This window comes from Nocardioides scoriae, from assembly GCF_900104965.1.
GTDB classification, from domain to species: domain Bacteria; phylum Actinomycetota; class Actinomycetes; order Propionibacteriales; family Nocardioidaceae; genus Marmoricola; species Marmoricola scoriae.
In genome coordinates this window covers 224444-1135184 of sequence record NZ_LT629757.1, presented here as the reverse complement: position 1 = coordinate 1135184, position 910741 = coordinate 224444, and the positions used below count along the sequence as shown (strand labels likewise).

859 protein-coding genes, 14 tRNA genes, 1 other RNA gene, 2 pseudogenes and 5 riboswitches (1 of these 881 only partly in view) are annotated in these 910741 nt (G+C 73.4%); of the genes and pseudogenes, 374 read left to right on the top strand and 502 right to left on the bottom strand.

The window, feature by feature from the left end:
* Positions 1–134: 134 nt before the first annotated feature.
* The 5 genes from BLU55_RS05450 to BLU55_RS05430 all read left to right on the top strand — a co-directional run bounded on the left by BLU55_RS05450 (position 135) and on the right by BLU55_RS05430 (position 7402).
* A complete protein-coding gene (locus BLU55_RS05450; RefSeq protein ID WP_197681108.1) occupies positions 135–1088 on the top strand; it encodes a hydroxymethylglutaryl-CoA lyase in 954 nt (317 codons plus the stop codon).
* Positions 1085–2308: a CaiB/BaiF CoA transferase family protein gene (locus BLU55_RS05445; RefSeq protein ID WP_091726993.1), complete on the top strand. Its 1224-nt coding sequence runs from the start codon at positions 1085–1087 to the stop codon at positions 2306–2308. Before BLU55_RS05450 ends, BLU55_RS05445 begins: the two co-directional genes overlap by 4 nt.
* A complete protein-coding gene (locus tag BLU55_RS05440) occupies positions 2305–4650 on the top strand; it encodes a transketolase-like TK C-terminal-containing protein (protein WP_091726991.1) in 2346 nt (781 codons plus the stop codon). Before BLU55_RS05445 ends, BLU55_RS05440 begins: the two co-directional genes overlap by 4 nt.
* A gap of 113 nt (positions 4651–4763) precedes the next feature.
* The gene (locus tag BLU55_RS05435) at positions 4764–5738 is read left to right on the top strand and encodes an AraC family transcriptional regulator (RefSeq protein ID WP_197681107.1); all 975 of its coding nucleotides are present in this window, start codon (positions 4764–4766) and stop codon (positions 5736–5738) included.
* Positions 5739–5893: 155 nt separating this feature from the next.
* Positions 5894–7402, top strand: a complete 1509-nt coding sequence (locus BLU55_RS05430; protein WP_231917059.1) for an aldehyde dehydrogenase — start codon at positions 5894–5896, stop codon at positions 7400–7402.
* 12 nt (positions 7403–7414) lie between these two features.
* On the opposite strand, the gene BLU55_RS05425 is transcribed toward BLU55_RS05430, so the two are convergent.
* Together BLU55_RS05425 and BLU55_RS05420 are read right to left on the bottom strand one after the other, a co-directional pair.
* Positions 7415–8089, bottom strand: coding sequence for a class I SAM-dependent methyltransferase (locus BLU55_RS05425; protein WP_197681106.1), 675 nt, complete (start codon positions 8087–8089; stop codon positions 7415–7417).
* Positions 8090–8151: 62 nt separating this feature from the next.
* On the bottom strand, positions 8152–9633 hold the full coding sequence (locus BLU55_RS05420) for a glycosyltransferase family 39 protein (protein ID WP_172833871.1): 1482 nt from the start codon (positions 9631–9633) through the stop codon (positions 8152–8154).
* A gap of 205 nt (positions 9634–9838) precedes the next feature.
* On the opposite strand from BLU55_RS05420, the gene BLU55_RS05415 reads away from it, so the two are divergent.
* Positions 9839–10207 (top strand): hypothetical protein, encoded by a 369-nt coding sequence (locus tag BLU55_RS05415; RefSeq protein ID WP_091726985.1) that lies wholly within the window; start codon positions 9839–9841, stop codon positions 10205–10207.
* A 94-nt stretch (positions 10208–10301) separates the two neighbouring features.
* Here the strand turns inward: BLU55_RS05415 and BLU55_RS05410 are convergent, their stop codons facing one another.
* Genes BLU55_RS05410 through BLU55_RS05400 form a run of 3 tightly spaced genes read right to left on the bottom strand, consistent with a single transcriptional unit; the run spans position 10302 to position 12291 of the window.
* Positions 10302–10664 (bottom strand): hypothetical protein, encoded by a 363-nt coding sequence (locus BLU55_RS05410; protein WP_091726981.1) that lies wholly within the window; start codon positions 10662–10664, stop codon positions 10302–10304.
* Positions 10661–12037: a DUF4331 domain-containing protein gene (locus BLU55_RS05405; protein ID WP_091726978.1), complete on the bottom strand. Its 1377-nt coding sequence runs from the start codon at positions 12035–12037 to the stop codon at positions 10661–10663. The genes BLU55_RS05410 and BLU55_RS05405 overlap by 4 nt, the downstream gene beginning before the upstream one ends.
* Positions 12037–12291, bottom strand: coding sequence for a hypothetical protein (locus BLU55_RS05400; RefSeq protein WP_157682743.1), 255 nt, complete (start codon positions 12289–12291; stop codon positions 12037–12039). Before BLU55_RS05400 ends, BLU55_RS05405 begins: the two co-directional genes overlap by 1 nt.
* Before the next feature lie 264 nt (positions 12292–12555).
* Between BLU55_RS05400 and BLU55_RS05395 the strand changes: the two genes are divergently transcribed.
* Entirely contained in the window at positions 12556–13413 is an 858-nt protein-coding gene (locus tag BLU55_RS05395) for a GNAT family N-acetyltransferase (RefSeq protein WP_091726972.1), read from the top strand.
* Here the strand turns inward: BLU55_RS05395 and BLU55_RS05390 are convergent.
* The 12 genes from BLU55_RS05390 to BLU55_RS05335 all read right to left on the bottom strand — a co-directional run bounded on the left by BLU55_RS05390 (position 13388) and on the right by BLU55_RS05335 (position 25285).
* On the bottom strand, positions 13388–13969 hold the full coding sequence (locus tag BLU55_RS05390; protein WP_091726970.1) for a CBS domain-containing protein: 582 nt from the start codon (positions 13967–13969) through the stop codon (positions 13388–13390). The two genes, BLU55_RS05395 and BLU55_RS05390, sit on opposite strands and share 26 nt — an antisense overlap.
* A gap of 184 nt (positions 13970–14153) precedes the next feature.
* Positions 14154–15371: an FAD-binding domain-containing protein gene (locus BLU55_RS05385; protein ID WP_091726967.1), complete on the bottom strand. Its 1218-nt coding sequence runs from the start codon at positions 15369–15371 to the stop codon at positions 14154–14156.
* A 36-nt stretch (positions 15372–15407) separates the two neighbouring features.
* Complete coding sequence (locus tag BLU55_RS05380) at positions 15408–15968, bottom strand: universal stress protein (RefSeq protein WP_091726965.1); 561 nt, start codon at positions 15966–15968, stop codon at positions 15408–15410.
* 32 nt (positions 15969–16000) lie between these two features.
* Positions 16001–17473 carry an MFS transporter gene (locus tag BLU55_RS05375; protein WP_091726962.1) on the bottom strand — a complete coding sequence of 491 codons (1473 nt, stop codon included), beginning with the start codon at positions 17471–17473 and terminating at the stop codon, positions 16001–16003.
* A 94-nt stretch (positions 17474–17567) separates the two neighbouring features.
* Positions 17568–18323 carry a helical backbone metal receptor gene (locus tag BLU55_RS05370; RefSeq protein ID WP_091726959.1) on the bottom strand — a complete coding sequence of 252 codons (756 nt, stop codon included), beginning with the start codon at positions 18321–18323 and terminating at the stop codon, positions 17568–17570.
* The gene (icmF, locus tag BLU55_RS05365) at positions 18320–21556 is read right to left on the bottom strand and encodes a fused isobutyryl-CoA mutase/GTPase IcmF (protein WP_091726957.1); all 3237 of its coding nucleotides are present in this window, start codon (positions 21554–21556) and stop codon (positions 18320–18322) included. The genes BLU55_RS05370 and icmF overlap by 4 nt, the downstream gene beginning before the upstream one ends.
* A 34-nt stretch (positions 21557–21590) precedes the next feature.
* Positions 21591–22130, bottom strand: coding sequence for a MarR family winged helix-turn-helix transcriptional regulator (locus BLU55_RS05360; RefSeq protein ID WP_091726954.1), 540 nt, complete (start codon positions 22128–22130; stop codon positions 21591–21593).
* 22 nt (positions 22131–22152) lie between these two features.
* Positions 22153–22626 carry an arsenate-mycothiol transferase ArsC gene (locus BLU55_RS05355; protein WP_091726950.1) on the bottom strand — a complete coding sequence of 158 codons (474 nt, stop codon included), beginning with the start codon at positions 22624–22626 and terminating at the stop codon, positions 22153–22155.
* A complete protein-coding gene (gene arsB, locus BLU55_RS05350; protein WP_091726947.1) occupies positions 22623–23756 on the bottom strand; it encodes an ACR3 family arsenite efflux transporter in 1134 nt (377 codons plus the stop codon). The genes BLU55_RS05355 and arsB overlap by 4 nt, the downstream gene beginning before the upstream one ends.
* Complete coding sequence (locus BLU55_RS05345) at positions 23753–24139, bottom strand: ArsR/SmtB family transcription factor (protein WP_231917058.1); 387 nt, start codon at positions 24137–24139, stop codon at positions 23753–23755. Before BLU55_RS05345 ends, arsB begins: the two co-directional genes overlap by 4 nt.
* 57 nt (positions 24140–24196) lie before the next feature.
* Positions 24197–24799, bottom strand: coding sequence for a peroxidase-related enzyme (locus BLU55_RS05340; protein WP_091726944.1), 603 nt, complete (start codon positions 24797–24799; stop codon positions 24197–24199).
* 51 nt (positions 24800–24850) lie between these two features.
* Entirely contained in the window at positions 24851–25285 is a 435-nt protein-coding gene (locus BLU55_RS05335; RefSeq protein ID WP_091726941.1) for an SRPBCC family protein, read from the bottom strand.
* 83 nt (positions 25286–25368) lie between these two features.
* On the opposite strand from BLU55_RS05335, the gene BLU55_RS05330 reads away from it, so the two are divergent.
* The 3 genes from BLU55_RS05330 to BLU55_RS05320 all read left to right on the top strand — a co-directional run bounded on the left by BLU55_RS05330 (position 25369) and on the right by BLU55_RS05320 (position 27821).
* On the top strand, positions 25369–25935 hold the full coding sequence (locus tag BLU55_RS05330; protein ID WP_091726938.1) for a TetR/AcrR family transcriptional regulator: 567 nt from the start codon (positions 25369–25371) through the stop codon (positions 25933–25935).
* Positions 25932–26420 (top strand): FBP domain-containing protein, encoded by a 489-nt coding sequence (locus BLU55_RS05325; protein WP_091726935.1) that lies wholly within the window; start codon positions 25932–25934, stop codon positions 26418–26420. The genes BLU55_RS05330 and BLU55_RS05325 overlap by 4 nt, the downstream gene beginning before the upstream one ends.
* 147 nt (positions 26421–26567) lie before the next feature.
* Entirely contained in the window at positions 26568–27821 is a 1254-nt protein-coding gene (locus BLU55_RS05320) for a D-arabinono-1,4-lactone oxidase (RefSeq protein WP_091726933.1), read from the top strand.
* A 24-nt stretch (positions 27822–27845) separates the two neighbouring features.
* Here BLU55_RS05320 and BLU55_RS05315 read toward each other — a convergent pair whose 3' ends face one another.
* Positions 27846–28283: a VOC family protein gene (locus BLU55_RS05315; protein ID WP_091726930.1), complete on the bottom strand. Its 438-nt coding sequence runs from the start codon at positions 28281–28283 to the stop codon at positions 27846–27848.
* 133 nt (positions 28284–28416) lie between these two features.
* Between BLU55_RS05315 and BLU55_RS05310 the strand changes: the two genes are divergently transcribed.
* The 3 genes from BLU55_RS05310 to BLU55_RS05300 all read left to right on the top strand — a co-directional run bounded on the left by BLU55_RS05310 (position 28417) and on the right by BLU55_RS05300 (position 30433).
* Entirely contained in the window at positions 28417–29031 is a 615-nt protein-coding gene (locus BLU55_RS05310; RefSeq protein WP_091733464.1) for a sulfite oxidase-like oxidoreductase, read from the top strand.
* Positions 29032–29041: 10 nt separating this feature from the next.
* On the top strand, positions 29042–29755 hold the full coding sequence (locus BLU55_RS05305) for an FAD-binding oxidoreductase (protein WP_231917057.1): 714 nt from the start codon (positions 29042–29044) through the stop codon (positions 29753–29755).
* A 243-nt stretch (positions 29756–29998) separates the two neighbouring features.
* Positions 29999–30433, top strand: coding sequence for a VOC family protein (locus tag BLU55_RS05300; protein WP_091726927.1), 435 nt, complete (start codon positions 29999–30001; stop codon positions 30431–30433).
* Positions 30434–30459: 26 nt separating this feature from the next.
* On the opposite strand, the gene chrA is transcribed toward BLU55_RS05300, so the two are convergent.
* The 3 genes from chrA to BLU55_RS05285 are packed head-to-tail and all read right to left on the bottom strand — an operon-like array spanning position 30460 to position 33673.
* Positions 30460–31839: a chromate efflux transporter gene (gene chrA, locus BLU55_RS05295; protein ID WP_091726924.1), complete on the bottom strand. Its 1380-nt coding sequence runs from the start codon at positions 31837–31839 to the stop codon at positions 30460–30462.
* Positions 31836–32471: a hypothetical protein gene (locus BLU55_RS05290; RefSeq protein WP_091726922.1), complete on the bottom strand. Its 636-nt coding sequence runs from the start codon at positions 32469–32471 to the stop codon at positions 31836–31838. Before BLU55_RS05290 ends, chrA begins: the two co-directional genes overlap by 4 nt.
* Positions 32472–32485: 14 nt before the next feature.
* Entirely contained in the window at positions 32486–33673 is a 1188-nt protein-coding gene (locus tag BLU55_RS05285) for an MFS transporter (RefSeq protein ID WP_091726919.1), read from the bottom strand.
* Positions 33674–33778: 105 nt separating this feature from the next.
* Between BLU55_RS05285 and BLU55_RS05280 the strand changes: the two genes are divergently transcribed.
* The 4 genes from BLU55_RS05280 to mmsB all read left to right on the top strand — a co-directional run bounded on the left by BLU55_RS05280 (position 33779) and on the right by mmsB (position 40357).
* On the top strand, positions 33779–36010 hold the full coding sequence (locus tag BLU55_RS05280) for a SpoIIE family protein phosphatase (RefSeq protein ID WP_157682742.1): 2232 nt from the start codon (positions 33779–33781) through the stop codon (positions 36008–36010).
* A gap of 296 nt (positions 36011–36306) precedes the next feature.
* Positions 36307–37401: a multiple monosaccharide ABC transporter substrate-binding protein gene (gene chvE, locus BLU55_RS05275; RefSeq protein WP_091726914.1), complete on the top strand. Its 1095-nt coding sequence runs from the start codon at positions 36307–36309 to the stop codon at positions 37399–37401.
* Positions 37402–37502: 101 nt separating this feature from the next.
* On the top strand, positions 37503–39086 hold the full coding sequence (mmsA, locus tag BLU55_RS05270) for a multiple monosaccharide ABC transporter ATP-binding protein (RefSeq protein WP_091726912.1): 1584 nt from the start codon (positions 37503–37505) through the stop codon (positions 39084–39086).
* Complete coding sequence (gene mmsB / locus BLU55_RS05265) at positions 39083–40357, top strand: multiple monosaccharide ABC transporter permease (protein WP_091726907.1); 1275 nt, start codon at positions 39083–39085, stop codon at positions 40355–40357. The genes mmsA and mmsB overlap by 4 nt, the downstream gene beginning before the upstream one ends.
* A 121-nt stretch (positions 40358–40478) precedes the next feature.
* On the opposite strand, the gene BLU55_RS05260 is transcribed toward mmsB, so the two are convergent.
* Positions 40479–41621: an SPL family radical SAM protein gene (locus BLU55_RS05260; protein ID WP_231917056.1), complete on the bottom strand. Its 1143-nt coding sequence runs from the start codon at positions 41619–41621 to the stop codon at positions 40479–40481.
* Positions 41622–41733: 112 nt separating this feature from the next.
* Here BLU55_RS05260 and BLU55_RS05255 point away from each other — a divergent pair, with 112 nt between their 5' ends.
* Together BLU55_RS05255 and BLU55_RS05250 are read left to right on the top strand one after the other, a co-directional pair.
* Positions 41734–43482, top strand: a complete 1749-nt coding sequence (locus tag BLU55_RS05255) for a BCCT family transporter (protein ID WP_197681104.1) — start codon at positions 41734–41736, stop codon at positions 43480–43482.
* Positions 43483–43543: 61 nt separating this feature from the next.
* Positions 43544–44788 carry a PP2C family protein-serine/threonine phosphatase gene (locus BLU55_RS05250; protein WP_157682741.1) on the top strand — a complete coding sequence of 415 codons (1245 nt, stop codon included), beginning with the start codon at positions 43544–43546 and terminating at the stop codon, positions 44786–44788.
* A gap of 63 nt (positions 44789–44851) precedes the next feature.
* On the opposite strand, the gene BLU55_RS05245 is transcribed toward BLU55_RS05250, so the two are convergent.
* Together BLU55_RS05245 and BLU55_RS05240 are read right to left on the bottom strand one after the other, a co-directional pair.
* Positions 44852–46387, bottom strand: a complete 1536-nt coding sequence (locus BLU55_RS05245) for a 4Fe-4S binding protein (RefSeq protein WP_091726902.1) — start codon at positions 46385–46387, stop codon at positions 44852–44854.
* Between the two features lie 7 nt (positions 46388–46394).
* Positions 46395–47315: an AurF N-oxygenase family protein gene (locus tag BLU55_RS05240; protein WP_091726899.1), complete on the bottom strand. Its 921-nt coding sequence runs from the start codon at positions 47313–47315 to the stop codon at positions 46395–46397.
* 108 nt (positions 47316–47423) lie between these two features.
* On the opposite strand from BLU55_RS05240, the gene BLU55_RS05235 reads away from it, so the two are divergent.
* Positions 47424–48119, top strand: coding sequence for a TetR/AcrR family transcriptional regulator (locus tag BLU55_RS05235; protein WP_091726898.1), 696 nt, complete (start codon positions 47424–47426; stop codon positions 48117–48119).
* Positions 48120–48143: 24 nt separating this feature from the next.
* Here the strand turns inward: BLU55_RS05235 and BLU55_RS05230 are convergent, their stop codons facing one another.
* Positions 48144–48845 carry a GNAT family N-acetyltransferase gene (locus BLU55_RS05230; RefSeq protein ID WP_231917055.1) on the bottom strand — a complete coding sequence of 234 codons (702 nt, stop codon included), beginning with the start codon at positions 48843–48845 and terminating at the stop codon, positions 48144–48146.
* Positions 48846–49046: 201 nt separating this feature from the next.
* Here BLU55_RS05230 and BLU55_RS05225 point away from each other — a divergent pair, with 201 nt between their 5' ends.
* From BLU55_RS05225 to aqpZ, 4 genes are all read left to right on the top strand, one after another.
* Positions 49047–50471 carry a sensor histidine kinase gene (locus BLU55_RS05225; RefSeq protein ID WP_157682740.1) on the top strand — a complete coding sequence of 475 codons (1425 nt, stop codon included), beginning with the start codon at positions 49047–49049 and terminating at the stop codon, positions 50469–50471.
* 215 nt (positions 50472–50686) lie between these two features.
* The gene (locus BLU55_RS05220) at positions 50687–51280 is read left to right on the top strand and encodes a hypothetical protein (protein ID WP_091726890.1); all 594 of its coding nucleotides are present in this window, start codon (positions 50687–50689) and stop codon (positions 51278–51280) included.
* 217 nt (positions 51281–51497) lie between these two features.
* Positions 51498–51641 carry a hypothetical protein gene (locus tag BLU55_RS19350; RefSeq protein ID WP_157682739.1) on the top strand — a complete coding sequence of 48 codons (144 nt, stop codon included), beginning with the start codon at positions 51498–51500 and terminating at the stop codon, positions 51639–51641.
* A gap of 61 nt (positions 51642–51702) precedes the next feature.
* Complete coding sequence (gene aqpZ, locus BLU55_RS05215) at positions 51703–52455, top strand: aquaporin Z (RefSeq protein ID WP_091726887.1); 753 nt, start codon at positions 51703–51705, stop codon at positions 52453–52455.
* Positions 52456–52475: 20 nt separating this feature from the next.
* On the opposite strand, the gene BLU55_RS05210 is transcribed toward aqpZ, so the two are convergent.
* Positions 52476–53291: a sigma-70 family RNA polymerase sigma factor gene (locus BLU55_RS05210; RefSeq protein WP_091726885.1), complete on the bottom strand. Its 816-nt coding sequence runs from the start codon at positions 53289–53291 to the stop codon at positions 52476–52478.
* A gap of 202 nt (positions 53292–53493) precedes the next feature.
* Positions 53494–54483, bottom strand: a complete 990-nt coding sequence (locus tag BLU55_RS05205; RefSeq protein ID WP_091726882.1) for an aldo/keto reductase — start codon at positions 54481–54483, stop codon at positions 53494–53496.
* A 265-nt stretch (positions 54484–54748) separates the two neighbouring features.
* Here BLU55_RS05205 and BLU55_RS05200 point away from each other — a divergent pair, with 265 nt between their 5' ends.
* The 7 genes from BLU55_RS05200 (at position 54749) to BLU55_RS05170 (ending at position 63272) form a co-directional block, all read left to right on the top strand.
* Positions 54749–55540, top strand: a complete 792-nt coding sequence (locus BLU55_RS05200) for a (2Fe-2S) ferredoxin domain-containing protein (protein ID WP_091726880.1) — start codon at positions 54749–54751, stop codon at positions 55538–55540.
* A riboswitch (cobalamin riboswitch) is annotated at positions 55538–55669 on the top strand. Its footprint overlaps the gene before it by 3 nt.
* Positions 55670–55705: 36 nt before the next feature.
* A complete protein-coding gene (cobN, locus tag BLU55_RS05195; RefSeq protein WP_197681177.1) occupies positions 55706–59335 on the top strand; it encodes a cobaltochelatase subunit CobN in 3630 nt (1209 codons plus the stop codon).
* Between the two features lie 53 nt (positions 59336–59388).
* On the top strand, positions 59389–60156 hold the full coding sequence (cobF, locus tag BLU55_RS05190; protein WP_091726874.1) for a precorrin-6A synthase (deacetylating): 768 nt from the start codon (positions 59389–59391) through the stop codon (positions 60154–60156).
* The gene (locus tag BLU55_RS05185; RefSeq protein WP_197681103.1) at positions 60153–60500 is read left to right on the top strand and encodes a (2Fe-2S) ferredoxin domain-containing protein; all 348 of its coding nucleotides are present in this window, start codon (positions 60153–60155) and stop codon (positions 60498–60500) included. The genes cobF and BLU55_RS05185 overlap by 4 nt, the downstream gene beginning before the upstream one ends.
* Complete coding sequence (locus BLU55_RS05180) at positions 60497–61978, top strand: cobyric acid synthase (RefSeq protein ID WP_091726871.1); 1482 nt, start codon at positions 60497–60499, stop codon at positions 61976–61978. The genes BLU55_RS05185 and BLU55_RS05180 overlap by 4 nt, the downstream gene beginning before the upstream one ends.
* Positions 61975–62745 (top strand): cobalt-precorrin-6A reductase, encoded by a 771-nt coding sequence (locus BLU55_RS05175; protein ID WP_231917054.1) that lies wholly within the window; start codon positions 61975–61977, stop codon positions 62743–62745. Before BLU55_RS05180 ends, BLU55_RS05175 begins: the two co-directional genes overlap by 4 nt.
* Positions 62742–63272 carry a bifunctional adenosylcobinamide kinase/adenosylcobinamide-phosphate guanylyltransferase gene (locus BLU55_RS05170; protein ID WP_091726869.1) on the top strand — a complete coding sequence of 177 codons (531 nt, stop codon included), beginning with the start codon at positions 62742–62744 and terminating at the stop codon, positions 63270–63272. Before BLU55_RS05175 ends, BLU55_RS05170 begins: the two co-directional genes overlap by 4 nt.
* Positions 63273–63356: 84 nt before the next feature.
* Here the strand turns inward: BLU55_RS05170 and BLU55_RS05165 are convergent, their stop codons facing one another.
* Complete coding sequence (locus BLU55_RS05165) at positions 63357–65915, bottom strand: Ig-like domain repeat protein (protein ID WP_157682738.1); 2559 nt, start codon at positions 65913–65915, stop codon at positions 63357–63359.
* Positions 65916–66055: 140 nt separating this feature from the next.
* Between BLU55_RS05165 and BLU55_RS05160 the strand changes: the two genes are divergently transcribed.
* Entirely contained in the window at positions 66056–66772 is a 717-nt protein-coding gene (locus tag BLU55_RS05160; protein ID WP_157682737.1) for an alpha/beta fold hydrolase, read from the top strand.
* 2 nt (positions 66773–66774) lie between these two features.
* Here the strand turns inward: BLU55_RS05160 and BLU55_RS05155 are convergent, their stop codons facing one another.
* On the bottom strand, positions 66775–67569 hold the full coding sequence (locus BLU55_RS05155) for a DUF1295 domain-containing protein (protein ID WP_091726865.1): 795 nt from the start codon (positions 67567–67569) through the stop codon (positions 66775–66777).
* 83 nt (positions 67570–67652) lie between these two features.
* Between BLU55_RS05155 and BLU55_RS05150 the strand changes: the two genes are divergently transcribed.
* Positions 67653–68357 carry an aminoacyl-tRNA hydrolase gene (locus BLU55_RS05150; RefSeq protein WP_157682736.1) on the top strand — a complete coding sequence of 235 codons (705 nt, stop codon included), beginning with the start codon at positions 67653–67655 and terminating at the stop codon, positions 68355–68357.
* 58 nt (positions 68358–68415) lie between these two features.
* Complete coding sequence (locus BLU55_RS05145; RefSeq protein ID WP_091726859.1) at positions 68416–69369, top strand: hypothetical protein; 954 nt, start codon at positions 68416–68418, stop codon at positions 69367–69369.
* A 39-nt stretch (positions 69370–69408) separates the two neighbouring features.
* Here the strand turns inward: BLU55_RS05145 and BLU55_RS05140 are convergent, their stop codons facing one another.
* The 4 genes from BLU55_RS05140 to BLU55_RS05125 all read right to left on the bottom strand — a co-directional run bounded on the left by BLU55_RS05140 (position 69409) and on the right by BLU55_RS05125 (position 74167).
* Positions 69409–70437, bottom strand: a complete 1029-nt coding sequence (locus BLU55_RS05140) for an LLM class flavin-dependent oxidoreductase (protein ID WP_091726856.1) — start codon at positions 70435–70437, stop codon at positions 69409–69411.
* A 65-nt stretch (positions 70438–70502) separates the two neighbouring features.
* Positions 70503–71180 carry a class I SAM-dependent methyltransferase gene (locus tag BLU55_RS05135; protein WP_091726854.1) on the bottom strand — a complete coding sequence of 226 codons (678 nt, stop codon included), beginning with the start codon at positions 71178–71180 and terminating at the stop codon, positions 70503–70505.
* A 90-nt stretch (positions 71181–71270) separates the two neighbouring features.
* On the bottom strand, positions 71271–73481 hold the full coding sequence (gene helR / locus BLU55_RS05130) for an RNA polymerase recycling motor ATPase HelR (RefSeq protein WP_091726851.1): 2211 nt from the start codon (positions 73479–73481) through the stop codon (positions 71271–71273).
* Positions 73482–73603: 122 nt separating this feature from the next.
* A complete protein-coding gene (locus BLU55_RS05125) occupies positions 73604–74167 on the bottom strand; it encodes a TOPRIM nucleotidyl transferase/hydrolase domain-containing protein (RefSeq protein WP_091726847.1) in 564 nt (187 codons plus the stop codon).
* A 93-nt stretch (positions 74168–74260) separates the two neighbouring features.
* Here BLU55_RS05125 and BLU55_RS05120 point away from each other — a divergent pair, with 93 nt between their 5' ends.
* A complete protein-coding gene (locus BLU55_RS05120; RefSeq protein WP_091726844.1) occupies positions 74261–75523 on the top strand; it encodes an FAD-dependent monooxygenase in 1263 nt (420 codons plus the stop codon).
* Positions 75524–75560: 37 nt separating this feature from the next.
* Entirely contained in the window at positions 75561–76115 is a 555-nt protein-coding gene (locus BLU55_RS05115; protein WP_197681102.1) for a DinB family protein, read from the top strand.
* A gap of 26 nt (positions 76116–76141) precedes the next feature.
* Here BLU55_RS05115 and BLU55_RS05110 read toward each other — a convergent pair whose 3' ends face one another.
* Complete coding sequence (locus BLU55_RS05110) at positions 76142–76684, bottom strand: cysteine hydrolase family protein (RefSeq protein ID WP_091726841.1); 543 nt, start codon at positions 76682–76684, stop codon at positions 76142–76144.
* A gap of 146 nt (positions 76685–76830) precedes the next feature.
* Here BLU55_RS05110 and BLU55_RS05105 point away from each other — a divergent pair, with 146 nt between their 5' ends.
* Positions 76831–77322, top strand: a complete 492-nt coding sequence (locus BLU55_RS05105; protein ID WP_157682735.1) for a hypothetical protein — start codon at positions 76831–76833, stop codon at positions 77320–77322.
* Positions 77323–77338: 16 nt separating this feature from the next.
* Here BLU55_RS05105 and BLU55_RS05100 read toward each other — a convergent pair whose 3' ends face one another.
* Together BLU55_RS05100 and BLU55_RS05095 are read right to left on the bottom strand one after the other, a co-directional pair.
* The gene (locus BLU55_RS05100) at positions 77339–78091 is read right to left on the bottom strand and encodes a DinB family protein (RefSeq protein WP_091726836.1); all 753 of its coding nucleotides are present in this window, start codon (positions 78089–78091) and stop codon (positions 77339–77341) included.
* A 19-nt stretch (positions 78092–78110) separates the two neighbouring features.
* The gene (locus BLU55_RS05095; protein WP_091726833.1) at positions 78111–78440 is read right to left on the bottom strand and encodes an antibiotic biosynthesis monooxygenase family protein; all 330 of its coding nucleotides are present in this window, start codon (positions 78438–78440) and stop codon (positions 78111–78113) included.
* Positions 78441–78551: 111 nt separating this feature from the next.
* On the opposite strand from BLU55_RS05095, the gene arr reads away from it, so the two are divergent.
* Positions 78552–78962 (top strand): NAD(+)--rifampin ADP-ribosyltransferase, encoded by a 411-nt coding sequence (gene arr / locus BLU55_RS05090; protein WP_091726830.1) that lies wholly within the window; start codon positions 78552–78554, stop codon positions 78960–78962.
* Positions 78963–78978: 16 nt separating this feature from the next.
* Here arr and BLU55_RS05085 read toward each other — a convergent pair whose 3' ends face one another.
* The 8 genes from BLU55_RS05085 to BLU55_RS05050 form a co-directional block, all read right to left on the bottom strand.
* On the bottom strand, positions 78979–79656 hold the full coding sequence (locus BLU55_RS05085; RefSeq protein WP_091726828.1) for a DUF899 family protein: 678 nt from the start codon (positions 79654–79656) through the stop codon (positions 78979–78981).
* A gap of 88 nt (positions 79657–79744) precedes the next feature.
* Positions 79745–80725, bottom strand: coding sequence for a cobalamin biosynthesis protein (locus BLU55_RS05080; RefSeq protein WP_091726826.1), 981 nt, complete (start codon positions 80723–80725; stop codon positions 79745–79747).
* Positions 80722–81513, bottom strand: coding sequence for an adenosylcobinamide-GDP ribazoletransferase (locus BLU55_RS05075; protein ID WP_172833870.1), 792 nt, complete (start codon positions 81511–81513; stop codon positions 80722–80724). Before BLU55_RS05075 ends, BLU55_RS05080 begins: the two co-directional genes overlap by 4 nt.
* A gap of 1 nt (position 81514) precedes the next feature.
* Positions 81515–82330, bottom strand: a complete 816-nt coding sequence (locus BLU55_RS05070; RefSeq protein ID WP_091726822.1) for a CbtA family protein — start codon at positions 82328–82330, stop codon at positions 81515–81517.
* An 89-nt stretch (positions 82331–82419) separates the two neighbouring features.
* A complete protein-coding gene (locus tag BLU55_RS05065; protein ID WP_091726818.1) occupies positions 82420–82638 on the bottom strand; it encodes a CbtB domain-containing protein in 219 nt (72 codons plus the stop codon).
* Positions 82639–82798: 160 nt separating this feature from the next.
* Positions 82799–85363, bottom strand: coding sequence for a cobyrinate a,c-diamide synthase (locus tag BLU55_RS05060; protein WP_197681101.1), 2565 nt, complete (start codon positions 85361–85363; stop codon positions 82799–82801).
* Positions 85364–85367: 4 nt separating this feature from the next.
* A complete protein-coding gene (cobO, locus tag BLU55_RS05055; RefSeq protein ID WP_091726815.1) occupies positions 85368–85982 on the bottom strand; it encodes a cob(I)yrinic acid a,c-diamide adenosyltransferase in 615 nt (204 codons plus the stop codon).
* Positions 85982–88162, bottom strand: a complete 2181-nt coding sequence (locus BLU55_RS05050) for a magnesium chelatase subunit D family protein (RefSeq protein WP_091726812.1) — start codon at positions 88160–88162, stop codon at positions 85982–85984. The genes cobO and BLU55_RS05050 overlap by 1 nt, the downstream gene beginning before the upstream one ends.
* A 41-nt stretch (positions 88163–88203) precedes the next feature.
* Positions 88204–88317: riboswitch (cobalamin riboswitch) on the bottom strand.
* A 76-nt stretch (positions 88318–88393) separates the two neighbouring features.
* Between BLU55_RS05050 and cbiE the strand changes: the two genes are divergently transcribed.
* Positions 88394–89662, top strand: a complete 1269-nt coding sequence (gene cbiE, locus BLU55_RS05045; RefSeq protein ID WP_231917053.1) for a precorrin-6y C5,15-methyltransferase (decarboxylating) subunit CbiE — start codon at positions 88394–88396, stop codon at positions 89660–89662.
* The gene (cobM, locus tag BLU55_RS05040) at positions 89659–90426 is read left to right on the top strand and encodes a precorrin-4 C(11)-methyltransferase (RefSeq protein ID WP_091726809.1); all 768 of its coding nucleotides are present in this window, start codon (positions 89659–89661) and stop codon (positions 90424–90426) included. Before cbiE ends, cobM begins: the two co-directional genes overlap by 4 nt.
* Before the next feature lie 132 nt (positions 90427–90558).
* Here the strand turns inward: cobM and BLU55_RS05035 are convergent, their stop codons facing one another.
* Genes BLU55_RS05035 through BLU55_RS05025 form a run of 3 tightly spaced genes read right to left on the bottom strand, consistent with a single transcriptional unit; the run spans position 90559 to position 93688 of the window.
* On the bottom strand, positions 90559–92112 hold the full coding sequence (locus BLU55_RS05035; RefSeq protein ID WP_091726807.1) for a precorrin-2 C(20)-methyltransferase: 1554 nt from the start codon (positions 92110–92112) through the stop codon (positions 90559–90561).
* Positions 92109–92768: a precorrin-8X methylmutase gene (locus BLU55_RS05030; protein ID WP_407938426.1), complete on the bottom strand. Its 660-nt coding sequence runs from the start codon at positions 92766–92768 to the stop codon at positions 92109–92111. Before BLU55_RS05030 ends, BLU55_RS05035 begins: the two co-directional genes overlap by 4 nt.
* 2 nt (positions 92769–92770) lie before the next feature.
* On the bottom strand, positions 92771–93688 hold the full coding sequence (locus BLU55_RS05025; protein ID WP_231917052.1) for a nitrite reductase: 918 nt from the start codon (positions 93686–93688) through the stop codon (positions 92771–92773).
* Between the two features lie 54 nt (positions 93689–93742).
* Positions 93743–93946: riboswitch (cobalamin riboswitch) on the bottom strand.
* Between the two features lie 70 nt (positions 93947–94016).
* On the opposite strand from BLU55_RS05025, the gene bluB reads away from it, so the two are divergent.
* Entirely contained in the window at positions 94017–95735 is a 1719-nt protein-coding gene (gene bluB, locus BLU55_RS05020; RefSeq protein ID WP_091726801.1) for a 5,6-dimethylbenzimidazole synthase, read from the top strand.
* Between the two features lie 115 nt (positions 95736–95850).
* A complete protein-coding gene (locus BLU55_RS05015) occupies positions 95851–98055 on the top strand; it encodes a molybdopterin-containing oxidoreductase family protein (RefSeq protein ID WP_197681100.1) in 2205 nt (734 codons plus the stop codon).
* Here the strand turns inward: BLU55_RS05015 and BLU55_RS05010 are convergent.
* The 6 genes from BLU55_RS05010 to BLU55_RS04985 all read right to left on the bottom strand — a co-directional run bounded on the left by BLU55_RS05010 (position 98052) and on the right by BLU55_RS04985 (position 104926).
* On the bottom strand, positions 98052–99014 hold the full coding sequence (locus BLU55_RS05010) for a helix-turn-helix domain-containing protein (protein ID WP_172833869.1): 963 nt from the start codon (positions 99012–99014) through the stop codon (positions 98052–98054). The genes BLU55_RS05015 and BLU55_RS05010 overlap by 4 nt on opposite strands.
* 211 nt (positions 99015–99225) lie before the next feature.
* The gene (locus BLU55_RS05005; RefSeq protein ID WP_091726795.1) at positions 99226–100164 is read right to left on the bottom strand and encodes a WcbI family polysaccharide biosynthesis putative acetyltransferase; all 939 of its coding nucleotides are present in this window, start codon (positions 100162–100164) and stop codon (positions 99226–99228) included.
* A complete protein-coding gene (locus tag BLU55_RS05000) occupies positions 100161–100961 on the bottom strand; it encodes a GAF and ANTAR domain-containing protein (protein ID WP_197681099.1) in 801 nt (266 codons plus the stop codon). Before BLU55_RS05000 ends, BLU55_RS05005 begins: the two co-directional genes overlap by 4 nt.
* Positions 100962–101187: 226 nt before the next feature.
* Entirely contained in the window at positions 101188–102414 is a 1227-nt protein-coding gene (locus BLU55_RS04995; protein ID WP_091726790.1) for an LLM class flavin-dependent oxidoreductase, read from the bottom strand.
* A complete protein-coding gene (locus BLU55_RS04990) occupies positions 102411–103772 on the bottom strand; it encodes an NtaA/DmoA family FMN-dependent monooxygenase (RefSeq protein WP_091726786.1) in 1362 nt (453 codons plus the stop codon). The genes BLU55_RS04995 and BLU55_RS04990 overlap by 4 nt, the downstream gene beginning before the upstream one ends.
* Positions 103769–104926: an LLM class flavin-dependent oxidoreductase gene (locus BLU55_RS04985; RefSeq protein WP_091726784.1), complete on the bottom strand. Its 1158-nt coding sequence runs from the start codon at positions 104924–104926 to the stop codon at positions 103769–103771. The genes BLU55_RS04990 and BLU55_RS04985 overlap by 4 nt, the downstream gene beginning before the upstream one ends.
* A gap of 132 nt (positions 104927–105058) precedes the next feature.
* Here BLU55_RS04985 and BLU55_RS04980 point away from each other — a divergent pair, with 132 nt between their 5' ends.
* Both BLU55_RS04980 and BLU55_RS04975 read left to right on the top strand, forming a co-directional pair.
* On the top strand, positions 105059–106222 hold the full coding sequence (locus BLU55_RS04980; protein ID WP_091726782.1) for an acyl-CoA dehydrogenase family protein: 1164 nt from the start codon (positions 105059–105061) through the stop codon (positions 106220–106222).
* Positions 106223–106398: 176 nt separating this feature from the next.
* Positions 106399–107184: a COG4705 family protein gene (locus BLU55_RS04975; protein WP_197681098.1), complete on the top strand. Its 786-nt coding sequence runs from the start codon at positions 106399–106401 to the stop codon at positions 107182–107184.
* Between the two features lie 103 nt (positions 107185–107287).
* On the opposite strand, the gene BLU55_RS04970 is transcribed toward BLU55_RS04975, so the two are convergent.
* A complete protein-coding gene (locus BLU55_RS04970) occupies positions 107288–107578 on the bottom strand; it encodes a DUF1330 domain-containing protein (RefSeq protein WP_091726777.1) in 291 nt (96 codons plus the stop codon).
* Between the two features lie 53 nt (positions 107579–107631).
* Here BLU55_RS04970 and BLU55_RS04965 point away from each other — a divergent pair, with 53 nt between their 5' ends.
* Positions 107632–108723: an FUSC family protein gene (locus tag BLU55_RS04965; protein ID WP_091726774.1), complete on the top strand. Its 1092-nt coding sequence runs from the start codon at positions 107632–107634 to the stop codon at positions 108721–108723.
* Here BLU55_RS04965 and BLU55_RS04960 read toward each other — a convergent pair.
* From BLU55_RS04960 to BLU55_RS04930, 7 genes are read right to left on the bottom strand one after another with little or no spacing between them, the layout of a single operon-like run.
* On the bottom strand, positions 108683–109681 hold the full coding sequence (locus tag BLU55_RS04960; RefSeq protein WP_197681097.1) for a Gfo/Idh/MocA family oxidoreductase: 999 nt from the start codon (positions 109679–109681) through the stop codon (positions 108683–108685). The genes BLU55_RS04965 and BLU55_RS04960 overlap by 41 nt on opposite strands.
* A 32-nt stretch (positions 109682–109713) precedes the next feature.
* A complete protein-coding gene (locus BLU55_RS04955; protein ID WP_091726771.1) occupies positions 109714–111213 on the bottom strand; it encodes a CoA-acylating methylmalonate-semialdehyde dehydrogenase in 1500 nt (499 codons plus the stop codon).
* Positions 111210–113177: a 3D-(3,5/4)-trihydroxycyclohexane-1,2-dione acylhydrolase (decyclizing) gene (gene iolD, locus BLU55_RS04950; RefSeq protein ID WP_091726768.1), complete on the bottom strand. Its 1968-nt coding sequence runs from the start codon at positions 113175–113177 to the stop codon at positions 111210–111212. Before iolD ends, BLU55_RS04955 begins: the two co-directional genes overlap by 4 nt.
* Positions 113174–114064, bottom strand: coding sequence for a 5-deoxy-glucuronate isomerase (iolB, locus tag BLU55_RS04945; protein ID WP_091726765.1), 891 nt, complete (start codon positions 114062–114064; stop codon positions 113174–113176). Before iolB ends, iolD begins: the two co-directional genes overlap by 4 nt.
* Positions 114061–114981, bottom strand: a complete 921-nt coding sequence (locus tag BLU55_RS04940; RefSeq protein ID WP_197681096.1) for a Cgl0159 family (beta/alpha)8-fold protein — start codon at positions 114979–114981, stop codon at positions 114061–114063. Before BLU55_RS04940 ends, iolB begins: the two co-directional genes overlap by 4 nt.
* A complete protein-coding gene (gene iolC, locus BLU55_RS04935; protein ID WP_091726762.1) occupies positions 114978–115952 on the bottom strand; it encodes a 5-dehydro-2-deoxygluconokinase in 975 nt (324 codons plus the stop codon). Before iolC ends, BLU55_RS04940 begins: the two co-directional genes overlap by 4 nt.
* Entirely contained in the window at positions 115949–116869 is a 921-nt protein-coding gene (locus tag BLU55_RS04930; RefSeq protein WP_091726758.1) for a TIM barrel protein, read from the bottom strand. The genes iolC and BLU55_RS04930 overlap by 4 nt, the downstream gene beginning before the upstream one ends.
* Positions 116870–117006: 137 nt before the next feature.
* On the opposite strand from BLU55_RS04930, the gene BLU55_RS04925 reads away from it, so the two are divergent.
* The 4 genes from BLU55_RS04925 to BLU55_RS04910 all read left to right on the top strand — a co-directional run bounded on the left by BLU55_RS04925 (position 117007) and on the right by BLU55_RS04910 (position 122034).
* Complete coding sequence (locus BLU55_RS04925; RefSeq protein ID WP_091726756.1) at positions 117007–117747, top strand: GntR family transcriptional regulator; 741 nt, start codon at positions 117007–117009, stop codon at positions 117745–117747.
* Between the two features lie 91 nt (positions 117748–117838).
* Positions 117839–119920, top strand: coding sequence for a PAS domain-containing sensor histidine kinase (locus BLU55_RS04920; RefSeq protein ID WP_091726753.1), 2082 nt, complete (start codon positions 117839–117841; stop codon positions 119918–119920).
* 5 nt (positions 119921–119925) lie between these two features.
* Complete coding sequence (fgd, locus tag BLU55_RS04915) at positions 119926–120930, top strand: glucose-6-phosphate dehydrogenase (coenzyme-F420) (RefSeq protein ID WP_091726751.1); 1005 nt, start codon at positions 119926–119928, stop codon at positions 120928–120930.
* A 240-nt stretch (positions 120931–121170) separates the two neighbouring features.
* The gene (locus BLU55_RS04910) at positions 121171–122034 is read left to right on the top strand and encodes an NAD(P)-dependent oxidoreductase (protein ID WP_091726748.1); all 864 of its coding nucleotides are present in this window, start codon (positions 121171–121173) and stop codon (positions 122032–122034) included.
* 111 nt (positions 122035–122145) lie between these two features.
* Here BLU55_RS04910 and BLU55_RS04905 read toward each other — a convergent pair whose 3' ends face one another.
* Genes BLU55_RS04905 through pcaH form a run of 7 tightly spaced genes read right to left on the bottom strand, consistent with a single transcriptional unit; the run spans position 122146 to position 128471 of the window.
* Entirely contained in the window at positions 122146–122796 is a 651-nt protein-coding gene (locus tag BLU55_RS04905) for a 3-oxoacid CoA-transferase subunit B (RefSeq protein WP_091726746.1), read from the bottom strand.
* Entirely contained in the window at positions 122789–123478 is a 690-nt protein-coding gene (locus tag BLU55_RS04900; RefSeq protein ID WP_231917051.1) for a 3-oxoacid CoA-transferase subunit A, read from the bottom strand. The genes BLU55_RS04905 and BLU55_RS04900 overlap by 8 nt, the downstream gene beginning before the upstream one ends.
* Positions 123475–124671 (bottom strand): thiolase family protein, encoded by a 1197-nt coding sequence (locus tag BLU55_RS04895; RefSeq protein ID WP_091726743.1) that lies wholly within the window; start codon positions 124669–124671, stop codon positions 123475–123477. Before BLU55_RS04895 ends, BLU55_RS04900 begins: the two co-directional genes overlap by 4 nt.
* Positions 124668–125930, bottom strand: a complete 1263-nt coding sequence (gene pcaDC / locus BLU55_RS20175) for a bifunctional 3-oxoadipate enol-lactonase/4-carboxymuconolactone decarboxylase PcaDC (RefSeq protein ID WP_091726740.1) — start codon at positions 125928–125930, stop codon at positions 124668–124670. Before pcaDC ends, BLU55_RS04895 begins: the two co-directional genes overlap by 4 nt.
* Positions 125927–127141, bottom strand: a complete 1215-nt coding sequence (locus BLU55_RS04885) for a lyase family protein (RefSeq protein WP_091726737.1) — start codon at positions 127139–127141, stop codon at positions 125927–125929. The genes pcaDC and BLU55_RS04885 overlap by 4 nt, the downstream gene beginning before the upstream one ends.
* Positions 127138–127710 (bottom strand): protocatechuate 3,4-dioxygenase subunit alpha, encoded by a 573-nt coding sequence (gene pcaG / locus BLU55_RS04880; protein WP_091726735.1) that lies wholly within the window; start codon positions 127708–127710, stop codon positions 127138–127140. The genes BLU55_RS04885 and pcaG overlap by 4 nt, the downstream gene beginning before the upstream one ends.
* The gene (gene pcaH, locus BLU55_RS04875; protein ID WP_091726732.1) at positions 127707–128471 is read right to left on the bottom strand and encodes a protocatechuate 3,4-dioxygenase subunit beta; all 765 of its coding nucleotides are present in this window, start codon (positions 128469–128471) and stop codon (positions 127707–127709) included. The genes pcaG and pcaH overlap by 4 nt, the downstream gene beginning before the upstream one ends.
* 104 nt (positions 128472–128575) lie before the next feature.
* Here pcaH and BLU55_RS04870 point away from each other — a divergent pair, with 104 nt between their 5' ends.
* The 11 genes from BLU55_RS04870 (at position 128576) to ftsR (ending at position 137022) form a co-directional block, all read left to right on the top strand.
* Positions 128576–129847 (top strand): MFS transporter, encoded by a 1272-nt coding sequence (locus tag BLU55_RS04870; RefSeq protein WP_091726730.1) that lies wholly within the window; start codon positions 128576–128578, stop codon positions 129845–129847.
* 51 nt (positions 129848–129898) lie between these two features.
* Positions 129899–130660, top strand: a complete 762-nt coding sequence (locus BLU55_RS04865) for an IclR family transcriptional regulator (protein ID WP_091726727.1) — start codon at positions 129899–129901, stop codon at positions 130658–130660.
* A 62-nt stretch (positions 130661–130722) separates the two neighbouring features.
* Positions 130723–131943 (top strand): 4-hydroxybenzoate 3-monooxygenase, encoded by a 1221-nt coding sequence (locus BLU55_RS04860; RefSeq protein WP_091733432.1) that lies wholly within the window; start codon positions 130723–130725, stop codon positions 131941–131943.
* A 212-nt stretch (positions 131944–132155) separates the two neighbouring features.
* On the top strand, positions 132156–132299 hold the full coding sequence (locus tag BLU55_RS19855) for a hypothetical protein (RefSeq protein WP_231917050.1): 144 nt from the start codon (positions 132156–132158) through the stop codon (positions 132297–132299).
* A gap of 50 nt (positions 132300–132349) precedes the next feature.
* Positions 132350–132976: a CDP-alcohol phosphatidyltransferase family protein gene (locus BLU55_RS19850; protein ID WP_269457939.1), complete on the top strand. Its 627-nt coding sequence runs from the start codon at positions 132350–132352 to the stop codon at positions 132974–132976.
* A complete protein-coding gene (locus BLU55_RS04850; protein ID WP_091726720.1) occupies positions 132976–133899 on the top strand; it encodes a DUF881 domain-containing protein in 924 nt (307 codons plus the stop codon). The genes BLU55_RS19850 and BLU55_RS04850 overlap by 1 nt, the downstream gene beginning before the upstream one ends.
* Positions 133896–134228 carry a small basic family protein gene (locus BLU55_RS04845; RefSeq protein ID WP_091726717.1) on the top strand — a complete coding sequence of 111 codons (333 nt, stop codon included), beginning with the start codon at positions 133896–133898 and terminating at the stop codon, positions 134226–134228. The genes BLU55_RS04850 and BLU55_RS04845 overlap by 4 nt, the downstream gene beginning before the upstream one ends.
* Entirely contained in the window at positions 134221–135000 is a 780-nt protein-coding gene (locus tag BLU55_RS04840) for a DUF881 domain-containing protein (protein ID WP_091726714.1), read from the top strand. The genes BLU55_RS04845 and BLU55_RS04840 overlap by 8 nt, the downstream gene beginning before the upstream one ends.
* 108 nt (positions 135001–135108) lie before the next feature.
* The gene (gene gcvH / locus BLU55_RS04835) at positions 135109–135492 is read left to right on the top strand and encodes a glycine cleavage system protein GcvH (RefSeq protein ID WP_197681095.1); all 384 of its coding nucleotides are present in this window, start codon (positions 135109–135111) and stop codon (positions 135490–135492) included.
* 265 nt (positions 135493–135757) lie between these two features.
* Positions 135758–136297: an FHA domain-containing protein gene (locus BLU55_RS04830; protein ID WP_091726712.1), complete on the top strand. Its 540-nt coding sequence runs from the start codon at positions 135758–135760 to the stop codon at positions 136295–136297.
* A gap of 2 nt (positions 136298–136299) precedes the next feature.
* Complete coding sequence (gene ftsR, locus BLU55_RS04825; protein WP_231917049.1) at positions 136300–137022, top strand: transcriptional regulator FtsR; 723 nt, start codon at positions 136300–136302, stop codon at positions 137020–137022.
* A gap of 21 nt (positions 137023–137043) precedes the next feature.
* On the opposite strand, the gene BLU55_RS04820 is transcribed toward ftsR, so the two are convergent.
* The gene (locus BLU55_RS04820; protein WP_091726705.1) at positions 137044–137370 is read right to left on the bottom strand and encodes a DMT family transporter; all 327 of its coding nucleotides are present in this window, start codon (positions 137368–137370) and stop codon (positions 137044–137046) included.
* Positions 137371–137482: 112 nt separating this feature from the next.
* On the opposite strand from BLU55_RS04820, the gene BLU55_RS04815 reads away from it, so the two are divergent.
* From BLU55_RS04815 to BLU55_RS20000, 6 genes are all read left to right on the top strand, one after another.
* Positions 137483–138055: a TetR/AcrR family transcriptional regulator gene (locus tag BLU55_RS04815; protein WP_197681094.1), complete on the top strand. Its 573-nt coding sequence runs from the start codon at positions 137483–137485 to the stop codon at positions 138053–138055.
* A 4-nt stretch (positions 138056–138059) separates the two neighbouring features.
* Complete coding sequence (locus tag BLU55_RS04810) at positions 138060–138533, top strand: bifunctional nuclease family protein (protein WP_091726702.1); 474 nt, start codon at positions 138060–138062, stop codon at positions 138531–138533.
* A 215-nt stretch (positions 138534–138748) separates the two neighbouring features.
* On the top strand, positions 138749–139378 hold the full coding sequence (locus tag BLU55_RS04805; RefSeq protein ID WP_091726699.1) for a MerR family transcriptional regulator: 630 nt from the start codon (positions 138749–138751) through the stop codon (positions 139376–139378).
* A gap of 92 nt (positions 139379–139470) precedes the next feature.
* Positions 139471–139574, top strand: a riboswitch (glycine riboswitch).
* An 85-nt stretch (positions 139575–139659) separates the two neighbouring features.
* On the top strand, positions 139660–142524 hold the full coding sequence (gene gcvP, locus BLU55_RS04800) for an aminomethyl-transferring glycine dehydrogenase (protein ID WP_091726696.1): 2865 nt from the start codon (positions 139660–139662) through the stop codon (positions 142522–142524).
* Entirely contained in the window at positions 142521–143849 is a 1329-nt protein-coding gene (locus tag BLU55_RS04795; protein ID WP_231917048.1) for a serine hydrolase domain-containing protein, read from the top strand. Before gcvP ends, BLU55_RS04795 begins: the two co-directional genes overlap by 4 nt.
* Positions 143846–144304 carry a DUF3817 domain-containing protein gene (locus BLU55_RS20000; protein ID WP_091726694.1) on the top strand — a complete coding sequence of 153 codons (459 nt, stop codon included), beginning with the start codon at positions 143846–143848 and terminating at the stop codon, positions 144302–144304. The genes BLU55_RS04795 and BLU55_RS20000 overlap by 4 nt, the downstream gene beginning before the upstream one ends.
* A gap of 16 nt (positions 144305–144320) precedes the next feature.
* On the opposite strand, the gene BLU55_RS04785 is transcribed toward BLU55_RS20000, so the two are convergent.
* Genes BLU55_RS04785 through BLU55_RS04765 form a run of 5 tightly spaced genes read right to left on the bottom strand, consistent with a single transcriptional unit; the run spans position 144321 to position 152372 of the window.
* Complete coding sequence (locus BLU55_RS04785; protein WP_172833866.1) at positions 144321–145697, bottom strand: metallopeptidase TldD-related protein; 1377 nt, start codon at positions 145695–145697, stop codon at positions 144321–144323.
* Positions 145697–147220 (bottom strand): TldD/PmbA family protein, encoded by a 1524-nt coding sequence (locus BLU55_RS04780; protein WP_091726691.1) that lies wholly within the window; start codon positions 147218–147220, stop codon positions 145697–145699. The genes BLU55_RS04785 and BLU55_RS04780 overlap by 1 nt, the downstream gene beginning before the upstream one ends.
* Positions 147221–147280: 60 nt before the next feature.
* Complete coding sequence (locus BLU55_RS04775) at positions 147281–150277, bottom strand: AAA family ATPase (protein ID WP_172833865.1); 2997 nt, start codon at positions 150275–150277, stop codon at positions 147281–147283.
* A gap of 7 nt (positions 150278–150284) precedes the next feature.
* Positions 150285–151475, bottom strand: coding sequence for an exonuclease SbcCD subunit D (locus tag BLU55_RS04770; protein WP_091726686.1), 1191 nt, complete (start codon positions 151473–151475; stop codon positions 150285–150287).
* A gap of 60 nt (positions 151476–151535) precedes the next feature.
* Positions 151536–152372 (bottom strand): formate dehydrogenase accessory sulfurtransferase FdhD, encoded by an 837-nt coding sequence (locus BLU55_RS04765; protein WP_231917047.1) that lies wholly within the window; start codon positions 152370–152372, stop codon positions 151536–151538.
* A 122-nt stretch (positions 152373–152494) separates the two neighbouring features.
* Here BLU55_RS04765 and BLU55_RS04760 point away from each other — a divergent pair, with 122 nt between their 5' ends.
* Positions 152495–153319: a hypothetical protein gene (locus BLU55_RS04760; RefSeq protein ID WP_157682733.1), complete on the top strand. Its 825-nt coding sequence runs from the start codon at positions 152495–152497 to the stop codon at positions 153317–153319.
* 46 nt (positions 153320–153365) lie between these two features.
* Here the strand turns inward: BLU55_RS04760 and BLU55_RS04755 are convergent, their stop codons facing one another.
* Positions 153366–154379: an aldo/keto reductase family protein gene (locus BLU55_RS04755; protein ID WP_091726680.1), complete on the bottom strand. Its 1014-nt coding sequence runs from the start codon at positions 154377–154379 to the stop codon at positions 153366–153368.
* A 30-nt stretch (positions 154380–154409) separates the two neighbouring features.
* Entirely contained in the window at positions 154410–155126 is a 717-nt protein-coding gene (locus BLU55_RS04750) for a peptidylprolyl isomerase (protein WP_091726677.1), read from the bottom strand.
* 72 nt (positions 155127–155198) lie between these two features.
* Between BLU55_RS04750 and BLU55_RS04745 the strand changes: the two genes are divergently transcribed.
* Positions 155199–155747 (top strand): GNAT family N-acetyltransferase, encoded by a 549-nt coding sequence (locus BLU55_RS04745; RefSeq protein ID WP_157682732.1) that lies wholly within the window; start codon positions 155199–155201, stop codon positions 155745–155747.
* A gap of 22 nt (positions 155748–155769) precedes the next feature.
* Here BLU55_RS04745 and BLU55_RS04740 read toward each other — a convergent pair whose 3' ends face one another.
* From BLU55_RS04740 to BLU55_RS04725, 4 genes are all read right to left on the bottom strand, one after another.
* Positions 155770–156561 carry an SAM-dependent methyltransferase gene (locus BLU55_RS04740; protein ID WP_091726671.1) on the bottom strand — a complete coding sequence of 264 codons (792 nt, stop codon included), beginning with the start codon at positions 156559–156561 and terminating at the stop codon, positions 155770–155772.
* Positions 156558–157418 carry an SDR family oxidoreductase gene (locus tag BLU55_RS04735; protein WP_091726668.1) on the bottom strand — a complete coding sequence of 287 codons (861 nt, stop codon included), beginning with the start codon at positions 157416–157418 and terminating at the stop codon, positions 156558–156560. The genes BLU55_RS04740 and BLU55_RS04735 overlap by 4 nt, the downstream gene beginning before the upstream one ends.
* Positions 157419–157581: 163 nt before the next feature.
* Positions 157582–159084 (bottom strand): HAMP domain-containing sensor histidine kinase, encoded by a 1503-nt coding sequence (locus tag BLU55_RS04730; RefSeq protein WP_091726666.1) that lies wholly within the window; start codon positions 159082–159084, stop codon positions 157582–157584.
* Positions 159081–159812: a response regulator transcription factor gene (locus BLU55_RS04725; RefSeq protein WP_091726663.1), complete on the bottom strand. Its 732-nt coding sequence runs from the start codon at positions 159810–159812 to the stop codon at positions 159081–159083. The genes BLU55_RS04730 and BLU55_RS04725 overlap by 4 nt, the downstream gene beginning before the upstream one ends.
* Positions 159813–159954: 142 nt before the next feature.
* Between BLU55_RS04725 and BLU55_RS04720 the strand changes: the two genes are divergently transcribed.
* Positions 159955–160233 carry a hypothetical protein gene (locus tag BLU55_RS04720; RefSeq protein WP_091726660.1) on the top strand — a complete coding sequence of 93 codons (279 nt, stop codon included), beginning with the start codon at positions 159955–159957 and terminating at the stop codon, positions 160231–160233.
* 71 nt (positions 160234–160304) lie between these two features.
* Complete coding sequence (locus tag BLU55_RS04715; protein WP_091726658.1) at positions 160305–161207, top strand: hypothetical protein; 903 nt, start codon at positions 160305–160307, stop codon at positions 161205–161207.
* Between the two features lie 95 nt (positions 161208–161302).
* Here BLU55_RS04715 and BLU55_RS04710 read toward each other — a convergent pair whose 3' ends face one another.
* Positions 161303–161668 carry a hypothetical protein gene (locus BLU55_RS04710; protein WP_091726655.1) on the bottom strand — a complete coding sequence of 122 codons (366 nt, stop codon included), beginning with the start codon at positions 161666–161668 and terminating at the stop codon, positions 161303–161305.
* A gap of 54 nt (positions 161669–161722) precedes the next feature.
* On the opposite strand from BLU55_RS04710, the gene BLU55_RS04705 reads away from it, so the two are divergent.
* On the top strand, positions 161723–162121 hold the full coding sequence (locus tag BLU55_RS04705; RefSeq protein ID WP_091726653.1) for a hypothetical protein: 399 nt from the start codon (positions 161723–161725) through the stop codon (positions 162119–162121).
* 24 nt (positions 162122–162145) lie between these two features.
* Here the strand turns inward: BLU55_RS04705 and BLU55_RS04700 are convergent, their stop codons facing one another.
* Positions 162146–162835 (bottom strand): NADPH-dependent F420 reductase, encoded by a 690-nt coding sequence (locus tag BLU55_RS04700; protein WP_091726650.1) that lies wholly within the window; start codon positions 162833–162835, stop codon positions 162146–162148.
* A 261-nt stretch (positions 162836–163096) separates the two neighbouring features.
* On the opposite strand from BLU55_RS04700, the gene BLU55_RS04695 reads away from it, so the two are divergent.
* The 3 genes from BLU55_RS04695 to BLU55_RS04685 all read left to right on the top strand — a co-directional run bounded on the left by BLU55_RS04695 (position 163097) and on the right by BLU55_RS04685 (position 165474).
* Complete coding sequence (locus BLU55_RS04695) at positions 163097–163759, top strand: ANTAR domain-containing protein (protein WP_157682731.1); 663 nt, start codon at positions 163097–163099, stop codon at positions 163757–163759.
* Positions 163760–163882: 123 nt separating this feature from the next.
* Positions 163883–165094, top strand: a complete 1212-nt coding sequence (gene fdhA / locus BLU55_RS04690) for a formaldehyde dehydrogenase, glutathione-independent (protein ID WP_091733418.1) — start codon at positions 163883–163885, stop codon at positions 165092–165094.
* Between the two features lie 50 nt (positions 165095–165144).
* A complete protein-coding gene (locus BLU55_RS04685) occupies positions 165145–165474 on the top strand; it encodes a TraR/DksA family transcriptional regulator (RefSeq protein WP_091726648.1) in 330 nt (109 codons plus the stop codon).
* A 178-nt stretch (positions 165475–165652) separates the two neighbouring features.
* Here the strand turns inward: BLU55_RS04685 and BLU55_RS04680 are convergent, their stop codons facing one another.
* From BLU55_RS04680 to BLU55_RS04670, 3 genes are read right to left on the bottom strand one after another with little or no spacing between them, the layout of a single operon-like run.
* A complete protein-coding gene (locus BLU55_RS04680) occupies positions 165653–166924 on the bottom strand; it encodes a competence/damage-inducible protein A (protein ID WP_091726645.1) in 1272 nt (423 codons plus the stop codon).
* A 9-nt stretch (positions 166925–166933) separates the two neighbouring features.
* Positions 166934–168019, bottom strand: a complete 1086-nt coding sequence (locus BLU55_RS04675; protein ID WP_091726643.1) for a hypothetical protein — start codon at positions 168017–168019, stop codon at positions 166934–166936.
* Positions 168016–168477: an MOSC domain-containing protein gene (locus BLU55_RS04670; protein ID WP_197681093.1), complete on the bottom strand. Its 462-nt coding sequence runs from the start codon at positions 168475–168477 to the stop codon at positions 168016–168018. The genes BLU55_RS04675 and BLU55_RS04670 overlap by 4 nt, the downstream gene beginning before the upstream one ends.
* A 31-nt stretch (positions 168478–168508) precedes the next feature.
* Here BLU55_RS04670 and rraA point away from each other — a divergent pair, with 31 nt between their 5' ends.
* Both rraA and BLU55_RS04660 read left to right on the top strand, forming a co-directional pair.
* Positions 168509–168994, top strand: coding sequence for a ribonuclease E activity regulator RraA (gene rraA / locus BLU55_RS04665; RefSeq protein WP_091726639.1), 486 nt, complete (start codon positions 168509–168511; stop codon positions 168992–168994).
* 8 nt (positions 168995–169002) lie between these two features.
* Positions 169003–169725, top strand: coding sequence for a CDP-alcohol phosphatidyltransferase family protein (locus BLU55_RS04660; RefSeq protein ID WP_091733414.1), 723 nt, complete (start codon positions 169003–169005; stop codon positions 169723–169725).
* Here the strand turns inward: BLU55_RS04660 and BLU55_RS04655 are convergent.
* The 5 genes from BLU55_RS04655 to BLU55_RS04635 are packed head-to-tail and all read right to left on the bottom strand — an operon-like array spanning position 169685 to position 174762.
* The gene (locus tag BLU55_RS04655) at positions 169685–171232 is read right to left on the bottom strand and encodes a phytoene desaturase family protein (RefSeq protein ID WP_091726636.1); all 1548 of its coding nucleotides are present in this window, start codon (positions 171230–171232) and stop codon (positions 169685–169687) included. The genes BLU55_RS04660 and BLU55_RS04655 overlap by 41 nt on opposite strands.
* Positions 171229–172392: a glycosyltransferase gene (locus tag BLU55_RS04650; RefSeq protein WP_197681092.1), complete on the bottom strand. Its 1164-nt coding sequence runs from the start codon at positions 172390–172392 to the stop codon at positions 171229–171231. The genes BLU55_RS04655 and BLU55_RS04650 overlap by 4 nt, the downstream gene beginning before the upstream one ends.
* Positions 172389–173270 (bottom strand): carotenoid biosynthesis protein, encoded by an 882-nt coding sequence (locus BLU55_RS04645; RefSeq protein WP_197681091.1) that lies wholly within the window; start codon positions 173268–173270, stop codon positions 172389–172391. Before BLU55_RS04645 ends, BLU55_RS04650 begins: the two co-directional genes overlap by 4 nt.
* The gene (locus BLU55_RS04640) at positions 173267–173950 is read right to left on the bottom strand and encodes a monooxygenase (RefSeq protein ID WP_091726634.1); all 684 of its coding nucleotides are present in this window, start codon (positions 173948–173950) and stop codon (positions 173267–173269) included. Before BLU55_RS04640 ends, BLU55_RS04645 begins: the two co-directional genes overlap by 4 nt.
* On the bottom strand, positions 173947–174762 hold the full coding sequence (locus BLU55_RS04635; RefSeq protein WP_197681090.1) for a YhjD/YihY/BrkB family envelope integrity protein: 816 nt from the start codon (positions 174760–174762) through the stop codon (positions 173947–173949). The genes BLU55_RS04640 and BLU55_RS04635 overlap by 4 nt, the downstream gene beginning before the upstream one ends.
* A 184-nt stretch (positions 174763–174946) precedes the next feature.
* Between BLU55_RS04635 and BLU55_RS04630 the strand changes: the two genes are divergently transcribed.
* From BLU55_RS04630 to BLU55_RS04605, 6 genes are all read left to right on the top strand, one after another.
* Positions 174947–175489, top strand: coding sequence for a DUF1697 domain-containing protein (locus BLU55_RS04630; protein WP_091726628.1), 543 nt, complete (start codon positions 174947–174949; stop codon positions 175487–175489).
* Between the two features lie 119 nt (positions 175490–175608).
* On the top strand, positions 175609–175926 hold the full coding sequence (locus tag BLU55_RS19345) for a DUF2695 domain-containing protein (RefSeq protein WP_157682730.1): 318 nt from the start codon (positions 175609–175611) through the stop codon (positions 175924–175926).
* Entirely contained in the window at positions 175923–176462 is a 540-nt protein-coding gene (locus BLU55_RS04620; RefSeq protein ID WP_091726625.1) for a DinB family protein, read from the top strand. The genes BLU55_RS19345 and BLU55_RS04620 overlap by 4 nt, the downstream gene beginning before the upstream one ends.
* A gap of 27 nt (positions 176463–176489) precedes the next feature.
* Complete coding sequence (locus BLU55_RS04615) at positions 176490–177458, top strand: DMT family transporter (protein ID WP_091726623.1); 969 nt, start codon at positions 176490–176492, stop codon at positions 177456–177458.
* Entirely contained in the window at positions 177455–178090 is a 636-nt protein-coding gene (locus BLU55_RS04610; protein ID WP_091726620.1) for a GntR family transcriptional regulator, read from the top strand. Before BLU55_RS04615 ends, BLU55_RS04610 begins: the two co-directional genes overlap by 4 nt.
* A complete protein-coding gene (locus BLU55_RS04605; protein ID WP_091726618.1) occupies positions 178087–178755 on the top strand; it encodes a GyrI-like domain-containing protein in 669 nt (222 codons plus the stop codon). Before BLU55_RS04610 ends, BLU55_RS04605 begins: the two co-directional genes overlap by 4 nt.
* Before the next feature lie 304 nt (positions 178756–179059).
* Here BLU55_RS04605 and BLU55_RS04600 read toward each other — a convergent pair whose 3' ends face one another.
* Entirely contained in the window at positions 179060–179485 is a 426-nt protein-coding gene (locus BLU55_RS04600; protein ID WP_091726615.1) for a PaaI family thioesterase, read from the bottom strand.
* A 101-nt stretch (positions 179486–179586) separates the two neighbouring features.
* Here BLU55_RS04600 and BLU55_RS04595 point away from each other — a divergent pair, with 101 nt between their 5' ends.
* Together BLU55_RS04595 and BLU55_RS04590 are read left to right on the top strand one after the other, a co-directional pair.
* Positions 179587–180669, top strand: a complete 1083-nt coding sequence (locus BLU55_RS04595; RefSeq protein WP_231917046.1) for an alpha/beta fold hydrolase — start codon at positions 179587–179589, stop codon at positions 180667–180669.
* A gap of 58 nt (positions 180670–180727) precedes the next feature.
* Complete coding sequence (locus BLU55_RS04590; RefSeq protein ID WP_091726613.1) at positions 180728–181762, top strand: CAP domain-containing protein; 1035 nt, start codon at positions 180728–180730, stop codon at positions 181760–181762.
* 9 nt (positions 181763–181771) lie between these two features.
* Here BLU55_RS04590 and BLU55_RS04585 read toward each other — a convergent pair whose 3' ends face one another.
* The 5 genes from BLU55_RS04585 to BLU55_RS04565 form a co-directional block, all read right to left on the bottom strand.
* Positions 181772–182653 carry an aldo/keto reductase gene (locus BLU55_RS04585; protein ID WP_172833864.1) on the bottom strand — a complete coding sequence of 294 codons (882 nt, stop codon included), beginning with the start codon at positions 182651–182653 and terminating at the stop codon, positions 181772–181774.
* 38 nt (positions 182654–182691) lie between these two features.
* Positions 182692–182982 (bottom strand): YiaA/YiaB family inner membrane protein, encoded by a 291-nt coding sequence (locus BLU55_RS04580; protein ID WP_091726610.1) that lies wholly within the window; start codon positions 182980–182982, stop codon positions 182692–182694.
* Between the two features lie 92 nt (positions 182983–183074).
* The gene (locus tag BLU55_RS04575; protein ID WP_172833863.1) at positions 183075–183464 is read right to left on the bottom strand and encodes a DUF5709 domain-containing protein; all 390 of its coding nucleotides are present in this window, start codon (positions 183462–183464) and stop codon (positions 183075–183077) included.
* A gap of 10 nt (positions 183465–183474) precedes the next feature.
* Entirely contained in the window at positions 183475–185262 is a 1788-nt protein-coding gene (locus BLU55_RS04570) for an alkaline phosphatase D family protein (protein WP_091726605.1), read from the bottom strand.
* Positions 185263–185324: 62 nt separating this feature from the next.
* Positions 185325–186389 carry a TerC family protein gene (locus BLU55_RS04565; RefSeq protein ID WP_091726602.1) on the bottom strand — a complete coding sequence of 355 codons (1065 nt, stop codon included), beginning with the start codon at positions 186387–186389 and terminating at the stop codon, positions 185325–185327.
* Between the two features lie 275 nt (positions 186390–186664).
* Here BLU55_RS04565 and BLU55_RS04560 point away from each other — a divergent pair, with 275 nt between their 5' ends.
* The 5 genes from BLU55_RS04560 (at position 186665) to BLU55_RS04535 (ending at position 193889) form a co-directional block, all read left to right on the top strand.
* On the top strand, positions 186665–188191 hold the full coding sequence (locus tag BLU55_RS04560; RefSeq protein WP_091733402.1) for a helix-turn-helix domain-containing protein: 1527 nt from the start codon (positions 186665–186667) through the stop codon (positions 188189–188191).
* 1138 nt (positions 188192–189329) lie between these two features.
* A complete protein-coding gene (locus BLU55_RS04550) occupies positions 189330–190973 on the top strand; it encodes an ABC-F family ATP-binding cassette domain-containing protein (RefSeq protein WP_091726597.1) in 1644 nt (547 codons plus the stop codon).
* 69 nt (positions 190974–191042) lie between these two features.
* Entirely contained in the window at positions 191043–191855 is an 813-nt protein-coding gene (locus BLU55_RS04545) for a glycerophosphodiester phosphodiesterase (RefSeq protein ID WP_231917045.1), read from the top strand.
* Complete coding sequence (locus BLU55_RS04540; RefSeq protein WP_091726593.1) at positions 191852–193234, top strand: MFS transporter; 1383 nt, start codon at positions 191852–191854, stop codon at positions 193232–193234. Before BLU55_RS04545 ends, BLU55_RS04540 begins: the two co-directional genes overlap by 4 nt.
* 268 nt (positions 193235–193502) lie before the next feature.
* On the top strand, positions 193503–193889 hold the full coding sequence (locus BLU55_RS04535; RefSeq protein WP_091726590.1) for an RNA polymerase-binding protein RbpA: 387 nt from the start codon (positions 193503–193505) through the stop codon (positions 193887–193889).
* 53 nt (positions 193890–193942) lie between these two features.
* On the opposite strand, the gene BLU55_RS04530 is transcribed toward BLU55_RS04535, so the two are convergent.
* From BLU55_RS04530 to kdd, 6 genes are all read right to left on the bottom strand, one after another.
* The gene (locus BLU55_RS04530; protein ID WP_091726586.1) at positions 193943–194503 is read right to left on the bottom strand and encodes an FxsA family protein; all 561 of its coding nucleotides are present in this window, start codon (positions 194501–194503) and stop codon (positions 193943–193945) included.
* A 7-nt stretch (positions 194504–194510) separates the two neighbouring features.
* Entirely contained in the window at positions 194511–195350 is an 840-nt protein-coding gene (locus tag BLU55_RS04525) for a polyprenol monophosphomannose synthase (protein ID WP_091726584.1), read from the bottom strand.
* A gap of 417 nt (positions 195351–195767) precedes the next feature.
* Positions 195768–196193: a 3-aminobutyryl-CoA ammonia lyase gene (gene kal, locus BLU55_RS04520; RefSeq protein ID WP_091726580.1), complete on the bottom strand. Its 426-nt coding sequence runs from the start codon at positions 196191–196193 to the stop codon at positions 195768–195770.
* Entirely contained in the window at positions 196190–196951 is a 762-nt protein-coding gene (gene kamE, locus BLU55_RS04515; RefSeq protein WP_091726578.1) for a lysine 5,6-aminomutase subunit beta, read from the bottom strand. Before kamE ends, kal begins: the two co-directional genes overlap by 4 nt.
* Complete coding sequence (gene kamD, locus BLU55_RS04510; RefSeq protein WP_091726575.1) at positions 196948–198513, bottom strand: lysine 5,6-aminomutase subunit alpha; 1566 nt, start codon at positions 198511–198513, stop codon at positions 196948–196950. The genes kamE and kamD overlap by 4 nt, the downstream gene beginning before the upstream one ends.
* Positions 198513–199577: an L-erythro-3,5-diaminohexanoate dehydrogenase gene (kdd, locus tag BLU55_RS04505; RefSeq protein WP_091726572.1), complete on the bottom strand. Its 1065-nt coding sequence runs from the start codon at positions 199575–199577 to the stop codon at positions 198513–198515. Before kdd ends, kamD begins: the two co-directional genes overlap by 1 nt.
* A 104-nt stretch (positions 199578–199681) precedes the next feature.
* Between kdd and BLU55_RS04500 the strand changes: the two genes are divergently transcribed.
* Both BLU55_RS04500 and BLU55_RS04495 read left to right on the top strand, forming a co-directional pair.
* Positions 199682–201100, top strand: a complete 1419-nt coding sequence (locus BLU55_RS04500) for a KamA family radical SAM protein (protein ID WP_091726568.1) — start codon at positions 199682–199684, stop codon at positions 201098–201100.
* Between the two features lie 82 nt (positions 201101–201182).
* Positions 201183–202184 carry a DNA topoisomerase IB gene (locus BLU55_RS04495; RefSeq protein ID WP_091726565.1) on the top strand — a complete coding sequence of 334 codons (1002 nt, stop codon included), beginning with the start codon at positions 201183–201185 and terminating at the stop codon, positions 202182–202184.
* Between the two features lie 58 nt (positions 202185–202242).
* On the opposite strand, the gene BLU55_RS04490 is transcribed toward BLU55_RS04495, so the two are convergent.
* Entirely contained in the window at positions 202243–204117 is a 1875-nt protein-coding gene (locus BLU55_RS04490) for an NAD(P)/FAD-dependent oxidoreductase (RefSeq protein ID WP_091726562.1), read from the bottom strand.
* A gap of 92 nt (positions 204118–204209) precedes the next feature.
* On the opposite strand from BLU55_RS04490, the gene BLU55_RS04485 reads away from it, so the two are divergent.
* Together BLU55_RS04485 and BLU55_RS04480 are read left to right on the top strand one after the other, a co-directional pair.
* Positions 204210–205487: a GAF domain-containing protein gene (locus BLU55_RS04485; protein ID WP_197681089.1), complete on the top strand. Its 1278-nt coding sequence runs from the start codon at positions 204210–204212 to the stop codon at positions 205485–205487.
* 58 nt (positions 205488–205545) lie between these two features.
* Positions 205546–206034, top strand: coding sequence for a VOC family protein (locus BLU55_RS04480; RefSeq protein ID WP_091726557.1), 489 nt, complete (start codon positions 205546–205548; stop codon positions 206032–206034).
* Positions 206035–206037: 3 nt separating this feature from the next.
* Here the strand turns inward: BLU55_RS04480 and BLU55_RS04475 are convergent, their stop codons facing one another.
* A complete protein-coding gene (locus BLU55_RS04475) occupies positions 206038–206769 on the bottom strand; it encodes a TetR/AcrR family transcriptional regulator (protein ID WP_091726556.1) in 732 nt (243 codons plus the stop codon).
* Between the two features lie 79 nt (positions 206770–206848).
* Here BLU55_RS04475 and BLU55_RS04470 point away from each other — a divergent pair, with 79 nt between their 5' ends.
* The gene (locus BLU55_RS04470; protein ID WP_091726553.1) at positions 206849–207733 is read left to right on the top strand and encodes an NAD(P)H-binding protein; all 885 of its coding nucleotides are present in this window, start codon (positions 206849–206851) and stop codon (positions 207731–207733) included.
* Positions 207734–207740: 7 nt separating this feature from the next.
* Here the strand turns inward: BLU55_RS04470 and BLU55_RS04465 are convergent, their stop codons facing one another.
* A complete protein-coding gene (locus BLU55_RS04465; RefSeq protein ID WP_172833862.1) occupies positions 207741–208178 on the bottom strand; it encodes an Lrp/AsnC family transcriptional regulator in 438 nt (145 codons plus the stop codon).
* Between the two features lie 56 nt (positions 208179–208234).
* Here BLU55_RS04465 and BLU55_RS04460 point away from each other — a divergent pair, with 56 nt between their 5' ends.
* A complete protein-coding gene (locus BLU55_RS04460) occupies positions 208235–209179 on the top strand; it encodes a 5'-3' exonuclease (RefSeq protein WP_407938406.1) in 945 nt (314 codons plus the stop codon).
* Positions 209180–209186: 7 nt separating this feature from the next.
* On the opposite strand, the gene BLU55_RS04455 is transcribed toward BLU55_RS04460, so the two are convergent.
* The gene (locus BLU55_RS04455) at positions 209187–209780 is read right to left on the bottom strand and encodes a helix-turn-helix domain-containing protein (RefSeq protein ID WP_091726548.1); all 594 of its coding nucleotides are present in this window, start codon (positions 209778–209780) and stop codon (positions 209187–209189) included.
* Positions 209781–209868: 88 nt separating this feature from the next.
* On the opposite strand from BLU55_RS04455, the gene BLU55_RS04450 reads away from it, so the two are divergent.
* Entirely contained in the window at positions 209869–210825 is a 957-nt protein-coding gene (locus BLU55_RS04450) for an NAD(P)/FAD-dependent oxidoreductase (RefSeq protein WP_197681088.1), read from the top strand.
* On the opposite strand, the gene BLU55_RS04445 is transcribed toward BLU55_RS04450, so the two are convergent.
* The 15 genes from BLU55_RS04445 to BLU55_RS04375 form a co-directional block, all read right to left on the bottom strand.
* On the bottom strand, positions 210815–213640 hold the full coding sequence (locus tag BLU55_RS04445; protein WP_091726543.1) for a DEAD/DEAH box helicase: 2826 nt from the start codon (positions 213638–213640) through the stop codon (positions 210815–210817). The two genes, BLU55_RS04450 and BLU55_RS04445, sit on opposite strands and share 11 nt — an antisense overlap.
* Entirely contained in the window at positions 213640–214515 is an 876-nt protein-coding gene (locus tag BLU55_RS04440; RefSeq protein ID WP_091726540.1) for a YegS/Rv2252/BmrU family lipid kinase, read from the bottom strand. The genes BLU55_RS04445 and BLU55_RS04440 overlap by 1 nt, the downstream gene beginning before the upstream one ends.
* Positions 214516–214559: 44 nt before the next feature.
* Positions 214560–215399, bottom strand: a complete 840-nt coding sequence (tatC, locus tag BLU55_RS04435; RefSeq protein WP_231917044.1) for a twin-arginine translocase subunit TatC — start codon at positions 215397–215399, stop codon at positions 214560–214562.
* Positions 215400–215415: 16 nt separating this feature from the next.
* On the bottom strand, positions 215416–215721 hold the full coding sequence (tatA, locus tag BLU55_RS04430) for a twin-arginine translocase TatA/TatE family subunit (protein WP_091726537.1): 306 nt from the start codon (positions 215719–215721) through the stop codon (positions 215416–215418).
* A 66-nt stretch (positions 215722–215787) separates the two neighbouring features.
* Positions 215788–216780, bottom strand: a complete 993-nt coding sequence (locus BLU55_RS04425) for a helix-turn-helix transcriptional regulator (protein WP_091733397.1) — start codon at positions 216778–216780, stop codon at positions 215788–215790.
* Positions 216777–217757 carry a helix-turn-helix transcriptional regulator gene (locus BLU55_RS04420; protein WP_091726534.1) on the bottom strand — a complete coding sequence of 327 codons (981 nt, stop codon included), beginning with the start codon at positions 217755–217757 and terminating at the stop codon, positions 216777–216779. Before BLU55_RS04420 ends, BLU55_RS04425 begins: the two co-directional genes overlap by 4 nt.
* An 8-nt stretch (positions 217758–217765) precedes the next feature.
* The gene (locus BLU55_RS04415; protein ID WP_157682729.1) at positions 217766–218725 is read right to left on the bottom strand and encodes an FKBP-type peptidyl-prolyl cis-trans isomerase; all 960 of its coding nucleotides are present in this window, start codon (positions 218723–218725) and stop codon (positions 217766–217768) included.
* A gap of 2 nt (positions 218726–218727) precedes the next feature.
* Positions 218728–220089, bottom strand: a complete 1362-nt coding sequence (gene pafA / locus BLU55_RS04410; protein ID WP_091726529.1) for a Pup--protein ligase — start codon at positions 220087–220089, stop codon at positions 218728–218730.
* Between the two features lie 34 nt (positions 220090–220123).
* The gene (gene prcA, locus BLU55_RS04405; protein ID WP_091726527.1) at positions 220124–220918 is read right to left on the bottom strand and encodes a proteasome subunit alpha; all 795 of its coding nucleotides are present in this window, start codon (positions 220916–220918) and stop codon (positions 220124–220126) included.
* A 67-nt stretch (positions 220919–220985) separates the two neighbouring features.
* A complete protein-coding gene (gene prcB / locus BLU55_RS04400) occupies positions 220986–221816 on the bottom strand; it encodes a proteasome subunit beta (protein WP_091726525.1) in 831 nt (276 codons plus the stop codon).
* 4 nt (positions 221817–221820) lie between these two features.
* Complete coding sequence (locus BLU55_RS04395) at positions 221821–222024, bottom strand: ubiquitin-like protein Pup (protein ID WP_091726524.1); 204 nt, start codon at positions 222022–222024, stop codon at positions 221821–221823.
* A gap of 44 nt (positions 222025–222068) precedes the next feature.
* Entirely contained in the window at positions 222069–223577 is a 1509-nt protein-coding gene (gene dop / locus BLU55_RS04390; RefSeq protein WP_091726522.1) for a depupylase/deamidase Dop, read from the bottom strand.
* Between the two features lie 144 nt (positions 223578–223721).
* Positions 223722–225464 (bottom strand): proteasome ATPase, encoded by a 1743-nt coding sequence (arc, locus tag BLU55_RS04385; protein WP_091733396.1) that lies wholly within the window; start codon positions 225462–225464, stop codon positions 223722–223724.
* A gap of 131 nt (positions 225465–225595) precedes the next feature.
* Positions 225596–226507, bottom strand: coding sequence for a tRNA (adenine-N1)-methyltransferase (locus tag BLU55_RS04380; RefSeq protein ID WP_091733394.1), 912 nt, complete (start codon positions 226505–226507; stop codon positions 225596–225598).
* An 80-nt stretch (positions 226508–226587) separates the two neighbouring features.
* A complete protein-coding gene (locus tag BLU55_RS04375) occupies positions 226588–227766 on the bottom strand; it encodes a site-2 protease family protein (RefSeq protein WP_157682728.1) in 1179 nt (392 codons plus the stop codon).
* A 54-nt stretch (positions 227767–227820) separates the two neighbouring features.
* On the opposite strand from BLU55_RS04375, the gene BLU55_RS04370 reads away from it, so the two are divergent.
* A complete protein-coding gene (locus BLU55_RS04370; RefSeq protein ID WP_091726521.1) occupies positions 227821–228726 on the top strand; it encodes a RecB family exonuclease in 906 nt (301 codons plus the stop codon).
* On the opposite strand, the gene BLU55_RS04365 is transcribed toward BLU55_RS04370, so the two are convergent.
* The gene (locus BLU55_RS04365; protein ID WP_091726519.1) at positions 228707–229369 is read right to left on the bottom strand and encodes an HAD family hydrolase; all 663 of its coding nucleotides are present in this window, start codon (positions 229367–229369) and stop codon (positions 228707–228709) included. The genes BLU55_RS04370 and BLU55_RS04365 overlap by 20 nt on opposite strands.
* A gap of 8 nt (positions 229370–229377) precedes the next feature.
* Positions 229378–233115, bottom strand: coding sequence for a methionine synthase (gene metH, locus BLU55_RS04360; protein ID WP_091726518.1), 3738 nt, complete (start codon positions 233113–233115; stop codon positions 229378–229380).
* A gap of 81 nt (positions 233116–233196) precedes the next feature.
* Here metH and BLU55_RS04355 point away from each other — a divergent pair, with 81 nt between their 5' ends.
* On the top strand, positions 233197–234045 hold the full coding sequence (locus BLU55_RS04355) for a PAC2 family protein (RefSeq protein WP_091726516.1): 849 nt from the start codon (positions 233197–233199) through the stop codon (positions 234043–234045).
* Between the two features lie 343 nt (positions 234046–234388).
* Here the strand turns inward: BLU55_RS04355 and mshC are convergent, their stop codons facing one another.
* The 4 genes from mshC to BLU55_RS04335 are packed head-to-tail and all read right to left on the bottom strand — an operon-like array spanning position 234389 to position 237835.
* Complete coding sequence (gene mshC, locus BLU55_RS04350) at positions 234389–235657, bottom strand: cysteine--1-D-myo-inosityl 2-amino-2-deoxy-alpha-D-glucopyranoside ligase (RefSeq protein ID WP_091726515.1); 1269 nt, start codon at positions 235655–235657, stop codon at positions 234389–234391.
* 34 nt (positions 235658–235691) lie between these two features.
* Entirely contained in the window at positions 235692–236480 is a 789-nt protein-coding gene (locus BLU55_RS04345; RefSeq protein WP_091726513.1) for an SCO1664 family protein, read from the bottom strand.
* Positions 236481–236499: 19 nt separating this feature from the next.
* Entirely contained in the window at positions 236500–237096 is a 597-nt protein-coding gene (locus tag BLU55_RS04340) for a DUF3090 domain-containing protein (protein ID WP_091726511.1), read from the bottom strand.
* A gap of 10 nt (positions 237097–237106) precedes the next feature.
* Positions 237107–237835 carry an MSMEG_4193 family putative phosphomutase gene (locus BLU55_RS04335; protein WP_091726508.1) on the bottom strand — a complete coding sequence of 243 codons (729 nt, stop codon included), beginning with the start codon at positions 237833–237835 and terminating at the stop codon, positions 237107–237109.
* Between the two features lie 31 nt (positions 237836–237866).
* Between BLU55_RS04335 and corA the strand changes: the two genes are divergently transcribed.
* Positions 237867–238847 (top strand): magnesium/cobalt transporter CorA, encoded by a 981-nt coding sequence (corA, locus tag BLU55_RS04330; protein ID WP_091726505.1) that lies wholly within the window; start codon positions 237867–237869, stop codon positions 238845–238847.
* Between the two features lie 12 nt (positions 238848–238859).
* Here the strand turns inward: corA and BLU55_RS04325 are convergent, their stop codons facing one another.
* The gene (locus BLU55_RS04325; RefSeq protein ID WP_091726503.1) at positions 238860–239684 is read right to left on the bottom strand and encodes an undecaprenyl-diphosphate phosphatase; all 825 of its coding nucleotides are present in this window, start codon (positions 239682–239684) and stop codon (positions 238860–238862) included.
* A gap of 92 nt (positions 239685–239776) precedes the next feature.
* Here BLU55_RS04325 and BLU55_RS04320 point away from each other — a divergent pair, with 92 nt between their 5' ends.
* Complete coding sequence (locus tag BLU55_RS04320; protein ID WP_091726500.1) at positions 239777–240739, top strand: aldo/keto reductase; 963 nt, start codon at positions 239777–239779, stop codon at positions 240737–240739.
* On the top strand, positions 240736–240972 hold the full coding sequence (locus BLU55_RS04315) for a DUF5703 family protein (protein ID WP_091726498.1): 237 nt from the start codon (positions 240736–240738) through the stop codon (positions 240970–240972). The genes BLU55_RS04320 and BLU55_RS04315 overlap by 4 nt, the downstream gene beginning before the upstream one ends.
* 60 nt (positions 240973–241032) lie before the next feature.
* Here BLU55_RS04315 and BLU55_RS04310 read toward each other — a convergent pair whose 3' ends face one another.
* The 4 genes from BLU55_RS04310 to BLU55_RS04295 all read right to left on the bottom strand — a co-directional run bounded on the left by BLU55_RS04310 (position 241033) and on the right by BLU55_RS04295 (position 244131).
* Positions 241033–242349: a M20/M25/M40 family metallo-hydrolase gene (locus BLU55_RS04310; RefSeq protein ID WP_091726495.1), complete on the bottom strand. Its 1317-nt coding sequence runs from the start codon at positions 242347–242349 to the stop codon at positions 241033–241035.
* Between the two features lie 59 nt (positions 242350–242408).
* Positions 242409–242774: a hypothetical protein gene (locus BLU55_RS04305; RefSeq protein WP_157682727.1), complete on the bottom strand. Its 366-nt coding sequence runs from the start codon at positions 242772–242774 to the stop codon at positions 242409–242411.
* A 118-nt stretch (positions 242775–242892) separates the two neighbouring features.
* A complete protein-coding gene (locus tag BLU55_RS04300) occupies positions 242893–243198 on the bottom strand; it encodes a hypothetical protein (RefSeq protein WP_091726491.1) in 306 nt (101 codons plus the stop codon).
* 114 nt (positions 243199–243312) lie between these two features.
* Entirely contained in the window at positions 243313–244131 is an 819-nt protein-coding gene (locus BLU55_RS04295) for an SDR family oxidoreductase (RefSeq protein ID WP_091726487.1), read from the bottom strand.
* A gap of 132 nt (positions 244132–244263) precedes the next feature.
* Here BLU55_RS04295 and BLU55_RS04290 point away from each other — a divergent pair, with 132 nt between their 5' ends.
* Complete coding sequence (locus BLU55_RS04290) at positions 244264–245157, top strand: homocysteine S-methyltransferase family protein (RefSeq protein WP_091726484.1); 894 nt, start codon at positions 244264–244266, stop codon at positions 245155–245157.
* Here BLU55_RS04290 and BLU55_RS04285 read toward each other — a convergent pair.
* Both BLU55_RS04285 and BLU55_RS04280 read right to left on the bottom strand, forming a co-directional pair.
* Positions 245154–246401 (bottom strand): MFS transporter, encoded by a 1248-nt coding sequence (locus BLU55_RS04285; protein ID WP_091726482.1) that lies wholly within the window; start codon positions 246399–246401, stop codon positions 245154–245156. The genes BLU55_RS04290 and BLU55_RS04285 overlap by 4 nt on opposite strands.
* Before the next feature lie 224 nt (positions 246402–246625).
* Positions 246626–246994, bottom strand: a complete 369-nt coding sequence (locus tag BLU55_RS04280; RefSeq protein ID WP_091726480.1) for a VOC family protein — start codon at positions 246992–246994, stop codon at positions 246626–246628.
* A 60-nt stretch (positions 246995–247054) separates the two neighbouring features.
* Between BLU55_RS04280 and BLU55_RS04275 the strand changes: the two genes are divergently transcribed.
* Both BLU55_RS04275 and BLU55_RS04270 read left to right on the top strand, forming a co-directional pair.
* Entirely contained in the window at positions 247055–247525 is a 471-nt protein-coding gene (locus BLU55_RS04275; RefSeq protein ID WP_091726477.1) for a MarR family winged helix-turn-helix transcriptional regulator, read from the top strand.
* A gap of 34 nt (positions 247526–247559) precedes the next feature.
* On the top strand, positions 247560–248939 hold the full coding sequence (locus tag BLU55_RS04270) for a sensor histidine kinase (protein WP_091726474.1): 1380 nt from the start codon (positions 247560–247562) through the stop codon (positions 248937–248939).
* Between the two features lie 85 nt (positions 248940–249024).
* Here the strand turns inward: BLU55_RS04270 and BLU55_RS04265 are convergent, their stop codons facing one another.
* Positions 249025–250626: a S8 family serine peptidase gene (locus tag BLU55_RS04265; protein ID WP_157682726.1), complete on the bottom strand. Its 1602-nt coding sequence runs from the start codon at positions 250624–250626 to the stop codon at positions 249025–249027.
* 275 nt (positions 250627–250901) lie between these two features.
* On the opposite strand from BLU55_RS04265, the gene BLU55_RS19340 reads away from it, so the two are divergent.
* Both BLU55_RS19340 and BLU55_RS20110 read left to right on the top strand, forming a co-directional pair.
* Positions 250902–251060 (top strand): hypothetical protein, encoded by a 159-nt coding sequence (locus BLU55_RS19340; protein ID WP_157682725.1) that lies wholly within the window; start codon positions 250902–250904, stop codon positions 251058–251060.
* 760 nt (positions 251061–251820) lie between these two features.
* Entirely contained in the window at positions 251821–252084 is a 264-nt protein-coding gene (locus tag BLU55_RS20110; protein WP_091726469.1) for a hypothetical protein, read from the top strand.
* Positions 252085–252196: 112 nt separating this feature from the next.
* Here BLU55_RS20110 and BLU55_RS04255 read toward each other — a convergent pair whose 3' ends face one another.
* The 4 genes from BLU55_RS04255 to BLU55_RS04240 all read right to left on the bottom strand — a co-directional run bounded on the left by BLU55_RS04255 (position 252197) and on the right by BLU55_RS04240 (position 255893).
* Positions 252197–252574: a hypothetical protein gene (locus tag BLU55_RS04255; RefSeq protein WP_091726467.1), complete on the bottom strand. Its 378-nt coding sequence runs from the start codon at positions 252572–252574 to the stop codon at positions 252197–252199.
* A gap of 457 nt (positions 252575–253031) precedes the next feature.
* Positions 253032–253116: transfer RNA gene (locus BLU55_RS04250), tRNA-Leu, on the bottom strand.
* A gap of 85 nt (positions 253117–253201) precedes the next feature.
* Positions 253202–254344 carry an SGNH/GDSL hydrolase family protein gene (locus BLU55_RS04245; protein ID WP_091726464.1) on the bottom strand — a complete coding sequence of 381 codons (1143 nt, stop codon included), beginning with the start codon at positions 254342–254344 and terminating at the stop codon, positions 253202–253204.
* 100 nt (positions 254345–254444) lie between these two features.
* Positions 254445–255893 (bottom strand): GuaB1 family IMP dehydrogenase-related protein, encoded by a 1449-nt coding sequence (locus BLU55_RS04240; protein WP_091726462.1) that lies wholly within the window; start codon positions 255891–255893, stop codon positions 254445–254447.
* Between the two features lie 75 nt (positions 255894–255968).
* Between BLU55_RS04240 and galK the strand changes: the two genes are divergently transcribed.
* A complete protein-coding gene (galK, locus tag BLU55_RS04235; protein ID WP_091726461.1) occupies positions 255969–257060 on the top strand; it encodes a galactokinase in 1092 nt (363 codons plus the stop codon).
* A 26-nt stretch (positions 257061–257086) separates the two neighbouring features.
* Here the strand turns inward: galK and BLU55_RS04230 are convergent, their stop codons facing one another.
* Genes BLU55_RS04230 through BLU55_RS04215 form a run of 4 tightly spaced genes read right to left on the bottom strand, consistent with a single transcriptional unit; the run spans position 257087 to position 261757 of the window.
* Complete coding sequence (locus tag BLU55_RS04230; RefSeq protein ID WP_231917043.1) at positions 257087–258403, bottom strand: DUF2252 domain-containing protein; 1317 nt, start codon at positions 258401–258403, stop codon at positions 257087–257089.
* Positions 258400–259062 (bottom strand): hypothetical protein, encoded by a 663-nt coding sequence (locus BLU55_RS04225; protein WP_091726459.1) that lies wholly within the window; start codon positions 259060–259062, stop codon positions 258400–258402. The genes BLU55_RS04230 and BLU55_RS04225 overlap by 4 nt, the downstream gene beginning before the upstream one ends.
* A gap of 27 nt (positions 259063–259089) precedes the next feature.
* A complete protein-coding gene (locus BLU55_RS04220; RefSeq protein ID WP_091726458.1) occupies positions 259090–260304 on the bottom strand; it encodes an acyl-CoA dehydrogenase family protein in 1215 nt (404 codons plus the stop codon).
* Positions 260305–260356: 52 nt separating this feature from the next.
* Positions 260357–261757: an acyl-CoA dehydrogenase family protein gene (locus BLU55_RS04215; RefSeq protein WP_091726456.1), complete on the bottom strand. Its 1401-nt coding sequence runs from the start codon at positions 261755–261757 to the stop codon at positions 260357–260359.
* A 77-nt stretch (positions 261758–261834) separates the two neighbouring features.
* Here BLU55_RS04215 and def point away from each other — a divergent pair, with 77 nt between their 5' ends.
* On the top strand, positions 261835–262455 hold the full coding sequence (gene def, locus BLU55_RS04210; protein WP_091726455.1) for a peptide deformylase: 621 nt from the start codon (positions 261835–261837) through the stop codon (positions 262453–262455).
* Here the strand turns inward: def and BLU55_RS04205 are convergent.
* Together BLU55_RS04205 and BLU55_RS04200 are read right to left on the bottom strand one after the other, a co-directional pair.
* A complete protein-coding gene (locus tag BLU55_RS04205; RefSeq protein ID WP_091726454.1) occupies positions 262404–263507 on the bottom strand; it encodes a PAS domain-containing sensor histidine kinase in 1104 nt (367 codons plus the stop codon). The two genes, def and BLU55_RS04205, sit on opposite strands and share 52 nt — an antisense overlap.
* Before the next feature lie 70 nt (positions 263508–263577).
* Positions 263578–264486 carry a LysR family transcriptional regulator gene (locus tag BLU55_RS04200; RefSeq protein ID WP_091726452.1) on the bottom strand — a complete coding sequence of 303 codons (909 nt, stop codon included), beginning with the start codon at positions 264484–264486 and terminating at the stop codon, positions 263578–263580.
* A gap of 84 nt (positions 264487–264570) precedes the next feature.
* Between BLU55_RS04200 and BLU55_RS04195 the strand changes: the two genes are divergently transcribed.
* Positions 264571–265554, top strand: coding sequence for a threonine ammonia-lyase (locus tag BLU55_RS04195; RefSeq protein WP_197681087.1), 984 nt, complete (start codon positions 264571–264573; stop codon positions 265552–265554).
* 1 nt (position 265555) lies between these two features.
* On the opposite strand, the gene BLU55_RS04190 is transcribed toward BLU55_RS04195, so the two are convergent.
* Positions 265556–266359, bottom strand: coding sequence for a TrmH family RNA methyltransferase (locus tag BLU55_RS04190; protein ID WP_091726449.1), 804 nt, complete (start codon positions 266357–266359; stop codon positions 265556–265558).
* Between the two features lies 1 nt (position 266360).
* Complete coding sequence (cobA, locus tag BLU55_RS04185) at positions 266361–267653, bottom strand: uroporphyrinogen-III C-methyltransferase (protein ID WP_231917042.1); 1293 nt, start codon at positions 267651–267653, stop codon at positions 266361–266363.
* A 193-nt stretch (positions 267654–267846) separates the two neighbouring features.
* Here cobA and BLU55_RS04180 point away from each other — a divergent pair, with 193 nt between their 5' ends.
* Complete coding sequence (locus BLU55_RS04180) at positions 267847–269394, top strand: catalase (RefSeq protein WP_091726448.1); 1548 nt, start codon at positions 267847–267849, stop codon at positions 269392–269394.
* A gap of 245 nt (positions 269395–269639) precedes the next feature.
* Here BLU55_RS04180 and BLU55_RS04175 read toward each other — a convergent pair whose 3' ends face one another.
* From BLU55_RS04175 to BLU55_RS04160, 4 genes are read right to left on the bottom strand one after another with little or no spacing between them, the layout of a single operon-like run.
* Positions 269640–270440, bottom strand: a complete 801-nt coding sequence (locus BLU55_RS04175; protein WP_091726445.1) for a sulfite exporter TauE/SafE family protein — start codon at positions 270438–270440, stop codon at positions 269640–269642.
* Positions 270437–271663, bottom strand: coding sequence for an SPFH domain-containing protein (locus BLU55_RS04170; RefSeq protein ID WP_091726442.1), 1227 nt, complete (start codon positions 271661–271663; stop codon positions 270437–270439). Before BLU55_RS04170 ends, BLU55_RS04175 begins: the two co-directional genes overlap by 4 nt.
* A 37-nt stretch (positions 271664–271700) precedes the next feature.
* The gene (locus tag BLU55_RS04165) at positions 271701–272165 is read right to left on the bottom strand and encodes an NfeD family protein (RefSeq protein WP_091726440.1); all 465 of its coding nucleotides are present in this window, start codon (positions 272163–272165) and stop codon (positions 271701–271703) included.
* A 9-nt stretch (positions 272166–272174) separates the two neighbouring features.
* On the bottom strand, positions 272175–272969 hold the full coding sequence (locus tag BLU55_RS04160; protein ID WP_091726437.1) for an ABC transporter ATP-binding protein: 795 nt from the start codon (positions 272967–272969) through the stop codon (positions 272175–272177).
* Positions 272970–273094: 125 nt separating this feature from the next.
* On the opposite strand from BLU55_RS04160, the gene BLU55_RS04155 reads away from it, so the two are divergent.
* The gene (locus tag BLU55_RS04155; protein WP_157682724.1) at positions 273095–273799 is read left to right on the top strand and encodes a hypothetical protein; all 705 of its coding nucleotides are present in this window, start codon (positions 273095–273097) and stop codon (positions 273797–273799) included.
* Between the two features lie 10 nt (positions 273800–273809).
* On the top strand, positions 273810–275039 hold the full coding sequence (serB, locus tag BLU55_RS04150; protein WP_091733388.1) for a phosphoserine phosphatase SerB: 1230 nt from the start codon (positions 273810–273812) through the stop codon (positions 275037–275039).
* Between the two features lie 43 nt (positions 275040–275082).
* On the opposite strand, the gene BLU55_RS04145 is transcribed toward serB, so the two are convergent.
* Positions 275083–275589, bottom strand: coding sequence for a SixA phosphatase family protein (locus BLU55_RS04145; RefSeq protein ID WP_172833860.1), 507 nt, complete (start codon positions 275587–275589; stop codon positions 275083–275085).
* Positions 275590–275671: 82 nt separating this feature from the next.
* Here BLU55_RS04145 and BLU55_RS04140 point away from each other — a divergent pair, with 82 nt between their 5' ends.
* Both BLU55_RS04140 and cphA read left to right on the top strand, forming a co-directional pair.
* On the top strand, positions 275672–276664 hold the full coding sequence (locus tag BLU55_RS04140; RefSeq protein ID WP_091726431.1) for a cyanophycinase: 993 nt from the start codon (positions 275672–275674) through the stop codon (positions 276662–276664).
* Positions 276661–279510 (top strand): cyanophycin synthetase, encoded by a 2850-nt coding sequence (cphA, locus tag BLU55_RS04135; protein WP_231917041.1) that lies wholly within the window; start codon positions 276661–276663, stop codon positions 279508–279510. Before BLU55_RS04140 ends, cphA begins: the two co-directional genes overlap by 4 nt.
* Positions 279511–279582: 72 nt before the next feature.
* On the opposite strand, the gene BLU55_RS19710 is transcribed toward cphA, so the two are convergent.
* The 3 genes from BLU55_RS19710 to BLU55_RS04120 form a co-directional block, all read right to left on the bottom strand.
* Positions 279583–280977 carry an NYN domain-containing protein gene (locus BLU55_RS19710; protein WP_197681085.1) on the bottom strand — a complete coding sequence of 465 codons (1395 nt, stop codon included), beginning with the start codon at positions 280975–280977 and terminating at the stop codon, positions 279583–279585.
* A gap of 112 nt (positions 280978–281089) precedes the next feature.
* Positions 281090–282838 carry a Mur ligase family protein gene (locus BLU55_RS04125; protein WP_231917040.1) on the bottom strand — a complete coding sequence of 583 codons (1749 nt, stop codon included), beginning with the start codon at positions 282836–282838 and terminating at the stop codon, positions 281090–281092.
* A gap of 3 nt (positions 282839–282841) precedes the next feature.
* The gene (locus BLU55_RS04120; protein ID WP_091726428.1) at positions 282842–283054 is read right to left on the bottom strand and encodes a dodecin; all 213 of its coding nucleotides are present in this window, start codon (positions 283052–283054) and stop codon (positions 282842–282844) included.
* Between the two features lie 135 nt (positions 283055–283189).
* Between BLU55_RS04120 and BLU55_RS04115 the strand changes: the two genes are divergently transcribed.
* Both BLU55_RS04115 and BLU55_RS04110 read left to right on the top strand, forming a co-directional pair.
* Positions 283190–283489, top strand: a complete 300-nt coding sequence (locus tag BLU55_RS04115) for a DUF3099 domain-containing protein (protein ID WP_231917039.1) — start codon at positions 283190–283192, stop codon at positions 283487–283489.
* Positions 283486–283695, top strand: coding sequence for an acetone carboxylase (locus BLU55_RS04110; protein WP_091726423.1), 210 nt, complete (start codon positions 283486–283488; stop codon positions 283693–283695). Before BLU55_RS04115 ends, BLU55_RS04110 begins: the two co-directional genes overlap by 4 nt.
* Before the next feature lie 53 nt (positions 283696–283748).
* Here the strand turns inward: BLU55_RS04110 and moaA are convergent, their stop codons facing one another.
* Entirely contained in the window at positions 283749–284768 is a 1020-nt protein-coding gene (gene moaA / locus BLU55_RS04105; RefSeq protein ID WP_091726420.1) for a GTP 3',8-cyclase MoaA, read from the bottom strand.
* Between the two features lie 41 nt (positions 284769–284809).
* On the opposite strand from moaA, the gene BLU55_RS04100 reads away from it, so the two are divergent.
* Entirely contained in the window at positions 284810–285664 is an 855-nt protein-coding gene (locus tag BLU55_RS04100) for an SURF1 family cytochrome oxidase biogenesis protein (protein ID WP_091726417.1), read from the top strand.
* Here the strand turns inward: BLU55_RS04100 and BLU55_RS04095 are convergent.
* The 4 genes from BLU55_RS04095 to BLU55_RS04080 all read right to left on the bottom strand — a co-directional run bounded on the left by BLU55_RS04095 (position 285605) and on the right by BLU55_RS04080 (position 290874).
* Positions 285605–286360 carry an SDR family oxidoreductase gene (locus BLU55_RS04095; protein ID WP_091726414.1) on the bottom strand — a complete coding sequence of 252 codons (756 nt, stop codon included), beginning with the start codon at positions 286358–286360 and terminating at the stop codon, positions 285605–285607. The two genes, BLU55_RS04100 and BLU55_RS04095, sit on opposite strands and share 60 nt — an antisense overlap.
* A gap of 141 nt (positions 286361–286501) precedes the next feature.
* Positions 286502–288388, bottom strand: coding sequence for an ABC transporter ATP-binding protein (locus tag BLU55_RS04090; protein ID WP_091726411.1), 1887 nt, complete (start codon positions 288386–288388; stop codon positions 286502–286504).
* Positions 288389–288433: 45 nt separating this feature from the next.
* Entirely contained in the window at positions 288434–289225 is a 792-nt protein-coding gene (locus BLU55_RS04085) for an enoyl-CoA hydratase/isomerase family protein (RefSeq protein WP_091726408.1), read from the bottom strand.
* 50 nt (positions 289226–289275) lie between these two features.
* A complete protein-coding gene (locus tag BLU55_RS04080) occupies positions 289276–290874 on the bottom strand; it encodes an ABC-F family ATP-binding cassette domain-containing protein (protein ID WP_091726405.1) in 1599 nt (532 codons plus the stop codon).
* Positions 290875–290997: 123 nt separating this feature from the next.
* Between BLU55_RS04080 and ypfJ the strand changes: the two genes are divergently transcribed.
* Both ypfJ and BLU55_RS04070 read left to right on the top strand, forming a co-directional pair.
* Positions 290998–291942 carry a KPN_02809 family neutral zinc metallopeptidase gene (gene ypfJ / locus BLU55_RS04075; RefSeq protein WP_091726403.1) on the top strand — a complete coding sequence of 315 codons (945 nt, stop codon included), beginning with the start codon at positions 290998–291000 and terminating at the stop codon, positions 291940–291942.
* A 146-nt stretch (positions 291943–292088) separates the two neighbouring features.
* On the top strand, positions 292089–292688 hold the full coding sequence (locus BLU55_RS04070; RefSeq protein ID WP_091726400.1) for a biotin transporter BioY: 600 nt from the start codon (positions 292089–292091) through the stop codon (positions 292686–292688).
* 58 nt (positions 292689–292746) lie between these two features.
* Here BLU55_RS04070 and BLU55_RS04065 read toward each other — a convergent pair whose 3' ends face one another.
* From BLU55_RS04065 to BLU55_RS04050, 3 genes are all read right to left on the bottom strand, one after another.
* On the bottom strand, positions 292747–293181 hold the full coding sequence (locus BLU55_RS04065; protein WP_091726398.1) for a DUF6314 family protein: 435 nt from the start codon (positions 293179–293181) through the stop codon (positions 292747–292749).
* A 265-nt stretch (positions 293182–293446) separates the two neighbouring features.
* On the bottom strand, positions 293447–294160 hold the full coding sequence (locus BLU55_RS04055) for a hypothetical protein (RefSeq protein ID WP_157682722.1): 714 nt from the start codon (positions 294158–294160) through the stop codon (positions 293447–293449).
* 79 nt (positions 294161–294239) lie between these two features.
* On the bottom strand, positions 294240–295157 hold the full coding sequence (locus tag BLU55_RS04050; RefSeq protein ID WP_091726387.1) for a phosphotransferase family protein: 918 nt from the start codon (positions 295155–295157) through the stop codon (positions 294240–294242).
* A gap of 80 nt (positions 295158–295237) precedes the next feature.
* Between BLU55_RS04050 and BLU55_RS04045 the strand changes: the two genes are divergently transcribed.
* Both BLU55_RS04045 and BLU55_RS04040 read left to right on the top strand, forming a co-directional pair.
* Entirely contained in the window at positions 295238–295909 is a 672-nt protein-coding gene (locus BLU55_RS04045) for an alpha/beta hydrolase (RefSeq protein ID WP_091726384.1), read from the top strand.
* Positions 295910–296026: 117 nt separating this feature from the next.
* Positions 296027–297409, top strand: a complete 1383-nt coding sequence (locus tag BLU55_RS04040) for an amino acid permease (protein ID WP_091726381.1) — start codon at positions 296027–296029, stop codon at positions 297407–297409.
* A gap of 10 nt (positions 297410–297419) precedes the next feature.
* Here BLU55_RS04040 and BLU55_RS04035 read toward each other — a convergent pair whose 3' ends face one another.
* The 10 genes from BLU55_RS04035 to BLU55_RS03990 form a co-directional block, all read right to left on the bottom strand.
* Positions 297420–298046, bottom strand: a complete 627-nt coding sequence (locus BLU55_RS04035) for an acVLRF1 family peptidyl-tRNA hydrolase (protein ID WP_091726379.1) — start codon at positions 298044–298046, stop codon at positions 297420–297422.
* The gene (locus BLU55_RS04030; protein ID WP_091726376.1) at positions 298043–298753 is read right to left on the bottom strand and encodes a dienelactone hydrolase family protein; all 711 of its coding nucleotides are present in this window, start codon (positions 298751–298753) and stop codon (positions 298043–298045) included. The genes BLU55_RS04035 and BLU55_RS04030 overlap by 4 nt, the downstream gene beginning before the upstream one ends.
* Before the next feature lie 79 nt (positions 298754–298832).
* Positions 298833–299207: a metal-sulfur cluster assembly factor gene (locus BLU55_RS04025; RefSeq protein ID WP_091726374.1), complete on the bottom strand. Its 375-nt coding sequence runs from the start codon at positions 299205–299207 to the stop codon at positions 298833–298835.
* Positions 299204–299686 (bottom strand): Fe-S cluster assembly sulfur transfer protein SufU, encoded by a 483-nt coding sequence (sufU, locus tag BLU55_RS04020; RefSeq protein WP_091733382.1) that lies wholly within the window; start codon positions 299684–299686, stop codon positions 299204–299206. Before sufU ends, BLU55_RS04025 begins: the two co-directional genes overlap by 4 nt.
* 5 nt (positions 299687–299691) lie before the next feature.
* Positions 299692–300948: a cysteine desulfurase gene (locus BLU55_RS04015; protein WP_091726371.1), complete on the bottom strand. Its 1257-nt coding sequence runs from the start codon at positions 300946–300948 to the stop codon at positions 299692–299694.
* A gap of 2 nt (positions 300949–300950) precedes the next feature.
* Complete coding sequence (gene sufC / locus BLU55_RS04010) at positions 300951–301727, bottom strand: Fe-S cluster assembly ATPase SufC (protein ID WP_091726369.1); 777 nt, start codon at positions 301725–301727, stop codon at positions 300951–300953.
* 1 nt (position 301728) lies between these two features.
* Entirely contained in the window at positions 301729–302055 is a 327-nt protein-coding gene (locus tag BLU55_RS04005) for a non-heme iron oxygenase ferredoxin subunit (RefSeq protein WP_091726366.1), read from the bottom strand.
* Complete coding sequence (gene sufD / locus BLU55_RS04000; protein ID WP_231917038.1) at positions 302052–303284, bottom strand: Fe-S cluster assembly protein SufD; 1233 nt, start codon at positions 303282–303284, stop codon at positions 302052–302054. The genes BLU55_RS04005 and sufD overlap by 4 nt, the downstream gene beginning before the upstream one ends.
* Before the next feature lie 112 nt (positions 303285–303396).
* A complete protein-coding gene (sufB, locus tag BLU55_RS03995) occupies positions 303397–304815 on the bottom strand; it encodes a Fe-S cluster assembly protein SufB (protein WP_091726364.1) in 1419 nt (472 codons plus the stop codon).
* On the bottom strand, positions 304812–305564 hold the full coding sequence (locus tag BLU55_RS03990) for a helix-turn-helix transcriptional regulator (protein ID WP_407938405.1): 753 nt from the start codon (positions 305562–305564) through the stop codon (positions 304812–304814). The genes sufB and BLU55_RS03990 overlap by 4 nt, the downstream gene beginning before the upstream one ends.
* A gap of 80 nt (positions 305565–305644) precedes the next feature.
* On the opposite strand from BLU55_RS03990, the gene BLU55_RS03985 reads away from it, so the two are divergent.
* The 5 genes from BLU55_RS03985 to BLU55_RS03965 all read left to right on the top strand — a co-directional run bounded on the left by BLU55_RS03985 (position 305645) and on the right by BLU55_RS03965 (position 309497).
* Entirely contained in the window at positions 305645–306139 is a 495-nt protein-coding gene (locus tag BLU55_RS03985; RefSeq protein ID WP_091726361.1) for a mycothiol transferase, read from the top strand.
* A 44-nt stretch (positions 306140–306183) separates the two neighbouring features.
* The gene (locus tag BLU55_RS03980; RefSeq protein WP_231917037.1) at positions 306184–307119 is read left to right on the top strand and encodes an ABC transporter ATP-binding protein; all 936 of its coding nucleotides are present in this window, start codon (positions 306184–306186) and stop codon (positions 307117–307119) included.
* Entirely contained in the window at positions 307116–307928 is an 813-nt protein-coding gene (locus BLU55_RS03975) for an ABC transporter permease (protein ID WP_231917036.1), read from the top strand. The genes BLU55_RS03980 and BLU55_RS03975 overlap by 4 nt, the downstream gene beginning before the upstream one ends.
* Before the next feature lie 2 nt (positions 307929–307930).
* Entirely contained in the window at positions 307931–308824 is an 894-nt protein-coding gene (locus BLU55_RS03970; RefSeq protein WP_231917035.1) for a COX15/CtaA family protein, read from the top strand.
* A 133-nt stretch (positions 308825–308957) separates the two neighbouring features.
* Positions 308958–309497 carry a hypothetical protein gene (locus tag BLU55_RS03965; protein WP_091726359.1) on the top strand — a complete coding sequence of 180 codons (540 nt, stop codon included), beginning with the start codon at positions 308958–308960 and terminating at the stop codon, positions 309495–309497.
* A gap of 53 nt (positions 309498–309550) precedes the next feature.
* Here BLU55_RS03965 and BLU55_RS03960 read toward each other — a convergent pair whose 3' ends face one another.
* On the bottom strand, positions 309551–310492 hold the full coding sequence (locus tag BLU55_RS03960) for a heme o synthase (RefSeq protein WP_091726356.1): 942 nt from the start codon (positions 310490–310492) through the stop codon (positions 309551–309553).
* A 278-nt stretch (positions 310493–310770) separates the two neighbouring features.
* Between BLU55_RS03960 and tkt the strand changes: the two genes are divergently transcribed.
* The 6 genes from tkt (at position 310771) to pgl (ending at position 318837) form a co-directional block, all read left to right on the top strand.
* A complete protein-coding gene (gene tkt / locus BLU55_RS03955) occupies positions 310771–312801 on the top strand; it encodes a transketolase (protein WP_231917148.1) in 2031 nt (676 codons plus the stop codon).
* A 67-nt stretch (positions 312802–312868) separates the two neighbouring features.
* Positions 312869–313972: a transaldolase gene (tal, locus tag BLU55_RS03950; protein WP_091726351.1), complete on the top strand. Its 1104-nt coding sequence runs from the start codon at positions 312869–312871 to the stop codon at positions 313970–313972.
* Entirely contained in the window at positions 313969–315648 is a 1680-nt protein-coding gene (gene pgi / locus BLU55_RS03945) for a glucose-6-phosphate isomerase (RefSeq protein ID WP_091726349.1), read from the top strand. The genes tal and pgi overlap by 4 nt, the downstream gene beginning before the upstream one ends.
* Positions 315645–317216, top strand: a complete 1572-nt coding sequence (zwf, locus tag BLU55_RS03940) for a glucose-6-phosphate dehydrogenase (protein ID WP_091726346.1) — start codon at positions 315645–315647, stop codon at positions 317214–317216. The genes pgi and zwf overlap by 4 nt, the downstream gene beginning before the upstream one ends.
* On the top strand, positions 317213–318118 hold the full coding sequence (locus BLU55_RS03935) for a glucose-6-phosphate dehydrogenase assembly protein OpcA (protein WP_091726344.1): 906 nt from the start codon (positions 317213–317215) through the stop codon (positions 318116–318118). The genes zwf and BLU55_RS03935 overlap by 4 nt, the downstream gene beginning before the upstream one ends.
* Positions 318118–318837 carry a 6-phosphogluconolactonase gene (gene pgl, locus BLU55_RS03930; RefSeq protein WP_091726341.1) on the top strand — a complete coding sequence of 240 codons (720 nt, stop codon included), beginning with the start codon at positions 318118–318120 and terminating at the stop codon, positions 318835–318837. The genes BLU55_RS03935 and pgl overlap by 1 nt, the downstream gene beginning before the upstream one ends.
* 152 nt (positions 318838–318989) lie before the next feature.
* On the opposite strand, the gene BLU55_RS03925 is transcribed toward pgl, so the two are convergent.
* From BLU55_RS03925 to uvrC, 10 genes are all read right to left on the bottom strand, one after another.
* Positions 318990–319970: a type IV toxin-antitoxin system AbiEi family antitoxin domain-containing protein gene (locus BLU55_RS03925; RefSeq protein ID WP_157682721.1), complete on the bottom strand. Its 981-nt coding sequence runs from the start codon at positions 319968–319970 to the stop codon at positions 318990–318992.
* 265 nt (positions 319971–320235) lie between these two features.
* The gene (locus BLU55_RS03920) at positions 320236–320595 is read right to left on the bottom strand and encodes an RNA polymerase-binding protein RbpA (protein WP_091726336.1); all 360 of its coding nucleotides are present in this window, start codon (positions 320593–320595) and stop codon (positions 320236–320238) included.
* A gap of 27 nt (positions 320596–320622) precedes the next feature.
* Positions 320623–320859 (bottom strand): preprotein translocase subunit SecG, encoded by a 237-nt coding sequence (gene secG / locus BLU55_RS03915; protein ID WP_091726333.1) that lies wholly within the window; start codon positions 320857–320859, stop codon positions 320623–320625.
* Between the two features lie 31 nt (positions 320860–320890).
* A complete protein-coding gene (tpiA, locus tag BLU55_RS03910) occupies positions 320891–321703 on the bottom strand; it encodes a triose-phosphate isomerase (protein ID WP_091726331.1) in 813 nt (270 codons plus the stop codon).
* Positions 321703–322893, bottom strand: a complete 1191-nt coding sequence (locus tag BLU55_RS03905; RefSeq protein ID WP_091726328.1) for a phosphoglycerate kinase — start codon at positions 322891–322893, stop codon at positions 321703–321705. Before BLU55_RS03905 ends, tpiA begins: the two co-directional genes overlap by 1 nt.
* Positions 322893–323888, bottom strand: a complete 996-nt coding sequence (gene gap / locus BLU55_RS03900) for a type I glyceraldehyde-3-phosphate dehydrogenase (protein ID WP_091726324.1) — start codon at positions 323886–323888, stop codon at positions 322893–322895. Before gap ends, BLU55_RS03905 begins: the two co-directional genes overlap by 1 nt.
* Before the next feature lie 150 nt (positions 323889–324038).
* Complete coding sequence (gene whiA / locus BLU55_RS03895; protein ID WP_091726321.1) at positions 324039–325025, bottom strand: DNA-binding protein WhiA; 987 nt, start codon at positions 325023–325025, stop codon at positions 324039–324041.
* 9 nt (positions 325026–325034) lie between these two features.
* Entirely contained in the window at positions 325035–325976 is a 942-nt protein-coding gene (locus tag BLU55_RS03890) for a gluconeogenesis factor YvcK family protein (protein ID WP_197681083.1), read from the bottom strand.
* A 2-nt stretch (positions 325977–325978) separates the two neighbouring features.
* Positions 325979–326887 (bottom strand): RNase adapter RapZ, encoded by a 909-nt coding sequence (gene rapZ, locus BLU55_RS03885; protein ID WP_091726316.1) that lies wholly within the window; start codon positions 326885–326887, stop codon positions 325979–325981.
* Entirely contained in the window at positions 326887–328860 is a 1974-nt protein-coding gene (gene uvrC, locus BLU55_RS03880; RefSeq protein WP_091726313.1) for an excinuclease ABC subunit UvrC, read from the bottom strand. Before uvrC ends, rapZ begins: the two co-directional genes overlap by 1 nt.
* A gap of 95 nt (positions 328861–328955) precedes the next feature.
* Here uvrC and BLU55_RS03875 point away from each other — a divergent pair, with 95 nt between their 5' ends.
* Positions 328956–329378: a universal stress protein gene (locus tag BLU55_RS03875; RefSeq protein WP_091726310.1), complete on the top strand. Its 423-nt coding sequence runs from the start codon at positions 328956–328958 to the stop codon at positions 329376–329378.
* Positions 329379–329390: 12 nt separating this feature from the next.
* On the opposite strand, the gene BLU55_RS03870 is transcribed toward BLU55_RS03875, so the two are convergent.
* A complete protein-coding gene (locus BLU55_RS03870) occupies positions 329391–329879 on the bottom strand; it encodes a Rieske (2Fe-2S) protein (protein WP_091726307.1) in 489 nt (162 codons plus the stop codon).
* 74 nt (positions 329880–329953) lie between these two features.
* Positions 329954–332818 (bottom strand): excinuclease ABC subunit UvrA, encoded by a 2865-nt coding sequence (gene uvrA / locus BLU55_RS03865; protein ID WP_091726305.1) that lies wholly within the window; start codon positions 332816–332818, stop codon positions 329954–329956.
* Between the two features lie 196 nt (positions 332819–333014).
* On the opposite strand from uvrA, the gene BLU55_RS03860 reads away from it, so the two are divergent.
* Positions 333015–333710, top strand: coding sequence for an MBL fold metallo-hydrolase (locus BLU55_RS03860; RefSeq protein ID WP_091726302.1), 696 nt, complete (start codon positions 333015–333017; stop codon positions 333708–333710).
* A gap of 19 nt (positions 333711–333729) precedes the next feature.
* Here BLU55_RS03860 and BLU55_RS03855 read toward each other — a convergent pair whose 3' ends face one another.
* Both BLU55_RS03855 and BLU55_RS03850 read right to left on the bottom strand, forming a co-directional pair.
* Positions 333730–334437, bottom strand: coding sequence for a DUF6885 family protein (locus tag BLU55_RS03855; RefSeq protein ID WP_157682720.1), 708 nt, complete (start codon positions 334435–334437; stop codon positions 333730–333732).
* Positions 334425–335810: a type I glutamate--ammonia ligase gene (locus BLU55_RS03850; protein ID WP_091726297.1), complete on the bottom strand. Its 1386-nt coding sequence runs from the start codon at positions 335808–335810 to the stop codon at positions 334425–334427. Before BLU55_RS03850 ends, BLU55_RS03855 begins: the two co-directional genes overlap by 13 nt.
* A 40-nt stretch (positions 335811–335850) precedes the next feature.
* Here BLU55_RS03850 and BLU55_RS03845 point away from each other — a divergent pair, with 40 nt between their 5' ends.
* The 4 genes from BLU55_RS03845 (at position 335851) to BLU55_RS03830 (ending at position 339925) form a co-directional block, all read left to right on the top strand.
* Complete coding sequence (locus tag BLU55_RS03845; protein WP_157682719.1) at positions 335851–336396, top strand: GNAT family N-acetyltransferase; 546 nt, start codon at positions 335851–335853, stop codon at positions 336394–336396.
* 69 nt (positions 336397–336465) lie between these two features.
* On the top strand, positions 336466–337023 hold the full coding sequence (locus BLU55_RS03840) for a DUF1707 SHOCT-like domain-containing protein (protein WP_091726292.1): 558 nt from the start codon (positions 336466–336468) through the stop codon (positions 337021–337023).
* Positions 337024–337106: 83 nt separating this feature from the next.
* Positions 337107–338672, top strand: a complete 1566-nt coding sequence (locus BLU55_RS03835; protein WP_091726288.1) for an alkaline phosphatase D family protein — start codon at positions 337107–337109, stop codon at positions 338670–338672.
* On the top strand, positions 338669–339925 hold the full coding sequence (locus tag BLU55_RS03830; RefSeq protein ID WP_091726285.1) for an alkaline phosphatase family protein: 1257 nt from the start codon (positions 338669–338671) through the stop codon (positions 339923–339925). Before BLU55_RS03835 ends, BLU55_RS03830 begins: the two co-directional genes overlap by 4 nt.
* 30 nt (positions 339926–339955) lie before the next feature.
* On the opposite strand, the gene BLU55_RS03825 is transcribed toward BLU55_RS03830, so the two are convergent.
* A complete protein-coding gene (locus tag BLU55_RS03825) occupies positions 339956–340990 on the bottom strand; it encodes an LLM class F420-dependent oxidoreductase (RefSeq protein WP_091726282.1) in 1035 nt (344 codons plus the stop codon).
* A gap of 86 nt (positions 340991–341076) precedes the next feature.
* Between BLU55_RS03825 and BLU55_RS03820 the strand changes: the two genes are divergently transcribed.
* Positions 341077–342285 (top strand): NAD(P)/FAD-dependent oxidoreductase, encoded by a 1209-nt coding sequence (locus BLU55_RS03820; RefSeq protein WP_091726280.1) that lies wholly within the window; start codon positions 341077–341079, stop codon positions 342283–342285.
* A gap of 22 nt (positions 342286–342307) precedes the next feature.
* Here the strand turns inward: BLU55_RS03820 and BLU55_RS03815 are convergent, their stop codons facing one another.
* Together BLU55_RS03815 and BLU55_RS03810 are read right to left on the bottom strand one after the other, a co-directional pair.
* The gene (locus BLU55_RS03815; protein ID WP_091726277.1) at positions 342308–343375 is read right to left on the bottom strand and encodes an NAD(P)H-binding protein; all 1068 of its coding nucleotides are present in this window, start codon (positions 343373–343375) and stop codon (positions 342308–342310) included.
* Positions 343375–343839 (bottom strand): SRPBCC family protein, encoded by a 465-nt coding sequence (locus BLU55_RS03810; RefSeq protein WP_091726275.1) that lies wholly within the window; start codon positions 343837–343839, stop codon positions 343375–343377. The genes BLU55_RS03815 and BLU55_RS03810 overlap by 1 nt, the downstream gene beginning before the upstream one ends.
* Positions 343840–343924: 85 nt before the next feature.
* Between BLU55_RS03810 and BLU55_RS03805 the strand changes: the two genes are divergently transcribed.
* The 7 genes from BLU55_RS03805 to gndA all read left to right on the top strand — a co-directional run bounded on the left by BLU55_RS03805 (position 343925) and on the right by gndA (position 350399).
* The gene (locus tag BLU55_RS03805) at positions 343925–344332 is read left to right on the top strand and encodes an SRPBCC family protein (protein ID WP_091726271.1); all 408 of its coding nucleotides are present in this window, start codon (positions 343925–343927) and stop codon (positions 344330–344332) included.
* A gap of 66 nt (positions 344333–344398) precedes the next feature.
* Positions 344399–344587 (top strand): hypothetical protein, encoded by a 189-nt coding sequence (locus BLU55_RS03800; RefSeq protein ID WP_091726269.1) that lies wholly within the window; start codon positions 344399–344401, stop codon positions 344585–344587.
* Positions 344588–344678: 91 nt separating this feature from the next.
* A complete protein-coding gene (locus tag BLU55_RS03795; protein WP_091726265.1) occupies positions 344679–345524 on the top strand; it encodes an ABC transporter permease in 846 nt (281 codons plus the stop codon).
* Positions 345509–346336 (top strand): ABC transporter ATP-binding protein, encoded by an 828-nt coding sequence (locus BLU55_RS03790; RefSeq protein WP_091726260.1) that lies wholly within the window; start codon positions 345509–345511, stop codon positions 346334–346336. The genes BLU55_RS03795 and BLU55_RS03790 overlap by 16 nt, the downstream gene beginning before the upstream one ends.
* The gene (locus BLU55_RS03785; RefSeq protein WP_197681082.1) at positions 346333–347364 is read left to right on the top strand and encodes an ABC transporter substrate-binding protein; all 1032 of its coding nucleotides are present in this window, start codon (positions 346333–346335) and stop codon (positions 347362–347364) included. The genes BLU55_RS03790 and BLU55_RS03785 overlap by 4 nt, the downstream gene beginning before the upstream one ends.
* On the top strand, positions 347361–348497 hold the full coding sequence (locus tag BLU55_RS03780) for an LLM class flavin-dependent oxidoreductase (protein ID WP_091726257.1): 1137 nt from the start codon (positions 347361–347363) through the stop codon (positions 348495–348497). The genes BLU55_RS03785 and BLU55_RS03780 overlap by 4 nt, the downstream gene beginning before the upstream one ends.
* A gap of 444 nt (positions 348498–348941) precedes the next feature.
* Positions 348942–350399 carry an NADP-dependent phosphogluconate dehydrogenase gene (gndA, locus tag BLU55_RS03775; RefSeq protein ID WP_269457938.1) on the top strand — a complete coding sequence of 486 codons (1458 nt, stop codon included), beginning with the start codon at positions 348942–348944 and terminating at the stop codon, positions 350397–350399.
* Positions 350400–350446: 47 nt separating this feature from the next.
* On the opposite strand, the gene BLU55_RS03770 is transcribed toward gndA, so the two are convergent.
* Positions 350447–351076 carry a hypothetical protein gene (locus BLU55_RS03770; protein ID WP_157682718.1) on the bottom strand — a complete coding sequence of 210 codons (630 nt, stop codon included), beginning with the start codon at positions 351074–351076 and terminating at the stop codon, positions 350447–350449.
* Between the two features lie 130 nt (positions 351077–351206).
* Positions 351207–351752 carry a Dps family protein gene (locus BLU55_RS03765; protein WP_172833858.1) on the bottom strand — a complete coding sequence of 182 codons (546 nt, stop codon included), beginning with the start codon at positions 351750–351752 and terminating at the stop codon, positions 351207–351209.
* 182 nt (positions 351753–351934) lie between these two features.
* Here BLU55_RS03765 and BLU55_RS03760 point away from each other — a divergent pair, with 182 nt between their 5' ends.
* A complete protein-coding gene (locus BLU55_RS03760) occupies positions 351935–353023 on the top strand; it encodes an HpcH/HpaI aldolase/citrate lyase family protein (RefSeq protein WP_091726252.1) in 1089 nt (362 codons plus the stop codon).
* Complete coding sequence (locus tag BLU55_RS03755; protein WP_091726249.1) at positions 353023–353898, top strand: HpcH/HpaI aldolase/citrate lyase family protein; 876 nt, start codon at positions 353023–353025, stop codon at positions 353896–353898. The genes BLU55_RS03760 and BLU55_RS03755 overlap by 1 nt, the downstream gene beginning before the upstream one ends.
* Positions 353899–353946: 48 nt before the next feature.
* On the opposite strand, the gene BLU55_RS03750 is transcribed toward BLU55_RS03755, so the two are convergent.
* The 3 genes from BLU55_RS03750 to BLU55_RS03740 all read right to left on the bottom strand — a co-directional run bounded on the left by BLU55_RS03750 (position 353947) and on the right by BLU55_RS03740 (position 356485).
* Complete coding sequence (locus BLU55_RS03750) at positions 353947–354825, bottom strand: type IV toxin-antitoxin system AbiEi family antitoxin domain-containing protein (RefSeq protein WP_091726245.1); 879 nt, start codon at positions 354823–354825, stop codon at positions 353947–353949.
* 95 nt (positions 354826–354920) lie between these two features.
* The gene (locus BLU55_RS03745; protein WP_091726243.1) at positions 354921–355478 is read right to left on the bottom strand and encodes a flavin reductase family protein; all 558 of its coding nucleotides are present in this window, start codon (positions 355476–355478) and stop codon (positions 354921–354923) included.
* On the bottom strand, positions 355475–356485 hold the full coding sequence (locus BLU55_RS03740; RefSeq protein ID WP_091733366.1) for a zinc-binding metallopeptidase family protein: 1011 nt from the start codon (positions 356483–356485) through the stop codon (positions 355475–355477). Before BLU55_RS03740 ends, BLU55_RS03745 begins: the two co-directional genes overlap by 4 nt.
* 71 nt (positions 356486–356556) lie before the next feature.
* Between BLU55_RS03740 and BLU55_RS03735 the strand changes: the two genes are divergently transcribed.
* On the top strand, positions 356557–357288 hold the full coding sequence (locus tag BLU55_RS03735; protein WP_091726239.1) for a dienelactone hydrolase family protein: 732 nt from the start codon (positions 356557–356559) through the stop codon (positions 357286–357288).
* 23 nt (positions 357289–357311) lie between these two features.
* Here the strand turns inward: BLU55_RS03735 and BLU55_RS03730 are convergent, their stop codons facing one another.
* The 3 genes from BLU55_RS03730 to BLU55_RS03720 are packed head-to-tail and all read right to left on the bottom strand — an operon-like array spanning position 357312 to position 360501.
* Complete coding sequence (locus BLU55_RS03730; RefSeq protein ID WP_091733365.1) at positions 357312–358055, bottom strand: glycosyltransferase; 744 nt, start codon at positions 358053–358055, stop codon at positions 357312–357314.
* A complete protein-coding gene (locus BLU55_RS03725; protein WP_091726236.1) occupies positions 358052–359422 on the bottom strand; it encodes a PIG-L family deacetylase in 1371 nt (456 codons plus the stop codon). The genes BLU55_RS03730 and BLU55_RS03725 overlap by 4 nt, the downstream gene beginning before the upstream one ends.
* Complete coding sequence (locus BLU55_RS03720; protein WP_091726233.1) at positions 359416–360501, bottom strand: acyl-CoA dehydrogenase family protein; 1086 nt, start codon at positions 360499–360501, stop codon at positions 359416–359418. The genes BLU55_RS03725 and BLU55_RS03720 overlap by 7 nt, the downstream gene beginning before the upstream one ends.
* Before the next feature lie 130 nt (positions 360502–360631).
* Here BLU55_RS03720 and BLU55_RS03715 point away from each other — a divergent pair, with 130 nt between their 5' ends.
* A complete protein-coding gene (locus BLU55_RS03715) occupies positions 360632–361300 on the top strand; it encodes a helix-turn-helix transcriptional regulator (protein ID WP_091726231.1) in 669 nt (222 codons plus the stop codon).
* Positions 361301–361307: 7 nt separating this feature from the next.
* On the opposite strand, the gene BLU55_RS03710 is transcribed toward BLU55_RS03715, so the two are convergent.
* Genes BLU55_RS03710 through BLU55_RS03650 form a run of 13 tightly spaced genes read right to left on the bottom strand, consistent with a single transcriptional unit; the run spans position 361308 to position 374621 of the window.
* Positions 361308–361760 carry a type II 3-dehydroquinate dehydratase gene (locus tag BLU55_RS03710; RefSeq protein WP_091726228.1) on the bottom strand — a complete coding sequence of 151 codons (453 nt, stop codon included), beginning with the start codon at positions 361758–361760 and terminating at the stop codon, positions 361308–361310.
* Positions 361757–362890, bottom strand: a complete 1134-nt coding sequence (aroB, locus tag BLU55_RS03705) for a 3-dehydroquinate synthase (RefSeq protein ID WP_091726226.1) — start codon at positions 362888–362890, stop codon at positions 361757–361759. Before aroB ends, BLU55_RS03710 begins: the two co-directional genes overlap by 4 nt.
* Complete coding sequence (locus BLU55_RS03700) at positions 362883–363413, bottom strand: shikimate kinase (RefSeq protein ID WP_331713682.1); 531 nt, start codon at positions 363411–363413, stop codon at positions 362883–362885. The genes aroB and BLU55_RS03700 overlap by 8 nt, the downstream gene beginning before the upstream one ends.
* Complete coding sequence (gene aroC, locus BLU55_RS03695; RefSeq protein WP_091726223.1) at positions 363410–364588, bottom strand: chorismate synthase; 1179 nt, start codon at positions 364586–364588, stop codon at positions 363410–363412. Before aroC ends, BLU55_RS03700 begins: the two co-directional genes overlap by 4 nt.
* A gap of 43 nt (positions 364589–364631) precedes the next feature.
* Entirely contained in the window at positions 364632–365399 is a 768-nt protein-coding gene (locus BLU55_RS03690) for an A24 family peptidase (RefSeq protein WP_091726219.1), read from the bottom strand.
* Positions 365400–365409: 10 nt separating this feature from the next.
* The gene (locus BLU55_RS03685) at positions 365410–366276 is read right to left on the bottom strand and encodes a shikimate dehydrogenase (protein ID WP_091726216.1); all 867 of its coding nucleotides are present in this window, start codon (positions 366274–366276) and stop codon (positions 365410–365412) included.
* Positions 366276–367439, bottom strand: coding sequence for an endolytic transglycosylase MltG (gene mltG, locus BLU55_RS03680; protein WP_157682717.1), 1164 nt, complete (start codon positions 367437–367439; stop codon positions 366276–366278). Before mltG ends, BLU55_RS03685 begins: the two co-directional genes overlap by 1 nt.
* 13 nt (positions 367440–367452) lie before the next feature.
* On the bottom strand, positions 367453–367926 hold the full coding sequence (gene ruvX / locus BLU55_RS03675; RefSeq protein ID WP_456237707.1) for a Holliday junction resolvase RuvX: 474 nt from the start codon (positions 367924–367926) through the stop codon (positions 367453–367455).
* A complete protein-coding gene (alaS, locus tag BLU55_RS03670) occupies positions 367923–370598 on the bottom strand; it encodes an alanine--tRNA ligase (RefSeq protein ID WP_091726211.1) in 2676 nt (891 codons plus the stop codon). Before alaS ends, ruvX begins: the two co-directional genes overlap by 4 nt.
* A complete protein-coding gene (locus BLU55_RS03665; protein ID WP_091726208.1) occupies positions 370598–370876 on the bottom strand; it encodes a DUF6167 family protein in 279 nt (92 codons plus the stop codon). Before BLU55_RS03665 ends, alaS begins: the two co-directional genes overlap by 1 nt.
* Positions 370877–370901: 25 nt before the next feature.
* On the bottom strand, positions 370902–371396 hold the full coding sequence (locus BLU55_RS03660) for a hypothetical protein (RefSeq protein WP_091726203.1): 495 nt from the start codon (positions 371394–371396) through the stop codon (positions 370902–370904).
* A gap of 11 nt (positions 371397–371407) precedes the next feature.
* Entirely contained in the window at positions 371408–372808 is a 1401-nt protein-coding gene (locus BLU55_RS03655) for a replication-associated recombination protein A (protein ID WP_091726200.1), read from the bottom strand.
* Positions 372809–372854: 46 nt separating this feature from the next.
* A complete protein-coding gene (locus tag BLU55_RS03650; RefSeq protein ID WP_231917034.1) occupies positions 372855–374621 on the bottom strand; it encodes an ABC transporter ATP-binding protein in 1767 nt (588 codons plus the stop codon).
* A 55-nt stretch (positions 374622–374676) separates the two neighbouring features.
* Between BLU55_RS03650 and BLU55_RS03645 the strand changes: the two genes are divergently transcribed.
* Positions 374677–375216 carry a PH domain-containing protein gene (locus BLU55_RS03645; protein ID WP_157682716.1) on the top strand — a complete coding sequence of 180 codons (540 nt, stop codon included), beginning with the start codon at positions 374677–374679 and terminating at the stop codon, positions 375214–375216.
* A 23-nt stretch (positions 375217–375239) separates the two neighbouring features.
* On the opposite strand, the gene BLU55_RS03640 is transcribed toward BLU55_RS03645, so the two are convergent.
* The 6 genes from BLU55_RS03640 to BLU55_RS03615 all read right to left on the bottom strand — a co-directional run bounded on the left by BLU55_RS03640 (position 375240) and on the right by BLU55_RS03615 (position 383939).
* A complete protein-coding gene (locus BLU55_RS03640; protein ID WP_091726195.1) occupies positions 375240–376304 on the bottom strand; it encodes an ABC transporter permease in 1065 nt (354 codons plus the stop codon).
* A gap of 58 nt (positions 376305–376362) precedes the next feature.
* Positions 376363–377922 carry an ABC transporter permease gene (locus BLU55_RS03635; RefSeq protein ID WP_091726192.1) on the bottom strand — a complete coding sequence of 520 codons (1560 nt, stop codon included), beginning with the start codon at positions 377920–377922 and terminating at the stop codon, positions 376363–376365.
* A gap of 152 nt (positions 377923–378074) precedes the next feature.
* Positions 378075–379913, bottom strand: coding sequence for an ABC transporter family substrate-binding protein (locus BLU55_RS03630; protein WP_197681081.1), 1839 nt, complete (start codon positions 379911–379913; stop codon positions 378075–378077).
* A 147-nt stretch (positions 379914–380060) separates the two neighbouring features.
* Positions 380061–381866 carry an aspartate--tRNA ligase gene (gene aspS, locus BLU55_RS03625; RefSeq protein ID WP_091726186.1) on the bottom strand — a complete coding sequence of 602 codons (1806 nt, stop codon included), beginning with the start codon at positions 381864–381866 and terminating at the stop codon, positions 380061–380063.
* Positions 381863–383215: a histidine--tRNA ligase gene (hisS, locus tag BLU55_RS03620; RefSeq protein WP_091726184.1), complete on the bottom strand. Its 1353-nt coding sequence runs from the start codon at positions 383213–383215 to the stop codon at positions 381863–381865. The genes aspS and hisS overlap by 4 nt, the downstream gene beginning before the upstream one ends.
* 1 nt (position 383216) lies before the next feature.
* Entirely contained in the window at positions 383217–383939 is a 723-nt protein-coding gene (locus BLU55_RS03615; protein ID WP_091726181.1) for an MBL fold metallo-hydrolase, read from the bottom strand.
* A 148-nt stretch (positions 383940–384087) separates the two neighbouring features.
* Between BLU55_RS03615 and BLU55_RS03610 the strand changes: the two genes are divergently transcribed.
* The gene (locus tag BLU55_RS03610) at positions 384088–385383 is read left to right on the top strand and encodes a DUF349 domain-containing protein (RefSeq protein WP_231917033.1); all 1296 of its coding nucleotides are present in this window, start codon (positions 384088–384090) and stop codon (positions 385381–385383) included.
* A 329-nt stretch (positions 385384–385712) separates the two neighbouring features.
* On the opposite strand, the gene BLU55_RS03605 is transcribed toward BLU55_RS03610, so the two are convergent.
* The 12 genes from BLU55_RS03605 to pgsA all read right to left on the bottom strand — a co-directional run bounded on the left by BLU55_RS03605 (position 385713) and on the right by pgsA (position 397939).
* A complete protein-coding gene (locus BLU55_RS03605; protein ID WP_172833857.1) occupies positions 385713–388124 on the bottom strand; it encodes a RelA/SpoT family protein in 2412 nt (803 codons plus the stop codon).
* A 112-nt stretch (positions 388125–388236) separates the two neighbouring features.
* On the bottom strand, positions 388237–388800 hold the full coding sequence (locus BLU55_RS03600; RefSeq protein WP_231917032.1) for an adenine phosphoribosyltransferase: 564 nt from the start codon (positions 388798–388800) through the stop codon (positions 388237–388239).
* Complete coding sequence (secF, locus tag BLU55_RS03595; RefSeq protein ID WP_091726176.1) at positions 388797–390068, bottom strand: protein translocase subunit SecF; 1272 nt, start codon at positions 390066–390068, stop codon at positions 388797–388799. Before secF ends, BLU55_RS03600 begins: the two co-directional genes overlap by 4 nt.
* Entirely contained in the window at positions 390068–391858 is a 1791-nt protein-coding gene (secD, locus tag BLU55_RS03590; protein ID WP_091726174.1) for a protein translocase subunit SecD, read from the bottom strand. The genes secF and secD overlap by 1 nt, the downstream gene beginning before the upstream one ends.
* Before the next feature lie 10 nt (positions 391859–391868).
* The gene (gene yajC / locus BLU55_RS03585) at positions 391869–392189 is read right to left on the bottom strand and encodes a preprotein translocase subunit YajC (RefSeq protein ID WP_157682715.1); all 321 of its coding nucleotides are present in this window, start codon (positions 392187–392189) and stop codon (positions 391869–391871) included.
* A 141-nt stretch (positions 392190–392330) separates the two neighbouring features.
* Positions 392331–393413, bottom strand: coding sequence for a Holliday junction branch migration DNA helicase RuvB (gene ruvB, locus BLU55_RS03580; protein WP_091726169.1), 1083 nt, complete (start codon positions 393411–393413; stop codon positions 392331–392333).
* A 7-nt stretch (positions 393414–393420) separates the two neighbouring features.
* Positions 393421–394032: a Holliday junction branch migration protein RuvA gene (ruvA, locus tag BLU55_RS03575; protein ID WP_091726166.1), complete on the bottom strand. Its 612-nt coding sequence runs from the start codon at positions 394030–394032 to the stop codon at positions 393421–393423.
* Positions 394029–394616 carry a crossover junction endodeoxyribonuclease RuvC gene (ruvC, locus tag BLU55_RS03570; RefSeq protein WP_091726163.1) on the bottom strand — a complete coding sequence of 196 codons (588 nt, stop codon included), beginning with the start codon at positions 394614–394616 and terminating at the stop codon, positions 394029–394031. The genes ruvA and ruvC overlap by 4 nt, the downstream gene beginning before the upstream one ends.
* 109 nt (positions 394617–394725) lie before the next feature.
* The gene (locus BLU55_RS03565) at positions 394726–395490 is read right to left on the bottom strand and encodes a YebC/PmpR family DNA-binding transcriptional regulator (RefSeq protein ID WP_091726160.1); all 765 of its coding nucleotides are present in this window, start codon (positions 395488–395490) and stop codon (positions 394726–394728) included.
* A 34-nt stretch (positions 395491–395524) separates the two neighbouring features.
* Positions 395525–396148: a pyridoxal 5'-phosphate synthase glutaminase subunit PdxT gene (gene pdxT, locus BLU55_RS03560; RefSeq protein WP_091726158.1), complete on the bottom strand. Its 624-nt coding sequence runs from the start codon at positions 396146–396148 to the stop codon at positions 395525–395527.
* A gap of 190 nt (positions 396149–396338) precedes the next feature.
* Positions 396339–397271, bottom strand: a complete 933-nt coding sequence (gene pdxS / locus BLU55_RS03555) for a pyridoxal 5'-phosphate synthase lyase subunit PdxS (RefSeq protein ID WP_091726155.1) — start codon at positions 397269–397271, stop codon at positions 396339–396341.
* 32 nt (positions 397272–397303) lie between these two features.
* A complete protein-coding gene (pgsA, locus tag BLU55_RS03550; RefSeq protein ID WP_091726151.1) occupies positions 397304–397939 on the bottom strand; it encodes a phosphatidylinositol phosphate synthase in 636 nt (211 codons plus the stop codon).
* A gap of 98 nt (positions 397940–398037) precedes the next feature.
* Here pgsA and BLU55_RS19600 point away from each other — a divergent pair, with 98 nt between their 5' ends.
* Positions 398038–398175, top strand: coding sequence for a hypothetical protein (locus BLU55_RS19600; protein ID WP_091726148.1), 138 nt, complete (start codon positions 398038–398040; stop codon positions 398173–398175).
* 16 nt (positions 398176–398191) lie between these two features.
* Here the strand turns inward: BLU55_RS19600 and BLU55_RS03540 are convergent, their stop codons facing one another.
* The 3 genes from BLU55_RS03540 to BLU55_RS03530 all read right to left on the bottom strand — a co-directional run bounded on the left by BLU55_RS03540 (position 398192) and on the right by BLU55_RS03530 (position 400921).
* The gene (locus BLU55_RS03540) at positions 398192–398737 is read right to left on the bottom strand and encodes an HIT family protein (RefSeq protein ID WP_231917031.1); all 546 of its coding nucleotides are present in this window, start codon (positions 398735–398737) and stop codon (positions 398192–398194) included.
* A gap of 2 nt (positions 398738–398739) precedes the next feature.
* Positions 398740–400740, bottom strand: a complete 2001-nt coding sequence (gene thrS, locus BLU55_RS03535; RefSeq protein WP_091726145.1) for a threonine--tRNA ligase — start codon at positions 400738–400740, stop codon at positions 398740–398742.
* A 109-nt stretch (positions 400741–400849) separates the two neighbouring features.
* A tRNA-Val gene (locus BLU55_RS03530) sits at positions 400850–400921 on the bottom strand.
* Between the two features lie 362 nt (positions 400922–401283).
* On the opposite strand from BLU55_RS03530, the gene BLU55_RS03525 reads away from it, so the two are divergent.
* Complete coding sequence (locus tag BLU55_RS03525; RefSeq protein ID WP_157682714.1) at positions 401284–401709, top strand: SsgA family sporulation/cell division regulator; 426 nt, start codon at positions 401284–401286, stop codon at positions 401707–401709.
* A 122-nt stretch (positions 401710–401831) separates the two neighbouring features.
* Here the strand turns inward: BLU55_RS03525 and BLU55_RS03520 are convergent, their stop codons facing one another.
* Positions 401832–402656 (bottom strand): aminotransferase class IV, encoded by an 825-nt coding sequence (locus BLU55_RS03520; protein WP_091726139.1) that lies wholly within the window; start codon positions 402654–402656, stop codon positions 401832–401834.
* Between the two features lie 171 nt (positions 402657–402827).
* Between BLU55_RS03520 and BLU55_RS03515 the strand changes: the two genes are divergently transcribed.
* The 4 genes from BLU55_RS03515 (at position 402828) to BLU55_RS03500 (ending at position 403770) form a co-directional block, all read left to right on the top strand.
* Positions 402828–402900, top strand: a tRNA-Gly gene (locus tag BLU55_RS03515).
* Between the two features lie 38 nt (positions 402901–402938).
* Positions 402939–403009 (top strand) — tRNA-Cys (locus BLU55_RS03510).
* Positions 403010–403027: 18 nt separating this feature from the next.
* Positions 403028–403102: transfer RNA gene (locus tag BLU55_RS03505), tRNA-Val, on the top strand.
* Positions 403103–403563: 461 nt separating this feature from the next.
* The gene (locus BLU55_RS03500; RefSeq protein WP_157682713.1) at positions 403564–403770 is read left to right on the top strand and encodes a hypothetical protein; all 207 of its coding nucleotides are present in this window, start codon (positions 403564–403566) and stop codon (positions 403768–403770) included.
* Here BLU55_RS03500 and BLU55_RS03495 read toward each other — a convergent pair.
* The gene (locus tag BLU55_RS03495; RefSeq protein WP_091726134.1) at positions 403767–404579 is read right to left on the bottom strand and encodes a class I SAM-dependent methyltransferase; all 813 of its coding nucleotides are present in this window, start codon (positions 404577–404579) and stop codon (positions 403767–403769) included. The two genes, BLU55_RS03500 and BLU55_RS03495, sit on opposite strands and share 4 nt — an antisense overlap.
* 261 nt (positions 404580–404840) lie before the next feature.
* On the opposite strand from BLU55_RS03495, the gene BLU55_RS19335 reads away from it, so the two are divergent.
* The 8 genes from BLU55_RS19335 (at position 404841) to BLU55_RS03460 (ending at position 412694) form a co-directional block, all read left to right on the top strand.
* On the top strand, positions 404841–404996 hold the full coding sequence (locus BLU55_RS19335) for a hypothetical protein (RefSeq protein ID WP_157682712.1): 156 nt from the start codon (positions 404841–404843) through the stop codon (positions 404994–404996).
* 203 nt (positions 404997–405199) lie between these two features.
* The gene (locus tag BLU55_RS03490; protein ID WP_456237706.1) at positions 405200–405595 is read left to right on the top strand and encodes a TOBE domain-containing protein; all 396 of its coding nucleotides are present in this window, start codon (positions 405200–405202) and stop codon (positions 405593–405595) included.
* A complete protein-coding gene (gene modA, locus BLU55_RS03485; RefSeq protein WP_091726129.1) occupies positions 405592–406386 on the top strand; it encodes a molybdate ABC transporter substrate-binding protein in 795 nt (264 codons plus the stop codon). The genes BLU55_RS03490 and modA overlap by 4 nt, the downstream gene beginning before the upstream one ends.
* A 19-nt stretch (positions 406387–406405) precedes the next feature.
* Positions 406406–407194, top strand: coding sequence for an ABC transporter permease (locus tag BLU55_RS03480; protein ID WP_091726126.1), 789 nt, complete (start codon positions 406406–406408; stop codon positions 407192–407194).
* Entirely contained in the window at positions 407191–408234 is a 1044-nt protein-coding gene (locus BLU55_RS03475) for a sulfate/molybdate ABC transporter ATP-binding protein (protein WP_091726124.1), read from the top strand. Before BLU55_RS03480 ends, BLU55_RS03475 begins: the two co-directional genes overlap by 4 nt.
* A 145-nt stretch (positions 408235–408379) precedes the next feature.
* Entirely contained in the window at positions 408380–408847 is a 468-nt protein-coding gene (locus BLU55_RS03470) for a hypothetical protein (RefSeq protein ID WP_091726121.1), read from the top strand.
* Between the two features lie 153 nt (positions 408848–409000).
* The gene (locus tag BLU55_RS03465; protein ID WP_091726118.1) at positions 409001–410788 is read left to right on the top strand and encodes a polysaccharide pyruvyl transferase family protein; all 1788 of its coding nucleotides are present in this window, start codon (positions 409001–409003) and stop codon (positions 410786–410788) included.
* Positions 410789–410792: 4 nt separating this feature from the next.
* The gene (locus tag BLU55_RS03460; protein WP_091726115.1) at positions 410793–412694 is read left to right on the top strand and encodes a hypothetical protein; all 1902 of its coding nucleotides are present in this window, start codon (positions 410793–410795) and stop codon (positions 412692–412694) included.
* Between the two features lie 7 nt (positions 412695–412701).
* On the opposite strand, the gene BLU55_RS03455 is transcribed toward BLU55_RS03460, so the two are convergent.
* From BLU55_RS03455 to BLU55_RS03445, 3 genes are all read right to left on the bottom strand, one after another.
* Positions 412702–413697, bottom strand: coding sequence for a glycosyltransferase family 2 protein (locus BLU55_RS03455; RefSeq protein ID WP_231917030.1), 996 nt, complete (start codon positions 413695–413697; stop codon positions 412702–412704).
* 67 nt (positions 413698–413764) lie between these two features.
* Positions 413765–414736 carry a glycosyltransferase family 2 protein gene (locus BLU55_RS03450; protein WP_091726112.1) on the bottom strand — a complete coding sequence of 324 codons (972 nt, stop codon included), beginning with the start codon at positions 414734–414736 and terminating at the stop codon, positions 413765–413767.
* A 120-nt stretch (positions 414737–414856) separates the two neighbouring features.
* Entirely contained in the window at positions 414857–415315 is a 459-nt protein-coding gene (locus BLU55_RS03445; RefSeq protein WP_091726110.1) for an NUDIX domain-containing protein, read from the bottom strand.
* Positions 415316–415377: 62 nt separating this feature from the next.
* Here BLU55_RS03445 and BLU55_RS03440 point away from each other — a divergent pair, with 62 nt between their 5' ends.
* Entirely contained in the window at positions 415378–415731 is a 354-nt protein-coding gene (locus tag BLU55_RS03440; RefSeq protein WP_197681080.1) for a LapA family protein, read from the top strand.
* A gap of 1 nt (position 415732) precedes the next feature.
* Here BLU55_RS03440 and BLU55_RS03435 read toward each other — a convergent pair whose 3' ends face one another.
* From BLU55_RS03435 to BLU55_RS03390, 10 genes are all read right to left on the bottom strand, one after another.
* Positions 415733–416245, bottom strand: coding sequence for a mismatch-specific DNA-glycosylase (locus tag BLU55_RS03435; RefSeq protein WP_091726107.1), 513 nt, complete (start codon positions 416243–416245; stop codon positions 415733–415735).
* A gap of 1 nt (position 416246) precedes the next feature.
* Positions 416247–416519 (bottom strand): hypothetical protein, encoded by a 273-nt coding sequence (locus BLU55_RS03430; RefSeq protein WP_091726103.1) that lies wholly within the window; start codon positions 416517–416519, stop codon positions 416247–416249.
* A gap of 141 nt (positions 416520–416660) precedes the next feature.
* Positions 416661–417653: an NAD(P)/FAD-dependent oxidoreductase gene (locus BLU55_RS03425; protein WP_091726099.1), complete on the bottom strand. Its 993-nt coding sequence runs from the start codon at positions 417651–417653 to the stop codon at positions 416661–416663.
* Positions 417650–418909, bottom strand: coding sequence for an AI-2E family transporter (locus BLU55_RS03420; RefSeq protein ID WP_091726096.1), 1260 nt, complete (start codon positions 418907–418909; stop codon positions 417650–417652). The genes BLU55_RS03425 and BLU55_RS03420 overlap by 4 nt, the downstream gene beginning before the upstream one ends.
* 67 nt (positions 418910–418976) lie before the next feature.
* Positions 418977–419654, bottom strand: a complete 678-nt coding sequence (locus tag BLU55_RS03415) for a maleylpyruvate isomerase family mycothiol-dependent enzyme (protein WP_091726093.1) — start codon at positions 419652–419654, stop codon at positions 418977–418979.
* 4 nt (positions 419655–419658) lie between these two features.
* Entirely contained in the window at positions 419659–420201 is a 543-nt protein-coding gene (locus BLU55_RS03410) for a PGPGW domain-containing protein (RefSeq protein ID WP_197681079.1), read from the bottom strand.
* Positions 420202–420238: 37 nt separating this feature from the next.
* Positions 420239–421324, bottom strand: coding sequence for a potassium channel family protein (locus BLU55_RS03405; RefSeq protein WP_231917029.1), 1086 nt, complete (start codon positions 421322–421324; stop codon positions 420239–420241).
* 6 nt (positions 421325–421330) lie between these two features.
* Complete coding sequence (locus BLU55_RS03400; protein ID WP_091726091.1) at positions 421331–421684, bottom strand: hypothetical protein; 354 nt, start codon at positions 421682–421684, stop codon at positions 421331–421333.
* Between the two features lie 53 nt (positions 421685–421737).
* Positions 421738–422004 carry a hypothetical protein gene (locus BLU55_RS03395; RefSeq protein ID WP_091726088.1) on the bottom strand — a complete coding sequence of 89 codons (267 nt, stop codon included), beginning with the start codon at positions 422002–422004 and terminating at the stop codon, positions 421738–421740.
* Positions 422005–422030: 26 nt separating this feature from the next.
* The gene (locus tag BLU55_RS03390; RefSeq protein WP_231917028.1) at positions 422031–423197 is read right to left on the bottom strand and encodes a YihY/virulence factor BrkB family protein; all 1167 of its coding nucleotides are present in this window, start codon (positions 423195–423197) and stop codon (positions 422031–422033) included.
* Between the two features lie 18 nt (positions 423198–423215).
* Between BLU55_RS03390 and BLU55_RS03385 the strand changes: the two genes are divergently transcribed.
* Together BLU55_RS03385 and BLU55_RS03380 are read left to right on the top strand one after the other, a co-directional pair.
* Complete coding sequence (locus tag BLU55_RS03385; protein ID WP_091726086.1) at positions 423216–424859, top strand: acyl-CoA dehydrogenase family protein; 1644 nt, start codon at positions 423216–423218, stop codon at positions 424857–424859.
* A gap of 201 nt (positions 424860–425060) precedes the next feature.
* On the top strand, positions 425061–425945 hold the full coding sequence (locus tag BLU55_RS03380; protein WP_157682711.1) for a DUF559 domain-containing protein: 885 nt from the start codon (positions 425061–425063) through the stop codon (positions 425943–425945).
* A gap of 48 nt (positions 425946–425993) precedes the next feature.
* Here BLU55_RS03380 and pgm read toward each other — a convergent pair whose 3' ends face one another.
* Positions 425994–427643 (bottom strand): phosphoglucomutase (alpha-D-glucose-1,6-bisphosphate-dependent), encoded by a 1650-nt coding sequence (gene pgm / locus BLU55_RS03375; RefSeq protein WP_091726080.1) that lies wholly within the window; start codon positions 427641–427643, stop codon positions 425994–425996.
* Positions 427640–428890: a glucose-1-phosphate adenylyltransferase gene (glgC, locus tag BLU55_RS03370; protein ID WP_091726078.1), complete on the bottom strand. Its 1251-nt coding sequence runs from the start codon at positions 428888–428890 to the stop codon at positions 427640–427642. The genes pgm and glgC overlap by 4 nt, the downstream gene beginning before the upstream one ends.
* A gap of 53 nt (positions 428891–428943) precedes the next feature.
* Between glgC and glgA the strand changes: the two genes are divergently transcribed.
* Positions 428944–430131, top strand: coding sequence for a glycogen synthase (gene glgA, locus BLU55_RS03365; RefSeq protein ID WP_172833856.1), 1188 nt, complete (start codon positions 428944–428946; stop codon positions 430129–430131).
* Between the two features lie 39 nt (positions 430132–430170).
* Complete coding sequence (locus BLU55_RS03360) at positions 430171–431109, top strand: NADP-dependent oxidoreductase (protein ID WP_091726072.1); 939 nt, start codon at positions 430171–430173, stop codon at positions 431107–431109.
* 18 nt (positions 431110–431127) lie between these two features.
* Here the strand turns inward: BLU55_RS03360 and BLU55_RS03355 are convergent, their stop codons facing one another.
* Entirely contained in the window at positions 431128–431583 is a 456-nt protein-coding gene (locus BLU55_RS03355) for a MarR family winged helix-turn-helix transcriptional regulator (protein WP_091726069.1), read from the bottom strand.
* A gap of 19 nt (positions 431584–431602) precedes the next feature.
* On the opposite strand from BLU55_RS03355, the gene BLU55_RS03350 reads away from it, so the two are divergent.
* A complete protein-coding gene (locus tag BLU55_RS03350) occupies positions 431603–432790 on the top strand; it encodes a phosphotransferase (protein WP_091726066.1) in 1188 nt (395 codons plus the stop codon).
* Here the strand turns inward: BLU55_RS03350 and BLU55_RS03345 are convergent.
* Positions 432787–434139, bottom strand: coding sequence for a cation:dicarboxylate symporter family transporter (locus tag BLU55_RS03345; RefSeq protein ID WP_091726063.1), 1353 nt, complete (start codon positions 434137–434139; stop codon positions 432787–432789). The two genes, BLU55_RS03350 and BLU55_RS03345, sit on opposite strands and share 4 nt — an antisense overlap.
* Before the next feature lie 154 nt (positions 434140–434293).
* Between BLU55_RS03345 and BLU55_RS03340 the strand changes: the two genes are divergently transcribed.
* Both BLU55_RS03340 and BLU55_RS03335 read left to right on the top strand, forming a co-directional pair.
* On the top strand, positions 434294–435889 hold the full coding sequence (locus BLU55_RS03340) for a sensor histidine kinase (RefSeq protein ID WP_091726061.1): 1596 nt from the start codon (positions 434294–434296) through the stop codon (positions 435887–435889).
* Positions 435886–436569 (top strand): response regulator, encoded by a 684-nt coding sequence (locus tag BLU55_RS03335; protein WP_091726058.1) that lies wholly within the window; start codon positions 435886–435888, stop codon positions 436567–436569. The genes BLU55_RS03340 and BLU55_RS03335 overlap by 4 nt, the downstream gene beginning before the upstream one ends.
* 224 nt (positions 436570–436793) lie before the next feature.
* Here BLU55_RS03335 and BLU55_RS03330 read toward each other — a convergent pair whose 3' ends face one another.
* The gene (locus BLU55_RS03330) at positions 436794–438242 is read right to left on the bottom strand and encodes a glycine hydroxymethyltransferase (protein ID WP_091726056.1); all 1449 of its coding nucleotides are present in this window, start codon (positions 438240–438242) and stop codon (positions 436794–436796) included.
* 334 nt (positions 438243–438576) lie between these two features.
* On the opposite strand from BLU55_RS03330, the gene BLU55_RS03325 reads away from it, so the two are divergent.
* The 4 genes from BLU55_RS03325 to BLU55_RS03310 all read left to right on the top strand — a co-directional run bounded on the left by BLU55_RS03325 (position 438577) and on the right by BLU55_RS03310 (position 442106).
* Positions 438577–440328: a nitrite/sulfite reductase gene (locus tag BLU55_RS03325; protein ID WP_091726053.1), complete on the top strand. Its 1752-nt coding sequence runs from the start codon at positions 438577–438579 to the stop codon at positions 440326–440328.
* Entirely contained in the window at positions 440325–440549 is a 225-nt protein-coding gene (locus BLU55_RS03320; RefSeq protein ID WP_091726051.1) for a hypothetical protein, read from the top strand. Before BLU55_RS03325 ends, BLU55_RS03320 begins: the two co-directional genes overlap by 4 nt.
* Entirely contained in the window at positions 440546–441292 is a 747-nt protein-coding gene (locus tag BLU55_RS03315) for a phosphoadenylyl-sulfate reductase (protein ID WP_091726049.1), read from the top strand. The genes BLU55_RS03320 and BLU55_RS03315 overlap by 4 nt, the downstream gene beginning before the upstream one ends.
* A 70-nt stretch (positions 441293–441362) precedes the next feature.
* Positions 441363–442106 carry a sirohydrochlorin chelatase gene (locus tag BLU55_RS03310; protein WP_091726047.1) on the top strand — a complete coding sequence of 248 codons (744 nt, stop codon included), beginning with the start codon at positions 441363–441365 and terminating at the stop codon, positions 442104–442106.
* A 13-nt stretch (positions 442107–442119) separates the two neighbouring features.
* Here BLU55_RS03310 and BLU55_RS03305 read toward each other — a convergent pair whose 3' ends face one another.
* Genes BLU55_RS03305 through BLU55_RS03295 form a run of 3 tightly spaced genes read right to left on the bottom strand, consistent with a single transcriptional unit; the run spans position 442120 to position 444190 of the window.
* The gene (locus tag BLU55_RS03305) at positions 442120–442530 is read right to left on the bottom strand and encodes a DUF3037 domain-containing protein (RefSeq protein WP_091726044.1); all 411 of its coding nucleotides are present in this window, start codon (positions 442528–442530) and stop codon (positions 442120–442122) included.
* Complete coding sequence (locus BLU55_RS03300) at positions 442527–443300, bottom strand: HipA family kinase (RefSeq protein WP_091726041.1); 774 nt, start codon at positions 443298–443300, stop codon at positions 442527–442529. Before BLU55_RS03300 ends, BLU55_RS03305 begins: the two co-directional genes overlap by 4 nt.
* On the bottom strand, positions 443297–444190 hold the full coding sequence (locus BLU55_RS03295) for a PPK2 family polyphosphate kinase (protein WP_091726039.1): 894 nt from the start codon (positions 444188–444190) through the stop codon (positions 443297–443299). The genes BLU55_RS03300 and BLU55_RS03295 overlap by 4 nt, the downstream gene beginning before the upstream one ends.
* Positions 444191–444271: 81 nt before the next feature.
* Between BLU55_RS03295 and BLU55_RS03290 the strand changes: the two genes are divergently transcribed.
* From BLU55_RS03290 to BLU55_RS03280, 3 genes are read left to right on the top strand one after another with little or no spacing between them, the layout of a single operon-like run.
* On the top strand, positions 444272–445381 hold the full coding sequence (locus tag BLU55_RS03290; protein ID WP_091726036.1) for an ATP-dependent DNA ligase: 1110 nt from the start codon (positions 444272–444274) through the stop codon (positions 445379–445381).
* Entirely contained in the window at positions 445378–445950 is a 573-nt protein-coding gene (locus BLU55_RS03285; protein WP_091726033.1) for a hypothetical protein, read from the top strand. Before BLU55_RS03290 ends, BLU55_RS03285 begins: the two co-directional genes overlap by 4 nt.
* Position 445951: 1 nt before the next feature.
* A complete protein-coding gene (locus BLU55_RS03280) occupies positions 445952–446323 on the top strand; it encodes a hypothetical protein (RefSeq protein WP_091726031.1) in 372 nt (123 codons plus the stop codon).
* A gap of 14 nt (positions 446324–446337) precedes the next feature.
* Here BLU55_RS03280 and BLU55_RS03275 read toward each other — a convergent pair whose 3' ends face one another.
* From BLU55_RS03275 to BLU55_RS03260, 4 genes are all read right to left on the bottom strand, one after another.
* On the bottom strand, positions 446338–447414 hold the full coding sequence (locus BLU55_RS03275) for a DNA polymerase domain-containing protein (RefSeq protein WP_091726028.1): 1077 nt from the start codon (positions 447412–447414) through the stop codon (positions 446338–446340).
* A gap of 46 nt (positions 447415–447460) precedes the next feature.
* Positions 447461–447862 carry a hypothetical protein gene (locus BLU55_RS03270; RefSeq protein ID WP_091726025.1) on the bottom strand — a complete coding sequence of 134 codons (402 nt, stop codon included), beginning with the start codon at positions 447860–447862 and terminating at the stop codon, positions 447461–447463.
* Positions 447859–449055, bottom strand: coding sequence for a fatty acid desaturase family protein (locus BLU55_RS03265; RefSeq protein ID WP_091726021.1), 1197 nt, complete (start codon positions 449053–449055; stop codon positions 447859–447861). The genes BLU55_RS03270 and BLU55_RS03265 overlap by 4 nt, the downstream gene beginning before the upstream one ends.
* 62 nt (positions 449056–449117) lie before the next feature.
* A complete protein-coding gene (locus BLU55_RS03260) occupies positions 449118–450227 on the bottom strand; it encodes a ferredoxin reductase (RefSeq protein ID WP_091726019.1) in 1110 nt (369 codons plus the stop codon).
* 131 nt (positions 450228–450358) lie between these two features.
* Between BLU55_RS03260 and msrB the strand changes: the two genes are divergently transcribed.
* Complete coding sequence (gene msrB / locus BLU55_RS03255) at positions 450359–450790, top strand: peptide-methionine (R)-S-oxide reductase MsrB (RefSeq protein ID WP_091726017.1); 432 nt, start codon at positions 450359–450361, stop codon at positions 450788–450790.
* A 72-nt stretch (positions 450791–450862) separates the two neighbouring features.
* On the opposite strand, the gene hemQ is transcribed toward msrB, so the two are convergent.
* Together hemQ and hemG are read right to left on the bottom strand one after the other, a co-directional pair.
* Positions 450863–451558, bottom strand: coding sequence for a hydrogen peroxide-dependent heme synthase (gene hemQ, locus BLU55_RS03250; RefSeq protein WP_091726014.1), 696 nt, complete (start codon positions 451556–451558; stop codon positions 450863–450865).
* Positions 451555–453000, bottom strand: coding sequence for a protoporphyrinogen oxidase (hemG, locus tag BLU55_RS03245; RefSeq protein WP_091733346.1), 1446 nt, complete (start codon positions 452998–453000; stop codon positions 451555–451557). Before hemG ends, hemQ begins: the two co-directional genes overlap by 4 nt.
* Positions 453001–453084: 84 nt before the next feature.
* Here hemG and BLU55_RS03240 point away from each other — a divergent pair, with 84 nt between their 5' ends.
* On the top strand, positions 453085–454014 hold the full coding sequence (locus tag BLU55_RS03240; RefSeq protein ID WP_157682709.1) for a DUF4349 domain-containing protein: 930 nt from the start codon (positions 453085–453087) through the stop codon (positions 454012–454014).
* Positions 454015–454017: 3 nt separating this feature from the next.
* Here the strand turns inward: BLU55_RS03240 and hemE are convergent, their stop codons facing one another.
* Complete coding sequence (gene hemE / locus BLU55_RS03235) at positions 454018–455070, bottom strand: uroporphyrinogen decarboxylase (protein ID WP_091726009.1); 1053 nt, start codon at positions 455068–455070, stop codon at positions 454018–454020.
* Between the two features lie 69 nt (positions 455071–455139).
* Between hemE and BLU55_RS03230 the strand changes: the two genes are divergently transcribed.
* The gene (locus BLU55_RS03230; RefSeq protein WP_091726007.1) at positions 455140–455739 is read left to right on the top strand and encodes a DUF3000 domain-containing protein; all 600 of its coding nucleotides are present in this window, start codon (positions 455140–455142) and stop codon (positions 455737–455739) included.
* Positions 455739–457085, top strand: coding sequence for an HRDC domain-containing protein (locus BLU55_RS03225; RefSeq protein ID WP_091726004.1), 1347 nt, complete (start codon positions 455739–455741; stop codon positions 457083–457085). The genes BLU55_RS03230 and BLU55_RS03225 overlap by 1 nt, the downstream gene beginning before the upstream one ends.
* Positions 457086–457101: 16 nt before the next feature.
* Here BLU55_RS03225 and BLU55_RS03220 read toward each other — a convergent pair whose 3' ends face one another.
* The gene (locus BLU55_RS03220) at positions 457102–458475 is read right to left on the bottom strand and encodes an ABC transporter substrate-binding protein (RefSeq protein WP_157682708.1); all 1374 of its coding nucleotides are present in this window, start codon (positions 458473–458475) and stop codon (positions 457102–457104) included.
* 166 nt (positions 458476–458641) lie between these two features.
* On the opposite strand from BLU55_RS03220, the gene BLU55_RS03215 reads away from it, so the two are divergent.
* The 4 genes and pseudogenes from BLU55_RS03215 (at position 458642) to BLU55_RS19835 (ending at position 461335) form a co-directional block, all read left to right on the top strand.
* Positions 458642–459481 (top strand): hypothetical protein, encoded by an 840-nt coding sequence (locus BLU55_RS03215; RefSeq protein ID WP_091725998.1) that lies wholly within the window; start codon positions 458642–458644, stop codon positions 459479–459481.
* The gene (locus BLU55_RS03210; RefSeq protein WP_091725995.1) at positions 459481–460092 is read left to right on the top strand and encodes a hypothetical protein; all 612 of its coding nucleotides are present in this window, start codon (positions 459481–459483) and stop codon (positions 460090–460092) included. Before BLU55_RS03215 ends, BLU55_RS03210 begins: the two co-directional genes overlap by 1 nt.
* Before the next feature lie 193 nt (positions 460093–460285).
* Positions 460286–460798, top strand: a complete 513-nt coding sequence (locus tag BLU55_RS03205) for a type II toxin-antitoxin system PemK/MazF family toxin (protein ID WP_231917027.1) — start codon at positions 460286–460288, stop codon at positions 460796–460798.
* Between the two features lie 25 nt (positions 460799–460823).
* Positions 460824–461335 (top strand): annotated as a pseudogene (locus BLU55_RS19835) (DUF2243 domain-containing protein).
* A gap of 615 nt (positions 461336–461950) precedes the next feature.
* Here the strand turns inward: BLU55_RS19835 and hrpA are convergent.
* Both hrpA and BLU55_RS03190 read right to left on the bottom strand, forming a co-directional pair.
* The gene (hrpA, locus tag BLU55_RS03195; protein ID WP_091725993.1) at positions 461951–465721 is read right to left on the bottom strand and encodes an ATP-dependent RNA helicase HrpA; all 3771 of its coding nucleotides are present in this window, start codon (positions 465719–465721) and stop codon (positions 461951–461953) included.
* A 61-nt stretch (positions 465722–465782) separates the two neighbouring features.
* On the bottom strand, positions 465783–466304 hold the full coding sequence (locus tag BLU55_RS03190; protein WP_091725990.1) for a hypothetical protein: 522 nt from the start codon (positions 466302–466304) through the stop codon (positions 465783–465785).
* 137 nt (positions 466305–466441) lie between these two features.
* Here BLU55_RS03190 and BLU55_RS03185 point away from each other — a divergent pair, with 137 nt between their 5' ends.
* The 4 genes from BLU55_RS03185 to BLU55_RS03170 all read left to right on the top strand — a co-directional run bounded on the left by BLU55_RS03185 (position 466442) and on the right by BLU55_RS03170 (position 471952).
* On the top strand, positions 466442–467185 hold the full coding sequence (locus BLU55_RS03185) for a response regulator transcription factor (protein WP_091725988.1): 744 nt from the start codon (positions 466442–466444) through the stop codon (positions 467183–467185).
* Positions 467185–468621 (top strand): sensor histidine kinase, encoded by a 1437-nt coding sequence (locus BLU55_RS03180; protein ID WP_091725985.1) that lies wholly within the window; start codon positions 467185–467187, stop codon positions 468619–468621. Before BLU55_RS03185 ends, BLU55_RS03180 begins: the two co-directional genes overlap by 1 nt.
* Positions 468622–468689: 68 nt before the next feature.
* Positions 468690–470714 (top strand): ArnT family glycosyltransferase, encoded by a 2025-nt coding sequence (locus BLU55_RS03175; protein ID WP_091725982.1) that lies wholly within the window; start codon positions 468690–468692, stop codon positions 470712–470714.
* A complete protein-coding gene (locus tag BLU55_RS03170; protein WP_231917024.1) occupies positions 470711–471952 on the top strand; it encodes a bifunctional glycosyltransferase family 2/GtrA family protein in 1242 nt (413 codons plus the stop codon). The genes BLU55_RS03175 and BLU55_RS03170 overlap by 4 nt, the downstream gene beginning before the upstream one ends.
* A 31-nt stretch (positions 471953–471983) precedes the next feature.
* Here the strand turns inward: BLU55_RS03170 and BLU55_RS03165 are convergent, their stop codons facing one another.
* Positions 471984–472592 (bottom strand): TetR/AcrR family transcriptional regulator, encoded by a 609-nt coding sequence (locus tag BLU55_RS03165; RefSeq protein WP_231917023.1) that lies wholly within the window; start codon positions 472590–472592, stop codon positions 471984–471986.
* Between the two features lie 72 nt (positions 472593–472664).
* On the opposite strand from BLU55_RS03165, the gene BLU55_RS03160 reads away from it, so the two are divergent.
* From BLU55_RS03160 to BLU55_RS03145, 4 genes are read left to right on the top strand one after another with little or no spacing between them, the layout of a single operon-like run.
* Positions 472665–474206, top strand: coding sequence for a flavin-containing monooxygenase (locus tag BLU55_RS03160; RefSeq protein ID WP_091725976.1), 1542 nt, complete (start codon positions 472665–472667; stop codon positions 474204–474206).
* Positions 474203–475054, top strand: a complete 852-nt coding sequence (locus BLU55_RS03155; protein WP_091725973.1) for an SDR family NAD(P)-dependent oxidoreductase — start codon at positions 474203–474205, stop codon at positions 475052–475054. The genes BLU55_RS03160 and BLU55_RS03155 overlap by 4 nt, the downstream gene beginning before the upstream one ends.
* Before the next feature lie 54 nt (positions 475055–475108).
* Positions 475109–475654: a DUF402 domain-containing protein gene (locus BLU55_RS03150; RefSeq protein ID WP_091725971.1), complete on the top strand. Its 546-nt coding sequence runs from the start codon at positions 475109–475111 to the stop codon at positions 475652–475654.
* A 4-nt stretch (positions 475655–475658) separates the two neighbouring features.
* Positions 475659–476771, top strand: a complete 1113-nt coding sequence (locus BLU55_RS03145; protein ID WP_091725968.1) for a glutamate--cysteine ligase — start codon at positions 475659–475661, stop codon at positions 476769–476771.
* On the opposite strand, the gene BLU55_RS03140 is transcribed toward BLU55_RS03145, so the two are convergent.
* From BLU55_RS03140 to BLU55_RS03130, 3 genes are read right to left on the bottom strand one after another with little or no spacing between them, the layout of a single operon-like run.
* Entirely contained in the window at positions 476768–477925 is a 1158-nt protein-coding gene (locus BLU55_RS03140) for an FUSC family protein (protein ID WP_231917022.1), read from the bottom strand. The two genes, BLU55_RS03145 and BLU55_RS03140, sit on opposite strands and share 4 nt — an antisense overlap.
* Positions 477926–477949: 24 nt before the next feature.
* Positions 477950–479233 carry a DUF1501 domain-containing protein gene (locus BLU55_RS03135; RefSeq protein ID WP_157682707.1) on the bottom strand — a complete coding sequence of 428 codons (1284 nt, stop codon included), beginning with the start codon at positions 479231–479233 and terminating at the stop codon, positions 477950–477952.
* 38 nt (positions 479234–479271) lie between these two features.
* Positions 479272–480741, bottom strand: coding sequence for a DUF1800 domain-containing protein (locus BLU55_RS03130; protein WP_091725961.1), 1470 nt, complete (start codon positions 480739–480741; stop codon positions 479272–479274).
* A 152-nt stretch (positions 480742–480893) separates the two neighbouring features.
* On the opposite strand from BLU55_RS03130, the gene BLU55_RS03125 reads away from it, so the two are divergent.
* On the top strand, positions 480894–482300 hold the full coding sequence (locus tag BLU55_RS03125) for a WS/DGAT/MGAT family O-acyltransferase (RefSeq protein ID WP_091725958.1): 1407 nt from the start codon (positions 480894–480896) through the stop codon (positions 482298–482300).
* Here the strand turns inward: BLU55_RS03125 and BLU55_RS03120 are convergent.
* The 5 genes from BLU55_RS03120 to BLU55_RS03100 all read right to left on the bottom strand — a co-directional run bounded on the left by BLU55_RS03120 (position 482297) and on the right by BLU55_RS03100 (position 485833).
* Positions 482297–482641 (bottom strand): helix-turn-helix domain-containing protein, encoded by a 345-nt coding sequence (locus BLU55_RS03120; RefSeq protein ID WP_091725955.1) that lies wholly within the window; start codon positions 482639–482641, stop codon positions 482297–482299. The two genes, BLU55_RS03125 and BLU55_RS03120, sit on opposite strands and share 4 nt — an antisense overlap.
* A gap of 70 nt (positions 482642–482711) precedes the next feature.
* The gene (locus BLU55_RS03115; protein ID WP_091733341.1) at positions 482712–483365 is read right to left on the bottom strand and encodes a response regulator; all 654 of its coding nucleotides are present in this window, start codon (positions 483363–483365) and stop codon (positions 482712–482714) included.
* A gap of 55 nt (positions 483366–483420) precedes the next feature.
* The gene (locus BLU55_RS03110; protein WP_091725952.1) at positions 483421–483945 is read right to left on the bottom strand and encodes a flavin reductase family protein; all 525 of its coding nucleotides are present in this window, start codon (positions 483943–483945) and stop codon (positions 483421–483423) included.
* Complete coding sequence (gene macS / locus BLU55_RS03105; RefSeq protein ID WP_231917021.1) at positions 483942–485066, bottom strand: MacS family sensor histidine kinase; 1125 nt, start codon at positions 485064–485066, stop codon at positions 483942–483944. The genes BLU55_RS03110 and macS overlap by 4 nt, the downstream gene beginning before the upstream one ends.
* Before the next feature lie 2 nt (positions 485067–485068).
* The gene (locus tag BLU55_RS03100; RefSeq protein ID WP_231917020.1) at positions 485069–485833 is read right to left on the bottom strand and encodes a lysophospholipid acyltransferase family protein; all 765 of its coding nucleotides are present in this window, start codon (positions 485831–485833) and stop codon (positions 485069–485071) included.
* A 176-nt stretch (positions 485834–486009) separates the two neighbouring features.
* On the opposite strand from BLU55_RS03100, the gene BLU55_RS03095 reads away from it, so the two are divergent.
* Together BLU55_RS03095 and BLU55_RS03090 are read left to right on the top strand one after the other, a co-directional pair.
* Positions 486010–486534: an ICP22 family protein gene (locus BLU55_RS03095; RefSeq protein WP_091725947.1), complete on the top strand. Its 525-nt coding sequence runs from the start codon at positions 486010–486012 to the stop codon at positions 486532–486534.
* A 44-nt stretch (positions 486535–486578) separates the two neighbouring features.
* On the top strand, positions 486579–487835 hold the full coding sequence (locus BLU55_RS03090) for an ornithine cyclodeaminase, nickel-pincer nucleotide-dependent (RefSeq protein WP_091725945.1): 1257 nt from the start codon (positions 486579–486581) through the stop codon (positions 487833–487835).
* A gap of 29 nt (positions 487836–487864) precedes the next feature.
* Here BLU55_RS03090 and BLU55_RS03085 read toward each other — a convergent pair whose 3' ends face one another.
* The 5 genes from BLU55_RS03085 to BLU55_RS03065 are packed head-to-tail and all read right to left on the bottom strand — an operon-like array spanning position 487865 to position 491873.
* Positions 487865–488815 (bottom strand): ROK family protein, encoded by a 951-nt coding sequence (locus tag BLU55_RS03085; RefSeq protein ID WP_091725943.1) that lies wholly within the window; start codon positions 488813–488815, stop codon positions 487865–487867.
* Complete coding sequence (locus tag BLU55_RS03080; protein ID WP_091725939.1) at positions 488815–489768, bottom strand: ROK family glucokinase; 954 nt, start codon at positions 489766–489768, stop codon at positions 488815–488817. The genes BLU55_RS03085 and BLU55_RS03080 overlap by 1 nt, the downstream gene beginning before the upstream one ends.
* A complete protein-coding gene (locus BLU55_RS03075; RefSeq protein ID WP_091725936.1) occupies positions 489765–490220 on the bottom strand; it encodes a hypothetical protein in 456 nt (151 codons plus the stop codon). Before BLU55_RS03075 ends, BLU55_RS03080 begins: the two co-directional genes overlap by 4 nt.
* Positions 490217–491401, bottom strand: a complete 1185-nt coding sequence (locus BLU55_RS03070) for an ArsA family ATPase (RefSeq protein ID WP_091725934.1) — start codon at positions 491399–491401, stop codon at positions 490217–490219. Before BLU55_RS03070 ends, BLU55_RS03075 begins: the two co-directional genes overlap by 4 nt.
* Before the next feature lie 34 nt (positions 491402–491435).
* Positions 491436–491873: an SRPBCC family protein gene (locus BLU55_RS03065; RefSeq protein WP_091725931.1), complete on the bottom strand. Its 438-nt coding sequence runs from the start codon at positions 491871–491873 to the stop codon at positions 491436–491438.
* A gap of 133 nt (positions 491874–492006) precedes the next feature.
* Here BLU55_RS03065 and BLU55_RS03060 point away from each other — a divergent pair, with 133 nt between their 5' ends.
* The 11 genes from BLU55_RS03060 to BLU55_RS19995 all read left to right on the top strand — a co-directional run bounded on the left by BLU55_RS03060 (position 492007) and on the right by BLU55_RS19995 (position 503692).
* The gene (locus tag BLU55_RS03060; RefSeq protein ID WP_091725928.1) at positions 492007–493839 is read left to right on the top strand and encodes an AMP-dependent synthetase/ligase; all 1833 of its coding nucleotides are present in this window, start codon (positions 492007–492009) and stop codon (positions 493837–493839) included.
* Between the two features lie 186 nt (positions 493840–494025).
* Positions 494026–494766: a Flp pilus assembly protein CpaB gene (gene cpaB, locus BLU55_RS03055; RefSeq protein ID WP_091725926.1), complete on the top strand. Its 741-nt coding sequence runs from the start codon at positions 494026–494028 to the stop codon at positions 494764–494766.
* 62 nt (positions 494767–494828) lie between these two features.
* A complete protein-coding gene (locus BLU55_RS03050) occupies positions 494829–496004 on the top strand; it encodes an AAA family ATPase (RefSeq protein WP_091725923.1) in 1176 nt (391 codons plus the stop codon).
* The gene (locus BLU55_RS03045) at positions 496001–497488 is read left to right on the top strand and encodes a CpaF family protein (RefSeq protein WP_091725920.1); all 1488 of its coding nucleotides are present in this window, start codon (positions 496001–496003) and stop codon (positions 497486–497488) included. The genes BLU55_RS03050 and BLU55_RS03045 overlap by 4 nt, the downstream gene beginning before the upstream one ends.
* Positions 497485–499452 carry a type II secretion system F family protein gene (locus tag BLU55_RS03040; protein ID WP_091725918.1) on the top strand — a complete coding sequence of 656 codons (1968 nt, stop codon included), beginning with the start codon at positions 497485–497487 and terminating at the stop codon, positions 499450–499452. The genes BLU55_RS03045 and BLU55_RS03040 overlap by 4 nt, the downstream gene beginning before the upstream one ends.
* On the top strand, positions 499449–500393 hold the full coding sequence (locus BLU55_RS03035; RefSeq protein WP_091725915.1) for a type II secretion system F family protein: 945 nt from the start codon (positions 499449–499451) through the stop codon (positions 500391–500393). Before BLU55_RS03040 ends, BLU55_RS03035 begins: the two co-directional genes overlap by 4 nt.
* Complete coding sequence (locus BLU55_RS03030) at positions 500390–501910, top strand: sensor histidine kinase (RefSeq protein WP_091725911.1); 1521 nt, start codon at positions 500390–500392, stop codon at positions 501908–501910. Before BLU55_RS03035 ends, BLU55_RS03030 begins: the two co-directional genes overlap by 4 nt.
* Positions 501911–501949: 39 nt before the next feature.
* Positions 501950–502588, top strand: a complete 639-nt coding sequence (locus tag BLU55_RS03025; protein WP_091733337.1) for a response regulator transcription factor — start codon at positions 501950–501952, stop codon at positions 502586–502588.
* Positions 502589–502784: 196 nt separating this feature from the next.
* Positions 502785–502994: a Flp family type IVb pilin gene (locus tag BLU55_RS03020; protein WP_091725909.1), complete on the top strand. Its 210-nt coding sequence runs from the start codon at positions 502785–502787 to the stop codon at positions 502992–502994.
* Positions 502995–503017: 23 nt separating this feature from the next.
* Positions 503018–503212: a Flp family type IVb pilin gene (locus BLU55_RS03015; protein WP_157682706.1), complete on the top strand. Its 195-nt coding sequence runs from the start codon at positions 503018–503020 to the stop codon at positions 503210–503212.
* 288 nt (positions 503213–503500) lie between these two features.
* Entirely contained in the window at positions 503501–503692 is a 192-nt protein-coding gene (locus BLU55_RS19995; protein WP_091725901.1) for a Flp family type IVb pilin, read from the top strand.
* Here the strand turns inward: BLU55_RS19995 and BLU55_RS03000 are convergent.
* The 4 genes from BLU55_RS03000 to BLU55_RS02985 form a co-directional block, all read right to left on the bottom strand.
* A complete protein-coding gene (locus BLU55_RS03000) occupies positions 503689–504978 on the bottom strand; it encodes a M48 family metallopeptidase (protein WP_231917019.1) in 1290 nt (429 codons plus the stop codon). The genes BLU55_RS19995 and BLU55_RS03000 overlap by 4 nt on opposite strands.
* A gap of 4 nt (positions 504979–504982) precedes the next feature.
* Entirely contained in the window at positions 504983–506263 is a 1281-nt protein-coding gene (locus BLU55_RS02995) for a hypothetical protein (RefSeq protein ID WP_157682705.1), read from the bottom strand.
* A gap of 16 nt (positions 506264–506279) precedes the next feature.
* The gene (locus BLU55_RS02990; protein ID WP_091725895.1) at positions 506280–507293 is read right to left on the bottom strand and encodes a C40 family peptidase; all 1014 of its coding nucleotides are present in this window, start codon (positions 507291–507293) and stop codon (positions 506280–506282) included.
* Between the two features lie 11 nt (positions 507294–507304).
* Positions 507305–507483: riboswitch (cyclic di-AMP (ydaO/yuaA leader) on the bottom strand.
* 105 nt (positions 507484–507588) lie between these two features.
* Entirely contained in the window at positions 507589–507795 is a 207-nt protein-coding gene (locus BLU55_RS02985; protein ID WP_091725893.1) for a hypothetical protein, read from the bottom strand.
* A 124-nt stretch (positions 507796–507919) separates the two neighbouring features.
* Here BLU55_RS02985 and BLU55_RS02980 point away from each other — a divergent pair, with 124 nt between their 5' ends.
* Genes BLU55_RS02980 through BLU55_RS02970 form a run of 3 tightly spaced genes read left to right on the top strand, consistent with a single transcriptional unit; the run spans position 507920 to position 510934 of the window.
* On the top strand, positions 507920–509677 hold the full coding sequence (locus BLU55_RS02980; protein ID WP_091725890.1) for a DEDD exonuclease domain-containing protein: 1758 nt from the start codon (positions 507920–507922) through the stop codon (positions 509675–509677).
* Positions 509678–509717: 40 nt separating this feature from the next.
* Positions 509718–509996: an Lrp/AsnC family transcriptional regulator gene (locus tag BLU55_RS02975; RefSeq protein ID WP_091725889.1), complete on the top strand. Its 279-nt coding sequence runs from the start codon at positions 509718–509720 to the stop codon at positions 509994–509996.
* Between the two features lie 5 nt (positions 509997–510001).
* A complete protein-coding gene (locus BLU55_RS02970) occupies positions 510002–510934 on the top strand; it encodes a class I SAM-dependent methyltransferase (RefSeq protein WP_091725886.1) in 933 nt (310 codons plus the stop codon).
* Here the strand turns inward: BLU55_RS02970 and BLU55_RS02965 are convergent.
* Together BLU55_RS02965 and BLU55_RS19330 are read right to left on the bottom strand one after the other, a co-directional pair.
* Positions 510887–512167, bottom strand: coding sequence for a hypothetical protein (locus BLU55_RS02965; protein ID WP_091725884.1), 1281 nt, complete (start codon positions 512165–512167; stop codon positions 510887–510889). The two genes, BLU55_RS02970 and BLU55_RS02965, sit on opposite strands and share 48 nt — an antisense overlap.
* Positions 512160–513260: a glycosyltransferase family 4 protein gene (locus BLU55_RS19330; RefSeq protein WP_172833855.1), complete on the bottom strand. Its 1101-nt coding sequence runs from the start codon at positions 513258–513260 to the stop codon at positions 512160–512162. Before BLU55_RS19330 ends, BLU55_RS02965 begins: the two co-directional genes overlap by 8 nt.
* A 118-nt stretch (positions 513261–513378) precedes the next feature.
* On the opposite strand from BLU55_RS19330, the gene BLU55_RS02955 reads away from it, so the two are divergent.
* From BLU55_RS02955 to BLU55_RS02940, 4 genes are read left to right on the top strand one after another with little or no spacing between them, the layout of a single operon-like run.
* Complete coding sequence (locus BLU55_RS02955) at positions 513379–514077, top strand: glycosyltransferase family 2 protein (protein WP_091725881.1); 699 nt, start codon at positions 513379–513381, stop codon at positions 514075–514077.
* Positions 514077–514430: a DUF2304 domain-containing protein gene (locus tag BLU55_RS02950; protein WP_157682703.1), complete on the top strand. Its 354-nt coding sequence runs from the start codon at positions 514077–514079 to the stop codon at positions 514428–514430. Before BLU55_RS02955 ends, BLU55_RS02950 begins: the two co-directional genes overlap by 1 nt.
* Positions 514427–515902, top strand: coding sequence for a DUF2142 domain-containing protein (locus tag BLU55_RS02945; protein WP_091725877.1), 1476 nt, complete (start codon positions 514427–514429; stop codon positions 515900–515902). The genes BLU55_RS02950 and BLU55_RS02945 overlap by 4 nt, the downstream gene beginning before the upstream one ends.
* A complete protein-coding gene (locus BLU55_RS02940) occupies positions 515899–516681 on the top strand; it encodes a glycosyltransferase family 2 protein (RefSeq protein ID WP_091725874.1) in 783 nt (260 codons plus the stop codon). Before BLU55_RS02945 ends, BLU55_RS02940 begins: the two co-directional genes overlap by 4 nt.
* Position 516682: 1 nt before the next feature.
* Here the strand turns inward: BLU55_RS02940 and trpD are convergent, their stop codons facing one another.
* Genes trpD through BLU55_RS02925 form a run of 3 tightly spaced genes read right to left on the bottom strand, consistent with a single transcriptional unit; the run spans position 516683 to position 519067 of the window.
* Positions 516683–517723: an anthranilate phosphoribosyltransferase gene (gene trpD, locus BLU55_RS02935; protein WP_231917018.1), complete on the bottom strand. Its 1041-nt coding sequence runs from the start codon at positions 517721–517723 to the stop codon at positions 516683–516685.
* Positions 517724–517731: 8 nt separating this feature from the next.
* Entirely contained in the window at positions 517732–518172 is a 441-nt protein-coding gene (locus tag BLU55_RS02930) for an Rv3143 family two-component system response regulator (protein WP_407938421.1), read from the bottom strand.
* Between the two features lies 1 nt (position 518173).
* The gene (locus tag BLU55_RS02925; RefSeq protein ID WP_231917017.1) at positions 518174–519067 is read right to left on the bottom strand and encodes a cytochrome c oxidase assembly protein; all 894 of its coding nucleotides are present in this window, start codon (positions 519065–519067) and stop codon (positions 518174–518176) included.
* Between the two features lie 81 nt (positions 519068–519148).
* Between BLU55_RS02925 and ctaE the strand changes: the two genes are divergently transcribed.
* The 4 genes from ctaE to qcrB are packed head-to-tail and all read left to right on the top strand — an operon-like array spanning position 519149 to position 523497.
* The gene (gene ctaE / locus BLU55_RS02920; RefSeq protein ID WP_091725866.1) at positions 519149–519787 is read left to right on the top strand and encodes an aa3-type cytochrome oxidase subunit III; all 639 of its coding nucleotides are present in this window, start codon (positions 519149–519151) and stop codon (positions 519785–519787) included.
* A 40-nt stretch (positions 519788–519827) separates the two neighbouring features.
* Positions 519828–520697 carry a cytochrome bc1 complex diheme cytochrome c subunit gene (gene qcrC, locus BLU55_RS02915; protein WP_456237705.1) on the top strand — a complete coding sequence of 290 codons (870 nt, stop codon included), beginning with the start codon at positions 519828–519830 and terminating at the stop codon, positions 520695–520697.
* A complete protein-coding gene (qcrA, locus tag BLU55_RS02910; protein ID WP_091725863.1) occupies positions 520694–521746 on the top strand; it encodes a cytochrome bc1 complex Rieske iron-sulfur subunit in 1053 nt (350 codons plus the stop codon). The genes qcrC and qcrA overlap by 4 nt, the downstream gene beginning before the upstream one ends.
* A gap of 5 nt (positions 521747–521751) precedes the next feature.
* Positions 521752–523497 (top strand): cytochrome bc1 complex cytochrome b subunit, encoded by a 1746-nt coding sequence (qcrB, locus tag BLU55_RS02905; RefSeq protein ID WP_091725860.1) that lies wholly within the window; start codon positions 521752–521754, stop codon positions 523495–523497.
* Between the two features lie 766 nt (positions 523498–524263).
* Here the strand turns inward: qcrB and BLU55_RS02900 are convergent.
* From BLU55_RS02900 to BLU55_RS02880, 5 genes are all read right to left on the bottom strand, one after another.
* The gene (locus BLU55_RS02900; RefSeq protein ID WP_157682702.1) at positions 524264–525418 is read right to left on the bottom strand and encodes a L,D-transpeptidase; all 1155 of its coding nucleotides are present in this window, start codon (positions 525416–525418) and stop codon (positions 524264–524266) included.
* A gap of 215 nt (positions 525419–525633) precedes the next feature.
* Positions 525634–526029, bottom strand: a complete 396-nt coding sequence (locus BLU55_RS02895; RefSeq protein ID WP_091725854.1) for a cytochrome c oxidase subunit 4 — start codon at positions 526027–526029, stop codon at positions 525634–525636.
* Complete coding sequence (gene ctaD, locus BLU55_RS02890) at positions 526026–527768, bottom strand: aa3-type cytochrome oxidase subunit I (RefSeq protein WP_091725851.1); 1743 nt, start codon at positions 527766–527768, stop codon at positions 526026–526028. Before ctaD ends, BLU55_RS02895 begins: the two co-directional genes overlap by 4 nt.
* Entirely contained in the window at positions 527765–528652 is an 888-nt protein-coding gene (gene ctaC / locus BLU55_RS02885; protein ID WP_231917015.1) for an aa3-type cytochrome oxidase subunit II, read from the bottom strand. Before ctaC ends, ctaD begins: the two co-directional genes overlap by 4 nt.
* A gap of 165 nt (positions 528653–528817) precedes the next feature.
* On the bottom strand, positions 528818–529792 hold the full coding sequence (locus BLU55_RS02880) for a carbohydrate kinase family protein (protein WP_091725847.1): 975 nt from the start codon (positions 529790–529792) through the stop codon (positions 528818–528820).
* Positions 529793–529893: 101 nt separating this feature from the next.
* Here BLU55_RS02880 and BLU55_RS02875 point away from each other — a divergent pair, with 101 nt between their 5' ends.
* The gene (locus BLU55_RS02875) at positions 529894–530133 is read left to right on the top strand and encodes a hypothetical protein (RefSeq protein WP_091725844.1); all 240 of its coding nucleotides are present in this window, start codon (positions 529894–529896) and stop codon (positions 530131–530133) included.
* Positions 530134–530228: 95 nt separating this feature from the next.
* Here BLU55_RS02875 and erpA read toward each other — a convergent pair whose 3' ends face one another.
* The 8 genes from erpA to BLU55_RS02835 form a co-directional block, all read right to left on the bottom strand.
* On the bottom strand, positions 530229–530591 hold the full coding sequence (erpA, locus tag BLU55_RS02870) for an iron-sulfur cluster insertion protein ErpA (RefSeq protein ID WP_091725841.1): 363 nt from the start codon (positions 530589–530591) through the stop codon (positions 530229–530231).
* Between the two features lie 73 nt (positions 530592–530664).
* Complete coding sequence (locus BLU55_RS02865) at positions 530665–531759, bottom strand: glycerate kinase family protein (RefSeq protein WP_091725838.1); 1095 nt, start codon at positions 531757–531759, stop codon at positions 530665–530667.
* Positions 531760–531768: 9 nt separating this feature from the next.
* The gene (locus tag BLU55_RS02860) at positions 531769–533073 is read right to left on the bottom strand and encodes a sensor histidine kinase (protein WP_091725835.1); all 1305 of its coding nucleotides are present in this window, start codon (positions 533071–533073) and stop codon (positions 531769–531771) included.
* Between the two features lie 135 nt (positions 533074–533208).
* The gene (locus BLU55_RS02855) at positions 533209–534420 is read right to left on the bottom strand and encodes a sensor histidine kinase (protein ID WP_157682701.1); all 1212 of its coding nucleotides are present in this window, start codon (positions 534418–534420) and stop codon (positions 533209–533211) included.
* Positions 534421–534476: 56 nt separating this feature from the next.
* Positions 534477–535043 (bottom strand): PspA-associated protein PspAB, encoded by a 567-nt coding sequence (pspAB, locus tag BLU55_RS02850; RefSeq protein ID WP_091725830.1) that lies wholly within the window; start codon positions 535041–535043, stop codon positions 534477–534479.
* Between the two features lie 4 nt (positions 535044–535047).
* Positions 535048–535971 (bottom strand): zinc metalloprotease HtpX, encoded by a 924-nt coding sequence (htpX, locus tag BLU55_RS02845; protein ID WP_091725826.1) that lies wholly within the window; start codon positions 535969–535971, stop codon positions 535048–535050.
* Positions 535972–536009: 38 nt separating this feature from the next.
* The gene (pspAA, locus tag BLU55_RS02840) at positions 536010–536288 is read right to left on the bottom strand and encodes a PspA-associated protein PspAA (protein ID WP_091725823.1); all 279 of its coding nucleotides are present in this window, start codon (positions 536286–536288) and stop codon (positions 536010–536012) included.
* On the bottom strand, positions 536285–537064 hold the full coding sequence (locus tag BLU55_RS02835; protein ID WP_091725820.1) for a PspA/IM30 family protein: 780 nt from the start codon (positions 537062–537064) through the stop codon (positions 536285–536287). Before BLU55_RS02835 ends, pspAA begins: the two co-directional genes overlap by 4 nt.
* A gap of 96 nt (positions 537065–537160) precedes the next feature.
* Here BLU55_RS02835 and BLU55_RS02830 point away from each other — a divergent pair, with 96 nt between their 5' ends.
* Positions 537161–537754, top strand: a complete 594-nt coding sequence (locus BLU55_RS02830) for a DUF3043 domain-containing protein (protein ID WP_091725817.1) — start codon at positions 537161–537163, stop codon at positions 537752–537754.
* A 19-nt stretch (positions 537755–537773) separates the two neighbouring features.
* Here the strand turns inward: BLU55_RS02830 and BLU55_RS02825 are convergent, their stop codons facing one another.
* Together BLU55_RS02825 and gcvT are read right to left on the bottom strand one after the other, a co-directional pair.
* Positions 537774–538025, bottom strand: a complete 252-nt coding sequence (locus BLU55_RS02825) for a hypothetical protein (RefSeq protein WP_231917014.1) — start codon at positions 538023–538025, stop codon at positions 537774–537776.
* Positions 538026–538062: 37 nt separating this feature from the next.
* Entirely contained in the window at positions 538063–539163 is a 1101-nt protein-coding gene (gcvT, locus tag BLU55_RS02820; RefSeq protein ID WP_091725815.1) for a glycine cleavage system aminomethyltransferase GcvT, read from the bottom strand.
* 42 nt (positions 539164–539205) lie between these two features.
* On the opposite strand from gcvT, the gene BLU55_RS02815 reads away from it, so the two are divergent.
* On the top strand, positions 539206–540717 hold the full coding sequence (locus BLU55_RS02815; protein ID WP_091725812.1) for a leucyl aminopeptidase: 1512 nt from the start codon (positions 539206–539208) through the stop codon (positions 540715–540717).
* Here BLU55_RS02815 and BLU55_RS02810 read toward each other — a convergent pair.
* The gene (locus BLU55_RS02810; RefSeq protein ID WP_091725809.1) at positions 540714–541112 is read right to left on the bottom strand and encodes a hypothetical protein; all 399 of its coding nucleotides are present in this window, start codon (positions 541110–541112) and stop codon (positions 540714–540716) included. The genes BLU55_RS02815 and BLU55_RS02810 overlap by 4 nt on opposite strands.
* Positions 541113–541307: 195 nt before the next feature.
* Here BLU55_RS02810 and lpdA (BLU55_RS02805) point away from each other — a divergent pair, with 195 nt between their 5' ends.
* The 3 genes from lpdA (BLU55_RS02805) (at position 541308) to BLU55_RS02795 (ending at position 545919) form a co-directional block, all read left to right on the top strand.
* The gene (lpdA, locus tag BLU55_RS02805) at positions 541308–542663 is read left to right on the top strand and encodes a dihydrolipoyl dehydrogenase (protein ID WP_231917013.1); all 1356 of its coding nucleotides are present in this window, start codon (positions 541308–541310) and stop codon (positions 542661–542663) included.
* A 90-nt stretch (positions 542664–542753) separates the two neighbouring features.
* A complete protein-coding gene (sucB, locus tag BLU55_RS02800; protein ID WP_091725804.1) occupies positions 542754–544586 on the top strand; it encodes a 2-oxoglutarate dehydrogenase, E2 component, dihydrolipoamide succinyltransferase in 1833 nt (610 codons plus the stop codon).
* Between the two features lie 163 nt (positions 544587–544749).
* Positions 544750–545919, top strand: coding sequence for an RtcB family protein (locus BLU55_RS02795; RefSeq protein ID WP_091725801.1), 1170 nt, complete (start codon positions 544750–544752; stop codon positions 545917–545919).
* Between the two features lie 110 nt (positions 545920–546029).
* Here the strand turns inward: BLU55_RS02795 and lpdA (BLU55_RS02790) are convergent, their stop codons facing one another.
* Complete coding sequence (gene lpdA, locus BLU55_RS02790) at positions 546030–547421, bottom strand: dihydrolipoyl dehydrogenase (protein WP_091725798.1); 1392 nt, start codon at positions 547419–547421, stop codon at positions 546030–546032.
* Positions 547422–547519: 98 nt separating this feature from the next.
* Here lpdA (BLU55_RS02790) and BLU55_RS02785 point away from each other — a divergent pair, with 98 nt between their 5' ends.
* Positions 547520–548413, top strand: coding sequence for a TIGR01777 family oxidoreductase (locus tag BLU55_RS02785; RefSeq protein WP_091725795.1), 894 nt, complete (start codon positions 547520–547522; stop codon positions 548411–548413).
* Between the two features lie 13 nt (positions 548414–548426).
* Here the strand turns inward: BLU55_RS02785 and BLU55_RS02780 are convergent, their stop codons facing one another.
* The gene (locus BLU55_RS02780; protein WP_091725792.1) at positions 548427–548951 is read right to left on the bottom strand and encodes a hypothetical protein; all 525 of its coding nucleotides are present in this window, start codon (positions 548949–548951) and stop codon (positions 548427–548429) included.
* 90 nt (positions 548952–549041) lie between these two features.
* On the opposite strand from BLU55_RS02780, the gene lipB reads away from it, so the two are divergent.
* From lipB to BLU55_RS19325, 4 genes are all read left to right on the top strand, one after another.
* A complete protein-coding gene (lipB, locus tag BLU55_RS02775) occupies positions 549042–549779 on the top strand; it encodes a lipoyl(octanoyl) transferase LipB (protein WP_091725789.1) in 738 nt (245 codons plus the stop codon).
* Between the two features lie 70 nt (positions 549780–549849).
* The gene (gene lipA, locus BLU55_RS02770) at positions 549850–550785 is read left to right on the top strand and encodes a lipoyl synthase (protein WP_091725787.1); all 936 of its coding nucleotides are present in this window, start codon (positions 549850–549852) and stop codon (positions 550783–550785) included.
* Positions 550786–550851: 66 nt separating this feature from the next.
* Positions 550852–551580 (top strand): DUF4191 domain-containing protein, encoded by a 729-nt coding sequence (locus BLU55_RS02765; protein ID WP_091725784.1) that lies wholly within the window; start codon positions 550852–550854, stop codon positions 551578–551580.
* A 55-nt stretch (positions 551581–551635) separates the two neighbouring features.
* On the top strand, positions 551636–552232 hold the full coding sequence (locus BLU55_RS19325) for a hypothetical protein (protein WP_157682700.1): 597 nt from the start codon (positions 551636–551638) through the stop codon (positions 552230–552232).
* Here the strand turns inward: BLU55_RS19325 and BLU55_RS02755 are convergent.
* Positions 552117–552503: an RDD family protein gene (locus BLU55_RS02755; RefSeq protein ID WP_091725779.1), complete on the bottom strand. Its 387-nt coding sequence runs from the start codon at positions 552501–552503 to the stop codon at positions 552117–552119. The genes BLU55_RS19325 and BLU55_RS02755 overlap by 116 nt on opposite strands.
* 205 nt (positions 552504–552708) lie before the next feature.
* Here BLU55_RS02755 and glnA point away from each other — a divergent pair, with 205 nt between their 5' ends.
* Positions 552709–554127 carry a type I glutamate--ammonia ligase gene (gene glnA / locus BLU55_RS02750; RefSeq protein WP_091725776.1) on the top strand — a complete coding sequence of 473 codons (1419 nt, stop codon included), beginning with the start codon at positions 552709–552711 and terminating at the stop codon, positions 554125–554127.
* A 693-nt stretch (positions 554128–554820) separates the two neighbouring features.
* On the opposite strand, the gene BLU55_RS02745 is transcribed toward glnA, so the two are convergent.
* From BLU55_RS02745 to BLU55_RS02735, 3 genes are all read right to left on the bottom strand, one after another.
* Complete coding sequence (locus tag BLU55_RS02745) at positions 554821–556557, bottom strand: UvrD-helicase domain-containing protein (protein ID WP_091725774.1); 1737 nt, start codon at positions 556555–556557, stop codon at positions 554821–554823.
* Positions 556554–558293: an ATP-dependent nuclease gene (locus BLU55_RS02740; protein WP_091725771.1), complete on the bottom strand. Its 1740-nt coding sequence runs from the start codon at positions 558291–558293 to the stop codon at positions 556554–556556. The genes BLU55_RS02745 and BLU55_RS02740 overlap by 4 nt, the downstream gene beginning before the upstream one ends.
* A gap of 487 nt (positions 558294–558780) precedes the next feature.
* Positions 558781–560262 (bottom strand): endonuclease NucS domain-containing protein, encoded by a 1482-nt coding sequence (locus BLU55_RS02735; protein ID WP_091725768.1) that lies wholly within the window; start codon positions 560260–560262, stop codon positions 558781–558783.
* 378 nt (positions 560263–560640) lie between these two features.
* Between BLU55_RS02735 and BLU55_RS02730 the strand changes: the two genes are divergently transcribed.
* Positions 560641–561243, top strand: coding sequence for a hypothetical protein (locus BLU55_RS02730; RefSeq protein WP_157682699.1), 603 nt, complete (start codon positions 560641–560643; stop codon positions 561241–561243).
* 310 nt (positions 561244–561553) lie between these two features.
* Here the strand turns inward: BLU55_RS02730 and BLU55_RS02720 are convergent, their stop codons facing one another.
* Both BLU55_RS02720 and BLU55_RS02715 read right to left on the bottom strand, forming a co-directional pair.
* Positions 561554–561835 carry a DUF4287 domain-containing protein gene (locus BLU55_RS02720; protein ID WP_091725759.1) on the bottom strand — a complete coding sequence of 94 codons (282 nt, stop codon included), beginning with the start codon at positions 561833–561835 and terminating at the stop codon, positions 561554–561556.
* Between the two features lie 61 nt (positions 561836–561896).
* Positions 561897–563273, bottom strand: a complete 1377-nt coding sequence (locus tag BLU55_RS02715; RefSeq protein ID WP_091725757.1) for a hypothetical protein — start codon at positions 563271–563273, stop codon at positions 561897–561899.
* A gap of 122 nt (positions 563274–563395) precedes the next feature.
* Between BLU55_RS02715 and BLU55_RS02710 the strand changes: the two genes are divergently transcribed.
* The 5 genes from BLU55_RS02710 (at position 563396) to BLU55_RS02690 (ending at position 570773) form a co-directional block, all read left to right on the top strand.
* Positions 563396–564073, top strand: a complete 678-nt coding sequence (locus BLU55_RS02710) for a hypothetical protein (RefSeq protein ID WP_091725754.1) — start codon at positions 563396–563398, stop codon at positions 564071–564073.
* A 16-nt stretch (positions 564074–564089) separates the two neighbouring features.
* Complete coding sequence (locus tag BLU55_RS02705; RefSeq protein ID WP_231917142.1) at positions 564090–565649, top strand: DNA polymerase Y family protein; 1560 nt, start codon at positions 564090–564092, stop codon at positions 565647–565649.
* A gap of 27 nt (positions 565650–565676) precedes the next feature.
* Positions 565677–569165 (top strand): error-prone DNA polymerase, encoded by a 3489-nt coding sequence (locus tag BLU55_RS02700; RefSeq protein WP_091725749.1) that lies wholly within the window; start codon positions 565677–565679, stop codon positions 569163–569165.
* A gap of 36 nt (positions 569166–569201) precedes the next feature.
* The gene (locus BLU55_RS02695; RefSeq protein ID WP_091725746.1) at positions 569202–570224 is read left to right on the top strand and encodes a 5'-3' exonuclease H3TH domain-containing protein; all 1023 of its coding nucleotides are present in this window, start codon (positions 569202–569204) and stop codon (positions 570222–570224) included.
* A 114-nt stretch (positions 570225–570338) separates the two neighbouring features.
* Positions 570339–570773, top strand: coding sequence for a VOC family protein (locus BLU55_RS02690; protein WP_091725742.1), 435 nt, complete (start codon positions 570339–570341; stop codon positions 570771–570773).
* Between the two features lie 190 nt (positions 570774–570963).
* On the opposite strand, the gene BLU55_RS02685 is transcribed toward BLU55_RS02690, so the two are convergent.
* From BLU55_RS02685 to BLU55_RS02655, 7 genes are all read right to left on the bottom strand, one after another.
* A complete protein-coding gene (locus tag BLU55_RS02685) occupies positions 570964–573141 on the bottom strand; it encodes a glutamine synthetase III family protein (protein ID WP_091725739.1) in 2178 nt (725 codons plus the stop codon).
* Between the two features lie 149 nt (positions 573142–573290).
* Positions 573291–574022, bottom strand: a complete 732-nt coding sequence (locus BLU55_RS02680) for a hypothetical protein (protein WP_091725734.1) — start codon at positions 574020–574022, stop codon at positions 573291–573293.
* A complete protein-coding gene (locus BLU55_RS02675) occupies positions 574019–574690 on the bottom strand; it encodes a SatD family protein (protein WP_091725732.1) in 672 nt (223 codons plus the stop codon). The genes BLU55_RS02680 and BLU55_RS02675 overlap by 4 nt, the downstream gene beginning before the upstream one ends.
* A gap of 49 nt (positions 574691–574739) precedes the next feature.
* Positions 574740–577721 carry a bifunctional [glutamine synthetase] adenylyltransferase/[glutamine synthetase]-adenylyl-L-tyrosine phosphorylase gene (locus tag BLU55_RS02670; protein ID WP_091725729.1) on the bottom strand — a complete coding sequence of 994 codons (2982 nt, stop codon included), beginning with the start codon at positions 577719–577721 and terminating at the stop codon, positions 574740–574742.
* 9 nt (positions 577722–577730) lie between these two features.
* A complete protein-coding gene (locus BLU55_RS02665) occupies positions 577731–578132 on the bottom strand; it encodes an STAS domain-containing protein (RefSeq protein WP_091725726.1) in 402 nt (133 codons plus the stop codon).
* Between the two features lie 87 nt (positions 578133–578219).
* Positions 578220–579557, bottom strand: coding sequence for a glutamine synthetase family protein (locus BLU55_RS02660; RefSeq protein WP_091725724.1), 1338 nt, complete (start codon positions 579555–579557; stop codon positions 578220–578222).
* A gap of 24 nt (positions 579558–579581) precedes the next feature.
* Entirely contained in the window at positions 579582–580010 is a 429-nt protein-coding gene (locus BLU55_RS02655) for a hypothetical protein (protein WP_157682698.1), read from the bottom strand.
* Positions 580011–580110: 100 nt separating this feature from the next.
* Between BLU55_RS02655 and BLU55_RS02650 the strand changes: the two genes are divergently transcribed.
* Both BLU55_RS02650 and BLU55_RS02645 read left to right on the top strand, forming a co-directional pair.
* Positions 580111–580797, top strand: coding sequence for a response regulator transcription factor (locus BLU55_RS02650; protein WP_091725717.1), 687 nt, complete (start codon positions 580111–580113; stop codon positions 580795–580797).
* A gap of 3 nt (positions 580798–580800) precedes the next feature.
* On the top strand, positions 580801–582099 hold the full coding sequence (locus tag BLU55_RS02645; protein ID WP_091725715.1) for a sensor histidine kinase: 1299 nt from the start codon (positions 580801–580803) through the stop codon (positions 582097–582099).
* Positions 582100–582160: 61 nt separating this feature from the next.
* Here BLU55_RS02645 and BLU55_RS02640 read toward each other — a convergent pair whose 3' ends face one another.
* The 4 genes from BLU55_RS02640 to BLU55_RS02625 all read right to left on the bottom strand — a co-directional run bounded on the left by BLU55_RS02640 (position 582161) and on the right by BLU55_RS02625 (position 585929).
* Positions 582161–582538: a hypothetical protein gene (locus BLU55_RS02640; RefSeq protein ID WP_091725713.1), complete on the bottom strand. Its 378-nt coding sequence runs from the start codon at positions 582536–582538 to the stop codon at positions 582161–582163.
* Positions 582539–582636: 98 nt separating this feature from the next.
* The gene (locus tag BLU55_RS02635; protein WP_091725711.1) at positions 582637–583023 is read right to left on the bottom strand and encodes a hypothetical protein; all 387 of its coding nucleotides are present in this window, start codon (positions 583021–583023) and stop codon (positions 582637–582639) included.
* A 101-nt stretch (positions 583024–583124) separates the two neighbouring features.
* Complete coding sequence (locus BLU55_RS02630; protein ID WP_091725708.1) at positions 583125–583877, bottom strand: type 1 glutamine amidotransferase; 753 nt, start codon at positions 583875–583877, stop codon at positions 583125–583127.
* A 3-nt stretch (positions 583878–583880) separates the two neighbouring features.
* A complete protein-coding gene (locus BLU55_RS02625) occupies positions 583881–585929 on the bottom strand; it encodes an NAD(+) synthase (RefSeq protein ID WP_091725706.1) in 2049 nt (682 codons plus the stop codon).
* 82 nt (positions 585930–586011) lie between these two features.
* On the opposite strand from BLU55_RS02625, the gene panB reads away from it, so the two are divergent.
* From panB to BLU55_RS02605, 4 genes are all read left to right on the top strand, one after another.
* The gene (panB, locus tag BLU55_RS02620; RefSeq protein WP_091725703.1) at positions 586012–586884 is read left to right on the top strand and encodes a 3-methyl-2-oxobutanoate hydroxymethyltransferase; all 873 of its coding nucleotides are present in this window, start codon (positions 586012–586014) and stop codon (positions 586882–586884) included.
* A 171-nt stretch (positions 586885–587055) separates the two neighbouring features.
* Positions 587056–588780, top strand: coding sequence for a DUF1800 family protein (locus tag BLU55_RS02615; RefSeq protein ID WP_091725701.1), 1725 nt, complete (start codon positions 587056–587058; stop codon positions 588778–588780).
* Positions 588781–588789: 9 nt separating this feature from the next.
* Complete coding sequence (locus tag BLU55_RS02610; RefSeq protein ID WP_091725698.1) at positions 588790–590082, top strand: DUF1501 domain-containing protein; 1293 nt, start codon at positions 588790–588792, stop codon at positions 590080–590082.
* A gap of 77 nt (positions 590083–590159) precedes the next feature.
* Positions 590160–591317 (top strand): PQQ-dependent sugar dehydrogenase, encoded by a 1158-nt coding sequence (locus BLU55_RS02605; RefSeq protein ID WP_091725696.1) that lies wholly within the window; start codon positions 590160–590162, stop codon positions 591315–591317.
* 242 nt (positions 591318–591559) lie between these two features.
* On the opposite strand, the gene BLU55_RS02600 is transcribed toward BLU55_RS02605, so the two are convergent.
* Complete coding sequence (locus tag BLU55_RS02600; protein ID WP_157682697.1) at positions 591560–591823, bottom strand: hypothetical protein; 264 nt, start codon at positions 591821–591823, stop codon at positions 591560–591562.
* Positions 591824–591924: 101 nt separating this feature from the next.
* Here BLU55_RS02600 and BLU55_RS02595 point away from each other — a divergent pair, with 101 nt between their 5' ends.
* Positions 591925–593298, top strand: a complete 1374-nt coding sequence (locus BLU55_RS02595) for a M15 family metallopeptidase (protein WP_157682696.1) — start codon at positions 591925–591927, stop codon at positions 593296–593298.
* A gap of 39 nt (positions 593299–593337) precedes the next feature.
* On the opposite strand, the gene BLU55_RS02590 is transcribed toward BLU55_RS02595, so the two are convergent.
* On the bottom strand, positions 593338–593523 hold the full coding sequence (locus tag BLU55_RS02590; RefSeq protein ID WP_091725688.1) for a hypothetical protein: 186 nt from the start codon (positions 593521–593523) through the stop codon (positions 593338–593340).
* Positions 593524–593548: 25 nt separating this feature from the next.
* Here BLU55_RS02590 and map point away from each other — a divergent pair, with 25 nt between their 5' ends.
* From map to BLU55_RS19320, 5 genes are all read left to right on the top strand, one after another.
* Entirely contained in the window at positions 593549–594397 is an 849-nt protein-coding gene (gene map / locus BLU55_RS02585; RefSeq protein WP_231917012.1) for a type I methionyl aminopeptidase, read from the top strand.
* Between the two features lie 88 nt (positions 594398–594485).
* Positions 594486–596078, top strand: coding sequence for a circularly permuted type 2 ATP-grasp protein (locus BLU55_RS02580; RefSeq protein ID WP_091725681.1), 1593 nt, complete (start codon positions 594486–594488; stop codon positions 596076–596078).
* Complete coding sequence (locus BLU55_RS02575) at positions 596072–596998, top strand: alpha-E domain-containing protein (protein WP_091725678.1); 927 nt, start codon at positions 596072–596074, stop codon at positions 596996–596998. Before BLU55_RS02580 ends, BLU55_RS02575 begins: the two co-directional genes overlap by 7 nt.
* 67 nt (positions 596999–597065) lie before the next feature.
* Entirely contained in the window at positions 597066–597911 is an 846-nt protein-coding gene (locus BLU55_RS02570; protein ID WP_091725675.1) for a transglutaminase family protein, read from the top strand.
* 110 nt (positions 597912–598021) lie between these two features.
* On the top strand, positions 598022–598801 hold the full coding sequence (locus BLU55_RS19320; RefSeq protein ID WP_157682695.1) for a hypothetical protein: 780 nt from the start codon (positions 598022–598024) through the stop codon (positions 598799–598801).
* A 339-nt stretch (positions 598802–599140) separates the two neighbouring features.
* Here BLU55_RS19320 and BLU55_RS02555 read toward each other — a convergent pair whose 3' ends face one another.
* Positions 599141–600277 carry a DUF3500 domain-containing protein gene (locus BLU55_RS02555; protein ID WP_172833853.1) on the bottom strand — a complete coding sequence of 379 codons (1137 nt, stop codon included), beginning with the start codon at positions 600275–600277 and terminating at the stop codon, positions 599141–599143.
* A gap of 48 nt (positions 600278–600325) precedes the next feature.
* Here BLU55_RS02555 and BLU55_RS02550 point away from each other — a divergent pair, with 48 nt between their 5' ends.
* Genes BLU55_RS02550 through BLU55_RS02540 form a run of 3 tightly spaced genes read left to right on the top strand, consistent with a single transcriptional unit; the run spans position 600326 to position 602091 of the window.
* Positions 600326–600646 carry a putative quinol monooxygenase gene (locus BLU55_RS02550; RefSeq protein WP_172833852.1) on the top strand — a complete coding sequence of 107 codons (321 nt, stop codon included), beginning with the start codon at positions 600326–600328 and terminating at the stop codon, positions 600644–600646.
* A gap of 34 nt (positions 600647–600680) precedes the next feature.
* Positions 600681–601172: a nucleoside deaminase gene (locus tag BLU55_RS02545; RefSeq protein ID WP_091725669.1), complete on the top strand. Its 492-nt coding sequence runs from the start codon at positions 600681–600683 to the stop codon at positions 601170–601172.
* Position 601173: 1 nt separating this feature from the next.
* Positions 601174–602091, top strand: a complete 918-nt coding sequence (locus tag BLU55_RS02540; protein ID WP_091725667.1) for a TIGR03619 family F420-dependent LLM class oxidoreductase — start codon at positions 601174–601176, stop codon at positions 602089–602091.
* Here the strand turns inward: BLU55_RS02540 and BLU55_RS02535 are convergent.
* Positions 602088–603074 carry an LLM class flavin-dependent oxidoreductase gene (locus tag BLU55_RS02535; protein WP_091725665.1) on the bottom strand — a complete coding sequence of 329 codons (987 nt, stop codon included), beginning with the start codon at positions 603072–603074 and terminating at the stop codon, positions 602088–602090. The two genes, BLU55_RS02540 and BLU55_RS02535, sit on opposite strands and share 4 nt — an antisense overlap.
* Before the next feature lie 110 nt (positions 603075–603184).
* A complete protein-coding gene (locus BLU55_RS02530) occupies positions 603185–604717 on the bottom strand; it encodes an AMP-binding protein (protein ID WP_197681077.1) in 1533 nt (510 codons plus the stop codon).
* 123 nt (positions 604718–604840) lie between these two features.
* On the opposite strand from BLU55_RS02530, the gene BLU55_RS02525 reads away from it, so the two are divergent.
* Positions 604841–605269, top strand: a complete 429-nt coding sequence (locus tag BLU55_RS02525; protein WP_157682694.1) for a PNPOx family protein — start codon at positions 604841–604843, stop codon at positions 605267–605269.
* Positions 605270–605295: 26 nt separating this feature from the next.
* Positions 605296–606285, top strand: a complete 990-nt coding sequence (locus BLU55_RS02520) for a catalase family peroxidase (protein WP_091725661.1) — start codon at positions 605296–605298, stop codon at positions 606283–606285.
* Positions 606286–606316: 31 nt separating this feature from the next.
* Here BLU55_RS02520 and rnpB read toward each other — a convergent pair.
* An RNA gene (gene rnpB / locus BLU55_RS02515) (RNase P RNA component class A) lies at positions 606317–606704 on the bottom strand.
* Positions 606705–606840: 136 nt separating this feature from the next.
* Here rnpB and BLU55_RS02510 point away from each other — a divergent pair.
* Entirely contained in the window at positions 606841–608691 is a 1851-nt protein-coding gene (locus BLU55_RS02510) for a sensor histidine kinase (protein ID WP_091725660.1), read from the top strand.
* On the opposite strand, the gene BLU55_RS02505 is transcribed toward BLU55_RS02510, so the two are convergent.
* Positions 608688–610130, bottom strand: a complete 1443-nt coding sequence (locus BLU55_RS02505) for an RNB domain-containing ribonuclease (protein ID WP_231917011.1) — start codon at positions 610128–610130, stop codon at positions 608688–608690. The two genes, BLU55_RS02510 and BLU55_RS02505, sit on opposite strands and share 4 nt — an antisense overlap.
* A gap of 118 nt (positions 610131–610248) precedes the next feature.
* Between BLU55_RS02505 and yaaA the strand changes: the two genes are divergently transcribed.
* Complete coding sequence (gene yaaA / locus BLU55_RS02500; RefSeq protein ID WP_091725654.1) at positions 610249–611028, top strand: peroxide stress protein YaaA; 780 nt, start codon at positions 610249–610251, stop codon at positions 611026–611028.
* Positions 611029–611637: 609 nt separating this feature from the next.
* Here yaaA and BLU55_RS02495 read toward each other — a convergent pair.
* From BLU55_RS02495 to BLU55_RS02445, 10 genes are all read right to left on the bottom strand, one after another.
* Positions 611638–612336, bottom strand: a complete 699-nt coding sequence (locus BLU55_RS02495; RefSeq protein WP_172833832.1) for a histidine phosphatase family protein — start codon at positions 612334–612336, stop codon at positions 611638–611640.
* On the bottom strand, positions 612333–613106 hold the full coding sequence (locus BLU55_RS02490; RefSeq protein WP_091725652.1) for a zinc ribbon domain-containing protein: 774 nt from the start codon (positions 613104–613106) through the stop codon (positions 612333–612335). Before BLU55_RS02490 ends, BLU55_RS02495 begins: the two co-directional genes overlap by 4 nt.
* The gene (locus tag BLU55_RS02485; RefSeq protein ID WP_091725649.1) at positions 613103–613984 is read right to left on the bottom strand and encodes a Nif3-like dinuclear metal center hexameric protein; all 882 of its coding nucleotides are present in this window, start codon (positions 613982–613984) and stop codon (positions 613103–613105) included. Before BLU55_RS02485 ends, BLU55_RS02490 begins: the two co-directional genes overlap by 4 nt.
* Before the next feature lie 32 nt (positions 613985–614016).
* Entirely contained in the window at positions 614017–614532 is a 516-nt protein-coding gene (locus BLU55_RS02480; protein ID WP_091725646.1) for an NUDIX domain-containing protein, read from the bottom strand.
* 4 nt (positions 614533–614536) lie between these two features.
* On the bottom strand, positions 614537–616060 hold the full coding sequence (locus tag BLU55_RS02475) for an AMP-binding protein (RefSeq protein WP_231917010.1): 1524 nt from the start codon (positions 616058–616060) through the stop codon (positions 614537–614539).
* Positions 616061–616437: 377 nt separating this feature from the next.
* A complete protein-coding gene (locus BLU55_RS02465) occupies positions 616438–616773 on the bottom strand; it encodes a hypothetical protein (protein ID WP_157682692.1) in 336 nt (111 codons plus the stop codon).
* Between the two features lie 166 nt (positions 616774–616939).
* A tRNA-Val gene (locus tag BLU55_RS02460) sits at positions 616940–617011 on the bottom strand.
* A gap of 188 nt (positions 617012–617199) precedes the next feature.
* A complete protein-coding gene (locus BLU55_RS02455) occupies positions 617200–617661 on the bottom strand; it encodes a peroxiredoxin (RefSeq protein ID WP_091725636.1) in 462 nt (153 codons plus the stop codon).
* Positions 617662–617716: 55 nt separating this feature from the next.
* Positions 617717–619396 (bottom strand): AMP-binding protein, encoded by a 1680-nt coding sequence (locus BLU55_RS02450; RefSeq protein WP_091725634.1) that lies wholly within the window; start codon positions 619394–619396, stop codon positions 617717–617719.
* Between the two features lie 27 nt (positions 619397–619423).
* The gene (locus BLU55_RS02445) at positions 619424–619840 is read right to left on the bottom strand and encodes a DUF3052 domain-containing protein (protein WP_269457937.1); all 417 of its coding nucleotides are present in this window, start codon (positions 619838–619840) and stop codon (positions 619424–619426) included.
* A 248-nt stretch (positions 619841–620088) separates the two neighbouring features.
* On the opposite strand from BLU55_RS02445, the gene BLU55_RS02440 reads away from it, so the two are divergent.
* From BLU55_RS02440 to aceE, 3 genes are all read left to right on the top strand, one after another.
* Positions 620089–620607, top strand: coding sequence for an NfeD family protein (locus tag BLU55_RS02440; protein WP_157682691.1), 519 nt, complete (start codon positions 620089–620091; stop codon positions 620605–620607).
* Positions 620608–620641: 34 nt separating this feature from the next.
* Positions 620642–622171, top strand: coding sequence for a flotillin family protein (locus BLU55_RS02435; protein WP_197681076.1), 1530 nt, complete (start codon positions 620642–620644; stop codon positions 622169–622171).
* 176 nt (positions 622172–622347) lie between these two features.
* Positions 622348–625095, top strand: coding sequence for a pyruvate dehydrogenase (acetyl-transferring), homodimeric type (gene aceE / locus BLU55_RS02430; RefSeq protein WP_231917139.1), 2748 nt, complete (start codon positions 622348–622350; stop codon positions 625093–625095).
* 223 nt (positions 625096–625318) lie between these two features.
* Here aceE and BLU55_RS02425 read toward each other — a convergent pair whose 3' ends face one another.
* Complete coding sequence (locus BLU55_RS02425; protein WP_091725625.1) at positions 625319–626323, bottom strand: alpha/beta fold hydrolase; 1005 nt, start codon at positions 626321–626323, stop codon at positions 625319–625321.
* A 197-nt stretch (positions 626324–626520) separates the two neighbouring features.
* On the opposite strand from BLU55_RS02425, the gene BLU55_RS02420 reads away from it, so the two are divergent.
* On the top strand, positions 626521–626775 hold the full coding sequence (locus tag BLU55_RS02420; protein WP_157682690.1) for an acyl carrier protein: 255 nt from the start codon (positions 626521–626523) through the stop codon (positions 626773–626775).
* A gap of 33 nt (positions 626776–626808) precedes the next feature.
* On the opposite strand, the gene BLU55_RS02415 is transcribed toward BLU55_RS02420, so the two are convergent.
* Together BLU55_RS02415 and BLU55_RS02410 are read right to left on the bottom strand one after the other, a co-directional pair.
* On the bottom strand, positions 626809–627327 hold the full coding sequence (locus tag BLU55_RS02415; protein ID WP_172833851.1) for a DUF3145 domain-containing protein: 519 nt from the start codon (positions 627325–627327) through the stop codon (positions 626809–626811).
* Positions 627328–627481: 154 nt separating this feature from the next.
* Positions 627482–628294, bottom strand: a complete 813-nt coding sequence (locus BLU55_RS02410; protein ID WP_157682689.1) for a PP2C family protein-serine/threonine phosphatase — start codon at positions 628292–628294, stop codon at positions 627482–627484.
* 114 nt (positions 628295–628408) lie between these two features.
* Here BLU55_RS02410 and BLU55_RS02405 point away from each other — a divergent pair, with 114 nt between their 5' ends.
* Positions 628409–629770 (top strand): hemolysin family protein, encoded by a 1362-nt coding sequence (locus BLU55_RS02405; RefSeq protein ID WP_231917009.1) that lies wholly within the window; start codon positions 628409–628411, stop codon positions 629768–629770.
* Entirely contained in the window at positions 629767–630813 is a 1047-nt protein-coding gene (locus BLU55_RS02400) for a hemolysin family protein (protein WP_091725612.1), read from the top strand. Before BLU55_RS02405 ends, BLU55_RS02400 begins: the two co-directional genes overlap by 4 nt.
* Before the next feature lie 4 nt (positions 630814–630817).
* Here the strand turns inward: BLU55_RS02400 and BLU55_RS02395 are convergent, their stop codons facing one another.
* The 3 genes from BLU55_RS02395 to BLU55_RS02385 form a co-directional block, all read right to left on the bottom strand.
* Positions 630818–632869, bottom strand: coding sequence for an ATP-binding protein (locus BLU55_RS02395; protein ID WP_091725610.1), 2052 nt, complete (start codon positions 632867–632869; stop codon positions 630818–630820).
* On the bottom strand, positions 632866–633942 hold the full coding sequence (locus BLU55_RS02390) for a DNA adenine methylase (RefSeq protein ID WP_091725608.1): 1077 nt from the start codon (positions 633940–633942) through the stop codon (positions 632866–632868). Before BLU55_RS02390 ends, BLU55_RS02395 begins: the two co-directional genes overlap by 4 nt.
* Positions 633943–634029: 87 nt before the next feature.
* Positions 634030–634830: an HAD-IIA family hydrolase gene (locus BLU55_RS02385; RefSeq protein ID WP_091725605.1), complete on the bottom strand. Its 801-nt coding sequence runs from the start codon at positions 634828–634830 to the stop codon at positions 634030–634032.
* 31 nt (positions 634831–634861) lie between these two features.
* Between BLU55_RS02385 and BLU55_RS02380 the strand changes: the two genes are divergently transcribed.
* Positions 634862–635440: a maltose acetyltransferase domain-containing protein gene (locus BLU55_RS02380; protein ID WP_197681075.1), complete on the top strand. Its 579-nt coding sequence runs from the start codon at positions 634862–634864 to the stop codon at positions 635438–635440.
* Between the two features lie 13 nt (positions 635441–635453).
* Positions 635454–637586 (top strand): S9 family peptidase, encoded by a 2133-nt coding sequence (locus tag BLU55_RS02375; protein WP_091725602.1) that lies wholly within the window; start codon positions 635454–635456, stop codon positions 637584–637586.
* 346 nt (positions 637587–637932) lie between these two features.
* Here BLU55_RS02375 and BLU55_RS02370 read toward each other — a convergent pair whose 3' ends face one another.
* Together BLU55_RS02370 and BLU55_RS02365 are read right to left on the bottom strand one after the other, a co-directional pair.
* Entirely contained in the window at positions 637933–638718 is a 786-nt protein-coding gene (locus BLU55_RS02370; RefSeq protein ID WP_091725599.1) for an SDR family oxidoreductase, read from the bottom strand.
* Between the two features lie 24 nt (positions 638719–638742).
* A tRNA-Ile gene (locus tag BLU55_RS02365) sits at positions 638743–638816 on the bottom strand.
* A 166-nt stretch (positions 638817–638982) separates the two neighbouring features.
* On the opposite strand from BLU55_RS02365, the gene BLU55_RS02360 reads away from it, so the two are divergent.
* Together BLU55_RS02360 and BLU55_RS02355 are read left to right on the top strand one after the other, a co-directional pair.
* Positions 638983–639615, top strand: coding sequence for an ANTAR domain-containing protein (locus tag BLU55_RS02360; RefSeq protein ID WP_157682688.1), 633 nt, complete (start codon positions 638983–638985; stop codon positions 639613–639615).
* 120 nt (positions 639616–639735) lie between these two features.
* Complete coding sequence (locus tag BLU55_RS02355) at positions 639736–641523, top strand: histidine kinase N-terminal 7TM domain-containing protein (protein ID WP_091725593.1); 1788 nt, start codon at positions 639736–639738, stop codon at positions 641521–641523.
* Positions 641524–641551: 28 nt separating this feature from the next.
* Here the strand turns inward: BLU55_RS02355 and BLU55_RS02350 are convergent, their stop codons facing one another.
* Entirely contained in the window at positions 641552–643225 is a 1674-nt protein-coding gene (locus BLU55_RS02350; protein ID WP_091725590.1) for a DEAD/DEAH box helicase, read from the bottom strand.
* Between the two features lie 163 nt (positions 643226–643388).
* Between BLU55_RS02350 and BLU55_RS02345 the strand changes: the two genes are divergently transcribed.
* Positions 643389–644132 carry a PIG-L deacetylase family protein gene (locus tag BLU55_RS02345; RefSeq protein WP_091725587.1) on the top strand — a complete coding sequence of 248 codons (744 nt, stop codon included), beginning with the start codon at positions 643389–643391 and terminating at the stop codon, positions 644130–644132.
* Positions 644133–644206: 74 nt separating this feature from the next.
* On the top strand, positions 644207–645760 hold the full coding sequence (locus BLU55_RS02340; RefSeq protein WP_091725583.1) for a SulP family inorganic anion transporter: 1554 nt from the start codon (positions 644207–644209) through the stop codon (positions 645758–645760).
* Between the two features lie 67 nt (positions 645761–645827).
* On the opposite strand, the gene BLU55_RS02335 is transcribed toward BLU55_RS02340, so the two are convergent.
* From BLU55_RS02335 to dnaG, 3 genes are all read right to left on the bottom strand, one after another.
* A tRNA-Asn gene (locus BLU55_RS02335) sits at positions 645828–645900 on the bottom strand.
* A 38-nt stretch (positions 645901–645938) separates the two neighbouring features.
* Positions 645939–646523, bottom strand: coding sequence for a hypothetical protein (locus BLU55_RS02330; RefSeq protein WP_091725580.1), 585 nt, complete (start codon positions 646521–646523; stop codon positions 645939–645941).
* A gap of 7 nt (positions 646524–646530) precedes the next feature.
* Complete coding sequence (gene dnaG / locus BLU55_RS02325; protein ID WP_091725578.1) at positions 646531–648435, bottom strand: DNA primase; 1905 nt, start codon at positions 648433–648435, stop codon at positions 646531–646533.
* A gap of 184 nt (positions 648436–648619) precedes the next feature.
* Between dnaG and BLU55_RS02320 the strand changes: the two genes are divergently transcribed.
* The 5 genes from BLU55_RS02320 to BLU55_RS02300 all read left to right on the top strand — a co-directional run bounded on the left by BLU55_RS02320 (position 648620) and on the right by BLU55_RS02300 (position 653125).
* On the top strand, positions 648620–650905 hold the full coding sequence (locus tag BLU55_RS02320; protein WP_197681074.1) for a PAS domain S-box protein: 2286 nt from the start codon (positions 648620–648622) through the stop codon (positions 650903–650905).
* A 90-nt stretch (positions 650906–650995) separates the two neighbouring features.
* Positions 650996–651424, top strand: a complete 429-nt coding sequence (locus BLU55_RS02315; protein ID WP_091725572.1) for a phage holin family protein — start codon at positions 650996–650998, stop codon at positions 651422–651424.
* On the top strand, positions 651421–651660 hold the full coding sequence (locus BLU55_RS02310) for a DUF3618 domain-containing protein (RefSeq protein WP_091725569.1): 240 nt from the start codon (positions 651421–651423) through the stop codon (positions 651658–651660). The genes BLU55_RS02315 and BLU55_RS02310 overlap by 4 nt, the downstream gene beginning before the upstream one ends.
* A complete protein-coding gene (locus BLU55_RS02305; RefSeq protein WP_091725567.1) occupies positions 651657–652772 on the top strand; it encodes a YihY/virulence factor BrkB family protein in 1116 nt (371 codons plus the stop codon). Before BLU55_RS02310 ends, BLU55_RS02305 begins: the two co-directional genes overlap by 4 nt.
* On the top strand, positions 652769–653125 hold the full coding sequence (locus BLU55_RS02300; protein WP_197681073.1) for a hypothetical protein: 357 nt from the start codon (positions 652769–652771) through the stop codon (positions 653123–653125). The genes BLU55_RS02305 and BLU55_RS02300 overlap by 4 nt, the downstream gene beginning before the upstream one ends.
* Before the next feature lie 87 nt (positions 653126–653212).
* Here BLU55_RS02300 and BLU55_RS02295 read toward each other — a convergent pair whose 3' ends face one another.
* The 14 genes from BLU55_RS02295 to BLU55_RS02230 all read right to left on the bottom strand — a co-directional run bounded on the left by BLU55_RS02295 (position 653213) and on the right by BLU55_RS02230 (position 667260).
* The gene (locus BLU55_RS02295) at positions 653213–654130 is read right to left on the bottom strand and encodes a 2-hydroxyacid dehydrogenase (RefSeq protein ID WP_091725564.1); all 918 of its coding nucleotides are present in this window, start codon (positions 654128–654130) and stop codon (positions 653213–653215) included.
* A gap of 34 nt (positions 654131–654164) precedes the next feature.
* Positions 654165–655445: a deoxyguanosinetriphosphate triphosphohydrolase gene (locus tag BLU55_RS02290; RefSeq protein ID WP_231917008.1), complete on the bottom strand. Its 1281-nt coding sequence runs from the start codon at positions 655443–655445 to the stop codon at positions 654165–654167.
* 32 nt (positions 655446–655477) lie between these two features.
* Positions 655478–656092, bottom strand: a complete 615-nt coding sequence (locus BLU55_RS02285) for a response regulator transcription factor (RefSeq protein WP_091725559.1) — start codon at positions 656090–656092, stop codon at positions 655478–655480.
* On the bottom strand, positions 656089–657270 hold the full coding sequence (locus BLU55_RS02280; RefSeq protein WP_091725556.1) for a sensor histidine kinase: 1182 nt from the start codon (positions 657268–657270) through the stop codon (positions 656089–656091). The genes BLU55_RS02285 and BLU55_RS02280 overlap by 4 nt, the downstream gene beginning before the upstream one ends.
* A 26-nt stretch (positions 657271–657296) precedes the next feature.
* Positions 657297–658088 (bottom strand): ABC transporter permease, encoded by a 792-nt coding sequence (locus tag BLU55_RS02275; protein WP_091725553.1) that lies wholly within the window; start codon positions 658086–658088, stop codon positions 657297–657299.
* The gene (locus BLU55_RS02270; protein ID WP_091725550.1) at positions 658085–659038 is read right to left on the bottom strand and encodes an ABC transporter ATP-binding protein; all 954 of its coding nucleotides are present in this window, start codon (positions 659036–659038) and stop codon (positions 658085–658087) included. The genes BLU55_RS02275 and BLU55_RS02270 overlap by 4 nt, the downstream gene beginning before the upstream one ends.
* A gap of 413 nt (positions 659039–659451) precedes the next feature.
* Entirely contained in the window at positions 659452–660387 is a 936-nt protein-coding gene (gene era, locus BLU55_RS02265) for a GTPase Era (protein ID WP_091725547.1), read from the bottom strand.
* Positions 660384–661139: a siderophore-interacting protein gene (locus BLU55_RS02260; RefSeq protein ID WP_157682687.1), complete on the bottom strand. Its 756-nt coding sequence runs from the start codon at positions 661137–661139 to the stop codon at positions 660384–660386. The genes era and BLU55_RS02260 overlap by 4 nt, the downstream gene beginning before the upstream one ends.
* A 58-nt stretch (positions 661140–661197) precedes the next feature.
* Positions 661198–662517, bottom strand: a complete 1320-nt coding sequence (locus tag BLU55_RS02255) for an SAM-dependent methyltransferase (RefSeq protein WP_091725542.1) — start codon at positions 662515–662517, stop codon at positions 661198–661200.
* Positions 662514–663938, bottom strand: a complete 1425-nt coding sequence (locus BLU55_RS02250) for an FAD-binding oxidoreductase (RefSeq protein WP_231917007.1) — start codon at positions 663936–663938, stop codon at positions 662514–662516. The genes BLU55_RS02255 and BLU55_RS02250 overlap by 4 nt, the downstream gene beginning before the upstream one ends.
* A 123-nt stretch (positions 663939–664061) precedes the next feature.
* A complete protein-coding gene (locus BLU55_RS02245) occupies positions 664062–664409 on the bottom strand; it encodes a cytidine/deoxycytidylate deaminase family protein (RefSeq protein ID WP_091725539.1) in 348 nt (115 codons plus the stop codon).
* A gap of 25 nt (positions 664410–664434) precedes the next feature.
* The gene (locus BLU55_RS02240; RefSeq protein ID WP_091725537.1) at positions 664435–665751 is read right to left on the bottom strand and encodes a hemolysin family protein; all 1317 of its coding nucleotides are present in this window, start codon (positions 665749–665751) and stop codon (positions 664435–664437) included.
* A gap of 10 nt (positions 665752–665761) precedes the next feature.
* The gene (gene ybeY / locus BLU55_RS02235; protein WP_091725534.1) at positions 665762–666250 is read right to left on the bottom strand and encodes an rRNA maturation RNase YbeY; all 489 of its coding nucleotides are present in this window, start codon (positions 666248–666250) and stop codon (positions 665762–665764) included.
* Complete coding sequence (locus BLU55_RS02230) at positions 666247–667260, bottom strand: PhoH family protein (RefSeq protein WP_091725531.1); 1014 nt, start codon at positions 667258–667260, stop codon at positions 666247–666249. Before BLU55_RS02230 ends, ybeY begins: the two co-directional genes overlap by 4 nt.
* Positions 667261–667450: 190 nt before the next feature.
* On the opposite strand from BLU55_RS02230, the gene BLU55_RS02225 reads away from it, so the two are divergent.
* Complete coding sequence (locus BLU55_RS02225) at positions 667451–667933, top strand: response regulator (protein ID WP_157682686.1); 483 nt, start codon at positions 667451–667453, stop codon at positions 667931–667933.
* Between the two features lie 7 nt (positions 667934–667940).
* On the opposite strand, the gene BLU55_RS02220 is transcribed toward BLU55_RS02225, so the two are convergent.
* On the bottom strand, positions 667941–669221 hold the full coding sequence (locus tag BLU55_RS02220; RefSeq protein ID WP_091725526.1) for a hypothetical protein: 1281 nt from the start codon (positions 669219–669221) through the stop codon (positions 667941–667943).
* Positions 669206–669556 carry a histidine triad nucleotide-binding protein gene (locus tag BLU55_RS02215; protein WP_091725524.1) on the bottom strand — a complete coding sequence of 117 codons (351 nt, stop codon included), beginning with the start codon at positions 669554–669556 and terminating at the stop codon, positions 669206–669208. Before BLU55_RS02215 ends, BLU55_RS02220 begins: the two co-directional genes overlap by 16 nt.
* A 104-nt stretch (positions 669557–669660) precedes the next feature.
* On the opposite strand from BLU55_RS02215, the gene BLU55_RS02210 reads away from it, so the two are divergent.
* From BLU55_RS02210 to BLU55_RS19695, 3 genes are all read left to right on the top strand, one after another.
* A complete protein-coding gene (locus tag BLU55_RS02210) occupies positions 669661–670197 on the top strand; it encodes an RNA polymerase sigma factor (RefSeq protein ID WP_091725521.1) in 537 nt (178 codons plus the stop codon).
* Positions 670194–671255 carry a Gmad2 immunoglobulin-like domain-containing protein gene (locus BLU55_RS02205; protein WP_091725518.1) on the top strand — a complete coding sequence of 354 codons (1062 nt, stop codon included), beginning with the start codon at positions 670194–670196 and terminating at the stop codon, positions 671253–671255. Before BLU55_RS02210 ends, BLU55_RS02205 begins: the two co-directional genes overlap by 4 nt.
* A gap of 359 nt (positions 671256–671614) precedes the next feature.
* Positions 671615–671989 carry a hypothetical protein gene (locus tag BLU55_RS19695; protein ID WP_157682685.1) on the top strand — a complete coding sequence of 125 codons (375 nt, stop codon included), beginning with the start codon at positions 671615–671617 and terminating at the stop codon, positions 671987–671989.
* 28 nt (positions 671990–672017) lie between these two features.
* Here BLU55_RS19695 and BLU55_RS02195 read toward each other — a convergent pair whose 3' ends face one another.
* The 3 genes from BLU55_RS02195 to hrcA are packed head-to-tail and all read right to left on the bottom strand — an operon-like array spanning position 672018 to position 674981.
* Positions 672018–672749, bottom strand: a complete 732-nt coding sequence (locus BLU55_RS02195) for a 16S rRNA (uracil(1498)-N(3))-methyltransferase (RefSeq protein WP_091725516.1) — start codon at positions 672747–672749, stop codon at positions 672018–672020.
* A 13-nt stretch (positions 672750–672762) separates the two neighbouring features.
* The gene (gene dnaJ / locus BLU55_RS02190) at positions 672763–673923 is read right to left on the bottom strand and encodes a molecular chaperone DnaJ (RefSeq protein WP_091725513.1); all 1161 of its coding nucleotides are present in this window, start codon (positions 673921–673923) and stop codon (positions 672763–672765) included.
* 35 nt (positions 673924–673958) lie between these two features.
* Complete coding sequence (hrcA, locus tag BLU55_RS02185; protein WP_091725511.1) at positions 673959–674981, bottom strand: heat-inducible transcriptional repressor HrcA; 1023 nt, start codon at positions 674979–674981, stop codon at positions 673959–673961.
* Between the two features lie 93 nt (positions 674982–675074).
* Between hrcA and BLU55_RS02180 the strand changes: the two genes are divergently transcribed.
* Positions 675075–675941 (top strand): MBL fold metallo-hydrolase, encoded by an 867-nt coding sequence (locus tag BLU55_RS02180; RefSeq protein WP_091725508.1) that lies wholly within the window; start codon positions 675075–675077, stop codon positions 675939–675941.
* Here the strand turns inward: BLU55_RS02180 and BLU55_RS02175 are convergent.
* From BLU55_RS02175 to BLU55_RS02160, 5 genes are all read right to left on the bottom strand, one after another.
* Positions 675938–676531, bottom strand: coding sequence for an ArsR/SmtB family transcription factor (locus tag BLU55_RS02175; protein ID WP_091725505.1), 594 nt, complete (start codon positions 676529–676531; stop codon positions 675938–675940). The genes BLU55_RS02180 and BLU55_RS02175 overlap by 4 nt on opposite strands.
* On the bottom strand, positions 676528–676662 hold the full coding sequence (locus BLU55_RS19990; RefSeq protein ID WP_269457936.1) for a hypothetical protein: 135 nt from the start codon (positions 676660–676662) through the stop codon (positions 676528–676530). The genes BLU55_RS02175 and BLU55_RS19990 overlap by 4 nt, the downstream gene beginning before the upstream one ends.
* Before the next feature lie 60 nt (positions 676663–676722).
* Positions 676723–678153 (bottom strand): short-chain fatty acid transporter, encoded by a 1431-nt coding sequence (locus BLU55_RS02170; RefSeq protein WP_091725502.1) that lies wholly within the window; start codon positions 678151–678153, stop codon positions 676723–676725.
* Positions 678154–678219: 66 nt separating this feature from the next.
* Positions 678220–678678: a DUF1707 SHOCT-like domain-containing protein gene (locus BLU55_RS02165; protein WP_091725499.1), complete on the bottom strand. Its 459-nt coding sequence runs from the start codon at positions 678676–678678 to the stop codon at positions 678220–678222.
* A complete protein-coding gene (locus BLU55_RS02160; protein ID WP_231917006.1) occupies positions 678678–679397 on the bottom strand; it encodes a PadR family transcriptional regulator in 720 nt (239 codons plus the stop codon). The genes BLU55_RS02165 and BLU55_RS02160 overlap by 1 nt, the downstream gene beginning before the upstream one ends.
* A 301-nt stretch (positions 679398–679698) precedes the next feature.
* On the opposite strand from BLU55_RS02160, the gene BLU55_RS02155 reads away from it, so the two are divergent.
* A complete protein-coding gene (locus BLU55_RS02155) occupies positions 679699–680574 on the top strand; it encodes a DUF3097 domain-containing protein (protein ID WP_091733314.1) in 876 nt (291 codons plus the stop codon).
* 7 nt (positions 680575–680581) lie between these two features.
* Here BLU55_RS02155 and hemW read toward each other — a convergent pair whose 3' ends face one another.
* Entirely contained in the window at positions 680582–681760 is a 1179-nt protein-coding gene (hemW, locus tag BLU55_RS02150) for a radical SAM family heme chaperone HemW (protein WP_091725495.1), read from the bottom strand.
* Between the two features lie 66 nt (positions 681761–681826).
* On the opposite strand from hemW, the gene BLU55_RS02145 reads away from it, so the two are divergent.
* Positions 681827–682780, top strand: a complete 954-nt coding sequence (locus BLU55_RS02145; RefSeq protein ID WP_091725493.1) for an SMP-30/gluconolactonase/LRE family protein — start codon at positions 681827–681829, stop codon at positions 682778–682780.
* A 232-nt stretch (positions 682781–683012) separates the two neighbouring features.
* On the opposite strand, the gene BLU55_RS02140 is transcribed toward BLU55_RS02145, so the two are convergent.
* Entirely contained in the window at positions 683013–683915 is a 903-nt protein-coding gene (locus BLU55_RS02140) for an intradiol ring-cleavage dioxygenase (protein ID WP_091725490.1), read from the bottom strand.
* 91 nt (positions 683916–684006) lie between these two features.
* Entirely contained in the window at positions 684007–685836 is a 1830-nt protein-coding gene (locus BLU55_RS02135; protein ID WP_091725489.1) for an AMP-dependent synthetase/ligase, read from the bottom strand.
* 150 nt (positions 685837–685986) lie between these two features.
* Between BLU55_RS02135 and BLU55_RS02130 the strand changes: the two genes are divergently transcribed.
* The gene (locus tag BLU55_RS02130; protein ID WP_091725486.1) at positions 685987–686880 is read left to right on the top strand and encodes a hypothetical protein; all 894 of its coding nucleotides are present in this window, start codon (positions 685987–685989) and stop codon (positions 686878–686880) included.
* Here BLU55_RS02130 and BLU55_RS02125 read toward each other — a convergent pair.
* The gene (locus BLU55_RS02125) at positions 686861–687841 is read right to left on the bottom strand and encodes a sulfotransferase family protein (protein WP_091725484.1); all 981 of its coding nucleotides are present in this window, start codon (positions 687839–687841) and stop codon (positions 686861–686863) included. The genes BLU55_RS02130 and BLU55_RS02125 overlap by 20 nt on opposite strands.
* A gap of 60 nt (positions 687842–687901) precedes the next feature.
* Positions 687902–688540, bottom strand: a complete 639-nt coding sequence (locus tag BLU55_RS02120) for an MOSC domain-containing protein (RefSeq protein ID WP_091725481.1) — start codon at positions 688538–688540, stop codon at positions 687902–687904.
* A 132-nt stretch (positions 688541–688672) separates the two neighbouring features.
* Here BLU55_RS02120 and BLU55_RS02115 point away from each other — a divergent pair, with 132 nt between their 5' ends.
* Positions 688673–689020 carry a YciI family protein gene (locus BLU55_RS02115; protein WP_091725478.1) on the top strand — a complete coding sequence of 116 codons (348 nt, stop codon included), beginning with the start codon at positions 688673–688675 and terminating at the stop codon, positions 689018–689020.
* 5 nt (positions 689021–689025) lie between these two features.
* Positions 689026–690267 (top strand): RNA polymerase sigma factor, encoded by a 1242-nt coding sequence (locus tag BLU55_RS02110; RefSeq protein WP_091733312.1) that lies wholly within the window; start codon positions 689026–689028, stop codon positions 690265–690267.
* On the opposite strand, the gene BLU55_RS02105 is transcribed toward BLU55_RS02110, so the two are convergent.
* Positions 690264–691154 (bottom strand): aminoglycoside phosphotransferase family protein, encoded by an 891-nt coding sequence (locus BLU55_RS02105; protein WP_231917005.1) that lies wholly within the window; start codon positions 691152–691154, stop codon positions 690264–690266. The two genes, BLU55_RS02110 and BLU55_RS02105, sit on opposite strands and share 4 nt — an antisense overlap.
* Positions 691155–691281: 127 nt before the next feature.
* Here BLU55_RS02105 and BLU55_RS02100 point away from each other — a divergent pair, with 127 nt between their 5' ends.
* From BLU55_RS02100 to BLU55_RS02080, 5 genes are all read left to right on the top strand, one after another.
* On the top strand, positions 691282–692658 hold the full coding sequence (locus tag BLU55_RS02100) for an amidase (RefSeq protein ID WP_157682684.1): 1377 nt from the start codon (positions 691282–691284) through the stop codon (positions 692656–692658).
* 40 nt (positions 692659–692698) lie between these two features.
* The gene (locus BLU55_RS02095) at positions 692699–693724 is read left to right on the top strand and encodes an LLM class flavin-dependent oxidoreductase (RefSeq protein WP_091725469.1); all 1026 of its coding nucleotides are present in this window, start codon (positions 692699–692701) and stop codon (positions 693722–693724) included.
* Positions 693721–695151 carry an NAD(P)-binding protein gene (locus BLU55_RS02090; RefSeq protein ID WP_091725466.1) on the top strand — a complete coding sequence of 477 codons (1431 nt, stop codon included), beginning with the start codon at positions 693721–693723 and terminating at the stop codon, positions 695149–695151. The genes BLU55_RS02095 and BLU55_RS02090 overlap by 4 nt, the downstream gene beginning before the upstream one ends.
* Positions 695151–695456, top strand: coding sequence for a hypothetical protein (locus tag BLU55_RS02085; protein WP_091725465.1), 306 nt, complete (start codon positions 695151–695153; stop codon positions 695454–695456). Before BLU55_RS02090 ends, BLU55_RS02085 begins: the two co-directional genes overlap by 1 nt.
* A 266-nt stretch (positions 695457–695722) precedes the next feature.
* Positions 695723–696016, top strand: a complete 294-nt coding sequence (locus tag BLU55_RS02080; protein WP_197681072.1) for a hypothetical protein — start codon at positions 695723–695725, stop codon at positions 696014–696016.
* 124 nt (positions 696017–696140) lie between these two features.
* On the opposite strand, the gene BLU55_RS02075 is transcribed toward BLU55_RS02080, so the two are convergent.
* A complete protein-coding gene (locus BLU55_RS02075) occupies positions 696141–696869 on the bottom strand; it encodes a TetR/AcrR family transcriptional regulator (RefSeq protein ID WP_231917004.1) in 729 nt (242 codons plus the stop codon).
* 98 nt (positions 696870–696967) lie between these two features.
* Between BLU55_RS02075 and BLU55_RS02070 the strand changes: the two genes are divergently transcribed.
* Positions 696968–698434: an MFS transporter gene (locus tag BLU55_RS02070; protein WP_091725461.1), complete on the top strand. Its 1467-nt coding sequence runs from the start codon at positions 696968–696970 to the stop codon at positions 698432–698434.
* Between the two features lie 18 nt (positions 698435–698452).
* Here BLU55_RS02070 and BLU55_RS02065 read toward each other — a convergent pair whose 3' ends face one another.
* From BLU55_RS02065 to BLU55_RS02045, 5 genes are all read right to left on the bottom strand, one after another.
* Positions 698453–698878 carry a DUF1810 domain-containing protein gene (locus BLU55_RS02065; RefSeq protein WP_091725459.1) on the bottom strand — a complete coding sequence of 142 codons (426 nt, stop codon included), beginning with the start codon at positions 698876–698878 and terminating at the stop codon, positions 698453–698455.
* 52 nt (positions 698879–698930) lie between these two features.
* On the bottom strand, positions 698931–700811 hold the full coding sequence (gene lepA / locus BLU55_RS02060; protein ID WP_231917003.1) for a translation elongation factor 4: 1881 nt from the start codon (positions 700809–700811) through the stop codon (positions 698931–698933).
* A 70-nt stretch (positions 700812–700881) separates the two neighbouring features.
* Positions 700882–702924: a S9 family peptidase gene (locus BLU55_RS02055; RefSeq protein ID WP_091725458.1), complete on the bottom strand. Its 2043-nt coding sequence runs from the start codon at positions 702922–702924 to the stop codon at positions 700882–700884.
* A 26-nt stretch (positions 702925–702950) separates the two neighbouring features.
* Positions 702951–703478, bottom strand: coding sequence for a GNAT family N-acetyltransferase (locus BLU55_RS02050; RefSeq protein WP_172833848.1), 528 nt, complete (start codon positions 703476–703478; stop codon positions 702951–702953).
* Positions 703479–703538: 60 nt separating this feature from the next.
* Positions 703539–705263: a thiamine pyrophosphate-dependent enzyme gene (locus BLU55_RS02045; protein ID WP_091725456.1), complete on the bottom strand. Its 1725-nt coding sequence runs from the start codon at positions 705261–705263 to the stop codon at positions 703539–703541.
* Between the two features lie 232 nt (positions 705264–705495).
* Between BLU55_RS02045 and rpsT the strand changes: the two genes are divergently transcribed.
* The gene (rpsT, locus tag BLU55_RS02040; RefSeq protein ID WP_091725454.1) at positions 705496–705756 is read left to right on the top strand and encodes a 30S ribosomal protein S20; all 261 of its coding nucleotides are present in this window, start codon (positions 705496–705498) and stop codon (positions 705754–705756) included.
* A 90-nt stretch (positions 705757–705846) separates the two neighbouring features.
* Here rpsT and holA read toward each other — a convergent pair whose 3' ends face one another.
* The 6 genes from holA to BLU55_RS02010 form a co-directional block, all read right to left on the bottom strand.
* The gene (gene holA / locus BLU55_RS02035; protein ID WP_091725453.1) at positions 705847–706857 is read right to left on the bottom strand and encodes a DNA polymerase III subunit delta; all 1011 of its coding nucleotides are present in this window, start codon (positions 706855–706857) and stop codon (positions 705847–705849) included.
* A gap of 80 nt (positions 706858–706937) precedes the next feature.
* Positions 706938–707831 (bottom strand): PhzF family phenazine biosynthesis protein, encoded by an 894-nt coding sequence (locus BLU55_RS02030; RefSeq protein WP_091725451.1) that lies wholly within the window; start codon positions 707829–707831, stop codon positions 706938–706940.
* The gene (locus tag BLU55_RS02025; RefSeq protein WP_231917002.1) at positions 707828–710176 is read right to left on the bottom strand and encodes a ComEC/Rec2 family competence protein; all 2349 of its coding nucleotides are present in this window, start codon (positions 710174–710176) and stop codon (positions 707828–707830) included. The genes BLU55_RS02030 and BLU55_RS02025 overlap by 4 nt, the downstream gene beginning before the upstream one ends.
* The gene (locus BLU55_RS19310) at positions 710173–711150 is read right to left on the bottom strand and encodes a ComEA family DNA-binding protein (protein ID WP_157682683.1); all 978 of its coding nucleotides are present in this window, start codon (positions 711148–711150) and stop codon (positions 710173–710175) included. The genes BLU55_RS02025 and BLU55_RS19310 overlap by 4 nt, the downstream gene beginning before the upstream one ends.
* A gap of 88 nt (positions 711151–711238) precedes the next feature.
* On the bottom strand, positions 711239–712096 hold the full coding sequence (locus BLU55_RS02015; protein WP_091725450.1) for a DegV family protein: 858 nt from the start codon (positions 712094–712096) through the stop codon (positions 711239–711241).
* Positions 712097–712106: 10 nt separating this feature from the next.
* Positions 712107–713573, bottom strand: a complete 1467-nt coding sequence (locus BLU55_RS02010) for an MFS transporter (RefSeq protein WP_197681071.1) — start codon at positions 713571–713573, stop codon at positions 712107–712109.
* A gap of 63 nt (positions 713574–713636) precedes the next feature.
* On the opposite strand from BLU55_RS02010, the gene BLU55_RS02005 reads away from it, so the two are divergent.
* Positions 713637–714284, top strand: coding sequence for an SDR family oxidoreductase (locus BLU55_RS02005; RefSeq protein ID WP_091725448.1), 648 nt, complete (start codon positions 713637–713639; stop codon positions 714282–714284).
* A 57-nt stretch (positions 714285–714341) separates the two neighbouring features.
* Here BLU55_RS02005 and leuS read toward each other — a convergent pair whose 3' ends face one another.
* Complete coding sequence (gene leuS, locus BLU55_RS02000) at positions 714342–716825, bottom strand: leucine--tRNA ligase (protein ID WP_091725446.1); 2484 nt, start codon at positions 716823–716825, stop codon at positions 714342–714344.
* Positions 716826–717001: 176 nt separating this feature from the next.
* Here leuS and BLU55_RS01995 point away from each other — a divergent pair, with 176 nt between their 5' ends.
* Genes BLU55_RS01995 through BLU55_RS01985 form a run of 3 tightly spaced genes read left to right on the top strand, consistent with a single transcriptional unit; the run spans position 717002 to position 719834 of the window.
* Positions 717002–718111 (top strand): sigma-E factor regulatory protein RseB domain-containing protein, encoded by a 1110-nt coding sequence (locus tag BLU55_RS01995; RefSeq protein ID WP_091725444.1) that lies wholly within the window; start codon positions 717002–717004, stop codon positions 718109–718111.
* Positions 718108–719025 carry an ABC transporter ATP-binding protein gene (locus tag BLU55_RS01990; RefSeq protein ID WP_231917001.1) on the top strand — a complete coding sequence of 306 codons (918 nt, stop codon included), beginning with the start codon at positions 718108–718110 and terminating at the stop codon, positions 719023–719025. The genes BLU55_RS01995 and BLU55_RS01990 overlap by 4 nt, the downstream gene beginning before the upstream one ends.
* Positions 719022–719834 (top strand): ABC transporter permease, encoded by an 813-nt coding sequence (locus BLU55_RS01985; protein WP_091725442.1) that lies wholly within the window; start codon positions 719022–719024, stop codon positions 719832–719834. The genes BLU55_RS01990 and BLU55_RS01985 overlap by 4 nt, the downstream gene beginning before the upstream one ends.
* A 3-nt stretch (positions 719835–719837) precedes the next feature.
* Here the strand turns inward: BLU55_RS01985 and BLU55_RS01980 are convergent, their stop codons facing one another.
* From BLU55_RS01980 to BLU55_RS01970, 3 genes are read right to left on the bottom strand one after another with little or no spacing between them, the layout of a single operon-like run.
* Positions 719838–720575 (bottom strand): esterase/lipase family protein, encoded by a 738-nt coding sequence (locus BLU55_RS01980; RefSeq protein ID WP_197681070.1) that lies wholly within the window; start codon positions 720573–720575, stop codon positions 719838–719840.
* Positions 720576–720625: 50 nt separating this feature from the next.
* The gene (locus BLU55_RS01975; protein ID WP_091725441.1) at positions 720626–720913 is read right to left on the bottom strand and encodes a hypothetical protein; all 288 of its coding nucleotides are present in this window, start codon (positions 720911–720913) and stop codon (positions 720626–720628) included.
* Between the two features lie 9 nt (positions 720914–720922).
* The gene (locus tag BLU55_RS01970; RefSeq protein ID WP_091725439.1) at positions 720923–722623 is read right to left on the bottom strand and encodes a sodium:solute symporter family protein; all 1701 of its coding nucleotides are present in this window, start codon (positions 722621–722623) and stop codon (positions 720923–720925) included.
* Positions 722624–722776: 153 nt separating this feature from the next.
* On the opposite strand from BLU55_RS01970, the gene galE reads away from it, so the two are divergent.
* The 15 genes from galE (at position 722777) to BLU55_RS01900 (ending at position 737941) form a co-directional block, all read left to right on the top strand.
* Positions 722777–723736 carry a UDP-glucose 4-epimerase GalE gene (galE, locus tag BLU55_RS01965; RefSeq protein ID WP_091725437.1) on the top strand — a complete coding sequence of 320 codons (960 nt, stop codon included), beginning with the start codon at positions 722777–722779 and terminating at the stop codon, positions 723734–723736.
* Positions 723737–723960: 224 nt separating this feature from the next.
* Entirely contained in the window at positions 723961–724728 is a 768-nt protein-coding gene (locus BLU55_RS01960) for an SDR family NAD(P)-dependent oxidoreductase (protein ID WP_091733300.1), read from the top strand.
* A gap of 150 nt (positions 724729–724878) precedes the next feature.
* Complete coding sequence (locus tag BLU55_RS01955; RefSeq protein WP_231917000.1) at positions 724879–725433, top strand: general stress protein; 555 nt, start codon at positions 724879–724881, stop codon at positions 725431–725433.
* 17 nt (positions 725434–725450) lie between these two features.
* Entirely contained in the window at positions 725451–726911 is a 1461-nt protein-coding gene (locus BLU55_RS01950; RefSeq protein ID WP_091725436.1) for a flavin-containing monooxygenase, read from the top strand.
* Positions 726912–727042: 131 nt separating this feature from the next.
* Positions 727043–728026, top strand: coding sequence for an iron-containing redox enzyme family protein (locus BLU55_RS01945; RefSeq protein ID WP_231916999.1), 984 nt, complete (start codon positions 727043–727045; stop codon positions 728024–728026).
* Entirely contained in the window at positions 728023–728220 is a 198-nt protein-coding gene (locus BLU55_RS01940; protein ID WP_197681069.1) for a CDGSH iron-sulfur domain-containing protein, read from the top strand. Before BLU55_RS01945 ends, BLU55_RS01940 begins: the two co-directional genes overlap by 4 nt.
* Positions 728217–728891, top strand: a complete 675-nt coding sequence (locus tag BLU55_RS01935) for a methyltransferase domain-containing protein (RefSeq protein ID WP_091725430.1) — start codon at positions 728217–728219, stop codon at positions 728889–728891. Before BLU55_RS01940 ends, BLU55_RS01935 begins: the two co-directional genes overlap by 4 nt.
* Before the next feature lie 206 nt (positions 728892–729097).
* Positions 729098–729193, top strand: coding sequence for a potassium-transporting ATPase subunit F (locus BLU55_RS19305; protein ID WP_157682682.1), 96 nt, complete (start codon positions 729098–729100; stop codon positions 729191–729193).
* Positions 729193–730875 carry a potassium-transporting ATPase subunit KdpA gene (gene kdpA, locus BLU55_RS01930; RefSeq protein WP_091725429.1) on the top strand — a complete coding sequence of 561 codons (1683 nt, stop codon included), beginning with the start codon at positions 729193–729195 and terminating at the stop codon, positions 730873–730875. Before BLU55_RS19305 ends, kdpA begins: the two co-directional genes overlap by 1 nt.
* Positions 730872–732896 carry a potassium-transporting ATPase subunit KdpB gene (gene kdpB, locus BLU55_RS01925; protein ID WP_091725427.1) on the top strand — a complete coding sequence of 675 codons (2025 nt, stop codon included), beginning with the start codon at positions 730872–730874 and terminating at the stop codon, positions 732894–732896. The genes kdpA and kdpB overlap by 4 nt, the downstream gene beginning before the upstream one ends.
* On the top strand, positions 732893–733501 hold the full coding sequence (gene kdpC / locus BLU55_RS01920) for a potassium-transporting ATPase subunit KdpC (protein WP_269457935.1): 609 nt from the start codon (positions 732893–732895) through the stop codon (positions 733499–733501). Before kdpB ends, kdpC begins: the two co-directional genes overlap by 4 nt.
* A 73-nt stretch (positions 733502–733574) precedes the next feature.
* Positions 733575–736085 (top strand): DUF4118 domain-containing protein, encoded by a 2511-nt coding sequence (locus BLU55_RS01915; RefSeq protein WP_269457949.1) that lies wholly within the window; start codon positions 733575–733577, stop codon positions 736083–736085.
* Positions 736082–736759, top strand: a complete 678-nt coding sequence (locus BLU55_RS01910) for a response regulator (protein ID WP_091725425.1) — start codon at positions 736082–736084, stop codon at positions 736757–736759. Before BLU55_RS01915 ends, BLU55_RS01910 begins: the two co-directional genes overlap by 4 nt.
* 40 nt (positions 736760–736799) lie before the next feature.
* The gene (locus tag BLU55_RS01905; protein WP_091733297.1) at positions 736800–737414 is read left to right on the top strand and encodes a Pr6Pr family membrane protein; all 615 of its coding nucleotides are present in this window, start codon (positions 736800–736802) and stop codon (positions 737412–737414) included.
* Positions 737411–737941, top strand: coding sequence for a DNA polymerase ligase N-terminal domain-containing protein (locus BLU55_RS01900; protein ID WP_197681068.1), 531 nt, complete (start codon positions 737411–737413; stop codon positions 737939–737941). Before BLU55_RS01905 ends, BLU55_RS01900 begins: the two co-directional genes overlap by 4 nt.
* A 71-nt stretch (positions 737942–738012) precedes the next feature.
* Here the strand turns inward: BLU55_RS01900 and BLU55_RS01895 are convergent.
* From BLU55_RS01895 to BLU55_RS01825, 16 genes are all read right to left on the bottom strand, one after another.
* Positions 738013–738085: transfer RNA gene (locus BLU55_RS01895), tRNA-Ala, on the bottom strand.
* 118 nt (positions 738086–738203) lie between these two features.
* Positions 738204–738836, bottom strand: a complete 633-nt coding sequence (locus BLU55_RS01890; protein ID WP_091725424.1) for a histidine phosphatase family protein — start codon at positions 738834–738836, stop codon at positions 738204–738206.
* Positions 738826–739206 (bottom strand): ribosome silencing factor, encoded by a 381-nt coding sequence (gene rsfS / locus BLU55_RS01885; RefSeq protein WP_091725422.1) that lies wholly within the window; start codon positions 739204–739206, stop codon positions 738826–738828. Before rsfS ends, BLU55_RS01890 begins: the two co-directional genes overlap by 11 nt.
* The gene (gene nadD / locus BLU55_RS01880) at positions 739203–739799 is read right to left on the bottom strand and encodes a nicotinate-nucleotide adenylyltransferase (protein ID WP_269457934.1); all 597 of its coding nucleotides are present in this window, start codon (positions 739797–739799) and stop codon (positions 739203–739205) included. Before nadD ends, rsfS begins: the two co-directional genes overlap by 4 nt.
* 53 nt (positions 739800–739852) lie before the next feature.
* The gene (locus BLU55_RS19300) at positions 739853–740005 is read right to left on the bottom strand and encodes a hypothetical protein (protein ID WP_157682681.1); all 153 of its coding nucleotides are present in this window, start codon (positions 740003–740005) and stop codon (positions 739853–739855) included.
* Positions 740006–740049: 44 nt separating this feature from the next.
* Positions 740050–740508, bottom strand: coding sequence for a VTT domain-containing protein (locus BLU55_RS01875; protein ID WP_091725421.1), 459 nt, complete (start codon positions 740506–740508; stop codon positions 740050–740052).
* Positions 740505–741752: a glutamate-5-semialdehyde dehydrogenase gene (locus BLU55_RS01870; RefSeq protein WP_091725419.1), complete on the bottom strand. Its 1248-nt coding sequence runs from the start codon at positions 741750–741752 to the stop codon at positions 740505–740507. The genes BLU55_RS01875 and BLU55_RS01870 overlap by 4 nt, the downstream gene beginning before the upstream one ends.
* A 76-nt stretch (positions 741753–741828) precedes the next feature.
* Complete coding sequence (locus tag BLU55_RS01865) at positions 741829–742155, bottom strand: hypothetical protein (RefSeq protein WP_091725418.1); 327 nt, start codon at positions 742153–742155, stop codon at positions 741829–741831.
* A 159-nt stretch (positions 742156–742314) separates the two neighbouring features.
* Positions 742315–743427: a glutamate 5-kinase gene (proB, locus tag BLU55_RS01860; protein WP_091725416.1), complete on the bottom strand. Its 1113-nt coding sequence runs from the start codon at positions 743425–743427 to the stop codon at positions 742315–742317.
* Complete coding sequence (gene obgE, locus BLU55_RS01855) at positions 743424–744980, bottom strand: GTPase ObgE (protein WP_091725414.1); 1557 nt, start codon at positions 744978–744980, stop codon at positions 743424–743426. The genes proB and obgE overlap by 4 nt, the downstream gene beginning before the upstream one ends.
* 179 nt (positions 744981–745159) lie before the next feature.
* Entirely contained in the window at positions 745160–745417 is a 258-nt protein-coding gene (rpmA, locus tag BLU55_RS01850; protein ID WP_091725412.1) for a 50S ribosomal protein L27, read from the bottom strand.
* Positions 745418–745466: 49 nt separating this feature from the next.
* On the bottom strand, positions 745467–745769 hold the full coding sequence (gene rplU, locus BLU55_RS01845; RefSeq protein ID WP_091725411.1) for a 50S ribosomal protein L21: 303 nt from the start codon (positions 745767–745769) through the stop codon (positions 745467–745469).
* Positions 745770–745955: 186 nt separating this feature from the next.
* The gene (locus BLU55_RS19690; RefSeq protein WP_091725409.1) at positions 745956–749708 is read right to left on the bottom strand and encodes a ribonuclease E/G; all 3753 of its coding nucleotides are present in this window, start codon (positions 749706–749708) and stop codon (positions 745956–745958) included.
* Positions 749709–749914: 206 nt separating this feature from the next.
* The gene (locus tag BLU55_RS01835) at positions 749915–750658 is read right to left on the bottom strand and encodes a TIGR03936 family radical SAM-associated protein (RefSeq protein ID WP_091725408.1); all 744 of its coding nucleotides are present in this window, start codon (positions 750656–750658) and stop codon (positions 749915–749917) included.
* A 49-nt stretch (positions 750659–750707) separates the two neighbouring features.
* Positions 750708–751916 (bottom strand): winged helix DNA-binding domain-containing protein, encoded by a 1209-nt coding sequence (locus BLU55_RS01830; protein ID WP_091725406.1) that lies wholly within the window; start codon positions 751914–751916, stop codon positions 750708–750710.
* Positions 751917–751942: 26 nt separating this feature from the next.
* The gene (locus tag BLU55_RS01825) at positions 751943–752218 is read right to left on the bottom strand and encodes a hypothetical protein (RefSeq protein ID WP_091725405.1); all 276 of its coding nucleotides are present in this window, start codon (positions 752216–752218) and stop codon (positions 751943–751945) included.
* A 103-nt stretch (positions 752219–752321) separates the two neighbouring features.
* Here BLU55_RS01825 and BLU55_RS01820 point away from each other — a divergent pair, with 103 nt between their 5' ends.
* Positions 752322–753560, top strand: coding sequence for an MFS transporter (locus tag BLU55_RS01820; RefSeq protein WP_231916998.1), 1239 nt, complete (start codon positions 752322–752324; stop codon positions 753558–753560).
* Between the two features lie 22 nt (positions 753561–753582).
* Positions 753583–754827: an alpha/beta fold hydrolase gene (locus BLU55_RS01815; RefSeq protein WP_091725402.1), complete on the top strand. Its 1245-nt coding sequence runs from the start codon at positions 753583–753585 to the stop codon at positions 754825–754827.
* 6 nt (positions 754828–754833) lie between these two features.
* Here BLU55_RS01815 and BLU55_RS01810 read toward each other — a convergent pair whose 3' ends face one another.
* Entirely contained in the window at positions 754834–756771 is a 1938-nt protein-coding gene (locus BLU55_RS01810; RefSeq protein ID WP_091725400.1) for a TIGR03960 family B12-binding radical SAM protein, read from the bottom strand.
* 94 nt (positions 756772–756865) lie between these two features.
* On the opposite strand from BLU55_RS01810, the gene BLU55_RS01805 reads away from it, so the two are divergent.
* Positions 756866–758860 (top strand): sensor histidine kinase, encoded by a 1995-nt coding sequence (locus BLU55_RS01805; protein ID WP_157682680.1) that lies wholly within the window; start codon positions 756866–756868, stop codon positions 758858–758860.
* A 27-nt stretch (positions 758861–758887) separates the two neighbouring features.
* On the opposite strand, the gene mnhG is transcribed toward BLU55_RS01805, so the two are convergent.
* From mnhG to BLU55_RS01775, 6 genes are read right to left on the bottom strand one after another with little or no spacing between them, the layout of a single operon-like run.
* Positions 758888–759256, bottom strand: a complete 369-nt coding sequence (gene mnhG / locus BLU55_RS01800; RefSeq protein ID WP_091725397.1) for a monovalent cation/H(+) antiporter subunit G — start codon at positions 759254–759256, stop codon at positions 758888–758890.
* A complete protein-coding gene (locus BLU55_RS01795; RefSeq protein ID WP_091725395.1) occupies positions 759253–759552 on the bottom strand; it encodes a monovalent cation/H+ antiporter complex subunit F in 300 nt (99 codons plus the stop codon). The genes mnhG and BLU55_RS01795 overlap by 4 nt, the downstream gene beginning before the upstream one ends.
* Positions 759549–760127 carry a Na+/H+ antiporter subunit E gene (locus tag BLU55_RS01790; RefSeq protein ID WP_091725394.1) on the bottom strand — a complete coding sequence of 193 codons (579 nt, stop codon included), beginning with the start codon at positions 760125–760127 and terminating at the stop codon, positions 759549–759551. Before BLU55_RS01790 ends, BLU55_RS01795 begins: the two co-directional genes overlap by 4 nt.
* Complete coding sequence (locus BLU55_RS01785; protein WP_091725392.1) at positions 760124–761818, bottom strand: Na+/H+ antiporter subunit D; 1695 nt, start codon at positions 761816–761818, stop codon at positions 760124–760126. The genes BLU55_RS01790 and BLU55_RS01785 overlap by 4 nt, the downstream gene beginning before the upstream one ends.
* The gene (locus tag BLU55_RS01780; RefSeq protein ID WP_091725390.1) at positions 761815–762252 is read right to left on the bottom strand and encodes a Na(+)/H(+) antiporter subunit C; all 438 of its coding nucleotides are present in this window, start codon (positions 762250–762252) and stop codon (positions 761815–761817) included. The genes BLU55_RS01785 and BLU55_RS01780 overlap by 4 nt, the downstream gene beginning before the upstream one ends.
* Positions 762249–765146: a Na+/H+ antiporter subunit A gene (locus tag BLU55_RS01775; RefSeq protein ID WP_091725389.1), complete on the bottom strand. Its 2898-nt coding sequence runs from the start codon at positions 765144–765146 to the stop codon at positions 762249–762251. Before BLU55_RS01775 ends, BLU55_RS01780 begins: the two co-directional genes overlap by 4 nt.
* Positions 765147–765268: 122 nt before the next feature.
* Between BLU55_RS01775 and BLU55_RS01770 the strand changes: the two genes are divergently transcribed.
* The gene (locus BLU55_RS01770) at positions 765269–767233 is read left to right on the top strand and encodes a sensor histidine kinase (RefSeq protein ID WP_091725387.1); all 1965 of its coding nucleotides are present in this window, start codon (positions 765269–765271) and stop codon (positions 767231–767233) included.
* Here BLU55_RS01770 and rodA read toward each other — a convergent pair.
* The 9 genes from rodA to BLU55_RS01725 all read right to left on the bottom strand — a co-directional run bounded on the left by rodA (position 767214) and on the right by BLU55_RS01725 (position 777129).
* The gene (gene rodA / locus BLU55_RS01765) at positions 767214–768398 is read right to left on the bottom strand and encodes a rod shape-determining protein RodA (RefSeq protein ID WP_091725386.1); all 1185 of its coding nucleotides are present in this window, start codon (positions 768396–768398) and stop codon (positions 767214–767216) included. The genes BLU55_RS01770 and rodA overlap by 20 nt on opposite strands.
* A 1-nt stretch (position 768399) precedes the next feature.
* Positions 768400–770529 carry a penicillin-binding protein 2 gene (mrdA, locus tag BLU55_RS01760; protein WP_091725384.1) on the bottom strand — a complete coding sequence of 710 codons (2130 nt, stop codon included), beginning with the start codon at positions 770527–770529 and terminating at the stop codon, positions 768400–768402.
* A gap of 10 nt (positions 770530–770539) precedes the next feature.
* Complete coding sequence (mreD, locus tag BLU55_RS01755; RefSeq protein WP_091725383.1) at positions 770540–771055, bottom strand: rod shape-determining protein MreD; 516 nt, start codon at positions 771053–771055, stop codon at positions 770540–770542.
* Entirely contained in the window at positions 771052–772068 is a 1017-nt protein-coding gene (gene mreC / locus BLU55_RS01750) for a rod shape-determining protein MreC (protein WP_231916997.1), read from the bottom strand. The genes mreD and mreC overlap by 4 nt, the downstream gene beginning before the upstream one ends.
* A 3-nt stretch (positions 772069–772071) precedes the next feature.
* The gene (locus BLU55_RS01745; protein ID WP_091725381.1) at positions 772072–773097 is read right to left on the bottom strand and encodes a rod shape-determining protein; all 1026 of its coding nucleotides are present in this window, start codon (positions 773095–773097) and stop codon (positions 772072–772074) included.
* Positions 773098–773216: 119 nt separating this feature from the next.
* Positions 773217–774839, bottom strand: a complete 1623-nt coding sequence (locus BLU55_RS01740; RefSeq protein ID WP_091725380.1) for an amidase — start codon at positions 774837–774839, stop codon at positions 773217–773219.
* Positions 774840–774942: 103 nt separating this feature from the next.
* Positions 774943–775356: a nucleoside-diphosphate kinase gene (ndk, locus tag BLU55_RS01735; protein WP_091725379.1), complete on the bottom strand. Its 414-nt coding sequence runs from the start codon at positions 775354–775356 to the stop codon at positions 774943–774945.
* 34 nt (positions 775357–775390) lie between these two features.
* Positions 775391–775756, bottom strand: a complete 366-nt coding sequence (locus BLU55_RS01730) for a DUF4233 domain-containing protein (RefSeq protein WP_091725378.1) — start codon at positions 775754–775756, stop codon at positions 775391–775393.
* Positions 775756–777129 (bottom strand): bifunctional folylpolyglutamate synthase/dihydrofolate synthase, encoded by a 1374-nt coding sequence (locus BLU55_RS01725; protein ID WP_091733291.1) that lies wholly within the window; start codon positions 777127–777129, stop codon positions 775756–775758. Before BLU55_RS01725 ends, BLU55_RS01730 begins: the two co-directional genes overlap by 1 nt.
* Positions 777130–777207: 78 nt before the next feature.
* Between BLU55_RS01725 and BLU55_RS01720 the strand changes: the two genes are divergently transcribed.
* Together BLU55_RS01720 and valS are read left to right on the top strand one after the other, a co-directional pair.
* Positions 777208–778266 (top strand): hypothetical protein, encoded by a 1059-nt coding sequence (locus BLU55_RS01720; protein WP_197681067.1) that lies wholly within the window; start codon positions 777208–777210, stop codon positions 778264–778266.
* A 9-nt stretch (positions 778267–778275) separates the two neighbouring features.
* The gene (valS, locus tag BLU55_RS01715; protein WP_091725377.1) at positions 778276–780885 is read left to right on the top strand and encodes a valine--tRNA ligase; all 2610 of its coding nucleotides are present in this window, start codon (positions 778276–778278) and stop codon (positions 780883–780885) included.
* An 18-nt stretch (positions 780886–780903) separates the two neighbouring features.
* On the opposite strand, the gene BLU55_RS01710 is transcribed toward valS, so the two are convergent.
* The 12 genes from BLU55_RS01710 to BLU55_RS01655 form a co-directional block, all read right to left on the bottom strand.
* Positions 780904–781815, bottom strand: coding sequence for a hypothetical protein (locus BLU55_RS01710; RefSeq protein ID WP_091725376.1), 912 nt, complete (start codon positions 781813–781815; stop codon positions 780904–780906).
* Between the two features lie 179 nt (positions 781816–781994).
* Positions 781995–783272, bottom strand: a complete 1278-nt coding sequence (gene clpX, locus BLU55_RS01705; RefSeq protein WP_091725375.1) for an ATP-dependent Clp protease ATP-binding subunit ClpX — start codon at positions 783270–783272, stop codon at positions 781995–781997.
* A 124-nt stretch (positions 783273–783396) separates the two neighbouring features.
* Complete coding sequence (locus BLU55_RS01700; RefSeq protein ID WP_091725374.1) at positions 783397–784011, bottom strand: ATP-dependent Clp protease proteolytic subunit; 615 nt, start codon at positions 784009–784011, stop codon at positions 783397–783399.
* Between the two features lie 40 nt (positions 784012–784051).
* On the bottom strand, positions 784052–784651 hold the full coding sequence (locus BLU55_RS01695) for an ATP-dependent Clp protease proteolytic subunit (RefSeq protein ID WP_172833945.1): 600 nt from the start codon (positions 784649–784651) through the stop codon (positions 784052–784054).
* Between the two features lie 106 nt (positions 784652–784757).
* Positions 784758–785978 carry a lipase family alpha/beta hydrolase gene (locus tag BLU55_RS01690; RefSeq protein WP_091725373.1) on the bottom strand — a complete coding sequence of 407 codons (1221 nt, stop codon included), beginning with the start codon at positions 785976–785978 and terminating at the stop codon, positions 784758–784760.
* 83 nt (positions 785979–786061) lie between these two features.
* Positions 786062–787486 (bottom strand): trigger factor, encoded by a 1425-nt coding sequence (gene tig / locus BLU55_RS01685; RefSeq protein WP_157682679.1) that lies wholly within the window; start codon positions 787484–787486, stop codon positions 786062–786064.
* Positions 787487–787526: 40 nt separating this feature from the next.
* Positions 787527–787599, bottom strand: a tRNA-Pro gene (locus BLU55_RS01680).
* A 37-nt stretch (positions 787600–787636) separates the two neighbouring features.
* Positions 787637–787707: transfer RNA gene (locus BLU55_RS01675), tRNA-Gly, on the bottom strand.
* Positions 787708–787780: 73 nt separating this feature from the next.
* Positions 787781–788866, bottom strand: coding sequence for a PP2C family protein-serine/threonine phosphatase (locus BLU55_RS01670; RefSeq protein WP_231917137.1), 1086 nt, complete (start codon positions 788864–788866; stop codon positions 787781–787783).
* A 52-nt stretch (positions 788867–788918) separates the two neighbouring features.
* On the bottom strand, positions 788919–789755 hold the full coding sequence (locus BLU55_RS01665) for an Fpg/Nei family DNA glycosylase (protein WP_091733285.1): 837 nt from the start codon (positions 789753–789755) through the stop codon (positions 788919–788921).
* The gene (locus BLU55_RS01660) at positions 789748–790245 is read right to left on the bottom strand and encodes a ribose-5-phosphate isomerase (RefSeq protein WP_091725371.1); all 498 of its coding nucleotides are present in this window, start codon (positions 790243–790245) and stop codon (positions 789748–789750) included. The genes BLU55_RS01665 and BLU55_RS01660 overlap by 8 nt, the downstream gene beginning before the upstream one ends.
* Positions 790246–790268: 23 nt before the next feature.
* Complete coding sequence (locus tag BLU55_RS01655) at positions 790269–790838, bottom strand: LURP-one-related/scramblase family protein (protein WP_091725370.1); 570 nt, start codon at positions 790836–790838, stop codon at positions 790269–790271.
* 21 nt (positions 790839–790859) lie between these two features.
* On the opposite strand from BLU55_RS01655, the gene cls reads away from it, so the two are divergent.
* Positions 790860–792347: a cardiolipin synthase gene (gene cls, locus BLU55_RS01650; protein ID WP_172833847.1), complete on the top strand. Its 1488-nt coding sequence runs from the start codon at positions 790860–790862 to the stop codon at positions 792345–792347.
* Between the two features lie 20 nt (positions 792348–792367).
* On the opposite strand, the gene BLU55_RS01645 is transcribed toward cls, so the two are convergent.
* The gene (locus BLU55_RS01645; protein WP_091725369.1) at positions 792368–793252 is read right to left on the bottom strand and encodes an alpha/beta hydrolase; all 885 of its coding nucleotides are present in this window, start codon (positions 793250–793252) and stop codon (positions 792368–792370) included.
* Positions 793252–795084: a methionine--tRNA ligase gene (gene metG / locus BLU55_RS01640; protein ID WP_091725368.1), complete on the bottom strand. Its 1833-nt coding sequence runs from the start codon at positions 795082–795084 to the stop codon at positions 793252–793254. Before metG ends, BLU55_RS01645 begins: the two co-directional genes overlap by 1 nt.
* Positions 795085–795153: 69 nt before the next feature.
* Here metG and BLU55_RS01635 point away from each other — a divergent pair, with 69 nt between their 5' ends.
* Positions 795154–795852, top strand: a complete 699-nt coding sequence (locus tag BLU55_RS01635) for a GOLPH3/VPS74 family protein (RefSeq protein ID WP_231916996.1) — start codon at positions 795154–795156, stop codon at positions 795850–795852.
* 6 nt (positions 795853–795858) lie between these two features.
* Here BLU55_RS01635 and BLU55_RS01630 read toward each other — a convergent pair whose 3' ends face one another.
* The gene (locus BLU55_RS01630) at positions 795859–796464 is read right to left on the bottom strand and encodes a mycothiol-dependent nitroreductase Rv2466c family protein (RefSeq protein ID WP_091725367.1); all 606 of its coding nucleotides are present in this window, start codon (positions 796462–796464) and stop codon (positions 795859–795861) included.
* Between the two features lie 56 nt (positions 796465–796520).
* Here BLU55_RS01630 and pepN point away from each other — a divergent pair, with 56 nt between their 5' ends.
* Positions 796521–799085, top strand: a complete 2565-nt coding sequence (gene pepN, locus BLU55_RS01625) for an aminopeptidase N (RefSeq protein WP_091733279.1) — start codon at positions 796521–796523, stop codon at positions 799083–799085.
* Between the two features lie 19 nt (positions 799086–799104).
* On the opposite strand, the gene BLU55_RS01620 is transcribed toward pepN, so the two are convergent.
* Together BLU55_RS01620 and BLU55_RS01615 are read right to left on the bottom strand one after the other, a co-directional pair.
* The gene (locus BLU55_RS01620) at positions 799105–799485 is read right to left on the bottom strand and encodes a DUF5130 family protein (RefSeq protein WP_091725366.1); all 381 of its coding nucleotides are present in this window, start codon (positions 799483–799485) and stop codon (positions 799105–799107) included.
* A complete protein-coding gene (locus BLU55_RS01615; protein ID WP_091725365.1) occupies positions 799472–799795 on the bottom strand; it encodes a hypothetical protein in 324 nt (107 codons plus the stop codon). The genes BLU55_RS01620 and BLU55_RS01615 overlap by 14 nt, the downstream gene beginning before the upstream one ends.
* A gap of 145 nt (positions 799796–799940) precedes the next feature.
* Here BLU55_RS01615 and BLU55_RS01610 point away from each other — a divergent pair, with 145 nt between their 5' ends.
* From BLU55_RS01610 to BLU55_RS01600, 3 genes are all read left to right on the top strand, one after another.
* The gene (locus BLU55_RS01610; protein WP_231916995.1) at positions 799941–800936 is read left to right on the top strand and encodes a mechanosensitive ion channel family protein; all 996 of its coding nucleotides are present in this window, start codon (positions 799941–799943) and stop codon (positions 800934–800936) included.
* Positions 800937–801004: 68 nt separating this feature from the next.
* The gene (locus tag BLU55_RS01605; RefSeq protein ID WP_091725364.1) at positions 801005–803326 is read left to right on the top strand and encodes an SCO7613 C-terminal domain-containing membrane protein; all 2322 of its coding nucleotides are present in this window, start codon (positions 801005–801007) and stop codon (positions 803324–803326) included.
* 23 nt (positions 803327–803349) lie between these two features.
* The gene (locus BLU55_RS01600; RefSeq protein WP_091725363.1) at positions 803350–803742 is read left to right on the top strand and encodes a globin; all 393 of its coding nucleotides are present in this window, start codon (positions 803350–803352) and stop codon (positions 803740–803742) included.
* Here the strand turns inward: BLU55_RS01600 and BLU55_RS01595 are convergent.
* Complete coding sequence (locus BLU55_RS01595; protein ID WP_091725362.1) at positions 803735–804583, bottom strand: acyl-CoA thioesterase; 849 nt, start codon at positions 804581–804583, stop codon at positions 803735–803737. The two genes, BLU55_RS01600 and BLU55_RS01595, sit on opposite strands and share 8 nt — an antisense overlap.
* A 74-nt stretch (positions 804584–804657) precedes the next feature.
* Between BLU55_RS01595 and BLU55_RS01590 the strand changes: the two genes are divergently transcribed.
* Together BLU55_RS01590 and BLU55_RS01585 are read left to right on the top strand one after the other, a co-directional pair.
* Positions 804658–805872 carry an acetyl-CoA C-acetyltransferase gene (locus tag BLU55_RS01590; RefSeq protein WP_091725361.1) on the top strand — a complete coding sequence of 405 codons (1215 nt, stop codon included), beginning with the start codon at positions 804658–804660 and terminating at the stop codon, positions 805870–805872.
* Between the two features lie 49 nt (positions 805873–805921).
* Entirely contained in the window at positions 805922–806425 is a 504-nt protein-coding gene (locus BLU55_RS01585; RefSeq protein ID WP_091725360.1) for a MarR family winged helix-turn-helix transcriptional regulator, read from the top strand.
* A gap of 18 nt (positions 806426–806443) precedes the next feature.
* On the opposite strand, the gene ettA is transcribed toward BLU55_RS01585, so the two are convergent.
* A complete protein-coding gene (gene ettA, locus BLU55_RS01580) occupies positions 806444–808126 on the bottom strand; it encodes an energy-dependent translational throttle protein EttA (protein ID WP_091725359.1) in 1683 nt (560 codons plus the stop codon).
* A gap of 31 nt (positions 808127–808157) precedes the next feature.
* Complete coding sequence (locus BLU55_RS01575; protein WP_091725357.1) at positions 808158–809501, bottom strand: aminotransferase-like domain-containing protein; 1344 nt, start codon at positions 809499–809501, stop codon at positions 808158–808160.
* An 86-nt stretch (positions 809502–809587) separates the two neighbouring features.
* Between BLU55_RS01575 and BLU55_RS01570 the strand changes: the two genes are divergently transcribed.
* Entirely contained in the window at positions 809588–810280 is a 693-nt protein-coding gene (locus tag BLU55_RS01570) for a pyridoxamine 5'-phosphate oxidase family protein (protein ID WP_091725355.1), read from the top strand.
* 3 nt (positions 810281–810283) lie between these two features.
* On the opposite strand, the gene BLU55_RS01565 is transcribed toward BLU55_RS01570, so the two are convergent.
* The 4 genes from BLU55_RS01565 to BLU55_RS01550 all read right to left on the bottom strand — a co-directional run bounded on the left by BLU55_RS01565 (position 810284) and on the right by BLU55_RS01550 (position 815427).
* Positions 810284–810727 carry a single-stranded DNA-binding protein gene (locus BLU55_RS01565; protein ID WP_091725354.1) on the bottom strand — a complete coding sequence of 148 codons (444 nt, stop codon included), beginning with the start codon at positions 810725–810727 and terminating at the stop codon, positions 810284–810286.
* A 163-nt stretch (positions 810728–810890) separates the two neighbouring features.
* Positions 810891–812555, bottom strand: a complete 1665-nt coding sequence (locus tag BLU55_RS01560) for a P-loop NTPase family protein (protein ID WP_091725352.1) — start codon at positions 812553–812555, stop codon at positions 810891–810893.
* Positions 812552–814267, bottom strand: coding sequence for a dynamin family protein (locus BLU55_RS01555; RefSeq protein WP_231916994.1), 1716 nt, complete (start codon positions 814265–814267; stop codon positions 812552–812554). Before BLU55_RS01555 ends, BLU55_RS01560 begins: the two co-directional genes overlap by 4 nt.
* Complete coding sequence (locus BLU55_RS01550) at positions 814264–815427, bottom strand: PrsW family intramembrane metalloprotease (protein ID WP_091725351.1); 1164 nt, start codon at positions 815425–815427, stop codon at positions 814264–814266. The genes BLU55_RS01555 and BLU55_RS01550 overlap by 4 nt, the downstream gene beginning before the upstream one ends.
* A gap of 40 nt (positions 815428–815467) precedes the next feature.
* Between BLU55_RS01550 and BLU55_RS01545 the strand changes: the two genes are divergently transcribed.
* On the top strand, positions 815468–816931 hold the full coding sequence (locus tag BLU55_RS01545; protein WP_231916993.1) for an aminopeptidase P family protein: 1464 nt from the start codon (positions 815468–815470) through the stop codon (positions 816929–816931).
* A 22-nt stretch (positions 816932–816953) separates the two neighbouring features.
* Here the strand turns inward: BLU55_RS01545 and BLU55_RS01540 are convergent, their stop codons facing one another.
* Positions 816954–818495, bottom strand: coding sequence for a serine/threonine-protein kinase (locus BLU55_RS01540; RefSeq protein ID WP_172833846.1), 1542 nt, complete (start codon positions 818493–818495; stop codon positions 816954–816956).
* A 98-nt stretch (positions 818496–818593) separates the two neighbouring features.
* On the opposite strand from BLU55_RS01540, the gene BLU55_RS01535 reads away from it, so the two are divergent.
* Positions 818594–818666: transfer RNA gene (locus tag BLU55_RS01535), tRNA-Arg, on the top strand.
* 90 nt (positions 818667–818756) lie between these two features.
* Here BLU55_RS01535 and BLU55_RS01530 read toward each other — a convergent pair.
* From BLU55_RS01530 to BLU55_RS01485, 9 genes are all read right to left on the bottom strand, one after another.
* On the bottom strand, positions 818757–819395 hold the full coding sequence (locus BLU55_RS01530; RefSeq protein WP_157682678.1) for a hypothetical protein: 639 nt from the start codon (positions 819393–819395) through the stop codon (positions 818757–818759).
* Entirely contained in the window at positions 819392–819655 is a 264-nt protein-coding gene (locus tag BLU55_RS01525; protein WP_091725346.1) for a hypothetical protein, read from the bottom strand. Before BLU55_RS01525 ends, BLU55_RS01530 begins: the two co-directional genes overlap by 4 nt.
* Positions 819656–819699: 44 nt before the next feature.
* Entirely contained in the window at positions 819700–819978 is a 279-nt protein-coding gene (locus BLU55_RS01520) for a hypothetical protein (RefSeq protein WP_157682677.1), read from the bottom strand.
* A gap of 134 nt (positions 819979–820112) precedes the next feature.
* Entirely contained in the window at positions 820113–820631 is a 519-nt protein-coding gene (locus tag BLU55_RS01515; protein WP_091725343.1) for a hypothetical protein, read from the bottom strand.
* Entirely contained in the window at positions 820628–821044 is a 417-nt protein-coding gene (locus tag BLU55_RS01510) for a hypothetical protein (protein ID WP_157682676.1), read from the bottom strand. The genes BLU55_RS01515 and BLU55_RS01510 overlap by 4 nt, the downstream gene beginning before the upstream one ends.
* 597 nt (positions 821045–821641) lie before the next feature.
* Positions 821642–822274 (bottom strand): hypothetical protein, encoded by a 633-nt coding sequence (locus BLU55_RS01505; protein ID WP_091725339.1) that lies wholly within the window; start codon positions 822272–822274, stop codon positions 821642–821644.
* Between the two features lie 544 nt (positions 822275–822818).
* Entirely contained in the window at positions 822819–823139 is a 321-nt protein-coding gene (locus BLU55_RS01495; protein ID WP_091725336.1) for a hypothetical protein, read from the bottom strand.
* Entirely contained in the window at positions 823123–823608 is a 486-nt protein-coding gene (locus tag BLU55_RS01490) for a helix-turn-helix domain-containing protein (RefSeq protein WP_091725335.1), read from the bottom strand. Before BLU55_RS01490 ends, BLU55_RS01495 begins: the two co-directional genes overlap by 17 nt.
* Positions 823605–823889, bottom strand: a complete 285-nt coding sequence (locus tag BLU55_RS01485) for a hypothetical protein (RefSeq protein ID WP_091725333.1) — start codon at positions 823887–823889, stop codon at positions 823605–823607. The genes BLU55_RS01490 and BLU55_RS01485 overlap by 4 nt, the downstream gene beginning before the upstream one ends.
* 175 nt (positions 823890–824064) lie before the next feature.
* On the opposite strand from BLU55_RS01485, the gene BLU55_RS01480 reads away from it, so the two are divergent.
* Positions 824065–824415: a hypothetical protein gene (locus tag BLU55_RS01480; RefSeq protein WP_091725331.1), complete on the top strand. Its 351-nt coding sequence runs from the start codon at positions 824065–824067 to the stop codon at positions 824413–824415.
* On the opposite strand, the gene BLU55_RS01475 is transcribed toward BLU55_RS01480, so the two are convergent.
* From BLU55_RS01475 to BLU55_RS01465, 3 genes are read right to left on the bottom strand one after another with little or no spacing between them, the layout of a single operon-like run.
* Positions 824370–825413: an adenosine deaminase gene (locus BLU55_RS01475; RefSeq protein WP_091725330.1), complete on the bottom strand. Its 1044-nt coding sequence runs from the start codon at positions 825411–825413 to the stop codon at positions 824370–824372. The two genes, BLU55_RS01480 and BLU55_RS01475, sit on opposite strands and share 46 nt — an antisense overlap.
* 25 nt (positions 825414–825438) lie before the next feature.
* Positions 825439–826197 carry a DsbA family protein gene (locus BLU55_RS01470; RefSeq protein ID WP_091725328.1) on the bottom strand — a complete coding sequence of 253 codons (759 nt, stop codon included), beginning with the start codon at positions 826195–826197 and terminating at the stop codon, positions 825439–825441.
* A gap of 25 nt (positions 826198–826222) precedes the next feature.
* Entirely contained in the window at positions 826223–826675 is a 453-nt protein-coding gene (locus BLU55_RS01465; protein WP_091725326.1) for a DoxX family protein, read from the bottom strand.
* 65 nt (positions 826676–826740) lie between these two features.
* Between BLU55_RS01465 and orn the strand changes: the two genes are divergently transcribed.
* The gene (gene orn, locus BLU55_RS01460) at positions 826741–827352 is read left to right on the top strand and encodes an oligoribonuclease (protein ID WP_091725324.1); all 612 of its coding nucleotides are present in this window, start codon (positions 826741–826743) and stop codon (positions 827350–827352) included.
* A 69-nt stretch (positions 827353–827421) separates the two neighbouring features.
* A tRNA-His gene (locus BLU55_RS01455) sits at positions 827422–827494 on the top strand.
* Between the two features lie 72 nt (positions 827495–827566).
* Here BLU55_RS01455 and BLU55_RS01450 read toward each other — a convergent pair.
* The gene (locus BLU55_RS01450; RefSeq protein ID WP_091725323.1) at positions 827567–828466 is read right to left on the bottom strand and encodes a serine protein kinase RIO; all 900 of its coding nucleotides are present in this window, start codon (positions 828464–828466) and stop codon (positions 827567–827569) included.
* 175 nt (positions 828467–828641) lie between these two features.
* Here BLU55_RS01450 and BLU55_RS01445 point away from each other — a divergent pair, with 175 nt between their 5' ends.
* Positions 828642–829505 (top strand): patatin-like phospholipase family protein, encoded by an 864-nt coding sequence (locus tag BLU55_RS01445; protein WP_091725321.1) that lies wholly within the window; start codon positions 828642–828644, stop codon positions 829503–829505.
* 219 nt (positions 829506–829724) lie between these two features.
* Here the strand turns inward: BLU55_RS01445 and recQ are convergent, their stop codons facing one another.
* From recQ to BLU55_RS01430, 3 genes are all read right to left on the bottom strand, one after another.
* Positions 829725–831581, bottom strand: a complete 1857-nt coding sequence (gene recQ / locus BLU55_RS01440; RefSeq protein WP_091725320.1) for a DNA helicase RecQ — start codon at positions 831579–831581, stop codon at positions 829725–829727.
* 36 nt (positions 831582–831617) lie between these two features.
* Complete coding sequence (locus tag BLU55_RS01435) at positions 831618–832451, bottom strand: DUF3626 domain-containing protein (RefSeq protein ID WP_091725318.1); 834 nt, start codon at positions 832449–832451, stop codon at positions 831618–831620.
* Positions 832452–832541: 90 nt separating this feature from the next.
* Entirely contained in the window at positions 832542–833504 is a 963-nt protein-coding gene (locus BLU55_RS01430) for a pirin family protein (protein ID WP_091725316.1), read from the bottom strand.
* Positions 833505–833586: 82 nt separating this feature from the next.
* Between BLU55_RS01430 and BLU55_RS01425 the strand changes: the two genes are divergently transcribed.
* From BLU55_RS01425 to BLU55_RS01410, 4 genes are all read left to right on the top strand, one after another.
* Positions 833587–835173, top strand: a complete 1587-nt coding sequence (locus tag BLU55_RS01425; protein ID WP_091725315.1) for a phytoene desaturase family protein — start codon at positions 833587–833589, stop codon at positions 835171–835173.
* A 141-nt stretch (positions 835174–835314) separates the two neighbouring features.
* A complete protein-coding gene (locus BLU55_RS01420) occupies positions 835315–836448 on the top strand; it encodes an acyltransferase family protein (RefSeq protein ID WP_091725313.1) in 1134 nt (377 codons plus the stop codon).
* 26 nt (positions 836449–836474) lie between these two features.
* On the top strand, positions 836475–836771 hold the full coding sequence (locus BLU55_RS01415) for a putative quinol monooxygenase (RefSeq protein ID WP_091725311.1): 297 nt from the start codon (positions 836475–836477) through the stop codon (positions 836769–836771).
* Between the two features lie 96 nt (positions 836772–836867).
* A tRNA-Lys gene (locus tag BLU55_RS01410) sits at positions 836868–836940 on the top strand.
* 12 nt (positions 836941–836952) lie between these two features.
* Here BLU55_RS01410 and BLU55_RS01405 read toward each other — a convergent pair.
* From BLU55_RS01405 to BLU55_RS01370, 8 genes are all read right to left on the bottom strand, one after another.
* Complete coding sequence (locus BLU55_RS01405; protein ID WP_197681066.1) at positions 836953–838146, bottom strand: tyrosine-type recombinase/integrase; 1194 nt, start codon at positions 838144–838146, stop codon at positions 836953–836955.
* A gap of 39 nt (positions 838147–838185) precedes the next feature.
* Entirely contained in the window at positions 838186–838392 is a 207-nt protein-coding gene (locus tag BLU55_RS01400) for a helix-turn-helix transcriptional regulator (protein WP_231916992.1), read from the bottom strand.
* 248 nt (positions 838393–838640) lie between these two features.
* Positions 838641–839183, bottom strand: a complete 543-nt coding sequence (locus BLU55_RS01395) for a hypothetical protein (RefSeq protein ID WP_157682675.1) — start codon at positions 839181–839183, stop codon at positions 838641–838643.
* Between the two features lie 75 nt (positions 839184–839258).
* Positions 839259–840632, bottom strand: a complete 1374-nt coding sequence (locus tag BLU55_RS01390) for a replication initiator (protein ID WP_331713636.1) — start codon at positions 840630–840632, stop codon at positions 839259–839261.
* Positions 840629–841996: an FtsK/SpoIIIE domain-containing protein gene (locus BLU55_RS01385; RefSeq protein WP_091725302.1), complete on the bottom strand. Its 1368-nt coding sequence runs from the start codon at positions 841994–841996 to the stop codon at positions 840629–840631. The genes BLU55_RS01390 and BLU55_RS01385 overlap by 4 nt, the downstream gene beginning before the upstream one ends.
* Positions 841993–842256, bottom strand: coding sequence for a hypothetical protein (locus BLU55_RS01380; RefSeq protein WP_091725301.1), 264 nt, complete (start codon positions 842254–842256; stop codon positions 841993–841995). The genes BLU55_RS01385 and BLU55_RS01380 overlap by 4 nt, the downstream gene beginning before the upstream one ends.
* 1 nt (position 842257) lies before the next feature.
* Positions 842258–842566, bottom strand: a complete 309-nt coding sequence (locus BLU55_RS01375) for a hypothetical protein (RefSeq protein ID WP_157682674.1) — start codon at positions 842564–842566, stop codon at positions 842258–842260.
* Position 842567: 1 nt separating this feature from the next.
* On the bottom strand, positions 842568–842996 hold the full coding sequence (locus BLU55_RS01370; protein WP_091725297.1) for a hypothetical protein: 429 nt from the start codon (positions 842994–842996) through the stop codon (positions 842568–842570).
* Positions 842997–843467: 471 nt separating this feature from the next.
* On the opposite strand from BLU55_RS01370, the gene BLU55_RS01365 reads away from it, so the two are divergent.
* The 3 genes from BLU55_RS01365 (at position 843468) to BLU55_RS19985 (ending at position 849098) form a co-directional block, all read left to right on the top strand.
* Entirely contained in the window at positions 843468–846131 is a 2664-nt protein-coding gene (locus tag BLU55_RS01365) for an NACHT domain-containing protein (RefSeq protein WP_091725296.1), read from the top strand.
* A gap of 33 nt (positions 846132–846164) precedes the next feature.
* Positions 846165–847316 carry a hypothetical protein gene (locus tag BLU55_RS01360; protein ID WP_091725294.1) on the top strand — a complete coding sequence of 384 codons (1152 nt, stop codon included), beginning with the start codon at positions 846165–846167 and terminating at the stop codon, positions 847314–847316.
* Between the two features lie 570 nt (positions 847317–847886).
* On the top strand, positions 847887–849098 hold the full coding sequence (locus tag BLU55_RS19985; protein WP_091725292.1) for a restriction endonuclease: 1212 nt from the start codon (positions 847887–847889) through the stop codon (positions 849096–849098).
* Positions 849099–849356: 258 nt separating this feature from the next.
* Here the strand turns inward: BLU55_RS19985 and BLU55_RS01350 are convergent, their stop codons facing one another.
* The gene (locus tag BLU55_RS01350) at positions 849357–849896 is read right to left on the bottom strand and encodes a hypothetical protein (protein ID WP_091725290.1); all 540 of its coding nucleotides are present in this window, start codon (positions 849894–849896) and stop codon (positions 849357–849359) included.
* Positions 849897–850162: 266 nt separating this feature from the next.
* Here BLU55_RS01350 and BLU55_RS01345 point away from each other — a divergent pair, with 266 nt between their 5' ends.
* Positions 850163–850768 carry a hypothetical protein gene (locus tag BLU55_RS01345; RefSeq protein WP_091725288.1) on the top strand — a complete coding sequence of 202 codons (606 nt, stop codon included), beginning with the start codon at positions 850163–850165 and terminating at the stop codon, positions 850766–850768.
* Between the two features lie 113 nt (positions 850769–850881).
* Here BLU55_RS01345 and BLU55_RS01340 read toward each other — a convergent pair whose 3' ends face one another.
* The 6 genes from BLU55_RS01340 to BLU55_RS01315 form a co-directional block, all read right to left on the bottom strand.
* A complete protein-coding gene (locus BLU55_RS01340; protein WP_091725287.1) occupies positions 850882–851151 on the bottom strand; it encodes a hypothetical protein in 270 nt (89 codons plus the stop codon).
* Positions 851148–852962, bottom strand: coding sequence for a peptidoglycan DD-metalloendopeptidase family protein (locus BLU55_RS01335; RefSeq protein ID WP_172833845.1), 1815 nt, complete (start codon positions 852960–852962; stop codon positions 851148–851150). The genes BLU55_RS01340 and BLU55_RS01335 overlap by 4 nt, the downstream gene beginning before the upstream one ends.
* Positions 852963–853045: 83 nt before the next feature.
* Entirely contained in the window at positions 853046–854953 is a 1908-nt protein-coding gene (locus BLU55_RS01330; RefSeq protein WP_157682671.1) for a hypothetical protein, read from the bottom strand.
* A gap of 20 nt (positions 854954–854973) precedes the next feature.
* Positions 854974–857493 (bottom strand): ATP-binding protein, encoded by a 2520-nt coding sequence (locus BLU55_RS01325; RefSeq protein ID WP_091725282.1) that lies wholly within the window; start codon positions 857491–857493, stop codon positions 854974–854976.
* Positions 857477–857845 (bottom strand): hypothetical protein, encoded by a 369-nt coding sequence (locus BLU55_RS01320; protein ID WP_091725281.1) that lies wholly within the window; start codon positions 857843–857845, stop codon positions 857477–857479. The genes BLU55_RS01325 and BLU55_RS01320 overlap by 17 nt, the downstream gene beginning before the upstream one ends.
* Positions 857846–857851: 6 nt before the next feature.
* Positions 857852–858115, bottom strand: a complete 264-nt coding sequence (locus tag BLU55_RS01315) for a hypothetical protein (protein WP_091725279.1) — start codon at positions 858113–858115, stop codon at positions 857852–857854.
* A gap of 481 nt (positions 858116–858596) precedes the next feature.
* Here BLU55_RS01315 and BLU55_RS01310 point away from each other — a divergent pair, with 481 nt between their 5' ends.
* A complete protein-coding gene (locus BLU55_RS01310; protein ID WP_091725277.1) occupies positions 858597–859352 on the top strand; it encodes a MerR family transcriptional regulator in 756 nt (251 codons plus the stop codon).
* 4 nt (positions 859353–859356) lie between these two features.
* Positions 859357–859830, top strand: a complete 474-nt coding sequence (locus tag BLU55_RS01305; protein WP_091725274.1) for an NUDIX hydrolase — start codon at positions 859357–859359, stop codon at positions 859828–859830.
* On the opposite strand, the gene BLU55_RS01300 is transcribed toward BLU55_RS01305, so the two are convergent.
* On the bottom strand, positions 859818–860369 hold the full coding sequence (locus BLU55_RS01300) for an HD domain-containing protein (RefSeq protein ID WP_091725273.1): 552 nt from the start codon (positions 860367–860369) through the stop codon (positions 859818–859820). The two genes, BLU55_RS01305 and BLU55_RS01300, sit on opposite strands and share 13 nt — an antisense overlap.
* A 457-nt stretch (positions 860370–860826) precedes the next feature.
* Here BLU55_RS01300 and BLU55_RS01295 point away from each other — a divergent pair, with 457 nt between their 5' ends.
* The 9 genes from BLU55_RS01295 (at position 860827) to BLU55_RS01255 (ending at position 870908) form a co-directional block, all read left to right on the top strand.
* Positions 860827–861636, top strand: coding sequence for an alpha/beta fold hydrolase (locus tag BLU55_RS01295; RefSeq protein ID WP_091725271.1), 810 nt, complete (start codon positions 860827–860829; stop codon positions 861634–861636).
* A 281-nt stretch (positions 861637–861917) separates the two neighbouring features.
* Complete coding sequence (locus BLU55_RS01290) at positions 861918–862241, top strand: hypothetical protein (protein ID WP_091725270.1); 324 nt, start codon at positions 861918–861920, stop codon at positions 862239–862241.
* A 1636-nt stretch (positions 862242–863877) separates the two neighbouring features.
* Positions 863878–864582, top strand: a complete 705-nt coding sequence (locus tag BLU55_RS01285) for a TetR/AcrR family transcriptional regulator C-terminal domain-containing protein (protein WP_197681065.1) — start codon at positions 863878–863880, stop codon at positions 864580–864582.
* Positions 864583–864696: 114 nt separating this feature from the next.
* Entirely contained in the window at positions 864697–865470 is a 774-nt protein-coding gene (locus BLU55_RS01280; protein WP_091725268.1) for a mechanosensitive ion channel family protein, read from the top strand.
* Between the two features lie 437 nt (positions 865471–865907).
* The gene (locus BLU55_RS01275) at positions 865908–866588 is read left to right on the top strand and encodes a SigB/SigF/SigG family RNA polymerase sigma factor (RefSeq protein ID WP_157682670.1); all 681 of its coding nucleotides are present in this window, start codon (positions 865908–865910) and stop codon (positions 866586–866588) included.
* A gap of 229 nt (positions 866589–866817) precedes the next feature.
* The gene (locus BLU55_RS01270) at positions 866818–867228 is read left to right on the top strand and encodes a Crp/Fnr family transcriptional regulator (protein ID WP_157682669.1); all 411 of its coding nucleotides are present in this window, start codon (positions 866818–866820) and stop codon (positions 867226–867228) included.
* 343 nt (positions 867229–867571) lie between these two features.
* Positions 867572–868207: a flavodoxin family protein gene (locus BLU55_RS01265; RefSeq protein WP_091725263.1), complete on the top strand. Its 636-nt coding sequence runs from the start codon at positions 867572–867574 to the stop codon at positions 868205–868207.
* A gap of 126 nt (positions 868208–868333) precedes the next feature.
* Positions 868334–869488, top strand: coding sequence for a permease (locus tag BLU55_RS01260; RefSeq protein ID WP_091725262.1), 1155 nt, complete (start codon positions 868334–868336; stop codon positions 869486–869488).
* Between the two features lie 94 nt (positions 869489–869582).
* Entirely contained in the window at positions 869583–870908 is a 1326-nt protein-coding gene (locus BLU55_RS01255) for a DUF2254 domain-containing protein (protein WP_197681064.1), read from the top strand.
* Between the two features lie 192 nt (positions 870909–871100).
* Here the strand turns inward: BLU55_RS01255 and BLU55_RS01250 are convergent, their stop codons facing one another.
* The 3 genes from BLU55_RS01250 to BLU55_RS01240 all read right to left on the bottom strand — a co-directional run bounded on the left by BLU55_RS01250 (position 871101) and on the right by BLU55_RS01240 (position 873655).
* Positions 871101–871808 carry a hypothetical protein gene (locus BLU55_RS01250; RefSeq protein WP_172833844.1) on the bottom strand — a complete coding sequence of 236 codons (708 nt, stop codon included), beginning with the start codon at positions 871806–871808 and terminating at the stop codon, positions 871101–871103.
* A 143-nt stretch (positions 871809–871951) separates the two neighbouring features.
* On the bottom strand, positions 871952–872407 hold the full coding sequence (locus BLU55_RS01245; RefSeq protein WP_091725258.1) for a hypothetical protein: 456 nt from the start codon (positions 872405–872407) through the stop codon (positions 871952–871954).
* Between the two features lie 960 nt (positions 872408–873367).
* A complete protein-coding gene (locus BLU55_RS01240; RefSeq protein WP_157682668.1) occupies positions 873368–873655 on the bottom strand; it encodes a hypothetical protein in 288 nt (95 codons plus the stop codon).
* A 703-nt stretch (positions 873656–874358) separates the two neighbouring features.
* Here BLU55_RS01240 and BLU55_RS01235 point away from each other — a divergent pair.
* The 4 genes from BLU55_RS01235 (at position 874359) to BLU55_RS01220 (ending at position 877231) form a co-directional block, all read left to right on the top strand.
* Entirely contained in the window at positions 874359–874697 is a 339-nt protein-coding gene (locus BLU55_RS01235) for a hypothetical protein (RefSeq protein WP_157682667.1), read from the top strand.
* 264 nt (positions 874698–874961) lie between these two features.
* On the top strand, positions 874962–875876 hold the full coding sequence (locus tag BLU55_RS01230; RefSeq protein WP_157682666.1) for a sensor histidine kinase: 915 nt from the start codon (positions 874962–874964) through the stop codon (positions 875874–875876).
* On the top strand, positions 875873–876055 hold the full coding sequence (locus BLU55_RS01225; protein ID WP_197681063.1) for a DUF1059 domain-containing protein: 183 nt from the start codon (positions 875873–875875) through the stop codon (positions 876053–876055). The genes BLU55_RS01230 and BLU55_RS01225 overlap by 4 nt, the downstream gene beginning before the upstream one ends.
* A 276-nt stretch (positions 876056–876331) precedes the next feature.
* On the top strand, positions 876332–877231 hold the full coding sequence (locus BLU55_RS01220; protein ID WP_091725251.1) for a bestrophin family protein: 900 nt from the start codon (positions 876332–876334) through the stop codon (positions 877229–877231).
* A 19-nt stretch (positions 877232–877250) separates the two neighbouring features.
* Here the strand turns inward: BLU55_RS01220 and BLU55_RS01215 are convergent, their stop codons facing one another.
* On the bottom strand, positions 877251–877700 hold the full coding sequence (locus BLU55_RS01215) for a hypothetical protein (RefSeq protein ID WP_091725250.1): 450 nt from the start codon (positions 877698–877700) through the stop codon (positions 877251–877253).
* A gap of 177 nt (positions 877701–877877) precedes the next feature.
* Here BLU55_RS01215 and BLU55_RS01210 point away from each other — a divergent pair, with 177 nt between their 5' ends.
* The 9 genes from BLU55_RS01210 (at position 877878) to BLU55_RS01170 (ending at position 888920) form a co-directional block, all read left to right on the top strand.
* Positions 877878–879902: a glycoside hydrolase family 5 protein gene (locus BLU55_RS01210; protein WP_197681062.1), complete on the top strand. Its 2025-nt coding sequence runs from the start codon at positions 877878–877880 to the stop codon at positions 879900–879902.
* A gap of 235 nt (positions 879903–880137) precedes the next feature.
* Entirely contained in the window at positions 880138–880911 is a 774-nt protein-coding gene (locus BLU55_RS01205) for a polyprenol monophosphomannose synthase (protein WP_331713630.1), read from the top strand.
* A gap of 14 nt (positions 880912–880925) precedes the next feature.
* Positions 880926–882764, top strand: a complete 1839-nt coding sequence (locus BLU55_RS01200; protein ID WP_197681061.1) for a glycosyltransferase — start codon at positions 880926–880928, stop codon at positions 882762–882764.
* Positions 882765–882871: 107 nt separating this feature from the next.
* Entirely contained in the window at positions 882872–884725 is a 1854-nt protein-coding gene (locus tag BLU55_RS01195) for an ArnT family glycosyltransferase (RefSeq protein WP_157682665.1), read from the top strand.
* Between the two features lie 28 nt (positions 884726–884753).
* Positions 884754–885665: a DUF4397 domain-containing protein gene (locus tag BLU55_RS01190; protein WP_091725244.1), complete on the top strand. Its 912-nt coding sequence runs from the start codon at positions 884754–884756 to the stop codon at positions 885663–885665.
* Positions 885662–886816: a glycosyl hydrolase family 8 gene (locus BLU55_RS01185; RefSeq protein WP_157682664.1), complete on the top strand. Its 1155-nt coding sequence runs from the start codon at positions 885662–885664 to the stop codon at positions 886814–886816. The genes BLU55_RS01190 and BLU55_RS01185 overlap by 4 nt, the downstream gene beginning before the upstream one ends.
* Positions 886813–887454 (top strand): class F sortase, encoded by a 642-nt coding sequence (locus BLU55_RS01180; protein WP_197681060.1) that lies wholly within the window; start codon positions 886813–886815, stop codon positions 887452–887454. The genes BLU55_RS01185 and BLU55_RS01180 overlap by 4 nt, the downstream gene beginning before the upstream one ends.
* Positions 887451–887963, top strand: coding sequence for a GtrA family protein (locus BLU55_RS01175; RefSeq protein WP_197681059.1), 513 nt, complete (start codon positions 887451–887453; stop codon positions 887961–887963). Before BLU55_RS01180 ends, BLU55_RS01175 begins: the two co-directional genes overlap by 4 nt.
* A gap of 612 nt (positions 887964–888575) precedes the next feature.
* Positions 888576–888920 (top strand): hypothetical protein, encoded by a 345-nt coding sequence (locus BLU55_RS01170; RefSeq protein WP_091725243.1) that lies wholly within the window; start codon positions 888576–888578, stop codon positions 888918–888920.
* A gap of 28 nt (positions 888921–888948) precedes the next feature.
* Here BLU55_RS01170 and BLU55_RS19285 read toward each other — a convergent pair whose 3' ends face one another.
* From BLU55_RS19285 to BLU55_RS01160, 3 genes are all read right to left on the bottom strand, one after another.
* On the bottom strand, positions 888949–889458 hold the full coding sequence (locus BLU55_RS19285; RefSeq protein WP_157682663.1) for a hypothetical protein: 510 nt from the start codon (positions 889456–889458) through the stop codon (positions 888949–888951).
* A 912-nt stretch (positions 889459–890370) separates the two neighbouring features.
* Positions 890371–890538: a DUF2510 domain-containing protein gene (locus BLU55_RS20105; protein ID WP_407938419.1), complete on the bottom strand. Its 168-nt coding sequence runs from the start codon at positions 890536–890538 to the stop codon at positions 890371–890373.
* 269 nt (positions 890539–890807) lie between these two features.
* Positions 890808–892463, bottom strand: coding sequence for a S8 family serine peptidase (locus BLU55_RS01160; protein WP_157682661.1), 1656 nt, complete (start codon positions 892461–892463; stop codon positions 890808–890810).
* Between the two features lie 1935 nt (positions 892464–894398).
* Between BLU55_RS01160 and BLU55_RS19590 the strand changes: the two genes are divergently transcribed.
* The 3 genes from BLU55_RS19590 (at position 894399) to BLU55_RS01145 (ending at position 899533) form a co-directional block, all read left to right on the top strand.
* Positions 894399–895091, top strand: coding sequence for a GAF and ANTAR domain-containing protein (locus tag BLU55_RS19590; RefSeq protein WP_172833843.1), 693 nt, complete (start codon positions 894399–894401; stop codon positions 895089–895091).
* A 264-nt stretch (positions 895092–895355) separates the two neighbouring features.
* The gene (locus BLU55_RS01150; protein WP_197681058.1) at positions 895356–897650 is read left to right on the top strand and encodes a diguanylate cyclase domain-containing protein; all 2295 of its coding nucleotides are present in this window, start codon (positions 895356–895358) and stop codon (positions 897648–897650) included.
* Between the two features lie 128 nt (positions 897651–897778).
* A complete protein-coding gene (locus tag BLU55_RS01145; protein ID WP_157682659.1) occupies positions 897779–899533 on the top strand; it encodes an ATP-binding protein in 1755 nt (584 codons plus the stop codon).
* A gap of 168 nt (positions 899534–899701) precedes the next feature.
* Here BLU55_RS01145 and BLU55_RS01140 read toward each other — a convergent pair whose 3' ends face one another.
* Positions 899702–900418 carry a hypothetical protein gene (locus BLU55_RS01140; RefSeq protein ID WP_172833842.1) on the bottom strand — a complete coding sequence of 239 codons (717 nt, stop codon included), beginning with the start codon at positions 900416–900418 and terminating at the stop codon, positions 899702–899704.
* A 461-nt stretch (positions 900419–900879) separates the two neighbouring features.
* Between BLU55_RS01140 and BLU55_RS01135 the strand changes: the two genes are divergently transcribed.
* Positions 900880–901452 (top strand): TetR/AcrR family transcriptional regulator, encoded by a 573-nt coding sequence (locus BLU55_RS01135; protein ID WP_091725235.1) that lies wholly within the window; start codon positions 900880–900882, stop codon positions 901450–901452.
* A complete protein-coding gene (locus BLU55_RS01130; RefSeq protein WP_091725233.1) occupies positions 901449–903155 on the top strand; it encodes an FAD-binding dehydrogenase in 1707 nt (568 codons plus the stop codon). The genes BLU55_RS01135 and BLU55_RS01130 overlap by 4 nt, the downstream gene beginning before the upstream one ends.
* A gap of 22 nt (positions 903156–903177) precedes the next feature.
* On the opposite strand, the gene BLU55_RS01125 is transcribed toward BLU55_RS01130, so the two are convergent.
* From BLU55_RS01125 to BLU55_RS01100, 6 genes and pseudogenes are all read right to left on the bottom strand, one after another.
* Positions 903178–903852: a DUF4396 domain-containing protein gene (locus tag BLU55_RS01125; protein WP_157682658.1), complete on the bottom strand. Its 675-nt coding sequence runs from the start codon at positions 903850–903852 to the stop codon at positions 903178–903180.
* Positions 903853–905111: 1259 nt separating this feature from the next.
* Positions 905112–905270, bottom strand: coding sequence for a sigma factor-like helix-turn-helix DNA-binding protein (locus BLU55_RS19820; protein ID WP_231917136.1), 159 nt, complete (start codon positions 905268–905270; stop codon positions 905112–905114).
* Between the two features lie 142 nt (positions 905271–905412).
* Positions 905413–905640: pseudogene (locus BLU55_RS19815) on the bottom strand (sigma factor); the annotation flags it as partial.
* Between the two features lie 107 nt (positions 905641–905747).
* The gene (locus BLU55_RS01110) at positions 905748–906455 is read right to left on the bottom strand and encodes a hypothetical protein (protein WP_091725227.1); all 708 of its coding nucleotides are present in this window, start codon (positions 906453–906455) and stop codon (positions 905748–905750) included.
* Positions 906452–907123, bottom strand: a complete 672-nt coding sequence (locus BLU55_RS01105) for a class F sortase (protein WP_157682657.1) — start codon at positions 907121–907123, stop codon at positions 906452–906454. The genes BLU55_RS01110 and BLU55_RS01105 overlap by 4 nt, the downstream gene beginning before the upstream one ends.
* Positions 907120–907935, bottom strand: coding sequence for a DUF4397 domain-containing protein (locus BLU55_RS01100; protein ID WP_157682656.1), 816 nt, complete (start codon positions 907933–907935; stop codon positions 907120–907122). Before BLU55_RS01100 ends, BLU55_RS01105 begins: the two co-directional genes overlap by 4 nt.
* 128 nt (positions 907936–908063) lie before the next feature.
* Here BLU55_RS01100 and BLU55_RS01095 point away from each other — a divergent pair, with 128 nt between their 5' ends.
* From BLU55_RS01095 to BLU55_RS01080, 4 genes are all read left to right on the top strand, one after another.
* Positions 908064–908663, top strand: a complete 600-nt coding sequence (locus BLU55_RS01095; protein WP_091725224.1) for a DUF1349 domain-containing protein — start codon at positions 908064–908066, stop codon at positions 908661–908663.
* A 52-nt stretch (positions 908664–908715) separates the two neighbouring features.
* Positions 908716–908970, top strand: coding sequence for a superinfection immunity protein (locus BLU55_RS01090; protein WP_197681056.1), 255 nt, complete (start codon positions 908716–908718; stop codon positions 908968–908970).
* Positions 908971–909054: 84 nt separating this feature from the next.
* Complete coding sequence (locus BLU55_RS01085; protein WP_091725221.1) at positions 909055–909627, top strand: hypothetical protein; 573 nt, start codon at positions 909055–909057, stop codon at positions 909625–909627.
* A gap of 122 nt (positions 909628–909749) precedes the next feature.
* Positions 909750–910741, top strand: partial view of an ATP-binding protein gene (locus tag BLU55_RS01080; RefSeq protein ID WP_172833841.1) — the 5' end (the start) only. The gene runs 1123 nt beyond the window's last position; only the first 992 of its 2115 coding nucleotides appear in the window; the start codon lies at positions 909750–909752; its stop codon lies off the right edge, out of view.

The window sequence follows — 910741 nt, the reverse complement described above, 5'->3', positions numbered from 1 at the left end:
GCTGCCCCCGGGAGGGGCGGCGCACCAGGCCCGGCGCCACCTTCTGCTGGGAGCGGACACGGTGGTGCGCCCCCCGGATATCGAGGTCCGGACCGGTGTTGGCAGGCTGCAGCGAGGCATCGAGGAGGCCCCCGTTGACTGATCCGTCGTCCGCCCCCGTGGTCGACCTCGTGGAGGTGGGCCCGCGCGACGGGCTCCAGAACGAGGCCCGGACCCTGTCCGTCGAGACGCGCACCGCCCTGGTCGAGCGCCTGGTCGAGGGCGGGGTGCGACGCCTGGAGGCGGTCAGCTTCGTGCGCGGCGACCGGGTCCCGCAGATGGCGGACGCCGAGGCGGTGCTGGCAGGTCTGACGCCGCGCGACGACGTCGCCCTGATCGGCCTGGTGCTCAACCGCCGCGGCGCCGAGCGGGCCGCGGAGACCATCTGCGACGAGCTCAACATCGTGCTGCCCGTGACCGACGACTTCGCCACCCGCAACCAGGGCGTGACCGTCGAGCAGGGGCTCGAGCACGCCGCCGCCGCGGTGGAGGTCGCCCGCCAGGCCGGCAAGCGCGCGAGCGTGACGCTGGCCGTGGCCTTCGGGTGCCCCTTCCAGGGCCAGGTGCCGGTCGCCCAGGTGGCCCGCGTCGTCGAGCGCGTGGCCGACCTCGGGATCGACGAGCTGGCCTTCGCCGACACCATCGGCGTCGGGGTGCCGAGCCAGGTGCACGCCCTGGCGGAGCTGGTCCGCGGCGACGCCCGGGTGCCGGGACTGCGCTTCCACTTCCACAACACCCGCAACACCGGCTACGCCAACGCCTGGGCGGCCACCACGCTGGACCTCTCCGGCCACGGCGGACGGGTCTCGCTGGACGCCTCGGTCGGCGGCTTCGGCGGCTGCCCGTTCGCGCCGGCGGCCACGGGCAACATCGCCACCGAGGACCTGCTCCACCTGCTGCGCCGCTCGGGGGTCCCCGTCGAGGGCGCCGACGTCGACGCGCTGGGGTCCCTGGTCGACACGGCGAGCTGGCTCTCGGGCGAGCTCGACAGCCCGGTCCAGGCCCTGCTCGGCCGGGCCGGGGACCTGCTGGGCGGAGCGGCGTCGTGACCCTGGACCCCCAGCAGCCCCTGGCCGGCCTGCGCGTCGTCGAGCTCGGCAACTACATCGCCGCCCCGACCGCGGGCCGGCTTCTGGCCGACTTCGGCGCCGAGGTCGTCAAGGTGGAGCGGCCCGGCACCGGCGACGAGCTGCGCACCTGGCGGCTGTACGGCGGCGACACGTCGCTGCTCTACCGCACCATCAACCGCGGCAAGCGGTCGGTCGAGCTCGACCTGCGCACCGACGAGGGCCGCGAGACGGTGCTGGAGCTGCTCGCCCGCTCCGACGCGCTCATCGAGAACTTCCGCCCCGGCACCCTGGACCGCTGGGGGCTGGGCGCCGACGTGCTGGCCGAGGTCAACCCCGAGCTGGTCGTCGCCCGGGTCTCGGCCTTCGGCCAGACCGGACCGCTGTCGGGCCGGCCGGGCTTCGCCGCGGTCGCCGAGGCGTTCGGCGGCATGCGCGACCTGGTCGGCGACCCCGACCGGCCGCCCGCCCGGGTGGGCGTCTCGATCGGCGACTCGATCGCCGGGCTGTACGCCGCGTTCGGCGTGGTGATGTCGCTGCTGGACCGCGAGCGCCGCCGCGCCACGTCGGCCGAGGTCGTCTCGCCGGCCGAGCGCCACGTCGACGTGGCCCTGCACGAGGCGGTGTTCTCGATGATGGAGTCGCTGGTGCCCGACTGGTCGGCGTACGACGTGACGCGGCAGCGCACCGGCGGCCGGATGGAGGGCATCGCCCCGTCCAACGCCTACGTGTGCCGCGACGGGGCGTCCATCGTGGTCGCGGGCAACGGCGACTCGATCTTCGTGCGGCTGATGCGCACGATCGGCCGCGACGACCTCGCCGAGGACCCGACGGTCGCGGGGAACGCCGGACGCTGGGCCCGCCGCGACGAGCTCGACGAGGCCATCGAGGCATGGACCCGCCAGCACGACCGCGACGACGCGCTGCGGGTGCTGGACGACGCCGGCGTGCCCGCCGGGCCGATCTACCGCGCCGAGGACATCGTCGGCGACGAGCAGTACCGCAGCCGTGGGATGGTGCAGGAGCAGGCCGTCGACGTCGACGGCGAGCAGCGGGCCGTCGCCTTCCCGGGCGTGGTGCCGGTGCTGGGGGAGACCTCGCTGCCGATCCGCCACCTCGGCCCCGATCTGGGGGCCGACACCCGGTGGCTGCTGGAGGAGGTCCTCGGACGGACCCCACGGACCGAGGAGGAGACCGGATGACCGCCCTGCACGAGGACGACCACCGCACCGGGGAGCGGGGTGCCGCCGACGTGGCGGTGCTGCGCGAGGTCTCCCAGCGCGTGCTGTGGCTCTCGGCGGCCATCGTGGACGCCGCCAACCGGGGCCGCCCGAACGCCACCGGGGTCAAGGTCGGCGGCCACCAGGCCTCCTCCGCCTCGATGGTCGACATCTGCACCGCGCTGTGGTTCCACGAGCTGACCTCGCTGGACCGGGTGTCGGTCAAGCCCCACGCCTCGCCCGTGCTGCACGCGATCAACTTCCTGCTGGGCGACCTCGACCCGGCGTACCTGCCGACGCTGCGTGCCCGGGGCGGCCTGCAGTCCTACCCCTCGCGCTCCAAGGACCCCGACACCGTCGACTTCTCGACCGGGTCGGTCGGCATCGGCGCGACGGCGACGCTGTGGGCGGCGATGGCGCACCGCTACGTGCGCTCGCAGTTCCCCGACGCCCCGCCCGCCGGCCGGTTCGTGAGCCTGCTGGGCGACGCCGAGCTCGACGAGGGCGCCATCTGGGAGGCCGTGGCCGACCCGCAGGTGGCCAGCCTGGGCGAGCTGCTGTGGGTGGTCGACATGAACCGGCAGTCGCTGGACCGCGTGGTGCCCGACATCGCCGTGCAGCGCCTCGCGGCCATGTTCGAGGCCGCCGGCTGGCAGGTCGTCACGCTCAAGTGGGGCCGCCTGGTCTCCGCGCTGTTCGACCGTCCGGGCGGGTCCGAGCTGCGCCACCGCCTGGAGGCGATGCCCAACGAGGAGTACCAGCGGATGCTGCGCGTGGACCCCGCCGAGGTCCGCGACCGGGTGCTGGGCTCCGACTCCTCCGCCGAGCTGCGGGGCCTGCTCGACTCCCTCACGACCGAGCAGCTGGTCGAGGCCGTCCGCGACCTGGGCGGCCACGACCTCGGGCTGCTCGTCGACACGTTCGGCGCCGTCGACGACCACCGGCCGACCGTGGTCTTCGCCTACACCGTCAAGGGCCGCGGGCTCCCGACCGAGGGCCACCCCAGCAACCACTCCGCCCTGCTCGACGAGGCGCAGATGGCCTCGCTGGCCCGCGCCTGCGGCACCGACCTCGACGACCCGTGGGCGCCGCTCGACCCCGGCTCGGACGCCGCCGCGCTGGCCCGCCGCCGCGGGGAGCAGCTGAGCCGGGTGACTGTGAGCCCCACGGGCCCGCTGCGGGTCCCGACGTCGCTGGGCCACCCGCACCGCAAGACCGTCTCGACCCAGGCCGTCCTGGGCCGGCTGCTCTCGGACCTGGTCCGCGACGCGCCCGACGTGGCCGCCCGGGTCGTCACCTGCAGCCCCGACGTCGCCTCGTCGACCAACCTCGGCGGCTGGATCAACAAGACCGGCGTCTGGTCGGTCACGGAGCGCCGCGACTGGTTCGCCGACGACGCCGAGCGGGTGCTGCGGTGGTCGGAGTCGCAGACCGGCCAGCACGTCGAGCTCGGCATCGCCGAGGTCAACACCGTCGGCCTGCTGGGCGAGCTCGGCGCGACCTGGTCGCGGTGGGGCGAGCGGCTGATCCCGATCGCGACCTTCTACGACCCGTTCGTCGGGCGGGCCCTGGAGCCCTGGTCCTTCGGGATGTACGCCGGCGGGCAGTCCATCCTGGTCGGCACCCCCTCGGGCGTGACGCTGGCCCCCGAGGGCGGGGCCCACCAGTCGGTCTCCACCCCGTCCATCGGGCTGGAGCAGCCCGGTTGCGTGGCCTGGGAGCCGGCCTTCGCCCAGGACCTCGAGTGGTGCTTCCTGCACGCGATGTCCCAGGTCGGCGTGGCCGGCGGCACCTCGGCGTACTTCCGGCTCTCGACGCGCCCGGTGGACCCGGCCCTGGCGCGGGTGCCGCACGACGAGGTGCTCGCCGAGCGACGCCGCCAGCACGCCGTGGCGGGCGGCTACCGGATCACCGACCACGACCCCGCGACCGAGCAGGTCACCCTGGTCGGCGTCGGCGCGATCCTGCCCGAGGTCCTCGAGGCCGCGCGCGTGCTGCAGGCGCAGGGCGTCGTCGCCGGTGTGGTGTGCCTGACCAGCCCCGACCTGGTCTTCCGGTCCTTCCAGCAGCGGGGCAGCCGCTCAGCGGGAGGCAGCGACGTCCTCGACCTGCTGCTGCCGGCTGCCCACCCGGCGCCGCTCGTCACCGTGCTGGACGGCCACCCGCACACGCTCGCCTTCCTGGCCGGAGCCCGCGGTGACCGGATCCGGTGCCTGGGCGTGAGCGACTTCGGCCAGTCCTCGGACCTGCCCGACGCCCACCGCATCCACGGCATCGACGCCGGCTCGGTCGCCGGGGCCGCGCTGGACCTGCTGGGCCGCTGACCGGCCCCGGGGACCACGACGGGGCCGACCGGTCCGTGGTCGGGTGGGTCGTCCCGTCTTGGGGGCGTGGCTAGTGTGACCGCTGTCACCGAACCGCGTCGCGGGAGGACGAAGTGCGCAGAGAGTTCCTGGCGGGCGACGCCGTCATCGCCACGCAGAGCCTCGAGGAGGCCCGTGACGCGGTGACCCGGGTCTACCTGCCGCACGAGCTCGTCGGGCCGCAGGACGCGATGGACATGCGGCTGAACGCGACGAGCGACCGCTACCTCACGCTCGGCTACCTCACCTACCAGGCCGAGACCGAGCTGCGGATGCCGCCGGCCGAGCAGTGGTACCACGTCAACCTGCAGCTGACCGGCGCCACCTGGGCCTCGCGCAGCGACGGCCGCACGGAGGTGACCCCGGCCGGGGCGCGCGGGCTGGTGCTCAACCCCCACCAGGCGAACACCGTGCGGTGGTCGCCGGACGCCGAGCAGCTGATCCTCAAGGTCTCGCGGAGCAGCCTGGAGACGCACCTGGCCGAGCTGATCGGCCGGCCGGTGACCGAGGTGGTCGACTTCGACTTCGGCCTCGACCTCGCCAGCAGCTCGGGACAGGCGCTGCTGCGCTCGGTCCGCTTCCTGGCCACCGAGCTCGAGCGCGCCGACGGCGTGCGCGACCGGCCGCTGGCGCGGGCCCAGCTCGAGGCCTACGTCCTGACCAACCTGCTCACGGCCGGGCGACACCAGTACTCCGACGCCATCGCCGGGCGCGAGGACACCACGCGCCTGGGACGGGTGGCACTGGTGCTGCGCCACGTCGACGAGCACGCCCACGAGGAGCTCACGCCGGAGGTGCTCGCTCGAGTGGCGTGCGTCAGCGTCCGGTCGCTGCACGCGGCGTTCCAGGAGGAGCTGGGGGAGTCGCCGATGGCGTACGTGCGCCGGGTGCGCCTGGCCAAGGTGCGGGCCGACCTGCTGCGCGCCGACCCGCGCAGCACCCGGGTCACCGACGTCGCGCTGAGCTGGGGGTTCTTCCACCAGTCGCGCTTCGCCCAGCAGTACCGCGAGCAGTTCGGCGAGCTGCCGAGCGCGACCCTGCACGCCTAGGGACCGGAGCGGGCCCGCCGAGCGGCAGCCCGCCCGGTGCCGCCCGGTGCCGCCCGGTGCCGCCAGCGGACGTCGGAGCGCGGTGAGCGGATAGCCCCGGGCGGAGGTCGCTCGTAGCGTCGGGACCCCAGTCGTCCCCCCACCCAGGAGCTCCCGTGACCGAGACCGTCTCCGACACCGCCACGCAGAACGGCGCGCTGGAGTCCTTCGGACTCTTCATCGACGGCCGACAGGTCGCGGCCGCGTCGGGCCGCACGTTCGAGTCCACCAACCCCTTCACGGGACGGACCTGGGCGACCGTGGCCGACGGCGGGCCCGAGGACGTCGACCGCGCGGTGGCCTCGAGCCGGGCGGCGTTCGAGGGGGAGTGGGGCCAGATGTCGGGGTTCGGCCGCGCCGCGGTCCTGCGTGACATCGCCACGGCCATCACCGACAACGCCGAGCGGCTCGCCCTGCTGGAGGTGCGCGACTCCGGCAAGCTGATGCGCGAGATGCGCGGCCAGCTCCAGGGCCTGGGGGTCTGGTACTCCTACTTCTCCGGCCTGGCCGACAAGATCGAGGGCCGCACGGTGCCGGCCATCTCCCAGAGCACCTACTTCGGCTACACGCTGCGCGAGCCCGTCGGCGTGGTCGGCGCGATCACGCCGTGGAACTCGCCGCTGCTGCTGCTCACCTTCAAGCTCGCGCCGCTCCTGGCCGCCGGCTGCACCTGCGTGGTCAAGCCGTCGGAGCACGCGCCCGCCTCGACGGTCGCCTTCGCCGAGGTGCTCCACGAGGCCGGGCTGCCGGCCGGGGTGCTCAACGTCGTCACGGGCTGGGACCGCTCCACCGGCGAGGCGCTGGCCTCCCACACGGGCGTGGACAAGGTGGCGTTCACCGGCAGCACGGCCACCGGGGCCAAGGTCGCCCAGGCGGCCGTCGCCAACATCAACAAGGTCACCCTGGAGCTCGGCGGCAAGTCCCCGCAGGTCGTCTTCGCCGACGCCGACCTCGACGCCGCCGCCAACGGGCTGGTCGCCGGCGTCTTCGCGGCGACCGGACAGACCTGCATGGCCGGCTCCCGGTTGATCGTGCACGAGAGCGTCAAGGACGAGCTGGTCGCCAAGGTCGCGGCCCGGGCCGATGCCATCACCCAGGGGGACCCGACCGAGGCGGAGACCGAGATGGGTCCGGTCGCCAACCAGCCGCAGTACGAGAAGGTGCTCGGCTACCTCCAGGGCGCCCGCGACGAGGGCTGGACGATCGCCGCCGGCGGTGGCCCCAACGAGGAGCTCGGTGGGCTGTTCGTGCGGCCCACGGTCGTCGTGGCCGAGCCCGACGCCACGATCGCGCGCGAGGAGGTCTTCGGGCCGGTCCTCACGGCGTACACCTTCACCGACGAGGAGGAGGCCGTCCGCCTGGCCAACGACACGCCGTACGGGCTGGCGGGCGCGGTGTGGACCAAGGACGTCCACCGCGCCCACCGGGTGGCCGCGGCGATCAAGGCCGGCACGGTGTGGGTCAACGCCTACCGCGTGGTCGCGCCCAACATGCCCTTCGGCGGCTACGGCCTCTCGGGCATCGGTCGGGAGAACGGCTCGCAGGCGGTCGACGAGTACCTCGAGCACAAGTCGGTCTTCGTCGAGCTCACCGGCGGCACCCGGGACCCGTTCAAGCTCGGTTGAGCGGCGACGGGCCTACGCGGCGCGGGGGCGCAGCACCGCGACGTGGCGACCGGCGGCCTCGGAGATGCGCAGCAGGTCGAAGCCGGTCGCTGCGGCCAGGTCGGGCATCGCGCGGGTGCCGACCGTGGCCCAGCTGAAGGGGGCGGTCTCGCGCTGGCCGAGCCGCAGGCGCACGCCGCGGTGGACGCGCACGCCGTCGTCCGCGGTCACCTCGACCACGACGGTTCCGTCGGGGGAGAGCAGCTGGCGCGCCCGCCGCAGCAGCCGCGTGGGCGAGCCGCCGATGCCGATGTTGCCGTCCGCGAGGAGCAGGTGCTGCCACCGGCCCCGGCGCGGGAGGTCGTCGAAGACGTCGTGGACGGCCGCCGCGGCGCCGCGGGCGCGGGTCTGGCGCACGGCGACGGGGGAGATGTCGATGCCCAGCACGTGGTGGGCGCGGGCCGCGACGGCAGCGCTCAGGCGGCCGGGGCCGCACCCGATGTCGAGGGTGGGGCCGGCGCAGGAGTCGACGAGCAGCTCGACGTCGGAGAGCGACGCGGTCTCCGCCCACCGGGCGGCCTGGACCGGGGTGGTGCGGCCGTCGTCGAGGACGAGGCGGCAGTCGGCCCCGGAGTACGCCGCGTCCATGGCCTGGGCCGCGGACAGCGTCCGAGCGCGGGCGGGAGCGGTGGTCGACGTGTGCTGCACGGCAGTGGTTCGGTCCCGCCGGCCCGGCGGATTGGTCGGGCCGTCGCGCGGGAGTGGTCGGGTCAGGCGTGGTGCTGCATCTGGGGCCAGACGGTCGCCCAGCCCCCCAGCGGGTTGCGGCAGACCGTGATCGGCTGGTCCTGCTCCTGGTTGCCGATGCCCAGGCCGTTGTCGAGCTGGGCCACGATCCGGCAACTGGCGAACCAGCCGCGCAGCCGGGACGGGGAGGTGCCGACGACGACGGCGACGGTGGCCGACTCCGGCGGTCGGCCCAGGTAGTAGAGCTCGTTGTGGGCGCTGTAGACCTGCGTGATGCCGTGGTCGGGGCCGTAGCGCGCGAGGGCGCCGGCCTCGCCGTAGTTGTCCGCGACCACGACGCTGCGCCGGCGCTGGGCCGGGGGGAGGGCGTCGCGGACCTCGGCCACCCGGGCCACGTGGGCGGGCCACCCGATCTGGTCCTGGCCGACCTGGTTGAAGGTGGTGATCGGGGTGGCCGACAACCACGCGAGGGGCACCACGGGCAGCGCGACCAGCACCGAGACGGTCGCGTTGGCCACCACCGCGGGCACCACCCACCGCTGTCGGGCGACCACGACGCAGCCGGCGGCGAGCACCACGCTGAGCAGCCCGAGGGGGTAGTAGGGCTGGCTGCCGCCGAGCAGGGTCAGCGCCACCACCACGGGCAGCGCGGCGGCCAGGAACCGGAGCTCCGGGTGGATCGAGCCGCGCCACAGGGCGACCAGGCCGGCGCCCCACACCGGGACCAGCGGCAGGCCCAGCATCACCAGCAGCAGCGGCAGCGTGACCAGGCGGACCTCGGTGCCGTTGGCGTCGGCCAGGGCCTGGCCCATCGTCAGCTGGGGCCAGTCGTGGGTCGCCTGGTAGACGAGGTTGGGCGCGCCGACCACCAGGGCGACCAGACCCGCGCCCCACGGCCACGGCGAGCGCAGCAGGCGGCGGGGCCCGACCAGGGCGATGCCGGCGACCACGCCCACGACGAGCACGGCCACCAGCAGCTTGTTGTAGGTGCTCAGGCCGACGACCAGGCCCGCCAGCAGCCACCAGCGGGGCTCCTCGCGCACCACGGCGCGGACCACCAGCAGCACGATCAGCGGCCACAGGACCAGGTCGACGGTCGCGGTGAGCAGCACCCGGGAGAACTCCAGGGGCAGCAGCGCGGTGCCGTACGCCCAGGCGCAGAGCGTCTGCGCCGACCGGTCGCCGCCGAGCTCGCGGGCGAGCAGGGCCATCACCACGACCGAGCCGGCCATCAGCAGCGTCGCGGGCAGGTGCATCGCCCACACCTGGTCGACCAGGCCGGCCATGGTCCGGGCGATGAACGGCGTCAGGGGCGGCTGGTCGACGTACCCCCAGCGCGCGGGGAGCATCCGGAAGTAGAGCTCGTCGCGGTGGTAGCCGTAGGCGCCGCTCGACAGCGTCAGCGCCAGCGCCACCACGACGGTCGGGAGCAGGATGCTCCGCCAGGCGACGGGTCGCACCTCGCGGCGCCCGCCGACGTCGCGACCCAGCTCCGTGGTCGTCACGTCTCCCCCTCGCCGCTCACGGGTGCGGTGCGCCGTCCGGGCACGGCGTCGCCCCACGAGGATGCCCTGCCGCCCCAGCGGGCGGCCACCTGGGTCCACGCGTCGTCGCGGCGGTGGTGTGTGCGGGCACCCCAGCGGGTAGCCTGGGGTCTCCTCCAGGCTGGTGACCACGGCGCTCGGTCGACTCTGCCCGGAGAGGCACGTCATGGGCATCCGTCCCGCAGGGTGGTACCGCGTCACGGACCACCACCTGCAGCACCGCTACTGGGACGGCGCGGCCTGGGGACCGCTGACGCCCCCGCACGTCACGCCGCGGGCGACCGCTGCCACGTCCGGCTACCTGGCGGGCCGCGCGGTGGGGTTCGTGGTCGCCGGTCGCGGCGTCGACGACGACGAGCTGAACGGGCCGCGCAGGGCTGCTGCGGCAGCGGGAGCGCGCACGCTCCTGATCGCGCCGCAGGTCGGGACGGTCATCACCCTGCGCGGCGAGGTGCCGGTCGCGACCCACGACGTGGACGCGACGCTGGGCGAGCTCGACGACCGGGAGGTCGACGCGCGTCGACGTACAGCGTAAGGCTGGGCCTCGCGCCGGGCGCCGCCCCCCGTCCGACACGCCGAAGGGCGCCGGCCTCCCGGTCGGCGCCCTCCGTCATCGGTCCACGGACCCCTCAGCGGGGCCAGCTGGTCTGGGTGACCTCACCCCCGCGGACCTCGACCCGCAGCTGCACGTCGTCGGTGTCCTTGACGACGAGCACGTAGGACCCCTCGACCACCTCGCCGAACACCAGCGAGGCGACCAGGCCGTCGGCCACCGGACGGCGCACCACCGCCACGTGGGGGTGGTGCGTGTGGGTCCCGTGGTCGTGCGCGTGGTGGTGCCCGCCGCCGGGCGCCCCGGCCGGTCGGATCTCGACCTCGACGCCCTCCATCTCGTCGGGCACCTCGACGACCACGGCACCGACGTCACCGCCGATGTCGAGCAGCACCGCCCCCTGGCCGGCGTACGGGTTCTCGACCGTGGCCGCGCTCACGACGCCGCCGCCGTCCCCGGCACCGTCTGGTAGCCACCACCGGGCAGCCCCAGGTAGGGGAAGTGGTCGAGCAGCGGCGAGTTGGTGTTGCTCGTGCCGTCGGTGAGCGCCGCCGCCGCGTCGTCCGGGGTGTACGACGGGTCGACCAGCGGGATGGTGGCCCCGGCGATCGCCTTGAGCTCGATCGCCACCACGTCGTCGCTGATGCGTCGACCGTTGGGGAAGCCGGCCGCGTCACCTGCGACGAGGCCGCCGTCCTTCGGGTCCTGCGACGGCGGGATCGCCAGGTTGAGGCGCAGCATGTCCGCCTGCACCGGACCCGTGTAGTTGGCGAAGCCGGGGACCACGCCCTTGGGGATGCCGGTCAGCAGGATGGCGTTGAGGTCGGCGCGCGTCTTCTTGTACGCCGCCAGCCTCGGGAAGACCGAGGGGTACAGCGCCGGGAGCAGGCCCTGCAGCTCGGGCTTGTTGACGTACTTGGCGTAGGCACGGTCGTCCTCGGGCGGCCGGACGTTCCACTCGTCCTTCTCCGCCATCGGCACCAGCACCTCGTTGAACAGCGGGTTGCCCAGGCGGGAGACCTGGACCCAGGGGCCGCGGTTGACGAAGCGGCCCTGCTTGCGGTCGAAGACCCGCCCGCGGCGCCGGCTGGCCGTGGCCCAGACGCCGATCACCGAGTCGGTGCGCAGCGGGTCGGTGGGCCGGTTGTTCTTGCGGCTCAGGTCCGAGATCGGCACCTGGATCGCGATCGTGTGCACGTTGTAGGACTGCACCGAGTTGACGCCGTTCATGTTCGGCATCGAGATGACGTGCGCCTCGTTGAAGGGCCGCAGCGCCCCCAGGTCGAAGATGCTGCCCAGGTCGACGTGGAAGGCGTCGGCCCGCTGCCCGGCGAAGACGGTCCGCGACCCGAGCCGGTGCACCGCCTGGCCGGCCAGCTTGGCGTAGTCGGGCGTCGAGCGCGGCCCGACGTTGACCGGCGGGGTCGACAGGTTGCTGCCGATGACCCGGCTGCTGCGGCCCTCGGTGCGGGTCACCTTGTAGAACTGCGGGCGGTTCCAGGTGGCGTCGTCGATGTCGTTGATCGGACCGGTGTTGTAGAGGAACGTCTTCTTGTTGCGCACCACGGTGCGGAAGTCGAAGCGGTAGCGGATGTCGGTCCTGGCCCGGCCGCCGTTGGAGATGTGGATGTCGTAGACGACGTCCTCGCCGAACTCGTAGAAGTTCGGGCCCCCGTCCGGCTGCTGCAGCGGGATGAAGTTGGCGATCAGGGTGACCGTGTCCGGCTTGTCGGGACTGCGGAACGCGTAGACGTCCGTGCCGTCGGCGACGGGGTCCTTCGAGATCTCCGGGGCTTCGCGGTGGCTCGACATCACTGACCCCCGGCCGCGTTGAGGAGGCGGTTGACCAGGTCGAGGTCGTGGACCACGACCTCGTCGTCGCCCACCATCAGGACCACCTCGTCCGAGGTGGGGTCCTCCACGTAGGCCACCACGCTCTCGGTGGCGCTGCCGTCGTGACGCCTGGTCGTCCGGGCCGCCGCGGGACCGGCGGTCAGGCCGATCACCCCCGCTGCCGTCCCGGCTCCGGCCACCGCCAGGAACTTCCTTCTGCCTGTCTCGCTCATGAGCTCCACCTCCGACATGGGCACCCCGGTGTGAGGCACGCCACAGAGGGGTTCGGAGCGGGGGTGGGACCGGATGGGCTCGGAGCCAGATCAGATCGGTTCCAGACGAGCGGCGGCCGGGACGGCTGCCACGGTGCGTGCTCGCGGGCCGCCGGCCACGGCCTCGCCCTGCTGGATCGAGTGACCGCGCCGGCGAGCTGGTCGCGGGTCGAGAGCTCCGTGGGTCTCCTCTCGTCGCGGTGGGGGAGCAGTAGCGTCTGGGACATGTCGCGACCTGTGTCCGGGCGCACGCGCCCCGTCCTGACGGCGGTCCAGGCGGCCCGGGAGGCCGAGCGCTTCGCGCTGCTGGCCGATCCCGTCCGGGTCCGGTTGCTGCACGCGCTGGCGTCCTCGGCGAGCGGGACACCGGTCGAGGACCTGGCGGCCGCGGTGGGGCTCGACGGCTCCGAGTGCGCGCGTCAGGTCGGGCTGCTGCGCGGGGCCGGGCTGGTCCTGGTCGAGGGCTCCGACGCCACCGGCACGGCCCGGGTCGACCCGACGGGCCGGACCCAGTTGCCCGTCGCCCTCGACCTGGTCCTCGGGACGGCGGCCGTGCCGGCGTACCGGCTCGAGGACCTGCCTGCCGACGTCGCCACCCGCACCGTCCGTGCCGCCGACATGCCCCACGTGCTGGCCGTCTACGAGGAGGGGATCGCCACGCGCCAGGCGACCTTCGAGACCGTCGTGCCGAGCGCGGAGGAGCTCCAGGCGAGGTGGCGGCCCGGCCTGGCGTGGGTCGCCGAGGTCGACGGCGCCGTGGTCGGCTGGACGGCGGTGACGCCGGTCTCCGGTCGTGCCTGCTACGCCGGTGTCGGGGAGACCTCGGTCTACGTGGCCGCATCGGCCCGGGGCCGCGGCGTGGGCCGTGCGCTGCTCCACACCCAGGTGACCGAAGCCGAGCGCGCCGGCGCCTGGACGCTGCAGACCGCGATCTTCCCGGAGAACCACGCCAGCCTGGCCCTGCACCGGTCCGCCGGCTACCGCTCGCTGGCCGTGCGGGAGCGGATCGCCCGCCTCGACGGCACCTGGCGCGACACCGTGCTGCTCGAGCGCCGGGTCAGCGCGTCGAGGGGCGCGTGGTGACCCGCACGACCCCCGGGACGCTCGCCACGCTGGCCTCGGCGAGGGCGACGTCGTCGGGGGTCGTGGGACCCACGACGGTGACGACGCCGTCGGCGACCTCCGCCCGCCACTCGGGGTGGAGCAGGTCTCGCAGCAGTGACACGACCTCGTCGCGGACCTCCTCGTCGCCCCGGTCGCGGAAGCGCACCAGGTCGCTGCGGCTGACGACGCCCACGAGCGCGCCGTGGTCGTCGACGACCGGGAGGCTCTTGAAGCCTCCCGTCGCCATGGTGCGCACGACGTCCGCGACATCGGTGGCGGCGTGCGCCGTGACCGCCGGTGACGTCATCACCTCGCCGACGGTGGTCCCGGTGGGCCCCGAGCGCTCCGGGGGAGGACGCAGGTGGGCCCGGCGGTCGGGCGGGAAGGCGTCGCGCAGCAGGTCCGCCTCGCTCACCACGCCCACCACGGTTCCCCCGTCGACGACGGGGAGGGCCGAGATCCGGTGCCGCGAGAGCGCGGCCGTGGCGTCCCTGGCCGAGGTCGTCGGGGTGACGGACACCGGGTCGGGCGTCATGGCGTCTCGTACGAGCACGTGGTCCTCCGGTGCGGGCAGGGGGCGGGTGACCACCGTCCCCCGCGGCGGCGTCCGGGACAAGCCGGGAGTCCTCGACCGGCGCGGCGAGGGTGCCGTAGCGGTTCCCGGGTCGTGAGGCCCAGCGGGCGCTCGGGCGCCCGGTGGCACCCACGACCCGAGGGGCTCAGCGGCGGACGCCCTTGCGCCAGGCGCTGAAGGAGGTCAGTCGCTGCTGGGCCGGGCGGGCGAGCCACGGCCAGGGGTGGAGCTCGGCCAGCGTGACGGCGGCGGAGCGGCGGGCGAACCCCGGCACCGGGGCGTACGTCGCGGCCACGGGGGTCTCGCCCAGCTCGTCGGGCACCCGCCCGAGACGCACGTCGACCTCGCGCCGCTCGGCCAGGTCGGCGAGGCACTCGGCCAGGAAGACCAGCCGCTTGCCGGACAGCCGCAGCGCGCGGAGCAGCGGCTCGTCGTACACGAAGACGACGGGCAGGTCGGGGTGCGCGGCCAGGGCGGGGTCGCCGTCTCCCAGCGACTCGGCGGTCAGCCAGACCGCGGCCGGCTCGCCCTCGCGCACCACCACGTCCGGCCCGGCGCCGGGCCCGGTCGTCGAGGCGGTCGGCGTGCCCGCGACGGCCGGACCCCGCTCCGCGTCGGGCCAGTCCTGGATCGGGCAGGCCTCGCGCAGCGGGCACGAGCGGCACAGCTGGGGGGCCCGCTTCTCGACCTGCCAGCGGCTGAAGCCGTAGGGCTTGCCGGTGCCCGTGCCGACCGTCCACTGCCAGCCGAGCCGGTTGGCGGCGCGCGAGCCGTCGAGCAGGTGGCGGAAGAAGTCGTCCTCGCCCTCGCGCCAGTCGCGGCCGTGCCGGACCGTCCAGTGGGAGGCCCACCACATCCGGGTCTGGTTGACCAGCCATCCCTCGCCCTCGAGCTCGTCGCGCAGCCAGGAGGTGCACGCCATCTGCTCGTCCCACTCCGCCGGGGCCGCGGGGTGCGGCGGGTCGAAGCGCAGCGGCTCGGCTGTCGCCGCGCCGGTGCGGGCGTAGAGGTGGCGGGCGAACTCCTGCCACATCAGCTCGTCGCGGAACCGCCGCTTGTCGTTGGCCGGGGCGTCGGCCACCGCGTCCCAGACCTCGGGGAGGCCGAGCAGCCCGTGGCGGACGTACGGCGAGAGCCGGCTCGCGCCCCGTCGCCCCTCCGGCAGCACCGTCGAGCGGGACCGGGCGTAGCCCGCGACGTCGAGGGTGGCGAGCGCGGTGTCGGCGGCCGCCTGCCCGCCGCGGTGGCCACCGGGGCGGATCCCGTCGGGGCCCTCCAGGGCGAGCTCGCCCAGGTGGGTCGCCACCCAGGCGACGACCGCCTCCGTGTCGTCGACGGGGGGCAGCGGGGGCAGGGAGGGCACGGGCCCACCCTGCCAGGCGGCACCCGAGCCGTTGCCTCAGTCGAGCGGGCTCGGCGGCGGCCGGAAGCCGGCGCGCCCGCTCGTGGCGGCCGAGCGCAGCGCGGCGCGACCGACGGCCTGGGCCGAGCGCGAGAGCGGCGACGGGGGAGCACCCGAGATCGACGGGGGCATCACCACGACGGGGCAGGGGGCGGCGTAGACGATGCGGTGGGCGAGCAGCGGTGACATCGACGGCGTCCGGGGCGCGTCGATGACCAGCAGGTCGGCGCCGCGGGCCTCGTCGATGAGGCCGCGGCGCTTGTTGCCGCGGACCACGCGCAGCTCCACCCCGTGGTCCTCGCCCAGCACCTCGGCCACGTCGCGCTGCAGCTGCACCACCTGCTCGGCGTGCAGGTCGGCGGGGTCGGGCGGGACCCGGGAGGACGTGCCCGACGGGCCGGCCGGCACGTTGGGCACGCGGTAGACCCGCACGGCCACGAGCCGTCCGCCGTGGGACTCGGCCTGGGCGCGGGCCCACTGCAGGGCGGTGGGGGACTTGGAGGTCCCGCTCACCCCCACGACGACGGTGTACGGCGGGGTCTGGTCTGGCTCGGTCATGGCGGTCCTCGGCCTCTCGTGGGTGCTCGCGGTCAGACCGGGAGCAGGGTCTTCTGGTTGCCTTCCTCGTCGAACTCGGTCAGCGGCGGCGCGATCTCCTCCAGCGACTTGCCCTCCGCGTCCACGCCCCAGACCGCCGCCACGAGGGCGCCGAGCAGCATCACGCCGGTGGCCAGGAGGTAGCCCCAGAACATCGGGTCGCGGTCGGTGCCGTCGCCGATGAGGGCGCCGTACAGCACCGGGCCGAGCGCGCCCACGACCTGGGCGACGGAGAAGAAGTAGGAGATCGCCTGGCCGCGGACCTCCTGGGGGAAGACCTCGGAGACGGTGAGGTAGCCCGCCGAGGCGCCGGCGGAGGCGAAGAAGAACGCCACGCACCAGAAGGCGGTGTGGGTGCCCGCGGTGAGGGCGTCGGCCTTGAACAGGAAGGCCGAGATGGCAAGCACCACGCCGCTGGTGGCGTAGCAGCCGCCGATCATCTTGCGGCGCCCCACGGTGTCGAACAGCGGGCCGAGCAGCAGCGGGCCGAGCAGGTTGCCGATGGCGAAGGGGAAGAAGAACAGCGCGGCCTGCGAGGAGCTGAGGCCGTAGAAGTTCTTCAGCACCAGGGCGTAGGTGAAGAAGATGGCGTTGTAGAGGAAGCTCTGGGTGATCATCAGCGCCAGTCCGAGGACGGTCCTGGTGGGGTAGAGCTTGAAGAAGACGTACGCCAGCTGCTTGCCCGTCAGGCCCGTGCCGGCCTTGATCCAGCGGGCCTCGGACTCGTCGTGGTGCGGCAGCTCCTGGCCCTGGTCGCGGATCGACTGCTCGATGCCCTCGACGACCGTCTCGGCCTCGTCGGCGCGGCCGTGGGTCAGCATCCAGCGAGGGCTCTCGGGGATGTGGCGGCGCAGGAAGATGATGCCGAGACCGAGCACGGGGCCGATGAAGAACGCGATCCGCCAGCCGATGTCCTCGGCGAAGCGGTCGGTGTCGAGCAGGATCGAGCTGGCCACCGCGCCCAGCGCCGCGCCGAACCAGTAGGTGCCGTTGATGGCGAGGTCCACGCGGCCGCGGTGCTTGCCGGGGATGAGCTCGTCGATCGCGGAGTTGACGGCGGAGTACTCGCCGCCGATGCCCATGCCGGAGATGAACCGGCAGACCAGGAACAGCTCCATGGTCGGCGCCAGGCCGGCCAGCGCCGCCCCCACGAGGTAGACCATGAGGGTCAGGGTGAACATCTTCTTGCGGCCCAGGGTGTCGGTGAGCCGCCCGAACAGCAGCGCTCCGGCGACCTCGCCGAGCAGGTAGATCGTGCCGGCGAGCCCGACCTGGGCGGCGCTCATGCTCAGCGACTTCTCGAAGCCGCCGGCCGCGACGATCTGGACCTCGAGACCGTCGAGGATCCACGCCGTGCCGAGACCGAAGATCACCATCCAGTGGAAGCGCGACCACGGCATGTCGTGCATCCGCGCCGGGATCAGGCTCTTGATCGGTCGTTCGTGCGCGGTCGTGGAGCTGGACATGCGGCCTCCCCAGTGAGCAGTGTCACTGCTCGTTACCCAGCCGACAGTAGTCACTAACAACTGTCGCCACCAGCAACCACCTAGGGCGCCGGGATCAGGGGGTCGGCGTGCGGGCCAGGCTGCGGTGGGCGGCGAGCAGGGAGGGGCCGTACCAGGTGAGCAGGCGGCCGCTGACGAGCTCCGTGGGGGTGCGGGTGAAGGCCTCGGGACCGTCCTCGGGCGCGAACGGGTAGGGCTCGTCCGGCAGCAGCACCACGTCGGCGCCGGCGGAGTCGAGGTCGACGAGCTCGGCGTGCGGGTAGCGCTCGGGGTGGTCGGCCAGGACGTTCTCCAGCCCGAGCCGGCGGACCAGGTCCCCGGTGAAGGTGCGGCTGCCCACCGCCATCCACGGGTCGCGCCAGATGGGCACGACCACGCGACGGGTGACGGTGGGCAGCGGGCCGCACCACAGCCGCTCCGCCTCGGCGAGCCAGTCGGGTCGCGGCCAGCCGAGGACGTCGTCGAACAGGTGGTGGTACGCCGCGACCGCGGCGGGCACGGTCTCGATCTCGGTGACCTCGACCCGGATCCCGGCGTCGCGCAGGCGGCGCACGTCGAGCTCGCGGTTCTCCTCGCGGTTGGCGACCACGACGTCGGGCCGCAGCGCCCGGACGGCTGCCAGGTCGGGGTTCTTGGTGCCGCGGACCCGGGTGACGTCGAGGTCGGCGGGGTGGGTGCACCAGTCGGTGGCGCCGACCAGCGCCTCGGGCCGCACGCTCGCCAGGGCCTCGGTGATCGAGGGCACCAGCGACACCACCCGGTGGGCCGTGCGCGCGCTGCCGTCGGTGCCGGTGACGCTGCGGGTGCTCACACGTTGCGGCGGTACTGCCCGCCCACCTCGAAGAACGCCTCGGTCACCTGCTGCAGCGAGCAGACCCGGGCGGCGTCCATGAGGACCGCGAAGACGTTCTCGCCCGAGATCGCGGCGTCCTTGAGCCGGGCCAGCGCCTCGGTGGCCTCCTCGGCGTGGGCGGCCTGGAACTCCTGCACGCGGTGCAGCTGCGACTCCTTCTCCGCCTCGGTGGCCCGCGCCAGCTCGACCTCGGGCTGCGACACGTCGGACTCGGGCTTGACGAAGGTGTTGACCCCGACGATCGGCAGCGAGCCGTCGTGCTTGCGGTGCTCGTAGAGCATGGACTCGTCCTGGATGCGGCCGCGCTGGTAGCCGGTCTCCATCGCGCCGAGGACGCCGCCGCGCTCGTTGATGCTGTCGAACTCCGCCAGCACGGCCCGCTCCACCAGGTCGGTGAGCTCGTCGATGACGAACGACCCCTGGAGCGGGTTCTCGTTCATCGCCAGGCCCCACTCGCGGTTGATGATCAGCTGGATCGCCAGGGCCCGCCGCACCGACTCCTCCGACGGCGTCGTGACGGCCTCGTCGTAGGCGTTGGTGTGCAGGCTGTTGGCGTTGTCGTAGATCGCGATCAGCGCCTGCAGCGTGGTGCGGATGTCGTTGAAGTCCATCTCCTGCGCGTGCAGCGACCGCCCGGAGGTCTGCACGTGGTACTTCAGCTTCTGCGAGCGCGCGTTGGCGCCGTACTTCTCCTTCATGGTGACCGCCCAGATCCGGCGGGCGACGCGGCCCAGCACGGAGTACTCCGGGTCCATGCCGTTGGAGAAGAAGAACGACAGGTTGGGCGCGAAGTCGTCGATGTCCATGCCGCGCGCCAGGTAGGCCTCGACGTAGGTGAAGCCGTTGGCCAGGGTGAAGGCGAGCTGGCTGATGGGGTTCGCCCCGGCCTCGGCGATGTGGTAGCCGGAGATCGACACCGAGTAGAAGTTGCGCACCTCGTGCTCGATGAACCACTCCTGGATGTCGGCCATCATCCTCAACGAGAACTCCGTGGAGAACAGGCAGGTGTTCTGGCCCTGGTCCTCCTTGAGGATGTCGGCCTGGACCGTGCCCCGCACGTGGGCCAGGCCGTGCGCCGCCAGCTGGGCGCGCTCGTCCTCGTCGGGCTCGCGGCCCTCGGTCTCGCGGAACTTCTCGACCTGCTGGTCCGCGACCGTGTTGAGGAAGAAGGCGAGCACCGTGGGGGCGGGCCCGTTGATGGTCATGGAGACGCTGGTCGTGGGGGAGACCAGGTCGAAGCCGCCGTAGAGCACCTTCATGTCGTCGAGGGTGGCCACCGAGACGCCCGACGTGCCGACCTTGCCGTAGACGTCGGGACGCGGGTCGGGGTCGCGGCCGTAGAGGGTGACCGAGTCGAACGCCGTCGAGAGCCGGGTCGCCTCGTTGTCGTGGCTGAGGATCTTGAAGCGCCGGTTGGTGCGGGCCGGGTCGCCCTCGCCGGCGAACATCCGGGCGGGGTCCTCGCCGTCGCGCTTGAAGGGGAAGACGCCCGCCGTGTACGGGAAGGACCCGGGCAGGTTCTCCTCACGCCAGAAGCGGACCAGCTGCCCGTGGTCGGTCCAGCGGGGCAGCGCGACGCGGGGGATCTTGTTGCCCGAGAGCGACTCGCGGGTCAGCGCGGTGTGCAGCTCCCGGTCGCGGACCCTCACCACCTGCTCGTCGCCGGAGTAGGACTCCACGACCGCGGGCCACGCCTCGACCTGCTGCGCGACCTCGGCCGGCAGCGCTCGGCGGGCCTGCTCGAGCAGGTGCGCGACGCCGTCGGTCGGCTGGTCCGCCCGCGCGAGCTCGCCCTCCACCACCTCGAGCCGCTGCACCCGGCTCGCCGCCTCGGCCAGCTCCTGGGTCCGCGCGTGGTAGGCGCGGACGGTCTCGGTGATCTCGGCCAGGTAGCGCACCCGCTCGGTCGGCACGACCTGGCGGATGCCGGAGGAGTGGCGCACGTCGACGTGGGGCAGCGCGCCCTCGGAGACGGGCAGCCCCTGCTCGGCCAGCGCGTCGCGCAGGTGCTGGTAGAGCGCGGTCACGCCGTCGTCGTTGAAGGTGGCGGCGCTGGTGCCGAAGACCGGCATGTCGGCGGGCTGCTGGCCGAAGGCCTCGCGGTTGCGCACCAGCTGGCGCCCGACGTCGCGCATCGCGTCCTTGGCGCCGCGGCGCTCGAACTTGTTGATGGCCACGGTGTCGGCGAAGTCGAGCATGTCGATCTTCTCCAGCTGCGAGGCGGCGCCGAACTCCGGCGTCATCACGTAGAGCGAGTGGTCGACGTACGGCACGATCGCGGCGTCGCCCTGGCCGATGCCGGGCGTCTCCACCACGACGAGGTCGAAGCCGGCGGCCTTCATCACGTCGATGACGTCGGCGAGGTGCTCGGGCACCTCGTGCGAGCCGCGGGTGGCGAGGCTGCGGAAGAAGATCCGGTCGCCATCGAGGGAGTTGGCGCGGATCCGGTCGCCGAGCAGGGCGCCGCCGCCCTTGCGCCGGGTGGGGTCGACGGCGATGACGCCGATGCGCAGCTTGTCCTGCTGGTCGACCCGGAACCGGCGCACGACCTCGTCGGTGAGGCTGGACTTGCCCGAGCCACCGGTCCCGGTGATGCCGAGCACGGGGGTGCCCGAGGCGCGTCGGGAGCCGGCCGCCTCGCGGATCCGGGCCAGCGCCTCCTGCGACAGCTGGCCCGCCTCGGCGCCGGTGAGGGCGCGGGCGATGGCGCTGCGGTCGCCGGCCAGGACCGAGTCGAGGTCGGCCTGGCGCTCCTCCCAGGGATCGAAGTCGCAGTCGGCGACGACCGAGTTGATCATCCCGACCAGGCCCATCTTCTGGCCGTCCTCGGGGGAGAAGATCGTGACGCCCGACTCGCGCAGCCGCGTGATCTCGGCGGGCACGATGACGCCGCCGCCCCCACCCACCACCTTCACGTGACCGGCCCCCGCGGCGCGCAGGGACTCCACGAGGTACTCGAAGTACTCCACGTGGCCGCCCTGGTAGGAGGAGACGGCGACGCCCTGGACGTCCTCCTCCAGCGCCGCGTCGACGACCTCCTGGACGGAGCGGTTGTGACCGAGGTGGATGACCTCGCAGCCCTGGCTCTGGAAGATCCGCCGCATGATGTTGATGGACGCGTCGTGGCCGTCGAAGAGGGCCGACGCGGTGACGAGGCGGACGTGGTGCTGGGGCTGGTGCAGTGAGGGCACGCGAGTCTCCGGAGGCAGGTAGTTGGACGTCCTACTACCTGGACTGTAGGGCATCGTCCCGCGTGCCGGAAGGGTCGGCGACGTGGTCGCCGGCCGCCGCTCGGAGCTCGCCCAGGAGGTCGGTGAGGGCCGTGACGTCGGCCCCCGGGATGCCGGGCCGGGCGAACACCCGGGCGTTGAGGCCCTCGGTCGCCGCCTCCACGACCTCGCGGCCCGAGGCGGTCAGGGAGGCCAGCACCACCCGGCGGTCCTGCTCGCGGCGCAGCCGCTCGACGTGGCCCTGGCGGACCAGCCGGTCGACGGCGCTGGTCACGCTCGTGGGGTGGACCTGGAGCAGGGACCCGAGGCGGGTCATCGGCATCGCGCCGGACTGGGAGAACGACAGCAGCCGCAGCACCTCGTAGCGCGCGAAGCTGAGGTCGAGGGGTCGCAGCACGGCCTCGACCCGCTCCATCAGCAGCTGGTGGACCCGCACCACCGAGGTGACCATGGCCATGCCGTCCGCGGCGTCGTCCCAGCCGTGGCGCAGCCACTGGTGGTGGGCCTCGCGGATGGGGTCCCGGTCGTCGGTCATGGGAGCAGGCTATGCCCCGGTGCTAGGACGTCCTGGCATCCAGGACCGACGGGGGCAGCGCCAGGTCGGGGACCAGCTCGACCAGCAGCGCGCGCACCCGGGCGTCGAGGTCGGCGACCACCGCGCGGACGCCGGCCTCGTCCTGCCCGCCCGGGTCGGCGACCGGCCAGTCGACGTACCGCACGCCGGGGACGTAGGGGCACTCCTCGCCGCAGCCGAGCGTGATCGCCGTCGTGCTGGCGGCGATCGTCTCCCGCGTCAGCAGCGTCGGCTGCTCCGCCGAGGTGTCGAGGCCGAGCGCCTCGAGGACCGCGACCACCTCGGGGTGGACGTGCTCGCCGGGCTGGGTGCCGGCCGAGCGCGCGACGACGCGGCCCCCGGCGTAGTGCTCGGCGAGGACCCGGCTGATGACCGAGCGGCCGCCGTTGCGGACGCAGGCGAAGACGACCTGCGGGGGCGTCGTGGGAGTGGTGCCCGGGGGGACGGGGGTGGTCATCGGGTCGCTCCTGGGACGGCGTCGGGGGTGGTGGGGTGGAGGACGTCGGCGGAGGTGCCGGGCACGTCCGGGGAGTCGCGGTCTCGGTAGAACCGGCGCGCCCAGAGGCTGACGTGGACCAGCGCGACCAGGGCCGGGACCTCGACCAGCGGGCCGACGACCCCGGCGAGGGCCTGTCCGGAGGTGACGCCGAAGACGCCGATGGCCACCGCGATGGCCAGCTCGAAGTTGTTGCCGGCGGCGGTGAAGGACACGGCGGTGGCGCGCTGGTAGTCGAGGTCCAGGGCCCGGCTCACCAGCATCGAGCCGCCCCACATGAGGGCGAAGTAGACGAGCAGGGGCAGGGCGATCCGGGCGACGTCGAGCGGCCGGCTGGTGATGGTGGCGCCCTGCAGCGCGAAGAGCACGACGATGGTGAACAGCAGGCCCCACAGCGCGGCGGGGCCGATGCGCGGCAGGAAGCGCGACTCGTACCAGTCGCGCCCGCGGGTCCGCTCGCCCACCGCGCGCGAGAGGTAGCCGGCCAGCAGCGGCACGCCGAGGAAGACCAGCACCGAGCCCGCGATGCTCCACACCGAGACGTCGAGGGCGGTCTGCTCGAGCCCCAGCCAGCCGGGCAGGACCTCGAGGTAGAACCAGCCGAGCAGGGCGAAGGCGAGGACCTGGAAGACCGCGTTGGCGGCGACCAGCACCGTCGCGGCCTCGCGGTCGCCGCAGGCGAGGTCGTTCCAGACCAGCACCATCGCGATGCAGCGGGCCAGGCCGACGACGACCAGGCCGGTCCGGTACTCCGGGAGGTCCGGCAGCAGCAGCCACGCGAGGGCGAACATCAGCGCCGGTCCGAGCACCCAGTTGAGGACCACCGAGATGACGAGCAGGCGGGTGTCGCCGGCGACGCGGCCGAGCTCGTCGTACCGCACCCGGGCCAGGACGGGATACATCATCACGAGCAGGCCGAGCGCGATCGGCAGCGAGACCGACCCCACCTCGACGGCGGCGAGGGCGTCGTCGAGGCCCGGCACGAGCCGTCCCAGCACCAGGCCGGCGACCATCGCCACCCCGATCCACACGGTCAGGAACCGGTCGAGCGTGGACAGGCGCGGTGCCGCGCCCGCGGCCGTGCCGCTCACGCGCCGGCCCCGGTGGTGGTGGAGCCGGTGGCGTCCGCGGCGGCCGGGGTGAAGAGCTGGCCCAGTGCCTCCATCGCCGCCGGGCGGGCGAGGTAGAACACCCAGGTGCCGCGCTTCTCGCGGTCCAGCAGGCCGGCCTCGTGGAGCACCTTGAGGTGGTGGCTGATGGTCGGCTGGGAGAGGTCGAAGCAGGGGAGCAGGTCGCACACGCACGCCTCGGCTCCCTCGTGCGAGAGCACGAGCGAGAGCAGCCGGAGCCGGGTGGGATCGGCCAGCGCCTTGAGCATGGGCACGACCTGGGCCGCTGCCTGCGCGCCCAGCGGCTCGCGGGCCAGCGGGGCGCAGCAGTCCAGGTCGTCGAGGACCGGCGAGGAGTTCGACACCCGTCTATGTTGACAGACGTCGATGTGGTCGCGGCGGCGGGTCGGGCCGAGGCGCGGTCAGCCGCGGCCGAGCGCGTAGAACTCGTCGTTGGGCCGCATGCTCGTCACGTTGGCCATCCGGTTGGACAGGCCGAAGAAGGACGCGATGGCGGCGATGTCCCAGGCGTCCTCCTCGGTGAACCCGTGGGCGGCGAGCGCCGCGAAGTCCGCGTCGTCGACGGCGTGGGACGCGGTCGCGACGCGGACGGCGAAGTCCAGCATCGCCCGCTGGCGCGGGGTGATGTCGGCCTTGAGGTGGTTGACGGCGACCTGGTCGGCCACGAGCGGGTCCTTGGCCCGGATGCGGAGGATCGCGCCGTGGGCGACCACGCAGTACTGGCAGCGGTTGAGCGCGGAGGTCGCGACCACGACCATCTCCCGGTCGGCCTGGCTCAGCGGCCCGGGACGGTCCATGAGCGCGTCGTGGTAGGCGAAGAAGGCCCGGAACTCCTCGGGACGCCGCGCCAGCACCAGGAAGACGTTGGGCACGAAGCCGGACTTCTCCTGCACGGCCAGGATCCGGTCGCGCACGTCGGCCGGCACGTCGGCCAGGTCGGGGACGGCGTACCGGCTGACGGGACGGGGCGCGGGACGGGGGCCGGCGGGGGTGCTCTCGCTCATGCCCGCCACCTTGTCACCGCGGCGCGCGCGACGTCGCCCTCGTCGACGGGCTCAGGCGCGGGAGTCGAGGACCCGGACCATGTCCTCCTCGGTGTCGTTGCCGATCTTCTCGAAGACCACCTTGACCAGGGGCGAGGCCAGCTTGGCGGCGCCCTTCATCTCGATCACGGCCTCGTAGGTGACCTCGCTGCCGGTGCCGTGGGGCACGACGGTGATGGTGTCGGTCGAGGTGGCGGTGTCGTTGGTGCCGACCAGCACGAGGCGGTCGTCGCTCAGCGTCGTGAGCTCGTAGGTCAGCTCGGTGGAGACGCCGGCGATCTTGGAGACGTTGTGCCACGTGCTGCCGACCTGGATCGGCCCGGTGTCGTTGCGGGTGCAGGACTCGGTGCCCGGGTCCCACTCCTCGGCGTGCGAGAAGTCCTTGAGGTAGTCGATGACCCTCTGCGGGGAGGGCTTCACGGTGAAGGTGCGGCTCACAGTCGTCATGCGGCCAAGTCTCGGCCCCCCTCCCAAGGGGTGAGGGGACTGCCTATAGGCTGTAGGTAAGTTCCTACGAGAGGCAGGACGTCGTGAGGGTCGGACTGACCGCCGAGCGGCTGGTGGCGGCGGCCGCGGAGCTCGCGGACGCCGAGGGGCTCGAGGCGGTGACGCTGTCCGCGCTCGCCCGGCGGTTCGGCGTACGGCCGGCGAGCCTGTACTCCCACGTCGCCAGCACCGACGACCTGCGCACGCGCCTCGCGCTGCTGGCGCTGGAGGAGCAGGCCGACCGGGCGTCGACGGCGCTCGCCGGCCGTTCCCGCCGCGACGCGCTCGTCGCCCTGGCCGACACCTACCGCGACTACGCCCGCGAGCACCCCGGTCGCCACGCCGCCGCCCAGCTGCGCCTCGACGCCGGGACCGCCCGCGCGAGTGCGGGCCCGCGGCACGCGGCGATGGCGCGCGCCGTGCTGATCGGGTACGCCGTCCCGGAGCCGGACCGCACCCACGCCGTGCGCCTGGTCGGCGCGCTCGTCCGGGGCTTCGTCGACCTCGAGCTGGGCGGGAGCTTCGCGCACAGCGAGCCCGACGCCGAGGCCTCCTGGCGCCGCTCGATCGACGCCCTCGACACCCTGCTCAGCCACTGGGAGACCGCATGACCCCCCTCACCGAGCGCGAGATCCGCTCGTCGTTCGCCAACTGCTCCAAGGGCGAGGCCACCCGCGCCCAGCTGCCCGACCTGGACGAGACGCCCTGGGCCGACCTCGACTTCCTCGGCTGGCCCGACCCGTCCGGTTCGCAGCGCGCCTACCTCGTCCTCGAGCGAGACGGGCGGCCGCTGGGCCTGCAGCTGCGCCAGTCGTCGGGCGCCGGCGCGGCCCGCAGCTCGCTGTGCCAGGTCTGCATCACCTCGCACTCCGGCCCGGGCGTCGCGCTCGCGGTCGCCCGCAAGACCGGCGCTGCCGGCAGGAAGGGCGACTCGACGGGCCTGTGGATGTGCCGCGACCTGCGCTGCTCGCTCTACGTCCGCGGCACCAGGGTCTCCGGGGCCGCGTCCCTGCGCGAGACGCTCCCGGTCGGGGCCGCGGTGGAGCGGCTGCGGCGCAACCTCGACCAGTTCGTCGACCGGGTGCTGGCGGGCTGAGCCGGGCCGCGGCCGTGTCCGGGTCGCCGGCCCCGACGCGCCTCGACCGGCCCCGACGCGCCTCGACCGGCTTCGACCGGCCTTGACCGGCCACCCGGCAACCAGGAGGCTGCAGCCACCCGCCCACCGCCCGCGCACGGAGGACCCATGGCCGCGACCGACCTCACCGAGCTGGCGAGCCCCGCGGGCGCGCCGTGGACCAACTGGGTCGGCAACCAGACCTCCACCCCGGGGTACGCCGCCGCGCCGCGGAGCGAGGAGGAGGTCGTCGCCCTGGTGCGGCAGGCGGCCGAGCGCGGGATCGGCGTGCGGGTCGCGGGGGCGGGCCACTCCTTCACGCCGGTCGTGCAGACCGACGGGCTCCACCTCGACCTGTCCGCGATGCGCGGCGTGGTGGCCACCGACCCCGGTCGGCGGCGGGCGACGGCGCTGGCCGGGACCCGGATCCACGACTTCTACGAGCCGCTGTGGGAGGCGGGCCTCGCGCTGCGCAACCAGGGCGACATCGACACCCAGCACGTCGCGGGGGCCGTCGCGACCTCGACGCACGGCTCGGGCACGCGCTTCACCAGCCTGTCGGGTGCGGTGCGGCGGATGCGCATCGTGACCGCCTCCGGCGAGGTGCTCGACGTCGGCGAGGACCGGCCCGACCTGCTGCACGCCGCGCAGACGTCGGTCGGGATGCTCGGCGTGGTCACCCAGCTCGAGCTGGCCGTGACCGAGGCCTACCGGCTGCAGCAGCAGGTCGGGCTGTGGTCGTGGGACGACGTGATGGAGCAGTGGGACGACCTGGTCGCCACCCACCGCCACTTCGGGATGTTCTGGCTGCCGAGCGAGGAGTCGGGAGCGCTCTACAACCTCGACGGGCACGGCGAGCCGATGGCCGACCGCTGCTACGTGAAGATCTACGACGAGGTCGGCCCCGACGTCCCGGACAGCGACGTCGAGGGTCGCCGGGTGGACCGGTGCTACCGCATCTTCCCGATGGTCTACGACGCCAACTTCCACGAGCTGGAGTACTTCGTGCCGCTCGAGCGCGGCCCCGAGGCCCTGCAGGCGATGCGCCGGCTGATGCTGGCGCGGCTCCCCGAGTCGGTCTACCCGCTCGAGGTCCGCACCGTGGGCGCGGACGAGGCCTGGCTGTCCCCCCAGCACCGGCAGGCCACGACCGTCATCTCCGTCTCGGGCGCCCCGGGCACCGACTACTGGGACTACCTGCGCTCGGTCGACGCGCTGCTCGCCGACTTCGGTGCGCGGCCGCACTGGGGCAAGCTGCACTTCCTCACCCGCGACCGGCTGCACGCGCTCTACCCCCGGGCCGACGACTTCACGGCGCTGCGCCGCGAGCTCGACCCGGCCGGGATGTTCCTCAACGACCACCTGCGGCCGCTGTTCGGGTGAGGGGCTGGTGGCTCGGTCGGCCGCTCAGCCCCGGCGCAGGTCCTGGGCCAGCATCACGATGATGCCGCTGGGACCGCGCAGGTAGGTGAGCCGGTAGAGGTCCTCGTACGTCGCGACGCCGCGCAGCGGGTGGCAGCCGTGCCGCGCGGCCACCTCCAGGGCCGCGTCGAGGTCGTCGACGGAGAACGCGACGCGGTGCATGCCGATCTCGTGGGGCTGGGTGGGCTCGGTGTCGATCGCCTCGGGGTGGAGGTGTTCGAACAGCTCGAGCCGGCCGTGGCCGTCGGGGGTCTGCAGCATCGCGATGCGGGCGTGGTTGCCGTCGAGGCCGACCGCGGTGTCGGCCCACTCGCCGCTGACCGTGTCGCGTCCCAGGACGGTGAGGCCGAGGTCGGTGAAGAAGGCGATGGTGGCCTCGAGGTCCCGGACCGCGATGCCGACGTTCTCGAGGGTGATGGGCATCGGGCCACGGTAGCCAGGTCCGGCCTCCAGGGGCACCCTCCGCGCGCGACGGCCGTGACGACGCTGCCGTCGGTCCCGTCTGGGAGGATCGGGGCATGTGCGCACCGACCCCTTCCCTGGCGAGCGACCCCCGATGAGCGGCCGCATCACCCGCGGCTTCCTGGGCAAGCGCCGGGGCCAGCAGGGCGACCGGCTCCCGCCCGGGCAGTACGACGTGGGCAACGGCTGGCCGACCCTGACGGCCGAGGCCACGCCGCGGGTCTCGACCGACCAGTTCGAGCTGAGCATCGACGGGCTGGTCGAGCGCCCGAGCACGTGGTCGTGGGACGAGCTGCAGGCGCTCCCGCCGTCGACGTACGCCGGCGACATCCACTGCGTCACCACGTGGTCGAAGTTCGACATGACCTGGCGCGGGGTCAGCCTCGACGTGCTGCTCGAGCAGGCGGCGCCGCGCCCGGAGGCGGCGTACGTCCTGGTCCACTCGAGCAGCGGCTACACCACCAACCTGCCGCTCGCCGACCTGCGCGACGGCAAGGCCTGGGTGGCGTGGGAGGCCGACGGCAAGCCGCTGACGCGCGAGCACGGCGGACCGGCCCGGCTGCTGGTGCCGCACCTGTACTTCTGGAAGTCGGCCAAGTGGGTCTCGCGCCTGGAGCTGCTCGACCACGACCAGCAGGGGTTCTGGGAGCGCAACGGCTACCACGACCGCGGGGACCCGTGGGCCGAGCAGCGCTACCAGGGCGACTGAGGCACCCCGCGTGAGCGCGATCGACGAGGTCACCGCCCGCCCGACCGCCTGGACCGAGGCGCGCGTGGCCGACGTGGCCCACCCGACGCCCGGCACCGTCCGGCTCCGCCTGGAGCCGGCCGAGCGCCAGCGCCACCGGCCGGGCCAGCACTACCTGGTGCGGCTGCGGGCGCCCGACGGCTACACCGCCCAGCGCTCCTACTCGCTGGCCTCCGACCCCGACGACCCGCTGCTCGAGCTGCTCGTGGAGAAGCTGCCCGACGGGGAGGTCTCGGAGTTCCTCGCCGAGGTGCTCGAGGTCGACGACGTCCTGGAGGTGCGCGGCCCGCTCGGCCGCTGGTTCGCCTGGGACACCACGACGCCCGCGCTCTGCCTGGTCGGCGGCACCGGTGTCGTCCCGGCCGTCAGCATGCAGCGCGCCGCCCGCCGCCTCGACCGGACCGACCGGCTGCGCGTCGTCGCGGTCGGTCGCGCGCCGGGCCACCTGCCGTACGCCGACGAGCTCGCCGACGCCGGCGCCACGATCGCCTGGACGAGGGCCGACGTGCCCGGCCGCCGCGCCGGCGCCCCCACCGCCGAGGAGCTCGCGCCCCTGCTCGACGGCGTCGAGGTCGCCTTCGTCTGCGGCTCGGCCCGGTTCGCGTCGTACGCCGAGACGGCGCTGCAGGAGGCCGGTGTCGCCCCCGGCGCGATCCGGGTGGAGCGGTTCGGACCCACGGGGTAGGTCGCCGGGGCCGGACGCCGGCCCGGGGACGTCGTGCGAGGTGGCTGCCCTGGCGACCCGTTCGCACGACGTCCGCCCCGCCCGGCCCGGGACGTCATACGAGGTGGCCGCTCTGGCGACCCGCCCGCATGACGTCCGCCGATCCGCGCGACCACCTCGCACGACGCCGGCCTCGGACGACGGGGACCACCCGCCACCCCGGACACCTCGACCCCCGTGGCGAGCCCCACCTAGGCTGACCCGATGGCGACGGTGAGGGAGTTCCAGGTCACGTTCGACTGCGCGGAGCCGGAGCGGGTGGCGCGGTTCTGGTGCGAGGCGCTGGGGTACGTCGTGCCGCCGCCGCCCGAGGGGTTCGCCTCGTGGGACGAGTTCGCCGCGACGCTGCCGCCGGAGCAGCAGGACGGGGCGTTCGCGTGCGTCGACCCGACGGGGAAGGGGCCGCGGCTGTTCTTCCAGCGGGTGCCCGAGGGCAAGACGGCCAAGAACCGGCTGCACCTCGACGTCCGGGTCGGGACCGGGATGGTCGGCCAGGAGCGGCTCGACGCCCTGGAGGCGGAGTGCGCCCGGCTGCTCGAGGCCGGAGCGACGCGGGTGCGGCTGATGGAGGCCGACGGGGTGAACGAGTCGTGCCTGGTGATGCAGGACGTCGAGGGCAACGAGTTCTGCCTCGACTGAGCCGTCGGCACCGCGCCTGGGGCGGGTCAGCCGACCGGCACCCCGGCCAGCCCGAGCACCAGCCCCGCCAGCGCACAGGCGCCCAGGGTGCGGAGCACCGACCAGCGCAGGCCGAGGAGCAGCAGCGCCGCCAGGGCGGTGAGCCCGAGGGCGACCGGGCGCAGCGTGTCGGGCACCGGCAGCTCGAGCGCGACCGGCCCCCACCCGGAGCGACGGGTGTCGGCGAACAGGGTGTGCAGCGCGAAGAACAGCGCCAGGTGGGCGATCACGCCGACCACCGCCGCGGTGATGCCGGTCAGCGCGGCCGAGAGCGAGGCGTTGCCGCGCAGCCGCTCGACGTGCGGCGCGCCCAGGAAGACGAGCACGAAGCACGGCACGAACGTCACCCACGTCGTCAGCAGCGCTCCCAGCAGGGCCGCGACCCACGGGTCGAGCGGCCCGGGATCGCGGTAGGCGCCGACGAAGGCCACGAACTGGACCACCATGACCAGCGGCCCCGGCGTCGACTCCGCCAGCGCCAGGCCGCGCACCATCTCGCCGGGTGCCAGCCAGCCGTGGACCTCGACGGCCTGCTGCGCGACGTACGCCAGCACGGCGTACGCCCCGCCGAAGGTGACCAGCGCGGCCCCGGAGAAGAACAGCGCCTGGTCGGTGAAGACGCTGTGGAACCCCGTCAGCGAGGTGACGAGCCCGACCGGCACGACCCAGGCGACGGCTCCGACCAGCAGCACCCGGGCGGCGTGCGCTCCACGCGGCGCCTCGCGGTGGAGCGCGTCGTCGGGGACCAGGGGAGCGGGGCCGTCCTGGGGCGTGGCGTCTGCGGCCCGACGCATCGTCACGGGCGCCCAGCGGCCCAGCGCCCACCCGACCGCTCCCGCCGCGGCGACCACCGCGGGGAAGGGCACCGCCAGCAGCGTCAGGGCCAGGAACGCGACCACGGCGAGCCCGACGAGCGCAGGGTGGCCGAGCGCCCTGCCCCCCACGCGGACCACCGCCTGGGCGACCACGGCCAGGACGGCGGGGGCGAGGCCGGCGAAGAGGGCGGTGACCGCGGTGGTCTCGCCGTACCCCACGTAGAGGGCCGAGAGGCCGAGCAGCGCCACCACCCCGGGCAGCACGAAGAGCACCCCGGCGACCAGGCCGCCCCGGACGCCGTTGAGCAGCCAGCCGACGTAGATCGCCAGCTGCTGCGCCTCGGGACCGGGCAGCAGCGTGCAGAACGACAGCGCGTGCAGGAAGCGGCGCTGGCCGATCCACCGGCGCTCCTCGACCAGCTCGCGCTGCATCACCGCGATCTGGCCGGCCGGCCCGCCGAAGGTCTGCAGCGAGATCGCGAACCAGGCCCGGGTCGCCTCGCCGAACGGCACCACGTCGCGGGTCCCCACGGGCCGGTCGTCGCTGTTCACGACGGACCGGTCCCGCTCGGGCCGCCCAGCTCGCCGACCTCGCCGTGGGACCGCACGGAGGCACCCAGCTCGCCGGCCGCGGGCGTCTCCAGGACGCGCCTGACGCTGCGACCCACCTGCTCGACCGGCCCGCGGGGCAGGTAGGCGTGGGCACCGGCGTCCAGCAGCCGGCCCACCGGCCCGCGGACGTCGAGGCCGAGCTCGTCGTCGAGGAGCTCGGCGACGAGGACCCGGGCCCGGGGGAAGGTGGCCCGCAGCACGCCCACCAGCTGCGGGCTGACCGCGTGGATCAGCACGACGTCGGTCGTGGGCGGGGCCTCGGACACGTCGACCACGACGTACGCCGGCCCCAGCGACTCGCTCAGCCGGGCCCGCGCCGCGGCGGACAGCTTGGTGCCGGTCGCGACCACGGTGACGTCCTCGCGCTCGGCGGGTCCGGACGGGTCGGCCGGCGCGGGATCGACCACGACGCCCTCCAGCACGGCGGGGGAGAAGGCGAGCGAGCCGACCGGCGCGCCGCCGTCGACGAGCACCACGCCGCGGTGCGCGACCAGCGTCTCCAGCGCGACCCGCACCTCGCCCGGCAGGTCGGCCAGGTCCCAGGTCGGGTGGTCGCCGGAGTCACCTCGCATGCGCCGATCCTGGCTCAGACGACCGGTCCGGGGCCGGCTGACGCGCCCGGGGCCGCCCCGCGGGAGCCGCGCGACCCCCGCGCGAGCACCACCAGGGGCCCGACGGCGAGCACGACGGCGAGGGCGGCGTACCCCAGGTCGAGGGTGGCCACCGTGGCGACCGCGCCGACCAGCAGCGGCCCTCCGGCGTCGCCGAGCTCGCGTCCCAGCTCGGCGGTGCCCATGGTCTGGCCCAGGCGCGCCTCCGGCGTCGAGGCGGCCAGCGCGGCGAACCCCAGGGGCGTGATGAGGCCGGTGCCGGTGCCGACCAGCACGGCCGCGACGAGCACGCCGACGACGTCGAGCGGACCTGGCAGCAGCGGTGCGGCCAGACCGAGCGCGGCCAGCAGCAGACCGGCGAGCAGTCCGGTGCGGGTGGCCAGCCGGCCGGCGTCGAGCGCACGTCCGGCGCGGGGCTGCACGAGGGCCGCGGTGGCGGCGAGCACCGACACGGCGGCGCCGGTCGCGACCGGTCCGAGCCCGGCCGCCGCACCCGTCACGGGCAGGAAGCCCACGCCGACCGAGAGCGCCGCGGTGGCGCCGGCCAGGGCGGCCGTGGGGGCCAGGAAGGCCCGGTCGGTCAGGCGCCGCGCGAGGTCGACCACGGTCTGGCGGGTGCGGGGCAGGGGCGGCACGTCGGGCACCACGAGCAGCGCCCAGCCGGCGACCGCCAGCCCCAGGACGGCCGTGACCGCGAACAGCAGCCACAGCCCGCCGAGCAGGACCAGCACGCCGCCCAGCAGCGGGCCCAGGGTGTAGCCGAGCGACTTGTAGAAGCCGTAGGAGCCGAACGCCCGGCCGTGCCGGGCCGCGGGGTTGAGCCGTGCCACGAGCGACGAGGCGGCGGGGGAGAAGGCCGAGGCCGCCGCCCCCTGGCCCAGGCGGGCCGCCCAGAGCCACGCGGGGGCGTCGGCGACGACGTAGACGGCCGAGGCCGCGGCGAAGCCGACCAGCCCGGCCAGGAGCACCGGACGGGCCCCGACCCGGTCGGCCACCGCGCCGAACACGGGCTTGAGGAGGACCTCCGCGCCGTCGTACAGCGCGAGCAGCAGGCCGAGGGTGAGCAGCGAGCCCCCCGCGCCGCCGAGTCCCGTCCCCAGGCTGGCCGCCACGGCGTGGGCGCCGAAGGCGGTGGTGAACCCCGCGGCGTACAGCGGCCACATCCGTCTGTCCCGCACCTGGTCCGCCACGAGGTGGGAATCTAGCCGGGCGCGGGTGCCGGTCGTGGGTGCACCACCTAGGCTGCCGGACGACAAGCAGCGGGGCGCGTGGACACAGCGGTGGTCACGCCCGAGGGGCCGGAGGTGGTGGTGCGCCGGATCCTCGACGACCTCCAGGTGTTCGTCGAGATGACCGAGGCCATCAACTCCGACCTCGACCTGGACCGGGTGCTGCAGTCGGTCACCGACACCGGCACCCGCCTGTCCGGGGCCCGGTTCGGGGCGTTCTTCTACGAGGCCGTCGCCGACGACGACCTCGACTCCGGCCTGCGGGTCGTCTCGGGCGACGGGGCCGGGGCGCTCACGCAGCTCTCGGTGCCGCGGATCACCGAGCTGTTCACCCCGACCTTCGCCGGCCGCGAGACGGTGCGGCTGGTCGACCCCGGCAGCCCGCACGACGACGCCGCACCGCGGCTCGGGTTCCTCGCCACCCCGGTCGTGGCCCGCTCGGGCGAGGTGCTGGGCGCGCTCATCTTCGGCCACCCCGACCACGACCGCTTCGACGATCGCAGCGAGGACGTCGTGCGGCTGGTCGCGACGCAGGCGGCGGTGGCGATCGAGAACGCCCGCCACTACGCCCGTGAGCTGGCCGCCCGGCGGGTCGCCGAGCAGGCGGCGGAGCGGCTCCTGCTGCTGCAGCAGATCACCTCGCGGCTGGCCCGGGCCACGGATCGCGAAGAGGTGCTGCGCGCCGTCACCGAGACCCTCGTGGGCCCGCTCGGGGCGCTGCGGGTGGGCGTCTACCTCGCCGACGGCGACGTCTACCGCGCCGTGGCGGCCGCGTCCAGCGGTCGCGGCGACGACGGGCCGTCGCCCCAGGCGCCCCAGACCGCGTGGCTTCCGCGCCACGGCGACAACCCGGTGGCGGTCAGCGCCGAGGAGCGGCGCCCACTGGTCCACGGCTCGCTCGCCGACCTGGCGGCGCGCTTCCCCGACCTCGGGGCGAGCCTGTCGGGCATCGAGGCCACCGTGGTGCTGCCACTGGCCGTGGGGCCGCGCACGCTCGGAGCGCTCGCGCTGGCGTGGCGCGAGCCCCGCCACGTCGACGCCGTCGAGGTCGACTGGCTCTCCAGCGCGGCCGAGCAGCTCGCGCTGGCGCTGCGGCAGGTCGAGCTCCGGGAGTCCGAGGGCCGGGCGCAGGAGGCGCTGCGCGACAGCGCGGCGCACGCCATCTCGGTGTCGCAGACCCTGCAGCGCTCGCTGCTGCCGCTCACGCTGCCGGCCGTCGACGCGCTGGCGGTCGCCGTGCGCTACGTCCCCGGCTCGGTCGACGCCGAGGTCGGCGGCGACTGGTACGACGTGATCGCGACGCCCGACGGTGGGGTCGTGCTGGTCATCGGCGACGTGCAGGGCCACAGCGTGTCGGCCGCCGCGGTGATGGGCCAGCTCCGGGTGGCGCTCTACGCCTACCTCGTCGAGGGCCACGCGCCCCATGCCGCCCTCTCGCGCGTCAACCGGGTGATGGAGACCCTGCAGACCGAGGCCATCGCCACCTGCTGCCTGGTCGGCATCGACCCCGCGACCGGCCAGGCGTCGGTGGTGCGGGCCGGTCACACGCTGCCGCTGCTGTGGCGCTCCGACGGCACCGTCGAGGAGCTCGACGCCGAGGGCGGCATCCCGCTCGGCGTGCTGCCCGACGCCGAGTGGCCCACCACCGAGCTGCGGCTGGGCGCGGGGGACCGGGTGCTGCTCTACACCGACGGTCTGGTCGAGGTGCCCGGCGTCGACCTCGACCTGGGCGTGGACGCGCTCGTCGACGCGGTCGGCGCCACCCACGACGGCCACCCCGCCGCGCCCCGGCCGCGCCAGGAGCGGCTCGAGGCCGACGTCGACGAGGTCCTGGCCGCGGTCGGGGTGCGCAGCCGCGACGACGTCGCCCTGCTCGCCTGCGAGTACGCCGGCCCGGCCTCGCTCTTCCGTCGCGCCGACCTCGAGGTCGCGTCGGTGACCGAGGTCGCCTCGGCCCGCGCCTTCGCCGACGCCACGCTGCGCTCCTGGGGCCTGCGCCGGGTCGCCGACCCCGTGCGCCTGCTGGTGACCGAGATGGTCACCAACGCGCTGGTCCACACCGAGGGGTCCGCCTCGCTGGAGCTGCGTCGCCTCGAGCACGTGGTGCGGGTGATGGTCACCGACGCCTCCTCCCGGGTGCCGCGCCCGCGCCCCGTCGACGAGGACGCCCCCGGAGGCCGCGGCATGCTGCTCATCGGCGCCCTGGCCACCGAGTGGGGCGTGGAGCCCTCCGGCGGGGGCAAGACCGTCTGGGCCGACGTCCGGGCCTGAGCCCGACCGGTGGACCCGGCTCCGAGGGCGCCCGTCGCCGGCGCTCGTCGCACCCCTCGTCGCACCCCTCGTCGGGGTCGCGCCGTGAACACGACGTGAACGAGGTCCTTGACATCGGGTGTGAGCGCTAACACACTCAGGCCTGTTAGCGCTCACATCACCATCTGGTCCGTGGACCGGGCGAGCGCAGACGGGCCGGCGTCGTCGGTGGGGCCTGATCAGCCCCTCCCCGGGTGCGCCACCCACAACCCCCGGCCGACGGCCCCGTCGTGCCCTCACCCTGATCAGGAGAACCCATGCGCACACCCCTGGCCACCAAGGCCGTCGCGACCTTCGCCGCCGCCACCCTCAGCCTCTCGCTCGCCGCCTGCGGCAGCGGCGGTGGCAGCGGTTCGGGCGACGGCGACAAGGGCACGGTCGGCGTCGCGATGCCCACCAAGTCCTCGGAGCGCTGGATCGCCGACGGCAACAACATCAAGAAGCAGCTCGAGGACGCCGGCTACGAGGTCGACCTCCAGTACGCCGAGGACGACATCCCGACCCAGGTCTCCCAGGTCGAGAACATGGTCACCAAGGGCAGCTCGATGCTCATCGTCGCCGCCATCGACGGCACCGCGCTCGGCGACGTGCTGCAGACGGCGTCGGACTCCGACATCCCCGTGATCTCCTACGACCGGCTGATCCGCGACACCGACGCCGTCGACTACTACACGACCTTCGACAACGAGCAGGTCGGCGTCATGCAGGCCGAGTCGCTGCTCGCCGGGCTCGAGGCGGCCGGCAAGCCGCCGTACAACGTGGAGCTCTTCGCCGGCTCGCCCGACGACAACAACGCGACCTTCTTCTGGAAGGGCGCCATGACCAAGCTCCAGCCGGCCATCGACGCGGGCGACCTCGTCGTCGCCTCGGGCCAGACCGACTTCGAGCAGGCCGCCACGCTGCGCTGGGACCCCGCCACCGCGCAGAAGCGCATGGAGGACATCCTCACGCGCACCTACACCCAGAAGGACGTCCAGGGCGTGCTCTCGCCGTACGACGGCCTCTCGCTGGGCATCATCGCGGCCCTCAAGGCCAACGGCTACGGCTCCGGCGACAAGCCGCTGCCCGTCGTCACCGGCCAGGACGCCGAGCTGGCGTCGGTGAAGTCGATCGAGGCCGGTGAGCAGTACTCCACGATCTTCAAGGACACCCGCGAGCTCGCCAAGGTCACCGTCGCGATGGTCAAGGCCATCTCGGCCGGTGACAAGCCCGAGATCAACGACGACAAGACCTACGACAACGGCAAGAAGGTCGTGCCGTCGTACCTCCTCGAGCCGCAGCCCGTCACCAAGGACGACGTGCAGGAGGTCCTCGTCGACTCGGGCTACTACACCGCCGACGAGCTGAAGTGACCCGGAGCTGACCCCGCGGGCGGTGGTCGGTCGCGATTCCCGTGACCGGCCACCGGCCCGCACCCCACCCGCCGTCCACCACCTCACCGGAAGGACCAGTGATGGAACCACCCGTCCTGGAGATGCGCGCCATCACCAAGCAGTTCCCGGGGGTCAAGGCGCTCGACCGGGTCGACCTGCGCGTGCGCCGCGGCACCGTCCACGCCATCTGCGGCGAGAACGGCGCCGGCAAGTCGACCCTGATGAAGGTGCTCAGCGGCGTCTACCCGCACGGCAGCTACGACGGCCAGGTCCTCCTCGACGGTCAGGAGGTCGCCTTCAAGGGCATCAAGGACTCCGAGGCCGCGGGCGTCGTCATCATCCACCAGGAGCTCGCGCTCATCCCCGAGCTCTCCATCGCCGAGAACATGTTCCTCGGCAACGAGACCAGCCGCCGCGGCGTGATCTCCTGGGACCGCGCCCACAGCGAGTCCGCCGAGCTCCTCGCCCGGGTCGGCCTGGCCGAGAACCCGCTGACCCAGGTCAAGCACCTCGGTGTCGGCAAGCAGCAGCTCGTGGAGATCGCCAAGGCGCTGTCGAAGAAGGTGCGCCTGCTCATCCTCGACGAGCCCACCGCCGCCCTCAACGACGACGACGCCGCGCACCTGCTCGACCTGCTGCGCGACCTGCAGCTCAAGGGCGTCACCTGCATCATGATCAGCCACAAGCTCGGCGAGATCGCGGCCGTCTCCGACGAGATCACCATCATCCGCGACGGCCGCTCCATCGAGACCCTCGGCGTCGCCGAGGACAGCGTCGACGAGGACCGGATCATCCGCGGCATGGTCGGGCGCGACCTCGACCACCGCTTCCCCGCGCGCACCCCCGACCTCGGCGAGGTGCGCCTCGAGCTCAGCGACTGGACCGTCACCCACCCGTTGGACCGCAGCCGCGAGGTGATCCGGGGTGCCGACCTGACCGTGCGGCGCGGCGAGATCGTCGGCATCGCCGGCCTGATGGGGTCGGGGCGCACCGAGCTGGCGCGCAGCGTCTTCGGCCGCTCCTACGGCAGCGGCACCGAGGGCACGCTGCGTCTCGACGGGCGCGAGCTGCAGCTGCGCTCGGTGCCGGAGGCGATCGCGGCCGGCATCGCCTACGTCAGCGAGGACCGCAAGGGCCTGGGCCTCAACCTGCTCGACGACATCAAGCGCTCGGTCGTGTCGGCCTCCCTCGGCAGCCTGCGCCGCGGCCTGACGGTCGACGAGGGCAAGGAGGTCGAGGTCGCCGAGCACTACCGCAGGGCTCTCAACATCAAGGCCTCGTCGGTCGACCAGGGCGTCGCCACGCTCTCGGGCGGCAACCAGCAGAAGGTCGTGCTGGGCAAGTGGATGCACACCGACCCCCAGGTGCTGATCCTCGACGAGCCCACCCGGGGCATCGACGTGGGCGCGAAGTACGAGATCTACACCGTGATCCACGAGCTCGCCGCCCAGGGCCGGGCCGTGCTGGTCATCTCCTCGGAGCTGCCCGAGCTGTTCGGGCTGTGCGACCGGATCTACACACTCGCCGAGGGCCGCATCACCGCCGAGGTGAGCCGCGGGTCCGACGGCGACTACGACGCCGAGCAGATCATGCGCCACATGACCGGCACCCCCGCTGTCTCCGCCCCCGGCAGCCCCACCACGACCCAGGAAGTAGCCCCATGAGCTCGCTCACCCGCATCCTGCGCGGCAACATGCGCCAGTACGGCATGGTCATCGCGCTCGTCTCGATCGTCGCGCTGTTCTGGTTCACCACCGACGGGGTGCTGCTGCGCCCGCTCAACGTCACCAACCTGATCACGCAGAACTCCTACATCCTCATCCTCGCGATTGGCATGGTGCTGGTCATCGTGGCCCGCCACATCGACCTCTCGGTCGGCTCGGTGGCCGCGTTCACCGGGGCGCTGGCGGCGATCATGATGACCCGCTGGGACGTGCCGTGGTTCCTCGCGGTGGTGCTCTGCCTCGGGGTCGGCGCGCTGATCGGCGCCTGGCACGGCTTCTGGGTGGCCTACGTCGGCATCCCGGCCTTCATCGTCACCCTGTCCAGCATGCTGCTCTTCCGCGGCCTCACCCTGGTCGTGTTGAACGGCGCGACCGTGGGCGGCCTGCCGCAGGGCTTCGAGCGGATGGGCAACGGCTTCCTGCCCGAGGTCGGCCCCGACACCGGCCTGCACAACCTGACCCTGGTGCTGGGCGTGCTGCTCACGGCGTGGCTGGCCGTGCTCGAGGTCCGCAAGCGGCGCTCGGCCGTCCACTACAAGCTGGAGGTGCTGCCGCAGCCGCTGTTCCTCGCGAAGCTGGTGGCGATCGCCGTCGTGGTCGTCGGGCTGTGCTTCGTGCTCGCGCAGTACCGCGGCCTGCCCGTCGTCGGCCTCATCCTGGTCGTGCTGATCGGCGTCTACGGCTTCGTCATGCAGCGGACCATCGTGGGCCGGCACGTGTACGCCGTCGGCGGCAACGTCGAGGCCGCGACCATGTCGGGCGTGCGCACCAGGCGCATCGACTTCCTCGTGATGACCAACATGGGCATGCTCGCCGCCCTGGCCGGCATGGTGTTCGCGGCCCGCCTCACCGCCGCCAACCCCAAGGCCGGCGTCAACTTCGAGCTCGACGCCATCGCCGCCGCCTTCATCGGCGGCGCGGCGGTCACCGGCGGGGTCGGCACCGTCGCCGGCGCGATCATCGGCGGCTTCGTGATGGGCGTGCTCAACAACGGCATGTCGCTCATGGGCGTCTCGATCGACTGGCAGCAGGCGGTCAAGGGCCTGGTGCTGCTCGCCGCGGTCGCCTTCGACGTGTGGAACAAGAAGCGCACCTCCGTCGGCGGCGGAGCCGGCGCCGAGGACACGTCGGTGGCGCCCCCGCCCCCGGACGAGGTCACCGAGGAGCTGGCCAAGCAGCGCACGGGCGAACCGGCCGCGCGGACGTCGTGATCGCGCGGGCTCGACAGGCCACCGGCCGGCGTCGCGCGAGCGGCAGGCGTGTCCCACCGGACCGCGTCGCGGGTGGTCGGCGACCACCCCCCCCCGGCGAGCGAGGCTCGGCCACGCGGGCTCAGGTCCAGTAGAGGACGCGGCACGCCGGCAGCCGCTGCTCCAGCTCGCGGCGGAACCACTGCCGCAGGTCGTCCATGACGGGCTTGGGGTAGACGTGCTTGGTGGCGCCGAACTTGCCCCGCTTGACCGCGCGCTCCGCCTCGTCCATCTCGAGGGTGGTGCGGGGGTACCACCCGAGCAGCACCTCCTTGCTGGTGGCGGTGAAGCGGTGGGTGATCAGCTCGGCGGTCAGGTCGAGGTCGGGGACGTCGGCCGTCGCGGTCTCCACCAGGTCGAGCAGGTGGTCGTAGTGCTCGCGCCAGCCGTCGATCGGCATGATCGGGGCGATCGTGAGCCCGACCGGGTAGCCGGCGAGAGCGAGCCGGCGCAGCGCCGCGAGCCGCTGCTCCAGGGTGCTGGTCCCGCCCTCCCAGCGCTGGGTCACCGGCAGGCAGTTGACGCTGAAGCGCACCCGGGTGCGGCCGGCGTGCGGGAGGGCGACGAAGCGGTCGACGTCGGCGAACTTGGTGGTCCACCGCAGCTGCACCGGCGCGTCCCAGGCACCGAAGTGCTCGACGGCGCGCTGCCAGCTCCCGGTGAGGTGGTCCAGCGCGAGCGGGTCGCTGTAGCAGGAGGCCTCGAAGGTGGTGCCCTCCTGGCTGCGGCGCGTCGAGCGGCTCGTGACCTGACCGGTCCCGAGGTAGGCGGTGAGGTTGTCCAGGATCGCGTCGAGGTCGGCGTACACCCGGGTCACGGGCGGGCCGGACAGCGAGCCGGCGAGGTAGCAGTACTGGCAGTGCGCCGGGCAGCCCTCGGCGAGGTCGACGCGCCAGTCGGCGCTGGGGGAGATCGGCTGCAGCCGACGTCGGCTGGGCGGGCTGACCACGACGGCCAGCGTGGACTTCGCGCGGGCGTAGGTCTCCCGCTCGGTCTCGCCCCGCAGCCCCACCAGCCGGTTGGCGCGCAGCCGCTCCACCTCGATCCCGAGGGCCTCGACGCGGGCCACGATCCGCTGCCCGTGGGGCTCGTCCAGCGCGGCCGGGGTGACCAGCACCCGCTTCGGCGTCCAGCGCCGGGCGGCGTGCGGGTGCAGCTCGAGCGCGGAGCCCCCGTCGGCGGCCCGCGGGTCGCGTGCGCTGGTGACCTGTGTCTCGTCGGGCATCGCACCTCTTCCTGGGTCCCTGCCCATACCCGTCGGTCGCGTTGACACACCGGACCCCGCGCTGCACTGTGAATCAGATGTGTTCCGAGTGCACCGACCTGGGGGTCCCGACGTGACCGACACCGTGAGCAGGGAGACCACCGGACCGGCGCCCGGTCCCGACGACGGCAGCGCGACCCACCGGTCGCTGCCCCTGGACAAGGTCGTGTTCGGCGTGGCCGCGGCCGCCGTCCTCGGCTTCGTGCTGTGGGGCGCGCTGGCGCCCGACGCGATGGGCAGCGCGACGACGAGCACGCTGACCTGGCTGGAGAAGAGCTTCGGGTGGCTCTTCGTGCTGACGACCGCCGCGTTCGTGGTGTTCTCCGGCTACCTGGCCATCAGCCGCTACGGCAACCTCACGCTCGGCCCCGACGACGCCGAGCCGGAGTTCAGCACGTTCTCCTGGGTCTCGATGATGTTCGCGACCGGCATGGGCATCGGCCTCATCTTCTGGGGCGTGGCCGAGCCGCTGACCCACCTCAACACCCCGCCGATGGGGATGGCCGAGCCCGGCACGCCCGAGGCCGCCCGGCTGGCGATGGAGTACACCTTCTTCCACTGGGGCCTGCACCCCTGGGCGATCTACGCCGTGATCGGTCTGGCCATCGCCTACTTCGCCTACCGCAAGGGCTACGGCAACCTGATCTCCGGCACCTTCCGGCCGCTCATCGGCGACGCCGCCGGCCGGGCGCCCGGCAAGGCGATCGACGTGGTGGCCATCTTCGCGACGCTGTTCGGCTCGGCCACCTCGCTGGGGCTCGGCGCCCTGCAGATCACCGGTGGCCTGGACAACGTCTTCGACGGCTCGGGGGAGAGCATCGCCCTGGCCCTGCTCGTCATCTGGGTGCTCACGGCGTGCTTCGTGGTCTCCGCGGTCACCGGCATCGAGAAGGGCGTGCAGTTCCTCTCCAACGCCAACGCCATCGCCGCCCTCGTGCTGGTGGCCTTCCTCTTCGTCGTGGGCCCGACCGTCTTCATCCTGTCCACGTTCACCGAGGGCATGGGCGCCTACCTGACCCAGCTGCCCACGATGAGCGGCCGCACCGGCGCCTTCGACGCGGACCAGGCGACCTGGCTCAACGGCTGGACGATCTTCTACTGGGCCTGGTGGGTGTCCTGGACCCCCTTCGTCGGGATGTTCATCGCCCGCATCTCCAAGGGCCGCACCATCCGCCAGTTCGTCGTCTACGTGATCCTGATGCCCAGCCTGGTCTCGTTCGTGTGGTTCTCGATCATGGGCGGCGCCGCCTTCGACCTGCAGCTCAACCAGGGCAAGGACCTCGGTCAGACGCTGGCCGACGAGGGCACCGAGTCGATCCTGTTCACGGTGCTGCGCGACTACCCGCTCGCCTCGATCACGGTGGTGCTGGCGATCTTCCTCATCGCCATCTTCTTCATCACCGGCGCCGACTCGGCCTCGATCGTGATGGGGATGCTGAGCCAGCACGGCGAGGAGGAGCCCAAGCGCTGGCTCGTCGTCTTCTGGGGCGTGGCCCAGGGCGCGGTCGCCTCGGTGCTGCTGTGGTCGGGGGGCGACGACCTGCGGGCGGGCCTCACCGCGCTGCAGAACCTCGTCATCATCGTCGGCGGCGCCTTCATGATCGTCATCATCGCGATGTGCGTCTCCCTGATGAAGGCGCTGCGCGCCGAGCCCTACGAGTCGACGCTGCCGACCCGCATCCGTCGGGCCGTGCAGCACGTGCAGGAGCGCGACGAGCAGGAGCAGCACTCGATCGCCCTGGCTGCCCTGGGCGCCGACCACGAGGAGATCGTGCCGGAGAGCCGCGACCCGCACTCCGGACACCCGGGGCAGCCCGGCTGACCTGGGGAGACGTGTGCGGTTCGCCGCACGCGCGCGGCGTCGCCGGGGCATGATCGTGGTCATGACCTCCGGCACGCCCAGGCCGCTCGACGCGGTGGCGGACCAGGTCCGCCGCGCGGTCGACCGGCTGCTCGCGGCCGCGGACACCCAGGCCCCCGACGAGCTGCCCCGCGCCGTCGCCGACGCGGCGGGGGAGCTCGGGGCCGCCGACGCCGTGGTCCACCTCGCCGACCTGCAGCAGCGCCAGCTCGTGCCGCTGCCGCCCGCGGGGAGCCAGGAGCCCGGAGCCGCCCCGCTCGGCGTCGACTCGACCCTGGCCGGACGTGCCTTCCAGACGCTGCAGCCGGTGAGCGGCGCCGGCCCGGGGGAGCGGGTGCAGCTGTGGCTGCCGCTGCTCGACGGCAGCGAGCGCCTCGGTGTCCTGGGCCTGACCGTGCAGCCCGGCACCGCGCTGGCCGACGAGCCCGCGGGGCTGCGGGCGTTCGCCTCCGCCCTGGCCCACCTGCTCGTCACCCGCAACCTGTACGGCGACGCGCTGCTGCGCCCGCGCCGGTCGCGGCCGCTGACCCTGGCGGCCGAGATCCAGTGGTCGCTGCTGCCGCCGCTGACCTTCTCCGACCGGTCGGTCACGGTGGCCGGCGGGATGGAGCCGGCGTACGAGGTGGCGGGCGACTCGTTCGACTACGCCGTCGAGCGCGGCGCGGCGCGGTTCGGGGTCTTCGACGCCATGGGCCACGGCATCGTGAGCGCGCAGCTGATCAACCTGGTGGTCGCGGCGTACCGCAACGCCCGGCGCACGGGCCGGACGCTGCGCGAGACCGCCGACGGCATCGAGGAGGCGGTCGACCTCGCCTTCCGGGTCGAGTCCTTCGCCACCGGCCTGCTGTGCCACCTCGACACCGACACCGGCCGGCTGAGCTGGATCAGCGCCGGGCACCACGCCCCGCTGCTGCTGCGCGCCGGGCGCCTGGTGCGCGAGCTGGCGGTCGAGCCGCTGCTGCCGCTCGGTCTCAACCGCGGCCTGGACCACACCGCCGAGGCGCCGGTCGGCACCGAGCAGCTGGAGCCGGGCGACCTGCTGCTCCTCTACACCGACGGCGTCACCGAGGCGCGCTCGCCCGCCGGCGAGTTCTTCGGCCGCGACCGGCTCGTCGACCTCGTCAGCCGCCACCTCGCGGCCGGGCTGCCCGCCGCCGAGACGGTGCGGCGGGTGGTGCACGCCCTCATCGACCACCAGGCCGGCGACGTCGTCGACGACGCCACGCTGCTGCTCGTGCAGTGGCACGGGCCGCCCGGGGCGACCTGAGGCAGCCGCTGCCCACCGGCCGGGCCGCCCGGACCCGGAGCCGTGGCCAGTCCGGAGGTCGGCTCACGTCCGCGACCGCAGCAACCGGCGGAACGACCGGGTCGAGCCGCGTCCCGTGGTCAGGCGCCCCGCGTTGGCGTCGGCCACCAGCGAGGCCACCGTCTCCGTCGCGTCGGCCCGGTTGCTGCCGATGCCGCCGCGCGGGCCGCGCTTGACCCACCCCACGACGTACGACGCCCCGACGGCGCCGCCGGTGGCGGGGTCGACCACGCGCCCCTGGTCGTGGGGGACGGTGCTGGTCTCGCGGTCGAAGGGCAGCCCGGGCAGCGGCTCGCTGCGGTAGCCGACCGACCGCAGCACCAGCCCGGCGTGCAGCACGACCGGCTCCGGCGCCCCGGGGTCCTCGGGCCGCGCCGGTGCCAGGTGGACCGAGCCGACGCGGTCGTCGCCGTCGACGCGCTCCAGCACCGAGTCGAAGCGCAGCACCAGCCGGCGCCTCCCGCCCACGGGGGACGCGGCGTCCAGGGGCACCTGCGGCAGGTCGCGCAGGGCGGCCGCCTTGCTGCCCGCCGCGGCCGCGGCGATCGCCTCCGTCGCGGCGGCGCCTCCGTCGACGACGACGTCGAGGTCCGCGCGCTGCAGCAGCGGGCGCAGCTCCGCCAGCGCGTACGCCGCGTCGCCCGGCCCGCGACGGCCCACGAGGACCACCTCGCGCACGCTGCTGCGCCGCAGCGCCGCGAGCGCGTGGCGGGCCAGCGGCGTGCGCACCAGCTCCTCGGGGTCGGTGAGCAGCAGCCGCGCCACGTCGAGGGCGACGTTGCCGTTGCCGACGACCACCACGCGGGCGGGCGCACCGAGCTCGAGGTCGACGAGGTCGGTCGGGACCTCGGGGTGGCCGTTGTACCAGCCGACCAGGTCGCGGGCGGCCAGGCTGCCGGGCAGGTCCTCGCCGGGGACCCCGAGCGTGCGGTCCGCGGAGGCGCCCACGGCGTACACGACCGCGTCGTGGTGGGCCAGGAGCTCCTCGTGGGTGACGTCGCGCCCGACCTCGACGCCCAGGCACATCTCCAGGCGCGGGTTGCGGAAGACGGTGGCGAAGCGGTCGGCGATCGCCCGCGTGCTGGTGTGGTCGGGCGCCACCCCGAAGCGGATCAGGCCGCCGGCGACCGGCAGCCGGTCGAGCATCGTGACGTGGGCGCTGGTGGTGAGCAGCCCGGCCGCGGTGTAGCTCGCCGAGGGGCCCGTGCCGACCACCGCGACCCGCAGGTCGGCCGCGTGGGGGCTGAGCGCGACGGGGAAGGTGGGGTCGCTCCAGCCGCGGTCGTCACCCTCCGGGACGGGGGCGTCGGCGAAGTGGTCGCGGTTGAGTTCGACGTACGCCGCGTCGGGGCCGCGCAGCAGCTCCTCGGCCGGGAAGATCGCGTCGACCGGGCACGCGTCGGCGCAGGCGCCGCAGTCGATGCAGGCCCGCGGGTCGACGTAGAGCATCTCGGTGGTCCCGAAGCCGGGCTCGTCGGGCGTGGGGTGGATGCAGTTGACCGGGCACACCGAGACGCACGAGGCGTCGCTGCAGCACGACTGCGTGATGGCGTAGGGCACGCGCGCCTCAGACCATGCTGACGCGCTGGTAGAGCCGCAGCGCCGGCCGGGTCAGCAGGCCCAGCTCGTCGAGGAACTCCATCAGGTGCGCGCAGCTCGAGCGCATCAGGGTGTGGTGGTGCTCGTTGGCCCGGGCCTCGGCGAGCGCGCGCTCGGGGTCGAGGCCCGCGGCGGCGTACACCCCGTCGTTGACCATGTTGGACACGATCAGGTGCGCGGCGATCGCGATCACCAGGGCGGAGGTCCGGCGACGGGCCGGGCTCGCCCCCTCGATCCGCTCGCGCATCTCCTGGCGGGCGAACTTCATGTGCCGCGACTCCTCGACCACGTGGATCTTGCTGGTCGTGCGGACGATCGGCAGCACCTGCTCGCCGCGCATCCAGTCGCGCTGCATGACGTCGAGGACCTCCTCGGCGACCAGGATGCCGCCGTACGCCACCTCGGCACTGGCCAGCGCCTTGAAGCCACGGCCCAGGGCGATGCTCGACCGGGTCGGGAAGTAGGCCGGGATGCCCATCTTGGAGCAGGCGCGGGCGAACATGATCGAGTGGCGGCACTCGTCGGCGATCTCGGTCAGGGCGAACTGGAAGTCCGAGGTCGCGTAGTCGGTGCAGTACTGGTCGCGCAGCACCATCTGCTGGAGGATCATCTCGAACCAGATGCCGGTGCTCATGATCGAGGCCACCTCGTGGCGCGTCAGGGTGACCCGCTGCTGGTGGGTCATCTCGTCCCACAACCGGGTGCCGTAGAGCGTGCTCCACTCGGGGTTGAGGCCGAAGTGCGTCGGGTCGAGGTCGGCGTCCCAGTCGACCTCGACGGCCGGGTCGTAGGACAGCGCCGCGGAGGAGTCGAGCAGGCGCTGCGAGGCGTCGCGCTGGTCGGCGCCGGAGGCGGGCGCGGTGCGGGGGTGGCTCTCGACGAGGGTCATGCGTGCTCCCTGAGGTAGGTGGTACACGACGTCACTTCCAGATAGACGGTACAACGTGTACCCGGTCGACGACAGACCTCCGGGACGTGACCCGGGTAACCTCGGCGCGTGTCGTCCTCGCCCGCCCCGTCCACCGACGGGCGCGCGACCCGGTGGACCGGGCAGCAGCAGCGCCGACGGGCCGAGTTCGTGGCCGCGGCGCTGGTGGCGATCGGCAAGCACGGTGCCGAGGTGTCCACCGAGCAGATCGCGGCCGAGGCCGGCGTGGCCCGCACCCGCCTCTACCGCCACTTCGCCGGCGCCCACGAGCTCAACGAGGCGATCGCGCTGCGCGCCGAGGCGATGCTGCTGGAGGCGCTCGCCCCGGTGTGGGACGTCTCGGCCAGCCCGCGCGACATCATCCGCACGGCCGTCTCGACGCACCTCGGCTGGCTCACGGAGAACCACCAGCTCTACCTCTACCTGGTGCGCCACTCGGTGGCCACGGCCAGCGGCGAGAACGTCGTCAACGACGTGAAGCGGCTGATCTCCAACCTGCTGATCCGGCTGCTCGACGAGTACGTCGAGGCGGTCGGCCTCGACGCCCGGGTCACCGAGCCGCTGTCCTTCGGGCTGGTCGGGTTCGTCGACGCGGCCGCCGGCCGCTGGGTCGCGGCGCCGGGCGGGCTGGCGCTGGAGGAGATGGTCGACCTGCTGGCCGGCTGGATCTGGTCGGTCCTCGACGGCGTGCTGCGCGGCATCGGGCTCGAGATCGACCCCACCGTGCCGCTCGACCTCGGTGCTGCGGCGGCCGAGCCGTCCTGAGCCAGGTGCCGGGGGAGCGCGGGGTCAGGCGGGTCCGGTGGGGTCGGCCGGGGTGCGGAAGCCGCGGAAGGTGACCTCGCGACGCACCTCGAACCCCAGGCGCTCGTAGACGCGCAGCGCGCCCGCGTTGTCGCGGCGGGCGTGCAGGAACGGGCGCTCGCCCCGCTCGAGCACCCGGGCCGCCACCTCCTCGACCAGCCGCGCCGCGAGACCGCGGCCCCGGTGCTCGGGGGTGGTGCAGACCGCGCTCACCTCGGTCCACCCGGGCGGGTGGAGCCGCTCGCCCGCCATCGCGACCAGCCGACCGGACGGGTCCCGGATGCCGAGGTAGGTGCCCATCAGGCGGGTCCGCTCCCAGAACGGGCCCGGCCGGGTGGCCCGCGCCAGGGCCAGCATCGCGGGCACGTCGGCCGCGCCCAGCTCGACGACGGCGCCGTCGTCGCGGCGCGCGAGTCCCGCGGTCGGCCCGACCAGCTGCACGCCGTCCATCGCGAAGACGTCCGTCCAGGTGGGCGGGGGAGTCGCGGTCGCGCTGAACAGGTCGGCCACCGCGCCCGGGCCCACCAGCGCGGCCAGGTCGGCCCACGCGGCGGCGGTCGGGTCGTGGGGCACGGCCAGGAACGTCGAGACGTCGGGGTGGTAGCCCAGGGCGCTGCCCCGTCGCCGGGCGAGGTGGGCGTGGGGCCCGCGCAGCGCGTGACCCACGGGGTCGTCGAGGACAGCCACCGGCCCAGTCTCCACGGCGCGAGGTCGCACCCACTGGGCGGCCCACCTTCCGTGAACGGTCGTTCGCCGGACAGGGATGCCCGTTTCGTCCTATCTTCAACCACATGACGCGACCCCGCGGAGGGGCAGGGCCGCGGCGGCAGCAGGAGGCAGCATGTGCGCACGGTCCCGACGACACCACCCCGTGACGTGCGCGCGGCGGTGACCTCCTGGCTCCCGCGCGGCGGGACCCTCCCGGAGCGGAGCTGGCAGGCCCGCCACCGCGGGCTGACCACCATCGCCTGGCTGCACGTGCCGGTGCTGCTGGGGCTGGCGCTGGTGCGACCCCGTGGCGGCACCCCCGAGCTCGCCGTCGGCCTGGTGCTGGTGGCGCTGCTGGCCCTGGGGGGGTCGACCCCCCGGTCGTCGCGGACGCTGCGCGCCTCCGCGGTGACGCTGAGCCTGCTGGTCAGCACGGCCCTGCTCATCCACCTGTTCCACGGCATGATCGAGCTGCACTTCCACTTCTTCGTGGTGATCGCGCTGGTGGCGATGTACCACGCGTGGGCGCCGTACCTGCTCGGCATCGGGTTCGTCCTGGCCCAGCACGCGGTGATGGGCCTGGTGATGCCGATGGCGGTCTACAACCACGAGGCCGCGATGGCGCACCCCGTCGCCTTCGCCGGCGTGCACGGGCTGTTCGTGCTCGCCGAGTCGCTGGCGTGCCTGACGTACTGGAAGGCGACCGAGCAGGCGCTCGACCAGGAGCGCGAGCAGCGGCTGCGCGCCGAGGAGGTCAGCGGGGCGCTGGCCGTGGCCAACCGCGAGATCTCCGACCTGCTGGCGATGATCTCCCACGACCTGCGGGCGCCGCTGACGGTCATCAACGGCTGCGCCGAGGTCGCCCTCGACTCCTGGCCCGAGCTCGACGACTCGTCGCGGCGCACGTTCATGGGCAAGGTCCAGACGGCCGGGCTCTCGCTCGAGGAGATGCTCGAGGAGACCCTGACCCTCTCGGCCATCGACGCCGACGGCCTGCTGCCCGAGCCGACCTCGGCGCGGCTCGACCGCCTGGTGCACGACGTGCTCGGCGCGCTGGGCCACCCCCTGGAGGACCTCGAGCTGCAGCTCGACCCGGTCGTCGCGTTCGCCGACCGCCAGCAGGTGCGCCACGTGCTGACCAACCTGGTCACCAACGCCGCCAAGTACGGCGCCCCGCCGTACGCCATCTCCACGCGCGCGCTCGAGCGCCACGTCGAGCTGGTCGTCGAGGACGCCGGTCCGGGAGTCCCGGTGGACTTCGCGCCACGGCTGTTCGACCGCTACGCCAGGTCCGACGAGGCCCGGCGCGGGGACCAGCGCGGCACCGGGCTGGGCCTCTACCTGGTGCAGGAGCTCTCGCGGGCCAACGACGGCACCACCCGCTACGAGCAGCGGGCCGGGGGTGGGTCCCGCTTCGTGGTGTCCCTCCCGATGGGCGGGCCCTGCCTGACCGGGGTCGTGGACCGGCACCACGACGAGGACGGCAGCACGCCGTCGACCACCACCGGTCCGTCGGTGCGGTGGCGCCGGACGCCGCTGCGCGAGGTCCCGGCGGCGGGCTCCGGGTCGACCGTCCAGCTGCGCGCGCTCCCGGGTCTCGGGTGAGGCCGGGACTTACGTCGTAAGGAAAGTGGGCCACGGACCCGTTTGCAGGTCCGGGGTGGGGTACCGCAGGACCGCACCGCCCCCGACCTCGTGCAGGTCGGGGGCGGTGTCCGTCTGCCCAGGGACTTAGTTTCAGTTTCAACCGGTGGGGAACTCCCAGGTCACGCGGCGGGTGACGTGCCGGCCGCGCTCTCGCCATCCCCACGAGGAGTCCCATGAGCACCCACGAGCACACCCCGCTGGACCGCAAGGACGTCGTCGCCCGCGAGAAGGAGGCGTACGGCGGCGTCAAGGTCTTCTGCGCCTTCTTCGGCTGGATCACCGCCACCGGCATGACGGTGCTGCTCACCGCGCTGGTCGCCGCCGCCGGCGCCGGGGTCGGCCTGGTCTCGAGCACCTCCGACGTCGCCGGTGCGGCGCAGGACCAGGGCATCTCGGCCGAGGAGATCGGCTGGGCCGGCGTCGTGCTCGTCCTCGTGATCGTCTTCGTCTCCTACTACAGCGGCGGCTACGTCGCCGGCCGCATGGCCCGCTTCAACGGGGCCCGCCAGGGCGTCGCCGTCTTCGGCTGGGCCGTCGTCGCCGCGATCGTCGTCGCGATCCTGGGTGCCATCGGTGGCGCCAAGTTCGACGTGCTCGACCAGCTCAACAGCTTCCCGCGCCTGCCCGGCAGCTTCTCGGACCTGAGCCTGGCGGCGGTCGTCGCCCTGGTGGGCGTCGTCGCGGCGAGCCTGGTCGGCGCCGTCCTGGGCGGCACCGCCGGCATGCACTTCCACCGCAAGGTCGACCGCACCGGCCTGGGCCGCTGACCCACCCCGCACGACTTCGCAGCACCCCGCACCACTCGAGGGCGACCCGCACCGGGTCGCCCTCGAGCGCGTCCGGGGGCGTCTGCCGGGCGCTCCGGGAACGCTGCGTCGTCGGCGTGGTCTGGGTCACACCGGCGTGACGATCCCGGGGCGGCCCCCGTCTGACTGGTGGCTCGCCGTCACCCGGACGGCGTCCCTGCGAGAGGTGGTCCGTCCCGTGGCCCGCACCAAGCGCACCCTGTTCTCCGTCCTCGGCTGGCTCGTGTGGAAGCTCCTGGCCCTGGTCGGGCTGCCGGCCGCGAAGCGACGTCTCGAGGACCGCCGCGGCGGGAGCACCCCGTCGCGCCGTCGCCGGCGCTGACGCCCCCGACCACCCCGGGCGCTCGACCGAGGCGCCGTCCCCACCCGAGAGCGAGACACCCATGTCCGAGCACGAGTCGACCCCGTCCACCCCGACGTACTCCCTGTCCCGACGCCTGGGCGCCGAGGCCTTCGGCACCTTCTGGCTGGTGCTGGGCGGGTGCGGAGCCGCCGTGCTGGCCGGTGACGCCATCGGCAACGCCGGCATCGCGCTGGCCTTCGGCCTGAGCGTCCTCGGGGCGGCGTACGCCGTGGGCCACGTCTCGGGCGGCCACTTCAACCCGGCCGTGTCCGTCGGCATGGCCGTGGCCGGCCGCCTGCCCTGGCGCGAGGTGCCGGCGTACGTCGGGGCGCAGGTCGTGGCCGCCGTCGCCAGCGCGGGCGCACTGCTCGTCGTGGCCCGGGGCCGGGACGGCTTCGACCTGGCCGACGGCTTCGCCACCAACGGCTACGGCGACGCGTCGCCGGCGGCGTACGCCTGGTGGGCCGCCGCGATCGTCGAGGTGCTGCTGACCGCGATCTTCGTGTGGACGATCCTGGGTGCCACCGACACGGTCGCCCCGCGCGGCTTCGCGCCGCTGGCCATCGGACTCACGCTGACGCTGGTGCACCTGGTCTCGATCCCCGTCGACAACACCTCGGTCAACCCCGCGCGCTCCATCGGCCCCGCGCTGTTCGCCGGCGGCACCGCGATCGAGCAGCTGTGGCTGTTCGTGCTCGCCCCCGTGGTCGGCGCGCTGGTGGCCGGGGCGACGTACGGCCGGCTGTTCGGCCAGGTCCCCGCGTCGAGCCTGCAGGACGCCGAGCAGGCCTGAGCCAGCGCACCGTCCGGCTCTCAGCCGGTCGGCTCCGGGTCCTCGAGGCCGCGGCGCAGGTCGCGGTAGATCCGGGTCAGCAGCCGGGAGACCTGCATCTGCGTCACCCCGAGCCGCTCTGCGACCTCGCGCTGGGTCAGCCCGTGGAAGAACCGCAGCTCGAGGATCAGACGGTCGCGCTCGCGCAGGCCGCGCACGACCGGGCCGAGCATCACCCGGGCGTGGACCGCGTCCTGCTCGACCTGCTCCGATCCGAGGAGGTCGCCCAGCGTCGCCGATCCCTCACCCACGGGCACGTCCAGCGAGGTCGGCGAGAAGCAGCCGCGCGCCCCCAGTGCCTCGCGCACCGCCCGTGGCTTCGCGTCGAGCGCGGTGGCGAGCTCCTCGACCGAGGGCTCGCGGCCCGACGACGTCTCCAGGTCGCTGCGGGTGCGCAGCGCGGCCAGCTGCAGCTCCTGCGTGCTGCGCGGCGGCCGGACCATCCAGCCGGAGTCGCGGAAGTAGCGGCGCAGCTCGCCCCTCATCGTGGGCACGGCGAAGGACAGGAAGGCGTGGCCGGTGGTCGCGTCGTAGCGCCGCGAGGCGTGGACCAGCGCGAGGAAGGCGACCTGCTCGAGGTCGTCGGTCGCGACGCCACGGTGGTGGTAGCGCGAGGCGACGGACGCGGCGACCGGCATGTTGAGCTCGACGAGGCGCTCACGGATCGCTGTGTCGCGCTCGGGGTCGTCGGTGGACGACAGCTCGAGCGCGAGCGCATCGGTCAGCTCGCGGCGACGGGGGTCCTCGGGGGCGCGGCGGGGGCCACCGGGCATGGTCTGGGCAGGGACGTGGGGCATGACGCACCTCGCGACGCAGACCCGGGCGGGCGGCGTCGTACGACGAGAGCGGTATGCACCCTTGACTCGAGTGCCGGTGGGCCGGACGGGCGGACGAGGGAGAAACGTCCCGGGCGACACGAGATCCCGTCCGCCGAAGGTAGCCGTCTTACGCAGTAAGCGCAACGTGGCCGGCGACCCGCGGGAGCCCCTCAGGAGGCGGTCAGCGGTCGATCATCCGCGCCATCGCCTCGGGGTAGCGCTCGCCCTGCACCTGCACGCTGGTGGAGGCCCGGTCGAGCTCGGCCAGGTCCTCGGCCGTGAGCTCGAGGTCGGCGGCGCCGAGGTTCTCGTCGAGCCGCTCCAGGCGGCGGGTGCCGGGGATCGGCACGATCCAGGGCTGCTGGGCCAGCAGCCACGCCAGCGCGACCTGCCCGACCGTGGCGCCCTTGCGCTCGGCGACGGCCTTCACCAGCTCGACGAGCGCCAGGTTGGCCTGGAGGGCCTCCTGCTCGAAGCGGGGGAGCGTGGCGCGGATGTCGCCCTCGCCGAAGGTCGAGTCGGCGGTGACCTGCCCGGTGAGGAAGCCCCGGCCGAGCGGGCTGAAGGGCACGAAGCCGATGCCGAGCTCGGCCAGCGTGGGCAGGACCTGGTCCTCCGGCTCGCGCCAGAACAGGGAGTACTCGCTCTGGAGGGCGGTCACCGGGTGCACGGCGTGGGCGCGGCGGATCGTGCCGGCCCCCGCCTCCGACATCCCGAAGTGCTGGACCTTGCCGGCCTCGACGAGCTCCTTGACGGTGCCCGCGACGTCCTCGATCGGGACGGACGGGTCGACGCGGTGCTGGTAGAGCAGGTCGATCGACTCGGTCCGGAGCCGCCGCAGCGACCCGTCGACCGCCGCCCGGATGTGCTCGGGCCGGCTGCTGACCCCCGTCTGCTTGTCGTCCTCGTCGAAGGCGAACCCGAACTTGGTCGCGATCACCACCTGGTCGCGGACCGGCTCCAGCGCGACGCCCACCAGCTCCTCGTTGTGGAACGGGCCGTAGACCTCGGCGGTGTCGAAGAAGGTGACGCCCCGGTCCACGGCCGCCCGCAGGAAGTCCACCATCTCCTCGCGCGGCGGCCGCGCCCCGAACGACTGGCTCATGCCCATGCAGCCGAGGCCGAGGGGGGAGACCTGGAGGCCGGACGTTCCGAGGGTGCGTGGCTGCATGGCGGTGCTCCTGGCGTGAGGACGGTCCCGGAGGACGGACGACCCCACGGTAGCCACGGTCGCCAGGGTTGGCTCCTCCTGTGGGTCCGCTGTGCCCCTGGTGTGACGTGCGGCGCATGCCCCCGGTGGGCCTGGGTACAGCGCACCCATCGACCGGCCCCGTCACCGCTCACGCAGCTGGTGCACGGGGTCGGTCTTTTGGTTGCCCGGGGGTCTCCGGACCCCCACCCCATCCCCCGGCCATACTGGCCCGCGTGAGGACGCGATGACCCCGGACGACGATCGCCCCGAGGTGGTGCGCCGGGTCGTGCTGGTTGGCATGTCGGTGCGCGAGGTCGACGCCCGCGACCGGCTGCGGGAGGCCGCCGAGCGCCTGCCCGCGTCGTACGCCGGGTCGGTGGCGTTCCTGCAGCTCGGGGACCCCTCGCTCGCCCGGTGCCTGACCGGCCTCGCCGACGAGCTCGCCGACGCGCGCGCCGGCGAGGGCGCCGACGAGGTGGTCCTCCTCGGCGTCAGCCTCGGGACCTTCGCGCCGGGGGCGTCGTGGCTGCGCCGGATCGCCGCCCACTGGTGGCGCGAGCGGACGGGCCACCGGCCCGTGGTGCGGGTCGGGACCTCGCTGCTGGGCGCCGAGGACCTGGTGGCGCGCGACCACGAGGGCGACGACCGCCTCGCCGAGGCCGTCGAGTCGGCCCGGGTGGTCGACGGCCGCGAGCCGGGGATGACCTCCGAGGCGTGGGAGCAGGTCACCCGGCACCGCCACCAGGTGCTGGTCTGCCGGGGGCCGCGGTGCACGGCCCTGGCCTCCGACAGCAGCGCCGAGGCGCTGGTGCTGGCGCTGATGGGCCACGACCTCGGCGACGACGACGTGCTCGTCACCCACACCGGGTGCCAGCTGCCGTGCAACCAGGCGCCGGTGGTCAGCGTGCAGCCGGACGACGTCTGGTACGGCCACGTCGACCCGGACGCCGCCCGCGAGATCGTCGCCCGCCACCTCGTCGGGGGCGTGCCGGTCGAGACGCATCGGCTGGACCGGGCCCGGCGTGACCTAGGCTGAGGCCACTTGTCCCGTGGGACCAGGAACCCGGCGTGATTCCGGGGCGGTTCCGCCACTGTGAGGCCCGACGTCGCGACCCCGGTCGCGCCGCGGGCCGAGCCAGACACTGACCACGGGGCGTCCAACAGTTCGGGGCGAGAACCCCGAGGAGGAGCCCCGGTGACCATGCGCATCGCCCTGCTGTCCACGTCCGACACCGACCTGCTCTCGGCCCGGGCCTCCGGCGCCGACTACGTGCTGGCCAACCCGTCCCGTCCGGGCCACCAGTCGATGGCCGAGACGCTGGCGGGCGTCGACCTCGTCGTCGGCCGCATCCTGGGCTCGCCCCAGGACCTGTGCTCGGGCTTCGCCCGGATCCGCGACACCGGGATGCCGGTGCTGGTCCTCGGCGGCGAGCAGCAGCCGAGCGCGGAGCTGATGGAGCTCTCGACCGTGCCGATGGGGGTGGCCGCGGAGGCCCACCGCTACCTCGCCGAGGGCGGACCGGCCAACCTCGCCCAGCTCCACGGGTTCCTCTCCGACACCGTGCTGCTCACCGGCGAGGGCTTCGAGCCGCCCGTCGAGGTCGCGCAGTGGGGGATGGTCGAGCGGCCCTTCGAGACGGGACGCCGTCCCTCCTCGGGGACCGAGGGTGCGAGCCTGCCGCGGGTCGGGATCCTCTACTACCGGGCCCACGAGGTCTCCGGCAACACCGGCTTCGTGCACGCCCTGGCCGACGCGATCGACGCGACCGGCCGGGCGGTCGGCGTCCCCGTGTTCTCCTCCTCGCTGCGCTCCGCGCCCGACGAGCTGTACGCCGCCCTCGGCACGCTCGACGCGCTGGTCGTGACGGTGCTCGCCGCCGGGGGCAGCAAGCCGGCCACCGCGAGCGCCGGCGGCGACGACGAGGCGTGGGACGTCGAGCGGATGGCCTCGCTCGACATCCCGATCCTGCAGGGCCTGTGCCTGACCAGCAGCCGCGCCGAGTGGGAGGCCTCCGACGACGGCGTCACGCCGCTCGACTCGGCCACCCAGATCGCGATCCCGGAGTTCGACGGGCGGATCATCACCGCGCCGTTCTCGTTCAAGGAGATCGACGCCGACGGCCTCCCGCGCTACGTCGCCGACCCCGAGCGGGCGGCCCGGGTGGCCGGGATCGCCGTCGCGCACGCCCGGCTGCGCCACGTGCCGGCCGCGGAGCGGAAGGTGGCGCTGATGCTCTCGGCGTACCCCACCAAGCACAGCCGGGTCGGCAACGCCGTCGGCCTCGACACCCCGGTCTCCACGATCCGGCTGCTGCGCCGGATGCGTGACGCGGGCTACGACCTCGGGGGGCCGGGTGCGATCCCCGGGCTCGACCTCGAGGACGACACCGAGGCCGGCGACGCCCTCATCCACGCCCTGATCGCGGCCGGCGGCCAGGACGAGGAGTGGCTGACCAGCGCGCAGCTCACCGACGCCCACGTCCGCATCACCCCCGAGCAGTACGCCGACTGGACCGCCGGTCTCGACGCCGGGCTGGTGGCGGGGATGGTCGAGGCGTGGGGCCCCGCTCCCGGGCGCCTGTTCGTCAACGACGCCGGCGAGATCGTGCTGGCCACGATCACCGCCGGCAACGTGGTGCTGCTCATCCAGCCGCCCCGCGGCTTCGGCGAGAACCCGGTCGCGATCTACCACGACCCCGACCTGGCGCCGTCCCACCACTACCTCGCGGCGTACCGCTGGCTCTCGGCGCGTCCCGAGGCCGGCGGCTTCGGAGCCGACGCCGTGGTCCACCTCGGCAAGCACGGCTCGATGGAGTGGCTGCCGGGCAAGAACGCCGCCCTGTCGGCCGGCTGCGCCACCGACGCGGCGATCGCCGACCTGCCCCTGATCTACCCCTTCCTGGTCAACGACCCGGGGGAGGGCGCACAGGCCAAGCGTCGGGCCCACGCCACCATCGTGGACCACCTGATCCCGCCGATGGCCCGCGCCGAGTCCTACGGCGACATCGCCCGCCTCGAGCAGCTGCTCGACGAGCACGCCAACATCGCGGCGATGGACCCGGCCAAGCTGCCGGCCGTCCGCGGCGAGATCTGGCAGCTGATGCACGCCGCCGAGATGCACCGCGACCTCGGCCTGGAGGAGCGCCCCGACGACGAGGCGTTCGACGACTTCATCCTCCACGTCGACGGCTGGCTGTGCGAGATCAAGGACGCCCAGATCCGCGACGGCCTGCACGTGCTCGGCCAGGCCCCGGCGCCCGAGGCGCGGGTCAACCTGGTGCTGGCGATCCTGCGTGCCTCGCAGGTCTTCGGCGGCGAGTCCCACGCCGTGCCCGGCCTGCGCTCCGCCCTCGGGCTCAAGGAGGGGGCGGAGGCCACCACCGCCGTCGACGAGGTCGAGCGGCAGGCGCGCGACCTCGTGGTGCGGATGGAGGCGGCCGGCTGGGCGCCCGAGGCGGCGCTGACGCTGCACGACGACCCCGTGGTCCAGGAGGTGCTCGGCTTCGCCGCCACCCAGGTGGTGCCGCGGCTGGCGCGCACCACCGACGAGCTCGACGCGGTGCTGCACGCGCTCGACGGCGGCTTCATCGCGGCCGGCCCGTCCGGCTCGCCGCTGCGCGGGCTGGTCAACGTGCTCCCGACCGGCCGCAACTTCTACACCGTCGACCCGCGGGCCGTGCCCTCGCGGCTCGCGTGGGGCACCGGGCAGGCGATGGCGGAGTCGCTGGTGCAGCGCTACCTCGACGACACCGGCGCCTACCCCGAGTCGGTCGGCCTGTCGGTGTGGGGCACCAGCGCGATGCGGACCTCCGGCGACGACGTCGCCGAGGTGCTCGCGCTGCTCGGCGTGCGCCCGGAGTGGGACGAGGCCTCCCGGCGCGTCAGCGACCTGCACGTCGTGCCGCTCGAGGAGCTCGGCCGGCCCCGCATCGACGTCACCGTCCGGATCTCCGGCTTCTTCCGCGACGCCTTCCCCCACGTGGTCGCCATGCTGGACGACGCGGTGCAGCTCGTCGCCGCCCTGGAGGAGCCCGACGACCAGAACTTCGTGGCCGCCCACGCCCGCGCCGACCTGGCCGACCACGGCGACGAGCGCCGCTCCACGACCCGGATCTTCGGCTCCAAGCCCGGCTCCTACGGCGCCGGCATCCTCCAGGTCGTCGAGAACGGCAGCTGGCGCGACGACCAGGACCTGGCCGAGGTCTACACGGCCTGGGGCGGCTTCGCCTACGGCCGCGGGCTCGACGGGGCGCCGGCGGCCGACGACATGCGCACCAACTACCGCCGCATCAAGGTCGCTGCGAAGAACATCGACACCCGCGAGCACGACATCGCCGACTCCGACGACTACTTCCAGTACCACGGCGGCATGGTGGCCACGGTGCGCGCGCTGACCGGTGCCTCCCCGCAGGCCTACGTCGGCGACTCGACCACCCCCGACGCCGTGCGCACCCGCACCCTGCAGGAGGAGACCAACCGCGTCTTCCGCTCCCGCGTGGTCAACCCGCGCTGGATCTCGGCGATGCAGCGCCACGGCTACAAGGGCGCCTTCGAGCTGGCCGCGACCGTCGACTACCTCTTCGGGTTCGACGCCACCACCGGGGTGGTCCACGACTGGATGTACGCCGCCCTCGCCCAGGAGTACGTCCTCGACGAGACCAACCAGGCCTTCATGAAGCAGTCCAACCCCTGGGCGCTGCGCGGGATCGTGGAGAAGCTGCACGAGGCCGTGGACCGCGGCCTGTGGGAGTCGCCCGACCCGGAGCTGCTGGCCCGGATGCAGCAGGTCTACCTCGACCTCGAGGGCGACCTGGAGGACCGGGAGTCGTGAGTGCCACGGGGCGCCCGGGCGCCCTCCCACCCCCACGACCCCGGGGCACCGGGGTGCGGACGGTCCGGCTGATCGGCGTGGGCCCGGGCGACCCCGACCTGGTGACCCTCGAGGCGGTCCGGGCGATGCGGGAGGTCGACTTCTTCGTCGTCTCCGACAAGTCGCCGCGCGGCGGCATGCCCGACCCGCTCGTCAACGCCCGCGAGCGGCTGCTCGACCGCCACCTCGACGCCCCGCCCGTCGTCGTGCGCGTCGAGGACCCCGAGCGGGAGCGGCGCCCCGACCGCACCGCGACCGACGAGGAGTACGCCGCCGTGGTCGCCTCCTGGCACGACGCCCGGGCGACCGCCTTCGAGGAGGCGCTGCTGGCCCACGAGGGCGACGCGGGGTTCCTGGTCTGGGGCGACCCGGCGTTCTACGACTCGACCATCCGGGTGCTCGACCAGGTCCGCGGGCGCGGCCGCCTCGACCTGCGGGTCGAGGTGCTCCCCGGCATCTCGAGCCTGCAGCTGCTGGCGGCCCGTCACGGCATCGTGCTGCACGAGGTCGGCCAGGCGATGCACGTGACCACCGGCCGCCGGCTGCGCGAGGCCGTCGAGCAGGGCCAGGACAACGTCGTGGTGATGCTCAACCGCCACGTCGACCTCGCGGGCCTGGAGGACTGGCGGATCTGGTGGGGCGCCAACCTCGGCACCCCCAGCGAGGAGCTGGTCGCCGGGCGGGTCCGGGACGTGGTCGCCGACGTCGAGGCGGCCCGGGTGCGCGCGAAGGCGGCGGCCGGGTGGGTGATGGACGTGTTCCTGCTGAGGCGGGCGTCGTGACCCGGCCCGACCGCGACGTGCTGCTGTGCCGCGACTGCTGCTGCGGCACCGACAAGCACCCCCGCACCGACCACGACGGCCAGCGCGAGGCGCTGCTGGCGGTCGACGGCGTCGACGGGGTGCGGGTGCGGGTCGTCGACTGCCTCGACCAGTGCGAGCGCAGCAACGTCGTGCTGGTGCGCGACTTCACCGGCGGCCGACGCCCCAGCGACACCTGGCTCGGCGGGGTGCTCGCCGCGTCGACCACCGAGCACGTGGTCGCCTGGGTGCAGCAGGGCGGTCCGCTGCCCCGGGTGCTGGAGCCGCACCGCTTCGCCACCGACACCCGGGGGCGCCGGGCGTGAGCGCGCTCCTGGTCGCCGGGACGACCTCGGACGCCGGCAAGAGCATCGTCACGACCGGGCTGTGCCGGGCGTTCGCGCGGCGGGGGATCGCCGTGGCGCCGTACAAGGCCCAGAACATGTCCAACAACTCCATGGTCACCCGCGACGGCGCCGAGATCGGGCGGGCGCAGTGGGTGCAGGCGCTGGCGGCGCGGGCCGAGCCCGAGGCGGCGATGAACCCCGTGCTGCTCAAGCCCTCGGGCGACCAGCGCAGCCACGTGGTGGTGATGGGCCGGCCGGCCGGCTCGGTGTCCTCGCGCGACTTCGTCGACGGCCGGCGCCACCTGGCGCGGGCGGCCCACGACGCCTTCGACGAGCTGTCCTCGCGCTTCGACGTGGTGGTGGCCGAGGGCGCGGGCAGCCCAGCGGAGATCAACCTGCGGGCGAGCGACTACGTCAACATGGGCCTGGCCCGGCACGCCGCGGTCCCGACGGTCGTGGTCGGCGACATCGACCGCGGTGGGGTCTTCGCCGCGATGCTCGGCACGGTCGCGCTGCTGGAGCCGGCCGACCAGAGGCTGGTGGCGGGGTTCGTCATCAACAAGTTCCGCGGCGACCGGAGCCTGCTGGAGCCCGGGCTCGCGCAGCTGGAGGAGCTGACCGGGCGGCGGGTCTACGGCGTGCTGCCCTGGGACCCCGACCTGTGGCTGGACTCCGAGGACGCGCTGGACCTCGAGGGCCGTCGCGGCCACGGGCGCGCCGCGCTCAAGGTGGCGGTGGTGCGGCTGCCGCGGATCAGCAACTTCACCGATGTCGACGCGCTCGGCCTCGAGCCCGACCTCGACGTCGTCTTCGCCAGCGACCCGCGCCACCTCTCCGACGCCGACCTGGTGGTCCTGCCCGGCACCCGCGCCACCCTCGCCGACCTGGCCTGGCTCCGCGACCGGGGGCTCGACCGGGCCGTGCTCGCGCACGCCGCGGCCGGTCGGCCGGTGCTCGGCGTCTGCGGCGGCTTCCAGATGCTCGGGCGCGCCGTCGCCGACCCCGACGGCGTCGAGGGCCCGGCCGGGGCCGAGCTCGAGGGCCTGGGGCTGCTCGACGTGCGCACCGACTTCGCGGCCGCCAAGGTGCTCCGGCTGCCCACCGGCGCGGCCCTGGGGGCCACCACGGCGGGCTACGAGATCCACCACGGCCGGATCACCCGGGGCGACGCCGAGGAGTTCCTGGGCGGGGCGCGCTCGGGGTCGGTCTTCGGCACCATGTGGCACGGCAGCCTCGAGGGCGACGGCTTCCGGCAGGCCTTCCTCGGCGAGGTCGCCCGGCTGCTCGGCGGGTCCAGGGCGCCGTCGGGGGCGAGCTTCCCCGCCGCCCGGGAACGACGCCTCGACCTGCTCGGCGACCTGGTCGAGGAGCACCTCGACGTCGACGCCCTGCTCGGGCTGGCCACCTCCGGGGCCCCGGCCTCGCTGCGGCTCCTGGAGCCGGGGGCCTCGCGGTGAGCCCCACGTCCGACGGCGGGGTGCTCCTGCTCGGCGGGACGGGCGAGGCGCGGGCGCTGGCCGCCGCGCTGGTCGCGGACGACGTGCCCGTGGTGTCGTCGCTCGCGGGTCGGGTGGCACGGCCCCGGCTGCCGGTCGGCGAGGTGCGGGTCGGTGGCTTCGGCGGGGCCGCGGGCCTGGCCGCGCACCTGCGGCTGACCGGGCCCGAGGTGGTGGTCGACGCGACGCACCCCTTCGCGGCGACGATCTCGGCGCACGCGGCGGCCGCCTGCGCGGAGGTCGGGGTGCCGTGGCTGCGGCTGCAGCGCCCGGGCTGGGCCACCCACCCGGCGGCCGGGTCCTGGACCTGGGTGGGGTCGCACGACGAGGCGGCCCGGGAGGCCGCCCGGCTCGGCACGCGACCCTTCCTGACCGTGGGACGGCAGTCGCTGGCGTCGTTCACCGGCCCGCTGGCCCCGGCCGCCGCGCTGGTCCGGGTCGTCGACGAGCCCGACTACGCCCTGCCCGCCACGTGGCGGCTGCTCCGCGACCGGGGGCCGTACGACGTGGCCGGCGAGACGGCCCTGATGGAGTCGCACGCGGTCGACGTCCTGGTCACCAAGGACTCGGGCGGCGCGCTGACCCGACCCAAGCTGGACGCGGCGGCGCGGCTCGGCGTGCCCGTCGTCGTCGTGCGCCGTCCGGAGGCGCCCGCCGGTGCCCTCACCGTCGCCACGGTCCAGGAGGCGCACGCGTGGGTGCGCGAGGAGCGGGGGGTGCGGGCGTGAGGGTGCTGGTGACCGGGGGCGTGCGGTCGGGCAAGTCGCGCCACGCCGAGCAGCTGCTGGCGGGGGAGGGCGACGTCACCTACGTCGCGCCCGGACCCACGACGCAGGAGGATCCCGACCCCGACTGGGCCGCGCGGATCGCCGCCCACCGCGCCCGGCGCCCGTCCACCTGGACGACCCTCGAGTCGCGTGACCTGGCCGTGGCCCTGGCCACCCCCGGCGCGGTCCTCGTCGACTGCCTCGGCACCTGGCTGACCGCGGTCCTCGACGAGGCGGCCGCGTGGGAGCTGCCGTCGGGCCAGGTGCAGGCGCTGGTCGCCGAGCGGCTGGAGCCCGCCGTCGCCGCGCTGGGCTCGGCGCGGGGCCCGGTCGTGCTGGTGACCAACGAGGTGGGCCTGGGGGTCGTGCCCGCCCACCGCTCGGGGCGGCTGTTCCGCGACCTGCTCGGCACCGTCAACCAGGCCGTCGGGGCGGCCTGCGACGAGGTGCACCTCGTGGTCGCGGGCCGGGTGCTGGTGCTGCCGTAGTCGCGGCGCGAGCAGGCCGCCCCGACCCGCGGCGGGCGGGTCGGGGCGGCCTGGTCGGTGGTGCCTGGTCGGAGGTGATGGGGCCTAGCCGACGACCTTCACGGTGGTGACGGTCGTGGTGCCGCCGACCCGGGTGCCGAAGTTCCACAGGGTGTGGTGCTTCGTGGGTCGGTTGAAGCTGACGCCCAGCGCCCAGCGGCCCTTCGCGATCTCGGTGAAGGCGTAGTTGCCCCCGGCCGGTCGACGCGGCGCGGGCGCGGCGTTGACCCAGCGCGGCTGCGAGGTGGCGGCGACCAGCACGGTGTAGGTGCGGCCACGGCGCACGACGTACCGGCCGCCCTCCATGGCCGCCCCGCTGACCGCGACCTTGGTGGTGCGGGCGACCAGGCGGGTGCTGCTCGTGTTGCCGGCCCGGTCGGTCGCGGTGGCGACGTAGGTGACCTTGCGGCCGCGCGTCGTGCGGGCCACGGTGCAGGACTCGACGCCGGAGAGCCGGTCGGTCGACCGGCAGGCGGCGTCGGGTCCGGCGGCGAAGTACGTCGCCCCGGCCCGGACACCCGTGAGCTCGACCGTCGGGCGGGTGGTGTCGATGTCGATCCCGCCCACGACGACCGTGGTGGCACCACCGTCGGTGGCGAGGACCGTGCGGGTCACCGACTGGCCGGCGCCCTCGGCCGCCAGCGTCACGGGTGCGGGGCACGGCTCGGTCAGGGCGCCGCTGGTGGGCTGGCACCGGAAGTCCACCGTGACGGGCGCGGAGTACCAGCCGTGGCGCGGGGCGCGGGTGCTGGTCGTGGACGTCGTGACCGTCGGGTCCTGGCGCGAGCTCGAGTCGGAGGAGCCCGCGAAGGAGCCGTCACCGTCGTACACCGCGGCCACCTGGCGGGTGGCACCCGCGGGGACCTGGTGCGCCAGGGTCGCCTCGCCGTCCTCGAGGGAGTCCTGGCCGACCTCGGTGCCGGCGACGAGGAACCGCACGGTGCCGGTCGGCTCACCGCTGCCCGGGGCGACCGGCGCCACCTGGGCGGTGAGGTCGGACCCGGTGACGGTCAGCGTGGTGGTGGTGGCCGCCTCGTCGACCGTGAGCGTCTGCGGCGCCGCCGTGGCGGGGGCGTAGCGGTTCTCGTCGGTGGGGCTGAAGACCGCACCGACCGGGTGGGCGCCGACCGCGAGGTCGGTCAGGTCGGGGCTGGTGGCGGTGCCGTCGGGGGCGACGGCCACGGCGCTGCCGACCGGGTCGCCGTCGACGGTGAACTGCACCGCCCCGTCGCGGGTCGCGCCCACCTCGGCGGTGGCGGTGGTGGAGTCGCCGAAGACGACCGAGGCGTCGTCGAGGGAGACGACCGCCGTCGTGGCCTCCCGGGAGATGGTGAAGGACTGGGTCGCCCGGCCGGCCGGGGCGTAGGCGTCGTCGCCGGCCTGGTCGGCGGCGACGGTGCAGTCGCCCGGGTGGAGGAGGTCGACCTCGCCCGCCGCGGACACCGAGCACGCGGTGCTCGCGGTGCTGAACGTCACCGGCTCGCCGCTGGCTCCGCCGGTGGCGGTGACCGTGTGGTCGCCGCCCACCGTGGCCTCGGTCGGGGCGAGCGAGGTGAAGGTGATGGCCTGGCTCGCGCGCGGGGCGATCACCGAGAGCGTGCCGTTGTTGTTGACCACGTAGGCACGGTGGGTGCTCTGGTCGACCTCGACGGCGACCGGGTCGGTGCCGACCGGGACCGTGGCGACGCGCGCGTCGGTGGCCTGGTCGATGACGGCGACGTCGTCGGTGGCCGCGCTGGTGACGTAGAGCAGGCGCTCGTCGGCGTCGATGGCGAGGTCCGTGCCCGCCACGAGGGTGCGCCTGGTGACGGCGGTGTCCGCGCTGATGTCGACCTCGCTGATGACGCCGCTGTGGGCCACGTAGGCGCGCTTGGTGAGCGGGTCGACGGTGACCTGGGTCGGTCCGCCGAAGCCGCCGAGGGTGTGCAGGATCGAGGAGCCCGAGACGGTGGAGAGCGTGCCGCCGAAGAGGGTGGTGGGGTAGGCGCGGTGGGTGGTCGGGTCGACGTCCACGGCCCAGGGCCGGCTCCCGAGGTAGCCGGTGCTCACCCGCGTCATGGGGGACACGGTCGGGTCGAGGACGGTGAGGACCTCCCCGCCGAAGTAGAGGGCGACGTAGACCTTGTGGGTGGTCGGGTCGACGGCGATGCCGCGCGGGCGGTCCAGCCCCTCGATGGTGGACACGACCGTGTTGGTGGCGGTGTCGATGACCGACACGCTCCGACCGTCGTGGTTGGTGACGTAGGCCCGGTCCAGCCCCTCGTCGACGGCGACCCGGTTGGGCCCGCTGCCGACCGGGATGGTCGCCTTGACGGTGTTCGTGGCGGTGTCGATGACCGAGACGCTGTTCCTGCTGCCGTGGACGACGAAGACCGAGCCGTGCTCGGAGTCGATCGCCAGGCTGTCGTTCATGGCCCCGAGGGGGAGCGTGGCGATGACGTCGTACGTCGTGGCGGCCTGGGCCGGCGAGGCGAGGCCGAGCGCCACGCCTCCGGAGGCGAGCGCGCAGGTGAGCGTCCCGACCACGGCCTTCCGCACGCGGTGGGCGCCCGTGGGCGCGGAGACGGGCGGGCGCGCCGGAGCGCCCGAGGTGAGAAAGGTCAAGAGGTCCCCCGTGATCGAGGTCGGGCCAGGACGGACCGACGGGCAGGAGGCTGTCAGCAGCGGAACCGTCCCGTCTCGGGAACGACAGATCCGCTCGTTGCCGCGAGCCCGCGCACCGGTCGGGGGGCTACGGTCGCGCCGTGACTTCCACACCCGCGGTGCTGCTCGTGCACGGCATGTGGTCCAGCGCGGCCACCTGGTGGCGGGTCGGGCCGGCCCTGGAGTCCCGCGGCTGGCAGGTGGAGGCGGCGACGCTGCCCGGCCACGGCGGCCGGCCGGTGGGCGAGGGCCGCACCCTGGGATCCCTGGCCGACGACGTGCGGGAGCACCACCCCGGCGGACGGCGGCTGCTCGTGGGCCACTCCCTGGGTGCGGTGGTGGCGCTGGAGGCGGCGGTCGCCGACCCGTCGTGGGCCGCGGGGGTGGTGCTGGTGGACCCGCCCGGCCGGAGCGCCGGCCGACGCACGCGCAGCCTGGGCCGGGGCCGCGCCCAGGACGCCGCTGACGCCCGGGCCGACCCGACCGCGGCCGTCGCGGCGCTCCTGCACGGCCACCCGACGTGGAGCCGGCGCGACGCCCGCGGGGTGGTGCAGGGCCTGCTCCAGGGCGATCCCGCGCTGGCCGTGCTGCCGCCGCTCGCGTGGGACCTGGCCGCGCTGGTGGCGGCGTGCCCGGTGCCGGTGGCGGTGATCGCCTGCCCGATGGGCGGCAGCGCCCTGGCCGGCCCCGACCGCGAGGACGTGCGGCGCCTCGTCGGCGGTCGTCTCACCGAGCTGGGGCTCGGTCACCACGTGCACCTCGACGAGCCCGCGGGGCTGGTCGCGGTGGTCGACGCCTTCGGGCGCGAGGTGGGCTGACTTCAGCGCCCGGGGGGCAGGGGCACGAAGAACGACACCCGGTCCTGGTAGTCGCGGTAGGACTCGCGCTCCTGCATCTTCTCCTCGGTGCGCCGGGCCCCCGTCGCGTGGACGAGGAAGTAGCTCATCGCCACGGGCGCGGGCAGCGTCCAGGCGGCGGGCGCGGACGCTGCGGCGGCCAGCCAGGCGCCGTCCCACACCACGGAGTCGCCGAAGTAGTTGGGGTGCCGCGACCAGCCCCACAGGCCGGTGTCGAGCACGTCGGGCCGCTCCTCGCGGTCGCGGGCGGTGTAGCGGGCCTTCTGCCGGTCGGCGGTGGCCTCGACGACGGCGCCGGCGACCATCACCGCGACGCCCACGGGGAACAACCAGCGTCGCCGGGTGCGCGGCAGCGCGCTCGCCGCCGCGAGCTGCAGCGGCGCGGAGACCACCAGCTGCGCCAGCCCCTGGGTGAGGAAGACCTTCGCCGCGACCGCGGGCACCGCGTCGCCCTCGAGGAACTCCGTGTAGCGCTCGTCCTCCTCGTCGCTGCCGGCCAGGCGCTGCAGCATCAGCCGCTCCAGGCGCGTGGCCCAGGCGGTCGTCACCGCGGCCAGGGCCCAGCGTCGTGCGGGGTCGCCGGTGCCGACGACGGCACCGGTCACCGCGATGGCGGCCAGCCCAGGGCCCCACGCGGCGTCGGCGTAGTCGCGCCGACCCCGCCGGATCCCGGCCACGGCGGTCGCCGTCTGAAGCGCGGTCACGACGGCCGCCGAGGTGGCCACGACGCGGCGCAGGTTGGACAGGTCGACGCTCACGGGTGCCTCCGGGGCTCACGGGTGGTGGGCCTCCATCGAAGCCGACCCCGCCAACCGTGGGCCGCGCTGGTTGGATGGCGCCCGTGACGCCGTACGCCGACCCGCCCGAGCCCGACGGCGTGCCCTGGGCCCTGCAGGTCGTGGTCCGGGTCGAGAAGGACCCCTCGCCCGCACACCTCGCCGTGCTGCGGTCGGTCGCCTCGGCGGTGGCGCTCGCGCTCGCCGACCTCACCTCCGAGGCCGCCGAGCCGGAGGAGCGCGCGCGCACCGAGCGGTGGCGGGCGGGGCCGATCCGCAAGGTGGTGCGGCGTGCCCGCGGCGCCGGGTGGACGCGCCAGCTCGCGGTGCCGGGGGTCCGGTCGCACCACGGCGAGGTCGACGTCGCCGTGCACGTGCCCGGACCGGTCGACGACGTGCACCCCGAGGTGGGCCGGCTGCAGGTCGGCGGGCTCTCGCTCGAGCAGCCCGACGAGGGGCCGCGCGACCCGGCCGGGCGCGCGGTGCTCGTGGTCAACCCGCACGTCGAGATGACGACCGGCAAGGCCGCGGCGCAGGTCGGGCACGCAGCCCAGCTGGTGCTCCAGGACCTGCCCGCCGAGGCCGCGGGGGCCTGGCTCGCGACGGGCGCCCCGGTGGAGGTGGTGCTCGACCCCGTGGGGGCGTGGGGCGAGGACTGGGACCGGCTGGTCGCGCGGGCGCCCGTCGTGGTGGCCGACGGCGGCTTCACCGAGGTCGCGCCCGGGACGGTCACCGTGGTGGCGTTCCCGCCTGGGGACGCGCCCGGCTAGGGCCGGTGCCGCACCACGTCGACCGGACGGTGTCGGTGGGTCGGCCTAGCGTGGCCCCGTGGACGTCGTGGACTGGCTGCTGGACGGGGACCCGTCGATCCGCTGGCAGGTGCTGCAGGACCTGCTCGACGCCCCGGCCGACGAGGTCGCGTCCGAGCGGGCGCGGGTCGCCACCGAGGGCTGGGGGGCCCGGCTCCTGGCCCTGCGCGACGACGACGGGCAGTGGGCCGGTGGGGCGTGCTTCCCGCGGGAGGTGTCGCTGGCGTGGCAGGCGGGCCGCGAGCCGGACTTCTCCGCCGGCCAGCCGTGGACCTCGACGCTGCCCACCCTCGACCTGCTGCGGCGTCTGGGACTGGACCCGGCGTCCGAGGCGGCTCGCGAGACGGTGGCGCTGGTCACCGAGCACTGCCGCTGGGAGCACGACGGGCAGGCGTTCTTCGACGGCGAGGTCGAGGCCTGCATCAACGGCCGCACCCTGGCGATCGGGGCCTGGTTCGGCGCCGACGTCGGGGCCCTCGCCTCGCGGCTGCTGGAGGACCAGCTCGACGACGGCGGCTGGAACTGCTGGACCGAGCACGGCTCGACGGTCTCGTCCTTCGACAGCACCACCTGCGTCCTCGAGGGCCTGGCCGCCTTCGAGCGCGCCGGCGGGACGGTCCCGGTGGGGCAGGCGGTGCGGCGGGGCGAGGACTACCTGCTGGAGCGGCGACTGTTCCGCAGGCGCAGCACCGGTGAGGTCGTCGACGCGGGCTGGCTGCGGGCCGCCTGGCCACCGCAGTGGCACCACGACGTGCTCCGGGGGCTGGAGCACTTCGCGCTCGCGGGCGGACCGGTCGACGAGCGCCTCGGCGAGGCGGTCGCCGTGCTCCGGGAGCAGCAGCAGCCCGACGGCACCTGGCTGCTCGACCGCGTGCACCCCGGCGAGTCGTGGTTCGAGATGGAGCAGGTCGGTCGGCCGAGCCGGTGGACCACGCTGCGCGCGCTGCGGGTGCTGCGCTGGGTCGACGGCTGAGCGTCGGGGCGACCCCGTGACCCGGCCCGGTCGGGGCGCTCAGGGCGCCGGGCGCCACCCCAGCGCCGGGCCGAGCCTGGTCGCGAGGTCGGTGAGGATCTGCACGTAGTCGTCGTGCTCGAAGGAGAACGGCAGCGCGAAGGCCACCTCGTCGACCTCGCGGAAGCCCGCGTGGGCGTGGAGCTGCTCGGCGAGCTGGTCGGAGGTGCCGACCAGGTCGGGGGCGAACAGCAGCCGGGCGGGGCCCTGCGGCGAGGTGGTCCGGGGGAGTCGCGCGGCGGCGTACGCGGCGTACTTCTCGCGCTGCTCGCGGGTGGCGCTGTCGGTGGGCACCGCGACCAGGCCCTGCGAGACCCGGGCGGCCGCGCCGGCGGGGTGGTGCTCGCGGAACAGCCGCACCTGCGCCTGCTGGACGCTGGCGAAGTCGTGGTCCTCGCCCGGCTCCTCGGCCTTGACGACGCTGCTGGTGAGCAGGTTCAGGCCGTGCTCGCCGGCCCACCGGGCGGAGCGGAGGCTGGCGCCGCCGTACCAGGTCCGGTCGGCGAGGCCGGGCGAGTGCGGCTGCACCCGGTCGGAGAACTCCTCGATGCCGACCGTCCCGGAGAACCCGCTGACCGGCTCGCCGCGCAGCATCCCCAGGAGCCGCTCCACCCGCCCGTAGCCGAAGTCCTCGACCTCGGCGGTGTCGGGGTAGAGCGCCTGCTTGACGTCGTCCCACCGCATCGGCGGCCCGACGCTCAGGCCCGGGTTGAGCCGGCCCCCGGAGAGGACGTCGACGGTGGCGAGGTCCTCGGCCAGCCGCAGCGGGTTCTCCCAGGCCAGGGGCGTGACGGCCGTGCCGAGCTCGATGCGGCGCGTGCGCTGGCTCGCCGCCGCCAGCACGGCGACGGGCGAGGAGATGCCGTGCTGCAGGTGCCGGTGGCGCAGCCAGGCGCTGTCGAAGCCGAGCTGCTCGCCCAGCTCGATCACCTGCAGCGTCGACTCGTGGCCGGGACCGGGGTCGGCCGCGTCGAAGAGACCGATGGTGAGGAAGCCCAGCCTGCGCAGCGGGGTGGACGGGTCCGGCACGGTGGCTCCTCGGGCGGTCGCAGCGACGGGCGCGCCGAGCCTAGCCGCGGGTGCCGACCGCCCGCCTAGGACGTGCGCCGGGCCAGCAGCGTGGAGTCCTCGATGTCGAAGCGCTGGCCGTCGCGCTCGACGCTGCGGGGCCGCTGCTCCACCACGACCGCCTCGAAGCCCTCGGGCAGGCCGGGGAGCAGGTCGGCGGCCTCCCACATCGCGCGCCGGTGGCTGTCGGTGAGCTGGGTGTGGTGCGCCGACGGCGCGTGGCCCACGACGAGCAGGTGACCGCCCGGCGCGACCGCCCCGGCCAGACGGCGGGTCACCTCGACCATGCCGCCGTCCGGCGGGTGCAGGAAGTGCGTGGTGACGAGGTCGAAGAGCCGCCCGTCGGCGGCGAACCGGCGGGCGTCGACCTGCCACCAGTCGGTGCGGTCGGCGACGCCGGCCTGCTCGGCGTGCCGCGCTGCCCGCGCCAGGCCCTGGGCCGCGAAGTCCGCCCCGGTCACGCGCCAGCCCTGGCGGGCCAGCCAGACCACGTCACCACCCTCGCCGCAGCCGACGTCCAGCGCCGACCCCGGCGTCAGCCGACCGGCCTCGGCCACCAGCTGCGGGTTGGGCTCGCCGCTCCACATCGTGGCCTCGCCGGTGTAGCGCGCCTCCCAGCCCGCCGGCTCGAAGAAGTCCTCGGCCGTGGGGTCGCCGTCGTGGGAGTCGTGGTCGTGCTGGTGCGCGTGGTCGTGGTCGCTCATGGCACCACCCTGCGCCGCCGGGCACTGCGTCGACAACTTCCGTTGCCGTTCCGGCAAGCGGGCCGTGGGGCCACGGGCACCCGCCCAGCCTCACGACCCGGTGGTGGTGAGCACGACCAGCTGCTGCGTGGCGCGGGTCATCGCGACGTACCGGTCGACGGCGCCCTCGATGCCGCCGCCCGGGACGCCCCAGGCGTCAGGGTCGAGCAGGACCACCAGGTCGAACTCCAGGCCCTTGGCCAGCTCGGGGGTCAGCGAGCGGACCCGCGCCGGGAGCGGCTGCGGGGGAGGGGTGGCGGCGATGACGCAGGCCGTGCCCTCGGCGTGGGACGCCACCCAGTCGGCGAGCGTGTCGCCGAGGTCGGCGAGGGCGCCGTGCACGACGGGCAGCCCGCTGCTGCGCACCGAGGTGGGCACGTTGGCGTCCGGAAGGACCGCGCGGATCACGGGCTCGGCCTCGACCATCACCTCCTCCGGCGTGCGGTAGTTGATGCTGAGCGAGGCCAGGGCGACCCGGTCGAGGCCGACACGGCCGAGCCGCTCGGACCAGGTGCCGGTGAAGCCGTGGCGGGCCTGCGCCCGGTCGCCGACCACGGTGAAGCTGCGCGCGGGGCAGCGACGCAGCAGCATCTGCCACTCCGCGTCGGTCAGCTCCTGCGCCTCGTCGACCACGACGTGCGCGAACGGCCCGGCCAGCAGGTCGGGGTCGCCCTGGGGCACGGCGCCCTCGTCGACCAGTGCCTCGCGGATGCCGTCCTGGGCGAGCTGCGCCATCAGGCCGTCGTCGTCGTCCTGCTGGAGGATCTCGTCGACGACCCGGTCCATCCGACGCCGCTCCGCCGCGACGGCCGCCTCCTGGGCACGACGGCGCCGGGAGACCTCCGGGTCGCCGAGCCGCAGCCGGGCGGCGTCGAGCAGCGGCAGGTCGGCGTCGGTCCAGTCCTGCGGGTCGGCGCGCTGGAGCAGGCGGACCTCGTCGGGGCCGAGCCAGGGGGCGCAGCGGCGCAGGTACGCCGGGACGTCCCACAGGTCGCCCACCACGTCGTCGGGGCGCAGGATCGGCCAGGCGCCGCGGAAGGTGTCGACCAGCTCGGCGTGGGTGGCCAGGGCCCGGCGCAGCTGCGCGGTCGACCCGACCTCGTCGTCGTCGTCCTCGTCGGCGGTGGCCGCCCGGTGCTGGTCGAGCAGGATCGTCACCAGGTGCTCCCAGACCTGGTCGCGGGCCTCGTTGTGCGGCACTCCGGGGTCGGGGGAGGCGAACGCCTCGGCCCAGTCGTCGGCGCTGAGCCACAGGTCGGCCCAGGGCGTCTCGACCTCCATCCCCCGGGTCGGCGGCTCCTCGTGGAACCGGACCGCCGGCTCGACGGCCCGGACCATCTCCGCGGTGGCCTTGAGGCGGGCCACCTCCGGGTCGGTCTCGGCGCGCGCCACGACGCCCTGCGGCACCAGGTCGCGCAGGGTGCAGGTCGCGACCCCCTCCTCGCCGAGACTGGGCAGCACGTCGGCGACGTAGGCCAGGTAGGGCTGGTGGGGTCCGACGAACAGCACGCCGCCGCGACGGTGGCCCAGCCGCGGGTCGGAGTAGAGCAGGTACGCCGCCCGGTGCAGCGCCACCACCGTCTTGCCGGTCCCGGGCCCGCCGTCGACGACCAGGGTGCCGCTCGAGCCGGCCCGCACGATCGCGTCCTGGTCGGCCTGGATGGTGCCGAGCACGTCGCGCATCCGGGCCGACCGGTTGGTGCCGAGGCTGGCGACGAAGGCCGACTGGTCGTCGAGCGCGGCGTGGCCCACCAGCCCGTCGGGGGTGAAGACCTCGTCCCAGTAGTCGCCGATGCGGCCGCGGTCCCAGCGGTAGCGCCGCCGGCTCGCGAGGCCCATCGGGTCGCGGTGGGTGGCCCCGAAGAACGGTTCCGCGGCGGGCGAGCGCCAGTCGACCAGCAGCCGGGTCCCCTCGCGGTCGGTGAGCCCCAGCCGTCCGACGTACGTCGTGGCCCCGTCGGCCGCGACCATCCGCCCCAGGCACAGGTCGACGCCGAAGCGGCGCATCGTGCGCAGCCGCGACCCGAGCCGGTGCACCTCCTCGTCGCGGTCCAGCGCCTCCTGGCCGGTGCCGCCGGGCGCGCGCAGCGTGTCCTCCAGCCGCGCGGTCAGGTCGGCGACGGAGTCCTCGATGCTGGTGGCGATCGCGGCGAAGTGGGCCTCGTCCGCGCCGACCAGCGCCGGGTCGGCCTTGGCGGCGAGGTGCGCCGGCAGCGCGAAGAACGACGCGGCGCTAGCAGGGGCGGGGTCGGGCGGGTGCATCAGTGGTGCTCCGAACGGGGTGGGTGACGTGGCCGGGAGAGTCTGGGCCCCGTCCCGGGTCTTGCCGCAAGCCCCCTGGTCAGGGATACGTTGGTGGTGCGGGGACGGACGGTCCCGCGGCCTCAGCCGGTGCGGTCCAGGACCGCGGTCAGCGGTGCCGGCACCTCCTCGAGGTCGAGCGCCTCGGTGAACAGCCGGGCGTAGCGTGCCTTGCGGCCGGACTGCGAGGTGAGGAAGCGGCGCACCAGCAGGTGGTCGGACCAGCCGCGCTGCGCGGGCATCTGGGCGAGCAGCCGGAACGACGCCGTCTCGCCGGCGCGCTCGACGACCTCGAGCGCGCGGCCCACGCCGAGGGCACGGACCAGCTCGTCCTCGAGGTCGGCGGTGCAGCAGCAGAACCCCGCGGCGGCGAGGTCACCGGTCGTGGGGCCGACGTCGATGCCGGCGCGGGCCAGGCCGTGGCGCAGCTGGCGCTCCTCGGGGGCGTCGTACAGGCCCGACAGCGGCAGGTCGAGCCCGCGCGGTCCGAACCGCTCGGCAAAGGTGCGCACGTTGGTGATGCCACCCATCGCGAGCACCTCGAGGCCCTCGCCGACCAGGTCGCGCCCGCGGCGGCCCGCGAGCGTCAGGAGCGCGATCCGGTCGCTCTCCCCCTCGACGAGGACGACGGCTCGGGGGCTGCTCACCCCACCATGAGGACCGACGGGAGCCGCCGCGTCAACCGGGTTCGGTGCGCTCCGTAGGTTGGACGGACCACCCTCCCCGGCACCAGGAGCCTCATGTCCGAGCCCACCGCTGCACCCGCGTCGTCGGTCACCGCCCCTTCCGACCGGCCCTCCCGGGGGCGCGTGCTGGTGACGGGGGCGAGCGTCGCGGGACCGGCGGCGGCGTACTGGCTGGAGCGGGTGGGGTACGACGTGACCGTGCTGGAGCGCAGCGCCGAGCCGCGCCTGGGGGGCCAGAACGTCGACGTGCGCGGCCTGGCCCGCGAGGTGCTGGAGCGCATGGGGCTGCGCGAGGCGGTGCTCGCCGCCAACACGGGCGAGGTCGGCACCCGGTTCGTGGACGAGCGGGGTCGGACGGTCTCGGAGTTCCCCGCAGAGGCGGGCGAGCCCGACGGACCCACCGCCGAGCTGGAGGTGCTGCGGGGCGAGCTGGCGCGGATCCTCACCGGGGCGTGCGGCGACGGCGTCACCTGGTGGTCCGGCGACCACGTGGTGGAGGTCGAGCAGAGCGCCGAGGAGGTGACGGTGACGCTGGCCGGGGGAGACGTGCACCGCTTCGACCTGGTCGTGGTCGCCGAGGGCCCGCGCTCGCACACCCGCGGGCTGGTGCTCGGCCCGGAGCAGCGGCCGGAGCTGAAGCGGCTCGGGATGCACATGGCCTGGGCGACGATCCCGCGGACGGCCGACGACGACCGCTGGTGGCGCTGGATGAGCGTGCCCGGGTCGCGCTCGGTCACCCTGCGGCCGGACAACCTGGGCACGACGCGGGCGACGCTGGGCTTCATGGACGACCCGGGCGACTTCGAGGACCTGCCTCCTGCCGGTCAGGTCGCCGAGCTGCGGCGGCGCTTCGGCGACCTCGGCTGGGAGGTGCCGCGGGTGCTGGACGCGATCGGCCAGGGCGAGGAGCTGTACGTCGAGGACCTCACCCAGGTCGTGTGCCCCACGTGGAGCGCGGGTCGCGTCGTGCTGCTGGGCGACGCCGCGTGGTGCGTCACCCCGATCGCCGGGGCCGGCACGTCGCTGGCCCTGCTGGGCGCCTACGTGCTCGCCGTCGAGCTGGCCGCGCTGGCGCCGGGCGAGGCGCCCGCGGCGGCGTACGAGCGGTGGGAGGGGTGGATGCGCCCGGTCGTCGAGGAGGCCCAGGACCTCCCGCCCGGCACGCCGCGCCTGGCCAACCCGCAGTCGCGGGTCGGCACGACGCTGTTCCGGGCCGGGACGAGGCTGGCCGCGCTCCGGCCTGTGCGGGCGCTGGCGAGCCGGTTGACCTCGGGGCCCGACCCCGACCGCGAGCTGCCGCCGCTCCCGGCGGGCTGAGCGGCTGTCCGGGCCCGGCGTCGCTAGGGTCGTGCCCGTGCCCGAGGAGCTGCCCCACGACGCCGGCCCGGACGGAGCCGCGCCGGCCGAGGCCGGCACGGCCGACGAGCAGCTGAGCCTCGGCTCGGAGCGGGCGGCGCTGGAGAGCTTCCTCGACGCCCAGCGCGAGGGCCTGGTCCGCAAGGTGGCGGGCGTCATCGACGCCGACGCGCGGCGGGCGCCGACCGCGAGCGCGCTGACCCTGCTCGGCCTGCTCAAGCACGCGACGGTCTGGGAGCGCCGCTGGTTCCAGGTCGTGCTGCTCGGTCGCCCGTCGGGCGAGCCGTGGCCGGACGTCCGCGGAGGCCACGAGGCGACCTTCGCGGTCGACGAGCAGGACACGGTGGCGCACTGGGTGGCGGCCTACCGGGAGGCGTGCGAGGCCTCCCGCGTGGCGGCGGCCGGCGTCGGCCTGGACGAGCGCTGCGTGCGCACCGACCTGCTCGACGCCAACCTGCGCTACGTGCTGTTCCACCTCGTCGAGGAGACGGCCCGCCACGCCGGCCACGCCGACATCATCCGCGAGACGATCGACGGCTCCGTCGGGTTCTGAGCGCGCCCGGCCGAGGGTCTCGCCGGTCAGAGCTCGAGGTCGGCGCTCCGGACGACCGCGGCGTAGTTGCCGTCGAGCGCGCCCAGGAACGCCGCGTGCACGTCGGCGCCCGCGACCGCCCGGCCGTCGTGCTCGAGGTCCGCGGCCGCGCACGCGTCCCCCACGACGGTGACCGTGTGGCCGGCGTCGGCGGCAGCGCGCACCGTCGCGTCGATGCACAGGTTGGTCTGCATCCCGACGACGACCAGGGCGTCGGTGCCGAGGGCCTGCAACCGGTCGGCCAGCCCGGTCTCGAGGAAGGCGTTGGGGTGCGCCTTGCGGAGCACCGTCTCGCCCTCCGCCGGGGCCACCAGCTCGTGGATCTCGACGCCCGGGGTGCCGGGCACGAAGAACGGCGCGTCCGGGCCCTCGATGACGTGCTGCACGTGGACCACCGGCAGCCCCGCCCCGCGGAAGCGCGCCAGCACCTCCGACGCGCGCTGCGCCGCCTCGTCGGGGGCGACCAGCGGGAAGGCGCCGCCCGGGAAGTAGTCGTTCTGGACGTCGACGATCAGCAGCGTGGTCGGCACGGGGCCTCCTGGGTCTGGGGTCGGCACTTTCGGGGGGGCCTGGCGAGGCTAGCCGTCGACCGGCTGCCTCGACCCGGTCCGAGGTGGTCCAGCCCGCGTGGACCGAGCCCTTGCCGAGCCGACGGGGCGGGTCGAGGGTCATCCGCATGAGACGCGCAGCAGCAGTCGGGATCGGGCTCGCCCTGGCGGTGGCCGGCACGGGGGCACCAGCCCAGGCGTCCAGGCCCACCAAGCCCGATCGGGCCGTCAGGTCGTCGGTGGAGATCACGACCCGGTTCGCCACGGCGAGCGGCGGCTACGTCGAGCCGAGCACCGGCCAGTGGGTCGTGTACCGGCCCTACTACACGGTCCAGGTCGACGTCGTGTGCCCGGCAGGTGCGACGGGTGCCCTGACCTACAGCCCCGTGTTCGCGATGAACCTCGGGGGGTTCAACTTCACCTGCACGGGCGCGAAGCAGCAGCTGGCGTTCGGTGCCGGCGCCATGAACGGGGTCAACGAGGTGGGTCTGCACCGCCAGCGGCCCACCGTGAACCTGTGGGTCTACTCCAGTCCGCCGAGCGACGGAGGCTCGTTCCCGGCCGCTCCCGTCTCGACCGACAGCGAGAACATCTGGGTGCAGACGGTGCGTTCCAGCTAGGTGCCCGGCGCCCCTCTCAGCTGCGGGGCGGCTCGGTCAGGGCGTCCAGGTCGCGCACGGCGTAGCGGTGGTGCTCCCACTCCTCCTCGAGGATGGTCTGCAGGCACGACAGCACCGTCTCGTCGTGCTGCGGGGCCCAGGGGTTGGGGCGGGTCTCGCGCAGCTGCTCGGGCGTGACGGTGGCGAGGTGCTCGGTCACCAGGGCGACGCGATCGGCGCGCACGGCCAGCACGTCGTCGTACGCCGGGACGCCGGGTGCGAAGACGGTCGGGTCGTGGCCGTCGGAGTGGTACTCCCCGTTGGGCTGCCCCAGCGGGTGGAACGGCTGCTCGACCCGCAGCACGGCGCCGCGCAGCCAGGTGTCGGTCGCCATGACGAGGTGTCGCAGCGTCTGGGCGAAGGACCACTCGTCGGCGACCGAGCGGTCGATAGCGCCCGGCGGCAGCGCCGCCGCCCGCGCCAGCGTGGCCGACCAGGTCCGCTGCAGGGCGTCCCAGGCCTCGCGCAGGCCCTCGGGACCGGTGGCGCGGCGCAGCTCGCGGCCGGGGAAGCGACGGTCGAGCTCGGCGTCGACGTACGCCGTCACGTCGACGCCGTTGACCAGCAGCGACCCGCCCTCGAGCAGCCACGGCGAGTCGATCTCGGCGCCGTCGACGTCGCAGCCGCGCACCACCGCGCCCGACAGGTCGCAGCCCACGAAGCGGGCGCCACGCAGCCGGGCCCCGACGAAGTGCCGGGGGACGTCGGTGTCGCCCGTGTCCGTGGTCATGCGTCCGCCCTTCCGGGGATCAGGCCGGCGTGGAGCCGCCGGCCACCTCGTAGTTCCAGACCTCGCTGTGCGTCGAGACCGGCTTCGGGGCGTCGCCGCCGGCGCGCTCCGCCGCCGAGCGGTGGCCCTCGGAGAAGCCGGGGGAGCTCAGCCAGCCCTGGAAGGACTCCTCGTCGCGCCAGCGGGTGATGACCAGCCACTGGTCGCGGTCGTCGGTCGGCTTGAGCAGCTCGAACCCCTCGAACCCGTCGGCCCCGTCGACCGCGCCGGCGCGGGCGGCGAAGCGGTGGGCGAGCTCGTCGCCGGAGCCGGCGGGCACGGTGATGGCGTTGATCTTGATCGTCGTCATGGCTCCAGGTTGCCAGGGGAGGCCGTCCGCGACGAGTCGTGGGGGTGAGAGGGCGCCGGGGCGCCCTCGGGGCCCCACGACACCGAGGGCGGCGCGGCGTACGGTGCCCGGGTGAGCGACGCGCTGGACCCCGGGCCGTTCTTCCACGGCACCCGGGCCGACCTCCGGGTGGGTGACCTGCTGACCGCGGGCTTCAGGTCCAACTACCGGCCCGAGGTGGTCATGAACCACGTCTACTTCACCGCCCTGCGCGACGGCGCCGGTCTGGCGGCCGAGCTGGCGGTCGGTGACGCCGCGCCGCGGGTGTACGCCGTGGAGCCGACCGGCGCGTTCGAGGACGACCCCAACGTCACCGACAAGAAGTTCCCGGGCAACCCCACGCGCTCCTTCCGCAGCCGTGAGCCGCTGCGCGTCGTCGGCGAGGTCCACGACTGGACCCGCCTCACGCCCGAGGCGCTGCAGGCGTGGCGCGACCGGCTCTCGGCGATCCTGCACGTGGAGCGCGGGGAGATCGTCAACTGAGGCCACGACGGCCGCCTCAGCCGTACGTCGGGAACTGCGGCCACCCCTCGGGGCTGTCCTCCCAGTCCTGCTGGCGGCCGTAGGCGGTCCGGTCCATGACGTGCGCGACGGGCAGGATCGCCTCGGTGCCACGGGCGGTCGTCATGTAGGTGAGGTACGGCGTGCCGTCGCGCAGCAGGTAGTAGGAGTAGCCCGGCAGCTGCCCCTCGCGGCCCTCGTCGTCGGTCCGCGTCCAGCCCCAGTCGTGGTGGTAGCCGGTGCCGTGGGAGGAGACCCACAGGTGGTCCCAGCCCTGCTTGCGGCGCCAGTCCTCCAGCTTCTCGATCGGCGCCTGGGAGACCATCGCGAACGCGATCGCCTCGTCGTCGAGGCGGCTCATCCGCGCCGGGAGGTTGTCGACGGCCCAGGTGCAGCTGGGGCAGCCCTCCTCCCAGTCCGGGCCGAACATGACGTTCTGCACCAGCAGCAGGTAGCGGCCCCGGAAGAGCTCGGTCAGCCGGACCTCGCCGTCCGGACCGGTGAACGCGTAGTCCTCCACCGCCACCATGGGCAGCCGCCTGCGGGCCGCGGAGACGCGGTCGCCGTGGCGGGTGACCTCCTTCTCGCGCTCCACCTGCTCGGCGAGGGCGGCGTCGAAGGCGTCCCGGCCCACGACGGGCGGGGCGGCCTGGGGCTGGTCGTGCTTGGTGCTCATGCGGACCTCCTGGGTCGAGGGGTCCGTCACCGGCGGTGACGGGCTCGCGGGTGGTGTCGCAGGTGCCGACCGGCGCGGCGGACCGGCCTCATCGGTCGTGGCGGGCACCCGCCGGTCGCCGCCGCGCGAGGGCCCACGCCGCCGCGAGCACCGCCGCGGCCAGGTCGACCCGGCGGGCGAGGGCGAGGGCGGGGGAGACGTCGGCGGCCGCGAGGGCCCTCCCGGAGCCCATCACGGGCCGGTGCTCGACGCGGTCGCCGTAGGTGTTGGTGCCCCCGAGCCGCAGCCCGAGCGCGCCGGCGAAGGACGCCTCGACGGGCCCCGCGTTGGGGCTGGGGTGCCCACCGGCGTCGCGGCGCCAGGCCCGCAGCGCACCTCGGGGATCGGGTCCGCAGGCGGCGGCGAGCAGGGCCGAGAGCCGTGACCCCGGCAGGTTGAGCAGGTCGTCGAGGCGGGCGGAGGCCCAGCCGAAGGCGACGTGCCGCTCGCTGCGGTGGCCCACCATGGCGTCCAGCGTGTTCGCCGCGCGGTAGCCCACCAGCCCCGGCACGCCCGCGACCGCCCCCAGCACCAGCGGGGCGACGACGGCGTCGGAGGTGTTCTCCGCGACCGACTCGACCACGGCCCGCGCCACCTCGTCGGAGGTCAGCGCGGTGGTGTCGCGCCCCACCAGGTGGGTCAGCCGCTGCCGCGCCTCGGGCAGCCGGTCGGCGTCGAGCAGCGCCGCCACCGCCCGGCCCTCGCGGTCGAGCGAGGTGCCGCCCAGCACCGACCAGGTCGCGACGGCCGTGACGACCACGTGGGCCACGGGTCGTCCGCGGGTGGACCGCTCGGCCAGTGCCCCGAGACCGGTGGTGCCGCCCACCAGCACCAGGGCGTACGCCGCGCCCCGCCGCCGCGACGGCGCCCAGGTCCGCTGCTCGAGCGCGCCGGCGACCCGGCCGAACCCGGCCACCGGGTGGAACCGCTGCGGGTCGCCCAGCAGCCGGTCGGCGAGGAACCCGAGGCCGAGGCCGAGCGCGCGCGTCGGCACCGCGCCGCGCACCCCACGAGCCCGTCGGGTGCTCATCCGGCGAGGACGACGGTCGCGGCCCCGGCGACGCCCACCAGCAGCGCGGCCAGGCACAGCTCGACGGCCGCGCCGAGGACGTCGCCGGTGACCCCGCCCAGCCGGTGGGTGGCCCGTCGCACCACCAGCAGCACCACGCCCGCCGCCAGCAGCACCCCGGCGGCGGCGCGCAGGACCAGCGGTCCGGGCCCGACCCACCCGGCGACGAGGGCGGCGACGACCAGGGCGGCCAGCCACGTGCCGACGGCGGCGGGGCGACCCACCGAGCCGGCGAAGGTGGTGCCCAGCCCGTCGGGACGGGCGGCCGGGACGCCCCGGGCGCAGGCCAGCGCCAGCGCGCAGCGGGACAGGCAGACCAGCACCCCGGCGAGGACGGGTCCTCGCGACGGCAGCACCAGGGAGGCGAAGGCCGCGGCCTGCACGCCCAGCACGAGCAGCACGGCCACGCCGCCCGCCGGACCGGAGGTGCCGCTGTGCATGACCGCCAGCGAGCGCTCGCGGTCGTAGGACGCGGTCAGCCCGTCGGCGGTGTCGGAGAGGCCGTCGACGTGGAGGGCGCGGGTGCCGAGCACCAGCACGGCCACGGCGAGCAGCCCCGCCACCAGCGGCGGCGCGGAGAGGCGGTCGCCGAGCTCCAGCACCACCGCGACGCCGACGCCCAGCGGCAGCACGGCCAGCGGCGCGAGGAGCACGGCCGCGCCCGCCGTGCGCCGGTCGACCGTGACGGGCGGACGCACGCGCACCACCGTGAGGGTGCCGACGGCCAGCCGCCAGGCGTCGCTCAGCACGTCACAGGGAGGCGGCGAGCTCGCGGCGCCGGGTGCGCTCGGTGGTGCGCTGCTCGAGCGGTCGCAGGAAGCCGGTCAGCAGGATGCCGATGGCGGCCCACATGGTGGCCAGGGTGAGCAGCGAGGCGCGTCGGAAGTACCACAGCGTGTCGGCCGGGAAGTCGCCCACCTCGTTGACCGTCGGCATCAGCAGCCCCACGACGGTGACCAGCACCAGGTAGGCGCCGGCGGCCACCAGCACTGCGGTCCACGCACCGAGCCGCGGCAGCAGCCGAGCCCCCAGCACGACCGCGCCGACCACCGCCAGCACCGAGACGAGCAGGAACACGAAGTAGTAGTCGCTGCGCTGCCCGATGGTGTCGGCGCTGCCGACGGCGGGCGGGGTGGCGGGGTACTTCCAGAACGGCACCAGCGCGACCCCGACGAAGCCGGCCAGGGCGACCACCGCGGTCGAGCCGGTGGCGCCGAGCCGGCCGAGGCGGCCCATCGCGGTCGCCGCGGCCAGCGCGACGAGGCCGCCGAGAGCCGTGCCGACGGCCAGCGAGCCGGTCAGCAGGCCCCAGGTGCGCTGGGTGCCCCGCGAGACGACGGCGTCGGCCTCGTCGTGGGAGTGGCCCGCGGCGGCCTCGGCCCCGGGGTCGGCCGCCGAGGCGGAGCCGGTGTCAGCCGACTCGTCGTGGGAGTGCTCGCCCGAGGACTCGAGGGCGATCGCGGCCTCCACCTGGGGCTCGCCGACCTGGTAGGCGACGAGGAAGGTGGCGAAGCCGGCGAGCAGGCCCGCGAGCAGCCCGCGGACGAGGAAGGCGCGTGCAGTCATGAGGGGTCCGTTCGGCAGCGGGCGCAGCAGGGCGCGTCGGCGTACGCCGGGACGCCCGGTGCGACCGGGGGATCAGGTGGGGCGGACCCTCAGTGGCAGGGGAAGCCGAGCAGGTGGCGACCGTCGTGCACGAACTCGTGCACCAGGGTGCCGGAGGACAGCGAGAACGCGCCCTGCTCGGCACTGACGAAGAAGAGCACCAGCGTGGCGACCAGGCCGAAGAACAGCGCCCACGGGGCGATCTGGCCGAGCGGGATCGAGGGGACCTCGACCGCGGTGGTGGTGGGAGCGGCGACAACCTGGGACATGTGTCCTCCTGGGGGATGAGTGCGTCCCCGACGATGCGGATGGATGAGCGGACACTCGGGTCTGACTCCACCGCCCCCAGGTTCGGGAGCGGTGTCACAGTAGCGCGACTGTGCCGGATTCCCACCGGCTTCCTCGTGCCCGCGCAGCCACCCTAGGGCATCAGGAGCGCGCGGTGTCCAGCCCGTCCAGCGTGGCGAGCAGGTGTCGCACCTGGGGCTCGGGCCGCACGGCGATCCGGACCCAGCTCGGGTCGAGCCCGGGGAACGTGTCGGCCCGCCGCACGGCGATGCCGGCGTCGCGCAGCGCGGCGTGGACGCCCTCGCCGACCTGGGCCAGGACGTACGACGCGGCGGACGCGACGTGGTGGATCCGGCGCTCGGCCAGGCCGGCCTCCAGGACGCCGCGCCACGCCCCCAGGGCCTCCGCGCGGCGGGCCGCCTCCTCGCGCGCGGCGTCGCTCGTGCAGGCCACCGTGGCAGCCGCCGCGGTGGTCGACACCGACCACGGCACCTGCTCGCGGCGCAGCCCGGCGACGACCTCGGGCTCGGCCAGCAGGTAGCCCGCCCGCACCCCCGGGACCGCCCAGTGTTTGGTCAGGCTGCGCACCACCACGACGCCGGGCAGCCCCGTGCCGGCCAGCGACCCGGTCTCGCCGGGCACCACGTCCATGAACGCCTCGTCGACGACCACCAGCCGCCCGGGCCGGCGCAGCCGGCGCACCGCCTCGGCGGGGTGCAGCACGCCGGTCGGGTTGGTGGGGTTGCCGACCACGACCAGGTCGGCGGCCTCGGGCACCGCGGCGGGGTCCAGCACGAAGCCGTCCTCGGGGCGGCATTGCACCTCGGTCACCGCGTGGCCGGCCTGCTCCAGCGCGGCGTGGGGCTCGGTGAACTGCGGGTGGACCACCACGGGCAGCCGCCACGGCCGGAGCCGGGCCAGCAGCGTGAAGGCCTCGGCGGCACCGGCCGTGGCCAGCACCTCGTCGGGCTCGCGGCCGTGGTGGGCGGCGACCGCGGCCTCGGCGGCGGTCGGCGAGGGGTAGCGCCCGACGTCGTCCAGGCTGTCGCGCAGCGCGGCGTCCAGCCACGGCGGCCGCGGACCGGGGAAGACGTTGACGGCCAGGTCGAGCAGCCCCTCGGCCGCCTCGACGTCGCCGTGGTGGCGCAGGGGGTCGGGCAGGGGGCCGGCGCCCGTCGAGACAGGACTTCGTCCTTCCTCGGCGGCCGGCTGCTCGGTCCCCGAGGAGGTCGCCCCGCGACCGTCTCGAAGATCGGTCCCTGAGGAGGTCGCCCCGCGACCGTCTCGAAGGGTGGTCCCCGCGTCGGCGTACGCGTGGACGGCGTCGGCGAAGCGCTGGGCGAGGTGGGGGTGGCCGGCCCAGTGCGTGTGGAGGTACGACGCGTGCACGCTGGTCGTGGCGAACCCGGTGGCCTCGCCGTCGATCGTCCACGCGGCGTCGCCGCCGGGGGCCGGGTCGGGTCCGGCGCCGGCCGCTGGCGTGGTCGTCGTGCGGTGGAACTCGTGGCCCGTGACCTCCTCGCCGGTGCGGCCGAGCAGCGAGTCGCCGGCGGCGGTCGCGACGGGGTAGCGCAGCGTCAGCCGCGGCGACATCGCGGCCGTCACCGGCAGCGCCCCGACCATGGGGGACTCGTCGACCGAGGTGCACAGGTAGAGCAGGCCGGCGCACTCGGCGACCGTGGGCACGCCCCCGGCGACGGCGGTGCGCAGCTCGTCGCGCAGCGGGGCGTTGGCGGTCAGGGCCGCGGCGTGGACCTCGGGGAAGCCGCCGCCGAGGTAGAGCCCGCTGGTGCCCTCCGGCAGCGCCGTGTCGGCGAGCGGGTCGAAGGCGACCACGTCGCAGCCCGCGGCGCGCAGCAGCTCCTCGGTCTCCGTGTAGCGGAAGGTGAAGGCACGCCCGCCCGCCATGGCGATCACGGGCCGGTCCGCCCGTCCGGGGGCCCGGTCGGGGGTCCTGTCGGAGGTCCGGGCGGGCGCCCGGACCTCGCTGGCGGGGTCCCAGGGCTCCTCGTCGAGGTCGGAGGCGCTGGACGCCAGCTCGAGCAGCGCCCGGAGGTCGACCGACTCCGTCACGTGCTCGGCGAGCCGGTCGAGGGCGTGGGCGGCCTCGTCGCGCTCGGCGGCGGGCACCAGCCCGAGGTGGCGCGAGGGGGCGGAGAAGGCGTCGTCGCGGCCGATGGTGCCCAGCACCGGGATGCGGATCGAGCTGCGGACCTCGGCGACCTGGCGCGGCGAGCCGGCCTTGTTGAGGATCACGCCGGCGACGGTGATGCGGGGGTCGAAGGTGCAGAGGCCGTGGACCACCGCACCGATCGTGCGCGAGGAGCGGGAGATGTCGACGACCAGCACCACCGGCGTGCGGGTGAGGCGGGCGACGTGGGCGGTGGAGGAGAAGCCCGCGCCGCCCATGCGGCCGTCGAAGAGACCCATCACGCCCTCCACGACGGCGACGTCGGCCCCGGCGGCGCCGTGCAGCAGCAGCGGGGTGACGCGGTCCTCGCCCACCAGGTGGGGGTCGAGGTTGCGGCCGGGGCGGCCGCTGGCCAGGGCGTGGTAGCCCGGGTCGATGTAGTCCGGGCCGACCTTGTGGCCGCTGACCTGGTGGCCGGCGCGGGACAGCGCGGCCATCAGGCCGGTCGCGACCGTCGTCTTGCCCTGCCCGGTGGACGGGGCGGCGACCACGAAGCGGGGCAGCCGGGTGCTCACGGGGTCACCACTCGATGCCCTTCTGGCCCTTCTGCCCGCGGTCCATCTGGTGCTTGACCTTGGTCATCTCGGTGACGAGGTCGGCGACCTCGATCAGCCGGGGGTTGGCGCGGCGGCCCGTGACGACGACGTACTGCCGGCCCGGGCGGTTCGCGAGCGTCTCCACCACGTCCTCGACGTCGACCCAGCCCCACTCCATGGGGTAGGTGAACTCGTCGAGCACCAGCAGGTCGTGGGTCTCCTCGGCGAGGCGGCGCTTGACCTCGGCCCAGCCCTCGGCGGCCTCGACGGCGTGGTCGGTCTCCGAGCCCTCCTTGCGCGACCAGGACCAGCCGGCGCCCATCTTGTGCCACTCGACCGGGCCGCCCTCGCCGGTCTCGCGGTGCAGCTCGCCGAGCCGCTCCAGGACGGTCTGCTCGCCGATGCGCCACTTGGCCGACTTGACGAACTGGAAGACGCCGACGTCCCAGCCCTGGTTCCAGGCGCGGATGGCCAGGCCGAAGGCGGCCGTCGACTTCCCCTTGCCGTCGCCGGTGTGGACCATCAGCAGCGGCTGCTGGCGACGCTCGCGGGTGCTCAGGCCGTCGTCGGGGACGGTGATCGGCTTGCCCTGGGGCATCAGGCGGCTCCTTCGGTGGTGGGGGCGCCGGTGGGGCCACCCGTGGGGCGCACGTGGTCCTGCACCAGGGCGGTGAGGCGGTCGGCGCTGACCTCGCTCACGGGGACGTGCTCGGCGCGCAGGTGCTCGGCGAGCACGCCGGCCAGCCCGAGCCGCATCGCACCGCTCTCGCAGTCGACGACCAGGGCGGCGGTGCCGGCCTCGGCGAGGTGGGCCGCGACCTGGCGGGACCGGGCGACGGCGTCCGGGCCCGAGGTGGCCCGGCCGTCGGTGACCACGACCAGGAGGGGGCGTCGGCGCGGGTCGCGGACCCGCTCGAGGCGCAGCACCTCGGCGGCCCGGAGCAGTCCCTCGGCGAGCGGCGTGCGGCCACCGGCGGGGAGGTCCTGGAGGCGGGTCGCGGCGATGTCGACCGACCGGGTCGGGGGCAGCGCCAGCTCGGCGCCGTGGCCGCGGAAGGTGACCAGGCCGACCTTGTCGCGGCGGCGGTAGGCGTCGAGCAGCAGCGAGAGGATCGCGGTCTTGACCTGCTCCATGCGGCGGCGCGCGGCCATCGAGCCGGAGGCGTCGACGCAGAACAGCACCAGGTTGGACTCCTGGCCCTCGCGGGTGGCCACCCGCAGGTCGTCGGCGCGGAAGCGCAGGCTCCCGCTGCGCCGCCCGCGGGCGACCTGGTGCGGCGCCGCCGCCCGGACCGTCTCGGCGAGGTGCAGGCTGCCGGCGGTGTCGGAGCCACCGAGGCTGCGTCGCGAGCCCGTGCGGCGCCCCGACTCGGTGACGGCCCGGCTCCGCTTGCCGGCCTCGCCGGCGCCCGTGCCGCGGACGGTGAAGAGCCGGGTCCGGTAGGGGTCGCCGCTCGCGGCCACGGTGCCGGGGGGCTGCTCGCCGCCGTCGCCGGGGGAGCCGGGCTGGTCGCCGGGCCGGTCGCCCGGCTGGGGGGCGGCGTCGTGGGGTGGGGCGGCCGCGTCGTCCGACGCGTCGCGGTCCTCCGCACCGTCGGCCCCACCGTCGTCCTGGCCGTCGAGGGACCCGCCGTCCTGGCCGTCGTGCGGTCCGGTCGTCGGGGCGGCCGGACCGTCCGACGTGCCCGGGTCGGCCCCGTCGCCGTCCGGGCCGCGGTCGGGCTCGCCGTCCCGGCCGTCGGTGCCCTCCGGCGGGTCGGGGTCGGGCTCCTCGTCGCCGAGGACCCGGTCGAGCAGGTCCTCGTCGAGGCCCGGGGCGTCGAACGGGTTGCGCCGGCGGCGGTGGGGCAGTGCCAGCCGGGCGGCGGCCCGGATGTCGTCGAGGACCACCCGCGAGCGGCCCCGCCAGGCGGCGTGGGCGACGGCGGTGCGGGCCGTGACGAGGTCGGCGCGCATCCCGTCGACCTCGAAGGCGGCGCACACCTCGGCGATCTTGAGCAGGGCGGCGTCGCTCAGCACGACGTGGGCGACCCGCTCCTGGGCGGCCCGGATGCGGGCGGTCAGGTCGCGCTCGGCGTCGGCGTACGACGCGGCGAAGGTCTCGGGGTCGGCGTCGAAGGCCATCCGGCGGCGCACGACGTCGACGCGCTGGGCGGGGTCGCGGGGCGCGGCGACCTCGACGGTGAGCCCGAACCGGTCGAGCAGCTGCGGCCGCAGCTCGCCCTCCTCGGGGTTCATGGTGCCCACGAGCACGAACCGGGCGGCGTGCTCGACCGAGACGCCGTCGCGCTCGACCGTGGAGCGGCCCATCGCGGCCGCGTCGAGCAGCAGGTCGACGAGGTGGTCGTGGAGCAGGTTGACCTCGTCGACGTAGAGGATGCCGCGGTGGGCGCGGGCCAGCAGGCCGGGCTCGTACTCCGCCTTGCCCTCCGACAGCGCCCGCTCGAGGTGCAGCGAGCCCAGCACGCGGTCCTCGGTCGCGCCCACGGGCAGCTCGACGAGCCGCACGGCGCGGGTCTCGGTCGGCGCGTCGGCGGTGAAGGGGCCGTCGGGCGACAGCGGCGAGCGGTCGCGCGGGTCGGTGGAGAACCGGTCGCCCGCGACCACGTCGATCGGGGGCAGCACCGCGGCGAGCGCCCGCACGATCGTCGACTTGGCCGTGCCCTTCTCGCCGCGCACCAGGACGCCGCCGACCTCCGGGGAGATCGTGGTCAGCACGAGGGCCAGCGCCATGTCGTCGGACCCGACGACGGCGCTGAAGGGGAACTGCAGTGGCATGGGAGGCTCCCGCTCGTCAGCCAGCGAACAAGTGGCGCGAGGCCGGTCTTCGGACTTGCCCGGATCGCTGCCGACCTCGTGGTCGGCGGCGTCCGGGTCACCGCAGCGGGCCTGTGCCGGAGTCTCACCGGCTTCCCAGATTCTCCCGTCGGGACGCGGTTGGGGCTGGGGTGGTGCTGCGTCCGTCGGGGCACCTCGTGCCTGTCGGGCGTCACGATAGCGTCTGCCCTCGTGACCTCCGGAGGCCGACCGCGCCCACCCGTCGACGGGCCCGCCACGGTGACCGTCGTGGGGCTCGGGGCCGACGGCTGGGACGGCGTCCCGCAGCGCCTGCGGACGCTGGTCCTGCAGGCGCCGGTGGTGCTCGGGGGGCGCCGTCACCTCGGGCTGCTGCCCGACGTGGCCGGCCAGCTCCGCGAGGCCTGGCCCTCGCCGCTGCGCGACGGGCTGCCCGCCCTGCTGGAGCGCCACCGGGGCGCCGCGGTGGTCGCCCTGGCCTCGGGCGACCCGCTGCTGTCCGGCGTCGGCAGCACCCTGGTCGACCTGCTCGGCGCCGACGCCGTGCGGGTCGAGCCGACGGTCTCCTCGGTCGCGCTCGCCGGTGCCCGGATGGGCTGGGCCGCCGAGTCAGTCGAGGTGGTCAGCCTGGTCGGGCGCGACCCGCACCTGCTGCTGCGCGCGCTGGCGCCCGGACGGCGGCTGCTGGTGCTGACCTCCGACGAGCGGACGCCGGGGGTGGTGGCGGAGCTGCTGGTCGCGCAGGGGTACGCCGCGAGCCGGCTCACCGTCCTCGGCGACCTCGGGGCCGACGACGAGTCCCGGTCCGAGGGCGTGGCCGGCGGCTGGGACGTCGTGGCCCCGCGGCTGCACGTCCTCGCCGTCGAGGTGGCCGGCCCGGGCGGCGCGACGGCTGCGTCGTGGGTCGCCGGCCTGGCGGACGCGGCGTACGACCACGACGGGCAGCTGACCAAGCGCGACGTCCGCGCCAGCGCCCTCGCCCGGCTCGCCCCCGCCCCCGGGCAGCTGCTGTGGGACGTCGGGGCCGGCGCCGGGTCGGTCGGCATCGAGTGGATGCGCGCCCACCCGACCTGCCGCACCGTGGCCGTCGAGCACCACCCCGAGCGGGCCGCGCGGGTCGCGCGCAACGCCGCCGCGCTCGGCGTGCCCGGCCTCGTGGTCGTCGAGGGCCGGGCGCCCGACGCGCTGGTGGACCTCGAGCGGCCCGACGCGGTCTTCGTCGGCGGCGGTGCCACCCGGCCGGGCGTGCTCGAGGCCTGCCTGGCGGCGCTGCGTCCCGGCGGGCGGCTGGTGGTCCACGGGGTCACCCTGGAGACCGAGGGGGTGCTGGCCGCGGCGCACGCCGCCCACGGCGGCGAGCTGACCCGGCTCTCGGTCGAGCACGCCGAGCCCATCGGTTCCTTCACCGGCTGGACCCCGGCCCGCGCCGTCGTGCAGTGGGCCCACACCCGCCCCGCCACCACTCCCCAGGAGCACCCGTGACCGTCCACTTCGTCGGGGCCGGCCCCGGTGCCGCCGACCTGCTCACGCTGCGTGCCGCGAGCCTGCTCGCCCGCGCCGACGTGGTGCTCTACCCCGGCACCTACCTCGACGCCGAGGTGCTGGGCCACGCCCGCCCGGACGCCCGGCTGGTCGACACCCAGGACCTCGACCTCGACCAGATCCTGGCCGAGCTGGTCGCCGCCGACGGCGCCGGCCGCGACGTCGTCCGGCTGGTCTCCGGCGACCCGTCGCTCTACAGCGCCGTGGCCGAGCAGACCCGGCGTCTCGACGCCGCCGGCGTGGGCTGGGACGTCACGCCCGGCGTCCCGGCGTACGCCGCCGCGGCCGCGCTGGTGGGCCGCGAGCTCACCGTCCCGCTGGTGGCGCAGTCGGTGGTGCTGACCCGCGCCCAGGCCCGCTCGACGGCGATGCCCGAGACCGAGTCGCTGGCCCGCTTCGCCGCCACCCGCGCCACCCTCGCCCTGCACCTGGCCGTCACGCGGACCCGCGAGCTGATGGCCGAGCTGGAGCCGGATTACGGCGCCGACTGCCCCGTCGTGGTGGTCCACCGCGCCAGCCAGCCCGACGAGCTGGTGCTCCGCGGCACCGTCGCCGACGTCGCCGACGCGGTCGAGCGCGCCGGCCTGCGCCAGGCGGCCGTCATCCTGGTCGGCCGCGCCCTCGACCCCCACGACGGCGGGGAGTCGTACCTCTACGACCCCGCCCGCGACCGCGCCGCCAAGCGCCGCCCCGCCCAGCCGTAGCTGCGCCACCGGACCGGCACCGATCCGCCCGGGGACGAATCGGGCGCACCTGACGGGCAACACTGCCCGCGGAGTCGGACATGTCGCCCGCCCGCGGGCTGTTTCCCCGGTCGACCGGGGAAACTGCCCCCCTCAGGACGGCGTCGACCGAGCCGTCCACACCGCCCCGGACGCCGAGCGCCGGGTGCCGGTGGAGCCGACGAGCAGGAGGCACTTCATGTCGATCGACGAGGCGTCGAGGTCGGCGAGGGTGGTGACGGTGAGGGACTCCTCGGCGCGGCCGACGTCGCGGCCCACGACCACCCAGGTGTCGGCGGGGCGGACCTCGAGGAGCACCTTCTGGGCGTCGACGATCTGCTCGGTGCGCGAGCGCGAGGCGGGGTTGTAGATCGCCAGCACCAGGTCGGCCTCGGCGACCGCGCGCAGCCGGCGCTCGATGAGCGACCAGGGCTTGAGGCGGTCCGAGAGGCTCATCACCGCGAAGTCGCCGCCGATGGGGGCGCCGGCCCGGGCCGCGACGGCCTGCACCGCGGAGACGCCGGGGAGCACCCGCACCGGCACCGAGGCGTACGCCGGGTCCTCGGCCGCCTCGAAGACGGCCGAGGCCATCCCGAAGACCCCGGCGTCGCCGCCGGACACCACGGCCACGCGGTCGCCGGCCCTGGCCAGGTCGAGCGCCAGGCGCGAGCGGTCGAGCTCGACGGTGTTGCCCGAGGCGTGCCGGGTGAGGCCGGCGCGCTGCGGCACCCGGTGGACGTACGGCGCGTAGCCGACCACGTGGTCGACCTCGGCCAGCACCTCGGCCACCTCGGGGGTGAGCCAGCGGTCCGGACCGGGGCCCAGGCCGACCACCACCACCTCGCCCGGCGCTGGGTCGCGGACCTCCGCGGGGGCGCCGACCACCGCGGCCCGGGCCTCCGGCAGCGCGGGCTCCCGCCGCCCGACCGGGTCGGTCGCCCGGGTGTCGCCGGCCACCACGACCAGCGAGAAGTAGGGCACCGAGTCGGGGTCGACGTCGGCCACCGGCAGCCAGCGCTCGGCGGGCATCGACGCGCGCTCGACGTACACCGCGTGCTCCAGGCGGCCGGCCTGCTCCAGCGCGGAGCGGACGGCCGGGAAGGTGCGGCCGAGCTTCATGATGATGGCGCCGTCGGTGTCGGCCAGGCGCCGGGCGAGCTCGGCCTCGGGCAGCGTGCCGGGCAGGATCGTCAGCACGTCGGTCTGGCGCACCAGCGGCGCCGCGACCGCCGCGGTCGCCGCGGCGAAGGCCGGCACCCCCGGCACGACCTCGGTCGGGAAGCGATCGGCGAGCCGGTCGTGCATGTACATGTAGGACCCGTAGAAGAGCGGGTCGCCCTCGGCCAGCAGCACCACCGTGCGCCCGGCCTCGAGGTGGACCGCCAGCCGCTCGGCGGACTCCTCGTAGAACTCGGCGATGGCGCCGGCGTACCCGCCCGGGTGCTCGGTGCGTCCGGTCGTCACCGGGTAGCGGAGCTCCTCCTCGACGGCGCTCGCCGGGATCAGGTCGGCCGCGATGCGGCGTGCGTTGGACTGCTTGCCGACCCCGGCGTGGTAGGCCACCACGTCGGCCGAGCCGATCAGCCTGGCCGCCTTGAGGGTCACCAGCTCGGGGTCGCCCGGGCCGAGACCGACGCCGTAGAAGCGGCCGGTCGCGCCGGTGCTCACTCGCGCTCCTGGGCCAGCGCGTTGACGGCCGAGGCGGTCATCGCCGAGCCGCCGCGGCGACCGCGGACCGTCAGGAAGGGGACGTCGATGCCGTGGTCGGCGGCCAGGGAGGCGAGCGCGTCCTTGGACTCGGCGGCGCCGATGAACCCCACCGGGCAGCCGACGATCGCGGCGGGCCGGGGCGCGCCGTCGATGAGCATCTCGAGCAGGTGGAACAGCGCGGTCGGGGCGTTGCCGATGGCGACCACCGCGCCCTCCAGGAGGGGCTCCCACAGCGAGACGGCCGCGGCGGAGCGGGTGGTGCCCCACTCCTCGGCCAGGGGCGGCACCAGCGGGCTGCGCAGCAGGCAGACGACCTCGTTGTCCCTCGGCAGCCGGGCCCGGGTGACGCCCGAGGCGACCATGTGGGCGTCGGCGAGCACCGGCGCGCCCGCCTGCAGCGCCTCGCGCGCCGCGGTCACGACGTCGGGGTGGAAGACCAGGTCGTCGACCAGGTCGGTCTGGCCGGTGCCGTGCACCATCCGCACCGCCACCGTCGCGGCGTCGGGTGCCCAGCCCTCGAGCCGGGTCTCGCGCCGGATGGTGGCGAACGACTCGGTGTAGATGTCGCCGCCGCGGTCGACGTACTCGTAGTGGCTGCTCGGCCGCCTCAGCACCGTCACCGGACCGCCTCCTGCCGCGTCACCAGGACGCCGCGCCAGGGCGTCACGACCAGGTCGCTGCCCGGCGCCGCGGCGGCGACCAGCGCGTCGACCAGGGCGGGGGAGAGCACCCCGTCGGGGGCCGCCACGTGGTCGAGGCCCGGCGCACCCGGCACCGGACCGTACGCCGCCGCGCGCGACCCCGCGGGCCCGTCCGCGGGCAGCCGCGCGTCCCGGGGGCCGGCCGGGACGAGCGGGGCGTCGAGCTCCTCGACGTGCCACGCGGCCGTCGGTCCGTCGCCGCGCAGCCGCACGAAGCGGCGCGCGAGCGCGACCAGGTGGGAGGCCGCCTCGTCGAGGGCGACCACCGGCCCCCAGGCGTCGCCGACGCGGAGCTGGGCGCGCCGCTCGTCGAGGGCGACCAGCCCCAGGTCGGCGTCGCGGTCGAGCAGGTCGCCGCGCCCGTCGTCGAGGACGAGGAGGAAGCGCCCGGGCAGGACGGCCAGCGACGGCTCGGCCTGCAGGCCGGCATCGAGCTCGCGGGCGAGGCCGCGCAGGTCGGCGCGACCGCCGACCAGGCCGGTCAGCGGCGACACCATCACGTTGCGCCCCATCTCGTGGCTCCGCGACGGCAGCAGGCCGGTGGCCTCGACGGCGGCCACGACCGGCTCGGGCAGCGAGCCGTCGCCGGTGCTGGGCAGCGCCCGCAGCTGCAGGTTGGCCCGGCCGGTGAGGTGCAGGTCGCCGTCTCCGTGCTCGCGCGCCACGGCCGACAGCCCGGCCAGGGCGTCGGGTGCCACGTGGCCCCCGACCAGGCGCACCCGCACCAGGGCGCCGTCCTGAGCGGGCCAGGGACGCAGCACCCCCGGGCACCGGTCGCGCCGGTGGCGGCCGCGCGTGGTCCGGTCCGTGTCGACGGGGGTGGTGGTCAGCACCGGGTGTCCTCGAGGTCAGGGGCCCGTCCGCGTGGCCCGCGAGTGACCTCACGGCTGTTGCCGCGAGGGCCAGCAGGTCTTCGGACTCGGGATCGATCGGTGCGGGGCGCCTTCCCGGACCAGCTCGATCCAGTGGCTGGTCTGCGACCGTGCCCCGCCCGTCACCCACACCGCTGCGCGTCAGTCCCGGCCTCTCACCGGGTTCCCTGGTCTCCCGCGGCGGACCGCGGGAGGTTGACTGGCTCCGGGCACGCTACCAACCCGGAGCGCCGCTGGACACCGTCGCCCGCGCCGCGGGCGCGTGGCGCTCGCCCTACACTCGCCGACCATGACCTGGAACCGTCCGGTGCCGCTCATCGGCGACCGGACCTCGGCCGCCGAGCGGGCCGAGGACGTCGGGGCGTGGGCCTTCCCGGCCTCGGCGCGCCAGGCGCTCCACGACGTGGTGGCGTCGCGACGCGACATCCGCCGCTTCCGGCCCGACCCGGTGCCGGCCGAGGTGCTCGACCGGGTGCTGGCCGCGGCCCACGCCGCCCCCTCGGTGGGCCACAGCCAGCCGTGGCGGTTCGTGGTGGTCGCCGAGCCCGCCACCCGTGAGCGCGCGGCCCGGATGGCCGACGAGCAGCGGCTGCGGCAGGCCCGCCAGCTCGAGCCCGACGCGGCCCGGCGGCTGCTCGACCTGCAGCTCGAGGGCATCCGCGAGGCCCCGCTGGGCGTCGTGGTCGCCTGCGACCGGCGGGCGCCGGCGGCGGGCGTGCTGGGCCGGGCCACCTTCCCCGACGCCGACCTGTGGTCGTGCGCCTGCGCCATCGAGAACCTCTGGCTGGCCGCGCGCGCCGAGGGGCTCGGCGTCGGCTGGGTGACGCTGTTCGACCCCGCCGACCTCGAGGGCCTGCTGGGCCTGCCCGAGGGCGTGGTGACGCTGGGGTGGCTGTGCCTGGGCTGGCCCGACGAGCGGCCCCCGGCCCCCGGGCTCGAGCGGGCCGGCTGGTCGCGGCGCCAGCCGGTGGCCGACGTCGTGATGCGCGAGCGGTGGGCCGAGGACGGCGCGACCGCCCCGGCGCCCCCGCCCTCGCACCTGCGGGCGCCGGGCCGTGCCGAGGTCGTCGGCGTGCGCGACGTCGCCGACGCCCTGCTCACGCCACCCGGGTCGCTCGGCCTGCTGGACCGGGCCGTCGACCGGCTCGAGGCGGTCGGGCGGCTGCGGAGCGGCAGCACCGCCCGCGGCGGGGTGCTGCTGCTCGCCGCCGGTCGCCACCGCGTGACCGAGCTGGGGGTGAGCGCGTTCGAGGACTCCGTGACCGACGAGGTGCTGGCGGCCAGCCGGGCCGGGGAGTCCTCCGGCGCGGCCGCCGCGCGGGCGTCCGGGCTCGGCTTCCGGGCCGAGGACGCCGGGAGCGCCACCGGCGACCTGCTGCACGCCGACGCGCTGGCGCCCGACGCCGTCGGTGCGCTGCTCGAGCGCGGCCGCGCCGTCGGCCGCGAGCTGGCGGCCGAGCACCTGCTCGTCGCGCTGGGCGAGGTCGGCATCGGCAACACCACGGTCGCGGCGGCCCTCGCCGCCGGGGCGCTCGACCTGCCCGCCGACGACGTCGTGGGGCTGGGGGCGGGCGCCGACGCCGACATGCTGCGCCGCAAGGCCGAGGTCGTCACCCGGGCGGTCGCCAGGGTGCGCCGCGACGCCGGCCCCGGCCCGCTGCCCCCCGAGCGCCTGCTCGCGGCCCTCGGCGGCCCCGAGCTGTGCCTGCTGGCCGGCGCCGTGCTCGGCGCGGCCGACGGGGGAGCCGTGGTCGTGCTCGACGGGCTGGCCACCAGCGTGGCGGCCCTGCTGGCCGTGCGGCTCGAGCCGGGCGCCGCGGCGTACCTCGTGGCCGGGCAGCGCAGCCGCGAGCGCGCCCACGCCCGGGTCCTGGAGCACCTCGGTCTCGAGCCCCTGCTCGACCTGCGGCTGCGCGCCGGCGAGGGCGTCGGCGCCGCGCTCGCGTCGAGGCTGCTGCTCGGCGGGCTGGAGCTGCGCCGCAGCACCGGGCGCACCGGCCGCGCCTGAGGCCCGGCGCTCCGATCCTGTCGCTCTGCGCCGATTTCCGGGCGCTGACCGTCGAGCCCGCACCCCATCCGCGGGGCCAGGCTGGGGGTCCCACCCTCGGACGAGGAGAGCGCCGATGACCGCGACCATGCCCACCAGCGACCACGCCACCGAGAGCGCCACCGAGAGGGCCACCGACACCGGGGCCGAGCGGCTCACCGTGCTGGCCGCCTGCCCGCACGACTGCCCCGACACCTGCGCGATGGTCGTGACCGTCGAGAACGGCGTCGCGACCGACGTGAGCGGCAACCGGGACCACCCCTACACGCGCGGCGGACTGTGCGTGAAGGTCGACAACTACGTCGACCGCGTCTACAGCCCGCAGCGCGTCACCCACCCGATGCGGCGCACCGGGCCCAAGGGCAGCGGCCAGTTCGAGCGGATCACCTGGGACGAGGCGATCACCGAGATCGCCGACCGCTTCCGCGACATCATCGACCAGCACGGCCCCGAGGCGATCATGCCGTGCAGCTACCTCGGCACCCAGGGCATCCTCAACGGCCTCAACGTCGGCGACCCGTTCTTCAACAAGCTCGGCGCCACGATCGCCGAGCGGACCTACTGCGACTCCGGCGCCTGCACGGCGTACGTCATGACGATGGGCGACACCGCCGGCGTCGACCCCGAGTCGTTCGTGCACTCCAAGTTCATCCTGATCTGGGCCGCCAACCTGATGAGCACCAACCTCCACCTGTGGCCCTACGTCGCCGAGGCGCAGCGGCGCGGCGCCAAGGTCGTCGTGGTCGACCCGGTGCGCACCCGCACGGCCAACGCCGCCGACCAGCACATCGCCATCCGACCCGGCACCGACGGCGCCCTGGCGATGGCGATGATGCACGTGATCATCACCGAGGGCCTCACCGACGAGGCGTACGTCGCGGAGCACACCGTGGGGTTCGAGGACCTCGCCGAGCGGGTCCAGCAGCACACCCCCGAGTGGGCCTCGGAGGAGACCGGCGTGCCGGTCGAGGTGATCCGGACCCTGGCCCGGGAGTACGCCACCAGCCAGCCCTCGGTGATCCGCATCGGCGTCGCCGTGGAGCGGCACGCGGGCGGCGGCCAGACCGTGCGTGCGCTCGCCTGCCTGCCGGCCCTGGTCGGGGCGTGGCGGCGTCCCGGTGGCGGGATCCTGCAGCTGCCCCTGTGGGCGTTCCCGGTCAACTGGCCCGCCTTCATGCACCCCGAGCTGCAGACCCCCGGCACCCGGGTGATCAACCTCTACCGGCTCGGCGAGGCCCTGACGGGGGCGATGGAGCTCGAGACGCCGCTCAAGGCGCTGTTCGTCTACAACTCCAACCCCGTGGTGGTCTGTCCGGACCAGGAGCGGATGGTCGCGGGCCTGCAGCGCGAGGACCTGTTCACCGTGGTCAGCGAGCAGTTCATGACCGACACCGCCGACCTCGCCGACCTCGTGCTGCCGGCGACCACGCAGCTCGAGCAGACCGACATCATGTTCTCGTGGGGCCACCTCTACGTGACCTACAACCACCCGGCCATCGAGCCGGTGGGCGAGGCGGTGTCCAACACCGAGCTGTTCCGCCGGCTCGCGGCCGCGATGGGCTTCGACGAGCCGTGCTTCACCCGCACCGACGACGAGATGGTCGCGGAGGCCTTCGACTGGAGCGCCCCGGCGATGGAGGGCATCGACGTCGAGTCGCTCAAGGCGCAGGGCTGGCAGCGGCTCAACCTGCCGCCGGCCGACGAGTACGCCCCGCACGCCGAGGGCGGCTTCCCCACGCCCTCGGGCAAGGTCGAGCTCGCCTCCTCCATCGCGGCGGGTGGCAACTTCGTGGTGCCGCTGTTCCGCCAGGGCTCCAACGACCACCAGCCGGGCACGCCGGTGGACCCGCTGCCGCACTACGTCGCGCCCCGCGAGTCGCCCGGCAGCGCGCCCGACCTGGCCTCGCGCTTCCCGCTGAGCCTGCGCAGCCCCAAGGCGCACGCCTTCCTCAACTCCAGCTACGGCAACCTCGAACGCCAGCGCAAGGTCCAGAAGGAGCCGGTGCTGCTGGTCAACCCCGAGGACGCGGAGGAGCGCGGCATCGAGACCGGGACGACCGTGCGGGTCTTCAACGACCGCGGCGAGTTCACCGTGCTGGCCAAGGTCGACCCCTCGACGATGCCGGGCGTGACCGTGAGCTCCATGGGTCACTGGCGCAAGAACACGCTGGCACTCGCCACACCGGCCTCGCTCAACCCGACGGCCTTCGCCGACCTCGGCAACGCGCCGACCTTCTCCGACACCCTGGTCGAGGTGGAGGTGGTGCGCGACCCCGACTAGGTCGTCCTGCGCCACCCGGCGCCGTCGCGGTACTGCGTCGGGCTGACGCCGTAGGCCTCGCGGAACGCCCGGCCGAAGCTGCCGGCGTCGACGAAGCCCCACCGCCGGCCGATCTCGGCCACGGCTCTCCCCGCCCCCGCGGGGGAGACCAGCTCGCGCCGACACCGCTCCAGGCGCCGGGTCCGGATGGTGCGGGCCACGGTCTGCTGGCGGTCGGCGAAGAGGCGGTGCAGCTGCCGGGTCGACACGGAGTGGGCCCGGGCGACCTCGTCGGGGCCGAGCCCCGGGTCGTGCAGGTGGTCGTCGATGTAGCGCTCCACCGAGGCCAGCAGCGCGGCGTCGCGCCGGTGGGACTCCATCGGCACGACGCCGCACGCGAGCACGGCGAGCAGGTCGCCCACCTCGTCGGCCAGCGACGCCGCGCGCGGCGGCTCGAGCGCGGGGCGCTCGGCCACCAGCGAGGCCAGCATTCGCGAGATCACCGCGCTCAGGCCGGCGTCGCCGCGCATGGTGCGTGCGGTCGCCAGCCGCGAGTGGGCCCGGCTCAGCGCCAGGCTCTCGCGGGGCCAGGTGAACACGTCCATGGTCCAGAGCGGGTCGCGCTCCCCGCTGCGGAGCACCCAGTCGAAGGGCCGGGTGGTCTCGTAGATCACGAAGTCGCCGACCCCGAGGAGGGCCTCGCGGCCGTCCTGGTGGGTCAGCGCGGCTCCCTCGCGGATCAGCCCGACCTGGAGGTAGTCGCGGTCGTCGCTGCGCACCAGGGCGGGGCTTCGCTCGATGGCCTGGGAGACCGAGCGCACCCGCGAGACCTGCAGGTGGCCCAGCGACCAGCTGTCGACGTCGCCGTGGACGTCGTTGCGCGCGGCGTCGCCGACCTCGAGGGCGACGAAGCGCTCGCGCAGCAGCGAGGACCAGGCGGAGCGGTCCTCCGCCTGCTCGTGTGCCAGGTCGCTGCGCATGCCGGCCTCCCTGCGAGTCGAGGGTAGGTGCCCCCGCCGCATCCGACCAGTGACGACCGTCACGGCCCGGTCCGCCGCTCCGGGCCTGCCGCTCGGGATCGGCCCGGCGGGTCGGCCGGGCCGGCGCGGCAGGTCAGCCCGGCAGGTCAGCCCGGCAGGCCAGCCCGGCAGGCCAGCCCGGCAGGTCAGCCCGGCAGGTCAGCCCGGCAGGTCAGCCCGGCAGGGGCACCCCGAGCAGGCCGGCGGGCTCCCGGGCCCGCTCGACCGCGACGTCCAGGACGTCGGGGCGGGCGGCGTACCAGCCGAGGTGGGTGCGGCGGACCTCCTCGGTGGTGACGGCGGCGCCGTCGACGGTCCAGTCCGACCGGGCGGGCGCGGACAGCTGCAGGGCCGCCACGACGGCCGGCTCGAGCGGCGCGACCACCGAGGTCAGCAGCGGGCGGTCCACCCCGGGGCCCAGGGCGGCCAGGCCCAGCGCCGCGCGGACCCGCGCCGCCAGCGGTTCGAGCAGCCGGTTGCCGGGGTGGTTGACGGTGCGCATCTCCTCCCCGCTGGGCCGGGCCAGCAGGTCGCTGACGACCACCGTGCCGGCGCGCCCCTCCCGGCGGGCGAGCTCCGCACGCGAGGTCCGGGCGACCTCGCGCAGCCCGTCGGCCGACGGCGGCACCGGCTCGGGGCGGGGACGGCCGGACCGGGCCCACGCGGCCTCGGCGAGGACCCGCAGGTCGTGGTAGGCCACGACCGGCGGCTCGGGGTCGGGCAGCCCCGGCGGGTGGACGACCAGCTGCCAGGGGTGCAGGCCGGCCCACCTCACCAGGGGGACGCGGGCGACCCGCGCCGAGGGGGGGAGCAGGGCCACGAGCTGGTCGCTGCCGAGGGGGAGTCCCCGGTAGTCGTCGGCCACGGGCGGCACCACGAGCAGCTCGCTGGCCCGCACCCAGGCGTGCAGCACCGCGACCTCCTCGGGCCGCAGGTCGTGCAGGGCCGGCACCCGGACCGTGCGCACGTCCTCGCCCCGGAGCAGCAGCCGCAACGACTCGGCCTGGCAGTTGCCGACCGCCAGGAGCAGCGGCCGGTCCCCGGCACCGGTCGTGGGCCCGGCGAGGAAGTGGCGGTAGTGGTGCCCCTCGGCGGCCGGGCGCGGGCTCACGCCTGCGCGGGCGAGGGGTCGGCCGCCGGGCCGGGGGGCAGGGCCGTGGCGGCGGCCGGGGCCTCGGCGAGGCCACGGTGGTGCTGGGCGACGACGTCGGTGGCCAGCTGGGCGAGCTTGACGTTCATCTCCTGCGAGAGGCGCGCGAGCACGTCGAAGGCCTCGTCGTCGGTGAGTCCCTGCGAGGACATCAGCAGGCCGACGGCCTTGCCGATGATGCGGTTGCTGTCGAGCCCGCGGCGCAGGGTGTCGCGCTCCTGGCCGTTGCGCACGGCCTGCAGCGCCACGCTCACGAAGGCCGCGATCACGGCTGCCTGGGCCATCGAGTCCTCGGTGAGGGCACGCGGGTCGCGGCTGAAGATGTTGAGCGCTCCCACCGCCTCGTCGTCCACCCGGACCCGGAAGCCGGCCACGCCCCGCACGGGCGTCTCCTCGACCAGCCGCTCGGCCAGCGCTGGCCACCTGCTGGCGGAGGCGGCGCGCAGGTCGGGGCAGAAGTGGTGCTCCGGCTCGTCGTCGCGCAGCACGTCGAGGCAGGGGCCCTCGCCGATCGCGAGCTCGAGGCGGTCGCTGTGGGCGGCGGTCTCGTCCGAGGAGCCGGCGGTGTACGCCGCCCCCTCGCCCGACGCGCCACCGCGTCGGCGCAGCATGAGCGAGGCGTGGTCGCAGCCGTCGACGATCCGGACCGTCTGGCGGCACACGTCGTCGTAGACCTCCTGCGGCGAGTCGGCGCGGAAGACCACGCGCGACAGGTCCTCGAAGGACTGCAGCAGGGCGGGGGGATAGCTGGGCGTCACACGTCTTCCTCGGAGCAGTGCCGGACTGTGGGGCCCGACCATGGTCCCACGTGGGCCATGGGGGTGACGCGGGTCTCCGGCCCGACGGGACTCCTGCGGTGGGACGGGCGTCTCAACCGTGGGGCATCGGGCACGAGGTCAGTGTGCACCGACCGCACGCACAGGTGTACGGCACACATCAGGTCGCAGGCGTGAAGCAGTCCGCGTCTGCGACCTGTTGCCCCGCTCAGCCGTGCCAGGCGTCGGCCAGCAGCTCGTAGGAGCGCACCCGGGCGGCGTGGTCGTGGGTGATCGTGGTGATCGCCAGCTCGTCGGCGCCCGTCGCCTCCTGCAGCTGCTCCAGGCGCGCCACCACCGTGTCGGGCGAGCCGACCACCTGGGTCGCGACCCGGTCGCGCACCAGCGCCCGCTCCTCGTCGGTCCAGGCGTGGCGGCGGGCCTCCTCGGGCGTGGGGAACGCGATCGCCCCCTGCCCGCTGCGGATGCTGTGCACCCACAGCCCGAACCCGGTCGCCAGCTCGGCGGCGGCGGCGTCGTCCTCGGCCACCACGACGTCCGCCGAGACGCTCACGTGGGGCCGGTCGAGCCCGGGCGAGGGCCGGAACGCGCTGCGGTACGCCGCCACCGCGTCCAGCACCGCGCTCGGCGCCACGTGGTAGTTGGCGCCGAAGCGCAGCCCCCGGGCGCCGGCCACCTCGGCGCTGCGACCAGGGCTGCTGCCCAGGACCCAGGGCTGGACCGCCGACCCCGCCCCGGGCACGGGCCGGGCCTCGACGCCGTCGTCCGAGACGAGGCCGTCGCCCAGCAGGGCGAGCAGGTCGTGGACCCAGTCGCCGTAGTCGGGCGTCCGGGCCTCCGGCTGCTGCAGCAGGGCCGCCTGGAGCGCGAAGCGCGGCGAGGAGAGCAACGCCGCCGACGAGAACGGCGCCGGCAGCAGCAGCCCGTTGGGCGCCCGGCGGTCGCCGTGCTCGTCCGGTGGGCCTGCCGCGGACCCGGCGTCGGTCGGGGTGCCGTCCGGCCGCGGGGAGCTCGGCTGTCCGGTCGAGCGGGTCCCCTGGCCGGGTGGCAGGTGCCGCCCTCCGGAGCGGCCGAGGCCGAGGTCGATGCGACCGGGGTACGCCGCGTCCAGCAGGCCGAACTCCTCCACGACCGACAGCGCCGTGCGGTGCCCCGTCAGCACCGCGGCCGAGCCCAGCCGGATCCGCGTCGTGACCGTCCCGAGCAGGGCCAGCACCACCGCCGGCGCGGTGCCGGCGACGCCGGGGTTGAGGTGGTGCTCGGCGACCCAGTAGCGGGCGTACCCGAGCGCCTCGGCGCGGCGGGCCAGATCGGTGCTGCGGCGCAGCGCCTCCGGGGCGTCGGACCCCGAGACCACCGGCACCAGGTCGAGCACGGTGAGCGGGACGCGGGTGGGGCCGCTGGTGGCGGGGCCGCTGGTGGCGGGGCCGGTCACGGGGCCTCCTCGGGGACGGGCGCGTCGATGCCGAGGTGGTCGCGCAGCGTCGTGCCGGTGTACTCGGTGCGGAAGACGCCGCGTCCCTGCAGCAGCGGGACCACGGTGTCGGCGAACTCGTCCAGGCCGCCCGGGGTCAGGTGGGGCACCAGCACGAAGCCGTCGCTGACGTCGTCCTGCACGTAGCGGTCGATGGTGGCGGCGACGGTCGCGGCGGAGCCGACGAAGGTCTGGCGCCCGGTCACCTCGACCACCAGCTCGCGGATGGACAGGCCGCGCTCGGCGGCCAGGGTGCGCCACTGGGACGCGGTGGCGGCCGGGTCGGCGTACATCCTGGTCTGGGCGCGACCGAGCGAGACGGTGTTCTCCCCCGGGACGGGGTCGACCTCGGGCAGCGGGCCGTCGGGGTCGTACGCCGAGAGGTCGCGGTTCCAGACCTGCTCGAGGTGGGCGATCGCGGTCGCCCCGCTCACCTGCTGCAGCCGCACGTGCCGGGCCCGCACCCGGGCGTCGGCGTCGGTGTCGCCGAGCACGAAGGTGGCGGCGGGCAGCACCACCAGCTGGTGCGGCTGGCGGCCGTGGGCGGCGAGGCGGCGCTTGACGTCGGCGTGGAAGGCCCGGCCCGCGTCGTACGTCGCGTGGCGGGTGAAGATGGCGTCGGCCGTGGCCGCCGCGAACTCCCGGCCCTCCTCGGAGTCGCCGGCCTGGAGGATCACCGGCCGGCCCTGCGGGCTGCGCGGCGTGGTGAAGGTGCCGCTGATGTCGAAGTGCTGGTCGCGGTGGGCGAACGCGCCGGCGCGGCCCTCGCCCAGGAAGCGGCCCGAGGCCCGGTCGGCGACCACGACGCCGTCGTCCCAGGAGTCGAACAGCTCCCAGGCGGTGCGCAGGAACTGCTCGGCGCGGGTGTAGCGGTCCTCCCGCGGCAGGAAGCCGCCGCGCCGGAAGTTCTCTCCGGTGAAGGCGTCCCAGGAGGTGACGACGTTCCAGGCCGCGCGGCCCTCCGAGAGGTGGTCGAGGGTGGCGAACTGGCGCGCCACCTCGTAGGGCTCGTTGAAGGTCGAGCTGATGGTGCCGGCCAGACCCAGCCGCTCGGTCACGCCGGCGAGCGCGGCCAGCACCGTGAAGGTGTCGGGCCGTCCGACGACGTCGAGGTCGTGGATCCGGCCGCCCTGCTCGCGCAGCCGCAGGCCCTCGGCGAGGAAGAAGAAGTCCAGCTTGGCGCGCTCGGCCGTGCGCGCGAGGTGGACGAACGACGCGAAGTCGATGTGGCTGCCGGCCGCGGGGTCGCTCCACACGGTGGTGTTGTTGACCCCGGGGAAGTGCGCGGCCAGGTGGACCTGCTTGAGGGGCCGGCTCACGCGGGGGCTCCGGCGGCGTACCGGTTGGTCGGGCGGGGCAGGCCGAGGCGGCCGCGCAGCGTCGGGGCGTCGTACGCCGTCCGGAACGCGCCGCGGCGCTGCAGCTCGGGCACCAGCCCGCGGGTGACGGCGACCAGGTCGTGGGGCAGCGCCGCCGGGCGCAGCCGGAACCCGGTGAGGCCGGCCTGCTGCCGCTCGAGCAGCAGGTCGGCGAGGTCGGCGGGCGTGCCGACGAAGGTCTCGGCGTCGGAGTCCTCCGGCCCGCCGACGAGGTCGTCGAGGTGGGCGGCGCGGTCGCGGGCCCGGGCAGCGTCGTGGTCGAGGTGCACCACGAGCTCGCCGAACAGGTGCAGCGGCGCCTGCTCCCGGCCGGCTGCGTGCTGCTCCTCGCGCAGGTCGGAGACGACGGCGCGGGTGGCGTCGGTGCCGTGCGGGGCCAGCAGCACGACGTCGGCGTGCCGGGCGGCGAAGCGGTGCGCCCCCGCCGTGTGCGACAGGGCGACGACCACGGGCTGGCCCTGGGGCGGTCGGGGCGTGATGGACGGACCGCGCACGCTGAACCAGCGGCCCTCGAAGTCGACGTGGTGGAGCTTGTCGCGGTCGACGAAGCGCCCCGTGGCGGCGTCGCGGATCTCCGCGTCGTCCTCCCAGCTGTCCCACAGCTGCCGCACCACCTCCACGACCTCGCCCGCCTCCTCGACCAGGTCCTCGACGGCGGCCACGGGTCGCCGTCCGACGTGGTCGGCCTCGGCCCGGGTCGCCGAGACCCGCGGGCGCCAGCCGGCGCGACCGGTGCTGACGTGGTCGAGGGTGGCGATCGCCTTGGAGAGGTGGAAGGGCTCGGTGTGGGTGACGGTGGCGGTCGGGACCAGCCCGAGGTGGTGCGTGAGCGGGGCGACGCGGGCGGCGAGCAGGACGGCGTCGAGCCGGCCCTGCACCCGGCCTCCCGCGGGCCCGCCAGGGCGGGTGTCGCTCTGGGGCGCCAGGGCGTCCTCGAAGGTGACCAGGTCGAGGAGCCCGCGCTCGGCCTCCTGCGCGAGGTCGGTCCAGTAGCCGGCGCTCAGCAGCTCGGTCGGCCGGGCCTCCGGGAGCCGCCAGGCGGCGGAGTGCCAGCCGGCGCCGTCGAGGGCGACCGCGAGGTGCAGCGGGGTCACGTGGTCTCCCGTCCTGGAGGGGCCTGGCCCGGGCGGCCGGCTCCTGATCCACTGTATTCCTACTGGGATAGGCGACTGGGCCGGTCCGAGCCGTGGGCCGGTACGGTCCGACGTACACCCCCAGGAGGACGCATGCCGGCTGACCGCCACCTGCCCAGCGAGGAGGCCGCCGACCTCGTGCGGCTGGTCCGCCAGGTCGCCCAGGACGACCTGCGCGACCGGTCGGTCGAGGCCGAGGCGACCGAGACCTTCCCCCGCGACGTGTTCGCGAGCCTGGGGGAGATGGGCCTGCTGGGCCTGCCCTACCCCGAGGAGGTGGGCGGCGGCGGGCTCTCCTACGAGGTCTACCTGCAGGTGCTCGAGGAGATCTCGAGCGTCTGGGCCAGCGTCGGGGTGGGCGTCAGCGTCCACGGCCTGGCCTGCTTCGGCCTCGCGACCCGCGGCACCCCCGAGCAGCTGGCCTGGCTGCCCGAGATGCTCGGCGGCACCCAGCTCGGCGCCTACTGCCTGTCCGAGGCCCACGCCGGCTCCGACCCCGCGGCGATGCGCACGCGCGCCAGGCGCGAGGGCGACGACTACGTCATCGACGGCGCCAAGGCCTGGACCACCCACGGCGGCCACGCCGACTTCTACAAGGTGATGGCCCGCACCTCCGACGACCGCAACGGCATCTCCTGCTTCCTCGTGCCGGCCGACGCCGAGGGCCTGTCGGCCGACCCGCCCGAGCACAAGATGGGCCTCACCGGCTCGGCGACCGCCACGATGCGCTTCGACGGCGTCCGGGTCCCGGTCGAGCGCCGCCTCGGCGAGGAGGGCGACGGCCTGCGGATCGCCCTGGCGGGCCTCGACTCCGGACGCCTCGGCATCGCCGCCGTCGCCGTGGGCCTGGCCCAGGGCGCGCTGGACCGCGCGGTGGCCTACGCCCGCGAGCGCGAGACCTTCGGGTCGGCGATCATCGACCACCAGGGCCTGGCCTTCGTGCTGGCCGACATGGAGGCCGCCGTGCAGAGCGCCCGCCAGACCACCCTGCACGCCGCCCGCCTGCGCGACCTCGGCCGACCCTTCGGCCGCGAGGCCTCGATCGCCAAGCTGGTCGCCACCGACAACGCCATGAAGGTCACCACCGACGCCGTCCAGGTCCTCGGCGGCGCCGGCTACACCAAGGACTTCCCCGTCGAGCGCTACATGCGCGAGGCCAAGGTGATGCAGATCTTCGAGGGCACCAACCAGATCCAGCGGATGGTCGTCAGCCGCTCCCTGAAGAAGGACGACTCGGGCGCCATCACCCACGCCTGACCCCTCCGCCGAGCGGGCGATTGCACCACGCCGGGGTACGTCGAGCGGGCGATCGTCGTACGCCGCGGGACGCCGAGCGGGCGATCGTCGTACGCCGTGGGACACCGAGCGGGCGGATGTCGTACGCCGCAGCACGGTCAGGTCGCGTCCAGGCGGGATCGCCCAGGCTGCCACCCATGACGACGACCACCCCAGCGCCCAGCCGCCGCCAGATGCTCAACAAGGTCCCGGAAGTCACGGTCTTCTTCTGGGTCATCAAGATCCTGTGCACGACCGTCGGCGAGAGCTTCGCCGACTACGTCAACGAGACCCTGGGCTTCGGCCTGACCAACACGACCGTGCTGTTCACGGTCGCGCTGGTGGCGGTGCTCGTGGCGCAGTTCCGCAGCCGCCGCTACGTCCCAGGCATCTACTGGCTGGCGGTCGTGCTGATCAGCGTCGTCGGCACCCTGCTGACCGACAACCTCACCGACGCGCACGGCGTGCCCCTGTGGATCAGCTCGACGGGCTTCGCCGTGCTGCTCGCGGTGGTCTTCGGCGCGTGGTACGCCCGCGAGCGCACCCTGTCGATCCACTCGATCACCACGACGCCCCGCGAGGGCTGGTACTGGCTGGTCGTCCTGGTGACCTTCGCCCTCGGCACGGCCGTCGGCGACTGGACCCTCGAGCTGACCGGCTGGTCGCCGGGTGCCTCGATCCTGCTGCCCGCCGGCCTGATCGCCCTGGTGCTCGTCGCGTGGCGCGCGGGCCTGGGCCCTGTGCTGTCCTTCTGGCTGGCCTACGTCCTCACCCGGCCGCTCGGCGCCAACATCGGCGACTTCCTCGCCAGCCCGCACGCCGACGGCGGCCTCGGGCTCGGCACGCTGGTGACCAGCGTGGTCTTCCTCGCGACCATCCTGGCCACGGTGGTGTTCCTCAGCATCACGAAGGTCGACCGGACCTCACCCGTGCGCGAGGTGTGAGGGCGCCGCCGAGCGGGCGGCGATCGCCCGCTCGGCGGCGTGGGGCGTGCTGGGACCGCCCGCTCGGCGGGCCGGGGCGTGCTGGGATCGCCCGCTCGGCGGGCTACTCGACGCCGGGGACGATCCGCAGGTCGCGGACGGCGCCGCCGTCGAGGGCGGCCAGGGCCTCCTGGTAGGCCGGGCTGTCGTGGGCCTCGCGGGCGACCTCGACCGAGGGGAACTCCACCAGCACCGAGCGGGTCTCGCGGCCGGCCTCGTAGACCTGGGCGGGCATGCCGCGGGCGATGAAGCGACCGCCGGCGGCCGTGATGGCCGGACCGGCCAGCTCGGCGTACGCCGCCAGCTTGGCCTCGTCGGTGATCTCCTGGTAGATGCTGATCCAGTAGGCAGTCATGCCGCCATCCTGCCGCAGCCGCGTCGGGAGCCGCACGGGGGACGGGAGCGCCGGTGACCGCAGCCAGACCCGGGTGGCTCCACCTCGGGCCGCGGCGCCCCGACGACCGCCGGGCCGCCGCCCAGGCGACCGTCGCGGTGGCCGGGTCGCTGCTCGTGGTGCTGGCCCTGGGCCGCACCGACTGGACGTCGTACGCCGCGTTCGGGGCGTTCGCGGCCCTCTACGGCCGCAACCAGCCGACTGGTCGGCGCCTGCGGCGCCAGCTCCTTGGCGCGGCGCTGCTCACGACGTGCGTGACGGCCGGCGCGGCCGCCGGGACGCTCGCCGACCGGGAGTGGTGGCTGGTGCTCGGCTGCGGGGTGGTCGCGGCCCTCGGCAGCGCGATCGTGGTGCTCGAGGAGTGGCGTCCGCCCGGCCCGCTGTTCCTGGTCTTCGCCTTCGGGGCGGTCGCCAGCGTGGCGCGCGAGCCCGACCAGGTGCCGGTGGCGCTGGCGGTGGCCGCGGCCAGCGCGGCGTACGCCGTGGTGGTGGGCCTGCTCAGCGGGCTGGTCGTGCCGCAGGGACCGCAGCCACCTCGGCCCGCCGCCCCGCCGGGCACCCGGGCGCAGGCCGGGGCACCCACCCCGTCCGCGGTCCCGCGCGGCACGACGCTCTACCCGGCCCTGGCCGCCGTCTCGGTGGTGCTCTCGGGAGCGGTCTCGACGGGGCTCGGCATCGGCCACCCCTACTGGTCGATGGTGGCCGCCGTCGCCGTCGTCACCGGCCGCGACCGCCGCCACCGCTGGGAGCGGGCCGCCCACCGCATCGCCGGGACGCTGCTGGGGCTGGTGGTGGCGGCGGCCCTGCTGCTGGTGGTGACCGACGACGTCGCCGTCGTGGTGGTGGTCGGGGTGCTCCAGCTGCTGACCGAGCTCGTGGTGACGCGCCACTACGCCCTGGCGCTGCTGGCCATCACCCCGCTGGCGCTGCTGATGGGCCAGCTGGCCGCGCCGCGCCCCGTCGGCCCGCTGCTGCTCGACCGCGGCGTGGAGACCGTCGTCGGCTCCCTGCTCGGCCTCGCGGTGGCGCTGCTCGGCGCGGCGCTGGTGGCGCGGGCCGGCCCGCTCAGCCGGCGTACAGCGCCGGACGCTCCCCGGGGTCGATGACCTCGCGGCTGCCCGTCGACAGCGACGCCACGCCGGCCTCGGCGGCGACGTTGGCCAGGTAGCCGTCCCAGGCGCTCGGCCCGTCGACCCCGCCGCGGGCGGCGGCCTCGGCCCAGGCCGAGAGCTCGACCCGGTAGGCCTCGAGGAAGTGCGCCACGAAGTCCTGGCCGAGCGCGGTGCCCTCGCGACCGGCAGCCCGCAGGCTGACCGGGGCGACCGGCGACAGCGCGGCCGTGCCGCGGGTGCCGACGACCTCGCAGCGCACGTCGTAGCCGTACGCCGCGTTGGCGAAGATGTCGACGGTCACCATGACGCCGCTGCGGGTCCACAGCGTCGCCAGCTGCGGGTCGCGGAACCCCTCGGCCACCGGGGACTCGACGCGGATGCCGACCAGCGGGTCGTCGAGCAGCCACGGGACGATGTCGAGCTCGTGGACCATCGACCCGGTCACCAGCGTCGCGTCGTCGGTGCTGGTCGAGTTGGTCGCGTTGCGGTGCACGGCGTGCACCAGGCGCACCTCGCCCAGCGTCCCGTCGGCGACGTGGCGCCGCAGCGCCAGGAAGCCGGGGTCGAAGCGGCGCATGAAGCCGACCTGCACCAGCTGCCGTCCACCCGCGACCTCCGCCTCGACCACCCGCAGGGCGTCCTTGGCCGTCACGGCCAGCGGCTTCTCGCACAGGACCGGCTTGCCGGCGTCGATGCAGGCCACGGCCAGGTCGGCGTGGGTGAAGTCGGGGGAGGCGACCACGACGGCGTCGACCTCGCCCGAGGCCACCAGGGCCTCGGCCGAGTCGGTCGCCACCGCACCCACGGCCCCCGCGACCTCGCCGGCCCGGGCGACGTCGCGGTCGTAGACGGCCGTCACCCGGGCTGCGGGCACGCTCTCGGACAGGGTCCGCACGTGGGAGGCGCCCATCGCGCCGGCGCCGATGACCCCGACGCGCAGGACCCCCGACACCGGCCCGCTCGCTGGTCCGCTCACTGGCCCGCTCACTGGGCGGTCGGGAAGTTGAGCTGCGCCAGCGACTCCTCGGCCACGTGGGGCCAGCGGGTGGTGACGACCTTGGCCTGGGTGTAGAAGCGCACGCCCTCGGGACCGTGGATGTGGTGGTCGCCGAACAGCGAGTCCTTCCAGCCGCCGAAGGAGTGGAACGCCATCGGGACGGGCACCGGCACGTTGATGCCGATCATGCCGACGGTGACCTTGCGCTGGAAGGTGCGGGCGACCTCCCCGGAGGAGGTGAACACCGCGGTTCCGTTGCCGTAGGGGTTGGCGTTGATCAGCTCGATCGCCGCCTCCAGGGTCGGCACGCGCAGCACGGTCAGGACCGGACCGAAGATCTCGTCGGTGTAGACCGACATGTCGGTGGTGACCTGGTCGAGCAGCGTGGGGCCGACGAAGAAGCCCTCCTCGTGGCCCTCGACGGTGACCTCACGGCCGTCCACGACGACCTTGGCGCCGGCGTCCTCGCCCTGGCCGACGTAGTCGACGATCCGGTCGCGCGAGGCGCGGGTGACCACGGGGCCCATGTCGACGCCCTCACCGGTGCCGGGGCCCACGGTGAGGTCGACGCTGCGCTCGCGGATCTTGTCGACCAGGGTGTCGGCGGCGGGGCCGACGGCCACGACGGCCGAGATCGCCATGCAGCGCTGCCCGGCGGAGCCGTAGCCCGCGGCCACGATGTGGTCGGCGGCGAAGTCGAGGTCGGCGTCGGGCATCACGACGGCGTGGTTCTTGGCGCCACCGAGGGCCTGCACGCGCTTGCCGGTGCGGCTGGCGCCCTCGTGGACGTAGCGCGCGATCGGCGTGGAGCCCACGAAGGACACCGCGGCGACGTCGGGGTGCTCGAGGATCCGGTCGACCGCGACCTTGTCGCCGTGCACGACGTTGAACACGCCGTCGGGCAGGCCGGCCTGCTGGTAGAGCCGCGCCACCAGGTCGGAGGCGCCGGGCACGCGCTCGGACGGCTTGAGCACGAAGGTGTTGCCGCACGCGATCGCGACCGGGTGCATCCACAGCGGGACCATGATCGGGAAGTTGAACGGCGTGATGCCGGCGACGACGCCGAGCGGCTGGCGGAACGAGTGGGAGTCGATGCCGCCGGAGACCTGGTCGTTGTACTCGCCCTTGAGCAGCTGCGCGATGCCGCACGCGAACTCCACGACCTCGCGGCCGCGGACCACCTCGCCCCTGGCGTCGTCGAGGGTCTTGCCGTGCTCGGCCGAGATCAGCTGCGCCAGCTCGTCCTCGTGCTGCACCAGCAGCTCGCGGAAGGCGAACATCACCCGCGAGCGGGCGACCACGGAGCTCTCGCTCCAGGTGGTGAAGGCCTCGGCGGCGGCGGCCACGGCCAGGTCGACGTCGCCGGCGGTCGCCAGGCGCACCTGCCTCGCGGCCGAGCCGAGCGCCGGGTCGTAGACGTCGCCCGTGCGGTCGCTCTCGCCGGGGGTCGCCGCCCCGTTGATCCAGTGGTCGTAGGTGTGGCTCATCGCTGCTCGTCCTTCGTGGTGGTGCCCCGGGGGGAGGCGGGTGAGAGGTGGGTGCGCTGCTCGCGCTTGTGTCCGTCGTACGCCGCGCGGGCCGTCCGGGTCGATTCCAGCACGGACACCTCCGCGACCGGCACGTCCCACCAGGCGGGGCTCGACGGAGCCGGGACCAGCGGATCGGTCTCGACGTGGATCACGGTCGTGCGCGTCGACTCCTTGGCCTTGCGGACCGCCGACTCGAGGTCCTCCAGTCCGTGGGCGACCAGCACGTCGGCGCCGAGGCTGGCGGCGTTGGCGGCCAGGTCGACCGGGAGCCGCGAGCCGTCGAGACCGGTGGCGGTGCGGGCGCGGTAGCGGGTGCCGAAGCGCTGAGAGCCGAGCGACTCCGAGAGCGCGCCGATCGAGGCGAAGCCGTGGTTCTGCACGAGCACCACGATCACCTTGAGGCCCTCGGCGACCGCGGTGACGATCTCGCTGCTCATCATCAGCCACGAGCCGTCGCCGACCATGACCACGACGTCGCGGTCCTCGGCGCCGTGGAGGTCGGCCTCGTCGAGGGCGGCCAGCTTGACCCCGAGGCCGCCGGCGACCTCGTAGCCCATGCAGGAGAAGCCGTACTCGACGTGGTAGCCCTTGCGGTCACGGGTGCGCCACAGCTTGTGCAGGTCGCCCGGCATCGACCCGGCGGCGCACACGACCACGTCGCGCGGGTCGCTCACCCGGTTGACGACGCCCAGCACCTGCGACTGCACCATCAGGCCCTCGGCGGGCGTGCCGGCCGTGTCGGTGTAGGCCTGCTCCACGGTGGCGTCCCAGGCGCGCGCCAGCGTCGTGGCCCGCTCGGTGTGGGCGGTCGGAGCGGTCCAGCCGGCCAGCGCGTCGCGCAGCGCCGCGAGCCCCTCGCGGGCGTCGGCCACCAGCGAGACGGCGCCGTGCTTGTGGGCGTCGAAGGCGCTGACGTTGAGGTTGACGAAGCGCACGTCCGGGTGGGCGAAGACGGTCCGCGAGGCGGTGGTGAAGTCGCTCCAGCGCGTGCCGACGCCGATCACCAGGTCGGCCTCGGCGGCGAGACCATCCGCAGCCGTGGTGCCGGTGGCTCCGACGGCACCGACGGACTGCGGATGGTCGTAGGGGAGCGAGCCCTTGCCCGCCTGGGTCTCGGCCACGGGGATGCCCGTGGCCTCGGCCAGCTCGCGCAGCACCACGTCGGCGCCGCTGTAGATGACGCCGCCGCCGGCGACCAGCAGCGGCCGCTCGGCCTGCCGGACCAGCTCGACCGCGCGGTCGAGCACCGAGCGCTCGGGCAGCGGCCGGGCGACGTGCCACACCCGCGTCTCGAACAGCTCGACCGGCCAGTCGTGGGCCTGGGCCTGCACGTCCTGCGGCAGCGCGATGGTCACCGCGCCGGTCTGGGCCGGGTCGGTCAGCACCCGGGTCGCGTTGAGCAGGGCGGAGGGCAGCTGCTCGGGGCGGTCGACCCGGTCGAAGTACGCCGAGACGGGTCGGAAGGCGTCGTTGACGGACACGTCGCCGGCGTACGACGTCTCGAGCTCCTGCAGGACCGGCTGCGCCACCCGGGTGGCGAAGGTGTCGCCGGGCAGCAGCAGCACGGGGAGCCGGTTGATCGTGGCCAGCGCGGCGCCGGTGACCATGTTGGTCGCACCGGGGCCGACCGAGGCGGTGACGGCCATGGTGGCGAGCCGGTCGCGGTGACGGGCGTAGGCGACGGCCGCGTGCACCATGGCCTGCTCGTTGCGGCCCTGGAAGTAGCGCAGCGCCGCGGGGTCGTCGGACTGCTCGCGCTCGAGCAGCGCCTGGCCGACGCCGGCGACGTTGCCGTGGCCGAAGATGCCCCAGCAGCCGGCGTAGAAGGGCTGCACGTCGCCGTCGCGCTCGACGTGCTGCACCTCGAGGAAGCGCACCAGCGCCTGGGCGACGGTCAACCGGACGGTGGGGGTCGTGCTCATCGGTCTCCTCCTGGGGTGGCGCCCGGGAACGGGAGCCGCGGGTCGACGTCCTGGTCGGGCCAGGTGCCGCGGACCCAGGCGTGGGCGGGGTCGTCGCAGATCTGCCACGAGCGCTCGGGCCCGGGACCGGCCATCACGTTGAGGTAGTACAGGTCGTAGCCGGGGGTGGCCACCGAGGGGCCGTGCCAGCCGTGGGGGATGAGGACGACGTCGCCGGTGCGGACCTCGGCGGTGACGTCGATCTCGGCGTGCTCGTGGCCGTAGACGCGCTGCAGCCCGAAGCCGGGCCCGGACGGGCCGTCGGCCACCTCGAAGTAGTAGATCTCCTCCAGGCGGGTCTCGCCGTCGCGCTCCTCGTCGTGCTTGTGCGGCGGCCACGACGACCAGTTGCCGCCCGGGGTGAGGACCTCGCAGGCGATGATCCGGTCGGCCTCGAGCACGCCCGGGACCCCGAAGTTGTTGACCTGGCGGCTGGCCCGTCCGGCGCCGCGCAGCTCGACGGGCACGTCGCTCCGGGGCAGGTACGCCGCCGGCAGCCGCGTCTCGCACACGGCGGAGCACAGCGCGAGCCGGGCGCCCGCGCGGCTGGAGAGCACCACCTCCGCGTCACGGGGCGCGTAGACCGCGTCGCTCGGGCCGTCGAAGACGTCGCGACGCCCCTCCAGCTCGTACGCCGCCCCGTCGACCACCACGCCGGCCGCGCCGCCGAGCGAGAGCACCACGACCTCGCTGCCGCCGGTCGCCACGGTCTCGGACTGCCCGGGGGCGAGCTCGAGGACCCGCAGCCCGCTGTGGGTCCAGCCTGCGGAGGCGGGCGTCACCTCCAGGGCGAAGGGCCCGGCGGCCGCCTCGCCACGTCGGACCACGGGACCGAGGACCTCGCTCACATCAGCTCCACGCAGGCGTCGACGGCCCGCTCGACGTCGCCGTCGGGCGGGAAGAGCAGCGAGCGGCCCACGACCATGCCGCGCACGACCGGGCTGGCGAGGGCGGCCCGCCAGGAGGCCCGCTGGGCCTCGGCGTCGTCGGCGACCTCGCCGCCGAGCAGCAGCACCGGCAGCGCCGAGGCGGCCAGCACCGGCTCCATGTCGGCGACCACGGGCAGCTTGAGCCAGGTGTGGGCCGAGGTGGTGCCCAGGCCGGCGGCGACGCCGACCGAGCGGACCACGGCCTCGGCCGAGAGGTCGTTGCGGACCCGGCCGGACTCGTCGCGGCCCGAGATGAAGGGCTCGACCATGGCCATCACGCGCTCGCCGGCCAGCTCGGACACCGCGCCGGCGCAGGCCTCGAGGGTGCGCACGGTGGTGGGGTCCTCGGGGTCGATGCGCAGCAGCATCTTGCCGCCCTGGAGACCGGCGGCGGCGATGGTGGCGGCGTCGTAGCCGGTGAACCGGTCGTCCATCTCGAAGCAGGTGCCGGCGAGGCCGCCGCGGTTCATCGACCCGATGACCACCTTGTCCTCGAGAGCGCCGAGCAGCAGCAGGTCCTCGACGACGTCGGGGGTGCCGAGGAAGCCGTCGACCCCCGGTCGGGCCAGCGCCCGGACCAGCCGGTCGAGCAGCTGCGCCCGGTCGCCCATGGCCAGCGGGTCGGGGCCGGCGCGCAGGGCGCCGCGGGCGGGGTGGTCGGCGGCGATGAGCATCAGCCGGCCGGTGCGGCCGACGAGGCCCTCGGGGGCCCGGCGGGCGGCGTACAGCTCGGCGACGCGCTCGGGGTGCGCGACGCGGGTGGCCACGAGGCGGGCGACGTCGTCGGGTCCGACGCGCGGCCCGCTCGTGGCGGGCGCCGGGGACAGGGTGGTCATCGGGTGCTCTTCTCGTGCTCGCGCAGGTAGGTGCCCAGCTCGTCGACCGACGGCATCGCGTCGGCACAGGCCAGCTGGCCCGCGACGAAGGACCCGGCGGCGTTGGCCCAGGTGAGCATGGTCCGCAGGTCGCTGCCCTCGAGCAGGCCGTGGACCAGCGCGCCGCCGAAGGCGTCGCCGGCGCCGAGGCCGTTGACCACCTCGACCGGCACGGGCGGCACCACGACGTGGTCCTCGGTGCCGTCGGGTCGGCGACGGCTGCCCAGCACGCCGAGGGGTCCCTGCTTCACGACGGCCAGGCTGACGCCGGCGTCGTGCAGCGCCTTCGCCGCGGCGGCGGGCTCGGACTCGCCGACGGCCACCCGGCACTCCTCGAGGTTGCCGACGGCCACGCTCACGTGGGGCAGCGCGGCCTCGACCTGGGCGGTGGCCTCGGCCTCGGACCCCCAGAACATCGGCCGGTAGTCGAGGTCGAGGACCGTGGTCCGGTCGGACCCGCGGGCCTCGAGCGCGGCCAGGTGGGCCTCGCGGCTGGGCGACTCCGACAGGCCGGTGACGGTCACCCAGAAGACCTCGGCCGCCCGGATGGCGTCGTAGTCGAGGTCGTCGGGCGAGATCTCCAGGTCGGGGGCCTTCGGGCGCCGGTAGAAGTAGAGCGGGAAGTCGTCGGGCGGGAAGATCTCGCAGAACACGACGGGCGTCTGCAGCCCCGGCACGGCCGAGACCCACCGGTCGTCGACGCCGAAGCCGGCGAGCGCCTGGTGCACGAAGCGGCCGAAGGGGTCCTCGCCGACCCGCGTGATGGTCGCGGCCCGGTGGCCCAGGCGGGAGGCGGCGACCGAGACGTTGGTCGAGCTGCCGCCCAGGAACTTGCCGAAGGTCGTCACGTCCTCGAGCCGCACGCCCACCTGGGTCGGGTAGACGTCGACGCTGACCCGCCCCATCGTGATGACGTCGAAGGGCGCGCTCACGCGTCCGCCCCCGCGCCGGTGCGACGGGCCTCGAGGCGGTCGAGCACGAACGCCAGGCAGCGGCGCACGTCGGCGACGGGGCCCTCGCCCCCGGGCTCGCCGTCGAGCAGCATCAGGTCCTGCTCGAGGACGTACCAGCCGTCGTACCCCGCGTCCTCGAGGGCGTCGATCATCGCGGTCACGTCGACCGAGCCCTCGCCCAGCCGGGTCCACATCCCGCCGGCGACGGCGTCGGAGAAGGAGACCTCGCCGGCCACCACGCGGGCTGCCCGGGCGGCGTCGACGTCCTTGAGGTGGACGTGGCGCACGCGGTCGGTGTGGGCGAGCGTGATCGCGACCGGGTCGGCGCCGGCGGCGACGAGGTGGCCGGTGTCGACGCACAGGCCGATGCTGGAGCCGTCGAGCACGCGCTGCACGTCGTCGGCGCCCTCGACCATGGTGCCCATGTGGGGGTGGACGACGGCCAGCACGCCGCGCTCGGAGGCCCGCTCGGCGATCCGGTCGAGGTTGTCGAGCAGGGTCTTCCACTGCACGTCGTCGAGCTCGGGACGGACGTCGTACCCGTCGGTGCCGGTGGTGGCGGCCAGCACCACGACGCCGGCGTCCGCGGCCAGGCAGCCGTCGACGAAGGCGTCGACCTCGGGCATCGGGTCGTGGGAGGCGTCGTGGAGCAGCACCGGCAGGAAGCCGCCGACGGCACGCAGCCCGCGCTCGCGCAGGAAGGCGGCCTTGGCCGCGGGCGCGTCGGGCAGGAACCCGTCGGGGCCGAACTCGGTGGCGGTCAGGCCGAGGTCGCGCATCTCGCCGAGGACCCGGTCGGCGGGCAGCTGGTGGCCCCAGCCGGGGACCTCGCACACGCCCCACGAGATCGGGGCGCCGGCGATCCGGTCGAGGGGGGACGTGGTCTGCTCGGACATGCTGCGGCCTCTCGGATCGGTCGAGTTTGTCGTGACAAACTCGGGGACCCGGGAAGTCTCCACCGCGCGCGGGCAGGGTGTCAACTATTTGTCCTGACATACTGACAAGCGAGGCGCTCCGCCGGTAGGCTCCGGTCATGACCTCCGGCCCGCCCATCACCCTGGACCGCGGGAGCCCGGTGCCGCTCTACTTCCAGGTCGCCGAGCAGCTCGAGCGTGCCATCGCCTCGGGCGAGATCGCACCCGGGGACAAGATCGACAACGAGGTGTCCCTGGCGCGCGACCTCGGGCTCTCCCGCCCGACCATGCGCCAGGCCATCCAGCTGCTGGTCGACAAGGGCCTGCTGGTGCGCAAGCGCGGGGTCGGCACCCAGGTGGTGCAGGGACGCGTGCGCCGCTCGCTGGAGCTGACCTCGCTCCACGACGACCTCACCGGGGCCGGCCAGCAGCCCCGCACCGACCTCCTCGAGCTGACGCAGGCCCCCGCCGACGAGGAGGTCGCCTCCGAGCTGCAGGTCGACCCCGGGGCGCCGGTGTGGAGCCTGGAGCGGCTGCGGTGGATCGGCGAGGAGCCGCTCGCCCTGATGCGCAACTACCTGCCGCTCGACGTGGTCGACCTCGGGGCCCACGACCTGGCCGACGACGGCCTCTACGCGCTGCTGCGGCGCTCGGGGATCCTGATGCGGGTGGCCAAGCAGCGGATCGGTGCCCGCCGGGCGGGCGCCCGCGAGGCCACGCTGCTCCACGAGAAGCGCAGCTCGCCGCTGCTGACGATGCAGCGCACGGCGTACGACGACGCCGGCCGCGCCGTCGAGTTCGGCCGCCACGTCTACCGCCCCGACCTCTACGCCTTCGAGCTCACCCTGGTCGACCGCTAGGGTCCGCGGCCGGCGGGCGGTCACACCTCTCCCGGTGGAGACGAGTTCGGGCTACCGTGTCGGCACGCCGATCGCTCGGGAGGGGGCCCCGATGTCGCTGGGCCTGGCTCACGTCCGTGGGCTGCGCGTCCTGATCGCGGTCGTGGCCGCGATCGGAGCGGTGTACGCCGTGTCCACCGTGCCCGGGGTGCGGTCGCGCCCGGGGTTCCGGGTGGAGGTCGACGGCTTCCTGCAGGGGGCCGGCTACGCCCTGATGAGCGCCGCGCTGGTGTGGCGGGCCGCGACCGTGCGCGAGGGCCGCTGGCTGTGGGGCCTGGTCGCGGCCGCGGTGACCGCACGGACGCTGGGGTTCGTCGTCTTCTGGACCTTCGTGCGCACCGCGGTCCCGCAGCCCTACCCCTCGGCGGCCGACGCCCTGTTTGTCGGCTCCGCGCTGCTGTTCCTGGCCGCGCTCGTGGTGCGCGGGGCCCGGCGCCGACGGGCCCTGCCGCGGCTGCTGCTGCTCGACGGGGCCGTCGCGGCGCTCGGGGTGGGCGGGGTCACGGTCGCGGTGGTGGACATGGCGGTCCGGCCGCTCGGGGCGCCGGGGACGCCGCCCCACGCGGTCGCGGTCAACCTGGCCTACCCGGTGCTCGACGTGGCGATGCTGGCCGTGGTCGCGGCCATGGTCGCCGCCGGTCTCCGCGCCCGGCCCGCCGACCTGCTGCTCCTGGCCGGCGTGGTGCTCTCGGCCGTCGTCGACGTGACCTACCTCGTGATGCTGGCCGCGGGCGTGTGGCGACCCGGCAACCCGGTGGGCGCACTGCTCTACCTGGCGACCGCGCTGGTCGTGCTGGCGGCGTGGACCGTGCCCGAACCGGCAGCGGGGCCGGCGGAGCCGGAGCGCTCCGCCGTCACGCGGTCGATCACCGCCCCGGGCCTGGCCTGGACCGCGGTCCTCGCCACGGTGTGCCTGGTCGGCCTGGTGGTGCTCACCCCCTTCGACCACCCCTCCGCGCCGGGGGTCGCGCTGCTCGGCCTCGGCATCGTGGTGGCCATGGTCCGCACCCTGCAGACGCTGCGCGACGGCCAGCGCGAGAGCGACGACCAGGTCAGCTTCAGCGCCGAGGAGCGGGAGCGGTTCGTGGCCCTGGTCGAGGCCTCGGACGACTTCATCGCCATCGCGGACCTGGACGGCCGCCTGCTCTACCTCAACCCCGCCGGGCGCACCATGACCGGCCTGGGGTCCGACGACGACGTGCGCCGGCTCGACCACCGGTCCTTCCGCCCCGACCACGTGCTCGCGGGCGGGGGCCCGGCCGCGATGGAGCAGCTGCGCGCCGTCGGTCACCAGGAGTGGTCGACCTGGCTGCGCCACCAGGACGGGGGCGACGACGTCCCGGTGCTCAGCCACAGCTTCGTGATGCGCAGCCCGGTGACGGGGGAGCCCCTCGCCCTCGGCAGCATCCAGCGCGACGTCACCGACCTCACCCAGGCCCGCGAGGACCTGCGGCGGCTCGCCGAGACGCGACAGGTGCTGCTGACCCGCCTGGTGGAGGCGCAGGAGGACGAGCGCAGCCGGATCGCCGCCGACGTCCACGACGACTCGGTGCAGGCGCTGGCGGCGGTGCAGCTGCGGCTGTCCCTGCTCGAGCGGCAGCTGGGCGACTCCCTCGACGATGCCCAGCGCCGTGACCTGGGGCGGATGCACGAGTCGCTCGCCGGGGCCACCGCCCGGCTGCGTCACCTGCTCTTCGACCTCGAGTCGCCGGCCCGGCGCACCGACCTGGTGACCGCGCTGCGGGAGGCCGCGGCGTACGTCCTGGACGGGACGGGCATCGCCTGGAGCGTCGTCGGCGACCCCGACAGCGGGCTGTCCGACGGCGCGCGGGTCACGGCGTACCGCGTCGCCAAGGAGGCCCTGGTCAACACCCGCCGCCACTCCGGGGCGGCGTCGGTGGCCGTCGAGGTCGCCCGCGAGGACCACGGGGTGCGGGTGAGCGTGCTCGACGACGGCCGGGGCCTGCGGGCCGCCGACCTGGAGCGGCGACCGGGCCACCTGGGGCTGGCCAGCATGCACGACCGGGCCGTCGTGGCGGGGGGTCGTCTCGACGTCGGTCCCGGTCCCCACGGCGGCACCCTGCTGGAGGTGTGGCTCCCGACCGTCCCCGCCGAGGCGCGTGTGGCAGATTGAGCCTCGTGTCCCTGCGCATCGGTTACAAGGCCTCGGCCGAGCAGTTCGCCCCCCGCCAGCTGGTCGAGCTGGCCGTCCGGGCCGAGGAGGTGGGGCTCGACAGCGTCATGGTGAGCGACCACTTCCAGCCGTGGCGCCACGTCGACGGCCACGCGCCGTACGCCATGTCGCTGCTGGCGGCCATGGGGGAGCGCACGGAGCGGATCGTGATGGGCACCTCGGTGCTCACCCCGACGTTCCGCTACAACCCGGCGGTGCTGGCGCAGGCGTTCGGCACCCTCGGCTCGCTCTACCCCGACCGCGTGATCCTCGGAGTCGGCACCGGCGAGGCGCTCAACGAGGTGTCGGTCGCGCGCTTCGAGTGGCCGGAGTTCAAGGAGCGGTTCGGGCGGCTGCGCGAGTCGGTGCGGCTGATGCGGGCGCTGTGGGCCGGCGAGCGGGTCACCTTCGAGGGCGACTACTACGCCACCGACGAGGCGACCGTCTACGACCGTCCCGAGGGCGGGGTCCCGATCTACGTCGCCGCCGGCGGCCCGGTGGTGGCGAAGTACGCCGGCCGCGCCGGCGACGGCTTCATCTGCACCAGCGGCAAGGGCATGGACCTCTACACCGACAAGCTGCTGCCCGCCGTGGCCGCGGGCGCGGAGGCGGGGGACCGGGACCCGGCCGCGATCGAGCGCACCATCGAGATCAAGCTCTCCTACGCCCGGACCCGCGAGGACGCGCTGGAGAACTGCCGGTTCTGGGCCCCGCTGTCGCTGACCGCCGAGCAGAAGCACGGCCTCGACGACCCGGTCGAGATGGCCCGCGCCGCCGACGAGCTGCCGATCGAGCAGGTCGCCCAGCGCTGGATCGTCGAGACCGACCCCGACGGCGTCGTCGACGCCGTGCAGCCCTACCTCGACGCCGGCTTCGACCACCTCGTCTTCCACGCCCCCGGCCACGACCAGGACACCTTCCTGAGCGACTTCGGCCGCGACGTGCTCCCGCGGCTCCGCGCCCTGGCCTGAGCACGCCCCGAGGGGGCGTTCGCAGCACGCCGAGGACCGCCGAGCGGGCGTTTCCAGCACGCCCAGGAGCGCCGAGCGGTCGATCGCAGCACGCGCGGGGACGCCGAGCGGGCGATCGCAGCACGCGCGGGGACGCCGAGCGGGCGTTCGGAGCACCTCAGGCGACGCCCAGCGGGCAGTTGCGGCACGACCGGACGGGGTACGAGGCGTGCGACCGCAGCCCCACCGAGAGGAACCCCCATGTCCCCCAGCTCCACCCCGTCCGTGACCCTGCTCGGCACCGGCACGATGGGCGCCGGCATGGCCCGCAACCTGGCCGCGGCGGGGCTGCCGCTGACCGTGTGGAACCGCAGCGCCGAGAAGGCGCAGCCGCTGGCCGACGTCGCGACGGTGGCGGGGTCGGTCGCCGAGGCGGTCGAGGGCGCCGACGTCGTCCTCACCATGCTGTACGACGCCGACAGCGTCGCCGAGACCATGGAGCAGGCGCGCGGCCACCTCGGTGCCGACACGGTGTGGGTCCAGCAGAGCACCGTCGGCGTGGCCGGCTCGGACCGCCTCGTCGCGCTGGCCGAGGACCTCGGCGTGACGCTCGTCGACGCCCCCGTGCTCGGCACCAAGAAGCCGGCCGAGGACGGTGCGCTCGTCGTGCTGGCCTCCGGTCCGGAGTCCGCGCGCGCCGTGGTCGGGCCCGTCTTCGAGGCCATCGGCGGTCGCACCATCTGGGTCGGCGACCAGCCCGGTGGCGGCAGCCGGCTCAAGCTCGCCGCCAACGCCTGGGTGGTCACCGTGCTGGAGGGCGTCGCCGACTCGCTGACGCTCACCCGCGAGCTCGGCCTGGACCCCGCGCTGTTCCTCGAGGCGGTCTCGGGCGGCGCGATGGACGCGCCGTACGTCCAGCTCAAGGGCAAGGCGATGCTCGCCGGCAGCTACGAGCCGTCGTTCGCGCTGTCGGGCGCGCTCAAGGACGTCGAGCTGATCCTGGCCGCCGCCGGCTCGGCCGGGGTCGATCTCGGCGCCATGCCCGGCATCCGCGACCACCTCGCCCGCGCCGTCGACGCGGGCCACGGCGACGAGGACATGGCGGCGACGTACGCCGCGCACTGACCGCCCGCTCGACGCTCCGCGGCGTGCTGCGATCGCCCGCTCGGCGGCGCCTGGCGTGCTGCGATCGCCCGCTCGACGCTCCCTGGCGGGCTGCGATCGCCCGCTCGGCGGCTAGAGCAGGTCGAGGCCGGTGCGGTGGCGCAGCTCGTCGGCGGTGGCGCCGTACGCCTCCCGCAGCCGTACGCCGGCCGGCGTGATCTCGAAGACGCCGTGGTCGGTGTAGACCCGGCTGACGCAGGCCACGCCGGTCAGCGGGTAGGTGCACTCGCGGACCAGCTTGGACGAGCCGTCCTTGCCGAAGAGCGTCATCATCACGAAGACGTCCTTGGCGCCGATGGCGAGGTCCATCGCGCCGCCGACGGCGGGGATCGCGTCGGGCGCGCCGGTGTGCCAGTTGGCGAGGTCGCCGTTGACCGCGACCTGGAAGGCGCCGAGCACGCAGACGTCGAGGTGGCCGCCGCGCATCATGGCGAACGAGTCGGCGTGGTGGAAGTACGACGCCCCGGGGGTCTCCACGACCGGGATCTTGCCGGCGTTGATGAGGTCGGGGTCGACCTCGTCGCCGACCGCGGCGCGTCCCATCCCGAGCATGCCGTTCTCGGTGTGGAGGACCACGCCGCGCTCGAGGTCGAGGTGGTCGGCCACCAGCGTGGGCTGGCCGATCCCCAGGTTGACGAAGGCACCGGTCGGGATGTCGTCGGCGATCATGGCCGCGATCTGGTCCTTGGACAGCCGCTCGGAGGTGCTCGCGCGCTCACCCATGGGTCACCACCACCCGGTCGACGTAGATGCCGGGGGTCACGACGACCTCCGGGTCGAGCTCGCCGGTCTCCACGACGCGGGAGACCTGCACGACGGTGGTGGTGGCCGCGGTGGCCATCACGGGACCGAAGTTGCGGGCCGTCTTGCGGTAGACCAGGTTGCCCACCCGGTCGGCGACGTGGGCCTTGACCAGCGCGTAGTCGCCGCGGATCGGCATCTCCAGGACGTAGCGCCGACCGTCGATGGTGCGCTCCTCCTTGCCCTCGGCCAGGGGCGTGCCGACGCCGGTGGGGGAGAAGAAGGCGCCGATGCCGGCTCCTGCCGCCCGCATCCGCTCGGCCAGGTTGCCCTGCGGCACCACCTCGAGCTCGATCCTGCCGGAGCGGTAGAGGTCGTCGAAGACCCACGAGTCGCTCTGCCGCGGGAACGAGCACACCATCTTGCGCACGGCCCCGGTCGCCAGCAGCGCCGCGAGCCCGGTGTCGCCGTTGCCGGCGTTGTTGTTGACCACGGTCAGGTCGCGGGCGCCGCGCCGGCGCAGCGCGTCGATCAGCTCGACGGGCTGGCCGGCCGCGCCGAAGCCGCCGATCAGCACGGTCGCGCCGTCGGGGACGTCGGCCACGGCCTCGTCGGCAGCGGTCGCGGCCCCCTCGGCGCCCGGACGCTCGAGCACGGTCGTCACGAGGTCGTCTCCCCGGCGTTCTCCAGCACCACGGCCAGGCCCTGGCCGACGCCGATGCAGATGGCCGCGACGCCCCAGCGGACGCCGCCCTCGCGCATCACCTTGGCCAGGGTGCCGAGCACCCGGCCGCCCGAGGCGCCCAGCGGGTGGCCGACGGCGATCGCGCCGCCGCGGGTGTTGACCAGGTCGGGGTCGACCTTCCAGGCGTCGAGGCAGGCCAGCGACTGGACCGCGAAGGCCTCGTTGAGCTCGACCGCGCCGACGTCGGACCAGCCGATGCCGGCCCGGGCCAGCGCCCGGTTCGCGGCCTCGACCGGGGCGTAGCCGAAGCGCTGCGGCTCCAGCGCGTGGGCGGCGCGGCCGGCGATCCGGGCCAGCGGCTCCCGGCCCAGGGACGCGGCCGCGGCCTCGGACCCGAGCAGCACGGCGGAGGCGCCGTCGGACAGCGGCGAGGCGTTGCCGGCGGTGATGGTGCCGTCCTTGCGGAACGACGGGCGCAGCCGCGCGAGCGACTCGGTGCTGGCCGAGGCCCGCACGCCCTCGTCGCGGGTCAGCTCGGTGCCCTCCACGGCCACGGTGAGGTCGTCGTAGAACCCCGCCTCCCAGGCCTCGTGGGCCAGCCGGTGCGAGCGCACGGCGAACTCGTCCTGGCGCTCGCGGGAGACCGCGAACTCCTCCTGGAGCTGCTCGTTGGCCTCGCCCAGCGACACCGTCCACTCGGCGGGCATGGCCTCGTTGACGAAGCGCCAGCCCAGCGCCGTGGAGACGGCCTCGAGGTTGCCGGCGGGGAAGGCCCGGCTGGGCTTGGGCAGCACCCAGGGCGCGCGGGTCATCGACTCGACGCCGCCCGTGAGCACGACCTCGGCGTCACCGGTCTCGATCTCGCGCGACCCGGCCATCGCGGCGTCCAGCGAGGACCCGCAGAGCCGGTTGATGCTCGACCCGGGCACCGAGACCGGGTAGCCCGCGAGCAGCGTGGCCATCCGGGCGACGTTGCGGTTCTCCTCGCCCGCACCGTTGGCGTTGCCGAGCAGGACCTGGTCGACGGCCGCCGGGTCGAGGCCCGGCACGCGCTCCCGCACGGCCCGGAGCACGGTGGCGGCCAGGTCGTCGGGGCGTACGCCGGCGTACGCGCCGTTGAACTTGCCGAAGGGCGTGCGGACGGCGTCGTAGACGAAGGCGGACGTGGTCATCGGTCTCCTCCTGGAGGGGTGGCGTCGAGCTCGGACAGCACCTGCTGGGCGATCCGGAAGGCGGTGTTGGCGTCGGGGACCCCGCAGTAGATCGCGCTCTGCAGGATCACCTCCTTGATCTCCTCGTCGTCGAGGCCGTTGGTGCGGGCGGCCCGGACGTGCATCGCCAGCTCCTCGTGGTGGCCGCGGGCGATGAGCGCGGTGAGCGTGATCATCGAGCGGCTGCGACGGTCGAGCCCGGGGCGGGTCCAGATGCCGCCCCAGGCGTACTCGGTGATGAAGCGCTGGAAGTCCTCGGTGAGCGGCGTGGCAGCGGCGGTGGCCCGGTCGACGTGGGCGTCGCCGAGCACCTCGCGGCGCACGGCCATGCCGGCGTCGTACCGCTCCCCGGCGGCGGTCGCCGCGGCGGGAGCCGGCGCCTCGGCCGGGGGCTCGGGCTCCTCGCCCAGGACGTGGGCGCGGACCAGCCGGGCGACCGTCTCGGGGGCCTCGGCGGGCGCCAGGTGGGCGACGTCGGGCAGCTCGACGTAGCGGCCCTGCTGGACGCCGTCGGCGATCTCCTGCAGGTTCGCGGGGGGAGTGGCGACGTCGTGGGCGCCGGCGACGGCCAGCACGGGGGCGGCGACCTCGCCCAGCCGGTGCCGCACGTCGAACCCGGCCAGCGCCTCGCAGACCTGGGCGTAGCCGCGGTCGTCGGCGTCGGCCAGGGCGTGCAGCAGCGCCGAGCCGGTCTCGGGGTGCTCGTCGAGGAAGCCCGGGGCGAACCACCGCTCCGCCGACCCGGCCACCATGACCGAGGTGCCGGAGACGCTCACCTGGCCCAGGCGGCCCTCCCACATGGCGGGCTCGCCGATGCGGGCCCCGGTGCACAGCAGCACGGCCGAGGTGACGCGGTCGGGGTGGTCGAGCAGCAGCTGCAGGCCGACGGCGCCGCCGACGGAGTCGCCGGCGTACGCGAAGGAGCCGCCGCGGCCGCCACCGACCTCGCCCCGCTGCTCCAGGACGTCGTCGAGCACCCGCAGCACGCCCTCGGCGAGCTCGGCCACGGTGAACGACCCGTCGGGGACGGCGTGGTTGTAGCCGTGGCCGGGCAGGTCCCAGGCGACGACGTCGAAGACCTCGGTCAGCCCCGACATCGCGCACCGGGTCCACAGCGTCGAGGCGGAGGACCCGAGCGAGGGGCCGAGCACGAGCAGCGGCAGCTCGGCGCGGTGCGCGGCGCCGGTGAGCCGGGCGGCGGTGATGGTCGGGACGGTCACGGGGTCTCCTCGCGGGCGCGGGTCAGGACCTCGTCGATGATCCTCCCGGTGGCGCCCAGGTAGCGGGTGGGGTCGTCGAGCGGGGCGGCGCCGACGAGCTCGGCCAGCCCCCGCTGCTCGGCCAGCAGGTCGGGCGCGACGGCGCTCGCCCGCGCGGCCATCCGGGCCGTGTCGACGTGCAGGCCGGCCAGCAGCTCGGCGCTCTGCGAGGCGGCCGCGAGCGTACGTCGGCCCAGGGTCGCCAGCGTGGCCCACTCGGTGTGCCAGGCGCCGTCGGGGCGCTCGTCGACGGTCCCCGCCGCGGCGAGGTGGAGCTGGGCGGCCAGGCCGGGGGTGGTGAGGGCGGCCCGCCGCACGAGCACGCTCAGGACGGGGTTGGCCTTGTGGGGCATCGTCGAGGAGCCGCCCCGACCGGCGGCGGCCGGCTCGGCGAGCTCCCCGACCTCGGGCCGGGCGAGCACCAGGACGTCGTCGGCTACGTGGCCCAGCGCGTCGGTGGTGCGCACCAGCGCGTCGGCGCACCTGGTCAGGGGCGTCCGGACGGTGTGCCAGGGCCGGGCGACCTCGAGCCCCAGGGAGCCGGCCGTGGCCGCCACCAGCGCCTCGGCGTCGCCGAGCAGCCCGACGGCCGCCAGGGTGCCGGCGGCCCCGCCGACCTGCACCGGGAACCGCAGCGCCCGCAGGTCGTCGCGCGCGTCCAGCAGGCCGGCGAGCCAGTGCGCGGCCTTGAGCCCGAAGGTGATCGGCACGGCGTGCTGGGTCAGCGTGCGCCCGGCCACGACCGCGTCGCGGTGGCGCTCGGCGAGCCCGGCGGTCGCGGCGACGGCCGCGTCGAGGTGCTCCAGCAGCCGGGCGGTGGCCGCGCGCGCCCCGAGCACGAGCGCGGTGTCGACGACGTCCTGGCTGGTCAGGCCGCGGTGCAGCCAGCGCGCGGCCGCGGGGGAGGAGGTCTCCAGGCGCTGCCGTAGCAGGCGCAGCAGCGGCACCACCGGGTTGCCGGACGCCTCCGCGGCCCCCGCGACGGCCGCGAGGTCGTCGGCGCCGACCAGCGCGGCCAGGCCGCCCGGCAGCGCCGCGTCCGCGGGCGCGGCGCCCGCGGCGACCAGCGCGTCCAGCCACGCCTGCTCCACCGTGACCATCGACGCCAGGAACGACGCCCCGGACAGGTGCTCCTCGGCGCGGTCGTCGCCGGGCCAGAACAGGTCGGTCATCGGTCCCCGGTCGCCGGCTCGAAGTCGAGGAAGACGGTCTCGTGCTCGCCCTGGAGGTGGACGTCGAAGACGAACCCGTGCTCGTCGCGCCCGGCCACCAGGGTGCGGCGGCGGTCCTCCGGCAGCGAGGCCAGGAAGGGGTCGGCGGCCAGGACGTCCTCGTCGAGGGGCAGGTAGACCCGCGTCAGCAGCCGGTCGAGCAGGCCGCGGGCGAAGACGGTCATCGCGACGAAGGGGGCGCGACCGGGCTCGGCGGCCCCCGGCACGACGGTCGTGAAGGCGTACCGGCCCGCGGGGTCGACCGGGGTGCGGCCGAAGCCGGTGAACTCGAAGGGGTCGCGGTGCCAGGAGCCCTCGCGCCGCGGTGCGCGGCCCTGCTCGTCGGCCTGCCAGATCTCGAGCAGCGCGTCGGGCACGGGGTCGCCGGCCCCGTCGAGGACGGTGCCGCGCAGCCGCACGGCGCCGGGGTGGCTCGCCGGCACCAGCCGCTCGCCGCCCTCGAAGGGCAGGGCGTAGCCGAAGAACGGCCCCACGGTCTGTCCCGGGGTCGGGACCAGTCGCTCGCTCACAGGTCGTCCTCCATCGGGGTGCGGTGGCTGCCGGTCAGCACGATGTCCCAGCGGTACCCCGTGGCCCACTCCGCCTGCGTCAGCTCGTGGTCGTACGTCGCCACCAGCCGCTCGCGCGCCCGCGGGTCGACGATCGCCTGGTAGATCGGGTCGAGGGCGAACAGCGGGTCGCCGGGGAAGTACATCTGCGTGATCATCCGCTGGGTGAACTCGGTGCCGAACAGCGAGAAGTGGATGTGCGCCGGCCGCCAGGCGTTGTGGTGGTTCTTCCACGGGTAGGGACCCGGCTTGATCGTGGTGAAGGTGTAGCTGCCGTCCGCGCCGGTCAGCACCCGCCCGACCCCGGTGAAGTGCGGGTCGATCGGGGCGGGGTGCTGGTCGCGCTGGTGGATGTAGCGGCCCGAGGCGTTGGCCTGCCAGATCTCGACGAGCTGGTGGCGCACCGGTCGGCCGTCGGCGTCGAGGACCCGGCCCGCGACCACGATCCGCTCGCCGAGCGGCTCGCCGGAGTGCTGGATGGTGAGGTCGGCCTCCGGGGCGGCCACGTCGCTGTGCCCGAAGACGGGGGCGACCAGCTCGATCGACTCGGGGTCCGCGTGGTGCAGGTCCTTCGTCGGGTGGCGCAGCAGGCTGGAGCGGTACGGCGCGTAGTCGACGCGGGTGCGGGTCTCGACGACGCCTGCCGCGGCGTACTCCTGCGAGACCGAGGCGATCTCGGCGTCGATCTGCGCCTGGGTGGCGAGGGAGGGGGTGGTGGTCACGGGACCGAACGTAGGGCACCCGGGTCCCGGTCGGCGCGGCCAGAGTTCCACTGGCCGGAAGGCGGCTGTGGTCGTCGTCACGTGACCGGTGACACGGTCGGGCCATGTCCTCCTCCTCTCCTGACCTGCGCCCCACCTCGGGGGCGGCCGCCGAGGGCGGTCGTCGCGACCGGTGGCCGGTGTGGCTGTGCTGGGTCGCGGTCGCCCTCGACGGCTTCGACCTCGTCGTCCTCGGCGCCGTGATCCCGACGCTGCGCGCGACCGGCGACCTGGGGTTCACCCCGTCCTCCCTCACCGCCGCCTCGACCATCGGCCTGGTCGGCGTCGGGCTCGGCGCCGTGGCCGTCGGCCCGCTGACCGACCGCGTCGGCCGCCGCGTCACGCTGATCTCCTGCATCGCGGCCTTCTCGGTGCTGACCCTGGCCGTCGCGGTGGCCCAGGACGTCACCCAGTTCACCGTGCTGCGGTTCCTGGCGGGCCTCGGGCTCGGGGCCTGCCTGCCCACAGCGCTGGCCTTCATGACCGAGCACGCGCCCCAGGGCCGCGGCGGCTCGGCGGTGACCCGGATGATGACCGGCTACCACGTCGGCGCGGTGCTGACGGCGCTGCTCGCGCTGTGGCTGGTCGAGGACCACGGCTGGCGCTCGATGTTCGTCGTGGGCGGCGTGCTCGGCCTGCTGACCCTGCCGGTGATGTGGGCCAGGCTGCCCGAGTCGGAGACCTACCTGCGCGCCGTGGCCGACCGGGAGGCCGGCCGGACCTCCGCGCAGGTCCGCAGCGGGGACGTCGTGCGCGGTCGCTACCTGGCCGTGAGCATCGGCCTGTGGGTCGCCTCCTTCATGGGCCTGCTGCTCGTCTACGGCCTCAACACCTGGCTGCCCACGATCATGGGGGAGGCGGGCTACTCCATCACCGCCGGCACCGGCCTGCTGCTCGTCCTCAACGTCGGCGCCGTCATCGGCCTGCTGGTGGCCGGCGGCCTCTCGGACTCGCGCGGCAACAAGCCGACCGTGCTGCTGTGGTTCGGCCTGGCCGCCGTGTTCCTGGCGCTGCTGTCCATCAAGGTCGAGAGCGCCGTGGTGGTGTACGCCGCCGTCCTGCTCGCCGGCATCTTCGTCTTCAGCGCCCAGGTCCTGGTCTACGCCTTCGTCGGCCACCTCTACCCGCCGGAGGTGCGCGGCACGGCCCTCGGCCTGGCCGCCGGCGTGGGCCGCGTGGGCGCCATCGTCGGACCCTTCCTCGGCGGCGCGCTCGTGACGGCCGGCGTGGCGTACCCCTGGGGCTTCTACGCCTTCGCGGTCGCCGCGCTGCTCGCCGTCGCGGCGCTGGCCACCGTCCCCGCCCACCTCGCCCCCGAGGAGGCCGTCGCCCGCTGACCCCGCTCGAGAGAGGCGGGTCGTGGTTCCGGTGGGTGGAAGGATGGCGCCATGGCGGGCAACACCTCGAGCGCGGGGACGACGGTCACCGGGCGCGCGCTGGCGCTCGTGGGAGCGTTCGACGAGCAGCACCGGCGGCTGACGCTGACCGAGCTGGCCGGGCGGGCCGGCCTGCCGGTGCCGACGGCGCACCGGCTGGTCGGGGAGCTGGTCGCGTGGGGCGCCCTGCGGCGCACCTCCGACGGGCACTACGTCGTCGGGCGGCGGCTGTGGGACGTCGGCATGCTGGCGCCCGTGCAGACCGGGCTGCGGGAGGTGGCCTCGCCGTACCTCCACGACCTGTACGCCGCGACCCGCGCCACGGTCCACCTCGCGGTGCGCGACGGCGCGCAGGTGCTCTACGTCGACCGGCTGGCCGGCCACGCGTCGGTGCCGGTCGTCAGCACGATCGGGTCGCGGCTGCCGCTGCACGCCACCGGCGTCGGCAAGGTGCTCCTGGCCCACGCCCCGGCGTCGCTGCAGCAGGAGGTGATGGGGGCGCTGACCCGCGTCACGGCGTACACCGTGAGCCAGCCCGGGGTGCTGCAGCGCCAGCTCGCCCGGGTGCGTCGCGACGGCTACGCGACCACCAGCGAGGAGATGAGCCTCGGCGCCTGCTCGGTGGCGGTCCCGATCCGCACGGGGGAGCGCGGCGACGTCGTCGCGGCGCTCGGCATGGTGGTCCCGAGCCTGCGCACGGGCCGACCGCAGCTGGTGGCGGCGCTGCAGGTGGCCGCCCACGGGATCGGTCGCTCGCTCGTCGCGCCCCGCTGAGGTCTTCCGCTGGTCGGAACCGTGGTGTGGTGTGCGTCTCGCGGGGCCGCCAGGCTCGGGCCATGCCCGCCCCGACCCCGCCCGCACCCGCCCGCACCCGCGCCGTGACCCGCACCGCCGTCGGCATCGTGGGGGGCGGGCCGGCCGGCCTGATGCTGGCCCACCTGCTGTCGCTGTCGGGGATCGACAGCGTCGTGGTCGAGGTGCGCAGCCGCACCGAGATCGAGCAGACCCACCGGGCGGGGATCCTCGAGCAGGACAGCGTGCGGCTGCTGACCGAGACCGGCGTCAGCGACCGGGTGCTGCGCGAGGGGTTCCGCCACGAGGGGATCGAGCTCGCCTTCGGCGGGGCGAGCCACCGCATCGACTTCGAGGCGCTGGTCGGCGCCACGGCCCAGCTCTACCCGCAGACCGACGTGTTCACCGACCTGGCCGACGCCCGGGAGCGCGACGGCGGCGACGTCCGGTTCGGGGTCGCCGACGTGGCGGTCCACGACCTGACCGGCGAGCCCCGGATCACCTTCACCGACGCCGAGGGGAGGGCCCAGGAGGTCTGCTGCCAGGTGCTGGTCGGCTGCGACGGCTCCCGCAGCCTGTGCCGACGCGCGGTGCCGGAGGGGGAGCGACGGCAGTTCTTCCGGGAGTACCCCTTCGCCTGGTTCGGGATCCTGTGCGAGGCGCCGCCGAGCGCGCCCGAGCTGGTCTACCACCACTCCGACCGCGGGTTCGCGCTCATCAGCCAGCGGACCGAGTCGCTGCAGCGGATGTACTTCCAGTGCGACCCCGCCGACGACCCGGAGTCCTTCTCCGACGACCGCATCTGGGAGGAGCTGCAGTCGCGCGTCGGCGCCAACGGGCACACCCTGCGGCAGGGGCCGATCACCTCGCGCTCGGTGCTGCCGTTCCGCAGCTTCGTCCAGGAGCCGGTGCGCCACGGCAACCTGCTGCTGGCCGGCGACGCCGCCCACACCGTGCCGCCCACCGGCGCCAAGGGCCTCAACCTCGCGCTGGCCGACGTCCGGGTCCTGGCGGAGGAGCTCGAGCGGGCGCTGGGCCGGCAGGACCTCGGCCTGCTGGACGCGTACGGCGAGCGCGCGCTCGCGCGGGTCTGGAAGGCCCAGCACTTCTCCTACTGGATGACCACGATGCTGCACCGGCTGCCGGACGCCAGCGACTTCGACGTGCGCCGCCAGGAGGGCGAGCTGGCCGGCCTGGTCGGCTCGACGGCCGGGTCGACGTACCTCGCCGAGGGCTACACCGGCTGGCCCACCTCGCGCGCCTGAGACCTCCTCCGGCGCGGCTCCGCGTCGCGGCCCAGCGGAGCCGCCACCCTGGTATCGGGCGCTCTGCACCACGCCTCCTCACCGGGTGACGCTGCTACCCGGCAGGGTCGAAATGCATGGTCCTTTCGGACTATTCGTGCGTGTTGCGTATCACCGCAAAACGGACGAGGCGTCTCATAGGTGGAGAAGGACACCACGAGGAGATGAACGACATGATCACCACCGATGCGGCCCTGTACGGGTCCGGAGCCACCAGCGCGACCGTCGCGACCGAGATCCTGGTCTGCGGGTGCGGGCAGGAGATCGGCACCAGCCGACGTGCCCACTGCCCGCGGTGCGGCTGCTGCCTGAACTGACCCCGCCCGTCGATAGGGTGACCTCCGACCACGCGTCAGGAGGCACATCGGTGGCGAGGCAGACGGTGAGTGGGCGGCCCGGCGGCACCCACGCCCGTGCGGTGTGGACGCTGCCCAACATCATCAGCATGGTCCGGCTGGCCGGCGTGCCGCTGTTCCTGTGGCTGGTCATCGGCCCGGAGGCGGACGTCTGGGCCCTCGTGGTCCTCATGGTCTCCGGCTTCTCGGACTGGCTCGACGGCTTCCTGGCCCGTCGCCTCGACCAGATGTCCAAGCTCGGCGAGATCCTCGACCCCGTCGCGGACCGCCTCTACATCCTGGCCGCCGTCGTCGGCCTGCTCTACCGCGACATCATCCCGTGGTGGGTGGCGGTGATCCTGCCCGCGCGCGACGCCTTCCTGTGGTGCCTGGTCCCCTTCCTGCGGACCCGCGGCTACTCCGCGCTCCCGGTCCACTACCTCGGCAAGGCCGCCACCGCGGCCCTGCTCTACGCCTTCCCGCTGCTGTTCCTCGGCGACGGCGGTGGCGCCGCCGCGACCCTGGCCCGGGTGTTCGGCTGGGCGTTCGCGATCTGGGGGATGGGCCTGTACTGGTGGGCCGGGCTGCTCTACGCCTGGCAGGTGCGCCTGCTCATGGCCGACCGCAGCCGCCACGCCCCGAGCCTCCCGGAGTCCTAGTGGCTCCCGACCCGACTCGCCGGCCCGGCCCGCTGCAGCCCACCCGGCTGCCGCCGCAGGCGACGATGGGCCTGCTCGACTACCTGACCTCGCACGCCATGGACGAGGACTACGCCTTCGTCGCCGAGCGCGAGCGGGCGCAGGCCCGCGACGAGGGCCACCGCGCACCCCGCCGCCGGCGCTTCGGCGCGCTCGGCGCCGTCGCGCTGGCCGCCTTCGCCGTGCTCGTCGTCGCGGCCGGCCAGCAGACCTCCCGCAGCGCGGCCTCCGACGAGGCCGACCGGCGCGAGCTCGCCTCCCAGGTGGCGAGCGCCCGCACCCAGCTGGCGGCCAGCCGCGAGCGGCTGGCCGACCTCGAGGCCGAGACCAGCCGCCTGCAGCAGAGCCAGCTCGCCGGCGACGCGTCGACCGAGGGCCTCCTCGCCCGCATCGAGCGGCTCTCGGCCGCCACCGGCACCGCCGCGGTCCGCGGCCCCGGGGTGCGGGTGGTCGCCGACGACGCCCCGGGCAGCACCGAGGACAAGACGACCGTGCTCGACAGCGACCTCCAGCGGCTGGCCAACGGGCTGTGGGAGGCCGGCGCCGAGGCGATCTCGATCAACGGCCAGCGGCTGACCAACCTGTCGACGATCCGGCTGGCCGGCGGCGCCATCACGGTCAACGCCCGGTCGCTGCGGCCGCCGTACGTCCTCAACGTGATCGGCGACCCCGACACGCTGCCCGCACGTTTCGCCGAGACCTCGAGCGGTCAGGCATGGTTGGACCTGCAGCAGCAGGTCGGGCTCGTGCTGCGCCTCACCCCGGAGGAGTCGCTGCGGCTCCCCGCCGCGGAGGTCGACCTGCGCTTCGCCCGCCAGGCGGGACAACCAGCCGACCCGGAGCGCTCACCCGCCCGGGACCAGACACAGGGAGGTACGCCGTGATCGCCGTTCTCGGACTCGTCGTCGGGGTCCTGCTCGGGCTGTGGCTCACCCCGGACGTCCCCCTCGCGATGGAGCCCTACCTGCCCATCGCGGTCGTGGCCGCCCTCGACGCCGTGTTCGGAGCCTTCCGCGCCTTCCTCGACGGGATCTTCGACGACAAGGTCTTCGTCGTCTCCTTCATCAGCAACGTCCTCATCGCCGCCGTCATCGTCTTCCTCGGCGACCAGCTCGGCGTCGGGGCGCAGCTGTCCACCGGCGTCGTGGTCGTGCTCGGCATCCGGATCTTCTCCAACGTCGCCGCCATCAGGCGCCACCTCTTCCATGCCTGACGAGCCCGACCGGCCCGACCAGCCCGACGCGCCCGTCGAGCCGGCGCCCGACACCGGCCTGGCCCGGCTGCGCCGCTCGCTGCGCACGCCGTCGCGCGGCCAGGCCGTCGCGGGCGTGCTGGTCGGGGTCCTCGGCTTCGCCGCCGTGACCCAGGTCCGGCTCGCCGGACAGGACGACACCTACGCCGGGCTCCGCGAGGCCGAGCTGGTCCAGGCCCTCAACGGGCTCCAGTCCGCCTCCCGGCGCGCCGAGCGCGACATCGCCACCCTCGAGGCGACCCGGGCCCGGCTCAACGACAGCACCGAGCGGCGCAGCACCGCCCTGGAGCAGGCCCGCACCGAGCTCGACACCCTCGGCGTGCTCGCCGGCACCGTCCCCGCGAGCGGGCCCGGCGTCCGCATCACCTTCTCCGACCCGCGCGACCAGCTCGGCCTCAACAGCATGCTGGACGGCATCGAGGAGCTCCGCAACGCCGGCGTCGAGGCGATGCAGGTCAACGGCCAGGTGCGCGTCATCGCCCAGACGTCGTTCGAGGACGACGCGACCCGCGGCATCCGCGTCGACGGGGTGCTGCTGCGCTCGCCGTACGTCATCGAGGCGATCGGCAACCCCGACACCCTGTCCGGCGCGCTGAGCTTCTCCGGCGGCTTCATCGAGGACGTCGAGGACGAGGGCGGCACGGTCGACGTCGAGAAGCTCGACCGCGTCGAGGTCACCGTCACCCGCAGCGCCACCGCTCCCCGCTACGCCGAGCCGGTCCCCGGGCAGTAGGGTTCCGGCCAGGCGTGCCGGGGAGGGCACGACCCGGGGCTCGCGGGGCGAGCCCCGCGGCGACGTCTCCCGGTCCACTCACCGCCCATGCCGATGACGAGGAGCAGCGTGTATCCCGAAGACCTGAAGTACACCGCCGAGCACGAGTGGCTGCGCGACCCCGGTCAGAGCGCGGGCTCGGTCCGCGTCGGCATCACGGAGTTCGCCCAGGACGCCCTCGGTGACATCGTGTTCGTCCAGCTGCCCGAGGTCGGCGAGACCGTCGTCTCCGGCGCCGTGGTGGGCGAGCTGGAGTCGACCAAGTCCGTCAGCGAGGTCTACGCGCCGCTCGGCGGCGAGGTCGTGGCCCGCAACGAGGCGCTCGACGCCACCCCCGAGCTGGTCAACACCGACCCGTACGGCGAGGGCTGGCTCTTCGAGATCGTCGCCGACGACAGCGGCGCCTCCGACCTGCTCGACGCGGCCGCCTACCAGGCCACGCTCGAGGGCTGAGCCGGCTCGCCCCGGCACCCACCTCGGCACCACCTCGGACCCGGCGCGACCGGGTCCACCTGCTCACCGCCACCGCGCGGCGTGTCGTGACTGACGCGCCGCGCGGTGTGTCGTTCCGACCGGACCCGCTGGTAGGTTGAGGCTCAACCTTGACCCTCCAGTGACGCTTCAGGGTTCGCGTCGCGGGGCAGGGGTGCACGGCACGGCACCACCCTCACCACCACCGACCATCACCGGCCTAGCAGCAGGACTGGAGACCGACGAGATGCCTTTTTGCTCGCAGTGCGGCCACGACAACCCCGCCACCGCGCGCTTCTGCTCGCAGTGCGGCACCCCGCTCGCCGCCGCGGCGCCGCAGTCCGGCGCCCCCGCGGGCGGTGAGGTGCCCGCCTCCGACTCCACCGCGACCATCACCTTCGGCGGCCTGGCCAAGCCGGTCGACGACGAGCGGGCCTCGCTGGCCCCGGCCGACGCGGCCGCGGTCGACGCCCTGCCCGCCGGCAGCGCGCTGCTCGTGGTGCAGCGCGGGCCCGGTGCCGGCAGCCGCTACCTCCTCGACACCGACCTCTCGACGGTGGGGCGCCACCCGGAGAGCGACATCTTCCTCGACGACATCACGGTCTCGCGCCGCCACGTGGAGTTCCGGCGCACCCCGGAGGGCTTCCGCGTCCACGACGTCGGCAGCCTCAACGGCACCTACCTCAACGGCGACCGCGTGGACGAGGTCGTCCTCCAGAACGGCGACGAGGTGCGGATCGGCAAGTTCCGGCTCAGCTTCTTCGCCAGCGACGCCCAGGTCGGCTGAACGTGCGGCAGGCAGCCCGCATCACCATCGGTCAGGCGGTCGCCGACCTCAAGGCGGAGTTCCCGGACGTCGACATCAAGGAGTCGAAGATCCGGCACCTGGAGAACGAAGGGCTCGTCGAGCCCGAGCGGACGCCCTCGGGCTACCGCAAGTACTCCACCGACGACATGGAGAAGCTGCGCTACATCATCCGGGCGCAGCGCGAGCACTACCTGCCGCTCAAGGTCATCAAGGAGCACCTGGAGGCGCTCGACCGCGGCCTGGAGCCGCCGGCGACCAGCGGGTCGCCCAGCATCCCGACCTCGCTGCTCGCCAACCCGGCCCCCGGGGTCGAGTCGCTGCTCAGCGGCCACTCCGACGTGCGGATCTCGCGGCGCGAGCTGGTCAAGACGGCCGACATCACCGAGGAGCTGCTCGACCAGCTCGAGACCTACGGCCTGGTGCGCCCCCGCACGGGCTCCAAGCACTACGACGCCGACGCCCTGGTGATCGCCAAGGTCGCGGGCGAGCTGTCGGCCTTCGGCCTGGAGCCGCGTCACCTGCGCGCCTTCAAGACCGCCGCCGACCGCGAGATCGGGCTGATGGAGCAGGTCGTCTCCCCGATGCGCCACGGCCGCGAGGCCGGGGCCGAGGGCCGCGCCGCCCAGGCCATCGACGAGCTGGCCGTGCTCTCGGTCCGGCTGCACGCCGCCCTGGTCAAGGCCGGCCTGCGCACCATCCGCTGAGCCGGGGGCGGGGCACCGGTGTCAGTGGGCGCCCTGCAGGTTGAGCAGCACCACGCCCGAGATGATGAGGCCCAGCGCGGTCACCTTGGTCAGGTCCCAGCTCTCGCCGAGCACCACCACGCCGACCACGGCGATGGCGGCCGTGCCCAGGCCGGCCCAGATGGCGTAGGTCACCGACACCGGGATGTGGCGCACCACGATGGCGAGCAGCCAGATCGACACGGCGTACCCCGCCAGCACGATCGCGGTCCAGCCCGGGTGGTGGAACCCCTGGGTGCGCGGCAGCGCCGCGGTGGCGCCGACCTCGGTGGCGATGGCGACGAGCAGGAGCAGGACGGCGACGATCATGAGCGGGTTTCCTCGGGCGGGCGCAGGACTTTGTAGCAGCTGCTACATCCGGTAGCGTAGCACTCGCTACAGACGGCTGCCTGCGGCCGCGGACCGAGGAGGGGCAGCTCACGTGGGGGACCGGCGCACCACGCTCGCCGACGCGGCGACCGACTACGTGCTCGAGCACGGCCTCATCGGGATGAGCCTGCGGCCGCTGGCCGCGGCCATCGGCACCAGCGACCGGATGCTGCTCTACCACTTCCGCGACAAGGACGACCTGGTCGCGACCGTGCTCCGGGTCTCCAACGACCGCTCCGTGGCCGAGATCCGCGAGCTGCCGGCCTCGCCGGGCGCCCACCGCGCCGTGCTCGACCTGTGGCGGGTCGTCAGCAGCCCCCACCAGGCCCGGTGCCAGCGGCTGTACGTCGAGGCCGCGGCGCTGGGCGTGCTGGGCCGCGAGCCCTTCGTGGAGGTGGTCGCCCAGGCCAACGAGCTGTGGATGACGGCCCTGGCGGACCACCTCGCCGCCTCGGGCCTCGGTGCCGGGGGGCGGCGCGCCGCCCGGCTGGTCGAGGCCACCTTCGTGGGGCTGATGCTGGACGACCCGCTGACCGACGAGACCACGCTGGCGGCCAGCGTCGAGGACCTCGCGCGCGCCGTGCGCCTGCTGTGGGAGCAGGCTGGCGACCGACCGCTAGGCTGACCGGGTGCGCGAGGTCGAGGTAGTCGGAGTCCGGGTCGAGATGCCGTCCAACACGCCCATCGTGCTGCTGCGGGAAGCCGCGGGGGAGCGCTACCTCCCCATCTGGATCGGGGCCGTCGAGGCCACCGCCATCGCCTTCGCCCAGCAGGGCGTCGTGCCGCCGCGGCCGCTCACCCACGACCTGCTGCGCGACGTCCTCGAGGCGACCGGCAACGAGATCAGCGAGATCCGGATCACCGAGATGAAGGACAACGTCTTCTACGCGACGCTCGTCCTGGCCTCCGGCGTCGAGGTCAGCGCCCGGCCCTCGGACTCGATCGCGCTGGCGCTGCGCACCGGGTCCAAGATCGTCTGCGCCGAGGAGCTGCTCGACGACGCCGGCATCCTGGTGCCCGACGAGCAGGAGGACGAGGTCGAGAAGTTCCGCGAGTTCCTCGACCACGTCACGCCAGAGGACTTCGAGAAGGGCCAGGGCTGAGCGTCCGCAGGCCCTACCTTCAACCTCTGGTTGAGAGTTAGACCCGACACGCCGCGCGTGTCTTTGACCAACCCTCGAGCCGAGGTCTACCTTCACGAGTGTCTTCGCTGTAACTCCACGGCTGCAACTCCGAGCCCGTCCCACCCGGGCGGACCGGACGTGACCCGGCCTTCCTCCGGAGCTACACCAGGCGGAGCCGGACTCCGGAGGTAGCAGTGGCCAGCACGACAGACGGCGGCACGACCGCAGGACGCGACCAGCGCGCCGAGCAGGCGGCGCTCGACGCCGCCCTCGACGCCACCGAGCAGGGGCTGCTCTTCGACGACGACGTGTCGACGCTGCCCAAGGACCTCGGCTACCGCGGTCCCACGGCCTGCAACGCGGCCGGCATCACCTACCGCCAGCTCGACTACTGGGCCCGCACCGGCCTCGTCGAGCCCACGGTCCGCGGCGCGACCGGCTCGGGCACCCAGCGGCTCTACAGCTTCCGCGACATCCTCATCCTCAAGATCATCAAGCGGCTCCTCGACGCCGGCATCTCGCTGCAGCAGATCCGCACCGCGGTCTCGCACCTGCGGGCCCGCGGCACCGACGACCTGACGCGCGTCACGCTGATGAGCGATGGCGCCAGCGTCTACGAGTGCACCAGCAACGACGAGGTCATCGACCTGCTGCAGGGCGGCCAGGGCGTCTTCGGCATCGCCATCGGCGGCGTCTGGCGCGAGATCGAGGGCTCGCTCGCGGAGCTGCCCTCCGAGCGCACCGCCGAGGAGGCCGAGGACGCCACGGGCGAGGCCGGCTCCGACGAGCTGTCGCGGCGCCGCAAGGCCCGCCAGACCGGCTGATCCACCCCCACCGACCCTCACCCACGGGCCCCGCCGACGCGTCCAGCGTCGCGGGGCCCGTCGGCGTACCTGCTAAAATCGGTCCTGCTGACAAACTCCGTGCGGGAGAGCTCCCGGCTGGTGCGTGCACCGACCGGGACGCCGAAGGGGCATTTCCTCCCACCAACCTCTCAGGCCACAGGACCGCACGGGCTGGCACTCAGGAGGGACCACCAGGTCCTGGCTGAGGGGAGGCGCACTCACCGACCGACCACGTTGAGCCGCCTCACACCAGGAGTGACATGTCAGACGCGCCCTCCACCCTCGCGGGCCTCATCCGCCCGCGTCCCTTCGCCGAGCGCCACATCGGGCCGGACGACGACCAGGTGACCCTGATGCTCAAGGCCCTCGGCCTGAGCAGCCTCGAGGCGCTGATGGACGACGCGGTGCCCTCGCGGATCCGCGCCGGCGCCCTCGACCTGCCGCCGGCCGCCTCCGAGGCCGCCACCGCCCGGGAGCTGCGCGAGATCGCCGCGGAGAACAACCCGCTGGTGCCGATGATCGGGCTGGGCTACCACGGCACGGTGACCCCGCCCGTCGTGCGCCGCAACGTGCTCGAGGACCCGGCCTGGTACACCGCCTACACGCCGTACCAGCCCGAGATCAGCCAGGGCCGGCTCGAGGCCCTCCTCAACTTCCAGACCATGGTCGCGGACCTGACGGGCCTGCCGACCTCCAACGCCTCGCTGCTCGACGAGGGCACCGCGGCCGCCGAGGCGATGACGCTCGTGCGCCGGGCCAACCGCAAGGCGAGCGGCCCCTTCGTGGTCGACGCCGACGCGCTGCCCCAGACGATCGCGGTGGTGCGCACCCGCGCCGAGGCGATGGGCGTCGAGGTGGTCGTCGCCGACCTGACCGACGGCCTGCCCGCCGACCTCGAGACCGTCTCCGGGACGCTCGTGCAGTACCCCGGTGCCTCCGGGCGGGTCCTGGACCCGCGCCCCGTGGTCGAGCAGACCCACGAGCGCGGCGGCCTCGCCGTGGTCGCCGCCGACCTGCTGGCCCTGACGCTGCTGGAGTCGCCCGGCGAGCTCGGCGCCGACGTCGCCGTCGGGTCCTCGCAGCGCTTCGGCGTCCCGCTGTTCTACGGCGGCCCCCACGCCGGCTTCATGGCCGTCGGCCAGGGCCTGGAGCGGCACCTGCCCGGTCGGCTCGTCGGCGTCTCGGTCGACGCCCACGGCCGCCCGGCGTACCGCCTGGCGCTGCAGACCCGCGAGCAGCACATCCGCCGCGACCGCGCGACCTCCAACATCTGCACCGCGCAGGTGCTGCTGGCCGTCGTCGCCTCGATGTACGCCGTGCACCACGGCCCCGACGGCCTCACCGCGATCGCCCGGGCCACCCACGCCCAGGCCGTCGCCCTGGCGGAGCGGCTGCGCGACGGCGGCGTCGAGGTCGTGCACGACGCCTTCTTCGACACCGTCCTGGCCCGCGTGCCCGGTCGCGCCGGCGAGGTCGTCGCCGCGGCCCGCGAGGCGGGCGTGCACGTGCGCCACGTCGACGCGGACCACGTCGGCCTCTCGACCTCCGAGGTGAGCGACTGCGACGTGCTCGACCGCGTGCTGGGCGCCTTCGGCGTCGCGGGCGGCACCGCCGACCTCGCCCCCGCCGAGGCGCTCCCGGCCGAGCTGCGCCGCGAGACGCCGTTCCTGACCCACGAGGTCTTCAACACCCACCGCTCCGAGACCGCGATGCTGCGCTACCTGCGCCGGCTCTCGGCCCGCGACTATGCGCTCGACCGCGGCATGATCCCGCTGGGCTCGTGCACCATGAAGCTCAACGCCACCACCGAGATGGAGCCGGTCAGCCTGCCCGGCTTCGCCGACCTGCACCCGTTCGCGCCGGCCGAGGACGCCCGCGGCTACCACCGCCTCATCGGCCAGCTCGAGTCCTGGCTGGCCGTCGTCACGGGGTACGACGAGGTCTCGATCCAGCCCAACGCCGGGTCGCAGGGCGAGCTGGCCGGCCTGCTGGCGATCCGCGGCTACCACCGGGCCAACGGCGACGACCAGCGCACGGTGTGCCTGATCCCGTCGTCGGCCCACGGCACCAACGCCGCCTCGGCCGTGATGGCCGGCATGAAGGTGGTCGTGGTGAAGTCCTCCGAGGACGGCTCGGTCGACATGGACGACCTGCGGGCGCAGTGCGAGACCCACCGCGACGACCTCGCCGCGATCATGGTCACCTACCCCTCCACCCACGGGGCCTACGAGGACACCATCTCCGAGCTGTGCGAGGTGGTGCACGAGGCCGGCGGCCAGGTCTACGTCGACGGGGCCAACCTCAACGCGCTGCTCGGCTACGCCAAGCCCGGCGAGTTCGGCGGGGACGTCTCGCACCTCAACCTGCACAAGACGTTCTGCATCCCGCACGGCGGCGGTGGCCCCGGCGTCGGTCCGGTCGGCGTGCGCGCCCACCTGGCGCCGTACCTGCCCAGCCACCCGGACCACCCGGTCGAGGCCCGTCGCGAGGGCATCGGCCCGATCAGCGCGGCGCCGTACGGCTCGGCGGGGATCCTGCCGATCTCGTGGGCCTACGTGCGGATGATGGGCGCCGAGGGCCTCACCCAGGCCACGGCGGTCGCGGTGCTCGCGGCCAACTACGTCGCCTCGCGGCTCGAGGACCACTTCCCGGTGCTCTACCGCGGCCACCAGGACCACGTCGCCCACGAGTGCATCCTCGACCTGAGGCCGCTGGCCAAGGCGAGCGGCGTGACGGTCGACGACGTCGCCAAGCGGCTGGTCGACCACGGCTTCCACGCGCCGACGATGAGCTTCCCCGTCGCCGGCACCCTCATGGTCGAGCCGACCGAGAGCGAGGACCTCGACGAGCTGGACCGCTTCTGCGAGGCCATGATCGCCATCCGCGCCGAGATCGCCCGGGTCGAGGCGGGGGAGTGGAGCCCCGAGGAGTCCCCGCTGCGGGGCGCCCCGCACACCGCGGCCTCGCTGCTCGAGGGCGGCGAGCGGGCCTACCCGGCCGCGCTCGCGGCGTACCCGGCCGGTCCGGACCCGGACAAGTACTGGCCCCCGGTCGGCCGCATCGACCAGGCCTACGGCGACCGCAACCTGCAGTGCTCGTGCCCGCCGCTAGAGGCCTTCGAGTGACCCAGCCGGGTCCGGCCCCACGGGCCGAGCACCTGCAGGCCGTCACCGACCGCTACCAGGCCGAGCGCCGGCTGCCCTCGCTGGTGACGGGGCTGCTCGACCCCGGGCTGCCCTCGGGGCTCGGGTGGACCGGAGCCGCCGGGTCCCCGGCGACGTCCGACACCCAGTTCCGCATCGGCTCGATCACCAAGACCCTCACGGCCGTGCTGGTGCTCCAGTGCCGCGACGAGGGGCTGCTCTCGCTCGACGACCCGCTGGGCCGCTTCGTCCCCGAGGCCGGGAGGTACGCCGCCGCCACCGTCCGCGGTCTGCTGTCCCACACCGCGGGGATGCAGAGCGAGCCGGCCGGGCCGTGGTGGGAGCGCTCGCCCGGCGGCACGGTCGCGCAGCTGCTCGCGGCCAACGACGGCTCCGGGGCGGTCTTCGAGCCCGGGACGCACCACCACTACTCCAACCTGGGCTACGGCCTGCTCGGCGAGGTCGTCGCCCGGGTGCGGGGCGCGTCCTGGCGCACGCTCGTGTCCACGCGGGTGCTGGAGCCGCTCGGCCTGCGGCGCACGTCGTACGCCGCCGAGGCGCCGGCCGCGACCGGCTGGTCGGTCCACCACCTGGCCGGCACCCTCGTGCCCGAGCCCGCCCACGACACCGGTGCCATGGCCCCGGCCGGCCAGCTGTGGAGCACCGTCGAGGACCTCGCCCGGTTCGGCGGCTTCCTGCTCGACGGTCACCCGGACGTGCTGGACGCCCCCACGCTGCGCGAGATGCGCCAGCCGGTGGCCCCGGCGACGGAGTACGGCCTCGGCGTCCGCGTCGCGCCGTACGCCGCCGGGCTGCTGGTGGGCCACACCGGCTCGATGCCGGGCTTCCAGTCGGCCCTGCTCGTCGACCCGGTCCGCCGCACCGGCGTGGTCGCGCTGACCAACGCCACCACCGGCTTCTCGGGCACCGAGCTGGCCGGCGCGCTGCTCGGTCCGCGCACGCCCGGCCGCCTCGACCCGTGGGTGCCGGCCCGGCAGGTGCCCGCGTGGGCACTGGAGCTGCTCGGCACCTGGCACTGGGGCAGCTCGGCCTACGAGGTGCGCTGGCACGCCGACCGGCTGGAGTGGCGCGACCTCGCCCGGGGCCTGGCGATCGCCGAGCAGTTCACCCGGGCGCCCGACGGCCGGATCGTCGGCGAGGCCGGCTACCACCACGGCGAGACCCTGCACGTGGTGCGCCGCGAGGACGGCTCGGTGCTCCGGCTCGAGTGCGCGACCTTCGTCTACACCCGCGAGCCCTACCGCGACGACGCCGACCACTCGCCGACCGAGGAGACCGCCCGATGACCCCCCGCCGCCTGTTCCGCGCCCTCGCCCTTACCGAGGTGGTGACCTGGACGCTGCTGCTGCTCGGCATGGTGCTCGAGCACGGCACGGGGACCACCGACCTCCTGGTCCGCGTCGGCGGCGGGCTGCACGGCTTCGCCTTCCTGGCGTACGCCGCGACGGTGGTCCTGCTCGCCGTCGACGCCCGCTGGTCGGCGGGCCGCACCCTGCTCGGGCTGGTCTCCGCTGTGGTGCCCTACGCGACCGTGCCGTTCGAGCGGTCGACCGAGCGGGCCGGCCTGCTGCCGGAGCACTGGCGCCTGGCGGGGGAGCCGACGGCCTCGGGGCCCGTCGAGCGGCTCGTCGCCGGTGGCCTGCGGCGTCCCGTCCTCGCCGGGGTCGTCGTGCTGGCGATGCTGGCCGTGGTGTTCACCGGCCTGCTCGCGGCCGGTCCGCCGACCCGGTGGGGCAGCTGAGGCGGACCGCCGCGGCTCACAGCGCCTGGGACACCGAGCTCATGTTGAAGTCCGGCACCCGCAGCGCAGGCGTGGCGGTGCGGGAGAAGAAGTCCTCGCCCCACTCGCGCGAGAAGCTCGGGACCGTCTCGCCGGCGTGGCTGAACCGCTTGAGCAGGTCGACCGGGCTCTCGTTGTAGCGGAAGTTGTTGACCGCCCCGACGATCTCCCCGCCCTCGACCTTGTAGACGCCGTCGCGGGTCAGCCCGGTCAGCAGCATGGTCTGGGGGTCGACCTCGCGGATGTACCACAGGCAGGTCAGCAGCAGGCCGTCGTCGAGGCCCGCGGCGAGGTCGAGGTCGGTGCCCCGGCCGCCGTCGACCGACAGCACCACGTTGTCGATGGCCGTCGTCGTCGGCTGCCCGGTGAGACGGGCGGTGTGGCGGGTCTGCTGCAGCGCCGCCAGCCGGCCGTCCTCGATCCACGAGGTGCGACCGAGCGGGAGGCCGTTGTCGTAGACGCTGCTGCGGTCCGAGGACCCCGCGGCCAGCACGAAGGGCGCGGCCTCGAGCGCGGGGTAGGCGGGGTCGGAGAAGAGCTGGACGCCGGGGGCGACCACGGGCTCGCCGATCCGGGTGCCGCCGCCGGGGCGGGAGAACACGCTCTGCCCGTCGGCGGCCGTGCGGGCGCCGAGGCTCCAGTAGGCATCGACCATCAGGTCGGCGACCGCGGTCGGGGGCAGCACGGTGTCGTAGCGACCCGCGGGCAGGTCGAGGCGACGGGCGCCCCAGCCGATGCGGGTGGCCAGGTCGGAGGCCATCCGGGTCGCGGACACGTCGGCGAAGTCGCGGGTGGCGCCGCCGACCCAGGCGCTGGTGGTCAGCCCGGTGTCCTTGCCGGTGCAGCCGTAGTGGCCGGTGGGCTGCACGTGGCGGCGGCGCAGCCCGGTCGAGGACCCCAGGTAGGTGGTGGTCACCTCGTGGAACACGAAGCCGTAGAGGATGCGCGACTCGGCCTCGGCGCGGGTGAACTCCTCGCCGAGCTCGCCCGCGAAGCGGTCGAAGACCTCGATCGAGGTCTCGGCCGGGGCGTCGTCCCAGTCGGCGACGGCGTCACCGGCGACCAGGTCGGCCCGGTCCTCGGCGGCCTCGGCCAGGGCGGCGGCGCGGTCGGCCGCCTCGACGAGGGCCGTCACCTGCTCCGGGGTGGCGGCACTGCCGCTGACCGAGGCGTTGCCGGCGCCGGCGAAGGCGATCACCGTGACCTCGGTCGAGCGCATCACGCCGTTGGTGGTGAGCGTGTTGTTGGCCCACCGCAGGTTGGCGGAGGTCGAGTCCTCGACCAGCACGACGCAGGCGTCGCTGGTGCTGGCCTCCAGGGCGTGCTCGACGAGCTGCTGGGGTCGGACGGTCATCAGGCCGTGCCCTCCTCGGAGGTGTTGAGGACGTTGACGTCGCGGAACAGGGCGGACGGCGTGCCGTGGCTCACCGGCGCCACCTGGCCCGGCTGGGCCTTGCCGCAGTTGAAGGCGCCGCCCAGGACGTAGGTCTGGGGGCCGCCGACGGCCTCCATCGAGCGCCAGAAGTCGGTGGTGGTCGCCTGGTAGGCGACGTCGCGCAGCTGGCCCTTCAGCTCGCCGTCCTCGATCCGGTAGAACCGCTGGCCGGTGAACTGGAAGTTGTAGCGCTGCATGTCGATCGACCACGACTTGTGGCCCACGACGTGGATGCCGCGCTCGACGCGGCTGATCAGCCCGGCCGTGTCGGGCCCGTCGGGGTCGGGCTGCAGCGACACGTTGGCCATCCGCTGGATCGGGATGTGGCCGGGCGAGTCGGCGAAGGCACAGCCGTTGGAGCGGCCGCCGTTGAGCTCCGCGCCGTAGGTGTGGGCCATCGAGCGGTCGAGCTGGTAGCCCACCAGGGTCCCGTCGCGGACGATGTCCCACGCCTGGGTCCGGACGCCCTCGTCGTCGTAGCCGACGGTGGCCAGGCCACCCGGCGCGGTGCGGTCGCCCACGACGTGCATCGCCGGCGAGCCGTAGTGGAGCGTGCCGAGCTGGTCGAGCGTGGCGAACGACGTGCCGGCGTAGTTGGCCTCGTAGCCCAGGGCCCGGTCGAGCTCGGTGGCGTGGCCGACCGACTCGTGGATCGTCAGCATCAGGTTGTTGGGGTCGATGACCAGGTCGTAGCGCCCCGGCTCGACGCTGGGCGCCGCGAGCTTGGCACGCAGCAGGTCGGGCAGCTCGGCCCGCTCGGCGTCGAAGTCGAAGGAGCCGTCGGAGAACACCTCCCAGCCGCGCCCGAACGGCGGGCAGAGGGTCGCCATCGAGTCGAAGGCGCCCGTGGCCGGGTCGGTGGCGTGGGCCTCGAGCATCGGCTCCAGGCGCACCCGCTGCTGGGTGATCGAGGACCCGGCGAGGTCGGCGTAGAACTTGTTCTCCTGGACCTGCTGGAGGCTGCCGCTCGCGTGGTCGACGCCGCCGGGGCCGGTGAGCTCGCGGGTCCAGCCCGAGAGCAGCGCGACCTTCTCGGCGAGCGGGACCTCGAGCGGGTTCACGACGTACGGCGAGACCCAGGTGACGTCGCGGTGCACCGGCTCGGGTGCGAGCTCGACCGGCGTGCTGGTCATCTTGGCGGCGACGCGGGCCACGGTGATGGCGGTCTCGGCGACGCGCACGGCCTCGGAGTCGCTCAGCTCGACGCCGGAGGCGAAGCCCCAGGCGCCGTCGAGCAGCACCCGGACGGCGAACCCGAGGTCCTCGGCGTCCTGGGCGCCCTCGAGCTGGCCGTCGCGCACCGACAGGTGCTGGTAGCGGTTGCGCTCGAGCCGGAAGTCGGCGTGCGTGACGCCGAAGTCCCGGGCCCGTCCGAGCGCGACGTCGGCGAGCCGCTGCAGGGGGAGCGCGAGGAAGGTGGGATCCACGGAGGCGCCAGGCATGTGCTCGACCCTAGTGGGCCTGCTCCACGGGGAGGCCGACCGGGAGGGCGCGCCCCCGGCTCATCCGCTCGCCAGCACGGCCGCGACCGTCGAGCCGCGGCGGTCCTTGTGGACCTCCAGCTGCGAGGTCACCCGGCTGCGCAGCTCGGTGACGTGGCTGACCAGGCCGACCACCCGGCCCCCGTCGCGCAGCGAGTCGAGGGTGTCCATGACGCCGTCGAGCGTCGCGGCGTCGAGCGCGCCGAAGCCCTCGTCGATGAACAGCGTGTCGAGGGTGGTGCCGCCCGCCTCGTGGCTGACGGTGTCGGCCAGCCCCAGCGCCAGGGCCAGGGACACCACGAAGGTCTCCCCGCCGGAGAGGGTGGCCGGGTCGCGGCGGGTGCCGCTCCACTCGTCGCGCACGCGCAGGCTCAGCCCGCCGCGCTGCTCGCCCGCCCCCTTCTCGTCGACCTGCTCGAGGGTGAAGCGCTCGTCGGTCATCGCCGCCAGCCGCTCGTTGGCCGCCGCCACCACCTGGCGCAGCCGCTCGGACAGGACGTAGGCCGAGAGCCGCATCCGCAGCCGGTTGTCGCTCGAGGTGCCCTCGACCAGCGACCCGAGCCGGGCGGCCTCGAGGTGGCGGTGGCGCACGGGTGCCCAGGCAGCCAGGGCCGCGTCGAGCTCGTCGGCCAGCGCCCGGACCCGGGTGGCCCGGGCCGTGGCGTGGCGGTGAGCGCCCAGGGCGTGGTCGCGGGCCGTCTCGGAGCGCCGCAGGTCGTGCTCCAGCGTCTCCAGGTCGGCCGGTGGCTGCTCCTCCGCCGCGAGCACGTCGGGCTCGGCCAGCACCCGCAGCGCGTCGGCCCGGTCCACCCGGCGGCCCTCCAGCAGCGTCTCGAGGGCCGTGGCCTCGGCGTGCGGCAGCACGGCCGCCACGGCGTCCTCCAGCGCCGGGTGGCCCGACGTCCCCAGCGCGTGGTGGGCGGCGCCGAGCGCCGCCGCGAGCTCGACGTCGGCGCGACGGCCGACCTCGAGCGCGGCGAGCACGCCGGCGAGCACACGCTCGGTCTCCTGGAGCCGGGCGACCAGGGCCGACACCGTGGGCGCGGCGTGCGGCTCCAGCAGGGCGGCCAGCTCCCGGGCGAGCGTGTCGGCGCCGTCCCGCGTCGTGGCGGCCTCGCGACCGCGCTCGGCCGCCGTCGCGGTCAGCGCGGCGAGCTCGGTGCGGGCCCGCGCGGCGCGGTCGCGACCCCGGCCCAGCTCCAGCTCCACCTCGGCGAGCAGGCGGACCGCCTCGGCGGAGCGCTGCAGCCGGCGGCCGGCCGTGGCCACCCGCTGCTGCCACTCGGTCACCGCCAGGTCCTCGGCGCGGGCCCGGGCCGAGGCCAGCTGGGCCTCGAGGACGCGGACCTGCTCGGCGACGGCCTGGCGCTCGAAGTCGGCGTCCTCCACCTGCTGCCGGGCGGCGTCCTCCTCGGCGCGGCCCACCCGGCCGGCGGCGACCGCGGGGGCGGGGTGCTCGGCGCTGCCGCACACCGGGCACGAGCACCCGGCAGCCAGGCCCGTGGCCAGCTCGGCCGCCATGCCGGAGATGCGCTGCTCGCGCAGGTCGAGGTAGACCTCGCGGAGGTCCTGGACCTGCTGCACGCCCGCGGTCAGGCGCGCGCGGGCGGTCACGAGGGTGCCGGCGACCTCCTCGGCGTCGCGGGCGGCGGCCAGTCCGCTGCGTGCCGACTGCTCGGCGGCCAGGTCACCGCCGTGCTCGGCAGCACCGGTCCGGGCGCTCTCGACCCGGGCGGCCAGGGTGGAGGCGGCGACGTCGGTGGCCGCGGCCTGCTCCTCGGCCAGCTCCACGCGTCGGCCCAGTCGCGCCGCCTCGGCGTCGAGCTCGTCCGCGCGCTGTCGGGCCGCCTCCAGCTCCCGCTCGCGCGGCAGCCACGCCCGCGCGGTGGCGCGCTCGTCGGCCGCGGCCGCGGCCAGCGCGTGGAGCTCGTCGGGGTCGGGGGGCACCCGGGCGTCGCGCAGCTCGGTCGCCAGGGCGGTGGCCGCCTGCTCCGCGGCGAGGCGGGCGGCCTCGACGCGACGGGCGTGCGGCACCAGCGGGACGGCGCGCACGTGGGCGTCGAGACGACGGGCGGCCTCGGTGGCCGCGGTCGTGGTGCGGTCGAGCTCGGCGAGGACCGTCCGGGCTCGCGCGCCCCGCTGGCGGGCACGGTGGCGCTCGCGCTCGGCCACGGCCAGGTCGCGGGTCAGCCGCAGGGTCTCGGTCACCCCGGCCAGGCTGGTGGTGCGCCGCTCGAGCTCGGTCGCCGCGTCGTCGACCAGGCGCGCGGTCCACGCGGCGAGGTCGCCGTCGTCGACGAGCGCACCCAGGCCGTCGAGGTCGTCGGGCTGCCAGGCGTCGGGGACCGGCGTCGCGCCGGCCTCCTGGAGCCGGCTGAGCAGCTCCCGGCACCGGTCGTGGCCCCGCAGCGAGTCGCGGCGCAGCGCGGTGCGGCGCTCGGCGAGCCAGCGCTCGACGTCCTCGTAGCGGCGGGTGCGGAACAGCCGCTGCAGGACCTGGTGGCGCTCGGCGGAGGAGGCGCGCAGGAACGACTGGAAGCGACCCTGGGGCAGCATCGCCACCTGCGTGAACTGAGTGACCGTCATGCCCAGCAGCTCGCCGACGAGGTGCCCGGCCTCGTCGAGACGGGTCGTCAGCGGCTCCCAGGCGCCGTCGCGGTGCTCCTCGACGAGCACGCCGGCCTGGATCCGTCGGGTGCCCTCGCCGCGGCGCTTGGGCCGGTCCCACGCGGGGCTGCGGGTGAAGCGGAAGCTGCGGCTGCCCACGCTCGCCCGGAGCACCACCCGCGGCTCGGCGTCGGCGGGGGCGTGGTCGCTGCGCAGCTGGCGGGCGGCGTGTCGCTCGCCGGGCACCTCGCCGTAGAGCCCGAAGCACACCGCGTCCAGGACGCTGGTCTTGCCGGCCCCCGTCGCGCCGGTCAGCAGGAACAGGCCACCGGCGGCGAGGGCGTCGAAGTCGACCGCGACCGTGTCGACGAAGGGACCGAACGCGGTCACCTCCAGGTGGTGGAGCCTCACCGGGCGCTCACCGGCCGGCGTCCGGGGCGGCGCCGGCAGCAGCACCGACGCGCTCGAGGTCGAGCTCGCGGTCCTCGGAGCAGCACGCCAGCGCCTCGGCGAGCAGGGCCGACTCGGCGTCGGTGGCAGCCCGGCCGCGGACGTGCTCGACGAAGTCGAGGGTGACGTCGTGGGCGGAGCGGCCGGCGACGAGGTGGCGTCGCGTCGAGGGCGCGCCACCCACCGGGGCGAAGCGCAGCGCCAGGGCGTGGGGGAAGCGCCGGCGGAGCCGCTCCATCGCCTGGTCGGGGCGGGAGGCGTCGGTCAGCGTCGCCTGCACCCAGGCCGTCTCGTGGCGGGCCAGGGCCGGGTCGGCGAGGAGCTGCTCCAGCTCGCCCTCGAGGACGGCGAGCCGACGGGTCACGGGCGCCTCGACGAACTGGGCCTGCGTCGTGCCGCGGGGTCCGAGGTCGACCAGCCAGCTGCCCTTGACGTGGTGGGCCTCGGAGAAGGAGTAGGCGACCGGGGACCCGCAGTAGCGCACCGTGGGCGTGAGCGTGGCCCGGCCGTGCAGGTGGCCCAGGGCGGTGTAGTCGAAGGGCTCGAAGAGCTCGGTCGGCACGGCCGAGACGCCGCCGACGGCGATGTCGCGCTCGCTGTCGCTGGGCTGGCCGCCGGTCACGAACGCGTGGGCCAGCACCACCGAGCGGGTGCCGGCCGGGCGGGTCGCGAGGTCGGCGCGGACCAGGCCGACGGCGTGGGCCAGGGCGGTGTGGTGGGACCGGGTGGGCAGGTCCCACGCCACCCGGGCGACGTCGGGGTCGAGGTAGGGCAGCCCGTGGACGGCGACCTGGCCGTGGGCGTCCTCGAGCAGCACCGGCTCGCCCACCCGGGACAGCTCGGTGCGCAGGTGGACCCCGGCGAGGTCGACCAGGCGGGCGTTGAAGCCCAGCCGGCGGGCCGAGTCGTGGTTGCCGCTGGTCACCACCACCCGGGCCCGGGTGGCGGCCAGCCGGTGGAACGCCTCGTCGGCCAGCGCGACGGCGTCGACCGGGGGCAGGGCGCGGTCGTAGACGTCACCGGCCACGAGCACCGCGTCGACCTGCTCGCGGGTCACCGTCTCCACGAGGTGGTCGACGAACGCGGCCTGCGCCCCGAGGAGGTCCTCCCCGTGGAAGGACCGGCCCAGGTGCCAGTCGGAGGTGTGCAGCAGCCGCATGCCGGACACGCTAGGAGGCGGCACCGACAGTCCCCGGCACCCACGCCGCGGGGGCCGGGCTCAGTCGCGCAGGCGCTCGGCCCCGGCGTACGCCACGAAGCGGCCGCCGCGGTCGAAGCCCACCATCACCACGCCGGCCTCGCGCGCCAGCGAGACCGCCAGCGAGGTCGGTGCGCCGACGGCGACGAGCGCGCCCAGCCCGGACACGACGGCCTTCTGCACCAGCTCGAAGCCGATGCGGCCGCTGAGCACCAGCACGGGCGGCATCCGCTGCGCCGTGAGGATCCGCGACCCGACGACCTTGTCGACGGCGTTGTGGCGCCCGACGTCCTCGCGGACCACGACGCGGGTGCCGTCGGCCTCGAACAGACCGGCGGCGTGGACCCCGCCCGTGCGGCCGAAGCCGGGCTGCTGCTCGCGCAGCCGGTCGGGCAGCGCCAGCACCGTCGCGACCGACAGGGTCACCGGGTCGGTCGCCTCGGCGCGGGCGAGCACGTCCTGGACGGTGTCGGTGCCGCAGACGCCGCACGCCGAGCTGACCAGGCGGGCCGCGGGCAGGGTCAGCGGCGGACCGGCGAGGTCGACCGTGACGACGTTGAACTCCTCCAGCTCGCCGAGGGTCTCGTCGGTGCAGTAGCGCACCGCACGGACGTCGCGGGGCGTGGTGATGCCCTCGTGGACCATCCACCCGGCGGCCAGCTCGAAGTCGTGACCGGGGGTCCGCATCGTCACCGCCACCCGCTCCGCGGGTCGGCCCGGCCACCCCACGCGCAGCTCGAGCGGCTCCTCGGTGATGACGCGGTCCTCGCGCTCGAGCCGGGCGCCGTCGCGGAACTCGGTCACGCGGTCGCGCACCGTGGGGCCGGGACGGCGGCGGCGCTCTCCGATGGTGCTCACCCCACGACTGTAGGCCGACCGGTCCACCCCGCAGCACGCTCGGGGGTCCGCGGCGACGTGCCCCGGTGGGCCTACGGTGAGCCCATGCGGAACCAGTCGCCCGCCGGTCGCGTCCGATGACCATGGACACCCCACCGGTCCGCCGTCGCCCCCGCCCGACCACCGCCGCCGCGGTCGCCGCCGCGCTGGCCCTGCTCGTCGCCGGTTGCGGCTCGCAGGAGCCCTCGCCGACGGGCTCGTCCAGCGGGTCGCAGGGCTCGTCCCCGGGCTCGTCCCCGGGCTCCTCCGCGTCGGGGGACGCCGCTGCCGGCGCAGGGACCGCGACGGTGGGGGACTGCGACGCCGGCAGCGCCGCCGTCCGCGGGGCCCGCACCCTGGCGCGGGTCGACCTGTCCGGCGACGGCACCCCGGTGCCGGTCAGGGTGACCGGGTCCTCGGGCCGCTGCCCCGACCGGGTCTTCGTGCCGGTCGGCGACGGGTTCGCGGTCGCCCCGGCCACGCCGGGGGAGCCGCCGGTCGACGCAGCGCAGGCCGTGGTGGTGCCGGGGGTCGACGGGGCCCTGCTGGCCACCCGCCAGTCGCACCCGCGGGGCGGTCTCCAGCTGCGGCTGTACGCCGAGGAGGACGGCCGGCTCGTCGAGCTCGTGCGCGACGGCGGGGGCGCGACGGACCAGCCGCTGCTGCCCTTCGTGGCCCTCGACGCGCCGACGGGCGGCGTCTCGGCCCGCTGCGCCGACGGGGCGATCGTGGTCACCGAGGCGGTCGCCCATGAGCCGGCCGGCGTCGTGATGGCCTACGACGTGCGGCGCACGACGTACGCCGTGCGCGACGGGGAGGCGGTGGCCGGCCCGACCGAGAAGACGGCCGACAACGTGCTGCCCGCCCAGCTGGGGCGGCGGTTCCCCGACCTGCTCGGCCCGGACGTGCTCGAGGGCTGCCGCGGCTGACCCTCGCGGGTCGGCGTACGACAGCCCTCGGACTGGTCGGGACGGGTCAGGCGACGCGCTGCTTCGGCGCGCCCTCGGCCGTCTTGCCGGGGTCGGTCACGGGCAGGTCGCCCAGCACGTCGTCGATCTTGGCCATCAGCTCGGCGGGGATCGTGACCCCGGCGGCCTTGACGTTCTCGCTGACCTGCTCGGGGCGCGACGCACCCACCAGCGCGGCGGCCACGTTGTCGTTCTGCAGCACCCAGGCCACGGCGAGCTGGGCCATGCTCAGCCCGACCTCGTCGGCCACCGGCTGCAGGTCCTGCACCCGGGCGAGGGTGTCGTCGTTCATGAAGCGGCTGATCATCTTGGCGCCGCCACCCTTCTCGTCGGTGGCGCGCGAGCCGGCGGGCAGCTCCTGGCCGGGCTTGTACTTGCCGGTCAGCACGCCCTGCGCGATCGGGGACCACACGATCTGGGAGACGCCGAGCTCGCGGGAGGTGGGGACGACCTCCTCCTCGATGACGCGCCAGAGCATGGAGTACTGCGGCTGGCTCGAGATCAGCTGGAACCCGAGCTCCTTCGAGAGCGCGACGCCCTGGCGGATCTGGTCGGCGGTCCACTCGCTGACGCCGATGTAGAGCGCCTTGCCCTGGCGCACGACGTCGGCGAACGCCTGCATCGTCTCCTCGAGCGGGGTCTCGGTGTCGAAGCGGTGCGCCTGGTAGAGGTCGACGTAGTCGGTCTGCAGCCGCTGCAGCGAGCCGTTGATCGACTCCATGACGTGCTTGCGCGACAGGCCGGTGTCGTTCTTGCCGCCGGGGCCGGTGGGCCAGTAGACCTTGGTGAAGATCTCCAGCGACTCGCGCCGCTCGCCCTTGAGGGCCTCGCCGAGCACGGTCTCCGCCTTGGTGTTGGCGTAGACGTCGGCGGTGTCGAACGTGCTGATGCCCTCGTCGAGCGCGGCGCGGACGCACTGCGTCGCGACGTCGTTCTCGACCTGGGAGCCGTGGGTGAGCCAGTTGCCGTAGGTGATCTCGGAGATCTTGAGACCCGAGTTGCCGAGGTAGCGGAATTCCATGTCCTCGACCCTACGACCGCGCCGATGGCCTCACTTCACGGACTCGATGGTCACCTTCTCCTCGGGAGCGATGCCGTCGGGGCCGTTGCCCTGCGCGGCGACCTCCTTGACGACCGCCACGCCGGCGGCGCTCATCCGGCCGAAGACGGTGTACGACGCGGGCAGCGGGCTGTCGGCGTACACCAGGAAGAACTGCGAGCCGTTGGTGTCCGGGCCGGCGTTGGCCATCGCGAGGGTGCCCGCGGGGTAGGTGCAGACCTCGTTGCCGGTGCTCTGGTCGACCTGGCCCAGGCACGGCTGCAGCCGGGGGTCGTCCTGCTGCAGCTCGTCGGCGAAGGAGTAGCCCGGACCGCCGGTGCCGGTGGCCGAGGGGTCGCCGCACTGGAGCACGTTGAGGCGCCCCGAGGTCAGCCGGTGGCAGGTGGTGCCGTCGAAGTAGCCCTGCCGGGCCAGGGAGAGGAACGAGTTGACGGTGCAGGGCGCCTTCTCGGCGTCGAGGCTGACCTTGACGTCGCCGCGGTCGGTGGCGATCGTCACCGCCGCGGGCTCGTCGGCGGGCGGGTCCGCCGGCGGCCGGTCGACCTTCTTGGTCTCCACCGGCGACTGGGCAACCGGGTAGGAGCACTGCCCGGAGCCGGCCGTGCTCGGCGTCGTGGTGGCGTCGTCGCTGCTGCCGCACCCGCTGAGGGCGGCGACCGCCACGAGGGAGGCGGACAGGGCGACCAGGAGGCGTCGTGGGGAAGTCATCGCCGCGGATCGTAGCCAGCCCACCTGAGAGCCGACCCCGGGGCCCGCAGCCGCTCCGGCAGGATGCGGGGCATGAGCGGTCACGAGCCGGCGCCGGCACCACACGTGCGCGGAGCGGCGGTGGCCGACGCCGCGGCGATCGGGGAGGTGCACGCCGAGGCGTGGCGCGCGGCGTACGCCGGGGTGTTCGGGGCCGGGGCGCTGGCGCTCGCCGTGGCGCAGCGACGCGGCACGGGCCGGACCCTGACCGCGCAGCTGGTCGCCGACCACGAGCCCCGGCTGCGCGACGGGTCGACCTTGCTGGTGGTCGTGGCGGACGACCGGGTCGTCGGCTTCACCCACGGCGGCCCGGGACCCGCCGGCGCGCCCGCACCCGAGGTGCACGCCTGCTACGTCCACCCGCGGTGGTGGGGCACCGGGGCGGCGCAGGTGCTGTGGGAGGCGACCCTGGCCGCGCTGCCGACGCCCGCCGGGACGTCACCGGTGCTGTGGACCCTGGAGGGGGCCGCGCGCGCCCGCGCCTTCTACGAGCGCCGGGGCTGGACGGCGACCGGTCGCCGGCGCGAGCACGACTTCGGCACCGGCCGGGCCGTGGCCCTGGTGGAGTACCGCGGCCCGTAGCCCCGCCCGCGCGGGACCGTCGTCAGACCGCGAGCAGCTGGAGGTGGGCGTACCCGAGCACGCCCCGGTAGCCCTGGAGGTACGCCGCCCGCTGGTCCGCCGCCCGGGCCGCGACCGCGCCGGCCTCCGGGTGCGCGGCGCCGTGCCGGTCCAGCCAGCGCGCCACCCCGGCGCCGAAGCCGGACTCGAAGGCGTCCCACTCCTCGAGGCTCGACTCGCCGAAGGCCACGACGGCGAAGCCGTGCCCGACCGCCAGCTCGACGAGCTCGTGGAGCGTGACGAACTCGTCGTCGCGACCCGACAGCGGCGCGACGGCGGCAGGGGTGGGCGGGCGCGACCAGATCGCGTCGGCGTAGAGCACCCGGGCGCCTCGACGCACGTGCGCCCGCACCGCGGCGAGCGCGGCGCCGTAGTCGAGCGGGCGACCCTCCTCGACCGGCGGGCCCCAGACCTGGCTCGACCCGGAGACGACCAGGGCGTCGACCACCGGCGGGAGCCGGTCGCGGACCTCGCCGGACGCGTCGCCGGTGACGAAGCGGGCCCGCCCGCCCAGGCCGCGGGCCGCGGCACGGCGACCGGCCTCCTGGACGCGCAGCGGCTCGACGTCCACGCCGACGGCCCTGGCGGAGGGGGCCCGCTCCAGGACGCGCAGGAGCAGCTCGCCCCACCCGCACCCGACGTCGAGCACGGTGCCGGGTCCCAGGCCCTCGGCCAGCCACGCGGCCTGGGCGTCGGCGCGCTGCTCCGAGAGCGGGCTGAGGAAGGTCAGGTCCTCCCACAGCGCCGGCAGCGGCGCGGCTGCGCGGGTGCTCACGAGGTCGCCCGCTCGGGCCGGCTGCTCTGTCCGAAGCGGCGCGAGACCACCCGCTCGACGGTGGCCCGGGGCAGCAGCCGCCGCAGGGCGAAGGCCGCGGGCGCGTTGCTGCCGACGGCGTACAGCGGCGCGGGCTCGGCTGCCGAGACGGCCTCGACGACCGTCCGGGCGACCCGCTCGGCGCTGGTGCCGTGGCGCTCGGCCCGGTCGAGCCGCTGCAGCATCCGGGCGAAGCGCTCGGCGTGCGGCGAGCCGTCGTCGACGTACGTCGTGCGGCGCTGGCTGATGCCGGTGCTGATCGACCCCGGCTCGACGGTGGTGAGCCACACGCCGTGGGGTGCCATCTCCAGGCGGGCGGCCGTGGCGAAGCCCTTGAGGGCGGCCTTGGAGGCGACGTAGGACGAGCGGTAGGCGAGCGGGAAGCTCGCCAGCATCGAGCCCACCATCACCACGCGGCCGCCGCCGCGCTCGCGCATCGCTGGCAGCAGCAGCTGGGTGAGCCGGACGGGGCCCAGCACGTTGACGCGGAACAGCCGCTCCAGGGCGCCGAGGGGGAGCTCCTCCAGGGGACCGCTCTGCGACTCGCCGGCGTTGTTCACCAGCACGTCGACGTGGTGGCCCTCGGCACGCAGGGCGGCGCAGAACCCGGGCAGCGAGCCCAGGTCGTCGAGGTCGAGCGCGCGGTAGGACACGCCCTCGACGCGGTCGGCCTCGGGGATGCGGGCGGGGTCGCGGCTGGTGCCGATGACGGCGTACCCCTCCTCGAGGAGCGCACGGGCGGTCGCGAGCCCGATGCCCGACGAGGCGCCGGTGACCAGGGCGGTGCGGGGGACGGAGCCGGGCTGGGGAGAACTCATGACCGCACGTTAGGCCGCGGCCCTACGATCGCCCCACGCGTGGCCGTCACGCCGACCCCTCGGGGTCACCACAGCGAGGAATGCCCATGGGAAAGATCCTGCTCATCATCGTCGTCGTCCTGGTCGTGCTGTTCCTGGTGCGGACCCTGCTGGCCCGCAAGGGCTAGCCCCGAGCGGGTCCGGCGCCGTCGGGCGTCGGACCCGACCCCGGCCCCGCGAGCGGCAGCGTCAGCACGAAGCGGGCGCCGCCGAGCTCGGAGTCCTCGCAGCGCAGGTCGCCGCCGTGGGCCCGCGCCAGGCCACGCGCGATCGCCAGGCCGAGTCCGGATCCGGCCGGTCCTCCCGAGGACCGCGTCGTGTCGAGCCGGACCATCCGGTCGAAGACGTGCTCGCGCTCCGCGACCGGGACGCCGGGCCCGTCGTCGTCCACCCGCACCTCGGCGTCACCGGAGCCGTGGGCGCCGGTCGTGCCCGTGCTCACCACCACGGTCCGGGCACCCGCCTGCGCCGCGTTGCGGACCAGGTTGGCCAGCACCTGCAGCACCCGGTCGCGGTCGACCGCGACCACGACGGGCGCCCCGGCGGCGCGCAGGTCCGCCCCGGGGCTGGTGAGCTGCTGGGCGTCGACGACCTCGCGGGCCAGCCCGAGCAGGTCGGCCGGGGAGCGCTGCAGCGGCAGGCCGCCGTCGATGCGCGACATCAGCAGCATGTCGTCGACCATCCGGCCCGCGCGGCGCGACTCCCGCACGAGCGTCAGGAGCACCTGCTCGCGCTCGTCGCGCGGCGGGTCGTCGCGCAGCACCCGCTCGGCCGCGGCCTGGACGCCGGTCAGGGGCGTGCGCAGGTCGTGGGCGGCGTCGGAGAGGAAGCGGCGCACCCGCTCCTCGGAGACGACCGCACGGTCCTCGGCGCCGGTGATCTCGTCGAGCATCTCGTCGAAGGCGGTGGCCGTCCGGCCGAGCTCCGAGGCCGGGGTGTCGGGGGACAGGCGTCGCTGGCGGTCGCCGCGCCCGATCTCGCGGGCCGCGGCGGTGATGCGCCCGAGCGGGCGCAGCGCGCGGTCGACCACGAGCGGCACCACCGCGCCGGCCAGCAGCAGGACCAGGGCCGCGGCCAGGGCCAGCGCGAGCCGCAGCTGGTCGAGGGTCGCTGCGATGTCCGAGGTCGAGGCGAGCAGCCGCACCGAGGTGTCGTCGCCGAGGTCGCGGTCGAGCGAGAGGAGCTCGCCCGACTGGTCGACCTCCTCGGGCGTGGAGGCGCGGTCGGCCGCCCCCGCGGGTCCGGCGGGGGTGGGGGGACCGCCCGCGGGTCCCTCGCCGGGGCCGGGCGCCGGGGGCTCGGAGGCCGCACCGGGCGTGCCGGCGGTGGCCCCGCCGCCGAGCTGGCCCTCGGCGTAGACCTCGTCGCCCACGGTCACGACGGCCGAGACGCCGTCGCCCTCCAGGCGACGGGCCAGGTCGCGCGGCTCCACCTGGTCGACGAGCGCGGCCGCCACGGTCGCCCGGTCGGCGAGCCGCTGGCGCAGCTGGGCGTCGAGCCGGTTGGCCAGCACGGTGTCGGTCACCACGGACACGGCCAGCAGCATCGCGGCGAGCAGCACCAGGACCACCAGCGTGACCCGCCGGCGCAGCGACGGCGTGTGCAGGCCGGTGCGGGACGCGCTCACGACGGGGGACGGGGGGCGCGCAGCACGTAGCCGAGGCCCCGCTCGGTGTGGATCAGCCGCGGGCCGTGAGCCTCCAGCTTGCGGCGCACGGCCGAGACGTGGACCTGGACGAGGTTGTCGGCGTACTGCTCGTAGCCCCAGACCTGGGTGAGGATCTGGGCCGACGACATCACGCGGTCGCGGTTGGTCGCCAGGTAGGACAGCAGCCGCAGCTCGGTGGCGGTCAGCGCGATCCGCGTGCCTGCCCGCTCCACCAGCGCGGCGCCCTCGTCGATGACCAGGTCGTCCACGACCACAGTGCTGGAGACCGCCCCGGTGCGCCGCAGCACGGCGCGGATCCGCGCGACCAGCTCCTCGGTGACGAACGGCTTGGCGACGTAGTCGTCGACCCCCACGTCGAAGCCCCGCAGCCGGTCGGCCACGCCCTCGCGCGCCGTCAGCATCACCACCCCCGCGGCCGTGGTGCGACGCACCACGCGGACCAGCTCGGGGCCGTCGCGGCCCGGGAGCATCCAGTCGAGCACCACCAGGTCGGGGCGGAAGGAGTGCAGCTCGGCCTCGAGGTCGAGGCCGTCGGCCAGGGCCCGGACCTCGAGGCCGGCGGCGGACAGGGAGCCGCGCAGGCTCTCCCGGATCGTGAGGTCGTCCTCCACCAGCAGGACTCGCGCGCGAGAGCCCGGGGAGGGCCGACCCGCGGGTCGGGAGAGGTCGCCGGAGGTGCTGGTCACGGGCTCAGTCTGCCGCGCCGAGGCTGAAGACCACCTCAAGAACGAGCGGGAGGGCGCCGTTCTTGAGGTCGTCTTCAGGTGGCCCCGGCAGCGTCCTCCTCGTGCCCCGGCAGACCGCCGGGACCGACCCCAGGAGGACCCGATGAACGATCTGCTCGACCGGCCGCTGGTCGACCTCGTCGCCGTGGTGCTGGTGCTCGCGGCCGTGGCCGGTGCGCTGGCCCGGGGACGCGGCGTGCTCGCAAGTCTCGTCGCCGGTCTCACCACCACGCTCGGGCTGTGGCTGGTGGCGGCCGCGGTCGTCGCCGTCGCCCCACCGGGCGTGGCCGACGTCGTGCGCGACAGCCGGCTGCTCGACCTGGTGCCGTCGCCCCGGGGCGCGGTCGAGGCCGTCGGCCGGATGCTCGCGTCCCGTTCCTGACCGGCCCCACCCGAACCGACCCACCCGAACCCACCCACCCGGACCCATCCGCACCACCCGAGGAGAACCTGATGTCGCAGAACCCGATCGACCAGCTCCGTGCCCTCCGCGCGCGCCGCCGTGCCCAGCAGCACCAGGAGGCGCAGCGGGCGGCGTACGCCGCGCACGACGACACCCAGCCGATCCCGGCCTACCGCGAGTCCGTCGCCGCCTCGCCGATCGGGGCCGACGCGGCTCCCCGGCGACGCGCTCCCCGGCGGGCGCCGCTCGCCGCGCTGGCCGTCGCGGGGGTGGCCGCCGTGGGCGTCGCCTACGCCGTGCCCGCCATCGCGGGCGGCACCGCCGCCACCACGCCCACGGCCTCGACCAGCGCCCTCTCGGACGCCGCCGTCACTGCGGGCGGCTCCGGCTCCGCTGCCGGCGGCACGGGGAGCTCCGGCACCTCGGACGGGTCCACGGGGTCGGGGGCGGACGCGGACCAGGACGGGTCCGCCGCCCGGGACTGCGCCGTGCCGGCACCGCCCGCCGGGGCCCCGAAGCCGCCCACGGGCGACGACGCCCCGAAGCCCCCGACCGGCGGCGACGCCCCCAAGCCGCCCAGCGGCGAGAAGCCCACGCCGCCCACGGGCGAGGACGCCCCGAAGCCCCCGACCGGCGGCGACGCCCCCAAGCCGCCCAGCGGCGAGAAGCCCACGCCGCCCACGGGCGAGGACGCCCCGAAGCCGCCCACCCCGCCGGCCGCCGGCGAGGGCACCCCGAAGCCCCCGGCCCCGCCGGCCCCCGGCTGCGGTCCGGCGGCCGACGGCTCGGCGCCCACCGCCCCGACGGCCCCGGCCGCCCCCGGCTCCTCCGACTCCGGCGCACCCACCCCGCCCGCCCCGCCCACCCCGGGCAAGGGCCCGGGCGCGGGCACGGGTCCCGCCAAGCCCCCGGCCGACGCGCCCGCCGCGGGCACGCCCACGCCGCAGGCCTGAGGACGCGACGAGGCCCCGGTGCCGCCCCGCTAGGGGTGGCACCGGGGCCTCGGGTGTCGAGCGCCCGGCTGCGGGCGCGTGTGCCCGGACCGTGGCTAGGAGCGCAGCGCCCGCCGGTCGGCGACCAGCGCCAGCGTGTTGAGGGCGGCCCACCCGAGCGTCACGCCCAGCACCTTGCCGCGCACCTTCGAGTCCTGGGTGCCGGTGGCGAGGATGGTGGCGTCCGCGACGTCGCCGACGATCCGCAGCACCATGGCGGCGGTGACGACCGAGGGGTTGGAGGAGGCCAGGGCCAGGCCCGAGATGGACAGGTCGCGGCCGGCGTAGGTGTAGGCCATCCGGTCGTACGCCGGGGCCTGCACCGCCGGCGCCTCGATGCCGTCGGCCAGGTGGCGGGGCTTGACGAGCGCGAAGGCGCCGTAGGCCGCGGTCAGGGAGGACAGGAGCTTGGAGTAGCGCATGGCGCGAACCTATCGGCCGCGTCCCCACCAGGGACCACCTGCCAGGGTGGGGTGGTGAGTGGTGACCAGGTCTTCGAGTTCGCGTTCGCGCCCGCCTACCGGGTCCTCGGCCTGCCGTTCGGGGTGACGCCCCGCACCGCGCGCGTGGTGGTCGACGACGGCGAGCTGCGGGTGCGGTTCGGGCCGTGGTCGCTGCGGACGCGCCTCGACAACGTCGTGGGCGTGCAGGACACCGGCGGGTTCGCGCTGCTCAAGACGGCCGGGCCGCCGCACCTGTCGTTCTCCGACCGCGGCATCTCGTTCGCCACCAACGGCGACCGGGCGCTGTGCCTGGACCTGCGCGAGCCCGTGCCGGGCATCGACCCCACCCGCACCCTCAGGCACCCCGGCGTGACGCTCACGGTGGCCGACGTCCCCGGCCTGGCGACCGCGCTGGGCCACCCCCTCGGCTGAGGGGACGGCCCGGCGCGTCGGGGCTCAGACCTCGGAGTAGCGCTTGGCCGCGGCCAGCGCGTCGGCCATCTCCTGGTGGGTGGCGGCCTTGCCGGTGCCGGGGAACTCCTCGCCCGGCACGACGTACGGCGCGCCGTACGCCGCGGTGTCGCGCTGGAAGCGCCAGCCCTCGGCGAGCGCCCCGGCGTCGTGGGCCTCGTAGCCGAGGTCGTCGAGCAGCGCGGTCACGGTCTGCTTGGCCGACGCGTCGTCGCCGGCGATCGCGATCACCGAGCGGGCCGGGTCGCCCGCGGGCCGGGCGAGCGAGGCCAGGTGACCGAAGTAGATGTTGTTGAACGCCTTGACGACGCGCGAGGTGGGCAGGTGCTCCTGGAGCAGCTCGCTGGTCGTCGTCGACTCGTCGTCGAGCTCGGCGACCTGGCCGTCGCGCTCGGGGTAGTAGTTGTTCGTGTCGATGACGACCTTGCCCGCGAGCGGCTCGACCGGCACCTGGCGGTAGTTCTTCAGGGGCACCGTCACCACCACGACGTCGCCCGCCTCGGCGGCCTCGGCGGCGGTCGCGGCCCGGGCGTGCGGGCCCAGCTCGGCGACCAGGTCCTGCAGCGTCTCGGGCCCGCGGCTGTTGCTGAGCACCACGTCGTGCCCGGCGTCGACCGCCAGCTTCGCGAGGGTGCCGCCGATGTTGCCGCTGCCGATGAGTCCCAGTGTCGTCATGTCCGGGCCAACGCCGGGTGGTGGGAGGGGATTCCGGGTGTGAGGACCAGCACGTCCGCAGGGTCCGGGAGCGCTTCTCGGAGCGGGCCGCGGGACGGGGCGGCGTACGACGTAAGGCAACACGCGTGCCCGCGACTTCCCCTCGGGGGGACCGGCGGTGCAAGATGTTGCCGGGTAGCCGTCGCTCGGGACGTTTCCGGTGCCGGTGCAACGGTCCGGAAGCGTGGCCTCCCGCGACCCAGAGCACCCGGAAAGGCGCGCGTGAGCCCGACGAACGACACCTCAGCCCTCCCTGTCTTCGGACAGTGGGGGCACGACTTCGCGACCGGGGCCTGGTGGTTCTCCGACGAGGTCGTGCGGCTGTGGGACATCCCCCTCCCCGAGGGCTGCGGCATCGACGCGGTGCTCCCGCGCCTGCACCCCGACGACGTCGAGGGGATCACGCGGTCGCTCGAGCACGCCGTCGCCGAGCGCTCCACCCTGGCCGGCCAGGGCCGGCTGCTCACCGACTCCCGCGGCGAGCGGGTGTTCAGCTTCGTCGGCGAGGTCGTGCCCGACGAGCAGGGCGAGCCCCGCACCCTCGAGGGCTGGTCGCTCGACGTCACCGACGAGGTGCGGGTCGCGACCCGCAGCGCCGTGGACGCGGCCACCCGCCACCGCCGGGCCATCGAGCAGGTGAAGGGCGCCCTGATGGTCACCTACCGCATCGACGAGGTGACGGCCTTCGCGATCCTGCGCAAGCAGTCCAACGAGCACAACGTGAAGATCAACGACCTCGCCGAGCACGTCAGCCGGGCGATGGGCGCAGGCGTCGCGCGCCCCCAGGAGCAGGCCGCGCCCATGATGGAGCTGCTCGAGGCGGTCGGTCGCCGGCTGCGCCGCGCCCGGCAGGACGAGGCCGGCGACGGGACGGCCGCCCGCTAGCCGGCCCCACCCCCTTGTCGCCCCAGGGGGTGGGTGCTTGTGTGGTGGGGCCGGGTGACGCTCGTCACGTCGGCTCGTCGAACGTCAGCCCCCGCCGTCCGCGGGGGAGGAGAGGACGTGCTCATGTCCGGAAACCGCGTGGTCGTCTACAAGGGCCCGGGGGAGGTCGCCGTCGAGACGGTCGACTACCCCAAGCTGGAGATCCCGAAGGAGGTGGCGGACCACTTCGGCATCAAGCAGGCCGCTCCGCACGCCGTCATCCTCAAGCTCGTCACGACCAACATCTGCGGGTCCGACCAGCACATGGTCCGTGGTCGCACCACCGCCCCCGTCGGTCAGTCGCTCGGGCACGAGATCACCGGCGAGGTGGTCGAGGTCGGCGACGACGTGCTCTTCGTCAAGGAGGGCGACATCTGCTCGGTGCCGTTCAACATCGCCTGCGGCCGCTGCCGGATGTGCTTCGAGGGCAAGACCGGCATCTGCCTCAACGTCAACCCGGCGCGCGCCGGTGCGGCGTACGGCTACGTCGACATGGGTGGCTGGGTCGGTGGTCAGGCGGAGTACGTGCTGATCCCGTACGCCGACTTCAACCTGCTGCGGTTCCCCGACCGCGACCAGGCCCTGGAGAAGATCCTCGACCTGACGATGCTCTCCGACATCTTCCCGACGGGCTACCACGGCGCCTACACCGCAGGGGTCACCACCGGGTCGACCGTGTACGTCGCGGGCGCCGGGCCGGTCGGCCTCGCCGCCGCCCACGCGGCCCAGCTGCTCGGCGCCTCGGTCGTCGTGGTCGGCGACATGAACGCCGACCGGCTGCAGCAGGCGCAGAGCTTCGGCTGCGAGACCGTCGACCTGAGCTCGGGCGACGCGCTGCCCGACCTCATCGAGCAGCTGCTCGGCGAGCCCGAGGTCGACGCCGCCGTCGACGCCGTGGGCTTCGAGGCCCGCGGCCACGGCGAGGGGGCCGCCGAGGCACCCGCGACCGTGCTCAACGACATCATGACCATCTCGCGGGCCGGGGCCTCGCTGGGCATCCCGGGGCTCTACGTCACCGGCGACCCGGGGGCGGTCGACGACGCGGCCAAGGAGGGCCAGATCGGGGTCAAGCTCGGGCTCGGGTGGGCCAAGTCGCACGCCTTCGTCACCGGCCAGTGCCCGGTCAAGAAGTACAACCGGCAGCTGATGAACCTCATCCTGGCCGACAAGGCCCACATCGCGAAGGCGGTCAACGCCACCACGATCGGCCTCGACGACGCCCCGCGCGGCTACCAGGAGTTCGACGCCGGCTCGGCGAAGAAGTACGTCATCGACCCGCACGGCATGGTCGCCTGACCCGCTCCGCACCTCCCGTCGTCGCTCGCGGGGATCCGTAGGCTCGCCCGATGGATCCCCGCGAGCGCCTCGAGGCCGACCGCGCCGAGACGCAGGCGCGGCTGGCCGCGCTGCTCGAGGACCACGCCGGCGTGGTCGCCGCCAGCCGCGACAGCAACGCCGACGACGAGCACGACCCCGAGGGCCAGACGATCGCCTTCGAGCGCTCCCAGACCGCCGCCCTGGCCCACCAGGCCCGGCGGCACCTCCACGAGGTCGACGCCGCCCTGGCCCGCGTCGCCGACGGCAGCTACGGCCGCTGCGAGGTCTGCGGCGAGCCCGTCCCGCCCGGCCGCCTCGACGCCCGCCCCACCGCCCGCACCTGCATCGCCCACGCCTGAGCCTCCCGGCCCGGCCCCGCCCGGCCCCGGCCCCGCTTCCGCCCGCTCGATCCGCGCAGACGCGCGGACACAAGTTGTCGCGGAGCCGTGACGAACCGGGACAGACCGGGCACTCGAGCGGACTTGTGTCCGCGCGTCTGCGCCGGTCTGGGCGTCGGTCGTCTGCGCCGGTCCGGCGCTACCGCGCCAGCAGCTCGCGGACCAGGTGCAGGGCCACCACGACGGAGCGCTGGCGGATCCCGGCGCGGTCGCCGCCGAGGCGGAACTCGCGGGCGACGACGTGGTCGGCGGAGGTGACGCACAGGTGGACCAGGCCGACGGGCTTGTCGGGCGTGCCACCACCCGGGCCGGCGACGCCGGTGATGCCGACGCCGACGTCGGTGCCGACGACCCGGCGGGCGCCGTCGGCCATGTCGCGCGCGACCTCGGGGCTGACCGCACCGACGGTGTCGAGCAGGTCCTGGGGCACGCCGAGGAGGTCGCGCTTGGCCTCGTTGGCGTAGGTCACCAGCCCGCCCAGCAGGTACGCCGAGGAGCCCGGCCGGTCCGCGATCCGCCCGGCCAGCAGCCCGGCGGTGCACGACTCGGCGGTGGCGATCGTCGCGCCGCGGTCGAGCAGGGCGGTGGCGACCAGCTCGTCGACGGTCTCGCCGGTGGGCGAGAAGAGGGTGTCGGCGAAGTCGCCGCGCAGCGCGGCCTCGAGGGCGGCGTACGCCGGGGCGGCGGCGGGGGCGTAGCGCGTGACCACCTCCAGCTCGCCCTCGCGCAGGCAGGTGGTGATCTCGAGGCCGTCGAGCTCGGCGTCGTGGCGGCGCAGGGTGGCCGCCAGCTCCGACTCGGGGGTGCCCCACAGCCGCATCGTCGACTGGCGCAGCTCCTCGCGCGCGGCGATCGCGCGCTGCACGAACGGGTCGGCGAGGACGTCGCCCCACATGCCCTGCAGCTCCGGCGGGGGCCCGGGCAGCACCACGACCGGGGGACCGGAGGTGCCCTCGGCGGGCGGCACCACCAGGCCGGGCGCGGTGCCGGTGGGGGCCAGCACGTGGGCCCCCTCGGGCACCATCGCCTGCTTGCGCACGCCGGCTGCCGTCGCCTCCGGGTCGCGGCGCCAGCCCTTGCCGGCCGAGAGCCGCTCCACGACGGCGGCGATCTCGCCCTCGAGGTCGGGGTCCAGGCGGGAGGGCCGGCCCTGGACGTCGGCCACGACCTCGGCGGTCAGGTCGTCGGCGGTGGGGCCGAGACCACCGGTCGTCAGCACCAGGTCGTGGTGGGCGAGCAGCAGGACCAGCGCCGAGCGGAGGTCGTCGGGCCGGTCGCCCACCACCACGACCTGCCCGACGTCGACGCCGAGGCGGCGCAGCTCCTCGGCCAGCCAGGGGCCGTTGCGGTCGACCACCCGTCCGGTCAGCACCTCGGTGCCGGTGACGACGATCCCTGCCCGCGCGACCATGCCCCGATCCTAGGAGGGGGCCAGCAGGGAGCGGACGTCCTCGGACGTCCAGAAGGGCGCGAGCCGCTCCCGCACCGCCCGCTCGAGACGGCCGTCGGCCCGCAGCGCGTCGAGCACCGGCGGCGCCAGGCGGCGCACGTCGGCCACCAGGTCGTCGCGGTCGAGGCCGATCGCGGGCAGCAGCGAGGCCAGGTCGTGCTCGGCGTGCTGCTCGAAGAAGGCCGCCACGCACGCGTCGACCACGCGCGCCACCAGGCCGTCGTCGACGCCTCCGGCCAGCACGCCCGCGACCAGCACCCGCAGCCGCTCGGCCAGGTCGACGACCTCGTCCTCGTCGAGCACGGAGACCAGCGAGCCGACCGGCTGCTCGGCGGCCAGGTCCCACAGCTCCATCGCGACCTCGTGGAGCGTCGCGTCGGTCACCAGCTCGCGCACGATCGCGGTGGTGCGGCGCATCGTGAACTGCGCGCCCGCACCCATCGCGTCGCCCAGCAGCCGGTCGAGCTGGCTGCCGCCGACGCTGACCCGGCCCACCTTGGAGACGGCACCGCTGCCCAGCGACAGCAACGAGGAGACGCCCGGCACCTTCTCGGCGCGGGCGCGGTTCTGGGTCAGCACGTCGGTGACCACGCGCGAGACGAACCCGGACGTGAGGGCGACGGTGGCGGGGCTGTCGGCGAGCCGGTCCAGGACGCGGTCGCGGACGTCGTGCAGCGCCACGGCGTGGGTGACCAGGGCGTCGACGTCCTCGCGCGCCACCACCTCGCCCAGCGGCGCCTCCTCCGCGACGAGGACGGAGTGGACCGCCGCGGCGCCGGGGCCGGCCAGCCGCTCGACCGTCGGGCTGCCCGTCACGTCGCGGACCACGCGGCGCGCGACCGCCTGCACGTCGGCCACGTCGACCACCTCGGCGAGCCGCAGGCCAGAGGCGAGGTCGAGCACCGTGCCGACGTCGCCGGCCACGGCCTCGGCGAACCGCTCGCCGTCGAGCTGGTCGAGGACCCAGGCGACCTGGGCGTCGAGCAGCCGCCCGGCGAGCGCGGCGGTGCGGTCGGGGGCGGGGTCGGCGGCAGCGTCGGCGGGGGAGTCGGTCACGGGTCCAGCATGACGGGGTCGCCCAGCCGGATCGCGCCGCCCACCAGCACCCGCAGCACCGCGCCGCCGCGACGCCGCAGCGCCGTCCGGCCGCCCTCGCCCAGGGTCTCCTCCATCACCCGGCAGGGCGCGGCGACCCGCACCACCTCGAGCACCACCTCGCCCACCACCACGCGGTGGCCCGGCTCGGTGGGCACCGCGCCGTGGGAGATGGTCACCGTGCGACGGGTGCCCTCCGGCGGCACCTCGCGGCCCAGCTCCCGCGCCGCCGCCGCCAGCTCCTCGGCCGACTGCAGGCTCACGTGGCGGTGGCGGCTGCCGTGGTAGCGGTCGCCCACGATCCCCGCCCCAGCCTCGGCGAGCACCTCGGTCACCGCCTGCATCGGGGCCCGGCGGGCGCTCGCGACGTGCAGGGCCACCACGCGCGACCCGGCACCGGGCATGCTGTCCTGGACCACGCGACGAGACTAGGCAACGGGGACGAGCACCATGAGCGAGCACGACGTGACGGCGACGGCGGACCTGGTGGACGAGCACGGCGAGGCGCTGCAGTCCTGCGACCTGCAGCTGGGGCAGTACGGCGGCCGCGCGGCGTTCGCCGGCACCATCACCACCATCCGCTGCCACCAGGACAACGCCCTGGTCAAGGCCACCCTCAACGAGCCGGCCGAGGGCCGCGTGCTGGTCGTCGACGGCGGCGGCTCGCTGCACACCGCCCTGATGGGGGACCTGATCGCCGCCGCCGGCGTCGCGAACGGCTGGGCCGGGGTCGTCATCCACGGCGCCGTGCGCGACGTCGCCGTGCTCCGCGGGCTCGACCTGGGCGTCAAGGCGCTCGGCTCCAACCCCCGCAAGAGCAGCAAGGACGGCGTGGGCGAGCGCGACGTGGTCGTCGCCTTCGGCGGCGTGGAGTTCGCCCCCGGCGCCCGGCTGGTCAGCGACGACGACGGCATCGTGGTGCTCCCGAGCCCGTGAGCGGCCCCGTGAGCGGCCCCGTCGGCGGTGCCGACCCGTCGGACCCGTCCGAGCGGGCCTACGACCTGTGGGCAGGGCTCCACGAGGGCGTCGACCCCCGCGGGTCGGTCTGGGTCGCCGGGTGGGTCCGGCTGGTGCACCGCTGCGCCCGTCCGCTGGCGGGGCGCGGGGTGCGACCCGACACGGTGACGCTGGTCGGCGTGCTGGTCGCGGGCACCGCACCCGTGCTGGCGACGCTGCCCGCCGGGTGGCCGCTGCTGGCGGTGGTGGCCGTGCTGGCCGCGGCCGTGCTCGACGGCGTCGACGGCGCCCTGGCCGCCCGGACCGGCCGGGCCACGGCCTGGGGCCGGGTCCTGGACCCGCTCGCCGACCGCTGCTCCGACGTCCTGCTGCTGCTGGTCCTGCTCGTGCTGGGGGCGCCGTGGTGGCTGGTGGGGCTGGTGGTGGTCGCGACGCTGCTGCTGGAGTCGGTGCGCGCCCACGCCCAGGTGGCGGGCCTGCACGGCCCCGGGGCGATCACGGTCTGGGAGCGGCCCGCGCGCGTCATCGTGGCGGTGCTGGCGGTGCTGATGCACCTCGCCGAGCTCGCGGCCCGCGGGCTCGGCGTCGCCGTCCTGCCCCGCGTCGACGGACCGGGGCTGGTGACGGCCCTGGCGGTCGTGGCCGCCCTCCTGGCCGGAGCGGGGCTGGTCAGCCTCGTCGTCGCCGTGCGCCGCGCCCTCCCCGGCTGAGCCCGCCCTCGGCCGGACCGACCAGGCCGGCCACGATCCGGGCCGAGAGCAGCACCAGGGGCAGCCCGCCGCCAGGGTGCGAGGACCCCCCGACCAGGAGCAGCCCGGGCACGGGGGAGCGGTTGGCCGGGCGCAGGAAGGCCGCGCGGGGGCCGTTGCTGGAGGTGCCGTAGATCGACCCGCCCGCGGTCAGCGTGCGCCGCTCCAGGTCGGCCGGGGTCAGCACCGTGCGGTGCACCACCCGGTCGCGCACCTCGAGGCCGCGCTCGGCCATCAGCTCCAGCACCCGGTCGGCGTACGCCGTGGCGAGACCGGGCGCGTCCCAGTCCACGCCCCCGCTCGGCCCGGAGGAGGGGTCGTGCCGGGGTGCGTTGACCAGCACGAACCACGCGCCGGCGCCCGGGTGCGGCACGACGGCGGGGTCCTGCGGCGCGCTGACGTAGACCGTGGGCCGCTCCGCCGGACGGGCCGGGCCGCGACGGCCGAAGACGGCGTCGAACTCCGCGTCGTAGTCCTCGGCGAAGAGCACCTCGTGGTGCGGCTGGTCCGGCGGCGCCTCGTCGAGGCCCAGCAGCAGCGCGAACCCCGCGAGCGACGGCGTGGTGCGCGCCAGTCGCCGTCGCCCCGGGCGGCCGGCGCGGCCGGGGAGCAGGTCGGCGTACAGCCGGGTGGCGTCGGCGTTGGCGACCACCACGTCGGCCAGCACCACCTCGCCGCCGACCAGCCGGACGCCGGTGGCCCGGCCGCCCTCGACCAGCACCTCCTCGACGCGGGCACCCGTCCGGACCTCGACGCCGAGCTCGTCGAGCCGGTCGGTCAGCGCGGTGGCGATGCGGCCCAGGCGCCCGGGGACGTACCACGAGCCGAACGCCTGCTCGGCCCACGGCACGGTGAGCAGGGCGGCGGGGGCACGACGCGGGTCGGAGCCCGTGTAGGTCGCGTAGCGGTCGAGCAGCAGCCGCAGCCGCGGGTCGGAGAGGTACGCCGCGCCGAGGCCGCGCAGGGTGCGCCACGGCGCGACCGTGGCGACGTCGCGCGGGTCGCGGGCCAGCCGCACCAGGTCGCGCGGCCCGACCGGCGACTCCAGGAAGGGTCCGTGGGTCAGGTCCCAGATCGCGCTCGCGCGCCGGCTCAGCGCCGACCACTGGGCGCCCCGGCCCTGGCCGAGCGCGGCGTCGAGGGCGGCGGGGACCAGCTGCGGGTCGCCGGGCAGGTCGAGCACCGTGCCGTCGGGGAAGCGGTAGCGGCAGGCCACCTCCAGCCGCTCCAGCGCCAGCACGTCGGCCAGCGGGGCGCCGGTGGCCGCGAAGAGCTCCTCGAGCACGTGCGGCATCGTCAGCAGCGAGGGCCCGGTGTCGAAGACGAAGCCCTCGTGGCGCTCGGTGCCGAGCTTGCCGCCCACCGCCTCGGCCTGCTCGAGCACGCTCACCCGGTGGCCCAGCGCGGCCAACCGGGCCGCGGCGGCCAGGCCCCCGACGCCGGCCCCGACGACCACGACGCGGCTCACCAGGCGTCCCGCCCGGACGGGTGCACCGCCGGCGCCTCGACGGGGCGGCCCTTCCAGCGCAGCGTGCCGGCGCGGCGGCCGCGGAACGAGTCGACCGTCAGGCCGGCCAGCGCCAGCACCGAGACGGGGTGGGCGAGCGGGTCCGGCCAGGCGCGACCACCGGTGCGACGGGCCACGGCGGCCCGGGCGGCGACGCCGGCGGCGTACCCCAGCAGGCCGGTGCGCGAGCCGCCCAGCGCCGCGACCGCCGGGACGACGTAGGCCGTGAGCAGCAGGCCGTGGGCCGCCGCGGCGCCGGCGGGGGAGCCGAAGGCCGCCCACAGCGACTTGCCGTAGCCGGCGCGCAGGTCGGGCCACCCGTCGTACATCCGGCAGCGGGCGACGTGGGTGCCGTCGACGACGGTGCCGCGGCCACCGGCGCGCTTGAGCGACCGCACCAGGGCGAGGTCCTCCAGCACCTCGCCGCGCACGGCACCGTGCCCGCCGCAGCGGGCGTAGGCGCCCGCGTCGACCACCAGCAGCTGGCCGTTGCCCACCGCGGTGGACGGCCGGGCCGAGCGCTCGGCGACGTCGAGGGGCAGCGTGGCCAGCCACGACCACTGCAGCAGCGGCTGCACCAGCCGCTCGGCCGCGGTGTGCGCCTCCTGGCGGGGGTAGGGCGAGACCAGGTCGAGCCCGGCCGCCCGCAGCAGCGCCACCGAGGCGACCAGCCCGTCGGGGGCCACGCGGACGTCGGCGTCGACGAAGGCCAGGACCGACGCGTCGCCGGCGTGCAGCGCGAGCTGGCGGCAGGCCCAGGGCTTGCCCAGCCAGCCCGGGGGCGGAGGGCTGCCGAGCAGCACCTCCACGAGGTCGTGGCGCTGCGCGAGGACGTCCAGGGCCGCGGCGGTGCCGTCGGTGGAGCCGTCGTCGAGGACCAGCAGCCGGGCGGGTCCGGGCCAGCGCCGGATCGCGGCGACGAGGTGGTCGACGCAGTCCTCGACCACGTCGACCTCGTCGCGGACCGGGAGCAGCACGACGAGCGGCTCCGCCGGTGTCGCCGCCCCGGGCACGGTGGCGGGGGCGGGCACGCGCAGCCGCGCCAGGTTGACCAGCGTCAGCGCCAGCGACGCCAGGGCGAGCCCGGTGCCGCCGCGGACCAGCGCGGTGGCGGGCCTCACCAGCCCGCCCCGAGGTCGCGCCGGGCGAGCCAGGCCCGGCGGGCCAGCGGCACCGCGACCACGCCCATGACCAGCGCACCCACGAGGGCCACGCTCGGGCGGCCGAAGAACACGGCGTTGGCCATGACGGAGGAGGCGTAGGTCCACAGGTAGACCGTCACCGGCACGGAGTCGCGCTGCAGCACCTCGGGCAGGGAGGGCCGGTGGCGGGCCAGGTCCGGGTCGACGAGGCAGTCCACGACCAGGTCGAGCACGCCGGTGAGGAGCGCGGCCACGGCCAGCCAGCCGGCGAAGTTGGTCAGCGGGATGCCCTCCACGCCGGGCAGGTGGGGAGCGGGCGTGTCCCAGGCCCAGTGGCCGGCGTCGACCATCTGGGGGTCGAGGAAGACGTCCCAGGCCGTCAGCGCCCAGGCCGCCACCGCGGTGGTCGCGGCGCGGGCGCGCCAGCCTCCCGGCTCCCGGACCAGGCCGCGCACCAGCACCCGGGCGACGAGCAGCGCGGGCCAGGCCATCATCGTCCAGGCCAGCGGCACCAGGACGGGCACGCCGAGCACCTCCGGACCGAGGGTGCCGGTGTAGTCGTAGCCGCCGAACGGGAACCCCGTCGCGACCCCGACCGCCTCGGCGACCAGTCCCAGGCCCCCGGCCACCCCGACCAGCGCGAGCGCCGTCGCCGCCCCGCGGGAGACCCAGGCGTGGGCCACCGAGGCCCCGGCCAGCAGCACCACGGCCGCCACGGTCAGCGGCAGCGTGCCGCCGCCGGTGAGCGGGAACATGACCTGGCTCAGGATGCCCGCGCCCGCGAGCAGCCACGCGAGCAGCACCGAGCGCTGCGGCGCCGCGGTGGTCACGCCACCGGCGATCCTCACCACGCTCACGGCGCCACCCCGCGGTGGGTGCCCGCGACCGAGTCGACGGCCAGCCGGGCGAAGAGCTCCTCGGCGTACCACCGCTCGGGGCGGGTGCGCCGCACCACCTCGCGGTGGGCGGCGCTGCCGTGGGCGAAGGCGACGACGTCGTCCGCCGAGTCCCACAGCGAGAAGGTGCCCTGCAGCGCCACCGGGGCCTCGCCGACGCCGAGGGCCAGGCGCAGCCCGCGGGCGTCGTGCAGGTCGGGCACCACGGGCGGCACCGCCCTCCAGAACGACAGCGCCCGGGTCGGCCGGAGCCGGGCGCGGGTGAGCACCGCGACCGGGCCGTCGTGGCCCGGCCCGGCGACCTCGAGGCCGTCGAACGGCCGGCGTCCGGACCACAGGCCCCGGATGGCCAGCGGTCGCATCCGGACCACGAGCTCCTCGTCGCTGGCCCCCGTCCAGGCGTCCACGACGGGCCCGTGGGACCGGCGGTCCAGCGCCGCGTCGTCGTCCCACACGGTGAGCAGCGCCCAGTGGTGGGGGTCGGCGTCGCCGGGGGTGAAGGTCCGGCCGCGGCCGGTGCCGAGCAGCTTGGCGAAGCGCAGGCCCGGCAGGCCGCGCAGCCCGCGCCGGCCGCTCGCCATCCGCAGCAGCGCCGGCCCGGTGCGCGGCACGCCCCACACCCGGAGCTCGACGGTGCTCACGCGACCCCCACCCGGTGGGCCTCGACCCGGTCGTGCAGGGAGCGCGTCGCCGCCCAGCCCACCAGCAGGAAGACGTGGAGCACGTAGAGCCACAGCCCCACCGCGACCACCCCGCCCACCACGCCGATGCCGGCGAACGGCAGGCCGACGTCGACCGGCAGCGACAGGAAGAGCCAGAAGCCCTGCAGGAAGCCGGCCAGGAACGAGCCCGTGGCCAGGCCACCGACGACGGCCACCCACCAGCGCGGGCGACCGGGCGCGACGGTCAGGAACAGCCACGTCAGCACGACGGAGAGCACCAGCCAGGTGGTGGTGAAGCCGACCAGCACCCTCACCAGCAGGTCGGCCGCGCCGCCACCGCCGCCGCCGGGGGACAGGGGGCGCAGCCACCCGCCCACCCCGACGTACGCCGCGGCGAGCGCCGGCACCGCGACCGCGGTCAGCGTCATCGCGACCCGGGCCCGCCACCCGGTCCAGCGGTCGTCCTGCGGCGCGAGCGCCAGGCAGGCCCGGCGCAGCCCCTCGCCGTAGAACGACGCAGGGAAGAGCAGCACCAGCGCGCCGAGCGGGCCGACGCCCGCGCCGGCCCGCACCAGCACGTCGTACGCCGGTCGGGCACCCATGTCGTCGGGCACCAGCACCCGCAGCGCGAGCAGCCGGTCGAGGGCGGCCTCGGGGCCCGACCACCAGGTCAGGGTCCAGGCGCCGAGCAGCAGCCACGGCACGACGGCGATGCCGGCGAAGTAGGTCGTGGTCGCCGCGGCAGCGGCCAGGTCACGACCGCCCAGGGTGCGGCGCACGCCCTGGACCACGGCTCGGACCTCACCGGTCCAGGCCCGGCTCACCGGGGCGGCACGAGGCGGGTACGGGAAGGCACGTCGACACGTACCCACTCGCGGGCCGGCTCCGCACCACGGCGCCGGGGCACGGTGGTGATCAGGGCCACGTCCGCGGCACGTCCGGGCGGCTGTCGGTGGCCGGGTCTAGCCTGCGGCCATGCGCTACGCCGTGCTGCTCCGCGGCATCAACGTCGGGGGCCGCAACAAGGTCCCCATGGCCGACCTGCGCCACCACCTGTCCGCGCACTTCGAGCAGGTCAGCACCTACATCGCCTCGGGCAACGTGGTGCTGGAGTCGCCCCTGCCGGCGAGCGAGGTGGAGGCGGTGGTCGAGGAGCTGCTGCCGACCGTGTTCTCCCTCGACTCCGCGGTGGTCCGGGCGCTCGCGCTCGACCCGACGACGTGTGCCGCGGTGCTCGACGAGGCGCCGGCGGGGTTCGGCGAGGACGACGACACCTACCGCTACCTGGTCGGGTTCTACATGGGCGTCGGCGCCGACGACGTGCGGCCCTGCGTGCCCGAGCACCCCGACGTCGACGTCGTGACCTACGGGCAGCACGCCTTCTACCACCGGCGGGTCTCGGCCCTGGCCACCCGCAGCCGGGTGGGCCAGGTCATCGGCACGCCGGTCTACGGGTCGCTGACGCTGCGCAACTGGCGCACCACGCTGGCGCTCGCCGAGCGGCTGGGCCTGCGGTGACCGACCCGACCACGGGCCCCACAACAGGCCCCACGACCGACCCCGCGGCGGGGCCCGCGGCGGGGCCCGCGGCGGGGCCCGGCCTCGACCCGCAGGAGGGGGAGTGCGCGCTGTGCTTCGTGGCCCGCGCGGTCGACGAGCTCGGGTGCGACGGCACCCTGCGGTGGGCCGGGCGCTTCGTCGAGGTCCGGGTGCCGCCCGCCACCGCGCTGGTCCGACGCCTGGCCACGACGGGGGCGGACTGCGACTGTGGGGTGGTGACCACCTCCTTCACGCTCGTGCGCGACCAGCTGGTCCGCGACGTCCACACCGACGAGCTCGGCCCGCCCGACCGCTGGCCGACGTGTGCCGGCGTGCGCCGCACCTCGGCCAGGCCGTGCCGCCACTGGGAGCGGGTGCCGGCCCCACGCCGGGCGACGACCGGGGTCGGAGGGTGACCGCCGACGTGCCGGACCCGCGCACCGACCCGCCCGCGGGCGGGTCCGAGGCCGAGGTGCTGCTCGGCTTCCTGGAGTTCCACCGGACGATCTTCCGGATGAAGACGGCGGGGCTCACCGCGGCCCAGCGCGACCAGCGGCTGGCGCCGTCCGGGATCACGCTGGGCGGGATGGCCAAGCACCTGGCCTACGTCGAGGACTGGTGGACGACCCAGGTCTTCGCCGGACGCGACGCGCCCGAGCCGTGGGCGTCGGCCGACTGGGACGCCGACCCCGACTGGGACTGGCACAGCGCGGCCGACGACGGCCCGGCCGCGGTGGAGGCCCTGCTCGACGCCGCCGTGGCCCGCTCCCGCCAGGTGGTCGCCGACGCCCTCGCGGGCCCCGACGGCCTCGACGCGCCGGCCGCCCGGCCCGGTCGGCTCGAGGGGCTCCGGCTGCGCTGGATCGTGGTCCACCTGGTCGAGGAGTACTGCCGGCACAACGGCCACGCCGACCTGGTCCGCGAGTCGATCGACGGCCAGGTCGGGGAGTAGCTCCTCGGATTGTGCAACAATCCAGGGGTGCGTGCCGTCCTCGCCGTCCTGCTGGCGGCCCTGTGCTTCGCCACGACCGGCACCGCCCAGGAGCTGGCGGACGTCGGCGCCTCGCCGCTGGCCGTCGGGCTCGCGCGGGTGCTGCTGGGGGGCGCCCTGCTCGCCGGCTGGTGGCGGCTCGGTCCCCGGTCGACCACCACGGGGCCGCCGTCGGGCGCGGGGGAGGAGCCCACCCGCGGTGCGCTCGCACGCGTGCCGACCACCGCGCTGGTGGGTGTCGGCGCACTGGGCGTGCTGGCCTACCAGCCGACGTTCTTCGCCGGCACGGCCGACAACGGCGTCGCCGTCGGCACGGTCGTGGCGCTGGGCTCGGCGCCCGTCGTCACCGGACTGGGCGACGCGCTGCTGCGACGCCGCGTGCCCGGGTCGCAGTGGCTGCTGGCCACCGCGCTGGCCCTGGTCGGGGTCGCCCTCGTCGGCGGCGCGGGCGGGGCGCTCGGCAGCGGTGGCGACGTCGCCGGGGCGGGGGTGCTGTGGTCGGTCGGCGCCGGCGCGTCGTACGCCGTCTACGCGCTGACCGGCAAGGAGCTGCTCGACCGGGGCTGGGCCTCCGGGGCCACCATGGGGGCGATGTTCGGGCTCGCGGCCGTCGTCGCGCTGCCGCTGCTGCTGGCCACGGGGCCGACCTGGCTGCTCGGGCGCGACGGCCTGCTGCTCGTGCTGTGGCTCGGCGTGGTGACCACGACGGTCGCCTACCTGCTCTTCGGCTGGGGCCTGGCCCGGCTGCCGGCCACGACCGTGGCGACGCTGACCCTGGCCGAGCCGCTGTGCGCCACCCTGCTCGGCGTCGGCGTGCTGGGGGAGCGGCTGGGGGTCGCGACCGGGCTGGGACTGCTGGTGCTGGCGGCGGGCCTGGCCGTGCTCACCGGTCGGGGTCGTGAGGGCCAGGGGGCGCCCGAGCGCCCTCTCACCCCCACGACGGGGAGCCGCACGTGAGCGCGGCGGCGGGGCTGACCGCGGCGCTGCGGGTGGAGGTGCTGCGCGGCGAGCTCGCTCCCGGGGCGCCGCTGCGCGAGGAGGACCTGGCGGCGCGCACCGGCCACTCGCGCCACACCGTCCGCGCCGCGCTGGCGGGCCTGGTGGCCGAGCGGCTCGCCGTCGCCGAGGCCTTCCGCGGGGTCCGCGTCACCAGCTTCGCCGACGCCGACGTGGTGGCGCTGCAGCAGCTCCGCGGCGCCCTCGAGGTCGAGGCCGTGCGGCTGCTCCGCGTGCAGCACGGCACCCGCTGGCCCGATCGGGTGCTGGCGCCGGCGCGGGCGGCCGTCGCGGCGATGGCGGGGGAGCCGGCCGACGACTGGCCGGCGGTGGCGGCGGCCCACGCGGCCGTCCACGCCGCCCTGGTCGCGGCGGCCGGCAGCCCGCGGGTCACCGAGGCCCACGACCGGCTGCACGCCGAGATGCTGCTCCTGCTGGTCCACGTGCGCCCGGCGTACGACGTGGCGCGGCTGGTCGCCGAGCACGACGACTACCTGGCGCAGGTGCAGGTCGAGGGGGAGCCGGCCGTGCGCCGCCACCTCGAGCACTCGACGCGGCTGATCCTGGCCGCACGGGAGGGGGACCGGGCGTGAACGACAAGGTGGACCTGAAGCGGACCCTGGACCCGTTCCGGGCCCGGGTGGGCGAGCTCCGGCTGCTCGACGTGCCCGACCTGTCCTACCTGGCGCTCGACGGGCACGGCGACCCCGCCGGGGAGGCCTTCGCCGAGGCGCTCTTGGCGCCCTACCCGGTGGCGTACGCCCTGAAGCTCGCCAGCAAGGGGCGGGGTCGCGACTACGTGGTCCCGCCACTGGAGGGCCTGTGGTGGGCCGAGGACATGGAGGCGTTCACCAGCCGTCGCGACAAGTCCCAGTGGAGCTGGACGCTGCTGCTGATGGTCCCGGACTGGCTCGGCGCCAGCGACGTGGACCAGGCCATGGCCCGGGTGGCCCACCGGGCGCGCCCGTCGCGGCTCGACGACCTCGAGCACCGGACGCTGTCCGAGGGACGCTGCGTCCAGACGCTGCACGTCGGGTCGTTCGACGACGAGGCCGACGTGCTGGCGCAGCTGCACCACGAGTTCGTCCCGCGCCACGGCCTGCGGCTGACGGGTCGCCACCACGAGGTCTACCTCAGCGACGTGCGGCGCACCCCACCTGCGAGGCGGCGGACCATCCTGCGGCAGCCGGTGCGCCAGGCGCGGTCCGACGAGCGAGGGAGGAGTTCGGGCACCCCCGATCGACACAAGTTGACATAATGTCGCTTATCGGCGACACGTGCACGATGCGAGGCGCCACCACGACCGGGTCCCGACCATGGTGACGCCTCGGTGGACGACGACGTGGGTGCCACGTCGACCGCCGGGTCGGTCAGCTGCGGCGCAGGCGACCGACGAGCTGCTGCGAGGGACGCTGCTGCTCGCCCTGGACGGCGCCCATGACGACGAGCACGCCGGTGATGGCCGGGATCGCCCACTGGGCGATCTTCAGCTGCTGCTGCGCCGCGACCCGACGGCCGCGCCTCGACCCCTGGGGGCCCCTCGACGCGGTGTCCCGCGCCGGTCAGCGAGGCCCCAGCACGGCCTTGGTCAGCTGGTACGTCGCCACCACGTCGTCGTCCAGCGTGACCTCGACGGTCAGGTGCGCCGTGCGCCGCCCACGACGCACCAGCGTCGCCACCGCCACCACCGTCGCGCCGACCGGCGCGGCGCGGACCAGCTGCGCCGACTGCGCCACCGTGACGGCGTGCTCGTCGGGAGCCAGGTGCTGGGCGACGGCCACGAAGCCGGCCAGCTCCGCGACGGCGTACACCGCCGCCGCGTGGGCGCTGCCGATGAGGTTGTCGGCGTTCTCCCCCACGGTCCAGCGCACGCCGGCCGCCGGGTCGTCGGGGTCGACCAGCTCGGCCCCGAGGTGGCGTGCCAGCGGCACTCCCAGGGCGGCCCTGGTCAGGGCGTCGGCGTGGTCGGCGGCGCGGGGGTCGCTCATGGCGCCAGCGTCGCAGGCGGGGCCTCGTGCGGGCGAGGCCGCGCGGCTAGTCTCGGCGCCAGGTGTGGCGCGGGTCACACCACGATCCGCCGGAGGACGTCGTGCCGCTCGAGAACCCGTTCTACTCCGCCGAGATGCAGGGCGCCTACGACCTGGTCTCCCTCGGTCGCTTCGAGCTGGAGGAGGGCGGGGTGATCGAGGACCTGGAGCTCGCCGTGGCGACGTACGGCACCCTGAGCGAGGCCAAGGACAACGCGATCCTGGTCCCCACCTGGTTCTCCGGCACCCACGCGACCTGGTGGCAGGTCTACCTCGGACCCGGCCGCGCGCTGGACCCCGAGCGGTACTTCATCGTCGTGGTCAACCAGATCGGCAACGGGCTCTCCACCTCGCCGCACACCACCACCGACACCAGCATCGCGATGTCGCGGTTCCCCCAGGTGCGCATCGGCGACGACGTCCGCGCCCAGGAGCAGCTGCTGCGCGAGCACTTCGGGATCGAGCGGCTCGCGCTCGTCGTCGGCGGGTCCATGGGCGCCCAGCAGACCTGGGAGTGGGCCGTGCGCTACCCCGACCGGGTGCTGCGCGCCGCCCCGATCGCGGGCACCGCCCAGAACACGCCGCACGACTTCCTGTTCACCCAGACCCTGATGGACGCGATCACCTCCGACCCGGGCTGGAACGGCGGGGAGTACGCCGCGCACACCGACGTGGCCGCCGGCCTCGCCCGACACGCCGACATCTGGGCGATCATGGGCCTGTCGACGGAGTTCTGGCGCAGCGGGTTCTGGAAGGGCATCCCGCCGGTCGTCGAGGGCCTCGGGTGGACGACCTTCGAGGAGTTCCAGCAGCACTTCACCCGGCTGCTGTTCGGGATGATGGACCCCAACGCCCTGCTCTCGATGGGCTGGAAGTGGCAGCGCGGCGACGTGGCCCGCCACACCGACGGCGACCTCGCCGCCGCCCTGGGCCGGGTCACCGCCAAGGTGTTCGTGATGCCGATCGACGAGGACATGTTCTTCCCGCCCCGCGACTGCGAGGCCGAGCAGCAGCTGACACCCGGGGCCGAGCTGCGGGTGCTGCACAGCATCGCCGGCCACTTCGGCCTCTTCGGCTTCGAGCAGACCTACCTCGACGAGGTCGACCAGCACCTGCGCGAGCTGCTCGAGACCGACGTGTCCTAGACACCGCTCCCCCCGGGTTCTTGTCCGTTTTGGGGGGATTCCTGGCATCCTCGGAGGCATGAGCGCTCTCCCCCGCCGCCGCCACCTCGGACTCACGCTGTCGGCCCTGGCCCTCGCGGGCACCGGCGCCGCGACCAGCCTCACCCTGGTCGCGGCGCCGGCCGAGGCCGGCGGGCAGGTCCGCACCACGGTGTCGGGGTGGAGCACCGACCGTCTCGACCTGGCCCAGGACGTGGACCACGCGCTCCGGCTGTCGCTGCGCGGCTCCGCGCGCGCCGGGCGGCTGGTCGCGCTGCAGTCCCGCGAGGGCAGCGCCTCCTGGACCACCGTCGACCGGGCCACCAGCAGCCGCAGCGGCGCGGTGGCCCTCGACGTGCCGACCGCCGAGCCCACCGAGGGCTCGCTGCGCGTCGTGGTCCGCCCGACCCGGCGTGCCCGCTGGACGACCACCGCACCGCGACCGTTCGTCGTCAGCGTCACCGCGACGACGCCGGTCCCCAGCCCGACGCCCAGCCCGACGACCAGCCCGACGCCCAGCCCGTTCCCGAGCCCCACCCCGGTGCCCCCCGGGGCGGGAGCGCCCGCCCCGACGCCGACCCCGACCCCCAGCCCAACCCCCAGCCCGACGCCCAGCCCGACGGCCAGCCCGACGGCGGCCCCCGCGCCCGACGGCACCATGAGCGCCCCCGAGGCCGAGGTCCTGCGCCTGGTCAACGAGGCCCGCTCGGTGGCGCGGCAGTGCGGCGGCACGGCGTACCCCGCGGTGGGGGCCCTGCGGGCCGAGCCGCGCCTCACCCTGGCCAGCCGCGACCACGCCCGCGACATGGGCGAGCAGGCCTACTTCTCGCACACCTCGCTCGACGGACGCTCTCCCTGGGACCGTGCCCGCGCAGCCGGCTACACGACGGCGAGTGGCGAGAACATCGCCGCGGGCTACCGCACCCCGGCCGACGTGGTGCAGGGCTGGCTCGACTCGGACGGGCACTGCCGCAACATCATGGCCGCCGGAGCCCGCGACCTCGGCGTCGGCCTGGCCGAGGTGCCGGGCAGCCCCTACCGCACCTACTGGGTGCAGCTGTTCGGTCGGGGCTGATCCCCCGGCTCAGTCGGCGTCGAGCCGCGCGAGCTCCTCGGGCGTGAGCTCGAGGTCGGCGGCCGCGGCCGAGTCGGTGATCGAGGTGGGCCGCTTGGCCCCGGGGATGGGGATCACGACGGGCGACTGCGCCAGCTCCCAGGCCAGCGCGACCTGCTGGGCGCTGGCGCCCCGGGCCTCGGCGATCTCGGCGAAGGCGGGGTGCTTCTCGGCCAGGCTCTTCGCGTCGCCGAGGCCGCCCAGCGGGCTCCACGGCAGGAACGCCAGGCCGAGCTCCTCGCACACGTCGATCTCGGGCCGGCTGGAGCGGAAGGCGGGGCTGAACTGGTTCTGCACGCTGACCAGCGCATCCCCCAGCACCGAGTGGGCCAGCCGGATCTGCGCCGGGTCGGCGTTGGAGAGCCCGACCATGCGCACCTTGCCGGACTCGTGGACCTCGCGCAGCGACTCCAGCACCTGCTCGTAGGGCACGTCGGGGTCGGGGCGGTGGTGCTGCCACAGCGCGATCTGGTCGACGCCGAGGCGCGCGAGGCTGGCGTCGACGGCGGAGACGAGGTGCTCGCGCGAGCCGTCCAGGCCCCAGCCGCCGCCCTCGGTGCGGACGTGGCCGGCCTTGGTGGCCAGCACCACCCGGTCGCGCACGCCGAGCTCGTCGAGCAGGCCGGCCACGAGGCGCTCGTTCTGGCCCATGGCGTCGGCCCCGTCGTCGCCGAAGCCGTAGGCGTCGGCGGTGTCGAACAGGGTGACGCCGGCGTCGAGGGCCGCCGTGACGGTGTCGAGCAGCTGCTGGCGCGGGTGGGCCCCGTCCTGGTCGAAGGTCATCAGGCCGAGCCCGACGGCCCCCACCTCGACGCGTCCGACGGTGTCGTTGCCGATCTCTCGTGTCTTCACGCCGGGTCCTGTTCCCCGGGCCGGGGCGCGGAAACGCCTCAGACGGGCGAGGCGAAGGGGTCGTGCTCGGCAAGGATCTTGTCGACCCGCGCCTGGTCGAGGCGGTGGACCACCTGCGAGGTCTCCTGAGCGTCGCGCACGCACTTGGCCAGGGTGAAGGTCGAGGTCACCAGGAACATCGTGCCGAGCGCCAGGAACGCCCGCTCCCAGGCGCCGACGGGGAGGTTCCAGATGCCGAGGGTGACGGCGGCCAGGGCGACGGCGAAGGCGATGCCGGCCTGGGCGTGGAAGGCGGTCGTGGTCGAGGGGGTGCTCACGGTGCGGGTCATGGGTCCAGCCTGGTCGGAGGCGGCCCGGACGTGCAGCGCGCGGGTACCCAGGTGGACCTGAGTACCCGCGCGCGGGGTGGTGCTGCTCGTGCTCAGTCGTCGATGGTGTGCATCGCGGCTTCCTCGGCGCTGGCGCCGGCGCCGTCGATGCCCTCGTCCTCGGCGAACATCTCCTGGTCGACGTCCTCGTGGGCACCCTCGTCGGGCGCCACCAGGCGACCGGTGCGCTCGGCGCCGATCTCCCCGCCGACGTCGCCGTCGAGCACGTCGTCGGGACCCGCCTGGGCCTCGGCCTCGGCGGTCTCCCAGACCTCGGGCTCCTCGTCGTCGAGGCGCTCCTCGAGCGTCTCGCCACCCTCCGGGTGCTTGAGGTGGTCGGTCTCGCGCTCGGGCGGGCTGTAGCCCTCGTCGAGCACGTCCTCGGTGCCGCGGTCGTCGAGGCTGTCCTCGGGCTGCAGCTGGTCCTCACTCATGCCACTCATGCCTGCGAACCTAGCCGACGGGGGTACGCCGCTCGGCGGGTGCGCCCGCCTCCAGGGTCACCTCGCAGACCCGCGTCAGCACCGGCAGGTGCTCCTGCCCGTCGCGGACCTCGCCCTTGGCCCACCACAGGAACAGCCCGTCCTGCGTCACCTCGGCCGTGGCGAGGTTGTTGTCGAACCAGGGGCCGCGCAGCCGCTCCCACCGGAACGGCGGCGAGTGCACGTGGGCCGAGCGAGCGGCGATCCGGCCGAGGACGCCGGCCACGCCGTACGACAGCACGGCGGTGGCGTAGCGCATCGAGCGCGGCAGCGGGTTGCGGATCGGCGAGCAGACCAGCTGCAGCACCCGGCTCTGGAGCTGGCGGGCGTCGCTGCGGTGGAGCCGGGTGACCTCGGAGACGTAGCTGTGGTGCACGTCGCCGGACAGGAAGGTCACCGAGTGCGGCGCCCTCCCCCGCTGCCCCGAGGCGACCTGGACGACCATCTCGGCGACCCGTCGGAAGGACTCCTGGAAGGCTCCCCAGTGCTCGAGGTCGACGACCTGGCGGATCTTCTCGCCACCGCGGGCGCCGCGCTCGCCCCACGCACCGCCGGCCAGTGCCTCGCTGAAGGCCTCGAGGTGCTGCAGGCCGGGCGGCAGCAGGTAGGGCAGCGAGGTGCCGATGAACAGGTGGTCGACGTCGCCGGTCAGCTGCGCGTCGAGCCAGGCCATCTCGGACTCGTCGAGCAGCTGGCGGTCGTCGGCCTCGAGCACCCGCGCGGCGCGCGAGTCGACCACGACCAGCCGGCTGCCGCCGATCTCGCGGGCGTAGCTCCAGCGGTAGGTCTGCGGCTGCTGGTCGACGCGGTCGGCGAAGGCGTCGAGGGTCTCGGTCAGGTCGAGCTCCCCGGGGCCGTCGTGCGCGGCGACCCGGCGCCAGATCTCGTCGTCGGCCCGCTCGGAGCGGGAGAGGTTGCCGACGTGCTGGTAGACCCAGTACGACGCGAGCCCGGCGACGATGCGGCCGTGCCACCACTCGGTGGCCTCCATCTGCCGGCGCCAGGCGTGGGAGGTGTTCCAGTCGTCGCGGACGTCGTGGTCGTCGAAGATCATCTGGCTCGGCAGAGTCGAGAGCAGCCAGCGGTTGGCGGGGTCGCTCCAGGCCAGCCGGTAGAGGTGGGCGTACTCCTCGAAGTCCTTCAGCTCGGCGCCCGGCGGCTCGTCGATGTCGCGCCGCGCGGAGATGAACTCCCGCATCGCCTCGGTCGTCTCGTCGGCGTACACCTGGTCGCCGAGGAAGACGACCAGGTCGGGCCACGGCAGCCGCTCGCCGGAGGTCAGCCCGGCCATGGCCAGCGCGTAGGCGCGCATGGAGTCGACGCCGTGGGTGTCGTTGCCCTCGTGGTCGTGGCTCACGCTGGTGCGGCAGGACCCGAAGGCGATCCGCGGTGGCTTGCCCGGCTTGAGGGTGCTGATCACCGAGGGCGGCAGGTCGAGGTCCTGCTCGGCGTCGTCGGAGGTCTCGCTCGGCCCGGTGGCGGCGTGGCGCTCGGGCGGCCACACGCGGGTGACCGCCTCGCCGACGACCAGCTCCACGTCGTACGCCGTGACGGTGCCGGGCTCGAGGTCGGTGACCTCCACCAGCGCGTAGTGGTGGCCGTGCACGCCGAAGGTCGCCGCCTCCCACGCCCCGCCGCCCGAGCGGACCCGTACCGTGCAGGCACGGTCGGTCTCCACCCACAGGGCGGCCTCGGTGTGGTCGACGTGCCTCAGCAGCGGACCGAGCACCAGCCCGGCCGCGTCCTCCCCAGGATCCATGGGCACATCCTGTCCCCCGGGCGGTTGCCCGGGGGACGCGGACGGCTGGGCCCGGCTGCTGGTCAGGCGACCGGGGCGTCGTCGCGACGCCCCTCGGAGGACCCCGACCCGGCGGCCTCGTCCTGGGCGGCGCGCTCCTCGGCCCGCTTGGAGGCGACCAGGCTGGTGGCGGTGGTCAGCGCCAGGATGCCGACGATGACGACCAGCGAGGCGACGGTCGGGATCTCCGGGACGGACGGCCAGGTGAGGTGGCCCCAGTGCAGGACCAGCTTGGCGCCGATGAAGAACAGGATCGCCGCGAGGCCGAAGGACAGGTGGACCAGCTTGCTCAGCGCCGCCTCGAGGACGAAGTAGAGCGCCCGCAGGCCCAGCAGCGCGAAGGCGTTGGTGGCGAAGACGAGGTAGGGGTCGCCGGTGATGCCGTAGACCGCCGGCACCGAGTCGACCGCGAAGACGATGTCGGTGGCGAGCACCGCGATGGTCACCAGCGCGAAGGGCGTCAGCGCGCGCTTGCCGTCGATGCGGCCGAACATCCTCGGACCCTCGTAGTCCTTGGTCACCGGCATGAAGCGGCGCACGAACCTGACGCTCTTGATCTGGTCGACGTCCATCTCGTGCTCCTCGTCGGACAGCGCGTCCTTGAGCAGCTTGATGCCGGTGATCAGCAGGATGGCGCCGAAGACGAGGAAGGCCGCGTCGAAGCTGTTGAGGGCGGCGGCTCCGAGCGCGATGAAGATGCCGCGCAGCACGAGCGCGCCGATGATGCCGTAGAGCAGCACCCGCTGCTGGAGCTCCTTGGGCACCGCGAAGGCGGTCAGCAGCAGCATGAAGACGAACAGGTTGTCGACGCTGAGCGACTTCTCGACGAGGTAGCCGGTGAGGTACTCCACGCCCGTGCCCTGGCCGTACTGCGACCAGATCCAGGCGCCGAAGGTGAGTGGCAGCGCGACGTAGAACACCGACCAGCCGACCGCCTCCTTCATGGAGACGGCGTGGGGCTTGCGGGTGAGGACGAAGTCGAGCGCGAGGAGCGCCACGACGGCACCGAGGGTGACCGCCCACAGGGTGGGGGTGCCGATGGTCTCGAGGCCGCCACCGGAGGTGGCAGCAGCGTGCGGGAGCAGCATGGAGGGGTCTCCGTCAGGTCAGGTGTGACATGGCCTGAGGTCTCCCTCACCCGCCCCCGTGGGGCCGGGCTCGCAGCCGGGGGGTCGTGGGACCCCGTACTGACCGGGTGCGACTTGGTGAGGTACTCCCCTCATCGACGATTCTAGGGGCGAGGTGGTTGACGTGTCACATGTCGTTGCCGCAGTCCACTTCGTGGCGGTTGCGTCGTGATCCGGACGACACGCACGGTCGTGGCGTGCGGGTCCTATCTCATATCTGAGATAGCGTGCCGGTCGTGACTGAGGACTACCTGGGACGCATCGGCACTCTCATCCGCGACGCGCGCAAGCACCGCGGCTGGACGCAGCAGCAGCTGGCCGCGGAGCTCGGCACCAGCCAGAGCGCGGTCAACCGCATCGAGCGAGGACACCAGAACCTCACCCTCGACATGCTGGCCCGCATCGGCGAGGCCCTCGACCAGCCGCTGATGAGCCTGGGCCAGGGCCCCACCCACCTGCGCGTGCAGGGCCCGACCACGCTGAGCGGCTCCATCGAGGTCAAGACCTCCAAGAACGCCGGTGTCGCGCTGCTGTGCGCGTCGCTGCTCAACCGTGGTCGCACCACCCTGCGCCGCGTGGCCCGCATCGAGGAGGTCAACCGCCTGCTCGAGGTGCTCGACAGCCTCGGCGTGAAGACCCGCTGGCTCAACGAGGACAACGACCTCGAGATCGTGCCGCCGGCCACCCTGAGCCTGGAGTCGATCGACGAGGTCGCCGCGCGGCGTACCCGCTCGATCATCATGTTCCTCGGCCCGCTGATGCACCGGATGAGCGACTTCGAGCTGCCGTACGCCGGCGGCTGCTCCCTCGGCACCCGCACCGTGGAGCCGCACATGACCGCGCTGCGGCCCTTCGGCCTGCAGGTGAAGGCCACCGAGGGCAGCTACCACGCCAACGTCTCCCCCGGCATCACCCCGCGGCGCCCGATCGTGCTGACCGAGCGTGGCGACACCGTCACCGAGAACGCCCTCATGGCCGCCGCGCTGTGCGACTCCACGACGATCATCCGCAACGCCAGCTCCAACTACATGGTCCAGGACCTGTGCTTCTACCTGCAGAAGCTCGGCGTCCGCATCGAGGGCATCGGCACCACCACGCTGAGCGTCACCGGCTGCACCGAGATCGACGTCGACGTCGACTACTCCCCCAGCGAGGACCCGATCGAGGCGATGTCGCTGCTCGCGGCCGCGATCGTCACCGACTCCGAGATCACCGTGAAGCGGGTGCCGATCGAGTTCCTCGAGATCGAGCTGTCCGTGCTGGAGGAGATGGGCTTCCGCTACTCCCTCTCCGAGGAGTACGTCGCGGCCAACGGCCGCACCCGCCTGGCCGACCTCACCACGCTGCACTCGGTCCTGCACGCGCCGCTGGACAAGATCCACCCGATGCCGTTCCCCGGCCTCAACATCGACAACCTGCCGTTCTTCGCCGTCATCGCGGCCGTCGCGCAGGGCCAGACGATGCTGCACGACTGGGTCTACGAGAACCGCGCCATCTACCTCACCGAGCTCAACAAGCTCGGCGGCAAGGTCACCCTCATGGACCCCCACCGCGTGATGATCGAGGGCCCGACCCGCTGGTCGGGCACCGAGGTCGTCTGTCCCCCCGCGCTGCGACCGGCCGTGGTCATCCTGCTGGCCATGCTCGCCTCGAAGGGCACCTCGGTGCTGCGGTCGACGTACGTCATCCACCGGGGGTACGAAGGCCTCGCCGAGCGCCTCAACGAGCTCGGCGCCTCGATCGAGGTCTTCTCCGACTTCTGAGGCGTCGCGCACCGGCACCGGCACCGGCACCGGCCCCGCGCCCTGCTCCGAGACGGCGCCGTGGGCGCAGGCAGGTCCACGGCGGCCGCCGCCCGACGACCCGTCCGGCTCCCGGCTCACGGTCGAGAACCTCGCGCCGCTGGCTGCGAGCTTCGTCCGGGCGGGTGCTCACCGGCTCGTCCTCTCCGGCGTCGTGGAGACGCACGCCGAGCTGCGACAGGTCACGGCCGCGGTGGGGATGCCCCTGGTGACGTGTCGCCTGGTCGTCGCCCCCGATGTCGTGCGTACCCGCCTCGTAGCCCGGCACGCCGACGAGGCGGCGACTGACACCGCCCGGGAGGTGCTGCGCCGGATCGGGTGGTGACGACCCCGCCGGGACGTCGTACGGCGTCGGACCACGCTGGGTCGAGCACACGTCAACGGGGAGTCCTGCTGCCACCTGGTGACAGCAGGACTCCCCAATCCCCACCTCGGCCTCGTCGTGTGGGATCCGAGCCACGGGCTGACGCGGAACCCACACGACGTGCCGCCCGGCCACCACCAGGGCGACCAGGGCGACCACGTCGTACGACACCCGCCGGGACGTCATCTGGCCCGGCCGCTAGAGCGACCACCTCGCACGACACCCACCAGGACGTCATGCGGACCGGCCGCCAGAGCAGCAACCTCGTACGACACCCGCCGGGACGTCATGCGGACCAGCCGCCAGGGCAACCACCTTGCACGACACCCACCGGGACGTCATGCGACCTGGTTGCCAGGACGGCCACGTCGTACGACGTCCCGCCCCAGGTGATCGACAGCTCCCCGATCCTCACCCCGGCGTCGTGTGGGATCCGAGCCACGGGCTGACGCGGAACCCACACGACAAGCCGCCCAGCCACGACCAGGGCGATCACCTCGTTCGACCCCCACCAGGACGTCATGCGGACCAGCCGCCAGAGCAGCCACCTCGTACGACACCCACCGGGACGTCATCCGGCCCGGCCGCCAGCGCGACCACCTCGCACGACGTCCCACCCGCCGCCGCCCACCCGCCCCCGGCACGCCGGCCCCACCACGACCGCGCCCCATCGCGACCTCGGCCCCACGGCGCCCCACCACCCACGCACCCCCACCCCCGCCCTACGCTCACCCGGTGAGCGCTCACCTCGTCGCCAAGGACCTCGCGGGCGGCCACGCTCACCGCACGCTGTTCGAGTCGCTCGACCTGACCGTCGCGCCGGGGGACGTGGTCGGCGTGGTGGGGGCCAACGGGGCGGGGAAGTCGACGCTGCTGCGGCTCCTCGCGGGCGACCTGGAGCCGCTCCAGGGCTCGGTCGTGACCGCGCCCCAGGACGCGTTCGTCGGGTGGCTGCCGCAGGAGCACGAGCGCGTGGCCGGCGAGACCGTCCTGGCGTACGTCGGCCGCCGGACCGGCGCGACCGCCGCCACCGACGCGATGGAGGCGGCGGCCGCGGTGCTCGGGGAGGGCGACGAGTCGGCGCAGGCCGGAGACGCCTACGCGCTGGCCCTCGACCACTGGCTGGCCAGCGGTGCCCCCGACCTCGACGAGCGGCTGCCACCGGTGATGGCCGACCTGGGCCTCGACGTCGGGGCCGACGCGCTGATGACGTCGCTGTCCGGCGGCCAGGCCGCTCGCGCGGCGCTGGCGGCGCTGCTGCTGAGCCGCTTCGACCTGATGCTGCTCGACGAGCCGACCAACGACCTCGACCTGGCGGGCCTGGAGCGGCTGGAGGCGTTCGTGCGCGGACTGCGCTCGGGCGTCGTGCTGGTCTCCCACGACCGCGAGTTCCTCTCCCGCGTGGTGACGCGGGTCGTCGAGCTCGACCTGGCCCAGCACCGGGTCGCGGTCCACGACGGCGGCTACGACGCCTTCCTCGAGGAGCGGGCGGTGGCGCGCCGCCACGCCCGCGAGCAGTACGACGAGTTCGCCGACAAGAAGGCCGACCTGGTCAACCGGGCCCGGGTGCAGCGCGAGTGGAGCAGCCAGGGCGTGCGCAACGCCATGAGGAAGGCCCCGGACAACGACAAGATCCGCCGCAAGGCCAGCGTCGAGTCCTCGGAGAAGCAGGCCCAGAAGGTCCGGCAGATGGAGTCGCGCATCGCCCGCCTGGAGGAGGTGGAGGAGCCCCGCAAGGAGTGGGAGCTGCGCTTCACCATCGGCCGGGCGCCGCGGTCGAGCTCGGTGGTGGCCGTCCTCGACGCGGCCACGGCCCGGCTGGGCGACTTCGAGTTCGGCCCCGCCACCCTGCAGGTCGACGCCGGATCCAGGATCGGCGTCACCGGGCCCAACGGCGCCGGCAAGACCACGCTGCTGCGCCTGCTGCTCGAGCGCCTCGAGCCGACGACGGGTCGCGCCGGCCTCGGCGCCTCGGTCGCCGTCGGCGAGATCGACCAGGCGCGCACAGGTCTCGACGAGCAGCTCTCGCTCGGCGACGCGTTCGAGGTCGCCCTGCCCACCACGCCCCCGGCCGAGCTGCGCACCCTGCTCGCCAAGTTCGGCCTCAAGGCCGACCAGGTGACCAGCCAGGTGGGGCGGCTCTCGCCCGGCGAGCGCACCCGTGCCGCGATGGCCCTGCTCCAGGCCCGCGGCGTCAACCTGCTGGTGCTCGACGAGCCCACCAACCACCTCGACCTGCCCGCCATCGAGCAGCTCGAGCAGGCCCTGGAGTCGTACGACGGCGCGCTGGTCCTCGTCACCCACGACCGCCGCCTGCTCGACCACGTGCGCCTCGACCAGCGCTGGCACGTCGAGGACGGCCGGGTCACCACCACCTGAGTACGCCGGCGGATGTCCGCACCCGCGGGTCGGGAGGACGATGGCGGGGTGCCGCCCCATACTTCCCCTGTGACCGCCGCGCCGCGCACGGGCTTCGCCTACCTCGACGAGGGCCGGGCCGGTGGCTCCCTCATCGCCATGGCCCACCGGGGCGGTGCCCGCCATCCCGAGCTGCCGGGTGCCGAGAACACGCTGCACGCGTTCCGCCACGCGGCCGCCCTCGGCTACCGCTACCTCGAGACCGACGTGCACGCCACCACCGACGGCACCCTGCTGGCCTTCCACGACGCCGTCCTCGACCGCGTCACCGACCGGCAGGGCCGGCTCTCGCTGCTCAGCGCCCAGGACGTCGCCCTGGCCCGGATCGCCGGGGCGCACGCCGTGCCCACCATGGCCGAGCTGCTCGAGGAGCTGCCCGAGGCCCGCTTCAACATCGACCTCAAGTCGGCCGCGTCGGTCGCGCCCCTGGCCGCGCTCGTCGACCGCACCGCCAGCCACGACCGGGTGTGCATCGGCTCGTTCTCCCAGTCCCGGCTCGACCGCTTCCGCCGGCTCAGCCGCGGGCGCGTCGCCACCTCGGCCTCGCCGCAGGAGGTCGCGCTGTTCGTTGGCTCGCCCTCGGGCCGCGTCAGCCGGCTGCTGACCCGCGGGAAGGTGGCGGCCCTCCAGGTGCCCCACCGCCGCGGGCCGGTGCCCGTCGTCACCGCCGCGCTCGTGCGTCGCGCCCACGCCGCCCGCGCCCAGGTGCACGTGTGGACCGTCGACGAGCCCGACGAGATGGAGGAGCTGGTCGACCTCGGGGTGGACGGCCTGATCACCGACCGGACCGACGTCCTCAAGGACGTCCTGGTCCGGCGAGGACTCTGGAAGGACCCCGCATGAGCGCCCGCGCCCCGATCGGCATCGCCGACCTCTCCCCCCTCGACCGACGCCGGCAGCAGAAGGCGTGGAACTGGTACGACTGGGCCAACTCGGCCTACTACACGACCGTGCTCAGCGTGCTGTTCGGCCCCTACATGATCACGGTGGCGGGCCGGGCCGCCGGCTGCACCGACGCCGACGAGACCTGCAGCCGCACCGTGAGCGTCCTCGGCCTGCACCTCGCGGCGGGGTCGCTGCCCAGCTACCTCACCAGCTTCGCCACCATCGCGGGCGCGTTCGTGCTGCCGGTCGTGGGCGCCTGGGTGGACCGCTCCGGGCGCAAGAAGGTCCACATGGCGGCGTTCGCCTGGGCCGGGGCCGCCTTCGCGTCGCTGCTGTTCTTCATGGAGGGCGACAACTGGCAGCTGGGGGCCGTCGCGGTCGTGATGAGCAGCGTGCTCGCCGGCTGCGCGATGGTCAGCTACTACGCCATGCTCGCCGACATCTCGACCGAGGAGGAGCGCGACGCCGTGTCCTCGCGGGGCTGGGCGTTCGGCTACCTCGGGGGCGGCGTGCTGCTGCTCCTCAACCTGGTGCTGGTGCTGCTGCCCGGGACCTTCGGCATCGACACCGAGCTGGCGGTCCGGCTCTCGCTGCTCTCGGCGGCCGTGTGGTGGGCGGGCTTCACGATCATCCCGTTCGTGCGGCTGCGCAACCACGCGCCGGTCGACGTGGTGGCGGTCGAGGGCGGGGTGCTGCGCCGCAGCTTCGGCCAGCTCGCCGACACCTTCCGCGACATGCGCCGCTACCCGATGACGCTGACGTTCCTGCTGGCCTACCTGTTCTACAACGACGGCATCCAGACGGTGATCTACGCCGCCTCGACCTACGGCCAGAAGCAGCTGGGCTTCCCGACCTCGGTGCTGATCGCCACCATCCTGCTGATCCAGTTCGTGGCCTTCGGCGGCGCCCTGTTCTTCGGCCGGCTCGCCGCCCGCCACGGGGCCTACCGGATGATCCTGGGCGGCACCTTCGCCTGGATGCTGATCGTGGTGGCCGCCTTGTTCCTGCCGCGGGAGGACGTCGTGCTGTTCCTGCTCGTCGCGGTGGCCATCGGCGTCGTCATGGGCGGCACCCAGGCGCTCTCGCGCTCGTTCTTCAGCCTGCTCATCCCCCGCGGTCGCGAAGGGGCGTACTTCAGCCTCTACAACGCCGCCGAGCGCGGCACGTCGTGGTTCGGCACCCTGCTCTTCGGGGTGGTGTTCCAGGTCACGGGGTCCTACCGTCCGGCGATCCTCGCCCTGGTCGTCTTCTTCGTGCTGGGCGCGTTCTTCCTGCTGCGCCTCGACCCCGCCCGCGGCATCCGCGAGGCCGGCAACCGGGTGCCGTCCTCGCTCTGACCCGGTCTGGTGCCGAGGTACCAGTGGTCTCGACCACCCCCCGCCCGACCCGTCCCGATGTGTCATTCCGGGCCAGGTGGGGAATGCTGGACCGAGGCCGTTCGTTGGTCTGGTGTCGGGCGCCCGGGTCCCGGCGTCGGGACCACGTGAGACCTGGAGCCCAGATGGGCAGTCGCGATCCCCAATCCGTGGGTCGCGCCACCGAGCACGACACGATCTACCTAGTCAGCGACCGCGACCCGGTCGGTGCAGAGGACTGGAGGAACCCATGGGAGAGCGCACCCTTCGCGGAGCCCGTCTCGGCGGACAGAGCTTCGAGGACGAGCGGGGCATCGAGTTCGCCGCGCGTCAGCAGGTCGGCTACCTGTGCTCGCAGGGGCACGGGTTCGAGATCACCATGTCCGTCGAGGCCGACATCCCGGCGCTGTGGGAGTGCCCGCGCTGCGGCGCCGAGGCGCGTGCCACCTCCGGCATCGAGCCCGAGGTCAAGGCCGAGAAGCCCGCCCGCACCCACTGGGACATGCTCCTGGAGCGCCGCTCCGAGAAGGAGCTCGAGGACATCCTGGCCGAGCGTCTCGACCTGCTGCGCAGCGGCGAGATCGGCCCGGCCCACCTGCACCGCCCCAGCGCCCGCAAGAAGCGCGCCTCCGTCTGAGCGCTGGCCGAGCCCCGCTCGACCGCTGCCTGGCAGCGGCCCTGCGTGGAACCTCAGTCCACGACCTCGCCCGGGACCACGTCGTCTGGTCCCGGGCTTCGTCGTGCCCGGCCCTGCGACGCGGGACCACCCGCAGCACCGCCCGGGAAGCCACCGAACCCGGCGACGGGAAAGCCCATCCCGGGCCCCCCGCTGCTGGTGAGCCGACGAGCGATCACGCCGGCGAGCGCCCGGCGGCCCAGCGGCCGCGTCACCGGGAGGATCGCCAGCAGGCCGACCACGTCGAGCACGAAGCCCGGGGTCAGCATCAGCAGGCCACCGATCAGGACGAGCATGCCGTCGGCCAGCTCCTTGTGCGGCATCCGGCCCTGCTGCAGCGCGACGCGCAGCGCCTCCCAGGCGCGCCCGCCCTCCCGCTTGACCAGCCACGAGCCGAGCAGGCTGTCGGCGACCAGCAGCAGGATCGTCCACCAGGCGCCGATGACCTGGCCGATCTGCACGATGACGTAGATCTCCACCAGCGGCACCACCACGAAGGCCACCAGCAGCAGCCACCAGGGGAACCGGCGCGTGCGCGCGCCTCGGGTGCGGGTGGGACGCAGGGGGTCGCTCATGCCCTGCTCAACGAGCCGCGCGTCGCGGCTGTTCCGCCACCCGGTCGCTCTGACCGGCGTTGGCGCGGCGGCGGCGCACGGCGGCCCGGAGCTGGCGGCTCCGCTCCCCCAGGCCCCAGCGGGTGATCCGGCGCAGCGACTCGGTCGCCACCGCCCCGCTCATCTTGGACTCCCCGCGCTCCCGCTCGACGAACTCGATCGGCACCTCGCGCACGCGCAGCCCGGCCCGGACCGTCCGGAAGGCCAGGTCGGCCTGGAAGACGTAGCCGAGCGAGGCGATCTCCTCGAGGTGGATCCGCTCCAGCGTGGCGCGGCGGAACAGCCGGTAGCCGGCCGTGGCGTCGCGCACGGGCATCCCCAGCAGCAGCCGGGTGTAGAGGTTGCCGCCCCGCGAGAGCAGCTCGCGGTGCTTGGGCCAGTTGACGATGCTGCCGCCGGGGACCCAGCGGGACCCGATCACCAGGTCGGCGTCCACGAGGGCCGCCAGCAGCCGCTCCAGCTGCTCGGGCTGGTGGGAGCCGTCGGCGTCCATCTCCCCCACGACGTCGTAGCCGCGCTCCAGCGCCACCCGGAAGCCGTGCAGGTACGCCGCCCCGAGACCCTCCTTGCGGGTGCGGTGCAGCACGGTGACGGCCGGGTCGACGGCGGCGACGTCGTCGGCGATCCCGCCGGTGCCGTCCGGGGAGCCGTCGTCGACGACCAGGACGTCGACCCCGGGCTGCGCGGCCCGGAGCCGCCCGAGCAGCGGGGCCAGGTTGAGGGCCTCGTTGTACGTCGGGACGACCACGACGACGCGACCCAGTCCGTGGGGACCGTCGTGCGGGCCGAGGGGGTCGGCGGGGCTCATGTCCCGCAACCTAGCGCCTGGCCGGATGAGGCAGGACGGGGGGAACGTCGTGGACCTTCGGACCGCACGCGCACTGACCGGATGCCAGTGCCGCGAACGTTGTCTACTGGTCGACTCGTCCCCCCCGCGTCCTCCCGTCCACACCGCGACGACCGACCCGCCAAGTGCGCACCCGGGTCCGCCTTGGCGAGGAGGCCCGAGATCGCAACAGCCGGTCGCACGACTGGACGTGCTGCCCGGAGAAACTGGTAGGAGCCTGTCCGGGGCGCTCGGGGGGTGTCAACCATCGCCTGACCTGTGCGGACGCGACAAACCCGCAGGTCAGCGAGTCGTACCCCGTCTGAGGAAGTTTGCACGAAATACTCGAGTTTCTCGGCGTGTCGCACTGGACACGCCGATCTGGTCTAGTAATTCGGGTCACGGGACGACCACGGTGCCGGTGGCCGAGGTCGCCACGACCGGCTGCTCCAGCATCCGCGCCGCGGACTCTCGGCTGGCGCCCTGCTCGCCGCGCGCCACGACCAGCAGCTCGAAGTCGATGCGACGGGACCGCCGGCCGACGGCCACCAGCACGCCGCGGGCCTCGACCACGTCACCGGCGCGCACCGGGCCGCGGAACTGCACCTCGGCGTACGACGCGAACAACCCCTCGTCGCCGTCGGTGCGGATGCACATCTCGGTGGCCACGTCACCGAACAGCGCCAGCCCCCACGCCCCGTCGACCAGGTCGCCGGCGTAGTGCGCCTCGGCGTACGACACGTAGCGGCGGTGGACCACGGTGGTGCCGACCCGGGGGTCCTGCGGCTGCTCGTCGGCCTGCCGGGCCCCCTGCGCGGCGCTCACGAGGCCACCGCCGGGGCCGTGGCGATCCGGTGGACGAGGAAGCTGGCCACCTCGCCCGGGGTGGTGCCACGGGAGAAGACCCGATCCACCCCGAGCTCCCCGGCCATCTTCTCGTCGAAGCGGGGACCGCCCACCACCAGCAGCGGCCGTCGGGCGGGCGGGAACGCCTCGCGGAAGGCCGCGGACATCTCGCGGGTGTTGAGCAGGTGGGCGTCGCGCTGCGTGACGACCTGGGAGACGAGCACGGCGTCGGCTTTCTCGGCGACCGCCCGCTCCACCAGCTGCGGCACCGAGACCTGGGCGCCGAGGTTGACCACCTTGAGCTCGCGGTAGTACTCCAGGCCCTTCTCGCCGGCGAAGCCCTTGATGTTGAGGATGGCGTCGATGCCGACCGTGTGGGCGTCGGTGCCGATGCAGGCGCCCACGACCACGAGCCGGCGCCGCAGCCGCTCCTTGACGGCCGCGTTGACCTCCTTCGGGGTCAGCAGCTCGTAGTCGCGCTCGACGACCTCCACGATGCTGGGGTCGACGAGGTGGTGCACCCGGCCGTAGACGACGAAGAAGGTGAAGTCGGGCCCCATCGGCTTGGCGTGGACCACCAGCGCGGGGTCCATGCCCATCTTGTGGGCCAGCTGCTCGGCCGCGCCCTCGGCGACCTTGGAGTGCGGCATGGGCAGCGTGAACGACAGCTGCACCATCCCGTCGCCGGTGGTGTCGCCGTACGGCCGCAGCAGCCGCTTGTCCTCGGTGTCGCTCATCGCTCCCCCTCCGCGAGGATCTCGCTCGCCGGGTTGTAGTAGGCCTCGCTGGTGACCGCGACGCCCTCCAGGCCGCGCCCGGCGTCGGCGGGCCGCTTCATCAGCCCGAAGGTGCCGTCGGCGATGGCGTCCAGCAGGCCGCGGTCGCGCTCGGTGATCCGGGTCAGCAGGTCGATCGACTCCCCCAGCACGTGGCGGGCCCGCTCGGCGATGACGCCGTCCGGGGCCGGGTGGAAGTCCTCGGCCAGGCGTCCGGCCGAGTCGAGCACGTAGCGCACGTTCTGCAGGGCCAGGTCGCGGTCGGAGAGCCACGGCGTCACCACCGCCTCGGTCATCATCCCGACGAGCAGGATCCCCTGGCCGGTCAGCGCGCCGGCCAGGTTGAAGAAGCCGTCGAGCAGGTAGCCCCGGAAGACGTCGCCGGTCATGTGGCGGGTCGGCGGCATCCACTTCAGCGGGGCGTCGGGGAACAGCTCGCGCGCCAGCAGGGCGTGGGCCAGCTCCAGGCGGAACGAGTCGGGGATCTCGGGGGTGATCTCGAAGGCGTGGCCCAGGCCCAGCTGCCAGTCCTCGAGGCCCGCCTCGTGGGCGAAGAACTCGTTGAGCAGCTGGCTGGTGGTGACCGTGTGGGCGGCCTCGACGGCGTCCGCGGTGGTGAGGTAGTTGTCCTCGCCGGTGTTGATGATGATGCCGGCGCGGGCGTGGACCTGGCGGCTGAAGCGCTGGTCGACGAAGGTCCGCACCGGGTTGATGTCGCGGAAGAGGATGCCGTACATCGAGTCGTTGAGCATCATGTCGAGGCGCTCGAGCCCCGCCAGGGCCGCGATCTCCGGCATGCACAGCCCGGAGGCGTAGTTGGTCAGCCGGACGTAGCGCCCCAGCTCGCGGCCGGTCTCGTCGAGCGCTGCCCGCATCAGGCGGAAGTTCTCCTGGGTGGCGTAGGTGCCCGCGAACCCGTCGCGGGTGGCCCCCTCGGGCACGTAGTCGAGCAGCGACTGCCCGGTGGAGCGGATCACCGCGATCACGTCGGCCCCCTCGCGGGCGGCCTGCTGCGCCTGCGGGATGTCCTCGTAGATGTCGCCGGTGGCCACGATCAGGTAGATCCACGGCTGCCGGGGCGCGTCGCCGATCTCCCGGATCAGACCCTCCCGCTCCTCGCGTCGTACGTCGACCCGCCGGATGCCCTCCCCCACGGCCGCCCGCGAGGCGGCTCGTGCGGTCCGCGCGTCGTCGCCCTCGGGCAGCCGGAAGCGGACCGACCCGGCGGCCGCCTTCTGGGCCAGGGTCAGCAGGTCCTCGGCCTCGCCGCGCGCCAGGGCGTCCCACACCGGGAGGGCCAGGCCGTGGTCGAGGTCGACGTCGGCGCGCACCGCGTCGGCGAGCCGGTTGACCCAGGGCGTGCCGTCGGGGTCGGCGCCCGCCAGGCCGGCCAGACGCAGGGTGGCGCGCTCGACCGACACGGTGGTGTGGCGGCGGGCGAGGTCGACGATCGGCTGGCCGACACGGGCGGCGAGCTCCCGGGCCTGTGCGACCGTGCGGGGGTCGAGGTGGAGCTTGCCCATCAGAGCCTCCTGTCGAAGAGCGCCCGGACCGCGGGCGTGGTGCGGACCAGGTCGAGCGCCAGGTCGGCGTGGCCGGGGACGTAGCCGTTGCCGACGAGCATCGTCACGTCGGCGGCCAGGCCCTCAGCGCCGAGGGCCGCGGCGCTGAAGGAGGTGGCCATGGAGAAGAACACCACCGTGCCGCCGTCGGCAGTCGCGAGGATGGCGCCGCCCTCGCAGCCGGGCACGTCGACGCAGACCACGGTGACGTCGCCCGGCCCGCCCGCCGCGGCCACGGCGTCGCGCAGCGCCACCGGGTCGCGCGCGTCGCAGACCACGACCGCGTCGGCCAGCCCCGCGCCGATCCCTCCCGGCTCCAGCAGCTCGGCCTCGGCCCGGTGCGGCACCACGGCGACGGTGCGGCTCGCCCCGGCCCGTCGGGCGGCGGCCAGGCACAGCGAGCCGGACTTGCCGGCCCCGCCGACGACCACCACGCCCACCTCCCCGCCCGAGGAGCCGGTCGGGCCCGTCGAGACCCGCTGCCGCACCTGCCGCTCGACCAGCGCCGGCGCGCCGCACACGTCCATGACCGACAGCGCCAGCTCGGGCGAGAGGTCCTCGGGCAGCCGTGCGGCGATGCTGCGGCCGAAGAGCACGGCGTACCCGTCGGCGGGCACCTGCTCGCTGCGGCCGTCCCAGCGCGCCAGCCCGTCCTCGAGGACCAGGGGGGTGAGGGTCAGCGAGACCAGCGTCGCCACCCGGTCGCCCACGGAGAGCCCGAGCGGCGAGGCGTCGCCCACCTCCTCGACGGTGCCGACGAGCATGCCGCCGGAGCCGGTGACGGGGTTGTGCATCTTGCCGCGGGTGCGGACGATGTCGAGCACCTCGGCGCGCACCGCCGCGCCGTCGCCGGCGTGCTTGTCCGAGAGCTGGCGGAACGACGCGGCGTCGAGGTTGAGCCGCTCCACGCGCACCCGCACCTCGTCGTCGCGCAGCACCGGGTCGGTGTCCAGGCGCTCCGCGGCCTGCGGCAGCACTCCCGCCGGCGCGAGCACCCGGTGGAGCCCCGCCGGATCTCCCGTCATGCGTCCCATGTGGTCACAAGCCTTTCCCGTAGATCAGTGGTGACACAGTAAATCCTTCGGCGTTGTGTTGGCAGCACCGCAAGGATCGTGTTCATACTGGGTCCATGAGCATCGAGACGTCCATCGCCTCCCTGGTCGAGGAGCAGACCGGCCAGCCCTACCCCTACCGGCGCGTCGAGCTGGTCGAGCCAGACTGGACGCGGTTCCCGGGCTGGAAGGACGTCACGCGGGAGCAGTGGGAGAGCGCGCAGTGGCAGCGCTCGCACTGCGTGAAGAACGTCCGCCAGCTCAAGGCGCTGCTCGGCGACCTCGTCGACGAGCGGTTCTACGCCGACCTCGAGCGCGACCAGGCCGAGCGGGCCACGATGTCGATGCTCGTGCCGCCGCAGATGATGAACACGATGGCGCCCCAGGTGGACCCCGCCGGTCCCGGCTCGCTGACCGACGCCTTCTACGCCGACCCGATGCGCCACTACATGATCCCGGTGTTCTCCGACCGCCGCACCGACTGGCCCTCGCACCCCCACGCCAGCCGCGACTCGCTGCACGAGCACGACATGTGGGCGGCCGAGGGCCTCACCCACCGCTACCCCACCAAGGTGCTCGCCGAGCTGCTGCCGACGTGCCCGCAGTACTGCGGCCACTGCACCCGGATGGACCTCGTGGGCAACTCCACCCCCGCGGTCGAGAAGCTGAAGTTCCTCGGCAAGCCGGTCGACCGCCACGCCGAGATGCTCGACTACCTGCGCCGCACGCCGTCGGTGCGCGACGTCGTGGTCTCGGGCGGCGACGTGGCCAACATGCCGTGGGCCCGGCTGGAGGAGTTCCTCACCGCCGTGCTGGACATCGACAACGTCCGCGACATCCGGCTCGCGACCAAGGCCCTGGCCGGGCTGCCGCAGCACTGGCTGCAGGACGACGTGCGCCGGGGCATGGAGCGCGTGGCCACCACCGCCCGCGCCCGGGGCGTCTCCCTGGCCATCCACACCCACGTCAACCACGCCAACTCGGTGACCCCGCTGGTGGCCGACGCCGCCCGGGCGATGTTCGAGGCCGGCGTGCGCGACGTGCGCAACCAGGGCGTGCTGCTGGACGGGGTCAACGCCGACCCGCACGCGCTGCTCGACCTGTGCTTCCGGCTGCTCGACGGGGCGCAGATCCTCCCCTACTACTTCTACATGTGCGACATGATCCCGGCCTCGGAGCACTGGCGGGTCTCGGTGCGCGACGCCCAGCAGCTGCAGCACCACATCATGGGCTACCTGCCGGGCTTCGCGACGCCGCGGATCGTGTGCGACGTGCCCTTCGTCGGCAAGCGCTGGGTGCACCAGCTCGCGACGTACGACCAGGTGCGCGGCATCTCCGGGTGGACGAAGAACTACCGGACCTCCATCGAGGCGGCCGACCCGGAGGCGCTGGAGCGGACCTACGAGTACTACGACCCGATCCACACCCTGCCCGCCGAGGGCCAGGCGTGGTGGGCGCGCCAGGAGAGCCTGGAGGGCACCGCCCCCTCGGCGTGACCGGGGCCGGCGCCCGCGCCCCGCGCCGCGGGTGGGCGATCTCGTCGGCATGAGGGCACGGCCCGCGGGGAACTAGGCGCACGTGCCACGACTGCGGACCGTCTACCCCAGCACCAAGGGCGGCACGCGCCGTCGTGCCGGCAAGGGGTGGACCTTCTACGACCACACCGGGCTGCGCATCACCGACGCCGAGGAGGTCGCCCGGCTCAAGGCGCTCGCGATCCCGCCGGCCTGGAAGGACGTGTGGATCTGCCCCTGGCCCAACGGCCACATCCAGGCCGTCGGCACCGACGACGCGGGGCGGCGGCAGTACCAGTACCACCCCGACTGGCGGGTCAAGCGCGACAAGCTGAAGTTCGACCGCGTGCTCCGGGCGGCCGAACGGCTGCCGGAGGCCCGCAAGGCGATCAAGCGCGACCTGGGGCTGGAGGGCATGCCGCTGGAGCGCGCCGACGCGGTCGCCGTGCGGCTGCTGGACCTGGGGTACTTCCGGATCGGCAGCGACATCTACGCCGACACCAACGGCTCCTTCGGCCTGACGACGCTGGAGAAGCGCCACGTGCGCCGCAAGGGCGACGTGCTGCACTTCCGCTTCACCGGCAAGTCGGGCGTGGAGCACAGCATCGAGATCGACGATCCCGACGTGCTCGGCGCCCTCGACAGCCTGCGCCGGCGGCGGGGCGGCACCGAGCGGCTGCTGGCGTACCAGCTCGAACGCGTCTGGAAGGACCTCGACGGCGCGGCCGTCAACACCTACCTCGGCACCCTGCTCGAGGACCTGACGGCCAAGGACTTCCGCACCTGGCACGCCACCGTCATCGCCGCCGCCTCCCTGGCCGCCAGCGACGAGCCGGCCGACACCAAGCGGTCGCGGCAGCGCGCGGTCAAGGCCGCGGTGCTGGAGGTCTCGGAGTACCTCGGCAACACCCCGACGATCGCGAAGAACTCCTACATCGACCCGCGCGTGATCGACCTCTACGAGAACGGCACCACCATCGACCCCGACCTCGTGCTGCGCCCCTCCCGCTCCCCCGCCGCCCAGCAGCGCCGCCTGGAGCAGGCGGTCCTCGACCTGCTGCGCTGAGGGGCCGGAGGGCCGGTGGCGGCCTCCCGAGCCGGCTCGGGAGACCGCCACCGCCGGCTCAGCCGGTGTGGTGCACCTCGGCGAGGCCGTGGACGGGGGTGGGGATGCCCTCGTAGCGGGCCTTGAGCTGCAGCGCCAGGTAGAGCGAGTAGTGGCGCGACTGGTGCAGGTTGCCGCCGTGCATCCAGAGGTTCTCGACCGCTGTCGGCTTCCACATGTTGCGCTGCTCGCCCTCCCACGGACCGGGGTCCTTGGTGGTGTCGGAGCCCAGGCCCCACACCTTGCCGAGCCGGTCGGCGGTCTCGGGGTCGATGAGGTCGGCGACCCAGCCGTTCATCGAGCCGTAGCCGGTCGCCAGCACGACCAGGTCGGCGGGCAGCTCGGTGCCGTCCTCGAGCACGACGGCGTCCTCGGTCAGGTGGGTGACCTGGCCGTGGGCGAGCTTCACCTCGCCGTCGGCGACCAGCTCGGCGGCACCCACGTCGATGTAGTAGCCCGAGCCGCGGCGCAGGTACTTCATGAACAGCCCGGAGCCGTCGTCGCCCCAGTCGTGCCAGAAGCCGGCCTTCTCCAGGCGCTCGTAGAAGTCCTTGTCCTGCTCGGCCATCGCCTCGTAGGCCGGGATCTGGAACTGGTGCATGATCCGGTAGGGCAGCGAGGCGAAGATCAGGTCGGCCTTCTCGGTGGTCACCCCGGCGTCCAGGGCCCGCTCGGAGTAGAGGTCGCCGAGCCCGTGCTCCATCAGGCTGTCGCTCTTGACGATGTGGGTCGAGGAGCGCTGCACCATCGTCACGTCGACGTCGTGCTCCCACAGGGCGCCGCAGATGTCGAAGGCCGAGTTGTTGCTGCCGATGACGACCGCCTTCTTCCCGGCGTACGCGTCGGGGCCGGGGTGCGCCGAGGAGTGGTGCACGTCGCCGCGGAAGACGTCGGTGCCCGGGATCTCCGGCACGTTGGCCTTGCCGGACATGCCGGTGGCGAAGACCAGCTGGGTGGGCCGCAGCGTCAGCGGCTTGCCCTCGCGCTCGACCTCGACGGTCCACTCGCCGCTGGCCTCGGACCACGTCGCACTGGTGGCGACGGTGCTCGACCAGTAGGGCACCTCCATCACCGTGACGTAGGACTCCAGCCAGTCGCCGATCTTGTCCTTGGGGGCGAAGACCGGCCAGTTGTCGGGGAACTTCAGGTAGGGCAGGTGGTCGTACCAGACCGGGTCGTGCAGGCACAGCGACTTGTAGCGGTTGCGCCACTGGTCGCCGGGCCGCGGGTGCTTGTCGATCACCAGCGCCGGGACGCCGAGCTGGCGCAAACGCGCACCCAGCGCGATGCCGCCCTGGCCACCGCCGACCACCAGGACGTGGGGCTGGGTGGTGCTGCCGAGGCTCTCGGCCTCCTGCTGGCGCGCCTCCTTCCAGGTGGTGCGCTGCTTGTTGGCGCCGTGCTCGGCGCCCATCGGCCGCTGCGTGCGGCGCGGCTCCTCGTGGCCCTTGAGCTCGTGGAGGGTCGTGAGCAGCGTCCAGGCGCGGTCCTCCCCGTCCGCCTCGTCGGCGCGCAGCCGCACCAGTCCGCGACCGCGGCCCACGGCGGTCTCGAACGCGATCCAGGCCGTGACCACGCCGTCGGCCTCGTCGGCGGGCTCCTCGGTGCGGAAGCCCGAGGGGTCCACACCGTCCAGCACGTCGCCCAGCATCGCGGTGATCTGCTCGCGGCCCTCGGAGGTGTGCAGGTTCCACGTGAACGCCACCAGGTCGCGCCAGAAGCCGTCGGTCTCGAACAGGCCGGCCGCGGCCTCGACGTCGCGCTCGCGCAGCGCGGCCTCGAAGCGCTCCAGCCAGCGCTCGGTGCGCTGCTGGGGCCCGGGGGTCGAGGTGTCGGAGGTGGTGCCGGTGTCCGAGGTCTGCTCGGCGTGCTCCCGCTCGGGGGCCTGGGTCATGTGGGTCTCCTTCGCCTAGGCTGGTGTGACCGAGCACACATCGTCGCGGCGAGCGGCGACAGGGTTGCAGCACGTTGCAACGAGAGGCACCCGTGGACCACCGGACCGACCAGACCGCGCTGCACCGCGTGCGGGAGTCCGCACTGTCCGGATCCGGCGTCGGCCCGCGCGACCCGGTCGCGGCGTCGTGGCGCCGGGTCGCGGCCCGCGGCCTGGAGCCGGGCTCGACCCCGGAGGTGCCGCCGTTGCCAGGGCCCGAGCTGGAGCGGCGGCGGGCGGCCAGCGGCCTGGCCGAGTTCGTGCCCCGCCTGACCCACACCCTCGCCTCGGTCATGGACTCGGGCCAGATGGTCGTGGTGGCCGACGCCGAGGGCCGGGTGCTGTGGCGCGCCGGCTCGAGCGGCGTACGACGCGCCGCCGACGACCTGGGGTTCGTCGGCGGGTCGGCCTGGACGGAGGGCAACGTCGGGACCAACGCCATCGGCACCTGCCTGGTCCTCGACGAGGGCGTCCACATCCAGGGCCCCGAGCACTTCGTCGACGCCCACACCCGGTGGGGCTGCGCCGCCGCGCCCATCAAGGACCCGTGGTCGGGCCGCACCCTCGGCGTGGTCGACGTCAGCGGCCCCTCCCGCGGCATGCACCCGGCCGAGCTGGCCCTGGTCGAGCTGGCCGCCCGGATGACCAGCCTCGAGATCGCCGAGCGCCACCGCGCCGAGCTCGACCGGCTGCGGGCCCACGCCGCGCCCGTCCTGGCGGGCCTCGCCGGGGCGGGTGGCGACGCGCTGGCGGTCGACCGCTGGGGCCACCTCGCGGCCGCCATCGGCTCGCGCAGCCCCGACCGGGTGGTGCTGCCGGAGGGCCTCAGCGGTGGTCCGCTCTGGCTGCCGACCCTGGGCGCCGCGGTGGCCGAGCCGCTGGCCGGCGGCTGGCTGCTGCGCCTCGGGGAGGCCGACGACCTCGCCGGCGGCCCCGGACCCGACCCCGCGACCACCCTCGAGCTCGACCTGACGGGCGAGCCCGTGGTCCGGGTCGGCGCCCCGTCCGGCAGCTGGTCGCGCCGGCTCTCCCCGCGGCACGCCGAGCTGGTCCTCGCGCTGGTCCAGGCGGGCCCGGCCGGACGCACCGCCGCCGAGCTCGCCCTCGACCTGTTCGCCGACGAGGCCAAGGTGGTCACGGTCCGCGCCGAGCTGTCCCGGCTGCGTCGGGCGCTGGGCAGCGTGCTGCTGTCCGGCCCCTACCGCCTCTCCCCCGGCGTCGCCGCGTCGCTCCGGCTGCCCGGTGACCGAGCCGCGGTGCTGCCGGGGTCGAGCGCCCCGGTGGTGGCACGGCTCGCGCGGCAGGGAACCGCTCCGGCGCAGGTGCGATGACTCCGCCCGGTCGGTGAGGTCCGTACCACCACCAGTCCCCCACCACCAGGAGCCCGCCATGCAGCCCCTCGTCCCCCACCTGTGGATCAACGACGGCAAGGTCGACGAGGCCGTCGACTTCTACGTCTCGCTCCTCGACGACTCCCGGGTCGTCGCCCGGATGCCCTACGGCCCCGAGGCGGGCGAGTGGGCCGGCCAGACGATGGCCGTCACCTTCGAGCTCGTCGGTCACACGTACGTCGCGATCAACGGCGCCGACACCCGCTTCGAGCCCAACGAAGCGATCTCCCTCGCGGTGCCGTGCGACACCCAGGAGGAGATCGACCGGCTCTGGTCGGGCCTCACCGACGGGGGCAAGGGCGGTCCCTGCGGCTGGCTCCAGGACCGCTACGGCTTCTCCTGGCAGGTCTACCCGGCCTCGCTCGACGAGCACCTCGCCAGTGACGACCCCGAGCGGGCCCGCCGGGCCGTGGCGTACTTCATGACGCTCGACGGCGTGCCGTTCGTCCTCGACGACCTCGAGGCGGCCGTCCGCGGCGAGGGCTGAGGCTCAGCGTCGGCCACCGCCCGTGGCGGCGTCGACGACGCGGTCCAGCCAGTCGAGCAGCAGCGCGCGTTCGGGTCCGCTGAGCACGTCGAGCCGCGGCACCAGCGCACGGAAGGCGACGGCCGTGGCCGCCGGGCCCCCGTCGCCGGGTGCGGGCGCGTCGGTCAGGACGTGGCCGAGCACGGCCTCCAGCATCGCATCCGCGACGCCCAGGTCACGCGCCTCGGGCGGGCTCGCGAGCAGCGTGAGCACCGCCCCCGTGCCGGCCGCGTGGACCAGGTCGACCGCGCGCTGCTCGCCGACGCGCAGCCGCCCGGCCTGCGCCACGCGGTGGACACGAGCGGCCAGCACCCGGCGGCCGGCCGCGCCGGCCGGCGACGCGGGCCCGCGGTCGGGGTCGCTGAGCAGCCGGAAGACGGCCGGGTTGGCCAGGCCGAAGTCGATCTGGGCCTGCCAGCCGGTGCGCAGGTCCTCCAGCGGGTCGGTGCCGTCGGCCGCGGCCGAGGCGACGACGGCCGCCTTGGCGGCGACGTACGTCGCGAGCACGTGCTCGGCGACGGCGTCGAGCAGGCCGTCCTTGTCGCCGAACAGCCGGTAGATGGCCGGGGGCTGCACGCCCGCCTGCTCGGCCACCCGTCGCGTCGTGACGCCGTCGTGGCCCAGCTCCCCCAGCAGCCGGGCGGCGGCCTGGACGATCCGGGACCGGGTGTCCGCGGCGGTGCTCTGGTCGGTCACGTGATCGACGTTACCGCAATGGCGTTATCGGTGGTAGTACTGGTGGCACCGACCTCCACCCCACCGAACGGATCCCTCCATGATCACCGTCACCGGCGCCACGGGCGCCCTCAACGGCGCCACCGTCGACCACCTGCTCGAGCGGCTGCCCGCGAGCGAGGTCACCGTCGTGGTCCGCGACCCCGACCGGGCCCGGCACCTCGCCGACCGCGGGGTGGCCGTGCGCCGCGGCGACTACGCCGATCCCCGGTCCGGCGCCGGCTCCCTCGCCGAGGCCTTCGCGGGCGCCGACCAGCTCCTGCTGGTGTCCTCCAACGACCCGGGCGGCGACACCGTGCAGCTGCACCGCAACGCCGTCGAGGCCGCCGCGACCGCCGGGGTGGGTCGCGTGCTCTACACCAGCCACCAGGGTGCGGCCGCCGACAGCCCCTTCGGCCCCGGCCGGGTGCACGCTGCGACGGAGGACCTCCTCGCCGACTCCGGCCTGCCCTGGACCTCGCTGCGCAACGGCTTCTACGCCCACAGCCTCGCGTGGCTCGCCGGGCCCTGGCGCGAGACCGGCGTCGTCACCGTCCCCGCCGACGGTCCGGTCTCCTGGACCACGCGGGACGACGCCGCCCAGGCAGCGGCCGTCGTGCTGCTCGCGGACGACCACGTCGACGGCCCGCTCACGCTGACCGCCACCGAGGCCCCGACCTTCGCCGACGTGGCCGACCTGGCCTCCGAGCTGTCCGGCCGGACCGTCACCTGCGAGGTCGTCGACCCGGAGAGGTGGCTGGCCGACCAGGTGGCCGCCGGGCGTCCCGAGCACGTCGCCCGCTTCACCCTCGGGATGTACCTCGCCGCCGCCGGCGGGTTCTTCGCCGGCACCGACCCGGCGCTGGGGCGGCTCCTGGGGCGGCCCCCGACGAGCGTGCGCGAGGTGCTGGCCCAGGTCCCCCCGAACCCGCCCCCCGGCCGCTGACCAGGGACTAGTGCAGCGGGCGGTTCTCGTACGGCGTGGACAGCACGATCGTGGTGCGCGTGGTGACGTGCGCCGCCGCCCGGACGCGGCCGAGCAGGTCCTCGAGGTCCGCCGGCGTGGCGACCCGGACCTTGAGGATGTAGGACTCGACCCCGGCCACCGACCAGCACGACTCGATCTCCTCGATGTCGCGCAGGCGATCGGGGTAGTCGTCGGGCCGGGAGACGTCGATGGGGGCGACGCTGACGAACGCCGTCAGCGGCTTGCCGGCGGCCGCGTGGTCGATGGTCGCGCCGTACCCCAGGATCAGGCCGCGCTCCTCGAGCCGCTTGACGCGCTGGTGGACGGCGCTGGTCGAGAGCCCCGTCGCGCGGCCCAGGTCGGTGTAGGACATCCGGCCGTCGTCGGCGAGCAGCCGGAGGATCTGCCGGTCGATGGACTCCACGGCGGTGACCCTATCGTCCGGGGCCGTCGGGGCCACCACCTCCTAGACTCCGCTGCGTGACCTCCTCGCGGTTGATGCTCCTCGACACGGCCTCGCTCTACTTCCGCGCCTTCTTCGGCATCCCCGACACGGTGACCGCCCCCGACGGCACGCCGGTCAACGCCGTGCGGGGACTGGTCGACTTCGTCAACCGGCTCGTCGAGGAGTACCAGCCGACGCACCTCGCGTGCTGCTGGGACGACGACTGGCGACCGCAGTGGCGCGTCGACCTGCTGCCGTCGTACAAGGCCCACCGCGTCGTGGCCGAGCGCGCCGCCGACCCCGACGTGGAGGAGGTGCCCGACCCGCTGCAGAAGCAGGTGCCGCTCATCCGCGCTGTGCTCGACGCCTTCGGGATCGCCGTGGTGGGGGCACCGGAGATGGAGGCCGACGACGTGATCGGCACGCTGGCGACCGACGCCGGCATGCCCGTCGACATCGTCACCGGCGACCGTGACCTGTTCCAGCTCGTCGACGACGAGGCGCAGGTGCGGGTGCTCTACACCGCCCGCGGCGTCGGCAAGCACGAGCGCGTCGACAACGACTGGGTGCGGGCGCGCTACGGCGTCGACGCGGCGCAGTACGCCGCCTTCGCCACCCTGCGCGGCGACTCCTCCGACGGCCTGCCGGGCGTCGCCGGGGTCGGTGACAAGACCGCTGCCACGCTGCTGGGCCGCTTCGGCACCCTGGACGCGATCGTGGCCGCCGCGACCGACCCGGAGGGCTCCGACCCCGAGGGCAGGCTCGGCCCCGGCCCCCGGGGCAAGATCAAGGCGTCGCTGGACTACCTCGAGGTCGCCCCGCGGGTGGTCGCCGTCGTCCGCGACCTCGACCTGGCCGGTCACGACCTCACCCTGCCCGCCACCCCGGCCGACCCCGAGATGCTCGCCGCGATCGCCGAGCAGTGGGGCCTGACCAGCCCGGTCGAGCGGCTGGTGGACACCCTGGCCGCCCGCGGCTGAGCCGGGCTCAGTCCTCCGCGCGCGTGTCGGTCGACCGGGCCCGGGTGTGCATCCGCTCGCCCTCGCGCCCGAAGATCGACAGGAACTCCACGCGGCGCTCGTCGGCGCCGCCGAACCAGTGCGGCAGCCGGGTGTCGAACTCGGCGACCTCGCCCGGCTCGAGCACCACGTCGTGCTCCCCCAGCACCATCCGCAGCCGGCCGTCGAGGACGTAGAGCCACTCGTAGCCCTCGTGGGTCTGCGGGTCCGGCGTGCGACGGCGGCGGCCGGGCGCGATGGTCAGTTTGTAGGCCTGCAGCCCGCCCGCACGGCGGCTCAGCGGCACCATCGTCATGCCGCCCCGCGTCACGCCGCGCTGCACCACCCGCGGGTCGTCGGCGCCGCTGGTGTCGACCAGGTCGTCCAGCGCCAACCCGTGGGCGCGGGCCAGGGGCAGCAGCAGCTCCAGCGTCGGGCGGCGTCCCCCGGACTCCAGGCGCGACAGGGTGCTGACCGAGATGCCGGTGGTGCCGGACAGGTCGGCCAGGGTCAGCTCGGCCTCCAGGCGCAGCGCACGCAGCCGGGGGCCGACGGAGTCCAGCACGTCGTCGAGCTCGTCCATGCCGGGGAGTTTGCCACGTCGGCAAAGGAGTTTGTCATCGACGGCTGCGATCTCGCAGGCTGCTGCCACCGACGACGAGGAGGACCAGATGGGCCAGCAGGACGCGTACGACGTGGTGGTGGTGGGCGGCGGGGCCGCCGGGCTCAGCGGGGCGATCGCGCTGGCGCGGTCGCGGCGACGGGTGCTGGTGGTCGACGCCGGGTCACCGCGCAACGCCCCGGCCGAGGGCGTGCACAACCTGCTGGGGCGCGAGGGTGCCTCGCCGCTCGCGCTGCTGGAGCAGGGACGCGCCGACCTCGAGGCCTACGGCGGGCAGGTGCGCCGCGGCCTCGCCGTGGGCGCCCGACGCACCGGGGCCGGCTTCGAGGTCGACCTCCACGACGGGGCGGTCGTCCACGGTCGGCGGCTGCTGGTCACCACGGGGCTGGTCGACGAGCTGCCCGACGTGCCGGGGCTGGCCGAGCGCTGGGGCCACCAGGTGCTGCACTGCCCGTTCTGCCACGGCTGGGAGGTCCGCGACCAGCGCATCGGGGTGCTCTCGACCGGCCCCGTGACCGTGCACCAGGCGGTGCTCTTCAGCCGGCTCTCGGACCACGTGGTGGTGCTCGCCCACGAGGCACCCCCGGCCGAGGCCGACCTGCCGCGGCTGGCGGCGGCCGGGGTGCGGGTGGTGACCGGCCGGGTGACGGCCGTGGAGGGCGAGCCGGGCCGGCTGTCCGGCGTGCGCCTGGAGGACGGGACGGCGGTGCCCCTGGACGCCGTGGTGGTCGCGCCACGGATGGTGGCGCGCTCCGCCGTGCTCGACGACCTCGGGCTGGAGCCGGTGCCGCACCCGACGGGGACGGGCCAGCACTACCCCAGCGAGCCGGGAGGCCGCACCAGCCTCGAGGGCGTCCACGTGGCCGGCAACGTCACCGACCTCATGGCGCAGGTCGGCCCCAGCGGGGCCGCGGGCACGATGGCCGGGGCGATGCTCCACGCCGAGCTGATCGAGGAGGAGCTGGCCGCCCTGCTCGCGGCGCCGGAGGGCGCCGCTAGCCGCTGACCGAGGAGTAGGCCACGACCCCGCGACGCAGCCGCGACGACGCCTCGCGGGCGGCCGTGCGCAGGGCCTTGGACCCCGAGGCGTCGGCCACCTGGTCGGCGAGGTCGAGCAGCTGCTTGACCCACCGCACGAAGTCGCCGGCGGTGAGGTCGGTGACGCGCAGGATGTCGTCGAGCTCGTCGCCCTCGGCCCAGCGCCACGCCGCCCACACGAAGCCGAGGTCCGGCTCGTGGAGCTGGTCGAGCCGGTGCTCGCGCTCGAGGGCGTCGAGGTCGCCCCAGATCGAGACCATGTCGGCCAGCACCTGGCGGACCGGGCCGGCGACGGGCAGCCGCGGTGCGGCGGCGTCGTCGGGGCGGCGCGACTCGTAGACCAGCGTGGACAGCACCGCGGCCAGCTCCGAGGGGTCGAGCGCGTCCCAGAGCCCGGCGCGCAGCGACTCGGCGGTGACGAGGTCCATCTCGTTGTAGATCCGCATCAGGGTGCGTCCCCGGTCGGTGACGGCGAGGGAGTCGCCGCTGCCCTCCAGGTAGCCCAGCGCCGCCAGCACGTCGCAGACCCGGTCGAACTGGCGCGCGATGGTGTTGGTGCGCTGCTCGATGCGGCGCTTGAGGGTGCGCGCGTCGCGGTCGAGCTTGAAGTAGCGCTCGGCCCAGCGGGCGTGGTCCTCGCGGTCGGGGCACTCGTGGCAGGGGTGGTCGCGCAGCTGGCGCCGCAGCTCGGCGATCCGCCGGTCCTCGACCGGCGACCGCGAGCCCCCGGAGTGGCCGACCCCTCCGGGGCCCGGCGGCGGGGCGAAGCCATTGGTCCGGTTGCGCAGCGTCGAGGCCAGGTCGCGCCGCGCCTGGGGGTCGCGGCCGTTGAAGTTCTTCGGGACCTTGACCCGGGTCAGGGCGCCGACGGGGGTCGGGAAGTCGGCGATGCTCAGCCGCCGGGCGTGCCGGTCGGCGGTCAGCACGTAGGGCCGCGGACCCTCGCGGTCGGCGCCGCGCGACGACCCGCTGGTGCCGGGGTCGATGACCACGGCCAGGCCGGAGAAGCGGCCGGCCGGCACGTCGATGACGTCGCCGGGGCGCAGGCCCTCGAGCGAGTCCACGACCTCCTGGCGGCGGTCGAAGCGCCGTGAGCGGGCCAGGTCGCGCTCGGTCTCGGAGAGCTGGTGGCGCAGGCCGGCGTACTGCATGAAGTCGCCCTTGTCGCAGGCCGCGGCCTCGGCGTACCCCGCCAGGGCGTCCTCGCTCTTGCGCAGCTGCCGGGCCAGGCCCACGACGGCCTTGTCCGCCTGGAACTGGGCGAACGACGACTCCAGCAGCTCGCGGGCCCGCTCGCGCCCGAACTGGTGGACCAGGTTGACCGCCATGTTGTACGACGGCCGGAAGCTCGAGCGGAGCGGGTAGGTGCGGGTCGAGGCGAGGCCGGCCACCGAGGAGGGGTCGAGCCCCTGCTGCCACAACACCACGCCGTGGCCCTCGACGTCGATGCCGCGGCGTCCGGCGCGGCCGGTGAGCTGGGTGTACTCCCCCGGCGACAGGTCGGCGTGGGTCTCGCCGTTCCACTTCGAGAGCTTCTCGATGACGACCGAGCGGGCGGGCATGTTGATGCCGAGCGCGAGCGTCTCGGTCGCGAACACCACCCGGCACAGGCCGCGCAGGAACAGCTCCTCGACGCACTCCTTGAAGGTGGGCAGCATGCCCGCGTGGTGGGCCGCGATGCCGCGGGTCAGGCCGTCGAGGAACTCGTGGTAGCCGAGCACCTGGAGGTCCTCGTCGGGCAGGTTGGCGCACCGCTCCTCGACGAAGGCGTGGATCTCGTCGCGCTCCGCGGGCGTGGTCAGCTTGAGGTTGGCGTCGAGGCACTGCTGCACCGCGGCGTTGCAGCCGACCCGGCTGAAGATGAACACGATGGCCGGCAGCAGCCCGGCCCGGTCGAGCTGCTCGACGACCTGGGCGCGGGTGGGCGTCCAGGCGCCGCGGGACCCCTGGGACCCCGATTGCGGGCGCTTGCCGCCCCGCGGCGCGCGCCGGTCCTTCATCCGGCCGCGCGCCCAGTCGTCGCGCGCCAGCCGCACCAGCTGGGGGTTCACCTTGGGCTCGCGGTCGTGCTTCTCCAGCTCGGCGGGGTCGGTGGAGCCCTCGTCGGCGAACAGGTCGTACATCCGGCGCCCGGCGATGACGTGCTGGTAGAGCGGCACCGGTCGCCGCTCCTCCACGATCGTGGTCGTCTCGCCCCGCACGGTGCCGAGCCACTCGCCGAACTCCTCGGCGTTGCTCACGGTCGCCGAGAGCGAGGCCACGGCCACCGAGTCGGGCAGGTGGATGATGACCTCCTCCCAGACCGCACCACGCATCCGGTCGGCGAGGTAGTGCACCTCGTCCATGACCACGAACCCGAGGGTCTCGAGGGTCCGCGAGCCGGCGTACAGCATGTTGCGGAGGACCTCGGTGGTCATCACGACCACGGGCGCCTCGCCGTTGATGCTGTTGTCGCCGGTGAGCAGGCCGACGTTGTCGGCGCCGTAGCGCACCGAGAGGTCGTGGAACTTCTGGTTCGACAGCGCCTTGATGGGCGTGGTGTAGAACGCCTTGCGGCCGGTCTCCAGCGCGAGGTGGACGGCGAACTCGCCGACGATGGTCTTGCCCGAGCCGGTCGGTGCGGCCACCAGGACCGAGCGGCCCTCCTCCAGCTCGCGGCAGGCGCGGACCTGGAAGTCGTCGAGCGTGAAGGACATCCGCGAGGCGAAGTCGGCGAGCATGGGGTGCTCGCGGTTGCGGCGGTAGCGGGCGTAGCGGGCGGAGGCGCTCTGGTCGTCGGTCATCACGGCACCAGTACCCGGAGGGCGGCGGGGGCCACCTCGACGGTGAGGGGCAGCGCGCCGACCCGCTCCCCGTCGGCGTACGCCGTGATGCCGGGTGCGGCGACCGTCACCGAGCGGGCCCGCCGGTGGCGGTAGCCCGGGTGCCGGGCCACCGAGCCGTCGAAGAGCCGGGGGTAGGTCCGCACCAGTCCGCGCCGGGTCAGCGGCTCGATCACCACGACGTCGAGCAGCCCGTCGTCGAGGCTCGCCCCCTCGGTGATGCGCAGCCCGCCGCCGAAGGACGGGCCGTTGCCCACGGCCACGACGGTCGCCTCGAATCGCTCCACGTCGCCGTCGACCTCCAGGGTGTAGGGGATGGGCTGCAGCGTGCGCAGCTCGGCCAGGGTGGCCAGGTTGTAGCGCATCTGGCCGCGCGGCCAGGACATGGTGTTGGCGCGCTCGTTGACCACCGCGTCGAAGCCCGCGGCCAGCACGGTGACGAAGAAGCGCGACCCGGCTCGACCGAGGTCGATGGTGCGCTCCCGGCCGCCGATCACCACGTCGACCGCGGCCGCGGTGTCGCGCCGCGGGACGCCGAGGTAGCGGGCCACGTCGTTGCCCGTGCCGGCGGGCACCACGCCGAGCCGCGACGCGGAGCCGGCCAGCGCCTGCACGGCCTGGTGCACCATGCCGTCACCGCCCACGACCACCACCGTCTCGACGCCGTCCGCGACGCACGCGTGGGCGTGCCCGAGGGCCTCCTCGGCGTCGCGGCCGACCAGCTCGCGCACGTGGTAGCCGGCGTCGCGCAGTCGGGGCGCCACCTGCTGCGCGGTGCGGGCTCCCCGTCCCCGACCGGAGGTCGGGTTGGTGAGCAGCGCGATCTGCTGGGCCACCCTCGAACCCTAGCCCGGCCCCTCGGCGGGCCCCCGCACGGTGCCTAGAGCGGCGAGGCGGCGTCGTCGTCCCACTGCTCGTGCTCGAAGCGACCCCGGCGGCGGTCGATCAGCCGCGCGATCAGCTCGGAGACGAAGAGCAGCAGGGTCATCGGGATGGCGAGCATGAGCATCGAGAACGGGTCGGTCGACGGGGTCGCGACCGCGGCGAAGACGAACGCCCCGACGATGATCCACGGGCGGTGCCGTCCCAGCGAGCGGCCCGAGATCACCCCGGCCAGGCTGAGCAGCACCACGAACAGCGGGATCTCGAAGGCGATGCCGAAGACCAGCAGCATCCGGATCACGAAGCTGAAGAACTCGCCGAAGTCGGTCAGCTGCACCAGGCCGTCCTGGGTGAAGCCGATCAGGGTGGCGATGCCCTTGGGCAGCACGTAGTAGCCGACCGCCACGCCGGCGATGAACAGCGGGCCGGCGACCACCGCGAACAGCCGGGTCCAGCGCTTCTCCTGCGCGTGCAGGCCCGGGACGATGAAGCCCCAGATCTCGTAGAGCCACAGCGGCGAGGTCGCCACGACCGCTGCCATCGTGCACAGCTTGATCTGCAGCAGCAGCGGGGAGCCGATGCCGCTGATGACGGCCTCGCTCTGGGTGTCCTCGCCCAGCATCGTCAGTGCCTGGTTGTAGGGGTCGAGGATCAGCTGGAAGAGCTGGTCGTAGAAGAAGAAGGCCACGATGGTGGCCACGACGAGGTAGAGGCTCGCCCGCATGAGGCGGGCGCGCAGCTCCCGGAAGTGGTCCCCGAGCGCCATCCGGCCGTCCTCGCCGATGGGGTTGCGAGGCTTGCCGCTGAACAGCCCGAGGACGCCGGTGACGACGGACACGAGGTGAGGGGGTGGGTCAGCGCGTGCCGGGCGTGCCCGGCTCGTCGGTGCGGTTCACCGGGTGCTGGACCTCGTGGTCGCGCTCGCGGGCGAGGCGGTCGGCCTCCTGGCGGGCGTCGATCTCGCGCTGGGCGTCGGTCTTGTCGTCGTCGTCCATCAGGCCCTTGGTCTCGGCCTTGAAGATCCGCAGCGCGCGCCCGGACCCACGGGCCAGCTCGGGCAGCTTGGAGGCTCCGAACAGCAGGACGATGATGCCGACGATGATGAGCAGCTCCGTCGTCCCGAGGCCGGCGATCAGGGGCGTCACCACATCAATGCTCATGCGTCCCACTGTACGCCGTGCAGATGAACCTCCGCCGTCACTCGGGTGTACGCACGCTGTGGAGCCTCAGCCGCGGTAGAGCTCCGAGGCGGCTGCTGCCGTGCGCCGCACCTGCTCGCGCAGCGCGGCGGGCTCGACGACGTGGACGGCGGTGCCCAGCCGCAGCGCGAGCCGGACCAGCCAGCGCGGGTCCCCCACGCGCATCCGCACCTCGAGCCGGCCCTCGCCGAGCTCGGTGACCGCCTCGACCGGGTGGTAGTCGGCCACCCAGCGGGCGTGGCGCTCCAGGTGCAGCACCGCGGTGACGTCGTCGGGTCCCGGGGCGAAGGCGCCGGCCGAGAGGTCGCGCTTCTTGAGCCGCCGTCGCGCGCGGGGCTGGCCCAGCACGCCGACGTCCTCGACCCGGTCGAGGCGGAACAGCCGGCGCCCCCCGGCCAGGTAGCACCAGGCGTCGAGGTAGTCGTGCCCCTCGCGGGCCAGCACGGCGATCGGGTCGACGACCCGGTCGGTGGTCTCGTCGCGGGCAGGGACGTAGTAGCGCAGCCGGACCGCCCGGTCGGCGTCGATGGCCTCGCGCAGCGTGGCGACGTGGGCGGCGGAGGAGCCGCCCTCGGGCAGGTGCACCTCGACGACCGGCGGCACCGTGCCCGCCGCGGTCGCGGTGCCGAGCTTGGCCAGCACCCGGTCGACGACCTCGTGCGAGGACGTCGCGTCGTCGCCCGCACCCGCGCTGCCGGCCTCGCGCAGCGCCTGCAGCGCGACGATGAGCGCCGCGGCCTCGGAGCTGCCGAGCCGGACCGGGCGGGCGAGGAAGTCGGCGTTGTCGATGCGGACCACCCCCTCGGGGTCGTCCTCGATCGCCTCCATGTCGACGTCGATCATCCGGTCGGGGGTGAGGCCGGGCAGCCCGCACATCCACAGCACCCGCAGGTCCTGGCGGATCTGGTCGGGCGTGACCCCGAAGACGTCGGCGACCTGGGCCAGCGAGACCGACTCCTGGCGCTGGAGGTAGGGCACCAGCGCGAGCAGCCGCGAGACCTGGTCGCGGGCCGAGCTCACCACGAGTCCCCCGCGAGGGCGAGCAGCCGGTCGCGGACCAGCGTGCGCAGGTCGGCGGGCGACTCGACGACCACCGCGTCGGCGTACCCCAGGAGGTCGCCGGCGACGTCCTCGCGCGAGCCGTAGCGCAGCGCCAGCCGGTCCCACTCGTCTCCCCCGTCGGGGCCGGTGACGCCGGTGGCCGTCACCTCGGCGCTGCGGCGCAGGCCGACCGCGGCGCCGGTGCGGGCCAGCACCACGGCCGTGTGCTCGGGCTGCACCGGGGTGAGGGAGCCCGAGAGCGCGCGCAGGTCGGTGCCGGGCGGGACGGTGTAGGAGCCCGGGGCGCCCTCGACGACGACCGCCGAGTCGACCCGGCTGAGCCGGAACATCCGGGGTCCGCCGCGGTCGAGGTCGTGCCCCACGACGTACCACCGGCCCTGGGCGGTCACCACGCCCCACGGCTGCACGTGGCGGGTGCTGCTGCCCTGCTGACCGGCGCGGCGGTAGTCGAAGCGGACCGGGGTGCGCTCCACCGTGGCGCGCCACATGTCCTCGAAGGCCGGCTCCTCGGCGGCGAGGGTCGGCTGCACGCGGTCGAGCTGCTCGCGGTCGAAGCTGAGCCCGGCGGCCCGCAGCTTGACCAGGGCGTCCGAGGTCGCGGACGCCAGCCCGGCGTGGCGCCACACCCGCGCCGCGAGGCCCAGCACCGCCACCTCCTCGGCGCTGAAGTCGACCGGGGGCAGCTCGAAGGCGTCCCGCTTGATGCGGTAGCCCTGCTCGTCCTCGAAGAACTTGTCGACGTAGCCGGTCTCCAGCGGGATGCCGAGGGCGCGGAGCTCGTCCTTGTCGCGCTCGAACATGCGGTCGAAGGCCTCCGTGCTGCTCTCCCGGTAGGGCTCCATGAGCTCGCGGATCTGCTCCTTGGTGGTGTAGTTGCGCGCCACCAGCAGCAGGATCACCAGGTTGAGCAGCCGCTCGGACTTGGGGTTCGCCACGCCGAGCCTCAGCCGACGCCCAGGACGTCGATGACGAACACGAGCGTGGAGCCCGCCGGGATGTCGTCACCCTGCGCAGCCTTGCCGTAGGCGAGCCCGGGCGGGCAGACCAGCAGCACGCGCGAGCCCTCGGTGACCCCGACCAGGCCCTGGTCCCAGGCCTTGATGACCCGGCTGAGCCCGATCGAGAAGGTCGCCGGGTCGCCGTCGTAGGACTGGTCGAACGGCTTGGTGGCCTTGGGCGACCAGACCTGTCCGAGGTAGTCGACGCTGACGCGGTCGGCGGCCGCGATGGCCGGGCCGTCGCCCTTCTCCAGGGTGATCACCTGCAGCTTGGTGGGCTTCTTGCCCTTCGGCATCGTGATCGAGACCGGGACACCGCCCTTCTCCACGACCCGGGGCGCGTTGCGCGGCGGCGTGACGGCCGTGCCGTCGGGGCCGTCGAGCACGTCGGTGGGGTCGGTCGAGAGCACGTCGGCGACGATCACGACGGGGTCACCGCCCTTGATGCCGATCTGGGGGTTGCCGTTGGCGCCGTAGGTGTCGTCGGAGGTCGAGGCCACCACCACCCGGCTGCCGGCCTTCTGGCCCACCAGGGCCTTGACCACGGAGGGGAAGATCTGCTGGCTGCCCAGCGCCACCTCGATCGGCGCCTGGCCCTTCGAGGCGGTGCTGACCGCGGTCTTGCCGGTGCGGCCGTCGACCAGGGTGAGCTGCAGGATCGCCGTCGAGGCGTTGCCGACGGTGTCGCCGTCGCCCTCGGAGGTGGTCCAGGACTCGCTGGTGGAGACCTCGAGCGGCGCGTCCACGGTGACCTCGGGCTCGGCACCGAAGTCGCCGCTCACCTCGACGGCGCTGCGCACCTCGGGCGAGGACTCCTGCTGGTCACCGTCGGAGCCGCCGCCCCCGCAGGCGCTGGCGACCGCCAGCAGCAGGGCACACGTCAGCACGGCAGTGGGGCGACGCAACGTCACATTCCCTCGATCAGTCGTTCCACCCGCTCGTCGGCGGCGCGGAAGGGGTCCTTGCACAGCACGGTGCGCTGCGCCTGGTCGTTGAGCTTGAGGTGCACCCAGTCGACGGTGAAGTCGCGACGCCGCTCCTGGGCCTTCTTGATGAAGTTGCCGCGCAGCCGCGCACGCGTGGTCTGCGGCGGCACGGACTTGGCACGGAAGGTCGCGAGGTCGTCGGTCACCCGGGTGACCGCCCCGCGCTTCTCCAGCAGGTAGTAGAGACCGCGGTCGCGGTGGATGTCGTGGTAGGCCAGGTCGAGCTGGGCGATCCGCGGGTGACCCAGCGGCAGGCCGTGCTTGAGGCGGTAGCGCTCGATGAGCTTCCACTTGATGACCCAGTCGATCTCGCGGTCGACCAGCGAGAGGTCGCCGGAGTCCACGGCCTTGAGGCTGCGCTCCCACAGGTCGAGGACCTGGTCGATGACCGGCGTGCGGAGCTCGCGGCGGTCGACGAAGTCGCGAGCCCGGGAGAGGTACTCCCCCTGGATCTCGAGCACGCTGGCCTCGCGGCCGTTGGCCAGGCGCACCTTGCGCTGCCCGGTCATGTCGTGGGAGATCTCGCGGATCGCCCGGATGGGGTTCTCCATGGTGAGGTCGCGCATCACCACGCCCTCCTCGATCATCCGCAGCACGAGGTCGCAGCTGGCCACCTTGAGCAGGGTGGTGGTCTCGCTCATGTTGGAGTCGCCCACGATGACGTGCAGCCGGCGGAAGCGCTCGGCGTCGGCGTGCGGCTCGTCGCGGGTGTTGATGATCGGCCGCGACCGGGTGGTGGCGCTCGAGACGCCCTCCCAGATGTGCTCGGCACGCTGGCTCACGGAGTACGTCGCGCCGCGCGGCGTCTGGGTGACCTTGCCGGCCCCGCAGATGATCTGGCGGGTCACCAGGAACGGGATCAGGACGTCGGCGAGGCGGCTGAACTCGCCGTGCCGGCTGACCAGGTAGTTCTCGTGGCAGCCGTAGGAGTTGCCGGCCGAGTCGGTGTTGTTCTTGAACAGGTAGACGTCGCCCGAGATGCCCTCGTCGCGCAGCCGGCGCTCGGCGTCGACGAGCAGGCCCTCGAGGATCCGCTCCCCCGCCTTGTCGTGGGTGACCAGGTCGACGACGTCGTCGCACTCCGGGGTGGCGTACTCGGGGTGGCTGCCGACGTCGAGGTAGAGCCGGGCGCCGTTGGCGAGGAACACGTTGCTGGAGCGGCCCCAGCTGACCACCTTGCGGAACAGGTAGCGCGCGACCTCGTCGGGGGACAGCCGTCGCTGCCCCTTGAACGTGCACGTGACGCCGTACTCGTTCTCGATGCCGAAGATTCGCCGGTCCACACCGACACACTATGTGGCGGCCCCGAAGTTGCGCTCAGGGCGCGACGGGAGGTTCCTCGCCGGGTGAGATCGAGGGCGCCGTCGGCGCCGGGTCGCCCCCGTCCGCGGCACCGTCCGCGGCACCGGCCGCGGGCTCCGGGGCGAGCAGCCCGGTGAGGGTCGCGGCCGTGAGCCGCTTGAACTTGCGCTCCTGGAAGCGGGTGCGGTCCAGGACCGCCACCTCGAGGTCGCCGGCGGGGATGGTGCGGTCGCCGCTGTCGTTGTGGCCCAGCGCCGCCACGGTGAGCCGCAGCGCCTCGTCGCGGCTCAGCCCGGGCTGGTAGCGCTCGCGCAGGTAGGTGGTGACCGACTCCGCGGCACCGCCCATGACGGCGTAGTCGTGCTCCTCGACGACCTGGCCGTCGAAGGTGAGGCGGAAGACCTGGTCGTCGGAGACCGCGTCGCCCACCTCGGCGACGAAGATCTCGATCTCGTAGGGCTTCTCGCCGCCGCTGGAGAAGATCGTGCCGAGCGTCTGGGCGTAGGCGTTGGCCAGCCCGCGGCCCGTCACGTCACGCCGGTCGTAGGAGTAGCCGCGCATGTCCGCCAGCCGCACCCCGGCGATGCGGAGGTTCTCGAACTCGTTGTAGCGCCCCACGGCGGCGAACGCGATCCGGTCGTAGATCTCGCTGACCTTGTGCAGGGCCGCCGAGGGGTTCTCCGAGACGAACAGGATGCCGTCGGCGTAGCGCACCACGGCCACCGAGCGACCGCGGGCGATGCCCTTGCGGGCGAAGTCGGCCCGGTCCTTCATCAGCTGCTCGGGCGAGACGTAGAACGGCATGCTCATGCGGGGGTACCTCCGTCGGGGCGGGCGCTGGCCGGGGCCAGGTCGTCGGTGGGGCCGGTCGGGACGCTCACAGCAGGGCGGCGGCCGGGCCGTCGGGCCGCTGCATCCGCCCGGCCACGACGCGGTCGGCCACGACGGCGACCTCGTCCTGGGTGAGGCGGACGTGCCCGTCGGCGGTGATGACCGAGACGATCGGGAAGATCCGGCGGGCCAGGTCGGGGCCGCCGGTGGCCGAGTCGTCGTCGGCGGCGTCGTAGAGCGCCTGGACCACGGCCGTCACGGTCTGGTCCTGGGTCAGGTCGTCGCGGTAGAGCTTCTTCAGCGCCCCCCGGGCGAACACCGAACCGGAGCCCACCGCGTGGAAGGCGGTCTCCTCGTAGCGTCCGCCGGTGACGTCGTAGGAGAAGATCCGGCCGATCTCGTGGGCGAGGTCGAAGCCCGCGAAGAGCGGCACCACGGCCAGGCCCTGCATCGCCAGGCCGAGGTTGTTGCGGATCAGCGCCGAGAGCCGGTTGGCCTTGCCGTCCATCGAGAGCGTGGTGCCCTCGATCTTCTCGTAGTGCTCGAGCTCGGTCTGGAACAGCCGGACCATCTCGATGGCCAGCCCGGCGGTGCCGGCGATGCCGACCGCGGAGTACTCGTCGGCCGGGAACACCTTCTCGATGTCGCGCTGGGCGATGACGTTGCCCATGGTGGCGCGGCGGTCGCCGGCGATGACGACGCCGCCGGCGAAGGTGGCGGCCACGATCGTGGTGCCGTGGGGCGCCAGCGTCGAGGCGTCACCCGCCGGGACGGCGCGGCGCGAGGGCAGCAGGTCGGGGTTGACGGACGCGACGAACTCGGCGAACGAGGACGTGCCCGGGGTCAGGTAGGCCTGGGGAAGTCGGGCGTCGTTCACCGGCTCACTGACCGCCCTTCTGGATGAAGGACTTCACGAAGTCCTCGGCGTTGGTCTCGAGCACGTCGTCGATGTCCTCCAGGATCGCGTCGATGTCGTCGTCGAGCTGGTCCTTGCGCTCGCTCACCGACTCCGCGGGAGCCGGAGCGCCGTCGACCGGCTCCTCCTCGTCGTGGGACTTGCGCGGCTGCTTGTGCTCCTGAGCCATGCGGACCTCCTGGGGTGACGTGCTGGTGTCCCGACCCTATCGAGTCAGCGTGCGGTGAGCTCCTCGAACAGGCCCGTGGCGGTGGCGTGGCGGTCGAGGAGCTGACCGACGTGGGCGCGGGTGCCGCGCAGCGGGTCGATGGTGGGCACCCGCTGGAGGGACTCGTGGCCGGGCAGGTCGAAGATGACCGAGTCCCACGAGGCGGCCGCGATGTCGTCGGGGTACTGCGCCAGGCAGCGCCCGCGGAAGTAGGCCCGGGTGTCGGTCGGCGGCTCGTGCATCGCCTGCTCGACCGCGGCGTCGTCGACCAGCCGCTTCATCCGGCCCAGCCGCACCAGGCGGTGGTAGAGCCCCTTCTCGGGGCGCAGGTCGGCGTACTGCAGGTCGATCAGGTGGAGCTTGGCGTGCGACCAGTCGAGGCCGTCGCGGCTGCGGTAGGACTCCAGCAGCTTCAGCTTGGCCACCCAGTCGAGCTCGTCGGCGAGCTCCATCGGGTCGCGCTCCAGCGTGGTCAGCACCCGCTCCCAGCAGGCCAGCAGGTCCTTGGTGGGCTGGTCGGGCTGGCCGCCGCGCCGCTCCTGGACGTAGCGGTGGGCGAGGTGGAGGTACTCCCACTGCAGCTGGATCGCAGTCATCCGGCGGCCGTCGCCGACCTCGAGCAGGTGGGTCAGGCTCGCGTCGTGGGAGACCTGCTTGAGCGAGGCCACCGACCGCGACACCCGCAGGTCGGTGGTGACGAAGCGGTCCTCGATCATCGAGAGCACCATCGCGGTGGTGCCGACCTTGAGGTAGGTCGAGGTCTCGGCGAGGTTGGCGTCGCCGATGATGACGTGGAGGCGGCGGTACTTCTCCGGGTCGGCGTGCGGCTCGTCGCGGGTGTTGATGATGGGCCGCTTGAGGGTGGTCTCCAGCCCCACCTCGACCTCGAAGAAGTCGGCGCGCTGGCTCAGCTGGAAGCCGTCCTCGCGACCGTCCTGGCCCCGCCCCACCCGACCGGCCCCGCAGAAGACCTGTCGGCTGACGAAGAACGGGGTCAGGTGGCGCACGATGTCGCCGAAGGGCGTCGAGCGGCGCACCAGGTAGTTCTCGTGGGCCCCGTAGGAGGCGCCCTTGTTGTCGGTGTTGTTCTTGTAGAGCAGCAGGTCGCCCTCGCCGCCGACCGAGGCGAAGCGCGCGGCGTCGAGCGCCACCTGCTCCCCCGCCTTGTCCCACAGCACGACGTCCATCGGGTTGGTGCACTCGGGCGCGGAGTACTCCGGGTGGGCGTGGTCGACGTAGAGCCGGGCCCCGTTGGTGAGGATGATGTTGGCCAGCCCGAGGTCCTCGTCGGTCAGCTGGCTGGTGTCGGCGACCTCGCGGGCCATGTCGAAGCCGCGGGCGTCGCGCAGCGGCGACTCCTCCTCGAAGTCCCAGCGGGCGCGGCGGGCCTTGAGGGTGGAGGAGGCGTAGGCGTTGACCAGGCGGGTGCTGGCCACCATCGGGTTCGCGTGGGGGTGCCCCTGGACCGAGATCCCGAACTCCGTCTCGGTGCCCATCACCCGACGGACGCTCATCGGGTCCTCGCAGTCACGATCACGTGTTCGACCCTACGGGGCGGCACCGACCGTGGTGGTCGTCGCCGCCCCGCGGGGGCCGAGCCGACTCTGCGCGGGGCGCGCGGAGACCTGGGGGCCGCTGAGCAGGTGCCGGGCGGGCGCTCAGAGGTACTGGCCGGTGTTGGCCACGGTGTCGATGGACCGGCCGGGCTCGGTGCCCTGCTTGCCCGTGATGAGCGTGCGGATGAACACGATCCGCTCGCCCTTCTTGCCCGAGATCCGCGCCCAGTCGTCGGGGTTGGTGGTGTTGGGGAGGTCCTCGTTCTCCTTGAACTCGTCGACGCAGGCCTGGAGCAGGTGCTGCACCCGCAGGCCGCGCTGGTCGAGGTCGAGGAGGTCCTTGATCGCCATCTTCTTCGCGCGGTCGACGATGTTCTGGATCATGGCGCCGGAGTTGAAGTCCTTGAAGTAGAGGACCTCCTTGTCGCCGTTGGCGTAGGTCACCTCGAGGAAGCGGTTCTCCTCGGTCTCGGTGTACATCCGCTCCACGGTCGCGCGGATCATCCCGGCCACGGTGGCGTCGCGGTCGCCGCCGAACTCGGCCAGGTCGTCGGCGTGCAGCGGCAGCCGGGCGGTGAGGTACTTGGAGAAGATGTCGCGCGCCGACTCGGCGTCGGGGCGCTCGATCTTGATCTTCACGTCGAGCCGGCCCGGCCGCAGGATCGCGGGGTCGATCATGTCCTCGCGGTTGGAGGCGCCGATCACCAGGACGTTCTCGAGCAGCTCGACGCCGTCGATCTCGCTCAGCAGCTGCGGGACGATGGTGTTCTCCACGTCGGAGGACACCCCTGAGCCGCGGGTGCGGAACAGCGAGTCCATCTCGTCGAAGAACACGATGACGGGCGTGCCCTCGGAGGCCTTCTCGCGGGCCCGCTGGAAGACCAGCCGGATGTGGCGCTCGGTCTCCCCGACGTACTTGTTGAGCAGCTCGGGGCCCTTGATGTTGAGGAAGTAGGACTTCCCCTCCTGGCCGGTCTTGGCCGCGACCTTCTTGGCGAGGCTGTTGGCCACGGCCTTGGCGATGAGCGTCTTGCCGCAGCCGGGCGGGCCGTAGAGCAGCACGCCCTTGGGCGCCTTGAGCTCGTGCTCGACGAACAGGTCGGGGTGGAGGTAGGGCAGCTCGACCGCGTCGCGGATGGTCTCGATCTGGCCGAAGAGGCCGCCGATGTCGCTGTAGTCGATGTCGGGCACCTCCTCCAGGACGAGCTCCTCGACCTCGGACTTGGGCACCTTCTCGTAGACGTAGCCCGACTTGGAGTCGAGCAGCAGCGAGTCACCGGCACGCAGCTTCTGCTCGCGCAGCGGCTGGGCCAGGCGCACCACGCGCTCCTCGTCGGCGTTGGCGATCACCAGGACCCGGTCGCCGTCGGCGAGCAGCTCCTTGAACATCACGACCTCGCCGACCTGCTCGAACTCGAGCGCGGCCACGACGTTGAGGGCCTCGTTGAGCATGACCTCCTGACCGCGGGTCAGCTCGTCGAGCTCCACGGTGGGGCTCACGGTCACCCGCAGCTTGCGGCCGCCGGTGAACACGTCGACCGAGTCGTCCTCGTTGCGCTGCAGGAACGTGCCGAAGCCGGTCGGCGGCTGCGCGAGCCGGTCGACCTCCTCCTTGAGCGTGATGATCTGGTCGCGGGCCTCGCGCAGGGTCGAGGCGAGGCGCTCGTTCTGCGAGGTCACCGCGGCCAGCGAGCGCTGGGTGTCCACGAGCCGCTGGTCGAGGGCCCGGCTGCTGCCCGGGGCGTCGGCGAGCCGACGCCGCAGCTCGACCACCTCGGCCTCGAGGAACGCGACCTGGTGGCGCAGCTGGGCTGCGCTCTGGCTGTTGTCCGTCGGGTCGGGCATCGCGACCACCTCCGTGAAGGTTCCTGGACTTCGACCCTACTGCGCGGTGGTGACCGGGGAGGTGCGTGTGCGACGTACGACACGGACGGATACGCAGTCGTGACCTGGCGGTCGCGGCAGCGGCCCCGCGCTCACTCCAGCTCGGTGGGCGCCAGGCCGGCGGGACGCGGGCCGTCGTAGTCGGTGCCGTAGGCGCCCGGGGCGGGACGGCGCTGCTTGCGCGGCGCCGGGTTGCCGGGGGCCATCCGGCGGGCGGTGACCAGGAAGCCGGTGTGGCCGTTCATCTTGTGGCCGGGGCGCACGGCCAGGCCCTCGACGTGCCAGTCGCGCACGAGCGTCTCCCACGGCTGCGGCTCGGTGAACTCGCCGTGGGCGCGCAGGGTCTCCACGACGCGGCCCAGCTGGGTGGTGGTGGCGACGTAGGCGACCACGATGCCGCCGGGGGTGAGGGCCTCGGCCACGACGTCGACGCACTCCCAGGGCGCGAGCATGTCGAGCACCACCCGGTCGACGGTGCCGGGCGCCTCGTGGCGGCCGAGCTCCTCGACCAGGTCGCCGACCGTGAGCGTCCAGGCCGGGTGGTCGGTGCCCTCGGGGGCGCCGAAGAACTGGCGGACGTTGCGCTGGGCGACCTCGGCGAACTCCGGGCGGCGCTCGAAGGAGCCGAGGTGGCCGGTCGGGCCGACCGCGCGCAGCAGCGAGCAGGTGAGGGCGCCGGAGCCGGCACCGGCCTCGACCACGCGGGCGCCGGGGAAGATGTCGGCCATCGCCACGATCTGGGCGGCGTCCTTGGGGTAGACCACCGCCGCGCCGCGGGGCATCGAGACCACGAACTCGCTCAGCAGCGGGCGGAACACGAGGTACTGGCCGCCGTTGGTCGAGGTCAGGGTGAAGCCCTCGTCACGGCCGATCATGTCGTCGTGGAGCAGCCCGCCCTTGTTGGTGTGGAAGGTCTTGCCGACCTCCAGGCAGATGTTGTGGCGCCGGCCCTTGGCGTCCACGAGGCGGATCCATTCGCCCGCGCGCAGCGGGCCGCGGCGCACGCCGGACCAGTCGGGCGTCTCGCCGACGGGGTCGGCCGCCTCGGGGGTGGCGGGATCGGTCGGGGTGTGCGGCTGCTCGGTCACGTGCGGGCGTTCTCCTCGAAGGCACGGTCGACGTCGGTGGTGGCCAGGAGGCCGAAGATGGTGCCGTCCGGCTCGACGAGGACGTACTCCTCGGCCGGGGTGCTGGCCATGGCCCGCACCAGGTCCTCGCCGGTCAGGTCGGCCGGCAGCACCAGCCCGGCCTCGGCGCTGCGGGCCACGGCGCTGACCGGGACCCAGGGGCGGCGCTCCTGGGGGGTGGCGGTGAGGGCCTTCTCGCTGACGACGGAGGTCAGCCGCTGCTCGCGGTCGTGGACCACGATGCCGCCGGCGCCGGCGTCCTGCGCGCGACGCACCGCCTCCGCGACCGAGAGGTCGTCGGGCACGGCCACCACGCGCCGGGCCAGGGGCCGGGCCTGCAGGGCGGGCAGCCGGCGCCGCAGCCGGGCGCTGACGAGCGAGGCCGTCGAGCCGGACCACAGGAAGGTGGCGATGATGAAGGCCATCAGGTAGTCGAAGACGTCGGTCGGCAGCAGCAGCAGCTGGCGCGCCACCAGCGGCCACAGCAGCACCAGCGCGGCCGCGACCCGACCGCCCCAGGCGGCGGCGATGGTGCCGCGGTGCATGTTGCCCGAGAGCCGCCAGACCAGGGAGCGCAGCACCCGGCCGCCGTCGAGCGGCAGCCCGGGCACCAGGTTGAGCACGCCGACCACGAGGTTGGCGCCGGCCAGGCCCTCCACCGCCAATCGCAGCAGGCCGTCGGGGGTGACGGGCACCAGCACCAACGCGACCAGGCCCACGGCGATCGAGGTCAGCGGCCCCACGACGGCGACCATGAACTCCTGGCCGGGGGTCTTGGTCTCGGAGTCGATCTCGGTCGCGCCGCCCAGGAAGTGCAGCGTGATCGAGCGCACCCCTAGGCCGTAGCGCTGGGCGACCACCGCGTGGCTGATCTCGTGGAGCAGCACCGAGAGGTAGAGCAGCACCGCGAAGGCGACGCCGGCGACGTACTTCAGCGCGCCGAGGCCGGGCTGCACCTGCTCGATCCGCGGGGCCAGCAGCACGGCGATGAGCAGCGCCACGAGGAGCCACGAGGAGCGGACCAGCACGTCGACACCGACGACGCGGCCGATGCGCAGCGTCCCCGGGGGGTACGCCGCGCGGCGGGCGGGTCCGCCCGGGCGGTCGCTCCCGGGCTCGGTCCCCTGCGTCGTCACCCCGCCACGCTAGCGTGCCCGGTGAGCGTCGGACCCGGCGCCTACTGTGGCGCCATGTCCTCGACGCCCCCGTCAGGGGCCCCACCCGCGGCCCCGAGCGGCACCGCGGCCGACGCCGCGACCGAGGCCCGGCCGCAGCTGGGCACGCCGGTCGACGGCGTCGACGTCCTGGGCTCGCTGTCCCCCAGCCGCGCCGCCGACTTCCGCTCCTGCCCGCTGATGTTCCGCTTCCGCACCATCGACCGCCTGCCCGAGCAGCCCTCGCCGGAGGCGGTGCGCGGCACCGTGGTGCACCAGGTGCTCGAGGACCTCTTCGACCTGCCCGCCCCCGAGCGCACGCCCGAGCGCGCGCTGGAGATGGTGCCCGGCGCCTGGGACGCCGTGCTGACCAGGGAGCCCGAGCTCGCCGCGGTCTTCGAGGACGGCTCCGCCGCGTCGTGGCAGGACGCCTGCCGCGGGGCGCTGCGCACCTACTTCGAGCTGGAGGACCCGCGACGGCTGGAGCCGGCCGAGCGGGAGCTCTACGTCGAGGCGCTGCTCGACTCGCGGCTGCTGCTGCGCGGCTTCCTCGACCGGCTCGACGAGGCGCCCGACGGGGCGCTGCGGATCGTGGACTACAAGACCGGGCGGGCGCCCTCGCCCGGGTTCGAGGCGCGGGCGCTGTTCCAGCTGCGGTTCTACGCCCTGGTGCTGTGGCGCACCCGGGGCGTGGTGCCGCGCGAGCTGCGGCTGATCTACCTCGGCGACGGCCAGACGGTCAGCTGGTCGCCGGACGTCGAGGACCTCCTCGCCACCGAGCGGCTCGTCGAGGCGGTCTGGCGCGCCATCGAGCACGGCCACCGCACCGGGGAGTGGCTCCCCCAGCCCGGGTTCGCCTGTCGGTGGTGCTCCTTCCGCGACCTGTGCCCGGAGTACGGCGGCACCCCGCCGCCGCTGCCCGCTAGGCCCGCAGCGGGCTGAGCAGGTCCACGAGGTCGCCGGGTCCCACGCCCACCAGGGTGGGGTGCTCGACGCGACGGGGCCCGGCGGGCACCTCGACCTGGCTGGGCACCACCAGCACCTGGCAGCCGGCGGCCTCGGCGGCGGTCGTGCCGGTCGGCGAGTCCTCGATGGCCACGGCACGCTCCGGCGGCACGCCGACCAGCTCGGCCGCCCGCAGGTAGGGCTCCGGGTGGGGCTTGCCCCGGGTCACCTCGTCGCCGCACACGACCACGTCGAAGCTGTCCGGTGGCAGCGCCGCCAGGACCGGCTCGACGAAGCGCCGCCAGGAGGCGGTCACGAGCGCGCACGGGACGCCCTGCGCCCGCAGCCCGGCCAGCAGGTCGCGGGCGCCGGGGCGCCACGGGATCTCGCGCTGGACCATGGCCACGACCCGGTCGAGCAGCTCCTCGAGGATCTGCTCGGGGGTGCGGTCGATGCCCATGTGCTCGGACATGTAGGCCGTGGACTCGGTGAGCGCGCCGCCCAGCACGGCGTGGGCGTGGGCGTCCGACCAGGTGCCGCCCCACCGCTCGGCGATGGCGAACTCGCACTCGATCCAGTAGGGCTCGGTGTCGACCAGGGTGCCGTCCATGTCCCACAGCACCGCCTCGGGGAGCGTCATCGGGGCGCTCAGTCCTCCGGGTCGTAGCCGAGGTTGGCCGAGAGCCAGCGCTCGGCCTCGGACACCGACCAGCCCTTGCGCTCGGCGTACGACGCCACCTGGTCGCGGCCGAGCCGGCCCACCACGAAGTACTGGGACTGCGGGTGGGAGAGGTACCAGCCGCTGACCGCGGCCCCCGGCCACATCGCCATCGACTCGGTGAGCGTGATGCCCGTGGACTTCTCGACGTCGAGCAGGTCCCACAGGGTCAGCTTCTCGGTGTGCTCCGGGCAGGCGGGGTAGCCGGGCGCGGGCCGGATGCCGGCGTACTGCTCCTTGAGCAGCTCGTCGTTGTCGAGGTCCTCCTCGGGCGCGTAGCCCCACAGCTCGGTGCGGACCCGCTCGTGCATCCGCTCGGCGAACGCCTCGGCCAGCCGGTCGGCGAGGGACTCCACGAGGATCGCGCTGTAGTCGTCGTGCTCGGCCTTGAAGGCCGCGACCCTGTCCTGGCTGCCGAGGCCGGCGGTGACCGCGAAGGCCCCCACGTGGTCGGCGAGGCCGGACCCGAGGGGTGCGACGTAGTCGGCCAGCGACCGGTTGGGCACGCCCTCGCGGTGGTCGCCCTGCTGGCGCAGGTGGTGGAGCACGGTGAGGACCTCGCTGCGGTCGTCGTCGGAGTAGACCACCACGTCGTCGCCGTCGGAGGCCGCGGGGAAGAAGCCGACGACGCCGTTGGCGGTCACCCACTTCTCGGCGATCATCGCGTCCAGCATCACCTGGGCGTCCTCGTAGAGCTTGCGGGCCACCTCGCCGGTCGCCGGGTTGTTGAGGATGTCGGGGAAGCGCCCCTTCATCTCCCAGGCGTTGAAGAACGGCTGCCAGTCGATGTAGTGCCGCAGCTCCGCGAGGTCGTAGTCCTCGAAGACCCGGGTGCGCCTCCCCTGGGCCAGCATCGCCGGCACGGGCGGGACGTACGACGACCAGTCGACCGGGGTGCGGCGCTCGCGGGCGTCGTCCAGCGAGATCAGCTTGCGGTCCTGCTTGGAGGCGTGACGCTCGCGCAGCGAGGCGTAGTCGGCCTCGGTGTCGGCGAGCAGCTTGCCGCGCCGCTCCTCCGAGAGCAGCGCGGCCGCCACCGGGACCGACCGCGAGGCGTCCTTGACCCAGAGCACGGGGCCGTCGTAGCGCGGGGTCACCTTGACCGCGGTGTGGGCGCGCGAGGTCGTCGCGCCGCCGACGAGCAGCGGGATGGTGAACCCCTGGCGCTGCATCTCGGTCGCCATGGTGACCATCTCGTCGAGCGAGGGCGTGATCAGACCCGAGAGACCGATGATGTCGGCGTCGACCTCGCGGGCGGTGTCGAGGATCTTCTGCGCCGGCACCATCACGCCGAGGTCGATCACCTCGTAGTTGTTGCACTGCAGCACGACGCCGACGATGTTCTTGCCGATGTCGTGCACGTCGCCCTTGACCGTGGCCATGACGATGGTGCCGTTCTTGGTCTCGGCGTCGCCGGGCTGCTTCTCGGCCTCGATGAAGGGGATGAGGTGGGCCACGGCCTTCTTCATGACGCGAGCCGACTTGACCACCTGCGGCAGGAACATCTTGCCGGCGCCGAACAGGTCGCCCACGACGTTCATCCCGTCCATCAGCGGGCCCTCGATGACCTCGATGGGGCGGCCGCCGCGGGCGGAGATCTCCAGGCGGAGCTCCTCGGTGTCCTCGGTGACGTGGGCGTCGATGCCCTTGACCAGGGCGTGGGTGATCCGCTCCCCCACCGGCAGCGAGCGCCACTCGAGCACGGCCGCCTCGGCCTGCTCCCCGGAGCCGCGGTGGGCCTCCGCGACCTCGAGCAGCCGCTCGGCGGCGTCGGGGCGACGGTTGAGCACGACGTCCTCGATGCGGTCGCGGAGCTCGGCGTCGACCTGGTCGTAGACGACCAGCGCGCCGGCGTTGACGATGCCCATGTCGAGGCCGGCCTGGATGGCGTGGAAGAGGAAGACCGCGTGGATCGCCTCGCGCACCGGGTTGTTGCCCCGGAAGGAGAACGACACGTTGGAGATGCCGCCGGAGACCTTGGCGCCCGGGAGGTTGGCCTTGATCCAGCGGGTGGCCTCGATGAAGTCCTGGCCGTACGCCGCGTGCTCCTCGATGCCGGTCGCGAGGGCGAAGACGTTGGGGTCGAAGATGACGTCCTCGGCCGGGAAGCCCTCCTGCTCGACGAGGATGTCGTAGGCGCGCGCGCAGATCCGCTTGCGGCTCTCGAGGTCGGCGGCCTGGCCGTCCTCGTCGAAGGCCATCACGACCACGGCTGCGCCGTGCTTGCGGCACAGCCGGGCGTGCTCGCGGAAGGGCTCCTCGCCCTCCTTGAGGGAGATCGAGTTGACGATGCACTTGCCCTGGACGCAGCGCAGGCCGGCCTCGATGACCTCCCACTTGGAGGAGTCGACCATCACCGGCACGCGGCTGATGTCGGGCTCGCCCGCGACCAGCTTGAGGAAGCGGTCCATCGCGGCGACGCCGTCGATCATGCCCTCGTCCATGTTGACGTCGATGACCTGCGCGCCGTTCTCGACCTGCTGGACCGCCACGGCCAGCGCGGCGTCGTAGTCGCCGTCCTTGATGAGGTTGCGGAACTTCGCCGAGCCGGTGATGTTGGTGCGCTCGCCGACGTTGACGAACAGCGAGTCCTCGGTGATCGCGAAGGGCTCCAGCCCGCTCAGCCGCATCGCCGGGGCGGCCGGCTCGAAGCGACGCGGCGCCCGGCCCTCGACGGCCCGGGCGATGGCCCCGATGTGGGCCGGGGTGGTGCCGCAGCAGCCGCCGACGAGGTTGACCAGGCCGGCGTCGGCGAACTCCTCGAGGATGGCGGCGGTCTCCGCGGCGGCCTCGTCGTACTCCCCGAAGGCGTTGGGCAGGCCGGCGTTGGGGTAGGCGTGCACGAAGGTGTCGGCCACCCGCGAGAGCTCGGCCAGGAAGGGGCGCATCTCCTTGGCGCCGAGCGCGCAGTTGAGGCCGACGAGCAGTGGCCGGGCGTGACGCACGGAGTTCCAGAACGCCTCGGTGGTCTGGCCCGACAGGGTGCGGCCCGAGGCGTCGGTGATGGTGCCGGAGATGATGACCGGCCAGCGGCGGCCGAGGTCCTCGAAGACGGTCTCGACGGCGAAGATCGCGGCCTTGGCGTTGAGGGTGTCGAAGATGGTCTCGACGACGAGCACGTCGCTGCCGCCGTCGAGCAGGCCGCGCGTCGCCTCGGCGTACGCCTCGACGAGCTGCTCGAAGCTGACGTTGCGCGCGCCCGGGTCGTTGACGTCGGGGCTGATGGAGGCGGTGCGGCTGGTGGGGCCGAGCGCGCCGGCGACGTAGCGCGGGCGGTCGGGGGTGGCCTCGGTCCAGCGGTCGCAGGCGGCGCGGGCCAGCCGGGCGGACTCGAAGCACAGCTCGTAGGCCAGGTCGGACATGCCGTAGTCCGAGAGCGAGATCGCGTTGGCGTTGAAGGTGTTGGTCTCGACCAGGTCGGCACCGGCCTCGAGGTACTCCTCGTGGATGGCCCGGATGATGTCGGGAGCGGTGATGCTCAGCAGGTCGTTGTTGCCCTGCACGTCGGAGGGCCAGTCGGCGAACCGCTCACCGCGGTAGCCCGCCTCGTCGGGCCGGTCGCGCTGGATCGCCGTGCCCATGGCGCCGTCGACCACCAGGATGCGCTCGGTCAGCGCTGCACGGAGGTCCTCCGTGCAGTCCGGTCGGTGGAACGTCGTCTCAGCCACCTGTCAAGGGTACGGAGGTCGCGCAGCGCGCCCCGACGGGATACCGGATCCTGACACCCGGCCGCGGACTAGGGTGAGGCGATGATCGAGCTCGAGGACGTCCCCCACCTCGTCGACCCCGTGATGATCGCCGCCTTCGAGGGCTGGAACGACGCCGCGGGCGCCGCCACCGGCGTGGTCGACCACCTCATCGAGGTCTGGGACGCCGAGGTCGTCGCGGTGATGGACCCCGAGGACTTCTACGACTTCCAGGTCAACCGGCCCATGATCGGCACGACCGACGAGGGCATGCGCCGGATCACCTGGCCCTCGACGCAGCTCTACGTCGCCCGCCCGCCCGGCTCGCACCGCGACGTCGTGCTGCTGCGCGGCATCGAGCCCAACATGAAGTGGCGCCAGTTCTGCGCCGAGCTGCTCGCCACCGCCGACGACCTGGGCGTCTCCCTCGTCGTCACGCTGGGCGCGCTGCTCGCCGAGACGCCCCACACCCGTCCGATCCAGGTCAGCGGCACCGCGACCGAGCTCGACCTCGAGGACCGGCTCAAGCTCGAGCCCGCGACGTACGAGGGGCCGACCGGGATCGTCGGGGTCTTCCAGGACGCCTGCCAGCGCCTCGACGTGGCCGCGGTGTCCTTCTGGGCGGCGGTCCCCCACTACCTGCCGCAGCCCCCGTGCCCCAAGGCCACGCTGGCGCTGCTGGGCCAGGTCGAGGACCTGCTCGAGACCAGCATCCCGCTCGGCGACCTCCCCGAGGACAGCCGCGCCTGGGAGCGCGGCGTCGCCGAGCTCGCCGAGGAGGACGAGGACGTCGCCGACTACGTCCGCAACCTCGAGGAGAGCCAGGACACCGCCGAGCTCCCCGAGGCCAGCGGCGACGCCATCGCCCGGGAGTTCGAGCGCTACCTCAAGCGCCGCGACGACCCGAGCTGAGCCGAGCCGACCGGGGAGCACGCCGACCGGGCGATTGCAGCACGCCCCACGACGCTGACCGGGCGATTGCAGCACGCTCCGGACCGCCGAGCGGGCGTTTGCAGCACGCCCCGGACCGCCGAGCGGGCGTTTGCAGCACGCCCCAAGGCGGCGACCGGGCGATCGCAGCACGGCCCGCGCTGCTGCCGGCGTACGACCGTCGCCCGCTCGGCGTGATCAGGCGTGCGGCAATCGCCCGCTCGGCGCGCTCAGGCGTGCTGCGATCGCCCGCTCGGCGTCCCCCGGCGTACGCCGATCGCCCGCTCGGGGTGCTCAGGCGTGCGCTGATCGCCCGCTCGGCGGGTCAGAGGCGGACGCCGAGGGCGGCGTCGACGAGGGCCGTGACGACCTGCCCCGCGCCGGGCTCGGTGTGGTCACCGGCGTCCGTGGCGGCGGCCCAGGCGTCGATCACCCGGAGCGCACCGGGGGCGTCGAGGTCGTCGGCGAGGCGGGCCAGCGCGTCGGTGACGACCGGCCCGGTGGGGGCGCCGGCCTCGGCGGCCGCGGCCCGACGCCAGGCGTCGAGACGGGCGGTCGCGGTGTCGACGTCGGCGGCGTCCCACATCCAGTCGCTGCGGTAGTGGTGGCCGAGCAGCAGCAGCCGGACCACCATCGGGTCGAGACCGGACTCGCGCAGCTTGCTGACCAGGACCAGGTTGCCCTTGGACTTCGACATCTTCTCGCCGTCGAGGCCGACCATGCCGGCGTGGACGTAGGCGTGGGCGAAGCGGCTGCCGGGCTCGACGGCCTGCGCCTCCGAGGCGCTCATCTCGTGGTGGGGGAAGACCAGGTCGCTGCCGCCGCCCTGGACGTCGATGGGCCCCAGGGTGGCGCTGTCGAGGTGGTGGCGGGCGATGGCGGAGCACTCGACGTGCCAGCCGGGACGGCCGCGGCCCAGCGAGGACTCCCACGCGGGCTCGCCGTCGCGCTCGGCGCGCCACAGCAGGCAGTCCAGCGGGTCCTTCTTGCCCGGGCGCTCGGGGTCGCCGCCGCGGTCGGCGAAGACGGCGAGCATCTGCTCGCGGGTCCAGCCGGACACCGACCCGAAGGCCGGGTCGCTGGTCACCTGGAAGTAGACGTCGTCGGCGACCTCGGGGCTCTCCGAGGCGACCTCGTAGGTGCTGCCGGCGGCGCGCAGCTGCTCCACCATGTCGACGACCAGCGGGATCGCCTCGACGGCGCCGACGTAGGCGTCGGGCGGCAGCACCCGCAGCGCCTCCATGTCGGTGCGGAACAGCTGGGTCTCGCGCTCGGCCAGGGCGACCCAGTCCTCGCCGGTCGCGGCCGCCCGCTCGAGCAGCGGGTCGTCCACGTCGGTGACGTTCTGGACGTAGCGGACGTCGTGGCCGGCCGAGCGCCAGGCGCGCTGCAGCAGGTCGAAGGCGACGTACGTCGCGGCGTGCCCGAGGTGGGTGGCGTCGTACGGCGTGATGCCGCAGACGTACATCCGGGCGGTGCCACCGGCCGGCACGCTCTCGCGGGGCTCCCCCGTCGCACTGTCGTGGACCCTGACCTCCGGTCCTCGGGCTCCCGCGGGGAGCTGTCCTGGGCCGGGAGAGGTCCACGCACGCATGGGGTGAGGGTATGCCGTCGCGGTGGGCGACCCGTCAGAAGGGCGGCCAGGGGATCGACGGCCAGCCGCCGGCCGGCACCGGCAGGTGGCCCTGGCGCAGCAGCCGCTGGCATCGCCGGGCGACCGCGTCGACCTCCGCGACCGCGAGCAGGTCCTCGAGCCGCTCGCGCAGCTCGCCGTCGAGCCCGGTCAGCACGCGCTCCACGCCGTCGCGCTCGGCGGCGTCGAGGGGCTGGCCGGCGAAGCCCCACAGCACGGTGCGCAGCTTGTCCTCGACGTGGAAGCACACGCCGTGGTCCACGCCGTGGCGGTGGCCGTCGGCCATGGCCAGGACGTGGCCGCCCTTGCGGTCGGTGTTGTTGGTGACCACGTCGAACACGGCCATGCGGCGCAGCGGCCGGGAGTCCTCGTGCACCAGCATCACCGGCTCGTCACGGCCGCCGGTGGCGTCGAGCACGTGCAGGAACCCGGGCGGCACCGGCCCCTCGGGCACGACGTCGACCGGGTCGGGCCGACCCTCGGGGGTCTCGACCGTGTCCTTCCACAGCTGCACCATGCCGAGGCCGACGGGCCCCTCGCGCAGGACGGTGGTCGGGACGACGTCCCACCCGAGGTGGTCCGAGACCACCCAGGCGGCGTACTCGCGCTGTGCGAGGGTCCCGTCGGGGAAGTCCCACAGCGGCCGCTCCCCCGACACCGGCTTGTAGACGCAGCGGGTGCCGCCCTCGCCGAGCTCGGTGAGGAAGGTGTGGTTGGAGGCCGGCATGATCCGGCCGAGGACGTGGAGCTCGCCCTGGAGCAGCGGCGAGCTGTCGGTGGTCATCGACGGGCCCCGTGGTCGCTCAGAGCGTGGTGCTGCGGCGGTAGCCGTTGGCGCGCGGGCACAGGTGGCCCTGCGGGTCGAGCGGGCCCCCGCACAGGGGGCACGGGGCCCGACCGGCAGCGACCACGGACTCGGCGCGGGCGGCGAAGGAGCGCGCCATGGCCGCGCTCATGCGCACCAGCAGCAGCTCCTCGGGCTCGGGCTCCTCGATGGGCAGCTCGATGAGGTCCTGCTCGGCTGCCTCGACCGGCACCTCGATCTCGACCTCGGCGACCGGGAAGACCTCGATCACCACCCGCTCGTCGTCGCCGTCCCAGGACAACGTGATCGTGCCGGCGCGGAACTCCTCCTCGATCGGCTGCTCGAGGGGCTCGGTGTCGATCATCGCGACCGGGGTCACGGCGGGCACGGTGGAGCGGGCGTCGTCGCTGGTGATCAGCTCGTCGAGCAGCTCGGCGATGCGCTCGCCCAGGATCTGGACCTGCTGCTTCTCCAGCGAGACCGAGGTCAGCTGGGTGCCGCTGCGGGCCTGGAGGAAGAAGGTGCGCGACCCGGGTTCGCCGACGGTGCCCGGGACGAAGCGGTCAGGCGGGTCGAAGCGGTGGACGACGGGCATGGGCTCGACTCTAGGACCCGGCGGAAGCGGCCGTGGACGCGGCGTCGTCCTCCGGTCCGGCACCGCCCCCGACGACCGCGTCGGCCGAGCGCCTGCGGCGCCGCTTGGTCTTCGGCGGGGCGAGGTGGGACAGGGCGCCGGAGGAGGAGTTCATGGTCACCACGAAGGCGCGCTCGGGGGTGTAGCGGACCACCGAGAGGCTGGCCGGGTCGACCATGATCCGCTGGAAGGCGTCGAGGTGCATGCCCAGGGCGTCGGCCAAGACCGCCTTGATGACGTCGCCGTGGGAGACCGCCAGCCACAGCGCGTGGGGCCCGTGCTCGGCCTCCAGCTGCGCGTCGCGGTCGCGCACGGTGGCGACGGCCCGCGCCGAGACCTCCTGCAGCGACTCGCCACCGGGGAAGCGCGCGGCGGACGGCTGGGTCTGGACGGTGCGCCACATCTTCTCCTTGGCCAGCACCTTCAGCTCGCGCCCGGTCCAGTCGCCGTAGTCGCACTCCAGCAGCCGGTCGTCGAGCACGGCCGTCAGCGCCGGGGCGAGCAGTGCGGCCGTCTGCTGGCAGCGCTCGAGCGGGCTCGTGACCACCTGCACGAGCGGCAGGCCCTCGAGCCGGGAGGCGGCCCGTGCGGCCTGGCCCGTCCCGGTGTCGTCGAGCCGGACGCCCTCGGACCGGCCGGCCAGCACGCCCGTGGCGTTCGCCGCGGTCCGTCCGTGGCGCGCCAGGATCACCGTTGCCATGCCCGGAGCGTAGCCGTCGTATCTTGCTCCGGTGATCGTGGACAACGCGCTGTACCGCAACGGCGAACGCGTCGACCTGGGCTGCTCGCCCGGCGACCTGGCCGCCGTGCGCACCGGCGCGACCAAGGAGCACGACTTCGTCTGGGTGGGCCTGCACGACCCCACGAGCGAGGAGCTCGACCACGTCGCCCAGCTCTACGGCCTGCACGAGCTCGCCGTCGAGGACGCGCTCAGCGCCCACCAGCGCCCCAAGGTCGAGCGCTACGGCGACTCGCTGTTCATCGTGCTCAAGACGCTGTGGTACGTCGACGAGGACGACGCCGTCGAGACCGGCGAGATCAGCCTGTTCGTCGGCCACGGCTTCATCGTCAGCGTCCGCCACGGCACCGGCGCCTCCCTCTCCCAGGCCCGGCAGCGCCTCGAGGCGAGCAGCAAGGTGCTCGTCCACGGCCCCTCCGCGGTGGTGTACGCCGTGGTGGACGACGTCGTGGACCGCTACGAGAGCGTGGCCGGCTCGCTGCAGGAGGACGTCGACGAGGTGGAGGAGTCGGTGTTCTCCACCGAGCGCACCAACGACAGCGCCCGGATCTACGTCCTCAAGCGCGAGCTGGCCGAGATGCGCCGCGCGGTGCTCCCGCTGCGCGAGCCGATGAACCGGTTCGCGGTCGGGACCGTGGGCGGCATCCACGCCGAGGCCGCGCCGTACTTCCGCGACGTCGCCGACCACCTCACCCGCGTGGCGGAGACCATCGACACCCTCGACTCGCTGCTCTCGAGCGCCTTCGACGCCCACCTCGCGCAGATCTCGATCCAGCAGAACGACGACATGCGGCGGATCTCCGCGGCGGTCGGCCTGGTCGCGGCACCGACCCTGGTGGCCGGCATCTACGGCATGAACTTCGACCACATGCCGGAGCTGCACTGGATGTACGGCTACCCGATGGCGCTGGGGCTGATGCTGCTCAGCTCGCTGACGGTGTTCGTCATCAGCAAGCGCTCCGGCTGGCTGTGAGCCGGAGCCGCCTCAGGCGGTGAGCACGCCGCCGGCGATCAGGCCCATCACGGCGAGGCCGAGCACGACGCGGTAGACCACGAACGGCGTGTAGGACCGGGTCGAGACGTAGCGCAGCAGCCACGCGATGGCGGCGTACCCGACGACGAACGAGACGATCGTGGCGACCAGCGTGGGCCCCCAGCCGTAGGCGTTCTCGCCGCCGGGGATGTCGCCGAGCTGGAAGACGCCCGCGCCCACGACGGCCGGGATGGCCAGCAGGAACGCGATCCGGGTGGCGGCCTCCCGGGTGAGGCCGAGGAACAGGCCCATGGAGATGGTGGCGCCCGAGCGCGAGACGCCCGGGATGAGCGCGAGTGCCTGGGCGCAGCCGAGCAGCACGGCGTGCCTGAGGCCCATGTGCTTGAGGTCGCGCGTCTGGCTGGCGGTGCGGTCGGCCACGCCGAGGACCACGCCGAGCACGATCAGCGCCGCGGCGATGATCCACAGGTTGCGGAAGTCGCGCTCGATGACGTCCTTGAGCAGCACCCCCAGGATGACGATCGGGACCGAGCCGACGATGACGTACCAGCCCATCCGGGCGTCGAGGTGGCCGCGGAGCTCGGGACGGACCAGCGACCGGAGCCAGGTGCTGGCGATGCGCCAGATGTCGTGGCGGAAGTAGATGAGCACGGCCAGCTCGGTGCCGATCTGGATCACGGCCGTGAACGCCGCGCCCGGGTCCCCCCAGCCGAACAGCTCGGGGAAGATGCGCAGGTGGGCGCTGCTGGACACGGGGAGGAACTCGGTGAGCCCCTGGATGAGACCGAGCACGACGGCCTTGAAGAGATCTAGCACAGCAGGAGTCTAGGAACTCGGCCTGCTGCTCACCTGACCGCGTCCGGCGAGCCGCGGATCGGCTGGTGGGCGCACGTCGATAGCGTGCGGGCATGCAGCAGCGGTTCCTCGGACAGACCGGGCTCTCGGTCTCGCGACTCGGTCTGGGGACGATGACGTGGGGCCGCGACACCGACGAGCACGAGGCCCGCGAGCAGCTGGTGGCCTTCACCGAGGCCGGCGGCACGCTGCTCGACACCGCGGCGGGCTACACCGACGGCGCCTCCGAGCGGCTGCTGGGCCGGCTGGTGCGCGAGGTCTGCGCCCGCGACGAGGTGGTGGTGGCCACCAAGGCCGGGATCGGTCGTCGGCGGGGCGAGCGCTTCGTCGACGTCTCCCGCGGTCACCTGCTGTCCTCGCTCGACGCCTCGCTGGAGCGCCTCGGCCTCGACCACGTCGACCTGTGGCAGGTGCACACCTGGAGCGACTCCGTGCCGCTCGAGGAGACCCTGACGGCGCTGGACCTGGCGCAGAGCAGCGGCCGGGCGGCGTACGTCGGGATCAGCAACTACACCGGCTGGCAGAGCGCCCAGGCCGCGACCTGGCAGCGCGCTGCGCCCGGCCGGGCGCAGCTGGCCGCCCACCAGGTGGAGTACTCCCTGCTCAACCGGGCCGTCGAGGCCGAGGTGCTGCCCGCCGCGCAGGCGCTGGGCCTCGGCGTGCTGCCCTGGTCGCCGCTGGGCCGGGGCGTGCTCACCGGCAAGTACCGCGCCGGCACGCCCGCCGACTCCCGCGCGGCCTCCCCCCACTTCGGCAGCTTCGTGGGCCGCTACCTCGACCCGGCCTCGGCCCGCGTGGTCGAGGCCGTGGCGAAGGCCGCGGACGGGCTGGGATGGTCTGCGCTCGAGGTGGCGTTGACGTGGGTGCGCGACCGACCCGGCGTCACGGCCCCCGTCATCGGGGCCCGCACCGCGGCGCAGCTCCGCGACTCCCTCAAGGCCGAGGAGTGCGAGCTGCCCGCGGAGATCATCGAGGCGCTCGAGGACGTGTCGGCACGGACGGAGGACACCGCATGACGTCGGCCAAGGCCCGCAAGCAGCAGTACCGCGCCCTCAAGCCGGGCATCGAGTACGAGTTCGACAAGATGCTCATCCCGCGCGAGCACTCCCGTTCGGCGGTGACCCGGATGCTGGTCGAGCGCGCCGAGCACGGTGGCTGGGAGCTCGACCGGGTGCAGATCCGCCACGACGGCACCCGTCGGGTGCAGCTGCGCCGCCGCATCATCCGGCAGCGCTTCTCCTACGTCTGACGACCTCCGGTGCCGGGAGCCCCGGCACCGGAGGCCCGTAGCCCAGATCCGGCCCGTGGCTCAGATCCGGCCGAGGAACCGGTCGAAGACCCGGGCGCCGAACTCCAGGGCGTCCACCGGCACCCGCTCGTCGACGCCGTGGAACAGCCCGGTGAAGTCGAGGTCGTCGGGCAGCCGCAGCGGGGCGAACCCGAAGGCGCGCATGCCCAGCTTGGTGAAGTGCTTGGCGTCGGTGCCGCCGCTCATCAGGTACGGCGCGACGATCGCCCCGGGGTCCTCCTCCAGGATCGAGGCGGTCATCGCGTCGGCCACCGCGCCGTCGTACGCCGTCTCGAGGCCGTCCTGGAGGCTGTCGAAGGAGACCTCGACGTGCGGTCCGACGAGCTCCTCGAGGGTGGCGAGGAACTCGTCCTGGAGGCCGGGCAGGAAGCGGCCGTCGATGCGCGCGGTCGCCTGGCCGGGCACGACGTTGACCTTGTAGCCCGCCTCGAGCATCGTCGGGTTGGTGGTGTGGCTCAGCACCGCGCCGAGCATCCGCGCGGCGGGGCCGAACTCCTCGACGAGCTGGAGCGCGTTGTCGGGCGTCGCCTCGGTGCCGGCGAGCTCCCCGACCGAGGCCACCAGCACGCGCATGGTCGGCGTGAGCTGCACGGGCCACTCGTGGCGACCGATGCGGGCCACCGCCTCGGCGAGGTGGGTGACCGCGTTGTCGGGGTGGCGCATCGAGCCGTGACCGGCGTTGCCGGTGGCGGTGAGCCGGATCCAGGCCATGCCCTTCTCGGCCGCCTCGACGAGGTACATCCGTCGGCCGCGCACGGTGGTGGAGAAGCCGCCGACCTCGCCGACGGCGTACGTGCAGTCCTCGAACCACTCGCGCTTGGCCTCGACGAGCGGGCCGGCCCCGAGGTGGCCACCGGCCTCCTCGTCGGCGGTGAAGCACAGCACCAGCGGACGCGACGGCACCCGGCCGGCGCGGGCGCGGGCGCGCACCGTCGAGAGCAGCATCGCGTCGAAGTCCTTCATGTCGACGGCGCCCCGGCCCCAGACCATGCCGTCCTGGACCTCGCCGCTGAAGGGGTGCAGCTGCCAGTCGTCGGCGTTGGCGGGGACGACGTCGAGGTGGCCGTGGAGCAGCATCGGCTCGCCTTGGTCACCGCCCCAGCGCGCGACCACGTTGGTGCGTCCGGGCTCGGCCTCCCACAGCTCGGTGGCGATGCCGACCTCCTCGAGCAGCGTCGCGACGTGCTCGGCGGCCTTGCGCTCCCCCGGGCCCTGGCCGTCACCGAAGTTGGTGGTGTCCATCCGGATCAGGTCGCGACAGATGTCGACGACCTCGGCGGCGGGGTCGTAGGACGGGTCGGGGGTGGCGTCGCTCATGACCCCATCGTGCCCGTCGCCCCCGACGGGTCAAACGCGGGTCGTCGGGCGGGCGGCCCTCAGAGGAGGTGGCGCGCGCCGGCCCGCGGGGTCATCGAGCGGGGCTCGCCCCAGCGGATGTCGCCGTCGGCGGTGAGCATCCCGAGCTGGAGGACCTCGGCGATCGGGCGGTGCTTGGTGGTCTCCCAGGACTTGGAGTGTCGCCAGGTCTCCTCGAAGACCTGCACCTCCAGGACGCTGGTGCCGGGGACGGCACGGCGGACCGTGCGCTCGCACCACGAACGGGCCGACAGCATGTCGGGCCAGCGGCGTTCGACGATGACGTCCTCGAAGCCGTCCTCCTCGGGCACACGCATCTGCAGCCGCCCGAGGGCGGTCGTGCCGATCCCGGTCCCGGAGGACGCGGGGGCTGACGTGTGTTCCATACCGGCAGGCTAAGTCGCTCGTCGGGCGAACGACCAACGTCGGCGCAACCGCCGCGCCGCCTGTCTAGCCCGGTGCTGGTCGGATGTTTGCGGCACGCGGAGCGGGGCAAGCGCCTCGTCAACCGCTCCCGGCGCCCGGCGGCGGCCCGCCCGGCCACCACGCGTCGACGGCCTCGGGGTGCCGCCGGGACCACTCGTCGAGCAGCGCCGCGCGCATCGCCACGGTGCGCGCGACGGCGGTGGCGTCCGAGGAGCCGAGCTGGTGGGTGCTGACGTCCCAGGCCCGCCGCAGCTGCTCGTCGCTCCACTCCCGGGCGACCAGGGCGACCGTGGCCGTCCGCGGGGCAGCCGCCCCCTCCCGGTCCTCCGGGTCGGCGCGGGGACCCAGGAGCCGGCGCAACCGCTGCCGCAGGTGCTCGAGCACGGCTCCCCCTCCCGACCCTGCGACGTCCCCGTCCGCCGCGCTTCCTCCCCCGAGCCTGGCTCGGCCGGGTGGACGCGAGGTGAACGAGGGTCGGGTGGGGGCTTGGCCACCGGGTCAGTCGCCGTGGGCCTCGACCGCGACCGGCTGCCACTCGTTCCAGGTGGCCAGGCGGGACTCGTAGTCCTTGGTCGCGATGTCCAGCGGGGCCTTGCCGAAGAAGACGCGCAGGGGCGGCTCCTCGGCGTCGACGACCTTGAGGATCGGCTGCCGGGTGGCGGTCGGGTCACCGGGGCTGGCGGCCGAGGGGCGGTTCTGCGCGGCCTCGCGGACGGCGTCGTACGCCGGGTCCTCCTGGCTGCGGACCGCCGAGGGGCCGGACCAGTCGGTCGTGAAGCCGCCGGGCTCGACGAGCGTGACGTGGATGCCGAAGCCGGCGACCTCCTGCGCGAGGGACTGCGTGAGGCCCTCGAGCGCCCACTTCGACGCGTGGTAGGCGCCGACGGTCGGGAACGCGCTGATGCCGCCGATGCTCGAGACCTGGATCACGTGTCCCGAGCCCTGCTCGCGCATGATCGGCAGCGCGGCCTGGGTGACCCACAGAGCGCCGAAGAAGTTGGTCTCCAGCTGGGCGCGCACCTCGGCCTCGGTCAGCTCCTCGACCATGCCGAAGTGGCCGTACCCGGCGTTGTTCACGACCACGTCCAGCCGGCCGAAGTGCTCCGCGGCGCGGCGCACGGCGGCGCGGCCGGCCTCGCGGTCGGTGACGTCGAGCTGCAGCGGCAGCACCCGGTCGCCGTGCGTCGCGACGAGCGCGTCGAGCGTCTCGGGCCTGCGGGCGGTGGCCGCCACGGAGTCCCCGCGCTCCAGCGCGGCCTCGGCCCACTCGCGGCCGAAGCCCTTGGACGCACCCGTGATGAACCAGACCTTGCTCATGACCGCTCCTCGTCGTCGCTGGACTCCCCCGGGCGAGTGTGCTCGCCCGGCACAAGCAGGCCGGTGCAGACCGCGTGAGCTCGGACGGGCGCCTGCCTCGACGGGTCCGCCCGGCGGTCCTAGCGTCGGTCCATGGGTGCGATGCGGCTCACCGACGGCGGGCTCGAGACCACGCTGATCTTCGAGCGGGGACTCGAGCTGCCCCTGTTCGCGGCCTTCCCGCTGGTCGAGGACGACGCGGGGCGGGCCGTGCTCGCGGCGTACTGGCAGCCCTTCCTCGACCTCGCGGAGAGCCACGGCGTCGGCTTCGACGTGGACACCGCCACGTGGCGGGCCAACCCCGACTGGGCCTCGCAGCTGGGGTACGACGCCGCCCGGCTGCGGGCCGTCAACGAGGAGGCGGCCGGGTTCGCCCGCTCGTTGGGCCGACCGTCGCTGGACGTCCGCGTCAACGGGGTCGTCGGTCCGCGGGGCGACGGCTACGTGAGCGGGGAGGAGATGGGGGCCGAGGAGGCCGCGGCGTACCACCTGCCGCAGGTCCGGGCGCTGGCCGCCGGCGGGGTCGACCAGGTCTCCGCGCTGACGCTGACCTACCCGCGCGAGGCCGTCGGCTTCCTGCACGCGGCGGGCGAGGTGGGGCTCCCGGCCCTGGTGTCGTTCACGGTCGAGACCGACGGGCGCCTGCCCAACGGCACGCCCCTGGCCGACGCCGTCGCGGAGGTGGAGGACCGGACGGCTCGGGCGGCGGTGGGCTACCTGGTCAATTGCGCCCACCCCACCCACCTGGACGGCGCGCTGACGGGTGGCCCGTGGACCGAACGGGTCGTCGGGGTGCGCGCCAACGCCTCGACCATGAGCCACGCCGAGCTCGACGCGGCCGAGGAGCTGGACCCGGGCGACCCGGACGACCTGGCTCGGCGCTACGTCGGGCTGGTCGAGCGGCTGCCCGGTCTGCGGCTGCTGGGCGGCTGCTGCGGCACCGACCTGCGCCACGTGGGCGCGATCGCCGCGGCCTGCCTGTCCTAGTCGGGCGAGGTCGGGGCGCGGACCGAGCGGAACGGCGACGCACCGAGGCCCGCGACGACCGCGGCGAAGACGACGCCCGCGAGGAGCAGCGCAGCGTCGTACCCCCAGGCGTCGGCGAGCACCCCGGCCACCGGCGCCACCACGACCACGACCGCGCGGTTGAGGGAGCGCAGCGTGGTGTTGGTGCGGGCCTGGAGACCGTCGGGGGTCAGCAGCTGGCGGTAGCTCATCTCGTGGGAGTTGCTGGCCCCCATCGCCAGCCCGTAGAGACCCTGCCCCAGCGCCAGCACGACCAGTGCCGTCGCGGAGGACGAGGGCGTGCCTGCCGCCACCATGACGAGGACGCCGAGCAGCGTGGTCGCGTGGCAGGCGATGATCGTGCGGCCGGTGCCCCACCGCAGCCCGACCCGGGTGGTGGCGGCTGCGCCGAGCAGCGCCCCCGCGCCCCCGGCGGCGCCGACGACCCCGAAGCCGAGCGGCGTCACGCCGAGCTGCAGGAGGGCGTACGGCGCCAGGACGACCCCCACGACGGCGTGGCCGACGAACCACACGTGGGTCGCGACCGCGAGCGTGGCCAGACCGGAGGTCCGGTAGATCCACACGACTCCGTCGCGGATCTCGCCCAGCAGGGCCCGCACGCGCGCGCCGCGCACCGGGGCGGGCTCCTCGACCTCGACGCGGGCGAGCGTCGCGGCCGAGAACAGGTACGTCAGGGCGTCGGCGAGGACCGCCAGCGGGGCGCCCAGCGCGCTGACCAGCAGACCGCCCAGAGCGGGGCCGGCGGTCATCGCAGCAGCATCGGCCCCGTCGGTGCGGGCGTGGGCGCGCTGCAGGTCGGCCGGTGCGACCAGCCGCGGCAGCAGCGCCGTCGTGGCGGCGGTGCTGACCACCGACGCGGTGCCGTACGCGACCACGACCAGCAGCAGCACCGGGAACGTCAGCACGTCCGTCCACCACAGCAGCGGCACCGCCGCGAGCAGCACCGCCGCGACCAGGTCGGCGACGACGGCGACCGGCCGCCGCGGCCGTCGGTCCACCAGCGCCCCGACCACCACCCCCACCACGAGGAAGGGCAGCCACCGCGCCGAGCTCAGCCAGCCGACCTCGGTCGCCGACCCGCCCAGGTCGAGCACCACCAGCGCCTGCAGGGCCAGCAGGGTGACGTAGGTGCCCAGCCCGGAGACCGCGTGCGCCCGCCAGAACAGCACGAACGGGCGCGAGGGGAAGGCCACGTCGCTGCTCACGTCGCCCAGTCTTCCCTCCGGGGTGGGTAGGCGCCCCTGGCCAGGCGGTCGTGCAGGTCGGCTGTTCGGACGCGATCACCGCCTCGGCGACCACCTCGAGGGCGGGGGCGGCACTATCACCCCGTCGAGCAGCCTGATGCCCACGGACGCCGGCCTGGACGGCCGCCAGGCGGTCGACGCCCTGCAGGCTCCCCCGGACGTCCCACGGGTGGACGACGCGGAGCTCAGCCCCGGTCGTGGAGGGTCACGTGGTAGCCGTCGGGGTCCGCGAAGGTGAAGGTCCGACCGAAGGGGCCGTCGACCGGGGCCGACACGACGGTGTGACCGGCGGCGACGAGCCCGTCGTGGATGTCCTGGACCTCGGTCGCGTGGAGCCAGACGGCCGTCCCGATGCCGGGCTGGGCGACGGCGTCGAGGTCGGTGCCGGGCAGCAGGTCGCGCAGGGCGAACGCGATGGGCGTGGTCTCGAAGACGACCGCGTGGGGCGGGCCGGCCGGCGAGCGGACGAGGCCGAGGTGCTGCTCGTAGAACGCGCGGGACGCGTCGAGGTCGCGCACCTGGAGGGAGATGAAGTCGGGGCCGGTGACGGGCATGGAGGTCCTTCCGTTCGTGTCAGTTGTCTGACACGAATGAACGTATGTCAGGATGCTGACATGCGTCAAGACGGCATCGACCTGGAGACCTCGCTGGGCTACCTCCTCAAGGAGGCCTCGAGCGCGCTGCGCACCGCGATGGAGGAGGTGCTGCGCCCGCTCGGCATGTCGATCACCCACTACTCGTGCCTCGAGCTGCTCTCGCAGCGACCGGGACTGTCGAGCTCGGAGCTCGCCCGCGGCGCCTTCGTGACCCGGCAGTCGATGAACGTGCTGCTCCAGGCCCTCGAGCGCGAGGGCCACGTGAGCAGGCCCGTGGAGGCCCGGGTCGGCAAGGCGCTCCCGACCAGGCTCACGCCGCTGGGGCGTCGTCGGCTCGAGCAGGCCACGGTGGCGGTGCGCGACGTGGAGGTCCGGATGCTGGCGGGCCTCAGCGAGGCCGAGCAGCGGGCGGCGTCCCAGCTGCTGCGCGGCATGGTCCACGCCCTGCGCGACGGCGACCCGGCGCACGCCGCACCGCCGACCGGCTGACGAGAGTGTGCCCATCTGCGTGTTTCACTGCGACATGGGCGTTTTGCAACCGCTGGGCACACGACAGCTGCGCCTCATCGTCGGCCTCCTCGTCCTGGGGAGCACCGGGCTCGTCCTGGCGCTGGTCAACGGCAGCGAGTCGCAGCTCGCGCTGGACCTCGCGGTCGCCGGCACGTGGGCGGTGGTCTGCGTCGCGCTGGTGCGCTCACTGGTCCGCGCGGCCCGCGCCGCGGAGGAGCAGCGGGAGGGCCAGGCGCTGCTCGACGCCGTGGGCGAGGCGCGACGCCACGTCCTGCGCGACGAGAACCCGCGATCGGCGGTCGTCGAGGCCGTCGCCCGCGTGACCGGGGCACGGCTCGCCGTGCTCTCGGAGCCCGAGCACGGCGCCCTGCGCACCACGGCCATCGCCGGCGGTGACTTCGACCTGGTGCTCCCGCTCGACCAGCCGTCGGTGGCCGGGCGGGTCTTCACCGAGGGGACGCCCGTGCACCTGCGCAACCTCAAGGACGAGACCGACGCGGCGGTCGGCCTCCTCGAGGGCCTGGAGCGCCTGCTGGAGACCGAGATCCACTCGGTCACCTACGTGCCGGTCGTGGTGCAGGGCACCAGCGTCGGGGTGCTCTCGGCGGCCTTCGAGGTCACCGACGAGCGCCGCGCCGAGCACGCGCTGCCCATCCTCGAGCTGCTCGCCGGCGAGGTGGCCGTGGCCATCCAGCGCGAGCGCCTGCTGGCCGAGGCCGAGGCCGGCGAGCGCTGGCGAGCAGCCCTCATCTCGAGCCTCGCCCACGACGTCCGCAGCCCGCTCACCAGCATCGTCGGGGTGCTCGACCTGATGTCCGAGAGCGCGGACCCCGACGCCCGGCGCCTGGTCGCCAGCGCGCAGCGCCAGGCGCAGCGCATCGCGCGCCTGGCCGACGGGCTGCTCGACAACGAGCGGGTCGAGGCCGGGACGCTGCGGCTCGACCTCACCACCTTCTCGGTGTGGGAGCTGCTGCAGGGCGTGGTCGCCGACACCGGGCACGGCCTCGACCACGACATCGAGATCCACGCGGACGCCTCGCTGTCGGCCCTGGCGGACCGCGCCCGGGTCGAGCAGGTGCTGCACAACCTGCTCAGCAACGCCAGCCGCTACGGCAGGCCACCGGTCCACCTGCGGGCACGGATCGTCACCACCGCCGCGACCGGGCGCGAGCTCGAGATCAGCGTCCGCGACCACGGCACCGGGGTGCCGGCGCCCCGGGTGGCCCACCTGTTCCAGCGGTTCTCCGGTGGCGCGGCCTCCCCGACCGACCACGCCCAGTCCGTCGGGCTGGGCCTGTGGATCGTGTCGATGCTGGCGCATGCCCACGGCGGCCGCACGACGTACCGCGCGTGCGAGCCCGGCGCCTGCTTCACCCTGCACCTGCCCCAGTGACCACCCGCGCACCCGGTCGCAGCGCACGTCCCGGCTCCGCGGACGCCGACGCACCCCCGGGCCGGCCCGGGGGTGCGTCGCGCGATCAGGGCTGACCGCGCCAGCTCCGCGCCTTCCAGCTGTCGCCGCGCCAGCTGCGCGCCTTCCAGCTGTCCCCGCGCCAGCTGCGCGCCTGGAACTGGTCGGTCGGCCAGGCGTGGTCCGCCCAGGGCACGCCGCTCCACGAGCTGCCGGTCCAGGACACCCCCTGGAGCTGGCGCTGGTCCCACGTCGTGCCCGTCCAGGTCCGACCGTTCCAGGCGCCGCCGCGCCACGTGGCGCCGGCCGCCTGGGCGGCCACCCACGCGGCCGGGCGCCACGGCGACCCGATCGCGTCGACCTCGCCGGTCAGCGCCGTGCCCGTCTCGGGGTCGACCACGTGCTCGCCGCCCCGCGAGGCCTCCAGGGTCCCCAGCCCGGTGGAGTCCGGCAGCGACTGCCGCAGGGTCGGCAGCACGAGGCCCGCCTTGACGGTCGTGACGGCGGCACCCACGTCGGCGACACCGCGCCCCTGGACGGGGCCACCGGTGACCAGCGGGGTCGCGGTCTGCATCAGCACGGCCTTGGCCTGGTCGGCGGTCAACCGGGGCCGGGCGCTGAACAGCAGCGCGGCCTCACCCGAGACCACGGCCGCGGACTGGGAGGTGCCGCTGCCGCGGAACCAGCGGCCCGTGTCGTCCCCGACGAGACGGCCCTCGGGGTGGGCCGTGTCCACGTAGGAGCCAGGATCGCGCAGGGAGACCACCGACTTGCCCGGGGCCAGGAGGTCGGGACGACGGGCCGCGCTGCCACCGTTGGTGAAGGCGGCGACCTTGTCGTCGAGCTTGGTGTCGGAGCCGCGGTGGTCGCTGCCGCCGACGGCCAGGACGTGGGGGTCCACCGCGGGCATGAGCAGGCTCGGGGCCGCGAGGCCGTCGTTGCCGGCGGCGGTCACGACCAGGATGTCGTGGTCCCAGGCGTTCTCGACGGCCCGAGCGAGGGGGTCGACCTGCCACGGCTGCGTCGAGGCCGTGCCGTAGGACAGGTTGATGACGCGCACGTTCATGCCCTGGTCGTCGCGGTGCTCCACGACCCAGTCGATGGCCGCGATCACCTGGGAGACGTCGGCGCCGCCGTCACCGGTGGCGACCTTCATGTTGAGCAGGCCGGCGTCGGGGGCCACCCCGGCGAAGACCGTCCCCTGCGGCTTGCGGGGGTCGAACCCGGCGTCGCGGCCGGCGATGATGCCGGCCAGGTGGGTGCCGTGCCCGAACCCGTCGAGGTAGCGCGTGCCGGCGCCCTGGCTCTCGAACGACAGGTCGGGACCGTCGACGACCTTGCCCTCGCCGTCGAGCCCCGGCACGTCGACCACGCCGGTGTCGATCAGCGCGACGGTGACGCCCTTGCCGGTGACGCCCCGGGCCCACGCTCTCTGGGCCCCGATGCTCCTCGTCAGCGACCACATCGACCCGCGGTCGCGGGTGGCGTCCCACGTGCCGTCCGGCCTGGTCGCCTGCGCACCCTCCCGGGTGGTGTCGTCACCCCAGGCAGCGTCGACGACTCCGCCCAGGACGTCGCCGGCGAGCGTGTCGAGCAGCCCGCCCCCCGTGCCCGTGCTGGCCGTGGTGGCCAGGGCCGGTCCGGCCCCCGCCGACAGCAGGGCTGCCACCACCAGCGCGACGGCCGGCGCGCTCCTTCTCCGTCTGATCCTCATCGATCCCCCCGTGCGTCCTCTCTGGTGCTTGCTCTTTCAACAGAATGCCCTCAATCGGACATAGAGGGCGACTAGTACGAACCAGATGATCTCGCCTGGACTAGGCCAGCCAGAGCAGGTAGTTGACACGTGAAGTAGTTTCCGACCGGGAGCGTCGACGACCTCCCGGTCCGGCAGCACATGTCTCCCGACCGAGCGGGTACGGCGAACGACCGACGAGAGGGCCGCCCATGAGCCGCACGGCACCGCACGACGACATCGACGAGTCCGACCTGGTCGTGACCCACCCCGAGGACCACGCCGCGGGACCCACCGCCGTGGCGGTCAGCATGAAGCGCGCCATCGAGGGGATGGGGGTGCGACGCACCGCCCGGACCCTGCTCGGGTAGGCCAGCACGAAAAGGGCGTTACCAACGACCCCGAGGGGATCGGCGCCGTCGATCCACGACGAAGCCAAGCGTGTCCAGGCCCAGCCGGCAGCGGACAGCACGCTCCCGGCGGCGAGTGCGAACCAGGCCGGCGCACGCACCAGCCGATGCCGGCGTGTCCCCAGCGTCACGGCGGCACCGGCGAGCATCGGGACGGCCACCAACCCGACCGAGCGGACCGTCTCCGAAGGTCCGACGAAGAACAGTGCACTGCAGGCCAGCTGGAGTACGAGGTAGCCGAGCAGGGGGCGGCCGATAGCCCTGACGCCGAGCATGGCGATCACTCCACTCACTTGGCTTGATCCCTTCCGGCGCCCCCCACGTCCCTCCGCCCTTCTTGGGACTCGGCGCGAGGGTCGCCCATCCTCGAGCGACGCTGCGTTGGTCGGGGCGCCGAGGACTCGACTCGACCCACGTGCAGGGGATGTCCCTCGTGCCAGGATGTCCTCGCGAATGGATCGGCGGGTCGCAAGCAGCAGGGTGTGCGTGAGACGGATGGTGTTCGGCGCTCGGTGGACACCCACCGGGCCTACGCCCGCACTAGTCGGCTACCCCACCGACCAGCTGACTCCCTTCTGCGCCGCCCGGTTCCGCCAGACCGAGGCCCACGGGCTGAGAGGGCGCGCTTCGGTCCGCGGCCACCTCACACCCAGGGGGGAACCTGGGTCAGGAGCCCAGGAGCCGCACGTCACCAACCTTCACCTCATAGGTCCGCGACTCGGTGCGCACCTTCCTGGACCGTGAGGTGAAGCCCGGCTGGGACAAGTACGTCGAGGCCAAGCAGTCCCGCCGGGAGACGTGGCAGGCCTTCGGCCAGCAGGGACTCTCGGCCTGGAGGCCCCGAGCAGTACGGCGGTTCCGCGGCCGGCGACGTGCGCTGCAACGGGGTGCTCTGGTCGTCGGAATCGCCGGCAGCTTCATGCTGTGGCGTGCGGTCCAGCTGACCCGTTCGGCGTACAACGGCAGACCCGGTGGGTCCTTGTAGTCGTAGCGGCCCAGTGCACTCGAAGTCTCGTCGCCGTCGCATCTCGTGAGGGTCGGATCACCCGCTGCTCGACCTCCCCACGTGCACGCAGGAACGATGGCCTGGGCCAGGGTCACCATCTCCCGGGCCATGGCCTCCATTTGCCGTGCTGGAAGAAGCGCACCTGGCGACCCAGCTCGCCGTCCTTGCTGGGAAGCCGGGTGAGCTCGGCAGGATTGTCAGGGCGTAGGCCAAGGCGCTTATGGCCGTGCATCAGGATCGACAACAGCAACCCGTGGCGGTTGCGGATGCTCTTCCCACTCGAGGGGATGTCGCGCTGCTCCACCATCTGGTCCTCGATGTCCATCGCGCTGATTGCTGTGAACGGGAGGAGTCCGAAGGTGGTGGACAGGTGCAGCTCGTAGGAACGGCGGTAGCGATGCAGGGTGTAGGCCGTGAGGTGGCCCAGCTTCATCATGCGGGTCTGGTGGGTGAAGAAGTTTTCCGCCACCTCGGCGAACGAGTGTGCCGACCCGACGCCACCAACACCAAGGTTGTTGGTCGGCTCGCTGACGTACCCACAGCCTTTGGCCACAAGACTCCGTCTTGGTCAACCGGCGTTTGATGGCCAGCCTCTTCCACGTCAGCCTTGAAGGCCAGGGCGCGTGCTCTGCTGGTGGAGGTCGCTGCCACCTCGGTCTGCCCGGCGCCGCCAGCGCCGCCCCCAAGGATCCAACGAACCTGATGGCTGGTTCCGCCGTCAGCGCGACGGCGGCTTCTCATGCGTGCCACTCAGAACTCCCAACAGTCCGTCCCACTCAACGCAGGCGTCTAGTGGGACATGACTCGGACACGTGCTGATGCCCCAGAGGGACATGAGTGGGACATGAGTGGGACATGCCCGCAGAAGGGACTCAGATCCCGTCCGAAAATGACGATGGGCCCCGCAGTGCGGGGCCCATCTGTTGTGTCCGAGGGGGGACTTGAACCCCCACCCTCTATACGAGGACTAGCACCTCAAGCTAGCGCGTCTGCCTATTCCGCCACCCGGACGAGCGAGTGAAGGTTAGCAAGGATGGTCGACCGGCAGCCACTCGGGGGTCGGTCGGCGCGGGCGGGTCGGTCAGCGGGTCCCCCGTCACGGCACGGTGAAGGCCGTGGCGGGGCCGGGGGTGCCGACCATCCACTTGCGCACGGGCTCGAGAGTGACGGTGTAGCTGCCCGGCGCGAGCTGGAGCAACTTGCTCGTCGACTGGTAGCCGCCCGTCACCCGGCGCACGTCGGACGGGGTCGGCCCGACCACCTGCAGCAGCATGCGGTCGGTGGTGAGGCGCCGGTCCCAGGTCGCCCAGGAGAGCACCGCCGTGCCGGGCGAGGTGGTGACCCCGGCACGGGCCTGCGTCACCCACGGGGTGGGGTCGGTCGGCAGGACGGGCTCGCCGGGCAGCACGCCGTCGGCGTGCAGGGCGGCCGCGACCCGGTGGGCGAACAGCCGCTCCCCCGTCGGGTCCAGGTGGACGCCGTCGTAGGTGTGGTCGCGGGGCGAGAAGTCCGCGGCGGCCGGGTCGACCCAGTGGGCGTCGTACCCGGACGAGGAGAGCTTGCGGACCAGCGTCGCGAAGCGGGCGTTGGCCTCGGGCACGTCGAAGTCGCGCGGCTGGCCGCCCGGGTAGGTCAGCGACGGCAGCACCGGGGACACCAGGACCTTCAGCCGGGGCCTGGCCCGCAGCGCGTTCGACAGGTAGGTCCGCATCAGGGCCTCGGCCCGCGCCGGGCTCGCCCCGCGCCTGAGGTCGTTGGCGCCGAGCATCACGTGGAGCACGTCCGGCTTGTCCTTGGCCACGACCTTGCCGACGCCGGGACCGAGGGTGTCCAGGCGGGCGCCGGGGACGGCGTGGTGGTGGTCGGCGGCCGCGAACCGCGCGTTGGCGAAGTACGCCGAGTGGCCGCGCCCGTTGGGCCCGCTCAGCGGTCCGACCAGCCGCAGCGGCACGCCCTGGCGACCGAACTCCTCCCACAGCCGCTGGCGCCACGTGGTGTCGCCGTTGACCCCGCGCGTGATGGAGTCGCCGCTGACCATCAGCCGCCAGGTGCCGGACGGCGGCGCGGTGACGGCCGTGCCGGGTCCCGGCCCCAGGCCGGCCCAGGGCCCCCGCGCCGACGCCGCGACCGCCTGGCCGGGCAGTCCGGCGACGAGCAGCACCAGGCCGAGCAGCAGCGCGGCGGCCAGCGCGCGCGTGGACCGCCAGGGGCGGGCACCGGGCTCCCGAGAGGTCAGCACGCCCCCAGTGTGGGCCAGGCGGCCGCGTCGCGCAGGGCGTACGCGCGGCCCGACCCACCAGGTGGGACGCAGGTCGTCCGCGCCGTCGTCCGCGCCGTCGTCACCAGCCGGCGGGCAGCGGCCGTCCCTCGGCGAAGCCGGCCGCCGACTGCACCCCGAGCACGGCGCGCTCGTGGAGCTCGGCGAGGTCGTGGGCGCCGGCGTACGTCGCGGCCGAGCGCACCCCGGAGCAGATCTCGTCGACGAGGTCCTCGACGCCGGGGCGGGCCGGGTCGAGGAACATCCGCGAGGACGAGATGCCCTCCTCGTAGAGGCCCTTGCGGGCGCGGTCGAAGGCGGTCTCGGTGGAGGTGCGGTTGGCCACCGCGCGGGCCGAGGCCATCCCGAAGCTCTCCTTGTAGGAACGGCCGTCGGCGCCCACGTGCAGGTCGCCGGGCGACTCGTGGGTGCCGGCGAACCAGGAGCCGACCATGACCTGCGAGGCGCCGGCGGCGAGCGCGAGCGCGACGTCGCGCGGGTGTCGCACGCCCCCGTCGGCCCAGACGTGCTTGCCCAGGGTCCGGGCGGCGGCGGCGCACTCGAGGACGGCGCTCAGCTGCGGCCGTCCGACGCCGGTCATCATCCGCGTGGTGCACATCGCGCCCGGCCCGACGCCGACCTTGATGATGTCGGCGCCCGCCTCGACCAGGTCGCGGACGCCGTCGGCGGCCACCACGTTGCCGGCGACGACCGGGACACCGGGGTCCAGGGCACGGACCGCGGTCAGGGCCTCGAGCATCCGCTCCTGGTGGCCGTGGGCGGTGTCCACGACCAGGGTGTCGACGCCGAGGTCGAGCAGCCGGCGGGCCTTGCCGGCCACGTCGCCGTTGACGCCGATGGCCGCCGCCACGCGCAGCCGACCCCGGTCGTCGAGGGCGGGCGCGTAGATCGTGGAGCGCAGCGCCCCGGTGCGGGTGAGGATGCCGACCAGGGCGCCGTCGTCGTCGACGGCCGGGGCCAGCCGGTGCCGGGAGGCGTGCAGCACGTCGAAGGCCTCGCGGGGCTCCATGCTGTGCTTCAGCGTCGTCATCTCGGCGCTCATCACGTCGGCCACCTGCGTGAACCGGTCGACTCCGAGGCAGTCGGCCTCGGTCACCACGCCGACGGGACGGCCGTCCTCGACGACGACCGCTGCCCGGTGCGAGCGCTTCGGCAGCAGCGCCAGGGCGTCGCTCACGGTGTGGTGCGGGTCGAGCGCGATCGGGGTCTCGAAGACCGGGTGCCGCTCCTTGACCCAGGCCACGACCTCGGCGACCACGTCGAGCGGGATGTCCTGCGGGATCACCGCGAGACCACCGCGCCGGGCCATGGTCTCGGCCATCCGACGCCCCGACACGGCCGTCATGTTGGCCACGACCAGCGGGATCGTCGTGCCCGTCCCGTCGCCGCGGCCGGGCTGCTGCGAGAGGTCGACGTCGTAGCGCGACGCGACGCCGGAGCGTCGCGGCACCATGAAGACGTCGTCGTAGGTCAGGTCGTACGGCGGGCGGTGGTCGTCGAGGAAGCGCACGGTCGGCCAATCTACGCCAGCGGCCGGCCGGCGGAACCGGACGAACCGGTCCGCGGGACCCCCTAGGCTGGGCCGGTGCCTGAGCCAACCCCGCGGACCGTCACCGGAGTCGCTCCCGGTCGGGTCAACCTGATCGGTGAGCACGTCGACTACAACGGAGGGCGCTGCCTGCCGTTCGCGCTGCGCCAGACCACGTGTGCGCGTGTGGCCCGCCGCGACGACGGCCGCCTGGTCGTCGCCAGCGGCGAGGACCGCTGGGAGGGCCGGGCCACCGACCTGGAGGAGGACCTCGACGGCGCCCCCGGCTGGGTGCGCTACGTCGCCGGCGTGCTGCTGGCGCTCGAGGTCAGCGACGGCCTCGAGGTCGTCATCAGCAGCGACGTGCCGATCGGGGCCGGGCTGTCGAGCTCGGCCGCCCTGGAGTGCAGCGTCGCCGTGGCGGTCGACGCCCTGCTCGGCCTGGGCCGCACCTCCGACGAGCTCGAGCGCGCCAGCGTGCGGGCCGAGTCCGAGACCGTCGGCGCCCCCACCGGGGGGCTGGACCAGGCGATCTCGGTGCACGGCGAGGAGGCGCACGCCCTGCTCCTCGACTTCGGCACCGGTCGGCGCGAGCAGGTCCGCTTCGACCCCGCGGCCCACGGCCTGGGCGTGCTGGTCATCGACACCCGGGTCAGCCACGAGCTGACCGACGGCGGCTACGGCCAGCGCCGCGACGAGGCCTGGGAGGCGGCCCGGCTGCTCGGCGTCCCGACGCTGGCCGAAGCCACCCAGGGCATGGTCTACCGCGAGGGACTGCCCGAGACCCTGGCCCGCCGCGCGTGGCACGTCGTGAGCGAGGTACAGCGCGTCGACGCGTTCGTCGACGCCCTGCGGGCCGACGACTGGGCCGCGCTGGGCCCGCTGCTCGACGCCTCGCACACCTCGCTGCGCGACGGCTACGAGGTGTCCTGCGAGGAGCTCGACGTCGCCGTCGAGACCGCCCGGGAGGCGGGTGCGCTCGGCGCCCGGATGACCGGTGGCGGCTTCGGCGGCTCCGCCATCGCGCTGGTCCCGCTGGAGCGCCTCGGGGCCGTGCGGACCGCCGTCACCCACGCCTTCGTCGCCCGCGGCTGGGCCAGCCCCGACTTCATCGAGGCCGACCCCGGTCCGGGCGCCCGGGTCGGCTAGCCGCCCGTCGGCGCGGGCACCGCGGCTCAGGTCGCCGCGACGCCGATCTGGCCGCTGCGGAACGCGTCCACGAACAGGGCGTGGTCGGCGCGCACCGTCTCGGCGTACGCCACGGCGAACTCGACGAGGTGCTCGGCGAACTCCTCGCGCCGCCCGTCCAGCGAGGCCACGATGGCCTCCTCGACCTGGAAGTCGACGAGGTCCTGGTCGCTGTCCTCGTCGGAGGCGCAGTGGATCTTGGCGGTCGCCCGGCCGAGCAGCTCCACCACGGCCGCCATGTCGTCGGGCTCGGTGATGTCCTCCCAGTCCAGGTCGACCTCGTAGGGCGAGATCTCCGAGACGACGAAGCCGGTGCCGTCCATCTCGGTGTGCCCGAGCAGCGGGTCGGTGTGCACCTGCAGCGCCCGCTGGCTCACCACGGTGCGGTGGCCCTCGTGCTGGAAGTAGCCCTCGATCGTCGCCGAGTCCTGGAAGCGGCTCAGCGCCGGCACGTTGGCCTGCTTCATCGACAGCACGACGTCGTTGTCGAGCGCCTGGCTGTACCCCTCCACCAGCAGGTTGTACGCCGGGAGCCCGGCGCTGCCGATGCCGAAGCCCGACTTGCCGACGGCGTCGCGCAGGTCGTAGAACAGCTCGCGGTCGAAGCGCTTGGACGTCGGGATGGTGTCGAGGTACGCCGCGAAGGCCGCCTCGACGGCCGCCCGCTCGTCGTCGGGCAGCTCGCGGATCGAGTGGTGGGGGGTGAACACCCGCACCCCCTCCTCGATGTGGGTCATGCCGTCGAGCAGGTCGGCCCGGCGGATCGCCCGGGCGCTGAGCAGCGCGGTGAGGATGGGGCCCTCGGTGTTGTCGAGGTGCAGGGCGAAGTCGTCGTCGTCCCGCGTCGAGGCGTAGTGGTCGACCTGGGTGAGGTAGCCGTCGAGGTAGCGCCGCACCAGCGCCTCCACGTCGTCGGCCGGCAGCGCCTTCTGCCAGGCGAGCAGGGCCAGGCTCGCCGCGAAGCGGCGCAGGTCCCAGGTGAAGTGCCCGATGTAGGCCTCGTCGAAGTCGTTGATGTCGAAGACGAGGCGCCCGTCGGAGTTGAGGTAGGTGCCGAAGTTCTCGACGTGCAGGTCGCCGTGGATCCAGATGGCCCCGCTCCGCTCGTCGACCCACTCGTCCTGCGCCTGGGTCATGTCGGCGTAGAACAGGCACGCGGAGCCGCGGTAGAACGCGTGCGGGCTCGCGGCCATCTTGCGGTACTTGAAGCGGAAGGCCTGCGGGTCGGCCCGCATCAGGGGGTCGAAGGCGTCCCTGAACACCGAGACGATGAGGTCGGTCCGCGAGGTGGTGGCGTCGGTCACGGGGTCAGCCTGCCACCCGTTCCGGCGCCGCGCGGGCCGGACGCCGCCGCGGGCCGGCGCGGTGGCCGCAGCCCGCTCGCCCGCAGCTCCAGGCGGGCCAGCTCGTCGACCACCCGGGTCTCGCCGCGGCGCCAGGCCCCGGCCGGGTCGTCGTCCACCCGCGCGAGGACGTGCAGCGGCTGGTGGGCCATCGCCCGGAGCGCGAACAGGTCGAGGTCGGCGCCCGAGTCCAGGAAGCGACGTCCGGCGCTGGCCCGGCGCACGAACCGCACGCGCGGCGGCAGCCACAGCAGCAGGAGCAGCAGGATCGGCACCAGCGCCACGGTCAGGCCCAGCCAGTGGGCCAGCGACTCCGCGGCCGCGACCTGCTGGCGCCCGGCGCCGGCGAGCCCCTGGGCCGCGCGCCCGGCCCCGTCGAAGGGGCTGCTGACGTCGTCGCCGACCAGCGGGATCCGGGCGACCGAGTCGCCGGCGTCGCGCAGCCGGCCCGCCAGGTCGCTGGCCGAGCTGTCGATGCGCCGACCCGGGTCGGCCAGGCGGAGGGTGGCGTCGCGCACCGCGTGCGCCACGTCGATCCACAGCCAGGTCCAGAGGACCACGAACAGGTCCCCGGCCACCTGCCAGGCGCGACGGACGGGGAGGTCGGCGTACAGCATCATGCGCTGCCCGTTCCCCGTCCGGCGCGGTTACTTCAGCTGGGCCGAGCTCAGCCCCAGCACCCGGCGGGCGACGATCAGCTGCTGGATCTGCTGGGTGCCCTCGAAGATGTCGAGGATCTTGGAGTCGCGGCCCCACTTCTCGAGCAGCTCGGTCTCGGAGTAGCCCAGGGTGCCGGCCAGCTCGACGCAGCGCAGGGTGACCTCCGAGCCCATCCGGCCGGCCTTGGCCTTGGCCATCGAGGCCTCCTTGGAGTTGGGCCGGCGGTTGTCGGCCATCCAGGCGGACTCCAGGGTCAGCAGGTACGCCGACTCCCACTCGGCCTCGAGCTGGAGGAAGGTGGCCGCGGCAGCGGTCTGCAGCCAGGTCGGCTTGTCGTAGTCGACCTCGACCCCCGCGTCGGCCAGGATGCTGCGGGTCAGGTCGAGCGAGGCGCGGGCGCAGCCCACGGCCATGGCGGCGACCAGCGGCCGGGTGTTGTCGAAGGTCGCCATGGCGCCCGCGAAGCCCTGCTTGGTGTCGACCTCGGGCGAGCCGAGCAGGTTCTCGGCCGGCACCCGGCAGTCCTCGAAGATGATGACGGCCGTGTCGGAGGCGCGGATGCCGAGCTTGTGCTCGAGCCGCTCCACCCTCATCCCCGGCGTGCCCTTCTGCACCACGAAGGACTTGATCGCGGCCCGGCCCATCGACTTGTCGAGGGTGGCCCAGACCACGACGCTGTCGGCGCGGTCACCGGAGGTGACGTAGATCTTCTCGCCGTTGATGACGTACTCGTCGCCGTCCTTGACCGCGGTGGTGACGATGTTGGCCGAGTCGGAGCCGACGCCCGGCTCGGTGATGGCCATCGCGGCCCAGGTGCCGGCGAACTTCTCCAGCTGCTCGTCGTTGGCGACCGAGGCGATGGCCGAGTTGCCCAGGCCCTGGCGGGGCATCGAGAGCAGCAGGCCGACGTCGCCCCAGCACATCTCCATGATGGAGAGCGCGCTGGCGAGGTTGGCGCCGTTCTTGTTGCCCGGCTTGGCCTCGGGCCTCTCGTCGCGGCGCACGCCGGCCGCACCGGCGCCGCCGGTCGCGCCGGACTCGCTGATGCCGTCGATCATCGCGGCGAGCATGTCGAGCTCCTTGGGGTAGGAGTGCTCGCTCTCGTCGTACTTGCGCGAGATCGGCCGCAGCATGTTCATGGCGACCTGGTGGGCCTGGTCGATGAGGGGGCGGACCTTCTTGGGGGTCTCGAGGTTGATCACGGGTGTCTCCTGGTCTGGACGGTCGGGTGGCGGACGCGGGTGCTGACCGGGGTCAGACCAGGACCGCCCCCTCCATGACGCCGATCGCACGCAGGTCGCGGTACCACCGCTCGACCGGGTGCTCCTTGACGAAGCCGTGGCCGCCGAGCAGCTGCACGCCGTCGAGGCCGATGCGCATGCCCTGCTCGGTGCACAGCTTGCGGGCCAACGCGATCTCACGGGCGGCGGACCGGCCCTGGGCGACGCGGCTGGCCGCCCGCCAGGTCAGCAGCCGCATCCCCTGCAGCTCGATGGCGATGTTGGCGACCATGAAGGCCACCGACTGGCGGTGGGCGATGGGCTCGCCGAAGGCCTGGCGCTCCTTGACGTACGGCGTGACGTAGTCGAGCACGGCCTGGCCGGTGCCGACGGCCAGGGCGCACCACGCCAGCCGGGAGGAGCGGACGCAGGAGGCGTAGTCGTCGGCGTCGCCGAGCAGCGCGATCGGCTCGACCGCGACGTCCTCGAGGACCAGCTTCGACAGGCTCGCGGCGCGCAGCCCCATCGACGGATCGGACTCCAGCGTGATCCCGGGCGTGGAGGACTCGACGAGGAACAGCTGGGGGCGGCCCTCGAGGGTGGCGCCCACGACGAACAGCTCGGCCTGCGAGCCGCGCACCACGCCGGACTTGACCCCGTTGAGGACGAAGCCGCTCCCCCGGCGCTCGGCGGTGGTCTGCGGGTCCATCGCGTCGAACAGGGCCCGCGGCTCGGCGAGCGCCAGCGCGGCGGCGGGCACCTCGTCACCGGTGAAGGCCGGCAAGTAGGTCGACTGCTGCTCGTCGGTGCCGTAGAGCGACAGCGCGGTCGCCACGGCGCCGGGCGCCAGGGCGGCGACGGCCAGGCCCATGTCGCCGTGCGCCAGCGCCTCGTGGACCAGCACGCCCGCGACGGCGGAGCGCTCGGTGGCGACGCCGCCGAGGTCCTCGGGCACGCCCAGGATCGGCAGGCCGATCTCGAGGGTGGCCTTGAGCAGCTCCTCGGGCGCCGCGCACTCCTCGTTGGCGGCCGACGCGGCGGGCCGCACGACCTCGGCGGCGAACTCGGCCACGACGTCGGCCAGCATCTGCTCGTCCTCGCCCGGCGTCAGGTCGAACAGCCCCGTGTCGGCGGCGGCCGGCACCCGGGTGCCGCGGGTGGCCTTGCCGGCCCGGGCGAACTGGCGCCCGACCGTGCCGGCCGTGCGGAAGCCCGCGCTGGTGACGCGGTATACACCGCGCTCGCTGGCCCTGCGCAGGCCCAGGGAGTCGAGCAGCTCCGAGGACGCCAGCCGGTTGAGGGCCGCGACCGCGAGGCCGATCGGGTCGCGCGTCTCGCTCTCGGCCAGCCCGTGCCGGCCACCGGCACGCAGCAGCGTCCAGGGCAACTTGGGCAGCGAGCGGGAGGACGCGTTCTTCTCCGTCGTGGAAGCCATGGGATCGAATGTAACTCGGAGTTACACATTGCGCCACAGCTTCGCCCCGTGTCTCGCCCCACACATAGGATCGGCGCATGCGTGACACCAGCGACCTCCCCGTCGCCCCCACCTCGGCCGCGCTCCCGACCGGTGGCACGGTCCGCCCGATCACCCGGTGGGGCACCGCCGTGATGCACCGGCCGGCCCGCCCCGTCACGTCGTACGACGAGGAGCTGGCGACGCTGGTCGCCGACATGACGGCCACGATGTACGCCGCCGACGGCGTCGGCCTGGCCGCCTGCCAGATCGGCGTCGACCTCGCGGTCTTCGTCTTCGACTGCCCAGACGAGGACGGCCTGGTGCACCGCGGCGTCGTGTGCAACCCGGTCGTGCAGACCCCGGAGGGCAGGGACCGCCGCCTCGACGACGACGACGAGGGCTGCCTGTCCTACCCCGGCGCGTTCGTCGACTGCGCCCGACCCGACCGTGCCCGGGTGACCGGCACCGACCAGCACGGCGAGCCGGTCGTCCACGAGGGCGACGGGCTGCTGGCCCGCTGCCTGCAGCACGAGACCGACCACACCCTCGGCACCGTCTTCGGGGACCGGATCGCGGCCAAGGCACGCAAGAAGCTGCGCAAGCAGATGGAGGCGGAGGCCGGGTCCTACCCCGAGGGCTGGCCGGTCGGCGCCGGCGACCGACCCGCCGACGACTGACCCGTCGGCCCGGCGGGCAGGGTCACCGTCGCGGTCGTCCCCTCGCCCACCACGCTCGCCAGCTCCACGGTGCCGTGCAGTCGCTCCACGAGCTGGCGCACGCTGGAGAGCCCCAGGCCGGTGCCGCCGTCGGACTGCGCGAGCCGTCCCCGCTCGAGCTCGTCGAAGATGGTGTCGAGGTCGCGCGGATCGATGCCGCGCCCGCGGTCGCGCACCCGGAGCCGGACCAGCTCGTCGTCCTCGACCGCCTCCACCTCGACGTGCACGGTCGTGCCGGGCTCGGAGTACTTGAGGGCGTTGACCACGAGGTTGGTCACCACCCGGTGCAGCGCATCGGCGTTGGCCACGGCCGGGGCGGCGCCGTCCCCGACCACCACGCGCCCGGGTCGGAGCTCGGGCGGCAGGTCGCGCACCGCCCGCTGCACGACCTCGGTGACGTCGAGCGGGGCGAGCGGCACGTCGGCCGCCGCGGCCCGGGTGGTGGCGACCGCCACCAGCTCCTGCACCATGGCGAGCAGCCGGTCGGCGCTCGACTCGATCCGGTCGACGATCGGGCCCCGCTCGTCCTCGCGGGCGTCGCGCAGTGCCTCCACGAAGCCCTTGAGCGAGGTCAGCGGCGTGCGGAAGTCGTGCAGGAAGGCGGCGTAGAAGGCGTCCTGCGCCTCCTCGAGCCGCTTGAAGTCGGTGCGGTCGCGGGTCACCTTGGCGTAGCCGGTGACCCGGCCCGACGCGTCGCGCAGGCAGGTGAGCACGACGTCGCCCCAGAACCGGGTGCCGTCGCGGCGCACCCGCCAGCCGGCGTGCTGGACCCGGCCGTCACGGCGGGCGGCCGCCAGCAGCGACGCGGGCACGCCGGCCTCGCGGTCCTCGGGGGTGTAGAAGCTCTCGAAGCCCATCCCGAGCGCCTCGTCGGCGGTGTACCCCTTGAGCCGCTGCGCTCCGAGGTTCCACGTCTCCACCACGCCCTGCGGGTCGAGCGCGATGATCGCGTAGTCGCTCACCTGGGCGACGAGGGCGGCGAAGAGGTCGGGGTCCTCCGGGGTCCGCAGCACGACCCCGAGGGTAGGGGGCCCGCCCTGGGGCCGTCCTGCGTTCCGAGACGCGGACGCGTCCGCGGTCCGCTCAGCGGGGCGAGGACGCGACTCCTGCTCCGCTCGCCCCCACGTCGACGAGGGCGGTGACGACGCGCGCCACCGCGGGCGGCAGCGGCGGCTGGCCGTGGCCGAGCACCCGGATCCGCCGCCAGGCGCCGGGCACCCCGGTCACGACGACGTCGGGGTGGCGGTGCGCCTCGAGCGCCAGCCCCGGCAGCAGGCTGACGCCCAGTCCTGCGGCGACCATCGCCTGCACGGCCACGTAGTCGTCGGTGGCGAAGACGACCTCGGGCTCGAAGCCGGCCGCCGAGCACAGCACCAGCAGCTCCTGGCGGCAGCGCTCGCAGCCGGTGACCCACCGCGCCCCGGCGTACGCCGCGAGGTCGGGCAGCGGCCCCGCGGGCGCCCGACGCGCGTCGGTGACGAGGAACAGCGGGTCCTCCACCAGCTCGGTGACCGTCAGCTGGGGGTCCTCGGCGACGTCGGGGTAGCTGAAGGCCAGCGCCAGGTCGACCTCGCCCGAGCGCAGCAGCGCGATGCCCTCGGGCGGCTCGGCCTCGGTCAGCTCCAGCACCAGGCCCGGCGCCTCCTCGGCCAGCACCGCCAGCAGGCGGGGCACCAGGGTGGCGGTGGCCGAGGGGAAGGCCGCCAGGCGGACCCGGCCGTGACGCAGCGTGGTGGCGTCGGCCAGCTCGGTCTCGGCGCGCTGGAGCAGCCCGAGCACCTCCTCGGCGCGGTCGGCCAGGCGTCGGCCCTCCGCCGTCAGCCGGACGCCGCGGCCCACGCGCTGCAGCAGCACGGCGCCGGTCTCGGCCTCCAGTCGGCGCAGGTGGTGGGAGACGGTGGGCTGCCCGTAGTGCAGCTCCTCGGCTGCACGCGACACCGACCCGGTCCGGGCGACGGCGAGCAGTGCCTCGAGCCTGCGCAGGTCCAGCATGGGGCCATCGTATCGACAGCTGCGATGGTTTGCGCCCATCACGTCTATTGGACCGATCGGTGTCCGTCCGTCGAGACTGGAGCGGTGACCACGACCCCGCTCCGGCCCACCACCACCCTCGACCTCGACGGGGTGCTGCGCGCCGCCGAGGTGGTGGGCCGCGTGCTCCCCCCGACGCCGTCGTGGTCCTACCCCGTGCTCGACCGCAGGGTCGGCGGACGGGTGGTGGTCAAGCACGAGAACGTGCAGCCCACCGGCGCCTTCAAGGTGCGCGGCGGCGTCAACCTGGCGGCCTCGCTGACCCCCGACGAGCTGAGGCGCGGGCTGGTCACCGCCTCGACCGGCAACCACGCCCAGTCCACGGCGTACGCCGCCCGCCTGGCCGGCACCCGCGCCGTGGTCGTGATGCCGGAGTCGGCCCCGGCGGTCAAGCGCGAGGCGGTCGCCGCCCTCGGCGCCGAGGTGGTCGTCCACGGGCCCGACCTGGGCGAGGCGGCCGCCCACGCGCGGGCGCTCGCCGCCCGCGAGGGGCTGCGGTGGGTCTCCCCCGGCGACGACCCCGCGATCGTGCTGGGGCACGCCACGCTGCACCTCGAGCTGTTCACCGCCCACCCCGACCTCGAGGTGCTGTTCGTCCCGATCGGCAGCGGCACCAGCGCGGCGGGCGCCTGCCTGGTCCGCGACGCGCTCGCCCCGCACTGCCGGGTGGTCGGCGTCCAGTCGTCGGCCGCGCGGGCGGCCCACGACTCCTGGCGCAGCGGCACCCTCGCCTCCGCGCCCTGCCGGACCCGGATCGCCGGGCTCGCGACCTGCGCGGGCTACGCGCTGCCGCAGTCGGTGCTGGCCGCCGGTCTCGACGACTTCCTGCTGGTCGACGACGACGACGTCGACGCCGCCGCGCGGGTGCTCGCCACCGACGCCCACACCCTGGCCGAGGGCGCCGGCGCCGCCTCGCTGGCCGCGCTGCTGTCCCTGCCCGCCGCCCCGGCCGTCAGCGGGGTGGTGGTCAGCGGCGGCAACGCCTCGCTCGAGGAGCTCGTCGCGCTCGGCTCCGGCCTGGCCCGGTGACTCAGCGCCGCGCGGTGACGTAGCAGGCGACGGCCGCGGCGGCCGCGACGTTGAGCGAGTCCACGCCCGCGCGCATCGGGACGACGGCCCGCCGGTCGGCCGCCTGCTCCCAGCGCGGCGAGAGGCCGTGGCCCTCGGACCCCAGCACCAGCGCGACCCGGTCGAGGCCGGCCACGGCCGCCTCCAGCTCGACGGCGTCGTCGGACAGGGTGAGCGCGACCGTGGTGAAGCCGGTCTCGGAGAGGCGCGGCAGCGCGTCGTACCAGTCGGGCAGGCGGGTCCACGGCACCGCGAAGACCGCACCCATGGCGACCTTGACGGCGCGGCGGTAGAGCGGGTCGGCGCACCGGGGCGCCAGCAGCACCGCGTCGACCCCGAGCGCCGCGGCGCTGCGCAGCACCGCGCCCACGTTGGTGTGGTCGACGATGTCCTCGAGCACGACGACGGTCCGGGCGCCCGCCAGCACCTCGTCGACCGGAGGCAGCGGGCGGCGGTGGAGCGAGGCCAGCGCGCCGCGGTGCACGTGGAAGCCGGTCACCTCCTCGGCGAGCTGCTCGCTGACCACGAAGCAGGGGGCGTCGGTGGTCGCCAGCACGTCGGCCAGCCCGTCGAGCCAGCGCGGCGCCATCAGGAAGGAGCGCGGGGCGTAGCCGCCCTCGACGGCGCGCCGCACGACCTTCTCCCCCTCGGCCAGGAACAGCCCGTGCTCGGCCTCGAGGGACTGGCGCAGCTGCACGTCGCGCAGGTCGCGGTAGTCGCCCAGCCGCGGGTCTGCCGCGTCGTCGACCTCGACGAGCCGGGCCACGTCAGCGGTCCGCGGCGGCGGCGCGCGCGGCGTACCGCTCGGGGTGCGCCACCGCGACGACCTGGCCCACCACGATGATGGCCGGCGGTCGGACCTGCTCGCGCACGAGCGCGTCGGCCAGCTCCCCGAGGGTGGTGAGCACGGTGCGCTCGGTCGGCATCGAGCCGTCGCAGACCACGCCGACGGGCGTCGCGGCGTCGCGACCGCCCTCGAGCAGGGCGGCGGCGATGTGGGGGGCGTTCTCGACGGCCATCATCAGCACCACGGTGCCCTGCATCCGGGCCAGGGCCGGCCACTCGACGAGCGACTCGGGGTGCCCGGGCGGCAGGTGACCGCTGACGACCGTGAACTCGTGGGTGACGCCGCGGTGGGTGACCGGGATCCCGGCGATGGCCGGGACGGCGATGGGGCTGCTGATGCCCGGGATGACGGTGACCGGCACGCCCGCCGCCTGGCAGGCCTGGATCTCCTCGTAGCCGCGGCCGAAGACGAAGTTGTCGCCGCCCTTGAAGCGTGCGACCCGGTGGCCGGCGAGCGCCTCCTCGACGATGACGCGGTTGATCTCCTCCTGCAGCGCCGAGCGGCCGCGCGGCAGCTTGGCCACGTCGACGAGCCGGGTGCTGGCGGGCAGCTCGGCGAGCAGCTCGCGGGGCGCGAGCCGGTCGGCGACCACCACGTCGGCGTCCATCAGCGCCTTGCGGCCCGCGATGGTGACCAGCTCGGGATCGCCGGGGCCGCCGCCGACCAGGACGACGCCGGGCACGCGCTCGCGCCGCTGCTCGGCGGTGACGACGCCGTCGCGCAGCGCCGTGACGATCTCGTCGCGCAGCGCCGCGTGGTGGCGGGGGTCGCGGTCGGCGGCGGTGGCCGCGAGCACCGCGACCATGTCGCCGTCGTGGGTGCCGACGGCCGGGGTGAAGGCGCTGGACTCCCCCGCGTCGTCGGCCCGCACGCAGAACAGGCGCTGGTCCTCGCACAGCGCGGCGACCCGGGCGTTGACCTCGGGGTCGTCGGTGGCCGCCATGACGTACCACGCGCCCGCCAGGTCGTCGTCGGCGAAGCCGCGCTCGGCCCAGGTGATCTCCCCCGAGCCCACGAGGCCCTCGATGCTCGGCGTCACCTCGGGCGAGACCAGGTGGACGTCGGCGCCGGCCGCGATCAGCGTCGGGACCCGGCGCTGGGCCACGTTGCCACCGCCCACGACCAGCACCCGACGGCCCGCCAGGCGCAGGCCCACGGGGTAGGTCGGCGGGTCGGGGATCGGGTCCCGGTGCGGGAGGACGGAGCCGTTCACGGGTCCATTGTGAGGCGTCGCGGGGTTCGCCCCGGCACCCGCCACCCCCCGGACCGGGTTGCGGCCGCGGGTCCCGACGGCGTCGGGCCGCCCGGTCGGCGAAGAAGAGCCCCAGACGACCCCTGCGGCTGCGGTTCGGCGACGGCGCTTCGGGTACGCGTCCGGGGCACCCCCACGACGAGAGGACAACCCCATGAGTGACCTGACGCGGCCGCAGGGCGGCTCGACGACCGAGTCCGGAGCCCCGGCCCCCAGCGAGCGCAACTCGCTGACCGTCGGCGACACCGGCCCGATCCTGCTCAACGACCACCACTTCATCAACCAGATGGCGCACTTCAACCGCGAGCGCGTCCCCGAGCGCAACGTGCACGCCAAGGGGTCCGGGGCGTTCGGCGTCTTCGAGACGACCGAGGACGTCTCGGCGTACACCAAGGCGGCGCTGTTCCAGCCCGGCGTGACCACCGACATGCTCGCGCGGTTCTCCACCGTGGCCGGCGAGCAGGGCTCGCCCGACACCTGGCGCGACCCCCGGGGCTTCTCGCTGAAGTTCTACACGACCGAGGGCAACTGGGACCTGGTCGGCAACAACACCCCGGTGTTCTTCGTCCGCGACACCATGAAGTTCCCCCACTTCATCCGCTCGCAGAAGCGTCGCGGCGGCACCGGCCTGCGCGACAACGACATGCAGTGGGACTTCTGGACCCACAACCCCGAGTCCGCGCACCAGGTGACCTACCTGATGGGCGACCGCGGCATCCCGGCCTCGTGGCGCGAGATGAACGGCTACGGCTCGCACACCTACATGTGGATCAACGCCGCGGGCGAGAAGTCGTGGGTGAAGTTCCACTTCCACTCCGACCAGGGCGTGAAGAACCTGACGCAGGAGGCGGCCAACACGATCGCCGGCGAGGACTCCGACTTCCACCGTCGCGACCTCTCCGAGGCCATCGAGAACGGCGACTTCCCCTCCTGGACGCTCAACGTGCAGGTGATGCCCTACGAGGACGCCAAGACCTACCGCTTCAACCCCTTCGACCTGACCAAGACCTGGTCGCACGCGGACTACCCGCTGATCAAGGTCGGCACGATGACGCTGAACAAGAACCCCGACAACTTCTTCGCCCAGATCGAGCAGGCGGCCTTCGAGCCCAGCGCGATCGTGCCGGGCATCGGCTTCAGCCCCGACAAGATGCTCCAGGGTCGGGTCTTCGCATACGCCGACACCCACCGCTACCGCATCGGCCCCAACTACCACCAGCTGCCGGTCAACCAGAACCGGGTGAAGGACCACAACACCTACACCTTCGACGGTCCGATGGCCTACCAGCACTCGGGTGACCAGCCCGTCTACGCGCCCAACTCCTACGGGCGCGGCTACTCCGACGAGACCGGGGTCGCCGAGGACGGCTGGGAGGTCGACGGCGCGATGGTCCGCGAGGCCTACACGCTGCGCGCCGAGGACGACGACTTCGGCCAGGCCGGCACCCTGGTCCGCGAGGTCTGGGACGACGAGCAGCGCGAGCGCTTCGTCGGCAACGTCGCCGGACACATCCTCGGCGGCGTCAAGCCCGAGACGCTCCCCCGCGTCTTCGAGTACTGGAAGAACGTCGACGCCGAGATCGGCAAGCGCATTGAGGAGGCCGTGCACGCCGGCCACGACGAGAAGGCCCCGGCCCCCGGTCCCACCGACCGCCAGGGCGTCATCGTCGAGTCGAGCAAGAGCCACGCCACCGCGAGCTGACCAGCTCCTCCGGCGTACGACGCCCCCGTCCGCTGCTGCGGGCGGGGGCGTCGGCGTACGGGGGTCGCGGCGTGCCGGGCCCGCGACGTGCCAGCCGGCCGTCGTCGCTGGTCCGGTCGCTCCGGTGGCGTCGGGGACGAATCGGGCTGAGCGGAGGGTGGAAACTGCCCGCGCGTGACCGACTTGTCGGACTCCGCGGGCAGTTTCCCCGGCCGACCGGGGAAACCTCCCCAACGCCCGGCCCCTCACACCAGGAACGCCACCACGGCGACCAGGCCCACCGTCACGATGACGCCACGCAGCGCCACCGGGGGCAGCCGGCGGCCCACCCTGGCGCCGATCTGGCCGCCGACGACCGAGCCGGCGGCGATCAGGCCGGCGATGGTCCAGTCGATGCTGCCGGCGCTGCTCGAGGGGGCGAACGGCACGTCGACGAAGGCCAGCAGCACGAACACGACCGCGGCGATGCCGTTGACCAGCAGCGCGAGCACGTTCTTGGTCGCGTTGTGGCGCTGCATCGAGTCGGCGACCCCGATGCCGAGGATCGCCATCAGCAGCACGCCCTGCGCGGCGCCGAAGTAGCCGCCGTACACCCCGGCGGCGGCCACCGAGGGCCACACCCACCAGGCGCCGCTCTCGGCCAGCCCGCCCCGCGACTCCGCACGCGCGGCGACGCGGCGCTGCAGCCGCGGGCCGAGCAGGACCAGGGCGCAGCCGAGCAGGATCAGCACCGGCACGATCGCGTCGAACGCGGCCGAGGGCAGCCAGAGCAGGAGCAGCGCCCCGACCACGCCGCCGAGCAGCGAGGCCGTGCCCAGCACCAGGATCCGGCGGCGCTGCCCGCGCAGCTCGGCGCGGTAGCCGATGGCGCCCGAGAGCGAGCCCGGCGCGAGGCCGAGGGTGTTGGAGACGTTCGCGGTCACGGGCGGCACCCCGAACGCCAGCAGGGTCGGGAACGTGATCAACGTCCCCGACCCCACCACCGTGTTGATGGTGCCGGCCGCCATCCCCGCGAGCAGGACGGCGACCGCCTCGACCAGGCTCACTGCCGCGGGGGCGCCTCGGGCTCCGGGCCGTCAGCGGCGTCGAGCGGGCCCGCCGGCGCGCCGGTGGGGGCGTCCTCCGCGGGCGGCAGCGAGGAGTCCGCCGCGGCAGCCGTCTCGGTCGCCTCCGGGGCCCCGTCGGCGACGGCGCCGGCGGCACCCTCGGCCCGGGCCGCGCTGCGCGCGGACGGGGAGGACTCCTGGGCGGCCGCGATCGCCTCCTGCACCGCCTGGGCGGCGCTGGAGGTGGCGACGTCCGGGACCTTGACCTCGGTCGGCCCCAGGTCGACGCGGGTGCGCGGACCACCGGTGTGCTGCGGGATGCCGCTGACCTGGTTCATCGCCGATCCGAGCCCCTCGAGCGCCTTGGTGATCTCGGAGGGCACCACCCAGACCTTGTTGGCCGATCCCTCGGCGATCTTGGGCATCATCTGGAGGTACTGGTAGGCCAGCAGCGACTGGTCGGGCTGGCCGTCGTGGATGGCCTGGAAGACGGTCTGGATCGCCTGACCCTCGCCCTGGGCGGTGAGGATCTGCGACTCGCGCTCGGCCTGCGCCCGCAGGATCCGCGACTCGCGGTCGCCCTCCGCGTTGAGGATGGCGGCCTGCTTGTTGCCCTCGGCGGTGAGGATCGCCGACTGCCGCTGACCCTCGGCGGTGAGGATGACCGCGCGCTTGTCGCGGTCGGCGCGCATCTGCTTCTCCATCGAGTCCTTGATGGAGGCCGGCGGGTCGATGGCCTTGATCTCGACGCGCTTGACCTTGATGCCCCAGCGGCCGGTGGCGTCGTCGAGCACCTCGGACAGGCTGGTGTTGATGCGGTCGCGCGAGGTCAGCGTCTCCTCGAGGTCCATGCCACCGACGATGTTGCGGGTGGTGGTGATGGTCAGCTGCTCGACGCCCTGGATGTAGTTGACGATCTCGTACGTCGCCGCGACCGGGTCGGTCACGGTGAAGTAGATGACCGTGTCGATGTCGACCGACAGGTTGTCCTCGGTGATGACCGAGACGGGCGGGAAGGACACCACCTGCTCGCGCAGGTCGATCTTGTAGCGCACCTTGTCGATGAAGGGCACGATCAGGCTCGGCCCCTCGGTGAGGGTGCGCTGGTACTTGCCCAGCCGCTCGACGATCCCCACCCTCGACTGCGGCACGATCTGGATGGACTTCGCCAGCATCAGCACCACGAAGCCGAGCAGCACCGCCAGCACGATCAACAGGCCCATGGGACCCCCCTCTGTCGTCCGAGAAACCGCCGGGACCTCACGCCTCCGGCGGGTGGGCGCGCAGCACGTACGCCGTCGCACCCTTGATCATCACCACGTCCACGACCGTGCCGATGTCGATCTGGTCGTCCTCGTCGTACGGCACGGCCGTCCACTCCTCGCCGGCGACCTTGACGCGGCCGGGGACCTGCCCCGAGAGCGCCTTGAGGACGGTGGCGCGGCGGCCGATGAGCGACTCGTGGCCGGTCACCAGCCTGGGCGCGCTGTGCAGCTTGCCGATGATGTTGGGCCGCACCAGGCCGAGCAGGGCCACCGAGGTGACCAGCGCCAGGCCCAGCTGGAGGGCGAGCGGGCCGCCGAGGGCCGCGGTGAGCGCGCCGACGAGGGCACCGCCGGCGAGCATCACGAGGAAGAGCTCGAGCCCGAGCATCTCCAGGCCGCCCAGGACGACGGCGAGCACCAGCCAGCTCTCCCAGCCGTGGTCCCGCAGCCACTCCATCATCTGCCGAGCCTATCGGGACCCTGCGCGCCGACGGGCGAACCAGCGCCCGTCCTCCTCGGTCACGGCCAGCGGCAGTCCGAAGGTGTCGGAGAGGATCTCCTCGGTCATCACGTGCGGCAGCGGCCCGGCGGCGGTCACCCTGCCGTCGCGCAGCAGCAGCGCGTGGGTGAAGCCGGGCGGGATCTCCTCCACGTGGTGGGAGACCAGCACGGTGGCGGGCGCGTGCTCGTCCATCGCCAGCTCCGAGAGCGTGGCGACGAGGTCCTCGCGGCCGCCGAGGTCGAGGCCCGCGGCCGGCTCGTCGAGCAGCATCAGCTCGGGGTCGGTCATCAGAGCCCGGGCGATCTGGACCCGCTTGCGCTCGCCCTCGCTCAGGGTGCCGAAGGTGCGGTCGAGCAGTCCCCCGGCGCCGACCTCGACGAGCAGCTCGGCGGCCCGCTCGTGGTCGAGGTCGTCGTACTGCTCCCGCCAGCGGCCGACCACGCCGTACGACGCCGACACCACGACGTCGCGCACCAGCTCGTGGCGCGGGATCCGCTCGGCCACGGCCGCGCTCGTCCAGCCGATGCGCGGGCGCAGCTCGAACAGGTCGACGGTGCCGACGACCTCGCCGAGGACCGCCAGCACGCCCGAGGTGGGGTGGATCTGGGCCGAGCAGAGCTGCATCAGGGTGGTCTTGCCGGCACCGTTGGGGCCGAGGACGACCCAGCGCTCGTCCTCCTCCACCGCCCAGTCGATGCCGTCGAGGAGGAGCGACTGACCGCGCCGGACGGAGACGTCGGCGAGCTCGAGGACGGCGTTCACGGGGTGGTGACCTCACGTCGGGAGGGGGCAGGCGGACCGACGTCAACCTACCCGGTGCGCGGCGTGCGACGGCCCCCGGTGCGGGCGCGTCGGCGGGCGTCGCGCCACGCTCCTAGGCTTGGACGGTGAGCGTGCTCCCCCTCTCCGTGGTCCTGGTCACGTGGCTCGACGCCGTGCGCGCCGGCCACGTCGGCCCCGACGACCTCGCCGACGCCGTCCGCGGCGACGACCCGCGCCACCTCGTGGTCGGCCTCCCGGAGCGCGAGGTGCTCGAGCTGGCCCAGCTGCCGGGGGCGCTCAGCGGCCCGCTCTCCCTGGCGCTGCCCGCCTCCGGCGACCCCGTCGGTCTCGGCGGGCCGCCGGCGTTCAACCTGGCCGCGCTCGAGGCCGGCGAGGCGGTCGTCGCGGGCGGCGTCGGCCTGGTGCCCGAGCTCGACGCCCGGACGGTGGTGTGGCGCGCCCACCGCACCGAGCCGGCGCCGTACGTCGACGAGCGCGAGTCGGCCTCCGAGCTGCGTCTGGCCCTGGTGCAGGTGACCCAGCGCCTCGTCGACCTCGACGTGGCGTCGTGGAGCCCCGAGGTGCCCGACCTGCTGGTCAACCTGCGCCACCGGCCCCCGCTGCCGCTGCCACCGGCCCTGGACCCGCGCCGTCGCGAGACCGTCGAGCGGGCCGTGCTGTGCCTCGAGGTCGTCGAGCTGGCCCGCCGCGACGAGACCGGACCGGTGACCGCGCTCGAGCTGGCCCGGCGCCGCGAGGCGCTCGCCGACCTCGACCGCGCCGCCCGGCGTGCCCTGGTCGGCGCCTGCACCGGCCGCCACGACCGCTAGCCTCGTGCGCGTGCTGGAGCAGACCCCCGAGCCCCCCACCCCCCGGACGCTGCTCATCACCCTGACGGGCCGCGACCGCCCCGGCGTGACCTCGCTGGTCTTCGACACCCTGGCCCGGTTCGGCGTCGAGGTCGTCGACATCGAGCAGATCGTGCTCCGCCGCCGCCTGATCCTGGGGCTGCTGGTCAGCTCGCCGCGCACCTGGACGGCGCTGCGCACCGCGCTCGAGGACGTCGCCCGCGAGCTCGACATGACCCTGGAGATCGAGCAGGGCTCCGGCGACAACCAGCCGCGACCCCAGGGCCGCAGCCACGTCACCGTCCTCGGCACGCCGCTGCGCGCCCCCGCCGTGGCCGCGATCGCCGGCCGGATCGCCGACACCGGCGCCAACATCGACCGCATCGAGCGGATGGCCCGCTACCCCATCACCGCGATCGACCTGCACGTCTCGGGCGTCGACCCCGTGGAGCTGCGCGACCTGCTGGCCCGCGAGGCGGCCACCCAGGGCGTCGACATCGCCGTGCAGCCGGCGAGCCTGCTGCGCCGCGGGATGCGCCTGATCGTCATGGACGTCGACTCCACCCTGGTGCAGGGCGAGGTCATCGAGATGCTCGCCGCCCGCGCCGGCTGCGAGGACGAGGTCGCCCGGGTCACCGAGCAGGCGATGCGCGGCGAGCTCGACTTCGCCGAGAGCCTGCGCAGCCGGGTGGCGCTGCTGGAGGGCCTCGAGGCCTCGGCCCTCGACGACGTGTACGCCGACCTCCAGCTCACCCCCGGCGCCCGCACGACCGTGCGCGTCCTCAAGCGCCTCGGCTACCGGTTCGCGATCGTCTCCGGCGGGTTCTCCCAGCTCACCGACCGCCTCGCCGCCGACCTCGGCATCGACTTCGCGATGGCCAACGAGCTCGAGATCGTCGACGGCCGCCTCACCGGCCGCGTCGTGGGCCCGATCGTCGACCGCGCCGGCAAGGCGACCGCGCTGCGGCGCTTCGCCGCCGAGGTCGGGGTGCCCGTCAGCTCCACGGTGGCCATCGGCGACGGCGCCAACGACCTCGACATGCTCAACGCCGCCGGCCTCGGCATCGCCTTCAACGCCAAGCCCGTCGTCCAGGAGGCCGCCCACACGGCCGTCAACGTGCCCTACATGGACGCCGTCCTCTACCTGCTCGGGATCACCCGCGAGGAGGTCGTGGCCGCCGACGCCGAGGAGGGCATCACCACCCCCGAGCCCCTGCTCTGAGGCGCCGACCCGGTCGGGCGCGGCCGGGCCGGGTCGGGCTCGGTCAGGCCGGGTCGCCGGGGGCGTGCAGGGCCACCAGGGTGGCGCCCGCCTCGTCGAGGTCGGCCCACTCGCCCTCGAACCGGAGCACGGCCACGGACGCCGGCGCGAAGCCCGAGCTGAGGCGCGCGAACACGAGCGGGTCGCCCTCGCCGTCCTCGAGCAGCTGCGGGAGCGAGGCGGCGGTGGGGTTGTGGCCGACGTACGCCACCACGCGGTGCTGCGCCGGCACCTCGCGCAGCAGGTCGAGGACGGTCTCGGGCGAGGCGCTGTAGACGGCGTCGCTGACCTCGGTGCGGGTGTCGGCGACCGCCTCACCGAGGGCCTCGGCGACCAGCGCCCAGGTCTCCCGGGTCCGGCTGGCCGACGACACCAGCGCCAGGTCGGGCACCACGCCCTGCGTGCGCAGCCAGTCGCCGGTCCCGGCGGCGTCGCGGCGCCCCCGGTCGGTCAGGTGCCGGGCGTGGTCGTCCTGCGCGAAGGCCTCTGCCCGGGCGTGCCGCAGCACCACCAGGAGGCGACCCTCCGAGTGGTGCGAATCGGGCAAAGAGGTGCTCATTCGCGCAAGGGTCGCACCCTCTAGTCTTCCTGTCATGCCATTCGCGGGAGACCCCCTGTCCGAGCCCTCGGAGCCGGTCGTCGGGGACCTGCTCATCATCGGCGGCGCCGAGGACAAGCTGGGTCGCCGCTCGGTCCTGACGGAGTTCGTGCGCCGCGCCGGCGGGTCCGAGGCCCGCATCGCCGTCGTCCCCACGGCCTCGTCGCTGGGCCCCGAGATCGTCGACGTGTACGCCGCGCTGTTCACCCGTCTCGGGGCCGCCGAGGTCTACGGCGTGCGTCCCCAGGACCGGGCCCAGGCCTCCGACCCGGCCGTCGTGTCCGAGCTCGACCGGGCGACCGGGATCTTCATGACCGGCGGCAACCAGCTCAAGCTGTCGACCGTGATCGCCGGCACCCCCTTCGGCGACGCGATCCTGGACGCCCGCGCCCGCGGCGTCACCGTCGCCGGCACGTCGGCCGGCGCGTCGATCCAGTCGTCCCACATGGTCGCCTTCGGTCCCGGCGGCGCGACCGCCAAGCAGCGGATGACCCAGGTCGCCGCCGGGCTGGGGCTGCTCCAGGACTGCGTGGTCGACCAGCACTTCGCCCAGCGCAACCGCTACGGCCGGCTGCTCATGATCGTCTCGCAGAGCCCGCAGCTGCTCGGGATCGGCGTCGACGAGGACACCGCCGCCGTGGTGACCCGCACCCCCGAGGGCACCGACCTGATGGAGGTGGTGGGCAAGGGTGCCGTCACCGTCCTCGACGGCCGCGACATGGTCACCGACGCCCACGCGGCCCGCGAGCACCGGCCGATCCTGGCCTCCGGCGTGGTGCTGCACGCCCTGCCCGCGGGTTCCCGGTTCGACCTCACCACCCGCCGGCTGGTGCCCACCGCGCGGCCGGTCGACCCGACCGAGGCCGACGAGCTGGCGCTGGCCAACCGCGACCTCGGCAAGATGGCGCGCGACATCGCCGCCGACGACGCCTCGCCCTCGGCCCTGCGCCGCCGCATCGCCCGACGAAACAGAGGAGCCACCCCGTGACCGAGAGCCCCGAGCACCGCGGTGCCGACCACTCCGGCGACCGTCCCGGCGGCGCCGGGACGGTGACCGGTGGCGGCCGCCCGCGCCCCGACCTGGAGATCGTCGAGACGCGGGTCTACCGCGGCGCCAACGTCTGGTCCTACGAGAAGGCGATCCACCTCGTGGTGGACCTCGGCGTGCTGGAGGACTACCCGACCAACACCATCCCCGGGTTCACCGAGCACCTGCTCGAGGCGCTGCCCGGGCTGCGCGAGCACTCCTGCTCCCGCGGGCGCCGCGGCGGCTTCGTCGAGCGGCTCCACGAGGGCACCTGGCTGGGCCACGTGGCCGAGCACTGCGCGCTGGCGCTGCAGCAGGTGGTCGGCCACGACACCCGGCGCGGCAAGACCCGCCAGGTCAAGGGCCAGCGCGGCCGCTACAACGTGATCTTCGGCTACGTCGACGAGCAGGTGGGGCTCGCGGCCGGCCGGCTCGCCGTACGCCTCGTGGACCACCTGGTCGAGGCCGACCCCGAGTTCGACTTCGAGGCCGAGCTCGACTCCTTCATCCTGCGCGCCCAGCGCACGGCGTTCGGCCCCTCCACCCAGGCGATCATCGACGAGGCCGTCTCGCGCGACATCCCCTGGATCCGGCTCAACCAGCACTCCCTGGTGCAGCTCGGCCAGGGGGTCCACGCCAAGCGGATCCGCGCCACGATGACCTCGGAGACCAGCTCGATCGCGGTCGACATCGCCTCCGACAAGGACCTCACCACCCGGCTGCTCGGCGCAGCCGGCCTGCCCGTGCCCAAGCAGGAGTCGGTGCGCACGCCGGACCAGGCGGTCGCGATGGCCCGCCGGATCGGCTTCCCGGTCGTGGTGAAGCCCCTCGACGGCAACCACGGCCGCGGCGTGTGCCTCGACCTGCGCGACGACGAGTCGGTCCGCGAGAGCTTCGAGATCGCCAGGGCGCAGTCGCGCCGGGGCACCGTCATCGTCGAGTCGTTCGTGACCGGCAAGGACTACCGCTGCCTCATCATCGACGGCCGGATGGCCGCCATCGCCGAGCGGGTCCCCGCGTCGGTCACCGGCGACGGCACCAGCACGGTGCGCGCGCTGGTCGACCTGACCAACGCCGACCCGCGCCGCGGCGTGGGCCACGAGAAGGTGCTGACCCGCATCAAGGTCGACGCGGCCGCCGAGGAGGTCCTGGCCGGCCAGGGCCACACGCTCGACTCGGTCCCCGCCGAGGGCGAGATGGTCAAGCTGGCGCTGACCGGCAACATGTCGACCGGCGGCATCTCGATCGACCGCACCTTCGAGGCCCACCCGGAGAACGTCGAGATCGCCGAGGAGGCGGCCCGCATGATCGGGCTCGACATCGCCGGCATCGACTTCATCTGCCCCGACATCACGCAGCCGGTCCGCGAGACCGGCGGCGCGATCTGCGAGGTCAACGCGGCGCCGGGCTTCCGGATGCACACCCACCCGACCATCGGCGAGCCGCAGTTCATCGCCAAGCCGGTCGTCGACATGCTGATCCCGCCGGGCACTCCCAGCCGGATCCCGATCGTGGCCGTGACCGGCACCAACGGCAAGACGACCACGAGCCGGATGATCAGCCACATCTTCAAGGGCATGGGCCGCAAGGTCGGCATGACCTCGACCGACGGCGTGGTCATCGACGAGCGGCTGCTGATCCGCTCCGACGCCTCCGGCCCGCGCAGCGCCCGGATGGTGCTGCAGAACCCGCGCGTCGACTTCGCCGTGTTCGAGGTCGCCCGCGGCGGCATCCTGCGCGAGGGCCTGGGCTACGAGCGCAACGACGTCGCCGTGGTCCTCAACGTGCAGCCCGACCACCTCGGGCTGCGGGGCATCGACACCGTCGAGCAGCTCGCCGACGTCAAGGCCGTCCTCGTCGAGGCGGTGCCGCGCGACGGCCACGCCGTGCTCAACGCCGACGACCCGCTGGTGCGCCAGATGCGGCGTCGCTGCTCGGGCCAGGTGGTGTGGTTCTCGATGGCCGAGCCCGGCTCCGAGGAGCGCGACATGATCGACGCCCACTGCCGCCGCGGCGGCAAGGCGCTGGTCCTGCAGCCCACCGAGCGCGGCGAGATGATCGTGGTGCGCCACGGTGCCCGCGACATGCAGCTCGCCTTCACCCACCTGCTGCCCGCGACCTTCTCCGGCCGGGCCCGGATGAACGTGCAGAACGCGCTCGCCGCCGCCGCCGCGGCGTTCGCCTCGGGCGCCCCGCTGCACGACATCCGGCAGGGCCTGCGGACCTTCTCGACCAGCTACTACCTCTCCCCCGGCCGCCTCAACGAGATCGAGGTCAACGGGGTCAACGTCATCGTCGACTACTGCCACAACGCCCCCGGCATGCGGATGCTGGGCGACTTCGTCGACCGGCTCGGTGACAGCCTCGACTCCGGCCACGAGCTGGGCAAGCCCTCGCGGATCGGCGTCGTCGCGACCGCCGGCGACCGCCGCGACGAGGACATGCGCGAGCTCGGCGAGGTGGCGGCCCAGCACTTCGACGTCGTCGTGGTCCGCGAGGACGAGGCGCTGCGCAAGCGCGCCCGGGGCGAGACCTCGGCGCTGGTGGCCGAGGGCGTGCGCCGCGCGATGGACGCCGGCAGCCGCTGCAAGCAGCTCGAGGTCATCCACGACGAGATCGAGGCCGTCCACCACGCCATGAGCCGCGCCAACCGCGGCGACCTGGTCGTGGTGTGCGTCGACAAGCACCCGCTGGTGATGTCGGAGCTGGAGAACTGGTCGCCGCACGCCCAGGCCGGCGCGGGCGCCGCGTCCGCGGACGCCCCGGTCGCCGACCCGGACTACTACGCGCCCCCGACGGAGGCCTGACCCCGGGCCCGGTCCGGGTCACGTCCGGGCACGGCCCGGGGCGCGGCGCGAGCCGCGCCCCGGGCGCTGCTGCTACTCCGTCGGCACCGACGGGCCGGCGGCGCGCTTGGCCGCGCGCCGCGGCGTGCGCCGGGTGGTGACGGTGAGCGTGGGCGTCTCCACCGGGGCCTCCACGGCAGGCGCCTCGGGCTCGGGGGCGGGCTCGGCCGCGGCCTTCTTGGCGGTCTTCCTGGCCGTGGTCTTCTTGGCGGTCGTCCTCGTGGCGGCGGTCTTGGCGGCCGGCGCCTTCTTGGCCGTGGTCTTCTTCGCGGCCGCCCGCTTGCGCGGCGCCTTGGCCGGCGGCTCCTCCTCGGCGGCCGGCTCGACCGGCTCGTCGCCCCTTTCGTCGACCTGCTCGTCGACCGGGTCCGCGGACCCGGCGACCGGCGCGTCGACGGCCACCGTGGCCGGTTCGGCGACGGGGTCGGCGGCCGGCTGGTCGACCGGTTCCCCGGTCCGCCCGGGCACGACCTCGGGGGTCGGCTCCGGGGCGACCTCTGCCGCGGGAGCAGGCGCGGCCTCCGGGGCCTCGGACCTGGTCTCGACGGTGGCCTCCGGCTTGCTCTCGAGCCGGTTGTCCCCGCGGCCGCGGCGGCTGCCCCGGCCCGAGCCGCGACGGCCCTTGAGCCGCACCATCAGCTGCTCCTGGCCGGCGGCCGTGGTGACGGTGCGGGTCTCGAGGAACGGCTGCTCCCGGATCAGGTCGCTGAGCCGGGCGAAGCCGTGGGTGCGGGCGTCGAACGACGGGTCGACGCGGGTGAGCAGGCTGCCGAGCGCGCTCACCGTCGTCCAGTCCTCGTCGTCGGAGTCGGCCTTGTTGAGGCTGCGCGAGAGCACGCTCTGCAGCGCCGCGGCGCTCTCGCGGCTGCCCATCTCCGCCTCGGGGGCCTCCCGGGTCTCGGCGACCGCCTCCGGAGGGGCGTCGTTGCCGTTGCCGCGCTGGCCCGAGCGGCGGCTGCGCGGCGCCGGCTCGTCCTCCTCGACCGGAGCACCGGCCTGGAGCACCTCGAGGAAGGTGAACTTGTCGCACGCGTCGCGGAAGGCACGCGGGGTCTTGCTGGCGCCCACGCCGTAGACGGTCATGGCCGACTCGCGCAGCCGGGTCGCGAGGCGGGTGAAGTCGCTGTCGCTGGAGACGATCACGAAGCCGTCGAGGTTGCCGGCGTACAGCAGGTCCATGGCGTCGATGATGAGCGCGGAGTCGCTGGAGTTCTTGCCGGTCGTGTAGGCGAACTGCTGCATCGGGGAGATCGCGTGCTCGTGGAGCCGCTTCTTCCAGCCGTTGAGCTGGTCGGTCGTCCAGTCGCCGTACGCGCGCTTCACCGTCAGCAGGCCGTAGCCCGCCAGCTCCGCGAACAGGTCGGTGGAGACCTTCGAGGAGACGTTGTCGGCATCGATGAGCACGGCCAGGCGTCGGGAGTCGGTCATCGGCGTCCTTGGGGATCTAGGTGAGGTGCAGGGGTACGCCGCGGGCACGGCGTCGTGCCCCAGTCTCCACCAGTGGGCCGGCGTGGCTCACCAGGCTCTCCCGGGGACGTCCTCAGCCGCCCGTGGAGGCCTGCCGCACCTTGGCCGCCAGCTGCTCCGGGGAGTCGGCCGTGGCACCGACCGAGGCCAGCCAGGCGTAGACCTCCTCGCGCTCGGCGTGGCACATCAGGCCCACCACGTCGCCCGGCGCGGCCTGCGCCACGAGCGCCTGCAGCGAGGCCAGCTCGGTGGGGTGGGTCTCGATGTCGTGGCCGCCCACCCGCTCGGCACCGGTGCGCAGCAGCGCGTCGACCTCCTCGACGGTGCGGCCGCGGAGGTACTTCGCCTTGTGGCCGATCGCGACCACGTCGGCGTCGCGGGCGGCGATCTCGCCGAGCATCTCCAGCAGCTCGTCCTGGCGGTCGCCCACGGCGCCGAGGCCGAGCAGGATCCGCCTCCCGTCCGGACGCACGCCGCGCATGATCTCGACCATGGCCTCGAGACCGGCCTCGTTGTGGGCCAGGTCCATCACGACCGAGACGTCACCGGCCGGCGTGGGCAGCGTGAAGAAGTTCATCCGGCCCGGGTTGTGCTCGGCGTCGGGCCGGAAGGACAGCAGCCCCGCCACGACGTCGGCGCGGTCGAGGCCGGCGGCCAGCGCGGCGGACGCGGCGGCCAGGGTGTTCTCGACGTTGAAGCGCGACAGGCCGCTGAGCGTCATCGGCACGTCGACGACCTCGACGAGCGGGTCGGCGCGGGTGCCGTCGAGGACCGTCAGCCACCCGTCGATGACGGTCGTCGCCCGGCCGCCGCCCCCCAGCACCTCGCGCAGCGCGGGCGAGTCGGGGTCGCGGGAGAACACCCAGGGCTGGGCCTTGGTGGTGAGCCGCATCGCGAACACCCGCGGGTCGTCGGCGTTGAGCACCGCCCAGCCGGTCCGCTTGGTGATGCGGGGCACCACTCCCTTGACCTCGGCGAGCTGGTCGACGGTGTCGATGCCCTGCATGCCGAGGTGGTCGGCGGTCACGTTGGTGACGACCGAGACGTCGTTGTGGACCACCCCGATGCCCTTGAGCAGGATGCCGCCCCGGGCGGTCTCGGTGACCGCGAAGTCCACCTCGCGGTGGGCCAGCACCCGGCCCGCCCCCGAGGGCCCGGAGTAGTCGCCGGCCTCCACCAGGTGGCCGTCGACGTAGATGCCGTCGGTGTTGGACCAGCCCACGTGGTGGCCCGCCTCGCGGGCGATGTGGGCCACCATCCGCGAGGTCGTGGTCTTGCCGTTGGTGCCGGTCACGGCCACGACCGGCACCCGCGGCCGGATCGTGGTGGGGCCGGGTCCCTTCTCGGTGGCCGCCACGCGGGCCGCGGCCCGCGCGACGGCGTCGGCCACGTCGTGGTCGGACCCAGCGGCCGTCAGCTCGTCGAGCACCGCCGCCACCGCCTGGCCCAGGCCCCGGGCCCGGCTGCGGTCACGCCACGGGTAGGCCACCACGAGCTGCGTCGGCTCCGAGGTGGCCCGCACCCGCACGCCGAGCCGCGAGGTGCCCGAGTCGAGCGCCACGCGGCGCACCAGCCGGGTCAGGACGCGCACCAGCGCCCGCTGGCGGAACCCGCTCAGCGGGGCCCCCGCCCGCAGCGAGCGCAGCCCGAGCGCGTCGCCGACGGCCCGCAGCCGGGCCTCGTCGGCCTCGGCCAGGGTGCGGACGTCGAGCGTCAGCTTGATGGCGGCCCGGGGGAAGTAGAGGTTGGGCCCCTCGAGCACCCGCAGCTCCAGCAGCGAGGTCGGGGCAGCGGGCGGGGCGCTCGTCGAGCCGTCGGTCAAGGCTCAGTCGTCCTCGAGGCGGAAGCCGATCTTGAGGCCGACCTGGACGTGCTCGACCGAGCCGTCCTTGACCTGGCCGCGGACCTGGGTCATCTCGAACCAGTCGATGTGGCGCAGGGTCTTGGCCGCGCGCTCGATGCCGTTGCGGATGGCCTGGTCGATGCCGTCGGGCGAGGTGCCGACGATCTCGGTGACGCGGTAGGTGCGGTCGGACATCAGCGGTCTCCTGGAGGGGTTCGGGTGGGGTCGGTACGCCGCGCTGCGGCGCCGCCGGGTGAGGGCGACAGGATGCCACGACGGCCACCCGCACGACGCCTTGGCCGGTCAGGGGCGCGACGTAGACTGGAGCGTGTGGCTACCGCACGCAAGTCCCGACGCGCAGCAGAGCCCGTCCGCATCACCTCTGCTCCCGCCAACGCCCGCGACGACCTGCTGAGGCGTCGTCGGCGCTACCTGTTCTCCATGATCATCCGCACCCTGTGCTTCGTCGGCGCGATCGTCGTCGGTGACGGCTGGCTGCGCTGGGTGCTGATCTTCGGCGCCGTGTTCCTGCCCTACGTCGCGGTCATCGTGGCCAACAGCGCCGCGCCCCGCCTGGAGGGCACCGACCTGGTGCAGCCGGGCCAGGGCTACAAGGAGCTCGGCCGATGAGCGGGGCCGGAGCGGACGCGGCCGTCTGCTCGGCCAAGGGCTGCCAGGCGCCCGCGCGCCACGAGCTGCTGTGGAACAACCCCAAGCTGCACACCCCGGAGCGCCGCAAGGTGTGGCTGGCGTGCGAGGACCACCGGCAGAGCCTGTCGGACTTCCTGGCCGCGCGGCAGTTCCTCCGCGACGTCACCCCGCACGTCCCGGCCTGACCCGACCGTCCCGAGCGGCTCGGCCCCCGGGGCCCGGGTGCCGATCCGGGTCGTCAGCCGCCGATGGCCGACATCGGTCGGGTGGGCTGCAGGAACAGGTCGTCGTCGATGCCGTGGCCGGCCCGCTTGGTCGTCATGGCCAGGCGCCAGCGGTCCGCGATCTCCTCGTCGCTCGACCCGTCGCGCAGCGACCCGCGCAGGTCGGACTCCTCGCGGGCGAACAGGCAGTTGCGGACCTGGCCGTCGGCGGTCAGCCGGACCCGGTCGCAGTCGCCGCAGAACGGCCGCGTCACCGAGGCGATGACGCCCACCGTGACCGGTCCGCCGTCGACGAGGAACGTCTCGGCCGGCGCGCTGCCGCGGTGCTGCGGGTCGGGGCTGAGGGTGAACTCCTGCTCCAGCGAGGCGAAGATCTCCTCGGCCGTCACCATCTCGGTGCGCGACCAGTCGTGCTGGGCGTCGAGCGGCATCTGCTCGATGATGCGCAGCTGGAACTCGCGCTCGAGGCACCAGTGGAGCAGCTCGGCCGCGAGGTGGTCGTTGACCCCGCGCAGCAGCACGGCGTTGATCTTGATCGGCGCGATCCCGGCGGCGCGGGCGGCCTCGAGGCCGGCGATGACGTCGTGGAGCCGGTCGCGGCGGGTGATCTGGTGGAACACCTCGGGCCGCACCGTGTCGAGGCTGACGTTGATGCGGTCCAGGCCGGCCTCGGCGAGGGTCGCCGCGGTGCGGGCCAGGCCGAGCGCGTTGGTGGTGAGCGAGATCTCGGGGCGCGGGGAGAGCTCCGCCGTGCGCCGCACGATGTCGGGAAGCCCACGGCGCAGCAGCGGCTCGCCGCCGGTGAAGCGGACCTCCTCGATGCCCAGCGACTCGACCCCGATGCGGACGAGGCGGACGATCTCGTCGTCGGTCAGCGTCTGGTCGGTGGGCAGCCAGTCGAGGCCCTCGGCGGGCATGCAGTAGTTGCACCGCAGGTTGCAGCGGTCGGTCAGGGACACGCGCAGGTCGGTCGCCCGACGGCCGTAGCCGTCGACCAGGCCGGACCTGTCGCCGGCGGGACTGGAGGCACTCACCCGGCCAGTCTAGGGACGGACCCCCGAACTACGCTCGTGGCGTGGGATTCCTCCTCTCGCGCCGGTGGGCGATCTTCGCCCTGGTGGTCGTCGTCCTCGCCTGGCTGGCGCTCCAGCTGGGCCAGTGGCAGTTCGGCCGGCTCGACCAGCGCAAGACCGAGAACCGCATCACCGCCACCAACCTGGCCGCCGCCCCGGTGCCCGTCGAGGACGTCATGTCCCCCACCGAGCCCACGGGCGCCGACGCGGAGTGGCAGCGGGTGACCGCCCGCGGGACCTGGGACGACGAGCACACGATCGTGCTGAAGTACCAGACCCGCGACAGCCAGCCCGGCGTCGACGTGGTCACGCCGCTGGTGACCGAGGACGGCACCGCGGTGCTCGTCGACCGCGGCTGGCTGTCCACGGAGAACTCCGGCGCGACCCGGCCCGACCTGCCCCCGGCGACCGAGGGCGAGGTCACCGTCATGGGCTACGTGCGTCGCGACGCCACCGGCGGCGCGACCCGGGTCAGCGAGCTCTCCACCCGCGCGATCTCCTCGGAGGCGGCCGCCGAGGTCGTGCCGCACCCGCTCTACCGGGGCTTCCTCGACCTCGCCGAGGAGACCCCCACCCCCCAGGTCGCCCTGGAGCCGACGGACCTGCCCGACGACACCAGCAACGGCCCGCACTTCTTCTACGGCCTGCAGTGGTGGTTCTTCGGTGCCCTGGCCGTCTTCGGGTTCTGCTACCTGGCCTTCGACGAGGTGCGCCGCCGCCGCACCGAGGCCGCGGCCGGGGGTGCGGGCGAGCCCGCCCCCTCCTGGGACCCGCCCCAGGACGACGCCGGGGCCGGCTCAGAGCCCGCGGAGCATGCCACCGTCCACCGGCAGCATGACGCCGGTGACGAAACCTGACGCCGGGCTGAGCAGGAACGCCGCCGCGGCCGCGAACTCCTCGGGCCGGCCGTAGCGCCCCAGCGGGATCCGCGCCGTCGCCGCTCGCCGCGCCGCCTCCGGGTCGCCCGAGGCGTCGTCGAGCTCGGCCACCCGGTCGGTGGCCACCCGGCCCGGCAGCAGGCCGTTGACGCGGATGTCGCGCGGCCCCAGCTCGTCGGCCAGCATCTTGGCCGCCATCGCCAGCCCGGGCCGCAGGCCGTTGCTGATCGCCAGGTTGCCCACCGGCTCGCGGACCGAGGTCGAGAGGACGAACGCGATCGACCCGGGCCCGGTCATCGCCGCCGCCGTCGCCCGGGCCACCCGGAGGCCGCCCACGACGATGGACTCGAAGGCCGAGGACCACGCGTGGTCCGGCGTGCCCATGACGGTGCCGGGCGGCGGCCCGCCGACCGACACCAGCGCCCCGTCGAGGCGGCCCCAGCGGTCGAGCGCGGCCCCCACCAGCCGGTCGGCCGTGCCGGGGTCGGCGTTGTCCGCGACCACGGTCACGGCCTGCTCCCCCAGCGCCCGGCTCACGTCGTCCAGCGACCCGGCGCTGCGCCCCGACACCACGACCCGGGCGCCCTCGGCGACCAGCAGGTCGGCGGTGGCCCGGCCGAGGCCACGACCTCCGCCGGTGACGACGTACACGCGGTCGGTCAGCCCCAGGTCCATGGCGTCACCGTAGCGGTGCGCCGCGCCGTACCCAGGCGGACGTGTCGGGCGCTCAGGTCGGCCGAAACTGCCCGTCGATGTCCGATGCGCCCGTTTCCGCGGGCGGTTTCCCCGGCCGACCGGGGAAACTGCCCCTCCGCCTCACCCCACCCGCTCGGGCGCGGGCGCGTCCTCCTCGAACTGGGTGCGGTAGAGCTCGGAGTAGAGGCCGCCCTGGGCGAGGAGCTCGGCGTGGGTGCCGCGCTGGGCGACGGTGCCGTCCTGGACCACGAGGATCAGGTCGGCGTTGCGGACCGTGGAGAGCCGGTGGGCGATGACCAGCGAGGTGCGGCCCTCCAGGGCCTCGTCCAGGGCGCGCTGGACGGCGTACTCCGACTCCGAGTCGAGGTGGGCGGTGGCCTCGTCGAGGACGACGACCGCGGGGGCCTTGAGCAGCAGCCGGGCGATGGCCAGGCGCTGCCGCTCCCCGCCGGAGAGCCGGTAGCCGCGGTCGCCCACGACGGTGTCGAGCCCGTCGGGCATCGACCGCACCAGGCCGGAGATCCGGGAGGCGTCCAGCGCCGCCCAGATCTGCTCGTCGGTGGCGCCGGGGCGGGCGTACTGCAGGTTGGCCCGGATCGTGTCGTGGAACATGTGGGCGTCCTGGGTGACGTAGCCGACGGTGTCCTCCAGCGACTGCAGCGTCACGTCGCGGACGTCGCGGTCGCCGACCAGCACGGCGCCGGAGTCGACGTCGTAGAGCCGCGCCACCAGGTGGGTCAGCGTCGTCTTGCCGGCGCCGGAGGGGCCCACCAGGGCGATCATCTGGCCGGGCTCGGCGGTGAAGTCGATGCCGTGGATGACCGGGCCGTGGTCGCGCGACTCGGGCCGCGCGACCGTCTCCAGGCTGGCCAGCGACACCTCGTCGGCGCGCGGGTAGGTGAAGCGGACGTCGCGGAACTCCACCCGCGAGGAGCCCGCGGGCAGGTCGACGGCGTCGGGCTTCTCGGCCACCGTGGAGGGCAGGTCGAGCACCTCGAAGACGCGGTCGAAGCTGACCAGGGCGGTCATCACGTCGACGCGGACGTTGGAGAGCCCCTGCATCGGGCCCAGCAGCCGCAGCAGCAGCGTGGCCAGGGCGGTCAGGGTGCCGATGGTGAGGGCACCGCTCACGGCCAGGGCGCCGCCGATGCCGTAGACCAGGGCGGTCGCCAGGGCCGGCACCAGCATCATGAAGGCCATGAAGATCCGGGTGACCAGGGCGATCCGGATGCCGAGGTCGCGCACCACCCCCGCCTTCTGGGCGTACGCCGCGTCCTCCTCCTCGCGCCGGCCGAACAGCTTGAGCAGCAGGGCGCCGCCGACGTTGAACCGCTCGGTCATCATGTTGCCGAGGTCGGCGTTGCCGTCCATCTGGCGCCGGGTCAGGCCGCTGACCTGGCGACCGACCCACCGCGAGGCCAGCAGCAGCAGCGGGAACAGCGCGAGGCAGGCCAGCGTGACCTGCCAGCTGAGCGCGAACATCGTGATGCCCACCACGACCACGCTGATCGAGTTGGACACCGTACTGGACAGCGTCGAGGTGAAGGCGCGCTGCGCCCCGATGACGTCGTTGTTGAGCCGGGACACCAGGGCCCCGGTCTGGGTGCGCGTGAAGAACGCCAGCGACATCCGCTGGACGTGGCCGAAGACCCGCGTGCGCAGGTCGAAGATGAGGCTCTCGCCGATCCGGGAGGACAGGAAGCCCGATCCGACGCCGAGCGCGGCGTCGAGGACCGAGACCAGCGCCATCGCGGCGGCCAGCCAGACCACGACGCTCACGTCGCCGGCGAGGACGCCGTCGTCGAGCAGGTGCTTGACCAGCAGCGGGTTGGCGACCACGAGCGCCGCGTCGAGGACGACGAAGACCAGGAAGCCGGCGATCAGGCGCCGGTGGGGCGAGGCGAAGCCCGCGACCCGTCGCAGGGTCTTGCGGGTGAGCTTCTGCTCCACCACGGTGGGATCGCGGCGCAGCTGGCGCATCATCGTCCCGGGGTTCATGCCGCTCATGGGCGACTCCTTCCGACCCGTCGCCGGGCCCACGGGCAGAGCCTGTCAGGCGCCGCCGACGATCGCGCGGAACCGCCGCAGCTGCGCCCGGCGCTCCGCCAGTCGCTGGGCCTCTAGGTCGAGGCCCGCGGCGGACTGGAGCAGTGCCTTGGTCTCGCGCACGGCACCCGGGTCGTGGGCCCGCAGTGCTTGCACGAGGTCGTCGGTGGCCGCCTCGAGCCCGTCGCGGGGCACCACCGTGGTGGCGATGCCCAGCTGCCGTGCCTCCTCGGCCCCGACGGACCGCGCCGTGGCGCAGATCTCCAGCGCCCGCGAGTAGCCAACCACCGCGACCAGGGACTTTGTTCCCGTCAGGTCCGGCACCAGGCCCAGCGCGGGCTCCTTCATGCAGAAGCGGGCGTCGTCGGCGACCACCCGCAGGTCGCAGGCCAGCGCGAGCTGGAATCCCGCGCCGATGGCGTGGCCCTGCACCGCGGCCACGGACACCACCGCGGGGTCGGCCAACCAGGTGAAGCCGCGCTGGTAGTCGTCGATGGCGGCCAGCACGTCCTCGTCGGTGCCGCGCATCAGCTCGCGCACGGACTCCTCGCCCTCGATCCCGTCGGGGGTGAGCAGCCGGGTGTCGAGGCCGGCGGAGAAGCTCGCGCCGGCGCCCCGCACCACCACGACCCGCACCTGCGGGGGCAGCGCCTCGCCGACGGCGGCCAGCGCCCGCCACAGGCCCGGGGTCTGGCTGTTGCGCCGCTCGGGCTTGTCGAGGGTCACGGTGAGGACGTCGTCCTCGACCGTGACGCGCAGGCCCACCGCGGCGAGGCGGGCGGTGTCGGGCAGGGTCATGGCCGCACTCTAGGACGCGGCCGGGGCCGACCCGGGGCGCGGCCGGGCGGTCAGGCCAGCGAGACCAGGTCGGCGTAGTCCGGCGTCCACAGGTCCTCGACGCCGTCGGGCAGGATCAGCACCCGGTCGGGCTCCAGCGCGTGCACCGCGCCCTCGTCGTGGGTGATGAGCACGATGGCGCCGGCGTAGGTGCGGATGGCGGCCAGCACCTCCTCGCGCGACGCGGGGTCCAGGTTGTTGGTGGGCTCGTCGAGCAGCAGCACGTTGGCGCTGGAGACGACCAGGATGGCCAGCGCCAGCCGCGTCTTCTCCCCGCCCGAGAGCACGCCGGCCGGCTTGTTGGCGTCGTCGCCGGAGAAGAGGAACGACCCCAGCACCGAGCGCGCCTCGGTGTCGGTCAGCTGCTGGGCCGCGGACTGCAGGTTCTGCAGGACCGTGCGCGAGGTGTCGAGCGTCTCGTGCTCCTGGGCGTAGTAGCCGATCTTCAGCCCGTGACCGGGTACGACGCCCCCGGTGTCCGACTCGTCGACCCCGGCGAGGATCCGCATCAGGGTGGTCTTGCCGGCACCGTTGAGGCCCAGCACGACCACCCGGCTGCCCCGGTCGACCGCGAGGTCGACGTCGGTGAACACCTCGAGCGAGCCGTAGCTCTTCGACAGCTCCCGGGCCGTCAGCGGGGTCTTGCCGCACGGCGCGGGCTCGGGGAACTTGATCTTGGCCACCCGGTCGGCCTGGCGCTCGCCCTCGACGCCCTGCATCAGCTTCTCGGCGCGCTTGAGCATCGACTGCGCGGCCTGGGCCTTGGTGGCCTTGGCGCGCATCTTGTTGGCCTGGTCGGTGAGCGTCTTGGCCTTGGTCTCGGCGTTGGCCCGCTCGCGCTTGCGGCGCTTCTCGTCGGTCTCGCGCTGGGCGAGGTAGGCCTTCCAGCCGATGTTGTAGACGTCGATCACCGCGCGGTTGGCGTCGAGGTGGAGCACCTTGTTGACGCACGCCTCGAGCAGGCCCACGTCGTGGGAGATCACCACGAGGCCGCCCTTGTGGTTGCGCAGGTAGTCGCGCAGCCACAGGATCGAATCGGCGTCGAGGTGGTTGGTGGGCTCGTCGAGCAGCAGCGTCTCGGCCCCGGAGAACAGGATGCGGGCCAGCTCGACCCGGCGGCGCTGGCCACCCGACAGGGTGCGCAGCGGCTGGTCCATCAGCCGGTCGGCGATGCCGATCGAGGAGGCGATCTGCGCGGCCTCGGCCTCGGCGGCGTACCCCCCGGCGGCGTGGAGGGCGGCGTCGGCCTTCTCGTAGCGGTTCATGGCGCGGTCGCGGACCGCCGGGTCGTCGCTGCCCATGTCGGTCTCGGCGTCGCGCAGGCGGCGCACGACGGTGTCGAGACCGCGCGCCGACAGGATCCGGTCGCGGGTGAGGACCTCGGGGTCACCGGTGCGGGGGTCCTGCGGCAGGTAGCCGATCTCGCCGGAGCTGGTGACCGAGCCGCCGGCGGGCAGGGCCTCGCCGGCGAGGATCTTGGTCAGGGTCGTCTTGCCGGCACCATTGCGCCCGACCAGGCCGACGCGGTCCCCGGCCGCGATCCGGAACGACACGTCGTCCATCAGCAGACGCGCACCAGCGCGTACCTCGAGCTTGGAGACAGTGATCACGACAGGCTTTCAACGACGGGGAGCGGGCCGCCACGACAGGCAGCGCTTCGCACGGGTGGGACGGGGTACCACGGGACCCCGTCGTCACTAGTCTACGAGTCCCCCCGACCGAGCGGAGCACCCATGCGCTTCAACCCGAAGGCACGCATCGACCAGAGCCAGGTCGAGGTACGCCGCGGAGGCGGCGGAGGCGGCGGCCTGGGCCGTGGGGGCGGCGGGATGCGGCTGCCGATCCCGACCGGCGGGGGCGGCGGCAAGGCCGGCGGGATCGGCTTCGGCACGATCCTGGTGGTCGTGCTGTTCGTGGTGCTCCAGCAGTGCACCGGTGGGGGCGGCACCACCTCGCCCGGCAGCTCCTCGGCCGGCGGCGAGCAGGCCGCCAACCAGTGCCAGGACGGTGCCGACGCCAACGCCTCCGATGCGTGCGCCGTCGACCTGTTCACCACCTCGGTCCAGGACTACTGGGAGCAGACGTACCCCGACCAGACGGGCAAGCCCTACGAGCCCATCAAGACGGTGCGATTCGAGGGCTCGACCCCGTCGGGCTGCGGCCAGGCCAGCTCCGAGATGGGGCCGTTCTACTGCCCCAACGACCAGCTGGTCTACCTCGACAGCACGTTCTTCGACGACATGCTGCGCGGCCAGCTCGGCGCGGAGGGCGGCCCCTTCGCGATCGGCTACGTGATCGCCCACGAGTACGGCCACCACGTGGAGGACCTGCAGGGCGACCTGGGCCGGATCCGCACCCAGCAGGGCGCGCAGAGCGACGCGGTGCGCGTCGAGCTCAAGGCCGACTGCCTGGCCGGCATGTGGGCCCGCGGCGCCACCACCACCCAGGACCAGGACGGCCAGACGATCATCTCCGACCTGACCCAGGACGACGTGCGCCGCGCCATCGACGCCGCCGAGGCCGTCGGCGACGACCGGATCCAGCAGCGCTCGTCGGGGCGCGTCGACACCGACTCCTTCACCCACGGGTCGGCCGCGCAGCGCGTGAAGTGGTTCAACATCGGGCTCGAGCAGGGCTCGCTCGAGGCCTGCGACACCTTCTCCGCCGGCCGGCTGTGAGCCGCAGCCGCCCCGAGCGGCGCGGAGGGCCGGGGAGACCCGCCGGTAGGACCGGCGGGTAGCGCCGCACCGTGACGGCGCACCTCCCGGTTCTGGTAGAGATGGCCCTGCATCCCCCACGTCGGTCGCTCCCCGGAGGTCCCCCCATGTCCAGCCCCGCCCTGTCCGTCCCGCTGCACCAGCGGCGTCCGCTGGTCCTCGCGGACGTCGTCCCCGGGGCCCTCGCCCGGGACGTCGCCCTGGTCCTCGGTGGTGCCGCCCTGACCGGCGTCGCCGCGCAGCTCTTCCTCCCCGTGCCCGGCTCCCCGGTGCCGATCACGGGCCAGACCTTCGCCGCGCTGTCCGTGGGGGCCGCTCTGGGCTGGCGCCGCGGCGCGCTCTCGCTGCTCGTCTACATGCTCGCCGGCATGGTCGGGATGCCGTGGTTCGCCGAGGGCACGTCCGGCTTCGCCGCGCCGTCGTTCGGCTACGTCATCGGCTTCGTGCTCGCCGCCGGCCTCGTCGGCGCCCTGGCCAGCCGCGGCGGTGACCGCTCCCCGCTGCGCACCATCGCGACGATGCTGCTCGGCAACGCCGTGGTGTACGCCGTGGGCCTGCCCTACCTGGCCGTCTCGCTCGGCATCGGGATGCCCGAGGCCTTCGACATCGGCATGAAGAACTACCTGCTCGGCGACGCCTTCAAGATCCTGCTCGCGGCCGGCTGCCTGCCCGTCGCGTGGCGCCTGCTGGACCGCCTGCACCGCTGACCGACCCGTCGGGGGCAGGCCTCCCCGGCGCCCGGCGCGACACGGCCCGTGGACCCCGTCACCCGGGGGACGCGGGCCGCAGTCGCGTCCGCATCAGGTAGTCCTTCGCCGGACCGGTGACCTCCCACCGCACCGACCAGTCCTCCGGGCTCCCCGTCACCAGGCCGCGGTAGGTGTCGGGCCGGCAGTCGTGGACGACCGGCTCCCCCGGCACCCACGGGTGGAAGTCGCGGCCGTCCGCGAACAGCACCCACCAGCCCTCCTCGCGCCGCTCCAGACGCAGGCCGCGGCGCACGGCCACCTCGACGCCGGGCCGGCGCCAGGTCGCCTGCTCCTCCCAGCCGAGCCGGTCCGGGCCGACCTCGGTCAGCTCCAGCACGCCCTCGACCACGCCGCCGAGGTCGCCCCGGCGGTCGTCGATGGTGCGGTGCAGCGACCAGCGCCCGACCAGCGCCCGGGGATCGGCGAGGGCGTCACCGGGGGTCGGGGTCACCGCGTCAGCCTAGGTCGCGCCGCCGGTGGCCGAGCACGGCCACGGCCAGCAGCAGGGCCGTCGGGGCCCAGCAGGGCCCAGCAGGGCCCAGCAGGGCCCAGCAGGGCCCGCAGCGTCGTGGACCTCCCGGCGCCGTCGGGCCCGGTGGAGCCGTGCACCTCCCCCGCGCCCACCTCGAGGTCGAGCCCGTCCAGCGCCCGGGCCCGGCCGTGGGTCCTGACCAGCCCCTCGACGGCGACCACGGGGGCCGGGCGCGGCCCCACGGCTAGTCCGTCGGGGAGGCCGAGGCGGTGGACCCCGAGGACGGGCTGCTGCTCGGGTCGGCGTTGATGCTGGCGAGGTCCGACGGCGAGTAGCAGACCTGCGTCAGCGACCGGAAGACCGGCGCGAAGCCCTCGCCGATGCCGCGCAGGGTGGCGTCGTAGGTGCGCATCGCGCGCACCTGGGCGCGCCGCTGCTCGTTGTCGATGCCGTCGAGCAGCCTCGCCACCCGCTGCTCGAACCCGGTGAAGCGCCGCTGGCCGGCGCCGAGGGCCTCGGTGCAGGCCGGCGGCAGGTCCTGCTCGGACATCGCGCCCATGCGGGCGGCCACGGCCGACAGGTCGCGGGCCAGGGGGTCGAGCAGGCGGTGCCAGCAGGCGCGCCACGCGGCGTACCCCTGCTCGGAGGTGGCGTTGCAGCGCTCCAGGCGGCGGGTGGCCAGCGCGGTGGCACCCGAGCGCTGGGCCTGCGTCGCGACGGCGTTGACGGCGTCGGTGTCGGCGGTGACGAACCAGGGGCCGCCCGCGGCGACCGAGGCCGACGGCGTCGGGTCGGGGCTGGTCCCCTGGTCGACGGCCGGGGACGCGCTGGGGCTCCCCTGGCTGCTCGAGGCCCCGGCGGTGTCCTCGCCGCCCCCCTTCGAGGAGCACGCGACGACCACCACGGAGACCACCAGGAGCAGCAGGAGCACGGCAGGGGGCGCCCAACGGCGGAACATGGTCGAACTGTCCGCTTCGCCCGGCCTCCTGGTCAACGTGGTCACCCGGCCGGAGCAGACCAGTGCCGCGGCGGCCCGCTCACGCGACCAGGCGCTCGATCTGCGGGAACTGCCGCTGCACCGCGCGCAGGTACGGCGCCACCGCCGGGTGGCGGAACTTGCCCGCGAGCGCGCCCTCGCCGCGGGCGGCCTGGGCCAGGGCCCACTCGGCCCGGCTCAGCACGGAGTACGCCGCCGTGACCCGCGCGGCGACCGCCACCGCCTCGCGGTCGAGCCGCTCGGCGGACTCGGCCACCGCGCCGTCGAGGTAGGCCTCGAGCAGCACCTCGAAGTCCTCGCGGCTCGAGAGCGACCAGTAGCCGAGGTCGGTGCCCACCGGGCCGACGCCCACGCACTGCCAGTCGACCGCGACGACCGTGCCGTCCTCGTCCGTCGCCAGGAAGTTCGACGGCACCGCGTCGCCGTGCAGCCGGCCCTGCGGCCCCTGTGCCAGCCGGTCCAGCCAGTGGCCCCGCCGGCTCCACAGCAGGTCGGTGACGTCGGCCAGGGTGGTGCGGGCCAGGGTCCGCCAGCCGCCCCGCTGCTCGACCAGGTCCAGGCGTCGGCGCAGCAGGTCGTGGGAGGCCCAGGCCGGGGCGTCGTGGGGCGCGCCGGCGAAGCGTCCCAGCGAGCGGGCGACCTGCAGACCGGTGGGCGGGTGGCCGACCCGTTCGCGGGCCCACACGGTCACGCCCTCGTCGTCGTCCTCCACGGGGCCGAAGCCAGCGGCCACCAGCCCGGGACCGGCCACGAACCCCGGTCGCAGCGCGACGTCGGCCTCGCGGCGCCAGTAGCCGGGGTGGGTCCGGTCGCGCGCCAGGTGGTCCTCGCCGGGCGCGGGCGCCGCGAGCCGCTTGACGACCCACGCACCCTCGGGCGTCACGGCCCGCCACAGGCCCAGGCTGGACGGCCCGCCGACGCCGGGCAGCGCCCGCCAGGAAGGGTCCGGCTCCCACACGTCCGTCATCCTGGCAGCAGCGACCCCCGTGACCGGCCCGACCCGCGGAGCCGGCGGGGTGCGCTCGAGGAAGGACCTCCGTGCCCGAGCCCCGGCTTGTCCCGGTCCACGTGCCCCACGACCCCACCGGCACGGTGCTCGTGCTCCACGGCGGCGCCGCCCGCTCCGAGGTCACCGAGGTGAGCCCGACCCAGCTCTCGGTGCTGCGCATGGTGCCGCTGGCACGCCGGCTGGCCCGCGCCGGCGGCAAGCGGCTCGCGGTCTACCGGCTGCTCAACTCGGCCCGCGGCTGGGACACCGGCCACACGCCCGTGCAGGACGCCCACTGGGCCCTGGACCGGCTCGGCCGCGAGGACGGCGAGCACCCCACCGCGCTCGTGGGCCACTCGCTCGGCGGCCGCGCCGCCCTGCTCGCCGGCGAGCACCCGGCGGTGCGCTCGGTGGTCGGCCTCAACGCCTGGATCGCGCCGGGCGACCGCGCCGAGCTGCGCGGGCGCCGCGTGCTGCTGGTCCACGGCACCGCCGACCGGATCGCCGACCCCGGCCGCGCCCGCCGCCTGGCGCGCGAGGTGGCCGCGACGGCGGAGTCCACCGGATGGCTCGACGTGCAGGACGCCAAGCACGCGATGCTGCGCCGGGGCGGGGTCTTCGAGAAGGCGGCCGTCGACTTCGTCCGGGCCACGCTGCTCGGCGACACCGTGCGCGGCCCGGTCGCCGACCTGCTCGAGGGCGTCGCCTCCCAGACCGTGTGAGCGGCCCGATCGTGACCTGCGGGAAACGCGCCTGACCTCTGCGGACGGGTGGGCCGTGCAAGAGTGGTGGGCCGCCTCGTCCGGACGGTTCCGATCGATCTCTACCGGGAGAGCACGATGACCGCTCCTCAACAGCTCCAGAAGGGCCTCAAGCAACGGCACCTGACGATGATCGCGATCGGCGGCGTCATCGGCGCCGGCCTGTTCGTCGGCTCGGGCGTCGTGATCAACGAGACCGGCCCCGCCGCGTTCCTGTCGTACCTGATCACCGGGGTGCTCATCATCCTGGTGATGCGGATGCTGGGCGAGATGGCCACGGCCACCCCCTCGACCGGCTCCTTCGCCGACTACGCCCGCCGCGCGCTGGGCGGATGGGCGGGCTTCTCGGTCGCCTGGCTCTACTGGTACTTCTGGGTGATCGTCGTCGGCTTCGAGGCCGTCGCCGGGGCCAAGATCCTCACGTTCTGGTTCGAGGCGCCGCTGTGGCTGCTCTCGCTGGTCCTGATGGTCCTCATGACCGCCACCAACCTGGTCTCGGTCGGGTCCTACGGCGAGTTCGAGTACTGGTTCGCCGGCATCAAGGTGTTCGCGATCATCGCCTTCCTGGTGCTCGGCACGCTCTTCGTCGTCGGCCTGTGGCCCGACAAGGACTTCGACGTCAGCCTGATGACCAGCCAGGGCGGGTTCCTGCCCAACGGGGTCGGCGCGATCTTCTCCAGCATCGTGGTCGTCGTCTTCTCGATGGTCGGCGCCGAGATCGCCACGGTGGCCGCGGCCGAGTCCAGCGACCCCGAGCGCGCCATCGCCAAGGCCACCCAGTCGGTGATCCTGCGCGTCGCGACCTTCTTCGTCGGGTCGATGGTCCTGCTCGTGCTGATCGTCCCGTGGGACGACAACGACCTCGGCGCCTCGCCGTACGTCGCCGCCTTCAGCCGGATGGGGATCCCGTACGCCGACCACATCATGAACGCCGTCGTCCTGACGGCCGTGCTGTCGTGCCTCAACTCGGGGCTCTACACCGCCTCGCGGATGCTCTTCGTCCTCTCCGCCCGCAAGGAGGCGCCGGCCCGGCTGGTGGCGCTCAACAGCCGCGGCGTGCCGGTCTGGGCGATCCTGGCCTCGACCGTGGTCGGCTTCCTCAGCGTGATCGCGGCCTACGTCTCCCCCGACACCGTGTTCCTGTTCCTGCTCAACTCCTCGGGCGCGGTGATCCTGTTCGTCTACCTGCTCATCGCCATCTCGCAGTTCGTGCTGCGGCGCCGCACGCCCGACGAGGACCTCAAGGTCCGGATGTGGCTCTTCCCGGGGCTCACGATCGTCGCCGCGGTGGGCATCCTGGCCGTGCTGGTGCAGATGGGCTTCACCGACGACACCCGCTCGCAGCTGCTGCTCAGCCTGCTGTCGTGGGCGGTGGTGGTCGGGCTCTACCTCGTCACCCGGGCCCGCGGCGGGTCCATCAGCGCCGAGGAGCTCGACCGCCGCGACAGCGTCCGCAGCTGAGGCCCGCCGCTCAGGCGTTGCGGACCGACACCCGCAGCGCCTGGGCGTCGAGCACGGCCTGCTCCAGCACGGAGCGGCGCGGGTCCGGCACCGGCAGCCACGGCGCCACCACCTCGAGGGCCGCGAGCCGCCGGTCCGCGAGCACGGCGGCGACCGCCTCGTGGTCCCCACCCGTGACGACCGGCAGGTGGCCCGCGTCCGGCTGCCCGAGCACGCGCACGGCGTGGTCGGCCGCCGCGTCGTACGCCGCCCGCGCCTGGTTGTCGCGTCGCCGGGCGAAGCGCTGCTGGCTCTGCCCGCCGGCCTTGGTCCGGCCCTGCACGTGGCGCTGGCCCACCTTGGACGCCACGGTCGCCGCGCCCTCCAGCAGGGCCACCGCGAAGCCGCCCTTGCGGACGAGCAGCACGCCCCAGCGCGCCGGCGGGGCGCACGCGGCCGCGACACCGCCGACGTCCGGCGGCCCGTCGTACGCCCGGGCGAAGGGCAGCCGGACGTCGTACGTCGACCCGTCCTGGGCCTCCCCCGCCAGCACGCCGTCGCGCACCACGAGCGAGGTCGGCCCGTGACGCGCGACGAAGTTGTCGGCCCAGCGCGGCACCCGGTCGACGGCGACCAGCACCTCGGCCGCGGAGCTCACGAGCGCGGCAGCCGCTCCGCGAGGTAGTCGGTCGTGGTCCGCCAGGCCCGGGCCGAGGCCTCCGGGTGGTGCATCGGCAGGTCGGGGTTGTCGAAGGCGTGGTCGGCGCCCTCGTAGGTCTCCACGACGACGTCGGGGCCCTGCTCCACGACCTCGCGCACGTGGGCGACGGTCTCGGGGTCGATGTAGCTGTCGGCCAGGCCGAAGTGGTGCAGCGTCGGCGTGGTCACGAGCGGGGCCAGGTCGAGCAGCTGCGGGATGGCGGAGCCGTAGAAGCTGACCAGCAGGTCCGGCGAGCTCACCGCCGCCACGTTGAAGCCGAGCCCGCCGCCGAAGCAGAAGCCGACGATGCCGACGCCCCCGGTGACCTCGGGCCGGTCGCGCAGTGCGGCGAGGGCGGCGACGCCGTCACCGACCGCGGCCTCCCAGTCGACGCGGCCCATCAGGCCCAGCGCCTCGTCCATGGCGGCGGGGCCCTCGGGGACGGCCGAGACGCCGAGGCGCCAGTAGATCTCGGGGACCAGCACGACGTGGCCGAGGTCGGCCAGGTCCTGCGCGCGGCTCTCGACGTACCGGCTGAGGCCGAAGATCTCCTGCAGCAGCAGGATGCCGGACCCGCGCCCCGGCACCTGGCCGCCCTCGGGCAGCCAGAGGTGGGCGGGCATCTCGCCCGCGGGGGTCTCGACCTGCACCAGGGAGCGGCTCATGGCCCCAACCTAGCGAGTCGTGGGGGTGGGGGGACGGCCCAGCGCCCCCTCACCCCCACGACTCGTGGGTGGTGCTGGATCAGACGTTGAAGCCCAGCGCCCGCAGCTGCTCGCGGCCGTCGGGGGTGATCTTGTCGGGACCCCACGGGGGCATCCAGACCCAGTTGATGGTGACGTCGGTGACCAGGCCCTCGAGCGCCTGGTTGGTCTGGTCCTGGATGACGTCGGTCAGCGGGCAGGCCGCGGAGGTCAGCGTCATGTCCAGCACGGCGGCCGAGTCGGAGTCGATGTGGACGTCGTAGACCAGACCGAGGTCGACGACGTTGATGCCGAGCTCGGGGTCGACGACGTCCTTCATGGCCTCGACGACGTCGTCGCGGTTGACGGTCGCGGTGGCCGCACCGGCGCCGGAGGCCTCGGGGACCTCGGGCAGGTCGCTGTGGTCGGCGGTCATGGCTTCTCCTCAGGGGTGGTCGCGGGCGCACCTTGCGCCAGCACGGTGGAGGCGGCGTCCTTGAACGCCATCCAGCCGAGCAGCGCGCACTTGACGCGCGCGGGGAACTTCGAGACGCCGGCGAAGGCGATGCCGTCCTCCAGCACCTCCTCGTCGGGCTCCAGGGTGCCGCGGGACTGCATCAGCTCGAGGAACGCCTCGTGCTTGCGCATCGCCTCGTCGACCGGCTGGCCGATGACCAGGTCGGCCATCACCGAGGCGGCGGCCTGGCTGATCGAGCAGCCCTCGGCGTCGTACGACACGTCACCGACGGTCTCGCTGCCGGCGTCGCCCTCGAGGTGCACGCGCAGCGTGATCTCGTCGCCGCACGTCGGGTTGACGTGGTGCACCTCGGCCTCGAACGGGTCGCGCAGTCCTGCGTGGTGCGGGTTGCGGTAGTGGTCCAGGATGATCTCCTGGTAGAGGCTGTCCAGATCCACGGTGCTCACCCCACCTTGAAGTACTTCTGCGTCGCGAGGATTCCCTCGACGAGCGCGTCGATCTCGGCCGGCGTCGTGTAGAGGTACGACGACGCACGGGTCGAGCTCTGCACCCCGAACCGCTTGTGGGCCGGCTTGGCGCAGTGGTGGCCCGCCCGGACGGCGATCCCGCGGCTGTCGAGCAGCTGCGAGACGTCGTGGGGGTGGATGCCGTCGATCTCGAAGGACACCGCTCCCCCGCGCTGGCTGGCGTCCAGCGGGCCGAGGACCTTCAGGCCGGGCACGGTGGCCAGGCCCTCCAGCAGGTAGCCGGTGATGGCCTGCTCGTGGCGGTGGATGTCGTCGAGCCCGATCTCGGTCAGGTAGTCGACGGCTGTGCCGAGGCCGACGGCCTCGACGATCGGCGGGGTCCCGGCCTCGAACTTGTGCGGGATCCCGGCGTACGTCGACCGCTCCATCGACACGGTCTCGATCATCTCGCCGCCGCCGAGGAAGGGCGGGAGCTCGTCGAGCAGCGCCTTCTTGCCCCACAGCACGCCGATGCCGGTCGGACCGGTCACCTTGTGGCCGGTGAACACGACCACGTCGGCGTCCACCGCCTGCACGTCGACCGGCAGCTGCGGCGCGGCCTGCGAGGCGTCGACGACCACGATCGCGCCGACCTCGTGGGCGCGGCGGGCGATCTCGGCGACGGGGTTGATGGTGCCCAGCATGTTGGAGACCCAGGTCAGGGAGACGACCTTGGTGCGCTCGGTGATGAGCTCGTCGATGTCCGACAGGTCGAGGTGGCCGTCGTCGGTCAGGCCGAACCACCGCAGCTCGGCGCCGGTGCGCTGGGTGAGCAGCTGCCACGGGACGATGTTGGAGTGGTGCTCCATCTCGGTGATCACCACGCGGTCGCCCTCGCCGACCTCGAGCGGGCCACGGGCCCACGCGAGCGTGTTGGCGACCAGGTTGAGCGCCTCGGAGGCGTTCTTGGTGAAGATCACCTCGTCGCGCGAGGGGGCGTTGAGGAACCGTGCCACCTTGTCGCGCGCCGCCTCGAAGGCCTCGCTCGACTCCGCGCCCAGCTGGTGCATGGCGCGGGCCACGTTGGCGTTGTGCCGCTCGAGGTGGTCGACCATCGAGTCGATCACGCACTGCGGCTTCTGCGAGGTGTTGGCGCTGTCGAGGTAGACCAGCGGCAGGTCGTCCGCGAGGCGACGCTCGAGGATCGGGAAGTCCTTGCGGATCACCTCGAGCTGGGGCAGCAGGCCGTCCATGATCAGACCGAGGCCGTCAGGTACTTGTCGTAGCCGTTGGCCTCGAGCTCGTCGGCCAGCTCGGGGCCGCCCTCGGTGACCATCCGACCGTCGACGAAGACGTGGACGAAGTCCGGCGTGATGTAGCGCAGGATCCGCGTGTAGTGCGTGATCAGCAGCACGCCCTTGTCGCCGTCCTGCTTGAAGCGGTTGACGCCCTCGCTGACGATCTTGAGCGCGTCGATGTCCAGGCCCGAGTCGGTCTCGTCGAGGATCGCGACCTTGGGGTCGAGCAGCTCGAGCTGGACGATCTCGTGGCGCTTCTTCTCGCCGCCGGAGAAGCCCTCGTTGACCGAGCGCTGCGCGAAGGCGGTGTCCATCTTGACCTGCTCCATGGCCGCGTTGACGTCCTTGACCCAGGTGCGGAGCTTGGGGGCCTCGCCGTCGATGGCGGTCTTGGCGGTGCGCAGGAAGTTGGCGACCGAGACGCCGGGCACCTCGACGGGGTACTGCATGGCCAGGAAGAGGCCGGCGCGGGCCCGCTCGTCGACGCTCATCGAGAGCACGTCGACGCCGTCGAGGGTCACCGAGCCCTCGGTGACGGTGTACTTGGGGTGACCCGCGATGGAGTAGGCCAGGGTCGACTTGCCGGAGCCGTTGGGGCCCATGATCGCGTGGGTCTCGCCGTCGCGGATCGTCAGGTCGACGCCCTTGAGGATCTCCTTGACGCCGTCCTGGCCCCCGTCGTCGTCGGACGCGGCGACCGTGACGTGCAGGTTCTTGATCTCGAGCGTGGCCATGTCAGTTGTCTCCCAGGGTGGTGTCGGGGTCGATCAGGACGTCGTCGCCGTCGATGCGGACGGCGAAGACAGGAACGGAGGTGGTGGCGGGCAGCCCGGTGGGCTTGCCGGTGCGCAGGTCGAAGCGCGAGCCGTGGAGCCAGCACTCGATCGTGCAGTCCTCGACGTCGCCCTCCGAGAGGGCGACCGCGGCGTGGCTGCACTCGTCCTCGATGGCGAAGACCTCCTCGCCGTGGCGGACCACGGCGACGTCGGTGCCGTCGAGGTCGAGCCGCAACGGGGTGTCGGCGACGAGCTCGGACAGCGCGCAGGCGCGCTGGAAGCTCATGCGACCACCGTCGGGGCCACCTCGCCGGCGACCACGGGGGTGGCACCGGTGAGACGACCGACGTTCTTGGCCAGCTCGGCCTCGACGGTGGTGACCAGCTGGTCCTCGAGCTCGGGGACGCCGATCTTGCGGATCAGGTCGTTGAAGAAGCCGTGCACGACCAGGCGGCGCGCCTCGGACTCCTCGATCCCGCGCGAGCGCAGGTAGAACAGCTGGTTGTCGTCGAAGCGGCCGACGGCCGAGGCGTGGCCGGCTCCCTCGATCTCCCCGGTCTCGATCTCCAGGTTGGGCACGGAGTCGGCCTGGCAGCCGTCGGTGAGGACCAGGTTGCGGTTCTCCTCGTAGGTCTCGATGCCCTCGGCGACCTTGCGGATCAGCACGTTGCCGACCCAGACCGCCCGGGCACCGTCGCCCTGGAGCGCGCCCTTGTAGACCACGTTGCTGCGGGTGTGCGGCGCGTCGTGGTCGGCGAAGAGGCGGTGCTCCAGGTGCTGGCCCTCGTCGGCGAAGTAGAGGCCGAGGAGCTCGGCCGAGCCGCCGGGACCGGAGTAGTGGACGTTGCAGTCCATCCGCACGACGTCGCCGCCGAAGCTGATCGCGACGTGCTTGTACGACGCGTCGCGCCCGACCACGGCCTCGTGCTGGGTCAGGTGCACCGCGTCGTCGTCCCAGTCCTGCAGGGAGATGACCGACACCTGGGCACCGTCGCCGACGACGACCTCGACGACCTGGGCCAGCGCGGCGCTGCCCGTGTGGTTGAGCACCACGACGGCCTTGGAGAAGGCGCCGAAGCGCAGCACCACGTGGGCCGCCTCCGTCGTCTCGACGTCGTGGCCGACGACCTCGACGCGGACCGGCTCGGCCACCTCGGCCTCGGCGGCCACGTCGACCAGCAGGGTCGAGGGCACCTCGGCCAGCACCCGGGCGGTGAACCGGCTGGAGGGGACCAGCCCGCTCACGCCGCGCAGGTCACGGGCCTCCTGGCCCTCCACCTGCACCACGCGCACGCCCTTGGGGGCGTTGTGCGTGGTGGTGGCGGAGGGACCCGCGAAGGGAGCGTCGGCGTGCAGGCCCCGCAGCCGCTTGAGCGGCGTGAAGCGCCACACCTCCTCGCGGCCGGTGGGCACCGCGTGGTCGGCGAGGTCGAAGGACCCCTCCGGGTGCAGGTGGGACAGGACCTTCTCGGGCCCCATCTCGAGCGCGTCGCGCACGGATTCGGTGACAGTCACAGATCAGCTTCCTGGGTGGTTCGGGATGTCGGTCCGGCCGGTGGATGCCGCGACCACGACGAGGACGAGCGCAGCGAGGACGAGCACGCTCGGTCGGCAGAGCGCGGAGCGCTCAGCCGACCGCGCCCTCCATCTGGAGCTCGATGAGGCGGTTGAGCTCGAGGGCGTACTCCATGGGGAGCTCCTTGGCGATGGGCTCGACGAAGCCGCGCACGATCATCGCCATGGCCTCGTCCTCCTCCATGCCGCGCGACATCAGGTAGAACAGCTGGTCGTCGGAGACCTTGGAGACGCTGGCCTCGTGGCCCATCGAGACGTCGTCCTCGCGGATGTCGACGTAGGGGTAGGTGTCCGAGCGGCTGATCTGGTCGACCAGGAGCGCGTCGCACAGCACGTTGGAGCGCGAGCCGTGGGCACCCTCGTTGACCTGGATGAGGCCGCGGTACGACGTCCGGCCGCCACCGCGGGCCACCGACTTGCTCAGGATCGAGCTCGAGGTGTTCGGCGCGGCGTGGACCATCTTGGCGCCGGCGTCCTGGTGCTGGCCCTCGCCCGCGAAGGCGATGGAGAGCGTCTCGCCCTTGGCGTGCTCGCCCATGAGGTAGACGGCGGGGTACTTCATCGTCACCTTGGAGCCGATGTTGCCGTCGACCCACTCCATGGTGGCGCCGGCCTCGCAGGTCGCGCGCTTGGTCACCAGGTTGTAGACGTTGTTCGACCAGTTCTGGATGGTCGTGTAGCGCACCCGGGCGTTCTTCTTGACGATGATCTCCACGACCGCGGAGTGCAGCGAGTCCGAGGAGTAGATCGGGGCGGTGCAGCCCTCGACGTAGTGCACGTAGGAGCCCTCGTCGGCGATGATCAGCGTGCGCTCGAACTGGCCCATGTTCTCGGTGTTGATCCGGAAGTAGGCCTGCAGCGGGATCTCGACGTGGACGCCCTTGGGGACGTAGATGAACGAGCCGCCGGACCACACCGCGGAGTTGAGCGCGGAGAACTTGTTGTCACCGACGGGGATGACGGTGCCGAAGTACTCCTCGAAGATCTCCGGGTGCTCCTTGAGCGCGGTGTCGGTGTCCAGGAACAGCACGCCCTGGGCCTCGAGCTCCTCGTTGATCGCGTGGTAGACGACCTCGGACTCGTACTGCGCGGCGACGCCGGAGACCAGGCGGGCCTTCTCGGCCTCGGGGATGCCGAGCTTGTCGTAGGTGTTCTTGATGTCCTCGGGCAGGTCGTCCCAGGTCTGGGCCTGCTTCTCCGTGGACCGCACGAAGTACTTGATGTTGTCGAAGTCGATGCCGTCGAGGTCGGAGCCCCAGGTCGGCATGGGCTTGCGGTCGAACAGCTTTAGGCCCTTGAGGCGCAGGTCGAGCATCCACTGCGGCTCGCTCTTGAGCGCCGAGATGTTGCGCACGACGGCCTCGCTCAGGCCGCGGGTCGCGTTGGCCCCGACGTCGTTCTTGTCGGCCCAGCCGAACTCGTAGCGGCCGATGCCCTTCAGTTCGGGGTTGAGCTCTTCGATGGACGTCATCGGGTGACCCTCTCGGTGTGGGTGGTGGAGCCGGAAGTAGTGGTGCTCGGAGCGGTGGAGCCTTGGACGGTGGGGATGCAGGTGGTGCAGACGCCGTCGCCGTGGGCGATGGTGGCCAGCCGCTGGACGTGGCGCCCCAGCATCCGGCTGAACGCGGCCGTCTCGGCCTCGCACAGCTCGGGGAACTCGTGGGCCACGTGCGAGACGGGGCAGTGCTGCTGGCACAGCTGCTCGCCGACGGGGATCTCGCGCACCGCGGCGGCGTACCCCTCCTCGGACAGGGTGCGGGCCAGGGCCTCGCTCGCCTCGAGCTCGGGGTGCTCGGCGGTGACGTCGTCGAAGCGACGCTCCAGCACCGAGGCCCGCCGCTCGGCGAACGCGCGGACCGCGTCGGCGCCGCCGGTCTCGGCCAGGAAGCGGATCGCCTGCACGGCCAGGTCGTCGTAGGCCTGGTCGAAGCGGTCGCGGCCGAGCTCGGTGAGCACGAAGACCTTGGCCGGTCGGCCGCGTCCCCGCGTGGTGGAGGCCCGCGGCTGGCGGGCCTCGAGGACGCCCTCCTCGATCAGCTGGTCGAGGTGGCGACGGACCGCGGCGGGCGTGAGCGAGAGCCGCTCGGCCAGGGTGGCGGTCGTGGAGGGACCGTTGTCCAGGATCGACCGGACGACGCGCTCGCGCGTCGGCTGGTCGTGCTGCTGCCCCGTCGCGACACCGGTGGCGTCGCGCTGCGGGACCTGCTGGACGATTTCCACAACAACAGTGTGCTCTTAATGGCGGAGGCCTTTCAAATAAGGCTCCCCTAAGTTTCGCGGGCGGTCGTAGCGTCTCGGGCATGGACACCCGCGAGCTGCTGCTCGACCACGCCGCCCGCATCCACGAGCTGTACGCCGCGGTCCCCGACGGCCTCGACCTCGAGCGGGCCCACGAGAAGCCCCTGGGCGTCGGCAACCCGGTCGTGTGGCTGCTGTGGCACGCCGCGCGCGTCCAGGACGACCACGTCGCGGGCCTCAGCGGCGAGCCCCAGGCGTGGGCCAGCTGGTCGTCGCGCCTCGACCTGCCGCTGCCCGTCGAGGACTTCGGCTACGGCCACGGCCCGGACGAGGTGGACGCGGTCCGGGTCGACGACCTCGACCTCCTCGTGGCCTACCAGGCGGCGGTGCACGAGCTGACCCTGTCCTACCTGCGCACCGTCGACGCCGAGGAGCTCGACCGGGTGGTCGACGACCAGTGGGACCCGCCCGTGACGGCGGGCGTGCGGCTGGTCAGCGTCATCGGCGACTGCCTCCAGCACCTCGGCCAGGCGGCGTACGTCAAGGGCCTGCTCTGAGCCTGCCCGCTCCGGCCCTCGCCCCGGTTCGTAGACTCCACCCCGTGCCCGACGCGACCTCTCCCGCCGTCGAGGTGGCGGGACTGGTGATGACCTACGGCGACAAGGTCGCGGTCGACCACCTCGACCTGCGCGTCGAGCGCGGCACCATCACGGCGGTGCTCGGACCCAACGGCGCCGGCAAGACCACCACGCTCGAGACCTGCGAGGGCTACCGCAAGCCGCAGCAGGGCGAGGTCCGCGTGCTGGGCCTGGACCCGCAGCGGCAGCGCCGCGAGCTGCTCCCCCGGATCGGCGTGATGCTGCAGGACGGCGGCGCCTGGTCCGGCGTGCGCGCGGTGGAGATGCTGCGCCACGTCGCCCGGCTGCACGCCCACCCCCTCGACGTGGACGCGCTCGCGGACCGTCTCGGGCTCGGCGACTGCGGCCGCACGCCGTACCGCCGGTTGTCCGGGGGCCAGCAGCAGCGCCTCAAGCTCGCCCTGGCCCTGGTGGGACGCCCCGAGCTGGTCTTCGTCGACGAGCCGACCGCCGGGATGGATCCCGCGGCCCGCCGCACCACCTGGGAGCTGCTCCGCCAGCTGCGCGCCGACGGCGTGACCGTGGTGCTGACCACCCACCACATGGACGAGGCCGAGCGGCTCGCCGACCTGATCCACATCATCGACCGCGGGCGCGTCATCGCGACCGGCACGCCCCTGGAGCTGACCCGGGGCAACACCTCCACGATCCGGCTCGTGGTCACCAAGCCCTTCCCCGACGGCGCCCCCGACTCGCTGCAGGCTGCCCTGGGCGGCCACATGGAGGTCACCACCATCAGCGAGGTCAGCCTGCTCGTCACCGGCCCGGCCGACAGCACCACGCTCGCCGTGGTCTCGGCCTGGTGCGAGCAGCAGGGCGTGCTGCCGGAGTCGCTCAACCTGGGCCAGCGCACCCTGGAGGACGTGTTCCTCGAGACCACCGGGCGGGAGCTGGCGTGAGCGACGAGACCCGCGTCCCCGCGGCTCCCCACCCGGTCGCCCCCGGCGTCCTCGACCTGACCCCGCGACCCGGCGGCGCGCCCCTGCTGCGGCAGGTGGCGGCCCAGGCGTCGATGGAGACGCGGCTGCTGGTGCGCAACGGCGAGCAGCTGCTGCTCGCGGTCGTGATCCCGGTCATCGTGCTGCTCGGCGGCGTGCTGGGCTCGGAGCACCTGGGCCTCGACTTCTCCCGCAGCCCGGTCGACGTCTTCGCCCCCGGCGTGCTGGCGCTGGCCGTGATGTCGACGTCGTTCACCTCGCTGGCGATCGCCACGGGGTTCGAGCGGCGCTACGGCGTCATCAAGCGCCTCGGCGCCTCGCCGCTGCCCCGCTCGGGCCTGCTGCTGGGCAAGGTCGGCGCGCTGCTGCTCGTCGAGGCGTTCCAGGTGGTGGTGATCTCCGCCGTCGCGCTCGCGCTCGGCTGGTCACCCGACCTGTCCGTGGTCGGCGCGCTGCTGGCCCTCGCGCTCGGCACGGCGGCCTTCGCGTCCCTCGGGCTGCTGGTCGCCGGCGTGCTGCGGGCCGAGGCGACGCTCGCGGCCGCCAACCTGGTCTACCTCCTGCTGCTGGCCGGGGGCGCCGTCGTGCTGCCCTCCTCGGCCTACGGCGCCTTCGGCGGCCTGACCCGGCTGCTCCCCTCCGGCGCCCTCGGCGACGCCCTGCGCACCGCCTGCTGGACCGGCGGCGTCGCGTGGACCTCGCTGCTGGTGCTGGTGGTGTGGGCCGTGGTCGGGACCGCCCTGACCGCGAGGAGCTTCCGGTGGGAGTGAACGTGCGATCGGTCCTGTCCGCCCTCGGTGACCACCCCTGGCTGCGCCGCCTCGGCTGGGCCAGCCTGGTGGCCAACATCGGCATCGTGGTGACCGGCGGTGCCGTGCGCCTCACCGGCTCCGGCCTGGGCTGCCCCACCTGGCCGCGCTGCACCGACACCTCGTTCCGGGCGCACGGCGAGCTCGGGCTGCACGGCGCCCTGGAGTTCGGCAACCGGCTGCTGACCTTCGTGCTGGCGGCCGTCGCGATCGCCACCCTGGTCAGCGCCTGGCAGTCGCGCCGCCGGGTGCTGCGGTTCCTGGCGATCGTGCTGGCCCTCGGGGTGCCCGGGCAGGCGGTCGTCGGCGGCATCACCGTGCTGACCGACCTCAACCCCTGGATCGTGTCGCTGCACCTGCTGCTCTCCCTGGCGATGATCAGCGTCGCCGTGCTCTACCTGTGGCGCATCGACCGGGACCGACCGACCCGGGGCGGCGGCCCGCGCGGGCTGGCCGCGCTCGCCTGGGCGACGTACGCCGTGTCGTGGGTGGTGCTCTACGTCGGCACCGTCGTGACCGGCTCGGGGCCGCACGCGGGTGACGCCGACTCCCCGCGCAACGGCCTCGACCCGCTGCAGCTGTCCCAGCTGCACGCCGACGTGGTGTTCCTGCTCGTCGGGCTGACCGTCGGCCTGCTGCTGGCGCTGAGCGCCACCGGGGCCGGGCGCGCCACCAGGCGGGCGGTGGCCACGCTGCTGGCCGTCGAGCTGGCCCAGGGCCTGGTCGGCTTCGTGCAGTACTTCACCGACCTGCCCGAGGTGCTCGTCGGGATCCATCTCTTCGGCGCGGCCGTGATCGCCGCCGTCGTCACCTGGGCGCTGCTGAGCGTCCTGGAGGGCGAGCGCGAGCACGCCTGAGCGGGCGTGGGGGCGACGAGGCCAGAGCTGCCCGCAAGGACCGCCGCCGAACTCCCCCGCGCCCGGGCGCGGCTGTGGTGTGATGTGCCGGTTCTCGACGCCCGAGGAGCCCTGACGCGCCCGAGGAGACGGTGTGGCCGCACGATCGACCCTGGTGGGCCTGGTGGCCCTGCTGCTCCTCGCCGGCTGCGGTGGCGGTGACGACGACGGGCCGGCCCTGGAGGCCGTGCCCCCGGCCGCGCCCGCCGACCTGTGCGCCCTGGTGCCCGCGTCGGTCTCCCGCGGCCTCGAGGCCTCCGGCAGCAGCGACGACAGCGGCGACCCGCGCGCGGTGTGCGCGCTCGGCTCGACCTCCGGCCCCGAGGTGCGGGCCGTGGTGACCTGGCTCCAGCTCGAGGACCAGGGCCCCGCCACGACCGTGTGGACCTCGCAGTGCGACGCCATCGACCGCACCCGCCTGGCCGAGCCCCGCGGCTTCGAGGTCGCGGGGGCCGACGCCACCTGCGCCGGCGCCGCGACGCGCCAGGGCACCGACACCGCCAGCGTCGCGGTGCAGCGCGGCCGCGAGGTCCTCACCGCACGGGTGCAGGGCAGCGGCGGCGAGCCGGCCGCGCTGGACCGGGCCGGGGCCCTGCTCGCAGGTGTCCTGGACGAGCTCGACACCGGCCGCTGACGGACCTCGGGGCTGCGACCCCTCGGCGACGGCCCGGCGACCTCCCGGCGACCTCAGCGACGCAGCAGCGGGTCGATCGCGACGGCGACGAAGAGCAGCGAGAGGTACATGTTGGACCAGTGGAACAGGCGCATGGGGCGCACCTCGGCCAGCTCGTCGCTCACCCGGGCGCGGCGCCACATCAGGTGCGCCTCGACCAGGAACACGGCGCCGAGCACCAGGGCCACCACGGGGTAGACCAGGCCGGTGCCCGCGACGGGCCACAGCGCCAGGGAGACCGCGACGGTCACCCAGGAGTAGGCGACGATCTGGCGCGCGACGCCCTCGGCGTCCTTGACCACGGGCAGCATCGGCACCGCGACCCGCGCGTAGTCCTCGCGGTAGCGCATCGCCAGCGCCCAGGTGTGCGGGGGCGTCCAGAAGAACACCACCAGGAACAGCACGACCGGTGTCCAGGCCAGCTCCCCCGTGACGGCCGTCCAGCCGATCAGGGTCGGGAAGCACCCGGCGATCCCGCCCCAGACGATGTTCTGGGTGGTGCGCCGCTTGAGCACCATCGTGTAGCCGAAGAGGTAGAACGCGTTGGCCGCGAGCGCCAGCCCGGCCGAGAGCCAGTTGACGAGGAAGCCCAGGACCAGGGTCGAGACCACCATCATGGTGAGGCCGAAGACCAGGGCGGCGCGCGGCGTCACGATGTGGCGCGGCAGCGCCCGCCGACGGGTGCGGCGCATCTGCTCGTCGATGTCGCGGTCCCACACGCAGTTGAGCGAGTTGGCCGCGCCGGCCGAGAGCGTGCCGCCGACGACGGTGGCCACGACCAGGCCCAGGGGCGGCACGCCGCGCTGGGCGAAGAACATCACGGGCACCGTGGTCAGGAGCAGCAGCTCGATGACGCGGGGCTTGGTGAGCCCGACGTACGCGCCCACGACGTCGCGCCAGCTCGCCCGTCCCGAGGTGGACGCGTCCGCGGACACCTCGGAGTGGAGGGCGGTCACACGGGCCTCGCCTTCGGTGGCGTGCGGGGGAACGGGCGGCGGCGACGGGCGTGGCGCTCGTCACCGGTGGTGCGGGGACCCGGATCGGGTACCACTCGGGTCGAGTCTAGACGGGCACCCCGTCGTCCCACGAACCCGCCGGACGTGACCTGGGTCCTGAGCCCGCACTAGGCTCGACTCGACGCCCGACGAGAGGATCCCCCACCGTGCCCACGAGCAAGAGCCTCGACTGGACCGAGCTGGACGACAAGGCGGTCGACACCGTCCGCGTGCTGGCCATGGACAGCGTGCAGAAGGTCGGCAACGGCCACCCCGGAACCGCGATGAGCCTGGCGCCCGCGGCGTACCTGCTCTTCCAGAAGGTGATGCGCCACGACCCGGCCGACCCCGACTGGATCTCGCGCGACCGCTTCGTCCTGTCGTGCGGCCACTCGAGCCTCACCCTCTACATCCAGCTGTTCCTGGGTGGGTGGGGCCTGGAGCTCGAGGACCTCAAGTCGCTGCGCACCTGGGGCTCCAAGACCCCGGGCCACCCGGAGTACGGCCACACCGCCGGCGTCGAGACGACCACCGGCCCCCTGGGTCAGGGCGTGGGCAACGCGGTCGGCTTCGCGATGGCCGCCCGCCGCCAGCGCGGGATGTTCGACCCCGAGTCCAAGCGCGGCGAGTCGCCCTTCGACCAGCACGTCTACGCGCTGTGCTCCGACGGCGACCTGGAGGAGGGCGTCAGCGCCGAGGCCTCCTCGATCGCCGGCACCCAGAAGCTGGGCAACCTCACCCTGATCTACGACGACAACCAGATCTCGATCGAGGACGACACCAACATCGCCTTCACCGAGGACGTGGCCGCCCGCTACGAGGCCTACGGCTGGCACGTGCAGACCGTCGACTGGACCAACGGCGGCAAGGAGTACAAGGAGGACGTCCACGCCCTCCACGACGCCATCGTCGCGGCCCGCGAGGTCACCGACCGACCCAGCTTCATCCGGCTCAAGACGATCATCGCCTGGCCCGCGCCCAACCTCCAGGGCACCGGCAAGTCGCACGGCTCGGCCCTGGGCGCCGACGAGGTCGCCGCCACCAAGAAGGTCATGGGCTTCGACCCCGACCAGACCTTCGAGGTCCCGGCCGACGTCATCGCCCACACCCGCGCCCTGCGGGACCGAGGCACGACCTACGGGAACGAGTGGGACCAGAAGTACGCCGCGTGGTCGAAGAAGCACCCCGACCGCGCCGAGCTGCTGCACCGGATGAAGAGCCACACCCTCCCCGACGGGTGGGATGCCGACTTCCCGGTCTTCGAGGCCGACCCCAAGGGCGTGGCCACCCGCAAGGCGTCGGGCGCCGTGATCCAGGCGATCGCCGCCAAGCTCCCCGAGTTCTGGGGCGGCTCGGCGGACCTCGCCGAGTCCAACAACACCACCATCGAGGGCGCCGCCTCCTTCATCCCGGAGGACCGCGCCACCAAGATGTGGAAGGCCGACCCCCACGGCGGTCGCGTGCTCCACTTCGGCATCCGCGAGCACGGCATGGGCGCGATCATGAACGGCATCGCCGCGCACGGCGACACCCGCGTCTTCGGCGGCACCTTCCTCACGTTCTCCGACTACATGCGCGGTGCCGTGCGGCTCGCGGCGCTGATGCAGCTGCCGGTGACCTACGTGTGGACCCACGACTCGATCGGCCTCGGCGAGGACGGACCGACCCACCAGCCCATCGAGCACCTCGCGGCCCTGCGGGCCATCCCGGGCCTCGACGTCGTGCGCCCCGCGGACGCCAACGAGACCGCCGCGGTGTGGAAGAAGATCATCGAGAACCACGACCGACCGGCCGGCATCGTCCTGACCCGCCAGAACGTCCCGACGTACCCCCGCGGCACCGACGGCTACGCCGGGCTCGACGACGTCTCCAAGGGCGGCTACGTGCTGCTCGACGCCGAGGACGGCACCCCCGACGTGGTGCTGATCGGCACCGGCTCGGAGCTGCAGCTCGCCGTCGAGGCGCGGAAGATCCTGGCCGAGCAGGGCGTTCAGGCCCGTGTGGTCTCGATGCCCTGCCGTGAGTGGTTCGACGAGCAGGAGCCGGCCTACCGCGAGACGGTCATCCCGCCCACCCTCAAGGCCCGCGTGGCCGTCGAGGCCGGGGTGGCCCAGGGCTGGCGCGAGATCGTCGGCGACCACGGCAAGATCGTGTCGCTGGAGCACTACGGCGCCTCGGCCGACTACCAGCGGATCTACCGCGAGTTCGGCATCACCGCGGAGGCCGTCGCCGCCGCGGCCGAGGACAGCATCCGCGTGGCCACGGGCTGATCGCCGACCCGCTGACCGCGACCAGACAACCACCGGTCCCCCAGGGGCCAGTTCCGGGGAGGAACACATGACCGACCACTTGCAGGACCTGTCCAACGCCGGAGTCTCCATCTGGCTCGACGACCTCTCGCGCGAGCTCATCGAGGAGGGCGAGCTCCAGCGCCTCATCGACGAGGACCACGTCGTGGGCGTCACCACCAACCCCTCGATCTTCGCCTCGGCGCTGGCCAAGGGCGAGAAGTACAACGAGCAGGTGCGCGAGCTCGCCGCCCAGGGCGCCGACGTCGACGCCACCGTCTTCGCCCTCACCACCACCGACGTGCGGCGCGCCTGCGACGTCCTCAAGCCCGTCTTCGAGGCCACCAACGGCGTCGACGGCCGCGTGTCCATCGAGGTCTCGCCGCTGCTGGCCCACGACCGCGACGCCACCTTCGCCTCGGCCAAGGAGCTCGCGGCCGAGGTCGGCCGCGACAACGTGCTCATCAAGATCCCGGCGACCACCGAGGGCGGCCCGGCCATCTCCGACACCCTGGGCGAGGGCATCAGCGTCAACGTGACCCTGATCTTCGGTCTCGAGCGCTACCGGTCGGTCATGGAGGCCTACGTCACCGGCCTCGAGAAGGCCCAGGCCAACGGCCACGACCTGTCCAAGATCGAGTCGGTCGCGAGCTTCTTCGTCTCGCGCGTCGACACCGAGATCGACAACCGCATCGAGAAGTCGGGCGCCGACACCTCGCTCAAGGGCAAGGCCGGCGTGGCCAACGCACGCCTGGCCTACCAGGCCTTCGAGGAGTTCTTCACCGGCGAGCGCTGGGAGGCCCTCGAGGCCGCCGGCGCCCGCAAGCAGCGCCCGCTGTGGGCCTCGACCGGCGTCAAGGACCCCACCCTCCCCGACACGATGTACGTCGTGGAGCTGTGCGTCGAGAACACCGTCAACACCATGCCGGGCAAGACCCTGGAAGCCACCAAGGACCACGGCGAGATCCTCGGCGACCGGGTGCGCCCGAACTACGCCGACGCGCGCCAGGTCATGGACGCGCTGGCCGCCGCCGGCGTCGACTACGACGACGTGATCGCCACCGTCGAGCGCGAGGGCGTGGAGAAGTTCGAGTCCGCCTGGGGCGACCTGCTCAAGACGGTCCAGGGCCAGCTCGACGCTGCGGCCCGATGAGCGCAGCCCAGGACGGTCGCGGGGCCGGCGCCCCCGTCGACCCCACCACCACGCCGTCCTGGGCTCGGCTCCAGGCACGTGCGGACGGGTTCGCCCCCGACCTGCGCGCCTGGTTCGCCGACGACCCCGACCGCGTCGATCGCCTCACCTTCACGGCCGGTGACCTCCACGTCGACCTCTCCAAGGCGCTCCTCGACGAGGACCTGGTGGAGACGCTGCTGGCCCTGGCCGGCGAGGTCGGGCTCGAGGAGCGGCGCTCGGCGATGTTCGCCGGCGAGCACATCAACGTCACCGAGGACCGGGCGGTGCTCCACACCGCGCTGCGGCTGCCGGCCGGGGCATCGCTCGAGGTCGACGGCACCGACGTGGTGCCCGCCGTCCACGAGGTGCTGCAGCGGGTCTACGCCTTCGCCGAGAAGGTCCGCAGCGGCGAGTGGACCGGCGTCACGGGCGAGCGCATCCGCACGGTCGTCAACATCGGGATCGGGGGCTCCGACCTCGGCCCGGTGATGGCCTACGAGGCGCTCGCGGCGTACCGCCAGGAGGGGCTGGAGTGCCGCTTCATCAGCAACATCGACCCCACCGACGCGGCCACCACCCTCGCCGGGCTCGACCCGGCCTCGACGCTGTTCATCGTCTCCAGCAAGACCTTCGGGACGCTCGAGACGCTGACGAACGCCCGGCTGTGCAAGGCCTGGCTGCTCGACGGCCTGGGTGACGCGGCCGGCGACGACGCCGTGGCGAAGCACTTCGTCGCGGTCTCGACCGCGCTCGACAAGGTCGCCGACTTCGGCATCGACCCCGACAACGCCTTCGGGTTCTGGGACTGGGTCGGCGGGCGCTACTCGCTCGACTCGGCCATCGGCACCTCGCTGGTGCTGGCCGTGGGGCCGGAGCGGTTCGCGGAGTTCCTCGACGGCTTCCACACCCTCGACGAGCACTTCCGGACCACCGACCTGGCGCACAACGTGCCGGCGCTGATGGGCCTGCTCAACGTCTGGTACACCAACTTCCTCGGCGCCGAGAGCCACGCGGTGCTGCCGTACTCCCAGCTGCTGCACCGCTTCCCGGCGTACCTCCAGCAGCTGACGATGGAGTCCAACGGCAAGGGCGTGCGGTGGGACGGCAGCCCGGTCTCCACCGAGACCGGCGAGATCTTCTGGGGCGAGCCCGGCACCAACGGCCAGCACGCGTTCTACCAGCTGATCCACCAGGGCACCCGGCTCGTGCCCGCCGACTTCATCGCCTTCGCCGAGCCCAGCTACCCGCTGGCCGACGGCGAGGTCGACGTCCACGAGCTGTTCCTGGCCAACTTCCTGGCCCAGACCCGCGCGCTGGCGTTCGGCAAGACCGCCGACGAGGTGCGGGCCGAGGGCACGGCCGAGGCGATCGTCCCGGCCCGGGTCTTCACCGGCAACCGGCCGACCGCCTCGATCATGGCTCCCGCGCTGACCCCGTCGGTGCTGGGCCAGCTGGTCGCGCTCTACGAGCACGTGACCTTCACGCAGGGCGTGGTCTGGGGCATCGACTCCTTCGACCAGTGGGGCGTGGAGCTCGGCAAGCAGCTGGCGCAGCAGGTCGGTCCGGCCATCGACGGCGACCCCGCCGCGCTGGAGGAGCAGGACGCCTCGACCCGGGCGCTCATCGCCTACTACCGAGAGCACCGGAGCCGGTGACGGTCGCCGGCACCACGGCGGGGGGCACGCCCGCCCCGGTCAACCCGTTGCGCGACCCGGCCGACCGGCGGCTGCCCCGCATCGCCGGGCCCTGCGGCCTGGTGCTGTTCGGCGTCACGGGCGACCTCGCCCGCAAGAAGGTGATGCCGGCGATCTACGACCTGGCCAACCGCGGGCTGCTGCCGCCGGGGTTCAGCCTCGTCGGCTACGCCCGGCGCGACTGGGCCGACCAGGACTTCGCCCAGATCGTGCACGACTCGGTGCGGGCCCACGCCCGCACGGAGTTCCGCGAGGAGGTCTGGAAGCAGCTGGCCGAGGGGTTCCGCTTCGTGCAGGGCGACTTCGGCGACGACGTGCAGTTCGACGCCCTGCGACGCACCATCGAGGAGCTCGACGTCTCGCGCGGCACCGGCGGCAACCACGCCTTCTACCTCTCGATCCCGCCCAAGTTCTTCGGCGACGTCATCGGCCAGCTCCAGGAGCACGGCCTGACCGACGGCGGCGACGGCTCGTGGCGCCGCGTGGTCGTGGAGAAGCCCTTCGGGCACGACCTGGAGTCGGCCCGCGAGCTCAACGCGGTCATCAACGACGTCTTCCCGCCCGAGTCGGTCTTCCGCATCGACCACTACCTGGGCAAGGAGACGGTCCAGAACATCCTGGCGATGCGCTTCGCCAACAACCTGTTCGAGCCGATCTGGAACAGCCACTACGTCGACCACGTCCAGATCACCATGGCCGAGGACATCGGCATCGGTGGCCGGGCGGGCTACTACGACGGCATCGGCGCCGCGCGCGACGTCATCCAGAACCACCTGCTGCAGCTGCTCGCGCTGGTCGCGATGGAGGAGCCGCTGTCCTTCGACGCCGCCAACCTGCGTGCCGAGAAGGAGAAGGTGCTCTCCTCGGTGGTGCTGCCGCGCCGCCTCGACCTCCACACCGCCCGGGGCCAGTACGCCGCGGGCTGGGCCGGCGGCGAGAAGGTGATCGGCTACCTCGACGAGGACGACATCGACGCCTCCTCGACGACCGAGACCTTCGCCGCCATCCGGGTCGACGTCGAGACGCGCCGCTGGGCCGGGGTGCCGTTCTACCTGCGCCACGGCAAGCGGCTGGGACGACGCGTCACCGAGATCGCGGTCGTGCTCAAGCGCGCGCCCCACCTGCCGTTCACCGAGACCGCCACCGAGGACCTGACCCAGAACGCCATCGTCTTCCGGATCCAGCCCGACGAGGGCGCGACCATCAGGTTCGGCTCCAAGGTCCCCGGCGGCGCGATGGAGATCCGCGACGTCAACATGGACTTCGCCTACGGCGGCTCCTTCACCGAGTCCAGCCCCGAGGCCTACGAGCGGCTCATCCTCGACGTGCTGCTCGGCGACCCGCCGCTGTTCCCGCAGAACGCCGAGGTCGAGCTCAGCTGGAAGATCCTCGACCCCGTGATCGCGCACTGGGCCCGGCAGGACGCCGGCTCGAGCGACGGCATCGACCAGTACGCCCCCGGCCAGTGGGGACCCGCGTCTGCCGACGCCATGCTTTCCCGCGACGGCCGCGCCTGGAGGCGACCATGAGAGAGCTCACCGGGACCAGCTCGGCCGGGATCGCCGCCGCCCTGGTGGAGGCGCGCAAGAGCGCCGGCTCCCCCGCGATGGGCATGGTCATGACGCTGGTCGTGGTGGTCGACGAGGAGCACGCCGCCCAGGCCATGGAGTGCGCCCGCGAGGCGTCCCACGAGCACCCCGCCCGGGTGCTGGGCGTGATCCTGGGCGACGGCCGTGGCCACGGCCGGGTCGACGCCCAGGTCGGCACCGGCGCCGGGTGGAGCGGCGAGACCGCGCTGATCCGGCTCCACGGCGAGGTCGTCAAGCACCCCGAGTCCGTCGTGCTCCCGCTGCTGCTGCCCGACTCCCCCGTCGCCGTGTGGTGGCCGGTCGACGCCCCCCGCGACCCGGCGGCCGACCCGCTCGGCGGGCTGGCCCAGCGCCGGGTCACCGACGCGGCCGCGGCCACCAGGGCGCGCACCAAGGCCATCCACGTCCAGTGCGCGGCGTACGCCAAGGGCAACACGGACCTCGCCTGGACCCGCCTCACGCCGTGGCGGGCGCTGCTGGCCGCCGCGCTCGACCAGCACCCCTCGAAGGTCTCCGCCGCCTCGGTGACCGCGGAGAAGGTGAGCCCCAGCGCCGACCTGCTCGTCGCGTGGCTGGCCGAGTGCCTCCACGTCGACGTGGCCCGCCACACCTCCGAGGGCCCCGGACTGACCGAGGTCACCATGACGACGGCCGAGGGCGAGATCAGCATCACCCGCCCGGACGGCCTGCTCGCGAGCTTCCGCTCCCCCGGGCAGCCGGACCGGCCGGTGGCGCTGAAGCGCCGCACGGTCCCCGAGCTGCTGGCCGAGGAGCTGCGGCGGCTCGACGAGGACGACATCTACGCCGCGGTCGCGCGGCGCCTGACGAAGCTGGAGCAGTGATGGTCGACATCGTGCGGTACCCCGACGCCCCCGGTCTGGCCTCGGCCGTCGCCGAGGCCCTCGTGACCCGGCTGGCCGAGGTGCAGGCCGAGGGTCGTGTGCCCTCGGTCGCGCTCACCGGCGGCACCATCGCCGACGAGATCTACCGCGCGGTCGCCGCCCTCGACTCCTCGGCCGTGGACTGGACCCGCGTCGACTTCTGGTGGGGCGACGAGCGCTACGTGGCGGCCGACTCCTCCGACCGCAACGACAAGGGCGTCGGGCGCGACCTGCTCGACGTGGTCGGCGTCGACGCGCTCCGCGTGCACGCCATGCCGGCCGCCGACGAGGCCCACCCCGACCTCGACGCGGCCGCGGCGGCGTACGAGCAGGCGGTGCGGGAGCACGGCGGCGGCGAGTTCGACCTCGTGCTGCTCGGCCTGGGACCCGACGGCCACGTGGCCTCGCTCTTCCCCGATCACCCCCAGCTCGACGTCGACGACGCCATCGCCCTCGGCGTCACCGACTCCCCCAAGCCGCCGCCGGAGCGGATCACCCTCACCTTCGCGGCCCTCAACCGCACCCGCGCCGTGTGGTTCCTGGTCTCCGGCGCGGGCAAGGCCGACGCCGTCGCCCGCGCCCTGGCCGACGAGGGCTCGGTCCACGAGACCCCCGCCCGCGGCATCACCGCCGAGCCCCGCACCTGGTGGCTCGACGAGGACGCCGCCAGCGCCCTGTAGCCGCCGACCGGGCGATTGTCGTACGCCGCGGAGCGCCGACCGGGCGATCGCGGTACGCCGGGCAACGCCGACCGGGCATTCGTCGTACGGCGGGGAACGCCGACCGGGCATTCGTCGTACGGCGGGGAACGCCGACCGGGCGATCGTCGTACCTAGGCTGCGCCCGGCGTCCCCGGGGACCACCGGCTGAGCGCGCGACGCGCCCGCGCGTGACCCTCCTGGAGCCGCGGGATCGGGTCGGCGCGCGGGCCGTAGAGGTCGTCCTTGGTGAACACCTCGACGGTCCAGCCACGCTCCTCGGCGAGCCAGGCCCGGCGGTCCGCGTCGTGGCGGCGGTCGGCGTCGGTCGTGTGGAACTCGTCCCCGTCGTACTCCGCGGCGTACCACGACGGCGGGTCGGCGAGGTCGAGCGCGAACCAGGACCCGTGGTCCCGTGGCACCACCAGCTGCGGCTCGGGCGTCGGCAGGAGGGCGTCGTACCACCAGAGGCGGAGGGCGGACTCGGCCGGCGACTGCGAACGGCCGTCCGCGAGCGGCGTGAGCACGCGCAGCTGCCGGACGCCGCGGAAGCCCCGGAACCGTCCGAGGTCGCCCAGCACGGCCTCGCGGGACAGCCCCGCACGCAGGAAGCCGTCGAGCGCCGCCAGCGCGTCGAACCGCCAGAGCAAACGGCCCAGGTCGAGCGCGGTCCTGAGCGGCGAGGTGACCCGGAGGCCGTGGACGACCTGCACGTCCCGCTCGAGCAGGGCGCGCCGGTGGCCGTCGGCCTCGGGTCGCCGGACTCGCGTGTCCTCGGTGCTGACCACCTGGACCGGCGGCGGGACGCTGAGCGCCGAACGCGGCAGGATGGCCACCCCGTGGAGCCAGGCGGCCGTCCGGTCGCTGACCACGGCGTGGGGCGGCACGACGAGACCCAGGGCGGCGGCGCGCAGCCGGACGTCGTCGGGCGCCTGCGCCGCGGCGTACACACCGTGGAGGACGCGGCGCACCAGCCCGGCTCGCGCCAGGGCGTCGAAGCCGCGCCGCGACACGCCCAGCCCGAGGGCGTCGTCGCGGGTGAAGGGAGCATCGAGCGGCAGTGGGCTGCGGGAGCCCAGCAGGCTGCCGGCGTCGTCGAGCCAGTCCGGGTGCATGGCCACAGCGTCCTGGCGGACGGCGTATCCCGCACCTCGCCGTCCACAGCCGTACGACGATCGCCCGCTCGGCGCTTCAGCGCGTACGACGATCGCCCGCTCGGCGCTTCAGCGCGTGCCGCGATCGCCCGCTCGGCGCCTCAGCGCGTGCCGCGATCGCCCGCTCGGCGCCTCAGCGCGTGCCGCAATCGCCCGCTCGGCGCACCTGGGCGGGCTGCCATCGCCCGCTCGGGGAACCAGCGCGAACGCGCGCCCGTTCGCCGGGTCAGAAGATGACGTCGCCGGACTTGCGGCGCTGCCGCAGGGTGGACAGCGCCTCGTTGAGGATGTCCTTGGCCTCGGCGTCGGAGCGGCGCTCCTTCACGTAGGCCAGGTGGGTCTTGTAGGGCTCGATCTTGGGCGCCGGGGGCGGGTTGGCCGAGTCCATGCTGGCGGGCAGACCGCAGCGGGGGCAGTCCCACGACTCGGGGACCACGGCCTCCATCGCGAAGGCGATCGGCGTGCGGTGCTCGTGGGAGCAGAAGTAGGTGACGTTCTGTCGCGGGGCGGCCTCGCCGCGCTCCGCCTCCCCCATGGGGCCGGAGCCGATCCGGCTGCCCCGGATGGCGCTGCCTCCACCTGCCACGCTGGACTCCTTCGAGATCGTTGAGGGTCAGTTGCCGGTCTTGAGCAGCAGCCCGAGACCGACGACGCACGAGAACCACACCAGCAGCAGACCGATGGTGATGCGGTCGAGGTTGCGCTCGGCGACCGACGAGCCGCCCAGACCGCTGGACATGCCGCCGCCGAACATGTCGGAGAGCCCACCGCCGCGCCCCTTGTGGAGGAGCACCAGCAGGATCAGCAGCAAGCTCGAGATGACGAGCAAGACCTCGAAGACGATAACCACGCGGTGGACTTTAGCCGATGAGGCGCGCTGCTCAGAGCACTGGCATGTCGTAGAAGCGGCAGATGCCGCCGAACTCGTCCACCTGCAGGCTGGCACCGCCCACCAGAGCGCCGTCGATGTCGGGCTTCTGCATGATCCCGGCGACGTTGGCGGCCTTGACCGACCCCCCGTAGAGCACGCGTACGCCGGCCGCCGCCTCCTCGCCGTGGGTCTCGGCCAGGCGGGCGCGGATCGCCCCGCAGACCTCCTGGGCGTCCTCGGGCGTGGCGACCTCGCCGGTGCCGATGGCCCACACGGGCTCGTACGCGACCACCAGGCCGGCCACCTGCTCCGGGGTGAACCCGGCCAGGGAGCCGTCGACCTGGGCGAGCGTGTGCTCGACCTGGCGACCCTCGCGACGCACGTCGAGACCCTCGCCGACGCACACGAGGGGGGTGATGCCGGCCGCGTGGGCGGCGTGCGCCTTGGCGCTGACCAGGGCGTCGTCCTCCCCGTGGTGCTGGCGCCGCTCGGAGTGCCCGACGAGGGCGTAGGAGCAGCCCAGCTTGGCCAGCATCGAGGCCGAGACCTCACCGGTGTAGGCGCCCGACTCGTGCGCCGAGACGTCCTGGGCGCCGTAGCGGATCTGCAGCCGGTCGCCGTCGACCAGGGTCTGCACGCTGCGGATGTCGGTGAACGGCGGGATCACCGCCACCTCGACGGCCGCGTGGTCGTGCTTCTTGTCCGACAGCGTCCAGGACAGCTTCTGCACCAGGACGACGGCCTCCTGGTGGTTGAGGTTCATCTTCCAGTTGCCCGCCATCAGGGGCGTGCGGCCGGAGGTGCTCGTCTTCTTGGTGGCCATCAGTCCTCCAGGACGGTGATGCCGGGCAGGTCCTTGCCCTCGAGGTACTCCAGGCTGGCGCCGCCGCCGGTGGAGATGTGACCGAACGCCTGCTCGTCGAACCCGAGGCGCCGCACGGCCGCGGCGGAGTCGCCCCCGCCGACCACGGACAGCCCGTCGACCTCGGTGAGCGCCTGGGCGACCGCGCGGGTGCCGGCGGCGAAGGCGTCGAACTCGAAGACGCCCATGGGGCCGTTCCAGAAGACCGTCGTCGCGCCGGCGATGTGGCGGGCGAAGGCGGCCGCCGAGTCGGGCCCGATGTCGAGCCCGATCTGGTCGGCCGGGATCTGGTCGACCGGCACGGTCGTCGCGGGGGCGTCGGCCTTGAACTCCGGGGCCACCACGACGTCGGTCGGCAGCACGATCTCGACGCCGCTGGCCTCCGACCGCTCCAGGTAGTCCCGGCAGGTGGCGACCTGGTCCTGCTCCAGCAGGCTCTGGCCGACCTCGTGGCCCTGGGCGGCGAGGAAGGTGAAGACCATCCCGCCCCCCACGAGCAGGGTGTCGGCCTTGTCGAGCAGGTTGTCGATCACGGCGAGCTTGTCGCTGACCTTGGAGCCGCCGAGGACGACCACGTAGGGCCGCTGCGGGTCCCGGGTGAGCCGCTGGAGGACCTCGATCTCGGTCGCGACCAGCGCACCCATGGCGTGCGGGAGCCGCTGCGCGACGTCGTACACGCTGGCCTGCTTGCGGTGCACGACCCCGAACCCGTCGCTGACGAACGCGTCGGCCAGCGAGGCCAGCGCGTCAGCGAGCTCGCCGCGCTCGGCGTCGTCCTTGCTCGTCTCCCCCGCGTTGAAGCGGACGTTCTCCAGCACCGCGACCTCGCCGTCCTGGAGCGCGTCGACAACGGCCCGGGCGGAGTCACCGACCGTGTCGGTCGCGAAGGCGACCTCGGTGCCGAGCAGCTCGCCGAGGCGGGCCGCCACCGGCCGCAGGGAGTACGCCGCGTCGGGCGCCCCCTTGGGCCGGCCGAGGTGGGCCGTGACGACGACCCTGGCCCCGGCCCGGCTCAGCTCGCGGATGGTCGGGACGCTCGCCCGGATCCGGCCGTCGTCGGTGATCTGGTCACCGTCGAGCGGCACGTTGAGGTCGGAGCGGACCAGGACCCGCTTGCCGGCGACGTCGCCGAGGGAGGAGTACTCCCCCATCAGAGGCTGGCACCGACGTGGGTGATGAGGTCGGCGAGGCGGTTGGAGTAGCCCCACTCGTTGTCGTACCAGCCGAGCACCTTGACCTGGTTGCCGATGACCTTGGTGAGCGGCGCGTCGAAGATGCACGACGCCGGGTCGGTGACGATGTCGGTCGAGACCAGCGGGTCGGTGGAGTACTTCAGGTAGCGACCGTCGGCCGCCTTCTGGATCGCGGCGTTGACCTCCTCGACGGAGGTCTCGCGTCCGGCCTCGAAGGTGAGGTCGGTGGCCGAGCCGGTCGGGACCGGGACGCGCATGGCGTAGCCGTCGAGCTTGCCCTTGAGCTCGGGCAGGACCAGGCCGATCGCCTTGGCCGCACCGGTCGAGGTGGGAACCATGTTGAGCGCGGCCGCGCGGGCGCGGCGGGGGTCCTTGTGGATGTTGTCCTGCAGGTTCTGGTCGGCCGTGTAGGCGTGGATCGTCGTCATCAGGCCCTTGACGATCGTGAACTCGTCGTGGAGCGCCTTCGCCATGGGGGCCAGGCAGTTGGTGGTGCACGACGCGTTGGAGATGACGGTGTGCTGCGCCGGGTCGTAGAGCTCGTGGTTGACGCCCATCACGATGGTGATGTCCTCGTTGGAGGCGGGCGCCGAGATGATGACCTTCTTGGCGCCGGCGTCCACGTGGGCCTTGGCCTTGGTGGCGTCGGTGAAGAAGCCGGTCGACTCCACGACGACGTCGACGCCGAGCTCGCCCCAGCTGAGGTTGGCCGGGTCGCGCTCGGCGGACACGGCGATGAGCTGGTCGCCCACCTTGATGGAGCTCGCGTCGGCGCTGACCTCGGCGTCGAGACGCCCGAGGATCGAGTCGAACTTGAGCAGGTGCGCGAGCGAGGTGTTGTCGGTCAGGTCGTTGACGCCGACGATCTCGATGTCGGCACCCGAGGCGCGCACGGCGCGGAAGAAGTTGCGGCCGATGCGGCCGAAGCCGTTGATGCCTACGCGAACAGTCACGGGATCCACTCCTGGAGAGGCTGGGGATTGCTGGGGCACTTGGCGGTACCGCAGCGACCCTATCGGGGTCGCGAGGACGCGGGAACACTCGTCCGGCGTACCTGCTGGTAACCCGTGACGGGGCCTGCGCGACGGGGTGGAGCGGGAGGCCTAGGCCTCCTCGGCCAGCATCTCCGGGGTCAGCGACGACTCCGTGTCGGGTACGCCGAGCTCCTCGGCCTTCTTGTCCGCCATGGCCAGCAGGCGGCGGATCCGGCCCGCGATGGCGTCCTTGGTCAGCACCGGGTCGCTCAGCTGGCCGAGCTCCTCGAGCGAGGCCTGCTTGTGCTCCAGGCGCAGCTGCCCGGCCTGGGCCAGGTGGTCGGGGATGTCCTCGCCCAGGATCTCCAGGGCCCGCTCGACGCGCGCGCCGGCGGCGACCGCGGCCCGGGCCGAGCGGCGCAGGTTGGCGTCGTCGAAGTTGGCCAGCCGGTTGGCGGTGGCCCGCACCTCGCGCCGCATCCGACGCTCCTCCCAGGCGAGCAGCGACTCGTGGGCGCCGAGCCGGGTCAGCAGCTGGCCGATGGCGTCGCCGTCGCGGATCACCACGCGGTCCACGCCGCGGACCTCGCGGGCCTTGGCGGCGATGCCGAGGCGACGGGCCGCGCCCACCAGGGCCAGCGCGGCCTCGGGACCGGGGCAGGTCACCTCGAGCGAGCTCGAGCGGCCGGGCTCGGTGAGCGAGCCGTGGGCCAGGAAGGCCCCGCGCCAGGCGGCGACGGCGTCGCAGCCGGCGCCGTTGACCACGACGGGCGGCAGGCCGCGGACCGGGCGGTTGCGGTTGTCGATGAGGCCGGCCTGGCGGGCCAGGGACTCGCCGTCGCGGGCGACCCGGACGATGTAGCGCGAGCCACGTCGGATGCCGGCGCCCTTGAGCAGCACGACCTCGGGCTGGTGGCCGAAGACCTCGGCGATGTCGCGGCGCACGCGACGGGCGGCCGCCCCGGTGTCGAGCTCGACCTCGACGACGATGCCGCCGTTGACGAGGTGCAGGGCGTCGGCGAAGCGGAGCATGGACGACACCTCGGCCTTGCGGCAGCAGGTCTTGGTGACTGTCGTGCTGGCCAGCTCTGCCTTCACCTGTGCCGTCATCGCCATGCGAGCACCTTAGTTCGCGCCCATGACGCGCGCATACGCGGAGGCCAGTTTGTGCGGATCGTGGACTCCGGCGTGGTCGGCGGCGACGTCGGCCACCTCCAGCCGGGCGCCCAGCGCGCCGGCCGCCGCGCCGAGCCGGTCGGCATCGGTGACGGCCGAGGGGTCGACGAGCACGGTGTGGACCCGCAGCTGCGGCGCGTGGCGCCGCAGCACCTCGAGGTGGTCGGCGAGGTCGTAGCCCCGGGTCTCGTCGGCGTGCGGCTCGAGGTTGGTGGCCACCACCACCTGCGCACTAGTGCGGCACAGCGCCTCGCGCAGCTCGGGCACGAGCAGGTGCGGGATCACGCTGGAGTACCACGACCCCGGCCCGAGGACGACGACGTCGGCATCGGCGATCGCGCTCAGCGCCTCCGGGCAGGCCGCGGCGTCGGCGGGGTCCAGGCTCACGCCCAGCACCTCGCCCGGGGCGGTCGCGACCTCGACCTGGCCGCGCACGGTCGAGACCGACCCGTCGGGATCGCGCACCTCGGCGGTGATGTCGAGCGGGGTCAGCGCCATCGGCAGCACCCGGCCGCGGGCGCCCAGCAGCCCCGCCACCCAGTCGAGGCCGTCGACGTGGTCGTCGAGCTGCTGCCACAGGGTGAGGATCAGCAGGTTGCCCAGGGAGTGCCCCGAGAGCTCTCCGGCCGAGTCGAAGCGGTGCTGCAGCACCCGCGCCCAGGTCTGGCCCCAGCGGTCGTCACCGCACAGCGCGGCCAGCGCCATCCGGAGGTCGCCCGGGGGCAGCACCCCGAACTCCTCGCGCAGGCGGCCCGACGAGCCGCCGTTGTCGGCGACGGTCACCACGGCCGTGAGGTCGGTGGTGAGCTGGCGCAGCGCGGTCAGCGACGCCGCCAGGCCGTGCCCGCCCCCGAGCGCGACGACGGCGGGCTCGGTCGACCAGCGACCCACGCCTACTCCCGCCCCAGGTCGCGGTGCACGGCGTCGGCCTCGAGACCGAGGTCGCGGAGCCGGCTGGCGATCTCCTCCGACATCGCGACGCTGCGGTGCTTGCCGCCGGTGCAGCCGATCGCCACAGTCATGAACCGCTTGCCCTCGCGCAGGTAGCCCGCGCCCACGGTCTGGATCACCGGCACGTAGCGCTCCAGGAACTCCTGGGCGTCGCCCCGGTCCTTGACGTAGCGGGCGACCGCCTCGTCCTGCCCGGTGAGCGGCCGCAGCTCGGGCACCCAGAACGGGTTGGGGATGAAGCGCATGTCGGCGAGCAGGTCGGCGTCGACGGGCACGCCGTACTTGAAGCCGAAGCTGAGGGTGGTGATGCGCAGGCCGACGGTCTCGGGGGTGCCGAACGAGCGGGCCACGCGGTGCTTGAGCTGGTGCAGGTTGAGGGGCGTGGTGTCGATGACGAGGTCGGCCTCGCTGCGCAGGTCCGCCATCACCCGGCGCTCGGTCGCGATGCCCTCGAGGAGCCGGCCGCTGCCCTGCAGCGGGTGGGGCCGCCGCGCGGCCTCCTGCCGGCGCACCAGGATGTCGTCGGAGGCCTCGAGGAACAGCAGCGTGGTGCGGCGCGTGGGGAAGTCCTCGGCCAGCTGCGCGCGCAGGCCGTCGAAGAACACCCCGCCGCGGACGTCGACCACGACCGCCACCGGGTGGTCGATGCCGCGCTTGTCGTCGACCAGGCGCACCACGTCGCCCACCAGCTCGGGCGGCAGGTTGTCGACGACGAAGAAGCCGAGGTCCTCGAGCTCCTTGGCGGCCGTGCTGCGTCCCGCACCGGTCATGCCGGTGACGACCACCAGCTCGCCCTGCGGGTGGTCCTGCTGGGCCCGCTCGTGGACGGGGTCGTGCTGCGGCTCCGTCATCACCCCTCCTCGATCTCGCCCGTCGCGGTGTTGACGCCGACCGAGCCGGGCCGGTTGGCCACGGCCTCGCTGATGGCCGTCGCCGTGCGGGTCCCGATGCCGGGCACCTCGGCGATCTGCTCGATCGTCGCAGCCCGCAGCTTCTTCAGCGAGCCGAAGTGCTTGATCAGCGTGCGCCGGCGCACCTCCCCGAGGCCGGGCACGTCGTCGAGCAGGCTCTCCACCATCGTCTTGGAGCGGCGCGAGCGGTGGTGGTTGATCGCGAAGCGGTGGGCCTCGTCGCGGATCCGCTGGAGCAGGTAGAGGCCCTCGCTGGAGCGCGGCAGGATGACCGGGTCCTCCTCGCCGGGCACCCAGACCTCCTCGAGCCGCTTGGCCAGGCCGCACAGCGGCACGTCGTCGATGCCGAGCTCGTCGAGGGCGCGACGGGCCGCCGCGACCTGGGGCGGGCCGCCGTCGACGACCACGAGGCCGGGCGTGTAGGCGAACTTGCGCGGTCGTCCGGTGTCGGGGTCGATCAGCATCGGGCCCGCCTCCGGGTCCACCTCGCCGCTGCCCAGGTCACCGTGCTCGATGCGCTCGTCGAGCAGCCGGCGGAAGCGCCGGGTGATCACCTCGTGCATGGACGCGACGTCGTTCTGGCCGTCGACCCCGCGGATCACGAACCGGCGGTACTCGCTCTTGCGGGCCAGCCCGTCCTCGAAGACGACCATCGAGGCCACCACCTCGGTGCCCTGCAGGTTGGAGATGTCGTAGCACTCGATGCGCAGCGGCGCCGACGGCAGGTCGAGCGCCTCCTGAATCTCCTCGAGGGCCTGGTTGCGCACCGTGAGGTCGCTGGCGCGCTTGGTCTTGTGCAGCACCAGGGACTGCTGGGCGTTCTTGGCCACCGTCTCCTGCAGGGTGCGCTTGTCGCCGCGCTGCGGGACCCGGATGCCCACCTTGGAGCCGCGGCTCTCGCTGAGCAGCTGCTCGAAGACGTCGGTGTCGTCGGGCAGGGCCGGCACCAGCACCTCGCGCGGGATGGCGTCGCCGTCCTCGCCGGCGTAGAGCTGCAGCAGGAACTCCCCCACCAGCCCGGCCGTGTCGAGGTCGTCGACGCGGTCGGCGACCCAGCCGCGCTGGCCGCGGATGCGGCCCGAGCGCACGTGGAAGATCTGCACCGCGACCTCGAGGGGGTCCTCGGCCAGGGCGATCACGTCGGCGTCGGTGCCGTCGCCGAAGACCACGGCCTGCTTCTCCAGGGCCCGGGTCAGGGCACCCAGGTCGTCGCGCAGCCGCGCGGCGCGCTCGTAGTCCTGCTCCTGCGACGCGGCGTACATCTGCTGCTCGACCCGCTTGACGAAGGCGTCGGTCCGGCCGCCCATGAAGTCGGCGAAGTCCTCCGCGATGCCGCGGTGCTCCTCGGCGTCGACGCGACCGACGCACGGGGCGGCGCACTTGTCGATGTAGCCCAGCAGGCACGGGCGACCGATCTGCTGGGAGCGCTTGAACACGCCGTTGCTGCACGAGCGCATCGGGAACACCCGCAGCAGCAGGTCGACCGTCTCGCGGATCGCCCAGGCGTGGCCGTAGGGGCCGAAGTAGCGCACGCCCTTGCGCTTGGCCCCACGTCCGACCATGACGCGGGGGAACTCCTCGTCCATGGTGATGGCGAGCCAGGGGTAGGACTTGTCGTCGCGGTACTTGACGTTGAAGCGCGGGTCGAACTCCTTGATCCAGGAGTACTCCAGCTGCAGGGCCTCGACCTCGGTGCCGACCACCGTCCACTCCACCGACGCCGCGGTGGTGACCATCGTCGCGGTGCGGGGGTGCAGGTGGGCGAGGTCCTGGAAGTAGGACGAGAGGCGCGGCCGCAGCGACTTGGCCTTGCCGACGTAGACGACCCGGCCGTCCTTGTCGCGGAAGCGGTAGACCCCCGGCTGCGTCGGGATCGACCCCGGTCGGGGTCGGTAGGTCGACGGGTCTGCCACACCGCAACCCTACGAGGGCCGACCGACAGCCCCGACCGCGGCCGGGCCCGGATCCGTGCTCCGCCTCGGGCGCCGGACCCGCGTAGGCTGGGGCCGTGCCCGAGAACTCCAGCGCCCCCGTCCAGACCGTCGTCGTCGGCTACCTGCCCTCCCCCGAGGGGCTGGCCGCCCTGGCCCACGCCGAGCAGTGGGCGACCTCCTTCGGTGCCCGTCTCGTCGTGGTCAACACCGGCAAGAACGGCGACTACTCCCACCCGAGCTTCGCGCCCGCGCAGGAGATGGACGCCATCGACGTGCAGCTGAGCGAGAAGGGCCTGAGCCACGTCGTCGAGCAGCCCACCGACGGCCAGCCGCCGGCCGAGGCGATCCTCGACGCCGTCACGCGTCACTCCGCCGACCTGCTGGTGATCGGCGTGCGCCGCCGCTCCCCCGTCGGCAAGATCCTGACCGGCAGCACGGCGCAGCAGCTGCTGCTCGACGCGCCGTGCCCCGTGCTCGCGGTCAAGTCCGACGCCTGAGGCGCTGCGGCGTCAGGTGACGCTGATGTCCTGGCCGTCGACCTTCACGGTCAGCGCGGACAGCGGCTGCTCGGCCGGTCCGTTGACCACCGAGCCGTCGGTGATCGAGAACTTGCTGCCGTGGCACTCGCAGTCGATGTCCTCGCCCTCGATCTTGGAGACCAGGCACTTCTGGTGGGGGCAGACGGCCGAGAAGGCCTTGAACTCGCTCTCGGTCGGCTGGGTCACGACGATCTTCTCGGCGGCCAGGATGACGCCGCCGCCGACGGGGACGTCCGAGGTGGTGGTCACCGGCCCCGACGACGTCGTGCTCGTGCCCGAGCCGGAGCCCGACGCCTCGTCGTCCGACCCGCACGCCGCGACGAGGGGCACGCCGACCCCCAGGCCGAGCGCGCCGCCGACCAGGGCCCGCCGCGAGGTGGTGCGACGGCGGGGTCCGGACGCCTGCGTAGCGGCGGTCGGGGACGCAGAGCGGGACGGGGTCGGGTCGCTGGGTGCCATCGGGTCCTCCTGAGCGGTGGGTCGGCCTGGCTGACAACCTACGGAGGCGCCCAAGCCTGCGCGCCCGGACCCGGTCAGGCCCGCTCGAGCAGCGGCTTGAGGTACTCGCCGGTGAAGCTGTCGGCGTTGGCCGCCACCTGCTCGGGCGTGCCGAGGGCCACGACGGTGCCACCGCGGTTGCCGCCGGCCGGACCCATGTCGACGATCCAGTCGGCGGTCTTGATGACGTCGAGGTTGTGCTCGATCACCAGCACCGTGTTGCCCTTGTCGACGAGGCTGGAGAGCACCCCGAGCAGCTTGCGGATGTCCTCGAAGTGCAGGCCGGTGGTGGGCTCGTCGAGGACGTAGACCGTGCTGCCGGTGTTGCGCTTCTGCAGCTCGCTGGCCAGCTTGACGCGCTGGGCCTCGCCGCCCGAGAGCGTGGTCGCGGGCTGCCCGAGCCGGACGTAGCCCAGGCCCACCTCGACGAGCGTGGTCAGGTGGCGCGAGATCGCGGGGATCGCCGCGAAGAAGTCCACGGCCTCCTCGATCGGCATGTCCAGGACGTCGGCCACGGTCTTGCCCTTGTAGTGCACCTCGAGCGTCTCGCGGTTGTAGCGGGCGCCGTGGCAGACCTCGCACGGCACGTAGACGTCGGGCAGGAAGTTCATCTCGATCTTGAGCGTCCCGTCACCGGAGCACGCCTCGCAGCGGCCGCCCTTGACGTTGAAGGAGAAGCGGCCCTGCTGGTAGCCCCGCATCTTGGCCTCGGGCGTGGAGGCGAAGAGCTTGCGCACGTGGTCCCAGACGCCGGTGTAGGTCGCCGGGTTGGAGCGCGGCGTGCGCCCGATCGGCGACTGGTCGACGTGGATCACCTTGTCGACCTGGTCGATGCCGGTGATCTTGCGGTGCCGTCCCGGCACCGTGCGGGCGTTGTAGATGTGCTTGGCGAGCGAGGTGTAGAGGATGTCGTTGACCAGCGTGGACTTGCCCGAGCCCGAGACGCCCGTGACCGCGACGAAGCAGCCCAGCGGGAAGGCGACGTCGACGTTCTTGAGGTTGTTCTCGCGGGCGCCGTGGACCTTGAGCTCGCGGCCCTTCGTCGGCGGGCGCCGCACGCCAGGCACCGGGATCGACTTGCGGCCGGAGAGGTAGAGCCCGGTCTCGGAGTCGCGGTGCTCCAGCAGGCCCTGGACCGTGCCGGAGTGGACGACCTGGCCGCCGTGCTCGCCGGCGCCGGGCCCGATGTCGACGACCCAGTCGGCCACCTTGATGGTGTCCTCGTCGTGCTCGACCACGATCAGGGTGTTGCCGAGGTTCTTCAGGCGGACCAGGGTCTCGATGAGCCGCTGGTTGTCGCGCTGGTGCAGGCCGATGCTCGGCTCGTCCAGGACGTAGAGGACGCCGACGAGGCCGGCGCCGATCTGGGTGGCCAGCCGGATCCGCTGGGCCTCGCCCCCGGAGAGGGTGGCCGAGGGCCGGTCCAACGAGAGGTAGTCGAGGCCGACGTCGAGGAGGAAGCGCAGCCGCTCCTGGATCTCCTTGAGCACCTGCTCGGCGATCTGGCGCTCGCGCGGGGTGAGCTCGAGCGCACCCAGCCACTCGGCGGCCTCGTTGAGCGGCATCGCGCAGACCTCGGCGATGTTGCGACCGCCGTCGCCCCGGTCGCCGCCCAGGGTGACCGAGGTGATGACGGGCTTGAGGCGGGTGCCCTGGCAGGCCGGGCAGTCGACCTCGCGCATGAAGCCCTCGAAGCGCTCGCGGCTGGTGTCGCTCTCGGCCTCGCGGTGGCGGCGCTCGATGTAGGGCCGCACGCCCTCGAAGGCGGTGAAGTAGGAGCGCTGGCGGCCGTAGCGGTTGGTGTGGCGCACGTGCACCTTGGTGCTGTGGCCCTCCAGGATCGCCTTGCGACCCTTGGCGGGGAGCTTCTCCCACGGGGTGTTGAGGTCGAAGCCGAGCTCGTCGCCCAGGGCGCCGAGCAGCCGCGTGAAGTAGTCGGCGACGTGGGCGCCCGACCAGGGCGCGATCACGCCCTCGCCGAGGGTCCCGCCCGGGTCGGAGACCACCAGCTCCGGGTCGACCTCCATGCGGGTGCCGAGGCCGTGGCACTCGGGGCAGGCGCCGAACGGCGAGTTGAAGGAGAACGAGCGGGGCTCGAGCTCGTCGGTCTCGATGTCGTGCTCGTTGGGGCACGACATCTTCTCCGAGAACCGCAGCTCCTTGCGGGGGTCGGCGTCGTCGAGGTCGACGAGGTCGAACAGCACCAGGCCCGAGGCCAGGTTGAGCGCCGTCTCGACGGAGTCGGTCAGCCGGCGCTTGCTCGACTCCTTGGCCGAGAGCCGGTCGACGACGACCTCGATGGTGTGCTTCTTCTGCTTCTCCAGCGTCGGCGGCTCGGCCAGTTGGATGGTCTCGCCGTTGACGCGGGCGCGGCTGAAGCCCTGCGACTGCAGGCTGCGGAAGAGCTCGAGGTACTCGCCCTTGCGACCCCTGATCACCGGCGCCAGCACCTGGAAGCGGGTGCCCTCCTCGAGCTGGAGGACCCGGTCGACGATCTGCTGCGGCGTCTGCCGCTCGATGGGCGCACCGCAGGTGGGGCAGTGGGGCCGGCCCGCGCGGGCGTAGAGCAGCCGGAGGTAGTCGTAGACCTCGGTGATGGTGCCGACCGTCGAGCGCGGGTTCTTCGAGGTGGACTTCTGGTCGATCGAGACCGCGGGGCTCAGGCCCTCGATGAAGTCGACGTCGGGCTTGTCCATCTGGCCCAGGAACTGGCGGGCGTACGCCGAGAGCGACTCGACGTAGCGGCGCTGCCCCTCCGCGAAGATGGTGTCGAACGCGAGGCTCGACTTGCCCGACCCGGACAGCCCCGTGAACACGATGAGGGAGTCCCGGGGGAGGTCGAGGGACACGTCCTTCAGGTTGTGCTCCCGGGCACCCCGGATGACCAGCTGATCAGCCACGAACTGGACCTCTGCTCGACTCGACGACGGCTCTGTTGGTGCGTGCTTGGCGAGCTGGAAGCTTCGAACACGTGTTCGCGATCCTATCCGAGCCGGCCAACCACGGCACCTCGACGTACCCCGAGCACGCTACGTCGCACCACCGACAGCCCGCCGCGCTCCCCCCGGGGCCGGCCGGGCCGCCTAGGGTGAGGCCATGGCGAGCAGCATCGGCGACAGCGGTCCCTACACCGGCGAGGTCTCCCCCGGCGGCGCCCCGGACACCCGGGAGCTGGCCGGGCTGGTGGTGACGAAGCTGGCGGTCGACCCGAAGATGTCCAACAACTGCTACCTGCTGCGCTGCCGCGCGACCGACGAGCAGGTGCTCGTCGACGCCGCGGCCGAGCCGCAGCGCCTGCTCGAGCTGGTCGGGGCCTCCGGGCTGTCCAAGGTGGTCACCACCCACCAGCACTGGGACCACCACCGGGCGCTGGCCGACGTCGTGGCCGCCACCGGCGCCGTCACGGTCGCGGGCGAGGCGGACAGCGACGCCGTGACCGAGCAGACCGGCGTCGTGGTCGACGACCGGGTGCGCCACGGCGACACGATCGAGTTCGGCGAGGTGCGGCTCGAGGTGATCCACCTCGTCGGCCACACTCCGGGCTCCATCGCCCTGGTGTACGACGACCCGCAGGGCACGCCCCACCTGTTCACCGGCGACAGCCTCTTCCCGGGCGGGGTCGGCAACACCTTCGGCGACGCCGACGCCTTCCGCACCCTGGTGGACGAGGTCTCGACCAAGGTGTTCGACCGGCTGCCCGACGAGACCTGGTTCTACCCCGGCCACGGCAACGACTCGACGCTCGGCGCCGAGCGGCCCCACGTCGCGGAGTGGCGCGAGCGCGGCTGGTAGCCGCGCCTCGCGCGACGCGTCAGGTGGTCCAGGAGCCGGTCGACAGCCCGGCCCGCGCCACCCGGTCTCGCACGTCGTCGGCGTCGTCGGGGTCGACCAGGACCAGCAGGCCCCGGCCCGGGGCGGCCGCGAGGCCGGCCCCGAGTGCCGCGACCTCCACCACCCGGCAGCCCGGCGGCCGCCCGGGGGCGCCGAGCTCGGCGTAGGTGTCGGCGACCCCGACCCGCTCCCCCGTGGCCGTGGCGGCGTGCAGCACCACGAAGTGCCCGACGTCCCAGCCGGCCCCGGGCTCGAGGGCACCGGTGCGGACGTTGGCCACCACGCCGACGTCGGGTCCGCCCAGCAGCGACGCCAGCAGCGACGCCCACGCGGCGGCGTGCGTGCCCGCCCCGGGGACGGAGACCACCTCGACGTCGGTGAGGGCCGACACCGCCCGCGCCACCCCGGCCGCGTCGGTGCCGCTGGTCCCCACCGAGGGCGCCTCGGGCAGGACGTCCCACCCGTCGCGCCGCCAGGGGGCCCCCTCCGGCCGCCACGCCGCGACGTCGTGGGGCCAGACACGGGTGCCCGCCGCCCGCGCCAGCTCGGTCACGCCCGGCGGGTCCGGTCGCACGCCGTGCAGCGCGACGTGGGCGGCGAAGGGGCCGCACAGCTGGTCGGGCTGCGGCAGCACCACGGCGTGGCGGGCCAGCACCCGGTCCGCGCCGGGCAGGCTCAGTAGATCCATCGCAGCGACGCCAGCACGTCGGCCGGCGCCCGGTCGGCCGCCCACGCGGCGTCGGCGTCGCGGCAGGCGACGAACGCGCCGAGCAGGTCCTCCCCCAGCACCTCGCGGACCAGGTCGCTGCCCAGCAGGTGGGCGCGCTGCTCCTCGTGGGTGGTCGCGAGCGCCACGATGCCGGCCTCGGCCCGGCGCTCGTCGTCCCAGCCGCCGACGTCCTCCTGCACCGGCTCCGGCGGCACCAGGCCCTCCTCGACCCCGGCCAGGCCGGCGGCGATCGTCACCGCGAGCGCGAGGTAGGGGTTGGCCGAGGCGTCGCAGGCCTTGAGCTCGACGTTGGTGTGCTCGGGGCCGAGCAGCCGGGAGGACGGCACCAGCCGCACCGCGGCCTCGCGGTTCTCCACCCCCCAGAAGCCGAAGGCGCCGGCCCAGTAGTGCGGCCGCCGGCGCAGCAGCGAGCCGGTGCTCGGTGCGGTGACGGCGACCACCCCGGGCAGCTCGCGCAGCAGGCCGGCGACGTAGCCGCGGCCGACCGCGGACAGGCCGTGCTCGTCGTCGCCGGTCAGGGCGTTGCGGCCGTCGCGCACCAGCGAGGTGTGCAGGTGCCAGCCGTTGCCGGCGACCTCCTCCGAGGGCAGCGGCGCCAGGCTGGCGCGCAGGCCCAGGCTGCGGGCGGCGTCGTGGACGGTCTGGCGCACCAGCACCTGCGCGTCGGCGGCGGCCAGCGGGTCGAGGGCCGACAGCGCGAGCTCGAGCTGGGCGCCGCCGTACTCCGCGTGGACCTGGCCGACGTCGACGCCGTTGGCCTCGAGGTCGGACAGCAGCCGCGTCACCAGCTCGCCGACGTCGCGGACGGCGTTGGCGCTGTACGCCGGGCCGCGGTGGGCCGGCACGAGCGCGCCGGTCGGGTCCTCGCGGGAGACGAGCAGCTCGACCTCGAAGCCGGCCCGCACCTCGAAGCCGGCGGCCGCCGCCCGCGCCACCTGCCGCTCGAGGACGGTGCGCTGGCAGTAGGGCCAGGGGTCGCCGTCGGCGGTCAGCTGGCGGCCGTGGGCCCAGGCCAGCCCGGGCTGGCCGGCCATCGGCACCACGTCGTCGAGCGCGTCGACGACCGGCACCAGGCGGACGTCGCCGGACGGCGTCGAGAGGCCCTCGTGGGCGAAGGTGATGCCGTCGTGGCTGTCGAATACCGCGAACACGGCCGTCACGCCGACGCCGCGGTGCAGCGCGCCGGCCAGGTCGCCGACGGGGACCACCCGCGACCGGACCACTCCGTTGTTGTCGACCCACCCCACCTGCACGCCGTGCACGCCCCGCTCGCGCAGGTGCCGCTCGAGCTCGGCGGGGTCGACGGGGGAACGCGTGGTGACGTCAGCCATGTCGAGACGGTAGCGGGCCCGGGTGGGGCATCATGCGGACGTGGTCGTCGTGAACCTCGAGCCCCTGCGCCCCGCCCACGTGCCGCAGGTCCTGGCGACCATGCGCGACCCCGCCACGCTGCGCTTCACGCGCGCGCCCGACCCGGTGCCGGACGGCTGGGTGGAGCAGTGGCTGACCCGGTTCGACGGCCACGACCGGCACGCCTGGGCGGTGCTGGACGGGACCGGGACGTTCGTCGGGTACGCCGTCACGGGACCCGTGGACCACGAGGGTGCCGAGGTCGAGCTGGGGTACGCCGTGGCGCCGGACGCCCGCGGCCGGGGCGTCGCCACCGCGGCGCTGCTGGCGATGACCCGCTGGGCGTTCGACGCCGGCCTGCAGCGGGCCACGGCGCTCGTCTCCACCGAGAACCCCGCCTCGGCACGCGTCGCCGCGAAGGCGGGCTACGTCCTGGAGGGGGTGCTGCGCTCGGTGCACCACCGCGGCGGCCGGCGGGTGGACCTGCAGTGCTGGTCGCGACTGCCCTCGGACCCGGACCCGACGGCTGCGGGGCGTCCCGGGCAGACGCCCACCCCGCACGCATGACAGGTGTCACGGACGGCTCGTGACGGCCGACCCTGGCGTGGGGCGCCCTGCCTCCCCGAGGCTGGGGGCATGGACGGGACCGACACCTGGCAGCGCTTCGAGCTCGACCCACGACTGCCGGCCCACGCCGGGATGCGCGCCTCCGACCGCGACCGCGACGTGGTCCTCGACGCCCTCGCCGCGGCGTACGCCGAGGGCCGGCTCGACCGGGACGAGCTCGACGAGCGCACCACCGCCGTCCGGGAGACCCGCACGCTGGGCGACCTGGTGCCGCTCATCGCCGACGTCGCCCCCTCGTCGGCTCCCCCTCGACGCGGTCCGCTCGTCCCTGCGTCCGACCTGCGGGCCGAGGCGGTCCGGCGCTACGAGCACCGTCGCCACCAGGCGCTGTGGTCGTTCCTGGTGCCGACCCTCATCTGCTGGGTGGTCTACGTCGCGGCCGCGTTCGACCACGGCCCCGGCTTCCCGTGGCCGCTGTTCGTCACCCTCGGCACCGGGGTCGGGCTGGCGAAGCTGGTGACCTCGCGGGAGTCGTCGATCGCCGACATCCAGCACCAGCTCGAGCGCAAGGCCGCCCGCCGCGGCCGCCGGGACCTGCCGCCGGCGCCGGAGCCGACCGGCTGGTGAACAGCGGGCGAGCACGCGGTGAGGCTCGGGTGACGACCTCGCCGCACCCATGACGCCCGGGGCCTGCCGTCGTTGGATGGGGCATGGCCAGCTCCCCCTTCGCCCACGGGGTCGCCAGCGGCGACCCCCGGCCCACCTCCGTCGTGCTCTGGACCCGTGTCACCCCCACCCTGCGCAGCACGCCCGGCTCGGGAGTCGGACCCGACGTCACGGTGCGCTGGCAGGTGGCCACCGGGCCCGGCTTCACCCGCGTGGTGCGCTCGGGACGGGTGCGCACCGGGGCCGCGCGCGACCACACGGTCAAGGTGGACGCGACCGGCCTGGCCCCGGGCCGCACCTACTGGTACCGGTTCCTGTGGGACGGCCGCACGAGCCGCACCGGCCGCACCCGCACGGCGCCCGCGACCGCGTCCGCACCCGCCCGGGTGCGCCTCGGCGTGGTGTCGTGCGCCAACCTGCAGGCCGGCTGGTTCAGCGCCTACCGCCACCTCGCCGACCGCGACGACCTCGACGCGGTGCTGCACCTGGGCGACTACGTCTACGAGTACGGCCCGGGCGAGTACGGCTACGGCCGCTCGGACCGCGACGTCCGGGTCCACGAGCCGGCCCACGAGACCCGCACCCTGGCCGACTACCGGCAGCGCCACGCGCAGTACAAGCGCGACACCGACCTGCAGCGCCTGCACGCCCGGGTGCCGTTCGTCGTGACCTGGGACGACCACGAGTCGGCCAACGACGCCTGGCGCGGGGGCGCCGAGAACCACTCGGCCGGCGAGGGGTCGTGGGCGGCGCGCCGGGCCGCGAGCCACCAGGCGTACGACGAGTGGATGCCGGTGCGGATGTCGGGCACCGCCGCGTCCGGCGACGGCGACGGGCTCTACCGCCGGCTGCGGTTCGGGACGCTCGTCGAGCTGACCCTGCTCGACCTGCGGTCCTACCGCGACCAGCAGCTCGCCGCTCCCGTCGACCCGGCCCAGGCCGACCCCGACCGCACCCTCACCGGCCGCGCCCAGATGGACTTCCTCAAGGCCTCGCTCACCACGACCGCCGTCCAGTGGAAGCTGGTGGGCAACCCCGTGATGATCGCGCCGGTGACCTTCGCCGGCGTGCCGCGCGAGGCGGTCCGACCGGTCGACGACACCGTCGGGCTGCTGCCGCCCGAGGGCGTGCCCTACAACGTCGACCAGTGGGACGGCTACACCGACGACCGGCGCGAGGTCTTCGAGCACCTGCGCGACCACGGCGTCACCGACACCGTCTTCGTGACCGGCGACATCCACTCGGCCTGGGCCTGCGACCTCCCGGCCGACAAGGCGACGTACGCCGCGACGCGCAGCTCCGTGGGCGTCGAGCTGGTCGGCACCTCGGTGACCTCCAACAACCTCAAGGACATCACCGGGAGCCCGCCGCGCACCACGAGCATCGCCGTGGAGGAGGCGCTCAAGGCCAACAACCCCCACGTCCAGCACATCGACTTCGACGACCACGGCTACTCGGTCCTCGACCTGACCCCGAAGCGAGCACAGATGGACTGGTACGTCATCGGCGACCGCGCCGACCGCGGCGCCGCCGCCACCTGGTCGGTGTCCTACGCCACCACCGCCGGCAGCCAGGTGCTGCACCGCGTCCCCGGGCCGGTGGCCCGATGACCGCGATCGACCGCCGCACGCTGCTCCGGGTCACCGGCGCCTCCGGTGCGGCGCTGGCCTTCTCGTCGGTGGCCGGGGCACCCGCGGCCGGGGCCGCCACCTCCTCCGCGGGGCGTCGCCGCGCCTACGTGCTGGTCCTCGACGGCTGCCGCCCGGGCGAGGTCGACCAGATGCCCGCCGTGCGGGCGCTGCGCGACGCCGGGCTGTGGTACCCCGCCGCCCGGTCGCTGCCGGTGACCGAGACCATCCCCAACCACGTGATGATGATGACCGGCTGCCGCCCGGCGCGGAACGGCGTGCCGGCCAACTCGGTCTACGACCGCGACGAGCAGGTGGTGCGCGACTGCGACCGGCCCTCCGACATCCGGGTGACGACCGTCATCGAGCAGCTGAACGCCACCGGTCGCACCACCGGCACCGTGCTGTCCAAGGAGTACCTGTACGGCGTCTTCGGCACCCGTGCCACCCACCGGTGGGAGCCGTTCCCGGTCGTCCCGGTCTCGGGGCACGCCCCGGACGCGGCCACCACCGACGCCGCCATCGCCATGGTCGACCGGTTCGACCCCGACCTGGTCTTCGTCAACCTCGGCGACATCGACCGCTTCGGCCACTCCGACCTGACCGGCACCACCCTGCAGGCGGCCCGTCGCACGGCGCTGGCGTCGACGAACCTCCAGGTGCAGCGCTTCGTCGACCGGCTGAGGACGAGCGGCAGGTGGGCCTCCTCGCTGGTCGTGGTGCTCGCCGACCACTCCATGGACTGGTCGCTGCCCCAGCAGACCGTCAGCCTCACCCCGGTGCTGGAGGCCGACCCCACGCTCGCCGGTCGGTTCGAGATCGCGCAGAACGGGGGCGCCGACCTCGTCTACTGGACCGGCCCGGCAGGCGCCCGCGACGCTGCGGTCGCCCGGGTCCGGCAGCTGGCCGCCGCGACCCCCGGGGTGCTGGCGGCCCACGACGTCGCGCGCACGCCCGGCCTGCGCCTGGGCGCCGAGGCCGGGGACGTGCTGGTGTGGTGCAAGGCGGGCTGGCGCTTCAGCGACCCGGGTCCGACGAGCAACCCGATCCCCGGCAACCACGGCCACCCCGCCACCGAGCCCATCCCCTTCTTCCTCTCCGGCGGCAGCCCTGCCGTCGCCCGGGGCGTGGCCCGCTCGGACCGCGCGCACACGATGGACGTCGCGCCGACGCTGGGGGCGTACTTCGGGCTCCGCGCCCCGAGCACGGGCTGGGAGGGCGTCTCGCGCCTGTGAGCCGTGGTCCACCCCGGGTGGGGCGCCGCCTCAGGCCAGGGTCTCGGCCACCAGCCGCACCTCGTCGGGCGTGGTGAGGCTGAGCAGCAGCATCGTGACGCCGGAGGCCTCCCACTCGGCCACCTTGTCCCGCACCCGGGCGGCGTCGCCGACGACGTGGAGCTGGTCGACCAGCTCGTCGGGGACCAGGGCGGCCGCCTCGTCCTTGCGGCCGGCCAGGTAGAGCTCCTGCACGTCGTGGGCCAGCTGCTCGTGCCCCATCCGCACGAAGACCTCCTGGTGGAAGTTCTGGCCCTTGGCGCCCATCCCGCCCATGTAGAGGGCGACCGACGGCTTCAGCGCCTCCAGCACCGGCCCCGGGTCGTCGGTCACCTGCAGGTGGCAGGTCGCCGCGATCTCGAACGTGTCCGGGGTGCGTCGCGCCCCCGGGCGGGCGAACCCCTCGGCCAGCCAGGGACGATAGAGGTCCGCCGAGGCCGGGGAGTAGAACAGCGGCAGCCAGCCGTCGGCGATCTCCGCGGCCAGCGCGACGTTCCTCGGCCCCTCCGCGCCCAGGAAGATCGGCAGGTCCGCGCGCAGCGGGTGCACGATCGAGCGCAGCGGCTTGCCGAGGCCGACCGACCCCTCGCCGGCGTACGGCAGCGGGTGGTGGGGGCCGTCGTTGGTGACCGGCGCCTCGCGGGCCAGCACCTGGCGCACGACGTCGACCACCTCGCGGGTGCGGGCGAGCGGCTTGGCGAAGGGCTGGCCGTACCACCCCTCCACGACCTGCGGACCGCTCACGCCCATGCCCAGCACGACCCGGCCGCCGCTGAGGTGGTCGAGGGTGAGCGCGTGCATGGCGATGCTCGCCGGCGTGCGGCCCGACATCTGCACGATGCTGGTGCCCAGGCGCAGCCGGGTGGTCTCGCGGCCCCACCAGGCCAGCGGCGTGAGCGCGTCGGAGCCCCACGCCTCCGCCGTGAACAGGGCGTCGAACCCGGCGTCCTCCGCGGCCGCGACGAGCTCGGCGGTGCCCGTGGGCGGCTGCGCGCCCCAGTAGCCCAGCTGCAGTCCCAGGTCCATGGCCTCACCCTGCCAGAGGGCGTGGTGCCCGGCGCTACGTTCGGGGGCGGGGCCGCGCCGGTCGGCCCGGACGAGGAGCGTGCGACATGTCGGGTCCGATCGTGGTGGTGGGGGGCGGCCTCGCCGCCGGCAAGGCCGTCGCGCAGCTGCGCGACTCCGGGTACGACGGGGAGCTGGTGGTGCTCACCGCCGAGGACCACCCGCCGTACGAGCGGCCGCCGCTGTCCAAGGACCTCCTCCTCGGCGAGGCCGGCCCCGACGACACCCTCGTCCAGGAGCAGGGCTGGTACGCCGCGCACGACGTCGACCTGCGCACCGGCACCCGCGTCACCGGGCTCGACCTGGCCGCGCGCGAGGTCGTCGTCGGCGACGAGCGGATCGGCTACGACCGGCTGCTGCTCGCCACGGGCGCCCGGCCCCGTCCCTTTGCGCCGGCCGACGACAGCGGCGCCCCCGTGGCGTACCTGCGCACCCTCGAGGACGCGGCCCGCATCAAGGAGCAGCTGACCGAGGGCCGCCGGATCGCGGTCGTCGGCGCGGGCTGGATCGGCCTCGAGGTCGCCTCGTCGGCCCGCCAGAACGGCGCCGAGGTCGTCGTCCTGGAGTCAGCGGCGCAGCCGCTCCTCGGGGTCCTCGGCGACGAGGTGGCGGCGGTCTTCGCCGAGCTCCACCGCTCCCACGGCGTCGACCTGCGCCTCGGCACGGAGGTCACCGGCGTCCGCGCCACCGACGACGGCGGCGTGGTCGAGCTCGCCTCGGGCGACCCGGTCCCCTTCGACCTGCTGGTCGTCGGCATCGGCGTCGAGCCGGTCGTCGAGCTCGCCGAGGCGGCGGGGCTGCAGGTGGACGACGGCGTGCTGGTCGACGCGTCCCTGCGCACCAGCGACCCGCACGTGTGGGCGGCCGGCGACGTGGCCAACGCCGAGCACCCCGTCCTGGGCCGGCGCCTGCGGGTCGAGCACTGGGACACCGCCTCCCGGCACGGCGAGACCGCCGCGCGGAGCCTGCTCGGCGAGTCCGTCCAGCACGACGAGCTGCCCTACTTCTTCACCGACCAGTACGACCTCGGCATGGAGTACGTCGGCCACCCCGGCCCCGAGGGCTTCGACCGCGTCGTCGTGCGCGGCGACACCGACGGCCTGGTGTTCACCGCCTGGTGGCTGCGGGGCCGCGAGGTCGTGGCCGGCATGCAGGTCAACGACTGGGACGCGACCGACGAGGTGCGCCGCCTGGTCGGCACCGAGGTCGACCCCGACCGCCTCGCCGACGACCAGGTCGCGCTCGCGGACGTGTGACCCGGCGCCCTGCCGGTCCCGCCTACAGGCCCGGGATCGGCAGGGCGCCCAGCACGGTGCGCGCCTTCTTCAGCGCCAGCCCGGCACCGGCCCTGACCGTGGCCGGGGCGTGCAGCTCGTCGAGGACCGGGACCCGCGTGCTGGTCCAGGAGGGGTCGCTCGGCAGGGCGGCCTCGGGGGTGCTGCCCGGCTCGCCGAACGCGCGCGCCATCGACTCGCGGATGCCGAGCAGGGGCCGCCCGTCCCGCGGCACCCAGGTCTCGCCGGGCCGGCACACCATGTCGTGGCGCAGGCTCTGCACGAGCGAGGAGACCGTCCAGAACGGCGCGGCCACGAGGGCCGCCGCGCCGGCGCTGACCAGGGCGGGCGGCACCAGCACCACCGGGATCCGCAGCCGCAGCAGGCCGGCCGCGCGCGAGCAGTCGGCCAGCAGCCGGGCGTAGGGCACCACGTGGGGGCCACCGATGTCGAGCGACCCGGTGAGGCGGTCGTCCTCGAATGCCTCGACCATCGCCCGCAGCACGTCGCTGACCGCGATCGGCTGCACGTCGTGCTCGAGCCAGCTCGGCACCGGCTGCACCACGAGCAGCGTGGCGAGCTGCCGGATCACCTCGAAGGAGGTCGACCCCGCCCCGAGCACGACACCGGCGCGCAGGGCCAGGACCGAGCAGGTCGGGGAGGTGGCCTCGGAGAGGACCTGCTCGACCTCGAGCCGGGAGAAGATGTGGCGCGAGAGGTCCTGCGTCGGCGCGTCCGGCACCAGGCCCGAGAGGTAGATCACGCGGGTGACCTCGCTGGCGGCGACGGCGTCGCGCACGACCTCGGCCCCCTCGCGGTCGCGGTCCTCGAAGGAGCGGCGGTCCAGCGAGTGCACCAGGTAGCAGACCCCGTCGACGCCCTCGAGCGCCGCGGCGACCTGCGCCCGGTCGGTGACGTCGCAGCGGGCCCAGTCCACCCGGTGCCCCCAGGCGAACCGCTCGGGCCGCGGCGCGGACGACGAGGCAGCCACGACCTCGTGGCCCGCGTCCAGGAAGGCGGGGACCAGGCGCGAGCCGACGTAGCCCGAGGCCCCGATGACCAGGATCCTCATCAGCGCTCCCCGAGGTGGCGCAGCAGGTTGCGGGAGAACGCGACGCCCATGCCGCTCATCACCGCGGCGATCGCGCCCTCGACGCCCACGCGGGCCAGCCGCGGGAACGGCAGCTCGACGCTGACCTCGATGTCGATGGACAGGCGGGTGCCGCTCCCGCGCTGCTCGAGGTGGTACTCCCCGCTGACCTGCGTCTGCTGGGCGGGCTCGTCAGGGTGCGGCGCGTAGCTGATCCGCGACGGCTCGTCGAAGGACATCTGCTCCACGAAGGTCGAGCCGATCGACCGGCCGAGCAGCGGCACCCGGGTGACGTGCCAGGTCCACCGGTCGCCGTCGGCGTCGATGCGCTGCAGGTACGGCGTCAGCCGGGGCAGCAGCTCGGGGTCGGTCAGCGCGGCCCACACGTCCTCGGGCGGGGACGTCACGGTGGCCGCGGACTGCTTGCTCGCGGTGAAGCGGGTCATCGAACTCCTCGTCGTCGGCGCGCGTCGCGCGCTCGGCCCAACCTAGCGACCCGTCCGTCACGGCCCGCGACGTACCGTCGCGGACATGGCATCGGTGACCGTGCGCGTCCAGGGGGACGCCCCCGTCGACCTCGCGTGGGAGCGGTACGCCGACCCCGCCCTGTGGTCGACCTGGTCGCCGCAGATCCAGCGCGTGGACACCGCGATGACACGTCTGAGCGCCGGGGCGAGGGGCACCGTGCGGGCGGGACTGCTCCCCCACCCCACCCTCGGGGTGCCGTTCGAGGTGCTGGAGGTCGACGAGCCCACCCGCACCTGGACGTGGCAGGTCCGGCTCGCGCCCCTCGGCCTGGTGCGGCTGCACCTGGAGCACGGCGTGGAGGCCCACGGCGACGGCTCGGCCACCTGGCTGCACGTGACGGGACCCGCGCCCGTGGTGGTGGCCTACGCGCCGCTCGCCCGGCTGGCGATGACCCGCCTCGTGAGGCGCTAGGCCGCGACCCCGCGCCCGGCTAGGGTCACGGTGACCCCACCGCGGGGGCCTCGGAGAGGAGCCACCATGCCGACGTGGTCCTGGATCGCCCTGTGGGTGCTCGCGATCGCCGTCGTGGCCGTGCTCTACGTCCGCGAGCGCCGCAGCGGCCGGCGCGCGGGTGAGGGTGACCGCCACCAGCACGACGCCGTGCGACAGGCGGGTGTGGACGCCGACGTCCGCGGTCCGAACGGCTTCAGCTCCCTCGGGGGCTGACCCCCAAGTAGCACGCGGCGAACGCCGACACGTCTCGTCTCAAAGTCTAGTCAATTACTGGTTCTAGACGACTTTGGTGCAGGGTGGACCCATGTCCAGCACCGCATCCCCCGTCGACGCCACCGGCGTCCCGGCGGCAGCCGGCGTGGCCGCGACCCCCTCGGGACGCCGCCCACGACGGCCCCGCCGGGGATCCGCCGCGCTGCGCCGCGCCGTCAGCCCGCTCGTCCTGCTCGCCCTGTGGCAGCTCGCCTCGGCCACCGGCGTCCTCCCCGAGGACAAGCTCGCCCCGCCCCTGCAGATCTTCGAGGCCATGGCCGAGGAGTGGCGCAAGGGCACGCTCCAGGACGCCACGGCCATCTCGCTGCAGCGGGTCGCGATCGGGTTCGTCCTCGGTGCCGCGATCGCCCTCGCCCTGGCAGCGGTGGCCGGGCTCTCGCGGATCGGCGACGACGCGATCGACCCCCCGATGCAGATGCTGCGGACCGTGCCCCACTTCGGGCTGCTGCCGCTCCTGGTGCTGTGGCTGGGCATCGACGAGTCGCCCAAGATCGCGCTGATCGCGCTCGGCGTCGCGTTCCCGCTCTACGTCAACACCGTGGCAGGCATCCGGGGTGTCGACCCGAAGATGATCGACGCGGCCCGGGCGCTGCGGCTGAGCTGGACCGAGCGGATCCGGCACGTCGTGGCGCCGGGCGCCCTGCCCTCGGCGCTGGTGGGCCTGCGGCTCAGCCTGGGCGTCGCCTGGCTCTCGCTCATCGTGGCCGAGCAGATCAACGCCACCAGCGGCATCGGCTACCTCGTCTCCGACGCCGCCTCCTTCGGCCGCACCGACGTCGTCGTCGGCGGCCTCGTGGTCTACAGCCTGCTGGGGCTGGCCACCGACTCGCTCGTCCGCTCCATCGAGAGGAAGGCCCTCGCATGGCGACACGGCTGATCCACCCCGCCACCACCGACCTCGCCCGACCGGACGGTGACCCGTCGGGCCCCACCGTCCGCGTCCGCGGCCTGCGGCGCGCCTTCGGCGACCACGTGGTCCTCGACGACCTCGACCTCGACATCGCCCCCGGCGAGCTCGTCGCCCTCCTGGGACGCAGCGGGTCGGGCAAGTCGACCCTGCTGCGGACGCTCGCCGGGCTCGACCCGGTCACCGAGGGCACCGCCGAGATCGACGGCACCGTCTCGGTCGCCTTCCAGGAGCCGCGCCTGTTCCCCTGGCGGCGGGTGGCCGACAACGTCGCCCTCGCGCTGCGCTCCGGCAGCCGGGCCTCGCGGCGCCAGCGGGCGCGCGAGACGCTCGACGAGGTCGGGCTCGGCGACAAGCACGACGTCTGGCCGGTGACCCTCTCGGGCGGCCAGGCCCAGCGCGCGTCCCTCGCCCGTGCCCTCGTCAGCGCCCCCGGCCTGCTGCTGCTCGACGAGCCCTTCAGCGCCCTGGACGCCCTGACGCGCATCGAGATGCACGACCTGGTGCTCGCGCTGTGGCGCGAGCACCGGCCCGCCGTGCTGCTCGTGACGCACGACGTCGACGAGACCCTCAAGCTCGCCGACCGCGTCCTGGTCGTCGACGGCGGCCGGATCCGGCACGAGAGCCGCGTCGACGTCGACCGCCCCCGCGACCCCGCTGCGCTGCACGAGCTGCGCACCGAGCTGCTCGCCGTCCTCGGCGTGCACGAGGGAGCCGAGCCCGACCCGGCCGCCCTCGACCGCACCACCTCCCGTCCCCGTCCCCAGGAGAGAGCATCGTGAGACTGACCCGACCGGCCCGCGCGGGCCTCGCCGCCGCGCTCCTCGCCGTCACCCTCGGCCTGGGCGGCTGCGGCGGCTCCGACAACGCCGACGCCGTGCGCGACGACGGCACGGTCGACCTCTCCAAGGTGACCCTGACCGTGGGCGACCAGAAGGGTGGCTCCCAGGCGCTGCTGAGCGCCGCGGGCGAGCTCGACGACCTGCCCTACGACGTCGAGTGGAAGCCCTTCACGTCCGGGCCGCCGCTCCTCGAGGCAGTGAGCAGCGGCGCCGTGGACGTGGGCGGCGTCGGCAACACCCCGCCGCTGTTCGCCATCGACCAGGGCAAGAAGCTCAAGGTCGTCTCGGCGTACTCCCAGGGCGCCACCGGCGACGCCATCCTGGTCCCGAAGGGGTCGAGCCTCACCGACGTCGCGGACCTGGAGGGCAAGAAGGTCGCCGTGGCCAAGGGCAGCTCGGCCAACTACAACCTGCTCGCCCAGCTCGACGACGCCGGACTGTCGTTCAGCGACGTGGAGCCGGTCTACCTGCAGCCCTCCGAGGCGCTGGCCGCCTTCAAGGGCGGCTCGGTCGACGCCTGGGCGATCTGGGACCCGTTCACCTCGCAGGCCGAGCTGGACACCGGTGCCACCGTGCTCTCCGACGGCAAGGGCCTGGTCAACGGCCTGGCCTTCCAGGTCGCGGGCGACGAGGCCCTCGAGGACAAGGCCACCCGCGCCGCCCTGCGTGACTTCCTGGGCCGGCTGGCCGGCGCCCAGGTGTGGGCCGCCGAGCACAAGTCGGAGTGGTCGAGGACGTGGGCCGAGGAGACCGGCCTGTCGACGGCCATCACCGACCGCGCGGTCGAGCAGCGCAGCTACACGCCGCTGCCCATCGACGACGAGGTGATCGCCTCCGAGCAGGAGATGTGGGACGCGTTCGCGGAGCAGGGGCAGTTGACGGCCGACCCGACGCTGTCGGACTGGTTCGTCACCGACTTCAACGACGACGTCGAGAAGGCCACGAGCACGGCGGAGGACGACGCATGAGCCTGGAGCTCCACTGGTTCCTGCCCACCACGGGCGACGGACGCAGCCTGGTCGGCGGGGGGCACTCGGTGCCCCGCGGGATCGGCCAGGGCCCGGGGGCGGTCGGGTCGGCCTCGCAGTTCCGGCCGCCGACCATCGACTACCTCGCCCAGGTCGCCCGCACCGCCGAGCTGCTCGGCTTCACCGGGGTGCTGACCCCGACCGGCACCTGGTGCGAGGACGCCTGGCTGACCACGGCCGCGCTGCTGCGCGAGACCGAGCGGCTGAAGTTCCTGGTCGCCTTCCGACCGGGCTCGGTGTCGCCCACGCTGGCCGCCCAGATGGCCTCGACGTACCAGCGGATCTCCGGGGGGCGGCTGCTGCTCAACATCGTCACCGGTGGCGAGCCCGCCGAGCAGCGCCGGTTCGGCGACCCCGCCGACTTCGGCTCGGCGGAGCGCTACGCCCGCACCGACGAGTTCCTCACCGTGCTGCGGGGCGCCTGGGACCCCGCGGGGGTCGACTTCGCGGGTGACTTCTACGACGTCACCGACGCCCGCGTCCGCGAGGTGCCCGACCCGCTGCCGAAGCTCTACTTCGGCGGCTCCTCGGCGCCGGCCGGACCGGTCGCGGCCCAGCACGTCGACGTCTACCTGACCTGGGGCGAGCCGCCCTCGGCCGTCGCGGAGAAGCTCGACTGGATGCGGGGGCTCGCCAAGGAGGCCGGCCGCAGCCTGCGCTTCGGCATCCGGCTGCACGTCATCACCCGCGACACCACCGAGGAGGCATGGGCGGTGGCGCAGCGGATGCTGTCCGAGCTCGACCCGGCCGACGTCGCCAAGGCCCAGGAGGCGCTCAGCGCCAGCCAGTCCGTGGGCCAGCAGCGGATGCGGGCCCTGCACGGCGGCACGACGTACGCCGACGCGCACGACCTCGAGATCCACCCCGGCCTGTGGGCCGGCGTGGGGCTGGTGCGCGGGGGCGCGGGCACCGCGCTGGTGGGCAGCCACGAGGAGGTGGCGTCGTCGATCGCGGAGTACGCCGCGCTGGGCATCGACGAGTTCGTGCTGTCGGGCTACCCCCACGTCGAGGAGGCCTACTGGTTCGCCGAGGGCGTGATGCCGGTGCTGCGCCAGCAGGGCCTGCTGGTCTGAGCCGCCCGGCTCAGAGCCGGCGCTGGTAGGACAGCTCGCGGCCTGGTCGAGGGCGGCGACGCCCACGACGCGACCACAGTCGCGGGCCAGCGCGTGCTGCTCGAGATCACCGCCGGCGCCGTGACGCACCACCCGCGCGTGCCGGTGGCGGGTCGTGGGCGGCAGCCAGGGCGAGTCGACGGCCCGCGCGGCCTCGAGCACCTCGGTGGCCGCCGCCACCGCGACGGCGTCGTCGGCGTCGTACCACCGGAGCTCCACCCGCCCAGCGTCCTCGGCCACGGGCACCGCGTCGACCGGTTTTCCCGTCCCGGCCCGGGGTACGTCGGGGGCTGCGCCGCGCCCAGCGCCACCAGCACCGGCCTAGGGTCGGGAGGGGCCGCGAGGCACCCCGGGAGCGCACGCTGCCCACCCCGTCCCACCCGTCCCACGCAGGAGGCCCACCCCGTGAGCACGACCGACACCCCGACCGAGCCCACCGCCGACATCGGCCTCACCGGTCTGGCGGTCATGGGCCGCAACCTGGCCCGCAACATCGCCCGGCACGGCCACACCATCGCCGTCCACAACCGCTCCACCGAGAAGATGACCTCGCTGCTGGAGGACCACGGCGACGAGGGCGACTTCGTCGGCTCCGAGTCGATGGCCGACTTCGTGGCGAGCATCAAGCAGCCCCGCGCGGTCATCATCATGGTCAAGGCCGGCGAGGCGACCGACGCGGTCATCGACGAGCTGACGCCCCTGCTCGACGAGGGCGACATCGTCGTCGACGCGGGCAACGCCCACTTCGAGGACACGCTGCGCCGACAGCAGGCGCTGGAGGAGCGCGGGCTGCACTTCGTCGGCATGGGCGTCTCGGGCGGCGAGGAGGGCGCGCTCAACGGCCCCTCGATCATGGTCGGCGGCTCCGAGCACGCCTACGAGACGCTGGGCCCCATCGTCGAGGACATCGCCGCGCTCGTCGACGGCACGCCCTGCGCCACCCACGTCGGGCCCGACGGCGCCGGCCACTTCGTCAAGATGGTCCACAACGGCATCGAGTACGCCGACATGCAGCTCATCGCCGAGGCGTACGACGTGCTGCGCAACATCCTGGGCCGCGAGCCCGCCGAGCTGGCCGACGTCTTCCGGGAGTGGAACGAGGGCGACCTCGACTCCTTCCTCATCGAGATGACCGCCGACGTGCTCGCCCACACCGACGCGGCGACCGGACGACCCTTCGTCGACGTCGTCGCGGACGCCGCCGAGCAGAAGGGCACCGGCCGCTGGACCGTGCAGAGCGCGCTCGACCTCGGCGTCCCCGTCACGGGCATCGCCGAGGCGACCTTCGCCCGCAGCGTCTCGGGCCACGTCGAGCAGCGCGAGGCCGCCCGGGCGGTCTTCTCGCAGACCAGCGACACCCCCGGCGTCGAGGACGAGGAGCAGTTCGTCGAGGACGTCCGCGCCGCGCTGTACGCCGCCAAGGTGGTCGCCTACGCCCAGGGCTTCGACCAGATCACCGAGGGCAGCAACCAGCACGGCTGGGACGTCTCCCCCGGCGACCTGGCCACCATCTGGCGCGGCGGCTGCATCATCCGCGCCAAGTTCCTCGACCGGATCCGCGAGGCCTACGAGGCCGAGCCGGACCTGACCACCCTGATGACGCAGGAGTACTTCTCCAAGGCGCTCCGGGACGGCGAGGCCGGGTGGCGCCGGGTCGTGGTGGCCGCCACGCAGGCCGGGATCCCGGTCCCGGCGTTCGCGTCGTCGCTGTCGTACTTCGACGCCCTGCGCCGCGACCGGCTCCCGGCCGCGCTCATCCAGGGCCTGCGCGACAACTTCGGGGCCCACACCTACGGGCGCGTGGACCGCGAGGGCAGCTTCCACACGCTGTGGGCCGGCGACCGCTCCGAGGTGGACGCCTAGGCCCCGACGCGTCCGCCGGAGCGGGCGACCGCACGTGGTCGCCCGCCTCAGCGGGGCAGGTCGGTCCAGCCCCGGTGGTCGTGCACGGCCGTCCCGGCGTACGACGGGTGGTCGCGCAGCGCGACGTCGACAGCGGCCAGGGCCTGGTGGAGGACGCGCTGGTCCCGTCCCCAGAAGCTCTGCCGGCGGCTGGCCGGGTCCGTGCCGACGAAGCGCGTCTCGACGGCGAGCCGGCACGGCGTGCCGGTGGCGGCGGCGGTGGCCAGGACGTGCCGGCCCAGGTCGGTGACGCTGTCGGGACCGGTGGCGGTGTCGCGGTAGACCATGGCGGTGGTCGCGTCGACCCGCTGCGCGACGGCCCGGTCGAGGGGGACGCCGCCGGGCGTCGCGACCTCGTGGCCCCACCAGGCGACGTCGACCTCCAGGCGACGGACGGAGGCCTCCGCCAGCAGGTCGAGCAGGTGGAGGTAGCCCACGACGACGCGGGCGCGGTCGCGGTCCCAGGCCGGGTGCAGCCAGGGCTCCACGTCGAGGTGGACCCCGTCGAACAACCCCGTGGCGAGGGCGTCGGCCTGCCAGGCCAGCGCCGCGCGCGGGTCGTCGATCCACTCCGTGGCCGAGCCGAGCGCCGCGATCCGGACGCCCCGGGCAGAGGCCAGGTCATGCACCTCGCGCACCCAGACAAGGTCCGGTGACGAGCCCAGCGAGCGGGGGACGGAGACGAAGAGCTCCCCGACGCCCCGCTCGCCGGCCCAGGTCACCAGGGGTGTGGGGGCAGGACGCCCCCACACCCAGGTGGCGCGGTGCTCAGCGGGAGGCGTCGGCCGCCTCGGTCTCGGAGGTCGCTCCGGTGGTCGAGAGCTGGCCGCCGCTGTTCTCCAGGTGGGCGCGGACGAACCACTGGAACTTCTCCAGCTCCGCGGTGTGCGCGATCAGCATGTCCTGGGTGACCGGGTCGAGCTTCTCGGTCTCCTCGATGCCCTCGCGGTTGGAGGTGACGACGCCGCGGTAGACGACGTCCAGGGCCCCGAGGTGGGCGCCCACGGTGTCGCGCCGCAGCGAGTAGTCGTCCCAGTCGCGCACGGCGGCGATGTCGCCGGTGGTGCCACCGGGCGAGCCGCCCATGGTCGCGATCCGCTCGGCGACCTCGTCGGCGTACCCGCGGACCAGGTCGACCTGCGGGTCGATCATCTCGTGGACGGCGATGAAGTTGGGCCCCACGACGTTCCAGTGCACGTGCTTGAGCGTCAGGTGGAGGTCGTTGTACGCCGCCAGCCGGTACTGCAGGAGCTCGATCGTGCGCTGGCTCTGCTCGGTGGTCAGGCCGGGGGTGGTGTAGCTGATGTCGGTCACGGTCTACAGATCCTTCGCAACGTGTTGAGGTTCGTGTTCCCCGATCTTGTACCCCACGACCAACCTCCGACACGGGTCGCGCGGCACCGGGGCAGGCCCACCACGGGGACCGCCGCCGCAGCCGTGGCGGGCGTGGGGATGGTCACAGCCCAGCCGGGCGCCCCGCTGCTAGCGTCCGGCGCATGCGCAGCGCCAAGGACTTCTTCGCCCCCCTCGCGGTCGGTGCCCCCACCCCGCTCCGCGAGATCCCGACCCGGCCCAGCCGGGCGATCCACTTCTTCGACCCCAGCAACCCGAAGATGGCGGCGAAGGTGCCCGACATGGTGGGCTCGGTCGACGTGCTGCTCGGCAACCTCGAGGACGCCGTCAAGGCCGACAACAAGCTCGCCGCGCGGCAGGGCCTGGTCGAGGTCGCGCGCGGCACCGAGGGCCTCGGCGGCCCCGACAGCCCCACCCAGCTCTGGACCCGGGTCAACGCGCTCGACTCCCCCTGGGGCCTGGACGACCTCACCACCCTGGTCACCGAGATCGGCGATCGCCTCGACGTGGTGATGGTGCCCAAGGTGCAGGGCGCCGAGGACATCCACTACGTCGACCGACTGCTGGCCCAGCTCGAGGCCAAGGCCGGCCTGGACCGACCGATCCTGGTGCACGCGATCCTCGAGACGGCCCGCGGGATGGTCAACGTCGAGGAGATCTGCGGTGCCTCGCCCCGGATGCAGGGCCTCTCGCTGGGCCCGGCCGACCTGGCCGCCGACCGACGCATGAAGACGACCCGCGTGGGAGGCGGCCACCCGGGCTACCTGGTCCGGCAGGACCCCCTGTCCTCCAGCCCCGAGGACGTCGCCCGGGAGCGGGCCACGCACCAGCAGGACCTGTGGCACTACACCATCGCCCGGATGGTCGACGCCTGTGCGATGCACGGGATCTTCCCCTACTACGGGCCCTTCGGGGACATCGCCGACGTGGTGGCCTGCGAGGACCAGTTCCGCAACGCCTTCCTGCTCGGCTGCGTCGGCACCTGGTCGCTGCACCCCAAGCAGATCGCGATCGCCCACCGAGTCTTCTCCCCCGCCCCCGAGGACGTCGCGCACGCGCGCCGGGTCGTCGAGGCGATGGGTGACGGCACCGGCGCGGTCATGCTCGACGGCAAGATGGAGGACGACGCCTCCCTCAAGCAGTGCCTGGTGATGGTGGAGCTCGCCGAGCAGCTGTCGGCGGTCGACCCCGAGCTGAAGCAGCGCTACGACGCGATCGGGACGGGCGCCTGATGGCCGCCGCCGACGAGCAGTTCCGGCCGCGCCGCTCGGTGCTCTACATGCCCTCCTCCAACGCCCGGGCGCTGGAGAAGGCGAAGTCGCTGCCCTGCGACGGCCTCATCCTCGACCTCGAGGACGCCGTCGCGCCCGACGCCAAGGCCGACGCCCGCGAGGCTGCGTGCGCCGCGGCCGCCTCCGGCGACTACGGCCGCCGCGAGGTGACCATCCGGGTCAACGGCGCCGACACCGCGTGGCACGACGACGACCTGCGGGCCGCCAGCCAGGCCGGTCCCGCCGCCATCGTGGTGCCCAAGGTCGCCTCGGCCGAGGCGGTCCACGCCCTCGTCGATGCCCTCGAGCGCCACGGGGCGCCCGACCACACCACGCTGTGGGCGATGCTCGAGACGCCCCGCGCGATGCTCCACGCCGAGGAGATCGCCGGCGCCTCCGAGCGGCTCAGCGTGCTCGTCATGGGCACCAACGACCTGGTCAAGGAGCTGTACGCCGAGCACGTCCCCGGCCGCGCCCCGCTGCTCACCGGGCTGTCGCTGGCCCTGCTCGCGGCGCGGTCCACCGGCAAGGCGGTCCTCGACGGCGTCTACAACGACGTCAAGGACACCGACGGGTTCCTCGCCGAGTGCCGCCAGGGCCGCGAGATGGGCTTCGACGGCAAGACCCTCATCCACCCCGGGCAGGTCGAGGGCGCCAACGCGGCCTTCGCCCCCAGCGAGGAGGCCGTCGAGCAGGCCCGCGGCATCCTGCAGGCCTGGGAGGACGGTCGCGGCTCCGGCGTGGTCACCTACCAGGGCAAGATGGTCGAGAACCTCCACGTCGAGTCCGCCCAGCGCACCCTGACGATGCACGAGGCCATCGCCGCGCTCGACTGAGCCGACCTCGCTGGCAGTCGGCGCGACCCGACCGGCGGCCCCCGCACCTCAGCCCACCTGGTCGAGCAGCTGCTGGTGGAACTCGCGCTCGAGGTGGCGGCGCCACAGCTCGGGCTCGCCGCGCAGCACCCGGCCGTCGGGCAGCACGACCACCCGCCACCCACGGCCGTGGAGGTCCTCCAGGTCCTCGGGGGTGACCTCGCCGCGCGCCACCTGGGAGGCCAGCACCGCGCCGAACTGGCGGTCGGCGACCCCGAGGGCGAGCCGGACCAGGCGGGTCCAGGTGGCGGCCGGCAGCCCCGGCACCGCCGTGGGCAGTCGCGCCTCGTGCCAGCCGAGCCGGAGCACGGACTCGGCCGCCGAGGCGGCGCGGTCGTCGACCTGGACGGCCAGCCGCCGCAGCTGCACCACGCCCGGCGTGCTGCCCGCCCCGGCCAGCCCGGCGAGCAGCGCCACGTGGCCCAGGTCGCCGGTGCGCAGCATCCGGTCCATCGCGGCCAGGGCGAGCGGCGCCGGCGCCCGGCGGCCCAGGTCGAGGGCGGTGCGCAGCGGCGTGGTGACCCGGGCACCCTCGAGCTCGAGCCGGTCGGCCGCCGGGACCCGGTGGCCGGGGACCACCTCCACCGGCACCCGGCCCGAGGCGTCGAACTCGCCCACCTCGACGCCGTGCACCCAGGCCGCGGTGCGGCCCACCGCCACGGCCCCCGGCCCCTGCACGAGCGCCAGGGCGTGGGCGCGCAGCCCCCGGTCGTCGGGGACGGTGGCGACGACGTAGACCCCGCGCAGCAGCCGGCGCACGACGCCCTGGTCCAGCGCGCGCTCGAGCGAGCGGCGGTCGAGCCCGGCGGCCAGCGCGGCGGCCCGGGTGAAGGGACGGTCGAGCGGCACCCGGGAGACGAGCGGGCTCAGGTCGAGGGGGGCGTCCATGGCTCCAGGGTCGCCCGGGTCGCCGCGCGCGTCGAACGGTCGTCCACAGGCTCGCGGCGGCGGTGTGGATCGTCCGGGTCGGAGGTCGGCCCGGCTCAGCCGAGGTGGCGGTAGCCACCCCGGTGGAAGACCAGCGGCTCGGCGTCCTCCCGCGAGCCGAGCTCCTGCACCCGGCCGATGACGACGTCGTGGTCGCCGGTGGGGTGCACCTCCTCCAGCAGGCAGTCGACGTACGCCGCGACGCCCGCCACCACGGGGGCACCGGTCGCCGCGGGACGCCAGTCGACGCCCGCGAAGCGGTGCCCGCGGCTGGCCATCACCCGCGACAGCTCCTCCTGGTCGGCGTCGAGCACGTTGACGCAGAACCGTCCCGAGGTCCGGATCCGGGCCCAGCTCTGCGAGCTGCGCGAGGCGCAGAACATCACCAGCGGGGGCTCGAGGGAGACGCTGGCGAAGGCCTGGCAGGTCATCCCCACCGGCTCGCCGTCGACCACCGACGTCACCACGGTGACACCGGTCGCGAAGTGGCCGAGCACCTCGCGGAACCGCCGGGCGCGCGGCGCGGCCCCCGGGTCGTGCGGCACCGGGGTGTGGTCGCCGAGCTGGAGCTCGAAGTCGTCGTCCTCGGTGCCGTCCACCTCGCCCCGGCTCACGCGTCCGCCCCGTCGCGGCGGGCGGCTCCGGCGAGGGTGGAGACGAACTCCAGCTTGTCGAGGACCGGCCCCGGGATCACGAACGGGTAGAGGTCGTCGTGGCCCATGCTGCGGTTGATCATGTTGAGCGCGATCGCCAGCGGCACCCAGATCCCCACCACGACGTCGCGGAAGTGGCGGAACGACGTGACGGTGCCGACGGTGGTCAGGCCGTGCTCGGAGGCGGTCTCGATCGTGTCGCAGATGTGCAGGTAGTGCGCCCAGGTCTCCGCGAAGTCCTCGAAGGGGTGCATGGTGGCGTAGCCGGAGATGTAGGACGCCTCCCAGCCCGCCGGCGGTCCCTCGGCGTAGTGGCGCTCGATCTCGGCCTGGTAGTCGCGGGTCTCGTCGCCGAACAGCTCGCGGTAGCGCGCCCGCCGCTCGCCCGTGCCGACCAGCTGCCACTCGTAGTAGTGGCCCGACTCGTGGCGGAAGTGGCCGAGCATGGTGCGGTAGGGCTCGTCGAGCTGCTCGCGCAGCTTCTCCCGGTGGGAGGCCTCGCTCTCGGCGAGGTCGATGGTGATCACCCCGTCCGCGTGGCCGATCGTCACGCTCTCCGCGACGCTCGAGAGCAGGTCGAAGGCCAGCCCGTCCACGGGGTCCTGGTGCTTGCCGACGACCGGGAAGCCGAGCACGTCCAGCTCGGCGACGAGGTGGCGCTTGGCGCGCTCCGCGGCCCAGAACTGGCGCAGCCCGACGGCGTCGTCGTCGTTCGGCCGGGTCCGGGTCAGGTCGCAGCCGAAGCACTGCCCGCCCTCGACCGGCGCCAGCCAGGTGCAGCCCGACAGGGTGAGGTTGCGGCAGACCCACCACGGGGTGCCGTCCGCCGCGGTGTAGCGCCCGGCGTCGTCGACGGGGACGATCAGCCGCTCGTCGCGGGAGTAGCCCAGCCGGGTGCCGCACGAGACGCACCGGGAGTTCTCGAAGTAGAGCGGGTTGTCACAGCTACGACAGCGGAACGCCTTCACCGGCCGACCCTCGCACACCGGTGCGGGCCGACGCCCGCCAGCCCGGGCTCCCACCTGCTTGGATCGGGGACATGAGCCTCCTGGACCGCTGGACCCGCGGCGAGCACACCGCCGACGGCACGACCCATCCCACCTACCGGCAGGGCCAGGGCCCCGGCGTCGTGGTGGTGCACGAGATCCCGGGGCTGACCGACAAGGTGCTGGCCTTCGGCCAGGAGGTCGTCGACGCGGGCTTCACCGTGGTGCTGCCCGAGCTGTTCGGCGAGGCCGGGCGGCCGATGTCGCCGGCGTACGCCGCCCGCAGCCTGGGCCGGGTCTGCGTCAGCCGGGAGTTCACCACGCTGGCCACCGGCGAGACCACCCCCGTCGCGGGGTGGCTGCGCAGCCTCGCCCGCGAGCTGCACGCCGAGCTGGGCGGCCCCGGCGTCGGCGCGCTCGGGATGTGCTTCACCGGCGGCTTCGCGCTGGCCATGATGGTCGACCCGGTGGTCGCCGCCCCGGTGCTGGCCCAGCCCTCGGTGCCCTTCCCCGTGGGTCGCCGCCGCTCCGCCGACCTCAACCTCTCGCCCGCCGACCTCGCGACCGTCCGGCAGAGGGCGGCCGGGGGGTGCCAGGTGCTGGGGCTGCGCTACCGCCAGGACGTCGCGGTCGGCCGCCGGTTCGAGACCCTGACGCGCGAGCTCGGCGACGCGTTCCTGCGCGTCGAGTTCGAGGGACGCCAGCACTCCACCCTCACCGAGCACCGCCAGCAGGAGGGCGTCGACCGGGTGCTGGCGTTCTTCGAGGAGAAGCTGCGCGCCTGAGGCCCGGCGCCCACCGCGTGACCTCACAGCTCGGCCAGGTACGCCGCGAAGCCGGCCGGCGCCCGACCGTCGAGGCGTGCCGAGGTCGTGACCGGGATGGCGGCCGTGGCCCGGGACCGCGCGCCGTGGCGGCGCAGGCGCTCGACGAGGTCGACGTCCTCCCCCGTCGCCAGCGCGCCGAACCCGCCCACCGCGTCGTACGCCGCCAGCGTGAACCCGAGGTTGGCGCCGTGCACGTGCAGGTGGCCCTCGACGAGGTCGTGCTGGGCCAGCCAGGCCCGTCGCTGCGAGGCCACGAGCAGCTCGTCGGGGCGCACCGTGCCGGTCAGCAGCTCGACCCCGGCCCGGGCCGCGGCGACGTGGCCGAGCAGCCAGTCGACCGGCACCCGCGTGTCGGCGTCCGTGGTCGCGACCCACAGGTCCCCGGCGGGCGTGCCCGCCGCCGTGGCGCGGGCGTGCTCGACCCCGGCGGCGCGGACGCTGCCGACCCGCCCGAGCGCGACGGTGACGCTGTCCAGCCAGGGCATGGCGAGCGCGGCCCGCGCCACGGCCTCGCCCGACCCGTCGCGGCAGGAGTCGAGCACGACCGTGGCCGCGACGGCCACGGGCCGCCGGCTCCCGGGGCCCGCGGTGCGGGCCAGCGCCCGCACGGCCAGGTCGAGCGAGGCGAGCATGCCGGGCAGCAGCGCCGCCTCGTCGCGGGCCGGCACCACCACGTGCAGGCGTGCCGGGCCACCCCCTGCGGGGCCTTCGAGGCGCTCGCTCACCGGGTCGGGTCCGGCCACGAGCCGTCGGCGGCGTGCACCCGGACCTCGACGTCGCGGTCGGCGTACGCCGCCCGCAGCGGGACGCCGAGCCGGCCCTCCAGCCGGCGGTGCACGTCGTCGCCGTCCAGGGCCCAGCCGACCACCGGGTGGCGCCAGTGGCACAGCACGACCACCCCGTCGGGGTCCAGGGAGGCCTCGATGCGCCGGCCCAGCCGGTCGAGCGCCCGCGGGCTGAGGAAGTAGCCGACCTCGGAGACCACGACCAGGTCGAAGGTCCCGTCGGGCCACTGGTCGGGCACGTCGAGCTTGCGGACCTCGACCGGGGCCAGGCCCGGGGCGTCGGCGAGCCGCTCGCGCGCCGCCCGCAGCGCCGCGGGTGACCGGTCGACCGCCACCACGGCGTCGGCCCGCGCGCGCAGCGCCGCTGCGAGCTCCCCGGTCGAGCAGCCCACCTCCAGCACCCGGCGCGACCGGGGTCGCGGCAGGGCGGCGAGCACGAGGTCGCGCTTGCGCCGCTCGTACCACCGCGACGCCGCTCCCCACGGGTCGGCCACCTCGTCGTGCAGGGCGTCGAGGCTGTCGTCGGGGCAGTCGGCGCCGGCGGTGCGGACGAGGTGCTCGACCGTCCCGGCGAAGTGCTCCAGCAGCCGCGGGCCGAGCAGGGTCTCGTCGCCGGGGGCCTCCGAGAGCGGGGCGACCTGGCTGCGGTGCCGGGCGACGGCGCGGAGCTTGGCCTGGACCGCCGGGCCGTCCAGCGGCAGCGGCCGCAGCTCCTCCCACGGCGCCTCGGCAGGCGAGCCCCAGTGCCAGAACCACACCGGGAACTCCCACAGCTCGGCATCGGTGCGCCGCGCCGCCGCGGCCGCCGCGCGCCCGGCGGCCTCGTGGTCGGGGTGGCCGTCGCGCCGCCAGGGGGCCACCAGCAGCGCGGGCCGGCCGTCGGTGGCCGGACCGCCCACGGTCTCGACCAGCCGCCGGGTCAGCTCCTCCTGGTGGGCCGCCACCTCGCCATCGGGCAGGCCCAGCCGCTGCAGCCGGTCCTCGTCGACGCCGAGCTCCCGGGCCGCCGCCACCGCCTCGGCCGCGCGGACCAGGGCCAGCTGCTCGGGCGTGGTCGTGGTGGACCCGGGGTGGGACCCCTCGCCGTCGGTGGCGCACACCAGCGTGACCGCGAGCCCCCGGGACCGGGCCAGCGCCGTGAGCCCGCCGGCGCCCAGCGACTCGTCGTCGGGATGGGCCGCGACCACCACGACGTGCGAGAAGCCGTCGAGGTGCAGCGGCTCGCCCGAGGCCCAGCGCTCGTCGTGGCGCCAGGCCCGGGCGCTGGTCCCCTCGGAGACGTGGGTGAACTCCGGCGGGGTCACCACGACGTCGACCCCTGGTCGAGCAGCAGCCGGCCCAGCTGCGCGAGGTCCCGCTCGCCGTGGTGCTGGCGCAGGTAGAGCTCCAGGTCGGCCACCCGGCGGGCGTGCTCCTCGTCGGTCGCCAGCGGACCCGGGCCCAAGGCGCGGCCGGTCCGGTCGAGCACCTCGGCGGCGGCGTCGGCCACGCCCTGGCGGACGCGGGCCGCGACCACGGCGGGCCCGTCCCGGCCCGCGGGTCCCCCGGCCCCGTCGGCCTGCGCGGCCGCCTCGGCGAGCAGCGCCCGCGCCCCGCCCAGCGCCGCATCGATCGCCCCCAGGTGCAGCAGCGCCACCTGGTCCGGCTCCCGGCGCGTGGCGGCGGCCCGCAGCCGGCGCGCGACGCCCACGGCGCCGCCGTACCAGACCGCCGCGACGCCGGCCCCGCCCCAGGCGAAGCCGGGGCGATCGAGGTACCACCCGGGGCCGCCCACGGCCCGGGCGGCGGCGCCGTCCATGACCAGGCCGGTGCTCACCACCTCCGCCAGCCCGCGTGCGACCCAGGCCGGGCCGTCCTCGTCCAGGCGCACGCCGGGGCCGCGCAGCTCGACCGCGAAGAGCCCGCGGCGCTCGTCGTCGACCCACGCCGTCACCAGCGCGTGCGAGACCCGGGCCGCGAGGGAGCACCACGCCTTGGGGCCGCTCAGCCGCCAGCCGTCGCCGTCCGGCTCGGCCCGGAGCCGCTCGGGACCCTCCGCGGCGTACACCCCCCACGTGGCGCCGGCCACAGCGGCGTCGTCGGGGCGCGGCCGGCCCTCGCGGCGCGCCTGGTCGAGGATCGCGAGCGCGTCGAGGTGCGGCTCGACCGCGCGGGCGACGGTGAGGTCGACCGCGCCCAGGGTCGCCAGCACCTCCCAGCTGCGGGCCGTGTCCCCCAGCGCGGGCGGCGCCACCTCGGTGCTGAGGTCGCGAGCCAGGTCGAGCGCGGCGGCGACGCGGTCGGGCGCCGCGGCCGTTGCCTGCGCACGCAGCACCAGGCGCTCCGCGACGGCCGCCCGCTCCGGCGGGAGGACGAGGGGGGACAGCGGGACGGGCGTGTGGGTCACGGAGGAGCACGCTTCCGGTGGCGGGGCGTGACCGGCACGAGCCGGACGCCACGGGCGGGACCCTCCCCCGCAGGGGTGGGGCGGACCTTCGCCCAGGTACCCGACGCGGTCGTGGACTAATCTGACCCGCATGGGTGAACCCGGTCCTGACGTGCCGCTGCGCGTCGCGCTCGTCAACGACTACGAGATCGTGGTGGCGGGTCTTGAGCACATGCTCGAGCCGTTCGCCGACCGCGTGGTGGTCGTCGAGCTCGACAGCCAGCGCCCGGTGGCGACGCCGGTCGACGTGATGCTCTTCGACGCGTTCACCCGCGAGCGCGTGGTCGGCCCCGTCGCCGACCTGCTGCAGCGCAGCCCCGCCCCGGTCGTGCTCTACACCTGGCACCTCGACGCCGACCTGGTCCAGGAGTGCCTCGACCTCGGCGTCGCCGGCTGCGTCTCGAAGACCGCCACCGCGCAGGACCTCGTCGACGCGCTGGAGAAGGTCGCCGCCGGCTCGGTGGTGGTCAGCCCCCGCCCCGAGGAGGACGACGCGCCCATCAGCGCGGGCGACTGGCCCGGCCGCGGCATGGGCCTCTCGGCCCGCGAGTCGGAGGTGATCGCGCTGATCGCCCAGGGCCTGTCCAACCAGGAGGTCGCGGCGCGCGCCTACCTGTCGATCAACTCGGTCAAGACCTACATCCGCTCGGCCTACCGCAAGATCGGCGTGCAGCGCCGCAGCCAGGCGGTGCTGTGGGCGGTGCAGCACGGCTTCACGCCGGACGTGTCGCGCACCGTGCTCGACCCGCCGCGCTCCTGAGGGTCCCTCAGGTCGGGTCGGCCAGCAGGCCGGCGAGGTGCTCCAGCGCCTGGCGGTAGCCGTCCACGCCCTGCCCCACGACCTCGTGGTCGGCGTGCGGGCTGACGTAGGAGGTGTGGCGGAACACCTCCGGCCGCGCCTTCGGGTCGCTGATGTGCAGCTCGACCAGCGGGGCGCTCAGCTGGGCGCAGGCGTCGTAGACGGCGAGCGAGTAGTGCGTCCACGCCGCGGCGTTGAGCACCACGGGCGTCTCGTCGTCGGCCGCCTGGTTGAGCCAGTCGAGCAGCACGCCCTCGTGGTTGGTCTGGCGCACCTCGACCTCGAGGCCCAGGTCGCGACCCCACTGCTCGCACAGGCCGACGAGGTCGGCGTACGTCGTGGAGCCGTAGATCTCCGGCTGCCGCTTGCCCAGCCGACCCAGGTTGGGCCCGTTGAGCACCAGCACGGTCCGCGTCGTCATCGTCCCTCCCGGACGTGGTCGTACGCCGCCCGCAGCAGCGTCTCGTCGGGCCCGGCCAGCACCGCCGGTCGGGCGAGGTCGTCGAGCACGACGAAGCGCAGCTGCGCGCCGCGCGACTTCTTGTCGACCCGCATCGTGGCCAGCAGGTCGTCGAAGGCCAGCTGGTCGGCGTCGACGTCGGCCAGCCGCACCGGCAGCCCGACGGCCGCGAGCGCCTCGGCGTGGCGGGCCGCGGTCGCGTCGTCGAGCCGCCCGGCCAGCCGCGCCAGCTCGGCCACGAAGACCATCCCGAGCGCCACCGCCTCGCCGTGGCGGACGCGGTAGCCGGTGCCGCGCTCGACCGCGTGGGCCAGCGTGTGGCCGTAGTTGAGGGCCTCGCGGCCCGGGTGGCCGTCGGCGCCGCCGGTCTCGCGGAGGTCGTCGACGACCACGCCGACCTTGACGGCGATGGCGCGCTCGACCACCTCGCGCAGCTCGGGCGAGGCGGGGTCGAGCACGGCCCCGGGGGCGCGCTCGACCACGGCCAGGATCTCCGGGTCGGCGATGAAGCCGCACTTGAGGACCTCCCCCAGCCCGGCGACCAGCTCGGCGGCCGGCAGCGTGGCCAGGGCGTCGAGGTCGCACAGCACGCCGGCGGGCTCGTGGAAGCTGCCCACGAGGTTCTTGCCGGCCCCGGTGTTCATGCCGGTCTTGCCGCCCACGGCGGCGTCGACCATCGCCAGCAGCGTGGTCGGGACGTGCACCACCGCGACGCCGCGCAGCCAGGTGGCGGCGACGAAGCCGCCCATGTCGGTGGTGGCGCCGCCGCCCACGGTGACGACGGCGTCCGAGCGGGTGAAGCCCGCCTCGCCGAGCCGCTCCCAGGCCTCGACGGCCACGGCCGCGGTCTTGGCGTGCTCGCCCTCGGGCAGCGGGAGCTCCAGGACCTCCAGGCCCCGCCCGACGAGAGCGTCGCGCACGCCGGCGACCAGGTCCTCGATGCCGGGCGCGTGGCACAGCGCGACCCGGGTCGCTCCGGACGGCAGGGCGTCGCCGAGCCGGTCGAGGACGCCGTGCCCCACGACCACGTCGTACGGCGCCGCGCCGCCGACGTGGAGCACCGAGGCGTCCCCCCGCGCGTGCTCAGCCATGGTCCTCCTCCACCGCGGCCCGGACCCGGGCGACGACCTCCTCGACGTCGACGCCGTCGGTCTCGACCACGTGGGTGGCCACCGAGGCGTAGACCGGCGTGCGCTCGTCGATGAGCTGCTTGATGCGGCCGCGGACGTTGCCCAGCAGCAGCGGTCGCGAGACACCGAGCCCGACGCGGTCGGCCGCGTCGGCCAGCCCGACCCGCAGGAAGACCACGCGGTGGCCGGCCAGCCGCTCGCGGGTGGTGGGGTCGACGACGGCGCCGCCACCGAGCGCGAGCACGCCGGCGTGGGCGGACAGGGCGTCGGCGATCGCCTCGCGCTCGAGCTCGCGGAAGCGGGCCTCGCCTGAGTCGACGAAGATGTCGGAGACGCTGCGTCCCTCGGCGGCCTCGACGTCGAGGTCGCTGTCGCGGAAGTCCACGCCCCACAGCTCGGCGAGGCGGCGCCCGACCGTGGTCTTGCCGGCGCCCATGGTGCCGACCAGCACCACGCGGGGCCGCACCTCGGCGCCCGTGCTCACCGGAACCGCAGGGTGTCGAGGTAGCCCTCGACGTTGCGTCGGGTCTCCCCCACCGAGTCGCCGCCGAACTTCTCCAGCACGGCGTCGGCGAGCACGAGCGCGACCATCGCCTCGGCCACGACACCGGCGGCCGGGACGGCACAGACGTCGGAGCGCTGGTGGTGGGCGACGGTGGCCTCGCCGGTGGCGACGTCGACGGTGCGCAGCGCGCGCGGGACGGTGGCGATGGGCTTCATCGCAGCCCGCACCCGCAGCACCTCGCCGGTGGACATGCCGCCCTCGGTGCCACCGGAGCGACCGGACGTGCGCCGCAGCGCGCCGTCCTCGGTGACGATCTCGTCGTGGGCCTGCGAGCCGGGGGTCGCGGCGAGCTCGAAGCCGTCGCCGACCTCGACGCCCTTGATGGCCTGGATGCCCATGAGCGCGCCGGCCAGCCGGGCGTCGAGGCGGCGGTCCCAGTGGACGTGGGACCCCAGGCCCGGCGGCAGGCCGTGCACGACCACCTCGACGACGCCGCCGAGGGTGTCGCCGTCCTTGTGGGCCTGGTCGATCCGCTCGACCATGGCGCGGGACGCCTCGGCGTCCAGGCAGCGCACCGGGTCCTCGTCGAGGTGGGCGACGTCGTCGGGGCCCGGCACGGAGCCGGCCGGGGCGGGGACGCCGCCGAGCTCGACGACGTGGGCCACCAGCCGGGCGCCCGTGGCCTGCTCCAGGAAGGCCGAGGCCACCCGGCCCAGGGCCACCCGGGCGGCGGTCTCGCGGGCCGAGGCCCGCTCGAGGATGGGACGCGCCTCGGTGAAGTCGTACTTCTGCATGCCGACCAGGTCGGCGTGGCCGGGGCGGGGACGGGTGAGCGCGGCGTTGCGGGCCAGGGCGTCCAGCTCGGCGGGGTCGACCGGGTCGGACGACATCACCTTCTCCCACTTAGGCCACTCGGTGTTGCCCACCTCGATCGCCACCGGTCCGCCCTGGGTCTCGCCGTGGCGCACGCCGCCGGTGAGGCGGACCTGGTCCTGCTCGAACTTCATCCGGGCCCCGCGGCCGTAGCCGAGACGGCGGCGGGCCAGGGCGTCGGAGATGTCCTCGGAGGTGACCCGGACGTGGGCGGGCAGACCCTCGAGGATCGCGGTCAGGGAGGGTCCGTGGGACTCCCCCGCGGTCAGCCAGCGCAACATGTCGCCAGTGTTTCACGCGCCTCTCGGACGTCCGGCAGCTCCCTCAGTAGCCGAGACCCGCGGCGATCGCCGGTCCGGCCACCACCGCCAGGGCCGCTCCGACCAGCATGAACGGGCCGTAGGGATAGCGACGCCGCAGGCTCCGGCTGGCCAGGGACAGCACCACCCCGCCCAGGGCGCCCACGAGGACCATGAGCCCGAGCCCCACCAGCGCCTGCGACCACCCGAGGTAGCCCAGGGCGGGCCCCAGCACCCGGGACAGCCGCACGTCGCCGAAGCCCCAGGCGCCCAGCAGCCACCAGAACACCCAGAACCAGCCGCCGACCACCAGCCAGCCCCCGCCCGCGCGCAGCAGCGCGTCCAGGTCGCCGTCGACCAGGGCCGCCAGCGGCACCAGCACGGCGAGCAGGACGTACGTCGGCCGGATGATCCGCGTCGGCAGCAGCGTGGTGCGCCAGTCCACGACGAGCAGCACCGCCCCGACGGGCACCAGCGGCACCAGGAACAGCAGCGCCCCCGTCCAGCCCAGGACCGCCCCGAAGGCCGCGCCCACCAGGCCGGACCCGACGACCAGCCCGGTCCGCAGGTGCGGGAGCGCGGCCATCTCGGCGTACGGCTCCTTGGGCGGGGGCGGGCCGAGCGTGGTACCGCTCGCACCGGCCTCCTCGGGCGCGGTCGCGTCCGCTGCGGGCTCCTCCGGGGCGGGCTCGGGCACGCGGGCCAGCAGCGCGGGAGCGGGCACCGCGAGCAGGGCGCACAGCAGCCCCACCACCAGTCCCGGGACCAGGTGGGGCACCACGTCCAGGGGCATGCCCGGAACGCTAGGCCATGTCGGCGGTCGCGCCGGCGCTTTCCACAGCCTCGGCCCGGCCCCGGCGGCGCAGCTCGCGCAGCGCGGCCGACCGCAGCAGGTCGACCGGCACCGAGCGGCCGGCCATCACCTGCAGCTGCAGCACCGCCTGGTGGGCCAGCAGGTCCAGCCCGCTGACCAGGGCCCGGCCCGACTGCTGGGCCGCGACGTGCAGCGGCGTCGGCCAGGGGTCGTAGACGACGTCGAAGACCCGGGGCACCTCGGCGCAGGCCGCGAGGACCGCGGCGCCCTGGGCCCGTCCCGGGATGGTGGAGACCACCAGGTCGCCGTGCAGCGGCCCGGAGGCCAGGGCCTCGTCGAGGCGGCCGACCACGACCTCGGGCGAGCGGCGGTGGCGGCGCACGACGTCGACGGTCTCGCTGGCGCGCGCGGGCTCGCGGACCAGGACGGTGGCGCGCTCCAGGCCGAGCTCGGCCAGCGCGAGCAGCACCGAGGAGGCGGTCGCCCCGCCGCCCAGGACGACGGCCTCGCGCACCGGGTCGTGCAGCCGCTCCACGACGGCGGCCATCGCCCCGGGCACGTCGGTGTTGAACCCGAGGCGGCGGCGGTCGCCGAGGACCAGGGTGTTGGCGGCGCCCGACATCGCGGCCCAGTCGTCGAGGGAGTCGGCCAGGCCGACCACGGTGCGCTTGAGCGGCATCGTCAGCGACAGCCCCCGCCAGGTCCGGTCGAGGCCCTCGAGGTGGGCGGGCAGGTCCTGCGACGCGAGCTCGACGGCGTCGTAGGTCCAGTCCAGCCCCAGCTCGGCGTACGCCGCACGGTGCATGGCCGGGGAGAGCGAGTGGGCCACCGGGGTGCCCACGACGGCGCAGCGCATCAGCAGTCCTCGCTGCTCCGGCAGTACTCCCGCAGCTTCTCGACCCACTTGTTGTGCTCGGCCAGGGTGACCGAGAAGCGGGTGGTGTCGGCCTCGTAGTCGGGCACGAAGAACAGCCAGTCGCCCTGGGCCGGCTTCAGCGCCGCCTGGATGGTCTCCTCGCCGGGGGAGCCGATCGGGCCCGGCGGGAGACCGGTGTAGCGGTAGGTGTTGTAGCGCGAGTCGTCGTCGCGCTCGGCGGCGGTGGTCCACACGTCGCCCGAGCGGCCGCTCACGTAGGAGACCGTCGAGTCGAGCTGCAGCGGCATGTCGTCGTCGAGGCGGTTGTAGAGCACCCGGGCGACCTTGGGGTAGTCGACGCTGCGGTTCGCCTCGTACTCCAGGATGCTGGCGACCGTCAGGACCTGCTCCGGGGTGAGCCCGAGCGCCTCGGCGCGGGCCTCGATGTCGAGCGAGGCCTCGACGGCCTTGGTCTTGTCGACCATCTGGCCGAGCAGCTGGGCCGCGGTCGTGCGCGGCGGCACGGTGTACGTCGCGGGGAACAGGTAGCCCTCGGGGTTGCCCTGCGCCTCGGCCGGCAGCCCGATGGCGTCGGCGTCGGCCAGCGCGCGGTTGACGGCCTTGCGGGTGATGTCGGTGCGCTTGACGATGGCGTCGGCCACCTGGCGCACGCGGGCGCCCTCGGGCACGGTGACCAGGCTCTGCACCAGGTTGGCGGGGTCGACCAGGACCGCGAGCGCCTCGCTGGCCTTCATCTTGGCCTTGAGCTCGTAGTAGCCGACCTGGATGTTGCGCGAGCTGGCCTCCTCGCGCGCCGCGGTGTTGAATGCGTCGACGCTGGCCACCACGCCGGCGTCCTTGAGCCCGCGGGCGATGTCGGTGGACGTCTCGCCCTCCTTGACCTGGTAGATCACCTGGCCGCTGCCGGGGCCGTCGTAGTCGGGGGCGTCGGCGAGGCGGGCGCTCAGCTCGTCGAAGGCCCAGCGGCCGCCGAAGAACGCGGCCGCGCCGAGGACGAGGAGCACCGCCAGCACGGGCAGGCAGCCGCTGAGGCGCCGCCGCCGCGGCTGCTCGTAGCTCCAGCCGTGGTCGCCGCCGTCGACGTCGTCGTCGTAGCCCGGCTCGAGGACGGAGTCCTCCCTGCGGCCGTCGTCGTTGGTCACGTTGGTGTTCCGCCTAGTCGTCCGTGGCCCGGACCGGCACCGGCTCGCCGGCTCGTGCGTCCGACTGCCGCTCCCGATCGAGGGCTCCCTGCAGGATGACGACGGCGGCGGCCATGTCGACCACCGCACGACGCTTCTTGCCCTTGCGCCCCTGGTCCCGCAGCTGGCCCTCGGCCGTCACGGTGCTCAGGCGCTCGTCGAACAGCCGCACCTCGACCGGGCGCACCCGGTCGGCGAGGTCGCTCGCGAACGCTCGCACCTTACCCGCCGAGGGTCCCTCCCTCCCGGACATCGAGCGCGGCAGGCCGACGTACACCACCGCCGCCTCCGCCTCCCGCACCAGCGCCAGGAGCCGGTCGAGGTCGCCCGGGCCGCGGCGGACGGTCTCGACCGGGGTGGCCAGGATGCCGCCGGGATCGCTGCCGGCGACGCCGATGCGGGCGTCGCCCGGGTCCAGGCCCAGGCGGACGCCGCGCTCCAGCGTCACGAGCCGGCAGCCCCGTCGAGCACCGCCCGGCGGACCGCGGCGAGGGCGTCGTCGGCCAGCGAGGCGTCGGCACCGCCCCCCTGCGCGACGTCGTCCTTGCCGCCGCCCTTGCCGCCCAGCACCTGGGCCGCCGCGCGGACCAGGGCGTTGGCGGACAGGCCGGCGGCGCGGCCGGCCTCGTTGACGGCGACGACGATCGCGGCCCGGTCACCGCCGGTGCCGATGACCGCGGCCACGCCGGGACGCTCGCCCGACAGCCGCTGGCGCACGTCCAGGGCCAGGGTGCGGACGTCTCCGCCCGCGGCGCCCGCGACCACGTGGGCGGCCAGCGAGGTGCCGTGCACGTCCTCGGCCGCCTCGGCCAGGCTGCCCGCGGAGGCCAGCAGCTGCTGCAGCCGGGCCTTCTCGATCTCCTTCTCGGCGGTGCGCAGCCGCTCCACCAGGTCGGCGACGCGGCCGACGAGGCCGTCGGGCTGGGTCTTGAGCAGCGTGGTGAGCTCGCCCACCACGTCGCGCTCGCGGGCGAGGTAGGCGAACCCCTCGACACCGGTGAAGGCCTCGATGCGCCGGTTGCCCGAGCCCACGGACGACTCACCGGTCACCACGATGGTGCCGATCTGGCTGGAGTGCTCGACGTGGGTGCCACCGCACAGCTCGCGCGACCACGGGCCGCCGATCTCCACGACCCGGACCTGGCCGGCGTCGTAGGTCTCGCCGAAGAGCGCGATCGCGCCCCACTCCTTGGCCTCGGGGAGCGTCATGTACTGCCAGCCGACGGGCAGGTCGGCCCGCAGCGCCCGGTTGGAGACCTCCTCGATGTCGCGCACCTGCTGGGCGCCCAGCGCGCTGCTCCAGCCGAAGTCGAGGCGCAGGTAGCCCGGGCGGTTGAACGACCCGGACTGCAGCGCGCTCGGGCCGAGCACCTCGCGCAGCGCGGCGTGCACCACGTGGGTGCCGGAGTGGGCCTGGCGGGCGCCGGTGCGCCACTCGGGGTCGACCCGCGCGTGCAGCGGCGCCGTGGGCACCAGCTCGCCGTCGAGGACGCGCACCTGGTGCACGACCAGGCCCTTGACGGGTCGCTGGACGTCGAGCACCTCGAGCGTGCCGCCGTCGAAGTCGATGGTGCCGGCGTCGGCCGCCTGGCCGCCCGACTCGGCGTAGAACGGCGTCCGGTCGAGCACCAGCTCGCCGACCTCGCCGCTGGCGAGGCTGGCGACCTGCTGGCCGCCCCGGAGCAGGGCGTGGGCCCGCGACTCGGTCTCGAGGGTCTCGTAGGCCAGCCACTCGGTGGGCCCGCGCTCGTCGAGGATGCCGCGGTAGACCGCGGTGTCGGCGTGCTGCCCCTTCTTGGAGCGGGCGTCGGCGCGGGCACGGTCGCGCTGCTCGGCCATCAGCTGGCGGAACCCGGCCTCGTCGACCTCGAGCCCCTGCTCGGAGGCCATCTCCAGGGTCAGGTCGATGGGGAACCCGTAGGTGTCGTGCAGCGCGAACGCCCGCTCGCCCGACAGCGCGGTGCCGCCGCTGGTCTTCACCTCGGCCGCGGCGGTGTCGAAGATCGTGGTGCCGGTGCGCAGCGTCTGGCGGAAGGCGTCCTCCTCGGCGTACGCCACCTGGGAGATGCGCGACCAGTCGCGGTGCAGGTCGGCGTACGTCTCCCCCATGCGGTCGCGGCTGACCGGGAACAGCTCGGGCAGGGCCCGGTCCTCGTAGCCGAGCAGCCGCACCGAGCGGACCGCTCGGCGCAGCAGCCGGCGCAGCACGTAGCCGCGCGACTCGTTGCCCGGGGTGACGCCGTCGCCGATGAGCATCATCGAGCTGCGGACGTGGTCGGCCACCACCCGGAAGCGCACATCGTCGACGGGGTCGGCGCCGTAGCGGCGGCCGGTGAGCTCCTCGACCTTGGCGATGACGGGGTAGACGACGTCGATCTCGTACATGTTGGGCTTGTCCTGGAGGAGCAGCGAGACCCGCTCCAGGCCCATCCCGGTGTCGATGTTCTGCTTCGGCAGGGCTCCGGCGATGTCGAAGTCGGTCTTGGAGCGCACGGCCGAGAGCTCGTCCTGCATGAAGACGAGGTTCCAGATCTCCAGGTAGCGGTCCTCGGCGCCGAAGTCGCCGTCCGCGCCGTACGCCGGACCGCGGTCGTAGAGGATCTCCGAGCACGGACCACCGGGGCCCGGGACGCCCATCGACCAGTAGTTCTCGCTCTTGCCCAGCCGGATCACCCGGTCGTCGGGCAGGCCCGTGATCTGCTTCCACAGCTCGACGGCCTCGGGGTCGTCCTCGTAGACGCTGGGGTAGAGCCGGCTCTCCTCCAGGCCCCAGCCGCCGTCGGCGAGGGGCTTGGTGACCAGGTCCCACGCCAGCTCGATGGCGCCGGCCTTGAAGTAGTCGCCGAAGCTGAAGTTGCCGCACATCTCGAAGAACGTGCCGTGGCGCGTGGTCTTGCCGACGTCCTCGATGTCGGGCGTGCGGACGCACTTCTGCACGCTGGTCGCCCGCGGCCACGGCGGCGTCTCCTGGCCCAGGAAGTAGGGCTTGAAGGGCACCATCCCGGCGTTGACGAACAGCAGGTTGGGGTCGGGCACCAGCAGCGAGGCCGAGGGCACGGCCGTGTGACCGGCGGCTTCGAAGTGCGCGACGAAGCGGCGGCGGATCTCGGCGGTGTCCATCAGGGGGTGTCCTCCAGCATGCGGGTGGTGGTCGGGTCGGTGGGGGCGTCGAGCTCGGGCGGCCCGTCCAGGGTGAGCCCGAGGCGGTGGCGCAGCTCGGTCTCCTTCTCGTCGCGGCCGGTGCGCACCTCCTCGGCGAAGAGCTGGGCCCCGAGGGTCAGGCCGGCGACGCGGTCGCGCAGCCCCTCGGGCGTGAAGGCCTCGGCCAGGCGGCGGGCGCGGGCCATGGCGTAGACCCCTGCTCCCGCCCCGGCGACGAACCAGACGCCGCGGTTCACGGGGCGGTCCTGCTGCGGGCGGTCCTCATGCGGCGCGGGCCCTCGAGTCCCGCCAGGCCTGCTTCATCTCGCGCCGGCGCTGCTTGCGGGCCCGCCGGGTCTCGCGCCGGACCTCGAAGCGGATCCGGTTGCGCGACTCGGCCGAGAGCGCGCGGCGCACGCCGTGGCCCAGCGCCACCGCCTTGACCAGCGGCTCGCCCAGGGCGGCGTTGAGCACCACGCGGTCGGCCACCATCGGGAGTCCCACCGCGTCCAGCCGGTCGGGCGGCCCGGCCCGGCCCGCGTCGGTGATGACGTACGCCGCGTCGCTCACGGCGGGCGCGTCCCGGTGGGTGCTGCGCTCGAGCCGCTCGGCCAGGTCGTCCAGGCGGGTGCGCAGGGCCGCGGCCTCCGCGCGCGCCTGCTCGGTCTCGCCCCGGGCCGTGGTGCGCAGGTGGCGCACCGCAGCCAGCAGCGCCACCACGAGCACGAGGGCGACCCCGAGACCGGTGGCGAGCGCGAGCACGAGCGGCGAGTCCATGGCGACCGACCCTACCTGCCGCGCACCCGCCGCCGGACGCGCTCCCACCGCTCGCGCAGCGACGCCTCGGCGCCCAGGTTGGTCGGCTGGTAGTAGGTGGCGTCGGCGACCACGTCGGGGGCGTACTGCTGCTCGGCGATGCCGAAGGGCGCGTCGTGGGAGTACTGGTAGCCCTTCCCGTGGCCGAGCTTCTTGGACCCGCCGTAGTGCGCGTCGCGCAGGTGCGCCGGGACCGGGCCGATCTTGCCGGCGCGCACGTCCGCCGACGCGGCGTCCATGGCCTTGATGACGGCGTTGGACTTGGGCGCCAGCGCCAGGTGGAGCACGGCCTGGGCCAGGTTGAGCCGCGCCTCGGGCATGCCGATCAGCTGCACCGCCTGCGCGGCCGCCACCGCGACCGGCATCGCGGTCGGGTCGGCCAGGCCGACGTCCTCGCTGGCCAGGACGACCAGCCGGCGGGCGATGAACCGCGGGTCCTCCCCGGCCTCGACCATCCGCGCGAGGTAGTGCATGGCCGCGTCGGCGTCCGAGCCCCGGATCGACTTGATGAAGGCGCTGGTGACGTCGTAGTGCTGGTCGCCCTGGCGGTCGTAGCGCACCGCCGCCCGGTCGACGGCCCGCTCGGTCACCGCCAGGTCGATGGTGGTGCCGCCCTCCGACTCGGCCGCGCCCGCCGCCGCCTCGAGGTAGGTCAGCGAGCGCCGGGCGTCGCCGCCGGCGAGGCGGACCAGGTGGTCCATCGCGTCGGTCTCGATCTCCAGGCGGTCGCCGAGGCCGCGCTCGTCGGCGAGCGCCCGGTCGATGACGCCGCGGACGTCGTCGTCGGTGAGCGGCTCCAGCGTCAGCAGCAGCGAGCGCGAGAGCAGCGGCGAGATCACCGAGAAGAAGGGGTTCTCGGTGGTCGCGGCCACCAGGGTCACCCAGCGGTTCTCCACGCCCGGGAGCAGGGCGTCCTGCTGGGCCTTGCTGAAGCGGTGGACCTCGTCGACGAACAGCACCGTCTCCTGGCCGGTGCGGGTCAGCCGGTTGCGGGCGGTGTCGATCGCGGCCCGCACCTCCTTGACCCCGGCCGAGACCGCCGAGACCTCGACGAAGGCCCGGTTGGTCTGGCCCGAGACGATCGAGGCGATCGTCGTCTTGCCGGTGCCGGGCGGGCCCCACAGCAGCAGCGACATCGGCTGGTCGCCCTCGACGAGGCGGCGCAGCGGGGCGCCGGGAGCCAGCAGGTGCTGCTGGCCGACGAGCTCCTCGAGGGTCTGGGGCCGCATCCGCACCGCGAGCGGGGCCGACGAGTGGCTGTTGCCGGCCAGGGTGCCGGCGCCGGACGCCCCGGGTCCGCCCCCGGCCCACGCCGACTGCTGGACCGTCGGGGCGGCGCCGCCGGGTGCGTCGTACTCGAACAGACCGTCCATCACCACGACCCTAGCCGCCGCGACGGACGGCCCCGGCGGCGCTGCCTCAGGAGGCTCCCGCGCGGGTGATGAGCGCGTCGCGCGCCTCGCGGCGGCGGCGCTGCTCGGCGGGGTCCGGCACCGGGACGGCGGCCACGAGGCGCTGGGTGTACTCGTGCTGGGGGTGGCGCACGATCTGGTCGGTGGAGCCGACCTCGACCAGCTTGCCCATGTACATCACCGCGATCCGCGAGGCGAGGATCTCGACCACGCCGAGGTCGTGGCTGATGAACAGGCAGGCGAAGCCCTGCTCGCGCTGCAGCTCCTGGAACAGGTCGAGGACCTTGGCCTGCACCGACACGTCGAGCGCCGAGGTGGGCTCGTCGGCCACCAGCAGCTCGGGCTGGAGTGCCAGGGCGCGGGCGATGCCGACGCGCTGGCGCTGGCCACCGGACAGCTCGTGGGGGTAGCGGTTGCGGAAGCCGCGCTGCAGCTGCACGTCGTCGAGCAGCTTCTCGACCTCGGCGTTGAGCGCCTTGCCCTTGAGCCCGCGGTGGAGCAGCAGCGGCTCACCGATCGACTCGCCCACGGGCAGCCGCGGGTTGAGCGAGGAGCCGGGGTCCTGGAAGACGATGCCGACCTTGTCGCGCAGCGGCTTGAGGTCCTTGCGCCCGGCTCCCTTGAGCTGGACGCCCGCCACCTCGAAGCTGCCACCGGCCACGGGCAGCAGGCCCATGGCGGCGCGCCCGATCGTGGTCTTGCCCGAGCCCGACTCCCCCACCAGCCCGACGACCTCGCCCGGCTGGATGGTCAGCGACACGTCGTCGACGGCCCGGAAGACCGGCTGGTTGCCGCGCTTGGGGTACTCCAGCACGATGTTCTCGGCCACCAGGATCGGGCTGCGCTTCTCGGCGGCGGCGGTGGCCTGGTCGCGCTCGGTGCGCGCCTGGCCCGCCTCGACGCTGGCCGTGCCGAAGTGGGGCACCGAGCTCAGCAGCTGCTGGGTGTAGGGGTGCTGGGCGTGGTTGAAGATCTCGTCGGCGGTGCCCGACTCGACGATCCGGCCGTGCTGCATCACCACGATCCGGTCGGCCATGTCGGCCACGACCCCCATGTCGTGGGTGATGAGGACGATGCCGGCGTTGACCCGCTCGCGCAGGTCGCGCATCAGCTTGAGGATCTCGGCCTGGACGGTCACGTCGAGCGCCGTCGTCGGCTCGTCGGCCACGAGCAGCTGCGGCTCGCAGGCCAGCGCCTGGGCGATCATGGCGCGCTGCCGCTGGCCGCCGGAGAGCTGGTGGGGGAAGGCGTCGAAGCGGCGCTCGGGCTCGGGGATCTCCACCAGGGTGAGCAGCTCGATGGCGCGCTTGCGGGCGTCCTTGGGCGACATCTCGAAGTGGGAGCGGATCGTCTCCACGATCTGGAACCCGATCGTGTAGACGGGGTTCATCGCCGTCATCGGCTCCTGGAAGATGACCGCGATCTCCTTGCCGCGGATCCGCCGCAGCGGGGCGCCGGTGAGGCCGACCAGCTCCTGCCCGCGCAGCTTGGCGCTGCCGGTCGCGCGGCCGTTGGAGGGCAGCAGGCCCAGCAGCGACATCGACGACTGGGTCTTGCCCGAGCCGGACTCGCCCACGATCGCGAGCACCTCGCCCGCCTCGACGTGGTAGCTGACGTCGATGGCGGCCGGGAACCAGTCGCCGTCGACGTAGAAGGAGACGTCGAGGCCGTCGACCTCGAGCAGCGGGGCGTCGCGGTCGCCGATGTGGTCGCCGCCGCCGGGGAGCCCGGTGGTGGTGGCGGACGAGGGACCCGTCTGGTCAGGAGTGCTCACGGGGTGCCTTTCGGTGCGCAGGTCGCGTCGTGCGGGCGTCTGCAAGGGTGTGGCCATGGATCGTCCGGAGACCACCGAGGTGGTCCGCTCGCGTGCCGCCGTGGCCCTGGGCTGGTCGTTGGTCGCCGTCGCGGTCGCCGGTGTCGCCTCGACGCCCTTCGGCGGCCTCGACGCCGTGCTGGTGTACGCCGCGCCGCTGGCCCTGCTCGGCCTGCTGGCCTGGGCCGCCTTCGTGCGGGCGCACGTCGAGGTCTCCGACGGCGGGGTCGGCGTGGTCAACACGCTGCGCTCGGTGCTGGTGCCGTGGCCCGCCGTGGAGGCGGTCGACGGACGCTACGGGCTGCGCCTGGCCACGGCGTACGGACCGGTCCAGGCGTGGGCGGCACCCGCTCCCGCCGGACGGGCGCGCGCCCGCCGCGAGAGCGGCCCGGCCGCCGTCGTGGTGCAGCGACGGCTCGAGGCGCTGCGCGGGGCCGGCCACCTCGAGGGGGCGCGGCTCGAGCGCGAGCAGCTGGACTGGCGCTGGGACCGGCCGCTGCTGGTCGCCGTCGGCGTGCTGGCCGCGGCCAGCGTGGTGCTGCCGCTGCTGGCCTGATCCCGCGGGCCGGCGGGTCGGGGTCACTGGACCGAGCCCGAGACGCTCGACTCGTCGCTGCGGGTGGCGGCCAGGCGCATCTTGCGCGCCGAGGGCACCCGCTTCTGGCGGGGGTCGAAGGCGTCGCGCAGGCCGTCGCCGATGAAGTTGACCGACAGCGCGATGATGATGATGAACAGGCCCGGCCACCAGAACAGGAACGGCCGGGTGGCGAAGGCCGACTGGTACTCGTCGATCATCGTGCCGAGCGAGACGTCGGGCGACTTGATGCCGAAGCCGAGGTAGCTCAGCGCCGTCTCGAGCAGCACGGCGGCCGAGGCCAGCAGCGTGGTGTTGACGATGATGACGCCCATCGCGTTGGGGATCATGTGCTTGCGCATGATCCGGAACGAGCTCGCGCCCGCCACCTTCGCGGCGTCGACGAACTCGCGCTCGCGGAGGCTGAGGAACTCCCCTCGCACCAGCCGCGCCAGCGTCGGCCAGCTGACGGCCCCCAGCGCGACGGCCAGGAAGAACGGGCCGGCGCCGCCGGCCAGCTTGCCGAGCACGGCGCCGATGACGATGACGGGGAAGGTGAGGAACAGGTCGGTCAGGCGCATCAGGCCCTGGTCGATGCCGCCGCGGAAGTAGCCCGAGAGCGCGCCGACGACCATGCCGAGCAGGGCGGCGAGCACGCTGATGACGACCATGACGTTGAGCGAGGTCTGGGTGCCCTTCATGACGCGGGCGAACACGTCGCGGCCGATCTCGTCCTGGCCGAACGGGTGGTCGCCGATCACGAAGCCCGAGCCGCCCAGCCAGGTGGGCATGTGCATCGTCGGCGCCCCGCCGTTGACGACCTCGCCGGGCGTGAAGTGGTTGAACTTCCACCAGCCCGGGATGCCGAGCACGCCGATCGAGGAGTAGGCCAGCAGCGCCACGAGCGCCAGGCTGACCAGCCCGACGAGCGCGCCCCGGTGGCGGAAGAACCGCCGGCGCACGATCTGGCCCTGCGAGAGGCCCTCGACCTCCTTGAGGGCGATGGCGTTCTCGTTGGTGTCCCCCGGGACGGGGTCCATGTGGTGCTGCGGCTCCAGGGGCGTGCTCATGCGGTCCCTCCTGCGGTGGGCGCGGCGTACGACGTGGCGCGGGTGCGGCTCGTGGACCTCATGCCGCCACCCGGATCCGGGGGTCGAGCACCGCGTAGATCAGGTCGGCCACCACGTTGGCGATGACCGCGAGGATGCCGACGATGATGATGTAGGCCATCACGGGGTACTGCTGGTTGTCCCCCAGCGAGACCACGAACAGCCGGCCCATGCCGAACCAGCCGAAGACCGTCTCGGTCAGCACGGCGCCGCCGAGCAGCGTGATGATGTCGATCGGGACGATCGAGGCCAGCGGCAGCAGGGCGTTGCGGAACGCGTGGCGCATGATCACGGTGCGCTCGGTGAGGCCCTTGGACCGCGCCGTGCGGATGTAGTCGGCGTTCATCACCTCGAGCATCGAGGCGCGCGAGTAGCGGGTGTAGGCCGCGAACGAGATCAGGATCAGCGTGGCCGTCGGCAGCATCAGGTGGGTCAGCACGTCGATGGTCTGGATCCAGAAGTCGCCGACCAGGTTGGGGGTGGCCCGGCCCAGGGTCGCGATCGGGCGGCCCTTGATGGCCTGGTTGGAGTTGTAGGCGCCCCAGCTCTGCAGCAGCCGGTCGACGAAGAGCATCATCGAGACCGGGACGGCCGTCAGGGCGGCGGTCCGCGCGGACTGGGCGCGGTCGGGACCGCCCCAGGCCAGCCCGATGCCGGCGCTCACGGCGAGGCCGACGAGGAACAGGCCGATCACCAGCGGCCAGCCGAGGATCCCGGCGCTGCGGGCGTAGATCCACACGTAGAGCATCGGCAGCCACAGCACGACGCCGAGCGCGGCCACCGACAGCGCGGAGTAGAGCGCGCGGCGGTTGCGCAGGCCGGTGGACAGGATCGTCATCACGAAGGCCCAGCCGACGGAGCTGACCGCGATCAGGGCGATCCCGATCGAGGGCGTCTTGAACCAGTTGCTGAGGTTGAGGTAGGTCAGCAGCGCCGCCGTGGCGACGGCCGCGATCGCGAAGTTGCGCAGCCGGCGGCGGCCCTGGCCGGCGAGGGCGGAGGAGACCACCAGGCCGGCGAACAGCGCCACCACGGCGACCACCGTCCAGGACAACCGTGGATCGGGCACCGCCAGGAAGTTGTTGAGGTCGATGGCCAGGAACACCTTGGCCAGCACCGCGACCCAGAACACGGGCAGCGAGTAGAGCAGGAACGACAGGAAGGTGATCGAGTAGTCGAAGCCGGAGTACTGGCGCAGCGCGCTCACGATGCCGACCATGACGCCGAGCACGATCGACAGCACGGTGGCCACGGCCACCAGCTGGATGGTGGTCGTGACGGCGCCCGACAGCAGCGAGGTGACCTGCTGGTTGGTGCGCCAGTTGGTGCCGAGGTCGCAGCTGCCGACGAGGCAGCCGGAGGCTCCCTTGAGCCAGTCGAGGTAGCGCAGGATCACGGGATCGTCGAGACGCAGCTGGGCGGTGCGGTTGGCGATCTGCTGGGCCTTGTTGACGGCCGTGCTGGTGCGGAGGTCCGCCAGCGGGTCGATCGCGATGTCGACCAGGACGTACATGATCAACGAGGAGACCAGCACGACGAGCAGCGACGAGACCAGCCGCTTGACGAAGAAGACAACCATGGGCAGCTATCACCTGACGTGGTCGGAGAGGTGCGGACACCCCACGTGGTGGGCACCGCCTGTCGACAGTACCCACCACGTGGGTCCGGGGAATGACCCGGATGGATCAGCTGACCGTGTCGGAGACCGGCGGTCAGGTGGTGATCAGGTGGTCAGCTCGCGCTGGGCACCTTCCAGTTCCAGAAGTTGTAGAACATGGTCGGCGACAGGATCGCCGGGTCGAGGTCGGTGACCCGGGTGCTGTTGGAGATGTTGGCCGACGGGAACTGGAAGATCGTGATGCCGATCGCGTCGTCGAACAGCAGCTTCTCGATCTCCGCCTGGATCTTGACCTGCTCGGTCTCGTCGGAGGTGAGGATGAGCTGGTCGAACAGCTTGTCCACCTCCTTGTTGCTGTAGCCGATCAGGTTGTTGATGCCACCGGTGCCGAAGGTCGCCTGGTCGGCGCTGACCGCGGGGGTGGTGGACTGCCAGCCGAAGAACACGGCGTCGTAGGTGCCGTCACCGAGCTTGGAGCCCCAGTCGGCGTTCTTGGCGTCGATCAGGTTGAACCCGGCCTCGGCGAGCGCCGGCTTCATCAGCTGGAACTCGTTGGCGCGGCGGACGTTGTCGGCGGCGTACATGACGCGGACGTCGATCGGGCCGTTGACGCCGGCCTCCTCGAGCAGCGACTTCGACCGCGCGGGGTCGACCTCGGAGTACTCGGAGGAGCCGTTCTGGGCGACGATCTCGTCGTAGCCCGGGGTGCCCTCGGTCTTGAGGAACGAGTTGCGGACCTGGGCGTCGGGGTTGATCGGCTTGATCAGCTTGTCGACGATCTCCTGGCGCGGGATGGCCGAGAGGAACGCCTGGCGGACCTTGAGGGCCTTCTGCTCGTCGCCGCCGTAGCTGGCGGGGTCGAAGGGGCCCTTGTTGTTGAGCACGGTGTCGATGTGCTCGTAGGTGCCCTCGACGCCGCTCTCGATGTCGACGTTGGGGATCTTCTCGGCGGCCTTGACGACGTCGGTGGTGGCCTGCGGCGAGAACATGTCGAGCTCGCCGTTCTCCAGCGCCTGCACCTGGGCCAGCGGGTCCTCGTTCCAGCGGACCGTCAGCTGGTCGATCGAGGCCTTGTGCTCACCCTTGAAGTCGGGGTTCTTCTTCAGCGTCAGGTACTGGTTCTCCTTGAAGTCCGTCAGCAGGTAGGCACCCGAGGAGAGCGCCAGGTCCTTGTCGTCGGGCATCTTGGTGTAGTCGTAGCCGGTGTTCCAGAACTGCGAGATCTTCGCCAGCTTGGCGTTGTCCTTGTCCTGGACGGCCTTGATGAACTCGTCCTTGGCGGCCTGCGGGTCGCTGGTGCCCAGCGCCTTCTCGGTCGTGATGTGCGCCGGGACGTTGACGCTCATGTCGTACTGCCAGTCGGCGAACGGCTTGTCGTACTCGAAGGTGATCGACTTGTTGTCGTCGCTGATCTCGGGGGTCTTGGTGACCAGGGCGAGACCGGGCGAGGAGGTGTCGAAGTAGACGGCGTCCTTCGGGGGCTTGGCCGCGCCGGTCGCCTCGTCGGTCTTCACCTTGTCGGCGTCGATGGTGTTGAGCGCGCCGCTGCCGGCCGCCCAGGCGAGCAGCATGTCGGCGGCGTCGACGGGCGTGCCGTCGGACCAGGCCGCGTCGTCGCTGATCGTGTACTTGACGACCAGCGGGTCCTCGCTGGTGGCCTCGTAGGTGCCGAACGAGGTGTTCTGCTGCAGGTTGCCCTCGGCGTCGACGTACCAGAAGCCGTCGTTCATCAGGTACTTGATGTTGGCGTTGGCGGTCGCGTTGCCGTTCGAGGTGTTCTCGTTGTACGAGTAGAAAGGCTGGTTCCAGCCGAGGTTCAGCGACGTCGGCTGGGCGTTGTCGCTGCCGCTCCCGCTGTCACCCTCGTCGGCGCTGGGCGCCGCGCACGCGGTCGCCATGACGCTCAGCGACGCGATCACCGCCCCGGTGGCAAACATCCGCTTGCTTCTCACGTGTTTCCTCCTCGATGCGACCCGCCACGAGCGGACCGGCAGAACATGGTCGGACGAGGGCTCGACCGACCCGGGAACAGTAGGCACACCGGAGCGCCCGGGTCAGCACCGTGACCCCGTTTGCGCGGGATCGTTACCAAGGCGCGACTATTCGGCGCCGGCTGCCTTCGGCGCGGCTTCTGCCTGCCGCGGCGCGTCCACACCGGCTTCCTTGCGCTGCTCGGGGGTGATCGGCGCGGGTGCTTGCGTCAGCGGGTCGTAGCCGCCGCCGCTCTTGGGGAAGGCGATGACGTCGCGGATCGAGTCGCTGCCCGCGAGCATCGCGCAGATCCGGTCCATGCCGACGGCGATGCCGCCGTGGGGCGGGGCGCCGAACTTGAAGGCGTCGAGGAGGAACCCGAACTTCTCCTGCGCCTGCTCCTCGCTCAGGCCCATCACCGCGAAGACCCGCTTCTGCACGTCCTCGCGGTGGATCCGGATGGAGCCGCCGCCGAGCTCGTTGCCGTTGCAGACGATGTCGTAGGCGTAGGCCAGCGCGCTGCCGGGGTCGGTGTCGAAGCTGTCCGCGAACTCCGGCTTGGGGCCGGTGAAGGCGTGGTGCACCGCGGTCCAGGCCCCCGAGCCGACGGCCACGTCGCCGCTGGCGACCGCGTCGGAGGCGGGCTCGAACATGGGGGCGTCGACCACCCAGGTGAAGGCGAAGGCGCTGGTGTCGATGAGGTCGCCGCGGCGACCGATCTCCAGGCGCGCCGCGCCCAGCAGGGCACGGCTCGGCTTGGGGGCGCCGGCGGCGAAGAAGATGCAGTCACCGGGGGCGGCGCCGACGTGGGCGGCGATCCCGGCCTTCTCCTCGTCGCTGATGTTCTTGGCGACCGGCCCGGTCAGCTCGCCGTCCTCCTTGACCAGCAGGTACGCCAGGCCGCGGGCACCTCGCTGCTTGGCCCACTCCTGCCAGGCGTCGAGCTGCTTGCGCGGCTGGCTGGCGCCCCCGGGCATCACGACGGCGCCGACGTAGTCGGACTGGAAGACCCGGAACGGCGTGGCGGCGAAGAAGTCGGTGCACTCGACCAGCTCCAGGCCCATCCGCAGGTCGGGCTTGTCGGAGCCGAAGCGGCGCATGGCCTCGGCGTACGTCATCCGCGGGATCGGGCGCGGGATCTCGACGTCGACCAGGCGCCACATGGCGGCCAGGACGTCCTCCATCAGCTCCATCACGTCGTCCTGCTCGACGAAGCTCATCTCGATGTCGAGCTGGGTGAACTCCGGCTGTCGGTCGGCGCGGAAGTCCTCGTCGCGGTAGCAGCGCGCGATCTGGTAGTAGCGCTCCATGCCGGCCACCATGAGCAGCTGCTTGAACAGCTGGGGGCTCTGCGGCAGGGCGTACCAGCTGCCGGGCTGCAGCCGGGCGGGCACCAGGAAGTCGCGGGCGCCCTCGGGGGTCGAGCGGGTCAGGGTCGGCGTCTCGACCTCGACGAAGGCGCGGGCGTCGAGGACGTCGCGCGCGGCCTTGTTGACCCTGCTGCGCAGGCGCAGCGCGGCGGCCGGCCCGCTGCGGCGCAGGTCGAGGTAGCGGTGGCGCAGCCGCGCCTCCTCGCCGACGGCCCCGCCGCTGTGCGTCGCCGCGTCGTCGATGGGGAACGGCAGGGTCGCGGCCTCGGACAGCACCTCGACGTCGGTCGCGATGACCTCGATCTCGCCCGTGGGCAGCTGGGGGTTCTGGTTGCCCTCGGGTCGCAGGGCGACCGTGCCGGTCACCTTGAGGCAGTACTCGTTGCGCAGCTGGTGGGCCACCGCCTCGTCGCGGATGACGACCTGGACGAAGCCGCTGGCCTCCCGCAGGTCGATGAAGGCCACTCCCCCGTGGTCGCGACGGCGCGCGACCCAGCCGGCGAGGACGACCTCGGTGTCGACGTGCTCGGCCCTGAGGCTGCCGGCGTCATGCGTGCGGATCACTGCTGCTCCTGTTCGTTGCTGCGGACGCGCGGGTGGAGGTCCTCCACGGGCGGTGTCCAGCTGGTGAGGTCGACCGGTGCCTGGTCGCCACTGCGGATGTCCTTGACCTGGTGCTCGGCCCCGTCGGTCCCGGGGAACAGCACGTAGGGGATGCCCCGTCGCTCGGCGTGGCGGATCTGCTTGCCGAACTTCGCCGCCGCGGGCGCGACCTCGCAGGGCACGCCGTTGGCGCGCAGCTGGTCGGCGAGGGCGTCGCTCTCGGCCCGGCGCTGCTCCTCGACGACGGCCACCAGGACGGCGCTGGGCACCGAGCGGTCGGCGACGACGACGTCGCGGGCGAGCAGCGGCACGAGCAGCCGGCTGACACCGAGCGAGATGCCGACGCCCGGGTAGGTCGTCCGGCCGTCCGTGGCCAGGGCGTCGTACCGCCCGCCGCTGCAGATCGAGCCGAGCGACTCGTGACCGTGCAGGCGGGTCTCGAAGACGGTGCCGGTGTAGTAGTCCAGGCCGCGGGCGATGGTGAGGTCGGCGACGATCTCGACCCGGTCGGTGACCAGCCCGGCGCAGCCCTCGACGACCGCAGCGAGCTCGGCCAGGCCCTCGTCGAGCAGCTCGTGCTCGACGCCGAGCTCGCGCACGCGCTGCACGAAGGAGGTGTCGGTGGTGGTGATCGCGGCCAGCGCCAGGCAGGCGTCGGCCTGCTCACCGGTGAGGCCGGCGTCGTCCTGCAGCAGGGCGTGGACCCGCTCCCGCGGCAGCTTGTCGAGCTTGTCGACCACCCGCATCACGGCCTCGACGTCGGGCGCGCCGAGGCCGGCGTAGAACCCCTGGATCAGCTTGCGGTTGTTGACCTGGAGCCGGAAGCCGGGCAGGAAGTCCAGCGAGCCGAGCGCAGCGAGCATCACGCGGGCCACCTCGACGTCGTGGTGGAAGGCCAGGGTGTCGCGGCCGATCACGTCGATGTCGGCCTGGGTGAACTCGCGGAAGCGCCCCTCCTGCGGCCGCTCCCCGCGCCACACCTTCTGGACCTGGTAGCGACGGAAGGGGAACTCCAGCTTGCCTGCGTGCTCGAGGACGTAGCGGGCGAAGGGCACCGTGAGGTCGAAGTGCAGGCCGAGGCCGGCGTCGGCACCCTCCTCGGCCGCCTGGAGCCGGCGCAGGACGTAGACCTCCTTGGAGGTCTCCCCCTTGCGCAGCAGCTGGTCCAGCGGCTCGACCGCGCGGGTCTCGAGGTTGGCGAAGCCGTGCATCTCGAAGGTGCGGGCCAGACGCGCCAGCACCTGCTGCTCGACGTGGCGCTGGGCGGGCAGCAGCTCGGGGAACCCGCTCAGCGGGGCGGTCCGGGCCACGTCACAGCCCCCGGGTGACGGGACGCGTCGCGTCGCCGTCGGCGACGTCGTCCAGCAGGTCCTGCAGGAACGGGTTGGTGGCGCGCTCGCGGGCGATGCTGGTCTGCTCGCCGTGGCCCGGCAGCACCACGACGTCGTCGGGCAGGGTGAGCACCTTCTCGCGCAGGCTGCGCAGCATCGTGGGGTGGTCGCCGCCGGGCAGGTCGGTGCGACCGATCGAGCCGGCGAACAGCAGGTCGCCCGAGAACATCACCTCGGAGACGTCGGCCTCGGCGTACGGCGTCCGGAACGTGACCGACCCCCGGGTGTGGCCCGGGGTGTGGTCGACGGAGAACGACAGCCCGGCCAGGTCGAGCACGCCACCGTCGGCCAGCTCCTCGACCGCGTCGGGCTCGGCGAACTCGTGCTTGCCGCCGAGCAGCATCGCGGCCGTCTCGCGGGACATGCCCGCCATCGGGTCGGCCAGCAGGTGCCGGTCGGCGGGGTGGATCCACGCGGTGGCGTCGTACGTGCCGGCGACCGGGGCGACGCACCACATGTGGTCGACGTGGCCGTGGGTGACCAGGACCGCGACCGGCTTGAGCCGGTGCTCGCGCACCACCTGGGCGACGCCGTCGGCGGCGTCCTTGCCCGGGTCGACGACGACGCACTCGCTGCCGGGGCCGGTCGCCGCGACGTAGCAGTTGGTGCCCCACGGTCCGGCCGGGAAGCCTGCGATCAGCACCTGTGAGTCTCCTGGGTCGGGGGGTGGCGGACCGCCCAAGCCTACTTGCCACGGTCCGTGCCCTGGTCATGGCTACGATTGCCCCGCCGGACGGTGCCCGCACCGTCCCCGGACAGCCACTGACGACGCAGGAGCAGGTGAGACCCACGTGACCGCGCAGGGCAACACTCCCCAGGCCGACGGTCCCGCACCGTCGCCGTCCCCCGCAGCCGAGAGCGCGCTGACCGTCGAGTGGGGCCGCGTCACCGCCGACGGGACCGTGTTCGTGCGGACGACCGACGGCGAGCGCGAGGTCGGCCAGTTCCCCGAGGGCACGCCCGAGGAGGCGCTGGCCTTCTTCACCAACCGCTACGACGCCCTCGCCTTCGAGGTCCACCTGCTCGAGCAGCGGATCCGCAACGGGGCGCTCAGCCCCGAGGAGGCGACCCAGTCGATCCAGCGCGCGGCCGAGCAGCTCGTCGAGCCCCGCGCGGTGGGAGACCTGGTCGGCCTCAGCGCCCGCCTCGACGCCCTGCGCCCCCTGCTCGGCGTCCAGCGCGAGCAGCGCCGCGAGGAGAAGAACCGTCGGCTCGAGGAGTCCCGCGGGCGCAAGCAGGAGATCGCCGTCGAGGCCGAGTCGATCTCCCAGGGCCAGGACTGGCGCAACGGCGTCAACCGGCTGCGCGACCTGCTGGAGGAGTGGAAGTCTCTGCCCCGGCTCGAGAAGCGCAAGGACGACGAGCTGTGGCACCGCTTCTCCGGCGCGCGCACGGCGTACACCCGGCGGCGCAAGGCGCACTTCTCCGAGCTCAACGAGAAGCGCGAGTCCGCACGCGTCGTGAAGGAGAAGCTCCTGAAGGAGGCCGAGGCGCTCAGCACCTCGACCGAGTGGGGCCCGACGTCGAGCCGCTACCGCAGCCTGATGCAGGACTGGAAGTCCGCCGGCCCGGCGCCGCGGGAGGTCGAGGAGGACCTGTGGCAGCGCTTCCGCGCCGCGCAGGACGTCTTCTTCGGTGCCCGTGACGCCGCCAACGCCGAGCAGGACCAGGAGTTCGCGGTCAACGCCGACAAGAAGCGCGAGCTGCTCACCGAGGCCGAGGCGCTGCTCCCGGTGAAGGACCTCGACGCCACCAAGCGCGCCTTCCGCGACCTGGCCGAGCGCTGGGACGCGGCCGGCAAGGTGCCGCGCGACCAGATCAAGACGCTCGAGGGCCGGATGCGCAAGGTCGAGCAGGCGATCCGCCAGGTCGAGGACGACCAGTGGAAGCGCAGCGACCCCGAGAAGTCCGCCCGTGCCGACGACATGCTCGGCCAGCTCGAGCGCGCCGTCGCCGGCCTCGAGGCCGACCTCGACCAGGCCCGCACCAGGGGCGACGACCGCCGCGTCAAGGACCTCGAGTCGCAGCTGGCCACCCGCCAGCAGTTCCTCGACATGGCCCGCCAGGCGGCATCCGACTTCTCCTGACGCTGGTCAGAGAGGCCGCCGAGCGGGCGTTTTCAGCACGCCCCGCGACGCCGACCGGGCAGTTGCAGCACGCCCCACGACGCCGACCGGGCAGGTGCAGCACGCTGTGTGACGCCGACCGGGCAGTTGCAGCACGCTCGTGGAGCCGACCTCGCTGCCACGGCGTACGACGATCGCCCGCTCGCCGCTCCACGGCGTACGACGATCGCCCGCTCGCCGCTCCACGGCGTACGACGATCGCCCGCTCGCCGCCCCACGGCGTACGACGATCGCCCGCTCGCCGCCCCACGGCGTACGACGATCGCCCGCTCGCCGGCTCGAGCCCGCGGTCAGTGCGTGACGCGGTAGGCGTCGAACACGCCGTCGACCTGGCGGACGGCCTTGAGGATGGCGCCGAGGTGCTTGGGGTCGCCCATCTCGAAGGAGAAGCGGCTCTTGGCGACACGGTCGCGGCTGGTGGACAGGCTGGCCGAGAGGATGTTCACGTGCTGGTCCGAGAGGACCATCGTGATGTCGGAGAGCAGGCGGGCGCGGTCGAGGGCCTCGACCATGATCTGCACCAGGAAGGTCGACTGGGCGGTCGGGGACCACTCGACGTCGACGAGCCGCTCGGGCTGGCTGAGCAGCGAGGTGGCGTTGGTGCAGTCGCGGCGGTGCACCGAGATGCCGTCGCCCCGGGTGACGAAGCCGAGGATCTCGTCGCCGGGCACCGGGGTGCAACATCGCGCGAGCTTGACCAGCACGTCGGTGACGCCCTTGACGACGATGCCGGAGTCCGACACCGACGAGGACGTACGCCGGGGCCGGGTGATCGTGACCGCCTCGGCGAGGTCCTCGGCCGCGCCGTCGTTGCCGCCGGACACCTCGATGACCTTGCGGACGACGGTCTGCGCGCCGAGGTTGCCCTCGCCGACCGCGGCGTACAGCGCGGAGACGTCGGGCAGCTTGAGCTCGTTGGCGACCTGGGTCAGCGACTCGTGGGTCATCACCCGCTTGAGGGGCAGGCCCTCCTTGCGCAGCAGCCGGCCGATCTGCTCCTTGCCGTGCTCGATGGCCTCCTCGCGCCGCTCCTTGGTGAACCAGTGGCGGATCTTGCTCTTGGCCCGCGGCGAGGTGACGAACTGCAGCCAGTCGCGCGAGGGGCCGGCGTTGGGCGACTTGGAGGTGAAGACCTCGACGACGTCGCCGTGCTCGAGCGCGGACTCCAGCGGCACCAGCCGGCCGTTGACCCGGGCACCGATGGTGTGGTGGCCGACCTCGGTGTGGATGGCGTAGGCGAAGTCCACGGGCGTCGAGCCGATCGGCAGCCCGATGACGTCGCCGCGCGGGGTGAAGACGAAGACCTCGGCGCTGTTGATCTCGAAGCGCAGCGAGTCGAGGAACTCCCCCGGGTCCTCGACCTCGTTCTGCCAGTCGAGGAGCTGTCGCAGCCACTGCAGGTCGGTGTCGTTGACGCTCTGGTCGGTGTCGACCCCGTTGCGGACGTCCTCCTTGTACTTCCAGTGCGCGGCGACGCCGTACTCCGCCCGGCGGTGCATCGCCACCGTGCGGATCTGCATCTCGACGGGCTTGCCGGAGGGGCCGATCACCGTGGTGTGCAGCGACTGGTACATGTTGAACTTCGGCATCGCGACGTAGTCCTTGAACCGCCCCGGCAACGGGTTCCAGCGGTTGTGCAGCACGCCCAGGACGCCGTAGCAGTCGGGGTCGGTGTCGACGAGGATCCGGATGCCCACCAGGTCGTAGATGTCGGAGAACTCCCGGCCCCCGTGGATCATCTTCTGGTAGATCGAGTAGTAGTGCTTGGGCCGACCGGTGACGCGGGCGTTGATCCTGGCCGACTTCAGGTCGCGGTCGACCTGGCTGGTCACCTCGGCGAGGAACTGGTCGCGCGACGGCGCCCGCTCGGCGACCAGGCGCACGATCTCGTCGTAGATCTTGGGGTGCATCGTGGCGAACGCGAGGTCCTCGAGCTCCCACTTGAGGGTGTTCATGCCCAGGCGGTGGGCCAGCGGCGCGTAGATCTCCAGCGTCTCGCGGCTCTTGCGCTCCTGGGTCTCCTGCTTGACGTAGCGCAGCGTGCGCATGTTGTGCAGCCGGTCGGCCAGCTTGATGACCAGGACGCGGATGTCCTTGCTCATCGCGACGATCATCTTGCGGATCGTCTCGGCCTGGGCGGAGTCGCCGTACTTCACCTTGTCGAGCTTGGTGACGCCGTCGACCAGCAGCGCGACCTCGTCGCCGAAGTCCTTGCGCAGCTGCTCCAGGGTGTACGGCGTGTCCTCGACGGTGTCGTGCAGGAGCGCGGCCACCAGGGTCGGCTCGGTCATGCCGATGTCGGCCAGGATCGTGGTGACCGCCAGCGGATGGGTGATGTAGGGGTCGCCGCTCTTGCGGTTCTGGCCCCGGTGGTGCTTCTCGGCGACGTCGTAGGCCCGCTCGAGCAGCGCCAGGTCGGCCTTGGGGTGGTTGGCCCTCACCGTGCGGAACAGCGGCTCCAGGACCGGGTTGCCCACCTGCTTGCTGGTGCCGATGCGGGCCAGGCGGGCGCGGACGCCGCGCCCCGACAGCACCGGCGGCCGGTCGGGGATGCGCTCGGGAGCGCGCTCGGGCTGGCGGTCGACCGGCGGCAGCGGGGCGAGCGGGCGCGGCCGGGCGGTCGTGGGCCGGGACACGTCCGCGGCACCGGTCTCGGCGGCGGGCTCGTCGGCGACGGCAGGCGCCACCTGGTCCTCGGCCATGGGGCTCCCTCCGCGCGGTGACAACCAGTCTCGCCCAGTCTAGGTCGCGACCGGTGCCCGGGGGTCCACACCACGGCCCGCCCCGTCCGCGGGCGTGGGCGGGTGGGCGGCGTCAGACGACGTGCAGGACGGTGAGCGGGAGGTCCCCGATCGCGGCGCGGCCCGGCAGGAAGCTCAGCTCCATCAGCACGGCGAGCCCGTGCAGGACGCCGCCGCCCTGCTGCACCAGCGTCGCGGTCGCCGCGGCCGTGCCGCCGGTGGCGAGCACGTCGTCGATGACCAGCACCCGGTCGCCCTCGGTGAGGGCGTCGGTGTGCATCTGCAGCGTCTCCTGGCCGTACTCCAGGTCGTAGTCGACCGAGCGCGTCTCCCACGGCAGCTTGCCGGGCTTGCGCACCGGCACGAAGCCGACGCCCAGCGCCAGCGCCACCGGGGCGGCGAGGATGAACCCGCGCGCCTCCATGCCCACGACCTTGTCGACGACGACCTGGCCCGACGCGTCGCGCCCGGCCGCGGCCAGCGCCTGCACCACCTGGGTGAAGGCCGCGTGGTCGTCGAGCAGCGGGGTGATGTCCTTGAAGGTCACCCCGGCCTTGGGGAAGTCCTCGACGTCGCGCACGAGGCCGTCGATGAGCGCCGACAGGTCGGCGGGCGCGGTGGTCACGGGGCGGCTCACTTCCCGCGCTTGGAGCGCGGCTGTCGGGTCGGCTGGGTGCGGCCCGAGGACCCGCCCTCGCGCAGGGGTGCCTTGGTGCCGGGGACGACGCGGCCGGAGCCGGACGCCTCGGGTCGACGCGGCGGCGCCGTGGGGCGCGCGCCGGACCGGCCGGTGCCCTCTCCCCCGTCGTCCGGGTCGCCCTCAGGACCGTCGGGGTCGGTGAGGACCGAGCCGGGCTCGTCCTGCAGGGGCATGTCGTCGCGGTACGTCGGGACCTCGGCGTACCGGTCGGCCCCGCGGCGCGACCGCGAGCGGGCCCGGGCGTCGGACTGGGCGATGGCCTTCTCGCCCTGCTTGAGGTGCACCGCCAGGGGCGTGGCGATGAAGATCGACGAGTAGGCGCCGGCGGCCATGCCGACGAACAGCGACAGCGCGAGATCCTTGAGCGCGCCGGATCCGAGCGAGAACACCCCGACGTAGAGGATCGCGCCGACGGGCAGCAGCGCCACGATCGAGGTGTTGATCGAGCGCACCAGGGTCTGGTTGACGGCCAGGTTGGCGAGCTGGGCGTAGGTGCGCTTGCTGCTCCGGGACTTCGCGACGTTCTCGCGCACCTTGTCGAAGACGACCACGGTGTCGTAGAGCGAGAAGCCGAGGATGGTCAGCAGGCCGGTGACGGTGGCGGGGGTGACCTCGAAGCCCGAGAGCGCGTAGACGCCGACCGTGATGACGATGTCGTGCGCCAGGGCCACGATGGCGGCGACCGACATCTTCCACTCGCGGAAGTAGGCCCAGATGAAGAGCACCACCAGCACCAGGAAGACGACCAGGCCGGTGAGCGCGCGCTGGGCGACCTGGGTGCCCCAGCTGGCCCCGACCTCCTGGGTGGAGATGTCGTCGCGGGCGTCGACGCCGACGGACTCGGCGATCGCGTTGCGGACCTCGGTGGCCTGGTCGGTGCTCAGCTCCTCGGTCTGCACCCGGATCGAGCGCTCGCCGGACGTGTTCACGATCGGCGAGGACGCTGCGTCCAGCCCGGTGTCGGCCACGGCGCCGCGGATCTTGTCGACGTTGTCCTGGGTGACCTGCGAGGTCGGCAGGTCGACCTGGTACTCGACGCCGCCCTCGAACTCGATGCCGAAGTTGATGCCGCGGACGAGCACGCCGCTGATCGCGATCAGCACGATCACGCCGGAGATGGCGTACCAGAGCCACTTGCGACCGACGAAGTCGATCGAGGTCTCGCCCTCGTAGAGCCTGTTGCCCAGGCGACTCATGCGTCCCATCAGGCCCTCCCTCCGGCCAGCCCGGTGCGGGCGGGCGCGTCGTCGACCCCGAGGGTCTCCCTGGACAGGCCGGAGAAGCGGGTGCCGCTGTTGAAGAAGCGGCGCTTCGCCAGCAAGGTCATCATCGGCTTGGTGAAGAAGAAGAACACCGCGATGTCGATGAGCGTGCTGATGCCGAGCGCGAACGCGAACCCGCGGACCACGCCGATGGCGAAGATGTAGAGCACCACGGCGGCCAGGATCGAGACGGCGTCGGCGGCCAGGCAGGTGCGCTTGGCCGAGGCCCAGCCGGTCTCCACGGCCACCCGCATCGACCTGCCGTCGCGCATCTCGTCGCGGATGCGCTCGAAGTAGACGATGAACGAGTCCGCGGTGATGCCGACACCCACGATGAGGCCGGCGATGCCGGGCAGGGTCAGGGTGAACCCGGCCGAGGCCGAGAGCACCAGCACGGCTCCGTAGGTGATCACGCCCGCCACGAGCAGCGAGGCGACCACGACGATGCCCAGGCCGCGGTAGTAGAGCAGGCAGTAGAGCATCACGATCAGCAGGCCGATGACCCCCGCGAGCACGCCTGCGGAGAGCTGGTTGCCGGCGAGCGAGGGGCCGATGGTCTCGACCGTCGGGGGCTGGGCGAAGCGGATCGGCAGTGCGCCGTACTTGAGCGAGTTGGCCAGCGAGCTCGCCTCGGCCTCGGTGAAGTCACCGGTGATCTGGGCGTTGCCGTCCAGGATCGGCTCGTTGACCGTGGGCGCGGAGAGCACGGTGCCGTCGAGCACGATGGCGAAGGTGCGGCCGGTGCCGGCCAGGGCCCGGGTGACCTCGCCGAAGGTGCCACGTCCCTCGCCCTTGAAGCCGAGCTGCACGGCGTAGCCGGTGCCGCCCGAGGGGATGCCGTAGTCGGCGGAGCGCAGCTGGGTGCCCTCGACGACGGCCTTGGACAGCAGGAACTTGTTGCCGTCCTCGTCGCACGCGATCAGCGGCTCGTCGGGGTCGTCGGCGGTGGGCTTGACGGACTCGCCGGCCGGAGGGCAGGTGAACTCCGAGAAGCGGGTCAGCCAGCGGACGCCGGGGTTGGTCGCCCACTCGAGGGGCTTGTCGACCGACGCGCCCTTCTCGGTGACCTGCGGCTGCTGCGCCTGCTCGCTGGGCTGGGCGCTCGGCTGGTCACTGGGCTGGTCACTGGGCTGGGAGCTGGGCGAGGCCGACCGGCTCGGGCTCGCGCTGGGCGAGTCGGACGGCTCGGCGAAGGGCGCCGGGCGCGGGTTGGGACTGGCCGAGCTGCCCTGGCCGACCGTCTCGGAGGGGCTGCTCGACGGGCTCGCGGCACCGCTGGGGCTCGGGGACCCGCTGGGAGAGCCGCTGGGCGACCCGCTGGGCGAGGCGCTGGGTGAGGCGCTGGGCGCGTCCGCGGCCCGACCGGGCACCGGGGCGCCGGCCACGACGCGGAAGCGCAGCTGCGCGGTGCGGGTGACCGCGTCGACGAGGTCGGAGCGGTTGTCGCCGGGGATCTCGACGATGATGTTGCGGTTGCCCTGGGTCGAGACCTCGGCCTCGGAGACACCGCTGCCGTTGACGCGGCTGTCGACGATGCCGGCGGCCTGCGCCAGCTTGGTCGAGGTGATGTCGTTGCCGATGGCCGACAGCGTGATGCGCGTGCCGCCCTCGAGGTCCAGCCCCAGGCGCGGCTTGGCGGTGCCGCCGAGGGCGGCGAGACCGAACAACACGGCGATGGTGAGGCCGAAGATGATCAGGGTCCGCGCGGGACGGGGCTGACGCTTGGTCGCCACGGGTGTCTCCTCAGTCCTGCGTGGGGGCGGGGGGCGTGCTGCCGGTGCCGGGCTCGCGCGGCTCGTCGGGCAGCTCGTCGACGCGGCGCACGACCACCTGGCGGGCCACCGTGATGACGGTGCCGGGAGCGATCTCGATCTCGGCGCGTGCGTCGGACAACGAACGGACCGTGCCGAAGATCCCCGCGGACAGGACGACCTCCTGGCCGACCTGCAGCTCGTCCTGGAGCTGGGCGACCTTGCGCTGCTGCACGCGCGCGGGCCGCATCACGATGAACCAGAAGGCCGCGAGCGCCACCACGATCACGAACAGCTGTGCTTCCGGTGGCACGACGACACCAACTCCAGGGGTGGGGGAACGAGGTCCGGTGGGTGTCCTGGACTGCGGGAGCACCCGGGGCAACCCGCCCTCGGGAGCCCGCGGCCGTAGCCGCCGGGACACCGACGAGGCAGTGTAACCGGGCCGAACCGGTCAGTCGTGGTCCGGCTCGAACAGCAGGGTGTCGGGGCCGTACGCCGCCGGGGCCGCCAGTCCCAGGTGCTCCCACGCCGCCCGGGTCGCGACCCGACCGCGCGGGGTCCGGGCCAGCAGGCCGAGACGGACGAGGAAGGGCTCGGCCACCTCCTCGACGGTCTCGCGCTCCTCCCCGACGGCCACGGCGAGCGTGCTCACGCCCACCGGTCCGCCGCCGAAGCGCCGGCACAGCACGTCCAGGACGCCGCGGTCGAGCCGGTCCAGGCCCGACTCGTCGACCTCGAACAGGTCGAGGGCCCGGCGGGCGATGTCGCGCGTGACCACGCCGTCGGCCCGGACCTGGGCGTAGTCGCGCACCCGCCGCAGCAGCCGGTTGGCGATGCGCGGCGTCCCGCGGGAGCGGCGCGAGATCTCCCCCGCCCCGTCGGACCCGAGCTCGACCTCGAGCAGGTCCGAGGAGCGCCGCACGATCTGCTCGAGGTCGGCGGGCTCGTAGAACTCCAGGTGGGCGGTGAAGCCGAAGCGGTCGCGCAGCGGTCCGGGCAGCAGCCCCGCGCGCGTCGTGGCGCCGACCAGGGTGAAGGGCGGGATCTCCAGCGGGATCGCGGTGGCGCCCGGGCCCTTGCCGATGATGACGTCGACCCGGAAGTCCTCCATGGCCATGTAGAGCATCTCCTCGGCCGGGCGCGACATCCGGTGGATCTCGTCGACGAAGAGCACGTCGCCCTCGTTGAGGCCCGAGAGGATCGCGGCCAGGTCGCCGGCGTGGGTGATCGCCGGCCCGCTCGTCAGCCGCAGCGGCGAGGACATCTCGGCGGCGATGATCATCGCCAGCGTGGTCTTGCCGAGGCCGGGCGGGCCGCTGAGCAGGACGTGGTCGGGCACCCGCTCACGGCGACGGGCGGCCTCGAGCAGCAGCGCGAGCTGCTCGCGGACCCGCTCCTGGCCGATCACCTCGGCGAGCGTGCGGGGCCGCAGCGCCGCCTCGACGACGCGCTCGTCGCCCTCGGCCTCCGCGGTGGTGAGCGAGCGGCCGGCGACGTACGCCGACTCGGCCGCGTCGAGCTGCGACTCGTCCATCACGCGCCTAGGCCTTGCTCAGGGCCCGCAGCGCGCTGCGCAGCAGCCGGGCGACGTCGGGCGAGGGCATCTGGTCGGCCTCGGGAGCGACCGCCTCGACGGCCCGGTCGGCCTCCTTGGCGCTCCAGCCCAGCCCGACCAGCCCGGCCTGCACCTGGGCCTGCCAGCCGGCGGAGGACGCGGTGGTGGTCGCGGGGGCGGCATCGGGCGCCGAGCCGGGAGCACCGATGCGGTCGCGCAGCTCGAGGATGATGCGCTGCGCGCCCTTGACGCCGATGCCGGGCACCGCGGTGAGCGTCTTGACGTCGTCGGAGGCGACGGCCCGGCGCAGCGTCTCGGGGCGGTGCACGGCGAGCATCGCCTGGGCGAGCTTGGGCCCGACCCCGCTGGCCGTCTGCACCAGCTCGAACATCTGCTTCTCGTCCTCGTCGGCGAAGCCGAACAGGGTCAGCGAGTCCTCCCGCACCACCATGCTCGTGGGCAGCGAGGCCTCCGCCCCCAGGCGCAGGCCGGCGATGGTGTCGGGGGTGCAGTGCAGCTCCAGGCCGACGCCCCCCACCTCCAGCACGGTCGAGGTGAGGCCGACGGCGGCCACGCGGCCGCGGACGAAGGCGATCATCGCGGGATCCTTCCGGGAGTGCTCCGGGGGGAGCGGGTCGGGGGGCGGGGCGCGGTGGTCCGGGCGGCCGGGCCGCCGTGCTTGGCCACGGCGGCGGCGAGCCGGTCCGAGGCCCCGCCGCGCCAGACGTGGCAGATGGCCAGGGCCAGCGAGTCGGCGGCGTCGGCGGGCTTGGGCACCGCGTCGAGGCGCAGCAGCCGCGCCACCATCGCGCCGACCTGGGCCTTGTCGGCCCGGCCGTTGCCGGTGACGGCGGCCTTGACCTCGCTGGGCGTGTGCAGCGCGACGGGCAGGCCCCGACGGGCGGCGACGAGCAGGGCCACGCCGCTGGCCTGGGCGGTGCCCATGACCGTGCTGACGTCGCTGCGGCTGAAGACGCGCTCCACGGCCACCGCGTCGGGCCGGGTCCGGTCGAGCCACTCGTCGAGGCCCACCTCGAGCAGGCGCAGCCGGTCGGCGACGAACAGCTCCGAGGAGGTGCGCACCACCCCGACGTCGACCAGCGTCAGCGGCCGCCCGATCGAGCCCTCCACGACCCCCACGCCGCAGCGGGTGAGGCCGGGGTCGATCCCGAGGACCCGCATGGAGGCTCCTGACGTCGTCCGAACACGTGTTCGCACCCACGCTAGCCGGGAGCGCGCCCCGCGACGGTCAGCGACACGGAGCCCCACGAGCCCGGAGCCGGGCGGGACCTCAGGCGTCGACGGTGGCCATCACGTCGTCGGAGACGTCGAAGTTGGCGAACACGTTCTGCACGTCGTCGAGGTCCTCGAGCGCCTCGAGCAGGCGGAACACCTTGCCGGCGCCGTCGGCGTCGAGCTCGACCTGCATGCTCGGGACGAACGACGCCTCGGCGGAGTCGTAGTCGATGCCGGCCGACTGCAGCGCGGAGCGCACGTCGACCAGGTCGGTGGCCTCGCTCACGACCTCGAAGGACTCCCCCAGGTCGTTGACGTCCTCGGCACCGGCCTCCAGCGTGGCCTCGAGCACGTCGTCCTCGGAGACCTGCTTGCCGTCCTGGTCGACCGGGACGATGACGACGCCCTTGCGGTTGAACATGTAGGACACCGACCCCGGGTCGGCCAGCGAGCCGCCGTTGCGGGTCATCGCGGTGCGGACCTCCATCGCGGCGCGGTTCTTGTTGTCGGTGAGGCACTCGACCAGGAACGCCACGCCGTTGGGGCCGTAGCCCTCGTACATGATCGTGCTGTAGTCGGCGCCCCCCGCCTCGGCGCCGGAGCCGCGCTTGACGGCGCGGTCGATGTTGTCGTTGGGCACCGAGGACTTCTTCGCCTTCTGGATGGCGTCGTAGAGCGTCGGGTTGCCGGAGATGTCACCGCCGCCCATGCGCGCGGCGACCTCGATGTTCTTGATCAGCTTGGCGAACATCTTGCCGCGCCGGGCGTCGATGACGGCCTTCTTGTGCTTGGTCGTGGCCCACTTGGAGTGACCGGACATCCGTCCACCTTTCGTCGCGTTCTGCCCGGCAGGTTCAGGAACGTGCCGGCACCAGGTCGCGGAAGAGCCGGTGGACGCGGTCGTCCCCACCCATCTCCGGGTGGAACGACGTCGCCAGCAGCGGGCCCTGCCGAACCGCGACCACCCTACCCGCGGCGGGACCGTGGCCCACACGCGCGAGCACCTCGACGTCCGGCCCGACCTCCTCGACCCACGGCGCCCGGATGAAGACCGCCGGCACCGGGCCCTCGACGCCGGCCACCTCCACGACGTCCTCGCAGGAGTCGACCTGGCGACCGAAGGCGTTGCGGCGCACCGTGACGTCGAGGCCCCCGAGGGTCTCCTGGCCCGGCGCGGCGTCGAGCACGCGGTCGGCCAGCAGGATCATCCCGGCGCAGGTGCCCAGCACCGGCAGGCCGTCGGCGATCGCGGCGCGCAGCGGCTCGAGCAGCCCGAAGGTCCGGGCCAGCTTGGCCATGGTCGTCGACTCGCCGCCCGGCAGCACCAGGGCGTCGCAGGTGGCGAGCTCGGCCGGACGGCGCACGGCCAGGGGGTCGCAGTCGAGCCGGGCCAGCGTGGCCAGGTGCTCGCGGACGTCGCCCTGCAGGGCCAGGACGCCGATGCGGGGTCGGGACGGGGAGAGGGGTCCGGCGGGCACCGGGAGAACCTACGGCAGGCGCGGAGGGCGTCGTCCGCCGGACCGGGTCCCGACGTGGCGCCTCCCCCGCGGTGGCGCCACGCCGGGACGTCCAGGGTGATCGCGTCCCGTGCGATCTGTGACAACTATGGCGCACAGCGCGACCACAGGCGTCATTTTTCGGGCAAACACCCCAAAACGAGTCTCGAGATCACCAACCGCGCTCGGCGAGGCGGTGCGGCTCGGGCAGGTCGGCCACGTTGATGCCCACCATGGCCTCGCCCAGCCCGCGGCTGACCTTGGCGACCATGTCGGGGTCGTCGTGGAAGGTCGTCGCCTTGACGATGGCCTCGGCGCGCTCGGCGGGGTTGCCCGACTTGAAGATGCCGGAGCCGACGAAGACGCCCTGGGCGCCCAGCTGCATCATCATCGCGGCGTCCGCCGGGGTGGCGATGCCGCCCGCGGTGAAGAGCACGACCGGGAGGGCACCGGTCTCGGCGACCTCGCGGACCAGCTCGTACGGCGCCTGCAGGTCCTTCGCCGCGAGGTAGAGCTCGTCGTGGCCCAGCGCCGCGAGCCGACGGATCTCGCCGCCGATCGTGCGCATGTGCTGCACGGCGTTGCTGACGTCGCCGGTGCCGGCCTCGCCCTTGGAGCGGATCATGGCCGCCCCCTCGGTGATGCGGCGCAGCGCCTCGCCGAGGTTGGTGGCGCCGCACACGAAGGGGGCGGTGAACTGCCACTTGTCGATGTGGTGGGCGTAGTCGGCCGGGGTCAGCACCTCGGACTCGTCGATGTAGTCGACCCCGAGGCTCTGCAGGACCTGCGCCTCGGCGAAGTGGCCGATCCGGGCCTTGGCCATCACGGGGATCGAGACCGCGGCGATGATGCCGTCGATCATGTCGGGGTCGCTCATCCGGGCGACGCCGCCCTGGGCGCGGATGTCGGCGGGGACGCGCTCGAGCGCCATCACGGCGACGGCTCCGGCGTCCTCGGCGATCTTGGCCTGCTCGGGCGTGACGACGTCCATGATGACGCCGCCCTTCAGCATCTCGGCCATGCCGCGCTTGACGGCGGCGGTGCCGGTGGTCCCGGTCGTCGCGGCGGACGGGCTGCTGCTGGGGGTGCTGGTGCTCTCGCTCATGGCTGCAGGGTACGGCGACCCCGCGGTCGGCCTCAGGGCGCCTCGGCGCGGCCCTCCCGCTCGGCGGCCAGGGCCTGCCGGCGCACCATCAGCACCCGCCTCACGACGGTCTCGGTGTTGGCCAGCGCCAGCGCCCAGATCGTGAGGAGCATCAGCCACGGCTGGTCGAACAGGGCCCCGAGGCCGGTCATCACGAGGATCGCGACCAGGCGGTCGGCGCGCTCCGCGATGCCGCCCTTGGCCTGCATGCCGAGCGACTCGGCGCGCGCCCGGGCGTAGGAGGTGACCGCCCCCATGACGAGGCAGTAGAGCGTCAGGCACGTGTAGAGGTAGCTGTCGCCGGGGCCCGCGAAGTAGAGCACCAGCCCGCCGAAGATGGCGCCGTCGCCGATGCGGTCGAGCGTGGAGTCGAAGAAGGCGCCGAAGGCCGAGCTGCGGCCGGTCTTGCGCGCCATCGCACCGTCGACGAGGTCGCTGAAGACGAAGGCGGTGATCACCAGCACGCCCGTCAGCAGCATCCCCTGGGGGAAGAAGACCAGCGCACCGGCAGACACGCCCAGGGTGCCGATCAGCGTCACCAGGTCGGGGCTGATCCCCCACCTGACGAAGAGGTCGACGATCGGCGCGAGCACCACGCCCTGCCAGAAGTTCTTGAACCGGTCCAACATCTCGGACGTGAGGCTACCGGTGGACACGCCCGGGGCCCGGCAGGGGCGTACGGTCGGGGCACGGAGCCACTCAGGCAATCCGATTCGAAGGACGCCACATGAGCGACAAGTCGCCGCGGCAGGGCATGACCAAGAAGACCGGCAAATCCATCAAGGAGAAGCGCGCCGACAAGCGTGGCGCCGCCGAGCAGACGACCCTGCTGGCCAAGGAAGAGGCCAAGGGCAAGAAGCGCTGAGCGCCGCCGGGACCGATCAGCCCGCTGGTCGGTCCCAGGCCTCGGCCAGCAGGTCGCGGGTGTCCTCGAGCAGCTGCGGCAGCGTCTTGGTGCCGCCCACCACGGTGATGAAGTTGGCGTCGCCGGACCAGCGCGGCACCACGTGCTGGTGCAGGTGCTGCGAGAGCGAGCCCCCGGCGACGCCGCCGAGGTTGAGCCCGACGTTGAAGGCGTGCGGCCCGCTGACCGCGCGCAGCACGCGCACGGCCTGCTGGGTCATCGCCATCAGCTCGCCGACCTCGTCGGCGTCGAGGTCCTCGAGGTCGGCCACGTGGCGCAGCGGCAGCACCATCAGGTGGCCCGGGTTGTAGGGGTGCAGGTTGAGCACGGCGAAGCACCGCTCCCCCGTCGCCACGACCAGGCTCTCGCGCACCGGCAGGTCGGCCATCGCGCAGAACGGGCAGCCGTCGTCGGTGGGGCGGGCGGGCGCGACGTACGCCATCCGGTGCGGGGTCCAGAGCCGGTCGAAGCCCTCGAACCCCTCGCGCGCCTGCCCTCCGGGGCCACGGGGGGTCGCGGCCACGCTCAGACCTGCTCGCGCGCGGTGACCGCCTGCAGCACGCGGGCGATCGCCTCGTCGACGGGCACGCCGTTGTCCTGGCGGCCGTCGCGGTAGCGGAAGCTGACCGCCCCCGCCTCGACGTCCTGGTCGCCGGCGATGACCATGAACGGCACCTTCTGCAGCTGGGCGTTGCGGATCTTCTTCTGCATCCGGTCGTCGGAGTGGTCCACCTCGACCCGCAGCCCCTGCAGCTTCATCCGGCGCGCGACGTCGGCGAGGTAGTCGCCGTGGCGCTCCGCGATCGGGATCCCGGCCACCTGCACGGGCGCGAGCCAGGGCGGGAAGGCGCCGGCGTAGTGCTCCACGAGCACGCCCACGAACCGCTCGATGGAGCCGAACTTGGCCGAGTGGATCATCACGGGCTGCTGGCGGCTGCCGTCGGCGGCCTGGTAGGTCAGCTCGAAGCCGCGGGGCTGGTTGAAGTCGTACTGGATGGTCGACATCTGCCAGGTGCGGCCGATCGCGTCACGCGCCTGCACCGACACCTTGGGGCCGTAGAACGCCGCGCCGCCCGGGTCGGGCACCAGCTCGAGGCCGGACTCGGTGCACACCCGCTCCAGCACGGCCGTGGCCTCGGCCCAGTCGTCGTCGCTGCCGACGAACTTGTCGGGCTTGGAGTCGTCGCGGGTCGACAGCTCGAGGTAGAAGTCGTCGAGACCGAAGTCGCGGAGCAGGCCGAGCACGAAGTCGAGCAGGTGCTTGATCTCGCCGGGCGCCTGCTCGGGGGTGACGTAGGAGTGCGAGTCGTCCTGGGCGAAGCCGCGCACGCGCGTCAGGCCGTGGATCACCCCGGACTTCTCGTTGCGGTAGACGTGGCCGAACTCGAACAGCCGCAGCGGCAGCTCGCGGTAGGACCGCCCCCGCGACCGGAAGATGAGGTTGTGCATGGGGCAGTTCATGGCCTTGAGGTAGTACCTCGCCCCCTCCATCTCCATGGGCGGGAACATGCCGTCCGCGTAGTAGGGCAGGTGCCCCGAGAGCTGGAAGGTCTGCTCCTTGGAGATGTGGGGCGTGCCGACGTAGTCGAAGCCCTCCTCGATGTGCCGCTGGCGGACGTAGTCCTCCATGACCCGCTTGATCACCCCGCCCTTGGGGTGGAAGACGGGCAGGCCCGAGCCGATCTCGTCGGGGAAGCTGAACAGGTCGAGGTCGCGCCCGAGCCGCCGGTGGTCGCGCCGCTCCGCCTCCTCGATGCGGTGCAGGTGCGCCTCGAGCGCCTCCTTGCTCTCCCAGGCGGTGCCGTAGATCCGCTGCAGCTGCTTGTTCTTCTCGTCCCCGCGCCAGTACGCCGCGGCGGAGCGCATCAGCTTGAACGCCGGGATCCGCTTCGTCGTGGGCAGGTGGGGCCCGCGGCACAGGTCCTTCCACGCGACGTCGCCCGAGCGACCGAGGTTGTCGTAGATGGTCAGCTCGCCGGCACCGACCTCCGCGTCGGCGCCCTCGGCCGCCTCGCCCGCGGCGCCCTTGAGCCCGATCAGCTCGAGCTTGTAGGGCTCGTCGGCGAGCTCGGCCCGCGCGTCGTCGTCGGAGACCGCGCGGCGCGAGAAGCGCTGGTTGTCCTTGATGATCTTGCGCATCCGGGACTCGATCTTGACGAGGTCCTCGGGCACGAAGGGCGTCTCGACGTCGAAGTCGTAGTAGAAGCCGTTCTCGATCGGCGGGCCGATGCCGAGCCGGGCCGACGGGAACAGGTCCTGGACGGCCTGGGCCATCACGTGGGCCGTGGAGTGGCGCAGCACGTCGTGGCCGTCGCGGCTGTCGATGAGGACCGACTCGACGACGTCGCCGTCGGCGAGCTCGTGGGCGAGGTCGCGCAGCGCGGGCTCGCCGTCGGCGCCCGAGGAGACCCGCGCGGCGATCACGTCGGGGTCGTCGCGGAACAGCTCCCAGGCCTTGGTGCCGGCGGTGACCGTCCGGTCCTCACGCGCGTCGGCGTGGACGAGGACGACCTTGATGTCGGACACAACAGCTCCTGGGGCAGGCGGCGTACGGGACCCGAGGATCGTATCGGCGACCTGCCACTGCTTTCCCACCGGACAGCGGGCCCGAGCAGAGCCGGGGAGGAAGTCTGGGTGGGCGATACTGGGTTCGAACCAGTGACCTCTTCGGTGTGAACGAAGCGCGCTACCACTGCGCCAATCGCCCGTCACGGTCGGCTCTCACGAGCCGCACGACGGTGCAGCCGCCGGAGCCGCTGCGCCGCACACGCTATCGCACCTGCAGGGGCACTCACGAACGGGGTGTCACCGACACGTTCGGCGAAGCTTGCCCCACCTCGTCCGTAACGCCCTATTTACGAGACCGCCAGTCTCCTGTTCCACCTGACTAGACCAATGCACTACGAACTTAGACCAGTAGGGGAAAACGTGTAGACCACTAGGGGGACAAAACGGATATATCGGGAGTTCGACTGCCGACGAGGCTCGGAAGTCGGCACAGTTCTCTCATCGCGTGGAGGGCGCGAAGGGGCACCACGGATGGAGCCCTCATCGACCAAGGGGACCAAGATGAAGCAGACCAAGACCGCTCAGATCATCACCGAGAGCGTCGCGCTCGAGTTCGTCGACCCGCAGGGGGACACGACCGAGCTCGAGGCCGACCTGGTCTTCGACCCGGCCGACCCGTTCGCGGTGACCATGGTGTTCCGCACCGGTGCCCAGGAGGTCCACTGGACCTTCGGTCGCGAGCTGCTGGTCGAGGGTCTCTACGAGCCCACCGGTGACGGCGACGTCCACGTGTGGCCCTGCCTCAGCTCCAACGGTTCCGCGGTCGTCATCGTCGAGCTCTGCTCCCCCGACGGCGAGCTGCTCGTGCAGGCCAGCAGCCGCGCGGTCAACCAGTTCGTCAACCGGATGCTCGCCTCCGTGCCGGACGGCCAGGAGAGCGCGTTCGTCGACTTCGACTCCGAGCTGGCCCGCATCCTCGCCAGCTGACGCAGCGGGCCGACCCCGGTCGGCCCGCTCCCTTCGCTCCACCGGACGGCACGACGCCCCAGGCGTCGTGCCGTTCGTCGTCCCCCCGGGGTCCGGGACCCGGTCGTCCAGGGGGTCGCGGCTCAGGGGTCGGCCTGCTCGGCCTCGCGCGCGGTCCAGGTGCGCTGCAGGGCCCGCGTGACCGGCCCGGGGGCCTCGAGGTCGCGCTCGCCGTAGCGGCGCACGCCCTGGACGTCGCGGGTCGTGGACATCAGGAAGATCTCCTCGGCCCGGTCGAGCACCTCCACCGGCTCGTCGACCTCGACGACGTCGGGGGCCCACTCCAGCAGCAGCCCGCGGGTCACGCCCGCCAGGCAGCCCGAGCCGAGGGTGGGCGTGCGGACCTGCCCGTCGACGACGTAGCCGATGTTGGAGCCCGTCCCCTCGCAGACGTGCCCGGCGAGGTTGGCGAACAGCGCCTCGGTCGCGTCGTGGCGCTGGGCCTCGGCGAGGGCGACCACGTTCTCGGCGTACGACGTGGACTTGACGCCGGCGAGCGCCCCCCGCTCGTTGCGGGGCCACGGGACCAGGTGCAGCGCCGTCGTCGCGGGAGCGGGGTCCATGGCGGCGGCCACGACGACGAGCGTGGGAGCGGCCGCCCCGCGACCGGACCCCAGGGGTGCCGGACCGCCGGTGAAGGTGATCCGCAGCCGGCCGAGCGCCAGCGGCTCGGGGTCCAGCACGGCCGCCACCCCGCGGCGCACGTCGTCGAGGTCGGGGGCGGGCAGCCCCAGCGCCTCGGCGGAGCGCAGCAGGCGCTCCAGGTGGCGGGTGAGCGCGAAGGGCACTCCCCCGACGACCTTGACCGCCTCGAAGACCCCGTCCCCCACGGTCAGCCCGTGGTCGGAGACGACCACCGCCGGCGCCGTCGGATCGTCGAGGAGCTGACCGTTGACCCACACCTGCATGCGCCGACCCTAGTGGCGTACCCGTCCCTGACCTGCGGCGACAGACCGGGACGCACGGCCCGAAATGCCCCGATCGGTGGCGTTGTCACGCTGAGGTACCCCCCGATTTTGCGCCCCGGAGGTGTTCCGCTAATGTTTCGACCGCACCGCAGGGAAACCTACGGATCGCAAGCGGACGTAGCTCAGTTGGTAGAGCGCAACCTTGCCAAGGTTGAGGTCGCGAGTTCGAGCCTCGTCGTCCGCTCTGAGGGAACCCCGTCTGCCGGGAACCCCATGCAGCATGGTGGGTTGGCCGAGAGGCGAGGCAACGGACTGCAAATCCGTGAACACGGGTTCGAATCCCGTACCCACCTCGAGAACAGCACCACCCCGGGCGATTGGCGCAGTGGTAGCGCGCTTCCTTGACACGGAAGAGGTCACTGGTTCAAACCCAGTATCGCCCACCAAGCAGGTCAGGCCCCGTCACCCAGCACCTGGGAGGCGGGGCCTTGCTGCGTCCCGCAGACCGCTCCCCCGCCCCGGCGACCGGTGCGGCCGACGCTCCCCAGGAGCTCAGGACCAGCCGGACGACCAGCCCGACGAGCAGGACCGGCCCCGCAGCGACCAGCGCGATGACCGTCAGACCGGCCACGCCCACCTGCCCGCGTCCGCTGCCTCCCGGTCCGACGCCCGCCGCGTCGTGCACCCACAGGAGGAGATCCCGCCACCCCTGCCGTCGAGAGCCCCGCCGCCCGTCGCTGCAGCGGCCGGGCACCCCGGGTGCGCTCGGGGAGGCGCCGCCAGCGCTGCGGCGTCGGGATGAAGACCTCAGAAAGGTTGGAACTGCCCATTTCGGGCATACTCCAGCATGGTCACGCGGGACTACGAGGGATACCGGGCGGGAGAGCGCCCGGCGGTCGAGGTCTGCATGGGAGACGCCTGGTACTCCGGCGAGCTGCGCGCGTGGATCCGGCGGGCCGACACCTGGTGGGCGCACATCGACTACACCCTGCCCGACTCCACGACCCACGTGGTGACCGTCCCGAGCAGCAGGCTCCGGTCCGACGACCCGCGCGCCCACGACCCGGACACGCGGCGCGCGCAGCGGCCCCGGGGCGCGCCGTCGGAGGGCTAGCGCGCCAGGCCGATGCCGCAGCCGGGATACCAGTGACGGTCGGGCCGCTCCTGCCAGTAGGAGAAGGACCGCCCGCGCTGCTCGGCCCAGGTCATCAGGGCGTCGGTCGCGTGGGCGTTGTCGCTGAGCACGAGCGCCCCCGGCGCCAGCCGGGGCTCGACCGCCGCCAGCTCGGCGAGCTCGTGAGCGCGGGTGTGCAGGCTGTCGTGCAGGAACAGGTCGACGGGCGACGACTCCTCGCCCAGCAGCGCGAGGCTGTCGCCCAACCTCCGCTCCACCACCCCCGCGTACCGGTCCGTGACCAGGTAGCCGGACTCGGCATTGACGTCGATGGTGGTCAGTCGACCGGTGCCGTTGCGCAGCAGCGCCGCCGCGAGCACCACCGATCCCAACCCCTTGTCCGTCCCGGTCTCGACGACGTGGTTCGGCCTCGTGGCGCGGACGAGGGCGTACCAGCCGAGCCTGCGACCGAACCTGACCTCGCTGTCGGCGAGGCCGCGGCGGTCGCTCTCCTGCGTCATCGTCCGGACGTGCCGCACGAGGTCGTCGTCCTCCTCCAGCTCGCGGACGTAGGAGCGGACCTCGTCGACGGGCACGTCCGCGACTCCTGCCACCCACCACGAGAGGTGCTCGCGGTTCAGCGGCTGCAGGTCGTAGGTGAAGTTGGTGTGCTCGCGCGACCGGGTCAGCCACCGGGCCGAGTCGGTCAGCACGCCGAGGTCGTGGCGTCCCACGACACGGATGCGGGTCGGAAGGGCCGCTGCTCGGGCGAACCTGCTGCTGGCCACGCGGCGGCGGAAGTCACCCATGCCGACCGACCCTAGCCGCGGAGGCACCCGCGGGGCCGGCTACGGGCTCGGCCTGGTGACGGCACACCGCGCGGGACGGGGGTCGATGCGCGGTGTGCCGCCTGCTGACGATTCAACTACTTGTGACGGACTCCCGCCACCGCGCACCACCGTCGGACTAGCCCGCCGGCGCGGACGGCTTGCGCGGCGGCCGCCGACCACCCGTACGTCCGACACGCCGGCCGATGGAGGACCGGACCCGCCACGGGGTACGGCACCCCCATGACCACCACACCCGCAGAACCCGTCCAGGACCCGAGCCAGCAGCCGATCATCCAGCCGGGCGAGGACCCCGGCGTGGCGCCCGACACCGACCCGGCGACCCAGCCGGTGCCCGACCCGAGCACCGTCCCGAGCGGCGAGCCGCAGCCGGCGTAACCCCTCGGCGTACCTCGCAGACGCGCGGACACAAGTCTCGCGTCGGGACCGATTCGTCCCCTCAGACCGGGGCGATCCGGACCCCTCGCAGAACTTGTGTCCGCGCGTCTGCGCCGTCGTACGACGGGATCGAGGGGGCAGGAGCGGACAGAGGGGTGGACAACGACCGCGGATGCTGCACTAGTGTCCTGTCCGTGCCGCACATGAGGATCAGGGACGCCGCGGTGTTCCTCGGCGTCAGCGACGACACCGTGCGACGGCTGGTCGAGGCCGGCACGCTGCCGGCGACGAGCGACGGGGCGGGCCGCAAGGTCATCGACGGCTACGAGCTGGCCCGGTTCGCCCGGGAGCAGTCGACGACGAGCCCCGACCCGCTGGGCGTGCACAGCTCGGCGCGCAACCGCTTCGTCGGCCTGGTCACCGACATCAAGCGCGACACCGTCATGGCCCAGGTCGAGCTGCAGTGCGGCCCGTTCCGGGTCGTGTCGCTGATGTCCAGCGAGGCGGTCGACGACCTCGACCTGCAGCTGGGCTCCGTGGCCGTCGCGGTCGTCAAGTCGACGACCGTCATCATCGAGACCCCCGAGGGAGCGTCATGAAGCGAATGATCGGTGCCGCAGCGGCAGCCCTGCTGGTGTGCACGAGCGCCGCGTGCGGATCCAGCGACTCCGGCAGCTCCGCCGACTCGGGCGACACGGGCGACAGCGGCTCGGGCACCACCACCCTCACCGTGTACGCCGCGGCGTCGCTCACCGACACCTTCACCGAGATCGGGAAGCAGTTCGAGGCCCGGAACGACGGCGTGAGCGTGAAGTTCAGCTTCGGCGGCTCCTCCGACCTGGTCGCCCAGATCCAGCAGGGCGCACCGGCCGACGTCTTCGCCTCGGCCGACACCGCCAACATGGACAAGGCCACCGGGGACGACCTCGTCGACGGGGACCCGGTCGACTTCGCGACCAACACGCTCGAGATCGCGGTGCCGCCGGACAACCCGGCCGGCATCTCCTCCCTCGACGACCTCACCGCGAGCGGGACCAAGGTCGTGCTGTGCGCCCCCGAGGTGCCGTGCGGTGCCGCGGCGGCGAAGGTCGAGGAGGCCGCCGGCATCGACATCTCCCCCGTCAGCGAGGAGCAGTCGGTGACCGACGTGCTCAACAAGGTGGAGACCGGGGAGGCCGACGCCGGCCTGGTCTACGTCACCGACGTCCAGGGGGCGGGCGAGGCGGTCGAGGGCATCACGTTCCCGGAGTCCGACGACGCCGTGAACACCTACCCGATCGCCGCGCTCACTGACAGCAAGGCGGGCGACCTGGCCAGCCGGTTTGTCGACTTCGTCACCGGCACCGAGGGCCAGCAGGTCCTCGCCGACGCCGGCTTCGGCAAGCCCTGACCGGAGGACGTCGCCCCGCATGCCACGCGCCACCCGCCAGGTCGGGCTGCCCACCTGGGTCTTCGCGCCGGCGGCGGTGGGCGGCGCGTTCGTCGTGCTGCCGCTGGTGGCGATGCTCACCCGCGTCGACGTCGGCGGGTTCGTCGGGCTGGTCACCTCCGAGTCGTCGGTGGCGGCGCTGCTGCTGAGCCTGCGGACCTCGGCGACCAGCACCCTGCTGTGCGTGGTCCTCGGGGTGCCGATGGCGATGGTGCTGGCGCGCACCGAGTTCCGCGGCCAGCAACTGGTGCGCTCCCTCGTGCTGCTCCCCCTCGTGCTGCCGCCGGTGGTGGGCGGCATCGCCCTGCTCTACACCTTCGGCCGGCGCGGGCTGCTCGGCGAGACGATCGACGTGCTCGGGCTGCAGATCGCGTTCTCGACCACGGCGGTCGTGATGGCCCAGACCTTCGTCGCGCTGCCGTTCCTCGTCGTCAGCCTCGAGGGCGCGCTGCGCACGGCGGGCGGGCGCTACGAGGCGGTGGCCTCGACCCTGGGCGCCACCCCGTCGACGGTGTTCCGGCGGGTGACCCTGCCGCTGGTGCTGCCGGGGCTGGTGTCGGGCGCGGTGCTGGCCTTCGCCCGGGCGCTGGGCGAGTTCGGCGCGACCATCACCTTCGCCGGCAGCCTGCAGGGCGTGACCCGCACCTTGCCGCTGGAGATCTACCTCCAGCGCGAGACCGACCCGGACGCGGCCGTGGCGCTGTCGCTGGTGCTCGTGGTCGTGGCCGTCCTGGTCATCGGCCTGGCCCGGGGCCGGGGCAACCTGTGAGCCTGGAGCTCGCCGCCACCGTCGCCGAGCGGGACCTCGACGTCTCGCTCTCCGTGGGCGACGGCGAGGTCGTGGCCCTGCTCGGGCCCAACGGCAGCGGGAAGTCGACGGCGCTGGGCCTGGTCGCCGGGCTCGTGCACGCCGACACGGGCGCGGCGACCCTCGACGGCCGCACCCTGTTCGACACGGCCCGACGCACCTGGACCGAGCCCCACCGCCGCGGGGTCGCGCTGCTGGCCCAGGAGCCGCTGCTGTTCCCCCACCTGAGCGCGCTCGACAACGTCGCGTTCGGCCCCCGCAGCCAGGGGCGCTCGCGCGCCGAGAGCCGCGACGCCGCCCGGTCCTGGCTGCGACGCGTCGACGCCGAGGCGTACGCCGCCCGCCGCCCCGCCCAGCTCTCCGGCGGCCAGGCGCAGCGGATCGCCGTCGCCCGCGCGCTGGCCGCCGACCCCCGCCTGCTGCTGCTCGACGAGCCGATGGCCGCCCTCGACGTCGACGTCGCCCCGGCCCTGCGCCAGGTGCTGCGCGACGTGCTCGCGGGTCGCTCCGCGGTGGTCGTGACCCACGACGTGCTCGACGCGCTGCTGCTGGCCGACCGGGCGGTGGTGCTGGAGGCCGGGCGGGTCGTCGAGGACGGCCCCACGGCCCAGGTCCTCTCGCGCCCGCGCAGCGCCTTCGCGGCCCGGATCGCGGGGCTCAACATGGTCCGGGGTCGCTGGCAGGGCCACACCGTGGTGCGGGAGGACGGCACCCGGGTGGAGGGCCACCCCCACGAGCCGCTCGCGGAGGGTGACGCGGTCGTGGCCGTCTTCCGGCCCAGCGCGGTGGCGATCTTCCGGACCCCGCCCGAGGGGTCGCCCCGCAACGTCGTCGAGGTGACCGTCACCGAGCTCGAGCCCATCGGCGACCAGGTCCGGGTGCGGGCCGCGCTGGCGAGCGCCGACGTCACGCCCGCGGCCGTGGCCGAGCTCGACCTGGCGCCCGGGGTGCGGGCCCACTTCGTCGTCAAGGCCAGCGAGGTCTCGGTCTACCGCCAGTGAGGGCACGCGGCCCGGCGCCACGAGACGCGGCTCACGCGCGCGGACCGGTGGCGCGGCGGCGTACGACGGGCCGCTGTGGGTACTCCCCCCTCGACACCACGCATCGGGCATTCCGGGCGTTCCCCTCCTGACCCAGGCGGCCGGCATGAGACTCACCAGTGCACGCAGCGAGGCCCTGCTGCTCGACCAGCTCACCACCTTCCTGCGGCAGCGGGTCCGCGACGAGGTCGGCTCCGGCAGCGCAGGCGGCACGGACGTCCGGCTCGACGAGCTGCGCACCCTGCGCCAGCTCCAGCTGGGCCACGCCGAGGCCCGGGCACACCCCGAGCGCCGCAGCAGCGTGATCGCCCGGTTCCGCCGGCTGGCGCTGCGCCACCGCACCCACCCCGACTTCGACGCGTCCTGGGCGATCGGCTCGCCCGACACCGTCGTCGCGGACGCCCTCGACCTGGTGGTGCGCCGCTGGCGCGTCGACCTGTCCACCGCGACGGCGCTGCTCACGGAGTTCGCCGAGGAGAACCGCACCGACCTCGTCGAGATAGCCGCCCAGGTCGTCGCGCTCTACCGCGAGGCCGAGGCTCCCGCCCGCGACGAGGACCTGCGGCCCGCCTAGTCCCGGACGCCCCCCCTCCGGACCCGCCCCGGACGTGCGCACGAACGTCATCGCGTCGCCGCGTCGATGTCATCCCGGCGCCATCTCTCAATGTAGACTGAACCGCTGCACTTTGGCCCGCTCCGGGGCCGGGACAGCCGACGTGAGGGAACCATGGACCACAGCGACGTCGTCGTCTGCTCGTTCTACACCGCGGACGACTACTACCGAGACCACGCCGACCAGCTGCGCAAGAACCTCGCCGACCTCGGTCTGCACGGCGAGCTCGAGGAGGTCGCCAAGGGCGCCGACGAGGACTGGGCCGACATCTGCCGCCGCAAGATCGCCTTCCTCGGCCGGATCTGCGACCGCTTCCCCGACGCCAAGGTGTTCTGGATCGACGTCGACTGCCGGCTGCACGACCTGCCGGCGTACGTCACGGGGTCGACCGCGGACCTGGTCGGCTTCCAGCGCGGCTTCGGCGCGCCCTCGACGATCGGCTACGCCAACCGCACCCGCTTCTGGGAGCCCTGCTTCTTCGGCATCGGCACCAGCCCGGCCGCCCGCAAGTTCGTCGCCGACGCCGTCGCGCTGGAGGCGGCCTCGGACCTCAAGGCCACCGACGACTACTTCTTCGAGGAGTCCTGGCGCAGCAACGCCCCGTCGCTGAGCTTCCAGGTCATTCCGTCGGCGGCCGTCACCGGCCGCAGCGCCCCCGGCGTGGCGGCGTTCTTCACCTTCGGGTCGAGCGGCAACGTCGCGGAGTTCAAGTCCAAGGTGGTCCAGCACGACCGGGTCGAGGGCGTCGCCCGTCGGGCCGGCACCGCCCGGCAGCGGGCGCTGCGCACCGCCAAGGCCGTCGAGCGGCGGCTCGCCCAGCGCTCGGGTCGCCTCACCGACCGGCTGCGCCTGGTCGCCGACCGCAGCGGGCTGACGCACGCGCTCACCCAGGGCAGCCACCAGCCCGCCGGCACCTCGCGCCACCGCCAGGCGCTGGTCAACCAGATGGTGGTGCAGGGGCAGCGCGGCGACCTCGAGGGCGTGCGGTCGCTGGCCGCGCGCCTCAACGCGAGCAGCATCCCCACCGTCGCCGAGGCGGGCGCGCAGCGGGCCGCGGAGTCGTTCGCCCACTACGCCCGCGAGGGCAGCGTGGACCAGCCGCTGCCGCTGAGCTGGTGGTCGCGGCCCTTCCCGGGCAACTTCGGCGACTGGCTGAGCCCGCTGGTGCTGCAGGCGGCCTCCCAGCGGCCGGTCACCTACCTCTCGCCCACGGCCCCGACGCTGCAGCCGCACCTGGTCATGGTGGGCTCCATCGGCCGCTTCGTGCGCTCCCGCTCCATCGTGGTCGGCACCGGCATCGCCTCGGAGGAGATCGAGCTCGACGGCCGCGCCCACTACGTCTCGCTGCGGGGTCCGGTCACCGCCGACCTGCTGCGCCGGCAGGGCGGCCCCTCGGTCACCAGCCTCGGCGACCCGGGGGTGCTGCTCTCCCGGCTGCTCCCGGTCGAGCGCGGCGAGACCAACGGGCGAGTGGCGCTGGTGCGCCACTTCAAGCACGCCAGCCTGCCCCTGACCCTGCCGGAGGACATGGACGAGCTCAGCGTCCTGATGTCGCACCCGGACGAGATCCGCGCCTTCATGGAGACGCTGGCGGGCTACCGTGCGGTGGTGACGAGCGCGATGCACGTGATGATCGCCTGCCACAGCTACGGCATCCCGTGCGCGCTGGTGGGCTTCCGCGGGTTCGAGGACGCCGTGCACGGCAGCGGCATCAAGTACGACGACTACGCCCGCGGCGCCGGCCTGACCGAGCGCTGGGACCCCGTCGTGGTCGATCTCGACCTGCGCCGCACCCGCCTCGACGACCTGCTGCGCGAGGTCCGGATCAGCGACGCCAAGCTCGACGAGGTCGAGGCCGCCGTGGCCGCCGGCATCGCGGCGTACCAGGAACGGACGGCCTGAGCCGGTGTTCCGGGACCTCCTCGGTGCCTTCACGGGCCTGTTCACCCAGCGGCGCAGCCGGCTGGAGGTCTCGGCGCTGCTCCTGACGATGGCGATGCTGCCCGTCTCGGAGCTGCTCGTCACCCGGATGTTCTCCCACCTCGTGCTGCACGGCGCCGAGCGGCTCGAGGCCGACCGCACGGCCGTGGTGCTGGCCGGTGCCGGCTTCTTCGCGGCCTTCGCCGTCAGCCGGGCCCTGCACCACGTGGTGCGGCTCAACCGGGTGCGGGTGTTCCGCCGCGGCTTCGAGTCCTCGGACGCGGAGCGACCCCGCCACCAGGAGGCCTGGAGCTGGGCCGCGGCCTTCGAGCTCTCGACGGCCAGCGTGGCCCTCATCCAGGTGCTGGCGTTCTGCCTGCTCTTCGTCTGGCTCGACCCGGTGTTCGGCCTGCTCAACGTCGTCATCGGCGCCGGCGTGCTCGGGCTCGTCGCGGTCATCTACCGCCGCCAGCTGGTGCGCCAGCTGGCCTACCTGGGCGAGGCGCGGGGGGCCACGACCGGGGTCGGCGAGCGGGTCGGCCGCCGGCTGCGCGACGCCGAGCTCGGCGCCGTGCTCGCGAGCCTGGCGATGGCGCTCGCGCTGGCCCTGGTGCTGCTGCGTGCGGTGACCGGCTCGCTGGCCGGCGCCGACGCGATCGTGCTCTTCATCGGCCTGCGGATGATGTACAGCCAGATCGGCCACCTCTCCGCCAGCGCGATGCGCTTCGCCCGGGTGAAGGCCCGTCTCACCGCCGGCACCACCGCTGCCGGCTCCGGGGTCGAGCCGGACCCCGACGACGAGGCCGACACCGCGGACGACGACGACACCGGCGACGACACCGGCGACGACACCGGCGCCCGCGCCGAGGCCGGCCTGCCGCCGGCCGCACCGACGCCCCACCGGGCCCGGCTGGTGCGCCAGATGCTCCAGGCGGGCCAGGGTGGCGACCTCCCCGCCGTCCAGGCGTACGCCGCCCGGCTGCGCGCCACCGCCCGCCCCCGCCCCCAGGAGCAGGACGCCCAGCAGTGCGCCGAGGCGTTCGCCCTGCTGGCCGCACCCGGCGACCGCGACGGCGCGGTCCCCGTCACGTGGTGGGCCCGCCCCTTCCCCGGCACGGTCGGCAGCTGGGTCGCCCCGCTGCTCGTGCGGCGCCTCACCGGGCACCCGGTGACCTACCAGAAGCCCGGTGTCGCCACCAACCGCCCGCACCTGGTGGTGGGCGGCTCCTTCCTCGGCTCCGCCCAGGCCAGCAGCATCGTGGTCGGTGCCGGCACGCTGGCGCACGACGCCCGTCCCGACCCGCACGCCCGGGTGCTGTCGGTCCGCGGCCCGCTCAGCGCCGAGGCGCTGCGCCGGGCGGGCGGGCCGGTCGTCACGGCGTACGGCGACCCGGTGGTCCTGGCCGCCCGGCTGCTGCCCGTCGAGCGGACCACGACCAACGGCCGGCTGGTGCTGCTGCGCCACGCCAGCCAGGCCGACCTGCCGCTCCACCTGCCCACCGGCATGGACGAGCTCAGCACGCGGGCCTCCCGGCCCGAGGACCTCGAGCGGCTGGTCGCCTCGCTGGCGGCGTACGACGGGGTGGTGAGCAGCGACCCGGGCGTGGTCGCGCTGTGCCACGGCTACGGCCTGCCCTGCGCCGCGGTCTCCCTGGAGCCGCGCGCCGACCTCGACCTGGTGCTGCGCGACCACGCGCTCGGGCTCGGCTGGGACGACCTGGCCCCGGCCCGCCCGGTCGGCCCGGACCTGCGCGACGTGGCGTGGACCGACCTGCTCGAGACCCGGGTGGTGGACGCGGCCGTGCTCGACGCGCTGCAGCACCACCTCGAGGAGGCCGTCGCCCTGTGCCTGGGCCAGTCCGCGCCCGTCCCGGCCCAGCCGGTCTGAGCCGACCTCAGCTCGAGCGGAGCACGAACCCCGTCCCCCACGACAGGTGCATCACGGCCAGCGAGAGCGGCAGCCGCCAGCGCACCGACCAGGGCAGCCGCCGGACGTGGCCCAGCGCCAGGCCGAGCAGGCCCACCCCACCGACGTACGCCGCGGGCACCAGCAGGCCCAGGGCCAGCCAGCCGCCGAGCAGCGGCGCCGCGACGCCGGCCACCAGGCCGAGCAGGATCGCCAGCACGGCCAGTGGCGGGGCGAGGTAGCGCGGGTCGACGGTGCCGCGGTGGGTCTCGATCACGCGGCGGCGCCAGCCCCCGGTGCGGAACTGCTGGTGGGCGAAGCTGCGCCAGCTCGACCGCGGCCGGTAGGTCACGGCCAGGGACGGGTCGAACCACACGGTGTGACCGGCGAGGCGGAGCCGGTGGTTGAGCTCCCAGTCCTGCGCCCGCAGGAAGGTCTCGTCGTACCCGCCGACCTCGAGGAGCGCGTCGCGGCGGAAGGCACCCAGGTAGACGGTGGGCTGCGGCCCGGCCTCGCCGCCGACGTGGAAGGCGCCCCCGCCGATGCCGAGGCGCGAGCTCATCGTGACCGCCACCGCCTGCGACACCGGCCCGTCGCCCTCGGGGACCATGCGGCCGCCGACGTTGGCGGCCCCGGTCGAGCCGAGCAGCTCCACGACGTCCTGGAGGTAGCGCGGTGGCAGGTGCGCGTGCCCGTCCACGCGCACCAGCACGTCGTGGTGGGCGTGGGCGATGGCGGCGTTGAGCCCGTGCGGCGTGGCCCCGGCGGGGTTGCGGACCACCGTGACGCGGGGCTCGCGGGCGGCGATCCGCTGCGCCTCGCCCCAGGTGTCGTCCTTGCTCGGGGCGACCGCGAGGACCACCTCGAGCTCGCCGGGGTAGTCCTGGTCGAGCACCCGCGCGACGCTGGCCGCGAGGTCGGCCTCCTCGTCGCGCACCGCCATGAACACCGAGACCGGGGCGGGGACGACCGTGCGGTCCCCCACCCGTGAGGACGCCGGCCGCGACGGCAGCTGCGCCGAGGACGCAGGGGCAGGAAGGAAGGTCGTCACGTCACACCACCGGGGGTCGGCCGAGGCGGGTCATCCGCCAGATGGTGGCCCACCGCAACGGGCGGCGGCCGCCGGGATCGACGCGCCACCCCTCCCGCCAGCCGGCGAACCAGGGGCGCAGGGAGGCCCGACCACGGGCGCTCCGCAGCGAGCGCGCCACCTGGACGAGGGTCCAGGTGGCGACGTAGAGCCAGGTGAAGGGCCAGCGCAGGTTGCGCCGGGCCAGCCAGACGCGGTGGCGGGCGTTGTAGCGGTGGTACGTCGCGTGGCGCGCCGGGTCGATCGGCGGGTGCAGCGCCACGAGGTCGCCGACGTAGCGGACGCTGAAGCCGGCGTCCCACACCCGCCACACCAGCTCGATGCCCTCGTGGGCGTAGCGGTAGACCTCGGGCCAGCCGCCCGCGGCGAGCAGCGCGTCGCGGCGCACGACCGTGGCGCCCTCCCACAGCACGAAGGCCGGCGAGGACCTGCGCGGGTCCCCGGTGCGGACCCGCGGGACCCAGCGGGTCGGGGCCTTGCCGTGGGTCGCGTCGACCCGCGGGTGCACGAGGCCCAGCGCGGGGTCGGCGGCGAACAGGGCGGCGGCATGGGCCAGGTAGCCCGCGTCCGCCGGTCGCGCGTCGTCGTCGAGGAAGAGCAGCAGGTCGCCCCCGACGTGGGGCACGCCGGCGTTGCGCCCGGCCGGGATGCCGTCGTCGACCGGCAGCGCCACGCCCCGCACCCCCGCCGGCAGGTCCGCCGGCTCCCAGCCGTTGCCGACCACCACCACGTCGGTGCGCACGCCCTGCTGGGCGAGCACGGCGTCCAGCGCGGCGGCGAGGTCCGCCGGGCGGCGGCCCTGCGTGAGGACGACCACCCCGACCAGCACCTCGGACCCGACCGGCGCCTCCCCGAGCGGTCCGCCGGCACACCGCGGGGCTGCCGTCGCGGGAGCAGCGGGAGGGGGCTCGGCGACGTCCAGGGCCTGGGTCATGACCAAAAGTCTAGTTGGTCAATAGGTATTAGCGTGAATTCGACACGACGGTGCGGTGAACCGTCTGCGACTTCTCTCCCCCACCCGTGGACGAGCGGCCCGGGACCCGGTCGGTCCGGGTCAGCCCTGGAGCAGCTCCCCGTGCAGGCGGGGCCAGACCTCGCGCAGGCCGGGGTGGAGCCGGTAGGACCCGACCCGGTCGAGGTCGACCCACAGCGTCCGGTCCGCCTCCCAGCTGGTGGCCCCGGCACTGGCGAGCTCGGCCAGCTCCGGACGCGGCGCCTCGGCGATGACGTAGGTGTAGGACCACGTCCCGTGGTCGGTGCCGACGACCGTGCGCGACACCGCCAGGTCGCGGGCCCGCAGCCCGGCCTCCTCGTGGGCCTCGCGCAGCGCCGCGGCCACCGGGTCCTCGCCGCGCTCGATGGCGCCGCCGGGCACGCTCCAGGTGCCACCGCTGTGGACGTGCACGGATCGCTTCTGCAGCAGCACGCCGGTGCGCCCCGGGTCGGTCAGCAGCAGACCGGCGGCGCCGAAGCGGCCCCAGTGGCGCTGGCCGCAGGCGCAGTGGACGAACACCGCACCAGTGTTCCAGCCCGCACCTGGCGCGACGGGGGCCCCGGCTCCCCTAGGCTGGTGTCGTGAGCACCGACCAGCCCTCCCCCGCCGAGCCCACCCCGGCTCCCGCCTCCGGTCCGACCTCGGGTCGTGGGTCCGGCACGTCGACCACCTCCGACCCGCTGCGCGGCTCCCGCACCAGCGGGATCTGGATCGCGGTGGTGACCCTGATCGTGGTGCTGATCCTGCTGGCCGTGTTCATCCTGCAGAACACCAACACCGTCGAGATCTCCTACTTCGGCTGGACGGGCACCGCACCGCTGTCGGCCAGCCTGCTCATCGCCGCCGCCGGTGGCGCCCTGCTCGTCGCGGCCGCCGGCGCCCTGCGGATCCTGCAGCTGCGCCGCCGCGTCAAGCGCGACCGCAAGGCCCACTGAGTCAGGCGAGCCCGGACAGCTGCGCCAGCTCCCGCCACCACGAGAGCCGGTCGGGCCGGCCGTCGTAGTCGTGCCGCCGGTTGGCCCCGCTCGGGCCGGGCAGCACGAACACCTGCGCCGGGCCGACGTACCAGTCCACCGGGCCGAGCCCCGGTCGGCGACGTCCGTGCGCCCGGGCGACCGCGTGCGCGACCGTCTTGCTGGTGAAGGCCAGCCACTCGGGCTGCCACTGCTCGACCTTGGCCTCCAGCTCGGCCACGGCGTACGACGCGGGGTCGGCGCGGTCCTCGCCGGTGCGGACCAGGTCGGTCGTGGCCAGGCCGTGCTCCGGGAGCCGGCCCTCCTCGTCGGGCCGCAACCGTCGAGGCGTCATGCCGCTCTCGTGGAGCAGCGACCAGAAGCTGTTGCCGGGGGTGTCGTAGCGGTGCTCGCGCGAGCGGTGGCTCTCCGCGCCGGCCATCCCGCAGAGCACGACGACGGGCGTCTCGCCGACGACGTCGGGCAGGACGAGCACCCTAGAAGCCGATGTCCCAGGGCTCGCGGGGGTCGCGCCACAGCTCGTCGAGGGAGGACACCGAGACGATCGAGCCGCGCCCCTGCGCGCTGATGACGGCCTGCACCGTCGTGGGCGCCGGGAGGGTGTCGTCCTCGACGGTCCACACCAGTCGCTGGCCGGAGTCCCAGACGCCGACCAGCGTCCAGCCGGCCTCCTGGATCGCGCTGCACAGGATCGTGCTCACGACCCCGGGTGGTTCGTCGAACTCCTCGTCGAGCGCCAGCGGTCTCACGGGGTCCCCACGTTTCGTCGTCCAGATGTCTCCCTACGTGCCCCTTGCCTGGGCTTTCACGCGTCCCGGCGCCCGATTGGCCGCGCCGGCCGTGCGTGGGCGGCCCACTCGGGCCCCTCTCGGGCCACGCGCCGGTCCGGGTCAGCCGAGCCGGCGGGCCAGCTCCACGCCGAGGTCGTGGCCCGAGACCCAGGCGCCCTGGACCTTGGACACCGGGCCCCAGCCGTCGCCGCACAGGCCGACCAGGTCCTCGGAGAGGTGGAAGGTCGGCTCGCGCGACCCCGTGGGGCGGGCCAGCGACCAGCGCTGCACGTGGGTCTCGGTGGGCTCGGCCCCCAGCGCGAGCAGCTCGCGCAGCGCGTCGAGCAGGTCCGACCCGGCGGCCGCGGGGTCGTCCAGGCGCGGCTGCGCGAAGCCGGGCGTCGAGTGCGCCACCAGCACGGGCGCGTCGTCGCCTCGGCGGCGGCCGTCGTCGGCGATCCAGGCCAGCACGTCGTGATCGTTGACGAAGGCGCCGTCGAAGCGGTCGCCGGTGCGGCCCGGGTCGTCCCAGTCGCGCCGGTCGAAGACCGCGCTCAGGGCCAGGACCGGCTCGTAGGCGCGGTCGGTGGCGGACGCGGACGCCAGCGTCGGGTCGAGCAGGCGCCGGGCCTGCGCGTCGGGCATGGCGAGCACCACGGCGGCGGCGGGCTCGCCGTCGACCTCGAGGACACCGTCGCGCCGGCGCACCGAGGCTACCTCGTGCTGCTGCACGTCGAGGCCGCGCGCGAGGTCCTCGACCAGGGAGCGCATCCCGCCACCCGCACCCCAGCGCACCGGCCCGGACTTGGTCGTGGGCTCCTGGCCGGGCGCGAGCACGTGGAAGGTGTCGGTCCAGCGCCGGGCGACGCCGCGCGCCTCCCAGTCGCGCACGACCGCGTCGAAGCGCTCGTCGCCGCCGGTGAAGTACGACGCGCCGGTGTCGACCGGCCGGCCGGCCAGCGTGCGCGAGGCCATCCGTCCGCCGAGGCGCCGGCCGCGGTCGAGCACGCGCACGTCGAGGCCGGCGGCCCGCAGCTCGCGGGCGCACGTGACACCCGCGATGCCCGCGCCGACGACCACGACCGGCCCGTGGGCCCTCCCCGAGGTGCTCACGAGACGGGGGGTCCGTCGGGCGCGTCGTCCTGCTCGGTCGGCTCGTCGGCCTCGGCCCGGCTCGCGGCGGCCTTGGCGCGGTTGCGCTCGGCGACCACCCCGTCGACGTACGGCGGGGCGCTGCCGGGGGTGGACTTGTCCTCGACGACCTCGTCGAGGTAGCGCAGCACCACGGCGAGCACGGCCACGACCGGGACGGCCAGGAAGGCGCCGGTGATGCCGAACAGGGTGGAGCCGAGCGTCACCGACAGCAGCACGACGGCCGCGTGCAGCTTCATCGACTTCGACTGCAGCCACGGCGAGAGCACGTTGCCCTCGAGCTGCTGCACGGCCACGATGACCGCCAGCACGATCAGGGCTCCGGTGGGGCCGTTGGAGACCAGGGCGACCAGCACGGCGATGAAGCCCGCGACGAACGCACCCACGATGGGGATGAAGCCCGCGAAGAAGGTCAGCACGGCCAGCGGGATCGCCAGCGGCACGCCGACGAGCAGCAGGCCGGTGCCGATGAAGACCGCGTCGATGAGCGAGACCAGCGCCTGGGTGCGGATGAAGCCGCCCAGGGTGCGCCACGACCGGGTGCCGACCTCCTCGAGGTGGCGACCCGCCCGGGGGCCGGCCAGCCGGCGCACCCACGGCAGGAAGCGGCGGCCGTCCTTGAGGAACAGGAAGCTGAGGATGAGGGTGATCACCAGGGTGACCAGGCCGTTGGTGACGGCCGAGACCCCGGTGAGCACCCCCGAGGCGATGCTGGAGGCCGACCCGGTCACCTTCTCCTGCAGGCCCTGGAGGCCGGCGTCGATCTGCGCCTTGGAGATGAAGTCGGTGTTCTGCACCCAGTCCTGGAGCTGCTGGATTCCCTGGTTGGCGCTCTTGACGATGTCGCCGCTCTGGCCGGCCACCGACGGGGCGATCGCGAAGCCCGCCCCGACCACGACGGCCAGCCCGCCGAGGATGGTGGCCGCGGCCGCCAGCCCGTTGGGCAGGTGCGCCTTCTCCCGCAGCAGCTTGGCGACCGGGGCCAGCACCGTGGTGAGGATGAGCGCCAGCAGCACCGGGAAGAGGATGAACCAGCTGAACTTCACGACGTAGCCGAGCACGATCGCCCCGGCCACGATCAGCACCAGCCGCAGGCTCCACTGCGCCGTCCAGGCCACCCCGTGGCCGATCACCCGCTCGCGGGAGGGCACCCCCGGGCTCGCGGGGGCGGGGGGCACGTCGGCGGGGTCACCGAGCACGGGCTGCGCGTCGTCCATGCGCCCAGCCTGTCACCGGGCGCGCGGACACGACGAATCGCCACCCTGGCGGAGGACCGGCGCGGGCCTACTCCGGGAGCGGGTGGTCCGGCAGCGAGCCCAGCCCGGCGAAGCCGTCGAGGTGGTCCTCGACGTCGCCGCGCACCGTCCAGGAACGCAGCTGGTCGGCGGTGCGGCGGCTGCACAGGGCGCGGAACAGGTCGAGGTCGCCGGCCTCCAGCACCACCGCTGCGGCGTCGACGGGGCCGCCGTCGGAGGTCCACGTCCAGACCTGGCCCACGAGGGCGAGGGGCGGGCGCCCCTGCAGCGCACGGCCCAGCCGCTCGGCCATCCGGTCGCGGACGATCGCCACGCCGGCGCTGTGGGCGCCGCCGGGCCGCGCGAGCGCGCCGCGGAGGTCCTGCTCGTGGATCACGACGTCGTTGAGGGGCCGCGAGCCGTGCTCGCCCATCCAGGCGACCAGGTCGTCGGCGTTGCCGCGCCACTCGGCGACCAGCTCCTCGACCGAGCGATCGGCGCGGGCGTCGACCTGGGCCTGCGTCCAGGCGGCGTGGTGGTCGTCGGGCTCGTCGCCACCGAGGACGTCGGCGGCCAGCCCCACCACGTGGGAGAGCAGGTCGCGTCCGGTCCAGTCGGGGCAGGCGGGCACGGACGCCTCGAGGTCCTGCGCCGGCACGTCCAGGACCAGCGCGCAGACGCGCTCGTGGGCCTCGCGCCAGGCGGCGACGGGGTCGGTGGCGGGCACGGGCTCAGCCCGCCGCGGTGCCGGCGGCGTGCTCGCCCCCCGGCTCGGAGCGCACGGCGGACCTGTCGTCGTCGTCGCCGTCGTGGGCCCCGCCGCGCGTGGCCTGGGCCTCGATCTCGGCCCGGCTCGCGCCGCGCAGCTTCACGAAGCTGTAGACCAGCAGCGCCAGCGCGACCACGCCGGAGAAGATCAGGGTGGCCCCGGTGCCCCACCCGCCGATCAGCCACCAGCTCTCGCGCAGCGGCCACCAGCCGGGGGCGTCGGGACGGATGCCCCAGAAGATGCCGAGGCCGACCAGCCACACCACGCCCAGCAGCGACAGGGCGATGCGCGGCCAGGTCTTGACGCTGTCGGCGGCCCCCTTGAGGGCCCACACCTTGACGCGGTCGAGTCGCTTGTCGGCCCACTCGTACTGCGTCGCCAGCACGAACATGGCGCCCAGGATGATCATGGCGCCGGGACCCGGCAGCGGCAGCGCTGCGATCCCGACGAGCAGGAGCAACCAGCCGAAGATCTTCAGCCCGAGGCCCTTCACGGTTTCGTTCACAGCAGCAGCGTACGAGGCGGGGTGTCGGCGTGCGTGATCATTCGTCCTCGTCGGCCAGCGTCTCGTTGTGGGTGCCCGGTCGCGGGGCCCACGGCAGCTCCTTGGAGGGGCGCACGACGATCAGCTCGTCGCCCCGGGCCAGCAGCGTGACGGTGGGGTCGAAGTAGCGGTAGACCTTCTCGTCGCGCACCACGGCGATCACCTGGTCGGGCAGCGACTGGGGCGCCTTGCCGACCTCGCCGACGAGCAGCTCGCGCTGCGCGACCTCGAGCCCCTCGCCGTACGTCAGCAGGTCCTCCATGACGATCCCGAGGTTGGGCGAGTACGACGCCAGCCCGAGCAGCCGGCCCACCGCGTCGGAGGAGGTGATGACCGAGTCGGCCCCGCTCTGGCGCACCAGCGGCACGTTGTCCTGCTCGCGCACCGCCGCCACGATGTAGGCGTCGGGGTTGAGCTGGCGCACCGTCAGCGTCGCCAGCACCGTGGTGTCGTCGCGCGCGGTGGTGATGATGACCTGCTGGGCCTGCTCGACGCCGGCGCGCCGGAGCACCTCGCGCCGGGTGGCGTCGCCGGTGATGACGGCCAGGCCGTCGGCGTTGGCCTCCTCCTGCCCGACCGTGCTGGGGTCGACCACCACCACCGAGGACCGCGGGGTGCCGTTGTTGACGAGGGTCTCGACGGCGCTGCGGCCCTTGGTGCCGTAGCCGATGACGACGACGTGCTGGTCCATGTGCTTCCTCCACCGGGCGACCCGGAACATCTCGCGGCCCTGGGCCGCGAGCACCTCGAGCGTGGTCCCGATCAGGAGCACGAGGAAGGCGATGCGCAGCGGGGTGATGACGAACGCGTTGACCAGCCGTGCCTGGTCGGTGGCCGGGGCGATGTCGCCGTAGCCGGTCGTGCTGAGCGTGACCGTCGTGTAGTAGATCGAGTCGACGAAGCTGACCCGGCCCTCGGGGTCCGAGTTGTCGGTGTAGCCGGTGCGGTCGAAGTAGACGAGCGCGACCGTGAACGCCAGGATCGCGATGGCGAGCAGCAGCCGCCGGCCCAGCTCCCACCAGGGCGACCGGGCGACGGCCGGCAGGCGCAGCAGGCCGGTGGCGGTGTTCTCGGGGCTGGCCACCGGCTGCTACCGCACCACGTCGCCGATGACGACGACCTGCTGGCGGTTCTCGCCCGCGACCTCCTCGGAGGTCGCCACCGAGACGAACCGCAGGGTGTCGCCGGCCCGCGGGACGGGGCTGGACGGCGTGCGGCGCAGGGTGCCGCACAGCTCCCCGTCGGCGTCGGTGCCGGGCAGGCCGTCGACCGCCGTGCCGGTGAGGCAGACCCGCATCTGCGAGGCGTCGTAGCTCGCCACCTCGGCGGTGCGGCGCTCCGCGGTCTCGGGAGGTCCGGCGACGGCCCCGACCAGGTAGCCGGCCAGCAGGCACAGGGCGCCGCCGGCGAGGACGACCGGCGTCGGCAGGGTCACGGTGGCCACGCCCGAAGCATGGCACGCACCCGCCGGGGTGTCCGGCAGCACCCTCGACGCGCTCAGCGGCGCGGCCTCCAGGGCAGCACGCGGGCCAGCGGCTGCTCCAGGCGGTGCTCGACGGTGACCGGCCCGTCGGGCCAGCGCCGCAGCCGCCACCACTCCCCCGGCGACGGCGCGGCCGCGGGGTCCTCGGCGACGCGCGAGAGCAGCGCCGCGGCGTACGACGCCCGCAGCTCGCCGCTGCCGGTCAGCACCACGACCACGCCGTCGAGGACGCGCAGCACGCAGCCCAGGTCGCCCGGGCCGTGGGCCGGGGCCGCACTCATGGACGACGCTCCCTCACCGGGCGAGGCTACGCCGGGCCGGACGCCTGCCGCACCGGGGTTTCGCGCTCCTCGGGCACCTGCGCGACCGGCGGTCGGGCCGTCGACGGGGCGTCCTCGGCAGGCCCCGCGACGGGCACCGCGACGGGCGCCGCGACGGTCGCCACCCCGGGCTCGGCCTCGTCCGCCGCTTCCGGGGCGGGCGCGGGGTCCGGCACCGGCGTCGGCACCGGGGTGGCGCGCCAGGGCAGCACGTTGTCGAGCGAGATCCGCCCCAGCCGCTCCTGGCGGGCAGACGTCAGCTCGACCTGCGGCCACACCTGGTCGAAGGCGGCGTTGAGGGCGGCGCCGATGAGCACCGCGATGGAGAGCAGGTAGAGCCACAGCAGCACGGCGATCGGCGCGGCCAGCGGGCCGTAGATCGAGGTCGAGCCCTGGGCGGTGCCGACCAGCACGCTGCGCAGCACCGCCGAGCCGAACACCCAGCAGAACATCGTGAACACCGCGCCGGGCAGGTTGTAGCGCCAGCGCGTCCGGACCGGCACCGACACGTGGTAGAGCAGCGCCAGGAAGACGATGCCGAGCAGCAGCACCGTGGGCCAGTAGAGCTGGTTGAGGAAGTCGAGGTTGCTGGGCAGCCAGCGGGCGATCATGGTCGGGCCGATCACCACCAGCGGCACCAGCACGACGCCGATCAGCATGCCGACGAGGTAGAGCGCGAAGGACAGCGCGCGGGTGGGGATGATGCCGCGCTGGCCGCCGAGGCCGTACATGATCGTGATGGTGTCGAGGAAGACGTTGAGCGCCCGCGAGCCCGACCACAGCGCCAGGATGAAGCCGATCGAGATGACGTCGTAGCGCCCGCCCGAGAGCACCTCGTCGAGGGTCGGCCGGATGATGCTGTCGACCGTCTGGGGGGTCAGCGCCTGGCTGGCCAGCGAGATGATGGTGTCGCGGACCTCGTCGATCTGGCTCTCGCTGAACTGCGCGAAGACGTAGCCGATGGAGCCGGCGAGCGCGAAGATCAGCGGCGGCAGCGAGAGCACCGCGAAGAAGGCCGCCTCGGCCGCGAGGCCGGTGACGCGGTGGCGCATGCAGGTGCCGACGGTCGAGACCACCAGGCGCCACACGGCGTCGCGCACCGTGACGAGCGAGAGCCCACGCACCTGACGGCGTGGACTGCTCTCGACGGCCATGACCACTACGGTAAGGCCATGAGTGCCGATGCCCGGGTAGCCCGCAACCAGGCGCCGCCGCTCGTGGGCCACGACGTCGTCGGCTCCGACGCCGCCCTGGTCGACGCGGTGCTGCGCCACGGCTCCCCCGACGTGCTCGAGTCGCTGTCGGACCTGGGGCGCGAGGCCGGCACGGCCGAGGCGCGCGAGCACGGCGAGCTGGCCAACCGGCACCACCCCGAGCTGGTGCCCTACGACCGCTACGGCAACCGGGTCGACGAGGTCCGCTTCCACCCGTCGTGGCACTGGCTCATGGAGCGAGCGGTCGGCCACGGCCTGGCCGCGGCGCCCTGGGAGCAGCAGGAGTCCGGCGCCCCCCACGCCCACGTGCGCCGGGCGGCCGGCTTCCTCGCCTGGTCGCAGACCGAGCCCGGACACGGCTGTCCCATCTCGATGACGTACGCCGCCATCCCGGCCCTGCGCGCCGACGAGGCGCTGGCCGAGGAGTGGGTGCCGCAGCTGGCCTCGCTCGACTACGACCCCGGTCTGCGGGTGCTGGCCGACAAGCGCGGCGCCCTGGCCGGCATGGGCATGACCGAGAAGCAGGGCGGTTCAGACGTCCGGGCCAACCAGACCGAGGCCCGAGCGACCGGTGTCGACGGCGAGGTCACGCTGCACGGCCACAAGTGGTTCACCTCCGCCCCGATGAACGACGTGTTCCTCGTGCTGGCCCAGGCGCCCGGCGGGCTGACCTGCTTCCTCGTGCCGCGGGTGCTGCCGTCCGGCGAGCGCAACCGGCTGGACGTCGTACGCCTCAAGGACAAGCTGGGCAACCGCTCCAACGCCTCCTCCGAGCTCGAGCTCGAGGGCACCTGGGCACAGCGGCTCGGCGACGAGGGCCGGGGCGTGCGCACCATCATCGAGATGGTCGCGGCCACCCGGCTCGACTGCGTGCTCGGCTCGGCCTCGCTGATGCGCAAGGCGCTGGCGGAGGCGTCGTGGCACGTCGCCCACCGCTCGGCCTTCGGCGGCGTGCTCGCCGACAAGCCCCTGATGCGCAACGTCGTGGCCGACCTGGCGGTCGAGTCCGAGGCCGCCACGGTGCTCGCGATGCGGCTCGCCGCGGCCGTCGACCGGCCCGGCGACGCCCACGAGGCGGCGCTGCGGCGGATCGCGCTGCCGCTCGCAAAGTTCTGGGTCTGCAAGCGCACCCCGATGATGGTGGCCGAGGCGCTGGAGTGCCTGGGCGGCAACGGCTACGTCGAGGAGTCCGGCCTGCCGCTGCTCTTCCGCGAGTCCCCTCTCAACTCGGTGTGGGAGGGCTCGGGCAACGTCAACGCCCTCGACGTCCTGCGCGCGCTGTCCCGCGAGCCCGAGGTCCTGGCCGCCTGGCTCACCGAGGTCGGCCTCGCCCGCGGCGAGGACCCCCGCCTGGACCGTGCCGTCGAGGGCGTCCTGACGATGCTCGCCGACACCACCCACCTCGAGCTGCTCGCCCGCCGCCTGGCCGGCCAGATGGCCGCCTGCCTCCAGGCCTCCCTGCTCCTCCGCTTCGCTCCCCCGGCCGTCGCCGACGCCTTCTGCGCCACCCGCCTCGGCGGCGACTACAACGGCACCCTCGGCACCCTCCCCCTCGGCACCGACCTCGACGCCCTCGTCACCCGCACCACCCCGCACGTCTGAGGCCCCGCCGCCCCGCACCCCACCGCCCCGCACCCCACCCCACCGCCTCGGCGACGCGCGGACACAAGTTGTCTCGGCGGCCGGCATACCGGGACGAGCCGGGCGTTCGGGGGAACGTGTGTCCGCGCGTCTGCGGAGCGGGCGGCGCACACCTGTGGACGACCGTTCGACGGCGACGGCCAGGGCGGTGAGGGTGTGGGCATGTCCGACGCCGTCCGGTTCCTCACCCAGTACGGCGGGTTCGCCACGTGGGCGCAGGTCGTGGACGCGGTCGGTCGGACCGAGCTCGACCGGGCCGTGCGAATGGGGCTGGTCGTGTGGATCTCGCGCGGCCGCTACGGACTGCCCGGTCTCGACCGCGACGTGATGACCGCGCACGGACTGCGCGGGGTGCTGAGCCACACGAGCGCCGCGCGATGGCACGGCTGGGAGCTGCGCACCCTGCCCGCGGTCACCCACGTCACCCTGCCGCGACGACGTCGGGCCGCGGGAGCGGCCCACGTGGAGCTGCACCGCGCGGACCTGTCGCCGGAGGAGGTCGTGGACGGCATCTGCACGTCCGTCGGACGCACCCTGGTCGACTGCCTGCGCACACTGCCGCACGACGCCGCCCTGACGGTGGGCGACTCCGCCCTGCGCCACGGGGTGGACCGCGCTGTCCTCGACGACATCGGTCGGACCGTGCGAGGTCGCGGCAGTCCGGGCGTGCTGCGCGTCGTGCGCCACGCCGATGGTCGGGCCGCCAACCCGTTCGAGTCGTGCCTGCGGTCGATCGCGCTGCAGGTCGAGGGGCTGCACCTCGAGCCCCAGCACGTGATCGTGGGGACGCGACAGACGGTCCGACCCGACCTGGTCGACGTCGCGCTGCAGGTCGCCCTCGAGGCCGACTCGGCGGAGTGGCACAGCAGCCGGCTGGCGCTCAAGCGCGACATGCGCCGCTACAACCTGCTCGTCGCCGACGGCTGGGTCGTGCTCCGCTTCGCGTGGGAGGACGTGATGTTCGACCCCGACTACGTGCTCGGGGTCCTGCGGCGCGTCGTGGACGCGCGGACACAAGTTCGCCGGAGGGTGGGGCGTTCTGCCTGAAATCGGGCGCCGCGACGCACGTGTGTCCGCGCGTCTGCGCGATCTCCGCTACGCCAGGGCGGCGGAGACCACCTCGCGGGCCTCGGCCTGGACCTGGGCGAGGTGGTCGGGGCCCTGGAAGGACTCGGCGTAGATCTTGTAGACGTCCTCGGTGCCACTGGGGCGGGCGGCGAACCAGGCCGACTCCGTGGTCACCTTGAGGCCGCCGATGGCGGCGCCGTTGCCGGGGGCCTCGGTCAGCTTGGCGGTGATCTCCTCGCCGGCGAGCGAGGTGGCGGCGACGTCGTCGGGCGAGAGGGCGGCGAGCTTGGCCTTCTGGGCGCGGTCGGCCGGCGCGTCGATGCGGGCGTACGCCGGGGCACCGTGCTGCGCGACCAGGTCGGCGTAGTGCTCGCTCGGGGTCCGGCCCGTCGCGGCGAGGATCTCGCTGGCGAGCAGGGCCAGGAGCAGGCCGTCCTTGTCGGTGGTCCAGGTCGAGCCGTCGCGGCGCAGGAACGACGCGCCGGCCGACTCCTCCCCGCCGAAGCCGAAGGAGCCGTCGATGAGGCCGGGCACGAACCACTTGAAGCCCACCGGGACCTCGACCAGCGGCTTGCCGAGCGAGGCGGCGACCCGGTCGATCATCGAGGAGGAGACGAGCGTCTTGCCGATGCGTGCGGAGTCGGGCCAGCCGGGGCGGGCGCCGCCGAAGAGGTAGCCGATCGCGACGGCCAGGAAGTGGTTGGGGTTCATCAGCCCGGCGTCGGGGGTGACGATGCCGTGGCGGTCGGCGTCGGCGTCGTTGCCGGTGGCGACGTCGTACTCGTCCTTGCGGCCGATCAGCGAGGCCATCGCGGACGGCGAGGAGCAGTCCATCCGGATCTTCTCGTCCCAGTCGAGCGTCATGAAGCGCCACGTCGGGTCGACCAGCGGGTTCACCACGGTCAGGTCGAGGCGCATCCGCTCGGCGATCTCGCCCCAGTAGTGGACGCTGGCGCCGCCCAGCGGGTCGGCCCCGATGCGCACGCCGGCCTCGCGGACCCGGTCGACGTCGAGGACCGAGGGCAGGTCGTCGACGTAGGTGCCGAGGAAGTCGTAGCCCTGCGCGGCGGCCCGGGCCCGGGCGAAGGGCACCCGCTGCACGCCCGCGAGCCCGGCCCGGATGAGCTCGTTGGCGCGGGCGGCGATGACCTTGGTGGCATCGGTGTCGGCCGGGCCGCCGTGGGGCGGGTTGTACTTGAAGCCGCCGTCGGTCGGCGGGTTGTGCGAGGGCGTGACCACGATGCCGTCGGCCAGGCCGCTGCCCGAGGTGCGACCGCCGTTGGCGCGGATGATCGCGTGGGACACGGCCGGGGTCGGGGTGTAGCCGTCGCGGTCGTCCACCAGGACGGTGACGTCGTTGGCGACCAGCACCTCCAGCGCGGTCGCCCAGGCCGGCTCGGACAGGCCGTGGGTGTCGCGGCCGACGAACAGCGGGCCGTCGTACCCCTGGTCGCGGCGGTAGTCGACGATCGCCTGGGTCGTGGCCGCGATGTGCGTCTGGTTGAACGACGTCTTGAGCGAGGACCCGCGGTGGCCGCTGGTGCCGAAGGCGACCTGCTGGTCGACGTCGTCGGGGTCGGGCTCGCCGGTGTAGTACGCCGTCACGAGGTGCGCGACGTCGACGAGGTCCTCGGGCCGGGCGGGCGTGCCGGCGCGGCTGGCGGAGGCCTCGCTCACAGGTCGACCTCCTGCCCCTTGGACAGCACGGTGAGTCCGTCCTCGACCACGAAGCCGCGGGCGCGGTCGGCCTCCGCGTCGACGCCGACCTGCGCGCCGGGCGGGACCACGACGTTCTTGTCGAGGATGGCGTGGCGCACGATCGCGCCCGCCCCGACCGTCACGCCCGAGAGCAGCACGGAGTCGGAGACCTCGGCCCCGGTCTCGACGCGGCACGACGGCGAGAGCACCGACTTGCTGACCTTGCCGCCGGTGACCACGACGCCGGGCGAGAGGATCGAGTTGTAGGCCTGCACCGGGGTGCCGCCGGCGCCCTCGACCAGCTTGGCCGGGGGCTGCGGGCCGTAGCTGGTGTAGATCGGCCACTCGGAGTTGTAGAGGTTGAAGACCGGCAGCGGCGCGATCAGGTCCATGTGGGCGGCGTAGTAGGACTCCATGGTCCCCACGTCGCGCCAGTAGCCGCGGTCGCGGTCGTTGGAGCCCGGGACGTCGTTGTCCTTGTAGTCGTAGACGCCGGCCTCGCCGCGCTCGACGAACGCCGGGATGATGTCGCCGCCCATGTCGTGCTTGGAGTCCTCGAGGTCCGCGTCGCGCGAGACCGCCTCGCGCAGCGCCTCCGCGTCGAAGACGTAGTTGCCCATCGAGGCCAGGACCTCGCCGGGCGAGTCGGGCAGGCCCGCGGGGTTCGTCGGCTTCTCCAGGAAGGCCCGGATCCGCGTCGGGTCGGCGGGGTCCACGTCGATGACGCCGAACTGGTCGGCCAGGGAGATCGGCTGCCGGATGGCGGCCACGGTGGCGGACGCGCCGCTGGCGACGTGGGCGTCGACCATCTGCGCGAAGTCCATCCGGTAGACGTGGTCGGCCCCCACCACCACCACGATGTCGGGCCGCTCGTCGTCGAGCAGGTTCATCGACTGGAAGATCGCGTCGGCGCTGCCGAGGTACCACCGCTTGCCGACGCGCTGCTGCGCCGGCACCGGGGTGACGTAGTTGCCCAGCAGCGTCGACATCCGCCAGGTGGTGGTGACGTGGCGGTCCAGGCTGTGCGACTTGTACTGCGTCAGCACGACGACCTTGAGGTAGCCCGAGTTGACGACGTTGGACAGCGCGAAGTCGATGAGGCGGTAGATGCCGCCGAAGGGGACGGCCGGCTTGGCACGGTCGGCGGTCAGCGGCATCAGCCGCTTGCCCTCGCCTCCGGCCAGCACGATGGCGAGGACCTTCTTGCGCCTGGACGTCGAGTTCATGGCACGACCCTAGGGGTGAGCGAGGTCACGCGCGAGGTACTAGGTTGCTCGACATGCGGATCGACGTCTTGTCCAAGGAGTACCCGCCCGAGATCTACGGCGGGGCCGGCGTCCACGTGGCCGAGCTGGTGCGGGCGCTGCGCGCCGCCGACGGCGTCGAGACCCGGGTCCACTGCTTCGGCCAGGAGCGCGACGAGCAGGGCACCACCGGGTACGCCGACCCGGCCGGCCTCGCCGACGCCAACGCCGCGGTCCGCACGCTCGGGGTCGACCTCGAGATGGTCGGCGGCTGCGCCGGCACCGACCTGGTCCACTCCCACACCTGGTACGCCAACCTCGCTGGCCACCTGGCCAAGCTGCTCCACGGCGTCCCCCACGTGGTGTCGGCCCACAGCCTGGAGCCGATGCGGCCGTGGAAGGCCGAGCAGCTCGGGGGCGGGTACGCCGTGTCCAGCTGGGTCGAGCGGACGGCGTACGAAGCCGCCGACGCGGTGATCGCCGTGAGCGCCGCGATGCGCGACGACGTGCTGCGCAGCTACCCCGATGTCGACCCCGACCGGGTCCACGTCGTCCACAACGGCATCGACACCGACGACTGGTCGCCGGTCGTCGACCCCGACCGGGTGCGCGAGCTGGGCGTCGACCCCGACCGGCCCAGCGTCGTGTTCGTCGGCCGGATCACGCGCCAGAAGGGGCTGCCGCTGTTCCTGCGGGCTGCCGCCCAGCTGCCGCCCGAGGTCCAGCTCGTGATGTGCGCCGGCGCCCCCGACACCCCCGAGATCGAGCAGGAGGTCCGCGAGCTCGTCGACGGCCTGGCGGCCGAGCGCGACGGCGTGGTGTGGATCCGCGAGATGCTGCCGCGCCGCGACGTGGTGGCGCTGCTGACCGCGGCGACCGTCTTCGCCTGCCCCTCCATCTACGAGCCGCTCGGCATCGTCAACCTCGAGGCGATGGCGTGCGAGACCGCCGTGGTCGCCACCGCGACCGGCGGCATCCCCGAGGTCGTCGTCCACGGCGAGACCGGCTGGCTGGTGCCGATCGAGCAGGCGACCGACGGCACCGGGACCCCGCTCGACCCGGAGCAGTACGTCGCCGACCTGGCCGCCGCGCTCGTCGACTCGGTCTCCGACCCGGAGCGGGCCCGCGCCTACGGCCTGGCCGGTCGGCGCCGCGCGCAGGAGTCCTTCAGCTGGCCCGCCATCGCCGGCCGCACGCTGGAGATCTACCGCTCGCTGACCTGACCCGGGGAATGCCGGCCCGCCAGGGTCGTTGAAACCTGCATGAGAGCTATCGGAGTCAACGAGTTCGGCGGTCCCGACGCGCTGGAGGTCCTCGACCTCCCCGAGCCGCACGCCGGTCCCGGCGAGGTGCGCCTGCGGGTGCACGCCGCGACCGTGAACCCGACCGACACCGGCCTGCGTGCGGGGCTGTACGGCGAGCGTCCCGGCGACCACGACGCCCCGTGGATCCCCGGCATGGACGCCGCCGGCGTCGTCGACGAGGTGGGCGAGGGCGTCGACCGGCTCCGGGTCGGCGACGAGGTCGTCGCGCTGCTGCTGCCGACCGGCCCCCACGGCGGGGCGTACGCCGACCACGTGGTCGCCCCGGCCGCCTCCGTGGTCGCCTCCCCGGCCGGTGCCGACGCCGTGGCCGCCTCCACGCTGCTGATGAACGCCACCACCGCCCACCTGGCCCTCGAGGCCTTCGACCTCCAGCCCGGCGCCACCGTCGCGGTCACCGGCGCGGCCGGCGCCTTCGGCGGCTACGTCGTGCAGCTGGCGAAGGCGGCCGGCCTGCGCGTCGTCGCCGACGCGGCCGAGAAGGACGTCGAGCTGGTCCGCGGGCTGGGGGCAGACGAGGTGCTCCCCCGCGACGGCTTCGTCGACCACGTGCGCGAGCTGGTCCCCGACGGCGTGGACGCGCTGGCCGACGGCGCGGTGACCGACGCCGCCGCCCTGGCCGCCGTCCGCGACGGCGGCGGGCTGGCGACCGTCCGCGGCTGGGACGGCCCCACGGAGCGCGGCATCGCCGTCCACCCGGTGATGGTCTTCGGCGCGGCCGAGCGCACCGACGTGCTCGAGCGGCTCGTCGCCCAGGCCACCGACGGCACCCTCACGCTGCGGGTGGCCCGCACCTTCCCGGCCGACCAGGCCCCCGACGCCCACCGCCTGCTGGCGGCCGGCGGCGTGCGCGGGCGGGTCGTGCTCGACCTGTCCTGACGCCACCCGCCCCGGGGGTCACCGGTCCTCCGGGGCCTCCGGGGCGGGCCGGACCAGCTCCTCGAGCACCCGCCGGAACGTGGCGTACCGGTCGCGGCCGACCCGGGTGGCCCAGTCGTCCTCGAGGCGACGGATGCGGGCGGTCACGGCGGCGGAGGTCTCCTCCCCCAGGGTCGTGCGCTGGACCAGTCGGACGCGCCGGTCGTGCTCGCCCGGCTCGACGGCCAGGTGGCCCGACGCCGTGAGCGTGGCGACGAGCTGGCCGCACCCCTGCTTGGTCATGCCGAGCCGGCCGGCCAGCTCGGTGATGGTGAGGCCGCCCCCCGACACGGCCGCGAGCACCCGGAAGTGCGACTGCCGCAGCCCCGACCAGTCCTCGGCGGCGAAGGTGTCGCTGACCTCGCGGAACAGCAGACCCATCAGCAGGGCGACGTGCTGCTCCCCGGTGGGGTAGACCGGCTTGACCGAACTCATAAAGCGACTTTACCTTCAGGTGGTCCACCAGCTCTGCGGATCGAGCACCCCATGGTCACCCACCCCGTCCTCGCCCCCCCTCGGCGCCGCCGCCGTCGACGACGCCCACCTGACCGCGATGGTCGCCGACCTGCTCGGTCAGGACCCGTCCGGCACCACGGTCCACGACGTCCGGGTCGAGGTGGTCGCCCACGACGCACCCGCGATCACCACGGCCGGTCGGCACCGGGTCCGCGGGCGCGCCCGGACGCCCGAGGGCGACCAGCCGTGGTCGCTGTTCGTCAAGCACGTGCAGTGCTGGAGCCGGCACCCGTTCTTCGCCTTCGTGCCCGAGCCGATGCGCGCCGCCGCCGCTGCCGGCGTGCCCTGGCGGGCCGAGCCGCTCGCCTACCGCTCCGACCTGCGCGACCGGCTGCCCGAGGGCCTCACCATGCTGCGCGCGCTCGACGTGGTCGACCTCGACGAGCGGTCGGCCGCGATCTGGCTGCCCGAGGTCGAGGTCGAGCCGGCCACCTGGGACCTCGAGCGCTACCGCGGCGCCGCCCACCTCGTGGGCCGCCTGGCCGCGAGCCGCCGGGTGCGGGAGGTGGAGACCGTGGCCGACGCCCCGACCCCGTGGGACTACCTGCACGGCCGGCTCGCCGCCCAGGTGCTCCCGTCACTGCGCGACGACGCGGTGTGGCGCCACCCGCTGGTGGCCGGCGCCTTCGACGACGACCTGCGCACGCGCCTGCGCGCGGCCGGCGACCGGGCCCAGGCCCTCACCGCCGAGCTCTGCGCCCTGCCGCTGCGGGCCGCCCACGGCGACACCTGCCCCGGCAACCTGCTGGTCTCCCCCGGCGTCGACGGCTTCGTGCTCATCGACTTCGGGTTCTTCTGCCCCCAGCCCGTGGGCTTCGACCTCGCGCAGCTGCTGGTCGGCGAGGTCCAGGTGGGCCGGCGCACCGCGACCGACCTGGCGGCCCGCGACGAGGCCTGCACCGCGGCGTACGTCGCGGGCCTGCGCACCGAGGGCGACGACACCCCGGCCGCGGTCGTGCGTCGTGGCCACGCGCTGAAGCTGCTGCTCTACGCGGGCCTCTCGACGCTCCCGTTCGAGCACCTCGGGGCCGAGCCCACCCCTGAACTGCACGAGGTGGCGGCCGAGCGGGCGGCGATCGCCCGCTACAGCCTCCACCTCGTCGAGCAGACGGAGCGCGACGCCTAGCTGGCGCCCTCGACCTCCTTGGCCCGGTCACCCTCGGAGTGGTCGTCGTCGAGCATCGTCATCTCGTCGAACGGCGCATCGCCGGCCAGCACCTGGTCGAGCCGCTCGCGGTTGAGCGTGCCGGTCCAGTGGCCGACCAGCACCGTGGCGACGCCGTTGCCGGCGAAGTTGGTGACCGCGCGGGCCTCGGACATGAAGCGGTCGATGCCGACGATGAGGCCGACGCCGTCGAGCAGCTCGGGCCGGTGCGAGGACAGGCCGCCGGCCAGGGTGGCCAGTCCGGCGCCGGAGACGCCCGCCGCGCCCTTGGAGGCGATGACCATGAAGACCAGCAGCGAGATCTGCTCGCCGATCGACAGCGGCTTGCCGAGGGCGTCGGCGATGAAGATCGAGGCCATCGTCAGGTAGATCGCGGTGCCGTCGAGGTTGAAGGAGTAGCCGGTCGGGATGACCACGCCGACGGTGCTCTTGTCGACGCCGGCGTGCTCCATCTTGGCGATGACGCGGGGCAGCGCGGACTCCGAGGAGGAGGTCGAGACGATCAGCAGGAACTCCCGACCGAGGTACTTGAACAGGCTGAGGATGTTGACGCCGGTGACCAGCTTGAGGATGGTGCCGAGCACGCCGAACACGAAGATGAAGCAGGTCAGGTAGAACGCGCCCATCAGCACGGCCAGGCTGCGCAGCGCCTCCCAGCCGGTCTCGCCGACGACGGCGGCGATGGCACCGAAGGCGCCCACGGGGGCGGCCCACATCACCATCGACAGCACCCGGAAGACGAGGCGCTGGAGGTGGCCGATGCCCTTGAGGATCGGCTCGCCGGAACGACCCATGGCCTGGAGCGCGAAGCCGACCAGGAGCGCCACGAAGAGGGTCTGCAGCACCTCGCCGGAGGTGAGCGAGGAGAACAGCGAGTCGGGCACGATGCCGGTGATGAACTCCGTGGTGGAGCCGGCGCCCTTGGCCTGCTCCGCGCCGACGCCCGCGGTCTCGTCGGTGAGGTTGAGGCCCTCGCCCGGGTCGATCAGGTTGCCCACGACCAGGCCGATGGCCAGGGCGAAGGTCGACATCGTGAGGAAGTAGCCGAGCGCGAGCCCGCCGACCTTGCCGACGCTGGCGGCGCTGCGCACCGAGCCGACCCCGATGACCAGGGTGCAGAAGATGACCGGCTGGATCATCATCTTGACCAGCGCGACGAAGGTCGTGCCGATCCACTTCAGGCCGACCGCGAAGTCGGGGAACAGGATGCCCACGGCGATGCCGAGGACCACGGCGACGATCACCGCGATGTAGAGGTAGTGGGTGCGGTCGCGCTTGACCGTCTTCCCCTCGTGCGTGGTGCTGCTCATGGTTCCTCCGGCTGGTGCTGCGGGTGGGCTCGGCGGGGGTGTGCCCCGCGCCACATCCTGCGGCCTGCTGTGACTGCGGTCACCCTTGCGTTCATTGTGTTCGCCGCCACACGCACGGCCGCTCGACGCGCCGCAGGTGCGCCATGATGCGGCCATGCCACGTCGCCGGTCCAGCAGGGACAGCCCGGTGGCCCGCCAGATCCTCGGCCTCCAGGTGCTGGTCGTGCTGGTGCTGGTGGTCAGCGCGCTGGCCCTGGCGGCGTACGACGCCCGCCGCGACGTGCTGGACAACGCCGCCGAGCAGGGGCTGACGGTCGCGGAGTCGCTGGCCGACTCCCCCACCGTCCGCGACGCCGTCGTCTCCGAGGACCCCTCGTCGGTGCTGCAGCCGTACGCCGAGGAGGTGCGCGCCGACACCGACACCGACTTCGTGGTGGTGATGGCGCTCGACCGCACGCGGTACACCCACCCCGACCCGGAGCGCATCGGGCAGAAGTTCATCGGCGACCTCGGCAGCGCGCCGCAGGGCCGCCCCTTCGTCCAGGAGTACGCCGGCACGCTCGGCCCCTCGGTCCGCGCGGTCGTCCCGGTGGTGGTCGACGGCCGCGTGGCGGCCCTGGTCTCGGTCGGCACCACCCTCGACCGGATCGACCAGCAGCTGGTCGGCGACCTGCCCACCATCGGCGTCGCCGCCCTGGGCACGCTCGCGGTCGGCATGGCCGGCGCCTGGCTGATCTCGCGGCGGCTGCGGCGCCAGACCCACGGCATGGGCGAGCGCGAGATCACCCGGATGTACGAGTACTACCGCGCCGTGCTCCACGCCGTGCGCGAGGGCCTGCTGCTGGTCGACGAGCACGACCGCGTGCAGCTGGTCAACGACGAGGCCCGCCGCCTGCTGGTGCTGCCGGACGACGTGGTGGGGCGTCCGCTGCAGGAGCTCGGCCTGCCGCCCGGCCTGGTGGAGGCGGTCCTCGACGACGCCACCGAGACCGACGACGTCTACGTGCTGGGCCAGCAGGTGCTGGTCATCTCCAGCGCCCCCGCCTACTGGGGCGGCCAGGAGGTGGGCGCCGTGCTGACCGTGCGCGACCGCACCGAGCTGCAGACCGTCACCGGCGAGCTCGACCTGGTGCGCGGCCTGACCGAGTCGCTGCGCGCCCAGAACCACGAGGCCGCCAACCGCCTGCACGCCGTGGTGTCGCTCATCGAGATGGGCCGGCACGAGCAGGCCGTCGCCTTCGCCACCGAGGAGCTCGCCGTCGCCCAGTCGCTGGCCGACGAAGTGGTCGGTGCCGTCGAGGAGCCCGTGCTCGCCGCCCTGCTGCTCGGCAAGACCGCCCAGGCCGCGGAGCGCGGCATCGAGCTGCGCATCGAGGGCGGGCTGGGCCCCGACGTCGGCGTGCCGCCCCGCGAGCTGGTGACGGTGGTGGGCAACCTCATCGACAACGCCTTCGACGCGGTCACCGACGCCAGCCCGCGTGCCGTCCGGGTCCGGCTCGACGGCGCGGCGGGCCGGGTGCGGGTGGAGGTGGGCGACAGCGGCCCCGGCGTACGCCCCCAGGACGCGGCGCGGGTCCTCGAGCGCGGCTGGTCGACCAAGGCCACGCAGGGGCGCGGGCTCGGCCTGGCCCTGGTGGGACAGGTCGCGCGCCAGCACGGCGGCGGCGTCGAGGTCGACCGCTCCGAGCTCGGTGGCGCGCGGTTCACCGTGGTGCTCGACACCCAGGTGCGCCCGGAGCCCGCGCGATGAGCGTGCGGGTGCTGGTCGTCGAGGACGAGGAGCTCGCCTCGGAGGCCCACGCGGCGTACGTCGGGCGGGTCGGTGGCTTCGAGCTCGCCGGCGTCGCCCGCTCGGCCGGCGAGGCGATGCGGGTGCTGGCCGGCGACGCGGGCGTCGACCTGCTGCTGCTCGACATGCACCTGCCCGACGGCCACGGCCTCGCGCTGCTGCAGCGGATCCGTGCGGCCGGCCACCTGTGCGACGTGATCGCGGTGACCTCCGCGCGCGACAGCGACGTGGTGCGGCGGGCGGTGTCGCAGGGCGTCGTGCTCTACCTGCTCAAGCCGTTCTCCTTCGCGGCCTTCCGCACCAAGCTCGAGCAGTACGCCGCCTACCGCGAGCAGCTGCGCGGCACCGCCGACGACGTGGTGCAGGACGACGTCGACCAGCTCTTCGGCGCGCTGCGCGCCCGCGGCACCGGCGCCGGGCTGCCCAAGGGGATGAGCCTGGACTCCCTGCGCCAGGTCACCGACGCCCTGCGCCGCGCCCCCGGCCCGATGTCGGCCACCGAGGTCGGCGAGGCCATCGGCGCCTCCCGCGTCACCGCCCGCCGCTACCTCGAGCACCTCGCCGACGACGGCTCGGTCGACCGCGCCCCCCGCTACGGCGGCACCGGCCGCCCCGAGGTCGCCTACGCCTGGCGCCGCTAGCCAGCCAGCGCACGCCGAGCGGGCGATTCCAGCACGCCCCAGACCGCCGAGCGGGCGATCCCGGCACACCCCAGACCGCCGAGCGGGCGATTCCAGCACGCTCCAGACCGCCGAGCGAGATCGCGACGTACGACTGTCGCCCGGTCGGCGCGCTCAGGCGTGCTGCAGACGCCCGGTCGGCGCGCTGCGGCGTGCTGCAATCGCCCGGTCGCGGGAGGTCCCGGTCAGGACAGCTGCAGGCCGGGGTAGAGCGGGTGCTTGTCGAGCATCTCGGCGGAGCGGGCGCGGACGCGGTCGGCGACGCCGTCGCTGGTGGCGTACGTCGCCTTCGAGGGCGCCCCGGCCTTGTTGGTGCCGGCCTGGGTGTTCGAGAGGACGTCGACGACCAGGTCGGCGACCGTGTCGAACTCGTCGTGGCCGAAGCCGCGGGTGGTGAGCGCCGGGGTGCCGAAGCGGATGCCGGAGGTGTACCACGCCCCGTTGGGGTCGCCGGGGACCGAGTTGCGGTTGGTGACCACGCCGGCGTCGAGCAGCGCGGACTCCGCCTGGCGGCCGGTGAGGCCGAAGCCGGAGACGTCGAGCAGCACCAGGTGATTGTCGGTGCCGCCGGTGACGAGCGTCGCGCCGCGGGTGAGGAAGCCCTCGGCGAGCGACTTCGCGTTGTCGGCGATCTGCTGGGCGTAGGTGCGGAACTCCGGTTGCCGCGCCTCGGCCAGCGCGACGGCCTTGGCCGCCATCACGTGCGAGAGCGGGCCGCCGAGCACCATCGGGCAGCCGCGGTCGACGTCGGCGGCGAACTCCTCCTGGGCCAGCACCAGGCCGCCGCGCGGGCCGCGCAGCGACTTGTGGGTGGTGGTGGTGACGATCTGCGCGTGCGGCACCGGGTCCTCGTCGCCGGTGAAGACCTTGCCGGCCACCAGACCGGCGAAGTGGGCCATGTCGACCATCAGCACGGCGCCGACCTCGTCGGCGATCTCGCGCATCTTGGCGAAGTTCACCCGGCGGGGGTACGCCGAGTAGCCCGCCACCAGCACCAGCGGCTTGAACTCCTGGGCCTTGGCCCGCACCACGTCGTAGTCGAGCAGCCCGGTCTCCGGGTCGGTGCCGTACTGCTGCTGGTGGAACATCTTGCCGCTGATGTTGGGCCGGAAGCCGTGGGTCAGGTGGCCGCCGGCGTCGAGCGACATGCCGAGCAGGCGCTGGTTGCCGAACTCGTGGCGCAGCTGCTCCCAGTCGGCCTCGGAGAGCTCGTTGACGTTCTTGGCGCCGAGGCGCGCCAGCGCCGGGGTCTCGACGCGGTTGGCCAGGATCGACCAGAAGGCCACCAGGTTGGCGTCGATGCCGGAGTGCGGCTGCGCGTAGGCGTACGGCGCGCCGAACAGCTCGCGCGCGTGCTCGGCCGCGAGCGCCTCGACGGTGTCGACGTTCTGGCAGGCGGCGTAGAAGCGGTGGCCGACGGTGCCCTCGGCGTACTTGTCGCTGAACCAGGTGCCCATCGTGAGCAGCGTGGCGGGCGAGGCGTAGTTCTCCGAGGCGATCAGCTTGAGCGAGCTGCGCTGGTCGGCCAGCTCCTGACGTGTGGCCTGCGCCACACGCGGCTCGACGGAGGCGATCACCTCGAGCGCGGCGTCGTAAGCGGTGGAGACGGTCTTCGCGAGGCGCTCGTCAGTCATGGGGCACAGCCTAGTTCCGGCGTCGCCGCGCCTCACGTCGGCCGACCGGGCGTGTCCATCATCCGGACGCGCGTCTCAAGACATGAGATCCGCGTTTGTGGGCCGGGTGTCCGCGAGTTGAGACTGTTGTCCGTGATCACCACTGCATCGACCACCTGGCTCGTGGCCCGTCGCCACGTGGACCTCGGTCGCACCCGCAGCGCGATGTGTCGCAGCACCGTCTGACCCCCCTCCCACGGGTCCTGACGAGCGCTCCCGCCGCGACGACGACGTCGCCCCCGTGGGCCCCACCCGGGTCCCGTGCGCCGCTGCCCACCGACCGAAACAGGACACGATGACCTCCAGCTCCACCGCCCGCCCCGCCTCGACCGAGGGCCAGGTCGGCCGATCCGGTCGACCGCCCCGGCGCAAGAAGGGCGAGGGCCAGTGGGCGCTCGGCTACAACGAGCCGCTGAACAAGAACGAGCAGTCCAAGAAGGACGACAACCCGCTCAACGTCCGCGCCCGGATCATCAACACCTACTCCAAGCGCGGCTTCGCCAGCATCGACCCGGCCGACCTGCGCGGTCGGTTCCGCTGGATGGGCCTCTACACCCAGCGCGCCCCGGGCTTCGACGGCGGCAAGACCGCGATGCTCGAGGAGGAGGAGCTCGACGACTCCTACTTCATGCTCCGGGTGCGCTCCGACGGCGAGCTGCTCGACGCGGCCAAGCTGCGCGCGCTGGGCTCGATCTCCACCGACTTCGCCCGCGGCACCGCCGACATCACCGACCGCCAGAACATCCAGTACCACTGGATCGAGGTGGAGGACGTCCCCGAGATCTGGGACCGCCTCGACGCCGTCGGGATGACCAGCCTCGAGGCGTGCGGCGACTCGCCCCGCCCGTTCCTCGGCTCCCCCGTGGCCGGCGTCGCCGCCGACGAGATCATCGACGCCACCCCGGCGCTCGAGGAGATCAAGCGCCGCTACATCGGCGACCCGGCGTACTCCAACCTGCCTCGCAAGTTCAAGACCTCCGCCAGCGGCCACCCCAGCCTCGACTGCGTGCCCTCGGTCAACGACGTGTCCTTCGTGGGCACCGTCCACCCCGAGCACGGCCCCGGCTTCGACCTGTGGGTCGGCGGCGGTCTGTCGACCAACCCGATGCTGGCCCAGAAGCTCGGCGTCTGGATCCCGCTCGACGAGGTCCCCGACGTGTGGGAGGCGGTCGTCTCGGTCTTCCGCGACTACGGCTACCGCCGACTGCGCTCGCGCGCGCGGTTGAAGTTCCTCGTCGCCGACTGGGGCAAGGAGAAGTTCCGCGAGGTGCTGGAGACGAAGTACCTCCAGCGCGCCCTCGTCGACGGCCCCTCCCCCGAGGCCGGCGCCGCCGGCGGCGACCACATCGGCGTCCACGAGCAGAAGGACGGCCGCTTCTACGTCGGCGTCGCCCCCACCGCGGGCCGCGTCAACGGCGCGATCCTCACCGGCGTCGGCGACGTCGTGGAGCGGTACGCCGCGGCCGGCGCCCGCCTCACCGCCCAGCAGAAGCTGGTCGTGCTCGGGGTGGCCGGCGACGACGTCGAGGCCCTGGTCGCCGACCTGCGCGCCCTCGGCCTCGAGGCCGAGCCGTCCAACTGGCGCCGCAACACGATGGCCTGCACCGGCATCGAGTTCTGCAAGCTCGCGATCGTCGACACCAAGCAGCGCTCGATCGACCTGGTCGCCGAGCTCGAGCAGCGGATCCCCGACCTCGACGTGCCGATCACGGTCAACGTCAACGGCTGCCCCAACGCCTGCGCCCGCACCCAGGTCGCCGACATCGGCCTCAAGGGCCAGCTCGTGCTCGACGACGACGGCAACCAGGTGGAGGGCTTCCAGGTCCACCTCGGCGGCGGCCTCGGCCTGTCCGACCAGTTCGGCAAGAAGCTGCGCGCCCACAAGGTGACCAGCGCGGGCCTGGGCGACTACGTCACCACGGTGGTCGGCAACTACCTGGAGGACCGCGCGGTCGACGAGGCCTTCGCCGACTGGGTCACCCGGGCCGACGACATCCTGCTGCGCGGCGACAAGTCGCTGACCGCGGCGTCCGGGGAGGCGTCGTGAGCGCCCGGGCGGTCCCCTTCCACTGCCCCTTCTGCGGTGACGAGGACCTGCGTCCCCACGAGGCCGCCGACGGCACCTCGCCGCACGGCGCCTGGGAATGCCACTCCTGCCTGCGGGCGTTCAAGGTCAGCATGATCGGACAATTGCGTCGCCCCGCCTCCCTCGCCTCCTCCGGCACCCCGTCCGGCAGCACCTCCGCCAGCGGGGAGGGCACGCGATGACCGCCCCCACCACGCTGGCCGCCCGCGACTTCCGCGGCTCGGTCACCGAGGGCCGCTCCACCGAGGAGCTCAAGGACATCGTCTTCCACGTCGGTGCCGAGCTCGAGCTCGCACCTGCCGAGAACATCATCGAGTGGGCGGTGGCCACCTTCGGCGAGCGGTTCTGCGTGACGTCCTCGATGAGCGACGCCGTGCTGTCCCACCTCGCCTCCACGGTCGCCCCCGGCGTCGACGTCGTCTTCCTCGACACCGGCTACCACTTCGCCGAGACCATCGGCACCCGTGACGCGGTCGCGGCGACGATGCCGGTCAACCTGATCGACATCACGCCGGTGCAGTCCGTCGCCGAGCAGGACGCGACGTACGGCAAGGACCTCTACAAGACCGACCCCGACCTGTGCTGCAAGCTCCGCAAGGTGCAGCCGCTGGCCGAGGGCCTGGCGTCGTACGACGCGTGGGCGACCGGTCTGCGGCGCGCCGAGACCCACAACCGGGTGATCGCCCCGGTCGTGGGCTGGGACGAGAAGAAGCAGAAGGTCAAGGTCTCCCCGCTGGCGCGGTGGTCCGACGACGACGTCGACCGCTACATCGACGACCACGGGATCCTGGTCAACCCGCTGCAGTACGACGGGTACCCCTCGATCGGCTGCTGGCCCTGCACCAACCGCGTCGCACCGGGCGAGGACCCTCGCTCGGGCCGCTGGGCCGGCCAGAACAAGACCGAGTGCGGCATCCACCAGTAAGCCCCACCCGCCCCATCCCCCCGCATGAGGACGACGTCGTCCGCAGCCCGGACCACCAGGGAGCCACGTCATGACTGCTCCAGCCCTCGTCACGCTCGCCCACGGCAGCCGTGACCCGCGATCGGCCGCCACCGTGCAGGCACTCGCCGCCGCCACCCGCGAGCTGCGTCCCGACCTGCGCATCGAGGCGGCCTTCCTCGAGCTCTCCGAGCCCAGCGTCGAGCAGGTCGTGGACCGGCTCGTCGCCGAGGGCCACGACGAGGTCGTGATCGTCCCGCTGCTGCTCAACGAGGCCTTCCACGCCCGCGTGGACGTGCCACGCGTGGTCCGCGACGCGATGGCGCGCCACTCCGGGCTGCTCGTCCGGGCCACCGACATCCTCGGCCTCGAGCCCGCCTTCCTCGGGGTGCTCGACCGGCGGCTGCGCGACGCCCTGGCGGCCCACCGGGTGCGCGAGCTCGACGCCCTGGTGCTGGCCGCCGCCGGCTCCTCGGACCCGCTGGCCAACCAGGCGGTCGCCCGGCTCGCGCGGGTGTGGGGCGCGCGCCACCGGCTGCCCGTCGCCGCGGCGTTCGCCTCCTCGGCCCCGCCCGCGACGGGCGAGGCGGTCCGCGCCTTCCGCGCCGAGGGCCGTCGCCACGTCGCGGTGGCCTCGATGTTCCTGGCTCCGGGGTTCCTGCCCGACCGGGCCGCCGAGCTGGCCCTGGAGGCGGGCGCCGTCGCCGTCTCCGAGCCGCTGGGCGCCGCGCCCGAGCTGGCCCGCACCATCCTGGCCCGCTACGCCGTGGGCGCCGTCGAGCTCGTCCCCGTCTGAGCGTCCGCCCCCGTCACCCGACCAGGGCGTCGACCAGCCGCTGCAGCTCGCCGGCCGGGTCGGTGGTGACCCCGCCGTGCACCGGCCCCGGCTGCACCACCGTGCTGCGGGGGGCGCGGAGCAGGCCGAACCGGGTGCTCAGCGTGTCGGCCGCCTCCCGGGTGCCGTACGCCGTGGCGCGCGAGCCCACGGCCAGGTCCAGTCGTCCCGCCCCGCGGCAGACCTCCTCGACCCCGCGCAGGGCCCGGCGCACGCCGTCGACGTCGACCTCGGCGTCGAGCGCCCGCAGCCGGTCGTCGTCCACGCGCGAGGCCGAGCCCAGGAAGTCGAGCGCGTGGGAGTAGAGCACCACGCCGACGTTGACGAACTCCTCGCGCTCCACGCGCGGCACGCACCGCAGCACGACGTACTGGTAGCCGCTCACGCGCCGGCCCCCTCGGCGCCCGGCAGCCACGGTCGGCCACCGGCGACGCGGGCGTGCAGGAACGCGACGTAGCGCTCCCGCACCGCGGCCGGGGTCTCGGCGCCGGGCACCGGCTCCAGCCACTCGTCGGGCACCCGGTCGAGCACCGTCGTGAGCGCCTCGGGCGTCAGCCGGGCGGCCAGCGCGGCGTCCTGGGCACGGGCCTGCGGGGCGAACCGGCCCATGATGTGCTCGCCGGCGTCGTAGGCCTGCGCGGCGAACCGCTCGGGGCTGCCCGCGCCGCCGGGCCAGGAGTAGTGGAAGTAGAGCGCCGCCCCGTGGTCGATGGCCCACAGCGCCCCGCGCCACAGCAGCAGGTTGGGGTTGCGCCACGACCGGTCCACGTTGGCGCAGCAGGCGTCCAGCCACAGGATCCGGCCGGCCAGGTCGGGGTCGGGCTCGTAGGACGCGTCGTAGCCGAACGCCCGCGGCAGCAGGTCGACGCCGAGGTTGAGGCCCAGGCTGGCCGTGAGCAGGTCCTGGACCTCCTCGTCGGCCTCGTAGCGCGCGATCTCGGGCGCCAGGTCGAGCGTGACCAGCTCGGGCACCGGCACGTCGAGCAGCTCGGCGACCCCGGCGACGACGACCTCGGCCACCAGCACCCGCAGGCCCTGGCCGGCTCCGCGGAACTTGCAGACGTAGGTGCCGAGGTCCTCGCCCTCGACCACGCCGGGCAGCGAGCCGCCCTCGCGCAACGGGGTGACGTAGCGCGTGACGCGGACCTGCCTCACTCGTGCTCCCGCTCCAGCCGGGCGCGCTGCTCGGCGACGTCGTAGTCGGGGGCGGGCCACTCCAGGGCCATGCCGCGCAGCGCCTCGACCAGCAGCTGCGCCACCGCCCAGTTGCGGAACCACTTGCGGTCGGCGGGCACGACGTACCACGGCGCGGCGTCGGTGTGGCAGCGCTCCAGCGCGACCGCGTAGGCCCGCTGGTAGTCGTCCCAGTGCTGGCGCTCGTCGATGTCGCCGGGCTTGAACTTCCACTGCTTGTCGGGGTCGTCGAGCCGGGCGAGCAGCCGCTCCCGCTGGGTGGCCGCGGAGACGTGGAGGAAGCACTTGAGCACCACGGTGCCCTCGGCGACCAGGGCCTTCTCCCAGTCGACGATCGCGTCGTAGCGTCGCTCCAGCTCGGCCTCGTCGACGAGCCCGTGCACCCGGTGGACCAGGACGTCCTCGTAGTGCGAGCGGTCGAAGACCCCGACCATGCCCGGCCCGGGGAGCGCCCGGTCGATGCGCCACAGGAAGTCGTGGGCCAGCTCCTCGTCGGTGGGCTTCTTGAACGACGTCAGCCGCAGGCCGTTGGGGCTGAGCAGCCCGATCGCCTTCTCGACCACCCCGCCCTTGCCGGAGGTGTCCATGCCCTGGAGCACGACCAGCACCCGACGGGTGCCGCCGGTGTAGGCGTCGGCGTACATCCGCTCCTGGAGGTCCGCCAGCTCGGCCCCGAGGTCGGCGAGCGCCCGCTGCCCCGCCGCCTTGTCGCCGTCGAACCCGGGCGTCGCGTCGGTGGGCACGTCGGCCAGGCGCACCGGGCCCGGGGCCAGACGCAGCGCGTCGGTGAGGGCGTAGGCGGTGGAGCGCTCGTCGGGGTCCGGGGCGTCGGTGGTGTCGGGGCCGCTCATGACCGGAGTATGGCGCACCCCGCCGACACCGCCCGTCGGCTCGACGCGCGCCCCGCGCCCGGGGCGACTAGGTTCGGGGGCGTGGACCTGCCCGTCATGCCTCCCGTCCGACCGATGCTGGCCAAGTCCGTCAAGGGCGTGCCCGACCCGGCGAAGTTCCCCGGCGGCCTGTCCTTCGAGCCCAAGTGGGACGGCTTCCGCTGCCTGGTCTTCCGCGACGGCGACGAGGTGGAGCTGACCAGCCGCAACACCAAGCCGCTGACCCGCTACTTCCCCGAGGTCGTCGAGGCGGTGCGTGAGCTGCTCCCCCGGCGGTGCGTGCTCGACGGCGAGCTGTTCGTGGCGCTGGGCGACCGGCTCGAGTTCGAGGTGCTCCAGGAGCGGATCCACCCCGCCGCGTCCCGGATCGCGATGCTGTCGGAGAAGACGCCCGCGTCCTTCGTGGCCTTCGACGCCCTCGCGCTGGGCGACGACTCCCTGGTGGCGGCCCCCTTCTCGGAGCGCCGCGACCGGCTCGAGCAGGCCCTGGGCGACCTCCGCGGCCCGGCGTACCTCACCCGCACGACCACCGACCCGGCCGAGGCCGAGCGCTGGTTCGACCAGTTCGAGGGGGCGGGGCTCGACGGCGTCGTCGCCAAGCCGATGGGGGCGGCGTACGACGAGAACGCGCGGACGATGCTCAAGATCAAGCACGCCCGCACCGCCGACGTCGTGGTCGCGGGCTACCGGCTCCACAAGAACAGCACCGAGGCGCGGCCCCTGCTCGGCTCGCTGCTGCTCGGCCTGCACGACGACGAGGGTCGGCTCCAGCACGTCGGCGTCGCCGCCTCCTTCACCGAGGCCCGCCGCGCCGCGCTCGTCGAGGAGCTGCGGCCGCTGGAGTGCCCGATCGACGAGCACCCGTGGCAGGCGTGGGCCGGTGACGCCGTGGCCAACCCCGACCGCGTGCCGGGCACCCAGAGCCGCTGGAGCGCCGGCAAGGACCTCTCCTTCACCCCGCTGCGGCCCGAGCGCGTGCTGGAGGTCGGCTACGAGCACATGGAGGGCCGGCGCTTCCGCCACACCGCCCAGTTCAAGCGCTGGCGGCCCGACCGCGACCCCGCCTCGTGCGGTTACGGGCAGTTGGAGGAGGTCGTGGGCTACGACCTCACTAGGGTGTTGCGCATCGACCCCGAAGGAAGTGGCACATGAGCGAGACCCCCACTCACGCCGAGACCACCGGTGCCGACCGGTACGACGTGGTGCTGCTGGTGGAGCAGACCCTGACCGCGACCGACGCGGCCAACCTGCGGGCCCTCCACGAGGGGATCGAGCCGTCGGTGCTCTACCACGTGCTGCTGCCGGTGGAGGACGCCTCGGCCCGCGTGGAGGCCGCCATGGGCAGCCTCGGCACCGGCGAGGTGCTCACCACCCCTCCGGTCACGATGGACCAGGAGGACCTCCAGCACCTGCGCGGCGAGCTGCTCGACAGCTGCCGGGCTGGCGTCAGCGAGACGGTCGCGGTCATCGAGGGCGCCGGGGGCCGCGCCGTGGGCGAGCCCGTGAGCAACGACCCGATCGACGCGCTGGTGGCCAAGGTCGCGGCCGTGGACGCCCGCGAGGTGATCGTGCTGACCCGCTCCCACGTCGTCAGCGAGTTCTTCCACGTCGACTGGACCTCTCGAGCGCGCCGCAAGCTCGGCGTGCCGGTCCTGCACCTGCTCGAGCACGAGAACTTCGACGAGCAGGCCGGCGACGGCGAAGGCATCTCGGGGTTCTGAGGTGGCGCTCTTCCGCAAGCGCCGCGACGCGCTCCGCCCGCCCGTGGCCGACCTCGACGCCGCCGAGGTGAGCGCCGAGGGCCGCACCCTCGCGCTGCGCCAGGCCGTGGTCGGCGCCCGCGTCGACGGCGGCCGGCTCCAGGTCGAGGTCCACCACCCGGTCTTCGCCGACCTGCCCGACGAGTCCCGGCTCCGGGCCGCCGAGGAGATCATGGTCGCCACCCTCGGCGAGCAGGGCCTGCGGCAGAGCGTCGGCGAGCTGCGCGCGGTGGCCTACCAGCCCATCGACTCCTTCGGCCTCGACCCGCTGCGCAGCTTCGTGCGCAGCCTCGGGGTCAGCATCGAGCCTCCAGCCGAGGACCCGCCCGCCTGAACGGTCGCCGCCGGTCAGTCCTCGACCCGGTTGCCCTCCGCGTCCCAGTGCGCGGCGACCTTCTTCGACGGCTGCACCCGCGGCGGCTCGCCGGGCATCTTGGGGTGGTCCGGCGGGTAGTTGGCCTCGCCCTCGCCCGACTCCTCGTAGAGGCGCAGCAGCGGCTCCAGGGAGTGCGCCACGTCGTCGATGCCGGCCCACGGGTCGCCGTCGGCGAGCCGGTCGGGCACGGTGAACAGGTTGAAGGCGCCGGGGTCGGTCAGGCCGGCCAGCTCCTCCCAGGTCACCGGCGTCGAGACGGGAGCCCCCGCTCGCGGTCGCAGGGAGTACGCCGAGGCGATGGTCCGGTCGCGCGCGTTCTGGTTGTAGTCGACGAAGATCCGCTCCCCCCGCTCCTCCTTCCACCACCGGGTCGTGACGCCGTCGTCGCGCTCCTCCAGCGCCCGGCCGAAGCCGATCGCGGCGTGGCGGACGTCGACGAAGTCCCAGCGCGGCTCGATGCGGACGTAGACGTGGACGCCGCGGTTGCCGCTGGTCTTCGGGTAGCCGGTCAGCCCCAGCTCCTCGAGCAGCTCGCGGGCCACGCCGGCCACCCGGACGGCGTCGGTGAAGGTCGTCCCGGGCTGCGGGTCGAGGTCGATGCGCAGCTCGTCGGGGTGGTCGTTGTCCCCGCTGCGGGTGGGCCACGGGTGGAAGGTGATCGTGCCCATCTGGGCGCACCACCCGACGGTGGCCAGGTTGGCCACGCAGACCTCCTCGGCGGTGCGACCGCTGGGGAAGGTGACGCGGGCCGTCTCGACGTACTCCGGGGCGCCCCTGGGCACCCGCTTGCTGTAGAACGCGTCGCTCTTGTCGCCGCGGCCGGTGGCCAGGGTGATGCCCTCGTGGACCCCGCTGGTCCACCGCTCGAGGGCGGTCGGGCGGTCGCCCAGCGCGCGCATCACGCCGTCGGCCACCGCGACGTAGTACTGCACCACCTCGAGCTTGGTCACCGCGGGCGTGTGGTCGGTGGCCGGGTAGACCACACGGTCCGGGCTGGTCACCCGGACCGTGTGGTCCGCTGCGTCGACGTGGGCTGCGGGAGTGGCCATGGCGGCCAATCTAGCCAGCCTCGCCGACAGCGCTCCGGAGCCGGCCTCAGCCGACCGGCAGCGCCTCCTCGGCGAGGACCGAGTTGGGGCTGAAGACCGGTCGCCGGTCCGTGGCCTCGGCGGTCGCCCGCACGAACTCGAACCCGGAGGTCGTCACCATCACCCATCCCGCGGGGGCGGTCGGGTGACCCAGCGCAGCGGTCCAGCTGGTGCCCCAGTGCTCCAGCGCGTGCTCGGCGCAGGCGCGGTGGGTCGGCGGGAAGTGGAACGCCTCCGCCGACGCCTCGGCCCGGCTGCCGATGAAGACCACCGGACGGTCGAGCGACTTCGCGCACACGCCGCAGATGCGGCTCAGCGCGCACTGCGTCACCCGGGACCTGTCGAGCCCCAGGTCACCCCTGCTGGCGAACGGCAGGTCGCCGATGCCGACGGAGGGCTGGTCCTTCACGCGCTCGCCCGGGTGGTCCAGGTCCCGGTCTCGGTGCGCCGCGTCGGGCGCTCCTCGGCCCGCTTGCGACCGCGCGGCACGTCGGGACCGGCGGGCCCGTCGTGGCGGTCGGGCGAGGAGAACTTGTTGGGCAGCGCCAGCTTGTGGATCGTGCGCAGCGCCTGGCCGTACTGCTGGTGCAGCGGCCCCGTCGTGTAGGGGATGCCGTACTTCTCCAGCAGCGGGCGCACCCGGTCGCTGATCTCGGCGTAGCGGTTGCTCGGCAGGTCGGGAAACAGGTGGTGCTCGATCTGGTAGCCGAGGTTGCCGGACATGACGTGCAGCAGCGGGCCGCCCTGGAAGTTGGCCGAGCCGAGGGCCTGGCGCAGGTACCACTCCGCGCGGGTCTCGTCCTCGATCTCCTCCTCGGTGAAGTGCAGCGCACCGTCGGGGAAGTGCCCGCAGAAGATGATCATGTAGGACCACAGGTTGCGGCTCAGGTTGGCGATGGCGTTGGCCTTGGCGGTCTGGATCGCGGCCGGGCCGGTCAGCAGCGGGAACAGGATGTAGTCCTTGCCGATCTGGCGGCGGATCTTCACCCCGATCTGCTTGAGCTGCTTCTTCATGACCTTGGGGTCCTTCTCGCCCTTGCGGATCGCCTCGAGGTCGAGGTCGTGCAGCGAGACGCCCCACTGGAACAGCAGTGCGAGGAGGGCGTTGTAGACCGGCTGGCCCACGTTGACCGGGTGCCACTTCTGCTCCCGGGCCATCCGCAGGATGCCGTAGCCGATGTCGTTGTCGTGGCCCAGCACGTTGGTGAACTGGTGGTGCACGTAGTTGTGGCTGTGCTTCCACTGCTCGGCGGGCTGCGCGGTGTCCCACTCCCAGGTGCTGGAGTGGATCTCCGGGTCGTTCATCCAGTCCCACTGGCCGTGCATGACGTTGTGGCCGATCTCCATGTTCTCGAGGATCTTGGCCACGCCGAGCATGGCGGCACCGGCGAAGAAGGCCGGCTTCCACCTGCTGGCGAACAGCGTGATGCGACCGGCGGCCGCGAGGCGGCGCTGGATGGTGATGATGCGGTTGATGTACGCCGCGTCGGCAGCGCCGCGCGACTCCTCGATGTCCTTGCGGATCTGGTCGAACTCGCGTCCGAGCTCCTCCACCTCCTCGGGGGTGAGGTGGGTGTACTCCTTGACGTCGGCGATGGCCATGCGCAGCTCCTCGGTGGTGGTGTCGGTGGTCGTGCGGGCGGTGCGGTGGTGCCGGTCGTGCGTCAGATGTCGAGCGTGCAGTCGCCGGCCAGGGCCGTGACGCAGGTCTGGATGGGCTCGTTGGGCCCGGAGTACTCGTCGCCGCTGCGCAGGTCGCGCACGGTGCCCTCGACGAGGGTGAGCGTGCAGGTGTGGCAGATGCCCATGCGGCAGCCGTAGGGCAGGCCGAGCCCGGCCTGCTCCCCCGCCTCGAGGACGGTGGTGGCGCCGTCGACCTCGAGCGACTTGTGGGAGTTGGTGAAGGTGAGGGTGCCGCCCTCGGCGCCCTCGCCCCCGAGGTCGAGGGTGAAGCGCTCGAGGTGCAGGTGGTCCTCGACGCCGGCGGCCTCCCAGTGCTCCTCGCAGGCGTCGAGCATCGGCGCGGGGCCGCAGGCGTAGGTCTCGCGGCCCTTCCAGTCCGGGCAGACGCGGTCGAGGTCCTTCATCTCGAGCATGCCGTCGGCGTCGGTGTGCTGCTCGTGCAGCGTGAGCCCGGCGTGCTTCTCGCTCAGCGCCACCAGCTCGTCGCGGAAGATCATCCGGTCCTTGGTGGGCGAGCTGTAGGCCAGCACGACGTCGGGCATGGTGTCGCGGCGGTCCAGCGTGCGCAGCATCGACATCACCGGGGTGATGCCGCTGCCGCCGACGAGGAAGAACAGCTTCGCCGGGGGCGGCTCGGGCAGCACGAAGTCGCCGTTGGGCGCGGCCAGGCGCAGGATGGTGCCCGGCTCGAGGCCGGAGACGAGGTGCTCGGAGAGGAAGCCCTCGGGCATGGCGCGCACCGTGATGGCGATCGTGCGACCGGACCGCTTGGGCGCCGAGGAGACGGAGTAGGAGCGCCAGTGGAACTTGCCCCCGACCTGGATCCCGATGCCGACGTACTGGCCGGGGCGGTGGTCGTAGCGCCAGCCCCAGCCGGGCCGGATCACGATCGTGGCGGCGTCGTCGGTCTCCGGCACGACCTTCTCGATGCGGCCGCGCAGCTCGCGCGAGGTCCACAGCGGGTTGATCAGCGACAGGTAGTCGTCAGGGCTCAGCGGCGTGGTGAGCCGGCCGCCGATCTGGCGGACCTTCTCCCACGGGACCTTGTCCTGGAGGTCCGAGAGCTTCTCCTGCGACCGTTCGGCGACCATGTGTGATGTGCCTTCCCTGAGCCTCGTTGCCCCAGATGAGTGAACAGGTGTCCACTCGTCTCGTCAATACCTCGAGTGGTACCCCGAGACGGCTGACCGTGACGCTTGGGCCGGAGATTAACGTTGATCGCATGAGTTATCAGGTGAACAAGAGCGATGCCGAGTGGCGGGCCGAGCTCGATCCCGAGGAGTTCCGCGTGCTGCGCCAGGCCGGGACCGAGGCCCCCTTCGTCGGCGAGTACACCGACACCAAGACGGCCGGGTCCTACCGGTGCCGCGCGTGCCAGGCGGAGCTGTTCCGCTCCGACACCAAGTTCGACTCCCACTGCGGGTGGCCGTCGTTCTACGCGCCACTCGCGGAGGACCGCGTGGAGTACGTCGAGGACCGCTCGTTCGGCAGCGTCCGCACCGAGGTCCGCTGCGCGACGTGCGGCTCCCACCTCGGCCACGTCTTCGAGGGCGAGGGGTACGGCATCCCGACCGATCAGCGCTACTGCATCAACTCGATCAGCATGACGCTCGTGGCCGACGAGGGGCCCGAGGACGCCCCGCGCCGGGCCTGATCCCGCCCGGTGCGCGGTCGTGCTCCGAGACGCACGACCGCCCGCCGGTGCCGGAAGACCGGGCGCCGAGGATCAGGGCAGCGCGGCGAGCAGCTCGGTGGGGGTGCGGCGACGGCCCGTGTAGAACGGGACCTCCTCGCGCACGTGGCGCCGGGCGGTCGAGGCCCGCAGGTGGCGCATCAGGTCGACGATGCGGTGCAGCTCGTCGGCCTCGAAGGCCAGCAGCCACTCGTAGTCGCCCAGCGCGAAGCTGGCGACCGTGTTGGCGCGCACGTCGGGGAAGCCGCGGGCCATCTGGCCGTGCTCGGCGAGCATCGCGCGGCGCTCGGAGTCCTCGAGGAGGTACCACTCGTAGGACCGCACGAACGGGTAGACGCACACGTAGTCGCGGGCGTCCTCGCCGGCGAGGAACGCCGGGATGTGGCTCTTGTTGAACTCCGCCGGGCGGTGCAGCGCGACCTGCGACCACACCGGGTCCAGGCGCCGGCCGAAGCGGGTGCGGCGCAGCTGGTGGTACGCCGACTGCACGCCCTCGACGGTCTCGGCGTGCCACCAGACCATGACGTCGGCGTCGGCGCGCAGGCCCGCGATGTCGTAGAGCCCGCGGACGAGCACGTCGTCGGCCTCGAGCTTGGCGAACAGCTCGTCGACCTCGCGGGCCTCGGCCTCGCGATCGGCGTCGTCGAGGACGTCGCGGAGGCTGAAGACCGACCACATCGTGTAGCGGATGGTGTCGTTGAGCTCGCGTGCCTTCTTGCCGTTGGTCATGGCGCCATTGTGTCAAGGCCGCGAAGCGCCTGGACCACCGCCAGGTCGGCCGAGGCGATGCAGGCCGGGATCCCCACCCCGTCGTACGCCGAGCCGCAGACCGCGAGCCCCGGCAGCGCCGCCACCTCGCGCCGCACGGCCGCCACCCGGTCGAGGTGGCCGACGGCGTACTGCGGCAGCGCCCCGCCCCAGCGCTGCACGTGGGTGTCGACCGGCACGACCGCGGCGCCGACCGCCTGGGACAGGTCGGCCAGCGCCAGCGCCACCAGCTCCTCGTCGCTGCGCTGCAGGGCCTGCTCCTCCCGGTGGCGCCCCAGCGAGCACCGGAGCAGCAGCAGGTCCTCCCCCGCTCCCGCGCCGACCCCCGCCTCGCGGACCCAGTCCCACTTGGCGAAGGAGAACGTCGAGGCCTTGATCGCGTGCCCGTCCACGGGCGGCACCAGGAAGCCCGACCCCGCCACCGCCGGGAAGGTCGCGGCCGGGACGGCCAGGGTCACGATCGCCATCGAGGCGTGCTCGACCCGCGCCAGCTCCAGCGCGGCCAGCGGGGCGACGTCGCTGAGCAGCCGCGCCGTCGAGCGGGCCGGCGTCGCGAGCACCACGGCGTCGGCCCGCAGCACCTCGGCCTCGACGGTGGGGCCGACGACCAGGTTCCAGCCCCCGCCCGGGCGACGCGCCAGGTCGCGCACCGTCGCCCCCGTGCGCACCTGCACCCCCGAGTCGGCCAGCGACGCGGCCAGCGCGGCGGGCAGCCGGGCCATCCCCCCGCGCAGGCCGGCGAAGACCGGCGCGGTCACGGGCTCGCCGACCGGCGGCAGCGCCGCCCCCGCGGCCCGCGACAGGGCCCGGTCGCGCTCGAGCAGCGCCACCACCTGGGGCACCGCGGCGCGGGCCGAGATCTCGCGGGAGTGGCCGGCGTACACCCCACCGAGGAGGGGCTCCACCAGCCGGTCGACGACCTCCGCCCCGAGGCGCTCCTCGACCAGCCGTCCGACGCTGACGTCCTCGCCGCCGAGGTCGGTCGCCGGCAGCACGGCGTCGAGGGCCGCGCGGGCGATCCCCCGGGCCGAGATCACGCCCTCGAGGGAGCGCAGGTCGGTCGGCACCCCCATCAGGGTGCGCGGCATCGGCACCAGCCGGTCGCGGTTCCACAGCTGCGCCGAGGTGGTGGCGGGGTGCACCAGCGCGTCGCCCAGGCCGACCTCGCGGGCCAGCCTCACGCCCTCGGGACGCCGGTGCAGCATCGCCTCGGCGCCCACGTCGACGAGGACTCCCCCGACCTCCGCGCGGTGCAGGCTGCCGCCCACCCGGGGGGCTGCCTCGAGCACGACTACCTCGGCGTCGGGCCGGGTGGCGACCACCCGCCGGGCGGCGGCGAGGCCGGCGATCCCGGCGCCCACCACGACGACGCGGGGAGGGCGTCGGTCGGGGCTCGTCGGCACCGTCCCAGCGTGGCACACCACCCCGGGCGTCCTCGCCGTGGCGGCCGCCGGGAACCACGCCCGCGTCACCTGCGTCACACCGCCGTGACCACACCTCGCCGGGCCCTCCCGCTGCTGCTCGTCGTGCTGCTCCTCGCGCTCGCCGGGTGCGGCGGCGCCGGTGGCCGGACCGCCTCGAGCGACGCGGGCTCGGCGCCCGACGTCGCCGCCCCGGAGCCGCTCGACGCGGCCGGCCCGGCCGACGAGGGCGCGGGCGGCGCGGGCGGCGCAGGCGGCGCAGCGACGAGCCGCGCCGTCACGGGCGGGACCCCCTACGCCCTGCTGCCGCAGCAGCGGGCGGTGGTCTCGACCGGCGCCGTCACCGTCACCACGCGCGACGTCGACGAGGCCCGCGACGAGGCGATGACCCGCGTCGCCGGGTGGCGCGGCACCGTCGCCGACGAGCGCACCCGCAGCGACCGCGACGGCACCGCCCGCAGCTCGACGCTCACGCTGCGGGTGCCCGCCGCGCGCTTCGACGAGGCCATGGCCTCGCTGGCCGACCTGGGCCGGGTGCAGCGCCAGACCCGCAGCGCCGAGGACGTCACCACGCAGGTCGTCGACACCGACGCCCGGGTGCGTGCCGCCGAGCGCAGCATCCGCCGCATCGAGGTGCTGCTCGGACGTGCCCAGGAGCTGCGCGACGTGATCGCGATCGAGTCCGACCTCGCGCAGCGCCAGGCCGACCTCGACTCGCTGCGGTCCCAGCAGGCCTACCTGTCCGACCAGACCACCCAGGCGACGCTGACGCTCCGCCTGCAGCGGCGCGACGCGGTGGCACCGGCCCGGGACACCCGCGGCTTCCTCGGCGGGCTGCGCGAGGGCTGGGGCGCCCTCGGGAGCTCGACGGCCGCCGCCGCGACCGTGGTCGGGGCGGCGCTGCCGTTCGCCCTGCTGCTCGCCCTGCTGGGCGTGCCGGCCGCGGTCGTCGTGCGGCGCCGCCGCACCGCTGCGCCGCAGCCCAGCGGCGGCTGAGGCTCAGCGCTGGGAGACCTCGTGGACGAAGTCGGTCAGCCGGGCGAGCTGGTCGGGGTCGGTGGCGGGGATGACGCCGTGGCCCAGGTTGAACACGTGGCCCGGCGCGGTGCGGCCGACCTCGACGACCTCGCGGGCCCGCTCGAGCATCACCTCGGTGGGCGCGAAGACCAGGGTGGGGTCGAGGTTGCCCTGGACCGCCCGGCCGCCCGCGCGCTCGATGCCGGCCGCCAGCGGCACCCGCCAGTCGACGCCCACGACGTCGGCGCCGGCCGCGCCCATGAGGTCGAGGATCTCGCCGGTGCCGACGCCGAAGTGGATCCGGGGGACGCCGGTCGCACCGATCCGCTCCAGCACCTGCGCGGACCACGGCATCACGTGCTGCTCGTAGTCGGCGCGCGAGACCGCGCCCGCCCACGAGTCGAACAGCTGCACGGCGGAGGCACCGGCCTCCACCTGGACCTCGAGGTACGCCGCGGCGATGCCGGCGATCTTGGCCATCAGCGCCGCCCACACCTCGGGGGCGCCGAACATCATCGCCTTGGTGCGGGCGTGGTCCTTCGAGGGGCCGCCCTCCACCAGGTAGGAGGCCACCGTGAAGGGCGCCCCCGCGAAGCCGATGAGCGGCGTCGCCCCCAGCTCGCCCACCAGCGCCCGGACCGACTCGGTGACGAAGCCGACGTGCTCGGGGGTCAGGTCGGGGATGGCCTCGACGTCGGCCAGCGTGCGCACCGGCGAGGCGACCACGGGGCCGACGCCCGGCGTGATGTCGAGGTCGACCCCGACGGCCTTGAGCGGCAGCACGATGTCGGAGAAGAAGATCGCGGCGTCGACGCCGTAGCGGCGCACGGGCTGGAGCGTGATCTCGACGACCAGGTCGGGCCGCATGCACGACTCGAGCATGCTCACGCCCTCGCGCAGCGCGCGGTACTCCGGGAGGGAGCGGCCGGCCTGGCGCATGAACCACACGGGCGTGTGGGTGACGGGCTCGCCGCGGGCGGCGGAGAGGAAGGCGGACGCGTGCAGCGCGGGGTCGGTCGTCGAGGCGGCGGGCATGCCCCGATCCTCCCAGGTCAGGCGGCGAGTCGAGACCCGGGGATGGCGGATCCGGCCTACCCTGAGGCCATGGCGGCACCTGATCACCCGCGCCTCGAGCCTGCGGCTGCACCCTCCGACTTCCGGCGTGCCGTGGCCCAGATGCAGACGGCGCGCTTCCGACCCGAGCTGTTCGTCGAGCAGATGCCGGCCCCCCAGCGCATCGCCCCCCACGCGTCGGCCTTGTCGGCCGACGTGACGGTGGACGGCGAGGACGTCGGCTCCGGACGGCTCGTGCTGCTGCACGACCCCGCCGGCAACGACGCGTGGGACGGCACCTTCCGCTGCGTGGCCTACGCCCGCGCCGAGATCGACCCCGAGCTGGTCAGCGACCCGATGCTCGCCGAGGTCGGCTGGACCTGGCTGGTGGAGGCGCTCGAGGCCCACGGCGCGGAGTACGCCGTGCCCTCGGGCAGCGTCACCTGCGTCAGCTCCGAGAGCTTCGGCGGCATGTCCGACGAGCCCGCGACCGCCCAGCTCGAGATCCGGGCGTCGTGGTCGCCGTCGGGCGACCTCACCCCGCACGTCGAGGCGTGGGGCGAGCTGCTGTGCGCCGCCGTGGGCCTGCCGCCAGTGCCCGAGGGCGTCGCGGTGATGCCCTCGCGTCGTGGACAACGCGGCCCGGCCTGATGCCGGCACCCGTCGTCCCGTCCGACCACCCCGTCGAGCCCACCGAGCCCACCGGCCCGGCTGCCACCGAGGTCGCCGTCGAGGCGCCCGCACCGCCGCCGCTGCTGACCCTGCGCGACGGCCTCCCCGACATCGTCGACACCCCCGAGGCGCTGGCCGACGTCGTGCGCCGCGTGGCCGCCGGCACCGGCCCGGTCGCCCTCGACGCCGAGCGGGCCTCGGGCTACCGCTACTCCTCGCGGGCCTACCTGATCCAGCTGCGCCGCGAGGGCAGTGGCACCGCCCTCATCGACCCGATCGCCTTCGAGGACCTGCGCGACCTCGACGCGGCCATCGGCGACGCGGAGTGGATCCTGCACGCCGCCAGCCAGGACCTGCCGTGCCTGCGCGAGCTCGGCCTGCACCCCCGCGCCCTGTTCGACACCGAGCTCGCGGCCCGGCTGCTGGGTTACCCGCGCGTCGGCCTGGCCACGCTCGTCGAGGTGATCATGGGTCGCACGATGCGCAAGGAGCACTCCGCGGTCGACTGGTCGAAGCGACCTCTGCCGACACCGTGGCTGGAGTACGCCGCCCTCGACGTCGAGGTGCTCGTCGAGCTCCGCGACGTGATCGCCGCCCAGCTGGCGGAGTCCGAGAAGCAGCAGTGGGCCGAGGAGGAGTTCGCCCACCTGATGGAGCACGTGCCCGCCCCGCGGGCCGAGCCCTGGCGCCGCACCTCGGGCATCCACAAGGCCAAGGGCCGCCGCGGCCTGGCGGCGGTGCGCGAGCTCTGGACGGCCCGCGACGCGATCGCCCAGGAGCGCGACACCACGCCGGGCCGGCTCGTCCCCGACGCCGCCATGATCGCCGCGGCCAACGCCATGCCGACCACCCGCCAGGCGCTGCTCGACACCCCGGGCTTCCACGGCCGAGGTGCCCGCCGCCACGCCGACCGCTGGCTGGCCGCGCTCGACGACGCCCGCGCCCTCGCCGACTCCGAGCTGCCCCCGCTGACGATGCGCTCCGACGCTCCGCCCGCGCCGCGGGTGTGGGCCGAGCGCGACCCCGTGGCCGCGGGCCGGCTGGCGGTCGCGCGCGACCTGGTGACGGCGTACGCCGAGGAGCACGACGTCCCGGTCGAGAACCTGCTGACGCCGGACTACCTGCGGCGCGTGATGTGGAAGCCGCCCGTGGTCGCGCCCGACGCCGACCACGCCGCGGTGGAGGCCGCGGTCGGGGCCGATCTCTCGGCCCTGGGCGCCCGAGGCTGGCAGGTGCGGATCACGGCGCCGCTGCTGGCCGAGGCGATCCTGCACCCCGCGCTGCCCGACGACACCCCGGCCGCGCCGGGCACCCCGACGGCCTGAGCCGTCCGCGGCCCGACTACGGCGTGCTGCTGCTGGAGGGGTCCGACGGCGTGGGCTGCTGGCTGGGGTCGGCGTCGGGGTCGAGCAGCGGCACCGAGGCGGCGTCGAGCGCGGTGAGCCGCTCCTCGAGCGGGTCGATGACCGGCTCGTCGAACAGGTCGGTCAGCTGGGCGCCGGCCACCTGCAGCACGTCGACCCACCGGGTCGTGCTGGGCAGCAGCTCGATGTCGCGGACCTCGCGCACGAACACCTGGGAGTGCAGCGGCCGCTGGCCGGTCTGCAGGAACGCCTCGTCGTTGAGGCTGGCCAGGTTGGCGGGCATGGTGAACCCGGTCGCCGCCAGGGCGTCCTGGCTCTCCTGGGAGATCATCGTGGCCAGGAAGTCCGCGGCGGTGTCCTGCTGGTCGGAGTCGGCCGACAAGCACGCGCCGGTGATGCGGGCGACGGTCGCACCGCTGCCCAGGGACGGCAGCGGCATCACGTCGAAGGTGAGGCTGGGCCGGGTGCGCAGCTCCGCGGTCAGGTCGCGGTAGCCCAGCAGCATGCCGAGCTTGCCCTCCTCGAACCGCTGCAGCGCCGAGCGCTTCGCGATGGCGTCCTGGCCGAAGGTCAGCGCCGGGTTGCGGACCACCTCGAGCAGCTGCTCGAGCGCGTCGCGGCTGGCGTCGTCGGACAGCGTCAGCGTGGTCGGGTCGGCGGTGTCGTCGACGACCTCGCCGCCGCCGGAGAACACGAAGGGCGCGACCTGGTCCAGCTGCGGCTCGACGTAGAGACCGCGCACGCCCGGGCGGCGCGGCTGCTCCGCGGCGCGGGCGAACTCCTCGAGGGTCCAGCCCCGCTCCTGGGTGATGGGGCGGCGCCCCGGCTCGGCGATCTCGTCGAGCTCGATGAGCTTGGGGTTGTAGTAGACGACCAGCGGCGAGACGTCGACGGGCATGCACTGCAGCGCGGCCTGGTCGCTGAAGGCCTCGAGCCCGGTGCGGTTGAAGCCGTCACCGAAGTCGACCTGGCGCTGGGCGAGCAGGTCGTCGACGCGGCGCACGGCCTTGGTCTGCATCAGGTCGGCGAGGTCCTCTCGTCCGGCCAGGAAGAGGTCGGGCGCCTTGCCCTCCGAGCGCAGCCGGACCAGGGCCGACATGGCCTCGGCGTGGTCGGCGTACGCCTTGACGCGGACCGGGCGGTCGGGGTGCTGGCTGGTCCAGGTAGCGGCGAGCGAGCGGTAGACGTCGGTGACCTCGTCGGGGCCGTAGACCGCGAGGACGACGGCGTCCTGGGTCGGCGAGGACGAGGAGGACGACGAGGGGGTCGGCTCCGCCGCCGGCGGCTCCTGCTCGGTGGACGTGCAGGCGGCCGTGGCCGTGAGCACCGCCAGCGCGGCCGTGGCCACCACCGACCGACGTAGCGACCACCCGACCCGCATCCGTGTGTGCCCCTCTCGTGCCTCGCGACCCCTGAGCCTCACCCGTCCGGGTGCTCGGTCGCCGTCACGATATCGGGACGCGCCACGGCTTCGTCATCGCCCGGCGGAGCGAGTCCCACGCGCCTACCCTGGGCACATGCACCCCACGCGCACCACGCGCCCGGCCACGCGCGGCCGCGCCCGCGCGCTCGCGCCCCTGCTCCTGCTCGCCCTCGGCGCCACGGCGTGCGGGGGCGAGGACACCACCCCGTCGGCTGCGGGCACCGAGGACGCGAGCCCCTCGGCCTCGGCCACCCCCAGCGAGACCCCGACCACGGCGACCGCCTCGCCCACCCCGACTGCGACCGCGACCCCCGAGGCGACCCCGAGCCAGGGTCCGACCGCCTCCGCCACCCCGTCGGCCTCGCCCAGCGCCTCGACGGCCCCCTCCCCGACGGCGCCGCCCGCGCCCGCTCCCGCGTCGTCGGTGCTGCTCTCGGCCGCCGAGCTGCCGCGGCTCAACGACGAGGCGCCCTGGTCGGTCGTGCGCACCCGCCCGGTCGGGTCGGAGGCCTTCGGCGTCTGCGCCCGCTTCGACGCCCTCACGATCGGCGCGGACAGCGGCGTCGAGCGCACCTTCGCCCACGCCGAGGACGACGCGGCCCAGCAGGTCCTCGACTTCCCGGACCCGAAGAACGCCAGCCGCGCCGCCGCCGTGCTCGACTCGTGGCGACAGGGGTGCAGCAGCCGGGTCCCGGGCGAGGGCGCCCGGGTCCGCGCGCGCACCGACGTGCCCCTCGGACAGGGTCGCGGGTGGTTCTACCTCGTCAGCTGGGAGGAGGACGGCGTCGGTCGCTGGGAGTCCTTGGGCATGGCTGTCTCGGGCTCGCGGATGGTGCTGCTGAGGATGGACCACGCCGGCGAGGACCACAACTACGCCCCCGGCCGCGACCCCCTCGAGCGCGGGCTGCAGCGGGCAGCGGCCAAGATGGGCTGATGACCGAGCGCCGTCACCACCGCCCCTCCCTGCCGGGCGCGCGCCACTTCGAGTCCATCGAGGGCACCACCGACCCCGCCACCCTGAGCGAGGCGGCCGACCGCGCCGCGACCGCGCTGGTGCGCGGGGCGCGCGAGCGCGGCGACGAGGAGCTCGTCGCCCGGGTCGTCCACCTCGCGGACCAGGAGGGCCTCGAGACGCTGGCCGAGCTCTGGTCGGGCGCGGCTGCCGACTCGCTGGCGGGCGCGCTGTGGCGGCTCTACCTGCTCCGCAGCTGGGTGTACGCCGACCCGCGCACCGCCGCGGCCGAGTTCGACGCCGGCCGCCGCCACGTCCCCGTGGCCGAGGTGGTCTCCGGCGTGGTCGAGCCCCCCGGCCCCGACGAGGTCCGGGCCCTGGTCGACGAGGTGCTCAGCGGCGTGGTGGTCGGCGACCTCGCGGACACCCTCTTCCGCGCGTCGGCCTTCGCGCGGGTCGCCGCGGCCGGCCGGGTCAGCGACACCAGCCCTGCCGCGTCGTACGCCTCGGACCTGTCGGCGGCCCGGCTGCTCACGCTCTCCGAGCAGCTCCAGCGCGCCGCCCACCTCGAGCTCGAGGGCCAGCTCGGCTGAGGCCGCGGCGTCGTGTTCCCGCGACGGCACGTGACACCTCTCGCACCGGATCACCGTGCCTGTCAGCCGCCTCGCTTGTAGGGTGGGCACTGCGCCGGACCGCGGCAGCCCCGGGTCCCACAATTAGCCGCTACGAGCGGCCACGCGCCGTGAGGCGCTCCCGGTCCGGCGCACTACTTCTGGAGGCCGGACCGTGAAGATCCGACTGGCCCAGCTCCGGGCCCTCACCCCGCTGATCCCCCGCGGTGCGCTGCGCTCGGCGCTCAACACGGCCTTGAGGCCCCGGCGTGCGGGAGCCCCGCCGCGCCCCGACGACCAGGCGCCCACCGGCCGCAGCATCGGGTGGGACGCCCGCGCGGACGGCCGCCCCGACCCCGGCGAGGTCTGCTGGGCGTGGGTGCCCTACGAGGAGGACGCCTCGCAGGGCAAGGACCGCCCCGTGCTCGTCGTCGGCACCGAGGGCCGCGACCTGCTCGCCCTCATGCTGACCTCGAAGGACCACGACCGCGACGCCGCCCAGGAGCGCCGCGCCGGACGCGAGTGGATGGACGTCGGGTCCGGCGCCTGGGACTCCCAGCGGCGCCCCAGCGAGGTCCGGCTCGACCGGCTGCTGCGGCTCGACCCCGACGGCGTGCGCCGGGAGGGGGCCGCGCTCGACCGGTCCACCTTCGACGCCGTCGTCGACGCCGCCCGCCCCTGGCTGTAGGTCGTCGCACCGGGTACGTCACCCCATGGCCGACACCCGCTCCGCGCCCCGGTCCACCCGCCGGCCGCCCTCGCGCTGGCCCGGCCTGCTGCTGGGTCTGGGCCTCGGCGGCTTCGTCGACGGGATCGTGCTCCACCAGGTCCTGCAGTGGCACCACCTCCTGGGTGCCCGTCCCGGCACGCCGGTGACGACCGTCGCGGGCCTGGAGGCGAACACGCTGGCCGACGGCTTCTTCCACGTCGCCACGTGGGTGCTCGTGCTCGCCGGCTCCCTGGGCACGGTCTCGGCCTGGCGCCAGGACCGGGTCGCCCCCGCTGGTCGTTCCACCTCGGGCTGCTCCTCGCCGGGTGGGGTGGGTTCAACCTCGTCGAGGGCCTGGTGAACCACCAGCTCCTCGGCGTGCACCACGTCCGGGACGACCTCGGCGCCCCGCTCGCGTGGGACCTCGGCTTCCTCGCCTCCGGTGCCCTCCTGCTGGTCGTCGGGTGGTGGCTGCACCGACGCGGTGCGGGGCACAGCCGGCACCCGGCCTCGTGACGACCACGTCGGATCGGCCCCGTCCCGGCCCCTGATGTACCGGCTCGGATCGGCCACGTCCCGGCCCTGAGTTACCGGTTCGGATCGGCCACGTCCCGGCCCCTGAGGTGCCGGTTCGGGTCGGACACGTCCCGGTCCCTGAGGAGCGACGAAGTCGCGTCTCGAAGGGCCGGGTCAACCAGGCCGGCCCAGGCAGCGAGGCAGCCAGCCAGGCAAGGAAGACAGCCCAGGCAGCGAGAATTCACCTGCCACCACTCGACGACCTGGTCCACCCCCGGACCCCGACCAGCCAGGCTGATCGGGGTCACCGGCACGCCCCGGGCCGGACCGGGCCTTCGAGACAGGACTGCGTCCTTCCTCAGGGACCGACCTGCCGCCGCCCTCGCTGGCTGAGGAGGGCCGCCAGGCCCGCTTCGAAGCGACCCCCACCCCCGACGGGGAGGATCACTGCCACCAGGCGACAGCAGGACTCCCCGATCACGCCCGCTGGCCCTTCGAGACAGATTCCGTCCATCCTCAGGGACCGAACGGCCAGGCCCCACCGTCCGCCGCGGCCCTTTGAGACAGGAGTCTGCGCGTCCTCGGTGCCGCGGGGTGAGCACCCTGGCCCGGGCGTCACCCGGCGGCGTCGAGCGCCTTGCGGATGCGGGCGTCGGAGACGGGCTGGGCGGTGCCGAGGTGCTGGGCCCAGAGGCTGACGCGGTACTCCTCGAGCATCCACCGCACCCGCCGGACGTCGGCCGTGGGCGGCCGGCCCGCGGGCAGGGCGGCGACGCGGCTCTCCCAAGCCTGCTGGAGCCCGGCGACGCGGGCCATCAGGTCGCGGTCGCGGCTGAGGTCGCCGAGGCGCTCGACGCGGGCCAGCATCGCGGCGAGGTAGCGCGGGTAGTGGCGCAGCGCCTCCGCCCCGGCGTCGGCGACGAAGCCGGGGGCGACGAGCCGGCCGAGCTGGGACTGCAGGTCGTTCATGGCGGGCAGGGCGGCCATCTCGACCCGGCCGCGCAGCGCCTTGTCGACCGGTCGCCAGGCGGCCAGCACGCGGAGCACCTGCTGCAGCACGGCGGCGGAGCGCTCGGGCAGCTCGCGCCGGGCCCGCTCGACCAGCGCGTCGAAGGCCGCCTGGTCGCGCACGTGCGGGGTCTGGTCGACGAGGTCGCCCGCGGCGGCCACGACGCAGTCGTCGATGAGCGCGCGCGCCGAGGGGTACGGCGAGGCCGCGAGGCCGAGCTTCTGGGTGTTGTCGAGACCGTCGGCCAGCTTCGCGGACGGTGACGGCACGGCGAGCAGCAGCAGGCGCCGTACGCCGAGCCGGTGCTGGGCCTCCTGCTCGACGGCCGAGGCGGCGACCACCAGGCCGACCGTGGCGCCCTCGTCGACCAGCGTCGGGTAGACCCGGACCTCGTGGCCGGCGCGCGAGCGGGTGAACGACGGCTCGACCGTGCCGAAGGTCCACGACGTCTGGCCGGTGCCACCGACGCCGGACTCGGAGGCGACCTGCTGCACGGCGCGGTCGAACGAGGGACGCAGCGGCTTCTTGAGGGCGTCGAGGTCCTTGCCGACCGCGACCTCCTCGTCGGCCTCCCCGAGCACGCGGAAGGTGGGGCGCAGGTGGGCCGGCACCTTGGTCATGTCCCACGCGTCGCGCGGCACGTGGACCCCGGTCATCGAGCGCAGGTGGCGCGAGAGCGAGTCGAGCAGCTCCTCCTCGCCGGGCGGCGCGACGTCGAGGAAGCGGCGGGCGAAGTCCGGCGCCGGCACGAAGTTGACGCGCAGCTGCTTGGGCAGCGACCGGATCAGGGCGGTGACCAGCTCGTGGCGCAGGCCGGGCACGTTCCAGGTGAAGGGCGCCGGGCCGACGGTGTTGAGGGTGGCCAGCGGCACGTCGACCGTGACGCCGTCGTCGCTGGCGCCGGGCTCGAAGTGGTAGCTGAGCGAGAACGTCAGGGGTCCCTCCTGCCACGCGTCGGGGAAGTCGCGGTCGGTGACCTCGCCGGCGACGTCGTTGACCAGCATGTCGGGGTCGAAGGTCAGCAGGTCGGGGCGGCGGCGGCGCTCCTGCTTCCACCAGCCGTCGAAGTGCCCGCCCGAGACGACGTCCGCCGGGATCCGGGCGTCGTAGAAGTCGAAGAGCGTCTCCTCGTCGACCACGATGTCGCGGCGGCGGGCGCGGTTCTCCAGCTCGGCGGCCTCGTCGAGCAGCTGCCGGTTGGTCTCGAAGAACTTGTGGCGGGTGCGCCACTCGTTGCCCACGAGGGCGTGGCGGATGAACAGCTCGCGGGCCAGCTCGGGCTGGCGGGAGCCGAGGGCGACGAGCCGGTCGGCGACCAGCGGCACGCCGTACAGGGTCACCCGCTCGTGGGCCATCGCGGCCTCGCGCTTCTTCGACCAGTGGGGCTCGGCCAGGGTCCGCGTGACCAGGTCGCCGGCCAGCCGCTCGGCCCAGGCGGGGTCGATGGCGGCGTTCTGGCGGGCGTAGAGCCGCGAGGTCTCGACCAGCTCGGCGGCCATCACCAGGTCGGGCTGCTTCTTGAACAGCCCCGACCCCGGGAAGATCGAGAACCGGGTGCCGCGGGCGCCGAGGTAGTCGCGCTTCTCGGCGTCGCGCAGCCCGATGTGGGACAGCAGCCCGGCGAGCAGCGCCTGGTGGACGGCGTCGGCGTCGACCTGGTCGTCGGCCCCGGCCGCGCGGCCCGGCGACAGCCCGACCTGCTTGGCGACCTGGCGCAGCTGGGACTCGAAGTCCTGCCACTCCCGGATCCGCAGGTAGTTGAGGTGCTCCGCGCGGCACATCCGGCGGAACGCGCTGGAGCCCATCTCCTGCTGCTGGGCCTTGAGGTGGCGCCACAGGTGGAGCAGCGACATGAAGTCCGAGCGCGGGTCGCGGAAGCGCGCGTGCAGCTGGTCGGCCTGGGCCCGCTGCTCCACCGGACGCTCGCGCGGGTCCTGGATGGACAGCGCGGCCGTGATGACCAGGACCTCGCGCAGGCAGCCGAGCTGCTCCGCCTCGAGGATCATCCGCGCCAGCCGCGGGTCGATGGGCAGCCGGGCCAGCGACCGGCCCGTCCGGGTGAGCCGCGGCCCCCGCCGCGCGCCCTTCGCGCCGTCGGAGGGCACCAGGGCGCCGAGCTCCTCGAGCAGCTGCACCCCCGCGCGCACCGCGCGCCCGTCGGGCGGCTCCACGAAGGGGAACCGCTCGACCTGGCCCAGGCCCAGCGCGGTCATCTGCAGGATCACGCTGGCCAGCGAGGTGCGCAGGATCTCCGGCTCGGTGAACTCCGGGCGGGACTCGAAGTCCTCCTGGCTGTAGAGCCGGATCGCCACTCCCGCCTCGACGCGGCCGCAGCGGCCGGAGCGCTGCTGGGCGCTCGCCTGGCTGATCGCCTCGATGGGCAGCCGCTGCACCTTGGTCCGCGAGGACCACCGGCTGATGCGGGCCAGGCCGGTGTCGATGACGCCGGTGATGCCGGGGACGGTCAGCGAGGTCTCGGCGACGTTGGTGGCCAGCACCACCCGGCGCCGGGTGTGGCGCTCGAAGACGCGGTGCTGCTCGGCCGCCGACAGCCGGGAGTAGAGCGGTACGACGTCGAAGCCGCCCCGCACCGCGCGCGGCCCCTCGGCGAGGTGGGCGAGCGCGTCGGCGGTGTCGCGGATCTCGCGCTCGCCGGGCAGGAACACCAGCACGTCGCCTGCGGTGTCACGCATCAGCTCGGCGACGGCGTCCTCGACCGCCTCGGTCTGGTCGCGCTGCACCGGCTCGCCGTCGTCGTCCTCGAAGACCTCCTCGAGCAGCGGTCGGTAGCGCACCTCCACCGGGTAGGTGCGCCCCGAGACCTCGATGATCGGCGCGGGCGTGCCGTCGGCGGCCGCGAAGTGCTGGGCGAAGCGCTCCGGGTCGATGGTCGCCGAGGTGATGACGACCTTGAGGTCGGGCCGCCGCGGCAGCAGCCGCTTGAGGTAGCCCAGGATGAAGTCGATGTTGAGGCTGCGCTCGTGGGCCTCGTCGATGATGAGGGTGTCGTAGCGCGAGAGCTCGCGGTCGTGCTGCAGCTCGGCGAGCAGGATGCCGTCGGTCATCACCTTGACCCGGCTCTGCTTGCTGGTGCGGTCGGTGAACCTGACCTGGTAGCCGACCGTCTCCCCCAGCTCGGTCCCCAGCTCCTCGGCGATCCGCTCGGCGACGCTGCGCGCGGCGATCCGGCGCGGCTGGGTGTGGCCGATCATCTTCGACTCGCCGCGCCCCAGGGCCAGCGCGATCTTCGGCAGCTGGGTGGTCTTGCCCGACCCGGTCTCACCGGCGACGACGACGACCTGGTGGTCGCGGACCGCCGCCGCGATGTCCTCGCGGCGGCCCGAGACGGGGAGGTCGGGAGGGAAGTGGATGCGCACAGCCCCACCAGTCTGCCGGGAGCGGCGACCGGGCTCCAAGCCGGTGGGCCCCGGACCGGCCTCAGGTGGTCGAGGTCGACCCGCCGGAGCCGTCGTCGTCCCCGTCCCCGAACCCGGGGTGGTCCCCGTCGCGATCCCCGTCCGGATCCCCGTCGCGGTCGAGACCCGGTGGGGTGCCCGGCTGCTGGCCGGGCTGGAACCCCGGCTGCTGGCCGGGCTGGAACCCCGGCTGCTGTCCCTGCCGGCCCGGCCCCTGGCCCGGCTGGAAGCGGCTCCCGCCGGGACCACCGCCGCTGTCGGCGTCGTTGCCCGCGGCGGCGATGGCGACGCCACCGGCCGAGCCGAGCAGCACGGCGGCGAGACCGACCACGGCGGCGCCGCGCAGACCGCGCAGCCGCTGCAGCCGGCCGGCCCGCGGGGACGGGGCGGTGGGCCGGGCCGCGGCCGCGCCGACGGCGTGGGGCGGCAGCGGCACGGCGTGCTCGTTGGCGGCGGGCGCACCGGACGGCACCGCCGGGGTGGCGTCGGGCCTGCTGGGCACGGCCGGGGGAACGGGGCGCTGGGGCTGGGTGTCGTCGTCCACGGGTGGCAGCCTCGGACGCGCACCTGTGACGACCCTGTGGCCGGGCTGGCCGCCACCTGCGGGTGTGGCCACCACCTCACAGGTCACGCACAGGGAAGGCATGGACTTCGCACGGACAGCGGGCTCACAGTTGAGGCATGAAGAACGCTGCCACCGAGATGACCCGCCCCGACGGCTCGCCCCTGCGGGTGCTGGTCGTCGACGACGAGGAGAACATCGCGGAGCTGCTGCGCATGGCCCTGCGCTACGAGGGGTGGGAGGTCGAGGTGGCGCTCACCGGCAGCAAGGCGGTGGCCGCCGCCAAGCGGTTCCGGCCCGACTCGGTGGTGCTCGACATGATGCTGCCCGACTTCGACGGCATGGAGGTGCTGCGCCGGATGCGGGTCGAGGCGCCCGACGTGCCCGTGCTGTTCCTCACCGCCCGCGACTCGGTCGAGGACCGCGTGGCCGGGCTCACGGCGGGCGGCGACGACTACGTCACCAAGCCGTTCTCGCTGGAGGAGGTCGTGGCCCGGCTGCGGGCGCTGATGCGCCGCGCCGGCGCCCGCCTGGCCGACAGCGACTCCACCCTCACGGTCGGCGACCTCGTCCTGGACGAGGACAGCCACGAGGTGAGCCGCGGCGGCGAGCAGGTCGCGCTGACCGCGACCGAGTTCGAGCTGCTCCGCTTCCTGATGCGCAACCCGCGCCGCGTGCTGAGCAAGGCCCAGATCCTCGACCGCGTCTGGAACTACGACTTCGGGGGCCAGGCCAACGTCGTCGAGCTCTACATCTCCTACCTGCGCAAGAAGATCGACGCGGGCCGGGCGCCGATGATCCACACCATGCGCGGTGCGGGTTACGTGCTGAAGCCGGTCGACCAGCCGGCGCACGCCGGCTGATGCGGGCGCCCCGCACCCTGACCGCCCGGCTCGTCGTCACCGCGGTCCTGCTCGTCGCGGTCGTCTCGGCCCTCATCGGGGCCGTCAGCACCGTGGCGCTGCGCAACCAGCAGCTCGCCCAGCTCGACCGCGACGTCCAGTCCTCGCTCAACCGGGCCTTCGGCGACGGCGACCGCGACAACCGGGGCGCCGACGACGGCGGCCCACCGCCCGGGCCCGGCAACCAGGCGCCGAACACGATCTTCGCGGTGCTGGAGCCGGCCGGCTCGTCGACCGCGTCGGGCGGGCTGGTCTTCCAGCGCGACAGCAACACCCGGCGCGACCTCTCCAGCCGCGCGCTGGCCCGCCTCGGCGACGTCCCGACCGACGACGACGTCCACGGCGTGGACCTGCCGGGCCTGGGCTCCTACCGGGTCAGCACGCGGGCCCTGTCCAACGGCGCCGTCGTGGTGAGCGGGCTGCCCACGCACCCGGTCGACGAGACCGTCGCCACGCTGGTCGGCTACGAGGCACTGCTGGTCCTGCTGGGCCTGGGGGTGGCCGCAGGGCTCGGCACGGTCGTCGTGCGCCGCCAGCTGCGGCCGCTCAACGAGGTCGCGGCCACCGCCGACCGGGTCTCGCGGCTCCCCCTCGCCTCCGGCGACATCGACCTCGACGAGCGGGTGCCGGCCCACCTCACCGACGAGCGCACCGAGGTGGGCCGGGTCGGGTCGGCGCTCAACAGCCTGCTGGTGCACGTCGAGTCGTCCCTGGAGGCCCGGCACCGCAGCGAGCAGCAGGTCCGCCAGTTCGTGGCCGACGCCTCCCACGAGCTGCGCACGCCGCTGGCCACCATCCACGGGTACGCCGAGCTGTCCCGTCGTACGCCGGACGACCCGGTCGCCCTGTCGGGAGCCCTCACCAAGGTCGAGACCGAGACCGACCGGATGTCCGCCCTGGTCGAGGACCTGCTGCTCCTGGCCCGCCTGGACTCCGGGCGACCGCTGGAGCGCACCGAGGTCGACGTGACCCTGCTGCTGCTCGAGTCGGTGACCGACGCACGGGTGCTCTCCCCCGCCCACCACTGGAAGCTGGAGCTGCCCGACGAGCCGGTGACCGTGACCGGCGACGAGAACCGGCTCCACCAGGTGGTGCGCAACCTGCTCGGCAACGCCCGCGCCCACACCCCGCCCGGCACCACCGTCACGGTCGCCGCCGCCGTGGTGGGCGACGAGGTGCGGGTGAGCGTGCACGACGACGGCCCCGGCTTCCCACCGGCGCTGGTGGAGCACGCGTTCGAGCGGTTCACGCGCGGCGACTCCTCGCGCACCCGCGCGTCGGGCGGCGCCGGCCTCGGTCTCTCGCTGGTCGCCGCCATCAGCGAGGCCCACCGCGGTCGTGCCTCGGTCGACTCGCGGCCCGGGGACACCACCCTGACGGTCTCGCTGCCCCGCTGAGGGCCGTTCACAGGCCTGCCACAGACGAGCCACACGGGGCACGCAGCCGGCGCCGCCACGGTTGCCCCATGGAACCCACGAGCACCCTTCCCCGGACCGTCGTCCCGGGTCCCCACGCGCGGGCGACCCCGGCGACCACCCCCCTGACCGCCCCACCCCGAGCCGCCACCGGCGCGACCGGGGGTCGTGACCGGCTGGCCCGCGCCTGGCGCGGCTCGCAGGACGACCCCGCGTGGGCCCGCCCGGCGCTGCTCGGCCTGCTCGCGGCGACGGCCCTGCTCTACCTGTGGGGCCTGGGCGCCAGCGGCTGGGCCAACTCCTTCTACTCGGCGGCCGCCCAGGCGGGCTCGGCCTCCTGGAAGGCCTTCTTCTTCGGCTCGAGCGACGCCGCGAGCTCGATCACGGTCGACAAGACGCCGCTGGCGCTGTGGCCGATGGCGCTCTCGATCCGGATCTTCGGGCTGTCCAGCTGGAGCATCCTGGTGCCGCAGGCGCTCATGGGCGTGGCCACGGTCGGGCTGCTGCACCGCCTGGTCCGGCGTACGACGGGATCGGCCGCGGCCGGCCTGCTCGCCGGCACCGTGATGGCGCTGACCCCCGTCGCCGTGCTGATGTTCCGCTTCAACAACCCCGACGCCCTGCTCGTGCTGCTGCTCGTCGGGTCCGCGATGGCCACGCTGCGCGCCATCGAGGAGACCCGCGTCCCGACCGGCCACGCCGTGCGCTGGGTGGCGCTGGGCGGCGCCCTGGTCGGCGCAGCCTTCCTGGCCAAGATGCTGCAGGCGTTCCTCGTGCTGCCGGCCCTCGGCCTGGCCTACCTGCTCTTCGCGCAGACCTCCTGGGGCAGGAAGCTCGGCCACCTCGCGATCGCGTTCGGCGCGATGGTGCTGGCCGGTGGCTGGTGGGTGGCGATCGTCGAGCTGTGGCCCGCCTCGAGCCGGCCCTACATCGGCGGCTCGCAGGACAACTCGATCCTGGAGCTGACCCTGGGCTACAACGGCCTCGGCCGGCTCAACGGCGACGAGACCGGCTCGGTCGGCGGCGGCAACGGCTGGGGCACGACCGGTCTGCTGCGCCTGTTCGACAGCGAGATCGGCGGCCAGATCGCCTGGCTGCTGCCCGCCGCCCTGGTGCTCGGTGCCGCCGCCCTGTGGTTCGCCCGCCGTCAGCGCCGCGTCGGCGCCGCCCTCGTGCTGTGGGGCACCTGGCTCGTCGTCACCGCCCTCACCTTCAGCTTCATGGCCGGCATCTTCCACGCCTACTACACCGTCGCGCTGGCCCCGGCCGTCGCCGTCCTGGTCGGCACCGGCGCCTGGGTCCTGTGGGAGCGTCGCGACTCGGTCGTCGCCTCCGGCGTGCTCGCCTTCACCGTCGCGCTCACCTCGGCGCTGGCGTGGTTCCTGCTCGACCGGGCCGGCGACTTCGTGCCGTGGCTGAAGTGGCTCGTGCTGGTCCTCGGTCTCGCCGGCGCCCTGGCCGTCTCGGTCGCCGGCCACCTGCCCCGTCGGCTGGCCGTCGCCGCCGCGGCGGTCGCCCTGGTCGCCGGGCTCGCCGGCCCCGCGGCGTACGCCGTCAGCACCGCCGCCACCCCCCACACCGGCTCCATCCCCACGGCCGGCCCCTCCACGGGCGGTGGTCCCGGCGGCACGGGTGGTGGTCCCGGCGGGATGCGCGGCGGCACGCCTCCCGGGGCGACCACCGGCGGCGCGACCGGCGGCGGGGCGGGCGGCCTGCTCAACGGCAGCACCTCCTCGGCCGAGATGACCGCGCTGCTGCAGACCGACGCCGACGGCTACACCTGGGCCGCCGCCGCCGTGGGCAGCAACAACGCCTCCGGCTACCAGCTGGCCAGCGAGGAGCCGGTGATGGCGATCGGCGGCTTCAACGGCAGCGACCCGAGCCCGACGCTCGCGCAGTTCCAGCAGTACGTCGCCGACGGCCAGGTCCACTACTTCATCGCCTCCTCCGGGGGCATGGGCGGCGGACCCGGCGGCGACAGCAGCAACGAGATCGCCGCCTGGGTCGAGGCCAGCTTCAGGGCCACGACCGTCGGCGGCACCACCGTCTACGACCTCTCGGGCGGCGTGCAGTGAGCGCGGTGCTCGAGCCGGCCGAGCCGGCCGGCGCCCCCGCCCCGGGGGCCACCCCCGGGGCCGGGCTCCGGGAGCCGCTGACGGCGACGGTGCTCGACGTGGTCATCCCCGTCTACGACGAGGAGGCCCAGCTGGCCGCCTCGGTGGAGCGGGTGCTCGAGCACCTGCGCGAGCTGCCCTGGAGCTCGCGCGTCACGATCGCGGACAACGCGAGCACCGACCAGACGGCGATGATCGCCCGGCGGCTGAGCCACCAGCACCCCGAGGTGTCGGTGGTCCACCTGGCCGAGAAGGGACGCGGCCGGGCCCTCAAGCGGGTGTGGAGCGAGTCGCCGAGCGACGTCCTCGTCTACATGGACGTCGACCTGTCCACCGACCTGCGGGCGCTGCTGCCCCTGGTCGCCCCGCTGGTCAGCGGCCACTCCGACCTCGCCATCGGCTCCCGGCTCGCCCGCACCTCGCGGGTGGAGCGGGGGGCCAAGCGGGAGCTGGTCTCGCGCAGCTACAACCTGATCCTGCGCCAGACGCTGCGCGCCCGCTTCAGCGACGCCCAGTGCGGGTTCAAGGCGATCCGCCGCGACGCCGCCCGCGAGCTGCTCCCGCTGGTGCGCGACGACGCGTGGTTCTTCGACACCGAGCTGCTCGTCGTGGCCGAGCGGTCGGGGCTGCGGATCCACGAGGTGCCGGTGGACTGGGTCGACGACCCCGACAGCAGCGTCGACCTGGTCCGCACCGCGCTCGCCGACCTCCGCGGGGTGGCCCGTCTGGGCACCGCGCTGCTGCGCGGCACCCTCCCGCTGCGCGAGATCGGCGAGCGCCTGGGCCGGACCAGCGCCGAGGCCGGCCGGGGACGGCTCGGGCTGCAGCTCGGCATGTTCGTGGTCGTCGGCCTCGCCTCGACCCTGGCGTACGCCGTCCTCTACGTCCTGCTCCGCGGGCCGATGTCGCCCTGGTGGGCCAACGCCACGGCGCTGCTGCTCACCGCGGTCGGCAACACCGCCGCCAACCGCCGCTTCACCTTCGGCGTCCGCGGCCCCCACGACCGGGTGCGCCACCAGCTGCAGGGCCTGCTGCTGTTCGCCGTCGGCCTCGCCGCCACCACCGGCGCCCTCAGCCTGCTCCACGCGGTCGCCTCCCCCGGCCCCACGGCCGAGGTGCTGGTCCTCACGGCGACCAACCTGGCCGTCACGGTGCTCCGGTTCGTGGCGCTCAGGCTGTGGGTCTTCGTGCGCCGCTGACCACCGCCCGCGCCCGGGCGCCAGCCCGGGGTCAGGCGGGGCGGAGGGGGGCGAGGATGCCGGGGAGGGAGCCCACGAGGGTGTGCAGGAGCTCCTCGCGGGTGACGCCGCGGGGGTCGCGGACCCACTCGACGACGACCTCCTCCATGAAGGCGGCCCAGCCGCGGACCAGCAGGCGGACGGTGGGGGTGTCGGTGAGGCCGAGGTCGGAGGCCTCCTCCGCGACGGCGCCGTCGAAGAGGCGGTCGGTGAGCGCGGTGCGGGACTCCTCGTAGATCTCGCGCAGCGCCTCGTGGCCGCCGGCGGCGCCGCGCACGAGCGAGACGTAGCCCTCGTAGTTGTCGCGCACGTAGTCGACGTAGCGCTCCAGCGAGCCGGCGAGCTGCTCCAGGGGGCTCCCGCTGCCCCGGGGGGCGGTGACGGTGAACAGGTCGTCGGCGGCGCGGCGCACGACGGCCACGTGGAACTCCTGCTTGCCGCCGAAGTAGTGGTAGAGCAGCCCGCGCGAGATCCCGGCCTCCTCGGCGAGCACCTCGATCGAGAGCTCCTCCAGCGAACGCCGCCCCAGCAGCTGCACGCCGAGCTCGATGAGCTGCTCGCGGCGCGCGTCCGGCGACATGCGGACCCGGGGCGTCGTCATGTGGGCCATGTTACTGAACTTCTTTCAACAGTCTTATTGACGGACGTTCAACAACCCTGGGATCGTGGACGCATGTCCACCGACACCACTGCCGCCACGACCGACCAGGACCACGAGGCCGCCGCTCCCCTGCCCACCCACGTCCGGGTGCTGGTCGTGGGTGCGGGGTTCGCGGGCCTCGGCACCGCGATCAAGCTGGACGAGGACGGGGTCACCGACTTCGTCGTGCTGGACAAGGGCCACGGCGTCGGCGGCACCTGGCGCGACAACACCTACCCGGGCGCTGCCTGCGACGTGCCGAGCCAGCTCTACTCCTTCAGCTTCGCGCCCAACCCCGACTGGACGCGGTCCTTCTCCACCCAGCCCGAGATCCACGCCTACCTCGAGCGCACCGCTCGCGAGGCCGGCGTGCTCGACCGGTTCCGCTTCGGCGTGACCGTGCAGGACGCCGCCTGGGACGAGGCCGACCGGGTCTGGCACGTCAGCACCGACGCCGGCGACGTCACGGCCGACGTGATGGTCACCGGCTCCGGCGGGCTCTCCGAGCCGCGGCTCCCCGACATCGAGGGCATCGACTCCTTCGAGGGCGAGGTCTTCCACTCCGCGCGCTGGGACCACGACGCCGACCTGCGCGGCAAGCGGGTCGCCGTCATCGGCACCGGCGCCTCCGCCATCCAGATCGTGCCGCAGCTGGCCCGCACCGTCGGCCACCTCGACGTCTACCAGCGCACCGCGCCCTGGGTGGTCCCGCGGCAGGACCGGAAGTACTCCTGGGTCGAGCGCCAGGCGCTGCGCCACGTGCCCGGCCTGCAGCGGCTCTACCGCCTCGGGGTGTTCCTGGCCCGGGAGACCTACGTGCCGGCCTTCACGGTGCAGCCCGACATCGCCAAGCCGGCCGAGCTGATGGCCCGCGCCAACATCCGCAAGGGCATCAGCGACCCCGACCTGCAGGCGAGGGTCACCCCCGACTTCAAGCTCGGCTGCAAGCGGGTGCTGATCTCCAACGAGTACTACCCCGCGCTGGCGCAGGACCACGTCGACCTGGTCACCGACCGGATCGCCCGGGTCACCCCGACCGGCATCGTCACCGCCGACGGCACCGAGCGCCCCGTCGACGTGCTCGTGGTGGCCACGGGCTTCCACACCACCGACCAGCCCATCGCCCACCACCTCAAGGGCCGGGGCGGTCGCACCCTGGCCGACGTGTGGCGCGAGCAGGGCATGACGGCGTACAAGGGCACGACCATCGCCGGCTTCCCCAACCTGTTCCAGCTCGTCGGCCCCAACACCGGCCTGGGCCACTCCTCGATGGTCTTCGTCATCGAGAGCCAGATCCGCTACGTCCGGGGCGCGCTGGCCACCATGTCCGAGCAGGGCCTGGCCACCGTCGAGCCCCGGCCCGAGGTGCAGCGCCGGTGGAACAGCCGCCTGCAGCGCAGGATGGAGCGCACGGTGTGGCACCAGGGCGGCTGCGCCAGCTGGTACCTCGACGAGCACGGCCGCAACACCACGCTGTGGCCCCGCAGCCTGCTGACCCTGCGGGCGCAGCTCGCCCGCTTCGACCGCGACGCCTACGTCGTCACCACCACTCCCCAGGAGGAGACCGCAGCATGAGCACCCGACTCGAGAAGCTCCGCGACCAGGTCGTCGTCGTCACCGGCGCCGGCTCCGGCATGGGACGCGAGATCTCCCTGCTCGCCGCCCGCCACGGCGCCCGCCTGGCCATCTCCGACGTCAACGCGGCCGGGCTGGCCGAGACCGTCGACCTGCTCGAGCGCGGCGGCGCGGCCGAGGTCCGCAGCGACCGCGTCGACGTGAGCGACCGCCAGCAGATGGTCGACTGGGCCGCTGCCGTCGCCGCGCAATTCGGGACCGTCACGATGGTGGTCAACAACGCGGGCGTGAGCTACGCCGGCGACGTCGAGGAGATGACGTACGACGACCTCGACTGGATCCTCGGCATCAACTTCATGGGGGTCGTGCACGGCACCAAGGAGTTCCTGCCGCACCTGATCGCCTCGGGCAACGGCTACGTCGTCAACGTGTCGAGCCTGTTCGGGCTCATCAGCATCCCCGGCCAGAGCGCCTACAACGCCACCAAGTTCGCCGTGCGCGGGTTCACCGAGGCGCTGCGCGAGGAGATGATCGTCAACCGCCACCCGGTCTCGGTCACCTGCGTGCACCCCGGCGGCATCAAGACCGGGATCGCCCGCAACGGCCGCAAGGTCGCCGGCACCGACGTGCAGGCCACCGACGACTTCTTCGACCAGAAGCTGGCCAAGATGACCGCCGACAAGGCGGCCCGGATCATCCTCGAGGGCGCGCTGGCCAGGCGGCCGCGCCAGCTCGTGGGCCTCGACGCCCACCTGCTCCACCAGTTCGGCCGGATCACCGGCGCCCGCTACCAGGACGTCGTGGCCCGCGTGGCCGGTCGGATGGCGCCCGGGAAGTCCATCGTCTGAGCGCATCGGCGCAGGTCGCCGTGCGGGGGGCCCGGCAGTCGTAGGGTCACCCGCATGGCGCCACGACCCGACCCCCGCCCCGTGCGCGTGGAGTGCCAGAAGTGGCCGCACGCACCCCACTGGGAGTTCGACGCGGTGCTCCTGGGTCACGACGCCGTCGGCACCTGGCTCGGGATCACGGCGGGCACGCTGCTCGCCAGCCCGACCCGAGCCTTCAACGCCGCCGCCGACCACGTGACGCTGGTGCCCCACGACGCGTGGTGGCTGGCGACGTTCTACGGCCACGACCCGCACCGCCCCTTCGACGTGTACGTCGACATCGCCACGCCCGCCTGCTGGGCCGACGAGTCGGTCGTGCGGGCCGTCGACCTCGACCTCGACGTCATCAAGGGCACCACCGGGCGGATCTGGGTCGACGACGAGGACGAGTTCGCCGCCCACCGGGTCGAGCTCGGCTACCCCGACGAGGTGGTCGAGCAGGCCGTGGCCAGCTGCCAGGAGGTGCTGACCGCGGTCACCGACGGCACCGGCCCCTTCGACGGCGAGCACCTCGCCTGGATCGAGCGGCTGCGGCAGCGCCGGCAGGACGTGGAACGATGACCCCGTGCCGATCGACTTCCACGACTCCCCCGCGCCGACCCTGGGCGTCGAGTGGGAGTTCGCGCTGGTCGACGCCGGCACGCGCGACCTGAGCAACACCGCCTCCGAGCTGTTCGCGCTGCTCCACGAGCGCCACGGCGAGCAGCCGCGGATCCACCGCGAGCTGCTGCGCAACACCGTCGAGCTGACCACCGGCATCTGCACCACCACCGGCGAGGCGGTCGGCCAGCTGGGCGAGCTGCTCGACCTGGTGCGGCCGGTGGCCGCGGAGCTCGGGGTCGACCTCTACTCCGCCGGCACCCACCCCTTCGCGGAGTGGAGCCAGGCCCAGCTCACCTCGGGCCAGCGCTACGAGGAGCTGATCGCGCGCACCCAGTGGTGGGGCCGCCAGATGCTGATCTGGGGCGTCCACGTCCACGTCGGCGTGCGCCGCGAGCACGCGATGCCGGTCGTCTCGGCCCTGCTCAAGTGGTATCCCCACCTGCTCGCCCTCTCGGCGTCCTCCCCCATCTGGGCCGGCCACGACACGGGCTACGCCAGCAACCGCGCCATGATGTTCCAGCAGCTCCCGACCGCCGGCCTGCCCTTCGCCTTCGACGACTGGGAGGGGTTCGAGCGCTACGCCCACGACCTCCTCACCACCGGCGTCATCGAGGAGATCGACGAGATCCGCTGGGACGTGCGACCCGCGCCGAGGCTCGGCACGGTCGAGGTCCGGATCTGCGACGGCGTCTCCACGCTCGACGAGATGCGGGCGCTGGTGGCCCTGACCCACTGCCTCGTGGTGAGCCTGGTCGACCGGCTCGAGCGCGGCGAGACGCTGCCCTCGCTGCCGCCCTGGCACGTCCAGGAGAACAAGTGGCGCGCCGCCCGCTACGGCCTGGACGCCTGGATCATCCTCGACGCCGACTCCTCCGAGCGGCTGCTGCGCGACGACCTGGCCGACCTGCTCGTCGAGCTGGCCCCCGTGGCCGAGCGGCTCGGCTGCAGCGAGGAGCTGGCGCTGGTGGCCGAGATCCCGCGGCGCGGCGCGTCGTACCAGCGGATGCGGCGGGTGGCCGAGCGCACCGACCACGACCTCGTCGCCGTCGTCGACGCGGTGGTCCGCGAGCTCTAGTCGTCGACGAGCGGCGGGATCTGGTCGGTCGCGACCAGCGGGTCCATGCCGCTGACGGCCAGCAGGTCGGCCACGATCGAGCGCACCTGGGCCAGCACCACCTCGGCCGACAGGTCGTGGGTCCGGGCGGCCTGCGAGGTCTCGCGGCCCAGGCGCACCAGGTCGGCCCGCACCGCCCCCGGCATCCGCCCGGCCGCCAGCTCGGCGGCCACGGAGTCGCTGCAGTCGGCGAGGTCGCGCAGCAGCCCGGCGTACGACGTGGGGATCGGCTCGTGGCGGTAGCACGCGACCGCGACCCGGCGGACCAGCACCCGGGTGTTGCGCAGCGCGAAGTCGAGCGGCTCCACCAGGTCGGCCATCGCGCGCACGCCGCCCTTGTGGGCACGCCGGAACGGCGAGGACCGGACCACCGAGAGGCCCTCGTCGGCCGCCGCCCGCAGCTCCGCGACCAGGCTGTCGGTCGAGCGGGCGTCGCGCAGCACCTCCAGGGACCGGGCGGCGTCGCCGTCCTCGATGGAGTCGGCGGCCGCCCGCAGCAGCGCCGACACCTTGCGCACGATCACGCCCGCCTGCTCGCGCGGGCGGCGCAGCGGGGCCCGGGGCACCACGGCGGCGGCCACCAGGGCCACCGCACCGCCGACCAGGGCGTCGGTCCAGCGCAGGAAGGACGCGCCCGCGGCGGGCGCCAGGGTCGCGACCACGATGGCCTGGATCGCGGCCTGGTTGATGAGTAGCGTGCCGGCGTCGAGCAGCAGCGCGGCCGTCATGGCCAGGCCGACGATGAGGGCCAGCTGCCAGGCGCCGGTGCCGAGCTGGAAGGTGATGAGGTCGCCGAGCAGGACGCCCACGGCGACCCCGACGGTCACCTCGGCCACCCGGCGCAGCCGCTGGCCGTAGCTGGTGCCGAGGCTGACCACCGCCGCGACCGGCGCGAAGAAGGGCGTCGGGTGGTCGAGCAGGTCCTTGGCGATGAACCACGCGACGCCAGCGGCGACGGCGCACTGCCACACCTGCCACGACTTGGCGCGCAGCCGGGCGCGCCGCTGGCGCATGCTGGTGCGCCCGGTCGCCAGGGCCAGCTCGACGTGGGGCGCTGCAGCGGCACCGGCCCGGCGGAACGGCTCGCGTCGGCTCCGTCCGGGCTGTGGCTCCACGGCCAGGAGCCTAGTCGCCCGCGATCAGGCCATCAGCCCCAGCGGGCGGTAGGACAGGCCCGGGAAGACCTCGCCCAGCGACCGGTCGGGGAAGCGCCGCGCGACGATCTCGCCGAGCACGTTGCGGTAGTCGGTGGTGACCTGCAGGTCGCCGGCCACCAGGTTGCCCGAGGACAGCCCGGGCCACCGGCCGTAGTACTGCCCGCCCCGCACGCCGCCGCCCGCGACGAGCATCATGTTGCCCCAGCCGTGGTCGAGCCCGCGGTTGCCGTTCTCGGCGACGCGGCGGCCGAACTCCGAGATGGTCGCGAGGGTGACCCGCTCCCCCAGCGTCCCGAGGTCGGTGAAGAACGCCGCCACCGCGGCCGCGAAGCCGCCGACCATGGCCTGCATCTGCCCGCCGGTCTGGTTGCCGTAGTCGGCGTGCATGTCCCAGGAGCCGTAGTCGATGCTGATGACGGTGGTGCCGACGTTGCGCTTGATGAGGTTGGCCGCGTCGCGCAGCGCCTCGGCGAGCTCGGTGGAGGGCCAGGCGGTGGGGTACCTCGCCCCGTTGGCCGGGGTGTACGCCGCGCTCATGCGCGACGCGAGGCCGCTGCTGATCGACAGTGCGTCGGCCGCCGCCTGGGTCAGGGGCGAGCTGGTGCCCGACCAGACGGCCCGCTGGCCGGCGTACCGCTTGGCGGTGCGGGTGCTCCCGAGCCCCGGCAGGGTGAGCGCCTTGAAGCCGTCGGTGGCCATGGTGGGGGCCGGCCCGGCGAACATCGTGGGGCTCAGCGGGGTGGAGAGGTGGACCGCCTCGGCAGGTCCGACGATGCCGCCGAGCCCGATCATCCGGTTGACCCAGCCGCGGCGCACCGAGGAGCCGGGGTCGGCGTCCTCGACCTCCTCGATGGCCTTGAAGTGGGAGCGGTTGGGGACCGGCAGCCCGACCGCCTGGACGGCGGCGAGCCGACCGCTGTTCCACATCGGGAGCAGCGGTGCCATCTGGGGGTGCAGCCCGAAGCTGGCGTCGGCGGCGATCACCGAGGAGCGGCTGACCGCGATGCTGCGACGGGCGGCGTAGTAGCCCGGGTCGGCGTGCGGGACCACGACCCCGAGGCCGTCGATGCCGCCGCGGAAGCTGACCACGACCAGCACGTTGCCGGTGGTCGAGGCGCCGTGGCTGGCCTCCAGGAGGGTCTCGCCGAAGAGCCGGGTGGTCACCATCGCGCCGGTCGTGCCGGCCACGCCGCGCAGGAAGCCGCGCCGGCTGGTGCGGCTGGCCCGCTCGAACTCCTCGCAGCCGGCGTGCGTCGTACGGGTCATGGGGGCTCCCTGAGCGGGTCCGGCGGGGTCGTGGGTCGTCATCGCGTCAGGTGCTCCGGCGAGTCGAGCAGCACCGAGGCGACGTGCGGGAACATCCAGCCGCCGACCGCGTGGCTGGGGGTCACGACCGTGCTCGGGGACAGCCCGGTCGCGAGGCAGGCCGCCTTGAGGGTGCGCGACGTCGACGGCCGCCCGAGCAGGGTGCGGCTGAGGTGGTCGAAGTAGAGCGCGAAGCTGAGCCGCGAGCGCGGCACCCGCGACCGGGCGCTCACGAAGCTCACGTCGGCCTTCGGGTAGTAGGCGCCGGCCAGGTCCCAGTGGAACCGGTAGGAGCCGAGCATCCGGATCCCCGAGGTCCACTCGAAGTTGGTCTCGGGGCACCCGTCGGGGCGCGGCCAGCTGAACAGCCGCAGGCCGCGGTGGTGGTACTGCAGGTGCAGCGGGTAGGAGCCGGCGCCGTAGTCCCGGGTGGGCGCGCGGCCCCTGACCCCGAGCGCCTTGAGGGTGGCGACCATGTCGTCGACCGGGGTGCTCACCTTCTGGCCGGCGGAGGCCCGGAACTCCGGGTGCGCCACCAGGGCCAGCAGGGTCGCCTTGATGTCGGTGCCGCTCTGGGTGAACACCGACGCGAGGTGCGCCACCAGCCCGTCCGAGGGCGTGTCGCCGACGAAGCGCACGGCCAGCCGGTGGGCGACGGTGCGGGCGGTGGCGGGGTGGCGGGCCAGGTGGCGCAGGTAGGCCTCGCAGGCCGCGCGGCCGTCGGAGGAGGTGTTGGGGTGGCTGAAGCCCAGCACCTCCACCGCCCCCGTGGTGTGGGCGGCGGTGTTGTAGAAGCCCTCGTAGCTGCCGCCCCAGTCGACCGTCCAGCCGGAGAGCAGCTTCGCCGAGTCCTTGACCATGTCCTCGCTGTAGCCCGCCTCCGTGGTGACGGTGTGCAGCTCGAGCAGCTCGCGTCCCTGGTTCTCGTTGGGGGCGTTGCGGACCGAGCGGAAGTTGTCGAGGTAGAGCAGCATCGCCGGGTGCGTCGAGGCGGCCACCAGCAGGTCCTCGAAGCGGCCGAGCGCGTGCTGGCGCAGCACCAGGTGGTAGTCGTACAGGTGCGTGTAGGCCTTCTCGTCCCCGGTCGAGACGTGCAGGTGGTTGGCCCAGAAGTCGAGCATCGTCTCGAGCACCGGGCGGGTGGAGTGCACCCGACGCAGGGTGGTCCAGTTCGCGAGGTCGAGACCGTACTTGTAGTGCTGCTTGCGCTTGCTGGCGTTGTCGGCCGCCTTCTGGGCCGGCGTGCGACGCAGGTCGGGGAACCACGCGTCCACCTGCGCCACCAGCGGCGACTCCGGCACGGAGTCGGGCTCGAGCTGCTGGGCGAGCCAGGCCTCGATGCCGCCCGCCGCGCGCACGGCCGCCAGGGTGGACGGCGACCAGCCGCAGCCGAGCCGCTTCATCACGTGCAGCTCGTACGCCGAGGGCACGGCGGTCGCGGTGTAGCTCGCCGGCGTGTACGTCGCCATGACCCTCCTCCCGGGACGGGGTGTCCGATACGCCCGATTCTGCGGGCTTCCGGGAGGGGCCGCAGCGGTTTGCCCGATCCCGTGGTTACCGACCGGTTGTCCCGCGGTCACGGACGCGACAGGATCGCCCCACCTGACGAGAGGCCTGACCTGTGGCTGTTCCGATCGACCCGACCTCGGCGGCGTTCCTCTACGCCGAGAACCGACAGATGCCGATGCACGTCGGGGGTCTCCAGCTGTTCGAGAAGCCCGAGGGAGCGCCGCAGGACTACGTCCGCGAGATCTACGAGCAGATGAGCCAGGCGCAGGACGTCGCGCCGCTGTTCCTCAAGCGCCCCACCCGCGGCGTGACCACCGCCGGTCAGTGGGTGTGGACGCCCGACGACGACTTCGACCTCGAGTACCACTTCCGCCACAGCGCGCTGCCCGAGCCGGGCCGCGTCCGCGAGCTGCTCGAGCTGTGCTCGCGGCTGCACAGCACCCGGCTCGCCCGGGAGCGGCCGCTGTGGGAGGCGCACCTCATCGAGGGGATGCAGGACGGCCGGGTCGCGCTCTACACCAAGCTCCACCACTCGCTGGTCGACGGCGTGTCCGCGATGCGGCTGCTGCAGAGCGTGATGTCGACCGACCCCGACCGCCGCGACATGGCGCCGATGTGGGCCCAGCGCCCCGCGGCGCGGACGCGCAAGGCGCAGGCCGAGGCCGAGCGCAGCATCGGCTCCATCCCGCTCGACGCGTTCCGCACCGCGCTCGGGATCACCGCCGACGCCGCCGGCCTGCCCGGCGCCCTGGTCAAGACGCTGCTGCACGGCGTCAGGAACGAGACCTCGGCGCTCTCGCTCTACGCCCCCCGCACCATGTTCAACACCACCATCACCGGGTCGCGCCGCTTCGCCGCCCAGGACTGGCCGCTGGAGCGGCTGCGGGCGATCGGCAAGGCCTCGGGCACCACGCTCAACGACGTCGTGCTGGCGATGTGCTCGGGCGCGATCCGCAGCTACCTGCTCGAGCAGGAGGCGCTGCCCGACTCCGGCCTGGTCGCGATGGTGCCCGTGGGCCTCAACGCCAAGCAGGCGGGCTCGGCCTCCGGGGCGGGCGGCAACGCGGTGGGCGCGGTCATGGTCAAGCTCGGCACCGAGCTGGCCGACCCCGCCGACCGGCTCGCCTCGATCCACCGCTCGATGGTCACCGGCAAGCAGGCGCTCAGCTCGATGACGCCCATGCAGATCACCGCCATGACGGCGCTCGGCATGGCTCCCTCGATCGTGATCCCGGCGCTGCGGCTCGGCGGCCTGATCCGGCCGCCGTTCAACCTCATCATCAGCAACGTGCCGGGTCCCCGGAAGCCGCAGTACCTCAACGGCGCCCGGATGACCGGCACCTACCCGCTGTCGATCCCGATCAACGGCATGGCCCTCAACATCACCTGCAACAGCTACGTCGACGACATGTGCTTCGGGCTGACCGGCTGCCGGCGTAGCGTGCCGTCGCTGCAGCGGCTGCTGACCCACCTCGACGACGAGGTGGCCGCGCTCGAGAAGGCGGCGGGGGTGGCCTAGGCGGCGGAGGCGACGACGTCGCCGCCGGTGGCGCCCGTGCGGGCGTCGTCGACCAGGCGGCCGGCCAGGCGCTCGCCGACCTCCTGGGTGATCTCCTGGGTCTCGACGTGGTCGCTGACCTCGCGCAGCACCCCGGACAGCGGGATGTCGAGGGCCTCGCAGAGCGCAGCCAGCAGCTCGGAGGAGGCCTCCTTCTGCCCGCGCTCGATCTCGGAGATGTAGCCCAGGCTGACGCGGGCGAGCGACGAGAGGTCACGCAGGGTCATGCCCTGACGCATCCGCTCGGCCCGCAGCACAGCACCGAGAGACGCGCGGAACAACAACAACGTGCCCTGACCCATGGGGGGCTCCTTCCGGCCTGTGCTGCTCAACGCTACCGGGCCCCGCCTGCTTCCCGCCGGGGAGTCCGGGTCACGGCGTGCCGCGACCGGTGTCGTCGAGCCCCTGCTCGATGGCGTAGCGCACCAGCTGCACGCGGTTGTGCAGCTGCAGCTTGCGCAGGGTGTTCTGCACGTGGTTCTGCACCGTCCGGTGCGAGAGCACCAGCCGCTCGGCGATCTGCTTGTACGACAATCCCTTGGCCACCAGGCGCAGCACCTCGGTCTCGCGCTCGGTGAGCCGCGGCGCGTCGTCGTCGCGCCCCGGGGCCGGGGCGTCGGAGAGGCGGCGGTACTCCCCCAGCACGAGGCCGGCCAGGCCCGGGGTGAAGACGGTGTCGCCCTGCGCGACCCGGCGGACGGCGTCGATCAGCTCGGCCCGCGACGCCGACTTGACCAGGTAGCCCGTGGCGCCGGCCTTGACCGCCTCCAGCACGTCGGCCTGCTCACCGCTCGCCGAGAGGATCAGCACCCGCACCGAGGGGTCCTGGGCCACGACGCGGGCCGTGACCTCGACGCCGTTGGGCTCGGGGATCTGCAGGTCCAGCACCAGCACGTGGGGGCGAGCGGCGGGGAAGCGCGTCAGCGCCTCGGTGCCGTCGGCGGCGGTGGCGACCACGGTCATGCCCGCCTCGGCCAGGTCGCGGGCCACGCCCTCGCGCCACATCGGGTGGTCGTCGACCACCATCAGCCGCAGCCCCGGCTCCACCGCACCCGTGCTCGTGTCCCCCACGCGCGTGACCCTAGCGTCCCGGACGGACCCAGCGGCCGCGTCGGTGCTCCAGCGGGTCGAGGTCGTCGTCGCCCACGGCCGTGGTGACGATCCGGGCCACGACGAGGTCCGACCAGCCGACCTCGTGGACCGCCTCCAGCTCCACGCCCGCCCACGTGCCCGCGTCGGCGAGCCGGGGGCCGTGCTCGACCTGCTCCCACGTCGCCATCCGGAACGGGCCCCCCGGTGCGGGCAGCTGGCCGGCGAAGGCCTCGGCGAGCTCGCGGTGGCGCCACTGGAGCAGGTGCACCACGGCCCGGCCGGAGGACTCGAGCAGCTCGCACAGGTCCGAGGCCGGGTCGAGCAGGGCGCACACCCGGCCCGGCTCGCCCCCGCCCACCATCAACGACGACACCGTCAGCCCCGCCCGCTCGCGCTCGACGCCTCCGGAGGTGCCGGCCGTCCACAGCGTCACCGCCCCGCCGAGGCGACCGCGGAGCCGGCGCACGGGATCGGGGTCGGGATCGGCGAAGGGGTGCTCGCTGTGGATCGTCACGCCGACCCCCGCGGCACGGTGAGCTCCCACTCGGTGCCCTGGCCGGGCGCCGAGCGCACCTCGGCGGTGCCACCGAGGTCGTGGAGCCGGCCCACCACCGACTGGGCGACGCCGAGGCGGCCCTCCTCGGCCGAGGCCCGGAGCCGCCCCTCGGGGATGCCGGGCCCGTCGTCGCGCACCGAGACGACCCAGCGGTCGCCGAGGTCCTCGAGCAGCACCCAGGCGTCGGCGTCACGGGCCACGTGGTGGCGGACGTTGCTCAGGCACGCCTCCACGGCGCAGACGACCTCGCTGGCCGTCTCCGCGGCCACCACCGCCGGCGTGCCCGGCACCGCGACGTGGACCTGCGCGCTGGCCAGCTCGGTCAGCGCCCGGGCGAGGTCGCGCTCGCCGAGGTCCGCGACCAGCTCGCGCGAGCCCGACTGCACCAGGCCGCGCAGCCGCACCTCCTGCTCGCCGGCGAGCCTGCCGAGCTCGCGCCCGTCGCGGCCGAGCTCGGGGCCGCGTCGCTGCACCAGCGCGAGCACCTGCAGCACGCCGTCGTGGACCACGCGGGCCAGGCGCTGCCGCTCGGCCGCCGCGGCCGCGGCCCGCTCCGCGCGGTCGCGCTGCGCGGCGGTCTGCTGCAGCAGGGACGAGAGGTAGCCCACCACCGCGCCGCCCAGGACGAGCAGGAAGATGTTGCCGTAGTTCTGCTGGGTGAACTCCGAGCGGATGCTCACGTCGGCCACCGAGATCGCCACCGCCGCGGCCAGGCCGCCCTGCCAGCGCCACACCACGGCCCAGGCGAGCACCACCCCCATCACCCAGAACCCGGGGATGGTCGCGCTCAGCTGCGGTCCCTTGACCCAGGGCGTGAGCAGGATGGCGGCCACGGCGACCACCAGGTCGGAGACCAGCAGCAGCGGCACGCGGCGCGCGGCGGCGTCGTACGCCCACAGGGCCAGCGCGGTCCAGCCGACCAGGACGAGCACGACGACGGCCCCGACGACCGGGTGGTCGTAGCTCCCGTGGCGGAGCAGGAACAGCACCACCGCGTTGAGCAGCACCACGACGCGCAGCACCCCGAGGGCGCGCAGCAGCGTGTCCTGGACGGGACCGTGCGGACCCGGCTCGTCCACGCTCAGGAGGCCTTCGTGTCCGGCCCCGCCTGGGCGACGCCCGGGGCCTCGACCTCGCGCGCCTTCTCCTTGTCGGCCTTCTCCGAGCGCTTCTTGGCCTCGTCCTTGGCGACCGAGGCGTAGGTGTCGACGTACTCCTGGCCGGAGAGCCGCATGATCTCGTACATGATCTCGTCGGTGATCGAGCGCAGGATGTAGCGGTCGTTCTCCATGCCCTCGTAGCGCGAGAAGTCCAGGGGCCGGCCGTAGCGCACGTGGGGGCGGGTGAACTCGCCGAACTTCTTGCCGGGCGGGGCCACGACGTCGGTGCCCACGACCGCGACCGGGATCACCGGGACGCCGGTCTCCAGCGCGAGCCGGGCGACGCCGGTCTTGCCGCGGTAGAGCTTGCCGTCGTGGGAGCGGGTGCCCTCGGGGTAGATGCCGAACAGCTCGCCCTCGGCCAGCACGCGCTTGGCGGTGGCCAGCGCCCCCTCGGCGGCCGAGGCGCCCGAGCGGTCGATGGGGACCTGGCCGGCGCCGGAGAAGAACTTCTTCTGCAGCCAGCCCTTGACGCCCGGGGAGTTGAAGTACTCCGCCTTGGCCACGAAGGTCACCTTGCGCGAGATCGTCAGCGGCATGAACAGCCAGTCGGCGTACGACAGGTGGTTGCTGGCCAGGATCGCCCCACCGGTCTCCGGGACGTTCTCGTGCCCCATCACCCGAGGCCGGAACACCACCCGCAGCACGGGCCCGAGTGCGACGTACCTCAAGAACCAGTAGAACAACGCCGAACCTCCCTGTCGTCGCTCGACCCTAGGCCATGCACGGCCCCGCCGACGAACGTCCGTGGGCTGGACCGGACCGCCGCTCACGGACGTCACCTGGTCCGCGCCCGGTGTGCGTGACACGATGACCGGGCCAGCAGCCGGGGACCGCCCCGGCACCTCCGGAGGAGCAGCCCGTGTCCGTCCCGCCCGACGACGAGCGCGGTCCCGAGCCCAGCGACCAGCAGGCCGAGCGCGACGCCCACGAGGCGGCCTGGGAGGCCATCGTCGCCAACTACGGCGACCGTCCCGCGTGGGAGCAGCCCGGCTCCGGCACGAGCACCGCCCGGCCCGCCCGCGACGCCCCGACGACCCCGCCGGCCCCGTCGCTGCCGCCCGACGAGCCCGACGAGCCCCGCTCGCTCCCGGCCCCCGACCAGCGCTCCGGGGGCTCGGTGCGCGAGCCCGTCGAGCGCGAGGAGCACTTCGTCCCGCCGCCGCCCCCGCCCGTGCCGCGCACCACGCCGCCGCGCCTGGCCGCGTGGATCGGCCTGTTCGGGGTGCCACTGTTCGCGCTCGCCTCGCTGCTGGTGGGGGTCTCGCTCCCGCAGTGGCTCAGCGTGGTACTCATGGTCTGGTTCGTGGGCGGCTTCGTCTTCCTCGTCGCCTCGATGCGACCGGGTCACCACGACGACCACGACGACGACGGCGCGGTGCTCTAGGCCCCTCGCCGCCCCACCGCGGAGCACCGAGAGGGACCCCACCCATGTCGCAGACCAGGTCGCCCCAGGCCCACCAGGAGAGCGTCGAGATCACCGGCCACCTCATCGACGAGGGGTCGCTCTCGCGCGTGCTCAACGACATCGGGGAGTACGGCGGCGACTACGTCGTGCGGCAGTTCGACATCGGGCACGGCACCGGCGACCCGTCGTACGCCCGGATCGAGGTGTCGGCCGACGACGAGCCGACCCTGCAGCGGATCCTGATGCGGCTGCAGACCCACGGCGTCAACCAGGTCGAGCCCGGCGAGGCCGAGGTGGTCGAGGCCGACCGCGACGGCGTCTTCCCCGACGGCTTCTACTCCAGCACCAACCTCGAGACCCAGGTGCGCCTGCAGGGCCGCTGGGTCGCGGTCTCGAACCCGGAGATGGACTGCGGGCTCGTCGTCGACGGCGACGACGCCGTCCGCACGCTGCCCATGTCGGACGTGCGCGCCGGGATGCGCGTGGTGTGCGGCGCCGCGGGCGTGCGCGTCACGGCCCCGGTCAGCACCAAGGCCGAGGGCGGCTTCGGCTTCATGGAGTCCGACGTGTCGAGCGAGAAGCCGCAGGCGGTGCTGGTGCGCCAGGTCGCGGACGGGATGCGGGAGGCCAAGCAGGCCGGTCGCAAGGTGCTGTGGGTCGGCGGCCCCGGGGTGGTCCACACCGGCGCCGCGCCCGCGATGGTCGCGCTGGTCGAGGCGGGCTACGTCGACGTCCTGTTCGCCGGCAACGCGCTCGCCACCCACGACATCGAGTCCGCCCTCTACGGCACCTCGCTGGGCATCGACCTGGCCCGCGGCCAGGGCGTCGAGCACGGCCACGAGCACCACATCCGCGCCATCAACACGATCCGCAAGGCGGGCTCGATCCGCGACGCGGTCGAGCAGGGCGTGCTGACCAGCGGGATCATGCACGCGCTGGTGACCCACGACAAGGAGTTCGTGCTGGTCGGCTCGGTGCGCGACGACGGCCCGCTGCCCGACGTCCACACCGACGTCATCGTGGGCCAGCGGGCGATGCGCGCCCAGCTCGAGGGCGCCGGCTTCTGCCTGATGGTCGCGACCATGCTGCACTCGGTGGCGACCGGCAACATCCTGCCGGCGTCGGTGCCGCTGGTCTGCGTCGACATCAACCCCGCGACGGTCACCAAGCTGGCCGACCGGGGCTCCTCGCAGGCGCGCGGCATCGTGACCGACGTCGGACTCTTCCTGGAGCAGCTGGCCCAGGAGCTCGCGCCGGGCTACACCCGCCAGCGCGGCTGAGGCCGGTCGCCGGGGGGGCGGTCCGCGACCTAGAGCATGTCGCGGGCCAGGTCGGCCACGCCGACCACGCCCGCCAGCGGTCCGAGGTCGGCGCTGAGGAACTCCGGCAGCACCCGGTGGCCCCGGCCGACCAGGCTCTCGGCCAGGGCGGCCCGCGCCGGGGCCATCAGCAGCTCGCCAGCGGCCGAGACGCCGCCGCCGACGACGATCAGCTCGGGGTCGACCGCGGCGGCGACGTTGGCGGCCCCGACCCCGAGCCAGCGCCCCACCTCGGCGTACGCCGCGACGGCCGCCGGGTCGCCCTCCTGCGCGGCCTCGGTCAGCGCGGGGCCCACGAGGGTCGAGCCGGCCGCCTGGGCGGCGCGGCCCAGGGCGCGTCCCGAGCAGTACTGCTCCCAGCAGCCGCGACCGCCGCACTCGCAGCCACGTCCGTCGGGGACGACCTGCATGTGGCCGAACTCGCCGGCCATGCCGTTGAGCCCGCGGTGCAGGGTGCCTCCGAGCAGCAGCGCACCGCCGATGCCGGTGCCGAGCGTGATCATGACGACGTGCTCGGCGTCGCCGGCCGCACCGAAGCGCACCTCGGCCCACAGCGCGGCATTGGCGTCGTTGTCGACGAAGACCTCGCCTACCACGCTCGCGCCGAGCCGCTCGGTCAGCCGCTCGGCCAGCGGCTCGTCGCGCCACGGCAGGTGGGGGGCGAAGCGCACCCGCTCCCCCAGCGCGTCGACGAAGCCGGCGGCCGCGACGCCCACCGTGCACCGGCCGTGCTCGCGGGTCAGCGCGCTCACCACCGAGACCAGGGCGTCCTCGACCTCCTCGGCGGTGGCGTCGTCGATGCCCGACCCCTTGCCCGGGGTGGCGGTCGTCTGGGTGTCGACCACGCGGCCGTCCTCGTCGACCACCGCGGCCAGCACCTTGGTGCCGCCGATGTCGACGCCGATGGAGGGCAGCCCGACAGGAGCGTCGCCGGTCGCCATCAGCGGCGCCGCGCGAGGTCGGCGACGCCCACCAGGCCACCGGCGTTGCCGAGGCGGGCGCCACGGACCTCGAGCAGCGGCCGGTGACCCGCGCCGGTGACGTGCTCGGCGAAGCTGTCGCGGACCGGGTCGAGCAGCAGGTCGCCCGCCTCCCCCACGCCGCCTCCGATGACGACCACGGCCGGGTCGAGCACCGCGGTCAAGGAGGCCACGCCCCGGCCGATCCAGTCGCCCAGCCAGGCCAGCATCGCGATCGAGAACGGGTCGCCGGCGAGGGCCCCGGTCGTCACCATCGGGCCGGTGAGCTGCTCGGCGACGCCGTCGACCTGGTCCAGCAGGTGTCGGGCCCCCGGGTCCTGGCGCGCCTGCTCGCGGGTGTGGCGCACCAGCGCCGAGCCCGACCCGTAGGACTCCAGGCAGCCGAGGTTGCCGCAGCCGCACAGCACGCCGTCGGGCACCAGGGTGATGTGGCCGACCTCGCCGCCCATGCCGAAGCCGCCGCGCACCAGCTCGCCGTCGAGCACGATGCCGCCGCCCACGCCGGTGCCGATGGTGAGCATCAGCAGGTTGTCGACGTCCTCGCCGGCGCCGAAGCGGAACTCGCCCCACGCGGCCGCGTTGGCGTCGTTCTCCACCACGACCGGCAGCTGCAGCTCCCGCTCGAGGTGGGCCTTGAGCGGCTCGTCGCGCCAGGCCAGGTTGGGCGCGAAGACCAGCGAGGCGCGCTGCTTGTCGACGAATCCCGCCGCGGAGGCGCCGACGGCCTCGACCTCGGAGCCCGGGGGCAGGTCGGCGACCAGTCCGCGGACCAGCTCGCCGATGGTGCGCACGATCTCCGGCGGGTCCGTCGCGGGCGAGCGGGTGCGCGCCCGGGCCAGGACCTCGCCGCCCTCGGCGACCACGCCCGCGGCGATCTTGGTCCCGCCGATGTCGACCCCCACCGTCAGCGTCATCGGTCCGTGTCCCTCTCGTCGTCGTCCCACACGCCCTGGGCGTCGAGGTCGATCTTCTCCACCGGGTGGGCCTGCCGCTCCCCCGGCTGGGTGGCGAGCAGCCCCGCCACGGCCTGGGCCAGCGAGCCGGCCGCGGCCGCCAGGTGGTGCCGCACCTCGGGGCTGGTCGAGCGGACCACGTGGATCACCTGGCACACCGGGCACCAGCGGCAGTCCTCACCGCCGGTGGCCACGTGCTGGTCGGCGTCGTGCACGGCGCGCGAGAAGGCGTCCCTCGCGCTCGAGGCGGCACCCGAGGCGGCTCCCGACACGTCGGGTCCCTGCTCGCGGGCCCAGTCCGACAGGGCGCCGAACAGCTTGGCCGCCTCCTCGCCGACGCTGCCGACGGGTTCGCCCCGACCGGTGCCCGAACCGGCACCCGGTCGGGGGTGGGGCTGGTCTGCGTCGGTCACGGCTGTTCCTCCTGCTCGAAGCGGAACCGTACCCGCAGCGCTCCGTCCTCGACGCGAGCGCCCGCGACCTGGTGGCGCGTGAGGGCCGCGGGCAGGGCGAGCAGGCGGCGGTAGGACCCGACGGTCACCACCAGCTCGTCGCCGTGGCGGGCCAGGTCGACGTCGGCCCGCTGGGCGAAGGGCAGGGCGATGCGGAGCTCGGCCCCGGTCGCCGTGCGCGTGATGGTGAGGGGGCCCTCCCCCTCGGGCACGGCCAGCGGGTCGGCGCCGTCGTACGCCGCCCGCGCGAACGCCGCGAGGGCCTCCACGCCCACCGGCTCGGCCGCGGCGTACGCCGAGCGCCAGACGGGCAGGTCGACGAAGGACTGCCGCACCTCGGCCAGCACGTCGCGCTGCGAGGCCACCCAGGCGTCGCGCCAGGGGTCGCCCGCGTGCTCGGGGAAGACCCGGTTGGCCACCACCCCGTCGACCCGGTAGCCGTAGAGCGACAGCGTCGTCAGCGAGCGCCGTGCCTCGGCGACGACGACCGTCTCGGGGGTGAGCACCAGCCGCACCGTCGCGTCGCGGTCCGTGAGGATGCGACGCACGTCCTCGAGGTCGGCGTGCAGCCGCTCGACGGCCTCGAACACCGCGTCGTCGGGCATCGGGACGCCGGCGGCGCGGCTCAGCGCCGGCCGCAGCGCCCGGACCACCCGGCGCTGCATGCCGAAGACCCGGGTCATGTACCAGTTGAGGGCCTCGGGCAGGGCCAGCAGGCGCAGCGTCTCGGCGGTCGGGGCGCAGTCGACGACCACGACGTCCCACCGGCCGCTCAGCACGTGGCGCCGCAGCTCCAGCAGCGCCAGCACCTCCTCGGCGCCCGGGATCACCGTCAGCTCCTCGGCGGTGATGGGGTCGACCCCGGCAGCGTCGAGCACCGACATCAGGTAGCCCTGGATCTCGCCCCAGGAGCGCTCGAAGCGGCGCTGGGCGTCGACCTGGTGGACCCACAGGCGGTCGGCGACCTGCTCGGGCTCGGGGCCCACCACCACGCCGAAGGCGTCGGCCAGCGAGTGCGCGGCATCGGTCGAGACCACCAGCGTGCGGCGTCCCCCGCGCGCGGCGAGCGCGGCCGTGCCGGCGGCGGACGTCGTCTTGCCGACCCCGCCCTTGCCGGTGAACAGGACGACCCGGGCGCTCACGGGGCGGTGTGCCCCGCGTGGCTCCCGCGCGCCATCAGGCGCGCGACTCGACGCGCTTCTTCAGCCCCTTCAGGGCGGTGTCGATGATGACCTTCTCGGCCTTGCGTCGCAGCATGCCGATCATCGGGATGCTGAGGTCGACCGCGAGCCGGTAGGTGACCTCGGTGCCACCGGCCACGGGGCGCAGCTCGTAGGCGCCCTGCATGTCCTTGAGCATCTTGCCCTCGACCAGCTCCCAGGTGACGCGATCGTCGCCGCTCCAGCGGTAGCCCAGGGTGTAGCTGTCCTTGATCGGGGTGGCCTCGAGCTCGAAGTGCACCTTCTCCGCCCGGCCGTCGGGACCGGCCTCGACCACCTCGGCGGCCTTCATGCCCTGGGCCCACTCGGGGTAGGACCCGAAGTCCGCGATCACGGCCATGACGTCGGCCGGAGCCGCGTCGACGACGATGCTGGAGGTGGTCTGCTCGGCCATGCCGCTCAGGCTAGCCGACCCCGACCGTCCCGCCCGCCGTCTCCCCGGCGGGGCCCCGTGCCGCCGCGCGAGTAACGTGCGGCCCAGCCGACCGGCCCCCGGCACCGGCTCCCAGCGCGAGAAGAGGTGCACGGTGCGTGAGTACTCCACGGCCCTGTCCGTCACGGTCCCCGCGACCGGCAACCTGACCGACGACGTCGTGACCAACGGCCGCGACCACGCCGACGCGGTCGTGTTCTCCCGTCCCGTCGAGGGCACCTGGCACGACGTCACGGCCGCGCAGTTCCTCGCCGAGGTCCGCGACGTCGCCAAGGGCCTGGTCGCCGCCGGCATCGAGGCGGGCGACCGGGTCGCGCTGCTGTCGCGCACCCGCTACGAGTGGACGCTGCTCGACTACGCCATCTGGTTCGCCGGCGCCGTCACCGTGCCGATCTACGAGACCTCCAGCGCCGAGCAGGTGGCCTGGATCCTGGCCGACTCCGGTGCCCGCGGCGTCGTGGTCGAGACCCCCGACCACGGCTCCCGGGTCACCCAGGTCCGCGACCGGCTGCCCGACCTGCACCACGTGTGGTCGCTGGAGGGCCGGGCGGTCCAGGTCCTCACCACCCTGGGGCGCGACGTCGACGACGCCACCCTGGAGGCGAGGCGCGCGGGCACCGGTCCGGGCGACCTGGCCACCCTGATCTACACCTCCGGCACCACCGGTCGCCCCAAGGGCTGCCGCCTGACCCACGGCAACTTCATGTTCGAGCTGACCGTGGCCGTCGACGAGCTCGACGAGCTGTTCGGCCGTGCCCGGGGAGCGACCGCGGCCGGGGGCGAGGACGCCGAGGGCGAGGCGCCCTCGACCCTGCTCTTCCTGCCGCTGGCGCACGTCTTCGCCCGCATCATCCAGGTCGGCTGCGTCAAGGCCCGGGTGCGGCTGGGCCACTCGGCCGACATCCGGCACCTGGTCGAGGACCTGGGCGAGTTCCAGCCGACCTTCGTGCTGGCCGTGCCGCGCGTCTTCGAAAAGGTCTTCAACACCGCCTCCCAGCGGGCCGTGGCCGACGGCCGCGGCGCGATCTTCGGCCGGGCCGCCGACGTCGCGATCGCGTGGTCGCGCAGCAGGGACGCGGGACGGGTGCCGCTGCGGCTGCGCGCCCAGCACCGGGTCTTCGACGCCCTGGTCTACGGCCGCCTGCGCGACGCCCTCGGCGGTCGCTGCCGCTACGCCGTCTCCGGCGGGGCGCCGCTCGGCGAGCGCCTGGGCCACTTCTACCGCGGCATCGGCATCACCGTGCTGGAGGGCTACGGCCTCACCGAGACCACCGCCGCGCTCACCGCCAACCTGCCCGACGCCCAGAAGGTCGGCACGGTCGGGCGACCGCTGCAGGGCACCTCGGTGCGCGTCGCCGACGACGGCGAGCTGCTCTTCCGCGGCGGCCAGGTCTTCGCGGGCTACTGGCAGGCCGACGAGGCGACGGCCGAGGTCATCGACGACCGGGGCTGGTTCCACACCGGCGACCTGGGCGAGATCGACGACGAGGGCTTCGTGCGGATCACGGGCCGCAAGAAGGAGATCATCGTCACCGCCGGCGGCAAGAACGTCGCGCCGACGGTCCTCGAGGACCTGCTGCGCGCCCACCCCCTCGTCGACCAGTGCCTGGTCGTCGGCGACGGCCAGCCCTTCATCGCGGCCCTGGTCACCCTCGACCCCGAGAGCCTGTCCGCCTGGGCGACCCAGCACTCCAAGCCCGACGACCTGGCCACGCTGCTGCACGACGACGACCTGCGCGCCGAGGTGCAGCAGGGCGTGGACCAGGCCAACCTGGCGGTGTCCAAGGCCGAGTCGATCCGGGCGTTCACGCTGCTCGACACGGCCTGGACCGAGGAGGGCGGGCAGCTGACGCCGAGCCTGAAGCTCAAGCGCAGCGTGGTGATGCGCGAGCACCGCGACGACGTCGACGCGATCTACCACCGCTAGGCCGCGAGCCCCTCCGCGCGAGCTGGTCTAGTCGAGATTCCGACAAAGCCCTGGAGTCATCAGTTTCGCGGACAAAACGGACTCAACCGGTGCAGGCTGTCTCGTGTCGCACCACCGACGGGTGCGGCGCACGAGCCGCAGGTGGTGGCCACCTGCCCCGCACCACGAGGTTGAGGTCGACAGGTCATGGATCGCAGGAAAGTGCTGCTGCTGGTGGCGGCCGTCATCGCGCTGCTCGGCACGCTGCTCGTCTTCGTCTACGTCAAGGGCGCCGACAACCGCGCCGACCAGCGGTACGCCGCCGTACAGGTGCTGCGGGTCACCAAGCCCATCGCCGCCGGCGAGACCATCGAGGCGGCCCAGGCCGCGGGCAAGATCGAGACCGGCACGGTCACCCGGGAGGACCTGCTGCCCGGCGCGCTGACCGACCTCGCGACGCTGAGCGGCAAGGTGGCCGTCACCCCCATCTTCCCCGGTGAGCAGCTGGTGGCCGACCGCTTCGGCGCCGTCGGCTCGGGCACCGACCTGAGCATCCCCAAGGGCAAGCTCGCGATCTCGATCAACCTCGACGACCCGTCGCGCGTCGCGGGGTTCCTCAACCCCGGCAACCGGGTCGCCATCTTCATGACCGGCACCAGCCCCGCGGGCGGCTTCACCCGCCTGCTGCTGCCCAACGTCACCGTGATCGGCCAGGGCGCGACCACCGCCACCCCGGCCGTGGCCGCCCCCGAGGGCGGCACCACCGACGCGGCCGCCGCCCCCGCCGAGCAGCTGCCCCAGACGCTGCTGACGCTCGCGGTCTCCCAGAGCGAGGCCGAGCGCGTCATGTACGCCAGCCGCAACGGCAGCCTCGCCTTCGGCCTGCTCAACGACGACTCCCAGGTCGCCCCCTCGACGGGCGTCGACCAGGACAACCTCTTCCGCTGACCCGCGTCCGCCCGTCCCCTCCCCCGCACCCCGAGAACGACCAGGAACCCCGAGGACACCCGATGCCACTGCTGCTCGAGGCCGACACCACCGTCGCCGGCGTGATGGCGACCACGCTGGGCAACGGCTCGAAGGTCGTCTCGCGGGCCGAGGACGTCGACACCCAGCTCGAGCGCCGGGGCGAGTACGCCGTGGTGCTCGGCCCCAGCGTCGACCTCCCGCTGGCCGCCGCGACGGCTGAGCGGGTCCGTCGCACGCACCCGGCCACCACGGTCATCCTGGTCCGCCACCACATCGAGCCCGAGCTCTACGCCCGCGCCCTCGAGGCCGGCATCGGCGCCGTCGTCTCGGCCGACGACCAGCCCGGCATCGCCGGCGCCATCGCCCGCGCCAAGCAGAGCTGGGAGACGCTCCACGGCGGCAGCAGCGGCGACGGCGACCGCGACGGCCGCGTGGTGACGGTCTTCTCGCCCAAGGGCGGCGTCGGCAAGACCACCATGACCGTCAACCTGGCCCTGGCGCTGACCGCGCTCGGCTCGCGGGTCTGCGTGATCGACCTCGACCTCGCCTTCGGCGACGTCGCCATCACGCTGCAGCTGATCCCGCCCCACACCATCGCCGACGCCGCGGGCTTCGAGGACAGCCTCGACTGGTCGCTCCTCGAGGGCCTGCTCACGCCGCACCCGAGCGGCATGTCGATCCTTGCGGCGCCCACCCAGCCCGAGGGCCGTGACCGGATCACCCCGACGCTGGTGCGCCGCATCATCAGCACCCTGCGGCGCCGCTTCGACCACGTCCTCATCGACACGCCCCCGGGCTTCGACGACCAGGTGCTCGGCGCCTTCGACGAGACCGACGAGTGCGTCATCGTCGTGACGCTCGACGTGCCCACCGTGAAGAACGCCAAGGTCGCGCTGGAGACGCTCGACCTGCTGCGGCTGGTCCGCGACCGCCGCCACCTCGTGCTCAACCGCGCCGACGGCGAGGTCGGCCTGACGGGGGCCCAGGTCGAGGACATCCTCGGCATGGAGGTCTCCCTCACCCTGCCGAGCGCGACGGCCGTGGCCAGCGCCACCAACCACGGCGACCCGATCGTGGCCTCCCGTCCCGACCACGCCGTGTCCCAGGCCATCACCGGGTTCGTCGCCTCCACGCTGGAGGGCGTCGGCAGCCTCGAGCAGCCCGGAGCCACCGTCAAGCGAGGCCTGTTCGGCCGTCGCCGGAAGGACGCCCGATGAGCAGCCTCAGCGACCGCCTCGCCGCCCTCGCCCGGGGCGACGCCCCGCACGCCGACGGCCCCTCCGCCCACGGCGCTCCCGCCGGCACCCCGGCGCCGGCTCCCGCGACCACGACCACCCTCACCGCGACCGAGCCGCGCCCCGCGTCCGAGCCCGCCCCCCGCGCCCCCGCACCCGAGAGCGCGAGCGCCCGGATGGGTGCCGCCCAGGACCGCTTCCAGGACCTCAAGGAGCACGTCCACAGCGAGCTGCTCCAGCAGCTCGGCCCCCAGCTGTACGACGCCGACCTCGACGCCGCGGAGCTCGAGTCCAAGGTGCGGGTGGTGCTGGCCGACGTGCTCGCCGCCACCAACCGGCCGCTGACCCGGGCCGACCGCGAGCGGATCACCCAGGACATCTCCGACGACATCCTCGGCTACGGCCCGATCGAGACCTACCTGCGCGACGACGAGGTCGCCGAGGTCATGGTCAACGGCCCCTCGAACATCTGGCTGGAGCGCAAGGGCAAGCTGGTCAAGGTCGACGGCAAGTTCAAGGACGAGGCCCACCTGCGCCGCGTCGTGGACAAGATCGTCTCCCGCATCGGCCGCCGCGTCGACGAGTCCTCCCCCATGGTCGACGCCCGCCTGCCCGACGGCTCGCGCGTCAACGCGGTGGTGCCGCCGCTGGCCATCGACGGCAGCACGCTGACCATCCGCAAGTTCTCCAAGGACCCGCTGACCGTGCGCGACCTGATCCGCTTCGGGTCGCTGAGCGAGAACACCGCCGACTTCCTCGACGCCTGCGTCCGCGGCCGGCTCAACGTGGTGGTCTCCGGGGGCACCGGCGCCGGCAAGACCACCACCCTCAACGTGCTCTCGTCCTTCATCCCGGCCGACGAGCGGATCGTCACCATCGAGGACGCCGCCGAGCTCCAGCTCAAGCAGGACCACGTGGTGCGCCTGGAGTCGCGGCCCTCCAACATCGAGGGCAAGGGCGCGGTCACCATCCGCGACCTGGTCCGCAACTCGCTGCGCATGCGCCCCGACCGCGTCGTGGTCGGCGAGGTCCGCGACGCCTCGGCGCTCGACATGCTCCAGGCGATGAACACCGGCCACGACGGGTCCATCTGCACGGTCCACTCCAACGGCCCGCGCGACACCTGCTCGCGTCTCGAGGTGCTGGTGCTGATGGCCGGCATGGACCTGCCCGTGCGCGCCATCCGCGAGCAGATCGCCTCGGCGGTCGACCTGATCGTGCACCAGCAGCGCCTCAAGGACGGCACCCGCCGCATCACCCACGTCACCGAGGTGGAGCGGATGGAGGGCGACGTCATCACGCTCCAGGACATCTTCCTGTTCGACAACTCGGCCGGCTTCGACGCCGACGGCAAGTCCCTCGGCACCCTGCGCGCGACCGGGCTCCGGCCCAAGTTCCTCGAGAAGATGCTGCACAACAACGTCAGCGTGGACCCCCGGGTGTTCTCCACGATGGGGTACCGGTGAGCCCTCGCCGGCTCCTCGTCGCGGCGGCACTGCTCGCCCTCGGGGGGCCGACGGCGCTGCTGGTCGCCCCGGCCGGGGCCGCCCCCGCGACCGGCTCCGGCGCCGGCATCGACCACGCCCAGCCGACCGACGAGGGCGTCAAGCTGCTCGTCACCGTGCCGGCGACCGGTGAGGTCGACCCTGCGGGCGTCGCGGTCTCGATCGGGGGCACCGGCGTCGACTCGACGGCCGAGCTCGCCGCCAGCACCGACGACGTGCGCCGCACCACGATCCTGGCCATCGACACCAGCGACAGCATGCGCGGCGCCCGCATCGAGGCCGCCCGCACGGCCGCGGAGACCTACCTGTCGACCGTCCCGGCCAACGTCGAGGTCGGCGTGGTCTCCTTCGACGCCGACGTCCAGGTGCTGGTCCCGCCGACCATCGACCGGGGGCGCGCCCGCGCCGCCGTCGCCAACCTGCGGCTCACCCGCAGCACCGCGCTGTACGACGGCGTGCTCGGCGCACTGGAGGCCCTCGGCCCCGACGGCGACGACGCCGGGCAGCGCAGCGTCCTGGTGCTCTCCGACGGCAAGGACACCACGGACACCTCCCTCTCGACGGTCGTCAAGGCGGTGCGGGACTCGGGGGCCCAGCTCGACGTCGTCTCGCTCGACCAGGGCGGGGAAGCCGCGCAGCCGCTCCAGCTGCTCGCCCAGGCCGGTCGTGGCGAGGTCATCGACGCCAGCGGCGACTCCCTGACCACCGCCTTCCGCAACGAGGCCGACGCCCTGGCGCGCCAGCTGGTGGTCACGGCGGAGGTCCCCGGCGGCACGAGCACGAGCGAGGACGTCACCGTCGAGGTGCCCGTGGACGGCGTCCCCGTCACCGCCTCGGCGTACCTCCCGGTCCGCGCGAGCGCCTCCACCGCGCCGCGCGAGGACCCCACCCCCCAGGCGGCCGGACCGGTGGCCGCGCTCGGTCCCCGCTTCGAGCTCAGCCAGCTCGTCGTCTACGGCGGGGTCGGCGCGATCGGCCTCGGACTGGTCGGACTGGTCTCGGTCATGGCCTTCGCCGGCCCGTCGGTCTCCAAGGACGACAAGCTCCGCAAGCAGCTGGAGGCGTACGGCGTCTTCGGCGCCCCCACGTCGAGCACCGGGAGCCCCCAGGCCGGTCCGGGGTCGCTGGGCCAGAGCGCCACCCACGCGGCCGAGTCCGTGCTCGCCGGCCGCGAGGGCCTCGAGGAGAAGATCGCCGCGTCTCTCAACGCCGCCGGCATGTCCCTCAAGCCGGCGGAGTGGCTGCTGCTCCACGCCGGCACCACCGTGGGCGCAGGCGCGCTCGGCCTGCTGCTGGGCCGCGGCAACGTCCTGGTCGGGCTGCTCCTGCTCGCCCTGGGTGCCGTCGCACCCCGGGTCTACCTCTCGCTCAGGCGCGCTCGTCGCATCAAGGCGTTCAGCACCAACCTGCCCGACACCCTGCAGCTGATGGCCGGCAGCCTCTCGGCCGGTCTGTCGCTGGCCCAGTCGATCGACACGATCGTCAAGGAGGGCGGCGAGCCGATCGCCACGGAGTTCCGCCGCGTCATCGTCGAGAGCCGCCTCGGCGTCACCCTCGAGGACTCGATGGAGGGCGTCGGCGAGCGGATGCAGAGCAAGGACTTCGCCTGGGTGGTCATGGCCATCCGGATCCAGCGCGAGGTCGGCGGCAACCTGGCCGAGCTGCTGCTCCAGGTCGCCGCGACGCTGCGCGAGCGGGAGTACCTGCGCCGCCACGTGCGCGCCCTCAGCGCCGAGGGCCGGCTCTCGGCCTGGGTGCTGGGCGGCCTGCCCCCCGGCTTCCTGGGCTACCTGACGCTGGCGAAGCCGGACTACGTGATGGTGCTCTACACCACGCCCGTGGGCTGGGTGCTGCTCGGCGTGATGGCCCTGCTGCTCACCGTCGGGGTGCTCTGGATGGCCAAGGTCGGGAAGGTGGACGTATGACGCTCGTGATGCTGGTGGGCGGGGTCGTGCTGATCTTCGCCGCCCTCTTCCTCGCGCTCGCCTCCGTGGGCGGCCTGACCCGCGAGAGCGCGGGCGTGGGCCGCTCGCTGCAGGTGCTCGAGGCGCTCACCACCCTGCCCGACGACATGCGCGCCGAGGCCGACGCGCCGTTCAAGGACCGGGTGCTGTTCCCGCTCCTGGCCCGCGCGACCGGCCTGGGGCGGCGCCTGACGCCGGCCGACTCCAACGAGCGGATCCGCGAGAAGCTCGAGCGGGCGGGCAACCCGCCCGGCTGGACCGTCGAGCGGGTGATCGCGGGCAAGGTCGTGGGCTTCGGCGTCGCCCTGCCCGCGACGCTGCTGCTGCTCGTGGTCATGGGGGTCTCCTTCCCGGTCACCCTCGGCGTCACCATGCTGGCCTCGCTCATCGGCTACAACATCCCCAACCTCTACCTGTCGCAGCGCGCCAGCGACCGCAACGAGAAGCTCCAGCGGGCGCTCCCCGACGCCATCGACCTGCTCACCATCTCGGTGGAGTCGGGGCTCGGCTTCGACGCCGCCGTGGCCCAGGTGGCCCGCAACACCGAGGGCCCGCTGTCGGAGGAGTTCGCCCGGATGCTGCAGGAGATGCAGATCGGTCGCGGCCGCTCCGACGCGCTCCGCTCCCTGGCCGACCGCACCGACCTGCCCGACCTGCGCGCGTTCGTCAGCGCCATGGTCCAGGCGGACGCCTTCGGCATCCCCGTCGGCCAGGTGCTGCGCGTGCAGTCCTCCGAGATCCGGGTCAAGCGACGCCAGTGGGCCGAGGAGATGGCGCAGAAGGTGCCGGTCAAGATCCTGGTCCCGCTGGTCTTCTGCATCCTTCCCTGCCTGTTCATCGCCGTCCTCGGGCCGGCCGGCATCACGATCATGGAGAACTTCTCGGGCAGAATGGGCGGGTGAGCGATCTCGGGCGGACCGTCCTCGCGGCCCGTGTCTTCACCCTCGCCGCGCTGGTGCCGCTGGCCGTGCTGGCCGGGCCGGGCCAGCTCGGCAGCGCGCTGCTCGTCCTGCTGACCGCCGCGGCCGCCATCGCGCTCTCGGCGACTCGGCGCTGGTCGCACGGTACCGTGGCCCTCGGCGAGGGCGTGCTGATCGCGGTCGTCTCGGCGCTGACCTTCCCCGACCAGGCGACGGTGATGCCCTACCTCGTGGTCCCGGTGCTCGTGGCCACGCTCGACCGCGGCCGGCGCGGGCTGCTCACCACGCTGGCCGCCGAGGCCCTCACGCTGGTCGTGGCCTGGGCGCTGGTCGCCCAGCGCTGGGACCGGGACTTCTCCGCCGGCGTCGCCCTGTGGCTGGCCACCGGGGCGGGAGTGGGGATGCTCTCGCTGTGGCTGCGGCGACCCGTGGTCACCGGCGACACCGACTCCTCCTACCGCAGCGCCGTGGCCCTGATCCGGCGCCTGCAGACCCTCTCCACCCGCCTCAGCGGCGGCCTGGACGCCGTCTCGCTGGCGGAGCAGGTGATGGAGGAGGCCGACCTCGTGGTGCCGCTGCGCGCCGCCGGCGTCTTCACCCGCTCCCCCAGCGGCGCCATGGTGCCGCTGCGCTACACCGCCGGCACCCAGCCGGGGGCGATGGCCTGGGCCGAGGAGATGTCCACGCGCTGCTGGGACTACGAGGCCATGATGCTCCGGGAGCGTCGCCTGGCCCTGCCGCTGGTGTCCAACGACGAGATCATCGCCGTGCTCGTGGTGGAGGCGCTGCAGGTCGTCGAGGCGGGTGCCGCGCTGGAGCTGCGCACCAAGCTCGGCCGGCACGCGGTCCAGCTCCAGGCGGCCCTGCTCTTCGGCCGGGTGCGCGACGACGCCATGACGCAGGAGCGCCAGCGGATCGCCCGCGAGGTGCACGACGGCGTGGCCCAGGACGTGGCCAGCCTGGGCTACCTGGTCGACAACCTGGCCGGCGGCACCCAGGACCCCGACCAGCTCGAGCGCATCGTGCAGCTGCGCGGCGAGGTCACCCGCGTCGTGGCCGAGCTGCGGCACTCGATCTTCGACCTGCGCCACGAGCTGGCCAACAGCGCCGGGCTCGGCGAGAGCCTGTCGGCGTACGCCAACCAGGTCGGCACCACCTCACCCATGACCGTGCACGTCACCCTCGACGAGGAGGGCCCGCGGCTCCCCCGCGACCAGGAGTTCGAGCTGATGCGCATCGCCCAGGAGGCGATGAACAACGCCCGCAAGCACTCCGGCGGCGACAACCTGTGGCTGCGCTGCACCGTGCGGTCGCCGTACGCCGAGGTGGAGGTGCGCGACGACGGCGTCCGCGACCACCAGCCCCGCGCGGACTCCCAGGGCTTGAAGATCATGCGCGAGCGATCGGAGGCGATCGGCGCCGACCTCGACGTCGAGGCACCCGAGGCCGAGCGGCCGGGCACCCGCGTCGTCGTCCGGGTCGGGGCCCCGACCCGCTAGTCTCCAGCTGGAGGCCGGGCTCCCGTGGCTCGGATGCGCATGACGACCGTGCTCTTGATCGACGACCACGAGCTCATCCGGCAGGGTCTGGCCGGCGCCTTCGGCCGCGCCGACACCTTCGAGGTCGTGGGCCAGGCCGGGTCGGTCTCGGAGGGCCTGGCGCTGGCCGAGCAGCTGGACCCCGACGTGGTGGTCACCGACGTGCGCCTGCCCGACGGCTCGGGCCTCGACGTCGTGCGTGCGCTGCGGCGGCAGAGCAAGGAGATCGGGCTCGTCGTGCTGACGATGTACGCCGGGGACGAGCAGCTCTTCGCCGCCATGGACGCCGGCGCGTCCGGCTTCGTGGGCAAGGACGCCCCCACCTCGACCGTGCTGAGCGCCGCCCGCCAGGCCACGGTGTCCCCCCTGACCTTCACCTGCACGGGCCTCGCGGAGGCCCTGATGCGCCGGATGCGGTCGGGGGCCCCGCGGCTGACCGACCGCGAGCGCCAGGTCCTCGACCTGCTCGCCGAGGGGCTCGGCGTCAGCGCCATCGCCGGACGGCTCTACCTGAGCGAGTCCACGGCCAAGAGCCACATCGGCCGGATCTACGACAAGCTCGGCGCCGCCAACCGCGCCCAGGCCCTGGTCACCGCGATGCGGCTCGGCCTCATCGACAGCGCCGCCCCGCCCGCCTGAGCGGCCGACTGCCCGGACGGCCGACACCCCGCGGGGCCGGGTAGTCCCAACGGACTACTCGACAAACCACCCCAATTGGTCACTTCTGTACGACCAAGCGAACGATGTACGGGTATGTCCGATTCGTCATACTTCATGCAAGGCAGTCGGAGGGACCGCCCCACACACCATCCACCGTCACAGAGATGAGACCACCATGCTCGAGTTCCTGCGCAACCTGCTCCTGCCCAGCCGTCGCGACGAGAACGGCGCCTCCGCCGTCGAGTACGGCCTGCTGGTCGCCGCCATCGCCGCGATCATCGTGGTGCTCGTCTTCGCCATCGGCAACCTGGTCAAGGGCGGCTTCAAGACGACCTGCAGCTCGCTGGCCACCGGCCAGAACACGACCTCCGCCAGCTGCAACTAGTGCGCGAAGGTCGTGAGGGCTCGTTGCGCCCACGCGACCGCAGCGCCGGCGAGCAGGGCTCGTCGGCGATCGAGTACAGCCTGCTCGTCGCCGGGATCGCGGCCGTCCTCGTGATGGTCGTGATGGCGGTGGGCGGGCAGACGCTGGGTCTGTTCGGCCAGACCTGCGACTCGATGAGGGCCGGCTCCTCCGGGTCGCTCGGCGCCACGACCTGCTGACTCACCAGATGTCCTGCGTGGACCACGCACGCAGGCGCGACGGCGGCTCCCCATGAGCGGGTGCGCCCGAGCATCGCACCCGCACTGAACGGGGGGTGGTGAGCCGCCGCCACACGCACGCCCGGCCCGACGCCTCGCGGCGTCGGGTCGGGCGTGCGTCGGTTCCCACCTCAAGATCTGGTCAGGTCAGCCTGAATTTCGGACAAATAACCCTTGTCGGTCAGATACTTCTTCCACGAGGCACCACGCCCCGACTCACGGAAGAGGACCGACAGATGACCGACATTCCTGCGCCACCTGCTCCCGACCGCCCGCCGCGACGAGCACGGCGCCTCCGCCGTCGAGTACGGCCTGCTCGGCGCCGCCATCGCCGCCATCATCGTGGTGCTGGTCTTCGCCATCGGCAAGCTGGTCCAGGGCGGCTTCTCCACCACCTGCACCTCGTTGGCGACCGGCACCTCCTCGACCCAGACCTGCTAGCGCCGACCGTCGTCGAGGGCCCGCGCGATCCCGATCCGCTGCACCAGCGTGGGGTGGGAGCCGAACCAGAACTGGCTCCACGCCGGGGGCGCGGGATCTGCCAGGGCACGCACGGCCAGCTGCACCTGGACCTCCTCGAAGCCCCGCTCGTCACCCGTGGCGGCCAGCGACGCACGATCCGCCCGGGCCTCGATGGCCCGGCTGACGGTGTTCTGCACCGGGCTGGCCAGCAACGTCCCGACGGCGACCAGGGCCAGCACCAGCGGCACCACCTCGGGCTGCCCCACGGAGGTGGCCCCGGCACGGCCGAGCAGCCGGCGTCGCAGGACGACGCCGAGCAGGCCGCCCCCGAAGAGCACGCCGACCGCCCCGAGACCGGTGCCGATCGCGACGTCGTGCGCCCGGGCGTGTCCCAGCTCGTGGGCCACGATCACCAGGGTCTCGCGCTGCGGCACCCCCTCCACCAGGTTGTCGTAGAGCACGACCCGGCGGGTGCTCCCCAGGCCCGAGACGTAGGCGTTCAGGGTGGTCGTGCGACGCGAGGCGTCCGCGACCAGGACGTCGGAGACCGGCACCCCCTCCTCGCGCGCCAGCTCGAGGATGCGTGAGCGGAGCTGTCCGTCCGGCAGCGGCACGAACCGGTTGAACAGCGGCTCGACCGCCAGCGGGTAGAGCCACGACCCCAGCACCACCAGCGTGGCGGCCACCGTCCCGACGACCACGGGCCACTGCCGGGGGGCGCGTCGGGCGGCCCCGACGACGAGCAGGACCACCAGGGCGGCGTACACCCAGGAGACGCCGAGCTGCACGGCCCGGTCCCGCAGCCACCCGGCCAGCGCCTGGTCGGTCAGGCCGTAGGCGAGCGCGTGGCGGCGGGAGAGCAGCGCGAACGGCAACGTGGCCAGCCGTCCCACCAGCAGCACGAGGAAGGTCGCGAGCAGCGCCCGCACCCACCAGCGCCCCGGGATCCGGGCCACCACGCGTGCGCCCAGGGGCGTGAGCCCGAGGACGAGCGAGACCACGGTCGAGGTCGCCAGGCTGGCCCACCCGAGGTGGCGCTGCAGCGCGGCGTACGTCTCGGCGCGGCTGATCTGCGACGCGGTGAGCACCTCGTCGGGTCGGACGGCGACCGGGCGACCTCCCGGCACCCACGACCACGGGACCAGCCAGGCGGCCAGCGCCACGAACAGCACGAGCGAGGCGACCGCCAGCCCCCAGGAGGCCGCCCGACCGGTCGGTGTCGCGGGGGCGGCGGTGGACCGGCGCGGGGACGACGGCGTGCTCACCGCTTCAGCGTGCCACGCCGGCCAGGGACGCCAGGTCCGCGCGCCAGCGCGACACGAACTCGGCCTGGGTCACCCCCAGCTGGTCGACGAAGGCCCGACGCACGGGCGTGCCGGCGCTGACGGCGTCGTAGAGGCGCACCAGCGCGGCCTGCCCGAACTCGTCGGCCACGAACCGGCACGCCAGCCACGCCTCCTCGTAGGTGGCTCCGAGGTCGGAGGCGCGCGGGTCGAGGTCCTCGCGGGAGGGCAGGCCGTCGGGCAGTCCGTCGGAGCGGATCCGCTCCAGCACCTGGGCCGCCGCGGTCTGCACGGGCACCCCGGCGTCGCGGAGCGCGACCGCGTCGGCGAAGCCCTCCAGCAGCCAGGTCGGGACGCTGGTGAAGCTGGCCCCGGTGGCGACGTGGGCCGCCTCGTGGCTCATCACCACCTGGGCCCCCTGCGGGCGCAGGTCGCCGAAGACCCCGGGATTGACGTAGACGCGGACCGGAGCGCCGCGGCGCGTCGAGCCGTCGACGGTCGTGGTGACGGCCGCGATGGCGTCGTACTCCCCCTCGGGCGCGGAGACCGCGGCCTCGAGGGCGGCCTGGTCGCGAGGCACCTCGACCACCAGCGGGCCGTCCCAGCCGGGCAGCGTGCGGCGCACCTGGGTGACGGCACGGGTGACCAGTCCGGGGTAGCGACCGGCGGTGTCGCCCGCGACCTCCACCAGCGTGCGGGGCGTGCGCACCACGGTGGTGGGACCGGTCAGCCACAGCGGGGTCCGGTCGGCACCGGCACCGCCGAACCCGGCGATGCGGACCTCGCCGCCCGCGGGGACCAGCAGCACGCGGGTGTCGACCCGGGCGGCTCGCTGGTCGAGGCCGCGCAGCCCGAAGCGCAGCTCGACGGTCGCGGCCCAGGCCGCTCTGCCCCACCGGTCGCGCTCGGCTCCGGTGACGGCGACGTCGTCGACGTAGCGCAGCGAGAGCTTGTCGAGGCGCAGCGCCTGGGCGTTGGTGGCCACCGCCCCGAGGAGGGAGCGGGCGTCGGGGGCCGCCGTGGCGAGGACGGCGTCCTCGTCGCCCTGCGCCAGGGCACCGACGAAGCGGTCGAGGACGCGCTGGGCGCCGGAGTCGTCACGACCGACCGCCACGTCGTCGGGACGGGGCGGCTCGAGGTCCACCTCGCGGTCGCAGGCCCCGAGGGCCAGGAGCGCGAGGACCAGCAGCGCGGCGAGCGAGCGGCGCGGGGGGCGGCTCGACGCAGCGCCGTCGTCGTGGGGACCGGGCCTGGCCCGGGCCCCCACGACGCGGAGAGGTCGCTCAGCCGGGCCGGACCGCACCGACGTACGGCATGTCGTGCAGGCCGCTGACCTGGACGCCGGAGCTCGGGTTGAGGGCGTTCACGATCTGACCGTTGCCGACGTAGATGCCGACGTGGCTGATCGGGCTGTAGTAGAAGACCAGGTCACCAGGCTGCAGCTCGCTCTCGGAGATTCGCTGTCCCGAAGAGTACTGCGCGCTCGAGCTGTGCGGCAGCGAGACGCCCCGCTGCGCCCAGGCGGCCATGGTGAGGCCGGAGCAGTCGAACGAGCTCGGGCCGGCGGCACCCCAGACGTAGGACTTGCCGACCTGCGCCATGGCGTAGTCGACGACCGAGCCGGACGCCTGGCGAGCCTGCGCGGCCTCCTTCTCGGCCTGCTTCTCGGCGGCGATCTCGTCGAGCCTGGCCTGCAGGCCGGCGGCGCGGCCCTGGGCGCGGTCGAGCGCCGCGCTCGAGCGCGACGCGCGCTGCTGCAGGCGCTGCTCGGCGTCGCGCGCACGCGACAGTCCCTGGCGCAGGTCGACCCGACGCTCGCCCAGCTGCTGCACGGCCTCGCCGGCCTCGGCGAGGCGCTGGCTGGCGCCGTCGGTGTCCTCGGTGACCACGGTGACGTTGGTCAGCAGGGTCTCCGAGCCGGTGCTGAGCCGGGGCTCGGCCGCGGGGGCACCGGTGCCGCCCGACGTGTCGTGGGTGGCGACGACCTCGGCCGCCATCTGGGACCGGAGCGTCTCCACGAGCGTGCGCTCGCGGTCCAGCCGGGCGTCGAGGCGGTCCAGGCGCGTGCGCACGGACGTCAGGGTCCGGGTCGCCCGGTCGTGCTGCCGGGCGGTGGTCTCCGCCTGGGGGGCGAGCGAGTCGGCCTTGGCCTGGGCGGCCTCCGCGGCCTGCTGGAGGTCGCTCTCGGGACTGGCGGCGGCGGGGCCGGCGGAGACGAGTCCGAGTCCGGTCAGGCCGAGGGTGAGTGCGACACAGGCGGTCGCGCGGGCATGGTGGTCTTTCCAACCGTCGAGCACGAGCGGTCGGTCTCCTCTTTGTCGAACGCCTACCAGGTGAGCTGACGGATTCGGGCCCAAAGAAAGCCCTACCAGGTCCTGGCGTCACGGTCGGCGACGCCGCTTCCCGGATTCACCCCACGTACTTGGGTCCCCGGCTCCGGTCCTGACGACTCCCCGAGGAGCGGACCAGATTGAGCGCGGCCTCCGTGGGCACCCCGTCGGTGCCCTGGCGCGGAGGCCAATAGCGCGTGACCCTAGGCGAGATGCCGCGGAGGATCCAACTCCGGATGGCCGTCGCCGCCTGTGGCAAACCTCACGCCGACTCGACGACCGGGCCCTCCACGGGGGTCACCATGCGCAGCGGGGGCACCAGCCCGGAGGAGGCCAGCACCTCCAGGGCGTGCTCCTCCTCGGCGTCGAATCCCAGCTCCGGGGGCGGGCCCAGCAGCACGGTCACCACGCAGTCGTGGCAGGACAGTCCGCGCACCAGGCAGGTGTCGCAGTCGATGCGGACGCTCATCGTGATCTCCTCGGGCCGAGCGGGGGAAGTTCGGTCACGGCGTACTCCAGCACCGCCCACCGACAGCCCCGCCGCGCCGACCTCCTGCGCCACCTTGTCGGTGCCGACACCTAGCGTTCGGCCCATGAGCAGGTGGGACGCGCAGATGAGCTTCGACGAGCTGGGGCGTCCCCTGCGCGACCTCACCTTCTGCGTGGTCGACCTCGAGACCACCGGCGGCTCGGCCGCCGGCGGCTCGATGATCACCGAGGTCGGCGCGGTCAAGGTCCGGGGCGGCGAGGTCCTGGGCGAGTTCCAGACCCTGGTCAACCCGCACGCCGCGATCCCCCCGTTCATCGCCGTGCTCACCGGCATCTCCGACTCGATGGTGGCCACGGCGCCGTCGATCGAGACCGTGCTCCCGGCCTTCCTGGAGTTCGCCCGGGGCTGCGTGCTGGTGGCCCACAACGCCCCGTTCGACGTCGGCTTCCTCCAGCACTTCGCCGCGCAGCAGCAGCGCCCCTGGCCGGCCTTCGAGGTCGTCGACACGGCCAGGCTCGCGCGACGCGTGATCACCCGCGACGACGCCCCCAACTGCAAGCTCTCCTCCCTCGCGGTGGCCTTCGGGTCGACCACCACGCCCGACCACCGCGCGCTCTCCGACGCCCGCGCGACGGTCGACGTGCTGCACGGACTGATGGAGCGCCTCGGCGGCCTGGGCGTGCACACCCTGGAGGAGCTGTCGACCTTCAGCTCCAAGGTGAGCCCGGCGGTGCGCCGCAAGCGCCACCTGGCCGAGCACCTGCCCCACGCCCCCGGCGTCTACCTGTTCCGCGACGAGCAGGAGCGGGTGCTCTACGTCGGCACCTCGCGCGACCTGCGCACCCGGGTCCGGACCTACTTCACCGCCTCCGAGAACCGCGCCCGCATGGGCGAGATGGTGCGGATCGCGACCTCGGTGTCCCACGTCGTGTGCGCGACCCCGCTCGAGGCGCGCGTCCGCGAGCTGCGGCTGATCGCCGCCCACACCCCGAAGTACAACCGGCGCAGCCGGCGGCCCGACAAGGTGCACTGGCTCAAGCTGACGGTCGAGCCGTGGCCGCGGCTCTCCCTGGTCCGCAAGGTCGCCGACGACGGCGCCGACTACCTCGGCCCGTTCGGGTCGCGCCGCACCGCCGAGCGCTGCGTGGACGCCCTGCACGAGAGCTTCCCCCTGCGGCAGTGCACCGGGCGGCTCCCGCTGCTGCCCAGCCGCGCACCCTGCGTGCTGGCCGAGATGGGCCGCTGCCTGTCGCCCTGCGACGGCAGCGTCGACCTCGACACCTACGCCGACCTCGTCGCCCGGGTGCGCACCGCCCTGGTCGCGGACGCCGACGCGGTCGTCGAGGCCCTCACCGCCCGGATGCAGCGGCTGGCGGGCGACGAGCGCTTCGAGGAGGCGGGCTCCCACCGCGACCGGTTGGCGGCCTTCGTGCGGAGCGCCTCGCGGACCCAGCGGCTGGGCTCGCTCACCCGGTGCCCCGAGGTGGTGGCCGCGCGCCGCGAGGACGACCGACGCTGGGCGGTGCACGTGGTGCGCCACGGCCGGCTCGCGGCCGCCGGCGTGATCCCGGTCGAGGCGCACGCGGGCGACTGGGTGACCCAGCTGCGCGCCAGCGCCGAGACCGTCGTGCCCGGCCCCGGACCCGCCCCCGCGGCCACCGCCGAGGAGACCGAGCAGATCCTGCGCTGGCTGGAGCAGCCGGGGGTCCGGCTCGTGCACGTCGAGGGCGACTGGACCAGCCCGGCCCGGGGCGCCGGCCGCCACCTGCAGGTGCACGACGCGGTCGAGGCGTCGCGCCGCGACCTGGTCCCCTTCGACGAGCGCCGCAACCTCGCGACGACCCACCAACCGGTGCGCTGAGCGCCCGGGGAGCGACCGCCCGTGGCGGTACCTTGACCCCATGATCACCGCCATCGTGTTTGTCAAGGCCGACGTCGCCCGCATCCCCGAGGTCGCCCAGGCCATCGCCGCCCTCGACGGCGTGAGCGAGGTCTACAGCGTCACCGGCCAGATCGACCTGATCACGCTGGTCCGCGTGGCCCACCACGACGACGTGGCGGGGGTGGTCGCCGACTCGCTCAACAAGATCCCGGGCGTGCAGGAGACCGAGACCCACATCGCGTTCCGCACCTACTCCAAGCACGACCTCGAGGCGGCCTTCTCCCTCGGGCTCGACTGAGCGACGTGCCTCGACCGGCCGCCGGACCGCTCGGCTTCTACGCCCGCAGCGTCGGCCACGCTGCCGCGATGCGGGCGCGGACGTGGCTGGACCGGCCGCAGCGCTACCGCATCGGCCGCTACGCCGTGACGCTCCCCCCGGCCCACCGACTGCCCTGGTTCCAGGACCTGTTCCCGACGTACGACCGCTACGCCGCCTCCCTGCTGCAGCAGCTCCTGTCCGGGTCCAGGACCCCGTTGCTCGTCGACGTCGGCGCCAACGTGGGCGACACGACCCTGCTGGCCCTCGACGCGGTGCCGCAGCTGCACGTCGTGGCGGTCGAGGGCGACGCCGAGTTCACCTCCTACCTGCGGGACAACACCCGCCAGGTCGCGTCCCGCGTGACGGTGGTGGATCGGTTCCTCTCCGTCCGTGACCAGCGCCCGCTGCAGTACCGCGGCAACAGCTCGACGGGCGGCTTCGTGCCCGCCACCGACGGTGACCCGCTACCGATGCCGACCGGGCTCGACCTGACGGTGACCGAGCTGCTCGCCGACGCCGACCGGCACGACGTCGTGGTGTGGAAGAGCGACACCGACGGGCTGGACCTCACGCTGCTCGAGCAGGACTGGGACATCGTGCTGTCGACCTGCGACGTGGTCTGGTTCGAGTGGGACCCGTTCCTGGACCTCGGGGGGCCGGACCTGCTGCGGCGCACCGCCGACGCGATCGCCGCGACCGACCGCGTCGTGCTGGTCCACGACAACCTCGGACGCCGGCTCGTGACCACTCCGGCCCCCGGGGCCCGCGACGTGCTCCTGGGGCTGACGTCCTGGCTCGGGGAGCCGAGCGTTCCGGGTGAAACTGCCTACCTCGACGTGTGGCTGGTGTCCCCGCGCCTGGCGCGTCGCTCAGCCACGGCCGCCTCCGGCTGGGAGCTGGGCCCGGCGACGCCGTGAGCCGACCGCCGCGGGACGCGCCCCCAGCAGGTGGATCGCGGCCCCGACCAGTGGCGGGACGAGCAGCGCGGCGAGCGCCCGCGGCCCGAGCGGCAGCGGGAGCAGGAGGCAGACCACGGTGGCGACGGCGACCGCGGCCCACCCGGCGACGTGGACCGAGTGCCGTCCGCGAACCAGCGCCCACCACCCCGACAGCGTCACCACGGCCGTCAGGGCCACCCCGAGCACGACCCCGCCCACGAAGGCACCCGAGGTGACGAAGCCGCCGCCGAAGACGAGGAGGAGCAGCCCGGGGCCGGCGATCCAGCCGACCAGGACGGCCAGCCCGGTGCCGACCACCCCAGCGACCACGGGCGCGGCGCGCAGCCGGGAGCCACCCGCCAGCCACCGGATCACCGGGCCCTGGAACGACCCGAGGAGCAGCAGAGGGGCGCGTGCGTTCACCACGACCGCGACCACGACGCCCAGCGCCGCTGCCGACTCCCCCTGCCGGGTCGCCAGCAGCAGGGCGGGGAAGCCGGCGATCGTCACCCCGCTGCAGCCCGCGGCCAGCACCGCCCGGGCCGAGTCCGCGAGGAAGCGCCGCCGCTCCCCCAACACGAGAAGCCGGGTCGACCTGACCTGCTCGGAGGCGGCCGCGAGCACGACCCAGCCGAGCAGGCCCGAGAGGATCGCCACCTGCCAACCGATCCGCGAGCCGGTCAGCAGCAGCGCCCCCACCACCACGACCGACCGCAGGAGTCCCTCGACCAGGATCGTGGCGGCGTACCAGCTCCACGCGCCCCGGCCCGCCAGCGAGCCGGTCACCCCGTTCGCCCAGGCGTAGCCCACGAAGCCCAGGGCCAGCAGCGGCAGCAGTCCCGCCCATCCGGCTCCCCAGACGCGCGGCCCCCACCAGGGAGACGCGGCCACCAGGAGCGCGGCGCCCAGCAGTCCGGCCAGCACGCTCCCGGACCAGACGTGCGCCGAGCCGTGGGACGAGGCTCCACCCGGCCCGCCGACCGGGATGCTCCCACCCCGCTGGCCCGTGGTCGCCACCCTCCTGGTCACCTCCTGCTGGAGCCCGGCGAGCGTCCCCGTCGCGGCGAAGAGCACGCTCCACACGGCCATGAACTCGCCGTAGCCCGAGGGCCCGAGCAGGCGTGCCGCCAGGAGCAGGCCGAACCAGGTGACCGCGGCGCTGGCGACCGACGCTCCGGCCACGCCGGCCATGGCGCCGCGACGCTCACCCACTGGTGCACGCGCTGCGGTAGACGTCGACGTGCTGCTCGGCGCTGCGGTGCCAGCTGAAGGCGGCCGCCTGCGCGACCCGGGCCTGCGTCGCCACCGCCCCCTCGCCGTCCCCCTCGCCACGGGCGAGGGCCTCCAACAGCGCCCGGGCGATGTCGGCCGGGTCGTCCGGGTCGAACCACTCCACGAGGTCACCGCCGACCTCGCGCAGTGCCGGCAGGTCGGACGCGGCGACGGGGCAGCCGTGCGCCAGGGCCTCGAGCACCGGGAGGCCGAACCCCTCGTACTGGCTGGGGAAGACGAGGACCCCGGCGAGCCGGTACAGCTCGGCGAGCTCGGAGGCGGGCACCACGCCGCGGTGCTCCACCCCTGCGGGCAGGGGTCCGAGCGCCTCGCCGCCACCTCCCGTGAGGACCAGGCGCAGGTCGGAGCGGGTGCGTCGCGCCAGGGCGAACGCCTGGAGCAACCGGGCGTGGTTCTTGTGGGGCCACGCCCGGGCCGGATAGAGGACCAGAGGTTCGCGCCGCGGAGGCGGCCCGGGCTCACGAGGAGGAAGCACGACTCCATGCGGGACGACGTGGACCCGGGCGGGGTCGACCCCCAGGCGCTCCACGATGCGCTCGCGGCAGAACTCGCTGACCGTCACGACGGCCGTGGCCCGACGGGCGGGCAGGTCGTAGGCGAGGCGGCGGTAGGTCCGCTCGCCCCGTCCGAACAGGCGCGGCAGGTCGAGGTGCTGCACGTCGTGGAGCGTGACCACCCACGGACGCCGCCGGACCCGCGGGACCGGCACGCTGAACGGGTAGTGCAGGACGTCGCACCCGCGCAGTGCCTCCCGCGTCCCGGTCGGGGGGAGCAGGCCGCGCGCGGCCAGGGCCAGCCGGTCGCGCGTCGACCCGCCGGAGGGCAGGGAGATCTCGAGGAGCTCCCGCGACGACGGCAGCACGTCCCGGGCCGAGGGATTGACGAAGGTCGTGACCTCGACGTCGGAGCGGCGCGACAGCGCGGCCAGCAGCTGCGCGGCGTAGGTCTCGGTGCCACCCATCCCACCCGCGACGAAGGTCCACGCCGGCACCCCGACCCGCAGCGACGTCACCGCCGCAGCGTAGTGGCGCTTGCGGTCTGAGGGGATCACTTGGACCGGGTTCGCGATTTTCGTCCGATCTATCCGAAATCTGCCTACCGTGGAGCCATCCCCCGCCGCAGGAGACCTGATGACCCTCGACCCGAACCCGGACGTGTGCGTCGTGGTGCCCGTGTTCGACGAGTGCAGCACCATCGAGCGCACCGTCACGGACCTGCGTCGCTTCTTCGCCCACGTCGTCTGCGTCGACGACGGCTCGCGAGACGGGTCCGGCCGACTGGCGCGGGCCGCCGGGGCCACCGTCGTCACCCACCCGGTCAACCTGGGGCAGGGGGCGGCACTGCAGACCGGCTTCGACTACGTGGTCAGGCGCACCTCGGCCGCCTTCGCCGTGACCTTCGACGCCGACGGGCAGCACCTCGTTTCCGACGCGGCCCGGATGGTCGAGCGCGCCCGGGACGAGCGCCTCGACGTGGTCCTCGCCTCGCGGTTCGCCGGCACCACCGAGGCCATGCCGCGGTCGCGCGAGGCCGTCCTGCGCGCCGGGGTGGTGTTCACCCGGTGGACCTCCGGCCTGCCGGTCACCGACGCGCACAACGGGCTGCGGGTGCTGAGCCGGCAGGCGCTCACCTCGATCCGGCTGCAGCTCCCCCGCATGGCGTACGCCAGCGAGCTCACCGACGCGATCCTCCCTGCCGGGCTCCGCTGGGCCGAGATGCCCACGACGGTGCTCTACACCGACTACTCACGCGCCAAGGGCCAGCGCAACAGCAACTCGGTCAACATCCTGTTCGACCTCGCGCTCCGCCGGCTGAGGACGGTCAGGTGATGATCAAGGCCCTGCTGGTGCTCGCCGCCGTCGGGGTCGCCGTCCTCCTGCTCCGCGAGTCCGTGCCCGGGCAGAAGCTCCTGCTGCGCCGCCTGGCCGGGCTGGCCGGGGTCGTGGCCGGCATCGTCGCGATCCTGTGGCCCCAGTCGACGACGCTGGTGGCCAACCTGGTTGGCGTCGGACGGGGCACCGACCTCGTCCTGTACGTCGCGGTCTTCGTCTTCCTCTACTACGCGGTCGCCACCTCCCAGCGGCTGCACCACCTGGAGCGGCAGAACGTCGAGCTCGCACGTGCCCTCGCGCTGGCCACGGCGGACGAGCCCGGGGCCGCCCTCCCGGGGCCGGCGGCGTGAGGCCACCCCGGGACGCGAGGCTCCCCCACCGGGTCTTCCTGGCGGTGTTCGTCGGGTCCCTGCTGCTCGAGCTCGCCTGGGTGCTGGCGCTGCCCGCCTTCCGCGGTGCCGACGAGTTCGACCACGCCTACAAGGCCGACGCGGTGGCCCACGGCGAGCTGCGCGCGGTCTCCGAGGCGCGCAGCGGGCGGGGCGGTCTGGTCCCGGTCGCGCCGGAGCTGGTCGCGGCGGCCGGGCCGGTGTGCTCGTCGTACCTCTACACCCGCCCCGACAACTGCCGCTCCGCCGGCTTGACGGCCGACGGCCGGGCACTGGTGGCCTCGGCCGCGGAGTCCTACGACCCCGTGTTCTACGCCGTGGTGGGCACCGTGGCCCGACCGTTCGACGGGGTCGCGGCCCTGGTGGTGATGCGCCTGGCCACCGCGGTGCTCACCAGCCTGCTGCTCGGGACCGCCGCCGCGGTCACCGCCGGCTGGTCGCGCACGGGCTGGCCCCTGCTCGCCCTGGCTGTCGCCTGCACCCCGGTCCTGGTGCAGAGCGGAGCTGTCGCGGCCCCCAACGCGGTCGGCTACGCGGGCGCCGTCCTCGTCTGGGCCGCCGGCCTGAGCCTGGTCCAGCGCGACGGGCCGCCGACGTGGGGGTGGCTCACCCTCGGCTCGGTCACGGTCCTGGTCACCCACACCACCGGCCTGATGTGGCTCTTCCTCGTGCTGCTCGCCGTGCTGCTGCTGCGTCCCCGGACCTGGTGGGCGTCCCGGCTGCGTGCCGAGCGCGGCCCAGCCGCCGGGGCGGCACTGACGGTGGCGGCCTGCGCGGCCGGGTGCCTGGCCTGGATCCGGTACGCCGACACCAACGCCCTGTCCGGCCCCACCGACCAGCCGCCGCTCGAGCTGCCCATGCTCGCGGTCCAGCAGTTCCTGTGGGCGATGCAGACCATCGCGGCCTTCCCGACGCGCAACGAGCCGGCGCCCTCGTGGGTCTACACCTGCTGGATCGCCGTCCTCGCCGTCCTGTGGGGGTACGGCGCCCTCGTGGCCCGGAGCCGCGTGCGCGTCGTCGCGGGACTCGTCCTCGCCGCGTGGTTCGCGGTGCCCCTGGCCCTGACCTTCGTGTCCTACAGCAGCCAGGGCTACGCCTGGCAGGGCCGCTACGCCCTGCCGCTGGCCGTCGGGCTGCCCGCGCTCGCCGGGCTGGCGCTGGAGCGGCGGGGCAGCGCCCCGGCGCGCCCGCTCGTCGCCCTCGTGCTCGCGCTCGTCGCCCTCGCCCACGTCTCCTCCGTCGTCGCCGTCACCCTCGACGAGCGCCGGGCCGACTTCCCGGGCACCTTCGTCCTGGCCGTCCCCGGCGGGCTCGCCGTCGTGGCGCTGCTGGCCGTGGCGGGGGTCGCGGTGGCCGCCCTTCCTGCCCGGCCCGGCCGAGCGGTGCCCGCTCCCCCGGCCGACGTCGCCCTGCGTCCGGAGGTGCGCGCATGAGCGTCCTGTTCGTCGTGCCCACGCTCGGTCGTCGCCCCGAGCTCCTGGAGCGCAGCCTGGCCTCCATCGCCGCCCAGGGCCGCGACGACGTCGACCTCGTCGTGGTGGCCCCGCGCGGCGCCGACCTCGGGGACGCCCTCGAGCGGGTCGGGGCACGGCGGGTCGCCGACCCCGGGCGCGGCGGCATCTCCGGGGCCCTCAACGCCGGCCTGGCCGCCGCGCGGCCCGGCACGACGTGGTTCGCGTGGCTCGGTGACGACGACCTGCTCGCGCCGGGATCGCTCGACACCACGGTCGCCGCGCTCGAGGCCGACGACCGGGCGGTGCTGGCGTACGGCTGGTGCGACTACGTCGACGACCGCGACCAGGTGGTGTTCCGCAGCCGCGCCGGCCGACTGGCCCGCGCGATCCTCACGTTCGGACCGAACCTGGTGCCCCAGCCGGGCTCCCTGATGCGGTACGACGCGGTGCGGGCGGTCGGCGGGCTGGACGAGTCGGTGCGGCTCGCGCTCGACCTCGACCTGTTCCTGCGGCTGCGGCGACGTGGCCGGGTGGTGGCGGTGCCGCGGACGCTGGCGGCGTTCCGCTGGCACGCGGGCTCCTCGACCGTCGAGCAGGGCGAGGCCTCGATGGAGGAGTCGGACCAGGTGCGGATGCGCTACATGCCGCGTCCGGTCGCCGCGGCGTACGACGTGGGGCGCTGGCCCGGTCGCTGGGCGCTGCGGCTGGCCAAGCGGCGGGTGGACCGCAACGTGGCGCGCGCCGCGCTGGCGGGCTAGCTCAGCGGGTCGCGGCGACCCAGCGCTCGAGCGCGGCCCGGGCCGCGCCGGAGTCCAGGGCCTCGTCGGCCCGCCGCATCCCGGTCGCGACCTGCTCCTCGAGCGGGCCGTCGGCCGCGGCGTGGACCGCCAGGGCGGCTCCGGCGTTGAGGACCACCGCGTCGCGCACCGGGCCGCGCTCGCCGTCGAGCAGGCGCCGCACCACCGCCGCGTTGTACGCCGCGTCGCGGCCGCGCAGCCCCTCGGCGGTGCCGCGCGGGACGCCGAGCCGGGCCGGGTCGAGGACCTGCGCGACGACCTCGCCGTCGCGGACCGTCCACACGCGCGAGGTGGTGGTCGTGGTCAGCTCGTCGAGGCCGTCGTCGCCGCGGAACACCCAGGCGTCCACGCCGCGCCGGGCGAAGACGCCGGCCAGGACGGGCGCCATCCGCAGGTCGGCGCAGCCGATCGCCTGGGCCTGCGGACGGGCGGGGTTGGCGATCGGGCCGAGGAAGTTGAAGGTGGTGCCGATGCCGAGCTCGCTGCGGGCCGTGGCGGCGTACCGCAGGGCGGGGTGGAAGGCGGCCGCGAAGCAGAAGGTGATGCCGGCCTCGCCCGCGACGCGCGCGACGGTGGAGGCGGGCAGGTCCAGCCGGATGCCGAGCTGCTCGAGCACGTCGGCGCTGCCGGCCTTGGACGACGCCGAGCGGTTGCCGTGCTTGACGACCACGGCGCCCGCGCCGGCCGCGACGATGGCGGCCATGGTCGAGATGTTGACCGAGAAGGAGCGATCGCCGCCCGTGCCGACGACGTCGAGCAGGCGCCCGGGCACCGACAGCGGGGTGGCCGCGGCGTACATCGCCTCGACCAGGCCCTCCATCTCGTCGACCGTCTCGCCCTTGGCCCGCAGCGCCACCGCGAACCCGGCGACCTGCGCCGAGGTGGCCGTGCCGGCCAGGACCTGTGACATCGCCCACGCGGTCTGCTCGACCGTCAGGTCGGTGCCGGCGACCAGGCCGCCCAGCACCTCGGGCCAGCTGGAGCCGCTCACCTCGGGGCTCACGTCTGGGCTCACGTCTGGGCCGGGACCCGCGATCGCAGCAGCCGGATCACGGTCTCGGCCAGCTCGATCGGGTCCAGGGGGTGCGCGACGGCGGCCTCGGCCCGCGACCAGGTCGCGAGCCAGTTGTCCTGCACGCGCCCGGTGAGCACCAGCACCGGGGGGCAGCGGTAGATCTCGTCCTTGAGCTGCTTGGCGATCCCCATGCCGCCCGCGGGCACGGCCTCGCCGTCGAGGATGGCCAGGTCGACGCCGCCGGCGTCCATCTGCTGGATCACGACCGGCTCGGTGGCGACCTCGACGTACTCCACCTCGGGCAGGTCGGGGTGGGGGCGGCGACCGAGCGCGAGGATCACCTGCTCGCGGGTGTCGGCGTCGTCGCTGTAGACGAGGACCCGCAGCGAGGCCCGGGACGAGGAGGCGTGCGAGGAGGCGGAGGTCACGCCGCGGATGCTACCGCCTGGTGGGCTCGGCCCCGGCGGCGCGCTGGGCGTCGAGCCGGTCCAGCCGGCGGTCCTCGCGGCGGGCCTCGGCGTGCGAGGCGCGCACCCACTGCACGAACAGCACCACGAACATCGTCAGGGCGATCAGGTCGCCCGATCCCCACAGGATGCCGCCGGCGAGGTGCTGGTCGGCGTACGGGTCGGGCAGCCAGGGCATCGAGGCCCTGAGCGAGGGGTACCAGTCGCCGCCGATCAGCCGGGTCTGGCCCATGATCGTGACGCCGAGGAAGGCGTGGAACGGCAGCGTGAGCATCAGCATCAGCAGGCGGAACGGGTGGCTCACCCGCCCCGGCACCGGGTCCACGCCGAGCACGGGGGTGAAGAACAGCGCCCCGACGAGCACCAGGTGGACGTGCATCAGCTCGTGGAGCAGGTCCGAGCGCAGGGTGGCGTCGTACCAGCCGGTGAAGTAGAGGGCCCACGGGCTCAGCACGTAGAGGGCCAGGGCCAGCGGCGCGAAGGTCAGCACCCGGGCGAGGCGGGAGTGCAGCACGGCCAGCAGCCAGCGCCGGGGCCGCCGCGGCAGGGTGCGCAGCGCCAGGGTGACCGGGGCGCCCAGGGCGCACATCACCGGCACCACCATCGACAGCAGCATGTGCTGGACCATGTGGACGCTCAGCAGCGTGGTGTCGTACGCCGCCAGGCCCGACGACGTGGCGAAGAAGAACACCCCGATCCCGCCGCCGACGAAGGCGAGCGTGCGGCCCACGGGCCAGCGGTCGCCGCGCTCGTGGAGACGCCACACGGCGTACAGGTAGAGCCCCGCCGCCCACACGGTGAGCACGAACAGGACCGGCGAGATGCCCCACTCGGTGAGGATGGCGGACGGGGAGAAGGGCGGCACCACTCCAGGTTAGGCCGCGGTTCTCAGCAAAACACCGGGCCCAGGGATGCCCGCTTCACAGGGTCAGGCAATAATGTCCACGTGGCGACTGCAACGGCTATCCCGGCATCCCGGCTCCACGGGCACCACGATCGACCCAGCATGGTCAGCGTGGGCACGATCGTGTGGCTCTCCAGCGAGCTGATGTTCTTCGCGGCCCTGTTCGCCGCCTACTTCACGATCCGCGCGGTGAGCCCCGAGCTGTGGGCCCAGGAGACCGAGCTGCTCAACGTGCCGTTCTCCTCGGCCAACACGATCATCCTCGTGCTGTCCTCGGTGACCTGCCAGCTGGGCGTCTTCAAGGCGGAGGACGGCATCGTCAGCCGCACCGGCAAGCTCCACCAGTTCAAGCTGTGGGGCCTGCGCGAGTGGTTCATCCTCACCTACGTCATGGGCGCCATCTTCATCGGCGGCCAGGCGTTCGAGTACGCCGAGCTCGTCCACGAGGGCCTCACCATCCCCTCGTCGGCCTACGGCACCGTGTTCTACCTCGCGACCGGCTTCCACGGCATCCACGTCCTCGGCGGCCTGATCGCGTTCCTCTTCGTCCTCGGGCGCACCTACCTGGCCCGCAAGTTCACGCACGAGCAGGCCGTCACGGCGATCGTGGTGTCGTACTACTGGCACTTCGTCGACGTCGTGTGGGTCGGCTTGTTCGCGACCGTCTACTTGATCAAGTAGTTCCCCCCAGCAGTCTCAGACTCCCCCGAAGGACGCACTGGTGCGACTCACGCAGAAGCTCGGCAGCCGGCTCACCGGCCGCATCTCGGCGCGGCGCCGCAGCCGTGCCGCGGGACCCCTCGTGGTCCTCGTGGCGCTGCTCATGACGGGCGGGCTCTACTCCGTCCTGTCCCCCGCCACCGCCGAGACCAAGACCGCCGACGAGGACACCGTGGCCCAGGGCCGCGCGCTGTTCCTGGTCGGCTGCGCCTCCTGCCACGGCAAGAACGGCGAGGGCATCCCCACCGCGCAGGGCAACCAGTACGGCCCCTCGCTCATCGGCGTGGGCGCCGCCTCGGTCGACTTCCAGGTCGGCACCGGTCGCATGCCCATGGCCCAGCCCGGCGGCCAGGCGCTGCGCAAGCCCCCGGTCTACGACGCCCAGGAGATCGAGGCCCTCGCGGCGTACGTCGACTCGCTGGGCCCCGGCCCGGCCGTCCCCGCCGAGGAGGACTACGACACCTCCGGCGTCGAGAACGAGTCCGTCGTCCGCGGCGGTGAGCTGTTCCGCACCAACTGCACGGCGTGCCACAACTTCGCCGGCGCCGGTGGCGCCCTGCCCCGCGGTCGCTTCGCGCCCTCGCTGGACGGCGTCTCCAACAAGCACATCTTCGAGGCCATGCTCACCGGTCCGCAGCAGATGCCGGTGTTCTCCGACGAGGTCCTGACCCCCGAGGACAAGCGCGACATCATCGCCTACCTCAACAAGCGCCAGGACTCCCCCGCCTACGGCGGCTTCCAGCTCGGCTCGCTCGGCCCCGTCACCGAGGGCCTCGCCGCCTGGCTCATCGGGATCGGCGGACTGGTCGGGTTCGCGGTCTGGATCGCGGCCCACTCCACCCGCTCGACGAAGAAGAAGGGCGCAGCATGAGCGACCAGCACGAGCTCGCCAGGGTCGAGGCCGACCCGATCGCCGACCCCGGTCTCCCCGCGCACCTCCCCCGTCCCACCGACGTCGACGAGCGCGCCGAGAAGCGTGCCGAGCGCCAGGTCTCGCTCTTCTTCGGGCTCTCGGCCCTGTGCACGCTGGCCTTCTGCGTCTCCTACTTCGTCTTCCAGGTCGGCGACGAGCCCGACGTCATCCTGGGCTTCGGTGCCTCCAACCTGACGATGGGCCTGTTCCTCGGGCTGGCCCTGCTGCTCATCGGCATCGGCACCATCCAGTGGGCCCGCAAGCTCATGGCCGACACCGAGATCGTCGAGTACCGCCACGCCGCGTCGTCCAGCGACGAGGACAAGGAGGAGACGCTCGCCGCGCTCCGCCTCGGCACCGAGGAGAGCGGCATCGCTCGCCGCCCCCTCATCCGCAACAGCCTGCTGGGCTCGGTCCTGCTGCTCGGCGCGCCTGCGGTCATCATGCTGCGCGACCTCGGTCCGCTGCCCGGCGACAAGCTCACCACGACGGTCTGGAAGCGCGGCATGCGTGTCGTCCAGGACGTCAGCGGCACCCCGATCCGCCCTCAGGACATGGAGGTCGGCCAGCTCGTCAACGGCGAGCCCGCCGTCTTCTTCGAGGACGACGAAGAGGGCGAGCCGAAGTACGAAGGCATCGAGCTCCAGGTCGAGAAGGCCAAGGCCGCGGTGATCGTCGTACGCATGCAGCCCGACGACATCAAGCCCTGGCCCGGCCGCGAGAACTGGGGCGTCGACGGCATCCTGTGCTACTCCAAGATCTGCACCCACGTCGGGTGCCCGATCTCCCTGTGGGAGCAGCAGACGCACCACCTGCTGTGCCCCTGCCACCAGTCCACCTTCGACCTCGCCGACAACGGCAAGGTGATCTTCGGGCCTGCCGCCCGTCACCTGCCGCAGCTCCCGTTGGCCGTGGACGGGGAGGGCTACCTGATCGCCACCAGCGACTTCACCGAAGCCGTGGGGCCCAGCTTCTGGGAGCGCAACAACGATGAGCCTGGAGCGTGACAGACATGAGCGCTGACACCGTCGCTCGCACCAACGGAAAGTCGGCCGCCAAGGCCGAGAAGCCCTCGAAGGTCGGCGCTGCCGCCACGTGGGCCGACGACCGGCTCGGCCTCGCCGGGCTGGCCAAGAAGAACCTCCGCAAGGTCTTCCCCGACCACTGGTCGTTCATGCTCGGTGAGATCGCTCTGTGGAGCTTCATCGTGCTGCTGCTGACGGGTGTCTTCCTGACCCTGTGGTACCGCCCGAGCATGGCCGAGGTCGTCTACGACGGGTCCTACTCGCCGCTGCGCGGCCTGGAGATGTCGGAGGCCTACGCCTCCGCGCTGCACATCTCCTTCGACATCCGCGGCGGCCTGCTGATGCGCCAGGTCCACCACTGGGCGGCGATGATCTTCGTCGCCTCGATGATGGTCCACCTGCTCCGCGTCTACTTCACGGGCGCGTTCCGCAAGCCGCGCGAGCTCAACTGGGTCATCGGCTCGCTGCTGCTGCTCCTGGGCACGCTCGAGGGCTTCACCGGGTACTCCCTGCCCGACGACCTGCTGTCCGGCACCGGCATCCGCGCCGCGGACGGCTTCATGAAGTCCATCCCGGTCATCGGCACCTACGCGTCGTTCTTCCTCTTCGGCGGCGAGTTCCCGGGTGACTCGATCATCCCGCGGCTCTACACCGTGCACGTGCTGCTCATCCCGGGCGTCCTGCTCGGCCTGATCGCCGCGCACATGCTGCTGCTCGTCTACCACAAGCACACCCAGTGGCCCGGACCCGGCCGCACGGAGCAGAACGTCGTCGGCTTCCCGATGCTGCCCGTGTACGCCGCCAAGGCCGGCGGGTTCTTCTTCGTGGTCTTCGGCGTCCTGGTCGTCATGGGCGGCCTGATCTCGATCAACCCGGTGTGGGCCTACGGTCCCTACAACCCGGCCGAGGTCACCGCAGGGTCCCAGCCCGACTGGTACATGGGCTGGCCGGACGGCGCGCTGCGCATCATGCCGGGCATCGAGTCCCACTTCCTCGGCGTGACGCTCTCGTGGAACGTCTTCCTCCCGATCATCGTGCTCCCGGGCCTGATGTTCACGATCCTGATGATGCTGCCGTTCCTGGAGTCGTGGATCACCGGCGACAAGCGGGACCACCACTTGCTGGAGCGTCCGCGCAACGCCCCGACCCGCACCGGTCTGATGGTCGCGCTGATGACCTTCTACGGCCTCATGTGGGCCGCCGGCGGCAACGACATCATCGCCATCAAGATGGGTCTGAGCATCAACCAGATCACCTACTTCATGCGTGGAGCGGTGTTCATCGGACCGGTCATCGCCTTCTTCATCGCCCGTCGCTGGTGCATCGCGCTCCAGCGCTCGGACAGCGAGAAGCTGCTGCACGGCTACGAGAGCGGCGTCATCATGCGCGACGCGCAGGGTGGCTACACCGAGCGTCACCTGCCGCTGTCGACCGAGCGCAGCTACACGCTGACCGCGCGGGACCGGGACGAGCTCTTCGTGCCGGCGCTGGAGAGCGACCAGAACGGCGTCACCTCCCCCACGGCCCGCAAGGACCGGGTGCGCGCCCGGCTCTCGCAGCTGTGGTTCGGCGACAACATCCAGAAGCCCACCCGTGAGGAGCTCGAGGAGGCGCACCACCACGCGCAGCTCGAGCACGCGCACGACGTGGCGCTGAGCGGTCACTCCGCCGACGGCCACCAGTTCGACGGTCGCGAGGAGTCCGTGTCGGACAACCAGCTCAGCAGCCGCTGAGCCGGGGCACCACCCAGCACGTCAGCCAGGGCCCGGGAGCACACGCTCCCGGGCCCTGCTGCGTCCCCGGATGCTCCCGGACACGCCTCCCTGCCGTGGGGCCCGCGCGGGAGTGGCGGAGACCCTGCGGGGGTCGAGATGGCCGAGGGCTCCGTAGGGTCGAGTGGGACAGAGGGCGCGCGGACGCCCTCCGGAGCTCTGGCGCCCGTACGCGACGTGGTCGGCCCCCGGGCCCACGACGTGCGCCCCGGCGCCCCAGAACGGCCGTCAGGCCCCCAGAGCCCCCGTACAGCCGCCGACCGGGCAATTCCAGCACGCCCCCCGACCCCGACCGGGCGATTCCAGCACGCCCCACGACCCCGACCGGGCGATTCCAGTACGCCCCACGACCCCGACCGGGCGATTCCAGTACGCCCCACGACCCCGACCGGGCAGTCCGCGCACGCCCGAGAGCGCCGAGCGGACAGTGTCAGCACGCCCCGCGACGCGGACCGGGCAGCTCCAGCACGCGTCAGCGGTCCGGGCAGGCGGTGGCCCCGCCCCGGCGTGACCCGGTGGACGTGCGCGTGCCGCCTGCTTGGTGCTGCAAACGCCCGCTCACCGTCGTAGGCCGTGCTGCAAGCGCCCGCTCGCCGTCGTACGCCGTGCTGCAAACGCCCGCTCGCCGTCGTACGCCGTGCTGCAAACGCCCGCTCACCGTCGTAGGCCGTGCTGCAAGCGCCCGCTCACCGTCGTAGGCCGTGCTGCAGACGCCCGGCTCGGCGGGTCAGCTGAGGGCAGAGCCCTGCTTGTAGTCGCGGAAGCTCTCGTTCCAGTCGCCGAAGCCGTTGGTCAGGTCCATGGGGCGGTCGCTGCCGGTGTAGGTGACGACGTCGCCCATCTTGGACATGTTGTAGAGCCAGCCGGCGTTGGCGGTGCTCATGCCGGTGCAGCCGTGGCTGACGTTGGCGTAGCCCTGGCTGCCGACCGACCACGGGGCGGCGTGGATGAACTCGCCGGAGTAGGTCAGGCGCATGGCGTACTCGACGTTGTCGATGTTGTAGCCGTCGGCGCTGTTGGGGTCGATGCCCACGGTCTCGGAGTTCATCGTCTTGCTGCGGAACTTCTCCACGATGATCTTGGTGCCGGTGCGGGTGGTGTGCAGCGGCTGCTCGCCCGTGGTGATGGGGATGGTGCGCAGGAGCTGGCCGTTGCGGAAGACCTTCATCTGGTGGGTCTGCATGTCGACCTTGCTCACCATGGCGTCGCCGACGGTGAACTTCATGCTGCGGTCCATCTGGCCGTAGATGCCGTTGCCGGCGGGGACGCCCCCGATGTCGGCGTTGACCGAGACCTGGGTGCCGGGCTTCCAGTAGGTGCGCGGGCGCCAGTGCACCTCCTGGTCGCTGATCCAGTGGAAGGCGCCGACCTGGGCGGGCTTGCTGGTGACCTCGAGGTGCTTCTCGATCTCGGCCTTGTCGGTCACGGGGACGTCGAAGCGGATCATCACCGGCATGCCGACGCCGACCGTCTGGCCGTCGCCCACGAAGCTGGGGTACGTCTGCTCGTCGAGGGTGAGGGTGCGCGTCCGGAAGCCGGCGGCGTAGGTCTTCTCCAGGCCCTCGTCGTCGACGGCCGTGCCGGCCACCTTGTAGCGGGTGCCGGAGGCCAGGACGCCCTGGGAGACCCAGCGGGTCTTGTCGGCCGAGAGGGTGCCGGCCAGCGGCGCGCCCTTGCGGGTGGTCACGGCGATGTCCTCGAACGTGCCCGAGGCGACGCGCAGCTTGAGCTTGCGCTGGAGGTCGATGTCGGAGGCGCCGGCCGGGATGTTGCTGACCACCCGGGCGGCGGAGTCCTTCTGCTCCTGGGGACTGGGTGCCGCGGCGGTGCCGCTGGCGGTGTCGTCGTCGGTGGCGCTGGGCGCCCCCGAGCAGGCGCTCACAGCCGTCAGGGCGACCGCGAGGGCGCCGAGGGCGAAACGGGAACGAACAGTCCGGGAGGACATGGGTGACTCCAGCGAGAGCAAGGACAGAGCCATGCCAATCTAACAAGCCCTGCAATACGACACGCGCGCGTCTCGCGTGTCAGGGCCCACACGCCGTGGCGGGCTGCCGACACCGGCAACCCGCCACGACCACGCGGTTCAGCGATCGAGCCTCAGTGGGCGTACTCGCCGCGGTAGTACTCGAAGATGAGGCCGCACAGGGCGACGACGCCCAGGGCCGCACCGATGATGAACAGCCACCAGCCGATGGCCACGCCCAGCGTCATGGTCGCCAGGCACAGCGCGCACCACAGGGGCCACCAGGAGAACGGCGGGAAGAAGCCGAGCTCGCCGGCACCCTCCGCGATCTCGCCGTCCTTGCGGTCCTCGGGCCGCGGCTCCATCTTGCGGGCGTGGAAGCCGAGGTAGAACGCGATCAGCGTGACGAGCAGGAAGGTCATCACCAGCGCCGTGGTGCCCGTGAGGTCCCCGCTGGAGAGCCAGTAGAGCGGCGTCACGATGAGGAAGAAGACGCTGCAGAACACGAACATCAGGTATTCGGCCTTCATCGGGCGCCTCCCTTGTCGTCGCTCTCGAGGTGGCCGAAGCGGCCTTCCATGTCGGGGGCGTCAGCCGCACCGCTGAGGTCGTTGTCGGCGTACTCGAGCGCCGCGATCTCGGGGTGGTGCAGGTCGAACGCCGGGGACTCCGAGCGGATCCGCGGCAGCGTCACGAAGTTGTGGCGCGGCGGCGGGCAGCTGGTGGCCCACTCGAGCGAGCGGCCCCAGCCCCACGGGTCGTCGACGGAGATCTTGGGTCCGCGCGAGCTCTGGTAGACGTTCCACAGGAACGGCAGCGTCGAGAACGCCAGCAGGAACGCGCCGACCGTCGAGATCTGGTTGAGCAGCGTGAACCCGTCGGAGGCGGCGTAGTCGGAGTAGCGACGCGGCATGCCCTCGACACCCAGCCAGTGCTGCACGAGGAACGTGGTGTGGAAGCCGAGGAACAGCAGCCAGAAGTGGACCTTGCCGAGGCGCTCGTCGAGCATCCGGCCGGTCATCTTCGGCCACCAGAAGTAGAAGCCGGCGAACATCGCGAACACGACGGTGCCGAAGACGACGTAGTGGAAGTGCGCGACCACGAAGTAGGAGTCCGACACGTGGAAGTCCAGCGGCGGCGAGGCCAGGATGACGCCGGTCAGACCACCGAAGAGGAAGGTGGTGAGGAAGCCGACGGCCCAGAGCATGGGCGTGTCGAAGCTGATGGACCCGCCCCACATCGTGCCGATCCAGTTGAAGAACTTCACGCCTGTCGGGATCGCGATCAGGAACGTCATGCCGGAGAAGAACGCCAGGTCGACCGCACCGGTGACGAACATGTGGTGGGCCCACACGGCGACCGAGAGGACCGCGATGCCGAGCGTCGCGGCGACGAGGCCGACGTAGCCGAAGATCGGCTTGCGGCTGAAGACCGGCAGGATCTCGGTGATGATGCCGAAGAACGGCAGCGCGAGGATGTAGACCTCTGGGTGGCCGAAGAACCAGAACAGGTGCTGCCACAGGATCGACCCACCGTGGTTGGGGTCGAAGACGTGGGCTCCCAGGCTCCGGTCGGCCTCCAGGGCCAGCAGCGCCGCGGCGAAGATCGGGAACGCGATCAGGATCAGCAGGCTGGTCACGAACGAGTTCCACACGAAGATCGGCATCCGGAACATCGTCATGCCGGGGGCGCGCATGCAGATGATCGTCACCGTGAAGTTGACCGCACCCAGGATGGTGCCGAGACCGGCGAGCCACAGCCCCATGATCCACAGGTCGCCACCGACACCGGGCGAGCGCACGGCGTTCGACAGCGGCGTGTACGCCGTCCAGCCGAAGTCGGCGGCGCCCTCACGGGTGAGGAAGCCGGAGGCCGCGATGATGCCGCCGAACAGGTAGAACCAGTAGGCCAGCATGTTGAGCCGCGGGAACGCCACGTCGGGCGCGCCGATCTGCAGCGGGACGAGCACGTTGGCGAAGCCGAAGAACAGCGGCGTCGCGAACAGCAGCAGCATGATCGTGCCGTGCATCGTGAACAGCTGGTTGTAGACCTCGTCGCTGACCACCTGCGAGCCGGGGAAGGCCAGCTCGGAGCGGATGACCAGCGCCATCAGGCCGCCGACGAGGAACCACACGAACGACGTCGTGAGGTAGAGCTTGCCGATCAGCTTGTGGTCGGTCGTGGTGAGGATGCGCGCGAGCTGGGTGCCCAGGCTGTGCTTGGGCGGTGTGACACGGACGCTGGTGGGGGCGTCGGAGACCGCGGTCACTCGTTTCCTCCGTTGCTCTCGCCGGACTCGAGCCCGGGGACGGTCGTTGCGTCGGACCCGCCGAGGGCCGGACCGGTGTTGCCCTGCTCGGCGAGCGAGGCGAGGTGGTCGTCGTACTCCTGCTGGTCGACGACCTTGACGTCGAAGAGCATCCTCGAGTGGCGCACGCCGCAGAGCTCGGCGCACCGCCCCTCGAAGGTGCCCGTGCGCGTGGGGGTCACGGTGAAGCTGTTGTGGCGTCCGGGGATGACGTCCATCTTGAAGAGGAACGCGGGGACCCAGAAGGAGTGGATGACGTCGGGCGAGGCCAGGTTGAGCTGCACGCTCTTGTCCTTGACCAGCCACAGCGTCGGGCGGTCGGCGGTGGTGCCGACCTCGTAGACGGTGTCGCCGCCCATCGACTCGTAGGTGTCGGTCTTCTCGTCGTAGCCCAGGTTGTAGTTGAACGACCAGGACCACTGCTGGCCGACGACGGTGACGATCTCGTCGGCGTTGTCGTCGTCGTGGAGGACCTCGCCCTGCGCCTTGAGCGTGAAGACGAAGAAGACGAGCACCATCATCACGGGGGCGAGGGTGTAGAAGATCTCGATCGGCAGGTTGTAGCGCGTCTGCACGGGGATCTCGGTCTCGCTGCGGCGGCGGAAGCGCACCGAGGCGTAGAAGATCAGGCCCCACACGACGACACCGGTCAGCATCGCGGCGAGCCACGACCACATCCACAGCGTGTGGACGGCGGGAGCCTCCGCGGTGGCCGAGACGGGCATCGCGAGACGCTTGATCTCGGTCTCCGTCTCGGCGGAGCAGCCACTCAGGAACAGCGCAGCAACGACCAGCAGGCCGAGCAGCGCGGCTCGACGCGGGCGCTTGGGGAACTGCAGACTCACAGAAGAGCCCTTTCGGGTGGTGACCGCACGACGGGACCGCCGACGGAGCCAACTACGGACATCCCAGAGCCTACTACTCGCCCCTCCTGAGACACGGCCGGGTCGTGGGTGGGGAAATGCTGTGGATCGCGTCCCGCGGTGATGACCACAGGGCTCCGGAGGGCCTCAGACGAGGTGGTGGCGGACGTCGGCGGCGGCGTCGTCGCCGTACGCCGTTGCGAGACGCTCCACGAACTGCGGCCGCGTGAAGGTGTACTCCTGGGTGCCCACCTGCTCCACGACGTACGCCGCGAGCACGCAGCCGACCTGCGCCGCCCGCTCGTGCGCCAGGCCCCACTCCAGGGCCGCGAGGAAGCCCGAGCGGAACGCGTCGCCGACGCCCGTGGGCTCGACGGCGCGGACCCCGGGCACCGCGCCGACGACGATCTCCTCCGCGTCCTCGGCCACGACGCGGACGCCGTCCTTGCCGAGGGTGACGACCTGGGTGCCGACCCGCGCGAGCACGTCCTCGGCCGACCAGCCGGTCTTCTGCTGGATCATGTGGGACTCGTACTCGTTGCAGAACAGGTACGCCGCGCCGTCGACCAGCTCGCGGATCATCTCGCCCTCGCCGAAGGCCAACTGCTGGCTGGGGTCGGCCACGAAGGCGTAGCCGCGCTGGCGGCACTCGCGGGTGTGGCGGACCATGCCCTCGGGGTCGTCGGGCCCGATCAGCACGAAGGTCGGCTCCCCCACCCGCGCCGCGATCGGTGCCAGCTCGATCAGCCGCGACTCGCTCATCGCCCCGGGGTAGAAGCTGGCGAACTGCGCCATCGTGGTGTCGGTGGTGCACACGAAGCGGGCGGTGTGCTTGTCCTCGGAGATCCGCACCGAGCCGGTGTCCACGCCGTGGCGCTCCAGCCAGGAGCGGTAGTCGGCGAAGTCCTCCCCCGCGGCCCCCACGAGCACCGGCCGCAGCCCCAGCTGTCCCAGCCCGAAGGCGATGTTGCCGGCGCAGCCCCCGCGCCGGATCTCCAGGTCGTCGACGAGGAAGGACACCGAGAGCTTGTCGAGCTGGTCGACGACCAGCGAGTCGGCGAACTTGCCGCCGAAGCTCATCAGGTGGTCGGTGGCGATCGAGCCGGCGATCAGGAGGGACATGGGTGCCTTTCGTGGGTGGTCCGGGCGCGTGGCGACCCGCCCGAGGACCCTACCCATCGGTACGCGCGATGTACGCACGAGTAGCCCCTAGCGTCGGCTCCATGAGCTACCAGCGACTGGCCTACGACGACCACGACACCACTGCGGCCATGCGGCTGGACTGCACCGCGTGCGGCGACCGGATCGACGTGCCGCGCCAGCGGGTGGACCGGTCGCGGGTGACGATGCCGGCGCCCTCGCTGGACTACGCGGCGTACCCGCGGGAGGTGCGCAAGCCGGTCATCGGCATCGACGAGGCCGCCGCCCACCTGGCCTCGCGGCTGCACCTGCACCTCGACTGAGGCCGGCTCCCCGCGTGGGAGTCCCTGCAGACGGCACGAGAGGCGGCACCCCGACCGGGGTGCCGCCTCTCGTCGCGCCTGGTGGTGCGGGTGGCTCAGTGGAAGCTGTCGCCGCAGGCGCAGGAGCCCGTGGCGTTGGGGTTGTCGATGGTGAACCCCTGCTTCTCGATGCTGTCGACGAAGTCGATGGTGGCGCCGTTGAGGTAGGGCACGCTCATCCGGTCCACGACCACGGCCACGCCGTCGAAGTCGGTGACGACGTCGCCGTCGAGGGTGCGCTCGTCGAAGAAGAGCTGGTAGCGGAGGCCGGAGCAACCGCCGGGCTGCACGGCGATGCGCAGCTGCAGGTCCTCCCGACCCTCCTGGGCCAGCAGGCTCTTGACCTTGCTCGACGCGGTGTCGGTGACGTTGATGCCGTCGGTGCGGATCTCGCTAGCGGTGTCGACCTGCTCGGTCATGAGGCTCTCCAGTGCTGATCGGGTGCGCGATACGACATCTCAATCGTCGCACACGGCCGGATATTCCTGGGCATCACCGCGACCACGTCCTCGCCGTGCGCTCGGCGAGCTCGGCCAGGGCCTGCGCCGGGGCGGCGAACGCGCGCTCCTCGCCCACCAGGTCGACGAGGGCGTACGCCGACTCCACGCCCAGCGCGCGCATCTCGCGCGCCCCGACCAGCACCTGGCCGGCCAGGGCCACCACCGGCACGGTCTGCGCGGCCGCGACCTCCGCGACGCCGTAGGGCACCTTGCCCGAGCGCGACTGGAAGTCGAAGGCGCCCTCGCCGGTCAGCACGAGGTCCGACCCCGCGACCACGTCGGCCAGCCGCACCGCCTCGGCGACCAGGGCCACGCCGCTGGTCTGCTCGGCGCCGAGCAGCTGCAGCGCGAAGCCGAGCCCACCCGCCGCCCCGGTGCCCTTGCGGGCGGCCAGCTTGCGGTCGGTCGCCTCCGCGAAGTGCTGCAGCCAGCCGTCGACCACCACGAGGCGCTCGTCGGGCAGGCCCTTCTGGGGGCCGAAGACCTTCGTGGCGCCGGTGATCCCGAGCAGCGGGTTGTCGACGTCGCTGGCGGTCACCAGCTCGACCCCGGCGACCAGGTCGCGGGCGGGGCCGACGTCGACGCCGGCGACCTCGGCCAGGCCGGCCGGGCCCTCGACCAGGGAGCCCGCGGCGCAGGTGGCACCCAGGGCCGCGAGCAGGCCGGCACCGGCGTCGTTGGTGCCCGAGCCGCCCAGACCGACCACGACGCGGGTCGCCCCGCCGGTCACGGCCGCCCGGACCAGCTCGCCGAGGCCGTACGTCGACCCGTGCTCGGCGCGGCGGTCCTCCGGAGCGGTCAGGTGGAGGCCGACGGCCTCGGCGCACTCGAGGTACGCCGTGGTGCCCACGCGCAGCACGGAGGCCGGCACCGGCACGCCGTACGGGTCGCGGACCGTCACCGCCTGGAGCTCGCCCCCCAGCGCGGCGTGCAGCACGTCGACGAACCCGGGGCCGCCGTCGGACATCGGCACCTGCACCAGCTCGTCCCCGGGCGCCCGTCGCGCCCAGCCCTCCGCGATGGCGGCGGCGGCCTCGACCGCGGTGAGGGTGCCGGCGAACTTGTCGGGAGCGATGACGACGCGCATCCCCGCAACCTAGCCCGACCGGGCGGTGCGGCCCGCGGGCACGTCGATGCGGACCAGTGCGCCGCCCTCCGGCGCCTCGTCCAGGCGGACCGTGCCCCCGTGGGCGCGGACCAGCCGGCGGGCGGTGGCCAGGCCGATGCCGAGGCCCTCCGACGGCTCGTCGCCCTGGACCAGGTGGTCGAAGACGCGCTCGCGCTGCCCCACGGGCACCCCCGGTCCGTTGTCGGCGACCTCGAGCCACCAGGCGCCGGTCGGGTCGTCGACCGCGGCCGGCGGCGTGCGCCCCCCGGAGACCCGGAGCCGGGCCGACGGCGCGGTGCGCGTGAAGCGGGCGGCGTTGGCCACGAGGTTCTGCAGGACCAGCCGCAGCTGCGTCCGGTCGCCCCGCACCACGGGCAGCTCGCCCAGGTCCACGGCGGCACGCTGCAGCTGCAGCGCGAGGTCGTCGCAGACCTCGCCCACCAGCTCGCCGAGGTCGACGTCGTCGTGGAGCACGCGGCCGTCGAGCGAGGCGAAGCGCAGCACGTCGCCGATGAGCACGTCCATCCGGTCGACGCTGCCGACGGCCCGCGCCATCAGCCACTCCCCCTCGGGGTCGGTCTCGCCCTCCCGGTCGGACAGCAGCTCCAGCGACGCCGAGAGCGAGGCCAGCGGTCCCTTGAGGTCGTGGGCGACCTGGGCGGCGAACAGGCTGAGCTGCTCGTTGGACCGCTCGAGTGCCACCCGGGCGGCCGAGAGCCCGCGGACCGCCTCCTCCAGCTGCCGGGTGCGCAGCCGCAGCTCCAGCAGGTCGACCACCCGGTGGGCGAGGTCGCCCAGCAGGGCGTCGACGTCGTCGCCGACGTCGCGGGGCACGTGGTCGAACACGCACAGCGTCCCGAAGACCACGCCCGTCGGGGAGACCAGCTGGTGGGCGCAGTAGAAGCGGAAGCTGTTGCGCTCGCCGGTGACGTAGGGGTTGTCGGCCCAGCGCGGGTCCTGCGAGGCGTCGCGCACCCGCACCGGCGCGCCCTCGTAGAGGACGGACGCACACATCGCGTCCGCACGCCCGCAGACCTCGACGCCCGTGCCGTGGGCCGCGACGGTGTCCTGGTCCCCGGAGCTCATCAGGTTGACCGCCGCGGCCGGGACGTCGGCCAGCTGCGCGGCCAGCCGCGCCAGGTCGGTCAGCTCGGCCCGCGGCAGGCCGGCGACGCGGTACGCCGCCACCTGGGCGTCGCGCACCCGGTCGCGCTCGGAGTCGCGCTCCGCGCGGGGTCCGGGCTCGGGGGCCGCGCTCGGAGGCGGGGCGGGCGAGGGGATGTCGCTGCGCATGGAGCTCCCGCCGTCCGGTCCGGCCGTGGTCCCGACCGGGGTCAGGTCACCACACCAGGTCGCACCCGCGCCAGGTGCCGTCCGTCGCGGGCCGGCGCGCTTCCGGACGAAGCCGGGCGAGTCAGGCGTCGGGCGTCAGGCGTCGGGCAGGGAGAACCAGAACTCGGCGCCGCCCTGGGGCGACTCCCCCACCCCGATGCTGCCGCCGTGCGCCTCCACGATGCGACGGCACGTGGCCAACCCGATCCCGGCGCCGTCGACACCTGCGTCGGCGGCAGCATCGCCGCGCACCAGCAGCTCGAAGACGGCCTCGCGCTGGGCGAGCGGCACTCCCGGACCGTTGTCGGCGACCCGGATCGTGGTGCGGCCGTCGTGCGTCGACCCGCTCAGGGTCACCACGGGACCGTCGGAGGTGGTGGCGTGCTTGAAGGCGTTGGCCACGAGGTTCTGGAGCACGGCCCGGACCTGGACGCGGTCGCCGTACAGCTTGGGGAGCGGCTCGACGACCACCTCGGTCGCGCCGCGACGGGCCGCCAGGTCGACCAGCACCTCCTCGACCACGGCCACGGCGTCGACCTGCTCCGCCTGCAGCCGGCCCCCGAGGACGGCGAAGTCCATCAGCCCCGAGACGGTGCCGTGCATCCGGCGCGCGCTCGACAGCGCCGTTCCGACGAAGGCCGCCAGCTGCGCCCGGTCGTGCTCCTCGCCGTCGAGGTCCTCCTGGATCAGCTCCAGGGCCATCTGGACCGCCGCGAGCGGCCCCTTGACGTCGTGGCTGACCTGGCCGGCGAAGGCCGCCAGGTGCTCGTTGGAGCGACGCAGCTCCTTGCTGCCGCCCGCGAGCACCTGGAGCAGCTGGCCCATGTCGGCCCGCTCGCGGCGCACCTCCATGGCCTGCACGGCCGCCTCGCCGAGCTGCCCCAGGGCGTCGAGCATGGCCTGGGTGATCTCACGCGGCTGCGGGTCGAAGATGCACAGGGTCCCGATCGAGACGCCGTGGGCGGTGACGAGCTGCGCCGCGGCGTACGTCGTGACGGCGCCGGAGGTGACGAAGACGCTGTCGGAGAAGAGGGGGTCGACCCGGGCGTCGGGCACCAGCTGCACCCGCTCGGGTCGACGCAGCGCACGGGCGCACAGCGACGCCTCGAGGTCGTCGCGCCCGACGGCGCCGGTGGAGTCGGCGATGGCGTGCTGGGCCTCGGAGGTGATGACGTTGATGCGCGCGGCCGCGGCGCCGGTCATCAGCGCCGCCGCGCGCACCAGGTGGTCGAGGATCTGCGGCGGCGTGCCGTCGAGGAGGTCGAGAGCGCCGATCTCGGCGTCACGCAGCACCTCCTCCAGCCTCATGCGGCCCATGATAAGCCCCAAATGCCCTTTTCGGACATTTTCCGCCCAAGGGGTTCCTAAAGGGGAAGACCCCAGATCGGCATCCACCGGCTGGTGTCGGCCTCCACGGGGAGGTCCACGCCGACCGCGTCGCGGAGCTGTCGCTCGCGCAGCGTGTCGCGGGTGCTGGCCCCGGTGGGCACGAACGGGTAGAAGGTGCCCTGCTTGTAGAGGTAGACGAGGTACGCCGGCGCCCCCTGCTCGTCGCTGAAGCCGATCACCGAGCACAGCAGGCTGGAGGAGAAACCCTGCGCCTCCAACGAGGCGTTGACGGCGTGCAGGTCGGTGACCAGCGCCGCCGGGTCGGGCGGGTCGGTGCGCACCGTGAGCCAGGTGTAGCCGTAGTCGTCGACCGTGGTCTCGGTGCGGGGTCCGCCGTCCAGGCCCACCAGGTCGCTCGCCTCGGCCTGGCTCAGCCGCGAGGCCTGGCCCTCGGCGGCCCGGAAGCACACCGACCCCGCGCCGCTCGGCCGCAGGCCCAGGCCGGCCTCGAGGGTCATCGCGGCCGACGGCACCGAGAACAGCGCGTCGAGGGTGGCCGCCCGGGGCGTCGTACGACCCCGGATCGCGTCCCAGAAGCCCATCGCGTCAGTAGCTCTTGCCGAGGCTGGCGGAGATCTTCGCGAGCTGGTCGAGCCGCTGCTCCAGCGGCGGGTGGGTGGCGGTCAGCGTGCTCATCGAGACGCCGCGCACGGCCGGGGTGATGAAGAAGGCGTTCATCTTCTGGGCAGCACGCAGGTCGCGCTCCGGGACGGCGTTCATCTGGCCGCTGATCTTGGTCAGCGCCGAGGCCAGCGCGGACGGCTTCTGGGTCAGGTAGGCGCCCGAGCGGTCGGCGCACAGCTCGCGGTAGCGCGAGAGCAGGCGCAGGGCGACGAAGCTGACGGCGTACACCACGAGCGAGACGACCAGGGCCAGGACGAGCGCGATCGCTCCCCCGCCGTTGTCGTTGTTGCCGCGCGAGCGGGCCAGCCCGAAGCCGCCGTACTGCGCCCCCTGGGTGACCATGCCGGCGACGATGCCGGCCGACGACGCGACCGTCATGACGAGGACGTCGCGGTGGGCGACGTGGGACAGCTCGTGGGCGAGCACGCCCTCGAGCTCCTCGACGGTCAGCAGCTGCAGGATGCCGGTCGTCACGCAGACCGCCGAGCGCTCCGGGGAGCGGCCCGTGGCGAACGCGTTGGGGACGTGGGTGTCGGCGATCGCGACGCGGGGCTTGGGCATGTCGGCCATGGCGCAGAGCCGGTCGATCATGCCGTGCAGCTCGGGCGCCTGCTCCGGGGTGACGACCCGGGCCCGCATCGCCTTGAGGGCGACGGTGTCCGAGCGCCACCACTGGAAGAAGGCCACGCCGATGCCGACCAGGCCGATGACGATGGCCAGCGGAGCCGATCGCGAGATCGCCATGAGGGAGACGACGAGGGCCACGAACAGCCCACCGAGCACGAACATCACGGCGGTCATGCGGAGCGTCAGTCCGGAGTCGGGGACGAAGCGGGTGCGGGCCATGTCAGGTGAACGTGCGGGAGGGCACGGGAGGTTCCGTCCTAGCCGGGGATGAGACCCTCGTCACCGAGCATGGCGCGGACCTCCTCGAGGGTCGCGTCGGCCGGCGGCAGGATCAGGTCGGAGTCGTGCAGGACGTCGTCGGGCAGCGGGACGCCGGCGTCGCGTACGCCGTCGAGCAGCGCGGCGAGCGCCTGCGCGAACGCGTCGTGGTCCCCCGCCTCGACGGCCTGCTCCACCGCGGCGTCGAGGCCGTTGAGCCCGTCGACGCGGTCGTCGGCGACCTCGAGCTGGCCCTCGGTGAGGATCCGGACGATCACTTCTGCTCCCCCTCGGGCTGCGCCTGGGCCTGGGCCTGCGGCTGGCCCTGGGGGGCGGCGTCGAGCTGCGGCGTGGCGGAGCTGCCGCCCTTGAGCGCGGCGAGCTCGGCCTCGACGTCGGACTGGCTGCTCATCGCCTCGAGCTCGCGGGAGATGTCGTCGCCGCGGTTGACCGAGCTGGCATCGTCGAGCGCGCCCGAGGCGATCAGCTCGTCGACCGCACCGGCGCGGGCCTGCATCTGCAGGGTCTTGTCCTCGGCGCGCTGGATCGCCATGCCGACGTCGCCCATCTCCTCGGAGATGCCGGAGAAGGCCTCGCCGATGCGGGTCTGGGCCTCGGCGGCGGTGTAGGTCGCCTTGATCGTCTCCTTGCGGGTGCGGAACGACTCGACCTTGGCCGAGAGCCGCTGGGAGGCCAGCGTCAGCTTCTCCTCCTCGCCCTGGAGCTGGGCGTGCTGGGCCTGCAGGTCGCTCAGCTGGCCGGTCAGGGCCGACTTGCGGGTGAGCGCCTCGCGGGCGAGGTCCTCGCGGCCCATGTCGATGGCCTTCTGGGCCTGGGAGGTCAGCTTGTCGCTCTGGTTCTGCAGCTGGTTCATCTGCAGCTCGACCCGCTTGCGGCTCGTCGCCACGTCGGCCACGCCGCGGCGGACCTTCGTGAGCATCTCGAGCTGGCGCTGGTAGCTGTAGTCGAGGGTCTCGCGCGGGTCCTCCGCCTTGTCCAGGGCACTGTTGGCCTTGGCCCGGAAGACCGTGCTGATCCGCTTCATGAGGCTCATGGGCTCACGGTACCGGCCGGTGCCACCGAGTTCGAGGACGTGCGCCGGGTAGGCTCGCGGCCCCCGTCCCCCCACCGCCGTCTCGAGGGATCACGCGTGTTCCGCCGCACCGACAAGTCCGAGCCGACCTCCGCAGCCGCCCCCGCCCCGGGCACGACCGCGAAGGGGACGGGCGCGAAGGGTCGCCCCACCCCGACCCGCCGCGAGGCCGAGGCCGCCGCCCGCGCCCGGGCGCGCTCGGCGACGGACTCCAAGGAGGCCCGCAAGCAGCAGCGGGCCCGCCGGGCCGAGGAGAGCCGCAAGATGCGCGCGGGCATGAAGGCCGGGGACGAGCGGTACCTGATGGCGCGCGACAAGGGGCCGGTCAAGAGCTTCGTGCGCGACTTCGTCGACGGCCGGGTCTCGATCGCGGAGTTCCTGCTGCCGCTGCTGCTGGTGACGTTCCTGCTCCAGGCCTCCGGCAACGACGCGCTGGTCCGCTTCGGCGGGGCGCTGTGGTCCACCACGATCCTCGTCGTCGTGCTCGACACGCTGTGGCTGGTCTTCCGCCTCAAGCGCGCGCTCAAGGCCCGCTTCCCCGAGGAGAACCTCCGCGGTACCACGTTCTACGCCGTGCTGCGCGCGCTCCAGGTGCGCCCGCTGCGCTCCCCCAAGGCCAAGGTCCGGATCGGCGGCGCCCCGAAGGTCTGAGGCTGCGTTGGTCCGAGAGTCAGGACGCCTCGAGCGACATCGGCCCGTAGACCTCGCGGTCGCCCTCGAGCAGGGTGACGGCCGCGACGCCCTGCTCGGCGAGGTCGGGGTAGACCTCCCCCAGCCACGTCTCGGCGTCGCCGCGCGTGGGGAACTCCGTGCGCTCCTGGACCACCACGGCGCCGTCGGCGTCGAGCAGCTGCCACCACCACGGCACGTCGTCGGGCCGGCGGGAGGAGAAGGTCGGGTTCGGGTCCTGGGGTGTGCTCACGGTCGGTCCTCTGCGTCGGGTGCGGTCGGGGGCTGGGTCACGCGTCGCGGACGTGGGAGGCGACGAACGGCGGGGCGGTCACCACGAAGACCTCGCCGCGACCCCGGACGTCGACCAGGACCTCGGCGCCGAGCTGCACCTGCCGGTTGACCAGGGCCAGCGCCACGCCCTTGCGCAGCGTCGGGCTGAAGGTGCCGGAGGTGACGTGGCCGATCGGCAGGTCACGGGTGATCTTGACGCTCATCTGCGGGCGGGCGATGCCCCGGCCCTGGGCCACCAGGCCGCGCAGCACGACGCGCGTGCCGGCCTCCTTCTCCGCGACCAGGGCCTCCTTGCCCCAGAAGGCGGGCTTGGACCAGCCGACCGCCCAGCCCAGGCGCGACTGGTTGGGGGTGACCTCGAGCGAGACGTCCTGCCCGTGCAGCGGGTAGCCCATCTCGGTGCGCAGCGTGTCGCGCGCGCCCAGCCCGGCGGGGAGCAGGCCCAGCGGGGTCCCGGCGGCCACCAGCGCGTCCCACAGGGCCGGTGCGGCGTCGGACGGCAGCACCAGCTCGTAGCCGCGCTCGCCGGTGTAGCCGGTGCGGCACACCACGACGTCGACGCCCTCGTGGGGCGCGACCGCGAAGGACATGTAGTCGTGGCCGGCGGGCAGGCCGAGGGCCTCGAGGACCGCGTCGGAGCGCGGGCCCTGCAGGGCGAGCACGGCGTGCGAGGTGTGCTGGTCGGTCAGCACCAGCCCGGACGGCGCGTCGGCCCGGAGCCGGCGCAGCACCTCGGCGGTGTTGGCGGCGTTGGGCACCAGCAGGACGTGGTCCTCGGCGTGGACGTAGGCGATCAGGTCGTCGACCACGCCACCGGAGGCGGCGTCCAGGGCGAGGGTGTACTGCGCCTGTCCGGGCCCGATGCGGCGCAGGTCGTTGCTGAGGCAGGTGTCGAGGAAGTCGACCGCGCCGGGGCCGCGGACCTCGATCTTGCCGAGGTGGCTCACGTCGAACAGGCCGACCGCCTCGCGCACGGCGGTGTGCTCCTTGATGACGCCCGTGGGGTACTCCAGCGGCATCTCCCACCCGCCGAACTCGGAGAGCTTGGCCCCGAGGGCGAGGTGGCGCTCGTGCAGGGGCGAGTGGAGCAGCGGCATGCGCGGCAGGCTACCCGCTGGCCCCGGCCTACGATGCGGTGCGTGACGACCTACACGCTGCGCAAGGGAAGCCCCGCCAAGACCCGCACCGACGTCGTCGTGGTGGGCGTGGTGCGCACCACGAAGGGCGACCTCGAGGTCGCCACGGGGGGCGAGGACGTCGCCGCGGCGTACGGCCGCCGGTTCAAGCCGCTGCTCAGCTCGATGGCCTTCCGGGGCGACCCGGGAGAGGTGCTGCGGGTGCCCACCGGCGACACCCTGCCCTCGGGCCAGCTGCTGGCGGTCGGCCTGGGCGCGGCCGACGGCGTCACCACCGAGACGCTGCGACGCGCCGCCGGCACCGTCGCCCGCAGCCTCGGCAACGCCGCCTCGGTCGCCCTCGCGCTGCCGCTCGACGAGCCCCTGCGGGTGCGGGCGGTCGTCGAGGGGTTCGTGTCGGGTCTCTACTCCTTCACCAGCTACAAGAGCGGCGCCGAGCCGACGTCGGTCGCGGAGGTCACCCTGCTGAGCCCGACCGCCCGCGACGCCGATGCGGTCGCAGCCGTCGAGCAGGCCCAGGTCGTCGCGGCCGCCGTGGCCCGGGCCCGCGACTGGACCAACACCCCGCCCAACGACCTCTACCCCGAGGTGTTCGCCGAGCAGGTCGCCGACCTGGGCCGCCAGCAGAAGGGCAAGGGGCCCAAGGTCGCGGTCGAGGTGCTCGAGCCCGAGCAGCTGCGGGAGCTCTCCTGCGGCGGCATCCTCGGCGTCGGACAGGGGTCGGCGCGCGAGCCCCGCCTGGTCAGGCTCACCTGGTCGCCCCCCGGGGCGCGGGGACACCTCGCCCTGGTCGGCAAGGGCATCACCTACGACTCGGGCGGCCTGTCTATCAAGTCGGGCAGCTCCATGGCCACCATGAAGTTCGACATGGGCGGCGCCGCGGCCGTCATCGCCGCCACCTTCGCGATCGCCGAGCTCGGCCTGCCCGTGGCCGTCACGACGTACGCCCCGATGGCCGAGAACATGCCGGGCGGGCGCGCGATGCGCCCCGGCGACGTGCTGACGATGCACGACGGCCAGACCGTCGAGGTCACCAACACCGACGCCGAGGGCCGCCTCATCCTGGCCGACGCCCTCGCCATGGCCGTCGAGGACGGCCCCGACGCGATCGTCGACGTCGCCACCCTCACCGGCGGCTGCGTGGTCGCGCTCGGCGAGAAGGTCGCGGGCCTCATGGGCGACGACCCCACCACCGCCGCCCTCACCGAGGCCGCCGAGCGCAGCGGCGAGCTGCTGTGGCGGCTGCCCATCCCGGAGGAGTCGCGCCGGGCCGTCGTGGACACCAAGGTCGCCGACGTGCTGCAGGCCAACTGGGTCCGCTGGGGCGGGACGCTGTACGCCGCGGCCTTCCTCGAGCGCTTCGTCGGCGACGTGCCCTGGGCGCACCTCGACATCGCCGGCAGCGCCTGGAACAGCGGCGGCGCGTGGGGCCACGTGACCCCCGGCGCGACCGGCTACTCGGTCACCACCCTGGTGGAGTACGCCGCGGCCCTCGCCGCCGGCCCGACCGACTAGCGGCGCTCGGGCTCCTCGTCGGGACGCTCGTCCTGGTCGAGGCTGCTCCTCAGCAGCTCCTTCTGGCGCAGCCGCTGGCGGTGGTTGTACTCCCGCATCCGCTGCGGGATCCCGACCAGCCCCGCGTCGTACGACGGGACGCCGTTGCGGTTGGCCAGGTCGTGGGCCCACGCGACCGAGGGCACCCGGCGACGCGTCCACTCGCCGTCGTACGCCACCAGCAGCAGGGTCGTGTCGGTCACCGTGGTGCGCGGCTCGACGAAGCCCTCGACACCTCGACGCGTGGCGATGAAGTCGAGGAGGTGCTGGGCGTCGGCGGCGTCGGAGGCACGCTCGACGGCACGGCCGTCGGTGCGTCGACGGCCGCCGCGACGGAACCGGTCACGCAGCGCCATGGCACCAGTGTGCTGCATCGCCGGTCGTCGCACCGGCGGAACTGCCGCCGGGCCGCGCCGGGTGCGGCGAGAGGGGTGTCAGCCGACTGGTGCAGGAGTGGTTGGATGGTGCCTGACACGCCACGAGGGAGGTCTGACGTGCCAGACGGGTCGGGGACAGCAACCGGGTCGGATCGCGGAGCCCGCGAGTTCGACGTGGTGGTGCTGGGCGCGGGGTCGGGCGGCTACGCCTGTGCGCTGCGCGCCGCCCAGCTCGGCCTGTCCGTCGCGCTCGTCGAGAAGGACAAGCTCGGCGGCACCTGCCTCCACGTCGGCTGCATCCCCACCAAGGCGCTGCTCCACGCCGCCGAGGTCGCCGACTCGGCCCGCCACGCGGAGCGGTTCGGCGTGCGCGCCAGCCTCGAGGGCGTGGACATGGCGGGCGTCAACGCCTACCAGGACGGTGTCGTCTCCCGCCTGTTCAAGGGCCTCGAGGGGCTGGTGAGGAGCCGCGGCATCACCGTCGTCGAGGGCCACGGCCGGCTCGTCGGCCCCCGGACCGTCGAGGTCGACGGCACGGCGTACGTCGGGCGCCACGTCGTGCTCGCCTCGGGCTCGCGGTCGCGCTCGCTGCCCGGGCTCGAGGTGGACGGCACCCGCGTGCTGAGCTCCGAGCACGCGCTGCACCTCGACCGGGTCCCGGAGTCCGTGGTCGTGCTGGGCGGCGGCGTCATCGGCGTCGAGTTCGCCAGCGTGTGGCGCTCCTTCGGCGCCGAGGTGACGATCCTCGAGGCGCTGCCCCACCTGGTGCCGGCCGAGGACGAGCAGTCCTCCAGGGCCCTGGAGCGGGCCTTCCGCAAGCGCGGCATCCGCTTCCACACCGGCACCCGCTTCGAGTCCGTGAAGGTCACCGGCTCGGGCGTCGTGGTCACCGTCGAGGGCGGCGCCACCCACGAGGCCGACCTGCTGCTGGTCGCCGTGGGCCGCGGCCCGGTCACCGACGGCCTCGGCTACGACGAGCAGGGCGTCGCGATGGACCGGGGCTTCGTCACCACCGACGAGCGCTGCCGCACCTCGGTGTCCGGCGTGTACGCCGTGGGCGACATCGTGCCCGGCCTGCAGCTGGCCCACCGCGGCTTCGCGCAGGGCGTCTTCGTCGCCGAGGACATCGCCGGCCTCGAGCCGCGTCCGGTCGCCGAGAGCTCCATCCCCCGCGTCACCTACTCCGAGCCCGAGGTGGCCTCGGTCGGGCTGACCGAGGCCCAGGCCCGCGAGCAGCACGGCGACGCCGTGTCGTCGCTGACCTACGACCTCGGGGGCAACGGCAAGAGCCAGATCCTCGGCACCCAGGGCTTCGTCAAGCTCGTGCGCGTCGAGGACGGCCCCGTCGTCGGCGTGCACCTCGTGGGCAGCCGGGTCGGCGAGCTGGTGGGCGAGGCCCAGCTGATCGTCGGCTGGGAGGCCCACCCCGAGGACGTCGCACCGTTCGTCCACGCCCACCCCACCCAGGACGAGGCGCTCGGCGAGGCCCACCTGGCGCTCGCGGGCAAGCCGTTGCACGCCCATGCCTGACCTGATAGCCCTGCACCAGTAGTCCCCGCACCTCGCACGACCCCCGAACCGAACGCCGCACAGAGCGTGATCTCCGAGCAAAGGAACCCGATGTCGACACCCGTGAACCTCCCCGCGCTGGGTGAGTCCGTCACCGAAGGCACCATCACCCGCTGGCTGAAGTCGGTCGGTGACACCGTCGAGGTCGACGAGCCCCTGCTCGAGGTGTCCACCGACAAGGTGGACACCGAGATCCCCTCCCCCGTCTCCGGCACGCTGCTGGAGATCAAGGCTGACGAGGACGAGACCGTCGAGGTCGGCGCGGAGCTGTGCGTCATCGGCGACGAGGGCGAGGGCGGCGGCTCCGGGTCCGACGACGCCGGCTCCGACGAGGGCGAGGCCGAGACGGCCGAGGCGCCCGACGCCGAGGACGCGGGCGAGCCCGCCCCCGCCGAGGAGGAGCAGGACGAGCCCGCCGAGGAGCCGGAGAAGCCGGCCGCCACGTCGTCCGGCGGCGGCGGTGGCGGTGGCGGCACCCCGGTCACGCTGCCCGCGCTGGGCGAGTCGGTCACCGAGGGCACGGTCACGCGCTGGCTCAAGTCCGTCGGTGACGAGGTCGCCGTCGACGAGCCGCTCCTCGAGGTCTCCACCGACAAGGTCGACACCGAGATCCCCTCGCCCGTGGCGGGCACGCTGCAGTCGATCAAGGTCGAGGAGGACGAGACCGTCGAGGTCGGCGCCGAGCTGTGCGTCATCGGCGACGGCGCCGCGGCCGAGAGCGAGCCCGAGCCGGAGCCCGAGCCCGAGCCGGAGCCCGAGCCGGAGAAGAAGCCCGAGCCGGAGGAGAAGCCCGAGCCCGAGAAGAAGCCCGAGCCGAAGCAGGAGACCCCCGCCCCGACCAAGGAGTCGCGGCAGGAGCCCGAGGCCGACTCCTCGAGCGAGCCCAAGACCGGCCCCCAGGGGTCATCGGGCAGCTCCTCGGGCGGCTCGTCCGACGGCGGCACCTACGTCACGCCGCTGGTGCGCAAGATGGCCGCCGAGCACGGCGTCGACCTGGCGTCGGTGACCGGCACCGGTGTGGGGGGACGGATCCGCAAGCAGGACGTCCTGGCCGCAGCCGAGGCCGCGAAGTCCGCCGCGTCCGCGGCTCCCGAGCCGGCAGCCGACCGGTCCGAGGCCGCCTCGGCGGCGAGCGGCAGCGGCAAGGCGCCGCAGCCGACCGCCCCCAGCCCGCTGCGGGGCAAGACCGAGAAGATCAGCCGGCTGCGCAAGGTGATCGCCAGCCGGATGGTCGAGTCGCTGCAGACCTCCGCGCAGCTGACCCAGGTCGTCGAGGTCGACGTCACCAACATCGCGCGGCTCCGCGACCGGGTGAAGGGCGAGTTCCTGGCCCGCGAGGGCGTCAAGCTCTCCTACCTGCCGTTCTTCGCCAAGGCGACGGTCGACGCCCTGAAGTCGCACCCGGCGCTGAACGCCACCTTCGACCTCGAGGCGGGCGAGGTGACCTACTACGACCGCGAGAACGTCGCGTTCGCGGTGGACACCGAGAAGGGCCTGCTGACCCCGGTCGTCAAGGACGCCGGCGACCTGTCCATCGCCGGTCTGGCCAAGAAGATCGCCGACGTCGCCGAGCGCACCCGCACCAACAAGATCGGTCCCGACGACCTGTCGGGCGGCACCTTCACGATCACCAACCTCGGCAGCGTGGGCGCCCTGTGGGACACCCCGATCATCAACAAGCCGCAGGTCGCGATCCTCGGGCCCGGCACGGTCGTCAAGCGCCCCGTCGTGATCGACGACCCCAACCTGGGCGAGACGATCGCGGTGCGCTACATGGTCTACCTGGCGCTGACCTACGACCACCAGCTGGTCGACGGCGCCGACGCCGGTCGCTTCCTGCAGGACGTCAAGGGACGCCTGGAGTCCGGCAGCTTCGACGTCTGACCCGCAGCACCCGACGCGGTGCTCCGCCGCCACCACCCGGTGGCGGCGGGGCACCGCGTCGGTGCGTCCCGGGCGGAAAACCCGGTGACGTCCGGTCCGGCGGCTGGCACGCTCCTCCACGGCCCGGCCGCGACCAGCGCGGCCGACCGGACGAGGAAGGACCATGGAGGAGATCTCGAAGACGCTGCTGTCCTGGGCGTCGATCCTGGAGGACCACACCCGAGCCCAGGCGGTGACGACGGCGTCGATGCCGTTCATCCACCCCCACCTGGCGCTGATGCCCGACGCCCACCTGGGCCGCGGCGCGACCGTCGGGTCGGTGATCCCGACGCTCGGCGCCGTCATGCCGGCAGCCGTCGGCGTCGACATCGGCTGCGGCATGATCGCCGTGCGCACCGACTGGACCCGCGACCGGCTGCCGGCCGACCGGTCCGTCGTACGCCGGGAGATCGAGCGGTCGGTGCCGCTGAGCGCCGGCGCGGCCAACCGCACGGTCTCGCGCGAGCACACCGAGCAGCGGCTCGTGCAGCTGCGCGCCCTGGCCGAGGAGGCCGGCTTCGACCCCGCGGCGCGCGCGAAGCGCTGGGAGCTGCAGCTGGGCACCCTCGGCTCGGGCAATCACTTCATCGAGGTCACCGTGGACGAGCAGGACCGGGTGTGGCTGTTCCTGCACTCCGGGTCGCGCGGGGTCGGCAACAAGATCGCCCAGCACCACATCGGCGTCGCGCGCGAGCTGTGCCGCCGCTGGTGGATCGACCTGCCCGACCTCGACCTGGCCTACCTGGTGGAGGGCACCCCGGAGTTCAACGCCTACGTCGCCCAGATGCGGTGGGCGCAGATCTACGCGCTGCTCAACCGCGAGGAGATGATGGACCGCGTGCTGCGCTGCTTCGCCGAGTGGGTCGGGGGTGACGTGGCGCGGCTCGAGGAGATCAACTGCCACCACAACTACACCGAGCAGGAGCGGCACTACGGCAAGCAGGTCTGGCTCTCCCGCAAGGGCGCCATCAACGCCGAGGCGGGCCGGCCCGGACTGATCCCCGGGTCGATGGGCACCGCGTCGTACGTCGTGGAGGGCAAGGGGTACGCCCCTTCGCTCCACTCGGCCCCGCACGGCGCCGGCCGGGCGTTCAGCCGCACGGCGGCCCGCAAGGCGTTCTCGGTCGAGCAGCTGCGCGAGGCGATGGTCGGGATCGAGTACCGCGACACCGAGGCCTTCGTCGACGAGATCCCCGCGGCGTACAAGGACATCGACCAGGTGATGGCCGACGCCGCCGACCTCGTCGAGGTGCGCCACGTGCTGCGGCAGGTCGTCAACGTCAAGGGCGACTGACCTGGGGGACGAACCGGGTGCGGATGACGGGTGAAGCTGCCCGTGGGTGTCCGGTTCGTCCCGGTGTTGCGGGCAGTTTCCCCGGCCGACCGGGGAAACTGCCCCACCACCTACATGTGGATCATGTGACCCGCGATGCCCTCGACGGCCTCCTTGACGGCCTCGGAGAGCGTCGGGTGGGCGAAGACGTTGCGGGCGACCTCGTCGGCGGTGAGGTCCCACTTCTGGGCCAGGGTGAGGGCCGGGAGGAGCTCGGTGACGTCGGGGCCGATGAGGTGGGCGCCGATGATCTCGTGGTGGGCGCCGTCGGCGATGATCTTGACGAAGCCGACGGCGTCGCCGAGGCCCTTGGCCTTGCCGTTGGCCGAGAACGGGAACTTGGCGACCTTGACGTCGTAGCCCTTCTCCTTGGCCTGGGCCTCGGTGTAGCCGAAGGACGCGATCTGGGGCTGGCAGTAGGTGGCCCGCGGGATCATGTCGAAGTCGATCTCGATGGTGTCGTGGTCCGCGATCGTCTCGGCGGTGACGATGCCCATCGCCTCGGCGGTGTGGGCGAGCATCAGCTTGCCGGTGACGTCACCGATGGCCCAGACGCCGTCGACGTTCGTGCGACCGCGGGCGTCGACCTCGATCGCGCCGCGCTCGGTCGTCCTCACCCCGGTCTTGTCGAGGCCGTAGCCGTCGAGGCGGGGCGCGAAGCCGATGGCCTGGAGGACCTTGTCGGTCTCGATGACCTCCTCCTTGCCGTCCTTGGAGACGGTGACCTTGACGCCGGAGCCGGTGTCCTCGATCTTCTCGACCTTGGTCTTGAGGCGGACGTCCACGCCGAGCTTCTTGTAGTGCTTGGCGAGCTCCTTGGAGACCTCGACGTCCTCGGTCGGGACCATCCGGTCGAGGAACTCCACGATCGTCACGTCGACGCCGAAGTTCTTCATCACGTAGGCGAACTCCACGCCGATGGCGCCGGAGCCGGCGATCACGATCGACCCGGGGAGCTGGTCGTCGAGGATCTGCTCCTCGTAGGTGACGACGTTGTCGCTCAGCGAGGTGCCGGGCACGAGCCGGGTGGTGGCCCCGGTGGCGATGATGACGTGGTCGGCGGTGACGGTGCGCGAGCCGCCGTCCTCGAGCTCGACCTCGATCGTCTTCGTGTCGGAGAAGGTCCCCCAGCCGTGGATCTCCTCGATCTTGTTCTTCTTCATGAGGAAGTGGACGCCCTTGACGATGGACGCCGAGACCTCGCGCGAGCGCGCGTGGGTGGGCTTGTAGTCCATCGAGACGTCGCCGGTGATGCCGAAGACGTCCTTCTCGTGGGTGAGGATGTGCGACAGCTCGGCGTTGCGGAGCAGCGCCTTCGACGGGATGCAGCCGACGTTGAGGCACACCCCGCCCCAGTACTGCTTCTCGATCACCGCGACCTTGAGGCCGAGCTGCGAGGCGCGGATGGCGGCGACGTAGCCACCGGGGCCCGCACCGAGGACGACGACATCGAAATCACTCACCCCCCGAGCCTATTGCGTCACACCCCTGGTGCGGCAATCCGTGGTGCGCCTCACAGGTGCACCGGCGGCCGCCACCAGCCACGTGGGAGCGTGGGGCCATGCGCTTCCTCCTCGCTGGCTCCTCCGGCTTCCTCGGCACCCAGCTGCGCGAGCAGCTCGTCGGCCGCGGCCACGACGTCACCTCCCTCGTGCGCCGGGCCCCCGGCAGCCAGGAGCTGCGCTGGGACCCGTACGCCGCGCCGCTCGGCGTCGAGGTGGTCGAGGCCCACGACGTGGTCGTCAACCTGGCCGGCTCCCCGCTGGTCGGCAACCCGCACTCGACCCGCTGGGCGCGCGAGCTGATGACCAGCCGCGTCACCACGACCGAGGTGCTCGCCACCGCGATCGCCGCGTCGGAGCGCAAGCCGGTCTTCCTGGCCGGCAACGGCATCAGCTACTACGGCGACCAGGGGTCCGAGCCGCTGACCGAGGCGGCCGAGTCGCGCGGCGACGCGCTGCTCACCCGGGTCTCGCGCGCCTGGCAGGCCGCGGCCTCGCCCGCGTCGGAGGCCGGCGCACGCGTCGTCGTGCTGCGCACCTCCCCCGTGTTCGACCGCCGCTCGATGCCGCTCAAGGCGCTGCGGCTGCTCTTCGCCGCCGGCCTGGGCGGTCGCCTGGGCGACGGCCGGCAGCACATGCCGGTGATCAGCACCCGGGACTGGGTCGACGCGGTCGTGCACACCGCCGAGCACGACGTGGAGGGCCCGGTGAACCTCTGCTCGGAGGTGACGCCGACCAACGCGGAGTTCACCGAGGCGCTGGGCTCGCTGCTCCACCGCCCCGCGGTGGTGCCCGCCCCGTCGTTCGTGCTGCGCAAGGCCGGCGGCGAGCTGGGCGGGCTGGTGCTCGACTCGGTCAACGCCGTCCCGCGGGCGCTGCTCGACAGCGGCTACGCCTTCTCCGACCCCGACGTCCGCGCCGTGCTGGCCGAGGGCCTCTCCCCCAGCCGCTGAGCCGGCCACCGGCTCACCCCGGGCGGACCCGCCCCACCCGCCAGTCGTCACCCGCGCGCACCAGCTCGACGCGGCGCGTGGCGACCTCCGTGGTGGGCAGCGGCCGGCTCCTGCCGTCGCGGACCAGCTCGCCGCCGGCCACCCGGTCGACCACGCGCAGGGTCCAGGTGTCGCCACGGCGCTGCAGCAGCCGGACGGCGAACACCTGGGTGCTGAGCCCGCGCACCCGCCAGCCGGAGGCGGCGTACGCCCGCAGCAGCCGGACGTCGGCCCGCCCCGCCGTCGAACCGGGCCGGTAGAGCGCGCGCAGCGCCCCGGCGTCGCCGGCCGACCAGGCCGCGCCGCGGCGCCGGTCCCAGTCGCGGAGCGCCGCCACCACCCGACCGGTGCGACCGAGGGGGGTGCCGGGGGCCGGCGCCACCGCGACCGTCGTCCGGGCCGCGGGAGGCGGCTGCTCCGAGCCCGTCCGCCCCTGCAGCAGCGTCGCCACCACCAGCACGCCGCACACCAGCACGCCCACCACCCGCCAGACCGTCATGGGTCCAGGCTGCCCGGCCCGGCGGCTGCGCGGGCGGTCGTCCACAGGCGACTTCTGCGGTCGGCGACAGCCAGGGGCTAGCCTCGGGGCGTGGCCGAGCTGCGATTCCAGGACCTCACCGCTGCCCCCGTGGACTACCTCGACGCGTGGGAGCAGCAGCGGCTGCGGCACGCCGAGGTGGTGGCGGGCGACCCCGCGACCGTGATGCTGCTGGAGCACCCGCCGGTGTACACCGCCGGCAAGCGCACCGAGCCCCACGAGCGGCCCAGCGACGGCACGCCGGTCATCGACGTCGACCGCGGCGGCAAGATCACCTTCCACGGCCCCGGCCAGCTGGTGGGCTACCCGATCGTCCGGCTGCCGGACCACGTGCTGGTCGTCGACTACGTGCGCCGCCTCGAGGAGGCCCTGATCCTCGCCTGCGCCGACCTCGGGGTCACCACCGCGCGCGTCCCGGGCCGCAGCGGCGTCTGGCTCCAGGCCGCGCCCGCCACCGACGCCGGCCCCGCGCGGCCCGAGCGCAAGATCGCGGCCATCGGCATCCGGGTCAGCCGCGGCGTCACCATGCACGGGTTCGCGCTCAACTGCGACGTCGACCTCGGCTGGTACGACCGCTTCGTGCCGTGCGGCATCAGCGACGCCGGCGTCACCACGCTCAGCGAGGAGCTCGGGCGACCGGTCACGGTGACCGAGGCCGTCCCGGTGGTCGAGCGCCGCCTGGGCGAGCTGCTGGCGTGGGCGCCGTACGACGCGACGCCGGACTACGAGCCGCGCCCCGAGCCCGGCCGGGCCCAGCTGCGCGTGCCCGTGCTCAACCCCCTCGGCTGAGCCGCCTCGTCCCTCCCCCGCGCACGGCGCCGGGTCGGTGAGACCTGCGTCACCGACGTACGCTGAGGAGGTGACCCAGGTACTGCCCGAAGGCCGCAAGCTCCTCCGACTCGAGGCGCGCAACGCCGAGACCCCCATCGAGCGCAAGCCCGAGTGGATCAAGACGCGCGCCAAGATGGGCCCCCAGTACACCGAGCTGCAGAAGCTCGTGAAGTCCGAGGGCCTGCACACCGTCTGCCAGGAAGCCGGCTGTCCCAACATCTACGAGTGCTGGGAGGACCGCGAGGCGACGTTCCTCATCGGCGGCGACCAGTGCACCCGCCGCTGCGACTTCTGCCAGATCGACACCGGCAAGCCGCAGGCGCTCGACCGCGACGAGCCCCGCCGCGTCGCCGAGTCGGTCCAGACGATGGGCCTGCGCTACGCGACCATCACCGGTGTCGCCCGCGACGACCTGCCCGACGGCGGCGCGTGGCTGTACGCCGAGACCGTCAAGCAGATCCACGAGCTCAACCCCGGCACCGGCGTGGAGAACCTCATCCCCGACTTCAACGGCCGCCCCGAGCTGCTGCGCGAGGTTTTCGAGAGCCGTCCCGAGGTGCTCGCGCACAACGTCGAGACCGTGCCGCGCATCTTCAAGCGGATCCGCCCCGCCTTCACCTACGAGCGGTCGCTCGACGTGATCACGCAGGCCCGCGAGTTCGGCCTGGTCACCAAGTCCAACCTGATCCTCGGCATGGGCGAGACCCGCGAGGAGATCCACCAGGCGCTGGTCGACCTGCACGCGGCCGGCTGCGAGCTCATCACCATCACCCAGTACCTCCGCCCCTCCCCGCGCCACCATCCCGTCGAGCGCTGGGTCAAGCCCGAGGAGTTCGTCGAGATGACGGCCGAGGCCGAGGAGATCGGCTTCGCCGGCGTGCTGAGCGGGCCGCTCGTGCGCTCGTCGTACCGCGCGGGCCGGCTCTACCAGCAGGCCATCGAGGCCCGGGCCACCGCGTCCTGACCCCACCCGGCCGCGTCTGAGAGGATGGCAGACGGCCACCCGACCCACCTGACGAAGGCACCGCGCATGGCGAGCAAGACCGAGAAGAAGCCGAAGGCGAAGAAGGTCAAGGACCCCGACAAGCCGGGGCGGATCAAGCAGATCCGGCAGAGCTACACCATGACCAAGAAGTCCGATCCCAAGATCGGGCTGATCCTCCTCGGCACCTTCGCGCTGGGGTTCCTCGCCGGCTTCGCGGTGATGCTGCTGGTCTTCCGCAGCTCGCTGGTGTTCCCGATCGTCTTCGGCGTCCTGGTCGGCCTGCTGGCCACCCTGATCGTCTTCGGTCGTCGCGCCCAGGCCGCCGCCCTGGCCCAGATCGAGGGCCGGCCCGGTGCCGCCGCCGCCGCGCTCAGCATGCTGCGCCGCGGCTGGAAGACCGACGCCGGCGTCGCGGTCACCAAGCAGCAGGACGTCGTCACCCGGGTCGTGGGTCGCCCCGGCATCGTGCTGATCGGCGAGGGCAACCCCAACCGCCTCCGCCCGCTGCTGACCGCCGAGCGCCGCCGCCACGAGCGGGTGGTCCGCGAGGTCCCGATCCACGAGGTCGTCGTGGGCTACGAGCCCGGCCAGGTGCCCCTCGGCAAGCTCACCAAGCACGTCCAGAAGCTCGGCAAGGACCTCAAGCCCGCGCAGATGACCGACGTCCTGGCCCGCATCAAGGCCATCGACGCCAACCGCTCGGCCGTGGCGATGCCCAAGGGACCGGTGCCGACCTCGATGAAGGGCATGCGCGGCAACATGCGCGGTCGCTGACCGAGGCCGCGAAAACTGCTCGCTCGCACGCGCCAGGCACGCCTAGCCTGGCGACGTGGAGGTCGTCTTCCAGCGCGACGGCGCACGCCGCTACCTGATCAGGCTGCGTCGCCACGGCGCGCGCGACCGCGGGGCCGACGTGCCACCCCGGGTGGGGGTGGGGTCCGGCTCCGTCGATGTGCCCCACGACCTGGTCCACCTCGCCGTGGAGCAGGCCCTCGGACTGCCGCTGGGGATCTACGGCCAGCTGGCCGCCGGGAGCGACCTCGGCGGCTTCTTCGCCCCGCCGCCGCCCGACCGTAGGCCGCTCCAGGACCGACGACGCACGCAGCGGCTCCGCGACCAGGGCCACGACGACGTCGCGCTGTCGGAGTCGTCGGCGGCGTGCGTCGGGCACGACGGCCGGCTCCACCGGGAGCGGCTCGCGACGCTGCTGCGCCCCGCGCAGGTCGTGGCCGTCGAGGCCCGGCTCGAGGAGCTGCTGGCCGCGTGGCGAGCGACGCCGCCGGGCGAGCAGCTGGTGGTGACCTGGGAGGTCAGGCCGTCGGCGTCCGCCGGGGCCGGGCGTACGCCGCGGAGCCGGTCCACAGGTCGTGCAGGCCGCGCCCGGTCGTCGACTGGAAGACCATGGGCGGCACGACGAGGCAGATGAGGAAGGTCCGCACCAGCGCCGGGATGAAGGGCAGCGGCCGGCCGTCGGTGCGCAGCACCCGCACCCCGGTCGCGACCTGGCCGAAGGACCCTCCGAGCACGGCGGTGAAGAAGGTGACCTCGACGAGGAAGACGCCGAGGACCCACCAGCCGGAGTTCGGGTCCTCGAGGTAGCGGCCGAACCCGACCAGCCCCGCCGTCACCAGGGTGGCGGCCACCCAGTCGATGAGCAGGGCGAGGATGCGGCGCCCCCAGGAGGCGTAGTCAGGCACGGTGCGAGCCTAGCGAGCCCGCCCGCGGCGGCGCCGGGGCAGGCCCGTGGTGGCGGGTCCAGGGAGTGGCCTGTGTAACACGCGCGAAACAAACTCGATACGGTCGTGCAACGGCCCGTACGTAGGTTCGCGTCGTCGCGCCAGCAGTGCTGCTGGCGTGCGCTCACCCCATCCACGCGGTCGCGCGGGCGGCCAAGGAGGACTGATGTTCAACAACAGCGAAGAGCTGCTGAAGTACGTGAAGGACGAGGGCGTCGAGATGGTCGACGTCCGCTTCTGTGACCTGCCCGGTGTGATGCAGCACTTCACGGTGCCGGTGTCCTCCTTCGACCAGTCGGTGTTCGACGACGGCCTGAGCTTCGACGGGTCCTCGATCCGCGGCTTCCAGGCGATCCACGAGTCCGACATGTCGCTGTTCCCGGACCCGACCACGGCGTACATCGACCCCTTCCGCGTGGCCAAGACCCTCGTGGTCAACTTCTTCATCCACGACCCGATCACCGGCGAGGCCTACTCCCGCGACCCGCGCAACATCGCGCGCAAGGCGATGGCCTACCTGGCCAGCACCGGCGTCGGCGACACCGCCTACTTCGCCCCCGAGGCCGAGTTCTACGTCTTCGACAACGTCCGGTTCGAGACCAAGGCCAACACCGGCTTCTACGAGATCGACTCCGAGGCCGGCGCCTGGAACTCCGGCTCCGAGGACAACAACCGCGGCTACAAGGTCAAGTACAAGGGCGGCTACTTCCCCGTCGCGCCGTACGACCACTTCGGCGAGCTCCGCGACGAGATGGTCATCGAGCTGGAGAAGTCCGGCCTCCAGGTCGAGCGCGCCCACCACGAGGTCGGCACCGCCGGCCAGGCCGAGATCAACTACAAGTTCGACGAGCTGCTCAAGGCCGCCGACGACGTCATGAAGTTCAAGTACCTCGTGAAGAACGTCGCTTGGCGCAACGGCAAGACCGCGACCTTCATGCCCAAGCCGATCTTCGGCGACAACGGCTCCGGCATGCACGTCCACCAGTCGATCTGGAACAACGGCGAGCCGCTGTTCTACGACGAGACCGGGTACGCCGGCCTGTCCGACATGGCCCGCTACTACATCGGCGGCATCCTCAAGCACGCCCCGTCGCTGCTGGCCTTCACCAACCCGACGGTGAACTCCTACCACCGCCTGGTCCCCGGTTTCGAGGCCCCGATCTCGCTGGTCTACAGCCAGCGCAACCGCTCGGCCTGCGTGCGCATCCCGATCACGGGCGCCAACCCCAAGGCCAAGCGCATCGAGTTCCGCTGCCCCGACCCGTCGGCCAACCCCTACCTCGCCTTCTCGGCGCTGCTGCTGGCCGGCCTCGACGGCATCAAGAACAAGATCGAGCCGTCCGACCCGATCGACAAGGACATCTACGAGCTGCCGCCGGACGAGATGGCCGAGATCAACCAGGTCCCGACCTCGCTCAACGCGGTGCTCGACAACCTCGAGCGCGACCACGAGTTCCTCACCGAGGGCAACGTGTTCACCCCCGACCTGATCGAGACCTGGATCGACTTCAAGCGCACCCAGGAGATCCTGCCCGTGCAGCTGCGGCCGCACCCGCACGAGTTCGAGCTGTACTACGACATCTGAGTGACGCCCAGACGGGCTCGGCCGGTACGCCGGTCGGGCCCGTCTCGTCACCCTGTGCCGTCGGTCGCCTCGTGCGACCTCGCACCACACCCCCGGACGACTCCGCTGCAGTCGGTCGGGGGTGTCGTGCGTTCGGGGAGAACAGGTGGGTCATACCTGCGACACCCCGCCCACAAAGACGCGGGTGAGCAAGCTCAAGACGCTGGACTGTGCGATGCGAAAGTGTGAGCCTCAGGTCGGCGCCGTCCGTTCGAGGCGGGTCGTCCTGTCGAGCCGGACTGGTCGGCGGCGGTCAGTGATGTGGAAGTTCTGATAAGGGCGGCTGCCGCCATCGAAGATGGCCAACGGCTCTAGCCTCCGCAGGCGCATTCCCTTTAGTGATGGGTTAAATGTGTGTCCTGCGATCCAAGCGACGGCTTCTTCGTTTGAGAATGAATCGTGGGACGACGTGACGCTTGGACCCTACGTCCCGTTTTGGGTCGAGAGTCGCCATCAACTCCTCGGTCTGGGCGAGCGACTTCGCGTTTGGTCGCCGACGGAGGCACGAGCCGATCGCCACGCTGAGGGTCGTCGACTGCCTGGTTCACGGGCTCCGTCAGGGTAGGCGCTGCCGTCGTTTGCCTGGCCACGGCAGATCACCTCGTATGTCCTGAACTGCCGTATCCTCAACCAGCACGGCGCAGAGCGTGGAGCTCAGGAGTTGCGGAGGCGAAACCCGACCGCTTTGAAAGCGCCGATGATGTCTTCGGGGCAGTCGTTCGGGATCGCCACGGCGCTGTAGCGGCGGGCTCGCGTCAGTGCGACGTAGGCGATGCGCAGTTCCTCTGCGTCCTCGGGGGCGACCGCCTCGCCAAGTAGCGGCTGAGCCCACAAGGAGCTTTGGCCCCGCGCTCGACCACGCGTCTTGTCAATGACGACAAGGGTGGCTCCTCGGGATTCACCTTTGATGTCGTGCACTGTCTGGGCTGACAGGGTGGCTGGCTGCGGGGTGAAGAATTGTCTCGCCACGTGGCCTTCTTGGCCGGCTGCGGACCGCAGGACTTGTCCGCCTGTCTTTGCTGGAGTGGCGACGAGGGTTGCGGTGACCTGATCCAGCGTTCGTGACGCGGCTCGGATCCAGGCGCGGAGGTCGGTGTCGAGTTCCGGTGCCGCGCGAAGAAGGCACATGACGCCAGATCGCAATTCGCGTCGATCTTGCAGGGCGCTCACGTCCTCGTGTCCATGAGCCGCAAAGCACAGAAGCCGCTCGACTAGTTCGACGTCACTGCGGCTGAGGGTGCCGGAGCCACGCACGGCGGCCACCGCTCTGCCGAGCAATAGCGGCCGAGGTGCGATGTCTACAACGAGTGCGACGCCGTTGATCTCGTCGCAAAGCTTGTTGCTCCGTGCCAAAACTGCAGCGTCGCGCAGGTCTTCGCCCAACTCCGCAAGGCGCGATTCGAACCGAGGCAGGACGGTTCGGGCGTCCCTGGGGTCGTACACCAGGAGTTCAGGCTCGACGGGATGCGAAGCATCCGGACCGACCGCGACATCTGGTGTCGTTCGGCTGCAGAAGTGGACGGCAACATTGCAGATCTTCTGCGACGATCGGTGATTCTCAACTAGATCGATGCGCGTGAGTCCTCGATGCGTCGCGAGGGCCTCGCACCCTTCCGCGCTTGCGCCGGTGTAGGCACTGATTGACTGCTCAATGTCACCGACGAGCGTGAGCGAGTCCAGTCCGCCGGAATCTGCGATCTCCCGCACGCAGGCCAGCTGGAGTTCGCTGGTGTCTTGAGCCTCGTCGATCAACAGTTCGGCGAAACGGCGCGCGACCGATGCGGCAATTGCCGGATGAGTTTGCAGGACGCGAAGAGCGACGTACATGGCGTCGTCGAAGCTCACCAGTCCCCTTCGGAGCATCCTGATCTTCTGTGCGCGTGCCTCATCAGCACATGACTCCATGACTTGTTCCGGGGACGAACCGATGGTTAGGGGCAAGTTTTGCAACCGCATGGACCGATCTGGACGCATCCGGAAACTAGCGATGGAGATCCTCTTGCGGGCGTCTCCATCGACTAAGAGGACGGGCCAGAGGGCGGACTCGTCCTGAACAAGTCTCAGTGTTGGGCCGTTGAAGAGCACGTGGCCAAACGGGTACGTGACATACCTCAGTAGAAATCGATGCAGCGTCCCGATAAAGTGGCGAGAGTTGGGCACAATGCCCAGTTCCTTCGTAATGACGTCACGGATCGCTGCCACGCCAACGTTTGTGTAGGAGCACGCGGCAACAGCAACGTCCGACCGGATGAGCCGCCCGACTCTGGTTGCGGCCGTTCGCGTCTTGCCGCTGCCTGGGCACGCGGCGAGGAACATGTCGCGCTCCAGTTCGACGGCCTTGAGTTGTCGCTCCGTGAGCTCATGCAACGCCGTCGCGAAGTCATGAGTCATACGACTGCACCATCGGGATCGTCGGTCTCGTCAGCGGTCCCAACGGGTGGATCGTCGTCCTCAGCATTCGTCACCCACTCGATCGCGTCGCGAATGTAGTCAGGAACCGTCAGGTCTCGTCCCTCCCCCAGCAGGTCCGCAAGTTCCTGTGCGAAGCGGCCTTTGCAATTAGACACGCTAAGCAGCAGAGCATCGGCCTGCTCGTCAGGACCTAGCCGTTCGCAGTCCCGACGCAAGCGCTTCGCGACGCGCGGCTTAACCCGTTCGAGCGCGTCGACTGCGAGGTTCCAGTTGCCGGCTGCGACAAGGTCCCACTCGAGCGTCTTCGTCGATAGCCGGACGAGCAGATTTGCACCTTCCCGAGCCGCCAGCGCGGCCGCCGTTGCAGACATTTCTGCCTCGTCCTTAAGGTCCTGTTCTTCGGCGTCCTCCTCCGCATCCTGGTCCTCCGTTGGGTCCTGCTTCGGGGGGTCGGCGTCCGAGAGGAGGGCGCACCGCACCGCTAGTCGGTCGGGGGCGAACAGGTCGATGAACGGGCCGAAAGCGACGCCTCCTACGTTGACGACGGTCACCCCGTGCTGAGAAAGCGGTCTCCCCAAACTTTCGGCGATCATTGGGATTAGAAGTTGTTCTGCAGTGCCTTCCACCATCAGAACTGCGCGCGCGAAGAACAGCGAGGACTTGGTGACATCCAGAAACCGTCTGAGGTGGTTTAGCGACCGAGTGGACATTCCGAAGCTCGCAGGTGAGCGAGCAGCGAGTTGCTGGGTGCGAGGATCGCGCAGCAGTATTGTCAGCCGCTCTACGCGAGCACTGCTGGCGAAATTGGGTGAGTGAGTTGTCACGAGGACTTGGTGACCGCTGTCGGCCGTGTGCTGCTCCAAGTAACGCATCAGCAGGTCCTGGAGTTGGGGGTGAAGGTGTGCTTCTGGCTCCTCCACTAGAAGTAGCCGTAGTGATGCGTCGCTGTCCTGCTCGAGGGCGGCCAACAACACGCTCATGTACAGCAGGTTGTTGTAGCCCAATCCATTTTCCGTCAGTTCGAGCGGTGACGTCTGACCAAGAAGGGCTCGCAACGCAACAACGATCCGGTCGAATTTTGGATCGGCCAGAGCTAAGTCTGACTTCGGCGCGAGACTGCTAGCGCCCGTGAGGGCAGCGAGGCGGCCTTGGATGCGGCTCCTCGCCGTATTCAGTGTCGCAACTTTGAAGAGGTCGTCGTTCGCCTGGCCAACGATGCCCTCGATCGTCTGCCGGTCCGCGTGCCCGTCCGGCGCGAGCGCGCCGATCAGAGCCAACAGGCGGTTGTCACGGCCTGGACGCAAGTCAGATGCTGCGTCGCGCAGTGGGTGAAGGTAAGTAAAGGTGACGGCTTCGCGCGCCCACGCTTCGACGTCCGGATGGTTAGAATCGCCGCCAAGCCATTCGGAGTCGATGCGACCGTTGGGCCGAAGGCTCACGCGTAACCGCATCCGTGCGGCTTGAGGGCCAAGGGAAGGCGCCAGGCAGGTAACAAGGCGTGCGGAGTCTTGCTCGTCGAGATCAGTTAGAACCGCTTCGAGCTCAAATTGATCCACCGACCGCGTTCCGTAGCCGTCGTGCGCGAAATCGGACTCCGTGATCCAGAGCCTACCTTTGGGTCCCGCTTCCGGATCGAACAGCAGGCGGCAGGCGTCGATCACATTGGACTTGCCGATGTTGTTCTCCCCTGCCAAAACTGCCAGTTGTCCTGCCATCGGTATCCAGCCAGCAAGATTGCGAAAGCCGGCGGCCCTAATCCCCTGTAGTCGCACACGGCAATGGTGCAGGCGATCACTGTTGGCCCGCTCCTACGACACGCTCCTTACACGACACAGCAGTCCCAATTGGCGAGATGGTCGAACGTAGACGCAGACGCAAGTCACTGCCGGAAGTGCTCAGTTCCACAAGTCGTACCGAATGCTCTGGTCACGTCGAATTCCTGGACAGGTGGTTTGGGGCTTCTCTCGGACAGCGGCCCTGATGGCCGGTTCGTTGATCGCACGCGCTGCGCAGGGGGCTCGGAGGTTCGGGCACGGCGGATTCGCTCAGCCGCAACCCGCGGCCACCCAGCGCTAGCCAGTTCCGCCGCAGGATTACCGCTGTCCGTTCCGTGGCGACCCGCCTGCGACTAGCTCTGAGGGCCCTCAAATGTGAGCCACTGATCCCCACCGTTAACGGGTGTCATTGACGACCAGTACTCGGTCAGCAGGTCCTCAAGCTCCGCAGTCCGAAGCCAGTCGGGAAATGGGTAGACGCCTGGCCACTCGAGGTCCGCGGTCGGTTCAGCTCGAGCGAGCGCACCAGAGTCGGCCGACAGGAGGTAGGGACCGCCGTTGTCGTATGGAAGGAACTCCACGAGCGCGTATCGCAAGCCAAGTGCGTGAAGCAGAGCCAGATCGGTTTCCCAGACCATCCCCGCGGCGCGCTGCGTAGCCCAGTCTGCCGGCGATCGATAGATGGTTCGAATGTGTTCGCCGCCGTCTCTGCACCTTCGCCGTTCCAGACCAGGCACCCGTGGAGGATCCGCCCCTCGGCGCCAGCAAGATCCAAGCCTCCCTTGACCTGAGGCAACAACTCGCTCAATTCGTTGCCCAAGCCGCTGTGCACCAGGGCCGCCATAAAGTCACACGGGTTGTAGACGCGTAGCACCACATCAGCATCTGGGTGCCGTTCCTGTACCTCGTCGAGCCAGAGCTCGACGAGCTGCGTCCACTCTGGGTTGCCGTCCAACGTGTAGGCAAGCCTGTTTCGCATGCGTTGCCACGCAAGGCCAAGCGATGGTCGCCCCACACTGAAGGTTTCTATCTGGCTCCAGGTCAGCGAGCCCTCGGCCATTGCTAGGGCGTCGCCATCGTTCAGAAGGTCGGACTGATCGCTGAAACGCCCAGTTCGAAACACGGCGAGCAGCTCGAGGCCGTTGCTCTCTCGTATACGTCGAAGACGATCTGGGCTCACTAGCTCGAATCCGTCGAGGCGCTGTAGCGCATCAACTGCGACCGCGTACTCCGGGCCCTCATCAGGCGGCATCTCGTCCGGCGGCAGAGTGGGCACTCGTGGGTCACCAGCGACCACGGTTCCGATCGCGATGTGCAACACCGTTCTATGTTCGTTGCCCACTGCAACGCCCAACATGTCGTCGACGCCGACACCATTCAAGATGGGCACGGCCTTCTGCCAAGCAAGTTCGACGCCACGCTGATTTTCCACGTCGGCTCGTAGAGCGACGGTGGCGAGGTCGGTCTCGCTCGGGAGCGGAAGCGGCGTTATCGGCTCGGACACGAGGCTGCGGGGGAAGCTGTCCCCCGTCAAGAGCTTCACCCCCTCTATCGGATACTCGCTCGTGCGGGTTAACTGGCTAAACGGGACAAGAAGCTCGCGCCACGTCGTACTGGCGATGATGGCGCGGACGCCGTCAGACCTGATCCCTCGTTCTCTGCGCAGCAGTTCGCAGTACTTCAGCACCTCGTGAATCGCTTCTCGCGCTGCACTGTCCGATCGTTTCACTTCGATGACAACCAGGAGTCCGCGCCGGTCTCGGGCCAAAACGTCTATGAAGCCGCGAGTCCCCTCAGCGTTAGTCAAGTGGTAGTTGGTCCGCACCGTGACCAATCCAGGCTCTATAAGCTCGGGGCGCACCGCGATCTCGTCACGAACTAGAGTCTCGCGTGGGGTCATCGGCGGCATGCGTGCGATTGAACGCCGTTGTGGCCACCCATGGTAGGCCCGTCTCAGAGCCTTGGGGGTTCTCCCATGACCGTCAAGGGCTCGCGGACTAGCAGCGCTCGAGGCGCTGTCGGGCCTGAAGCGACACAGCTCCTCGGATCTTGAGCGCTGAGGCCATTGCAGCCTTCTGACTGGATGGCGCCTGCCTGGTCGAGGCGGACGAGCTAGCCCCCGGCGTCTGTCGGTACGCCGTAGTCGAGGTGTCCCATTCCGCCGCGTTCGCCTGACCCATGCGGATCAACAGGCGACCAATCGCCCCGCCCAGCGTCATGATCACGGCGCTGCGCATGATGGTCCCGCGCGCCGCACCAGCCCTCGATACCCTTGGGTGTGCCGTATGTGACCTCTGAACCCGTAAAGCGTTGGCTCGGTCCGCGTCGCGAGGCCATCGACAACGTCGCCGCGGGTCACGCCAAGGTCGGCGATCTCACGGGTCCTGGACGCCCCCTCGACGCGAGCAAGCCACTGGCACACGCATACGTCCTTGTCATCGTGAGCCAGTTTCAGGGCTTCATCCGGGACATGCATGACCTTGCCGTCGAAAGGCTCCTGTTCGCGTCGGGAGCAACCCCCAACTTCCTCCCAATCCTCACCGAGGGCATCGTCAGCGCACGAAACATCGACAGGGGCAACCCCACACACAGCAACATCACCAACGACTTCGCAAGCCTGGGTCTGAGTCCCTTCAAGATGGCCACGCGGAACGGACGGTGGGCAACGCCAGGCGACGCCCAGCAGTTCACTCGTCTGATGACCCTGCGCAACGCCCTAGCTCACGGGAACGACGACAGTCTTCGCGCCCTGCTCCTCGGGGGTGGTGTTCAAGACACGGTCAGTTGGGCTCGAGCCCAACTTCCTGTGTTGAACCGTTACGCACGGGTCCTGGATCACATGGTGTGGGACCATTTGAAAGCAACGACCGGAAAGGTGCCGTGGCGATGAAAACGTCGGTCCTGAAGCCCGGACTCTGGGTGCTTGTGCCCTGGGGGCTGGATGAGCCCCGCCGCGGCAAGATCGTTGAAGTGTGGGGCGATCCGCCAACTCAGATCCGCGTCGAACTCGCAGCCCTCGCTGAAGACGAGGAGGCGGCGGTTCTTCTGCTGAGCCCTAGTGTCGTTGAGCCTGCCCCCTGAGTGTCAGCCGCCTCGGTTCGAAGGCTGGGGCGATTCGAGTCCTTGGCATCGTGGTTTCAGTCACCAGCCTGAACTGCGTCTTTTCGCCGCGTGTGCGTCTCCCGTGAGGCCGTCACTGATTAGCGTGCAGCAACCCCGTCCAGCCGCAGCACCGCCGAGTCGTCCCGGTGCACGCCGGAGCCACCGACGTGCTTGTCGCTGATGCCGGGGCCGTTCTTGATGACGTGGACCAGCGCCATGCCGTACCCCCGACCGAGGTCGAAGTCGTCCTTGAGCCAGGTCAGGATGTCGCCCGCCTTGGTGTCGGCGCCGAAGCCGCGTGCGTGGGCGAGGTCGACGAGCTCCTGCGGGGTCACGCCGGTCTTCTTCTCCGCGTTGTCGAGGTAGGCCTGGAAGGACATCGGGTGCTCCTGCGTCGAGGGTGTCACTGCTCCGACCGCGACCGGTCGGCGGACTCATCGCTCAGCCGGTCGGGACCAGCAGCCGGATGTCGTCGACGACCGCCGACCCCTCGTAGAAGTTGAGGTGGGGGTCGCCGATCACGAACGAGTCGGGGTACGCCGAGCCGGCCGGCCAGGTGTGGCGGGTGACGTACGTCCCGGCCGGTCCCGTGTGGGTGAGCGAGCGGTCGAAGCGGCCGTCGTACTCCCCCGGCTCCTGGTTGTAGTGCCAGATCGGGCGCCCGTCCTCGACGAAGTCGTGGTGCAGGCGGTACGTCGCCTGGCCGACGTGGCGGAACGGGCCGCTCAGCTCGATCGTGTAGCCGCTCGCGTCGCGCTCGACGGCGAAGCGGTAGCGCTCGGCCGGCAGCAGCTCCGGGCGCAGCTCGACGCTGGAGGCGAGGTCGCGGTAGCGGCCGTCCGGACCCCAGCGACCGGCGCCGTCGAAGTCGCCGCAGGGGGTGCGGAAGAAGTACTGGTTGGAGACGGAGTTGTTCTCCCTGCGAAACGCGTCGCCGCGCACGAAGGCCGCGTTGACGGCGTTGTAGGTGCCGTCCAGCGTGCTCTCGAGCCGGCCGGTCGCGGGGTTGCAGATGGCGTTCGACGCCGACCACGGCGCCTGGCTGTTGTAGGAGTCGAGCACGACCTTGCGGCGGTAGTGGATGCCCGCGTTGCCGTGCGGTGCCCCGTTGGCGTGGTCGAGGATCGTCAGGAAGTAGAACCCGTTCTCCTTCGTCACGCTCGGGTAGCGGCAGCGTGACCGGCCGGGGATCGCGCCCTGGAAGGTCCACGGGTAGGCCGTCTTGCAGCCGGTCGCGGCGTAGCCGTTGGTCTTCCCGTCGTACGACAGGGAGCCGTGGCGCTCCCCACCGAAGTCGATGCCGCGCAGGGTCATCTCCACGCGGTACGCCGCCGGCAGCGGCCGGGTGGGCCGGATCACCACGCCCGCGTCCCACGAGGGCTCGCGGATCCTGGCCGCCCGCTCGCCGTCGGGCAGGACGGTGGTCGCCAGGCCGGGACGCGAGTCGGGCCGGCCGTCGCGGTCCTTGTCGACGGCCGCGATCTCGGCGGTCAGCCAGCCGTCGTCACCGAAGGCGACCCGCTTGCGGAAGACGCTCAGCGTGCGCAGCTGCCGGGTGAAGGCCGGGTCGCTGATCGCGTGCCACACCTTGCCGTTGTCGTCGAACTGGTCGACCGCCCACCTGCTCGTCGCCGTCTGCGGGTCTCGGACCCACGCGGCCCGGTCGACGGTCAGCGGGGTGTCGAAGTCCTCGGCCTGGAGGACCTCCCAGCCCGTGGTGGCCTGGGGTTGCGCGGCGTACGACAACGGTGGGGCGGCCGGCGTCGCGCTGAGCGCCACGGCCACGACCGACACGAGAGCTGCAGCAGTCCGTCGCACCGCTCCCCCTCCGCCCGCGATGTGAAGCTCCGTCACACCCGCGGCGCACACTACTGCGGGTCGTGGGCGGGGGTTGTTCGAACCGCTTGACATCGTTCGAACACGTGTTCGATCCTTGACCCATGTCGGCGCTGCGCACCACCCCCCTCGATCCCGGGCGGTCGGTCGTGGAGCAGCTGCGCGAGCGGGTCGCGGCCATGGAGCGGCGTCCGGACGCCGAGCCGGTGCCCACCCTGTCAGGCCTCGCCGACGTGCTGCCGCTGCAGTCCGGCGCGACGTACGCCGTGGACTCCGCCTCGCTGGCCCTGGCCGTGGCGGCGGGCGCCTCGCGGGCCGGGGCGTGGGTCGGGTTCGCCGGGTGCCCGGACTTCGGGGCCGAGGCCGCGGCAGAGGTCGGCATCGAGCTCTCGCGCACCGTGCTGGTCCCGGACCCGGGCGAGCACTGGCTCGAGGTGACTGCCGCCCTGGTCGACGTGCTGCGCGTGGTGGTCCTGCGACCGCCCGCGTCGGTGAGCGAGAAGACCGCCGCCGTGCTGCACTCGCGGCTGCGCAACCGCTCGGCCGTGCTGGTCGTCCACGGCCACTGGCCGCGGGTCGAGGCCAGGCTCAGCACGGTCGAGTCCGTGTGGACCGGCCCCGGCGCGGGCACGGGACGGCTCGAGCAGCGGCGTGCCGGCGTCCTCGTGCACCGGGGCGCCCGCCGGCCGCAGCGCGTCGACCTGGGCTGGCCCGGCGTGGAGCGACTCACTGGTGGCCAGGACGTCGACCGGCGCCCCGGGGTCGCCCGGGCGATCGGATGAGACGCCGGTGAGGGTGATGGTCGTGTGGTGCCCCGACTGGTCGGTGGTCGCCGCGCTCGAGGAGTTCGGTGGTCCCTCACGCCTGCCGGCGGCCGTCGTCCACGCCAACCTCGTCGAGGTCTGCAACGGGGCGGCCCGCAGCCAGGGCGTACGCCGCGGCCAGCGCCGGCGCGACGCCCAGGCCGCCTGCCCCGACCTGCTGCTGCTGCCCGCCAACCCCGACCGTGACGCGCGGGCGTTCGAGCCCGTCCTGGCCACGGTCGAGGACCTGCGCCCCGGCGTGGCCGCCCTGCGGCCGGGCCTGCTCGCGGTCCGGGCGCCCGGTCAGGCCTACGGCAGCGAGACCTTCGCTGCCGCGACGGTCGCCGAGGCGCTGGTCGGGTGCGGGGTCAAGGACGTGCGCCTCGGCGTCGCCGACGACCTCTTCGCCGCCGAGCACGCTGCCCGAGCGGCTGATGCCCAGTCGTGGACGATCGTGCCGGCCGGAGGGTCCCCCGCCTTCCTCCGGGGGCTGCCCGTCACGGTGCTCCAGGACGAGGGCGCGCCGGGCCGGGAGCTGGTCAGCCTGCTCCAGCGCCTCGGCATCCGCTCGCTGGGCGGGCTGGCCGACCTGCCGGCCGAGGCCGTCGGTCACCGGCTGGGGGCCTACGGTGCCGGCGTACGCCGCCGGGCGCGGGGCGAGGACCAGTCGCTGTTCGCGGCCCGGACCCCACCGCCGGAGCTCGACGTCGCGGTGCCCTTCGAGCCGCCGCTGGACTCGGTCGAGGCGATCACCTTCAGCGTGCGCAGGACAGCCGAGCGGTTCGTCTCCCAGCTGGCGGGCCGGCAGCTGGTGGCCACGGGCGTGCGCGTGGAGGCCGAGTCGGACGGGGTCGTCTGCTCCTCGCGGGTCTGGATGCACCCCCGCCACTTCGGGGCGCGTGACCTGGTCGACCGGGTGCACTGGCAGCTCCAGTCGGCCGACGTCGGCGGCTCGCTGCGGGCCCGCAAGGACGCCGGGGCCGTCCGGGCGCCGATCGAGCTGGTCCGCTTCGTGCCCGAGGTGGTCGAGCCCGCCGCCGCCCACGGGGAGGCGCTGTGGGGCAGCGCGTCCGACGACCTGGTGGAGCGGGGCGTGGCCCGCGTCCAGGGGATGATCGGCTTCGACGGGGTCCTGAGCCCCGTCCTGCAGGGCGGGCGCAGCCCGGCCTCCCGGCAGTCGCTGGTGCCGTGGGGCGAGCGCGCCGTCGACCTGCGTCCGCTCGACCGGCCCTGGCCGGGCCGGGTGCCGGGACCGCCCCCGGTGCGGGTCTTCGCAGCGCCACGCGACGCGCAGGTCGTCGACGCGTCCGACCACGACGTCCGCGTCACCGATCGCGGAGCCGTGACCGGCGCACCCGCCCGCTTCCGCGCCGAGGGCGGCGACCTGCCGTGGCAGCCCGTTACGTCCTGGGCGGGCCCCTGGCCCACCGACGAGAGCTGGTGGTCCGGGGGCTCGGGGCTGTCCGCCCGCTTCCAGGTCGTCGGTGCCGACGGACGCGCCTGGTTGCTGCTGCGCGCACCCGACGGCTGGTCGCTGGAGGCGGCGTATGACTGAGCACGAGGCCCAGGACGGGGTGCGCTGATGGGCTGGAGCAATCCCGCCATGCGGTGGGCCGAGCTCGAACGCCGGCTCAGCGGGCTCCCCGGCGCCGACGACGCACCGGTCTCGCGGCGCAAGCGGTCCTCCGCACCGACACGTCCGATCGAGCGGCCCGCCGCCGTCACGCCGTACGCCGAGCTGCACTGCCACAGCCACTTCAGCTTCCTCGACGGAGCCAGCTCCCCCACCGAGCTGGTCGAGGAGGCCGTGCGCCTGGGGCTGCACGCCCTCGCGATCACCGACCACGACGGCTTCTACGGCGCCCCGGCGCTGGCCGAGGCCGCGTCGGCCCACGACCTGCCGACCGTCTTCGGCGCCGAGCTCTCCCTCGGCCTGTCCGGCCCCCAGAACGGCGTGCCCGACCCCGAGGGCAGCCACCTGCTGGTGCTCGCCCGTGGCGTCGAGGGCTACCACCGGCTCGCTGCGGCGATGACCGACGCCCACCTGCGGGGGGACGAGAAGGGGCGCCCGGTCTACGCGCTCGAGGACCTCGGAGCGCGAGGACGTGGGCACTGGGCCGTGCTCACGGGCTGCCGCAAAGGTGCGGTCCAGCAGGCGCTCGCCAGCGGTGGCGAGCGGGCGGCCGCGGAGGCGCTGGACCGGTTGACCTCGCTGTTCGGGCTCGAGCACGTCCTGGTGGAGCTCTCGCCGCGACCGGACGCGGGCCAGACCAACGCGGCGCTCGCGCGCCTGGCGGCGGTCCACGGCCTCGACGTCGTCGCGGCGGGCAACGTGCACCACGCCACGCCCGCGCGGCGCCGGGTGGCCTCGGCGATGGCCGCGGTGCGCGCCCGCCGGAGCCTGGCCGACATGGACGGCTGGCTCGACCTCTCGGGCTCGGCCCACCTGCGCAGCGGCGCGGAGACAGCCGCGGCCCTGGCCGACCATCCCGGTGCCGTCGCCCGGAGCGTGTCGCTGGCCGACGAGCTGGCCTTCGACCTCCACAAGGCCTCGCCCGCGCTGCCCAAGCGCCAGATCCCCGAGGGCCACACCGCGGACTCCTGGCTCCGGGTGCTCGCGGAGCGGGGCTTCGCCGAGCGCTACACCGGAGCCCCCCACGAGCGCGAGGCCCGCGACCGCGTCGAGCACGAGCTGCGGGTGATCGCCGAGAAGGACTTCGCGGGCTACTTCGTCATCGTCCACGACATCGTCGCCTTCGCCCGCGGCCGCGGCATCCTGTGCCAGGGCCGAGGCTCCGCGGCCAGCTCGGCGGTCTGCTACGCCCTGGGCATCACCGCCGTCGACGCCGTGTTCTACCGGCTGCCGTTCGAGCGCTTCATCTCCGCCCACCGCGACGAGGAGCCCGACATCGACGTCGACTTCGACTCCGACCGGCGCGAGGAGGTGATCCAGTGGGTCTACGAGACCTACGGCCGGCACAACGCCGCCCAGGTGGCCAACGTGATCGCCTACCAGCCCCGGATGGCGGTGCGTGACGCCGCCAAGGCGCTGGGCTACTCCCCCGGCCAGCAGGACGCCTGGTCCAAGCAGATCGACGGCTGGAAGGCGGTGGTCGCCGGCGACATGGGCGACCCGGCCGCCCACGACGTCCCCGCGCCGGTGGTGGCGCTGGCCGAGGAGCTCCTGGGGGCGCCGCGTCACCTCGGCATCCACTCCGGCGGGATGGTCCTGACCGAGCGACCCATCGGCGAGGTCTGCCCCATCGAGCGGGCGCGGATGGACAAGCGCACGGTGCTGCAGTGGGACAAGGACGCCTGCGAGTCGATGGGCCTGGTCAAGTTCGACCTGCTCGGCCTCGGCATGCTCGGCGCCCTCGACCACACGATGACGCTGGCCGCCGACCACCTGGGTGAGAGGTGGACGCTGGCCACGATGCCCAAGGAGGAGCCGGCGGTCTACGACATGTTGTGCCGCGCGGACTCGATCGGGGTCTTCCAGGTCGAGAGCCGGGCCCAGATCGGCACGCTGCCGCGGCTGCGTCCCCGCGAGTTCTACGACCTCGCCATCGAGATCGCGCTGATCCGGCCCGGTCCGATCCAGGGTGGCGCCGTCCACCCGTACGTCCGCCGCGCCACCGGCCAGGAGCCGGTCACCTACGACCACCCGGAGCTCGTGCCGGTGCTCGAGCGGACCAAGGGCGTGCCGCTCTTCCAGGAGCAGCTGATGGCGATGGCAGTGGCGCTCGGCGACTGCAGCCGTGACGACGCCGACCTGCTGCGCCGGGCGATGGGGTCCAAGCGCGGGGTCGAGCGCATCGAGTCGGTCAAGCACAAGCTCTACGCCGGCATGGAGCGACGCGGCATCACCGGGGACCTCGCCGACTCGATCTACGTCAAGATCCTGTCGTTCGCCAACTTCGGCTTCGCCGAGTCGCACGCGCTGTCGTTCGCGCTGCTGGTCTACGCCTCGTCGTGGTTCAAGCTGCACTACCCCGCGGCCTTCCTGGCGGGGCTGCTGCGCAACCAGCCGATGGGCTTCTACTCGCCCCAGTCCCTGGTGGGGGACGCCCGCCGCCACGGTGTCGACGTACGCCGCCCCGACGTCACGCGCTCGGCGGCGCAGGCGGACCTCGAGCCCTTCGAGCCCTTCGAGACGGTCGCGGAGCGACCTCCTCAGGGACCGAACCCCGCCGGGCGACCTCCTCAGGGACCGAACCCCGCGGGGCGACCTCGTCCGGGCCCGACGGCCTCGCCCACCGGGCTCGATGCCTGTTGCCAGCCGCACTTCGACCGCACCGAGTGGGTGCCCGGCACGCCCGACCCGGTGCCGGCGCACCGGCGCGACGGGGCACTCGCCGTCCGGCTGGGGCTCGACTCGGTGCGCGGGATCGGGACGGAGGTGGCCCGTCGCATCGTCGCGGCGCGGGACGAGGCGCCGTTCCGAGACGTCACCGACCTGTCCCGTCGGGCCGGACTGAGCTCCGCGCAGCTGGAGGCACTGGCCACCGCCGGCGCGTTCGACGCGTGGGGGCTCGGCCGGCGCGAAGCCCTCTGGGCCGCCGGCTTCGCCGAGTCCGCCGACCACCTGCCCGGCACCACCCCTGCGCCGTCGGCGCCGACCCTCCCCGGCCTCAGCGAGCCCGAGATCACGCTGGCCGACCTCTGGGCCACCGGGATCTCGCCCGAGCGCCACCCCGTCGAGCACCTGCGCGAGGAGCTGCGTCGGGCCGGCGTCCGCTCGGTCGCCGACCTCGCCACGACCGAGCCGGGCCGACGCGTCCACGTCGGCGGGCTGATCACCCACCGGCAGCGGCCCGGGACGGCCCTGGGCACCACCTTCCTCAACCTCGAGGACGAGACGGGCATGCTCAACGTCGTCTGCTCGATCGGCGTCATGAAGGTCCACCGCCAGGCAGCGCGCAACCGGGTGGCCGTCGTCGTCCGAGGCCGCCTCGAGCGCAACGAGGGCGTCACCAACCTGATCGCGGACCGGGTCGAGGGCATCGACGTCGTCGTCCCGGGCGCCGGGGCCGTGCTCCAGGCGCGGGCGACCTCGCGCGACTTCCGCTGACGCCCCGACCGGCACGTAACATGGTCCCCGATCGCGATGACCCCACCCGACGACGCCCCCCGCAGGCTGCTCCTGGTCGTCGATGCTCCCTCGCTGCTGCACCGCAACCACCACGCGCGGGCGCACACCCGCATCCTGGACCGGTCGGGACGGCCCGTCTGGGCGCTGCACGGCATGCTGCGCCAGATCCTGGAGTGCATCGAGCGCTTCGAGCCCGACGCAGTCCTGTTCGGCCTCGACGACCGGACCTCCTCGCACCGTCGCGACCGCTACCCGGCGTACAAGGCCGGCCGGGCGCCCAAGCACGCCGAGCTCGTCGAGCAGCTCGAGCGGGCCGGGGCGCTGCTGGAGGCGCTGGGCCTCGCCACGCTGACGCCTCCCGGCCTGGAGGCCGACGACGTCAGCGCTTCCGGGGCGGCGTGGGCCGGACACCACGGCTGGGACTGCGTGATCGTGACCTCCGACCGCGACGCCTTCGCCCACATCAGCGCCCACACCCGGGTGCTGCGGCTCATCGACGGCGGCATCTCCGCCTCACCGCTGCTCACACCGCGGCGACTGCGGCTGATGTACGACGTCGCCGCCGAGAACTACCTGGCGTACGCCGCCCTGCGCGGCGACGCGAGCGACAACCTCCCGGGAGTCGCGGGCATCGGGGAGAAGGCCGCGATGGCGCTGCTCGACGTGGCCGGCGACATGCAGGCGGTCTGGGCCGACGTCGAGCACGACCAGGGCCGCTCGCTCGCAGCGGCACTCGACGCCCAGGCGACCGAGGCGGGTGGTCGCCGGACCGGCGCCACCGTCGTGCGCCGGCTCAGCGCACCCGGCGCCCGGGAGCGCTACGACTTCAACGTCGAGCTGATGTCGGGCCACGCCGACCTCGACCTCGGACTCACGCCCGACCGGCCAGGGACGCCCGGGCTGCTGCCCCTCGACATCGACCGCGTGACCCGGGTGGCGGGGTTCTTCGGGGTCGACGCCACCACGGACCTCGCGGTGCGGGTGCTCACCGGACAGCCCGCGTCGGGGTCCGGGTGGCGGCCGGCAGCCCCTGGCTGATCGCGCCACCCCGGGTGCTGACCGGCCCACGCCGGCCCCCGCGATGATTCCGGGCAGCCGAGGCGGTCAGAAGAGCGACGGCAGCCAGCCGCGCCACGCACCCGAGGAGACCCGATGTCCGGCTACCTGACCACCTACCTGATCTTCGACGGCGACGCCCGCCAGGCCATGGAGCACTACCAGTCCGCGCTCGGCGGCAAGCTCGACGTCATGACCTTCGGCGACATGGGTGCCACGGGCCCGGTCCCGCCGCCGGACGGCGTGATGCACGCGCTGCTCGTCACCGATGACGGCTTCCGGCTGATGGCCTCCGACGGCCCGCCCGGCGAGGAGATCCGTCGCGGCAACGACTTCGGCGTGGCCCTCAGCGGCGACCCGCAGGACGAGGCCCTCCTGCGTGGCTGGTGGGACGCCTTCTCCGCCGGCGGCACGGTCGACGTCCCCCTGGAGAAGCAGATGTGGGGTGCCTACTTCGGGCAGGTCACCGACCAGTTCGGGGTCACCTGGATGTTCAACATCGAGAGCGGCGAGGAGCCCGGGACGTCCTGAGGCGGTCGTCGGGGTCGGGCCCGCGGCGCAGCGGGCCCGACCCTTCGAGACAGGACTTCGTCCTTCCTCAGGGACCGGAGCAGGTGGACTGCGTCCTTCCTCAGGGACCGGAGCAGGTGGACTGCGTCGTTCCTCAGGGACCGGAGCAGGTGGACTTCGTGCTTCCTCGGGGAGCGCGGAGGACGAGCGGTCAGAGCAGGTAGAGCATCTCCTGGTAGGTCGGCAGCGACCACAGGTCGTCGGCCACGACGCCCTCGAGGACATCCGCGGCCTCGCGGACGGCGGCCATCGCGGGGATGACGGTGTCGCGGCAGAAGGTCGCCGCCTCCATGCCGTCCTCGGGGTGGTCGTGCGCCACGGCGGCGGCGAGCTCCTTGAGGCCGGCGCGCAGCGCGGCCAGCGGGACGGAGACGGCCTCGAGGTCGGCGAGGTCTGCCTCGACGCCGGCGGCCTTGAGCGCCGAGACGTTGGTGGCGAGCTCGGTCTGGTAGCGCACCGCGGCGGGCAGGATGATGGTCGTGCCCATCTCGAGGGTGAGGTTGGCCTCGACCGAGATCGACAGGACGTACTGCTCCAGGCCGACCTCGTAGCGCGAGTGCATCTCGCGCTCGTTGAACACGGCGTACTTCCCGAACAGCTCGACGGCCTCGGGCGAGATCAGCTCGGGCAGCGCGTCGACCGTGGTCCGGAGGTTCTTCAGGCCCCGCTGCTCGGCCTCGATCGGCCACTCGTCGGAGTAGCCGTTGCCGTTGAAGATGACCTTGCCGTGGTCGGAGACGATCGAGGTGAGCAGCGCCTGGACGGCCTCGTTGAAGTCGGTGCCCCGGGCCACCTCGGTCTCGAGGTAGGTCGCGGCGTGGTCGAGCGCCTCGGCCATGATCGTGTTGAGCACGACCATGGGGCCGGCGACCGTCTGGTTGGAGCCCGGCGCCCGGAACTCGAAGCGGTTGCCGGTGAAGGCGAACGGGCTGGTGCGGTTGCGGTCGCCCGGGTCCTTGCTCAGGTTGGGCAGCGTGTCGACGCCGATGGTCAGCGTGCCCTTCTCCTTGGAGTGGGTCGCACCGCCCTTGGCGATCTGGTCGAAGACGTCGGCGAGCTGGTCGCCGAGGAAGATCGAGATGATCGCGGGCGGGGCCTCGTTGGCGCCGAGGCGGTGGTCGTTGCTGGCCGAGGCGACCGAGCTGCGCAGCAGCCCGCCGTACAGGTCGACGGCGCGGATCACGGCGGCGCAGAAGACGAGGAACTGCGCGTTGTCGTGCGGGTTGTCGCCGGGCACGAGCAGGCTGCCGAGCTCGGAGTTGCCCAGCGAGAAGTTGACGTGCTTGCCGGAGCCGTTGACCCCGTCGAAGGGCTTCTCGTGGAACAGGCACTCCATGCCGTGCTTGCGGGCGACGGACTTGAAGGTCGTCATCAGCAGCTGCTGGTGGTCGCTCGCCTCGTTGGCGCGCTCGAACATCGGCGCCACCTCGAACTGGCCGGGCGCGACCTCGTTGTGCCGCGTCTTGGCCGGGATGCCGAGCTTGAACAGCTCCCGCTCGGTGTCCATCATGAAGCCGAGCACGCGCTCGGGGATGGCGCCGAAGTAGTGGTCGTCGAACTCCTGGCCCTTGGGCGGCTTGGCGCCGAAGAGGGTGCGACCGGCGTTGAGCAGGTCGGGGCGCGCGGTGAAGAAGTGGCTGTCGACCAGGAAGTACTCCTGCTCGGGGCCGCAGTAGGCCACCACGTTGTCGGGCTCGTCGTGGCCGAAGAGCTCCAGGACCCGCTTGGCCTGGGCCGACATCGCCTGCTGCGAGCGCAGCACCGGGGTCTTGTGGTCGAGCGCCTCGCCGGTCATCGAGATGAAGATGGTGGGGATGCACAGCGTGTTGCCATTGGGGTTCTCCAGGACGTACGCCGGGCTCATGACGTCCCAGCCGGTGTAGCCCCGCGCCTCGAAGGTGTTGCGCAGACCGCCGTTGGGGAACGACGACGCGTCCGGCTCGCCCTGGATGAGGGTCTTGCCGGAGAACGACGCGAAGGCCGTGCCGTCGCCGACGGGGTCGAGGAAGCTGTCGTGCTTCTCCGCGGTCAGGCCGGTCAGCGGGTAGAACACGTGGGCGTAGTGGGTCGCGCCCTTCTCCATGGCCCAGTCCTTCATGGCCGAGGCGACGGCGTCGGCCACGGCGGGGTCCAGCGGCGTCGACTTCTCGATCGTGGAGACCACCGACTTGTAGACGCTCTTGGGCAGCCGCTTCTGCATCACGTTGAGGCTGAAGACGTTCTCGCCGAAGATCTGGCCGGGCTCCTCGCCCGGGTCGAAGCTGAAGGCCGGAGGCACGGAGGACTCGACGCCCTTGATGGCCTGCAGACGGACCTGGTTCGCGGTCATGGGACTCCTAGGTGAGTGGCCGACGGGTGGCCGGGACGTGGCGGGAGGGGACCCGGGGCCGGCTCGTGCGCCCGAACCTAGGCGGGACGTGTCACGGGGTTGTTTCGGCCGCGTGTCCGGGCGCGACCAGCTGCCCCGCACCGGCCACGTCAGGCGAGCAGGACCAGGGCTGCCAGCGCCACCAGCCAGCTGACGAAGCTGCCCACCAGGAAGTACTCGGTGAGGCGGTGGATGCGGGCCTGGTCGGCCCGCGACTGCAGCTCGGGCCAGCGCAGCAGGCCCTTGGCCGCGATCACCACGCTGGCGGCGGTCAGCTCCCCCGCCAGCCCCAGGCCGAGGATGACCAGCCGCTCCATCGGGCCGAGCAGCCGACCGCCCTTGAGCTCCTGCTCGGGGTCCGCGGCGGTGTCGTGCTCGGCGGGGCTGACGGTGCCGGTGACGGCCAGCACCAGCCGCACCAGCACGTTGCCGGTGCTGAGCTGCACCAGCACCGCGCCGAGCACGAGCAGCGCGCGGTCGGGCTGCAGGCCCTCCAGCGGCGGCAGGGTCGCGGCGTCGAGCCAGCGACCCAGCGCCCCGCCTCCCTCGCCGGCCCAGGGCGAGGCTGCGACCGCGAGCAGCAGCGAGCCGGCCAGGACCACCAGCGGCACCGCCGCCGGGCCGCCCGCGAACGCCCGGTGGACGCTCTGGCCCCAGGCCACCACCAGGCCTGCCACCACCACCAGGCCCGCGACCTCGACCGGGGCGGTGAGACCGGCCAGGAGCCCCAGCAGCACCGCCGCGGCGGCACCGACGGCCTCGTCGACCCCGCGCAGGGGCCGGGCGGAGCGCAGCAGGTCGGTCACGCCGCAGCCGACCAGCAGCAGGCCGATCCAGGTCATCGCACGCTCCTCAGCAGCTCGTCGGCCCGCAGCACCACCGCGAGCCCGTCGTGACGCACCCGCTGGCTCACCGCCGAGGCGGAGACGCCCTCCTGCTCGGCGAGCTCCACCTGCGTGCGGCCCAGGAGCAGGCCGCCCAGCAGCCGCAGCGACCGCGTCGAGAGCGATCCCACCACCTGGTCCCGACAGAGCAGCGCGGCCTCGACCGCCGCCGGGTCCGGACCCCCCGCCCCGTCGGCCGGGCGGTAGGAGGTGCGCAGGTGGTGCTGGCCGGGGCGGCGGGCCACGGCCTTGACCGCGTCGATGGCGTCGCGGGCGGCCCACCAGCCGGGCCCGTCCTCGATGCGCGGTGACTCCTGGAGCACGCCGACCCGTCCCCAGCCGACACCGAAGCGCAGGCCGACCGGGCCGACGTCCGGCGTGCCCGCCAGCACGCAGGGCAGCCACAGGGTGGCGTGCAGCGCCTGCCCCACCGTGTCGAAGCACCCCTGGAGCTCGTCACCCACCGTGATGCGCAGCGGCACCCGCGGGCGCAGCTGCCGGTCGGCCGCCTCCAGGGCCTCCTGGAGGCGCCGGTGGAGCTCGTCGCGCTGCGGGGTCGTGCGCGACCCGACCACGTCGCCGATGAGCGTGGCCACCACACCGTCTGCCTGCTTCAGGTCGGCCATCTGAAGATGATAGCTTGATTCGCCCGATGTGAAGCAATCCGCTTCTTGATCACTCCCAGAAGATGCGGTCCACGATCCCTCGGGCATGACGGGCGGTGCGGAGGTAGTCGTTGACCATCTCGTCGGACTCCCCCACGTCGTACATCAGGATCGCCGCGACCGCCGCCCGCTCGCGGGCGTCGCGCGGCAGCATGTCGGACGGCTTGCCCCGGACCTGCACGGTGGCGTTGCGGGCCCGGCTCGCGAACGTCCAGGCCTGGGCCAGGCCCTCGGCGTCGTCGGCGTCGAGCAGGTCGTGCTCGACCGCGACCCGGAGGGCCTCCAGGGTCTTGGTGGTGCGCAGCTCGGGCACCCGGCCGGCGTGGCGCATCTGGAGCAGCTGCACGGTCCACTCGACGTCCGACAGGCCCCCGCGCCCGAGCTTGAAGTGGGTGGCGGGGTCGGCTCCGCGCGGGAGCCGCTCCGCGTCGACGCGGGCCTTGATGCGCCGCACCTCGACCACGTCGTCGGGGCCGAGGCCGGCCTCGGGGAAGCGGATCGGGTCGACGAGGTCGGCGAAGCGCTGCTTGAGGTCGGCGTCGCCGGCGACCGGCTCGGCGCGCAGCAGGGCCTGGGCCTCCCAGACGGCCGACCACTTGGCGTAGTACGCGGCGTACGACTCGAGGGTGCGCACCAGTGGGCCCTGGCGGCCCTCGGGGCGCAGGTCGGCGTCGACCTCCAGCACGGGCTCCTTGCCCTGCTCCTGCAGCAGCCGCCGCAGGTCGTTGACCACCGCCTGGGCCATGGACGCGGCCAGCTGCGGGTCGGCCCCGGGCAGCGGGTCGTGCACGAACATGACGTCGGCGTCGCTGCCGTAGCCGAGCTCGTAGCCGCCGTAGCGGCCCATCGCCACGATCGCGATGCGGGTGGGCATCGCGACCCCGCGGGCCGCCTCGACGCCCCGGGTGACCGCGGCCAGGGTGGCCTCGAGCGTCGCGTCGGTGACGTCGCTCAGCGCATAGCCCACCTCGGCCACCCCGAAGGGCACGCACAGGTCGGCGACGCTGATCCGCAGCAGCTCGCGCCGACGGATCGCCCGCACGGCCTGGACGGCCTCGCGCGGGTCCTCGCGGCGGCGGGCGGCGGCCAGCATCTCGCGCTCGACGGCCTCGCGCCCCAGCGGCTTCAACCCCTCGGTCTCCCCCAGCAGCGCGACCGCCTGGGGTTCGCGCTGCAGCAGGTCGGTGGCGTAGCGGCTGGTCGCGAGGATCTGGGCCATCCGCTGGGCCGCCTGGCCTTCGTCGCGCAGCAGCCGGAGGTACCACGGCGTCGACCCGAGCGCCTCGGAGATCCGCCGGAACCCGAACAGCCCGGCGTCGGGGTCGGGCGCGTCGGCGAACCACTGCAGCATCACCGGCAGCAGCTGGCGCTGGATCTGGGCGCTGCGGCGCACCCCGGAGGTGAGCGCCTCGAGGTGGCGCAGCGCGGCCTTGGGGTCGAGGTAGCCCAGGGCCTTGAGGCGGGCGGTCGCCGCCTCCGGCGAGAGCCGGGCCTCGTCGCTGCTGATCCGCGCCACGGCCGCCAGCAGCGGCCGGTAGAAGATCTTCTCGTGCAGCCGCCGGACCTCCCGGCGGTGGAAGTGCCACAGCTTGTCGAGCTCGGTCACGGGGTCCTTGGTGAAGCCCAGCGACCGGCCCAGCCGGCGCAGCGCGCGCTCGTCCTCGGGCACCACGTGGGTCCGGCGCAGCTGGTGGAGCTGGATGCGGTGCTCCAGGGTGCGCAGGAACGCGTAGGCCTCGTGCAGCTCGGCGCCGTCCTCGCGCCCGATGTAGCCCCGCTCGGTCAGCCGCGCCAGCGCGCTGAGCGTGGTCGGCGGCCGCAGCGCCTCGTCGAGCCGGCCGTGGACCAGCTGCAGCAGCTGCACGGCGAACTCCACGTCGCGCAGGCCACCGGAGCCGAGCTTGAGCTGCCGCTCGGACTGGTCGGCCGGGATGTGGGCGATCACGCGGCGGCGCATCGCCTGGACCTCCTCGACGAAGCCGTCACGCTCGGCGGCCGCCCAGACCAGCGGCGAGACCATGTCGACGTACGCCGCGCCGAGCTCGAGGTCGCCCGCCACCGGTCGGGCCTTGAGCAGGGCCTGGAACTCCCAGGTCTTGGCCCAGCGGCCGTAGTAGCCGGCGTGGCTGGCCAGCGAGCGCACCAGCGGGCCGGACTTGCCCTCGGGCCGCAGGTTGGCGTCGACCGGCCAGATGGTGCCCTCGCGGGTGTGCTCGTGGCAGGCCTGCATCAGCGCCGAGGCCAACTGGGTCGCGGCCCGCAGCGAGGGCTGCTCCTCGGCCCCCGGGAAGGGCTCGGCGACGAAGATGACGTCGACGTCGCTGACGTAGTTGAGCTCGTGGCCGCCGCACTTGCCCATCGCCACCACGGCCAGCCGGGTCAGGTCGGCGCTCGGCCCGACCTTGGTGCGGGCCACCGCCAGACCGGCCTCCAGGGTGGCCGCCGCCAGGTCGCTCAGCTCGGCGGCCACGTCGTCGACGCCCAGGTGGTGGGCCAGGTCGCGGGCCGCCAGGCGCAGCAGCACCCGGCGGTACTCCACCCGCATCGCGTCCAGCGCCTCGGCGTGGGAGAGGGTGGAGCGCGGCCGCTCGTCGTCGGGCTCGGCCCCCACGGCCCGGAGCAGGCCCTCGCGCATCAGCTGCGAGGTGGGCCGGGTCGAGCCGAGCAGGGGGTCGCACAGCTCGTGCCAGTGCTCGGGGTGGCGCCGCAGGTGCTCCCCCAGGGCCTGGCTGGCCCCGAGCACCGACAGCAGCCGCATCGAGGTGCCCTCGTCGTCGGCGACCTCGGTCAGCAGCTGCTCGCGGTCCTCGGCGGCGTCGGCGAGGTCGACCAGGGCGGCGAGCGCCTGGTCGGGGTCGGCGCTGCGCCCCAGCAGCGGCAGCAGCGGCTGCGCGGCCGCGCCGAGGCTCTCCAGCAGCGGGTGCGCCCGCTCGGGGTCGAGGAAGCCCAGCCGCGCCAGGCTGCCCCAGGGTCGTTCGGCTCGGCTCGGCACCGACCGAACCTACCGCGGCGGCCCCGGCCTGCCGGGGTGCACGGTCAGGACGCGGTCCAGGCCCGTGATCCGGAGCAGCTTGAGCGGCTCGGGGCGGCTGCAGACCAGCTCCAGGCGACGGCCGTGGGCCTGCTGCGCCTTCCACGCCCCCACCAGCACGCCCAGGCCCGTCGAGTCGAGGAAGGTGACCTCGTCGAGGTGCACCAGCACCAGGTCGGCCTCCTCCTGCACCGCCGCGGCGAGGGTCTGGCGCAGGCAGGACGAGGTGTGCAGGTCGACCTCGCCGCGCACCGTCACCGTGACGGACTCGCCCGCGAGCCGGAGGTCGGCCTGGGCGCCGTCGGGCAGCAGCAGGCTGCTGAGGCCGCGGGTGACCGAGGGGGCAGGCACGGAGGTCTCGCGTGTCGTCATGGCCCCACCCTCCCGTCGTGGGGCGGGGCGCCGCATCCGTACGGGTACTCAGGGTGGGCCCCCAGGCGTGGCGGGTGGCCGACAGCGCTAGATGACGGGCAGCATCCGGTCGCGCTCGAAGGCGGAGACCTGGCCGCGGTACTCCTCCCACTCCGCACGCTTGTTGCGGAGGAAGAACTCGTAGACGTGCTCGCCCAGGGTGTCGGCGAGCAGCTCGGAGTCCTCGGCGATCTTGATGGCGTCGTTGAGGTTCTTCGGCAGCTGCTCCAGGCCCAGCGCCTTGCGCTCGCGGTCGTTGAGCGACCAGACGTTGTCCTCGGCCTCGCGCGGGAGCTCGTACTCCTCCTCGAGGCCCTTCATGCCGGCGCCGAGGATGACCGCGAAGGCGAGGTAGGGGTTGCACGCGGCGTCGATGCTGCGCAGCTCGATGCGGGTGGACTGCGCCTTGCTGGGCTTGTACATCGGCACCCGCACCATCGCGGAGCGGTTGTTGTGGCCCCACGAGATGTACGACGGGGCCTCGCTGCCGCCGATGAGCCGCTTGTAGGAGTTGACCCACTGGTTGGTGACGCAGGTGATCTCGCTGGCGTGGCGCATGATGCCGGCGATGAAGTGCCGCGCGGTCTTCGACAGCTGGTACTCCGCGCCGGCCTCGAAGAAGGCGTTGGTGTCGCCCTCGAAGAGCGACACGTGGGTGTGCATCCCCGAGCCGGGGTGGGTGGTGAACGGCTTGGGCATGAAGCTGGCCCAGATGCCCTGGCTCAGCGCCACCTCGCGGACCACGGTGCGGAAGGTCATGATGTTGTCGGCCGTCGAGAGCGCGTCGGCGTAGCGCAGGTCGATCTCCTGCTGGCCCGGGCCGCCCTCGTGGTGGCTGAACTCCACCGAGATGCCCATCGACTCGAGCATCGCGATCGCCTCGCGGCGGAAGTCGGCCCCCCGCGACTGGGCGGTGTGGTCGAAGTAGCCGCTGCGGTCGACCGGCACCGGCTCCTCGCCCATCCCGGGACGCCCCTGGAAGAGGTAGAACTCGATCTCGGGGTGGGTGTAGAAGGTGAAGCCGCGGTCGGCAGCCTTCTGGAGGGTGCGCTTGAGGACGAACCGCGGGTCGGCGTACGACGGGGAGCCGTCGGGCATGCCGATGTCGCAGAACATCCGCGCCGTCGAGGGGCCCTCGCCGCGCCACGGCAGCAGCTGGAACGTCGACGGGTCGGGGTGGGCCAGCATGTCGGCCTCGGTGACCCGGGCGAAGCCCTCGATCGCGGAGCCGTCGAAGCCGATGCCCTCGGCGAACGCCCCCTCGAGCTCGGCCGGCGCGACCGAGACCGACTTGAGGTAGCCCAGCACGTCGGTGAACCACAGCCGCACGAAGCGGACGTCACGCTCTTCGAGTGCGCGGAGCACGAAGTCTTCCTGCTTGCCCATGGGGCGAGCCTAGGGCGTCGGTCGTCAGTCGTCGTCGGGCAGGGTGTTGCGCTCGAGCTCGGCGATGGTGGGACGGCCCCGGTTGCAGAACACCTCGAGGTCGACCGAGCTGCGGCCGTTGCTGAACACGGCGTCGACGTCGTCGTCGGGACCGCGCTCGTAGCTGACCGTGCGCCACCCCTGCGCGGGGGTGGCCTCGACGCCGACGGCGTAGCTGCCGCGGCAGCGCACCACGAAGCGTCCCCACTCCCCCCGCAGCGCGCGGCTCGGGCCGGGGTCGGCGAGCTGGGTCGGCGCGACGCTGCCCTCGACGCCCTCGGGGACGACCTCGGAGCCGAGCGGTCCGCGGCCGCGGATGCTGGCCCCGACCGTCGAGACGGCCAGCAGCCCCACGACGACGGCCAGCACCGCCGCGAGCACCCACGCCGTCACGTAGCCGGTCCGCCTCCTCATGGCGACCAGTCTGCTCGGCGTACCTCCACGGCACGCTAGGCGAGGGTTAAGGGCAGCCCAAGTCGGGCGGGACCGCCCGGCGCCTGGGTAGGTTGCGGGCGTGGCCCAGGTGCTGATCATCGAGGACGACGACCGGATCCGGCCGTTGCTGGTCCGCACGCTGCGCGAGCGCGGGTACGCCGTGTCCTCGGCGCCGACCGGCATGGCCGGGCTCAACCTGGCCCTCGAGAGCCGCCCCGACCTGGTCATCCTCGACCTCGGGCTGCCCGACGTGGACGGCACCCAGGTGCTGACGATGCTGCGCTCGGTCAGCGACGTGCCGGTCATCATCGCCAGCGCGCGAGACGACGACCCCGCACTGGTGGGGGCGCTGGACGCGGGGGCCGACGACTACGTGGTCAAGCCCTACACGACCGCCCAGCTGGAGGCCCGGATCCGGGCGGTGCTCCGGCGCACGGGGGCGGGGCCGGCCCGCCGGCAGCTGCTGAGCGTGGGCGGGCTGGAGATCGACGTGCCGGCGCGTCGCACGAGGCTGGACGGGCGGGAGGTCGACCTGACGCCCAAGGAGTTCGACCTGCTGGTGCACCTGGCCGAGCGGCCCGGCGAGGTGGTGAGCAAGAAGGACCTGCTCGCCGAGGTGTGGCAGCAGCCCTGGGGCGGCTCGGACAAGACCGTCGACGTCCACCTGTCGTGGCTGCGGCGCAAGCTGGGCGAGTCGGCCGCCGACCCGCGCTACCTGGTCAGCGTCCGCGGCGTCGGCATCCGCCTCACCGCCCCGGAGCAGTAGCCCGTGCGTCGCAGCCTGATCCTCACCGTCGCCGCCGTCGTGTCGATGGTGCTGCTGGCGATGCTCGTGCCGATGGCCGTGCTGGTGCGCAGCTACGCGCTGGAGGACCGGCTCTCCCGCGCCGCCCTCGAGGTGCAGGCGACCGAGAGCGTGGTCTCGGGGCAGGACACCGGGGCCGTCGCGGTCTACCTCGACCGCATCAACACCTCGACCGGCACCCGCACGAGCGTGCTCTACCCCGGCGGTCCGGCCGTCGGGCCCGACGACGAGGAGGACGCCCGGGTCCAGGAGGCCCGCGAGACGGGACGGGCCCGGGTCGACGACGTCGACGACGGCACCCAGATCCTGGTGCCGGTCTCGCGCGGCGGCAGCTCCTCGCTGCCCTCCCAGACGCCGGTGATCCGGGTCGTGGTGCTGCAGCCGGGCATCCCCGGCGAGGTGCTCCGTGCCTGGCTGATCCTGGCGCTGCTCGGCCTGGTGCTGCTCGGCGGCGCGCTGCTGCTGGCCGACCGGCTCGGGCGCACCTTCGTGGTGCCGCTCCGGGCCCTGGCGCGCCACACCCAGCAGCTGGGCAGCAGCCCCCGCCACACCGAGCCGATCACCCCGACCGGCCCGGTCGAGGTGCAGGAGCTCGGCTCGGCCGTCAACCGGCTGGTCGGCCGGATCGAGCTCCTGCTGGCCCGCGAGCGCGAGTCGGTCTCCGACCTGTCGCACCGCCTGCGCACGCCGGTGACCGCGCTGCGGCTGCGCATCGAGACCCTCGCCGACGCCGACGAGCGACGCCGGCTGGGCGCCGACCTCGACGAGCTCCAGGCCATGGTCGACCAGGTCGTCCGGGAGGCGCGGCGCTCCGAGCGGGAGGGCGTGGACCCCCGCACCGACGCGGTCACCACCCTGGCCGAGCGGATCCGGTTCTGGGTGCCGCTCGCCGAGGACCAGGGCCGGTCGATGGAGGTCGTGGTCGCACCCGCCGAGGCACCGGTCCGCGCCAGCGCCGAGGACCTCGCGGCCCTGGTCGACGTGCTGCTCGACAACGTCTTCAGCCACACCCCCGAGGGCGCGGCCGTGCGGGTCAGCGTCGGACCGGGAGCCGGCGGGGGTGCCGTGGTCGAGGTCGAGGACGCCGGCCCGGGCCTGCCCGAGGGCCTCGAGGTCGTGCGTCGGGGCACCAGCGGCGCGGGCTCCTCGGGGCTGGGCCTCGCGATCGCCGAGCGCACCGCCGCCGAGTCGGGCGGCCGGCTCGTCCTCGGGCGCTCGCCGCTCGGCGGCGCCTCGGTCCGGGTGGAGCTGGCCGGGTCCTAGGCGGACGGCCCGGCGGACCGTGGGGTCTGCCGGGCCGTCGCGACGGGTCGTGCGGGGTGGGTCAGCGGGTGACGATCTTCGACGTGCAGGTGGTGGTGCTCCCGCTCCTGCGGACCTCGACCACGAAGGTGTCCTTGCCGGCGGTGTTGCCGCGGAAGCGGTCGACGCTGATCTCGCCCTCGTCGTCGGCGGTGCGGACCTTGTTGTAGAAGGTCTTGCCGTCGTGCTTCATCAGCACGCGCCAGGTGCTGCCGGGGCGGGCGTCCTCGAGGTCGGTGTCGACGTCGAAGCCGCCGCGCTCGCGGTCGACGTTGAGCTCGTAGGTCGCGGCACCGCAGCGGGCGGTGCGCTCGATGTCGGCCTGGGCGGGGGTGGCGACCAACAGGGTGGCGGGGACGGTGACGGCGGTGAGCAGACCGGCGGCGACGAGCTTCTTCATGGTGGCTCCAGGGGTGGGTGGTGCGGATGGGTGGATGGGGTCGTGCGGGTGGTGCGGTGGTGCGTCCGGCGGGGCCGGTGGGGCGCGGGGTGCAGGCGTCAGAGGGTGACGCGGGCGGTGCAGTCGTCGCCCTGCTCGGGGGCGAGGGTCGCGACGAGCTCGAGGTCGTCGGCGGCGTCGGGCACGAACGAGTCGACGTCGAGCTCGGCGTCCTCGTCGGTCGTGCGCTGGCCCTCGACCAGGACGGTGCCGCCCTGGGCCAGGGCGACGGTCCAGCTCTCGCCGGGGGCCGCGGACTGGAGCTCGAGACCCACGTCGACGCCGCCGTCCTCGCGCTCCGCGCTGAGGGTGTACGTCGCCTGGCCGCAGCTCCCGCGGTCCGAGGCCTCCGCGTCACCGCCGCCCACGACGAGCCACACGCCGGCGCCGACGGCGACCAGCGCCGCGATGCCGGCGGCCACGACCAGGGTCAGGGTCTTCTTCACGGGGTTCCTCCTCCTCGGTCCCGCCGGCCTCGTCGAGGTCCTCGGTGCGGGTGATGGGAGGAGCGTGCCGCGGTCGGGCCTAAGCCCGGACCAGCGATGTCCTAAGGGCTGGTAAAGGTTCCGACGAGGCCCAGCAGCGAGGTCGCGAGCGGTCGCCAGGCGGCCTCGAGCTCGCCGCGGGCGGCGGCCACGCGACGTACGACCTCGTCGAGGCGCTCGCGGGGCTGCTCCCCCGGGTCGTCGTCGGCCCAGTCGGCCACCACGTGCTCGTCGACCTCGGGGTGCAGCTGCACGCCCCACACCGACGGGGCGAACCGGGCCGCCTGGAGCTCGCCGCCGGGAGCGCGGGCCAGCACGACGGTGCCGGGCGGCTGGTCCTGCACGACGTCGCCGTTCCAGTGCAGCCCGCGCCGTGCGGTCCCGGTGAGCGGGCCGAGCAGCGGGTCGGCGGCGGCCTCCTCGCTCCACCCGACGGCAAGCAGGCCGAGCTGCTGGCCGGCCGGGTCGGGACGCGAGCTGCCCCCGAGGGCGACCGCGGCGAGCTGGTGGCCCAGGCACACCCCGAGGGCGGGTACGCCGCTCCCGGCCGCCTCGCGCAGCAGCGCGCGCGTGCCCGGCAGCCAGGCGGCCTCGGCGTCGTCGTGCGCGCCCATCGAGCCGCCGAGCACCAGCAGCACGTCGTGGCCGGCGAGGTCCTCGGGCAGGTCCTCGCCGAGGTAGGGACGGCACACGTCGAGCACGGCGCCCGCCTCGACCAGCCAGCGGCCCAGCAGCGCCGCCGGCGCCTGCGCCTCGTGCTCGACCACCAGCACCCGCGGGGCGCGGCCGTCCCGGGTCCGGGGCTCCGTCGGCACCGCTCAGGCCTCCGGCACGCGCGCCAGGTCGGCCTTCCAGGCCGCGGCGCTGGCGTCGCTGGGCATCCGCCAGTCGCCCCGGGGCGACATGGTGCCGCCGGCGACGACCTTGGGGCCGTTGGGCAGGGCCGAGCGCTTGAACTGGCTGCTGAAGAACCGCTGCACGAAGACGCCGAGCCAGCGCCGGATCTCGGGCAGGTCGTAGGCGGCGCGGTGCTCCTCGGGGAAGTTCGCGGGCCACTCGCCGGCGTCGACGTCACGCCAGGCGTGCAGCGCCAGGAAGGCGATCCGGGTCGGTCGCAGCCCGTGGCGCAGGGTGTGGAAGAGGGTGAAGTCCTGCAGGGCGTACGGGCCCACGCTCGACTCGGTGCTCTGGGGCACCTCGCCCTCACGGGTCGGCACCAGCTCGGGGGTGATCTCCTGCAGCACGATGGCCGACAGCAGCTGGTTGACCGCGTCGTCGGGACCGCCCAGCTGCTCGCTGCTCACCACCCACCGGATGAGGTGCTGGACCAGCGTCTTGGGCACCCCGGAGTTGACCGTGTAGTGCGACATCTGGTCGCCGACGCCGTACGTGCACCAGCCCAGCGCCAGCTCCGAGAGGTCACCGGTGCCCAGGACGATGCCGCCGCGCTGGTTGGCCAGGCGGAACAGGTAGTCGGTGCGCAGGCCGGCCTGGACGTTCTCGAAGGTGACGTCGTAGACCTCCTCGCCCCGGGCGAAGGGGTGGCCCATGTCGGCCAGCAGCTGGGTGGCCGCGGGCCGGATGTCGAGCTCCTCGAAGCTCACCCCGAGCGCGGCCGAGAGGTCGGTGGCGAACCCCTTGGTGGTCTCGCCGGTCGCGAAGCCGGGCATGGTGAAGGCGAGGATGTCGCTGCGCGGGCGGCCCAGCCGGTCCATCGCCTTGGCCGCGACGATCAGCGCGTGGGTGGAGTCCAGGCCGCCGGAGACGCCGATGACGACCCGGGGGTGGCCGATGGCCCGCAGCCGCTGCTCCAGGCCGCTGACCTGGATGTTGTAGGCCTCGTAGCAGTCCTGCGCCAGCCGCGCCGGGTCGTCGGGCACGAACGGGAAGCGGTCGACCTTGCGCAGCAGCCCGATGTCGCCCGGGGGCGGCTCGAGGGCGAACTCGACCTCGGTCCACGCCGCCCGGTCGATGCCGAGCTGGCGACGGTTGTCGTCGAAGGTGCCCTGCCGGAGCCGGTCCTGGCGCAAGCGGTCGAGGTCGACGTCGACGACCGTGCGGCGCGGGCCCGACGGGAAGCGCTCGGACTCCCCCAGGAGGTCGCCGCACTCGTAGACCATCGTCTGGCCGTCCCAGGACAGGTCGGTCGTCGACTCGCCCTCCCCCGCCGCCGCGTAGACGTACGCCGCGAGGCAGCGCGCCGCGGCCGAGCGGACCAGCAGCCGCCGGTCCTCGGCCCGGGCCACCGTGATGGGCGAGCCGGACAGGTTGAGCAGCACCGTCGCCCCGGCCAGGGCGGCCCGCGCGCTCGGCGGCACCGGCACCCACAGGTCCTCGCAGACCTCGGCGAAGACGGTCAGCCCGGGCACGTCGGTGGCCCGGAACAGCAGGTCGGTGCCGAAGGGCACCTCGACGCCGTCCAGCTCGATGGTGCCGCCGGTCAGGCCGGCGCCGGCGGCGTAGTGGCGGGCCTCGTAGAACTCGCGGTAGGTCGGCAGGAACGACTTGGGCGCCACGCCGAGCACCTCGCCGCGGTGGATCACGACGGCACAGTTGTGCAGCCGGTTGTCGTGGAGCAGCGGGGCGCCGACCACCAGCAGCGGGCGCAGCTCCCGGCTGGCGGCGACCAGGGTGGCGATGGCCGCGCGCACGGCGTCGAGCAGCACGTCCTGCATCACCAGGTCGTCGATGGAGTAGCCCGTCAGGCACAGCTCCGGGAACAGCGCGACGGCGACGCCCTCGTCGTGGCAGGCCCGCGCCTGCTCGAGCACGGTCGCCGCGTTGGTGGCCGGGTCGGCGAGCGCGACCGGCATCGTGCAGGCCGCGACGCGGGCGTATCCGTGGGCGTAGGCCGAGGAGAAGTCCACCTCGCCAGTGTCGCAGAACGCCCGCCCGGCGACCGGTCCGGCTCGGTCCCGCCCGGGCGCGACGGACCGCTAGCGTGGCGCCATGAGCGAAGAGACCGCGCCGTACGGCTCCGGCGCCCCGGCCGCTGCCCCGACCACCCCCGGCGCGACCGGCATCCCTGCCAAGCGGATCCGCACCCACGGCCTGCGCGAGCGCAAGCAGCGCGGCGAGCGGTTCGCCATGCTCACGGCGTACGACATGTACACCGCGGAGATCTTCGACGAGGCCGGGGTCGAGGTGCTGCTCGTCGGCGACAGCGCGTCCAACAACGTGCTCGGCAACGAGACCTCGCTCCCGGTGACCGTCGACGAGCTGCTGCCGCTGACCCGGGCGGTGGCGCGCTCCGCCCGCCGGGCGCTCGTGGTCGGCGACCTGCCGTTCGGCTCCTACCAGGGCTCGCCGCAGCAGGCCTACGACACCGCCGTGCGGTTCATGAAGGAGGGCGGCGCCCACGCCGTCAAGCTCGAGGGCGGGCGCGAGATGGCCCCGCAGATCGAGCTGCTCTCCCGCGGCGGGGTGCCGGTGATGGCCCACATCGGCTTCACCCCGCAGAGCGAGCACACCCTGGGCGGCTACCGCGTGCAGGGCCGCGGCGAGGCCGCCGAGCGGGTGCTGGCCGACGCGCACGCCGTGGAGGACGCCGGCGCGTTCGCCGTGGTGATGGAGATGGTGCCCGGCGACGTGGCCGCCCAGGTCACCCGCGAGCTGGGCATCCCCACGATCGGCATCGGCGCCGGCCCGGACTGCGACGGCCAGGTGCTGGTGTGGCAGGACGCCTTCGGCCTGCGGGGCGGTCGGATGGCCCGCTTCGTCAAGCAGTACGCCGACGTCCGCACCACGCTGCTCGACGCGGCCCGGACCTACGCCGACGAGGTCCGCGACGGCTCGTTCCCCTCGCAGGAGCACACCTTCTGAGCACCCGGTCAGCAGGGGGACACGCGAGTTGGTGTCCGTTTTAGGTAGTTTCCGTGTTTTGGCCCATTAGTCGCGTTTCTTGCGCAGACTGGAGCCTCCCCGGCCGGTGGTGACACCGCGGTCCCACCTCCCGGGGACTCAACGTCGGCTCGACTCCCGCGAGGACACCTGATGGCGCTCATCGACACCAAGAAGCGCAGGAAGCGGCGCAAGAAGCGCCGCCCGGTCAGCGTGAAGCCCACGCCGAAGCCCACGCCGAAGCCGAGCCCGGCCCCGACGCCCACCCCGGCCCCGGCGTCACCGAGCCCCAGCGCCCCGGCCCAGCCCACGCAGCCGGCGCCCACGCAGCCCGCCCCGACGCAGCCGGCCGAGCCCACCCCGACCCAGCCGACGCAGCCCAGCCAGCCGACGGTGGAGCCGGGCGCGCCGGTGCCGCTGGTGGCGACCCCCGCCATGAGCGCGACCCTGAAGGCCAGCGCCCGCGAGCGGCTGTTCCTCAACCGCTTCGGCACCGGCTTCTCCCAGCGTGCCCTGGCCCAGCTCCGCTCCGTCGGCACCCCCGAGGAGTGGCTGGCCGCCCAGCTCACCCCGGAGCGGTTCGTCGAGCACCCCAAGGTCGCGACCGTCGACGGCTGGTTCACCAGCCTGCGCACCGACTCCCCCGCGACCCGGTGGACCAACCAGATCACCAGCGTCAAGGGCGGTTGGGAGTACAACCACGAGCTCGGCAACTGGTCGATCCTGCGCCGCGTCTACTCCGAGCGCACCGTGCTGGAGCGGATGACCGGCTTCTGGTCCGACAACCTCCACGTCGCGCTGCACCACGACCGCGCCTGGGTGCACCGGTTCGACTACGACGCCACCATCCGTCGCCACGCGCTGGGCCGGTTCGAGGACCTGCTGGTCGCCACCGCGCTGCACCCCGCGATGCGGCTCTACCTCGACAACTGGAAGAACGTCCGCGACAAGCCCAACGAGAACCAGGGCCGCGAGCTGCTCGAGCTCCACACCGTCGGCCGGGGCGCGGGCTACACCGAGGCGATGGTCAAGGACTCCGCGAAGATCCTCTCCGGCTACACCGTCGACTGGGGCGAGAGCTTCGACGGCTACTACAAGACCGCCGCCCACTACGTCGGCCCGGTCAGCGTCCTGGGCTTCAGCCACGCCAACCCCGCCGCCGACGGCCAGTCGGTCACCGAGGCCTACCTGCGCTACCTGGCCCGCCACCCCGCGACCGCCACGAACCTGGCCACCAAGCTGGCGCGCCACCTGGTCTCCGACGCGCCCTCGGCCGGCCTGGTCGACACCCTGGCGCAGGCCTACCTGGCCAACGGCACCTCCATCGGCGCCATGCTGACCGCGCTGGCCACCCACCCCGAGTTCGCCGGGTCGTCGGGGCTCAAGGTCCGCACGCCCATCGACGACCTGGTCGCCACCGCACGCGTGCTCGAGGTCGACGTGAACGCCGCGCCGGACACCGACGGCGCGTGGTCCAACGCCGCCAACTGGACGCACGGCGGCGAGGCGCTGTTCTCCTGGCCCCGGCCCGACGGGCCTCCCAGCGCGACCACGGCGTGGTCGTCGGCCTCCCGGATGTTCGGCTCCTACTCCATGCACTGGGCCCACGCGGGCGGCTGGTACCCCCGGGGCGCGGCGTACACGCCGTACGCCGGGTGGCTGCCCGCCGCGTCGCTGCGCTTCGACGCCTACGTCGAGCACCTGTGCCAGCGCTGGCTCGGCCGCTCGGCCGATGCCCGCCTCCAGCAGGTCGCCCTCCAGGCGGCCGGGGTCAGCGGACCGTCCGTGACCGTCAACAAGGACTCCGCCGTCGCCCGCTGGATGGCGCCCTCGCTGACCGCCTCGCTGCTCGACAACCCCGACCACATGGCTCCCTGAGGACACGCGATGACCACCACCTCCGACCACCGACCCGACGCCGACACCTGCTGCGACGGGTTCCGGACCAGCCGTCGCTCGGTGCTGCAGGGCGCCCTGGGCCTGGGCACCGGCATGGCCGTGACCCAGATGTTCGGCGACGCCCTCATGCAGACCAGCTACGCCGGCGTCAAGGGCGGCAACACCCTGGTCGTGCTCTCCCTGCGCGGCGGCATCGACGGCCTCGGCATGGTCGTGCCCCACGGCGACCCCGGCTACTACAAGGCCCGCCCCACCACCGCCATCGCCAAGGACCAGGTCGTCTGCGCCGACGCCATGTTCGGCCTCCACCCCAAGATGGCCCCCCTCAAGCCCTTCTGGGCCTCCGGCGAGCTCGCCGCCGTCCACGCCGTCGGCCTCCCCGTCGCCAACCGCTCCCACTTCTCAGCCATCGAGGAGATCGAGGACGCCGCCCCCGGATCCGACGCCCGCTCCGGCTGGATCAACCGCATGATCGGCATGGGCCCCTCCTCCGCCAACGGCGGCATCCTCGACGCCGTCCAGCTCGGCCAGCCCTACGCCACCACCGCCCTGGCCGGCACCCACCCCGTCCTGGCCGCCTCCAGCCTCGACGACCTCAAGGTCCCCGGCCTCGACTCCGGCAACGAGACCCGCCGCTACAACAGCCTCACCACCGCCTGGAGCCAGTACACCGGCGCCATGGGCCGCGCCGCCGGCGACGCCCTCACCATCTCCCGCACCAGCGGCTCCACCATCGCCGCCGTCCCCGCCCCCACCACCGCCTACCCCACCGCCTGGAACGCCGACCCCTTCGCCGAACCCCTGAAGTCGGCCGCACGACTCATCCGCGCCGACCTCGGCACCGACGTCATCGCCATCGACGCCGGCTCCTGGGACTACCACTCCGGCTACGGCCCCGTCGGCTGGGGCAGCATGCAGGCCAGCGTCGACGGCTTCGCCCAGTCCCTGGCCGCGTTCCTCACCGACCTCGGCCCCCTACGCAGCCGCGTCACCGTCGTCACCATCTCCGAGTTCGGCCGCCGCGTCGCCGAGAACGGCTCCGGCGGCTTCGACCACGGCTGGGGCAACATGATGCTGCTCGCCGGCGCCGGCGTGAAGGGCGGCAAGTACTACGGCACCTGGCCCGGCCTCGACGCCAACGCCCTGGCCGAGGGAGACCTCAAGGTCACCACCGACTACCGCAACGTCCTCGGCGAGATCCTCACCAGACGCTTCCCCGAGCGCTCCCTGCCCACCGTGTTCCCCGACGTCACCTACCGGCCCCTCGGAGCCATGGCCTGAGCCCGGACCGACGGCTCGGGGCGCGCCGTCCGGTCGTGCGCCGGGTCGGACCGCGACCGCGGGGCTACCGTGGCGGCATGCGCCGACCGGGTCTCGTGGCCGTCCTCCTCGCCCTCGCCGTCACCGCTGCCGCGGTGCCCGTCGCGCTGTCGCAGCGGGTCGCCCCGTCCGCGGCCGCGGCGGCCCCGACGCTCCAGGTGACCACCGTCGCCTCGGGGCTCGACATCCCCTGGGACGCCCAGCCGCTGCCCGACGGGCGGCTCCTGGTGACCGAGCGCGCCAGCAAGCGGCTGCTGCTCGTCGACGGCTCGAGCGTGCGGCCGGTCTCCTACGAGCCCGGCACGGTCTGGGCCAGCGGCGAGACCGGGCTGATGAGCCTGGCCGTCGACCCCGACTTCGCCTCCAACCGCCGCTTCTACACCTGCCAGGGCGGGTACGCCGGCTCCGGCCGCCACGACGTCAAGGTCCTCGCCTGGACGCTCGGCTCCAGCGGCACCACCGCCACCCGCGCCGGCGTGCTGCTACGCGGCATCCCGGCCACCAGCGGTCGTCACGGTGGCTGCCGGCTGCTCGTGGCGTCGTACGGCGCGCTGCTGGTCGGCACCGGCGACGCGGCCATCGGCCGCAACCCCCACAGCCGCACCTCCCTCGGCGGCAAGGTCCTGCGCCTGAACCGGCAGACCGGCAAGCCCTGGTCGACCAACCCGTTCGCCTCCAGCTCGTCCACGGCGGCGCGCTACGTCTACACCTACGGCCACCGCAACGTGCAGGGCCTCGCCCAGCGCGCCGACGGGTCGCTGTGGTCGGTGGAGCACGGCACCAGCCGCGACGACGAGGTCAACCGGCTGGTCCGGGGCGGCGACTACGGCTGGTCCCCCACCCCGGGCTACGACGAGAGCCGCCCGATGACCGACCACGGCCTGCCGGGCACCCAGCAGTCGGCCCGCTGGCGCTCCGGCTCCCCGACCCTGGCGACCTCGGGCGCGTCCTGGGTCCGCGGCAGCGCCTGGGGCGACTACGCCGGCACCCTCGCCGTCGCGGCCCTCAAGGGCGAGCGGCTGATGTTCATGGGCTTCTCCTCCTCCGGCACGCTGCAGCGCGTCGCCACCCCCGACGCCCTGCGCCAGTACGGCCGCCTCCGCTCGGTCACCTCCCTCCCCGGCGGCGACCTGCTCGTCACCACCGCCAACGGCGGCGGCTCGGACCGGGTGCTCCGGGTCCACCCGGTGGGCTGAGGGGCCGGCGGGGGTCGTCGCGGCCCTCCGGTGCGGTGGCGCGTCGCGGTCCTCCGGCGGTGCGGCGCGTCGTACGAGGTGGTCGTCCCGGCAGCCAGCTCGCACGACCTCCGGCGGGACGTCATCCGACGAGGCCGCCCCGACGACCAGCACGCATGACGTCCCCCGCCGCCAGGTCCCCACCACGCACGACGTCCCGGCCTTGCAGACGGGCCCCGCGGAGAGGCGCCGGCGACCGCCGTTCAGCCACCCCACCCGAGGCGACCGACGCCCCCGACGAGAGCGGCGAGCCACACCACGAGGCCCACCACCGGGACCCAGGCCGTGCGCCGCGGGTGCGGCGTGAACCACCGCACCCCGAGCCCGAGGAGCACCAGCCAGAGCACGAGCAGCAGCGCGACCAGCCACCAGGGGGCGACGACGACGCTGCCGAGCACCAGGAAGAGCAGGCACGCCAGGCCGCCCATGCCGACGAACCCCCACGGCGACACCTGCTCACGGACCACGGCGAACACCCTACGGTCGGCCGACCGCCGGGCTAGCGTGGGCGCCGAACGGGGCCGGTGGTCCGCACCCCTCGTCATCGGTGTCGCTCTCGGAGGCTCCCGTGCTGCTCCCCCGCCCGCTCGTCCTCGCGGTCCTGGGCACCGCGCTCACGCTGCTCCTGGGGCCGGTCGCCCCCGCCGGAGCGGCGCCCGCCACGCCCACCCTGTCCCTGCAGGCGCCCGCGCCGGCCCGGGCCGGGTCGGCCGTCGTGTTCACCGCGACGCTGCTCGACCAGGCCGCGGCACCCGTCACGGGCCGCACCGTCGAGCTGCAGCGCGCGGGCAGCACGCAGGGCACCTGGACCACCTCGACCACGGCGGTCACCGACGCCGCCGGCGTGGCCTCGCTTCGGGTGACGGTGCCTGCGGGCGGCACCACCTGGCGGGCCCGCTGGGCCGGCGACGGCGAGCTGGCCGCGGCCACCTCCGCCCCCGCCACCGCGCAGGGCCTGGTCCTGGCCACGACGCTGGGCATCACCGCCCCCCGCTCGGTCGTCGACGAGCGCGAGGCGACCGTCACGCTGCGCTGGCGTGCGTCGGACGGCAGCCCGGTCCCCGGCGCGGTCACCGTGCAGCGACGCGCCTCGGGCGGCACCTGGAGGACGTACGGCGTGCGCCGCACCGACGCCGACGGCGTGGTGAAGGTGACCTCCGAGCCGCGCTCGGACACCCAGTGGCGCGCCACCGGCAGCCGCGGGACGTGGTGGCAGGCCGCGAGCTCGGCCACAGTCAAGATCGACAACGTGCCCATCGCGGACCCGGTCGTGCTGCCCTCGGCCGCGCCGCGTCCGGCTGCCCTGGCCGCCCAGACCCGCGCCACCACCGCGGGTGCCGACGCCGTGCTCACGGCCGTGCCCGACGCGACCTGGCGCTCGATGGTGGGTCGCAGCTGGCACAGCGGCTGCCCGGTGGGCCGCTCCGGCCTGCGCCTGCTGCGCATCAACTACTGGGGCTTCGACGGCTACCGCTACCGCGGCGAGATGGTGCTGAGCACCGCCGTCGCCGGCCGCGCCGCCGCCGCGCTGACCGACATGTACGCCGCCCAGCTGCCGATCCGCCGGATGTACCGCGTCGACCGCTTCGGCTGGAGCAAGCGGGTGCACGGCGCCGACGACCACGCGTCGATGCGCGCCGACAACACCTCGGCCTTCAACTGCCGCTGGGTGGTCAACCGCCCCGGCGTGATGTCGCCCCACGCGACCGGCCGGGCGATCGACCTCAACACCTGGGAGAACCCCTACGACTCGGCGACCGGCTGGGTGCCCAACTCCTGGTGGGCCACCCGCAGCCACCCCCGCGTCGCCTGGCGCACCAGCAGCCACCCGGTCGTCAAGATCTGGCGCGCCCACGGCTTCCGCTGGACCTACGGCACGGGCGACAGCCAGCACGTCGACGGCCGCGGCACCCCGCTGGCCCGGGGCGGCTTCGTCGGCTGACGCCGCCCCCGCGAGCGGGGCCGGCGCAGCGGGCGGGGCTCAGTCCTCCGTGCGCGAGTCGCCCCAGTCGTCCTTGGCGTCCCAGGACTCGTTGCGCTCCTCGACCTTCTCCAGCGCCCGCGAGGCCTCGGCCTCCGAGTCGTAGGGGCCGAGGCGGTCGGCGGCCTTGCACCCGTCCTTGCCCTCGACGGCGTGGTGCTTCAGGCAGTACCAGAACTGGCTCATGAGCAGCGAAACTACACTTCTGCCCGTGACTGCCATAGCCCCCGGACGGATCTCCGAGCGCCGCCCCGTGCCGGCGTCCATCCCCCGCCCCGAGTACGTCGACCGCCCCGAGCCGCGTCCCTTCACCGGCAACGAGGTCAAGGACGCCGAGACCATCGAGCGGATGCGCGCGGCGAGCCGGCTGGCCGCCCAGGCGCGCGAGCTGGTCGGCTCCCACGTCGTCCCCGGCGTCACCACCGACGAGCTCGACCGCGTCGGCCACGAGTTCCTCTGCGACCACGGCGCCTACCCCTCCACGCTCGGCTACAAGGGCTTCCCCAAGTCGCTGTGCGCGAGCGTCAACGAGGTCATCTGCCACGGCATCCCCGACAGCTACGTCGTCCAGGACGGCGACATCGTCAACATCGACGTCACGGCGTACCTCGACGGCGTCCACGGCGACACCAACGCCACCTTCCTCACCCCCGGGGTCACCGACGAGGTGCGCGACCTCGTCGACGCCACCCGCGAGGCGCTGCGCCGGGCGATCCGCGCGGTGAAGCCGGGCCGCCAGATCAACGTCATCGGGCGGGTCATCGAGTCCTACGCCAAGCGGCACGGCTACGGCGTGGTGCGGGAGTTCACCGGCCACGGCATCGGCACCCACTTCCACAGCGGGCTGGTGGTGCCGCACTACGACGACTCCTACTACGACGACCTGATCCGTCCGGGCATGACCTTCACCATCGAGCCGATGCTCAACCTCGGCACCCACGAGTGGGACATGTGGGAGGACGGCTGGACCGTGGTCACCCGGGACCGTCGCCACTCGGCGCAGTTCGAGCACACCCTGCTCGTCACCGAGGACGGCGCCGAGGTGCTCACCGAGCCCTGACCGGGGGCCGCGGCCGCCCGAAGTGTCCATCTCGCGGCCCGCCACACGAACGACACACACCCTCGCTAGGGTCGCGTGCGTGACCGGGATGTTCGAGGACTACGCCAGCGGGATGGGGGCGGCGTACGACGAGATGTTCGACGCCGAGCAGCTGCGCACCCCCTACCGACAGCTCCAGCCGTCGCTGCAGACGATGGGCACCAGCGAGCTCCAGACCCGGGTGGAGGCGCTGCAGTCGAGCTACCTCGACCAGGGCGTCACCTTCGACATCGGGGGCGAGGAGCGGGCCTTCCCGCTCGACGTGCTGCCCCGGGTGATCGAGATGGAGCACTGGGCCAAGGTCGAGGCCGGCGTCCAGCAGCGGGTCGCGACGTTGGAGAAGTTCCTGGCCGACGTCTACGACGCCGGCGAGGTGCTCAACGACGGGGTGATCCCCCGCCGCGTCATCACCACCTCCTCCCACTTCCACCGTGCCGCCGCCGGCATCGAGCCGCCCAACGGCGTGCGCGTCCACGTCAGCGGCATCGACCTGATCCGCGACGACGCCGGCGAGTTCCGCGTGCTCGAGGACAACGTGCGGGTGCCGTCCGGCGTCTCCTACGTGATGACCAACCGGCGCGCGATCGCCGCCGCCCTGCCCGAGGTCTTCGGCGAGCACCGGATCCGGCCGGTCGCGGGCTACCCGCAGAAGCTGCTGACCGCGCTCCGCGCCGCGGCCCCGGCCGGCGTCACCGACCCGACCGTCGTCGTGCTCACCCCCGGCGTCTTCAACGGCGCCTACTTCGAGCACGCCCTGCTCGCCCGCACCATGGGCGTCGAGCTGGTCGAGGGCCGTGACCTCGAGTGCCGCCGCGGCCGCGTCATGATGCGCACCACCCAGGGCCTGGAGCCGGTGCACGTCATCTACCGCCGCGTCGACGACGAGTTCCTCGACCCGGTGCACTTCCACAGCACCTCGCTGCTGGGCTGCTCCGGGCTGCTCAACGCCGCGCGGGCCGGCAACGTGACGATCGCCAACGCGGTCGGCAACGGCGTCGCCGACGACAAGCTCGTCTACACCTACCTGCCCGACCTGGTGCGCTACTACCTCGGCGAGGAGCCGGTCCTCAAGAACGTCGACACCTGGCGGCTCGGCGACGCCGACCACCGCGAGGAGGTGATGGACCGCCTCGACGAGCTGGTCCTCAAGCCGGTCGACGGCTCCGGCGGCAAGGGCATCGTCATCGGGCCCCACGCCACCCGCGCCGAGCTCGACGAGCTGCGCATCAAGGTGCTGGCCGACCCCCGCTCGTGGATCGCGCAGCCGGTCATCCAGCTGAGCACCGTGCCGACGTACGTCGACGGCAGGATGCGCCCGCGCCACGTCGACCTGCGCCCCTTCGCGGTCAACGACGGCAACCGGGTCTGGGTGCTCCCCGGTGGCCTGACCCGGGTCGCGCTCGGCGAGGGCGAGCTGATCGTCAACTCCTCGCGCGGTGGCGGCTCCAAGGACACCTGGGTGCTCGCGGGGTCGAGCCGGCCCGTGGTGCGCGCCGAGCCCGAGCGGGTCCCCGTCCACGCGACGCCGCAGGACATCGGGCCCGCGCTCGACTCGTTCTCCTCCCCCCAGGACCAGCAGCAGCAACAGCAACAGCAGCAGGTCTCGACGGGGTCGACCGACCAGGAGGTGCTCGGATGCTGAGCCGGATCGCGGAGTCGCTGTTCTGGATCGGGCGCTACGTCGAGCGGGCGGAGGACACCGCCCGCATCCTCGACGTGCAGACCCAGCTGATCCTCGAGGACCCGGGCGTCGACGAGGAGACCACCTGCCGCAGCCTGATGTCGATCATGGGCGTCGAGGTCGAGGACGACGCACCCATCGACAGCGCCGAGATGCTGCGGGTGCTCGCCTACGACACGTCCTCGAGCACCTCGATCTCCGCCACCCTCGCCGCCGCCCGCGAGAGCGCCCGACGCGCGCGCGAGACGCTCTCGACGTCGATGTGGGAGGCGATGAACACCACCTACCGCGCGATCCCCTCGGGCCACTTCCGCTCGATGCGGCCGCCGGTGGCCTTCCGCTGGGTGCGGGACCGCGCCGCCCAGATCAACGGCATCGCCGAGGCGACGATGACCCGCGACGAGGGCTACCAGTTCCTCGTGCTCGGCCGCTCGATCGAGCGGGCCGACATGACCTCGCGGCTGGTGGCGACCGCGGCGCTGTCCTCGGGCTCGGCCTGGGGCACCTCGCTGCGGGCGTGCGGGGCCTACGAGGCGTTCCTGCGCACCTACAAGGGCCTGGAGACCGAGCGCGGCGCGGCGGAGTTCCTGCTGCTCGACCGGCTCTTCCCGCGCTCGGTGGTCTTCGGCCTCACCCAGGCCGAGCGCTCGCTGGAGAGCCTGGAGTCCGCGGGCACCCGCGTGGGCGTCCAGAACGAGGCGCAACGGCTGCTCGGTCGGACCCGTGCCGAGCTGGAGTACCGCTCGCTGAGCGACTTCGTCTCCGAGCTGCCCAGCGAGATGGAGCGGCTGCAGCGCACCTGCGCGCTCGCCACCGACGCCATCACCCGCCGCTACTTCGCCGGGGCCGAGGCCACCGAGTGGCACGGGGTGCGCGCATGAGCGTCGCCCTCCTCCCCCTCGCCCACCCCGACACCCGGGCCCACGTCCCGACGGCCAGGAGGCCCTGATGAGCCTGCAGCTGCGCATCGTGCACACCACCGGCTTCGAGTACACCGGCAAGGCCAACACCTCGTTCAACGAGGCCCGGCTGACCCCGGTCACCCTGCCCGGCCAGATCGTGGTCCACTCCCGCGTCGAGGTCTCCCCCACGCCGTGGACCTACACCTACCGCGACTACTGGGGCTCCCAGGTGACGGCGTTCGAGGTGCTCGACCCCCACACCTCGCTCACCGTCACCGCGACCGCCACGGTGCACACCGACCGGACCCCGGCCGGTCCCCCGGTGATGGGCTGGGAGGACGTGCGCAAGCCGCAGGTGGCCGACCTGCACACCGACTTCCTCACCCTGCCCGACCGGGTGGCGCCCTCGCCCGAGCTCGTGGCGCGGGCCCGCGAGATCGCCGGGCGGAGCGCGAGCCCCAGCGAGGCGGCGTACGCCGTGTGCGCGCTGGTGCACGACGAGGTCCGCTACGTCTCCGGCTCGACCACCGTCGACGCCGTCGCCGCGCACTCCTGGGAGCGCCGCACCGGCGTGTGCCAGGACATGGCCCACATCGTCATCGGCGCCCTGCGCTCGGTCGGGATCCCCGCCCGCTACGTGTCGGGCTACCTCCACCCCAAGGTGCAGCCCGAGGTCGGCGTGCCGGCCAAGGGCGAGTCCCACGCCTGGGTGGAGTGGTGGGACGACGGCTGGCGCGGGTTCGACCCGACCAACGCCACCGAGCCGGGCGACCGCCACGTCGTGACCGCGACCGGACGCGACTACGGCGACGTGAAGCCGCTCTCCGGCATCTTCTCCGGCTCGGGCACCTCGCGGATGTTCGTCGACGTGCAGGTCACCCGGCTGCAGTAGGCCTCCCGCCCGGCACCGCTGCTCCCGGGCGTGGTGACGGCGGTGCGGCATGCTGGCGGTCCGAGCGGTACGGCGACCGAGCCGTCCCGCGTCCACGTGAGGACCCCACGGTGACCCAGAGCGACCACGAGCCGACCGGCAACGCGACCCCGGACCCCAACGCCCCGACCCCGGCGGGTGGGGCTGCGCCCGCGAAGCGCTCCGCCCCCGCCAAGGGCGACCCCGGCCAGGCTGCCGCCAGCGTGGACGGCCCGGCCACCACCCCGGGCAGCAGCAGCAAGAAGCCCACGACGTCGGCGACCCGCAAGGCCCCGGCGCGCAAGGCCCCCGCCAGGAAGGCCTCGGCGACCACGACCTCGACGACCACGGCGTCCGCCACCCGGGCCACCCCGCGGAAGGCCGCCAGCACGACCAGCACCTCCGCCCCGGCCACCAAGGCACCGGCCAAGAAGGCACCCGCGAAGAAGGCACCGGCCACGAAGGCACCGGCGACGAAGGCACCGGCCACGAAGGCTGCCGCTCCCGACCCGGAGCCGTCCGCCCCCGCGCGCGTCGACCTGACTCCCGCCGCCGTCGAGCAGATCGCCCGCGAGACCGCCGAGCGGGTCGCGCGCGAGGTCGTCGAGCAGCTGACCGGCACCCTGTCCCTGCTCGAGCGCGAGACGCGCCGCGCGGTCAAGACGGTGGGGGCCGCCGCCGAGCGGGCGACCTCGCTGGCCGCCGCCGTGGACCCGCGGGCCCGTCGCAGCAAGCGCGACCAGGACAAGACCGACGAGCAGGCCGACGAGAAGTCCGCCAAGGGATCCGGCAAGAAGTCCGCCAAGAAGTCCGAGCCCACCGAGAAGTCGGGCAAGAAGGGCAAGAAGGGCAAGGTCAAGGGCAAGAAGTAGCCCCCCTCCCCTGACGGTGCAGCCCCGGCTCGGGCTGCACCGTCAGGCGTCCCACGTCATGGCCCCAGGGGGGTGGCATGCCCGGCCGCAGGCCGGGTACCGCAGGCCGTCCCACGCTCCGCCACCCGGCTCAGCCGGAGCCGGCGGAGGCCCCCATGACAGGAGACGGCACGACGACGAACCGCGAGCACGACCTCGGTCCGGGAGGCTCCCCCAGCGGATCCACCGCCCGGGGTGCGGGCGGTACGGCGGGTCACCCCTCCGGGTCCGCCACCGGCACGACCGGCGGCTCCTCCGCCCCGTCGTGATGGACCGAGGGGTGACCCGGCCACACCCCCGTCAGTGGTGCTGCGTGCGGTGCCGCGCGAGCACGTCGAGGCCGAAGTCGGCCTCCGGGTCGCGCCACACCGAGTGCGCGTGGTTGGCCCCGCGCTGGGTGTTGTCCCACTCGACGAGCAGGCGCGGCCCCTGCAGCCGGTAGTAGTGCGGCTCCCCCGGCGCCGTCGGTCCCGCCCACGCGAAGTGGACGGCGTCCAGCGCGCGGTCGTCGTACGACGGCAGCGGCGAGATCCCCTCGGGCACCCGGTCGAGGTAGGTGCCGAGCAGGGCGTGCAGCAGCTCGCGCTGCGAGGCGTCGAGCAGGTGGCCGGCCACCCCCTTGGGGGCCTGGGTGTACTCCACCGCCCGGTGGTCCTCGGGGGTGTACGCCGCGGCCTCGTCGATGCGGTCGCTGAGCGCCTGCAGCTTGGCCTGCTCGTCGTCGTCGGGGAAGCGCTCGTCGCGCCAGATGCCGGCCAGCGGGATCACCTGGTCGCCCTCGGAGACGACCGTGCGGTTGGCGGTGACGAAGTCCGAGGGCGCCGTGCCGAGCAGCACCGCCTGGGCGGCCAGCTCGGGCGGGAGCGAGCGCACCAGCTCGCGGCCGAGGTCCTCCACGCGGGCCAGCGGCCGGTTCAGGGCCCCGCCGAGCAGGGGCGAGGACGCCGGGTCGGCGCCCATGAAGCACGGCGTCGTCGAGACCAGCTCGCCGCCGACGACCAGGTTGTTGAGCGAGACGTGGTGGCCGCCGAAGCGCCAGCCCCACGGCCGCTCGCCGCCGGGCTCGCCGAACACGCGCAGGTAGTAGAGCCCCGGGTCGCGTCCCCGCTCGCGGTCGAAGCGGGTCGTGAAGCCCTCGACCCGGTCGAGCACGTTCTCCAGGCCCATCGTGGTGGCGACCGTGACGTAGCCGGCCATCGACAGGCCGGTCGCCACCAGGCGCATCGCCGCCCGCTGCTGGGCGGGCCGCTGGTCGTGGACGGTGAGGCCGCCGTGGTCGGTGGGGGTGTAGAACCAGCGGCGCCGCTCGGCGTCCTCCGGGGCGTCGTACGACGGTCCGGCGCCGTGGGCCGCGGTCCGCTGGTCCTCGGCCAGGGACCCGAGCCAGGCACTCGCGGCCTCGGCCATCTCGTCGGCGATCTGGTGACGGGGATTCATGGGCGCTAGCCTCGCCGACGACCCCCACCTCGTCCACAGGAGGACCCCGTGAGCACACCCACCGACGACAACCGCGACCTGCTGACCGTCATCGCCTACATGCGGGCTGCGGAGGGGAAGACCGAGGAGCTCAAGGCCGCGCTGGAGGCGCTGATCGAGCCGACCAGCCAGGAGGACGGCTACGTCAACTACGACCTGCACCAGGGCGTGGAGGACCCGAGCTTCTTCACCTTCTACGAGAACTGGCACTCCGGGGAGCACCTCGACGCCCACCTCGCCGCACCGCACCTGGTCGACTTCGCGAGCCGAATGGGCGACCTGCTCGACGCCGACGGCCTGACCGTCAACCGGGTCCGCCGCATCGCCTGACCCCGGTCTCCCGCCGGGTGCCTAGGCTCGGCGCATGAGCGAGCACACCCCCTCGGCCCGGCACACCCAGCGGGCCGTCGACCTGGCCCTGTCCAACGTCGGGGCCGGCGGCAAGCCGTTCGCCTGCGTGGTCGTCGAGCGAGCCACCGGCGAGGTCGTCCACGAGGCCACCAACCAGGTCGCGCAGAGCGGCGACGTGTCGGCCCACGCCGAGATCACGGCGATCCGCGAGCTGGCCGCCGGTGGTCGCACCAGCCTCGAGGGCTGCGACGTCTACGTCACGGCCTACCCCTGTCCGATGTGCCTCGGCGCGCTCTACTACGCCGCGCCGGAGGCGGTCCACTTCGCCGCGACCCGCGAGCAGGAGGGCGAGCACTACGAGGACGGCGGCCGCTACATGACGCTGGCGACCTTCTACGACGAGGTCGCGGCGCCGGTGGACCGGCAGCGGTTGCCGCTGGCCCAGGTCGGGGTGGACGACCCGACCGAGCCGTTCCGCCGCTGGACCGAGCGGCACGTGGACTGAGGTGGCGACCGCGGTGCCGCTCGGCTTCGGGCTCCCCGTCTCGGGCAGCTGGGCCACCCCCGCCGCGATGGTCCACGTCGCCCGGCGGGCCGAGGAGCTCGGCTACAGCTCGCTGTGGAGCTTCCAGCGGGTGCTCTACCCGGCCGAGGGCAGCCTCGACCCGGCGTGGGACGACGCCCACAACCCGGCGAAGCGGAGCGCGCGCGACGCGTCGTACCAGCAGGTCCACGAGCCGCTGCTGGCCCTGGCGCACGTCGCGTCGCACACCGAGCGGATCCGGCTCGGCACGGCGACGATCTGCGCGCCGTTCACCCCGCCGGCCCTGCTGGCCAAGTCGGTCGTGACGATGGACCACCTCAGCGGGGGGCGGTTCACGCTCGGCGTCGGCATCGGCTGGATGCCGCACGAGTACGCCGCCGCGGGCGTGCCGCACGAGCGGCGCGGCGCCCGGATGGAGGAGTACCTGCGCTGCCTCGACGCGCTGCTGACGCAGGACCCGGTCGAGTTCGCCGGGGAGTTCTACAGCGTGCCGCCCTCGCAGACGGGGCCGCGGCCGGTGCAGTCGCCCCGGCCGCCCGTGCTGGTCGGCGGCACGGCGCCGGCCGCGCTGCGCCGGGCGGGCCGGCTGGCCGACGGCTGGATCCCGAGCACCCGGCAGTCCCTCGACGAGGTCGCCGAGGGCGCGGCGGTCGTGCGGGACGGCGCCGCGGAAGCCGGCCGCGACCCCGACGCCGTGCAGGTGCTGCTGCGGGTGGTCGTGCAGCCCGACGACGACCTCGCGCGGGTGCGCACCGAGCTGCAGGGGCTGGCGGCGCACGGCGTGACCGAGGCCTTCGTCGACCTCAACTTCGCCCGCGACACCACTGCGGCCAGGGCCGAGCGCGTGCTCGACGCGCTGGCCCCGACCGCCGGCGACTAGATCGCGTCGACCTTCGGCATGATGTCGTTCTTGAGCCGCTTCAGGTCGTCGAGGGTCTTGGAGACCGGCACGTCGGCGAAGGGCGGCCAGATCAGCGGCATGTGCATGCCCGCCTCGGCGTAGCTCTTGAGCCGGTCGGTGATCTGCTGCTCGGTGCCCACGAGCAGGTTGGTCAGCTTGTGGTTGTCGGTCTGGTCGACCTCGGTGTCGGTGATGGTGAACCAGATCATCGAGCACATCTCGACGTCCTCGATGTTGCCGCCGAGCGGCTCGAGCTCGTCGCCGATGGCCTTGCGCCAGCTGGCCAGCTCGGTCGGGGTGTCCTGGATGCCGATCCAGCCCTTGAGGCCGTACTTGGAGATCCGGCGGGCCGAGCGGCGCGGGTCCTTGAGGCCGCTGAAGTAGATCGGCGGGCCGGGCTTCTGGACGGGGTTGTGGCCGAAGCCGGAGGGGCCGAAGTCGGCGAACTCGCCGTGGTACTCGAAGGTCTCGTTGGCCCAGATCCCCTGGCAGATCTCGATGGTCTCGCGGACGTGGCCGTGGCGGCGCGGGAACAGGTGGGTGGCGCTGGAGGCGGCGAACTCCTCGGGCATCCAGCCGGCACCCAGGCCGACGTTGAGGCGTCCCTCGGACAGGTGGTCGATGGTGGCGCACTCGGCGGCGAAGACACCCGGCGAGCGGTACGGCGTGTCGGTGATGCTCATGCCGATGCGCACCTTCGAGGTGCGGGCCGCCAGCCACGGCAGGAGCGGCCACCCCTGGAACCACTTGCCCTTCGAGGAGACCGGCATCTGCAGGGGGAACTGGTCCATCATCCCGAAGGGGTACTCCAGCTCGCCCCGGTCCGAGGACTCCGGGACGATGATGCGGTCCAGCGTCCACACGGAGTCGAACTCGAGGTCCTCCGCCAGGTCGGTGAGGTCCGCGAGCTCCTGCACGGTGACGTGTTCGCGGAACGTCGGAAGGTAGAGGGCGAGCTTCATCGGGCGCCTCCAGGCGAGTGCGGGGTGAGCCGGCTGCGCCACCCCTTCGGGTGTGACGTACCTAACAACGCGGGACCCCGACTTTTCAATGGCCTGCCCGCGCCCTCGCCCTAGCCCTCCTCGGCCAGCTGCGCACGGAGCTCGCGCTTGACGACCTTGCCGTAGTTGTTGGTCGGCAGCGCGTCGACGAAGCGGTAGTCCTTGGGCCGCTTGAAGCGCGCGATCCGCTCGGTGCAGGCACGGTCGAGCTGCTCCACCGTGGGCTCCTCGCCGTCGGCGGCGACGACGAACGCCACCACCGCCTCGCCCCACTCCTCGTCGTGGCGGCCCACGACCGCGACGGCCTGCACCCCTGGGTGGTGCAGCAGCGCCTCCTCCACCTCGCGCGGGTAGATGTTCATGCCGCCGCTGATGATGAGGTCCTTGGACCGGTCGCGCAGCGTGAGGTAGCCGTCGTCGTCGAAGCTGCCGAGGTCACCGCTGTGCAGCCAGCCGTCGCGCAGGGTCTCGGCCGTGGCCTCGGGCTGGCCCCAGTAGCCGGCCATCACGACGTCGCCGCGCACCACCACCTCCCCGACCTCGCCGGGGGGCAGTGCCCGACCGGTGTCGTCGACCACCCGGACCTCGACGTCGGTGCGTGGCGAGCCGACGCCCTGCATCCGGTCGCGCCACCGGGGATGGTCGCGCTCGGCGTGGTCGGCCCGCGAGAGCCCGGTGATGGTCATCGGGGTCTCCCCCTGCCCGTAGATCTGGGCCAGCCGGTCACCGAACACCTCGAGCGCCTGCTCCAGGTCGGCGAGGTACATCGGGGCGCCGCCGTAGACGACCGTCCCGAGGTCGCCGAGGTCGGCTGCGGCCAGTGCGGGGTCGGACGCCAGGCGCCGGACCATCAGGGGCGCGGCGAAGAACGACATCCCCGGCCAGCGCCGCGCCAGCGCGAGCAGCGTCGCGCCGTCGAAGGCGCCGGGCTCGGGCAGCACGCTGACGGCGCCCTTGGCGACGTGGGGCAGGCCGTAGAGGCCGGAGCCGTGGGACAGCGGCGCGGCGTGCACGATGCTCTGGTCCGCCCGCACCTCGTCGACGTCGGCGAAGTAGCTCAGCGAGGCCATCAGCAGGTTGCGGTGGGTGAGCGTCGCGCCCTTGGGACGCCCCGTGGTGCCGCTCGTGTAGAAGAGCCACGCGGGGTCCTCGGGCCCCCGGTCGACGAGCTCGAGCGGGGTCGCGGCGAGCAGCCGGTCCCAGTCCTCCCCGGGCGCCCGCACCACCGAGCGCAGCGACGCCACCGAGCCGAGCAGCGGCTCGACGTCGTCGAGGTGCTCCTCGTCGGTGACGACGGCCCGCGCGCCGCTGTCCTCGAGGACGTAGGAGATCTCGTCGCGGTGCAGGCGCGCGTTGACGGGCACGGCCACCAGCCCCGCGTGCCACGCGGCGTACTGGGCGACGAGGTACTCCGGCCGGTTGCGCATCACCAGGGCCAGCCGGTCACCGGGCTCCAGGCCCAGCTCGGACCGCAGCCCGCCCGCGAGGGCGGCGACGCGGGCGGCGAGCTCGCCCCAGGTCGCGACCAGCCGCTCGCCCTCGGCGACGGCCGGACGCTCGCGCAGCCGCCGTCCGTTGCGCTCCACCCACGACGCCAGGTTCACGACGACCACCTCTCGACCCATCGGCGTGCAGCAGGCTAGACGGACGAGGCCTGGTGTGACGAGGGCCACACGTGAGAACGTCTGGCGATCCGGACCCCCCGTCCCCGAACCGGGAGCCACGCTGTGAAGCTCGACGCCGACGAGGCCCGCACCCGCCTGGCCGCCCACGTCCACGGGGTGCTCAGCACCCTGCACCCCGAGCGCGGGCCCGACCCGCAGCCCGTCGTGTACGCCGTGAGCGAGGACGGCCACGTCGGCGTGCCGATCGACAAGGTCAAGCCCAAGGCGTCGTCCCGGCTGCAGCGCGAGAAGAACCTCGACGCCGACCCGCGCGGCGCGCTGCTGGTCGAGCACTGGGACGCCCAGGACTGGTCGCGGCTGTGGTGGGTGCGCGCCGACCTGGAGCACGTCGCCGACCCGTCGCAGGAGCTGCTCGAGGAGCTCGGGGCCCGTCTCGCCGGGACCGTCCCGCAGTACGCCGACCGGCCGTTCCACCGGGTGCTGGTCTGCCGGATCACGCGGACCACGGGCTGGGCCGCGAGCGAGGACTGACAGCGCCACCGACCGAGGGAGGACCCATGACCAGCACCCACCCGACAGGGCACACCGCCCCCGCCCCCGACCCCGACCGGACCGGCAACGCCCACCGGCAGCGGCTGGCCCAGGAGCTCGTCGAGACCGTCGTCACCGTGCTCGGGTCCCCCGAGGGGCAGCGAGCCACCCACCACAAGGGCATCGTCCTCGGCGGCACCTTCACCGCGACGCCGCGGGCCCGCGAGCTGAGCCGGGCCGCGCACCTCCAGGGCGACCCGGTGCCGGTCACGGCACGCTTCTCCAACGGCTTCCCCAGCGTCGAGGGCCGCGACTCCACCTTCGGCGACCCGCGCGGCATGGCGGTGAAGTTCTACCTGCCCGACGGGCGCACCACCGACCTGGTCGCGCAGGACTGGCCGGTCTTCCCGGCCGGCACGCCCGAGGACTTCCGCGACCTGCTGCTCGCCCAGCACGCCGGCCCCGAGGCGACCGAGCGCTTCCTCGCGGAGCACCCCGACGTCGCCGCGGCGGGCGAGGTCGTCGCCACGGTCGGCGCACCTCCGCTCAGCTGGGCGACGGTGGCCTTCAACGGGCTCAACGCCTTCCGCCTCGTCGACGCCGACGGCCACGGCCAATGGGTGCGCTGGCGCCTGGAGCCCGTGGCCGGGGAGCACGCCCTGCCGGAGGACGAGTGGGAGACCGCCGACCGCGACTACCTCATGGACGGCGTCGTGGACGAGCTGCCCGTGCGCCACCGGCTGCTCGCCCAGCTCGCCGCGCCCGACGACCAGACGGTCGACGCGAGCCGCGCCTGGCCCGCCGACCGGCCCTGGGTCGACCTCGGGCTGGTCGAGCTGACGGAGGTCGACGAGACGCGCGAGCTCGACGGCCAGGTGCTCGTCCACGACCCGATGCGCCTGGTCGACGGCATCGAGCCCTCCGACGACCCCATCCTGCGGATCCGCCCCCACGTGTACGCCGCCTCGGTGACCCGTCGCAGCGGCGTCCCCTGCCCGGCCCACCTGAGGGCCTGAGGGTGCTCCCGGGCGACCGGGACCCGGGGTGCGGACGGGCTGGCTCGTAGGCCGGGTTCTGTTCGCCGGGTGTCCTCGCGGACGCCCGGTTGGCGACCATCCATCTCGGGGTGCCGTTGCCGACACCCTCCAGCGACCTACCCGCGAGCTCGGACGGACCGCCCTCGAACGCTCGCTGTTCGGTCTTGCTCCAGGTGGGGTTTACCGAGCCGCGACGGTCGCCCGCCGCGCTGGTGGTCTCTTGCACCACCGTTTCACCCTTGCCGCTCCCGGCGAGCCGGGAGTGGCGGTCTGTTCTCTGTGGCACTGTCCCGCGGGTCGCCCCGGGTGGGCGTTACCCACCACCTCGTCCTGTGGAGCCCGGACCTTCCTCGACGCACGGGGTCTCCCCCGCCCGACGCGGTCGCCCGGCCAGCCCGTCCGCGGAGCCAGGATAGGCCACGGGGAGGGACGTGGCGGACAAGCGCCAATCAGTTCACATCTGTACCTTTTGCACAGATTTAAACAACCTGTGGAACCCGGGCGCCCTACCATCGTCACAGGGGGTTGACCACGATGACGACGACCGACTTCGCCACGGCGCACGGCACTGCTGCGGTGACCGCGGAGCTGCTGGGCCCGGACGCGCTGCTGGAGAACCTCCAGCTGATCGCGGACGGGGTCGTCGCTGTCGCCGGGTTCGCGGTCGCCGCCATCCGGATCCGCCGCGGGGACCACCTCGTCCTCGTCGTCGACACGGGGATGCCCGAGGAGATCGGCACCCGGATCCCGGTGCAGCTGATGACCGACGAGCTGCTGCTGGCCGACGACTGGGGCGGGCTGCAGTTCGTCCCCCACGAGCGCGGCTCCAGCCCCGACGAGGGCGGCTGGGTGGTGCCCGACGTGGTGGTCAGCGACGCCCCCGACGCCTGGCACCCGCTCGACATGCTCGTCGCCCCGCTGTACGACGACCAGGGCGTCCTGCGCGGCACCCTCGCCTTCGACGAGCCGGTCGACGGCCGCCGGCCGGACGCCGTGCGTCGCCGCACGCTGGAGCGCTTCGCCGGGCTGGCCAGCCGCGCCGTGCTGTCGGCCGTCGAGCGCGAGACCTTCCTCGAGCAGGTCGCGATGGCCGACACGGTCAAGGAGATCGTGCGCACCACCAGCGCCCAGCTCAGCCTCGAGGGCCTGATCCAGGAGAGCAAGCGCACCCTGCTCGACGGCTTCGACGCCCAGCAGGTGTGGATCAAGGCCATCGTCGAGGACGGTCGCGCCGGTGGGGAGTTCCTGCCCGACGACCTCACCACCGCCCTGCCGCCCGCGATCGTGGCCTTCGCCCAGGAGGCCGCGCGGTTCTGCTGGCGCCAGCAGTCGGTGATGACGGTGGGGGCCCACCTGCCCCGGCCCCCGCACATGGACCCCGAGCACCTCGAGCACGTGCTCACCCTGCTCGCCGGCATCGACATGGCCTCGCTGGTCTTCGTGCCGCTCGGCGCGGGGCCCGAGTGCCTGGGCAGCCTGGTGCTGATGCGATCCGACGCCCGTCGGGTCTGGAGCGCCGTGGAGTGCGCCGCCCTGCTGGACATCGGCCACGACCTCGGTCGCGCCACCCTCAACGCCCGCACCTTCGAGCGCGAGCACGCCCTGGTGGCGGAGCTGCAGGCGCTCGACACCTACAAGAGCCAGCTCATCGCCACGGTCTCCCACGAGCTCAAGAGCCCGCTGACCACCGTGCGCGGCCACCTCGAGATGCTCCAGACCGGGGAGGTCGAGATCGGCGACGAGGCCCACGCCTCGCTCACCGCGATCGGCCGCGCCTCGCAGCGGATGTCGCGCGTCATCGAGGACCTGCTGCTGCTGCGGCAGGTGGGCGAGAGCGCCGCCCCGCTGGACCCCGGCCCCGTCGCCGTCGACGAGCTGGTCGAGGACGCCCTGGCGATGTCGGCCCTGGCGATCCGCACCAAGAGGCTGCACGTCGACCTCCAGGCCCCCGAGCGTCCCGTCGTGGCCCTGGGCGAGCACGACGAGCTGGCGACGGTGATGCACAACCTGGTCAGCAACGCCGTGAAGTACACCCCCAGCGGTCGCGCGGTCGACGTGCGCCTGACCTACGCCGACGACGGCACCGACGAGGTCGTGGTGGTGGTGCACGACGAGGGGCTCGGCATCTCCGCGGAGGACCAGGAGCGGCTGTTCACGGAGTTCTTCCGCTCCACCAACCCCGAGGCCGTCGAGCAGCCCGGCACCGGCCTGGGCCTGGCCATCGTGAAGCGGATCGTCGAGCGCCACCACGGCAGCATCGCCGTCACCTCCGAGCTGGGCCGCGGCAGCACCTTCACCATCCGGCTGCCCGGTGCGCCGCCGCACAGCTCCGCGCGCGCGGCCGACGCGCCGCTCCCGCTCGAGCTCCCGGCGCAGCCCGCCTAGACCTCGAAGGCGACCTTGCGGGTCGCCGGGTCCGCCTGGGTCAGCCGCACCCGCACCTCGTCGCCCACCGGCAGCGGGGCCTGGGAGCCCACCCGGGCCTCGACCGCCGGGTCGCGCAGCATCACGGTGCCCTTGCGGGGGTTGTCCTCGGAGGCCTCGAGCACCACGGCGTCGAACTGCTCCCCGACCCGGTCCGCCAGCGCCAGCGCCTCGGCCAGGTCGAGGAGCGCGCGCTCGTAGGCACCCGCCCGCCGACCCGAGTCGCGCATCAGCTCCGGCAGCCGGGGCAGCCCCTCGCGGACCCAGGCCGGCACCGCGGTGCCCGCGTCCAGCGCCGCGCAGACCTCGAGGCCGTAGCGGTCGACGAGGCGCCGCAGCGGCGCCGTCACGTGGGCGTACGACGACGCCAGCGCCGCGTGCTGGCTCTGCTCCGGCACCGTGCCGTCGAACACGGCGTACCCCGCCCCGCGGAGCAGCGTCGTCGCGGCCACCACCATCGCGGCGTGGGCGGGCACGGTCGGGTCGAGCGAGCGCACGAGGTCGGGGTGGGACAGCCCCGCCGGCCACTCGATGCCCAGGGCGCGCGCCGTGCGCCGCAGCCGCCGCACCGCGTCGTCGGGCGCGGGCGGCAGCGTGCGCAGCACGCCGATCCTCCCCGCCAGCATCTTCTCGGCGGCCGCGAAGCCGGTGAGCAGCGAGACCTGCGCGTTCCAGCTCTCGACGGGCAGCATCTCGCGGTACTCCAGGTGCCAGCGGCCGTCGCGCTCCTCCAGCTCCTGCGACGGCATCGGCAGCGAGATCCCGCCGCGGGCCGCCTCCTGGGCGAGCCGCAGCTCGCCCACGGTGCGCAGCAGCGCCAGGGTGCTGCCGGGGTCGGCCCCCTCGACCTGCGGCTGCACCGACGCGTAGTCGAGCTGCGCGGTCGAGCGGACCCGCGCACGCTCCACGTGGGCCGCGGTCGTGCGGCCCTCGGCGTCGAGGCGGACCGTCCACACGAACGCCGGGCGCACCTGGTCGGGCAGCAGCGAGGCCGCACCCTCGCTGAGCACGGGCGGGTGCAGCGGGATCTTGCGGTCGGCGCCGTAGAGCGACTCGCCCCGCTGGTGGGCCTCGACGTCGACCGGGTCGCCCGGGGCGACGAAGGCCACCACGTCGGCGATCGCGTAGTGCACCACGAAGCCGTCGCCGTCGCGCTCGAGGTGCATCGCCTGGTCGAGGTCGCGCGCGCCGGGAGGGTCGATCGTGACGAACGGCAGGTCGGTGCGGTCGGCGTCGGGCAGCCGGGGCGCCGCGGCGTCCCGCTCGGCCGCCTGCTGCACCTCCGGGGAGAACCCGTCGGGCAGCTGCTGCTCGACGCGGATCGTCTCCAGTCCGCGCGCCAGCTCCTCGTGCGCCACGCCCTGCTCCGCGGCCCTGGCCCGGATCACCCGAGTGCCCACGCTGCTCCCCCTCCGCCGGCCCGACGCGGGCCGGGGTCGATGACTGCCGGTCGTCCGGCGCGACGCCGTCCGTCGACCGCACGCTACGCCCCGACGGGGCGCCGCCTACCCTGGCGCCGTGCTCGTGCTGCTGCCGCCCTCCGAGGGCAAGGCCGTCCCCCGACGGGGTCGCCCCCTCGACCTCGCGACGCTGTCGTTCCCGGCGCTCGCCCCGGCGCGGTCCGAGGTGCTCGCCGCGCTCGCCCGGCTGTGCCAGGGAGACCCCGACCGGGCGGCCGAGGTGCTGGGCCTGGGCCCGACCCAAGCCGACGACGTGCGCCGCAACGCCTCGCTCGAGACCGCCCCCACCGCCCGGGCCGACGCGATCTACACCGGCGTGCTCTACGACCACCTCGACCTCGCCGGCCTCGACGCTGCCGCCCGTCGCCGCGCCACCCGCCAGGTGGTGGTGACCTCGTCGCTGTTCGGCCTGCTGCGACCGGGCGACCGCGTCCCGTCGTACCGCCTCTCGGGGACCGTGCGCCTGCCCGACCTCGGCCCCGTCGCCGCCCACTGGCGCGGCGTGCTCGACCCCGTGGCCCGCGAGGCCGCGGGCAGCGGGCTGGTCGTCGACCTGCGCTCGGGCACCTACGCCGCGTTCTGGAAGCCCGAGCCCGACCTCGCCGACCGCGTCGCCACCGTCCGCGTGCTCCACGAGTCGCAGGGCAGGCGCTCGGTCGTCAGCCACTTCAACAAGGCCACCAAGGGCCGCCTGGTCCGCGCCCTGCTCGAGGACGGCGCCCACCCCCGCACACCCGCCGCCCTCGCCCGCGACCTCGAGCGCCTCGGCTGGACCGTCGAGGTCGCCGCCCCCGACCGCCACGGCACCCGCCTCGACGTCGTCGTCACCGAGGTCTGAGCGCCGAGCGGGCGATCGTCGTACGCCGGGGACCGCCGAGCGGGCGATCGTCGTACGCCGGGGAGCGCCGAGCGGGCGGTTGTCGTACGCCGGGGAGCGCCGAGCGGGCGATCGTCGTACGCCGGGGCCGATCGTCAGCGGGGCCTACGAGACCTACCGCCAGACCGGTCGCGGGGGCGCACGACCGTCACGATCCCGGAGGGACCCGCGACGTCCTGATCCGGATGGACTGCGTCGGCTCGGGGCGACTCGAGGTGTCGCTGCGGCGTGGCACCGGGAGCGTGCCCTGCACGGGGACCACGCACCCCTGCGGCGTGGTCATCCTGGGCGCGGGCCGGGCCACGACGGGGGACCGGCCGTCCGACCTGGTGGTGCGCACCGAGGCCGGCCAGCTGGTCCGTCGCCGTCGACGCGTCACCCTCCCGGTCGGGGGACGACGGCTGAGGACGCCTCGGGCGGACCGGGATCGCCCGCTCGGCGTTCCCGGCCGTGCTGCAAACGCCCGCTCGCCGTCGTACGCCGTGCTGCAACCGCCCGTTCGCCGTCGTACGGCGTGCCGCAAACGCCCGCTCGCCGTCCTACGCCGTGCCGCAACCGCCCGCTCGGGGGTCAGCCGAAGACGTGGGTGGGGCGGCCGTTGAAGAGGCGCAGGTTGGCGGCGGGGGTGCCGTCGGGGCCGGTGAAGTAGGAGACCACCGTGACCGAGGCCGGGCCGAGCTCCATCTTGTAGACGGCCTCGAGCGAGGCGCCGAGGGCGTCGGCGACGATCACCTTGATGGGGGTCACGTGGCTGACGGCGACCACCGTGCGCCCGGCGTACGCCGCCAGCAGCCGGTCGCGGCCCTCGAGCACCCGCTGCTGCACCTGGCGCATCGACTCGCCGCCGTGGGGGGCGGAATCGAGATCGCCGAGCCAGGCGGTCAGGTCGTCGGGGAAGCGCTCGCGCACGTCGGCGAAGCTGAGGCCGTCCCAGCTGCCGAACTCCATCTCGGCGATGCCGGGCTCGATGTCGACGTCGTGCCCGAGGTGCTCGGCGAGGATCTCCGCCGTCTCGTGCGTGCGGCGCACCGGGCTGGCCACCAGCGCGTCGAGGTCGTCCTTGAGCGGCGCCAGCCACTCCCCCGTGGCCCGGGCCTGCGCGCGGCCGGTGTCGTTGAGCGGCGGGTTGCTGCTGGCCAGACCGCCGGAGAACAGCTTGCCGAGGGTGTGGTCGGTGACGCCGTGCCGCACCAGGACCAGGGTGGTCGGCGGCTCGCCGCCGGGGCCCCACCCGCGCGAGGGCGCGGGCCGGGCGGGCTGGGAGGTCACCGGCCGGTGTCGCCGGACCCGGGCTGGGCCAGGCCGGACTCGGGGGTGCGCACCAGGATCCGGTCGCACTCCTCGCAGCGAACCACCGTGTCGGGCGGCGTCCGGGCGATGACGCCGAGGTCCGAGGCGTTGAGGGTGAGCCGGCAACCACCGCACTCGCGGCGGCGCAGCGGGGCGGCACCGACGCCGCCCTTGTTGGCGCGCAGCTTCTCGTAGAGTGCGACCAGGTCCTCGGGCAGGCCCTCGGCCGCCGCCTCGCGGTCGCGCACGACCGCGGCGAGCTGGACGTCAAGGTCGGAGGTGGTCGTCATGACGGTGGTCCGGAGGTCCTCGCCGTGCGCCTCGAGGCTGGCCAGCTGCGCCTCCCGCTCGGTCAGCGCCGTCTCGGCGGTCTCGAGCCGCTCCATGACCTCGAGCTCGACGTCCTCGAGGTCGCCGATGCGGCGGTGGAGCGACTGCAGCTCGCCGAGCATCCGCTCCAGGGCCTTGGGGTCCTTGATCTGGCCGGCGTCGACCATGCCCTGGTCGCGGGTCCGGCGGGTCTTGACCTGCTCGACGTCGCGGTCGGCCTGCTTCTGCTCGCGGGTGAGGTCGGCGACCTCGATGCGCAGGTCGCGCACCTCGTTGCTCAGCTGGGTGCGCTGGGCGGCCAACTCCCGCAGCTGCTGGGCCTCGGGCACCGAGCCGATCCGGTGGCGCAGCGTGTCGGCCCGGGAGTCGAGCTCCTGGACGTCGAGCAGCCGGAGCTGGACGGACGGGTCGGCTCTCACCGGTGGGTCTCCTGGGGGTCGACGATCGGTTCGTCAGCGGGCTCGGCGGCCCGGAAGGTCCACGGGTCGGTGCGCACCTCGCTGAGAAGGACCTCCACCGTATCCCCCCACCGCTCCAGCAGCCGCTCCCGGATGACCGGCAGCCAGGTGCTCTCGGCCGCCCAGTGCGCCACGTCGACCAGCGCCGGGGCACCCGCCCCTCCAGGAGCGTCGTGCTCGCGCAGCTCGGAGGCGGGGTGGTGGCGCAGGTCGGAGGTCAGGTAGACGTCGACGCCCTCCTCGCGGGCCCGGTCGAGCAGGAAGTCCCCGGCCCCGCCGCACAGCCCCACCCGGCTCACCACCCGGTCCGGGTCGCCGGCCACCCGGACGCCGTGGGCGGTCGCGGGCAGCACCCGCGCCACGTGCTCGGCGAAGGCCCGCAGCGACACCGGCTCCGGCAGCCGCCCGAGACGTCCCGACCCCCGGGTGGGGTCGTCCGGCTCCGCCTCCAGGGGGCGTACGTCGGTCAGCCCGATCGCCAACGCCAGCGACTCCGACACGCCGCCCACCGGGGAGTCGGCGTTGGTGTGCGCGGCCATCAGCCCGCAGCCGGCGCGCACCAGCCGGTGCACGACGCGGCCCTTGGGGTCGGTCGCGGCGACGCCGTGGACGCCCGAGAGCAGCAGCGGGTGGTGGGTCAGCACCAGCTGGACGTCGCGGGCGACCGCCTCCTCGGCGACGGCCAGCACGGGGTCGACGGCCAGCAGCACGCGCCGCACCGGCTCGGCGGGGTCGCCGCAGACCAGGCCGACGGCGTCCCAGGAGTCGGCGTGGTGGGGCGGGTACCACGCGTCGAGCTGCGCGGCCACCTCCCCGAGGGTCGGCGCGGGCTCGGTCATGCAGCGGAGGGTAGCGGCTGGCCCGGACGGCCTCAGCCGGTCGTGCCCCGCTGGTCCCAGTCGTCGTGCTGCGCCGCGCCGGCGTCCCACTCGGCGGCGGCCCCGGCCCACCGGCTGCTGCTGACGCCGTCGCGCAGGATCACGGCGTGGTCGAAGGCCAGCTCCTCGGCCTCGGGACCGAGCACGTCGCGCACGGCCACCCAGGCGGCGTGCTCGGCGTCGGGACCCGGCTGCGGGTCGACGTCGCGGTCGAGCTCGGCGAGGTGGGCCACGCTGACGATGCGGCGGCGCGGGTCGCGGTGCGGGGCGCCGTACGTCCCGATCTGCACGAGCTCGTCGGGGTGCAGCGCGATCCCGGTCTCGACGTGGAGCTCGCGGGCGGCTGCCGGCGCGAGGTCCTCGTCGACCTCGAGGAAGCCACCGGGCAGCGCCCAGCGACCGGCGTACGGCGCCCGGGCGCGCCGCACCAGCAGCACGTGCAGCACGCCCTCGAGGCCGGTCAGGGCGACGACGTCGACCGAGACCTCGATGCGCGGGTAGGTGGGCACCGGCTCAGTTCACCTGCCGCTCGCGGCCCTCCCAGTAGGGCTGGCGGAGCTTGAACTTCTGCAGCTTCCCCGTGGCCGTGCGCGCGAGCACCTCCCGGAACTCGACCGACGAGGGCGCCTTGTAGCGCGCGACCTTGCTCTTGACGTAGTCGATGAGCTCCTGCTCGGTCAGCTCCGAGCCCTCGGTGCGGACCACGAGGGCCTTGATGGTCTCGCCCCACTTGTCGTCGGGCACGCCGATGACGGCGACCTCCGCGACGTCGGGGTGGGAGAAGATCGCGTCCTCGACCTCGATCGAGGAGACGTTCTCGCCGCCGGTGATGATGACGTCCTTCTTGCGGTCCGAGATCGTCAGGTAGCCGTCGTCGCCGATGACGCCACCGTCGCCGGTGTGGAACCAGCCGTCGGCCAGGGCTGCCGCGCTCTCCTCGGGCTGCTCCCAGTAGCCCTCGAGGACGACGTTGGAGCGGGCCAGCACCTCGCCCGACTCCGACACCTTCAGGGTGCAGCCCAGGGCCGGCTGGCCCTGGCGCACCAGCTTGGCGGCCCGCTCGGCGGGGGCGAGGTCGTCCCACTCGGCCCGGCTGCGGTTGACGGTGAGCAGCGGCGAGGTCTCGGTGAGGCCGTAGATCTGGATGAACTCCCAGCCCAGCTCCTCCTCGACCCGCGCCACGGTGCGGCTCGGAGGTGGCGCGCCGGCGACGATGATGCGCACCCGGTCGCGACCGGGGACCTCGCCCTCCCAGGTCTCGGCGGCCTCCAGCACGGCCGCCACCACCGCGGGGGCGGCGCACATCACGGTCACCCCGTGCCGCTCGACGCGGCGCAGGATCTCGGCGCCGTCGATCTTGCGGATCACGACGTGCCTGACCCCGAGCCCGGTCATCGCGAACGGCATCCCCCAGCCGTTGGCGTGGAACATCGGCAGCGTGTGGAGGTAGACGTCGCGATCGGTGGCGCCCACGTGGAGCGCGAAGGTGGTGGCGTTGGTCCAGATGTTGCGGTGGGTGATCTGCACGCCCTTGGGGCGGGCCGTGGTGCCGGAGGTGTAGTTGATGGTGGCGGTGGCGTTCTCGTCGTGCTCCCACGGCTGCGGGTCGACGCCCTCGGCGTACATGTCCGCGTCGTCGCCGATGACGAACTTCATCTCGCACGAGACGTCGGCCAGGGCCTCGCTCAGCTCGGGGTCGACGTAGAGGACCCGCGCGCCGGAGTGCGCGACGATGTAGGCGACCTCCTCGACGGAGAGCCGGAAGTTGATCGGCACCAGGACGCGGCCGTGGCCCGCGACGCCGAAGAAGGCCGTGAGCAGCCGGGCGCTGTTGTGGGAGACGTAGGCGACGCGGTCGCCGAACCCGACGCCGAGCTCGTCGAGCTTGGCCGCCTGGGCGCGCGCCAGCTCGCCCATCCGGGCGTAGCTCACCTCGCCCAGGCTCTCGGCCGGCTGCGACGGCTCGTCGACGACCCCGGTGCGGTCGGCGTACACGGCCAGCGCGCGGTCGAGGAAATCGGCGGCTGAGAACGGCACGATCACGGTGTGACTCCCCTCACGGACGGAACTGGCCACACCCTAGCCACGCCCGCACACATCCGCTCCGGTCCGAGGGCGCGCACGGCCCCGGTCCCGGCGCCCGACACGTCGGCGTGCCCGCGGCGCCGCGTCGGTTCCTGCCGGGCGGTCAGGCCCCGATGCCGTCCCCGCCGGTGGGCTCGTTGGCCGCGGCGCGGTCCTGGTCGGCGCCACCCTCCAGACGACCCTCGCAACCGGGGGTCGTACAGGCGTGGACCATCTCCTCGCCCGGGCCGGGGCGCGGGTCGTCGTGGGAGTCGACCAGCGCGAGGGGACCACCGCAGACGGGACAGGTGCGTTCGCTCATGGCGCTCCCGTACCCCCTGGTGTGCGAGTCAGCCCGCGACGGGCAGGCTCGCGCTGGCGGGGGTCGCCCGGCCGTCGTCGACGAGCCGCACGTTGCGCACCGCCACCTCGTCGGGGTCGGCGGCGAGCAGGCCCGTGCCGCTGTAGCCCGCGCAGCTGTCGATGAACCGCGTCAGGGACAGGCAGTAGTCCGAGTGCAACCGGGGTCCGCGACGCCAGCCCAGGAAGCCGCGGCGGGAGTCGGGGCAGGTGGTCACGCCGCACAGCGCGTCGCGCCGGGCCCGGGCGTCCAGGGCCCGGCGCGCCGCACGGGCGAGGTTCTGGGGCGTCGCCGCCACTCCCGGGTTGATCGCGCCCGACGTCATGCTCTCCCCCACCCCACGTGCCGTTGGTCCCAGAATATCCGGGTACGCCGCTTCGCACCGGCGACTCGACCAAGTCGCCGATCCCCGTCCTCCGCCAGCCGAGGACACCGGGTGAGGACGCCGGCCGAGGACGCCCGCCGGGGACGGGTCGGCGGCTGCGGCAGGGTGGGCGCAGAGGGGATCGAACCCCCGACCACCTCGTTGTAAGCGAGGGGCTCTACCGCTGAGCTATGCGCCCGTCGCGCCGGCTCGAGAAGGGCACTGGCGCGGGCTCACCCTACGGGAGCGGTCCGGGCGCGGACCAACCGTGCCGGGAAAGCAGAAGTCGCGCCGCTGGCGTCTCGGGTCACCAGCGGCGCGACAAGAGCAATCTAGCCCGGCGGAAGTCCGCCATCCAAGCGAATGGATGAAACTGGTACTTCCGAACTAGACCAGAGCTGCCAGCTGGCGGGCGTGCTCGTCGAGGTCGCGGGCGCGGCCGAGCGGGTGGTGCACCGACCACCGGACGACGCCCTCCCGGTCGATGACGAACGACGACCTCGTGGCGCTGCCCGTGCGCTGGTCGAAGACGCCGTAGGACGACGCGACGGCGCCGTGCGGCCAGAAGTCGCTGAGCATCGGGAAGAAGATGCCGTCGCGGTCGGCCATCGCCCGCTGGGCGTAGATCGGGTCGCAGCTCAGCGTCAGCACGGTCGAGGCGGCGGTCTCGAAGTCGCCGAGCCGGTCGCGCAGACCCGTCAGCTCGCCGGTGCACACGCCGCTGAAGGCGTAGGGGTAGAACACCAGCAGGACGGCCTTGTCGCGCCCCACCTCGGACAGCGTGACGTCCTGACCGTGCTGGTCCGTCAGCGTGAAGTCGGGGGCCGGCGAGCCGTTGGGCAGGGTCATGGCGACATCGTGCCAGCCGGGACCGACGCCCCGGCCGACACCCCGACCCGACCGCTCAGGAGGCGGACTGCTCGTCTGCCGGCTCGTCCTGCTCCCGGCCGCCGTCACCGTCGACGTCGTGCTCCTTGAGGTCCTTCTTGAGGATCTTGCCGGTGGCGTTGCGCGGCAGCTCGTCGAGGAAGACGATCTCGCGCGGCACCTTGTAGCGCGCCAGGTTGTCCTTGACGTGCGCCTTGAGGGTCTCCTCGTCGACGTCGCCGCTGGTGACGACGAAGGCCCGCAGCCGCGTGCCGTAGTCGTCGTCGTCGACGCCGATGGCCGCCACCTCCTGCACCGCCTCGTGGCGCGCCAGGCAGTCCTCGACCTCCTGCGGGAAGACGTTCTCGCCGCCCGAGACGATCATCTCGTCGTCGCGGCCGTCGACGAACAGCCGACCCTGGTCGTCGAAGCGACCGACGTCGCCGCTCGACATCAGGCCGTCGATCATGTCCTTCTTCTCGTCGGTGTCGCCGGTGTAGCCACCGAAGAGCATGGTGTTGCCGACGAAGATCCGGCCCGACTCGCCCTGCGGGACCGGCTGGCCGTCCTGGTCGTAGATCTTCACGACCGTGTTGTACGGCGGCTTGCCGGCCGTCCCGGGGGCGTCGCGCATGTCCTGCGGCTGGGCGATCGTGGCCCACGCGACCTCGGTCGAGCCGTAGGTGTTGTAGAGGTTCTCCCCGAACGCGTCCATCCAGTCGGTCGCCAGGTCACCCGGCAGCGCCGAGCCGGACGCCGCGACGACCTGGAGGAACGACCAGTCGCCGCTGCGCTCCCCGGGGTCGAGCTTCATGATGCGCTGCATCATCACGGGGATCACGACCATCGCGTCGCACTCGTGCTCGCGCAGCGTGGCCAGGCAGTCGGCGGGGTCGAACCTGCGGCGCAGCACGAGCGTGGAGCCGAGCAGCATCGCGAGGTTGAGGTGGGCCCAGCCCCACGTGTGGAACAGCGGGGCCGCGATGTAGGTGCGGCCGCCGGTGCGCAGCGGCATCCGCGAGAGCAGCGCGACCGCGCCGTCGAGGCCGGTCTCGTCGCGCGGGGCGCCCTTCGGGGTGCCGGTGGTGCCCGAGGTGAGGATCACGGGGCGGGTGGTGTGGCCCGGCACCGCGACCGGATCGGCCCCGCCCTCGGCGATGAGGTCCTCGACCAGCACGACGTCGCGGCCGGACGCGGGCTCGCCGTCGTGCCAGGCGACCACGCGGGTCAGGTCGGTGCCGGACGCGTCGACGAGGTCGGTGAACTCCTCGTCGTGGACGATCGCGACGGGCTTCTCGCGCCGGCAGACCTCGCCGAGCTGGGGCGCGGAGAAGGCGGTGTTGAGGTAGAGGATGTCCGCACCGAGCTTGGACAGCGCCGTCGAGACGTCGACGAAGTAGCGGTGGTTGCGGCACAGCACCGCGACGCTGTCGCCCTCCGAGACGCCGATGCCGTGCAGGCCGTGGGCGAGCCGGTCGGCGCGCTCGTCGACCTCGCGCCAGGTGAGCTCGCCGAGCTCGTCGACCAGGCCGAGGCCGTCGGGGTCACGCACCGCCAGGGCGTGCATGCCGCCGGCGAAGCCGATGCCGCGCTGGTGCAGCGTGGTGGCGATGCCGGCCAGGGTGCGCGGGCCGTAGGGGCGGATCACCCCGCTCGCCGCCATCACCTTGACCATCCGGGCATGACGCAGCGCCTGCGTGCCGAGCTGTCGGAACATCGAGGGGGTGCCTCCTGTGGGTGAGCGTCAGCGGGTCTTGGGCGCGACGAGGCGCGTCCCGGACCACTCTCTACCCACAGCAACGGTCGTCGTCGTGGAAAGTCCCGCGATGGGCGCAGATTCGGCCACTTCCGCCGGGTCCACGGCTCCGGGACGTCCGACCTTGGGGCTCAGCAGCCAGATGGCGCCGCCCCCCACGAGGTCGGTCAACGAGTCCACGAGGGCGTCGACCAGGTCGCCGTCGTCGTCGCGCCACCACAGCACCACCGCGTCGACCACGTCGCCGTGGTCACCGTCGACCATGTCGGCGTCGATGGTGTCCTCGATGGACTTGCGGACCTCGTCGTCGACGTCCTCGTCCCAGCCGAGCTCCTGCACGACCATGCCGGGCTTGAGACCCAACCGGTCCCCCAGCCCCACGTCGCCCCCTGCGCTCGGGCTCACCCTGATGCCTCCAACTCTGGTCCCCCAGTTGCCTCACGCGGGGGGCTCCCCGCGTGATCGTGCCCGTAGTCCACTAGACCTGTCTGCCAGACGCAAGCCTGAGCACGCCTGACCCGCCGGTGGGAGGTGGTGGACACCCGCCACCGGACAGGCCCGCGGAACCCCTGCCGGTGGCGCCGACGGCGGCTACGATCCCGGTCCCGGCCCAGGCCGGGTCTCGCACCACCGACGGTCAGGGGGGCCACCGGGTGACGACGTTCCTCGTCTGCGGCGTGGTCGGCCTGGTCGTGCTGCTCGTGTCCCTGGTCCTCGGCGACGTCCTCGACGGCGCCCTGGACGCGCTCGCGGGCGACGCCTTCTCCACCGCGGTGCTCGGCGGCTTCGTCGCGGCCTTCGGCTTCGGCGCCGCGATCGCGGACTCGGCCGGTGCGCCGTTGCTGGTCTCGGTGCCGGTCGGCGTGGTGGCCGGCGTCGCCGTCGGCTGGCTGGCCGCCTGGCTCACCCGCCTGGTCCGCGACGGCGGCAGCGACGGCACCCTCGAGGCCGACGACCTGCTCGGTCGCGAGGGCCAGGTCGTCAGCGCCGTCCCCGCGGACGGCTACGGCACGGTGCGGGTGCTGGTCGGCGGGCACGTCGTACGACTCAACGCGCGGGCGGACGGGGCGATCGAGCCCGGCACGGCCGTGCACGTCACCTCGGTGCTGTCGCCCACCGCTGTCACCGTCGCCCCCGTGTGGGGCGAGCTCGGCACCACCGCCGAGCCCTGATCCCCCGACCCCGACCTCTCGGAAAGGCCCCCACGTGCTGCCTGGCTACGCGATCCCCCTGATCGGCTTCGTCGTCCTGCTCGTCCTCCTCCTGCTGCTGGTGACGAGCCGCTACAAGGTCGCGGGACCCAACCAGGCCTTCATCGTCACCGGCCGCAAGGGCAAGGCGGTGCTCAACCCCGAGACCGGCGCGCTGTCGACCGACCTGTCGGGACAGAAGGTGATCCTCGGCGGCGGCACCTTCGTGATCCCGTTCGTGCAGAAGCTCGCCACGATGGACCTCTCGAGCCGGCGGATCTCGGTGCAGATCCGTGGCGCCGTGTCCGGCCAGGGCATCAAGCTCAACGTCGAGGGCGTCGCCATCGTCAAGGTCGGCGGCAACGCCGACCAGATCCGGCTGGCCGCGCAGCGCTTCCTGTCCCAGCAGCAGGACGTCGAGCCCTTCACCCAGGAGGTGCTCGCCGGTGCGCTGCGGTCGATCGTCGGTGGCCTGACCGTCGAGCAGATCATCCGCGACCGGGCCGCCTTCGCCCAGCGGGTCGCCGACGAGTCCGAGAACTCCCTCACCGGCCAGGGCCTGATCCTCGACACCTTCCAGATCCAGGACGTCACCGACGACGGCAGCTACCTCGCCGACCTCGGTCGCCCCGAGGCCGCGCGCATCGGCCAGGCCGCCTCCATCGCCGAGGCCAACGCCCGCCAGGCCGCGGAGCAGGCCCGCATCAAGGCCGAGGAGGAGATCGCGATCGCGCAGCGGACGCTGGCCCTCAAGCAGGCCGAGATCAAGGCCGAGACCGACGCGGCGTCCGCCCAGGCCGCGGCCGCCGGCCCGCTGCGCCAGGCCGACCGCGACCAGGCGATCCTGCTGGAGCAGGAGAAGGTCGCCGTCCGGCAGGCCGCGCTGACCGAGCGCCAGCTCGAGACCCAGGTGCGCAAGCCCGCCGACGCCGCGCGCTACAAGGTCGAGCAGGAGGCCGAGGCCAACCGGACCGCCGAGATCGCCGGCGCCGAGGCCCGCAAGGCCGCCTCGATCGCCGCCGCCCAGGCCCGGGCCGAGGAGGCCCGGCTGTCCGGCGAGGCCGAGAAGTCGCAGCGCACCGCGCTGGCCGAGGCCGAGGCCATCGAGGGCCAGAAGCGCGGCGAGGCCGAGCGGGCCCGTCGCGTCGCGGAGGCCGAGGCCACGCGGGCCGAGGGCGAGGCGCAGGCCGCCGCCACCCTGGCCGTCGGTCAGGCCGAGGCGGAGGCGATGGACAAGCGCGCCGAGGCGTTCGCGAACTACAACGACGCCGCCGTGCTGCAGATGCTCATCGAGGTGCTGCCCCAGATCGCCAAGGAGGTCGCGGCTCCCATCGGCGCCATCGACCAGCTCACCGTCATCTCCACCGACGGCGCCGGCGCGATGCCCAAGCAGGTGACCGACAACGTGGTGCAGACCCTCTCGATGCTCAAGACCACCACCGGTCTGGACCTCGAGGGCCTCATCAAGCGGACGGTCGAGGGCGCCGTCGGCGGCACCTCCGCCGACGCCTCGACGGCCTCCCGGACGCCCGTCACCCGCGACTAGGGCGGGGGCCGCCGAGTCGGGCGCGGCCACGTACCCGTCAGTAGATTTCCCCCTGCTCGGGTCGGTGGCACGATTGACCCGTGAGCGACTCCGAGAAGACCTCTTCGCAGGACGACCAGACGGCTGTCCCCGCCCAGGCCCCCACCCCCCAGGCCTCGGCTCCGCGCGCCTCTGTCATCCACGAGGGGCTGCCGACCCAGCTGCCCGACATCGACCCCGACGAGACCCAGGACTGGCTCGACTCGTTCGACGCCATGCTGGACGACCGCGGCCGCGACCGGGCCCGCTACGTGATGCTGCGGCTCCTCGAGCGCGCCCGCCAGCACTCCGTCGGCGTCCCCGGGCTGCGCAGCACCGACTACATCAACACCATCGCGCCCGAGCGCGAGCCGTGGTTCCCCGGCGACGAGGAGACCGAGCGCCGGATCCGCGCCTTCATCCGGTGGAACGCCGCGGTGATGGTCTCCGACGCCAACCGGCCCGGGCTGGAGGTCGGCGGCCACATCGCGACGTACCAGTCCTCCGCCTCGCTCTACGAGGTCGGCTTCAACCACTTCTTCAAGGGCAAGGACGCACCCGGCGGCGGCGACCAGATCTACATCCAGGGCCACGCCGCCCCCGGTGTGTACGCCCGCGCCTACCTCGAGGGCCGGCTGACCGAGGAGCAGCTGCTGCGCTTCCGCCAGGAGGTCCAGCACGGCAAGGGCAAGGGGCTCTCGTCGTACCCCCACCCGCGCCTGATGCCGGAGTTCTGGGAGTTCCCCACCGTCTCGATGGGCCTGACCGCCATCAACTCGATCTACCAGGCGCGGTTCAACCGCTACCTGCACAACCGCGGCATCAAGGACACCTCGCAGCAGAACGTCTGGGCCTTCCTCGGCGACGGCGAGATGGCCGAGCCGGAGTCCCTGGGTGCGCTGCGCGTCGCCGCCCGCGAGGAGCTCGACAACCTCACCTGGGTCATCAACTGCAACCTGCAGCAGCTCGACGGCCCCGTGACCGGCAACGGCAAGATCATCCAGGAGCTCGAGGCCAACTTCCGTGGCGCCGGGTGGAACGTCATCAAGGTGATCTGGGGCCGCGAGTGGGACGACCTGCTCGCCCGCGACGTCGACGGCGTGCTGGTCAACGCCATGAACAGCACCCCCGACGGCGCCTTCCAGACCTACTCGGTCGAGGACGGCGCCTACAACCGCGAGCACTTCTTCGGCGCCGACCCGCGCCTGCGCAAGATGGTCGAGCACATGAGCGACCGGCAGATCGAGAAGCTGCCGCGCGGCGGCCACGACTACCGCAAGGTGTACGCCGCCTTCGACAGCGCCGCCAAGCACGCCGGTCAGCCGACCGTGATCCTGGCGCACACCGTCAAGGGCTGGACCATCGAGGGGCTGGAGGGCAAGAACGCCAGCCACCAGATGAAGAAGCTCAAGAAGGACGACCTCAAGAAGTTCCGCGACCGGCTCTACCTGCCGATGTCGGACAAGGAGATCGACGCGACGTACGACGCCACCGGCACCGCGCCCTTCTTCCACCCCGGCAAGGACAGCGCCGAGATCGAGTACATGATGGAGCGCCGCCACCAGCTCGGCGGCTCGATCCCCCGCCGCGTCATCCGGGCCAAGGAGCTCAAGGTCCCCGGCGACGAGAGCTACAAGGAGCTCAAGCAGGGTTCGGGCAAGTCGAAGATCGCCACCACGATGGCCGTCGTCCGGCTGCTGCGCGACTGGATGAAGAACGAGGAGATCGGCAAGCGGATCGTGCCGATCGCCCCCGACGAGTACCGCACCTTCGGCATGGACTCGATGTTCCCGAGCGCCAAGGTCTACAACCCGTTCGGCCAGCGCTACGAGTCGGTCGACCGCAAGCTGCTGCTCAAGTGGCGCGAGGACGTCGACGGGCAGCTGCTCCACGAGGGCATCTCCGAGGCGGGCGCGATGGCGTCGGCCACGGCCGCCGGGTCGTCGTACTCCACCCACGGCGAGGTGATGATCCCGTTCTACATCTTCTACTCGATGTTCGGGTTCCAGCGCACCGGCGACTCGATCTGGGCGATGGCCGACCAGCTGGCCCGCGGCTTCCTCATCGGCGCCACCGCTGGTCGCACCACGCTCACCGGTGAGGGCCTGCAGCACGCCGACGGCCACTCTCCGCTGCTGGCGGCGACCAACCCCGCCGTCGTGCACTACGACCCCGCGCACGCCTACGAGGTCGCGCACATCATGCAGGACGGCCTGCGCCGGATGTACACCTCGACCGAGGAGCACCCCCACGGCGAGGACGTCATCTTCTACATGACCGTCTACAACGAGCCGACCAGCCAGCCCAAGGAGCCCGAGGACCTCGACCTCGAGGGCCTGTTCAAGGGCATCTACAAGTTCGGCGAGGCCCCCGAGTCGACCGGCGGCGACGCGCCCCGCGTGCAGCTGCTCGCCTCCGGCATCGGCTTCCCGTGGGTCGAGAAGGCCCAGCGGCTGCTGGCCGACGACTGGGGCGTGGCGGCCGACCTGTGGTCGGTCACCTCGTGGAACGAGCTGGCCCGCGACGCCGTCGAGGCCGAGAAGTGGTCGCTCAACCACCCCGAGGAGCAGGCCCGCGAGGCCTACGTCACCACCAAGCTCGAGGGTGCCGTCGGTCCGGTCGTCGCGGTCAGCGACTACATGCGCGCCGTGCCCCTGCAGATCGCCCACTGGGTCCCGGAGGACTTCCACGTCCTCGGCACCGACGGCTTCGGCTTCGCCGACACCCGTCCCGCCGCCCGCCGGTTCTTCCAGGTCGACGCCGAGAGCGTCGTCGTGGCGTCGCTGCGGGCCCTCGCCCAGCGCGGCGAGGTCAAGCCCGAGGTCGTCGCCGAGGCCTTCGCGAAGTACCGCATCGACGACCCCACCGCCGTCGCCGACGTGAAGCAGGAGGGCGGGGACGCGTAGGCGTCCGCCTGGGGGGGGCGGTTTCCCCGGTCGACCGGGGAAACCGCCCGCCGAAACGGGCGAAGCGGACGTCAGCGGGCAGTACTCCCGTCACCGGCGTCCGCTTCGTCCGTTCCCGCCAGCGGTCGGCGAGCGGTGGTACGCCGGCACGCGTAGGCGGGCGTGCGGTCACGGGCCGTCGGAGGTGCGTGCGGCGACGGCGCGGGTCCTGCGACCGGACCGCTCAGGCGCCCTTCGTCGGCAGCTGGGCCACGGGGGCGAGGGGGCGGCCGCCGGCGACGGCCTGGTTGGCCGGGGTGGCGGGGCCGTTGCGGAGCAGGGTGCGCCAGCGTCCGCGGTGGTACGCCGCCGGCTGGGTCGCGCGGATGAAGTCGTTGACGATCTTCACGAAGCGCTCGGGGTGGTCCTTGTGGGGGAAGTGCCCGCTGTTGGGCAGGATCTCCACGACGGCGCCGGGGGCGATCCGGGCGGCGTTCTCGGCGTGCTTGGCCGGGATCACCAGGTCGTCGGTGCCCCACACGACCAGCATCGGCATCGCCTGGGTCAGGTAGGCCCGGTCGACCATGGTGACGATCTGGCCCTTCATGTCGACCACCGCGCGCACGACGTGGGCGATGGCCGCGCGGGCGCGGGGGTCCTTGAACGACTCGTAGATGTCGGCGACCTCACCGAGGTCGCGGGTGCCCGTCAGGCCGGTGCGCGAGAGCACCCGCAGGCCGGCCTTTCCGACGTGCCGCACGCCGGGCAGGGTCGCCACGCCCATGGCCTGGTGGAAGCCGGGCAGGGTGATGAGGCGGATCAGCGGGGTGACCTCGGGGCCGAGGCCACCGGGGGCGACCAGGATCATCCGCTCGGTGCGCTCGGGGAACTGGTAGGCGTACTGCATGGCGATGCCGCCGCCGAAGCTGTGGCCGACCACGGTCACCTTGTCGATGCCGAGCACGGTCAGCAGGTCGCGCATGCCGTTGGCGTAGCCGCCCACGCTGTAGTCGGCACGCGGCTTGGAGCTGACGCCGTGGCCGAGCAGGTCCGGGGCGATCACGGTGAAGTGGCGCGCGAGGTCGCGGATGACGGGCGACCAGGTGGTGTGGTCGCAGCCGAGGCCGTGGAGCAGCAGCAGGGCGGGGCCCTGGCCGGCCTTGACGAAGGCCCGCTCGTGGCCGTGGATCGTGACGCGCTGCAGGCGGAAGTCGGGCCCGCTGTCGGGACAGTCGCTGTCCGATCTCATGCGCGCTCCTCGGATAGGGGCCCCTCGCGAGGCGGCGTGTCCCTGGGAGTCAACCACGCACCGGGACCGGCTGGCGGGTCGAACCGCCAGATAGTTGAGATGTGGACCAGACAGGCCGGATCCGCATCCCCGCAGGGCGATTCCCCTGCTCGACGTACCCCCCGGGACCGGGTCCGACACCCCGTAGGCTGCCTCCCGTGCCGCAGACGTTCCCGCCCCACCTCGTGGCCGAGGTGGCCTCGCTCGTCGAGCTGGTCACCGGCACGCCGAGCGCCTCGGTCCGCCCCGAGAGCCGCTTCGTCGACGACCTCGAGGTCGACTCGCTGTCCATGATCGAGGTGCTCGAGGGCCTCGAGCGACGCCTCGGCGTGGTCGTGGCCGACAGCGCGACCTCGCAGCTGGTGCACGTGGGCGACCTCCTCGACTACCTGGTCACCCACGGCGCGCGCTGAGCGGCCCGGCTGCCGCCGGGAGCGCACGGCGGCTCAGACGACGTGGTGCAGCCAGCGCACCGCGACGCCCTCGCCGGCGTGGCGGAAGGTCTCCAGCTCGTCGTCCCAGGGCTTGCCGAGCAGCTTGTCGACCTCGAGCTCGAGGGTGGTCTCGCCGAGCGCGGACTTCACGACCGCCGCCTTGAGCCGGTCCTCGGGGATCATCACGTCGCCGTGCAGCCCGGTGACGGCGTGGAAGACGCCCAGCGTCGGCGTGGCCGAGTAGCGCGCCCCCTCCGTGCTGGACGTGGACTCCTCGGTCACCTCGAAGCGCAGGTGGTTCCAGCCGCGCAGGGCCGAGGTGAGGGCCGCGGCGGTGCCGATCTCGCCCGCCCAGGAGTACTCCGTGCGGTAGCTGCCCGCCTGCGCCGGCTGCGGGGTCCACTCGACGCGCGGCGCCAGGCCGAGCACGCCGCCGACCGCCCACTCGATGTGCGGGCACAGCGCTGAAGGCGCGGAGTGGACGTAGAGCACTCCGCGCGTGGTGGGACGGTTGTTCGCTGCTGCAGTCACGGAGACCTCCTGTGCACCGGCGTCGAGGTACGCCTTCCCCAGCGGTCTCGAGATGGTGCGTGCAGGTCACGTGTCGTGCGTGCAGTGATGGACTTGTGGGTCCATTGTGACCCAGCGGCACGCATGAGACCAGTGAAACGGCAGAAATGCCTCGTCAGGCGCTGCGCGGCAGGCGTACGGCGCCCGCGTCCACCACGAGCCGGGGGTCACGACCCGCGCCGACCAGCCGGCCCCCGGAGCGCCAGGTGGCGCCCTCGACGACCGTGGCGAGCAGGCAGGTGACGTTGTCGCGCCCGCCCGCGGCCAGGGCGGCGGCCACCAGGTCGTCGACCGCGGCGTCGTCGTCGTCGTGGGCCAGCAGCAGCTGCTCCAGGTCGGGCTCGCCCACCAGGTCGGTGAGGCCGTCGCTGCACAGCAGCACGCGGTCCCCCGCCCGCAGCGGCAGCCAGGTGAGGTCACCGGTCTCCCGGGGGTCGCCGGCCAGGACGCGGGTGACGACGTGGCGCCACGGGTGGTGCTCGCGGGCGGACTCCTCGAGGCGACCGGCGTCGAGGAGCTCCTGGACGAAGCTGTGGTCGCGCGTCACCCGGGTGAGGCTGCCCGCGCGCAGCACGTAGCCGCGCGAGTCGCCGAGGTGGAGCAGCGCGAACCGCTCGCCGTCGCCCAGCACGGCGGTGAGCGTCGTGCCCATGCCGGTGCGCCGGTCGTCCTGCCGGACGCCCAGGGCCACCCGCTCCTGGGCCAGCCGCACCGCCTCGCCGAGCACCTGCACCGGGTCCGCGCGCGGGGCGGCGAGGACCGCGGAGGAGAGGACGTGGACGGCCGTGGCGGAGGCGACCTCGCCCGCGGCCGCTCCCCCGACGCCGTCGGCGACGGCCAGGAGGCTGGGGCCCGCGAAGCCCGAGTCCTCGTTGTCCTCGCGCACCAGGCCGGGGTGGCTCGCAGCAGCACCGGAGAAGCTCAGCACCCGACTCACCTCCCTCTCGCTCACCCGGTCCAACGACCACCGGTGGGGTGGTGTTCCCCACCCGGCCCCCTCCGACGTGTGCGCACCCCCACCCGACCCGCCACAATGGCTCGCATGGAATGGCTCCTGCTGGCGGTCTCCGTCGGCCTCGTCCTCGCGTGCGGGGTCTTCGTCGCTGCCGAGTTCAGCTTCGTGACCGTCGACCGCTCCACCGTGGACAAGGCGGCCCAGGCCGGTGACGCCGGGGCCGAGGGGCTGCAGGAGGCGCTGAAGTCGCTGTCCACCCAGCTCTCGGGGGCGCAGGTCGGCATCACGCTGACCAACCTCGCCATCGGCTACCTGGCCGAGCCGGCCATCGCGGGGCTGATCCGCGGGCCGCTGGAGCTGGTCGGCACCCCCGACGCCGCCGTCACCCCGATCGCGGTGGCCGTGGGCCTGGTGCTGGCCACCGGCCTGACCATGATCTTCGGCGAGCTCGTGCCCAAGAACCTCGCCATCGCGCTCCCCCTGGAGGTCGCCAAGGCGACCCAGCGGCCGATGCGGGTCTTCACCACGGTGATGAAGGCGCCGATCCGGCTGCTCAACGGCTCGGCCAACGCCCTGGTCCGTGCGCTGGGCGCCGAGCCCCAGGAGGAGCTGCGCTCGGCCCGCTCGATCGACGAGCTGGCCTCGCTGACCAGCCGCAGCGCCACCGAGGGCACCCTCGACACCGAGACCGCCACGCTGGTGCAGCGCTCGGTCGCCTTCGGTCCGCGCTCGGCCGGCGAGATCATGACCCCCCGGGTGCAGATGGCCTGCGTCGACGCCACCGACCCGGTCAGCGAGATCATCGAGCTCTCCGGCCAGACCGGCTTCTCGAAGTTCCCCGTCATCAAGGGGTCCTCGGACCACGTCGTCGGCTCGGTGCACGTCAAGCAGGCGGTCGCGGTGCCCCGCTCGGAGCGTGGCGACACCCTGGTGCGCGAGGTCATGGTCGAGGCCACCGTGGTGCCCGAGTCGCTGCGGCTGGACCCCCTGCTCTCGCTGCTGCGCGGCGAGGGCTTCCAGATGGCCATCGTGTCCGACGAGTACGGCGGCACGGCCGGCGTGGTCACCCTCGAGGACGTCGTGGAGGAGATCGTGGGCGACATCGCCGACGAGCACGACCGCTACGGCTCCCGGCTGCGCCAGCGCCCCGACGGCTCGTGGATCCTCTCGGGGCTGCTGCGACCCGACGAGGTCGCCGACGGGACCGGGCTGCAGCTGCCCGAGGACGACGCCTACGACACCGTCGCCGGCCTGCTGGTCCGCGAGCTGGGCCGGATCCCCGAGCGTGGCGACCGGGTGCTGGTCCCGCTGCCGGTCGAGGTGCCCGAGGACGACGACGAGGACCCCGTGCAGGAGCACGTCGTGATGCGGGTCGAGCGGATGGACGGCCTGCGGGTCGACCGGATCTCGGTGCGGCGCCTCGTCCCGGAGACGGGTGAGGACCAGTGAGCACCCAGGCCGCCCTGCTGCTCGGCGTCGCCCTGCTGCTCGCCAACGCCTTCTTCGTGGGTGCCGAGTTCGCGCTCGTCTCCGCGCGCCGCACCCAGATCGAGCCGCGGGCCAAGCAGGGCTCGCGGATGGCCCGCTCGACCCTCCAGGCGATGGAGAAGGTCTCGCTGGTGATGGCCGGCGCCCAGCTCGGCATCACGGTGTGCTCGCTCGGCCTCGGCGCCGTGGCCGAGCCGGCGCTGGCACACCTCCTCGAGCCGGTTGCGCACGCCGTCGGCATCCCGGAGGTGTGGGTGCACCCGGTGGCCTTCGTGATCGCCTTGTTCGTGGTGGTCTACCTCCACGTGGTGCTCGGCGAGATGGTGCCCAAGAACCTCGCGCTCGCGGGCCCCGAGCGGGCCGCGCTGGCCTTCGGGCCCCCGATGATGGTCGTCATCACCGTGCTGCGCCCGGTGGTCTGGTTGTTCAACGCCGTCGCCAACGGCCTGATCCGGCTGCTCAAGATCGAGCCGCGCGACGAGGTGAGCTCCTCCTTCACCCGCGAGCAGGTGGAGGCGATGGTCGACGAGTCACGGGCCGAGGGCCTGCTGGAGGAGCGCGAGTACGAGCGCCTCTCCGGTGCGCTGGGCTTCACCTCGCGCACCGTCGCCGACGTGCTGCTCCCGCTCGCCCAGGTGCAGACCGTGCGCCGGGGCGCCCGCGCCTCGGACGTCGAGACCGTGTGCGCGCAGACCGGCTACTCCCGCTTCCCGGTGACCGGCGACGACGGCGCGCTGGTGGGCTACCTGCACATCAAGGACGTCCTGCAGAGCGACCCGCAGGGCCGGGCCCGCATCGTCGAGGACAAGTGGGTGAGGCCGTTCGCGACGGTCCGCGACTCCGACACCCTGGTCAACGCGCTGCAGACGATCCAGGCGCGCGGCGCCCACATGGCCCGGGTCGTCTCCGACCAGGGCGAGGTGCTCGGGGTGGCCACCCTCGAGGACGTCATCGAGGAGCTGGTCGGCGAGATCCGCGACGCCGCCCACGCCGAGGGCCACTAGGCGCTCAGCCGGCAGCGGGTGTCGCCACCGCCGGGAGCGTGAACACGAACGCCGTGCCGGGCCCGGTGGTCCGGGGCCGCGCCACGATGGTGCCGCCGTGGCGCTCCACGATGGTCTGGCAGACCGACAGCCCGATCCCGTGGCCCTCGTAGTCGCTGCCGGCGTGCGCCCGGTGGAGCACCGCGAAGATCGCCTCGTGCTGGCCCGGCGGCACCCCGACGCCGCGGTCGGCGACCACGACCTCGACGTGCTCGCCGACGACCCGGCCCGAGACGGTGACCTCGGCGGCGCGACCGCGCTCGACGTACTTGACGGCGTTGCCCACCAGGTTGCCCAGCAGCTGGCGCACCAGCACCTCGTCGGCGCGCGCCGCCGGCAGCGGGTCGACGGTGATGACGGGCGCCGCGCCCGTCACGGGCTCGCGCCACTGCGCCGCGACCGCCTCGGCGACCGCGGTGAGGTCGACCTCGCCGAGCCGCACCTGCGCGTGCCGCGAGGTGCTGGCCTCCAGCAGGCCCCCGATGAGGCGCCCCATCGTGTCGGTCGCCCCAGAGACGCGGGCCAGCACGCCCAGCACCTCGCCGGAGTCGACCTGGGGGGCCGCGGTCGCCTCGGCCTCGAGCAGCTCGGTCCACCCCTGCACCGTGCCGAGCGGGCCCTTGAGGTCGTGGGCCACCACGTGGGCGAAGGACTCCAGCGCGGCCCGCTGCGCGTGCTCGGCCGTGACGTCGTGGTAGATCACCACCGCCTGGCCCCGTCCGGAGTCGGAGGCGAAGGGCAGCCGTTGAGCGCTGACCCGCAGCACCCGCCTGTCGGCGCCGTCGCCGTGGTGGACCTCGGCGTCCTCGGCCACCACCCGCTCGCCGCGCAGGGCCCGGGCGAACGGCAGCTCGTCGAGGGCGAGGGGGCGGCCGTCGGCCCCCGAGACCCACGGGCCGGACCCGGTCGAGACCTCCCCCTGCGCCGCGACGCCGGGCACCAGCCGGGCCGCGGAGGGGTTGCGCAGCAGCACCCGGCCCTCGTCGTCGAGGACCACGAGCCCCTCGTGCATGGAGTCGATCACGGTCGAGAGCAGCGCCGCCTGGTTGCTGACCTCGGCGTGGGCCCGGCCCACCACGCGCGTCAGGGCCCGGCGCTCGACCGCCTGCAGCGCCAGCAGCATCCCCAGGGCCAGCACCGTGCCGATGAACAGCTGCGAGACCAGCGCCTGCTCGGCCCAGCTCGCTCCGCGGGCGAACGGCCCCACGCCCCGCAGCGTCGCCACCGCCACGCCCGCGCCGACCGCCAGCGAGTGCAGGGCCACGGTGCGGGGCCCGAAGCGCAGCCCCGCCCAGACGCTGGGCACGAGGAGCGGGAAGGCGAGCGGGAGGCCGGCGTACCGCCCGAAGACCAGGACGTAGAGGCCGGTCGTGGCCGCCACCAGCGCGACGAGCTCGAGGAGTCGCTCGGGCCCGCGCGGCACCAGCCCGGCGAACGGGTCGCCCCCGGTCGCCGGGACCCGACCCACGAGCACCACCACCACGGTCAGCACCACCAGGGCGCCGGCGGAGTTGCGGCCCAGCCACAGCAGGGAGTCCAGGGCGTCCCAGCTGCCGCGCAGCAGCCACAGGGCGAGGGTCCCGCTGAGCACCGCGGCCAGCGACGACGACACGGCCGTCACCAGCAGCGCGAGGAAGTCCCGCGGCGCGGTGAGGGGGCGGGTGCCGCCACCGCCGAGCAGGTGGGGGGCGGTGCCGCGCAGCACCAGCGCTCCGACGAAGGCCTGCACCACGTTGGGCACCACGAAGGCCGCGGACAGCGTCGGCTCGAGGCCGGTCCCGAAGTTGAAGCCGAAGGTCGCCACCGCCAGCAGCAGCCCGGCGACGGGCCACCAGCGCTGCGGGGCCAGGCCCAGGAGCAGCACGCTGCCGCCCGCCGCGGGCCACGCCAGGGCGAGGGTCTGGCCGGGGAAGGTCATCTCGCGGCCCAGCACGCCCAGCCCCAGGTACGCCGCGGCGCCGGCCACCAGCAGCGACGCCGTGCGCCCCGCGCCCGCCCGGGCCGACGCGCTGCTCACGCGCTCTCCCGACGGCTCGTCCCCGCCACGGCGACCGTGGCCCGCTCGACGCGCTCGGCGTCGCCCGCGACCACGAGGTACTCGACGTTGCGCAGCCGCCCGACGTCGCCCACCCGGCGACCGGTGCCGTCGTGGATCCCGATCTGCGCCCCGACGTAGCGCTTGGAGTCGAAGCCCAGGACCGCGACCCGCTCGTGGCCCGCGTCGCGCAGCGCCCCGACGAGCAGCTCCGGGGCCATCCACGACTCGTCGGTGCACGAGGCCACCACCAGGGACGCACGGGTGCGCCGCAGCAGGTCGGCCAGCGCCGCGGGCATCCGGGGGCGGCTGTTGAAGACGCTGCGGGTGGCGAGGTCGTCGCGGGCGTCGACCCGCTTGCAGGCCACCCCGTAGTGCTCGGGACGGTCCCAGCGGACCAGCGTCTCCCACACGTGGTAGTTGGTGAAGTAGCGGTGCTGGTTGTACGGCGGGTCCAGGTAGGCCAGGTCGACCGGGGGCAGCGCGTCGACCACCACCGAGGCGTCGCCGCGGACCGTGCGACCGCGGCCGGGGAGCAGGTCGGGGACCTTGAGCTCGAGGTCGGCGTGGCTGCGGGGCGCCCAGCTCTTGAGGTAGGCCATCTGCAGGCCGGTGGTCGAGTCGACCCGGTCGGCCGCGAGCAGCAGCGAGGTGAGCAGCAGCGGCCGCAGCGGGCCCTCGGGGTGGTCGCGCTCGATGGCGTCGCGGACGGCGTCGATGCGACGGCCGTTGTGGGGCTGGAAGAAGCGCGCCCGCTCGCAGAAGGTCTCGGTGACGTAGCCGTCGGTCCCCGGCAGCGCGTCGAGGCGGGCCACCTCGTCGGCGAGCGCGGCGTGGTCGACCTCGGCGGCGTCGGTGGACACGAAGCACTCGCCCAGCACCTGGCTGTACGTCGCGGTGTCGACCGCCGTCACCTCGAGCCCGCGGCGCTTGAGCTCCTGGGCGACCCGGGTGGTCCCGGTGAACAGGTCGACCGCCGTCCGGGCGCCGATCCCGGTGGCCAGGTCACCCAGCACCGGCACGAGGAGCCGTTTCGAGCCGAGGTACTTGATCACGGTCTCGCACTCTAGGGGTCCCGGACCCCGGCCACGGGCGAGTTCGGCGAACCCGCGCGGTGGTGTCGTGCGACGCGCCGGACCGGTCTACATCTCGCCGGAGCCGGCCCGGGCCAGCTCGACCAGGTCGGCCACCGAGTCCACGACGCGGGTGGGGCGGTAGGGGAAGGTGTCGATCATGTCGGGCCGCGTCGAGCCGGTCGTCACCAGCACGGTGCGGATGCCGGCCTCGAGGCCGCTGATGATGTCGGTGTCCATGCGGTCACCGATCATCACGGTGGTCTCGGAGTGGGCCTCGAGCCGGTTGAGCGCGCTGCGCATCATCAGCGGGTTGGGCTTGCCGATGTAGTAGGGCTGGCGACCGGTGGCGGTGCTGATGAGCGCCGCGACCGAGCCCGTGGCCGGCAGCGTGCCCTGCGGGCTGGGACCGCTCGGGTCGGGGTTGGTGGCGATGAAGCGCGAGCCCGCCTCGATGAGGCGGATCGCCTTGGTGATGGCCTCGAAGGAGTAGGTCCGGGTCTCCCCCAGCACGACGTAGTCGGGGTCGCGCTCGGTCATCACGTAGCCGATCTCGTGGAGCGCGGTCGTCATGCCCGCCTCGCCCACGACGTACGCCGTGCCGCCGGGCCGCTGGTCGGCCAGGAAGTCGGCCGTCGCCAGCGCGGAGGTCCAGATCGACTCCTCGGGCACGTCGATGCCGCTGCCGAGGAGCCGGGCCCGCAGGTCGCGCGGGGTGAAGATCGAGTTGTTGGTCAGCACGAGGAACTTCTTGCCCGACGCCTTGAGCGCCTCGATGAAGTCGCTGGCCCCGGGGATGGCGTCCTCCTCGTGGACGAGCACGCCGTCCATGTCGGTGAGCCAGGTCTCGACGGGGCGCACGGTCTCCATGGCCCCCATCGTCCCACGTAGCGTGGCCCGCATGCCGCCCCAGGACCTGCCGCTGATCCGGACCATGCGCGAGCGGATGCGGGCCGGCGAACCGTACGCCGTGGACGCCGGGCTCGTCGAGCTCGGCGACCGCGCCGCCGACCTCACCGACGCCCTCGACGCCGTCCCCGCCCGTGACCGCGCCCGCCGCCAGGAGCTCCTCGAGCGGCTGCTCGCCGCGGTCGGCGAGGACGCGGAGGTGCGCTCGCCGCTGCGGGTCGGCTACGGCTCCGGCATCACGGTCGGCGCCCGCTGGCGGGTCGGCCCCGGCCTCGTCGCCCTCGACTCCGCCCCCATCACCATCGGCGACGACGTCCGCCTCGACGCCCACGTGCAGCTGCTCACGCCGGTGCAACCGCTGGAGGCCGACCGCCGTCGCGCCGGCTGGGAGGCGGCCCGGCCGGTGACGCTGGGCGACGACGTGTGGCTGGGCGCCGGGGTCGTCGTGATGCCGGGCGTCACCATCGGCGCCGGCACCGTCGTGGGCGCCGGCTCGGTGGTCGTCTCCGACCTGCCGGCCGGGGTGCTGGCCGTCGGGAGTCCCGCCCAGGTGATCCGCCAGCTCGGCTGACTAGGCTCGTCGGGTGGATCCCCTCCAGCCCCCGACCACGCCCCCGACCGCTCCCACCCGGCGCACGACGCGGGTCCTGCACGGCCGCGAGCGGCACGACGACTACGAGTGGCTGCGCGCCAAGGAGGACCCCGAGGTGCTCGCGCTCCTCGAGGCCGAGAACGCCTGGACGCGGCACGCCACCGCGCACCTCGCGGAGCTGCGCGACCAGGTGGTCGAGGAGATCCGCAGCCGGACCCGGGAGACCGACCTGTCGGTGCCGACGCGCCGCGGCGGGCACTGGTACTACGGCCGCTCCTTCGTCGGCCGCGAGTACGGCGCCTCCTGCCGCGTCCCCGTCGCCGGGCCCGACGACTGGACCCCGCCCATGCCGGTCGAGACCGACCCCGGCCAGCCCGCGCTCCCGGGCGAGCAGGTGCTGCTCGACCTCGACGCGCTCGCCGAGGGCCACGAGTTCTTCTCGCTCGGCGCCAGCAAGGTCAGCCCCGACGAGCAGCTGCTCGCCTGGGCCACCGACACCGTCGGCGACGAGCGCTACGAGGTGCGCGTCACCGACCTGCGCACCGGCGAGCTGCTGCCCGACCGGCTGACCGGCACCGCCGGCAGCCTCACCTGGGAGCGCGACGGCAGCGCGCTCTACTACGTCACCGTCGACCACGCCTGGCGCGCCGACCGGGTCTGGCGCCACGTCCTGGGCACCGAGCAGGCCGCCGACGAGGTGGTCCTCCACGAGCCCGACGAGCGCTTCCGGGTCGGCGTGGGCCGCACCCGGTCGGACCGGTTCCTCGTGGTGGTGTGCCACTCCAAGACCACCGCGGAGTACCACGTCCTCGACACCGAGCGCCCCGAGCTCGGGCTGCGGCTGTTCCAGGGCCGCCGCGAGGACCTCGACTACAGCCTCGAGCACGCCGTGATCGCCGGCGAGGACCGCTTCGTCATCACCCACAACCACGACGGCCCCGACTTCGCGGTCGCCACCTCGCCGGTCGACCCGACCCCGGTCGAGGCCTGGGAGCCGCTGGTCCCCCACGACCCGTCCGTCCGCATCGAGGACGTCGACGCCTTCGCGACCCACCTGGTCGTCAGCCAGCGCTCGGGTGGCCTGACCAACCTCCGGGTGCTGACCCTGGGTGACGCGGGTGTCGAGGACGACTACCTGGTCGACTTCGACCGCGAGACCTACACGGTGGGCCTGCGCGGCAACCACGAGTTCGACACCCCCGTCGTGCGGCTCGGGTTCGGGTCGCTCTCGGTGCCCTCGTCGGTCTACGACCACGACGTGGCGACCCGGGAGCTGAGGCTGCTGCGGCGCACCCCCGTGCTCGGTGGCTACGACCCCGACGACTACGAGGAGCACCGGCTCTGGGTGCCCGCCCCCGACGGCGAGCAGGTCCCGGTCTCGCTCGTCGTACGACGTGACGCGCGGGCGCGCGGGCCGGTCCCGACCCTGCTCTACGGCTACGGCTCCTACGAGGCCTCGATGGATCCCGGCTTCTCGATCGCGCGACTCTCGCTGCTCGAGCGCGGGGTGGCCTTCGCCATCGCCCACGTGCGCGGCGGCGGCGAGCTCGGCCGGCGGTGGTACGACGACGGCAAGATGGAGCACAAGAAGAACACCTTCACCGACTTCATCGCCTGCGCCCGGTTCCTGCGCGACGAGGGCTGGGCCTCCCGCCTGGTCGCCGAGGGCGGCAGCGCCGGCGGCCTGCTCATGGGCGCGGTCGCCACCCAGGCGCCCGAGCTGTTCGACGGCGTGGTGGCCGGGGTGCCCTTCGTCGACAACCTCACCACCATGCTCGACGCGTCGCTCCCGCTGACGGTCACGGAGTACGACGAGTGGGGCAACCCCGAGGCGGACCCGGAGGTCTACGACTACATCGCGTCGTACGCGCCGTACGACAACGTGACCTCGGGCCCCTACCCCCCGATCCTCGCCGAGACCTCGCTCAACGACACCCGGGTGCTCTACGTCGAGCCCGCCAAGTGGGTCTCCCGGCTCCGCGCCAGCGCCCCCGACCGCCGCCCCGACGTCCTGCTCCGCACCGAGATGGCCGCCGGCCACGGCGGCGTCTCCGGCCGCTACCAGGCCTGGAAGGACCGCGCCTTCACCCTCGCCTGGATCCTCGACCGGCTCGGCCTCGCCTGAGGCGTCGATCCAAGGTGGTCGCGGGTCGCCCGGCGTGGGCGCGCGTCGTACGGCTGGCTGCTCGGCACCGGCGTGCGTCATGCGAGCGGGTCGTCCCGGCGACCACCTCGCACGACGTCCGGGCCGCTCACCGGCTCCACCCCGACCCCGACCAGTGGATCGGGGAGGATCGCTGTCACCTGGTGGCAGCAGACCTCCCCGATGACCACCGACCGTGATCGTGTGGGATCCGCGTCACCAGGTGACCCAGGACCCACACGATCACCTGGTCCGGCCGACCACGACCGCGCTCGATCGCACCGGGGCTGGACCACCGACCGGTCAGGGTCCGCGAGGAGACGTCGCCTCACACCACGATCGGGGCGGCCCCGCCGTCCATCGAGACGATGCTGCCGTTGACGTAGCTGGCGCGGGCGGAGGCGAGGTACATCACCGTCTCGGCGACCTCCCGCGGCTCCGCGAGGCGTCCCAGCGGGGCGCCGGCGGTCTGGCGGGCCAGGGCCTCGTCCTCGGAGATGCCCTCGAGGCGGGCGGCGGCCTTGATGCCCTCGCCGAGCCGCTCGGTGAGCGTGCCGGCGGGGTTGACCGCGTTGACGCGGACGCCCTGGGGCCCGTAGGCGTTGGCCAGCCCGGCCGTGGCCAGCATCAGCGCCGCGTTGGCGGCGCCGCCGGCGAGGTGGGTGGGGTTGGCGAGCTTGCCGCCGAAGCCGATCACGTTGACGATGCTGCCGCGCCCGCGCGCCGCCATCGCCTTCACGACCGGGTCGATGACGTGGACGTAGGTGAAGAACTTCGCCTGCATGGCGCCGCTCCACGCAGCGGCGTCGAGCTCCGGGTACGGCGTGCGCCGCGCGGCGCCCGCCGAGCAGACCAGCACGTCCACCGGTCCGGCCTCCGCCTCGACCCGGGCGACGACGTCGAGCGCCTGCTGCGGGTCGGTCAGGTCGGCCGCGAAGGTCCGCACGCGCTCGCCCGCCCCGAGCCGCTCGGCAGCGGCGTCGAGGTGGTCCTGGCTGCGCGAGACGAGCGCGACCCGCGCCCCCTCCGCGAGGGCGACCTCGGCGCACGCCAGGCCGATGCCCTTGCTGCCGCCGGTGACCAGGACGAGCGCGTCGCGCAGTTCGAGATCCATGCGGGGAGTCTAGGAAGTGCTGCGTAGGGCGGGTGGGGCTCGAACCCACGACCCAAGGATTATGAGTCCTCTGCTCTGACCGACTGAGCTACCGCCCCGCGGGCTCGCGGCCCGATCCAGCAGCCTAGGGCCCACGGCCGCGCCACCGCCGGACCACCCACCGTGCCGGACACCCTGTCCACCAGCCCGCACCATTGGGCACAATAGGCGTCGAGTCCTGCAGCGCGGCTCCTCTCGACCGTACGACGAAGGACTCATCGACCCGTGCCCCTCACGCCACCGCCACTCCCGGTCACCGGGCGCTGGACGCTCGACCTGGCTACGGGGCAGTCGCGGGTCTCCCCCGAGCTGCGGGCGATGACCGGGTGCGGAGCGACGCTGTCGTCGTGGGTGGACCAGCTGGCGCCCGACGCCCGCAAGCGGTTCGCCGAGCAGCTGGCCGGCGCCGTGCAGGACCACCGCTCGTTCGTGGCGCAGCACGCCTTCGCGACCAACGGGGGCGAGCGGGTGCTGAGCGTGCTGGGCCGGGTGGCGCACGACGAGCAGGGCCGGCCGGTGCTGGTCGACGGGGTGGTCGCCGACGTCACCGAGGACGCCGCGCGGATCGTGGCGGGCGCGGTCGGGTCGGCCGGGGAGCACCGGCCCTCGATCGAGCAGGTCAAGGGGGCGCTGATGGCGACGTACGCCATCACCGAGCGGGCCGCCTTCGAGCTACTCCGCGGCATCTCCAACCGCTACAACGTCAAGCTCGCGCTGCTGGCCGAGCAGGTCTCGGCCGCGATGACGGGCGGGACGCCGGCCGGGCGGGCCGGCGAGCCGATCCAGCTGCTGATCCGGGAGGCGGCGCGGGGCCTCGGGGCCGCCCCGGCGTCGCCGGGCGCCGGACCCACGGGCTGACCTGCACGGCTGCGGCCCGCGGCGGCGTACCGTGGGTGACGGGCGGGTCCTCCCGCCCCGGTCCCGGAGGGGACGTGCCCAGGGGGTGCCCGTGCTGACCAGCCTGCAGGTCGCGACCGCGTGCTGACGCTGCTGACCGCGCTGATGACGGCGACGGGCCTGATGCTCGCGGCCCTGGCGGCGTACGTCGGGTGGCGGCGCAGCTCGCGCGCCGGCGTCGCCCTGGCGGTGCTGCTGACCAGCGTCGCGTGGTGGGGCCTGGCCTACGCCCTGGAGCTGGGTGCGGCCGACGTGCCCACCAAGTCGCTGTGGGGCGACCTGAAGTACCTCGGCATCGCCTTCCTCGCCCCGGCCTGGCTGGTCTTCGTGCTGGAGTACACCGACCGCGGCCGGCTGGCGACCCGTCGCACGCTGGTGCTGCTGGCCGTCGAGCCGGTGCTCCTGCTGGCCGCCCTGGCGCTGCCGGCGACCCACGACCTGGTCCACAGCTACCCGCCCGGGGCGTCCGAGCAGGAGCTGCCCGTGGTGGGGACCGGGCCGCTGTTCTGGGTGCACCTCGCCTACTCCAACCTGCTGATCGTCGTGGCCACCGGTCTGTTCCTGGTCAGCATGGTGCGGCTCTCGGGCACCTACCGGCGGATGGCGCTGGTGCTGGTCGCGGCAGCCCTGCTGCCCTGGGTGGTCAACCTGCTGCACAACTTCGAGGTGGGGTGGTCCGCCCGGCTCGACCTGACGCCGTTCGCCTTCATCCTCACCGGCGCCGTGCTCGTGTGGGGGCTGTTCCGGGAGCGGCTGGTGCAGCTGGCGCCGCTGGCGCGCAGCGCCGTGGTCGAGCACATGGTCGACGGGGTGCTCGTCGTCGACGCCTTCGGACGGCTGACCGACGCCAACCCCGCGGCCACCGACCTGCTCGGCGCCTCGCGCTCGCGCCTGGTCGGGCACGCGCTGGAGGAGGTCCTCGCCACCTCCGGCGCCGTCGGCCAGGACGGCCGCGACCTGGTCGCGCTTCCCCACGCCGAGAGCGGGGCGCGCACCTTCGAGGTGCGCCGCGACCCGCTGCAGGACACGGGCGGGCGCGCCGCGGGCGAGCTCGTCATCCTCCACGACGTCACCGACCGGCTTCGGGTCGAGGAGACGCTGGCGGAGCTGCTGGTCGAGCGCTCCCGCGTCGCCGCGGCGCTGCAGCAGAGCCTCACCCCCGGCGAGCTGCCGCCGATGCCCGGGATGGAGGCGGTGGGGCGCTACGAGCCCGCCGGCGACGGCCACGAGATCGGCGGCGACTTCTTCGACGTCTTCCCGCTCGAGGACGACGCCTGGGGCGTGGTGCTGGGCGACGTCAGCGGCAAGGGCGCCGAGGCGGCGGCCGTGACCGCGATGGCGCGCTACACGCTGCGCGCGCTCGCCACCACGCGGCACCCGCCGAGCCGCACCCTCGCGCGGCTCAACCACCAGCTGCTGCACGCCACGGAGCTCGAGCGCCACGCCACCCTGGCGTACGCCGTCGTGCGCCCCGCCGCCGACACCGTCCAGGTCACGGTGAGCCTGGCCGGCCACCACCCGCCGCTGCTCAGCCGTCGCGACGGCGAGGTGGTCCCGGTCGGGGAGCTCGGCACCGTGCTGGCGCTCCTCGAGGACGGCGAGTGGCACGACGTCACCGTCGTGCTCGAGCCCGGCGACCTGCTGTGCCTGTTCACCGACGGGCTGGTCGAGGCGCGACGCGGGCACGAGATGTTCGGGACCGGGCGGGTCGAGGACGTGCTGGGACGCCTGCGCCGGGAGTCGCTGGCCGAGGTCGCCGACGAGCTGGTGCAGGCGCCGCGACGCTTCCACGGCCCCGCCCTGGCCGACGACCTCGCGGTGCTGCTGCTGCGGGCCGTCGGGCGCGCGGGGGCACCCCGGCTGGCCTGAGGCCGGCCGGGGGCCGGTCGGGCCGGGCTCAGCCCTTGTGGCGGGGCTTCTTGTGCGGAGGACCGTCGTGGTGCCGGGGCGGGCCGGAGCGACGCGGGCCGCGGTCGGGCTGCAGGTCGATGAGGATGCCGGAGATGCGCGTGTCGGCGAGCTTGGCCAGCGTCTCCTGCGACAGGTCCGCGGGCAGCTCGACGACCGTGAAGGCCGGCTTGATGTCGATGCGGCCGAAGTCCGAGCGCTTGAGGCCGCCCTCGTTGGCGAGCGCACCGACGATCATCCGGGGCTCCACGCGGTGGCGCTTGCCGACCTGGATCTTCCACGGCACCAGGTTGCTGCCGCTCTCGCGGCGCTCGCGGCGCTCGGGGGCGGGCTCGGGCATGTCCTCGATGAACAGCGGCTCGCCGTCCTGGGCCAGCACCGCCACGGCGGCCGCGACGTCGGCGACGGGCACGTCGTGCTCCGCGGCGTACGTCTCGACGAGCTCGCGGAAGACGCCGAGCTGCGAGTCACCGAGGGCCTGGCTGATCGCCTCGGTGAACTTGGTGACCCGGAACGCGTTGACGTCCTCGACGGTCGGCAGCTGCATCTGCTCAAGGGTGGTCCGGTTGGCCTTCTCGATCGACCGGAGCAGGTAGTTCTCGCGCGGCGTCACGAACGAGATCGCGTCACCGCTGCGACCGGCCCGGCCCGTGCGACCGATGCGGTGCACGTAGGACTCGGTGTCGGTGGGGATGTCGTAGTTGATGACGTGGCTGACCCGCTCGACGTCGAGGCCACGGGCGGCGACGTCGGTGGCCACGAGGATGTCGAGCTTGCCCTTGCGGAGCTGGTCGATGGTGCGTTCGCGCTGGGCCTGGGCGACGTCGCCGTTGAGGGCGGTCGCCGCGAAGCCGCGGGCCCGGAGCCGCTCGGCGAGCTCCTCGGTGGCGTGCTTGGTGCGGACGAAGACGATCATGCCGTCGAAGTTCTCGACCTCGAGGATGCGCGTGAGGGCGTCGACCTTCCGCGGGTGCGGCACCTTGAGGTAGCGCTGCTTGACGTTGGTGGCCGTGCCCTGCGACGACTTCACCGTGATCTCGGTGGCACCGGGGGCGTAGCGCTTGATGATGCGGCGGATCTGCGAGGGCATGGTCGCGCTGAACAGTGCGAGCTGCTTGCCCTCGGGGGTGCGGGCCAGGATCGTCTCGACGTCCTCGGCGAAGCCCATGTTGAGCATCTCGTCGGCCTCGTCGAGGACCACGAAGCGCAGGCCGCTCAGGTCGAGCGTGCCCTTCTCGAGGTGGTCCATGATCCGGCCGGGGGTGCCGACGACGACGTGGACGCCGCGGCGCAGCGCCGAGAGCTGCACGCCGTACCCCTGGCCGCCGTAGACGGGGAGCACGTGCAGGCCCTTGAGGTGGGAGCCGTAGCGGCCGAAGGCCTCGGAGACCTGCAGCGCGAGCTCGCGGGTGGGGGCGAGCACCAGCACCTGGGGCGAGGCCTCGCTGATGTCGATGCGCGAGAGGATCGGGAGCGCGAACGCGGCCGTCTTGCCGGTGCCGGTCTGGGCGAGGCCCACGACGTGCTGGCCGTCGAGGAGCGGCGGGATCGCCTCCGCCTGGATCGCCGAGGGGCTCTCGTAGCCGACGTCCTTGAGGACCTTCTCCACCCGCGGGTCCAGGCCCAGCTCGTCGAACTTGATGCCGTCGTTGCTCTCACTCACCGACCAAGGATAGGGGTGCTCCCGGCTGCGACCTATTCGGCGAGGTGTGCATTGCCCCACCCGCCCCGGAGCCCCCCTGCGGCGCCGCTGCCCGAGCCGCCGACCGGGCCGCTGGACGGGCCGCTGGACGGGCCGCCGCCGGGAGATGGCCTAGCGTCGGGCCATGGACACGCCCCCGCCCCTGCAGCCGCTCGACGAGACCTGGGAGCGGGCGCTGTGCGTGGTCGCCCACCCCGACGACCTCGAGTTCGGCGCGGCGGCCGCGGTGGCCCGGTGGACCGGCCAGGGCAAGTGGGTCGGCTACACGATGGTGACCAGCGGCGAGGCCGGCATCGACGCGATGGAGCCGGAGCGCTGCCGGGTGGTCCGCGAGGCCGAGCAGGTCGAGTCGGCCCGCCTGGTCGGCGTGGACAGCGTCGACTTCCTGCACCAGCCCGACGGCGTGCTCGAGCACGGCGTGGCGCTGCGGCGGCTGCTCGCCGCCGAGGTGCGCCGGCACCGTCCCGACGTCGTGGTGACGGCCAACTTCCGCGACACCTGGGGCGGACGCACCCTCAACCAGGCCGACCACGTCGCGGTCGGCCGCGCGGTCCTCGACGCCGTGCGCGACGCGGGCAACCGGTGGGTCTTCCCCGAGCAGGTGGCCGAGGGGCTCCAGCCGTGGGGCGGCGTGCGCGCGGTGTGGGCCTTCGGCTCCCCCGAGTCCGACCACGCCGTCGACACCACCGACACCTTCGACGCGGGCGTGGCCTCGCTCGAGGCGCACCGGGCCTACATCGACGGCCTGGGGTGGGAGGACTGGGACGCCCGCGACTTCCTCGAGGGCATCGCCCGCAGCACCGGCCAGCGGCTCGGCGTGCCCCTGGCGGCGGCCTTCGAGGTGGTGCCGATGGGCTGGGGCGACTGAGCGGGCGCCGTACGTCGCGACGCTGGCGGCCGACGATGTGACCCAACCCTGACGCAGCGGTAAGGTTGCGCCACGTGACTGCCCCGCACCCCGCTGCTCCCCCCGCTCCCGGCCCCACCGGCCACCCCACGGCCCCGTCCCCGGACCCCCGCTCGACCAGCGTCCGCGCCGCCCTGCGGTCGCCGGCCCTGCTGCGCCGCGAGGTCCTCGCCGGCCTCGTGGTCGCGCTGGCCCTGATCCCCGAGGCGATCTCGTTCTCGATCATCGCCGGGGTCGACCCCCGGGTCGGCCTGTTCGCCTCCTTCACCATGGCGGTCTCGATCGCCTTCCTGGGGGGCCGCCCGGCCATGATCTCGGCGGCCACCGGCGCGGTCGCCCTGGTCGTGGCGCCGGTGGTGCGCGAGCACGGTCTCGACTACCTCGTCGCGACCGTGCTGCTGGGTGGCGCCGTCCAGGTGGTGCTCGGCCTGGCCGGCGTGGCCCGGCTGATGCGGTTCGTGCCGCGCTCGGTGATGGTCGGCTTCGTCAACTCGCTGGCCGTCCTCATCTTCCTGGCCCAGCTGCCCTACCTCGTCGACGTGCCGTTCCTCGTCTACCCGATGGTGGCGGTCGGCATCGCCGTGATGGTGCTGCTCCCCCGGGCCACCACCGCCGTGCCCGCGCCGCTGGTCGCGATCGTGCTGCTCACCGGCTTCACGCTGCTGGCCTCGCTGAGCGTGCCGGACGTCGGCGACCAGGGCGCCCTGCCCGACACCCTGCCGACGCTCGGGCTGCCCGACGTGCCGCTGAGCCTGGAGACGCTGCGCATCATCGCGCCGTACGCCCTGGCGATGGCGGTGGTGGGCCTGCTCGAGTCGCTGCTCACCGCGAAGCTGGTCGACGACCTGACCGACACCCCCTCCTCGAAGACCCGCGAGGCCTGGGGCCAGGGCGGCGCCAACCTCGTCACCGGCCTGTTCGGCGGCATGGGCGGCTGCGCGATGATCGGCCAGACGATGATCAACGTGAAGTCCTCGGGGGCCCGGACCCGGATCTCGACCTTCCTGGCCGGGGTGTTCCTGCTGGTGCTCGTCGTGGGCCTGGGCGACGTGGTGGCGCTGATCCCGATGGCGGCGCTGGTGGCCGTGATGGTGATGGTCTCGGTCGGCACCTTCGACTGGCACAGCGTCCGCCCGGCCACGCTGCGGCGGATGCCGCGCTCGGAGACCGCCGTCATGGTGGCCACGGTCGTGGTCGTCGTCGCCACCCACAACCTCGCGATCGGCGTGGTGGTCGGCGTCCTGGTCGCGATGACGCTCTTCGCGCGGCGCGTCGCCCACCTGACCCACACCTCCCGCGAGCTGGTGACCGAGCCCGACGGCTCGACCACGGCCGTCTACACGGTCACGGGCGAGCTGTTCTTCGCCTCCAGCAACGACCTCTACACCCAGTTCGAGTACGCCGCCGACCCCGCCCGCGTGGTCATCGACCTGCACCGGGCCCACGTGTGGGACGCCTCGACCGTGGCCTCGCTGGACGCCATCGAGACGAAGTACGCCCGCCGCGGGACCACCGTCGAGATCGTCGGCCTCGGCGGCGCCAGCGCCGACCGGCACGAACGCCTGACCGGACACCTCGGCGGGTCCTAGCCGTCCACCTGCCCCGGGCGCGACACAGGCCCTGGTCCCCGCACGGGGACCAGGGCCTGTCGTGTTGCTCCCCCGGTTGGACTCGAACCAACAACCCTCCGGTTAACAGCCGAATGCTCTGCCAATTGAGCTACAGGGGATCGCGCCCGCAAACCCTAGCAACCCCGGCGGGCTGGCGCTAAATCGGGCCGGGGACCGCTGCGGACGGGTCGTCGGCGACGCCGTCGGCGGCCTCCCCGAGCTCGGCGCGCGCCTGCGCGAGGGCCTGGTCGGCGACGGCGGCGACCACCGGGTCGTCCGGGTCCAGCCCGGGGTCGTAGGAGTGCATCCACGCCACCGCCCCGCCCACCGGGCTGCGCCTCGCGATCACCGTCAGCCCGAGGCCGCCGCTCACCGGCACCCGGCGCTGCAGCAGCACGCTGGCCGTCACCCGCTCCCGCAGCAGCTGCAGGAACAGCGGCGGCTCGGCCATCGCCAGGCTCCACTCGGGCCGCGGTCGGCCGAACTCCCCCACCGCGCGCAGCCGCAGCCGCGACTCGTCGGTGTCCCAGCCCGCGTCCTCGACCTGCTCCCAGGGCAGCGCGATCGTGCCGCCCTCGGCGGGGACCAGCACGAGCAGCCGTCGGGTGCCGAGCAGCCAGGTGCCGTCCTCGGCCTGCGCCGAGGCCAGCACCTTCTCGCGCGGTGCGAGAGCGGCCCGCTGCCGCACCTCGGCGGGCACGGGGTCGACCCGGTGACGACCGGGGAAGCCGGGGACCCTCACGGGACGCTCACTGGGACTCCAGGCCCTTCTCGCGCAGCGCGCGGCGGTGCTGCTCGAGCGCCACCAGCTCGCCGAACATCTTGTTGTAGTCGGTCGCGTGCTCGACCGGGTTGGTGCGCTGCAGCCGCGACTTGAGCTCGGCGATCCGGCGCTGGGCGGTCAGCTCGCGCAGCCGGTGCACGTGCTGGGCGACGTAGGCGTCGTTGGGCTCCCCGGCGGAGCGCAGCGGCTCCACGGTCAGCGCGCTGACCAGGCCGGTGAGGCGCGGGTCGGTGACGTGGTCGCGCAGCCGCGAGGCCCACTGGACGTCGGCGGCCCGGACCCCGCCCGCCGCGACCACCGTGGCCCACAGGGCGCGGTAGGCGCCGTGGGTGAAGTCGCCCGGGCCCAGGTCGTCGGCGGCGGCGCCGACCGCCTTGGGGTGCTGGACGACGAGCTTGAGGGTCTCGCGCTCGAGGTAGAACCGCGGGTCGCGGGCGTCGGGCAGGTCGGCGGCCGGGGCGGGGCGGGCGCCCTGGCCACCGGCCTCCTGCTCGGAGCGCTGGCCGGACCGGGTGCGCGGTGCGGCCGTGGCCTGCTCGGGACCGCTGCGGGCCGCGTTGCGCACCGCCCGCTGCACGTCGGCGGGCTCGATGCCGATCATGCCGGCCAGCTCGCGGGAGAACGCGTCGACCTTGGAGCGGTCGCGGATGCTCGTGACCAGCTTGGCCGCCTCCCGCATCGCGTCGATGCGGCCGTCGGCGCGGTCGAGGTCGTAGCGCTGCACCACGTTGGCCAGCACGAAGCGGTAGAGCGGCACGCGGCGGGCGACGAGCTCGCGGACCTCGGCGTCCCCGGACCTCAGCCGCAGGTCGCAGGGGTCCATCCCGCTCGGCTCGATCGCGACGTAGGTCTGCCCGGCGAAGACCTGGTCGCCCTCGAAGGCCCGCAGCGCGGCCTTCTGGCCCGCCTCGTCACCGTCGAAGGTGAAGATCACCTCGCCGCGGAAGTCGTCGTGGTCCTGCAGCAGGCGGCGCACGACGCGCGCGTGGTCGTCGCCGAACGCCGTGCCGCAGGTCGCGACGGCGGTCGTGACGCCGGCCAGGTGGCAGGCCATCACGTCGGTGTAGCCCTCGACGATCACCGCCTGGCTGGCGCGGGCGATCTCGCGGCGGGCCAGGTCGATGCCGTAGAGCACCTGGCTCTTCTTGTAGATCGGCGTCTCGGGGGTGTTGAGGTACTTCGCCTCGATCCGGTCGTCGTCGAAGATGCGCCGCGCCCCGAAGCCGATGGTGTCGCCGCTGCTGTCGCGGATCGGCCACATCAGGCGGCCGCGGAACCGGTCGTAGAGGCCGCGGCCGCGACCGACCAGCCCGGCGGTCACGACCTCGTCGTCGGTGAACCCCTTCTGGCGCAGGTGTCGGTGCAGGTCCTCGCCGCCGCGCGGGGAGAACCCGACCCCGAAGCGGGCCGCGGCCTCGGCGTCGAAGCCGCGGGAGTCGAGGAACTGCCGGGCCTCGAGGGCCTCGGGGGTGGCCAGCTGCTCGGCGTACCACTGGGCGGTGACCTTGTGGGCCTCGACCAGGCGGGGGCGCTGCGGCCCGCCGCGGGGCCGGGCCGGGCCGCCCTCCTCGTAGCGCAGCTGCACGCCGACCTTCTCCGCCAGCCGCTCGACGGTCTCGCTGAAGGACAGCCCGTCCATCTCCATGACGAAGCTGATAACGTCACCGCCGACGCCGCACCCGAAGCAGTGGTAGAAGCCGCGGGACGCGGTGACGTGGAAGGACGGCGACTTCTCGTCGTGGAAGGGGCACAGGCCCTTCATCGAGCCGCCGCCGGCGTTGCGGAGGGTGACGTAGTCGGACACGACGTCGTCGATGCGCGTCTTCTCGCGGACCTCCGCGATGTCCTCTTCCTTGATGCGCCCCGCCACGCCGCGGAGTCTACGGGCCGGCTCCGACCCGCCCGAGAGCCCGCCACCGCCGGCCGGACGGGTCCGCCCACGATCCTGGACAAGCCGCTTGCTCCCGGGAAATGCTGGCACCAGGGCGGGGCAGGGGCAGGCAAGGGGCAGGGGGCCCGACCGATCGGCTGCCGCTCGGACGGGTGGTGGGCGTGTGGTCGTGCTGTCGGGCGGCAGCGACGGCGAGGACGCCGCTCTCGCAGCCATCGTGCGCTCGTCACAGGACGCGGTGATCGCCAAGACGGTCGACGGCCTGATCACGGCCTGGAACCAGGGCGCGACCCAGGTCTACGGCTTCACCCGGGCCGAGATGCTCGGTCGCGACATCGCGGTCCTCTTCCCCGCCGACGCCGCCGAGGACGAGGCCGCCCGGCACGCCCGGGTCGCCGCCGGCGCGGCGGAGAGCGGCTACCGCTGCCGACGCGTGCGCTCCGACGGTCGCGAGGTGGAGGTGGTGATGTCGATGCTGCCGGTGCGCGACGCGGCGGGCCGGATCACCGGCCTGGCGTCGATCTCGCGCCCGGTCAGCGAGGAGGAGCGCGCCCACGAGCAGTTCGCCGCGCTGCTCGACGCCGCTCCCGACGCCATCGTCGGCCTCGACGACGCCGGCCGGGTGGTGGTGCACAACCGGCGGGCCCCGGCGCTGTTCGGGCGCGACGACCTCCAGGGCGTGCCGGTCGAGGAGCTGCTGCCCGGGCTGCACTCCCACCCCCCGGCGGCCGGTGAGGGCGCGGGTGAGGCGGTGTCCATGCGCGGCCACCGCCCGGACGGCTCGGTCTTCCCGGTCGAGGTCAGCCTGTCCCGCACCCCCGACCGGCCGGGCACGGCCCTGATCGCCATCGTGCGCGACGTCACCCGGCAGCGCTCGGTCGAGGCGCAGCTGCGCGAGAGCGCCACCCGGCTGCGCCAGCTCGCCGACAACGTGACGACCGTCTTCACGCTGCGCCAGCTCGACCCCCCGGCGTACCTCTACGTGAGCCCGGGCATCACGCCGCTGACCGGCTACCGACCCGAGGACCTCTACGCCGACCCCACGCTCGCCCTCGGCGGCATGATCCACCCCGACGACCGGGCCGAGGCCGTGCGCCGCCGCAGCGCCGGCGACCTCGGCGAGGGGTCCCTGGTCGAGCAGCGCATCATCCGCACCGACGGCACCGTCCGGTGGGTGCGTGCCTCCTCCGTCCCCGTGCCGAACCCGCACGGCGAGCCGGAGCGCGTCGTGGGGATGGCCGAGGACGTGACCGAACGGGTCGAGGCGCAGCAGCGGCTGCAGGCCGCCGAGGCGGAGGCGCGGGCGGCCAACGAGGCCAAGAACGCGTTCCTGTCGCGGGTCAGCCACGAGCTGCGCACGCCGCTCAACGCGGTGCTCGGGTTCGGCCAGCTGCTCGAGCGCAAGCTGGCCGGCACCGCGGACGAGGACGCCGTGCACCACGTCGTGCAGGGCGGGCGCCACCTGCTGTCGCTCATCGACGACGTCCTCGACATCTCCCGCATCGAGGCGGGGCAGATGTCGGTCAGCCTCGAGCCGGTCGCGCTGCACGAGGTCGCGGCCGAGACGCTGCGGCTGATGGAGCCGATCGCCGCCACCGCCGGGGTGCGGCTGGTGCCGCCGGAGGCCGCCACCGCCCACGTCCGGGCCGACGGCCAGCGGCTGCGGCAGGTGCTGCTCAACCTGGTCTCCAACGCGGTCAAGTACAACCGTCCAGGCGGCACCGTCGTGGTCCGCTGCGAGGTCGACGGCGACGAGGTCCGGCTCGACGTCGTCGACGACGGCCCGGGCATCCCGGCCGAGGTCGAGCACCGGCTGTTCACGCCGTTCGACCGCCTCGGCGCCGAGGGCACGTCGGTCGAGGGCACGGGCGTGGGCCTGGCGCTGAGCCGGGCGCTGGTCGAGCTGATGGACGGACGGCTCGCGCACCACGCCCACGAGGGCGGCGGCGCCGTCTTCACGGTCCGGCTCCCCGTGGCCCGTCCCCACGCCGAGCCGGCCGCCGACCTCGCGCCCGTCGCGGTCGCCGCACCACCCACCACGCCCGGGCACTCCTGCACGCTGCTCTACGTCGAGGACAACACCGCCAACGTCGAGGTGATGCAGGCCGTGCTGGGGCTGCGGCCGGAGTGGGCCTTCGTCCACGCGGGGCTGGGCGGGCTGGCCCTGGACCTGGCCCGCGCGCACCGACCCGACCTGGTGCTGCTCGACCTGCACCTGCCCGACGGCTCGGGCGTCGACGTGCTGCGCTCGCTGCGGCGCGACCCCGCGACGGCCGACACCCGGGTGGTGGTGCTCAGCGCCGACGCCAGCCCCAGCACGATCGCGGGCGTGCTGGGCGAGGGGGCCGACGCCTACCTGGCCAAGCCCTACGAGCTCGACCGGCTCCTCGAGGTGCTCGACGACGCAGCCGCTGCCGCCGCCGGGCGACGTGCGGACGCAGCGGGCTGAGGACCTGGCCACCGGTCGCCTCGCCACCAGGCGCGGCCGGGCACCCTTCCGGGCGGGTTTGGATGGTGCCCAGATGGCTACACGAGGGACATGACCCACCCCACGGCTTCCCCGTCCCCCAGCGGCCAGGCCCCCGGCGACGACCCGACGCTCGGCGCCCTGGTCAACCAGCTGACCACCCAGGTCCCCGAGCTGATCCGCTCCGAGATGAAGCTGGCCCAGGCCGAGCTGACCCAGAAGGGCAAGCGCGTCGGTGCCGGCATCGGCATGTTCAGTGCCGCCGGCCTGCTCGCGTTCCTCGGCCTGGCCACCCTGGTCGCCACCGCCGTGCTGGCGCTCGCGCTGGTCCTCGACGCGTGGCTCGCCGCGCTGGTCGTCGGACTGGTGCTCCTCGTGATCGCCGGGATACTGGCCTTCACCGGGAAGGGCCAGGTCCAGCAGGCCACCCCGCTCGCGCCCGAACGCGCCACCCAGGGCGTCAAGGACGACATCGCCACCGTGAAGGGACAGCGCGCATGAGCCAGCAGACGCCCGACGAGATCCAGGCCGACATCGAGCGGCAGCGCGAGCAGCTGGCCAGCACGGTCGACCAGCTCACGCACAAGCTCGACGTCAAGGCCCAGACCAAGCAACGGGTGGCGACCGCCAAGGACCGCGCCACCACCGACGAGGGCAAGCCCGTGCCCGAGATCTACGGGGCCGTGGCGGGAGCTGCGCTGGCCCTGCTCATCATCCTCGTCCGGTCCCGGCGATGAGCGCTCCGACCGCGCCCGGCACCTCGCAGGGCGCACCCGCTCCGGACGACGGCTCCAAGCCCGACTCCCCCACCGACCTGCACACGCAGTCGTGGGGCTACGTGCTGCGCAAGACGCTGCACGAGTTCGGCGAGGACCAGTGCACCGACATCGCCGCGGCGCTGACCTACTACGCCGTGCTGGCGGTCTTCCCGGCGATCATCGCGCTGGTCTCGATGATCGGCGTGTTCGCCGACCCGGCGGCCGCCGTCGACAACGTCGTGCAGATCCTGCGTCCGCTGGTGTCCAGCCAGATCCTCGGCCTCGTCGAGCCGTTCCTCGAGAACGTCGCGAAGTCCGACGCCGCGGGCGTCGGCCTCGTCATCGGCCTCCTGGCCGCGCTGTGGTCGGCCTCGGGGTACGTCGGCGCCTTCAGCCGCGCGATGAACCGGATCTACGAGATCGAGGAGGGGCGACCGTTCTGGAAGCTGCGCCCCGTGATGCTGCTGCTCACCTTCGTCAGCGTGGTCCTGGCGGCCACGGTGCTGATCCTGCTGGTGGTCTCCGGTCCGATCCTGCAGTCGGTCGGCGACGTGGTGGGCCTGGGCGATGCCGCCGTCACGACGTTCTCGATCGTGAAGTGGCCGCTGGTCCTGGTGATGGTGATCGTCCTGGTGGGCCTGCTCTACTACGTGACGCCCAACATCCAGCAGCCCAAGTTCAAGTGGATCTCGGTGGGGGCCGCTGCCGCCATCGGCATCTGGATCCTGGCCTCGGTGGCGTTCGGGATCTACCTGGCGACCTTCGCCAACTACAGCAAGACCTACGGCGCGGCCGCCTCGGTGATCGTGGCGCTGCTGTTCGTGTGGATCACCAACCTGGCCCTGCTGTTCGGCGCCGAGCTCGACTCCGAGCTCGAGCGGGGCCGCCAGCTCCAGGCCGGCCTGCCGGCCGAGGAGGACCTGCAGCTGCCGCCGCGCGACACGACCAACATCAAGAAGCAGGCGAAGAAGCGCGACAAGGACGCCGCCATGGGTCGCAAGATCCGGCGCGAGGCCAACCGGCGCGACGACGCGTCGGGGGCCGGCAACGACGACGCTCCGCACAGGGAGCAGGAGAGAGGCAACCGATGATCAACAAGCTGGCACTGCTGGCGGCCGGAGGCGTGGGCTACGTGCTCGGCGCCAAGGCCGGGCGCGAGCGCTACGAGCAGCTGCGCGAGTCCTACGAGAAGGTCAAGAACGACCCGCGGGTCCAGGAGAAGGCCCAGCAGGCGGTCGACATCGCTCGCGAGAAGGCGCCGGTCGTGAAGGAGAAGGTCGCCGAGACCGCCGGCGCGGCCAAGGACGCGGCGCAGGACAAGGTCGCGGCCGCCCGGTCGACGAGCAGCGACGGCGCGGCCTCCGAGGCGGACGCCGACGGGGAGCTCAACCCCGACCGGCTCGAGCTCGGCGAGGACACCGGCCCCCGGGGCGACCTGCCCTGAGACCGGCCCCGAGGGCTCCTGGCACGGCGCGAGCACCCGCGCCGCGCAGCACGTGACGACCGGCGTCGACCGGCCCCTGACCGGGGGTCAGTAGGCGCCGGTCATCACGTTGGCGAGGTCCTCGCCGGCGGCGTACCGCTCGAGCTGCTGGCGCACGAGGCGTCGGGCCCGCGGCTGCATGGCGCTGCTGGCGCCGCCGACGTGCGGCGAGAGCAGCAGCCCGGGTGCCTCCCAGAGCGGGTGGTCGGCCGGCAGCGGCTCCGGGTCGGTGACGTCGAGCGCGGCGCGGAGCCGCCCGCTGCGCAGCTCGGCGAGCAGCGCGTCGGTCACCACCACGGGCCCGCGGGCGACGTTGACCAGCAGCGCCCCGTCGCGCATCCGCGCCAGCATCGCGGCGTCGAACAGGCCGGTCGTCTCCTCGGTGCCCGGCACGATCAGCACCACGACGTCGGCCTCGGGCAGCAGGTCGGGCAGCTCGGCGATGGCGTGCACCCCGTCGCGGGCGCTGCGCGCGACCCGGACCACCTCGGCCTCGAAGGGCAGCACCCGACGCTCGATGGCCGCGCCGATCTGGCCGTGGCCGACGATGAGCACGGTCTTGTCGGCCAGCGACTCGCGCTGCTCGAACGCCCAGCGCCGCTCGCCCTGGGCGCGCACGAACTCCGGCACGCCCCGCAGCGAGGCCAGGGTCAGGGTGAGGGTCAGCTCGGCCGTCGACGTGTCGTGGATGCCGCGGCCGTTGCACAGCGTGACGCCCTCGGGCAGGTAGGGCCGCACGTGCTCGACGCCCGCGGTCTGGGTCTGCACGACCTCCAGCTGCGGCATCCGGGCGAGCAGCTCGCCGTCGGAGCGGCTGAAGCGGTAGTGCATGACGTGGAAGCGGACCTCCTCGACGCTCGCCGGCACCTCGTCGCTCGTGGGGTCGACGTGCTCGTAGCGCAGCCCCGCGGGCAGCTCGCCCAGCTCGGCGGGGTCGAAGGGCAGCCAGACCAGCGGATCGCTCATGACGACCATCCTGCACGCTCGGGCGCGGCTGGCCTCAGCGGCACCAGCGGGCGTGCCAGGCGACGGCCGAGGCGTCGGTCAGGCTGGCCAGCTGGTCGAGCAGCACCCGGGCGCGCGCGGCGTCGTCCGTCGCGTCGTCGAAGTCCTGGGCGAACATCGGGTCGAGACCGTCGCGCCCGCGGGCGGCGAGGGCGTCGTGGAGCTCGCCCAGCAGGGTGCGCTGCCGCTCCATCAGGCCGAGGCGCTCCTGGGCGCGCATCACGTAGTGGGCCGCGATCCCCTTGAGGACCGCGATCTCGGTCGCGGTCACCTCGGGCACCACCAGGTCGCCGCCGTGGCGGACCAGCGGGACCGCTCCCCCGTGGGCGGCGAGCGTCGCCTCGTGGACCTGGCCGCAGAAGATGCCGATCAGGTCGCTGGTGAGGTTCTTCCAGGCGGCCAGCGAGCGCCGGGTCCCGTCGTACGCCGCGTGCGGCCACGAGCCGACGGTGCGCAGCCGGGCCAGGGCGTCCTCGAGGGCGGCGGGGTCGACGTCGGGCAGGTACCACTCCCGCACCGCGGCCCAGACCTGCTCCCGCTCCTCGTCGCGCGCGAGCCGGGTGAGGTCGATGCGACCGCCGACGACGCCGTCCTCGAGGTCGTGCACGGAGTAGGCGATGTCGTCGGCGACGTCCATCACCTGCGCCTCGACCGAGCGGCGGGTGCCCTCGACCCCGGTGCGCAGCCAGGCGAAGACGGGGCGGTCGTCGGCGTACACGCCGAACTTCGCGGGCGGGGTGCCGGGCGGGCCCTCGCCGCGGGTCCAGGGGTACTTGGCGCAGGCATCGAGGGTGGCCCGGGTCAGGTTGAGGCCGACCGAGCGGCCCTCGGCGTCGACCGACTTGGCCTCGAGGCGGGTCAGGATGCGCAGCGTCTGGGCGTTGCCCTCGAAGCCGCCGACGGCCGCGCCGAGCTCGTCGAGCGCGGTCTCGCCGTTGTGGCCGAAGGGCGGGTGGCCCATGTCGTGGGCCAGCGCCGCGGTCTCCGCGACGTCGGGGTGGCAGCCCAGCGGGTGCGCGAGGTCGCGCGCGACCTGGGCGACCTCGAGGCTGTGGGTCAGCCGGTTGCGCACGAAGTCGTCGGTCGCGGGACCGAGCACCTGGGTCTTCGCGGCGAGGCGCCGCAGGCTGGCGGCGTGCACCACCCGGGCGCGGTCGCGCTCGAAGGGCGTCCGCTCGGGGGCCCGGACCCGCTTGGTGGGCTCGGTGACCAGCCGGGCGCGGGCGTGGTCGTCGTACAGCTGCTCCCAGGGCGTCGACGGGGGCAGGGCGGGCACGGGCCCGAGGCTAGCCGTCGCCGCGGACGGGCTCAGAGCCAGCCGTTGCTCTCGGCGATGCGGGCCGCCTCGGCGCGGTTGGCGGCCTCGGTCTTGCCGATGGCCGCGGAGAGGTGGTTGCGCACCGTGCCCTCGGAGAGCGAGACCCGCCGCGCGATGGTGGCCACCGACGCGCCGTCCTGCGCGGCGCGCAGCACGTCGGTCTCCCGGGGCGTGAGCGGCGACTCCCCCGCCACGAAGGAGTCGAGGGCCAAGGTGGCGTCGACGACGCGCAGGCCCGCGTGGACGCGACGCACGGCGTCGGCCAGCTGGGTGGCCGGCGTGTTCTTCACGACGAAGCCGTCGGCCCCGGCCTGGATGGCGCGGCGCAGGTAGCCGGGTCGCCCGAAGGTGGTCACGATCAGCACCCGGGTGCCGGGACAGGCGGCGCGGACGGCCGCCGTCGCGGCGATCCCGTCGAGGCCGGGCATCTCGACGTCGAGGAGCGCGACGTCGGGCCCGGTGCGGCGGACGGCGTCCACGACCTCGTCGCCGCGGCCCACCTCGGCCACCACCTCGAGGTCGTGCTCCAGCGAGAGCAGCGCGGCCAGGGCTCCCCGCACCAGGTCCTGGTCGTCGGCGAGCAGCACCCGGATCGGCGCGCTCACGGCAGCACCACGGCGAGCCGGAAGCCGGGGTCGAGGGTCTCGGTCTGCACCGAGCCGCCCAGCGCGGCAGCCCGCTCGCGCAGGCCGAGCAGCCCGTGGCCGCCGCGCCCGGCGTCGTCGGACCCCGCCGGCCCGCGCCCGTCGTCGCGGACCTCGAGACGGCCGGGGGCGATGACGACCTGGCAGTGGCGGGCGTGGCTGTGGCGGATCACGTTGGTGACCCCTTCCCGGACCGTCCAGGCGAACAGCTCGCGCGCCTGGGTCGGCACCATGTCGGTGGCGTTGGGCAGGTCGGCCTCGATCTGCGCCGTCGCGAGCGCCTGGCGGGCCCGCGCCAGCTCGCCCGGCAGCGTGAGGTCGCGGTAGCCCTCGACCGCGCGCCGCACGTCGTCCAGGGCGTCGCGCGAGAGCCGCTCGAGGTCGGCCAGCTCCTGCTCCGCGCGCACCGGGTCGACCGCCAGCAGCCGCCGGGCCAGCTCGGCCTTGACGGTGATCACGGTCAGCGAGTGACCCAGGATGTCGTGCAGGTCGCGGGCGAAGCGGTTGCGCTCGTTGGCGACCGCGAGCGAGCGGTTGGTGTGCTGTGCCTGGACCAGCTGGGCGTTGCGCACCAGCACCTGCTGGATCCCCCAGACCGCCAGCGTCGCGGCCAGCATGCTGAGCAGCAGGGTGCCGTCGGGCTCCCAGCCGGGCACGAGCACCCCCGAGGCGAAGAAGACCGCCGCCGTCAGCAGCGCCGCCGGCAGGCCCCACCGGCGCGGCAGCGTCATGGTGCAGAGCACGCAGACGTAGACCGCGGTCGCGGTGCCGACCTGGCCGAGCGCGAGGCAGGTGGCCGCGGCCAGCAGGGCGCAGACCGCGATCCCCAGCAGCGCCCGGGGAGGGCGCGGGTCGGTGAACCCGCTGCTGCGCATCGCCCGCCGGCGGCCCACCAGGATCGAGAGGTAGACGGCCACGAAGAGCAGGACGAGCGCGAGGCCGGCGTACCCGCGGGCGTCCCGGCGCTGCCAGGCCACCACGAGCGGCTGCACGAGGAACAGCGTCCACACCACGATGAAGAAGATGCCCGCACCGCCCGAGAGCCCCGAGCGGGCGGGCTCGGGGTCCGGCGTCGTGTCCGGGCCCGTCCCGGGGCCCGTCGCGGGACCCGGCGTCGGGCTCGTCCGGGGGCTGGTCACGGGGGCCACGCTAGTGCCGCCCGCCCTCACACCCGGGCCGTGTCGCGGCTCATCCGCCACGCCGCGCCGGCCACGAAGACGGCCAGCCAGCCCAGGGCGTTGACCACGGCGTACCACGGCAGCTCGTGGGTCAGGGGCGAGCGGGCGACCTCGGCGACGCCGTACATCGGGGTCCAGTAGGCGACCTGGCGCACCGCCTCGCTGTAGCTCGACAGCGGGATGAACAGCCCGCCGAGGAAGGACAGCAGCGCCAGGCCCGGGCCGAGCAGCTGCATGGCGTTCTCGCCCGGCACCAGGTAGCCCACGAAGACCCCGAGGGCGGCGAAGGTGAGGGTGCACACCAGCGTCAGCACGGCGCACGCCAGCCAGGTGCCGAGCGGCATGTCGGGACGGCCCTGGGCGGCGCCGACGACGTTGACGACGGTGACCGCCACAGCGCCCATGACGACGGCGACCAGCGCCTTGACCGTGACGTACGCCGCGGGGTGCAGCGGCGTGAGCCGCAGCTGCCGCGACCAGCCCAGCGACCGCTCCAGCGCGACGCCGGTGCCGGCGGAGGCGGCGATCAGCGCGCCGCCGTACAGCGCCATCGAGACCATGACGTAGGCCGAGACGTTGCCCTCGCCGACCCGCTCCTCGCCGCCCCCGCCGGAGCCGAAGACGAAGAACAGCGCCGCGGGGAGCACCAGCGCGAAGACCAGCGTGCGGCGGTTGCGCAGCGAGCGGCGCAGCTCGAGGCGGACCATGGTGGTGTTGAGGCCGCCCAGCGGCGGGACCCGGCGCTCGGCGGGAGCGGCGGGGGTGGCCGGTGTGCTCATCGGGTGCCTCCGGTGGGGATCGGCTGGCGGGTGGACGAGGTCAGGCTCACGAAGGCCTCCTCGAGGCCCCGGGCGACGATCTCGAGGTCGTGGGCGTCGGTGCGGGTCAGCAGCCAGCGGGCGACGGCGTCGCTGTCGGTGGCGTGCACCAGCACCTGGTCGCCGCGCAGGTCGACCTGGTCGACCCCCGGCTGGGCGCCGATCTCCTCGAGCAGCGCGGGCCGGGGGTCCGGCAGCGTGGCGCGCAGGGTGCGGCCGGCGGCCAGGGCCTTGACCTGGCTGCCGGTCCCGTCCGCGACGACGAGGCCCTGGCTGAGCAGCACGACGCGGTCGGCGTGCTGGTCGGCCTCCTCGAGGTAGTGGGTGGCGAACAGCACCGCCCGGCCGCGCTCGGCGTCGGCACGGATCGCGGCCCAGAACGCGCGCCGGCCCTCGACGTCCATGCCCGTGGTGGGCTCGTCGAGCAGCAGCAGCGCGGGATCGGGCAGCAGCGCCATCGCGAACCGCAGCCGCTGCTGCTCGCCGCCCGAGCACCGGTCGACCCGTCGCCCGGCCAGGCCGGTGATGCCCGCGCTCTCGAGCACCTCGTCGACCGGACGGGTGTCGGCGAAGAGGCTGGCGGTGTACTCCACCGTCTCGCGCACCGTCAGGTCCTTGAGCAGCCCGCCGGTCTGCATCACCGCGGCCACCAGGCCGCGCGAGATGGCCGCCCGGGGCTCCATCCCGAAGACCTCGACCGTGCCCGTCGTGGGCGTCGAGAGCCCCAGCAGCAGGTCGATCGTGGTCGTCTTGCCGGCGCCGTTGGGACCCAGGAAGGCCACCATCTCGCCCGGCGCCACGTCGAGGTCGATCCCGCGGATCGCCTCGACGTCACCGAACCGCTTGGTCACGCCCGCGAGGCGTACGGCGCTGGCCCGCGGGCCCCCCGCGCCGAGGTGTGGTGTCGTCATGCGCCCAGCCTGGCCCCGCCGCGGCGTACCCACCCCACGCGGGCGTCACGTCGTGCCGGTGACATCCGTCAGGGGGTGCGCCGGGCGGGCGATCGCAGCACACGTGGAGACGCCGAGCGGGCGATTGCAGCACGCCTGGGGACGCCGAGCGGGCGATCGCAGCACGCGTGGGGACGCCGAGCGGGCGATCGCAGCACGGCTGGGGACGCCGAGCGGGCGATCGCAGCACGGGTGGAGATGCCGACCCGGGCAGTCGTCGTGCGGTCCGTCCCGGGTGGGCGGGCGGGCGACGATTGCCCGCTCGGCGCCGTCCGGCGTACGACGAGTGCCCGCTCGGCGCTCCACGGCGTACGACAAGTGCCCGCTCGGCGCCATGCGGCGTACGCCGATCGCCCGCTCGCCGTGCTCCCGGGTCAGAAGCCGAGGCGGCGCAGCTGCTTGGGGTCGCGCTGCCAGTCCTTGGCGATCTTGACGTGGAGGTCGAGGTAGACCGGGACGCCGAGCATGGCGGTGATCTGCTGGCGGGCCTCGGTGCCGACCTCGCGGAGGCGGGAGCCCTTGTGGCCGATCACGATGCCCTTCTGGGAGTCGCGCTCGACGAAGACGTTGGCGTGGATGACCAGCAGCGGCTTGTCGGGGTCGCGGTCCTCCTTGAGGGCCATCTCCTCGACCACGACGGCGATGGAGTGGGGCAGCTCGTCGCGGACGCCCTCGAGTGCGGCCTCGCGGATCAGGTCGGCGACGATCGCCTCCTCGGGGGCGTCGGAGAGCTCGCCGTCGGGGTAGAGCTGGGGCCCCTCGGGCAGCCGCGCCACGAGCAGGTCGGCCAGCAGCTGCACCTGGTCGCCTGCGACGGCGGAGACGGGCACGATCTCGGCCCACTCGGTGCCGGTCTCCTGGCCGAGCCGGTCGATCGCCATCAGGTGCTCGGCCAGCTGCTCGGGGGTGACCAGGTCGGTCTTGGTGGCCACGGCGAACTTGATCGTCCTCTTGACCTTGGCGAGCTCGTTGACCAGGAACCGGTCGCCCGGACCCGGCTTCTCGTCGGCCGGGAAGCACACGGCGACGACGTCGACCTCGGCCCAGGTGGTCACCACCAGGTCGTTGAGCCGCTCGCCGAGGAGCGTGCGCGGGCGGTGCAGGCCGGGGGTGTCGACGAGGATCAGCTGGGCGTCGGGCCGGTGCACGATGCCGCGCACGACGGTCCGGGTGGTCTGCGGCTTGGAGGAGGTGATGACCACCTTGGTGCCGACCATCGCGTTGGTCAGCGTCGACTTGCCGGCGTTGGGACGCCCGACGAAGCAGGCAAAGCCCGAGCGGTGGGCCGGCGGCTGCGTGTCGCTGCTCATGCGGTGTCCTCGCTGGTGGTGGTGCGCGTGGTGGTGCTGGTCCACGAGGCGTACGCCGGGGGCGGGTCGACCCGCCGGGCCTGCCGGCCGCGGCTGCCGCTCCAGTAGCCCATGACGTCGTGGTGCCGGGTGTCCTGGCCGAGGTCGCGACGGACGTGGCGGCGGATCTCGCGCATCTGGGCCGACTCCCCCGCCATCCAGAAGTATCCCGGACCCGCGGGCCAGTCGAGACCGGCCACGACCCGGGCCAGGTCGCTGCTGCCGGGGTCGGCGTGGTGCCAGGTGGTGGGCGCCGCGAGGTAGTCCTCGAGCGGGCCGTCGGGGCTCTCGGCGTGCAGCTGCAGCGGCAGGTCGGGCCGGGTCGCCGCGAGGTGCTCGGCGATGCGGGCCATCGCCGGCAGCGCGGTCAGGTCGCCGGCCAGCACCACCCAGCCGGCGTCGTCCGGGGGCTCGAAGGAGCCCTTGGGGGCGCCGAGGCCGACTGTGTCGCCGACGCAGTCGTGGCGGGCGGCCCACGCGGTGACCAGGCCCTCGTCGTGCACCACGACGTCGAGCACCAGCTCGCGCCCCTCGAGCCGGCGCACGGTGTAGTAGCGCGTCTGGAACTGGCCCGGCACGGTCAGCGCCAGCCACTCGTCGGGCAGACCGGTGGTGGCCAGGCTGCCGTCGGTCTCCAGGACCAGGCGCACCAGGTGGTCGCTCAGCTGCCGTCGCTCGCGCACGACGGCGGCGTGCGGGGTGCGGGAGCTCACCACGGCAGGTTAGCGGCCGGACCCCCCGCGGCCGGCCACCACCTGCCGCGGCGAGGGATCAGCCGACCCAGTCGGGACGCAGCGGGAAGCTGCTGCGGCCCTCGTCGTCGGTCCGGGTGGCCAGCACCTGGTGGAGCTGGATCTCGTTGCGCTCGAAGCCCATCCGCGACCCGGCCATGTAGAGGCCCCACACCCGCGCGGTGCCCTCGCCGACCTCGGCCACGGCCTCGTCCCAGTGGGCCTCGAGGTTGCGGCACCAGCCGGCCAGCGTCATCGCGTAGTGGACCCGCAGGTTCTCCTCGTGCTGCACCTCGAGGCCGGCGTCCTGGGCCTCGGTGATGATCCGGCCCGAGCCGGTGAGCTCCCCGTCGGGGAACACGTAGCGGTCGATGAAGGCACCGGTCGCGGTGGGCTTGTTGGTCGGGCGGGTGATGCAGTGGTTGAGCAGCCGGCCGCCGGGGCGCAGCTTGTCGCGCAGGAAGCCGAAGTAGGCGGCGTACTGGTCGATGCCGATGTGCTCGGTCAGGCCGATGGAGCTGACGGCGTCGAAGCCGGTCTCCTGGACCGCGCGGTAGTCGAGGTGGCGGACCTCCGCGAGGTGCTCGAGGCCCTCCTCGCGGATCTTCTCCTGCGCCCACTCGGCCTGCTCGCGCGAGAGGGTCACGCCCAGGGCGCGCACGCCGTACTCGCGGGCGGCGTGGCGCACCATGCCGCCCCAGCCGCAGCCGACGTCGAGCAGCCGCTGGCCCTGCTGCAGGCGGAGCTTGCGCGCGACCAGGTCGTACTTCGCGTGCTGGGCCTCCTCCAGCGTCGCGTCCTCGGTCTCGAAGAGCGCGCAGGTGTAGGTCATCGACGGCCCGAGGACCATCTCGTAGAAGCGGTTGGAGACGTCGTAGTGGTGGGAGATCACCTTGCCGTCGCGCTCCGGGGAGTGCCGCAGGCCCTCCATCACCCGGCGCCAGCGCGGCAGGTGCTCCTGCGGCGGCGGGGGCGGCGGGACCAGCTGCGAGAGCCCGATCGAGCGCATCAGGGTCAGCGCCTGCGCCGCGCTCGGGCGGCGGAACCGCATCGCGCGCAGCAGCGTCACCATGCCCTCGTAGGGGTCGCCCGGGTGGACGCCGCGCACGTCGAGGTCGCCCGAGACGTAGGCGCGGGCCAGGCCGAGGTCGCCGGGGGCGGTGATCAGGTACGCCAGGCCGCGCTCGTTCTTGAGGTCGAGCCCGAAGGCGGCGTCCTCGGGGCCGTAGGCGCTGCCGTCGTACGCCGTGAACCGCACCGGGGCGGGTCGCAGCAGCAGGGTCTCGAACATCTGGGCGATGGTCAGCTTGGGGGCCGTGGTCCCGCGGGCTGCACCACCGAAGTCCTTGAGGGTCGTCATCGTCGTCGCACCGCCTTGTCGTAGAGGCTCGTGAGCCGGTCGTGGGGGTCGTAGCGCTGCTTCACCGCAGCCAGGTGGGGTCCGTCGTAGAGCCGGTCGAAGGTCTCGCGGTCGTAGAAGGACTCCGAGTAGAGGGACTTGTGGCCGTCGAGCTCGGCCACCTTGGCCTCGATGGCCCGGTTGAGCGGGCTGTCCGGGGCGTCGTCGCCGACCGGGACCGCGCCCCAGAAGCCGACGTTGACGTAGGTCCGCGCGGGCTCGAGTGGGTACGTCGGCCACGGGTCGGTGCCGGCCTCCGCGTCGCGCAGCCGCAGCGGGCACAGCCACACCGGCCGCATCCCGACCGCCTCGTCGAACCAGTCGAGGAACTCGCCCAGGCGCTCGACCGGGACCTCGATGTCCTGGACCACCCGCTCGCGGCGCGGTCGCCCGGCGCGGCGGTCGAGGCGGTTCATCACGTCGAAGCGCTGGTCGAGGCCGACCAGGCGGTGGTAGCTGTCGGAGCGACGCAGCCGCCGCGGCCAGATGCGGCGCACCACGGGGTGCTGGGCGCCGAAGGCCTGGGAGCACCAGAACCAGTCGGTGTCCCAGCGCCACAGGTAGTCGTAGGTGGTGAGCAGGTCGGTCTCGCGCTCGCCGACCGAGCGCCAGTAGACCTGCTGGCCGGCGTAGTCGGAGCCGGGGCCGTCGGCCTCGACGAAGCGGCCCAGCGTCAGCACGTGGCGGCCCGGCTCGAAGGAGGTGCCGTCCATGGCGTCGACCGCCTCGCCCTCCCAGGCGCCGGTGTCGGTGACCTCGGCGATGGCCTGCTGCAGGGCGTCGGTCCCGGTGAAGCGGACGTGGCGCAGCGCGACGTGGCTGGTGACGGGCATCAGCTCGATGCGCAGCCGGGTGGCGTAGCCGAGCGAGCCATAGGAGTTGGGGAAGGCGCGGAACAGGTCGGCGTGCTCGCCGGTGGGCCCGCAGGTGACGACCTCGCCGGCCCCGGTGAAGACGTCCATCTCGAGCACGGACTCGTGGGGCAGGCCGTGGCGGAACGACGTCGACTCGATGCCGAGCCCGGTGACGGCGCCGCCGAGGGTGATGGTCCGCAGCTGCGGCACGACCAGCGGGGCCAGGCCGTGGGGCAGGGTGGCGTCGACGAGGTCCTCGTAGGTGCACATGCCCTGGACCTCGGCCGTGCGGGCCTCGGCGTCGACCTCGATGACACCGCCGAGCCCGGAGACGTCGAGGCCGGACCCGACCAGGACCTCGCGGGGCCGGAAGAGGTTGGAGGTGCGCTTGGCCAGGCGCACGGGGGCGTCGGCGGGCAGCGCCCGGTAGGACTCCTGCAGGCGGCGCACGGCGTCCGCGTGGGCCTTCCAGCCGGTCGTGGTCGCGGCCTGTCCCCTGCTCAGCAGTCCGACGAGTGGCGGGATCACGAGCGGCACCTCCTGTGGTGGTTGCCTGATGGTGGTTGCTCCGAACAACCATTCTGTCATGGTCGACACCGAAACTGTGCCACCGGGGTCGCCTGGCGGGCGATCCTGCGGCCGTGTCGTGCCCTACGTGGTGGTTCGTCCACCCACGGTGCCGCGCTGGTCGGCCAGGTGGACCGGGACCCCGGGGCCGCCCAGGTCGCGCACGACCGCCAGGTCGGCCTCGCTCGCGCCCTCGCCCTCGGCCGTCAGCAGCACCGCCGCCTCGACGCCGCGGGCCCCGCTGGTGACCGCCATCGCGACGGCGACGCCGAGCGCGGAGACCTGCAGCGAGGGCAGGTCGACGGTGGCCGCGGCGTAGGTGCGGCCGTCGAGGTCGCGCAGGGCGGCACCCTGGGGCGCCCCCGTGCGGGCGCGGGTGGAGCGGGCCAGCACGACCAGCTTGTGGTCCTCGGCGCTCAGAGACTCGGTCACCGGAGCAGTCTAGGAAGCCCCGGGCTCAGGACCGGACGCGGTCGCCGCCGGTGGACGGCTGCTCGGCCGCGGCCGGCTGCACGCGCTCGATGAGCACGGTGCCGACCCGGTTGCGGCGGCCCTTGGTCTCCTCGGCGGTGAACCGCAGGCCCTCGACCTCGACCGTGGAGCCGGCGATGGGGACCTTGCCCAGGTGCTTGGCGAGCAGGCCGCCGACCGAGTCGACCTCCTCCTCGTCGATGCGCACGCCGAACAGCTCGTCGAGGTCGTCGACCGGGAAGCGGGCGGCGACCCGGCGCGAGCCGTCCTCCAGCTCCTCGACCCCCGCCTCCTCGGCGTCGAACTCGTCGGTGATCTCGCCGACGATCTCCTCGAGCAGGTCCTCGATCGTCACGATGCCGGCGGTGCCGCCGTACTCGTCGACGACCACGGCCATGTGGCGCCGCTCGGCCTGCATCTCGCGCAGCAGGTCGTCGACGGGCTTGGAGTCGGGTACCCGGAAGACCGGGCGCATCAGCGGCTCGACCGTCTCGGTGGTGGCGGCGGCGGCGCGGTCGAAGACCCGCTTGCTGACGTCCTTGAGGTAGACGAAGCCCAGGATGTCGTCGGTGTCCTCGCCGGTCACGGGCACCCGGGAGTAGCCGCTGCGCAGGAACAGCGACATCGCCTGGCGCAGGGTCTTGCTGCGCTCGATGTAGACGATGTCGGTGCGGGGCACCATCACCTCGCGGACCGAGGTGTCGCCGAGCTCGAAGACCGAGTGGATCATCCGGCTCTCGTCGGACTCGATGAGGCTGGAGGCCTCGGCCAGGTCGACCATCTCCCGCAGCTCCGCCTCGGAGCCGAACGGCCCCTCGGAGAAGCCCTTCCCGGGGGTGAGCGCGTTGCCGACCAGGATGAGCAGGCGGGGCAGCGGGCCCAGCACCCGGCTCAGCGCGAGCACGGCACCGGCGGTGGCCAGCGAGACCTGCTCGCTGCGCTGGCGGCCGATGGTGCGCGGGCCGACCCCGATGACCACGAACAGCACGACGAACATCACCGCCGTCGCGACCAGGGCCGAGCTCCAGTCGTTGCGGCCCATGAGGTCGAGCACGACCGTCGTGGCCAGCACGACGGCGGCGGTCTCGCTGAGCAGCCGCAGGAACAGCAGCGCGTTGAGGTGGCGCGCCGGGTCGTCGAGGACCCGCAGCAGGTGCACCGCGCCACCGCGCTTCTCGTGGGCGAGCTCGAGGGCGCGGGCGCGGGTGAACGACGACGTGGCCGCCTCGGTGCTGGCCAGCAGCGCCGACAGCGCGACCAGGACCACGATCGCCAGGATCAGGCCCGGACTGTGTCCGTCCATCGGGACGCGCTCAGCTCTCGCCGGCCAGCGCGTGCTGCGCGGCCCGGGAGTCGTGACCGAGCCACTCCCCCAGCAGCTGGGCCTGGAGGGCGAACATCTCGCGGTGCTCCTCCGGCTCGGCGTGGTCGTAGCCCAGCAGGTGCAGGATGCCGTGGACCGTCAGCAGGTCGAGCTCGTCGCTGGCCGCGTGGCCCGCCTGCTCGGCCTGGGCGGCCGCGACGGAGGGGCACAGCACGAGGTCGCCCAGCACGCCCTCCTCCGGCTCGGTGTTGACCAGGCCGGGACGCAGCTCGTCCATCGGGAAGGCCAGCACGTCTGTGGGGCCCTGCTTGTCCATCCACCGGGCGTTGAGCTCGGCGATGGTGTCCTCGTCGACGGCGGACACCGACAGCTCGGCCAGCGGGTGGACGCGCATCCGGTCCATCACGAAGCGCGCCAGCCGCTGCACCCGGAGCTCGTCGAGCTCGACGCCCGACTCGTTCTGGATCTCGATCGTCACCGACGCTCCCCCTGGGCGGCGGGACGGGCGTCGAACTCGTCGTACGCCGCGACGATCTTGCCGACGAGCCGGTGGCGGACCACGTCGTGGCCGGTGAGCCGGTTGAACGCGATGTCCTCGACGTCGTCGAGGATCGACTCGACCACCCGCAGGCCCGACTTGGTGCCCGTGGGCAGGTCGACCTGGGTGACGTCGCCGGTCACCACGATCTTGGAGCCGAAGCCGAGCCGCGTCAGGAACATCTTCATCTGCTCGGGCGAGGTGTTCTGCGCCTCGTCGAGGATGATGAACGCGTCGTTGAGGGTGCGGCCGCGCATGTAGGCCAGCGGGGCGACCTCGATGGTGTTGGACGCCAGCAGCTTGGGGATCGTCTCGGGGTCGAGCATGTCGTGCAGGGCGTCGTACAGCGGGCGCAGGTAGGGGTCGATCTTCTCGCTGAGCGTGCCGGGCAGGAAGCCGAGGCGCTCGCCGGCCTCGACGGCCGGGCGGGTCAGGATGATGCGGTTGACCTTCTTGGCCTGCAGCGCCTGGACCGCCTTGGCCATGGCCAGGTAGGTCTTGCCGGTGCCGGCCGGGCCGATGCCGAAGACGACCGTGTGCTTGTCGATCGAGTCGACGTAGCGCTTCTGGTTGAGCGTCTTGGGACGGATCGTGCGGCCGCGGTTGCTCAGGATGTTGAGCGAGAGCACGTCGGCGGGTCGCTCGGTCGTCTCGGCCTTGAGCATCGTGATGACCCGTTCGACGGTCTCGGCCTGCAGGCCCTGACCGGTGCGGATCAGGGTCACGAGCTCGTCGAGGGCGCGCTCGGCCAGCGCCACGTCGGAGGCGACGCCGGTGAGGGTGATCTCGTTGCCGCGGACGTGGATGTCGGCGTCGAACGCCTTCTCCATCTGCGTGAGGTGCTCGTCGCTGGGACCGAGCAGGGAGACCATGTTGATGCTGGTGGGGACGACGACCGAGTGCTGGGTGCGAGCCTGCTCGGTGCTGTCGGCGCTGCGGGGTTCAGTCATGAAAGGCCCGGGTGGGCCCACCTTCCGTTCGAGTGGACGTGCTGGCCATGCTACGGGAGGCCGAACGCCCGGTCACCCGGGTTCCTTCCCGCCGTCGTAGGCTCGACGGGCGCGCCCGGACCCGGCCTCGGTGCCCTGCCAGGTCGATCTCCGCTGGTGTGCAGGTCGAGCGACGGGGGTACGAGACCGCATGGACCGATCACCACCGGACACCCCACGGGGCCCGGGCGGCTCGGGAGGGGCAGCCCGCACGGCCGTGCTCGTCGTCGACGACGACTCCGGCTTCGCCGACCTGCTGCGGCGCCAGGTGCTCGCGATGTCGGGGGGCCACCGCTGGTTCGACCCCGTCGACGTCGCCGTCACCGCGACCATGGCCCGGGTGGCCCTGCACCGGCGCACGCCGGCGCTGGTGCTGCTCGCCGAGCACCTCCAGGGCCCGCACGGCTTCGGGCTCGAGGCCGTCGCCGGCGGCCTGCGCCGCCCGCCCGTGGTCGTGCTCGTGCCCGAGACCAGCCCCTTCGAGCGGCTGCTCGAGCGCATCGACGAGGCGCTCCAGGACAGGCCGGCGCCCCGGCTGCGGCTGGTGGCGTACGACGGGCCGCAGGACGAGGACCCGGACGACCAGGACGACCCGGCACAGGACCCGGGCCCGGACCGGCACGAGCGCGACTAGCGCCCGTTCAGGGGCGGGTCACCTGCAGGATCCCGAGGCACATCTCGTCGGTGCTGCCCTCGCCCCACACGACGTACTTGTCGGGCTGGCCCTCGAACGCCGGCAGCCGGTCACGCAGCTCCTGGTCGTGGCGGCAGGTCACCCGCAGCTGGTCGCCGGGCTCGAGCACGGTGGGCCGCACCCGTCGGCTCCCCTGGTCGTCGAAGTCCCAGACCCGGGTGTCGAGCAGGGTGCGGGCGCGCGGCGTCCCCGGGTCGACCTCGATCTCGATGGAGCGGCCCAGCAGGTGCATGTGGCCGGCGACGCCGCGCACGGTCTCGCGGGTGGTGACCGGGCGGGTGCAGGTCTGCACCGGACCTGGCTGCAACTCCCCGCACAGCAGGTGCAGCAGGTCGGCGGTCGAGCCCGGCCCCTCGCCGAAGCGGGCCTTGACGTCGCTCAGGGAGGCGGCCCGGTCGCACAGCGGCCCGTCGGCGTGCGCCGCGCGGCAGGGCAGCTCGACCGGCGCGGGCAGCAGCACGGTGCGCAGCAGCCGGGTCTGCGGGGTGCGGTCGGCCAGGCGCAGGTCGACGGCGCTGCGGTCGGGGGCCGCCCCCTGCAGCAGGTTGTAGTGCACCTGCATGACGACGCGATCGCCCTCGCCCAGGCCCACCCCCAGGCCGCGGCCCCACACCTGCTCCCGGCCCCCGGGCGCCCAGGCGCCGAGCCACGGCGCGTCGTCGAGCCCGCCGCCACCGGCGCCGCTGAGCCCGGAGTCGCCGAAGCAGGTCCAGCCCTGTCCGGGCGTGGCGGCGTCGCGCTCCTCGGCCGCCGCGACCCCTGCCGCCGGCACGCGGAAGAGGATGACGTGGTGGACGACGTCGGGGTTGCCCGGGCGGACGTCGAAGCCGGTGATGACCTGGTCGCGGGTGGTCGCGGGGTCGAGCAGGAAGCAGCGGTAGTCGTCGGTGCCGACGCCCGTGGGGGCCCGGGGCGTGTAGTCCTCCGGCATCGCCAGCCGGTCGCGACGCTCGCCGGGGCGCAGCGCGACGGGCGCGGCCCGGGTCGTGTCGGCGCCGTGGCCCGAGGCGTGGCCCGACCCGCTCGGTGGAGCCGCCCCCGGGGCCTCGGTGGTCCCACCGGCCGTGCCCGCCGCAACGGAGCTGTCGTGGCTGCCCGCGTCCGTGCCCGCGTCCGTGCCTGCGTCAGCGCCGCAGCCGGCCAGCACCAGCGCCAGCAGGGCGGCCAGCAGCAGCGGGGCGAGCCCGCGCCGTCGCGACGCCCGCGACCGGCTCACCCGGGCGGCCACCCCAGGTCGCGTCCGCCGAGCAGGTGCAGGTGCACGTGGAAGACGGTCTGGCCGGCCTGGGCCCCGGTGTTGAACACCAGCCGGTAGCCCTCGCCCAGGCCCTCGGCCTCCGCGACCTGGCGGGCGCTGTCGACCAGGGCGGCCACGGTCGCGGGCTCGTGCCGGGCCAGCTCCCCGGCGTTCGCGTGGTGGGAGCGAGGCACCACCAGCACGTGGGTGGGAGCCTGGGGGTTGACGTCGCGGAACGCCACGGTCGTGTCGGACTCGTGGACGACGTCGGCCGGGATCCCCCCGGCCACGATCGTGCAGAACAGGCAGTCCTCGCTCGCGGTCATGGGCCCAGTGTGGCCCACCCGCGTGTGAACCGGGAGGGGTCCACGGGCGTCCCACTAGCGTGACCACCACCCGCCTGTTGCCCCCGCGTCCGGAGGTGCCGCCCGTGACGACCTCGGACGAGGCGCGCCACCCGGTGGACGCGGACACGGCGCTCGAGCGGCTGCACGACGCCCACCACCGTGGCCTGGTGCGGCTGGGCACGCTGCTGCTGGGTGACCCGGGACGGGCCGAGGAGGTCGTCCAGGACACCTGGGTGGAGCTCTACCGACGCTGGGACCGGGTCGGGGGCCGGGTCGACGACGTGGCGGCGTACCTGCGGCAGGCCGTGGTCAACCGCTGCCGCTCGGTGGGTCGGCACCGCGGCGTGGTGGTGCGCCACCGCGCCGAGCCGACGCCTGACGCGGGTCCGGCCGACGAGGCGGTGCTGGCCGAGGTGCGCCGGGACGCGGTCCTGGCTGCCGTCGCCCGCCTGCCGCGGCGACAGCGCGAGGTGGTGGTGCTGCGCTACTACCTCGACCTGTCCGAGCGCGAGATCGCCCGGACCCTCGGCATCAGCCAGGGCGCGGTGAAGAGCCACGCCTCCCGGGGCTCCGCCGCGCTGCGCGCCCGGCTGTCCGAGCACCTGGAGGAGCTCCGATGAGCCAGCACGAGGCCCCGCCCGACCCCGCGCTGGCGGCGCTGCTGCACGACGCCGTCGCCGACGTCCATCCCGAGCAGGGCCCCGGGGAGGTGCGGTCCCGGACCCGCCGGGACGCCGGGGCGTCGACGCGCCGGTGGCTGCCGGTCACCCTCGCCGCCGCGGCCGCGACGGTCGTCGTCATCGGCGGCACCACCTGGGCCGGCGACCGCGACGCCTCCCCCGACCCGCCGGGGGCGCGGGGCGGCGGCGACACGGCCCGCGACGCGACGACCGGACCGGCCCGTCCGTCGGCGCCTGCCCGGCCCTCGGGTCCCGCGGGGCGCACGGTCGAGGTCACGGCGTACGTCGTCGGCGACACCGCGCTGGGGCCCCGCCTGTTCCCCGACCGCCGGACGGTGGGCGACGCCACCGACAGCGACCTCGAGGTGGCCCTGCAGGAGACCGTCGGCGCACCGTCCGCGGATCCCGACCACGCGTCCGCCTGGCCGGTCCGCGGCACCTCGGTCAGCGCTGAGGCCGGCGCCGACGCGATCACCGTCGACCTGCGCGGCGCCGACCCCGGGACCGAGGCGGCACCGGCCTCCGCGCAGCGCGCCGTCCAGGCGCTGGTGTGGACGGCCGACACCGCCACCCGCAGCCGGCTGCCCGTCCGCCTCACCATCGGCGGCGAGGAGGTCGACCGGCTCTGGGGCGTCGACGTCTCCTCCCCGGTCGCCCCGGCGGACGGCGACGACGTCCTGTCCCCCGTCGTCGTCGACACCCCCGGCGAGGGCGGCATCGTCGGCAGCGCCTTCACCGTCACCGGCCGCGCCTCCGCCCCCGAGGCCACCGTCGTGTGGCAGCTCAGGGACGGGGCCGAGGTGGTGCGCGAGGGCCGGGCGACGGCCTCGGAGTGCTGCACCCTGGCGCCGTACACCTTCGAGGTCTCGGCCCCCCTCGGCAGCTTCACGCTCGTGGTGTCCGACACGGACTCGCGTGGGTCGGGGGGATCCGGTGGGTCGGGTGGGTCCGGCGGCGCCGGGGTGACGCGGGACTCCAAGGCGATCAGCGTGAAGTAGGTGGTCGCCGGGTGGTCGGGCGTCGTGGCCCCCGGCCGGGCGGACGTCGTGCGAGGTGGCTGCCGGCCGGGCGGACGTCGTACGAGGTGGTCGCCGGCCGGGCGGACGTCGTGCGAGGTGGTCGCCGGCCGGCTGACGTCGTACGAGGTAGTTGCCGGCCGGGTGGACGTCATGCGAGGTGGCCGCCCCGACGACCCGTTCGCACGACGTCCCGGCCGACGTCGTACGAGGTGGCCGCCCGAGCGACCGACCCGCACGACGCACCCCGCCGCTCGCGCGGCCCGTGCTCCTCCCAGCCCACCCGGTCAGGCCCACCCGTTCAGACCCACCCGGTCAGGCCCACCCGGGAGGATCGGACGGTGACCCCGACCGATGACCCGCGCGAGGACCCCACCGACGTGGCGGCCCTGGTCGAGCGGCTGCCGCTCGGCTGGTCGGAGGCGACGTACGCCGGGCGCCGGTGGGGCGTGGCCAGGAGCCGGACGGCGGGCGGTCGGGCGGGGTCGGTGTACGCCGAGGAGCTGGGCGGGACCGACGTGGTGAGCACCAACGTCTACCGGGTGGGCGGGACCTGGGTGCTCAAGCCGTGCGAGATGCCGGAGGCGAAGGTGCGGGCGTTCCTCGAGGGCCAGCAGCCGCTCACGCCGGAGACGGACGAAGCGGGCGCCCTGGACGGGCGATACTGCCCGCGGAAGTCCGATGTGCCCGGTTCGGCGGGCAGTTTCCCCGGCTGACCGGGGAAACTGCCCGTGCCCCAGCCCCCTACCCCCAGCGCGACGTCCGCGACAGGAGCGCGGCGACGGCGGCGACGCCGGCGGTGGAGGTGCGCAGGACGGGGTCGCCGGTGCGGACGACGTGGGCGGGGGCGAGGGCGGCGAGCTCGTCGTCGGTGAGGCCGCCCTCGGGGCCGACGACCACCGCGATCGAGGTCGCCTCGGCGACGGGCAGGTCCGCCAGGGAGTCGGTCGCGGCCTCGTGGAGGACGACGGCGAGGTCGACGCCGGCGAGCAGGTCGGCGACCTCGGCGGTGGTCGCCATCTCGGTCACCTCCGGCAGCCAGGCGCGGCGCGACTGCTTGGCCGACTCCCGCGCCGTCGCGCGCCACTTGGCCAGCGACTTCGCGGCCCGCTCGCCGCGCCAGACGCCGACGCAGCGGGCGGCGGCCCAGGGCACGATCCGGTCGGTACCGATCTCGGTCAGCACCTCGACGGCCAGCTCGGCGCGCTCGCCCTTGGGGATCGCCTGCACGACGGTGACCGTGGGGGTCGGGCGGTCGCTGCGGCGCACGTCGTCGACGGTCGCGGTCAGGGTCGACTTCGTGGTCGCGGTGACCGTGCAGGTCGCCGCGGTGCCGGCGCCGTCGGCGAGCACGACCTGCTCGCCGACGGCCGTGCGCCGCACCACGACCGCGTGCCGCGCCTCGTCGCCCTCGACCACCACGACGTCGCCGACGCGGGCGTCCGTCACGGGACCGAGGAAGACGGCCAGGCTCACGGGGTCGCCGGGCTCACTTGAAGGCGTCGCGCAGGCGACCGAAGACGCCCTTGTGGGGCTGGGAGATGGTGCCGTCCGGCGACTCCTCGTGGCGCAGCCGGGCCAGCTCGCGCAGCAGCTCCTGCTGGCGGTCGTCGAGGCGTCCGGGGGTCTCGACCTCGACGGTGACGACGAGGTCGCCGCGCACCTGCGAGCGCAGGTGCGGGATGCCGCGGCCGCGCAGCACCTGCTCGGAGCCGGACTGGGTGCCGGGACGGATCTCGACGTCGACCCACAGGTCCATCTCGGTGTCCTCCTCGGCGACGTCGGCCTCGAGCAGGGGCAGCTTGATGGTGGTGCCGAGCGCCGCGGCGGTCATCGGGACCGTGACGTGGCAGCGCAGGTCGGTGCCGTCGCGGGTGAAGACGTCGTGGGTCGGCACGTGGATCTCGACGTACAGGTCGCCCGCGGGCCCGCCGCCGGGGCCGACCTCGCCCTCGCCGGTGAGCTGGACGCGGGTGCCGGTGTCGACGCCCGGGGGGATCTTGACCGTCAGGGTGCGGCGCGACCGGACCCGGCCGTCGCCGGAGCACTCGCGGCAGGGCTCGGGGATGATCTCGCCGTAGCCGCGGCACGCGGGGCACGGCCGCAGCGTCCGGACCTCGCCGAGGAACGAGCGCTGCACCTGCTGCACCTCGCCACGGCCGTGGCAGGTCTCGCAGGTCACCGGCCGCGAGCCGGCGGCGGCACCGCTGCCCTCGCAGACGCCGCAGACCACGGCGGTGTCGACCTTGAGCTCGCGGGTGACGCCGAACGCCGCCTCGGCCAGCTCGACCTCGAGCCGCACCAGGGCGTCCTGGCCACGGCGGGCGCGGGGCCGTGGGCCGCGGCCCTGACCCTGCGCCTGGCCGCCGAAGAAGGCGTCCATGATGTCGGTGAAGGAGAAGCCCGCGCCCTGGGCGCCGCCCCCGCCGCCACGGCCGAAGGGGTCGCCGCCGAGGTCGTACATCCGGCGCTTCTCCGGGTCGGAGAGCACCTCGTACGCCGCCGAGACCTCCTTGAACCGCTCCTGCGTGGAGGGGTCGGGGTTGACGTCGGGGTGCAGCTGACGAGCCAGCCGGCGGTAGGCCTTCTTGATCTCGTCGGCCTCGGCGTCGCGGGAGACGCCGAGGATCTCGTAGGGGTCCTGGCTCACGGGTGCTCTTCCTTGTTCGCGGTGACGGGCCTGGATCAGGCCTGGTCGAGGATGGTGGAGACGTAGCGGGCGACGGCGCGCACGGCGGCCATCGACCCGGGGTAGTCCATGCGGGTGGGACCGACCACGCCGAGGGATCCCACGATCTCCTCGCCGGGGCCGTAGCCGGTGGCGACCACGGAGGTGGACGCGAGCTCCTGGTAGGGACCCTCGTGCCCGATCCGCACCGTGATGGCGTCGGCCGTGGTGGCCTCGCCGAGCAGCTTGAGCAGCACGACGTGCTCCTCCAGCGCCTCGAGCATCGGCTTGATCGAGCGGTCGAAGCCGTCGCCGAAGCGGGCCAGGTTGGCGGTGCCGCCGACCACGACGCGCTCGTCGGTGCGCTCGTTCGACATCGCCTCGACCAGGGCCGCGCCGATGACGGCCACGGGGGTCCGGTCACCGGGCTCGACCTGCTGGGTCAGCTCGCCCAGGGCGGTCGCCGCCTCGGTGATCCGCTGGCCGGTGGCGGCCAGGTTGATGCGCAGCCGCAGCGCGGCCAGCGTGTCGGTGTCGAGCTCCTCGGGCAGCTCCACGACGCGCTGCTCGACGCGGCCGGTCGAGAGGATCAGCACCAGCAGCACCCGGCTGCCGCCGAGCTGGACCAGCTCGACGTGGCGCACCGTGGAGCGCGCGAGCACGGGGTACTGCACGATCGCCACCTGCTGGGTCAGCTGGGCGAGCAGCCGCACCGAGCGCGAGATGACGTCGTCGAGGTCGTGGGCGCCCTCGAGGAAGCGGGAGATGGCGCGCTTCTCGGCGGCCGACATCGGCTTGACCTGGGTCAGCCGGTCGACGAAGAAGCGGTAGCCCTTGTCGGTGGGGATGCGGCCGGCGCTGGTGTGGGGCTGGGCGATCAGCCCCTCCTCCTCGAGCGCGGCCATGTCGTTGCGCACGGTGGCGGGCGAGACACCGAGGTGGTGGCGCTCGACGAGCGCGCGGCTCCCGACCGGCTCGCGGGTCGCGACGTAGTCCTCGACGATGGCTCGCAGCACGGCGAGCCGACGGTCCTCCTGCATCTCGCCTCCTGGGTCCACGCGTGGGTACCCGTGCACGTTGGCACTCCGGTGCACGGAGTGCCAAGTCTACGCAGGGCGCCGTAGGGTCGAGCCGTGTCGGACCCCACAGCCAGCTCCCGTTTCGTCGAGGTCGCCGACCGCGTGTGGGTGGCCCGCTACGACTGGTTCGACGTCAACGTCAGCGTGGTCGAGGGCGAGCGCGGACTGCTCGTCGTCGACACCCACGCGTCCCGCGCGGCGGCCGAGGAGGTGCTCGTCGACCTGCGGCGGCTCTCGGCGCGCCCGGTGGTCGAGATCGTCAACACCCACGTGCACGTCGACCACGTGCTGGGCAACGGCGCGTTCCGGGCGGCGTACGGCGCGGTGCCGGTCACCGCCCACGAGGAGGCCGCGGCCGCGCTGCCCGAGCAGGCCGCCGCCGCGCAGGCCCACGCCCGCGGCTCGGACGACCCGCGCGAGCAGGGCATCGCCGACACCGAGGTCGTGGTGCCGGACCACACCTTCTCCTCGGTCACCGCCATCGACCTCGGCGACCGCGTCGTCGAGCTCGTCCACCCGGGCCGGGGCCACACCTCGGGCGACCTGGTGGCGCGCGTCGAGGGCGCCGACGTGCTGCTGGCCGGCGACCTGGTCGAGGAGGCCGGCAACCCCGTGTGGGGCGAGGACAGCTGGCCGATGGACTGGCCGCTCAGCCTCGACCTGGTGCTCAGCCTGGCCGGGCCGGGCACGGTCGTCGTCCCGGGCCACGGCGCGCCCGTCGACCTCGACTTCGTCACCGAGCAGCGCTCGGCGATCGGGGTCGTGGCCGAGACGGTCCGCGACCTGGCCGGCCGCGGCGTACCCCTCTCGCAGGCGCTGGACACCGGCCAGTGGCCCTACCCCGCGGAGGAGCTGGTCCACGCGGTGCGCCGCGGCTACGAGCAGCTGCCCCGCTCGCAGAAGCGGCTGCCGCTGGTCTAGGCCTCCCCCGGCGCTCGGCCGTTGGGGAACAGGTTGGTCTGGAGCTCGACCGAGCGGTAGCGCGGGTCGTCCTCACGACGGTCCCCGGTGCGCTCCGCCCACCGCGTGGACAGCGCGATCAGGTCGGCCATCAGGTCGGCGGTCTCGGCGACGTCGAGCAGGAGGTGACCGGTGGACTCGCCGGCGGCCTCGCGCCACTGCGTCGGCCACTCCCGCCGGGAGGCGCGCCACGCCTCGTGGCGGCCACGCCGCGATCGCGACCACTCGGCGTCGAGCAGCCGGTAGGCCTCCGCGGCCGACGGGTCGTCCTCGAAGTCGGCTCCGCGGGTGCGCAGGTCCTCCTGGGTGGCACGCCACCAGCGCTCGCGGCCGGTGCCACGGGTGGGGTCGGTCTCCACGAAGCCGTGCCGCTCGAGCTGGCGCAGGTGGTAGCTCGTCGAACCGCTGGACTCCCCCAGCCGCCGGCCCAGCTCCGAGGCGGTCGCGGACCCCTCGGAGACCAGCAGGTCGTAGAGCTGGACCCGCAGCGGGTGGGCGAGTCCCTGGAGCGCCTGCCGGTCGACGCGGCGTACCGGACGGGGGCTGGTCACCGCTCCTCCGGCCGAGGCGTGCGCACCGCGCGGCTGCGCCGCAGGGTCGCGGGCGTGCGGCGCGCTCGCCGGGTGGCGGCCACGAGGTCGTCGCGGCGGGTGCGGGCGAGGGCTTCGTCGAGCTGGTCCATGACGTCCACGGTAGGTGTGCAAAGATATTTTTGCAATGATTTCTTTGCACGACTCGGTTGCTACGGCTGCACCGGTGGCACGAACTCGAAGGTCATCCCGAGCAGCCACAGGAGCAGCAGCACCACCGGCAGGTGGAAGAGGAACTGCACGAAGGTGAACCCCACCAGGTCGCGGGCACGCAGCCCCAGCACCGCGAGCAGCGGCAGCATGAAGAACGGGTTGACCAGGTTGGGCAGCGCCTCGGCGGCGTTGTAGATCTGCACCGTCCAGCCGAGGTTCATCCCGACGTCGGTGGCCGACTGCATGACGTACGGCGCCTCGACCAGCCACTTGCCGCCACCCGAGGGCACCAGGACGCCGAGCAGCGCGGTGTAGATCGCGATCACGACCGCGAACCCACCGCCGCCGCCGAGGTCGGCGAACAGCTCGGCGAGGTGCTCCGAGACGGTCATCCCGCCACTGCCGGTGGCGCGGGTCAGGACGGCGGCCATGGCGGCGTACAGGGGGTACTGCACCAGCACGCCGGCCGTGGTGGGCACCGCCTTGGAGACCGCGTCGAGGAAGTTGCGCGGGGTGCCGTGGAGCACGAGGCCGAGGATCACGAAGACCAGCAGGTAGGTGTTGAGGCTGCTGATCACGGTGAGGAACGGGTTGTCGACGAGCTGGAAGACCAGCCAGAGCAGGGCGATCAGGCCCACGATCATCGGCAGGATCGGCGAGCGCTCGAGGTACTCCCCCGGCTTGGTGCGCGGCGGGGGCGGCGCGATGGTGTCGTCGAGGTCGATGTCCATCTGCTCGGCGGTGCGGATCGCCTCGCCCTGCGGCGCGGACAGCCACGAGATCACCACCGTCAGCACGATGAGGATCACGGCCATGGTCAGCGACTGCCAGGTCAGGATGGTGTCGCCGAAGTCGAGGACCCCGGTGATCTCGAGCAGCTCGGGCGGCAGCGAGGCCGGAGTGGCCTGCAGCTGGGCGGCGGAGGAGGACAGGCCGAGGGCCCACACCGCGCCGAGCCCCATGTACGCCGCGGCGCCGAGCGCGCGGTAGTCGGCCCTCAGGTCGGGACGACGCGCGATCGCGCGCGCCAGCAGCCCGCTGAAGACCAGGCTCAGGCCCCAGTTGAGCATCGAGACCAGGCAGGAGACCAGCGCCACGAAGGCGACGGCCCCGCGGGCCGAGGACGGCACCGTGGCGATCCGCTCGATGAGCCTGGCCGCCGGCGGCGAGGTGGCCACGACATAACCGGTCAGCACCACCATCGCCATCTGGAGGGTGAAGGCCGTCAGGTCCCAGAAGCCGCCGCCGAAGGCCTCGGCGACCCCCTTGGGGCTGGTGCCGTTGACCAGCGCGGCGGCCGAGACGACCACGACGCCGATGAGGGCGAAGACGTAGGCGTCGGGGAACCAGCGCTCGGTCCAGCCGGCCAGTCGCTGGGCGAAGCGGGCCAGGCCGCGCTCCGAGGCGGCAGGGGCGGTCGTCTGGGCCACGGTGTCGGTCCTTCCGGGAGGGGCGACCCCACCGGACCCGGCGAGGTCGCCCCACCCTGGCAGCGATCAGCGCCAGTGACCACCCTGCGCGGCGCCCGGGTGCGCCCGACCGCGCCCGGCCCACGGCGGCCGCGGGCCGACGTGGTGGCGCGAGGCGACGAACCACACCAGCAGCCCGAGCAGCACGAACGGCAGGTGCGTCAGCGCGCTCAGCACGCCCAGGGCGATCAGCACCGGGACCAGCGGGAACGCCCGCCAGCCCGCTCGGGGCGGCACGACCGGTCGCCGCGCCCAGCGGGGCGGGTCGGTCGGCTGCTGCGCGGTGGCGGCCGCACGCGGCACGGCCGGGCCGGGGCCCGGGAGGTCGCCGAACAGCGGGGCGAGCTGGCTGCCGGTGCGGGCGGACCAGGCGACCTCGGCGCGCTCGTCGTGCTCCTCCTTGGTGAGGCGGCCCTGGGCGAAGTGCTCGCCCAGGGCCGCCACCGCTGCCTCGCGGTCGGCGTCACCGATGCGCAGCTCGGCCATCACCGCTCCCGCGGGGCCACGTCGTCGTAGGGCCCGTCGGACTCGTCGTCGTCCGCGTCGTCGTCGAGGGAGCCCTCGGGCCCCTCGGCGAGCAGGCTGTACATCTGGCGACGCGTCTCGGCCAGGATCTGCAGCGCCTTCTCGCGCTGGTCGGGGGTGCCGGAGCTGACGACCTGGACGATGGCGCCCACGGTCTGCCCGATCACCTGCTTGAAGTTGACCGCCTCCGTGTCGTCCTCCTGCTCGACGAACGGCGCCCAGACCGCGTCGACCTCGGTGGCGTGCTCGGCGACGTACGCGAGCCCCTCCTCGGTCAGCTGCAGCGCCTTGCGGCCGGTGGGCGCGTCCTCGACGAGCCCCTCGTCCTCCAGCTGGGCGATGGTCGGGTAGACCGACCCGGGGCTGGGCTTCCAGGCCCCGGCGGTCTTCTCGGCGATCTGCTGGATCACCTGGTAGCCGTTGATCGGCTCCCCGGCGTCGTGCAGCACGCTGATGATGGCGACGCGGACGTCGCCCCGGCGCACCCGGGGCCGACCGCCCCGGCCCCCGCCGCGACGGGGTCCACCGGCCAGGTCGGCGCCGAACATCTGCGCCACCCACGGCGGCGGGCCGCCGAGCGGGCCGCCCCACGGGCCGCCCCAGCTGTCGTGGCCGCCACGGCGGCCGGGTCCCCGGCCGCCGCGCTGGCGCCGGGTGGGTTCGAACTCTGAGCTCCACATGTCGTGCCTCATCTCGAGACCTCCTTCTTCGTCTGTGTGGTGCCGGGTCCGGGTTGGTCACGGACTCTCCGACACAGTCTCGATATGTTGACGATATATCGTGACTGTTCTCGACGCAAGGCCCTTCGAGACGGTCGCCAGGGCGACCTCCTCAGGGACCGAGGGACGGCCTCGGTCCCTGAGGAAGGACGAAGTCCTGTCTCGAAGGGCCCGCCTCGGTCCCTGAGGAAGGACGAAGTCCTGTCTCGAAGGGCCCGCGAGGCTCCACCGCGGGCCGGGCGGGGCGCCGTACCGTGCCGTGGTGCCTCCTCCCTCCCACGGCCCCACGCCTGGTGACCGCTACGGCTCCGACGTCCTCGCCGCCGACTGGCGCATCCCGAAGAACGGCCGCGCGGTGGAGATCGACGCCGACCTCGGGCTCGTCGTCGAGGAGGTGGGGCGCGACTGGGTCGGCGAGATCGTCAAGGTCGAGCGCGACCTCGGCACCGTCACGCTCGAGGACCGCCACCTCAAGCGCCGCACCTTCCCGCTCGGGCCCGGGTTCGTGCTGGAGGGCCGGCCGGTCGTGCTCGTCGCACCGACCCGCCAGGGCCCCCAGAAGGCCACCCGCACGGCGTCCGGCTCGGTCGCCGTGCACGGCACCAAGGCCCGCGTCGCGCGGGCCAGCCGGATCTTCGTCGAGGGCCGCCACGACGCCGAGCTGGTCGAGAAGGTGTGGGGCGACGACCTGCGGATCGAGGGCGTGGTCGTGGAGTACCTCGACGGCGTCGACGACCTCGGCGAGAAGCTCCGCGACTTCGGCCCCGGCCCCGAGCGCCGCGTCGGCGTGCTCGTCGACCACCTGGTCGCGGGCTCCAAGGAGAGCCGGATCGCGCAGTCGGTGATGCGCTCCCCCGTGGGCCGGCACGTGCTGATTGTGGGCCACCCGTTCATCGACATCTGGGCGGCGGTCAAGCCCGAGCGGCTCGGCAAGAAGGCCTGGCCCCAGATCCCGCGCGACGTCGAGTGGAAGAAGGGGGTCTGCCAGAGCTTCGGCTGGCCCCACCGCGAGCAGGCCGACATCGCCCGCGCGTGGAAGCACATCCTCGGCGGCGTCCGCGGTTTCCAGGACCTCGACCCCGCGCTGCTCGGCCGGGTCGAGGAGCTGATCGACTTCGTGACCGAGCCGGGCCACTGATCCGCGGCTAGTCGAGCAGCCGGCGCACCACGGCGTCGGCCAGCAGCCGACCCTCCCGGGTCAGCACCAGCCGCCCCGGTGCGCCGCCCGCCCCGGTCCCGCCTCCCTCGACGACGGCGAGGCCGTCGGCCACGACGCCGGCGACCCCGTGGGTGCGGGCCGGCTCGCCGAGGGCGTCGAGCGGCAGCCCGTCGCGGCGGCGCACCTCCAGCAGCACCCGCTCCAGCGCCCTGGTGTCGGCGTCGAGGGTCTCGCCGTCCTGGCGGGGCGAGGCGTCGACGCGCAGCCGGGCGGCGTACGCGCTGGGGTGCTTGACGTTCCACCAGCGCTCGCCGTCGACGTGGGAGTGGGCGCCGGGGCCGATCCCCCACCAGCTGGCGCTGGTCCAGTAGAGCTCGTTGTGGCGACAGCGGGCGGCGTCGGACGTGGCCCAGTTGGAGACCTCGTACCACCCCAGCCCGGCGGCGGTGAGCAGGTCGTCGGCCAGGACGTACTTCTCGGCCAGGTCGTCCTCGTCGGGCATCGCGACCGCGCCGGTGCGGACCTGGCGGGCCAGGCGGGTGCCGTCCTCGACGATGAGGGAGTACGCCGAGACGTGGTCGGGCTCGCAGGCCAGGGCGCTCTCCAGCGAGGTCCGCCAGTCGGCGACCGACTCCCCCGCGGTGCCGTAGATGAGGTCGAGGCTGACCTGCTCGAAGCCCGCCTCGCGCGCCCACCGCACCGCCCGCGGGACGCCCGCGGGGTCGTGGGTGCGCTCGAGCACCCGCAGCACGTGCGGCACCGCCGACTGCATCCCGAAGGAGACCCGCGTGAAGCCGCCGGCCCGCAGCGTGGCCAGGCTCTCGGGCGTGACGCTGTCGGGGTTGGCCTCGGTGGTGACCTCGACGTCCGCGGCCAGTCCGAGCTCCTCGCGCAGGCTGCCCAGCACCCGGACGAGGTCGTCGGCGGGGAGCAGCGTGGGCGTCCCACCCCCGAAGAAGACCGTGTCGGCCACCGGGCGGTCAGGGCCCAGCGCCGCGGCGGCCTGCTCGACCTCGGCGATCGCGTGCCCGGCGTACGCCGCCTGCGAGCCGCCGCCCCCGAGCTCGGTCGCGGTGTAGGTGTTGAAGTCGCAGTAGCCGCACCGCACCGCGCAGAACGGCACGTGGACGTAGACCCCGAACGGGGTCCCAGGAGGCACGTGCACGGCTCCAGTCTCACACCCGTGTCCCCGGGGCCGACGTACGGTGGGCGGGGACGAAAGGGACCACCCATGACTCCTCGCACCCGTCCGCTGCTCGCCGCCGCCCTCCCCGCGGCGCTCGCCCTCACCCTTTGCGCTGGCCTCGCGCCCGCCGCGGCCCACCCCGACCGGGGTCACCGCGAGCCACCGACCCGGATCGACCTGCCCGACGGGTTCCAGCCCGAGGGCATCGACACCCGCGGCCCGACGGCGTACCTCGGCTCCCGCGTGGACGGCGACGTCTACGCCGCCGACCTGCGCACCGGTCGCGGCCGCGTCCTCAGCCAGGGCGACGGCACGCCCGCCGTCGGCCTCGAGCTGGGTCGTGGCAGCGCGCTGTGGGCGGCCGGCGGCGCCGACGGCGACGTCAAGGTCGTCGACGTGCGGACCGGCCGCACCACCGCGACGTACGAGCTGACGCCGGACCCCGCGCCCGGTGAGAGCTTCGTCAACGACGTGGTCGTCACGGGCCGCACCGCGTGGGTGACCGACTCGCTGCAGGCACGCCTCTACCGCGTCGACCAGGGACGGAGGGGCGAGGCCACGGTGAGCTCGCTGCCCCTGACCGGCGACTGGGTGCAGACCGCCGGCGTCAACAACGCCAACGGCATCGAGACCACCCCCGACGGGCGGGCGCTGCTCGTGGTGCAGTCGTCGACCGGCTACCTCTTCCGCGTCGACCCGACCACGGGCGTCGCCGAGCGGGTCGACCTCGGCGACACCCTGCTCACCAACGGCGACGGCCTGACCCGCGAGGGCCGCACGCTGTTCGCCGTGCAGAACCGGCTCGACCGGGTCGCCGAGCTGCGCCTGTCGCGCGACGGCCGCACCGGCACCCTGCAGCGCACCCTCACCTCCCCGGAGCTCGACGTGCCGACCACCGTCGCCCGGTGGCGCGACGCGCTCTACCTGCCGAACGCGCGGTTCACGACCCCGCCGACCCCGGAGACGGAGTACTGGGTCACGCGGCTCGAGGACCGCTGAGGCGTCGGCTTGGCGGGCCCGCGGGCCTGGCCGGGCGTCGTGCGAGGTGGCCGGCGCACCGGGCGGACGTCGTCCGAGGTGGTGGCCGGGGCGACCACCTCGTACGACGTCGTGCGGGACGTCATGTGATCTGGCCGTCAGGACGACCACCTCGCATGACGTCCGGCGCCGGACGACGCCCGCCGGACACGACCCCGCCCGGCCCGACCCCGCCCGCAGGGGGATCCCGCCCTCAGACGGGGACGTTCAGCGTCGCGACGTACCCCTCGTCGACGCTCCCGGTGACCTTCGCCATCTGGAGCGAGTAGCCGTCGCCGAAGACCATGTCGGAGGAGAGCGAGACGCTGGCCAGGTTGGAGACGCTGGCCTCGTAGCCGTCGGCGGCGTAGACGGTCTCGCAGACGTCCTGCGGGAGGGCGAGCTGGGAGGTGCGGAGCTTGTCGCCCCCGCTGGTCGCGGCGTCGAGGCTCTCGTAGACCTCGAAGTGCACGTGGGGCCAGCGGCCGGAGTAGCAGGCGGGGAAGATCGAGGTGAACTCGACGTAGCCCTTCGCGTCGGTCTCCTGGACGCCGCGCAGGTAGTTCTCGTCGACGATCTCGTCGTCGTACATCGAGTAGCGGCCCTCGCGGTCGCAGTGCCAGGCGTAGACGGCCGCGCCCGAGAGCACCGTGGCGTCGTCGCCGTTCAGGTCGTAGACCTTCATCCGGATCGTGAGCGGGACGCCCTCGGCGGTGCCGCTGGCCGAGCCGAAGCTGGTGGTGAGGTCGCTGCGGACGACGCCGCTCTCGGTGAGCACGTCGGGGCCGTTGCTGCCGTCGCCCGGGTAGGGGCCGGCGGTCTCCTCGGGGATCTCGCCCTCGGCGACCGTGGTGCCCGACGCGCCCGAGGGTGCACCGGGCGGGGTGCCGTCGGCCGCGCCGGACGACGACGAGGACGACGTGGTGTCGTCGGTGCCGCAGCCGACCACGGCGACGGCGCCGACGCCGCCGAACAGGGCGAGCAGGCCGCGGCGGCCGAGGTTGCGCTCGACGATCCGGGGCAGGTCGTGGGACAGCCCGAGGTCGTGGTCCTCGACCTCGTCGTGGGGGGCGGACGGGGGGCGGGACGCGGATCGGGCGCGGGTGCGGTCGGTCATGGGACCGATCCTCACCCGCGCCCTTGTGCGTCTGCTGTGACCCGCCTGTCGAGGAGGTACGCCGTCCGGCGGACCCCGCGACGCGCCGGGATCAGGCGTACATCGAGTCGATGACCCCGCGGTGGTTGGTCTCCACGACGTTGCGCTTGACCTTCATCGAGGGGGTCAGCTCGCCCGACTCGACCGACAGGTCGTGGTCGAGCAGCTCGAAGCGCTTGATCGTCTCCCAGCGGTTGAGCTGGCCGTTGAGGGTGTCGACGTAGCCCTGCACCATCTCGCGGGTCTTCTCGTGGGCCACCACGGTGGCGTAGTCCTGGCCCTCGAGGCCGTTGTCCTTGGCCCAGTCGGTGAGGGCGTCGGGGTCCAGGGTCACCAGCGCGACGCAGTAGTTGCGCTCGTCACCGAAGACCATGAACTGGCTGGCGTAGGGACACACCGCCTTGAACTTCGCCTCGATCGCGGGCGGGGCGATGTACTTGCCGCCCGAGGTCTTGAACAGCTCCTTGATGCGGCCGGTGATGGTGAGGTAGCCGTCCTCGTCGAGGGAGCCCTTGTCACCGGTGCGCAGCCAGCCGTCCTCGGTGAGCGTCTGGGCGGTCTGGTCGGGCAGGTTGTGGTAGCCGTCCATGACGCCGGGTCCCTGGATCTGGATCTCGTCGTTCTCCCCCAGCCGGACCCGGCTGCCCGGGACGACCGGGCCCACGGTGCCGAACTTGTAGTGGTCGGGGTGGTTGACGAAGGAGCCGGCCGAGGTCTCGGTCAGGCCGTAGCCCTCGAGGATGAGGATGCCCGCGGCGTGGAACCACTCGGCGATGTCGCGGTTGAGCGCGGCGGCACCGGAGATGAAGAAGCGGACGCGGCCTCCGAAGCGGTCGCGGATCTTGGAGAAGACCAGCTTGTCGAAGACGCGGTGCTGCAGCTTGAGCAGCAGCGGGACCGACTTGCCCTCGCGCTGGAGCTGGTCGACCTTGCGGCCCACGGCGAAGGCCTGGTTGAAGATCTTCTCCTTGGCGCCGCCCTCGTTGGCCTGCATCGTGACGATGCGCGCGTGGGCCTTCTCGAAGATGCGCGGGGCCGCGCCCATGAAGGTCGGCTTCACGATCGCGAGGTTGTCGATGATCTTGTCGACCCGGCCGTCGACGGCGGTGGCGAAGCCGCAGGCCAGCTGCGTCGAGAGCAGCACCTTGCCGAAGGAGTGCGCCATCGGCAGCCAGAGGAACTGGAGGTCGTCCTCGCCGAGGATCTGCTGGGCCTGGATCGAGGCGCCCTCGTAGGTCCACGACGAGTGCTTGAGCCGCACGCCCTTGGGCTTGCCGGTCGTGCCGGAGGTGTAGATCAGGGTGGCCAGCTGGTCGGGGGCGATCGTCGCGACGACCTGCTCGACCGCGTCGGGCTGACCGGCGAGGTGCTTCTCGCCCAGGGCCGAGAGGTCCTCCAGGCTCAGCACCGCGTCGCCGTCGCCGGCGCCCTCGAAGAGCACGACGGTGCGCAGGTGGGGCAGCTCGGTGCGGTGCTGCTTGATCTTGTCGAGCTGGCTGCCGTCCTCGGCGAAGACCACGCGGCACTCGGAGTCGGCGAGGATGTAGGAGACGTCCTCGGCGATCGTCGAGGGGTAGACCGTCGTGGTCGCCCCGCCGGCGCACATCACCGCGAGGTCGGCCAGGATCCACTCGACCCGGGTGTTGGAGGCGATCCCGACGCGCTGCTCGGGCTCGAGGCCCAGCGCCAGCAGGCCGGCCGCGAGCTTCTCGACCCGCTCGCCGGTCTCCTTCCAGGTCAGCGACGTCCAGGGCTGGCCCTCGGCGGCGGGGTAGCGGTAGGCCTCCCGCTCGGGCGACTTCTGCACCCGCTCGAGGAACTGGGCCGCGACGTTGGGCGAGCGGTTCTCGACGACGGAGAGGTCGGTGTTCACCGGGGACATGGGGCGACTCCTGGAGGGCCGGGCGGGACGGGGACGCGATGTGACGTGGCAGTAACTTAGATCACAGCGCCTGATCCGGCACGCTTGGTGGAGCGGAGCAACCGTCGCGTTGTCCCGGCCAAAGCCGACCGGCCCGGTAGATTAAGCGCCATGACGATCCTCGACACGCCCCTGCCGACGTACGACGCGCCGGTCGTGGTCGTCCCCGCGCCCGGGAGCGGGCCGGGCAACTGGGCCGGTGCCGCCTCGGCGGTGCTGGTCGACGGCGTCACCTACCTGACCTACCGCGTGCGCCGCCCGCTGGCCGAGGGCCGCGGCGTCAGCACCGTGGTCGCCCGCGCCGCGGACGGGATCCACTTCGAGCCGGTGTGCGAGGTGTTCCGCGACGACTTCGGCGCCGAGTCCTTCGAGCGCCCCGTCGTGCTGCGGCGACCCGACGGCGGCTGGCGGCTCTACCTCTCGTGCGCGACGCCGGGCTCCAAGCACTGGTGGATCGAGGCGCTCGACGCCGACACCCCCGAGACGCTGCCGCAGGGGCGGCGCACCGTGGTGCTGCCGGGCGACGAGGCGACGGCCGTCAAGGACCCCGTCATCACCGAGCGCGACGGCCGCTGGGAGATGTGGCTGTGCGAGCACCCGCTCACCGAGCCCGGCCACGAGGACCGGATGTCGACGGCGTACCTCACCAGCGACGACGGCCTCGCGTGGACCCGCCACGGCACCGTGCTGCGCCCCACCGCCGGCACCTGGGACGCCCGCGGCGCCCGGGTGACGACCGTGCTGAGCCACGACCCGCTGGTGGTGCTGTACGACGGCCGCCCCTCGGCCGCCGACAACTGGCACGAGGTCACCTCGGTGGCCCGCGCCGGCGCGGACGGCGTCCTGGTGGCCGACCCCGACGCCCCGGTGCTGCGCTCGCCCGACTCCGACGGCGCCCTGCGGTACGCCGCGGCGGTGCCGCAGCCGGACGGGTCGACCCGCTTCTACTACGAGCTGGCGCGCCCCGACGGCGCCCACGACCTGGTCACGTCGCTGGCTGGTTGAGCCGCTCGTTGCGGCGGCTGCTGAACGACCCGCCGTCGCGGTAGCTGCGCCACTGCTCGAAGGACTCCCCCGTCAGCTCCTCCAGCAGCGCGATGTCCTCGAGGTGCGGCTGCAGCAGGATCGTGCGCTGCTCGGGGGTCAGCCTGGGCCGCCCCTCCTCGCCGCCCTTGTGGAGCTGGTTGATCAGCGGCTTGCTGACCGTGCGCCACACCTGGGGCGGCAGGAACTGCCCGACGGCGGCACCGGCCCGGATGACCGGGCCGACGGTGCGGGCGCGGACGCCGTCCTTGACGAAGGGCCGGCTGTTGTCGGAGGGGATCTGCGCGATCTCCTCGGTCTCGACGCCGAGGAAGTCGAAGACCCGGTTGAGCACCTGGTCGGGGGCGTCGACGAGCTCGCGGTAGCGCAGCAGCAGCACCTGCTCGCGCGGGAAGTGGTCGTAGAGGTCCTTCAGCTGCCGGCCGTACATCCCCATGGCCTGGTAGTGCCAGAACGGCGCCCAGCCGTTGTCGATGCGCTCGGGCTCCCTGCGGACCGCCTCGACGATGTCGGCGCGCGGCTCGAGGCCGTCCATCCACAGGTGCATCCAGTTGGAGTACGCCCGGTCGACGGGGTCGCGCAGGACGGCGATCAGCTTCGCGTCGGGGCGGTCGGCCGCGATCCGGCGCCGGGCGTCGCGGTTGTAGAGGTAGAACGGCGTGCTCTCGCCACGCAGCTGGTCCTCCCCGGCGGCGTCGAACAGGTCGAGGTAGCGCTGCCGCTGCCAGACCCACTCCTGGTTGCTGTGGGCGTCGCCCGGGCCCTTGTACGACGGAGGCGGCGAGTCGCCGCACATGTAGTACTTCGGCTCCTTGACCCGGCTCAGGAACAGCGACGGGTGCTGCGCGAGCGCGGCGTGCAGGGCGCTGGTCCCGGCCTTGGGCGCTCCGACGAGGAAGAAGTCAGGGGGGCGACGACTCATGAGCAAACCCTACCCAGTCGCTCGGCTTAGGACACCATCGATCGACCGGTGGATCGGGACTCAGCCGGCGAGGTAGTCCTCGGCGCGGCGGCGGGCCTCGGTCACCAGGCCGTCGACCCGGAGCAGCTCGGGGAGCAGCGAGCGCTGGGTGGTGAGCGCCCTGAACATCGTCGCCACCGTCACGCCGTGGCCCGGCTGGTGCACCACGCGCAGCTCGTCGCCGGCGCTGACGTGGCCTTCCTGGAGGACGCGCAGGTAGGGACCGGGTCGCCCCTCCTCGGTGAAGCGGCGCACCCAGGCCTTGTCGTCGTAGCCGTTGAGCCGCTGCCAGTTCTTGAAGTCGTTGCACGGGATCCGCACCGAGGCGACCTCGAAGGTCGCGGTGCCGACCTGCCAGCGCTCCCCCAGCTCGGCCTCGTTGACGTCGATGCCGCGGGTGGTGAGGTTCTCGCCGAACTGGCCGTCGCGGACCTCGCGCCCGAGCCGCTCGGCCCACAGGTCGAGGTCCTCGCGGGCGAAGGCGTAGACCGCCTGGTCGGGGCCTCCGTGGTGCTGGGTGTCGGAGACCTGGTCGCCCTCGAGCCCCAGCCGCGCGGCGTACGTCGGACCGGTCACCGGCTGCTTGTCGATCGAGGTGCGGCCGATGCCCGCCCAGGCGAACTCGCGGGGACGGCCGACGTTGACGGAGACGATCTGCACGCGCCCATCCTCACCCACGCGCGAGGTCGTCGCAGAAAGTTCTCACGGGGGTGTCGTATCCAGGTCGGCCCGTTCGTGGAGAGGGTGAGGACCGGGACGGACCGTCCGTCCCGCCGACCAGAGGAGATCCCCATGACCCAGTACCTGCTCTCCGTGCACCACGACGGCTCCGACGTCTACGCCGACGAGGCCCAGATGCAGCAGGCGTTCGCCCAGGTCGACGCCTTCAACACCGAGCTCCGCACCAGCGGCAGCTGGGTCTTCGCCGGCGGGCTCACCGCCCCGTCGGACGCCACCGTGGTCGACGCCTCGACGGGCGAGCCGGTCGTCACCGACGGCCCCTTCGCGGAGTCCAAGGAGCAGCTCGGCGGCTTCTGGGTCGTCGAGGCCCCCGACCTCGACGCCGCCCTCGCCATCGCCGCGAAGGGCTCGGCCGCCTGCATGGGGCCGGTCGAGGTGCGCCCCTTCCAGGGCGAGTGACGCCGGTGGGGGCGAGCGACGCCGACCTCGAGGCGGTCTTCCGCGCCGAGCACGGTCGGGTCGTGGCCGCCCTGGCCCGGCGCTTCGGCGACCTCGACCTGGCCGAGGACGCCACCGGCGAGGCCCTCGTCGTGGCCACCGAGACGTGGCGCGACGAGGGGCTCCCGCCCAACCCCGGCGGCTGGCTCACCACCACCGCCACCCGCAGGGCGCTCGACCGGCTCCGCCGGGAGGGCCGCCGCGACGACAAGCACGCCGAGGCGCAGATGATCACCGACCCCACGCCCCCGCTCCCGACCGGGCCGGTCGAGGACGACCGGCTGCGCCTGGTCTTCACCTGCTGCCACCCCGCGCTGGCGCCCGAGCACCGGGTGGCGCTGACGCTGCGGCTGCTCGGCGGTCTGACCGTCGCCGAGATCGCGGCGGCGTTCCTGGTGCCCGAGACGACGATGGCGCAGCGGATCACGCGCTCGAAGCAGAAGATCGCCCGGGCGGGCATCCCCTACCGGATCCCGTCGGCGCAGGACCTGCCCGCACGTCTCGACGCCGTGCTGGCCGTGCTCTACCTGGTCTTCAACGAGGGCTACCTCGGGTCGTCCGGCCAGGCGCAGCGCACCGACCTGACGAGCGAGGCGATCCGGCTCGCCCGCCAGCTGCGCGAGATGGTGGCGGGCACGCCGTCGCTGGGCGCGCAGCCCGAGGTCGACGGGCTGCTCGCGCTGATGCTGCTCGTCGAGGCCCGGGCCGCCACCCGCGTGAGCGAGGGCCGGTTGGTGCCCCTCGACGAGCAGGACCGCACGCGGTGGGACGCCGCGCTGGTCGAGGAGGGACACCGCCTGGTGCGCGGCTGCCTCGCGCTCGGGCGCCCCGGTCGCTACCAGCTGCAGGCGGCCGTCAACGCCGTCCACACCGATGCGCTCGACGCCTCGCTCACCGAGTGGGGCCAGGTCGTGCAGCTCTACGACCAGCTGCTCGCCCTCACCCGCAGCCCGGTGGTCGCGCTCAACCGCGCCGTCGCGGTGGCGGAGGTCGAGGGCCCCGAGGCGGCGCTGGCGCTGGTCGACCCGCTGGGGCTCGAGGGCTACCACGCGTGGCACGCCACCCGGGCCGACCTGCTGCGACGGCTCGACCGGCCGGCGGAGGCGCGCGCGGCGTACGACGCGGCGATCGGGCTGGCGGGCAGCGAGGAGGAGCGGGCCTTCCTCGTCGGCCGGCGCGACGCGCTGCGCGATCCGACCACCACCTAGTCCTGGACCGCCTTGGCGACCGTGATGCACAGCGTGAACCACTCGTCGTCGGGCACCAGGCGCTCGCGTCCCCGCGGGTCCTGCAGCCGCTCCAGGGCGAGCACGAGCATCCGCACCACCACCCAGTCGCGGGCGCGGTCCTCGTCGAGCCCGGCGGTGTCGACCAGGGCGTGGAAGCGGCGCCGCAGGCCGTCGCGCACGCCTGTGCCGCCGGGCCACGAGAGCTCCTCGAAGCGGTTCCACAGCATCGGGGCCGGCTCGTAGTGGCGGTCGCCGCTCAGGGGCTTCGGATCGATCGCCAGCCACGGCGCGCGGTCGGCGGCCAGCACGTTGCCGTAGTGCAGGTCCGCGTGCACCAGGGTGCCGTCGGTGTCGGGGTCGCCGGCCAGGTCGGCCGCCAGCGAGGCGGCCTGCTCGACCAGCCGGCGCGGCAGCGGCGCCTGGCGGGGCAGCGCCCGGAGCGCGTCGGACCAGCGGGCGGCGCACACCGAGAGCCGGCGCAGCTGCGGGGTCGCGGGCACGTGCAGGTCGGCGTACAGCCCGGCCACGACCTCGCACGCCTCGACGTCCCACGCGTCGGCGAGCGTCTCGTCGTGGAGCCGCTCCAGCAGCAGCGCGCTGCGGTGGGGATCGGCCCGCAGCAGCCGCACCGCACCTCGGCCGGCCCACCGCTGGAGGGCGAGGTGCTCGTGCTCGGCCTCCTCGTGCGGCCAGCCGACCTTGAGCACCGCGGGCGCGCCGCTGCGGCTGCGCACCGGCACCACCAGGGCCGCCTGGCCGTGGGTGGGCGTGCCGTCGGGCCGCAGCTGCCAGTCCTCGACGAGCGCGTCCACGCGGGCCGGCAGCGCGTCCACCCAGCGCTGCCAGTCCGCGCCGCGGCGTGCCATGGCCCGTACACCTTCGGGGAGCACCACGCCGGACATCGAGCAGATCGTGCCATGCCGGTCCAGTCCGGTCGCGCGGCCCTGCGCAGTCGTCATCGCGCCGACACACTCCTTTGGCAGGGTCGGCCGCATGTCGTCCCCCACGTCGTACGCCGTCACGACGGGTGCCCCCACGACCGGGCTCACCGACCTGCCCGCCCGCGAGATCGCGGCCCTGGTCCGCCTCGGGCGGGTCAGCGCCCGCGAGGTCGTGGCCGCCCACCTGGCCCGCATCGCCGAGGTCGACCCGCGGCTGCACGCCGTGGTCCACCTCGAGCCGCACCGCGCGCTGGCCCAGGCGATCCGCCTCGACGCCCGCGTCCGCCGGGGCCTCCCCGGTGGGGCCCTGGCCGGGGTGCCGGTGCTGGTCAAGGACAACATCGACGTCGCCGGCCAGACCACCCGCGCGGGCTCGGAGGGCCACGACGGCGGCCTGGCCAGGCTCGACGCCCCGGTCGTGTCGCGGCTGCGGGCCGCCGGCGCGATCGTGCTCGGGCGCACCAACATGGACGAGCTGGCCATGGGCGCCTCGACCCAGACCTCGGCGCACGGCCCGACCCGCAACCCCGTGGACGCGCGCCGCAGCCCCGGCGGCAGCTCCGGCGGCTCGGCGGCTGCCGTCGCGGCCGGGATGGTGCCGCTGGCGCTGGGCACCGACACCGGGGGCTCGGTGCGCGAGCCCGCCTCCCAGTGCGGCGTGGTGGGTCTGGCGCCCAGCCCCGGCCTGACGCCGATGACCGGCGTGGTGCCCTTCGCCCCCGACCTCGACCGGGTCGGCACCCTGACCCGCGACACCGGCGACGCGGCGCTGGCCCTGGCCGTGCTCTCGGGCCGCGAGCCCGCCCCCCACCGCCTCGACGCGGGCGGCGTGCGCCGGCTGCGCGTCGGCGTGGTCACCGAGCTGCTCGACCGCAACCAGCCCGAGGTCCGGGCGGCCCTCGAGGACTGGGTGGCGCGGCTGCAGGGCCTCGGCGTGGCCGTCACCCCGGTCAGCGTGCCGGACGCCCCCGCCGCCCTCGAGTGCTACACCCACCTCTCGTCCGTGGCCGCCCTCGGCTCGCTCGCGCCCTGGGTCCGCTCGGGCCGGGCCGGCGAGGAGGTGCTGCGGCGCTGGGAGCTGGGCCGGCAGCTGCTGGCCGAGCAGACCCGGCTCGACGCCGCCCGCGAGGTCCGCTGGCGGCTGCGCCGGCAGGCGGCCCAGGCGCTGCGCCAGGTCGACGTGCTGGTCTCCCCGACGATGCCCACGGTCGCGCCCCTGCTCGCCGGCGAGGAGTCCGCGCGCGAGCTCGCCGACCCGATGGGCGCGCCGTACACCGACTGCTGGACCGTCGTGGCCAACCTGGCCGGCCTGGCCGCCGTCTCGGTGCCCGCCGCCGTCGGCGAGGCCGGGCTCCCGGTCGGGGTGATGCTCATGGGCGCGCCCGGCAGCGACGAGCAGCTGCTGGCCCTGCCCCGGCTGCGCCCCTAGCGGGCGCCGGGCCCGACACCACTGGTGGTTGACTCGACCCATGCACCTCGGCGTCGACAGCTTCGTGTCCTCCGTCACCGACCCGTCGACCGGCCACCAGGTCGGTCCGGCGGAGCGCATCGAGCACCTGCTGGAGGAGATCTCGCTCGCCGACCGGGTCGGCCTCTACTCCTTCGGCATCGGCGAGCACCACCGCAGCGAGTACTACGACTCCGCCCCGCAGATCATCCTGGCGGCCGCCGCAGCCCGCACCGAGCGGATCCGGCTCGGCAGCGCGGTCAAGGTGCTCAGCGCCGACGACCCGGTGCGGGTGTTCCAGCAGTTCGCCACCCTCGACCTCATCGCCAAGGGCCGCATCGACCTCGTGGTCGGCCGCGGCTCCTTCACCGAGGCGTTCCCGCTCTTCGGCCTCGACCTGGCCGACTACGACTCGCTGTTCAGCGAGAAGCTCGAGCTGCTGCTCCAGATCCGCGACCAGGTCGAGGTGACCTGGTCCGGACGCCACCGACCGCCGCTGCAGCGCCAGAGCGTCTACCCCCGCCCCGTGCAGGACCCGCTCCCGATCTGGGTCGGCGTGGGCGGCACCCCCGAGTCCTTCGCGCGCGCCGGACTGCTCGGGCTGCCGCTGATGATCGCGATCATCGGCGGCCAGCCGCGCCAGTTCGCCCCGCTGGTCGACCTCTACCGCCGGGCCGGCGCCCAGGCCGGCCACCCTCCCGAGCAGCTGCAGGTGGGCCTGCACGTCTTCGGCTTCGTGGCCGAGAGCACCCGCGCCGCCGGCGACACGATCTACCCCGGCTGGGAGGAGATGTTCGCCAAGATCTCCCGCGAGCGCGGCTTCGCGCCGCCGTCGCGGCCCCAGTTCGACGCGACCGCCGGGCCCGACGGCGCCTTCTTCATGGGCGACCCGCAGACGGTGGCCGAGAAGATCCGGCGCGTGTCCGACCAGCTCGGCGGCGTCGACCGGATCTCGCTGCAGATGACCAACCCGCGCCTGGCGCACGCCGACCTGCTCCGCGGCATCGAGCTGCTCGGGACCGAGGTCGCCCCGCTGGTGGCCCGATGACCACGCCCACCCGCACGCTCGACGTCGACTACCTCGTGGTCGGCGCCGGCGCGACCGGCATGGCCTTCACCGACGCGCTCGTCGACCACTCCGGGGCCACCGTGGCGCTGGTGGACCGGCGACCGGGCGTGGGCGGCCACTGGCGCGAGGCCTACCCCTTCGTCCAGCTCCACCAGGCCTCGACGTTCTACGGCGTCGCCTCCACGGTGCTCGGCGGCGGCCGGGTCCAGGCCGACGGCCCCGAGGCGGGCCTGCTCGAGCGGGCAGGCCAGCCGACGATCCAGGCCTACTACGAGTCGGTCCTGGTGGAGCGGCTGCTCGGCTCCGGACGGGTCGAGCTGCTGGCGGGGTGCGACTACGTCGGCGACGGCGTCGTGGTCGAGCAGGACGGCGGCGCGGCGTACGTCGTGGGCGAGCGGACGCGGCTCGTGGACGCGCGCTACCTCGCCCCGCGGATCCCCGCCGAGACCCCGCCGCGCTTCGCCGTCGGCGAGGGCGTGCGGGTCGTCGCCGTCAACGACCTGCCGGCCGAGCACGAGCGCAGCGGCGTGCCCGGGCAGCACGTCGTGGTGGGCTCCGGCAAGACCGCCACCGACGCCTGCGTGTGGCTGCTGCGCCACGGCGTCGACCCCGACACGATCTGCTGGGTGCGACCGCGCGACCCGTGGATGCTCAACCGGGCGCTGATCCAGCCCAAGCCGGAGGTCTACCTCGGCATGGTGGCCGAGATGATGCGGCTGGCCTCCGACGCCCCGTCGCTCGACGCGCTGTTCCTGCGGCTCGAGGACGCCGGCATCATGCTGCGCGTCGACCCCTCGGTGACGCCGTCGATGGCCAAGGCGCCCACCCTCGGCACCTGGGAGCTCGACCTGCTGCGGAGCATCGACGACGTGGTGCGGCTCGGGCACGTGCAGTCGGTCTCCCGCGGCCGGCTCCACCTCGACGGGGGCTCGGTCGCCATCGCCGACGACGCCCTGGTCGTCAACTGCGCGGCCGACGGCCTGCGGACCCGTCCCTCGCTGCCGATCTGGGGCCCCGAGGCGATCACGCCCCAGCCGGTGCGGGCCGGGTTCCCCTGCTTCGGCGCCGCGATCACCGGCTACGTCGAGGCCACCCGCCCCGCAGGGCCCGACGGCGACGCCGAGAAGAACCGGCTGTGCCCGCCCTCGGCGTACGGCAACTCGCTGGTCGACTGGGCCCGGATGAACGTCGTCGGGATGCGCAACTCCGCCTCCTTCGGCTCCGAGCCGGACATCAAGGACTGGTCCGACCGGGTGGCGCTCAACCCCGCCCGGGTCTCCCCCGACCACCCCGGCTCCCCCGCCCTCGACGACGCCCGCGCCCGCCTGGCCGAGCACGCCGGCCCCGGCGTCGCCCGCCTCGCGGCGCTCGCGGGCCTGACCTCGCCGGCCCCGGACGGCGCCTGATGGTCGCCAGCCGCTCCGCCCGGGAGCGCAAGGCCGCCGTCGAGGCCGGCCCGCTGGCCCGCGTGACGATCGACGTCGACCGGACCAAGGCGTTCGTCTACAAGATCAGCTGCACGACGTGCACGGCCAAGGCGGACAAGCCGTGGTCGGCGTACCGCCCGGGCGGCGACAACGGCTACCTCGCCGCCATGGACCGCTGGACCTTCCACCTGGTCGAGAAGCACCCGGACGCCGACGCCCCCTGCCTGACCTACCTCCCCGACGCCCAGCACCGGCTCCAGGTGCGCCGGGACTCCGGGGGCTGAGACGGCGCAGGGGTCGTCGGGGGCGGGGATCGTCGGGGGCGTCATGCGAGGGGGCCGTCCTGGCGACCGCGACGCATGACGTCGCCCGGGACGTCGTACGAGGGGGTTGCCGGAGCGACCAGCACGCATGACCTCCCGCCCCGGGGCGACCAGAACGCATGACGTCCCCGCCCCGAGGCGGGCACCCCGCCCGACCACCTCGCACGATGCCCGCCCCCGCAGCGACCACGGCGTCCCCGGGTGGACCCGCTGGCTAGCCTCGTCGCATGGCCACCACCACCTCGACGCGACCCGTCGCCGCCCCGCCGCTGGGCGACGACCCGGTCACCCGGCTGTTCGCGAGCCGGAGCGTGGCCGAGCACGTGGTGCGCGGGGTGGTCGGCCTGGTGCTGGTGGTCCTCGCCCTGGCGTACGCCGGGACGACCGCGTGGGCGCTGCTGCTGGTCGTGCCGGCGGTCGTCGCGTGGCGCGGGTGCCCGACGTGCTGGGCCCTGGGCCTGGCGGCCACCCTCAGCCGCGGCCGTGCCGGGTGCGACGACGGGGCCTGCCGGGGCCGCTGAGCCCCCGGGACGGTGCCCCTCGGAGGGGAGCCGCGGCCGGGGTGCGGCGCCGCGAGGCCGACGGGTGGAGCACCTCCGTCGCGGGGTGCGGGCGATCCTCCACGCAGGGGCGTCGGCCGCCCGCCTAGGCGTCGGCTGCCAGCCGGAGGCCGGCGAGGAGCAGGTCGAGGCCGGCGAGGAACTGGTCGGCGTCGTCGTGGACCGCGAACTCGTCGACCACGTAGTGCAGGAAGGGGTACGCCGCGGGGTCGAGCGCGCGCCACTGGTCGGCGTAGCGGCCGACGAACTCGTCGCGGCCGACCTCGCCGGAGAGGACCTCCTGCGGGGGCTGGCGCCCGAGGTCGGCGCCGACCCCGACGACGTACCCCATGACCGCCGACACGGCGTCGAAGCTGCGGCGCGGCGAGAGGCCGAGGCGCATCACCTGCTGGCCGAGGTGGTCGTAGAGGCGCAGGCCGTGGGGCTGCACGTCCGTGTCGCGCAGGAAGTACGCCGCCAACCACGGCCGCGCGACGATCGCGTCGAAGAGCGTCACGCCGATGGTCCGGACGTCGTCGAGCGGGTCCGGGCTGCCGGACGCGGGCGCGACCTCGTCCAGCACCCCGGCCAGCACGTGGTCGCAGGCCCGGTCGAGCAGCTCGTCCTTGCTGGCGACGTACCAGTAGATGCTCGCGACACCGCCACCGAGGCGGGTCGCCAGCGCGCGGAAGGTGAGGGCGGGCTCGCCGGCCTCGTCGAGCAGCGCGACGGCCTCGGAGACCACGGCCTCCAGCGAGTGCGACGCCCGGCGTCGGCCACCGGGGGCGGCGGGCGCGGACGGGGCCGCGGGGCTGTCGGGAGGTCGGGTCGCCATGCGGTCCATCCCACCACACGTTGCATCCTGTCGAACGCTGTTCTAGAGTCCCGAACATCGTTCGATAACCGAACGTCGTTCGAGTCGAGGAGGTCGCCATGAGCGCCACCACCCGCACCACCCCCGAGACCGCCGCGGCCTCCACCTACCCGTCCCTGCGCGCGGCCTGGATCCCCCTGGCCGCCCTGTGCCTGGCCTTCTTCGTCGAGATGGTCGACAACACCCTGCTGACGATCGCGCTGCCCACGATCGGCCGCGACCTCGGCGGCACCACCACCGCGCTGCAGTGGGTGACCGGCGCCTACTCCCTCACCTTCGGCGGCCTGCTGCTGACGGCCGGCTCGGCGGCCGACCGCCTCGGCCGGCGCCGGGTGCTGCTGGTGGGCCTGGCCGTCTTCGGCCTGGTCAGCCTGGCCGTCGTCGCGGTCGACTCCGCCGGGTCCCTGATCGCGCTGCGGGCGGCGCTCGGCGTCGCGGCAGCCGCCATGGCCCCGATCACCAACTCGCTGGTCTTCCGCCTCTTCGAGGAGCAGGCGCTGCGGATGCGGGCGATGACGCTCATGATCGTGGTCGGCATGAGCGGCTTCGTGCTCGGGCCGCTGCTCGGCGGCACCGCCCTGGCGCACGTGCGCTGGGAGTGGCTGCTCGCCGTCAACGCACCCATCGCGCTGATCGCCTGGGTCGGCGTGCGGCTCGGGGTGCCGGCCGACCGCACCGAGGACCTCACCAGCGACCGGCTCGACGTGCCCGGGGCGGTGCTGAGCATCGCGACCATCGGGCTGGCGTGCTTCACCCTGACCAGCGGCGTCGAGCACGGCTGGCTCTCGGTGGCGACCGTCGGCTCCGGGCTCGGTGCGGCGCTCGCGCTGGCGGCGTTCCTGCGCCACGAGGGGCGCACGCCGGAGCCGATGCTCGACCTCACGCTCTTCCGCAGCGGCACCGTGCGGGGCGCCGCGATGGCCCAGGTCGGCACCTCGATCGCCATGGCGGGGGTGATGTTCGCCCTGATCCTGCACTTCCAGTACGCCTGGGGCTGGTCCCCCGTCCGGGCCGGGCTGGCCAACCTGCCGCTCATCGTCACGATGGTCCTCGCGACGCCGCTCTCGGAGTCGCTGGCCCGCCGCCTCGGCCACCGCGGTGCCTGCCTGGTGGGCGCCGGCCTGCTGACCGCCTCGCTGGCCGGGCTCGCCTGGGGCGTGGACCACGGCTACCCGGTGATCGCCGCGTGCATGGTGGTGCTCACGGTCGGCCTGCGGACCGTGATGACCATCTGCGCGGTCGCGCTGGTCGACGCGATGCCGGCCAACCGCACCTCCATCGGCGCCGCGCTCAACGACACCGCCCAGGAGGTCGGCACGAGCGTCGGCACCGCCGTGGTCGGGACCCTGGTGGCCGCCCTCGTCACGGTCTCGCTGCCGGCCGGAGCGTGGAGCAGCGACCTGGTCGCGTCGTTCTTCCACGGCGAGCGGGTGACCTTCGCCGCGCTGGCCGTCCTGGTGGGCGTCGTCGCCGGGTGGGGCGCCTCCACGCTCAGCGACTCGCGCGTCGTGGAGGACCCGCACTGACGTCCCGGGGGCGGCGGCTCAGGCCAGGAGCTCGTCGGTGGCGGCGTCCGGCCGGCCGCCGAAGTACTGGTCGAGGACGGCCGGGAACAGCGGGTCCTCGGGGTCGGCGCGGTGGAACAGCGTCATCGAGGACCGCAGCTTGACCGCGTCGACGTCCCCGAGCACCTCCTCGGCCGACGCGTCCGCGATCGCGAGCACGGCCTGGCAGCACTCCCGCAGCCGAGGACCCAGCACCGGGTGGTCGAGGTAGGCGCGGGCCTCGTCGAGCCCGCGGACGGCGTACGCCCGGGCCGTGGAGCTGCGCCCCAGGCCCTCGACCTGCGGGAACACGAACCACATCCAGTGGCTCTGCTTGCGACCGGACCGCAGCTCGGCCAGGGCCCGGTCGTAGGTGCCGTGCTCGTCCTGGGCGGTCACGAAGCGCTCGAGGTCGGGTGAGGTCATGCCGGTCCGTACCCCGTGCGCCCGCACGCATCCCCGCGGCGGAGCGGGTGGCCTAGCGCTTCTTGTCGGGCGGGCCCGAGGTGGAGAGCGCGGCGATGAACGCCTCCTGGGGGACCTCGACGCGGCCGACCATCTTCATCCGCTTCTTGCCCTCCTTCTGCTTCTCCAGCAGCTTGCGCTTGCGGGTGATGTCACCGCCGTAGCACTTGGCCAGCACGTCCTTGCGGATCGCGCGGATCGTCTCCCGGGCGATGACGCGCGCGCCGATGGCGGCCTGGATCGGCACCTCGTACTGCTGGCGCGGGATCAGCTCGCGCAGCTTGCCGGCCAGCATCACGCCGTAGCCGTACGCCGCGTCGCGGTGCACGATCGCGCTGAACGCGTCGACCGTCTCGCCCTGGAGCAGGATGTCGACCTTGACCAGGTCGGCGGCCTGCTCGCCGGTGGGCTCGTAGTCCAGGGAGGCGTAGCCCTTGGTGCGCGACTTCAGCTGGTCGAAGAAGTCGAAGACGATCTCGCCCATCGGCAGCGTGTAGCGCATCTCGACGCGGTCCTCGGAGAGGTAGTCCATGCCGTCGAGCTGCCCGCGCTTGGACTGGCACAGCTCCATGATCACGCCGATGTAGTCGCTCGGCGAGAGGATCGTGGCCCGCACGACCGGCTCGCGGACCTCGGCGATCTTGCCGTCGTTGGGGTACTCGCTCGGGTTGGTGACCACCCGCTCGCTGCCGTCCTCCATGAGCAGGCCGTAGACCACGTTGGGGGCCGTCGAGATCAGGTCGAGGTTGAACTCCCGCTCGAGGCGCTCGCGCACGATCTCCATGTGGAGCAGGCCGAGGAAGCCGCAGCGGAAGCCGAACCCGAGCGCGCCCGAGGTCTCCGGCTCGTAGGCCAGCGCCGCGTCGTTGAGCTGGAGCCGCTCCAGGGCGTCGCGCAGCGTCGGGTAGTCGTCGCCGTCGATCGGGTAGAGCCCCGAGTAGACCATCGGGTTGGGGTGCTTGTAGCCGCCCAGCGCCTCCGTGGCGCCGTGGTGCTGGCTGGTGACGGTGTCACCGACCCGCGACTGGCGCACGTCCTTCACGCCCGTGATGAGGTAGCCGACCTCCCCCACCCCGAGGTCGCCGGCCTTGACCGGCTCGGGGCTGATGACGCCGACCTCGAGCATCTCGTGCACGACGCCGTTGGACATCATCTTGATGCGGTCGCGGTGGGTGAGCTTGCCGTCGACGACGCGGACGTAGGTGACCACGCCGCGGTAGGTGTCGTAGACCGAGTCGAAGATCAGCGCGCGCGGCGGGGCGTCGGGGTCGCCGACGGGGGCCGGCGTCTGGGCCACGATCTCGTTGAGCAGGTGCTCGACGCCCATGCCGGTCTTGGCGCTCACCTGGAGGACGTCGCCGGGGTCGCAGCCGATGATGCCCGCGAGCTCCGCGGCGTACTTCTCGGGCTGGGCGTTGGGCAGGTCGATCTTGTTGAGCACCGGGATGATGTGCAGGTCCGCGCCGATGGCGAGGTAGAGGTTGGCCAGCGTCTGGGCCTCGATCCCCTGTGCCGCGTCGACGAGCAGCACGGCGGTCTCGCACGCCTCGAGCGAGCGGGAGACCTCGTAGGTGAAGTCGACGTGGCCCGGGGTGTCGATCATGTTGAGGACGTACGTCGCCGGCGGGACCTCGTGGAGCTCGGCCGCCTCGTCGGTGACCGTCCACGGCATCCGCACGGCCTGGCTCTTGATGGTGATGCCGCGCTCGCGCTCGATGTCCATCCGGTCGAGGTACTGCGCCCGGGCGGCCCGCTCGTCGACCACGCCGGTCAGCTGCAGCATCCGGTCGGCCAGCGTCGACTTGCCGTGGTCGATGTGCGCGATGATGCAGAAGTTGCGGATGATCGCGGGGTCGGTCTTCCCCGGGGCGGGCGCGTTGGCGTTCAGGGACACGGACTGCTCTCGGGACGACGGGCACGGCGGGTGGGACGAGCCGCCATCCTCCCACGCACGGGGGCGTCCCTCACACCGGCAGGTGCGAGCCCCACCACCGCAGGACCTCCTCGAAGCGCTGCCGGCGGTGTCGCGGGGTGCCGCTGCGGCTGAGCTCGTGGCCCTCGCCGGGGAACAGCAGCAGCTCGGTCGGCACGCCCCGTGCCCGGAGGTGGGCGAACCACCGCTGGCCCTGCTCGACCGGGCACCGCCAGTCGGCCTCGGAGTGGATCACCAGGGTCGGGGTGGTGACGCGGTCGACGTGCGTCATCGGGCTCTGCTCGCGCGCGGCCTCCGCGGAGCCGTGGTACTCCCCCGGGAAGAACCAGCCGATGTCGGAGGAGCCGTGGAACGACACGCCGTCGAGGTAGCCGCGCTCCACCACGGCCGCGGCGAAGCGGTCGGTGCGGGTGGTGAGCAGCGCCGTCATGTAGCCGCCGTAGGACCCGCCCATGACGCCGACCCGGTCCGCGTCCAGCGGCAGGTCGCTCGCCAGCGCGTGGTCGAGGAAGGCCAGCACGTCGTCGGCGTCGACCGACCCGAGCGCCCCGCGGACCGCCCGGGCGTGCTCGGGGCCGTAGCCGGCGGCGCCGCGCGGGTTGCACATCACCACGGCGTAGCCGGCGCCGGCGTACACCTGGGCCTCGTCGAACAGCGCCCAGTCGTACTGCGCGTGCGGGCCGCCGTGGATGTTCAGCAGCACCGGGTGCGGGCCCTCGCCGTGCGTCGCGGGGTCGGGCAGCACCACCCAGCCGTGCACCGGGTGCCCGTCGCCCGAGGTCGCCTCGAGCTCGGCGAGCGGACGCACGCCGGCCTCGCGCAGCGGGGCAGCGACGTCGGTGAGGAAGCGGGGGCCGCCGTCGCGCACCAGCGCCAGGTCGCCCGTCCGACCGGCATCGGCCACGCTCGCCACGACGGTGTCCCCGTCGGCGGTCGCCGCGAAGCCGCCGACGACGAGCTCGCCGTGGAGCAGCAGCGCGGGCCCGCCGGACCCGTCGGGGTCCAGCGCCAGCAGCCGGCCGCGGCCGCGGTGCAGGTCGCGGACCAGCACCCGGCCGCCGGCGACGACCACGTCGGCGGTGCCGCCGTCGAGCTCGAGGTCGGCCTCCTCGGTCAGGGCCCGCAGGCCCACCGACCCCTCGGGGGCCCGGTCGACCGGCGCCGTGGTGACCCAGGCGCGGCCCTTGCGGCCGACGAAGTCGCGGCCCTGCGGACCGGTGTCCTGGCCGGTGACGACGAGCCGGCCGTCGGGCAGCCACTGCGCCCCACCGACCGCGAGGTCGCCGTGGACGACCGCGCGCGGGTCCGCGACCGGACCGTCCGCCCCGGCGTCGACGACGTGCACGCCGGAGCGCAGGTCGTCCTCGCGGCCCTCGTGGCGCGAGGAGAGGAAGGCCAGCGTGGTGCCGTCGGGGCTCCACACGGGCTCGGTGTCGTCGGCGTCGCCGTCGGTCAGCTGGCGCGGGACCAGCGGCAGCTCGGGCAGCCCGGCCGTCGGGTCGGACCCGAGCCGGGCGAGGTCGGGCAGCGCGAGCACGAACACGTGCTGGCGGCGGTCGCGGGTCCAGCCCACGCCGTCGCGGCGGTAGCCCGGCTCGGTGACCAGCCGCGCGGGCTCGGCCTCCGGACCCGGCGTGCGGCCCTCGGCGTCCTCGGTGCCGTAGCGACCGGGCTCGGGCACGCGGGCGCTCCAGGCCAGCCGGGTGCCGTCGGGGCTCCACCGCGGCGCGCCCACCCCCAGCGGGTGGTCGGTCAGCCGCAGCGGCTCGCCGCCGTCGAGCGCGGTCAGGTGGACCTGCGGCTTCTCGCCCGCGCCCGCCCGGACGAAGGCCACCCAGCGGCCGTCGGGGCTGACGGCGGGCGCGGAGTCGCGCTCCCCCGTGGTGAGCCGCCGTGCCGCGGTCGGACCGTCGCCGGTGGCGCCGGACGTGCCGGTCGGGACGACCCACAGGCCGCCGCGGTAGCTGTCGGAGGCGACGTCCGGACGGGTGACCGCGACCACCGCTCGCGTGCCGTCGGGCGTCAGGGCGGGTCGGCCGCACGCGAGCAGGAGGTCGAGGTCGTCGGGGCGCATCCGTCCAACCTAACGAGGGACCCGGCTCACCCGGTCGGCACCCGGAACCGCAGCTTGGCGCCGCGCCGGTCCTCCAGCACGCCCCCGTTGGCCTCGATCACCGCGCGGGAGGCGTGGTTGTCGGTGTCGCAGGTCACCAGCGCCTCGACGATCCCCCGCTCCCGCGCCAGCGGCAGCACCGCGGCCAGCATGGCGGTCGCGTGGCCCCGCCGCCGGGCGCTGCGACGCACGTCGTACCCGACGTGGCCACCGACCTCGCGCAGCCGGGGGGTCAGCTCGTGGCGCAGCTGCACCCGCCCGAGGTAGTCGGTGCCCTCGACCCACCACCAGGTCGTCGCCGTGACCAGCCCCGGGCGTCGCGGCCGGTCGGTCTCGGCGCGCAGCGCCGCGACGTACTCCGCGAAGCCCGCCTCGCTGCGCCAGCCCGGCTCCTCCAGGAGCAGGTCCTGGCCGATGCCCGAGTCGTCGCCGGTGCGGCCCTCGGCGGCGAACTCGCCCATGGCGGCGAGGAAGGACGTGCGGTACGCCGGGTCCGGCAGCGCGAGGTGGGGCATCGCCCCATCCTCCGAGGCGCCCGCCCCGCCCCGCCACCGGGTTTCCGCGGCGGCGGCGCCTCACTCGGCGCTGGTGACCGCCTCCTTGGTCTTCGCGATCGCGAAGCCCCACGCCTGGCTGACGGTCGGCGAGGGCGGCAGCGCGACCTCGTCGGGGTTCGTGACCACGTCGAGCAGCACCGGCCCGTCGTGGGCCAGCGCCTCGCGCACCGCCTCGTCGACGTCGGCGGGCCGCTCGACCCGGACGCCGTGGAAGCCGATCGCGCGAGCCACCTCGGCGAAGTCGGGGTTGCGCAGCACGGTGCCGAACTCCGGCAGCCCGACCTGCTCCATCTCCAGCTTGACCATGCCGAGACGGCTGTTGTCGAAGACCACGAGCTTGACCGGCAGGTCGTAGGTCACCGCGGTGATGAGGTCGCCCAGCAGCATCGACAGGCCGCCGTCGCCGCACAGCGCGACCACCTGGCGGCCGCGGTCGAGCGCGCTGGCGCCCAGCGCCTGGGGCATGGCGTTGGCCATCGAGCCCAGGTTGTAGGACCCCAGCAGCCGGCGGGCGCCGGTCATCCGGACGTAGCGCGAGAGCCACACCGTGGCCATGCCGGTGTCGGTGGTGAACACGGCGTCCTGCGCGGCGTGGCGGTCGATGGCGGCGGCGAGCAGCTCGGGCCGCACCAGCGCGTCGGGGTTGTCGACCTTGCGGCGCAGGAAGCCGCTCGGCCTGTGGTCGTACGCCGGGTCGGTGAAGCGCTGCTGCTTCTCCTGCCAGGACAGGTACTCCTCGCGGACGGACTCCAGGTGGCCCCGGTCCTCGTGCGGCGCGAGCAGCGGCAGCAGCGCGGCCAGGCCGAGCCCGGCGTCACCGACCAGGGCGTGGTCGACGGGCACCCGGCGCCCGATGTGGGAGCCGCGCACGTCGAGCTGCACCACCTGCTTGCCGGCCGGCAGGAAGTCCCGGTAGGGGAAGTCGGTCCCGACCAGGAACAGCACGTCGCACTCGTCGAACGCGGTCGCGGTGGCCGGGTTGCCGAGCAGCCCGGACTGGCCGACCTCGTAGGGGTTGTCGTCCTCGAGGCCCTCCTTGGCCTTGAGGCTGAGCACCATCGGGGCGGCGAGCCGCTCGGCGACGGCCAGCACCTCCTCGCGGGCGTCCCGGGCGCCGATGCCGACCAGCATCGTGACCCGGCCGCCGGCGTCGAGCGCCGCCGCGGCCTGCTGCAGCGCGTCGGTCTCGGGCACGCTGCGCGGGCGCTGCTCGACGAACCGCGGCACGGGCGTGTGGCGGGGCAGGTCGAGCCCGCCGACGTCACCGGGCAGGGTCAGCACGGCGACGCCGGACTGCTGGAGCGCGGCGTTGCCGGCGGCCTCGATGAGCAGCGGCAGCTGGTCGAGGTGGGTGACGGTGCGGTTGAAGACCGCGACGTCGGCGAACAGGGCGTCGTTGTCGACCTCCTGGAAGAACTCGGTGCCCATCTCCTCGCGGGGCACCTGGCCGCAGATGGCCAGGACCGGCGCGTGGGACTTCTTCGCGTCGTACAGGCCGTTGAGCAGGTGCACCGCACCCGGTCCGACGGTGCCCATGCAGACCGCGAGCCTCCCGGTCAGCTGCGCCTGGGCACTGGCCGCGAAGGCCCCGACCTCCTCGTGGCGCACCCCGATCCACTCGATGCGGTCCTCGCGGCGGATGGCGTCGGTCACGGGGTTGAGGGCATCGCCCACCACGCCCCAGACCGACCGCACGCCGTGCTCGGCCAGAGACTCGATCAACAGCTCGGCCACGGTCGTCATGCGACACTCCTCCGGAAGGGTTCCCCGTCCTCGAGGCCGGGCTCCTCCCGTACCCACCCGGCGCCGGTGGCACCACCCGGGACCGGGTCGCCGGGAGACGGCCGACGATTTGGTCGCGCCCGAGCCCCGCTGGTATCTTCTTCGCTTGTGTCTGGCCGCTGTCGCGAGCAGGCCGCACCCCACGATCCAGCACCACCTTCCACACCCCTGACGTAGACGAGGCGAGCCTGCAGTGGCCAACATCAAGTCCCAGATCAAGCGCAACCGGCAGTCCGAGCTGGCCCACGAGCGCAACAAGGCCGTGAAGACCGGCCTGAAGTCCGCCGTCCGCAAGTTCCGCGAGGCCGCGACCGCCGGCAACGCCGACGAGGCCAAGACCCTCGCCGCCGCCGCGGGCCGCAAGCTCGACAAGGCCGCCAGCAAGGGCGTCATCCACAAGAACCAGGCCGCCAACCGCAAGTCGGCGATGGCCAAGAAGGCCGCCTCCCTCTGAGGCTCCCCCTCTTCGACGCAGGCGTCGCACTCCTCCGGGGTGCGGCGCCTTCGTGCGTCCCGGGGTGCTGACCGGCCCTGCTCGACGCGTCTAGCGCGACGGGCGGGCCCGCACCACGTCGAGCACCATCTTCTCCAGGGCGTACGCCGCGTCGCTGGCCTGGCCCTTGATGTCGGCGTCGGCGCGCGCCACGCACCGGATCGCGCGTCCGAGGCCGTCGGCGTCCCACCCGTGGGCCTGGCGACGCAGCACGTCGACCTTCCACGGCGGCACCCCGACCTCCCGGGCCAGGTCGTTGCCGCGCAGCCCGCGCGGGGCGCCCATCAGCTTGGCCAGGCCCCGGAGGCCGGCGGCGACCGCGCTGGTCACCAACACCGGGGCGGTCCCCCGCTCCAGCGCCCACCGCAGCTCCTCGAGGGCCTTGGCCGCGTGGCCGTGGAGCGCGTGGTCGGCGACGGCGAACGACTTGGCCTCGGCCCGGCCGCCGAAGTACTGCTTGACCATCTCGGTGGTCAGCCTCCTGCCCTCGAAGTCGTTCGCGAGCTGGTGGGCGGCCGCGGACAGCGAGCGCAGGTCCTGGCCGACGGCCTGCACGAGGAAGTCGGCGGCGTCGGGCTCGATGCGGGCGCCGTGGCCCCGGAGCTCGTCGACCACGAAGCCGGGGAACTCCCGCGCCGAGAGGGTGGTCGACCTGACCTCGTGGACGGCGTCGAGCTTGCGCAGCTTGGCCAGGACGCCGCTGCCCTTGGGGCCGCCACCGTGGGCGAGCACCAGCGCCACCTCGTCGGCGGGCGCAGCGGCGTACTGCAGCAGGCCGGGGACCGACTCCTCGGGCAGGTCCTCGAGGCGTCGCACCACGACGCAGCGGATGCTGGAGAACAGCGAGGGCGCCGCGAGGTCGCCGAGCTCGGCCATCGTCAGCGTGGAGGCGGCGGTCTCGGAGACCTCGGACTCGGGGTCGGTGCGACGCACCGAGGCCCGCACCTGGGCGATGGCGCGCTCGCCGAGGAACTCCTCGGGACCGGTGACCAGCACGACCGCGCCGAGCACCTCGCGCGGGACCCCGCGGGTCGCCGTGGCCGAGGAGCTCCGGGCTGCCATGGCGTGACTCTCTCACGCGTCCCCGACAGTTCCCCGACGCCCCCGGGCGCCCCCGGACGCCGTGGCGGCCCCGAGCCGCCTCAGAGCTCGACGCAGCCCGCGACCACCGTGCGGGCGAGACCGCCCACCCAGCGCGCCCCCTGCGCGTCGGTGCTGACGCGGACGCGTCCGTCGTGGCCGGTCGTGGTGCCCTGCCGCACGACGTACGCCGCCGGCAGCACGCCCTCGCCGCCCAGCCAGCGCGCGAACCCGGCGTTGAGGCTGCCGGTGACGGGGTCCTCGGTGACCGACAGGCCCGGGCAGAACGCGCGCACCTCCCAGCCGGCGCCGATCCGCTCGGCCTGCGACGGGTCGTGCTCACCGATGACCCCGAGCGCGAGGTCGCCCAGCGCGACGACGTCGGGCTGCAGCGCCAGCACCGTCGCGGCGTCGACGAGCTGCAGGCCCAGCCACCCCGGTCCGTTGTCGATCCACTCGGCCCGGAGCACCTGGTCGGGACCGACCCGCAGCGCCGCGACGGCCCGCGCCAGGGTGGCGTCGTCGACCGGTCCGGAGCGCAGCAGGTCGGGGGCGCGGAAGGCCAGGGACCGACCCGCGCCGGGCACCGCCGCGGGGGCCGGCTCCTCGACCCGCACCTCCACGAGCCCGAGGCCGCACTCCTGCACCACCACCCCCGGCCGGGCCGGCACTCCCCCGGCCTCGAGCCAGGCGTGCGCCGAGCCCAGGGTGGGGTGGCCCGCGAAGGGCAGCTCCTCGGACGGCGTGAGGATGCGCAACCGGTAGTCGGCTCCCTGCGCCCGCCCGGCGTCGGTCGCGGGGAGCAGGAAGGTCGTCTCCGACAGGTTGGTCCAGCGGGCCAGGTCGGCGAGCACCGCGTCGTCGAGGCCGGTGGCGTCGTGCACCACCGCGACGGGGTTGCCGCTGAGCGGGCCGTGGGCGAAGACGTCGACCTGGGAGAAGGCGTGGCTCGTCATGGCCCGAGCCTGCCACGTGTCTCGACGCCGAGACCCGGGTCGGCGACGACCGCCACGTCCCCCTGCTGGTCGGTGCGGACCACCCGCATCCCGGCGTCGCGCAGCAGCGCCAGCAGCGAGGGCGCCGGGTGGCCGTAGTCGTTGTCGGCGCCCACCGAGATCACCGCCAGCCGCGCCCCCGTGGCCCGCACCAGCGCGGGGTCCTGGCTGGCGCTTCCGTGGTGGGCGACCTTGAGCACGTCGGCCCGCACGCCGCCGGTCTCGCGCAGCAGCCGGGTCTGCGAGTCGTCCTCCTCGTCGCCCATGAGCAGCAGCCGGACGCCCCGGCTCTCGACGAGGAGCACCACGCTGGCGTCGTTGGGCGGCGACCCCGACCCCGCCGGAGGGGCACCGGCCGGCGCGACGACCTGCCAGCGGAGCGGTCCGAGCTCCCGGGCCTCGCCGTACGCCGCCCGCCGCACCGGCACGCCGGCCGCCGCGGCCACCTGCGCCACCAGCCGGGCGCCGGACGCGGGCTCGGCCAGCCCGGTCACCTCGACCGCCCCCACCTCGCGCGAGCCCAGCACGCCGGCCAGCCCGTCGACGTGGTCGGCGTGGAAGTGGGTCAGCACCACGAGCGGCACCCGCCTCACGCCCAGCCGGTCGAGGCAGCGGTCGATGGCCCGCGGGTCCGGCCCGGCGTCGACCACCACGGCCGCGCCCGGCCCGGCGTGCAGCACCAGGCCGTCGCCCTGGCCGACGTCGCAGGCCACCATCACCCACCCGCGGGGCGGCCACCCGGGCGTGGGCAGCGGGACCAGCAGCACCACGACCACCAGGGCGACGGCGGCCAGCGTGGCCCAGCGCCGGGCCACGACGACGCCGACCAGCAGGGCCAGGAGGACCACCAGTCCGGTCAGCAGCGCGAGCGCCGGCGCGCTGGTCGGCCAGGCCGCCGCCGCGGTGGGCACGTCGGCGCTGCGCTCGGCCACCGCCACGATCCACGCCGCGCTCCACGCACCCGGCGCCGCGACCGCCTCGCCGACGGCGGGCCACACCAGGCCGACCACCCCGCCGAGCAGGCCCAGCACGGTGGCCGGGCCGACCGCCGGGGCCGCGAGCAGGTTGGCCGCGACGGCGACCAGGCTGACCTGGCCCGAGAGCGCCGCGACCAGGGGCGTGCACGCGAGCTGGGCCGCCAGCGGGACCGCGAGCGCCTCGGCGGCCCACCGGGGCAGCCAGCGCGCCATCCGGTCGCGCCACCCGGGCGCCAGCCACAGGATGCCGGCGGTGGCCAGGGCGGAGAGCGCGAAGCCGAGCGAGAGCGCCATCCACGGGTCCCACACGAGCAGCAGCAGCACCGCTGCTCCCAGCGCCCGGGTGCCGTGGCGGCGGCCGTGCTGCCCGAGACCGAGCAGCCCCACGGCGCCCATCGCCGCGGCGCGGACCACGCTCGGCTCGGCCCGGGCCAGCAGCAGGAACCCCGCGACCCCGAGCAGGCCGACCACCACCAGCCCCCGCGCGCGTACGCCGGCCCAGCGGGCCAGCAGCAGCAGGCACCCGACCACGAGCGTCAGGTTCGTGCCGGAGACCGCCAGCAGGTGCGTCAGCCCGGCCGTGCGGAAGTCCTCGACCAGGCCTTCGGGCATCGCCGCGTCGTCGCCGTCCACCAGCGCCGGCACCAGCGCCCGGGGGGCGGCGGCCCGGTCGGCCACGGCGTGCCGGATCGAGGCGCGCAGCGCCGCCGCCCCGTCGAGCAGCGGTCCCGGGTGGTCGGTCACCTCGGGTGGGCCTCGCGGGGCGAGCACCCCCGCCAGGTCGTCCGTGCGCGGGGTGTCGAGCCGGCCGGTCGCCACCACCCGGCTGCCCAGGGGCACCGCCCGCCACGACCGGTCGCCCAGCACCAGCACCGGGGCCCGCACCTCGCGGCGGACCCCGCGGCCGGTGACCTCCTCGACCCGCGTCCGCACCACGACCAGGTCGCCGAACCGCCCCGGGCGCACCGCGGGGTCCGAGGTGGTGACCAGCTCGACCCGCACCACCGCCTGCTCGCGGGCCAGCTCGGCGACCGGGCCCGACCGCACGCCGTCGGCGCGCAGCAGGGCCGATCCGGCGACGGCGGCACCGGCCAGGGCCCAGGCGAGCAGCGTCAGCACCGCACGGCCACGACGCCGGCGCTGCCACGCCCGGACCAGGACGGCCGCCCCGAGCACGAACAGCCACCAGGGCGGGGCGAGCAGGGCCACCAGGGCGGCTCCCCACGCCACCAGCGCCAGCACCGGCATCCGCAGGTCGAGCCCGCGCGCGCCGGTCGAGCCGGCGGAGGCGCCGGCCGCGGTCGGGGCCGTGAGCGGCGGGACCGTCACAGGGTGACGTGGGGCGCGAGGTCGGCCAGCGTCTTGTCGCCGATGCCGTCGACCTCGAGCAGCTCGTCGACCGAGGAGAAGGCGCCGTGCGCGCTGCGCCACTCCAGGATGGCCGCGGCGGTGACCGGGCCGACACCGGGCAGGGTGTCGAGCTGCTCGGCGGTCGCCGTGTTGAGGCTGACCAGCGCGCCGGTGGGGGCGGGCGCGGCCCCGGCCGCCGCGGCCGCCGCGCCGCCCGGGCCGGACGCGGCGGGGGCCGCCCGGCCGACGAGCAGCTGCTCGCCGTCGACCAGCACGCGGGCGAGGTTGAGCGAGGTCAGGTCCACCCCCGGTCGTGCGCCCCCGGCGCGGCGCAGCGCGTCGACCACCCGGCTGCCCGCGGGGAGCGTGGCCACCCCGGGGCGCCGCACCCTGCCGGCGACGTCGACGGTCACCTCGCCGCTCGCGGCCCCGACGGCGCCGGAGGCCGGCGGGCCGCCCGGGCTCGCGGTCGCGCCGGCGGCTCCGGTGGCGGCACCGGACGCGGCCGCCCCGGAGGCGAGCGGCACCAGCGGCGAGGCAGCGGGGGGCGCGGCGCCGGACCCCGCCGGCAGCGCCTCGGCGCCCCCGCCGCTGCGCAGCACCAGGACGGCAGCACCGCCGAGGGCGACGACCGCGAGCACCACGACGACCAGCAGCGGCCCCGCGGTGAGCGCGACCCGGCCGTGCAGGGTGTCGGGGACCTGGTCGGCGGCCCAGGCGTGCAGCCGCGCCCACGCCGGGTCCCGCCTGGTGCGGGCGTGCCGGCCCACCGGCGCCAGGGGCGCGGGGTCGGCGACCTCCAGCGGTGCGGTGTCCGCAGCCGCGGCGACCGGCTCGGCCTCGGGCTCCGGCTCGTCGAGACGCCGCAGCCCGGCCTGCTCGAGCTCGCGGCCGAGCAGCTCGAGACGTCGTCGGGCGGCCGCGGCCACCTCTTCCTGGGACTGCCTGCTCATCCCCCGACGCTAGGAAGCGCGCGGCGGCGTCGGTACCGACCGGCCGCGATCTGTGGACAACTCCCACGCCGGGGCGGGGTGTGGACCCTCAGCCCAGGGCGGCGACGGCGACGGCGACCATGCCGGGCCCGACGTGAGCGCCAAGCACGGCGCCGATCTCCAGGACCGGGACCTGCCCCGGGTCGAGGCGGTCCCCCAGGCGACCGGTCAGCCCGGCGGCCAGGCGCTCGGCCCGCTCGCGGCTCTCGAGGTGCGCCACGGCCGCCACGGCGCGTCCCGGCCCCGCCGCCTCCACGGCCAGCTCCTCCAGCCGCTGCAGCGCCTTGGTCGCGGTGCGGACCTTCTCGAAGGCGCCGACGCGGCCGTCCTGCAGCCGCAGGATCGGCTTGATCGCGAGGGCCGAGCCCACGAGGGCGGCGGCGGCGCCCACCCGGCCGCCGCGGCGGAGGTGCTCGAGGGTGTCGACGTAGAACAGCGACGTCGTCGCCCCGGCCCGGGCCTGGGCCTGCCGCGCGACCTCGGCGCCGTCGGCACCGCGCTCCACCGCCTCGGCCGCGGCCAGCACGGCGAAGCCGGTGCCCATGCCGACCTGGCGCGTGTCGACCACGTGCACCGGCACGGGCGCGCGTCGCGCGGCCAGCTGCGCCGACTCGCAGGTGCCGCTCAGCTCGGCCGACAGGTGGACCGAGACGATCTCGTCGGCCCCCTCGGCGGCCAGCCGCTCGTAGACGCGGAGCAGCGTCTCGGGGCCGGGCCGCGAGGTGCTGACGGTGCGGTGGGCCCGGAGCTCGGCGGCGAGCTCGGCCGGGGTGATGCCGTCGGGACCGCCCTCGTCGCGCGGCACGGTGCCGACCACGACCTGCAGGGAGACGACCGTGACGCCGAGCCGCTCCGCGGTGCCGGCCGACAGCGACGCCGTCGAGTCGGTGACCAGGGCGACGCGCATGCGGGCCAGGCTAGCGACCGGCCCCCGCCCCGGGTGCGACGCCCACCTCGTCGCTGCGGACCCGGCGGGCCAGGTCGACCAGGCCCAGCAGCAGGGCCAGCACGACGAGGCCGACCGTGGTGCGCAGCGAGACCGACACGGCCTCGGCGTACTCCCCGCCGGAGCCGACCACGGCGAAGAACTGCGCCAGCACGACGGCGACGCCGATGGCCCCGCCCACGCGCTGCGCGGTCTGCAGCAGCCCGCCCCCGGCGCCGGCACGCGCGGGCTCGACCTCGTCGAGGGCGAGCGTGATGTTGGGCGCGATCACGAGGCCGCCGCCGGCGCCGGCGAGCAGCAGCAGCGGGGCGAGCCGCAGGCCGACCTGCCCGTCGAGGTGCGGCACCAGCAGGTCGACGCCGAGCAGCCCGACCACCACCGCGAGCAGGCCGACGAGCACGAGCACGCGGCCGTAGCGCTGCACGATGCGACCGCCGTAGAAGGCCGTCACGGCCGACCCGACCGCGAACGGCAGCTGGCTGAGCCCGGCCTCGAGGGCGGAGTAGCCCAGCCCCTGCTGGAGGTAGAGCGTCAGCACGATGAAGATCGCGGTGAACCCGGCGAAGTAGCAGGTGCCCAGCCCCAGCCCGAAGACGTACGACGGCACCCGGGCCAGCCGCAGGTCCACGAGCGTCTCGTTGCCCCGGGCCGCCCACCGACGCTCCCACAGCACGAACGCGACCAGCAGCAGCGCCGCGACCCCGAGCAACCACCAGGGCCGCTGCGACAGCGGGGCCCCCTGGCCGCCCTCGACGACGGGCAGCAGCACCAGCAGCATCGAGGTCGCGAACAGCACCACGCCCACGGGGTCCAGGGACTGCCGCGGACCGCGCTCGGTGACCGGCAGCCAGGCCCGGGCCAGCACGAGCAGCAGCAGCCCGATCGGCAGGTTGACGTAGAAGACCAGGCGCCAGCCGATCTCGGGACCGCCGAGCTGCACCAGCAGCCCGCCGAGCAGCGGACCGATCGCCGTGGAGACGCCGATGCTGGCGCCGAACAGCCCGAACGCGCGGCCCCGCTCGGGGCCCTTGAAGAGGTTCTGGATGAAGCCCGAGACCTGCGGCGTGATGAGGCCGCCGCCGACGCCCTGGACCACCCGCGCCACCGAGAGCAGCAGCGCGCTGGGTGCGGCCCCGCAGGCGGCGCTGGCCAGGGTGAACAGCGCGACGCCCCACATGAACACCGTGCGGCGCGAGCGCGCGTCCCCCAGCCGCCCGGCCGGCACCAGCGCCATGCCGAAGGCCAGCGAGTAGCCCGCGACCACCCACTGCAGGTCGCTGTCGTCGGCGTCGAGGCCGGTGCGGATCGAGGGCAGCGCGACGTTGACGATGCTGACGTCGAGCAGGCACATCCCGCCGGCGACCAGGCACACCGCCAGTGCCCTCCAGCGGTCGTCGTGACCCTCCGTGCTCGGGCTCGTCGTCTCGCTGGCGGTCACCTCCCCACGCTAGCCGGGCAGCCTCACGGGCGACCTGACCGCCCGGGCGCTAGCGTCGGCCCCATGCGCATCGTCATCGCCGGAGGACACGGACAGATCGCCCGCCAGCTGGGCCGGCTCGTCAGCCAGGACGGGCACGACGTGGTGGGGCTGATCCGCTCCGCCGAGCACGTGCCGGACCTGGAGGCCGACGGCATCGGCTGGCAGCAGCTCGACCTCGAGGACACCTCGGTCGAGCGGGTCACCGAGATCGTGCGCGGCGCCGACGCCGTGGTCTTCGCCGCCGGTGGGGGCGCCGACGGCAACGCCCGGCGCAAGGAGACCGTGGACAAGGGCGCGGCGATCATGCTGGCCGACGCGGCCGTGGCCGCGGGCGTGCGGCGCTACGTGATGATCTCCTCGATGGGCCAGGACCGCATCGAGGAGGACTCCGACGACGTCTTCCAGGTCTACCTGCGCGCCAAGCGCGACGCCGACGACCACGTCCGCGCCCAGGAGGCCCTCGACTGGACCATCGTCCAGCCCGGCAAGCTGACCGACGACGTCCCCACGGGCACCGTCCAGGTCGGCGACGTGGACTACGGCTCGGTCACCCGCGGCGACGTCGCCCACGTGCTCGCCGAGGTGCTCGAGACCGAGAACACCATCGGCAAGACCTTCGCCGTCGTCGCCGGCGACCGCCCCGTCGCCGAGGCCGTCCGCAAGCTCTGAGCCCGCAGCGGGCCCGACCGGCGAGGCCGGGCCCCGCCTCGGTCGGGCTCGTCCCGGCTAGCCGGCGACGATGTTGACGAGCTTGGGCGCCCGGACGATCACCTTGCGCACGGTCCTGCCCTCCAGCGCGCGCTGCACGGCCTCGTCGGCCAGGGCGGCGGCCTCCAGGTCGGCCTCCGAGACGTCCGGGGCGACCTCCAGGCGGGCCCTGACCTTGCCCTGCACCTGCACGACGGCCGTGACCGACTCCTCGACCAGCAGCGCCTCGTCGACCTCCGGCCAGCCGGCGCGCGCGACGCTCGGCTGGTGACCCAGGCGCTCCCACATCTCCTCCGCCGTGTACGGCGCGACCAGCGACAGCAGCACCGCCACCGCCTCCACGGCCTCGCGGACCGCGGGGTCGGCCGGACCGGCGCCCGTGTCGATGGTCTTGCGGGTGGCGTTGACCAGCTCCATGGTGCGGGCGACGACGACGTTGAAGCGGTGCGACTCCACCAGCGTGGCGGCGTCGTGCAGCGTCCGGTGGGTCAGGCGCCGCAGCGCCACGTCGCCGTCGGCCGGTGAGGTCCCCGGGGCGGAGGTGACGTCGCCGGAGAGCCGCCACACGCGCTGCAGGAAGCGCAGCGAGCCGCCCGGCGACACGTCGGCCCAGTCGATGTCGTCCTCCGGCGGGCTGGCGAAGACCAGCGTCAGCCGCACCGCGTCGACGCCGAACTCCGAGAGCTGGTCGCCCAGGCTGACGCCGTTGCCCAGGGACTTGCTCATCTTGCGGCCGTTGTTGATGACCTTGCCCTGCGACAGGTACGCCGAGAACGGCTCGTCCCAGTCCAGCAGGCCCAGGTCGCGCAGCGCCTTGGTGAAGAACCGGCTGTAGAGCAGGTGCAGCACGGCGTGCTCGTCGCCCCCGACGTACAGGTCGACCGGGCCCCAGGCCCGCGCCAGCTCGGGGTCGAAGGCCTGGGTGTCGTCGTGCGGCGAGAGGTAGCGCAGGAAGTACCACGACGAGTCGACGAAGGTGTCCATCGTGTCGGTGTCGCGGGTGGCGGGTCCGCCGCAGGTGGGGCAGGTGACCTCCACCCAGTCGGTCGCCGCCCCCAGGGGCGAGGTGCCCTTGGGCTTGAGGTCGGCGCCGCGCAGCTCGGGCAGCTCGACCGGCAGCTGGTCGGCGGGCACGGGGACCTCGCCGTCGGTCGGGCAGTGGATGATCGGGATCGGCGCGCCCCAGTAGCGCTGCCGCGACAGCAGCCAGTCGCGCAGCCGGAAGTTGACCGTGCCGCGGCCCAGGCCCTGGCGCTCCAGGTAGGCGATGGCGGTCGACTTGGCCTCGGCCACGCCCATGCCGGACAGGTCGATCTCGTCGTTGGCCGAGTTGATGGCCGGGCCGTCGCCGGTGAAGGCCTCGCCGTCGAAGCCCTCGGGCGGCTGCACGGTGCGCACGACGGGCAGGTCGAAGGCCTGGGCGAAGTCCCAGTCGCGCTGGTCCTGACCGGGCACCGCCATGATCGCGCCGGTGCCGTAGTCGGCCAGCACGTAGTCGGCGGCGTACACCGGGATCTGCTCGCCGGTGAGGGGGTTCAGCGCGGTGCGGCCCAGGGCGACGCCCGTCTTGGGCCGGTCGGTCGAGAGCCGGTTGATCTCCGACTCCTTGCGCACCTCGACCAGGTAGTCCTCCAGCGCGCCCGCCTGCTCCTCGGTGACCAGCTCGGCGGCCAGCGGGGCGTCGGCGGCCACCACCATGAAGGTCGCGCCGAACAGGGTGTCGGGCCGCGTGGTGTAGACGGTCAGCGGCTCCTCGCGGCCCTCGACGACGAAGTCGACGTGGGCGCCCTCGGAGCGGCCGATCCAGTTGCGCTGCGCGTTGACGACCTTGTCCGACCAGGTCGGCTGCAGGTCGTCCAGGGAGTCCAGCAGCTCCTGGGCGTAGGCGGTGGTGCGGAAGTACCACTGGGTCAGCTCGCGCTTGGTGACCTCGGCGCCGCAGCGCTCGCAGGCGCCGTCGACGACCTGCTCGTTGGCCAGCACGGTCTGGTCGTTGGGGCACCAGTTGACCGGGCTGTTCTTGCGGTAGGCCAGGCCCTTGGCGTGCAGCTGCAGGAACAGCCACTGCGTCCAGCGGTAGTACTCCGGGTCGGAGGTGTTGAACCGGCGCGACCAGTCGACGGCCACGCCGTAGCGCTGGAAGGACTCCAGCTGGGTGGCGATGTTGCCGTAGGTGTAGTCGGCCGGGTGGGCGTCGTTGCGGATCGCGGCGTTCTCGGCCGGCAGCCCGAAGGAGTCCCAGCCCATCGGGTTGAGCACCTCGTAGCCGCGCTGCCACCAGTAGCGCGCGACGACGTCGTGCAGCGCGGTCACCTCGGCGTGGCCCATGTGCAGGTCGCCGCTCGGGTAGGGGAACATCGTCAGCGCGTAGCGCTTCTCGCGCGGGCTGTCGTCGTCGGCGCGGAAGGGGTCGAGCTCGTCCCACACGGCGCGCCACTTCTGCTCGGTGGCGTGGACGTCGTAGCGACCGGTGGTGTCGATCTCGGTCTCGTGCTCGCTCATGGCGGGTGCCTTCTGGTCGTCGGTGGTGCTGCCCGGACATGCAAAAGCCCCTCGCAGGGAGGGGCAGCCGCGTCGTTCTCGACGCGGCTAGGAAAGCAGGAGGGCGCGGTTCACACCGCCATCCTAGCGCTGCTCGGCCCGGTCCCGCGCTTCGCACGGGTCGTACGGTGAGGGGCATGGTCCCTGCGGCGCGATGGCTGGTCGTGCTCGCCGTCACGGCGGCCCTGGTCGTCGTCCCGCTCGCGGTCCGCGCCCTGCCCGTGGCGGAGACGCGCGAGAGCGCGCGCGCCCTCGCCGACCGGGTGCAGGCGGCCGACCGCACCGGCTGGTCCGGTGAGGTCGCCACCCAGGGCTCGCTCGAGGTGCCGCTGACCGGCGACACCTTCGGCGGCGTGGTCCGGCTGCTCGGCGAGTCGAGCCGGCTGCGCGTGTGGTGGCAGGGCCCCGAGGACTACCGGGTCGACCGGGTCCGCGAGAGCGGCGAGACCGACCTGGCCCGCGAGGGCGACCGGCTGGTCCGGTGGCGCTACGAGGGCAACCGGGTCAGCGTCACGCCGTACTCCCCCATCCGGCTGCCCGACGACGACGACGTGGTGCCGGTCGCGCTGGCGCAGCGGCTGCTCGCCGGGGCCCGGGCGGGCGAGCTCTCGCGGCTGCCGTCGGAGCGCGTCGCCGGCCGGGCCGCCGCGGGGCTGCGGCTGGTGCCCGACGACGACCGCTCGACCATCACCCGCGTCGACCTGTGGGCCGACCAGGAGTCCGGGCTCCCCCTGCGCGTCGAGGTGTACGCCGGCCCGGCCGGCGAGCGCCCGGTGCTCACGACCGAGGTGACCTCGCTCTCGCTCGGCCGACCGCCGGCCGCGCAGACCCGGCTCGAGATCGCCCCGGGGGTGGAGGTGGCCCGCGGCCGCACGCTCGACGAGGCGGCCGGTGCCAACCGCTACGCCCCGTTCCAGGTGCCCGACGAGGTCGCCGGCCTGGCGCGCCGCGGCGACCCGGCGGACTTCGGCGCGGTCGGGGTCTACGGCCGGGGGCCGACCGCCGTGCTGGCCGTGCCGCTGCGCGACTTCGTGGCCCGCGGGCTGCGCGAGGAGCTGCGCAAGGCCGGCAACGTGCGCGACACCGGCGAGCGTCAGGCCCTGGAGTTCGGCCCGCTCTCGGTCCTGCTCGACGGGGCCGGTCGCGCCACCTACGTCTACCTCGGCACCGTCACGCCCGCGACGCTCGTGCTGGCCGCCGACGACCTCGCGGCCGGCGTGCGCCTGGTCGACCCGGTGGGCCGGTGACCGCGACGGGCGGGGCGACCGCGCCGGTGGTCCGCACCCGCGGCCTGACCAAGGTCTACCGCGGCGGGGTGCGCGCGGTGGACGGCGTCGACCTGGAGGTCCGCGAGGGCGACGTCTACGGCTTCCTGGGCGCCAACGGCTCCGGGAAGACCACGACCGTGCGGATGCTGCTCGGCCTGGTCCTGGCCTCCGAGGGCGACGTCGAGGTGTTCGGCGAGCCGATGCCGCGCAACGGCGCCTCGGTGCTGCCGCGGATCGGCGCGCTGGTCGAGGGGCCGGGCGCCTACCCCCACCTGTCGGGGCGCCGCAACCTGGCCCTGCTCGACGCCATCGACGGCTCGCCGCGCGCCGACCGCCCGGGCCGGATCGGCGCGGTGCTCGAGCAGGTCGGGCTCGACCCCGACGACCGCCGCCCCGCCCGCACCTACAGCCTCGGCATGCGCCAGCGGCTCGGCCTCGCCGGGGCGCTACTGCGCCGGCCCCCGCTGCTGGTCCTCGACGAGCCGACCAACGGCCTGGACCCCCAGGGCATCCGCGAGATGCGCGAGCTGCTGCTGGCCCTCAACCGCGGCGGCACCACGATCTTCCTCTCCAGCCACCTGCTGGCCGAGATCGAGCAGATGTCGACCCGGGTCGGCGTGCTCGACCGGGGCCGGCTGGTGCTCCAGGAGGACATGTCCGTGCTGCAGGCCCCCACCGGTCTGGTGCGGGTGCGCACGCCCGACGTCGCCACGGCGCTGCGGGCGCTCGACGGCCACGTGGCCGACCACGGACCCGGGCACGTGGTCGTGCGCAGCCCCGACCCGGCCGGCCTGGTCGCCCACCTGGTGGAGCGCGGCGTGCGCGTCACCGAGCTCGGTCCCGAGCGCCGCACCCTGGAGGAGATCGTGCTCGCCGCGAGTGAGGCCCCGTGATCCGCGTCGAGCTGGTCAAGCTGCTGACCCGACCCCGCACCTGGGTGACGATCCTGGCGCTGAACGCGCTGCCCACCCTGGTGGCCGTGCTGCTCGCGATCACCGACCTCGGTCCGCGGCCGGGCACCGGCCCGCCCTTCCTCTCGGCCGTGCTGACCGACGGCACGCTGTTCCCCCTGGCCGCCCTCGGCCTCGTGCTGCCGCTCTTCCTCCCGGTCGCCGTGGCGGTGGTCGGGGGCGACGCCGTCGCGGGCGAGGTGCAGAGTGACACCCTGCGCTACCTGCTGGTGCGCCCCGTCGCGCGGCTGCGGCTGCTGGTCGCCAAGCTGGTGAGCGTCGTGGTCTTCGTGGTGCTGGCGGTCTTCGTGGTGGCGGTGGTGGCCTACGTCGAGGGCCAGCTGCTGCTGGGCGACGCCCCGGCGACCGGGGTGGTCAGCGTCTCGGGCTCGACGCTGACCCAGGCCCAGATGACCCAGCGCACCGGGCTGGCGTTCGTGTACGTCGTGCTGGCGATGCTCGGCGTGGCCGCGATCGCGCTGTTCTTCAGCACGCTCACCGACTCCGCCGTCGGGGCCGCCCTCGGCACGATCGGGCTGCTGGTCGCCTCGACGGTGCTGCTGGGCCTCGACGCCGCCGACGCGATCAAGCCCTACCTGCTGACCCGCCACTGGCTGGCCTTCGTCGACCTGTTCCGAGACCCGATCCGGTGGGGCGACGTCGTGGACGGGGTGCTGACGCAGCTGGCCTACCTGGTCGTCTTCGCCGGCGCCGCGTGGGCCAACTTCGCCACCAAGGACGTCACCCGCTAGCGCTCAGCAGCCCGGCGCCGGGGCCCGCACGGGGCCCGGTCCCAGCGCGGCGTCGAGCACGCGCCCGGTGGCCTCGGCCCCCGGCAGCTGGTCGTGGCCCACGACGGCGTCGGGGCACAGGTCCTGGACCAGCACGTTGCGGGCGCCCTGCAGCGCCGCTGACCCCGTGGGGGTGACGACCTCGTCGTCGTCACTGCGCACGGTCGCCCACTGCGGCCCCTGCGGCGTCTCGTCGCCGGCGTCCAGCGAGCGCAGCAGGTCGCTGTCGGGCACCAGCTGCTCGCAGGCCGTCGGGCAGGAGCCCGCGGCGTCGACCGCGAGCTGGGCGACGTCGGTGCCGTGGTGGGGCGAGCCGAGGGTGACCACGCGGCGCACCACGTCGGCGCCGCCGTCGTCGCGGACGTAGAGGCGCGCGATCACGCCGCCGGCGGAGTAGCCGACGAGGTCGACCGACGGCTCGCCGGTGCGCGCGAGGGTCTCGCGCACCAGCGTGGCGAGGCGGCGGGCCTGGACGCGGAGGTCGCCGGTGCCGCCCTGGCTCGGCGCGAACACCACGACCTCGCGGCCCTCGCCGCGGAGCCGCTCGACCAGCGGGTCGAGGGAGGCGACGCGGCCGCCGTACCCGGGGACCGCCACGACGGGTCCGGGCCGCGACTGGTCGACCGACGAGCCGCCGAGCAGGGCGCGGAGGCCCGCCCACGCGGCCACGGCCACGAGGACGAGCACGACCGCGCCGAGCACGGCCCGCGCCAGCCGGCGACGCGCGGGCGGGAGCCCGGCGAAGGGGCCCCTCAGTGCGCCCGGCCGTCGGCGTCGCCGGCGGCCGTGTCCTCGGGCACCACGACCGGGCGCAGCCGCGCCCAGGCGAAGAACACGAGCGCCACTACGACCATGCCGAGGCCGGCCCACAGGTTGACGCGCACGCCGTCGGCCTTGGCCAACTCGCTCTCACCGTCGAAGAACGAGGTGATCACCAGCACGACGCCGAAGATGCCGATGAGCATCGCGATGAAGTTGCGGACGTCGAACGCGCCGGCCCGGTGGGCCTGCTCGGTCGTCCCGTTGCTGTCCTGCGCCATGAGGGTCCCTTACCAGAAGAGGATGTTGAGGAGGACGACGATGCCGAGGCCGACACCGGCCAGGACGTTGGGCTTCTGGTACCACGCCAGCACGCCCTCGCCGTCGTCGTGGAAGTCGGCCTTGGGGGTGAGCGAGTAGACGAGCCCGCGCAGCTCGCTCTCCTCCCGCGGCCGGGTCACCATCGTGACCGCGATGCTCACCACGATGTCGACGACGAACGCCGCACCGGCGGCCACGAAGCTCGCGCCCTGGCCGGAGAGGCCGATCGCGCCGACCGAGAGGCCGCCGAGGGCGTCCTCGGACAGGATGCCGACCACGACGGCTGCCGTGGTGCCCGAGACCAGGCCCACCCAGCCGGCGGTCGCGGTCATCCGCTTCCAGAACATGCCGAGGATGAAGGTCGCGAACAGCGGGGCGTTGAAGAACCCGAACAGGGTCTGCAGGTAGTCCATGATGTTGGAGTACGACGCCGCGAAGGTCGCCGTGCCGATCGCGATGATCGTGGCGCCGAAGGTCGCCGCGCGACCGACCTTGAGGTAGTAGCCGTCGGGCCGGTCCTTGACGACGTAGGTCTCCCACAGGTCGTAGGAGAAGACCGTGTTGAAGGCCGAGATGTTGGCCGCCATGCCGGCCATGAACGACGCGAGGAGACCGGCGATGGCCACGCCCAGCATGCCGTTGGGCAGCAGGTCGCGGATCAGGTAGAGCAGCGCGTTGTTGTAGTCCGGGTCGCCGCCGCTGTTCTTCGGGCCGGAGATCTCGTTGACCAGGACCGCGGCGATCATGCCGGGGAAGATGACGATGAAGGGGACGAACATCTTCGGGAAGGCACCGATGATGGGCGCGCGCTGGGCCGCGGAGATGGAGCTGGAGGCCATCGCGCGCTGGACCTCGACGAAGTTGGTCGTCCAGTAGCCGAAGGACAGCACGAAGCCGAGGCCGAGCACGATGCCGATGACCGAGAGCAGCGGCGAGTCGAAGCCGGTCAGGGCCTGGCCGGGCCACGACGAGAGCTGCTCGGCGCCGCCGGAGCTCGCGGCGACCTTCTCCTTCAGCCCGCCCCAGCCGCCGACCTTGTGCAGGCCGATGAGGGTCAGCGGGAGCAGCGCCGCGACGATGACGAAGAACTGCAGGACCTCGTTGTAGATCGCCGCCGACAGGCCGCCCAGCGAGGTGTAGGTGAGCACCACGATCGCGGCCACGATCAGCGAGACCCACAGGTTCCAGCCGAGGATGATCTCGACGATGTTGGCCAGCAGGTAGAGGTTGATGCCCGCGATCAGCAGCTGGGCCACCGCGAAGCTGATCGCGTTGACCAGGTGGGCCCCGGTGCCGAACCGGCGCCGCATGAACTCGGGGACCGAGCGCACCTTGGAGCCGTAGTAGAAGGGCATCATCACCACGCCGAGGAACAGCATGGCCGGGACGGCGCCGACCCAGAAGTAGTGCACCGTCGGGATGCCGTAGTTGGCGCCGTTGGCCGACATGCCGATGATCTCGACCGCGCCGAGGTTGGCGGAGATGAACGCCAGGCCCGTCACCCAGGCGGGCAGCGAGCGGCCCGAGAGGAAGAAGTCGAGGCTGGTCGAGACCGACCGGCGGGCCAGGACGCCGATCCCCAGCACGAAGGCGAAGTAGACCCCGATGAGGAGGTAGTCCACCCAGTTGGTGTCCAGCCTCAGCGAGCTCTCCGCGGCGAGCACGGTCATGTGCAGTACCTCCCGGGACGGCGGACGGCCCGATGCCGCCTCGGGCACGCTACTCCTCGCCGCTCCCGCACAGCAGCAGCGCCGTCGATAGAGTTCGCGCGTGGCGCCGCGCGGCGCCGAGCGGGTCGAGCACGGTGACGACGGGAGTCTGCGATGAGCTGGTTGGTGACGGGCGGAGCGGGCTACATCGGCTCCCACGTGGTGCGGGCGTTCGCCGAGACCGGCCTCGACGTGGTCGTGGTCGACGACCTCTCCAGCGGCCACCGCGAGTTCGTCTCACCCGACGTCGCGTTCGTCGACGGCAGCATCGTCGACACGGCGCTGCTGGCCGAGACGATGCGCACCCACGCGGTCGAGGGCGTCGTCCACCTGGCGGGCTTCAAGTACGCCGGCGTCTCGGTCGACCGGCCGCTGCACACCTACACCCAGAACGTCACCGGCACCGTCAGCCTGCTCGAGGCGATGGCCGCCACCGGGGCCGGCTCGCTGGTGTTCTCCTCCAGCGCGGCCACGTTCGGCACCGTGGACGTGCCGCTGGTGACCGAGGAGACGCCGACGCACCCGGAGTCGCCGTACGGCGAGAGCAAGCTGATCGGCGAGTGGGTGATCCGCGACCAGGCCCGCGCCACCGGCCTGCGCCACACCTCGCTGCGCTACTTCAACGTCGTCGGCTCCGGCAGCGACGACCTCTACGACACCAGCCCGCACAACCTGCTCCCCATCGTGTTCGAGAAGCTGCTCGCCGGCGAGACGCCCCGCGTCAACGGCACCGACTTCGACACCCCCGACGGCACCTGCGTGCGCGACTACGTCCACGTCGCCGACCTGGCCCGCGCCCACGTCGTCGCCGCCCAGCGCCTGGCCGCCGGGGAGGAGCTGCTGCCCGTCTACAACCTCGGCAGCGGCGAGGGGGCCTCGGTCGCCGAGATCATGGCCGCCATCCGCGCCGTCACCGGCATCGACTTCACGCCCGAGGAGGGCCCCCGCCGCCCCGGCGACCCCGCCCGCATCGTCGCCACCGGCGAGGCCGCCGCCCTCGACCTCGGCTGGGAGATGCGCCACACCCTCGAGGACATGGTCCGCTCCGCCTGGCAGGCCCGCAGCAGCCACTGACCGACCCCGGTCCCCCTGGAAGGACGACGTCTAGTCCCGAAGGGCCCGCCCGCCCCTCGGTCCCTGAGGAAGGACGACGTCCTGTCTCGAAGGGCCCGGACCACGCCCGCCCTTCGAGACGGTCGCCAGGGCGACCTCCTCAGGGAACGAACCCCCTCGGTCCCTGAGGAAGGACGGAGTCCTGTCTCGAAGGGCCAGCGGAGCGGCCTGCCATGATCGGGGCCATGACCTCACCGATCACCGACCTGTTCTCCCTGACCGACAAGGTCGTCATCGTCACGGGCGCCTCCTCGGGCCTCGGCGTGGCCTTCGCGGAGGGGTTCGCCCAGGCGGGGGCCGACGTGGCGCTGGGTGCGCGACGGGTGGCGCGGCTCGACGAGACGGCCGCGCTCGTCGAGGCGGCCGGGCGGCGGGCGCTCAAGGTCGAGACCGACGTGGCCTCGCCGGAGGCGTGCCAGGCCCTGGTCGACGCCACGATGGCGGAGTTCGGCCGCGTCGACGTGCTGGTCAACAACGCCGGGGTCGGCACCGCGGTGCCCGCGACCCGCGAGACGCCCGAGCAGTTCCGCCAGGTCATCGACGTCAACCTCAACGGCTGCTACTGGATGGCCCAGGCCTGCGGGCGCGTGATGCGGCCCGGCTCCTCGATCGTCAACATCTCCTCGGTGCTCGGCCTCACCACCGCCGGCCTCCCGCAGGCGGCGTACGCCGCGTCGAAGGCCGGCCTCATCGGCCTGACCCGCGACCTCGCCCAGCAGTGGACCGGGCGCAAGGGCATCCGCGTCAACGCGCTGGCCCCGGGGTTCTTCGCCTCGGAGATGACCGACACCTACCCCGAGGGCTACCTCGAGGCCCAGCAGCAGCGGATCCCCGCGGGCCGCAAGGGCGACCCCCGCGAGCTGACCGCGAGCGCGATCTTCCTGGCCTCGGCCGCGGGCGGCTACATCACCGGGCAGACGCTCGCCGTCGACGGCGGCATGACGATCACCTGAGCGCCCCTTCGAGACAGGACTCCGTCCTTACTCAGGGACCGAGGGGAACGACGGGTGCCTCAGAGCAGGGCGGCCAGCATCGGCCCGGACTTCCACGCATCCCTGCCCGTGTCTCAGGCCCCGCTCAGACCGACGGGCGACACTGGAGCCATGACCCAGCAGCCGATCCAGGTCCCGTCCTCCGCCCTCAGCCTCGAGTTCCCGATGTCGCTGGGCGTCTTCGAGCGGTACGCCGAGGCGCAGCGCGCCGTCGACCACCTCTCCGACCACGACTTCCCGGTGCAGAACTGCCTCATCGTCGGCACCGACCTGCGCCAGGTCGAGCGGGTCACCGGGCGGCTGACCTGGGGCAAGGTGCTCGTCGGCGGCGTGGCCTCCGGCCTGTGGCTGGGCCTGTTCGTCGGCCTGCTGCTCTCGGTCTTCGGCACCGGCGGGACGCTGGCGATCCTGTCCTCCACGATGGTCTTCGGTGCGGTGTTCGGCGCGATCTGGGCCGCCGCCGGGTACGCCGCCACCCGCGGCCGCCGCGACTTCACCTCGATCAGCCAGGTCGTGGCCACCCGATACGAGCTGCTCGTCGAGCACAAGTTCGCCCAGCAGGGCCGCGAGCTGCTCGCGACCCTCGACGGCCGGACCACCGGACCGATCAGCGGGGCGGCCGAAGGGCCGACCAGTGGGACGACCCCGCCCCCGCCGGGGGTCTGACCCGCTAGGTTCGCCCGGTGCGCCCGCCGACCGACCGTCCGAGCATCATCGTCATCGGCGCCGGGTTCGGGGGCATCGGCACGGCCGTGGCCCTGCGCCGCGCCGGCTACCGCGACGTCACCGTCCTCGAGCGGGGCTCCAGCGTGGGCGGCGTGTGGCGCGACAACACCTACCCGGGTGCGGCCTGCGACGTGCCGTCGTCGCTCTACTCGTTCTCCTTCGCGCCCCACCCCGGCTGGCCGCGGCGCTACTCCCGCCAGCCGGAGATCCGCGACTACATCGAGCGGGCCGCCCGTGACCACGGCGTCCTCGACCAGGTGCGGCTCGGCGTCGAGGTCGCCTCGGCGGCCTACGACGAGGAGGCCAGCCGCTGGCACCTGACCACGACGGCGGGCGAGCAGGTGTCGTGCGACGTGCTGGTCAGCGCGGTCGGCCAGCTCTCGCGGCCGTCGGTCCCCGAGCTGCCGGGCAGCGAGCGCTTCGAGGGCCCGGCCTTCCACTCCGCCCACTGGCCCGAGGACCTCGACCTGGCCGGACGCCGGGTCGCGGTGCTCGGCACCGGTGCGAGCGCGATCCAGTTCGTGCCCGCGATCGCCCCCGAGGCGGCCCACGTCACCGTCTTCCAGCGCTCCGCACCGTACGTCGTGCCGAAGCCCGACCGCGCCTACACCCGGGTGCACCGCGCGGCCTTCCGCCGGGTGCCGGCGCTGCAGGCGGCGGCCCGGGCCGCGGTGATGTGGGTGACCGAGCGCTACAACGAGTCGCTCGTGGACGGCACCCGCCTCAAGCGCCTGGTCCACCTCGCCTGGCGCGCCCAGCTGCGGCTGCAGGTGCGCGACGCGGAGCTGCGACGCCGGCTGCGGCCCGACCACCCGCTGGGCTGCAAGCGGGTGCTGTTCAGCAACGACTGGTACCCCGCCCTGGCCCGCGAGGACGTCAGCCTCGTCACCGAGCCCGTCGTCGAGGTGCTGCCCCACGGCGTGCGCGACGCCGCCGGGGTGGAGCACGCGGCCGACGTGGTCGTCTACGGCACCGGCTTCGCGGCCACCGAGTTCCTGGCGCCGATGCAGGTGACCGGGGTCGGCGGCGCCGACCTGCACGAGCGCTGGCGGCAGGGGGCGCACGCCTACCTCGGTCTGTGCGTGCCCGACTTCCCGAACCTGTTCGTGGTCTACGGCCCCAACACCAACCTCGGCGGCAGCTCGATCGTCAACATGATCGAGGCCGCGGCCGACGGCGTGGTGACCCTGCTGGACCGGATGCGGGCCGGCGGCGCGAGCAGCGTGCGGGTGCGCCCCGAGGTGGCCGCGGCGTTCGACGCCGAGGTGCAGGACCGGTTGCAGCGCAGCGTGTGGGCGTCGTGCTCGAGCTGGTACCGCGAGCCCACCGGCCGGATCACCACCAACTGGCCCGGTCTGGTCGCGGAGTACCAGGACCGCTGCGCGCGCCTGGACCCGGCTCACTTCCAGCTCGTCTGAGGACTCACCCTTTCGGGCGCGGGACGGGCCGCTACCGGTGGGTACGGGAACGACCAGCCCTGCGCCGGGCCTCGGACCCGGCCACCGGACGAAAGGCACGCCTGATGCAGCTTCCCCGTGAGCGCGGACCCGTGAGCCGACGGGTCCTGCAGGCCCTGACCGGGGACCGCACGCCCGGGACGGCCACCGCCGTCCACGAGCTGGCCCTCGGCCCCGAGCCGATGCTGGCCGACGCCGACGCGCAGCTGGCGCTGTGGACCCTCTACGAGCTGCACTACCGCGGCTTCGACGGCGTGCAGGACGACCTCGAGTGGGACCCGACCGTGCTGCGCCTGCGACGCACGCTGGAGCGCCGCTTCGAGCGCGAGCTCCGCGCGGTGGCCTCGGCGCGGCTGACCGGACCGGGGACCGAGAGCTGGAGCGAGGCCGGGACCGACGTCGGCACCCAGCTGCTCGCCCTGTCCCAGACCGGCCGCGGCCCCTCCCCCGCGGCCCACCTGCACCGCCACGCCGGCCGCGAGGACGTCGTGGACTTCCTGCGCGAGCGCAGCGTCCAGCAGCTCAAGGAGTCCGACCCGCAGTCGTTCGTGCTGCCCCGCCTGCACGGGCCGGCCAAGGTCGCCCTGGCCGAGCTGCTCTACGACGAGTTCGGCGGCGGGCGTCCCGAGCGGCTGCACCAGCGGCTCTACGCCGAGGCGATGGCCGGTGTCGGCCTGGACCCGACCTACGGCGCCTACGTCGACCAGGTCAGCGCCACCTCCCTGGCGATGGCCAACGCCGTCTCCTTCTTCGGCCTGCACCGTCGGCTCGCCGGCGCGGCGATGGGCCACCTGGCCGTCTTCGAGGCCACCAGCTCGGTGCCCTCGCGCAAGGTGGCGGCCGGGATGGAGCGCCTGGGGCTGCCCGACGCCGTCGCGGCGTACTTCCACGAGCACGTCGAGGCCGACGCGGTCCACGAGCACCTCGCGGCCCACGACATCTGCGGCGCGATGGTGGCCGAGGACCCCGACCAGCGGGCGAGCGTCCTGCTCGGCGCGGCCGTGTGCCTGCACCTCGACGAGGTGTCGGCGGCCGAGCTGATGAGCCGGTGGACCCCCACCGAGGTGGCCTCGTGATCGCCGTGGGCCCCGACGTCACCGAGCGCGCCTGCCCCGGCGGCCCCGTGCTGGTCCGCGGCGCCGAGGCCGTGGTCGACGACGCCGGCGTCGCGCACGCGGTGACGCGACCGGTGGTCGCGGTGTGCGCCTGCGCGAAGTCCTCCCGGATGCCCTGGTGCGACAGCACCCACAAGTCCATCCAGCCGCGATGAGCACGACCGAGCAGGCGCCCGGTACGACGCCGGAGCAGGTGCCCGGTGGCGTGGAGGTCGAGGTCGCGGAGTTCGGCGAGCTCGAGATCGCCTTCGACGCCCGCGTGCTGCGGCCCCGCCACTGGACCACCGCCCAGTCGCGCTGGGCCCACGCGCTGCTGCCGTCCGCGCCCGAGGGGCCGGTGCTCGAGCTGTGCTCCGGCGCGGGCCACATCGGGCTGCTGGCCGTGCACGGGTCGGAGCGCTCGCTGGTGTGCGTCGACGCGTCGCCCGTCGCCGCGGCGTACACCCGCAGCAACGCGGAGCGGGCGGGCATGGGCGGGCGCGTCGAGGTCCGCCACGGGATGGTCCGTGACGTCCTGGCGCCGGGCGAGCGGTTCGCCCTCGTCATCGCGGACCCGCCGTGGGTGCCCGCGGCCGAGACGGCCCGCTTCCCCGAGGACCCGCTGCTGGCCATCGACGGCGGCCCCGACGGCATGGTGGTGGTCGACGAGTGCCTGCGCGCCCTCGTCGCCCACCTCGCCCCCGGCGGGGCGGCCGTGCTGCAGCTCGGCACGGCCTTCCAGGCCGACGCGGTGGCCCAGCGCCTGCGCGGCACCGACCTGGTGGTCGGCGAGCTGCGGGAGTACGGCGAGCACGGCGTGCTGGTGCGCCTGGACCGCTCCGCCTGACCTCGCCACGGGACCGGACGCCCGGGCGCGTGAGGACGGCGTGAGGATCGCGCCCGGGGCTGCAAGGAACCTGCAAGGACGGCCGCCCGCGGCCGGGCGCGGGGGTCGGATGGCGACGTGACCACGTTGCCGACCGACCTGCTGATGGTGGCGCTGAGCGGCGCCTTCTTCGTCCTGTGCTGGCTCCTCGTCCGGGTGCTCGACCGGTGAGCCCCGGGACCGGGGACCTGGTCGGCCTGGTGCTGGCCGTGCTGGCGCTGGGCTACCTGCTCGTCGCCCTGCTGCTGCCGGAGCGGTTCTGATGGGCGCGTCCGGCGCCGCCCTGCCCGACGGCTGGGCCGCGCTTCTCCAGGCGCTCGTGCTGGTCGCGGCCCTCGCCCTGGCCTGGCGACCGCTGGGCGACCACGTCGCCCGCACCCTGACCTCCGACGAGCACACCCGCGTCGAGCGGGGCGTCTACCGGCTGCTCGGGGTGGACGCCGAGGCCGACCAGCGCTGGGCCGTCTACGCCCGCTCGGTGATCGCGTTCTCGCTCGTGGGGGTCGTCGGGCTCTACCTGCTGCTGCGGCTGCAGGCCTGGCTGCCGCTCTCGCTCGGGCGGCCGGGCATGGAGCCCGCGCTCGCCCTCAACACCGCGGTCTCGTTCGTCACCAACACCAACTGGCAGGCGTACGCCGGCGAGTCCGCGCTCGGTCACCTCGCCCAGATGTCGGGCCTGGCGGTCCAGAACTTCGTCTCGGCGGCCGTCGGCCTGTGCGTGGCGGGGGCGCTGCTGCGCGGGCTGTCGCGCCAGCGGACCGACCGGGTCGGCAACTTCTGGGTGGACCTCGTGCGCGTCAGCCTCCGGGTGCTGCTCCCGATCGCGTTCGTCGCGGCGCTCGTGCTCGTCTCGCTCGGCGTCGTGCAGAACCTCTCGTCGGGCACCGAGGCGACCACGCTGCTGGGCCAGCGCCAGGTTGTCCCGGGTGGACCCGTCGCCTCGCAGGAGGCCGTGAAGCTGCTCGGCACCAACGGGGGCGGCTTCTACAACGCCAACTCGGCCCACCCGTTCGAGAACCCCACCCCGCTGAGCAACCTGCTGCAGGTCTTCCTGCTGCTGCTCCTGCCCGTGGCGCTGACCCGGACCTTCGGCACCCTGGTCGGCGACCGCCGCCAGGGCCTGGCCGTGCTCGGTGTGATGGGCGTGCTGTGGGGGGCCGCCACCCTGGTCGTGACCGCGCTCGAGCTCCACCACCCGGGCTCGGCCGCGCAGCTGGCGGGCGCGTCGATGGAGGGCAAGGAGGTCCGCTTCGGGGTCCCCGGCTCGTCGCTGTTCGCGGTGTCCACGACCGGCACCAGCACCGGCGCGGTCAACTCGTTCCACTCGTCGTACGGCGGGGTCGCCGGCGGCGTGCTGATCCTCATGATGGGGCTCGGCGAGGTGGCCCCCGGCGGCGTCGGGTCGGGCCTGTACGGCCTGCTGCTCCTGGCCGTGCTGACGGTCTTCGTCGCCGGCCTGATGGTCGGCCGCACGCCGGAGTACCTGGGCAAGAAGATCACCGCGCGGGAGATGAAGCTGGTCGCCCTCAGCATCCTCACGATGCCGCTCGTCGTGCTGGTCGGCACGGGCGTCGCGATCTCCCTGCCGGGGCCGCGCTCGTCGATGCTCGGCTCCGGACCGCACGGCCTCTCGGAGGTGCTCTACGCCTTCATGTCGGCCGGCAACAACAACGGCTCGGCCTTCGCCGGACTCAGCGCGGACACCGGCTTCTACGACCTGGCGCTGGCCCTGGCCATGCTCGTCGGCCGGTTCGTGCCGCTGCTGCTGGTCCTGGCGCTGGCCGGCTCCTTCGCGGCCCAGCCCCTGGTGCCGCGGCACGAGGGGACCCTGCCCACCCACGGCCCGCTGTTCGTCACCCTGCTCACCGGCGTGACGCTCGTCGTCGCCGGACTCACCTTCTTCCCGGTGCTCGCACTGGGTCCGCTCGCGGAGGGACTCGCATGACCGCCCTGCTCGACCCCGCCCAGCTCGCGACCTCGCTGCCGTCCGCGGTGCGCAAGCTCGACCCCCGGGTGATGGTCTCCTCCCCCGTCATGTTCGTGGTGGAGGTGGGCGCGGCGCTCGCCACCGCGAGCGCGGCGCTGGACCCCAGCGTCTTCGCCTGGACCGTCGTGGTCTGGCTGTGGCTCACGGTGCTGTTCGCCAACCTGGCCGAGGCCGTGGCCGAGGGCCGGGGCAAGGCCCAGGCGGCCACGCTGCGCCAGGCCACCCGCGACACCGTCGCCCGGCGGCTGCGCGACGACGGCACCGAGGAGCAGGTCGCGGCCTCCTCGCTGCAGCCCGGCGACGTGGTCGTCGTGGAGGCCGGCGAGGTCGTCCCGGGCGACGGTGACGTCGTCGAGGGCGTGGCCAGCGTGGACGAGTCGGCCATCACCGGCGAGTCGGCCCCCGTCATCCGCGAGTCCGGTGGGGACCGCTCGGCGGTCACGGGTGGCACGCGGGTGCTGAGCGACCGGGTCGTGGTGCGGATCACCTCGCGACCCGGCGAGAGCTTCGTGGACCGGATGATCGCCCTGGTCGAGGGCGCCGACCGTCAGAAGACGCCCAACGAGCTGGCCCTGACCATCCTGCTGGCCAGCCTCACCATCATCTTCCTGGCCGCCACCGTCTCGCTGCAGCCGTTCGCGGTCTACAGCGGCGCCCGGCAGTCGCTGGTGGTGCTGACGGCGCTGCTCGTGTGCCTGGTGCCGACGACCATCGGGGCGCTGCTCTCGGCCATCGGCATCGCCGGCATGGACCGGCTGGTGCAGCACCACGTGCTCGCCATGTCGGGACGTGCCGTCGAGGCGGCCGGCGACGTCGGCACGCTGCTGCTCGACAAGACCGGCACCATCACCCTCGGCGACCGCCAGGCCTCCGAGCTGCTCCCCGTCGACGGCGTCGAGGTGCGCCGGCTGGCCGACGCCGCGCACCTCTCGAGCCTCGCCGACGAGACGCCGGAGGGCCGCTCGGTCGTGGCGCTGGCCGTCGCGGCCCACGGCGTGGAGCCGCGCCGCGCGGCCGACCTGCCGCGGGCCGACTTCGTGCCGTTCACCGCCCAGACCCGGATGTCGGGGGTCGACGTCGACGGCCGGGAGGTCCGCAAGGGCGCCGCCGCCTCGGTCGTCGCGTGGGTCCGCGAGCAGGGCGGCGACCCGGGCGAGCAGGTCGGGCGCCTCGCCGACGAGGTGGCCCGGGCCGGCGGCACCCCGCTGGTGGTCGCCGAGCGCGTCGACGGCCGGGCCCGGGTGCTGGGCGTGGTCCACCTCAAGGACGTGGTCAAGCCCGGCATGGTCGAGCGGTTCGCCGAGATGCGCCGGATGGGCATCCGGACCGTGATGATCACCGGCGACAACCCGCTCACCGCCCGCGCCATCGCCACCGAGGCCGGCCTCGACGACTTCCTCGCCGAGGCCACCCCCGAGGACAAGATGGAGCTGATCCGGCGCGAGCAGCGGGGCGGCCGCCTGGTCGCCATGACCGGCGACGGCACCAACGACGCCCCCGCGCTGGCCCAGGCCGACGTCGGGGTGGCGATGAACAGCGGCACCGCCGCCGCCAAGGAGGCCGGCAACATGGTCGACCTCGACTCCGACCCCACCAAGCTGATCGAGATCGTGGCCATCGGCAAGCAGCTGCTCATCACCCGCGGCGCGCTCACGACCTTCTCGATCGCCAACGACGTGGCGAAGTACTTCGCCATCATCCCGGCGATGTTCGCGCCGGCGTACCCCGGCCTGGAGGCCCTCGACGTGATGCACCTGTCCAGCCCCGAGTCCGCGATCCTCTCGGCGGTGGTCTTCAACGCCCTGATCATCGTCGGGCTGATCCCGCTCGCCCTGCGGGGCGTGCGCTACCGCGCCGCCTCGGCCGCGTCGCTGCTGCGCCGCAACCTGCTCGTCTACGGGCTCGGCGGCCTGGTCGCCCCCTTCGCGGGCATCAAGCTGCTCGACCTGGTCGTCTCCCAGCTGCCGGGGCTGGCGTGAGCCGCCGGGGCGCCGGGCAGCTCGGCACCGCCGTGCGCGCGCTGGTCGTGATGACGCTGCTGCTGGGGGTGGCCTACCCGCTGCTGGTGACGGCAATCGCCCAGCTCGCGATGCCCGGGCGCGCCGACGGCTCGCTGGTGGAGCGCGACGGCCGGGTGGTCGGGTCCTCCCTGGTGGGGCAGTCCTTCGCCGGGGACCCGGCGTACTTCTGGTCGCGGCCGTCGGCGGCCGGCGGCGGCTACGACCCGCAGGCCAGCGGGGCCAGCAACCTGGGCCTCGACGACCCCGCGCTGGTCGACGCCGTGCGGGAGCGGCGGCGCCAGGTCGCGGCGGCCAACGGCAGCCGTCCCGGCGACGTCGCCCCCGACGCGCTGCTGGCCAGCGGCTCGGGCCTGGACCCCCACGTCTCCCCGGCGTACGCCGAGCAGCAGGTCGCCCGCGTGGCCCGGGCCCGCGGCCTCGACGTCGAGGTGGTCCGCCGGCTGGTGCGTGCGCACACCGAGGGCCGCACCTGGGGCGTGCTGGGCGAGCCGCGGGTCGACGTGCTGGCCCTCGACCTGGCGCTCGACGCCGTCGGCGAGCGCTCGACCGACGCGGCAGACTGAGCACGTGACCACCCCACCCGCCCCCGGGCAGGCCGCCGACCCCGAGGGGGGCCGCGACCGGTCGCGCGGGCGGCTGCGGGTCTACCTCGGGGCCGCCCCGGGGGTGGGCAAGACCTACGCCATGCTCGGCGAGGGCCGCCGCCGGCTCGAGCGGGGCACCGACGTCGTCGTTGGCCTGGTCGAGTGCCACGGCCGCCGCCACACCGAGGAGATGCTCCAGGGCCTGGAGGTCGTGCCCCGCCGGGTGCTCCCCTACCGCGGCTCGACGTGGGAGGAGATGGACCTCGACGCCGTCCTCGCCCGCCGCCCGCGGCTGGTGCTGGTCGACGAGCTGGCGCACACCAACGTGCCGGGCTCGCGTCACCGCCACCGCTGGGAGGACGTCGAGGAGCTGCTCGCGGCCGGGATCGACGTCATCACCACCGTCAACGTGCAGCACCTCGCCTCGCTCAACGACGTGGTCGAGAAGATCACCGGGGTGCCGCAGCGCGAGACCGTGCCGGACGCCGTGGTGCGGGCCGCCGACCAGATCGAGCTGCGCGACATGACGGCCGAGGCGCTGCGCCGGCGGCTGGCGCACGGCAACGTCTACGCGCCCGACAAGGTGGACGCCGCGCTGGGGCACTACTTCCGGCCCGGCAACCTCAACGCGCTGCGCGAGCTGGCCCTGCTCTGGACGGCCGACCGGGTCGACGACGCCCTCAACCTCTACCGCGAGCAGCACCGCATCAGCGGCACCTGGGAGGCCCGCGAGCGCGTCGTGGTGGCGCTGTCCGGCGGGGTCGAGGGCGAGACCCTGCTGCGGCGGGCCGCCCGGGTGGCGCGGCGCGCGGGCGGCGACCTGGTGGCCGTCCACGTCACCCGCTCCGACGGCCTGCTCGAGACCGGCGGCGCCGACCTCGCCGAGCAGCGCCGGCTCGCCGAGTCGCTGGGCGCGTCGTACCACCAGGTCGTGGGGGACGACGTCGCCGAGGCGCTGCTCGCCTTCGCCCGCGGGCAGAACGCCACCCAGCTGGTGCTGGGCGACAGCCGCCGCTCCCGGCTCGCCGCGCTGCTCGCCGGCCCGGGGGTGGGCACCCGCACGATCCGGGCCTCGGGCGACATCGACGTCCACATCGTCACCCACGCCCACGCCGGGCGGGCCGCGCCGCCGCCGCGACGGGGCAGCGCACTGGGCGCCACCCGGGTCCGCAGCGGGTACGCCGCCGCGCTCGTCGCCCCGCTGCTGCTGGTCGGGCTGCTGCTGCCGTGGCGCGACGACGTCAACCTCGTCAGCGACATGCTGCTGTTCCTGCTGCTCACGGTCACCGTCTCGCTGGTCGGCGGCCTGCGCCCGGCCCTGGTCTCCGCGGTCGTCGGGTCGGCCTCCCTCAACTACTTCTTCACCCCGCCCTACCGGACCCTCGCGGTCACCGACCCCAACAACGCCCTCGCGCTGGCGGTGTTCGTGGCGGTGGCGATGCTGGTCAGCTCGGTGGTCGACCTCGCAGCCCGGCGCACCCGCCAGGCCGCCCGCGCCGCCGCGCAGGCCCAGACGCTGGCCGACCTCACCTCGGTCGTGCTGGCCGAGGGCGACTCGCTGCAGCTGGTGCTGGAGCGGCTGCGGGAGACCTTCGCCCTCGACGCCGTGTCGCTGTGGGAGGGCGAGCAGCTGCTCGCCACCACCGGGGGCGGCTGCCGGCCCGACGACGCGGCCACGGTCGTCCCGGTGGGGGCCGAGCGCGTGCTCGCCCTCGACGGGCGGCTGCTCGAGGCGGAGGACGAGCGGGTGGTCGCGGCCTTCGCGACCCAGGTGGTGGTGCTGCTCGACCGGCGCCGGCTGTGGGCCCGGGCGCAGGAGGCGGGGGCGCTGGCCGAGGTCGACCGCACCCGCACCGCCCTGCTCGCCGCTGTCGGGCACGACCTGCGCACCCCCCTGGCCGCGGCCAAGGCCAGCGTCTCCACGCTCCGCAGCCCCGACCTGCACCTGGGCCCCGAGGACACCGCCGAGCTGCTCGGCGCCGCCGACGAGTCGCTGGACCGGCTGGCGGCGCTGATCGCCAACCTGCTCGACATGAGCCGGCTGCAGGCCGGCGCGATGGCCGTCGAGCTGCGGGCGACCGGGCTCGGCGAGGTGGGCGCCCGTGCGCTCGACGACCTCGGCGCCACCACGGTGGAGCTCGCCGTCGAGCCCGACCTGCCCGACGTCGAGGCCGACCCCGGGCTGCTGGAGCGGGTGCTGGTCAACCTGGTCGCGAACGCCCTGCGCTTCTCCCCCGACGGCGCCCCGCCCCGGCTCACGGCCGGGCGGGTGGGCGACGTCGTCGAGCTGCGGGTGGTCGACCGCGGCCCCGGCATCCCCGTCGACCAGCGCGACCGCGTCTTCGCCCCCTTCCAGCGGCTCGGCGACTCCGACAACACCACCGGGGTCGGCCTCGGGCTGGCGCTCTCGCGCGGGCTCGCGGAGGCCATGGGCGGCAGCCTCGAGGCCGACGACACCCCCGGCGGCGGCCTCACGATGGTGCTGCGGCTGCGCGCCGCGGCCGGGCCCGACGCCGCGCCGGCTCCCGGGCTCCGCGAGCGCTCGGCCGGGGCGCTGCCGTGACGCGGGTGCTCGTCGTCGACGACGAGCCGGCCATCGTCCGGGCGCTGCAGATCAACCTGCGCGCCCGCGGGTACGACGTGCGCACGGCCACCGGCGGCGCCGAGGCCCTGTCCGTGGCGGCCAGCCACCGGCCGGAGATCGTCGTGCTCGACCTGGGGCTGCCCGACCTCGACGGCACCGAGGTCGTGGCCGGGCTGCGCGGCTGGACCACCGTGCCGATCCTGGTGCTCTCGGGCCGCTCCGACTCCGCCGACAAGGTCGAGGCGCTCGACGCGGGTGCCGACGACTACGTGACCAAGCCCTTCGAGATGGACGAGCTGCTCGCCCGGATGCGGGCCATGCTGCGGCGGGCCGGCCGTCCCGAGGACGAGCCCCCGGTGGTCGAGCTGGAGGACGCCACGGTCGACCTGGCCGCGCGACGGGTGGTGCGCGACGGGTCCGACGTACGCCTGACGCCCACTGAGTGGCACCTGCTCGAGGTGCTGGTGCGCCACCCCGGACGGCTGCTCACCCAGGCCCGGCTGCTGTCGGAGGTGTGGGGACCGGGCTACGAGTCGGCCCACGGCAACCTGCGCCTCTACGTCGCCCAGCTGCGCCGCAAGCTGGAGCGCGACCCCGCGCGTCCGCGCCACCTGCTGACCGAGCCCGGGATGGGCTACCGGTTCGAGCCCTGAGCACGCCCGCGCGTCGGGCCCGACCACTAGCGTGGGTCTCGTGACGTCGCGACGGTGGCTGCCGGTGGTGCGGGTGGCGTTCGCGCTGCTGGGCTTCTCCGCGGTGGTGACCGAGCTGGCCACGCTGGTCGAGCGGGGCGCGTTCCGCCCGACCGAGTTCTTCAGCTACTTCACGGTGCAGACCAACCTGCTGGTGGTCGTCGTCCTGCTCGCCACCGCGCTCACCGAGGGTCGCCGACCGCGGCTCCTCGACCGGGTGCGTGGCGCCACGACGGTCTACATGGTCGTCGTGCTCGTCGTCTTCGCCGTGCTCCTGGCCCCCATCGAGGGCGTCGCCCTCACCGCGGTGCCGTGGGACAACACCGTGCTGCACCAGGTGGTGCCGGTGGTGGTCCTCCTCGACTGGGTGGTCGACCCGCCCGCCGAGCGGATCCCGTGGCGGGTCGGCCTGCTGTGGCTGGCCTACCCGCTGCTGTACGCCGCCTGGGCGCTGGTGCGGGGCCTGCTCGACGGGTGGTACCCCTACCCCTTCCTCGACCCCGACGTGGACGGGTACGCCGCCGTGGCCGTCGCCGCGGTCCTGATCGCGGTCGGCTCGGCCGCCGTGGCCTGGCTGGTCACCCGGCTGCCCCGCCGCCCGACCGTGCGGCCGTGACCCCGCCGGAGGGAGCCGCCCCGGCCCCCGTCTTCACGGTGCAGCGCCACCACGCCTCGACGCTGCACTTCGACCTGCGCCTGGAGGTCGGCGGCGTGCTCGTCAGCTGGGCCGTGCCCAAGGGGCCCTCGCTCGACCCGGCCGTCAAGCGGCTGGCCGTCAGGGTCGGCGACCACGACCTCGACCACGCGACGTACGAGGGACGGCACGAGGGGGGCCGGGGTCCGGGCACCAAGATCGTCTGGGACACCGGCACCCTGACCAACCAGACCCGCCGCCGGGGCCGGCCCGTCGAGCTGACCGACGCCGTGGCTGCGGGCCACCTCAAGGTCGAGCTGCACGGCCACCGGCTGGGGGGCGCCTTCGCCCTCACCCGCACGCGGATGGGCGGCCAGGACTCCAGCTGGATCCTCGTCAAGGTTGACGACGCCGGTGCCGTGCCGGGCAGCGACGTCGCGGCCACGGAGCTGACCTCGGTCCTCAGCGGCCGGACCAACGAGGACCTCGAGTCCGAGCCGGGGTCGTGAGCAGATGGTCCCGCGTCGGTCCCGGGACGGCAGAAGTCCCGCCCGGGGACCCCGGACGGGACTTCGATCGGTGGAGCTGAGGGGATTCGAACCCCTGACCCCCTGCATGCCATGCAGGTGCGCTACCAACTGCGCCACAGCCCCTCCGCTGCCTCGTCGGTGTCCCCGGATCGTGTCCGGTTCGCCGTTTCGGCAACGCGGGAAATATTAGCGGTCGACCTCCCGCGACGCGAATCGGGGGTCCCCCCGCGCGACGCGGGGCTCAGACCTCGGGGATCTGACCCGCCGTCTGGTTGTACGCCGCGAGCCGCAGCCGGCCCCCCGCGCGCTCGCGCAGCACCGCCCAGCCGCAGTTGCGCATCGCCTCGAGGCCGTCGGCCGCCCCGAGCGGCCAGCCGAGCAGCCCGGCCACCCCGACCCGCAGCGCGGCGCCGTGGAGCACCGCGACGGCGGTCTGCCCGGGCGCGACGCGCTCCAGGACCTCGCGCAGGGCCGGGACGATCCGCTCCCCCACCTGCTCGACCGTCTCCGCCCCGGCGGCGTCGACGTGGGCGTGCACGTCGAGCGAGCGGGCGGCGTCGGCTCCGACCCGGGCGGCGTACTCGGCGAACGTCAGGCCGGTCCGCGCGCCGGTGTCGTACTCCCGCAGCCGCGGGTCCGCCTCGGCGACCAGGCCGGTCGCCTGCTCCAGGCGCGCGGCGGTCTGCCGCGCGCGGGCGAGGTCGCTGGTGACGAGCAGCACCGGGTCGAGCGCGGCCACGACCGGGGCCATCTGCTCGGCCTGGGCGCGCCCGAGGTGGTCGAGCCCGATGTCGGTGTGGCCCTGGGCGCGGCCCTCGGCGTTCCAGGCGGTGCGCCCGTGGCGCACCAGCACCAGCCGTCGGTCAGCGGCCACGGCCGGGGGTGACGTCGGCGGGCAGCGTCATGGTCGGGCAGTCGCGCCACAGCCGCTCGAGGGCGTAGAACTCGCGCTCCTCGGTGTGCATCACGTGCACCACGATCTCGGCGTAGTCGAGCAGCACCCAGCGGCCCTGGCGCTCTCCCTCGCGCCGCACCGGCTTGGCGCCGGCCTCGCGGAGCCGGTCCTCGACCGCCTCGACGATCGAGCGCACCTGGCGCTCGTTGCCGGCGGAGCAGATGAGGAAGACGTCGGTGATGGCGAGCTGCTCGGAGACGTCGAAGGCCACGATGTCCTCGGCGATCTTGTCCGAGGCGGCGCGGGCGGCGACGTGGGTCAGCTCGACGGCGCGGGTCGATGCGGTCACGGGGTTCCTCCGGTGGTGGCGTAGAGGTCGTGCTTGGCGATGTACTGGACGACGCCGTCGGGCACGAGGTACCACACCGGCTCGCCCTTGGCGCGCCGCTCGCGGCAGTCGGTCGAGGAGATCGCCAGGGCGGGGATCTCGAGGATCGTGACGCGGTCCGACGGGATGCCGTCGAGCGTGCTCTGGCTCATCTCGTAGCCCGGGCGCGTGCAGCCCACGAAGCGGGCCAGGCCGAAGAGCTCCTCGGCGTCGCGCCAGGTGAAGATCTCGGCCAGCGCGTCGGCGCCGGTGATGAAGTAGAGGTCGGCGTCGGGGATCCGCTCGGCCAGGTCGCGCAGCGTGTCGATGGTGTACGTCGGGCCGGAGCGGTCGATGTCGACGCGCGAGACCGTGAACCGCGGGTTGGAGGCGGTCGCGACGACCGTCATCAGGTAGCGGTGCTCGGCCTGGCTGACGTCACGGTCGGACTTCTGCCACGGCTGGCCGGTCGGCACGAAGACGACCTCGTCGAGGTCGAACCACGCCTGCACCTCGCTGGCGGCGACGAGGTGTCCGTGGTGGATGGGGTCGAAGGTGCCGCCCATGACGCCCACGCGCCGGCGCCGACCCTCGGGCGCCGCGAGCGTCTCGGTCCCCTGCGAGCCGCTCAGGAGTGATCGCGTCCCTTGCCGAAGGCGGTGAGGGCGAACACCGCGAAGAGCAGCAGGGCCAGCGCGCCGAGCCCGATCAGGTACGGCGTCGCGCCGGGACCCTCGCCCTCGGCCTCGGAGAGCGGCAGCAGCAGCAGGAGCTCGATCATGGGCCGCAGCCTATCCGGACCTCGCCACCCAGCTCGGGGCAGGCTCAGTGCACGATCAGCCCGACGCCCACCAGCCAGGCCCAGAAGAACAGGGTGCGGCCGAGCAGGCCGGTGACGAAGAAGACCACGACGTTCATCCGCAGCGTGCCGGCGACCATCGCCATCACGAAGAACGGCGGGAAGCCCACGGCCGCCGAGACGAAGTTGAGGGCCCCGCTGAAGACCGGCCGGCCCTCGACCTGGTGACGCCAGCGCTCGAGCTGCGCCTGGCGCTTGGGCTCCCCCATCCGCTTGCGGATCCACGGCACGTCGAAGGCGCCCCGGGAGGCGTAGTACCAGACCAGCTTGCCGATGTTCTGGCCGAGCGAGGCCACCGCCGCGAGCGCCAGCACGTGGGTCTTGCCGTTGCTGGCGTAGACGACCGAGATGTAGGCCTCCATGTTGAACACCGGGATGCTGGAGGAGAGGACCCCGAAGCCCAGGGTGAGCAGGAGGAGCTTCACCGCGTGTGGCCGTCCCCCGTCACGACGTACTTCGTGGAGGTCATCTCCGGCAGCCCCATCGGGCCGCGTGCGTGCAGCTTCTGCGTGGAGATGCCGATCTCGGCGCCGAAGCCGAACTCGCCCCCGTCGGTGAAGCGCGTCGAGGCGTTGACCAGCACGGCCGCCGAGTCGACCTCGGCCACGAAGCGCTCCGCCGCCGCGGCGGAATCGGTGACGATCGCGTCGGAGTGGGCCGAGGACCAGCGCCGCACGTGGCGCAGGGCGGCGTCGAGGTCGGGCACGACGGCCGCGGAGATCTCGAGCGCGAGGTACTCGGTCCCCCAGTCCTCCTCGGTCGCGGGCTCGACGCCGTCGTGGGCGGCGAACGCCGCGTCGCCGTGGATGCGGACGCCGGCCTCCTGCAGCGCGGCCACCACCCGCGGCACGAACGCGTCGGCCACGTCGGCGTGCACGAGCAGCGACTCGGCGGCGTTGCAGACCGAGGTGCGGTGGGTCTTGGCGTTGAGCACGATCCGCAGCGCCATGTCGAGGTCGGCGGCGGCGTCGACGTAGACGTGGCAGTTGCCCACCCCGGTCTCGATGACCGGCACCGTCGACTCCTCGACGACCGAGCTGATCAGCCCGGCGCCGCCGCGCGGGACGAGCACGTCGACCAGGCCGCGGGCCCGCATCAGCTCCTTGACCGACTCGTGGCCCTCCCCCGCCAGCAGCTGCACGACGTCGGCGGGCAGGCCGGCCGACGACGCGCCCGCGCGCAGCGCCGCCACCACGGCGGTGTTGGAGCGCAGCGCGCTCGAGGAGCCGCGCAGCAGCACCGCGTTGCCGCTCTTGAGGCAGATGCCGGCCGCGTCGGCGGTGACGTTGGGCCGGGCCTCGTAGATGATGCCGACGACGCCGAACGGCACGCGGACCTGCCGCAGCCGCAGGCCGTTGGCGAGCGTCGAGCCGCGGACCACCTCGCCCACGGGGTCGGGCAGGCCGGCCACGTCGCGCAGGCCCTGGGCCATCGCCGCGAGCCGGTCGGCGTCGAGCCGCAGCCGGTCGAGCAGGTGCTCCGGGGTGCCCGTGCCGCGGGCCGCCTCGACGTCGCCGGCGTTGGCCGCCAGCACCTCGGTCTCGGCCCGCAGCAGCGCGTCGGCCATGGCGTGGAGGGCGGCGTCCTTGGTGGCCCTGGTCGCCAGGGCCAGGACGGTGGCGGCCTCGCGGGCGCGTCCCGCCAGCTCGGTGAAGGCGGCAGCGGGCATGCGCCCAGCCTAACCGCGCGGCTCGGGGTCCCCGGGGCCGGTCTGGCCCGGTCGCCGGGGTCTCGACGCAGCCGGGTCAGGCCCGGCGGCCCGCCTCCGAGCGGCGCTCGCGGACGCCCTTCTCGACGATCTCGAGGCCGACGACCTCCCAGCCGGGCAGCCGGGCCGACTCGCGGTGCTCGTTCCACAGCCGCATGGCGAGCGAGGCCACGTCGAGCATGGACTCGCCCTGGTCCCAGAACTGGATCTCGGCGGAGTCCCCGGTCGTGGTGACCGAGTCGAGGAAGGGCCGCTCCTCGCTGAGTCGCTGGAGCGCCGCCCGGGCCAGCAGCGGCTCGACGGGCGCACCGCCCACGGTCAGCGTCACGTGCCAGTGACGCACCTCGGTCTCCACCTGGCCCACGCCCCGTCCGACTCGATGCTCATCACGCCGCTCCGCCCCGGGACCGGCGCCGGGCTGCTGCTCCGGCTGCGGCCAGTCTGTCCGAGGTGTGGGACGGGAGACGGCAAAACGGCCAGATTCGCCCTCTTTCGTCAGGATCTGGAACGAGCCCCAGGACCCTCACAGGACGATCAGGTCGTCGCGGTGCACGACCTCGCGCTCGTACGCCGCCCCGAGCTCGCGGGCCAGCTCGCGGGTCGAGCGGCCGAGCAGCCCCGGCAGCTCGTCGGCGCCGTAGTTGACCAGCCCGCGCGCCACCGCCCGCTGGTCCTGGTCGACGATCTCGACGGGGTCGCCCGCCACGAAGCTGCCCACCACGCCGGTCACCCCGGCCGGCAGCAGCGAGGCCCGGCGCTCGGTCAGCGCCCGCACGGCACCGGCGTCGAGGACCAGGCGGCCCTTGGGCTCGGTCGCGTGGGCCAGCCAGAGCAGCCGGGTGGGGCGGCGCTTGCCGGTGGCGTGGAACAGCGTGCCGGTGGGTTCGCCCTCCAGGGCGGCGCGGGCGTGCGCGGCGCTGGTGAGCACGACCGGGATGCCGGCGCCGGTGGCGATCCGGGCGGCGTCGAGCTTGGTCTCCATCCCACCCGTGCCGACCCCGGCCCCGCCGGCGCCACCGACGCGGACGTGGGCGATCTCCTCGAAGGACCGCACGTCGGCGAACCGGGTGCTGCCGGGGTCGCCGGGCGGCGCGTCGTACAGGCCGTCGACGTCGGAGAGCAGCACCAGCAGGTCGGCGTGGACCAGGTGGGCCACCAGCGCGGCCAGCCGGTCGTTGTCGCCGAAGCGGATCTCGGAGGTGGCGACCGTGTCGTTCTCGTTGACGATCGGCACCGCCCCGAGCTCGAGCAGCTTGTCGAAGGTGCGCTGCGCGTTGGCGTAGTGGCTGCGGCGCGTGACGTCGTCGACGGTGAGCAGCACCTGGCCGGTCACGTGGCCGTGGCGCGCGAACTCCTCGGTGTAGCGGTGCACGAGCAGGCCCTGCCCGACCGAGGCGGCCGCCTGCTGCCGGGCCAGGTCACGCGGCCGGCGCCGGAAGGCCAGCGGGGCCAGCCCCGCGGCGATGGCGCCCGAGGAGACGAGCACCAGCTCGGCGCCCCGCAGCCGCACGCCGACCAGGCTCTCGACCAGCGAGCGCACCCGCTCGGGGTCGATGCCGCCGGCCGCGGTGGTCAGCGAGGACGAGCCGACCTTGACCACCACCCGCCGGGCGCCCGTCACGGCCTCGCGGGTCATGCGTCGTCGTCCTCGTCCCAGCCGTCGTCGATCGGCCGGTCGGCCCCGTCGGCCGCGTCGTCCTCGTCGCCGAAGTCGATGTGGGTCAGGCCGTGCTCCTCGTCGTAGCGACGCGCGACGTCGGCGCGCTCCTCGCCCTCGGCCCGCGTCGCCATGGCCGCGTCGATGGCCCGACGGCGGTGGGCCGCGGTGCGCGACTCGGTGAAGCGCTGGTCCTCGCCGCGACGGCCGAGCATCTGGGCACCGGCGTCGATGCCGGGGCGGAAGTCGAAGACCACGGCGTTGTCCGGGTGCCCGATGAGCACGGTGTCGCCCTCCTCCGCGCCGAGCGTGACCAGCTTGGCCTCGACACCGAGCCGCTCGAGGCGGTCGGCGAGGAAGCCGACGGCCTCGTCGTTGCTGAAGTCGGTCTGGCGCACCCAGCGCTCGGGCTTCTCGCCGCGCACGCGCCAGCCCTCGCCGGTGCGCTTGACGGTGAAGTCCTCGCCACCGCTGGTGGAGCGGGGGCGCAGCACGATCCGGGTGGACTCCTCGACGGGCGCCTCGGCGCGGCGGGCGGCCACGATGCCGGCCATCGCGAAGGACAGCTCGCGCAGGCCCTCGTGGCTGGCGGCGCTGACGGTGAAGACGGGCCATCCGCGGCGGGCGACGTCCTCGCGCACGATGTCGGCCATGTCGCGCCCGTCGGGCACGTCGGCCTTGTTGAGGGCCACCAGGCGGGGCCGGTCGGCGAGGCCGCCGTACTGCTCCAGCTCGCGCTCGATGACGTCGAGGTCGCTGACGGGGTCGCGTCCGGGCTCCATCGTGGCCAGGTCGACGACGTGGACCAGGGCGGCGCAGCGCTCGACGTGGCGCAGGAAGTCGTGACCCAGGCCGCGACCCTCGCTGGCCCCCTCGATGAGGCCGGGGACGTCGGCCACGGTGAAGGTGGTGTCGCCCGCCTTGACCACCCCGAGGTTGGGCACCAGCGTGGTGAACGGGTAGTCGGCGATCTTGGGCCGGGCCCGCGAGAGCGCGGCGATGAGGCTGGACTTGCCGGCGCTGGGGAAGCCGACCAGCCCGATGTCGGCGACGACCTTGAGCTCGAGGTGGACCACGAGCTCCTCGCCGGGCTCGCCCAGCAGCGCGAAGCCGGGGGCCTTGCGCTTGGACGAGGCGAGGGCCGCGTTGCCGAGGCCACCCTTGCCGCCCGCGGCGATGATCATCTCGGTGCCGGGGCCCACCAGGTCGCCGAGGACCTCGCCGTGCTCGTCGGTGACGACCGTGCCGTCGGGCACCACCAGCACCATGTCCTCGCCGTGTCCGCCGTTGCGGAAGTCACCGGCGCCGTGGCCGCCGTGGGGCGCGACGCGGCGGGACTGGTGGTGGTAGTCGATCAGGGTGGTGACGTCGGGGTCGACGCGCAGCACGATCGACCCGCCGGGGCCGCCGTTGCCGCCGTCGGGGCCGCCGAGCGGCTTGAACTTCTCGCGGTGCACCGACGCGACGCCGTTGCCCCCTCGTCCGGCGACGAGCTGCAACCGGACCCGGTCGACGAAGGTGGGGACGGCCACGGTGGAACCTCTCGGTGGTGCTCGGTAGGGGTGCTGCTGCGGGTGGTGCGGGAGGGAGCTGCTGGTGGTGCGGGCGCCGTCGGACGGCGACGGGTGCGGCGGTGGGGTGGAACGGCGAAGGGCGCCCCCGAGAAACTCAGGGACGCCCTCGCTCGAAGCGATTCACCGACCGCGGTGCGTCACTCCCCGGCAGGGAGGATGTTGACGACGCGGCGACCGCGCTTGGTGCCGAACTCCACGTTGCCGCCGACGAGGGCGAACAGGGTGTCGTCACCGCCGCGGCCGACGCCGGCCCCGGGGTGGAAGTGGGTCCCACGCTGGCGCACGATGATCTCGCCGGCGTTGACCAGCTGACCACCGAAGCGCTTGACGCCGAGACGCTGCGCGTTGGAGTCGCGGCCGTTCTTGGTGGAAGCCGCACCCTTCTTGTGTGCCATGAGCTCTAGTCCTTTGCCTTCTGGAGGAGACGTGGGGTCCGACGCGGGGTCAGACGGTGATGTCGGTGACCTTGACCTGGGTGTACTTCTGGCGGTGACCCTGGCGCTTCTTGTAGCCGGTCTTGTTCTTGTACTTCTGGATGACGATCTTCGGGCCCTTGGTGGCGCCGAGGACCTCGACGGTCACCCCGGCCTTGTCCAGGCCGGACGAGGTGACGGTCTCGCCGTCCACGACCATGACGACCGGGAGGGTCAGCGACTCGCCGACCCCGCTGTCCGTCTTGTCGATCTCGATGACGTCGCCCACGGCAACCTTCTGCTGCTTGCTGCCAGCGCGCACGACTGCGTACACGGCGACTCACTCTCCTCGGGTCTGGTGCGTTGAAGTCTGGGCTGCGGCGGCTCACGCTGCACCCGGTCCGGGAGACGGCGGGAGCGTGGTGCCACAACGGTCGGGTGTGGGGTGAGCACACCAAGGGTGAACTTTACGGCCCGGCGGGGGCCGGGTCAAAACGACCCCGGCCCCACCGGCCCGGTCTCAGCGCTTGCGGGCGCCCTTGCGCTTGACGGGCACGTGCAGCAGCGATCCGCCCTCACCGGGCTCGCCGTCACCGTCCTCGCCGTCGTACGCCGTGCCGCCGCCGGTGACGTCGGAGTCCTCGGGCGCCTCCGCCTCGGCCAGGGTGCTGGCGAGGTCCTCCCCCGCCGCCCCCGGCTCGACCGGGACGTCGACGGGCTCGGCACCGGGTCCGGCCGCGGTGCCGGCGCCCGCGGGCGTCTCGGCCTCGTCCACCGGGGTGGGCGGTCCGGCCGGGCGTCCGGCACGCCGGCGCCGGGTGCTGGTGACGACCCGGGGGGCCGCCGGCGGGGCGGCCGGGGCCTCGGGCACGAACGGGGCCGGTTCGGGCTCCTGCTCGTCGGACCCCGTGTCGGGCCGGTCGGTGACCTCGGCAGCCGCGGGCGTCTCGGGCGTCTCGGGTGCCTCGGGCTCGGCGGTCGCCACGGGCGTGACCGACGTCTCGTCGGCGTGCTCGACCGGCACGTCCATCGGCTCGGGCGCGGTGCCCGTCGGGTGGCCGACGACGGTGCGCTCGTCGGCGTCCGTCGAGGGGCCGGCGGGCTGCTCGGACGTGGTGTCGGCGTCGTGGTCGGCCCTCGCGGCCGGGGCCCCGGACTCGTCGTCCTTCTCGGGCGGGCGGCTGTGGGCGAGGTCCTTCGGAGAGGGGGTCGCGGAGCCGGCCGCCGCGTCCTGCTGGTCGCCCCGCCCGTCCTGGCTGCCGTCCCGGCCGCCGCCGTTCTGGCCGCCGTTCTGGCCGCCGTTCTGGCCGCCGTTCTGGCCGCCGTTCTGGCCACCCCGGCGACCGTTGCGGCCGCGTCGACCACGGGGCTCGTCGTCGTCCCCGCCCGAGCCGCCACCGCGCGGCGCGACGGGCTGGTCCTCGACGACGACGCCGCGGCCGCGGCAGTGCTCGCAGTCGTGGCTGAAGGACTCGAGCAGACCGGTGCCGATGCGCTTGCGGGTCATCTGCACCAGGCCGAGCGAGGTCACCTCGGCGACCTGGTGGCGGGTCCGGTCGCGGCCCAGGCACTCCACCATCCGGCGCAGCACCAGGTCGCGGTTGGACTCCAGGACCATGTCGATGAAGTCGACGACGATGATGCCGCCGATGTCGCGCAGCCGCAGCTGGCGCACGATCTCCTCGGCAGCCTCGAGGTTGTTCTTGGTGACCGTCTCCTCGAGGTTGCCCCCGGAGCCGGTGAACTTGCCGGTGTTGACGTCGACCACGGTCATGGCCTCGGTGCGGTCGATCACCAGCGAGCCGCCCGAGGGCAGCCAGACCTTGCGGTCGAGGCCCTTGGCGATCTGCTCGTCGACGCGGTACGCCGCGAAGACGTCCTGGCCGCCGCTCTGGCCGACCTCGGCGGGGCCGTAGTGCTGCAGCCGGTCGCGCAGCTCGGGCGCGACGTGGGAGACGTAGCCGTCGACGAGGTCCCAGGCGTCGTCGCCCTGGATGACCAGCTTGGCGAAGTCCTCGGTGAACAGGTCGCGGACGACCTTGAGGGTCAGGTCGGGCTCGCCGTAGAGCAGCTGCGGCGACTTGCCGGAGCGGACCTTCTCCTCGATGTCGTTCCACCGGGCGGTGAGACGCTCGACGTCGAGGGTCAGCTCCTCCTCGGAAGCGCCCTCCGCGGCGGTCCGCACGATGACGCCGGCGCCGCTGGGGACGATCTCCTTGAGCAGGCTCTTGAGACGGTTGCGCTCGGTGTCGGGCAGCTTGCGCGAGATGCCCGAGGTGGTGCCCTCCGGCACGTAGACCAGGAAGCGGCCCGGCAGGCTGATCTGCCCGGTGAGCCGGGCACCCTTGTGGCCGATGGGGTCCTTGCTGACCTGCACCAGGATCGACTGGCCCGAGGTCAGCACGGACTCGATCTTGCGCTGCTGGCCGTCCTTGTGGCCCAGGGCGGCCCAGTTGACCTCGCCGGCGTACAGCACCGCGTTGCGGCCCTTGCCGATGTCGATGAAGGCGGCCTCCATCGACGGGAGCACGTTCTGCACCCGGCCGAGGTAGACGTTGCCGATGAGGGAGGTCTGCGACTCCCGCGCCACGTAGTGCTCGACGAGCACCTTGTCCTCGAGGACGGCGATCTGGGTCAGGTCGGCGCGCTGGCGCACCACCATGACCCGGTCGACGGACTCGCGGCGGGCGAGGAACTCGGCCTCGCTGACGATGGGCGCGCGGCGGCGACCGGCCTCGCGGCCCTCGCGACGGCGCTGCTTCTTCGCCTCGAGCCGGGTCGATCCACCGATGCTGGTGATCTCGTCCTCGACGTTGCGCGGGCGACGGGGCTCGTCGCCGCCGTCGCTGCCCGATCCCCCGCCGTCGCCCGAGCGCCGCCGGCGGCGCCGGCGGCGCGAGCCGCCCCCGCCCTCGGAGCCGTCGTCGCCGGAGTCGTCGCGCTGGTCGTCGTCGTGCTCCGAGGAGGTGGCGTCGCCGCCCTCGTCGGAGTCCTCGGCGTCGTCACGGGACCCGTTGCCCCGGCCACGTCCGCGGTTGCGGGAGCGACCGCCGGATCGCTGGCCGGACCGGCCACCCGAGCCGGACCCGCTCTCGTCGGCGTCGTCGCCCTCGTCGGTCGCGTCCGTGGTGTCGTCCTGGTCCGCTCCCCGGTCGGCGGACCGATCCGTGTCCCGGCCCGTGGAGCCCGAGCGGTCGGTGCCGTCCGCCGGGGCGTCGTCGCCGGTGTCGGCGGCGTCCCGGTCGTCACCGTCGGAGTCGCGGTCCGAGCCACGTCCGCGGCGTCGGCGACCGCCACGACGGCGGCGGCGCCGGGGAGCACCGTCCCCGGACTCGTCGTCGGAGTCGTCCGAGTCGTCGGTGGAGTCGTCGGCGTCGGTGGCGTCGTCGGTGGCGGTGGCGTCGTCGGTGGCGGTGGAGTCGTCGTCCGAGGCGTCCGACGCATCGGCCGCGGCCGTCGCGTCACCCGCGGTCTCCTCCTCGGTGCCGTCCTCGACGGCGGCGGTGGTCGCGGTCGCGTCGGCCCCCTCGACCTCGGCGGGCAGCACCAGCTGGGCCTGCTCCTCGTCGGTCGCCGCGTCGACGGCAGCGGCCTCGGCAGCCTGAGCCGCCTCGGCGGCCTTCCTGGCCGGGGACTTGCGGGTGCGACGGGCGGCCTTCTTGGCCGGGGCCGCCTCGGTCGCGCCCTGGTCGCCGGTCTCGCCGGACGGCTCCGTGGCCGGCAGAGCGGGCTCGGACACCGGCTCCGCCACGGCCTCGGTCGCGGGCTCGGCCACCGGGTCGGACACCGGGGCGGGAGCGGCCTTGCGGGTCGCGCGCTTGCGCGGCGCCGCCTTCTTCACCGGCGCCTGGAACAGCACGGCGGGGGCGGCCGAGACGGGCGCCTCGGTGCCCGCCCCGGTCCCAGCGTCGGACCCGGCGTCGGGGCTGGCGTCGGGGTTGGGAGCGTCGGCGGCCGGCGCGTCGGCCGGGCCCGCCTCGGCGGCGGGCGGGGCGGCCGCGGCCTTCTTGCGCGAGGCCCGCTTGCGCGGCGCCGGGGCGGCCTCTGCCGGCTCGCCGGCCTCGGCGCCGGCCGCCGGGGTGTCGGCGGCCGTGGCCTTCTTGGGCGCGGTCTTGCGGGTGCTCTTGCGAGCGGTCTTGCGGGCCGGGGCCTCGGCGGGGGCGTCGGCCGCGCCGGCCGGCGCGTCGGTGGGCGCCGCGGTCGGCTCCTGGGGGGACGCCCCGGTGGGCGCGTCGTCCGCGGGGGTGCCGGAGGTGGTGTCGTCGTCGAGCACGGGGTGAGCTCCTACTGCACGAGCCCGGTCACGGTTCCCCGTCGGCCGGCTGGTGCTGGTCACGGCGTACGTCGAGCCGCGGGATGCGGCGGGCCGTACGACAAAGCCTTCTGGTGGCGACCACACCCTCCGCCTGTGCGCGTCGGTCGGGCCTGCTCGCACCAACCGCGGTCGCCGGGCCTACAGATGCGGAGAAGCTGTCACCTTCACCGATCGGCCGCGTCGCGGTCGGGTGCCAACGGATCACCCACCGTGCCGTCTGCTTCATCCAGGGGCCCCTGCGCCAACCGCTGCTGGAGGGCGGCGGTGACGTCGAGGCCGGAGGTTGCGTGCAGAGCGGCGAGAACGTCGTCGGGTCTCACGGACGGCGAGCCGTGCCGCAGGACCACGTCGAGTATCGCACACCCGGGCCGTCCGGGGTCCTCTCCGCGGACCGCCGCGCTGTGGATCGCCGCTCGGGCGTCGAAGCGCCGCAGCCCCTTCTTGGTCATCCGCTCGACCAGCACCTCGGGCGTGTCGAGCAGCGTCCGGACCGCGTCCTGCGCCGCCTCGACGGCCGTGCGGTCGAGCGAGAGCCGCCACACCGAGGCCGTCAGCCGGTCCGGCATCGAGCCGCCCGCGCTGGCGACGACCTCGAGGATGTCGAGCCCGTCGGGCAGCGACGCCGCGAGCGAGGCGTGGACGTCGGCCGGGTCGACGACCTCGGCCAGGGCGATCTCGAGGTACTCCGCCTCGCTCGCCGACCCGGTCGGCGCCGCGCCGGCGTAGGAGATGCGCGGGTGGGGGTTGAAGCCCGACGAGTAGGCCATCGGCACCCGGGCGCGGAAGACCGCGCGCTCGAAGGCGCGGCTGAAGTCGCGGTGGCTGGTGAAGCGCAGCCGACCACGCTTGGCGTAGCGGATCCGGAGACGCTGCACCGGCGGGGCCTGCTGCTCGGGCTGCTCTCGCACCCGCAGACCCTAGCCGCGACCGGCACCGCGGGAGCCGTCAGGTCGGCCCTCAGGGCAGCCGCTCGCCGCGCATCTGCGGCGAGGCGTAGACGGTCGAGACCCGGTCGCCCGCGAGCCAGTCGCTCAGCACCGCCGCCCGGTCGGCGAGCGCCGCCGTCGCCTCGGCGCCCACGTCGTGGCGCACCACGGGACGCACCACGCCCGCGTCGTCCTGGACCCAGCACCCGACGACCCGTCCCTGCCACCACGCGGTCGTGCCGCCGTTGCCGTTGCTGTCGAACAGGTAGGGCACGTCTGCGGGATCGAGGTAGAAGCCGCGCTCCTTCCAGCCCATGAGCGTCGGGTCCAGCACCGGCAGCAGCGTGGCCACCCCGGTGCCGGCCTCCTCGTCGTCCTCGGGCGCCTGCTCGTCGCCCGGCAGCACCCAGCCGGTGCCGCGGCTGCCCAGCTCGCCCACCAGCTCGACCTGCACCGCACCCAGGTCGGCCAGGGCGCGGCGCACGGCCGTCTTCGTCGAGCCGAGCCACCAGACCAGGTCGGTCTCGGTGCCGGGACCGAACCGGGCGAGCCAGGCCCCGACCAGGACGCGGTAGCCCTCGTCGGCGGGCAGCGCCTGGGGCACCTCCCCCAGCCAGTCGCGGGTGGGGGTCCAGCGCGGGCGGGCCTGGCGCCAGCCCACGGTGTTCTCCCCGCGCACGACCTGCCCGCGGGCGCCGAGCAGCGTGAGGACCCGGGCCGCGACCGGCGTGCTGCCGCCGTAGCTCTTGCCCGGGCTCTGCTCCAGCCGCAGGTCGAGCACGGGCAGCCGCGCGCGCAGCTCGGAGGTCGTGCCCGGACCGTCGCGGTGCAGGCTCTCCAGCACCTCGGCCGCCACCTGCTCGACCCAGGCGGGGCCGTCCCCGGCGGTGCCCGCCACGCCGGTGAGACCGACCTCCTTGGCCAGCCGCGCGGCCTCGGTGCCGGCGACGCGGGCCGAGGCGCTGCCCCACGCCGCGGGCAGCAGCTCGCGCGGGAAGCCGAAGAGCGTGCGCCGCATCGCGAGCTGCTTGACCACGCTGCGCCGGTCCTGGAGCGCCGCCTCCACGTCGGCCAGGGTCGCGTCGCTGCGCACCGCGACCGACAGCGGCACGCTCGGGGGCTCGGTCGCGTGCAGGCAGACCACCGAGGCCACGGCCTCCTCGACCGACGCCGCGGGCTCGACCAGGCGGTGCCGCCGCAGCAGCCGGCGCCGGCGCTGCTCGTCGGTGATCCGGTGCACCCACCGATCGTGGCACGGCGCGGGGCTCAGGAGGCGTCGCGGGGGTCGACGACCACGAGGTCCGCGACCGCGTCGATCACCAGCTCGTGGGGCACCAGCATCTGCAGGGCCGCCAGCTCGTCGGGGCCCAGGCGCGCCCAGCGGCAGTCGCGGCGGTAGAGCGCGTGCATCCGGGCCACGCCGGAGTAGCCGAACAGCAGCACCCGGCCGTCGGCCGCGCGCCGCAGCTCCACGCGCCGGTCGCCCGGGACGGGGGCGTCCGTCGTGGGCACGTAGACGCCCTCGGACGGGTCGGCGGCCATGGGTCCATCAGACCCGCCCGGCCGCCCGACGACCAGGGCCGGTCCCGGTCCGCGGACCCGCCCCGGCCACGGTGCAGGACCGCCGCTGCTGCACACTGCCGAGGTGACCGCGCCTCACCCCGCTCCTCACCCGCGAGCCGCCGCGCGCCCGGGCCCCCGGCGCGTGCTGGTGGTCGTGGCGATCGTCGCCCTCGCCTTCAACCTGCGGCCCGCCGCGGTCAGCGTCGGCCCGGTGCTGGGCGACCTCCGCGCCGACCTGGGGCTGTCGGGGGCCGAGGCGGGGCTGCTCACCACGCTGCCCGTGCTCGCCTTCGCGGTCTTCGGGGCGCTGGCGCCCCGGCTGGCCCGCGCCGTCGGGCCGCACCGGCTGACGCTGGTGGCGCTGCTGTGCGTCGCGGTCGGCCTGGGGGCGCGCAGCCGCGTGGACCACGAGTCGTCGTTCCTGCTGCTCTCGCTGCTCGCCCTGGCCGGCATGGCGACCGGCAACGTCGTGCTGCCGTCCCTGGTCAAGCTGCACTTCCCCGACCGCATCGGGCTGCTCACCTCGATCTACACCACGGCGCTCGCGGTCGGCCTCACCTCGGCGCTGACCCTGACGGTGCCGGTGGGCGAGGCCACGGGCGGGGGCTGGCGCGACGGCCTGCTCACCTGGGCCCTGGTCGCAGCGGTCGCCGCGGTGCCCTGGATCGGGCTGGTCGGCCGCGACCGCCGCGACCCCGACGTCGAGCGGCCCGCGGGCATCGGGGTGCTCGCCGTCGGCCGCACCCCGCTGGGCCGGCGGATGTCGCTGTTCTTCGGCCTCCAGTCGCTCCAGGCGTACGCCGTGTACGGCTGGTTCGGCGTCGTCTACCGCGACGCCGGGTTCTCCGCGACCACCGCGGGCGTCCTGCTCGGCGTCATCGGGGGCCTGAGCATCCCGCTGTCCCTGCTCATCCCGTGGCTGGTGGCCCGCACCGACGACCAGCGCCCGCTCATGGTCGTGCTGATGACCTGCTACCCCCTCGGGTACGCCGGCCTGGTCCTCGCGCCCGTCGCCGGCGCCTGGCTGTGGGCCGTGCTGGTCGGGATCGGGCTGTGCGCCTTCCCGCTCATCCTCACCCTCATCGGGCTGCGCGCCCGCACCCCCGAGGGTACCGCCGCGCTGTCCGGCTGGGCCCAGTCGGTGGGCTACCTGCTCGCCGCCGTCGGGCCGTTCGGCATGGGCGTGCTCCACGACGCCACGGGCAGCTGGACCGTCCCGCTGCTCGTGCTGCTGGTGCTCGCGGTCCCGCAGCTGCTGGTCGGGCTCTCGGTCGCGCGGCCGGCGTACGTCGAGGACCAGCTGGAGCAGCACGCCCGCTGAGCCCGCCTCCTAGGGTGGGGCGATGACGAGCTCCCGGACCTCGCGCGGCGGACTGGCCCTGGTCGACCACCGGCTGACGGTGCCCCTCGACCACGACGACCCCGGCGGCGAGCAGCTCGAGGTGTTCGCGCGCGAGGTGACCGCCCCCGGCGGCGAGGACCGGCCGTGGCTGGTGTTCCTCCAGGGCGGCCCGGGCCACGAGGCCCCGCGTCCGACCGGGCACCCGCTGGCCCCGGCCTGGATCGGTCGGGCGCTGCGCGACTTCCGGGTGCTGCTCCTCGACCAGCGCGGCACCGGCCTGTCCACGCCGTGGGGCGCTCCCCGCGGCGCCACCCTCGACCCCGAGCGCGAGGCGGCCCGGCTGGTGCACCACCGCGCCGACGCGATCGTGCGCGACGCGGAGGCGCTGCGCGAGCACCTGGGGGTGCGTCGCTGGGCGGTGCTGGGCCAGTCGTTCGGCGGCTTCTGCGTGCTGCACTACCGCTCGCGCTTCCCCGACAGCCTCACCGAGACCTTCTTCACCGGCGGGCTGCCGCCCCTGGCGACCCCGGTCGCCGACGTGTACGCCGCGACGTACGCCACGGTGCGGCGCCTCGACGCCGCGCACCACCGCCGCTTCCCCGAGGACGCCGCGCGGCTGCGGGCCGTGCTCGACCTGGCCGCGGCCGGCGAGCTGGTCCGCCCCGACGGCAGCGCGCTGACGCCGCGGCTGGTCCGCACCGTCGGCAACCAGCTCGGGCTCGACGGCGACGAGGCGCTGCACCACCTGCTCGAGCGCGACCCGCTCTCCCCCGCGTTCGTGCCCGACCTCGAGGCGATGCTGCCCTTCACCGGCCGCAACCCGCTCTACGCGGTGATCCACGAGGCCTGCTACGCCGACGGCGGGCGCACCTCGTGGGCCGCCCACCGCGCACTGCCCGACGACCTCGCCGACGGCAGCGCCGTGCTGACCGGCGAGCACCTGTTCCCCTGGCACTTCGAGGACGAGCCCGGGCTGCGGCCGTACGCCGCCACCGCGGCGCTGCTGGCCGAGCACCCCTGGCCCCGGCTGTACGACGAGGCCTCGCTCGCGGCGGTCGACCTGCCGGGCGCCGCGATCGTCTACGCCGACGACGCCTTCGTCGACCGCGAGCTCTCCGAGCAGACGCTGGCGCACCTGCCCGGCGTGCGCCGCTGGCTGACCGACGAGTGGCCGCACAACGGGCTGCGCCTGGACGGCGTGCGGATCCTCGACCGGCTGCTCACGCTCGCGCGCGGGCCCCGGTAGGCCGGCTCAGACGACCGAGAGCGGGAGCAGCACCTGGCCAGTGGGGCCGATCTGGATGTCGGTGCCCATCTCGGGGCACACCCCGCAGTCGTAGCAGGGGGTCCAGCGGCAGTCCTCGACGTCGATCGAGTCCGCGTCGAGGGCGTCCTCCCAGTCCTGCCACAGCCAGTCCTTGTCGAGGCCCGAGTCGAGGTGGTCCCAGGGCAGCACCTCGTCGTAGCCGCGCTCGCGGGTGGTGAACCACGCGAGGTCCACTCCGGTGCCGGCGAGACCGGCCTCGGTGGCGGCGATCCAGCGGTCGTAGGAGAAGTGCTCGCTCCAGCCGTCGAAGCGGCCGCCGTCGCGCCAGACCTGCTCGATGACCCGACCCACGCGCCGGTCGCCGCGCGAGAGCAGTCCCTCGATGATGCCGGGCTTGCCGTCGTGGTAGCGGAAGCCGATAGCGCGGGCGAACTTCTTGTCCGAGCGCACCAGGTCGCGCAGCTGCTTGAGCCGGCTGTCGGTGGTCTCGACGTCGAGCTGCGGCGCCCACTGGAAGGGCGTGTGCGGCTTGGGCACGAAGCCGCCGATGGACACCGTGCAGCGGATGTCGTTGTGGCCCGCGACCTCGCGGCCCTTGGCGATCACCTTGCGCGCCAGGTCGGCGACCTGGAGGACGTCCTCGTCGGTCTCGGTGGGCAGCCCGACCATGAAGTAGAGCTTCACCTGCCGCCAGCCGTGGGAGTACGCCGCCGCGACGGTGCGGATCAGGTCCTCCTCGGTGACCATCTTGTTGATGACCTTGCGCATCCGCTCCGAGCCGCCCTCGGGGGCGAAGGTGAGGCCCGAGCGCCGGCCGTTGCGGGAGAACTCGTTGGCCAGGGTGATGTTGAAGGCGTCGACCCGGGTGCTGGGCAGCGACAGCGAGACGTTGGAGCCCTCGTAGCGGTCGGCCAGGCCGGTGGCCACCTCGCCGATCTCGGAGTGGTCGGCGCTGGAGAGCGAGAGCAGGCCGACCTCCTCGAAGCCGGTCTTGCGGATGCCGTTCTCGACCATGTCGCCGATCGTGGAGATCGAGCGCTCCCGGACCGGGCGGGTGATCATGCCGGCCTGGCAGAAGCGGCAGCCGCGGGTGCAGCCGCGGAAGATCTCCACGCTGAAGCGCTCGTGCACGGTCTCGGCCAGCGGCACCAGCGGGTTGCGCGGGTAGGGCCACGCGTCGAGGTCCATCAGGGTGTGCTTGCGGACCCGGTCGGGCACGCCCGGCCGGTTGGGGCGGGTGCCGAGCAGGGCGCCGTCGGGGGCGTACGTCGCGTCGTAGAACCGCGGCACGTAGACGCCTCCGCTCGCGGCCAGCCGCAGCAGCAGCCCGTCGCGACCGTCGGGCTCGCCGTCGCCCTTCCACTCGCGCACGACCTCGCTGATCTTGAGGACGATCTCCTCGCCGTCGCCGAGGACGACCGCGTCGACGAAGTCGGCGATCGGCTCGGGGTTGAAGGCGGCGTGGCCGCCGGCGAGCACGACCGGGTCGGCGTCGGTCCGCTCGTCGGTGTGCAGCGGGATGCCGGCCAGGTCGAGCGCCGTCAGCATGTTGGTGTAGCCGAGCTCGGTGGAGAAGGAGAGCCCGAAGACGTCGAAGTCGCGCACGGCGCGGTGGCCGTCGACGGTGAACTGGCTGATGCCCTGGTCGCGCATCACCTGCTCCATGTCGGGCCACACGGCGTAGGTGCGCTCGGCGAGCATCCCCTCCTGCTCGTTGAGCACCTCGTAGAGGATCTGCACGCCCTGGTTGGGCAGGCCCACCTCGTAGGCGTCGGGATACATCAGCGCCCAGCGGACGTCGGTGGAGGCCCACTCCTTGTGCACGGAGTTGAGCTCGCCGCCGACGTACTGGATGGGCTTGCTGACCCGGGAGAGGTGGGGCTCGATCCTGGCGAAGAGGGACTCACCAGCTGAGACAGGCATGCGTAGACCTCGCGACGTCGGGGAATGGTCAACCCTACGTGCCTGCCCAGACACGTCACAAACGCACCATCCGAGCGGCCGAGGGGGGTCGAGGGTGGCAGGTCCTGCCCTGTTCTGGCGTCCGTCGCGACGCCTCCCGCAGGCTGCCCTGCGCGCCTGCTGGGGCCTCGCCCTGCTCGCGACCCCGCTGGCCGCCGTGCTGCACCAGGCCACCGCGTTCGACGACGTCGGGCGCTCCGGGGCCGGGGCTCCCGTGCCCGGACCGGGGCTGGTCGACGCCGTGCCGCTGGTGGCCTTCGCCTGGCTGGCCCTGGTCTGGCTCTGGGCCCCGCCCGGCCGCTCGCTGCCGGGGCCGGGCCGGCGGCTCGCCGCCGTCGGCGCGACCGCCGCGCTGAGCACGCTGCTCGTCACCGCGGTGGGCGTGCTCCTGGGACAGCCCTGGTGGGGTGCGCTCGCCGGCGGTCTCGGCGGCGTCGTGCACGGCGCCACCACGCTGGCGCTGCACCGCTGGCGCACCGGCGACGACGACCTGGTCCCCCACCGGCCCCGCGACCTCGTCTCCCTCGGCACCGCGGCGGTGGCCGGCGCCGTGGTGTCCGCGCCCCTGGCCGCCTGGCCGGCGCTGCTCCCGGGCCTCGCGCTGGCCGACCTGGGGCCGACCGTGCTGGCCGGGGCGGTGCTCGGGGCGTCGTACGTCTTCGTCGGCGGCGCCTGCCTGCTGCTCCTGGTGCAGCGCCGCCGCTCCGACGAGGTGCCGGCCCGGCTGGGCGACGTCTACGTGATGCTGCTGGTGACGGCGGCCGCGATCGCGGCGGTGCTGGCGTTCCCCGAGGTCCCGCTGACCTGGGTCGTGCTGCTGCCGGCGGTGTGGGCCGGCATGACGCTGGGCCCGTGGGCGGCCGCTGCCTTCAGCCTGGTCGCGACCGCGGGGGTGTCGCTGGCCCAGGGCCTGCCGGTCGCGACGGGCGGCCTCACCCCCGACCAGCTGCCCGAGATGGTGGTCGTCGACACCGTGATGACGGCCTTCGTGCTGGTCGTGCTGCTGCTCGCGGTCGTGCGCGACCAGCAGGCCCACCTCGCCGGGGAGGTCGTCCGCCGCCGCCAGGAGGCGCTCGACCAGGCGGGCCTGCTCGGCACCGTCTTCGAGTCGATCAGCGAGGCGCTGGTGCTGATGGACACCCACGGCACCGTGCAGCTGTCGAACGCCGCGGCCGCAGGGGTGCTCGGCGAGCAGCGGCTCGAGAGCGAGCCGGGCCGGTGGCTGCGCCGCCTGGGGAGCTCGCCGTCGTTCACCTACACCTTCCACCGCGACGGCTCCGACGACGGGGCGCGGGTGCTGGCCGTGCAGCTCGCGCGGGTGCAGTACGCCGGCTCCGACAGCGTCGTGGCCATCGTGCGCGACGTCACCAGCGAGCAGCGCCGCATCGACGAGCTGGCCAGCTTCGCCGCGGTCGCCGCCCACGACCTCAAGAGCCCCCTCACCGCCGTCGGTGGCTGGCTCGAGGTCGCCGAGGACATGGTCGGGGCCGACGACGCCCGCGCCCGCGAGGCCCTCGGCCACGGCCTGGCCGCCACCCAGCGGATGACCCGCGAGATCGACGACTGGCTGACCTACAACGTCGCCCGCGAGGGCACCCTGCGCCTGGAGCAGGTGGCCCTGCAGCCGCTGGTCGAGTCGATCGCGGCCAGCCACCCGACCGCCCGCTTCACCCTCGAGGCGCCCGACGTGGTGCGCGCCGACCCGACCCTGCTCCAGCACCTGCTGGCCAACCTGCTCGGCAACGCCGTCAAGTACGCCCACCCCGGACGCGACGCCGTGGTGACCGTGCGCAGCGGGGAGCACCCCTCCGGCCGCGTCCAGGTCGAGGTCGTCGACGAGGGCATCGGCATCCCCGCGGGCGAGGAGCTGGCGATCTTCGAGCCCTTCCGCCGCGCCTCGACCGTGACCGACACCTACGAGGGCTCGGGCATGGGACTGGCGCTGTGCAAGCGGATCGTGCGGCGCCACGGCGGCACCATCACCGCCCGCCGCAACGACGGCCCCGGGACCACCGTCACCGTGGTGCTGCCGCGGGGCACGGCGGCCTGACCCCGGCCGGCCGCGACCGGCCAGCGGCTAGGGGGCGCCGCGCGGCTCCTCCTGCGCGGCCTGGCTGCCGGAGAGCTCGTCGACGAGCAGCAGGTCGCGGCGCACCTGGCCGGCGCGGAACGACGCCCGTCCGACCATGTGGCCCGACACCGGCGCCGTCGCCAGCTGGGCCACCACCACCAGGACGAGCAGGGCGGTCGCGGAGAGGTCGCGCAGCTCCAGCGACAGCCCGCCCGCGACGAGCATCAGGCCCAGCACCTGCGGCTTGGTCGCCGCGTGCATCCGGGTCAGCAGGTCGGGGAAGCGCAGCACTCCGATCGCGGCCACGAGGCTGAACAGCGAGCCCAGCAGCAGCAGCACCGCGCCGAGCACGTCGAGCACACCGGTCCAGCTCATCGGCCCTCCTCCGTCTCGGTCTCGGCCTCGGCCTCGACGTCGTCGCTGCCCGGGCTGTAGCGGGCCACGCTCACCGAGCCCACGAAGCCCAGCAGGGTGGCGACCAGGAGCAGGGGCAGGTTCTCCGCGGTGCGCCGGAAGGCCGCGTCGACCGCGACGCCGCAGATCGTGATGGCCACCAGCACGTCGAAGGAGATCGCCCGGTCGAGCATCGTCGGGCCCAGGGTGATCCGGGCGACCACGAGCATCGCGGCCAGCCCGAGCACCGCGGCGCACACCACCAGCACCACGCTCATCGCGCCTCCCCCACCCCGGTGTCCAGCGGCGCGGTGTCGGCCCCGAACGCCCGGACCAGGCGCGCCTCCTGCGCCCACACCTGCGCGCGGACCCGCTCGACACCAGCCTGGTCGCGCACGTCGAGGGCGTGCAGGAACAGGGTGTGGCTGGAGCGGTGGGCCTCGACCACGACGCTGCCGGGCACCAGGGAGACCATCTCGGCGACGGCGGTCAGCACGATGTCGGACTCGGTGCGCAGCTGCACGGCGACCAGCGCGTTGTGCAGCGGCGTCGGCGGGAACAGCGTCGTGCGGGCCACCTGCAGGCTGGCCACCACGACGTCGACGAGGAAGCGCCCGACCAGCACGGCGAGCGCGACCGGTCGGACCCGCACCTTCATCCGCAGCGGCGGCAGCGGGAAGACCAGGCAGACGGCCACCGAGACCACCACCCCGCCGAGCAGGGAGAACAGGCTGTAGCTGCCCCACAGCACCCACCACACCAGGCTCAGCCAGGCGACCATCGGCCACTGCACGGCGCGGTAGCGCACCGGCCGCACCCGGCCGCGCCGGGTGGTGCGCGTCTGCGGGCTCACCGGTCGACCTCCGTGCCGACGGCGGACAGGTAGGAGTCGCGGCTGCGCAGGTCGGAGGCGGCCCGGTCGGTGAACCCGACCAGGGGGCCGGCCAGCACCGTCAGCGCCAGGCTGACCGCCACCAGGCCGGCGGTGGGCAGCACCATCAGGGCCGGCAGCCGGGAGGGCAGCGCCCCGTCCTGCAGCAGCTGGTGCAGGTCGCGGTCGGGGGCGTCGTCGTCGGCGACCCGGGCGGCGTCGTCGATCTCGTCGGACCCGAAGGCCACGCTGCCGACGTGGACGTGCTGGCGGTGCTGCACCATCTGCGGCACCGCCGAGCCCTCCTGCTCCTCGGGCCCGTGCTGCCCCGAGAGCAGGCGCGCCATCTCGTGGGCCTGCTCGGGCGAGCGCCAGAACGCCAGCGCCCACGTCTTCGCCACGGCGTACAGCGTGAGCAGGCTGGTCAGGGTGCCGCCGGCCACCAGCACCAGCGCCGTCCAGGAGCCGTCGGCCAGGCCCGCCTGGAGCAGCCCCACCTTGCCGAGGAACCCCGACATCGGCGGGATGCCGGCGAGGTTCATCGCCGGCACGAAGAAGAGCACGCCCAGCACCGGCGAGAGCCGCGCCAGCCCGCCCAGGCGCAGCAGCGAGGTGCTGCCCGCGCGGCGCTCGATCAGCCCCACGACGAGGAACAGCGCCGTCTGGATGGTGATGTGGTGGGCGACGTAGAAGACCGCACCGGAGAGCCCGGCCTGGGTGGCCAGGCCGATCCCGAAGATCATGTAGCCGATGTGGCTGACCAGCGTGAAGGAGAGCATGCGCTTGATGTCGGACTGGGCGATGGCCCCGAGGATGCCGATGACCATCGTGGCCAGCGCGGCCCACAGCAGCAGGTCGGTCAGCGGGCTCTGCGGGAACAGCAGCGTCTGCACCCGGATCACGGCGTAGACGCCGACCTTGGTGAGCAGGCCGGCGAAGACCGCGGTCACGGGGGCGGGGGCGGTCGGGTAGCTGTCCGGCAGCCACAGCGAGAGCGGGAAGACGGCCGCCTTGATGGCGAAGGTGACGAGCATCAGCAGCTGCAGCACCAGCGCGACGGAGTCGGGCAGCTCGGCCACGCGCTGCGAGATCTGGGCCAGGTTGAGGGTGCCGAGGGCGGCGTACGTCGTCGCGATGGTGATGAGGAACAGCATCGAGGAGGTCACGTTGACCACGACGTAGATGGTGCCGGCGCGCACCCGGGCGGCCGTGCCCCCGAGCGTGAGCAGCACGTAGCTGGAGAACAGCAGCATCTCGAAGCTGACGAACAGGTTGAACAGGTCGCCGGCGAGGAAGGCGTTGGAGACGCCGGCCACCAGGGTGAGGAAGGTCGGGTGGTAGATCGAGACCGGGGCCTCCTTCTCCTCCCCCGTGATGCCCTGCCCGACGGAGTAGAGCAGCACCGCGAGCGTGACGACCGAGGAGACGAGCAGCATCAGCGCGGCCAGGCGGTCGGCCACGAGGACGATGCCCAGGCCCTCCCAGCCGCCGAGCCACACGACCTGCGGGCCCTGCTGGTCGGCAGCCACGAGCAGCAGCGCGGCAACCACCACGACCGCGGTCAGCACCGCGATGCTGACCAGCCGCTGGGCGCGCGGGTAGCGCGAGAGCATCAAGGTGGCGCCCGTCCCGAGCAGGGGCAGGATGACGGGCAGCGGCACGAGGCTGTTCATCGGCCCTCGTCCTCCTCGGGGTCGTCCTCGTCCTGGCCGTCGGTGCTGAGGCCGAAGCTCTCCGAGGTGGCGTCGTCGATGGCGAGCCGGCGGATGTTGGCGTCCTCGACGTCGTCCTGGACGTCGTCGTGGCCGTGCAGCTGCCACAGCCGGTGGGCCATGGCCAGCAGGAAGGCGATGGTGCCGAGCGTGATCACGATGGCCGTCAGCACCAGCGCCTGCGGCAGCGGGTCGGAGGTGTCGCCGGGGTCCGCGGTGCCGTAGAACGGCGAGTCGCCGGCGCCCCCGCCGGCCGCGAGGAACATCAGGTTGATGCCGTTGCTCAGCACGACCAGGCCCACCAGCACCCGGGTCAGGCTGCGCTCGAGCAGCAGGTAGACCCCGCAGCCGGTCAGCACCATGCAGGTGACCACGAGGGTGAGGTTGACGGTCATCCGCGGCTCAGCTCCTGCTCGGTCGTGCGCTCGCGCTCGGCCCTGAGGATCTGGCGGTCCAGCCGCGACCCGAAGGTGCGCAGCAGGTCGAGCACCAGGCCGACGACCACGAGGTAGACGCCGATGTCGAACCCGACCGAGGACACCAGGTGCACCTCGCCCAGCAGCGGCAGCCCGACGTAGACGTCGGCGGTCTGCAGCACCGACCCGCCGAAGGCCATCGGCCCGAGCCCGGAGAGCGCGGCGACGAACAGGCCGGTGCCGATGAGCACACCCGCGTCCACCGGGGCGGCCTCGTCGAGCTCGTAGCGACCACCTGCGAGGTAGCGCACCATCAGCGCGAGCCCGGTCACCATGCCGGCCGCGAAGCCGCCGCCGGGCAGGTTGTGGCCGGCGACGAGGAGGTAGACCGAGAACACCACCACGGTGTGGAAGACCAGCCGCGTCACCACCTCGAAGATGATCGAGCGGCGGTCGGGGCTCAAGGTGCGGGGACCGGGCAGCCAGACCCGCCGGCCCGGGGTCGTCGGCTGCTTCTCGACGCCCTCGGGGAAGGGGATCTCGTGGACCCGTCGGATGCCCGAGGACCGGGAGTCGAGGAAGATCAGGCTCGCCACCCCGGTCGCGGCGGCCACCAGCACCGAGATCTCCCCGAAGGTGTCCCACGCCCGGATGTCGACCAGGGTCACGTTGACCACGTTGCGGCCGTAGCCCTCGAGGTAGGCCCGCAGCGGGAACGCCTCCGAGATCGGCGTCGCGGTGCGGGCGTTGCCCGCGACCAGCACGAACCCGCCCACCGCGAGGCCGACCAGGCTGGCCAGCGCCATCCGCCAGTAGCGGGTCAGGCGCAGCGGCTTGTCGGTGAAGTAGTCGGGCAGCCGGCGCAGCACCAGGACGAACACGACCAGGCTGACCGTCTCGACCAGCACCTGCGTCAGCGCGATGTCGGGGGCTCCGTGGAGCAGGAACATCAGGGCGCAGCCGTAGCCGCTGATGCCGGCCAGCACGACCGCGCGCAGCCGGCGCCGCGAGCGCACCGTCATCACCGCGGCGGCGACCATCACCAGGGCCACGACCGGCTGGCCGGCCCGGTCCCACCAGACGACGTCGAGCCGGCCGGTCCCGCCGTCGGCGAGCGCGAGCAGCAGCGCCCCGCCCGGCAGCACCAGCACGACGCTGAGGATCACGGCCAGGTACGCCGAGACCGAGCCGCGCTGGAAGCTGCCGGTGACCTCGACGGCCGAGCGGTCGAGCGCGCGCATCCCCCAGCGGTAGATCCGCTCCGCCCCGACCGGACTGGCCACCCGCGCCTGGAAGCGGCACAGCGGCTCGCGCAGCCAGAACACCGCTGCGCCGGCCACGACGGTGATGCCCGAGAGCAGCAGCGGGAGCTCGAGGCCGTGCCACAGCGCGAGGTACTCCTCGTGGCCGCCGGCCGGCAGCTGGTCGGCGTACGGCACCAGGGCCGCGGTGAGCGCTGCGCCCGCGAAGCCCAGCACCAGGGTGAGCCCGGCCAGCAGCACCGGGGCCGCGGCGAAGGGCGGGGCGAGCGGACGCACGGGGGTGGGTGCGACGCCCGGCTTGGAGGCGAAGGCGCCCCACCAGAACCGGGCGGTGTAGCCGACGGTGAGCGTGGAGCCCGCGACCAGGCCGGCCACCACGAGCCACCCGGCCCAGCCGGGCACGCCCGGGGTCTCGCCGTGGGCGACCTCGAGCAGCGCCGCCCAGACCGTCTCCTTGCCCACGAAGCCGAGCAGCGGCGGCAGGCCCGCCATCGACGCCCCGGCGACCGCGGCCGCCACGGCCACGACGGGCAGGCGGCGCCCGACGCCGGAGAGCTGGTGGACGTCGCGGGTGCCGGTGAGCCGGTCGACGATCCCGACCACGAGGAACAGCGTCGCCTTGAACAGGGCGTGGGCCAGCAGCATGGCCATCCCCGCCAGCGCGCCGGTGCGGCTGCCGATCGAGAGCACGACCATGAGGAAGCCGAGCTGGCTGACGGTGCCGTAGGCGAGCATCAGCTTGATGTCGATCTGGCGCAGCGCGCGCCAGCCACCGACGACCATGGTCGTGGTGCCGAGCCCCAGCAGCACCAGGTGCCAGCCGGGCACGTCGGAGAAGGCGGGGGCGAGCAGGGCCACGAGGTAGAGGCCGGCCTTCACCATCGAGGCCGCGTGCAGGTAGGCGCTGACCGGCGTCGGCGCGGCCATCGCCCCGGGGAGCCAGAAGTGGAAGGGGACCTGGGCCGACTTGCTGAGCGCCCCGACGAGCAGCAGCGCGACCGCGACCGTCGTGGCCGTGCCCGTGGGCGGGTCCGCCAGGATCTCGGTGATCCGCGAGGTGCCGGCCTGCTGGCCCAGCACCAGCATGCCGACGAACATCGCCAGGCCGCCCAGGGTGGTGACGACCAGCGCCTCCATGGCGGCGAGACGCGAGGCCCGCTTGGTCGGGTCGAACCCGATCAGCAGGAACGAGAAGATGGTGGTGAGCTCCCAGAACACGAACAGCACCAGCAGGTCGTCGGCCAGGACCAGGCCGAGCATCGCGCCGACGAACGCGGTGAACCAGCTGGTGAACCCCGCCAGCGCGCTGTCGTCGGTGAAGTACCACGTGCAGTAGGCCATCACCAGCACGCCGATGCCGGCCACGACGAGCACCATCAGCCACTGCAGCGCGCCCATCGCGAAGGCCAGCTCGATCCCGAGCCCGGGCACCCAGCGCACCGTCTGGGTGAGGGTCTCGCCGTCGAGCACCCGTCCGGTCTGGAGCAGCGCCCAGACCGTGGTCGCCAGGGGCACCAGGGCCAGGGCCAGGAAGGCACGCCGTCCGAGCGCGCGGACGAGCACCGGGGCCGTCGCGGCAGCGAGGACGTGGGCGACGACGATCAACAGCAACGAGCGGCCTCTCGGTCAAGGTGGGGAGGTCGTGGGTCCATCCTAGTGAACCGGGCCAGTGGACCGACCGGTGTGCCCTACGCTTCCCGGAGCCGGAGGCACGGACGCCAGGGGGCGAGGACATGCGGGTCAGCACCGAGCCGCCCGTCAGGGGGGCCACGATCGCCTTCGTGGCGTGCGTGTTCCTGGTGAGCCCCTACGTCGGTCTCGACAGCTTCGAGGTCGACCCGCGGATCGCCGAGGTCTGGCCGGTCGGCGGCACCGGCTTCGTGCTGCTCACGACCGTGTGGTGGGTACGCCGCGCGGTGCTGGCCGCGGTGCTGGCGGCCATGGTCGCGGTCGTCGTGGTCACCGCCGTGCTCCTCGGCTCCGGCCCGCTCGCCGCGCTGTGGCTGGGCGTGATGGCCGTGGTGCAGTCGCTGCTGATGCTCCTGGCCTACCGGCGGCTGCGCGGTCGCCCCGGGTTCGCGCCCGAGCACGCCCTCGACGTCGGGGCCATGCTGCTCTCGGCGGCCGGGTCGGCCCTCGTGGTCGGGCTGCTGGGCGGCTACCCCCGCCTCGCCGTCGACGAGGTGGCCTCCGAGGTGCTGCTGTGGTGGGTGCTGCGCTCGACGGTGTTCTGCTTCGGCGCCGCCGTCATCTTCACCGTGCTGCTGCACACCCGCCGCCCCGAGGTGCTGCGGCCCAGCTCCTGGCCCAACCGGGTGGCCCTGGCCGCGGTGACCGTGCTGTGCGTGGTGGGGACCTACCACGACCCGTCGTTGCCGCTGTCGTGGCTGCTCATCGTCCCGTGCGTGTGGGGCGGGATGACGCTGACGCTGCGCGGCACGGCGTACCTGGTGCTCTACGTCAGCCTGGTCGCGGCCGGCATGACCTACCTGCCCCAGAACCAGTTCGGGTACGGCGGCCTGCTGCCGGCCGCCTCGATCGTCGACCTGCTCGTCATCGCCAGCACCGCCTTCGCGCTGCTGCTGGCCCTGATGCGCGAGCAGCGCGCCCGCCTCATCGCCGAGCTCGACCACCAGGGTCGCGAGTCGGAGTCGCGCCGGCAGCTGCTCGAGACCGTGCTGGACGCGATGAACGACGGCGTCATGGTCGTCGCCGACGGCGCGGTGCAGACCCACAACACCGCCACCCGCACCCTGCTCGGACGGCCGGTCCCCCACGGCGCCGGGGTGTCGTGGAGCGAGACCTTCGCCGTGGCGGGCCCCGACGGCCGGCCGCTCACCGACGACGAGCTGCGCCGGCTCTTCGGCAGCGGCGACGCGCCCCCGGAGGTGGTCGAGGTCCGCGTCGGCCACGGCGCCGGGGCCCGGGTGCTGGCGATCACCGCCAAGGCGCTGCCGACCACCGGTGACGAGGACGACCCGCGGGTGCTGCTGCTGCACGACGTCACCGCCCAGCGGGCGCGGCTGCGCGAGCTGACCAACTTCGCCGGCATGGTCGCCCACGACCTGCGCGGCCCGCTGACGGTGCTCGACGGCTGGCTCGAGGTCGCCGAGGACGACGAGTCGTCGGCCGAGGAGTCCGAGGCCTCCCTGGTGCGCGCCCGCGAGGCCAGCAGCCGGATGCGCCAGGTCATCGAGGACTGGCTCAACTACACCGTCGTCCAGGAGGGCCGGCTGCGGCCCGAGCCCGTCGAGCTGCACGCCCTGGTGGCCTCGCTGGTCGAGAGCCGCCGCTCCCACAGCTCGCTCGACGAGGAGCCCCGGATCACCCTCGACCTCGCCCACCGGGTGCGCGGCGACGCGGGGCTGCTGCGCCAGCTGCTCGACAACCTGGTCGACAACGCCGTGAAGTACACCGCCCCCGGCCAGGTGCCGGAGGTGCGGGTGGTCTCCCGCGACGACGAGGAGCCCGGCTGGGTGCGGGTCGAGGTGGTCGACGCCGGAGTCGGCATCCCCGAGGGTCAGGAGGAGCTGATCTTCGAGGAGTTCCACACCGGCCCGGTGGCGGGCCGCTCGCAGGGCACCGGCCTCGGGCTCGCGCTCACGCGACGGATCGTGGCGCTGCACGGCGGCACCATGGCCGCTCGCCGCAACCCGGGGGGCGGGTCGACCTTCAGCTTCACCGTGCCCGCGGGCTGAGTCCCCAGCCGGTGCTGCTGCCGCGCATGGCGATGTTCTGCAGCAGCCCGATCGCCATCATCGAGGCGAACATCGAGGACCCGCCGTAGGAGACCAGCGGCAGCGGGACCCCGGTGACCGGCATGATGCCGAGGCACATCCCGACGTTCTGGAAGGTCTGGAAGGCGAACCAGCAGGCGATGCCCGCGGCCGCCACCCGGCCGAACATGTCGTCGGCGCGGCGCGAGATCAGCAGCGCCCGCCACAGCATCACCGCGAACAGCGCGATCAGGACGCCGGCGCCGATGAGGCCGAGCTCCTCCCCCGCCACGGTGAAGATGAAGTCGGTGTGCTGCTCGGGCACGAAGCGCGAGCGGGTCTGCGAGCCGTCGAAGAGGCCCTGGCCGAAGAGGCCGCCGTTGCCGATCGCGATCCGCGCCTGGGTGGTGTTGTAGCCCGCGCCGCGGGGGTCCAGGCCGGGGTCCGTGAAGGCCATGAAGCGGTTGATCTGGTACTGCTTGAGCACCCCGGCGGAGACCACGAGCACCGCCAGCGCGAGCGCGCCGCCGGCGAGACCCGCCAGCCACCGCCGCGGGACGCCGGCCACGGCCAGCACGCCGAAGACGGTCGCCGAGAGCACCAGCATCGTGCCCAGGTCGGGCTGGGCGATGATGAGCAGCGCGGGCAGGCCCGCGATCGCGCACATCAGGGCCACGTCGACGGCCCCGACCTGGCGGCGCCGGGCGGTCTCGGTGCGCTCGGCGATGACCATGGCCATGCCGATCACCACGGCCAGCTTGGCGAACTCCGCCGGCTGGATGGACAGGCCGCCGATGAGCAGCCAGGAGCGCGAGCCGTTGATGGTCGAGCCCATCACCAGCACGAGCAGCAGGCCGACCACCGAGCCGGCGTACACCAGGGGCGTCACGATGCGGACCCAACGGTGGTCGGTGGCCATCACCACCGCCGCCAGCACCAGCCCGATCACGACGTTGACCAGGTGCTTGTGGAGGTACGCCGTGGAGTCGCCGCCGGTGAGCACGTCGTTGGTGGCCGTGGCCGACCACACGAGCAGCGTGCCGAGCACGAGGACCAGGCCGGCGGCGCCCATCAGCACCCAGTCGAGCGCGGGCACCACCAGGCGGCTGCGGGCCACCGTGAAGCGGTGCATCGGGAGGGCGGTCATCTCAGTCCTCCCGCTTCGTGGTGGCCGGCGGCAGGATCGAGCCGTCCTGGGCGAAGGTCGGCAGCCGGCTCGGCGGGCTGACGCCCGGGATCGCGGACTTCGCGAGGTTCACCGAGGTGCCCTTGATGCCGTAGAGCTTCTCCCAGATGGCACGGATCGCCTCGCCGGAGGTGCCGGAGCCGGTGCCGCCCTGGCTGACCATCATCACCACGACGTAGTCCTTGCTGTAGGACGCGACCCACGAGGTGCTCTGCTTGCCGTAGACCTCGGCCGAGCCGGTCTTGGCGCGGATGCTGACCTGGTCGAGCGGGAAGCCCTCGAGCTTCCAGGCCATGGTGCCGGTGCGGGCGACGCCCTTGAGGGCCTCGTCGATGTAGGCCAGCACGTCCTTCTTGACCGGCAGCTTCCTGGCCACGACGGGGGCGAACTCCTTGAGCAGCTTGCCCTCGGGGCTGACGATCGCCTTCGCGACGCGGGGCTCGTAGAGCGTGCCGCCGTTGGACAGCGCGGCGTAGGCCCGGGCGAGCTGGAGGGGCGTGACGACGGTGTCGCCCTGCCCGATGGCGAAGTTGACGGCGTCGCCGGCGCGGTACTCGTAGCCCTCGGCGCAGAACTCCCGCGCGAAGCGGTGCAGGAAGTCCGAGCCGTCCTCCTTGCCGACCTTGCAGTAGTAGTCCTTCATCGACTTGTAGTAGGCGAGCTTCCACCTGCGGTCGGCGATCCGGCCCGAGGCCTCGCCGGGGATGTCGATGCCGGTGGGCTTGCCGAAGCCGAAGGTCTTGGCCACGGAGACCAGCGGGTCCTTGGCGTCGACGTCGGTGGTGTCGCTGCCGTACTTCTGCCAGAAGTCGTAGCCGATCCGGTAGAAGAACGTGTTGCACGAGACCTCGAGGGCCTTGGCGAAGTCGATGTAGCCGTAGGCACCGGACTCGTAGTTCTTGAACACCCGGTTGCCGACCTGGAAGCCCGAGGAGCAGTCGAGGCGGGTGTCGGTGGTGTAGCCGTTGGACAGCGCGCCCGCGGTCATCATCGGCTTCCACGTCGAGCCGGGGGCGAACTGGCCCTGGGTGGCGCGGGAGAGCAGCGGCGTGCCGGCCGCCTCGGAGTAGAGCCGGTCGAGCTGCTTGCTGGTGATGCCGCCCGACCAGACCTCCGGGTCGTAGGTCGGCTGGCTGGCCATCGCCACGACCCGGCCGGTCTTCGCGTCGAGCACGACGGCGGCGCCGGAGTCGGCGACGTAGTTGCGCCCGGTGACGCTGTCGAAGGTGCTGCGGGCCCGCGCGATGGTGCCGGCGAGCTGCTTCTCCACGAACCCCTGCACGTCGGCGTCGATGGAGGTGACCAGGGTGTCGCCGGGCTCGGCCTCGACCTCGCCGGAGTCGCCGAGCACGCGGCCCATCGAGTCGACGGCGACCTTCTTGAAGCCGGGGGTGCCGCGCAGGTAGGAGTCGTAGGCCTTCTCCACGCCGGCGCGGCCCACGACGGAGGCGCCGTTGACCGAGGTGTCCTCGTCCTTCTCGGCCTCCTCCAGCTCGCCGCCGGTGATGGGGCTGAGGTAGCCCAGCACGTGGGCGCCGTTGACGCCGTACGGCGCGGGGTAGGCCCGGACGCTCTCCTGCTGCGCGAGCACCGCGGGGTACTCCTCGGTGCGCTCGAGCAGCTTGACCGCGACCTGCTGCGGGACGTCCTGGGCGACCGGGACGGGCTGGTAGGGCGAGCCGTTCCAGCAGGTGCCGGTCGTGCTGCCCTCCTGGCCGCAGACCACGAGCCGCTCGCGGATCGTGGCCACGGGCTCCTTCACGACCGCCGAGAGCTTGCGCAGGGTGCGGTCCTGCTGCTCGGCGGGCAGCTTGCCGAGCAGGGTGCGGTCGATGCTGACCACCCAGCTGCTGCGGTTGGCCACCAGCGGGCGGCCCATGTCGTCGACGATCAGGCCGCGGGCGGGCTGCACGACGACGTCGCGCACCGACTGCTCGGCGGCGGCGGCCTGGTAGCCCTCGCCGGTGAGCACCTGCATGTACCAGAGGCGGGCGAAGAGCGTGAGGAACAGCGAGAGCACCAGCGCCTGCACGACGATCAGGCGCAGCCTGCTCTTCTCGGAGGTGTTGGGGCGGATGAGGACGGCGGCCATCGGTGTCCTTCTACGCGGCGAGCTCGTGGGCGCGGTGGCGCTCGAAGAGCACCATCAGCGGCGGCAGCAGCAGCGGGGCGACGACGACGTCCCACAGCAGCGCCAGGAAGACGACCGAGAACAGCTGGCCGGCGGGCAGGGCGTGGTCGCCGAGCAGCTGCCCGGTGAAGGCGAAGACCGAGGTGGCGACGAAGGAGCAGGCGGCCACGGTGGCCAGCCCGGCCAGCGCGCTCTGGCGGGCGTCGTGGCGCACGCGGGCGGCGAGCAGCGCGGCCAGCACGAAGGCCAGCGCCCAGCGCCCGGCGAGGTGCTCCGAGGGCGGCGCGAGGTCGAGCAGCAGGCCGGCCGCGAAGGCGGTGACGACGCCGGTCTCGGGACCGCGCACGATGGTCACGGCGACCACCACGACGAGCGCGAGGTTGGGCACGACGCCGTTGACGGCGACCACCCCGAGCACGGCGACCTGCACCACGACGGCCGCGACGACGGCCAGGGCGATCAGGGCGGTGCGGTAGAGCGAGCTCATCGGTCCCCTCCCGAGGAGTCGGACGCGCCGGGCGAGGTGGTGGTGAGGCCGTTGACCACGACGCGGTCGCCGCGGGTGTCCTTGGGCACCACGACGCCGACGACGTCGAGGGAGGTGAAGTCGACGTAGGGGTCGATCACCGCCCGCTTGGCCAGCTCGCGGGGGGTCGAGTAGACCGACTCGACGGTCCCGATCGGGATGCCGGCGACGTACGGCTTGCCGCCCTGGCTGCCCCAGGTCACCACGACGTCGCCCTGGCCGGGCGTGACCGAGTTGTCGACGAGGTCGAGGTCGAGGCGACCGCGCTCGGCGGTGACGCCGCGGCCGCGCAGGAAGCCGATCTCGAGGTTGGAGCCCAGCCGGCCGCCGACGACCGAGTCGGTGTCGACGATGAGCAGCACGGTGGCGGTGGTGCGGGTGACGCTGGTGATGCGGCCGACCAGGCCGTCGTTGTTGAGCACCGTCATGTCGCGGCGCAGGCCCGAGGACGTGCCGGCGTCGATGGTCACGGTGCGGGAGAACGACTGCATCGGCCCCATGCCGACCACGCGGGCCGCGACCAGGGCGTAGCCGGTCTCGTTGGCGGTGCGGGTCAGGCCGTCGAGCTCGGCGAGCCGGTTGCGGTCCAGCGGCACCTGCTCGGCCTGCGAGCGGAGCTGGCTGTTCTGCGCCGAGAGCGTCGCGACCTCCTCGCGCAGGTCGCGGTTGGAGGAGAAGTACGCCAGGGCCGCCCCCAGGGGACGGGTCGCGCGGGCCGTGGTGGCCTCGACGGGGCCGACGACCCCGGCCACGGCGGAGCGCAGCGGGTCGACCGGCGAGCCGTCGTCCCCACCGGCGGCGTCGACGGTGATGACCGCGACGGAGGCGGCGACCACGAGGCCGACGACGACCTTGGACGAGGCACCCGAGCGCTGCCGACCGAAGCCGGGGCGCCCTCCCCCGCGACCGTCGTCGCCGGTGAAGGAGCGGCGCGACGCGCTCGCGCGGCCGCCGCGCAGGCGGTTCTTCGCCACGGGCTAGCGCCTCCGGTCCGAGACGAGGACCTGCTGGAGCGCCTCGAACTCCTCGACGCACTTGCCGGCGCCGAGCACGACCGAGGTCAGCGGGTCGTGGGCCACGTGCACGGGCATGCCGGTCTCGTGGCGGATGCGCTCGTCGAGCCCGAGCAGCAGGGCGCCGCCGCCGGTGAGGACGATGCCGCGGTCCATGATGTCGCCGGCCAGCTCGGGCGGCGTCTGGTCGAGCGTGGTGCGCACGGCGTCGACGATGCTGTGCAGCTGCTCCTCGATGGCGCGGCGGATCTCGGGGCTCGACACCGTGACCGTGCGGGGCAGGCCCGAGACCATGTCGCGCCCGCGGACCTCGGCCTGGCGCTCCTGGGGCAGCGGGAAGGCCGACCCGAGGGTCATCTTGATCTCCTCGGCGGTGCGCTCCCCCAGCATCAGGGAGTGCTCCTTCTTCATCCAGGCCACGATCGCCTGGTCGAGCTGGTCACCGGCGGTGCGCACGCTCAGCGTGGTCACGATGCCGCCCAGCGAGATCACGGCGACCTCGGTGGTGCCGCCCCCGATGTCGACGACCATGTTGCCGGTCGCCTCGTGGACCGGCAGCCCGGCGCCGATGGCCGCGGCCATGGGCTCCTCGATGATGTAGACCCGGCGGCCGCCGGCCTGGTAGCCCGCCTCCTTGACCGCGCGCTGCTCCACGGCGGTGACGCCGCTGGGCACGCAGATGATCATCCGGGGCTTGGCGAAGTAGCGGCGCTTGTGGACCTGCTGGATGAAGAACCGCAGCATCTCCTCGGTGGCGTCGAGGTCGGCGATGACCCCGTCGCGCAGCGGCCGGATGGCCTCGATCCCGTCGGGCGTGCGCCCGATCATCCGCTTGGCCTCGTGGCCGACGGCGAGGATCTCCTGGGTCTGCTGGTTGAGCGCGACCACGGACGGCTCGTCGACGAGGACGCCGCGGCCACGCACGTAGACGAGCGTGTTCGCGGTGCCGAGGTCGACGGCCATGTCACGGCCGATGAGACTGTTGGCCATAGGTTCGCCTCGCAGGTCACAGGGGGGAAGCGGGAGGCGCCCCTCCCGTGCTGCGAGGGTATTTGGCCCGCGGCGTCAGGCCGGCTCGACACGCCGCCCGGTCCACCGACCGGGGGCGATCACCCCACGGTGCGGCGCAGCGTGGGCGGGGTCCGGACGCCGGTGGCCTGCTCCCAGGCGTAGGCCAGCCCGAGCAGCTCCGGCTCGCCCCACCGCGGCCCGATGAGCGACATCCCCACGGGCAGGCCGTGGGCGTGACCGGCGGGCACCGTGACGTTGGGGTAGCCCGAGATCGCGCTGGGGCTCGACGAGCCGACGAGGAAGTGGTCGCCGTTGACGAGGTCGGTGGTCCACGCGGGCGAGTTGGTGGGCGCGATGATCGCGTCGAGGTCGTCGGCGGCCAGGGTGTCGTCGATGGCGGCCCGGGCCGTGGCCCGGGCCGAGCGCCGCGCCTCGACGTACGCCGGGTCGGTGAGCGGGCCGCGGGCCTGGGCGGCCTCGAAGGTCTCCTGGCCGAACCAGCGCAGCTCGCGCTCGGCCTCGGCCCGGTTGAAGCGGATCAGGTCGGCCAGCGTCTTGGGGTACCTCGGGGCGGTCCAGCGCTGCAGGTAGTCGGCGATCGCCGCCTTGAACTCGAACTGCAGGGCGGTGTTCTCGTCGTCGTACGCCGGGTCGATCGGGACGTCGGCGTCGTCGACGACCGTGGCGCCCAGGGCGCGCAGCCGCGAGATGGTGCGCTCCATGACGGCGTCGGTCTCGGGCGAGGACCCGAAGTTGCCCTCGCGCCACACGCCGATCCGCGCACCGCGCAGCGCCGAGCGGTCCAGGGCGTCGAGGTAGCTGCTCGGGACCTCGCCCTGCTGGTCGGCCGTCGCGGCGTCCGCCGGGTCGACGCCCTGCAGCGCGGCGAGCACGACGGCGGCATCGGTCACGTTGCGGGTCATCGGGCCGGCGGTGTCCTGCTCGGGCGAGATCGGCACGATGCCGGTCCGGCTCGCCAGACCGAGGGTGGGCTTGACGCCGACGATGCCGTTCTGGCCCGACGGGCACACGATCGAGCCGTCGGTCTCGGTGCCGATGGCCACGGTGGCCAGGTCGGCCGAGACCGCCACGCCGCTGCCGGCGCTCGATCCGCAGGGGTTGCGGTCCAGGGCGTAGGCGTTGTGGGTCTGGCCGCCGACGGCGCTCCAGCCGCTCGAGGACTGGTCGCCGCGGTAGTTGGCCCACTCCGAGAGGTTGGTCTTGCCCAGCACCAGGGCGCCCGCGGCCTTGAGCCGCTTCACCACGAAGGCGTCGGTCGGGGTGCTCCCCCGCAGCGCCAGCGACCCGGCGGTCGTCGGCATGCCCGTGGTGTTGACGTTGTCCTTGACCAGCACCGGGATGCCGAGCAGCGGGCGGCGGTCGCCGCGGTCCCGGGCGCGGTCGGCCGCCCGGGCCTGGGCCAGCGCCTGCCGGTTGGTGGTGACCACGGCGCCCAGCCGGCCGTCGAGCCGCTCGATGCGGCGCAGGTAGTAGCGGGTGAGCGCGACCGAGGAGAGCCGGTCGCGGGTCATGGCCCGCTGCAGCTGCGGGATCGTCGACCGGTCGACGTCGATGCCCGACACGACCGTGCCGCGAGCGACGGCGGCGCGGGACGCGGACGCCCCGGTCGCGGGGGCCGCGGCGGCCGACGCCAGCGGCGTCGCGGCCAGCGGCGCCGTCAGCGCCACGAGCAGCAGGGCGGGCAGGACAGGTCGCGACATGGTGGCTCCCGAGGGTCGGCGGACCCTCAGCCTCGCGGCGTCACCCGCGGGGCGCAAGCACCCCGGGTGCGCGGGCGCCCGGGGCGTGGTGCGGTGCGGCTGCTCAGGCGTCGAGCGCGGGGAACCACAGCGCGATCTCGCGCTCGGCCGACTCGGGGCCGTCGGAGCCGTGCACGAGGTTCTCGCGGTTGGACAGCGACAGGTCGCCGCGGATGGTGCCGGGAGCGGCCTTGCGGCCGTCGGTCGCGCCGTTGAGCGCCCGGACGACCTCGATCGCCTCGTCGCCCTCGAGCACCGCGGCGAGCAGCGGACCGCTGGTGACGAAGTCGCGCAGCGGCGGGTAGAAGTCGCGCTCGACGTGCTCGGCGTAGTGCGCGTCGGCCTGCGCGGCGTCGATGTGCCGCAGCTCGAGGGCCACCAGGGCCAGGCCCTTGGTCTCGAAGCGGGACAGGATCTCCCCGACCAGGCCGCGGCGTACGGCGTCGGGCTTGAGCAGGACCAGGGTGCGCTGCGACATGGGAGAAACCTAGGCCATCGCCCGCGCGGTCGGGTCAGCCGTCGGTGCGCGGGGCCCCGGGGTAGTTGCCGGTGCGCTCCCACAGGGCGCGCTCGCGCTCGATCTTGGCGCCGAGGAAGTACGCCGTGGCCCACAGCGCCAGGAAGATCAGGCCCACGAAGACCATCGCCCGCACCTCGACGCCCACCGCGATCGCGGCGACCTGGATCGCCCAGCCGAGACCGTAGGCCCACCGGGCGCGCAGCAGGCCGGCCGTGAGCACGCAGGCCACGAACAGCCCGACGCCGATGAGCACCGCGATCGAGGTGGACACGCCGGCCACGGCGATCAGCACCGGGGTGCTGAGCCCGAAGGCGACCGCCTCCAGCGAGAGGATCGCCGCGCACAACCGCCGCTGCATCACAGCTCCCGGCCGCGGTGGCGCAGCAGTCCGCGCGCCTCCCCGACGGTCACGACCGATCCGGTCACCAGCACGGCGCCGGAGCCGATGGCCTCGCCGGAGTCGCCGCCCTGCTCGGCCAGCCCGGCTGCGACGTCGATGGCGTCCTCGAGCCGCGCGGACTCCAGGACGCGGTCCTCGCCGAAGATCCCGATGGCCAGCTCGGCCAGCTCCGAGGCCGGCATCGAGCGCTGGGTGGAGTTCTGGGTGCACACGATCTGGGCCAGGACCGGCTCCAGCTCGCTGAGCAGCGCCTCGTGGTCCTTGTCGGCCATGACGCCGACCACGCCCACCAGCGGGGAGAAGGTGAAGGAGTCCTCCAGCGCCGCGACCAGCGCCTCGGCGCCGTGGGGGTTGTGCGCGGCGTCCAGCACGATCGTGGGCGAGCGCCGGATGATCTCCAGGCGGCCGGGCGAGGTCACCTCGGAGAAGGCCTGGGCGACGACCTCCGCGTCCAGCGGGTCGTCCCCGCCGACGAAGGCCTCGACCGCCGCCAGCGCCAGGGCGGCGTTCTGGGCCTGGTGGGCGCCGTAGAGCGGCAGGAAGATCTCGTCGTAGCTGCCGCGCAGGCCCTGCAGCGAGACCATCTGGCCGCCGACCGCCGGGACCCGGCTGCTCACGCCGAACTCGATGCCCTCGCGGGCCAGGGTGGCGCCGACCTCGGCGCAGCGCTCGACGACCAGCGGCACCACCTCGTCGGGCTGCACGGCCGTGACCACCGTGGCGCCGGCCTTGATGATGCCGACCTTCTCCGCCGCGACGGCGGCCGGCGTCGCCCCGAGGTAGCGCGCGTGGTCGACCGCGATCGGGGTCAGCACGGCCACCCGGGCGTCGAGGACGTTGGTGGCGTCCCAGGCGCCGCCCATGCCGACCTCGACGACCGCGGCGTCGACCGGGGCGTCGGCGAAGGCGGCGTAGGCCATGGCGACGGTGGTCTCGAAGAACGACAGCGGGTGGTCGCCCTGCTCGTCGACGAGGTGGGTGTAGGGCGCGACGTCGTTGAAGGCGGCCACGAAGGCCTCGTCGCTCAGCGGCTCGCCGTCGAGGCTGATCCGCTCGGTCATCGACTCCAGGTGGGGGCTGGTGAAGCGGCCCACGCGCAGGCCGAGCGCCGTGACCAGCGCCTCGACCATCCGCGCGGTCGAGGTCTTGCCGTTGGTGCCGGTGAGGTGGATCGCCGGGTAGGAGCGCTGCGGGTCGCCCAGCAGCTCGAGGATCGCCTCGATGCGGTCGAGGGAGGGCTCGAGGCGGGTCTCGGGCCAGCGGCTGAGGAGCGCGTCCTCCACCTCGGCGTACGTCTCGGCGGGCCGCGCCTGCGGGGGGAGCTCAGTCATCACCACGAGTCTAGGCGGGCGCCGAGACGTTCACGCGCTCGCTCCTCGCCGTTCACCGGACCCCGGCACCGTCGGCCCGTGCCCACCCCCCTGCGCCACCGCCTCGTCGTGTCCCTGACCGCTGCCGTCCTCGCCGGGCTCGTGACCGGGAGCGTGGCCGCCGCCGCGCCCGCGTCCGCCACGGACCGGGCGCCCGGACCCGCCGAGCGCCGCGCGCCGTACTCCTTCGCGGTGATCGGCGACCTGCCCTACGGCCCCACCGAGGAGGCGCGCTTCCCCGGCTTCGTGGACGCCCTGTACGCCGCACCGGGCCTCTCCCTGGTCGCGCACCTCGGCGACGTCAAGAACGGGTCGTCGACCTGCGACGACGCCCGCCTGGAGGCGGTGCGCACCCAGTTCGACCGGCTCCGGGACCCGCTCGTCTACACCCCGGGCGACAACGAGTGGACCGACTGCCACCGCACCAACAACGGCGCCTACCAGCCGCTGGAGCGCCTCGACGCCGTGCGCGACCTGTTCTTCCCCCGGCCCGGTCGCACCCTCGGCGGCGCGATGCGGGTGACCTCGCAGGCCGGCCGCGGCTACCCCGAGAACGTCCGCTGGGTGCGCGCCGACGTCTCCTTCGCGACCCTGCACGTCGTCGGCAGCAACAACGACCTCGCCCCGTGGACCGGGATCGGGCAGACCACCCCCACGGCCGCGCAGGTCCAGGAGCAGTGGCGCCGCATGGACGCCGCCATCGCCAACGTGCACCAGGCCTTCGCCGAGGCGCGGCGCCACCACCGCCGCGCCGTGGTGCTGATGCAGCAGGCCGACATGTTCGACCCGACGGTCACCGACCCGCAGCCCGCGGCGTACTCCGCCTTCCGGCCGCTCGTGCAGGCGATCGTCGACGAGTCGCGACGGTTCCGCGGCCCGGTCCACCTCTTCGACGGCGACAGCCACGTCTACCGCCACGACCGTCCCCTCGCCCGCGGGTCGCAGTGGCTCGACTTCTACCAGGTGCGGGGCCGGGCCGACCGGCTGGTGCGCACCACGGTCGACGGCGAGGAGCGGGGCACCCACACCTACCTGGAGGTCACCGTCTCCCCCCGGAGCCCCCAGGTGCTGCGCATGGAGCGGGTCCCCGTTTCGTAGGATCCGTCCATGACGTCACCCGCCTCGACCGACCCGACCACGACGACCGCGACGCCTGCGGTCGCCGTACCGGACAAGGCGGCGCTGGAGGGCCTGGAGGCGACCTGGTCGCAGCGCTGGAAGGCCGACGACACCTACGCCTTCGACCGCACCCGCCCCCGGTCCGAGGTCTACTCGATCGACACCCCTCCCCCGACCGTGTCGGGGTCGCTCCACGTCGGCCACGTCTTCAGCTACACCCACACCGACCTGGTCGCTCGCTACCAGCGGATGCGGGGCAAGTCGGTCTTCTACCCGATGGGCTGGGACGACAACGGGCTGCCGACCGAGCGCCGGGTCCAGAACTACTTCGGCGTGCGCTGCGACCCCTCGCTGCCCTACGACGCCGACTTCACCCCGCCCGAGAAGCCCGACCCCAAGCGGCAGGTCCCGATCAGCCGGCCCAACTTCATCGCGCTGTGCGAGCGGCTGGTCGAGGAGGACGAGCAGGTCTTCGAGCAGCTGTGGCGCACCCTGGGGCTCTCGGTCGACTGGAAGCAGCACTACACGACCATCGGGCCCAAGGCCCAGCGCGTCAGCCAGCGGGCCTTCCTGCGCAACTTCGCCCGCGGCGAGGCCTACCTGCAGGAGGCGCCCACGCTGTGGGACGTCACCTTCCAGACGGCCGTCGCCCAGGCCGAGCTCGAGGCGCGGGAGTACGCCGGCGCCTACCACCGGGTGGGCTTCCACGCCCCCGACGGCCCGGTGCACGTCGAGACCACCCGCCCCGAGCTGATCGCCAGCGTCGTGGCCCTCATCGCCCACCCCGACGACGAGCGCTACCAGTCGCTGTTCGGCACCACCGTGACCTCGCCCGTCTTCGGCGTCGAGATCCCGGTGCTCGCCCACCCCGCCGCCGAGCCCGACAAGGGCTCGGGCCTGGTGATGTGCTGCACCTTCGGCGACCTCACCGACGTCACCTGGTGGCGCGAGCTGCAGCTCCCGGTCCGCACCGTCATCGGACGTGACGGCCGGCTGACCCGCGAGACCCCGGCCTGGCTCGCGGCGCCGGCGGCAGCGGCGGCGTACGACGAGCTGGCGGGGAAGACGACCTTCAGCGCCCGCGAGGCCATGGTCGCGCTGCTGCGCGCGTCCGGCGACCTCGAGGGCGAGCCGAGGCCGACCCAGCGGATGGCCAACTTCTACGAGAAGGGCGACAAGCCGCTCGAGATCGTCGCCACCCGCCAGTGGTACGTCACCAACGGCGGCCGCAGCGCCGAGCTCCGCGGCGAGATGCTCGAGCGCGGGGCCGAGATCACCTGGGTGCCGAATCACATGAAGCACCGCTTCGACAACTGGGTGGGCGGCCTCAACGGCGACTGGCTCATCTCGCGGCAGCGCTTCTTCGGGATCCCGTTCCCGGTCTGGTACCCCCTCGACGGCGAGGGCGAGCCCGACCACGACCACCCGCTGCTGCCCCGCGAGGACCAGCTGCCGGTCGACCCCTCGACCCAGGCACCGTCCGGGTACGACGAGGACCAGCGCGGCAAGCCGGGCGGGTTCGTCGGCGACCCCGACGTGATGGACACCTGGGCGACCTCCTCGCTCACGCCGCAGATCGCGGGCGGCTGGGAGGAGGACCCCGACCTGTTCGAGCGGGTCTTCCCGATGGACCTGGCCACGCAGGCCCACGACATCATCCGGACCTGGCTGTTCTCCCGGGTGGTGCGCGCCCACTTCGAGAACCATGCCTCGCCGTGGAGCCACGCGCTCATCTCCGGCTTCATCGTCGACCCCGACCGCAAGAAGATGTCGAAGTCCAAGGGCAACGTCGTGGTGCCCTCCGAGGTGCTCGACAAGTACGGCGCCGACGCCGTCCGCTGGCGCGCCGCCATGGCCCGCCCGGGCCTGGACTCCCCCTTCGACGAGACCCAGATGAAGGTGGGGCGCCGGCTGGCGCTCAAGGTCCTCAACGTCGCCAAGTTCGTGCTCGGCAGCGTCGGGGCCACCGCGGTCGATCCCGCCACCGTCACCGCCCCGGTCGACCGCTCGCTGCTGACCCGCCTGGGCACCACCGTCACCGAGGCCACGCGCGCCTTCGACGCCTACGACTACACGACCGCGCTCGAGACGACGGAGAAGTTCTTCTGGGACTTCTGCGACGACTTCGTCGAGCTGGTCAAGGAGCGCGCCTACGGCGACGAGTCGGACCCCGACACCGCGTCGGCCCGGGCAGCGCTGGCCACGGCCCTGCACGTGCAGCTGCGGCTGCTCGCGCCCTTCCTGCCCTACGCGACCGAGGAGGTCTGGTCGTGGTGGCAGCAGGGCTCGGTGCACCTGTCCGCGTGGCCCACCACCTCGGAGCTGGGCGATGCCGCTTCCGGTGACGCCGCCGTGCTCGATGCCGTGGCCGCCGTGCTGGCCGGGGTCCGCGGCGCCAAGTCCACGGCCAAGGTCGGCATGCGGACCCCCGTCGAGCACGCCCGGGTCACCGGCAGCGAGCCCGCCCTGGCGGCGGTCCGCAGCGCCGAGCGCGACCTGCGGGCGGTGGGCTCGATCACCGGCGAGCTCGAGCTGGTGCCGGGCACCGGCGAGGTCACCGTCGAGGCCACCCTGGGCGAGCCGCCGCCGAAGCGCTGACCCGACCGGGGCGGGGGCTCAGTGGCCCTTGCCCCGGGCCTTCCCACCGGCGTGGCCCTGGCCGCTGGTCCTGCCGTTGGCGTGGCTCTTCCCGTGGGCCTCGCCCCTGGCCGTGCCGTCGGAGTGGCCCCGGGTGCCGGCGCGGTCGTGGCCGCCGCCCCGCTCCCGACCCTGGCCCTGACGGGGCGCCCGCTCCGGCCGGTCCGGTGTGGCAGTCCTCGCGGACGCCGACGGCCGCGGCGCCGGGGTCGCGGCGGCCCGTCCCTCACGGCCGTGGCGCTGCTGGCCGGGTGCCTCCGCGTGGCCGGTGCGACGTCCGGTCCGGTCGTCGGCGGACGCGGGACGCCCGGAGCGGCGGTCGTCGTGGCCGGCGACCGGGGACTCGGGGACCGGGGTGCTCGAGGTCGGCGTCGGCTGCGCGTCGTCACGGCCCGAGCCGCGGTGCTCGGTCGCGGCGGACCGGCGCTCGCCGGAGCCGCCCGAGGTCCCGCCCGACGTCGCGCCGGCGCTCCTGCCCAGGGTCCCGCCCGTGGTCCTGGTCGTGGTCGGCGCGGCCGACCGGGCGCCGGAGCCGGCCGGAGCGGCGGTGACCGCCGGAGCGGCGCGGACGTTCTCGACGGTGGTGGTCGCGGCCGTGTCCACCGCGGGGGCGACGGGCTGTGCGGGGGCGGGCGCCAGGCCCAGGCCGACCAGGTCGGGCACCGTCAGGACCACGTCTGGCGTCGACGGGAGCTGCGGGTCGACGAGGTCGCCCGCACGCGGCGTCAGCACCTCGCCCGGCCTCACGGGGGCGGAGGCCTGCAGCCGTGCGCCGTCGCGCAGCCGGCCGACGCCCTCGCGGACCGCCGCCAGGTTCTGCCCCACGATGAGGGCCACCAGGCACAGCACGGCGAGGAAGGCGACCAGCGGTCGCCGGTGCTCGGCCTCCATGACGCTCCCCCCGATGGTGCGCCCCGGTGTCGACGTGGGGCGTGACGTCGTGGCGTCAGATTACGGGCAAATCCGTCCGACCCTCGCACTGGTCTACCAAACGCGCGCAGTGGTCTAACCCGACGAGCCGCGCCTCCCGACCAGCGGGGGGCGCGGCTCGTGGACGAGGCCGGACGAGGTCAGGCGGACTTCTTCTTCTTGGGCTCCTCGCGGGGCACCAGCGTCGGGGCCACGTGGTCGGTGACGACCTCGCCGGTGACGACGACCTTGGCGATGTCGGTGCGCGAGGGCACGTCGTACATCACGTTGAGGAGCACCTCCTCGATGATCGCGCGGAGCCCACGGGCACCGGTGCCACGCTCCATGGCACGGTCCGCGATCGCCTGGACCGCGTCGGTGGTGAACTCCAGCTCGACGCCGTCGAGGTCGAAGAGCTTCTGGTACTGCTTGAGCAGCGCGTTGCGCGGCTCGGTGAGGATCTGCACCAGCGCCGCCTGGTCCAGCTTGTTGACGCTGGCGATGAGCGGCAGCCGCCCGATGAACTCGGGGATCAGGCCGAACTTGACCAGGTCCTCGGGCCGCACCTGGTTGAACATCTCGTCGGGGTCGGTCTCGCGGGTGCTGCGCATCTCGGCGGTGAAGCCGAGCGACTTCTTGCCCACCCGCTGCTCGACGATGTGCTCGAGGCCCGCGAACGCGCCGCCGACCACGAACAGGATGTTGGTGGTGTCGATCTGGATGAACTCCTGGTGCGGGTGCTTGCGGCCCCCCTGCGGCGGCACCGAGGCGGTGGTGCCCTCGAGGATCTTGAGCAGGGCCTGCTGCACGCCCTCGCCCGAGACGTCGCGCGTGATCGACGGGTTCTCGGCCTTGCGGGCCACCTTGTCGATCTCGTCGATGTAGATGATCCCCGTCTCGGCCTTCTTGACGTCGTAGTCGGCGGCCTGGATCAGCTTGAGCAGGATGTTCTCGACGTCCTCGCCGACGTAGCCCGCCTCGGTCAGGGCGGTGGCGTCGGCGATCGCGAACGGCACGTTGAGCATCCGCGCCAGGGTCTGGGCCAGGTAGGTCTTGCCACACCCGGTGGGACCGATGACGAGGATGTTGGACTTCGCCACCTCGACGGCGTCCTCACGGCTCTTGGAGGAGCCCGAGGCGACGCCGGCCTGCACGCGCTTGTAGTGGTTGTAGACCGCCACGGCGAGCGACTTCTTGGCCGTCTCCTGGCCGATCACGTAGGAGTTGAGGAACTCGAAGATCTCGCGCGGCTTGGGCAGCTCGTCGAGGCCCACCTCGGAGGTCTCGTTGAGCTCCTCCTCGATGATCTCGTTGCACAGGTCGATGCACTCGTCGCAGATGTAGACCCCGGGGCCTGCGATCAGCTTCTTGACCTGCTTCTGGCTCTTCCCGCAGAAGGAGCACTTGAGCAAGTCTCCCCCGTCACCGATCCGTGCCACTGGTCACGACTCCCAATCTCCGCGCCGGACGAGTCCGACGTGTATCCGTTCCACCCTGCTCAGGACTGCTGCTGACCGTACTCCGAGATCGCGTCCCCGGGGCGGGGACACGACGATGCCGCGACTAGCGACCGGCCCCGATGGCGACGGCCTTGCGCGACTCCAGGATGGAGTCGATCAGGCCGTACTCGAGGGCCGCGGCCGAGGTCAGGATCTTGTCGCGCTCGATGTCGATGTTGACCTCCTCGGGCGTCTTGCCGGAGTGCTCGGCGATGAGCTTCTCGAGCAGCTCGCGCATCCGCAGGATCTCGTTGGCCTGGATCTCGATGTCCGAGGACTGGCCGTAGGTGCCCTCGGTGTAGGGCTGGTGGATGAGGATCCGGCTGTTGGGCAGCGCCAAGCGCTTGCCCGGCGCACCGGCGGCGAGCAGCACGGCGGCGGCGGACGCGGCCTGGCCCAGGCACACCGTCTGCACGTCGGGCTGGATGAACTGCATCGTGTCGTAGATGGCCGTCATCGCGGTGAACGAGCCACCGGGGCTGTTGATGTAGATCTGGATGTCGCGCGAGGGGTCCATCGACTCCAGGCACAGCAGCTGGGCCATCACCGCGTTGGCGATGTCGTCGCTGATCGGGGTGCCGAGGAAGATGATGCGGTCCTCGAAGAGCTTGGCGTAGGGGTCGATGCGACGGACGCCGTAGGACGTCCGCTCTTCCCACTGCGGGATGTAGTAGTTCATGTCGAGCTCGATTCTGGTCGCGTCGGGACGGTCGGGAGGATCACTGGCCGCGGGCCGGGCGGCCCTCGTCGGCCGCCTCGCGCGCGCTGCTGATGACGTGGTCGATGAAGCCGTAGTCCTTGGCCTGACTGGCGGTGAACCAGCGGTCGCGGTCGGAGTCGCGCTCGATCTGCTCCAGGGTCTGGCCGGTGTGCTCGGCGATCAGCTCCTGCATCACCTTCTTGATGTGCAGCGACTGCTCCGCCTGGATGCGGATGTCGGAGGCCGAGCCGCCCATGCCGCCGGAGGGCTGGTGCATCATGATCCGCGCGTGGGGCAGCGAGTAGCGCTTGCCGGCCGTGCCCGCGCAGAGCAGGAACTGGCCCATGGAGGCGGCCAGGCCCATCGCGACGGTGGCGACGTCGTTGGGGATGTAGTTCATGGTGTCGTAGATCGCCATGCCCGAGTCCACCGAGCCGCCGGGGCTGTTGATGTGGAGGAAGATGTCGGCCTCGGGGTCCTCCGCGCTGAGCAGCAGCAGCTGCGCGCAGATGGCGTTCGCGTTCTGGTCGCGGACCTCGGAACCGAGGAACACGATCCGCTCGCGGAGCAGACGCTGGTAGATGTGGTCGTCGAGGCCGTTCGACGCTCCACCGTTCATCTCGGGAGCGACCTGGCCGGTCATGGGGTTCTGGGTCACGATCCCGACCCTAGACGGCGCCACCGACATTTCCATGGGCAGACCCCCTCTGTTCGCCCACAGCAGATCAGCCGGCGGCCTCGTCCCGCGTGGGCGGGTCGGTGCGGTCGCGCAGCCAGCCGCGGAGGGCCTCGTAGACCCGGTCGTGGTTGAGCAGGTCGAAGTGGTCGCCGCGGATGTGGAGGGTCTCCGCGCCGGGGAACATCTCCTCCCCGCGGCGGGGCCGGCCCATCGCCGAGGCGTACGGCACGAGCAGGTCGCCGAGCGAGCCCGCGGTCACCGAGCGGGGGGACGCGGTCATGGTCGCGGCGACCAGGCGGTAGCGCGCCCGCGGCAGGTTCTGCACGTCGCGCGCCAGCCCGTGGCGCAGGTCGAGGATCCCGACCGAGCGGTACTCCAGGATGCGGCCGAACGGCGCCGCCTCGGGCAGCCGCCCCAGGGCGCCGACGCCGTGGTTGACCACCCGCTCCAGCGGGGCGCCGAGGTGCGGGGTGCCGAGGCAGACCACGTCGGTCACCAGCTCGGTCCACGGGGTGTCGCGGTCGGTGGTCACGGCGCAGGCCGCCCGCAGCACCAGCCCGCCCATGGAGTGGCCGACCAGCGCGAGCCGACGCACCTCGACGGGCCAGTGCTCGAGGAGCCGGTCGAGCAGGGCGGCCATCGCGACGGCGTTCTGCGCGACCGGGAGACCGGTGTTGACCCGGACGAAGACGGGCGTCCAGCCGTCCTCGTCCGCGAGCCGCTCGCCGTAGCTGCGACGGTCCTGCCGGTGCTCGCGCCGGGGCCTGGCCTCGCGGGACCAGAAGGACTCGTTCTCGCACAGGCCGTGGACGAACACGACGACCTTGCCGGTGGCCGCCGGGAACGCCGCCGCGACGCCGGCGGCGTCGAGCACGACGTCCTCGTCGCCGACCCGCACCCCCATGTCGAAGGCGAAGGGGTGCCCCTGCTCGACGAGCCGGTCGCCGATCAGGCCGTTGACCGCCGAGCTGAGGAAGCGGCCCTGGGGCGTGGCCTCGAGGGGGCCTCCGAGACCGCGCCGCCCGGCGTGCTCGAGACCGCGGGCACCGGCCTTGAGGCCCAGGCTGATGCCGGAGTAGACGCAGCGGGCGATGCCGTCGTGGAGCCGGTGGCCCAGGGTCGGGCCGCCCCCCTGGAGACGGTCGTTGATGCCGTGCAGGCGGCCGGCCACGGCGCCGTGGACGTCGCGGATGGTGCCGACGACGAGGTCCTCGGCGTAGTCGGCGGCCAGTGCGGCCGCGTCGAGGGTGCTGGCACGGGAGCTCACAGTGGACAAGTGTTCACCGAAAAGAGGGGCCGGGTCAACGACCCGGCCCCTCCGTCCCGCGTGGCGGGTGCGCTCGTGCGAGCTCAGGCGTCCTTGGACTCGCCCTCGGCGGCCTCGGCGGGCTCCTCGGTCGGCTCGGAGTCCTCGGAGGCCTCGGAGGCCTCGGCCTCCGGGTCACCCAGGCTGCCGTCGGGGCGCAGGTTCTTCAGGTCCACCGGGTTGCCGGACTCGTCGGTGACGGTCGCCGACTCCACGATCTGGGCCAGGGCCTTGCCGCGCACCACCTCCGAGACCATCTCGGGGATGTGGTTGTGCTCGAGCATGTGCTTGATGAACTCCTCGGGGTTCTGCCCCGACTGCTGGGCCCGACGCATCAGGTGGGCCTGGAGCTCGTCCTGCTCGACGCCGATCTCGGAGGTCTTGGCGATCTCGTCGAGCAGGAACTGCGAGGCGACCGCGTCGCGCACGCGCTTCTCCAGCTCGGCCTCGAACTCGTCGATGGTCTGGCCCTCGTTGTCGAGGTAGGACTCCATCGTCATGCCGGCGTAGGCGAGCTGCTGCTCGATCTCCTGGCGACGGGCGGCGAGCTCCTCGGTGACGAGGGTCTCGGGCAGCGGGACCTCGGCGCTGTCGAGCAGCTGCTCCAGGACGGCGTCGCGGGCGGCGGCCGCCTGCTCGAGGCGCTTGCCGCGCTCGAGGCGGGTGGTGACGTCGGCGCGCAGCTCCTCGACGGTGTCGAACTCCGAGGCGGTCTGGGCGAAGTCGTCGTCGAGGTCGGGGAGCTCCTGCTCCTTGACCGCGGAGACCTTGACCAGCACCTGCACGTCCTGGCCGGCGAGGTCGCCGCCCACGAGCTGCGAGGTGAAGGTCGCCTCCTCGCCCGCGGACAGGCCGCGCAGGGCCTCGTCGATGCCCTCGAGCATCTGGCCGGAGCCGACCTTGTAGGAGTAGTCGGAGACCTGGCCGCCCTCGATGGCCTCGCCCTCGGCGGTGCTGGCCTCGAGGTCGATGGTCACCAGGTCGTCGTCCTGGGCGGCGCGCTCGACGTCCTTGAGGGTCGCGAAGCGCTCGCGGAGGGCCTCGACCTGCTCGTCGACGTCCTCGTCGCTCACGGCGAGGTCGTCGACCTGCACGCTCAGCCCGTCGTACGCCGGGACGGTGATCGTCGGGCGGACGTCGACCTCCGCGACGAACTCGAGCAGGGTGTGGTCCTCGAGCTTGGTGACGTCGATCTCGGGCTGCGCGACCGGCTGGAGGTCGTTGTCCTGCAGCGCCTGGACGTAGAGCTGCGGGAGGGCGTCGTTGATGGCCTGGTCGAGGACCGCGCCGCGGCCGACCTGGCGGTCGATGACCGGCGGGGGCACCTTGCCCTTGCGGAAGCCGGGGACGTTCACCTGCTTGGCGATGGTCTGGTAGGCCGCGTCGAGGCTCGGCTTGAGCTCCTCGAAGGGCACCTCGACGGTGATCTTGGCCCGGGTCGGGCTCAGCGTCTCGACGGCGCTCTTCACAGGTCTGTCTCCTCGTGTGTTCGGGGGTGGTGCGGACGGGTCGGGGCGACAGGACTCGAACCTGCGGTCTCCTGCTCCCAAAGCAGGCGCGCTAGCCACTACGCTACGCCCCGTCGAGCGCCCTCCCAGGGGGCTGGGAAGGCCGTGCAGAGCGGATGACGGGAATCGAACCCGCGTCATCAGTTTGGAAGACTGAGGCTCTACCATTGAGCTACATCCGCGCGCGCCTCACTCCTGCGTCAGCAGCGAGGCGGGGACCATCGTGCCACAGCCGCGGCCTCCGGCTCGAACCGGCTACCAGCGCCGGTGGACCACCACGAGGGCCCGGTCGTCGTTGGTCTGCTGCATGGTCGCGACCAGCATCTCGGCGCCGCCGTCGAAGCCGCGCTGCAGCAGCCGCTCCCCCAGGCCGGCGAGCTTGTCGATGCCCAGGGAGATGTCGCGCTGCGCCGTCTCGACGAGCCCGTCGGTGAACAGCAGCAGGCCGTCGCCGGCCGAGAGGTGCCCGGTGACGCACTCGAAGTCGGCGTCCTCCATCAGGCCCAGCACCGGCCCGTCGGAGTTGACCACGCTCCAGCGGCCCGACCCGGCGTGCAGCCACACCGCAGGCGGGTGCCCGGCCTTGCGCAGCTCGAAGTCGCCCGTGGTGAGGTCGAGGTGGAGGTGGATCGCGGTGGCGAACCCCTCCTCCCAGCTCTGGGCGAGCAGGTAGTCGTTGGCGGCCGGCAGGAACTCCTCCCCCGGGAGCGCGGAGACGATGCCGTTGAAGGCGCCGGAGAGGAACAGCGAGCGCGAGCCGGCCTCCACACCCTTGCCGGACACGTCGACCACCACCAGGTCGAGCCGGTCGTCGAGGGTGCGACGGGCCACGATGAAGTCGCCGGCGAAGGAGGTGCCGCCGGCCGCGCGGAAGACCGACTCGGCGAGCCAGCGGTCCGGCAGCGCGGGCAGCTGGCCCTGGCGGTTGATGCGGTCGCGCAGGTCGACGAACATCGACTCCCCACGGCGGCCCGAGACGCCGAGCCGGCTGCGGCGGAACGACGTCGCCATGATGATGATGCCGACGAGGAAGACGATCCCGACCCGGGTGACGTTCTGGTAGATCGGCCTTCCCTCGGCGTTGGTGAAGTCCACCGAGTAGGCCAGCTGCACGGTCACCCCGACGCAGACGAGCACGATGAACCACGGCAGCGACCGCGGCCCCAGGAACAGGCTGCCCATCACCATCGGCAGCACCAGCGCGCCGAACGGGACCCAGGCCTCCTGGGTGAGCCCCAGCACGGTGAGCCCGACCGTGAGCGCGACCAGGCCGAGGAGCGGCAGCCGGTCGGAGACCGACAGCTCTCGTCGGAGGCGCGTCAGCTGGTTGCGGGGCGACATCACGTCTCGCAAGGTCACAAGCGGGCGCTTTCGGTCGGTGCGGGAAGGGGGATCAGACTACGGCGCGGGACCGGAACACGGGCTGGCAACGCGGACACCAGAACAGGTTGCGCTGCTGCAGCTCCTCGGTGCGCACGGTGGCGCCGCACACCAGGCACGGCTGGCCCTGGCGCCGGTAGACGTAGTTCCTGACCCGTCGGCCCTCCACCTTCGACGCCTCCCGCGCGACCGCCGCGTGCTCGGGTCGCAGGGTGCGGATCGCGCCGTCGCGGACGCCGTCGTGCAGCAGCACCACGAGGTCCTCCCACAGCGCCGCGAACTGGCCGCGGCGCAGCGTCCTCCCGGGCCGCAGGGGGTGCAGCCGGTGGCGGAAGAGGACCTCGGCCCGGTAGACGTTGCCGACCCCCGCGACCACCGTCTGGTCCATCAGCATCGCGCCGATGGCGACCTTGCTGCGGCTGATGCGCTCCCAGGCCAGCAGCGGGTCGGCCGCGGGGTCCAGCGGGTCGGGACCCAGCCGGGCCAGGATCGCGGCGTGCTCCTCGGGCGTCACGGTCTCGCAGGCGGTGGCACCGCGCAGGTCGGCCCACGACCGCTCGGAGACCAGCCGCATCCGGACCTGGCCCACCGGGTCGGGGACCTCGCCCCCACGCCGGTCGTGGACCGCGAACTTGCCGTAGAGGCCGAGGTGGACGTGCACGCTCGGCACGTCCTCGAGGTCGAGGAACAGGTGCTTGCCGCGCGAGCTCGCCTCCACGAGGCGGTGGCCGTCGAGCTGCGCGGCCGACTCCGCGAACCTGCCCTGCGGGCTGCTCACCCGGACGACGTCGCCGGCGAAGGCGTCGCGCAGCGAGGTGGCCAGGCGGTGGAGGGTGTGGCCCTCAGGCATCCGGGCCGTGCCCGAGCGCGGAGTCGGGCAGGGGCGGCAGGTCACCGGTCGACTCGTACGCCGCGAGCATCTCGATGCGGCGGGAGTGGCGCTCCTCGCCGCTGAAGTCGGTGGTGAGGAAGACCTCCACGAAGCGCGTCATGTCCTCGAGGCTGTGCATCCGGCCCCCGACCGAGACCACGTTGGCGTCGTTGTGCTGGCGGCCCAGGGCCGCGGTCTCCTCGCTCCAGGCGAGCGCACAGCGCACCCCCGCCACCTTGTTGGCCGCGATCTGCTCGCCGTTGCCGGAGCCACCGATGACCACGCCGAGGCTGCCCGGGTCGGCCACCACGCCGGCGGCCGCCCGCAGGCAGAACACCGGGTAGTCGTCGAGGGCGTCGTAGACGAAGGGGCCGTGGTCGACGGGCTCGAAGCCGTGCTCGCGCAGCCACCCGACGAGGTGGTCCTTCAGCTCGAGGCCGGCGTGGTCGGAGCCGAGGTGCACGCGCATGGGGCCAGGCTAGTCCGGGACGCTCAGCGGGCCAGCAGGGCGTCCAGGCCCACCGCCATCGACGCCGCGAGGCGGAAGTCGATGCGCGGGTCCAGGACCGCCACGGTGTAGCGGTCGCGCAGCGACACCTGCCGCTCGGAGGTCATCACCACCTGGCCGGTGGCGGTGTCGACGAAGTCGAAGTGGAAGGGCAGCGGGATGTCGACGAAGCGCCGCACGAGCGCGACGAGCTGGTTGCGCTCGCGGCCCGTCGCCTCCAGGCCGAGGGCGCTGAGCTGGAAGGTCGAGCGCAGCAGGCTGGCGCCGAAGTCCTTGCGGAAGGAGCCGAGGTGTCCCCCCTCGGCGTCGCGGACGTCGTACCCGGCGCCGAGGTCGAGGCGCTGGCGCGCCTGGAAGGAGAAGACCGGGAGGGTGCGGTCCTCGTCGCGGTAGAAGGTGACCTGCTCCTTGAAGGCCAGCCGCTTCTGCTGCGCGATCGCCATCAGCCGCCCGTCGGAGCCGTCCTCGTGGGACTCGATGATCTCGTAGCGGTTGACCATCATGGTCAGCTTCTGGCGGACGTAGAAGCGGGGAAGATACATCTGCGCGGTCATGCGCCCACCCTAGGAGGACCCGTGCTCCCCTCGTCCGACACCACGGTCGTGCTGTCCGTGGTCGGCGCGCTCGTCGTCGTGCTCGAGGTGGCGCTGCGCGTGGTCGCCCTCGGCGTCATCCCGGGCAACCGCAAGCCCTCGACCGGCATGGCCTGGCTGCTGCTGGTGCTGCTCAGCCCCCTGGTGGGCCTGGTGGCGTTCGCCTTCCTCGGCTCCAACCGGGTCGGCAAGCGTCGTCACGCCCGCCAGCGCGAGATCAACGCCGCCATGAACGAGCGGGTCGACGCGCTCCCCCGCGCGGGCGCCGACGAGCTGCGCCCGGTGGTGCGCACCGTCGTCGAGCTCAACCGCGGGCTGGGCGCGCTGCCGCTGGTCGACGACGTCGACGTGGTGCTGCTGGAGGACTACGCCGACACCATCGCGGCGATGACCGAGGCGGTCGAGCGCGCCCACCACCACGTGCTGGTGGAGTTCTACATCAGCGCCTGGGACGACGTGACCGCGCCGTTCTTCGAGGCGCTGGTGGCCGCCACCGAGCGCGGGGTCTCGGTCCGGCTGCTCTTCGACCACCTCGGCTCGCGCGGCATCCCGGGCTACCGCGGCTTCCTGCGCCGGCTGCGGGCGACCGACATCGACTGGCACCCGATGCTGCCCATCCAGCCGCTGAGGCGCCGCTTCCGCAGGCCCGACCTGCGCAACCACCGCAAGCTGCTCGTGGTCGACGGGCTGGTCGGCTTCACCGGCAGCCTCAACCTGGTCGAGCCGGGCTACAACAAGCCCGCGAACCACCGCGCCGGCCGCGAGTGGGTGGAGCTGATGTGCCGCGTCGAGGGGCCGCTGGTGACCGAGCTGGCGGCGGTGTTCGCCTCCGACTGGTTCTTCGAGACCGACGAGCGGGTCCCCGTGGAGGGCGCCGGCCGGCCCGCGCCCGACCCCCGCTCCGCGGAGGCGGTGACCGGCGTGAAGGCCCAGGTCGTGCCGTCCGGGCCGGGGTACGACGAGGAGAACAACCTGCGGATGTTCACCACCCTCATCTACGCCGCCACCGACCGGATCAGCCTCACCAGCCCCTACTTCGTCCCCGACGAGTCCCTGCTGTACGCCGTCACGACGGCCGCGCGCCGGGGCGTGGCGGTGGAGCTGTTCGTCAGCGAGCAGAGCGACCAGTTCATGGTCGGCCACGCCCAGGCGTCGTTCTACGAGGAGCTGCTGCGCTCGGGGGTGGTGATCCACCTCTACCCCGCGCCGTACGTGCTGCACTCCAAGCACTTCACCGTCGACGACGACGTCGCGGTGATCGGCTCGAGCAACATGGACCAGCGCTCGTTCGCCCTCAACTACGAGGTGTCGGCGATGCTGCTCGGCCCCGAGGTGGTCTCCCGGGTGCGGCAGGTCGAGGACCACTACCGCGCGCTGTCGCGCCCGCTCACCCTCGACGAGTGGGCGCTGCGCCCGCGCCGGACGAGGTACGTCGACAACGTGATGCGGCTGACCTCGGCCCTGCAGTAGGCGCGGCCGGGAGCAGGTCCTCAGCCGTGCTGGCGCAGGAAGCCCGCGACCTGGCGGGTGAGCGGCTCGGCGGCGACGAAGACCGACGGGTGGCGCCAGAAGCCGTGGACCTGCCCGAGGTAGCGGGTCGCGGTCACCTCGACGCCCAGCTCGGCGAGGGTGCGGGCCAGGTGCTCGCCCTCGTCGCGCAGCGGGTCGCCCTCCGCGGTGACCACCAGGGTCGGCGGGAGCGTGGCGAGCCGGTCGGAGAGCAGCGGGGCCAGGTCGGGGTCGTCGAGGTCGGCCGGCGACGCGGCGTACTGCTCCCAGTACCAGGCGGCGCTCGCGGGGTCGAAGCCCACGCCCTCGAGCGCGTAGGAGTCGGAGCCGCCCCGCGGGTCGAGGAACGGGTAGGTCAGCGCCAGCGCGGTGATCCGGCCCGGGTGGCGCAGCGCGGCCACCAGCACGAGGTTGGCACCCGCGCTGTCCCCGTGGGCGTACGTCGGGCCGGCGACCCCCTCGTCGGCGGCGTGCGCCTCGAGCCAGGCCAGCACGGTCGACACGTCGTCGGGCGCCGCCGGGAAGCGGTGCTCGGGCGGTCGCCGGTAGTCCACGCTCAGCACCGCGACGCCCGCCCGGTCGGCCAGCCTCCGGGCGGCGTTGTCGTGGACCTCGACGTCGTTGAGCACGAAGCCGCCGCCGTGCACGTGGACCACCACGCCGGGGGCCGCGCCGGCCGGGACGTAGAGCCGGCAGGGCACCCCGTCGGCGTCGAGGTCGCGGACCTGCTCGACCGGCTCCCGGGGCTCGCGGGCAGCCTGCTCGCGCGCCTCGCGGCGCGACGCGGCGACGTCGAAGGCGGGGTCGTGGACCGGGACCTCGCCGGCGGCGGCCTCGACGGCGCGTCGCACGTGGGGGAACAGCATCAGGCCTCCTCGGTGGCGGGCTCGTCGCCCCGCAGCCGACCCAGCTCCTCGTCGACGACGGCGGTGTCGAGCTTGGTGAAGACCGGGGTCGGCTTGGCCACCGGCGTGCCGACCACCACCGGTCGCCGCTCCCACCGGGCCGCGGTGGTGTAGTCGCCGGTGAGCACCGGGTAGCCCGCTCCCCCGTCGAGGTCCTCGGCCTCGACCAGCTGCGGCATCGGCTGCACCCGGCCCTCGCCGCCCAGCACCTGGTCGACGGCGTTCGCCGAGAACGGCAGGAACGGCGAGAGCACCGTGTTGAGGTCGGTGACGCACTGGGCCAGCACGTGCAGCACGGTGCCGAGTCGCTCGCGCTGGTCGTCGCCCTTGAGCGTCCAGGGCGCGGTGTCGGTGACGTAGCGGTTGACCTCGGAGACCACCCGCATCGCCTCGCCGATCGCCGCCTTCTGGCGGTGCCGGGCGATCAGGTCGCCCACGACCTCGAAGGTGGCGCCCACCCGGTCGAGCAGCGCCTGGTCGGCCGCCTCGAGGGGACCCGCCGGCGGGACCTCGCCGAAGCTCTTCGCGATCATCGACGCCGTGCGGTTGACCAGGTTGCCCCAGCCGGCGACCAGCTCGTCGTTGGTGCGGCGCACGAACTCCGCCCAGGTGAAGTCGCTGTCCTGGTTCTCGGGTCCGGCGGCGGCCACGAAGTAGCGGAACGCGTCGGGCTGGTAGCGGCTGAGCAGGTCGCGGACGTAGATCACCACGCGCTGCGAGGAGGAGAACTTCTTGCCCTCCATGGTGAGGAACTCGCTGGAGACGACCTCGGTCGGCAGGTCGAGGGCGCCGAACCGACCGGGCTCGCCGCCCTTGTCGCCCTTCCCGGAGTAGGCCAGCAGCTCGGCGGGCCAGATCTGGCTGTGGAAGGTGATGTTGTCCTTGCCCATGAAGTAGTAGGACAGCGCCTCGGGGTCGTTCCACCACTGCCGCCAGGCCTCGGGGTCGCCGCCGTTCTCGGCAGCGTTGCGCCGGGCCCACTCGATGCTGGCCGAGAGGTAGCCCACGACCGCGTCGAACCAGACGTAGAGCCGCTTGGTGGGGTTCTCGCGCCACCCGTCGAGCGGGATCGGGATCCCCCAGTCGATGTCGCGCGTCATCGCGCGCGGCCGGATGTCCTCGAGGATGTTCTGGCTGAACTTGATGACGTTGGGGCGCCAGGTGCCGCTCGCCTCGCGCTCGTCGAGCCACTCCCCCAGGGCCGCGGCCAGGGCCGGCAGGTCGAGGAAGAAGTGCTGGGTCTCGACGAACTCCGGCGTCTCCCCGTTGATGCGCGAGCGCGGCCGCACCAGGTCCGCGGGGTCGAGCTGGTTGCCGCAGTTGTCGCACTGGTCGCCGCGGGCCTTGTCGTAGCCGCAGATCGGGCAGGTGCCCTCGATGTAGCGGTCGGGCAGGGTGCGCCCGGTGGAGGGGCTGATGGCGCCGTACGTCGTCTGCTCGATGAAGTAGCCGTTGGCGTGGACGCCGGTGAACAGCTCCTGCACCACCGCGGTGTGGTTGCGGGTGGTGGTGCGCGTGTAGAGGTCGTAGGAGATGCCCAGCGCCGCCAGGTCCTCGGCGATCACCCGGTGGTTCTGGTCGGCCAGCTCCTGCGGCGTCGTGCCGGCCTCGTCGGCCGCGATCAGGATCGGGGTGCCGTGCTCGTCGGTGCCCGAGACCATCAGCACGTCGTGACCGGCCATCCGCATGTAGCGGCTGAACACGTCGGACGGCACGCCGAAGCCGGCCACGTGGCCGATGTGGCGGGGGCCGTTGGCGTAGGGCCAGGCGACGGCGGAGAGGACTCGACTCATGGGGGTGATCCTAGGTTCCGGTGACATCTCGCACTGGCGGTGGGCGGGCGCCCTGCCTAGCGTCGGGCCATGGACGCCGTGACGACGCTGATCGCCGAGGACCTGCTGCTGCTCCTGCTCGACGACGAGTCGGGGAAGCTGAGCCACGCCACCTACCTCGACGTCGGGCTCGGGGGCGCCCTCCTGGTCGACCTCGCCCTGGGCGAGCACGTCGACGTCGACGCACCGGGGAGGAAGTGGGGCTTCACCCAGCCCGGCCGGGTGCGGGTGACCGGGTCGCTGCCCGGCGACCCGGCGCTGCGGGCGGCGTACGACAAGGTCGCGGAGAAGGAGCGCACCGCCCAGGACCTCGTCGGCCGGCTGGGCCGCAAGCAGCGCGACCCGCTGCTGGAGCGGCTGGCCGGGCGCGGGCTGGTCGAGCGCCGCGAGGACAAGGTGCTGGGGCTGTTCCCCACCACCCGGTGGCCGGCCGCCGACGCCCGCCACGAGGAGCACGTGCGGCGCGCGCTGGAGGCCACCCTGCTGCGCGGCGACCGCCCCGACCCGCGCACCGGTGCGCTGGTGGCGCTGCTGCACGGCCTCGGGGTGGCCCACCGCGTCGTCGAGCGCGGCGACGTCGGCGCCGGCGAGGTGAAGAAGCGCGCCAAGGCGGTCGCCGAGGGCGACTGGGCGGCCAAGGGCGTGGCCGACGCCGTGGCCGCGGCCCAGGCGGCGATGGTGGCCGCCATGGCCGCGACCACGGCGGCCACCGCCGCGACGTCGAGCTGAGGTCGGCTAGCTGAAGTCGAGGTCGGCGGAGCGGCTGCGCTTGAGCTCGAAGAACAGCGGGTACGACGCGACGGCGACGCAGCCGTCCCAGAGCTTGCCCGCCTCCTCGCCGCGGGGCGCCTTGGTGATGACGGGCCCGAAGAACGCGGTGTCGTTGATGTGGATGGTGGGCGTGCCGACGTCGTCGCCGACGGCGTCCATGCCCTCGTGGTGGCTCTTCGCCACGGCCTCGTCGAGCGACGTGTCGTCCCAGGCCTCGATCAGCTCGGCCGGCAGGCCGGCGTCGGCGAGGGCGTCGACGCCGATCTGGCGGTCGAACTCCTGCTGCTCGACGTGGATGCGGGTGCCCATGGCCGTGTAGAGAGGCAGCAGCACCTCGCTGCCGTGCTCCTGCTCGGCCTTGATGCACACCCGCACCGGGCCCCAGGCCTTGTCGAGCATCTCGCGGTAGTCCTGCGGGATGTCCTTGTCCCGGTTGAGGTAGGCCAGGCTCATCACGTGCCAGTGCACCTCGATGTCGCGCACCTGCTCGACCTCGAGGATCCACCGCGAGGTGATCCAGGCGAACGGGCAGCGGGGGTCGAACCAGAAGTCAGCGCGGTCTTTGCTCATGACTCCGCAACCTAGCCCGGGTCCGGGCGATTCCCCGCGGTGACATGATGCCGCTCATGCCTGGAACGAACCTGACCCGCGACGAGGCGCAGACCCGCGCCGCCCTGCTGGACGTCACCACCTACGACGTCGAGCTCGACCTCACCCTCGGCGAGACCTCCTTCGGGTCGACCACGACCCTGCGCTTCAGCTGCCGCGAGCCGGGTGCCGCGAGCTTCGCCGACCTGGTCGGTGCCGAGGTCCACGAGATCACCCTCAACGGCCGCGCGCTCGACCCCGCCACGGCGTACGCCGACCACCGGATCGCGCTCGACGACCTCGCCGCCGACAACGAGCTGGTGGTCCGGGCGACCTGCGCCTACTCCCGCACGGGCGAGGGCCTGCACCGCTTCGTCGACCCTGCCGACGACCGGGTCTACACCTACACGCAGTTCGAGGTGCCCGACGCCCGCCGCGTGTTCACCACCTTCGAGCAGCCCGACCTCAAGGGCCGCTTCGTCTTCCACGTCACCGCGCCGTCGGCGTGGCTGGTCGTCTCCAACGCCCCCACCCCCGACCCCGAGCCCCTCGCCGGGCACGACGGGACCTCGGTGTGGCACTTCCCCGCGACCGAGCGGATGTCGACCTACATCACGGCGATCATCGCCGGCGAGTACCACGCGGAGCACGACGTCTACCGCGGCCGCTTCGGCGACATCCCGCTGGGCCACTACTGCCGCCAGTCGCTGGTCGAGCACATGGACACCGCCGAGCTGGTCAAGCTCACCAGCCAGGGCTTCGCCTTCTTCGAGGAGGCCTTCGACTACCCGTACCCGTTCCACAAGTACGACCAGCTCTACGTGCCGGAGTACAACATGGGCGCGATGGAGAACGCCGGCGCCGTGACGCTGCGCGACGAGTACCTCCCCCGCAGCCGCCAGGACGCGTCGTTCTACGAGTTCCGGGCCTCGGTGATCCTCCACGAGATGGCCCACATGTGGTTCGGCGACCTGGTGACCATGCGCTGGTGGGACGACCTGTGGCTCAACGAGTCCTTCGCCGAGTGGGCCTGCTACCACGCCGCGGTCGAGGCGACCGAGTTCGACGAGTCCTGGACCGGCTTCACCAACGCCCGCAAGAACTGGGCGCTGCGCCAGGACCAGCTGCCCAGCACCCACCCGATCGCCGCTGACAACCACGACCTGCAGGCGGTCGAGGTCAACTTCGACGGCATCACCTACGCCAAGGGCGCCTCGGTGCTCAAGCAGCTCGTCGCCTGGGTGGGCCTGGACAACTTCCTGGTCGGGCTGCGGGCCTACTTCAAGGCCCACGCCTTCGACAACTCGGAGTTCAGCGACCTGCTGGGTGCCCTGGAGACCGCCTCGGGGCGCGAGCTGGACTCCTGGGCCAAGGAGTGGCTGCAGACCAGCGGCGTCAACACCCTCACCCCGCGGTTCGAGCTCGACGACGAGGGCCGCTACACCTCCTTCTCGGTGGAGCAGAGCGCGACCGTCGAGCACGCCACGCTGCGCCGCCACCGCCTCGGCATCGGGCTCTACGACGAGGTCGCCAACGACGACGGCGAGCTGCGCCTGGTGCGTCGCACCGCGGTCGAGGTCGACGTCGAGGGCGAGTCGACGGTCGTCGACGCGCTGGTCGGCACCACCCAGCCCGACCTGCTGCTGCTCAACGACGGCGACCTGACCTACGCCAAGATCCGGCTCGACGACCGCTCGCTGGCCACCGTCGTCGGCGGCCTGGGCCGCCTCGACGACTCGCTGGCGCGGGCGCTGTGCTGGGGAGCCGCGTGGGACATGACCCGTGACGCCGAGATGCGGGCGACCGACTTCGTCGAGCTGGTGCTCGGCAACGTCGCCGCCGAGACCGACGCCTTCGGGTCGAGCCGGATCCCGGCGTACGCCTCGCAGGCGGTGCACCACTTCTCCGCCCGCGAGGGCCGCGCGGCGCTGCGCGACCACTGGGAGCAGGGCCTGCGCCGGCTGCTCGACGAGGCCGAGCCGGGCAGCGACCACCAGCTGACCTTCGTGCGCGCCCTGGCGTCGGTGGCCCACTCCGAGGAGTCGCTCGCCCTGGTCGAGAGCCTGCTCGACGGCAGCCGTGCGGTCGAGGGCCTGGTCGTCGACACCGACCTGCGCTGGACCCTGGTCGGCTCCCTGGCCCGGGCCGGGCGCGCCGACGACGCCCGCATCGACGCGGAGCTGGAGCGCGACCACACCATCTCCGGCCAGGAGCGGGCCGCCGCCGCCCGCACGGGCCGCCCCACCGCCGAGGCCAAGGCCGAGGCGTGGGAGCTGGCCGTGGTCCGCGACGACGTGCCCAACGAGACCCAGCGCAGCGTGGTCCTCGGCTTCATGCAGCCGGGCCAGGACGAGGTGCTCGAGCCCTACGTGGAGCGCTACCTGTCGGTGGCCGACACGCTGTGGGAGGAGAAGGGGACGCAGCGCGCCTCCACCGCCCTGGAGCACCTGTTCCCGCGGCCGCTGGCCTCGGCCGCGCTGCTGGAGCGGGTCAACCGCTGGCTCCAGGAGTCACCGGCCAACCCGGCCGCCAAGCGCTACGTCCGCGAGGGCGCGGCCGACGTGGAGCGCTACCTGGCCGGCCAGGAGTTCGACGCCCGCTGAGCGCGGGAGCGCGCCCCGCTCAGCTGCCGTGCAGCGAGCGGGGTGCGCGGGCCGCCTCGGCCAGCTGGTTGACGCCGTGCTTGACGCCGGCGACCACGTCACCGGACGCGAACGCCGACTGCATCCCGGCCACGGCCAGGCGCACGGCGCCATCGTCGAGGCTGCGGCGCACCACCTCGCCGGTGACGACCTCGAGCCGACGTGCGGCGGGGTCGACCAGGATCAGGACGCTGCGGGCGGGGTTGTTCAGCGCGGCGTGCAGGCGCTGGGCGAAGGGACGGGTCTCGCCCTGGGCCGCCCCGACGTAGACGGAGAACTCGAAGCGGCAGGTCGTCTCGGCGGTGCGGATCGCCCGGTCGATCTCGGCCTGCTGCGCGGCGTTGAACTCACCAGCTGGCACTGGTGCCCCCGGCGCCCTTGCTCCCGGCCTCGAGCTGCTGGGGCGAGACCTCGTCGGCCGCGCCCAGGCCCTTGGTCGGACCGCCGAACCACTCGGGCTCCCCGCGCCACGCGGCGCCGGGCTCGTAGCCCTTGTCGCGCGTCAGCGACGGCAGCACCGAGAGCAGCACCACGACCGCGGCGACGCCCAGCGGGATGATGACCAGGACCAGCAGGAAGCCGAGGATCGAGACGTCGGGCGCCTGCTCCCAGCGCTCGGGGGTGTCGGCCGAGGCCGACGACACCAGCGAGGACGCGAGCACGAGGCTCACGGACCCGGCGGCGACCAGGGACAGACGGCCCGGTGAGGGGCGACGGAGACGGCGGCCACGGCGGGCTGGGTCGTGAGTCAACACACGTCGAGTCTAGCCGGGCTCGGCTTGGTCGAGCTCCACGCGGGCTCGTAGCCTCCCTCACATGCTCGTCCCCACCCCCCTGCTCGACATGCCGACCCAGTGCCGAGAGACCGACAGCTGGACCTGCGCCGCGGTCTACGACTGGACCGGCAACGAGGTCGCGGCCCGCGCGGCGACGTGGCTGATCGGCAAGCCGGCCGCGATCGTCGGCCTGCTGCTGGGGGCGCTGGTGGTCCGGTGGCTGGCGACCAAGGCGGTCGACCGCGTCGTGCAGCGCGCCGAGATGACGCCGCTGCCGGGCGCCCGCGCCGTGCACACCCGCCGGGCCCAGCGGGCCCGCAGCCTCGGCACCCTGCTCAAGAGCATCCTCACCACCGTCGTGTTCGGCATCGCCTTCGTGATGGTGCTCTCCGAGATCGGGGTCGACGTCGCGCCGATCCTCGCCAGCGCCGGCGTCCTGGGCCTGGCCATCGGCTTCGGCGCGCAGAACCTCGTCAAGGACTTCCTCTCGGGCGTGATGATGATGGTCGAGGACCAGTACGGCGTCGGCGACGTCGTCGACCTGGGCGAGGCCGTCGGCACCGTCGAGGCGGTCGGCCTGCGCGTCACGCGGCTGCGCGACGTCAACGGCACCGTCTGGTACGTCCGCAACGGCGAGATCCTGCGCGTCGGCAACCAGAGCCAGAACTGGGCGCGCACGGTGCTCGACGTCAACGTCGGCTACACCGAGGACCTGGTGCGGGTGCGCCGGATCCTCGCCGAGGTCGCCCACGGGCTGTGGGAGGACGAGGACTACCGCGACGTGGTCATCGAGGAGCCCGAGGTCTGGGGCGTGGAGAACCTCGGCCCCGACGGCGTCGTGGTCCGCGTGACCCTCAAGACCGCGCCGCTGGAGCAGTGGGCGGTGGCCCGCGAGATGCGCCAGCGCATCAAGGGCCGCTTCGACCACGAGGGCATCGTGATCCCGCTCCCCCAGCGGGTGGTCTGGCACCACGACGCGCCGCCCCGCCCCGGCGACCCCCGCTCCGGCGACCAGCGGCCCGCCCCGGCTGAGTAGGGGTGCTCACCTCGGGTTGAGTCCTTCGGCCGGTGCGCTCGGGACCCCTGCTGCCGGACGATCGGTCCATGAGCCGCCTCCTGGACCCCACCGTCTGCCCGGACTGCCGCGCCGCGCTGGACCCGCGGGCCACCTGCACGGGGTGCGGGCTGCAGCTGCGCGGTGAGCTCGCCACCCGGCTGTGGCAGACGATGCGCACCGCCGACAGCCTGGTCGAGGGGCTGCGCGCGCAGCCGCTGCCGTTGCCCGCCGAGCCGGGCGCCGCCCCCGTGCCACCGCCCGCCGACCAGCAGCGCCACCACGTCCGGCTCCCGGCGGCGTCGGTGCCGACCGTCCTGCTCGGTCTCGGCGGGCTGTGCCTGATGGTCTTCGCGCTGGTCTTCGTCGGCGTCGCCTGGGACGTGCTCGGGCTGCTCGGCCGCACCCTGGTGCTGCTCGGCGTCACGGGCGCGGTCGCGGCGGTGGCCGACCTGGTCACCCGGCGCGGGCTGCGCACGTCGGCCGAGGTGCTGTGGCTGGTGACGGCCGGCATGCTCACGGTCGACGTGTACGCCGCGTGCTCGGCCGGGCTGCTCGGCCTCGACGCCCTCGCCGAGCGCGAGGTGCACGCCCTCGCGGGCGGCACCCTGCTCGCGCTCGGCGCCGGCGTGGCCACCTGGGTGCGCACCCGCCGCAGCGGCAGCCACCCCGCCCCCGTCCGCGAGCTGCTGGGCCTGCAGGTCGTGGCCGTGGTGGGGGCCCTCGTCGTGACGGTCGCCCAGGCCTGGGACCGGCCCGACCCCGTGGCGGGGTCGGCGGTGCTGGTGCCGCTGCTCGGGCTCCTCGCCTGGCTGCTGCACCGCCCCGTGCGCCGGGTCGGCGCCGGTCTCGCCGTGCTGGCGCTGCTGACCTGGCTCGTGCTGCTCGTCTCGCTGTCGACCGGCCCCGCGACGCTCGGCTCGCCCACCCTCGACCTCGTGGCCGGCTCGCTGCTGGTCGTCGCGGCCGCGGCCGTGGCGTCCGCGGCGTCGGCCGTGGCCCGCGCCGCCGGTGCGCTCACCGCGCTGGGCGCGCTGTGGGCGGCCGGGGTGCTCGTGGTCCGTCCGCTCGTCGCGCTCGCGCAGTGGTCCGAGGCGGGCCGGTCGCCCGCGTCGGCCGCCGTCGCGCCCGTCACCTCCCCCGTCACGTCGGCCGTCGCGTCGCCCGCCGGCTGGACGTCGCTGCTGCTGGCCGTGGTGGTGCTCGTGGCCGGCGCGGCTCTGGTCCGCCTCCTGGAGCGCCGCCCGACCTCGGCCCGGCGGGCGTGGGTGGCCCTGGTGCCGGCCGTGCTCGCGGTCGGCGTGACCGGTCTCGCGCTGACCCTGGACGCGCCGCTGTGGGGGGTCGTGCTGGTGGGCCTGGTCGCCGCCGGGACCGCCGGCGCCGCCGCCTGGTGGGCGCGCGACGACGCCCTCGTGGCCTGGTCGACCAGCGCCGTGGCGGCGTACCCCGCGCTGCTGGCCACCGGCTTCGCCCTCACCTCGAGCACGGCGCTGCTGCCGGCCCTGACGCTGACCGCGCTCGGGCTGCCGCTGCTGGCGGCGCTCGTGCTGCGCGACCGCACCGGGTCGGCGGCCTCCGCGGGCACCCTGGCCGTGCTGGCCGCGGGCACCGGCGGCGCCGCGCTGGGGGCCTGGGGGCTCCAGCTCGGCGTCGAGCCCGACCTGCGCGCGCTCGCCGTGGCGGCGTACGCCGGGCTGGTGGCCCTGGTCGCCGCGTCCACCCGGACCACCGCCGCCCGTCTCGGCCTCGAGGCCACCGCTGCCGTCCTGGCCCTGGTCGCGGTCACCACGACGGACGACGACCGGGCCGCGGCCGCGTGCCTGACCGTCGTCGGCACGGCCGTCGCGCTGCTCGCGGTGCTGCGGCGCGACCGCCAGGACCTCGGCTGGGTCGCCGCGGTGGTCCTCGCGGCGGCCACGGCGCTGCGGGTGGTGGTCGAGGAGCCCGCGCCCGAGCTGGTCACGCTGCCGGCGGCCGCGCTGCTCGTCGCCGCGGGCGCCTGGCGGCTGCACCGCGAGCGGGGGCTCGGCAGCGCCCGGGTGCTCGGCAGCGGCCTGTCGCTGGCGCTGCTGCCCAGCCTGCTGCTGGCGCTGGGCGACCCGGTCTCGGTGCGGGGCGCGCTGCTGGGGGCCGCGGCCGTGCTGACCCTGGCCTGGGGCGTCACGCAGCGGCTGACGGCGCCGTTCGTCGCGGGCGCGGCCGTCACCGCGCTGCTCGTGCTGCGCCACCTCGAGCCGGTCGCCGACGCGGTCCCGCGCTGGGTCACCATCGGCGCGGTGGGCGTGGTGCTGCTGGTCCTCGGGGTCACCTGGGAGTCCGGGCTGCGCAACCTGGCGCGGGCCCGGCGCTACCTGGGCGACCTGCGCTGAGCCCCGGACGGCACAATGGCCCGGTGAGCACCTTCTACGACGAGATCGGCGGGAGCACCACGATCCGCAGGATCGTGCACCGCTTCTACGAGGGGGTCGCGACCGACGAGGTGATGCGCCCGATGTACCCCGAGGCCGACCTCGGCCCCGCGGAGGAGCGCTTCGCGCTGTTCCTCGAGCAGTACTGGGGCGGCCCGACCACCTACTCCGAGCGGCGCGGCCACCCCCGGCTGCGGATGCGCCACGCGCCGTTCGCGGTGACGCCGACGGCCGCGCAGCACTGGCTGACGCACTTCCGGGCCGCGCTCGACGAGGTGGCGCTGCCGCCCGAGCAGGACCAGCAGTTCTGGGACTACGTCACCCACGCCGCGCAGTTCATGGTCAACACCCCCGAGGAGCCCGGCCCCGTCAGCTGAGCTCCTGCTGCAGCCGGACCCGCTGCGCCTCCGGCATCGGGCGCGGCCGCTGGGTCTCGGGGTCGAAGCAGACCAGCACGACCGTGGAGGTCGCCAGCACCGTCGGCTCCCCCCGCTCGTCGGGCACCGACGGGTCGACGAGCTCGGCCTCGACGGTGAACGACGACGACCCCAGGTGGCCGATCCGGGCCCGCGCGTCGTACGCCGCCTCCCGCCGCCGCGGCGCCGGTCCGACCAGCCGCAGGTCGGTGCGTGCGACCACCACCCGGCCCCAGTCCTCGCCGCGGGTGTGCAGGTCGGTGAAGTAGCGGATCCGCGCCTCCTGGAAGTACTCCAGCACGGCGTCGTCGCGGGCCTCCCCCGCCACCCCGAGGTCCGAGCGGCGCACCACGACCGGCGACGAGTGGCGCGGCGGACCCGCCGAGCGCTGCACCGGGCGCCAGTCGTGGTCCGGCTCCGGCTGGAGCAGTCCCCCGGCACGGGCCCCGACCTCGACACCGGGCTCGACACCGGGCTCGAGCACCGTGGTCGCCCGCAGGTGCGTCACCCGGCCGTCCGGGGTGTCGTCGTGGACCTCGTGCGCCAGCACCAGCTGCTCGGGCGAGGACGCCACCACCCAGGTGTCGACCAGCGCGGGGCGGCGCCCGAAGACCAGCGGCGCCACGAAGTCGAGGCGGTGCTCCCGCACGGCCCGGTGCACGTCGTCCGGCCCGGCGCCCAGCGCCTCGGCCAGGAAGGCCTCGCGGGCCTCGGTGACGTAGTCGAGGTAGGTCACGTTGTTGACGTGGGCGAGCAGGTCCATGTCGGCCCAGCGCATCGGGCAGGCGTAGGTGTGCGGCACGCGACGATCGTCCCAGGTCTAGGCTGGTCGTCGGCTACCGGCCGGTAGCCATCCCCGGACGCCCAGGAGCACCCATGCCCGAAGCCGTGATCGTCGCCGCCGCCCGCACCCCCATCGGGCGCGCCAACAAGGGCTCGCTCAAGGACTTCCGGCCCGACGACCTCACCGCCCTCGCCGTGCAGGCGGCGCTGGACAAGATCCCCGCGCTCGACCCCACCACGATCGACGACCTGATCCTGGGCTGCGGCCTGCCCGGCGGCGAGTCCGGCTTCAACATGGGCCGGGTCGTCTCCACCCTGCTGGGCCTCGACTCGGTCCCCGGCACCACCGTCACCCGCTACTGCTCCTCCTCGGTGCAGACCTCGCGGATGGCGCTGCACGCGATCAAGGCCGGCGAGGGCGACGTGTTCGTCTCCGCCGGCGTCGAGACCGTGTCGCGCTTCGCCAAGGGCACCTCCGACCACCTCCCCGGCACGGTCAACCCGCGCTTCGACGACGCGCAGAGCCGCAGCGCGACGCTGGCCGAGGGCGGCCACGACTGGCACGACCCCCGCGAGGACGGCGCCCTGCCCGACATCTACGTCGCCATGGGCCAGACGGCCGAGAACGTCGCGAAGCTGCGGGGCCTCGACCGCAAGGAGCTCGACGAGTTCGGCGTCCGCAGCCAGAACCTCGCCGAGAAGGCCATCGCCGACGGGTTCTGGGCTCGCGAGATCACCCCGGTCACCACCCCCGACGGCACCGTCGTCACGGCCGACGACGGCCCCCGCGCCGGCGTCACCTACGAGTCGGTCGCCGGCCTCAAGCCGGTCTTCCGCCCCGACGGCGTGGTCACCGCCGGCAACTGCTGCGGCCTCAACGACGGCGCCGCGGCCGTGGTCGTCATGTCCGACACCAAGGCGGCCGAGCTCGGGCTGACCCCGCTCGCCCGCATCGTCTCCACCGGCGTCAGCGGCCTGTCCCCCGAGATCATGGGCCTCGGCCCCGTCGAGGCCACCCGGCGCGCGCTCGCGATCGCCGGCATGTCGATCGGCGACATCGACCTCGTCGAGATCAACGAGGCCTTCGCCGCGCAGGTCGTCCCGTCGTACCAGGAGCTCGGGATCGACCTCGACCGGCTCAACGTCAACGGCGGCGCGATCGCGGTCGGCCACCCCTTCGGCATGACCGGGGCCCGGCTGCAGAACACGATGATCAACTCGCTGGACTGGCACGACAAGTCGACCGGTCTCATCACCATGTGCGTCGGCGGCGGCCAGGGCATGGCCATGATCCTCGAGCGCGTGTGAACCGCTCCTGAGGTCTCCTCGACCCCGTGGCCGCACCTATGATGCGGCCATGGGGTCTCGGAGGGATGCAGCGGACGACGTCCAGTGGCTCGCGCGCGAGCAGCAGCAGTCGTGGCGCGCCTACATCATGGGGACCGAGCTGCTCCAGCACCAGCTCGACCGCGAGCTCCGCGAGGAGCACGACATCTCCTTCAGCGAGTACGAGATCCTCGTGCGGCTCTCGGAGACGCCCGACCGCCGGATGCGGATGGCACTGCTGGCCGACGCGATGACGCACTCGCGCAGCCGCGTGACGCACACCATCGCCCGGATGGAGCGCGCCGGCCTCGTCGAGCGCCACGCGTCGGAGTCCGACGGCCGCGGCGTCGAGGCCGTGATGACCCAGCAGGGCCACGACCTGCTGGTGCGCGCGGCCCCCAGCCACGTGCGCAGCGTGCGCAAGCACCTCGTCGACCTCGCCTCGCCCGAGGACTTCGAGGCCCTCGGCCGGATCTTCGACGAGGTCAGCGACCGGCTGCTGCGGGGCAAGCCCGCCAGCGCCGACATCCGCTGACGGGCCCGCCCGGCTCCGCTAGTCGCGGGTCAGGCGACGGTGGGTGACGCGGTGCGGCCGCGCCGCCTCCACGCCCAGGCGCTCGATCTTGTTGGCCTCGTACGACGCGAAGTTGCCCTCGAACCAGAACCAGCTGCCCGGCTCGTCGGCGGTGCCCTCCCAGGCCAGGATGTGCGTGGCCGTGCGGTCGAGGAACCACCGGTCGTGGGAGGTGATGACCGCGCAGCCCGGGAACTCCAGCAGCGCGTCCTCCAGCGAGGACAGCGTCTCGACGTCGAGGTCGTTGGTGGGCTCGTCGAGGAGCAGCATGTTGCCGCCCATCTTGAGCGTCAGCGCCAGGTTGAGCCGGTTGCGCTCGCCACCGGAGAGCACGTTGGCCTTCTTCTGCTGGTCGGGGCCCTTGAAGCCGAACGACGCGACGTAGGCGCGCGAGTTCATCTCGAAGTTGGCGACCTTGATGAAGTCGAGCCCGTCGGAGACGACCTCCCAGACGTTCTTGCTGGCGTCGAGGCCACCGCGGCTCTGGTCGACGTAGGAGATCTTGACGGTCTTGCCGACCGTCAGGTCGCCGGCGTCGGGCTGCTGCTGGTCGACAATCATCTTGAACAGCGTGGTCTTGCCGACGCCGTTGGGGCCGATGACGCCCACGATGCCGGCGCGCGGCAGCGAGAAGGACAGGTCGTCGATGAGGATCCGGTCGCCGAAGCCCTTGGTCAGGTGGTCGGCCTCGAGGACGACGTCGCCCAGGCGCGGGCCGGCGGGGATGTTGATCTCCGAGGTGTCGATCTTGCGCATCCGGTCGGCCTCGGCCGCCATCTCCTCGTAGCGCGCGAGCCGCGAGCGGCTCTTGGTCTGGCGGGCCTTGGCGTTGGAGCGGACCCACTCGAGCTCGCGCTCGAGCATCTTGGCGCGCTTGGCGTCCTTCTGGCCCTCGATCTTGAGGCGGTCCTTCTTGGTCTCCAGGTAGGTGGAGTAGTTGCCCTCGTAGGGGTGGGTCTGGCCGCGGTCGAGCTCGAGGATCCACGTGGCCACGTTGTCGAGGAAGTAGCGGTCGTGGGTCACGGCCAGGACGGCGCCCGGGTAGCCCGCGAGGTGGCCCTCCAGCCACTGCACCGACTCGGCGTCGAGGTGGTTGGTGGGCTCGTCGAGGAGCAGCAGGTCGGGCTGCTGGAGGAGCAGCTTGCACAGCGCCACGCGACGGCGCTCACCACCGGAGAGCTGGTCGACGATCGCGTCCGGCGGGGGGCAGCGCAGCGCGTCCATCGCCTGGTCGAGGCGGGAGTCGAGGTCCCACGCGTTGGCGTGGTCGAGGTCGGTCTGGAGGTCGCCCATCTCGCCGAGGAGCTTGTCGTAGTCGGCGTCAGGGTCCGCCAGCTCCTCGGAGATGGCGTTGTAGCGGTCGAGCTTGGCCTTGATCTCGCCGACCGCCTCCTCGACGTTCTCCAGGACGGTGCGGCCCTCGGACAGCGGCGGCTCCTGCTGGAGCATGCCGACGGTGGCCTCGGGGGCCAGCATCGCGTCGCCGTTGTTGGCCTGCTCGAGCCCCGCCATGATCTTCAGCAGGGTGGACTTGCCGGTGCCGTTGGGCCCGACGACGCCGATCTTGGCGTCGGGCAGGAACGACAGCGTGACGTTGTCGAGGACCACCTTGTCGCCGTGGGCCTTGCGGACGTTGTGCAGCGTGTAGACGTATTCAGCCATGGTGACCCCAGCCTAAGGGCTGGGCGCAGGATCAGCCGCGCTCGCACCCGGCGACCAGCGCCGCCAGCGCCCGCTCGAGCTGCTCGTCGGTGCAGCCACCGACCCCCAGGACGATCCCGGTCGCGGTCGCGGTGCGGCAGTAGTCGGCGAGCAGGGGCACGTCGAACCCCGCCTCGCGGGCGGCGTCGCGGGCGGCGAGCGCCCGCTGGGCAGGCATCCGCCACGCGGCGTACATCCCCGCGGGCGGGCCGGCGAGCTCGCCGTGCGGCGCGAGCGCCTCGACCACCCGCGGCAGCCGCCGGGCGTAGACGCGTCGCCCGGAGCGGACCACCCGGTCGACGTAGCCGTCGCGCAGCAGGGACACGAAGGCGCGCTGGACCGGCCACGGCACGGCGTCGTGGGTCGCCTCGCGCAGCGCCACCACCCGCTCGTGCACGGCCGGCGGCGCGACCAGCCAGCCGAGCCGGAGGCTGGGCGCCACCGACTTCGACGCGGTGCCGACGTAGGCGACCTGCTCCCGGTCGAGCGCGGCCATCGCCGGGACGGGAGCGACGTCCCAGCGGAACTCCGAGTCGTAGTCGTCCTCGACGACCAGCGCGCCCGCCGCCCGCGCCACCTCGAGGGTCGCCAGCCGCTCGCCGGCGGGGAGCACGAGGCCGAGGGGGTGCTGGTGGGCCGGGGTGAGGTACGCCGCGGCGCACCCCCGCAGCGTCACGGGCGCCCGTCCGGGCTCGAGGTCGCGGACCTCGCGCCCCGTCGCCCGCGCCAGGGCCACGACCGCGCGGTAGCCCGGGTCCTCGACGGCCACCGCGCCGGCGGGCAGGGTGAGGAGCAGGTGGCGCAGGGCGTCGGTGGTCCCGACCGTCGTCATCACCTCGTCGGCACCCACGACCAGTCCGCGGGTGCGGGCGAGCCGCTCGGCGATCGCCTCGCGCAGCTCGGGCAGGCCGCGCGGGTCGTCGTACCCCGTGGGTGGCCGGGCGGCCGACACCTCGCGCCACGCCCGCCGCCACCCCGCGCGGTGGCGCGGGTCCACCCACGGCGTGCCGGTCCCCATCCCGACCAGTCCCCCACGCTGCCGGGGCGAGGGGTGCCCCGGCCGCACCGGCGGCGCCAGCCCGGCCGAGGCGACGACCGTGCCGGCCCCGCGGTGGGCGCGGGCCCAGCCCTCGGCCACCAGCTGGTCGTAGGCCTGCTGCACGACCGCGCGCGAGACACCCAGCTCCGCGGCCAGGGTGCGGGTGCCGGGGAGCCGGTCCTCGAGGCCGAGGGTGCCGTCGAGGACCAGCGCCCGCAGCTGGCCCGCCACCTGGGCCGGCAGCGGCACCGCGTCGGAGCGGTCGAGGGCGCGCAGCGGGACGCTCGCGGCAGTCACGGGGCCTCCCGGGGGGTGAAGTGGACTGCTGAACTACCCCTCAAGTGGACCATGACACCGGTCCACCTGGAGGGCAGGCTGGGCGCATGGCCGCTGCCGACCTCCCCAGCACCCCGCCCCTGTCCTCCACCCCGCGCACCCGGATCACCCGGCTGCGCGAGCGCGGGCGCACCGATCGCCAGGCGCTGCACGACCTGCTGGCCGACGGCCTGGTCGCCCACGTCGGGGTGGTGCGCGAGGGCCGGCCCGTCGTCGTGCCCAGTGCGTACGCCGTCGACCCGCAGGGCCCCGACGAGGCCGGCAGCCTCTACCTCCACGGGTCGGTGGGCGCCGGCTGGCTGGGCCGGATGGACGGCGCGGAGGTCTGCGTGACCGTGACCGAGCTCGACGGCCTCGTGCTGGCGCGCTCGGCCTTCCACCACTCGATGAACTACCGCTCGGCCGTGGTGCTCGGCCGCGCCCGGCTGGTCACGGACGCGGCCGAACGGCTCCGTGCCCTCGACGCGGTCGTCGACCAGGTCGTGCCCGGTCGCGCGGCGACGCTGCGCCCCATGACCCGCAAGGAGCTGGCCGCCACCGTCGTGCTGGCGGTGCCACTCGCCGAGGCGTCGGTCAAGGAGCGCGCCGGCGACGCGGGCGACGACGACGAGGACGTCGCGGCCGGCACCTGGGCGGGGACGCTGCCCCTGCGCCGCGCCTGCGACGGCGTCGTCAGCAACCCCGACTCGCACGACCGGGTGCCCGACGACGTGCGCCGGCGGGCCGCGCACTGGGCCTGAGGCTCAGGCGGCCGGCTGGACGGGCTCGGCCGGCGCACCGACAGCCGACCGGACCGGCTCCCCCGGATCGCCGGGCTCGAGCGGCTGCGGCCGCGTGGCCTTGCTGAAGGCGCTGGTGCCCTTGGTGAGGTCGTGGCCCACGAAGGTCGCGTCGACCACCCACGAGGTCGAGCTCGGGGCGTCGTCGTCGCGCTTCCAGACGTCGACGCGCACCCGGCCGTGGACCACGACGGCGTCACCGCGCCGCACGGACTCGCGGACGTTGGCGGCCAGGCCGCGCCAGCAGTTGACGGTGTACCACGAGGTCTCGCCGTTCACCCACGTGCCGGCTCGGTGGTAGCGCGGCGTCGAGCCGACCCGGAACGACGCCACCGTGGTCTCGCCCACCTCCCGCACGTCGACGTCTCCCCCGACCCAGCCCTGCAGGGTCACGTAGCTCTCGTTCATCGGTGGACCTCCGGAGTCGCATCGCCGGCGCCGGGTGCGCCGTGCGGCGACCGCAGTCCACCCCGTCGCGCCGACCGTGGGGACGCGTCGACGCCGGGCTGTGGACCCCGTCGCCGCGGACCACGGCTGTGGACGCCCGCGCCACGGGGCACGGCGGCCCGTGTCAGCGCAGCGCCGCGCGCAGCCCGTCGTGGACGCTGCGGTGGGCGGCCAGCTCGGCCCGCACCGGCGCCACCACGAGGTCGTCGGCGACCTCCACCACGCCGGCGCGCAGCCGCTTGTCGGCCTTGCGGGCGCGGGAGCGCGCGGCGATCCCGACCAGGACCCGGGCCAGCAGCGCCACCACCAGCCCGGCGGCCACGCCTCCGACGAGGAGCAGGGTCGGGAGCGCGAAGCCCTGGACCTCCGGCGTGCCCGGCTCGGGCAGCCGCAGGTAGGAGAACACCGCGAGGACCCCGAGCCACACGCCGCCGACCAGCGCGGTCAGCAGCAGCACCCACTGCAGCCCGCGGATCCCGCGGCACCACAGCGGCAGGTCACCCACGCCGAGGTCGGTCGTGGTGGCCACCCGGTCGAGCCGGTCGTCGAGGTCGTCGAAGCGGGAGACCGACGCGCGGCGCACCGCCCGCTGCCACGGGGGCGCGAGGTCGCGGCCGACCTGGTCGCCGAGGGCGCGCACGGTGGTCTCGACGCGGGCGTGCTGCACCTGGCCGGGGGCCGGGAGCGAGGACCGGGCCGCGACGACCAGGTCGCCCCCGCGGGTGCCGCGGTCGAGGTGGAGCCGGCGCAGCGGGTCGGGCTTGAACCGGGCCAGCCAGGACGTGACGGGCCAGCCGGTGGCCTGGCGGCCGCGCACCGTGGTGGCGCGCGCCACGGCGTCGACCACGACGGGCACGCCCGCCGCGTCGGCGAGGGCGTCGTGCAGCTCGCGGCGGTCGCGGTCGCGCAGCTCGCGCGGCTCGGCGTCACCGCTCTCGCGCTGCAGGGCCGTGGCGGCGTCGCCGACGTCGCCCGCGAGCCGGGCCCGGGCCGTGGCCTTGTCGGCCACCCGCCCGGCGACGGCGGCCCGCAGCTCCGGGATGCCCTCGCCGGTGCGGGCCGAGGTGGCCAGCACCGGGACGCCCTCGAGGCCGTCGAGCGCGAGCAGCCGACGCACGTCGTCGAGCACGGCCTCGCGGCGCTCGGGGGCGACCTGGTCGACGTGGTTGAGCACGACGAGCATCACCTCGCGGTGCGAGGCCAGGGGGGCCAGGAAGCGGCGGTGGAGCGCGGCATCGGCGTACTTCTGCGGGTCCAGCACCCAGACCATGAGGTCGGTGAGCCCCACCAGCCGCTCCACCTCGAGGTGGTGGGCGACCTCGGTGGAGTCGTGGTCGGGCAGGTCGAGGAGCACGAGGCCGTCGAGCACGGGCTCGCCGCGGCGCGGCGTCCGGTCGTCGAGCAGCGAGTCGCGCTGCACGCGGTGGCGGGCCGGCACCTCGAGCCAGTCGAGCAGCTCGCTGCCCGGGTCCTCGCCCCACACGCAGGCAGCGGCCTTCGACGTCGTCGGGCGGCGTACGCCGGTCGCGGCGATGTCGAGCCCGACCAGGGCGTTGAAGGTCGACGACTTGCCCGAGCCGGTCGCCCCGGCCAGGGCCACCACGGTGTGGCCGCCCGAGAGCTGCAACCGGGCGCCGGCCCGTCGGGTGACGGCCTCCGCCCGGTCGAGCAGGCCGTCGTCGAGCCGGCCGCGGCCGTGCTCGACCGCCTCGCCCAGCCCGGCGACCCGCTCCTCGAGCCGGTCGCCGCGGCGCAGCAGCCGCCGCGCACCCTCCATGACGCCACTCACGCGGCACCTCCGTTCGAGAACCGCAGGTCGTCGACGCGCCGGGCCAGCGTGCGCAGCCGGTCGGGCACGTCGTCGGGCAGGTCGAGGTCGCCCAGCAGGGCGGTGAAGCGTCGCTGCTCGGCGAGCATCAGCGCGTGGACGCGCTCGGCCAGGTCGGCGCGGGCGGTGGCGGCCAGGCGGCGCACGGCCTGGTCGCCGAAGACGGCCTCGAGCAGCTTCTGGCCCAGCACGGCCGACCCGCCGGCGATGCCGACCTCGGCCCCGGTCACGCCTCCGGTCGAGGCGAAGACCACGACCATCAGGGAGACCGAGAGGCCGTTGACGCCGTAGGCGAGGAACCGCGCGGTGCCGCGCTTGTCGGCACCCTCGGTGCGGACCAGGTCGAGCACCGCGGCCTGCCAGTCGCGGACCAGCCGCTCGGTCGCGGCGCGGCACTCCCGCGAGGCGCGCGAGAGGTCGGTGGCGGTGCCCTCGAGCACCTGGCGTCCGGCGGGGTCGGCCCGCCACGCGCCCTCGGCCCGCTCGGCGGCGGCCTCGGCGTTCTCGATGACGAGCGTCTGCAGGCCCGACTCGACGGCCACCGTGACCCGCTCGGCCTGCTGGGGCTTGCCCATCACGGCCGCGGTCACGCGGTCGCGCAGCCGGCTGATGCGGGACTCCAGGCCGCGCAGGAACTCGCCGGTGCCGACGAAGTCCTGCCAGCGGGCCAGCACCTCGCCGCGCAGCAGGGTGCCGTCGGCCGACGCGTCGTCCACGGCCGTCTCGGCCTGGGCGTAGGCCACCTCGACGTCGCGCTCGAGCCGCGAGCGGGTCTCCAGCTGCGCCGCGCCGGCGTCGGCGATGACGAAGCTGTCGCGGGCGACTGCCTTGACCGCGCCGTCGAGGGTCTGGCGCACGACGGCGCTGCGGGCGCCGGCGTCGGCGCCGAGCTCGGCGAGCCAGCCCCGGATCTCGGCGACCGCGTCGGCCGGGAGCAGGCCGTCGGACCCGAGCGGGCGCTCCTCGACGGTGAACAGCGGCGAGTCGCGCAGGCCGCGCGCGGTCAGCATCCGCGCCAGGTCGTGCGAGACGTCGGTCACCGCCTCGGGCGGGGTGCGGTCGAGCACGACCGCCACCGCGGCGCTGCGCTCGGCGGCGGTGCGCAGGAAGTCCCACGGCACCTGGTCGGCGTAGCGCGCCGCCGAGGTGACGAACAGCCACAGGTCGGCCGCCCCCAGGAGCTGGGTGGCCAGGGTGCGGTTGCGCGCCTCGACGGAGTCGATGTCGGGGGCGTCGAGCAGGGCCAGCCCCTGGGGCACCGACGTGGAGGCGACCAGGCGCAGCGCCTGCGGGTCGTCGGTGGAGCGCTCGGTGCGCTCGAGCTCGGGCAGCACCCGCTGCCGGTCGAACCACGCGGCGTCCTCGGGGTGGTGCACCAGCACCGGCGAGCGCGTGGTGGGGCGCAGCACGCCCGGCTCGGTGACCACCTGACCCACGAGGGAGTTGACCAGCGTCGACTTGCCGGCGCCGGTCGAGCCGCCGACGACCGCCAGCAGCGGCGCGTCGATCTCGCGCAGCCGGGGCAGGACGTAGTCCTCGAGCTGCTCGGCCATCTCGGTGCGGCGGGTGCGGTGGCCGGCCGAGCCCGGGACCTCCAGCGGCAGCCGGACCTGCTCGAGCGCGGCGTGCAGCGCCTGCAGGGTGCCGAGCATGTCGTCCGTCGGCGCGCTCACCAGGGGGTCCGCTGCTGCTCGGCGGGCACGACGGGCAGCTGGGCCTCGGTCGGTCTCGTCGGCTGCGGCCACAGCAGCGAGGGCCGCAGCGCGGCCATCCGGTCGACGTGCTCCTGGCCGAGGACCACGAAGTCGGACGGCGCGACGCCGCGCAGGTAGCGGTGGTGCAGGAAGCCCAGCTCCACGGCCTCGTGCTGGTAGGCGACCATCGTGCGGCGTGCGACCGCACCGCCGGCCGTCTCGGCGTACCTCCGGGCGAAGCGGCGCGCGCGGATGCCGGCGAGCCACGGCACCTCGGCGGGGTGCAGGAAGCCGCGCTCCGCGCAGTCCTCCAGCGCCCGGGTCAGCACCCGGCGCTCGCGGCGCCGCGACCAGATCGCGAAGCCGGCCAGCAGCAGGAAGGCCGGCACCATGAGGAAGACGTACGTCGCGAGCGCGTTGGCGCCGTCGTCGGCGACCAGCGAGCCGTTCCACGCGGCGTGGGCGGCCACGGCCAGCAGGTAGCCCACCAGCGGGCCGAGCACCCGCACCGCGGGGCTGCGGGTGGTCACGGCCAGGCCGACGCCGATGCCGATGAAGGAGGTGAAGAAGGGGTGCGCGAAGGGGCTGATGATGCCGCGCACGACGAACAGGCCGATCGCGCCGCCGACGCCCCCGGGCTGGCCGTCCTGGCCCATGTAGGCCGCCGACAGGTAGAGGATGTTCTCGGTGAAGGCGAACCCGATGCCGACCATGCCGGCGTACACCAGGCCGTCGAGGATGCCGTCGAGCTCGCGGCGCCGGAAGAAGAGCAGCAGCAGGACGAACAGGCCCTTGGAGGCCTCCTCGGTCACCGGGGCGACCACCGCGGTGCTCCACCCGTCGCTGGAGCCGACCAGCAGCCCGTCGGCGACCTGCAGCAGCAGCGCCGCCGAGGTGGCGACGAAGGCGCCCCAGCCCAGCGCGAGCACCAGCAGGCTGCGCGGCTCGGGCTCGTAGCGGTCGAGCCACATGTAGACCGCCACGAGCGGGGCGACGGGGAGCGCGGCCAGCACGACCCCGACCACGAGCGCGCCGGGGGCGCCGGAGAGCAGCAGCACCACGGCCATCACGACCGCCCCGAGCAGCATCACGACCGAGACGGCGACGGTGAACGCGGCGGAGCTGCGGCGTCGTTGCATGGGCGCAAGGGTAACGATCCCGCAGACGTAGCATGACCAGGTGAGCGCAGACCTCGGTGACAGCCAGACCCAGGACGCCCAGGAGCCCCGCGAGGAGGCCCTCGTGGACGCGGAGCCCCACGTGGAGAGCCACGACCCGCCGGTCCCGGACGCCTACGCGAGCTTCATGCGCACCGGCTGGGGCGAGCGCGAGCTCGACCTGCCGGCCCACCCGATCACGCGGTGGGCCGCGGCCCGTCGCGACCGGCTGGCGGCGCAGTTCCCGGGCGAGCGCCTCGTGGTGCCGGCCGGCGGGTTCAAGGTGCGGGCCAACGACACCGACTACCGGTTCCGCGCCGAGACCGCGCACACCTACCTCTCGGGCAACCAGACGACCGACGCGGTGCTGGTCCTCGAGGGCGGCGAGGCCGTCCTCTACGCCCGGCCGCGCAGCTCGCGCGCGACCGACGAGTTCTTCCGCGACCGGCAGTACGGCGAGCTGTGGGCCGGCCGCCGGCCCTCGCTGCGCGAGATCTCCGACTCGCTGGGCGTGGAGACCCGCCACCTCGAGGAGCTGCCGGACCGGCTCGACCAGTCGGCCAAGACCCGGGTGCTGCGCGGCACCGACCCCCGCGTCGACCGGCTCGTCCCGGGCGACCGGGGCCGCGACGACGAGCTGGCCCGGGTGCTGTCCGACCTGCGCCTGGTCAAGGACGAGTGGGAGCTCGGCGAGCTCCAGACCGCCTGCGACACGACGACCCTCGGCTTCGAGGACTCCGTGCGCGAGTGGGACCGGGTGCTCGAGCACGGCGAGCGCTGGATCGAGGGCACCTTCTTCCGCCGGGCCCGCGCCCACGGCAACGACATCGGCTACGACTCCATCGTCGGCGGCGGCGCCCACGCGACCACGCTGCACTGGACCGACAACTCCGGCCCGGTCACCCCGGGCGACCTGCTGCTGCTCGACATGGGCGCCGAGGCCACGTCGCTCTACACCGCCGACGTGACGCGCACGCTCCCGGTCGACGGCCGCTTCACCCCGCTCCAGCGCGACCTCTACTCCCTGGTGCTGGCCGCGCAGGAGGCCGGCTTCGAGGCGGTGCGGCCCGGCGCGGCGTTCCGGGGCGCCCACGAGGCCGCGATGTCGGTGCTGGCCCACGGCCTCGAGGACCTCGGCCTGCTCCCGGTGAGCGCCGAGGAGGCGCTGTCCCCCGACAGCCGGGTCTACGCCCGCTGGACGCTCCACGGCACCAGCCACATGCTCGGCATGGACGTCCACGACTGCGCGGCGACCGACCCCGCGACGTACCCCGGCGGCGAGCTGGCCGAGGGCATGGTGCTGACGGTCGAGCCCGGTCTGTACTTCCAGGAGGACGACCTGCTGGTGCCCGAGGAGCTGCGCGGCACCGGCATCCGCATCGAGGACGACCTGGTCGTCACCGCCGACGGCTACCGCAACCTCTCGGCCGCCCTGCCCCGCGACCCCGGCGCCGTCGAGGAGTGGATGGGCCGGCTGCGGGGCTGAGGCCCCGGGTCGGGCGGCGCACTCAGCCGGCCGAGGTGTCGGTGTCGAGCAGGTAGCCGCCTCCCGGTGCCTCGACGAGGCCCTCGATCTTGCGCTCGGTGCTGGTGGCGCCCCCGGTGGTGCGGTAGCGCAGCGTCACGTCCACCAGGTCGCTGCCCGGACGCGCCCTGGCCGCGAGCACGTCGACGGACTCGATGCCGCTCCAGAACCGGTCGTACGACGCCCGCCCCTGCGCCTTGAGGCTGGGACCGAGCATCGCCCAGGCCTCGTCGGTGCCGCCGGGGGCGGCGGCGAAGTAGTCCCGGACCAGCTGCTCCCGGGCCGCGGCCCCCGTGGCCGAGCCGGAGGCGGACGCCGAGGGCGACTCCGACGGCGTCTCCGTGGGCGAGGCGGAGGCCGACGCGGACGGCGACTCCGAGGGGCTGTCGGACGGGGTCGCCGACGGGGTCCTGGACGGCGTGGCGGACGGGGTGGCCGACGCGTCCGCACCGCTCGCGGCGCCGTCGTCCCCCGTCACCCGGCCCAGCGCCCAGGCCCCGCCCAGGACGGCGACCACGAGCAGGAGCACGAGGGCGGCCGGCCACCGGCGCCGGCGCTCTCGCGGCCGGGTCCGCCCCGGGGTCGGGTCGGGGGCAGGGTCCGGGGTCGGGTCCGGGGTCGGGTCCGGGGTCGGGTCCGGGGTGGACGCGGTCGTGGGGTCGGGCGCCGGGGCCACCGCGGCCGGTCCGGTCACCGTGCGGGCCAGCGTGGCCTCGGGGCGACCCCCGTCGGCCACCCGCCGGAGCACGTGGGCGGCGTCGGCCATCGACCACCGCGACGCCGGGTCGCGGTCGAGCATCCGGTCCAGGGCCGGGGCGAGCACGCCCGCCCGGAGGGGCGGCTCGGGCGGCCGGGTGACGATCTCGTGCAGCACCGCGACCGGGTTGCTCTGCGTGGCGTACGGCGGGGCGCCCTCGACGGCGGCGTACAGCGTCGCGCCGAGCGCCCAGACGTCGTCGCCCGGCGTGGGCGTCGCGCCGCGGGCCAGCTCGGGCGAGAAGTAGCTCGGCGTGCCCGTGAGGCTGCCGGCGAGGGTGAGGGTGTGCTCGCCCTCGGTGCGGGCGATCCCGAAGTCGCTGATCTTGGCCACGCCGTCCTCGCGGACCAGCACGTTGCCCGGCTTCACGTCGCGGTGCACTGTGCCGGCGCGGTGCAGGGCCACGAGCCCGTCGGCGACCTGGGCGCCGATCTCGGCGGCGACGGCCGGGTCGAGCGGGCCGTCCTGCTTGATGATCTCCGAGAGCGAGCGGCCTCGGACCAGCTCCATGACCAGCCAGACCTCCCCCGCCTCCTCGACGACGTCGTAGACGGTGACGACGTGGGGGTGGCTCAGCCCGGCGGACGACCGGGCCTCGCGCAGCGCCCGCGCGGTGTCGGTGAGCGACTCGCCGGGCATCCGACCGACCTGCTTGACGGCGACCACGCGCTGCAGCACCTCGTCGCGGCAGGCCCAGACCGTGCCCATGCCGCCGCGTCCGACCTCGGACTCGACGCGGTAGCGACCGCCGATCACCTTTGGCTGCATCGTGTCCTCTCGCGGGGTCGGGCGCCGTGGGACGCCTCGTCCCGGCGTACCCAGGCGTGCGTCGGGCACGCGCCCGACCTCTGGCATGCTGGTCTCAGGCCCCTGTAGCTCAGCGGATAGAGCGAGAGCCTTCTAATCTCTTGGTCGCAGGTTCGATTCCTGCCGGGGGCGCGTTGAAGGTGCAGGTCGGAGCGGTGCCAACGGTCATCCCACACAGCACGGGAGGCGGGATTGCTAACTCTCTGCTATCGCTACGTTCGATCACTGCTCCCCCACCTTTTGAAGGGCCCCGTAAAGCGCGAGACCGGAGCCGGTGATCGTGTAGACCTCGCCCCCGATTACGGACGACTGGCTCGCCATTCCCTGGCCAGCCAACCTCACCAACGAGTAGGAGAGGCGCTCCTCTGTCATGCCCATTCTCGGTGCGACCTCGCGGGTCGATCGGTTCCCCGTCTCACGTTCGTTGGCGTGGGGGCGGAACACCTCGTGCACCTCTCCGAGATAACGAAGTACAACGATATCGACGCTCACCAGGTTTTGGAGACCGGTCAGTATCAACTCGCAACTTTCGACATCGGTCTGCTGGGCGGCAGCTTGACCGAACGCGCGCCCCATCGCCTCGAGCTTCTGGTGCTGACCCGTCATGGCGGCCTCCCAGAGCAGGCGTGTTACCAGCGGAATCAGTTGCGGATTCTCAACGACGCGTTCGGCTAGGTCCTCGCGGGTCAACTGGGCTGCGTCGCACGCTGCACGAAGCGCAAGCGACCGGTTTCGGGCGTTTTCCTCCCTCATCCTCGCCCCCAACCGCTTGACGACGGGTCCCACCCCCGGCACCAGGGAGCCGGCGATGTCGCCAGCGATGTCTTCAAAAATGTCCGCGCCGCGGCGCATCGAACTCATGCCCCCCACACCGCCCTTGCGAAACTGTCGACGGCTGAGGTGTCGTCTTCGGGGATGACGTCGGCGTAGACGTTCAGGGTGACGCTACCTGGGTCGGCGGGGACGGTGTCGACGTAGTTCTGGTGGTCGCGGCTGTAGGACACCGAGGCCCACTGCTCGTCGCCGCGGGCCTGCCAGGCGTGGAGGTCGCCCTCGTACCAGGTGCCCTCGATGAGGACCTGGATCTCCGAACGGTCGGCGGGGTCGTAGACGCGGTTCACGGGCTGAGTCGGAACGCGCCGCTCGTTACTGGCGCGGATGGGTGTCAGCCCACCCGGACGTTCAACGGGCGGGACCATCGCTGCCGCAGGTCACCCGCCGACAGCTCGATCGTCAGCGTGTAGATGCCTGTCGCGTTCACCGGCAAGGGAATCTGTGCAACCGCCTGCAGGCGATGCGGCAGCGAGGGATCCTTCTTGGCTGGCAAGGTATTGGTGGACTGGTTGTAGAAGAGTGTCTCACCCGAAGGCGATGTTGCACCGAACGACAATGTGACCTGAATGCCGGGCTCAAGAACGCTGTCGTGCTCGTCCTCGGCAATCACGCACATGACTGGCACAAGGTTGGTAGGGACCTCAGGAACGACCCACGTTTGAGGTTCGACCGCCACCGCTGTGATGTGGCCTCGTGCGTCGGTCGCAGCACCCTCACTGACCACGGACATCACTGTTCGCAACTTCACGCCATACCTACCACCGTGTCGATACCGACCGACCTACACGTAGACGTGCGCCAGCTGTCAGGTTCCGTGGACAGGTGCCAACTGTCAGGTTCTAACCACTGGGCGCCATCCGCGATACGCACACTCCCGCCGAGATCGCCTCGGAAGCGGTCGACGAAGGTGCAGGCGACAGTCAAATTCTCTAAGGGTGCAGACCTCAGTTGGGCTGGCCACACATACAGCCACCCTTCCTGCGCGGGGGCATGGAGGACGTGAGGCGACATGTCTGTTATGAACGACAGGGTTTCGCTGTCGTCACTCTCTGCAGCAAGAGTTGCCCACTCCACAGCTAGGTAGACCAGTTCACTGTCGGTGTCGATCTCAGTGACGACCGCATAGCCTGCTACGCCCGACTCCGGTTCGATGACCCGGACGGTCCCGCCAACGTAGATCGGCCCCTGCACGTCCTCGAGACCGGTGAATGTCTGGTTGCCCCTGACTCGGACGTTGAGGTCAATCGTGACGTTCGCAGTCATGGCTCCCTCTTCTCCGGTCCGTCGAACTGTGCCAGAAATGTAGCGGCAATCGCCACACTGGGGTCCTCTTCGCCGAGGTTGACACAGTAGTGGGTCGGTAGCTCGGCCTCCCCCTCCTCACTGCCGTCCTTGACCAAAACGAAGCCGGAGTCGACAAGATTCCCCGCCTTGGCGCAGACGTAGTACTTCTTGTTGTTCAGGGGATCAATCCCCGCCAGCTGCGAGTCGTCAAGCAGCCGCGCAATGAGCTGGTCACGACTCTCGCCCGGACGCGCTGAGTCAGCGAAGACAGACAACCCGTAGTGCTGGGCGCGGCGGAACTCCATTCGCGCACGCTTGAGGACTGCCTCAGTGCTGGTGGGTGCGAAGCGGATGACGACCGCATCCGCAGCAAGATCCACCACCTCCGGCATGGCCGCAACCCTAGTGCGCACCTGTTCCGGAACGTCGGTTCCGCTCAGATCACCTCTGCAATGGGCAAACCCGATGGGTCCTGGATGTCACGATGCAGGCCCCCAATCGCCGGACGGTCTGACCCGCCGATCATCAAGGACCTCTCGTGCGGCGTGTGCGTTGGCGACGATCTGGGCGTGGTCGGAGCGGATCCACACGCGCACCCCGGCGCGGACGTGGGGGATCGTGCCCTTCCTGGCGCGCTTACCGACGGCCTGGCCGCTGATTCCGATGATGTCGGCGGCCTGCTCGAGGTTGAACCACTCTCGTGGTCGTCGTCGGGTGGGGCGGACGCTGGCCGCGGAGGTGTGGCCGACTCCTGCTCAGCCTTGGCCCGGCGGCGTTCCAGACGGCGCTCGAGTACGGCCTCGACGTCGGCGCGCAGCAGTGACGCGTGCGGGCCGCGCGTGCCGCGGGACCGGATCTCGCCGCGGGTCACGAGCTTGGGGACGTTGGAGACGTGGACGCCGAGGATCTGCGCGGCCTGGGCGTAGGCGTAGTCGCCGTGGTTGCGGCCGGCGTCTACGTTGTGCGGCACCTGGGCAGGGTAGAACGAACTAGGTGACCTCGATCTGACCCTGCGAGTTCTCCCAGCGCACCCCCGTGGGCAGAGCCCGAGGAACGGCCTCCCAGGGCAGTGCGTCGAGGAACTGCACAAGGTGGTGCGTGTCGATGTCGATGACCTCCCCGGGCTTGAACCACTTGAGCACCTTCGCGCGTCCACTCCAGTCCTTCGATGCCCGTCCCTTGTTGTGAACGATGTCGTTGCGATACAGGCGCAGATCTCCAAGGGCGTCGACCATCACCTCTTCGACAGGGACACCACGGGCCGCCGCAAGGCGCTCGCGCAGCGGTTCCCAGTCCGCCATGAGCGTCACTGCCCACTGCTTGAACAGGACAGTGTGACCGGAGCCGCCTCGGTCGAACTCGCGGAGGAGATCGCCCCACTGCATCATTCCAAGCGGTCGGGTGTCAGCGTCGGATCCTTCCCCGTCACCGATGAGGACGAAGTTGTCGAGAGACACATCGGGGTGAACCTGATGCATGTGACGACTGAGGTAGAACATGCCCGAACTCGCAAAGACGGAGACCGCCAACGACTCCGCGATCATGTACTTGATCGCCTCAACAACCTCGTCCTCGGTCTCCGACTCGATCGAGTTGCCGCTGTCCGTCTCACTCTGCGTCATCCGCGGACAGTAGGCGCCCCGGGACGGGGTCGACCTAGGTGTGGCGGGAATTCGCCAGCATGGATTTCCCTGCTGCTGCAACAAGAAGCCTGCGCAAACCCACCTCGGTCGCCCATCTGGCGGCGCTCCTGATTTCGGCGCCGCCTAGATCCGCCTCAGTCCGGCCGCCAGACCTCGATGAGTGTCAGCCCGAGTAGCCGCACTGCGAGCTGGTCCGCTGCTCGTCCAGTAAGACACCCGTCCCGGCGTGCACGGTAGTAGGCACGCTCCTCTGCCGAGTGCTGTCGGCCACCACGGGCGGCGAAGCCACCCCGCGCCTCGACGCGCTTGAGAAGCGGCGCCGCCGACAACTTGGCGGGGCGCCGCGTTGAACCGTCCAACAGCCGACCGGACTCCTGCTTCGCCGGTTCCGCGCTGTAGCGGTGAGCCATCAACCAACCCCACGAGCTGTACGTCCGCCCGCAGTCTCGGCACACCATCGCCGGCGTCGCCGCCTCCCCACGCGAGGTCAGGACGTACGGCACCGGCTCGTCGACGCCGGCGCTCACGACTCGACCTCGTTCACCAGAGCCCACATGGCCTCCCGGGTCTCCCGGGTCTCAGTGGCAGCGAGGATCGCGGCCACCAGCCCGGCGCCCAGGACGACCTCGAGCGGGCCGTGGTCGTCCAGCAGGACGACCTGGGGGCGGCTCCGCGGGCTGTGCTGGGTGAGGTAACAGTGCCAGCCAGTGATGGCGAGCTGGACGTTGTCGCTGGTGTGGGTGGCGTCCTCCCCGACGTGCTCGTGGGTTGCAGCCCACCCCGGGACCTGGTGATGTCGCGGGACGCGTCCCGCCGCGCACGCCTGGCTACCTAGCGGCGTCACCGTCCTTCCTGTGCTCGCAGAGGTCGCCGCGCTGCCAGGCCATCAGGCAGGCGTGGTCGATGCGCCAGCGGCCGCGGTCGCCGTCGCGGTGGGCGTGGAGATCGCCGTCGGCGATGCCATCCGTGACGTCCCTGGCGCGCACCTGCAGCCGCTCAGCGGCCTCGGTGGTGCCATAGGTCGCTCTCTCCGTGGCGCCGAGTGCGGCGTGGGGGTAGAGGTCGGGCCGCGGCGGCAACACGTCGGGCCACGCGAGCACAGGTGCTCCCGCCCGGCGGGTGTTGCCCTCGATCAGCGCCTCGAGGTCCTCGGCGCGGATGCGGGTCTTGGTGCGGGTGCCGGTCGCCGCGATCTCGACGACAGGCAGCCGGCCGGCGGCGATGAGCCCGTAGATGTGGCCGCGGCTGCAGTCGAGCTGCTCGGCCGCGTGCGTGACCGACAGCAACCGGGTCCCGGTCCTGGGGGCGCTCAAGACTCCCCACCAGCCTTACGGCGGCGCGACTGAGCGGACTTGAGCGCGATGCGCTGGTAGAACGCCCTGCGCGCGTTCTCGGCCCGCATTGCGCGCTCCTCAGCCGGGAGGGTCCGGTCGGGGTCGACCTCGTCCTCGAAGCGACGGAGCATGCCGTCCCGGGCAGGCTGCGTTGCCGCCGAGCGGTCGGGCTCTCTGGCCCATCTGGCGTTGGCGGCGATCTGCCGGCGCTCGGCCTCGGTCTCTCGACGCCGGGTGGGCTCGAGCTCGTCGTCGGTCATGTACGGGTCCTCCTCCTGGCGCCTCGAGCGGCGCCGGTTGCTAACGGCGTGCTACTCGACGACCTAGGATCGGGCCCGACTGGTCAGGAGGAAGAGTCGGCTGCAACGCCGCTCCCCCGCCTGATCAGGGCAGGGTCGGACAAGCCAGGATGACGCGGGACCGACTTCTAATCTCTTGGTCGCAGGTTCGATTCCTGCCGGGGGCGCGTCGCGGGTCGTCAACAGGAGGTCGGGGCCCATCAACACCGTCGAGCAGGGCGAGGAGCCCGACGAGCGCTTCTTCTCCGGGGACCCCGCGACCGTGGTCGCCCACCTCGTCGAGGCCGCGCGCACGGCCGGCTGGACGCTGCAGACCGTCGAGGACGACGGCCGGCGCCTGGTGTGGGTCGACCAGGGCGACCCGTCGCCCGGACGCGCCGTCCTCGAGGCGGTGCTGATGCCCGACCCCAACCACGGCTGCCTCGTCCGGCTCAGCGAGACCTACGCCGGACCCGACGCGCCGGCCGCGCCCGTCTCAGCGACGTAGGCCTCCACCTCCGCGCGGACCCGCGCCCGCACGTCGTCGGAGGCGTACGACGCGTCGAGCGCGGTCAGCGACAGGTCGGCCAGCCCCCGCTCGTCGAGGTCGAGCAAGTCGGCGGCGATGGCGTACTCCCGGTTGAGCGTGGTGCCGAACATCGGCGGGTCGTCGCTGTTGACCGTGACCAGCACGCCCGCGTCGCGGAACGCCCGGATCGGGTGCTCCTCGAGGCTGGCGACCGCGCGCGTCGCGACGTTGGACGAGGGGCACACCTCGAGGGGCACCCGGGCCTCGGCCAGGTGGGCCAGCAGGGCGGGGTCCTGGGCGGCCGACGTGCCGTGGCCGATGCGCTCGGCACCCAGCAGCTCCAGCGCGTCCCAGATCGTCTGCGGACCGGTCGTCTCCCCGGCGTGCGGCAGCGAGTGCAGGCCGGCGGCCCGTGCGGCGTCGAAGTGGCGCTGGAACTGCGGCCGCGGCACGCCGATCTCCGGTCCGCCGAGGCCCAGCGCGACCAGCGAGTCGGGCGCGTGGTCCAGCACGTAGCCGAGGGTGGCGTCCGCGCCGGGCACCCCCAGCTCGCCGGGGATGTCGTAGATCCAGCGCAGCACCAGCCCGAAGTCGCGCTCCGCGGCGACCCGGGCGTCCTCGATGGCCTCGGTGAAGGCCTCGATCGGGATGCCGGTCAGCACCGAGGTGTGCGGCGTGCAGGTGAGCTCGGCGTAGCGCACCTGCTGCCCCTCGGCCATCTCGCGGGCCACCTCGTAGGTGAGCAGCCGGACGTCCTCGGGGGTGCGGATCAGGTCGACGACGGCGAGGTAGACCTCGATGAAGTGGGCGAAGTCGCGGAAGGCGAAGAAGTCGCGCAGCGCGTCGGGGTCGCTCGGCACCGTGCCCGGGTGGCGCGACGCCAGCTCGCTGACGATGCGGGGCGACGCGGAGCCGACGTGGTGGACGTGCAGCTCGGTCTTGGGCAGGCGGGCGATGAACGAGGTGAGGTCGGCCATGACGGGCAAGCATTCCACCGACCGCTCAGCTCGTGGCGACGGCCCGCTCCAGGTCGTCGACCATCGCGCTGATGGAGGAGCCCTCCAGCGGCTTCCCGTCGAGGGTGACCGTCGGGGTGCCCTGCACGCCGGCCTTCTCGGCCGTGGCGTCGGCCGCGTCGACGAACTGCTGGTCGATCGTGCCGGACCGGATCGCGTCGAGGACCTTGCCGTCGCTCACGCCGGCGTCCTTCGCCCAGTCGGCGAGCTGGGCGTCGTCGGGCTTGGAGGAGGCGGCCTCGTAGGGCTGCTCGTCGTAGAGCTTGTCGTGGAAGGCCAGCGCCTGGGCGGGGGTGCCCTGGGCGAGGACGATGCCCCACGCGTTGAGCGCACGCTCCGAGTAGTCGTCCTGGAGCAGGTGGAACGGGCGGTACTCCACCCGCACCGTGCCCGCGGCCGCCCCGGCCTGCAGGAACGACCGCGAGCCGTTCTCGAGCTCGCGGCAGTAGGGGCACAGGAAGTCCTCGTAGACGACGACCTGGTGGGCGGCGTCCTTCGGACCGATCACCAGCGCCTGCCCCGAGGCCGCGGCGGGCACGTCGGCGCTGGGCGCGTCCTGGGAGCCGTCGCCGCCGCTGAAGATGACGACGCCGGCCACCAGCGCGCAGACCACGACCACGGCCGCCAGCGCGACCAGGAGCCGGCGGTTGCGCTCCTTGGTCGCGGCCTCGTGCTGCAGCGCGGCGGCGCGCGTGGTCCGGTCGGGTCGGCCCGACCCGGGTCGGTCGGTTCGCTTCTGGGCCATCAGGCGCCTCGTTCTCTCTCGTCGGTCACGCCGGGAAGACCAGGCCGTCCAGCGCCAGGCGGGTGCGACGTACCCACCACACCAGGCCCGAAGCGGCCAGCAGGCCTGCGTCGCGGGCGATCTCCCAGGGGTACTGCGAGAACGCGTCGGGGTCGTAGCCGCCGTCGCCGAAGCAACCGCAGCTGATCGGGATGCCGCGCACCCACACCGAGGCGATCCCCACGATGAAGGCCGCCAGCAGCAGGGCCGACGCGGCAGCTGCGACGCGGGTGAACAGCCCCAGCACGAGCAGCACCCCCACCGCGATCTCGACCGCCGGGAGCCCGCGTCCCACGGCGTCGGCGGCAGCCGGCGGGAGCAGCTGGTAGGCGCGCACGGCGGTGACGCTCGCCTCGGGGTCCGGCAGCTTGAGCCACCCGGCCCAGATCCAGGTCCCGCCCACCACCAGGCGCGCGAGGAGACCGAGCCAGCGCGACATGCGCCCACCGTAGGGGGCCGCGCTGGCGGTCGGGTGAGGAAACACCATGAGTAGGCTGAGTCGTTGTGACCGAGCGACTGGTGTGGATCGACTGCGAGATGACGGGGCTCGACCTGGAGGCCGACGCCCTGGTCGAGGTGGCCGCGCTGGTCAGCGACTTCGACCTCAACGTCCTCGGCGAGGGCGTCGACGTGGTGATCAAGCCGCCCCAGCAGGCGCTCGACCAGATGGTCGAGTTCGTCCACCAGATGCACACCAGCTCCGGCCTGCTCACCGAGCTGGAGTCGGGCGTCAGCCTGGCCGAGGCCGAGGAGGCGGTCCTGACCTACGTGCGGTCGCAGTGCCCCGAGGGCAGCCGCCCGCCGCTCGCCGGCAACTCGGTGGCCACCGACCGCGCCTTCATCAGCCGCGACATGCCGCAGCTCGAGCAGGCCCTGCACTACCGGATCGTCGACGTCTCCTCCATCAAGGAGCTCTCGCGCCGGTGGTTCCCCCGCGCCTACTACAACGCCCCCCAGAAGGGCGGCAACCACCGCGCGCTCGCCGACATCCAGGAGAGCATCGAGGAGCTGCGCTACTACCGCGACGCCGTCTTCGTGCCCCCGCCCGGGCCGGACTCCAAGGAGGCCAAGCGCATCGCCGCGCTCCACCAGGCCTCGCTGACGCAGCCTCACTAGCCCCGATTTCAGGCCCCGGCAGGGAGCCGTTAGACTCCCTGTCGGTTCTTCCCTCCACGGGAAGCCATGGTGGGTATAGCTCAGCTGGTAGAGCGCCGCCTTGTGGTGGCGGATGTCGCGGGTTCAAGTCCCGTTACTCACCCCGGTGGTCGAGCCCCCGGTCGCAGCGATGCGGCCGGGGGCTCGTCCCCTTCCCGGGCACTCCCGGCCGCGCTCAGAACGCGTGGGCCAGCAGGTCGGCGTACAGCTCGTGCTCGTCGACCGGGAGGCCGCGCGAGCGGAACCACCGGCAGACGTTGGTGCAGTCGCGCAGCAGGAAGTCCGGCCCGGCCGGGTTGGCCACCAGGTCCACGACCTGCGGGAGATCGATGACGACCAGCCGCTCCCCCGCCGCCAGCACGTTGTACGCCGACAGGTCGCCGTGAACGAGCCCGTGCCGGGCGAGCTCGGCCAGGACGTGCACGAGCTGGTCGTGGTACGACGCCAGCAGCGCGCGGTCCGGCCGGGTCTGGGCCAGCCGCGGCGCGCTGGCCCCGTCGACGGTGATCCACTCCATGAGGAGCTCGGTCCCGTCGAGCTGCACCGGGTAGGGCACGGGCAGGCCCAAGCCGTGCAGCCGGACCAGCGCCTCCCACTCGGCCCAGGCCCACTGGCCGGCGGCGACCGCCCGGCCGTACGCCGACCGCTTGGCCACCGCGCGGGCGTCACGGGTACGGCGGGTCCGACGGCCCGCGGTGTAGTCGCCCGAGCGGTGGAAGTCGCGGTGCTCCTCGCCGCGGTAGCGCTTGGCCGCCATCACCACGCCGCGATCGGGCTCGTGGGGGTCGGCCCGCTCGAGCAGGAAGACGTCGCCCTCCTTGCCGGTCTTGAGGATGCCGAGGTCGGTGTCCACCGCACCCCGGGAGGTCACCACCCAGTCGGGGCGCGGCTCGGGTCCCCGACACAGCGGGTCGACGTCGAGCCAGGTCGACCAGCGGCGGCCGGGTCCCTCCGGGTCGTCGTAGGGGTCCCAGTCGACGACGTACGCCGGGTCGACGTCGTCGGTGGTCCGCTGGCTGGTCGAGCCAGCAGGGTCAGCCGGGTCGGTGGTGCGGTCCTGCGGAGGCGTGGGCACGAGGGCTCCAGGGGGTCGGGAGGGATCGGTCTGCGGACAGGCCGAGGACGGTCGTGGTCACGTCAGCTCCTCTCGACGGGCACCGGCGGTCTCCGGTGGCTCGGACCCAGCGTGGCCGCGTCGACGAGGGGTGGGCAACGGGTTTTCGCGCGGGACTGTCCGGCACACTGACCCGGTGACGAAGCGAGCTCTGGTCCTCGGCGGCGGCGGCATCACCGGGATCGCCTGGGAGACCGGGCTGCTGGCCGGCCTGGCCGAGGCGGGCGTCGACCTGACCACGGCCGACCGGGTGGTCGGCACCTCGGCCGGCTCCATCGTCGGGGCGCAGGTCACCTCGGCCATCCCGCTCGAGGAGCTCTACCGCCGCCAGCTGCTCACGCCCGCCGAGCTGGGCGACACCGCCCCGCTGGCCTCGATCGGCCCGGCGGTCGCGGCGCGCTTCGCCGTGGCCCTGCTGCGGGCCCGGGGCGACGTCGAGCGCTTCGGCCGGATCCTGGGCCGGCAGGCGGTGGCCCTGACCGCGAAGGGGCGCACGCCGACGGTCGCGGAGCGCTACGAGCAGGTGGCCCAGCGCATCGGCGGCCTGGAGTGGACCGACCGCGACCTCGTGGTGACCGCGGTCGACGTGGAGACGGGGCGGCTCGTGGCGTTCGGCCCGCGCGGCCCCCACCCGGAGGTGTCGCTCGAGGACGCCGTGAACGCCTCGTGCGCCGTGCCGTGCGTCTACCCGCCGATCCCGATCGGGGGACGCACCTACGTCGACGGCGGCGCCCGCTCCGGCGCCAACGCCGACCTCGCGGCCGGGGCCGACACCGTCGTGGTCCTCTCCCCGCTCGACCGCGGCATCGGCCCGATCCGCAGCGCGACCCGGCAGCTCGAGGAGCTGGGCGTGCCGCACGTGGTCATCACGCCCGACGCCGGCTCCCGGGCCGCCATCGGCAAGAACGTCCTGGACCCCGCCGCCCGCCCGCCGTCGGCCCGCGCAGGCCGCGCCCAGGCCCCCGCCCACGTCGAGCAGCTCCGCGCGCTCTGGGGCTGAAGGATCCCCTCGGCCCCCGAGAACGTCGCCCACCGGTCCCTGAGGAGGTCGCCCTGGCGACCGTCTCGAAGGGCCGCCCCTCGCCCCCTGAGGAGGTCGGCCTCGCGACCGTCTCGAAGGGCCGGCCCTTCGAGACAGGACTCCGTCCTTCCTCAGGGACCGAGGGCGGTCATTCCTCGAGGACCGGAGGGGGCCCTTCGTCAGGACCGGGGGCCCTGGTCAGGGGGCGAGGGGGTCGGCGAGGGCCTCGAGGAGGGCGTCGCCCCACTTGTCGAGCTTGCCGGCGCCGATGCCGGAGATGCCGGAGAGGGCGGCGCGGTCGGTGGGCTGCTCGGCGGCGACCTGGCGCAGCGTGGCGTCGTGGAAGATGACGTACGCCGGGAGGCCGGCCTCCTTGGCCGTGGTGGCCCGCCAGCTGCGGAGCCGCTCGAAGCGGTCCTCCCCCGCGGCGTCGAGCGCGATCGCGTCGGCCGCCGCGCTGCGGCGCCCCGAGCCGGCGGAGCGCTTGCGCGACGAGCGGGGCGCCTCGGTGCGCAGCGGCACCTGGCGGCCGGAGCGGAGCACCTCGTTGGAGCCCTCGGTCAGCTCGAGGGTGCCGTAGCCGTCGGCCGTGACGGCCAGCAGTCGCCGCGCCAGGAGCTGGCGCACGACCCCCCGCCACCCGGCCGCGTCGAGCTCGGTGCCGATGCCGAAGACCGACAGGTCGGTGTGACCGAGCTGGGTGACCCGCGGAGTGGCGTTGCCGAGCAGGATGTCGACGACGTGGCCGGCGCCGTACCGCTGGCCGCGCTGGTGCAGCCGGACGACCGCGGAGAGCAGCTTCTGCGCGGCGACGGTGCCGTCCCAGGTCTGCGGCGGGCTGGTGCAGGTGTCGCAGTTGCCGCAGGGCTGGGCGTCCTGGCCGAAGTAGGCGAGCAGCTGCACGCGGCGGCACTCCACGGTCTCGCACAGCGCGAGCATCGCGTCGAGGTTCTGGCCGAGGCGGCGCCGGTGGGCCGCGTCGCCGTCGGAGGTGTCGATCATCCGGCGCTGCTGCACGACGTCGGCCAGGCCGTAGGCCAGCCAGGCCGTGGCGGGAGCACCGTCGCGTCCGGCGCGGCCGGTCTCCTGGTAGTAGCCCTCGACCGACTTGGGCAGGTCGAGGTGGGCCACGAAGCGCACGTCGGGCTTGTCGATGCCCATGCCGAAGGCGATCGTCGCGGTCATCACCAGGCCGGGCTCGCGCAGGAACCGCGCCTGGTGGTCCGCGCGGACCGACGCTTCCAGACCGGCGTGGTACGGCAGCGCGGTGATGCCGTTCTTGGACAGGAACGCCGCCGTCTCCTCGACCGACCTGCGCGAGAGGCAGTAGACGATGCCGGCGTCGCCCGCGTGCTCGGTGCGCAGCAGCTCGAGCAGCTGGGCGCGCGGGTTGTCCTTGGACACGATGCGGTACTCGATGTTGGGCCGGTCGAAGCTGGCCACGGAGGTGCGCGCCGACTGCAGGTGGAGCCGCTCGGTGATGTCGACCGCGGTCGCGGCGGTGGCGGTCGCGGTCAGCGCGATCCGGGGCACGTCGGGCCACCGGTCGCCGAGGACCGCCAGCTGGAGGTAGTCGGGCCGGAAGTCGTGGCCCCACGAGGAGACGCAGTGCGCCTCGTCGATCGCGAACAGCGCGATCCGGCCGCGGTCGAGCAGCTGCAGCGTGGAGGGCACCGAGAGCCGCTCGGGGGCGAGGTAGAGCAGGTCGAGCTCGCCGCCGACGTACGCCGCCTCGACCGCCCGGCGCTGGTCGGGGTCCTGCGTGGAGTTGAGGAAGGCCGCGCGCACCCCCAGCGCGGCGAGGGCGTCGACCTGGTCCTGCATCAGCGCGATCAGCGGCGAGACCACCACGCCGGTGCCGGGGCGCACCAGCGCGGGCACCTGGTAGCACAGCGACTTCCCGGCGCCGGTCGGCATCAGCACGACCGCGTCGCCCCCGGCGACGACGGTGTCGATCACCTCGGCCTGGTCACCCCGGAACCCGGGGTAGCCGAACACCGTCCGCAGCACCTCCAGCGGGCTGGTCGTGCTGGTCGCGGTGGTGGGGTCGGGCATGTGGCCCATCGTCTCAGGAGCGGGACAGGCCCGGGCTCAGGGACCCACAGGGCGGCCCAGCACCGCGATGCAGTGCCACAGCAGCTTGAGGTCCTGGGGGTCCTCGCCCCCGGCGAGCGCGGCACGACCGAGGATGGCGGCGTCCAGGACGCCGGCGGCTGCGACGCGACGACCGACCTCGACGACGTGGGGCCCGCGGAGGTCGGGGCGCGCCTGGAGGTCCTCGAGCAGCAGCCGGCGTCCCTCGTGCCACTCGACCGGCACGCCCAGGTCCCACGCCTGCTGCTCGGTGGCCGTGCCACGGAAGGACGGGTCGAGGACGACGGCCTCCACGTCGGTGCCCAGCTCCACCGGGCCGTGGACGTGCGCCTCGACGTAGTCGTCGAGGACTCCCCCCTCGGCCGGCCCGAGCTCGCCCGCGCGCAGGCGGGCGTCGAAGCGCTCCACCAGCGGCAGCAGGTCGAAGCGGTCGGCGGTCCCCGTCGCCGTGGGCTCGGACACCGAGTCGGGGAAGCAGAACGTGCTGCGGTCGAGGACCGCCTCCGTCAGGCGCAGGTGGGCCGACCCGAAGCGCGGGGCGCCCCCGATGCGCCGCCGGCGGTGGTCGAGGGCGCCGTACTTCGGGCGCTCCGCGGGGGCGGCGTCGTCGTAGGCGCGTCCGAACAGGCGCTGCTCCCACCGCCAGCGAGCGCCGCCCCGGTGGGCGCCGAGCCCGCCGTTGCTCGTGCCGGTCTCGAACTGCGACCGGTAGGCACCGTCCCGGGCGAGGCCCGTGAGCACGCTCGTCGCACCGAGCACGCGGTCCGGGTGGAAGTTGAGCGTCACCCGCAGCGACCGGTCCAGCGGTCCGCCCGACGACGTGCCGGCCACGTGCGCGAGGGCCCGCCGCGCCCGCTCGCCCGTCCGTCCACCCGGCCGATGGTGCCAAAGGACCGGCCGGTGCCGCAGGCCCCGCTCGCCTCAGGAGCGGGTGTGCTCCGCGGGGATGCTCCCCAGACGACCCTTCTGGAAGTCCTCGTAGGCCGCCACCACCTCCGCGCGGGTGTTCATCACGAACGGCCCGGCCCAGGCGATCGGCTCGCGGATCGGCTGCCCGCCCAGCACGACGACGTCCAGGGCCGGGGTGCGCCCGTCCTGCGTGCGGTCGGCCTCGACGCTGACGAAGTCGCCCGCGCCCAGCACGGCCAGCTGCCCGGCCGAGACCGGGCGACGCTCGTCGCCCACGGTGCCGCGGCCCGAGAGCACGTAGACCAGCCCGTTGTACGCCGCCTCCCACGGCAGGTCGAGCCGCGCGCCCGGCTCGAGGGTCGGGTGCACCAGCGTCATCGGGGTGTACGTCGACCCGGGGCCGCGGGTCGACCCGACCCGACCGGCGATGACCCGCACCAGCGCGCCGGCGTCCGCGGAGGTGGCCAAGCCGACCTGGCCCGAGGTGATCGGCTGGTAGGCCGGCGTCGACCACTTGGCGTCGCGCGGCAGGTTGACCCACAGCTGCAGGCCGTGGAAGAGCCCGCCCCGGGTGACCAGCCACTCCGGCGGGGCCTCGATGTGCAGCAGGCCCGACCCGGCGGTCATCCACTGGGTGTCGCCGTCGGTGATCGACCCGCCACCGCCGTGGCTGTCGTGGTGGTCCATGACGCCGTCGATCATGTAGGTCACGGTCTCGAAGCCGCGGTGGGGGTGCCACGAGGTGCCCTTGGGCTCGCCCGGGGCGTACTCCACCTCCCCCATCTGGTCCAGGTGCACGAAGGGGTCGAGGTCGCGCAGGTCGACGCCGGCGAAGGCGCGGCGGACGGGGAAGCCCTCGCCCTCGTAGCCCTGCGGCGCGGTGACGACCTGCGTCACCGGACGCACGGTGTCGCCGAGGCCCGGCGCGGCCAGGCGCTCCAGGACGGTCAGGTCGGACACGGTCACAGCGGGCATCGGGCACCTCCGGGGTGGGATCAGTGTGGACCCAACGCTAGTTGAAGATTCAATGTTCCCGGCGGGCGGTAGGTTGCCCGCCATGGGAGCGGGAGCGCAGCGCGCGGCGTACGACGTGGTGATCGTGGGGGGCGGCCACAACGGCCTGACGGCGGCGGCGTACCTCTCCGGGGCGGGGCTCTCGGTGCTGGTCCTCGAGCGGCTCGGCCACACGGGTGGCGCGGCCATCAGCACCCGGGCCTTCCCGGGGCTGCCGGCACGGCTCTCGCGCTACTCCTACCTGGTCTCGCTGCTCCCCGAGCAGCTCGCCCGCGAGCTCGACCTGCCGCTGGAGCTGGTCTCGCGCCGCACCGCGTCGTACTCCCCCACGGTGCGCGACGGGCGCCACGTCGGCCTGCTCGTGGAGCGCGAGGAGGGCGAGGCGACCCGGCGGTCGTTCGCCGAGCTGACCGGCGGCGAGCAGGAGCACGCCGCGTGGCAGCGCTTCTACGCCGAGGTTGGCGACCTGGCGCGGGTCGTCGCCCCGACCCTGATGGCCCCGCTCCCGACCGCCCGGGGCCTGCGCGAGCAGGTCGACCCGGCGACGTGGGACGCCATCGTCGAGCAGCCGCTGGGCCGGGTCGTCGAGGAGCGCTTCGCCGACGACCTGGTGCGCGGCGTGGTCGCCACCGACGCGCTCATCGGCACCTTCGCCTCGCTGCACGACCCCTCCCTGGTGCAGAACCGCTGCTTCCTCTACCACCTCATCGGCAACGGCACCGGCGAGTGGAAGGTCCCCGTCGGGGGCATGGGCGCGGTCACCGGGGCGCTCGCCCGCACCGCGACCGTGCGCGGTGCCGAGATCCTCACCGGCGCGGGCGTCAGCGCGATCCGCCCCGGGGTCGGGGGCGACGGCGCCGAGGTGGTCTGGCACGACGGCGAGCGCGAGCACGGCGTCCGCGCCGACCGCGTGCTGTCCAACGTCGCCCCGTGGGTGCTGCGCCTGCTGCTCGAGGAGGAGGGCACGTCGGCCGACAAGCCGTCGGGGGCCCAGCTCAAGATCAACTTCCTGCTCTCCCGCCTGCCCCGGCTCCGGAGCGGGCACGACCCCCGCGAGGCCTTCGCCGGCACCCTGCACGTCGCCGAGGAGTACTCCGTGCTGGAGCGCTCCTGGGCCGAGGCGGCGGCCGGCCAGGTGCCCTCGACGCCGCCGGGCGAGTTCTACTGCCACTCCCTCACCGACCCCTCGATCCTGGGCGAGCTGGCCGACGACGGCGTCCACACGCTGACCTACTTCGGGCTGCACATGCCCTCCGAGCTGTTCGCCTCCGACCGCGCGGGCCGTCGTGACGAGGCGGTGCGCAAGGCGATCGCCGCCATCGACGTGCACCTCGCCGAGCCCCTCGAGGACTGCCTGCTGCGCGGCCCCGACGGACGCCCGTGCCTGGAGGCCAAGGTGCCGCAGGACGTCGAGGACGACCTCGCGATGCCCGGCGGCCACATCTTCCACGGCGACCTGGAGTGGCCGTGGGCCGGCGACCGGCAGGCCCTCGACACCGCTGCGCAGCAGTGGGGCGTGGCCACGGACCACGAGGACGTGCTGCTCTGCGGCTCGGGCGCCCGCCGCGGCGGCGCCGTCAGCGGGCTCGGGGGTCACAACGCGGCGCAGGCCGTGCTCGCCGAGCGCTGAGCGACGCGCCCGCAGGGGCGTGCCGGTCCAGAGGTCTGGACCAGGACGCCCCGAGCATGACCGTCCACTGACAGGACCGGGCGCTCGGACCTACCCTCGTCGTGCGGCGGGTCGGCACCCCTCGCGGGCGAACGGGGAGCCATGAAGGACGACGCACGCACGGCCGCACTACCGCACCTGCCGTCCCTCGACGGCCTCAGGACGCTGGCGGTGGTGCTGACCTCGCTCATCCACCTCGAGCCCGACCTGGTCCCCGGTGGCTTCATCGGGGTCGACGTCTTCTTCGTGCTCAGCGGCTTCCTCATCACCAGCATCCTGCTGCGCGAGCACGCCCTCACGGGCCGCCTGGACCTGCGCCGCTTCTACGTCCGTCGCGCCCGCCGGCTGCTGCCCGCCGTGCTCGCGCTGATGGCGGTCTTCGGACTGGTCACCGTGCTGCTCACGCCGACCGTGCGCGACCTCGTCGTCGCGGCGGTCACCTTCGGCGGGGTGATGACCTACACCATGAACTGGGCCTCGGTCGTGGGCCACGACGTGCCCTGGCAGGTGGACCACCTGTGGTCGCTCTCGGTCGAGGAGCAGTTCTACCTGCTCTGGCCCCTGGTGCTGATCTTCTTCCTGCCCCGCGTGCGCCGACGCACGCTGCTGGCGCTCACGCTCGCCGGCGTCGCGCTCTCGACGGTCGCGCAGGCCGTCGTCTTCGACGGCACCCACAGCGTGTCCATCGCCTACGAGGCCAGCCCGCTGCACGCGCAGGGCATCCTCATCGGCTGCGCCGTCGCCCAGGTCTTCGCCCGACGCCCCGACCCCACGGTCGCCTTCGAGTGGTTCGGCCGACGCAGCTGGACGACCTGGCTGGGCCTGGCCGCGCTCGGCGCGATGGCCGTGGGCCTCGACCTCGACCACCGGCCGGCGTACAACGGGGGGATCCTGCTGGCCTCGGTCGCCGCCGCTGTGGTGGTGGTGGGGCTGATCTCGCAGGACATGGCCGGTCGCGACAGCACCGTGCGCCGGTGGTTCTCCAGCGCGCCGATGGTGGCGCTGGGCAAGCGGTCCTACTCGATCTACCTGTGGCAGAACTTCATGGCGTGGGCGCTCACGCCCCTGCTGCGCGACAGCCTGCTGTGGGTCCCCGCCAACGTGGTCGCCACCCTGGCCGCCGCGGAGCTGTCCTACCGCTTCGTCGAGCGCCGCTGGATGAGCCCGCGCCCGCCCCGCGCGACCCGGACGCCGCGTCGCCAGCCGACCCACCGGGCGGCCGACGCACTACGGTGAGCGGCACCCACCACCGAGGAGCGCCCATGAGCGTCAACGTCGTCGCCGTCATCACCGCCAAGCCCGGGTCCGAGGACGCCGTGCGCGCCGCCCTCGAAGCGCTGGTGGCCCCCACCCGCGCCGAGGCGGGGTGCCTGTCCTACGACCTGTCCGAGTCGGTCGCCGCCCCCGGCACCTTCGTCACCGTCGAGGAGTGGAGCGACCCCTCCGACCTCGACCAGCACCTCGCCACCGACCACGTCCAGGGCGCCCTGGCCAGCGTCGGGGAGCAGCTCGCCGCACCCCCGGCGATCCACCCGCTCAAGCCGCTCGTCGTCGGCTGACTGCGTCCCGGACCACCTCCGCGCGGGGGTGGTCCAGGACACACCGCCCCGATTTCACCCCGGGGTCGGTGGCTGATAACGTTCCACTCGCTTCACGCGCCAGTAGCTCAATTGGCAGAGCAGCTGACTCTTAATCAGCGGGTTCGGGGTTCAAGTCCCTGCTGGCGCACAAAGACCCAGGTCAGGTCCCTCCGGGGGCCTGGCCTTCGTCGTTCCCCATTGTTTTGCCATTGTTTTCGCCCGACGGCGCTATGTCCCGTAACCGGTCGTCGAGTGCGAGCGCTGCGGGCGAGCCAACCGACCGGCGGGCGAGATAGACGTCCTGGGTCATGGAGATCCGGCTGTGCCCGAGCTGGTCCGCGATCAGGCGCGCCGACAGCGCCGCCTCGTCGAGGATGGTCGCTGCGGTCTTTCGGAACGTGTGGGACGTGACCCACGGCATCCCCGCGGACTCTCGCGCCTCGCGCAGCTCGCGGCGGACGTTTGAAGGATCTCGGAAGCCGCCGACCACGTCGGGGAACAGCGGCTGGTCGAGTCGTGCCCCGCTCATGAAGCGCCGCTGCAGCACGGCCAAGGCCGATGCCGGGAGGTCCAGCAATCGATCCCCCGAACTCGTCTTGGTGGACTTGCGGAGCAGCCCCTCCCCACGGACACGGACGAGCGTGCTGCTCACGTGCACCGTGCCGGCCGCGAAGTCGACCTCCGACCACACCGTCGCCAGCGCCTCCCCGATGCGAACTCCCGTGGCCAGCATGAAGAACACGAGCTCGGGGAGATCGTGCCGTCTCGCCTTCTCGTCCTGAGCCAGCCACGTCAGCAGCTCGACGCGTTCTGCCGCCTCGAGCGCACGCGGTGAGCGCCGCGCCGTCGACTCGATGCGCTCCACCTCGCGGACTGGGTTGGCCAGCGCAGCACCGTGCCGCACCGCTTGGCCCATGACTCCTGAGATCACCGACCGAGCCGTCTTGGCCGTCGCTGGACTGACCGTGCTCTTGATGCTCGAGATCACTCGGTCCACGAGAGGGGTGGTGATCTCCCCGAGTCGGAGCTCTCCCATAGCCGGCAGCACGTGCAGCCGCAGCTGACGCCGGTAGATCTCGGCCGTGGACGGCGATCGGCTGCCATCGGACACCAGCGAGTCGATCCGCTGGACCCATAGAGCTGCGGCGTCGCTGAACCGAGACATGCTCGTCAGCTCACCTCGTCGACCTGCCTGAGAACGGTTCTGCAGCTTGGCGCGCAGGGTCTGGCTGGCCTGGGTCGACGTCCTGCCGCTGGCCTCGACCAGGCGGGTGACCCCGTCGAAGTCGCGGTAGTAGGCCCGCGCCCTGAAGCGTTTGGTCGGCTTCCCGCCGACAGGGTCGGTCCTGATCAAGCCCCACGATCCCAACGGAAGCGGTCTGCGGCCCATCGCTCAGGACGCTTGCGAGGTCTGACCGGCGACCCAGGCCCGCACCTCGTCGGGGCGGTAGCGCACCTTGTTGCCAAGGCGGTAGCCCGGCGGTCCGTACCCTCGGCCACGCCACCCGTAGAGCGTGGCGGCGGCGAGCCCGAGGTACGTCGCCGTCTCGTGCACGCTCCACAGCGCCTCGAACCTGCTGGGTGCATCCGCTTCCACCACGAGCGCTACTCCTTGTCGCCAGGACCCGCAGGTCTGTTGCCGCTTGATAGCTCCTTCGACATGGAACATCGCTGTCGACTTGATCGGGACCCCAGGAGCGAGACGTCTGAGCGCGTCCCTAGGAAGAGCGGACGCGCATTGACGGCCTGAGTGGAGGCCCTTGCAGGCGTGCCCCGCCAGGTGCCAGCGGCCGGCGTACCTCAGGGCCCACCCTGGCCACCGCGCCGATAGCGCTCGGAGAACTCGTACTACGACCCAGGAACTCCGTCGGCGGGTCTGCCATTTCGCACTGCATCTTGAACGCGAATAGCTGCAGCGCGCAAGCGCACGTGGGCAGCCTCAGCCGCTTCCCGGTCCAACTGCAAAGACGTGCGCATGACATTGATCGCCATTTGCAACTTGTCAGGGAAGATCATGGGCTCGGCGTCGTTCCGCACGACCATGGCGAATCGCACGCGGTGTCGCTTCCCCAGCGAGTTGAGGAGGTCCACCTCGTCCTTCTCGGCGAGGTCGTAGTGCAGATCGTGAACGATCCGATTGCGCAGCACATTAAGACGCTTGAAGGCCCCCTTCTCGTCTTCAGCCATCAGACCGTGGGCCGCCACCAGTCCAACCTTCAGATCAAAGGGCAATCGGATGAGGCTCACCTGATTCGGAAAAGGCATCGCCGCACGCAAGGAGTTCAGCAGCTCAGCTTCCAGCCACAGGTGGCCAAACAGGACTGAAGACCGCGGCGAACCGTCACCGACGTCTTCAAAGAAGCGATCCTCGACTGGCTGCTCTCCACTCATCCTGCGAACTTGCCACAACCGGGCTTGGGGCCGTCGCAGAGGCCAAGCAATCTCGATCGGCGCCGAACCTGCCCGTCACGCCGCATCCCACTCGACGCCGGGTCCCGCCCGCGAGCGGGCCATGAGCAGGGGAATTCCGCGCCCGACATAGACGAAGCTCGACACGACCTCGAAGCCCGTCGGCGCGTCGTCGGCGACCAGCGGGTGAACCTCCTGCGGCGCAGTGCCACGACTGCCGCGGTGCATCTTGCGTGCGAGTCGCAGCTGGCCGAAGGTCACGGAATAGGCTCGTGACTTCGTGATCGGGTGTCCACGGTAGGCCAGCGTGGCGAGGCACAGCTGCATGCGTCGGTACGCCTCGTGTTGTCCACTGAGCCAGCACGCGGCTCGCACCAGATTCACTGCATGTGGACTTGCACCTCCGGCGCGCGCTTGGCCAGGCGTCCTCACCCGAGCCGGCAGGCCGAAGTCCTCCGTCGTCTTGGTCAGGTACTTCGCCAGGTACGCCGCGACCTGCTCTGGATGCACCACGCGGGCGGCCCTGTCGGAGTTGCGCGCCACAGCACCGCTGATGGACCTCAGATCGATCTGCGCCCCCCACTTCAGCTCGCGACTGCCGCCGTCCACGAGCAGTTCCGACTCGAGCGCTACGCGCCCCGCAGCGACCACGATGGCGCGCTCCAGATCATCCGTGTCCAGAGACAGGTCGCATCGTGGGCCGTGGGGCCCCTCCGGGCCGTCGAGCCGGATGGGTGCGTGGAAGTGCACGACTCCCCGAGCTTGGAACTCGACCACTTTGGAGTACGAGATCCGGCACGCCTTTCGGAAGTCACTGACTCGCAGACCGACGACCTTGGCGAGCTCGCGCTGCAGCGCGATGCAGAAGCGTCTCCAGAGCTCCGGGGCGTGCCACTGCCACAGCACATGCCCGACGTAGTCGTAGCAGTCCTCGCACAACGGTTCCCCAACCGATCGATCGTGCTTGTCGTGGCGGCGGTGGCACCACATCGGCCGGCCGTGCGGGCAACGCGGGTGGTCCCGTCGAGGCCGGCACGGGCCCCCTCCCCTAGTGCCGTGGACCGGACCGAAGGACGGCGCGGTGAGGGTGAGGAAGGTGCACGGGCGCTTCGCAACATCGGCGGGTACGCCCTTGCCGCCGGCGAGCCCGCAGAGCAACAGGTGCCAGGCATCGCCCTTGTACTCCCGCGAGCAGCTGGGGCACACCCGCGCACGGCGGTCGCCGCACCGCACGTACACCTGGCCGTCGAGCTCGCTGGCCGAGTCGTACAGCGTCGTGATCTCCCCCGTCCGGGTGTCGACCAGGTTGCGCTGGCCCCGCAGGCGCACGGGTTGGACGCAGCCACGCGCGCGTCGTTCGGCGTCGTGGCGGTAGACATCCCGGTGCAGGCTGGCGGCCTCAGCGGCCGTCGTTGGACTGCCGGGGCTCACACGTTGTCCGAGGCGCGGTCGGCTCGACGTCCGCGCCTTTGGTGCTCGGGACGGACGGGCAGCACGGACAAGGTGGTGGGCGTGGCGAACATAGTCGCCGTCTCGCGGATCAGCTCGTCGGAGGCGTAGCCGGCTCGGACTTTCACTGGTGGCCCACCGGCCTCCGGCACGACGTATCCAGTGCCGGGCACGTCCACGGACAGACGGTGGCAGTGCGCGCCCGCCTGCACAGCGGCCTCCCCCAGCACCATCGTCGACTCAGATGAGTCCTTGAGCCGCAGGCCCACCATTTGCGTGAAGAGCCCACGCGCTGGCACGACGTCCTTGCGCGGGTCCTGCAGGCAGGCGAACACCACGAACCCGGGCGCTCGACCTTGCGAGAGCAGGATGTTGAGGGCGACGTCAGCACGACGCTGGAGCTCCCGGTCGATCGAGTACGCCGTCAGGGCGGCTAGCTCGTCGATGACGATGACGTGCAGTGGGTCATCAGTCGTGGGCTCGTGGCTGCGGACGTGGCCGGCGTACTGCCGGGTCCGCCTCTGAAGCCACTGGACGAGGAGCTCGAGCAGCGCGACCGCCTCTGCCTGGGAGGTCGCTACGGTCGTGAAGAGCCCACGCCCCATCAGGATCTCCATGCCGCCCTTGAGGTCGATGCCGTGCAGCTGGATGCGGCTGTCACGTACCGCTGGCGCCAGCCCGAAGACGAAGGACCACAGCACGGCCCCCTTGCCCGATCCCGAGCACCCTGCGACCAACGTGTGGGGGCCGATTGGAAGAGCCCAGTCACTGCCGTTCCACTCACGTCCGATGACCACGCTGGCGCCTCGAACGCGCCGCGGGACTGTCGCTGCGAAAGGCTCGCCCAGCACGTCCTCGAAAGCCAGCGAGATGCGCACGTCTCGCGTTCCGTCAGGCTCGACGCGGATCTGCGAGGCCCCGAAGCAGGAGCGCAGCGCCTCAGCCTGCTGCTCGAAACCGGCGATGGTCTGACCGCCGGCCAGCCGGGTGCGAAGCACGAGTCGCGGCCATCTCGACACGACCCGCAGGGCGGGACGCTCGTTGGCCAGGCCGCACGACGCCAGCGCGTCTACCCACTCGAGCCTCGCGATCTGGGCTCGATAGCGTCCGACGATCGGGCCGGCGAGGCGCCAGTAGCTCCCAGGCCGAAGCAGCATCCACGACCTGGCAACCACCATGAACGCGCCCGCCACGGCGATCGCAGTCGGCGCCGACCCCCAGGCGAGCCAGACCAGAGCAAGAGCAACGACGACGTGGCCGGGATGCCGCTTTGACAACCAGGCCAGGAGATTCACCCAGAAGCGGGTCTCGGACCACGCCGTCGCTGCCGTCTTGGAGAGGGTCATGCGACCCGGTGCTCGCCGGCCCGGAATCGGCGTACGGCGTCGTCGAGGATGTCGATTCCCTCGCTGAGCGTCGACCGGGCCACGTTGAGCACCTCGTAGAGGTCGCCGCCCGGGGCGTCGCCGAGTCCGCGGCACTGGCGAGCCAGGTCGTCGTACACGACCTTGAGTGCCGCCGACCACCGCATCAGCTCCTCGGCGGCCTCGTCCTCGGTGGTCACGTCGAGGAAGCGGAACCACTCGTGCGTCGACGAGCGCGCCACGTCACTGGCTCTTAACGGCGACCACGGTCAGGACGAGGCCAGCGGTCTCCGCGGTCCAGCCGGTCGGGCTCTGACTGATGAACTCGACCTCGTGCTCTCCGTAGATGAGCCGCTTGCGGAGCTTGCGCTTCGCCATCTCGTCCCCGACGTGCACGGTGACGAGCGGCAGCTTGTCCGAGTCGGTCGGCGGCACCACCTCGATGCGGGAGACCTCCTGCTGGCGCCCCAGGAGGTCGGCCGTTCGTCCGAGCGCGTCGGCGAGGTCACCGAGCACCCAGCTCCCCCACTCCACGTCCCATCCCACCGACATCTCAGGCCACCGCCTTGTCGGACCGCTGCGCCGAGCCGCTGGCGGGGGTGCTCGGGGTGGTGACCTCCTTGGCCCGCAAGGACCAGGCGATGCGAGAGAAGTTGCCGGTGTCCTCGACGTACGCCGTCGCCGTCATGCCGGCGAAGCGCACCGGCCGAAAGGGCAGCTCGCCCTCGTGGCGGTCCAGCACCGGCATCACCTTGGCGCTGACCTTCACCGTCATCGTCCGGTTGGACTTCTTCGCCTCCGGGTCGGCGTCGACGACGTCGACCGCCCAGACGGGCATGCCGGAGTCCGGGTCAGCCGCCTGGACCGGTGCCTCCCGGGTCGACCGGTCGAAGTCACGAACCGGCGAGATCTCACCCACCATGTAGGCCCCGAACGGGAAGACGATGTCGAACTCGACGGGCAGCTTGCGTGGGATGGCCATGGGTTCCTCCTGAGGTCGATTGCTGACCTCAGCGAACTACCTGCACCGGGGACGCCCACACCACACGATTGGGACGCAATTGAACGTCCCCCTGACGGAGTGAAGGCGGGTTCCACGCCCTTCCCGCCCAGATTGACGCTGCTGCCCACGATCCCCAATCGCCTATAAACTCACAACCTGCGGCACCGGTGGAAAGGCTCCGCCGCGGCCCACGAGCTCGCGGGATCGCGGGCTCTCGAGGTCCATACGTTCAGTTGCTCCGCGGGTGTCTCAGGCAGTGATCCGCGGGCGGCAGGCCGCACTCGCGACTCATTTCGGTCGGCAGCCGCCCTACCGCTAGGAGACGAGTCGAGGGTCCAAATCGCCCTTGGCGCGTCCTGGGCGACTCGCGCATTCTGCCGCCTGATACATCGCCCCAACCCTGACGCGCTCGTGCGACGGTGTCTGCATCGTGCGAGAGGATTTCTGCGAGTGAGTGGCGTCGACACCGTCAGGGGCATCAACTACCAGCACTGTCATGCCTTGCTCGCCGCGCTCGACGTTGCGGCCGACCCGACACTGGCGGGGATTCGGGTCGAAGGCACCGAGGACGTCTTAGACCTCGAGGTGCTCGGACCTAATCCTTCGGGTGGTTCGCCCGTTGTCGTGCGCGGAGCCCAGATGAAGTCCCGCGTCGCGCCCTACACGTGGGCGAAGGGCGACCTGCTGAAGATCCTTCGACGTTGGGCTGATCTCACGGCCAGCAAGAGTGCAGCCTTCGAATTCTTGACTGATGGCGAGCTAGCCGCCTCCGGTCACGTCGTCGTCGCCGCTTTGGACGCTGCTCGTGGCGGTGACCTAAGACTGATCGCCGGATTGCTCGGCGTCCCTGACACCGATCCGATGTGCAAGGTTGCGGCCCGTGTGCACGTCGTCTCAGAACCTGGTTCTGTCGAAGCGCTGCTGCTCTCGGCCGAAATCGAGGTCCGGGCTCTCTTGAGCATCGGAACACGGCACCCGGACGCCGAGAAGGAGTCCATCGACCGGGTCAACGAGCTGTTCCGGCTGATCTCCACCCGGTCGGGTATGAGTGACGCAGACGACCGGATCGTCAGCCGTGAAGAGATCGTTGCGGTCCTGGGCGGGGCGAGTGACCTGCCCGCCGCCGACCGTTGGGCGAGCGCCCTGGGTGGCGAGTATCAGGCTGCTGCTGCCGCTCTTGACGTAAGTGACGAAGTCACCCCGGCGCTGCGAGCCGGTTGGCAGAGCGAGGAGCTGCGCATCGAAGACCTCGACCGCACGTCGACGCCGCTCGTGCTCGCGGGCCGGACCGGATCCGGAAAGTCGACAGTGGCGCGCCTGTGGCGCCACAACGCCGCAGTCGCCGGCCGATCAGTGGTCGTTTGTCACGTGGAGGCGTACATCGCCAACAGGCTCGATCGTCTCGTCGCGGACGCTGTCGGGGACCTAGTTGGGCGCAACCTGCCGCGAGCCGTGGGACGACAGACGCTGGCCGATCCCAGCACGACTCTGGTTCTCGACGGCGTCTCCGAGGTGCCGCCGCATCTGCGTGGTGTCCTCGCTGAGGAACTGCGGACCCATCTGGCCGGCGGCCACAATGCCCGGGTCGTGGTGGTCGGTCGCGACGAGACTTTATGCGCGAGTGTCTACCCGACCTCGGTCGCCGCTGGCCGTTTGTTCCCCCACGCGTTCGGTCGCGAACAACGCACCGAGTTGACCGCGAAGGTCCTCTCACGGATCGCCGAGACGGAACCAACACCAGGCCCCGACTCTGCCGGCGGGCCAGTACAGCCCTACAAGCACAGTGAACCCGGTGGGCCGGGTGACGTGCCGGCGGACGAGTTCGCCCGCGAATCCGCCACCGCTTTGGCCCGGGTCGAGCACGCCCTCGGCGACGCGGCCGGTAACCCCATGCTGCTGCGGTTGGCGTTGGAACTGGTGGCCGACGGGGTGCCCTTTACGGATAGGGCATCGGTTTACGGGGGCAGTGTCGAGCGGATGGCGGCCCGAACGAACGCCGGAGACGTACGCATCGCGTCGGCGATGCTGGGCGTGGTGTTCGCGAGGCTGCTCGATCAGGGCAAGCGATACGCGAACCCGCTGGAGTGGGAGCGACTGTTCAGCGAGGCTGCGGCCCTACTTCAGAACGACGGTATCGCGACCGAGGTCGCGCACATCCGTGAAGCGGTCGCGCGTAGCGGCTTGATCAACGCGATCGTGACCGGGATCGGATCGACGACGCTAAAGGGTCCGGTCCACGACTCGTTTGCGGACTACTTCGCCGCACGCGCCCACGCAGACGGTTTGGTGCACCTTCCGGTCACGCTTGTCGAGAACGATGAGAACCGGGTCTTGCTCTCGGCACAGATGCTGATGTTCAGTGACGCCGATGTTCTGGCGGTCGCCGAGCGACTTCCCTTCACGCTGGTTCGGCTCAGCGAGTCCGACCACAACACGATCACCGACGACACTCCTGAGTTTGTGGCGAGGATCCTCAGCGCTGTACTGCCGGACCTGGCAGCCGCGGGGGTGACCATGTGGCGGCGTCAAGACGGCACCCCGCTCGCCCAGGTCGGCGCCGGCATTAGTGGCTGGGTCGGGATTGAGGATGCGCCGGATCTGTTCGCCGGCACGACCGTGGTAACCGAACCCGGAGACGGTCCCGTCGCTGTCGCGACCCGGCTGTGGCAATGGATCCTGCACCATCGGCTCGGTCGCAGCAGCAGCCTGCGGCCCCGTACCCCGCGGTCACGGCAGGAAGCGTGCGATCAGCTGACCGCGCACACGGACCTAGTGGTCGCCGCGGCCAAACTCATTCTCGCCGAGGTCGCGCCCCGGGTCGCTGCCGAGCGTCTGGCCCAGACCGTCGGCCCGTTGGGTATTACTGGCGTCGTCTACGAACGCGAAGGCCGAGAGTTAGGACCTGACGGGTGGCCAGTCAGGTTCCGGCACTCACCGGCAACGCACTTGGTGCCCGCCCCAGACAACTCCCCCGCAACCGACCGGACCCACGGCGAAGACAGGTTCACCACGTGGGGAGACGTCGAGTCGCATGTCTCTACGTCGCCCGAACGCGAGGCCGCGAAGAAGATCAGAAGCGCGATTGTGAAGCTGACCCGGAACCACTGGTTATGACTCCGCCCACCAACTCTTCAAGGGAGTACCCGCATGAGCGTGCAGCACTCGACGTCACCGGACCTCTGGAGGGCCGTGTGGCGGCTGGCCGACGCGTGGTCAGAGACGCCGCTGGTGAAGGACTTTGCCGCAACCCTGCCCCGCAACCAGGGGTTTGAGAACCGCGGTGACAGTGCGACTGGGATTCCTGCGCTCCTCCAGCATCTCGACATGCATGCCGGGATGATGATGAAGCCCTTGATGTTCGGAAGCCGCGTTCCCGTTCTGCTGGATCAGCCACTTATCAGCGGCGGGACTCCTGCCGTCGACCAGAGCGAGATCGCGGCGTGGTTGACAATGGCAAACCAAATTGAAACTGCGCACCGAATGACACTGGCGTGGCTCCGCTCTCGACTGGCTGGGTACCCGATTCTTCGCGCACCCCAACTCGCTCCTGGGACGCCGCTAACGACGTTCGAGATGACGATCCACTACGGATGGGCTAAGGAGGAGTTCTCTGCCGGGCTAAATCAGCTGCCAGCGCCACCGAGCGTTCCCAATCTACTAGGCGCCCACGTCAACGCGTCACGCGAACTTGATGAGGCCGCCCGGGACCTAGTCAGGACTCTCGAAGTGTCGCCGGCGTGGATCCGTTTTCACGACTCACTGGACGGGCTAGGCGAGGTCGGGAAGGTAGCGCTCCGAGATGCGCGTCGGGAACTAGCCGAGCGGCTATCATTGGAAGCAGTAGACGATCACGAGGAAAATTTTGCTCTGCCGCGGGCCGAGTACCGCGCTCACACGACCGCCGAGGTCATCGACTCGTTGACCGATTCGGCACGGAAGTACGCCGACGCATTCAACGACGTCCACAAACTCCTCACGCTCGTCGCCTGCGAGATCTTCGGGGAGCTAGCCCTATTCGGCGAACCGTGGCCGCTTCCGGTGCTGAAGCTTGCGACACCCCAGCCGGGACAGCCGATCGTCGCGTTCGAGGGCCAAGGCGCCGCCGGCTTATTTCTTGACCCCGGTCAGGTGCTGTGGCTATCCAACGAGTCCGTGCCCGACGCTGTTCGCATAGAGACTAAGTCGATGAAGTTCGACGTCGAAGGGTTGCGTCAACATTTTCAGGCACGCGTCCTGATCGGAACGGGTGAAGGGTGGCCCGCGTCAACCATTCAGATTCAGGCGGATGCTGCTGAGTAGAAGACGTACAGCCATCATCCGCCTGCGCCGAACAACATGTGACTGCACGAACCTGTGGCGCACCAACTCTTCGGCAAGCTTGGCCGGTCACGAGAGCCACAATTTTCGTTTGGTTCGACCGCAACGGTTGATAGGCACTGCGCTAACCTGCACATATGCCGCTCTTAATCAGTGCTCACGCGACTACATAGCCTGCCGTGGCGACTGCGTCATTCCGCCGCTTGGTGAATGCACTCGAGCACCCAGACGTAACTTGGTACGAGCAGGCGCTAACCTGCGGGACGCGCCCGTCCTGGGCGAGGGGCGCGCCAACCCGCGCTAGGTTGCCGCTGCGGTCGACGACGGCGAATCTTGTGCAATCGGTGGTCCGTGGTGGCCGGGGGTGCGATGCGACTCCCCGTCCCGCATCAGCCATTACGGCTGTTGCCCACCCTGCGTGCAACGCGTCGGCGTCGTCTACGTAGGAGTGACGGATTCGGTGTCGCACGGGCCACAGAACTGTATGACCGTTGATGTCGGCAGCCCGGTTCTGTCGAGCCGGCTGTCGGTGGGGTTTGCGACACTCCTCTCATGCACGACACGCGCTCCTTCGCTACCCGCAGCCTCATGTGGAAGGTGCGCCATAGTGCGTGGCTCCTCGCGGTGATCCTTGGGGTCGGTTCGTTTTCGTGCGTTGGCTTCATCTACTGCGCTGTCCGCGTGCGTTCTACTACGTGGAAGCGTCGTGCCGTTGTCGTGACCGCGTTGAGTTTGGTCGGCCTGATTTCGCTGGTGACGCCCGTCGAGCCCATCCAAGACTTGGGCGCTGGCTACGCAGCCTTTCTGTGGCTCGGCCTCATCGGCTACGGCCTCTTCGTGAACCGTGACTATCTTCGGTGGCGGTCCGCCCAGTCGCCCATCGCGCCGCCCCCAGCACCATGGCCGCCTGTCGTCCCCGTCGCAGCGGCCCCGAAGCCAGCCGCTACTCCGACGGGCCCGGTGCCCGACCGACGCGGGGGGTCTGTGCCGAACGGAACGGCCGGTCGACGGGGCTCGCCCCTGCCGGCACAGGCAGTTTCGTCTCTCGTAAACGAGGTGCCGCGCTTTGAAGCCCCGCCTATCGAACCGGGCGGTCGGGTCGTTTCGTCTTGGCAGGAGGCTGAGGCTCTTGCCGCGTGGCACATGAGGCAGCTCGGCTTCGACGACGCCGAGATGACTCCACCTGGCGCGGACGGCGGCCTTGACGTCCGGGCGAATGATGCGGTGGCCCAGGTCAAGCACTACGCCACACCCATTGGCGCTCCGGTTGTTCAGCAGCTTCGCGGGGCAGCCCACGGTAGGGGCGCTGCGTTGTTCTATAGCCTCACCGGCTACACGAAGGCCGCGGTCGAGTATGCGAACGCAGCCGCCGTCGCGCTCTTCACCTACGACGAGGGCGGTGTTGTGCGGCCGTTGAATCATGCGGCTCAGACTCTTCACGACCGCGCTGGTGGCGACGATGCCTTTGATGCTGCCGAGTTCGAGAAGCAGGCGCAGCTCGCCGCGTTGCTTCAGCAGTACTTCGACGTCATGAACGCCAAGTACATCGAGGTGGCGAAGCGAGCCCTCGAAGCCGCTAACGGGGACAACACTTCGCTGATCTTCCGCTCCGCCGTTGCCGAGAACGCGCGGGTCGCGGCGATCTTGGAGTCACTCGGGGTCAACGGTGGACCTGTCTCGTCCGACCGCATCATTGACGCCTCTTCTGCGATTGCTCAGGCTGCTATCCGGCTCGCCGAGGATCTCGAGAGGTTGTATCGCTGACTGGTTCGGTGATCTGTTAGTCGGTCGCTTGCTGGAAGCGCGCGCGGTGGAACTGGCAGACGAACTGCAACAGCGTCGACTTGCCCTGGCCTGGGCCGCCGACGATGAGTGGGTTCCCCGTCCACTGCGGGTGCAGCAATGCCTGGGCGGCGCCCGTGAACTACTGCGTCACCCGGTGCATCTTGCGCGATCTGAGCGAGGAGGGCAGCAGCTTCTGTGTCGCCCCGTGACGCGAAGAAGACGTCGACGAACATAAAGTCAACCCGATGGCCTTCGAGCTTGGGTCTGCCGAAAGAGCACCTTGTCGTCGACCTCGTACTGATCGGCCACGTAGGCGCGGACGGTTCCGGAAATCCGCTCGCGTCGCTCCTCCTGCCGCTCGTGTCGCCGCATCATCTTGGTGAGGGTGTCCGGGTCGTACGCCCGACCTTTCTCGGAGTCGATGAAGGTATGGTGGATGCTGCATAGCAGGGTTCGATTCTTGTATGTCTCCAACTTGTTGGCCGGGTAGTTCGCGTCGTAGCGGGGCCCCTCGGGTGACGGCGAGTAGACGTGAGCTTCCTCGCCGACGATGGTTTGCAAAGTCTCCCCCCCCCTCCTGGCATCGACCTCGCCCGCCGTCAGTTGGCGCCGACATTGCGGGAAGGCGCACAGGTGCCGGGAACAAGCCCACAGGGTCTTCCGGTCCTGCGGCGACAGGCCCACGGTTTCTGGCTGGTGTTCGACTTGACTTGATATTGACGGCTTCATCCTCCCAACGGACATCTGCACGCGCCCGGTCCAGCGATCGCGGATCACACACCCGATCGCTCTGCCAAGTCCTTGGGTAGCGCTGCGCGGGTGTCCGGTTGATCGAGCAAGTGGCCTGGCTGGAGAACGATGAACTCGCGCTCGACAGCGTCGACGGTGAAAAGCCACTTCACGGGAAGAAGCGATGCTGGTCCTAGCCACGCGTCATACCGCCGCGTTGGTCGTGGACTCCGTGGCTCCTGCGTCGCGTACGGCGTCTTGCACCGGCTAGGTGCCGCGCCCCAAAGAGACTCCTTTGGCGCGATGATGAATGCGTGGCTATACCCGCTCTGATCGTGTCCGTTCTGGCTTTGGTGTTCACCGTGGCGTCGTTTTGGTGGCTTCAAGCCAGACCCGGCAGGCTGGTCGCATACGAGCCCAGCACTTGGGCTGCCTACCTCTCGCAAGACCGCTCCGCATTGCGTCTTCCCCTGGTGCTGCATAACACGGGTGCCACCGCGCTGGTCGTGATGGAACTGCGGGTAGCTTTCGCAGAGGGCCAGTTCATGGTTTGGGAACACACCCGAACCACATTGATCCCTCAGTCAGACGACGTTCAGGACGCACGGACCCCGTTCAGCATTGCCGGCAGAAGCACCCACGAGCTGGTGGCGGAATTTCGCGGAACCTTCCCAGGCAAGGTGCCAGTTGGACGACCTCACCGCATCGTCGTCGAGGCGCGCTCTTCGAGAGGCTCGGGCTGGCGCGAGGTGCTCGCCTACGACTTGCGACTGGAGAATTTCGTGCATCCCGTCACCTACATCGTCTATACGAACGAGCAGAACTATCTGCCGCAGGAGGAGCTGGCCGCAGGAGTCGAGCGCCGCAACAAGCTGCGCGAGCAGTGGGGGCTCCCTGACAGAGAACCGGACACCGCCTGAGGTGGGTCATACCGCCGCGCGGAGGTTAGCTGAGTCTGTGCGGAGGTGGCTCCGACTTGGTTACCTGCACGCATGCAACGCTTGGAGCAGATTCTGTGTGGCGGCACCACTTGTCACTCCAGCCAAACGAGTCGAATGGGATACGAACTCCTCGCCGGCGGCACCGCCAGGAACATCCACCTGAAGTAATCCTCCTCACTCACGACGTCAACCACCTCAAGTCCCCCGCAATCAAACACGTCGCTCACCGCTCGGACGTCGTACACGAAGCCTTCGGGCAGGGACAGGATCACCCGCCGGCCGCGAAGCGTCTTGGCCTCGGCGGCCGGCTGCGGCGCACGCGCGGGTGGTCGACCGAAGTACGGCAGCTGCTCGCCGGTCATGCTCGCGGCCGCAACTCGACGCGGGCCACGACCAGCGGGTGGTCACTGATCTGAGCCCGCTGGAGTGACGTGTCGACCGAGTACCCTAGCCACTGGGCGTACCGGTTGCCGAAGACCCAGTCGATGCCCATCCGCGCGGGTGGCCGACACGTCGACCCGTGCGAGCCGCCGGCTGGCGATGACAGCGTGCTGCCCGATGTCAGGGCGCAGAACGCCGACGAACGATCGTTGAGGTCACCGATCAGGAAGGCCGGGACATCGTAGGTCTGGGTGATGGCCCGCATCGTGGCCAGCTCGCGGCGCACGGCCTCGGCCCGGTGGCGCGGTGCCTGGCGGCTGCCCACGTTCGCGACGTTGTGGACGTTGAAGAAGATCGCCTCCTCACCGGACCGGAGGTCACGGAGGCGCACCAGCGGCATCTCCGTCAGGCGCCCCTTCCAGTAGGGGATCGGCACCGTGTCGGCGCTGACGAAGGCCCAGCGATCGCGACGCCAGACCACGGAGTTGGCTGTCTGGCCGGGCGGCGCATAGACGGCGTACCGGTCCCCCGCTGTCCGCGTCAGCACGTCGTGCTGCGGCCGTTGCAGCTCCTGAAGCCCGACGACGTCGACGTCGTAGCGGTCCAACGCCTGGATGACACCGCCCATCCGACTCACACCGGAGTCCCACTCTGGCTTCTTGCCCCGCTGCTCGGTGTGCGACTGCCCGAGCACGTTGAAGCTGGCCAGCACGAAGCTGTCGCCAACGGATGAGGTCTGCGAGCGGACCGGCTGCGTCTCGGCTGACTTGCCGACGTGTCGGTTCAGCCACTCGCTGGGGTCGACGGCATCCTCGTAGATGGACCCACCCCGGGGGTGGACCTCGAAGTGCAGGTGGCAACCGGTGGAGTTTCCGAGCGTGCCGACCTCTCCGATCTGCTGGCCAGCTCGCACGACGTCGCCGTCCGAGACGGTGACACGCTGCATGTGGGCGTACCAGGTCGTCAGGGAGCCCTCCCCCGTGCTGACCTGCACCAGCCACCGGCCCGCCCAGACCTGGTCGGTGCGGATGACGATGCGGCCGGACGTCGCAGCTACGACCGGCGTGCCGCAAGGCAGCGAGAAGTCGGTGCCCGTGTGCCCGCGCGCCCACCGGCCGCCACTGGACCCGAAGTTACGTCGGTCGCTCGCCGCGTCGCGGTCCGAGACGGGAAGCGTGACGGGGCCGCCCACGACCTCCGGCGTCGAACAGTCGACGCCCCATGCTTCTGTCGTCGAGACGTCAGCGCCCTCGAGCTGTCCGAGCAGGCGGACCGCGAGGGCCTCGTCGTCGGCGTAGGCATCGGGGTACGCCGACCGCTGGACGGCCTGGGCGGCTCGCGTGACCGGCAGGGTCTGCCACCCCGGGACCTGCAGCAGCCTCTTGTAGAACTTGGCCGCGGACGTGGCGGGATTCATCAGGTCGGACATCGACCCCCACCACGGCCACTGCTGCTGGAAGACGCCGATCGAGCCGTGGTCGCTCCCCACCGCCTGGTGCGGGAGCCTGAGGGACCTCCCGACGCCGCGTTGGTCAGGACCAAGGTCTCCTCCGAGCCCGTCGTTGGCGTAGTTGAGGAACCGCGACTCCTGGGAGGCCGTGGCGAGAGCGACGAGCTGACCGCGCGGGCTGACGCCCATCCCACGTCCCACGGACACGATGGTCGCGGCGTTGCGGGTCTGCTCGGCCGACAGGCCTTGGAGGGGGTTCACCGTTTCGTCCTCGACCACCGCCGAGACCTGCGTGAGCTCGTCACACGCACCCTGGGCGACCTCGCTCCGTCCTCCGGTCATGGCCGCCACGATGAGGAGCGGCGGACCCACCAGGAGTCCCGTACCGAGCATGGCACCGACGCCCCACCTCCATCCGAAGCCGCTCATCGGACACCTGCCTGACCATCGTGCGCGTCGCGGTCCTCGGGCGGTCGGTAGATGGGGTAGACGGCCTCGCCGTCGTACCACTCGGGCTCCGTCGGCGGTGGTGGGACACCGCGCGACATCGGCTTGGGCACGAATCCCTCCGGCAGCTCGCGGACGGGACGTGCGATCGGCGGAGCAGCCAGTGCCCCGGCGACGCGGCTTGTCGTGCGACCGGGCTGCGACACGCCCTCAGTCGAAGGATGCCCAACAGGACTCGAAGCTTGAGCCGACGAGGCACCCTCTGGGGGACGTCGCTGCGACGGCACGACCGGCGCCGACGGTGCGGCTTCCGCCCGGGCAGGCGGATCGTCAGATGCGTCCTTCGCCGCCGAGCTGGCAGCGGCTGCTGCACCGGCTGACGCGCCGCCAGTCAGGGCGGCTGCAGACGCCACGACGATCTGCTTCCCCCGATGCTTCGCTCGACGCCCGGCTCGCCCGAAAGAGTCGTTCATCGAGCCCAGGTGATTGCCGTTGGGGTTGACCATCGCGCCCAGTCGACGGAACGGCCTGAGTGCCTGCCACATCACGAACGTGAACAGAGGCATGAGCACGAGCCCGAGCCAGGCCGGTGACCCGTTGCCGGGGTTGAGCAGGATGCCCAGGACCGCGACCGTCACGCCCGCCCCGATGCCGAAGAGGATGGCGTTGACGACGGCAGCGGCGACGGTCCGACCGACGCCGGTCACGAGCCCACCGGCCGAGGGAAAGAGGCCGAGCACGGCGAAGGCCGGGAAGAGCATGACCGCCAGGCGCACGATCATGAAGCATCCGAGCATCAGCAGTGCGGCAAGCAGCAGGAAAGGGAGTGAGAGGCACGCAGCGGCGGCCGAGAGCAGCGCGTACCCCACCCGGGTCTCGGACCGCGTCCCGCGCAAGTTCTCGTACGCCTCGGGGTCGCGCTCCTTGATCTCGTCCGCGACGTCCAGCCAGCGGTCCTCCTTGGCCTCAAAGATCTCCTTCGCGCGGTCAGGGTCGCTCTCCGCGGCGGCGGCCTCGCGCCACGTCAGTGCCTGGGCCTTGAACAGCTCGGGCCCGTACTCGATCGCAGTCGGGCTGTCGGCGTCGCCCAGGGTGCCGGCTAGCCAGGCGCGGTAGAGGATCGACTCCTGCACCTGCGATGCCACCGCCGTGCCCGGATCGGTGGTCGTCGGATCGCTGTCGAGACGTCCGACCACCGCGCCCACGGTCGAGGTCACGGTGCTGTCCGCGACCTGCCCGGCAGCGACGGGCCACCGGAAGAGCACGGTGGCGAGCACCAGGACGAGCAGCGCCCAGGCTGCGGCCGATGCGGTCGAGGAGAACGCTCGTCTGCGGGCCATCGCGATCATCGAGAGGCCCAGCACCCCGAGCACGACGGGCGCCCAGTTGGCGAACAGGCTGTCGTGCAGGCCGGTCGCCACGCGGGACACGACGGGATCGAACCCGCCGAGGAACGACGGCTTGAACGCGACCTGGGTCAGCGACCCCGTCATGGCCGTCAGCGCGATCGGGATCTGGGTGGTCCAGTTGCTGACCGCGGTGCCGATGACCGCGTCCGGTTGTCGCAGGGCATCGGGACCACACCCCAGGTCGTAGGTGTGCCAGCGCAGCCCGGCATACCCGTATTGCTCGAAGATGGTCGTGCTGCTGCCCTTGGCGAAGGGGTCCCCGGCTGGGGGCAGCTCGGCGGGCTCGCGCGCGAACATCCCGGCCACCCCCATGCCCGGAGACTCGGGCGCCGGGGCGTCCTTGCAGTCGCTGACCCCGGGCAGGTTGGGCAGGTCGGGCAAGGGCACCTCAGGAAGCAACGACCCCGGATCAGACGGGTCGTCGACCGCCACCGCGGGCGTCGAGGCCAGGACCAGGAGACCGAGGAGCAGCAGCACGACCAGCCTCGTCAGGGCCCTCATGCGACCTGCTCCACCTGGTTCGTACCCATAGCACCACGACCAGCAGTGGTGTTCAGCGCTGCGAGCAGACCTGGGTTGGCGGACAGGTCGATCCCCACCTTATCGACGTTGCCGTCCACGTCGCGCATCACAAACTCGCGGTTGGCATGGCCCCCTCGACTGCTCGAGAGGGAGGCGAGCGCACGCTCGTACCCCACCCCCGTCGGGACGCGCAGCATGCGCAGGGCATCCCGCGCCGCCTCCTCGTCCTCGATGCGGCCGACGAACGCGGCCGACATGAAGTTGGCGACATCCATCCCGAGGACGTCTGCGGGGTTCTGCGACGAGGCGAGGACGCAGGTGTTCCACTTCCTGGAGTCGCGGCCCAGACGGGTGAAGAGCGCGCGGCCGGCAGACCACTCCCCCAGGAAGTGCGTCTCGTCGAGGGCGACGAGCTTGCGGCTCTGCATGTCACGTCCGTAGACGGCACGGGTCGCGTACCAGGCTGCGAGGTGGAGGAGCGGCACCGCCATCTGCTCCGAGGTCGACCAGTGCTCGCGTGGCACCGTCCGCGGTGGCAGCACCAGACCCGGCATGGTCAGCACCGTCAGGCTCGCCGTCGACCGTTCCGCCGTTGGCTCGACCCCGGGGAAGAAGAGTCGGGACAACGGGAGCTCCGCCATGTCGCGAAGGTAGTTGGACACGATGCGACCGTGGGGGTCATCCAAGGACTCGAGGATCCGCACCACGTCCCACAGGGACGACGAACGCTCGCCCCCGGTGGCTCGCACCGCGTCGGAGACCACCAGTGACGTCTGAGGCAGCGCATTGACCGACGGAGGGAGGAGCATCTTGATGACGTCCATCGCCAGCAACTTGCGGTCCTGCGCTGCCATCACCGTCGCCTCGAGAAACGCCTCATCGGAGCCGAATCCTTCGCGACGTGGGGCGGCCACCACGTCGAACGGGTTGAGGGTGCCGTTGGCGGCCGCCGTGAGGTCGATGTGCTCACCGTGGCCGGCGATCTCAGGCAGCTCCACCAGGCGCGAGAGCGGACCCGATGGGTCCAGGACGACCGACGGGATGCCGCGTCTGACCGCGTCGTAGGTCAGCTGGCCGAGCAGCACGCTCTTGCCTGCCCCGAGTCCGCCGACGACCGGGACCAGGCCGGACGTCTCGCGCACCTCCGTCGCGTAGTGCGTGTCGAACATGACTGCTCGGCGCGAGGCACCGGTCGTGCAGCCGATGTAGGGACCGCGTCGATCACCCAGCCGGCTCGAGGCGGTCGGCACGCCTGCAGCGACGTACATCGCAGGCAGCCGTCGGCGGTGCGCTGCCGTCGAGACGGGCTCACCGGGGATGAACTCGCGCAGCAGCCCGTACTGACCGCGCGGGTGCTCGATCGTGACCCGGCGCGATCGGTAGGACGTGACGACCTGACGTGCGCGCTCGAGGCACGCCTCCTCGGTCGGACCGGCGACGGCGAGCCGGAACCAGCCGTGGACCCGGGCTGCGGTGACGTCGGCGCCTCGAGTCATCTGGTCGTCGATCTGGCGGGCCTGGTCTGCCTGGCGGCCCAGAGCGAGCGGCTCGTCCAGGTCGTGCTCGGAGTAGTGGCGCTGCATGTCGCGGACGACCAGCAGCTTGCGCTGAATGGCGCGGCGCGCCTCGACGCCCGAGAGGACGTCGAACTGGCAGGACCACTCGACCGGGAACGGCAACCGGTCGGTGTGCGAGAGCCACGGGTCCAGAGCCGGGTCGGGTGCGTCGATCTCCTCGAGCCGGCCAACGGATAGCACGGCGGCGTGACGGGTCGTCGCTTCGCGCATGCCGCGGCTCGTCAGGCGGACCGTCCGGTCGAGCGGGCCGGCGGCGTACTCGACCTCGTCCTCGAAGGCCTGGAGGTCGCCGGGATCCCACGTCGTCACCGACGTCGGGCTCAGCTCCGCAGGAGCCGGCATGCCGACCCCGACCGACCGGCGTACGAGCCACTCCATCTCCCCGGCTGTCGCGGGCCGACCGTCGAGGCCGGGCAGCGCCACGGTCTCGGTCACTTGCTCGCGCCTGGCGAGCAGCCGGGCGTGCTCCACGTTGCCGGGGTGACGCCACAGTGCCCCGATCATCCGGTGTGTGGCAGCACGGTTGCCCAGTCGTACGCCGAGGAACACGTCCTTGTCGCCCAGCGTCTGGTGTCGCAGGTGCTTCTGCATCGTGACCAGATGCTCCGACCACGGCTCCGTGTCCGGGCTCGAGAGCGGAGCCGGAGTCAGTTCGTGCAGCCGTCGTGCCCACGCCGCGGCGGGATAGGGGCGAGAGGTCACCCTGAGGTGCAGCCGATGTCCCGCCAGCCAGGCCAGGCCGTCCCCGATGCCGTAGAGGAGCTGCTCCCGCTGACGGTCCGACCTGAACGACCACGACTGCGTCGGCAGCACGAACCACGCCCAGGCCTCGTGGGCCGTGAAGCAGAGGTTGTCCTCGATGTTCTGCAGCGAGATCACCGACCGCGTGGCGGGGTCCTTGTCACGACGTCGCAGCACGATGGCTCCTCGAACGGACCTTGACCGCGGTCACACGGACGGGTCGCGTGGACCTGGGCTGGCGCGGCGTACGCATCTCGACGCGGAGCAGGTGCAGGACGCTGACGAGCGGGCGCTCGTGGTCGATGACGCCAGTCAGGGCGTACGTCCCCAGGATGGTCAGGACGACCTCCCACACGGGTGGCACGCTGACGCGCATCGGCAGCACTGCCTCGACCAGGAGCACCGAGACGAACAGCGTCAACCAGATGCCGTACGCCGAGTAGCGCGCAGACCACGGCAGGGTCATCCCCTGTGGGCCGAGCCACACCGCGTCGACGCGGTAGACCTCGTCGTCGGGTCGGATCAGCACGGCGACTCAGCCTCGGAAGACGAAGGTCGCGATGCTGCCGGCGAACCCGTAGAAGAGTGCAGCGCCCGCGATGACGACGCATCCCAGCATGATGTTGGTGACCGTCATCGCGTTCTGGCTCATCTGGCCCTTGCGAGCGCTGGCGATGATGCCGATCCCGACGACCAGCAGCACCAGCGGGATGATGTTCTGCACCGCCCACTGGACGACGCCTCGCGAGTTGAAGTCTGGTGCGGCCAGCACGGTGATCTGAGCAAGCAGGTTGTTCATCGGACGACCTCCCGAGAAGGCCCGACGAGACAGCAGCAACGAAGCCGCCTCTCCCGAACGAGCGCGGTGTGACTGAAGTAGCGGTAGACGAACACGACGCTTCGTCGAAATGGAAGTCCCCGTTTCACAGCCTGTGGAAAACCCGCACACATTCCTGTTGCTAGAGGGGTTCTAGAGCAGTGGCGCGCTGTTGTGTGACGGTCGGGGCGCGGAATGATGGCGTGCATTCGCCAAGTACGTCAGCCGCAGCCGGGCCCCAAAACCGCAGATCAGAGACGTCCTGGTGCGTCCGCGTCTCGTTTCCGCTACCAACTGTGGTCATTAGCCAATCGGACACACGTGAATTCGTCTCGAAAACGAGAACTGGCGCGGCCACTGATCGAACGGATCGTTGTCCACAATCTGTCGGCAACCCTTCCAATGGACGTCCTGAGACGTCTACGTTCTCCAAAACGTCCCAGGACGTACTCGGGAGAATCAGATGAGCAACGAACGCCTGCGCACGCAGATGACCACCCGTCGAGTGACGACGCTCGACGTGGCCACCGCTCTCCAGGTGGACCCCAAGACGGTCGAGCGGTGGGTGGCGACTGGCCGTGTGCCGCACCAACGACACCGACTCGCAACGTCTGAGCTGCTCGGCGTCGAGGAGACCTACCTCTGGCCGCAGCTGCTCACAGGTGACGGCAGTCGCGGGTCCAGCAACTCCGAGGTGGTAGCTGTCTATCCCCACCGGGGAGCCGTACCAGGTGAGCTGTGGGACCGCATGGTCGAGCAGGTGCAGTCAGAGGTGGACGTCCTGGTCTACTCGGGACTCTTCCTGCTCGACACCCATCCCGGCCTGCCGACCAGCCTGGCGGACCGGGCTGCTCGGGGTCTTCGGGCTCGCTTCCTCTACGGCGACCCTGACTCCTCCACCGTCGCCTGGCGCGGCGAGGAAGAGGGCATCGGAGAGAACCTTGCCGCTCGGATCCGTCTGGCGCTGACGTACATGGGTCCGGCCATGGGCGTGGACGGCATCGAGATCCGGCAGCACCAGAGCATCCTGTACAACTCCCTCTACCGATTCGACGACGAGCTGCTGGTCAACACGCACGTGATGGGCTCCCCTGCACCCTCCAACCCCGTCCTCCATCTGCGCCGAGTCGAGGGTGGCCACCTGTTCGACCACTACCTGCGCTCGTTCGAACGGGTATGGGTCGACGCCGCACCGGTCGACCGGGCTGCGGCATCCTGATCACATGGGCAAGCGCATCGACTACATCAACGATCCGGCGGCCCCGCCGGCCAACAGCGTCGTTCCCTCGGTCGTCGCAATCGTGCAGGACGACGAAGGCCGCGTCCTCCTCATCCACAAGACCGACAACGACCTCTGGGCACTGCCGGGCGGCGGTCACGAGATCGGCGAGTCCATCAGCGACACGGTCGTCCGCGAGGTCAAGGAGGAGACCGGATACGACGTGGAGGTCGACGACCTGGTCGGCACCTATACCGACCCCGGCCATGTCATGGCCTACGAGGACGGCGAAGTGCGACAGCAGTTCTCCATCGCCTTTCGGGCGCATGTCACTGGCGGTGATGCACGGACCAGCAGCGAGAGCAAGGCCGTCAAGTGGGTGGCACCCGAGAAGCTGGACAAGCTGCCCATGCACCCGTCGATGTCTCTCCGACTGCAGCATGGCGTCGAGGAACGCAGATCGCCTTATCTCGGGTGAATGCTCGAAGCCTGCGCACGAGACGCCGCGCTCCTCAGGTATTTGTGCGAGCGGGTGACAGAGCGGTGGACAGCATGCTCCGCCGGGTACCGGTCGTAGATCTCCGCCAACCGCTCCTCCACTGAGATCTCACCACCAGTGGGAGACGATGTGAGATCCGCAAGGATGAGACGGTCAAGCAACTCCTGGCGCGGCCGATCGAAGGCATTCAGCTCGTGAGCGAGTCCACGCTCGTCGGCTTCGTATTCGGCGCCGGTATGGAAGGCCACCAGGCTCACGATTCTTGCGGGTAGGCCCAGAGCCCTCAGGTGCACGGCACCGTCTATGGCATGCATGCCGGTTCTGCGCAGTGCGGGGTCGTAGCCGATGTCATGAACCAAAGCGGCCACCATCAGGTGCCGCCTCGAAGCCTCAGCCAGCTTGCGTGCGATCTGCACGTGCCGCGCTGCCGACAGCGAGTGGTTCAACCTGGCTGGCATGGACCCTAGGTGCGTCGCGGCCAGGCGAAGGCCCCACGCGGTCAGGTCGGATGCGGACACTGCACCACGCTATCGAGGTACTGGAAGGGTCCGTCGGTCAGTCTCAGTGCCGTTCAGGTCATAGGCGGCGCATCGGTCGGGCTGAGGTTCGATCCGGCAACCCCTGACCCCAGAGCGCCTGACCCACGACACCTGATGTCTGCCAGTGCCGTCTGTGCGACACGGATGGCGAAGAGGCCAGGTGGGCCTGCTGCACGGATCGGTGACATCTGATCTGCCCAGAGTCGTGACACTCCGTTTGCACTACCGGCGACAACCACGCGAAGACCGACAGGTTCCCGACCCACCGAGACAACAAACCCGCCTGCGACGCGGAGCATCCGACATCTACCTCGAGCACACCGAAACGCTGTCCGGACCGACGTCGGACCCGCATGGCCTGTCGTCGGGCGGGAACACGAAGCAGGCCGGCCCACCCGGGCCGGTCGTGACCATCCAACCGAGGAGCTGCAAGCACATGGCCGACGACGACCACAATCTGAAGGTCCACGACTCCGGCGGCGAGGGGCGGCCCGTCGTTCTCATCCATGGCTGGCCGCTTTCCGGCGCGGCCTGGTCCGAGCAGGTGCCGATCCTGAAAGACGCCGGGTTCCGTCCCATCGCCTACGACCGTCGCGGCTTCGGCGACTCCGACCCTGGCGACAGCTACGACTACGACGCCCTCGCCGGCGACCTGGACAACATCCTGACCGACCTCGATCTCAGCGACGTGACCCTCGTGGGCTTCTCGATGGGCGGTGGGGAGGTGGCGCGCTACATCTCGCTCTACGGCGAGGACCGGCTCCACTCGGTGGTGTTCGCAGCGGCCGTCCCGCCGTACCTGCTGCAGGGCGAGGACAACCCCGACGGGCCCCTGACCCAGGACGCGGCGTCTGAGATGCGCAGCGGGCTGGATGCCGACCGCGACGCCTTCTTCGACGACTTCACCCGCCGGTTCTTCTCTGCCGGGGACGAGCTCAAGGTCAGCGACGACCAGCGGCAGCAGGCCGTCGCGCTGTGCCAGAAGTCTGATCAGGACGCCGCGCTGAGATGCATGGACGCCTTCGGCACCACCGACTTCCGCAAGGACCTCGAGAAGGTCACCGTGCCCACCCTGGTTATTCACGGCGACAGCGACAGCATCGTCCCCCTTGAAGGGTCCGGACAGCGCACCCACAAGACCATCGAGGGCAGCCAGCTCGTCGTCCTCGAGGGCGCGCCCCACGGCTGCAACGTCAGCCACGCCTCGGAGTTCAATGACGCGCTGCTCGAGTTTCTGCGCGGCTGACCGATGCGACCTTGGGCGAGCCCTGGCCGGCCTTGAGTCGGCCAAGGCACACACCCGCCCCCCACATGCGGGACAGCAGCTGCGAATGCCCTCATTCCCGGATCCTGGCTGAAAGGAAGTCGCCGGTGGTGGGTCGGTGAATGGACGAGCCCTGAACGGTCAGACCGTCAGGGCTCTTCCGGGACCATCCACGGTCGGCAACGTCTTGTCCACACCCCCGCCGTACCTGATCGGCGGCAGCAGGCGAGCTACCCGCTCGGCCGAGTGGGTACGTCGCAGCCATGAGCTCCTCGCAGTCAAAGCACACCCCTCCCGCCGGCGTCAAGAAGGTCGGCCAGCGCGCCGTCAAGTGGATCGAGGACGGTAAGGCCGGGAAGAACTTCACCGACGTCGGCAAGCACCGCGCCCACCAGCTCGCTGACGGCGAGGACCTCAGCGACGACGATGTGAAGAAGATGTTGGCCTACTTCGCGAGGCACGCCGTCGACAAGGACGCTGAGGGCTTCAAGAAGGGTGGCGACGGCTTCCCCTCCCCCGGTCGGGTCGCTTGGGACGCCTGGGGCGGCGACGAGGGCGATCGTTGGGTGCGCGGCATCGACGTCTAGCTCAGACGTCGCGGTCAGCTTCGGCTGAGTGCCTCGTGCCCCTTCGCGTCCCCCATTGCGCTTTCTGCACCTTGATGTCCGCCTCGTACAGGAAGAGCTTGCCGTCCGCCGGCGCGTCAGAGGCCGAGTGTCGACTTGCGTACCCACGACGTCGTCGCAGGACGTGTGTTGACTGAATCCGTCGTGAGATTGGTGACAGAGTCACTGACTCCGACAATCGACCCGCTGCTCAGCCCTGCACAAGAGATGCGAACCCCGGAGAAGTGCTCAAGCACCGGGCCTCATCAGTCGACCAATCGGTGCCGTTTGGGCGGCACGGAATCCTAAGTGCCGCCCACGAGACTCTTGGCAGGTCTCACAAGGGGACCGACACGATTTCTCCGGGGCGTTGGTAGTGAACTTGAATCGCCCCGCGCTCCCGACACCTTTTCGCTCGGTCAGCGCCCTGGCACTAGCTAGTGCAAGAGTGCCCAACCCGGTCCGAGGCGGCAACGACGTCGCGACACAGCCCCACAGAAGGTCTACCAGGATGGAGCAGGACCTGATCCCCATGGCGCCTGGTCACCGGGCGACGTGCCAGCCGGATGAGAAACGTAGAGAAACTGACGGGCCACGGCGTCAAGCGGTCTGGCGGATGCAGCTGCCCGGTCGGCAAGAACATCAAAAGCACGCTCGGGCGCAATGTCGTGTTGGCGACCTAGCTCTTCGGCCGCCTCGAGGATGACCGCCATGTCGGCGACCGCGCTTGCCAGGCGTGCCACGTCGGCGGAGGCGTGGGACCGAAGCAGGGATGCGGCGTCCTGCAGGGTGTTCGAGTCGGGGTCGTAGCGGTTGAGGGCCGCCACCGTGGTGGTGAGCTGGCTGGCGATGTGGTCCAGCCCTTCTCCGACCCACCTGGCGAGCTGGCGGGCGACCGCGCGCCGCGTGCTGGCCGAGTGGACGCCGTGCTCGCAGGTGGCGTTGTCTCGTGGTCCGGCTTGTCCTGGCAGCGACCGTGCCGTGCTGTCGCGCCAGTCAGAACCTGACCAGAATCGGTGCTCCCCCGGACGATCCACATCGCGGTACCAGCCTGCAGCCGCGCCGGGGCGCGGACCACCTGTGTTGGGCAACTGACGGCACCTGTTCGTGATGACTTGGTTCAGAGTGTTGTGGCGCGGTGTGTCACGACAAGTCCGTTGTGCCGACTTTCACCGGGACCGGCAGTGGAGCCGCCTGACTGGAGCAGTTCCTGGACCTGGTCGGTGCTGGTCATGAGGTGCTCCTTGGTGAGGGTGGAACGGCGGCACGGAGCGCTCGGCCGGCCTCCAAGGCACGCGGGGCCGTTCAAGGATGTGGCACCGTCGTGACGACCGCAGGACTGCGGCACGGTGATCTGCCTGCGATACCCGGGGGGCCGGGGCGGGCAAGGTGGGGCGATATCGACTGGTCAAGTCAGACATACAATGTAAGGCCGCGTCAAGGAGCTTGCACGAATGGACTTTCTGGATCCAGGACGGGGATTCTCAATCACTCCAGACCAATCTTAGAGAGAACAGCCCGCTGCCCGTTTTCGTCATGGTCGACTGGATACCGTCGAGTCCGACGAGGAGGACGACGTGCCGATGACAGGCGAGCGACCCACGCTGATGCCGACCTGGTGAACGGCGATCCTCTGCCGTCCAACAAGGCCCCACTGAGCCGTCGTCGCGTGGTGGACGCCGCCCTGGCCTACATCGACCAGGACGGACTACCCAGTCTGACGATGCGCCGCCTGGGCAACCTGCTCGGGGTCGAGGCGATGTCGCTGTACCGGTACGTGCCCGGCAAGCAGGAACTGCTGGACGCCGTCGTAGAGCGTCTGGTCCTTAACCTCGAGGACGACGAGCTGGTGCTGCGGGAGCCAGAGGACGGTTGGGAGGACTTCTTGCAACGCCTGGCGCACGGCATTCGCAGGATTGCGCTCGAGCACCCCAAGGCGTTTCCCCTTGTCGTCTCCCGACCGGCGGGGGGCCCCTGGTTGCGGCCCCCGCTCCGCAGCCTCGAGTGGGTCGAGTCCTTTCTGAACGGCCTCATCGTCGAGGGCTTCACCGAGGACGACGCCCTCGGCGCATACCGCGCCTTCACCAGTTTCTTGTTGGGCCACCTGTTGCTCGAGGTCGCGACCCACGGCGCCGATGTCGGGCCGCTCGACGTGCTGGAGGACGGGTCTTCCCAGGACGACGCCCTCGCTGGCTACTCCACGGTGCGACGACTGCGGACCCGACTCTCCGAGGATCAGTCGCGCGTCGAGTTCGAGGAGTCGCTCGAGAGCCTTCTCGACCGGATGGCCCTGCTGCTTGCGGCATCAAGCCAGGTTGACTGACCCTCACCACGCGGCAAGGTTTACGCTGTAAAGTTTTTCCGAAAACCTCGTCCGACGGCGCATTCCGGGGGTACGGAATATTTCCGTGTCATCCCCGATCGTGAGGAAATCTTAATGAAAGACAGTCTGACGCAGGCCCTGAGCAGTGGGCTGAGCACCGTCGCCGAGTTCGTCCCGAAGCTGCTGATCTTCCTGGTCATCCTGATCGTGGGGCTGTTCGTCGCCAAGGCGATCGGCAAGGCGCTGGGTGCGCTGCTGGAGAAGGCGGGGTTCGATCGCGCTGTCGAGCGTGGCGGGATCAAGGACGCGCTCGCGCAGTCCAAGTTCGACGCCAGTGACATCGTGGCCAAGATCATCCACTACACCCTCATGCTGTTCGTGCTCCAGCTCGCCTTCGGGGTCTTCGGCCCCAACCCGATCAGCGACCTCCTGACCCAGGTCATCACCTTCCTGCCCAGCCTCGTCGTCGCGATCATCATCGTGGTCGTGGCCGCAGCCATCGCCGCCGGCGTCAAGACCCTCATTGAGGGCACGCTCGGCGGCCTTTCCTACGGGAAGACCTTGGCCAACATCGCCTCGGCGTTCATCCTGTTCCTCGGCGTGGTCGCCGCCCTCAACCAGGTCGGAGTCGCGACTACGGTGACGACCCCGATCCTGATTGCGATCCTGGCGACCATCGGCGGCGTCATCGTCGTGGGTGCCGGCGGCGGCCTGATCAAGCCCATGCAGCACCGCTGGGAGCGTTACCTCAGCGCTGCTGAGGACGAGGCGCCTCGAGTCCGCAGGGAAGCCGGCCAAGCACCCAGCGCCAGCGAACAGGCACGCCGGGCCCAGAGCCGGGTCGAGTCCGACACCCGCACCTCTGGTGCGAGCCCCCACTCGAGCTGAGCCCCAGCGGCTAGATCCCCGAGCGGGCCTATGACCCGCTCGGGGATCCGGCAGCGACACCACGGCCGCAGTGGCGTTGCTTTCTCCGGCTGCGCCGCGGTTGGAAGCAGCGAATGCAGGCTGCCCGCGCCACCGATTTCACCCCCTGGGGTGAGTGCTGCGCTGCTGATGTGACTGCCAGGATTTCAGCGTCAACATGGCGCTGCGCGAGGTCAGGCAGTATCCAATACGACTCGGCCCTCGAAGACTCCGCGCGTGCTTCCGACGCGTGAGAGCGAACGGTGATGAATGCTGTCGATGAGTTCTCTTCATCGGGGACCCGCCTCCGGGCTAGAACCCGAAGAGCCTCTTCGCCAGCAAGACGACAGCGAGCCGAGCTCACTGCGTCGCTGTTCCGGCGTCGGCTCACCGCGCCGGACGACCCCACTCGAGCCGCCTTGCTCGAGCAGGTCGTCGAGCTGCACCTGGACGTCGCCGCCAGCATCGCCGGGAGTTACGGCTCGCGCGGAGTGGACGGGGAGGATCTCCGACAGGTCGCCTGCGTGGGACTGCTCAATGCCGCAAGGCGGTTCGACATCGATGCTGGCTTTGACTTCATGTCATTCGCGGTCCCGACCATCCGCGGCGAGATCCGGCGGTACTTCCGTGACCTGGGTTGGACCGTTCGGCCACCGCGCCGCGTCCAGGAGCTTCAGCAGCACCTGCCCGCCGCACGCGCCGAACTCGAGCGCACACTTGGGCGCTCGCCACGTCCCGGCGAGCTCGCGACGCATCTCGGCGTCAAGACAAACGACGTGGTCGAGGCGGTCAGCGCCACGGGGTGCTACTCGCCTCGCTCGTTGGACGAGCCAACCTCGGCGGACGACGGCCAATCGCTGTACGACCTGCTCGGCACCTCGGACCGGCAGCGGGGCGCTGCTGAAGCCCGGGTTCTGCTGGCGCCCCTCGTGCGGGAACTGAGCGAGCGCGACCGACACGTGCTGAGCATGAGATTCTTCGCGCAGTGCACCCAGAGGGAGATCGCGGCCAACATCGGCGTCACGCAGATGCAGGTGTCGCGGATGCTCACGCGCATCCTGCGCGACCTACGCCGTCAACTCGCCGACGAACAGGGGTGACCGGCGCGTTCGACGGTCACGCCATGTCGAAGGCATGTCATCGCTACGACCGACAAGCGGTCCCCCTCGGGGCCACTGAGCAGCAGCCGCCAACCCCTGCGGACGGCAGCCGGCCACTGACCATCTTCCTCGTAAAGCACCTGCAGCGTCGGTACAGTCGTCCGCCGGAGACCGGGTGCTGGGTCCCGCCCGGCAACCGGGCGCCAGCGTCGCCAGGAAGGAGTCCACGATGCCCGACGTGACACCAAGGTTGAGCGAGCTGCCCGTCATCGGCACCCTCCCGGCCGAGACCCTCAAGGATCTCGAGCGGGTCGGCCGTCTGGTCCGGATTCCCGCTGGCTGGTCCCCCGTCCACGAGCTGGAGCCCGCTGACAAGGCCTACGTCGTGCTCGTTGGCCAGCTCGAAGTGACGCAGGGTGACTCCCCGATCGCCACGATCGGACCAGGTTCTCTGGCGGGCGAGATGGGACTCGTGGACCACCGGCTGCGCAACGCCCGTCTCGTGGCCGTCCATCCAGTGACGGTGCTTGCATGGCCCAGGGCCGACTTCCAACGACTCCGTCACGCCCACCAGGACTTCGACCTCCTGGTCCGCCACACCACCCAGGAACGCCACGTGCAGAACGACATCACCCCCTGACCAAGATCCACCGCGACCCAATCGTGCGCGTGCATGGAGCCGACCCGCCCATCTCAGCCAGTCTCGGCTCGGCAGCCGACCCGCTGATCGCATCAGTCTCTAGCACGCGCTTGGATGTCGTTACACGCACAAGTCCGCGTCAGGCACATCCCTGATGACCCCAGAACACACCGAGGCAGGGTTCCCACGCCGGCCCACACCACCCGGGGACGGGCATAACCAACAGCCCGAAGATTCACAGAGCAGCACAACAGAGCCACGCTCCCTGGACGATCGCTTGCCTGATCCGTCCCCGAAGAGATGTCCTCGCATGACAGTCGGCACCACGGGTACCTCACGACGCATGACAACGATCCGCGCACTGGTGCTGTCCTGCAGCTTGAAGAAGTCCCCCGCCCCCTCGAGTTCCGAGCTCCTCGGCACCCAGGTGCTCGACGCGCTGCGCACCGAGGCCAGTGCCTCCGGAGCTGGCATCGAGGTCAGCGGCGAGGTCTTGCGCGTGGTCGACCATCCGGTGGCGTTCGGTGTCAGCACCGACGAGGGTGGCGGCGACGGTTGGCCGACCATCCGTGCCAAGTTGCTTGAGGCCGACGTCCTGGTATTGGCCACCCCGATCTGGATGGGCCAACCCGCCTCGGTGTGCAAGATGGTCCTCGAGCGCCTCGACGCCGAGTTGTCCGAGACCGACGACGCGGGCCGCACCACCACGTTGGGCAAGGTCGCAGTGGTCGCAGTCGTCGGCAACGAGGATGGCGCTCACCACACCACCGCCGAGGTGCTGCAGGGCCTGAATGACGTCGGGTTCAGCATCGCCGCGAACGCCAGCACCTACTGGGTCGGTGAGGCCATGCAAGGTGTTGACTACAACGACCACGAGCACACCCCCGACGCCACCGCCGGCACCACCACCGTCGCCGCCCGCAACGCGTTGCATCTGATCGGACTCCTGCACCAGCACGGATACCCGGGGCAGTCCTAACGGCACACGGGAGATGGGCTGCAGAGGTGCAGCAGACAGACGCGCGTCGCGTTCTGGAACGCGCATCACGATCACCCTGTCCCACGCGCCATAGAACTTCCCAGCCACCCACTGCAAGAGAGACTCATGGACGACCTCCTCGACCACCTCGGCGACGTCGTGGTCACCACCGGGTCCATGGCCTGGCAGATCGCCTGGTCGCTGGTCCTCGGATTCGCGCTCTCCGCCGTCGTCCAGGCGGTCGTACGCCGCGAGGCGATCTCCCGCCTCCTGGGCGACGACCGCCCGGCCACCTTGGCGAAGGCGACCGGCCTGGGCATCGCGTCCTCGTCCTGCTCCTACGCGGCCGTCGCCCTCGCGCGGTCGCTGTTCCGCAAGGGCGCCAGCTTCAGCGCCGCCATCGTCTTCGAGATCGCCAGCACCAACCTGGTCATCGAGCTCGGCATCATCCTCGCCCTGGTCCTCGGTTGGCAGTTCACGCTCGCGGAGTTCCTCGGCGGGCCAGTCATCATCGTCCTGATGGCGCTCGTCTTCCGCTTCCTGGTCCGAGCGCACCTCATCGAAGCCGCCCGCGCCCAGTCGGACAAGGGACTGTCGGGCTCCATGGAGGGCCACGCCTCGATGGACATGTCCGTCCAGCGCGACGGCAGTTTCTGGCAACGGCTGCTCAGTCCCGAGGGCTACACCTCAGTCAGCCACATCTTCGTCATGGAGTGGGCCGCCGTCCTGCGCGACATCGTCATCGGTCTCCTCATCGCGGGCGCCGTGGCCGCCTGGGTCCCCGACACCTTCTGGCAGCAGCTGTTCCTGACCGAGCACCCGGTGCTCTCGCAGCTGTGGGGCCCGATCGTGGGGCCGATCATCGCGATCCTCAGCTTCGTCTGCTCCATCGGCAACGTGCCTCTCGCCGGGGTCCTGTGGAACGGCGGGATCAGCTTCGGCGGAGTCACCTCCTTCCTCTTCGCCGACCTCATCATCGTGCCGATCCTGGTCATCTACCGGAAGTACTACGGGACCCGCATGATGCTCGTCCTCCTCGGCGCCTTCTACGCCACGATGGTGCTGGGCGGGTACGTCGTCGAGCTGGTCTTCGGCGCCCTGGGACTCGTCCCCTCCGAGCGTGACGCCGCGGTGGCGCCCGAGAGCATCACGTGGAACTACACCACCTGGCTCAACATCGTCTTCCTGGTCGTCGCCATCGCGCTCGTCGTCCGCTTCTACCGCACGGGCGGGGCCAAGATGATGTCCATGATGAACACCCCCGAGAGCGACCACCGGTGAGGCACCCAGGGCCCGGCGGTGGCCACCGTCCGGCAGCAGGGGGGATCACGGGCGCTGACGCCCTCGACCCGGCCACGGGCGAGACGGGCCCACCGTGAGTCCCTGGCACAGGGTGCGCAACGCGATCCGCACCCAGCTGTGGCCGCTCCCCGTGCTGGCTGTGCTGGTCGCAGTCGCCGGCGGGGTCCTCCTGCCCGAGCTGGACCGCTCCCTCGATGGCGGTTCCGGACGCTGGCGCGACGATGTGCTGTTCGGCGGCGACGCCGACGCCGCCCGCACCTTGCTCGACGCCATCAGCAGCTCGCTGATCACCGTCACGTCGCTCACCTTCTCCCTGACCGTCGTGACGCTCCAGCTCGCCAGCAGTCAGTTCTCCCCACGCCTGCTGCGCACCTTCACCCGCGACCGGTTCGTCCAGCTCACCCTGGCCCTGTTCCTCGCCACCTTCGCCTTCTCGCTGACCGCGATGAGGAGCGTCCGCAACGGCGATGACTCCGGCGGCCAGTTCGTGCCACGTCTGTCCGTCACCGTGGCCCTCGTCATGGCGCTCGCGAGCGTGCTCGGCCTCGTCCTGTTCCTGGCGCACCTGACCCGCGAGATCCGCGTCGAGACCATGTTGCGCAACGTGCACCGAGACGCGCGGGCCACCATGGAGCAGCTGACCTCTCCCCGGGACTCCCCCGCCCCGTCGCCGGCGGCCCGGCTCGCGGCCCGACGCGCCACCGACATCGCCCTCCTCAGCGCCTCCTCCGGCTTCCTGACCCGCATCGACCGGCAGAGCCTCGTGGACGCCGCTTCGAGCAACGACGCCATCGTCTACATCACGGCCCTGCCCGGCAGCTCCCTCGTCCAAGGGATGCCGATCGGGCACGCGAGGTTCGCGGCGGGCAGCCGTCCGGACGCGGCGGCGTGCGACGCCTTCGCGGGCGAGGTTACCCGGGCGGTGCGCACGGGTTTCGAGCGCACCGAGCCGGAGGACCTCGCGTACGGATTGCGGCAGCTCACCGACGTCGCCACCAAGGCCCTCTCCCCCGGGATCAACGACCCGACGACCGCGGTGCACGCCCTCAGCCACGCCTCGGCCCTGCTCTGCGAGCTGGCGCACCGCGAGCTCGGCCCCACCACCTGGCACGACGAGAGCGGCGCGCTGCGCGCCGTCGTCGCGCGTCCCGACCTGGCGGACCTGCTGGAGCTGGCGGTCGGACAGCCGCGACGCTACGGCGCCTCGGACCTCGACGTCGTCAAGCGGCTCTTCGGGCTGCTGCACGAGCTCGCCCACCACGTCACCTCGCTGTCGGTTCCCGCGGTGAGCAACCAGCTCGATCGGCTACGACGGACAGCCGACCAGCAGCCCTTCGACGACGTGGAAAGGGCCGAGCTGCAACGGTTGGCCGACATCGTCACGGCAGCGCTCGCCTGAGGTGGCCGGAGCCATCCGCTGACGGCAGAGTGAAAGTGGTCAAACGCGACGTGCCTGCCCATCGCCCTCGAGCACGGGACAGGCCGGGACGCAACAGGGCCCGGAGCCGATGTCGGCTCCGGGCCCTGCGCCCACGCCCCGGGTGCAAGCTCCACCCACACCGGGGCGGGAGCTACGGGGCGACCGGTGGTGTCAGTCGCCGGGGGTGGTGTTGACGGTGATCTTCGCGATGCCGACCAGCAGGCCGGGCTTGACCGCGTCGGTCTTGAAGGTCTGGTTCAGCAGACCCGCGGCGACGGGCGAGATCTCGACCTTGGTGCCCTGCAGGGTGGCCGTGCCGTCACCGGTCTTCAGGGGGTTCAGGGTGCGCCCGTCGAGGGTGAACACGTAGGCGCTGGACGCAGCGACCTCGCCGTTGACCAGCACGTCGCCGTAGACGCGGGACACGCCCGGGTCGACGTTGAGGTTGTTGATCTCGACCTTGGTGTCACCAGCGGTCAGGGAGAGACCGGAGCCCTCGTGCTGGACCTGGCCGATGACGTACGGCGAGACGGTGCCGGGCTTGAAGACCGTGACGTTGCCGCCCGAGATCGGGAACTGCAGCGTGCCGCCGCCACCGACGAGCTTGGCCTTGCCGGTGGTGCCGGGGGTCAGCTTCAGCGACTTCAGGGCGTCGACGAAACCGGCGTCCAGGGCGACCTGGGTGTTCTTGCCGGTCAGCGAGTCGATCGCCGCGACGGGCTTGGGAGCGGCCTGCGTGGACGCCGAGGACGACGAGGACGACGAGGCGGAAGCGCTCGAGTCGTCGCTGCTGCCGCAAGCAGCCATGGTGCCGGTCATCGCGACCAGCGCGATCGCGGCGAGGCCCTTGCGGCCCTTGGTGGTGAGCATCGTGCTCATGGGGAGTCAACTCCTGTTGATGGCTGTGTGTGTCACATGGAGTTCGCCACCACCGCACCCACGGATGGGTAACTGAGTCACTATGATTCTCAGCGCCACCAGGCACGTGACCGCGCCCGGGCCCGCGCCCAGGCCCAACGGAGTCAGCCGAGAGCCTGACGCGGCTCGCTCCGGACCAGGGCCCGAAGGACCTCGGTGAGCGACGACGCCACGACCGTCGCCGGAAGACCTACCACCTGCGCGGCCTCCCGGTAGGAGACACCGCAGTCGAGGACCAGTGCCAGCGCTCCCCTCCTCGCCAACGACCACACCCCGACCACGCCGTCATCAACGTCGTCATCCACGTCGTTCTCGACTGCGACGTGGCGACTGGCGACGAACACCGCCTGGGCCACCAGCACCCTCTGCACCATCCACGGAAGCGTCTCGCGCGCAGCCGCCGACCGGTCGTAGTCCCCCAGCCCCCTCGTCAGCGCAACCACGGCATGACCATCGCTTCCCGTGACGGCACGTGCTAACGCCAGCAGCAGGCTTCCGTCGCGGTCGAAGATCCTCGAGAGGTCGCGCCCCGGCAGCTCCAAATCCATTGCGGTAGTCACTTCGACAGCATTGCAGCCGACAACCCCGCACATCGTGAAACGGCGACAAGGGGACTCGCCTGACCGCCCCAACACGAACGAGGCGGCGTTAGCGCGGAGTTGATGACGGCACGGTGCCTCGACCCACCACCACGAAGCTCATACTTTGGGGGAACGACCACAGTCACGATCGGACAGGGATACCAAATCCCGTGTCGTCGACCTGCGGCGACTTGAACAATCGAGAAGCGTGACTGGACTCAAGACAGCACACGCTCGCCCAAGAACTCCGCCCAGGCGCAGTGACTGGATCGTCTTTCCAGCCCCTCGCCGACCGCCCAAGCGGGTGACCGCGCCTGCCCGGTCAGGTCAATCCACATGTGGTCGGCGCGGACGCGAGACGTGGCGACGAAGTTGTCCTTGCTGGTGCTTCGCCCTACGACGCTCGGGTAGGGCCTCGACATCGGCGGTGTGGGGCGTGAGCAGCACCCGCAAGAACGGGACCGCGTTCGCCGGTGCGGAAACTGAGAGGACCGGGCTGATTGGACGGTGGTTGCCTCTCGGCCCCAGGTATCCGAACGATCGAGCCCAGCCGTCATCGACAGCGATACGGATTGCGGGGACAGGACCTGACCGGATTCGCTGCGGTCTGGTACCGGCTAGGTATCGGTGGTGCAGGCCGGTTCTTCGGCTCAAGCAAGGTGATTGCCGGGGCGGCCACCGCACCGACCAGACATGCAACAGCGCAGGGAAATCCGAAGAACCGATATGGCGTCCTGCGAGGCGCGCGATGCTGCGTCGCAGGGTCAAGTGAGATTTGGCTGATGTCCTGCTGGGGACCGCCTCCCGGGCGAGGGTGGGGCCGGCGCCTGGGAGGCCGCGCCACCCCCCAGCCAGTGCAGCGACCCCGCGGGGCCGCCAGTGTGCTCCAGTGTCCACGGGGCAGGGGCCGGGTCCTGATGCAGATGGACTAGCTGAGCACTAGGACGTGGAGCAGTCGTGTGCGCTGATGTGGCCGGCGTCGGAGGTACCGGCGTCGTCGTCTTCGACAGGGACCTGGCCGCGGGGATCAGTCGAGCGGACGCGGCGGCTGGGCACGGTCGTGGTGTGGCGGTTGCGATCGGGCAGGGTGTAGTCGAGGTGGGCCCACCAGATGCCGGCTCGCCGGATCCAGGCGCGGAGCTCGCCGGCGAGCCACGCATCGCCGATCTGTACTTCCACACCGGGGCGGTCGCCGGCGCGGAACGGCCGGTACTCACGAGTCACCATGCGCGGAGTCTGCCCGCTGTGCGCGAATATAGACACGGGAATGGTGCTGGCGTGATCAATAAGTCGCCTGTCAGAGGCTCGGGCCCGTTTGAGGCGCCCGGATCGGGGCAGCCTGAGGTGGATGTCTTCTTCACCTCAACCGTCGTCGCACGAGTCTGGTTGGTATCGCCATCCCGATGACCACCGCCTGCACCGGTTCTGGACCGGGACAGCGTGGGTGACGCAGGACGAGCAGCTCGACGACGAGGCGGTGGTGTCGTCGACACCAGACCAGGGACGTGGCATTGAGGACTCCCCGCCGCAGGTGGCCCGGCCGAACGCGCGACCGCCCCGGCTGTCGGAGGCGTGAGGGGCATCCGAGTCCGGGGCGCCCGAGACACGTGGACCGCAGGCGAAGGACGGCCCCCCGGGACGTAACGGGGGGTTCGCCCGGAAGGCCGCCGGGGCAAGCATGCCTCGTTCTCAGGTGTCGGCTGACGGCTTGACGTAGTTCGTCCCACCCCATGTGTCGCCCGCACGGTGGGGGCTCGGCGCATCGTCCGCCGGGGGGACCGATGAGCCGTGGCAAGCGCATTGCGCGGGCCGTCGGCTACCCAGCATCGCACGGGCGGCCGACGGGCCTGTGGGGTCACGGCGTCACCTTTCGGCCTCGGTTGTGGTCTCCTCCGCGGGATCGGGCCGGCGCTCTCGTAGGGTGTGGCAGATGGATGCCCCCATTCCCGAGGGCGACGAGCAGACCCGCGACATCGCCAACGTGTTCCTCGACGTACTGGCGACGCTCGACCCCGACACTGACCCGTCCGGCGAGCTCCTGCAGCGTTTGCTGCCCGACGTGCAGCGGCACCTGGTGGACGCAGGGGCGATCATCGCCGAGGTGGATACCGAGACCGGTGCCGTGCAGGCGAACCCGACTGCGCTGGTGGCTACGGTGCTCGCGCTGTTGGAGATCTTCCTGACCTTCTCAACCCTTGACACCGATGAGGACCGCCTGGTGTTGATCCATCGGGCTCGAGAGCACGTCGACGCAGTCTTCGGCGCCTGATCACCTCCGACCCACCCACGGCAGCGCCGCCTCGCCTTCTGCGAACACCACGCCACGCCTCGCAACAGGTCGCGCGATGACCCGGCCACGCCTCGGGACCCGACTCGGATGCGACAGGTTGACCAGCCGTCCACAGCGAAGTGCGAACTCGTTCGCACTAACACACTCGCCCGCATGGCACCCATATGCGACTATTAGTGTAAAGCACCCGATACCACTCTATGCTGAGCAGCCAGTGGCAAAGCAAGGAAAGGTGTGTGCGCGATGGCTGCAGCACTTCCCTTCGACCCGGCCATCCGACCTACCGTCATGCCGCAAGCACCCACGCCCACCGGGGACATCCGGGTCAGAGCAGTCCTGGAGGCCATCTCAGGCACTCCAGTACCCGAGGTCGCCGCAACCTACGGCTTTGAAGACGTCATGCTCCATCGGTGGCTCGAGTCCTTCCTCCGAGCCGGCGCGGCCCAGATCACCAACACTCCCCAGGCGCAGCTTGCTGAGCAAAGAGACCGATTCCTGGCTGCCTTCGCGCACGAGCTACGCACCCCCCTCTCGGTGGCACGCGGCTGGGCAGGAATGTTGGCTGATGGAGATCTCGGACCCGAGTTGACCCAGACCACTGCACGCAAGCTCGAAGCTGCGCTCGGCGACGTCGCCGAGCGGATGAGCGATGCCGAACGGCTCTCCGCGGTTGCACTCGGACGCCTGAGGGTGCACCGGCGCCATTGCACCCTTCACGACATCATCGCCTCGGCCGGCGTCCCCACCGACGATCTCAAGAGCGACCTCACCAGCCGCACCTTCAGCACGGACCCCGATCTGGCTGCCCGAGCCCTCCACGACCTGTGGCAGGCCGCGGGCCTCCCCCCCACACCACGACGACGTCGCCTCGAAGTGCGCCTCACCCGCTTGTGGCTGGAGCTGCGCATCACCCGCATGGCAGATCCCATCGAGCCACGAACCCTGATCGCGCTGTTCGAACCCTTCGACACGAACGACGACGACACCGGAGTCAGCCTCGGCCTCTACCTCGCGCGTGCGCTCGCGGTTGCCCTGGGAGGCACCATCGGGCTCGAGCAGGATGAATTTGCCGGCCATTTCCTCCTGCGGCTCCCTCTGGCCCCCCGCCCCCGTGACCCTCGCCCAATCAGCCACACCACAAAGAACGGAACCCCATGATCTTCAAGCTCGCCTGCGGTGATGTGATGCCTGGCTGCGCCTCGACCTTCGAAAACATCGACAGGACAAGCCTCATGCAAGATGTCGCCGCACATGCTGCCAGCGACCACGGCATCACCGAGATCACGCCCGACGTACACGCCGCGATCAATGGCCACGTGCAGGCGCTCCCCGCCTGAGGATCTCCCCACCCGCCACAGTCTCGACCGACCGTCGAAGCCTGCTACGCGAAATCGATTGTGGGGCCGCACGCCCGGTCAGACTCGGAGATGCGTCCCCCGCCCGGCCGCCAGGGCACCGACAGCCCTAACAGGACCCGGCGCAACCACGCCGGGGCAGAGGACCACGACGTCACGCGTGCGCGCAGCCGTTCATGGCAGCGTCGCTGGCTGCACGGGCAGTGGTCTTCATCTCCGTCGGTAGAGGCGGTTCGCGGTGGTCCACACACTTCGACCATGATCGTCTCGGGTGCACCCAAGCCGCTCCAAGCCTGGCGCAACATCGCTGGACCCGTCACCCTCCTGCTGGCCTGGGACGTCGCCGTCACCTGGGCCTACATGCACGGATGGCTCGGGTTTCGCGACATCACCATCCAGTACACCCTCTACGGCACTGCCGTGGCCCTGTTCCTCGGCTTCATGGTCAACGCCTCGTACGCCCGGTGGTGGGAGGCCAGGACGTTGTGGGGCTCGATCACCAACCACTCCCGCAACCTGGGCCGCGAAGCGGTGACCCTGCTCACCGCCGAGTCTGCCGATGCGCGTGAGGGGCTCGTCGACGAGGTCGTGTGCGCCCAGGTGGCCTACGTCCACGTCCTGCGGACCTCGCTGCGTGGCCAGGACCCGCCGCAGGAGCTCGACCTCTACACGACCAGCGCCGCCGGCGCTCGCATCCGGGGAGCGACCAACCGCCCCAACGCCACGCTGAACGAGATCGGCGCCCTCGTGGCAGAAGCACGCCGGCGCGGCATGGTGGAGCACCTGCCCCGGGTGCAGATCGAGGGGACCTTGGCCGTGCTGGCGGACTCCCAGGGCGGACTCGAACGGATCAAGAACACGCCGCTTCCCGTCCAGTACAGGTTCCTGCCGTCGTTCTTCGCCCGCATCTTCTGCATCGTCCTGCCCTTCGCCATCGTGCAGGACCTGCTGTGGCTGACCCCGATCGGCTCCGGCCTGGTCGGCATCATGTACCTCCTGGCGGTCCAGGTCGGACGCGACCTCGCCGACCCGTTCCGCGACAGCATCCACGACGTCCCCATGACCGCGATCGCCCGCACCATCGAGATCGACCTGCTCGAGACCATCGGCCATCGAGCACCCGAGAAGGTGGTGCCCGAGCACGAGGTGCTGTGGTGAGCCGTCCCTGCGCGGGAGGTCAGCCGAGAGCGGGAGCAGGGCCGCGGGGCACCAGCCCCCGGAGCACGGCGGTGAGCGAGGACGCCACCGCCTCCGCCGGGAGACCGACCACCTGCGCAGCGTCTCGGTAGGACACCCCGCAGTCGAGGCACAGGGCCACCGCCGCCTGCTCCGCCACGGCGCGCGACCACCGCGGCACCGCCCGACCGGACACGTCGTCGACCGCGTCCAGGGAGCGGCAGGCGACGAACACCGCCTGGGCCACCAGGACCCGCTGGACCACCCACGGGAGCGTCTCGAGCGCGGCCGCGGACCGGCCGTAGTCCGCAAGTCCCGTCGCCAGGGCCGCCAAGGCGCGGTCGTCGCTCCTCGTGACGGCGCGCGCCAGCGCGAGCAGCGTGCTCCCGTCCCGGTCGAAGATCACCGCCAGGTCACGCCCGGGCAGGTTCGGAGGCGTCGCGGTGATCACCGGGACAGCATCGCAGCAAGGGGCCCCGCGCACCGTCGAACCACCAGGGCGTTCCCCGGCCCCGACGGAGTCGACCGATCACGCCCCCAGGTCCCGTGACGCCCGATACGGTCTAATTATCCGTTTTGGGGGCGGTCCACTGCCCCCGAGCCCGTCCCTCGTGCCTCGGGAGCCCGCGTGTCCCCCGCCCCTGCTCGGACCCGCTCGGCCGTCGGCCGCCTGCTGGTCCTCGTCCTCGCGCTGACGAGCCTGGGACTGGTCGCCGCACCCGCGAGCCAGGCCTCCCCCTCACCACCGCAGCCGGTCGTGATCGGGAGCCGGCTCGTCGACGCCCGTTCGGGCGACGACCTCGAGGTGGCGGGCGTCAACCGCTCCGGCTCGGAGTACGCCTGCGTCCAGGGGTGGGGGCTGTTCGACGGGCCCGTCGACGACCAGGCCATCGCCGCCATCGCGGCCTGGGGCACCAACGTCATCAGGATCCCCCTCAACGAGAGCTGCTGGCTCGGCCTCGACGGGGTCCGCCCGGAGCTCGCCGCGGCGGCGTACCGCAGGGCCATCGGTGACCTCGTCGACCGGGCCGCGCGCCACGGCCTCGCCGCCATCCTGGACCTGCACTGGGCCTCCCCCGGGGCCACGCCCGCGACGCACCAGGAGGTCGCGCCCAACCGCGACCACACCCCGGCCTTCTGGACCAGCGTCGCCAGCGCCTACCGGACGAACCCGTCGGTGGTGTTCGAGCTGTACAACGAACCCCGCGACATCTCGTGGGCCTGCTGGCGCGACGGGTGCACGACGCCGTCCGGGTGGCGGGCCGCCGGTGCGCAGGAGCTGGTCGACGCCGTGCGTGCGACGGGGGCCCGCCAACCGATCGTCCTCGACGGACTCAACTGGGGTGGCGACCTCAGCCAGTGGTCCGCCCACGCCCCCGTCGACCCGCTCGACGGCCTCGTCGCAGGTTGGCACGCCTACAGCTTCTCCGGCTGCCGCACGCCGTCCTGCTGGGAGGACACGGTCGCCCCGGTCACCGCCGACCACCCCGTCCTGCTCACCGAGGTCGGCCAGGACGGTTGCGCCACGGACTTCCTCGAGACAATCCTGCCGTGGGCCGACGCGCACCGCGTCGGCTACCTCGCGTGGTCGTGGAACACCGCCTCGTGCAGCGGCGGTCCCTCCCTCATCACCGACTACGACGGCACACCCACGGCGTTCGGTGCCGGCTACCGCCGGCACCTGGACCAACGACGTGCCAGCCCGCAGAGCCCCCCGGTCCCCGCTCCGAGCCCACCGAGCAGCCCACCGACCAGCCCGGCCCCCGACCCCGCCCCCGCGCGTCCCGTCGACCCGACCGCGGTCTTCGACTTCGAGGACGGCACGCCGCATGGGTGGTCCACCCGGTGGGGCTCGGTGGGGGTCTCGGCCGGCCGCGGTCCGGCCAGCTCCGGGTCCGGCAGCCTCCAGCTCTCGCTGACGGGCAGCGGATACCCGGCAGTCGGGGTCGACCGCGGGGTCGACCGCAGGATCGACGGGCTGGGCGCCGGGTCGACGGTCGGCTTCCGCGTCCACCTCCCCCCGTCGGCAGGAACGAGCAGCGGCGTGGGTGTCGCGCCCGTGGTCCTCGACGCCGGCTGGACCGCGACCGTCCTGCGGCACCAGACCCTGCGCCCCGGCTGGAACACGGTCGTCTTCCGCGTCCCCGAGACCACCGAGCCCCCACAGGTCCTCGGCATGCAGGTCGACGACCCCCGTGGGTGGAGGGGCGTCCTCTCCCTCGACCGCGTCACCGTCACCCGGCTGCGGCACACCTTCGAGGCCCGCACCGGCCACGGCTGGCGCGCCACCAGCGGACGTGCGACGGTGCGCTGCACCGAGGCGGCGTCGCGTGAGGGCCGCGGGTCCCTGGGCATCGGCCTCCCCGGCGGCAGCCGGCACGCCCTCGCCACCACCCAGGTGCGCGACCTCGTGCCCGGCGCCGTGGCCTCGATCAGCGTGTGGGGGCCCCGCGGGGTCCGCGCCTCCGTGGCACCGGTGGTCCACCACCGGACCGGTGCGGTCCTCCTGCCGGCCCGTCAACTCTCGCCCGGGTGGAACGACCTCACCGTGACCGTCCCGGAGGGAGACCAAGCCGTGACCGCCCTCGGCCTCCGGATCACCACGACGGGCGGCTGGCGCGGACGGCTGCTGCTGGACAGCGTGGCCTGGTGATGTCCGAGGAGTGAGACGGCCGGTGCGCGCTGCACCTCGCAAACCTCGCTATCCAGGTGGTTACTTGAAAGGAACCAAAGAGTGAGGTGAACAACGAGTTTCCTACCCATCTGCCCCATCGGTCCGATCCGTATCCCTCGACATGAGCGACGTCCCGTCTGCCCACACGACCGCACCCGACCCCCGCACCACTCGCTCCACCCGCTCCACCCGCTCTGCCGCACCGACACCGCCCGTGCCGAGCGAGCTCCCCGCCCGCAACCTGGTCGTGATCCCCACGTACGACGAGATCGACAACCTCGAGCACGTCGTCGCCCGCACCCTGGCGGTGCACCCCTCGCTCGACGTCCTGGTCGTCGACGACAACAGCCCGGACGGCACCGGACGGCTGGCCGACGTGCTCGCCCAGCGGAGCGGACGGGTCCACGTGCTCCACCGCGCCGGGAAGCAAGGACTGGGGGCGGCATACCTCGCCGGCTTCGGCTGGGCGCTGGACCGTGACTACGACACCGTGGCCGAGCTGGACGCCGACGGGTCCCACCAGCCCGAGCAGCTCACGCGGCTGTTCGCCGCCCTGCCCGGCGCCGACCTCGTGCTGGGGTCTCGATGGGTCCGCGGCGGAGGAGTCGAGAACTGGCCGAAGCGCCGCGAGGTCCTCTCCCGAGGGGGCAACTGGTACACCCGACGTGCGCTGCGACTCCCGCTGCGCGACGCCACCGGGGGCTTCCGAGTCTTCCGCAGCGACGCCCTGCGCGCCCTCGACCTGGGCGACGTCTCATCCCACGGCTACTGCTTCCAGGTAGACCTCGCTCGACGCGCGGTCCGGAGCGGGATGGCCGTAGTCGAGGTCCCCATCGACTTCCGGGAGCGCGAGCACGGTGTCTCGAAGATGAGCGGCTCCATCGTGCGCGAGGCGCTGTGGCGCGTCACCGTCTGGGGGGTCCAGGACCGGATGCGTCCTGCTGCGCCCCCCGGCCGCCACCGCCTCCCCGAGCGTCAGCGCCGCTGACCACGCTCGCACCCGTGGCCGACGCTCGACCGGGCCCGGCCGTGCTCACCCTCGTCCTGGAGGAGACCCAGGTGCTTCCACACCCGCCCCACCTTGCCCACCCCACCCCCACCCGTCGACGCCCCAGGCACCGGCGCGCCCTCGCCGTCCTGGGGCTGCCCGTCGCGAGCCTCGCGGCCTCGCTGGCGATGACGGTCCCGGCCGCGGAAGCGTCCGCGTCGACCACCACCCAGAGCATCTCTGCCACCGCGACCTCGCTGGTCCCGGTCGCCGCCGCCCCCGACGTCGCGGCCGCCGACGACGACCAGCTGCTTCCCCCGGGCCAGCAGGCGCCGGCCGAGCCGTCCGCACCGGACCGGAGCAGCACCACCGACACGTCGGGCCCCACGGACAGCCCCACGTCCTGGCTCGGCGTGCTCGGCCTGAGCGCCCTGCTCGCGGTGTCGCTGCTGATGACCGTGGTGGCGCTCACCACCTTGTGGTGGATGCTGCACGCCTGGCGCAGCACCCAGTCGCTGGGCGCCACCCGCTTCTCCACCACGACCCTGCCCCCGCAGCGGTCCTTCTCCCTGATGGTCCCGGCGCGGCACGAGGAGGCTGTGCTGGCCCACACGATCGACGAGCTCGCCAAGTCCGACCACCCCGACTTCGAGATCCTCGTCCTCATCGGCCACGACGACCCCACCACCGAGGCCGTCGCCCGTGACGCCGAACGCCGCCACCCCGGGCTGGTGCGCGTCGTCATCGACCACAGCGTGCCCAAGAACAAGCCGCGCGCCATGAACACCGCCCTCCCCCACGTCACCAAGGACGTGGTGGGCGTCTTCGACGCGGAGGACGAGGTCCACCCGCGCCTGCTCGGCCTGGTCGACTCCCGGTTCACCGAGACGGGCGCTGACCTGGTGCAGGGCGGCGTGCAGCTGATGAACGTGCAGTCCTCCTGGTGGTCGCTGCGCAACTGCCTGGAGTACTACTTCTGGTTCCGCTCGCGGCTGCACTTCCACGCCGAGGCCCGGTTCATCCCGCTCGGCGGCAACACCGTCTTCGTCCGCACCGACCTGCTCCGTGCCGCAGGCGGCTGGGACGGCGACTGCCTCGCCGAGGACTGCGAGCTCGGGGTCCGCCTCTCCACCCGGGGCGCGCGCGTGGCCGTGGCCTACGACCCCGAGGTTGTCACCCGCGAGGAGACGCCCGGCTCCCTGACGTCGCTGTTCAAGCAGCGCACCCGGTGGAGCCAGGGCTTCCTCCAGGTCCTCAAGAAGGGTGCCTGGAAGGAGCTCCCCACGCGACGCCAGCGGGCCCTGGCCCGCTACACCCTCGCGATGCCCTTCCTGCAGGCCTTCACCGGCCTGATGATCCCCGTCTCAGTGCTGCTGGCGCTGTTCGCCAAGGTGCCGACGATCGTGGCCATGGCCACCTTCCTCCCCGTCGTGCCCACCCTGGTGACGCTGGTCGTGGAGGCCGCCGGCCTCGGTGAGTTCGCCCGCAGCTACCGGGTCAAGGTCCGGTTCCGCGACTACCTCAAGCTCGTGCTGGGCACCTTCCCGTACCAGGTGTTCCTGGCCGCCGCCGCGATCCGCGCCGCTTGGCGCGAGTTCCGCGGGGACTCGTCCTGGGAGAAGACGGAGCACACCGGTGCCCACGTCAACCCCACCCCGCACGGGTCCCCGGAGGGACCCGTCGGGCCGTCTGCCGAGCCCACCTCTGAGGCCGGCACCGGACCGGCTCAAGAACCGGTCCGACTCCCCCGTCAGCGGGCCGCCCAGCGGTCGGCCGAACCCGAGATCCGCTCAATCGAGGACGGCGAGCACGTGGTGCTCTCCGCCGAGACCGAGCACGAGGTGAATCGATGACCACACTGCTCGAACGACCCACGACAGCACCTCCGGCCGCTCCGGATGCCGGGCCCCGGACCCGGTGGCGCGACCGCGTGCGGCGGCACCGTCACACCCTCCTCTACGTGCTGCCGCTGCTCGCGCTCACGGCCGTGGTCAGCCGGTTCGGCATGGCCGGCTCACCGCAGCGCATCGACGACGAGGGCACCTACACCGCCCAGGCGTACGCCGTGGAGAAGCTGGGCACCCTCACGCACTACACCTACTGGTACGACCACCCGCCGCTCGGATGGGTCCAGATCGCCGGTTGGACCTGGCTGACCGACGGCTTCGACCGGTACGACGTCTCGGTGCTGGCTGCGCGCGAGGCGATGGTCGCCTTCCACGTGGTCGCAGCGGCACTGCTGTGGGTGCTGGCGCGACGTCTCGACCTCGGCCGCCCCGCGGCCGCCGTGGCGCTGGTGCTGTTCGCACTGTCCCCGCTCTCGCTGCAGTTCTCCCGGACCGTCTACCTCGACAACGTCGCGCTGCCCTGGCTGATCGCGGCCTTCGTCCTGGCGCTGAGCCGACAGCGTCAGCTGCTGGCGTTCGCCGGCTCGGCCCTGTGCTTCGGCGTGGCCGTGCTCAGCAAGGAGACCTTCCTGCTGGTGCTGCCCTTCCTGGCCTGGCAGATGTGGCGCTCCGCGGGTGCCGACACCCGGCGCTACACCCTCTCCGTGGCCGGGTCGCTGCTGACCCTCGTGCTGTCCGCCTACGCCCTGTTCGCCCTGGTCAAGGGCGAGGTCTTCCCCGGGCGCGACCGGGTGTCGCTCTTCGAGGGCATCGCCTTCCAGCTGGTCAGCCGTGAGGACAGCGGCAGCGTCCTCGACCGCACCTCCCAGGCCGGTCGTTCGGTCGCGGTCTGGTTGACCCTCGACCCCGTGCTGCCCGTCGCGGCCGTCGTGGCCGGTCTCGTCGCGCTGACCGTCAGCCGGCTGCGCGTCTACGCCGTCACGTTCCTGGCCCTCACCGCGGTCGTGTTCAAGCCCGGGTACCTGCCCGTGCCGTACGTCGTGGTGCTGCTCCCCTTCGCCGCGCTGCTCGTCGCCGCCGTGGTGGACCTCGGCGTGCGCCGCGGTGGCCGCTGGGTCACCGCCCTGACCGTGGTGGCCTCCGTGGTGGCCGCCGTCGTGGCTGTCCCGCTCTGGGCGGTACAGCAGCGCGGCCTCTTCCTCGCCGACCTCGACCGCCCGCTGCGCGAGGCCCAGACCTGGATCACGCAGAACGTGGACCGAGGTGACCGGCTGCTCGTGGACGACGCTTCCTGGGTCGACCTCGTCGAGGCGGGATTCCCCCGTCAGGACGTCGTCTGGTATTACAAGGCCGACACCGACTCCGACGTCTCGGCACTGGCACCCGGTGGCTGGACCGACTACGACTACGTCCTGGTCACCCAGGCCCTGCGCCGTTCCATCGACACGGCTCCCACCGTCCAGGACGCCCTGGACAACTCGACGCGCACGGCGATCTTCGGCTCCGGCGAGAACCAGGTCGAGGTCTACCGGGTCGACGACCGAGGTCGCCAGGCGATCGACGAGGCGGTCCAGCGCGACCAGCAGGCGCGCACCGCCGCCGGCCAGGCACTGCTGGAGAACCCCCGGCTCCGTCTCTCCGACCAGGCTGCCTCCCAGCTGCGTGACGGCGAGGTCGACGCCCGGCTGGTCTCGCTGCTGGCCCAGGTCAGCAGCGAGACGACCATCGAGGTCGCCGACTTCCCGGCGGTCTTCGGTGAGGACGGCCAGGTCCCACGTCGCACCCTGACCGTCACCTCGGTCGACGGAGAGCCGGTCGACTCCGCGGCGGGCGACGACCTCGTCGCGTCCATCCGGGGCCAGGTCGGCAGCTTCGCCCCCCAGGAGGCAGCGCGCGACGACGGCGAGCTGATCGTCCGGTACGCCGGGGCCGACCCCACCGACCTGCTGCCCGCCACGACCCCCTGACACCTCCCCACCCCACAAGGAGCCTCTCGTGAACCACCTCCCCCAGACCACCGTCCCCCAGGGCCGGCGCACCGGACGACGCGCCACCGCCGTCGTCGCCACCGTGCTCGTGGCCACCCTCGTCACCCTCGCCGGCGGTCTCGTCGCCGCGGCCTCCGCCGCACCCGTCACCGCCGACCCGACCACGGGGTGGATCCGGGCGGGGCACCTCTCACCCGGGACCCCCAAGGCCGACGTACGACTGACACCGTTCAAGGGCGGTCGGACCCAGACGCTGAGCAACGTCGCGTTCGGCGAGCTCACCGACTACGAGCGCGTGCCCACCGGCCTGTACACCGTCTCCCTGGTCCGCGCCGGATCCCCGATGTCGGCGGCGCCGATGATCTCCCAGAACGTCCGGGTCTCCGAGGGGGCGGCCTCCACCGTGATCGCGACGGGCGAGGGCGAGCAGGTACGCGCCACCGTCCTGTCCGACGACCTCACCGCACCTCCCGCCGGGCAGGCCAAGGTCCGCCTGGTCTCGGCCGCCACCGACCCGGGGACCGTCGACGCCAAGGTCGTCGCGGGCCCCACCCTGGCGCAGGACGTGACCACCGGCTCCTCCACCGGGTACGCCGACGTGGGCGCGCAGACCTGGTCCGTCCAGGTCGCCGGCAGCGACGGCGAGGGCTCCGTGACCCGTCGGGTCCCCGTCGAGGCCGGGGGCGTCTACACGCTCGTCGCGCTCAACGACGCGCAGGGAGGTCTCGAGCTCAAGGCGGTCCAGGACAGCGGCAGCTCGACCGCCGCCGACGGCGCGATGCCCACGGGCGGCGTCGACACCGGAGCCGGCGGCCTGGCCGACAGCCAGGACGGCGGCACCGGCACCCTCGCGACCCTGCTGGCCGCCGCCGTCGCTGCTGGCGGCGTCCTCCTCCTGCGTCGCAGGGTGACTGCGTGAGGGGCCGCGACGACCGAGGCCGCGGCCCGTCCCGGCACCTCGTGCCGTGGGTGGCCGTCAGCCTCCTCAGCGTCCTGGTCGCGGGGGTCCTCGCCGTGGTCGTCACCCGGGGCGACGTCCCGGAGTCCGCGGAGCAGCCCCGCACCCCGTTGGCGGCGCGCGCCACCACGATCGACGCCCGGGCGTTCCTGGACACCTACGTCGACGCCGGTCGGGTCGTCCGCACCGACCAGGGTGGGGACACCGTGAGCGAGGGGCAGGCCTACGGCATGCTCATCGCCCTCGGCGCCGACGACCGGGAGGCCTTCGAGGAGCTGTGGCGCTGGACCCGGGAGAACCTCGGACGCGACGACGGCTTGATCAGCTGGCGGTGGCAGGACGGCTCCGTGGTCGATCCCTCCTCCGCCGCCGACGCCGACCTCGACATCGCCCGCGCCCTGGTGCAGGCCGGTGACGCGTTCGGTCGCCCGTCCTACGTCGAGGCCGGCGTGGAGCTCGGGCGGGCGATCCTGGACCACGAGACCGTGTCCACGCCCGCGGGCCTGGTGCTCGTGGCCGGCCAGTGGGCCACCGACGCGCCGTACTCCTTCAACCCCAGCTACGTCTCCCCGGCGGCGACCGACGTGCTGGCCCGGGCCTCCGGCGATCCTCGTTGGACCCAGGTGGAGCGAGGCTCACGCGCCGCCGTCGATTCCCTGACCCGCGACGGGCAGCTGCCCCCGGACTGGGCCCAGCTCGACGAGGACGGCACCGTCCGTGCCGTCAACGGACCCGGCGGCCAGCCGGTGCAGTACAGCTACGACGCCGCGCGCACGGTGCTGCGCCACGCCGAGTCGTGCGACCCCGTCGACCGCCGGCTCGCCACCGACCTGGCCGAGGTCGTGGCCCGCAGCGGCCGACCCGCCGTCGCCACCTACGACCTCGCCGGCTCGCCCCAGACCGATGTCTCGAGCCCCCTGGTCACCGTCGCGCAGGCCTCCGGCCTGGCCGCGGCAGGTCAGGACGCACGGGCGGTCGAGGAGATCCGCCGGGCCGGGGACCAGCAGCAGCAGTCCCCCACCTACTACGGGGACGCGTGGACCGTGCTGGGCCCGATGCTGCTCACCGACCCCGCCCTCGGCGGCTGCCCCCTCCTGGAGGACTCCCGATGACCCGCTTGCGCCCAGGCCTGGTGGCCCTGCTCGGCCTGGTGGTCGTCGCTGCCGTCGCGCTCGTCCTGCTCGTCACGCACCGCCCGGCCACCACCGCTCCGGTGCCGGACTCCCCCGTGGCGGCGCGAGCGGAACCGCCGGCCTCGACCTCCGCGTCCGAGGACCTCCTCGTCACCCCCGAGCGGTCCGGTGACGCCGCACCCGTCCGCGTCCGGATCCCGTCGCTGGACGTCAGCTCCACCCTCGAGGAACTGCGCACCGACCGCCGCGGCCAGCTCGAGGCGCCCCGCGCGTGGCAGCAGGCCGGCTGGTTCGCCGACGGCACCGCGCCCGGAGCGCCCGGCCCGGCCGTCATCGCCGGTCACGTCGACTCACCCGACGGGCCGGCCGTGTTCGCCCGGCTGAGCGACCTGCGACCCGGTGACACCATCGAGGTCGACCAGGCCGACGGAGCCACCGTCCGCTTCCAGGTCGACCGCACCCAGGTGGTCCCGAAGGACGGGTTCCCCACCCGGGACGTCTACGGCCCCACCCCGGACGCCCAGCTGCGGCTGATCACCTGCGACGGTCCCTACGTCGAGTCGGCGGGCGGCTACCAGGACAACTTCGTCGTCTACGCCAGCGAGGTGACCGCGTGAGCGCCCGCGACCAGCTCCGACGTGCCGGCCGACGGCTCGACCTGACCCGGCTGATGGGGTCCGGGGTGCAGCTCGTCGCCCGCTTCGGTCTCATCGGCCTGCTCGCCTTCGTGGTCGACGTCGGGCTGTTCAACCTCGCCCGCCACGCCCTGGACCTCGGGCCCCTGACGTCCAAGACCATCTCGGTGGCGGTCGCGACCACCGTCGCCTTCCTCGGCAACCGGTCGTGGACCTTCTCCGAGCGCCAGAGCCAGCACGGCGCCCGGACGGCGTACGTCCTGTTCTTCGTCTTCAACGGGATCGGGCTGGCGATCAGCCTCGGCTGCCTCTACGTCTCCACCTACCTGCTTGCGCTCACCTCACCTCTGGCCGAGAACATCTCCTCCAACGTCGTGGGACTGGCCCTCGGGACCCTGTTCCGCTTCTGGGCCTACGAGCGATGGGTCTTCCCCGGAGCCCCCAACGGGCAATTTGACGAGGAGCGCGACCTGGTCGACGCCCTCCGATAGAGGTCAGGACACTGGATCCAGGGTCCCGGCGGGAGCCTGGGCTTAAAGGTCCTGAGGGCCAGTTAGACGTACTTCAGTCGACTCAGTTGAGCCACCAGCCATGCCGATATGCTGGCGGTGGCGGCCTCCCGAACGATGGCCCCACCCACATCCGGGAGGCCGCCGCCATGCCCCGTCCGGTTCCTCGTCCCACCGGTCAGTCCCACGTCTGGCACGGGAAACCAGCTCTCGACGCTAGGAGGCTTTGGCACTGATCCACATCCACCGCGCACGCCTCGTTGGTGAGAACTTTCTTTACTCCGTCAAGGCACCGGCTCCGCCGGTGCGGCGCCCGGACTGCGGGCGGCGCTGGCGCGCCGTCCTCCCCGGCCGCGCACTGATGGGTCGGGCTAGCGCCTACGTGTACTGCTGGCGGCGCGGCGCACTTGCAACCGCCCAACTGCGCTAGGCAATGCTGACCAGCAAAGGTCCTGAACCGCTAGCGTCGGTTCGTGTCGTACCTCGTCGACGTCCTCCTCGCCATTGGCACAGGGATGGGCCTGTGGGCGGTGCTCCCGCGGGGGGGTCGTCCTGATTCGAGGGAAGGTCATCCGAGACCATGACGGTCGGCCGGTGAATGACACCTGGCAGTTGACGAACGACTCGCCGCTGTCGATCAAGATCACCAGCGCGAAGTACTACGCAACTGAGACCCTCAACGACCCCAACGGACCATGGCTGGACCTTCGACCGGGACTGTACGAGGAGCGCGGGCTCGACCTACACCTCGACGATGAGATGTCCGAGATGCAGCGAGTGGATACCGCAAGCCCCACGTGGCGCGGCGTGCTGATAAGGCCCGGCGACACCCTGACCGCTTGTGTGCCAAACCTGGTCGACTTGCGTATCAACTATCGCCGGGCGGGACTGTGGGGCCTAGCTGAACGGCGTTCGGTCTGGGTCCGCGGAGGGGTGTGAACAGAACTCGCCAGGCGGCGCCAAGCGATCAGCAGATCAGGGCTGGGTGTTCCCGCCGTTGCAAGTCGTAAGTCGAACGCTCCCAGTGACTGCCATACACGTCCGTGAATACGAGTGACACGCCCGCCGTCAACTCAAGGAAGACCACTTCGGTGCGTCGCACCTTGTAAGTGTCCTTGAGACGCTCCCCGGGCAGGACGACCCCATAGACGACCTCCATCATGTGAGGTGCGTCGTCAGTGCCGACCATCAGTACTGCGTCCGTGAGCGGGTATGCGCCCGAATTGTGAACCTCCACTTTGACCGGCATGAATCCACGGCCCCACCAAGGAGGAGCGCCACGCCGGTTTGGGCGCCAGATTGCCTTAACCCCTACCGCATGAGCCATGGCCTCGCGGCGCGCAGACTCGTCGTCGCGTTCTCGGTCCTGGGCGACCCGCGATTCGCGGGCGTTGTGCCGTAGTTGCCAGACCGCTGCCCCGAAACCGGCTGCGGTCGCCAACGCTCCGATCCACTCGGCCAAACTGCCCAGTTCCATGTGCACAAGATAAGACTCGGCACCGACAGCGCCCGCCTTCGTGTCGCAGAGAGCGACCTCCCAGCCGGAAGCGCATTCGCAGGTTAGGCGCGTGGATCTACCGGCATCCCCTGCCGCTGCAGTGTCCGGACCGGGCACGCCGCTTCAAGGCCGCTCCGCGTCGCTCTGCGATCGAGCAAGCTCGAGCCTTGACCCTGCGCCCCCGGCCCTGGTTCGGCGGCTATCAGGGGATGCCGGAGGTGTGGGCTGCCGGCACCCCTGAGCCACCGTTTATGCCATCCCAATCAGCCCGAACATGGGCCAGTCCGCGATCAAACGACCCAGGTCAACAGCCGGCCTTTGTGCAGGTCACAGCGGCATTGCCACCATCGGCGCCTCAACCGAGCAAACCGCCGTCGCTAATCAGCGGGTTCGGGGTTCAAGTCCCTGCTGGCGCACAGATCGATCGGAGGCCAGGCCCTGAGGGCCTGGCCTTCGTGGTTCCCCATCGCTTTCCTTCTTGGTCACGCTTGACGTGCCACCGTGGGGCACGGCTCCAGTGCGCTGTGGGGCTAACCGGCTCGGAGCGACGCTCAGCAGCGAGGGCCATGTGAGACACCGTCGAACAGCAGCGTGGACACGCCGGTGCCAGTGACCCCGACAGTGCGCCCGCCCTGACCGCGCGGCGCAGCTAGCAGGTCGGACGCGACCGCGCGCGAGTCGAGCAACGGACGTCCGAGCTCGTGGCACACATGGATCACCTCACCCGGGCAGGACCGCCAAGCCGCCCTACCACCGGGGCACGCGATGGCGGATGCCCTCCATGCAGGTGCGCGGACCATGTGGATCAAGGACTGCCGCGCACCTGATTCGTCATTGCAGCCGGGTCGGGCCCTGCAACCGAGGAAGCGGTGGCCACCCTCGTCAGGCCGGCTATGGACACTCCTCACCGTCGCTGCCCTCGTCGATCAGGCCCGTGCTGGCTGCAGAACCGCCATGTGCGCTGGCCGAGGTCTCCTGCGCACCAGGTGACCACCTCGTGCCGGTCCAGAAGCGATGGCGCAGTGGATGCGATGGGTCGAGATACCACCCACGCGCCACGGGTCTTGCCGACTTGTAGAAGGTCACTACGTCCACTGCCACCGCCCCGAATCAGTGCTGCCCGAACGAACAGGCGCGTCCCTGAAGATGTCGCCTCGACGTGTTCTCGATATGTGCTTCGCCCCGCTGGCCATGCCCGATCTCAACGTCGTGGCCTTCCTCGTGCGAGCACGACGCGCCGGCCCCAGGGAGGGGCGGCGAGCTGGGGGCGGCGACCCGACGGTGCCTCTTCGTGTCAGCACGCAACCCCTCCGGGTGTCACCTCGTCATCACGAGAGGCTGCGCCAGCTGCGTGCCTTCCACGACTCCTCGCGCCAGCTGCGGGCCTTCCAGCTGTTGCCCCGCCAGCTCCGCGCCTGCCAGACGTCGTCGGACCAGCCCTCGTCGGCCCACGGCTTGCCGCTCCACGAGTCGCCGGTCCACCTCACCCCGAGGACCTGCTTGTCCTTCCACTTCTCGCCGGTCCAGGCGCGCCCGTTCCACAGGCCCTTGGACCACGTGGCGCCCTGATGCTGGGCAGCGACCCAGGCGGCACCGTTCCACGCTGACCCGAGTGCGTCGATCTCTCCTGTCAGTGCGATCCCGGTCCCGGGGTCGACGACGTGCTCGCCGCCGCGGGAGGCTTCGAGCGAGCCGAGCCCGGTCGAAGCAGGCAGGGCGCTGGGAGCCACGTCCGGGGTGGCCTTGGACCTGACCAGCGCAAGAGCCGCAGCCACGTCGGTGACGCCGGCCCCCTGCGCGGGATCCGCCTGACCGAGCGGACGTGCAGTCCTCATCAAGACGGCCTTGACCTCGTCCGGGGTCAGCCTGGGCTTGGCGTCGAAGAGCAGGGCGGCCTCACCCGCGACGATGGCTGCGGCCTGCGACGTGCCGCTGCCGCGGAAGTATCGACCTTCGTCGTCGCCTGCCACCAGGCCCTCAGGGTGCTGCAGGTCAGCGTTCGACCCGGGGGCTCGCAAGGAGACCACGGACTTGCCCGGGGCGAGCACGTCCGCTCGACGCTCGTCGTTCCCGACGCTGCTGAAGTCGGCGACGGTGTCGTCGTCGGTGGCGATCGTCCCCCGGTGGTCGACGGCACCGACCGCGAGCACGTGCGGGTCGACGGCCGGCATGAGCAACGAGGACCCGTCAGACCCGTCGTTGCCGGCCGAGCTGACCACCAAGATGCCGTTGCGCCAAGCGTTCTCGACGGCCCGCGCCAACGGGTCGACCTGCCAGGACTGCGTCGAGGCGGTCCCGTAGGCCAGGTTCAGGACCCGGATCCGCATGCCCGCGTCGTCACGGTGCTCGACGACCCAGTCGATGGCGGCGATCACCTGGGACACGTCGGCACCACCGTCACCGGTGCCCACCTTGACGTTGAGGAGCTTGGCGTCGGGCGCCACCCCGGCGAAGAGGGAGGGATCGGGCCGCTTGGGATCGAACCCGCGGTCCGCGCCGGCGATGAGGCCAGCGAGGTGGGTACCGTGGCCGAACCCGTCGCGGTACCGGGTCCCGGCTTCCTGGCTCTCGAACGACAGATCTGGACCGTCGAGGAACCGTGCGCCGTCGTCGAGACCCGCCACCGGTGCCGTGCCCGTGTCCACCATCGCCACCGTGACGTCCTTGCCGGTGACGCCCAGCGCCCACGCAGCCTGGGCCCCGATGGACCTGGTGGTGGAGAAGGCCGAGCCCAGGTCCAGGGAGGCGTCCCAGGAACCGGTGCGCTTGCTCGCGCGCTTGCCCTGCTTGCTGGTGTCATCACCCCACTCGGTCTCCGCCACCCCGTTCGTGGCGTCGTCCGACCCGGTCGTCGTCGCCGTGACGTCGCCGCTCTCGAGAGGTGCGGCATCCGCTGCCGGACTCCCTGCCCACGCGACGCTCGTCAGCAGCGCGGCACAAGCCAGCGTGGACACGCTGGCTCGCTTCCAGGCGATGCTCCCCATGTGCATTCCCTCCAGAGAACAGTTCGAGTTGCGTGACACACCGATTCTCGGATCAATCCGACAAATCTGATATGGGAGCTTTTCGGTCCGGAATTCTGGACTAGACCGTCGTATGGACTTGCTTGACACGCTGCTGCGGCACCAAGAGGTACGGCGGCGCACCGCAGCCCGTTCGCCTCCAGCGGTTTGCGGGCGTGTGCGTCCCTCAGGCCCGCGTTGGTGACTGGCGTGCTGCGGCAGCGGTCGCTCACCCCGGCACCACCACCGGCTCATGTCGCTGGGGATCGACCAGACCAGGGCGGGTAGCTGAGTCCACGGATGCACGAGGCCGCGCTCTCCCCTGGTGCGCGAACGACGGAGTCAGTAGACGACGAAGGTCGAAGCGGAGCGAGACCTTGACAGGACCATCGGCTACCAGCCGCCAGACAACGTCGTGCCACAGCGGGCCACGTCGGCCCAGGGCCGGTACCGGCGATGCAGCAGGGGTACTCGCCTGTGTCGGCCATCCGCGTTCGAAGGTGCGCCAAGGTGCTGGGCAAGCCCGCTCCGACTCTCTGTTCTCAGCGGTCTGCGGGTGGCACCGGATCGGGGGTCCGTCGCACGCAACCGTTGTCTAGTGCCCGGAGGACGGCGGCTGCGGCGCCTGCCCGTGCGGCTTGAAGTGATGACAGTGGTGGTGAGGCAGCGGATACCGCTGGATCCGAGACTTCCCGGTGACGTCACGCACCAACCGCAGACCGGCGGCCCGAGCAGTCCGCCGCGCACCGGGTCGACCCGGCCGGCGGGCGCGAACGGGAGGCGCTGAGTCCGGCGGGAGGCCGGCTGCCGAAGGGCCCGTCCGCGGGCTGCCGTCCAGCGCGCGAGCCGCTAGCGGTGGTGAACTGCGCGTGCGGGCGGTCAGGTGCCGGCACCACCGTCTCCACCGACACCACCCCACGTGTGACCGGGCTGGCCCTGGTCTTGCTGGCCTGCGCCCAGGGGCCGGTCGCCCCTGCGAGCCTTGGCCCGATCCCTGTGCCACTGCCGGTTGAGGTCTGCGGAGCTCAGCGGCGCAGCCCGAGGGTCGGAGGGCGTGGCCGCAGGAGATCGGCGGGCTAGTCGGTCCCACACCGCAGCGATGAGGTTCACAGGAAACATGATGCGACTGGGCGGACGGACGGGGAAGGGGCATTCGATGCTGGTCGCGGGCTCTTGCGGCCCAGCAGGGGTGAGCGCATCCTGGGAGTGAGCCCAGGTCCACACGTGTGCCGATCCCGGGGGGCGGGACGAAGGAGCCTGGCCGTGCTCGTAGTGATCGTGCTTGTACTCGTCCTCGGTGCCGTGCTGCTTGCGGGCTACCGGTCTGACCGTCGGCACCGAGCCCGGGGTGAAGACACCCGCGTGCTCGCCGCCCGGTCCACGCGTGTGGCGGCGCGAGAGCGCCTGTCAACCTGGGACCGTCCGGGTTTCTGAAACGGCGGCTACGGCTTGGCCCGCGGCGTGGCGATGCCTCTCAGCCACCCATCAGCGACATCGCGGCCTGCGCAGACATCCCGGGCGAGGCTGAGCCACCGTTCATGCCATCCCCATCAGCCAGGAACCCCCAAGCCACCATCACGTGACAGTGGCCGACGGAGTGCACGTCAGCAGGTCGAACCGGCATCGCCACGGTCGGCGCCACAACCCGGCCAACCACCGCTGCTCATCAGCGGGTTCGGGGTTCACGTCCCTGCTGGCGCACCGAGAGGTCAGGTCCCTCCGGGGCCCGACCTGCGTCGTTCCCGGTACCGTCTCCGCGTGGTGGTTCGCACCAGGGCCGACGTCCCGCAGCGCGACATCGCGCACCGGCTCCATCCGGCCTTGACCTCGCGCCCGACAGCCACGAGGCTGCACCATCCTCGGTCTCTCTCGTGCCAGGCACGTCGCCCACCCAGGAGCTCACGAAGGGTCCGCACCTTGAACGACAGCATCGCTCGTGCCATCGCGCACGCCGCCAACCGCATGAGCGAGACGGCGACCGTGGAGGAGACCCTCGAGGTCATCGTCCGCAGTGCCGCCGAGGCCCTGCCGCACTTCGACCACGTGGGCATCGGCACCAAGGACGGCGAGGAGCCCATGCAGACGCGAGCAGCCTCCAGCGATCTCGTCCGCCAGCTGGACGACATCCAGAACACCGTGGGCCAGGGCCCGTGCCTGGAGAGCCTGCAGGGCACCGAGGTGATCGTCGCGCCCCACATCCACCACGAGCAGCGATGGCCGAAGTACGTGCCGTCGGCCGTGGCCATCGGCCTCCAGGCTCAGCTGGCGGTGCGGCTGCACCTCGACGCGAGCGGCACCATGGGCGGGCTCAACCTGTACTCGACCTCACGCGACCAGATCGCGGCCGACGACATCACCACCGCCGCCCTCTTCGCCACCCATGCCGCCGTCGCCCTGGGGAAGGCCCACGAGGTGGAGAGCCTGAGCCATGCGGTCGCCACCCGCCAGCTCATCGGCCAGGCCATCGGGATCCTGATGCACCAGTACAGCCTGGACGAGAAGTCCGCTCAGGCCTTCCTGTGGCGCGCGTCGTCGACGTCGAACGTCAAGGTGCGCGACATCGCCGAGCGGATCCTCGCCGAGGCCAACAGGGCCGGCGCCAGCACCTAGCAGCGAACGCGCGAGCGGTCCAGGCGCCTTGGTCTCGACGCCTGGACCTAGGGCCACGACACGCCGGCATGCGGCCACCCATCACCTGCGGTACCCGGTCGTCCCGCACGCATGACGCCCGGGCTGCGGTGGCCCGACGTCGCCCGGGTCCGACCCGCCCCCAGGAGGCGACGCCGTCGACGAATGACCCTGTCGGAACAGGTCAGGTCTCGTCCTCCTGTGCCGATGGTCCCTTTTGTCTGCTGTCGAGATCTTGGGGGAACCGTGACTTCTGCACCGGAGCTCGTCTCGTGGGTCGGGTCCGAGACCGGCCCGGCGTTCGACGACGACCTGCTGCGACACGTCCTCGACTCGCATGGTGTCCGGGCGACGTACCAGCCCCTGGTCGACCTCGACGACGGGCGCATCGTGGCCTTCGAGTCGCTCGCGCGGGGGCCCATCGGGTCCGCCTTGGAACAGCCCGACGCGCTCTTCGGCGCCGCTCGTCGTGCCGGTCGGGTGAGCGACCTCGACGCTGCGTGCCGACTGGCTGCGGTGGCCGGTGCGCGTGCGGCCGGGCTCGCGGCGCCGTACCGCCTGTTCGTCAACGCCGAGCCCGAGGCCCTCACGGCGTGGGAGCCCGAGTCGATGCACGCCCAGGGCGACCTGCCCATCACCGTGGTCGTCGAGCTCACGGAGCGCGCTCTCGCAGCCCGACCTGCGGAGCTCCTGCAGGCCGTCGCTCGGATGCGGACGCTCGGCTGGGGTGTCGCCCTGGACGACGTCGGCGCGGTCCCGGAGTCCCTCGCGCTGCTGCCGATGCTGCGGCCCGACGTGATCAAGCTGGACATGCGCCTGGTGCAGCAGCGCGCGACGGCCGACGTCGCTGCGGTGATGAACGCTGTCCACGCGGAAGCCGAGCGGTCGGGCACCGTGATCCTCGCCGAGGGGCTCGAGACCAAGGAGCACGTGCAGACGGCACGCGCCTTCGGGGCGACCCTGGGGCAGGGCTGGTTCTTCGGGCGGCCTGGTCCGCTGGTCGCACCGCTCCCGCCCTTCACCGGCCGACCGGTCGTGATCCTCAAGCACGACTCTCACGAGCCGCACCCCTCCCCGTTCGAGCACGTGGCGGCGTCGCGGACGGCCCGGCAGGCGGTCAAGCCGCTGCTCATCGAGGTGAGCAAGCAGCTGGAGGCCCAGGCACGCCACGCCGGTGACAGCGCCGTCGTGCTCTCGTCCTTCCAGAGCGCCCAGTTCTTCACCACGGACACGATCCGCCGCTACACCGACCTCGCCGAGCACACCGCCTTCGTCGGCGCGCTGGGTGAAGGCATGTCACCCGAGCCCTGCCCAGGGGTGCGGGGTGCCGTCCTGGAGGACGACGACCCCGTCCGAGGTGAGTGGGACATCGCCGTCCTGGGACCCCACTTCTCCGCGACCCTGGTCGCCCGGGACCTGGGCGACGACGGGCCCGACCGGAACCGCCGGTTCGAGTTCGTCCTGTCCCACGATCGTGAGCTCACCATCGCCGTCGCCAACTCCCTGATGTCGCGGATCTGGCCCGAGCCGCGACGCCTGGACCCGCCCCTCAGGACCCCCGACGCCCAGACGGAGGCCCTGGCCGCGCTGGCTGCCGCTGCGCACGAGCGCGAGTCGCAGCACGTCCTCGGCCATGACACCAGCATCCCCGCGGAGGTCTCGCCCCTCATCCTCGAGCGCGCGCTGGCCGCTGCCACCGCCGGCATCACCGTGGCCGACGTGCGCGACCCCCGGCACCCCCTCATCTGGGTCAACCGCGCCTTCACCGACCTCACCGGCTACACCTCCGACGACGTGCTCGGTCGCAACTGCCGGTTCCTGCAGGGGCCGGCCACCGACCCGCAGGTGGTCTCCGACATGCGCTCGGCCATCGCGGACGGCCGCGAGCTGCGGGTGCTGCTCCGCAACCTGCGCAAGGACGGGACGTGGTGGTGGAACGAGGTCCACCTCTCCCCCGTCATCGGGGACGGTGGTGAGCTCACGCACTACATCGGCGTGCAGAACGACGTCACCTCGCGGGTGGAGGCCGAGGAGAAGATCATGCAGATGGCCTACAACGACGCCCTGACCGGCCTGCCCAACCGGATCCGGCTCGCCGAGCGCATGGAGGTCAGCCTCGCCCGCGGCCGGGCCCACGACCGGTGCACCGGCCTGCTGTTCATCGACCTCGACAACTTCAAGCACGTCAACGACCAGTACGGCCACACAGCCGGCGACGACCTGCTGCGCCGGGTGGCCGCTCGACTGCGCAGCGTCGTCCGGGCCGAGGACCTGCTGGCGCGCCACGGCGGTGACGAGTTCCTGGTCCTGCTCAGCGACCTGGCACCCGAGAGCGCCCGCGAGGTCGTCGGCCGAGTGGCGGCCAGCATGACCGAGGCCCTCCAGGCGCCGTTCGACATCCCCGGGTGCCGCTGGACGGTGCAGGCCAGCATCGGTACCAGCGTCGCCCCCCACGACGGCCAGACCGCCGACGAGCTGCTGGGCCGGGCCGACTCGGCCATGTACGCCGTGAAGCAGACACGGGACGTCGCGCGCCACTGACGCCCCACCCGCAGCAGGCGGCCTCGAACAGCCGGGGCCACCGCACGAACGGTTCGGCTGCGGCCCACCTGGCTCGCCAGGCCCCACTCGGGACCTCGACGGTCAGTGACACCGATCGGAGCACCACCGTGGGCCCATCCCCCCACCGCGACGCACCAGACCTCGACTCGGTCCTCGACGCCGTCCCCATGCTGGTCGTCGTCATCGACCGCGAGACCCAGCACGTCGTGCGCATGAACCGCATCGCCCTGCACACCCTGGAGTGCACCCCCGAGCAGGTCATCGGGGTCCGGTGGCAGGAGCTCGTGGACGAGCAGACAGCGCCCGTGATGCACGCTGCCATGTCGGGCGAGCGCAGCACCATGGGGCTGGAGAGCACGATCACCTCGGGATCAGGTCACCCGCGACGCGTCCTCTGGTCGGTGGGACGGGCCCTCGAGTCGACGGCCATGACCGCCGACCACGTCGTGCTCACCGGGCTCGACGTCACCCCGACCGGACCTCCCCAAGGCCTCTTCAGCCACGTCGTGAAGGGCAAGTCGACCCCGATGATCGTCGGCACGGACCTCGCCGGCCGGGTGACGCTGTTCAACTCCACCGCCGAGCACGTGCTCGGGCGCTCGGCCTGCGACATGGTCGGACGTGCGCTGCCCGCTGAGCTGTTCGAGCAGGCCGAGATCGCCGAGCGCGCCCACCGCCTCGGCGTACCGGCCGACCTGACGCTGCTCACCCGAGACCTCTCCGGCCTCGACCGGCGGCGCTCCGACGTCGACCTGGGGCCGCTCGACCGCCGACAGCGACGCGGCGGGGGCCCGCAGGACCGGCGCGGAGGGGGTCCGGGCGACCGACGGGACCGGCGCAGCGGGAGCGCCGACGACCGGCGCTCCGGCGGAGCCCAGGACCGCCGCGGGTCAGGCGCGCAGCCCCGGGACTGGACCCTGATCCGCAGCGACGGCGCTCGGCTGACCGCGTCCGTGAGCATCACGCGGGTGGCGGGCGACTCCACCGACCACGTCGGCTACCTCGCCATCGCCGAGGACGTCACCGAGCAGCGGCGCACGCGCAACCTCCTGATCGCGGGCCTGGAGAAGGAGGCCGAGGCCGTACGCCGCCTGCGCGAGCTTGACCGGGCCCGCACCGACTTCGTGGCCACCGTCAGCCACGAGCTGCGCACGCCCATCACCAGCATCCTGGGCTACGTCGAGGTCCTGCTCGACGCCGTCGCCGACCAACCCCCCTCGGTGCACCACGACATGCTCGAGGCCGTGCGCCGCAACGGTGAGCGGATGCACTCCCTGGCCGAGAACCTGCTGACCCTGTCCAGCTTCGAGGCCGGCGAGTTCTCCATGAAGGTCACCTCGCTGGACCTGCGCACGGTGGTCGAGCGGGCCGAGCAGGCCCTACGTCCCTTCATCGACGAGCGGCGCCTGACCACCTCCTTCGAGCTGCCCAGCCACCCGGTCCCCGTGCAGGGCGACCTCGCCCACCTCGAGCGGGTGCTCCTCAACCTGATGAGCAACGCCCTCAAGTTCACCGAGGACGGCGGCCGGGTGACCTGCCGGCTGTCGTCGTGCCACGGACAGGCCGTGCTCGAGGTCGTCGACACCGGCATCGGGGTCCCGGCCGCCGAGCAGGGCCAGCTCTTCACACGGTTCTTCCGGTCGTCGACCGCGGAGAAGCGCGCCATCCAGGGCACCGGCATCGGTCTCAACGTGGTGGACGCGATCGTGCGTCGCCACGGAGGTGTCATCGAGGTGGACTCCGAGGAGGGCCGAGGCACCTCCATGCTGGTCCGCCTGCCACTGCACGTCACCCGGGACCCCGACCCGGTGACGACGACGGACGCCCCTCAGCAGTCAGCAGGGGTCCTGGTCGACTCCTGACCGAGTTCGTGCCGGGTGTGGGCCAGCGACGTACGCCGAGCCGCACGGATCGGACGCCACCCGACGCACACAGGGCCCGGAGCCGATGTCGGCTCCAGGCCCTGCGCTCACGCCCCGGGTGCAAGCTCCACCCACACCGGGGCGGGAGCTACGGGGCGACCGGTGGTGTCAGTCGCCGGGGGTGGTGTTGACGGTGATCTTCGCGATGCCGACCAGCAGGCCGGGCTTGACCGCGTCGGTCTTGAAGGTCTGGTTCAGCAGACCCGCGGCGACGGGCGAGATCTCGACCTTGGTGCCCTGCAGGGTGGCCGTGCCGTCACCGGTCTTCAGGGGGTTCAGGGTGCGCCCGTCGAGGGTGAACACGTAGGCGCTGGACGCAGCGACCTCGCCGTTGACCAGCACGTCGCCGTAGACGCGGGACACGCCCGGGTCGACGTTGAGGTTGTTGATCTCGACCTTGGTGTCACCAGCGGTCAGGGAGAGACCGGAGCCCTCGTGCTGGACCTGGCCGATGACGTACGGCGAGACGGTGCCGGGCTTGAAGACCGTGACGTTGCCGCCCGAGATCGGGAACTGCAGCGTGCCGCCGCCACCGACGAGCTTGGCCTTGCCGGTGGTGCCGGGGGTCAGCTTCAGCGACTTCAGGGCGTCGACGAAGCCGGCGTCCAGGGCGACCTGGGTGTTCTTGCCGGTCAGCGAGTCGATCGCCGCGACGGGCTTGGGAGCGGCCTGCGTGGACGCCGAGGACGACGAGGACGACGAGGACGACGAGGCGGAAGCGCTCGAGTCGTCGCTGCTGCCGCAAGCGGCCATGGTGCCGGTCATCGCGACCAGCGCGATCGCGGCGAGGCCCTTGCGGCCCTTGGTGGTGAGCATCGTGCTCATGGGGAGTCAACTCCTGTTGATGGCTGTGTGTGTGACACATGGAGTTCGCCACCACCGCACCCGCGGATGGGTGACCTGAGTCACTACGTCCTGACATGTCGTCGCGATCTGGCACGCAGAGGCGCCCGGCACGCCACTGCACCCGCCGGTGGTGCGGGCGACCCGGGGCCGGACCTCCCCTGCGTCTTCCCACGCAAACTGGGCGAGGCTCGTGTCGAACTGCAGGTGTGCTGGGCCTGGCCGTCGGAGTCGTCGGCGGCGGCTCTCTGCTCGAGCACTTCTGCTGAACAGCGTCTCCTGGGCTCAGGTGCCGCCGGCCCTGCTGACCGTCGGTCCGGCCCTCGTGCTCGGCGGTGGTGCCTCGACGACAGCGAGGTCTGGGACTCGGACGGACGCCTGCTCGCAGGCGAAACATCCAGGCAGTTTTAGCGAGTGGCCACTCTCCAAGTTAGGCTGGTGGGGTGGTCACCCAGGTCGAGCGCAGCGCCGCTGCCGTCACGCGGCTGCTGGACGCCACCGAGGTGGTGCTGCACGAGCGCGGGTACGCCGGCACCACCACGACCGCGGTGTGCGAGCAGGCCGGCCTGAGCCAGGGGGGCCTGTTCCGGCACTTCCCGACGCGGCGTGCCCTGCTGGTCGCGACGGCTCGCCGCGTGGCCGAGCGCCAGACCACCGACGTCCCGACCGGGCTCGACCTGCCGGGTGCGCTGCACCACCTGCGCGATCGGGTGCGGTCGCGGTCCAACGTGGTGTGGCACGAGCTGGTGCACGCGTCCCGCACCGACCCCGAGCTCCGCGACGGGCTCGCACCGGCCCTGCGGGAGTACCACCGCCGCACCGCGGCAGCGGTCACCTCGCTGCTGCCGACCGGACGGGCGTGGACCCCCGAGCACCAGCGAGCGCTGCGCCTGGCCGTGACCTACCTCGACGGCGAGGCGGCCGTCGCGCACGTCCTGCCCGACCCCGACCGGGACCAGGACGCCCTGCAGGCGCTCCTGGAGCTGCTCCGACCATTCTTCGAGGAGGCACCGTGAACACCGACGACTTCCAGCCCGACGCCATCGTCGTGGGCGCCGGGCTGGCCGGCCTGGTCGCCACCCACGAGCTCGTGCTCGCCGGCAAGCGGGTCCTGGTCCTGGACCAGGAGAACCGCGCCAACCTCGGGGGCCAGGCCTTCTGGTCGCTGGGCGGCCTGTTCTTCGTCGACTCCCCCGAGCAGCGCCGGATGGGCATCAAGGACTCCGCGGAGCTCGCCTGGCACGACTGGCAGGGCTCGGCCGGCTTCGGACCCGACCCCGAGGTCGCGTCCGTGGAGGACGAGGACGGCTGGGGCCGCCGCTGGGCCCGGGCCTACGTCGCCTTCGCCACCCACGAGAAGCGCGACTACCTGCGCGCGCTGGGGCTGCGGTCGGTCCCCATGGTCGGCTGGGCCGAGCGCGGCGGCGCCGACGCCCAGGGCCACGGCAACTCGGTGCCCCGCTTCCACCTGACCTGGGGCACCGGCCCCGAGGTCGTGCGCGTCTTCGAGGAGCCCGTGCTCGGGGGCGAGCGCAACGGTCTGGTGACCTTCGGCTTCCGCCACCGCGTCGACGAGCTCGTCGTCGAGGACGGCGCCGTCGTCGGCGTGCGAGGCGCGGTGCTCGAGCCCACCGACGCGGCCCGGGGCGAGGCGTCCTCCCGCACGGTCACCAGGGGCTTCGACCTGAGGGCGCCGGCCGTCATCGTCACCTCCGGCGGCATCGGCGGCAACCACGACCTGGTCCGGGAGACCTGGCCCACCGAGCGGATGGGGCCCGCCCCGGAGCACCTGATCTCCGGGGTCCCGGCGCACGTCGACGGTCGCATGCTGGCCATCACCGAGGCCGCCGGCGGCCGGGTGGTCAACCGCGACCGGATGTGGCACTACACCGAGGGGATCCACAACTGGGACCCGATCTGGCCCCAGCACGCCATCCGGGTCATCCCCGGACCCTCCTCGCTGTGGCTCGATGCCACCGGACACCGCTTCCCGGCCCCCAACTTCCCGGGCTGCGACAACCTGCGCACCATGCGCGCGATCCTCGCCACCGGCTACGACTACTCGTGGTTCGTGCTGACCCAGTCGATCATCGAGAAGGAGTTCGCCCTCTCGGGCTCCGAGCAGAACCCCGACCTGACCGAGAAGGACCTCCGGGTGCTGCTGCGCGAGCGGCTGTCCAAGGGCGCACCCAGCCCGGTCGAGGCCTTCAAGGAGCACGGCGAGGACTTCGTGGTCGCCCACGACGTGCGCGACCTCGTCGCCGGCATGAACGAGCTGGCGCGGCCCGGCACGGCCGGCGACGCACCCGTGCTGGACGCCGACGAGGTCGAGTCGATGATCCGGGCGCGCGACCGGGAGCTCGACAACGCTTTCTCCAAGGACGCGCAGCTGATGCTGGTGGCCAACGCCCGCAGGTCGCTGACCGACAAGCTGGTCCGCGTGGCCAAGCCGCACCGGCTGCTCGACCCGGCGCACGGCCCGCTGGTCGCCGTGCGCCTCAACATCTTGACCCGCAAGACCCTCGGCGGGCTGCAGACCGACCTCGAGTCACGCGTCCTCGGGCCCGACGGCCGATCGGTGCCGGGCCTGTACGCCGCCGGCGAGGTCGCCGGTTTCGGGGGCGGCGGGGTCCACGGCCACAACGCCCTGGAGGGCACCTTCCTCGGCGGCTGCATCTTCTCCGGACGGATCGCGGGACGGGCGGTCGCCTCGTCCTGACGCCGGACGTGCTGCACGGGCGTCACACCGACGGGGCGACGGCACGCCTCTCGCGCTGCAGCCACCGCACGGCCGGCCAGCCGGTGACGAGGCCCAGGACGATGCCGGCCTGCATCAGGAACCAGAAGCTGCCCTCGCTGGCCGGGGGCATGTACTCGTTGAAGTGCAGCAGGAGCATCCACCCGCCCATGCCGACGTCGAAGGCCAGCACCGTCACGACGGCGGCGACCGCGGCCGACGCGAGCGACGACCGGTGCGGCGTGGAACCGCTGGGCGAGGAGTCGGCGCGGGACGCCGTGCGCTCGTAGGCGACGAGCAGCAGCATCGCGAGGACACCGATGACGATGATCATGACCCACAGGTCGATGCCGGCGATGGTGAGGCCCGACACCAGCACCAGCGGTACGCCGACCAGGTGCGCCACCGCCGAGGCGGCGCCTCCGGGCAGCCCCGCCACCGCCGCCGAGGCCGTGCCGGGCGCCGCGCGCCGCGGCGCCCCGGCTCGCTCCGCCCGGCCCTGCCGGCGGTAGAGCGGGAGCGTGAACGGCCCGAGGTAGAGGCCCGAGGCGATCCACACCAGCTCGGTGGCGACCGTCGGGTGCCGGCGTCCGCGGTGGACGTCGACCGCGACCGCGACGGCGGTCGCGACGCACAGCACGATCCACACCCACGCCACGGGCGTCACCCACGCGGGCACCCGGTCCACCATCTGCACGTCCCTGCCCGCCCACTTCCCGTGTCGCTGCCAATGTCACTGCTCGGCACGCCCGGCGGCGACCAGCGCCAGGATGCCAGGCCGGGGCACACCCGCAGCCGGTCCGGGCGGCGCCGGTGGCCCTCAGCCGTCGACGCCGATGAACATCGGGTCGCCGCCGGTGGTGTCGATGGTGCCGATCCGGGTGCACGCCCCCGACGGGACCTCGCAGTCGTAGACCGGCGCCCTGCTCGCCCTCCCGGAGGCGGCGGCGAGGACCGAGCCGTCGGTGTCGACCGCGAACCAGGTCCCTCCGTCCACGCGCAGCCGCACCGGGCGACCCTCGGGCTCGGTCGGCTCCAGGTTGGGCGACCAGGACAGGACGTGCCCACCATCCAGGGTCAGCTGGGCATCGACGGCGCCACGGGTGGTCGGCCAGCCGGCGACCGGGTTGTCGGCCGCCGGGGTGGGCGCCGTGCCGTCCCACAGGATCCGGCCCCCGCGCACGTCCGCGACGCGGAGGTCGGGGCCGCCGAGCGAGGTCCACCCCCGCTCCCCCGACGCCTCCGGGTCCCAGACTTGGGTGCCGTCGGAGGTCTGCACGAAGACCAGTCCGCGGTCGACGGCCTCGACCCGGACCGAGCGGCACGCCCCTCCCGAGCAGAGCACCTCGCGGGACCCGACGGTGCGACCGGTGTCGAGCCGCACCAGGAGCACGCTGACGCCGTCGGGCGAGGGCTGCGCCAGGGCGACGAGCGGCTGCACGGCGTCGGCCTTCGCCGAGGGCCGCACGCCGGCGCGGGTGTCGGTCGGCGTCGGGGCCAGGGTGCGGTCGACGCCGTCCTCGCCGAGCAGGTGAGGGGTCTGCGACCCGTCGAAGAACACCAGACCGTACGACGTCGCCAGCGCCTCGGTGTCGAGGTAGCCCATGTCCTCGATCGGGAAGGTCCGACCACCCAGCGAGAGGTTGCCGTCGGGCGAGGGGTCGGCGAAGCCGCGCAGGCCCTGGTCGTAGTCGAGGGCCCCGACCGGCGCGAAGCTCTGCGCGCGTGGCGACCGCGAGGGTGGCTCGGACAACGCGCCCAGGTGGGGCACCACGAGCGCGACCGCGAGGGCCGCGGTCCCCGCGGCGGCGAGCACCCCGGCCCGGCGCCGACGACGCAGGCTCCGGCCGTGGCGCACGGCCGCGTCGATGTCGGGCACCGGCGGGACCACGGCCTCCACGTGGGTCGCGATCGCGCGCTCCAGCTGGTCCTGCAGGCTCATGAGGGCTCTCCGTCCGTGACGAGGTCGGCCGCGGCGGCGTACCGGCGGCGCAGGGTGGCCAGCGCGTCCGAGGCCTGGGACTTCACCGTGCCCCGGCTGCACCCGAGGGTCTCGGCGATCTGCTGCTCGCTGAGGTCGTCGTAGTAGCGCAGCACCAGGACCGCCCGGCTGCCGCGGCCCCAGCTCCATGAGCAGCGGCCACAGCTCGGAGCGCTCCACCACCGACGGCTCGGTGGCGTCGTACGCCGTGTGGCCGGGCTCGGGCGCCGCCACCGGTCGCTCGGCGCGCCACCAGGTCCGGCGGCGCAGGTCGAGGACCTCGTTGACGGCGATCCGGCGCACGTACGCCTCGGGCCGGTGCGTCGACCGCACCCGGCGCCACGACGCGTAGGCCTTGGCCATCGCCGACTGCACCGCGTCCTCGGCACGCCCGGCGTCACCGCTGATGGCGTACGCCACCCGGAACAGGCGCGACCAGGACGCGGAGGCGAACTCCGCGAACTCCGCCTCGTCGCTCTCACGCATCCGTGCCCCTCGTCGCGCGGCCCGGTCCCGGCCCCACACCCCTCAGACGTGGCGACGCCCCGGTCCGGTTGGGTGGGTACTGACACCGTCCTGGACGCCTCGGCCGCTCAGTCCAGGTCGAGCTGCGCCGCGACCACCTGGGGCCGCGCCGACCGGGGCAGCGAGACCGCCCACCCCTCGCCCCCGGCGCGGCCGCAGGGCCGCGACCGCTCCGGCGCACCGACCGGGGCGCAGGCGGCGGCCAGCAGCCGGCCACCCTCGACCCGCACGGTGGTCGCGAGCCGCTCGCGGCGCAGCCCCAGCTCGAGCGAGGTCGTCCGGGCCAGCGCCCGCCCCGGGACCGAGCCGCTGCGCGTCACGGCACCGGTGAGCACGTAGCTCACGTGCAGCGACGACGTGGCCGCGAAGGCGTAGCGGCGCCCCCGGTCGCCCACCGTCGTCGGAGCGTCCTGGACGCCGGAGTCGGTCGCCACCCGCACGTCGCGCGCCTCGACCCCGCCCGCGACCGACGGGGGCACCGCGAGCACGAACGAGCCGGCCGGGCCCGAGGGCCGCACCCAGTGGTCGACCCGCAGCTGGCCCGAGGCGAGCACCCGGGTGCGCACCAGCTCGCTGCCGGCCGGCACCACCGCCGGCGGGGCGAAGCGCACCGAGGCGGCGCTGGCCCGCGGCAGGGTGGCCGGCACGTCGACGCGCACCAGCTGCGCCACCACGAGCGCGGCGAGCACCAGGCCTACGACCAGGGCGGCCGCGACCACCGCCGCCGGCCGGACCGGCAGCGTGCGGGGCGCGACGTGGCGTCCGGTCGAGCTCACCGCGCACCTCCCCGCCGGACGGGGGCGCCCAGCGACGTGGCCGTCACCACGGCCAGGCGCTGGTAGCCACCGCGCGACGCGTCGTACGGCGGCGCGCAGGTGACGAGCACGATGCGGCGCTCCCCGGCCGGGTCGGTCAGGTCGGTGCGACCGGTGAGCGGTCCCTGCTCGACCAGCTCGCGCGAGGTCGCGACGAAGGTCTGCTGGAGCGTGGCCGAGGAGAGCACGAAGTGGTCACCGGCCTCGACCTCGAGGAGGGAGGCGAACGCTCCGAGCCCCTGGGTGGCCGAGTCGACGTGACCGGCGAGCAGGGTCACCCCGAACGGGTCGCCGACCCGGGCCCCGCCGCGCCACCAGCCCGCGCGGCGCACGTCGTCCGGCACCTCGAGGAGACCGTCGGAGCGGGTGTCCACCGCCGCCAGCTGCACGGCGTCGCCGGCGGGCAGCAGCAGCTGCTGCGGGACCTCGGGGCGCTGGGCCCCGGCGCGCCGCGCCGGTGTGGCCTCCACCGCCCGCGGGGCCACGGTGCCGTCGGCCGTCGGCCCGGACGAGGCGGTGGCGGCGTCGCCGGACGGCGTGGTGCCGCAGCCCGCGGCGACCCCCAGGCCGACGACCAGCAGCGCGGGCGCGGCCCTGCGCAGCCGGCCACCGGACACCGTGGACCTCACGGCCGGCTCGCGGGCAGGGACCGGCCGCGGGGCTGCAGCGACGACACGGTGAAGGGCACCACCGCACCGCGCACCAACCCGGCCGACCCGGTGTCGATGGTGCGGGGCACCACGGATCCGTCCGCGCGCAGGCCCACAACGTGGGTGATGGCCTGCATCGAGCCGCGCCGGGGGTTGCCGACGGCGTAGACCATCGTGGCCGTGCCCGCGGCGAGGTCGACCGACAGCGGCCCGAGGATCGGGTCCTCGGTGGTGCCCGTCGCGACGAGCGAGGCCCGGTGGGTGCCGGCCGGCACGTCCGCCTCGGCGTACTCCCCGTTGGCGATGTTGGTGAAGACCGTCGTGCCGTCGAGGACGACGTCGGCGGGCACGACGGTGGCGGTGTGGGCCAGCAGCACCCGCGCCTTGCCCGGGCCCAGCGGCGTGCTCGGCACCCGGTAGGTGCTCACGACCGGCGGAGCGCCCGGCGAGGCGGGCAGGTGGAGCACCACGTCGGTGCTCGAGCCCGGCCGGACCGTCACCCGGGTGGTGACCGCTCGGTCGCCCTCCGCGCCTCCGAAGCGCAACCGGTGGGTGCCGGCCGGCAGCTCCAGCGGGCCCGTCTTCGAGCCCACCCCGAGCGCGCTGCCCCGGTCGCGGCCGTCGACGGCCAGGTCGACCTCGGCCCCGGGCACGGCCTGCACGACGGTGACCTGGCCGGTGGCGGGATCGACCGCGGTGCTGGCGGCGTGAGCCGAGGGCGCGGCCGTCAGCGGGGCCAGCGCGAGCGCGCCCGCGACCACCGACCCCAGCGTCGTGCCGAGCGTCCTCATCCTGGGCTCCCCTCGGTGCGTGGCCCGGGCCGCACCTCGAGCCACATGACCCCACATTTCGACACCGGTCAAGCCCCACGGGTCCGCCTTGGGAGGTTGATCCACAACTGTCCTGCGAGGCTGGGCCCATGACCACGCGATCGACGATCCCCTGGAGCTCCGGCCGCTGGACCCACCCGCCCGAGCAGGCGGTGGAGGAGGGTGCCGACCTGGTCGTCACCGCCCGCGAGGGCAGCGACGCGTGGCGCCACACGTCGTACGGCTTCGTGCACGAGAGCGAGCACGCCCTGCTGGCACCGCTGGCCGTGGGTCGCGCGGTCGAGGTCGCGGTCCACGTCGACATGGCCGAGCAGTTCGACCAGGCGGGCGTGTTCGTGCGGCTCGGCCCGCCCGGCACCGTCGACGCCTGGGTCAAGGCCGGGCTCGAGCAGGCCGACGGGGTCGTCCAGCTCGGCGCCGTGGTCACCCTCGGCCGGTCGGACTGGTCGGTGGCGCCGGTGCCGGGCTGGAGGGGGCGCACCGCGACCGTGCGGGTGAGCCGCGCCGCGGAGTCGCTGACCGTGCGGGCCCGCGTCGACGACGAGCCGTTCGCGCTGGTCCGGGTCTGCCCCGCGCCGGAGGGCGTCGAGGTCGCGGCCGGGCCGTTCACCTGCGCACCCAGCCGGCCCGGCTGGACCGCGCGCTTCCGCTCGTGGACCGAGACCGAGGCCGACGCCGCGCTGCACTGAGCCGGCTCGAGGTCAGGTCGGGCCGGCTTGCGCGACCCCCTACGGTCGGGGCATGAGCCTGCCTGGTCCCGGTCGTCTGCCCATGTCCACCACCCTCACCCGCCACCGGCCCGTCGTGCTGGTCGTCGCCTGGGTGCTCGCGGTCGTCTCCGGTGGCTACTTCCTGCCCTGGGCGCTCGCCGTCACCCGCGGCAAGACCAACGCGACCACCATCGGCTGGGTCAACTTCCTGCTCGGCTGGACGATCGTCGGATGGGTCGTCGCCCTGGTGATGTCGCTGCGCCCCCACGCCACCCACACCTTCTAGCCGCAGTTTGCCCGGTGCCCGGCCGGGTACCAGCCGCGCAGGGACGTCCGCACCGCCGCGGCCCCTGACCGGGAGGCACCGCCCATGAACCTCAGCTCCGTCATCGTCCTCGTCGTCGTCGTGGTCGCCGTGCTGCTGCTGGCCGCGCTCGTGCTGCGCTCCACGCGGACCAAGAAGCGCGAGGCCCAGCGGGAGCGTGCCGGCGAGCTGCGGCAGGACGCCGCCGCCGTCGCCGCCGACCACGAGGCCCAGGAACGCCGCGCCCACGAGGTCGAGTCGGAGGCGGAGGCCGCCAAGGCCCGCGCCGCCCGCCTCGAGGACGAGGCCCGCGAGCAGCGCCTGGCCGCCGAGCAGGCCCGGGCCGCCCAGGAGGACCGCGTCCGCGAGGCCGACCGGCTGGACCCCGACGTGGACCACCGCTCCGACGACTACCGCCCCGACCTCGACGCCGCCGCGGCCGCCGGGTCCGGCAGCACCAGCGCCACCACGGGTCACCACGACCAGGGCCACGTCCAGGGCCACGTCCAGGGCCGCGACCCGGTGCAGGGCCACGAGCAGGAGCCGGCCGGCTCGCCGCTGACCGAGGACCCGCAGGCTCCGGCCACCCGTCCCACGGACCCGCACGACCCCGACTTCGGGACGCGCGAGCGCGCCTGACCCCACCCGGGGCGACGGACACCCGTCAGTTTGCGACCGGTTCGGGGGTTTCGTCGGTCTGATCCCGTGGGGTGACCTACCTTCGGAGGCGATCTCGCCCGACCGCCGCGAAGGAACGAAGCGTGCCGACCGTGCTGGCCCGTGCCCTCGGCTCCGTGAGCCTGGGCTCGATCGCGCTCGCGACGGCGTACGTCTCCCTCGACCGCAGTCCCGTGCCCGACCTGGTCTCGCGCTGGTGGCTGGCCACGGCCGTCGCGACCGTGCTGCTGATGAAGCTCCCCCGCGAGCACGTGCGGCGCACCGCGATCGCCCTCGGCGTCGGGTTCCTCGTGGTCGGACTGGTCACCGGTCAGGGCGTGGTGCTCAGCCTGGGGCTGGCGGTCGGCAACGTCGTCGAGTCCCTGGTCGTGGTCCGCTGGGTGACCCGCTTCGAGCCGGGACGCGCGGCGCTGGCGTCGTGGACGGCGTACCGCCGCTGGCTGGTGGGCATCGGGCTCGGCTGCGCCGCCTCGGCCGTCGTGGTCACCCTGGCCCTGGTGGGCCCCTCGGGCAACGCGCCGTGGAACCCCCTGGTGTGGCTGTTCGTGTGCCACGTCGCCGCCCAGACCACCGTGCTGCCGCTGTTCATGGAGCAGCCGCGCCACCGGGTGCGGCTCAGCCCCACCGAGGTCGGCGCCCACGTCGTGCTGCTGGCGGCCGGCGCCACCATGTGCCTGACCGCCCGGCCCGACCAGCCCCTGGCCTTCCTGCTGCTGCCGCTGCTGATCTGGTCGGCTGCACGCTTCCCACCGGCCTGGGCCAAGGTCGAGATGTACGCCGTGGCGCTGGGCCTGGCGATCCTCAGCGCCTCCGGCCACGGCCCCTTCGTCCCGGTCGCCCCCGACGCCGGGCTGCTCGACATGGGCGCGACCGTGCAGACCTTCGTGGCGGTCGCCGCCGTCACCGCGGTCGCCTTCATGGTGGCGGTGTGCGAGCTGCGGGCCTCGCTGCGCCACAACCGCGAGGCGGAGCTGCAGCTGGGCCAGCTGCTCGACTCGGCGAGCGGCACGGCCTTCATCGCCACCGACCTCGACGGCGTCATCACCTGGTTCAGCCCCGGTGCCGAGCAGCTGCT

Coding starts and splice junctions, on each gene's coding strand:
- BLU55_RS05440 (WP_091726991.1), top strand. CDS start 2,305: ATGACCGCCCTGCACGAGGACGACCACCGCACCGGGGAGCGGGGTGCC.
- BLU55_RS05415 (WP_091726985.1), top strand. CDS start 9,839: ATGGGCATCCGTCCCGCAGGGTGGTACCGCGTCACGGACCACCACCTG.
- BLU55_RS05405 (WP_091726978.1), bottom strand. CDS start 12,037: ATGTCGAGCCACCGCGAAGCCCCGGAGATCTCGAAGGACCCCGTCGCC.
- BLU55_RS05400 (WP_157682743.1), bottom strand. CDS start 12,291: ATGAGCGAGACAGGCAGAAGGAAGTTCCTGGCGGTGGCCGGAGCCGGG.
- BLU55_RS05395 (WP_091726972.1), top strand. CDS start 12,556: ATGTCGCGACCTGTGTCCGGGCGCACGCGCCCCGTCCTGACGGCGGTC.
- BLU55_RS05390 (WP_091726970.1), bottom strand. CDS start 13,969: ATGACGCCCGACCCGGTGTCCGTCACCCCGACGACCTCGGCCAGGGAC.
- BLU55_RS05380 (WP_091726965.1), bottom strand. CDS start 15,968: ATGACCGAGCCAGACCAGACCCCGCCGTACACCGTCGTCGTGGGGGTG.
- BLU55_RS05375 (WP_091726962.1), bottom strand. CDS start 17,473: ATGTCCAGCTCCACGACCGCGCACGAACGACCGATCAAGAGCCTGATC.
- BLU55_RS05360 (WP_091726954.1), bottom strand. CDS start 22,130: ATGACCGACGACCGGGACCCCATCCGCGAGGCCCACCACCAGTGGCTG.
- BLU55_RS05355 (WP_091726950.1), bottom strand. CDS start 22,626: ATGACCACCCCCGTCCCCCCGGGCACCACTCCCACGACGCCCCCGCAG.
- BLU55_RS05340 (WP_091726944.1), bottom strand. CDS start 24,799: ATGAGCGAGAGCACCCCCGCCGGCCCCCGTCCCGCGCCCCGTCCCGTC.
- BLU55_RS05335 (WP_091726941.1), bottom strand. CDS start 25,285: ATGACGACTGTGAGCCGCACCTTCACCGTGAAGCCCTCCCCGCAGAGG.
- BLU55_RS05325 (WP_091726935.1), top strand. CDS start 25,932: ATGACCCCCCTCACCGAGCGCGAGATCCGCTCGTCGTTCGCCAACTGC.
- BLU55_RS05320 (WP_091726933.1), top strand. CDS start 26,568: ATGGCCGCGACCGACCTCACCGAGCTGGCGAGCCCCGCGGGCGCGCCG.
- BLU55_RS05315 (WP_091726930.1), bottom strand. CDS start 28,283: ATGCCCATCACCCTCGAGAACGTCGGCATCGCGGTCCGGGACCTCGAG.
- BLU55_RS05310 (WP_091733464.1), top strand. CDS start 28,417: ATGAGCGGCCGCATCACCCGCGGCTTCCTGGGCAAGCGCCGGGGCCAG.
- BLU55_RS05300 (WP_091726927.1), top strand. CDS start 29,999: ATGGCGACGGTGAGGGAGTTCCAGGTCACGTTCGACTGCGCGGAGCCG.
- BLU55_RS05290 (WP_091726922.1), bottom strand. CDS start 32,471: ATGCGAGGTGACTCCGGCGACCACCCGACCTGGGACCTGGCCGACCTG.
- BLU55_RS05285 (WP_091726919.1), bottom strand. CDS start 33,673: ATGTGGCCGCTGTACGCCGCGGGGTTCACCACCGCCTTCGGCGCCCAC.
- chvE (WP_091726914.1), top strand. CDS start 36,307: ATGCGCACACCCCTGGCCACCAAGGCCGTCGCGACCTTCGCCGCCGCC.
- mmsA (WP_091726912.1), top strand. CDS start 37,503: ATGGAACCACCCGTCCTGGAGATGCGCGCCATCACCAAGCAGTTCCCG.
- mmsB (WP_091726907.1), top strand. CDS start 39,083: ATGAGCTCGCTCACCCGCATCCTGCGCGGCAACATGCGCCAGTACGGC.
- BLU55_RS05260 (WP_231917056.1), bottom strand. CDS start 41,621: ATGCCCGACGAGACACAGGTCACCAGCGCACGCGACCCGCGGGCCGCC.
- BLU55_RS05250 (WP_157682741.1), top strand. CDS start 43,544: ATGACCTCCGGCACGCCCAGGCCGCTCGACGCGGTGGCGGACCAGGTC.
- BLU55_RS05240 (WP_091726899.1), bottom strand. CDS start 47,315: ATGACCCTCGTCGAGAGCCACCCCCGCACCGCGCCCGCCTCCGGCGCC.
- BLU55_RS05220 (WP_091726890.1), top strand. CDS start 50,687: ATGAGCACCCACGAGCACACCCCGCTGGACCGCAAGGACGTCGTCGCC.
- aqpZ (WP_091726887.1), top strand. CDS start 51,703: ATGTCCGAGCACGAGTCGACCCCGTCCACCCCGACGTACTCCCTGTCC.
- BLU55_RS05210 (WP_091726885.1), bottom strand. CDS start 53,291: ATGCCCCACGTCCCTGCCCAGACCATGCCCGGTGGCCCCCGCCGCGCC.
- BLU55_RS05205 (WP_091726882.1), bottom strand. CDS start 54,483: ATGCAGCCACGCACCCTCGGAACGTCCGGCCTCCAGGTCTCCCCCCTC.
- BLU55_RS05200 (WP_091726880.1), top strand. CDS start 54,749: ATGACCCCGGACGACGATCGCCCCGAGGTGGTGCGCCGGGTCGTGCTG.
- cobN (WP_197681177.1), top strand. CDS start 55,706: ATGCGCATCGCCCTGCTGTCCACGTCCGACACCGACCTGCTCTCGGCC.
- BLU55_RS05135 (WP_091726854.1), bottom strand. CDS start 71,180: ATGAGCGACCACGACCACGCGCACCAGCACGACCACGACTCCCACGAC.
- helR (WP_091726851.1), bottom strand. CDS start 73,481: ATGCACCCGCCCGACCCCGCCCCTGCTAGCGCCGCGTCGTTCTTCGCG.
- BLU55_RS05120 (WP_091726844.1), top strand. CDS start 74,261: ATGTCCGAGCCCACCGCTGCACCCGCGTCGTCGGTCACCGCCCCTTCC.
- BLU55_RS05105 (WP_157682735.1), top strand. CDS start 76,831: ATGAGACGCGCAGCAGCAGTCGGGATCGGGCTCGCCCTGGCGGTGGCC.
- BLU55_RS05100 (WP_091726836.1), bottom strand. CDS start 78,091: ATGACCACGGACACGGGCGACACCGACGTCCCCCGGCACTTCGTCGGG.
- BLU55_RS05095 (WP_091726833.1), bottom strand. CDS start 78,440: ATGACGACGATCAAGATCAACGCCATCACCGTGCCCGCCGGCTCCGGC.
- BLU55_RS05085 (WP_091726828.1), bottom strand. CDS start 79,656: ATGAGCACCAAGCACGACCAGCCCCAGGCCGCCCCGCCCGTCGTGGGC.
- BLU55_RS05080 (WP_091726826.1), bottom strand. CDS start 80,725: ATGAGCACCCGACGGGCTCGTGGGGTGCGCGGCGCGGTGCCGACGCGC.
- BLU55_RS05070 (WP_091726822.1), bottom strand. CDS start 82,330: ATGACTGCACGCGCCTTCCTCGTCCGCGGGCTGCTCGCGGGCCTGCTC.
- BLU55_RS05065 (WP_091726818.1), bottom strand. CDS start 82,638: ATGTCCCAGGTTGTCGCCGCTCCCACCACCACCGCGGTCGAGGTCCCC.
- cobO (WP_091726815.1), bottom strand. CDS start 85,982: ATGCCCCAGGGCAAGCCGATCACCGTCCCCGACGACGGCCTGAGCACC.
- BLU55_RS05050 (WP_091726812.1), bottom strand. CDS start 88,162: ATGCCACTGCAGTTCCCCTTCAGCGCCGTCGTCGGGTCCGACGACATG.
- bluB (WP_091726801.1), top strand. CDS start 94,017: ATGACCTGGAACCGTCCGGTGCCGCTCATCGGCGACCGGACCTCGGCC.
- BLU55_RS05015 (WP_197681100.1), top strand. CDS start 95,851: ATGACCGCGACCATGCCCACCAGCGACCACGCCACCGAGAGCGCCACC.
- BLU55_RS05010 (WP_172833869.1), bottom strand. CDS start 99,014: ATGCGCAGCGACCTGGCACACGAGCAGGCGGAGGACCGCTCCGCCTGG.
- BLU55_RS04980 (WP_091726782.1), top strand. CDS start 105,059: ATGCCGGCTGACCGCCACCTGCCCAGCGAGGAGGCCGCCGACCTCGTG.
- BLU55_RS04975 (WP_197681098.1), top strand. CDS start 106,399: ATGACGACGACCACCCCAGCGCCCAGCCGCCGCCAGATGCTCAACAAG.
- BLU55_RS04970 (WP_091726777.1), bottom strand. CDS start 107,578: ATGACTGCCTACTGGATCAGCATCTACCAGGAGATCACCGACGAGGCC.
- BLU55_RS04955 (WP_091726771.1), bottom strand. CDS start 111,213: ATGAGCCACACCTACGACCACTGGATCAACGGGGCGGCGACCCCCGGC.
- iolD (WP_091726768.1), bottom strand. CDS start 113,177: ATGAGCACGACCCCCACCGTCCGGTTGACCGTCGCCCAGGCGCTGGTG.
- BLU55_RS04940 (WP_197681096.1), bottom strand. CDS start 114,981: ATGACCACCCTGTCCCCGGCGCCCGCCACGAGCGGGCCGCGCGTCGGA.
- BLU55_RS04930 (WP_091726758.1), bottom strand. CDS start 116,869: ATGTCCGAGCAGACCACGTCCCCCCTCGACCGGATCGCCGGCGCCCCG.
- BLU55_RS04925 (WP_091726756.1), top strand. CDS start 117,007: ATGACCTCCGGCCCGCCCATCACCCTGGACCGCGGGAGCCCGGTGCCG.
- BLU55_RS04920 (WP_091726753.1), top strand. CDS start 117,839: ATGTCGCTGGGCCTGGCTCACGTCCGTGGGCTGCGCGTCCTGATCGCG.
- BLU55_RS04910 (WP_091726748.1), top strand. CDS start 121,171: ATGTCCCCCAGCTCCACCCCGTCCGTGACCCTGCTCGGCACCGGCACG.
- BLU55_RS04905 (WP_091726746.1), bottom strand. CDS start 122,796: ATGGGTGAGCGCGCGAGCACCTCCGAGCGGCTGTCCAAGGACCAGATC.
- BLU55_RS04895 (WP_091726743.1), bottom strand. CDS start 124,671: ATGACCACGTCCGCCTTCGTCTACGACGCCGTCCGCACGCCCTTCGGC.
- BLU55_RS04885 (WP_091726737.1), bottom strand. CDS start 127,141: ATGACCGACCTGTTCTGGCCCGGCGACGACCGCGCCGAGGAGCACCTG.
- BLU55_RS04870 (WP_091726730.1), top strand. CDS start 128,576: ATGTCCTCCTCCTCTCCTGACCTGCGCCCCACCTCGGGGGCGGCCGCC.
- BLU55_RS04865 (WP_091726727.1), top strand. CDS start 129,899: ATGGCGGGCAACACCTCGAGCGCGGGGACGACGGTCACCGGGCGCGCG.
- BLU55_RS04860 (WP_091733432.1), top strand. CDS start 130,723: ATGCCCGCCCCGACCCCGCCCGCACCCGCCCGCACCCGCGCCGTGACC.
- BLU55_RS19855 (WP_231917050.1), top strand. CDS start 132,156: ATGATCACCACCGATGCGGCCCTGTACGGGTCCGGAGCCACCAGCGCG.
- BLU55_RS04840 (WP_091726714.1), top strand. CDS start 134,221: ATGCCTGACGAGCCCGACCGGCCCGACCAGCCCGACGCGCCCGTCGAG.
- BLU55_RS04830 (WP_091726712.1), top strand. CDS start 135,758: ATGCCTTTTTGCTCGCAGTGCGGCCACGACAACCCCGCCACCGCGCGC.
- BLU55_RS04820 (WP_091726705.1), bottom strand. CDS start 137,370: ATGATCGTCGCCGTCCTGCTCCTGCTCGTCGCCATCGCCACCGAGGTC.
- gcvP (WP_091726696.1), top strand. CDS start 139,660: ATGTCAGACGCGCCCTCCACCCTCGCGGGCCTCATCCGCCCGCGTCCC.
- BLU55_RS20000 (WP_091726694.1), top strand. CDS start 143,846: ATGACCCCCCGCCGCCTGTTCCGCGCCCTCGCCCTTACCGAGGTGGTG.
- BLU55_RS04785 (WP_172833866.1), bottom strand. CDS start 145,697: ATGACCGTCCGACCCCAGCAGCTCGTCGAGCACGCCCTGGAGGCCAGC.
- BLU55_RS04780 (WP_091726691.1), bottom strand. CDS start 147,220: ATGCCTGGCGCCTCCGTGGATCCCACCTTCCTCGCGCTCCCCCTGCAG.
- BLU55_RS04770 (WP_091726686.1), bottom strand. CDS start 151,475: ATGCGGCTGCTGCACACCTCCGACTGGCACCTGGGCCGGTCCTTCCAC.
- BLU55_RS04760 (WP_157682733.1), top strand. CDS start 152,495: ATGGACACCCCACCGGTCCGCCGTCGCCCCCGCCCGACCACCGCCGCC.
- BLU55_RS04755 (WP_091726680.1), bottom strand. CDS start 154,379: ATGGAATTCCGCTACCTCGGCAACTCGGGTCTCAAGATCTCCGAGATC.
- BLU55_RS04750 (WP_091726677.1), bottom strand. CDS start 155,126: ATGACTTCCCCACGACGCCTCCTGGTCGCCCTGTCCGCCTCCCTCGTG.
- BLU55_RS04745 (WP_157682732.1), top strand. CDS start 155,199: ATGAGCGGTCACGAGCCGGCGCCGGCACCACACGTGCGCGGAGCGGCG.
- BLU55_RS04735 (WP_091726668.1), bottom strand. CDS start 157,418: ATGAGTTCTCCCCAGCCCGGCTCCGTCCCCCGCACCGCCCTGGTCACC.
- BLU55_RS04720 (WP_091726660.1), top strand. CDS start 159,955: ATGAACGATCTGCTCGACCGGCCGCTGGTCGACCTCGTCGCCGTGGTG.
- BLU55_RS04715 (WP_091726658.1), top strand. CDS start 160,305: ATGTCGCAGAACCCGATCGACCAGCTCCGTGCCCTCCGCGCGCGCCGC.
- BLU55_RS04710 (WP_091726655.1), bottom strand. CDS start 161,668: ATGCGCTACTCCAAGCTCCTGTCCTCCCTGACCGCGGCCTACGGCGCC.
- BLU55_RS04700 (WP_091726650.1), bottom strand. CDS start 162,835: ATGACGACACTGGGACTCATCGGCAGCGGCAACATCGGCGGCACCCTC.
- fdhA (WP_091733418.1), top strand. CDS start 163,883: ATGTCCGGAAACCGCGTGGTCGTCTACAAGGGCCCGGGGGAGGTCGCC.
- BLU55_RS04685 (WP_091726648.1), top strand. CDS start 165,145: ATGGATCCCCGCGAGCGCCTCGAGGCCGACCGCGCCGAGACGCAGGCG.
- BLU55_RS04680 (WP_091726645.1), bottom strand. CDS start 166,924: ATGGTCGCGCGGGCAGGGATCGTCGTCACCGGCACCGAGGTGCTGACC.
- rraA (WP_091726639.1), top strand. CDS start 168,509: ATGAGCGAGCACGACGTGACGGCGACGGCGGACCTGGTGGACGAGCAC.
- BLU55_RS04630 (WP_091726628.1), top strand. CDS start 174,947: ATGCGCTACGCCGTGCTGCTCCGCGGCATCAACGTCGGGGGCCGCAAC.
- BLU55_RS04600 (WP_091726615.1), bottom strand. CDS start 179,485: ATGAGCGACCCCCGCGCCGCCGACCACGCCGACGCCCTGACCAGGGCC.
- BLU55_RS04590 (WP_091726613.1), top strand. CDS start 180,728: ATGAGCGCTCTCCCCCGCCGCCGCCACCTCGGACTCACGCTGTCGGCC.
- BLU55_RS04580 (WP_091726610.1), bottom strand. CDS start 182,982: ATGACCCGCACCGTGAGCACCCCCTCGACCACGACCGCCTTCCACGCC.
- BLU55_RS04575 (WP_172833863.1), bottom strand. CDS start 183,464: ATGAGTGGCATGAGTGAGGACCAGCTGCAGCCCGAGGACAGCCTCGAC.
- BLU55_RS04570 (WP_091726605.1), bottom strand. CDS start 185,262: ATGGATCCTGGGGAGGACGCGGCCGGGCTGGTGCTCGGTCCGCTGCTG.
- BLU55_RS04565 (WP_091726602.1), bottom strand. CDS start 186,389: ATGCTGCTCCCGCACGCTGCTGCCACCTCCGGTGGCGGCCTCGAGACC.
- BLU55_RS04540 (WP_091726593.1), top strand. CDS start 191,852: ATGAGCGCCCGCGCCCCGATCGGCATCGCCGACCTCTCCCCCCTCGAC.
- BLU55_RS04535 (WP_091726590.1), top strand. CDS start 193,503: ATGGGAGAGCGCACCCTTCGCGGAGCCCGTCTCGGCGGACAGAGCTTC.
- BLU55_RS04530 (WP_091726586.1), bottom strand. CDS start 194,503: ATGAGCGACCCCCTGCGTCCCACCCGCACCCGAGGCGCGCGCACGCGC.
- BLU55_RS04525 (WP_091726584.1), bottom strand. CDS start 195,350: ATGAGCCCCGCCGACCCCCTCGGCCCGCACGACGGTCCCCACGGACTG.
- kamE (WP_091726578.1), bottom strand. CDS start 196,951: ATGAGCGACACCGAGGACAAGCGGCTGCTGCGGCCGTACGGCGACACC.
- kamD (WP_091726575.1), bottom strand. CDS start 198,513: ATGGGCAAGCTCCACCTCGACCCCCGCACGGTCGCACAGGCCCGGGAG.
- kdd (WP_091726572.1), bottom strand. CDS start 199,577: ATGACGGGAGATCCGGCGGGGCTCCACCGGGTGCTCGCGCCGGCGGGA.
- BLU55_RS04500 (WP_091726568.1), top strand. CDS start 199,682: ATGAGCATCGAGACGTCCATCGCCTCCCTGGTCGAGGAGCAGACCGGC.
- BLU55_RS04490 (WP_091726562.1), bottom strand. CDS start 204,117: ATGACCCAGGCCCCCGAGCGGGAGCACGCCGAGCAGACCTCGGACACC.
- BLU55_RS04480 (WP_091726557.1), top strand. CDS start 205,546: ATGCAGCCCCTCGTCCCCCACCTGTGGATCAACGACGGCAAGGTCGAC.
- BLU55_RS04470 (WP_091726553.1), top strand. CDS start 206,849: ATGATCACCGTCACCGGCGCCACGGGCGCCCTCAACGGCGCCACCGTC.
- BLU55_RS04455 (WP_091726548.1), bottom strand. CDS start 209,780: ATGGACGAGCTCGACGACGTGCTGGACTCCGTCGGCCCCCGGCTGCGT.
- BLU55_RS04450 (WP_197681088.1), top strand. CDS start 209,869: ATGGGCCAGCAGGACGCGTACGACGTGGTGGTGGTGGGCGGCGGGGCC.
- BLU55_RS04445 (WP_091726543.1), bottom strand. CDS start 213,640: ATGACCGACGACCAGAGCGCCTCCGCCCGCTACGCCCGCTACCGCCGC.
- tatA (WP_091726537.1), bottom strand. CDS start 215,721: ATGAGCATTGATGTGGTGACGCCCCTGATCGCCGGCCTCGGGACGACG.
- prcA (WP_091726527.1), bottom strand. CDS start 220,918: ATGAGCATGCCGTTCTACGTCTCGCCCGAGCAGCTGATGAAGGACCGG.
- BLU55_RS04395 (WP_091726524.1), bottom strand. CDS start 222,024: ATGGCTCAGGAGCACAAGCAGCCGCGCAAGTCCCACGACGAGGAGGAG.
- dop (WP_091726522.1), bottom strand. CDS start 223,577: ATGAGCGTCCGTCGGGTGATGGGCACCGAGACGGAGTTCGGGATCTCG.
- arc (WP_091733396.1), bottom strand. CDS start 225,464: ATGCCCGACCCGACGGACAACAGCCAGAGCGCAGCCCAGCTGCGCCAC.
- BLU55_RS04370 (WP_091726521.1), top strand. CDS start 227,821: ATGTCCTCGACGCCCCCGTCAGGGGCCCCACCCGCGGCCCCGAGCGGC.
- BLU55_RS04365 (WP_091726519.1), bottom strand. CDS start 229,369: ATGACGCTCCCCGAGGCGGTGCTGTGGGACATGGACGGCACCCTGGTC.
- BLU55_RS04355 (WP_091726516.1), top strand. CDS start 233,197: ATGATCGAGCTCGAGGACGTCCCCCACCTCGTCGACCCCGTGATGATC.
- mshC (WP_091726515.1), bottom strand. CDS start 235,657: ATGCGTGCGTGGACCTCTCCCGGCCCAGGACAGCTCCCCGCGGGAGCC.
- BLU55_RS04345 (WP_091726513.1), bottom strand. CDS start 236,480: ATGACCACCGACAGCTCGCCGCTGCTCCAGGGCGAGCTCCACGTCCTC.
- BLU55_RS04340 (WP_091726511.1), bottom strand. CDS start 237,096: ATGCCCGTCGTCCACCGCTTCGACCCGCCTGACCGCTTCGTCCCGGGC.
- BLU55_RS04335 (WP_091726508.1), bottom strand. CDS start 237,835: ATGGCAACGGTGATCCTGGCGCGCCACGGACGGACCGCGGCGAACGCC.
- BLU55_RS04320 (WP_091726500.1), top strand. CDS start 239,777: ATGCAGCAGCGGTTCCTCGGACAGACCGGGCTCTCGGTCTCGCGACTC.
- BLU55_RS04315 (WP_091726498.1), top strand. CDS start 240,736: ATGACGTCGGCCAAGGCCCGCAAGCAGCAGTACCGCGCCCTCAAGCCG.
- BLU55_RS04310 (WP_091726495.1), bottom strand. CDS start 242,349: ATGAGCGACGCCACCCCCGACCCGTCCTACGACCCCGCCGCCGAGGTC.
- BLU55_RS04305 (WP_157682727.1), bottom strand. CDS start 242,774: ATGGAACACACGTCAGCCCCCGCGTCCTCCGGGACCGGGATCGGCACG.
- BLU55_RS04295 (WP_091726487.1), bottom strand. CDS start 244,131: ATGAGCAAGGTCTGGTTCATCACGGGTGCGTCCAAGGGCTTCGGCCGC.
- BLU55_RS04290 (WP_091726484.1), top strand. CDS start 244,264: ATGGGTGCGATGCGGCTCACCGACGGCGGGCTCGAGACCACGCTGATC.
- BLU55_RS04280 (WP_091726480.1), bottom strand. CDS start 246,994: ATGCCCGTCACCGGCCCCGACTTCATCTCCCTCCAGGTGCGCGACCTC.
- BLU55_RS04275 (WP_091726477.1), top strand. CDS start 247,055: ATGCGTCAAGACGGCATCGACCTGGAGACCTCGCTGGGCTACCTCCTC.
- BLU55_RS04270 (WP_091726474.1), top strand. CDS start 247,560: ATGGGCGTTTTGCAACCGCTGGGCACACGACAGCTGCGCCTCATCGTC.
- BLU55_RS19340 (WP_157682725.1), top strand. CDS start 250,902: ATGAGCCGCACGGCACCGCACGACGACATCGACGAGTCCGACCTGGTC.
- BLU55_RS04225 (WP_091726459.1), bottom strand. CDS start 259,062: ATGATGCTGTACGCCGACCTCCCCGTCCGTCGCGCCTGGCAGGTGGCC.
- BLU55_RS04215 (WP_091726456.1), bottom strand. CDS start 261,757: ATGGCTTCCACGACGGAGAAGAACGCGTCCTCCCGCTCGCTGCCCAAG.
- def (WP_091726455.1), top strand. CDS start 261,835: ATGCGTGACACCAGCGACCTCCCCGTCGCCCCCACCTCGGCCGCGCTC.
- BLU55_RS04200 (WP_091726452.1), bottom strand. CDS start 264,486: ATGCTGGACCTGCGCAGGCTCGAGGCACTGCTCGCCGTCGCCCGGACC.
- BLU55_RS04180 (WP_091726448.1), top strand. CDS start 267,847: ATGAGTGACCTGACGCGGCCGCAGGGCGGCTCGACGACCGAGTCCGGA.
- BLU55_RS04170 (WP_091726442.1), bottom strand. CDS start 271,663: ATGGGCCTGTTGATCGTGCTGGCGGTGCTGCTCGGCTTCGTGGTGCTG.
- BLU55_RS04165 (WP_091726440.1), bottom strand. CDS start 272,165: ATGATGGAGTGGCTGCGGGACCACGGCTGGGAGAGCTGGCTGGTGCTC.
- BLU55_RS04140 (WP_091726431.1), top strand. CDS start 275,672: ATGCCATTCGCGGGAGACCCCCTGTCCGAGCCCTCGGAGCCGGTCGTC.
- BLU55_RS19710 (WP_197681085.1), bottom strand. CDS start 280,977: ATGACCGACTCCCGACGCCTGGCCGTGCTCATCGATGCCGACAACGTC.
- BLU55_RS04120 (WP_091726428.1), bottom strand. CDS start 283,054: ATGTCCGACCGCACCTACCGCGTCACCGAGATCGTCGGCACCTCGCCC.
- BLU55_RS04110 (WP_091726423.1), top strand. CDS start 283,486: ATGAGCGGGGCCGGAGCGGACGCGGCCGTCTGCTCGGCCAAGGGCTGC.
- BLU55_RS04095 (WP_091726414.1), bottom strand. CDS start 286,360: ATGGACCTGGGGCTGACCGACCGCGTGTACGTCGTCACCGGCGGAGGT.
- BLU55_RS04090 (WP_091726411.1), bottom strand. CDS start 288,388: ATGAGCGGCATGAACCCCGGGACGATGATGCGCCAGCTGCGCCGCGAT.
- BLU55_RS04085 (WP_091726408.1), bottom strand. CDS start 289,225: ATGACCCTGCCCGACACCGCCCGCCTCGCCGCGGTGGGCCTGCGCGTC.
- ypfJ (WP_091726403.1), top strand. CDS start 290,998: ATGCGCTTCAACCCGAAGGCACGCATCGACCAGAGCCAGGTCGAGGTA.
- BLU55_RS04070 (WP_091726400.1), top strand. CDS start 292,089: ATGTCCAGCCCCGCCCTGTCCGTCCCGCTGCACCAGCGGCGTCCGCTG.
- BLU55_RS04055 (WP_157682722.1), bottom strand. CDS start 294,160: ATGTTCCGCCGTTGGGCGCCCCCTGCCGTGCTCCTGCTGCTCCTGGTG.
- BLU55_RS04040 (WP_091726381.1), top strand. CDS start 296,027: ATGACCGCTCCTCAACAGCTCCAGAAGGGCCTCAAGCAACGGCACCTG.
- BLU55_RS04030 (WP_091726376.1), bottom strand. CDS start 298,753: ATGAGCCGCTCCCTGGTGCAGGTCGAGACCCCCGCGGGCGAGATGCCC.
- BLU55_RS04025 (WP_091726374.1), bottom strand. CDS start 299,207: ATGACCGCCGACCACAGCGACCTGCCCGAGGTCCCCGAGGCCTCCGGC.
- BLU55_RS04015 (WP_091726371.1), bottom strand. CDS start 300,948: ATGGACGGCCTGCTGCCCCAGCTCGAGGTGATCCGCAAGGACTTCCCG.
- sufC (WP_091726369.1), bottom strand. CDS start 301,727: ATGGCCACGCTCGAGATCAAGAACCTGCACGTCACGGTCGCCGCGTCC.
- BLU55_RS04005 (WP_091726366.1), bottom strand. CDS start 302,055: ATGAGCTTCCAGCGCGCCTGCGCGCTGTCCGAGCTCGTCGCCGACACC.
- sufB (WP_091726364.1), bottom strand. CDS start 304,815: ATGACGTCCATCGAAGAGCTCAACCCCGAACTGAAGGGCATCGGCCGC.
- BLU55_RS03985 (WP_091726361.1), top strand. CDS start 305,645: ATGGACACCCGCGAGCTGCTGCTCGACCACGCCGCCCGCATCCACGAG.
- tkt (WP_231917148.1), top strand. CDS start 310,771: ATGGACAGCGTGCAGAAGGTCGGCAACGGCCACCCCGGAACCGCGATG.
- tal (WP_091726351.1), top strand. CDS start 312,869: ATGACCGACCACTTGCAGGACCTGTCCAACGCCGGAGTCTCCATCTGG.
- pgi (WP_091726349.1), top strand. CDS start 313,969: ATGAGCGCAGCCCAGGACGGTCGCGGGGCCGGCGCCCCCGTCGACCCC.
- BLU55_RS03935 (WP_091726344.1), top strand. CDS start 317,213: ATGAGAGAGCTCACCGGGACCAGCTCGGCCGGGATCGCCGCCGCCCTG.
- pgl (WP_091726341.1), top strand. CDS start 318,118: ATGGTCGACATCGTGCGGTACCCCGACGCCCCCGGTCTGGCCTCGGCC.
- BLU55_RS03925 (WP_157682721.1), bottom strand. CDS start 319,970: ATGCACCCGGACTGGCTCGACGACGCCGGCAGCCTGCTGGGCTCCCGC.
- tpiA (WP_091726331.1), bottom strand. CDS start 321,703: ATGGCCACCAAGAAGACGAGCACCTCCGGCCGCACGCCCCTGATGGCG.
- BLU55_RS03905 (WP_091726328.1), bottom strand. CDS start 322,893: ATGGGGGAGTACTCCTCCCTCGGCGACGTCGCCGGCAAGCGGGTCCTG.
- whiA (WP_091726321.1), bottom strand. CDS start 325,025: ATGGCGATGACGGCACAGGTGAAGGCAGAGCTGGCCAGCACGACAGTC.
- rapZ (WP_091726316.1), bottom strand. CDS start 326,887: ATGACGGAGCCGCAGCACGACCCCGTCCACGAGCGGGCCCAGCAGGAC.
- BLU55_RS03870 (WP_091726307.1), bottom strand. CDS start 329,879: ATGGCACCCAGCGACCCGACCCCGTCCCGCTCTGCGTCCCCGACCGCC.
- BLU55_RS03860 (WP_091726302.1), top strand. CDS start 333,015: ATGGCGAGCAGCATCGGCGACAGCGGTCCCTACACCGGCGAGGTCTCC.
- BLU55_RS03855 (WP_157682720.1), bottom strand. CDS start 334,437: ATGGATCTACTGAGCCTGCCCGGCGCGGACCGGGTGCTGGCCCGCCAC.
- BLU55_RS03850 (WP_091726297.1), bottom strand. CDS start 335,810: ATGGCTGACGTCACCACGCGTTCCCCCGTCGACCCCGCCGAGCTCGAG.
- BLU55_RS03840 (WP_091726292.1), top strand. CDS start 336,466: ATGGACGGGACCGACACCTGGCAGCGCTTCGAGCTCGACCCACGACTG.
- BLU55_RS03835 (WP_091726288.1), top strand. CDS start 337,107: ATGGCCAGCTCCCCCTTCGCCCACGGGGTCGCCAGCGGCGACCCCCGG.
- BLU55_RS03830 (WP_091726285.1), top strand. CDS start 338,669: ATGACCGCGATCGACCGCCGCACGCTGCTCCGGGTCACCGGCGCCTCC.
- BLU55_RS03825 (WP_091726282.1), bottom strand. CDS start 340,990: ATGGACCTGGGACTGCAGCTGGGCTACTGGGGCGCGCAGCCGCCCACG.
- BLU55_RS03820 (WP_091726280.1), top strand. CDS start 341,077: ATGTCGGGTCCGATCGTGGTGGTGGGGGGCGGCCTCGCCGCCGGCAAG.
- BLU55_RS03815 (WP_091726277.1), bottom strand. CDS start 343,375: ATGAGGATCCTGGTCATCGGGGCCTCGGGCTACGTCGGCTCGCGCCTG.
- BLU55_RS03810 (WP_091726275.1), bottom strand. CDS start 343,839: ATGACCCGCTTCACCGCGAGCAAGCAGTCCGCGGCCACCGTGACGTCC.
- BLU55_RS03805 (WP_091726271.1), top strand. CDS start 343,925: ATGGCATCGGTGACCGTGCGCGTCCAGGGGGACGCCCCCGTCGACCTC.
- BLU55_RS03800 (WP_091726269.1), top strand. CDS start 344,399: ATGCCGACGTGGTCCTGGATCGCCCTGTGGGTGCTCGCGATCGCCGTC.
- BLU55_RS03795 (WP_091726265.1), top strand. CDS start 344,679: ATGTCCAGCACCGCATCCCCCGTCGACGCCACCGGCGTCCCGGCGGCA.
- BLU55_RS03790 (WP_091726260.1), top strand. CDS start 345,509: ATGGCGACACGGCTGATCCACCCCGCCACCACCGACCTCGCCCGACCG.
- BLU55_RS03780 (WP_091726257.1), top strand. CDS start 347,361: ATGAGCCTGGAGCTCCACTGGTTCCTGCCCACCACGGGCGACGGACGC.
- BLU55_RS03760 (WP_091726252.1), top strand. CDS start 351,935: ATGCGCAGCGCCAAGGACTTCTTCGCCCCCCTCGCGGTCGGTGCCCCC.
- BLU55_RS03755 (WP_091726249.1), top strand. CDS start 353,023: ATGGCCGCCGCCGACGAGCAGTTCCGGCCGCGCCGCTCGGTGCTCTAC.
- BLU55_RS03750 (WP_091726245.1), bottom strand. CDS start 354,825: ATGGACGCCCCCCTCGACCTGAGCCCGCTCGTCTCCCGGGTGCCGCTC.
- BLU55_RS03735 (WP_091726239.1), top strand. CDS start 356,557: ATGAGCCTCCTGGACCGCTGGACCCGCGGCGAGCACACCGCCGACGGC.
- BLU55_RS03715 (WP_091726231.1), top strand. CDS start 360,632: ATGGGTGAACCCGGTCCTGACGTGCCGCTGCGCGTCGCGCTCGTCAAC.
- BLU55_RS03710 (WP_091726228.1), bottom strand. CDS start 361,760: ATGACGACGCGGACCGTGCTGGTGCTCAACGGGCCCAACCTGGGTCGG.
- aroB (WP_091726226.1), bottom strand. CDS start 362,890: ATGGCTGAGCACGCGCGGGGGGACGCCTCGGTGCTCCACGTCGGCGGC.
- aroC (WP_091726223.1), bottom strand. CDS start 364,588: ATGTTGCGCTGGCTGACCGCGGGGGAGTCCCACGGACCCTCCCTGACC.
- BLU55_RS03690 (WP_091726219.1), bottom strand. CDS start 365,399: ATGCCCCTGGACGTGGTGCCCCACCTGGTCCCGGGACTGGTGGTGGGG.
- BLU55_RS03685 (WP_091726216.1), bottom strand. CDS start 366,276: ATGCGCTGCGCCGTCGTGGGCACCCCGGTGGCCCACTCGCTCTCCCCG.
- alaS (WP_091726211.1), bottom strand. CDS start 370,598: ATGGACACCGCCGAGATCCGCCGCCGCTTCGTCGCGCACTTCGAAGCC.
- BLU55_RS03660 (WP_091726203.1), bottom strand. CDS start 371,396: ATGGACTCGCCGCTCGTGCTCGCGCTCGCCACCGGTCTCGGGGTCGCC.
- BLU55_RS03655 (WP_091726200.1), bottom strand. CDS start 372,808: ATGGACGGTCTGTTCGAGTACGACGCACCCGGCGGCGCCGCCCCGACG.
- BLU55_RS03645 (WP_157682716.1), top strand. CDS start 374,677: ATGGATCGTCCGGAGACCACCGAGGTGGTCCGCTCGCGTGCCGCCGTG.
- BLU55_RS03640 (WP_091726195.1), bottom strand. CDS start 376,304: ATGAGCACGCCCCTGGAGCCGCAGCACCACATGGACCCCGTCCCGGGG.
- BLU55_RS03635 (WP_091726192.1), bottom strand. CDS start 377,922: ATGGTTGTCTTCTTCGTCAAGCGGCTGGTCTCGTCGCTGCTCGTCGTG.
- BLU55_RS03605 (WP_172833857.1), bottom strand. CDS start 388,124: ATGGCCGAGGACCAGGTGGCGCCTGCCGTCGCCGACGAGCCCGCCGCC.
- secF (WP_091726176.1), bottom strand. CDS start 390,068: ATGGGACGCATGAGTCGCCTGGGCAACAGGCTCTACGAGGGCGAGACC.
- ruvB (WP_091726169.1), bottom strand. CDS start 393,413: ATGGACGAGTCGCAGCTCGACGCGGCCGAGTCGGCGTACGTCGCCGGC.
- ruvA (WP_091726166.1), bottom strand. CDS start 394,032: ATGATCGCCTTCGTCCGCGGCCGCGTGGCCGCCGTCGGCCTCACCTCG.
- ruvC (WP_091726163.1), bottom strand. CDS start 394,616: ATGCGGGTCCTCGGGATCGACCCCGGCCTCACCCGCTGCGGCGTGGGG.
- BLU55_RS03565 (WP_091726160.1), bottom strand. CDS start 395,490: ATGTCCGGTCACTCCAAGTGGGCCACGACCAAGCACAAGAAGGCCGTC.
- pdxS (WP_091726155.1), bottom strand. CDS start 397,271: ATGAGCGAGAGCACCAGCACCCCCAGCAGCAGCCCGTCCGCCGCGACG.
- pgsA (WP_091726151.1), bottom strand. CDS start 397,939: ATGTTGGACCGGTTCAAGAACTTCTGGCAGGGCGTGGTGCTCGCGCCG.
- BLU55_RS19600 (WP_091726148.1), top strand. CDS start 398,038: ATGAGCGACAAGTCGCCGCGGCAGGGCATGACCAAGAAGACCGGCAAA.
- BLU55_RS03525 (WP_157682714.1), top strand. CDS start 401,284: ATGAAGCAGACCAAGACCGCTCAGATCATCACCGAGAGCGTCGCGCTC.
- BLU55_RS03520 (WP_091726139.1), bottom strand. CDS start 402,656: ATGCAGGTGTGGGTCAACGGTCAGCTCCTCGACGATCCGACGGCGCCG.
- BLU55_RS03500 (WP_157682713.1), top strand. CDS start 403,564: ATGGGAGACGCCTGGTACTCCGGCGAGCTGCGCGCGTGGATCCGGCGG.
- BLU55_RS03495 (WP_091726134.1), bottom strand. CDS start 404,579: ATGGGTGACTTCCGCCGCCGCGTGGCCAGCAGCAGGTTCGCCCGAGCA.
- BLU55_RS19335 (WP_157682712.1), top strand. CDS start 404,841: ATGACCACCACACCCGCAGAACCCGTCCAGGACCCGAGCCAGCAGCCG.
- BLU55_RS03490 (WP_456237706.1), top strand. CDS start 405,200: ATGAGGATCAGGGACGCCGCGGTGTTCCTCGGCGTCAGCGACGACACC.
- modA (WP_091726129.1), top strand. CDS start 405,592: ATGAAGCGAATGATCGGTGCCGCAGCGGCAGCCCTGCTGGTGTGCACG.
- BLU55_RS03480 (WP_091726126.1), top strand. CDS start 406,406: ATGCCACGCGCCACCCGCCAGGTCGGGCTGCCCACCTGGGTCTTCGCG.
- BLU55_RS03470 (WP_091726121.1), top strand. CDS start 408,380: ATGAGACTCACCAGTGCACGCAGCGAGGCCCTGCTGCTCGACCAGCTC.
- BLU55_RS03465 (WP_091726118.1), top strand. CDS start 409,001: ATGGACCACAGCGACGTCGTCGTCTGCTCGTTCTACACCGCGGACGAC.
- BLU55_RS03450 (WP_091726112.1), bottom strand. CDS start 414,736: ATGACCCAGGCCCTGGACGTCGCCGAGCCCCCTCCCGCTGCTCCCGCG.
- BLU55_RS03420 (WP_091726096.1), bottom strand. CDS start 418,909: ATGGACGACGCGCAGCCCGTGCTCGGTGACCCCGCCGACGTGCCCCCC.
- BLU55_RS03395 (WP_091726088.1), bottom strand. CDS start 422,004: ATGAGTGCGGCCCCGGCCCACGGCCCGGGCGACCTGGGCTGCGTGCTG.
- BLU55_RS03390 (WP_231917028.1), bottom strand. CDS start 423,197: ATGGCCGTCGAGAGCAGTCCACGCCGTCAGGTGCGTGGGCTCTCGCTC.
- BLU55_RS03385 (WP_091726086.1), top strand. CDS start 423,216: ATGAGTGCCGATGCCCGGGTAGCCCGCAACCAGGCGCCGCCGCTCGTG.
- BLU55_RS03380 (WP_157682711.1), top strand. CDS start 425,061: ATGTCCGACGCCGTCCGGTTCCTCACCCAGTACGGCGGGTTCGCCACG.
- glgC (WP_091726078.1), bottom strand. CDS start 428,890: ATGAACTCGACGTCCAGGCGCAAGAAGGTCCTCGCCATCGTGCTGGCC.
- glgA (WP_172833856.1), top strand. CDS start 428,944: ATGCGGATCGACGTCTTGTCCAAGGAGTACCCGCCCGAGATCTACGGC.
- BLU55_RS03360 (WP_091726072.1), top strand. CDS start 430,171: ATGAGAGCTATCGGAGTCAACGAGTTCGGCGGTCCCGACGCGCTGGAG.
- BLU55_RS03355 (WP_091726069.1), bottom strand. CDS start 431,583: ATGAGTTCGGTCAAGCCGGTCTACCCCACCGGGGAGCAGCACGTCGCC.
- BLU55_RS03345 (WP_091726063.1), bottom strand. CDS start 434,139: ATGAGCAGCACCACGCACGAGGGGAAGACGGTCAAGCGCGACCGCACC.
- BLU55_RS03340 (WP_091726061.1), top strand. CDS start 434,294: ATGCCACGTCGCCGGTCCAGCAGGGACAGCCCGGTGGCCCGCCAGATC.
- BLU55_RS03335 (WP_091726058.1), top strand. CDS start 435,886: ATGAGCGTGCGGGTGCTGGTCGTCGAGGACGAGGAGCTCGCCTCGGAG.
- BLU55_RS03330 (WP_091726056.1), bottom strand. CDS start 438,242: ATGACTGACGAGCGCCTCGCGAAGACCGTCTCCACCGCTTACGACGCC.
- BLU55_RS03325 (WP_091726053.1), top strand. CDS start 438,577: ATGACCTCCAGCTCCACCGCCCGCCCCGCCTCGACCGAGGGCCAGGTC.
- BLU55_RS03315 (WP_091726049.1), top strand. CDS start 440,546: ATGACCGCCCCCACCACGCTGGCCGCCCGCGACTTCCGCGGCTCGGTC.
- BLU55_RS03310 (WP_091726047.1), top strand. CDS start 441,363: ATGACTGCTCCAGCCCTCGTCACGCTCGCCCACGGCAGCCGTGACCCG.
- BLU55_RS03295 (WP_091726039.1), bottom strand. CDS start 444,190: ATGAGCGGCCCCGACACCACCGACGCCCCGGACCCCGACGAGCGCTCC.
- BLU55_RS03285 (WP_091726033.1), top strand. CDS start 445,378: ATGAGCGAGACCCCCACTCACGCCGAGACCACCGGTGCCGACCGGTAC.
- BLU55_RS03275 (WP_091726028.1), bottom strand. CDS start 447,414: ATGGCCACTCCCGCAGCCCACGTCGACGCAGCGGACCACACGGTCCGG.
- BLU55_RS03265 (WP_091726021.1), bottom strand. CDS start 449,055: ATGGCCATCGCCGACGTCAAGGAGTACACCCACCTCACCCCCGAGGAG.
- BLU55_RS03260 (WP_091726019.1), bottom strand. CDS start 450,227: ATGGTCGCCGAACGGTCGCAGGAGAAGCTCTCGGACCTCCAGGACAAG.
- msrB (WP_091726017.1), top strand. CDS start 450,359: ATGAGTTATCAGGTGAACAAGAGCGATGCCGAGTGGCGGGCCGAGCTC.
- hemQ (WP_091726014.1), bottom strand. CDS start 451,558: ATGACCAACGGCAAGAAGGCACGCGAGCTCAACGACACCATCCGCTAC.
- hemE (WP_091726009.1), bottom strand. CDS start 455,070: ATGCCCGCCGCCTCGACGACCGACCCCGCGCTGCACGCGTCCGCCTTC.
- BLU55_RS03230 (WP_091726007.1), top strand. CDS start 455,140: ATGGCGGCACCTGATCACCCGCGCCTCGAGCCTGCGGCTGCACCCTCC.
- BLU55_RS03225 (WP_091726004.1), top strand. CDS start 455,739: ATGCCGGCACCCGTCGTCCCGTCCGACCACCCCGTCGAGCCCACCGAG.
- BLU55_RS03215 (WP_091725998.1), top strand. CDS start 458,642: ATGCACCCCACGCGCACCACGCGCCCGGCCACGCGCGGCCGCGCCCGC.
- BLU55_RS03210 (WP_091725995.1), top strand. CDS start 459,481: ATGACCGAGCGCCGTCACCACCGCCCCTCCCTGCCGGGCGCGCGCCAC.
- BLU55_RS03185 (WP_091725988.1), top strand. CDS start 466,442: ATGAAGAACGCTGCCACCGAGATGACCCGCCCCGACGGCTCGCCCCTG.
- BLU55_RS03180 (WP_091725985.1), top strand. CDS start 467,185: ATGCGGGCGCCCCGCACCCTGACCGCCCGGCTCGTCGTCACCGCGGTC.
- BLU55_RS03175 (WP_091725982.1), top strand. CDS start 468,690: ATGGAACCCACGAGCACCCTTCCCCGGACCGTCGTCCCGGGTCCCCAC.
- BLU55_RS03165 (WP_231917023.1), bottom strand. CDS start 472,592: ATGACGACGCCCCGGGTCCGCATGTCGCCGGACGCGCGCCGCGAGCAG.
- BLU55_RS03160 (WP_091725976.1), top strand. CDS start 472,665: ATGTCCACCGACACCACTGCCGCCACGACCGACCAGGACCACGAGGCC.
- BLU55_RS03155 (WP_091725973.1), top strand. CDS start 474,203: ATGAGCACCCGACTCGAGAAGCTCCGCGACCAGGTCGTCGTCGTCACC.
- BLU55_RS03150 (WP_091725971.1), top strand. CDS start 475,109: ATGGCGCCACGACCCGACCCCCGCCCCGTGCGCGTGGAGTGCCAGAAG.
- BLU55_RS03135 (WP_157682707.1), bottom strand. CDS start 479,233: ATGACCCGTACGACGCACGCCGGCTGCGAGGAGTTCGAGCGGGCCAGC.
- BLU55_RS03130 (WP_091725961.1), bottom strand. CDS start 480,741: ATGGCGACGTACACGCCGGCGAGCTACACCGCGACCGCCGTGCCCTCG.
- BLU55_RS03120 (WP_091725955.1), bottom strand. CDS start 482,641: ATGGGTCAGGGCACGTTGTTGTTGTTCCGCGCGTCTCTCGGTGCTGTG.
- BLU55_RS03115 (WP_091733341.1), bottom strand. CDS start 483,365: ATGGTGGTCGACGACCACCCGATGTGGCGCGAGGGCGTGGCCCGCGAC.
- BLU55_RS03090 (WP_091725945.1), top strand. CDS start 486,579: ATGTCGCAGACCAGGTCGCCCCAGGCCCACCAGGAGAGCGTCGAGATC.
- BLU55_RS03085 (WP_091725943.1), bottom strand. CDS start 488,815: ATGGCGACCGGCGACGCTCCTGTCGGGCTGCCCTCCATCGGCGTCGAC.
- BLU55_RS03080 (WP_091725939.1), bottom strand. CDS start 489,768: ATGACGCTGACGGTGGGGGTCGACATCGGCGGGACCAAGATCGCCGCG.
- BLU55_RS03065 (WP_091725931.1), bottom strand. CDS start 491,873: ATGGCCGAGCAGACCACCTCCAGCATCGTCGTCGACGCGGCTCCGGCC.
- cpaB (WP_091725926.1), top strand. CDS start 494,026: ATGGATCGCAGGAAAGTGCTGCTGCTGGTGGCGGCCGTCATCGCGCTG.
- BLU55_RS03050 (WP_091725923.1), top strand. CDS start 494,829: ATGCCACTGCTGCTCGAGGCCGACACCACCGTCGCCGGCGTGATGGCG.
- BLU55_RS03045 (WP_091725920.1), top strand. CDS start 496,001: ATGAGCAGCCTCAGCGACCGCCTCGCCGCCCTCGCCCGGGGCGACGCC.
- BLU55_RS03035 (WP_091725915.1), top strand. CDS start 499,449: ATGACGCTCGTGATGCTGGTGGGCGGGGTCGTGCTGATCTTCGCCGCC.
- BLU55_RS03025 (WP_091733337.1), top strand. CDS start 501,950: ATGACGACCGTGCTCTTGATCGACGACCACGAGCTCATCCGGCAGGGT.
- BLU55_RS03020 (WP_091725909.1), top strand. CDS start 502,785: ATGCTCGAGTTCCTGCGCAACCTGCTCCTGCCCAGCCGTCGCGACGAG.
- BLU55_RS02985 (WP_091725893.1), bottom strand. CDS start 507,795: ATGAGCGTCCGCATCGACTGCGACACCTGCCTGGTGCGCGGACTGTCC.
- BLU55_RS02980 (WP_091725890.1), top strand. CDS start 507,920: ATGAGCAGGTGGGACGCGCAGATGAGCTTCGACGAGCTGGGGCGTCCC.
- BLU55_RS02975 (WP_091725889.1), top strand. CDS start 509,718: ATGATCACCGCCATCGTGTTTGTCAAGGCCGACGTCGCCCGCATCCCC.
- BLU55_RS02955 (WP_091725881.1), top strand. CDS start 513,379: ATGACCCTCGACCCGAACCCGGACGTGTGCGTCGTGGTGCCCGTGTTC.
- BLU55_RS02950 (WP_157682703.1), top strand. CDS start 514,077: ATGATCAAGGCCCTGCTGGTGCTCGCCGCCGTCGGGGTCGCCGTCCTC.
- BLU55_RS02940 (WP_091725874.1), top strand. CDS start 515,899: ATGAGCGTCCTGTTCGTCGTGCCCACGCTCGGTCGTCGCCCCGAGCTC.
- qcrA (WP_091725863.1), top strand. CDS start 520,694: ATGAGCGACCAGCACGAGCTCGCCAGGGTCGAGGCCGACCCGATCGCC.
- qcrB (WP_091725860.1), top strand. CDS start 521,752: ATGAGCGCTGACACCGTCGCTCGCACCAACGGAAAGTCGGCCGCCAAG.
- BLU55_RS02895 (WP_091725854.1), bottom strand. CDS start 526,029: ATGAAGGCCGAATACCTGATGTTCGTGTTCTGCAGCGTCTTCTTCCTC.
- BLU55_RS02880 (WP_091725847.1), bottom strand. CDS start 529,792: ATGTCCCTCCTGATCGCCGGCTCGATCGCCACCGACCACCTGATGAGC.
- BLU55_RS02875 (WP_091725844.1), top strand. CDS start 529,894: ATGAGCTACCAGCGACTGGCCTACGACGACCACGACACCACTGCGGCC.
- erpA (WP_091725841.1), bottom strand. CDS start 530,591: ATGACCGAGCAGGTCGACACCGCTAGCGAGATCCGCACCGACGGCATC.
- BLU55_RS02865 (WP_091725838.1), bottom strand. CDS start 531,759: ATGCGCGTCGTCATCGCTCCCGACAAGTTCGCCGGCACCCTCACCGCG.
- BLU55_RS02860 (WP_091725835.1), bottom strand. CDS start 533,073: ATGCGCAGCGACATCCCCTCGCCCGCCCCGCCTCCGAGCGCGGCCCCC.
- BLU55_RS02855 (WP_157682701.1), bottom strand. CDS start 534,420: ATGAGGCTGGAGGAGGTGCTGCGTGACGCCGAGATCGGCGCTCTCGAC.
- pspAB (WP_091725830.1), bottom strand. CDS start 535,043: ATGGGCTTCTGGGACGCGATCCGGGGTCGTACGACGCCCCGGGCGGCC.
- htpX (WP_091725826.1), bottom strand. CDS start 535,971: ATGGCCCGCACCCGCTTCGTCCCCGACTCCGGACTGACGCTCCGCATG.
- BLU55_RS02835 (WP_091725820.1), bottom strand. CDS start 537,064: ATGAGCCTCATGAAGCGGATCAGCACGGTCTTCCGGGCCAAGGCCAAC.
- gcvT (WP_091725815.1), bottom strand. CDS start 539,163: ATGCCGCTGCTCCACTCGCCCCTGCACGAGCGCCACCTCGCCCTCGGG.
- BLU55_RS02810 (WP_091725809.1), bottom strand. CDS start 541,112: ATGGCGCTGCGTGACCGGTTCCGTCGCGGCGGCCGTCGACGCACCGAC.
- sucB (WP_091725804.1), top strand. CDS start 542,754: ATGTCGACACCCGTGAACCTCCCCGCGCTGGGTGAGTCCGTCACCGAA.
- BLU55_RS02795 (WP_091725801.1), top strand. CDS start 544,750: ATGGAGGAGATCTCGAAGACGCTGCTGTCCTGGGCGTCGATCCTGGAG.
- BLU55_RS02785 (WP_091725795.1), top strand. CDS start 547,520: ATGCGCTTCCTCCTCGCTGGCTCCTCCGGCTTCCTCGGCACCCAGCTG.
- BLU55_RS02780 (WP_091725792.1), bottom strand. CDS start 548,951: ATGACGGTCTGGCGGGTGGTGGGCGTGCTGGTGTGCGGCGTGCTGGTG.
- BLU55_RS02765 (WP_091725784.1), top strand. CDS start 550,852: ATGGCGAGCAAGACCGAGAAGAAGCCGAAGGCGAAGAAGGTCAAGGAC.
- glnA (WP_091725776.1), top strand. CDS start 552,709: ATGTTCAACAACAGCGAAGAGCTGCTGAAGTACGTGAAGGACGAGGGC.
- BLU55_RS02745 (WP_091725774.1), bottom strand. CDS start 556,557: ATGACTCATGACTTCGCGACGGCGTTGCATGAGCTCACGGAGCGACAA.
- BLU55_RS02740 (WP_091725771.1), bottom strand. CDS start 558,293: ATGGCAGGACAACTGGCAGTTTTGGCAGGGGAGAACAACATCGGCAAG.
- BLU55_RS02735 (WP_091725768.1), bottom strand. CDS start 560,262: ATGCCGCCGATGACCCCACGCGAGACTCTAGTTCGTGACGAGATCGCG.
- BLU55_RS02720 (WP_091725759.1), bottom strand. CDS start 561,835: ATGTCCTTCCAGGCCTACCTCGACAACGCGGAGAAGAAGACCGGCGTG.
- BLU55_RS02710 (WP_091725754.1), top strand. CDS start 563,396: ATGTCGGCGCTGCGCACCACCCCCCTCGATCCCGGGCGGTCGGTCGTG.
- BLU55_RS02705 (WP_231917142.1), top strand. CDS start 564,090: ATGGTCGTGTGGTGCCCCGACTGGTCGGTGGTCGCCGCGCTCGAGGAG.
- BLU55_RS02700 (WP_091725749.1), top strand. CDS start 565,677: ATGGGCTGGAGCAATCCCGCCATGCGGTGGGCCGAGCTCGAACGCCGG.
- BLU55_RS02695 (WP_091725746.1), top strand. CDS start 569,202: ATGACCCCACCCGACGACGCCCCCCGCAGGCTGCTCCTGGTCGTCGAT.
- BLU55_RS02690 (WP_091725742.1), top strand. CDS start 570,339: ATGTCCGGCTACCTGACCACCTACCTGATCTTCGACGGCGACGCCCGC.
- BLU55_RS02685 (WP_091725739.1), bottom strand. CDS start 573,141: ATGACCGCGAACCAGGTCCGTCTGCAGGCCATCAAGGGCGTCGAGTCC.
- BLU55_RS02680 (WP_091725734.1), bottom strand. CDS start 574,022: ATGACCTGGATCGGCCTGCTGCTGGTCGGCTGCGGCGTGACCGACCTG.
- BLU55_RS02675 (WP_091725732.1), bottom strand. CDS start 574,690: ATGGCCGACCTGAAGCAGGCAGACGGTGTGGTGGCCACGCTCATCGGC.
- BLU55_RS02665 (WP_091725726.1), bottom strand. CDS start 578,132: ATGACGACACGCGAGACCTCCGTGCCTGCCCCCTCGGTCACCCGCGGC.
- BLU55_RS02660 (WP_091725724.1), bottom strand. CDS start 579,557: ATGGGCAAGCAGGAAGACTTCGTGCTCCGCGCACTCGAAGAGCGTGAC.
- BLU55_RS02655 (WP_157682698.1), bottom strand. CDS start 580,010: ATGAGGAGGCGGACCGGCTACGTGACGGCGTGGGTGCTCGCGGCGGTG.
- BLU55_RS02640 (WP_091725713.1), bottom strand. CDS start 582,538: ATGAAGAAGCTCGTCGCCGCCGGTCTGCTCACCGCCGTCACCGTCCCC.
- panB (WP_091725703.1), top strand. CDS start 586,012: ATGAGCGAAGAGACCGCGCCGTACGGCTCCGGCGCCCCGGCCGCTGCC.
- BLU55_RS02615 (WP_091725701.1), top strand. CDS start 587,056: ATGGCGCTCATCGACACCAAGAAGCGCAGGAAGCGGCGCAAGAAGCGC.
- BLU55_RS02610 (WP_091725698.1), top strand. CDS start 588,790: ATGACCACCACCTCCGACCACCGACCCGACGCCGACACCTGCTGCGAC.
- BLU55_RS02605 (WP_091725696.1), top strand. CDS start 590,160: ATGCGCCGACCGGGTCTCGTGGCCGTCCTCCTCGCCCTCGCCGTCACC.
- BLU55_RS02590 (WP_091725688.1), bottom strand. CDS start 593,523: ATGAGCCAGTTCTGGTACTGCCTGAAGCACCACGCCGTCGAGGGCAAG.
- BLU55_RS02580 (WP_091725681.1), top strand. CDS start 594,486: ATGTTCGAGGACTACGCCAGCGGGATGGGGGCGGCGTACGACGAGATG.
- BLU55_RS02575 (WP_091725678.1), top strand. CDS start 596,072: ATGCTGAGCCGGATCGCGGAGTCGCTGTTCTGGATCGGGCGCTACGTC.
- BLU55_RS02570 (WP_091725675.1), top strand. CDS start 597,066: ATGAGCCTGCAGCTGCGCATCGTGCACACCACCGGCTTCGAGTACACC.
- BLU55_RS02555 (WP_172833853.1), bottom strand. CDS start 600,277: ATGAATCCCCGTCACCAGATCGCCGACGAGATGGCCGAGGCCGCGAGT.
- BLU55_RS02545 (WP_091725669.1), top strand. CDS start 600,681: ATGAGCGAGCACACCCCCTCGGCCCGGCACACCCAGCGGGCCGTCGAC.
- BLU55_RS02535 (WP_091725665.1), bottom strand. CDS start 603,074: ATGAAGCTCGCCCTCTACCTTCCGACGTTCCGCGAACACGTCACCGTG.
- BLU55_RS02520 (WP_091725661.1), top strand. CDS start 605,296: ATGACCAGCACCCACCCGACAGGGCACACCGCCCCCGCCCCCGACCCC.
- BLU55_RS02510 (WP_091725660.1), top strand. CDS start 606,841: ATGACGACGACCGACTTCGCCACGGCGCACGGCACTGCTGCGGTGACC.
- BLU55_RS02485 (WP_091725649.1), bottom strand. CDS start 613,984: ATGACCGAGCCCGCGCCGACCCTCGGGGAGGTGGCCGCGCAGCTCGAC.
- BLU55_RS02465 (WP_157682692.1), bottom strand. CDS start 616,773: ATGACGTCGGGCGCGATCAACCCGGGAGTGGCGGCGACGCCCCAGAAC.
- BLU55_RS02455 (WP_091725636.1), bottom strand. CDS start 617,661: ATGACCCTGCCCAACGGCTCGCCGGCCCCCGACTTCACGCTGACGGAC.
- BLU55_RS02450 (WP_091725634.1), bottom strand. CDS start 619,396: ATGTTCCGACAGCTCGGCACGCAGGCGCTGCGTCATGCCCGGATGGTC.
- BLU55_RS02425 (WP_091725625.1), bottom strand. CDS start 626,323: ATGAGATCGGACAGCGACTGTCCCGACAGCGGGCCCGACTTCCGCCTG.
- BLU55_RS02405 (WP_231917009.1), top strand. CDS start 628,409: ATGGAATGGCTCCTGCTGGCGGTCTCCGTCGGCCTCGTCCTCGCGTGC.
- BLU55_RS02385 (WP_091725605.1), bottom strand. CDS start 634,830: ATGGAGACCGTGCGCCCCGTCGAGACCTGGCTCACCGACATGGACGGC.
- BLU55_RS02380 (WP_197681075.1), top strand. CDS start 634,862: ATGCCGCCCCAGGACCTGCCGCTGATCCGGACCATGCGCGAGCGGATG.
- BLU55_RS02370 (WP_091725599.1), bottom strand. CDS start 638,718: ATGGATCTCGAACTGCGCGACGCGCTCGTCCTGGTCACCGGCGGCAGC.
- BLU55_RS02345 (WP_091725587.1), top strand. CDS start 643,389: ATGGACACGCCCCCGCCCCTGCAGCCGCTCGACGAGACCTGGGAGCGG.
- BLU55_RS02315 (WP_091725572.1), top strand. CDS start 650,996: ATGACCCACCCCACGGCTTCCCCGTCCCCCAGCGGCCAGGCCCCCGGC.
- BLU55_RS02310 (WP_091725569.1), top strand. CDS start 651,421: ATGAGCCAGCAGACGCCCGACGAGATCCAGGCCGACATCGAGCGGCAG.
- BLU55_RS02305 (WP_091725567.1), top strand. CDS start 651,657: ATGAGCGCTCCGACCGCGCCCGGCACCTCGCAGGGCGCACCCGCTCCG.
- BLU55_RS02300 (WP_197681073.1), top strand. CDS start 652,769: ATGATCAACAAGCTGGCACTGCTGGCGGCCGGAGGCGTGGGCTACGTG.
- BLU55_RS02295 (WP_091725564.1), bottom strand. CDS start 654,130: ATGAGCGATCCGCTGGTCTGGCTGCCCTTCGACCCCGCCGAGCTGGGC.
- BLU55_RS02275 (WP_091725553.1), bottom strand. CDS start 658,088: ATGAGCACACCGGCCACCCCCGCCGCTCCCGCCGAGCGCCGGGTCCCG.
- BLU55_RS02270 (WP_091725550.1), bottom strand. CDS start 659,038: ATGACGACACCACACCTCGGCGCGGGGGGCCCGCGGGCCAGCGCCGTA.
- era (WP_091725547.1), bottom strand. CDS start 660,387: ATGAGCAGCGACACGCAGCCGCCGGCCCACCGCTCGGGCTTTGCCTGC.
- BLU55_RS02255 (WP_091725542.1), bottom strand. CDS start 662,517: ATGACGACCCTCAAGGACTTCGGTGGTGCAGCCCGCGGGACCACGGCC.
- BLU55_RS02240 (WP_091725537.1), bottom strand. CDS start 665,751: ATGGACGGACACAGTCCGGGCCTGATCCTGGCGATCGTGGTCCTGGTC.
- BLU55_RS02230 (WP_091725531.1), bottom strand. CDS start 667,260: ATGACTGAACCCCGCAGCGCCGACAGCACCGAGCAGGCTCGCACCCAG.
- BLU55_RS02225 (WP_157682686.1), top strand. CDS start 667,451: ATGGACCGATCACCACCGGACACCCCACGGGGCCCGGGCGGCTCGGGA.
- BLU55_RS02215 (WP_091725524.1), bottom strand. CDS start 669,556: ATGACCGCGAGCGAGGACTGCCTGTTCTGCACGATCGTGGCCGGGGGG.
- BLU55_RS02205 (WP_091725518.1), top strand. CDS start 670,194: ATGAGCCAGCACGAGGCCCCGCCCGACCCCGCGCTGGCGGCGCTGCTG.
- hrcA (WP_091725511.1), bottom strand. CDS start 674,981: ATGCAGGAGGACCGTCGGCTCGCCGTGCTGCGAGCCATCGTCGAGGAC.
- BLU55_RS19990 (WP_269457936.1), bottom strand. CDS start 676,662: ATGGACCAGCTCGACGAAGCCCTCGCCCGCACCCGCCGCGACGACCTC.
- BLU55_RS02165 (WP_091725499.1), bottom strand. CDS start 678,678: ATGGCCGAGCTGCGCATCGGTGACGCCGACCGCGAGGCAGCGGTGGCG.
- BLU55_RS02160 (WP_231917006.1), bottom strand. CDS start 679,397: ATGTGGAGCTCAGAGTTCGAACCCACCCGGCGCCAGCGCGGCGGCCGG.
- BLU55_RS02145 (WP_091725493.1), top strand. CDS start 681,827: ATGACTCCTCGCACCCGTCCGCTGCTCGCCGCCGCCCTCCCCGCGGCG.
- BLU55_RS02140 (WP_091725490.1), bottom strand. CDS start 683,915: ATGACCGACCGCACCCGCGCCCGATCCGCGTCCCGCCCCCCGTCCGCC.
- BLU55_RS02135 (WP_091725489.1), bottom strand. CDS start 685,836: ATGTCCCCGGTGAACACCGACCTCTCCGTCGTCGAGAACCGCTCGCCC.
- BLU55_RS02130 (WP_091725486.1), top strand. CDS start 685,987: ATGACGATCCTCGACACGCCCCTGCCGACGTACGACGCGCCGGTCGTG.
- BLU55_RS02125 (WP_091725484.1), bottom strand. CDS start 687,841: ATGAGTCGTCGCCCCCCTGACTTCTTCCTCGTCGGAGCGCCCAAGGCC.
- BLU55_RS02115 (WP_091725478.1), top strand. CDS start 688,673: ATGACCCAGTACCTGCTCTCCGTGCACCACGACGGCTCCGACGTCTAC.
- BLU55_RS02105 (WP_231917005.1), bottom strand. CDS start 691,154: ATGGCACGCCGCGGCGCGGACTGGCAGCGCTGGGTGGACGCGCTGCCG.
- BLU55_RS02100 (WP_157682684.1), top strand. CDS start 691,282: ATGTCGTCCCCCACGTCGTACGCCGTCACGACGGGTGCCCCCACGACC.
- BLU55_RS02095 (WP_091725469.1), top strand. CDS start 692,699: ATGCACCTCGGCGTCGACAGCTTCGTGTCCTCCGTCACCGACCCGTCG.
- BLU55_RS02090 (WP_091725466.1), top strand. CDS start 693,721: ATGACCACGCCCACCCGCACGCTCGACGTCGACTACCTCGTGGTCGGC.
- BLU55_RS02085 (WP_091725465.1), top strand. CDS start 695,151: ATGGTCGCCAGCCGCTCCGCCCGGGAGCGCAAGGCCGCCGTCGAGGCC.
- BLU55_RS02080 (WP_197681072.1), top strand. CDS start 695,723: ATGGCCACCACCACCTCGACGCGACCCGTCGCCGCCCCGCCGCTGGGC.
- BLU55_RS02075 (WP_231917004.1), bottom strand. CDS start 696,869: ATGGCGACCCGACCTCCCGACAGCCCCGCGGCCCCGTCCGCGCCCGCC.
- BLU55_RS02070 (WP_091725461.1), top strand. CDS start 696,968: ATGAGCGCCACCACCCGCACCACCCCCGAGACCGCCGCGGCCTCCACC.
- BLU55_RS02065 (WP_091725459.1), bottom strand. CDS start 698,878: ATGACCTCACCCGACCTCGAGCGCTTCGTGACCGCCCAGGACGAGCAC.
- BLU55_RS02055 (WP_091725458.1), bottom strand. CDS start 702,924: ATGCGCCCCGACGACCTCGACCTCCTGCTCGCGTGCGGCCGACCCGCC.
- BLU55_RS02050 (WP_172833848.1), bottom strand. CDS start 703,478: ATGCCCCACCTCGCGCTGCCGGACCCGGCGTACCGCACGTCCTTCCTC.
- BLU55_RS02045 (WP_091725456.1), bottom strand. CDS start 705,263: ATGACGACCGTGGCCGAGCTGTTGATCGAGTCTCTGGCCGAGCACGGC.
- holA (WP_091725453.1), bottom strand. CDS start 706,857: ATGGCAGCCCGGAGCTCCTCGGCCACGGCGACCCGCGGGGTCCCGCGC.
- BLU55_RS02030 (WP_091725451.1), bottom strand. CDS start 707,831: ATGACGAGCCACGCCTTCTCCCAGGTCGACGTCTTCGCCCACGGCCCG.
- BLU55_RS19310 (WP_157682683.1), bottom strand. CDS start 711,150: ATGAGCAGGCAGTCCCAGGAAGAGGTGGCCGCGGCCGCCCGACGACGT.
- BLU55_RS02015 (WP_091725450.1), bottom strand. CDS start 712,096: ATGCGCGTCGCCCTGGTCACCGACTCGACGGCGTCGCTGTCGGCCGGC.
- BLU55_RS02005 (WP_091725448.1), top strand. CDS start 713,637: ATGCGCATCGTCATCGCCGGAGGACACGGACAGATCGCCCGCCAGCTG.
- leuS (WP_091725446.1), bottom strand. CDS start 716,825: ATGAGCGAGCACGAGACCGAGATCGACACCACCGGTCGCTACGACGTC.
- BLU55_RS01995 (WP_091725444.1), top strand. CDS start 717,002: ATGGTCCCTGCGGCGCGATGGCTGGTCGTGCTCGCCGTCACGGCGGCC.
- BLU55_RS01975 (WP_091725441.1), bottom strand. CDS start 720,913: ATGGCGCAGGACAGCAACGGGACGACCGAGCAGGCCCACCGGGCCGGC.
- BLU55_RS01970 (WP_091725439.1), bottom strand. CDS start 722,623: ATGACCGTGCTCGCCGCGGAGAGCTCGCTGAGGCTGGACACCAACTGG.
- galE (WP_091725437.1), top strand. CDS start 722,777: ATGAGCTGGTTGGTGACGGGCGGAGCGGGCTACATCGGCTCCCACGTG.
- BLU55_RS01960 (WP_091733300.1), top strand. CDS start 723,961: ATGACCTCACCGATCACCGACCTGTTCTCCCTGACCGACAAGGTCGTC.
- BLU55_RS01955 (WP_231917000.1), top strand. CDS start 724,879: ATGACCCAGCAGCCGATCCAGGTCCCGTCCTCCGCCCTCAGCCTCGAG.
- BLU55_RS01935 (WP_091725430.1), top strand. CDS start 728,217: ATGAGCACGACCGAGCAGGCGCCCGGTACGACGCCGGAGCAGGTGCCC.
- kdpA (WP_091725429.1), top strand. CDS start 729,193: ATGGGCGCGTCCGGCGCCGCCCTGCCCGACGGCTGGGCCGCGCTTCTC.
- kdpB (WP_091725427.1), top strand. CDS start 730,872: ATGACCGCCCTGCTCGACCCCGCCCAGCTCGCGACCTCGCTGCCGTCC.
- BLU55_RS19300 (WP_157682681.1), bottom strand. CDS start 740,005: ATGATCGAGCTCCTGCTGCTGCTGCCGCTCTCCGAGGCCGAGGGCGAG.
- BLU55_RS01870 (WP_091725419.1), bottom strand. CDS start 741,752: ATGCCCGCTGCCGCCTTCACCGAGCTGGCGGGACGCGCCCGCGAGGCC.
- proB (WP_091725416.1), bottom strand. CDS start 743,427: ATGACCCGCGAGGCCGTGACGGGCGCCCGGCGGGTGGTGGTCAAGGTC.
- rpmA (WP_091725412.1), bottom strand. CDS start 745,417: ATGGCACACAAGAAGGGTGCGGCTTCCACCAAGAACGGCCGCGACTCC.
- BLU55_RS01825 (WP_091725405.1), bottom strand. CDS start 752,218: ATGGCCGCCGACCCGTCCGAGGGCGTCTACGTGCCCACGACGGACGCC.
- BLU55_RS01815 (WP_091725402.1), top strand. CDS start 753,583: ATGACGAGCTCCCGGACCTCGCGCGGCGGACTGGCCCTGGTCGACCAC.
- BLU55_RS01810 (WP_091725400.1), bottom strand. CDS start 756,771: ATGCCTGTCTCAGCTGGTGAGTCCCTCTTCGCCAGGATCGAGCCCCAC.
- mnhG (WP_091725397.1), bottom strand. CDS start 759,256: ATGAGCTGGACCGGTGTGCTCGACGTGCTCGGCGCGGTGCTGCTGCTG.
- BLU55_RS01795 (WP_091725395.1), bottom strand. CDS start 759,552: ATGAGCGTGGTGCTGGTGGTGTGCGCCGCGGTGCTCGGGCTGGCCGCG.
- BLU55_RS01785 (WP_091725392.1), bottom strand. CDS start 761,818: ATGAACAGCCTCGTGCCGCTGCCCGTCATCCTGCCCCTGCTCGGGACG.
- BLU55_RS01780 (WP_091725390.1), bottom strand. CDS start 762,252: ATGACCGTCAACCTCACCCTCGTGGTCACCTGCATGGTGCTGACCGGC.
- BLU55_RS01770 (WP_091725387.1), top strand. CDS start 765,269: ATGCGGGTCAGCACCGAGCCGCCCGTCAGGGGGGCCACGATCGCCTTC.
- rodA (WP_091725386.1), bottom strand. CDS start 768,398: ATGACCGCCCTCCCGATGCACCGCTTCACGGTGGCCCGCAGCCGCCTG.
- mrdA (WP_091725384.1), bottom strand. CDS start 770,529: ATGGCCGCCGTCCTCATCCGCCCCAACACCTCCGAGAAGAGCAGGCTG.
- mreD (WP_091725383.1), bottom strand. CDS start 771,055: ATGAGCTCGCTCTACCGCACCGCCCTGATCGCCCTGGCCGTCGTCGCG.
- BLU55_RS01745 (WP_091725381.1), bottom strand. CDS start 773,097: ATGGCCAACAGTCTCATCGGCCGTGACATGGCCGTCGACCTCGGCACC.
- BLU55_RS01740 (WP_091725380.1), bottom strand. CDS start 774,839: ATGTCGCGACCTGTCCTGCCCGCCCTGCTGCTCGTGGCGCTGACGGCG.
- ndk (WP_091725379.1), bottom strand. CDS start 775,356: ATGTCGCAGCGCACCCTGGTCCTGCTCAAGCCCGACGCCGTACGCCGC.
- BLU55_RS01730 (WP_091725378.1), bottom strand. CDS start 775,756: ATGCAGCGGCGGTTGTGCGCGGCGATCCTCTCGCTGGAGGCGGTCGCC.
- BLU55_RS01725 (WP_091733291.1), bottom strand. CDS start 777,129: ATGACTGAGCTCCCCCCGCAGGCGCGGCCCGCCGAGACGTACGCCGAG.
- valS (WP_091725377.1), top strand. CDS start 778,276: ATGACGTCACCCGCCTCGACCGACCCGACCACGACGACCGCGACGCCT.
- BLU55_RS01710 (WP_091725376.1), bottom strand. CDS start 781,815: ATGGAGGCCGAGCACCGGCGACCGCTGGTCGCCTTCCTCGCCGTGCTG.
- BLU55_RS01700 (WP_091725374.1), bottom strand. CDS start 784,011: ATGAACTACTACATCCCGCAGTGGGAAGAGCGGACGTCCTACGGCGTC.
- BLU55_RS01695 (WP_172833945.1), bottom strand. CDS start 784,651: ATGAACGGTGGAGCGTCGAACGGCCTCGACGACCACATCTACCAGCGT.
- BLU55_RS01670 (WP_231917137.1), bottom strand. CDS start 788,866: ATGTCGCCCCGCAACCAGCTGACGCGCCTCCGACGAGAGCTGTCGGTC.
- BLU55_RS01665 (WP_091733285.1), bottom strand. CDS start 789,755: ATGCCTGAGGGCCACACCCTCCACCGCCTGGCCACCTCGCTGCGCGAC.
- BLU55_RS01660 (WP_091725371.1), bottom strand. CDS start 790,245: ATGCGCGTGCACCTCGGCTCCGACCACGCCGGCCTCGAGCTGAAGGAC.
- BLU55_RS01655 (WP_091725370.1), bottom strand. CDS start 790,838: ATGACCGCGCAGATGTATCTTCCCCGCTTCTACGTCCGCCAGAAGCTG.
- BLU55_RS01645 (WP_091725369.1), bottom strand. CDS start 793,252: ATGCTGTTCCCCCACGTGCGACGCGCCGTCGAGGCCGCCGCCGGCGAG.
- metG (WP_091725368.1), bottom strand. CDS start 795,084: ATGAGTCGAGTCCTCTCCGCCGTCGCCTGGCCCTACGCCAACGGCCCC.
- BLU55_RS01635 (WP_231916996.1), top strand. CDS start 795,154: ATGGACGCCGTGACGACGCTGATCGCCGAGGACCTGCTGCTGCTCCTG.
- BLU55_RS01630 (WP_091725367.1), bottom strand. CDS start 796,464: ATGAGCAAAGACCGCGCTGACTTCTGGTTCGACCCCCGCTGCCCGTTC.
- pepN (WP_091733279.1), top strand. CDS start 796,521: ATGCCTGGAACGAACCTGACCCGCGACGAGGCGCAGACCCGCGCCGCC.
- BLU55_RS01610 (WP_231916995.1), top strand. CDS start 799,941: ATGCTCGTCCCCACCCCCCTGCTCGACATGCCGACCCAGTGCCGAGAG.
- BLU55_RS01605 (WP_091725364.1), top strand. CDS start 801,005: ATGAGCCGCCTCCTGGACCCCACCGTCTGCCCGGACTGCCGCGCCGCG.
- BLU55_RS01590 (WP_091725361.1), top strand. CDS start 804,658: ATGCCCGAAGCCGTGATCGTCGCCGCCGCCCGCACCCCCATCGGGCGC.
- BLU55_RS01585 (WP_091725360.1), top strand. CDS start 805,922: ATGGGGTCTCGGAGGGATGCAGCGGACGACGTCCAGTGGCTCGCGCGC.
- ettA (WP_091725359.1), bottom strand. CDS start 808,126: ATGGCTGAATACGTCTACACGCTGCACAACGTCCGCAAGGCCCACGGC.
- BLU55_RS01570 (WP_091725355.1), top strand. CDS start 809,588: ATGGCCGCTGCCGACCTCCCCAGCACCCCGCCCCTGTCCTCCACCCCG.
- BLU55_RS01565 (WP_091725354.1), bottom strand. CDS start 810,727: ATGAACGAGAGCTACGTGACCCTGCAGGGCTGGGTCGGGGGAGACGTC.
- BLU55_RS01550 (WP_091725351.1), bottom strand. CDS start 815,427: ATGCAACGACGCCGCAGCTCCGCCGCGTTCACCGTCGCCGTCTCGGTC.
- BLU55_RS01540 (WP_172833846.1), bottom strand. CDS start 818,495: ATGCAGCCAAAGGTGATCGGCGGTCGCTACCGCGTCGAGTCCGAGGTC.
- BLU55_RS01530 (WP_157682678.1), bottom strand. CDS start 819,395: ATGAGTTCGATGCGCCGCGGCGCGGACATTTTTGAAGACATCGCTGGC.
- BLU55_RS01515 (WP_091725343.1), bottom strand. CDS start 820,631: ATGACTGCGAACGTCACGATTGACCTCAACGTCCGAGTCAGGGGCAAC.
- BLU55_RS01510 (WP_157682676.1), bottom strand. CDS start 821,044: ATGCCGGAGGTGGTGGATCTTGCTGCGGATGCGGTCGTCATCCGCTTC.
- BLU55_RS01505 (WP_091725339.1), bottom strand. CDS start 822,274: ATGACGCAGAGTGAGACGGACAGCGGCAACTCGATCGAGTCGGAGACC.
- BLU55_RS01485 (WP_091725333.1), bottom strand. CDS start 823,889: ATGACCGACGACGAGCTCGAGCCCACCCGGCGTCGAGAGACCGAGGCC.
- BLU55_RS01475 (WP_091725330.1), bottom strand. CDS start 825,413: ATGGCCGACCTCACCTCGTTCATCGCCCGCCTGCCCAAGACCGAGCTG.
- BLU55_RS01470 (WP_091725328.1), bottom strand. CDS start 826,197: ATGGCCCAGAAGCGAACCGACCGACCCGGGTCGGGCCGACCCGACCGG.
- BLU55_RS01465 (WP_091725326.1), bottom strand. CDS start 826,675: ATGTCGCGCTGGCTCGGTCTCCTCGCGCGCCTGGTGGTGGGCGGGACC.
- recQ (WP_091725320.1), bottom strand. CDS start 831,581: ATGCCCGACCCCACCACCGCGACCAGCACGACCAGCCCGCTGGAGGTG.
- BLU55_RS01430 (WP_091725316.1), bottom strand. CDS start 833,504: ATGCCCGCTGTGACCGTGTCCGACCTGACCGTCCTGGAGCGCCTGGCC.
- BLU55_RS01425 (WP_091725315.1), top strand. CDS start 833,587: ATGGGAGCGGGAGCGCAGCGCGCGGCGTACGACGTGGTGATCGTGGGG.
- BLU55_RS01420 (WP_091725313.1), top strand. CDS start 835,315: ATGAAGGACGACGCACGCACGGCCGCACTACCGCACCTGCCGTCCCTC.
- BLU55_RS01415 (WP_091725311.1), top strand. CDS start 836,475: ATGAGCGTCAACGTCGTCGCCGTCATCACCGCCAAGCCCGGGTCCGAG.
- BLU55_RS01395 (WP_157682675.1), bottom strand. CDS start 839,183: ATGAGTGGAGAGCAGCCAGTCGAGGATCGCTTCTTTGAAGACGTCGGT.
- BLU55_RS01385 (WP_091725302.1), bottom strand. CDS start 841,996: ATGACCCTCTCCAAGACGGCAGCGACGGCGTGGTCCGAGACCCGCTTC.
- BLU55_RS01375 (WP_157682674.1), bottom strand. CDS start 842,566: ATGTCGGTGGGATGGGACGTGGAGTGGGGGAGCTGGGTGCTCGGTGAC.
- BLU55_RS01370 (WP_091725297.1), bottom strand. CDS start 842,996: ATGGCCATCCCACGCAAGCTGCCCGTCGAGTTCGACATCGTCTTCCCG.
- BLU55_RS01360 (WP_091725294.1), top strand. CDS start 846,165: ATGAGCGTGCAGCACTCGACGTCACCGGACCTCTGGAGGGCCGTGTGG.
- BLU55_RS19985 (WP_091725292.1), top strand. CDS start 847,887: ATGCACGACACGCGCTCCTTCGCTACCCGCAGCCTCATGTGGAAGGTG.
- BLU55_RS01340 (WP_091725287.1), bottom strand. CDS start 851,151: ATGACCGGCGAGCAGCTGCCGTACTTCGGTCGACCACCCGCGCGTGCG.
- BLU55_RS01335 (WP_172833845.1), bottom strand. CDS start 852,962: ATGACCGGAGGACGGAGCGAGGTCGCCCAGGGTGCGTGTGACGAGCTC.
- BLU55_RS01315 (WP_091725279.1), bottom strand. CDS start 858,115: ATGAACAACCTGCTTGCTCAGATCACCGTGCTGGCCGCACCAGACTTC.
- BLU55_RS01310 (WP_091725277.1), top strand. CDS start 858,597: ATGAGCAACGAACGCCTGCGCACGCAGATGACCACCCGTCGAGTGACG.
- BLU55_RS01305 (WP_091725274.1), top strand. CDS start 859,357: ATGGGCAAGCGCATCGACTACATCAACGATCCGGCGGCCCCGCCGGCC.
- BLU55_RS01295 (WP_091725271.1), top strand. CDS start 860,827: ATGGCCGACGACGACCACAATCTGAAGGTCCACGACTCCGGCGGCGAG.
- BLU55_RS01290 (WP_091725270.1), top strand. CDS start 861,918: ATGAGCTCCTCGCAGTCAAAGCACACCCCTCCCGCCGGCGTCAAGAAG.
- BLU55_RS01280 (WP_091725268.1), top strand. CDS start 864,697: ATGAAAGACAGTCTGACGCAGGCCCTGAGCAGTGGGCTGAGCACCGTC.
- BLU55_RS01270 (WP_157682669.1), top strand. CDS start 866,818: ATGCCCGACGTGACACCAAGGTTGAGCGAGCTGCCCGTCATCGGCACC.
- BLU55_RS01265 (WP_091725263.1), top strand. CDS start 867,572: ATGACAACGATCCGCGCACTGGTGCTGTCCTGCAGCTTGAAGAAGTCC.
- BLU55_RS01260 (WP_091725262.1), top strand. CDS start 868,334: ATGGACGACCTCCTCGACCACCTCGGCGACGTCGTGGTCACCACCGGG.
- BLU55_RS01250 (WP_172833844.1), bottom strand. CDS start 871,808: ATGAGCACGATGCTCACCACCAAGGGCCGCAAGGGCCTCGCCGCGATC.
- BLU55_RS01240 (WP_157682668.1), bottom strand. CDS start 873,655: ATGGTGACTCGTGAGTACCGGCCGTTCCGCGCCGGCGACCGCCCCGGT.
- BLU55_RS01235 (WP_157682667.1), top strand. CDS start 874,359: ATGGATGCCCCCATTCCCGAGGGCGACGAGCAGACCCGCGACATCGCC.
- BLU55_RS01230 (WP_157682666.1), top strand. CDS start 874,962: ATGGCTGCAGCACTTCCCTTCGACCCGGCCATCCGACCTACCGTCATG.
- BLU55_RS01225 (WP_197681063.1), top strand. CDS start 875,873: ATGATCTTCAAGCTCGCCTGCGGTGATGTGATGCCTGGCTGCGCCTCG.
- BLU55_RS01220 (WP_091725251.1), top strand. CDS start 876,332: ATGATCGTCTCGGGTGCACCCAAGCCGCTCCAAGCCTGGCGCAACATC.
- BLU55_RS01180 (WP_197681060.1), top strand. CDS start 886,813: ATGACCCGCTTGCGCCCAGGCCTGGTGGCCCTGCTCGGCCTGGTGGTC.
- BLU55_RS19285 (WP_157682663.1), bottom strand. CDS start 889,458: ATGGAACTGGGCAGTTTGGCCGAGTGGATCGGAGCGTTGGCGACCGCA.
- BLU55_RS01160 (WP_157682661.1), bottom strand. CDS start 892,463: ATGGGGAGCATCGCCTGGAAGCGAGCCAGCGTGTCCACGCTGGCTTGT.
- BLU55_RS01140 (WP_172833842.1), bottom strand. CDS start 900,418: ATGAGCACGATGCTCACCACCAAGGGCCGCAAGGGCCTCGCCGCGATC.
- BLU55_RS01100 (WP_157682656.1), bottom strand. CDS start 907,935: ATGAGGACGCTCGGCACGACGCTGGGGTCGGTGGTCGCGGGCGCGCTC.
- BLU55_RS01095 (WP_091725224.1), top strand. CDS start 908,064: ATGACCACGCGATCGACGATCCCCTGGAGCTCCGGCCGCTGGACCCAC.
- BLU55_RS01090 (WP_197681056.1), top strand. CDS start 908,716: ATGAGCCTGCCTGGTCCCGGTCGTCTGCCCATGTCCACCACCCTCACC.
- BLU55_RS01085 (WP_091725221.1), top strand. CDS start 909,055: ATGAACCTCAGCTCCGTCATCGTCCTCGTCGTCGTCGTGGTCGCCGTG.